Genomic DNA, 717,578 nt, shown 5'->3' on the forward strand with positions numbered 1-717,578 from the left:
GTCATCTCACCCGTCCCACGTATTGCAGGCGTGCAAACACCATGCTCAAGCGGCTTCGGGTGATTAAGCACCGCAAGGTTTTATCACAATGTCTACAATTCTTGACGCGGCGCAGCTATGCCGCACCTTTGGCAAAGGTGAACACGCTTTCACCGCTGTCGATAATGTTTCGCTCAGTATAAGCTCCGGCGAAATTCATGCTCTGCTCGGTCCCAACGGGGCGGGAAAAACAACAATTGTGCAGATGTGCGCAACACTGCTGACCCCCACGAGCGGAACTGTGCGCATCGACGGGGTGGATGCGCTTACGCACCCCCAGCGTGCGCGCGCATCCCTAGGGCTTGCGCTCGGCGGGGATACCGGGTTCTATCCGCGAGCATCCGCCCGCGATAATCTTCTCTTCTTCGCTGACCTTGCCGGGGTTAGCGCGCGCAAACGCCGTGCCCAGGTGGCGAGCGCTTTGGAAAGGGTTGATCTTGCCGATGTCGCCACGAAGAAGGTACAGGGGTTTTCCCGCGGCATGAAACAACGTCTGCACATCGCGCGGGCACTGCTGGGCGAGCCGAAACTGCTGCTTTTGGATGAGCCGACGAACGGGCTTGACCCAGATATTTCGCTGACAATACGCCAGCTAATTCGCTCCCTCGCTGATGACGGCACCGCCATTTTACTCACGAGCCATCTGCTGGGCGAGATTGAGGAGTTAGCGCATCGAGTGACAGTCATCGGTGCCGGTCGTGTGGCGGTTTCGGGCACGGTGGCGGATATTACTGCGCATGCCGGGATCTCCGCTACCACCGTTGGGCGTGTGGGTGCGAATGCCGGGCCGGTGCTTCAAGAACTTGCCCTGTCTTTGGGCGATGCGGGAACACTGTTGCTGACCCCGCGCGGCAGCGAGTGGGAGATCACCGTGTACTGGAATGAACGTTCTGTTTCAGAAGGGCCGCGCCCCTTCAGCACCGAACACGCCGAGACTCTACTGACCCGTATTCTCGCTGAGCGTGAGGTTCAGATGCTCACACCGCTGTATACTCGCCCAGCCACCCTCGAAGAGGCATATCTGGCCATGGCGGAAGGACTGAAACGATGAACCGGCAGCTTCGCCTAATGTCCTTTTCCCTGCGCCAATTCCTCACGGTTCCCTACTTCCTGCAGTTACTGCTGCTGAGCACCTTCGGAGCAACGGCCCTGCAGGCGCTCGCCGCCGGTGCCTGGCCAGTAGATGCGACCCTCGCCTGGACTCGCGCGGGCATTATCGGTACCTGGAACATGTGCATCGTTGCCGCCGGGATCCTCAACTTTGAGCGCTACCGGGGAACGTTCGTGTATCTGCTCAATGGTGCCGTGAACCCGCTGCGTGCGCTCGCAGCGGTGGTCTCAACTGCCTCCATTTTTGGGCTTGCCGCCCTGCCATTGGCCTGGGTTTTCTGGGCGCTGTGCACCTTCTCGGTAGATTTTACGGACTTTACTCAGGTGGGTGCACGCTATCTGGTGGGCCTTCCGCTGCTGTGGATCTCGTGTCTGGCGGTGACCTTCGTGATTGCAGGGTTCTTTGTGGCAACCCCGAACGCTATCGCCTATGAGGAGCTGCTTCTCGTGCCGGTTTTCGTGGCTTCCGGGGTGCTTTTTACCGAGAGTTCCGCGCCTGCCTGGCTTGATGCGCTCGGCACGCTGATTCCGATTCAAGCACCCGTGAAGGTTCTGCTCGGGCAGATGCCTGTGAACTCATTCGGTGACTTTCTGGGCGTGGTACTGCAAACCTGTGTGGTCACAGTCTTCTGGATGCTCGCGGGGTATCTGTTGGGTAGGCGAGCACTACACGCGGCAACGGTGCATGGCACTCTGGGCGCAATCTAGGAGGCTGCGATGTTTAAACGAACGAACTTTCTCTATCGTCTGAACAGTACCGCCAAGGTTGGGTGGTCTTCATCCATCACCTTCGCCACGGTCGGTACGGCACTCAGCACCCTCGTGATCGTACCGGGGCTGAGCGTGCTGTTCAGCGTTCTACTAGGACGTGATCTTTCCGCACCTGATCCGGTGCGGATCGCATGCGCCTCTGCCCTGGCAAGCGTGGTACTCGGCGTGGCGGTCGGCGTTGTGGCGCGCGCGGCGACCGACCGCTGGCTGGGAGTGTTCGAGCAGGTGTGCACCGCTCGACGGTTTGATGCGGCTTATTGGCTGGGAGTCTCTGCAATGCCCGTGCTTTTGGCTCTGATCACTGGCATCACGAACCTGGGTGTTGCAGCCGCCTATGCCGGTTTCGGCGGTTCCCTTGAAGGCAGCCTGTCCATGCTTGTGCGTTCTGTGACGCTCTTACCCCTGGCACTCATGGCGGGCGTATGTCTGGGTGTTTTCGCCGCTGGGCTGGGACTGTATCTCTCGGACCCATACCTGGGAGGAACTATCTTAGGAGCGCTTCTGCCTATCAGTGCGGGTGTGATCGTGCCGGTAGATGCATACCCGGTGTGGCTGGCGGCATTGTGTACATTGGTTCCTGGCGGACGAACGATTGCTTTGGTGAGCGGCTCTTCTGAAGTGGTGGTTTCAACAGTTGTGACTGAGGTGTTAGTCTGCATACTTTGGGCACTTGCGGGGCTTGTCCTAGTGCATGCCGCTGCGCAACGCATCCGCTCCGGTGCACGCACGAACCTGCTCTGAGGTCTTATGTCTCCCGCGAGCAGCGGATTTTTGGTTGAGAAGGTGAGAAAATCACCTTCTCAACCAAAAATCCGCTGCTTGTGTGTACCCGGAATAACCCCACCCTTGACAGGTGACTATATAGTCACATATTCTCGTGCTATGGATGATGCAGTTTTCAAAGCTCTCGCAGACCCCACCCGCAGAAAACTGCTCGATAAGCTCTACACCACCGGCGGCCTCACCCAGGGACAGCTTGAAGAAGGTCTGGGAATGACTCGCTTCGGAGTGGCCAAGCATCTGCGCATCCTCGAAGAAGCAAATCTTGTGATCACACAGCGCTCAGGCCGCAAAAAACTCCACTACCTCAACGCTGTGCCGATTCGCCGCATCCACGACCGTTGGATCGATAAATACACCGCCCACCAAAGTTCAGCACTTCTTGACCTGCAGAAGAATTTAGAGGAGGAAGAATCATGAGCACCGCCGATAACCCAAACACTCCCCCACGTCCCCAGAGGATTATCAGCTCGGTAATTATTCAAAACACCCCGCCGCAGCGCGTGTGGGAGGCGATCACCCAGCCCGATTTCACCTCTCAGTATTTCTTTGGTTCGCGGGTTGAAGTCACCGAGGACGAGCCGGGTCGCCTGCGCTACCTTTCCCCAGATGGGAAGGAAGTTTGGGGAGACGGCGCGATTCTGGAGTCTGACCCACCGCGACTTCTCGTCGTAGAGTGGCGCTCGCTTTATCTTCCCGATGCGGCACACGAACCGGCAAGCCGCGTTACCTGGCAGCTTGAGCCGTGGACGGATGGTGCCACAAAACTCACGGTCACCCACGACTGCCTAGAAGACTCTCCCGTTACGGCGCAGAATGTGGGCTCACCTCGGGGCTGGTCGTTTGTGCTGGCGGGCCTTAAACGAGTTCTGGAAACTGGCGAATAAAACCCCACGCCTCCTGCGAGCAGGTGGTTTTTGTCCAGAGCAGGTAGGAAAATTCTATCCACTCAGCCAAAAACCACCTGCTCGGGAGGGCGCAGAAACCGTGCGCATCTGGACGCAAAAGTATTGAAGGGCGCTAGAAAGCCTCAGGTGTCTGCCAGGAGATCGTGCGGGGAACATCCTCGAAAAAGAAGAAAGAAATATTAAATTCCGGCAGTTCCACCGTCACGGAACCAACCTCTGCCGCTATGCCCCGTTCTCTCAGCTGAGCCACGAGTTCTTCGGCAGAAAGCCCAGCCAGAGGCAGCCCCTCAAAAGAGAATTCATCGCCATCAGCCCATGAAATTTCAATCAGAGAAACAAGGTCGTCTTCTCCAAGTTGGCATGCGATACTACTATGTTCTGAGCCTTCAAGAGCGAGACGACTATGAAGTGTACGGATGCTCCTGTCTGTGCCCGGCAGATCGGTAACTACCATCCTCGGCTCCGGGAGTTTCTGCCCGTAGAATTCAATCTTCTGCCCTAGAGGAAAACCGGGAAAGCCCTCGCGTTTAAAGTCGTACATGTGTGACTCCTCAAGATGTGTGCCTCTCACACCATAAAGTTTTGCCGCGAGCAGGTGGTTTTTGGTACGAGCAGGTAGGATTTTTCTACCTGCTCGGTCAAATCCTACCTGCTCGCGGGCGTCAGGATTTAGAGCTTATCGCCCATTGAGACGTCGATAATCTGCCCGGTAATTGTTTGCGATGCGTTCTGAGTCAGCAGACCAATTACTTCTGCGACGTCCTCAGGCTGGGTAACCTTCTTCATCGCGTTGCCGGATTTCACGAATTCGGCTGCCTCCGCATTATCGCGCAGCCAGGTAGCGTTAATATCGGTATCGACCACGCCGGGTGCCACAAGGTTCACCGTAATCCCCTGAGGACCAAGCTCAACCGCCATATTCCGCACTAGGTATTCCAGTGCAATCTTACTCATGCCGTAGCCCGTCATGGCAGGGAACGCGTAGCGAGTCAGCACCGAGCCGGTAAAAATATAACGCCCGCCCGGTGCGCTCATGAGCGGCACCAGCCCGGCGGCAAGTTCGTAGGGGGCAACCGTATTAATCTGCAGCAGATTACGCAGAGCCTCTCCATCGAGCTCCTGGAAGGTTCCCTGCGTGCCAACACCTGCGTTGAGCACCGCAACGTCGAGGGTATCCGCGCCCAGCGCATCCTTCACGTGAGTTAAGAGGGCAGAAACGGACTGCGGGTCTGAGAAATCAGCCTGTACAGGTGTTACTTTTACTCCGTGCTCGGATGCGGCAGCCTCTACCTCGCTAAAGTCCGGGTTCTCCGCGCGGTGCTGTGCAATCACGTGGTACCCCAGCTGCGCCAGTCGAACCGCGGTGGCTTTACCAATACCGCGGCTTGCGCCGGTGACGAGAGCAATCTGTGCCATTTTTCCTCCTTGTATGAGCTGTGAAAGACGCTGAAAGTTCAGCATCACCTTTCAGCATAGTGAAATGGAAGTTGAGCTGTCTATCAAGGGGCACTGCGCACATCCCCAGAACGGCATCGACAGATACGCCGCTGCACTATAATTCTGTTTTCTCGTCGCAGAACAATAATGAATTCCATCTCTCCCACATGGTGGTAATAAATTTTTCTCAGAATTCTCTTGAGATATATAACTACACGTCGTATATTCATGTATGTACATGAATTAAAAGTACTGTTGGCGAGTACAGCCAAGAGCTCAAGGAGGTTCGCATGGCACACAGTAACCAATCGCCGCTTCTAAAGACATCCTGGGAGCAAGTCGCGGCAGCGGTCAGTGCTATTGATGCCTCCGTCGGTAAATGGCTTGCAGCGCAGCACAACATTGGACTAACCGAATATCGTGCACTTGAGCATATCAACGCTTCCCCCACGCACGAGTTGCGCATTACAGAACTCGCTCAGAAACTTGGTCTCAATCAAAGCTCTGTCACCCGCCTTGTGGGACGCATGGAGGATAAAAATCTAGCATTTCGAGACACCTGTCCTGATGACGCACGCGGCATCTTTGCAGTTATCACCGACCACGGGCTTGAGACTGTAGCACACATCCAAACGGCTTACGAAGCGAAAATTCAAGAAATTTTGAAGGATGCCACCCAGCAATTCCCTCATCTAGAGGGCCCGTCCTTAAGCTCAGCTTTCCAAAAAGTTGGCAGATTAATCGCCTAAACACACTTCTTTTACTGAGTGAGGTAATTTTTATCTAAATACATGTATGTGCATACATCTATAAGAGTGTTTCCGCGAAAGGAGCTGCTATGAGTACCACCGTCGAAGTCTTCATAGACTATGTGTGCCCGTTCTGTTTTCTGGTGGAAGGCACAATTGATGAACTCAAACGTGAATGCGATGTGAACCTGGGTATTCGCCCATTTGAGCTTCGCCCGAAGCCCATTCCCACGCTGCGCCCGGAAGACGATTATCTACCGCGAATATGGAAGGATTCCGTCTATCCGATGTCGCATCAGGTGGGCATTCCAATTTCTCTTCCCAGCGTATCGCCGCAGCCACGAACACAGAAGGCTTTCATGGTTCTTCAGCTCGCCCAAGAACATGGCCTTGGCGAAGAATACTCGCACGCAATATTCAAGGCATTCTTCCAAGAGGACCGAAATATTGGTGACGATGCGGTCATTATCGACGCTGCCGTATCGGTCGGACTCACCGCCCATGAGGTACAACAGGCTCTGCTGAATGAGGCACGCCGGATCCAACACGCCGCTGATCAGAACTACGCTGCACAAGTGGTTGGTATTACGTCGGTTCCTAGTTTTCGAGTTAACGACCATCTTGTGGTCGGTGTTCCAAGCGCCACCCGGATTAAGAAAATCGTCAATATATTGAGTAGCCGCGACCCCGCGCAGGAGAAACGCAATGACTAAACATACAACGCTACACACCATCATGGTTGAGGCGGTTCACCAATGCATTCAGCACGTTGATTCCGGAGGTCTGCCCTTTGTAGGCGTCGTTGTTCAGAGCGGAGTCGCTGTTTCTAACTTTGGGTTTAACCGTGTCTACGAAACCGGTGATGCGAGCGCTCACGCTGAGGTTGTTGCCATGCGCGATGCCATGTCACGACTCAAATGTTCCAATCTTTCAGGAACCGTTCTTCTTGCCACGGGTGAGCCCTGCGGGCTGTGTTACCGTTTCGCGCAAAACTGCGGGATTGACGCCATATACGTTGCGGCAGACCGTGAAGAGGCTGCCAGCTGGGGGTTCGATTACCGCTCCAGTTACGCTCTTTTCGGCATCACCGATGATATGCGAGCACAGTTTTACCGTGCTCTGCCGGTTCCGGATAGGTATGAACCTTTTGCGCGGTATTTAGAGATTTCGGGCGGGCACACATCCGACCTCGAATAATTTTTTATCTGTTATATCTGAAAGGACTGATCCATGAGCTGGATTTTTATCGCCATTGCTGTGGTTTTTGAGGTGACGGTAGGTATCGCGGCTGGTAAGGCGCAGGGTTTTAAAAACATTCCCTGGACCGCCACGACTCTTATTGCTGGCGCATTAGGAACCTATTTTCTGAGTCTAGCTCTTCTGAGCTTTGACGTGGGGGTAGGATACGCCATCTGGACCTCCGTATCTGGGGTGGGAATTGTGGTCGTAGGGGCTCTATTTTTGGGTCAGCAGCTCACATGGAGCAAACTCCTGGGTATCTTGGTTGTCATTGCTGGCGTCATCGGACTTAACCTCGCTGGTTCTCTCTAAAATTTTTAGACTTTGAAGGGAAGTGTTCTCATGACTTCACGAAATTCAGATGATTCTGTACAGAATCGGCAGAAAAGTCGAGCCTGGGGCGCTCTGCTACTGGCTGGCGGTTTTGAGGTTGGCTACGCCCTGAGCGTGAACGGCAGCCAAGGATTTACGAATCTTGCGTGGTCGCTCATTGCTTTAGTGTTCTTCCTGTGCACGCTATTCTTCCTGAGCGTCGCGTTAAAGAAGGTCGATGTTGGAATCGGCTACGCGGTCTGGGCAGGTATCGGTTCCGTGGGAGCCGCCCTGCTGGGACCGGTGTTCTTTGATGAAGTGCTCACTCCTGCAAAGGCCTTCTGGCTCGCCGTCATTATCGCGGGAGTTATCTGGCTCAAACTGGCTGACAGCCCGACGCTGAGGAAACGGAACTCACACGGCTAAAACCGACGGGGCGCAACAAGATTCAGCCTGCTCGTGGCGCGTACTGCCAAGGCAGGCTGAATGACTACATACACCCCATGTTGGTTACTGAGATATTACGCCAAAACTCTATAGATCTAGGCAGTAATTCACCTCTCAAGTCGCTACACTAGAGAACAAGCTAAAAAGGATTCATTTCCTATAATCAAGCCTGAATCAAGGAGCCCCATGAGCGACGCATCGAACACCACACCGGCAGAAGAAGTTCCCCTCGTCCCCGTCCCTAAAAAGGTTGAGCATATTCGTGAGTATCACGGTGATACTTTTATCGACCATTACGAGTGGATGCGCGATAAAGAAGACCAGGAAGTCCTCGACTACCTGAACGCGGAGGCAGACTACACCGCCGCCGTCACAGCGGATCAGCAGCCGCTACGCGAGAGCATCTTTGAGGAGATCAAGTCTCGCACCCTGCTCACAGATTTGACGGTTCCGAATCGCATCGGCGATTGGTGGTATTACAGCCGCATGGTTCCCGGCGGTCAGTACCCGATTTTCTACCGTTACCCTGCCCTGCATGAGGGCGACGAGGTGGTGCGCTACACTCCCCCGGTTATTAAGCCCGGCGAGCCACTGGAAGGCGAATCGGTGGTGCTTGACTGCAATGAGTATGCCAAAGACATGGAGTTCTTCGCACTCGGTGTGTTCCAGCCTTCACGTAACGGTAAGCTCCTGAGCATTTCTGTGGACGAGAAGGGCGACGAACGTTACGAGCAGCGTTTCCTCAACCTGGAAACCGGCGAGTTCCTGCCCGATACCATCCCGAATATTAGCGGTGGGTCGTTCTTCATTAACCATGCGCAGCAGCTCGTGTACACGGTGCCGGACGATTCGTGGCGGCCCTACCGCGTGTATGTGCACGATATTGGGGCGGGCACCAAAGACCACCTGATCTATGAGGAAACTGACCCCACCATGTGGCTGGGTTCTGCAATGAGCGCCGACCGTTCGTCCATCGTGCTCTCCAGCGGCAACTCCGAGTTTACCGAGGTTAGCCTGGTGCCTATTGCCGAGCCGAAGAGCACGCCGCGCGTGATCATTCCGAGGGATGCGCGCATTGAGTACCAGGCGGAGCCGATCACGATTGCCGGTGAAACCCATCTGCTGATTCAGCACGACTATAAGGCGCTGAACTCGGAGCTGGTGCTCGCCGATATGCCGCAGGACGGCGAATCTTTAGAGGAATATTCGAAGCGTTGGGTTCCGGTGATTCGCCACAGCGAAAATGTTCGCCTCGAAGGGTTCACACTCTCTGCGACCCACCTGGTGGTGACCGCCCGCGCGGATACAACCACCCGCCTGTTCCTTGCCCCGCGGGAGCAGCTGCCCGTGCAGTGGCGCCGCAAGAAGCCCGCAGGTATCACGTTCATGGAGCCTGCCGGGTTCGATGAGGAACTGTACACCGCTGGCGTGCTGCGTGCCGAGAACTATTCCCCGGTTATCCGTATCGCCTACACCTCATTCCTAACTCCGCGCCGTGTATACGATTATTTCCCCATGTCGCAGACCCTGCTTCTGCGCCGCGAGACCCCGGTGCTTGGGGGTTATCAGCGTGAGGATTATCGCGCCTACCGTGACTGGGCACCCGCCTCCGATGGAACCCTCATCCCCATCTCGGTGATTCACCGTGCCGATCTTGACCTGACGCAGCCCCATCCGGTGCTTCAGTACGCTTACGGATCCTACGAAATTTCGATGGACCCCATGTTCTCCATCCCCACACTGTCGATTCTGGACCGCGGGGTGGTGTACGTGATTGCGCATATTCGCGGTGGCGGCGAGATGGGGCGCACCTGGTACCTCAACGGCAAGAAGCTTCACAAGAAGAACTCATTCACTGATTTTGTGGATGTCACTGATTACCTGGCGACCAAGCCGTGGGCAGATCCTGCGCGTATCGCCTGCTACGGTGGTTCCGCGGGCGGGTTGCTCATGGGTGCCGTGCTGAACCTGGCTCCTGAGAAATATGCGGTCTCAATCGCCCAGGTTCCCTTCGTGGATGCGCTCACCACCATCCTTGACCCTGACCTGCCGCTTTCTGCTTTGGAATGGGAAGAATGGGGCAACCCCATTGAGGATAAGGAAGTGTACGAGTACATGAAGTCCTACACCCCCTACGAGAACATTCGCCCCGTGCGCTACCCCGCTATCGCGGCGGTGACCAGTCTGCACGATACGCGCGTGTTCTATGTGGAGCCCGCCAAATGGATTGCAAAACTGCGCGAAACCATCGACCCGTCATCCCCCACCCCACTGTTGAAGATCGACATGACCGGTGGACATGGAGGCGGTTCCGGGCGGTATACCCGCTGGCGTGAGATTGCTTGGGATTACGCCTTCATCCTCACACACCTAGGGATTACCAAATAAGCGGGTATACCCTTCCGCATGCAGATTTGGTACCTCGCGCGCTCGGAATCTGCATGCTCCAGCCCGCTGGCGTGAGATTGCTTGGGATTACGCCTTTATCCTGACAGACTTGGGGATTACCGAATAAGCGGGTATACCCTTCCGATGTGTCCTCTTCCTCGGGGCACAAAAAAAGGCTCTTTATTCGAATAAAGCGGCAAATAATACGCTTTATTCGAATAAAGAGCCTTTTTAGCAATTGGCTAGCACTAGGGATGCCCCACAAGCCCGCGTTCTAGGGCGGCCGCGTGCACATCATCCCAGGTTCCGGAGGCTACAAGCTCGCCGTCTTCCATCACAAGCACCTCATCGACCGCCGCCAAAACCTCGGGAACCGTACGGTGTGTAATGTAAACAAACCCTTCCATGCTCTCGAAAAGAGCACGCTCAACCCGTCCCGCCGTAGCGTGGTCCAGCCCAGTGGTGAGCTCATCCACAATGTAGAAAGAGCGTTCGTGCAGGAGCATACGTGCGAGTAAGATACGCTGTTTCTCCCCGCCGGAAAGCGACCTCAAATCGTCGCTCAGCATATAATCAAGACCCTTCGCGGAAACCCACTCGCCCAGACCTGCGCGCTCACAAGCCCTGAGAATCTGCACATCCGGCACCGACGGATCGTACAGGCGAATATTTTCGCGCAGGCTATCGTGCAGCAGATGACTGTCCTGCGCAAGCAGACCCAAGGAAGCGTGCATATCCTGTTCGGCAATCTCACGCAGATCGCGCACTTGCGCCGATTCGTGCACCTCAATAGTTCCGCTGTATTCGGGGTGATTTCCAAAAAGAGGTTTGAAAAGCGTAGATTTGCCCGAGCCGGATGCGCCAATCACCAGATACTTTTTACCAGTCTCAAACATGAAGCTCACACCACACCCCGCCGACTTTTCGCCCAACGGCTTGACGTCACGATAGGTAAATGCGTCCAGTGTGAGAGGCTCGCCCGGTCGGTCATCTTCCACAGCGGGTACTTCCGCATCAATCTTGTGAATAATCTCACGACCCGCATAATACTGGGTCAGCAAACCTGTAGACATAAACAGCGGCATACAGATCATACCGGTCAACTGGGCAAAAGCGACCACCTCGCCTACGCTCGATAGCCCCGAGAGCACCAACGCCCCACCGGCAAGCCACGTTCCCAAATACAGAAGTTTCGTGAACATACTATTGACGGCGTCTACACGCTCCTGTGTGCGCTGATAGCTCCGCGCCGCCACGTACCATTCACTCAATTCTTCAGAAAAGCGTTTAGCCACGAATGAGTATGCGCCCAGAATCTTCCACCCCAAAGCGCTGCGGAGCGCATCACCGCTGACCTCATTCAACGCGTCGGCCTGAGATGCATAAGCTTTTGTCACGGCACCAATACGTTTTCGAGTCAGCACCGGCATCAACCCCACCGGCAGGCTCAGCGCAAGAACGGCGCACGCCATGAACGGGTTCAGAATAAAAGCAGCCACAATGGCGAAGATAAGCTGCGCGGTGAGGTACCCGCCCCAGAAAATAACGTCAATATAGTTGGTTTTAATGCTTTCAAGCTGACTCGTGAACTGCGAAAAATAGTATTCGGAGCTCCTGCCCGTCAGCCGCGCTACGGGAGAAAGTCCGATGCGGCGGAACAGTTCTGCACGCAGATTATTCTGAATCTGCACCCCGGCAAGAGCGGCACGGTACTGGCGTACATAACGGAGAAACGCGTCAACAACAAGATATGTGGGCACAGCCGCAAGCATCCACGCAAAGAGGACGCGGTCATAAGATGTGACCGCATCAGTCAAGTATTTGATGATGACGCTCTCAAGAACCGAACTGGCCGACAAGATAAGGGTCAACGCTGTAAGCATGACAAGGGTTCTGCGTCTTAGGCTGCGCATAACCTTCATTGGTGTTCCTCTCCCTCACCCACTATGTTGTTCATCACTACTTTACCGTATAGGGTTAAACGCACCGCATATCTGCTATTGCCCCATGCTGCAACATAAAAAGGCTCTTTATGTGAATACAGCGGAGTTTCAAACGCTTGATTCACATAAAGAGCCTTTTTAGCCCTCAAACAGAGAGCCTTATCTGGGTTGGATCGGTTTTAGCCTTCCACGCCGCAGGCCTGCAGAATAAGCTCACGCACGCGAGCCGCATCCGCCTGGCCCCGGGTAGCCTTCATCACCTGGCCAACGATCGCACCAGCCGCCTGAACCTTACCGGCACGAATCTTATCGGCAACATCCGGCATGGCCGCCAAAGCCTCCTCAACGGCGGCGGTGAGCGCACCGTCGTCAGAAACCACGGCAAGACCGCGAGCCTCAACGATCTCGGCAGGCTTACCTTCGCCAGCGAGCACATGCTCCAGCACCTTACGGGCAATCTTGTCGTTAATCTTGCCCTCGGCGATCAGGGTCTCAAGCTCCACCACGGTTACAGGTTCAATACCCAGCGCGGTCAGCTCAACCTCGGCCTGCTTGGCCTGGCGGGCAATCTCACCCATCCACCACTTGCGGGCAGCGGATGCGCTCGCCCCGGCGGCAATAGTCTGCTCAATAACGTCAAGAGCGCCAGCGTTGACCACGTCACGGAACTCTTCATCCGAGTACCCCCACTCGTTCTTCAAGCGGCGGCGGCGCTCCGCGGGAGGCTCGGGCAGGCTTGCGCGTAGCTTCTCAATCCACTCGGTATTCGTCACGATCGGAACCAGGTCGGGCTCCGGGAAATACCGGTAGTCGTCGGCATCCGACTTGGGGCGGCCCGATGAGGTTTCGCGGGTATCCTCATGCCAGTGGCGGGTCTCCTGCAGCACCTTCTCGCCACGCTCCAAAATAGCGGCGTGGCGGCGAATCTCGTAGCGTACCGCACGCTCTACCGAGCGCAGGGAGTTCACGTTCTTCGTCTCCGAGCGGATACCGAATTTCTCGGCTCCCTTAGGCATGAGAGACACGTTCGCGTCGCATCGCACGTTACCGCGTTCCATGCGAGCGTCCGAAATACCTAGGCTTTTCACAATGTCACGGATCGCCGCAACATAGGCGCGTGCCAGCTCGGGGGCGCGCTCGCCCGCGCCCACAATCGGGCGGGTCACAATCTCAATCAGCGGCACACCGGCACGGTTGTAGTCCACCAGCGAGAACGCCGCACCCTGGATACGCCCGTCGGCACCGCCCACGTGGGTGAGCTTACCGGCGTCTTCTTCCATGTGGGCGCGCTCAATCTCGACGGTGAACACGGTGCCGTCTTCCAGCTCAACATCTAGCTTGCCGTTCTCAGCAATGGGGTCACGATGCTGGGAGGTTTGGAAGTTCTTCGGGGTGTCCGGGTAGAAGTAGTTCTTCCGGGCAAAATATGACAGCGGCGCAATATCGCATCCCAGAGCCAGGCCCAGTTTAATGCCTGACTCGACCGCTGCCTTATTCACCACCGGCAACACACCCGGCAGCCCCAGCGAGACGGGGGAAATATTCGTGTTGGGTTCATCACCAAACTCATTCGGGGCGGCGTCGAACATTTTAGTTTTGGTGTTCAGCTCAACGTGCACCTCGAACCCGAGCACCGGGTCATACTTCTCGATTGCTTCTTCGAAGCTGAGGATTTCTTCGCTCATTACTTGGTACCCCCAAAGTCAAAGTCGCGGATCAGGGTTTCGGTGTCGGGAACACGAGTGTAGAGCGGGGCGCCCCACTTCTCGGTCAGAAGCGTCTCAAGGCCCGCAGCCACACCATACAGGCGCGCATCCTGCCGAGCCGCAGCGGTGAACTGTATACCCACGGGCAGCCCGTCCTGGTGGTCAAGTCCGGCGGGTAGGGAAATAGCGGGAACACCCGCAAGGTTCACAGGGACGGTGGCAATATCACCCAGGTACATTGCCATGGGGTCGTCGGATTTCGTTTTCTCCCCCAACCTAAACGCGGTAGAGGGGGAGGTCGGGGACACCAGCACATCGCATTTTTCGAATGCGGCAGCGTAATCACGCTGGATGAGGGTGCGCACCCGCAGAGCCGCCCCATAGTAGGCATCGTAGTTACCGGCTGATAGGGCGTAGGTTCCCAGAATAATACGGCGTTTGGTCTCATCGCCGAACCCGGCCTCACGGGTTGCCGCCATGACGCGCTCAATGGTGACGGGGCCGTCTTCAGGCACCACACGCAGGCCGTAGCGCACACCGTCGTACTTCGCCAAGTTTGAAGACACTTCGGATGACATGATCAGGTAGTAGGCGCTGATTGCCTCACGCACCGAGGGCAGGGAGACCTCAACGATTTCGGCGCCAGCCTCCTCCAGAAGCCGCAACGAATCGGTAAAGCTGCCAATCACACGGTCCTGGAACCCTTCACCGGATCCGCCGCCCAGCTCTTTAATAACGCCCACACGTAGCCCTTTGAGGGAGGTGGGGTTCGCCCCGGCACGTGCCGCATCAGCGTAGGCTCCCACAGGCTCGTTCAAGGACGTGGAATCCATGGGGTCATGCCCGGCGATAACCTCGTGAAGCATCGCGGTGTCGAGTACGGTGCGGGCGCAGGGGCCCACCTGGTCTAGAGACGAGGCCATGGCGATTACACCATAGCGAGAAACCGAACCGTACGTCGGTTTCATGCCTACAGAGCCGGTGAAGGAAGCTGGCTGACGGATAGAACCGCCCGTGTCAGTACCAAGCGCCAGGGGTGCCTGGAAAGAAGCCACAGCGGCCGCTGAGCCGCCCCCAGAACCGCCCGGGGCACGGGTTAGGTCCCAAGGGTTACGCACTACACCGAACGCGGAGTGTTCGTTGGATGAGCCCATCGCGAACTCATCTAGGTTAGTTTTACCCAAAATTGGCATACGCGCCTGGCGCACCTTGCGGGTTACGGTGCCGTCGTAGGGGCTCATCCAGCCTTCCAGCATACGGGATGCTGCGGTGGTGGGCTGTCCTTTGGTCACGATCAGGTCTTTCACGCCGATCGGCACCCCAGCCAGCGGCGGGAGGGTTTCACCGGCGGAGCGGTCCGCGTCCACGGCGGCTGCTTCGGCAAGCGCCTGCTCAGCGTTAATGTGCAGAAAAGCGTTCAGACCGCTTTTGCCGTCCGCGCGGTTATCGCTCAATGCCTTACCGTCGGTTGCTTCAATACGGTCCAGGTGTGCCTGCGTGAGCTCTACCGCGCTGACCTCGCCCGAGGCTACCTTCTGGGCGGCTTCAGCGGCGGTAAGTTGAATCAGTTCGTTCACTTATTTTCCCTTAGTCTTCGTCGAGGATTGCGGGCACGCGGAACTTGCCGTCCTGCGCATCGGGTGCGCCTGAGAGCGCCTCTTCTTGGGTGAGGGTTTCCCCCACTACGTCTTCACGGAAAACGTTTGTCAGAGGGATGGGGTGGCTGGTTGCCGGGGTGTCAGAGGTAACGATCTCTGAGAGGTTTTCCACCGAACTAACGATAATATCGAGCTCCGTAGCCATAGCCGTGAGCTCGTCGTGGGTCATTTCGATGCGTGCCAGCTCAGCCAGGTGCTTAACCTGCTCAAAGGTGATGGCAGACATAGTTCTCCAAATAGGGGTTGGGGTTTATTCTCTTCTCTAGTGTAATGTAGCCCGGCGGGGTGCAGGTGTTTAATCGGGCACATTATGCGAGGGTTTATAGCAGAAAAATTGGCCCTCACCTTCCACAGGGGAAGATGAGAGCCAATTAATGCTTGGGGCTTAGCCCCTGAAGCTTATTGAGTGTCCCTGCCTTATGCGGGGATGTTCAGCACCTGGCCGGGGTAGATCAGGTCTACGTTCACAATGGTGCCGGGGTTAGCGGCAGCAATTGCGGGGTAGCCACCCTGCACACCGTATGCTGCTGCGATACCCGAGAGGGTGTCGCCAGCCTGAACGGTGTAGGTACCTGCTGCAGCGGGTGCTGCGGGAGCGGCGTAGGTTGCTGCGGGTGCCTGAGCGGCAGGAGCCTGTGCAGCCGGTGCCTCAGCAGCAGCAGCAGGTGCTGCGGGAGCCTGCTGAGCAGGTGCCTGGGTTGCCGGAGCCTGCGCAGCGGGAGCGGTGTAGCTCTCCTGTGCCTGCGCCTGGGTGTTTACCTGGCTCTGAGCTGCGGGTGCTTCGTAGTTCTGTGCAGTAGCGGATGCGCCAGCCTTGCCGTAGAGGCCCAGCTTAGCCGAGCATGCGGGCCATGCGCCCCAACCCTGGACAGCGAGCAGACGCTCTGCTGCCTGAATCTGCTGCTCACGGGAAGCGCCGTTGGGGGAGCCGGCCATGCCGACACCGTTCCAGGACTGCTGGGTGAACTGCAGACCGCCGTAGAAGCCGTTACCGGTGTTGATGGACCAGTTACCACCGGACTCGCACTGTGCCAGTGCGTCCCAGGTAGCGGAATCTGCTGCGTTTGCTGCGGGAACAGACATGGTTGCTGCGACTGCACCGCCAACGGCAAGAGCGGCAGCGGTACGGCGTACGGTGGAAGTGTTCTTCATAATGCTCCAAGAGGGCCACCCACGCTCACTCCGTCCCCGGAGTTCTAACGCGTTGCCATTCACCCTTGATTAACGTCGGTTACTCATTGTGCGGTTCTACCCGTGAATGGCGTTCCATCGTTTCCATGCGCCCGGATGCCCGTATGGGCCTGTGGGTCGGACGCATTTCCCCGATGGGGGTGTGCGGTAGAACCTGGCATCAGTTCGGGAACGTATCCCGAAAAGAATCTTTCTGATAAACAAAGATAACGGAGAAACCTTAAGATGCCAACCTCAGAACGATGATCTGAGCGCTTTCAGCGAACATTTCAGATTCTTTCAGCAAACTCCCAGGTTCTTATTTACTCGTTTCAATTAGACATTTACCTCTCCCCTGCCCCCGGGTTTTGAACTGCTATGGCAGGGAAGTGCTGTAGAAAGATTCTTCTTTTAAATCGTTGCTGGGCACCCCACCTATCCTCCTTATATATCCGCCAAAAAATTTTTAAAAATTTTTTAAGGCCCTTCGCCCTGAGCATGTTTTTAACGTTTTTATGTGCAAAATACGGTATGGGTTACCTAAGTTTAAGGGGATTTTTGCCCTGTTTTACCGTTCGGGGACCGTACCAATTTAATTGGGACGTTTTAGCACCAGCATAAAGCCGCCGGGACCCGCACAATGACAGCTCACAAGCTATCCACTGCACAGGTACCCGACGGCTCAACCGCGATAAAGAGGCGTCTGTCTTAACCGCCGCCATTACGCTTGTTCAATATCCGGGTCAAAAGCACTCGGGCCCTGCGTTAGCAGTTTCTTAAACCCATCCTCATCAAGCACAGTAATCCCCAGCGATTCCGCCTTATCAAGTTTGGAGCCTGCCGAGGCTCCGGCGACTACAAAATGAGTTTTCTTCGATACAGAGCCTGAAGCGCGGCCGCCGCGAACAATAATTGCCTCCTTGGCGCTATCGCGCGTGAAATCGTTCAGCGTTCCGGTAACCACCACAGTCACACCCTCAAGGGTGCGTTCGATGGACTCATCACGTTCGTCCTGCATGCGCACCCCGGCCTGTGCCCAACGGTTCACTACTTCGGCGTGCCAGTCCACCGCGAACCAGTTAATAATCGAGTCGGCGATCGTACCGCCCACACCATCCACGGCCGCTAGACGGTCGCGGTCAGCCGCACGGATCGCATCCATTGACCCAAACTCGGTGGCAAGCGCACGTGCCGCAGTGGGGCCCACATGCCGGATCGACAGGGCAACAAGCACACGCCACAGCGGCTGCTGCTTAGCTTTCTGAAGCTCAACAAACAGGTTGCGGGTGTTCTTCGTCGGTGCGGAGGGCCTTTTCGCGGTCCCTTTACTCCAGAAGTAAGGCACCAGCTCAGTTTTGCCGGTTCCTACCCCCTTCACTTTTTTCTCCCGCTCAATCTTGACCTCACGCAGGTCCTCTTCGGTCAGGTCGAAGAGGAACGCCTCACTGCGCAGCGGCGGCTCCGCCGGCTCTGCGGGAGCGGTGAGTGCTTTAGCTGCCTCAAACCCCAGCGCCTCAATATCAAAAGCCGCGCGGGAGGCAGCATAGTAGATACGCTCGGTCAGCTGCGCCGGGCAAGATTGCGGGTTGGTGCACCGCAAATCCACGTCTCCCTCTTTACCCGGGGCAAGAGGTGAACCGCAGGAAGGGCAGAGCGTGGGCATCACGAACTCTCGTTCGCTGCCGTCGCGTAAGGCCACTACCGGGCCCACAATCTCGGGGATAACATCGCCAGCCTTGCGCAGCACCACGGTATCACCAATAAGTACCCCCTTAGCCTTCACCACATCCTGATTGTGTAAGGTGGCGTGCTCGACGGTTGAGCCTGACACGAGCACAGGTTCCATCACACCGTAAGGGGTAACCCTGCCGGTGCGTCCCACATCCACCCGGATATCCAGCAGCTTAGTATTTACCTCTTCCGGCGGATATTTATACGCCACCGCCCAGCGCGGCACACGCGAGGTGTACCCCAGCTGCCGCTGGGTAGCGAAATCATTAATCTTAATGACGATACCGTCAATCTCGTGCACCAGTGAGTGACGCTGCTGCCCATACCGTTCAATATAGGCAAAAATATCCTCCACTGCCGTAAAGGTCTCGGTGTACGGGCTCACCGGAAGCCCCCACGAGGCAAGCAGCTCATACACCTCAGACTGGGTCTCAATCCCCAGCCCTTGGGAGGACCCGATACCGTGCACATACATGCTCAGCGGTCGCTGGGCGGTAACCGCCGCGTCTTTCTGCCGCAAAGAGCCCGCCGCCGCATTACGCGGGTTCGCAAACGGGTTCTTGCCCTCAGCCACAATCTTTTCGTTCAGCGCTTTAAAATCGGCGGACGAGATGAACACTTCTCCGCGTATCTCGATCTCCTCGGGGTGGTTCTGCCCGGAAAGCCGCTGCGGGATGGTGGCGATGGTTCGCACATTGTGCGTCACGTCCTCGCCCGTGGTGCCGTCCCCGCGAGTTGCTGCGCGTACTAGGGCACCATTGCGGTACAGCAGGTTCACCGCAAGCCCATCAATTTTCAGCTCGGTCAGCCAGGTGGGGTTCTTGCCCGAAATAGCTTGCGAGTTTTCCTGCGCCTTCGTGAGCCAGGCACGCAGTTCCTCGTCTGAGAACACATCCTCCAGCGAGTACATGCGGGCGCGGTGAGTCACCGGTGCAAACGCCGAGGATGCCTCCCCGCCCACTTCCTGGGTGGGAGAGTCATTCGCCACCAGTTCGGGATAGAGCGCCTCAACTTCTTCAAGACGACGGTAGAGGACATCGTACGCAGCATCAGAAATCGTGGGGGCATCATCCGTGTAGTAGGCGCGGCGAGCATCACGCACATCATCAATAAGCTGCGCATACTCATCACGGATTTCAGGGGTGAGAGACACCTCAGCGGACGCGGATTCTGGGCTAATAGAAGAGTTTTTTTCAGTCACACCAACAAGTCTAGCCGCTGGATTCGGTCAGTGAGAGGCCCGCGGTCATGCGACAACATTCTCAGGCTATAAACGTTGAGTGCGTAAGCCCCAGCAGGTTGTGCTCACCGAGCCACAAACCCACCTGCGCCGTGCGATAGCGTAGTTTATCAGTCTTCATCCGGGACGATCGCGTCAGCCACGATTACCGTAATATTGTCCCGCCCGCCCGAACGTAGCGCCTCATACTGCAGCACATCCGCAGCATCCTGAGGGTGCCGCACCGACGTGAGCACCCGCGCCATATACTCATGCGAGAGCTCACCCGATAATCCATCCGAGCACAGCATCACGCGGTCGCCCTCATGCGCCGGGAAAACCCAGAAGTCAGGCTCCCAATAGTTGCCTGTACCCAACGCTCGGGTAATCACATTACGACGCGGGTGGGTTAGTGCCTCAAGCTGCGTAATCTGCCCCTCATCCACCAGGTACTGAACCTCCGAATGATCGGCAGTCACCTGCTCCAGCGAGGCGCTGCCGGCATTACCGGGCAGCATTTCCATCTCGGAGTGGTGGAACCCCTCCTGCTCACGCACCAGCCGGTAGGTACGGGAATCCCCCACGTTAAAGATCACCCAAAGCTGCTGAGCCCCGATACGTGTGAGCCAGGCACCTGTAACCGTGGTGCCCCCAGCCTTAGAGAGTGCACCCTTAATCTGATCATTTGCCTCACCAATCAGGCTGCGTAGCCGCTCTAAGGTACGCAAAATCTCATTGTTCAGTTCGCTGGTTTTACGGCGGTTAGATTTACCCTTGTTCTCATCGTGAACGCGGCGCTCATAGTCTTCTTGCTCTTCGGGGCTCATGCCCCCGGGCAAGGTAAAAAAAGAAGAGTACGCCAGCTGCCGCACACACAGGCGCGAAGCGACTTCACCTGCCTCATGCCCGCCCATACCATCGGCCACCACGCACAGCGTCCCGGCCACAATCATGGAATCTTCGTTATTCTCCCGGTACACGCCGCGATGAGTAGCGCTGCCTGTGCGCATGTGAAGATTAGTGCTCATTACTGTGTACTCTCCATCGTATTATTGCTACCGAGACTAACACTTACGGTACCAATATTTCCAAAACTTCGTACATTTTTGGTGCCCTGTTCCGTAAGCCTAAAATAAGTCTCTGATTCGCGTAATACGTCAGCGGTTACCGAATCTGTCAGGGCCGTACCAGGTTCCGCGATAGACACGAGCCGTGAGGCAAGGTTCACACTCGAACCATACACATCGCCACGGCTGGCCAGCACCTCACCCCAAATAAACCCCACACGCACCCCGGGGATCTGTGGGTCACGGTCAAATGAGCGCACCAGTTCGCAACTGATCTCGGCAGCCGATTCGGGGGATTCTGTGAGGAAAAACGCCTCGTCCCCCAGGGTTTTAATAATGCGCCCGCGGCGGGGCACAATCACATCCAGGCAGCTCTGCTCAAAATGGTTAATAAGACGCGACAACTCACCTTTATCAAGCGAGCGCACTAACGAAGTGTACGAGACTATATCGACGAACCCCACCCCGCGCATGAGCGGCAGTTTGTGTGATTCACCGGGGTCACGGTTTTCCCGCAGGGCCAGACGCAGCACACCAGAGTACATCTGACGACGATACCCGTACATGGCGAGCTCTTCGAGGGCGGGCATCAGCTTAGGCAGTTTAAAGAGCAGGGTGCGGCGGGCCTGCGCGTCGCTGACGCCTTCGCGGGCGACAATATCATCAACAAGGCTTTCGATCTGCCAGGCCACAATCCGGTCGGTCAGCTGCCCTACCGAGCGCACGATCGACTGGGCGCTTTCAAAAGTAACTTCGCCTTCACGTTCTAGTTCAGCAATGGTACGCAGCAGCTGCACATCGCGGTCTGAGAAGTAGTGTTCTTCTGCGGGGGTGTCTGAGAACCCCATATTACGCCAGATTTTTCGGGCTTTCTGCGGGTCCATGCCGGCGGCTAAGGCGGCCTGCCGGTGGGTGTATCGAGGGCCTTCACCCAGAAGAGTTTTTTCGAGGGAACGCACGCCTTCTTTGGATTTTTCGTCCCGGTAAATATTGCTCTGTGATAGGTTCTGCAGAATTTTCAGGTTAAGCATCTGTGTTTCTGGTCCGTGGGTTACGGGCAGAGAGCTGGTGCTAGCGTTCCTATCGACCATTGCATCCCCTCCTTTCGGCGATGTACTGGTGGTTGACACCCAGTAAAACCGGTGTCACGTGCCTTATTTCACACTATAGGATACTCGGTTTATGCGGCAACCGCCTTAATAGACCCGCAGAACGATGGATATTTTCTTGTTGCTTGCGGGCCTGCACCCGCCCCCTGAACGGCGGGCGCCTTCAACTATCCGGGAGATAGCTCCCGTTTAGCCGTGGCGCATATACCCTGCTCGCAGCGGATAGTAGGTGCGCACTGAATGCTCCATAATGCGCAAAAACTTGTCGGGTTCGGGGACGTAGGTCAGCGGGATGCTGGTGCCCAGCAGTTCAACCTGCACCGACCCGTATCCCAGCCATTTGCCCATTTGCCCCTGCCTCTTCCAGCGGCGGCCCATCTGGTCGAGCCGCATGCCTTGGGTGGCGCGCATGCTCAGTAGCCCGTTGGTCATCATAAGCCGGTGGGTGGTGACAATGTACCGCCGACCCAGCCAGTACAGCAGCTTACGCACCGCCACAATAATGCTTATGAAGCTGAGAATAACGCCCAACCACGCCAGCAGGTTCGATGAACGTGCAGCCGAGCCGAAGCTCCAGGCGCAGGCTGCGAGCATAGCGTACCCCAGCACGGGAAGCAGCTTAATGGGGTGGGTTCGGGTGATGACGATCGTTCGTTCTGCCGGTAGTAGTTTTCCCCTGAATTTCATGGGTTGTCCTCTCGGGCGGTGATGTTCTCGAAAGCGTAACGGGGCGGTGGTAAAGGGCTAGGCCTGTGGTGGTCGGGTCGCCAGGTATGATCCGTCGGCGGCGCGTAGATGCTCTATATCGCCCACCGAGTAGGCGGTCAGAGCCCCGTCTGAACGCACCAGGATGCGCCCCTGATCGTCAATATCTTCCGCCGTACCGGTAATGACCCGTCCATCCGGCAGGTGCATGGCCACGTGCGCCCCCAGGGTGAGAGTGTGCTCGCGGGCTTGCTGCAGCAGTGACGGCTCGCCGCCACCGGGGCTTTCGGGGTCTCCGCCTGCACTGCAGAAGGCACGGTAACGACGGGCGAAAACCTCCAGCAGGTGGGTAAGTACCTGTTCGGTGTCTACTGTGTGCCCCAGCAGCACGCGAGTGCTTGTTGCGGTTTCGGTGGGCAGCTGCTCTTCGAGCATGTTCAGGTTTATTCCGGCGCCCACCAGCACGCTCATTGATGTTGCTGCGGTACCGGCCGGGTTCGTCCCCGCGGGCTCAAGGATGAGCTGGGCGAGCACCCCGCAGCATTTTTTGCCTCCGGCGATGAGGTCATTTGGCCACTTCAGATCGCAGTCTACGCCGAGTTCACGCAGCACCTCGCGCACGCTTAGCCCCATTATGAGGGTGAGCCAGTGGTAGTTTTCGGGTGCCAGCCCCTGCCCTATCCCGGCGTGGGGGCGCACCACAACGGTGGCCGCAAGCGCGGTACCTGGAGGGGTTACCCAGGCTCGGTCTAGCCGACCGTGCCCGGCGCGCTGATCGTCCGTGGCAAAGACGGAGAGCTCCCCCAGCTGCTCCCGTACGCTGGGGTTTGGGTCGGTGAGCACTTGGCGCGCGTCATCATTCGTTGATCCGGTGTGCTCCAATACGCGCACGGTACGGTACCCGTGCTGTGCGGCCGCGTTGTGTACGCGTTCTTGGTTCATGGTGTTATTACCCATTATTCTCACCCTAGAATTCGTTCTTTCGCCGCCAGTTACGCCCAAGGGCAGGCGGGTGCTACCGGTGCTGCGTCCCTTAGACCGCCCCATTGTGTGATGGTGTTGAGCACGGGCAGCCCTCCTACTATAGGGTAATACGGATGCACTCCGGTTTCTTCCCGGATGTGCCTGCTGTTGGCTGTGTATTCACTGTAATTTTTATTCCTTGGGGGCTGATTATATAGATGTGCAGCCGGTGTGGAACGGTGCGGGTGCGGTAGATTTAAGGGGAACGGGAGGTGACTCCCACCCCCCGATACCCGTCCGGAAGGAGCCGACGAATGGCTTATTACGCAATCACCTATGTTTATGCCGCGCCCGAGCAGCAGGATGCGCACCGCCCGGCACACCGGCAGTACCTGGCCGAGCAGGCCGAGTCGGGGCCGTTGGTTGTCTCCGGCCCGCTCATGCGGGACGGTTCTGCCGCTGGGGCGCTTCTGATTGTGAGCGCAGACTCCGCTGATGCTGCCGAGGCTCTGGTGCGGGAAGATCCTATGAACACTGGCGGGGCGGTGCTCTCGTACACAGTGCAGGAGTGGAACCCGGTGATTGGCAGCGTCCGCTAACCGTTTCGCTTGGTGCGGCGCCCGGTGGTTAGGGTGAGCTGCCGCGGGTAAGGTGATACGTTTTCCCTACAGCGGGTGCCGCACCATTAGTACACTGCCAATCAGCTAACGGGGCGTGGAGACCACACCCGAATATGACGCCGCGCCGGAACCTATCTGGCACCGGATACTCGTTCACACTATAGTTGTAAGGTAAGGTTCGCCGTAGCTTGGGTGAGCCTGCTGCGCCTGTGCGCACACCCAGAACCGCAGAAGACCTCTCTGCGCGCCGCCCGAATTGAGGAACACATGTCTGAGCAGACTCAGCAGGAATTTGACCTGAGCACCACATCCGGTAAACTCGCCGATTTCTTTGCCCGGCGCGAGCAGACCATTAACCCCGGCGGTGAGGCAGCCGTCGAAAAACAGCATGCGCGCGGGAAGCAGACGGCGCGTGAGCGTATTGACATGCTTCTGGATGAGGGATCTTTTGTGGAGTTTGACGCAATGGCGCGGCACCGCACCACCGCCTTCGGCATGGATAAGAAGAAGCCGCTGGGGGATGGCCTGGTTTCGGGCTACGGCACTATTGATGGGCGGCTTGTTGCCGTGTACTCGCAGGATTTTACGGTGTACGGCGGTTCCCTCTCGCAGGTGAACGGCGAGAAGATCGTGAAGGTGCAGAAGTTCGCGTTGAAGAACGGGTGCCCCGTCATCGGTATTAATGACGGCGGCGGCGCACGCATCCAGGAGGGTGTGGCGTCGCTGGCAATGTTTGCCGATATTTTCCGCATGAATGTGCGTTCCTCCGGGGTGATTCCGCAGATCTCGGTGATTATGGGTCCTTGTGCCGGCGGTGCCGCCTACTCCCCCGCCCTGACCGACTATATTGTGATGGTCGATAAGTCGTCGCACATGTTCATTACCGGCCCGGACGTCATTAAAGCTGTCACCGGTGAGCAGGTGGATATGGAAACTCTTGGTGGTGCCCGCCAGCATAATGCGGTGACCGGCACCAGCACCTACCTGGCCGAAGATGAGGAAGATGCCTTCGACTTTGTGCGGGAACTACTGGAGTTTTTGCCGTCAAATAACCTATCTGAGGCGCTGCCGCTGGATCACGACCAAGAGCCGACGGTCACCGTGGACGACCTTGATTTAGATACCCTCATCCCCGACTCCGCAAACCAGCCCTACGATATGCGGGCTGTTATCGAGTCGGTGGTGGATAACGGGCATTTCCTTGAGATGCAGGCACTGTACGCCCCGAACGCCATGATCGGGTACGCCCGCGTTGAGGGGCGCACCGTGGGAATCGTGGCAAACCAGCCCATGCAGTTTGCCGGGTGCCTTGATATTGCCGCCTCCGAAAAGGTGGCACGGTTTGTGCGTCACTGCGACGCCTTTAACGTGCCGATTCTGACGTTTGTGGATGTGCCTGGGTTCCTGCCGGGCACCGATCAGGAGTTCAACGGCATTATTCGCCGCGGCGCCAAACTGTTATACGCCTACGCTGAAGCAACCGTGCCGCTGGTGACCGTTATTACCCGTAAAGCGTACGGTGGGGCGTACATTGTGATGGGTTCTAAAAAGCTCGGTGCCGACATTAACCTGGCCTGGCCCACCGCCCAGATCGGTGTGCTGGGCGGCCAGGGTGCGGTGAACATTCTGCACCGTCGAGATTTGGCGGCCGCAGCGGAGGCGGGCCAAGATGTTGATGCGCACCGAGCCGAACTAATTGAGCAGTATGAGGCTGAGGTGCTGAACCCGTACCAGGCTGCGGAGTTGGGGTACGTGGATGAGGTAATCGCCCCGCACGAGACGCGCGTGCGCATTATTTCATCCCTGCGGGCGCTGCACGATAAACGCGCAGCCACCCCCGCGAAGAAACACGGGAATATTCCGCTGTAGGTGTTGTGCACTGGTACGGTTTGAGATGATCCGTGCCTTCTAAGCCGGGTATTAAGTGACGACTTGTATGAAGGAGGGCCCATGGCGGCCTATAACCCGTTGAGCTACTTCTCGTTCGGTAAGAAAAAGGAGGAGGGTTCATCCTTTTCCACCCCCAACACCGAACCCGAAACTGCGACAGCGGGCAGTACAGAGCAGGGGCTACCGGGTGGACCTAAGGCAACTAGTACGGCGGCACCGGTTGTGCACCAGCAGGCTGAGGATGCTGCACAGCAGAGCCCTGCACCGCTGCTGCGGGTCGTAAAGGGTAACCCCACAGATGAGGAAGTGGCTGCGCTGACCGCCCTGGTGTATGCAATGCAGGCGGGCGCATCCGCCAAGGAGCAGAACCCGATTTTGGCTACGGCTTCCCGCCTGCTTAACCGCCGCCAGTGGCTGGGCGCCTCCCTTAAACCGGGGCCGGGGTCATGGCGTCGGGCACGGCCTATGTAACAGCAACGTCCCCTCAGCCTGTATCGTTGCACGCGCTCTGGCGGCAGTACAGTAAGCAGGTTCGAACTTGCCCCGGTTCTTTCTTAAATGGCCCTTCTCAGATGAACCTCGTACCGGTGTGCGGGCCATTTTCAGCAGCAGTACATGACATATGTCAGAGTATTTCGGGGTATCCAATGGATATTCTAGAGGGTAAGACTCGGCGCTGGCGGGTGATTACGGCCCTGAATACTGCCACATGCAACGCCTGCTAAATGCGACAGAAAACACATTCTGGGATAGGATTAGACCATGACTATCTACGACGAACTTCCGGCTATCTATCGCATTAAGCGAGCGCAGACCGACGTTGATCGCATCGCTAATGAATTCTATGAAGCATCCCTTGATTTAGACCCAGTTCTTGCCACCGAGCACGGCCGTACAGGTGTTGAAACACTCTTTGGTGACTATTCCCCCGCCGGTGAAGAAGCATATGCGAAGCTCGTCAAAAAAACCCTGAAAAAGCTGGATAAGGTCATCCCCATTGATGACACAGACCTGGTGACTCTAGATGCCATGCAGGAGCGGCTCACGCTTACCCGTCAAATGCGTCGTGCAGGGTTGGGGCGATGGCAGCTGAATAATATCTTCAGTGCACCCCAGCAGATCCGTACCTCATTCGACCTTATGAGCCGTGAGAACGAGCGGGACTGGGCGCACATTGCCGGGCGTTTAGCGAACGTTCCGGGCGCTATCGACGGGTTTATTCAGACCCTTGAGGCGGCACGTGCGGAGGGCAAAGTTTCCCCACGCCGCCAGGTGCAGATCGTGATCGAGCAGGCCGAAGCGTACATTGCCGATGGCGGGTTCTTTGATGCCCTGGCCGCGGAGATCACCGCCGCAGCACCCGCTATCACGGAGCAAGCCCGCGAAGGCGCCCAGGCCGCTAAGGATGGTTACCGTGCCCTCATCACATACCTGCGCGACACCCTGCTGCCCGAAGCCCCCAGCAAAGATGCGGTGGGCCGGGAACTCTACACCCTGTACTCGCGTGAATCACTGGGGGCTAGCATCGACCTGGATGAGACATACGCCTGGGGTGTGCAGGAGCTGGAGCGGATTATTACTGAGCAGCACACTGTGGCCTCAGAGATCGAACCGGGCGCCAGCATAGAACGTGCCAAAGAGCTGCTGGATATGGACCCGGTGCGTGCCCTGCACGGCACCGAGGCGTTGCAGGAGTGGATGCAGGCCCACGCTGATACCGCCGTTGAGGCGCTGGCGGGCACCCATTTCGATATTGGCGGCCCGATGCTGAACATTGAGTGCCGAATCGCCCCCACCCACGAGGGCGGCATCTATTACACCGGGCCCTCCCCCGATTTTTCTCGCCCGGGTCGCATGTGGTGGTCCGTGCCGGAAGGGGATGACACCTTCGCCACCTGGCGTGAAACATCCACCGTGTACCATGAGGGCGTGCCGGGGCACCACCTGCAGATTTCAGTGGCTACGGCGATGGCGAACACCATGAACAAGTGGCGGGCGAGCATGATGTGGACCTCAGGCCACGGTGAAGGCTGGGCCCTATACGCCGAGCGGCTCATGGACGAGCTGGGTTTCTTACAGGACCCCGGGGACCGGATGGGGATGCTGGACGCCCAGCGGATGCGCGCAGCCCGCGTGGTGTTCGATATCGGTGTGCACTGTGAACTGCCGATACCCGATGAGTGGGCACCGCGTCTGGGTGTTGAACCGGGAACCGTGTGGACCCCCGAACTGGGGTACGAGTTTTTGGTGCAGAACCTGGAAGGCTCCGAAGGCACTATCCGGTTTGAGTTCATCCGCTACCTGGGCTGGCCCGGTCAGGCGCCCAGCTATAAGGTGGGTGAGCGTATCTGGCTGCAGCTGCGGCAGGCGGCGCTGGCTCAGGGCGATACGCTGCGGGAGTTCCACACACGGGCGCTCATGCTCGGCTCGGTGGGGCTCGATACGCTCCGCCGCGCGCTCAGCGACGAGGTCATGGCTGATGACGAAGAGGACGACGAAGACGACTAAACCCAGCGAAACAGCACAGGGCGCACCGCACAGCATATGCAGTTTTGAGGTGCGCCCTGTACCATCAGCCCCGTACCGTTGCTCTACTCTTTGACGAGGTGTGGGGCGAAACGGCAGTAGTAGTCGGTGACCGGCCCGTCCGATTCGCGGATGCCCATGCCCACGGCCCGCCCGTTCACCATCCACACACCCAGCATCGGGTGGTTGGTGGGCTGCATGAGGCCAGAATACAGGGGCGCGGGAATGTACTGCTGGTACACGAACTCGCTCTCGGGGGCATGAATGAAATGCTCATCCTCCTCATCGCGGGAGAAAATGCCGTGATCCGGGGCATGCACTTCAATGCCGTCGCCTTCACGCCCGAAAATGGGTTTACGCACCCAGTTCGTCAGTCCGCCTGAGCGTCCGGCGTAGGCGGGCACCAGGTTGGGGTGGTTGGGGTACATCTCCCACAGGGCGGCCAGCAGCAGCTTATTTGAGAGGAACATTTTCCAGGCTGGCTCAACCCAGCGGCGGATCGAGCCGTGGTAGGCGAAGAGCAGCTTATCGTACCCGGACTCCGAATCCGTCACCAGGTCCTCCCACGGGTACAGCTTAAAGAGGTTATTAATGGGCTTACCGTCCGCGTCAGACCACGATTTGGTGTCCTCATTAAAAATGATCTCGTCAATGGGAATGAGCTTGGTCTTAACCCCGGCCAGCTGGGCGGCGTGGGCGATAAGCCACACGTTATTGTAGTCCTCCTGGTAGGGGTCAATACTCTCGTTCACGTGCGCAAGGTGAAGCTGCGGGGTGGTCTCAGCCGCGAAGATCTGCCGCCACCGTTCGGTAAACGCCTCCCCTATCTCGCCCCAGTGCCCGTAGCCTTGCGCGTCAAGACGCTGCTGCTGATACCAGGTTTTCTGGCAGATAGCTGCCTCAATAATGCCGGTGGGGGTGTCTGCATTGTATTCGAGCAGTTTCAGGGGGTCCCCGGGGATACCGGAGTACGTGAAATCGAACCTGCCGTAAAAATCGGGGTCCTGCTGGTTCCACGACTCAATAGCCAGCTGAAACGCAGGTTCGGGTAGCCCCAGGGTGCCGAACGCCCCGGAGGCCATGTATTCTACGGCGTTCAGGCACATCTTATGTATCTGTTCCGACTGGGCCCTGATGCTGTCCATCTCGTCGGGGGTGAACACGTAGGCGGCGTACTCATTCCAGTAATGGGTGTCGCCTGGGAAATCGATGCTGTAGGTGAGGCCTTCCTCATCAATTGTCTGTTCCCACCCCGGGCGGTGGGCAGGGAATTCTTCGCGTCGCATGGTGTCCGTTCGCTCATGAAGGGATAATGGTGAGTTTGCTCAGGGGCCGGGTCCTAGCCGCCGGAGGTGCCTCCACCCGACTTGGAGCCTCCGCCAAAGCCGCCTTTAGAGCCACCTGATTTGGACCCGGAATTGCTTCCTGACTTGGAGCTGCCGGAGTTACTGCCCGACTTATTACTGCCCACACGCGAACCGGGGTTCGACCCAGACTTTGCGCTGCTGCTCTTACCGCCGCTAGTGGTGGACGTGACCTTACCGCCAGCGACCGTGCTGGTCTTCTTGGCGCTGCGGTAAGACGACTCAAACCCGCCACCCTTAGAAGATACACCGCTATAGACCGTGCCGGACGAGGGGCGGGAGGTGCTGCCGCCCGTCAGCGACGACCCTACTGCGGGAATACTCCCGTTCCGGCCAGCCTGACTGCCAATGTAGTACCACAGGAACGCGTTGGTGACATGGGACTGGTTATTGTGCGTACCAGAGTTTGAGTTTGACCCGCTGTTATTGTGGCTGCTGTTATTACTATTCGAGCTGGATGAGGAGTCACTGGAGTTAGCGGCTTCACCTGCCTTCTCACATTCGGAGTCTTCAACCCGACGCCCAGTTTTTGCGTCTTGGCAAACCTGGGCAAACTCTTCACCACCGTCAGCGGTAAACGCCTCTTCTTCTTTATGCAATGAGTTATAGGCAAACACGCTGCCGCTGACAATTAGGGCACCCGCCCCAAGAATAGCCAGCCACCGTTTACCGCTAACACCTGTTCTGGGGATATTAGCAGCAGCCTCACCAGCCGTATTCGCTAGTTTTGAGGTGGCACTCTCGTTACCTGGGGTACTGCTCATGAGGTGTCTCCTTCAGGGTTATACACCCTACAGTCGCGGATTTACGGGGCACACCCCATCATACCAAGGCGGAATGGGAGCCTGAAGGACCACTCGAAACTTTATCCCTGCAATACTTCGTCATCTAAATTCGACCGCCCCGCCCAACAGGTCTACAGTAAGCGCCATGGCTAACACACGAACATTTAGATTTCCCTCCTGGGCGGCCTCTTTTGGCAACCAGATTATTGCTTCCCTCCTTATTGGTATTGGGTTAGGGTTTGCCGCCACAGCTCTTGGCGGCGACGCGAAAAACAACCCCAACTGGCTCATGGCCACTCTAGACGCTGTCGGCACGTCCTATGTAACTCTCCTTAAAGCCGCGGTGATCCCGCTGGTGTTTACCGCCGTCGTTGCCTCAATCTCGAATCTCTCACAGGTGACGAATGCGGCACGTTTAGCAGTTAAGACACTTATCTGGTTTGCTATTACAGCATTTTTTGCGGTCTCCATCGGTATCGTACTGGGGCTGCTCGTTCAGCCTGGTGTGGGTGCCGAGGTTAGCCCCTCGGGCAGCACCAGCACCCGGGGATCATGGACAGCATTTCTGACCGGGATTATCCCCTCCAATTTCTTAGGGCTTGAGGTCACCACGAAAACCACCGGCTCCGGTATAACATCTTCGGTTTCCTTTAACGTGCTCCAAATGCTCGTGATTTCGGGGGCCATCGGTATTGCGGCCCTGAAGGTGGGCGATGCGGCTAAGCCCTTTATTGATATCGTCAAGAGCGCGCTCGCCATTATTCAGAAGGTGCTGTGGTGGATTATTTGCCTCGCCCCGCTGGGCACGATCGGGCTGATCGGGCACGCCGTCTACGCCTACGGCTGGACGTCCATGGGCTCGCTGGTGAAGTTCATTGCGGCACTGTATGCGGGTCTGCTCCTCGTGTTCCTGGTGGTGTATCCCCTGATCGTGAAGTTCAACGGGCTCTCTGTGAAACAGTACTTCTCGGGCGTATGGCCCGCAGTGCAGCTTGGTTTCGTATCGCGGTCTTCGATGGGCACTATGCCCATAACTGAGGCCGTTACCGAACGTAACCTCGGCGTGCCGCGTGCATACGCATCCTTCGCGGTGCCGCTGGGTTCTACGACCAAAATGGATGGATGCGCCTCCGTCTACCCCGCGCTGGCGGCTATTTTTGTGGCGCAATTCTACGGAGTGCACCTGGATATTTCGCAGTACCTGCTGATTATTCTGGTGTCGGTGTTGGGTTCTGCCGCTACGGCAGGTACGACGGGCGCTATCGTGATGCTCACCCTAACGCTCTCGACTGTGGGTCTTCCCCTTGACGGGGTGGGTCTTCTATTGGCGATTGACCCGATTATTGATATGGGACGTACCGCCCTGAACGTGGCCGGGCAGGCCCTGGTTCCCGCGATTGTCTCTAAACGTGAGGGCATTCTGAACGAGCAGCTTTATAACGCCCCGCGCGGCGCTGACGGGTTCGTCGACCAAGCGCTAGTGGACACCGCCCACACCGAACCGGTTCCTTCCGCTGCCTCACAGCAGCCAACCGGAGCCTAAAGAGCCCCCAGATAACTCGTCCCGCCCCGTGTAGTTACGGGGCGGGATGAATGTTTATCTGACACATTAATGGCCGCCGCATCAGCTGACGTCGGCGGTGTCCTCAACACTTTTATGGTCTTCGGTAGCTCGCGAGGGAACCGGCTGGTAGAGCACCAGCAGAGTCACAAGCATCACCACGGTCAGGGCAATAAAGATGAACGGGAACGGCAGAAACCCCTCAAGCACAATAAGCACACCGGCCACAGGCAGGGAAATACTCACTGGAAGCGGCGCGTGTTCCCGAAGCACCGCAAGCCAGGCCGCCACCACAAAAACCCCCACAGGAATAGACAGGATCAGCCCCGCCTGATGCTCCATCAGGTAGTTATCGTGCGCCAATAGGTCAATAATTACCTCAACGGCCGCAGCAAAAGCACCCGCCGCAGCGAATATGAAATAGTGCAGGTACCCGTATTTGAGCGGGGAAAGGTAACGTTTGGGGGTTATCACATCCCGGTGGGGTGCCCAGAAATAGATCCACCACATACCCCCGGCCACCAGCACCGATAGAACCGCGACCCCGAAGAGGGCCGGCACATGATCACCCAGAGCACGGGAGACCGCGATAGCTGCGGCCCTGAGCGAGCCACCCAATACGATGAGGGTCAGCAGCCCGTACCGTTCGGTAATATGCGGCGCATGCCAAGGGGTGCGCCCAATACGTTCGGCAATAATGGGCACAGCCAATTCCCCGACAACCAGGGGAAGCGCTAAGAATGGAACCCACAGTGCGCACACAACCCACAGCACAGCCAGCACGGCAATACCCACTGCGTAGATAAGCGCCGCACGGCCGGCCGGCCCGCCGCACCGGGAGGCCCGCGCCCACTGGCCAATCTGTGCCGCGCGTATGGTGATATAGCCGATGAGGGCCACATTGACGGTGCCGCCGAAAGTCTGCTCCACTCCCCCGGCGATCACCAGCACACCGAGCATCTGGATGGCGGCTAGGGAACGGTAGAGCCAGTCGTCAACCTCAAACGATGAGGACAGCCACGCGAAATTCACCCACGTCCACCAGATGAAGAACATAACCAGCAGATAGCTGACCGCACCATGGCCGAAGTTACCCTGCCCAAGCACATGGTGTATTTGTGAACCGGCGAACAGGATTGCGGTGGCAAAAACTAGGTCTGAAAAAAGCTCCACGGCTGATGCCGCGCGCGCTTTATCCCCCGGGGTTCGCGGGTGCATAGGCCGCAGGTAGAGGCGGCCAATAGGTTCAGATAATGATGACATATTGGGGCCTTTCAAAGTCTGTGTCTGTCTCCATCCTACGGGGTCAAACTGAAAATGTGTGTGAGCCCACCCCTTAGTTTTAGTGGCATTGTTCGTTGCCTCCCAGCCGAACCCAACACGCATGCGGTAACCCGTTTTAGGGCGGTACGGAGCAGACGGCTAGAATGGTGGGTATGATTTCCGCACCACTCGATGCTTCCGCTGCTAAGGCACGCATCCCACGCCTGGTTTTGGCTTCGGCTTCTCCGGCCCGCAAAAAGCTTCTAGAAGACTCCGGTATTGTCTTTGAGGTACGCGTCTCCCATATTGATGAGGATGCGGTTCTTGCCCGTGCCACAAAAACCGATGGGGATCAGCACACCCCGGCGCAGGCTGCGCAGCTGCTGGCCCAAGCAAAAGCGCGGGCTGTTGCGCACGAGTTAGAAGACGAAGGCGTTGTGGATACACTGGTGTTGGGGTGCGATTCAGTGTTCGAGTTCGAGGGCACCGCCTACGGTAAACCGTACACTCCGCAGAAGGCGCGTGAACGGATTACGGCAATGAGCGGCAAAATGGGAACTTTACACACCGGGCATTATCTAGTGGATCTGCGGCCCGCCCCTGAAGACGCCGACCCGTGTGAGGCGTGTATGATCCCTCACGAATCTAAGCTTCGCAGCGCACGAGTACATTTTGCGCAGATGAGCGAGCAGGAGATTGAGGACTATGTGGCTACCGGTGAGCCGTTACAGGTAGCAGGCTCATTCACTTTAGACGGCTACGGGGCGGCGTTTATTCGCGGTGTCTACGGTGAACCGCATGCGGTGATCGGTCTGTCAGTGAACGCGCTCAAAGACATGCTCTCTCGGCTTGGGGTACCGCTGAGCGCCCTCTGGGCCGAACCTGCGGGGTAGGCACCTGTGCCCATGTTCCTTTCACTCCATGATTTTCTAACGTTTTTCGCGTCAAGGCGCATAATATATTCGCTATCCCAGCCGTTTCTCGCTATGCTTTCGGCAGGATAAATAAGGAGAAGCTCACCCCCATGACCACTAATCCGGCAGACGATAAGAAGAAATTTACGGCGGTACCGAATCGCCACACGGGCCCGGTCAGCAAAGTCCTGATTGCCAACCGCGGGGAGATCGCGGTGCGAGTGATCCGTGCCGCCCGCGACGAGGGCATAGAGACCATCGCCATCTACGCCGAGCCCGATCGTGACGCCCAGCATGTGAAACTCGCCAATGAGGCGTACGCCCTTAACGGTGCTACAGCGGGCACATCGTACCTGGTCATGGAGAAAGTTCTTGAGATTGCGATCCGTGCCGGTGCGGATGCGGTGCACCCGGGGTACGGTTTTCTCTCTGAAAATGCGCAGTTCGCCCAGATGGTTATTGATGCGGGGCTAACCTGGATTGGCCCCTCCCCCGAATCAATCACGCAGCTCGGCGATAAAGTAGCCGCACGCCATATTGCGCAGAAAGTAGGGGCGCCGCTAGTGCCCGGCACAAAAGATCCGGTGGAATCCGCTGATGAGGTGCTGAAATTCGCGGACGAGTTCGGCCTGCCCATCGCCATTAAAGCAGCATTCGGCGGCGGCGGGCGCGGCATTAAGGTGGTGCGTGATCGTAACGACGTGATCGAGCTGTACGAGTCGGCGGTACGTGAGGCGGTTGCCGCCTATGGCCGCGGCGAGTGCTTTATTGAACGTTTCTTGGATTCCCCGCGCCACGTTGAGACCCAGTGTTTGGCGGATGCCCACGGAAACGTCCAGGTGGTTTCTACCCGCGATTGTTCGCTTCAGCGCCGCAACCAGAAACTCATTGAGGAGGCTCCCGCCCCGTTCTTGAGTGAGGAGCAGACACAACGGTTGTATGAGGCATCCCGCGCGATCCTCACCGAAGCTGGCTACCAGGGCGCGGGCACCTGCGAGTTTTTGCTCGCCCCGGACGGCACCATCTCGTTCCTGGAGGTGAATACGCGTCTGCAGGTTGAGCACCCGGTCTCCGAGGAGGTCGCCGGTATTGATCTGGTGCGTGAGCAGTTCCGTATTGCCCGCGGTGAGCAGATCAGCCCCGACAGCCCGCAGCTGCGCGGACATTCGATTGAGTTCCGTATTAACGGTGAGGACGCGGGCCGCTCGTTCATGCCCGCCCCCGGCACTATAGAGAAGCTGCGGGTGCCCTCCGGTCCCGGTGTGCGCTGGGATTCAGGATTCGTCGAGGGAGATGTGATTGGCGGCAACTTCGATTCGATGCTCGCTAAGCTGATTGTCACCGGCGCAGACCGTGAACAGGCGATTGAGCGTGCCCGCCGCGCCCTGCAGGAACTGCAGATTGAGGGGATGCCCACAGTGATTCCGTTCCACCGCGTAGTGTTGGATGACCCCGCTTACACCCCCGCCCCGGGCGGTAATTTCACGGTTCATACCCGCTGGATTGAGACCGACTTTAAGAACACCATTGAACCCTATGAGGGTGCCCCCGGCAATGTGGATGATGATGAGGCACAGCGCCAGAGCGTGGTGGTAGAGGTGAACGGCAAACGGCTGGAGGTTGTACTGCCCGATCTGGGGGCCGCATCCGGTAAGTCCGCTGCGAAGACTTCCACGAAGCCGCGTAAATCCCGTTCCTCGCGTGCAGGTGGCGCAGCTGGCGGTAATGACCTGAGCAGTCCCATGCAGGGCACGATCGTGAAGGTTGCCGTGGCTGATGGGGATACTATCGCTGAGGGTGATTTGGTCCTGGTGCTTGAGGCCATGAAGATGGAGCAGCCTATTACCGCGCATAAGGCGGGTAAGGTATCGGGCCTCTCCTTGAAGGCTGGAGACACGGTCACTGCCGGTCAGGTGCTGGCAACCATTAAGTAACGGCTGCCTCGGGCAGTAGCCACATTTTCTCAGCCGGTGCGGCTGCTCCCCTGGGGCGGCTGCACCGGCTATTCATGTGCTGTGGGCAGCACCGCCGCCACGCCGCTGTGATGGTCCGAATACTGGTCGCGCCTAGCCAAGGTAACCACCGCAGGCGTACAGTAAAAAGTTGAGTTTATCACACACCCGCAGTATTTGGGTGTGGCTCGTTCACAGTACTAAGGAGTACAGCTTTGAGCGCGCAAGCACACGCTGCCTCCGGCGAGCCCGTCAAAAGGACACCGGATACCACCTCGTTAGCTAACGCTACACCACGTAGTCGCGTTATTTTGGCGTCCCTGGTGGGCACCACTATCGAGTTCTACGATTTTTATATTTATGCAACCGCCGCAGTCGCGGTGTTCCCGGCACTGTTTTTCGCCTCGAAAGACCCCACCACCGAGCTTTTGGCCTCCTTCGCCACTTTCGGTGTTGCCTTCATCGCCCGGCCTCTCGGGTCGATTGTTTTCGGGCATTTCGGCGATAAGATCGGCCGTAAAGCAACTCTCGTGGGCGCACTGCTGACGATGGGTCTGGCAACCTTCCTCATTGGGCTGCTCCCCACCTACCACCAGATCGGGTTGTGGGCGCCAACAATGCTGACGATTATGCGCTTCTGCCAGGGCCTTGGGCTGGGCGGTGAATGGTCGGGTGCTGCCCTGCTCGCCAGCGAGTACGCGGAGGAAGGCAAACGAGCCCGCGCCGCCATGTGGCCCCAGCTGGGTGCACCTATCGGCTTCGTTTTCGCCAATGGGTTCATGCTGCTGCTGACCAGCTGGATCACGTTCAACTCCACTGTGGACGGCAAAAACCTGAACCACCCCTTTTTGGTGTGGGGCTGGCGTATCCCGTTCTTGCTCTCCATCGTGATGGTCGCAGTGGGCCTGTACGTGCGGTTCAAGCTTGAAGAGACCCCCGTGTTCGCTAAGGCCGTGGAGAACGACGAGAAAGTGAAGGCGCCCCTGGTTGAGGCGTTCAAGGTGGCCTGGTGGCCCATGATCCAAGGCACCTTCATTATGGTGGCCTGCTATGTGCTGTTCTACCTGATGACCGCCTGGATCCTCTCATACGGTATCGGCAAGGTCGAAAACGGCGGCCTGGGGATCGCGTACCGTGATTTCCTGGTTATTCAGCTGATCTCCATTACCGGTTTCGCCCTTTTCATTCCGCTCTCGGGCTGGTTGGCTGATAGGTTCGGACGCCGCCAGCAGCAGCTGTGGACCACGATCGGCATGGCGCTTTTCGGGTGCATGTTCACGCTCATGATCGCCCCTTCTGTGGTGGGTACCGGGGCATCAGCTAATACTGCTGCGGTCACCGTGTTCATGTTTATCGGCATGTGCCTGATGGGCCTCTCGTTCGGTTCGATGAGCGCTTACCTGCCTGAGCTGTACCCCACCAACGTGCGGTACACTGCCAGCGGGATTGCCTACAATATGGCATCTATTCTGGGTGCGGCGCTTACCCCGTTCGTGGCGGTATGGCTGAACCAGCTCGGCGGCGTGGGTGCCGTTGGGGTTTACCTGGCAGTAGCTTCGGCGTTGAGCGTCGTCTTCATTCTGCTCACCCACGAGACCCGCGACGTTGATATGAACGCGGTGGGTTCCAAGAAATAACGGCTCTCCCCACAGTTTAGGGGCACGGTTCTTACATGAGAGCCGTGCCCCTAAACCGTTAAACGGTCGCAGCTGTTACAGAGCTAACCACGGGTGTGCAGTTTACGTGCCGCCTCAGACACCGAACCGGATAGGGAGGGGTACACGGTGAATGTCTCAGCCAGATCGTCCACCGTTAGTTTCTTTTCCACAGCCAGCGAGATCGGGAAAATCAGTTCGGAGGCACGCGGACCCACCACTACCCCACCGATAACAGTGCCTGAGTGTTTACGCGCGAAAACCTTCACGAACCCGTCACTGACCGCCATCATCTTAGCGCGCGGGTTGGTAGTGAGAGAAAGCATCACCGTGTCGCCCCGGTACAGGCCCTCCTCAATGTCTTTCTCGCTCACACCCACGGTGGCGATTTCGGGGGTGGTGAAAATATTGCCCGCCACCCGGTCAGTGCGCAGCGGCTTGACCGCATCCCCCAGAATATGCGCCATAGCGATGCGCCCCTGCATCGCAGCAACCGAGGCGAGCGGGTACACGCCTGTGCAGTCCCCCGCAGCGTAAATATTGTTGACGCAGGTGCGGGACACCCCATCGACCACCACATGCCCGGAGTCGCTCACTTCAACACCGGCGGCATCTAGCCCAAGCCCTTCCGTGTTGGGGATAGACCCGATAGCGACAAGGCAGTGGGTTCCGGCCACTTTACGCCCGTCCGAGAGGGTGACGACCACCCCGTCCTCGCTGCGCTCCACAGCGCTTGCGCGCGAGCGCGGCATCACCCGCACCCCGCGCCGCTCAAAAACGTCCTCCAGCACACGGGCGGCGTCTTCATCCTCACCGGGCAGCACCCTGTCGCGGGATGAGATGAGGGTGACCTGCGACCCCAGCCCTTCGTAGGCGGAGGCGAATTCGGCACCGGTCACACCAGAGCCAATAACGATGAGTTCTTTCGGGACTTCTTGCAGGTTATATAGCTGCGTCCAGGTGAGGATACGTTCCCCGTCGGGACGCCCGGTCGCCATTTCGCGCGGGTGCGTACCGACGGAGAGGAGGATGAAGTCGGCGTGCAGGTTGTAAGTCAGGCCCGCCTCGTCGGTCACTTCAACGGTGTGCCTGTCAAGGAGCTTCCCGGTGCCCTGCACAATTTTTACGCCCGCCGCCGAGAGTGCCCGTTTAATATCGGCGGATTGTTGCTGGGCCAGCTCAAGCACTCGGGCGTTGAGTCGTTTCATGTCCGCTTGCAGAATGGGGGCTTTGCCTTTGGTGTTTTCAATGCCTAGACGCCCGGCGTCTGAGAAGCGGGTCATCATATCTGCGGTGGCAATGAGAGTTTTTGAGGGTACGACGTCGGTAAGGACTGCGGAGCCGCCAATGGAATTCCGCTCAATGAGGGTTACGTCTGCTCCGGAAGATGCCGCGACTTGGGCGGCCTCGTAGCCACCTGGTCCCGCGCCGAGTATCACGATTCGCTGCGATGCGTAATTTACTGATGAAGTCACATTTTCATTGTGAGCTATATCCCTGGCAGACTCAAGCGGAAAAGCTCACACAATGTGCCGTAACTTCCCACATTCACAAGGGCAGCACCGATATGGCCGTGCATTTGTCGGTGCACCGAACTATACTTGGAGGCAGGAAATCCTTAAGCACACACCAGCGGTCGGTGCTAACCGCCAACTATAAGGAAGATAATGTCTGAGAAAAAAACTGTGCATACCTATTCGGGGCAGGGTAAACATCTTGAAAACGCGGTCCTTTTCATCGGGTGTTTCGTGTTCTTGCTGCTGGGTCTCTACCTTCTGGGTACCTACCCGGATGGCTTGGGTATTCTTAGCGAACATGACGGCTGGTTCTGGTATGCCGGTGCACTAGTGTGCTACGGGCTGTTTTTCGGGCTTGTTTTTCACGTGTTGCCGTCAAAGACAACCCGCGTCATTAAAGACGTGAACAAGGTTCAGGACTAGCCCCTTTTACACCGCCAGGCTCTGCATTACTATGCGTAGCCTCTGAGGGTCTTATGGGGCGGGCAGCTGCCGGGGGTTCCCGCAGCTGCCCGCCCTTTTCTTGTTACCTCAAACATATTCTTTAGCGGGAGAGCTGACCCAACTACCTACCCCGCCGGAACTGTACTGGGCCGCTCATGCCGTATTCTCCTTTCCGCACCTTGGTGCGGTGGGCGAGGAAGAATACCGCCGCGTAGGTACCGCACCCGGCGGCAATTAAAGCAAAAACCGCTACTGCCAGGTACGCCATGAAGGCGTCCTGCCCGAAGAAAGCCCACACGCACGCACCCAACGTCACCAGTACCAGCAGCACAGCGGCGACGATACGCCCTATAAACAGTGCCCAGCCGCCGGGGGTGCGCGGGGTGAGTACCCGGCGAGATAACGGAATCATCACTACCTCTTTCTACGCATTGTCAGCTATGTCTGCGCACCGCCACGCGGGTGGGCGCTGCCAGCACAGCCCGTTTCTTTTACCCTACTCCGGTGCGGAGCGCGATGCACCCGGTACGTCCGCGAAAATCGTGTCGATCAGCTGCTGGCACCATTCAAGCATCGCCGCGTCTACCAGTTCTATGCCGCCCACTGGGCTGCTCTTTGGGCGCGGCAGCAGAGTCAGCCACGTCTGCAGTCCTTTCGGCTGGGTGTGCGAGGATCCCGGGTACACGCGCCCCAGCCGCATCTGCCGTGAATCTGGCAGCTGCTCGTCGGTTACTACGCGTACTTTCGGGCCCATCACCACGATCTCCCGAATACCTGCCGCACGCGCACGCTGGCGCAGCGCCGTCACAGCTAAGAGGTTCTGCACCGGCTCGGGCAGCTCACCGTAACGGTCGGTGAGCTCTTCGCGGGCTTCAGCCATTTTCTGCTCGGTGTCGGCAGCAGCAATCTGCCGGTATGCCTGCAGCCGTAGCCGCTCAGCATCAATATAGGAGTGCGGGATGTGTGCGTTTACCGGAAGATCCACCTTCACTTCAACGTCACGCTCGTCTTTCTCTCCCCTGAAGTCTGCCACGGCTTCCCCCACGAGGCGCAGGTACAGGTCAAACCCCACACCGGCGATATGCCCAGACTGCTCCCCGCCAAGCAGGTTCCCCGCACCGCGAATTTCAAGGTCTTTCATGGCCAGCTGCAAACCCGCGCCTAGCTCGTTATGGGTTGCCACCGCTTTCAGGCGCTCCAGCGCGACCTCCCCCAACGGCTTACCCGGCGGGTACAGGAAATAGGCGTAGGCGCGTTCACGCCCTCGCCCCACACGCCCACGCAGCTGGTGCAGCTGGCTCAGCCCGTAATTCTGGGCGTTATCAACAATGAGGGTGTTTGCGTTCGAAATGTCCAGGCCTGTTTCGACGATTGTGGTGCATACCAGCACATCGAAGCGGCGTTCCCAAAAATCTACAATAATCTGCTCCAGCCGGGCCTCACTCATACGCCCGTGGGCGGTGGCGATGCGCGCCTCCGGCACTAGTTTGGCGAGTTCGGCAGCCACATTATCAATATTTGCCACCCGGTTGTGGACGAAGAACACCTGCCCCTCACGCATCAGTTCCCGGCGGATAGCGGCGGTAATCTGTGCATCGGTACGGGCCCCCACAAAGGTGAGTACCGGGTGCCGCTCCTCCGGGGCCGTTGCCAGAGTCGAGGTCTCCCGAATACCCGTCAGCGACATCTCTAGGGTCCGCGGAATGGGGGTGGCGCTCATTGCCAGCACATCCACATTCGTGCGCATCTGTTTCAGTTTCTCTTTATGTTCCACCCCGAAACGCTGTTCTTCATCAATAATGACCAGGCCCAGGTCCTTAAAACTAATGCTCTCCGAGAGGATACGGTGGGTGCCAATCACCACATCCACCGCGCCGGAGGCTATTTCTTCGGTGATCTGGCGTGATTCCTTCGGTTTCTGGAAACGCGAGAGCACTTTAATTTTGATCGGGAAACCAGAGAACCGTTCGGTGAATGTCTCGTAGTGCTGTTGTGCCAGGAGTGTGGTGGGAACCAGCACCGCCACCTGTTTACCGTCCTGTACGGCTTTAAAAGCGGCACGCACCGCCACCTCGGTCTTACCGAACCCAACGTCGCCGGAGATTAGCCGGTCCATGGGGAGTTCTTTCTCCATGTCAGCCTTTACTTCGTAGATGGCGTTCAGCTGGTCGGGGGTTTCGTTGTAGGGGAATGATTCTTCCAGTTCCCGCTGCCACGGGGTGTCTTCGGTGAAGGCGTGCCCGCGCGAGGCCTGCCGTGCCGAGTACAGTTTAATCAGGTCGGCCGCGATTTCTTTGACGGCCTTGCGCGCGCGGCTTTTTGTTTTCGCCCAGTCGCTGCCGCCCATCTTCGACAGGGTGGGTTTTTCACTGCCCACATAGTGTGAAATCATATCCAGCTGTTCGGAGGGCACGAACAGCCTGTCGGGGGCTCCTCCACGTTTGGAGGGGGCATATTCCAGCACCAGGTATTCGCGCATGGGCACGTTCTGCCCGGCGGCGGGTTTTACCCCCGCCACTGGCCGTGAGGTCATCTCAATGAACCGTCCAATGCCGTGCCGTTCATGCACCACGTAGTCGCCCGGGGTGAGTGAAAGCGGGTCTACCGCGTTGCGGCGCCTGCGGGCTTTGAGTTTTGAACCAGTTACCCCGCGCGGGGCGTAGGTGCCGCGCCTGCCCAGGATTTCACCTTCAGTAAAGACCGCCAACTGTTCCTGAGACAGCAGGAACCCGGCAGACGCAGGGGCCTCACACACCTCAATAATGCCAGGCTCAATTCCCGTATCCAGGGTATCGCGGCGTGATGCCGGCACTTCACTATCGTTAAAGAGCTCAATAAGCCGATCGGTGGAGCCCCGCCCGTTGGTGAGCGCCAGCACCCGCCAGCCGTCTTTGACCAGTGCCCCTACTTCTTCAAGCATCCGCTGCACCGAGCCGGTAAACGATGCAGCCGCAGATGCGCGCACCACCAGGGTGTCTACCCCATCCGCTACGGCGTCTGCGAGCGCACAATGAGCGCCCGTTTTTTCGGTTGCAGTATCGGTTTCCGCAGGGTCATCCGGTACGGATGCGGCAAGCTCGGCGTTGGCGATCAGTTCGGTGATTTCCCACCAGCCGATGCCCGCATCGAGTGCTTCTGTGCGGGTGGCGGTGATGGTGCGGAACCCTGCCTCACTCATGCGCAGCTGCCCAAGGTCGATGGGGGCTGCTGAGTTCTCTTCAGCGGCGGTGTCCCATGCGGCGGTGAGAAATTCTTCGTTGGTTGCTACGAGGTCTTCTGCCCGGGCGGCGATTCGTTCAGGTTCTACACTCAACGCCAGTGAACCGCTCGGGAGGAGAGAGATGAGCGTGTTCATGCGCTCAACCAGTAGTGGGGTGAGGGATTCCATGCCTTCAACGTAGATGCCTCCAGCAATTTTTTCGAGCATGGCGGAGGCGGTCGGGTAGTCCCCGACGAGGCGGGCAGCACGGCTCATGACCTCGGGGGTGATGAGCAGTTCCCGGCAGGGCGGCAGGGTGATGCGGTCAGGCTGGGATCCTTCGCCGGTGAGCGTGCGCTGATCGGCGGCTGAGAAGTAGCGGATCTCATCAAGTTCGTCACCGAAGAATTCCAGGCGCACCGGATTGGTTGCGGTGGGTGAGAAGACGTCAATGATGCCGCCGCGTACCGCGTATTCACCGCGTTTAGCCACAAGGTCTACGCGCGAGTAGGCGGCGTTGGTGAGGCCTTTAATGACTTCTTTGAAGGAGTATTCTTCACCCCTGGTAAGGGTGACGGGCACCAGTTTTTCGATGCCCGCCACGATGGGTTGGATCACGGCGCGTACAGGTGCAACAAGCACGAGCGGGGTGCGTTCCCCTGCCTGTGTGATGGCGCGCAGTACACCGAGACGGCGGCCGACGGTGTCGCTGCGGGGTGAGAGCCGCTCATGGGGCAGAGTTTCCCAGGCGGGCAGGAGCGCGATGTCGTTATCGGGCAGATAGGCGCCGAGGGCGTGGGCAGTATCTTCGGCTTGCCGCTCGGTGGGGGTAATAACGAGAGTCAGGGGCTCTTTGCAGGCTCCCTCGCGGCGGGTGGAGTTACGGATTGCGGCGGCAATGTCTGCGATGAGCGGGGCGTGCAGCCCTGGAACCGCCCCGATGAGGGTCTGGGCGCTGCGTTCGGTAGCGGGCAGCTGCGCGGCGGCAACTACGTTCCGGTAGGAGGGGTACCCCAAGAGCGTCCTGCTCAGGCCGGTTAGTTTCACTGTGGCTCCTTCTACCTTAATGTGATGAGTATCTACGTACTGGCGCGTGCAGAGGGCCCGGCTATAGGGCCTCCCATTATTTTAGTACCAGCACGGGGCGACTAAGCGGTATTTGACGTGGGTTAAGGGGTGTGCGCAGCGGCACTCAGCACCTTTTAGACATATTCCCAGGTTTATGCTGGATGCGGTGTGCTTTTCAGGTAAGCACATAAAAAGTCGCGGATATAACAGTATTTTTCGGCCTATACCCCCGAATATTAAAACCTTTTCGTGGTAACCTTTCACTAACACCGATATATCACTTTTCATATAGCTTCCGGGGGTGAAACCCCAAGGTTTTACCTCCCTTATCTCATACGATAGTGGTTTTATCGAGTGGTACCTCAGTATTCACCACAATCTTTGGCACCCACCGTTGGGGGCCGGTTTTGGAAAGAACATATGAAAAAACCAATGAGAACCACTTCACACAAAACCCGCTGGGCTTCTATAGCCCTAGCCCTAAGCACCGTTTTGACGATGTCTTCCTTCCCGGCGGCTTCAGCTGCCGACACCTCCCACGACGGTACCAGTAGCGATAAAGCGGCAGCTAGTTGCTACGAGGTTAAACAGGTGAATCCCAACGCGAAGTCGGGTGCCTACTGGCTGTACACCCCGCAGATGAGTGCACCCCAGCAGTTCTACTGCGACCAGGAAACTGATGGCGGCGGCTGGGTAATGGTCGGTCGCGGCCGTGAGGGCTGGACCGAATCCTACGGTGGCGTTGGTAACGCTGACCAGCTGCACAAGAATCCCACCGGTTCTGCGGCGTTTAAACCGGTTCAGCTTTCCTCAAATACTGTGGATGCTCTGCTGAACGGCACGAAACCGCAGGATCTTCCCGATGGTATGCGTCTGCGCCGTGCCTACGATCCCAGCGGCACGCAGTGGCAGGAGGTTCGTACCCCGCGCCTGCAGACCGCACAGTGGTCGTGGGCCATGAGCTACGCCCAGCACTGGGGCCCTTTCACCTTCTCGGGTGCGGGCGGCAACAACTCATACACCCCTCGGGATCAGCCGAGCCAGATGGCCCCCGGATACGGCACCTCGGCGGTACGTTTCTTCGCTAACCGCGACCAGGGGTGGCGTATTGGTTTCGCCTATGGTGCTGATGTGACCCGCGGTAATGAGAGCTCCAGCTCGTACATTTACCAGAAGAACGGCAGCTACGGTAATGCGATCCCCTTCACCCAGGTGTATCTGCGCCCTAAACTGACCCAGCGTGATTTGAACTTCGGCCAGGTTGGTGCGGCAGCAAGTAACCGTCGCGCCCTGCCGAACAGCTACTCCATGCCGGTACGTTGGCGCACCAGCGAGCAGACCGCATCCGGTAAGGTGGGCGAGATGAACACCTACGTGCAGGCTATTACTCAGGTGGGTGACACCGTCTTCACCGGCGGCGACTTCGCATATGTTGAGTCTGCCAATGGTGAGCGTGTAAACCAGCAGTACCTTGCTGGTTATAACGTTGATAGCGGCGAGCTGGTACGTTCGTTTGCACCCAAGTTCAACGGCCAGATTAAGGCTATTGAGGCTCTGCCGGGCAACCGCCTGGCCGTGGGTGGCGAATTCACCCAGGTGAACGGGCAGCCCGCTAACCACTTCGTGATCCTGAATGCGACCACCGGCGAGATTGACAAGACCTGGGATATCCAGATCGAACGTCGCAGCTCCGCCGCAGCACAGGTGAAGACCTTGCAGGTGCAGGACGGTTACCTGTACATCGGCGGTAACTTCACCCACGTGAAGGGTAATACGTCTAAGAACGCCGCCTACGCTCGTGGTGGCGCCCGCATTAAGCTCAGCGACGGCTCCGTCGACTGGAAGTGGCGTCCTAAGTTCAACGGCACTGTGAACGGCATTAACGCCGCCGCCGATAACTCGACGGTGCACGCAGCTGGTTACTTCTCCGAGGTGAGCGGTTCCAGCGCTTTCCGGCTTGCAGCCCTGAACGGTGCTGACGCAACCCCCATTAACTGGGAGTGGAAGCCGTCTCTGGAGGCACAGCCCGGTGCCCGCTACATGTGGGGTTTCCAGTTCGATGTTCAGGATACCGGTGCTGATGTGTGGACCGGCGGTACTGAGCACATGATCGCCCAGTACAGCAAGAATGGTTACGCCCGTAAGAGCAGCGCAATTACCCGTGAAGGCGGCGACTTCCAGGATCTGCACCTGAACGGTGATGTGGTCTACGGTGCCTGCCACTGCGGCGACTCCATCTTTGAGGGCTCGCAGAGCTACTACGGCTACTGGCAGGATTACTCTCAGGTGCACAATATCCGCCTCGTAGCTGCTTTCGACCGGGAGAGCGGCAAGATGCTGGGCGAGTTCAACCCCATTCTGAAGGGTGCCCGCGGCTTCGGCGTGTGGGAGTCCTTCGTGGATTCCCGCGGCAACCTGTGGGTTGGCGGCGATATTAACCGCTCCCTGGGCGAGAAAGGCGAGCAGCGTACCGTCGGCTTCGCACGTTACGCACCGCGCGATGTGACTCCTCCCGCAGCCCCTTCGGGCTTGAGGGCACAGCGTTCGGGCAATAACGACAAGCTCAGCTGGTCGGGTGCCGAGCAGGGTGCACGCTACCAGGTGATCCGTAACGGCCGCGTCATTGCGACCGTGACGGGCACCAACTACTCGGTAGCACACCAGGATGGCGCACGTTACTCTGTGCGTGCGGTTGACGCCTCGGATAACTACTCGGCTGGTAGCCCTGAAGCCCGCGTCTAATCAGGGTTCACGCGCCACTGTACGCCGGTAAGATCGCCCCGCCCGTCGCTTTGGCGGGCGGGGTGGTTTTTACCGTCGGCGGCACCCATGCAGCTGTGTTAGGCTGGGGGCATCCGCCGCATAATTTCATACTGTATTCACTCACTAGGCGCCCCGTCAGGGCGTTATCCCAGTCACCGATGTAAGGTTTACTATGCCCACCACAAATCTATCCGCTCGCCGTGCGCTCACCAGCGTGCTTGTATCTGGTTCACTTTTGCTTGCGTTGGCGGCGTGCTCCAACACAGACAATAACAACAATGAGGCGCAGAGCTCTTCGTTCTCAGCCAGTGCCAGTACCTCCTCCAGCTCATCGTCAGCCACTTCAACCTCTCAGAGCCCTTCGCAGTCTCCTACCGAGTCCGCCACTACTACGTCGGCGGAGCCTACCCCGTCGGCAGAGCCGGAAGATAACGGACCCAAGCCAGACGAGAACTATGCAGGCGCTGAGAAGATTAAGGATGCCCCCACCGTTGCGGCTGATTCCCCTGAGGTGAAAGAGCTCGATAATCTGCGTTCCTCCTACGAAAATACCCTCTCGAAGGTAAAACCTGCCCCTGAGCCGCAGCGGCAGCAGGGCGATGAAGAGGGCAGCAATGATGAGAACGGCAAGAAGGAACAGGCCCGCCAGGCCCTTGATGACGACACCATTAAAGCCATTGAAGAGATGTCTACTGGTGCTGCTGCTGGCGAGTACACCTCCTCAGCTGCCGAGCATGCAATGACCGGCACGCACACCGAAGGCACGAGTACTGTGGTGGGTAACCCGCGCATGACCGAAACCACCTACAAGGGTCAGCCTGCACGCCTCTTGGAAGTGTGCGTGGACTCCTCCAACGTGAAAACAGTTGATAAAGACGGCAAGGAGCTTCCTTCCGACAATACGCCTAAACGGTCTCTGAATATTTACACGCTGGTACAGGTGGACGGCAAGTGGAAAATTGCCGAACATGACTGGCCAAATAACGCTAACTGCTAGGTGTTATAACACTGTTGCAGGCGGGTTATACCCCCATTAATGAATGGCTTATAGAGTTCCTTTTATGGAATATCTATAAGCCATTCGTTGTATAGTGAAGTTTTTTGACAACACACTCTCTTGCCGTCAGACGGGGGTAAGGGTAAGGCACTTCCTCAGGCATGTATCAATAACCACAAGACTAATATTTTTACACTCACCCTATCATTTATGTGATTCCGGTTATCTAAGCCTCTTTTCTTTGTTCCACGCGTCCTTTATCTATATAGTTGGATTAGTAGTTTGTGCCTTCCCCGGCCGCACTGTGCTTTTATTATGTGCGTATTAGCGTACCGTTGATGCGCACATAAGGGCGTGCCGTGTGACCGCCCATAGCTACAATGTCACACCGATATAGAGGAACACTTACACATGTCTACGCCGGCTCGCCCTGCAACCAGGCCGGGTTTCAATGAAACCCTCACCGCGCTTGAGCGCGCCCAGAAGCCGGGGCACGGCGTACCCGCCTACACCCGCTGGGTCAATCGCCGCGTTGCTCGTTACTTTGCAGCCGCGGCCGTCGCAATGGGCATTACGCCGAACGGTGTGACGGCTATTAGTGCCGTATGCTCGGCTGCGGGTATTCTCACTCTCCTACTGGCGCCTCCCACAGCGCTAACAGCACTAGCGGTGGCGCTGCTCTTTGCCCTTGGGTACGGCCTGGATTCCGCCGATGGGCAGGTTGCCCGCGTAACCGGGGCGTCCTCCCCCGCCGGGGAATGGCTTGACCATGTGGTTGATTCAATCCGTGTACCCTGCATCCACCTTGCCGCCTTGGTAGGGTTCATTCGTTACCCCCAGCATTTTTCCCTGACCGGAGCTGCCGATGGTTTCCCCTCCGGCTGGAGCCTATGGTGGCTGCCCATGGCGTTCACCGTGCTGACCGCAGGGCATTTCATGAGCCAGATCCTTGCCGAACAGCTGCGGAACAACCGTAAAACTGCTGCCCCTTCAACCGGTGGCACAATGCGTTCTTTCATTAACCTGCACATGGACGCGGGTACCCTCTGCTGGATTTTTATCGTGTGGGGCTTCGGGCCGCTTTTCGTGGTCGTCTACACCCTGCTTTTCGCCGCGAACGCCGCAACCGTGCTGCTCTCAATGCGCCGCAAGTACGTTACTCTCTCAACCCCAACCACACCCGCCCAGTAGGAGTCACTATGCTTCAATTTGAATCCCGCATCCCCTCCGTCAGCGTTGTGATCGCCACCAATGGAAAACGCATGCAAAGCTTACGCACCGCAGTCACCGCAATTCTCGATCAGCAGTACCCGGGCCCCGTTGAGGTGGTGATCGTCTACGACCGTGCCACCCCTGACCCGCTCTCCGATATTGAAATCAGCGAGAATCGGTCACTACGTATCATTGAAAACACACGTACCGGCGGGCTAGCTGGCGCACGCAATAGCGGCATTCTGGAGGCCACAGGAATAATCCTGGGATTCTGTGACGATGACGACACCTGGATGCCGGGCAAACTCACCGAACAGGTGGCATTGTGGCGAGCTAACCCGGATGCGGTGGGTATCTCATCTGGTATTACGGTGCGCTCGGACGGGCGGAACATCGTGCGCCTAGCCCCCGAACGCGCTACTTTCGATGACTTCCTGCGTTCACGGATCACCGAGGTTCACCCCTCCGCAATGCTGTACTCCCGCTCTGACTTGGTGGATGGCCCCGTCGGTCTGGTGGATGAGCAGCTGCCTGCCTCTTACGGGGAAGACTATGACCTGCTGCTGCGCGCTACCAAGCACGGCGATATTCTTTCCGTACCCCAACCGCTGGTTAGGGTGCTGTGGGATCGGCCGTCCTTTTTTGCCGGTCAGTGGCAGTACATTGCTGATGGCCTCACCTACCTGCTGCGTAAGTTCCCTGAATTTGAGCGTTACCCCAAGGGTGTGGCGCGCGTGGCCGGGCAGGTGGCGTTCGCGCACGCAGCGCTGGGCCATAAGAAAGAGGCATTTGCGTTTGCCCGTTCTTCCCTGCACCGCGATAAGACGCAGCTGCGCGCCTGGGCCGCATACCCGGTGGCTCTTGGTGTTGTAAAACCGCAGACCCTGCTGGATGCGGTGCAGAAAACAGGCAGGGGCCTTTAGACCGTGCCCAACACAGTTACGGCCGCCCTGACGATTCTGAAAAAGGCGGACATTGAGACGATGTCCGCTGGGCGTGGCCTACCCAATAACCAGAACGCCCCGGCTCTGCCAGCGTGGCCGCTGCTCACCCTGCTGTATGGGTTCCCAATCATCTGGGCACTTGGGTTGCTGCAGATTGCCCCGATTATCCTTGCCTTTGTGATGCTCGGCTATATGCTGGTGCGCGGGTCGGTACGTATCTACCCTGCCCTGTGGGTGTGGGGTGCTCTCACGTTCTGGGTGGTTGTCTGTGCGGTGTCGCTGGTAGAGCCCACAGACCTTATTGCGTGGGGGTTCCGGTTCTCGGGTGTTTTTTGCGCGGGTGTTTTTACGCTTTACTACTTCAATGCGCGCGCCGCGATCACTCCGGATCGTTTGCTGGGCGGGTTGGTGACTCTCTGGGTCACTCTTGTGATCCTCGGCTGGGGTGGGGTGCTTTTTCCTAATTTTAGGCTGCAAACCCCCATGAGTTTCATCATGCCCGCCTCAATTCTGCAGAACCCTCTGGCGCGTGATTACATGCTTCCCCCACTTGCGGAGGTGCAGCGCCCGTGGGGTGCCCCCGAAGCATATAACCGCCCCTCCGCACCGTTTCCCTACGCGAATAGCTGGGGCCTGGCGTACACACTACTGACCCCAATCATGCTGGCGTACCTGCTGCGTCTGCGGAACCGGTGGGCCCAGGTGGGGCTCGTGGTTGCTTTGCTGCTCTCAACCGTCCCAGCGGTGAAGACCAGTAACCGAGGCATGTTCATTGGTTTAGGAATTGTTGTTGCCTATGTTCTGCTGCGGCAGCTGTTTGCTCGTAACTGGCGTGCTGTGGCATTCGGCGTAGGCATGGCTGCTGTGGGGGTCATTGGGCTTTTTGCTACCGGTACTGTCGCCGAAATTCTAGGCCGCCAAAACTATTCCGACTCCACCGGTGGGCGTGCCGCACTGTATAAATCCACGTGGGAGGCCACCCTGCAATCCCCCATCGTGGGCTACGGCACCCCCCGTATGGAACCCAGTGTGGGGGTTTCGATGGGCACCCAGGGCTACCTGTGGACACTCATGTTCTGCTTTGGCTTTGTGGGCCTGGGCCTGTTCCTTGTTTTCTTATCAAGCGCAGTGTTCTCAGGCCTTCGGGTGAGCACTGCCTCCGGGTACTGGCTTCATGCTGTGCCGGTTAGCTGCTTTGTAGTGCTCATTTTCTACAGTTTTGATATTACTCAGCTGAGCGTACTGCTGCTGAGTTCAGCGCTGTGTGTGCGCTCGAATTATTACGGGGAGGGACTGTGACGGCGACTAAGCCCAAGTCCTTGGCCCGCAGCGGCTCTCTGTCCTCGCTGTGCGTCATGTATGGCGCCGCGATCGCGTTTGGGACGACCCTGGTGGTATCAAACGGTATTGGTCCGGCTGGGGCAGGCGAGTTTTTTCGCCTCATGGCGCTGTTTGCTATTGCTACCTCAACGGCTGTTTTCGGTGCCGACACGGGGCTGGTGCGTACTATCTCGGCGCAGAACGCACTGGGCAGGTACTCCGCTATTCCCCGGCTGATCCGTTACGCGGTGCTGCCGCCTCTGGCGCTGTCGCTGGGCATCACCGCCGTGGCGTGCATCTACTCGGTGGCGGTGCCGATGCCGCACGAGTATGCAGTGGCGCTTCGGATGAGTGCCCTGTTCGTGATCGTCGCGGCCGTGATGTCGGTGTATTTTGGGGCGCTGCGCGGGCTGAACCATGTAGTCACGTTTACCGTCATGCAGAACGTTCTGCTGCCGACCTTACGCTTCGGTGCAATCGCGCTGGTGGTATTCGCCTCGGGGCACCTGCTGGATCTGGTGTTTGCGTGGACCCTTCCGGTGGCGGCTACGGCGCTGCTGACTCTGTGGGTAGTTGAATCCTATATGCCGCGCAGTAAAGATCGTCCGCAGTCTGAGGCTGCCGCAACCACCCCGCAGGAGAGCGCCCACTCATTTTGGACGTTCAGTTCTGCGCGCGGAGTGGCAACCATTGTTGAGACCATCCTCGAATGGATTGACGTACTCACCGTCACCACCGTTCTGGGGCCTGCCGCCGGTGGTGTTTACGGCGCGGTGAACCGGTGTGTACGCGTGGGTACGATGGTTGAGCACACGGGCCGCATCGTTACCGGGCCGTCCATTAGCGCAGCGCTGGCCACCCAGAACATTGATCGGGCGCGGCAGATCTTCCTGGCTACCACCCGCGTACTCACCGCCATTTCCTGGCCGTTTTACCTGACATTGGCGGCGTTTGGCCCCACCCTGCTGGGGTTCTTCGGGAAGGGCTTCGAAGAGGGGGCCGGCATCCTGTGGGTTATCTGCCCCGCAGCAATGCTCTCAATGAGCGCAGGCGGTGTGCAGTCTATTCTGCTGATGAGCGGTAAAAGCCGTTGGCAGCTGCTCAATAAGCTGTCTTCACTGGCGGTGGCGATCATTCTCAACGTTGCGTTGGTTCCGCTCTGGGGCCTGTACGGCGCGGTGACGGCGTGGGCTTCAGCGCTTCTGATTGATACTTTCTTGGCGGGCTACCAGGTGTTTCGCCTGGTGGGCATCCGCACCAGCCTGACGGAGATGGCACCTGCCCTCACCCTAGGGGCTTTGGTGCCGCTGGGATGCTCATTTGTGGTGCTAACGATTGTGGGCCAGGGCCTGTTGGGGCTTGTCCTCTATGTGATATTGTTGGCCCCTTCATACGTCGCGCTTCTGTACTATTTTCGAACCCAGCTGGGCATTGAACGGTTCCTGGCCTCCCGCAAGGGCGGGGGTAAGGGCGCTGGGACGCGTTCCGCGCTGGCACATCAACTATCGATACAGGGAGAGAACACTATGAGTAAACTGTCCGCAACTACGGACGCCCCCGCGGTGTCCCTGCGGGAGCAGCTACACCGGGTGTGGCGCCACAAGATGATTGTGATTATCACCATTGTGGTCTGCACCCTCATAGCGGTGGCGTTTAGCTTCCTCGCTCCGCCTAAGTACACCGCTAAGTCGAGCGTGCTGGTGAACCCGCTGGTGACCGATCCTGCTGCTGGCGGTAACGCAAATTCTCTGAAGGTGGATATCTCTACCGAGTCCCGCGCAGCTGGGTCGCGTGAGGTGGCTGATAAGGCCGCAGATAATCTGCGGTCTGAGGGCGTTGATAATGACTCCAAGCTTACCGACAAGCTGATGAACTCAACTAAGGTGGTTCCCACCTCGCAGACTGCGGTGCTTGACATTGAGGTGAGCGATTCCAACGCTAAGCGTTCCGCACAGTACGCGAATGCTATCGCCAAGGCCTACCTGGAGGTTCGTCAGAATAACCTGAAGGAAACCATCACCGATAGCGTGAAGAAGCTTGACGCTCAGATTAAGCAGCTTGAAGATGAGGATAAGAATAATAACGGAAACGCGAACTCTGCGAAAATTTCGCAGATGCGGGAGCGTCGTAACCAGATCCAGCTGACCTCCACGGTCGGCGGGCGTGTGCTGACTGAGGCTCAGCCGCCGAAGAAAGCCACCGGGCTGGGGCATCGGAAGACTGCCTTGGCGGGCGTGGGTACGGGTCTGCTGCTGGGCGTACTCATCGCGTACGTGTACGACCGTATGATGCGTACCGTGGGGTACTCAGATCGTTTGAAGGATCTGGGAATTCCGGTGCAAACGGTGCGCCCGCGGTCCTCTGATGAGGATACGCTGCTGCTGATGCGCCGTATCGGATCGCCTGACGGCAACCTGCGGGCTTCTAATATTTCGGGCATTGTGATTGTCTCGGATTCTCCTGCGTTGGCGGATCAGCTGCACCGGCAGCTATACCGTACTATCCCCAGCGGTAAGGCGTACTTTACGGACTACCCGGCTTTGAGCAAGGTGCTTGAGCATTACTCGCCCGAGCAGGTTATTGAGAGTAATGAGATTCCGATGGTCATTAACTTGGCCGACGAGGCGCCCCTGTCTACTTTGCTGCGTTTATCCGAAGCATGCCGCGTGTGCTTAGTGCCGGTGGGTGAGCTGAGCTCCCGGGCACAGGTTCGTGAGCTGTTCTCGCACCTGCGGACCCTGGAAAACACCGTGAGCATCGCCATCTTTATGGACACCGACCCTGAGAAGGAGAAGGTTGATGGAGCGACTGCGTAAGAAGCCCTCGAAGCTGCTGCTTGTTTCCAGCAGCGGTGGGCATCTGAAGCATCTGACGGCCACGTTTGATGCGTGGCAGAACTATGAGCGTGTGTGGGTAAGTTTTAAGCAGCCCGATGTTGAGTCTGCGCTGGCGGAGGAGAAGGTGTACTGGGCCTACTACCCCACCACCCGCAACGTGAAGAATGCCATCCGTAACCTGTTTTTGGCGTTCAAGATTTTCCCCCGGGAGAGGCCCGATGTGGTGGTCTCTGCCGGGGCGGGGGTGGCGGTTCCGTTCTTTGTGGCGGCTAAGCTCTTCCGGGCTAAGACCCTCTACATTGAGTGCTACGACCGCCCCACCCTGCCGACGATGACGGGAAAAATGCTGTACGTGCTCGCGGATGATTTCAATGTTCAAAGCGATGAGCAGCAGAAGAATTTCCCCGATTCACGGGTGATTCACCCGATCTTTTAAGGGGTTGGCGCGTCTCACATGTTGAACCGCCGCTAATCCGCGTCCTCGTTCCTTTTTAGGGGTATATTTAAAGGACGCTACACATATACCGTAGCTGTGGGGTACTTGCCTCACCCGGTTTTATTTTCCGCCTCGGCTAAACCGGCGCATTTTCCGGATGTGCTTGCTGAGTACCCTCACCGATAAAAGCATAGAGAGGAATAGGCTATGTCTATTCACAATTTCCCGGATGTTAGCGTCAACGACGCTAATTCTGGCGTGCCCGTTCTCACACCTAATACAGATCCGGTTAATATTCCCACTAAAACATATGACCTTGTCATCTCTTTAGGTACTGATTACCACAGGTTTGATAGGCTTCTGCGTTGGGTTGATGCGTATCTTAAGGAGAACCCGCATCTTAGCTGCCTGGTGCAGCACGGTCATACCGCACCTATTGAGCGTGGCGAGAATGTAAGGCTCATGCCTGCTGGGGATCTCATGGGCTACTATGCTACGGCTTCTGTGGTGGTTGTTCAGGGCGGCCCCGGTTCGATTCAGGATGCACGCCGTACCGGTGCTATTCCGCTGGTGGTACCACGCCGCGCGGAGTTTGATGAGGTGGTCGATAACCACCAGGTTCCCTTTGCTGATCTGATGGAAAAACGTGGCCACGCGGTGGTGGTCAATAGCCGCGCGGAGCTGTTCGATAAGCTTAATTTGGCGTTGGCTAATCCTTCTCTGTTCCGTTCTGCTGAACCGTATGTTGCTGCCCCTGAGGTCTCAGCTGAGCAGCTTTCTGAGGCTCTTCATGACCTTCTTACGGGTCGTTCGCACCGCACCGAGGGTTATGTGACTCGTTTTAAAAATGCTGCCCGGGCGCATTTTTTGGGTAAACGTGAAATGGCTCGGATTAGCTCTTTAACTCCTAATGCTTAGGATTGTGTTTTTAAGTTCACACCGCCCTGGTTTGCCGTGCCCAAAATAAGCAGTATTCTAAATTTATAGCCTACGAAGCTCACAGGATATTCTCAGCTATTTTTACCGCCGCCGGTCTCTTTTGACTTCCGAGGCGCGGTAGCCTTGTATATGGTTTGTGCGTTTTGGGATAACCCACGCACTGTTGGAAAGGAAAACTATGTCAGTTCAGGAATCCACCGTAGTTAACGTGACCGTTGAGCAGATCGCTACCGCTTACGCGAGCGAGGACTTTGCGCGATTCGTGTGCTCTGAGGTCGGCGTTGAGTTTGAAAGCTTCTCCCTTGAGGGCGACGCTTCCGGTGAGTTCACCGCGACTACTGTGCGCACCATCCCCTCGGACCGTGTGCCCGATATTGCCCGTAAATTTGTGTCCAATGGCGTTAATATGACTCAGGTTGACCGCGTAAGCGCCCCCGCCGCTGATGGTTCCCGTACCGTGGATACCGAGGTGAAGGTGAACGGCATGCCGGTGAACGCTAAGGCTTCGCAGGCGCTGGTATCCCAGGGCGAGCAGACCCGTGTGGATGTGAACGGCGAGGTTTCCTGCTCGATCCCGCTGGTGGGCAAGAAGATTGCTGCTTCCGCTGAGCCGCAGGTTGGCCGCGTGCTGAAGGTGCTGGGCACCTCGGCTGAGAAGTGGACCGCACAGCAGTAACACTAGTTCTGTGACGGTGTTCGGGCGGTTACCGCCCCACATTGGCTTACCCCGTGTAGCACCGTAAAGCGGCAGGTGCACCCCTTGCGTGGTGTACCTGCCGCTTAGTTTTTAGAGAAGCCCTCCCCCCCAACAGGTGAGGGCTTTCAACAGCTGGTCTAGTCGTTCTCCTGAGCGATGAGACCCCTTTTGATGCTGGCCCCGTGCTGCTGTTCGTCGTCCAGCAGGCGCATAATGCGCCCGAGAGCTTCGATTGCGTCGTGTTCTGCCTCCAACAGGTCTACAACTTTACGAAGCTTGGTGCTTGAGGTGTGCTCGGTGTACGGGAAGTAGTGTACGCGCACCCCCACTTCGGCGAAGCGGTTTTCTAAGGCTATGCCTTTTTCGGTGCCTTTCCAGTCGTCGCCTTTGAAGAACACATCAAAGGGCTTCTGAGACCAGGTATGTAGTTTATCCGGGTTAGTCTCAATATGCACCTCGTCCACGTAGCTAATGTGGCTGACGATTTCGGCGCGTTCTTCAATCGGGATGACGGGCCGGCGGCCTTTGGTTTGTTCCAGCACGTCGTCGTGAACCACCCCGGCGATGAGGTGGTCGCAGTTCGCTTTTGCTTGGCGCAGGATGTTCAGGTGGCCGACGTGGAAAAGGTCGTAGGCGCCGGCGGCGTATCCGATGGTCATGGGGTTCTCTCGTGGGTGACTGAATAATGAAATTTTTGGTGGCACCTCTAGCGCTTGTCCGTTCCGCTGTTTCTTGGATGAAAACAAGGGGCATTTAGGGAGGGAAAAGCCGTGATCTGCAGGCACCAGCCTAATTCTAGCACCGCTCAGTTCCGCGGCAGGCTTATCGTGAAAGTCACGCCAATCACCCCGGAAGGATACCCGCTCTTCAGTGGCCTCTGTTAGTCAGCAGTCACAGCACAAGCAGCAGGAAGTGAGGGTAATCTTTTACCGACTCACCTCATAAAAACTAAGAATTATGATAATAATGAAGGGGATAGTGTGAATAACTTCGATATGCAATCGGCATACTATATGCGTGAGAATTTTCCAAAAATCCTTAGGCTATTCTCCCCCAAACGGCATCTTAAAAGTTTTCTCGGATAATCACCATTTACCCATGAGCAGTTTATGCACCTAGGACTTCTATAATGAAAAAGAATCGTATCAATACCTTCTACGCGCTTAATATACTCACTATACTTGACGGGGAAATTCTGGAATGCGCGGGTACATCCATAACTCAGTATGCTGACTTGGATATATCCACGGAGAAAGACAGAAATATCATTCTCGAAGACCTGCTACGGCCTGAGCTATTGCACTATTCACCAGAAAACCAGCATAAAATACGGCTAAGTTTTCTGTACTGTACTACGAACTGCAGTGAGACGCAGTTGGAAGATTTACTAAATTTTTATAGCGGAAGTATTTTTCCAACCCCCAACAGTAAAATCACCTATAAAGAGTTTTTTGAGATTATGTACACCAGTTTATTTTGCCAAAATATAGAGGTGGAAGAATTAGATCATTTTATGTTCTACGACGGTCCCTCACCCCACGCGTGGAATTTATTCAACGAGTAGGCACCTTTGATTGCCGTACTGCTCCTATCGTCCGGGTATGAAACCGCCAAAGCATAAGCAACAGTTTGGTATGTGCCCAAGAGATACACCACTGATACAGCGGGGTAGAAATTCCCCGCTGACCAGTTGGCATCGCCAGAACGTACTACGCGTGTTTTCCTGCAGCCTCCCGGGCTGCTTCTTCGGCGGCAACCCAGGAGAGCATTGCGCATTTGACGCGGGCCATGAATTTTGAGACCCCCGAGAATGCCGCCATATCGCCGTACTCTTCTTCATCCAGGGTGATCTGACCGCGTGAACGCAGCATCTGGCGGAACACATCCACGTGGTGCTGCAGTTCCCCCACAGTCATGCCCGGTGCCATCTCTGAAAGCACCGACGCCGCAGCCATTGAGATAGAGCAGCCATCACCTTCCCAAGAGACTGACTCGATTACCTTTTCGCCGTCTTTTTGCTTATCCGAAAGTACCAGGCGCAGGTTAATCTCGTCCCCACAGGTGGGGTTGTACTGGTGGTTATCGGCGCTGCAACGCCCGTTAGGGACCTCCACGAGGTGCTCACCCGAACGCTGTTTGGAGTGCTCCAGGATAATTTCTTGGTACAACGATTCTAAAGACATAATCCATCCATTTCTGCGGCAGTGTGTAGAGGTAGATACGGTGCGCGTTCGGCGCGGTTACAGGCCAAAATAGGGGCGCACCTTCGCCAAAGCAGCCAGGAACGCCTCAATATCGTCAGTGGTGTTATACAGGTAGGCGGAGGCACGGGTGGAGGCGGTGACCCCTGAGAGCTTATGCAGCGGCTGGGCGCAATGGTGCCCCACTCGCACCGCAATACCCCAGGTGTCCAGAAGCTGACCCACATCGTGCGGATGCACCCCATCAATCGCCAAAGACACAAGCCCGGCGCGGCGGGCAGGGTCGGCGGGCCCGAGCAGGCGCACCCCCTCAATCTGCTGCACGCCCGCGGCAAGGCGCTGCCCCAGCTCATGCTCCCACGCCTGCACATTGGCCATCCCCACATGCTCAAGGTAACGCACGGCGGCGGCAAAAGCCACAGTCTGCGAAACCCGCTGAGTGCCCGCCTCAAACTTAATGGGAGCAGGCATGTACTCGGCATCTTCCAGCCCCACACGGGTGATCATAGAACCGCCAGTAAGGAATGGCGGTAGCGCATCCAGCAGCTCGGCACGGCCATAGAGCGCGCCAATACCGGTGGGTGCGAGCATCTTATGCCCCGAAAATGCGGCAAAATCCACCCCAAGACCCGGAAAATCAACGGGCATATGCGGTACTGACTGGCAGGCGTCAAGAACAGTGAGTGCGCCCGCCTTCCGCGCGAGCGCCACCATATACGGCACGTCCGTGATCGCACCAGTCACATTAGAAACATGTGTAAACGCTAGGACACGGGTGTTCTGCCCCACGATCTGTTCAGCAGCCTCGTAGTCGAGTTGACCGTCGGAGGTCACCGGAATGTGGCGCAAGGTTGCGCCGGTGCGCTGGGCTAGGATCTGCCAGGGAATCAGGTTGGCGTGGTGTTCCACCTCGGTGGTGACAATCTCATCACCCTCACCTAGGGCGAACTGTTCGGCTTTTTCCCCGCCAATCCCTTGAGAGGCGTTCCCGATAGCGTAGGCGATAAGGTTCAATGCCTCAGTAGCGTTGGAGGTCCACACGAGTTCCTTATCAGTGGCGCCCACAAAACGAGCAACGGTAGCTCGCGCATCCTCGAACAAGTCGGTGGCTTCAACTGCGAGCGTGTGCGCCCCCCGGTGTACCGCAGAGTTCGCGTGCAGGTAGAAGTCACGTTCGGCATCAAGCACCTGCAGGGGTTTCTGGCTGGTGGCCCCCGAATCCAGATACACCAGCGGGTGCCCATTCACCTGCGTACCGAGGATAGGGAAATCGGCGCGCAGATCACGCACCAGCTGGTCATTCAACGGCGTGTTCGCTGGGGTCGAGTATTCTGCCACGGTAACCTTCTTCTCTCGTGTGGGGCACGCCCAGTTTAAGGATGTTAAGCGTCTAGGACGCCCAAAACCGGGCGTGGCGCACAGCGTGCAAGCACCCGGCAGGGCATAACGTCATACTTTTCTAGCTTATTCCTCCACCCGGGGTGAAGGATAGTTAGGTGTGAGCAACCACGCCTCCCAAAGCACCGCCGCAGTACCCGGCAGCTAGGCGGAATGGTAGTGCTGCTGCGCCGCAACTAGGCCTTTCTCAACGAGCATACGCACCGCATCCGCCGCGTTAGAGATCAGGAAAGGCAGGTTTTTTGCCTCGGCCGTGGAGAACGGTTTGAGCACAAAATCTGCGGTGTTCATGCGACCGGGCGGGCGGCCAATACCAGCACGCACACGGTAGTACTCTTTAGTGCCGAACGCTTTAGTAATGTCACGCAGGCCGTTGTGCCCGCCTTCTCCCCCACCGCGTTTAAGTTTGATGGTGTCAAAGGGGATGTCCAGCTCGTCGTGCACCACCACCACATGGTCGGGCTCAATCCCGTAGAACTTTGCGACCGCTGAGACAGGACCGCCCGAAACGTTCATGTACCCGAGCGATTTCATGAGCACAACCTTGGGCCCGCCCATACCAAGACGGCCTGTAGCCACGACAGCGGACGCTTTAGGATGTTTTTTGAAGGTTCCGCCTACCTCACGCGCCAGCTCGTCAAGCACCATCTGCCCAATATTGTGGCGTGTTTTAGCGTACTGCGGGCCGGGGTTTCCCAAACCAACGATGAGCCACGCATCAGACATATCAGCCCGCCCCTTCAAGAATCGTGTGAGTAGTGACAAATCAGCCCCCTTGTGGGTGTGAAATGTTCCGGCAGATACGGTGCGACCCGCACCGAGCCCGGTAGGTTCGTGTGCGGGTCGCGCCCAATACGGTTATCTGCCGCTTATTGGATTAGTCCACAAACAGCAGGTCGATGTGCTGCAGCTCGGGGCGGATCGGGTGACGTTGAATATCCTGCACGCGAGCCTTGAACTGCTCGCCGTCAACCTCAATCACCAGAACGGCATCCTTGTTGCGCACAGCCAGGGTGGTCTCGTGGCCGGGCAGGATCACGTGCTTAGGCTCTTTGCCGTTGCCGTAGATAACGGCGGGAATGTTGCCTGCTGCGCGGATGCGGCGTGCGTAGCCCTTCCCAAAATCGGGGCGGGGCTCAGCGGTAATCTTAATTTCTGACATGGTAATCTCCACTCTATACATAATGGGTAATGCGCCAAGAGAATAATGGCGCGAATCATGGGATTCCATGCGCCACCTCGTCGATAACGGCAGAGTCTGCCCTCGCCTTGGCTAACACTATATTCTTACAAATTTTCTAGATGCGAGCAAGAGTGACTCGCACACCAGCCTGACGGCTAGCTACAGGGTGCACAGGTACTCGGCGAGCGCATCACGGTGATCGCGCGGGGTAAATCCGGCAGCAATAAGCTTTGAAAGATCCAGGGCAGAGTTGGCGGGGCGCGGGGCGAAGACCTGGGCGTTGGCGAAGTATTCTTCAGTGGTGGTGTTGCTTACTCGGGCGGCATCGTGACCGGTTCCGGTGTATACGGCGCGGGCAAGATCTGCCCAAGTGATAACCTCGCCGCTATTTGACACATGGTAGATGCCGTAGGGTGCGCCGGTAAACAGCAGATGCAGTGCCGCCCCTGCCAAGTCTTGGGTGAAGGTAGGGCGCCCCCACTGATCCGCCACGACGGCAGGATTCACGCCGCGTTCGGCCAGAGACGCCATAGTCGCCACAAAATTTTTGCCCTCGCCAACCACCCAGCTGGTGCGCAGCAGGTAGTGTTTGCGCCACGCGGTCGCGGCGCTCTCCCCCGCTGCCTTAGAGGCGCCATATACGCTCAGCGGGGCGATGGGATGCTCCACCGAGTATTCCTGCCCTACCGGCAGAGTTCCGTCGAAGACGTAGTCGGTGGAAACGTGCACGAGAGGAAGATTCGCTTCTTCGCAGACGCTCGCTAGGGCGGCGACTCCGTGAGCGTTGGCGGCCCAGGCTTCGCGGCGCCCCTCGAGGGTTTCGGCGTTATCCACTGCGGTGTAGGCGGCAGCATTGATGACCGCGCGGTATGACCGCCAGCGGAAGGCGTTTCGCCATTTTTCGGGGGTACCGAGATCGAGCTGATCACGATCCACCGCCTCAAAGGGGATATTCTGCGCGGTCAGCTGGCGCACGAGTTCACGCCCAAGCTGCCCGCCCGCACCCACAATCAGAAGAGGGTCGGGGGTAAGCGGGGTGATCTCATGTAAGCGCGGGTGTTTGCGGTCCTTCTCTGAAAGCTCAGCCTGCGCCAGGTCGATAGGCCAGTCGATGGCGGCGCTTTCGTCCGCGAGGTTCAGGAAGCTGTAGGCGGTGAGAGCATCCGCCGACCAGTGGTCGTTCACCAGGTAGGTGTAGGCGGTGTTTTCCTCCAGGGTTTGGAAGGCGTTGCCAACCCCGCGCGGAACGAAGATAGCGGTGTCGGGGCCGAGTTCGACGGTCACGACCCGTCCGAAGCTCTCCCCCGCACGCAAGTCTACCCAGGCACCGAAAATTCGGCCGCTCGCCACCGAAACGTATTTATCCCAGGGTTCGGCATGAATACCGCGTGTGGTGCCTACCGAGGTGTTAAAAGAAATATTATTCTGCACCGGGTCAAAATCGGGCAGACCGGCGGCACGCATTTTCTCACGCTGCCAGTTTTCCTTAAACCAGCCGCGATTATCGCCGTGCACGGGCAGATCGATGACGAGCAGCCCAGGTATATCGGTTGCCCTTACGTTCAGTTCTTTCGTCATTTACTGCCCCGCCTTCGCGTATTTAGCCTCAACTTCTGCCTTGAGCGGTTCCCACCAGGAACGGTTATCGGTATACCACGCGATAGTATCGTCAAGACCCGCTTCAAAGTCGGTGAACTGCGGTTCCCACCCGAGCTCTTCGCGCAGACGGGTGCCGTCAATGGCATACCGCATATCGTGCCCGGGCCGGTCTATCACATGTTCAAAGTCGTTCTCGTCTTTGCCCATGAGGCGAAGAATAGTGCGCAGCACGGTAATGTTATTCTCCTCACCGTCTGCACCGATAAGGTAGGTCTCACCAATTTTGCCGGAGTCAAGGATGCGCAGCACCGCCGAAGAATGATCGGATGCGTGAATCCAGTCGCGCACGTTCAGACCCTCGCCGTAGAGCTTAGGGGTCAGCCCCGAGAGGATATTCGTAATCTGCCGGGGAATAAATTTTTCGATGTGCTGATACGGTCCGTAGTTATTCGAGCAGTTCGAGATGGTCGCCTCAATCCCGAAAGAACGCACCCAGGCGCGCACCAGCAGATCGGAGCCCGCCTTGGTGGAAGAGTACGGGGAGGAAGGGTTATAGGGAGTAGTTTCGGTGAACTTTGCGGGGTCATCCAGCGCCAAATCGCCGAAAACTTCATCGGTCGAGATGTGATGGTAGCGGGTTCCGTGCCTGCGCACCGCCTCCAGCAGGGTAAACGTGCCGATCAGGTTGGTGTGAATAAAAGGTTCTGGGTTCGCCAGGGAGTTATCGTTATGGGATTCTGCGGCGTAATGGATGACTGCATCCGCCTGCGCTACGAGTTCGTCGGTGAGTTCACGATCTGCAATATCGCCAACCACCAGCTTAAAGCGGGATTCATCAAGCCCCGCAAGGGAAGCCGCGTTCGCGGCGTACGTCATTTTGTCGAGAACTGTGACAGTGTGCTGAGTGCGCTCCAACAGGTGATGAACAAAGTTTGAGCCAATAAAACCGGCGCCGCCGGTAACAAGAATGTGAGCCATACGTTAGATTTTAGCGCCCGACACCCGTATTTTTATGCATACAAACGGCGAGAATCGTGACACAATATAGAAACTATGAAAGGAATCATTCTAGCTGGCGGCACCGGCAGCCGCCTTCACCCCATCACTCAGGGCATTAGCAAACAGCTCACCCCGGTCTATGACAAGCCGATGATCTATTACCCGCTCTCAACACTCATGTTGGCGGGTATCCGGGATATCCTCATTATCACCACCCCTGCCGACCAGGAGCAGTTCCAAAGGCTACTCGGGGACGGCTCAAGATTCGGGGTTCACTTCGAATACAAGGCGCAGCCCTCCCCTGACGGGCTGGCTCAAGCATTTATTCTTGGTGCAGATTTTATTGGTAATAGCCCCGTTGCCCTCGTGCTTGGCGACAATATTTTCTACGGGCACGGGCTCGGCACCCAGTTGGCCAAATACGAACAGAAGGACGGCGCAACTGTCTTCGCCTACCAGGTGGCTGACCCGCGCGCCTACGGTGTGGTCGAATTCGACGAGAACAACAACGCCCTCTCCATTGAGGAAAAGCCCGAAAACCCCAAGAGCGACTACGTGATCCCCGGCCTGTATTTCTACGACCGGGATGTGGTTAACTATGCACAAGAACTTGAACCTTCACCGCGTGGTGAACTGGAAATCACCGACCTTAACCGTGTATACCTAAAACAGGGTAAACTGAAAGTGGAGGTTCTTCCGCGCGGCACTGCGTGGCTCGACACCGGCACCTTCGATTCACTCGCGGATGCCACGAACTTCATCCGCACCGTGCAAAAACGTCAGGGTCTTTCCATTGGATGCCCCGAAGAAATTGCGTGGCGCGCAGGCTGGCTCAGCGATCAGGAACTCAGCGAGATCGCAGGCCCCCTCGTTAAGAGCGGTTACGGCGAATACCTTCTCAACCTGCTACGGTAAGGTGGCGTCTTCGCTCAACTGTGCCCGGGCACGGGTCGACTACACTCAGCTCAAATACATCACATACGCATTCTGGAGTAATCACAGACCATGACCATACTGGACTTTGTGCGCACCACGAGGGCAAACCTCGTGTTGCTTATCCTCGGCATCATTATTGGTGCTCTCTTAGGCGTCGGCTATTCCCTCACCCAGCCCAAGGTGTATGCGGCCAGCGCATCCGGGTACGTCACCATTGGCAGCGGCGGCACCATTGACGTGCTCTCGGGCTCATCGGCTGCGAAAGACCGCGCCCGCTCCTACTCCGCTATCGTCTCCTCCGAGGCTGTGGCGAAAATCATTCAAGAGAAAAACCCCAATATGGGGATGACCGTCAGCGGTATCCGCGGCAGTGTTACCGCGTCCACTGACGAAAACAGCTCGCTGATTAAAGTCAGCGCCCACGCCTCCACACCGGAGCAGGCGCAGGTTCTGGCGAACTCGGCGCTACACGCCACCGCTGAATACATTAAGAATATTGAAGGCAATAACGGCGGTAGCGGCAACGCCGCCAACAGCAATGGGGGGAATAACGCCACCCCCAATGCTGAGAACGGCAACACTGCAGGTGCTAATGCTAGCGCGAACACCGCTGTTAGCGGTAACGCCGCGAATAATATCCGCGTGATCCCTCTCGATAACGCAAGTATTAACCCCCCGCTGGTATCCCCCAACTACACCCGTAACACCCTCATCGGTGCAGTCGCCGGGCTCGTTCTTGTGTACGTTGTGATCTTCCTGCGCCGCTCCGTGGACCAGCGCATCCGTACCCGTGATGACGCCGTGAAAGCCACCGGCAGCAGCATCCTTGGTGTTCTGCCCACCAGTGATGACCTCACTGAAGAAAACATTGTTACCGGCTCCTCCAACGACCATATCGCTCAAGAGTCAATTCGTCAGCTGCGCACCAACCTGCGTTTCGTCAATATTGACGAGCCGCCGCGTTCGTTCCTGGTCACCTCCGCGGTTCCCAGTGAAGGTAAGTCCACCGTGTCGCTGTCGCTGGCGCGTTCCATGGCTGAGTCTGGTCAGGCTGTCATCCTCATCGATGCTGACCTGCGCCGCCCCACCCTGGCGAAGAAACTCAACGTTGATGCGAAGGTCGGTCTCACCCAGGTGCTGGCCGGTCAGGTCGATATTGCTGAGGCCGTGTACCAGTTGGAGGAATCCAACCTGTTCGTGCTCACCGCCGGACGTATCCCCCCGAACCCCTCAGAACTGCTGGGCTCCGATAAGATGCGCCAGCTGGTCAGGGAACTATCCGAAGAGTTCGTGGTGGTTCTGGATGCCCCGCCGCTGCTGCCCGTCACCGATGCCTCACTGCTCTCCTACGCGGTAGATGGCGTGATTATGGTTGGTTCGATCGGTAAGAGCCATCGCGAGCAGATGACCGAGGCAACCAATAACCTGAACAAGGTGAATGCTAACCTCTTCGGGCTGGTGCTGAACCGTGCGCCGCGTAAGGGCCTGGGTAACTCCTACTACGGCTTCGGCTACGCCAACAGCTACGTGGGGTACGCAACCTACTACGGCTACTCAAAAGACGGCACGAAGAAAAAAGTGAAGTCTCGGAAGAAAGCCAAGAAATAGGTTTACCGCCCGCAGCAGTTAACCGGGGCGGGGATAAGACATTGCGCCTTGTCCCCGCCCTATACTGTAGCTACAGCACACGCTTCAAAAACTAACTGGAAGACACCCTGTGGAAAAAACTGAACGGCAGGCCGCCTCAGCGCCGCTCAAAGCACGTATTATGCTGGCGCACGCCTACTTTCAGCGCGTCGCCAACGCCAACGGCATAGATATTCTGCACGTTAAAGGGTACGCATTCGGTCCGGAGGTGTACCGTCCCGAGCGGCACAGCACCGACGTGGATTTGCTGGTACGCCCCTCCCATGTGGACCGGTTCGTGCAGGCGCTTATAGCTCAGGGGTGGAGTATCCAAGCGCACTTTGAAACCGGCTCAGTATTTGAGCACGCCATGACCCTTCACCACGATGCGTGGGGGCTGACCGACATACACCGGTTCTTCCCCGGCCTGGGCGAGAACCATGAACGGGTTTTTGAGCAGCTGTGGCTGGCCCGAACCACACGCGATATAGCGCACCGGCCCTGCACCGTACCGTCTGTGCTGGATGCGCGAGTTATTGTGGTGCTGCACCGTGCACGAGCCGCCGCGAAATACAGCAGCGACCTCAAATACCTTAACGAAATCATGAGCTACAGCGAATGGGAACGGGTACACGATAGGGCCTTAGAGCTGCACTCCGGCATCGCCTACGCGGCGGCAATGGGCCATCTAGCGGCCTACAGGGGGCACCGCGACTACCTGCTGTGGAAGGCTGTCTCGACGAAAGTTCCCCCCTACCTGCTGTGGTTTGCACGGGTACGCTCAGCACGCGGTATTGCCGAGAAGGCGCGGGTTATCAAAAATATTGCGCTGGTAAATGAAGACCACCTGGCAATGACGCTGGGGCATAAACCCAGCCGGAGCGAAATATGGCGGCAGTTCTTCAGCCGTTTCGGCATTAAATTTCCGAAAGGCGGCAAATAATGGCTCAGCTGCGTTACTGCATCCCCGAATATATCGCCTATGTGCACACCGACGAATTCGCCAAGTACAGCCCCACCGCCAGCTATCTTGCTGATTTGCGCACCAGCAGCATCGCGGTCTTAGAGGGGTCAGCATCCATTATTTGGGGCGTGTTTGAGGTTCCGCTGACTCTCCCGGAGGCTATTGAAGAGATCGCGGAGCTTGCGGAACAGGACCCTGCGGCTATCGCCGAGCAGGTGCAGGATTTTGTGACCGATTTGGTGTCCCGCGAGTACCTGGAAGAGCTGTAAACAGGCGGCATGTTCCGGGAAACTTCCCCCACCTGCCCTTCCCGTAATACTGCGGTGAATACAGCCAAATCGTGCAGCGTTAGCGTTATCCCAGCTGGGCCACATACTCGTGCAGCTGGGCGATAAACCTCTCTTCAGAGAACTTTTCAACATGGGCGCGAATCTGCTGGGGATCCCACTGTGCCGGGTCAAATGAGGACACGGCAGACTCGATCAACTCAGGGGTTGGCTCATCAATAAACACACCGGTGCGCCCTTCCACGACGGTGTCAAGGAAACCGCCCGCACGGAACGCAATCACAGGTTTACCGCTTGCACCCGCTTCTAGGGGAGTAATCCCGAAATCCTCGTGTGAAATCGCCAGCAGCGCCACACAGTTGCGGTAGGCGTAACATAGCTGCGCATCCGGCAGATCTGAGGCGATACGCACCGTCGGCCCGGCATGTTTTAGAAGGCTATCTTTCTCCGGCCCCCGGCCGATAATCAGTAGTTTCTTTCCCATGCGAGTGAACGCCTCCACCGCGTGTTCTATGTTCTTATACGGCAGCAGGCGTGAGACGATCAGGAAATAGTCGCCGTCGGCCATGAACGTCTCCAAACCAGGAATCGGCTCGGCCGGGGAATCCATATCTACCGAATGCGGCGGGAAAAAAATCGGTACATCCTCTTTACCGTAGACGTTCTGGATCCGCTCCCTAATGATGGTGGAGTTACCCACATAGTTCTCGGATTTTGCGGCGGCCCGCTGATCCCACAGCTTCAGTGCGGGCCTAAGCGTGCGCAGGGCAATCCCCGCAACACCGTCTTTTTTCTTCCCCAAATACTGGTCGCTCAGGTACAGCCACCGCGCCGGGGAATGGCAGTAGACGAAGCTCTGCCCGGCGTACCTGAACCCGTGCGCCCAGCCGGTGGTTGAGATAATCGCCTTCCGGGCGGGCACCTTCAACAGGGACGAAGCGAACGGCAGCAGCGGCAGCGCGAAACGGTGTTTATGGCGGAACAGCCCAATGCGGTTAATGCCACTGGTGACAATTTTTGCATCTTTAAACTCGGGGAAAGTACCTTCGGGGTCGTAGAGAGTGGTGTATATTGTCGCCTCGGGGAAGGCCTTGTGCATGGCAAGTACCACCCGCTCGGCACCTCCTCTTTGGGTGAGGTAGTCGTGCGCGATAGCGATTTCTTCGGTAGCTTGCACCCGCCAGAACGGCAGGCATTTTTTAGCGGTTTTCTGTGCTCCGCTGAGCAGATGATGTGCGTGTGCGAACATGATGTGGTTCCTAGAATACTTTCTGGGCGCGGCGTGGGTATTTCACACCCGCGTAGGAGGCTGCTTCAACCTGTAGCGCCACAATTTTCTCGGCGAACTTTACCGGGAGTTTGAGCAGGATTCTATCGCTGGCGTCCCCCACTGTTTTGATGGTTCGTTCGGTGGTGAATAATGCGAGTGTTTTGACCGCTGCGCCCCACATCCCGCCCGGGTTTGGGGCGGTGTGCGCCTGTTCGCCGTGTTTTCGCACGAAAATGGAGCGCGCCGCCCCAGAGTGCAGGGCACGTAGAGCGCGTACGGAGGTGGTGGTTGCTTCTGCGTGGTGTTTCGCCTCTACCTCGGAAGAGATAAGAATTTTTCCCGCAGCGTCGGCGATCATTTTCCCCATATCGACGTCTTCCCAGCCGTAGAGGCGGTAGGCGGGGTCGAATCCCCCTACTTTGTGGAAGAACTCGGCTGATACGGACGAGTTACCGTTCCAGTAATGCCAGCGCTCATGTGGGGGTACACTGAGCGCTCCCTGCTTGAACTTTTTATCTCGGTAGTTGCCATAAACCAGCGAGTAGGGGGTCTGAGGAAATACGTTGTTAAGGGTGCCGATAACCCCGTCGTACTCTTGGTGCAGGCGAAGGTGGTTCGCTACGTAATGTTCGTCCGGCTGCAGGTCATCATCACAGCGGATGAGTACCTTGGCATTAGCGGCCCGGTGCCCAGCGTTCAGGGCTGCTACCCTCCCCCGGTTTTCGGGGAAAATAATGGTGCTTAGGTTCAGTCCGCCCTCGGCAGCATATTTTTTCAGGACAGCCTCGCTATTGTCGATGTCGCCATCGAGCACAACGATTACCTGAAAGTCTTTTTCTGTTTGGGCACGTAAAGCCTCCAGCGGGTAGTGCAGCAGGTGTGCACCGCCTCTGGAGGGGATAATGACGGCCGCTTTGTAGTAGTGGTCGGCGTTATGCGAGTGAGCTTCGTGATGTGTAAGGTGAGTCATAACGATATGCTTTTATGGTGTGATTCTGTTGTGTTCCGGTCGGCTCGCGCCGCCGTAGAGGGATATTATGCGGGTGAAATATGCTGTTCCAGGATTTCGCGCACGCGTTCTTTACCGGCCTCAGGAGAGTACAGCTCCTGCCAGCGCCAGAAAGCGTCAGATACAGTGTTGGTGAGCTTCTCAGAGTCTGAGCTCAGCTGTTCCGCGACGATGCTGATCGTACGCGCCAGCTCGGCCTCATCCCCCTTGGGGACGATATATGGATAGTTTTCACCCACGATCTCGGGCAGTGCCCCCGAATCGGAGACAATAAGAGGCACGCGGGCGCTCATTGCTTCAGCAGCAACAAGCCCGAAAGACTCGGCAACTAGTGAGGGAACTACCAGCATATCGACGTTGTTAAACAACGCCTCAGGGGTGGCCCACCCCAGACGCTCGGTGTGCTCTGCAATACGGCTAAGGGAACGGTCAACCTGTTCCTGTTCCACCTCAGAGGTGAAAACGGGTTCCCCTGCTACCACCAGGCGGTACGCGCCGCCTCCCTGGGTGAGGGTAGCAATAGCCTTACACAGCGGAACTATACCTTTAATGGGGCTCAGCCGTCCAATAAATCCCACACGTATGACATCAGTATTGTCATGTTTAAGGTCTGTAGGTACCTCAGAGACCCAGTTGCTCAAAACCTGTGCACCGTTTATCTGCCGGGCCATAAAGTTGCTCGGCACCAGGGTCGCACTCGCCTTACGACGCGCAAAGGGGACTAGTTTTGCGTTGAGTCCCTCTGGAATCTGGTGCAGGTGCACAATCCGGTTCTTACGCCCGCCGGTAGCGGCAGCGGGTACCAGCCCATTGCACCACAGCAGTACTTTCTTATGGGCGGAGTGCCAGGCGCGAAGCTGCATCATGTACTGGGAGCGGGTACGGGCGGGAAGTACCACACGGGCAAACCCCTCATCGGCGGCAGCCTCAACCAGCTGCGGCGGGTGCGCTGGGCCAATAACAGTGACTCTGTAGCCAAGGGAACGGGCGGCACGGGCAATATTGAGCAGCATGACCTCGCCGCCGCCCATATCACCATTATTGGTTGCAATATACAATTCCTGCGCCATGACCTTGAACCCTCCTGTTTGAATTTACCGAGTAACCTCTAGTGTGCCCGCTGCCGGTGGGGTAAGAAGCGTTGTTTTCTTTGTGAGAGGAATACGTCCGTCAATCCCGTCTTTATCCCCCGGCTGCTCATGAATGGTACCCGCCGCCCGTGAAATAATGATGGCCCGGATCGCGTATCCCACGCAGACGGCCCACATCCAGGTGTAGAACACCTCACCCAGGCGTTGGGCGCAAATCAGCAAAGCAACGCCTGCACCCTGAATATAGGCCTCATCACGGCTCCACCGTGAAGCATTACTGAAAGGACGCACCAGACAAAAAACGGTGATGCCGACTACGAGCAGCATCCAGGGCCAGCCGCCTTCCACCAGTGCAGACCAGTAAGAGTTATGGAACAGCCAGACTTTATTGTCATGGTGCAGATACACGTAGGCCTCGCCCAAACCACGACCGAAAATACCGGTATTTTCTACTTTTATTTGGGAGGCCGCATCGATTTGGGTTCGGAACCAGTCACTACCAGCACGGTCTCCGAAGCGTGATGACTGTGAATAATCATCGGTGAGAATGCCAAGGGCCAGGTAGATGAGCAAGCCGAGGACAAGGCGCCCCCACACCGGAAGACGTTTAGCCAGCACAATCCAGATAATTCCCATTGCGAAGGCGGCCATTGATGTGCGAGAGCCCGTCAGCCACAGGATAGTCGCGAATACAATAATCGTAAGGATGATCTCGACACGGCGGCGCGCAAGAGTGAGGGCAAGAAGACCAAAAATACAGTAGGCAAGACCGGAGACGTTCTTATCTCCCAGGAACCCGGTCAGATATCCCTTATACTCTGTGGATCCGAGGCCAGCATAGTATGCAGGGACGTTCATCAAAAGAGCGGTTATATATCCCGCCAGCATTGAGCGGATATGTAATCTGCCAGAGACAATAGACCAGAGCAGGAGAGTGGCCAAAACCAGGCGCAACAGACGGCGCTGCCAGTCAAAAGCACCAGAACTAGGCTCGTGCGTGAGGGACACAAACGCCAAATACCCCAGCACCGCAAAGATAACAAACGCCAGATTCTGAAATTTTCCCAGCTCGTACACCGGTTGTTTAATGAGGGCATATAGCACAACCACGATAATGACAACCTGGTTATAGGGAAGCCCTATACCCGGCGCAGCTTCTCCGAAGATCATGAGGAAAAACATAATAAACTCGGGAAGACGTATCTTCCCCGCACCCTGCCGCAGATACTCGGTCCCCTGGCCCAGATGGTTCTGGATCCGCTCGGCGGCAGATGCGGGTTGGCCATTAGCGGCTTTAGAGCTTGTGACGCTCACCGGGTACCTCCTCGCGGTAGCTTGTTCGTGTATAGGGCGGCTGTCTGTTGTGCCATTGTTGCGTTATTAGGCCAGGTAAACTGTTCGCTGGGACCTTCCAAGAGCAGGGCGTGCATCCGGCTAAACACCTGCTCGGTCAGGTTCGGGGATGAGCGCTCTATCAGTTCCCTAGCAGAGACGACCTCGGGGTTGCCTCCCACAGCGGTTGCCACAACTTTTAGCCCAGCAGATTTGGCATCCAGCAGAGTGTAAGAGCAGTTCTCCCATACGGAGAGCTGCACCACCATATCGCTGCGCCCCATCGCCTGATAAGGATCTGTAAAACCACTGAACGTGACTGAGTCCCCCAGATTGAGGCGTTGTGCCTGTTCCCTCAAAGCTGCGGATAGCTCGCCGTCACCAGCGATTTCTAGGCGGGCCTTCGGGTAGTGTTCATGCAGCCTGGCGAAGGCGTCAATGAGCACGTCGATCCCTTTCTCGGGTGAGAGCCGTGAGAGGGATAGGATGCGTGGCGCATCCGGTTCAGCGGGTACATGATAGGCGTCAACCTGCGCGTAAACCGCATCAATATCCACACCATTGTATACGAGTTCGACGGTTCGGGCACCCCATTTGCGGTGCATCTGCTCCGCAGTGGAGGCTGAGACTGCGATTGCTGTATCTGTGCCCCACAGGCGTACCCGGTGTACCTGCTCCATGAGTTTAGAACGCCATGAGGTGCCGTGATACACGGAATCGTCACCAGCGATGCCGTGTTCTGTCGTGAATAGTTTGGGGGTGAGCCGCGAACGGTTTAACGCTCGCCGTATTTTGAGAGAGTTCACTGCGGCTGCGGCAAGAACATCCGCGTAGGCAAGGTGGCTGTGCACGATTGCGGGGTTTTCGTCCTCAATCGCGCGTAATAGCGAGGTGAATGAGCGTTTAAACCCGGCATGTGGGCCGAACTCAGCTTCTATAACGCGCACGCCCAGTTCTTTAAGCCGCTCGGTGAGCACCCCCGCAGGGGCGAGCACCACCAGCTCATAACCTGGAATACCGGCACGCGCCATATCGAGCGTGTGTCGTGCCACTCCCCCGAAGTCGGGAACCGGAACGACCCAAAGCACTTTAAAAATACACTTGCTCATATTTTTACTCTATTCGCAGCTTTTCTTTCGTCCAGTTACCAGAACACGTGTTAGCAACTTGCGGAATGCTACAGAAACATTCGTTTCAATTGTGATATGAACTATATAAGCCCAAACAATTACCAATATTATAGTAAAACCGCGAGCTCCCCAATCTCCTAAATATGGGTTTAATATATTAATAATCATATAACCCAACATAGCATGACCTAAATACAATGGATAAGATATAACTCCCACAAAATGAATAGGCCCGTGGGCTAAAAATGGCACTTTGGGACAGTGCACAACAATAAAAAATATCACACAGATACCCAGCATTGTCACAGCATGTAACATATCACGCATAATATATGTATTAATGGATGCCATAATAGTCAGTAACGGTATTAACCACGTAAATCTACGATCATGGCTATACATAAAGAGAACCATTCCCAAGCAGAAGAGCGGGGCATGTTCAGCAAGCACAGACCATAATACAATCTTATCGAGAGAATTATGCGGAATTCCAATAACCAAACATAATATGGTGCCTATTACACTCCAGATAATAATACCGACAGTGATTTCACGCCGATAGATTTTCCCGCGACGAAATAAAATATATGTAGCTACCAGAAGGTAGAATTGCATCTCTACAGCTAAAGTCCAGTAGACCTTGTCTACATCTTCGACCATAATAAAGCGTTGCATCATGGTGGTATTCAACAATACCTGCAACTGCGTAATATGCCGCCCAGGGTTACCGTATAGCACATACACCAGTGTAGCAATTATAATTCCAAACCAGTATGTAGGATATAGACGTGCTACTCGAGAAATCATAAATTTCAGGGCCGATCCACTTTTAATAGCAGTTAGCAAAATAACATACCCCGATATAATAAAGAAAAGTTGCACCCCCATCTCCCCCAGCGGAAAAGAATATGGGGATTGTGGAGAATGTATATAGTTCTGGTTGAAAGTCGCACCAAAATGTCCTATGACTACTGCTAACGCTGCTATTCCGCGCAGCCCATCAAGTTCGCGGAACCGTCCGGGGGTGATAAAGCTATTATCAAGTATTTCGTTATGCTCTTGGGTGCGCCGAATTGTTCTTATCTTCTTCATAACCGGCCTACAACCACTTTTCGAGGCGGTCTAGGGCGGTGAAGAAGCCTTCGCCGTTATTGATATGCCCCTGCCAGATTTCGGGGATGAACGACGCTTTCGGCGCCAGCTCGCGCAGCTGCTTGCCCAGCGCAGCCCAATCGACATCCCCTTCGCCTACCTGCACACCTTCGCCGTCTACGCCGATACCATCGACGAGATGCAGGTGGATGGAGTACGGTGCCAGCTGTGCTACCGCTTCCGACAGCGGAATTTTGAGGAAGTTGCATGCGAGCATGGTGTGTGAAATGTCCAGGCAGAGAGCGCTGTCGTAGGCGCGCGCGAATTCGGCGGTGTCCTGCGGGTCAAGGAAGAGGTTGTGGTACTGCTGCCCGCCCATCAGCCAGGGGTAGGGCGGCAGAGTCTGTGCCGCTAGGCGCACTCCGCTGGTATCTAGACGTCCCAGGGCTTCGCCGATGCGCTCGTACTTTGCGGTACGGGCGCTCGCCGGGATGTGCTTATCTTTGGTGAAGCCGCCCATCGTGACGACCATAACGGGGTCTTCGTCTACCGTGAAGTAGCGGGTCAGATCGCGGGTGATGTCGATGGTGCGCTGCACCTCAGCGATGGAGCGTTCCCAGACTTCGGGGTCGCGGGAGGCCAGATCGACCAGAAAGTCCCCGGCGAAGAGGTCGGGCAAGTGGGTCGTGAAGCTCATAGGCAGTTTCTTCTCAAAGACCTCGTCAATATTGATATCAAGGTCTTTGTAGGAGAAGTGGAATTCGAGGAAATCCGGTGTTGCCTCTTCGATCAGAGGTTTGTAGTCGTGGTACCGCACCGGCAACCCCCAGGGGCGTTCGAAGGTGAAGTCGCGGCGGGTTACGAGGTCGTCCTTCAGATCGCCCTCAAAAAAGAACGACCCTTCTTCAACGTCGCGTTGGACGGTACGCCCGAGCAGCTGCGGAAGGTAGTTTGGCTGCAGGCCGCGGCCGGGCGACTTGACGGTCACATCCGCCTCGGTGATTACCTCACCTTTGGCTATGCTGCGGGTCGCAACCAGTGATTTGGCTAGGTTCACGCGGTTCATCAGTTCACCGGTGGAGACTTCGCGGGGTGCGGCCGTGCCGATGGATTCCTCAATGTCACGAATCTGCCGCACCATCGCCGTGAACTCTTCGGGCAGCAGCGACACGGTGTGATCGTTGCCTTCCAGGGTTTTATCGGTCGTGAAATGCTTTTCGATAATCTTCGCACCGCGCGCAACAGCGGCCACGGGCACATGGTAGCCGCGTTCATGCCCGGAATAGCCAACCAAGCACTGGCCGATCTCGGCGAGACGGTCCATATACGCCAGGTTCACGTCTTTGAAGGGTGCCGGGTAGGTGGATTGGCATTGCAGCAGGGCATAGGATGCGCCCGCCTTGCGCAGCAGGTTCACCGAGTCCAGGATTTCTTCTTCGCGGCTCATACCGGTGGATACCAGCATGGGCAGCCCGCGTGATGCAACATCGCGCAGCAGTTCGTGGTTCGTCAGGTCTGCGGAAGCGATCTTCATACCTGCAATACCGTAATCGACGAGCGCCTGCACGGAAGGCGCATCCCAGGGGGTGCACAAAATATCCAGACCATGCTCCTTAACATGGTCGAATACCTCGTACATCTGCTCAACACTCAGCGAGAACCGGGAGAGCAGATCCAGGGTGTACTGCACGCCCAAGTCTTCGCCCGCAGTGGCGCCGCCGCGCTGGCGGTAGAGCGCATCCAGATCGCGCAGCTGGAATTTCACGGCGTCCGCACCGGATTCCACCGCGAGGTCCACCAGCTCTTTCGCGAAGTCCACGCTCCCCTGGTGGTTATTGCCGATCTCGGCGATGATAAAGGCGGGCGCATCCTCGCTGATGGTGTGCTTTCCAATACGCAGCACGTTCTGCTCGTCCATTGCCAATGCCACCAGGTGGCCGCGTTCGTCAATGAGCGGAATATGCTCGATGCCGCGCGCGAAATAGCTGCGCAAAGATTCGGGGTCGCTATCGGCGGGGGCGGTCTGCGGATTCGTATTCGCCGCCGCCAATGCGCTGGTCTCTAGGGATGCGGTGGGGTTGGCAATCAGCCAGCGTCTGAAGTCCCCATCCGAGAGCGAACCGCGCAAAATGCCGGATTCGTTGACGAGAAAGATAATGCGCTGACCGTTGGCAGAAATTTTGTGAAGCGCAGTCAGAATCGGGTCTTCAGCGAAGACCACATAGGGCGCGATATTGCGTTCGATAATCACGGTATGTAGTTCCTATTAAATTGCGATGTGTTGTGTTTGAGTGAGTTGAGTGAGCTAGATTTTAAGATTCTAGAATCTGCGCCAGCTGATGCTCGGCAACTGAGAAATCGATGGGGGCATCAATATCGACGCCTTCAATCTCATCGAGAATAAACAGATCAATGCTACCTCCAGGATACCCCGCCAAGCGGTTGTGATGCTCGGTATACACACGGGTTTTAGTGATATACATGGAGCCGTTCTCCCGGTAACGGTAGGTTTCTTTCGTGAGCTCCTGCCTGCGTGGGCGAGCCATCACCTCAAATTCGGCGGTGGGCTCAGCATCCGGGTACCATCTCCACACGAACGGCCCCATGGGGATCACCCCCACCATTGAGTCTTTGCCGTTCTCAACGAACTGACGTACCGCCCGCGCGAGAGTGCCCGGCAGACGCACCGGGCTGGTGGCCTGCAGCAGTATGACCGCCTCCGGTGCCCAGCCCTCCCCTGTGTAGAAGTCGATGGCGTGCTCGATCACCGGTTCGGTGGCGGTGGTGTCTTCGGCAAGATGTGCGGGGCGCATAAACGGAACCTCGGCACCGTATTGGCGGGCGATGGCGGCGAGTTCTTGGTCATCAGTCGATACCACAACCCGAAGCTCATGCTCCCCCGCCAGCTCGTCACGGGCGGCAAGCGCCTGCAGAATAGTCCACGCGACCAGCGGTTTTCCGGCAATCTCACGCAGGTTTTTACGTGGTATGCCTTTGGATCCGCCGCGCACGGGAATAACGCACAGAATACGCATTACGCCTCCAGACTGTGTTCAATAATGAGCTCGGCAATGCGGCGAGCTGGCTCAATATCGGGTTGCGGCGGTGCGGGGGTGCGGTCTTCACCCCAGCGGCCCATGCCGTAGCGGTTCCAGAATTCTTCAAGCCAGCCGGGCGGGTTCGGGTGGTACACCCAGGCAGGAATACCGCGGATCGCGGCTTCAAGCACGCCGGTTGAGAAGATCGAGACCACCGGATTGGGCAGCTCGTTCAGGGGCACCCCGGAACGGTCAATGGGGATGCCCTGGCGCTCCCACAGCGCATGAGTGAGGGTTGAGAGCTTATCGGTTTCGCTGGGGTGCGGCCGGTAGATGGCGTTGTGTTTTTTAATGAATCTGTAGGAGACGTTAACGTATGATGAGCGCGGTAACTCTGCCCCGTGCATCTGCCCTAAGAAAATGGGGGCGCCGGAGGACTCGACGGGTACGCCAAGGCTTTTCTGGTTTGCGTTATAGAGCAGCTGGGAACCGACGGTGAAGGGCCGCACATCGCGACGTCCAGACATCCAGAATTGGGCGTCCTCGTCGCTAAACGCAAGCAGGGTGCATCCCACAGGCAGGGGCGGCGCGGCAGGCACGAGCAGCCCGTGCTGAACCACCCAGTATTCTGCACCAACAGTATGCGCATACTGGTAGGCGGCACGTCCCAACGGCAAATAGTGCCCTGCAGAAAGTACGATGCGCACCCCAGGCAGGGTTTTGGTTAGTTCGGTGGCGGATAGGCTGCGCTCTTCCCACTCATCCGTTAAGTATTCGGCGAGTGCGGCCGGTGTGCCGTTAGTATTCGGGCACCAGATGGCCAGCCCGATAATGCTCAGGTATTTGAGGGGCTCCAGCAGGGCGCTGCAGCTGGTGGGCGAGAACGAGTCAAGCACAATCAACACGCGCGGCACAGAGCCTCGAACGTATAGGCGCCCGCTGGCTGGGCCCTGCTGAGTATTACCGCGATTTCTTCCAAAGAACCCAACGGCTCCAACTTTAGCCCAGTTTAAAGTCCCCTGTTTCTTTTGCCACGCCGACCAGGCATCAATGTCTAGCGGATAGTTTAGGCCCATAGCTGCTCCAGAATTTTTACGCGCTGATCGAAGGTGTGCTCGGCGAGGGTGCGCCGGTGTCCGGCTTCGCGGATAGCGTGCGCCCACCGCGGGTCGCGGAAAACGCGGGTGCAAATATCGATAAGCTCTTCAACACTCTCATATACGAGAACTTCTTTACCGACTTCATAGTAGCGTGACACGTCGGGACGGTCGATAATCTGTAATGCTCCCACACCAGGGGCTTCAAAAGTACGCATGGTGAAGCCGTCCTGATCCCCATGAATATTCAGGGTAGCTGGTGAAGATGCCATTACCCCGTAGGCATGGGCGCGATCAAGATCGGGGCCCGAGCTAACACCTGGGTGGGAAAAAGCACGAGTACGCACGATATCCCACGGGTGGCGTGACCATGACTTTCCATAGGCCCGTACAGGTAACCCTGCGGCCGCTAAGGCGCGTAGGGTTTTCTCACGCCCTTCGTAGCGCGCCCCTACAAAGGTAATGGCATCTACCGTGTCCTGCCGAATGTCTAGATGCGAATCATAAGCAAGCGGCACATCAATAGCTTCAAACCCTCGTGAGGTGAGGTCTTGAACGTCTGCGGGACTATAGCTTGCGATTGGCCCTAAGGCGTGGAGCTGCTCATCAGTAAACCGCATACGGCGTAGTTCATCGTACATCCAGGTACCGTAGCGCACACCAGAGGTTTCCAGCAGTTGCCACCACGCGGACCCAAGCTGATCCCCTTTAATGGTGAGCACAATGTCAGGTCTGAACTCTTTGAACGCTGTGATGGTCTTATCAGTGACCGTGTTTTCGACAGAAGCAGGGCGTAGCTTTTCTGGCAGATCATGCAACAGTTTGTTACTTACCCGTTCGATAAGAGTTCCGGGCGCATCATACACATGTGTGCGCACCTCATAGCCGAGGCGTGCCAAAGAGTCCTGGATGGTTTTCCAGTATCCGTGAAAGGCTGGGGAAGCAAGAAGAAGTTTGGGGGCACTCATTGTTACTCGGCGAGTCCCCGTTCTTTGAGTTCGTTAAGGGCGCTGTCCCAGGCGCTTGAATCGGCGCCGGGGGCTTCCCAGCTTTGCCGAATGAAATTAGCGATGGCCTCACCGGGCCCCCATTTCGCGGCGGGTGCTCCTAGAGAGTATGCCAAGCTCATGTCTGCAAGTGCATGGTCAATATCTCCAGCACGTTTAATATCCACATGTTCGATTAAAACTTCAGAGCCGCCGGGGACAGCATCGATGGAGTATTGAGCAAGTTCGTCAAGGGTAATACGTTGACCGGAGCCAACATTGAGGATGCGTGGGCTGGCCTCAAGTGTAGGCGGGTTATGCAGGCACCACAGAATGAAATCGGCAACATCCTCAACGTGTACGAAGTCACGAGTTGCGGTACCGTCACCGTAGACGGACAGATTTTTACCTTCGCGTAAACGTGCCAGGAACGCCGCGAGAACGCCTGTATAGGGATTGTGGAGCGCTTGCCCCGGGCCGATCACGTTTTGCGGGCGCAGAATAGACGCCGGTATTTTGCCGCCGCATATTTCACGGATAATACGTTCACTTTCAGACTTTGTTTCGCCGTAGACCGAAAGCGGACGGTGGGCATCATCCTCACGGGTGCCCCGGTCGGCAAAACCTTCACCATAAACAGCACGTGAACTGGTGTAGATAAGCGGTGCCTCCCAAGCAAGGGAATGCTCTGCGGCGAGACGGGTTCCGTCAACATTAACACGCCGGTGTTTCTCCGACTCGTACATAGATTGGGCGGTACCAGTTTCGGCAGCTAGATGGATAATAGCCTCTGCCTGTGGAAGGTTCTGCCATGCGGCTGGATCTGCTACATCACCTACAAAAATTTCGCCGGGGAATGCGGCTTTTTCAGCTTCGATATTTTGATGTACCTGCTCTAGGAGGCAGTCGAGAGCGTAAACTTCATGCCCAGTAGCGGCAAGCTTTTTAGCGGTTTTAAGGCCGATGAAGCCTACCCCACCCGTAATAAGGATTTTCATTACTTGTGTCTTTCTGCCCACACGGAAACCGTGATATGGACGTGAGCGGGCTTCAAAGCCCGGATGAGAGCGAGTGTGTTAAGTTCAAGTTTATACAACAATACGCTTTTTGGGCACATTAAAACTGTCGGTGTCGCTCACAGGAGCAGTTTCTACCATAGATAGCGAAACTCTTAAAGGTGTGTTTTTACCTCAGTTCTCGCGCTGGTACACCAGCAACAACCGATCCTGGTGGCACATTACGAGTAACTACAGCCCCGGCACCGATTATTGCATCATCTCCAATAGTTACGCCCCCAAGGATGCTCACATTCTGACCGATAAATACCCGATTCCCGATGGATATAGTCCCTGCCGAGCGCACCTCTTGAATAGCAAATGGGACGTGGGCGGCAGAGTTAATCAGGACATTATCGGCAAGGACACATTCGTCACCGATCGTCACATCAGCAAAAGCGTGTAGATGGGCTCTGTGCCCAATATAGGTTTTTGACCCTATAGTTAAGCGCCCCCCTTGTTCGGCTGCCAGCCAAGCCCCTTCGTAGACAGCAACATTGTCTCCTACCCTGATATTTTCGGTACCCAGTATTTTTAAAGGGGAGACAATAACGCTTCCTTCGCCGAACGCAGCAAACGCTCGACGGTATAGTAGCCGTGACGTGATAGCACCGGCTCGCCAGCGTATTGATGGTGTTATTTCTGTAAGCACACGCGCAATATTCACAGTGGGTGGCTCCTTTCTAGTTCTTGCCGTTTTCGCCACGTTTGACGTATGCAAGCTCTTCACGCAGTGTGCGTTGCGCATTCACCTCTTTATTCCGGGCAGCCCGAACCGTGTTAACCAGAAAGTTAGCGTAGCTGGTGGCTTTAAGAGTGCGTCCGAGCGTGGCTTTATCCCCCCACTTATCGGCGTAGGTGAACCGTGCTGTGGTGAGCCACTGGCGGCGGCGTGCCGAGGGCGATGAGCCTCCGCCTTCATGCTCTACCCGAACCTGGGGTACGAGGAGGCGGGGCACACCGGCCTCAGCTAGCCGGCGTTGGAAATCCACCTCTTCGCTGTTCATATAGAAGCGTTCATCCATGCCGCCAACCCGGTTGTAGATGTCGCGGGGAACCACCATGGCGGCGCCTATCACCCAGTCGGTTTCCACAGTGTTTCGAGACGTGCAGGCGGCAACATCATGCCCCACTCCCCTGTGCCACCAGCTGGAGGGTTTAAACCGGGCCAGCGGCGTGAACCACTCCCAGGCAATGTGGGCGGTGGTGGGGAATTTACGGGCAACCCACTGTTGCTTACCGTCATGCCCCACCACCTGGGGGCTAGCCAGGGCCGGGGTGCGGTGCTCAATATGTGAAAGCATATCGGCCACGAACGTGTCCGTAATAGACAGGTCGCTATTGAGAATAAACAACCATTTCCCGGTAGCCACGGCAACACCAGAATTTACGGCGCTGCCGAACCCGCCATTAGTTTCACGGCGCACCACACGCACACCCTTGGTATCGGGGAAAGGCACAGGAGACTGATCATCTGAGACGATAATCTCCAATTCATCTGGGGCAATACCCTGCTGGGCGCGCAGAGCCTCAATGAGGGTGAGCGTGGGCGCAGGGTCGCCGTAGTGGGGAATAACAGCTGATACTTTCATCGTGCGAGACACGAAAACCCGCTTTCTGCTGGGGCGTACACCGCCCCGGTTGGAGAGTGCTGAGAGGTAGATACCCAATATGTATGTGTGTAGTAATTTAAACTAATCCTGTAGTGCTCCCTGGGATTATTCAGGCAGTTGCCCCAGCCGCACGAGGTTCGCGAATTCTTCGTTCTGTTGTTGCACCTCGGTAAAGGTGCCGCAGCTTACGATCTCACCGTGCGACAGGTACACCAGCTGGTCCACGTGGCGTACAGTTGAGAGGCGATGCGCCACAATAATCACCGTAATATCTTTCGAGATCTTCTCAATCGCCTTGGTGATCTTGTGCTCGGTCTCATTATCAAGGGCGCTGGTTGCCTCATCCATAATAAGCACGCTGGGGTTGCGGTAAAGGGCGCGGGCAATACCTAAACGCTGGCGCTGTCCTCCTGAGAGCCGCACCGCGTTGTGCCCGATCATGGTCATAATCCCCTCATCTAGGGATTCCACCACTTCGGTGAGTTCCGCGATCTCTAGGCAGTAACGCACCCGTTCCTCATCAATCTCGTGTGGTTCAAGACCAAATGCGACCGCCTCAAGAACTGTTGAGTCCGCAATAAAAACATCCTGCGGCACATATCCGATACTCTGGAACCACCCCGGCAGGTCCTCCTGCACCGGCTCACCATTGCGCAAAACCCGCCCTCTTGACGGGGCGAAGAGTCCCAGGATTAAGTCTATGAGGGTTGTTTTCCCTGAACCAGAGCCACCCACGAATGCCACGGAGGTGCCCATGGGGATATCCAGGTTAATATTTTTTAGCACCGGCGAGTCGCTGTCTGGGTAGCTGAAGGTGAGGTCCTCCAGCTGGATGCGCACAGGCGCAATAGTCTTATTAATATACTCGGGGTTCTTAGGGGCCACAGGAGCAGGTGGCATCTGCAGTTTACGCCCTTGCTCATCCAGCTCAGAAATCTCCCGCAGAAGTTCGTTGCTGGCTTTCTCTCCAGCACGAACATTACCCAAAGATGCGACCATTCGAACATAGCTGGGTAGAATACGGATACACGCTCCGCAGAAGAGAAGAAGGTAAGGGGCGCTCTGGGTACCCGAAGTAATACTCATAAAAGCGAGTAGCCCGGCAATACCGATAATAAAAATAATTTCAAGGGAGTACTTGGGGAAGTCCTGCAAAAAGGTGCTGCGCATGCTAGCGTTCACCGCATCCATGCGTTTGGTCTGGTAGCGATACAGATACCGGTCGGTGACGTTGTGCATACGAATTTCCCGGAAACCATCGACGGCGTCTAGGGTAGCATTGGTTGCGCCTCGGGTCGCTTCCACCACGATCGCGCCTTGTTCTCGGTTTTTCTTGCGAAGTATATGCTGCAGACCGTATGCGACCAGCCCAAAGTACGAAAAAGCGAGTAGCGCAGGAATGGGCATAATGGCGAGAAGCATCACCATAAGCACTGTTATAGAGAGCAGTTCACCAATGAAGTTAATGACCCCATTGACAAAAGCGGCGTAAGCTTGGTGCGCATAATCATTAATAGAAGATAATATGTTTGCAGTTCCTCGTTTGCGGTGGGCGAGGTAAGGTTCACGCATATACCGGTTCAGCAGATTAACCGAAGTGGTACTCTGCTGTGTTGCGACAAACCCCAGGCTCCAGCGTTTAATAATGAGCGAGAACGCTCCTTTAAGGATGAATGCCAGCACAAGTACCACACCGAAGATAATGATGAGGGCGGTGCGGTCGGGATTACCAAAAAGCTCTGCAACTTGCTTCAGGTAACCCTCAATGGGGGCGCCCATAGCGAGGTTCACAATCGGCAGCACTGCTGCTACCCCCAGCATCTCGAAAAGAGACACTGTAAAAAGACCCACCACGTTAAGGATTAGTAGGTTAAATTTCTTACCGGGGAAGAAGACTCTCAGTTTATGGTAGGCCTCTTTCATGACGACGCCCCCCTCAGGTAGTTCTGGGGTCGGTCAAGGCATCTAAGGGGTGCTCCTGCAGCGAACATTCCACAGAATTCTGCCGAGATGCGGGCCTTAAACGAGTAACTGAGTTGCCCAAGTTCAGTTCGTAGAGCTGAGAGGATTTTCATGAATGTGCTTTCAAGATACGGCGCAACAGATACCGCGCCGGGTAACTACAGATAGTAGACAGTGTAAGATTCTACCACGCAGGCCCCCGTTACAGGCGGAGGCTGGTATCTGAGTCTTGCCCCTGCCCTTCGACGGTAAACGTGAGGTTGCTCTTCATCAAAGGTGTACGCGAAACTATCACGGTTTACCCTGTAAAGTGGGTAGAATAAAGGATGGACACATCAGCTTAAAGGTCACTACTTCCGGCGCGGGAAGGTCAGGAAGGCTCAAACATGGGAATTTTTAACATTAAATCGCTCAAAGACAGGTATCTGTCTAATGGGCCGACTGAGTCTACCCAGAAGCGGCAGGGGCAAGAGTCCTCGGCGAACGAGCAGGACCCAACTATTAAAAGCGGCGTGTCGCGCCTGGCAGCGATCCGTGATTCAAGTTTCCACCAGGAGACGTCGCCTGATCGTCCTCCGCAGGTTCCGAAGAACCCGAAGAAAAGGGTCGGGGAGGATGTGCAGACCCTGCTGGAGCAAAGCACCGCCGCTGGTACCGACCTCATTGAGGTGGTGACCGTTAAACCTACGGGTGATACCGCCCCCGTACCCACCGCAGCTGACCATAACACCGCCGCCGACCAAGACCCCGCCCCGCAGAATGAGCCTGCAGATACCCCAGCCCATGTTGCGTCCAAGAATCAGCACCATAGCTCAGACGGCTCCCAGCCACCGCGCAAGACTTCTTCGAAGGATAATGCTCAGAAAGCTCAGGGTGATTCCCAGCGTCAGGCACCGGCTACTGGTGGCGATGTTCCCGTACTGGGCGCCATAGTATCCTCCGAACCATCCACCGAAGACGGTGAACCCGATAAGCGGGTGGTTCTGGTGCCTAGCGCGTACGGGTTGGATGTTCCCCCAACAGATACCGACTCTGCTGATCTTCCCGACGGTACAGCGTCTAAAGCCAAAGCCGCTGGTCAGGAGGCTGTACCTCATCAGGCCCCGCACGTGATGACTTCTGAGATGGCAACTAATCATTACACCTCACAGATACCCGCCAAAGCGCCTGAGACTCCCGCAACAGCCTCAGACGGGGAAACCCCGGAAAAAGTCACCCTGGTGCAGGGGGTGGTATACGGGATGGACGTTCCTCAGGAAGCCGGGGAGAACCTGGACACTCCCACCCGCGGCGTCCCCTCCCCCACCGCATCTGCGACCTCCAGTCCCAATAATCGAGACGCAGGTCAGAAGGACGATACCGATACACCCGATCCGGCGCTGGTGCGTGGCGTCTACGGTTTAGATGTGCCCGAAACCCCCGCAGAAACCGCTGACAGTTCCGCTGCCCGGCAGGATTTCCCGGGCCCGCATGCTCAGCCTGCGGCAGCCCATCAGCAGCGAACCGGAGTGCCTCAGCTCCTATCACAAGAGCGTGAGCACGACATGCTCGCGGGAGAAGAAACCGTTGAGCTGGCCCCCATCCACGTTCGGGAGGCTCTGGAAGCTCAACGAGCGGCGCAGAAAACAGCAGCCGAAAAAACCAAAACCGCCGCTGAGTCTGAGTCTGAGCCTGCTGGTGCTGCTCCGGTGCCCCCCGTTCAGGAGAAGGACACCAACCAGCAGGAGCCCCGTAAGGTGACCACCGCGTCGTTCAGCTTATCCCCTGAGTCCGTGGGTGAGGCGAAGAACCGGGTCTCGGCACCGGCACAGGGCGCTGGCCTTCTTGAGGCCGTGTTCGTGTGCACCGGCAATGTAGCACGCAGCGCCAGCGCCGAAGTGATCGCGCAGTCTCTCGCTTCACAGTACGGGCTGGAGGATAACTGGGTGTTTACCAGTGCAGGGACAGCAGCTCTGGCTGGCTCCCCTATTTATAAGTACATTGGCAACGAACTTGAAGGGCGCGGGTATGACCCTTCGCAATTCCGGGCCAAGCAGCTTACCGCTGACATGATTGAGCGGGCCACCTTGCTGCTGGTGGCTGAGCAGGATCATGCAGACTGGATTCTGCGGGAATGGCCACAGTACCACACGAAGGTGCACCTGATGAAGCAGGTGGCGCGTATTCGGGAGAAAGCCAGCCGCCGTGCCGAGCCGATCTCGTTTATTTACGGCTACACTGAGGCGGCGCACGATACCGACAGCATCGCTGACCCGTACCGGCGGGGACGCACAGCCTGCCGCGTTGCGGTGGATGAGGTGGAGCAGTCGCTTCAGGTGATTCTGCCGTGGCTGGTACGGGCCCGCGTGTAACCCAAAGCTTTTAATACAGCAATAAGGACGTCCCGTGCACCCCTATTCCGGTGGTGCACGGGACGTCCCTTGTGGATAAAGCCGCTAGCCTCGATCTTTCAGGGCCAGCGGCTTTTTCACAGTCTGGATCTTAGGCGTGGTCGTTGAAAATATTGGTCACTGACCCTTCGTCGAAAACCTCACGGATGGCTCGCGCCACAAGCGGGGCGATGGACAGTACGGTGAGGTTCTCAAACCGTTTATCGTCCGGCACGGGCAGGGTGTTCGTGACTACCACTTCGGATGCGCCGCACCCAGATAGCCGTTCAACGGCGGGTCCGGAGAATACCGGGTGGGTCGCGGCGATAATGACCTCTTTAGCGCCTTTTTCTTTAAGCACATTGACCGCCCCGGCGATGGTTCCGCCGGTGTCGATCATGTCGTCAATCAGTACGCAGGAGCGCCCCTCAATCTCACCCACCACGGTCTTTGAGACCGCCTGGTTAGGCACGTTAATGTCACGGGTTTTGTGCACGAATGCCAGCGGCGCGCCACCGAGCAGGGTGGCCCAGTGCTCGGCTACCCGAACACGACCGGTGTCGGGGGAAACAACGGTCACATTCTCGGGGTTTTCCACGCGGCTCTTAATGTACTCAGCGAGCACAGGAATGGCGAACAGGTGATCCAGCGGCCCGTCGAAGAACCCCTGAATCTGGGAGGTATGCAGGTCCACACACATGAGGCGGTCAGCACCAGCGGTCTTGTACAAGTCAGCAATCAGGCGGGCCGAGATCGGCTCACGCCCCCGGTGCTTCTTGTCCTGGCGAGCATACGGGTAGAAGGGTGACACCACGGTAACGGAGCGGGCTGAGGCGCGTTTGAGCGCATCAATCATAATGATCTGCTCCATGAGCCACTCGTTAATGGGGGCCGGGTGGGATTGGATGACGAAGGCATCGGCACCGCGCACCGACTCTTCAAACCGCACGTACGTCTCGCCGTTAGCAAATGTGTACGCGGAGGTTGGTAGCAGCGGGTGTCCTAGCTCTGCGGCGATTTCTTCCGCGAGTTTGGGATGCGCACGCCCGGAAACCACCGCAAGTTTACGCACACCCGGATTGGTAATCTCGTGACTCATGGTTTTTCGCTTTCTTGTCAGTGATCCCCTGCCCCGTTGGCGGCTTGCGCGGCCGCTGCCGGTTCGGTTCCCTCACGGTTTTTAAGCACCCAGCCCTCGATATTGCGCTGGGAAAATTCAGAGATTGCGAGCGCACCTGCTGGAACGTCCTTGCGGATAAGCGCGCCTGCACCAGAGTAGGCTCCATCGCCTACGGTCACGGGGGCAACGTAGATACCGCCGGACCCCATACGGGCGTGCGCACCAATAACGGTGCGGTTCTTGGTGACCCCGTTGTAGTTTGCGAAAACAGACCCGGCGCCGATGTTCGCTCCGTCGCCGATTTCTGCATCCCCCACATAGGTTAGGTGCGGTACTTTCGCCCCGTCACCAATCTGGGAGTTTTTCGCTTCACAGAACGTGCCAAGTTTCGAGTCCTCGCCGAGTACGGTGCCGGGGCGTAGGTATGCGAACGGGCCTACCGTGGCTCCTGTACCAATTATGGCTCCCTGCCCGTGCGCACGAATGACAGTGGCGTTTTCTTTCACGGTGACGTCGGTGAGGGTGGTGTCGGGGCCAATAACCGCACCGGTGGCTACGTTAGTGGCGCCGTGCAGCTGGGTCCCGGGTAGGATGGTCACGTCGTTCTCAAGGGTGACGGTCACATCTATCCAGGTGCTCTGCGGGTCTACGATGCTCACCCCGTTACGCATATGTGCTTCAAGGATGCGCGTATTGAGTTTCCGGCCCAGCTGAGCGAGCTGTACCCGGTCGTTAGCGCCTTCAACTTCCCAGCGGTCCTCAATAGCGAGCGCCGAGGTGCGGTACCCTTTGGAACGGGCAATAGCGAGCACATCGGTAATGTACTTCTCACCTTGGGCGTTATTGGTGGTTACTTCCGCGAGGGCTTGACGCAGCACGGTGGCGTCGAAAGCGTAAATACCGGAGTTAATTTCGTCGATGGCGAGCTCTTCGTCAGTGGCGTCTTTCGCTTCGACGATGGAGGTTACCTCACCAGCTTGGTTGCGCACAATACGACCATAGGCACCGGGGTCATCCACGTGGGTGGTGAGTACGGTGACGGCGTTAGAGTCGGTTTCATGGAATGTGATGAGTTCGCGGAGGGTTTCGGGCCGCAGCAAGGGCACGTCCCCGTAGGTGACGAGCACGGTGCCTTCCACAAGGCTCTGCTGATCGAGTGCGAGCAGCCCCACTTCAACAGCCCGCCCGGTTCCGGGGATGTCGTCTTGGTCTACGATGGTGACGTGCTCGTCGAAGGCAAGTACATGCTCAGCGACTTTATCGCGCTGGTGGCGTACCACAACAGCGAGACGTTCGGGGGTGAGGTCTCGGGCGGCAGCAACGGCGTGCTCCACCATGGAGCGCCCACCAATGCTGTGCATCACCTTGGGAGTTGCGGATTTCATGCGGGTACCAGCACCCGCTGCTAGGACGATCACCGCGGACGGTACCTTATGTTCGGAACCCTCAAGCTCTGCGTTCACCTAATTTAACTCCTTTACGGGGTGTTTGCCGCCCACGCGCCGCTACTGAATCGGCGTGTTAGCTTTGCGCTCCGCCACTAGGATTCGAACCTAGACAAACGGCTCCAAAGGCCGGTGTGCTGCCATTACACCATGGCGGAATCTTCCCCCGCTATTACCGTGTTTACGGCCTGGGACAGGGGCACTCATAAGTGTAGCAAAAATACCTTTACTCGTCGCATCCCAACACGGGGCATATTAGCCCCCACCGGTCCTAGAGACAGCAGGCTGGCGTGTGCTCTTATATGCAGGGGTGGATACGTTCAGCCGCTGGTGGCGGTACCCTGGATACGTGGCACATTTACTTGGCGGCGAAGCGCTGCACCTTCAGTTCCCTACCCGCACTATTTTCGAGGGGGTGACCGTCGGCATTAATGAGGGCGACCGCATCGGCATTGTGGGTCGCAACGGTGACGGTAAATCCACACTCATGAAGATTCTGGCGGGGCGTCTTGAGCCGGACTCCGGGCGCGTGACAGCACGCGGTGGCACGCGCATCGGGTACCTGGATCAGTCCGATGTCCTCAACGATTCTCACACGGTCGGTTATGCTCTGGTGGGTGATACTCCAAAGTATGAGTGGGCCTCGCAGCCGCGTATTCGTGATGTTATTGCGGGTTTGGTGTCTGATCTGCCCTGGGATGCGCCGGTTTCTTCACTCTCGGGCGGGCAGCGTCGCCGCGTGGCACTGGCTGCTCTGCTGATACAGGAATGGGATGTGCTCATGCTGGATGAGCCCACCAACCACCTGGATGTGCAAGCGATTACGTGGCTTGCGCATCATCTGAAAAACCGCTGGAGCAAGAACGCGGGCGGTCTGCTGGTGGTCACTCACGACCGCTGGTTTCTCGATGAAGTCAGTACCGACACCTGGGAGGTTCACGATAATATCGTGGAACCTTTTGAGGGCGGGTATGCGGCTTATGTTCTGCAGCGTGTGGAGCGTGACCGGCAGGCGGCCGCCGCGGAGGCAAAGCGCCAGAACCTGATGCGTAAAGAGTTGGCGTGGCTGCGTCGCGGTGCCCCGGCGCGCACCTCGAAGCCGAAGTTCCGTATTGATGCGGCGAATGCGCTGATTGCCGATGTGCCGCCGGTACGTAATACCGTGGAACTCAAGCAGATGGCGGTTTCCCGTTTGGGTAAGGACGTGGTGGATCTTGAGAACGTCTCGGTCACCTTTGAGGATTCTTCGCTGCCCAATGGTAAACGTGAGGTGCTGCGTCGCGTAACGTGGCGGATTGCCCCGGGTGAGCGCACCGGTATTTTGGGCGTGAACGGTGCCGGAAAATCTACCCTGCTCGCCCTGGTCACCGGCTCTTTGAAACCGACCGAGGGGCGCGTGAAACGCGGTAAGACCGTCAAGGTTGCCACCCTCACCCAGCAGCTGGACGAGCTTAAAGAGGTTGGGAACGACCGCGTGTCTGATGTGATCGGCCGCAAGAAGCGCAGCTATATAGCCGACGGCAAAGAGATGTCGCCCTCGCAGATGTTGGAACGGCTGGGTTTTACAAGCGCACAGCTTTCTACCCCGGTGAAAGATCTGTCGGGCGGGCAGAAGCGACGGCTACAGCTCATGCTCATTCTCTTGGACGAGCCGAATGTGCTGATTCTGGACGAGCCTTCAAACGACCTGGATACCGATATGCTGGCGGCGATGGAAGACCTGCTTGATACCTGGCCCGGCACCCTGCTGGTGGTTTCTCACGACCGTTACCTCATGGAGCGTGTAACCGATCAGCAGTATGCGGTGATTGATGGGTCGTTCCGGCATCTGCCCGGTGGGGTGGAGGAGTATTTGGCACTTTCTGCAGCGGGTCGGGGCGGTTCTGCCGCCGGTGTTACAGGCGGTGCATCCACCCCAACTAAAAAGAACGATTCTTCGGTTTCCGATGGCCAGGCTGAATCAACGAACTCTGATCCCAAGAGCACACCGAAAGTATCGGGGGCACAGGCACGCGCGGCACAGAAGGAGTCCGCCGCGATTGAGCGTCGCCTCGGAAAATTGGGCGAGGAACAGAGCAAGCTCTCCGAGCAGATGAGCATGCATGACCCTGCCGATTATGCCGGGCTTGCCGACCTAGGGCAAAAACAGCAGGCGCTTCAGGATGAGATCGACAAGCTAGAGATGCGCTGGCTGGAACTCTCGGAACTCCTTGGGTAGCCTGCTCTCCCCTGCCAAAAAGGCCCTTGATGTGAAAAGTAAACTTTCAACGTTTTATTCACGTCAAGAGCCTTTTGCTAGACCAAGGAGGGTACCCATGAATACTCTCAATGACTCTATGGACCCCCTGAGCAGTGGCACTAAAAGTAGCGCCCGGCAAAAGCGCTCCTTGTACCTTGGATTAAGTTCAGCAACGTTTTCGTCACCTTCATTCTTCTATATAGCCATGATCTGACGCCTACACATATGAACTATCTGTCATACAAAATATATTTACCTTCGAACCACATTCATCATATGCTCCGCACGCATACGGCTAGTTTTTTCAAAACTTTTATCTGACATAAATTTATGTGCCCGTAAAGCTCGTTGGGTAACTAGGGCGTAATCACGGTTTAGCTCAACTATTTTCTGAGCAGCGGCGGATACATCAAAACGTGAAAATTCCCAACCCATTCCCTGTTTCACCAAAGGGGTGAGAGTATCATTGGAAAAGCCCGCAACAGGAACCCCCATCCCTAAGCTTTCAAAGTATGTGCAGGATGGGTCACTCTGGCGATGCGGCAAGAGCATTATATCTACATAATCACGTACATATTTTTTCCATTCAGGGTCAAATTTTACAAATCCTAAATTCTGCAGATTTGGGTACCGATATTCTTGTACCAAATTACGGTATTCACCATCGCCCATAATAACGAATTGGATATCAGGGTTCAGAGCATATGTCTGTGCTGCGATCTCAAGGAAAAGATCGGTTCCTTTAATAGCGATCCAACGCCCCGAAAACGCTACAGTGAGCACTGAACCATTTTTAGGGTGCTTAGGTAGCTGTACGTTGTCAAGGTCATGCTGGTAGATCCGATGGTCATAGTATCGAATCGTATGTGGGTTAATACGCCCATAGTGCGTAAACGCGCCATCACCATTAATTTCTATACCCGCCGCTTTACGGATAGTTTGCTTAAAGCGTTTCTCATGTTTTATTTCACCCACATATATACGCGCTTTATCCAAAAAACTAAGGTTTGACTGTGAGTAATATATATCTAGTCGTGTCTTTAAGGTATTCTCTACAGAATAGACAACAGGAACGCTTTGTTCTTCAAGCCATCTTACTCGGGAAGTGGCTAAAGTACTAATAATATCTGGGGTGACCTTCTTAATCAGTTCAGGAGTAGCTAACTCAGAATAAACATCGCTACTTGGGAGATAGTTATTTATCTTATCTAGATTATGAGGGAGTATCGATCCTTCATATTCTTGTACACCTTGTGAAGAAGTCACTAACAGCTCCATGTGTTTGGTTGTTTCCGCCAAGCTTTGCAATGTCCTATCCGTAAGATAGATATCCCCTTGGTACCGGGTGAACGGCTCTGCTAGTACTGACAATATTTTCATGGTGGCCTATATCCTTACCGTACTATAGGGAAGCTCCTAGGCAATCTCCACTGGGGTCTGAGTTGCTATAGCGAAACGTCTGCGGCAGCGAAGCACTGCGGTGGGCTCATCAGCCGCAGGCGCGTCCCTCAACAAGAATAGCTACAGTAGGCGCTGAGCCAGAGACCATATTCAACAATGTTCTCAGTATCCATTGCGAACAGGATATGAAAATCTGGAGACAGAGTCACAACTGGTGCTTGCAATTCATTACGCAGCTGCCGACCAACCTCGTGCAGACGTGCAATAGGAACCTCATTTTGAGTGAGTGTATGTAGTAAGCCCGAAGGCACTATGAGTGTATCATATTCGGGGTAATGTCCGGCGGCACGACCCGCGTCTATTTCACCAAAAAACTGCAGAATCAAGAGCCTCTCTGAGGCGGCGACCAGCATAATGTCAAGCGGAATCATATCTTCAGATAGGTCCACGATTAGCGGCTCACCAACGTATTCAAAGCCAGCAAACACTTGGCGTCCACAAGTGCTTGCCGCAAAGATTCGACAGATTTGTGATTGGTAGCGCCGAACGGAGGACACCCTGCAAAGGTTATTCCCGTCTGCCAAGCCAGTTCTGCGGTGCGCTCATAGTCTTCATAGGTGGCTGGGTGGCTCCCCGCCCGAAGCAAATCAGTGGTTCATGGTGTGTATGCGGGTGTTCTGTCTGTTGCTTAAGCCCTATAGGAGTGCTAAAAAGAGCCCTATGAGTGAACAAAGCGTGGTTTTCGCCTTTTTAAGGCTCTCTTTTGCGACCTGAGTTTTATACCCCTGAAAGCGAGTGTTAGAGCATCGCGGGGGTTTGAGAAGCAACAGCATGGCGGCCTCGGCGGCGAAGTGCTGCGGCGAGCTCATCGGCTGCGGGTGCGTCCTCAACGAGAATAGCCACGGTAGGCCCTGAGCCAGAGACAAACGCCTCAACTATACTCTCATTATCCATGGTCAAAATAGTTTCAAGGCCGGGGGCTAGAGTCACGGCTGGCCCCTGCAAATCGTTGCGAAGCTGCCTGCCAATTTCGTGGATGCGCGCAATGGGAGTTTCTGTTTGGGTCAGCGCGTGCAGCAGCCCGGAGGGAACTTGCAACTCACCGGCTTCGGCGTAACGCTCGGCGGTGCGTCCCTCATCAAGCTCGCTAAATACCTGCGGGGTCGAAAGCCCCTCTGAGGCAGCGACCAGCACAATGTCGAGCGGAATCATATCTTCAGGCAGCTCCACAATGCGCAGCTCGGTTCCGGTCCCCTCCCCCACGGCTAACCCGCCCAGCGGGAACGCGGCACGCACTACGAAGGGCACATCGGCCCCCAACGGCGCAGCTAGGGCAAGCAGCTCTTCAAGTCCGAGGGTGCGTTCAGTCAGCCGTTTCTCGTAAAGATACTGGTCGACCGCAAGAAGCGCGGCGGCGGCATCTGCCGAGCCGCCCGCCATGCCCCCGGCCACGGGAACGGCCTTATCAATATGCAGGTGCAGGTTGAGATCGTTCACGGTGAGCCCGTGCGCCTGCGCCATAGCAGCAGCTGCACGATACGCCAGATTCTTCTCGTTCAACGGCACCTCGGCGGGGTCAAATTCTCCGGCGCGGTGCTGCTGATCAACCAGGGAGTCGGGCACAATATTCAGGCTCAGGGTAATTCCCTGCTCCTGAGCGTCGCGGGCGGTGACGGTTTCGTAGATATTGACCGAAGAAAAGAGCGTGGCCAGCGGATGGTAGCCGTCCTCGCGGAGGTTCCCCACGGCGAGGTAGAGATTCACTTTGCCGGGCGCTTTTGCCTGAGTTTCTAGAACATGCATTCTTTTTCCGTCCCCGGTTTCTTAATCTTAGTTTTCATCGGCCGCTAGAGCTGGCACCCGATGCGCCGCCTGGGCGATCCGAATATACCCGTGAATATCTAACTTTTCACCACGCTCAGTGGGAGTAATACCCGCCTCGGTCAGGATTGCCTCGGCACGAGCGCCGGAACCAGCCCATGAGGCAAGCGCGGCCCGCAGGGTCTTCCGCCGTTGGGCGAAAGCCGCGTCAATCACGGTAAAGACTTCGTCGCGGTCAATATCGGCAAGCGGCTGCGGGCGCATCCTGAACCCCACAAGCCCAGAGTTAATCTTCGGGGCGGGCCAGAATACGTTTTTACCGATAACCCCCGCTTTAAAGACCTCAGCGTACCAGCTTGCCTTCACCGAAGGAACCCCGTAAATCTTGGATCCGGGTTTTGCCGCCAAACGATCGGCGACCTCGTCCTGCACCATCACGAGGGCGTGGCGGATGCTCGGGAACTGCGCGAAAAGGTGCAGAAGCACCGGAACCGCAACGTTATAGGGCAGGTTGGCGACCAGCTCATCCGGCCTGTGGGGAAGCTCAGTCACCTTGAGGGCGTCCATGAGCACCACATGAACGTTTTGTGCCTTGTCGGGACGGAATTTTGCGATAGTATGCGGTAGCTGCCGCGCCAACGGCGGGTCGATTTCAACCGCGACGACGTGACGCGCGGCATCTGCCAACCCCAGAGTGAGAGAGCCAAGCCCGGGACCGACTTCAAGCACAGTCTCATCATCGGCAATATCCGCTGCGGCAACAATGCGTCGAATAGTATTTGGATCAATCACGAAGTTCTGCCCCAGGGTTTTCGTGGGGCGAATGCCCAGCTGCGCGGCAAGGTCGCGGATTTCTTGGGGACCCAGCAGGGGTTTATCGCTCAGATTTTCTCTCACCCTACCTATTCTACGGAAGGTTGCAGGTTTAGGTCGAAGGACACCACTCACCGGTGCGGGTAGTTACTTGAGAACTCTGCGTTTCTTCCGTACCTGCCAGAGAGTCGATGTGACCATGTTTTGGGCATTCTTTAAACGAGCTTTGGGGGCGGCGTAAATCCGCAGCTTATTGAGGAGCGGCTGGTTTTTTGCCTGATTTGCTTTACGGTACACAAAGTGTGTCCCATCTTCCTCAATAAGACTATTTCCTGTCCAGTCGCACAGCCCTGGTTGCATCACCTTAATATCCACCCCAAAATCAGCGGCGAAAAGGGGCCAATCATCTGCTAGCCAGTATTGTGAGCCGCGCGCATCAATCTGCTCAATAATTTTCTGTGCCGCCGACCGAGAGATCAGATACAGTCCTGTGCAGGCGGTCCAGTCATTAGCACAATACCCTAAACGGTGACGGCCCCAAATAAACGGAGAAAACAGCGACAACCGGGGGTAAGGGGTGCGGGGGTTCATACGACCCATCTGGGTGGACCAGCCATCCGCAAAATTCACCACACCAATACTGCGGGTTTTTTCAATAACCCGAGAGACAATTTCATCAATGGAGGGGTGGATCAACGCATCGTCTTCAGCAACAAGCGCCCATTCTTCCCCGCTTTCTAGAAAATCACGCCACACGTATGTATGGCTCAAGGCGCATCCTACTTCTCCAGGACGGGCTAGACGGCCTTTTCTTTTCTCAAAATAGGCAGCATCAAATTCAGGGCGTTCCCCAGGAGTAGGTAAAGCACGCCCATCTACTCCCCAAAATATATCGAAACCCGCACTCCCCGGGGCGTTGAAGAAATACTCAAGGCGATTTTCGCCTTTAAGAGAAACAACATATTTTTTCATTTTTCCTCTTTATACTTGAAACGGCAATAATTTACCGGTGCCCGCCAGGATATGTCCCAAATTGCATATCTTTAACAATTTTTATACGGTCAATATATTTAAGGCTTAAGGGGCTTGTAATCCTCCCTGCCAACTCAAGCCATGGAATAGGGTACTCCGGCATATACCCAAAAGCTTGAGGATCTCCGTAGCTCTCCAACAAGGATGAAAAATAGTCCATCCTGCGGTTTACTTCAGCAATCCATTCATCGGTAAACCTACTATACGGTTTACATCCAAAGGCAGACATATTCACGACCGATTTATAATAGTTACGTTGATCTTTTCCCAATACCCCACTTGCCGGTGATGAATTCCAAGAGCCTATTTCATGCGGAGCAATAACCCACATATCTGGGGTAGCATTAAGTTCCTTAAGAAGAGGCAACCAGGGCTTATCCATAGGTTTTATATCCATATACACGCCACCATGATGGTGCATCAGATAGGCACGCAGGTAGTCAGAACGCTGAATATAACTTAGCTTTTCGTAGGAAGGGTGCAAAGGATGCTCGGGAAGCACATAATCCGCAAGATTATCCGAGGTTACCAGAATAACTTTACTGCCAGAATTAACAGATCGGATAAGGTCGATAGATTTCTGCCGGTTCGGAGTTATCTGGTTATCCCCTAACCAGACAATAAATATCTGATTAGGGGCATTCTGAAGATTGTCTTCCGGAAGTTGAGAATCATAGAATAGATGATTAACCATAAACGTACTAGAGTTAGGCATCGCGGTATTTTTAATACGCTGAGTATATTTTTCAAGATCATAAGAGTACGGGTTTTTCTGCGAATACCAACTGCGTATCTTATCTACCCCTGCACCATCTTTGACATAATTAAGCCATATATAATGTTTTATTTTTTTTGAAAAAGAAATAATTGACACAGCTTTACCCTAGTTCTCTCACATTAATATGCTATTGATACGTTACGGGGCAGAAAGCTATTTATCGGGATGCCGCATCACACAAAGACAAAATGTGCTCCAGAAAATTATGAAGTAAAGCCTTAAGGTGAACTACAGCGTCTACCATAGTAGCATATATATGTGATAGCTCGTGCAGGCTTCGGTAAAGGTGTCGCAGCAGATACATACCCCCGTATGTACTGACCGTTGCCATCACCTAGAACCCCTCAATTCCCCAGCTGCCGTACACACGCACTGAGTTCGCGCGGATCATTTGGCACAGGTCCTCTAGACTCTGCTCACGGTGCGCCGCCATGAACCGCACCGTATAGTTCGTCATGTACGAGGCATTCGGACGGCCCCTAAACGGGTGCGGGGTCAAAAAAGGCGCATCCGTCTCGGCAAGAATGAGTTCGGGACGCGCCATACGCAACGACTCCTGAATATCCTTCGAATTCTTAAAGGTCACGGTTCCGGCGAAGCTCATATACCAGCCCTGCTCATTACAGATACGCGCCAGCTCAGCCCCACCCGAGTAGCAGTGAAACACGGTGTGTTCGGGTGCTCCTTCTTCGAGAAGGAGGCGCACCACATCATCGTGCGCCTGCCGGTCGTGAATCTGAAGCGCCAACCCGTGCTTCTTCGCCAGGCGAATATGCTCACGAAAGCTACGCTGTTGGGCTTCAATGCCCTCTTCTTTGGTGCGGAAGTAGTCGAGCCCAGTCTCACCGATAGCTCGCACGCGCGGCTCGGCGGCAAGTGCATCCAAGGTCTCCAGCGCCTCATCAAGGGTACCGGCGGAATCCAGTTCGGGAGCGGTGTTGGGGTGAACGGCAACCGCCGCCAGAACCCGCCGGTCGGCGCGGGCGGCGGCAACCGCATACAGCGAGGAGGGAATATCGCAGCCGACCTGCACAATGGCACCTATGCCGAGTTTTTCCCCGGTATCGAGGGCGTCCCGTGCAGTAATTTCTACTTCGCCATCGAGCAGATCCATATGGGTGTGGTTATCGACGATGGCATACGGCAAAGGCTCGGGCGCAGGCGGGAACACGAGGTTACGGGACCGCCCATTATCGCCCTTCGTGGAGCGGCGTCGGGTGCCTTCGCCCGAAGGTTCCTGCGCTATCCCTCCCCCGGTCTCATCCCGGTAAAGCTCGGCGCGGTAGGGTGCAGGGGTCTGCCCTTCTTCAACCTGCCAGCCGTGTGGAAGGGCACTCGCCCTCAGCTCTTGTTTGCTCGGCACCGTAGAGTGTGCCAGGGCGGCGAGGGAATCTAAATATTCCTGGGTGAGTTCGGTTTGCTCGGGATGGCTCTGGCACACGGTATTCTCCTGCGGGCTGTGTTGAAGTGTGTTTTAGGGTTTGGTGTTTCGGACAGCAATGGCGGCTGCGTAGAGCTCTTGTTTGGAGGCACCCGTTTCGGCGGCGACGGCGGCGCACGCGTTTTTGAGGCGTTCCCCCGCATCCACCCGTTCGAGAACGAGACTTACCACGTCTTGCGCCTGCGGAGTTTCGGCAGGCTCGGCGCCAGCGACCACGATCACGATCTCTCCGCGCACCTGGGTTGCGTGTGCCCAGTCGGCGAGTTCGTTCAGGGTGCCGCGCAGGGTTTCTTCGTGCAATTTGGTGAGTTCGCGGCATACGACGGCACGGCGCTCTTCCCCGAAAACCCGGGCAAAATCCGTGAGCGTGGCGGCTACACGATGCGGTGATTCGTAGAAAATCATGGTGCGCTCTTCCGCCGCCAGGGAGTTTAGCCTTCGGGTACGTTCTGAGCCTTTACGTGCCAGGAACCCCTCAAAGGTGAATCGTCCGGTGGGCAGTCCCGAGAGCGCGAGCGCGGTCAACGCCGCTGAGGGTCCGGGGATCACGGTCACCGGCAGGTCGGCATCGGCAACGGCGGATGCTGCAACATAGCCGGGGTCTGAGATGGTTGGCATACCAGCGTCTGAGAGCAGCAGAACCGTATTCCCGTCGCTGACCGCCTGCACGAGCTGGGTGCTGCGGTATTCCTCATTATGGTCGTGGTTCACAATAACCTGCCCCGTGGTGTGCACCCCCAGCCCGGAGGCGAGGGTGCGGAGCTTTCGAGTGTCTTCGACGGCGATCACGTCAGCAGTAGCGAGCGCCTGCCGTAACCGGTCGCTGGCGTCTGAGAGGTTCCCGATGGGGGTCCCGCCGAGAATAAGGACACCGCCGTCAGGTCCATGTGCTGCTGCGTGCGGCCCGGTGTGTTCAGCAGGTGCTTGGTCTGGTGTTTCAGCCTCGGGCATAGGGGTGTTGTTTTTATTGTGTGGTTTCATGCGGCTCACCTTCCCAGTGTAGGCCATGGTTCGGGGCTGGGCGGAATAAAATTTCTTGCAGAATAATCCCCTAACCTGCCCGAAATATGGCTTTATGAGGGGATTAGCCTCTACGATGTTTAGGTGACGTTACAAACCGGTATTCTTTCCCCCGTAAGCTCGGGCCGTTCATCAATGTCCGAGCGTTTTAATGAGTTGAGTATGCTCGCCCGCTTGGGTGTGGCCCGCGTGTCTGCGCCCCGCTGGGCGTGGGTTGTGCCCGCCCTGATGGTGGTGCTCGCAGGCATACTGCGTTTTGTTTATTTGGCACACCCGAACGCGATTGTTTTTGATGAGACGTACTACGCGAAGGACGCCTACTCGTACCTGCATTACGGGTATGAGCTGAACTGGACGAAGGAGGCGAACGGAACCTTCGTGGCGGGGAGCCCTTCAGGTCTTCTGATGGATTCCCCCGAGTATGTGGTTCACCCTCCGCTGGGTAAGTGGATGATCGCCGCCGGGATGGCGATTTTTGGGGATAATAACCCGTTTGGGTGGCGTTTTAGCGCGGCGTTAATTGGTACGTTGTCGGTGGCCTTGGTGGCGTATGCGGCCTGGCTGCTGTTCCGCTCTATGACGGTGGCTACTATCGCCGCGATCCTCGCATCCGTGGATGGGCTCATGTTTGTGGAGTCCCGTCTGGCGCTGCTGGATATTTTCCAGATGTTCTGGATTTTAGCGACTTTTGTGTGCCTGCTCTTAGATCGGCAGCAATCGCGGCGGGTGCTGGCACGTAAAGTGGCGGCTCTGGCCCAGCAGAACGGCGGCACGCTGCCTCAGCTTGTGTTTGGTCCTGGTTCGGGGTGGCATCTGTGGAGGCTGGCGGCTGGCGTGTGCGCCGGTGCGGCTGTGGGCGTGAAATGGAATTCGCTGTTCTTTATCGCTGCTTTCGGGCTGCTGACCGTGTTCTGGGATGTGAACGCACGCCGTATTCTGGGGCTGAAGAACTGGGCGGTTGTGGGTGCGCTCCGTGAGGGCCTGCCCGCGTTCGTTCAGATGATTGGTGTGGGTCTTATCGTGTACCTGTCCACGTGGGCGGGCTGGTTTAAGTCATCGAACGCTTTCTACCGGCATTGGGCGCAGGATAATCCCGGGCAGGGGGTTCAGTGGCTGCCGACCGATCTGCGTTCGCTCTGGGAGTACCATGTTTCGGCGTTTAATTTCCATTCCAAGCTCGATAGCCCCCATTCGTATGCGTCTCCCGCGTGGAAGTGGCTTCTGCTGGGGCGACCCACCTCGTACTACTATGAGTCGCCAAAGATGGGGTCGAAGGGGTGCACCGCCTCTTCCTGTTCTGAGGCGATCCTTAATATCGGCAACCCGCTGATCTGGTGGGCTTTTATTGCGGCGATCCTGGTGGCCTTGATCGTCACCATTGTGCGCCGTGACTGGCGGTTTACATCTTTGCTCTTCGTTTTTGCCGTGGGTTACTTCCCGTGGTTCCTCTACCCGAACCGCACCATGTTCTACTTCTATGCTCTCTCGTTCGAGCCGTTTTTGATTCTGATACTTGCCGGTGTGCTGGGGCTGGTGCTGGGCCATTCGGGCAGCTCAGTGCGACGCAAACGGGTGGGCCTGTACTTTACGGGCGTGTACCTGGTGGCGGTACTGCTGATGAGTGCCTACTTCTGGCCGCTATGGACGGGGCAGACTATCCCTTATAACGAGTGGCTGCACCATATGTGGTTCTCTTTCTGGATTTAGGGCACCAGCAGTTCGCTGTCAAAGCCTGTTCTGTTCGTCACCGAACCGCGTGAGAGACCGTTTAATGCACGTCATATGAAGCGGGGGTGGAAAACCAATAGTGGTTTTTCCACCCCCCGCTTTTTCGTACCTGCCGTATTGCCGCAACCTACCTTGCTTATGAGAAGAAACTTCCGCGTGAGCGCACTGGAGCACTATCCTCGGTGGAGGGGCATTGAGCTAGGGAGTCAGCCTTAGGATCTTTTCCATGCTTTCCTAGCCCTAGGTAATTCCTGCGGATGTTAAGTATATAAGTGCGGCGCCGACCCCGTCATATAGCTGAGGTCGGCACCGCATACTTCCTCGAAGGATTATGGGCCTATCCGTTGGAACGGGAAGCCTGCTGGGAGGCGCTCACCTGCTTTGCCTCCTGCACCTGAGCATCAGCTTTTTGAAGTGCCGCGAACCGTTCGGCACTGCGGCGCAGGGCCACCTGTTTACGGTAGCGAGTGGGCCAGGTGTAGCCCATCAGCAGGAGCACAATCAGCATACTCAGGGCCGCAACGGCAATAGCCGCATCTACCCAGAACTGCGGCGGGTACAAGCGGATGAGTGTGTCGTTCAAATGGAACTGCCAGTTACCCTGCGGGAAGAACGTGGTGTGGAAGGTGGTAAACAGCCAATCCCAGCTGAAAATACCAACGGCAGCAAGTACGCCCAGAATCCCCACCGTCAGCCACGCACCGGTGAAAAGGCTGCGGCGGATAACACCGGGGGCGCGCTCCCGCAGGGTTGCGCTTGAAATGAACGCTAGGATGAGCATCAGTACCGCCGCAGCGGTGGAGTACAGGATGACCAGTTTTACATCATGCATATGCCCCACTTCATCGGGCAAAAACGCAGATTTATGCTCCGCTCCGGTGGTGATACTCTCCAAATATGAGCGGGGGGCGAAGTTCGTCACATAGTTAAGTCCGTAAGAGCCCAACCGCATCCGTTCAGCGGTATCAAACCCGTAGGCATCTGCCGGGAACCCGGGGCGGTGGTATTCAAGCCACAGGAATGCGTCAGAAGCCACCGCACGGACCGCGATCATTATCACCAGAATCGGCACCGCGAGGGTAATAATAGTTGACCGCAGACGAAGCAGAGGCGGCTTATCGAGCACTATCAGCTCAGCCTTAGGGGCAACCTTGACTGCTTCGGCTTTACCCGGTTTGGGAACGTCAATATATTCCTTGGGAATATCAACCTCATCGGGGTCCGCAGCGACGCGCACCACCTTATTGCTGGTGGTCGTCTCAGTGCGGTATTCCTTCTGGCGGGGCTTTTCTTTCGCCGCTTCAGTAGCCTCAGCTTCTTCAACCGACTGGGCGGCCGCCAGCGCTTCCTCCTGCTCTTTCTGGCGCGCATCCCGGCTCAACGCGCTCAGAGTAGGACTCTTGGGGGCATTATGAACCTCACGCACCAACGGGATGAACCCGGTCGAGACACTCGTGTACGTGCGCACACGCTGCCCTACACCCCGCTCCCCCAGTTTGCTCCGTGCGGGAGCAATGGGTACAGCCCCGGTGGCCACATCTGGTTCAGCCGCCGTACCTGGAGCCTCGGCCCGGATGCGCGCAAACGCCCCCGTCTGCGTCTCAGGCTGGGTGTCCTGCACGTCCTCCTGCGGCGAATCTGCGGCAGGGGCCTCGTCTAAAGCGCCCTCAGCCACGGGGTATTTAACGGCGGGGCGTAGCGCCTCCCAGCCTTTCTCATCAGGCTCGGCGGCCGTATCGACGTTCTGGCGATCCTCTGACATGTAGGTGTTCTCGTTCCGGGTGAATAAATTGAGTGAGTGCGTTGTAAAGATTTGCTATGTCACAGTTTCTCACATACTAAGAACCTTCTGCTGTACTGCTGCAGAAGGTTCGTAGTATGAGCGGTATGATAACCCCCACGCAGCGTGGCACCTATGCGCCGCTATAAGGGCGCGGACGGCTCGGCACGCGCACCACCTGCCACCCCTGTGGGGCGGTCAGCTGTTCAGCGTGCAGATCACACAAATCATAGGCGTGAGGCTCGCGATGTTCCGAGAGCGGCCCTATGACGGCCGTTGAATCGGCGTAGGAGTAGGTGAGCGTAACCGTTGCTTCTCTTTTGCATGTTTGTCGAGAGCACAGTCGTGCGGTTTGCATGGTGGGTAACCTTCCTAGCCTTAGCTTGCCTGCTTGCGCAGCCTCCGGCGTTCGCGTTCTGAGAGTCCTCCCCAGATTCCGAAACGCTCATCATTGTCCATAGCATATTTTAGACACTCTTCGCGCACAGGGCAGACCCCGCACACGCGTTTAGCGTCACGTGTGGAGCCGCCCTTCTCAGGAAAAAAGGCTTCGGGGTCCGTTTGGGCACAAAGTGCTTCAGCCTGCCAGGCAAGTTCACCTTCTTCGCCGCCAGTGCCGTAAATATCGGCTGCGGCCTCCCAAATGTCGACGGTGCCACCGTCGGGACAAGCCAGCAGCCCTGTTGCCGCCCTGCATTCTGCAGCGGGCGCGATATCGGCGCCGAGGCTCAGCTCGGCGGCAGCAAGGAACACATTGGCCTGTTCTTCCAGTGATTGCACTGCGTGGATTATTTGCATAGTGTAGAGCTGGGTTCAGCCCGGGCAGTCGCCGCTGGCACCAGCCCGAGTGTTTTACATCTCGGGGCTGATGCATGAACCCATGGTCGTCCCTTCCGTGTTCTCATCATGTGAATGAGTCTGCGGGGCCAGTCTCCAACACACTGGGGTGACTGGCCTTTGGTCTGTGGGATTGAATGCCGAAGAAGTAGCGCTTTGCGGGAGGGTTGCGCTATCGGCGGAAGTAACCCCACCTATTCATTAGACGGGCGACACGCCCTATTCGTCAAACTGGACTTAATGTTGCAAAAGGTGTAAACACCTCATGGAACTCAAGTAAGCGGTTACAGCTGATAAATTCATTCCACATATATCGAATAGTCGCAAATAAATCTTTTATACCGACAAATACATGCAAAAGATACGAAAAATGTTTACAAAACAAATAAATATTCGCACTCTGGGTACAAATAAGAGCCTAGGGTATGGTTGAGGAATGGCAGAAAATCTACTCCCCAAACTTTCAACGACACGCTCTCTCAACCAGGTTTTTCATGATCTCGCTGCAGTACAAACACCGGCCATTATCTGGCATTCGCGCGGCGGGGAACGGATCGAACTTTCGGGGCGGGTGCTCATGAACTGGGTTGATAAAAGCGCAAACCTGCTCCTCAATGAGTGCGAGGTCGAAGAAGGCAGCACCCTGCACATAGAATCCGATGTGCACTGGCGCTGTGTTGCTCTCTGCTTGGCGGCATTAAGGGCAGGTGCGCTGCTGAACAGTAATGAACCGCAGGTTGGTGTAGCGTTAGACGCTGCCACCGCAGCACGCTTTACTCGTTCCCCGGATTTTCTGCTGCTCATTGACCGGGGGCCGCTGGCCATGCGTTATACGGGTGATTCCGAAGCTGTCTTTAATGTTTACGACGGCGAAATCCTGGATTTCTGCGCCCTGGTGCGCAGCGAGGCAGATCAGTTCATGGGCATGCCGCCCCACCCTACCACTGAGGTGCTCGCCGGAGTCACCAATGCGGATGTGCTCGCCGAAATACTCAAGCAGGCCCGCAGCTTTGACTCCCATCAGGTGCGGCTTGACAGCGGAGAGCCAGCCCTTGCGGTCCTGCTTAACTCTCAGCATAGTTTTGGCACACCCGAAAATGCTCTCGCCATTGTCTGCGAGGTACTCGGGGCTCTCGTGGCTGGCTATGCAGTACTCATCACCGACCCCACAGCAGGTTTTACCCCAGCAGAGATAGCACCGATTCTTGCAAGTGAACGGGCTGTAGATACCCGCCGCCAGGGGAAATAACTGTTACAGGTTAAGCAGCAATAGATTAGCTACACTGCTACGTTGATGAAGCCACGCGGTAGCACCTGCGAAGCTGCACTGTACAGCGTTAAATAAAGATGGCGGCCCACACATCATGGACCGCCACCTTCATATTCCGTCATACATTAATTTTTATTGCCGTTCGAGACTTCAGCCTCAGCAGCTGACTCCTGCGCTATAACAGCTTCTGCTTCAGAGTCGTGGGTCATAATCTCGGTTGCTTCTTCCAGCATATGACCAAGCTCTTCATGCTCGGTAGCCCCACCCTCAGCAACCTGTTTGCGGTGTTTGCCGTACACCCAGAACCGGTAGAGAAAATACCTCAGGATAGTACCCAAAATAGTGCCAATAATCGTGCCCGAAATGAACGAGGCCTGAGCGGTTCGCAATCCCAAAATGTAGGTGCTGAAAGCCACACATCCGGCTTCAACAAGGATTCCCAGAATATTTACGAACGCAAACTCGATTGCCTCACGCTTCCAGTTCTCGGAGCGGTTCTCACGGAACGTCCACAGCCGGTTCATTAACCACGAGAAAATAGTGGCTACGATACTGGCAATCACCTTGGCTTTAGTGTGGGAGTCGTGCATGATGGTCACCATCAGCGTCCACACCACCACAGAGTTCACCACGAATGCGGCGCCGCCAACAGTGCAAAATTTGGCAATCTCAATGCCATACGTGTTCCAAATCGCTTTGATTCGGCTGGGAAGTGAACTCATGTTTACCTTCTCGTTTTGCCCCCGGTGAGGATAGTTCACTGGGCCGCATGTATTTCTACCTACCTTGAAATGGTAGTACACCACATACGAATATGCCTTCTCCGCTGCCCCTTTACAAGTCAACTCCCAGTTTTATGGGAGCCTATGTGCAGCTTACTACCGTTGTTATTGGCTAAGCGCTAGACTTAGGTGATGTGACTTACCCTGTAACTGGACCAGTAGTTGGCGTGATCGGTGGCGGACAGTTAGCCCGCATGATGGCACCGGCGGCAACAAATCTCGGATTGAATCTGCATATCCTCGCCGAAACCCCTCAGGTGGGTGCCGTAGCTGCGGTGCGTACCGCCGTAGTGGGCGATTACAAAAACCTTGACACCCTGCGTGAGTTCGCGGCCGGTAAAGACGTGATTACGTTCGACCATGAGCACGTTCCCACCGAACTATTGCACACCCTTATTGCAGAAGGCGTGAATGTGCAGCCACGCCCGGAAGCCCTACAGTACGCCCAAGATAAGCTGCTCATGCGCGCGGCGATCGAACGGCTGGGGCTGCCGAACCCCCGATGGGCTAAAGTGAGTACGCTCACCGAACTACTTGAGTTCGGGGATGCGACCGGCTGGCCGGTGGTGCTCAAAACCCCGCGCGGAGGCTATGACGGCAAGGGTGTGCTGGTGCTCGAATCTGCTGGGGACGCTCGTGAACGCGCCGCCAGCTGGTTCGACCAGTTGGAATCACGCACCGATTTTTCCTCACTTCTGGCGGAGGAGAAAGTACCGTTTACCCGCGAGCTGTCGGCGCTGGTGGCCCGCCGTGAGAGCGGGCAGGTTATCCCCTGGCCTGTGGCTGAAACAATCCAAGTACATTCGGTATGCGATGAGGTGATTTCCCCGGCCCCGAACCTTGAGGCGCAGGTGGCCGCAGCCGCATCTGAGGCAGCGGTGCACATCGCCACAGAGCTGGGCGTGACCGGGGTAATGGCTGTCGAACTGTTCGAAGTTCCCGGTTCTGCATCCGGGTTCTATATTAATGAGCTGGCGATGCGCCCCCACAATACGGGGCATTGGACCCAAGACGGTGCAGTCACCAGCCAGTTTGAGCAGCACCTGCGTGCGGTGCTTGACCTGCCGCTGGGTGATGCATCTGCCCTCGCTGAAGTGAGTGTGATGAAGAATTATCTGGGCGGGGAACATGATGACATTTTCGGTGTGTATCCGCTGGCTTTTAGTGCGGAGCCACGCGCAAAAATACATTTCTACGGCAAAGAACCCCGGCCGGGGCGTAAGATTGGTCACGTAAACGTTACCGGCGGTGCGCATGAACTTGAGCAGCTGCGTCATATTGCCGCGAATGCTGCCTCTATTCTGCGTGATGGCAGGCCGCTATAGGTTTAGATGTGTCCCTTGTGGAAGGAGAAAGAGAATGACGACCTCCCCGTACGATTCTGACAGCCCCGTAGTGGGTATTGTGATGGGTTCCGATTCCGACTGGTCCGTTATGGAAGCAGCCGCGACGGTACTTGAAGAATTCGGTATCCCCTATGAAGCCGATGTGGTTTCGGCACACCGCATGCCTGAAGACATGATCGCTTACGGTCAGCAGGCGCACACCCGCGGTATTCGCGTGATTATTGCTGGTGCTGGCGGTGCAGCACATTTGCCGGGGATGCTCGCCTCGGTTACCGCCCTGCCGGTGATTGGTGTGCCGGTGCGGTTAAAGAACCTGGAGGGTATGGATTCCCTCTTGTCAATTGCACAGATGCCCGCCGGGGTTCCGGTGGCGACTGTTTCAATTGACGGGGCGCGTAATGCAGGTCTTTTGGCTCTGCGTATTTTAGGGTGCGGCACCGATGACTTCGCGCAACAGGTGCATTCCGACCTGCTGGATTTCTCAAAGAACCTGCGTCAGAGCGCGGTCGATAAGGGCGCTGCGTTGCGAGCCAAGCTAGAGGAGCGCCGTGCGGAGCAGCAGGATGATGCACCCACCATCCGCAGCTCGGAACCGACCCAGCCTAAGCAGCCCACCACCCCCGGCGAGCCGCAAGCGTACGTCCCGTAAAAACACAGTACACAGAAAACCCTTTCGGTTTTTCGTTTATGATTACGCAGTTGCTGCGCACCCTATGAACGCCTAGCGCACAGGGTACACGGCAACTGCGTGTTTATTTATGCTCTTTCCCGTAAAAACCTGCGGTTTCGGTGGGTTAAGCACTGACACAGCACACATCGGCCGCAGGATGAACCCTATAGAATGGTGCCCATGAGCAATATTCTTCAGTCAGAGATTTGGGCGCGTTTTCAAGAATCAAACGGGCACACCGTCATCCGCCGCAGCGGCGAGGGTTGGTCGTATATCGCCACCGTTGAGGGCGGTAAAACCGGCAGGTACCTATACAGCCCGTACGGGCCGGTGGCCGAGGATGCACAGACATTTGATGCCGCCCTCACCTCGCTGAAGGCTGAGGCAAAGGCACACAAGTGCCTGTTCGTGCGAATCGAGCCCACCAACCCGGCGATCTGGGGTGAACGTGATGCGGCGGCATTTTTGACCTCACGCCAGGCGGTGCTTTCACCCCGTCAGGTTCAGCCCGCGCATACACAAATCATCGATCTTTCGGGAAGTGACGATGAAATTCTCAAGGGGATGAAATCGAATAACCGCAACCTGCACCGCAATATTCACAAGAAAGGCGTGAACATTGAGGTGTCTGAGGATCCTGAGGATATGGCGGTGCTGTATCAGTTCTTGGAGGCAACTGCCGACCGGAACGGTTTTAACCGCCAGCGAGACGAATACCTGTCGCAGGTGGCACGGGTGCTCATGCCTGCTCAGGCTGCCTCCCTGTACATTGCCCGTCTCACGCATGAGGACGGCACGGTGGAGCCGATTGCCGCAGCTTTTGTCTACGACTCAGACGATACCCGCACCTACGCCCACGCAGCGGCCTCATTTGAGCACCGTAAGCTTTCAGCAGGCATTCCGGTGGTGACAAACCTGATTTTAGACGCGAAGGCTAAAGGTCTGAAGTACGTGGATTTGTTCGGCATTGCCCCGGAGGATGAGCCGGACCACGAGTGGGCCGGGTTTACGAAGTTTAAAAAATCTTTTGGTGGTGAGTCAGTCACCTACCCGGGCACATGGGATGTTCCGGTGAACACTGCGGGCTACAAGGTGTACGACGCCGCATACCGGGCGCGGCCGAAGGCACAGCAGGCGCTCGCTCAGGCAAAAGAACTCGTGAAGGACGCCCCCGCACGTTTGAAGAAACTCTTGAAACGATAAAACCGTTACGTAAAAGTTTTAACGGCCCACCGTACCACCTGGGTTTCGGCTGTTTGGCGCCGCTATGGCCTTGCCCCAAACAGCCGGGACTGCGCCGTACACACTTTGATATTCAGTCGTATGGGTGTTTGCGGGCGGAGTTAGCCACGTAAATATCTTCACCGGTGCGGCTGCTGATCTGCGGCGCTCTGAGCACCTCACAGTATTGCTGTATACGCACAGAGATAAGGACATACGGGCACACATTATGATATTTTTACCGGCCAGGGTTAGAGAAGTGCTGGACAGCTCCGGGTACTCGCATCGGTACGCCGTCTCGGACTATGAGCTTAATGAGATTAAGGCCCTCTACCAGAAATTTGGTATCGCCATTAATGACCGCGTGGTTGAGCTCATGGGTGTTGTGGGTGATAGGGTTATTGAGTACCGGAACGGGTCTATCCCCGCCAGAGGGGATGTTCCGTATGAAATAAGCTTCTGCCTCCGCGACGTTCTGGGTAAGTCTGCAAAAACTAATATTTTAAATACCCGCGCGCACATCAGCTGGTACGAGGAACGACTTCACGTGAGCGGGCTGGTTCCTGTGGCGATCATGCCCTCAGGCCCCATGACTTTTTACCTTGACGATCAGGAAAACATATACGGGATTCTTGATGACCTGGTGCTGGGGTATCAAGGGCGCAGCCTATGGAATAGTGTGGTGAAACTATTCGACGGTCATGACACGCACGTACCGATCTCACGCCCATAAATAATTCGTTTGTGCCGGGGCTAGGTTCTTATTCCCCCTTGAGAGAGTTCTGTGCGTCCTGCCTTCCATCCCATCTCATTGTCAGAGTCTCGTAGGTTTTGCAGAAGTAGCCGATTGCGGCCAAGAAAACGCGGGGAAGGCAGATAAAACTGCCTTCCCCCGCATTGTCTTACGCCCTGTGAAACAGAGCAGGAGCTATTAGTGGGTGTGCGCGAGAATTTCCTGCATACGCTGCAGACGGTGCTCCGCCTCAACAGTGCGCACAGTGCCAGAGGAGGAGCGCATGACCAGCGACTGGGTGGTCACAATGTTCTTGCCGTAGCGCACACCGCGTAGCAGCTTGCCGTCGGTAATACCGGTTGCGGCGAAGAAGCAGTTATCGCTGGTAACCAAATCATCAGTGGTGAGGATGCGGTCAAGGTCGTGCCCAGCGGCGAGCGCCTTCTCACGCTCGGCCTCGTCGGTGGGTGCCAAGCGGCCCTGGATAACGCCCCCGGTGGCCTTAATAGCGCAGGCAGCAACAATACCTTCGGGGGTGCCGCCGGTGCCGAGCATCACATCAACACCGGTTCCTTCGCGGCAGGCGGCGATAGCGCCAGCGACGTCACCATCAAGGATAATGCGGGTACGGGCACCGCAGGCACGGATTTCTTCGATCAGCTTGGCGTGGCGGGGACGGTCAAGCACGCACACGGTCAGCTCGTTGATCTTTTTGCCCTTAGCCTTGGCGACCAGGTGCAGGTTCTGTTTCACGGGCAGGCGCAGGTCTACGAAGTCGGCGGCCTCGGGGCCGGTTACGAGCTTCTCCATGTAGAACACGGCGGAGGGGTCAAACATTGAGCCGCCATCGGCCACCGCAATCACGGAGAGGGCGTTATTCATGCCGAGTGCGGTCAGGCGGGTGCCGTCGATGGGATCTACCGCAATGTCGAGGTTGGGGCCGGTGCCGTCACCAACGACTTCACCGTTAAACAGCATGGGGGCCTTGTCTTTTTCACCTTCGCCAATGACGACGGTGCCGTTGAAGTTCACGGAGGAGAGGCGGTAGCGCATTGCGTCCACTGCGGCGCCGTCTGCGGCGTTCTTATCTCCTGCCCCCACCCAGGGGCCTGCGGCGATGGCGGCGGCTTCGGTGGCGCGCACGAGCTCCAGCGCGAGGTTACGGCTACCGTGGTTATTGTTGTTCTCAGTCATTACTCACCTTCGAGGGTTGATTGGGCCAGTCGGCCGGGCGGCCGTATAGTTTGGCGGTCTCTACGTTATCTAGCATAACGCGGGCTGTTTACTGTGTGGTTCTTTTGAGCGGTTTTTCTGGTGGGTTATTAGCGGTTTGCAAGGATGCGCAGCTCACGTGAATGGTGCGGCACGGGGTGCGTCCGGTGCGTGTTGGGGGGGGGTATAGAGTGGCCGTTTGGGTTCGGGTGCTCCAGCAGCGGTGTGAGAGAATAGACACTGTGGAAAATTCTCAGAATAACGCACACAATCCCCAGGACGAGAACCCACCCGCCGGTGTGAGGAAGCTGGGTGATGCATCCTCCAGCTCTTCCGCTGCCGAGCTACCGCAGGACCTTACTGCAGCCGAGCGTCCGGACGGTGAGCAGACGGTGACACCGCAGATTACCGTTAAACAGTCGAAGCGTATTAACGCCCCGGCGCGCAACATGATTATTTCGATGGTTGCGATGATTCTGATCCTTATTCCGGTGCTATGGCTTATGCCACGCCCGGATAAAACCCCGTACCGCCCGCAGGTAAATGTGGCGCAGGTTGCGTTTGAGTCGAGCCGTCAGGCAGGGTTTCCGGTGGCTGTGCCGCAGCTGGAAGGCTGGCACTATAACTATGCCCGGTGGAATGGTAATACACCGGATAATATTGGGTTTTTTAAAAGCGGCCAGGTTACCGGGAAGAACCACTTTATTGAGCTAACCCAGGCGAAAGATACAAACCCTACCTGGGTGGCTCAGCAGACTGATAACGCCACAAAACAGGGTACCGAGCAGATAGCCGGGGTGGAGTGGGAAGTACGGGCGGCTACCTCAAAGAAAAATAATGAGCGTGTGTACTCATATGTGGCTCACGTGCCTTCTGCGGGAGGACAGAGCACCACAATTATCCTCAGCGGAGCCGCCGACCCCGCGGAGTTTTCCCAGCTGGCAGATGCGGTTAGCGCCTATTTGAAGAACCCCACCGCTACGGCTGACCCCAGCGGTACGGGTAGCACCATTCGGTAAAGACCCTGTGTGTTCAAGCGCGCTGTTGCATGAGAATGTGGTGGTAGGAAACGGATGACTGGTACCTCTTTCGCAGAACAGAGAGATGACACGGGCATGTGGTACGTCGAAAAGATGCCTGAGCGCATACACTAGAGGTAGTTTCTCAACGGGGTCCCATTCGGGCCCCGCAATAACCGCGGATGACTGTGAAAGGGGACGGTGCACGGTGGGTTCTCTCAAAGATCAGGTTCAGCCAAGCCCGGCGCAGGCGTGGAAACGTCTTAAAGATGGTAACCAGCGCTTCGTGGAGGGCATCAGTGAGCACCCTAACCAGGATTCCAGCAGGCGTACCCTGCTCTCAGGCGGGCAGTTCCCGTTTGCGTGTATTTTTGGGTGCGGAGATTCTCGTTTGGCGGCTGAGATCATTTTCGATCTGGGCCTGGGGGATGCCTTCGTGGTGCGCACAGCCGGGCAGGTGATCGAGAACGGTGTGCTCGGTTCCATTGAGTACGCGGTGGAGGAGTTCAAAACCCCCATCATTATGGTGCTGGGCCATGATTCGTGCGGTGCGGTCACGGCAGCCCGCAACGCAGCCCAGACGGGTGATATGCCGCCGGGGTTTATTCGCAACCTGGTGGAGCGTATTCTGCCGTCGGTGATTGCCCCCTCCCTGCCGCCGCACGCGCACGTGAACGATATGGTGCGTGAGCACACCCGGCAGACAGCCATGCGTATTACTGAGCAGTCCCATATCGTCTCGGATGCGGTGCTCAGCGGCGAGGTTGCCGTGATTGGGGTGTTCTATCACCTGCGTGACGGTAAAGCGGAACTGGTGTTTAGTTCTCAGGACTTGACGCTGCCCAATACCCCCACTGGCGAGGGGCAGTCACCGACCACCGCTTCCCTGCCGGTGAGCGTTAAACAGCAGCCGCGCATCGTCTTCGCTGAAACGTGGGGCGAGGCTTCCCCCTGGGGGTTGTGAGCCTATTGCCGGGTGCCCGTGATCGGGTGCGTACCGCACCCCAAGCATCCGTGTACAACCCCACATAAGCACATATTTTTCTGTGGCTTTACCCCGCTCCCTATTGCGTTCCAACGTTTAGGGTGCGGGGCGTTACATTCTGAAGGTTGAGGCGGAAAATTTCGCCCTATTTTCTGGATGTAATATCTTCAAAATCGCAGTGGCAGCATGATTTTTGCGCCTATCCTAGAGGTATGGCTGAAAATATTGAATACCGCATTGAACATGACACCATGGGCGAAGTTCGCGTGCCCGCCAACGCACTCTACCGTGCACAAACCCAGCGCGCGGTCGATAACTTCCCGATTTCGGGGCAGACCCTCGAATCAGCCCACATTCGCGCTCTTGCCCTCGTGAAGAAGGCCGCCGCGACCGCCAATGAGGAACTTCAGGTGCTCGACGCTGAGCGCGCCCAGGCTATCCGCGAAGCGGCGGATCTGGTAGCAACCGGTGAGTACGACGAGCATTTCCCCATTGACGTCTTCCAGACCGGTTCGGGTACCTCATCGAATATGAACACCAACGAGGTTCTGGCAACATTGGCAACCCGTTCCCTGGAATCACAAGGTATTGAGGTTCACCCCAATGACCATGTGAACGCCTCCCAGTCTTCCAACGATGTTTTCCCCACCTCCGTGCACGTTGCCGTGACCGAGGCACTGGTCAAAGAGCTGATCCCCGCCCTTGAGGTTCTCGCTGCATCGCTGGAAAAGAAGTCCGCCGAGTTCAAGGACGTTGTCAAGTCCGGACGCACCCACCTGATGGATGCTACCCCCATTACCCTGGGCCAGGAATTCTCGGGCTACGCCGCCACCGTGCGTTACGGCATTGAGCGAGTGAACGCTTCCCTGCCCCGTGTGGCTGAGGTTCCCCTGGGCGGCACCGCTGTGGGCACCGGCATCAATACCCCGGCGGGCTTTTCGGCACGCGTGATCGAGCTGCTTGCCGAAGAAACCGGTCTGCCCCTGACCGAGGCACGTAACCATTTCGAGGCGCAGGCAAACCGTGACGGTCTGGTTGAGGTTTCCGGTCAGCTGCGTACCCTCGCCTACGGTCTGATGAAGATCAGCAACGATATTCGTTGGATGGGTTCGGGCCCGAACACTGGTTTAGGCGAGCTGCACATCCCCGATCTGCAGCCTGGCTCGTCCATCATGCCCGGCAAGGTAAACCCGGTGATTTGTGAGGCTACCATTATGGTTGCGGCACAGGTAATTGGTAATGATGCGACCATCGCGCTGTCCTCCACCAACGGAGCCTTCGAGCTGAACGTGGGCATTCCGGTGATGGCAGCTAACCTGCTCCAGTCCATCCGTCTGCTCGCCAACGTTTCTCGCGTGGCGGCAGAGAAGATGATCGACGGGCTGAGCGCCAATGTGGAGCGTTGCCGCTTCCTGGCGGAGGCATCGCCCTCGACCGTAACCCCGCTGAACAAGCTCATCGGGTACGAGGCCGCCGCGAAGATCGCCAAGTATTCCGTGGCGAACAAGGTCACCGTGCGCGATGCCGTGGTGGCTTTAGGTTACGTTGAACGCGGTGAGGTAACCGAGGCTCAGCTCGACGAAGCTCTGGATGTCACCAAGATGCTGGGAAACTTCTGAATCTAATCTGTTTTTTGAACCTCTCGTCAGGTTCGTACCTTAAGCCATGAGAGAAGGGGCGACCCGCCAGCTACGGCAGGTCGCCTCTTCTGCTGTAGGCGATATTGACACATAGTTGATGGCCGTACCGTCATATCTCTCTTACATTCAGACCAGGCTGTATTTTCTTTTCTACTAGTCAACAATGTTGAATACTTTAAATTTTTTGTAGTGAATCAACATATAGATAAGGCAGATTACAGCTGGGATACTAACAACGAGCGCTGCCTTAAAGGAGCCGAGGTAATCAAGCATCAATGCTACCGCACACATAGAGTATAGCGTTCCCAATCCAAATATAGCACCATCGAGAGAGCTAGCACGTCCTAGTAACTCATTAGGTGTAATACAATCACGAAGGTTGTTTGAGAAGATAAAGCCTGATGCCCATCCTACATCCAGGATAAAAAGTAAAAACCCAAGGATAACAGGGTTATCATTTACACATATTAACGGTATGCTTAGAAGAGAAATAATGTTAGAAATAAGCAGTATTCCTCGTGTATGGGCAAAGGATAGACAACGATCAATAATAATTGCTGCTGCGATACCACCAATCCCACTGCATGCCATAATCACGCCCACTACTGATGCTTCGAGAGAGAGCTCATTGTAAAGTCGATAAATAATAATGAGCGAATACGAAGCCGTAGCTGCAGCAAGAAAAAATGTGTAGATCAGAATAAGCTTCTGTGGGGCACCTGAGAGCATGTAGTGGATGCCATCAAACATCCGATAAATAAACCCACGTTTTGTAGTTTTACTCGGCTCAGTGGTAGTTTTATCCATCTCAACAGCTGGCAAGGTCGCATAGGCGAGAGTAGCAATCGCGAATAGAGCTACTGGTACCAAAAGACCAATAGTTGAGCCTGCAGCAAGAACAATAAATCCTGCACTCGGAGGCGCTATAATCGCAGATATTCCTTCACAGATTTCACGGCGTGCATTATACGATAGCAGATTTTCCTTTCCGAGAAGCTGCGGAATATACCCAGCTTCTGAGGCCGTAGCCAACTCGGAGAATACACCACTAATAAAGCCCAAGATCGCAATGGTTATCCATGATAGCAGGTGATACTCAACCATAAATGTCAAAGCGAGGATACTAACGATATTAACTGCACCAGCGATCACAATCATAGGTTTCCTTGGCAGGCCATCAGATAGTGTTGCCAATGGATAGGCTAAAGCAACATTGGGAATTTGCATTGCCACTACCATAATGCCAGCCAAACCAATTTCGCCTGTGCTAGCAAGGATGGCAATGGGCAAGGCGAACGAATATATGCCTGTACCCACTAACGAACCCAGGAGGGCTACATAAATTCTCCATGGGATTTTATGTATCATGTCTTTCCCCTTTCTAGATCGCATGAGAATAGCAGCCAGTATCCGCGCTGAGCACGATAATCCTAACTCACAGGAAATATTATGCCTTAAATGCTTATAAGGGGAATAATGAAATGTTGTTCTCGGAATTTTAATTTTTCTAGAAATAATATTAACAATTACTCTTGTATCCTCACGAACAAGCCACCCCCTATGAGCAAGAACCTCACCTTTCAGAATATGTCTTCCTAGACACGATGACCCGCTACAAGAGCCCAAAGAGTCCTGAAGAGAAGCGTATATCGAAAGGAACTTCAGGATCAGCAGAGTCAGCAACTGAATAACCTCTAAAATCAACCCCGCTTTTAAAAACTCTATCCCTTTCCCGCGGGCTATCCAACAAATATCCTGGGGTTCCGAAAATATAATTTCTATAGTTTCCCATATTTCCCTCCAAAATGCCTACCCACTGCAACAATGGGTAGGCATTTTAATTAGTAACGAATTTCTACTGGAACATAAATCTCATAAGAGGAATCCAACACATATCCTTCGAGGATTTCAGAAAAAATCTCATCAATAGGAGCAACTTGGGGACGGTGACGCTGCCCATGGCTCATATAGAAACGGCGTGAGGAGGCACGAACTGTAAACTGTTTTAAGACTGCTTCTCCTGGGCGAACCTCACCATCGAAGAATCCCAACCTCCGATGGTCCGCACTGTAAACAGCTTGGGCGTGACGAATTTTCTCGGGTGACTGGTAAGGGGCCACCACTTCCGGTATAACTTGAGTCATATATAAAGCATCTCATGTTTCATCTTCTTTATTTCATGAATCACAATTTATCTGCATAAAATCTCCAAAACCAACCAATCCAATACCCCAAGGACAGATTTTTATCCAAATATCCATATTAAACACAATCAAACCAAATACTTCACACGTATGATGACGTCACAAAAGAACAAAAAGGCCCAAGGCTATGCCCTGGGCCCAGATAAATTCACGAAAATGCGGCTAATAATCCTTCGGTGACACCGATTCGTACCCAAACCTGCAGTGGCCGTCATAGCCTAAGGCCGCATCAATACGGTCAAGCATCCTCTCTGAGAGCATGGCCCGCTCGGTCGGGTCCGTCATATCCGCCCAACGCACTTGGGTGGATTCGTCATCATTGACGCGCGCATCACCAGCAACCCAGCGGCACAAAAACGTGTGATCCAGAAACTGGCACCGGTCCCCGTTGCCGAACTGCATGGCGGGGTCGGCTTTGAGCTGCGCGAGCGCAAGCACCTCAATCTCCACCCCCGCCTCTTCATGCGCCTCCCGAAGGCATGTCAGTGCGGGGTTCTCGCCGGGGTCCACGATACCCGTCACGGGTGTCCACGCGCCGTTGTCGCTGCGGCGCACCAGCAGCACACGGTGGTCAGAGTCGCGGCGGATAACAGCCGTAGCGCCCGAAAGCCACAGGTAGTCATGACCGATTTTCTCCCGCAGGGTGAGGATGTATTCGGGGGTTGGCACTTAATGGCCCTCCTTCTTAACTCGATAGTGCGGCGGTTACTGCGCCGCCTAGAACAGGGTGTAGGCGGGCCACACCCACCCGGTGAGCGCCCCCAAAAGCATGAACGGCCCGAACGCTACACGCGTGCCGCTGCGGGCCATACCGAACAGAACCAGCGCCAAGGAGAATACCCCACCCACAATAAAGGTAACGAGCGAAGCCCACACCAGGTTCACCATCGAAAAATAGGCGAGCGCCCCACCGAGTGCAAGAGCGAGCCGTACATCTCCGCGCCCAAGAGCCCCAAAGGAGAGGACGCGCATCAGCAGGTAGAAAACCCACAGTACCGCCCCGCCCAGGAATACCCGGCCGATAGCACCTGCATCGCCCTTCATGAGGAGCACGAGGGGAAGGGCGGTGTAGGTGCTCAGAACCATTGAGTACACGATACTGCGCGGCAGGCGGTGCTCACGCACGTCCACGCGCCACAGCCGTATCCCCTGTATGAGGGTGTGCAGGCAGTACAGTATCAGCAGCACTGCGGCGACGGTTAACCAGCCGCCGCCATGCAGTAGGGTGGTGATTTCCTGGTACATGCGCCCGCCTTACCCTGGTATGACCTCACTAACCATTAACGGTACCTGATGCTTGGCAACGGTACGGAACAGCCCCTGACGGGGTCAGGCAGCAGCTGACTTAGGATCCGAACCGGCGGTTACGGCCCGCGTAGTCACGCAACGCCCGCAAAAAGTCCACGCGTGTGAAATCGGGCCACAGGGCACGGCAGAAGTACAGTTCTGAGTATGCGCTCTGCCAGGTCATAAACCCCGAGAGGCGCTGCTCCCCCGAGGTACGGATCAGCAGGTCGGGGTCGGGCATTCCGCGCGTATACAGCCGCTGGTTAATGTCGGTCACGCTTAGGGAGGCGGCCAGCTCCTGCACGGAGGTTCCTGCGGCGGCGGCGTCACGCAGCAGCTCACGCACCGCATCGGCGATCTCTTGGCGCCCACCGTAGCCAACCGCAATATTTACCTGCACCCCGGGCAGCGTGGAGGTGGCTGTTATAGCCTGTTCTAAAGTGGCGCGCAGGCTCTGCGGTAGCATGGCGATGTTTCCTACTGCGTTCACGGGGCCTACGCGGCTGGCCACCAGCCGGTTAAGGAACTCGTCAATCACGCTGATTAAGCCGCTCAGTTCCCCGGCGGGGCGTTTGAGGTTCTCGGTGGAGAGCATGTAAAGGGTTACTCGCGGGATGTTCAGCTCGGTGCACCACCCCAAAAAATCAATAATGCGTTCTGCCCCTGCGGCGTGTCCTTCACGGGTACTCAGCCCGCGTTGGGCCGCCCACCGGCGGTTGCCGTCCACCAGCACCCCAATGTGCTCGGGCAGCGACTGTGCTGCTAAAGAGTCAATGAGGGAACGTTCATAAACGCTCGGGGCGGGTGTCACGCCCGGTTCTGCGGCTATGCCGTGTACGGTGATGACCGGAATCATGGCGGTGTTAGTGGCGCTCACGGGCCACCTCATCCTTGGTTACCGTTGCGGTATCCTCCCCAGCTTTAGCTGGTTCGTTGGGTGTTTCCCCCTCGTGTTCTGATGCGGCAGCTAGCTCGGCTTCCCGGGCGGCGGCGTACTGGGCACGGTACCTGAGGCGGCGGGTGCGGCGGGTCATATCAACGCCGAGGGCAACCACGAGCAGGCTCAAAAGTGCGGTCGCAAAAAATCCGCCGATACCGGGGGAACCGGCGGGACTGCCGTCAGGGTTCGAAGCTGGAGTTACCTCGGGGGCAGCTTGCAGAACGGCATGTGTGACGTCGAATAGAGCGTTCAGAACGAAAAGGCTCATGGTTCTCCTGCGTTGCCTTCAGCCGTGCGGCGCGGATAAAGTCTAAGCTTTCATTCTACGCGCTCAATTGCGCGGCACAAGCTATCCTGCACATATGGCACCTGGGAATAACCCCAAAATAGGGTTCGGGTTAGCCGATGGCAGACGGCGCGGCGAACGGCGCATCATCTGAAGTTCAATACTCCTCGGCGGCTCGTACTGGGCGGCGTGATTGGGGCGGGTGCCTCCGCTGGCTCTTTTAGCCAGCCGCCTTATAATCCAGCCCGTCGGCGAGGCAGCACTCCGGCAGGTCCACCGGTACCCGTGAGGCGATCAGCGTGTAGTCTTCCCACGGCCATACCTTCTTCACGTCCTCTGTAGGAATCGCAAAAAATGCGCCGTTCGGGTCGATTTGTGAGGCGTGGGCCAGCATCGCTTGGTCGCGCCGGTCGAAATAGGCGGAGCTGGGGATACGCGTGGTGCTTTCGTGACGGATTCCTTCTGTACTGACCTGATCAACCAGGTTTTCCACCCACCCCGAAAATACGCTCTGCCCGTCACGAGCCATAAGAAATTCGTGTCCCGCAACCAGCCGTTCAGGATTAAACGCACGGTCGTAGTAGAGTTTCAGGGGTGCCCACGGCTGTCCCTCCCCCACGTATGCTTCGGGGTCACCGGCTTTCTCGTATGCCTCAACAGCGACTTTGTGGCTCATGATATGGTCGGGGTGCGGGTACCCGCCGATCTCGTCGTAACTGATCATCACATGCGGGCGGTACTCGCGCACCAGGCGCACCAGCGGTGCCGCCGCACGTTCAAGGGGCTGCACCCCAAAGCACCCAAAAGGTAGCGGAGGCATAGGGTCCCCTTCGGGCAGGCCGGAATCCACAAACCCCATCCAACGGTGCTCAATACCGATCGCCTTCGCGGCGGCAGCCATTTCGCTGCGGCGCATCCCTGGAAGGTCACGGTGGGCGCGGGGGCTGTGTTTAATCTCTTCATTCAGGATGTCTCCACGTTCACCGCCGGTCATGGTGGCGACCATGTAGCGGGCGCCCCTATCGGTGTATGCGGCTGCTGAGGCAGAACCTTTAGACGACTCATCGTCAGGGTGGGCGTGAACTGCGAGAATACGCAGGCCTGTGTAATCATCTGCGAGAGGGGTTAGCTCATCCACCGAGGGGTGCTCGGGGAGCTGGGCTTTTAGTCTTGCTACAGCGTCGCTCACGTGTGTGTTCCTTCAAGTATCTAGTGCCGTCTGTGTGGTATCCGCTTAGGGACTAAAATGGAAGAGGCACATAACCGCTTCGTTGTGACATAGTACCGAAGATTCGCGTCGTGTGCCTAGTACTCGTGACGCTTTATGAACGGCTGTAACGTGTTGTTACAGGAAACCCGTCAATGACTGTTAACGCACCGGCTGGGAGGTATTTATGACCGCAGACGCTCGCCGTCATCACCCCGCCGTTGAGGAAACCCCGAAAATTTCTGCTACGGGCGCACCGGCATCACCAAACCTGGCTGACCGTTACGGCCGTTCCCCCAGGCCCCGTCGCACAGTTCCCACCCGCCTGTGGGTGGCCCTAGCTGTTGTGGTGACCCTGCTGGCGGGGGCTTTCGTGTTTTGGGTTCAGGCGGATGCCGCCGCACGCCCCAGCGCCCGCGACACGGGGTTCACGCTGGTGAGTCACGATGAGGTATCCGGCGAGTTTGAACTCTCAAAAAACCCGCACGATGCGGCCATCTGTTCGGTCAAAGCTTTGAACTCTTCGCGTGTTCCGGTGGGCTGGACTGAAGTTGAGATTCCGCCGAATACCGCCGAACAGGGCAATGAGCGGGTGAGCCGACACAGCGTGAGTTTACGTATCCTTTCTGAGGCGACCACCGTGACCGTGGATTCGTGCCGTAAGAAGTAGCCGCCAGCTTACTTTCTGACTCCCCCAGCTATCCCAACCAGCACACCATTTCTTCCAGGATTCAGGGGTGGGGAAAGTGCCCCGGTTTAGCTCTGACTCGTATCTGTCTTAGAATGGCTAGAGTCGAAAGGGGGCTGTATGCCCCACACCCGCACCGGCGTGCCCGGCGCACAACCGAAGGAAAACAATGGCAGCAACCGAGAACAATGGTGCATGGCTGACGCAGGAGGCCTACGACCGCCTAAAAGAAGAGCTTGACCACCTCTCCGGCCCGTACCGTCAGGAGATCGTGGAGCGCATCGCCGCCGCACGCGACGAAGGAGATTTGCGTGAGAATGGCGGCTACCATGCCGCACGCGACGAGCAGGGCAAGAATGAGGCCCGCATTAAGCAGCTCACCCACCTACTAGAGAACGCTAACGTGGGCGAGGCCCCCAGCGACGACGGGGTGGTTGCGCTCGGTATGGTGATCGAGGCAGAGATTGCTGGGCGTCCCATGAAGTTCCTGCTAGGCTCCCGCGAGGTTGAAAGCACCCTGCCAGAAGGCAGTGACCTGAAGGTGTTCAGTGAAAAGTCACCCATGGGCGCGGCTATCCTGGGGCACAAGCAGGGTGAAGAGGTCACCTACCAGGCACCCAACGGCAACGATCTGGTGGCTAAGATCATTTCAGTCACCCCGTTCCAGGGCTAAGCTCTGGGCGCAAAAGGTTTCAGGTGAAAACCCGGGCTACTCGTATAGTCCGGGTTTTTATGTAACCGTTATCGCCCACCTTCAAGTGCCCGCTCCCCTGGCCGTTTCGGGCGTATCCCTTGCAATATCCCCTCTTAAGGAAAACTATGGAACCTGTAGCTTTTGACGATATTCCCCTCGAGATTTTTCTGCAGGATATTATGGACCTCACCCGGCTGTTTCCGGAGGATTTTCCTGCGGAATTCGCTAAAATGGCCGCACGTATCGGGGTGGAGAAACAGCACCTGTTCATTACAGACTTCATCGAAGACACCCGGGAACATGCGGTAGGGCACTATCTGGGGTATGTCTTTGATGCGCTCAACCGCAGAATGTACCAGTACGAGATTCGGGGCGGGAACAAGCTCTACCTTAAGGAAATCCCGGTGGAGGACCTCACTGTACGCGATACGGACAGTGTGAAGGTTCTTGACCTGCTCTAATACGGCGGGCACCCGGGCAGGATGCAAGCCCCGCCCCGTTGCAGCAACGACAGGGTCACAACGGTACCGGTTGGTATAGTGTGGGGGCAGCCCACGCCCGGGTCTTTAGTAGACGATAATCGGGCGGAAGCCCTCCTCCTCAAGGGCCGAAATGACGCGGTTGCAGTGCTCAGTGCCGTTGGTTTCCATATCGATCGTGATCGAGACGTCGCCCATTGATAAGGATCCGCCCACTCGCGTGTGGTCCACACCGGTAACATTCGCATCGTTCTCAGAGATAATGCGTGAGATTGTTGCCAGCTCGCCCGGACGGTCGGAGAGCATCATCTTAATTGTCATGTACCGGCCTGCCGCCGAAAGGCCGCGCTGAATCACTTTCAGCATGAGCATCGGATCGATATTACCGCCCGAGAGCACGCACACTACAGTGCCCAGCTCGCCGTATTCTTCCTTGAGTTTGCCGTTCATCAGTGCCGCCACCGGTACCGACCCGGCAGGCTCCACCACCAGCTTATTGCGTTCCATGAGGAAGATAAGGGCACGGGCGATGTCGTCCTCACTCACCGTCGCCACATCATCCACCAGCTCTTTAATGATGGAGAACGGCAGCTGGCCGGGGCGCCCCACCGCAATACCGTCAGCGATGGTAGAGACCCTCTTCAATGGCACCAGCGCATCTGCTGCCAGCGATAGCGGGTATGCGGCCGCGTGCTCAGCCTGAACACCGATAATACGGATTTTCTTACCCAGTTGGGCTTCTTTAGCGCGTACCGCCGTAGAGAGCCCCGCCAGCAGGCCGCCGCCGCCCACGCCCACAATGATGGTGTCTACGTCGGGCACCTGCTCCAGGATCTCAAGCCCAATGGTGCCCTGCCCGGCGATAATATCCTCATTATCGAAGGGGTGCACGAACACCGCGCCGGTTGCCTCGGCGTAGCGTTTTGCCTCAGCCAGTGCCTCATCCACGGTGGTGCCGTGCAGCTCAACCTCCGCGCCGTGGTCGCGGGTGGCAGTAATTTTGGGGAGGGCAGCGCCCAGCGGCATGTAAATGCGCGCTTTAATACCCAGCTTAGCGGCCGCCATCGCCACCCCCTGAGCGTGATTTCCCGCCGATGCAGCCACCACACCGTGTGCTTTCTCAGCCTCGCTAAGTTTAGCCATACGAACATACGCGCCGCGTGCTTTAAACGAGCCGGAACGCTGCAGGTTCTCGCATTTGAAGAACACCTCAGAACCGAGTTTGAGGCTCAACGCCCGCGAATGCGCCACCGGCGTGCGCTCAATAACCCCCGTGAGCAGTTTAGCTGCTGACTCAATCTCAGATAGGGTTACAGGCAGGTCATCAAGGGGTGCGTTCACGTTCAATCCGTTCCATTCGCAGGTGGGCACATCTATTGACTATTTTAGTGGATGCATACCGTATTCAGAGAACACAAAACCGTGCCCTGCGCCGCATAAAACGGTGAGGCCCATCCCAGCTTAGTACTGGAACAAGCCTCACCACACCGCGACATTAGCGGCTACTTATTGCCCTGCTTCCGGGAGGGTTTCTTACCCTGGGGCGAATCAGTATTTTCTGCGGAGGCAGGCTCTGCAGATGCAGGCTCCTCGGCGGGTTCTTCGTCACGGACAGCAGCTGTGCGTGCCCGCCCCCGAACGCGCTCAGCAGCGTCTTCAACCGCACCACGGCGGCGTTTGACAGCTTCACGACGGCGCACTTCGTGCGGGAAAAGGAACTCTTCGGTACGTAGCTGCGGGTCGTTCTCCCAGCCGCGAGAGGCCAAGTACCGCACCACGGAATTGACCAGTGCGAGCACAGGAACCGCGAACAGCGCACCCGTAGCCCCGAAAATCATGGACCCACCGGCCACCGCGAAAATTACGGCCAGCGGGTGCAAAGACACCGCCTTGCCCATAATCAGCGGCTGCAGGATGTGCGACTCAAGCTGCTGCACCAGCAGCACAATGCCGATCATAATGAGCGCCTGCACCGGCCCTAAAGCCACCAGCGCCAGAAGAACCGCCACCGCCCCAGAGAGCAAAGCACCAATCACGGGGATGAACGACCCCAAGAACACAAGCACACCCAATGGTATGGCCAGCGGCACACCCAAGATTGCGGCACCAATGCCGATACCTACCGCATCAATAGCGGCCACAAGAATCTGCACCCGCACATACGCGCCCAGGGACTTCCACCCAGCGCGCCCTGCACCGTTAACAGCGTCGCGTGCCCGCCGCGGGAGAAGTCCCACAATAAACAGCCAGATGCGTTCGCCCTCCATGAGGAAGAACACGAGGGTGAACAGGGTGATAAGAGTTCCGGTCGCCACCTCGGCGGCGGTGCTGCCCACTTCAGAGACCCCGCGGACAATGGAACTGGGGTTCTCAGAGGCTAGTTTCCTGCCCTGCTCCAGCAGCTGGTTCAGCTGCTCTGCCCCAAGCGAGTACCCCATATTATCGAGCCAGTGCACCAGCTCGTTGTACCCTTCGAGGACTTTACCCCATAACGAGACGAACCCCTGGGCAAGCTGCTGCCCGGTAAGCGCCACCAGCGCCAGCAGACCCACGATCATGCCGATTTCGGCGATGGCGGTAGCCGCACCTGCGCGTACGCCGCGTTTACGCAGGGCGTACACGGCGGGGCTTAGCAGGGCCGCCAGCAGAGCCGCAACCATGAGCGAAATAACGAGTAGGGATACTTTCGCCAGTCCCTGCCAGAGAACCCATCCTGCTCCGGCAACCACCAACAGCCGCCACGACCAGGCCGCGGCGGTCTCAAGGGCAAAAGGAACCGTAGTATTTTTTGTAGGTGCTGTATCGTTCGTATCGGGTGTTTGGCCCATCGGCTCTCCTCAATTATTTTCGCTACACGAAAGCGCAAGCGGGGCACATCATGGAACGGTGTACCCTCCCCATAAACCGTACCCCACCAGGGTTCTTTAGACGAAAAACCGGCGGCGCTGGGGTAAGCACCGCCGGTTGAACATCTTATTTAGTTATCGTTAAAGATGCTTGCCAGATACATGAGGATACGCAGGATCTCAATGTACAGCCACACCAGGGAGGCGGTCAGGCCGAAAGCCAAACGCCACGATTCACGCTCGGGCAGACCTGCCTCAACGGCCTCAGTGGTGTTAGTGAAATCAAGCACCAGCGAGTACGATGCCAGAGCCACGCCAAACACGCCCACGATGAGCCCCAGCGGCAGGCCAGCAACGCTGGTGTTCATGAGGGAGGTGTGCGTAAAGAGCGAAACACCCCACGAGACAACGAAGAACGCCAGGTACCCCAGCGAAGCGCCCAAGAAGATCTTGGTGAGTTTAGGGGTGGCCCGAATCTTGCCGTTTGCAAACAGCGCCAGGAGCGTGCCAAACACCACGACGGTGGCAATCACAGCCTGAAGAGCGATACCTGGGTACCGCGCATTGAGCAGGCCGGAAAGACCGCCAAGGAGCAGACCCTCCGCTAAAGCGTATGCCAGCACCAAAACCGGCGACACCTTACGCTTGAAACCGTTAACCAGCCCAAGAACCAGCCCACCGATAAGGCCCACAACCAGGAGAATGGGCATATACCAGCCCACCGCTGCACCAAGCACCACGACGGCCAGGCTCAGCCCGGTCTTCATGATGACGTCGTTCATGGTCAGGCGTTCGCCCTCAATAACCGGGCTGTAGCCCGGCTGCTGAGCGTACTGCTGATCGTATCCCGGCTGGTTCTGGTATTCAGGCTGGCCGTACCCCTGCGGGTAGCCGCCCTGGTACTGCTGGGGTTCGCTGGAGTACTGTGCCCCGTACGGGTTCTGCTGGTACTGGCCCTGCGGGTACTGGTTCTGCTGCGCAGCTTGCCCACCGGCACCAAAACGGCCAAAACGGGGGTCACCGCCCTGCCGGTTTTTCTTAATGATTGAGTTAATGAACGGGTTGCCCGCCATGTTCTTCCCTCCGGTAAATATAGATTTTTTCTATTTTACCTAAAGAACCTACCAATAGCTTCCCGAAGTTACAGATAGTACGTTCTAGGCGAATTCATAGAGGATATAGGGTCCACCTCTCGAAGGGCGGAGTCATCCCAAAGAATAATGCTCACAAGCTGGGGCACGAAGCGTACTCTGCACCAAAACACCACCCCCTTAAACGGCCTGCTTGAATAAAGCCAGAGATGAGATAGCCAGAAGCGCGCAAGAGGCCACCACCATTAAGCCAGTAAGCAGCAGAGTAAGTATTGAGAAACTAACCGGCAACGCCCCGATAAGAGGCCCTGCACTTGCCCCTACGAAAAGCACAAAACCGTTAATTGCCATACCACTGGCACGATGAGGTGCAGCTGCCCCACCGTAGAGAGTAATCATTGAAGGAATCGCAAGTGCTACACCGGCCACATACACTAGGCTGGTGAGAATAATCCCAACGAGCACGTTTGTGCTTAAGAACTCGCCCAGAAGACCTACCAAAGATATTCCAAAGCCAATCTGCGCAACCCTCAACACCCCATATTTTCGGGCGAGTGCCCCAGCGGCAAGACTCACGAACATACTAGGGAATGCGGCAAGACGCACCAGGATAATAGCGGATTCTGAGACCCCCAGAGTATTGAGGTGCCGCCCCAGCCCTGTGTATAACGCTACAAAGGAGAGCAAAAGCGTCAGATGGGCCAGACCCAAGAGAAGAAACACTGGCTTAATAAACAGCACACCTAAGGTAGCAAATTGTGTACGTAATGATACACGGGGTGTTGAACGTGGCTGCTCAGACATGGTCAGCAGAGCCAAGACAAAGGTCCCCATGAGCAGGAGAGAGCAGATCCCGAAGAACCACTGCCACCCCACGCTCAGCACGATTGCTGATGCAACCACCTGACCCAGAATTCCTGCTGCCAAGAATGCGGTTGATATAGCACCAATAGCCCGAGCACGGTGCTCAGGCGGAACCGCCTCCGTCATATAGGCAAGAGCAACTGGAGCGAAGCCAGCCGCCGCCAACCCCTGACATGCCCGAAGAACGGTAAGTAAACCAGCTGAGGTAGCAAAAGCACACCCGGCTGTGGTGAATATAAGAACTAGAAGCGCAATACATACCACTTTGACCCGCCCGTAGTGGTCGGAAATGGGCCCCCATATGAGGAACCCAATCGCATACGCAAAACTAAAACTAACAGAGAGCACATACGTGGCATCGGTGTGAAAAGTCTCAGATACCGCTGGGAGCAGAGGTATAGAAGAGTAAAGCTGGGTGAGCACCAGTAACGCTGTTGTCACAAGGACCGCCACAGTCATCCCCGTTGCTGGGTACTTTCGGGAGGATGGTACCTGCACAACGGTATGTATCCCCGATTTTTTAGGGTCCATGGTTACCCCACCTCTTTTCCAACGTAAGCGTTGGAATTAAGCCTAGTACCATGGAGGAATAATTTGCAACCCTATTGTTGGATTCAATGAAAGGAAAAACGGTTGTATGGCTTGGGATACCGAAAATACGAAACAAAAGATCAAAAATGCAGCCCTTACCGAATTTACTGCACACGGCCCCGACGGGACGACAGTGGAGCGTATCGCCAAAAGGGCGAAAGTGAATAAAGAACGTATCTATAACTATTTTGGGAACAAGCAAGAACTCTTCAAGAATATTCTGCGTGAAGAACTTGAACAGATCGCCAAAACCGTTGGCCTCACATCATTTGCAACAGAAGATATAGGTGATTATGCCGGTCGCATGTACGATTACCATCGCGAGAATCCCGATCTAATGCGTCTGCTCCGCTGGGAATCCCTTACGATTGATGGCGAAGTTCCTAACGAACACTACCGACGCAATCACTATGCGTTCAAGGCAGAAGCGGTACGCGCCGGACAAGAAACTGGAACTGTCACAGATGATATAGACGCCACCTATCTGGTGCTTTTTATTCTCGCCATCGTGGGATGGTGGTCGGCCATGCCGCAAATTTCCCGCATGCTCTGCGGTGAGCCGACAGAAGAAGAACATGCTAAACGCCGCGCCGCTGTCGTAGCAGCAGCACGACGCCTAGGGTGCCCGCATCACACCCGCGATGAACGCTAATATTTTTAGCCAAACGTACATGGACAACAGACATACCGTGCATTTTAGAACTGCATGCAGTTATCCGCCCTTTGGGCGTCTAAAATATCGAGCAGCTTTTCGCAGTAGGTCAGCACAGCACCGTCATTATGCGAGCCGATGACCTCATCGGCTACCGCTCGCAGCGCCTGTGATGCGTGCCCCATCGCAACCCCTGTACCAACAAAAGCCAGCATCTCACGGTCATTATCGCCATCACCAAAGGCTAGAACTTCCTGCGGATGTACGTTCAGACGCTCGCATAGATCACGCAGACCCCCGGCTTTATTCACTCCCTCACGCACTAGATCAATGGCACCAAAGCCACTGGCCAGAGGGATAACTTGAGGCGGCAGCTCACGCTGAAGAGTCTCAAGCACACTGTGGGTATCAGCCCGAACAGTCTGCACCGAGATTTTAATAAGTTCCCCACGCACTTGAGAGTAGTCGGTGATGCGCTCAGCACTCGGGTAGAACATGAGAACAAAAGAATAGGGGTCAAGCCCCTGCGGAACCGGCTGACCTTGAGCAGCGAAATAGTCCTGCACAATACTGGTGACAGCGCCCTGCCGGTTGTACGGTATAAAAATACTCTCAGTTGTACAGAGAATCACACCAATCTGCGGCAGGGTATCTAGTACCTCATACACATGCGGTACATCTGCCTCTTTGAAAGGGTGAACGGCCAGCTCTCCCGAATCATCGGCAAGGTAGGCACCGTTCTCAGCAATATAGATAATGCCCCGGTTCTCAAACCCTTTCATATAGTCGGTGAGTTTGGTGTATGTGTTACCGCTGGCCACCACAAAATAGATACCGTGTGCCTGTAAGCGAGGCAGAATACGTTCAAACCGGTCGGTGTCGAAGGTTTTAGCGTCCGTCAGGAAAGTGCCGTCCATATCAACAGCAATTAGACGCGGGGTGACTCTGGGGTTCGCGGGCGAGGAGGCAGCAAAGATTTCGGGCATACTAGTTTTTCCGTTCCATGAAGGGTGGATAAGTTTAAGGCTCTCATATCACCACCACCAACGGCCAATAGCGGCAATACCAAAACCCGGTGCTTTTGCCCTGTTTCTTACGTGCCCGCCGGGAGTCTCACCCCGCCCCTGGAACCCCGCGTAAAACATACATATAAACCGTTTCTCGCCGATGAAGAAAGCTACCATCAGAACTTTAGCCCGCTAAAAACATCCCGTTTCGCCATTTGTGCACCGCTGCTTTAGACGCACTCCCCACTACGGTACTCATGCGTGTTCAGATACACTCAAAATAGCTTCCGCATGTGACCGAATTCGCCGGTGGGGCCGGGGTCGGTTTTATATAATATATGTGGATGTTTTAGCACCGATACGTTGTTGTATCACCCGATAACTCACGCAGGTGCGAACGGCATCCAGCTCACTCTCACTCAATAGCTCACTCACTCAAGGAAAACTTATGCCTGCGCGCTTTCGCCGCACACAAAAACCGGCCACTATGGCCATATCTTCATTCGCTGTAGTATGTGCACTGATACTGAGCGGGTGTTCCACCGAAACTGTCACAGTGGAAGGACCCACAGCATCAAGCGCTTCACCCACTGCAGCAAATCCCCACAACCAGTTATCTTCACCCAGCAGCACCCCCTATGTCAGCCCAGCCGCTGCCTTTGAAACCCAGGAAGAGGACGCTGAAGAGCAGACGCACGATACCGGAATCTCTCCCGAGCAGGAAGCCAACCCCGTAACCGCACTGCCAGCTGCGAATGTATCGGATGCAGCCAGCGCCTTAACAACCCTGCAGTCCCTACCGATCAAGGGCCGCGCGCCCAAAACCGGGTATTCGCGGGATCAGTTCGGGCATGCCTGGACAGACACCGACCGTAACGGGTGCGATACCCGCAACGATATTCTGCGCCGCGATCTGTACGAGGTGACGGTTAAACCAGGAACACGCGCCTGCACAGTGCTCAGCGGCACCCTAGAGGATCCGTATACGGGGGTGAGCATCCACTTTAGACGCGGAAAAGACACCTCCCGCGCGGTGCAGATCGATCACGTAGTAGCCCTGTCTGACGCGTGGCAGACTGGCGCTCAAGAGCTGTCGAAGCAGCAGCGCATTGAACTCGCCAATGACCCCGATAATCTGCTCGCTGTAGATGGGGCGGCTAACCAGCAGAAGAGCGATGCAGACGCGGCTACCTGGCTGCCAGCTAATAAGGCGTACCGGTGCATCTATGTGGAGAAGCAGGTGCGCATTAAGGCGAAGTATGGGCTGTGGGTTAAGGCAGCCGAAAAGGAGGCGATGGTACGGGTGCTCAATGACTGTGTGAGCTCGGAAAACTCCGGCACCATTGAGCACACTCCCGTGGCCTCCCCTATTACTGAGCCCACGCGGGGTACGCCGCAGGCTCGGGTGCAAGCGCCTACACAGGAACCCGATTCTGCAGGAACGTATTACAAAACCTGTGCGGAGGCGCAGGCTGCCGGGGCAGCCCCTATTCGGCGTGGACAGCCGGGATACCGGGCGGCGCTGGATCGAGATGGTGATGGTGTGGCCTGTGAGGTGACAACGAAACACTAAAGTACCGGCTGCTTCTTTGGTGCGTGTATGAACCGACCTCTCATGAGTGACTATTCATGAAATGTCATGCTTCTTCATACACGCACTATTTTTGAGATGCACATCACGCTAAACCTGTGATTTAGCTGTGAATAAGCTGTATTCAGAGGCCTTTCTTTCATATTTGCTTGATAAAGAAAGTAAATTTCTGGCAAGGTACTCTCATGACTAAAGACAGCACTGCATCACTCGGTCTTCTTATTTTCCGCCTAGCACTAGGCTTCACATTCATCATGCACGGCTTCCAAAAAGCCTTCCTCAATGGGCCCACCGCGCAAGGAGCAATCTTCGCCAAAATGGGTATTCCAGCCCCCGAACTATCAGCCTACTTCACCATTGGTGCCGAACTCATCGGCGGTATTATGCTGCTGCTGGGTATCGGAACACGCATCGCAGCAGCAGCCATCACCATCGCCATGGCGGGCGCCTACATCTTTGTTCACGTCAATGCCCCCTTCATCATCGACCCGAAAACCGGGGCCGGTTTTGAGTACGTCTTTGTACTGGGCATGGCGGCCATTATGTTTATCCTCGTCGGCGGCGGCAAATACTCCATTGATGCGCTCCTGCCCCACCGCGGCGCTAAGAAGAGCTAGCCCCCTTAGCCGGGTGCGCCAAGGCACACCCACCAACCTTCACAAACTACATTTATTACCTAAAAGCGCCCTGCCGCTCACACGCTGGCAGGGCGCTGCTATGCCTCCGCCTCCAAGGCGTGCAAGAGACCCGGTGATACGACAAGCGCATCCCAGTATATCTTGACCGGGCAGAAACTGATTTATAAAGACGGCTCCGGTCAGAGCCCCACCGGGTACAGCAAAGCCCCACACGTTACGGTGTAAACCGCGGTACGTGTGAGGCTTATGTGCTGCATAGTAGCAGTGCCCCCAGTGGGACTCGAACCCACACTGGGCAGATTTTAAGTCTGCTGCCTCTGCCAATTGGGCTATAGGGGCCTGAACCGGCCCTCACTACTTTCGCACGAAGTGAGGGCCAGTATCAAATCCTAGACACCTGCAACCGTATTAGAGGTGTTCCTTTGTCTTTGCTGGGGCGGTACCGGTTGCCTCCTGGAACGCCAGGCGCGGGGTGCGCTGGCGGCGGATCGTAGTGGTATCACGGCCAAAGAGCTGGTTGAGTGCCCAAGTAGTCATAACACGCACAGTACGCTCAGTCGTGGGGATCGCAGAACCGTGGTAGCCGCGGTGCATAATCCATGCCAACGGACCGGCGAAGGTCTTACCCTTAAAGTTCGCCACGCCCTTCCACAGGCCCAGACCAGCCACCACACCGATCGTCTCGTGGTAGTAGTCAGTCAGCGGCTCACCGCGCCGTGCCGCCAGAATGTTCTTAGCCAGCACCAGAGCCTGGCGGGAGGCATGCTGCGCGTTCGGCACGCAGAAACCGCCCACACCGCCGCCGGAGAGGTCAGGCACGGCGGCGTTATCACCAGCAGCCCAAGCGCCCTCAACCACGCCAGCGTCCCCGGCAACACGCAGGTCTGCGTTCACACGCACACGGCCGCGCTCATCAATCGGGAAGTCGGTGTTCTTCAGCATCGGGGAAGCCGCAACGCCGGCGGTCCAAATCAAAGTATCGGTATCGATCTCACCAGCGGGAGACTTATCAGCCATATTAATCAGCTGCAGGTTACCGCCGGTAGCATCCGAGAGGGAGGTATTGAGCAGAATCTCAATGCCGCGGGCCCTCAGCTCGGCTACAACCTTCTCAGCGCGGTCTTCAGGTACCTCGGGCATGATGCGCGGGGCTGCCTCAATCATCACAAAACGCAGGTCTGAGGGGGTCAGACGCTCATTACGGTTGACCGCTTCACGCGCCATATCCTCAAGCTCAGAAATGGTCTCAACACCGGCGAAACCACCACCGACAATAACAAACGTCAGGGCGCGGCGGCGGGCATCCGCGTCCTCAAGAACGGAGGCAACCTCAATACGCTCCAGCACCCAGTTACGCACCGAAACGGCCTCTTCAACGGTCTTCATACCGATAGCGACCTCAGCCAAGCCGGGAATCGGGAAAGCACGAGTGACGGAACCAGCACCAAGAATAATCTCGTCATACTGCAGCTCGAACGGTTCGCCACTATCAATGGGCTCAACTACAGCGGTTCGCGCCGCATGGTTCACAGAAACCACAAGGCCGGGAATGATCTCAGTATCACGCAGATGCTGACGCAGGGGAACAGTTGCGTTACGACCCTCCATTGAACCTGCAGCGACCTCGGGCAGGAACGGCTGGTAGGTCATGTAGGGGTTAGGCTCAACGATGGTCACTACCCCGCCGGTGGCTTTGACCGCCTTCTGAATCTTCTTCGCCACGGTGAAGCCGACGTAGCCGCCACCGACAATGAGGATACGCGGACGATCCTGAGCCAACTTAGTGAATGCCATATTATGCTACTTCCTAGGTTATATTCTGCCGCCGCTCGCAGGCGGGCTGGCTACGAAAAGACCCCGTACGTCACGCCGCATAGCGCATCGCACGAGACAAGCCAAAAACACATGCACCTAACAGCGCAGGATCAGAACACAGAACCTGCGGGTGTACGTATTTTGCACTCTGTACTTACCTATCATTCTACGCGGTTGATAAGGTGAACACACACTTTATGAACCTGTAATAAACGGCAAATCGAAAAAATTATGACGACTTTTAGTTCTCATCCCGCACATGCGGCCGACGCACATGCCGGTGCATCTTATGCAGACGGTGCACCGTGAAGCTGGTAATCGCCAATAACCACAGCGCCAGCCCGCCCACAATCAGCGGCGGAACAACACCCGAATCTTCAGCAGGCACACTCGGTTCAGGCACCTTAGCCTGGGGAATATTCTCCCCATCCTCGTGCACCGGTTCGGAGCTCGTCGGCTCCGGAGCGCTCACCTCCTGCTTGCGATGGATCGCAATCCAGTTACTCATCGACCCCAGGGGGTTCTCCGCAGCATTCGACGACGTACTCTGTGCGAGCGCCGCCGTAGGGTTAATAATGCCGAACCCGTACAACGGGTCACGGCCAGCAGGCCCGGCATCATCGGCGCTGGTAATAATACGCTGAATAATCTGGGCGGCCGACAGCTCAGGGTATTTCGCTTTAATGAGCGCAGCCAAACCCGACACCAGCGGCGCAGAAGCCGACGACCCCGACCACAGCATGTACTTATTGTTCGGGGCGGCAGCGATCATATTCACCCCGGGCGCGGCAACAGCGATTGAAATCCCCTGAGAGGAAGAAGACCATGATTCCCGCCGGGAGCTATCAACGCTACCAACGGTGAGCACACCCGGGATAGTAGCTGGCGCCCCCACCTGGGTGATTCCGCTGCCGCGGTTACCGGCAGAAGCCACCACCAGCACGCCTTTCTCCTCAGCGTACTTGAACGCGTCATCCCAGCTGCGTGGCCAGCTCGCCTTATTAGAGCCGATCGACAGGTTAATGATCTGCGCCCCGTTATCCACGGCGTAGCGTACCGCCTCCGGCAGCTGCTCATCAATGCTTTTACCGCCGCCGGTGCCCATGCTCAGGGATACTGGCAGGATTTTTGCCTCTGGGGCCACACCAATTATGCCGGCGGGTTTACCCGGCTGCCCGGCGATAGGGGCCACACCTGTGGTGTTGTGCCCGTGCCCGGCAATCAGAGAGGCAACCTCGGTACCGTGCATCGGCTCGGTTCCCAAACCTGTCCAGCCGTCTGAACTGCCAACGCCGGAGGCATCATGGCCTTTCAGGACGTTCCCTTCCAGGTCAGGGTGGGTGCCGTCCACGCCGGTGTCGATCACTGCCACAGTCACTCCGCGCCCGGTGCTTTGATTCCAGAGCTCAGGGAACTTGTAATCGTTAATCCAGTACTCGCGCTGGCGCACATCATCCCCCGCGCTGGTGCTGTTTGTGGCCGCCGGTGCGGAGGCCACAGGCGCAGTTGGGGCCGATTTCGAAGGGGTTGGGGACGCGGTTGCAGAGGAACCCGGAGTGGGGGCCGCCCAAGCCGGGTTAAACCCGCCGGAGGCAGCCACCCCAACGCTTAGGGTGAGGGAGGCGACAACGGCGAAAGCTCTGTGTGCTAACCGGCGCGGTGCCTTTGAGGCGGGAGTCTCGGCGTGTTGTGCCGCGCCCGGCCGCTGCGCATCGTGCCGCTTATTCCAGTGAGTCGCCATTGTCCCTCCCTAAATAATTAGATCTCCTTGTAAAGTATTCTGCACTCTATAACTGTGAAAGTGCAATGCCGTCAAGGATGTCATGTTCACTTACTGTTACGGAATTAATCACACCGTCAGTAATCTCATTCAGACGCGTGAGAATCCTCGCATAAATAGTCACCCCAGCGCCGATCACATCCACCCGCCCGGGGTGCATATACCCCAGCTCGGCGCGCTCCTGGCGGGTCATACTACGCAGCACCTGGGCGGTACGCTGAACAGTCTCAAGAGACAATGAGGTGCCGTTAATCGCCTCGGAATCGTAGGTCTCTAAGCCCAATGCCGCAGCCGCGAGAGTGGTCGCGGTACCGGCCACCGCCACAGCGCGGGTGGCGGTGTTTAACGGCACAGAGCTCACAACGGTTTCGATGGCGGCGTCCGTATCGGCCTCAACCCGCCGCACCTGCTCATCGGTGACTGGCGCGGACACCATATGCCGCTCGGTCAGGCGCACACACCCCACGTTCACGCTTCGGGAGGCAATCACCTTAGCCTCAGCTCCCCTGCCGCCGCCAAGCACGAATTCGGTAGAGCCACCGCCTAGGTCAAACACCAGCGTGTTCTTATCCCCCGCACCAACGGCACGCATTGCACCCGCGAATGAGAGTGAGGCCTCCTCAGTGCCGCTAATCACCTCGGGCTCAATATCCAAGATCTGCTGAATACCCTCCATAAAAACCTTACGGTTACCGGCATCACGGGTGGCACTGGTCGCCACGAACCGCAGCCGGTCTGCACTGTACGCCTTAAGCAACTGAGCGTACTCTCTGGCAGCCTCAAAGGTGCGGTCCAGCGCCTCCTGCGCCAACCAGCCGGTGGCGTCCACCCCTTGGCCCAGCCGCACGATGTGCATCTGCCGCACCACATCCTTCAGGCGGGTGGTTTCCTTGCCGTTTTCATCAGTTTCGACGACTGCATCCGCGATCAGCAGGCGGATCGAGTTCGTGCCACAGTCTATAGCGCCAATGCGCATCTCAGGCTCCAATCTAGGTTTTGCCGGGTTTGAGCGTTGCAGGTGGTATGCACAGCAGCTGGCAGCTAATCAGCGTGCCGCCACGCGGGGTCGCAGGCACACGTATCGGGGGTCCACCACGGGGAAATCGCATCCAAAGCCCTATCCCCCATCGGGTTCACCCCGCGCCCCACCGAAAGAGTATGGCCGATGACGGCGTGCAGACACTTGACGCGGGTGGGCATACCCCCCGCCGAGATCCCATCAATCTCCGGGACCTCGTCGGTGCCGCTGATAATGCGGATACGCTCACGCTCGGCCAGATAATTCTCATGCGCGGCACGGTACTGCTGCGCCAGCTGCGGGTTCTGCGCCAATTCATCGGTCATCTCGTACATGAGACCGCCAGCCTCCAGCCGGGAGGCCGCCGCAGTAATGACCGGGTGGGCCAGGTAGAACACGGTCGGGAATGGGGTGCCGTTTGCTAATCGCGGGGCGGTGGCTGCCACTAGCGGGTTACCGCACACGCACCGTGCCGGAACCTCAACCACATCCCGCACTTTACGGCCCAGCTGGGCCGATAGCACCCGCACATCCTGCTCGGTGGGGATGAGGGCCTGAACCGTCACCCCAACCCCTTCAGGGACACGGTTCATCAGGTCTTCTTTAGTGCTCATTTATCCTCAATACTAAAAATCTACTGCCGCTTCTTCTGTGCACCCTGCGGGTTCTCCACCGAGTTCCACATCTTATTCGTCCACGAATCGTCGGGGGCGTTTTTCGCCGAGGCAGAGGTGTCGTCCACCTGTGTGTTATTCGAGTCAATGCCGGTCACCGCATATGGGGTGTCTCCCTCATTCACGTAGAACAGCCTGCTGCGGGCCTGCTGACGCACGTAGTTCTCGTCATCCCACCAGGTTTTCTCAACCTTCAGCTGGGCATTCTCCCGCTGCAGCTGAGAGATGTGCTCACGGGTTGATTCGATCTCCCGCAGCTGCGTGAAATAGTTATTAAGCGTCGGGTAGGTTCCCACCAGCAGGGCAACCACAATAATCGCCCCCATCAGGAACTGACCCGAAAAACCGCGCGCAGCAACCGGTGTCAGCTCATCCGGGTCTTGATCGCTGCTGCCTTCACGAATCATACGCCTCTGGCGCGCCAACTGCGGGCTTTCCTTACCGCGCCGAGGAGAACGGCCCGCCCCAATGACGGCACTGGTGAGGGTGCCTACCGTGCTGGGAGACCGCCGCGTGTCCTGCTGCTCCTGCTTATTCCGGGAGGTTCCTGCTCCCTTCGCCTGAGACGACTTGGTGCGTTTACGCAGTCCACGATTTTTCGGGGTGCCGGGTGTCTGGGCAGAACGGGACGGCCGGTTTTTCGCCGCGTGTTGACCTGCCCCAGCGGGGCGTCGTGTGCCCCGAGAAGCCGAGGCAGCTGAATCCTTCTGTCGGTCCCGTTCTGACATTGCTCTCTCCCTTCACCGCGCTGACCGTAACCATTCTATTCTACCGGCGGGCACCGCATCCTGTACCCGCCGCTACGTGCATTAACCGTGCAGGCAACGGCGGAGGGTGGCCACCCCCGCACGGGGAATAGCCACCCTCTTACTACATGAGCCTATAAGCTACCGAGCACTTATGCTTTCTTGAAGCGGGGGAATGCTGACTTGCCGGCGTAAACAGCGGCATCGCCCAGCTCTTCCTCAATGCGCAGCAGCTGGTTGTACTTGGCCACACGCTCGGAACGTGCGGGCGCGCCGGTCTTGATCTGACCCGCGTTAGTTGCCACAGCGAGGTCGGCAATGGTGACGTCCTCAGTCTCACCGGAACGGTGGGAAACCATGCAGCGGTATTCGCTGCGCTGTGCCAGCTCCATAGCGTCCAGGGTCTCGGTGAGCGAACCAATCTGGTTAACCTTCACCAGCAGAGCGTTTGCCGCACCCTCATTGATGCCCTTCTCAAGGCGCTCGCGGTTGGTCACGAATAGGTCATCACCGACGATCTGAACCTTTTCACCGATCTGCTCGGTCAGGGTCTTGTAGCCTGCCCAGTCGTTCTCATCCAGCGGGTCCTCAATGGAAACCAGCGGGTACTTCGCCACAAGATCAGCATAGTATGCGCTCATCTCTTCGGCGGACTTCTTCTGACCTTCAAACTCGTAGGCGCCGTCGTTGTAGAACTCGGAGGATGCCACATCCAGTGCGAGAGCAACCTGCTCGCCGGGCTTGTAGCCAGCCTTCTCGATTGCCTCAATAATGAGGTCAAGGGCCGCAGCGTTGGACTCAAGGTTCGGTGCGAAGCCGCCCTCATCGCCCAGACCGGTGGAGAGGCCACGGTCGTGCAGCACGGACTTGAGCGAGTGGTAGACCTCGACACCGGCGCGCAGCGCATCCGAGTAGTTCTTGAAACCGATGGGAGCAATCATGAACTCCTGAATATCAACGTTGGAGTCTGCGTGAGAACCGCCGTTGAGGATGTTCATCATGGGAACGGGGAGCACGTGGGCATTGGGGCCGCCCAGGTACTTGTAGAGGGGAAGGTCTGCGGACTCTGCGGCAGCCTTAGCGACGGCCAAAGAAACGCCCAGAATTGCGTTAGCGCCCAGCTTACCCTTGTTATTGGTGGCGTCCAGAGCAATCATGGCCTGATCGACGGTGCGCTGATCGGCGGCGTCGATACCGATAATTTCTTCCGAAATCTCTTCAATGACAGACTTGACAGCGCCCAGAACGCCCTTGCCCAAGTATACGGACTTGTCGCCATCGCGGCGCTCAACCGCTTCCCACTCACCGGTGGATGCGCCCGAAGGCACAGCAGCGCGTGCGAAAGCGCCGTCTTCGAGCAGAACCTCAACCTCAACGGTCGGGTTGCCGCGGGAATCTAGAATCTGTCGGGCGTGAACAGCGGTAATAACAGCCATGAAAATGCTCCTTGAAAATGTAAAGGATGTGGACGGCTCACTCGGCGTCAACGCCCGGGATAGGCGCGGCCTGCTCAAGTCGTATACAACTAAAATTTTAGCAAAACTCCCACATAAACACACCGGTTACAACAGGAATTTTTGCGATTCATGAAGGTATCCAACACCTTTAGTGGGGGGTACGTTGCAGAAAGTGCTCATGGCAGCACAGAACAACCCGCCGCTGCCGCTTACGCGGCGCAGACGGGTCGTTCGCTCCACTACAGTCTAGGAATTGTACTCAATGAACTTACGGGTGTAGGTACGCAGGGCGCGTTCCGCATCCAGCCCATTCTGCCGTGCGCGGCACACCAGGGAGAAAAGCAGCTCACCAAAATCTTCTTCACTATAGGTAAACGGAAGATCGTCGTCTAAGGAGGTAGGCTCGGGCGGCAACACAATATCGGCCTTGCGAGCCTTAGCAATCGCCTTCGCCGCTAAGGCCAGCGCAGGCAGATGAGGAGGAATGCCGTCAAGCGGACCTCGATCGGATTTCTCCTTCTTCTTAAGCTCATCCCAGAAAACCTGCTGCTCGGCGACGGTCATCCGGGACTCGCCCGAAGAATCACCAAAAACATTCGGGTGCCGATCGTGAAGTTTTGTGTCCAGGCCCTCAATCACCTGCTCGATCGTAAAGCCGCCCGGCTCTGCCGCCGCAATATCAGCGTGGAAGAGAACCTGAAGCAGGACATCGCCCAGCTCTTCACGTAAAAGCTGCAGGTTTGTGCCTTCGGGTGCTTCGACAGCCTCCACAACCTCATAGGATTCCTCAATCAGGAACCGGATGAGAGACTGATGAGTCTGCTCGGCATCCCAGGGACACCCGCCGGGCGCGCGCAGGGTCGCCATCGTGTGCACTAAACGCTCGAAGGCTCTCCCCGCACGTGCGGCAACCTCAGCTACGTCCTTCTCGGACGCTTTATCTTCATTCACAGGCAGATTCTCCTATAGATTCCAGCGGATGTTACAGATTCCAGTGCGCCAGCGCAGCCGCCATATGCGCAGGAATCCTGGCGCCAAGGCGCGGGAACATGCGCAGCTCCTCCACATAACGCTCCGCCTCAAGCTGGCGCGGATACCGCACAAACGCCTGTTCACTCGAATAATCAAACGCCGCCTGTACCGGAACCCCCGGGGTGAACGTGAGACTAATCGCCAGCGGCGACCCCTCACCCTCACTATACGAATCGGTCTTCAGCCGCGGAATATCCAGAGTCTCCTCAGGCACCAAGTCGAAGGTGCGCACCTGCTCCCAGAACCCGTTACGGCGCACATGCGTCAGGGCGTCATAGTAAGAGCCAAGGGCACGCACACGAATCAGCACCGTAGTGGCATCCGTAGCCGTGCCGCCCTCACCAAACAGGGCCTCAACCACGGGAGCCAGACGATGCGCCACCTGCGCCTCGGTGAGAGTCAGGTTCCCCTCGGCGAGCTTCGTATCGGAGAGCACACTCACATCTGCGGCAGGCTGTACGGTGGGGGTATCCGGATCAGCGCAGACCGTGGGCGTATCGGGATCCGAGCACGTGGACTCAGGCTTTTGCTCTGTCTCCGTCTCAGCAGCAGTCTGCTGCACGGGAGCCAGTAAAGACTCCTTCTCAACCGCAGGTACCAGCTCCTCATCATCCACATGCTCGGGAAGTTCAGGGCCGCGATGGGCCGTGCCCTCGCTGGCTGCGGCAGTCACAGTATCCAAGTCCGCAGCGCCCGTCATGGGGGCCTGTGCTTCAGGATCAACAGTATGGTCCGCTTCGGTACCAGCATCACCGGTATCCGCTGCGCGGGTGAAAGCGGCAGCATCGACAAGATTCGTCGTGTGCGCATCGGCGGGGCGTAAGAACCCGGCGGCGGCCTCAGCTGAAGCATCATTTGCCGCAACAGCAGAGGTGACGTTCACAATCTTGCTGGAACCAGCGGCAGTGTTTTCCTTGTCCTTCTCCTCTGCCACAGTGTCCTCAGGCTCGTCCTGCTGCCAAGAGGCGTCGGAAGAGACTGCGGGCAGAGGGCCGGTATCGTCGTTAACTGCCGCACCGTCGTCAGGGGCCTGTACCGGCTCGTCCTCGCCCAGGTCAGGGGCCGCAGCACCTTCATTGAGGGCGGCAACCGTCTCGTGCACCGTTGGGGCGGGGGCGCTGTCCTCCACAGAATCCTCAGCGAGAGGTGCTTGAGTTTGAGGCTTCTGAAGTTTACTTTCGGCGCTGGCCACAATCGCCGCGAGCGCAGCGGCCATCCCATCAATGTCTTCCTCTTCGGCCCCGGAGTCTGCGGCTTCAGAGGTGTTCTCAGCTTCAGCAGTGGTGTCAGTGTGCGGAGCTAGACTCTGTGCGGTAAGGCTGGCGTGGCCCACCTGACCCGGCTGGTTGCGGTCCCCAGACGTGTTGGTATCGGTGGTGGCTGCAATACTGTCTTCCTCGGTGCCGTCCAGTTTGGCATTATCCAGCTCGGTGTCATCCAGCTCGACGCTGTCCTGTTGCGTGTCTTGACGAGAAACATCCTCCCCGGGGAGGTCCTCGGTGAAGGAGTCCGCAGGCTCTTCGGTGGAGAGCACAGCATCTTCGGCTGCAGGCTGAGGCATTTCATCACGCTCGGAAGCCTCGCTCAGCAGCTCCTCAGCCTCATCAGGCTCATCGCTGCCTTCATCTGCCTTAACCAGGTTGAGGGGGTATCCGCCCAGCGGCAGAGGCTCATCCTGGGTGTTTTCACGGAGCGCGGTCTCCTGCTCTTCCGGCGCCTGAGTCTCATCAAGGCCCGCCAGAGGCGCAGCGTCTGCCGTTTCGTTCAATACCTCATCATGCGTAGGCTCTGCCTCATCGGCGGTTTCAAAGCCATCCTGCGTCTTCTCGCCGGGTGCTTCGTCCCGCTCACTTTCGGTGTTGGTGCGCATCAGCGGGTCAGCGTCGTAGTCGTGCGTCGGCTCAGGAGCGGCACCGGGTTCGGTGCCCTCCGCAAAGGCCGTAGCGGGTGCTGCCTCCGCTATAGTGTCCGCAGCGTCGTTATCCTGCTCCGTTGCCGGGAAAATATAGTTCTTATCCCAGTTCGTGGAATCCGCAGCGCTCATGTATGAGGCCTGCACCGCCACACGCCCGCCCAGGCTGGGGCTGGCCGCCACGAGGGCGCGGGTCCACACCGTACCCGAATCCTGTGCCGCAACATAAAGCGCCGCTACGGAATCGAACCAGATGGTTCCGGGCACTACGACGCCCTTTTCAATCTCATCCCCCTGGTAGTACAGGCGGTAGTTCATATCGTCATTAACCTGGTGCAGGTCAAAGGTGAGCTGCCCATGACCGTGCTCGCGCATGGTCTCAATAAGCGTGTAGAGCGGGTTATCAGGAGTCAGCACTTCAGCGTCGGGGGCATCAAATATCGGCTCCGGTGCGTGATGCGTGTCGTCACTGGTGCCGCTAAGACCCGCAGAGTCTGCTACAGCCGCAGACGCGCCCGTTGTTGCGGCCACGGCAGCAGGCTCAGGGGTGAGGGTGCTGCTTAACGGGTCTGCACCAGCAGCCTCAGCGGCTGAATCTTCCGGGGTTCGGGTGTCTTCTTCGTGAGGTTCAGCATCATCATGATGCAGTTCCCACGATTCTTCCTCAACGCTCGCTACGGGGTTCTCACTGGGCTTCTTGAGGGAGTTCTGAATCGGGGCAAACTCGATCATGGGGACTTCCTCGAACCGCTCAACATCATTCTCCGGGCGCGCCGAACGATGATTGTTCGCGGCCCCCTCAGGGGCCTCGGCGAGGCTATCTGATGCATTAAAGGCAACTTCATCGGCGATGCTGGGGCTCTGGTGTGCTGTGCCTGTACCAGCCACTGATTCCTGCCCTGCAGGCACATAGTGCTCGATATCTTCGGGGTCGTTCTCACTATCGTCCGACTCAGCAACCTGCCCGGTATCGGTTGTTTCTTGCACCGACGCCCCCGTATCTTGAGCTGAGATAACCGGCAGCGCCCCCGCGTACGTCTCAGGTTCCGTTACGGTGGTGTGGGCATCTTCTTCCGGGGTGTCGGGCAGGTGCAGCAGCACCGTCTCGTCGGTGACCAGCTCAATCTTCTGCTCGGGGTCGTTCTCATCGTTAGTTAGCCCGAGACGGGTCATATAGTCTTTTACGCGCGCCTGACGGGTCTCGTCGTCTTCGTCCTCATCATCGTAGTCATCGTCTTCGTCATCATAGTCGTCTTCGTACTCGGCTGAGGCGTCGTGTCCCTCATCATCGTAGGGGTCCTGGGCGGGCGCATCGTCAGTGTCGTAGTCGTCTTCGGGTTCCTGCGTTTGGGTGCTGGATTCGCTGGTTGTGGCTTCTAGTTCCTGTTCCTCAGCGCCGGGGTGCACCAGGTTCGCGCTGTCGGTGGAGTCCTGGTCGTGTTCTTCGAAGAAGTCTTCAGATGCAGCGGTGTGGCGTGCGTTTTCTTCGACAACACGCTGACCCTGGGACCGCTGGCTTTCGGTGCGCACAAATTTCCGGAGGGATTCCTCCCACTGCTGCTGTTCCATCACTTTTTCGCTCAGGCTTCGCTCTTCCGCCTCCGCCGCGGCTGCTTCTTCAGCTGCGCGCACCTGTGCTTCCCATTTTTTCTTGCCGATTCCAAAGATTCCCACTGTGGTCCCCTCCACTAGTTCTTGTCGGCGCTCCCGGCGGACACGGCGAGAGCTGAGTGTGTCTGGTGTGTCTGCATCCCATTCTATCGCCTACCCGGTATATCAGGGCCGCAGAAATGCGGGTGAACCGCCGTATTTCTGCGGGCAAAACCGCTCAATGGTGCGGCACATGCCGTTTATGAGGCACGCCCGGGTGGGATTTTATACAATAAATGGAATACCTAAACCATACCTGGAGTACCCGCCTCCATGCACACCGAAGCAAATTTGACAGTGCGTTCATCACTATGGAAAGCGCAAAAACCGCCTCACGATTGTTATTCAGCATAATGACGGTCGGGTAACTGCCTGAAGCATATTCTCAAAACTGGTAAGTTTTCATTGTCTTTAGACTAGAGCATGGGATGGGTAAAGGATCCCCCGCAGCTTTGCCTACTCACGTAGTTGAGCGTGTAAACACTTTAGTTACTTACGGGCCGAGTGTCTGATCTCAAGATCATCATATCCTTGGGGCATGTGCCGTTTGGCAGGGTTTTGAGAGTCTCTTGCTACATGGGGGCCAGCATCTTCTGCCGCACCCCTGCTCATTCATCGCACTCCCGCACATTGCAGATCCACTACCTGCGGCACTTATGATACGTTCTGCTATTACCGTGTTGTCACTATCACGAGCCTTAAATAGTTCACCTTTATCACGCGGGAAAATAGCAAAAAGCTAACTGGTCAATTCACCCTCTTAATAAAAACTCGGGTAGCCCTGACACATCCCATGCTTATTCAGTAATATTCTCTGCACCCATTACCCCTTCATATGAGAGTCCATAAGACGAACATGCCGCCCTATCCGGAGCTCAACATATATCTGTGCAGGTCACTTGTGGGTTCCTGCCCGGTGCATGTGCAGAAGCCTACCCTCTAACGGATAACCTTCATAGCACCAGGGTATTTTACAATGTCAGTTTTAATTATAATGAATTATTGATAAATATGTATCAATGTCAGCAATTAGTTTAATGTGTTCAGCATTTAAGTAAAGATGAGTATTTTCTCCGCCGTTCCCCCAAGTATATATAATAATCTCTTGAGTAAAATTAAATTCATTAAATATTTTTTAAATAATTTATTTTTCGGCGCAAGGCAAAGCTCATCATAAAATATAATTAACCGCAATTATTTTCTGATATGTTCTTGGTTCCGTGAAAGAATCCAGTGGGGCATCCTCACCATTAAAACGCCCGCCCACCAGGACAAGTGTATATACTCTACCGGGCCTCATCCCGTACCGGGTTTGCGGCTTTCGCGGCTTTTGCCAGCTCAAAACGCACCGCACGCAAAGCGGTCGCAGCCATCACCCGCACGCCCACGCCGATAGCGCGCTCATCGGGGTTGTAATCCCCCTGATGCAGATCATATGTCGGGTCTTCAGGGGCGCGGGTACCCAACCGGAACATTGAGCCCGGAACTTCCTGCAGCATCCAGGCGAAGTCCTCTCCGCCCATAGACTGCTCCACCAGCACGATTGAGTCCTCCCCCAGTTCAGCCCGGGCGGCGTTCTCAATCATGGTCGTCTCGGTGTCGGTGTTCACCACCGGCGGCACCCCGCGAATATGCTCCACCCGGGCGTTCACCCCGAAAGGCACCGCGACCTGCTCAATCACCTCATCTAGCAGCTGCCCGGCGTGGCGCCACACCTCAACGTCTAGGCAGCGCATAGTCCCCGCCAAATACCCTTCGGCGGGGATGGCGTTTGGGGCCACCCCAGCATTCACCTGCCCCCAGGCGACCAGCACCCCCGAACGCACATCGGTGCGGCGAGTCAGCACTGCGGGCACCTGAACCGCGATCTGACTCATCGCGTAGATCAAATCCTCCGTCAGATGCGGCCGTGAAGTGTGCCCGCCGTGGCCGCTCAAATGAATTTTGATCGTATCCGAGGCGCTGGTGATCGCCCCGATACGTGTGCCGATCTGCCCCAAATCAACTTTCGGGTCGCAGTGCAGGGCAAAAGCGCGCGGCACGCCCCGCAGCAGACCCTGGTCGATCATCTGCACCGCACCACCTGGCAGCTGTTCCTCGGCAGGCTGAAATAGGATGCGCACGCTGCGGCCCAGCGGGGTGCGCTCGTTCAGTTCGTGCAGCGCAAGCGCCACCCCGAGCATAATCGTCTGGTGAATATCGTGCCCGCAGGCGTGCATCACTCCCGGCACGGCTGAGGCATACTCCAAGCCCGTCTGTTCCTCAATGGGCAGGGCGTCAATATCGGCTCGCAGCGCTAAGGCGAACGGGCCGTTGCCGATGTCCACATAGCAGCCGGTTCCTTCACACGCCACAGGGCTCATGCCCGCACCACGCAGGTGATTCATAATACGCTCGGTTGTTTTCACTTCACGGAACGAAAGCTCCGGGTTGCGGTGCACCTGCCGACGGAATTCGGTCAGAGTGGGCATCATGCGCGCAACCCACTCATCAAACACCGGGGTTGAAAGATCGTAACGTGAATTAGCGAAAACCATACTTACTATTAAACACCTCGCGGCACCGGTAGGAAGAACTTTCACCCCGCAGCGGGGCTGTTTCTTCCCACCCGGTGCCGCGCATCGGACTGGGTGAGGGCGCCTATAGGGAGCGTGCCAGAATGGCCTGCTTCACCTCAGCAATGGCCTTAGTAATCTGAATACCGCGCGGGCATGCCTCGGTGCAATTGAAGGTGGTGCGGCAGCGCCACACGCCCTCTTTGTCATTGAGGATTTCAAGGCGCAGGTCTCCGGCGTCATCACGGGAATCGAAAATGAACCGGTGCGCGTTCACAATCGCGGAAGGACCGAAGTACTGACCGTCCGTCCAGAACACGGGGCACGAAGAGGTACACGCGGCGCACAGGATGCACTTCGTGGTGTCGTCAAACCGTGCGCGATCCTCAATGGTCTGCAGACGCTCACGTTCCGGCTCGTTACTGTCATTAATGAAGAACGGCATGATTTCGCGGTACGCCTGGAAGAAAGGCTCCATGTCCACGATCAGGTCCTTCTCGCAGGGCAAGCCCTTAATCGGCTCGACCGTGATCGGCTTGGTCATGTCGAGGTCTTTCAGCAGGGTCTTGCACGCCAGACGGTTACGCCCGTTAATGCGCATTGCGTCCGAACCGCAGATGCCGTGCGCGCAGGAGCGCCGGAACGAGACGGACCCATCCAGTTCCCACTTGATTTTGTGCAGCGCATCCAGCACACGGTCGGTGCGGTACATCTGCAACTTAAAGTCGTCCCAGTACGCCTCGTCAGAGACCTCGGGGTTGTAGCGTCGCACCCGAATAGTCACGTCGTAGGTGGGGATAGCGCCGCCGTCGCCGCCGGTCATACCTTCAAAAAGCTTGACGGATTCCGGTTCAGGAAGTTCGTTTTCGGCCATTTTAGTACTTACGCTCCTTGGGCTCGTAGCGGGTGTAAATGACGGGCTTAGTGTCGAAGCGCAGGCCCTTCACGCCCTCAAACTCAGACTCGGGGTCAAGGTAGACCATGGAGTGCTTCATGAAATTCATATCGTCACGCTTGGGGAAATCCTCGCGGTAATGGCCGCCGCGGGATTCCTGGCGGTGCAGGGCCCCTACCGACATGACTTTCGCCAGCTGTAGCAGGAAGCCCAGTTCCACAGCCTCCAGCAGATCAAGGTTAAAGCGTTTGCCCTTGTCCTGGATGGAGATGTTCTCGTAGCGCTCCTCCAGCTCACTAATGACTTTCAGGGCGCGGCGGATGGTCTCTTCGGTGCGGAACACCTGCATGTCAGCGTCCATGGTCTTCTGCAGGTCTGCACGGATAGCGCCGACCTTCTCGGTACCTTTGTTTTCACGCAGGGTATCCAACAGACCCAGCACACGATCAGCAGCATCATCGGGAACCGGCAAAAACTCTGCGGATGCGGCGTATTCGGCCGCTTTACGGCCCGCACGTTTACCGAACACGTTAATGTCCAGCAGCGAGTTGGTGCCTAGGCGGTTCGCGCCGTGCACCGACACGCAGGCCACCTCACCGGCAGCGTACAGACCCTGTACGGTTTCTTCGCTGTTGAAGTACACCTCGGTCTCGTTGTTCGTGGGAATACCGCCCATTGCGTAATGCGCGGTGGGGAACACCGGGATCGGCTGGTGGTGCGGCTCAACCGCCAGGTAGGTGCGGGCGAACTCGGTGATGTCCGGCAGCTTCTCGTCAATGTGGGAGGGTTCCAAGTGGGTCAGGTCCAACAGCACATAGTCTTTGTTGGGTCCACAGCCGCGGCCTTCACGCACCTCATTCGCCATTGCACGAGCCACAATATCGCGGGGAGCCAGGTCTTTAATGGTGGGTGCATAGCGTTCCATGAAACGCTCACCGTCAGAGTTACGCAGGATGCCGCCCTCACCGCGGGCGCCTTCCGTCACCAGAATACCCAGCCCGGCCAGCCCGGTGGGGTGGAACTGCACGAATTCCATGTCCTCCAACGGCAGGCCGCTACGCAGGGCGATTGCCATACCGTCACCGGTGAGGGTGTGCGCGTTCGAGGTGGTCTTGAAGATCTTGCCGCAGCCGCCGGAGGCGAACACCACAGATTTTGCCTGGAAGACGTGCACTTCACCGGTTGCCAGGTCGTAGGAGACAACCCCGGCGGGGCGGGGGCGGCCTTCTTCATCTTTGACCATCACCAAATCGAGCACATAGTACTCGTTGTAAAACTCCACATTGTGGCGCACGCAGTTCTGGTAGAGGGTCTGCAGGATCATGTGACCGGTGCGGTCAGCGGCGTAGCATGCGCGGCGTACCGCTGCTTTACCGTGGTCGCGGGTGTGACCGCCGAACCGGCGCTGGTCAATACGCCCCTCGGGGGTGCGGTTGAAGGGAAGACCCATTTTTTCAAGGTCGAGCACGGCATCGATGGCTTCTTTTGCCATAATCTCTGCCGCATCCTGATCGACGAGGTAGTCACCGCCTTTGACGGTGTCAAACGTATGCCACTCCCAGTTGTCTTCCTCGACGTTAGCCAGTGCGGCGCACATACCGCCCTGGGCGGCGCCGGTGTGGGAGCGGGTGGGGTATAGTTTGGTCAGCACGGCGGTGCGAACTCGCTGGCCCGCTTCGATGGCGGCGCGCATCCCGGCACCACCGGCGCCGACGATCACTACATCGTACTTATGTACCTGCATGATGTTCTTTCTTGTATCGAAAACTCTGTACGTGTGCTGGCCGTCGTTAGCGGGCGGCGCAGAAGCTGGGCAGCAGGTGGGATGCCGCGCCCGAGGGGCAGGGGTCGAAGGTGAAGATCGTGAGGGTTCCCACCAGAAGCACGAACGCCGAGGCGAGGAACAGAATAATCTTCAGCCACACGCGCACCCGGTCTTTTTCGGCGTAATCATCAATCACCACACGGATGCCATTAGTGCCGTGCAGCATCGCCAGCCACAGCAGCAGCAGGTCCCAGACCTGCCAGAACGGGTTGGCCCATTTACCGCCCACGAACCCGAAATCAATGGCGTGGATACCTTCCCCCACCATGAGGTTTACAAACAGGTGGCCGAAGATCAGCACCACCAGCAGAACACCTGAGAGGCGCATCCCCAGCCAGGCGAACATCTCAAAGTTATTGCGTTTAGAGGAGGAGCGGTTGTACTTGACGCCATCAATCTTGTTATCGCGGATGCGCGGGATGGCAACGCGGGATTTTAGCGGGGTAGCCATGGCTTAGTGACCTCCAATGTGGGCGAAAACGTTCGGCAGGTGGCGTACCGCAAAACCGGCAACAAAAATGACCCACAGCACCAGCACAACCCACAGGATTTTAATGTGGTTGTAGGTTGCTTTCTCGGAGGTCTCAATAATCCCGTCCTTGTTTGGCTTCTGAATGTGCTCAACCTTCGAGTTGGTGGCCGGGCCCCAGAAGTCAATGAGGATAATGCGGATACCGTTGAATGCGTGGTAGACAATAGCCGCAACGAGGGCCGTCTCCCCCAAACCCATGATGGGGTTCTTGTATAGGCTCAGCACGCTGTTGTATGCCTCAGGGGAGATACGCACCACGGCGGTGTCGAGCACATGAACCAGTAGGAAGAAGAAAATGGCGATACCCGTTACGCGGTGGGCCACCCACGACCACATTCCATAGCGGCCGCGGTATAGGGTGCCCTTAGACATATTCGGCACTGAATAACCTCCTGTAGACCGCTGGAGAGCATCGGGGTCTGTGTGAAACCTCAGAGGGAAGCGCTCCCAGCGACAACCGTGAAATCATATTGTTGCTTACAAGATACCAGGTTCGCGCAGGGCTTATTGACACAATGTCGACTATATTAGACAGGTTAATTAGGTCATATCTCTTTAGCGATATCCTGTTCTGCGGCGAGTTCATGCGGAACTAACCTTAACCTTATGTGATAAAAATCTACTATCAGCAGCTGGCAAAAAGGTTTAAGAAACGAGAACATGACGCATCCCGCGATATTCTGTAATTGATGAATACTACACTTTCGCGTTTTCGACCGTTCATTCCAGCCGGGGGCGTCGGTTCCCGCCTCTGGCCTCTTTCCAGAGCACACGCCCCAAAATTTCTGCTCGATTTAACGGATTCGGGTAGTTCCCTCTTAAGGGAAACATATGACCGACTCATTGATTTGAGCAATGGCTCGCTCATGGTGGTCACTGGGGTCGCCCACGCAAACGCTGTCACTCAGCAGATTCCCGAGCTCCGCGCCGCCGATCTGGTTCTTGAACCCTCCCCGCGCGATTCCGCCGCCGCCATTGGGTTAGCCTGCGCTATCCTGCACCGCCGCGAACCCGATGCGATCATTGGCTCCTTCGCCGCTGATCACGTGATCAGTCCCGTCGACGAGTTCCAACGGGTCGTCATTGAAGCGGTAGAGACCGCCGCGACCGGCAAAATTGTCACCATTGGTATCACCCCCACCCACCCCTCAAGCGCTTTTGGGTATATTCACGCCCGGGAGTCGCTAGGGATTGAGCAGGCACCCCACGCCCTCGCCGTGGATTCTTTCGTTGAGAAGCCTGATGCGGCAACCGCCCAGAAGTACCTGGACTCCGGCGAATACGCCTGGAACGCGGGCATGTTCGTAGCCCCCGCCGAGCTCATGCTCAAACACCTTGCAGCCAACGAGCCCGAACTACATGCGGGTATTATGCAGATTGCTAACGCCTGGGACAGCCCGGAGCGCGAAGACATTATGGAACGAGTGTGGGGCACCCTGCCGAAAACCGCTATTGACTACGCGGTGGCAGAACCCGCAGCCGCAGCAGGCGATGTTGCCATGGTACCCGGCTCATTCAGCTGGGATGACGTGGGAGATTTCGACGCCGTGGCGCGCCTTAACCAGGAGAAAACCGGTGAGGATCTCACTATCCTTGGCGATAACCAGAATGTTCTTAACCAGGGCTGCAGCGGTATTGTCGTCTCAACAACGGACCGTAAAATCTCGGTGATTGGGCTGGACGATATTGTGGTGGTAGACACCGATGACGCACTGCTGGTCGCCCCGCGTTCGCAGGCACAGAAAGTCAAGGAAGCGGTGAGCGAGCTCAAGGAGCGCGGACTCACCGAGCTGCTCTAAAATCTCACCAGCAAAAGTGCGCGGGGAAAGTGTGCCCGGCTAAAGCGTACTCAGTAAAACACGCCCAGGTACCCCCCCCCGAAAAGCAGTGCGGGGTGCCCGCGCGCTTTTGCCAGCGGCACATGCATAAGGCTCCCGTATCGGTCATATCAACCGATGCGGGAGCCTTCAGCTTATTGTGTTCAGTCAGTGCCTTCGCGGCTAATGGCCATGATCGCCCTCATGGCTTTCACCGTGCCCGTGGTCCTGAGTCGGGGCCGGTTTCGAGGATGATGTACCGCTTAGCTCATTTGGAGTCTGCGGCAGCTCAACGCTCACCAGGGTTTTGGGGGCCTTAGCATCTGCAATATTCACCGCGTGCAGCTTTTTCGTTGCGGGGTCGCTCACATAGGCGGTTTTACCATCCACCCACAGGGCCGGGCGCGGGTCCTGCCACGTTTCAGATTCGCTCCAGGCATCCATGAGCTGTACCGACCCGAGTTCAGAGCCGGTGGCCGGGTCAAAAATACGCAGTTTACCGTCGGTAGTTAGCAGCAGCGCCTCCCCCTGAGGCCCGCGCCCTAATGACCGGAACGTGTAGCTTACCCCCTGCGGCAGGGAGTATACGGTGCGTTTTTTCGCCACAGTGTCGATAATGGCGAACTTCTCGGGGCGTTCGAGTTTGGCTTCTTTATCGGTCTTATAGTCCGCCAAAACATACTGCGAGTCGGCCGAGCCTGCCTGGTTCCCGGAACGCGAGTACGGGTTTTCAGGGTTGTTCACCTTGGTGAACGTGCCATCCCGGTAGATGAGCGCCCCGTCGGTGCACCCAACGGTAATCACACCGTCTTTGGCAATAGCCTCGCCGTGAACACCGGGGCATTCTTTATTCTCAGTAATGGTCTTGCCCTGAGCGTCTACCACAGCCGCACCGGTGCGGGTCTTCTCATCCCCTACCGACACCAGGTAACGCCCATCCGGTAGCGGGATGGCGAACCCGTGATGCGGTGCGGGCAGTTTCACCTGCTGGGTTTTCAGCTCGGAGGCGGTGCGTTTATTCACGGTCAAGTCGGAGGGGCTATACACCTCGAAAGTGCCGGTGCCGTCGGCAAAAGCGGCGCTCTTACCATTATCGGTGATCACATGCCCGGTATGGTCCGCAGCCAGCGACAGGGAGCTGAGGGTGGGGGTAGTCGTGTAGTAGTGCGAGTGGTCCCCGTGCGGCACCGACCATGCCCCCGTGTCTAAGAACGCGTAACTGTTGCCATCAGCAACCACGAGGTGACGGTTATCCCCGGCGGGGGTAAGACGCAGGAACCCGTCTTTTTTAATGTCCTGCAGCAGCTTCATATCTTTAGCGTCGTATACGAGCACGCCGCCGTCATAGGTAACAGCTACACGGCTGGAGGGGCCTTTGCTTTCGACGATGGGGGCTGCGGAGGCGCTGGCGCTTGCCGATGAGCTTTCCGAGCTGGAGGCACTGGTACTAGTGGAGCTAGCACCCGAGGAGCATCCGCTGACTACCAGGGTAAACAGCGCCCCGAAACAACTAAGGGATGTTAAAAATTTTGTACGTGTGTTGCGCATGTGAACTACCATAACATAAATGAGAACCATTCTTCTAAACGGTTATACAGTGGTCCACCTCTCTCATAAATGGCTGTAGGGTAAGGCACCAAAAAGGCACGGGCGCATGCGCCCGTGCCTGACTAATATATTTCCGCTCTTTACGCCACGTTCTAAGAAGCCGTTATTCTATGGCCAGGTCAATGCTTCCCAGCAGCTCCCACTCCGCCCCGTCATAGGCGTAGGCGTGCAACGCATCCACCGCGAAAGAACGCTCAGCAGCAGGAAGTGCATCAAAAACAGTTTTTGCTTCAGCCACCTGCCCGGGGCACAAGTTCTGGCCCAGCGTAATATGCGGCACGTACGGGAACGGCGTGGCACACTCCCCCAGCTCCCGCACGCACACCTGATGAAGCTGGTGCAGCGCATCCGCGCCGCAGTCAATCGACAGGTAATCCACCTCAGTCACCGGGCGGAAAGTACTCACCCCACCCACCTGCAGTCTGACCGTACCGGTATCACCCAGGGCTTGCGCAAACTTTACCGAGCGCCACCCGGCCTCGACCTGCTCACTGAGCTGCCCCACATACACGGTCACGTGTGCGCTGAGCCCCACGGCGATGTCCTGCTCACGCTTCCACCCCAGCAGGCGGGATGCCAAGGGGTCGGGCACATGCGCAATAAGGCTCAGGTAGCGCTGCCCCTCTTTCAGCGTCGGTGAGGGACGCCTCAAGCTGGCGGTGTATTCGGCGGTCACGGTCGGGCTCCTTCGGTTTCTGACGTATTAACCGGTTGCGTGGTTAGCCGCGTAGCGCGGGCAGGAATCCCACGCGGTCATAAACATTCTCAAGGGTAACGGTCGCTATCTCACGCGCCTTTTGCGCCCCAATAGCCAGCAGACGATCCAGCTCAGCGGGGTCTGCCACAAGTTCAAGGGTGCGTTCACGCATGGGTGATAGCTTCTCAACCGCCACCTCAGCCAGATCGACCTTCAGATGGCCGTACATTTTCCCCTCGTACCGGGCAACAATCGCGTCAATGCTCTCACCAGTCAGTGCAGAGTAGATCGACAGCAGGTTCGACACACCGGGTTTCGTCTCACGATCGTAGGCGATCACGGAACCATCATCAGTGACGGCGGATTTGATTTTCTTCGTGGTGGTTTTAGCGTCATCCAGTATTTTAATGAGGCCCTTCTCCGTTGTTGCCGACTTCGACATTTTTGAGGTGGGCTCCTGCAAATCGTAAATCTTTGCGGTCTCTTTCAGAATCGCCGGTTCGGGCACCACAAACGTCTCCCCAAACCGCGAGTTAAACCGCTGCGCCAGGTTACGGGTGAGCTCAAGGTGCTGGCGCTGGTCCTCGCCCACAGGCACCGCATCCGCCTGGTACAGCAGAATATCCGCAGCCATGAGCACCGGGTAGGTGAACAGCCCCACCGAGGCGTTGTCGGTCCCCTGTTTCTGCGCTTTGTCTTTGAACTGGGTCATACGGGATGCCTCACCGTAGCCGGTAATGCAGTTCAGCACCCACGCCAGCTGGGCGTGCTCAGGCACATGGGACTGCACAAAGAACGGGGACCGCGCAGGGTCGATACCGGCGGCAATGTACTGCGCGGCGGTCACGCGGGTGCGCTCACGCAGCGCCGCTGGGTCCTGCGGAACCGTAATCGCGTGCATATCGGGGATGAAGAACAGGCATTCGTTCTTCGGGTCTTCCTGCATTTTCACCCAGTTACCGACCGCACCAATATAGTTGCCCAAGTGCAGGGAATCCGCTGAGGGCTGCGCCCCCGAAAACACGCGGGTGCGTCCTGCAGAGGCGTTAGGGATATTGGTTGTATGAGGCGTGGTGCCCTCAGGCAGGTTTTCCATGGTCATCCTTGTAGCTTTCTGGGGTGAAAATGCGGGGTTCGGGTACAGGGTTAGAGCTGGTAGTCTACCACCAGCGGCGCGTGATCGCTGAACCGCTCATCGTAGGAGGCGGCACGATCAACCGTCGCTTCCACGGCTTTCGCGGCGAGCGCGGGGGTGGCCATATGGTAGTCGATGCGCCACCCGGCGTCGTTATCGAAGGCTTTGCCGCGGTAGGACCACCAGGTGTAGGGCCCAGGCACCTCACCTGCGAGTTTGCGCACCACGTCCTCATAGCCGATATCGCCGAAGAATTTATCGAAATATGCGCGTTCTTCGGGCAGGAAACCGGCGCGTTTCTGGTTTGCCTTCCAGTTTTTAATGTCGAGCTCGGTGTGCCCCACGTTGAGGTCTCCCACAATGAGCACGTGATCCGAGTGCTGAGCGAGTTCGGGCAGACGCACGAGCATACGGTCGAGAAAGCGGTATTTGTCATCCTGGCGGGGCGTTCCAACCTCGCCGGAGTGCACGTAGGCGCTTACGACGGTGAGGGTTTCGCCGGTGGGCAGGGTGTAGTCCGCCTCAACCCAGCGGCCAGCGTCCGCAAAATAGTCGTCGCCGATCGTGGAGCGGGTGGCGACAGGCTGGTTCTTCAGAAGCTCACCGTTCGCATTGGGGTGTTTGCGGGTTGCCACCAGCACCCCGGCGCGTCCTTTGGCGGCGGCTTCGGCGTGCAGAATATTCCAGTCGTCTTCGTTGAGAAGTTCGCGCACGATCGTATCGGGGGCACGAACCTCCTGCAGGCAAAGAATATCAACGTCGCGGCCAGCAAGCCATGTGGCCATATCTTTCCGGTAGGCGGCACGAATACCGTTGACGTTCACGCTGGCGACACGCAGAGTTTTAGCGGCGCGGCTCATTCTTCACCCCTCATTTCGTCGTTGACCATTCCCATCCCGTTGGATGCTGTGGTGTTAATAGTATCCAGCGCACGCTCAATCATGGTGCGGGACTGTTCCCCGTCTTCGTCCAGGTATTTGCTGATTTCCCGGGACTGTACCAGTACAATCTGAAAACTATGTGACAGTTTATCGGCGAGCATCCCATCCTGCTCTTCAGCGCGAGCGTGTGCCAGTGCCTTATAGCTGGCACGATTCGCCCGTACCGCGGAGAGAACCCCCACCACCAGGTAGCATGCCAGCCCCAGCCACCCAAGAATCAGCCCGGCAAGTACCCAGCCGAGCACGGAATCGGCGGCTGCGATGGCGGCACCCAACAGCACCACAAGGATGAGCATACCCACCCCCGCACCGATCATGGCTTTACGTTCAGATGCCTGTGAGGCAACATCGGGGTGAGCGTCGTGTGTGAGCATAGTATTCATTATGCCAGGAATGCACCGGTGCATCCGGTTCGGGCAGCAATTTTTGTCGTGATGCTGTACGGGTAAATATTTGCTGGGGAGGGTAGACTATGTTTTATGATCCCGATTAACCCTTCCGGCAGCAGCTTTGACGCCAACGAAGCCCTCGGCGCAGGCAGAGACCCCCACGACAGCGAAACCACACACCCGGTGGATGAGGCTGAGCACCCTGTACACCCCGACGAGGCGGGCCTGCTGGCTCAGACACTGCCGCCCGTGCCCGGGCCGAAGTATGAGCAGGTGATTCGTCTGCTGGAGCAGCGCTACATTATCCCCGGCAGCCCCGGCGATAAGCTGCCCACTGAGCGGGCGTTGCAGCTGCAGTTTGGGGTGAGCCGTCAGACGGTGCGTAATGCCCTCAAATACCTGCTTGATAAGGGCCTGATCTACAACCAGCAGGGTTCCGGCACGTATGTCGCGGACCATTCACAGGCCAGCTTTATCCCGCGTATCTGCTCGTACGCTGAAGATATGAGCCGCCGCGGCATGGAGTCGTCTACGCGCATGATCGCTACCCGCTGGGTTGAGGCTGATGAGAGGATTTCTTCTAATCTGCTGGTGCCGGTCGGTTCACAGGTGCTGTATGCGCGGCGGTTACGGCTGGCCAATGGCACCCCGATCGGCTTTGAGCGGGTCTACCTGGTGCCTGATGCCGCCAGCACAGTGCTGGATCCGACGGTGTCGCAGGCGTTTGCGGGAGGTTCCCCGCAGGAGGAAGGCTCGGAGTACACGGTGGAGCACGGGCGGATGCGCATTGAGGCGTCCCTGTTCTCGGAGCAGGATGCCGCAGACTTCAATGGCTTCCCCACGGTGGGTGCCGCTGCGTTGCAGGTGACGCTCACCGGCTACACCGGTGAAGGCGAACCGGTAGAGTACAGTGTGACCCTCTATGAGTCCGCAGCGTATTTTTACGAGATGATTCTTTAGCTTCTTCGCAGCCGCAGCTTGTAGGCGGCAGAGCCCTCACACGCGTTGTTCCTGCGTAATACCCGTTACCGGGGGCTGTGTACCCCGGCCGTGGGAGTATTACGCAGGAACAACTGTTGAGTGATGCGGCGAGGCAGTTAGCCTGCCTGACGTTCTGCGGTCTCCACAACGTTAACGAGCAGCTCCGCGCGGGTCATGGGGCCCACGCCACCGGGGTTCGGGGACACCCAGGACGCCTTCGCGGCTGCCTCGGGGGAAACGTCGCCGAAGAGTTTCTTCTTACCGGTTTCGGGGTCTTCGGCACGGGAGACGCCCACATCCAGCAGGATTGCGCCGTCCTTCACCTGGTCCGCTTTCAGTACGTGTGGCACGCCCACGGCGGCAACAATCACGTCCGCCTGGCGCAGCACCTCGTCAAGGTTCTGGGTACCGGTGTGCGCCAGGGTTGCGGTGGCGTTGATTTCGCGGCGGGTCAGCAGCAGCCCCAGCGGGCGGCCCACGGTAATACCGCGTCCAAGCACCACCACGTTCTTACCGTTCCAGTCGATGCCGTGGCGCTTCACCAGCTCAATCACGCCGTTGGGGGTGCACGGCAGGGGCGAGTCCAGCGGCTCTGAGACGTTCAGCACCAGCTTGCCGAGGTTGGTGGGGTGCAGCCCGTCTGCGTCTTTCTCGGGGGCGATCTTCTCCAAAATACGGTTAGTGTCCAGGTGCTTAGGCAGGGGAAGCTGCACAATGTAGCTGGTGCAGGCGGGGTCGTGATTGAGCTTATCAATCTCGGCCTCAAGCTGTTCCTGGGTGATGTCTGCGGGCAAATCCACTCGGATCGAGTTAATGCCGATCTCGGCGCAGTCGCGGTGCTTGGCGCCCACATAGGAGTGGGAGGCGGGGTCGTCCCCCACGAGTACTGTTCCCAGACCGGGGGTGATGCCGCGAGCTTTAAGCGCCTCAACGCGCTCAGTCAGCTCATTCTTAATGGCCGCGGCGGTGGCTTTGCCGTCGAGAATCTGTGGCATGATGAGTTCCTTCCTCGGTGTTATACACCAGCCTGCAGGCCGGTGCCTTGGTTATTTGTTCCGTCCCGGGTGGTTCCGGGGCGAGCTGGTTGTGTGTGCGTGCTCAAAGACCCCACCCGGCGAGGTGCCGTGGCGGGGTCTTTAAGGGGTCTACCAGTTTTCGCTTCCCACGTAGAGCGGGTACTTTTCGCACAGTACGCTCACGCGCTGACGCAGGGCCGCAATATCGTGCTGCGGCAACAGTACCGAAGCGATAATATCGGCGACCTCGGTAAAGCCTGCCGCGTCAAAACCGCGGGTTGCCAGGGCCGAGGTGCCGATGCGCAGCCCGGAGGTCACCAGCGGCGGGCGGGGATCGTTCGGCACCGCGTTGCGGTTAACGGTAATACCCGCATCGTGCAGCAGGTCTTCCGCCTCTTTACCGGTGAGCTCGTGGTGGCGCAGATCGACCAGCACCAGGTGAACGTCGGTACCGTCGGTGGCGATGGAAACTCCCGCATCGCGCATATCCTGGTGGGTTAGGCGCTCAGCCAGGATGCGCGCCCCCTCGATTGTGCGCTTCTGACGGTCTTTAAACTCTTCGGTCGCGGCAACCTTGAACGCGGTCGCTTTCGCTGCAATCACGTGCATGAGCGGTCCGCCCTGCTGCCCGGGGAATACCGCCGAGTCGATCTTTTTCTTAAGCTCTTCGGTGCACAGGATAAAACCGGATCGGGGGCCGCCTAGGGTCTTGTGCACGGTCGAGGAAACCACGTGGGCGTGCGGCACCGGGTTGGGGTGCAAACCAGCCGCCACCAGACCGGCGAAATGAGCCATATCAACCCACAGGTAGGCGCCGACCTCATCGGCTATCTCACGGAATTTCGCGAAATCCAGCTGGCGGGGGTATGCCGACCACCCGGCGATAATAACCTTGGGACGCTCGGCGAGCGCAAGCTGCCGCACCTGCTCCATATCGACCCGACCGTCGTCGCCCACCTCGTAGGCGACAACTTCGTAGAGCTTACCCGAGACGTTCAGTTTCATACCGTGTGAGAGGTGCCCGCCGTGCGCCAGTGAAAGGCCCATAATCTTCTCACCGGGGTTCAGCAGGGCGTGCATGACGGCGTTATTCGCCTGGGCGCCGGAGTGGGGCTGCACGTTGGCGTGCTCGGCACCGAAAAGTTCCTTGACCCGCTTAATAGCCAGGTCTTCAACAATATCGACGAATTCGCAACCGCCGTAGTAGCGGCGGCCCGGGTAGCCTTCCGCGTACTTATTGGTCAGCACCGACCCCTGCCCCTGGAGTACGGCGCGCGGCACGAAGTTCTCGGAGGCGATCATTTCCAGGGTGTTTTGCTGGCGTTTACGCTCCAAATCGAGTGCTTCGGCGACCTCGGGGTCAAGTTCGGCGAGGGGGACCTCAAGGGTCACGGTTGCGCGTTCGGTCATGCTTTTTCTCCTAGGGGTGCGGTGCTGTGCACCGCTGTCTAGATATTTATGATGTGCCTCTCATAGTACCGGATAGCGGGCACATCAGCAGACAATATTGCGGGTGTATTCACGGTGTGAGCACTGGCTTTACTGCCCGCACCGGGTACATATGTTTATGACTGGGTGAGAATAGCGGAGGCGTATTCAAGATATGCGTCGCGTTTTTCTTTCCCCAGAAGCTGGGTTTGCACCACATACCCTGTCAGTACGGACAGCACCGCCGCGCCAATAACATCAAGCCACCCGTCGAGTTCTTCTTCGGTGAAGTCTAGTTCGCGTGAACCCCATTCACGGTAGCGGTCAAGTGCCATATCGCGCAGGTCGGTGAGCTGTTCCGTGACGACGGCGGAAATATCGGGGGATGAGACAGCCTCACCCCAGGTGGCCAGCAGGAACCTGCGGGTTTTGGTGGCATCCAGCAGCCGCAGACACCCCAGCACATAGTCCCAGGGTTTATCGGCGCGTACCCGCGTGAAGGGGGCTAAATCCAGGCGTGCCGCCTCAAGCATAATGTCGTTTTTAGATCCGAAGTGGTTATAGATTGCGCCCGCCGAGAGCCCCGTGGCGGCGATAATCTCGTTCATCGAAGTTTTCTGGTAGCCATGCTTAATGAAACACTCGCGAGCTACGTCAATAATCTGCGAGCGCCGATTCTTTTTGTATTCTTCGCTGACTTTAGGCACGTCTTAATCCTATCGAATCTGAGGGCGCATTGTGGGTTATCGCCACAAAGCGCACTTTATATGATATGACTCACATAAAGTGCGCTTCGTTATTGCTGCGGCTTGACCCGGTTCTTACCCCAGCATGGCGCGGGAAACGCCATAGATTAGTGGAAGAAGTGACGGGTTCCGGTCAGGTACATGGTGACGCCCGCATCCTTCGCGGCCTGAATCACTTCGTCATCACGGATCGAGCCGCCGGGGTGCACGACCGCGCGGATACCGGCATCGAGAAGAACCTGCAAGCCGTCCGCGAAGGGGAAGAAAGCGTCGGATGCAGCAACCGCACCACGGGCACGCTCATGGCCTTCTCCGCCGAGCGTATTGGCACGCTCAACCGAGAGTTTGCACGAATCCACGCGGTTAACCTGCCCCATGCCGATACCCACGGCGGCACCATTATCGGCGAGCATAATCGCATTGGACTTGGGGGCACGCAGGGCACGCCACGCGAATTCAAGATCACGCAGAGTGGCTTCATCGGCAGGTTCACCGGCGACCAGTTTCCAATTCTTCGGGTTATCGCCCTCGGCGTTAAGGCGGTCGGCTTCCTGGAAGAGCGCGCCGCCGGAAATCGAACGGTACTCGATAGTCTCACGCCCGAACCCGTCGGGAAGTACCAGCAGGCGCAGGTTTTTCTTGGTTTCCAGGATTTCGAGGGCTTCCGGCTCGTATCCGGGCGCCACAATAACCTCGGTGAAAATATCTTTAACGGCCTGCGCCATATCCTTGGTGACCGGGCGGTTTGCCGCGATTACGCCGCCATAGGCGGACAGCGGGTCGCAAGCGTGAGCCTTAGCGTGCGCATCGGCAATCGGGTCTGCGGCATCAGGGCTTGCAATTGCGATACCGCAGGGGTTGTTGTGCTTGATGATGGCGACGGCGGGCTCGTCAAAATCGTAGGCGGCGCGCAGGGCGGCGTCGGCATCCACATAGTTGTTGTAGCTCATCGCCTTGCCGTGAATCTGCTCAGCCTGGGCGATACCGGGGGCTGCTGCGGGGTCTACATACAGAGCCGCGCGCTGATGCGGATTCTCGCCGTAGCGCAGGGTCTCGCTGCGTTCAAAGCCTAAACCGGCGTAGGGGGGCCAGAAGTTGGTGTCTTCATCCTGCTGGAACTGCGCGGCGGTCCAGGTAGCGACGGCGGTATCGTAGGCGGCGGTATGGGCGAAGGCACCGGCGGCCAGGCGGCGGCGCTCTTCCAGGGAAAACCCGCCGTTTTGAGCGGCGGTTACGGTACGCTCGTAGTCTTTGGGGTCTACGACGATGGCGACCGCATCGTGATTCTTCGCGGCGGCACGCACCATTGAGGGACCGCCGATATCAATTTTCTCGATAATAGCGTCTTGGTCAGCACCGGATGCCACGGTCTCTGCGAAGGGGTACAGGTTCACGACCACCAGGTCGAAGGGCTCAACGTCGAGTTCGTTAAGGGTGTCGATATGTTCCTGCTTGCGGCGGTCGGCCAAAATACCGGCGTGGATGCGCGGGTGCAGGGTCTTCACGCGGCCCTCCAGGCACTCGGGGAACTCGGTAACCTCGGTGACTTCGGTGACGGGCACACCGGCGGCGGCGATCGTGGATGCGGTCGAACCGGTAGATACCAGCTTCACGCCTGCCTCGTGCAGACCGCGGGCGAACTCCGCCAGGTTAGTTTTGTCGTACACGGAAATGAGGGCGCGGCGCAGGGGCAGACGATCGAGCTTCTTCATAGACACTAATTACTCCGTTGCTTCTTGCTCGGTGAATGGGTGGTACCCCGTGGCGGGGTTTTACTACTGCCCGCATACGCCGGGATGCGGCGCCGTGCGGGCAGGAAGTTCTAGGGGGTTTGAGTTTTGGGGAGGGCAGCGAATTCTGCAAGGGTTCGCACCAAGAGCTGACGTTCCTGCACCTTAATGCGCTCGTGCAGGCTTTCTTCGGTGTCACCATCCTCGACGGGCACCGCGGCCTGGGCAATAATCGTGCCGGTATCAACCCCGGAATCCACGAAATGAACCGTCAGCCCAGTGATTTTAACGCCGTGGGCGAGCGCATCCCGCACACCGTGCGCCCCGGGGAATGAAGGCAGCAAGGCGGGGTGAGTGTTAATAATCCGGTTTTCGAAGCGGGCGACCAACTGCGCATCCACAATGCGCATGAACCCGGCGAATACAACGTAATCGGGGGTGTAGGAGGCGATTTTCTCTTCGAGAGCACGGTTCCATTGCTCGCGGTCAGCATAGTCTGCCGGTTCGATCAGGAAGGTTTCAACCCCGGCTGCGGCGGCTCGATCAAGACCGGTGCAGGGCTTATCAGCGCCTACGGCGGCGATCTCTGCGTTCAGCTCGCCCGCCCTCACGGCATCGAGAATAGCTTGCAGGTTAGTACCGGACCCGGAGACCGTTATCACAATTCGCACAGCAATAGTTTAGCGCACCGCCACAGGGGCATGTAGGATACGCGCCCAGCGAAAACACCACCGAAAGAAGCAGTACCCTTAAGGGTATGCAGAACCCGCCCCAGCCAACTAAGCAGCCCACGGCCCCTCAACACCCGAACCGTCTGGGGGCACCTCAGCCACCAGACCCCGAAGAACGCCGCCGCACCGTAATGCGCATCGCCCGAGCCCAGGGTTTAGCCGTTGTCTCCACCTTCCTGGGGCTGGTGTGCCTGACCTACCCCATGCCGTTTTTCCTTTTGGCGCCCGTGGTGCTGCTGGCGGGTTTGGCGCTCAATATTGTGGTGATTGTGCGCACCGCGCTCACACGCTCCCCCATTGTGTTCTATGTTCTGGCCAGCTTCGGGATTCTGACAGAGTTTTTCCTGCTCATCATGTGCCTGGTAATGCTGATCTCCCCCGCGTACTGGGAGTACCGGGACTGTCTGCACCAGTCATTGACCGTTAGCGACCAGCAGACCTGCCAGGACACCTATTACCGGCAGGCCACCCAGCTGAACCCTCAATCCCCGTAGCCTCCTTCCGGGGTGTCCTCCGGAACGGAGAACCATTGGAACCATGAGCCCGCCTAGCTCTTGTGGTGACCCTTGTCTTTATGGCGACCCAAGATGCGGTTCATTGCGGCCATCGGTGAACTATGCGGGTGATTTTGGTCACCGCCCTCTTCGTCCCGCACCGGCTCTATGACCTCGGTTGTTTCTGCAGCATCATGAGCCGAATAATCAACCTCAAACAGTTTTTTCTTGGGTTCGGCGCTGGGCTCGGGGGTGGTGTCCTCAACCGCCGCAGCGGCCTTACTATCCTGCTCGGGGACCTCTTCACCGGTGCTGGCCGCTTTGCCTGCCGGCTGCCCACCGGTAGCAGGTTCATCGTTGGCAGAGGGGCGGAAATCGGTATCAGATTCGTCCCCGAAAAGAGCCCAGCTGCGCCGGGTTTTCGGGCGCGGATTGTCGGCGCGCGACTCGTGGCTATCCGCTGCGGAATCCTGCCGGGCTACGTCGCGGGTTTTATGCGCCCCAAACCCGAAGTAGGCGTTGACGCGCTCGCTTACCGCTGGTTTCTCGTCGGCAAAGCGTGAGAGCTCACGACTGCTGTCAGAAACAAATAGGCGCGATATCATGTTCCCCGCTGCGGTACCGGCACCAACCAGGATCATGGTGTACATTGCGAATTTAGCGGGGTGCGGCCCGATCTCGGTGAACGGCCCGGCCCCCAGCGACCCGCTGGACAGCCAGCCCAGTATGAACGATACGAAGCCGGTGAACACCCCAACGAGCACCCCCAGCCCCACCGCGGATACTGGCAGGGAAAGGGCGCGCACCCGGATTTTGAGGGCCACCCACTCGTCAAAGTGGTCTTCACCTTCACGTAAGAACCACAGCCCGGCCAAAAACCCTGCCCCCACCGGCACAATAAGCGCCCCGTACCCGATGAACCCAAGGTTCTGGGGTATGGCTCCGACCGAGGGGAACAGGGGCAGCGCCTGCACGGTTGAATGTGCCAGCCCCACGTTCGTTCCCGCCCCGAATGACAGCCCGGAACCGGTGGACCAAGCCATGGAGTGCATGACCATATTGGGGATATACCCCAGCTGCAGCATGGTGACCGCGAAATCCCCCACCGCCCCGGCGTGCAGGCTCTGGTAGATGCTCACAATCCGCGCCCAGTTCACCATAATTGAGGCGAACAGCAGCAGCGCCCCGCCTGCTACGAAGGCGACAACGGCAACCGCGGATGCCCGCACCACCGCCCACGCGTAGGATCCAGCCCAGCGGGAATACTGGCTCATGCGGGAGATTTGTTCAGCCGTATCAACCCCGACCATGCGGGCCAGTGACCGCGCCTCATAGTAGCCGCCCCAGATAAGCCCCGTCAGCACGAATCCCAGCGGTATGAGAGCCGCCGCGAGCAGGCTGAGTGGGTTGTGTTCGGCGCTGGCGTAAGCGAAGGCGCCCGCAGAGAGCAGGCTGTAGGTGGCTGCCCCCGCCCCCACCGGGATAAAGAACTCCCCCTCGTAGGAGGCGCGGGCCAGCCGCCGCCCCGCCCTGAAGCACAGCAGCACCGGGGCGATACTGAGCCCCAATGGTATGAACGTCATGAGCCCGTGCGGCGCGGCGGGCCCGAATGCTTGGGAAAGATGCAGCGGAACCCCGTGGATGAGCAGCCACAAGTGCACCGACAGGCGGGAAAGCGCCGCAATATCGACGCTGTCGAAACCGTTATTAAGCCAGACGGCCAGCAGCAGCACGAATACCGCACCGAATGAGATGAAGGCGGTAATGAGCATTTCAACCGCGCCCTGCATCCACAGGGGCATGGGGACCGAGTACCGTGAGAAGGGGGAGAAGCTTTTCATTATCCTTCAATCATGCCATGAATCTTAGTCAAGCCCCATTACGCCCCTATATCTGGCCTGGGCCGGCCTCCGCACGGTGTGTGTTCGCAGCCGTCTTAGTCCTCGGTCCAGGGGTTGGTGGCAACCGCTTCCCACCTGCGGTACACCTCGGCTTTAGAAGAGACAATTTCAAGGTTATAGGCTCGGGCGCTGGCACAGATCAGGCCCTCTAAGGCGGCAGTTGGCAGCGGTGCGGCGTCGGCTCTGCCCACACTGTGGTAGCCGATTGGGGCGTTGCGTCCGGCCCATTCCAGGCTGACTTTCGCGTCAATATTAATCACGTGATCCGCGAATCGTTCAAGGAGCTCAGCAATCCACCGGTCGGTCTCCGGGTAGGGGTAGAGGCCTTTAAGTTCGCCCACGCTCAGCACGGAAATGTACATGTGCCTCCAGGCGCGGCGGCGCAGAAAAGCGACGACCCTGGGGTCTGGGGTGGCTTTGCGTATTTCGGCGAGCACATCCGAATCGAGGAGTATGCCTGAGGTTTTCATACGCTCTATGCTACGCGCAAACCAGCATATTCAACGGCGGGGATGCCTTCGGGGTTGGGCAGCAACAGAAAGTTGAGGAATTCGTCGCGTTGGGATGAGATGCGTGTGTAGTCTTGGATGCTCACCGCGGTGTACCCTCCGCGTGCTGGCACTGCGGCGGCGCGCAGTTTTTCCTGGTAGGTGCGGGTGGGGGTGAGGTGATTAGATGCTGCAGAGCTGTTGTACATTGACAACCATGCGCCGATGCGCGTTCCTTTCGCGTTGCTCTTGCCTGTACCGGTTGCCGACCCGCGTGTGCGGGGCGGTGAATACAAACCGCTTCGTCATCCGAGCCACCCGTGAACATGGGGTTGGCGTTCGACCATAGTCGGAGCTTATCAGTCGAAACTCTTGAAGCTGAGTACAGCTTACAGCAGATTCCGCGCGGCTGTAAACGACCACCCCAAGGAAGCTATAGTGATTTACATTACATACAAAGTGTTCTGTTTCTTTTGCTATACGCCAAGAGGAGGCCCTTCTCCCCCGTTTTCTGTCCGTATGATGAGTAGGGGCTGATAGCTCTATCACCCCACACGCTTGCAGAAACAGCTGCGGATATGGGGGTGCACCCATACCCCGGAAAGACTAAAAGTAAATAGGTAATATTAGGAAACTTGAGGTATTAGAATGAAGCAACCGTATGAAATAAGTTCTGATTTTTTCAAAAAGATGACATCTTCCGGCTGGTATTTTGAACGAGATGTGCTGCTTGAAAAATTACCGCCTCACCTGGAAGATCTGCCTGATCTGGTGAAGAAATTTTTACGGGAGATATGGTATATCTCAGTAGCCAAGGATATGTACATTCCGGTTGAATATGAAATGTTTATGTTTGACAATGAGGTTTATACTTTTGGGGAAACAACCCAAGAATTAATAGATTACTCATTAGAGGAAAACAGCTCCGACTACTTCTGCCCACATCTCATTGATAAAAAGATAAGAAATTTTGGTTTTAAAGAGGGTCGAGATATTTTAATTGATGAGCTGGGAAGAATCTATGAGATCCCCGATTCCGGCGATATTTATTATGTCGGAGGTAAGTTTTATGAGGGGCTTTATAATCTAATATATTCACGGGGAGAATCCTATATTGTAAGTGACACTGGTGACCTATTTAAAGAGACACAAGAAGGCATCATGTCAGCCAATATGAATATTGAGGATATTGAGTAACAAGCACATGGGATAGCCCGTGCGGACCGTTCTTCGCACCAGCAGGCGGTCACTGGCCGCGTGCACTATTCTTGTGGTTGCACAGCACCCCAAGCTGACAGCCACCTATCTCTCCTGCTTTACTTTTTAAGTATTTCACCCGTAAGCAATACTTTCACTGTCTTCTCGCCAGTTAAGAATTCCAAATTTCATAGTGGACGGACGGGGCAGCACCTTATAGGCTGGGATTTTAAGGGACTATTTCTACCTTTATTTCAGTAAAGATTCGGCAGAAAGCTGGGTGCTATGTATGAAGCTCACCCTACGTATTATCGGAATAGCAGCCCTTATATTCCTCGGTGCTGGCGTTATTCTATTGATCCTTGGGGGCTGGGGGTCGCTGGTGGAATACCATGCTTTTGAGTGGCGCGGTATTGACGCCGGAGGGACAAGCCCACTGGTACGAGCAACTACTGATCTTAGCTACCGGTGCCTGGGCATTGGTATTCCCCTAGGGGTTATTGCTGCGCTTCTAAAAATCATGACCTCCGTGCGTGAAGACAAGAAAATACGGGAGGAACAGCTCAGGCGACTCAGGGCAGATCAGCACAAGCAGCCGCCCGAAAAGCAGCAGTGACGAAAACAGCCTCAAGGCTTTGACACCCTTGAGATAATGGAACGGTGAGCGAGCCGAACCCCTTCCCCAGCATCCCCATCACCGAAGACAAGATACTCGAACAAGTCGGCGGACGAACCTTCCAACGCGCCCGCAACTACGCCGCCAAAGGCATGGTTGTACGCTACCGGTACGACGCGGCCGCCAACGAACTGCACGGCCTCGTCAACGGCAACACCCCCTCCCCCTACGAAGTATATGTTCGCTTCTCCCGGCCCAAAGGCCCCACCAATAACCACTTCGTCTCGAACTGCACCTGCCCCGTAGACCTCAACTGTAAGCACGCCGCCGCGCTCATGCTCACCGCCATTGACCGGGCGGAACAATCCCGTATCGCCCTGGGGATAGAACCCGAAGATAACGAGCCGCAGGTGCCCGAGCAGGTTAAAGACCTTGTGCGAGACCTGCAAGGACTCGGGGTTGAGGTGGGCACCGCAGCCACAATGGGTGAGACTGACCAAAAAATAACCGACGTCAAGGGTGAAAGCCGCACCCCACAGCGCAGCACCCGCACCCGTCAGACGGCGCAGCACCCCGGCAGCCCTCACCCTGACGACACCCCGCAGAACGCACCCTCACGCATCCCCGCCTGGAGGCGCGACCTCTCCCAGGTGCTCGCCGCAGGCGGCACCCCCACCGGCATTGACTCCGCCCGGGTATCCGGGGCGTTAGACCTATCTTTCAGCGTGGCACCCGCCCGGTCTTTCGGCCCCTCAAGCACAGAAACCGCCGCCCGTATTAACCTGCTCGCCCGCCCCCTCATGCGCTCCAACACGGGGCGCTGGGTCAAGGGCGGCCTCAGCTGGGAAACCTTCGCCTCATCCGTAGGCGGGCCGGTGCTGCGCCACGAAATATACCCCGAACACGAACGGTGGTTTGCTGAGCTCTACTCGGTGGTGCGGCCCTGGCAGTCCATGTACACCTCACATCGAGACTGGGTCTCGCTCAGCGCATCCGGCAGCGCCCTACTGTGGGATGTGCTCGCACGCGCCCAGCGCATCGGGCTGCCGATCCTGCTTGAAGGGCGCGAAATAAACTTGACGGTGCTGCCGCCAGCCACCGTAAAAATGCGTGCCACAACGCTCCCCGGCACCTCCTTGAGCGACCCGGCGGAGGGCGGGCTGCGTCTTGAGCCGATACTCGGCTGGGAAACCCGCCAGGACGGGCGCATCCGGCAGGTGTGGGTGGATGCGGCGAACTCTCACCCCCTGGGCACCCCGAACAGCGGCTACAACGGGGCCGGGGCGGGCACCTGCTGCATTGGGTTCTTCGCCCTTGGCGGGCTGGCGCAGCAGGTGTACGAGCAGGCGGCAGCCCAGGTGCGGTGGAAAACAACCCGCGAGGGTGCACTCGACCGCGTGTGCCGCGCCGAATTCGCAGCCGCCGAGGCGGAGCAGCCAGCGGCGGCGGAACAATCACAGGCAGGTAGCCCTGCCCCGGGTGAGCTGATCCCCGAGCTTGCCGGTGCCGCACCTGCGGAGCACCACGACGACATACCGCAGATTCCAGACGGACTGCAGCTGGCCTTCATCCCCCTCGCTGAGCCGCTGGATGCCGCCACCGACTCATTTATCACCACCGGCGCTATTGAGGTTCCCGGGGCTTCCCGTGAAGATTTTCACCGCGAATACCTGCCCGCCCTAGCGCGTACAGTACCGGCGCTGACCCCGGACCCGGCGCTGAACCTGCCGCAGGTGCGTTCGCCTCACCTGGTGTTTGAAATGGCCTTTAATGAGCAGGTGGCGCACGATGCGACCACCGACTGGTACTGGGAATACCCACTGAACCCGCTCGGCGCCCCCACCGCCGAAGATGAGCCCGACAGCGAAACGGGCACCGGTGAACAGTACACGCGCCTGCCGGTGTTTGGCTACGCGGGTGAACCCGGCGGGGACATTCGTGACGCCCGGTTTGAGGCGCGGGTACTGCGTAAGGTGCGTTCGCTGCCCGGCACTATTGAGCTGACGCGCGGACGTACCGAGGGCTGGGAAACCCGCGATGTTCTCACCCGCGTACTGCCCGCCCTGCGGCGGATTTCCGGGGTTCGGGTGCGGCTGCTGGGCACCGTGCCCGAGTTTACGGAGGCCACCGACGCGCTCATTGAGGTGAATGTGACTGAGGGGAATTCACGGGACTGGTTCGGGCTGGGTATCGCTATCCGCGTGAATGACTGGCATGTTCCGTTCTCGCAGGTTTTTGAGGCGCTCGATCGTGCCCAAGACAGGATTCTTCTGGGTAACGGCACCTATTTTTCGCTGAACCGCCCGGAATTCACGGCGCTGCGGGCGCTCATTGCTGAGGCACGCACCCTCAACGATTCCGGCACTGAGCTGCGCATTAACCGCCGCCAGGTGGGGTTGTGGGATGAGCTTGAGTCCCTGGCGTCGCATGTGAATACGGTGGCTTCCTGGGATGCGCAGGTGCGTAACCTGCTCAGCCTTCTAGACGAGACCCAAACGGATACACCAGAAGACCTCTCAGGGACGGAAAACCCCGAAAAAACAGCGCAGAACAGCCAGAAAAAGAATGAGCATTCTACACCCGGGGTGGTGCGGGAATACGCCTTCTCGGCGCTGAACCTTCAGGCACCCGCCGGGTTGGAGGCGACCCTGCGTCCCTACCAGCTGGAGGGGTTCCGGTGGCTCGCGTTTTTGCGGCAGCACCGCCTCGGCGGCATCCTGGCGGATGAGATGGGCCTTGGCAAGACCGTGCAGACCCTCGCGCTTTTAGCCCACGCCATGCAGGAGCACGCCGAACAGGCCACGGCAGGCCGGTCGCAGGATGGCGAGCAGCCGCCGTTCGCACCGTTCCTGGTGGTCGCGCCCACCTCTGTGGTGGGTAACTGGGCGAATGAGGCGGCACGGTTCGTTCCCGACGCGAAGGTTGCAGTGGTGAGCGCGTCCACCGCGAAAAGCGGGAAAAGCATCGCTGAAATGGTTGCTGGTGCGCACCTGGTGGTCACCAGTTACGCCCTCTTTCGGATTGATGAGGCGGGCTACACCGAGTACGGGCAGCTCTTGCAGGAACGCAGCAGGCAGGCTGCCACCGAAGAAACCGCCAGCGTGCCGCCCGCCGGGTGGGGCGCGCTGGTTTTGGATGAGGCGCAGTTTGTGAAGAACGCAGCCACCCGCGCGTGGAAGGCGGCGCGGGCACTTCCAGCCGATTTTAAGCTGGCGATCACCGGCACCCCCATGGAGAACAACCTCATGGAGCTCTGGGCGATCCTGGCGATTGTGGCAGACGGGCTGTTCCCGTCCGCCCGTGCGTTCCGTGACCTGTACGCACGCCCGGCCGAGTCTGGGGAGGACACCGATGCGGTGCCGCGCCTGCGCCGCCGGGTGGGCCCGCTCATGCTGCGGCGCACCAAGGAGGTGGTGGCTGCTGAGCTGCCGCAGAAGAACGATGTGCGCATTGATATTCCGTTGAATCCCACGCACCGGCGTATTTACGATACGCGGCTTCAGCGTGAGCGGCAGAAGGTGCTGGGCCTGCTGGAGGACATGGATAAAAACCGGTTCACCATTTTTCAGTCGCTCACGCTGCTGCGGCGGCTGGCGTTGGACGCTGCACTGATCGACCCGGTGGAGTATGAGGGGGTGGGGTCGGCCAAACTAGAGTACCTGCTGGGGCAGCTGCCCGACCTGCTGACGGGAGGGCACCGGGTGCTGGTGTTCAGCCAGTTCACGGGGTACCTGCGCACCATCTCGCGGCGGCTTGAGGCTGAAGGCATAAAGCACCTGTACCTGGACGGGGCCACCCGCAACCGCCCGCAGGTTTTGAAGGATTTTGCTGACGGTGTGGCACCGGTGTTCCTCATTTCGCTCAAGGCGGGCGGGTTCGGGCTGAACCTGACGGAGGCAGATCACTGCTTCATTATGGACCCGTGGTGGAACCCGGCGGCGGAACAGCAGGCGGTGGACCGCATCCACCGTATTGGGCAGGAACGTGACGTGCACGTGCACCGGCTGGTGGCGCAGGGCACCATTGAGGAGAAGGTCATGGATTTGAAAGAGTCAAAGGCCGCCCTATTTGAGGCGGTCGTCAATGACGGCTCGTTTGCTTCAACGAAGGTCAGCGCTGAGCAGGTGCGACAGCTGTTATCCCCGACCGGCTCCTAATTTCCCCTCACTAAAAAGGCTCTTTATACAAATAAAGCGGGACTTTTCACGCTTTATTCACATAAAGGCTCTTTTTACGCTCCTGGGAGGGGATTCCCAGTTTCGCGCTGGGCTGGATTCGCCCACTGCTCTAGCGTGCGGGCGCATCCGGGAGTACCGTTGAAAGCGTCAGTCCCCATTAAATTTCAGGAGAAGTAATGGTCAAAAACATCACGTTCAACGACGGCAACAGCATCCCTCAGCTGGGGTATGGCGTGTGGCAGATTGAGGATAATGGTGCAGCCGATGCTGTGGGCACGGCTCTCGAAACGGGGTACCGCCATATCGATACTGCGTCTATCTATGGGAACGAGGTTGGGGTGGGGCGCGGTATTGCGACCAGCTCCGTGCCGCGTGAGGATATTTTTCTCACCACCAAGCTGTGGAACTCGGATCAGGGTTTTGAGAAGGCTATTGCCGCGCTTGATGCCTCGTTAGAGCGGCTCGGCACCGACTACGTGGATTTGTATCTGATTCACTGGGCTAAACCGCAGCAGGGCACCTATCTGGAGTCGTGGCGGGCGCTCATTGAGCTGAAGAAGCAGGGTAAGGTGCGTTCGATTGGTGTCTCAAACTTTCCGCAGGCTCAGCTGCGCGAAATTATCGCCGATACCGGCGTGACCCCGGCGATTCACCAGATTGAGCTGCACCCGTATTTCTCGCAGGAAGATATGCGCGCGGTGCACAGTGAGTTTGGTATTGTGACCGAGGCTTGGTCGCCGCTTGGTCAGGGTGGCGAGATTCTGAAAGACCCGGTGATCGTTGAGATTGCGGGTAAGCATGGCGTTTCCCCGGCGCAGGTTGTGCTCGCCTGGCATCTGGCGAAGGGGACTGTGGCGATTCCGAAGTCGGTTACTCCTGCGCGCATTGCCGAAAACTTTGCGGCCGCTAATGTCACCCTGGATACGGCAGACATTGCGGCGATTGATGGGCTTACCCGGGCGGATGGTCGCATAGGCCCCGACCCGCAGAACCCTGAGTTTTAGCAGCTGGGGTTAGCGGCCCCGATGATCGCACCCATGTAGAAGGTTCCTTTGCGCTGAGAGAGTACATAGCCTCTCACAGCAAGGGAACCTTCTGCTCTGCAGAAAGCCCACTGTCCTCTGCGACAGAACCCACCCTATCGAGAACGTTTGTTCTTTTTCTGTTTCTGCCTGCCGGGTTCGGTATCTGGGGTATCGTCCACCAGCAGCGAGAGCGAGATGCGTTTGCGGGGCACATCCACCTCAACCACGCGGACCTGCACAATGTCGCCGCTGCGCACCACATCATGGGTATTGTGCACGCGGCGGCGGCTCATCTGCGAAATATGCACCAGCCCGTCTTGGTGCACCCCAATATCGACGAACGCGCCGAATGCCGCCACGTTAGAGACCACGCCCTCAAGTACCATGCCCGGGGCGAGGTCTTCGATACGTGAGATGGCTTCTGAGAACTGTGCGGTGCGGAATTCCGGGCGGGGGTCACGGCCGGGGCGCAGCAGCTCCGCCAAAATATCACGCACCGTGTAGTCGCCCGCTGTATTAGTGATGTAGTCGGCAGGGCGCATCCCCATCAGCGCTTTCTCGTTCTCTGATGTTCCCGGCACGGTGAGCGCCCCGGCGGCCCACACGGCACCGTTGCGGGCGCGGGCATCCGCAATAATGCGCCGCGCAATGGGGTACGATTCGGGGTGCACGGCGGAGGCGTCCAGGGGCTCCACCCCACCTGTGATACGCACAAACCCGGCCGCCTGCTCATAGGCTTTAGGGCCCAGCCGGGGCACGTTAAGCAGCTCGGTTCGGGAAGTAAAGGGGCCGTTCTCGTTGCGGTAGGCAACAATGTTTTCGGCGACGGTTCGGTTCAGCCCGGCTACGCGCGCCAGCAGCGGGACTGAGGCGCTATTGAGGTTCACGCCCACGGCGTTCACGCAGTCTTCGACGGTCGCGTCAAGCCCCCGGCGCAGGGCGGTAACGCTCACATCATGCTGGTATTGGCCCACGCCGATGGATTGCGGGTCGATTTTGACAAGTTCGGCGAGCGGGTCTTGTAAGCGCCGGGCGATAGAGACGGCGCCGCGTAGGGTCACATCCAGTTCGGGGAGTTCTTCGCTGGCGGTTGCGGAGGCCGAGTAGACGGATGCGCCCGCCTCAGAGACAGTGATTTTTTGTGCTTTCTCGTACCCGCCAGCACGCAGGCGCACCAGCAGTTCTGCGGCGAGTTTGTCCGTCTCGCGTGAGGCGGTGCCGTTACCGATGGCAATAAGCTCAACCCCGTGGGTGCGCACGGCGTTTTCAAGCCGGGTGAGCGCAGCATCCCAGTCGTGGCGGGGTGCGTGCGGGTAGATGGTGAAGGCGTCAAGCACTTTCCCGGTGCCATTAATGACGGCGCATTTAACGCCGTGTTTCAGACCGGGGTCTAGGCCCAGGGTGGTGCGCTGCCCGGCGGGTGCGGCAAGCAGAATGTCGCGCAGGTTTGAGGTGAATACGTCGATGGCTTCACGTTCTGCGGTTTCAAAGAGGTTTTCACGGATGCGCTCGGCCAGGCGTGGGTGCAGGCGTTTGCGCCAGGCGGCGCGTACAGTGGCGGCGAGCCAGCCGAGCACGCGGTCTTCGCTGTCGACGGTGTTGAGCACCTGCACGGGGATGCGCAGGGCTGCGGCTATTTCCCGCTCATATACCGAACGTGCGTTCTTGTAGTTTTCGGCGGCTGCACGGGCGGCTTCACGCTGTTCGCCTTTGAGGTGGCTGAGCGGCGGCGGGGGTGTGGCTGCGTCAATACTGAGTTTCACGATTCCCGCCTGGCGTGCGCGCAGCAGCGCAAGCACACGGTGGGAGCGGATGCTGCGGATGCGCTCTGAGAAGTCGAAATAGTCGGCGAATTTTGCGCCTTCACTGTCTTTACCGGCGATGAGCCGGGTTGAGATGGTGCCGGTGGCGACTAGCTTGTCGTAGAGCCGCCCGGTGAGTGCGGGGTCTGTGGCGGCGCGGTCGATCAGAATGGCACGTGCCCCTTCAAGCGCCTCTTCAACGGTGGTAATGGCGTATTCTTCGCCCTCCCCAGTTTCGTTCACGTAGGCAGCGGCAATATCGTACACACCGGCGAGGGGCACCTCCAGCAGGTCTTCAACGAGCGCGTCCAGCCCGGCGGCGCGTGCCTGCTGGGCTTTGGTGATGCGCTGGCTGCGGTAGGGGGCGTAGAGGTTTTCCAGCTCGGTTTTGGTGCGGGCTGCGCGAAGCCCGGCGAGCAGCTGCTCGTAGGTGAGCGGGTCTATAGCCCCTTCGGTGTAGCGTTCGGTGAGGGCGGCGCGGACGGCTTCTCGCCGCTGGTTGAGTGCGCGCAGCTGGGTGAGGCGCGTGTGAAGGGCCCGCAGGTTCATGTCGCTCATGCCGCCGGTGGCTTCTTTACGGTAGCGGGCGATGAAGGGCACGCTGGCGCCGGAGTCGAGCAGGGCAATAACGGCGTTAACGTTCGCCGGGGCAAGGTGCAGTTCTGCGGCGATACTTTCCGCTTCTTCCCCTGCCCCGGATGTGTTCAGGGTGCCGTTGCGGGACTGGGGGCTGTGTGGGTGGAGGCTGTGCGCGCGGCTGCGGTTCCCCGGTGCTGGTGCCGATGCTGTCCCCTGCCCGTCCGCCGGGTTGTGAGGTGCGGGCCGGGGTGCGGCATCACCGTCACGGTTGCTGCTGTTTGCGGGTTTAGGGTGGGGGCGTTGTGCGCTCATTCTTTTAGTTTCGCACCGTCGTGGGGTTCTCTGCCACTTGAGGCGGCGTGTTCGGCGTGTTTCTGCTGTGTACCGGGGTAAGCGGCGGCTGCAGAGCACACTAATGGCGGGGCCAGCGCATCCCTTGATGGGTACGCGGGCCCCGCCATTATGAGCGCTTGAGCGCTATAACCCTATTTCTTGTCGTCTGAGGCTTGTTTCAGATCCACGATCGGGTGGGACTGGGTGATACTGGTCTCGGGAACCTCCGGGTGCAGCTTGTTCTTCACGAACCAACCGATCGCGAGCCCGCCGAACCAGATGGGCATCAGCATAAGCCCCGCGCGGGTATCTTCAGCGGTTGCCAGAATGCAGACGGAGAATGCGAAGAACGCCAGCACAACCCAGCACATCACCACGCCGCCGGGCATGCGGTACACGCTCTGGGCGTGCAGCTGGGGGCGCTTACGGCGGTAGCACAGGTAGCTAATGAGGATCATGGACCATACGAAGATCACGAGCACAGCCGCCATAGTGGTCACCAGCGTGAACGCCCCAATAATGGAGTCGCCCGCATAAAGCAGCACGATGCTTGAGAGCAGCAGCGTGGAGGTGAGGAATAGTGCGTTGCGGGGCACGCCTTGGGCTGAGAGAACACCCAGTGACTTGGGGGCGTCGCCCTCCTGCGCCAGGCCGTATACCATGCGTGAGGTGGAGAAAATACCCGAGTTCGCCGATGAGGTTGCCGAGGTGAGCACCACAGCGTTCACCACGTGTGCGGCGATGGCTATCCCGGCGAGGCTAAACATGGTCACGAAGGGGCTTTTCGCGGGGTCAATCTCATTCCAGGGGTTCACCATGAGGATCACCAGAAGCGCACCCACGTAGAAGATAATGATACGTACCGGAACCGAGTTAATGGCTTTGGGCAGGGTTACGGTGGGGTTCTGGGTTTCTGCGGCGGTGGTGCCCACTAGCTCCGAGCCCATGAATGCGAAGATAGCGATCTGGAAGGCACCGAGGAAGCCGAAGACTCCGTTAGGGAAGAACCCGCCGTGCTCCCACAGGTTAGCGATCTGTGCGTGATAACCATCGCGGGTAGTGAAGCTGGTGGCTACCATCACAATACCAACCAGTATGAGTGCACAGATAGCGACGATCTTAATCATGGCGAACCAGAACTCAATCTCACCGAAGTTCTTCACCGAGGGCAGGTTCAGCGCCAGTAGCGCGATAATGACGATAAGTGCAGGTATCGCTTTAGGTAAATTAGGCCACCACAATTGGCTGTAGTCTACGATAGCGATAATATCCGCCACCGCCGTAACCACCCACATAAACCAGTACGACCAGCCGAGGAAGAACCCTGCTGGTCGCCCCACGAGGTCGGCGGTGAAGTCGGAGAATGATTTGTACTTGAGGTTCGAGAGAAGAATCTCGCCCATCGCGCGCAGCACAAGGAAAATGGCGGCGCCAATAACAATGTAGACCAGCAGGATAGAGGGCCCGGCTTTGGAGATTGCCTTGCCCGAGCCCATGAATAGGCCGGTACCGATGGCACCACCAATGGCGATGAGCTGAATATGCCGGTTGCTCAGCCCGCGGTGTAGTTCTTCAGCTTGGCCTGTACTCTCTGCCGCCGGTGCGGCGTTTTCGTGAGGTTGCTGCATCACAGTTCCTCTTTCGTGGTTGGATCCCGGTTCGGCGTGGGACAGCCCCGACTTTCGGGGCAAACTTTGGTGTTACAACCCATGATGTGTAGGAAACTACCAATGTTTTGAATATATATTCTACATAACTAATTCGGCATGTAGTAGTTATTTTTAAGTTGAGTGTTATAAATCTATGTCTTATATCATACACGGTACGATGCGGGGTGTCGCAAGTCATGGTAAGGACTTCACAGACAGTCCTTAGTACCGCGAAAAGCAAGGGGGCCCTGAGGTAATTCCACACATTGAGATACATTAGACATTCAAGTGGAAGGTTCGCATGATGCGCCAGCCTGCGGCACACTTAAAAATATTCATTCGTTCACCAGAATAATAATACACTTTCTTAGGGTAGCTTCAACCTAATGGCCGCCCCAGGGACAGACCCAGCACCCATACACGGTACTGCCGACAGCAATACGCTGGCTGCGCCTTCATTTTCACCTGCATTGCTGGCCCCTTTCATCCCCAGCCGTCTGGCGGGTGCCGGGCTGACTGCTTTCAGCGCAAACCTCATGACCATGTATTTCCGCAACCAGGACATGCACGATAAAGCCTTCCGCCCCACCCAGGACGGGCAGCAGCTGGCCAACAACATCGTGATGCTCGGCGCGGGTCTGGCACTGCTGTTCTCCGGCAAGAAGAAGTAGCCTGCACGGCGAATGTGCGGTCGTAAAGGCCAAGCGGGGGCAGTTTCTTCATTCGCATGAAGAAACTGCCCCCGAAACTTTTATCCCCAGAATTTTTGACAGTACCCGCCGCCGCGCGCCGCTACGTTATCCTGATAGGTATGTCATCTCAAGAGCAGAACACCTCCGCAGGCGCATCGTTAGAACCCGAAACTTTGCAGGATCCCGGTAAGAAGCAGGTTCCACCCGAGTTCTTCCGCCAGCCTTATTCCTTCGTGCGCCGTGGCGACCGCCTGACCTCGCGCCGCCAAAAAGCGTGGGACACGTACTCCCCCACCCATGTGCTCGACATACCCCGGCTGCGGGCAGATACCTCTGTAGCCCCCGAAGCCACCTTCGACCCGGTCACAATCTACGGGCGCGAAGCCTACCAGGTGGTCGAAATCGGTTCCGGGCTGGGTGAAGCAATCGTGCACCGCGCCTGTGAAATGCCCGAGGCGAACTTCCTTGCCGTTGAGGTCTACACCCCCGGCATTGCGGATCTGCTGCTCAAGATGGGGCAGGCCGGGGTTGAGAATGTGCGCGTCGCTCAGGCTAACGCCCCCGAACTGCTCGATAATATGCTGGACGAAAACTCGGTTGATGAGCTCTGGGTTTTCTTCCCCGACCCCTGGCACAAGTCACGCCACCACAAACGCCGCCTAGTCTCCCCCGCTTTTGCCGATAAGGTCGCGCGCGTGCTCAAACCCGGCGGAATCTGGCGTCTAGCCACCGACTGGGAAGAATACGCCCACGTGATGCGCGATGTCATGGAGGCGCACCCCGATTTCGAGAATCTTCATGCCGGTGAAGGCGCTACCGAGGACGACCCCGTGGGCGGGTGGGCGCCGCGCTGGGAGGGGCGCATCCTGACCAGCTTTGAGAGGAAGGCCCGGGAGGCGGGAAGGCGCGCCCACGACCTGACCTATAGGCGTAAGTAAATACTCGCAGCTGCCGTTTTAAAGCGGCAGGTATTGGGGCGGTCAAGCCCTATTTCCGCCGGTACAGCACCACCGCCGAGGAGCGTTTGCGCGGTGCCGGGCGCTGCCCCCGCTGGATATTCACCACATCCCCGCGGGTGCTGGCCGCGAACACTCGTTCCGCCAGCCCCAACTTGGCGTGCGCATCCTCAAGCTGAGCCTGCAGGCGGGCGATGTGCTCCTGGTGTTCCTCCACCATCTCTTCAAGCTCAATAATCCGGCGGATTCCCTCCAGCGAAACGCCTTCCTGCGAGAGCTGCTGAATACGCTGAAGTAAATCCACGTCGCGCTGCGAATAGCGCCTGGCCTTACCCGGCGCACGCGAAGGCTGTACCAGCCCCAGGCGGTCGTATTGGCGGAGCGTCTGCGGGTGCATACCCGCCAGCTCCGCCGCCACCGAAATCACAAAAACCGGCCGGTCGGCACTGTAGGCAGATGCCGACGACTGCTTATTATGGGCACTCATAAGCTACCTAACTTTTCTTCAAAAGATCCTCACGGGGGTTCCCCTGCGGCGCCAGAGCAATGAATTTCTCGAAGGCTTCCTTCGCCTCATCGCTCAAGTTCTGCGGCAGGTGCACCTCGGGGATCACCAGCAGGTCACCGGTGCCCGACTTGGTTGTGAACCCGCGTCCTTTCGCACGCAGTTTACGGCCCACGCTGCCGGGGGTCAGCCGCAGTTTGACGGTTTTACCGCCGGGTACGGGCACCTCCAGCACACCGCCGTTGACTGCCTCATCCAGGGTGACGGGAGCACGCAGCACCAGGTTGTTTCCCTCACGGCTGTAGTGCGGGTCATCCGAGACGCGCACGGTCACGATCAGGTCACCGCCAGTTCCGGGGCGGCCCTTACCGCGCACACGCACTTTCTGCCCGTCCTTCACGCCTGCCGGGATGCGCGCCTCGGTACTCGTGCCGTCCGGCAGGAACACGGTCGCGGTAGTGCCTGTGTATGACTGCGGCAGGGTAATGCGGGTGCTGGTGGAGAGGTTATTATCCTGCTGGGCGCGCTTGCGCCCACCACCGCCGAAGCCGCCGCTGCCAAACCCGGCGTCGCTGAAGTCGGCGCTTGTGAACCCTGCGGTACGGCGTGAACCACCCGCGCCGCCAGCGCCACCACCGAAGAGCCCGCCGAGCAGGTCTTGAATGTTGAAGCCTTCGCCACCGCCGCCGGTGGTGAAGTGCACGTTTTGGCCGCCGAAGCCGCCGCCAGCGCCCCCGAACCCGGATGCGCCGCCTCCGAAACCGCTGCCGCCGAACCCTGCGGCACCGTATTTGCGGATCTGGTCGTATTCTTCGCGCTGTTTCTTATCCGAGAGCACGTCGTAGGCTTCGGAGACTTCCTTGAATTTCTTCTCCGCGGTCTCGTTCCCGGGGTTCAGGTCCGGGTGGTATTTGCGCGAGAGTTTGCGGTAGGCCTTTTTAATATCGGAGTCGGAGGCGTCTTCTTTCACGCCGAGGGTTTTATAAAAGTCTTCTGACAGCCAGTTTTCGCTTGCCATGTAGTTCTCCTTTCCCGTCGTCCGGGGTTCTTGTAACGCCCCGTCCAAAGGGGCACAACCTTAGTTTTTAATCCTATATAAAGTTTAGTCTACTAGACTCAATTTTGGAAGAGAAATCCCAGAAAATCCGCGGAAATATGCGGCAAACGGGCGGGTTCTCAATTTCTCAAGAACCCGCCCGTTGTGTGCTCTATGGAGTGTTTATTCGGCGGCAGCCACCGCAACTTGGGCGGTGCGTACCACGCGCTCTTTCACGCGGTACCCGTAGCGCAGAACCATCGAAATGTGGTCCGGTTCTACCTCGCTGGTTGGCTGCTGCATGACCGCTTCGTGAATATTCGGGTCGAAGGGCTCGCCCACCTCACCGAAGCGTTCCACGCCTTCTTTTTTAAGAGAGTCCTCAAGCTTGGTGGCAATCGCAGCGAAGGGGCCTTCCTGCAGGTCGCCGTGCTTGCGTGCGGCGTCAATATCGTCGAGCACCGGCAGAAGCAGGCTCACAATATCGCTCGCCACGAACTCCCGAAGCTGCTCTTTCTCGCGGGCGGCACGGTTCTTGAAGTTCGTGAACTCCGCCTGCAGGCGAAGCAGGCTGTCCAGGCGTTCTGCCGCGAGTTTCGCATCCTCTGAGGGTGCTTCCTCGCTCGACTCGGGGGTTTCCCCCGCCGCAGCCTGATCGGTTGCGGCAGGGGCTTCCTCGGCCTCGGGGTGACCTTCGGCGGCGGGGGCGTTGAAGGCCTCCTCCAGCGGGTCGCCCGCAGTGTTTTCGTGTTCAGCCATGATTACTTCTTCTCGTCTTCGTCCTCGTCGATAACTTCGGCGTCTACCACATCTTCGTCATCATCCTTGGAGGAAGAAGCGGAGTCTGCGTTAGCCTCTGCCTGTGCGGAAGCGTACAGAGCCTCACCCAGCTTGGTCTGGGATGCCTGCAGCTTCTCAAGAGCGGACTTCACGGCATCGTCGTCATCGCCTTCAAGAGCCTTCTTGAGAGCATCGACATCGCCCTGAACCTCAGTCTTGACGTCTTCGGGCAGCTTCTCGCCGTTCTCCTTCAGCAGCTTATCGACGGAGTATGCCACAGACTCTGCCGCGTTACGGGTGTCGGCTGCCTCGCGGCGTGCCTTATCCTGCTCTGCGTGAGCCTCGGCATCCTTGACCATGCGGTCAATGTCATCCTTCGAGAGGGAGGTGCCGCCGGTGATGGTCATGGACTGCTCAGCACCGGTGCCCTTGTCCTTCGCGGAGACGTGCACAATGCCGTTGGCGTCAATATCGAAGGTGACCTCAATCTGGGGTACGCCGCGCGGTGCGGGGGCAATACCGGTCAGCTCGAAGGTACCCAGGTTCTTGTTGTCGCGGGTGAATTCGCGCTCACCCTGGAACACCTGAATCGACACGGAAGGCTGGTTGTCTTCAGCGGTCGTGAAGGTCTCAGAACGCTTAGTCGGAATAGCGGTGTTGCGCTCGATCAGCTTAGTCATCACGCCACCCTTAGTTTCGATACCGAGGGACAGCGGGGTCACGTCGATCAGCAGAACGTCCTTGCGGTCGCCCTTGAGCACACCAGCCTGCAGGGCTGCACCCATTGCCACGACCTCATCGGGGTTAACACCCTTGTTGGGCTCGCGGCCGGTGAGTTCCTTCACCAGCTCAGCCACGGCGGGCATACGGGTGGAACCACCCACGAGCACAACCTCGGAAATGTCAGACACCTTAATGCCTGCTTCCGCAATAACGTCCTGGAAGGGCTTCTTGGTGCGTGCCAGCAGGTCGCTGGTGAGGTCCTCAAACTTTGCGCGAGAAAGCTTCTCGTCCAGGTGAATGGGGCCCTCGGGGGTTACCGAGAGGTACTGCAGCGAAATGTTGGTGCTGGATGCACTGGAGAGCTCCTTCTTAGCCTGCTCAGCTGCCTCCTGCAGACGCTGCAGAGCGATCTTGTCTTTGGAGAGGTCTGCACCGGTCTTGGACTTGACCTGCTCAAGCAGCCAGTCCACAACGCGCTGATCCCAGTCGTCGCCGCCCAGGCGGTTGTCGCCGCTGGTTGCGCGCACCTGAATGGTGGAGAAGCCGTCTTCGTCCTTGCCAACTTCAAGCAGGGAGACGTCGAAGGTACCGCCGCCAAGGTCGAAGACCAGAATCAGTTCGTCTTCTTTACCCTTGTCCAGGCCGTAAGCCAGTGCTGCTGCGGTCGGCTCGTTCACGATACGCAGAACGTTCAGACCCGCGATTTCGCCGGCTTCCTTAGTGGCCTGGCGCTCAGCGTCGTTGAAGTATGCGGGGACGGTGATAACCGCATCGGTCACCTTGTCGTTCAGGTAGGATTCGGCGTCGCCCTTGAGCTTCTGCAGAATACGTGCGGAAATTTCCTGCGGGGTGTATTTCTTGCCGTCAATCTCAGTCGTCCAGTCGGTGCCCATGTGGCGCTTGACGGACGAGATGGTGCGGTCAACGTTGGTGACCGCCTGGCGCTTTGCCACGCTACCGACCAGAACGTCGCCGTCCTTGGAAAATGCGACGACGGAGGGGGTGGTGCGGGCGCCTTCAGCGTTTGCAATAACTACGGGGTCGCCACCTTCGAGGGTGGATACGACCGAGTTGGTGGTGCCGAGGTCAATACCGACTGCACGTGCCATGTTTTTGTACTCCTTAGTGTTATGCCCCGCTTCTTGGCGAGGCGGGTTCCTTGGTTAGATTTTCGGGGCGTGAGGGGTTTTAGGCCGAGCGCATGCACGGTAGAAAGTGCTTGGATTGCTGCCCAGCGAGTAACCCCTTGAGCCTCATGTACTCAAGTTTTACACATGGTTAGATGGATGTCAACAGACTTGAGTGAAAAAGACTCAACTTTTTGAAGTGGGTGGGGGTTAGGGGTGGGTGGCAAGGGGTGATGTGCTGGTGGTCTTGGGGCGAAAACGACACGAAAGCTAAGGACTCTGCGGGCGATAATCCGCGCGATCACTAGGAGCTACCTTGCCTCTACCTCACGCGATATATGAGATTAACAACGGGAAATCCGATACATAGGGTCACCCTCGCCCTATGATGGAGGATGAGTGTTCACTCTAGGTTGAAGGAAGGTTGAAACAGAGTTGAATCCAATGAGTTCTAATGACGCAAAGAATATTCTCTGGTTTGTTACAGTCCCTCTGGGAATTATAGCTATTGGGCTTGTAACCCTGTCAGTCATGAGATACATGAAAAAACCCGAAAAGGTAATAAAAAAATTTGAATGGCTGAGAACGTTTTACATATGGATTGGAGCACTTGCCATTCTCGGCGGCACGTGGGCATTCTTCCTGCCTATAGCTATCAACTCGGGTTTCAACAAAGATGATGACGGTCCTGTATTGCGCCAACTACTGATATATACAGTAGGTGGAATCTTAGGTGTCATAACCTTGGGAGAGACACACCGCAAAAATAATCTTGAGAAAGATAAAAGCGACCAAGACCATACTCGACAGGTACACGCTGAGCGACGCAGTCGATACACCAAAGCAATCGAACATCTCTTCAATGAGAATATTTCTATTCGTCTTGGTGGCGTTTACACTCTTGCAGGCTTAGCTGATGAGTGGTTATCAGACGAAAAGACTCTTCGCAATAAAAAGAAACGCCGTAAAGAAACACAAAATATTATTAACAATCTATGTGCATATATCCGATCCCCGTTCGATCTTGCGTCAAGAGCTGAAGTGCTGTCTCAAGACCAAACACCAGAAAATTATGAGGGTGGAGCTCAACAATTTGTCAAAGATCAGGCAAAGTTCCGTGAAGAAAAAGAACTGCGACTAATAATTTTAGATGCAATCAAGACTCGACTCAGCGGCGGCACTGAAAAACTTATAGAAGGCCCCTGGTCAAATTTCGATTATGACTTCTCAAATGCGCGTTTCTTCTATCCTGTTAACTTTGCCAACAGCTATTTTAGCGCTTCATCAGATTTTTCCCAGACGATCTTTACCCAGGATGCTGGCTTCTTTAATTCTCGTTTCACCCAGAACGCCGATTTCCTCAATGCTCGCTTCACCCAGCACACCAACTTCCGCGCGACGACCTTCAATATCGCCAACTTCTCCTGGACAACCTTCACCCAGAAAGCCGACTTCCGCAATACGATCTTCACTAGACGTGCTGGCTTCTCCAATGCAACCTTCACCGAGGGCACTGATTTCTCCAAGGCTAAATTCAACGGGGATGCTGATTTCTCCGATGCGATCTTCCAGAACGCTGATTTCTTAGAAGTGATCTTTGACCAGAACGCTGGCTTCTTAAAAACATCTTTCACAGGGCGTGTTAGCTTATTTAATGCGACCTTCACCCAGAACGCTAACTTCGTCTGGGCGACCTTCACCGGAGACGCTGATTTCTCCAAGGCTAAATTCATCAGAAACGCTAACTTCGTCTGGGCGACCTTCACCGGAGACGCTGATTTCTCCAAGGCTAAATTCATCAGAAACGCTAACTTCGCCCGGACGACCTTCACAGAAAAACCAATATTTGAACGCGCGCTAGGCGATAAAACCTGTAAAGCAAGGTTTTCGTGTAAAGCCGATCCAGAAGATTATAACTTCAAAGTTTCGCACAATAGCCCCTACAAAATTGAGACTAAGGAACAGGAGCATAACGGTATAAAGTTCGTTATTCCCGAGGGCGCAGAACTTTTTGACCCCGACGAACCTTCCGAGCAGGACAACAACGACGACAATTAAAATTTTTCCAGACGCAAAATGACGCTTTAAAGCCTCTATCCTTGCAAACAAAGAAATCTGATTGCCTGCGTAAAGGAGGATCCCAAGTATGGCGGAAGCATCAAGAAACAATACAGGGGTCAGCTCTTCTGCCCCTGTTAGTACCTTTGAGAGTTTTGTCAGTGAGCACTTTGTACGGCTTCTAGTGGGGATCGCCGCTGGAGGCGGAGCTCTGGCATTCCTTGTACCTTGGCTGCTTTACATTGCAGGCATAACCGGTGAGGCCGATACGAATCTTCGCCTTCACATCCTCTACGTTACAGGCGGTATTATTGCCGTTCTGGGGCTCGTGGAAACACGCCATAAAAATACAACGGACAGGGCTAAAGCACTCAGCGAACAAGCCCGTCAGTTCAATGAAACCATCGCAAAAGAACGTGAAAAAATCGAGGCAGACAAGGCCAAAAACGAGCAGAACCATATACGGCAGGTACATGCTGAGCGGCGCAGCCGGTACATCGCAGCAATCGAGCAGCTTTCCAACAGGGAAAACGCCACAACCCGACTCGGTGGTGTTTATGCGCTTATTGGCCTGATTGACGAATGGCTCGCAGACGGTGCCCTTCTCACCAATAAGGAACGCCGCAAAGAAGGCCAGGCCATTATTAACAGTCTTTGCGCCTATATCCGCTCCCCGTTTCCCCTTGCAGAACGCGCCGAACAGCTAGATGAGGAATACACGAAAGACCTGCAGAACGATTTCCGTGGAGATACAGAAAAATTTGATGCAGACAAGCGAGCTTTTACCCGAGATAAAGCCGCATTAGAAGAAGAACGCCAGATACGCCAAAACATTATCAAAGAGATGCGCGAGCACCTACTCGACGCCGAAGAACCAGGCACCTGGTCAGCTTTTGATTACAACTTCTCAAACACATATTTCTTCTACCCTGTAGATTTTAGTGACAGCCATTTTGGTGCTTCATCAGATTTCACTCAAGCGACATTCACGGAGAAAGCTGACTTCTTCATGGCGGCATTTGCTGGAGAGACTGACTTCTCCAAGGTGACTTTCATTCAGGATGCTGATTTCTACGGAGTAAAATTCACCAAGCGCGCTGATTTCTGTAAAGCATCCTTCGGCGGAGAGGCTAATTTCTTTGATGGGGCGTTCCTTCAGGGAGCAGACTTCTCTGAAGTGAAATTCACCGGGGACGCAAACTTCTCCCGGGCAAATTTCACCGAAGGTACCGACTTCTTCAAGGCGACTTTCACCGGAGACGGAACCTTTTACAAAGCGAAATTCAATGGACCCCTTCTCTTAGCCAGGGCGCTCTTTATGAGAAACGCGGCCTTTTCCAAAGCAAAATTCGCTCAGGAAGCTAACTTCTTTATGACGGTCTTCACCAAGGAAGCAGACTTCTCCGGCTCAAAATTCAGCGGACACACCAGTTTCTTCGAAGTAAAATTCTCCAGCAGCGCTAACTTTTTCAAAACAAAATTTGCCGAGAACACACGCTTCTCTGGGGCACAATTCAACGGACCCACTAATTTTTCTAGAACCATTTTTCACAGTAAGCCAGAATTCGCAAATACCCCGAATAAAAACTATAAAGCGAAGTTCTCTCACAAGGCTGCCCCAGCGGACTATAGCTTTAAGACAGCGGCAAAAAGTCCCTACAAAATTGATACTAGGGAACAGGAGCATAACGGCGTTAAGTTATCATCCCTGAGGACGCAATGCTTTTTGATCCGGATAATCCTTTTGCGTGGGCAGAGCCCGCAGGCGGCTAAGTCCACCTTGAATAACGCAGCTTGGGGCGTATTGCCCACCTTCTAGGGGCTGGTCATACGCCAAATGCTGCGTTATTCGCGAATCCGGCGCACCCGGGGCTGACGTAAGGGCGGGTGTTGAGGCGAGCGCTAATATGCGATGGTACCGAAGTGGCGGCTAAGGCTATCGGCACGGCGTGATGTCTAGTACCATCTGAGGTAACGCCGATCATACAACACCCCTTTGCACACACCGAGAAAGAATCACTATGACCCGCTACTACACTTCCGTTATTGTGTTCATGTTCGCCCTGCCCATTGGTACTCTCCTGTTCGGTGGTTTTAGCTCCGGGCGGGGGTTCGCGGCAGGCGCGGCTGTTGCAACCATCTGCGCCATATTCACCTACATTTTCTGGCCCAAGCTGAAGGATAATTCCGTGCCGGGGCAGGATTCTTCGGGTACGTCACAGGACTCATCCGAATAATGCACCTTTGGGCGTATCGCCCACCCTCTAGGGTCCGGTCATACGCCACATGCTGCGTTATTCGTGGGGCTACAAAGATTAGGAGGTGAACGCTATGCTGCTGGGCACGTATTACATAGGCTATGAAGGCATCAGGAAGAGTGCCCTCACCTGGCAGGGGCTACGCTGGGGGCTCGCGCAGGGATATATTAGCCGCGCAGATATTCTGCGGTATGCCTCCGACCGGCTGAAGGAAGACTCCAGCGACCTGGAATACGAGCTCTACCAGTGCAAACCCGAACACACCTACCGGATTGATGGGATTCTGGCCGAACTCGCGCAACACGAAGACTCCCCTGAACTCACCGACCCTGAACCCGGAAGCCCCGACCCCCGCCATACGCTCTGGCTGTACCTGCTGCTCAAACATGTGTATGAGCACCGCAAGAACTTTGACGACCCGCTGGGCGAGGTAGAAATTCTTCACGCCGATTTTGGCTACCCCGAGGACGTGACCCCATTCGTGCGATACATGCCCCCGACCGACTATGACCCTTCAACGTACACTCGTCAAGAGAACATCGACAGACTCTATGCTCTGTGGGAGGCGTACTTGCGCGAGGCTAAAACCCGTTTTGAGGTGTAACAGCCAAAACTTGCCTGCCTATCTAGAAGAGTTTTTTGCATTCAGAAGCGATAAGCTCTTCTGAATGCAAAAAACTCTTCTGAATAGAAACGACGCTTCGGCAGGCAGCCCTCATACCGCTGCCTTTCCGGTGCCGCTGGCATACACTTAAAACTATGTACCGCATCATGACTGTCTGCACCGGAAATATTTGCCGCTCCCCCGTGGGCGAATACCTGATTCGTGAGCACGCGCGCCAGGCGGGGCTTGAGGTTGAGGTCGCGTCCTCCGCTATCACGGACTACGAAATCGGCAACCCCATCGACACCCGCGCCGGGCGCATACTCACCGCGCGCGGCATCGACCCCAGCAGGCACCGCGCATCCAGATTCGTAGTCGAAGACTTCGACCGCTACGACCTGATTCTGGCAATGGACACCCCGCACTACCTGCACCTGAAACAGCTTGCGCGCACCGAGGACGACAAAGCCAAAATCCGCATGATGCGCTCCTTCGACCCCGCAATGGCGGGCAAGAACCTGGACGAGCTGGGCATCTACGACCCTTGGTACGGGCAGATGCGCGACTTCGAGTACACGACCGAGCTTATCGACACCGCGGCGCGGGCGCTGATCGCGGGTCTTGCCGCCGAGGGTGACGCCGCGTGAGCAACCAGTTTCAGGGCCTCACGGATGATTTGCTGCCCCGCATTATCAGCGGCCCGCGCCCGTACATTATTGCGGTGGACGGGCGCAGCGGCAGCGGTAAAACCACTCTCGCGCGGCGCCTTGCCGCCACCCTGCGGCAGCACCCGGTGCAGGGCGGGCCGCTGACGGTGCTGGAGCTATCCCTTGAGAACATGTACCCCGGTTGGGACGGTCTGGAGGCCGGTGTGGAGCAGTGGGGGCGGCTCAGCGCCAGCCTGGCCAAGCACACGCCCGGCAGCTACACCCCCTGGGATTGGGAGCAGAACCGCCCGGCTCCACCAGTCACTGTGCTCCCGGATGCCGCGCCGGTGATCGTGTGCGAAGGGGTGGGGGCGCTCTGCGGGGCGTTCAGCTACGGTGTGCTGGTGCAGGCCGGTACCGGGGTGCGGTATGAGCGGGCGATGGCGCGCGACGGGGAAACCTACCGACCCTACTGGAACATGTGGGCCGCGCAAGAAGAGCAACTATTCGAGGATTACGGCTCGTACTACACCACCAGCCCCGGCTGGCCTGAGGGGCCTGACTGGGTGTACCGCACCGGGTAGCGAACCGGCTTGGGCTGGTTCCGCCCTCTAACCCCACCACACCGGAAGAGGTGCAGGTCACGCATCCACTGGCTTACGGTGCATGAGTAACCGCCGCTAGACTGGATGAGTGCGTTTCTAGCCGGGTGCACCCGCCCGCCCCACAAAGCAGCAGGCAGGCCCCGGCGCCGTTACGCATCCCCAAAATTTAGAAAGCATACAGTACACCAGTGTCTACGTCACAGACCAATACTCAGCACCCCAACCACGCGAAGCCCTCATTCGGGCTTTCTCCGGCAACTATTGTCACCCTGGCGGCGCTCACCGCCATCGCCCCGCTGGGCATCGACATGTATATCGCCTCTCTGCCGACCATTGCCGAGGAGCTGCACACCACCGAGGCCGCCGCCTCCATGACCCTCAGCGCCTTCATGGTTGGTATGGCGCTTGGGCAGCTTATAATCGGCCCGCTCTCCGATAAAACCGGGCGCCGCACCCCGCTGCTGATCGGCTCAGCCGTGTGTTTCGCCGCCACGGCGCTATGCGCCTTCTCCCCCACCATTGAGGTGTTCATCGCGGCACGTTTTCTGATGGGCTTCAGCGGCTCAGTTGGCGCGGTGCTGGCCCGCTCCATCGTCGCCGACACCACGAAGGGGCTGGCCACCGCCAAGCTCATGGGCATCATGATGATGATTAACGGGTTCGCCCCCGTGCTGGCGCCGCTCTTCGGCGGGTGGGTGCTCTCATGGGGTACGTGGCGTTCAGTGTTTAACGTGCTGACTGTTATTACCGGTGCCCTTATGCTCGCCGTCATCTTTATTCTGCGTGAAACCCTGCCCACCGAAAAACGCTACCAAGGCACCGCGCTGAGCGTGTACTCCGAGATTCCGAAGGTGTTCAGAATCCGCCGGTACGTGGGGTTCTCACTGACCATGTGCTTCGCGTTCGGGGCGCTCTTCTCGTATATTTCGGGCTCAACCTTTGTGCTGCAGAAAATCCTGGGGCTTGACGCTGGGCAGTACACTCTCGCGTTCGGAGTGAACTCCCTCGGCATTGTGGCCATGAGCTCGCTGGCGACCGCGCTGGTGGGGAAGGTCGCCCAACGCACCATCGTGAATGTTGGTGTGAGCGCCCTGCTGGTTGTTTCGGTGCTGCTCACCGGTTCGTTCCTCATCGGGATTTCGCTGTGGCCCACCCTGGTTCTGCTGTTCTGCCTCACCTGCTCGGTGGGCCTGGTGTTCGGTAACGCCTCGGCGCTAGCACTGAACGAGGCACGCCACATGGCGGGCAGTGCATCCGCCGTCATGGGCACCATTCAGGCGCTTCTGGGCGGGGTTGCCGCGCCCTTGGTGTCCCTCGGTGGTGAGGGCGCCTACCTGCCGATGGCGTTCTCAATTCTGGGGTTTGCGGTACTGACCGGGATCACCCTCTTCTCAACCCCGCGCAAAGACTCCGACTACGCGGCAGACGGCGGCGCGGGCGGGCACTAGCCCTCTCCTTACATTGCACGTGTTAACACGCTGATGCGTGAGAAGCGGGTTTTGCCGAGAAGATGAGAAAATATCACCTTTTCGAGCGAAAATCCGCTTCTCCTCGTAATCACCCTAGCTGCTGGTATCCTGATAAATCCTAAGATTTTAAGGAGGCTGACCGTGAGCACTAACGAAAACCTCACAAGTGCAGAGATCATCAAACGGTTCAACCACTTCTACGACTGCTGGCTGGATTCGATCACCATAACCTATGCAAAGGGAACAGCTGTTCGTCTGCGATTCTGCGCGGTGGACCGGAACCATGTAGACGGCGGCTGGGAGAAGGCCGCTACCGACGACGTCTGGCGGTACGTCACCGTAACCCTGGAAGATATTTCGGACTACCGGGTGCAAGGCCCGTTCATCAGCATATGCAGCGGAGTTCATGTTCTCGAACGGGACGGCAAAATCGGGCTCGACATCGAGGGGGACAACGACAACCCCGAAACCTTCGAGGACATCGCCGAAGCAGACATATACTTTATCGCCGAAAACGCCACCTGGGAGCTGGGCCCGCTCGGCGTACACTGCTGTGAAGGCACGTGAGCCACTACACTGGAAACATGACTAGTTCCGTGATACTCCTAAATTCAGAGAACCCGCAAGGCGTTGCTGTAGACCCCGCCCAGCCGCTTATCGGCGTGGAAGACCAAGGGTTTACCCGTGGTGACGGCGTTTTTGAGACCATGCTCGCCGTCAATCGGCGGGTGCGAAAACTTGATATGCACCTCACCCGACTCGAATCTTCGGCGCGTATGCTCGACCTGCCCGAACCTGACCTGCACCAGCTGCGGGATGCGCTGGCGGGCCTCCTCGACCAGGCCGTGCCCGGCGCCCACACGGAACTCGGCGAAGAGCATATCGTCAAAATCATTATCTCGCGCGGGCTGCCGCATGCCTCTGCGGGAATGCCCGCCGGGCCGTACACGCTGCTAATCGCGTCCCCGGTACCCGAAACTACCGTGAACCAGCGGCAGAACGGGGTGAAGGCCATGCTGCTGCCGCGCGGGCACGACCCCGCCGACAACACCGCATACCCGTGGCTGCTGGCGGGCGCGAAAACCCTCTCATACGCGGTGAATATGGCGGTGCTGCGGTACGTTCACTCCCACGGCGCGGACGACGCGATTTTTATGACCGACAACCGCCGCATTCTGGAGGGGGCAACCTCATCGGTGCTCATGGCGCGCATTGAGCACGGGAAGAAAATGCTGTACACCCCCGAACCGAACCACGGGATACTGCCCGGCACCACACAGGGCGCTATTTTTGAGGCGGCGCGGCGCGACGGCTGGGAGCTGGGCTACGGCCCGCTGTACCCGCAGGACCTCTTTGAATCTGACGGGGTGTGGCTCTCATCCTCGGTGCGGCTGCTCGCACCCGTCACACGGCTTAACGGGACCGCCCTGGCGCACGATGCGCAGCTGACCCACCAGTTCTTGGAATACCTGGCACAGGGGTAAGCTGGCGCACCACCTGTCCGCAGAAGGCTAGGTTCTCTAGGCAGAATAAGAGACCTAGCCTTCTGCGCGTGCTGTGGACTGGGCACAGCAGCGGGTACACACTACCTGCCGGCAAGGACGCGGCGGGCCCGGCCCGTCACGTATGCAGGCGCCGGGAGCTGTTTAGAAGTCCTCCCCAGATTCTTTTTTCTGCGACTCCACCAGCTCATCCTCAATGGCGCGGTTTTCCTCTTCTTCCTTATTTTTCACCTTGGGGGTGCGCTTAAAAAACCGGGCCGTATCCTGGCTGGCGGCCGCGTGCAGACGCGGAAAGAAAATATACGCCACCGCAAAAGCCGAAACAATCGCGCAACCCCCCGAGACGAGAATCCCAGCCCCCAGCAGCTCATACAGGTAGAAGAAGAACACGAGCAAGCCGAAACGTACCAGGGTGTACTTGAAGAAGTTCATACCCACCAGTCTAGCCGCAGCATGGATGCGCCCCCAAGATTCCTGTGGCAGACTTAGAGCATGACACGAGCGATGATGATAATTGGCGCGTTCGCGCTGGTGATTGGGTTGAGCCTGTATACCCTGCTGGATGCCGCCCGCACACCGGCCGCCGATGCGCGCACCCTCCCCAAGTGGCTGTGGATTATTGTCATCATCTTCTTCCCCGTTGTGGGGCCGGTTTTCTGGCTGTTCTTCGGCAGGGCCCGCAGCGAAAAAAGTGCAGCCGAGCAGCCACCCGCCGCGGATACGGGCCGGGGTTTGAAAGGCAGGCGGGGTACTGTGCCTCCCGCGCCGAAAGCCCCCGACGACGATGAAGAGTACCTGCGCTGGCTCAAAGCCAAAGCAGAACGGCAAAAACGAGACAGGCAGCGGCAAGAACCCCGCGACGACGCCACAGACGACACTGACGGCGAAAAATAGCTCTGGATTTCAAACCGTCAGCCAACGCCGTCACAGTCCAGCATTCACAACAAATATCCCTAGACTAAAATATGACAAAAAATTAATAAATAATAAATTATATAAAACTACTCTTAAAAATTATTTCTGTGTGTAAAGACGTAAACTTTTCAAAGTGCTATGCGCGGTTTCTTCAACCAAAGCTACCCAATCACTACCTATCCCATAAGCAACCCACCACGGAGCCACCAACAACACCACCGGATAACCCCACACCAACAACACACCCACCACGCTCACCACCAACAACACAGCATACACCCACCCCGAAACCTTCCACCCCAACACACGCTTCACCAACACCGACACCGCCACCCCGGTTATCGTCACCACCACCGCAGGAAAAATCATCGGAGACGGATCATACCCCTTCCAATGCATCGCCGGAATACCCACCGCAAAAAAACCAACCATACAAAAAAGTACTAGACATAAAAATGACACATAAATAGCAGAAATCTTATCCTCCCGTTCTTGTGCCTCTGCCTCTCGAACCTCAAGCTCCGCAAGAAACACCTCCAACTCATCCAGCGACATCCGACTACGACGCCGCAACTCCAACAACTGATACAGCAAAACCCCCGGATACAACCCCGTCACCACAGCAACAAACCCAAACATAGACGGAAGATTCCACGGATACGGCAAAATCCCCACCACCAACATCCCCACATGAGGAGACGCCAACCAAATCAGCTGCGACACAGTACTAGCATTCAGAAAATAAAAAAGACACCCAGTATAAACCGTCCCGAACACAGGAAACAACAGCACATACCCATAAAACAAGACATTCTCACCCACCGGAAGAGACCGCGAGGTCTGCAGAATAAACCCCAGCAAAGGCCACCCGATCAAAAACTGAGAAATCCCAATAAAAATCCCAGAACTCCACCAATCAATCGCAGCCAACCACTCTTTCCGAACACCCAAAAACATCTCACCCTCCCCCACCATGTTTCCACCATCCTTCTGTAGATAAGACCCCAACTACACCAACAGCAAACCTTACAAGTAAGTTATCCGAGCATGCATTTTCCCCAGAACCGCATAATCACACCAATTGCTAAAAGCAAGAAACATCAACCTACTAAAAATCAAACTAGAATTTAATCAGAATAAGTATGCTCTAGAAAAAATAAACCAACTATTCATGCCATTTTTGTAAAAACTAGATATTATATTTTTATTCCATTAAAAATATGCGTCAGATGTTCAACTCTAGACTTATCTTGTGATATTATCCAATTTACGATGTATAGTATCCTTAACCAGCCCTAGCCAACCCTCTCCCATCCAAAAAGCAACCCACCATGGAGCCACCAACAACACCACCGGATAACCCCACATCAACAACACACCCACCACGCTCACCACCAGCAATACAGCATACGCCCACCCCGGAACCTTCCACTCCAACACACGCTTCACCAATACCGACACTGCCATACCGGCTGCTGTCACTACCACCGCAGGAAAAATCATTGGGGACGGATCGTACCCCTTCCAATGCATTGCCGGAATACCCACCGCAAAAAAACCAACGATTACAAAAAACATTAAAAATAATAATGATACATAAACATCAGTCGTCTTTTCTTCGTATTGCTCCTCGCGAGCCTCCCGAGCTTCATGCTCACGCTGATACTCTTCCACCTCCTCCGGAGACATATTCGCCACACGATATAACTCATAATAATTATTCAATAAAATACCCGGATACAACCCACACACTACAGATCCAAAACCGAGCATCGACATACCACGAAAAGGCATCGGAAAAAGACCAAACAAAAACATAAAACCAAACGCAACAGGCAACATCCACCCTAACGCCCGCCGCGGATGCAAAAACCGAAACAAACAAAAATTAACCGCAATACCTATAAACGGCAAAGAAAATAAAATTATGTAAAACAGTAAATTAGAGCCCAACTTAGCATTTGATGACTTAATTCGCACCACTAATTCCACAATAGGCCACCAGATCAATATCTGTACCACCAAAGCCCAAAACGGGCCCCAACCCCAATACACACAATCCCGTATACGCACCCGTTTCACTTACTCACCACCCACAAACTCAGTGTTTAAATCGTCTTGAGACAAACCCTCAACTACTCCCTCATCAAGATTCTGCCCCTGCGTCAGGCCCTCCTTAGGCTGTGCACCAGCAGGAATATAAACCCCCTCAACGGGATACACATACTCAGGCTCTTGTACATTTTCTGACCCATAACTATCTTCAGGAACCTGAATATCCTCCAATTCCTGAATATATTCAGGTACCTGAACACCGCCAGGTTCCCGAGCCTGTGCCCCACTATCAGGCGCACCAAAACCGGCAGTCTCACCGGCTGAGTCAGGAGACGGCACAGGATGTGCAGGAGCACCCTCAAAATTCAAAAGCCTATCCACCCAATACTTTTTCGCCCCATCAGACACAGCCACCAAACCAGCATTCGTCGTAGAATTTAACGCTAGAGGCTTCCAACTAGGCGAAGGATGAGCAACACCAGGATGCCCCAACCTCTACCTGCCGGGCTCCCATACACCGACAATTACCGTAATATACGAGTTATACGAAAACGCATTTTTTCCCGAACAACACGATGATACCAACGAATAAAAGCAGAAAACATCGTACCACCAAAACTTAGGGAAACGACAAAAGGGAAAATCAATAGCCAAACTGGATATCCCCACACAGCATAAATAACCCCAGCACCAGCCACAAGCACAATCAAGATAAACCAACCTGACAACCGATACTTAAACACAAGAGTGATAATCACAGACAGAGATAGACCAGACAATACTAAAATCGCTGTTGGTAAAAGCATCGGAGACGGATCGTAACTTCGTCGAACCATCGCAGGAATAGCCAATGAAAAAAAGCTAACCATAAAAATACCAATAACAATTAGACCAATAAGTGTTAGCTCATCTTTTTTATTAGATTCCTCTATCCGTTTTAGTTCCTCCTCAACCTTGAGCTTATACTCCTCTAGCTCCTCATCAGACATCTTCGCCACACGATACAACTCATAATAATTATTCAACAAAATACCCGGATACAACCCGCAAACTACAGAGCCAAACATATACATCCCCAACGCACGTATGGGCATAGGGAAAATAATAAACAAAAATGTTAATAGAAAAGCAACTGGCAAAAAAAGGCCTATAGCTACATCTGCACGAAGAAAAAGAAACAAACAAAAATTAACCGCAATACCTATAAATGGCAAAGAAAACAACACTACATAAAACGGCAAATTAGGACCCGTCATAGGATGCGACGGCGCAACCCGCACCGCCAACCCCACAATAGGCCACCAAATCAACACCTGAGCCCACAACGCCCAAAACGGACCCCAGCCCCAATACACACAATCCCGAATACGCACCCGCTTCACTTACTCACCACCCAAAAACTCAACATCAGAACCCTCTACAGGGTCAACATCCTCATCCCAAGAAACTCCATCAGCACCAGAGAATTTTTCCTCACCCAAAACAATACCCTCAGAATCTCGCACATTCCCAGACCCACGAATATCTCCAGGAGCCTGAACATCGCCCGGATCTTGTATATTTTCCGGCTCCTGAACTTGAACCTGGCCACCGGACATACCAAAACCATCAGAATCAACACTCAAAGGAACCGGAGAAGGACCAGGAGACGGCACAGGGTACGCAGGAGCACCCTCAAAATTCAAAAGCCTATCCACCCAATACTTCTTCACCCCATCAGACACAGCCACCAAACCAGCATTCGTCGTAGAATTCAACGCTAAAGGCTTCCAACTAGGCGAAGGATGAGCAACACCAGGATGCCCCAACCCCATCTGCCGATAAGATCCCAAACTTTCTGAAAAATCCTACCGGCCACGCAGTCTCTGTGCACGAGCCATACCACGACGCATAACATCCTCAACCTCAGAAACCCACGGTGCACCCACAACATAACCAGCCCACCACGGGGCCACCAACAACACCACCGGATAACCCCACACCAACAACACACCCACCACACTCACCACCAGCAACACAGCATACGCCCACCCCGAAACCTTCCACCCCAACACACGCTTCACCAACACCGATACCGCCACCCCGGTTATCGTCACCACCACCACAGGAAAAATCATCGGAGACGGATCATACCCCTTCCAATGCATCGCCGGAATACCCACCGCAAAAAAACCAACCATGAATAGCATCACCATAAAGGCAAAGGACATAAACGTACTCTCAGTTCTCAGCTCACGTTTTTGCATCTCTTTCTCTCGCACTTCAAGCTTAAGCCGATACGCCTCCGCCTCTTCCAGAGACATATTCGCCACACGATACAACTCATAATAATTATTCAATAAAATACCCGGATATAACCCACACACTACAGATCCAAAACCGAGCATCGACAGACCCCGAAACGGCATCGGAAAAAGACCAAACAAAAACATAAACCCAAACGCAACAGGCACCATCCACCCTAACGCCCGCCGCGGATGCAAAAACCGAAACAAACAAAAATTAACCGCAATACCTATAAACGGCAAAGAAAATAAAACCACATAAAATAGCGGGTTAGAACCTACCCTAGAATTTGATGACGCAATTCGCACCACTAATTCCACAATAGGCCACCAAATCAATACCTGCACCACCAAAGCCCAAAACGGGCCCCAACCCCAATACACACAATCCCGAATACGTACCCGCACGCCTACTCACCACCCACAAAATCAACATCAGAACCCTCTACAGGGTCAACGTCCCCATCCTGAGAAACTCCATCGGCACCAGAGAATTTTTTCTCATCCGAAACAATACCCTCAGAATCTCGCACATCAACAGAACCATAAACACCCGTGGCGGAATACACATTCTCAGGCTCTCGCACGTTCTCTGGCTTACGAACATTTTTAGGAGCCTAAACATCATCCAATTCCTGAATATACCCGAGAACCTGAAACTATAAACTGCTAAAATCCTATCTACTGTGCAGCCTCTGTGCACGAGCCATGCCACGACGCATAACATCCTCAACGGCAGACACCCATGGTACGCCCAGGACATAGCCAACCCACCAAGGAGCCACCAACAACACCACCGGATAACCCCACACCCACAAAACACCCACCACGCTCACCACCAGCAACACAGCATACACCCACCCCGAAACCTTCCACCCCAACACACGCTTCACCAACACCGAAACCGTCATACCCACAGCAGACAAAACTAAAGCTTGCCAAAACATTGGCAACGGGTCATACCACTTCCAATGTATCGTCGGAATACCCACCGATATAAAATCCCAAACAACCACCATAAGCAAGAAAAAAAACAATGTGAATATACTCTCAGTTCTCAGCTCCCGTTCCTGTGCCTCTACCTCCCGAACCTCAAGCTCCGCAAGAAACACCTCCAACTCATCCGGCGACATCCGACTACGACGCCGCAACTCCAACAACTGATACAGCAAAACCCCCGGATACAACCCCGTCACCACAGCAACAAACCCAAACATAGACGGAAGATTCCACGGATACGGCAAAATCCCCACCACCAACATCCCCACATGAGGAGACGCCAACCAAATCAGCTGCGACACAGTACTAGCATTCAGAAAATAAAAAAGACACCCAGTATAAACCGTCCCGAACACAGGAAACAACAGCACATACCCATAAAACAAGACATTCTCACCCACCGGAAGAGACCGCGAGGTCTGCAGAATAAACCCCAGCAAAGGCCACCCGATCAAAAACTGAGAAATCCCAATAAAAATCCCAGAACTCCACCAATCAATCGCAGCCAACCACTCTTTCCGAACACCCAAAAACATCTCACTCATAATCCCCAAGTATCCTCTTTTAACAAGACGACAGCCTACTCTGACTCAACCTCCCAGCCGTCCTGAGACAAACCGTCAGACACTCCCTCATCGACCTCATCAAGATTCTGCCCCTGCGTCAGACCCTCCTCAGGCTGTGCATCAGCAGGAATATAAACACCCTCAATGGGATACGCATAATCAGGCTCTTGCACCCTCTCTGGCACACGGATATCTTCAGAGGTCTGAACATTGTCCGGCTCTCGTATATTTTCCGGATCCAGAACTTGAACCTCGCCACCAGACACACCAAAACCATCAGAACCAACGCTCAAAGGAACCGGAGAAGGACCAGGAGACGGCACAGGATACGCAGGAGCACCCTCAAAACTCAAAAGCCTATCCACTCCATACTTTTTCGCCACATCAGACAACGCCACCAAACCAGCATTCGCCGTAGAATTGAACGCTAAAGGCTTCCAACTAGGCGAAGGATGAGCAACACCAGGGTGCCCCAACCCCATCTGCCGATACGATCCCAAATACCCAGGAGCCTTCAACGGCTGCCCCAAAGGGCCGACCTTCACATTCTCCAATTTACGGTTCTTCGAGCCGATGTTCCCTACCTGGCTCAAACCAGCGCCAGAGGCAAAGTTATACACCTTATCCCCACCCGATGTAGGCTTACCCGATAGGCTGGCCCACAACTCACCATTAGCCACACTCATACCGCCAGCTAGACCAGCCTCCAAACTATTCTGCCTATAACCACCAGGCCTGAAACCCAAATAATTCCCGATAGAACCAGCAGCAGGCTTCGCCGAACCACCCAGTATATTACCCGTAGCCCCAGTCCCCATCTGATTCAACAATTCACCAGCGTTAAATGGCTCAGGAGTAAGACCCGTCAAAGATTGTCCTGTATACGACACGCCATTTACGGCGGCACCAGTAGCACCATTCACCGCAGCGTTAGCACCCACAGCCTTTAACCGTTGACCTATAGTAGGTTTCGCTGTTCCTGATGAAGACTTACCCGCCGACGCAGCACTAGGCGTATTAACTTTACCTACCTGGGCAGGGCCAACAGGCCTCACGCTTGAAGCACCCTTCGGCCCGGTGGCCACGAGAGGAACAGCTTTCCCTTGGTTGGCGGACACCGTTACCGTCCGCGTAGGGATCCCTGAACTTACACTGGTAGTAACACCCTTAGAACCAGCGGCGACTACCGGTACATTTTCCCATGCCACCGCCGTTGGGGACGCCGAAGTAAGTTTCGACTCCACGGCTGCAGCGCGAGTAGCAGTATTTGAAGAATTGATGAGTTTAGAGCCCTGCGGAATGAACTTGGTCTCCGCAGCAACTATGCGCTCACTTGGCTGAACCGCAGATGCCGTAGAGGGCGCAAAAGTACCGCGAACTTTAGAAGCTCCCTGCACGACCTTAGGCACCACCCACGTCTCAACACCATAGGCGACACCATAAGAAGCAGCGGCTGTAAAGCCTCCAGAAACGCCTCCAACAACGGCTGATAAGGCCACATCACCAGTGTCAACATATCCGTCGCTCTTCAACGAAGCATCAGAGTTCAACGTTATTCCGGCGCTTATAGTACTACCGGATACGACGCCCGCTACAATTGCTGCACTTAAACCGGGAATAGGTATGGAAATAACAGCAGCAACTATGCCAACCGCGATAAGCGCATGTGATACCTCTTGACGGTTCCTGCTCAGCCATCCGTTAAAACTCGTGTCTTTTGCGAGTTCAACAGAAACCTCAGTCGTCCCCCACGGATCCACCATGTTCATTGGGTTAGACCCCACGAAAGAGTATGCGTCTGCGAACCACGGCGAACCGGCTACTGGCGCTAGCGGATCAGTCGAAAGGAAACGCTTGGAGGCTCCATCAAAAGTGCGAGCGCCCATCACGTCTAACCCAGCGACCCGCACGCTGCCTGCGCCCGTGAAAGAAACCCCGGCAGGCAGCACCTGGTTAAGCGGATCAGAACTTCCGAAGCCAGGCATGTGAGCCATACCTGAGAGGTCGGGCACGCCCCATGGATTAAACCCCTGTGGAACGCCTACTTGGGAGAACCCACCGTCATTTTCTGGGGCAGTGACAGCTCCCACACCCAAAACCTGTGGGGTATCAGAGAGCGAATCCCACAGCACTGGTACCGAAGCCCTGTCAGCACCGGTTATCTGCGCCAACTCACCCGCAGCATCAGTCACCAGACGTACCCGGGACGCCACACCGCGCACACCCAATACCTCTGTGTGGAAGGCATCAGAATTTGACGTAGTTGTCACCGAGGAGAGACCGCCCCATACTCCCCACTCATACTCGCGGGAAGTGCGAATACCCTGATTTGAGGCAGTATGCTCACGTACGCGGTATCCGGCGGCATCATACTCATAGGTTGTTGTGAGGCGATTAATAACTTCACGGTGCAGCCCCACAAACTCCGGGGCGATAGCGGCTGCGTACTCCAGGGTCTCGGTCTGAACCAGCTGGTTGAGAACGTTATATTCAAAGGAGCGTTCGCTCAGGAGCGTGCGTGCTTGCGGCTCTGCACCTTCCAGATCATCCACGCGGTAAAGCTTCTCGGTCATCATCAGACCGTTGTCGAAAGCCCACTCATATTCATGGTTACCCTCGCGGGCACCTACCAGCTGACCTGCGGCGTCATAGGAGTACATCACGAGGGATTCGCCGGTCTGAACCCCCACAACACGACCCTCAGCATCACGGGTGATCTGGGTCCGCTCAGTAGATACAGTGAGTCCCTGATTCTTAGTACTGCTCACAGCGTTAGAGCCGTTTTCAGCCACCAAGCTCTTACCGTATTCTGCAACCCGCCCCGATGCGTCAAACTGCCAGGTAGAGACAATATCCCCTACCTGCGCACGAACAAGCTGCCCCATCACGTCATAGGAATAGGTGGAAACAATGGGCTCGCTCTCACCTATGCTGCGGGTTTCGCGGCTCACCACATGACCAGCGCCATCGTATACCACCTGTGAGGTACCGTAAGGGGTCACGGTACTCGTGCGGTTACCATCGGCATCATAAACATATGTGAGCGTGTAGGCACCCGTTGAGACAAAGGCGTTGAGCGCCTGTACCTGGCTCTCAACATCCGTAAGTTCAGATATCTTAGGCTCTTCATTCGGTACCTGCGGGTCAATGACTGCGCTTCGGGAACGCTTGATGAGCTGCCCGGCGGAGTCGTACTCGTAGCGGTGCTCAACATAAGCTTCTGCTGGCGCGCTGGTATCAAGAGCCTGAGCTGTCGCGTAGTCACGCACCCACACGATGCGCCCCCGGTTCTCACTACCATACTGGGCAATACGCACACCATCGCAGAAAGCATACCGAAGCTCGCCACCACGTTTGTAGTCGTACTCATAGGTGCGCTCATGCACGCCATCAAAAGCACGGATCAGGCGGCCAGCCGCATCATACCCATATTCATACGCAGTACCCGCCGCGTTAATGGTGCGGGTCAGACGGTTCAAAGCATCATACTCGTAGCGAGTGACCTGCCCTGTGGAATCCATAACCTGCGAAATATTGCCCGCAGCGTCATACTTCATATGGGTGCGGTTACCCAGCCCATCAACGGTCTGAATCAGCTGACCAGCAGCATCATAGGTAAAACGGCGATAACCGTACGTGTTATCACGCAGACCCACCAGACGACCGCCCAGGTCATACTCATACCTGGCGCTGCGGGCACCTTTCGTCACTTTGATAACCCGACCTGCGGCGTCGTAATCAATATGTTCCGTAGAGCCGTCTGGCAGAATGCGTTTCACCACCTGGGATGCGGCATCATACACTAGGCGCGTGACAGCCCACTGTGTGGGTTCAAATTCTTGCTGCAATTCAGCAGACGATGCCGTTGGTTCGTCAAGGCCCATCGCATACTGCACCAGTCGGCCAGCAGCATCATATTCATAGATTTGCACGCGCCCGGCAGGTGAAACCACTCGCACTGGGCGGCCCGCAAGATCACGGACAATGCGGGTTAGGCCGCCCCTCGCATCCACAATTTCAACGGGGTTACCGGCGTGATCGTAAGTGATGAATTCTTCAGCGTCGGGCTTCTCAGAAGACCCTACTGTAACCCCCGTTTTCTGAGCGACAACGCGACCAAAAATATCAACCTGTTTAAACGAGGTACCGTAGGCGCTTGTGGTCCTTTCCAAACCATGCTTACGGTCTATGTCCTGCTTGATCTCAACCCCCGTGGGGTCAGTTTCAGAAGTCCGGTTCCCTACAGGGTTGTAGGTGTACCGAGTCACACCACCTAAAGGATCAATAGCGGCAATAAGTTGGCGGATTCCGTCATATTCATAAGTCCATGTTGCCCCTGATGCCTCAATAACCTGGGCCAAGTTGCCTGACTGATTATAAATATTCTGGGTAGTGCGACCTAACGGGTCGGTAACAGAGGTAATTTCCCGAGCCCGGTTATAGGTCAGAGTAGTAACATTTCCGTGGGGATCCGTCACCGTATGAGGCAGATTTCCTCGTTCCTGATCGCCGGTGATATCCGTGTTTTCTAGAGCGGCAAAACGTTGAGCAGCACGCAAAAGTGCAGGTACTTGTGATGTCTTTGGTGCTTCTTGGTATGCGAAACTCCACCGGGCACCGGTAGCTTCTTCGAAGCTGGAAATCATGCCAGCGGCGTTATATTGGATACGGAGAGACCGACCCAACGGATCGATGACCTGTGTTACGCGCCCAGCACCGTCACGTACCAGAGTAGTTGTGTTTCCCACACCATCCGTCATGGTCTTCAGATCCCCATGAATGTCATAGGTCATGACGGTGCGCACTCCGGTAGGGTCTATGGTCTCCATAAGACGACCGTGTTCGTCCCAGATCAACTGGGTTTTTGCCCCGTTACCCGCAATCACGGCTGAGGGATTGGGGTTCACCGAATCTGCATACTCATACAAAGTATTGATGGGGGTGCCTAGGTTCAGGGTGTCCCGAGCATCACAGACCGAAACCCCGGTGATGCGGTTATATTCGTCCCAGCTATAGGTGTAGTCGGTTCCTTCTGGGGTACGCTCGCGGACGAGGCGGTCACACCGGTCAAAAGAGCGGTTGGTAATAGAACCGTCACGGTCAGTAATACTGATTCGATTATCGCCAGTCCCGTACCGAATACTGTAGCGTTTTCCGTTCCCATCCATGACACCTATGAGTCGCCCCTTAGGGTCGCTGTAAAAAATATTCACCTTCAGGCCGGTCTCAGCCTGGGCAACAGTTGTCACACCCTCAGATGTGTAGTTATACGAGATATCATCATCATATTCCGTATGCTGACGGATCACACGTCCATTGCCGTCGTAGGTATTCGCAACCTCAACATGCCCGTTAACATCAGTCACCTCGTGGATCAGATGCTCCGGGGTGTGGGTATATGTGCGGGTACCATTCATCTTCTCTACAGCGCAGAGGTGACCCGCAGCGTTCTCCCCTTCAGGGACATAGCAATACCCAACGGCAGCTTGGGGAGCACCCGTGCTCTCACCCGCAGTATTGTACGCATAAGCCTGAGTAGGGCGTAACCCACCAGCAGAATCCAGCTCATAATCCAGATGAATAGCCCGATGTGCCACAGGATGCACGAGGTCTGTAATAACACGCTGAGATCCACCCTCAGGCTCAATAATCGCGGTAGCGTACACCGGAACCATCGCATCGCTCAGGTGCCCGTCCGCAGTACCAACCCATGCACCTGCCGAATTATACACGTGACGCGCGTGTTTATTGTCTTCAATGATCCAGTAATGTGGCGTGGAGGCCAATTCTTCACGTACTTGTGAGAAACCTGTTTCCTCATAGGTATTTTGGGCAAGTTCCGCCTTGCAGTCGTGCACCTGTTCAACTGCCTGCAGCCGCATCTGCGTGATCCACTCATACAGTTCGTCGTTAGGCAGTACTTTGGTGAGCCACCAAGGCTCCTGCGGGGTTCGGTCATATCCGTCACCCGAACGGCTAAAGTGTAGAATACGACCGTCTTTGGTGTACCACTGAGCACTTTCTGAGGTGAAGTTAAGGCGGGTATCAAGTGTCGAACACCACCCAGGCCCAAAAATTCCTGAAGGAAGTATCTTTGGGTGTGCCACCGTCAAGCTGTTATACATGCGCTCCAAGGATAAAGCAGTAGCGGCAGTATTATCGAACGCTAAATCAAGCTCGTATTCAATAAAGTTACCCGTCGCAATATTAACCGGATCGTTACGAAACCCTGAGCTAGGGTAAGCGCCCAATACACCCGCCGAAGGCACATAAGGGAGCATATGTTTTGTCGGAAGCTTTTTAAGATCTTTATCGTTTACAAATACGCTACTCTCAACAGAGTGTAAAACACGCGGATCTGAAAGATTGGGATTTGTTTTGCTAAGCTCACCCTGACTTCCAGCCTTCCAGAGTTCTTCCCCAATTTTTCCGGCGCGAAAAGCCTCTACAAGATTATCTTGAGACCAGACATAAACAGCAGCGATGAGATCTGTTGCGTCAAGTTTCCCCCAATCAGTACTGCTTTTAAAAGTTTCGTAAGAGGACTTCATCGCATTATAGTCTTGCTCTACACGAGGGCTCATGCCCTTAATCACGTTGTAATATTTAATGAGGTGCTCAGGAATACCCGAAACCTTACCATGAGCCAAATCGCTCATATTTATATCGTCTGCATTTGCCTTATATGTAACAAATGACTCGGCTTCTGGTCCTTTGTCGCCCTTAAGATTAGTCCGTATTTGAGAAACTTTTTCGTTATACTTCCCCAAAGAAGTTGAATTATATACTTCATAATGAGGACGAGGCTGCGGCTCAGGCTGAGGAGGCATAGTATCTGTAGCTTTTAAATGGCGATGCTCCGGCTTTACAGGTTTATTATCATTCATCCTGTAGTTGTGCCTGATAATCTCAAGGGAATGTTTCATAGAATCCCATTCAGCCGCCGCGTCACGAATACGAACTTCCTCATGGGCAGCAGCAATATATTTTTTCATATTATCTTCGGCATTCCGAAGGGACTCAATGAGCTCTGATCCCATCTCAATGAGGCTGTCAGCATTACGAGAAAACAATGAACCATAAGGGCCTTCAAGTTGCTCTTTTGCATATTCTGTAACTTTATTACGCTCCCGCATTTGGTTTTCAAGCGTTGTTTTACAAACCCGGAAGGCGGCTTCAAGTTTCTCGGCTTCTGCAAAATTAAACTTAACAGGGTCGGTATTCGCGTGCATAAGCTACCTTTCTCTTATCACCAGCTAATAAGGACTGGACACATGGCATATTCCGCAGCGTCCCAGCGGGTGACCAGGTAGACATCTCAGAACATCTTAAGAATGTTCATAGTGGTTGGTTGTCATCAAGCCTACACCATACATCATTCAGCACCACTATTATACGAAGGTACCAGCCAAGAACCTAGAACATTGATCAACATATTTTAATGACCCACAATTACTTTCTTGGTAATGTTTTGAGTCTTCAAGTATAGTCACACTTCTGAAACGTATGGGCGGGGTTAATACAGTTTCGCCCATACACCTTATAAATACCGCCCAGGACTAACGCCTTCCCGCTAGTTTCCGCCGTTAAAGCTAAAGCCCCGAATACGAGTGCAGGCCCGAGAAGAAAATATTCACCACCGTGAAATTAAAAATAATGCACAAATAGCCGATAATAGACAGCCACGCCGAACGCGGGCCAGCCCAGCCGCGGGTTGCACGCGCATGCAGATACGCCGCGTACACCACCCAGATCACGAAGGTCCATACCTCTTTAGTGTCCCAGCCCCAGTAGCGGCCCCACGCCTGACTCGCCCAAATCGCGCCAGCGGCAAGCGTGAACGTCCACATCACAAACGCCAAAGCGTTCAGGCGGAACGCAAAATTCTCAAGAGCCTGGGCGCTCGGAACCAGGCGCATAAACGCCCACCCGCCCGATTTACCGCTCAGGATGCGCTGCTCACGGCGGGTCTGCACCAGCTGCAGCACCGCCATCGCGAACGTAATCGTAAACACCCCGGAGGCAAGCACCGCAATCGACACGTGAATCACCAGCCAGTAGCTCTGCAACGCCGGTTTCAGGTGCCCCACGGGGGTGGCGAAACTAATGGTGGCGGCGCACATCATAATCAGCGCCAGCCCAGACACGAGCGTGCCCACGAACCGCAGGTCACGGAAGATCAGCGCCACCAGGTACACGGTCACCACCACCAGCGCGCCCGTGGTGCAGAACTCGTACATGTTCCCCCAGGGCACACGCTGCGCAGCCACGCCGCGCATAATAACCGCCGCCGCGTGCACCAGCGCCCCCATCAGCATAACGATCACGGCGATGCGCGCCGCCGGGCGGCTCTGGCCCGTGTACAGCATTGATGAGTCCGCCACGTGGCCCTCAAGCGCGCGTGCCGCCGCGCCCCGGTACCCGGCGCCCCGCTCGCCCGTGCCGGTCTCAGCGCCGCCGGTGCGCTCAACACGGGTGGCTTTTGCGCTCATCTTAACCGACGACTTCGCGGCGGTTTTCCCGCCGGTTTTCTCCGCACCCGCACCGGTGGTGGCCGCGCCCGCGGTAACAGGCTCAGCCGCCTGTTCCTCCTCTAGCTCCGCCTCACGAGGCGCCGCGGCACCCTCCAGACGGCGGGTTATCCGCGAATTCTTCACCACATCCCAGGTGAACGCCACGAACACCACGGTGTAAATCAGCGCGGCAATATACATGAATAGCTCACTGTAGCGCGCTAATGTCTCGTTCAGCATGGGCTACTTCCCCTCGGTTTTCTCAGTCGGCTCCTCGGATGAGGGCTCCTCAGCAAATTCCAGCCCCCACCGGGTGGCGAAAGCATCCGTAATACGCTCAGCCTCGGCGGCAAGACGCGGGTCCTCCCCGCGCGCAAGCAGACCGTACTCTACGGTGAGCATCCCTTCATTGGTGCTGGCACGCACCCACACGCGGCGGCGCGCCACAAACAGGGACACTATCAGCCCCACGAAAGCCACCACAAACGAGTACAGCACAATATTCTGCCCCGGGTCGTGGCGAACCTCCATTCCCACGTACCGTTTATACCCCATGAACTCAATGGTGCCGTTGCCTTCCGGCAGGGTGGCGGTTCGGTGCTGCGCATCCAGCACAATACCGTTCTGGTTCGCCATGCTGTTCAACGCGGTCAGCTTAGAGGTGTCCAGCACATACACGTTCTGCGGCTGGCCCGAGTTCAAACCCAAATCCCCCGAATAGGACTGCAGCACCAGCATAGGGTTCGCCGGGGCTGAATCCACCGAATGCGGGATGCCCGCCCCACGCTCATAGCTGCCGGTGGGCAGGAACATGCCCACAAAACCCAGCTGGGCCGGGCGGGCATCGGGCACCTTCAGCACCACCGATGAGGTGTACTTCCCGTCAGTTGGCAGGGCCACCACGGGGCCTTCATACGCCACTTTCCCCTCACCATCGGTCACCTTCACAATGGGGGCGTACCCGTTGCCGGAGAGGAACACACTGGTGCCGCCCACATCAACCGGCTCGTTCACTTTAAGGGTTTTCTGCTCAGGGCTGCTGCCGGGGTTCTGCACGGTCAGCTGGGCGTTATAGTCCAAATCCTGCCCGTAGGTGTGGCTGTCGCGCTGCCTGTCGTAGCGCACCTGAAAATTATTGAGCGTCACGGCATACGGGCTCAGCCAGTCGGGGTTATAGTTCGTGCCGGGTGTAAACGAGTCGTAGCCGATCAGGGAATTCACGAACGTCTCCCCCTCTACCAGGATTTTCTGGCCCCGGTACCCAAAAAGCGAGCCGACCGCCACCCCAACCAGGATGCCGATCATCGCCACATGGAACAGGATGTTCCCCACCTCACGCAGGTAGCCGCGTTCGGCACCCACCGAGTACTGTCCGTCTCCTTCCTCCCGGATCTGCACCCGGTAGCGGCGTTTACGAAGGATCGCCGCAGCGTCCTCTATCGCGGCCTGGGGGGTGAGCGCATCCGCGTCAATATCGATCGTGCGGTGCACGGGCATCCGGGATAGGTTCTTGGGGGTGCGCGCGGGCGGTTTACGCCAGTCTTTGGCATGTTTAATAGCGCGCGGGGTAACGCACCCGATCAGGGAAATAAACAGCAGCAGGTAGATGGCTGAGAACCACCCGGAGGAGAAAACATCAAACAGCTGTATCTTATCGGCGAACTCGCCCCAGCCGGGGTGGGTTTTAATGTAGTCCGTCACCTTCGCGGGGTCTTGAATGCGCTGCGGAAACATCGACCCGGGAACCGCCGCAACCGCCAGCAGCAGAAGCAGCAGCAAGGCGGTGTTCATTTTCGTTAGTTGCGTCCAGCCCCAGCGGAGCATCCCGGTGATTCCCAGCGCCGGGGCGTCAGTGTGTGTGCGTGCCATATGTACCCCGTCAGATTGGTAGTTCGTAAACCGGTAGCGCCGCCTGAACCCAGGCCATGAGGTGGTTCCAGGCGCCCGTCAAAATAAGGATGCCGATCAGGATGAGCATCGCCCCGCCCGCACGCTGAATCCCGCGTTTATGCGTGCTCGCCCACCCGGTGGTATTCACCCCGCGCGCCGCGAAATAGGCGACCAGTAGGAACGGCACACCCAAACCCAGGCAGTAGGCGAAGGTGAGCACCACAGCCTTGAAGGTTGCGGCCCCGCCAGTGAACACGAGGGTTTGCACTGCGGCGAAGGTGGGTCCAATGCACGGCGCCCACCCCAGCCCGAAGGTGACTCCCAGCACCGGTGCACCCCACAGGCCCGTGCCGGGGCGGGTGTGGAACCGTTTATCGACCTGCAGGATGCTCAGCCGCCCCATGAACACAACGCCCATGAGGATCACGAGTGCACCCAGCAGAATATTCACCCACGCCTGCCCTTTCAGCCAGGGGGCGGCACCCACCTGGGCCAGCAGCACCGATAGGGTGACGAAAACTGCGGAGAACCCGAGTACGAACAGGGCCACCCCGGCGAGCATCCGGCGGGTGTGGCGGCGGGTCTGCTGTGCGTGAAGGCGCCCCTTACCGGGCTGCGAACCTGGGGTTTTCGGGTCGGTGGGGGCGTCCGCCACAGCCACCCCCGATGTTGCCTCGGGCGGGTTTTTGGTGTTTTCTGCGGCTTTTTGGGGTGCGGGATTATGGGCCGCCACCGTTTTCTTCCCCTGGAACAATGCGGCCGCGGAGCCCTCGGGTGCCTGCTGCTGCGAGCCTGCAAGACCCGCCACATACCCCAGGTAGCCGGGCACCAGCGGCAGCACACACGGAGAAGCGAACGACACCAGCCCCGCCAGCGCCGCCAACGGGATGGAGAGCCACAGGGAACCATCCAACACGGTTGAGCTGATACTCGCCAACGGCGCAGCGCCCGCCGTGGCAGCCGCAGCGGCGGGGGTGAGCATCATACCGGTTCCAGCAGGCACGCTAGGCACCCTTCACAGCGGTCTCAATCAGGGTTTTCAGCACCGACGGGTTCGCCTGACCCAAGATGCGTGCCGCCACCCTACCGTGCGAATCCAGGATCACGGTGGTCGGCACTGCCTGGGCGGGCACATACTTACTCAACGACAGCAGCACCTTACCCGAGGCGTCCTTAAACGAGGGGTAGGTGATCTCAAAGCTGCGCTCAAACGCCTCGGCGGTGCTTTTCTCATCCCGCACGTTCACACCGTAGAACCCCAGCTTGTCCTTATAGTCGGTGTAGAGCTTCTGCAGGTCTTTAGCCTCGGCACGGCAAGGAGAGCACCCGGCGTACCAGAAGTTCAAGAGCGTAGGTTTGCCGCGCAACGACTCAGCGTTCACACTGGTGCCGTCGAATAGTTCACCGGTGAACGCAACGGGCTCGCCGCGCTCAGCCTCCTGGTACTCGGTCACCGACCCGTCCCCGGCAATGTAGCCTTTATTATCACCCGAATTCGCCTGTTTTGACAGGGAGGTGTCTTCAGAGCACGCAGCGAGCAGGCCCGCCCCGGCCGCTGACGCGCACAGCGCAATACCCGCACGCAGGGCGGTGCGGCGGGTGTGGTTATGGGTGGGAGTCATGCGTTCCTTCCGGTGGTGTGTGCGAAGGGGTGCTGAACGGCAGACACCCGCGTCTTAGCTGCCGGGCAGCTGAATCACTCCCGAATACAGGGGCGATGCGGGTTCCGTGTAGCCGCTCACCTGCGGCGGGTTCCCCGATAACAGGTTATCGAAAGTGAGCGAAGTAATCGACGCCAGGTTGCATTCGCGCGCACGCGGGTCGTGCTGCAATAGCTTACCTTCAAGCGCCAGGCGAGTCACCCAGATGGGCAGCTGGTGCGAAACAATGATGGCCTCGGCCCCGGCCCCGCCCTGCTGGTACGCGGTGCGGGCGGCATCCTTAATGGCCTGAGCCATGCGGCGCACCTGCGCAATGTACGGCTCGCCCCAGGATGGGCGCAGCGGGTTGTACAGTTTCGTCCAGTGGCGCGGGTTGTTCAGAAGCTCCTGCCGGTTCACGTGCAGGCCCTCAAAATAGTTATCGGCCTCAACCACGCGCGCATCGGGGTGGGCTTGAAGCCCCAGAAGCTCGGTGATCGGCTCGGCCGACTCGCGGGTGCGGGTCAGCGGGGAGCATACCAGGTGCACAATGTTCGCGCCTTCACCCCGACGCCGGGCAAACTCCCGGGCGCTCATACGCACCATCTGCTGACCCTTCTCCGAAAGGTGGTAGTTGGGTAGCCGCCCGTAGACGATGCGGTCGGGGTTATGCACCTCGCCGTGGCGCATCAGGTGAACCGTGACCTTAGCCGATGTAGTCATTCTCTCAGTCTCTCAAATTTTCTACGCTACCCCAAAACGAGGGGCGCCGCATATAGCCCCTAATTCGCCAGAAGCGGGGGCGGCCGATACTAAGGCATGCGTGCGGCAATGAGCTTACGCATCCGTTTAGGGTTAATACGCCAGAAATCCTTCGGCTGCCCGTCAATGCGCAGCACCGGGATTTCGGTGGCGTGCCGCTGCAACAGCTGCGGGTACAGCTCAATGTTCAGCTCGGTGTAGGGCACCCCAAATTCGGTGCATACCTGCGCCACCGTGTGCCGTGCAGCATCGCACAGGTGGCAGCCGGGGCGGGTCAAAAGCTCAATAACAGGTGGTTCAGGTGTAGCTGGGGGCATGGCTCCCAGTCTACTAGCGTTCAACAGCCGCCGCTAATAGCCCACGTCAGCCCTCATTAACGCACAATGCCCCGCAACCCTTACCGGGCACGGGGCACAGAAGCTACTGTTTACTTCTTATTGCGGCGCTGGTGGCGAGTCTTACGAAGCAGTTTACGGTGCTTCTTCTTGGACATGCGCTTGCGGCGCTTCTTAATAACGGAACCCATAGGATTTCCTCACTTTGCTAGACCCGGCCGCACCCATTCGGTGCGGTAGCTACCCGGGGTGTTTATACCGGTATAAACGCTCTAAAAGGCATTTTAGGCACAGCAGTGCCCCAGCGTTTTGAGAACGCTACCTTCCTAGAGTACTAGGAAACACCGCATTGCACCATTCCGACGCACCCAAAGAAGAGGAGCCATCCCCCAAAGACCCCGCAGAGGCGGTAACACCCCCTGCACACACGCAAGAAGATTTTCCTGCACGCCCGCACCTCCCCCCAGAATATGCCGGTACGCCCGGGCATTAACGCGCTACGCGGGCGCACCCAGTTTGAGGGTACACCCGCGTGTTTGCGTTATTGCCTGCGCCAGCTACTGCTGGCTGTGCTGGCTCGCATCAGCAGGGTTAGCGGCATCTGAGGTGCCGCCTTCAAAGTTATCTGCCGCAGCCCCCTGCGGGGAGGCAGACACCTGCTGATTGTGGTTCGCAGTATTCTGCTGATGCGCCGAATCCTGCGGGTTATTCTGCTGCTGAAGAGCCTGCTCCTGCTCGCGCGAGCTCAACCCCAAATAGCGGGTCATGCGGCTAAGCCAGCCCTGCTTACGTTCAGCGCTGGCGTGCTCCTCAGGCGCACGCTCATCCGTGGACCGCTCATCCTTGACCACCATAGGGGTTCCGCTCGTATTCGCGGGAACGATACGAATCGGAGTGGTCGCCAGCACCTCAACCGGCGGCAGCGGCCGCTCCGCCAGAGCCTCCGGAGCGTGCTCAACACCAAGAGCATCAGCTGGCGTGCTGTTCACGGCGCCGTTCGGGGCCTCAGCATTACCGGTGTCGGCAGCAGCCGAAGCTGCGGGGCCAGGCTGAGGTTGAGGCTGCGGCTGCGGCTGCGGTTGTGACGATACCGCGCTCGGGTACTGCAGCCCAGTGGCTGGGCGGCTAAAGGGAGACGCCACAGCAGCACGCACCGGCGTGATGATCTGGCCGTGACGGCGGCCCACCCCTGAGGGCGAATGGGCACGAATCACCTTCACCCGCTCCTCAGCGGCGCGCGCCAAGTTTTCCTCAGCCACTCGGCGCTGCTCAGCATCCTTACGTTCCACAGGGTTTTCGGGAAGCTTGGGCTTCGGACCGGTACGCCCCTGAATAGGGATACCAGCCGAGGCAGGCCCGCTTACCCCAAACTGCCCGGTGTGAGGCCCACTATGGGGCTGCTGGGCGGGTGTGGAACCGGTGCGCGGGGCAGCACTATCCCAGTGATTCTGCGGGTTGTGCGCGTCCGGTGCGGTTTCCTGGCCCTGTGCCTCCTGAACGGGGGCATGGTTCTGCACCTGCTGCGGCACATCCGGCTGAGCCTGCCCGTTACCGTTATCCGGTGCAGCGGGTATAGCCTGCGGATTCTCCAGCGACGAAATGGGGCGCGCCTGCTGCCCATCAAGCGACTGCACAGCTCCCAGCACCTCCTGCTGAGGCTGCTCCTGCGCTGTGCCCTGACCCGCTACAGGGTGCGGCCCGGTCTGCTCGTTCGCAGCGGGCCCTTGGGAATTAGTCGCGCCTGCGGAACCAGCGTGACCGTTCGAGTCTTCAGCAGGCGAGGATGCAGGCTGGGCATTACCCGAGGCAGACTCCTGCGGCTTCCCATCAGGATTTCCGGCCTGAGCAGGCTGAGCGGACTGCGGCCCTTGGGCCTGACCGCCCTGTTGGGCGGAGCCCTGCGGTGAAGAGCTGCCCTGCGCAGTATTAGCCTGAGCGGCATCAGTTTGCGCAGCACCGGTTTTTTCAGCACTGCCTTGATCATCGCGCGGGCCGGGGTTGTGCTTCACACCGTTCTGGGCGGCAGTATCCGCACGGTTGCCGCCCGCACCATTATCAGTTTTTGGTGCGGCACTATTAGGCCCCTGCGCGTCAGGTTCCTGTGCGGCAGGCTTCTGGGGTGCAGCTTTAGCTTTAGCGTCCTGCTTATTCTGCACCGACTCTTTCTGTGCTGGTTCTTTCTGCTGTGCCGGGTTCTCCTGTGCTGAGCTTTCCTGCGCTGAAGTTCCCTGGGTCTGCTCGCCTGCCTTCTCGGCCTTCTGCTCGCCGCTCTTGGGGGAAGCAGCCTCCTTACCGGCGGAGCCGTTCACTCCTGAAGCATCCGGCTGCGGTGTTTTCTGCGCGGCACCAGGCCCTTTAGAGTTCTGCTGCGCAGCAGACGAACCGCCCGAATTGTCGGCTGCCTGCTGACCGTTCTGCCCATCCTTACCCTTAGAAGGGACGGAACCGCCCTGCTTCTGAGCGTCCTGGGCCTTCTGCTGATCGTCCTGAGCACCCTGCTTGGGGGACTTCGCTTCGGCCTTCTGACCCCCAGCTGTCTGAGCATCAGGCTTCTGGGCATCGGGCTGAGCGGATTTTTGGGCCGCCGAAGCCTTTGCATCCTTGGGCGCGCCGCCATCCTTTAGCGGCGCGGAACCATCAGCCTGCTGCGCACCGTCAGACTGGTTCTTCTGGCCCTGCGGCGAGGAATCGGCAGACTGTTTACTCTGCCCCTTCTGCTCGCCCTGTGCAGGCTGCTGCTCGCCCTGCGCAGGCTGCGACTGGCCAGCCTCAGCCGAGCTCTTCTGCTCGTCCTTAGCGGCACCGGCCTTCTGCCCGGAACCCGAAGGTGAGCCGCCCGGCTTGCCGCCAGCCTGCTTGCCATGGGGCTGCTTAGCCTGGTCTTGCTCCTGAGACTGTTGATCTTGGGCCTGCTGGTCCTTACCGCTCTGCCCCTCGGCATGCTTATCCTCACCGGGGGTAGGCTGAGCCGGAGTATCACCGGCTGCGGGCTGCGCCCCGCCCTTAGCCTTTGGAGCTTGAGCATCTTCGGCGTCTTTCTTGCCCGTATCCTTCGTCGCAGACCCCTGCTTCCGGGAATCCTCAGATGCCTTATCGGCCTGTTCACCTTCAGCCTTTGCGGGCGTCTCGCCGGGCTTAGCGGCCGCCTTCGAGGCGTCCTCACCCGATGCCGCGGGCTGGGGCTTCTTCTCGGGCAGGCCCTGAGCAGGAATCACCCGCATATCCAGCGGAATAGCGGCCGTGGCCTGAATCAGCGGCTCATCATCGGTCAAACGCAGCGGCTGAGACGCATCAGGATCGACCGGCAACGGCTGAATCGGAAGCGGAAGCGCGGAGGTGGCCTGAATCAGCACCTCCTGGGCGGGTGTAGGCTGAGCTGCGCCCTGCTCCTCACCACCCGGCACAGGGCCGTGCTGCATTGACTGGTCAGGCGCCTGTGCAGAGGCAGCATTATCAACCTCATACGGTTGCCCAGATGCGTTCTCGGGGTGCTGCGAAGCGCCATTGTTACCGCCCTGAGCAGCGGGGGCACCACCCTCAGACGGGCGGGTAAACGCCGCCGCCGCACGGCCGGAGGCCGTACCAAAGCTCAAGGGCAGATTAGACTGCTGCTCTTGTTGCCCCTGCTGCCCGTCATAGTGCTGCTGAGACTGCTGCGAGATATCACGGCGAGCCTGCTGAGAGCCGGACGAAGGCACCGGCGCGCCGCCGGGGGCGTTGCCGAACCGCTCCGCACCGAAGCCCCACCCGAAACTGGGGCCTTCCTCCGGGAACGGGCCGAAATCGTCCTCAATATCGACCGGCTCAAACATGCGCAGATCCGAGGTTCCGGGCATGCCCGTAAGCGCCACCGCCGACTCGTCCAAATCCACCCCGGCCTCATCGAACAGGCCGCGCATCTGGTTCATCATCAGGTTGCGGGCGGTCGCGGAATCGGCGTCCTTCACGGCCTCAAGAACCGCGCGGTTCTCAGCGTTCAGGCGCTCCATGGTGCTGCTCCACAGCGGCACACGCCCCGCCAGCGACAGCAGAGCATCAAAGGTCGGCTGACGGATAGCAATCAGCAGCCCAGCAATCAGCTCGTTATTGGCAAGGCGGCTCAGCTCCAGGTGAAAGTCCAGGTACAGGTCAAGGAACTCCCGGATAGGGTGCCCACCCTCCTGCATCTCCTCCAACAGCTCATCCACTTCACCGAAATCAGCGACGCCGGGGTCAATATTGGCAACACTCCAGCCTTCAAGAAGCATATGGGTCTGCACCAGGTCACGTTTCGGGTAGCGCGAAACAGCCATATGCAGGCGCAGAGGCTCGGCTGCCGCCATCGCCGGCTCCTCATTCAGGTGAGCGATGATCTCTTTGCCCTTACCGGAGTATAGGCGCACCAGATCCATGTCTTCGAGGGTCTTCAAGCCCTCGCGGGTACGGCTTCTTCCCAAGCCAATCGCGCGGGCAATACGCTGATCGTCGGGCAAGTCCTGGCCAAGCTGCAGGTTGCCCTCAGTGAGCTCGTTCTCGAGCCAGCGGAGGATTTTACGGTGAATAGCCAACGTAGATTCCGTCTTTCGGGAAATTAGGGTTTATCAGGGTAGGTGTATGAGTTGATGATCAAGCGAACACGGGCGCACGCCCCGCCCCACTCGCTATCTCTCCGCGCGCCGCCGGTGCGGCACGCTATCGTCGGCGACCAAAGACACGCGCCAGAAGGCCACGAGGTTCCTCCTTAACGGTCACCTGCTCATACGGTGCAGGCTGAGGGATCGGCCGGAACACCGGCTCCTCAGTGGGTTCGGGAGCCTCCTTGGGCTCTACGGTCTGGGCCGTTTCGGGTTCAGCACCCGCATTGGCTGTATCGGCTACTGAGACACCATCGGTGTCGGCTGCCTCGGTATCCTCAGACGCTTCGGGGTCGGCACCCTTCCCCTCCGCGTAAGTCTTCTTGGGTTCAGCATCATCCGCGTGAACTGCTGCATCATCAGTGCCCGGGCCGTCAGCGGGGTCAGCCATCAGGGTTGTTTCATCGCTCTTCACGGTCTTAGACACGGTGGCAGCTTCCACAGATGCGGCATCCCGGCCTGCCTTCGCCGTTGATGCCTCGATACGCGGGCTATCGGCAGCATCCTGCCCGGTTTTTACCTCGGATAGTCCGGCGGTCTTCTGCTCACTCCGAGACTCGGTAGCGCTGGCAGCTGTGTCCTCACCCGTGTGGTGGTGCGTCTTCTTCGTGGGCGCATCCTCGGTGGTGGAGGTCATGTCAGCTGCCGCCGATACGGCATCCTGAGACTCAACGTTTACAGGCTCACTCTTGGCAGGCTGCTCATTGGCGGGGTCAGTGTCAATAGCCTCATGCTTACCGCGGGCAGGCTCATTCGATACAGCAGGCTTGGCTGAGGCGTCACCTGCCGAACTCCAGGGGCTCACGCCAGCAGAAGCCTCAGTTGTCTCATCGTCTTCACCCCGCCCCACAGGAGCCACCGACTGGGTCTCGTTCGTGGAGTCCTTCGCAGCAGTTTCAACGGGTGCTTTCTCCTCATCAGGCTGCGGCACCTCGTCAGAGGCAAAGGCGGAGGGGGTGAAGGGGCGCATCGGCACCACGCCTTCGCTCACTTCACCGGTACCAGCAAATGTGGCACTGGCGTTCTGTTCGCTCCCGGCCAACTCCTCACCCAGGCCCTCAGATTCTGCCGTTTCGGCAGGCTCTTCGGGGGCTTTCGCGCTGAGCACAACACCCACAGCCGGATCGGGGTGCGAGTCAGCACCTTCTTCCACAGCGGGCTCGTCCTCAGCCGGGATATTGGGGTTATTCGAGCTCAACGGCACAACGCGGCGCTGAAGCTCTTCACTTCCACCAGCGGCGGTATCGTCGTTATCTTCCGCGCTGGGTTCCTCAGCATTGTCTTCCTCAGCATCGGATGGGATGTGCAGCTCGGCTGGAATGTCGAGTTTCTCGCTGGATTCAACCACCTCATGCTGGTGCGCACCGGTAAATCCGCCCACCACCACGGAACTGCCCGGGAACGCGGGGGAAAAGCTCTCCCCACCGGGAAGCGCAACCGGGGCGTGAGCTGCCGCTGAGGCGCGGGCAGCCTCCAAAATCTCATCCACCCAGTCTGTAATCTCAGTGAAAACCTCGGGGTTCAGCGAATACAGTCGGCGCTGCCCCTCAACCACGGCCGACACCACACCGGCCTCACGCAGCACTTTCAGGTGCTTAGAAATAGTTGGCTGACTCATGCCCAGTTTCTCGACAACCGCACCAACAGTGTGGGTCTGTTCGGCGAGCAGCCGCACGATGCGGCGGCGGGTCGAATCCGCAATCACTGAAAAAACATCTGCATGCATATATCGATTATGTCATATATACGCTAGTTTGCCAGTTCCCAATAGCCGCCAAACCACACACTTAACTGGACATTATCAACCCCGGCCCATTAAATTCTTGAAACAGAATATGTGTTTTACTGCATGTTGAAGGTTGCGGGCGAAAAAACCGCCCCACACCACCACCGAATACCACCATCGGGGATACACTAGAGGAGGCCGCACCACCACGTTCAGGGGCCTGCACCAACCACACAACCTACACGGCCCAAACCCCGCACCTAACACCGGCACCCACCCACACCATGAAGGGAGGAACCCATGGGACGCCTCGCCCGACGCATCCGCGCACACTGGCGCAAACGCCACCGTAATCGCGAGGCCCTGCGCACCTCCCGTGAGTTCTTCAAACGCCAGCACACCCTACGCAGGTGGCGTCTGCCCAAGCAGAACAGCAGCGACATCACCCCGTTCACCGGCGCACCCAGTTCCCGCACCACCCCCGCGCCCCCAAAACACGGCCTGCTCGATAGTCTGCTGCCAAGCCGAAAAACCACAGATGCGCGCAGCACCCACACCGGCACCGCCCGGCGCGGGGCACTCACCGTTGAGGCGTCCGCACCGGGGGCAAGCACGCACCAGCCGCGACTGCTTGATGCCCGCACCTACGAGAACCTGCGCGATTTTATCGACGCGAAAGTGCTCTCCTCCCCCGCACGAACCGCCATCAGCACCTTCCTGCTGGTTATCGTGTTCTTCACGCTCATGCTCTTACTGCCGATCGCCTCAAATGACGGGCAAATGGCGCCGCTGCATCACGCATTTTTCACCGCCACCAGCGCCGTGACCGTCACCGGCCTCACCACCGTCTCAACCGCCGAACAGTGGTCGATGTTTGGGCAGGTCATTATCCTGTGCGCCTGCCAGATCGGTGGCTTGGGAACCCTTACCCTCACCTCGCTGCTGGCCCTGGCAACCGGGCGGAAAATGGGGCTGCGGTCCAAGCTCATCGCCCAAGAAGAACTCAATATTGGGCGGCTAGGTGAGGTCGGTAGCGTGGTACGCACCGTCGCCTACACCTCCGCCAGTATTGAGGCGTTCATAGCGTTACTGCTGACCCCGCGTTTTCTGATGCTGGGCGAAGACCCGCTCACCAGCCTGTGGCACGGTATTTTCTACGCGATCTCGGCGTTTAATAACGCCGGGTTCACGCCGCATTCCGACGGGATAGTGCCGTACGGCCACGACTTTTTTGTGGTCATCCCCGTGTGTATCGCCGTGTTTCTGGGGGCTATGGGGTTCCCGGTGCTCATGGCGTTACAGCAGCACCCGCTTAAACCCAGCCGGTGGACGCTCACCGCAAAGCTCACACTCGTCACCACCAGCGTGCTTTTCGTGCTGGGCGCTGCCGCCTGGGGTGCGGCCGAGTGGAATAACCCGCGCACTGTCGGCGGGAACAACCCGGGGGATAAAATACTCAGCGCGCTCTTTGCCTCCGTCATGACCCGTTCAGGCGGTTTCAACCTGGTCGATATGAACGATATCCGCCCCGTGACCAGCCTCATTACCGACGTGCTCATGTTTATTGGCGGCGGCTCAGCCTCAACAGCTGGCGGCATTAAAGTCACCACCATTGCCGTGATTATGCTGGCGATTATGGCGGAGGCACGCGGCGACCAGTTTGTGGTGGCATTCAACCGCACTATCCCCGACACGGTGCTGCGCATCGCCATCTCAGTGACCATGATGAGCGCCGGTATCGTGATTGCCGGGTCCGGTGTTATTCTGATGCTCACCGACCAGCCCCTGAGCAGGGTGCTGTTTGAGGTGATCTCAGCCTACGCCACGTGCGGGCTCTCAAACGGCCTCTCAGCCGAGCTGTCACCCGCCGGTATTTACACGCTCAGCGCTCTCATGTTCATTGGGCGTATTGGCACCATCACCGCCGCCACCGCCTTGGCGTTGCGCTCCCGCCGCCGCCTTTACAAGTTCCCCGAAGAAAGGCCCATCATTGGCTAATACACACAATGCGCCCGTGCTCGTGATCGGTTTGGGCCGGTTTGGTGCCTCAACCGCCGCGCAGCTGCACGCCCAGAACCAGGAGGTGCTCGCCGTTGAAAAAGACCCCGAGCTGGTGCAGAAATGGTCGGGCCTGCTCACCCACGTGGTAGCCGCCGATGCCGCCGACATTGATACGCTCAGGCAGCTGGGTGCAAACGACTTCGGGTCTGCGGTTGTGGGCGTTGGCACCTCGATTGAGGCGTCCGTGCTTATCACCGCGAACCTCGTTGACCTGGGGGTTGAACGTATCTGGGCGAAAGCAATCACCCCATCACACGGCAAAATCCTGGAACGTATCGGGGCGCACCACGTGGTCTACCCGGAGGCGGATGCGGGCCGCCGCGCCGCGCACCTGGTGTCTGGGCGGCTATTGGACTACATTGAGTTCGACGACGATTTCGCTATCGCTAAGATGCGCCCGCCGAAGGAAACTCACGGGTTCACCCTAGCGGAGTCGGATATCCGCGCCAAATACGGGGTGTCTGTGGTGGGCATTAAATCCCCCGGGGAGGAATTCACCTACGCAGACCCCTCCACGCGCATTCACTCTCGGGATATTCTTATCGTCTCGGGGCAGGTGGAACTAATCGAGCGTTTTGCTGCCCGCCCGTAGGTTCTGCGGCTTCCCTCGTGCCTCTCGATATCACCGTTAACCTTTGCCATTATCATTGTCTGCTGTCCCAACCCCAAGCCTATTCAGAAGAGTTTTTTGCATTCAGAAGAGCTTATCGCTTCTGAATGCAAAAAACTCTTCTGAATAGGATGAGACGGCTCTTCACCTTGCGTCATATACGCCCCACAAATCCCCTAAAAATGAGACTGTTCCCCTGTGGATAGTGCAGAGGCGCAGGTAAACACCCAGGTTATCCACAGGATGGCCAGGACTGCCTCGAAAACGCCCTCAGATTCGTGTCCTCTATATGTCATGAGCAAAAGCAGTGTACGTTGTAAACAGTTAGAACGTATATACCCTCTGGTTAAGAACAGCTATCAAATATCAGAGGAAGGGATAGGGGCACGGAGGCTTCAGCAGCTCCTTCGTGAGGGGCATGCGCGCCGGTTAGCCCACAACCAGTACCTGAGCACCCTGCGGTGGCAGAAGATGACTCCGGAAGAGAAGCACCTGGCACGGGTCATAGCGTACGCCAAATCTTGCGAAAATCCCGTGTTTACGCATCTGAGTGCCGCCATACTGCACGGGATACCGGTTCTTAAGATCCCGCGCACAGTTCACGTGAGGTCAGTGGCGGGAAGCCCGCACTCAGGCATATCCAGCCACCAAGATCGGCACACGTTAGAGGCTCCCATCACCTACTTCTACGGAGGTGTGAAAGCTACCGATGTGCTCTCTACAGTTATTGGGTGCGCCCGAACTTTACCTCTAGAAGAAGCGCTGGTTGTTGCCGATGGGGCATTGAGCAGGCAACGAAAAAGCAGCCGAGTTACTCGTTCTGCCTTATATGAGGCTCTGACCCATTTGTCGCATAAAGGGTCGGCTAAAGCACGGAGGGTCGCACAGCTGATGAGCGATAAGTCTGATTCACCGGGAGAGACCCTCACACGGTTAAGGTTGCATGAGTTTGGGCTGTACCCCCAGGAACAATACCGGGTGCGAACCGACGCGGGAGAGTATTTTGGCGATTTTGGGTTTGAACAGCAGAAGGTCATCCTCGAATTTGATGGGCGCGTGAAGCAAACAAACCAGGTGATGAATCCTGACGGCTGGGCAATTGACCGCGAGAAAGAGCGGGAGAACGCTCTTTTACGAAAAGGGTGGAGAATTCTGCGGGTGAACTGGCATCACGTAAGTTCTCGCAACCCGGTGGTACTTGAGCAAGCCCTACGAGATTTTGGGTTACTCCACTAGGTGCCCACCCTTCGCATATAGAAGAGTTTTTTGCATTCAGAAGCGATAAGCTCTTCTGAATGCAAAAAACTCTTCTGAATAGAGGCAGGGATGGGCTCAGACAGGGTGACTAGTCAGCCGTGTACTGTTCGCTCAGCTCTGCGGAGCGGGCGGCGCAGGCGCGCATAGCATCCTCGGTGAGATCGAAAAGTCCCTGGTCGATAAAGGTATTGATGGCGCGCTCCGTGGTTCCGTTCGGGCTGGTGACCGCTTTGCGCAGGGCGGCGGCATCCGGGTTACTATCCAGCAGGTACCCTGCTCCCGCAATCGTTGCGGATGCGAGCCTCTGTGCGGTCTCTTCATCCAGACCGAGCTTCACACCGGCACTCGCCATAGTCTCTGCCAGCAGGAACCCGTAGGCGGGGCCGGATCCCGAAACGGCGGTGACCGCATCCATCTGGTCTTCTCGCACCTGCACTACTAGGCCTACGGTCTCTAGGATCTTCTCGGCGAGCGCAAGCTGCTTCTCAGTCACTGCCTCACTCACAGAGATCGCCAGCACGCCTTTACCCACGCTTGAGGGCGTATTGGGCATGCAGCGGATCACCGGCTGCCCCGCAGGAAGAGCCTTCTGCAGCGTATCGAGGGTGACTCCTGCCGCCACCGAAATGACGAGTGCATCCGGGGCGAGAGCGGGCGAAATTTCGCGCGCCAGCTCGACGATTCCATAGGGTTTAACCCCCAACAGCACTACGGATGCGCCGCTGACCGCCTCACGGTTAGCTTCGGGATTGAGCTCGCATCCGATCACGACGGCATCTTGCCCGTTAGGCCCTAACTGATGGCGCAGGCGGTCTATGGAGTTTTTACTGCGCACGGTGGCGCGGATAGCCTCTGCGGGGTATCCGCCCGCGATGAGCCCGGCTGCGATGGAACCGTTCATGGAGCCGGTGCCGAGGAATGCTATATGTTCGGTCATCTTCGATCCTTACTGTCTGCTTCGTTCGTGTCGCGGGGCGCATGCCGCCCGCACCACAGGGTTTGTTATCTAGCATACAGCCCGGCTATTATGAGCCACCTGCGCCCTACTGGGGAGGGGTGGTGGGCTTGCGCGAGAGTAAAATGGGGGTAGGGAGCCCGCGTGTACGTGGTTCTTGGGTTTACGCCCCAGACTGATGCCGCGAGCATCCGAAGAAGCTTGTGCGCACGTGGTTCTGTGCGCCGGGCTGTGGGGTGCGGGTTGCCCCAACCGGCGGGTTGTTGAGCGCTATGGTGCGCGGGAACCTGCGGGCGTTTGTGCACAACATGGTTATGAGGCGCGGCGGCAAGAGAATGATGAGAGCATTTCGGCGTTATACGGTTCTTCTGGCGTGGGTTGTGCTGGTTGGTGTAGCCACGGGGTGCGGGGCTATTGTGCTGCATTGGGTGCTGGGGGTTATTGAGGTTGTGGCGTTCGGCCATGATGAGACGTTGCACCCGATTATTACGTATTATTCTTCTACTCCTCGGCGCGTGGTGGCGCTGGTTGTGGTGGGTTTTTGTGTTGCTGCTACCTGGTATGTGCTGCAGTCTCGGCGGTGGGGTGGCGGGCCGTTGGCTTCGGTGGAGTCTATGGTGCGGGCGCAGTCGTTGGCTGAGCGCCGCCCGGGGTTTGTGCGGCAGGGTGTTCATGCGCTGGTGCAGATTGTGGCGGTGGGTGCGGGCTCGCCGGTGGGTAAGGAGGTTGCCCCGCGTGAGCTGGGTGCGCTGTTTGCGGGGCGTATTGCGGATTGGGGGCGCCTGCCGGAGGGTACGCGGCGCACGCTGGTAGCTTCTGCGGCGGCGGCTGGTTTGGCGGCGGATTATCAGGTTCCGGTTGCGGGTGTGGTGTTTTTGTTTGAGGCGCTGGGGCTGGGCCTGTCGGTGAAGAACGTTCTGGTGGGTGCGTTCACTGTTGGGGTGGCTACTGCGACGGCGCATCTGACGATTTCTGATCAGGCTACGTACCCGGTGGTGCTGGTGCAAACATGCTGGGAGTCGCTTGCGTTGGCGGTGCTGCTGGGTGTGGTGTTGGCCCCCGGCGCCTTGTGGTTTCGGCGGCTTCTGGGGTGGGCGCAGCGGGGTAGGGTCACAAACCGGAGCGTGCTGTGGCGGGTTCCGCTGGTGTTTGCGGCGGTGGGTGTGGTGTCAATGGTGCTGCCGGAGGTGATGGGTAATGGCCGGGCGCTGGTGCAGCAGACGTTTAACCGGGCTGAGCTGGTGGGGTCGTTCACAGTGCCCGCCTTGTTGTACACGCTGGGGTTGTTTGTGGCTAAGGCGGTGCTGGTGGTGGCTGCTTTGCGGCATGGGTCGTATGGTGGCACGCTCACCCCGGGGGTGGCGTTGGGCGCCTCGGGCGGGTTTGTGGTGGCTGGGACGCTGGTGTGTGTTTGCCCGTGGGTTTCGGGGTTTCCGTTGGGGGTGACGGGGTTGTTGAGCGCGGCGGGGGTGCTGGGTGCCGCAGTGTTTTTGGCGTTGTCGATGGATGCTCCGTTGAGTTCTGTGGCGTTGGTGGTTGGTTTTACGGGGCAAAGCTGGGGTGCGTATGTGCCGCTCGCGGTAGCTGTTGGGGTGGCGTGGGGTGTGAAGAGGCTGTGGGAGGCGCACCGCGCCCGGGTGCTTGCGGGGGTGTAGCGTTCGGAAGTTGCGGGGCTGCTGGTGGCTGGCGGCTGGTTTCCGTTACGCTAGACGATGGTTTTTTGGGGTGCATGGGTGGCCCACAGTGTAATGCGTCATAGCAGCTGATACGGGAGTCAAAGGGGTACAAGTGACTTTGGGCAGGGGGCCGTGAAGCTCGGCGGGATGCAGCGTACGCGGCTCTGATGGGCGGTGATTTGGCGGGGCGTTTGGGTGCAGTGTATGCGCTGGTGGAGCTTGCGGATGAGTGGCTGGGTGAGGTGTCCCTGCCGGTGGGTGTGCGCCGCGGGCACGTTCAGGGGGTGATTGACCGGTTGTGCGCGTATCTTCGTTCCCCGCTCAATACTGCAGCCGACAATGGGCCTGCTGGTGAGAGTTCCGGGGCGCAGGGGCGCATCCAGCGGGCTATTGTGGAGGAGATTCACCGCCGGGTGCAGCACCCGGTAGCTTCCGCTGAGGGCGCTTCCCTGGCGGGCGCGTGGTCGGGTTTTGCGTTCAATTTTTCGGGCGCGGTTTTTGTGTGCACCGTGAATTTCACCGGTTCACGCTGGGAGCATGAGGTAGATTTCAGCGACTGTATTTTTATGCGTGACGCTCTTTTCTCGTGTTCCGCCTTTGCGGGTACCGCCAACTTCGCCCATTCCTCCTACCGCGCTCTGGCGGATTTCAGCGAGTCCCTCTACCAGGACGCGGCGTATTTTGGCGGCTGCACATGGGGCGGGGCCGCCAACTTCTCGGGATGTACTTTCCGTGCTGGCGCCTACTTCTTGGGGTGCCGCTACGGGGCAGATACCGTCTTTACCGACTGCTTCTTCGCCAGTACGGTGGTGATGATGTACAGCGCCTACCGCGGCGCGTTTACCGCCACCGGGTGCACATTCGCTGGGGATGCCGACCTGAGCTCTTCAGCATACTACGGTCCTGCTAGCCTGCGCGGGTGCGTGTTCCTCGCGGATGCGTGGTTTGGCGGCGGCTCATGGGGTGACCGCACCGTCTTTTCGGGGTCGGTCTTTGAGGGGGCGGCTGATTTTAGCGGCGCCGCGTACCTGGCGGACGCCATTTTTACCGACGCAGTTTTTGTGAACTGCGCCCCATCGCTGCGCGGGTGCGTTTTCTCGCCCCGCAGCGTGCAGGAGTTCACCCGCACCCCCGAGCAGGGGCACCCCATTGTGTTAGATGGCGGCCTCCCGGTGGGGTCGCATATGCTCACCCCGGGCCAGCTGGCCCGGTTAGCTAAACTGCGGCAGAAGGTGACGCAACGGCGTGAACAGCTCGCGGATAAACCGGCTGGTTCGGCCGCGCACTGGCGGGCGGCGCGGCGGCTGGAGCAGGCGCATGAGGCATTCGCTAGGTGGGCGCACGGGCTCACAGCAGACTGATGCGGCACAGCAAACCGGGGTACACTAAAGCAATCAACCTACATAGATTTATCGATACCGTCTCAAGAACTGCACGAACCATAACAAGACACAGACCTTTCACCGGAAGAACACCCCATCATGCACCCTGTTACGCCTTCCCCGTCGAGCCCTCGCCCCGGAGCAACTGCGCACCTTTCTGTGAGCCACCAGCAGCGGCATGACCGGTACACGGCTGCCCTCGCTCTTTTGGGCAGCCCTGAGGCGATTATCCGGCTGGGTGGGGCGCTCGCCCTCGTGGAGCTGGCTGATGACTGGCTCACCGATGAGACCGACCCTCAGGAGCACGGGCGCCGCAAGGCGCAGACGATTATCACCACCCTGTGCGCCTATATTTGTTCCCCGTTCCAGCTCGCCCACGACTATGAGCGGCTTATGGGCGATCAGCCGCAGGGTTTGACCCCGCAGCAGGCGCGCCGGTTCCGGGCCGAGAAAACCGAGCTGGCGGCTGAGGCGCAGGTGCGTGGGCGCATCCTGACTGAGATTCACGACCGGGTGCGCTGGGAACCGTCCGATGGCGGGCAGCCCGCCACGAATACGGCCCCGGACCCGGATAAGGTTACCGCCGGGTTGTGGTCGCACCTGAGGTTTGATTTTTCGGGGGCTGTCTTTTTCTACCCCGTGGATTTCACCCAGTCGTATTGGGGTGCGGGCGCGAATTTTCGGGGGTGCACGTACCGCGACCAGGCGCGTTTTACCCGCTCCATTTACGGGGCCGATGCCCTGTTTGACCGTTCTGTGTACCACGGTGAGGCGTTTCTGAGCGATTCGGTGTACCGTGCGGGGGCTGGCCTGAGCGAATGCGTCTGGGGTTCTGATGCGCGCCTGGTGGGGTGCGTGTATGAGGGGAACGTTAATTTGAGCGCCTGCACGTGGGAGGGCGCCGCGTATCTGAGCAGCTGCACCTATTACGGGTACACGTACCTGGCTGATTCCGTGTACCGTGGGGACGCCGATTTTTGGCAGAGCACTTTCTACGGCACTGCGAACCTGGAGCACTGCACCTATTATCGGGAGGCGAGGTTTGAGGATTCTATCTACCACAGTGCCGCGTACCTGGGGGATTCGGTGTTCCGCCGCACCGCTAACCTGGCGTTCACCGTCTACTGGGGTGCGGCGCATTTTGGCGGGTGCGTATTTGCGGGGCAGGCGTGGCTGGATAACTGCGTATGGTTCGGCGGGGCCGACTTTTCGGGAGTGAAGTTTAAGAAGAAAACCGATTGTGAGGAGACTCGCCTGCTGGGGGCCGCCGATTTTTCAGGTGCATCTTTCGCACGGGTTCCGGCGTTCACTGACGGTGTTTTTAACGCTGCCGCAGAGAACCTGTTTGAGGTTTCGACGAAGAGCAAGCAGCCACTGCCTTTAGCGGACGGGCTCCCGCAGGGGGCGCGGGCCCTGACCGCCACCGAGCGGCAGGTGCTTGCTGAGCGGCTGCAGGCTGCCGGGGCGGGGCGTGAGACCAATGCGCGGGAGTTTGAGCAGCCCCGCTCTGAGCTGATCCGCTGGGTTCGCTATGAGGTCGCCGGCACCCCGGATGAGGCTGAGGCAGATTCTGCGGGCGTGTTCACTGAGGCGGCTTAGCTCCATTATGGTGTTGCCCGCTTCCGTGGAGGCTGACCGCCTCACTAGGTTCACGGTCGCCGCCGCTGCCTTGCAGGATGCGCAGGTTGCGGCGCGGCGGGAGGCCGCAGAAGTACTCATTGGGGTGGCCGATGAGTGGCTGGCTGATGCTTCGGTGCCGCGCAAGCAGCGCCTCCGGCAGGCACAGGCCGCCATTAATGCGCTCTGCATGTATATTCGTTCCCCGTTTCGATGGGCTAAACGGTATCAGCGCCTCACCCACGGTACGGTGCGGCGTTCATGGTCCGCGCAGAAGAAGCGCCGCTTGCGGGCCTCTTTGGAGGCTTTCCGAGCCGAGGCGCACCTGCGGGGCGGTATTCTGAGGGCCATTGCTGCGCGCCTGCGCACCCCCGATACGGTACCGGTATCGGGTGGGAAAACGCCGCAGCAGCACGGGGGTGCGCCGGGTTCGTGGTCGGCGCTCACCTATGATTTCAGCGGCGCAGTGTTCTTCTACCCGGTTAATTTTTCGGGGGCGTACTGGGGCCGGAGGGCGGTTTTTGAGGGGTGCGTGTTTTATGGTTCCGCCGATTTTTCGGGCGGGTTTTTCCACCGGAAGGCACGCTTTGCCGGGTGCGCCTGGCGGGGTGAAGTGAGTTTTGAGCGGTGCATGTTTAACCGTGTGGCGGACTTCTCCCAGGGGCACTATAAGGGGCCGGTTAACCGGCGTTTTTGCACCTATGGTAATGAGGCGTGGCTTCACGACTCAACGCATAAGAATACGGTTGATTATAGTGGCAGCATCTACCGTGGGTGGGCCAGTTTTGCCGATAACACGTACCGCGCAGATGCGGTGTTTAGCGGCTGCCTCTACCACCGGGATGCCATGTTTCAGGGGTCCCGGTACGGTGGCCGGGCGGCGCTGGATCACTGCACCTATGAGGGGGCGGCGTTCATGCGGGAGTGCGTGTATGAGCGGGACGCCGATATGAGCGGCTGCACCTACTACGGGCGGGCTGCGGCTACTGAGTGCCCGGGTGAGCAGGCGCGGTTCGATGCCAGCGTGTACTACGGGGACGTGACCCATGCGGGTTCGGTGTTCTGCCATCACCCGGATTTTACGTGCTCCGCCTATTACGGTTGCGCTGATTTTGGAGGCTGCGTGTACCGGCGCGGGCTGTCGGTGTCGGGGTCGGCGTTCCACGGCCCGGTTAATTTTGGCGGCTCGGAGTGCGGTAAAAAGTCGTACTGCACCAGCTCGGTGTTTACAGGGCCTGTGGCGCTGACCGGGACGGTGTTTCGCAAGAAGGTCATATTTGAGGAGTCCGCGTTTTTAGCCTCGACGGATTTTAGTGCCGCCGATTTTAGCGGCGGGATTCCGGGGTTCACGGAGTGTATCTTTACCCCGGGTGAGCAGTATGCTTTCCCGCAGCCGGTGACCTCTCCCCCACCGGGGTCGCGGCTGCTTGCCCTCTGGGAGGTTCGCAGGCTCGACTATTTCCGGCAGCAGGTTCAGGCGTTCACCCACCCGGCGGCTGATGACCCGGAGGTGCTTGAGGCTGCCCGCCAGCGGGTGCGGGTTCTCAAGAAGCAGCTGCACGCCTGGGTTTTCGCCATGCAAGACCCGCGCTACCAGCATCCCGGGTTTGAAAAGATCAGAGGAATATAGCTGTGCTCTCAACCGCCCGACCCAGGTTATCAATACGGTGACTTGGGAATATACCTGTGATATTGGGAAATATCCATTACATTATTGATACCGGGCATACAGTTATGCCTTTTGGGCGGTTAACTCTTCGATAGAGAATGAGCCTCTAAAACCCCAACCATTGATCCCATATTTCATATGCAGTACTTCACTAACGGCTTTTTACTGCACCCATGCTTGCCCGCTGCCGCCCCTACACGCGTAAACACCCGTAATACCAGTGCCCCATGCCACAATCTTTACATGAGTGTTACATTCACCCCGGCCACCAGTGGCACATATCATAAAACATTATTTTAGTATTCTCACCATTGATAAAAAATACATTTTACCCCTCATATTTTTGAATATTTTCCCCATAACTTTTAATAAACGTATTCGGTGATGGCTCTGCCACCGCACCCGTCACCGGCCCGCGGCAGCTGTTCTGCCGCCACCGCACCCCACGAGCACACCCGCCGTACCGTGATAATATCGGGGCAAAAAGCGCATAATATGCTCGCTGATAGGCCAACGGCGCGCCCGCACCAGTCACCGTGCAGACTACACCCGCCCATCTGAACAACCCTAAAAATACGGCATGTCAACAGCCAGAAACCGCCCCCGTATTAAATAGTAAAAGCTTTGTTCTGGTCACCGTACCGGCCGTCTATTATTTGTTTTCTGCAGATATTCGCTGCGCATTATACTCATCTATTTTCGTTATTAGTGTGTGCGTTGCCCGGCACGCCTCGGGTATGCTGAAAGCCTACACCCAGCCACGCATCTTTTTACGCAGGAGTAAACCATGAATACACCCAGCTCGTCGCTTGGCGACTCTCGTCTTCTTGAGGATGCGCTGCGGCACGATAGGTACGCAGCGGCGGCAAGCCAGCTTGGGGATGTTCAGCCCATTACCCGTATGAGCGCCGTACTGGCGCTTATTGAGCTTGCCGATGAGTGGCTGCAGGCGGTGCACCTGACGAAAACCCAGCGCCGCCGCAAAGCGCAGACCGTCATTGACATGCTGTGTTCCTATGTGCGTTCCCCGTTCCCCCTGGCGGCTGAGCAGAAACGCCTGCTGGGGGATGCCCCCGAAGACCTGGAGCAGATGCGTCGGTTCCGTGCGGAGCAGGCCGAGCTTGAGGCCGAGATTCAGGTGCGTGAACGTATCCTCTCTGAGATTCATGACAGGGTGCGCTGGCAGCTGCGGGACGGTGCGGGCGGTTCCCGTCGGGTTCCGGCTGAGGCCGATATGCTCACCGGCGCCTGGTCGCGTCTTTCCTACAATTTTTCGGGTGCCACGTTCTTCTACCCCGTGGATTTTAGCGAGTCGGCGTGGGGTGAGAAGGTGTCGTTCCGTGGGTGCACGTACCGTTTTGACGCAGATTTCGGGGCGTCCCTGTATGCCGCCGATGCCGTGTTTAGCGGCTCTAAGTACGGTGAGCAGGTGCGTTTTAGCGATTCCATCTACCGCGGGTATGTGAGCTTCGCCGGTTCAACCTACGGGGGTGAGGCTCGGTTTGAGGATTCTCAGTACGATGGGGACGTCGATTTCTTCGGCTCAACCTACCGCGGCAGCGTCACGTTCGCCAATGCCTCCTATGAGAGGCGGGTGCGCCTGAGCGGCTCCACTTACGGCCTGCACGCCGATTTGAGCGGGTGCGTGTACCGTGACCAGGCGCTTTTGAGCGGGTGCGTGTATGCGGCGGATGTGAGCCTGCGCGAGTGCCAGTACCGGGGTAATATCGCGGATTTCAGCGGGTGCGTGTACCGTGAGAACGCCGATTTGGCGGGCTCTATCTATGAGGGTGCCACCGATTTTTCGCAGTCGGTGTGGCACGGTAAGGCCCGCCTGACGGGGTGCATGTATTTCAAGAACGTGAACTTTGCCAGCTCCACCTACCGTGAGCGCGCCGATTTTGGCGGTTCAACATTTAACCGGGACACCGATTTCAGCGGCTCCACCTACCAGAAGGCGGTTGTGCTGGGTGATAGCGTATACGGCGGGCAGACAAACCTGAGCGGGTGCACCTACCTGATGGGCGCGTACCTTTCGGGGAATACCTACCGAGGTAATGTGAACCTGAGCCGTTGCTGCTACCGGGGCGACGCCGATTTTAGCGAGTCCACCTATGAGGGCTCGGCCGTGTTTGAGGCGTGCGACTACCAGGGGTACACCTACTTTAACGAGTGCCTGCACCGTGGGTTTGTTTCGTTCAGCGGCTCCACCTACGCGAATTACACGAATTTTTATGAGTCGATTTACTGCGGTAAGGCGAATTTGGGCGGGTGCGTGTATAAGAAGTACCCGGATTTTAGCAGCGCCGCATATTTTGGGGATGTGACGGTGGCGGGCGCACGGTTCTCGGAGCAGGCCCCTTCGTTTGCCGGGTGCGTGTTTAACCCGGATCGGGCGAATGATTTTACGACCGCTGACGAAAGCGAGTACAGCATTAAACTGGTGGACGGCTACCCCGAGAATGCGCGGGTGCTGACTGTCTCTGAGCTGGAGCATCTAGCGAATGTGGGCCCGGAGGATAAAGGGTTCACGCGGTGGGTACGCGGCCTTAACTCCCCGAAGGAGGAGGCACAGCCGGTAGCGGTGTAGTCTCAGGTGCACCGCGTGCATGCTCCCGCATGTGAATATGTGGGTGTGTGTCTGTTGTGCCGGTGATGGGCGAGCGCCTGCTATTTGTGCACGCATATGCTAAATGTTTGCTCCCCGTTGCCGGGTTGCCCGACCTGTTGAGAGAGGCACCGTATGAGACCCGCAGCCCAGTATCCCAATTCAGCCCAGCCCTCGGGCGTGCAAAGCGTGGGTGTGGGGCGCGGGCAGAGGCGTATCGCGGCGACCGGCCAGCTCAGTAGTGCTGATGCCGATACTCGGCTGGCTGGGGTGCTGGCTCTCATAGAGCTGGCTGATGAATGGCTCGCCACCCCAGCCGCAGACCAGATCACCAGCAAGCACCCCAACCCAAACCAGCCTGCCCGTGAGGCACAGGCAATTATTCACGAGCTCTGCGCCTATATCCGCTCCTCCTTTCCACTAGTGAGTGAGTACCGGCGGCTTGCTGGTTCTGCCCACACCGACCCACAAGCGCACCTAAAAATGCAGCAAATACGGGATAAGCTATCACCTGAGGCTCGGGTTCGTGAACGTATTCTTGCTGAGGTGTCTGCCCGGGTATCCCGCCTGGGTGCCGTCGGAGATGGGCCTGCCTCCGGACCGTGGTCCTGGCTAGTTTTTGATTTTTCGGGTGCCGTATTTTTCTACCCGGTTCGTTTGGCGGGGTGTTATTGGGCGCAACCGCTCAATTTTAGCGAATGCTCATTCTGTGAAGAGGTTGATGCTAGCGGCTCTGTTTTCGCCCAAGACGCAGATTTTAGCGCCTACGAGTACCATTCCTCGGCCGATTTTAGAGATATTCACTGCCGCGGTGCGGCGGTTTTTAGCTACTGTGATTTCTATGGTCGTACGGTTTTCACCGGTGCCAGGTATGATGCGCAGGCTGATTTTGACGGTATTACCTGCCATGCTGCTGCGGACTTTAGCCGGTGTCTTTACCGTGGTGCCGCGAATTTTCTTACCAGCACGTATGTGGGGCCAGTTGATTTTAGCGGCAGCACCTATCTGGCAGATGCGCACTTTGGGGATTCTGTGTACTACAACCGTGTGGATTTTAGCCGCTGCGTTTACCGAGGCCCGGCGATTTTCAGTCATAGCCTCTATGAGGGCCCTGTTCGGCGCGAGAGGTGTCTGTATGATCAGGACGCTGATTTTCAGGCGTGTGTTTATCGCTCTACGGTGGCGGCTTCGCATAGTACGTACGGCGGTTCTGCCAATTTTTCGGGGTCTGTGTGGGCGGACGAGACCAGCTGAGGCGGGGCTACCGGGCAGATGACAGGAACTAAGGCTGTTATGGAGGAAATATTGTGAGGCAGCATCAGGAGCACATACCCGCTGAACGGCAGATCAGGTTTGCGCAGGCCGCATCCCAGCTATCTGATGCTGAGGCCGATACTCGGCTGGCTGGGGCGCTGGCCCTTATAGAGCTGGCTGATGAATGGCTCGCCAGCCCAGCCGCAGCAGACAGCCTCGCCGCAGATCAACCTGCCCGTGAGGCGCAGGCGATTATTCACGAGCTCTGCGCCTATATCCGCTCCCCCTTCCCGGCGGGTAGCACCTCAAGCCGCACAGAGTTGGCGCAGTACTATATGCGTCTGCTCGGTGACGTCCCGGAGGGCCTGTCCCGCACGCAGCGTGAGCAGTTTCAGGCGGAGAAATCCGCCCTGACGGTTGAGGCGCTGGTACGCGGGTGCATCCTTGAGGCTATCCATGACCGATTCGTGCAGGAGTCAGACTACGGCACTCCCCCGTGCACCGGGGGCACCCCCGATCGGCAGGAGGCGGAGGGCAACCGGTGGTCGGGGCTGGATTATGATTTTTCGGGTGCCGTATTTTTCTACCCGGTACTGTTGAAGGCGTCATATTGCACGGGAGAAATGGCTTTTAGGGACTGCATTTTCCTGGAAGAAGCCTGCTTTAGCCATGCGTATTTTGCTCAGTGCACCGATTTTTCTGGTGCAGCATATTATGGTGACGCCTCTTTTGGTTTTTCGTCGTTTAAGGGTGGGGCGCGGTTTGACCGGTGCACGTTCGGGGCGCTGGCTGAGTTTACAGACACCTACTACGGCGGCGATGCCTCGTTCAGGGGGTGCACCTATAAGGGGCTGGCCCTGTATGATGAGTCCACCTACTGCGGTACGGTGGCTGATTTCAGTAATAGCGTGTATTGTGCGGGTGCCGAGTTCGGCGGTGCCGGGTATGACTGCCCTGCCATATTCAGCGGATCCGTTTTTGAGGGCGCCGCATATTTTAGGTTTGGCCGGTACGCTGATACGGTTCGTCACGATGGGTGCTTCTACGCGGCTGCAGCCGATTTCAGCTATTCTGTCTGCTGGGCTGATGCGGATTTTTCAGGCTCCGCTTTTGCTCAGGGAACCAGTTTTACCGGGTGTGAATATTATGGTGCCGCGCATTTTTCGGACTGTTCTTTTACTGGCGGTACGGTCAATTATTCTGGCTCCATATATGCGGCGGAGGTGTCTTTTAGTAACTCAACGTGTGGCGAGAGCACCGGCTCCGTTATTTTTGATGCTTCGGGTTTCTTCGATGGTGTGCTCTTTACCAGTGTTGGCTGGGGGAATGCTTCTGTCTCTTTTACGGGCTGCGTCTTTAACCCGTCGTCCCGGAATGTTTTTACTAACCGGGGTGCTGCCCAGTCCCCTGTCCGGTTTAGTGGGAAACTTCCGCTGGGTGCTCGCGCGCTGGCGTTCGATGAACTTGATGAGCTCCAGGAGCACCGGCAGGCGCTTCACCCCACGGCTTTTGTGGCCCCGGCCAGCCCCGGCCCGGCTGCGGAGTATGCGCACCTGCCGCACCGGGTCTCTGAGGAGGCGGTGGAAGAGTTCGCCCGCTGGGCGCGTGAGCTTATTGGTGAGGATTAGCTGTACTTGCGCATAAACCGGAGGTGCTCATGGCGGAGGGCCTCTAGCGGACAGAAAATATGGGCTTGCACCGCCTCGGTGAGGGCCTGCACGGCCTGCGGGGAGTCTGGGCCGTTGGCGTGTATCTGCGGGTAGGCAGCGTAAATGCCTTCACGTATCTGTTGGTCCGCTAGCCGGTATTCACAAACATTTTGAAATAGAATAGGCAGTACAGGCCGGTCAAAGGCGGTTAGATGAAGCCACTCTAAACGCCCTTGATATCGTGGCGGCAGGGGCAGCCATCCGTTTGCCGTGTAAGTGAATCGCTCTTTGACTTGTAAAGAGAAAGAGTCAGAATCGTCCTCAGCGCAAGAATCCAATATATAGTCAATGAGGGCATCGGATGGGTCATCGGGAAGTATGCAGTAGCATACATCGTCGCTTAGGAGGGTTGCTTCCTGAACAAGTACGGCTGCGGGCACCGCATTGGCACCTTTCAAAGATAAGGATGCCTCTAATGCATTGAGTTTTTCTAACGCCCTGTCCATGATCGGAACGTTACGGTGCGTCAGGTTTGTGCGTATTGTCCGTACCACCTTTTGCGCATACTCATACCAGCTGAAATATGTTTCTGCAGTCAGATGTTTTTCCATCTCCTCTATGTACTGTAGCGCTGGTTTTATAAGGTGTGCGGCGGCATCGGAGTACATATCAGCTTGAAGACAAAGGTGCCACAGCTGCTCCGTCTGGCCGGGTGCATCATTGCCGTATTTGCTTTCATCCAGCCTTCTGTCTGCCCACTCGCTGAGGGTGAGGGCGCGGTGGGCGAGCTCTTGGGCTGCCGCAGCGTACGTAATGAATGTCGGCGGCACTGTAGCAGTCGGGGTGCCTGCGCGCCCGAGGGCAGCTGCGGTGGTTCTCGCCCCCGCCACTCGATGCTGAAGCGCCCGCGCGTCCTCTGTTAGCTGCTGCGCACGGTGTGTTTGTTTCTCGCATGCCCGCGCAATACTGTCCCGCTGGGATGACCCACCAAACGGAGGGACAGCGCGCATACCGTCTAAGACTGTCAGGGCGGACCCCAGGCAGTGGGCCACTTTTCTCATGGCATCTAGCAGGCTGGGGGGATCAGAGAAAACAGGACGGTCTACAAAAATGCGATAGTAGTCTATATATCCGCTGGCTACTACCCGTTTAATCTGTGTGTGCTCCATAACCTCGGGGAAAAAACTCTCAATAATGGCAGATTGCAGGGGTGATTCCGCCATATGCTGCAGCTGCAGCCGTGCGCGTGCAGCGGCAGTCAGTAGCCGTGAGCAGTCGTTTTCACTCGGGTACTCTACGTTCATGGCTTTCCCTATTATGTGGAAGCGGATTCGGGTGTGTCCCAGGGTACCAGCCGTTCCTGGGTACGGTACCGGTTTGGCGGGCTGTCCTTAATAGGGCGTGTGATGAGGTTTCTGCGCCTATTGAGCCGATCGTGCCCTGACGGTTGGGGCGGCCCTGATGGTGCCACGGGGTGACGGTGCAGCCATTTCTAATGCTCTGTGAGTATGTGTTATCGGATAAAAACAGTGACGAATGACCGGTTTTATTCTGCCCATCTCATAAATATTTGAAGCATAAAAATTCTATATATACCCATATTCACCCCTATAAAATGAAGTTTTATCTGCATAGAAAATCTTTACTTCGGTTTTATGTGCGCTCGCATATTCCTTGGGATGCAGCATTGGGCAAGCTGCGGATAAACCTCAGCGTTCCTTCAGCTAGCGCTTTTCCCCCATTGGCAACGGTATACTTACTTATACCCGACAAGTAGAGAGGCCAGTTGCGATGGAGCCGCAGAATCCAAGCGAGAGCACACCGTCAACCCTGCCCGCACCCACTAATATGATTCCGATTGTGAGGGTGCCGGGCGTTCAAACGGCGGCGGAAAAAGCAGCAGCTAAAAAACGTAAAACCCAAAACCTGGTGAAATACCTGGCGGTGGGCAGAACTCTCTACACGGTTATTCCTTTGGCGCTTTTCTTTTTATTGGTTGAGCGCCGCGCTATCACTATTGACGCGTTCCCCGATCTGCTCTCCCCAGTGGGGCTTTTCCTTCTGCTGTATGTGCTGTTTGAGATACTGAGTGTGCTGTGGTTTAACAGCGGAAAACAGCCAGCATTTATTGCCCTATTGGGCCGCTACCTGGCTGGCGTTGTGCTCTCCGTGGTGTTTATGAGCATTGTGCTCCAGTTCATGCCGTGGTCACAGAACCTGCGGGAAACCTTCGTGGGGTGGTGGACGATCACCGTGCCGTTTGCCGAGCTGATTACCAGCGGGTTCCTGTTCTATTTGACGTTTAAGAATTTTCCAAAGACAGCCGCAGCCCCGGAGCACACACAGTTCTGGCAGGACGAAGAGGAAGAGTAGAGGTCGTTCTGCGCCCATCGCAGGAGGCGGAGTTCTGCCAGGTAACCAACCCACCCGCAGGGTCTGCTGGTGCAGATTCCGCCTTCTTTGATGTAACGCACCCGTGAAGGGTTGGTTTGTAACATATCGTCATATAACCCAGCATATTGTTCATATATTGGACACCTCTTTCTGCCCTCTTGGAGGGCCTTCCCGTCAAAACACGTTCAAAGTTTTGAGGGTTAACCCCCAGTTTTTGGCGTCATTATTAGACAGTTGGGGCTTCTTGGCGCTTACCGGGTAGAAAAAGAAGGCCCATTTTTGGCTTGTCCCACACAGCAACCTATTCGCTTTTTCGTGTTGTTCCGCGTCATAGCAATATAAAGATTTGATAAATCATCCGAAAGTATGACAGTTTTCAAAAAACCTTAGAGTATGCTGGAAATTCGACTAACTGAGGAAGCACGCAATGAGCAATAGCGCAACACAGGTAAGAACAGCCCAGATCGGTGGTGGCCGTATCAGCGACGGCCCGGCGAACCTGCGAGCCTCGTTCAGCGCTTCCAAGGTTTCGGCGGGTCACCGTACCACCTCCCCCAAGATACTGTCAGTCCTGTACACGGCGCGCGTGATTGGGTTGGCATTACCGTACGTATTTACGTTTGCAGCGGTGCTGGGTGGAGACCTTTATTCGCAGTGGGCACACGTGATGTTCCACCCGATTGGGCAGTTCATGCTGGCGTATGCACTGGCGCATGTGACCGCCAATATTTGTTTCAACTTCCGCCGCGGCGGCGCCCTGGTTCGCACCGTAAATGGTGTGGGCGCGGTGCTGTGTGTGGCGGTCTCTCCCCTGTGGGTGAACTTGATAATGTCAGGGGCTAATTCGCCGGATGCGTTGTGGGCGCTGATTGGTGTTCCCCTGGAATTCGCGGCGTGCATTGGATACTACGTGTACACCGCACGGAGGATTGGGTAGAGTCCTCCATAATCCCATAGAGAAAAGTTGAGCACCCGGTGTTTGTTGGTTCCGCCGGGTGCTCAACCACGTTTACGGGTACACGCGCATAGTTTTCACATTCTGCACCAAGAAATCCATGGTATTGCTGATCGGCTGCGGTAGGGTGAAGGGGCACGCCCCAACCACCACGCAAGGAGCCACCCGCCATGACCGCCAGCAACAAAAGCACATTGAACGCTTCACGGCAGGAGCGATTTCTGAAAGCCGTTGAGCTGCTTAGCTCTGTCCACTCATACACACGGCTGGGCGCGGTGCACGCACTCGTGGGGCTGGCGGATGAATACCTTGCCAATGAATCCTTATCCGCAGAAGAAAAGCACACGGAGGGCCAGCGCATCGTTGATGTTCTCTGCGCCTACATCCGCGACCCTTTTGAGCTGGCATTTCGGTACGATGAACTCTCGCAGAATAAGCCCAGCCAGCACGGCGTATACGGGGACAACCACCAAGATTTCTATATGCACAAAGCGGAGCTTCTGGCAGAAGCAAAGGTTCGTCAGCAGGCTTTGCAGGAAATTCACCGCCGGTTGCGCCATTTTCCTCAGGACGACAGAAGGAGTTATGTAGAAGGCTCGTGGTCTGGGTTTGAGTACGATTTCTCGAATAGTGTTTTCTTCTACCCGGTTGATATGAAGGATTCCTGGTACCAGAATTCCGTTGATTTCAGCAGGTGCACATACTACACCAGTGCCGAATTCAACGGTTCCACCTATGAACGAAGCGCCTATTTTTGCGATTCTACGTACTACGATTGGGTTTTCTTCAACAACTCAACCTATTGTGGTGAAGCCCAGTGGAGCGGATCTACGTACCATGATTCGGCGCGTTTCAACTGGTCTGTTTACTATGGTGAGGTTTCCTTCCACGATTCTGTTTACGGTGGATCGGTCTTCTTCGACCAGTCTCTCTACTACGATGAGGCTTTATTCTATAGCTCTACTTATCGGGGCGAGGCCGGGTTCGACGGCTCTCTGTACCAAGGCTCAGTTTTTGTGAATGATTCTGTCTTTGCTGGCGAGGTTTCCCTGTACGGGTCTGTTTTCTGCGGTGCCCTGAATTTTGGTACCGACTTTTTCGGGGAATCGTATCCTTCGCGGTTTGTTCAGAGTGCGCCCTGTTTTGTTGCTGAAAAGAATGCGCGGGCAACGTTATTTGGCTCGTCTAGCAATAATTTTGTGGTTGCGAACAGCGGCTACTCTATAGCTCTCGGCGCTGACGGTCTTCCGCTGGGATGCAGCTTTTTGTCTACAGAACAGGCAGACTATCTCGCGGCAAAGTTCCGAAAGATACACGAGACGTGGACCCATCTTCATGACTCGCAGGTGCCGCAGGAGCGGCAAGACCTTCGGGAGAAAATGGAGAGCCTAAGCCAAGATATACGAGCGTGGAGGAAAGAAGCTACTGCTCTGCCTGGTGGCAACTAGCAGATGACGCTTTCCCCTACATATACGGGGTATCTGCTGTAGGATGGGGAGGAAATAAACGCCGCTCCACTCACCTGTGAGGAACCGTTAAAAGCAATGCCGCATACACCCGAAAATGTAGAGAACAATTCAGAGGTATCTCACCAAACCACGTTTGAGAAACATAAGGCAGAGCGTTGGGAACGGTATCTTCAGCGGTAAAACAGCTTCGCAGCAAGGACGCCTCTGCGCGCGTGAGCGGCGTACACGCACTTGTTACGCTTGTGGATGAGTGGCTTCACGAAGAAAACCTATCTGAAGACGAAAAAATTAAAGAGGGGCAGTTGATTATTAATAAGCTCTGCGCCTACATCTGCTCCCCTTTCACCCTCGCCTCTGAGTATGATGAACTGACTCAGGACAGCCCAGCAGCTGAAGGTCTCTACAAAAATAGAGAACAAGAATTCTATATTCATAAGGCAGAGCTTCAAGCAGAAGCAGATGTGCGCCTGAGCATTATTAAAGAGATTCACGCCCGCCTACAGGGCCCAGACGAAAATACCCCAGGGGCGTGGTCAGGTTTTGAATACGACTTCTCAGGTAGCATTTTCTTCTACCCCGTAGACCTCACACGCTCTTACTACACGAAACCCGTTCATTTCAGTGAATCCGTTTACTGGAGTTCGGCTAATTTCAGTGGATCCACCTACCGGGCCTGGGTTGGTTTCAGCGACTCTACCTACCGGGGTCGGGCTGATTTTAGCGGCTCCACCTATCGGGGCGGGGCCGATTTCCACGAGTCCATCTACCAGGCTGAGGTTGATCTCAGCAAGTCTGTTTATCAAGACTGGGTAGACTTTCACGAATCCACCTATTGGGGTGATGCCAACTTCAGCGAGTCTGCTTATCGAAGCTGGGCTGATTTCTACGATTCTACCTATCAGGATGAGGCTAGTTTTACCGGCTCCACTTACCAGGAGGGGGTTGATCTTAGCTGCTCCATCTATTGGGGTAGGGTCAACTTCCGCGGTTCCATCTACGAGGATGAGGCTGCTTTTAGCGGGTCTATCTTTCGGGACACAATCGATTTTGGTAAAGATACAGGCAGCGGCGGTTCTTCCCGTTTCACACGATGCGCCCCTGCGTTCTATGACGAGGCAAACCAGCAAAACACACTTTTTGGCGCACCCAATAATGACTTCTCCGTCGAAAACAGCGAGGGCTGCCCCGTTCTCCTTACCCCTGACGGCTTACCCCTTGACTGCCGCTTCCTATCAACCGCCCAGAAGGATTACCTGGGGAATACCCTCCGCAGGCTAGAAGAAACGAATGATGAGTTCCTTGCCGCGAAGAATCATGAAGTGGAGAAAGAGCTCTCAGAAAAGCTGCGGTCTCTCACCCAAGAACTCCACGACTGGCGTGAAAAAGTCACTGCATTACCGCCCGGCTCGCCGAATAGTACAGGAGCACCACCTCAGCAGGCCAAGTTGAAACGGGCTGAGGAGGAGGTTCCATGGTTCCCAGCAGGGGGAGAAGCATTTTCTCTGCTTGACGACTACCGAAAAAACATCAACGACCACGCCAAGATTTATGCAGTTATTAAAGATATTCTTGAAAGCCATGAACGCCAAATAAAAATTCTTGCAGAACAGACCCAGCAATGTCTTGAAAATGCTTTCAGAGAGCGTATGGCAGAGCGTCGAGGACGGTACACCAAAGCGGTAGAACAGCTGGGCGGCGTGAGTGCCCCAGTCCGTATGGGTGGTGCATATACGCTCGTTAGTCTAGTAGATGAATGGCTTAAAGAAGAGAATATAGAGTATAACGAACGAATCGCAGAAGGCCAGATTATTATTAATAACCTGTGCGCATATATCCGTTCCCCGTTTGCCCTTGCTTCCCACTATGATGAGCTAACTCAAGACAGCCCAACACCAGAAGGTGTTTACAAAAACAAATATCAAAAATTCTACATCGACAAGGCAGCGCTAGAATCCGAAGCAGATATTCGTCTGAGCATTCTGAAAGAAATTCGCCACCGCCTACAGGGACCAGACAAAAACACCCCAGGGGCGTGGTCAGAATTCGAATACGACTTCTCGGGAAGCACCTTCTTCTACCCCGTAGACCTCACAAACTCCTACTACACAAAACCCGTTAATTTCAGCGGCTCTACCTATCAGGATTGGGTTGACTTCAGTAACTCTATCTACCAAAGTCGGGCTGATTTTAACGATTCTACCTACCGGAACTGGGCTAACTTCCGCGACTCAATCTATCAAGGTCGGGCTGATTTCAATAGCTCCACCTATCAAAATGTGGTTTACTTCAGTGACTCAACTTACAGGAGTGAGGTTTGTTTTAATAAATCCACTTACCAAGATTTTGTTTATTTTGACCGCTCCATCTACCAGAACTGGGCTGATTTCTACGATTCTACCTATCAGGATGAGGCTAGTTTTACCGACTCCACCTACCTGGATATGGTTAGCTTCTTCGACTCCACTTACCAGGAAGTGGTTAGTTTCAGTGATTCTGCCTATTGGAATGGGGGTGGGTTCAGCAACTCCATTTACCAGGGTGAGGTTGATTCCAGCAATTCCATTTACGTCGGCGGGATAGGGTTCAGCAACTCCGCTTACCGGGGTAAAGCTAATTTCAGTGGCTCCATCTACCAGGGTCAGGTTGGCCTCAGCAACTCCACCTATGAGGACGAAGCTGCTTTTAGCGGGTCTATCTTTCGCGACGAAATTTATTGTGGCCAGGGCACAAACAGCGGCAGCTCTTCCCGTTTCACACAATGCGCCCCTGAATTCTACAACGAAACAAACCACCAAAACACGCTCTTTGGCTCGCACAACAATAATTTCACAGCCGAAAACGGCAGGGGCTTCCCCATTTACCGCAACCTTGAAGGCTTACCCCTCGGCTGCGCTTTCCTAACGCCCGCGCACAAGAAATATCTGGATAAAATGTTTCAAGCAATGGAAGAAATCAGCGATAAAATTCATGCCCCGCACACCCCAGACAAGACGAAAGAACTCTCAGAAAAGCTGCGGTCTCTCACCCAAGGACTCCACGACTGGCGTGAAAAAGTCACCGCGGTAGAGGGGATCCGATAAACGATGCCGGAAAAACATAATGCAGAACGCTGGGAACGGTACGCAGAAGCAGTAGAACAGCTGGGTGATAAGAAAGCCCCCGTTCGTATGGGTGGTGTGTATACGCTTATTGGCCTCGTGGATGAGTGGCTTCTAGACGAAAACCTGGACTACGCAGAAAGGGTCAGAGAAGGGCAGGTTATTATTAATAACCTCTGCGCCTGCATCCGTTCCTCCTTCGCTCTCGCCTTCCACTACAATGAGCTAACTCAAGACAGCCCAATAGCCGAAGGCCTTTACAAAAATAGAGAACAAGAGTTCTACACTGACAAAGCAGCGCTAGAATCTGAGGCAAACATTCGCCTGAGCATTATTCAAGAAATTCGCCACCGCCTACAGGGACCAGACAAAAACACACCGGGAACATGGTCAGGTTTTGAATACGACTTCTCGGGAAGCACCTTCTTCTACCCCGTAGATCTCACAAATTCTTACTACGCAAAACCTGCCGCATTCGATAATGCCGTGTATAAAGCCTGGGCTAATTTTAGCGGCTCCCACTATTGCGGTGACGCTGATTTCAGCTACTCAGACTACGGGGGTGATACCGATTTCAGCTATTCCACCTATCAGGGTGAAGCTGACTTCCGGGAGTCCGCCTACCAGGGTCGGGCTGACTTTAGCCGCTCCACCTACAAACAAAAAGCTGTTTTTAGCGATTTCATTTCTCCCTCCACATACAAAAGTGACGCTGATTTCAGCAACTCAGACTACGGGAGTGATACCGATTTCAGCTATTCCACCTATCAGGGTAGGGCTGATTTCCGCGCCTCCACCTACGCCGACGAGGCGTATCATCGCGGTTCCAGCTACACGGGTACAGCTGATTTCAGTAATTCCGTCTATAAGGGCCGGGCTATCTTCAGCCGCGCCGCCTACCAGGGTAAGGCTAATTTCAGCGGCTCCAGGTACCAAGATGAGGCTCACTTCTACTTCTCCACCTACCAAGAGGCTGATTTCAGTGGCTCCGCCTACCAAGCCCTCACTGACTTCAGCTACTCCACTTACCGGGGTGCAGCTGACTTCCGCAAATCAACCTACCTGGCTGGGGCTGACTTCTGCGGCTCAGATTATCAGGAATGGGCCACCTTCAGCGGATCCATCTACCAGAGATGGGCTAACTTTGATAACTCCACCTATGGGAGCTGGGCTGATTTCAGTAAGTCCACCTACCAGAGAAATGCTGACTACAGCGAGTCTATCCACCAGGGCTGGGTTAATCTCAGCGGATCCACTTATGAGGGTGTAGCAGCCTTTAACGGGTCTATTTTTGACGACAAAATCTATTTTAGTGAAGACATAGACGGCAGCTGCTCCTCCCGTTTCACGCAGTGCACCCCTACGTTCTACGACGAGACAAACCACCAAAATACTCTTTTTGGTTCGCATAACAATAATTTCACGGTCGAAAACGGTAGGGGCCACCCCATTTACCTTACGCCTGAGGGATTACCCCTCAACTGTGCTTTCCTGGCACCCGATCAGAGGGGATACCTGAAGAGTATTCTCCGCAGGATGGAAGAAACCAGCGATGAAATCCTTGCCGTGAAAAATGATGAAGAGAAAAAAGGGCTCATAGAAAAGCGGCAACCTCTTGACAAAGAATTCAATGAATGGCGTGAAAAAGTCACCACAGCGCAGAGGACCCGATAAGCAATGCCAGAAAAACATAATGCAGAACGCCGGGAACGGTACGCCAAAGCAGTAGAACAGCTTGGTAATGTGAGTGCCCCCGTCCGTTTGGGCGGCGTGTACACACTCGTTAGCCTAGTAGATGAATGGCTTAGAGAAGAGAACATAGAATACAACGAACGAATCGCAGAAGGCCAGATTATTATTAATAACCTGTGCGCATATATCCGCTCCCCGTTTGCCCTTGTTTCCCGCTATGATGAGCTAATTCAAGACGCCCCAACAGCCGAAGGTCTCTACAAGAATAGAGAACAAGAGTTCTATATAGATAAAGCAGGTTTAGAGCCTGAAAAGAAGGTTCGCCTGAGCATTATTAAAGAAATTCACCGCCGCTTGCAGGGACCAGACGAAAACACTCCAGGGGCGTGGTCTGATTTTGAATACGACTTCTCGGGAAGTATTTTCTTCTACCCTGTAGACCTCACGCGCTCTTACTACGCAAAGCCTGTTAATTTCAGTGGTTCCGCCTACTGGGGTGAGGCTGATTTTAGCTACTCCACCTACATGGATGAGGTTTACTTCAGTGAATCCAGCTACCAGGGCCGGGCTGGTTTCAATGGTTCCATCTACCAGGGTGAGGCTGATTTCCGTAGCTCCACGTACCGGGGTTCAGCTGGCTTCGCCAGATCCACCTACCGGGGAGGGGCGTACTTCAGCGGCTCCACCTATCTCAGTGAGGCTGTCTTCCGTGGCTCTGTTTACCGGTGCGCGGCCGCTTTTAACGATTCCGCCTACCAGTATTGGGTTGATCTTCGTGGCTCCATGTATCAGGGCGCAGCTGATTTTGGTGGCTCCACCTACCAGTATTGGGCTGATTTCCGTGGCTCCACGTACCGGCGGTGGGCTTACTTCAACGACTCTATATGCTGCGGTTGGGCTGGCCTCAGCCACTCCGTCTACGAGGGTGAGGCTGACTTTAGCGGGTCTGTTTTCTGTAGTGACATTTATTTTGGCCAAGACGGAGACAACAGTAGCTTTTCTCGCTTCACAGGTTGCGCCCCTCAGTTTTATGACGAGATAAACCGCAAAAACACGCTCTTCGGCTCGTATAACAATAATTTCACGGTCGAAAATGGCAGGGGCTACCCCATTTACCGTGGCATTGAAAATTTACCCCCTGGTTGCTGTTTCCTAGCGGAAGCAGAAAAAGAATACCTCAGCGGTATCTTCAAAGAGATAGAAGAGACGAGGGAAAAACTTCTTACCACAGAACGCTTCCAAGAGAAGATAAGACTCCCAGGAAAGCTACGGGCTTTCAACGCAGCACTCCATGAATGGCGTGAAAAAGTCACCACAGCACAGAGGACCCGATAAGCAATGCCAGAAAAACATAATGTAGAACGCCGAGAACGGTACACCAAAGCGGTGGAACAACTCGGAAGCAAAGAAGCCCCTGTCCGTATAGGTGGCGTATACACGCTTGTTGGTCTCGTGGACGAGTGGCTACTAGACGAAAACCTGGATTACGCAGAAAGAGTCAGAGAAGGACAGGTTATTATCAATAGCCTCTGTGCCTATATCCGTTCCTCCTTCGCTCTCGCCTTTCACTACGATGAGCTGACTCAGGAAAGCCCAACAGCTGAAGGTCTTTACAAAAATAGAGAACAAGATTTCTATATAGATAAAGCAGAGTTCAAATCTGAGGCAGATATTCGCCTGAGCATTATTAAAGAAATTCACGATCGCCTACAAAGCCCTGAAATAAACACGCCGGGGGCATGGTCTGATTTTGAATATGACTTCTCGGGAAGCACCTTCTTCTACCCCATAGATTTCACACGCTCTTACTACGCAAAGCCTGTTAATTTTAGTGGTTCCGCCTACCAGGACGAGGTTCGCTTCGGCGGTTCCACTTACCAGGGCGGGGCAGATTTCAGCGGCTCTATCTACTGGCGTGGGGCTGATTTCCTCAGTTCTACATACCAGAGTCAGGCTAACTTCACCGGTTCCACGTACCAGGACAAGGCTGTCTTTAGCAGCTCCACCTACCAGGATGGGGCTAACTTCAGCGGTTCCACTTATCAAGGTGAGGTTTTCTTCCGTGGCTCCGTCTACCGGGACTGGGTTGTTTTCAATGGCTCCGCCTATCGGGAAGAGGCTGATTTCTGTGGCTCTACCTACCGGCGCGGGGCTGATTTCAGCGACTCTACCTACTGGGGCAAGATTGTTTTCGGCGGCTCCGTCTATCAAGGCTGGGCTGTCTTTCGCGATTCCGCTTACCGGGGCGAAGCTGCCTTTAATGACTCCGTCTACTGGGGTGGGGCCGATTTCAGCGGCTCTACCTACCGGGGCAGGACTGGCTTCGGTAACTCTATCTACCAGGAAGGGGCCAATTTAAGCCGATCCACCTACTGGGGCGAGGCTAACTTTAGCGGGTCTATTTTCTGTAGTGAAATATATTTTGGCTACGGCACACACAGCGACAGTTTTTCTCGCTTCACAGATTGCACCCCTCAGTTTTATGACGAGACAAACCACAAAAACACCCTCTTCGGCTCGTATAACAATAATTTCACAGCCGAAAACGGCAGGGGCTACCCCATTTACCGTAACCTTGAAGGCTTACCCCTTGACTGTAATTTTCTCACCACAGAGCGAAAAGAATACCTTGCAGATAAGTTCCAAGAAATAGACGAAACAAAGAATAAATTTCGTGAGGTAAAAGATACCGAGGGGAACGCCATACTTGTCAACACTCCGCTATCTCTTAACGGTGAGATCCGTGTTTGGCGTGAGAAAGTTACCACGGTAAAAGCGGAGGATACAGCGCCGGAAGAAAAGAATAACTAGCCACCCGGTTAGGCTGAAGATGCGGTAGGGTAAAAAAGGAAAACGCACCCTCACTTTAAGGAGCAGATCACCAATGCCAGAAGAACGCAAAACTATAGAGGCTAGATTATCTGCTAGCCCAGAGGTATATCATATGGCGCGGTTTGAGAAGGCTTTTCCGTGGCTCCTGGTTGGTGGGGCAGCGCTTGTCCTACTTGAAACCTACCGCAAGAATACTAATGACCGCGCTAAAGCAAACGCAGACATTAAGGCCGCCCTCAAAAACCAAGAGCACCAGGCGGAAGTTCTCAAAGAACAAATCCGGCAATTCGACGAAAATGCTTTCAAAGAACGTAAAGCAGAACGCCGAGAGCGGTACACCAAAGCAGTAGAACAACTTGGAAGCAAAGAAGCCCCTGTCCGTTTGGGCGGCGTGTATACACTCGTTGGACTCGTGGATGAGTGGCTTGAAGAACAGAACTTAGAATATAGCGAACGGCTCAAAGAAGGGCAGGTTATTATTAATAACCTTTGCGCCTATATTCGCTTCCCGTTCACTCTTGCTTCTTATTATGATGAGTTATCTGAAGATAAACCTTCGTCTGAGGGGATTTATAAAGATAATCAGCAGAAATTCTACACTAATAAAGCAGAGTTCAAATCTGAAGCAGATATTCGCCTGAGCATTATTAAAGAAATTCACAGCCGCCTACAAAGCCCTGACAAAAACACACCAGGGGTATGGTCAGGCTTTGAATACGATTTCTCGGGAAGCACCTTCTTCTACCCCGTAGACCTCACAAAATCCTATTACACAAAACCTGTTAATTTCAGTGGCTCCACCTACCAAGACGAGGTTCGCTTTGACGGCTCTGTCTACAAAGACGAGGCTGACTTCGGTAGCTCCATCTACAAGAGTTGGGCTACCTTCGACGGCTCCACCTACACAGGTTGGGTTGGCTTCAATTGCTCCACCTACCAAAGCTGGGCTGACTTCAGCGCCTCCACCTACCAGGACGGAGCTACTTTCATGAGCTCCACCTACCAAAGCTGGGCTGACTTCAGCGCCTCCACCTACCAGGACGGAGCTACTTTCATGAGCTCCACCTACCAAAGCTGGGCTGACTTCAGTAATTCTACCTACCAAAGTGAGGTTTACTTCAGCGACTCTACCTACAAGGGTAAGGCTGACTTCTGCGGCTCGACCTACCAGAATGAGGTTTACTTCAGCTACTCCACCTACCAGAGTGAGGCTGACTTCAGCGACTCTATCTGCCAAGGCAAGGCTGACTTCAGCGGCTCCACCTACCGAGGCTGGGCTGACTTCCGCAACTCCGCTTACCAGGGTCGGGCTGGTTTCACCGGCTCCACCTACCAGAGTGAAGTTTACTTCAACGACTCTACCTACCAGTGGGCTCATTTCAGCGGCTCCACCTACCGAGGCTGGGCTGACTTCCGCAACTCCGCTTACCAGGGTCGGGCTGGTTTCACCGACTCCATCTACCAGAATGAGGTTTATTTCAGCGGCTCCACCTACGAAGATAAGGCAGACTTCAGTGGGTCTATTTTCTGCGGTGACGTTTATTATGGCAAAGATAGATACAACAGTAACTTTTCTCGGTTCACAGAATGCACCCCTCAGTTTTATAATGAGAATAGCCATCAAAATACACTTTTTGGTTCGCCTAACAATAATTTTATAGTAGATACCGATAAAGGTTATCCTATTAATCTAAATTCCGAAGGCTTACCTCTTGGCTGTGATTTTCTCACCGCAGAGCAGAAAGAATATCTTGAAGATAAGTTCCATGAAATAGACGAAACGAAGAATAAATTTCGTGAGGTGAAAGATCCCAAAGAGAAAGCAGAACTCTCGAAAAATCTGCAAGCTCTTGACGAAAAACTCTATGAATGGCGGGAGGAAGCCACCACAGTAAAAGCGGAGGATAATACAGCGCCGGAAAAGGAGGATAACTAGCCACCCGGTTAAGCTGAAGATGCGGTAGGGTAAAAAGGAACACGCACCAGCCACTTAAGGAGCAGAACGCCAATGCCAGAAGAACGCAAAAATATAGAGGCTAGATCGTCTGCTAGCCCGGAGGTATATCGGCACACCAAGTTTATGGCACGGTTTGAGAAGGCTTTTCCGTGGCTGCTGGCTGGTGGGGCGGCGCTTGTCCTACTTGAAACCTACCGCAAGAATGCTAATGACCGCGCTAAAGCAAACGCAGACATTAAGGCCGCCCTTAAAAACCAAGAACACCAGGCGGAAGTTCTCAAAGAACGTAAAGCAGAACGCCGAGAGCGGTACACCAAAGCGGTAGAGCAACTGGGCAATGAGAAAGCCCCCGTTCGTATGGGTGGTGTGTACACGCTCATTGGACTCGTGGATGAGTGGCTTCTAGACGAAAACCTGGATTACACAGAAAAAGTCAGAGAAGGACAGGTTATTGTCAATAATCTCTGCGCCTATATCCGCTCCCCGTTTATTCTTGCTTCTTATTATGATGAGTTATCTGAAGATAAACCTTCGTCTGAGGGGATTTATAAAGATAATCAGCAGAAATTCTATACAGATAAAGCAGAGTTCAAATCTGAAGCAGACATTCGCCTTAGTATCATTAAAGAAATTCACAACCGCCTACAAAACCCTGACAAAAACACACCAGGGACGTGGTCAGATTTTGAATACGATTTCTCGGGAAGTACTTTCTTCTACCCCGTTGACCTCACAAACTCCTATTACAAAAAACCCGTTAATTTCAGTGGCTCCACGTACCAGGGCAACGCCGACTTCGAGAGCTCCACGTACCAGAGCAGGGCCGATTTCAGCTACTCCATCTACCGGTGCTGGGCTGATTTCAACTACTCCACCTACCAGAGTGAGACTGACTTCAGCGGCTCCACGTACCAGGACGGAGCTACTTTCAACGGCTCTACCTACACAGGTTGGGCTAATTTCAATTGCTCCACCTACCGGGAGGGGGCTTACTTCAGTAGCTCCACCTACCAGAGTGAGGTTTACTTCAACAGCTCTATCTACCGGGAAGGGGCTGACTTCAGCTACTCTACCTACCAAGGCTGGGCTAACTTCAACTACTCCACCTACCAGAGTGAGGTTTATTTCAACGACTCTACCTACCAGGGCAAGGCTGACTTTAGCGACTCCACCTACCGGGAAGGGGCTTACTTCAGTAGCTCCACCTACCAAAATGAGGTTTACTTCAACGACTCCACCTACGGAGGTAAGGCTGAGTTCATTGGCTCCACCTACCAAGATAAGGCTCGCTTCAGCCACTCCACCTACCGGGGCAGGGCTGGCTTCGGTAACTCTATCTACCTGGAAGAGGCTGATTTACGCCGATCCACCTACCAGGATGAGGCTGACTTTAGCGGGTCTGTTTTTTATCGTGAAATATATTTTGGCTACAGCACATACAGCGCCGGTTTTTCTCGCTTCACAGACTGTGCCCCTCAGTTCTATGATGAGACAAACCATAAAAACACGCTTTTTGGTTCACCTAATAATGATTTCACAGTCGAAAACGGCAGAGGCTACCCCATTTACCGTGGTCCTGAAGGCTTACCCCTTGGCTGTAGTTTCCTCACCACAGAACAAAAAGAATACCTCACAGATAAATTCCAAGAAATAGACGAAACAAAGAATAAACTTTTTGAGGTGAAAGATCCCAAAGAAAAGGAAGAACTCTCGAAAAAGCTGCGATCTCTAAACGAAGAACTCCATAAATGGCGGGAAGAAGCCACCACGGTAAAAGTGGAGGGCACAGCACTTGGAAAGGATAATAACTAGCCGCCCGAGGGATTCACGGCCTCCACTTCCTACCGCACGAGATCACTAAGATTCTGCAGCAGACTTTGCCCTGCCCCAGGGGTTTGTTCCTGCTGGCGTGACTGGTTTGTTTCGACCAACCCGCAACGACCTCTGAATACCCGCAGGGCTGAGCCGTTACCTGCCTGCTCGACAAAGATATGCAGGTAAACCTTGAGCCAAAATTCAGGAAAACCTGAAAGGTAAGCTGAAGATGCGGTAGGGTGAAAAAGGAACACACACCATCCACCCTGAGGAACAGACCGCCAATGCCAGAAGAACGCAAAGCTGTAGAGGCTAAGCCACAACAGAGCACTACGCCAGATACTTCACAGCAGAAGAGGAAATGGCGTGCTATTGATTGGATCGCTGGAGGTACTTTCATAGTGGAAGTACTGTGGGGTTTATGGTGGCTAGTCACGCAATTTTTCCATTGGTGTAGCTGGAACCCACACGTTAGTACTGAGCATTTCGCACAGTTCTATTGTGGTGTGGGTCTTGGAATCCTATCGGTTGGGTACCTGACGCTGATTCTGTGGCCTATCATCTTCAACATCTTCAAGCAGGGTAAAGATTCCAAACAGGATAACGATCCTCGCTGGTTCCACGCGCGTATTCTTTCTAGTGGCATAGTGGGTGGCTCATATGCGTTCCTGCTACCTGTTGTTATGAGCTTACCCGAAGGCAGCGTTAATTCTGGTGGAGCGGCGGCGCTCCGGCAAGCAATCCTGCTGGCAACAGGTGGGCTTATTGCTCTTATTGCGCTCGGTGAGACTCGCCGTAAGAATGATAACGACAAGCTCAAGAACGACCAGGACAAAGAGAAAAATGATAGAGAACATGAGCGCTGGGTTAAGGCGGAACGGCGCGAAAGGTATGCTAAAGCGGTAGAACAGTTAGGCGATGAAAAAGCCCCTGTTCGCATGGGTGGCGTATATACACTTGTTGGATTAGTGGATGATTGGCTTGAAGAGAAAAGCCTATCTGATGATGAGAGACTTAAAGCGGGGCAGGCTATTATCAATAACCTGTGTGCCTATATCCGTTCTCCGTTTCCCCTTGCTTCTTATTATGATGAGTTATCTCAGGCCAGCCCCACATCTGAAGGAATCTATAAAGATAAAGAAGAAGAATTCTATGCAGACAAAGCGGTGTTAGAATCTGAAGCAGACGTTCGCTTCGGTATTATTAAAGAAATGCATGATCATATACAAGCCTCCAGAGAAAACGATTGGGGGCCATGGTCAAATTTCGAGTATAACTTCTCAGGAAGCGTATTCTTCTACCCCGTAGAGCTCACAAAATCTTATTACAAAAAACCTGTTAATTTCAGCGGATCGCACTATTACAAGAAGGTAGATTTCAGCGGCTCTACCTATGAGAAAGATGCTACTTTTAGCACTTCCAATTTCCGCTCCACCTACCAAGGCTGGGCTGACTTCACCGGCTCCACCTACCAAGGCGGGGCTCACTTCAGCCGCTCCACCTACCAAGGCTGGGCTGACTTCAGCCGCTCCACCTACCAGGGCGAGGCTGACTTCACCGGCTCCACCTACCAAGGCTGGGCTGACTTCACCGGCTCCACCTACCAGGGCGGGGCTCACTTCAGCGACTCCACCTACCAAGGCTGGGCTGACTTCAGCCGCTCCACCTACCAGGGCGAGGCTGACTTCCGCGGCTCCACCTACCAGGGCGAGGCTGACTTCCGCGGCTCCACCTACCAAGGCTGGGCTCACTTCAGCCGCTCCACCTACCAGGACGAGGCTGACTTCCTCGGCTCCACCTACCAGGGCGGGGCTTACTTCAGCAGCTCCACCTACCAGGGCAGGGCTGACTTCCGCAACTCCACCTACAAGTGGGCTAACTTCAGCGACTCCACCTACCAGGGCTGGGCTAACTTCAGCCGCTCCACCTACGAAAATGAGACTGACTTTAGTGGATCTATTTTCTATCAGGAAACTTATTTTGGTAAAGACAAATACAATAACAGCTCTTCTTGTTTTACAAACCACGCCCCTCAATTTTATGGCAAGAAGAACCGTAAAAATACACTTTTTGGGTCACATAATAATGATTTCACAGTAGATATAGATAAAGGTTATCCTATTAATCTAAATTCCGAAGGCTTACCTCTTGGCTGCAAATTCCTTACTTCAGAGCAGAAGGAATACCTTGAAGATAAGTTCCAAGAAATAGACGAAACGAATAATAAACTTCTTGAGGCAAAAGATGACGAGGAGAAAGTTAGGCTTTCAGACATGCTGCGGTCTCTTTATAAAGAGCTCTATGAATGGTGGGAGGAAGCCACCACGGTAAAAGTGGAAGACGTAGCAGCAGAAGATACGGAGAGCTAATCAACTCGCAGAGTTTTGGGGGCAGTTATTCTTTAATAACTGCCCCCAACGCTCTACGACTCTCCCTAGTACGCAAAAGTACCGGTAGCTTATGCAGCTGCTCGCCCTTAATCCCCTGCCAAAGTTTTCAGGTTCGGCGGCGTACTAGCAACTCCACCAAGTGCCTCAACCGCACCAAAATCAGGCCCTCGCGCAGGGCCCCGGTAAACCCCTGCGGCATATGCTATTCGTCTTCTTCGTAGACATAATCCTTGAAATAGTCGGGGTCGCCGTCGCTATCCAGCCAGAGCTCAAACCAACCCAGGAAGTCCTGGCGCTCACAGCAGGGGCTAACGCCAACATCCGAGAAGCTCCACACCTCACCGGCGCACGGCCCGGCGGTAATCAGCTCATAGGTTATGCCACACCCTTCATCCATGAGCTCAACACCCTGGTTCCCCAGCTTACGTTCAAAGGACTCGTCGCTAAGCTGCTCTTCGTCCTCCTCATCCTCCCAAACCCAGCCGTCCGTGAGCGTCATGGGGAGGGAAAGGTCTTTGTGCTCAATCTCTGCAAGCCGGTGAATGGGACTGGCGCTAATGCCCTCCGTCGCCGGGTCACACCAGCCGTCACCAACCTCCTGTAGAAACAGCCGGTACGCCTGCGGCAGGCGGGTGTTGCAGGCACTCTCAAAAGCAGCAATTTCCGTCTCTGAAATGGTAGGTCCCATGCTGATATTCTTCTGAGCGATTTTAGTCTTAATACGCTCGATCACGGCCGGGTATTCTTCAGATGTGTAGATAGGCACAGAAACTCCTCAATATAGATATAGCCCAGTTCACAAGTCAGCACAGGGCCTTTTCACATGCTACTGCACAGCCCTGGTTGTTTCTATCCTGGCGGTCATCGAGGTACAGGCAGATTATGCGCATTCAATTCCGGCTGAATTCATGCAATAATTGGTTATAAATCAATTTTAAATATAATTAGTGCCACATGAACGAATTTAATAACTCCATCATTATTTACCAGCCACATACCGATCAGCCCGCTATTGATGTTCGGATAGAAGGCGAGACAGTGTGGCTCAGTCAGCGGCAGATGTCGGTATTATTCGATACCAGTTCAGACAATGTTGGGCTCCACCTGAAGAATATCTATGCTGAGGGTGAGCTGCTAGAAGAGGCAACTACCGAGGATTTCTCGGTAGTTCGTCAAGAGGGGACCAGGCAGGTTCGGCGATCAGTGCGCCATTACAACCTTGATGCCATTATCTCCGTGGGCTACCGGGTCAAATCAGCCACAGCCACGCAGTTCCGCATCTGGGCCACCAAGCGCCTGCGCGAATACCTGGTGCAGGGGTACAGCATTAACCAACAGCGGCTTGAGCAGCTCGGGCAGATCGTAGAAGTCATGGCGCGGGCAGATAACCATCTTGTGGCCGGTACTGGTGAAGTACTCGCAGCCTATCTACCGAGCCTGCAAGCCCTGCGCGACTACGACGAAGGCACGCTCTCTGCCAGCGAATCCACCGGGAACGCGCCGGTGTGGCAGCTCACTCATGCCGAAGCGCAGGCGATCATTGCCCGCGCCCGCAGCGAATTCCCGCAGGATAGGCTGTTCGGGATCGAAAACGGGGATAAACTCAAGTCGGTTGTCGCAACCATCTACCAGAGTTTCGCGGGCGAAGACCTCTACCCGACCACCGAGCAGAAAGCAGCGAACTTACTGTACCTCATGGTCAAAGACCACCCGCTGGTTGATGGGAATAAACGCAGCGCCGCAGCCCTGTTCATTGAGTTTCTGGCCCAGAATAACCTGCTGTTTTCGGCCGATGGCACACCGCTCGTCTCAAACAACGCCCTAGCGGCAATGACCCTAATGGTCGCCATGAGTAGCCCGAAAGAAAAGGACCTTATGGTAGCCCTCGTGCAGCGGCTCATTAGCCCGGCCGCGCAGTAGCCTTCGCTTCGTGGCCCGCAGTGCGCCGCTACTCCCCCACCAGGGTCTTCGGGTCCAGCGGGGTGCTGGTGCCCTCCGCCAGGTGCTCCAGGCGCCTCAAGATAAGGCCCTCACGCAGCGCCCAGGGGCAAACACGCATCGTTTCCACACCGAACATCTCCATCGCGGCCTCAGCCGCCATCGCGCCGGCGAGAACCTGGTCGGCGCGCATCCGGGAAACACCGGGCAAATCAGCGCGTTCGGCGGGAGCCATAGCCTCCATGCGGCGAGTCCACAGGCGCAAATCCGTCACATGCATCTCACGCTTCACATGCGGCCCCACAGAATACGGTGCCGCCCCGCAAATACGCGCCAGCGAACGGAACGTCTTCGAGGTGCCCACCACCATGTTCGGCTCACCGAATGCCAGCAGCTGCTGCGCCACCGCCTCAATCTGCTCACGCACATACCCGCGCAGCCGCTTCGTCTGCTTCGGTGCGGGTGGTTGCTCCTCAAAAAACTCGCGGGTCAGGCGGCCAGCGCCCAGCGGCACCGACATTGCCGCATCCGGTAAGGCATCCGTACCCGTGGAAAACTCGAACGAGCCGCCCCCAATATCAAAATTCAGGATGCGCCCCGCACCCCACCCCTGCCAGCGGCGCACCGCGAAATAGGTGATAGCCGCCTCCTGATCGCCTGAAATCCCGCTCAGGCTCACCCCGGTTTTCCGCCGCACATGCTGCAGAACCTCGGCACCATTACCGGCCTCACGAATAGCGGAGGTCGCAAAGGCGAGCAGGTCCTCGGCGTTGTTCTCAATGGCGAAATCGCGGGCAGACTTCACGAACTCGGTCAGCGCGGCGCGGCCCTCATCAGAAATATCACCCGACGGCGTCAAATACTGCACCAGCTGCAGCGGAATCTTATGCGAAGCGTACGGTTCGGGGCGGGCGCCCGGGTGCCCGTCAATAAGCAGCAGGTGAACGGTGTTCGACCCCACGTCAAGAACTCCAAGGCGCACGGCGCGCTCCTATCCCCCGGCAGGTGCCGAGATAATATACAACTCCGTTAAGTCTGGCACAATGCGCACTCATCCAGCGTCAGACGGACTAGTCCTTCTTAGCCGCAGTCTTCTTTGCGGTAGTGGACTTTTTAGCGGTTGTTTTCTTCGCGGTGCTCTTCTTGGCGGTCGTCTTTTTCGCCGCGGTCTTACGCTTCGCAGGTCCCTTAGCACGCTTTTCGGCCAGGAGTTCGACGGCGCGCTCATGGGTAAGCGATTCGATGGTTTCCGAGCGTGGCACCGTAATGTTGGTAACGCCGTCGGTAATGTACGGCCCGAACCGCCCGTCTTTGACCACGATATTCTTTTCACTGTTCGGGTCTACACCAAGCTCGGCGAGCGGGGGCTTAGCGGCGGCGCGCCCGCGCTGTTTAGGCTGTGCATAAATATCGAGCGCCTGTTCGAGGGTGATCGTGAAGATTTCTTCCTCAGACCCAATCGACCGCGAGTCGGTGCCTTTCTTCAGGTACGGGCCAAACCGCCCGTTCTGCACGGTGATTTCGTTGCCTTCAGCATCGGTGCCGAGCACGCGCGGCAGGCTCAAGAGCTTGAGCGCATCCTCTAGGGTTACGGTCGCCAAATCCATAGATTTGAAGAGCGATGCGGTGCGCGGCTTAGCGGGCTTGGGCTTCTTCTTCGGCTTGGGTTTGCCGTTCTTGTAGTATTCGGTGGGCTGCGCATCCAGGTACGCCTGAATCTGCTCCTCCGTCATCTCTTCGATAACTTCGGTGACGTACGGGCCGTAGCGCCCGTCGCGGGCGATAATCTGGTTCCCGGATGCGGGGTCGGTGCCGAGCACGCGCCCATCGGATTTGCCCTGCTCAAGCAGCTCTTTCGCTTTCTCAGCGGTCAGCTCGTCGGGCGCCAAATCGGTGGGAACATTGGCACGCACGGGGTCAGAGACCTCACCGGTTTCGGTATTGACGGTGCCCTCAGCCTCAAGGTAGGGGCCGAATTTACCCACGCGCAGCACAATGCCGTCAGCAATGCGGATCGAGTTAATATCGCGAGCATCAATATCACCCAGATTATCCACAATCGGCTTGAGCCCGCGTTTCTTCTGCGCCCCGCCACCGAAGTAGAAGGCACCCAGCCACTCCACACGCGACTCTTCGCCGCGGGCAATACGGTCAAGGTCTTCTTCCATCTGCGCGGTGAACTCATAGTTCACGTAAGGGCCGAAACTGTTTTCAAGCAGCCGCACCACCGAGAACGCGGTCCACGAAGGCACAAGCGAGCCGGAACGCACCTGCACGTAGCCGCGATCCATAATCGTTGAAATCACGGCGGCGTAGGTGGAGGGGCGCCCAATGCCCAGCTCGTCAAGAGTTTTCACGAGCGAAGCCTCAGTGTAGCGGGGCGGGGGCAGGGTCTCATGCCCGGCGGCTTCAATATTTTCGGCGGTGAGCGGGTCGCCTTGGGCGAGCGCGGGCAGGCGTTTCTCGGCGTTCTTGGCGTCGCGTTCTGCCAGGCGGGTTGCGTCCACCCCTTCCTCATAGGCGGCGAGGAAGCCGCGGAAGGTGATAACGGTGCCGGATGCTGCGAACTCGGCATCGCGCCCGTTGGATGCGGTTGCCCCTAGCCGCACGGATGCGGTCGAACCGGTGGCGTCTGCCATCTGCGAGGCGACGGTACGTTTCCAGATCAGCTCGTACAGCCGGTATTCGTCGTTGGAGAGCGCGCCGCGCACGGCGTCGGGGGTGCGGAAGGCGTCACCTGCGGGGCGGATTGCTTCGTGCGCTTCCTGCGCGTTTTTGCTCTTGGAGGCGTAGGTGCGCGGCGCGGAGGGCACGTATTCGGTGCCGTAAAGTTCGGATGCTTGACGGCGTGCCGCCTTCACGGCCTGGTCTGAGAGGGCCACCGAGTCGGTACGCATGTAGGTGATGTAGCCGCTCTCGTAGAGGCGCTGGGCAACCTGCATGGTTACGCGCGATGAGAAGCGCAGCTTGCGTGCCGCCTCCTGCTGCAGGGTTGAGGTGGTGAACGGCGCGGCGGGGCGGCGTTTGTAGGGCTTGGTTTCGACCGAGCGCACCGCGAAGGGGGCGGCGGTGAGGGCTTCGGCGAGGGTGCGTGCATCCGCCTCTGAGAGGTGGGTGACTTTGGTGGATGTGAGGGTGCCGTCGTCGGCGAAGTCTTTGCCGGTAGCTACTCGGGTGCCGTCAACCGCCACAAGTTTGGCGTCAAAGCCCTCGTTGCTGGTGGTGATGAAATGCCCGGTCAGATCCCAGTAGTTGGCGGCGACGAAAGCCATGCGTTCGCGTTCACGCTCAACAACGAGGCGGGTTGCCACGGACTGTACGCGGCCAGCGGATAGGCCGCGGCCGACCTTGCGCCAGAGCACGGGTGAGATTTCGTAACCGTAGATACGGTCAAGGATACGGCGGGTTTCTTGGGCATCGACCAGGTGCAGGTCAATATCGCGCAGTTCCCCGAAGGCGCGTTCAATGGCTTCGCGGGTGATTTCGGGAAAGGTCATGCGGTAGACGGGAACCTTGGGTTTCAGAACCTCTTTGAGGTGCCAGGCGATTGCCTCACCTTCGCGGTCACCATCGGTTGCGAGGTAGAGGGCGTCAACGTCTTTGAGTTTGCGTTTGAGTTCGGCGACTTTTTTCTTCTTGTCGGGGTTGACCACATAGTAGGGGTCAAAATCGTCGTCGATATTGACCGCGAACTTGCCGACCGGGCCTTTTTTCAGGTTTTCGGGCAGTTCGGAAGGCTGCGGCAGGTCGCGGATGTGTCCCATGGACGAATCCACCAGAAATTCGCCGCCTAAGTAACCGCTGATGGTCTTCACCTTCGATGGGGACTCAACGATCAGTAGGGCTTTTCCGTTCTTTGCCTTGGTGGGCACGGCTCTCCTCGTGTGGGGTGGTTTTCAGTCTAGATGCGATTCAACAATAGCGCATAGTGCGCCCGAAACTCCCATTGGCGGCGCAACGCGCCGGGTGTTCCCTCTATGTAAAGCCATTAATGTGGCGGGCGCAAGTTAGGGTGCGGTGGGGCAACGCGCCGGGTTCACCCTGCGGGCTGGTGCCCGTGGCGTGGGCTGTGTCTACTGCCCGCTGTCGGTTTCAACCAGCCGGTATTCGCGGCCGTATACTTTGCGCGGCTCAATGCGCACCCACTGCATCTTATTGCCGTCGCTAAAATGACGCAACCCTAGAGTGTGCACCACATCCGGGGTCATTTCGTTGGGCAGCCAGTGCGCCACCCCTTGGACGATGACGGTGCGTATGCCTTCCGGCAGGGGCTCGTCGATTTCGAATGCTACGCGGCGGCTGACCACCACGGAGGAGAGTTTGTCGCCGCGGGTGGTGCGCAGGTAGATTTCGTCGCCGGTGACCCCGTAGAAGGCCGGTAGTACGTCTACGAACTGGCCGTCGGTGATAACGAGACGCCCGAGCGTGTTTTCCCGTATTGTTTCCCAGCAGGATTCGGTGCTCATCATCTGGTTGTGCTCTTGTATGCTCATTCTTTTAGTGTAGGGGGTGCGCCGGGCGGGGCATAAAAAGGCTCTTTATTCCAATAAAGCGTTAAAAACACCGCTTTATTGGAATAAAGAGCCTTTTTAGCATGGGGCGGGTGGGGTTAGCTGTTTTCGTCTGCGAAGTGCAGGAAGCTTTTTTCGATGAGTTCCCGGACAGCGACCAGCAGGGTGTCGCGCGGATGCTCGTTCTCGGTGCCGAAGGCGGCGCGCGCATCCGGTGTGTAGTCTTCCCAGCTCAGGAGCATGGCGAGCGCCCCCAGAATCTGCCCGATACTCAGCTCGCCGTCGCATGCGGAGACGAATCCGGCGGTTTCGGTTGAGAGCAGGATTGTGCGGCACAGCCCGGATCCGGCGCGCAGCAGGATCACGTTCGGATGCTCGGCGCCGGGGCGGCTGTGGCGTTCTTCGGTCACGTCTTCGGCGACGACGAGGTGGGCTTCGGTGAGCGCCTGATCGGTCAGGGTGGTGAGGCGGTCGAAGCGTGCCACGGCCTCGGTGATGCTTTGCGCGATGGGCTGGGCTATGGGGTAGGTGATGTCTTCGAACCGGTTCAGGGGTGCGGTTTCGGTGGTGTGTGCCGGGCGGCGGAGCCAGAGCATCCCAAACCCAATAGAATGAACGTTCCGGTTTTTAAAGTCGTCGAGATAGGCTCGGTAGGTGCTCTCGTAGTGGTCGCGGTCGCGGTTTTCGCTCGCGTCTTTGAGCCAGGTTTCCGCATAGGATTCGGGGGTGAGCACTTCGCGCTGAATTACCCACGCCTCGCTCGGGGTGCCGGTGGCTGATTCGGCGAACCAGGTGCGCAGGCGAGCATCCCAGGGCTGCGCCTCGCCGGTATTGTCGCGGTAAATTTCCCAGTTGCCGAGCATCTGGGCGCGCCCGCCGGGCACCAGCACCTCGGGGATACGCCGAATAAGCGTGCTGACAATATCATCACCGGGCAGCCCGCCGTCACGGTACGTAAACTGGTCGTCGCTGCTTTCGTTCGCGCGGCGCGGGGTAATGACGAACGGCGGGTTTGAGACCACAAGGTCGAACTGCTCCCCCGCTACGGGTTCCAGCAAAGAGCCTTGTCGAAGGCTGACGCGTGCTTCAAGGTTCTGCGGGTCGAGTTTCAGAGCGGGGGCATTCAACAGCAGGTTAAACCGGGCGAAGGCGAGGGCGCGCGGCGAAATATCGGTGGCCGTCACGTGGTCTGCGTGGGCGAGCAGGTGGAAGGTCTGAATACCGCACCCGGTCCCCACATCGAGGGCACGCGCCACGGGGGTGCGCTCGGTAATCTGCGCCAGGGTTAGGGATGCCTGCCCGATACCCAGCACGTGGTCCTTGCGCAGCACCCCGGGTCGCTGATGCGCCCCCAAATCGGAGGCCACCCACAGCTCGGTGCCGTCATCAGCCGAATGCGGTCGCAGGTCAAACACGGCGCGGTAATGCGGTTCTTCGCCGGGGTTCTCTGGGGTGCGGGCATTGTCTGACTCCGCCGGCTCCACGAGGTGTGCCGCGATCAGGTCGTTCAGCGCGGGTTCGCCGCCGAGCGCATCGGCAAGTTCCGCGCGGGGTAGGGTGCGTGCGAACAGGAAAAACCCGATTATGCGCGCCAGGCGGCGGTCAGGGTCGGTGGTGTGTGCATCATCAAGGATGTTCTGTACCCGCCAGGTGCCGGGCACAACCTGGTCGCGCGCCATTGCCTCAAAGGCGCGCTCCCCCAGCAGTTCACGCACCCCGTCATAGCTGTAGTTAAGCTTTTCAAGGGCGCCCCGGATGCGTTCAAGCCGGGCGGTATCGTCGCTTATAGGGGTATCGGGGATGCGGGAGTACAGTTCATCAGCCATGCTCCCCATTCTATAAAATGCTGCGGGCGCGGATGGAGCGCCCTTCTCTTGGGTTTCTTGTAGTTGCCCCAGGGCTGGTGTGTCTGGGTCGGGTTTCTTGTGTGGGCGGATTATGTGACGCGCCGTGACGGGGTTTTTGTGCTCAGCTTGTGGATATTTCCGTTTAAACCGCTATTATCCACAGGCTAGGGTACGCCGGGAAGCGAACCTTAGGCCATAATGCTTTTATAAACAGCATGGAAAAGCATGAAATACTATCTAATAAAATAAAAAATATAAAAACTGGTCTTAGCGGAGGGCCTGACCCCCAGCTTTCTCACGGTGGGCAGCGCGGCGGCGATACGGTTCGGCTCGCCCAGGGGCAGTACATGAGCGCCCCCGAGTGGGCTGAGCTGAACCGATAAGCATTTGGCGCGTATTATTGCGCACGCCCGCGTGCTGCGTGACCCCGTCTTTAGTCACCGCAGCGCGGCCATTATTCACGGTATACAGACGCTGAACATCCCCGATAAACTCCAGGTACTAGGAAGCGGCGGGGCAACCAACAGTGGCCTGCAGTACCGGCAGGATGAGCCCAGCCACCGCGCCACCATACTGACCGGACCCGGCGGTTTGCGGGTGGTTGACCCCGTGACAGCGACCATTGGGAGCGTGCGCGATACGGATTTCGCGGAGGCCATGGTGATTGCCGAAAGCACCCTGCGTTCCTTCCCCGAGCTCACGCATGCTGAGCTGCACGATAGCCTCATGGCGGTGCGCAGAAGCCGGGGGTCTAAGAATGCGCACCGTGTGGCGGCCGCTATGAGTCCCTTATCCGCTTCACCCGCCGAGACGCTGGCACGGGTGGCGCTTCTGAACCTCGGGCTGGAGCCGGTGCAGCAGTACCAGATTTCTACCCCGTTGCAGACGTTCCGGGTGGGTGCGGCACTCGTTGAGCACGGTGTGGTGGTTGAGGTTGCTGGCGCACCGGGGCACGCCCCGCCGCAGGATGTTTCACCGCAAGATACCCCGGCCCAGAAAGCCCGCGAAGAGGCGATTCGTGGCGAAGGCTGGGATTTTGTGTGTCTCACGTGGGCGGATGTGCGTTATCGCCCCGATGCGGTGGAACGTAAGCTCCACCGCAAAGGCGTTATCTAGCCATCCTTTACTACCCAGCCGTGCCCTGCCGGGGCAGGCCGGGGCTCACACAGGCAGGGCGTTCAACCGTTCAGCCGCGTTACGCCTTCACCGTCAGTGCGGGTTTGATGTCCTTCACAATGGATTCGAGCATCCGCAGGTTGAAGTCCACGCCCAGCTGGTTCGGCACGGTCAGCAGCACGGTGTCTGCCGCCTGAACAGCCGCGTCACGCGCTAGTTCTTCGGCGATTAGGTCGGGGTCACCAATGTAGCTGCGCCCAAACCGGGAGAAGGTGTTGTCGATAATACCGGTGTAATCCTGCGAATCTTCCTCCGCGCGGCGGCCAAAATAACGCGCCGACTCGGCATCAATAATGGGGATCACCGAACGCGAGACCGACACACGCGGCACACGGGTATGCCCCGCTTTGACCCACGCCTCGCGGTAGAGGCGAATCTGTTCGGCCTGCTGCTGGTCGAAGGGCATGCCTTTATCTTCGAGCATCAGCGTTGAAGACATGAGGTTCAGGCCCTGCTGCGCGGTCCATACGGCGGTGTTGTCGGTCCCCGCACCCCACCAGATGCGTTCACTCAGGCCGGGCGACTGCGGCTGCACGGGGGCGTACTTGCCCTGTACTCGCGCAGAGGGTGCCATGCCTTCACCTTGAATTGCTTTCATGAAGAGGTCGAGGTGACGGCGTGCCATCGCACTCTCATCTTCACCTTCGGCGGGGTAATAGCCGAAGCTCTCGAAACCGCGGATAACGGATTCGGGCGAGCCGCGTGAGACACCCAGCTGCAGGCGCCCGGCGGAAATCAGGTCGGACATCGCGGCGAGTTCGGCCATACACAGCGGGTTTTCGTAGCGCATATCGATCACGCCGGTGCCAAGCTCAATGCGGCTGGTTTTAGCGGCGATCGCCGACAGAAGCGGGTACGGGGTGGCCTGCTGCTGGTCAAAATGGTGCACGCGGAAGAACGCACCGTCCAGGCCGATCTCTTCGGCACCTACCGCCAAGTCGATAGCCTGGTGCAGCGAGTCGGAGGCGCTGTTCACGCGCGAGCCGGGAATTTCGGCCCAGTGCCCAAAGGAGAGGAAGCCGAGCTTCTTGCTGGTGCCGGGCGCCGGTTGGAGGTGTTCGAGGGTGGGAGTTGTTTTGTGAGCGTTCATTGTTCGCTGCCTTCCGTGTGTTCCGTGTGCTGTTATCACAGGATCTCTAATTCTCGGTTATGCCCACCTACCCTAAACCCAATTACTTTACAAGTCAAGTATTTATGAAGGTTTGTGTCCACAGTAAAAATATTCCGCGAAATATTCATCACACTACTTATTTTTATACAACTTTGCGCGGTTGATTTTCAAGGGTTTGCGCATAAATATTGAAATAAAAATAAATGTCTAGTTGAATGTCACCAAATAGTAGTTCTGCACCTTCGTATGGCAGAATGACGGGTGAATACTCAGACGCCCACCGAAGAGCACGCGCCTATTAACACTATCGACGTCGCGTATAGATATGCGCCAGCAATAATGTGTTGAGTTTTCACACCCTTCATATCACTCACGCTCATATTCAAGGACACATGCCATGACCCGGGGATTTTCTCGCAGAAATCTTGTTAAAGGGGCCGCTTGGGCCGCCCCCGCGGTGGTAGCTTCCACCGCGATCCCAGCGTACTCCGCCTCCATCATGGACCTCGCTCCCTGTCTGCATTTTGACCTCGAACCCGGTGAAGATTCCGCCTACGGTCTGCGCCAGTACATGCACGAAGTCGCCCCAGAACGCACCCCGCGCGAGCGCGCAGTTGAAGACATCACCATCCCCGACGGTGTCTCGTACATGCGGTTCTACATTGAAGGCGGCCAAGGCGGCGGGGTTGATATGGACGACTACTCCGGCGGCTCAGGCGGCTACGGCGCGGAGGTAAGCGGAGTTATCGCAGTCACCCCCGGGCAGAAGTACCGTTTCTACTTGGCGGCTGGCGGTATCGGCCACTACTATGAGCCCGCCGACGGCGGTGACGGCTACACCCGCGGCGGCTCATCGGCGCTCATGCCGGAGTACGTGTACGAAGACTCCGACAAGGAGCGCATGACCAGCGCGGACTACAACCGCCTGATCATCTACTCAGGCTCGGGCGGCGGCTCATCGGCGCTGGTGCTGCTTGATGGTGACGCGGAAACCCTTATTGCCGTTGCCGGCGGAGGCGGCGGAGGCGGGGCACGCGGCATTATCGCCACTTCCCGCACGAACCTGCCCGATGGGGCGAAAATGCCCACCTGGCGGCAGTTCGACCCCGATGTTCCCAAGTGGGCTCCGCGCTACAGCCCGCCCTACCTGGGTAACGGCGGCGACGGCGGTGAATCGAAGGCCAGCAAACCCAGCAAAAACGCTGAAGAGGTATACGCCCAGTACGGCGCCGGCCGAATTATTGCCCCCTCAGGAGCTACCGCAGGCAGGAACATCGGCCGAGGCGCACGTGGCGGCAACAACCCCACGTTCAGGAGTGCCCGCGGGCTCTCGTTCACAAGCACACCGCAGTCGCAGATCCGCTCACGTGGTGTTGCCGGGGCTGCTGGTGGCACTGGCGACTTCGGGCATGGCGGCGACGGTGTGGCCGCCTACGGGTATGTCACGAATATTGCCGCTACCCTGCCGGAAAACGCGCAAACCTACGACTATAACGTGGCGGCGTACATTGTCTCCGGTGGCGGTGGCGGCGGCTATGGCGGCGGCGGTTCGGGTGCGGCCGTGGTGGTTGGTGCACAAACCACCGACCAGCTTGCGAATAACTCCAAACCGCAAACGTACACGGTGAGCGCCGGCGCTGTCTCTGGTGCTGGCGGCGCGGGCGGCAACTATGTGAACAGCAACGTGCTTGACGCACATGTTGAGATGGTTGGGTACAGCCGAGGCAAGAACCGTGAAGAGTTCACGGACGGTACGGCACAGTACTCGTTCTGCCCGTCACGCAACAACCAGATCGACCATGACGGGAAAATGTATCCCTGGCCTTAACCAAGGTGCACAAGCGATCAGCACACAGACTTATCTGGGCCCCATACGCTAATTGTGGGTATAGCGTGTGTGGCCCAGATAATTTTTATCCCCATATAGGTTTAGTGATGGTTTTCTCTTTGGCGTGAATGGGTTCAAGGGGCGGATTCGAGCGCCAACGAATAGGGGCATCTTTTACTATTCACTTGAGTTTTAGAAACTATTCAATACTGCTTCTGCTGTGGAATAATAAACTGGTCTCTTCAAGGCGTTTCTTACGTGACCGACTTATCATACGGGCACGAATATTTTTGCATTCCGCTGCGTGGCAGGCCTCATAACCTGCTACATATACTGTGCTCAGCGTGATGTGCGCCTTGGGCGGGACGCTCACTCACATTCACTCAAACACAAGGAAAATTTCATACGATGACCCAAGAGATTTCACGCCGAAAACTCGTGGCTGGTACCGCCTGGGCGGCACCTGCGGTGTTAGCCTCCGTCACCACTCCCGCGTTAGCAGCCTCAAATGCTGATGATGGTCCGTGCCTTGACAGCATCGAGTCCTATGCCATTCACAAGCGAGACAGACGTAAGGTCTCCGCCGATTGGCAGAGCCCCAATAAATACTATGAGGAAGTTACCGTCCCAGCATATGCGCGGTATTTAAGGTTCGTCATTGCTGGAGGTTCAGGTGGTACGGCTCATACTGGCCAGTGGTGGAGCAATTCGTACCGTCCTCCGTGGTGGAGTCCCGGCCCTGAAGATTTCAGCGACTATAGCGGCGGGAAAGGCGGGGGTGGCTCCATCGTTGAGGGAATTGTCAAGGTAAAACCCGGTCAGATTATTAAGCTTCATGCAGGTGTTGGTGGGATTGCTTACTATGATAAGCCAGCTATTGGCGGTGAAGGGTACAGTAACGGTGGCGACTCAAGTGTGCTGCCCGAGTCAGTCATCGCACCCGAAGATCGGGAAAAGATGAATAACCCAGTGTATAACCACGTTGTTATTTACTCTGGGTCAGGGGGAGGGTCTTCAGCTCTTCTATTGTCAGACCCCGCTGATCCTTCTAAGGAGAGCCTGATAGCTGTTGCAGGCGGAGGAGGAGGCTCAGGGGCACGTGGCATGGCTTCACTTCCCTACAACCCGCAGGACGAAGATTATGCTGATACTTCCAGGTATAAGAAGCCTGCTGTGTGGGCCACCGATGATGGTAAACGCCGAAGCTACAACAGGCAAAACACAAAACCTCCCCTTGCCGCTGATGGGGGTTATACATCAAATGTTAATAAAGCTGTTGATGGAGAGGATGGGATGGAAGTTTATGAGCTAAACCCTTCCGCTACAGTAACGGTACACAGCGGAAAAACTGCTGAAAGTAACAATACATCGGGTGGAGCAGGTGCCCCAGTGGGTGAATTAGTAAGCGCACGAGGGCTGGCCTTCTCATCAACACCAGATATGCATATTCGCACTAGTAACGTTCCAGGTGTGCAAGGTGAAGGTGGAGAAAAAGGGCGCGGCGCTGATGGGGTAGCCGCCTATGGGTATGCGTTTAGTACAACGGATCACGCCACATCCCAACGTAATGTGTCTGGTTATATAGTCTCAGGTGGCGGTGGCGGTGGCTACAGCGGCGGTGGCTCAGGAGGAGCAATCGTTGTGGGCGCACAAACCTTCGACCCAGACCAGCATCAGTACTATGATGTGAGCGCTGGTGCTACCGCTGGCGGTGGTGGCGGCGGCGGTAATTATGTTGCCAGCGATGTCATTGACGTTTCAATATACACAGAGTCCTCAAGAACAAACCGGGGGTGGCGCACCGATGGATATATTGAGTACTCTTTCTGCCCTTCAGATTCTGAAATTATTTGGGGCGAGGAAGTCCTCACATAAGATGCAGAAGTTGCGTTAAGTGCCGAAGCGCTACAGCTCACCAAATACTGTTCCACATTGCACTCTGCTCGTTTCAACATTCAAGAACGGATCATTGTTATGGTAGAAAATTCGAAGATTTCACGCCGGAGAGTCGTGGTTGGTACCGCCTGGGCGGCACCTGCAGTGTTAGCTTCCACAGCAGTACCCGCCTATGCGGCATCATCGACACGTCTCATCTGCCCTAAAAGCAGTAGGATTACCGCCGCAGAAACAAACTATCACGAGATTGTTGTACCTGATGGGGCAGCCAGTCTGTACTTCGAACTTGTTGGAGGCGCAGGCGGGTACCTGGAATCGTATGCTATCGGCGGACATGGAGCAAAGGTCTCGGGGGCTCTTGAGGTGACCCCCGGTCAGATCTTTAAAATTTATTTGGGTTCCTCCGGCGAGGCTTTCGGTACCCGACCGGCAGAAGGGGGCGCTGGATACGGTAAAGGCGGTTCTTCTAAGCTTTCTCCCTCATCGGTTATACCTGCCGAAGAACAGAAGATCCTGTCAGACCTTAAAGCAGACAACGTAGTGATATACGGCGGATCAGGCGGCGGGTCATCAGCAATTGTGAGGGTTGATCCTGCTGATCCTGCACAAGAAACAGTTCTTGTTGTTGCTGGCGGCGGCGGAGGCGCCGGTCTCCGAGGTACCGCAGATGATTCCAGAAATACATCTGATCATAAGAGGGATGCCTCATGGGAGAATTACGGTTCCCCCTACATGGGGATGGGAGGAGACTCAATTCATCCACTACACTACGGTGGAGATGGTTGGTCCGTTGATGGAAACTTTTACGGCTACCGTAATTACTACGGATTCTACGAGGGGAAACAACTATTCGTACATGGAGGCAAAAGAGGATACGGTGGAATAGGGGGTAAAGGCTCAGAACCCGCCGAACTCCCCACTATTGACCCGTTTGTTTTCAAGAGCGTCGAACAGACACCTGTCACCATCCGCACCATGAGCACCACCGGGGGCATTGGAGGCGACGGTCTGCGTGCTCACGGAGCGGACGGCGTGGCAGCGTATGGGTATGCCTACAGCACCCATAAGTTTTATGGTGATGACGCTAATGCTTCAGAATATGTGCATGCCGTCTCTGGGTATGCGGTTTCACCCGGTGGTGGAGCTGGCTGGGGCGGTGGCAGTTCAGGTGGTGTTCTCGCACTTGGAATGCAAAAGTATGATGAGCACAGCGGCGAAGTGTACGCCATTGGCATGGGGGTCACGATGGGTGGCGGCGGTGGCGGCGATTCTTATATTTCTCCAGACATAGGCGGAACCTATTTTACAGCATCTACTGATCTTGAGCCGGGGTACCTGGAATATGGTTTCTGTTTCCCCGCCTAGGCCTAATGATGAACTTATGTCATAAAACCAGGTTATAGGCCTCTCTGCGCACCCCTAGCTGCGGCTTCCAGCCGCACACACGTGAAGCTCTCAATCCTACCCGTATTTCATGCCCAGCCAATGGCATGAAAATACGGGTATACACCAATGACGTGTTTTATGCCGTCAGTACCGGTGCTCACGCTGCCGGTGGACGATGTTGGCTAGTGTTTTTGCAGCTGATTGCATGATTGGAACAGCCTATATTTATGCATTTAGCGGTGGCGCGGTCAATAGTGGAGCGGCCCATGTTCTCCACACCATCTCACGGCAGGAGCATCACACCTAGCAACAGATGCACAGCAGCAATAATGCAGCTGCGTACCTGGGGTTCACCCACCCCTTGATTCCCCTGAAATACAGCAGACTATAGAGCTTCTGGTAAAGCTTTATATAAACCTATAGTTGGAGCAACGGACTTTCTCGTTTGAATGTTTAACTTTCAAACGAGAGGGTTCGTTTTTTGTCTTTTCATGGCTCCCAAGACACTATTTTTAAGGTGTTTTCCATCACAAAAAACCTGTTTTTTATGCGATGCGCATCATAAAATAGCCACCTGTCACCGGTTTACTACACCGGTAAAACATTAAAACGTATCAAGGGATGGAATAAGTACAACCAAAAAGTAGAGTATATGCAACCTGGATAGGTTGTTTATCATATTTTCAAGAAAAAATCTACCCAATCGTCAATATTTACTTGAGTTTTATGAGTCCTGCGGGCACACTGAGGGGAGGTGCCTTCTCAGGTGCCGTAGTACTCGCTCAGCTTTCAACTGTCATCAGTAGGTATTGATTTCCCGCACGCAGTATTCACCCTCTTGTGGCTACCACGCGCCCAATACCCACGCAGTGACACGTTCACACTCGAACTACTACACTCAAGGACATGCAGACCATGACCAGGAATATTTCCCGCAGGTCGCTCGTGGCAGGCGCCGCTTGGGCCGCCCCCGCAGTGCTGACATCTACAGCTATACCCGCGTATGCATCTTCAGTTAACCCCTGCCAAAACCTCAATGACTTCGAAGCACGCCAGACAGTTGCCGCAGGTCGTGCAAATAATACAAAGGGCTACGAAGAAATAACTGTCCCCGAAGGTGCCACCTACATGTGGTTTAAGCTCCAGGGCGGCTACGGCGGCGGCGTCGACCATGCTAACCGCAACGTCGGTGATGGCGGCGCAGGCGCAGATATTGAAGGAACCATTAAGGTCACCCCCGGACAGACCGTGAAGTTCCATGTGGGCGCTGGCGGCCTTGGCCTCTACGACAAGCCTTCCGCAGGTGGTGAAGGCTATGGGAACGGCGGTAGCTCCAACACTCTTCTTGAATCCGGTGTAGAAGTATCTGACCTGGATGAAATGCAGAGCCCCACCTACAACCACATTGTGGTGTACTCGGGCTCAGGCGGTGGCGCAAGCGCCGTGCTTATTAGCGATAAGGGATCTTCGGAAGAAAAACTGCTTGCCGTTGCTGGTGGCGGTGGCGGCGGTGGCACCCGCGCCATGACCCAGGCAGCACGTGAGACTCTGAACGGCACCAAGTTGGCTGGCTGGAAGACTGACGGTGGTTTCCCGGTACTCAGTAATGGCGGCGATGCGAGCGACTTCCCGCAGGCTGGCAGTAACGGTACCGAGGTGTACAGCGAATACCCCTCCGCAATAGTAACTGTACGCGGCGGTAACCCCGGCAGCGGCGCAAACGGCGGCGCAGGCGGCAGCAAAGCCACCTACAGCACCGCTAAGGACCTTTCCTTCTCCAGCACCACCGAGTCAAATATCCGCACCAGCACCGTAGCAGGTGTTGCGGGCGGTTCAGGCGCGAAAGCTAATGGTGCCGACGGTGTGGTGGCATACTCCTACTCAATCAGCACCAAAGAAACCGACCAGCCCGACGGCGGAAGCCCTTACAAGTTCAACGTGACCGCATACGCTGTTTCTGGCGGCGGCGGTGGCGGCTACGGCGGCGGCGGTTCAGGCGCAGCAGCAGCTATTGGCGCACAGACTATTAACGTGCTGGGAGATGGGAAGACCGTAAGCGATGCCTACTCAGTGAGTGCAGGTGTGGTCGCCGGTGGCGGTGGCGGTGGCGGCAGCTTTGTCGCGGCGGACGTCATCAACCCCACCTTCCAGCGCTCAAGCGGGCAGGGCACGGTTCGCGGCGAGTCCCGTGACGGTATTGGCCAGTACGCATTCTGCGTCTCCAAGTAGCGGCTGAGCTGGCCCCCATATCGGCCGGTTAGCCTAAAAATATATAAGCGTGTCGCACGGCGACGCGGGCACCCGGGATTATTTTAGGGTTTATCTCTTGGGTGTTCGCGGTGCCGTGCGGCTTATTTATTGCTCCTCCCCGCCACCTTGAGTGGATAAAAATGCATTCTAAGACCAGTGGCTTAATTTTCTCTTAAACACCCCAAAAAGTCTTTATAAAGCTAGACTTTACGGTTTAGTAAGCCAATATCACACCGCACCATAAATGCATATATATTCTTAAATATCGGGCTTATGTGGCATACTTATGAAGGAGCGCCGGTCGCATTGCTGCGGCAGTACGGCAGACTCAAGTATTCACTCAGCTACAGTAGTCTAGCCCCATTGCGCCTCTCCCCCATTACGTGGGAGAGGCGCATAAGCGCCGGGTGCTCTCAGCTCAAGCACAAGACCAACCCAAGGACTACATCACACATGACACGGGGTATCTCACGCAGAAAACTCGTCGCCGGTGCGGCGTGGGCGGCACCAGCCGTCCTCACCTCCACCGTCGTATCTGCCTCTGTCACGATAGCACCGCTGTCCATGACATCGCGTACGCATTGTGAAGCCTCATCAGCCCTAACCTGGCGGTGCAGCGCATTGTTCCTTGGGGATCATTGTGCACGGTAAACACTCACAACAATTTCAAACACAAGGATATTTTCTATGAGACGAGGCATTTCTCGCCGAGATCTGGTGACCGGAACCGCATGGGCTGCGCCGCTTGTGCTGAGCACCGCCGTTATTCCGGCATACGCATCATCATCCGCCGACGACGGCCCCTGCCTAGACCCCGATAAAAGCTACAGTATTTTCGCCAAGGATGTGCGCACCGCCGCGCAAAACCGTGCAGCCGGTGAAAAAGGCTACGAAGAAATTGTGGTTCCCGACTACGCCTCGTATATGCGCTTCGATTTAAGCGGCGGCGCGGGCGGTAGCCTGGAGGCGCGGTACTCGGAAGCCACAGGATATAACAGAACCGGCGGAACCGCAGGCGGTGGTGCTTATATTCAAGGAACCGTCAAGGTAACACCCGGGCAGCGCATCAAATTCTATGTGGGTGCCAGCGGCGTCGGATATTATGACCGCCCCGCCAAAGGCGGCGAAGGGTACGGTAACGGCGGTTCGTCTGCGGCACTACCCACCGCGCTGGGGTCAGATGTACAGGGCAAGCTGAACAGCCACAGCAATAAGGTTACGGTCTATTCGGGCTCCGGCGGTGGTTCTTCGGCAATCGTCATGGTCGATGCGAAAACTTCCCAAGAAACCGTACTCGCCGTTGCCGGAGGCGGCGGAGGCGCAGGCGCACGCGGGCTCACACACGTCCTTTCTTACGGGGGAACCTGGATAACAGACGACCCAACTTCTTATGACAACTTTAATCTGCATATTGGTCAGGGAGGTTCTGCTGGCGATGACTACGTGCCCGAAGGGTTGGGGCGCTCGGGAAGAGAACGTTACTACCGGCACTACGACGCCGAGATTCTGATTCCATCCGGGTCGAATGGCAGCAACACGGCTGGCGGCTCCGGCGGCGCCCTCGCCACTATTACGGGAGATAAAGAGCTGACCTTTTCCTCAACCTCACGAACAGAGATTCATACCGGAAATACCGCAGGCAAATCCGGGGGCTCTGGGCCCACCGGCAACGGGGCTGACGGCGTTGTTGCCTACGGGTATGCGCTCAATACTGCAGGCAACACAAGCGATGACCGCAATGGTATCGGATACATTGTTTCCGGAGGCGGTGGCGCGGGCTACGGTGGAGGCGGATCCGGTTCGGCGGTGGCTGCCGCATCCGAAAATCCCGTGTATATGTATGATGATGCCGCATTCGTGGGCGTTGCCTCGGGAGGAGGAGGCGGCGGCGGAAACTTTGTGTCTCCCGATGTACTCAACCCCTATATTACCGCTGAAGGCGGGGCAGAATGGCGGGGAGAAATCAGGGACGGCACAATTACGTATTCTTTCTGCCCATCAGATCCGAATAAGCAGCCCGACCCACCTTCCCCCGAAAGCCCAGAATACTGGGCATAGCTAGCGCGGAACTCGTAGCCTCAAGGCACCTGCACCACTGTGGGGCGCTCGCATCCTGTTCCGATGCGAGCGCCCCATAGGTGCATTCTGCCTCAATATTTTGGACGGGCCGTTAACCGTTGTTTTACCTAAGATTGCAGGTCTGCGGCTGTATAGTGGGTGGATGCGTATTTGGTCCGCCCACCCGTCCCTTCTTGACCGTCGCGCCCTGATCGCGTGCTGGCGTGAGAGCTTGCTTGCGCAGAAAGTGCTGCGCGGGCTCACCCGAGGGTACACGAATCACCCGCAGCTCATTCGATTTCGTGCGCATTCGCAGCCGGTGGAGGCTATTGGGGCTTATCTGCACGGGCTCGCCGATGAGGCGCAGCTGCGCGGGTACTCCTTCAACCGTTCGCTAATCGCCGCTGAGCGGGGTAAGATTCTGGAGTCTATTCCCGTGACCGAGGGCCAGCTTGCCTACGAGCTGAGCTTTCTGGCGCACAAAGTTGCCGGGCGAGATGCCGATTGGGAGCCTATTCTTACCGAGCGTCTCGCGAAATTCGCCCAGGCCGGTAAGCCCGCAGTGCACCCCGTGTTCGAGGTAGTCCCAGGCAAAATAGAAGACTGGGAGAAGACCAAGGAGTTCTAGTCGGAGCGCTTTATGCCGAGGCAGGAACCTCTAGCAGCGGCACCCACAGTTCCATCGTGTAATCTGCCGCCTGCATATCGCCGCGACCGTACACCTCCAGGCCGCCTAACGGGCGGTACTGCGGATGCGCCGGGAAGAACTCACGCTCAAAGCTCTCAAAACCTGCCGGAATAGACCGCGAAATCGGCCCGGTAATCTCAACCACCGCGTAGGTGCTTGCGGGAAGGTCCAGCAGACCCAGCCCAAGTTTATGCGCCGAGGCACGGTCATCAACCAAAATACCGGCCGTGTAGCGCACGAAACCGTCGGTACTGGGCTGAGTGCACACGCCAATGTACTGGGTGACCGCCAGAATATCGAGCATCGCCGGGGATGCCTTCTGATTCAGCTCATCCCACAGCGGCGTGAAATCATCCCCCAGCTTATACACCTGGGATACTCCCGCAACCAGCAAAGAACCGTGTTTCTCAATGCGCGCGGGTGAAACCGTCACGGGCGCCTGCACGGAATCACTCATGAGATACCAGCGTGGGCGCTCTGGCGGTCAGCCGCGCATTCGGGCACGCAGCGGCGTTTCGCATCATCGGTGGCGCATTCGGGGCACAGGAGCACAAGCTCGCGGCAGCTCTCATTCGAGCAGTTCTCGAACTTATTGGACGGTGCCGAGCAGCGCTCGCACTGGCCGATCGTGACGGTATCCGGGGTGAACTCCATGTGCATGCGCTTATCGAACACGTAGAGCGAGCCCTCCCACAGGGACTTATCGCCGTACTTTTCGCCGTAGCGCACAATACCGCCGTCAATCTGGTAGATCTCTTTAAATCCGCGGTTCTTCATGAGGGCGGAGAGGATTTCGCATCGAATACCACCGGTGCAGTAGGTGACGACGGGTTTATCCTTCAGATCGTCATACTTACCGGACTCGATCTCACGAATAAAGTCGTGGGTGGTGCGAACATCGGGCACCACAGCGTTCTTGAACTTACCGATTTTAGCCTCGAATGCGTTGCGTCCGTCGAAGAAGACGACTTCATCACCGCGTTCTTCCACGAGCTTGTTCACCTCTTCGGGTTTGAGGTGCACACCACCGCCGACCACGCCGTTTTCGTCTACTTTGAGCTCGTCGGGAGCGCCGAACGCCACGATTTCATCGCGCGCTTTGACCGACAGACGGGGAAAATCTTCGGCACCGCCCTCAGACCATTTGAATTCCATGTTCTTGAAGCCGGGGTACTGGCGGGTCTCTTTGGTGTACGCCTTAACCGCGCTGATTTCGCCGCCGAGCGTGCCGTTAATGCCGTGTTTGGAAACGAGGATGCGCCCGCGCAAACCGAGCTTCTCGCACAGGGCACGCTGCCAGAGCATGACCGCCACGGGGTCGGTTATGGGGGCAAACTGGTAATACAAGATAATTCGATTCTGAGCCACCCTCCTATTTTACGCTTTCTAGGTACATCGTGTATGCCGTGACGGCGGTGCTCGTCCCGTAACGTGGCCGATAATCCCTGTTCTCCTGCGAGATGCGCCCGCGATGATGGGGTGCATGTGGTTTCTTCACCATGAGGTATGTCTCGTCGTTTTTCTGCCCCCTTGCACCGGCTGATTTCGCCATTTTCTGGTAGCGAATACCTTCCTGCTGGGGCGAGTGGAACATACCGAGCGCCCTGCGATTGCCAACGCCGGTTTACCGTACCCGAGGTTTTACAATGGTGTGATGCGCCCCGAACCTTCCTGCGACTCCCTGGCTGATGAGCACCCCGGATTCTCCCCTGCCTCGCGCCCCGACGAGAACCTTCGCGAGCAGCTGAGCAGGCTTGTGCCCAAACTTCCCGGTGACGGTTCGCTGCCCCCGCAAATCACTCATGTGCACCGCATTCCCGCACGTGAAGGGCAGTATTCGCCGTGGCCGCACTGGCTGCACCCGCGCGTGATTGAGGCTTTCGAGTCGCTGGGCGTGCACAAACCATACACCCACCAGGTGCAGGCGGCACAGGCAGCGCATTGTGCATTCGATGCTGCACTCGCCGAAGACGCGCACCGGCTCTCCTTCGGGCGAGCATCCGGGCAGGGGCGCGATGGGTCGGGCACAACGGCGCGGCATGTGATTGTGGCGACCGGTACCGCATCCGGAAAATCGCTGAGCTACCTCATGCCCACATTCGACGCCCTCTACCGCGGGGCGCGCCGTGAACCGCTCAGCGCCACGGCCACTAATGCAGGTTCCACAGGTTTTCATCAGAGAGCGAACGTTCTATATATTTCACCGGCGCGGGCACTCTCAGCCGACCAGCTCAACGCCATCACCGCCTATCATCTTCCCGGGCTCAACGCCGCCACCTATGACGGCGACACCCCGGCGCAGGAGCGGCGGTGGGTGCGCGAACACGCTAATTTTGTGCTCACCACCCCGGATATGCTCAACTACGGAATTCTGGGCAACCACCGGCAATGGGCGAACTTCCTGCGCGGGCTGCGCTATGTGGTGCTTGACGAAGTGCACAGCTACCGCGGCGTGTTCGGCGCGCATATCGCCAATCTGCTGCGCCGCCTACGCCGAGTCTGCGCGCTCTACCGCGTAAATCCGGTGTTTTACGGGGCATCCGCCACGAGCGCGAACCCTGCCGAGTCTTTCGCCAAGCTCATTGGAGTGCCCGAGGGGAGCATTGACGCGATTACCGCATCGACCGCACCCCGCGGAGAATCCACCGTCATCCTATGGGAACCGGAGTTCCTGCCCGATACGCAGGTGACCGATAAACTCGCCGCCGGTGCGAGCGCCTTCGACACCCGTTCCGAGACGGAAAAGCAGGCACCACAGCGCATCTCCGCTATCGAACAGGGCGCGCAGATGCTCACCGACCTGGTACTCTCACGCACCCGCACGCTCGCCTTCACCCGGTCGAGGCGCGGTGCCGAGCTGATCTCTCAGCGAGCACAGCGCTACCTTGATGAGACCGAGGCGGGGCTGGCGCATCGGGTGGCGGCGTACCGTTCGGGGTATATGCCCGAGGAACGCCGTGAGCTTGAGCATCGGCTGCGCACCGGCGAACTGCTCGGGCTGGCAAGTACCTCTGCACTTGAGCTGGGTATCGATATTTCCGGGCTGGATGCGGTACTCGTAGCGGGCTGGCCCGGAACCCGCGCATCCTTTATTCAGCGGATTGGGCGCGCCGGTCGCGGTGGTCAGGATGCGCTCGCCGTGCTTATCGCCGGGGACGATCCGTTGGATACGTACCTGGTGCATCATCCGCAGGCGATTTTCGGGCAGAGCGTGGAAGCTACCGTTTTCGACCCAACGAACCCTTACGTGCTTTCGCCGCATTTGTGCGCTGCCGCGGCGGAATCTCCGCTACGTGCCGAGGAGCTTTCCCTGTTCGGCGAGCATACTGAGGCTCTGCTTAACCGGCTGGTGCAGCAGAATTATCTGCGCCGCCGGGCGGACGGCTGGTATTGGACGCACGCGGAGTCGGCGACGAATCTGGTGGATCTGCGTGCCACCGGCGGTGGTCCCTACCAGTTGATTGATGCCGAGGATGGTTCGCTGATTGGCACGATGGATTCGGCGCAGGCAATGACTCAGGGTCACCCGGGGGCTATCTATATTCACCAGAACGCCCAGTATTTGGTGGAGTCCTTAGATGAAGCGGCACGCGTTATCCTGCTCTCGCGAGTGTACCCCGACTATTACACGCGGGCGATTGAGGCGACCGAGGTGAAGATTCTGCAGGAAAAGGCGGGTGTGCGGTACGAGTTCGACGGCGCCCAGCCCGGTACTGCTGGTCTGACGCTGCATCGCGGGCGGGTTCAGGTGACCGATCAGGTTATGGGCTTTCAACGGTTCTCGGTGTACGGCAGTGAGTATCTGGGCGATGAGCCGATGGAGATGCCGCCGAGCATCCTGATGACCGAGGCTATCTGGTTTACCTTTGACCCGAGCTACCTGTTTGCCGCCGGCGTAGCTGAGCCGGATGCACCCGGCACCCTGCACGCCGCAGAACACGCCGCCATCGGCTTATTACCGCTGATTGCGACCTGCGACCGCTGGGATTTAGGCGGACTCTCCACCCTGTACCACGCCGATACGGAACGCCCCACCATCTTCGTGTACGATGCAGCACCCGGAGGAGCAGGCTTTACCCAGCGCGGGTTTGAGGCGGTTCGCACCTGGCTGGGCGCAACCCTGGACGCCATTAATTCCTGCGGATGCGAAAGCGGCTGCCCCTCCTGCGTACAGTCCCCCAAATGCGGCAACCGCAACGAACCGCTCTCCAAGGCGGGCGCACAAAACCTGCTGCAGGCAATGCTGCACTCACTCGATGAGGCCGGGTAGCGGCACCGGCGCGGTGAGGGCAGACGTGCCCTTTACGAGGTGCCGTGCTGGGATGATGGCTCGTCTAGCGGCACCATTATTGATACAGCACCGAGGTGCCGTGAACACTTTGCGGCAGGGCCCGTTATGGCCCGCACATGGCTACTCGCCACCGGTGTCATCGGGTGCCCCCGCTCGCGCCTGGCCTTTTGCGTCGCCCAGGAAAGCGAAGGGGCCGGTAATGGGAACACTGACGCGCACATCCATCGTGTCGGGGCGGGAAGGTTCGGTGCAGGCGGCTAAGTTCGCCCCGTTTTCCTGGGCGATGCGCGCAGCATTCGCGCACGGTTCTCCTTCGCTCAGGCCCCTGAGCGTGTCGGCGGCGGCGAGAGCGCTCAGGTCAGCCGCAGTGGCGGCGCGCCGGTGGGCGGTGTAGGCGCCGGCCGCTCCGAGCGTGAGTACCGTGAGGATAAGCACCCCGGCGATAATGGTGAGGGCAAGCACGGTGCCGCTGCCTTCTTCTGTGGCACGCCCAGCCGAGGCGGTGCGGGGTGTGGGAGCATTAGCACGTAGTACAGAATGTTTATTCTTCATGGTGTGCGGCTTCCTCAGTATCTTGCAGCCCCTCGGATCCTTCGACGCTGGCGGTTGCCTGCGCGCGGAGCGTCCAGCCGGTGGTTGCGCCGATAACCCCGGGGGCTTTCCGTTCGGCGCTCACACGCACAGTGTTCCCTTCGCGGGCAATGCTCACGGCGGCATCCCGGTCCGTTTGGGAGACGGCCGTATGGATGCTGGCTTCGGCGTCTCCCCGGGCGGCGGCGCGTGCGGCAACCCGCGCAGCATCCTCTAGCCGAACCTGCGCCGCCCCTGTTGCGACGGCACATAAACAAAGGGCCAGTACAAGGGTTACCCCCGGCAGCACCACCGCGAATTCGGCGGTTACTGCCCCGTGCTCAGCGTCAGAGGGGTCTGCGGAACGTATTTTTGAGGGGCCAGGTGCTGAGGAGGGTTCACGCACCCGCCACGGCGAATGTATACGCATGATTATTCACTCTTTACTGATGTATTATGGCTGCCAAGGCGTGCAATTCCCACCGGGTAGAGCAGGAAATCACACACCGCCCCGGGTGCACCAGCTAAAGGAGGAACACCCGGGCGGCGGCGCATAGTTCTACCCAATGGAGAGGGCATTACGGATTACCCCCAGCAGCATTTCACGTACCTCATCTGATTTGAGGATGGCCACCAGCAGCCCCGCGAAACCGACGGCAGCGAGCATCACAATACCGTATTCCGCAGTGCTGGCGCCTTCTTCAGGGTCGCCCACCGGGGCGTGGGCGGCGGTGTTAGCCCCGGTGGCGGTGTACGCGGCGGTAATACGGTCGGTGTCAATCATCCCGGTTGGCAGCTGGGCGAACTGGGAGGCTTGGCGGCACAGGGGTGTGCACATTTCGGTGGTGCACCCGGTGTCGTGGGTCGCCAAAAATTCCTGGTTTGCCAGTGCGGTAAGGGAGGGGTATACGGCGGTCATGGTTATTTCCTTTCATGGATTTTTATTAGGTTGCGGTGTCTTACCCTGCCAAGGTAGGCAGCAGCGACACCAAAATCGGTATGATGCTCAGGCAGATAAATGCCGGTAGCGAGCACAACCCCAGCGGCAGCACGAGAGCTACGGAGAGTTTCCCCGCGGCGCGTTCGGCGGCACGGCGGTTACCGGTGCGGTGCGCATCGGCTTGGTGCCTGAGCAGGGTGGCGCTGGGTGCCCCGGAGGCGTAACCCGGTGCGAGGATGCGCCCCAACTCGCCTAAGAGCGGGTCGGTAGTGTGCGGTGCCCACGCGGTATCCCAGTCTGCCCCCAGGGTGAGGGCAGCGCATATACTGCGCAGCCGCCCGGGCGTTCCCTGAGGCTGCGATGGTGCGGCATTATCAGAGCGTTGTTTACGTTTTCGCTGAGTCGGCGGCGGGGTGCCAGGCAGCGCATCGGCTAAGGCGGTGAGTGCCTGGTGCAGCCCCAGCCCGGAGTCGAGCTGAGCGGCGAGTATTTCGAGAGCAAGAGCCGTGTCGATACGGGGCCCTGCGCTTTTCACGGCAGTCTGCCCGGTGCGTTGAGTGAGTAACGGCAGACGGGTTTTTACACTCTGCGAGTCCAGATGCGCCGTAGTGTGAGAGCGGGAAACCCTATCAGAAAATAAAGAATGCTTATTCTTTTTTGTTTCACGTTGAACATTTCTGCGGTTGATAATACGGTGTGCAATCGACAGGGCGCAGGCCGCACACAGGGCGAATAGGCTGGCGGTTATCAGCAGATCATCCATGTTTCACTCCTCTCACGGTTTTCCGGTAGTTCTTTGGTGTTTTAGAAGGTCTCGGTTTCTGCGGCGTGCACTAGGGCTGCCGTCCAGCGTCTTCCGGCAAGCGCAAGCCCAACCCCCACTAATCCGGCACACGCCCCGGCAATCGAACCGGTCAGCACACTCACCGGTGAAGTGCCCATTAACTCCCCCAGCCCCAACCCAATAAAGGGCAGCAGCGAGAGGATCCGGCCCGTGGCCCGAGGTGCGGCGAGCGCGCTTTCTCGCCCCAGCAACGCATCAATGCTTTCTTCAGCGTGCTCGGCGGCACGGCGCAGGGTGGCCGATAATGCGGACCCGGTTGCCTCACTCAAATGCAGACATACCAGCAGCTCATTAACACGCTGCACACTGTGCTGGCGGGCGGTGCCGGTGTGGGTGTGAACCCACTGTTGACAGGCTTGAGATAGAGGCAGCCCCAGTTCGGCATTGGCCCCCAGGGCGGTGAATAGAGTGGCAATGTCCTGTGTCGCCTGCCGGTATCCGCGGCGTGCAAACCAGGACAGCTGAGCGGGGGCGGCCGGTGAGTGCTCTGCGCGGTCGGAGGCGATGCGGGTGAGGGCACCGGCGATAGCTTGGGCTTGACTTAGCCCGGCATCAAGCTGAACGGCAATGGCACGCAGGGCATCAGGCCAGAGGCGAAGTTCTTCTGGGGTGGGCTGTTTAGGCAACATAGAGGTGCCTTTCCATAACAGGCTCGGATGGAGCGAGGTCTTCGGCGGTGGCAAGTTTCAGGTGAGGGGTAGTGTCTGCACCGGCAGGTGAAGGAACACCGACTGGGGTGTATTGCGGAAGTTCAAACTCTGAAAGTTGTATTTTGGGTACCATGTGGGAGGGTACGGGTCGGACGGTAAGCTCTTCACGCTCAAGCGCGAGCTCGTAGATCCCCTCCACCCGGCGGGTGGGCCCGTCTTTCTGCAGATGGATAATACGGTCGAATGCGGTGGCCGCGTGAAGAGCAACAGTGCGGGCGTCCAGCCCGGCAAGCGCCCCAAGGGCGGCTAGTCGCATAGGTACGGCACGCGCCGAGTTGGCGTGCAGGCTGGTACCTGCACCAGTGTGCCCGGTGTTCATGGCGGTGAGCAGGTGCGTGATTTCTGCCCCGCGGCACTCCCCCACAATAAGACGGTCTGGGGCCATGCGCAGCGCCTGAACAATCAGCTCCCCCAGGTTGATTTCTCCGGTTCCTTCAGTGTTTGCGGCGCGGGTCATCATAGCCACCACGTGCGGGTGGGAGGGTGCTAATTCGGGGGTGTCTTCGAGGGTGAGAAGCCGCTCATTAGCCGGGCAGAGGGCAAGCATCGCGTTGAGCAGGGTGGTTTTTCCGGTTCCAGTGCCGCCGCTAATGATGAAGCTTTTCTTCTCGGCAATAATGCTCCGCAGTTCTGCGGCTGTGCCAGCGTCGAACATACCCGTTTTCTCCAGGTCTTCCAGGGTTTGCCTGCGAGAAGCCGCCACACGCACCGACAGATGGGTGCGGGGCACCAGTGGAGGTATAACGGCGTGGATGCGCCGCCCGTGGGTATCCTGCACATCGGCGGCCGGATGGGCCGCATCGAGCCTGCCGCCGGATGCGCGGATAAGCCGCTGGGCGAGGGAACGCACCCGCGCCTCGTTGCCGAGAGTGAGTGCCGTTGGCTGGGTTTGCCCGGCGGCCTGCACCCAAATGTCGGCGGGGCCGTTAACGTATATATCGCTCAGGTGGGGTATGCCGGTCAGGTTTTCGAGTGCCCCCATGCCGTGCAGCTCGTGGTGCAGGTAGCGCAGGGCGGTGTCGTGCAGGGTGCTGCTGGGGGTATCGTCCGGGTTTTCGGGGTGGGCTGACGGCGCTGGTTCCTGCGCTGTCTCGGAAGAAGCGGGGTGTTCCGTTGCGAGCGTCACGGTGGCGCTAATGCTTTCTTCCCGCTCGTCAATGGCGGTCTGCAGCGCGTTTTCGCAGGCTTCACGTCCGTATTCTGAGGATTCGCCCAGTAGGATACGCATTGCCCGCAGGGCTATCTCTCGGGCGGTGGGGTTTTCGGCGGTGCCTATGATGGCGGGCATGTTGCGGGATTCTGCCGCTGGCTTTTCGGGGTTTTGGGTGGTGGGCTGGGCGGCTGTAATGGTTCCGGTGGGTGCGGCCGCACTGGGGTTGCTGGTGGCTGAGCTTACCAGAAGCGGGGCTAGGGGCGATAGGTCATTACCTGTGTGGACACCTACCACACCTGGTGCGGCAGGGGCGGCGAAGCTGTGAGGGCGGGGTGTGAGTGCCGCCGCGGGGTGACCGGCGTGGGTAGCGGCCCGGGCCGGTGCCGGGGTGTTACTCGGTGCTGTTATGGGGTGCGCGGTGTTCATGGCACTATTTCACCGGGTTTTGCGCGTACGCGGGGCGGGGCTCTGCGATATTGTGGATAACTTTTCATTTTGGGCCGTGCCCCCGGCTTTCCACACGTTTTTTCACAGTGTTTCATACGTATTATTCACATATGGAGCTCTTCTATGACGTTTTATGAAACAGTGTATTGTGATTTTAAGTACTCATAAAGTCTTTTATCATACTTTTAGTACTCTTTACTGTTTATAGGTACTGCTGCGGAAGAACCAAAGGTACAGTGCCCTTACCACCGGAAAGGGTTCTTATCCCCTTACTCTGTTACCCTGTCTTTACGTAACGGTTCATGTACCGGGTTGCATGCAGAAACACCAATGATTCCCGCCCAGCACAGGATAAGTCCACCAATCGCGGCGACAGACATGAACGAGAAGGTCAGCAGCAGAGAGACGGAGAGAACCACGGGCAGCATCAACCCGATTCCGTAGAGGGGCACCCCCAAAGCACCACCTGCATTCCTGGCGAATTGAACAAACCCGCTTGTCACGGCCTCATTTCCGCCGCCGATCGCACCCTGGAGCCTCACGAAGATCGCGGGCATACCGATGCCGACACCAATTCCCACGAGTGCGCCTCCCACAGTCAGCGACCAGAGATGAGGCACCAGGCACGTCAGGACGCCTATAGTCGCCGTCAGCCACCCGATTACCTCTGTGCGTGCATGATGCGCGCGCAGTCCGCCGATTGCGGAGCCGATGCCGCTTCCCGCCACCAGAGGCAGTACCAGCCATCCTAAAGTTGCGGCATCAACCTGCAGCGTATGGGCCATTGACATGGGCAGATAGACGGCGGCACCGAAGGCAAGGCTCGACAAACCCGCCGTGCTGATCAGTCCTCGCACGAGTACCGGCTCAGCCAGTACAGACAGGAGGCTTCGCGCTTCAGCGGGTTCACTCGGCGGCCGGCTTCCGGGGAGGCTCAACGAGAGGGCAAGAGCCACGACAGAGAGAAGAGCGGGGCTTGCGAACGCCACACGCCAGCCGAGAACTGAGGTCAGCCAGCCCCCGAGGGGTGCCCCGATCAGTGTCGCGACAACCTGCATTGAGCCCAGCAGACCGATAATCCTACCAAGACGTTTATCACGCCAGTACCGGGTCACAGCCGCCATGCTCGCGGGCACGATGATGCCAGCGCCAAGACCCTGAATCGCCCTGAACATAATGAGCTGCACCATCGACTGAGACTGCGAAGTCAACACTGTAGCCGCTGCATACAGCAGGGTACCCACAACATAAACCTTTCGCGGTCCTTGGCGGTCGGCCCAGCGACCACTGTTCAGAAGCACAGCGGTGGACGCTAACATGTAGGCACCCACAACCCACCCCACGGTGCTGTGACCAGCGAGCTCGGAGGCAATCGTCGGCAAACTGACCGTGATAAAATTCTGCATCAGCGTAGCCGAAGCAGAACCAATGAGCACGGCTGCCAGACACCAGTGACGACGATTCATCTGCCCTCACTCACTTTCGACCGGTGTAACCAGCCCCGTGTTCCCATCGACCCGAATCGTCTGACCCGACACAATATCCTGCGTACCGGACTGAGTGCCAAGCACAGCAGGAATCCCAACCTCGCGCGCGACGATGGCCGCGTGAGAAAGCGGACCTCCGGTATCAGCCACCACGGCGGCAGCCACATTGAACAGTGGGGTCCAGGTGGGATCGGTGTACCGGCACACGAGTATTTCGCCCGGTTCCAGCAGCCCGAACTCTTCCGGCCCGTGGATAACCCGTGCCGTGCCCATCGTCACCCCTGGGCTCGCGCCAACTCCTTTGATGCCGTCCGTCTCAGACCGGTGATTCCCCCGGTCCCACCACAGAGTCTCAGCGGTTGTGCGCTTCTGCTTTCGGCGCGAAATCTTCTGCTGCAGATCGGAGGATGGTTCTTCTGCAAGCAGTGCAGATTCTACCTCGTCAAATAGCGCATAGGTTACATCTGAGGGATTCGCCAAGACGCCGCGTTCAACGAGTCGATGTGCGATCTCGTCCATGACCCTACGAGCCTCAACAAACCATTCTTCGATGAGATACAGAGAGCCCTCACGTGCGACATGCAGAGCCCGCAGCGCGGTGACCGTCTTATCCCAACGTTTATGCAGGAACCGTGGCAGTCGGCTGCGCACAAGCTGACGTTTATCGGCCCGATCTGCATCCATGGTGTGCCTGCCACGAATGCCGGCGGCAATCAGTGTGAAAAATGCCTCGGGGTTCTCGCCCCAAGACCTGCTTGAATAGGGCAGGTACATGCGCGGTGTGCGCGCCCCAATCCGCGACAGCGTCTGCTGAACCTCTTCGAGAAACGTCGACCCATTGGGACGCTTCGAGAGAGATTCAACCGCGTTATCCGTGTCCACAAGGACGTCATCGAGACCGAGTTCGCGGGCGCGCTCGCAGAGACGCGAAATCTCACGGTCGATATGTGCCGTCACAAAATCGAGGTTCGCGAATAAATCCTCGGTGGTGACGCTCGGGCCGAGCCGCGCAATTTTCATCATCATATCCGCCTCAGCACGTTTGAACATTAGCGGTATGAGGTAGCGCGAGAAGCGAGCGCGCGTAAGCTCAGCCGCCGCATCAACCGCACGGTGACTGCGCGCAATCAGGTCACGGTCGGTGATACTCTCAAGTGCCCGATTATCCGCCTGGAATGCTTCAAGTTCATGTTTCCAATCCAGCGAGTCTGCATCCCAGTCGGGATTCGTTACCGAGAATGCCTGCCTAAATGTGCGCGGCAAGTGCGTTACGATGCGCGGCGAAACACGCGGCCACGTTGCGTGAATGCTCGCAATCCCGTCATCGCTGATGCGGATCACACGATCAACGGGTGGTGTATCCACGCCGAAAGAACCGAGAACTTGTTGAACTTCCTGCTGTACCTTGCGCACGGGCATGATGTCTAGGGGATACGGTGCGGGATAATGCTCGATCAGGTCATCACGCATCATCTGTAGAATCTTTGACTGTGCGGGTCCGTGTCCCGGGTCGGTTTTCGACAGATTCGATAAAGATGTAATTGGTCGAGTCTGCAAGAGGTAGAGCTCATCGCCGCATATGCCCCACTCGATATCTTGGGGTGCGTTGTAATAGGCGGATACCTGCCGCCCGAGAGCGTGAAGTCGTCGAAGATCGGAGTCTGACAGGCATGAAGCCGCGCGATCATTCGGTGGAACCGGGCTTATCTTAGTCCCGCCGGTGTGGTCGAGGTCGATGCGTGTCTCTTTATCCCCGATGATCGTCTCGACGGTGTGCCCCTGTGAGTCCAGCGTAAATGTATCCGGGTTGACGTGGGCGGCGACGACGGACTCGCCAAGACCGTAGGAGGCGCTGACGAGCATCCGGTCTGTCATGCCAGAGATAGGATCCGCTGTAAATAAGACGCCCGCCACGTCTGCAGCGACCATTTCCTGCACCACCACGGCAAGTTCCGCCGATTCGTGGGAGAACCCGGCTTCTGCGCGGTACGCCACCGCCCGATCCGTCCAGAGGGATGCCCAGCATCGCCTTAGAGCATCGACAACAGAGTCTTCTCCCTGCACACCGAGATAGGTATCCTGCTGCCCCGCGAAACTCGCGCTGTCCAGGTCTTCCGTTGTCGCTGATGAACGTACCGCCACAACCGGCGAGCCCAGCGCCCGGTAAGCCTCGACGACGGCATCTCGCACGGCGCGCGGGACTTCCTGTTTCAGGATCAGCTCTCGTGCCGCGTGAGAGTTCGTACCGGCTGCCTTGTGAATAATATCTTCAGCAATCGGTGCGACGGCTACCCTGTAGGCGTCGGTTGTCACGCAAAATCCTGGCGGCACGTTCAGACCGGCGCGATGCATCGTTATAAGGTTGGCTCCCTTGCCGCCGACGTTGGCTACCTGAGCGTCCCCTAAGGGATGACCTCGCCGGAACCAGGATATGAACGCGGTCGTCTCTTGTTCGTGTGGGGTAGCCATCGCCCGATCACCGCCTTAAGTGTGCTTCGTGTCACTCTTTGTCTTGTCTCAACGACAAAGCGCTTCTCTATCTTCTTAGAATATCTGTCGCGGCGGGGTTTGGGCATAGATTGCTGCCATCGAATTCGCCCTGACATGCAGGTTCGTTCACCGTCGCCTTCGCATATTCGGGGTTCTCTCACCGATAATAGGAGTGTGTACATTCTCGTTGTTCCCGCAGATAACGCCGACGCCCAGAACCCCGGCGCCGCCTCTGTGCGCAACACAGTGAACGATGCTGCAAACAGCGGGGAACCTGCGCATTTTCAGAACCCTGCGGGAGGCTCATCCACCGCATACTGGGGTGTTTTCCATGTGGAGGCTGCCGCCGAGGCCCACGCCAACGACTCTGCTGATGCGCCAGCCAGTGCGGGGGAAGAAACGGTCACCTCCAGCACCCCCGGCACGGCCCCACGTATTGTGCGTGCGCACAGGGTGAGCGCCGAGAACCTGCCCGCCTATGTGCGTGAGGTTGAGTCCCGCGCTGATGCGCGCAAGAGTGCGCGGGTGCGGTGGGTGTGGGCCGATACGCGTGTGCTTGGCCCCCTCCTGTTAGAGGCGCAGGTACGGGTGCATCTATGCCATGATTTGCGGCTGGTGCAGCGTATTCTCAGTGCTGCCGCGACCCACCCCGGCGGGCATGTTCGTTATTCGCCGGTGCTTGAGCTGATGCACGAACCGCACCACGAACCACCGCGCGGGTACCTGCCGCCTGCACGGCAGGTGAGCGGTCAGCAGGCGCTCTTTGATGATCTGAGTTTTTCTGCTGCCCAGCAGTCTTCAGCGGATTCTACCGAGCCAGCGGTGCGCTCCGATGATGCGAGTTCCCCAGCATCACGTACCCCGCTTATTGCCGCGACGTTCGGCGAGTTCGCGGCGCAGCTGCACGCTATTGCCGCTGCCGCGCACCCTGACCGGCTTTCTCTGTTGGCTCATGCGGAGTCAGCCGGTGCTCTTGTTGCCGCGGAGATTGGGTACTGGGGCATCCCGTTCGATGCGCAGGAGCACCATAAAAATCTGGAGCAGCTGTTGGGGCCGCGCCCTGGTGAGGGCGAGCATCCAGCGAAAATGGTTGAGCTTGCTGAGCATATTCGACGTGTGCTGTTCGCTCCGCAGCTGAACCCGGATTCCCCGCAGGATCTGCTGCGGGCGCTTCGGCGTGCGGGCGCGCAGGTTGAGAGCACCCGTTCATGGAAATTGAAGGCGTGGGCGCAGCAGAGCCCGGCGCGGGCCCAGGAAAGGCACGCCATGATCGACCCGGTGCTGCGGTATAAGAAGCTGTACCGGATATGGACTGCTAACGGCTGGAATTGGGCTGATACGTGGGTGCATCAGGGGCGTTTCCGCCCGCATCTTGAGGTGGGCGGTGCAGCAACCGGACGGTGGGGTGCTTCCGGCGGGGGTGCTTTGCAGCTGCCTGCGGAGATCCGTTCGGCGATAATAGCCCCGCAGCATCAAGTGTTTACGGTGGCTGATGGGTCACAGATTGAGCCGCGTATTCTGGCGGCGCTCAGCCGGGATGAGGCGTTGGCTGCGGCGGGGCGTGGCGTTGCGGGGCACAGCACCGACTTGTACGAGGGGATTGCCGAGCTGAGCCGTTCTCACGGGCTGGCGCTGACTGAGCGGGCGCAGGCGAAGGTGGGGCTGCTGGCGATTATGTATGGGGGCCGCAGCGGCGAGGTTGGGGCGCTGCTGCCGCATATTGCGCAGCTTTTTCCGCGCGCTATGGAGTTTACGGAGCGGGCGGCGCGTATTGGCGAGCAGGGCGGGCAGGTCACAACGTTTTTAGGTCGCACCTCCCCTGCCCCTTCCGATGCGTGGCTGCGCACGGTGGCGGATCGTTCAACGGGTGCTGCGGAGGCTCGGGCGGTTTCTGCGTCTCGTGCGTGGGGCCGTATGACCCGTAATTTTGTGGTGCAGGGTACGGCGGCGGAGTGGGCTTTGTGCTGGATGGGTAGGGTGCGTTCGCGCCTGCTGAGTGAAACAGTTTTCGGCAGCCCGATGCGCACAAAGATTGTGTATTTTCTGCACGATGAGCTGGTATTGTGCGGCCCTTCTGTTGAGGTGAAACGTGTTGAGGCGATCGTGCGGGAGTCTGCTCAGCAGGCTGCGCAGCTGCTCTTTGGCGGGGTCCCGGTGGACTTTCCAGTGTCTGTGACGGTTACGATGAACTATGCGGAGGCGAAGTAGTGTCTTCTTAAAGAGAAGAGATACTGAGTCTTAGGTGAGTATTTTATAAGGTTAAACTTAGTTTCTGTGTCGTTTTATGATTTGGGCCTCTTAAAAAGATTTTGGCATTTTTAACGCTTCAATTAAGTTTCAGAAGGTACCTTAGAGTTCTTTCCAGGGTGCTTGAGTGCCTGAATATTGAGTGAGCGTATATTTCTGCGGCACAGCGCATGACCCAATTATTACGAAATGATTAAAATGCATCAAAATACATAATTTGTAGAATAATTATTCACTTACTGACATGGGATCCACGCGGTAAATTTTGAGCTATAGCTTGAGATTCAGGGTTACAGCAAGGCATTCAGTACATGCATGAATATATGGAAGATGAAAGACTTTACGAGTAGAATATTCACCGTATACGCGGTTCTACCGCGCATCACAACACTCAATATACGCTCGTTGTGTTCACGTACCCCGCCCTTTTTCCGCTAGGGGCGGGTACGGTACTGGGCACCGGCGTGTGTATATCAGTACTTCGCAAGGATATAAACATGCAGAATAAACTCTCACGCCGCACGCTTGTTACCGGCGCGGCTTGGGCGGCACCCGTGGTCATGGCTTCTAGCTCCATCCCGGCGTTCGCCACATCGCCGGTCGAGCCCTGTGTAGCAGATAAAACGTTTAACTCACAGCACTACGCTAAGCCCCCGCGCGGCAACACCCGCGAAAAGGTCTACGACCACTGGACAGTCCCCGCCGATGTGCACCAGATCAAGTTCTATGTGCGCGGTGCCGCCGGTGGGTCCACCCACGAAGACCAGTACGGTGGCGGCTTCGGCGGCGCTGGCGCCGAGGTAGCCGGTTACCTTGATGTTACCCCCGGCGAAACCCTTACCTTCGTGACCGGCGCAGCTGGTACCGCAAACTTCGACGGCACACCCGCTGAAGGTGGTAAAGGATTTGGTGACGGCGGTTCCTCAGCTGCTCTTCCCACCGACTCTCAGGTAGGTATTCGCAATAACCAGGCGCAGTTCATCCTTGATAAGTTGAAGCCCGCAAAGATCCAGTACGGTGGCTCCGGTGGTGGCGCATCCGCTATTGTTCGTATGGAAAGCGATGGGTTCACCATTAAGGAAGTTATCGCTATTGCTGGCGGCGGCGGCGGCGCGGGTGTTACCGTGCAGCACAACACCAACGACTACCCCCGCACCAAGGAAGGCAGCTACAAGACTGCCACTCTCACCATCGGTGAGCAGGGCAGCGGCGGTATGCAGGTGCAGCAGAGCCCCCAGAGCGTTGAGGGCCAGACCGTCACAGTAGTGCAGCATGTGGACAGTATGGACGGCGGCGGCGCGAGCACCTCCCTGGAGAACTACCCCGACTACGAGCAGACCGTCTACGGCGGTAAGGGCAGCGGCACCGCAGAAGGCGGCAGCGACGGAACCGGTGGCGCTGGCGGTGAAGCCCCCACCATAGATCAGGACCGGGTCACCCAGGAATACCTGAGCTACGCCCACTTCGATCGCTCGACGGGTGCATACATTAACTACTCAGACGATGGCAATATCTTCGCCTCCGCTTTTGAAGGCGCAGAGGGCAACAGCACCTCCAACCCCACCGAGCCCGTTAACGGTGCTGACGGTGTGAGTGCCTGGGGTGCAGTTGATACCTATGGCGGCCACTACGCCGACGGGTACGACAACGCCAACTACTACGTGTACGCGGTCTCCGGCGGCGGTGGCGGCGGCTACGGTGGCGGTGGCTCCGGCAGCGTCATTGGTCAGGGTGTGCGTGTTACTGCCCCGGATCAGGAACAGGACATTGAGGGCAGCTCGAACAAGTTCCGTTACTCGGGTGCTTTCGCGTCCGCTGGTGCTGGCGGTGCCGGCGGCAGCTACCTGGCACCGGGAATCGAAATGTGGGATTCCAACGGTAGGAAGTTCTGGGCACACAATAACCGTACTTTTGGTACCAATGACACCAACGGTCACGGCCGTATTAAGGTGATCTGGTGCGACCCGAGCGGTTCGCATAAGGACTACCCGGATGACCCGGGTGTTCCCGCTCCGGTGGTTCCCAGCCACTAATTCCGGCTGCGAATACTTCTAAGCTAGGGCCTGCTCCCCGCATTGTGCGGTTCTGGGGAGCAGGCCCTTCTGCGTACCCGGCCCGCTTATTTTAAGGCGGGCGCAGGTTTAAGTACCGAAGCATCCCACGGTACTGTCCAGGTGAGCGCATCAAAAATCTTATCGAGCACGATCGCGGTGAACCCCCACACGGTGAACTCGACCCGCGCATCACCGCTAGAGTGCACGACCTCAAACGCCGGGGTTTTATGGGTTATGCGCCCGCGCTTCACATATGCCGTATGCCGGTTGGCGGGGTTGAGCAAATCTCGCACGGGCACCCGCGCAATCAGGGCAGACTCGTTCGTATCGACCACGCCAACCCGCGTGGGTGAAGCCCACCACCCCAGCACCGGGGTCACCCTGAAATCGCTCACGGCAAGCGGCAGGGTCGGCAGCTCCCCCAGAATTTCAACGCCTGCAGGGTCAAGCCCGGTCTCTTCCACTGCCTCGCGCAGGGCGGCAATGCGCCCTACCGGAACTCCCTGCTGGCGCGCCAGTTCGTAATCCTCGGGGTCGATTTTGCCGCCCGGGAATGCAGGCTGACCGGCGTGTGAGCGCAGAGTATCCGCCCGCACCAAAAGCAGAACGTCCAGGTTCTCGCCCACGCACTCTGGGCATCCCTGAAAGTCTGCGGATGCGCTCGGTTCATCATCGAGTACCCCGAAGAGAACGAGCACTGCTGCCTCTTTGGAGAGCGTACTGTTGGGCGCGTACCGCATGAGGGAGTCTATGTTGAAATCGAGTTTTCCTGCGGCAAGGTTCGCGAGTGCATCGCGGGCTTGTTCGGCGGCGGTGTTCAGGGTGTTAGGCACTCAGCGGGTATCCTTCGGCGTGAAGCTGGCGGCGGGTGGCACCGGTGAGGAAGCGCAGGTGCAGGCGTTCACGCCCGGGTGCCATTTCATATTTCATGAGTTTACGCGCTTTAGTTTCGTCCGTCTCGCCTTCACCCCAGGATGGGCACAGGTCGGCGATGGGGCAGACTCCGCAGGCGGGTTTGCGGGCGTGGCAGATGCGCCGCCCGTGGTAGACCATGCGGTGTGAGAAGTCGGTCCATTCGCGCGGTTCGATAAGCTCGGCAACGTCGTGTTCGACTTTGACGGGATCGTCTTCGGTGGTGAATCCCATGCGGCGCGCGAGCCTGCCGAAATGGGTATCGACGGTCAACCCGGGTACCCCGAAAGCGTTGCCGAGTACCACGTTTGCGGTTTTGCGCCCGACTCCTGCCAGTTTCACCAGTTTATCGAGGGTTCCGGGCACTTCTCCGTCGTAGTCGTCGGTGAGCTGGCGGGCGAGTTTGACGATAGATTTCGCTTTGGCGCGGTAGAACCCGAGGGATTGAATATAGGGTTCGACATCTTCTTCGGTGGCTGCGGCGAGGGCGGGCGCATCCGGGTAGCGGGCGAAGAGCGCCGGGGTTACCTGATTGACGCGCACATCGGTAGTTTGCGCCGAGAGCACTGTGGCGATCAGCAGTTCAAAGGCGTTCGTGAAGTCGAGTTCAGCCACGGCGTAGGGGTAAGTTTCGCCCAGGATGCGGTTAATTTTGCGGGCGCGGCGCACGGTGGCAAGGTGACTTTCGGGGGCTTTGGCGAGTGCTTTCGCGCGGCGGCGTGCCGCCTGTGCTGCCTCAAACTCGGGCACGGTGCGGATGCTTAGCAGCTCACGTTCTTCCTCGGTGAGCTGTAGCTCTGGGGCTGTGTCGGTGGTGCTTTTCGGTGCGGATGCGCTCATAGCGCGAGCCTACCGGTTTTTGTCTGCTTTTCCCAGCTAGGGGTTCCGAAGTTCGCTGTTACCGCACGGTTTCTACCATTTTTGAGCGGGTAAATATGCCATACACAGGATATGCCTGCAACGATTTTTGTTCTGAACAATTCTTAGAATTCCTGGCGCAACATCTAGAGCCGGAACAGGTATCTGCGTTATTTTGATAATACTAACGCGCCCCAGATGAGTCATGCTCGACTCTGGGAGGGTAACTACGATTAATCGATCTACATTAACAAGTTCATAGTGGGAGTTGTACCCACCTCTGAAAGATTTCCTCAGGAGGACACATGAAGATCGCTCTTGTAGGTGCCACCGGAACAGCTGGTCGCGCCACCGCTCACGCCGCCCAGCAAGCAGGTCACGAGGTCATTGCTCTCTCTCGTGCCACAGGCATTGATCTGCATACCGGAGAAGGACTAGCTGAGGCTCTGAACGGCGCTCAGGTGGTCATCGACACGTCCAACGCTTTTCCTGCAGACCCCGCGGCCAGCCTGGTTGATACTTTTTCAGACGTTACCAAAACCCTGGAGAAAGCCTGCCAGCATGCTGGGGTACAGCATCTGGTTCACCTTTCCATCTGCAATATTGACCACCCCGCATTTGACGATTTTGACTACTATCTCGCCAAGCGAGCGCAGGAGAAGGTTTTAGAGGACAGTTCCCTTCCGCACTCCATCGTCCGTTCTGCGCAGTGGATGGAGTTTGCTCTTAACCCTGCAGCCGTCACACAGACCGAGACCAACGTGAAGGTTCAAAACTGGCTGATTCAACCCATCGCTGTGGAGACTGTGGCTAAGGTACTTGTTCAAACTGCAGCCGAACGCCCGCGCAACCGGCAGATCGCTGGGCCCGAGCAGATTTGGCTTCCAGAACTGACCCAAACCTACCTGCACGCCATAGGTGATCGTCGAGAAGTAAGCGTTGTAGATCCTGCCTTAGATGCGCTCGCTGAGGGTGTTCTGCGTGCCCCTAAGAATGCAGAGTTACTTGGGCCCACGGTCGCTCAGTGGGCGGAGGAGCAGATACCCGCACACGGGTGATGGCGGCAGACTTCTTGGCTCAGTGTCTGGGGTCAGACTAGTTTTTATGCTAAACCGCTTGGTGCTTCCGTTTCTCAGCACTTCATGCCTGAGGGTTTTCCACCCTAAACATGTGCAGCAAACGCGGGAAAACCGAAATTTTCCAGTTTTCCCGCGTTTGCCGCTGCTAATGAGAATATACTGATGGTTTCTCAATACTAGTTACACGGTCACTGCAGAAACAGTGTTGCTGCCGCCAGTCTCAAGCGGCTGGTTCACGAACCTAAATAGTGGTGGCGGGGTGGTTTGGTGGGCGTGCATCCTGCGCGGGGACGCTTCAATGTGCCACACTAAAAGCATGTCTGCAACTATTTTTGTGCTGAATGGCCCTAACCTGAACCTGCTGGGGCACCGCCGCCCCGAAATCTACGGGCACACCACCCTGGTTGATATTGAGTTGTCGGTGCGTGAGCGTGCCGCCCTGCACGGGTTTGATGTTGAGTTTATGCAAACAAACTATGAGGGGAAGCTGGTGGATGAGATTCAGCGGGCCCGCACCCGTGGGGCTGCGATTGTGATTAACCCGGCAGCGTACACGCACACGTCGGTGGCGCTTCACGATGCGCTGGAGGCCGCCGAGCTGCCCGTCGTCGAGGTGCACCTGTCGAATATTTACCGGCGTGAGGAGTTCAGGCATCACTCGTATGTGTCCCCGCAGGCCACGACCGTGATTAGTGGTGCGGGTGCTTATGGGTATGTGATGGCTATTGATTTTATTGCCGAGTACCTTAAAGACGATATTTAACACGGGGCTTTGCATCAGCGAACGGGGCGCCCGGTACGTTGCCCCAGTCCTGAAGCTTGAACAGACAGAGAGAACTTAGTGTCTAGGGCTAGCAGACGACGGCGCACAGAGAATCCCGATACGACAAATCAGCTAATCATCGAGGCACTTGAATCGCATGAATTCGCGCGCTAAACTCCGGGGATCGCATGTAGGAGCTGGTGGAACGTAAACTGGGTCACGGGTTAAGCAAACAATGGCTCTCAGACCCGGCTGGCATCCCCAACTGAGGGCAGCCTCGAGATCTACCAGGGAAGAAACCGTGCGCACATTCGTGAATCCCGATGCAATGAGTAACCTTTCAATCCCTCCGCCAGGTTCCAGGGTAGTCGGTTGACCTCCAGTTGTCCTATATCCGTTGTTATCGAGGATGATGCAGATGAGGTTCGGCGGGGCCTGGCTTGCAATGGTCGAAAGTGAACCGAGACACATGAGTAGGCCGCCATCCCCTTCGACTGCTGTGACTCGCCCCGTACGACCTAATGCAACCCCCAGACTCAGAGGGAGGACCATTCCCATGGAGCCCAGCAGCGGCAGTAGACGCCCTGGGACAAGCGCCCTCATAGCGATATGGGCGATGGGTCCGAGATGACAAATGACCTGGCCCGTCTTCGGACAGGCATTAATCTGGGCGAAAACTTCCGCTGGATCAAGCCCAAGATTTTCTTGTCCGTCGCTCATGTCAGAAGAACCACTGTCGGAGAAGCATTTGAAATGGGGTTTAACCGGATGGTTCTCAGAGTTGACAGAAGTGTGCCGGCACAGTAAGTGATCGTGACACAACCGAGTGCTCCCAAGGATGGCTGGACTGCACGACCTGTCGGGACCTGTGTGGGATTCTGTTCATCTGCGCCACCACGCATGGCAACGAGGAGGGTGACTGGCAGCGCATAGGCCACGAGAAGCGAGCCGACCGTATTAAGCGAGGACATCAGTCCGGAGGACTGCATCAGAACCAACGGCTGTCGTCCAGCAATGTGCATACCTGCTCCCACTGCGACAGCCTCTTCTTCTCGAGAGCAAAAGACTGCCCCGGGAAGCCCCTGTAAATCGAAGATATCGTTGAGCTCGGAGCATGGCACCATCGGCGTCGCATCGTATCCTGTGTCAACGAACTTACGAGTCAATTTTGCCCGCATCTGCAGTCACTCCTTTCAAGGAAGTTTGTGCGCTCGTGACACGGGGTAGTAATACTGAGGTTGCCGCGAGGGCGATGGTGCATATGGTCAGCGCCAGGAGCACATTGTTAGTTCCCAATACGACCAAGACAAAACCACAGACCGTGGTCGCGATGCCGCTACCGATATTGAAAGAGGACCCCAACGCCGCGTTTATCTCAGTATGGGATGTATCAGCGAAATAATCACCCACCATCATGTATGAAGCAATGAACATCGGTGTCATACCCACACCCACGCAGCTTGCTCCGAGAACTGCTAGAACAATCCCATCGCTAACCATGAAGAGGAGCACTCCAACTGCTACAAGAGCAACAGCCCCTTGGTACTGAAGCCGAGCGGCTACACGTCCACCTGGGAGTTTTCCGAACGCGATGCCAGCTAGGAACCCAGCAAAGCTGACTACACTCAATAACACCCCTGATATCGCCTCGGCACCAAGATTCTGCCCAGACCAGGCGGGAAGAATCAAGCTCAGCCCCCCCATCGCAATTCCAAGACCAACCATTGGTAGTAACAAACCTACTGCAGCCGGCTGGAAGTAGATACTCCTCTTTGAGGTTACGCTCACCGACTCGAAGAGCTCATTTGACGCAGGTGGTCCTGATAGTGGCCGAGTCATCAGGGCATGACTACTGGCTTCCCTCCGGGATGCTAGTACGACAATAGCTATATTCCCAAGCACTCCAGCGCATAAACCCACCGGGATTGACCAGAAGACACCACCCGTTGCCCACAACACGCTCGTGATTAAAGGACTAATTGCGAAGGTCAGTTCTTCCGTGGTTGAGTCCAACGCATGCAACGCCCGGTTCGTCGCAGGTGTCTCTGCGACATTAGTCCAGATAGCACGTACGACTGCCGGCGTTGGGGGAGCAACCGCGGCTCCGCTCACAATGCCTGCCATCGCCACCACGAAAGATGCCCCGGAAGCGTTCAGCGTTACCCCTGTTCCTAGAAGAAGGGCAAACACGAGTGACATGGGCACTATGGTTGCTCGCGGAGAATACCTTGTGATTAATCGCCCCTTATAGGGGGCGGTAAGCGAACTAACCACCATCAGAACCGCTGACGCCACCCCAGCGTGGATGTATTCCTGACGGTCGCTATAGAAGGCAACTAGACCAAAAGGAACGATCCCCCCAGAGAGCCGACCGAAGTTGGCAGCAAACAGTAGCGGACCTATCTCCCGATCTATAATCAGCCTTCGATAGCTGTGTGAACTTGTCATGGTATATCTTCTAACGTCCAGTGATTGAGCTGTTGTTCTACGGACGCGCGCACCGCATCCTCTTCAATGTCAGAGTCGCACTCAAAATTTTCTATTGCCACCTTGCCTTCATAACGTCTAGCTGCGACGCGTCCGATGATTCGGTCACCGAGTAGGAGAGGCATAGAGAAGTATCCAAATTCCCTTTTGCTGGCGGGTTTGTATGCTTCAAGTAGATAGATCTTTCCGAACAGGAACTGTTGTCTCGAACGCGTCCATATCAGCGAATCAAAAGGAGAGAGAGGAATGACAGCGGAAGGATCCAGCGTGCACTCAGTCAGTGACTCCAGTGAGTCGGGGTCAACAAACCACTCCTCATTGCTCCCATGCACGTGCACAACGTCGTACCCATAACTCCGAGCGAGTGCGGCGATGTTCACATCTCGGGGAAATCTAAAGTAGTCCCGTACGTGTTTAGCTGTTGAAATCCCTAGCGCTTGCAGAGCAACCAATACTGCTTGTCTGAGACCCTCGGCCGGGTCAATCTGGTCAGGGTGGGGCAACCCCGCCTGATCTGGTGTTTGGTAGATCCGGCGCCACCCGGCATCTCTACTCACCACGGCGAGTTCCCCGATGCTGAGCAACCACTCGCATGCGGTCTTCACAGGGCTGGATCGTTCCCAGCCGACCCCCGAGCTCCGCCCAAAATCGCTCAGGGTTAAGGGACCCGATTCTTCAATCCGGTTCAGTACCTGTTTAATTATCTGAAGGTCGGGCTGTGGGCCAGTAAGTCCGTGCTTCTTGATTTGGTGCCGTCGCCAGCTCCACACAGGCCACAGACGCTGTGGGAGAAGAGAATGAGCATGGCCCCATGTCTCAAACAGACCCGCTGAGGTGTCATGCGCAAGGTTGGCGTCTCGAGTTGAGACGCCACGAGACAAGAGAACCAGCTCATGAGAACGACGGACCGGCTGGAGCGCGTCTAGCTGGACGCATCCCACCTTCTCGACCACGGATGCAACCGATATGGGCTGGGATTGCACAGAATGTATCTCTAACCCTTGTGCTCGGACAGCAATCTGTCGAGCATGCATAAGCGAAAAGGTCTCTATGGCTGGTGTCGCTGACCCTCGCCGTGCGAACCCACTCACAGGTTTAGAGCCTCACGGGAGATGGGGACGAGACGAGCGATTTCATCACCTCGAGATAGAGTAAGCTCACGCCGAGGGGAGATCGCGATGCTCATCCCGGTGCCGTGGAGTCGCTTAATAGTGGTCGAGGAGAAAAGTCCGATTTGGACTCCTAGGTCGGGTGTCTCCGGAGAGGGAATCACCAATAGCCCGAAGTCGTCAGCTGTTGTGGCAGACCAGCCAAGACGCCACTCCACTGTACCGAGTCCGTTGGGCAGAAACATGGTCTGGCTTCCCTGGCTGGTCTCGAATTCATAACTTGTCAGCCAGGACTGCTGTTCGACAGCCAGTGTTGCGGAGTCACGAATCCAGACCTGATTCATGCCCACAGCTCGTGCAGACTCGCTCGTCTGCTCGCCTCCAGTGATCTCGACTTGGCGCAGTGGGGAGAGGGTAATATCGATTGGAGAGCTGATACGCCATCCAAGGGTGGCTCCCTGAACCCAGGGCGGACAGAACTCTGGCTGCCGCTCTGCGCGGATATAAGTGAACGACTCAGCGGAAAGTTTCCTTTTTCCCCGCGCTGCGGATAGGTTGAGTTCGTACTTTGTTGGAGGAATTGCCCATGGGTAGAGTTGGCTGAAATGCATCGCTTTCCGTTCACGAACCGGACTAGGTGAAGGGTCGGCATCGCCAACTGTTGGTGACATATCAGACGGATACCACCTGCGAAATTTTCGTCTCACGCGCAAGTCGCGCAGCTGCTGGGTCAAACACCGAGACGCTACATGGCCAAAGCCTACCGGCACTGACTCGGTCGCTACTTCGCTGTTCGGGTCAGAAAGGTCGGCGTCAGCAGTCCTGATGACGGTGACTCCGTGGCTGCCCCAGTCGGGTATGTCCAGCTTCATAACAGTGTTCCAAGAGAAGGCCGCGGCATAGATAGTACCCTCAGAGTCAGACACCACTCCGCGCGGTGCGGGGCCAGCATCGATGTAGCGAGCCACAGACAGGCTCTCAATATCGATTACGGCAACTGAGTTGTCGCGCTCCAAGCTGGCCAGTGCATACTTATGGTCCGGTGTGAATGTAACAGCCCGGACTCCACCTGCGCGTACAGGGATGTCAGCACACACACGATCGGTTGCCAGGTCAATTACTGGGATGTTCTGAATCGCGTTGCACGCTACGAAAGCCAGGCCTCGGGTGTTGTCGATGTTCAGACTGTAGGGGAAAGTGTCGGGGGCTAGCATGATGGTGTTGACTACTTTGACCCCGTCCACGTCGCCGCCATCGAGGGGGCTAACATCGACCTTTGCGATAGAATCCTCCCCCCAGAGCGAGATGTAAGCGAAACCGTCCGCGACAATCATGTGGCGGGGGTCGCGACCAATCTCAACCTGACGAATATCCTCACCATACTCTAGATCGACTATCGACAGGGTGTCCGAACCTGAATTCGAGACGAGTAGATACTTCTCCTTGCCGACAATGAAGAGGCCGCGCGGACCATTGCCAACCTGGATTCGTCGGGTCTCCTCATGGGTCAACCCGTCGATCTCAGAAACGGTGTTCGTGCTCGTATTGGAGACGTAACCTCGCCCGTCAGAGGTAAACCGGACGCTACCACGCGGCGCATTGCCGACCTGAATCGAGGCAATCTTTTTCACTGACTTACCGTCGTTCTCGAGCACCGAGATAGTGCCTGAATCTGTATCTGTTGAGTAAATCTCAGTCATTGTCTGCTCCATTGATAATGATAACTAAAAAGGAGATTTACCTCACTTCCTCCTGTAATATAGAACACTAACACCGTTGGTTTAAGATTACAAGACTCTTCACGGATGAAAGCATAAGAGTCAGCGATGCGTCGGTAGTGGAGACACCTTTACAGTTTCCATCAATTCTCATCTACTGTTCTACCTGAGCCAATTATGCAAGAACGAGCTCAAGCTAGATAGCCATCGAAGAAACAATCAGCACGACGTTCACTGTTCCAACAACCATCAAAGTCTGCACAGGATTTCAGCACTGACGCCTAGGCGGATGCCATTTTCTCGACAAGCAGTGTAGATGCCCTGGCCTGGATTGTTTTCGAGATGATCATTCAGCAGACACAGGGCCCGGGTATTGAGTCTCGTTGGACATTTGATGGGCAGGGATGTTCCTTTACTCTTTTTGTTTGTTTCCAACCTTCAGGGTCAGAACTAAACCCAGTACGCACCAACCGCTCACGATTATATGGATTGAATCGGATAAGTCTGTATTTCTGTAAATATACACTTACAGTTTTCTAATAAAACCGCTCACCAACTCAGTAATCGTCACCCCACGCTCCACAGCCACCATCTTCACCTTCCGATGCAAATCCTCATCAATCTTCAACGTCAACCGTTTCTTCACAGAATCATTCTTTACCCTAAAGGCACCCTCAAAATTTGCGCCTTTCACAGGGCCGATCCCCTCAGGCTTACGCATCAAGTTCTTCTTCTCAACCATTACTACTTCTCCTCAGCCCCTATCAGTTCCATAAGCTCCTGCGCCACCAACTCATAACCACCCAAATTCTTTGGACACGTATTAGCGTTGGTCTTAATAACCTCAAGATTCTTCACCGGATGTTCAAACACCGCCACTTGACCCTCTTCCAAAGCATCCAACGCCTGCTGGTACGAAACTGTGCGTGGATTGACATGGGTCAACAACACCACCGCTGCTTGCTGAGCCGGTAGAGCATCTAATGTTGCCCAGACTCGACTCATATCTAAACTGGCTGGCTTGCTACCTTTTTCGGTACCGGGCGCCCCGTTTTAGTCCGCTGTACGCGGGCTATGAGGGTGTGCTGCTCACCCTAGCGTGCTTTACATTGGCCGGTTGAGACGGGCGTGGTGTTATTGCCGTTGGCAGCCAACGCCTGTTTCAGGGTGGATGCGGTTATCGCATAGCCGGTTTGGCCTTCGGTTGCTTTTGCGAAGACCACGCCCACTACGGTGCCGTCTTGGGTGAGCATCGGGCCGCCGGAGTTACCGTGCTGCACGTCTGCGGCGATCTGGTACACCTGGCGGGTGGGGTTGGCTTTACCGGTTTCAGAGTCGATGGTCTGAATGTTGCCCACGCCCTGTACGGTGGCGGGTTTCGCGGCGAACGGGCCGCCCTTCGGGTAGCCCATGAAGGTCACGGTTTCGCCGGATTCGGAGTTAGTGTTGGCCACCTGCAGCGGTTGGATAGGCAAACGCGGTACACGAATAAACGCTAGATCTTGCGCCGGGTTGTTGTAGACCACGGTGCCGGGGTAGGTGCGTCCTCGTGAGTCTTGCACGGTGGGTGAGGTAACTCCGGAAAGCACATGCGAGTTGGTGACTACGAGGTCCTGCCCAGCGACGAACCCGGAACCGGTGGAGGTGTATCCGCACTGCTCAGCGGCACCCAGGATCTGCACTACCGAGGATGAGGCGTTCTCAAGTGCATCGGATTGAACCTGCTGGGTGGGTGCGTTCGTCTCGGGGTAGAGCAGCTGTTTGACTTCGGGGATGCTGCCTGCGGTGAGTACATCGTTGCGGACGCTGTCGATGCGGTCTTTCACGGCGGATGGGGTTGCTTCAACCATCCAGGTGAGGGTTTTCGATTCGCCCAGCGCCGTGTTCACTGACGGGATGGGTACCGTGCGCATAGATAGGGTGATGACGACGAGTACGAGGGCGCAGGCGGCTACGTTCAGCACGCCGCCGAAGAACCTCTCCACACCCTTTACAGGTGTGACATCTGTTACTTTACGGATGCTCCTGCCAGCAATGACACCCAGCCACTGCCCAATCACCAGGCATAGCAAAAGAAGCCCGATAGCGGTGGGAAGCATCCACTGCGGGCTGACGGCGGCAACCGCCAGCGGCACCAGCCATGCGGCGGCGCACACACCCAGTGCCAACCCTAAGAACGTTCCGAGCGTGGTAAAGAACCCGCTTCGTAAGCCCATAAGGAAATACAGCACGAGGATGATGGGAATAATAATGTCGAGGGGGCTCAGGTTAGCAAACACAAGCGTTCCTCTCTTGGAATATAAAGAAATAATGAATGATGGCGTGGAAAACGCCGCACTCATGTACTGATGCTAAAGGGTTAAGCTGTGAAAATCTTTAGTTTTTTAAAAAATTCCCAGGGAAGTTTTGCTTTCGGCCAACCGTTTTCAGATGCATAAATAAGATTTTTGAGGTAATCTCAATAACAGTAAGTTGAATATATCACATCCGGTTCTTGGGCTCCTCAGCTCATAGGTTCGAGCAGGTGCACCAGCCGGAATGCTCACACAAGGGGGTGCTCGCACCCCACCCCTATTCAAGGAGAACAAAACAATGGATCTAGATATCCTGCGCCGCTCGCCGCTGTTCGCGACCCTCGATGACGCCGCGTTCAAGCTGCTCACCGACGATATTACCGAAATCGACCTTTCCCGTAACGCCGTGCTCTTCTACGAAGGGGACCCCGGCGACCAGCTCTACGCCGTACTCTCCGGCAAGGTTAAGCTTGGCCGCACCGCCGCCGATGGGCGTGAAAACATGATCGCTATCATGGGCCCCGGCGATGTCTTCGGTGAAATGGCACTTTTTGATCCCTCCCCGCGTTCTACCAATGCCGTGGCTGTCTCTGAGACCCGTCTGGCTGCTATTAAGCACGAGTCGTTCAAACGCGCCCAGCAGCAGGACCCCAGCATCTCGGACCAGGTCATTAAGACCCTGGCACGCCGTCTGCGCCACTCAAATGAGGCCTTGGCAGACCTGGTGTTCTCGGATGTTCCCGGGCGTCTCGCTAAGGCCCTGCTGGATCTGGCGGATCGTTTCGGTCGCCCCGCAACCGACGGCATCCTCGTGGCCCACGAGCTCACTCAGGAAGAGCTTGCGCAGCTGGTGGGCGCATCCCGTGAGACCGTGAACAAGGCTCTGGCCGAGTTCGTCTCCCGCGGCTGGATTCGCTTGGAGGCACGCGCGGTCGTTATTCTCGACCTGCCGCGTCTGCGTCAGCGTTCACGCTAAATTCTCTGAGGACATCTGAAGTCTTCACACACAAAGCCGCATCCGATACGTCGTGTTATTCGACGGTTTCGGATGCGGTTTTCGTATACCCGCTCCCTTCACATTTACACAGGCGGCAACAGGTGTCCTTTTCTCCGTGAGGTATCCCCTAGTTAGCAACGTAGACGTGCTGCCGGTTCAGATCCTCACGTTCGGCAATATCGAGCAACGCAGTCGCCATATCCGCCGGGGTAATCACCCAGCCGCGTCGAAGCGGCTTGTGGGCATCTAGCCGATAAGAGCCTTTGGGTTTCATCGGCTGAATGCGAGGGGCACGCACCGCCGTCCACTGCGCGGTGCTTTCCCACAACACCACGTCCATACGCCGCATATCATCGTAGGTTGCACCCAAAAAGTGTTGCAGCAGCGGCAATACCACCCAGAGCTTGAAGAGCCCTTGATGAGCCCAATGTTCGGCGACCTCCGAAGAGATCACAACCAAACGTGATACCCCATGCTCTTGCATGGCGTCCAGAAGATTCTTTGTCCCGGCAGAGTAAAGGGTTGTCGGCGTTTTCGAGGTGCCAATCCCTACGGTACTAATGACCGCATCTACGCCTTGAAGCCAGGGTTTGAGGGCCTGAGCATCAAGAATATCTACAGCGCCTGTGGTGAGGTTCGGGTGCTCACACTGAAGATTCTGCGGTTTCCGGGCAAGTGCAACTACCTCATGACCACGCGCAAGCGCCTGTTCCACGACCAAACGACCCACGTTTCCGGTAGCACCAGATACTAAAATTTTCATAGTTTTCGACTTTTGTTAGGGAATAGTGACCACAAGTTTACCGCGCACATGCCCCGTACCCAGTTCCTTATAACCGTCACGGATGGAATCAAGTTTGAACGGGTACACATGCGCTAAGGTCACGTCAATATCTCCCGATGCTACTAAATTAGCAACTTCTTTTAGGTCACCGGGTTGCGCATGCCGCGCCCCCGTAAACTGCGCGCCTTTTATCATCGCCTTCGGTGTAGGAATCAGCGTGCCCATCGCGGACCCTTTCAGTCCGAGCTCTGCCCCTAACGGAATGTATTCCCCGCCGTAGCAGTCAAGCATTTTCGTAACCGGGGCCGGGGCAGCCTTGAGAATACGTTCTTTCAAACTGTGATTATCTGCCTACAACAAAGGCCGGATTTTCCGCGCTGTGCGGAAATCCGGCCTTCCACGTTTTTATGAAGGGGTGACTGTAGGAATGGCTGAGGTTGCTGGTGCAGCCACCGCACCAAACTTTCCGGTGCGCGGGGCGGCCTTCACCACCTCAGTGAATGAGAGCATACACTGTCCGTCGTTCTTAACAAGGATGGGTTTTTTCACCTCAACCGTTCGTTTCTTAGCCAACCAGGCCACGCTCGTACCGACCTTCGCCAGGGATTCAAGGGTACACATGACCCCGGGGGTGACCAGCTCATCAAGGGTTTTGCCGGCGGTATCGGGCTGGTTAATACGGTCGCCGAGGTCGCTGGTGGCCCGGCCTGCAAGCAGCTCCCGCACGTTCACCCAGTCACCCCAAATACCTTTATCCTTCAGCAGGCTTGCCTGCTGGCCGACAGGCACGGCGGTGGTGAAATACGCGACATCGTACCGTTTGTGGCAGAAGTCCGGCGACTGCCAGCGCACCACAGGGCGCAGCAGATCAGCCCGGATTTTTAGTCCGCTCATCGCCAGGTATTTGCTGAGGGTTTCGTCGCGGTCCGAGATCGCTTCCCGGTGGTTCATCTGGTCGCTGCCAGCGGTGTATTCGGCTACGCTCCCCTCGTCCTCACCAGCCAATAACAGCCCGGTTTCTTCAAAGGTTTCACGCACCGCAGCGACCACCACCTTGTGGGCTATCGTTGCGTCACCGAACGCGAAGGTGCGCTGCCAATGCTCCGCATCCGCGCCACACCAGGGGATATTCTGCGCATCTTCTGCGGTGACCATACCGCCGGGAAAAGCAACAATCCCTAAAGGAGAGCAGCCGGGCCGGTAGGTAAGGATAGTTTCCAGCCCGTCGTCGCCATCACGCACAAAAATAACGGAGGCCGCGTGCTTGAGGGCGCACCCGGTGGTTTCGGCGGCCTCCCCGGAATGCTCGTTTGCCCACGTCTCTGCGGCGGTGCGCATAAAGTCTGGGATAGTGTACAGCCGCTGCACCTGTTCGGTACGCGGGGCGGGGGCGCTCTTCCTGCCGGAATAAACGCGAGGAGAACCCGCCACGGGGATAGCGCCGGTGTACAGTTCGCTACGCATATTCGACGATAATCTCAACTTCTACGGGGGAATCGAGCGGGAGCACGGGCACGCCGACCGCCGAACGGGCGTGCTGCCCAGCCTCACCGAAAATCTCGCCCAGCAGCTCGGATGCACCGTTAATAACGCCGGGCTGACCGGTGAAGTTCGGTTCAGAAGAGACAAAACCAACAACCTTCACAATGCGGCGCACCCGGTCAAGGTCGCCGATCACAGATTTTACGGCGGCCAAGGCGTTAAGCACACAAATGGCGGCATATTTTTTAGCGTCCTCAGGTGCCACAAAGCCTGCTTGCCCGCTGGCAGATACCTTACCAATAGCCGGCAGTTCCCCCTTCGTAAAAGGCAGCTGCCCGGAAGTGTACACGTAACTGCCGGAGACAACAGCCGGAACATAAGCGGCCACAGGCGCAGCAACCTCAGGCAGCTCGTAGCCAAGGTCTCGGATACGTTGTTCTATACGGGGTTCGGTCATGATGCTCTCTCCGTGGGTAAGGGATCGGCGATTGGTTTAAGGATGCCCTTAAGCGTTATATTTTCGCGGGGTTGTCCGCGGCCGCACAAGTTTAAGAGACGCTAAACCCGGTGCCGCGACCCCTAGATGGGGCGGTCACCGGGCGGTGCGTATACTACTGCGCCTTTTCGCGCTTAAAGTAGGCGATGGGGTTGCCCTGCGTAGGGGCAACCATATTACCTGCAGGGTTCGGGCCGGAAGGTGCAGAGGCACCGGGGAGCACCGTCACAAGCTCCCAGCCATCTTCGCCCCAGCTGTCGAGGATCTGCTTAGTAGCATGGATCATCAGAGGCACAGTTGCGTATTCCCATTTCTTCATACACCTAGGGTAGTCCTTCGGGGGCGCACTGTACAATATCGCCGGTCATTTCACGGGTACGTGACAGAACACAGCGGGCACCTTCATGTTTAACACCAAATATTAAAACACCCTAAGGAGGTTGTTCGGCGGCATGCCGGGCATGAAAAGTAGGCTGACGTGGGCGGCTACAGTTCCCAGTTATATCCGCTAAACTGGGGGAATGGCTTCTCCTAAGAAACGTCGCGGCCGCGACCTTTTGCAGTTTATTGCTTACAGCGTCATTGCAGGTTTTCTGGTGGCGGTCATTGTTGTGCCGCCCGTCGTAGGCGCTGGCTCAGTGGTGAACGCATCCATGAGCTGGTTCCAAGACTTACCGGATGAGATTTCAGAGGGGCCCCTGGCACGTCCCTCAACGATCTACGCCGCAGATGGTAAGACCGAGTTGGCCACCTTCTACGAAGAGAACCGTACACAGGTGAAGCTCGACCAGATCTCCCCGCATATGCGGAACGCCATCATTTCGGTTGAGGACCGTGATTTCTATAGCCACGGCGCGGTCTCTGCCGTCGGTATTGGGCGTGCGTTCTTCAATAACGCAATGAACCCCGGCAAACGTCAGGGTGCTTCCACCCTCACCCAGCAGTACGTGAACAACCTGATCGTTAACGCTGCTGAGCAGAACGGTGAGGACGCGAACGCCACCCTGGGCGGGAACAAGAACTACTTCGCCAAGATCAAAGAAATGAAGCTGGCCGTTTCGATGGAGCAGAACAAGTCCAAGGACGAGATCCTTGAAGGCTACCTGAACATCGTGAACATGGGCGGCTCAAACTTTGGTGTTGAGGCCGCAGCCCAGTACTACTGGGGTATTCCTGCGAAGGACCTGAACGTTGCCCAGTCAGCGCTGCTGGCCGGGCTGGTGCAGTCCCCCAACACCTACCGGCCGGACGAGCACCCCGATAACGCAGTTGAACGCCGTAACGTGGTGCTCTCCACCATGCTGCGTGACGGGAAGATCTCTCAGCAAGAGTACGACGAGGCAGTGGCCAGCGAAGTAAACCTGGACATTCACCCGGTGAAGAAGGGGTGCAGCAACGCTGGCGAGTACGCCTTCTTCTGCAACTACGTGGTGAATAATATCCTGCAGGATGAGTCCTACGGTGCCACCGATATTCAGCGCAATGCCATGCTGCAGCGCGGTGGTTTGAAGATTTACACCTCCCTGAACACGGAGGCACAGAAGGTTGCGAAGCAGGCAGTTGAATCCACTCAGCCTGGGGCAACCAACACTAATGACATTAACACCGCACTGACCAGCATCGAGCCTTCCAACGGTAATGTGGTGGCGATGGCGCAGAACACAGAATGGGGCAGCCCCAAGGACGCCAATGACCATTCGGTCTCGCAGTTCAACTACAACGTTGATGCCAAGTACGGCGGCACCAATGGCTTCCAGCCCGGTTCAACGTTCAAACCGGTGATCCTTGCCCAGTGGATTAAAGACGGCAAGGGCGTCAACGGCATGGTCAATGGTACGCAGTTGTCGTACCCCACCAGTTTCGCGTGGAACGCCAAATGCTACGACGAGACAGGCGGCAAATACTACTACCGCAACCAGCCGGAAGGGTGGACCTTCAAGAACGCCGTGAACGGCGGTCTGGGGTACAACACGGCGGCATACGGTATCCGGCAGTCGCTGAACTCATACCTGTACGGTATGCTCTCACGGCTGGATTTGTGCGATGTGCACGAAATGTCTAAAACCCTGCACATGTACGACGGCACAGGAGAGCCGCTTCACAGCATCCCCGATTTGGGTACTGACATTGGCGGTACCAAAAACGGTGTGTCCCCGCTGACATTGGCCTCAGCCTACGCGGTCTTTGCGAACGAGGGGAAGTACTGTGAACCGCGCCCGATGAACAAGGTCACCAAGAACAACGGCGAGGTATTCAAGGAATACCAGGCCAAGTGTGAACAGGTTCTTGACCCGGACATCGCTAACGGTGTGAGCTGGGTGCTTAAAGGCGTGATCCAACAGGGAGGCTCGGCCTCCACCCGAGGGATTGGTTTGCCCGAAGGGTCCGCTGCGAAAACCGGTACGAACGACAACTCGTCACAAACCTGGATTGCCGGTTACACCCGCGGCCTGGTGACCACCTCCTGGGTTGGTAACGTGGCAAAGGGCTTCCGCTCCATGAACGGGCTGGCAATTAACGGCCAGGTACGTGAGTACGTGGACGGCGCAACCTACGCGGGTGCGCAATGGCAGACGTACATGAAGGCGGTCGCACCGAAGTACAACACCGACAACTTCACCCAACCCAGCGCGAAGGTGCTCTCAACCGCCAACTAAGGTTACGGGTGAGTGAATCATACAACTGAATGAGCGAAAGGCTGGATGGAATGCGTGATTCCGCCCCGTCCCGCCGTATGCTCCGAGCGGCGGCTCCTGCAGCACGCACCGGTTCGGTACTGAAAAAGACCGTTGCCGCCGGTGCTGTTCTGGGGGTCGCCGCAGCAGCGTACGGCCACTTTATTGAGCTGAATAATTTTGTGGTACGCCACGAGCGGCTGCCGGTTCTCCCAGCGGGGACGGCAGATCTGCGTATCCTGCACATTTCGGATATACACATGATTCCGGGGCAGGCACGTAAAAGAGAGTTCATGCATTCGCTGGCGGGGTTACACCCCGATCTGGTGATCAATACCGGTGATAACCTCTCACATATTGATGGACTGCCGCCCCTGCTGGATGCTTTAGACCCGCTCATGGACTTCCCGGGCGTATTCGTGCCGGGGTCGAACTGCTACTTCGCCCCTGTGCTCAAGAACCCGGCCCGGTACCTGTGGCAGGCACGCACCCCCCAAGAAATTGAGGAAGGCTCACGCGTGCCGCTTCCCATTGGGAAAATGCATGATGCTTTTGAGTCACGCGGCTGGACAGGACTTATTAACCGGTATGACAGTATTAGCATCGGCGGGCTGCGCCTAGAGTTTTCGGGGGTTGACGACCCGCACCTGCGTTACGATCAGCACCCCGGGTTCGCCCCTGAAGCGTTTGATACCGGATCCACCCCGCGGGTGCGTATCGGGGTTGCGCACGCCCCCTATATGCGCACCCTTGAACGGTTCGTCGCTGACGGCGCGCAAGCAATTTTCGCCGGGCACACGCACGGCGGGCAGGTGTGTTTACCGGGTGGGCGGGCGCTGGTGAGCAACTGCGATTTACCGCCTTCACGCGCTAAGGGCGTAAGCTACCAGCAGGATGTGCCGGTGCAGGTCACGGCGGGGTTGGGTACCTCACGGTTCGCGCCGGTGCGGCTTTTTTGCCCCCCAGAGGCGGTGCTGGTCACCCTCACAGCCAAGAGCGAATAAACACCCAACTGTCGGCCGGGGTCTCGGGGCGGGCACCCCACAGCAGAGCAAGCCCGCGGCAGACGGCAAGAGGCCGCTGTCTATAATAGAAACCTCAGGCTCACATCACCAATAGCGCCCGATACGGCGCATCCGCCCATAAACAGCAGGGGTTAACAACCCCGCAACCGATCAGGAGGAACCGGCAACGACTCGCACACATGCCACCAGCACCTCCCGGCGGCGCAACCCGTTCCTTGAGACCGCTCCCGAACCCATCCCGGCGCCCGTAGACTACGCGGCCGGTGAGCGGGCACCCCTAAAGTTCGCACCGTACACGAAGCCCATACGCGGCCGGTGGGCGGTGGGTCTGGTGGTTGCGATCGGCGCTGCTGTACTTGAAATATCGGTTCCGCAGATGCTTCAGTTCATTGTTGATGAGCTGACCCGCAACGCCACCGAGACAGGCATTTGGATTGGCGGGTCGTTGGTGCTGCTCATCGGCGTGGGGCAGGCATCCTTGGCTTACTGGCGCAGGTGGCTGATTGTGGATCCGACCTCCACGATGGAAATGCGGATGCGCATGAACTTCTTCGACAAGTTGCTGCGCGCGCCCCTGTCAATGATTGACCGTTGGTCATCCGGGCAGCTGCTCACCCGGTCAATGTCTGACCTGGGGACGATCCGCCGGTGGCTCTCCTTCGCGCTGGTGCAGCTGATCTCGGTGGCGGTCATGTTCCTGGTGGGCAGCTCATTCATGTTCGGCGCCTCGTGGCAGCTGGCGGCGGTGTTCGTGGTGACCGTACCCGTACTTTTGGTGTCCCTGGTGAGCTATGTGCGTAAATACAATGCGTACACTAAGGAGCTTCAGCAGCTCACCGGGGATGTATCAACCCGTATTGAGGAGTCGGTGCGCGGCATCCGCGTCATTAAAGCTTTAGGGCGTTCCCAGGAAGAAATTCAGAAGTACACTGCAGCCGTTGAGGAGCTGAACTTCCTGGATTACCGGCGGTCTATGCTGGTGGCGCTGGTGGCGTTTTATCAGCGGGTTATTGTTGGGGTGAGCACCCTCATCGCCCTGTGGGTGGGGGTTCCACAGGTGGCCTCGGGGGCGGTTTCGTTAGGGTCGCTCACCGCCTATTTTGCGGTGCTGACCGTGGTGCTGGGGCACGTTCTGCGTTCAACCACACTGATTTCTTCGTATTTAAACTACCGGGTAGCTATGGAAAGGCATGTTGAAGTAATGAGCGAAAACGGGCATGAAGAAGTGGTACTCACCGACGAGGCAGCCGAGCAGGCCCCTATCCCTTCCGGCGGTGTTTTATCGGTGACGTTCGATAACGTGCACTTTACCTACAACCCCGCACCAGAGCCCAGCCCCCAAGAACACAGCGCCGAAGAACACGCCACCGATGCGCCCGCACCGGGCGGGGTGCTTGAGGGGCTGAGTTTTAAGGCGTTCGCGGGCGAGGTGGTTGCGCTGGTGGGTGCCACCGGCAGCGGCAAGTCCACGGCGCTGACACTGGTTCCGCGTTTCTACTCCCCCACCAGCGGGCGCATCCTCTTGGGGCGTGAAGATATTGCCGACATGCCCCTGCCGGTGCTGCGCGCACAGACCGCTTTCGTGTTTGAGGAGGCGGTGCTGTTCTCGGGTACGGTGCGCCAGAACGTGCTGATGGGTGTGCGCGGTGAATACAGCGAAGAGGAGCTGGAGCAGACCCTAACGGGCGCTCTTGAACTTGCCGCCTGCGATTTCGTGGCGGATTTGCCTGAGGGCGTGGATACCGTCATTGGCGAGGAGGGGCTGAGCCTTTCGGGTGGTCAGCGGCAGCGCCTTTCGTTGGCGCGTGCGCTGGCGGCACGTCCGGCGGTGCTTCTGCTGGATGACCCGTTCTCGGCGCTGGATGTGGGTACGGAGGAGCGCATCATCACGAACCTGCGCGGCGGTGAGGGGAACTTGGGTGGGGCAACCACCCTGCTGACGGCTCACCGGCCCTCCACGGTGGCCTTAGCAGACCGGGTTCTGCTGCTTGAGGGCGGGAAAATCGTTGCCGACGGGACGCACACCGAGCTGATGAAACTCCCTGCATACCGTGCGTTAATGAGCGCCGAACCGGAGGCCCCCGCGTCTTTGGCGCATATTGCGGACATGCTCTTTGGGATTGCTGAGGGTGAGGTATCCGCCGCCGCTGAGAGCGCGCAGAATCGTGAGGGCTCCCCCACCGGGGAGGGCGGAGGCGCCCAATGAAGCTAACCGGGGCTAAAGCCCCGCACGAGCGTACGGAGCTGACCCCTAAGGAGCAGAAGCAGGCGCGGAAACGCTCCTTCGCGCTGCTGCGGCAGATGCTCCGGCCGTACATGGGGGCGCTGGCGGCTTCGGTTGTCTCGGTGCTGGTGGCGGCTGTTGCGGCAGCAGCCCAGCCGGTGCTCATAGCGCGGGTGCTCGACACGGCGATTGCCCCAATCACGCACGGCGACACCGGCCCGCTGCTGACACTTTTAGCGGTGTTTGCGGTGAGTGTGCTGGTGAATGCGGGCGCCACATGGGCGAATGTGGCGTATACGGTGCGCGTCTCCTTAGGGGTGCTGCTGCATTTACGCACCCGGGTGTTTAAACATTCGCAGGCGCTGAGCGTCTCTTTTCACGAGTCGTACACTTCGGGCAGGGTCATATCGCGTCTGACGAACGACGTTGAGACGATCGCCACGTTCTTGGGCAGCGGTTTAAGCCAGCTGGTGACTACCCTGCTGAACATGCTGTTCTCGGTGGTGGCCATTTTTGTGCTGGACTGGCGTATTGGGGTTCTTCTGCTGCTTACGGGCGTACCGATTTACCTGCTGACCCGCTGGTTTCAGCGCGGTATTTCGCGTATTTTCCGGTCTTTACGGAATGAGTCTGCGCAGCTGACCACCCACTTCGTTGAGACGTTCACCGGTATTCGCGCGGTCAAGGGGTTCGGCGCGGAAGCGGCGGCGCGTGCAGAGTACGCCGCTGTGGCCGAACGGTACCGGGTGAGCGTGATGGACTCTATTAAGATGTTCGGCATCTACTCCCCCACTCTCATGCTTTTCGGGAACGTGTTTGTGGCGGCGTCGCTGGTGATTGGCGGGTATGCGGTGCTGGGCGGCACTATGCAGGTGGGCACCCTGCTGGCGCTCATTATTTATGCGAACCGGGTGTTTGAGCCGATTATGACGCTCTCCGAGTTCTATAACCTGTTCCAGTCGGCGTTCTCGGCGCTAGAGAAGATTTCCGGTTTTTTGGCGGAGCGTCCGCAGGTGCGTGAGGCTGAGCACCCCGTGCAGCGGCAGGTTCTTGAGGGTGCCGCGCGCGGGGCGGTCGAGTTTCAAAACGCCCAGTTTGCCTATGTGGAGGGCACTCCGGCGCTGCAGCGCACATCGTTGAGCGTACCGGCGGGGCAGCGGGTGGCGCTGGTGGGTGCTACAGGCGCGGGCAAGTCTACGATCGCTAAGCTTCTGTCGCGGTTCTATGATGTGAGTGACGGGCGGGTACTGCTTGATGGCGTTGATATTCGCAGGCTCTCAGACGCTCAGCTACGGCAGGAAGTGGTGATGCTCACTCAGGAGGTGTTCCTGTTTTCTGACACGATCGCCGGGAACATTCGTTTGGGTAACCCGAACGCCACCGACGAGCAGGTTGTTGCGGCGGCGCAAGCGGTGGGCGCGCACGAGTTTATTAGTGCCCTTCCGCAGGGGTACCAGACCATGCTGGGCCGCGCCGGGACGAACCTGTCAGCGGGTCAACGGCAGCTGGTGTCGTTTGCGCGCGTGTTTTTGGCGAACCCGAATGTGGTGATTCTTGATGAGGCCACCGCCTCCTTGGACATTCCGAGTGAGCGGGCGGTGCAGCGGGCGCTGAATACGTTGCTGTCGGGGCGTACCGCGTTTATTATTGCCCACCGGTTATCGACGGTGCTAGCCACCGACAGGGTGCTGGTGATTGATGCTGGCGAGGTGGTTGAGGACGGCTCCCCGCAGGCGCTAACGGCCGCCGGCGGGCGGTTTGCGACGATGCGCGCCTCATGGGACGAACTCAATAACGAGCAATAGTCTCCCAACTGGGGCGTACCGAAGAGCGTGTGCGGCGTATTGGCCTTCGCTCCCCCACCGCGCATCACATATTTATGCATTATCGGGTGGTACCGGGCGCGCGGATGCATTTTGGAGGCGGGCGGAGTAATCTTCTCTATCGGGGGTATTCACCGTAGAATTTTCGCAACAACATACTGGCCCCCAATCATTCACCCAGTTCATACCTATTCACAAGGACCATGATGTTCAAACCACACGGCGCGCACCGTGCGCGCATGTTGGGCGTGGCCGCGCTCAGCGTATGCACCGCCCTGCTGGGCACACCGGCCACCCTAGCGGCCCCGGCACAGCCAGCCCCCGCCTCTGCGGGCCCCGCCACTCAGGACACTGTGGAGGGGGCTAGGCAGGGTGAGGTGGTCACCGCCTCCATGAAAGAGGCCACCGGAACCGTCACCGCTTATGTGGAGCTGGCTGGCCAGGGCGCCTACGGTTTAGCTCTTGATGGGGGTGGGCGCCGGGTGAGCCCGATGAGCCAGGTATCCCCCACCGCGCAGAGTGTCGCCGCAGCACACCACGTGCAGTCGCAGGTGGTGACAAACGCACAGTCATTAGCCGCTTCCTCTAATTCACAGGTGCTGTACACTACGCACAACCTGCAGCGGGGTGTGGCACTCACCGGTGATGCGCAGGCGATCAGGGGCCTCGCAGGGCACCCGGAGGTGGTGCGTATCTCCCGTATCGTGCCAAAGGAACGTATGAACGCAATCTCCGTGGTGGGCACAGGTGCGCTTGAGGCGTGGCGCAGCACGGGGGCGACCGGACGGGGCGTGACGATCGCGGTGATTGACAGCGGCCTGGACTATACGCACGCCGATTTTGGCGGCCCAGGCACCAAGGCAGCCTACGATAAAGCAAAGTCCTCCCCCACGATGCCCGCAGGCTCCTACGACCCGCAGAAAGTGGTGGGCGGCTACGACCTGGTCGGCGATGCCTACAACGGGTATAACGCCCCCGCACCCGATAGTAACCCCATGGATTGCAGCGAGTCTGGGCACGGCACACATGTGGCGGGCACCGCCGCAGGATACGGGGTGGGTGCGGACGGCAAGACGTTCCGGGGCGAATATTCCAAGCTTTCATCTGCGGATGTGCAGCGACTGCACATCGGGCCGGGTTCCGCACCCGAGGCGCGCCTGATGCCGCTGCGTATCTTTGGGTGCAGCGGCAGCTCCTCCATGACCGGCCAGGCGCTAGATAGGGCCCTGGACCCCAATAATGACGGGGACTTCTCGGATGGTGCGAACATTGTGAACCTTTCCCTCGGCAGCGACTACTCAACGGTGGATGACCCCGAAAACACGATGCTGCAGCGCCTGATTGATAAGGGGGTGCTGGCGGTGGTTGCCGCCGGTAACGCGCAGGCGAATCTGAGCCAGGGGGACGTGTACTCGATTATGGGTGCGCCCGCGAACAACCCCTCGGCGTTAACTGTGGCGAATTCGGAGAGTGCCCTCACCCGCTCTGACAGGTTTGAGGTGAAGGGGCCCTCCGCTGTTGCCGGGGCCTATGCGGGCAGCTACTCCACGTTGTATACATTTGCCTCCAATAATGCGCGCGTGAGCGGCACCGTCACGGCGGCCCCCGAGTCGAATAAGACCGGCTGCGCACCGTTCACGGGCACGAATTTCGGCGGCCGCTGGGTGATGCTTCACTGGGAGGCTTCCGGCTCCGATGCGTCGTGCGATTCCGCCCGCCGGTTCGCGAATGTTGCCGCCGCTAACGGTAAAGGCGTGCTCATGGTGGCCCCGGAGAATGATGACCGCCCCATCGCGGGAAGCACCACCATACCGGGGGTGCTGATAAGCCGTGCAACAGCCCAGACGCTATACCCGGCGGTGAAAGCGGGAACCCTGGAGGTTGAGCTGGAGGCGGCCTGGCGTAATACGGCTCTTACCGCGAAGGGCCCGGATACGCTGGCTGCCTCATCCGCCCGCGGGGTGCACGGTTCTGACGGGTTCGTGAAACCCGATGTCGCCGCCCCCGGAACGAATATTTATTCAGCAGGTGCGGGTAGCGGCAACCAGCCGTTCCGTCTGAGTGGTACTTCCATGGCAACCCCGCATGTGGCCGGTATTGCGGCGCAGATCCTGAGCAAAGAGCCGTTTCTGTCTCAGCAGCAGGTGAAGGCGCGCATCATGAACACCGCCTCGCAGGAGGTGCGCACCATCTCGGGCGAACGGCTGGGTGTGGACCGTGTGGGTGCTGGCCGGGTGGATGCGCAGGCGGCCGTCAATGAGCGAACCACCGCATACAACACCCAGAACCCCCAGCAGGTCTTTCTATCTTTTGGGGTGATTGAGGTGACCCCCGGAACCGGGGCGAAAACAGTCACGAAAGAGGTGACCGTGGAGAACGCAGGCGGGCAGCAGCGCACGTTCCGGGTTGGTTTTGATGCGCGCACCACCACGGCCGGGGTGCAGGTCAACACTCCCGAAAGCGTGAGCGTTGCCGCTGGCGCCAAGGCCACATTTAGGGTGTCGGTGACGGTTGACCCCGAGAAGCTGGCGAAGACTCTTGATGCGGGCACGGCCCGGGACCAGGGCGGCCGGTACCGCCAGTACCTTAGCTCAGTCAGCGGCAATGTGACGCTCACCGACAGCTCCTCCACCGTGGTGGTGCCGCTGCACGCCGCACCAAAACCGGTGTCGGAACTCATGGTCCCTTCAGCTTCCTTAACGTTTGGCACCTCCCAGACGGCCCGGGTTAAGCCGGAGGGCACACCGGTACGGCATAACGGGTACGTTTCGCAGCTGGGCGCCTTCGAACTGGGGTATGAGGAGTCTGGCCCGGCCCCCAGCAGCTCATCTGCGCGGGCAATGGCGGTACAGTACGTGGGCGCTTCCTCTAACCTTCCGGCGTTGGGTGCCTCGGGCAGTTCCCAAGGCCGGGGCATCATTTCTTTCGGCGTGGCCACAAGAGGCAACTGGGATGCGCTCACCCCGGCCTACGGCATTGAGGTTGAGATTGACACAGACAGAGACGGCTACGCGGATTACTCGGTTCAGGTGAAACGGCAGATAGGCCTGGACTACCCGGTGGCGGTGCTCTCCTCCCACCGCGCGGGTGCCAGCCATGAGGTCGATGCGCTGCCGGTCAATGGTGTGTGGGGCGATATTGACACCAATACGTTCGATACGAATGTTGCGGTCATACCGGTTGCCGCTTCTTCGCTGGGGCTGACACGGCAGGGTTCTGAGCCTCTTCAGTACCGGGTGCTCACGAGCCTGCCGCTGCTGGGGCAGACGGTCTCCGAGACCGACTGGGTGAGTTTTAACCCGTACACCCCTAACCTGTGGTTTGACGGCGGGCAGGGCACCGGCCCGTCCCTGTTCGTGGACTCACCGGATGCACCCGTGACGGCTCACCTGCGCAGCGGCGCCTCCGCGAAGATGCTGCTGCTGCATCTGCATAACCCCTCAGCTTCTGCGGCGCAGAACACCTCGCAGGTGGCCTCCGCCCGGGTTCAGCGGGCGCAGGTTCTTGAGGCGAGGATCGGCTCGGCTGGGCCGTCAAACCCCGCCCCCGCCCCACCGGCTTCTCACCGGTTTAGGGATGTGGGCCCAGCCCACCCGTTCTACACCGAGATTGAGTGGCTGGCTGGTGAACGCATTACCAGGGGCTGGCCGGATGGCACCTACCGCCCGGGGGAGAATATTGAGCGTGGGGCGATAGCCGCCTACTTCTACCGTATGGCGGGGGCACCCGATTTCACGCCTCCGGTGGTGTCTCCGTTTAAGGATGTGGACCCGTCACACCCGTTCTATCGGGAGATTACGTGGCTGGCGTCGAAGGGTATTACGCGCGGCTGGGGCGATGGGACGTTCCGCCCGCACGAGCCGGTGAGCCGTGAGGCAATGGCGGCGTTCTTCTACCGTTACGCCAACTCGCCACGGTTTAACGCCCCGCAGCAGTCACCGTTTAGGGATGTCCGCCCCTCCGACCCGTTCTATCGGGAGATTACGTGGCTGGCGTCGAAGGGTATTACGCGCGGCTGGGGTGATGGGACGTTCCGCCCGGTGGAGCCGATTCACCGCGATGCGATGGCGGCGTTTGTGTACCGGTTTCGCGGCGTGAAGTAGCCTCACGCTGTCTCACGTCCTGGGGTTACTGTTTTGTTTGCGCTTGACGAGGGTATGGGCTATCCTTATTGAGTTGCTTACGGTGCTGTACCGAGAAGTAACCCCGGGATGTGGCGCAGCTTGGTAGCGCGCGTCGTTCGGGACGACGAGGTCGCAGGTTCAAATCCTGTCATCCCGACCAACCCTAAACCCCCTGAGAGTAATCTTCAGGGGGTTTGCTGTATGTGCCTTCTGCCCGGGTCCTCCACTGGGCCGAGTCGAAAGTCTAAATGTCCAGTGTACGCAGCAACTCGCGCGGCGGAATTACGCCGTCCTCAATATAGGCGCGGAAAACAGGTGCCGCCTGCTCGCCGGTGAAAACCTCCTCGGGGTGCACCTGTAAGGGCGTATTGTTATACATGATAGTGGTCCACGCATCCGGGTCTGCCACGGGTTTGCGCGCAACCACATAATGCTCATAAGACCCGTCTTCCTGGGTTACACGCACCTCAACCGTCATCGCCTGTGTGGAACCGCCGCACTGCATATAGTTGGAGAGCGCAACAGAATCATGTGGAACATCATCCACATGATCCACGCCCTCAGGCAGCGCCCACACCACGAGGGCATAACGTTTATAACCCTCCAAAAAGTCGGGCTCAGTAAGGCGCTGCTCGGTATCATCGGCGAAAGACTGTGGAGTTTGGGGGACATCGAATCCGTCATATCCAGTCCTTCCCACTACTATGTATGCAAAGTACTTCACGGGTAGGTTTCTCTCTGTTGGTGGCTGGTAGGCACCAGATTATCGGAGAGACACCGTGTGTGCCAGCGTATTCGTCACGCCGCCAGGCTAACCCCGCCCGCTCATGAGGGCGAGCGCCTATGCGCAGCACGCAGTGGCCCCATTGAGAACCTCGTTCCGACGCTGGAGTATCTGCGTGACAAGCATGCCCTGAGCGGCGACACCAAATGCAGCAGTTTGATCTATCGTTGGTAGACTGCGTCTACTTGCGGCAGAGCAGAGTTGAACTGGAGGGCTTGGGGAGACCCCAGTGTGTTGGCGACTTTAAAGTGCTGGGTTGCCTTAGTTGCCGAGAAGTCGGTGGGCGAGCACGCTCACCACCTCGTCAGGGTTGACAGTTTCATCCACAGGAACGGTGAGATGGTCAAGAAGCAGTCCGTCGAGGGCGTAGTGGAAAAGCGTGATGTCCGCAGGCCGACCGGGTAGGCCCATCTTCTCGTTGAACTCGATATCGGCTTGAAGTCCTGCTCGCCGCCAGGTGGTGAGCGCCTCCGCGACGCGCGGGCGGCGGGTGGCTTCGAGCCGCAGCTCGAAAAGCGCTATCGCAGCATCACGGTTATCTGTCAGCCGGTGGACAATGTCGCGCAAGTACTCGGTGAATAGCTCAACACTGGGAGGTCGCTGGGCAAGGTCAGCGTGGATGTCGGGGTCCGGCTGCAGACGTTCACTGATGCGAAGCAGGATCGCATCGATGATTTCATCGCGCGAGGCAAAGTAGTTCGAGGCTGTACCTCTGGGTGCTTTCGCCTCGGCGTCGATCGCCCGATGCGTCAGACCGCGTGAGCCTTGTTGAGCGAGTACCCGTACAGCGGCGTCGGCGAGCAGTGTGCGTCGTTCAGCATTACGGACCATGTGATCATGCTATCGCATGTACTACTGATATCGTGGTAAAGTCATGTTAACCACGACAAAAGTAGTGATTGGAGATATGATGCGTGAACTGGTTTACTACGTCGCCGTGTCTATCGACGGCTACATCGCCGCACCGGACGGTAGTTACGATGCCTTCCCCGTTGAAGGGGACCATATGGCTGTCTACTTGAGTGACTTCGCCGATGCGCTCCCCGCCCATGTACTCGCGGCGCTCGATATGCATCCGCCGGGTAATCGCTTCGACACGGTCATTCAAGGACGGGCAAGTTATGACATTGCGCGGGCGGCCGGTATTGAACGACCCTATGCGCACCTGAGCGAGTTCGTCGCAACACGCTCGGAGACAACCCCGCCAGCTGGCGTGACATTCACCGCTGACGCGCTCGCGACTGTGCGTGAGCTGAAGCAGCAGGAGGGGCTTGCGATCTATCTCTGCGGTGGTGGAAATCTTGCAGGAGAGCTGCTGCCCGAGATTGACCGCCTCATTCTCAAACGCAATCCTGTCGTCCTTGGTGATGGTGTCCGGCTGTTCGGCAATGCTGGTGCCGTCGTGCAGAACTTTGATCTGGTGAGTTGTCGAAGCTTTGAATCCGGCGTCGTGATGGAGGAATACGCCCGCACTATCCGGCAGTAGTCCGTTACGTGCCTATCCGTCGCGGGGTTCGGGAACTTTCCAGCCGTTCGCGAATCCGGAAATGGTTCGGAGAGGGAGGAGGTAGAATCATTCTGCTTCTTGCGATACAGGTTGCCAGTGCAGCAGATCAGCCAGCACAGTGAGACATCACGATCAGCAGTGGTGAGAACTGCTGTTGGATCCATGGGCCAGCGTGAGTAGCCCACATTCCATGTGTCATTGGTTGCCCAGAAGCAGGCGTTGTTGATGTTTCGCGTGCGGGGAAAACTCACAAGCCCTTTGTTGCCGTGAACGTGAATCTCAGCCTCACACAAGAATATGATCAACCCGCTAAGATAATCCGTCATCGCCGTCATGCCCTCTCAAAGTTGTCATGCATTTACAGCTTTGGTGTTTGCTGTTGAAGTCTTGGGAAAACAGGTTTCTTGGGAGTCGTCCTGATCCTTTACTCTCGCGGAATACCGAGTTCGGGGATATGAAGATTCATGTCCCCAGAGTCGTGCTCCAATTCTGGTGTTCTGTCGGGGTAGCGCCATGCCTTGTAAGTCAGCTGATCGGGTGATTCGATGCCGCCGATATCTCGAAGGCGTAGCGTGCTTGCTCGAACGGTGTTCATGATAATGCGGCTCGGGGTGGGCCAAGGGAGATTCTGTCGCCACGTTGTTGACCCATCTTCGGCTGGAGTGAAACCGAGACGTTCCAAATCATTGCGCTGCTGGGCTGTGAAGGTTGCCATGTCTTTGGGAATGTTTTCCCCACAGATCTCAGCTATGATGTCGGCATTTCCTCCATACAGAGCATCAAGGCCAGCGAACTGCACGAACGGGAGCCCTGTTTTTCCTTGATCATCCCGTGCGCCGATGATCAAGACCGTCCTTGAGGGGAGGTCGGTTATCATTTCGAAGAGGCGTGTTTCAAAATCTGACCAGGTCATGGAAGCTCTCAATGGTTGTGGCGTGTCGGGTAAATGCTAGCAGGGGGTGTTCCCTGTGGTGTGATGAATGTTGCGTAAACTTTATTGGCGTTCCTGGTGACTTCTGCTGTCCCGCCCAGAGGGAGAGACCAAGCTATCATGGGGTTCTTCTCCGGGATGGCCCGGATTGGATTCCCCCAAACCTGTGAAGCAGAGGTGACGTAGTGAATGAAGGAATCGTTCAGGGCGGCCCGCAGGTCAATGCCTTCCAGGGCGGGCTTGGCTAGAATGAAGGAGATTGATCGGACGTCTCCTTCCCTGTTGTCGGTGACCACCACGTCCCGTGTTCCGGCGGCGAAGTCTGCCGTGAAGCTGTACTGATAGCCAGTGAAATGCCATCCCAGCTCTGGAGCCATCGTGGTAAAGGAGTCAAGCGTCATGGGCCATGACAGCTGCGACAGTCGTTCCATCCATGCCACATATTCCCTTGTTGTTAGTTCATTTATCAGTGTTTTGATTCCTTTAATTAATTTCGGGCCTACCTGGGTCCGGTTTCATTCTCATGGTGATCTCGTACTTGCAATGGTTCAGAGCATATACGGATGGGCGCGGCGGGCGGTCGAGCAGGTTTCCTCCATCTTCTGTCAGGAGGCTGTTGATCTCCTGTGCGAGGATGGGAAGCATACAGACGACGCCCGCATTGGTGAGTGCCGTAGTGAGCCGTTCAAGACAATCTGGTCGCACTGTGGGCTCCGTCCTCGTCAGAGGATCGGGGAGGAGAGTAAGGCTTAACCGTAGTGTGCGATGTTGCAATTATTGCTGCTCTCGCCTGATTCCAAGTTCGGGAATGCGGAGTTTCTTGTCACCGATATCGTTTTCATTTTTGGTGCTGTTGCTGGGGTAGCGCCATGCCTTGTAAGTCAGCTGATCGGGTGATTCGATGCCGCCAATGTCTCGTAGACGCAGGGTGCTTGCCCGAACCGTGTCCCAAATGACATGACTCATTGCTGGCCAAGGAAGCCTTCGCTGCCATGTCATCCCATCGTCGGACGGAGTGAAGCCGAGCTGCTGAAGATCATCGCGTTGTTGGGGTGTGAAGGTTGCCATGTCCTCTGGGACGTTCTCGCCACAAATCGCGGCCACAAGATCCGTATTCCCTCCATACAGGGCGTTGATTCCGGCGAACTGCGCGAAGGGAACTCCGGTTTTCCCTTGTTCGTTTGATGCGCCAATGATCAAGATCGTCCGAGCGGTGAAATTTATTATTGTGGAGAAAAGATGTACTTCAAACTCTTGCCATATCATGAGACCTCACTAAATACTGCTTGCAGGCGATGAAGGGGCTGGTTGTCTAGTAGAACCTTGCTCCTTGAGGTGTGAGAAATTTCGCATGGATTTTTTCTTCGCTTCTGGTGATCTCTGTGATGCAGGCTTGCGGGAGAGTCCACGCTGCTACGGGGTTTCTTCCCTGTACTGTCCGTATGGGCGGTCCCCAAGTTTCCGAGGCGGCTGCAACATAGCTGCTAAAAAAATCGTTCAGCTCGGTGAGCAATTCCACCCCTTCCAGAGAGGGTTTGGCCAGAACAAATGAGATCGTGTGGACATCGCCTGCCTCGTTGTCGATGACCACCACTTTTCGTGTTCCGGCTGCGAAGTCTGCCGTGAAGCTGTACTGATACCCAGTGAAATGCCATCCCAGTTCCGGGGCAAGATCGGTGAAAGCATCGAGGGTCATCGGCCACGGCAAATGGGCAAGCCGTTCCATCCATGCCACGAAACCGTCACGTGTAAATGCGTTCATCAACTTCTCGTGTCCCTCAAGGTGTGTTCGGGATGGTGCTTCGATCGCTTGTCTTTCTTTTAGGTTATCGGTGTGGTGAAGCGTTCACAATATGTGGCGTCAATGGTGCCGGGCTTCCGTGGCCTTGACGCTAAGGGTGTTGGGATGGGTTCTACGGCATCTGGACAGATCCATTTGTCGCGGGACATATCTTCACCTATATCTCGCGAATAAGCCTTTTGCGTTGCGCAGGCCTTGAACCGCTGAAATATTGAAAGTTACAGCAAATTAGGTCGTTGAGACGGGCCGTTGTCGAGGTATTCATGCATTCGTCGACACATCTCGGGTAGTCTATTTCCGGCGAGATCGACGACCTGCCTCAGTGTGACGGGTTTGCCGAACGCTTTTCCTGCTCCGGCTTCCCAGTCGATTCCCGGCCAAGAGAAAATTACATCATAGAATGGTCCGAGGTCATTATCTTTGATATTCAGGTTGTTGATGAGTATCAAGAGGGGTACCCCCCACTTTTGCGCCTTGAGGTTGATATCTGCTCCGCCTTCGAGAAGTCGTAGCAGCATCTTTGCCTCCATGCTGTAGTCATGCTTAGACCCACTGAACAGTATATGCAGCGCATTGAGGTTGCCGTGATAAGTAGTCTGAGCCGCGTCGGCGCCATGATCGAGCATCCAGTTGACAATCTCGACGCGGGAGGTCAGATCCTTGTTTCCGATGGCCCAGAAAAGGAAGCCTCCCCAATTGATTTTTGGATAATCCTTAATTGCTTTCTTGAAGTTATTCAAGGTGCCGTACTTGGCTGCGGTTCCGGGCCGCATTGCTTTCTCTGGTGTCGTCATTCTCCATCCTCCTTATTTTCGAGGTTGAGGAGTTTCTGATAGATTGACTCGAGGGTGGCTAGAGCTGGCGAGAATCCGATGCAGTTTTCTCCTTTTATGACGTGCATGTAGTTCCCGTATCCTCCCCCGCTGGGGACTACAATGAAGGCGCTCTTGTAAGGGGCGACCTTCCATGCATTTGGATCAAATTCTGCTGACGGATCTATTGTTTCTGAATACCATTTAAAGAAAGATTCGAGGATCTCTTTTTCGGTTTTCTTATCCAATATCTATTCCTTTCCATGCTGAGTCTTGTGACTGACGGGCTGTGGCTATGATACTCCAGATATCTTGTGGATACTGTGGTAGCCAGTCTGCAACTACTCCCAATTGTTCGTCTGCCCAGCAAACCTTGCCGGCTTCATCGACATATGCATTGAACCAATGTCCGCCTGAAAGCGTGCGAGGGACTCCGGAAGCCTCCCAAGCCACGCCCCCGCGATGGCACAGAGACTGAACGGGAGGAAGCAGAGTCCGGCCTGCAGGGGTGACAACAAGTAGATATTCTGCGCATACAGCAACAGCCAGGGCATCTGCCCCACCAGACCAGCCTGGACGGCAAAGCCGGTCAGGATACTCACCACATAGAGCCGGTCAGTCAGCAGGCGTCCCGGAACCATAGGTAAGTCCGAGCGCCGCTCGACGACCATGAACAAACCCATCGCGGACAGTCCGACGGCAACACCACCAAGTGTGCGTACCCTGACTCAAGACCTCGGCCCACGCTATGGTGGGCCGTCCCTGGACAGGTGACTGCAGCACCAGTGTACTCGTAGATTCCAAAACCATAGGTGCATAGTCATATATGTGTTTGGTAGACTATATGGCATGGAGTTGAAGCACGCGATTCTCGGGCTGCTGTCAGCCCGTTCTGTAAGTGGTTACGACCTGGCACGGGCGTTCGCAGATTCGGTGGCTCGACGAGAGGAAACCGCATGACCGCCATCGCTCTTGTCGTCGCGCTCGCACTGCTGACGGCGCTTGCCGTCCTGCAGATCCTCGCCGCGTCGGGCCTTCCCTATGGTCGTTTCGTGTGGGGCGGCCAGCACCGCGTTCTGCCGCGCGGGCTCCGCGTCGGCAGTGCGGTGTCGGTGCTGGTGTACGCGGGGCTGGCGGCCCTGCTGCTCAGCCGTGCGGGCGTTCTCCCGGACGGAGACAGTGCAGCGGTGATCGTCTTGACCTGGGTGGCGTTCACGTTCTTCGCCGCGAGCGTGGCGCTCAACGCGATCTCGCGCAGCCCCGCCGAACGCTGGACGATGACACCGACCAGCCTCCTGCTGGCAGCAACAACGCTCGTCATCGCCCTGGGCGGAAGGTAACGGTGTGCTCGTAGTGGCCTCGCTGTATGGGCGTCCATCCAGATGAATCGAGGCGTTCGGTCTCTTATGGGTCGAGGGCGCGTGTGGTCAGTCTGTGCGAATGAGGCTGAGGTCGTCGGGGCTGTAGCCACCGAGTCCAGGCCTTACCCCCGCCCGCTCATGAGGGCAAGTACACATTCAATCGGTCCGCGTGAGATCGTGCTGTTGCTCAGCAGCTTCTGCCACAGCCAGGTGAAAAGCGCACCCACACCCCAGGCCAGGGCTAAGAACCCCACCCAGTACAGGTATGTCAACCATGTGCCTTCCAGCGGGGCACGGTATTCAGCACCGGCAACCAGCTGCACCAGGTAGGTGCCTCCATGCACTGCCGCCAGAAGTATCACAATGGATGCGCTCAGACTCATGCGCCCCACCCGTGCGAACGGCTCAAGTATCGCGCCGCGCCCGGCAAGCACCCGCGCCGCCTCGGCGCACACGTACAGCACCCCGGCCACTCCCACAATGCTCAACGTTGTAGGCCACGCCAGCACCCCCGACTGCGCCTTCGGGTTCACCCAGAACAGCACTGCCGCGCCCAGCCCCAGCAGGCCGACGGGCACCCCAATTTTAGGGCCCAGCTTCTCGTAGGCGCGCCACAGCAGTATGCCCAGCCCCACCTGCCAGAGCATCTTCAATCCGCTGTGCAGCACGGTGCCGGTGTACTCGTTAAACAGGGCGGGGATGGTGCGGCTCAGCCAGTCGTCGGCGGCCCAGCCCCGGTTTACCAGCTGCTCGTAGGTGAAGGGAACGGCGGGGCTGGCGAGCGCCGTCAGCGCAGCCTGCACCCACAGCGGCGAGTATACGAACAGTGTGGTGAGCAGGGTCAGCACGGCGAACGGGATGAGCAGGTCGTATAGGATCGGGAATTCGGCGTGGGCTGCCACCGGCTGGTAGGCGCGTCCTTGGGCGAGCAGCCACCCGAGCACGAAGAATGCGATGGCGCGCACCACGGTGCTGGCAAAAAATTGGGGAAACGTTACCCTCCTGGCGTATAGGTATGCGCTAATGCCAAGGAGTGCGGCGAGTAGCGTATTCGCAGCGGGCGGCACGCTGCCCAGCCAGTGCAGCCGGTTCGCCGGCACCAGGTTCAGTGCTACGCTCACGGGCATCACCAGCAGCAGCAGGGCGAATGCGCGAGCTAAATCTACACCAGCCTCGCGTTTGGCGGTGGTTTCTGCGGGCATATTGCCTCCTGTGTGCCTGTGTAGTCGAACTAGAACGTTGATGCTGAGCCTCAGCCCAGTCTGGTGCGCTGTGTGTGCTGCGCGTCGGGTTAAAGGTTAAAGATACTAGTCAGGATATATTAGCTCAGCATCCTGAGGCATATCCGCGTCTAAGCGGATGCGCAAGGCTGCTGTGGGGCACCCGTAAATATGCATGCTCGCCGGGGCTGTGCCACACTTAAGGCTGGCTGATTGCCCCCTGCCCTATTTCTTGTGAGGTTTCATGTCTGTGCTGTTCGGCGTTACTGGGTTGCTTGGCTCGGTCGGTGTGCTCGCCGCCGGTGCTGCTGCGCACGGCGTCACGGGTGCTTCGCAGGTGCTGGTGGCTTCTGGTGCCGCCGCCGAAAGCACCAGTGTTGAGGGTACCGCCCAGTATGTTTCTATTTTCTGGGTTTCTCTTGTGGCGCTGGTGTCCCCGGTTATATCGCGGCTGATTGGCAAACGCATCCCGGATGTTGTGTTTCTGCTTATTTTTGGGATGCTGATCGGCCCGAATGTGCTGGGTCTGGCTTCTGGCAGCGACGGCGGTATTCCGTTGCTGAAAGAGCTGGGGTTGGGGATGCTGTTCCTCATTGCCGGGTTTGAGATTGATGTGAAATCGTTGCGCGGCCGGCAGGGCCGCAGCGCTATCACCACCTGGTGCGTGTGTTTTGGGCTGGGGGTGCTGGGGGCGGCGCTCATTACCGGTTTCACTAAGGGTTTTAACACCTATATTGCGGTGGGTATTGCGCTGAGTTCCACGGCTTTAGGTACGCTGCTGCCTATGCTTAAGTCGCATGGTGCGGCGGGTACCCGGGTGGGTAATGCGGTGCTGGTGCACGGTGCCGTTGGCGAGCTTTTCCCGATTTTTGCGATGTCGCTGCTGTTATCTTCTCATTCGCCGGGGCTGGCGATTCTGATTCTGCTGGGGTTTATGGCGGTTGCGGTGGTGACTGCCATTGTTCCGCACCGCCTGTTTGAGAAGGTGCCGGGGCTGCGGCAGATTATGGCGGCTGAGGCGAATACAACCAGCCAGACGATCCTGCGTCTGGCCATGTTTCTGCTGGCCACCCTCATCATGTTCGCGGCGCTTTTTGGGCTGGATGCGGTGCTCGGGGCCTTTGCGGCGGGCATTATTTTGCGTTCGCTCACGCCGGTGGGGGCGTTACATTTGATGACGCGCCGCCTTGAGACGGTGGGGTTTTCGTTTCTGATTCCGCTCTTTTTTGTGGTGAGCGGCATGACGATTGACCCGTCGGTGGTGGCGCGTTTCCCGCTGGTGCTGCTGCTGGTTGTGATGGGTATTTTGCTGGCCCGCGGGCTGCCGGTGTTTGTGGCTGAGCGTTTCACGGATACCGGTTCGGAGCTGCGTTCTACCAGTGAGAAGATTGAGCTGGCCCTGTATTCGGCGGCGGGCCTGCCCATTATTGTGGCGGTAACAACTATTGCTACCGGTAGTGGGCTGCTTGAGGATGCGACCGCTTCCCTGCTGGTGGCCGGTGGGGCGTTTACGGTGCTGCTGTTCCCGCTGTGGGCGGCGGCCGTTAAGAGGGCGTTCCGGCGGCAGGGCGCATCGGCTGATCAGCAGCCGTCACAGAAGGAGCAGATCGCAGCGTTAAAGGCCCAGAAAACGGCGCAGGTGCGCCTGACAACAGGTATGCTGCCGGTGGTGCCGCCAGCGCAGGAGGCTAAAAGCACCGCGCCAAAGGACGGGTCCCCCGGTGCCGCACAACAACCGCCGGCGGGCTAATCTACGGCACGCGGCTGCGCCTCATTCCTCAAGGCGGGGGTTGTTATGAGTCAGCAGCTTTAAGGATTGTGCGCGCGTGTTTCGCCGCCTGCGAGGAGCCCTTAAAACCGTTTAACCATGCGGTCATCTCGGGGCTTATCTGCGGGGATTTATTCGCGCTATGCTTCGCGCCGTGAACGCGTAAGTATTCCTGTGCGTATACTCCCAGCAGCTTCCCCATCCCGTGCTGGGTGCGCTCACAGTACGGCAGCAGCCCGTCTAAGAACCGCAGGGTGATGCGCGGGGTTAGTGCCGCCATGTCCTCGAAGGTATGCGCCCACCGGGTGAACATTAGCGCCGGGGCGGCCTGCGCGAACCCCGCAATGGCGTCTTGGTAGGAGAGCCGACCACCGAGGGTGTCCGCCAGCAGCTCTGCGGCTCCGGCACGGTCTACCTGGTGTTTTGAGTTGGCCAGTACCGCGAGCGCCTGTGCGCTCAAGGAGTCCCATGTGCCCGGGTGGCTCCTCAGAAGGCGCGCCATATTGTGCCTATAGTGGTGGCCTTCTTCTTCGTTGAAGAAGACCCACTGTTCTAGCAGGCCGACTGCCACGGGTGCTGTGGAGGAGGGGCAGGTGAGGGCCAGCTGTTCGCAGCTCATGACCGCGTAGTGCAGGGTGAGCAGATATTTTTCTTCCGGTGTGTGTTCTTCGCGTACTTTGGGCAGGTGTACGGTGGGGCTCCACCACACGACTTCGGGTTTGCCGCTGGGGCGTTTCGTGTCGCTTTCAAGGCAGCTCCAGCTCACCTGGATGTTCTCAAGAATGTGAGGAGGCTTCCCCGCGTCTTTGAGTTTGGTACGGGCACGGGCAAAGTATGGTGCGTATCGGCCCGCAGCATCGGCGGTGCGCTTGATTTCTTCCAGGGCGTTTATGAGTGTCTGGTGCGTCGCCTGATCGCCCTGGTTCAGGCGCAGCATTGCCTGCGTAAAATCCTGTTCCAGGATGTCTGCGCCGGTAGAAATGTTGTGGGTTAGCCGCTGCATAAATATTGTGGGGTCTACCCACCCGTGGGTGTCTGTGGGGGTGGCCAGCAGGGCGTATGGGCGTTTCTGGCGGAGGTGCTCACCGATTTCCCGGATGCGCTGGTTCACGGGTGTTTTTTCATGCGCTAGGTGCTGCTCATATTCTTGTACAGCTGAGTTTTCCGGCTCTAGGGCGCTGAGGATGAGGTATGCGATCTGATGCCCTGCACGGTGCTCGTGTATCCTCTCTTCCGCCTGCCGGGTGAGGGGTTTCAGCACTGAGGTGTCGCGGTTTTCACTTATGAGCCAGTGGAACAGCAGCTCGCTCTCCAGCCCCTGCACGGCCTCTTGCATGGCGTGTAGGGTGCGCGCGTAGGCGTCTTGCTGGCTGAATGGGGTTACTGGCTGCACGGGTGAGGCAGGCACCGGATAGGAGGGGTCCTCGGAGCCCGCCGTATGCTGCGCGGTTTCTTCTTCTGTATTTGCCAGCAGCCCGGCCTCTTCTAGCTCCTGCCGAGCCACCGGGTTGAGGCTCTGCGCGTGCTGGTGCAGTGTTTCGGCTGCGTTGCACCGTACCAGTAGTTGTGCGGCAGCCACCTGCACCTGCGGGTGGGTGTGTCCCAGCGCGGTAAGAGCCAGTTCGGTGACCGGCCCGTCCCCGCCTGTGGCGCATGCGGATTCCAGGATTTTCAGTACCGCTAATGCGTTCGCTTTGGTTGTTAAAAGCGCCGGGGCGCATCCGTGGATGAATCGGTCAATATCGAGAAGCCCTGCCCGGTGCACCGCTAAGAGCTGCTTGACCGCCAGGGTGACGGTTGCTCCCACTGATGAGCCGAGCAGGTTCACAAGTTCGCTCTGCCGTTGGGCGGATTCTGCGGCGGTGGGGGTGAGGGTGGTGTACATGCGGGAGAACCATCCGGCACGGTAGGCGGCGAAGTCCCGCGCTAATGCGTCAAGGCAGGCATCTAGCAGGCGGTCTTTGGGGATCAGCCCTTCGTGGGTGGCGGTGAGCAGATCTTCCTGCCAGGTGGTTCCTGGCATGAACTTATCTATATTCGTGAGCGAGTTCTCGGGGGTGCCTTCTACGGTGAGCAGCTGCCACAGCAGTTCGTCGCGTAGTTGCTGGTCGTGGCGTAGCAGTGCCTGCCGCAGCGGGGTGTTAAGGTTCATGAGCGCCAGGAAGTAGTCGTCGTTGTGTTCCAGCTGCACCCCGTCGTAGAGCTCGGCCAGACGGAAGAACCCGTTATTGTGCCAGTGGATCATGCCCTCTGCCAGAAGGTCCACTTGGCTTTGGGGGCTGCCCCCTATGGTTAAGCTGTCGTAACCGTTGGCTTTGTAGAGGTTGTATACCTGTTTAAGGCCTTTTTCTGCAACAAGCTGGGGCAGGTCCTGTATGAAGGTGTTGAAAGAGGCTCGGAGGTCTTTTTCGCTGCTCATTTATTGTTCCTAGAGGCTGGGTGGGGCGGTGTCTCGTTCATTATAGGGTTCAGCTCGCCTGGATACGCCGGGGGCGGTCACATGCTGCCGAACCTGTGGTGTTTTGTGTGGCTTGACGCAGACTCCTGCCGGGACTGTGGGTGGCGTATATCCTGTGGCTTAGGGTGTGCAAGTGTCTTCTCTGACTGTGGGTTATGGGCGAGAAATATAATAATATATACATTTTTACTGCTATAGAATAAAGCATATCTTTATATTTTCTGAATAAAGTTTCAAGTCCCCAAGAAACCGCAGGAATATCAAAAACTTACACTTGCAATAGTTTATGAAGTAACTATAAAAATACCTTATCTCATACAATAAGGATATCCTTAATAAATCCGCCTTAATGTCTCTATAACCCTATAAAAATTCTAAAAATTCGCGTCTTAAAAGCAAATTTTACGGCGTGTTACGACGCTTATCTTCCGTAACTGACAACCTGTCAGTTAGTATATGGATGTAAGGGCACATGGGGAATAAAAACCGCATCGTACTATTATTCGATACGGGTTTTGTGACCTGCACCATAACCAGTTCGGGGGTGCGCCTAAACATCGCGCACCCCGCGCAGGAACCCTCCCCAGGCCATATAAAGTTCAAGGCAGAACACCGGCTGAAAGGAGGCGGTACACAAACAGATTTCCGGGGCACACCAAGCCCCGTCCCGTTCCCTCGCTCGCACCTGTACACCACTGCACACACGTACATTTATCGAAGGAAGAAAAATGCATACCACTCTTTTAATGGTGAGTTCGAGTGGTGTTGAGCTGGACTTTCCCGCCTGGCTGCGCATCACGCACTTCATTAACTTTCTGATGATGGGGTTCCTCATCCGCTCAGGCTGGGAAGTTATCGCCTCCCACCCGCGCTTTTACTGGAATAATCACTGCACCCCGGGCTCCGAATGGCTCCGTTTTACAAAAGACAAGGTTTCGACCGTCCCTGGCGAATACACCGCTCGCGACGATCAACGAAGCCTCTCCCCTCTTATTTCGCTACCCGGTAAGGCTCAGATCGGTTTGGGACGCGCATGGCACGCCCTAGCCACGGTTATTTGGGTGGTGAACGGCCTGATCTATGTGACCCTGCTGTTCGCAACCGGGCAGTGGCGGCGTATCGTACCCACCTCCTGGGAGATTTTCCCCGAGGCATGGCACTCGCTCACAATCTACGCGGGCTTCCAAGTGCCCTCCATTGAGCACTTCCAGCCGTACGATGCCCTTCAGAAGCTCATGTACTTCACCGTGGTGTTCATTGTGGCGCCGCTGATGATCGCCACCGGGCCCATTATGAGCCCCGCGTTCTGCGGCCGCTTCCCCGGCTACGTCAAGCTGTTCCGCAACCGCCAGACCGCCCGCTCCATCCACTTCTTGGGCATGGCGTTCTACTGCGTCTTTACGGTCATGCACGTAGCACTGGTGTTCATCGTGCACCCGCAATACAACATTGCACACATGATGCTGAATAAGAGCTACAACGAGATTGACGCCGCCCAATTCGCCCAGGCAGTCACCATGCTGATCGTTGGCGTGGTCGCAGCCGTGGCTCTGTGGCTAGGCGCCTCGTACTGGTCGCTGCGTGATCTGCGGTTCACCCAGACCTTCATTTGGGGCCTGACCCAGCCGGTCCGTAACGTATTCCTTGACCGCATCACCTCCCGGCAGGTCAAGAAGAAGACCTTCACGGATGCCGATATTTCGCCGTTCCACTGGGTGAACACCCGCCCGCCAACAGAGCGTGAAAGCACCGAATGGAACCGCCTGCGCGAGAACGAATTCGTGGACTACCGCCTAGAGCTAGGCGGGCTGGTGAGGGAGCCGAAGTCGCTGAGCATCGACGACTTGAAGGCTCTCGGCAAAGAAGTGAACATTACGATGCACACCTGTATGCAGGGGTGGACGGGCATCGCCAAGTGGGAAGGCGTGCGCCTACGCGACGTACTTGCCCTCGTGGAGAAAGACGAGAACGCCCGGTACGTGATGGTCACCTCCTACGGGCACGTGGGCCACACCTACGATGGCCGCCCGACCGAGCCCTACTACGAGTGCTTGGACATTTCCATGGCAATGGAGGACGAAACCATCCTGGCGTGGGGCATGAACGATAAGCCCCTGCCGGATGTGTACGGCGGCCCCCTGCGCCTGCGTGCAGATTCCATGCACGGCTACAAGATGGTCAAGTGGGTGCAGAAGGTCGAATGGATCAGCGATTACCGCGACGTTGGCGACGGCCAGGGCGGTAGCCGCGAAGACTCCGGCCTGCAGCACTTCGACGCACGCGCCTAATATTACCTGCTGCTTGTTCCATGGCAGGCACCCAACTGGGTGAAAATAAAGCGCCCCGCGCACCGGTCACAGTACCGGCGCACGGGGCGCTTTCACGCGGTCATCAGCAGATCTTGTGTGTACTCAATACCCCCGAAACCCGCTCACTATGTGCAGCTTTCGCTCCATACAGGGAAGTCCCGGTATGACCCATGGGCTATTGTGTTACAGCCCTTTATACCGGTAGAGCTGACTGAGCGAGGCAACCGTCGGCTGAAGCACAATATCGACTTCCTCATCTTCCCCCACCACGGTGGCACCGGTCAGGTTCAGGTAGTCAGCCACCGTAAACGGTGCATAGTGGGCGAACAGCTCGAACATGGCCTTCACGACGGAGCCAGACTCTATAACATTCACCCCGGAACGAATACCCACGTCCGTAATCGTCATGGTGCGCTCCTTCAGATCCAAAATCAGCAGCAGCGAACCGCGCGCCCGCGAAGTGAGTGTGAATTTGGTGCGCACCTGACTCACCTCATGCACATTCTTACCCACGCCAACACGCGGTAGAAGCATGAACCCGGCGAACAGGTCGTTCACATCCGCAAGGGTGTTCTCCCCGCTGTGCCCTGCGTAAAGCTGCACGGTGGGCACCGCGTACCGCACCCGGTCCTCACGGGCCTGCGCAATTTTCAGGTCAATAAACTCCCACGCGCCGCCGGTTCCGTTCGTCACGTCCCCCGAATGGTAGCAGTACTTTTTAGCCCGCTGACTGCCGTACCACACGCGGTCTAGCAGCGCACCTTTCGCGTCGTACAGCAGCACCGAAAGGTCAACATCGGCGGGTGAGTTCCAGTAGGTGAACAACCGTATCACACTGTTCTTAGCGGGGCTTTTCGCCTGCATCGCCTGGGGGTCAAGCCGCACACGGTTGTAGCGGCTCAGCCCCAGCAGAGACTCGCTGGCGTTACGGTTACCCAGAGGCATGGCTAAGGAAGCCACATCGTGAGGAACATGCACACGAACCCCGCTCAGCCGCCCCGACAAACCACTCTTCACGGCGTGCAGGCCCAACTCAAGCTGCCTTTGGGTGTACGAGCCAGCGGGGACCACCGACCCCACCCCTGCCTTATCAATCACGAGGCGGTGCTGCCCCGAACCAGCAGCTATATTCGTGTACATATTGTGCATCTGCACCAGAAGAGGCGCAGCCACACGCGGCGCCACTTGGCAGAACGCGTCAGCAACCTGCTGCTGATCGCCGCTGAAGTACCGCAAGGCCCGGTTGAGCTGACGCGCAAACATCCCGGGGCGGCGGGACAGCACCCGCGTTACCTTATCCACGTCACAGCTGCGGTAGGCGGCATCCACCTCAGACTCATAACTGCGCATTTCACCGTTGTAGAGGGCGTCAGCCCACACATTCAGGTACACGAGGGAGGGGTATTCCCCAGGGTGGATAGTGCGCGCCAGCCGTTTAAAACGCTCCGCGTGCGTGGCGGTGTCGTAGCAGGCGGCCTCATAGTCGCGCTCGCAGAGGGTATTAATGAGCCGGGCTATGAACGTGCGCTGATGGCGGCGCAGCTTAAACCGGCTGGGGTCGCTCAGGCTCAGATCGCCTTCAGTCCCCAGCAGGTTAATATTGCTAAGAGCCACCGCAATGCGCAGCACCTCGTTGAGGGTGCGCGCCTGGTGGGCGTAATCGGTGGATATTGCGGCCGCCAAAAACGCCAGGTTCTCACGGAATCCGAACGGTCCCTCTAGGGTGGGCAGTGCATCGTAAAACACCAGGTGAGTAGCGAGGGTAAGCAGATCGGCCCGGTCGAATTCGCTGTACACCTGGTTCTGGGTTGCAATTTCGGTGAAGAGCGAGCATATTAGCGGCACGATGCGCCCTTCACCGCGCAGCAGCACCACCTCACGCTGATCCCGTTCACTGTTGGACAGTTCCCCACGCTCGCACGCCAGCTGCCAGTCGTACGGGCGGAAATCGGTAATGACCTGCGCATCGGGAATATCACCGTAGGGTTGGTTATTGGCAAACCACCAGATCGCGTCGCAGCAGGGGCAGGCAACGGTGTACAGACACACGTGTTTCGCCATTTCTCTGCGGCCCATAAACCGGGTAACGTAGTGAAGCATCTGCTCCGTGTACCTCTGTGTATCAGTGAGGGTGGGCTCGATAATGTCGAAGTCTTTACGGAAGGCGCACCCACCCCGGTCACCGCCGTGCAGGTGCTTCCAATCTGCGATAAGATCGGCCAGCTCATGCTCACTCATGCGCATGAGGGTTTTCTGGCTTTCGGTGGAGAGGACCATCCCCAGCTCGGCGAGCACACGCACACGCTGATGCAGCTCATGTTGCGGAACAGGGTCGGACGCGAGGACGCTATTAAGAGGGTAGATGCCGGTACGGCGGAGGATGACCTGCTGCAACTGTGCCATTGGTGCTGTCTTTCTACTGAACCCCAGTCCTTGCTGGAGGTGGCTGGCGCTTCCCCCGCGCCCATACCGGATTACGGGTGTACGGGGGTGCACGTTCCACTTTTTTGTGGAACATAACAGGATATTCTTGTTGGTACTCTTCTGTCAATGTAGCAGTTTCCGAGACACTTCTGTACTCATAACAGCTTATTTTTATACTGTTATTTCGAGGTCTCTCCCGCCCACTTTAGGTATCTCTGCACAGCGCAAACACGGTCTGCCGATAACCATTCGCATAGTATAAATATGTGTACGAGTCATCCCCCTGCACCCGAACGGTGCAGGGGGATGATAAGCACTTTATGAGTGTCCCTTACGGGCTTAGTCGAGAATAATCACGTCCAGGGTACGCGGGCCGTGCACGCCCTCCACGCGGATCAGCTCAATATCACTGGTTGCTGAAGGGCCGGAAATCATGGTCACCGGGCGCTCATAGGTGATGCGATCGATCGCCTCAGGCACCAGTTCAACCACGGTAGAGCGGGGCACCACACAAATATGGTGGTCCGGTACCAGCGAGATTGCGCGCCGCCCCTCATCTTGGTTGGAGTTCAAGAAGATCGTTCCGGTCTCAGCGCAGGAAACGGTTGAGGAGGTGACCACCGCATCCACAGCATCCAGCTGGTGCACCGTCAGGGCACCCGGCTCCAGGGTGCTGCCGGAGTCGGTGAAACAGGTGCGGGTGGGGGTGTCTTCCGGCAGCCACTGCCGGTTCAGGCCCACGGGAACCACATAGTGCGAGGTCTCCCCCAGCCGCTCAGCGATCACATCCGCAATATTCGCTTCGGTCGCTTCGAACACGTTCGCTTTGTAATCAATGAGGCGGTCCACGAGCATCTCAATGGTCTGCTCCTGGTTCAGGTGGCTCACCCGGCGGTAGTTACGCTGGGGTTCCGGCGCCACGGGCGCATCCGCGAGGGAAGTACGGATGCGGGCGAGGATGTCTTCTTTAGCTGATGACATTTATGCATTCTCCTTGGGGTCATGCGCTGCCTGAGCGTCCATCGCAGCCTTGGCGTTAGCGGCAGCCTCAGCGGCCTTGCCCTTATTCGCTTCAATGAGGGCTGCAATATCCACGCGCTGGGCGCTGTCGCGGGCGGGTGCGCCTGACTTTTCTTTACGCCACCAGTTGCGGAACGATTCCTTGGGCGGTTCGGGGATGTCGCGGTATTCAGTCCAACCGCCCACAATACCGGGCAGTTTAGAGATCTTGTGCTTCTTGCCGGTAATCAGGCGTGACATGGGCAAACCACGCTCGGCGACTGCCATCATCTTACCCGAGGAGAACAGCTTCTTAGCGCCGTACATCATGGCATCCATCTGGGTGGGTGCGTGTTTCTTCGCGTGCTTTGCCTCAACATCCTTACCGCGCAGGTGCACCAGCACCTCGGGGAAGTTAATCTTCACGGGGCACGCTTCGTAGCAGGCACCGCACAGCGAAGATGCGTACGGCAGCGAGTTATTGTGCGCCGCCTCAATACCGGAAAGCTGGGGCGAAAGAATCGCACCGATCGGGCCGGGGTAGGTGGAGCCGTAGGCGTGACCACCGGCGCGCTCGTACACGGGGCACACGTTCATGCAGGCGGAGCAGCGGATGCAGCGCAGCGCCTGGCGTCCCAGTTCATCGGCCAGCACGGCGGTACGGCCGTTATCGATGAGGATTACGTGCAGGTTCTGCGGGCCGTCACCGGGGGTTACGCCCGTCCACATGGAGGTGTAGGGGTTCATGCGCTCACCGGTGGAGGAACGCGGCAGAAGCTGCAGGAATGCCTCGTAGTCCTGGAAGGTGGGCAGCAGCTTCTCAATACCCATGAACGAGATGAGGGTATCGGGCAGGGTCAGGCACATACGGCCGTTGCCTTCGGATTCTACGATGGTCATGGTGCCGGTATCAGCGATACCGAAGTTCACGCCCGAAACGGCGACCTTAGTCGAGAGGAACTTCTCGCGCAGACGGTTACGCGATGCCTCCGCAAGCTCGGCAGGCTCATCGGTAATATCCGGGTTAATGCCTTCAATCTTCTTGAGGAAGATATCGCGGATTTCGCGGCGGTTACGGTGAATTGCCGGAACCAGAATGTGCGAGGGGCGATCTTCGCCGAGCTGCACAATTTCTTCCGCAAGGTCGGTCTCAATGGCGTTAATGCCGTTCTCTTCCAAGAACTCGTTCAGACCGGTCTCGGCAGTTGCCATGGACTTGATCTTGATGATCTCGTCCACACCCTGTTCGCGAATCAGCTCAAGGGCGATCTGGTTTGCCTCGTGAGCATCGCGCGCCCAGTGCACATGGCCGCCGCGCGCGGTAAAGTTACGTTCGAACTGTTCCAGCATTTGGGGCAGGTTGAAGAGCACATAGTTCTTCACCATTTCGCCGGTGGTGCGCAGCTCCTGCCAGTCGGGCAGCTCACTGGTGACGCGGGCACGCTTATTGCGAATAGCGTGGGTCACGAAACGCAGGTTATTACGCAGCTGGTCATTCTTCAGCTCACGCTTGGCGTATTCGGGGAACGGTTCGTTCTCAAAGATATTGCCTTCGCCGTAGTGCACGACCTTCGGCATACCCAGGGGGATTGCGGTGGAAGTCATCATCAACCTACTTTCTATGCGAAGGCGAGTTCTACGTTGCCGTCAATCTTCAGCGGATTCGCTTTAGTGGAGGCGAGGATTTCGGCAAAGTGAATGGTTTTTACGGGTGAGCCTTTACGGGAGAGAGCGCCGCCAATATTCATCAGGCAGGAGCAGTCGCCGCCGGTGCATACGGATGCGCCGGTCTTCTCAACGTTGGTTGCTTTGTCTTCAACCATCGCACCGGAAACATCGGCGTTCTTGAACGAAAAGGTTCCGCCGAAGCCGCAGCACTGGTCGAGGTCCTCAATTTCGGTGTACTTAATGCCTTCAACGGTGCGCACCAGATCCTGCTGACGGGTTCCCAGGTGCAGCAGGCGCATACCGTGGCATGAGCTGTGGTAGGTCACGTGCTCGGGGAAGTAAGAACCAAGCTGCTCGGCGGCGTTGGTAATGCCCAGAACGTCAATCAGCAGCTGGGACAGTTCAAAGGTGCGGGCTGCAATTTGCTCGGCTTTGACAGCAAGCGCCTCATCACCTTTGCGGCGAGCGATCATGGGCTGCTGGTGCCCCAGAGAAGCCACACAGGAGCCAGACGGCGCCACAGCTACGTCCCAATCCCAGGCGGAGAATGCATCAACATGGTTTTTGACAATGGGGTAGGCGTCGTCGAAGTAGCCGGAGTTCACGTGCATCTGGGAGCAGCAGGTCTGCCCGGGAGGGTATACCACCTCGTGCCCCAGACGTTCAAGGATTTCGACGGTCGCACGTGCCACGCGCGGATACATGCCGTCTACAATGCATGTTGAGAAAAGTGCGATGCGCATGTTTATTGTCCGCTCCTTTCCTGGTTAATTAAATTTTTCTCGCCGCCTCTTTAAGTGGGAAGACGCCTGCTGTTGTAGCGGCGGTTTCGCACCAGCGCGGCAGCATAGCTGCTAGGTGTTAGCGTTCCTTGATATGCCGGGTCACAAAGGCAGGCGGGGCGGAAAAATTTAGGTGTTAAACTTTTCTTTCTTACAGTACATTTAACACTATCGGTCGGGCATTTCTTTAATTTAAATACCGCACATTTTTTTCACCAAATTATTTTTAAGGTTTACCTTATTTTTAGGGTTGCCGCACCCTTCTTAAGGTCATGCCAACCCTACCTCTGAGGGTGGGACTTAAGATTTTCTCCCCCAAACGCACCAGCGGGGCCTAAACCCCTACCGCTTCTTCCTGACTGCCAGCGTCTTGAAACAGGCACTCCCCAGACTAACGAGGGTATTCCCCCCGCCCCTTGCAATCACATTAAGCCGCGTGCCGAATCGTGAAATATTTTCCATATGCTTCTCATAGCGCAGTTTTACCAGCATGTACACCCTGCAACCACCCCACCCTACTTGCCCCACGTGAGCAGCATCATGTACTCTTCAAACTAGCACTTTATTGGTCTGACCACATACCTCTGCGGTCTATGGAACAGCAGCGGGTAACCTTACCGGGTAATGGTCTGACCACACATCTATTCCTGTACCAAAGGAGTTACCAGTGGATAAGTTCACTGCCGTCACCGATGCCGTGGGAGGAAGCCTCGCACTGAGCGCGCTTGTGGCGACCATACCGCTGCTTACGTTCTTCATTATGCTTCTGGTCGTCAAAGCTCGCGCCCATTGGTCGGCCCTTGTCGCGCTAGCAGCATCCATTCTTGTTGCCTCCTTCGGCTTCACGATGCCGTTCGATCTGGCCGGTCTTAGCGCCCTGCGTGGAGCTATCTATGGTTTGGTGATCTGCTGGGTGATTCTGGGGGCTATTTGGTTCTACCAGATCACCGTGCTCTCAGGGCGTTTTGAAGATCTGCGCCGCACCTTTGACCGTCTCGGCGGCGGTGATTTGCGCATCCAGGCAATCCTCATTGCGTTCTGCTTCGGTGGCCTGCTTGAGGCTCTGGCTGGCTTCGGTGCCCCCGTGGCAATTACCGCAACCATGATTCTTGCTCTCGGCGTGAAGCCGCTCAAGGCCGCTATTACCGTGCTGCTGGCTAATACCGCGCCCGTGGCGTTCGGCGCTGTTGCTGTTCCGATTGTGACCGCTGGTGACGTTGGCGGCAAAGATTCGTACGTGATCGCAGCTATTGTTGGTCACCAGGCACCGTTCCTGGCGATGTTCGTCCCCGTCATTCTGCTCTTCATCCTTGACGGTATGAAGGGTGTTAAGGATGCGTGGCTCCCCGCTTTCGTTATCGGTATTTCCTTCGCTATTGCGCAGTGGATTACCGCCGCAACTCCCGCCTACAACCTCACCGACGTGGTGGCATGTATTGTTTCGATGGGTGCCGCGGTGCTCTTCCTGCGCTTCTGGAAGCCGCGCGGTGTTGAGGGCGTACGTGAACGCTACGGCCTGCCTTCACAGTCTGAGGAGAAAGAGGCACTGCCCGCAGTGCGCGTGTGGATGGCTCTGCTGCCCTACCTGATTGTGGTCGCTATCTTCGGCATCGTGAACCTCAATGCCGGTTTGAAGGCATGGCTGAAGACCGTGGCTATTAAAATCAATATCCCCGCGCTCAGCTCCCGTTTGGTCACCAAGGACGGCACACCCGTCAAGGACGCCCCTTACACCTTCACCTGGCTTTCAAACCCCGGTACTCTGCTGATTATCTCAGGCCTGATCGTTGCGGTTGTTTACTTCTTCTTCAACGAGAAGGGGCGGTATGGTTTCAAGTTCCCCGCCGTTTTCGCCGAGTTCGGTTCGGTCATCTACCGTATGCGCTGGACGATTCTGACCATTGCCTCGGTGCTGGCACTGGCATACGTCATGAACTTCTCGGGTCAGACCGTCGCAATGGGTACTTTCTTGGCGGGCTTGGGTACCATCTACGCAGTACTGGCACCGGTGCTGGGCTGGATCGGCACCGCAGTGACCGGCTCGGATACCAGCGCAAACGCGCTCTTCTCCAAGCTACAGGTATCCGCTGCCGAGAACCTGCAGCATGCTGGTGTGAGCGGTGCTACCCCTGAGCTGATGCTTGCAGCAAACACCACCGGTGGTGTGGTCGGCAAGATGATCTCGCCGCAGTCACTGGCTATTGCAGCCACCTCTGTGGATATGGAGGGCAAGGAGTCCGACATCCTCAAGGCCGTGGTTCCCTGGTCGTTTGCGATGCTCGTGGTCGTCTGCCTGCTGGTCTTCCTGCAGACCAATATCCTCTCGTTCCTCGTTCCCTAGCCCTTAGGGTTCCGTAACGAGCGAGCTGGCGGGGCGGGGCACCACAGGGTGCACCGCCCCGCCGCTGCACTACCGGAAGGCAGTGCGGGCATCATAAAAATACTGTAGGCTTGCAGAGCACAACATTGGGCGTGGTTCTGTGACGAACCCACCCAGGCGGCGTACACGCCCTCAGGCACCCACCCACAGGGTTTTGCACCCTGGAGAGTTGCACAAGCTAAAAGTCACTTTCAGATTTCACACGAAATGGGACATACTCATGACGCGCACAACAGGCTCAGGGACGATCATGCAAGAGCGTAGTTACAGCATCCTGCTCGAAAACTTTGAACGCAGGCTGCGTCTGGGGGAGCTGCGTGTGGGCGATAGGCTACCATCTGAACGCACCCTAGCCGAACAGTACGGTATTTCACGCCCATCGGTGCGTGAGGCCCTGCGTATTTTGGGGGCTTTGGGGCTGATTCGTTCCAGCACCGGTTCGGGCCCAAAATCCGGCGCTATCGTTATTTCTGAGCCCTCAGATGCGCTCAGTTGGGCGCTTCGCATGCACATTGCCACCCGCAACCTGCCCGTTAAAGACGTGGTTTCCACGCGTTTACTGCTGGAGGGGCCTGCTGCACGTGCCGCCGCGAACGCCCTGGATTCTGCTGAGCGTGACCTCGCCTTAGAGAACGCCCGCGAGCACCTGGCGGAGATGGATTCGCCAGATATTTCCAATGAGCGGTTCCATTTCTGCGACACACGTTTTCACTACGAGCTATCCCGCTTGAGCGGCAATATTGTGCTCGATACGGTCATTGATTCTTTGCATATGGCCACTATCAGTTACGTGCAGGAGGCGGTTCCGCTGCTGCGTGACTGGGCTACGGTTAAGCAGACTCTGCAAGATCAGCACCGGGGAATCTATGAGGCGATTTCCACTCGTGATGAAGAGGCCGCCTATGAGCGCGTATGTGAGCACATTAAATGGTTCTATTCGCTCTCCGACAGGGCCCGCGAGCAGCAAGAGTGGACGGGTTCTCACCCGGCATCGCAGGTGTTACACACCGATCTTAGGGGGTAAACTCAGAATCCGCGCGAAAGTTCAGCGGTTTGATACGGCCCCTAACGCAGGGCACGAACGTGGAGTACGCTCTGGCCGATGCCTCCAATTCACCCGGTAAAATAGGGGTATGAGCAAGAGGGAACCGCGCAAACACACAAATACCGCGCATATCCCCCGTCTGCCATCCCCTCTAAGTGCCGCTATGCGCGCCGCACGCCGTGCGGGCCGTATGCTTGAGCCAGCTCTGCTTTCTTCCTCCGAGCTGGTGGGATATCTGCCGTTTACCGCGCACGGGCGTACCCTGCACTACAGGGTGGGGAATGCGCACCGTCTGGAAGGCGCAGGTTCCTCTCCCGGTGTGCTTTTCTTCTTTGATGGCGACTATCTGCTGCGCTCCGGCAGCCGCCTGCTGCGGCGCACCTCCACCCTGCGAGAAGAACTATCGGATATCGCGTATCAGCACCGCATGCTTCTGGTGCCCGTGCTGGCACCGGGAACCGTTAATGAGGGTGTGCTGCGTGAGGCAACCACGAACTGGTGGGTGCGTGCCCGCGCAAACGGCCGGGTATTCCGCGCCCTCGCTGCAGATCTGCATGAGAGATACGGGTACGACCGATCCCGCGTGTGGCTTGCCGGTTACTCCGGTGGCGCAGAGTTCATTGCCTACGAGCTGCTATTACACGCCGCCGACGCAATGATAGGAGGAGGCGCCACCCTCATTGGCGGCGGCGGTGCGGACGGCATCCCAACCCAGCACCGTGCCCCCAATATATCCCTCAGCCACCTATTATTGAGCTGGCATGTGGGCGATAAGGACGGCCGCTCCCCCAGGCTTCTGAACGACACGCGATCCGGTGGGATGTGGTCGGCACAGGTTGCAGCGCAAGAAGGCGGCCAGTTCTATGCGAGGCTTGGTGCACGCACGGCCCTGCACGTTATGCCGGGGCAAGGGCACCGAAACTACCCCATCACCCAGTTGGTGCGCAATGACCTGGCGATGGCTACCCGCCTGGGGTACCTGTAGCCCCTCATAGTTTGTCCGCAAACCCGCTGCTGATTTCATTGTGCGACTCACCCGCATGGTGTGCCGCGAGCTTTACAGAACACAGATGATGAACGTAATACTCCCGTTACTTACCCTAAAGTTGCTGGTTTTTTAAACTTTTTAGGTTAAAAACCTTCACCCATTCGCTATTTACTGACGCATTGCGGTAAAGTGTCACTATGCCTCGTATTTCTGCAGCCACTAACGCCGCCCAGCGTGAGAACACCAAACGTGCCATCCTCGAATCTTTTGGCAAGCTCCTGTACTCGCGCGGCCTGCCGGGCCTCACCATGACCGATGTCGCCAAAAATGCTGGCATTGGCCGCACCGCAGTCTATAACTATTTTGCCGACATGGGTGAACTGCTTGTAGCCTACGCCCTAGACGAGACCGAAAGGTTCATTAAAGAACTTGATGAAGGACTCGAAGGCGTTGACAACCCCATCGACCAGCTTGCCGTCTATATTCGGCTGCAGATTGAAGACCTCGCACGCCGCCACCTGCCCCCCGGGCCGGCCATGCGTTCCATGCTTTCCCCCGAATCCTACGCGAAACTCGGCAAGCACGTGCGGGAGCTGCAGATGGTACTGGCAAATATCCTCTCAGCGGCCATCGCCGAACACTACATCCCCGAAAACGACATCAGGGAACTAGCGATGCTCGTACACGGTTCGCTCTCCTCCAGTGCAGGGCGCACCGAAGACGCCCCCGACGAAGACACCCGTGAACGGCAGATCCAAAGCACCATCCGCTTCATCCAGATGGGCTTGGGTGCACGATTCGACACAGACGGCCAGCCCATCAAGCTAGACGGTGCACCCCAGGCACCCGCCAACGCTCACTCTGACGACGAGTCAAACAGCGAGTCGATGCACCTGAGTATTGCCTAGCCGAACCGTGAGCTGTAAACCCCTCGCAGGTTTCCGGCCTACTGACAGCAGATAGCAAAGAACCCCCGCCGCAAGGTCTCGGGGGTTCTTTGAGTCTATAGGGAAGCTAGTCGCCTAGCCGTTCTGCGCATTAGCGCCCTGCGGCAGCAGCCTGGGGTCAAGCGTATCCAAGTCAAGGATACGCGCGTACATAACAGACCGGCTGTGCAACGCGGTGCGCAAAGCACGATGCAGGCCATCCTCCAAGTAGAGTTCCTGCTGCCATTTAACCACGTGCGGGAACAAGTCACCGAAATAGGTGGAGTCCTCCGCCAGCAGAGTCTCAAGATCAAGTGTTTTCTGAGTAGTGGTCAGCCAATCCAATCTCACCTGCTGCGGCGGAATACTCCCCCAGTCGGCATTCGACATACCGTGCTGGGGGTAAGGCCGGTGGGCACCCACTTTCTTGAAAATCATACCCACTATTTTACGGGGAAATACTGTGTGTTCGCTGTGCGTTACGCCAATGGCACGGAACAGCAGTCCGTTTTCGTTCTCCCACAAATTACCCCACAACAAGCATGGCAGCCCGCGCCGGCCCACAACAAAGACTCACAAGGAAAAAGCGGGCCCCTGCAGCTGCCGCGCCCAAGCACCAGAAAGAAAAATCCCCGGCCTCAAAAAATCGAGACCGGGGGAAGAGCGGAGGATGGGGGATTTGAACCCCCGAGGGCGTGAACCCAACACGCGTTCCAGGCGTGCGCCATAGGCCGCTAGGCGAATCCTCCAGCTGAACACCTTACAAAAAGGCGAACGGATAATAGAATACACTACCCACAATGAAAACCTCAACTCCTCCGCACCAGCCCCACACACCCAAATTCACAAGCACCGCAAAATCAGGTAGACTGGTACGTGCCTCTTACGTGGCGTTATCTTGGAAAACTCCCCCAGGACCGGAAGGTAGCAAGGGTATTCGAGCTATGACGGGTGCGTAAGAGGTTTTTTATGCCCAAAACATTTGCAGCAGAAACACACCGTTATAGCGCGCCCACGCTTCGCGGTTTCAGTCCCACGCCGGTAACGAAACCAAGCCCCATGCGTGCATCCGTGAACTAAAATAGTGTAGAACCCCGCGTCGTCAACCAGAAGGTCACCCGTGAGCACAGCACTCTACCGCCGTTACCGCCCCGAGACCTTCGCCGAAGTCATCGGGCAAGAACACGTCACCGAGCCGCTCATTACCGCGCTCACCAACAACCGCGTCAATCACGCCTACCTCTTCTCAGGCCCGCGCGGATGCGGCAAAACCACCTCCGCACGCATCCTGGCACGCTGCCTCAACTGTGCCCAAGGACCAACCCCCACCCCCTGCGGTGTATGCGACTCCTGCCGCGAACTCTCCCGCGACGGCGGCGGCTCCCTCGACGTCATCGAAATGGATGCGGCCTCCCACGGCGGCGTAGACCACGCCCGCGACCTGCGTGAACGTGCAACCCTCGCGCCCGTGCGCGACCGCTACAAAATCTTCATCATTGACGAAGCGCACATGGTCACCCGCGAAGGGTTCAACGCCCTGCTCAAAATCGTGGAAGAACCGCCCGAGCACATCAAATTCATCTTTGCCACCACAGAGCCAAATAAGGTTCTCGGAACCATCCGCTCACGTACCCACCATTACCCGTTCCGGCTGGTACCGCCCGAAGTTCTTCTGCCCTACCTCGAAAAACTCTGCGGCGAAGAGAACGTGCCCGTCGAATCCGGCGTGCTTCAACTCGTCATCCGTGCTGGCGGCGGCTCCGTGCGCGACTCGCTCTCCATTCTTGACCAGCTTATCGCCGGTGCCAACACCGAATCCGGCATTAGCTACGACCGCGCGGTCGCCCTGCTCGGGTACACGCACGCCCAGCTTCTCGACAACGTGATTGATGCGTTTTCCGCCCAGGATGCGCCTTCCCTCTTCGAGGCGGTCTCGCGGGTGGTGGCGACCGGGCAAGACCCCCGCCGTTTCGTCGAAGACCTGCTCGAACGCCTGCGTGATTTGATTGTGGTGCAGGCGGTACCGCAGAATGCCGCGCAGATTCTGCAAGGCGTTCCCGCCGACCAGATAGAACGCCTCAAAACGCAGGCGCAAGCCTTCGCCACGGCTCAGCTAACCGGCGCGGCGAGCACCGTAAACGAAGTGCTTAACTCTATGACCGGTACCACCAACCCGCAGCTGCAGCTTGAACTGCTATGTGCGCGGCTGCTGGTTCCTGCAGAAGATACCACCAGCCTCATAGCACGTCTTGAATCCCTGGAACAGCGCATAGCAGCAGGCGGTACCGGCAGCTCCCCCGCCGCACAGCGGGGCGCTGCTCCCTCACCCAACCGGACTATGGCCCCCGTGCAGAACAACACAGGACGCACCGCAGGTTCCACCGAACAGCAAGCAAACAGCCCATCTGGCACGAGCCCTCAGCCCGCCGTGCCGCAGGCACCGGTTCACACCGGCCCGGTCTTTAGCAGCCCCACCCCGAGCGATGAACAGCCCCAGCCCAGCACATCACATGATGGTGCAGGCACGGCGGGTAGCGCCCCATCCCACGGGCAGCATCAGCAACAGACTACACATAACCCACAACCCCCACATCCTACGCAGGCGCAGGGTGATCAAGGAACCGCCCACCGTACCACGGGTGCCCCCCAGCAGCGTCAGACCGCCCGTAACGGTGAGGGTGCATCCGACCCGTTACTATCGGTCCGCGGCAACTGGCGTGTGATCGTGGGGCGTGTGAGTGACCGCTCCGTAACCGAACAGCTGCTGCGCCTCGAACCGGTGCGCTACACCAATGGGGAGCTGTATGTGCGCGCCGATATGCCCACTCTGCGTGCCGTCAAAGCTTCGGTCGCTGAGCTCAGTGAGCGCGTGAGCGAATTCCTTCGCGTGAAAGTACGGGTGCGGGCTGAGGTCGCCAAGAAAACGCCGCGTGACGATGTAAAACCGGCTGGCAACCAAACGGGGAACAGTCCTGCTGCGCCCAGCAGCCAAGGCGCTGTGCCGTCTGAGACGCCCACAAGTACTGATACCTCTGCGATTGCTGACGGCCCGCGCGGGGGTGAAGATGCCTGGCGCCGCCACGGCCAGCCCGTGCAGCCGCAGGGCATCGGACAAGACCAGCCGGCGGCAACCAGCGTAGACGACCCTCTATCGGCATGGCAGGTGGCGCCCATCCCGCAGGAGGATCCGGCGAGCCCCACCCCCGAGCCTGAGAACCCTAAAGAGCCCGGTGCGGCAGAGGGACACCCCAAGAATACGGGCAATACCGCGCCAAACCGGGCAGCACATACGCAGGCTCCTACCACCGCAGCCTCCACGAGTACGCGGGGCGAAGAGGCACAAGCCCCCGCTAGGGGAACTGCTCCCCAGCAGGCTGCACAAGGGGCCTCTCAGAGCTTCGCCGAGTCAGCTTACGCTGATTCCCCGGCGGAATACCCTGTGCCCAACGATCACGATGTTCCCCCCGAAGACCCTTACTTTCCGCCAGCCCCCGACCCTGACGTGCATGGTGCAGGCGCTCACAGCGCAGGCGATGCCGCAGCACCCCCGCTCTCAGACCCCTCTGAAGAGCAGGGGCCGCAGGAACCGGCTGAGACCCCGCCCGAGGATACCGAGCAAGAGCCGCAGCAGCCGTTCGGGGAGCGTGATTCTTTCGCCTCCTCCACCCCTGCTGGTGTGCATACTGAGAAAGCTGATGAACCTCAGGAAAACAGGGCAGAAGAACAAGAAAAAGAAGAAGTATTCGGTTCTTTTTCCGCCCCCGAGCCCGGGCAGGATTGGGCTCCTGTAGGTGCCGAGACCCTCCCCGGCGGGGCGGCCTCCGAGCCTTCAGAGGATGAAACCACCAACGGGCAGCCCAGCGAGCCTGAGCATTCGACGGCCCCGGCATCTAAAAGTGTATTTGCGGCCGCCTTTGAGGAGGAAGAAAACTTTGAAACCTCAGCGGATGATGAGCAGGTAGAGTCCAGCGTTCATGTGGGCCTCAAAGCGGTTGAAAAAATCTTGGGCGGCAAGCTAATCGACGAAACGCCGCTATAGATGCACCCAGCGTGCCAAAGCCCGCAAACTGACCAGATGAAAGCGGTGCCCGCTCCCGCACGATAGGGAAAGCTTGCGGCGAAGAATGACGGTTAAGCGGGCACCAGCAGCAGCACATCCCCTATGCTGTACGGGTACAGGTTTACAGGGCACGTTTTTGCCCCTGCCACGCGCGTCATAAGAGGAGAAGCATGTACGAGGGCGCAGTCCAAAACCTCATCGATGAACTGGGTCGCCTGCCGGGGGTGGGCCCCAAATCGGCGCAGCGCATCGCCTTCTATATTCTCAACTCTGACGCCTCAGACATGGCGCGCCTGACCACGGCGATTTCAACAGTCAAATCGAGCGTGAGCTTTTGCGAAACATGCGGCAACGTTTCGGAGACGAAGCAGTGCGTTATCTGCCGCGATGATCGGCGTGACCCAGCCGTGATTTGCGTGGTTGAGGAGTCCAAGGATGTGGTGGCAATTGAGCGCACCCGTTCCTTCACCGGGCGCTACCATGTGCTGGGCGGGGCTATTAACCCGCTGGCGGGGCTTGGCCCCGAGCAGCTGCGTATTCGCGAGCTGGTCTCGCGCCTGGCGGATGAGCGTGTTCAAGAGATTATTCTGGCGATGGACCCCAACCTTGAGGGTGAAGCGACCGCAACCTACCTTTCACGGATGCTGGTTCCGCTGGGTATTCGCCTCTCACGGCTGGCTTCCGGTCTGCCCGTTGGCGGCGACCTGGAATATGCGGACGAGATTACGCTCGGGCGTGCGCTTGAGGGGCGCCGCGTAATCAGTGAGGGCGCGGGTATCGCCCAAGCGAATGCTGCTGAAGATTTTGAGCAGGTGGTTGACGAAGAGCAGGCGGAGCGTGAACGTGCGGCTGCTGAGCCGAAGGCGCCGCGCAAACGCTGGAGCGGGAGCATGTTCGACGACCTTGACGATACTCAGGACGGGGCGGGCCCCTCAAACCCTGAAGATACTGATGAACAGCAGGGAGAAAACAATAATTCTCTGTCGGCTGCCCCTCCATCGCACGGCGAGCAGGCCACCGTTAATGAGGCTCTCATAGAGCAGGTGCTGCGAGACTCCGCCGAGAATCATGCCCCCAAACCAGAGGGTGACACCTCCGAAATTCCTGTCGAAACAACACGTGCCGACGCATACCGCTCAGCGGACTATGAGGAACGTATCCGCAAAATCCAGGAGGAGCCACTGCGCACCCCCACCCCTCAGGTGCCGCCTCTGCCGGGCACTAAATATGTTAACCCGTGGGAGTAGCCTGCTCTCAGCCCCATAAGCTGCAGTGAAGACACCCCGTGAAAGTAAGAGTCTCTATGAATGAGCAGCGCACGCAGGTGTTTATGCCGAGGCTTTCTCCCCCGTAACCGCGCGGATCCGCCGGACCCCGGTCACAGCACAGATCAGGAACATCGCCACCACGAGAAGCTGCCCGGCCCCCAGGTGGCTGCTCAGCTCAGCAGACTTATTCTTAACGCCCTCAGCTGTGACAATGGCGACCATCATGTGCGCGTACATCACCCCGTGCACCGCCTGCCCCACCAGCAGACCCCAAATATTGGGCATTACTACCCACGCGCAGAACATGGCGAGCGCAGCCACCACATACACAATCACCACCAGTGGTGGGGCGTACGGTGCGTTCACTGCTGCGGTATAAACTTTTTTAAAGGTGATGGAAGGCACAGGAGTGTTTATGGACCCCCAGCCTGTAACACTGCGTCATATTTCATGTTCTAATACACATACCCACATAATTCACACGGCGTCCCGCACGCGTCTACTATGGATTAGGAGCCGGGACCACCCCGGCGTTTACACTGCATACCTCACCCGGGGAGTTTTAATGAGCCTGATCGTCCAGAAGTTTGGCGGTTCCTCCGTTGCTGACGCCGAAAGCATTAAGCGTGTGGCGCGCCGCGTGGCGAACACCCGCAAGGCAGGGCACGATGTGGTTGTGGTCGTATCCGCAATGGGCGACACCACCGATGAGCTGCTTGACCTCGCCGCAGAAGTAACCAGCGCAGTCACCCCCTCACGCGAGCTTGATATGCTCCTGACCGCCGGGGAACGCATCTCAATGGCGGCGCTGGCGATGGCAATCAACGATATTGGTGTTCAGGCGAAATCGTTCACAGGCTCACAGGCTGGCATGATCACCGACGGCGTGCACGGTGCGGCGCGGCTGGTTGAGGTGAAGCCGGACCGCATCCGCGAGTCGCTTGAGGCCGGGAACATTGCGATTGTCGCAGGGTTCCAGGGCATGAACCGTCAAAGCAGGGATATTACCACTTTAGGCCGCGGCGGTTCGGATACGACCGCTGTCGCCTTGGCGGCCGCACTAAACGCCGATGTGTGCGAAATTTACTCGGATGTGGACGGCGTGTTCACCGCCGACCCGCGTATTGTCCCTACAGCGCATAAACTAAACACCGTCACTAGCGAAGAAATGCTGGAGATGGCTGCTAACGGGGCGAAGATTCTGCACCTGCGCAGTGTGGAGTATGCGCGACGGTTTAACCTGAAACTGCATGTACGTTCGTCGTTCTCTGAACTTGAAGGAACTATTGTTATCCCGGAGAACTCGGCGGAGCTCACCCCCACCCACTTGAAGGAGATCCCCTTGGAACAGCCCTTGATTTCTGGTGTCGCCCACGACCGCGGGCAGGCCAAGATTACCGTTGTTGGCGTACCGGATGTGCCCGGTTCGGCGGCGCGCGTGTTTGGCCTGATTAACGAGGCGAAGATCAATATCGACATGATTGTGCAGAACGTTTCTACGGACCGCCCGAACGTGACCGATATTTCGTTCACCTTGGACCAGGCGCACGGGCCGCTGGCCCTGCAGGCGCTTGAGAAGGCGCAGGCAGAGATTGGTTTTGAAGAGGTCATCTATAACGAGGCCGTTGGCAAGCTTTCACTCGTGGGTGCGGGCATGAAAACCAACCCGGGTGTTTCGTTCACGTTCTTCGAGGCGCTCAGCAACGCGGGTGTGAACGTCGAGATGATCTCCACCTCCGAGATCCGTATTTCGGTGATTACTGAGCTGTCGAAGCTTGATGATGCGGTGCGTGCCGTGCACACCGCCTTCGCGCTAGACACCGAAGGAGAAGCCACCGTCTACGGCGGGACCGGGCGCTAACCTGGGTTCTACCGATCTATAGAGATGCTAAGAAAAACTTCAAGTTTTTCTTAGCATCTCTATTTTTATCCTGCTCCGAGGTTCTCTCAGGCATCCGAAGACTCTCAGTCGAAATTCCTCTGGATGCAGTACACCCCCATACACGACACTTGGTAAGCGTTGCCTTTTATAGCCAGTAATTTTGTATTGTCTGTAGCGTATTTAGCGGATAGTTTAATCTAGAAGGATGGCTGAGGTATTGAAGGTTCTTAATGGCCCGCAGTGGCGTACTTATGCGAGGGAGCATGAGCGCCGGGCGGGTCGTTTTGCTGACCCGTTTGTGCGTCGGCGCGAGCAGGGGCAGGCGCATCCGGTTGAGGATTTTCTGTTTACGTACTACACGCTCAAGCCCGGTCAGTTCAAACGCTGGCACCCTGGGGCTGGTGTCATTCTGCTGGATGCCGCCGAACGTGTCAGCTGGAAATTCTACCGTGCGGCAACCGAAGACGAGCTCGTCTTAGCCGGGCTCTCCCCCGACGATGCACACACCCATGCCGAACGCGGTGACGCGGTTCTCGTGGACGTACCCCAATTTGTGGACAAACGCGGTACCGCCCTCACGTTCACCCGCGAAATCTTGGGCAACACAGCCGATAAGAAGGCATTCTTCGGGTGCTTTGGTATGCACGAATGGGCGATGGCGTATAAATCAGTTCAGAACAATATTCGTCACGACTACCTGGATTTGCGTTTGGGTGCTGAAGGCACCGACCGGGTGGTTGAGTCGCACCGCATCCGCTGCTCGCATTTCGACGCGTTCCGGTTTTTCATGCCTCAGGCGGCACCCATGAACGAGCTGCAGCCCACCCGTGAAACACAGCGCACCATGGAGCAGCCCGCCTGCCTGCACGCCAATATGGATATTTATAAGTGGGCATACAAGCTGATCCCGCTCATAGATTCAGCGCTCGTGATGGACTGTTTTGAGCTTGCCTGGGATGCGCGCGAACTCGATATGCGCGCCGCACCGTACGACCTTCTCGATTGGGGCTATGAGCCTATTAAGGTAGAGACCCCTGAGGGTAAAGCCGAGTATGTGCAGTATCAACGCGAGCTGTCGGAACGTTCAGTGGCGCTGCGGCGACGTCTGCTGACCACCATAAACACATTCTTGTAATTACACGTTTACATCTAGCTGCATCCCGGCACCGTGTGTTGGCGGTGCCTGCCAGGCATTGTTGTGAAAGCAGTTTTGCCGGTGTTCTCGTGCCGTACCAGCCCGTGAAATAGAGTTATGTCTGCGTGCTTTTTCACGGCGGCACTTCAAGGCTTGCGGTACCATTAAAGACGGCTCAACCAAAACTCACGCACCCAAGGAGTGCCCACACATGGCCCGTATTGTTGTTGATGTTATGCTCAAGCCCGAAATTCTTGACCCGCAGGGTAAAGCTATCGCTCACGAGCTGCCCCGTATCGGTCTAAATTCCTTCACTGACGTTCGCCAAGGCAAACGTTTTGAGCTGACCGTCGAAGGCGAAGCTACCGAAGAGCATCTTGCGCAGGCACGCCAAGCGGCAGAAGAGCTGCTCTCAAATCCCGTCATCGAAGACGTTGTGAACGTCTCGGTTCTGGAGGACTAAGAGCATGGCAGAATCACTCGCAGCACACGAAGTTCCCCTTGTTGGCGACTTCAGCGTCTCGGCACCCAACCCCGAATTTGCTGATGCGCGCATCGGCGTTATTACTTTCCCCGGCACCCTCGATGACCGTGATGCGGCGCGTGCAGTACGGTTAGCGGGCGGAACCGTCGTCGAACTTTGGCATGACGACGAAGATCTCAAAAACGTTGATGCCGTCATCATTCCCGGCGGTTTCTCCTACGGCGACTATCTGCGTGCGGGCGCTATCGCGGCGAAAGCACCCGTCATGCATTCGGTCATCGCAGCAGCAAATGCAGCGGGAACATCGGGCTCTGCTCCTCTGCCGGTGCTGGGCATCTGCAATGGTTTTCAGATTCTCACTGAGTCGCATCTGCTCCCCGGATCCATGATTAAGAACGATCACCGCAAGTTCATTTGCCGTGACCAAACCCTGCGCATCGAAAATAACGCTACCTCGTGGACCGGCTCTTACGAACCTGGGCAAGAGATTGTTGTTCCGCTTAAAAACCAGGACGGTCAATACGTGGCGGACGCCAAAACTTTAGAGGCGCTCGAAGCCGAGAATCGCGTGGTGTTCCGATACGTGGGTTTCAACCCGAACGGTTCACGCCACGATATTGCCGGTATCAGCAACGAACGCGGAAACGTCGTCGGTCTGATGCCCCACCCAGAACACGCGGTTGAGCCCGGTTTTGGTCCCTCATCCTCCGGATTCGGTGATGTTTCACTACGAGGCGGTGCCGACGGCTTGGGCGTCTTCACCTCCGTTCTTTCCAACCTGATTAACGCCCGCTAGACGCACGACGACAAGGATAGACACAAGCGATGAGCGAGAAGCAGTTTAACCTCGATACCGTCGAGCACGCGGCGGAAACCCCCGATACTGAACTCCCCTGGGCAGAGCTGGGGTTAAAGGAAAACGAGTTCGAAGACATCAAGAAGATTCTGGGCCGCCGCCCGACCGCGGCCGAGCTGGCCATGTACTCAGTCATGTGGTCCGAGCATTGCTCCTACAAATCCTCGAAAGTGCACCTGAAGCAATTCGGCGCCAAGGTTACCGATGAGATGAAAAAAGACCTGATGGTCGGCATCGGAGAGAATGCTGGCGTAACCGATATCGGCGACGGGTGGGCGGTAACCTTCAAGATCGAGTCACACAACCACCCCTCCTATGTTGAGCCTTATCAGGGTGCGGCAACCGGAGTGGGCGGTATTGTGCGTGACATTATTTCGATGGGTGCACGCCCGATCGCGGTTATGGATCCGCTGCGTTTCGGCGCTATCGACCACCCGGATACCGCCCGCGTGGTCGGCGGTGTGGTTGCGGGCATCGGCGGCTACGGTAACTCTCTAGGTCTGCCCAATATTGGCGGCGAAACCGAATTTGACGCCTGCTACCAGGCAAATCCCCTCGTCAATGCCCTGGCGGTCGGTATTATGCGCCACGAAGATATTCGCCTGGCAAACGCATCCGGTGTGGGCAATCAGGTAGTGCTCTTCGGGGCACGCACCGGCGGCGACGGTATTGGCGGCGCATCCGTACTAGCTTCAGAGTCCTTTGACGATACCAAGCCCTCCAAGCGACCCGCAGTGCAGGTAGGCGACCCCTTCGCCGAGAAGGTCCTGATCGAATGCTGCCTGGAACTCTTCAAGGGTTCCGTGGTCGAGGGTATTCAGGATCTCGGTGCTGCCGGTATCTCCTGTGCAACCAGCGAGCTCGCCTCCAACGGCGAGGGCGGCATGCACGTAGACCTTACCAAAGTACTCTTGCGAGACCCCACCTTAACCCCCGGCGAAATTCTGATGTCGGAATCGCAGGAACGCATGATGGCGGTCGTTTCGCCCGAGAACGTCGAGCGTTTTGAGGCGATTATGAAGAAATGGGGCGTGGAGTACTCCTTCTTGGGAGAGGTGACCGATACCGGCCGTCTGATCATTGAATGGGACGGCCAGGTGATCGTCGATGTAGACCCGCGTACTGTGGCGCACGACGGCCCCACCTATGAGCGCCCCTATGCGCGCCCGGCTGGTCAGGATGCACTCCAGGCAGACCATTTCACCGGCTCCGCTGCCGACGATGCACGCCCACGCGGCGAACAGCTGGGCGAGGCTATCAAGGCGTTCATGGCGTCCCCGAATATGTGCTCCAAATCCTGGATCACCAATCAATACGACCGCTACGTGCAGGGCAACACAGCCCTCTCTATGCCGGACGATTCAGGTGTGGTGCGTGTGGACGAGAACACCAATTTGGGGGTCGCGCTGGCGACTGACGCATCACCACGTTTTACCTACCTTGACCCGTATGAGGGCGCACGCGCATCCCTGGCGGAGGCCTACCGTAATGTGGCAACCGTGGGTGCCCGCCCGGTCGCGGTTTCGGACTGCTTGAACTTCGGTTCCCCCGAAGATCCGGACGTCATGTGGCAGTTTGCCGAAGCCGTGCGCGGTCTTGCCGACGGCTGCATGGAGCTGGGTGTTCCGGTCACCGGCGGCAATGTTTCGCTGTACAACCAGACCGGCGGTAAGGCCATTAATCCGACCCCCGTGGTCGCGATGATGGGCGTAATGGACGACGTTACCCGGCGCACCCCCTCGGGTTGGGCCCCGGAACACGACGGTCAGGCCATCTACCTGCTGGGTACCACGCGTGACGAGCTGGACGGCTCAGAATGGGCGCGTTTCAAGGGCCACCTGGGTGGTCTGCCCCCGAAGGTTGATCTGGCGGTTGAACGTCAGCTTGGCGATATGCTCGTGAATATGTCGCGTGACGGCATGATCGATGCGGCGCACGACGTTGCCGCCGGTGGCCTTGCCGCAGCACTCGCGGAAGCCTGCCTGCGTTTCAACACCGGGGCGCGCATCGGGCTGGGCGAAGTTGCCGAACGCGACGGGCTCGATTTGTTCACCCTGCTGTTCTCGGAGTCCTTAGGTCGCGTGGTGGTTTCCGTCCCGCGCTCTGAGGAGGTACGTTTCAAGGATATGTGCACCGCCCGGCAGTTCCCGTTCGCGCGCATCGGCGTGGTGGATGCGCTCTCGAACGCGCTGGACTTCCAAAACGAGGTTTCCATTAACCTTGATGAGCTGCGTGCCGCTCACGAAGGCACCATGGCAGCTCACTTTGGTGAGGTGGCGCAGGGCTAGAGCACCTGCAACATGCCCCTTGGGGCTCAAAGCGGCGGGCTGCACCGTTGCATTGAGCCTCAAGGGGCTTCTTTACTTTCCCCAACACCCCTGCAAAAACGGCAGAATATTGCCGAAAACCTGCTTTATCTTCCCTATCAGTCACTCCATACCTTGAAATCGGCAATATTTTACCGATTTACCCAAAAAATCCAGCTTTTCATTCGCTATACTAATAAATCGGCAGTATTTCACCGGTTTGTTTGACCGGGGTTAGATAAGGAGCGGTAGTGGCACGAGAACTCACTGGAACACTTGCCCAAGTGGTGAGGGCGCACCGGCGTGAGCTCAAACTTACTCAAGAGTATTTGGCACTTCTTGCGGGAGTCTCAGAGCGTACTATCCGAGACCTCGAAAAGGGTCGCGAATCCGTTGCCTTCAGTAAAGTAATCACCGTACTTGATACCCTCGGTATCGATCTCATCTTGAGGGAGCGCTAATGCCTGAAATCCTCGCAGATGTTTACAAGAAAGGGATTCTCGCCGGGCACTTTTCTCGAACCGACGATGGAGCCACAGCTTACACCTATGCGAGTACGTACCTGGAAACTAGCAGCAAGCCCCTATCCCCCACCCTGCCGCTCTCCACAGACTCGTACCGCAGGGAAGGTGGGGCACTACCACCATTTTTTACCGGGCTTTTACCCGAAGGACGTCGTCTAACAGGCCTTCGGAAACACCTCAAAACTTCAGCAGATGATGAACTTGGGATGCTCATTGCTGTCGGGGAGGACACCGTGGGAGATGTACAGATAGTTTCTCCCAACACCCAGCCTGCTCAGCTAGTTATTCCTGATGCAGGCGAACTCATTCAAAGTGAGGACTTTCAGACCATAACATTTTCAGAGCTAATAAACCGGCATAGTATGATTGACCCTGCGGCCATACCGGGAGTTCAAGACAAGGTCTCTGGAAAGATGCTTACTCTTCCACTACGTAGCAGTGAGGATTTCTACCTTCTTAAAATTTCTCCTCCAGAATACCCTCAAGTAGTTGAAAATGAGTCTTTCTTCCTAAAAGCAGCGAGCCGCATTCACGCTTTTCCTCAAGTCGTCTCTCACCGTCTTGTACATGATGCAACGGGCCGCTCAGGAATTCTAATACGCCGTTTTGACCGTTATATTGATGAGCATGGTATAGCGCATCGTCTTGCAGCCGAAGATGCATGTCAACTCAGTAATCGTTACCCCTCCGACAAATACCTTTTAACCGCAGAACAATGTTCTGAAGCCCTACTGACCCAGGTGTTTTCACCCCGCATTGCAGCTCCCGAGGTTTTCCGCCAGTTTGTCTATGCGTGGCTTACCGGAAACGGCGATCTGCATGCCAAAAACCTGTCAATTGTGGAGAATCGTAAAGGGCAGTATGAGCTATCCCCCATCTACGATATCCCTTCAACCGCCCCGTACGGGGACAAAAGCATGGCGCTTCTTCTCAGCGGGAAAAAAGATGGTTTATCGCGGCGTAGGTTTCTGACATTTGCACATAACATAGGTGTGTCGTCCAGGGTTGCCGAGCATGTGCTTGAAGAAGTTCTTACAGGCACCGAACACCTAGCCGAACAAGCACGTGAAGAGTTGCCATTCGATTCACACCGCATGAAGGAGCTTCTCAAAGTTTTGAAGAACCGGCGCAGGTCCCTGCTATAATCGCGCTGACTTTATACACCACGACACCCTATCTTTTGGACGGTTCTCAAGCCTTCAATGTGCAGCATGTCTTTATGTCATATTTCGGCGGGGAACCGTAATTCTGACGTGTTTTTAATAACCTATCTGTTGGTGGGCTAGGCAATAGTGTGGAGCAGAAGATGGAGCACTGCAGGTATGAAATACGCCGGTGGTGCGCCCGCGAACTAGCGCACTACCGGCGGTGCCGCACGAGCCCGAACTGCCCCGTGAAGGGCGGGTATTTTATGGACTCAGCGGAGGCTGTTTTATTAGCTGCCGCTAGGACAGGCGGCCCAGCTGCGCAAAGAGTGATGCATTAATGCGGAAGCCTTCGACGGTTTCGTCAATAAGGGCCTGCCGCTGCTCTTCGGTCAGGGGCGCGTTATCGAGCAGTTCCCGGTAACCATCTTTGAAAATTTTGGGCTTGGGCAGTTCAGTGAACCGGTACATGCTCAGCGCCTCGGCGGGAATGCCGTAGTGGCGCGCCACCAGTGCAGCGATTGCCTGACCACCCGACAGGTCCCCCAAGTAGCGCAGGTAGTGGTGCGCTAGGAAGCGTTCAGGAACGTTGGCGGTGGCGTTAATTCGTTCCACATATTCGATAGTTGCCGGCAGCGGCGCGTCAATATCCTGCTGCCCTAGTGCACGGATGTCGTTGCGGATGCTCGCGGCGCGGTCGAGCCCTTCAATGGTGAAGGGGTCGGTGATGGGGTTGCCTGCCTCACGCAGGTTTGCGGAGATCGCTTCCAGAGCCTCGTAAATGTAGGTGTACTGGTTGATCAGGCGCAGGTAGGCGGCGGTATCGAGTTTACCTCCCATGAGGTCTTCCATGAAGGTGGAGTGCTCGGCATTGTCGTGCACATTTTTGGTGCCCGCTTTGAGGCGGGCAGAGAAACGTTCGTTAGTTGTTTCAGGTGCGCAGGTAGTAGTCATAGCGGGTTCCTTAGTTGAGTTTGAGGGTTTGCGGCGCCAAATTTTTTACTGACACCGTGTCATCAAGTTTCGCTAATGACATATTGTCACTAAAACTTGGTTTTGGCAATACCCCTACCAAAATTTCTGCTAAGGTAACCCTTAGAGAGCTCGCATGCCGCCTTAGACACCTATTACGTTACACAAATCTTCTCTAATAGGTCTAGACTGGAAGCGAACATCACATCACCCTTTCGAAAAGAGAGTAGTCACATGTCTGTCTCACTCAGCGCCAAGCGCTCCTGGGCGTTCTTAGCCAGTGCCGCCGTCGGCCTTGGCAGTATCGTCTCCACACCCGTCGCATTCGCAGATACCACAACCACATCCGTAGCCTCTCAAACGCAGGTGCACAACACCGCAGATTCTTTCACTCAAGCAGAAACAACATGGGGGCTCAGAGATTCCTTCCGCGACTACTTACTGAGAGGAGTCGCCCAAGGCACCCAAAAGCTAGCCAGAGTCGGCACTAACCCCAAGGGTGAATACACTTTCGGCGAGTTTGACGCCTCCAAGAGCAGAGTCACCGACGACGGCTATGAGATCGTCTACACCGGAAGCAAAATCCACTACACCGGGCACCACGGCGTGCTGGAAACCATCATCACCGACTTCAGTATCATTATCAGCAAAGACGGCAAGGGTGAGGTGCGCGCCAATGTTCAGTCCCGCCCCTACGAAGGCACAACACCGCAGCCGCTGAAGTCATACCAGAATATTAAACTGGGCACTTTCGACGCTTCAGACCTCAAACACGACGGCAATAACATTTCTCTTGCCGCCAGCGACAAAACCAAAGTAATCCTCGCCGAAGAGGCTACCCCTGTTTTTGCTGGCTTCTATGATGCAGGGCAGAAACTAGACGCTATCTCGTTCAGTGGGCGTATCGCTCGGGGGTCCACAGAGACTCCCGCCCAGCCATCACCCAGCGAGAAGCCCACCACACCGGCACCGGCTCCTAAGACAAACACCGTTCAGCCGGAAGCGCCAAAAACCGACCAGCAACCGACTGCCGATGCTCCCAAGGCCGAAGAGAAACCCGCAGCCCCAGCACCCGCAGCCCCGGCCCTGCCCAATAACAGCACGAACACCGCCAAAGGGCATGTGGTTGAGTCCGGCTCCATGCAGTGGGGTATCCGTGATTCCTTCCTGCGTTACCTGTCAACCCTCGCACGCGGCAGCATCCAGGTCAGCGGTATGGAGAAAACCAATGCTGGCGGGCTGAACTGGACCAAGGCGTCCGGGGCCTTCGATCCGGCCACCCAAACCGGCCAGATCTCGTTCGCTGGCGAAGTGCATATCACCGGGCACCACGGGCAGCTCGACAGCACATTCAGCAACACCCGTCTTGTCGCTGTCAACGGCAAGGGCTATTTGGTGGTGGATGCCGAGGCACTAAACCTCAAAGGCGAACACAATACGTTCAAAGACCTCATAATGGCCGAGGTGGATCTGAGCGGCGCCTCCTACGAGAACAACGTTTTTAAGCTCTCGAACGCGGCTGTAACCGTGACTGTTGCCGGTTCGAATGCTCTCTTTGCGGGCCAGTACAGCGACGCTGATAAGCGCGCCATGGCACCGTTGAACCTGTCGGTGAAGCTTGGGGAGCAGCTGACGGATCTTAACGTAAGTCAGCCTGACATCGCCAAAGCTAATCAGGGCGGCGGCAACACCCCGCAGCTACCCGGCGCTGGTGATAATAGCGACAGCACAGCCAGTGGCGGTTCGGGGATATCTTCCTCCGACTCCTCCTCAAGTAGTGGCGACGCTTCTTCCAGTAGTAACCTAAGCAGCGGCGGCTCAGGCTCGGGCACAACCATCTCCACCAACCCGGCCCAGCCGGTATGCGTGCCCGTTACCCGAACCCGTAAGGTTGCGGTCACCCCAACGACCGCAGCAAAAGACGTGGCGTCCGCCTCAGACGGTAAGGTCGTCACGGCTGAACTGGGCTGGGGTGTGAAAGATTCGTTCCGTTCCTATGTGCGCGGCGGTATCGCCAACGGTAACTGGGATTTGAGCGGAACCACTTTTGCTCATAATACGTTCAACTGGTCAAGCGGCTCCGGAACAGTGAAAGACGGTAAGGGCTCAGTATCGTTTACTGGTTCAATCCATTTCACCGGCCACCACGGCGTACTCGACAGCACAATTGCCAACCCGCGCCTTGACATTAACGGCTCCAAGGGCGTCCTGTACGCGACCCTGACCAGCAACAATATGGAAGGCAAATCCAACAGCTACGGGGAAGTTGCCTTACTGGATGTTGACCTGAGCGGTTTGCAGACCTCTAACGGGTCGGTCTCCGTCAAGGGTGCATCAACCAAACTGACGGAGGCGGGGGCTAAATCATTCGCCGGTTTCTACTCCGCCGGGCAGGACATGTCCCCGCTGAGCTTCAACGCTTCGCTCTCAAAGAGCGGCGAGTCGAGCACACCCGCTGCAGCACAGCCGGCCGAGAAGACCATCACCGAAACCGTGTATGAGGGTGAAGGGTGCGATAAGAAGCCTCTGGCTCATACGGGTGCTAGCGGCGTGCAGAGCAGTGTTGCCGGTGGCTTCTCAGCGTTGCTCACCGGGGTGGGTGCACTGTTCTATGTGCGTCGTTCACGTGCTCAGGCATCCGATAACTAGGGCGTAGCGTGCACTGCTTGGGGTGCGGTGAAGGTGAAGAAGCCCGCCGCACCCCTCAACTTATTTCGCATCATTATTCACACTATTCGCAATATTTTTGAGAGTGAACTCGTATGTTTATCCATTCACTAGTGAGCGGCATCAAAGCCCCCAGCTGTTTCTCACAGAAAATTGCTGCCCTCATGATGGCGGCGTTGCTTTTCACCCTATCCGCGTGCGGCATCGGTACCCAGAACCCGAATAATGCCGCCTCATCACAGACGATAGTTAGTGAGGAACAAAGCAGCGCTGTCCTCGCTGAACTAGCCCAACAACTTAAAGACGGCAAGGCCGCTCACCCGAAAGAAGTGACCGGCCCCTCAAGCGCAAAGAACACCCCCGAGGTGCAGGCAATGGTGGACACCCCCACCCCGCAGCTGCCGGTAACTTTTAAGGACTACACCGGTAAAGAGGTGACTGTTAAGTCAGCGGAACGCATCCTGGCCCTCGATACGTACGGGACTCTGGCACAGGATGTGATAGCTCTCGGCTTGGGCGGACGACTGGTGGGGCGTACAGTCTCTAACACGGAGCAGTCGCTCTCGAAGCTTCCGGTGATGACTCAGAACGGGCACGATCTCAACGTTGAGGCTATTCTCTCCGCCAAACCAGACGTGGTGTTCCTCGACTCGTCAGCTTCTTCACGTGATGCGGCACAGAAACTGGAAAGCTCCGGTATTACAGTGGTACTGACCGACACGAATCGTAAAATGAACCTCATTATTCCCCAGCTCAAGCTGGTGGCGCAGGCCCTCGGCGTGCAGGAGGCGGGGAATACGGTGGCTGAACGCATCCAAAAAGACCTTGACTACGCAACCACCACCTTGAAGGAAGTCGCGCCGCAGGGAGATCAGCGCCTGTCGATGGCTTTTCTGTATGTGCGCGGTAACTCGGGAGTGTTCTTCGTGCTTGGAGACGGCTACGGCGCAGATGAGCTGATCACTGCCGTAGGCGGTCGAGGCGTCGCCGCCGAGAACGGGATTAAAGAGATGACAATGGCCAACGCCGAGGCACTGGTAAAGCTGAACCCAGACCTTATTCTGGTCATGAGCCGCGGCCTTAAATCCACTGGCGGCGTGGACGGGCTGGTGTCCCGCCCGGGAGTGGAGCAGACCACCGCAGGTAAGAACCGGCGCATTGTAGATATGGATGACGGTCAGATCCTCTCGTTTGGCCCGAACACCCCAGCAGTCCTGCTATCGCTGGCGAAAGCCATCTACGCCCCAGAAGGACAGTAGTGGAACACGTAGCAGAGGACTTAGCGGTTACCTCAGAAACAGCCCGGCAGCGGCCAGCCGACGGAGAGGACCTCACCAAGGTGCAGAAACCCGTGGGTGCTGGGGCCCCAAAATACACGAACCCCCGACGTACCCGCGCGGTTGTGACGCTTTCGGTACTGGTTGTGACCCTCGTGGCTGTCACCATAGTGTCAGCCGGGCTGGGCCAATATAATATTCCCACCGACCAGGTGCTTGCCTCGTTCGCCCGCAAATGGGGTTTCATCCCGCCACAGCAGGAGTGGGCAATCGCTGACAGCACCCTGTGGAATGTGCGTTTCCCGCGCGTGCTTTTAGCCCTGTTCGTAGGCGCTGCATTAGGCTGCTCGGGGGCTGTTATGCAGGCGGTGTTTGGCAACCCGCTGGCTGAGCCGGGAGTGGTTGGTATTTCTTCAGGTGCAGCTGTAGGTGCCTGCCTGGCTATTGTGCTGGGACCCCAGTTGAGGGACACGTTTGCAGTACCGACCTTCGCCTTCATTGGGGCGCTAACCGCCACAGTATTGGTGTATGTTCTCTCCCGCTCGGGTGGACGCTCGCAGGTGGTGTCAATGATCCTGACCGGTATTGCGGTAACAGCGGTTGCGAACGCGGCTATCGCGTTCTGTGTTTATGTTGCTGACAGCACCAGCCGTGACGAGATCGTATTCTGGCAGATGGGGTCGCTGAACCGAGCCAGCTGGACATCATTATCGAATATGTGGTTTGTTGTGGTCGCGGCGCTACTGGCCTGTTTCATGATCTCCGGGAAACTTGACCTTTTGGCGCTGGGCGAGCGCGCAGCGCAGCATTCGGGGGTGAACGTTGAGCATCTGAGAATGCTGGCTATCGCGGCAACAGCTCTTTTGACGGGTGCGGCGGTGGCGCATTCGGGCATTATTGCGTTTGTGGGCCTGATTATTCCGCACCTGCTGCGGCTGCTGCTGGGGCCGTCGAATAGGGTGCTGCTGCCAGCTTCTGCACTGGGCGGGGCGCTGCTGGTGTCTCTCTCTGATCTGGTGGCGCGCACGCTTATCCCGTTCTCCGATATGCCGATCGGTATTTTCACGGCACTGGTGGGTGGGCCTACGTTCTTTTTCTTGCTCCGCCGGTCGATGCGTAAGGGCGGTGTGTGATGCTGCGAGTCGAAAACATTTCGTACTCGGTGGGGTCTCGGCGCATCCTTGAGGATATTTCATTTGAGGTGCACGCGAACGAGGTGGTCTCACTAATTGGCCCGAACGGTGCAGGTAAGTCTACCTTGTTGTCGGTAATTGCTGGGGATGTGAAACAGGATTCTGGGGTGGTGCAGCTTGATGGCGCCTTGACGAGTTCGTATTCTCCGCGGGATATGGCGCGTCGCCGGGCCATGCTGCTGCAGAAGACTCAGGTGGCGTTTTCGTATACGGTGCGTGAGGTGGTGGCGATGGGCCGCACTCCGTGGCGCGGCACCATCCGCGTTGATGAGGACGAAGCTGTTATTGAGCAGATGATGATCCGCACAGAGGTGGCCCAGTTCGCTGAGCGGGATATTACGACTCTTTCTGGCGGTGAGAGCGGGCGGGCGCATCTGGCGCGCGTGTTTGCGCAGCAGACTCCCCTGCTGCTTTTGGATGAGCCGACGGCGGCACTGGATATTAGGCATCAGGAGCAGACTCTCAAAAGTGCTCGTGACCTGGCGTCGGAAGGGGCCGGGGTGTTGACGGTGCTGCATGATTTGGATGTTGCCGCTGCATATTCTGACCGTATTGTGCTTTTGCAGCAGGGCCGGGTGGTGTGTGTTGGTTCCCCTGAGCAGGTGTGTACGGCGCAGCGGTTGAGTGAGGTTTATGGATATCCGATTGAGGTTTTGAAGCATCCTGTGACGGGGCGTTTGTTGATTCTGCCACTTAGGTAGCAGGAGCCCACCCCCACATTATCTATTCTGCATAAGGAATATACCCCACTTCCCGCGTGTTTTCAGGAAACACACAGGGAGCGGGATTACCTTTTATGCCCATTGAACCGATAGACTGAAAAATAAGCTTTGCCGCCTGAGTAGCGGGTCGGTAGAGGCCCGTGGCCTTTGAAGGAGAGTACTGGTTCATGAGTTCCAAGCCGCAGAGTACATCAACAGCGGATTCTGCGACCGCAGGTTTTGTTCCCGAGTACTCGGCGGATGCCCATAATGGCTCTGCGGAGCTTGCATCCTGTGGGCTGAGCACGGCCGAGGTTGAACGTGCCGTCGCAGCAGGGAAGGTAAACACACAGAACAATAAGTCTTCCCGCACCCTGTGGAGTATTATGCGGGCACACCTGTTTACGGTGTTTAACCTGGTGCTGGGGCTGTGCGGGCTGGTTGTGATTCTGTACCAGCGTTGGGCAGATTTGCTGTTCTTATTCGCGGTGGTAGCGAACGTCATTATTGGCTTTGTGCAGGAGTACAAGGCAAAACTTGAGCTTGACCGTATTTCTCTGCTGGATCGTGCCCCGGTGTCTGTGGTGCGTGACGGCAAGCTGTCCGAGGTCCCTATGGAGACCCTGGTTGAGGGCGACGTGGTGGTGCTCAAACGTGGAGACCAGGTGCCTGCAGATGCGGTGGTGCTGACCTCTGATTCGATGGAGCTGGATGAGTCTCTGCTCACTGGTGAGAATGACCCGATTGCTAAACGTCCTGGCGATATGGTGCTCTCGGCATCCAGTGTGTTGGCCGGTACCGGCCGCGTGCTGCTGCAGGCTGTGGGGGCTCAGTCGCGGGCGAGCAAAATCTCTGATGAGGCGCGCCAGTTTTCCCGCATCCAGTCTGAGCTGCGTGATGCGCTCGACCGTGTGGTGCGGTGGATTACTTTCGGCCTTGCCGTCATTATCCCGATCGTGCTGTGGGGTCAGGTGCGTGCCGCAGGTGGCCTTGAAGTTGTGAACCGTGATGGGCTCTGGGAGAACGTCGCCATTGCGGTAGTTTCGTCAGTGGCATCAATGATTCCGCAGGGTTTGGCGCTCATGACCACCCTGGCGTTCGCGGCGGCGGCGGTGGCGCTGGGACGTAAACACAATATTTTGGTGCAGGAGCAGCCTGCTGTTGAGGTGCTCGCCCGCGTGGATACGGTGTGCTTCGATAAGACTGGGACCCTGACTGAGGGCGGCGTGATTTTCGATTCGGTGCGCCCGTTGAGCACCCCGGCCCAGACCGAGGCACCGGAGGGCGACCAGTGGCGTGCGTCCTTGCCGAAGGGCTGGGATGAGGCGCTGGCATGGTTCGGTGCCGACGAGAACGCGAACCCGACCGCAGCAGCACTCACCGGCGGTTTTGCGGATGCGCCTGCTGAGAAGACCAGCGGAGTGGTTCCGTTTTCTTCGGCGCTGCGTTTTAGCGCGGTTGAGTTCACCTCATCAGGGGCGTGGCTGTTGGGCGCTCCCGAGGCTCTGCTGAACCAGGGCACCGAGGAACGTGAGCGGGCCCGTGAGCTCGCATCATTGGGTCTGCGTACGATGGTGCTCGCGCATGCATCCGCCGTGGTGCGCAACGATGACGGAGACCCGGTGCAGCACATCCCCGCCGACCATACTCCCGTGCTCTTCGTGATTTTCCGCGAAAATGTGCGCTCTGATGCTCCTGAAATCGTGGACTATTTCAATCGCCAGGGTGTAACCCTCAAGGTGTTCTCAGGCGATAACCCGTACACCGTGCAGGCAGCTGCGAAGACCGCCGGTATGGATATTTCTGCGGGCGCGATTGATGCCTCTACCCTGCCGGAAGACGGCCCCGAACTCGCCGAGGCTGCCGCAACCCACAATATTTTCGGCCGCGTTTCGCCCGAGCAGAAGAAGAACATGGTGATCTCGCTCAAAGAGCAAGGGCACGTCGTGGCGATGACCGGCGACGGCATTAACGATGCGCTCGCCCTCAAACACGCCAACCTCGGCATTGCGATGGGCAACGCGGCACCCGCAACAAAAGCCGTCTCGCGCCTGGTGCTTCTAGACGGCAAGTTCTCTTCGCTTCCCGCTGCCTTGGAACAGGGCCGCCAGGTGATTGCGAATATCGAAATGGTGGCAAACCTGTTCCTAACAAAGACCGGCTTTGCGATCCTGCTGGGTGTGGTCTTCGGTCTGATGGGGCTGATCTTCCCGTTCTTACCCCGCCAATACTCGACCGCGGATTTCCTGATTGTGGGCGCTTCCTCTTTCGCGCTGGCACTGCTGCCGAATTCACGCCGCTATGTTCCGGGGTTTTTGCACCGTGTGCTGAACTATACGGTTCCGAACTCTATTATTGTGGTGGCGATGCTTCTGACCGTGAATTTGGCGGCGCTTCTGGCGTTCCCGGGAACCGATATGCGGCAGGTGCAGACTGCTTCTTTTATCACCCTGGTGATTATGGGATTGTGGAACCTTGCGGCAGTGGCTAGGCCGTTTAACAAGGCACGTATCTTGCTGTTTGGGGCGCTGCTTGCCGTATTCTTTGCGGCGTTATTGGTTCCGATTTTGGTGCGGTACCACCAGTTCGAAGCTCCGTCGGCGCTATTGTTGTGGCTGTCGGTGGGTGCTGGTGTTTTAGGGGCGGTGCTGATTGAGGTGAATGCGCACCGCTCGCGCCGCTGGCAGAAGCGTCATTACCCAGACCTTGAGGTGGCGCCTCTGCGGTTCTTCCCGCAGAAGTAGCAACTGGGGCTTTGGTGAGCACGCCGTGTGTTTGTGCATCTTAGCGGGTGCACGGATGCACGGCGTGTCTGGGTTTTGCCGCGCCTGTGGGTCTGTGTGTAGTTTTTGGTTCTTCTTGCTTTCTGAGGCAAAACCGATTACAGTACTGATAAAACTTAAGGTTGTTTTAAACAGCCTTTAGCACAGGGTTGTTACTGGTTTGGCAGGCAAGACCTGAGTTACTCCGCCACGGGGCGTATTTTACGTTGGTGGCACCCGTGTATTCGGGCACCCTCATACGGGTGTTGCGCACGGTGAAGGAGCTGACTCGGGTCTTTTTTGTTTTCCAGGTTGCATCTTTTAGCAGCAGCCCGCACAGACAATATCGCTAATTATCCAAGGGATGAACCGTGAAGAACCACGAGCTTGGCGAGAAGATTCTTGATGGCCTAGGTGGCCCCGAGAATATCGCCCATTTTACGCACTGCGCAACACGTTTGCGTGTTACCCCATCTTCGAATGAGAAGGTGGACCGCACCAAAATTGAGAACCTGCCCGGGGTGCTGTCGATTATTGAGCAGTCTGGTCAGACTCAGGTGGTACTTGGTGACCGCGTTGAGGCGGTCTATAACGAGATGCTGACCTTACCGGGTATGAAGAACCTGGGTGAGGATGATGACTCCAAGGCTAAATCATCCGGCGGTAAAAAAGCTGGCTGGCTGACAAATGTTTTCGATGTGCTTTCCGACTCCTTCCGTCCCCTGTTGTGGGCGCTGCTGGGCACCTCCATGATTCTTACCTTGATCGTGTTCCTGCAGCAGCTCGGCTTTTTCGGTCAATACACTGACCTGACGACCGGCCAGAGCGTGAACATTGATATTGTGAACGGGCCGCGATTTCCCCTTGAGGACACCGCCGCCGCCGCGAAGGCTAAGAGCCTCGAAACCGAATGGATGAAGCAGTTCGCTTTCTGGTACATCCTCAAGGCCGCCGCACTGTCGGTACTGAACTTCATGCCCATTATGCTTGGCGCAACCGCCGCAAAGCGTTTGGGCGCGAATATGTGGGTTGGCGCTGCTATTCCGGCAGCGCTGATGACCGGTACCTTCCAGAGCCTCACCAAACTTGCTGACGAGCATACTAGGATGCTTGATGTGCCCATTATGGGCCTGCACCTGCCGCTGTACGCTTACGATTACACCGGCCAGGTGTTCCCGCCCCTGCTGGCGGTTGCTCTCTTGGCGCCTCTGGAGCGTCTGTTGAAAAAGATCATTCCGAATATGCTGCAGATGGTCTTCGTCCCCATGCTGTCCGTTATTATTCTGGTGCCCGTAACCGCTTTCGTGGTGGGTCCCATCGGTATTGGCGTGGCTATGGGTATCTCTGACTTCCTGAAGAATGTTAACGGTGTAGCTCCGGGAGCCGTGGGTGCGCTGATCGCAGGTCTGTACCTGTTCATGGTGCCGCTGGGCCTGCACTGGCCGCTGAACGCCGTGATGATTAACAACCTGCAGACCCTGGGCACCGACTTTATCCAGTCCCCCATGGGTGCTTACAACTTCGCCGTCTTCGGCGCGGTGACCGGTGTTGCTATTAGGGCTTCAAAGAATAAGGAGCTTCGCCAGACTGCGGTAGGTGCTTCTATGTCCGGTCTGCTCGGCGGTATTTCCGAGCCCTCCCTCTACGGTGTGGTTCTGCGCTACAAGCGGGTTATCCCCCTCATTCTGGTACCGGCCGTGGTCGGCGGCGCCACCATCTCACTGCTGGATGTCAAGTCGCACGCTTTCGCTTTCACCTCGCTCCTGTCGATCCCCGCGATGCAGCCTTCCGCACTGTACGCTCTGGGCTTGGCAATTGCTTTCTTTGGTGCAATGACCGGTGTGCTGCTGTTTGGGTATGAGTCGCGCTCAAAGAAAGACGGGCAGGCCGCTGCCGAGACCGGGTCTGAGGGTGAGTCTAAGGCCGCTGGCGCCGATGAGGCAGACACCGCGAAGAAGACTGACACCGCAGCAGCAGCTGCAAAGGCAGCCCCGGCAAAGCCTGCGGTTGAGTCCGGCACTGTGTATGAGCTGACTGCTCCGTTGGAGGGTAAGGCTGTGGCGCTGGAAGAGGTGCCTGACCCGGTATTTGCCTCAGGTAAGCTGGGTAAGGGTGTGGCCATTGAGCCGACCGGTACCGCCGTGGTGGCTCCGGCTGATGCAAAGGTAAGCGCCACTCTGCCGTCGGGCCACGCCGTGGGCCTGAAGTTCGAGAACGGTGTTGAGATGCTCGTTCATGTGGGTCTGGATACCGTTCAGCTTGACGGTAAAGGCTTTGAGGTGAAAGTTGCTAAGGGTGATTCCGTGAAGGCTGGCCAAGAGCTGCTGACCTTTGACCCGACCGTCATTAAAGAGGCGGGCTATCCGCTCATTACCCCGGTACTGATCACGAATACGAATAAGTTCGCCGATGTTGAAGGCTTGCCTGGCGCAGCAACACCTGAGTCTACAGTTATTCGGGTGACTACAAAGTAGCCCTACGGACCCGATAAAAGCCCCCGCCTTCCCCTACCGTTGGGGATAGCCGGGGGCTTTTTCTGTTTTTACTAGGCCTTGTGAAGCACCCAGAGAATCGATAACCGAATGTGCAGTAAATCCTTATCATATCGCAGCCGAGGTTCCCACCTCACACAACGCAGGATACGGAAGTGCTTGTGCCGCACGGGGTTGGTTTACAAGGCGTTATCTGTATGTGGAGGCCGTTGCCTAAGAAACCCTAGAAGGTCGCTAGTGCCCTCCTTAGAATATAATGGCCCACTATAAAGCGGGGTCCCACCATGTACACATGGTGGAACCCCGCTTGGCTGGTTTTAGGTGCTTAGCCTAAAGGCTACTTCTCCCAACCAGCGTTAATCCATACATCCGGGTCATATGCAGAAGTAGCAAACAGGCGAGGCCCGTAGTTTGCCAACCCCTTCTTGCACGCCTGGTAGTTGGGGCCGTTAGAGACAGGGATGTAGATAGCGACCTCAGCGAGGTGACGCTTCTCCAGCTCGGTTGCTATCTCAAGCTGTTTCTTATAATCTTCCGTAGCCATCATCTTATCGGCAAGGGAATCGAGTTCTTTACCGTGTCCGTTATTAATCTCGGACCGGTAGAAATAGTACGCGGAATCCACCGGGTTGGTGGTGATGCCGTACCCGGCAGACTTAATACCGTAAGACCTTTCGGTTGAGACCTTCACCAAGTCATTTTCACCGGTGTAGGTCACGATCTTTATCTCAATACCGATCTTCTTCATCTGATCCGAGAAGAACTGTGAAGTCGTCTTAGTGTCCTGGCCATCTCCAAAGGTAGCTAGCTCATACGAGGCTTTCTTGCCATCCTTAGCGTAGAAATCGCCGTCCTTCTTATAGCCAGCGTCCTCCAGGATTTTCTTTGCCACGTCTTCGCCGATCTCCGTGGGATAGCTGTCCTTGTAGCCTTCCTGCAGGGGCAGGAAACACATAGACCCGGGGGCTTTCTCACTCCACCCGATCTTTTCGAATCGGATCTTCTGAAGCTGCTCACGGTTGATACCCGCCACAATTGCTTTGCGGACGGGCAGCGGAATTTTATCCGGGTTAAGTTCATAGTCTGAAACACCCAGCGCAGTACCCTTACGGATATCAATATTTGACATCTTTGATACATCGGCATAGACATTTTGCGCGCTGGCAGAGATTACGTCAATTTCGCTGTTCTTGAATGCCGCCAAAGAGGCTGCCTCACCCAGAGAACGAATAGAGATTTTCTCCAGCAGAGGCTTCTGCCCCCACCACTTATCGTTCCGGGTCAGGATCAAGGACTTCTGAGAAGTGTCCCAGTTCTCAACCTTAAAAGGCCCTGCCCAGTACTTATCGAGAGGCTTGTTAATGAGCCCGTCATTAAAGAGCTTCTTATCCACCAGCGCAGGGTGAATAAAGGTGGTAATAATGAATCCCCCGTCAATAGGATAGTAGGGTTTTTCCATAGTAACCTTAACCGAGAACTTGTCACCGTCCTCTTCAACGCTCTTTACCTGCTTCCACATGGGAGCGTCGGTTACCTGGTATTCGCCAGCAGGTGCTGTAAAGATCTTGTGGGCTGCACGTACCGATTCAATGTCAATGGGGGTGCCATCGTTGAACTTTGCCTTGGGGTTGATCTTGAAGGTAACAGTCTGAACGCCGTTCTTAGTTTCAGCTTTATACTCTGTAACGTAATCAGTGTTTAAGCTGGGCTTACCCGTATAGTCATACTTGTACCCGCCAGCGTATGCTGAGTTCATAGCGGCTTGGATAGCGATGGAACCTGAAGTATAGCCGTTGGTGTTGAAGGGGTTAAAGTTTTCAGGAATTCCGTTGAAAGCAAGACGCAGCTCGCCGCCTTCTTTGAGTTCCGAACGGTCTTTGGGGTTAAATGATACGGCCTTTGAGATATCGTCCCCAGCACCAAGCGCAGAGTTAGTCTCGTTCTTTTTATTACCACCGCATGCGGCAAGCAAACCGACGGTTCCCAGTGCAACCGCGCCGGTGAGCAGGGTGCGCCGATTGAGTGACATGTTCGTCATCGAATCTCCTAGCGTTCGAAGTAGGGCAAGGCATCTGCTAGCTACTTTGAGCCTGTCATCATTGAGGACACAGATAGCCTGATGTGGGGCGGGGTGCCCCAAAGAAGTAGAGTTCCTGGAGTTAATTATAGCGGCAATTTTAGCCGTAAAGTGACCTGTGGCGCACCCAGGCTGCCGATTTATTCACACAACCATGCATATCTTAAGGGCATAAAATACGCTTTACTGTGTTTTGATTTGTTTAAGAAACTTTGTTCTTAATGTTTACTTTAGGTTCATAGCAAGGCGCATATTAATATACCGTATGGGTCGCACACCGCCGTTCACGCGGCGCTGAGAGGTCCCTCCCGCCAGAAGCTAATGAGAGTAGCTTCGGTGATTTTGGTATGAAACAATGTGGAACCGCATCCGCACTATTGGGCTGCGCCTCAGTGGCTGTTAGCTGCCTAAAGGTTAAACCTGTAGGAGCGGACTGCTTCTATGGGTGAAGAGCCCGCCCCTACAGGAAAAGCAATACACAGCTTGTTACTTGAGCCAACCGACCTTTTCCCATTCAATGGGTTTGAAAAGGGTAGGCCCGTAGTTCGCCAGTTCTTTCTTGCACATCATCAGGTCGGGGCCGTTAAACACCGTGCCGATGGTCGAGACCTCTGCCATGTGCTTCTTCTCAATCTGGTTGCACATCTTGTTCCGCTCCGCATCGTCTTTAATGACCGCCATCTTTTCGATCATTGCGTCGATCTCGGCATTGCCCACACCGTCGTTCTCTTTAGAGTAGTAGAACTGCTTAGTGGCAGCAGTGCCATCCGCACTGCTGAGACTAAAGCCCGACACTATAATGTCGTACTCTTTAGAGCCGGTAACTTTCGAAAACTCCGCAGAACCGCGAGTTTCGACCTCAAAGTTAATGCCGATCTCCTTCATCGTCTGAGCGAAACTACGCGCCATGCTGCTCTTACTGGGGTCATCGCCAAACACGGTGATTTTATACCGCAGCTGCTTACCACCCTTAGCGTAGTACTCGCCGTCCTTCGTGTATCCGGCTTCTTCTAAGAGCTTTTGGGCAGCAGATTTTGCATCCCCATCTGCCTTCGGGAAATTATCCTCGTAATACTCCTCGAATGGTAGGTGCAGCATTGAGCCGGATGGGTCTTCTTCGTACGGCAAATTCTGAAAGGCAATATTGCTAAGAGCCTTCCGATCAATACCTAGGAAAATCGCTTTCCGCACTTTTGCATCTTCAATCCGTTTGGGGTTCAAATTCAGACCACCCGCATACAGCAGCTGACCTTTGCGCAGCTCAGCGTTCGCAGTATTTTTCAGTTCGGCATATGATGTGGAGGTGCGCGACTCAACTGCATCTACCTCCCCGTTCTTAAAGGCAGCAACCTTCGCGCTTTCCTCCAAGCCCCGGAAAATCACCCGGTCAAGCACGGGCTTCTCACCCCACCATTTCTCATTCGGCACCATAGTGAAGGTGTTTTCGGTAGAGTTCCAGCCTTTATCAGCCAGCTTAAACGGGCCGCACCCAAACTCAGGGTGCGGGTTATTCACAAACCCGTCGTTGAAAACTTTCGGGTCTTCCATGCCGGGGTGGAAAATCGCATCGAACATCTCGTTTAACGGGTAGTATGGTTTGGCCATAGTGACCTTTACCTTAAAGTTGTCCCCGTTGTTTTCGACGCTCTCAATATACTCATAGATACCTGAGCTGACAATATTGTAGTCACCGTCAGAGCTCTTGCGTATCTTCCAGGTGGACTGCAAGGCTTTGTAATCGATAGGGGTGCCATCGTTGAACTTTGCCTTGGGATTCAGCTCAATGTAAACGACGTCTTTACCACCCTCTTCTGCAGGTTTGAAGGAGAGGGCAAAATCCTTATTCAGCTCGTATTTTCCTAGGTGCGTAATATTCCACAGTCCCGCTGCACGGATTGAGCTCATCGCAATCTGCGTGTCGTAGGAATCTCCGCTTGTTGAATAGGTATTGAAATCCGGCCCAAGGGACCCCAGGGGGATACGTACCTCACCGCCCTGCTTCAAGTCAGACACCGGATGCGAATTGATATTGTACAGTTCCTCGGACTTAGCGTCTTTACCGGGTGCTTTAACCTTATCCTCTTTCTTCGAGCCGCCGCAGGCAGCTAACAGGCCCACGGTAGTCGTTGCGGCTGCAGCGCCCAGCAAGGTGCGGCGGTTGAAGATGTACTGCTTCTGCATAGCTATCGCCTCACGTCTACAAGTTCATTTACTGCACCAAGTGCTCCGGTGCGTCACCCGGCTTATATGCTTTACGGGTTTGGACTTATCCAAAGTTAAGCTATAAGTTCAGGTCATATCTCAGTACCTTACACCCGCATTTTATGGTTGTGGTAGAAAAAGCAGATTTTGTGGGATATTTAACAGTATATATGAATATTTATACGTAATATTCCTTCATTTACAATATTCATTGTATGCATATTTTGGCTTTTCTATCCTCCGAGTAGCCGAAGGACTGTTTCCTCCCCACACGATCTTCTGCAGAAAGTACACGTTCAAGACACCACAAGAGGGTGTGGCATTCCCAACAAATGGGAAACCACACCCTCTATGAAATGGAGCTATTGGATGTTTACTTCAGCCAGCCAACCTTCGCCCAATCAGTGGTTTGGAAAAGAGAAGGACCGTAGTTGGCCAACCCCTTCTTGCACATCATAAAGTCGGGACCATTAAATACAGTGCCCACAGTCGAGATCTCATCCATGTGCTTCTTCTCAATCTCGTTGCACTTCTTGTTCCGTTCTTTATCATCCTTGATGACGAGCATCTTCTCAATCATCTTGTCGATTTCTTCCGAACCTATGCCCTCATTATCCTTCGAATAATAGAACTGCTTGGTAGCAGAAGTACCGTCTGCAGTGCTAATACTGAACCCTGAGAACGTTGTATCGTAGTCACGTGCAGGGATAGCCTTCGAGAATTCACTGGATGCACGGCTATTTACACTAAAGTTAATCCCCAGTTCTTTCATATTCTGAACGAAGGTCTGAGCCATGCTGTTATTCACCGGGTCGTCGCCAAAGATTGAGATCTTATAGCTCAGCTGCTTACCATTCTTGGCGTAGAATTCACCGTCTTTCTTATATCCGGCATCTTCCAGAATTTTCTGGGCGGCAGCTTTCGCGTCACCATCTGCTTTCGGGAAATTATCCTCATAATACTCCTCGAAAGGCAGGTACAACCTTGACCCTGGCAGTTGCTCCTCCCACGGCAAACCTTGGTAACGGATTTTGGCAAGCGCCTCACGGTTGGTGCCAATAAAAATTGCCTTACGAACCTTCGCATCTTCAATACGCTTGGGGTTCAGGTTCAACCCACCTGAGAACAACCGCTGTCCCTTACGCAGTTCAGCGTTTGCAACGTTTTTCACTTCAGCATATGCGGTAGACGTACGTGCTGAGGCTACATCAATCTCACCGTTCTTAAAGGCCGCACGCTCCGCGCTAGCTTCGAGGGTGCGGAAAATGATGCGATCCAGTACAGGCTTCTCGCCCCACCATTTCTCATTCGGCACCACAGTAAAAGTGTTCTCAGTAGAGTTCCAGCCTTTATCAGCGAGCTTAAACGGACCACACCCAAACTCAGGGTGCGGGTTATGCACGAACCCATCATTAAAGACTTTCGGGTCAGCCATTTTGGGGTGCAAAATAGAGGCGAACAGCTCATTAAGCGGATAGTAGGGGGAAGTCATCGTTACCTTGACCCTGAAGTCATCGCCGTCACGTTCGACTTTCTCAACGCTGCCATAAATACCGCTGGTAACGATCTTGAAATCTCCCTCTGTGCTCTTAAGGATCTGCCACGTTGCCTGCAGCGCCTTGTAGTCCATGGGAGTACCATCGTTAAACTTAGCTTTGGGGTTCACCGCCACGTACACAACGGTTTTACCGTTTTCCTCTTTCGGGTCGAAAGATACAGCAAAATCCTTATTCAGTTCGAGAGTGCCGTTAGGCAACGAAGACCACAAGCCAGCCGCATAAAGTGTACTCATTGCAGCATACGTATCGCTGTTACTACCGCCGGTTGAGTAGACATTGAAATCAGGCCCGATAGAGCCCAGGGGGAGACGAACTTCCCCGCCCTGTTTCAAATCTGAGACCGGGTGGGCATTGATATCGTACAGGTCTTCTACTTTAGCTCCCTTGCCAGCAGACTTGACCTTTTCTTCTTCTTTCTTGCCGCCACACGCAGCCAACAGGCCCACAGTAGTTGTTGCAGCCGCGCCACCAAGCAGGGTGCGGCGGTTGAAGATATACTGCTTCTCCATAGTTATCGCCCAACTTTCACTAATGCACTCGTACCATCGAGTGCCTGACGAATCAACCAGGTGCACGTTCTGTGTGCTGAACTACAGTACCTGGTCTTAGTCTAGTATCTTACACCACAATTTTGCCCTGAGGGAACACGGATTGCCTCTTAATAGATAAAAAAATATACATTTCGCATATATATTCACAAGATTCCTGTGTTATCAGTATTTATGACGTAATTATTGCTGCTTCTTAGTGTCCTCAGCGGCCCAAAGAACACTCATTCAGCGTCACAGTACCGTCATTTCTGGCATCTCTTCCCTATCCCATGCTGAAAACGCACCGAGGGGCGGTCACCATCTGGTGTCCGCCCCTCAGCTCACATGCGGCTTACGACAAAGCCGACTCTAAAGCTACGCCGCCTGAACAACGTCCTCAGGAGATACCTGAGAAACGCCCTCGGGGAAGTAGCAAGCATATGCGTGGTCCTGACCTTCAACAGGCTCAAGCTCAGGCAGTTTCTCAAGGCATACCTTCTGCTTATCCTCAGGCAACAGCTTGAAGACAGGGCAACGACTAGAGAAGCCACAGCCCACCGGTGCATTCACCGGAGTCGGCAGATCGCCCTCCAGCATAGTGCGCTCACGCTTCGCCTCAACCTCTGGGTCTGGCACGGGGATAGCCGACAGCAAAGCCTTGGTATACGGGTGAACCGGGTTATCGAACACCTCGTCCACGCTACCAATCTCAACAATACGCCCCAGGTACATGACCGCAACACGGTCAGAGGCATGGCGGATCACGGCAAGGTCGTGGGCCACCATCAGGTAGCTGAGCCCCAGCTCGGCGCGAAGCTTCTCCAGCAGGTTAATAACACCCGCCTGAACGGAAACGTCCAGCGCTGAAACAGGCTCATCCAGCACCACAAGTTTCGGGTTCACGGCCAACGCACGGGCAATACCGATACGCTGACGCTGGCCGCCAGAGAACTGGTTCGGGAAGCGGTTCACATGATCCGGTTGCAGACCCACAGTCCGCATCAGCTCAATCACGCGCTTCTTAATATCCGCACGTTTCATCCCCTGGTTTTCAAGGGGCTCAGCCAGCACCTCGTACACCGTAAAACGCGGATCCAGTGCGCCGGTGGGATCCTGGAACACCATCTGCTGGTTCTTACGCAGTTTCAGGATCTCATTAGCCGACTTACTATCCTTCGTGGAGGTGCCGTTAATCAGGATCTCGCCGTCAGTGTTCTTGCTGAACTCCATGATTTCCAGCAGGGTGGTAGTCTTACCGCACCCCGACTCGCCCACAATAGAGAAGCACTCGCCTTCACGGATATCGAAGGTAACGCCGTTAACCGCTTTCACGGTGCCCACACGTTTCTTAATAAGTGAGCCCTTCATCAGCGGGAAGTGTTTCTTCACGTTGCGTACCTCAAGCACCGGAACACGCTCTTCACGCGGAACACCGTCAAACTTCGACACGGGGGTCTCAGGGATCGAGTACAGCTCATCAGCTGTCTTACTGATCAGATCCTGGGATATGCTGCACGATGATAGGTGCCCCTCACCCGCGCCGTCAAGCGGCATCAGCTCGGGCTCGCCAGCCTCATCCTTACAGCACTGGCCCCCACTTTTAGCCACAGGGCAGCGGTCGCGGAACGAACAACGCTCCACCGGGTTAATCAGGTTCGGCGGGGTGCCCTCAATCGGCACCAGCGACATCTTCTGCGAACGGTCTACACGTGGGACCGCACCCAGCAGGCCAATGGTGTACGGGTGGCTGGGGTACTTATACAGGTCCTCGGCCTTCGCGATTTCCACCGGTTTACCCGCGTACATCACCAGAATATCGTCCGCCATACCGGCAACGACACCCAAATCGTGGGTAATCATAATGGTTGCTGCGCCCGTTTCGTCCTGCGCCTTATCTATCACCTCAAGCACCTGGGCCTGAATCGTCACATCCAGTGCAGTGGTGGGCTCATCGGCGATCAGAACACGCGGGTCATTCGCAATGGCCATTGCAATCATAATGCGCTGGCGCATACCGCCCGAAAACTCGTGCGGGTACGAACGCAGACGATCCGCTGGGGAAGGAATACCCACCAGACGCATCAGCTCGATTGAGCGATCTTTAATCGCCTGTTTGCTCATGCCCTTATTGTGGATCTTCAAAACCTCGGCGATCTGCTGCCCAATGGTATACACCGGAGTGAGTGAGGAGAGCGGGTCCTGAAAAATCATGGAGATGTGCTTGCCACGGTACTCACACATTTCCTTATCGCTCAGCCCCAGCAGCTCGTTGCCGTTGTACTTAATAGACCCGGTGATATCAGCTGTCGTAGGGTGCAAGCCCATAATCGCCATCGACGCCACTGACTTACCCGAACCAGACTCACCCACAATACCGAGGGTTTTACCGGCATACAGGTCAAAATTCACGCCGCGCACCGCGTGCACCACGCCGTTTTCGGTATTGAAACTAACATGCAGGTCTTTAACACTCAGAACGGGAGAAGTGCTCATGAGTTTTATGCCTCCTCACTCTGGACGGATGCCTGAGCATCGGGATTGGAGTCGGTTGATGGTGCTGCAGCGTCGGCTTCCTGAGCCTCCGCGTCTTCGACCGTAGATGCCGATTTCTGGCTCTTAGGTTTCTTTGGCTTCTTGATCTTACCGACCGACATGGAAGTCGGGTCGAAGGCATCACGCAAACCATCGTTCATGAACGCCAACGGGGCCACAATGAGGAAAAAGAAAATAATGGGGAACCAGAACATGTGCGGCAGAGTGTTAATCTGTGCTGCTGCCTCGGCAATAAGCGAACCCAATGAGTAGTTCGGGTAGCGAATGCCGATACCGATGAAGGAGTAAACAACCTCAGCCAGCACAGCGTACATAATGCCACGTGTAAATTCGAGCACCAGCAGCGAACCAATATTCGGGATGAGGTGGCGCAGCACAATTTTGAACGGGTGAACACCCATATACCGAGCACCCTTGACGTAGTCACGCCCAATCAAAGACTGGCCCATTGCACGAATCAGACGAGCCGGGGACATCCAGTTAAAGATAATGAGCACAGCAGAGAGCACGATCCACGCGGGAACATTTTTCTGGATCTCTTTACCGATACCACTGTTCATCGCAATTGCCAGAATCAGCAGCGAAGGAACCATAATCATGACTTCCAGAATGAAAAGCATGACTTTATCAATCCAGCCGCCAAAGTACGCCATAATACAGCCGTATACTGCGGAAATAGCAATGGATACGGTACCCACAACCACACCGATTAAGAGCGAAACACGAACACCCTCAACCATTTGGGCGTAGAGGTCGTTGCCAGCTGCGTTGGTGCCAAAGAAGTGGGTAGTACTGGGCTCCTCCCCCAAAGCCAGATAGTCAATCTGGGTGGGGGTGTACGAGGTGAAGTACTGACCGAACATTCCGAACAGGAACATCAACACGAAAAGCCCCAGGCCAAACACCGCCAGCTTGTTCCGCATAAAACGGCGCAGAATAATGACCTTCTTATTGATGACTTTAAAGTCATCGCCTTTCACCACCGGAATGGCGTGAGTTTCAGTTACCTGGCTCATGAGATCCTCACTCGGGGGTCAACGATACTGGTGGCAATATCGGCGATAATAGCGCCGATGGCGAAGAGAACGGAACCGTAAGCCAACGTTGCGGTCGCGGCGTTCACGTCCTGCTGACTAATGGCGTCAATCGACCATTTACCAATACCGGGCCAAGCAAAGACTGTCTCGGCGAAGAAAGCACCGGCAAAAATCGCGGGTACCTGGTAGGCGATGGACTGTGCGACGGGAATAAACGACACACGCAGGGCATGGCGGGTAATCGCCTGGTTACGGGTCAGGCCCTTCGCGCGGGCAGTACGAACAAAGTCGGCATTGACGTTATCCAAGAGGTACTGGCGCTGAGCGATCTGGTAGGCTGACCAGCCCAATACGGTCATACAGAAGGTGGGTACCGCGTAGTGTTCCGCCAAGTCAATGATGGTATTCCAGAAGCCCGTCACACCGGGAGAGGAAATACCAGTTACGTAGAAAATGGTCTCCCCTGCGGACTGGTTAATCTGAATCGCAGCGGTTTGCACCAAAAAGTACGCCACAGGCGCGGGAATAATGTACACCAGGTAGGAGTAGCTAGTAATCACACGGTCAGAGAGCTTGTACTGGCGAGCTGCCGTGAATACGCCAAGTGCCACACCAATAACAATCGTCAAAATGGTTGCGGCAATCATCAGGCGGAAAGAAACCCAGACGCGCTGACCGAATTCTTCGTTCACATACGCGCCGTTGGGGCTGCGGCCCCAATCGAATTTGGTCACAACGTTGGTTAACCACTCGATATAACGGTCCCAAGCGCTTTTGCTCGGGTCAAGGCCCAAAGAGGCAAAGTTACGTTGAACCTGCTCTGGGGTCGGCCTGGGAATTTTTTCCTGTTCAAGCAGCGCAGGCTGAAGGGTAATAACCGCCGCGAAATAGCCCATCGTGGTAGTAATGAACACCATGACGAGATACGTGAGCGAGCGTTGGAGGACGTACCTAAACATGGGACGGCTCCCCTCCTCGAATATTCGGTGTCGTAGGCATGTGTGTAATGACTTCCAATGTCAAAATAACCCCGTGACTGTTGTCACTAGGATTACAGTTACTTTATCTTATATAGTCCGCTATCTATCCACCAAACCCACATTTGTGTTTTACACCGCCACCGCAGTGTTCGGAGGCTCCTTGGGGTGATGCAGCAACGATTTTCCCCACAGAACTAGCGGAGTTAAAAATTGTTACGAAAAATTTACACAATAATGCATATTGCGGGTTTTCGACCGTCATAAAGCGTGTCTTAAGGTCCAAAACACCCCAAAAATCCACCGATTCCCACTTAAAAAAGAGGAAAACCACGACACTGTAACAGCATACCCCTTGAAATTTAGGAGAACCTAAGATATGGGAAGCCCCGTAAACTCTTCATCATCGGTGTAGGGCAGAGTCTACGGGGCTGTACTTCCCAGCAGTGAACTCAGAACCGGTTACGGTACTCGCTCGCAGCAGCACCGGTGCGGAAGGCACGAATATTGTGGGCGATCAGTTCCTCCGGATTTACGGGGCGACCACCGGCGGCATGCGGGGTAATCACGATATTCTTCGCATCCCACAGGGGCGAATCGGAGGGGAGCGGTTCGGTTGCCGTCACGTCCAGCGCAGCGCCCGCAATCGAGCCGGAGTTTAGGGCGGCGACGAGTGCATCCTCATCAACAGTGGTACCGCGCCCCACATTAACCAGGTAGGCGCGCTTGGGCAGCAGCTGCAGCTTATGGGCATCAAGCGCCTTGAAAGTCGAATCGCTAGTAGGAAGCACCATCACGAGAATATCCGTAGTCGGCAGGTACTCATCGATTTGTTCGGTCGCAATCACCGGGAATCCGTTACGCTCCCCCGCGCTCTGCGCAACGCCGGTTACGTTCGCCCCGAAAGCCTTGAAGAGCCGCGCGGTCTCTTGGCCAATCGAGCCGAAGCCCCACACGAGCACATTGGCATCAAGCAGAGTTGTGACCTGGTCTTTCGGATGAAGTTTTTGCGCGCCGCCTAGCTCCTCAGCCCAACGATGCTCGACTGTTGCCTGCGCCAACGTCGGCAAGAAACGCACAAAGTTCAGGGTCAGCGCGAGTGCATGTTCCGCAACGGTTTTCGAGTGCAGACCCACACCTGCACAGATGGCGGCATTGGGGGTGAAGCCCGCCGCGCGTACCGCATCTGGCCCCGCAAGAAGTGCCTGGATAAGCCCCACATTCTTCATGCGGCGGGCGGAATCCGCGAGCTGATCGGCGGTATTCGCCCAGGCAATCAGAACCTCGGCATCGGTATCTTCCTCGGCGATAGGCTCCGTGGGGTTGTAGTGCCGCACAATATCGCCGGGTTCAAGCCCTAGTTTCTCTTCGTCGAGCGTAATTGAGGTAGGGAGCAGAATCTTCATAGGTCCTCCTGTGGATGGCGCATGCGGGCTGGCGTTCAGCGACGAAGGCGACCCGCATCCCGTGTGAGGGGGTTAACAGTTATTCCCCTCCAGCATAGCGTGAGAGGGGAATAACTGTATAGGGTTACCTAAGAAGCCGTTAGGGCTTGGTGCCGCGCGAAGGATCATCCGTATTCTTTTGTCCCTCGGTACGAAGCTCGGTTTTCGCCGGTGCATCGGATGTGCTATCAGCAAGTTCCGGGTCGATCACGGTGTGCGCTTCACCCTGCATTTTCTTCAGGCATTCGGCATCTTTCGCCGCCATTTCAGGCGTAATCACGGCGATAGCACCGGTTGCCGAACGCGCCACATCGGTGGTGGTGTGCGTTTCGATGGTGGTGGCGAGTGCATCCTCACGGATGAAGAGAAGCAGAGCCGCAGAGACTAGTCCGAGCGGTGCCAGGTAGAGGAAAAGCGGGATCAGGGCATCATTGTAGGCGTTCACGATAATGCCGTGAATCGGCTCGGGAATCCGGCTGACGAGCTCGGGAGTCAGCGAGGAGGTTCCGTGTTCCCCCGCCGAGGCCGCCGCTTGCGCGGGCATTCGTTCGCTGAGCAGGCTGCTCAGGCGCGAAGTAAACAGACCACCCACGAGCGATGCACCCACGGTTGAGCCGACCTGGCGGAAGAAGTTGTTTGCCGCGGTAGCGGTTCCTACGACGGTGATAGGGAAGGCGTTTTGCACGATGAGGGTGAGGAACTGCATCGACATGCCCAGACCCGCACCCATGACCGCCATGTAGCTACAGAAGATCCAGGTGGGGGTGCTCGGGGTGATGGTGGAGATCAGGTAGAGCCCGAGCGCCACGAGTGCGGTACCGATGACCACATATGCCTTGTATTTGCCGCGTGCAGAGACCAGCCGTCCAGTAATAATGGAGACCACGAGCAGGGCACCCATGAGGGGAATCATGAGCAGACCCGCCACGGTTGCGCTCACGCCCAGGGACATTTGCAGGTAGGTGGGGATGTACTCAACGGCACCGAACATGGCAACACCGAGGGCAAGAGATGCGCCCAGGGTGAGCAGGAAGTTGCGGTTGGTGAAGAGGTACATGGGCATAATCGGCTCTGCGGCGCGGTTTTCAACCGGAATGAAGATCAGAACCGCGACGACGGATGCGATGAGAAGCCCAATAATCTGCGGGGAGTTCCAGGCGTACTGATTGCCGCCCCAGATGGTGGCGAGCACGAGCGCACTGGTTCCTGCCATGAGAATAATGCTGCCCAGGTAGTCGATCTGCCGCTTTTCGCGGTCTTTGAGCGCGGTGTGCGGGAGCAGGAAAATGACGGCGAAGATTGCGAGTACGGCAAGCGGCAGGTTGAGCCAGAATGCCCAACGCCAGCCGGGACCCTCAGTGATCCACCCGCCGATGAGCGGCCCGGCGACCGAGGAGAAGGCGAAGACGCCGCCGATAATACCCATGTATTTACCGCGTTCGCGGGCGGGGATCACATCTGCGACCACGGATTGGGAGAGAATCATGAGACCGCCACCGCCGACTCCCTGGAGCGCGCGGGCGACGATCAGCCAGGTCATATCGGGGGCGAGCGCGCCGATAATAGATCCCGTCATGAAGGAGAGGATGGCAAAAATCAGGAAGGGTTTACGCCCGAACTGGTCGGAGAGTTTGCCGTACACCGGCATGGTGATGGTGGAGAGCAAGATGAAGGTGGCAATCACCCAGCTCATATGCTCCACGCCATGCAGTTCGCCCACAATGGTCGGCAGGGAGGGCGCGAGGATGGTTTGGTTCAGTGCCGACATGAGCATCACGATGACCAAGCCGGAGAACATGAGCGCTATTTGATGTTTTTTAGCTTCAGCCGTGGCGGCTTCAGCGGGTTTGTCTGAGTGCGACGTCATTCCTAGTTTTCCTTCAGCAGGGCTTGAAAAGTTTTGACGGTGTTGTGGATGCGCCACTCGACCTCGTCTTCGTCGGCAATATCCTTGGCGAAGTGCAGCTGCCGCAGCACCGCGGATGCAAGCTGGACTGTGGCACGGGTGCGTTCTTCGGCGGTTTCTGTCAGCGGCATATTTTCGGGGCGGGTTATCAAAGGGCCGCGCCTTCCTGCGGCATTGAAGGCCTCCCAATCGACGGTATTGAGGTAGTCGATGAGCACCTGTTCGCAGTTGATATGGTGCACCTTCAGCCGGTGCCTGAATTCGGGGAATTCGTCGATGCGCTCCCGGAATTTTGCGTGATCGGCAAAGTTGAAGCTGTGCCGCACGATGTACAGCAGCAGATGGGTGATACGCACGATGAGGTTGTCGTTCTCGTGTGCCCGGTCGCTGGCGAGCAGCTCGTCGGTGATGGCGGGGGCGCGCAGGCCGAGCACTGCATCTTCTTTGGTTCCGAAGTAGTTGAAGAAGGTGCGGGGCGAGATTCCGGCTTCCGCAGCGATATCTTCGACGGTGCTGCCGCGCATGCCGTGCTGGCGGGCTAAGCGCAGGGCGGTTTCGTGAATGTTCGCCCAGGTGCGTTCGCGGCGGCGTTCACGCAGGCTTGTCTCGGCGCGACTCGGCTCAGATTTTTGCATAACTGCAATTATTGCACTTATGCACTTTTTGCACAACTGCATTATGTGGGCGACGCGGCGTGTCCTGCCTCTCCCCCACAGAAGACAAGAGGGTAGGCATAATAGGTAAGGTGAGCATATTTTCACCCGCGTACCTGGACTTTTTACCGGACTGGCTCAGGATCATTCTGTTCTTCGCAGACCTGAGCATCCGTGTACTGGCCCTATTCTGGCTGCCCTACAACCGCAAGCCCGTGGTCGCACTCGGCTGGCTCATGGCCATCTTCTTCATCCCGTTCATCGGGTTCCTAGCCTTCCTGATTTTCGGTTCCTCACACCTTCCCCAATACCGACGCGCCAGGCAGCACGCCATGAACGACCTGATCCGAGAAACCACCGGAGACACCCCGCAGCTCACCGACTCCGACGGACTCAACGAAGCAACCCTCGTCGCCAGCCAACTCAACTACAAGCTCGGTTCGCTCCCCCTTGTCGGCGGGAACTCCTTCACCCTGCACAACGACAACCACGAAGCCATACGCATCATGGCGCAGGAAGTCAACAAAGCCCAGCGGTATGTTCACTTCGAGTTCTACATCACCGCCTACGACGAAGCCTCCAAAGTGCTCTGGGACGCCCTCTTCGCCGCCCAAAAACGCGGCGTGCGGGTGCGCGTGCTCATCGACCATATTGGTTCACGCAAATACCCCTCATACCGGCTGCTAACAAAAATGCTCAACGAATCGAGTATCGAATGGCGCCTGATGCTGCCTATCAAACCCTGGCGGCTGCAATGGCAGCGCCCCGACCTGCGCAACCACCGTAAAGTCCTCGTGATTGACGGCAGAACGGCGTTCTCAGGCTCGCAAAACGCCATCCACCGCTCCTACGACCTCAAAGAAAACGTGCGTAAAGGGCGGGAGTGGAAAGACCTCACCTTCTCGTGCACCGGCCCCATCGTCGAAGAACTTAACGCGGTATTCGTCTCCGACTGGTACTCCGAAACAAACCAGCTGATCCTCGAAGAAATTGAGGCGAAAATCCCCTACGTTCCCGGCTCGATGCGCGCCCAAGTGGTTCCCTCCGGCCCCGGATTCGAGACAGAAAACAACCTGCGCCTGATCAACTACATGATCTACAACGCAGAAAAACGCATCACCATCTGCTCACCCTACTTCGTACCCGACGAAACCCTGCTGCAGGCACTCACCAACGCCGCATTCTCTGGCATCGAAACCACCGTGATCGTCTGCGAAAAAGGCGACCAGTTCCTCCCCAATATGGCGCAGCGCTCCTACTACGAGACGCTGCTGCAATCCGGGGTGCGCATTCTGCAATACCCCAGCCCCACGGTGCTGCACTCCAAGTTCATGTACGTGGATCACGAAATGGCGTTTATCGGCTCCTCGAATATGGACCCCCGCTCATTCTCGCTCAACCTCGAAGTATCAACCTTTATCGCAGACCCTGCCATGGTGGATGCGCTCGCCGATGTTGCGCGAACCTACGAAAGTATCTGCACGGAAGTGCGCTACGGCCCGTGGTCTGCACGGCCGCAGCGCATTAAAGTCACCGAAAATATTTGCCGGCTCTGGTCATCGCTGCTGTAATCACACCGCGGCACAGACCCGCCACGCCAATTTCCCGTTCTGCACGGCGTGTCAGCTTAACGCCACAAGCGATTACCCATGTGAATAGTTGAAGGGCGCACGTACAGCCATTCGGGGCTGGGCAGACGTACAGCCTTATCGCACCCAGACAGGGCCGTAATGATCGACTCGCACCGCTGATTAAACTCCAGAATATGCCGCTTATCAACCACCTGACCCGGAAAATGCCGGTGCATTTTCGACACCGAATCGCTGCTCTCCTGCAGCCCATGACCCGTATGACCCGGCACGTGCTTCACAATCACCCGGCGCGAGCGGATCGCCTCAGTCAGGCGCGTCATCTCAGTGATAACCCGCTCATCCTGAACCCCCTCACGGGCCCACCTCTCAAAGCTCCAGCGGCTATGAGCCAGCCGCAGCACAAACGTGAGCGCACCCAGCGAATCAGTATTAATCACTAGGCGGCGTCCGCCCGTATAAAATACGTGAAACGCGGTGAGCATCGCCGAAAGTTCCCCGGTCATAATGTTCACCGCGTCATAATGAGTATGAAAATAGAAGCCGTCTTCACTAACGCCCGCAATACCCATCCGGCCGCCGCGCGAGTACTTCTTATTATGGGTGGAACGGAACGAACAGTCCGTGAAAACGTTATACTCCACCAGCTGCTCTTCCGGTTTCTCGGTGAGCGAATCGGTGAGCATACACTCCGTATTGCGCCTGGCTACCTCAATAAAACCCTCCATGAGTTTACCCGCCGCAGTGCCCGCGAGCCGCACATGGACCTCCCCTAAGGAGTGATTATCGTAAGGGTCAAGAACCTTCTCAAACGCACGGTATTCCAGGATGCATTTAAGGTGGTCAAACTGGCGGAATAGCTGCTTCAGGTAGCGCCTCTCCGCTGCAACCGTCACCAGGTTCTCCGTCAGCGGCGGGGGGATCAGCTCCCACGCCTCAAGCACCGCACGGCCCAGCATTTTGGTGTGCACCACTTCGCAAGGCTCCATGAGGGAGTGGGCATGCTCACCCAAAATTGGTTCAGTATTCAGGGGGATACGTTCCCCGCTCTCTTTAGACACATACACTAAGGTCGCGGTTGAGCTGTAACAAAACCCCTGCGCCTGTTGGGCTTCTTCCGCAACAGCGATCACCGCCACCCCGCGCTCCGTGTACCCTGCGGGGTACGACGTACTGTAATCCGGCGCATCCCACGTTAATGTGCACCGCTTAATGTTCGCTGGTGTAATAGCCATGTGCCCACACCCCCTAAACTCATGATTCTCCCCTCAGGTATTCGTGTATCTTTATTCCTTTATATCGTCGCCCGATTCGGGCACGCAAACGTTCAGGGCAGGGTTTTACGGTGAGCGAATCGGCACGCGAAACCTAAAAAACTGATGCCACGCCCACAAGGCGAATCTACGGCGTGCGGGACACATATATGAGAGACTAGAAGAGGTACATGACCGGTAACTGCACCAACCACATACGAAAGGTACGGTATGGCCCGCCCTAAATTAGTTGTACCCCTAATGGTCGCGCTTCTGACGCTAAGCGCCTGCGGTAACCCATTTGGGGCCGACAGCTCAAGAAGCAACGCCCAACATCAAACACCTCAGACATCCAGTCCAAGTTCAAGCTCAAGCGCTTCACCATCTGCCTCAGCAAGCCCCAGCGGATCATCTAGCCCCGCTGCAACACCCACAGGCAACACCATCACATCCGTAAGCCCGTCGCCAAGCGAAACCAGTGAGTCGGCTAAGCCACAGGAAAAGAAAGCAGAACCGAGCAAGAATGACGGCAGTACGGCCGGACGTGGCGGGATGGACCCAAGCTACCAGGCCACGAAAAACCCGCCCGGCTTAGACGCGGTAGTCCACTCAAATAAGAACGATGCCTCAGCTGCGGCACCGGGCACAGCGTGTGGGAGCAATACCCTCGCTGCTAACTCCATGGTGTATATCGCTAAAGCCGACAATAAGATCTCATGCGATATAGCGCAGACCGTAATCGACGCCTATGAAGCTGAGCTGAAAGCTAACCGCACCGGCGGTAATGCCGCCCACGCAACTGTGCATGGGTATCAATGTTCATCCCCCACCGCGGCCTCTTCAACAGAACGTTCTCTCATCACTGTCTGCGAGAACGAGAGCAAAGGTATTAAGATCGCGGTCCGTCCCAGCTGGGTTCCCATGCTTTCAGGAACCAATGAAACCTCCTCCAGCTCCCAAGCAATTATTACCGCAAACGGTAACGCCGCCTGCCGCTTTGATGTAAGCGGAAGCCTTATGTGCCAGAGCACACGCGCCACTAACCCCAACAACTGGGATGAGGCAACCCACGGCAAGGCCCAGAGCCGCGTCACCATGAGCACAAACAGCGTACCTAACTACGAAATTAAAGGGCGTAATGATCCGGGTGGGATTACAAATTTTGATAATTACCAGACCCTAGCAACCGGATCAACTGTCACTTACTACGGTATGACCTGCAAGGCTTCCAGCGGCACAACTATGCACTGTGTGGGGGCAAAGGGCGGGTTTACCGTGAGCCCTGAGGGCATGGGTATGGATCCGTAGCCCCTTCCCAATCCCATCCCCTAATGTGCCCTAACAGGGTACAGTTGAGGGACAACCACTTTGTGCTATCACATGAAGGAGAACCCCATGATTGGTGTTTATGCAGGTGTTTCCGTTAAGCCTGAGCATGTTGAAGAGTTTTTGGCTTCTACCCCCGCTTTGGTGGAGGCATCACGCAAGGATGCGGGCAATATCAGCTACGATTTCGGCCCCGCCACCGGTGAGACCCCTGCGGGCGAACCGCGCGTCTTCGCTTTTATTGAGCGTTGGGAATCACAGCAGGCACTCGAAGCGCATATGGCGACCGAGCATTTCGGGACTGCTGTGAAAACCTGGGAGCCGCTGCTCGCCGCAGAGCTGGATGTGCGCATCTTCGAAATGTAACTCCGTTCCCCCTGCTAAAAAAGAGCCTTTATACGAATAAAGCGAGTTTTTCGCCGCTTTATTCACATAAAGGCTCTTTTTAGTTACCAACTTTAAATGTAAGGAGGGTTATTCATTAGGGGGTCTCCCACATCCAGAGAACCAGTCCCCGCATCACCAAGAACAGCTTGAGGCAGGAATTGGGAGGTCTGTGATATGTATACAGGAGAACCCACCAGCACTTGATCTGAGAGACCACATGTCCCACCGCCTAGTGATAGTTAATCTGCTGGCTCAGATTCTAGTTCATGGTGGCAGGGTTCCTACCCAGTGCCCCCGGAATGGTCAGATATAGCCCTTGGTAACCCTTATTCGCCAACGTTTTTTCTTCTACCATAAACCTATCCAAATCGTGATACTGGTACACAAAAGCTGTCTTGGCGCACCAACAATAGGATTGCCGCTTACCAGTAGTACCCCGTCTAGAGCGCAGTCGATCTGGTGGTTCAACCCGTTAGTGTGGTGTTTACGACTATATAAGCATAACTAGTGGGCACACCAGCTGTAAGCAGGCGCCAAGGTACCCGCAACAAACCCAGAATAGAGATGTTTATCACATAAATTCTACGATTGTGCGGCCAAGCTCCAGAAAATTACACCCCTATTAACACCATAAGATGATAAGTAATCCATTACCACAAAAGACTTTAGAAAGGATCGGCCATTTTGATACTCGATAATTTCTTACCGCGTTCTTACACACCTTCAGAAACTCATAGGCGTTGCAGTAGGCAAGTTTACATGCTATAAGTTGCATATGAAGAAAAACAGTATAGATAAAGAACCTTGTCAGGAGCGCGAAGAAGGGGGTACAGTGAGAGAAAGATCACGGCGCAGAGTAGCAGGAACCTTGGCGCTGATTGTTCTTTCTATTCCTGCGTTATATTTCATCGGAGGCCTCGTTGTAGGGCACCACAATACGGAAAGCAACGAACTCGTTGTCACGTATGAGTTTTTCCTATTTTTCGCAGTCTCCTCAATTATAGCAACCGCTTGCGTCCTTCTCGTGAACATTATATTTCTTCAGGCTTGGTACCATGATAGATCCATCTTGATGAAAGATTTTCTGACCGAAATCCCTCAAAAAGTAGGACCCTGGGGTGTTTGGGGTATGCTAGCCGCACTTATATACTTACTTATTTCCCCAATCTCCCTCCAACATGACCCTATATGGGTTATCGTTACCTTTTCTTCCGTATTCGTAGTAACACGTCTTTTTTATACGATATACTGGGATTTCCCAAAGGTTGTAAAAGTCTCTTCCATAGTTATAGCAAAAAAATGGCTTTCTATCCTATTTATTTTAGACGTTGTATCTAGCGTATTAGTTTCACAGAAGATAGCACTTGGTTCCGTTCCGGCCTACAGCACTCGTATCGCCACAATCTTCAAGAATTATATATGGCCAGACGCTGCAGATTCTGTAGACGAGATGGCTTTAGGTGTTCGGGAGAACTTGTATGACGCAATAGGCTCAAACTGGTATCTTGGAGTTTCCCTCCTAGTTGCTTTAATAGTATTCATAACTTTCATGAGACGCCTACATTCTCCCTCAATGCCCCAAAATAATGATGAGAAGCCAGAGACTCAATAATATCTTGAGTTCTTGTGGACAACAGCTTTTAGATACTTGACCATCAACATATACAAATGCGGACAAAAACCGAAGGGGTAGTTTCTAGATATTCCTAGAGACTACCCCAAGTCGATTTATTCTACTCTATGTTCTAGCACCCCTCCGGGAGGATGCGCACCCCGCCCTTATCGGCAGAGGCGGCCAGCATCCCGTAAACCTTCAGCGCGTTCGAGACTTGACGTTCACGCGGCTTGGTGGGCTTCCACGGGAGGGCGCCCTTCGCCTTGCGCCGCGCCTCCAAAACCTCGTCCGGCACATTCGCCCGCAGGATGCGGTTGTGCACGTCGATCTCGATCTCGTCGCCGGTTTCCAGCAGGCCGATAGCACCACCGGCGGCAGCCTCCGGCGAAACGTGGCCGATCGAAATGCCCGAAGTGCCGCCCGAGAAACGCCCGTCGGTAATGAGTGCGCAGCTTTTGCCCAGGCCCAGGCCTTTCAGGTACGAGGTGGGGTACAGCATCTCCTGCATGCCGGGACCGCCCTTCGGGCCCTCATACTGAATCACCACAATATCGCCGGGTTTCACGTGCTTCGACAGAATCTCAAACACGGCTTCATCCTGCGACTCAACCACAAATGCCTTACCCACGAAGTGGAAGAGTTCTTCATCAATACCGGCGGATTTGATGATCGCACCGTTCTGGGCGATATTGCCGCGCAGAACCGCCAGACCGCCGTCCTTCGTGTAGGCATGCTCCACGGCGCGAATACACCCGTTTTCGGCATCCGTCTCATGTGATTCGTACTTGTTCGCGGTCGAGAACGCCTGCGTGGTGCGCACCCCGCCGGGTGCAGCAAGATACAGTTCTTGAGCCTGCTCGCTCGCGGTACCGGAACGGATATCCCACTCGCCAAGCCATTCATCCAAGGAATCAGCATGAACAGAATGAACGTTCTTGTTTAATAGCCCGGCACGGTCCAGCTCACCCAGCAGCGCAGGGATACCGCCCGCACGGTGCACATGCTCAATGTGATACTTCGTAGAGTTCGGTGCAACCTTCGCCAGACAGGGCACATGGCGCGAAATACGGTCGATATCGTCCAGGGTGAAATCAACCTGCGCCTCGTGGGCAATCGCCAGAATATGCAGCACGGTATTGGTGGAACCGCCCATAGCCACATCCAACGCCATAGCGTTCTCGAAGGCTTCCTTGGTGGCAATAGAGCGCGGCAGAACGGACTCGTCATCCTGCTCGTAGTAGCGCTTCGCCAGACCAACAATGCGCTTACCCGCCTGTAAAAACAGCTCTTTACGCGCGATCTGGGTCGCAAGCGTCGTACCGTTGCCGGGCAGTGCCAGACCAATCGCCTCGTTCAGGCAGTTCATGGAGTTTGCGGTAAACATGCCCGCGCATGAACCACACGTGGGGCAGGCGTTCTTCTCGATCTGGGCGAGCGCGGTATCGCTCACGGAATCGTCCACCGCCATGACCATCGCATCCACCAGATCCAGGCGGTGCTCCACAACGCCTTCAACGCCCTCGCCGGATTCCATAGGGCCGCCCGAAACGAAAATTGTGGGGATATTCAGGCGCATCGCCGCCAAGAGCATACCGGGGGTGATCTTGTCGCAGTTCGAGATACATACGAGCGCATCCGCGCGGTGAGCGTTCACCATGTATTCGACCGAGTCGGCAATGAGGTCGCGTGAGGGCAGGGAATAGAGCATGCCGTCGTGGCCCATCGCAATGCCGTCATCAACCGCAATGGTGTTGAATTCTTTCGCCACGCCGCCAGCCTCACGAATAGCGCCAGCCACCAGGTCGCCCATATTTTTCAGGTGCACGTGACCGGGCACGAACTGGGTGTAAGAGTTGGCAATCGCAATAATCGGTTTGCCGAAATCATCATCACCCATGCCGGTTGCACGCCATAGAGCGCGGGCACCCGCCATATTGCGACCGTGAGTTGAGGTGCGTGAGCGTAATTCGGGCATTGTCTCTACCTTCCGTTGTGATGCATCAATAGATTTTACGCCCGCACTGCACGTCTCTTCAGCGAAGGGTAGCTTTGGTTTGCAGCCAGAGCGGGCGTGGGGCGCATCTGCGCACCGGGCGCGGTAGGTGCCCTGGTGTGCGGGTGAGGCGATGCCGGATCTGCGGCAGATTTCCCCATTTTCGGGTACCACCCCGTATTTCTCAGATGTTTACCTATTATGCCCCCTAAGCTGGTAGGGGAAAATCGTGGGCACCAGAGTTTTCACAGGGTGAACGCGCAGCCCCTTAAATCCGGCGAAATTGGTGCCCAGGCTCGGCACCCCGCCTTCTAATGCAGATAAAAACGTGAGGCATCATGTCATTCCGTAACAGCGTGATCTACCAGATCTACCCAAAGTCGTTCTATTCCACGCACGGTCGGCCAACCGGTGATATTCGCGGCATTATCGAGAAGGTGCCCTATGTGGCATCGCTGGGGGTGGGCATGGTGTGGTTCAACCCGTTCTTCGCCTCGCCCCAGCACGATAACGGCTACGACATTTCCGACTACTATGCCATTAACCCCGAGCTGGGCACGATGGAAGATGTTGAGGAGATGATCGCCGCTTTCGGAGAGCACGGCATCGGGGTCATGTTCGATATGGTGCTCAACCACGTTTCAACCGAGCACGAATGGTTTAGGCGGGCGCAGGCGGGCGAGCGCGAGTACTGGGATTATTTCTATCTTCGCCCGGGGCGGGTTCAGTCTGACGGCACGGTGGTTCCGCCCACGAACTGGGAATCGAAATTTGGCGGTTCGGCCTGGGCGCCTTTCACCGATACGGCGGGTGAGGTTTATCGGGACGAATCGGGGGCACCGCTGTACTATCTGCACCTTTACGACGTCACACAGGCTGATCTGAACTGGTACAACCCCGCCGTGCGTGAGGAGCTCTGTAAGGTCGTCAATTTCTGGTATGACAAGAGTGTTCGCGGGTTCCGCTTCGACGTCATTAACGTGATCGGCAAGTCCGAAGAGCTTGAGGATGCGCCCGCCGGGGTTGTCGATAAGACCCTATACACCGACACGCCTATCGTGCACACTCGTCTGCGGGAGCTGAACCGCGCATCGTTCGGGCAGCATGGGGATACCGTGACCGTGGGTGAAATGTCCTCGACGAGCATCGAGAACTGCGTGGGCTACTCCAACCCCGAGAACCGCGAGCTCGACATGGTGTTTAGTTTTCACCATCTGAAGGTGGATTATGAGGACGGCGAGAAATGGTCGAAGGCGCCGTTCCGCTTTGCTGAGCTGAAGGGGCTGCTCAACGATTGGGCGCTGGGCATGCAGGCGGGCGGCGGATGGAATGCGCTGTTCTGGAATAATCATGATCAGCCGCGCGCACTCAACCGTTTTGGCGACGTTCAGCGGTATCGGGCGGAATCTGCGACCATGCTGGCAACCGTGATTCACCTGCTGCGCGGCACTCCCTATATTTATCAGGGCGAAGAGATCGGCATGATTGACCCGGTGTATTCTTCGATTGACGACTACGTGGACGTTGAGGCCCATAACGCTTTTAAGACCCTGCGTGCGCGGGGACTCTCGGAAGGCGAGGCGCTTGAGGTGGTGCGCGCCAAGGCACGGGATAATTCGCGTGTTCCCATGCAGTGGGAGTCTGGTGCCGGTGGGGAACGCGGCGCGGTTGGTTTTGGTACCGCCGCCCCCTGGCTGGCGCCCGCGCCCAGTGTGGATGCGGCAACCGGCGCGGGTATTTCGGTGGCGGATGAGGAACGTGACGGCGTGATTTTGCCGTACTATCGCGAGCTGGTTCGCCTGCGCGGGCAGTACCCCGTGATTTCTGAGGGCAGTTATGCGCCCTATACGCTCGACCATGAGCGGGTCTTCGGGTACCTGCGCGAACATATCGCCAAGGGCAAGCGCACGAGGCTGTTGGTGCTCAATAATTTCTTTGGGGACGAGACGGCGGTGGGTGTTCCCACCGAGTTCATACCGAGCGAGGTTATGGATACGCCCGCAGGTTGTGAAGGCTCGCAAGCTCCAGCGGATGCACGGTCTGCGCGGGTGCTTTTGTGTAATTACAAGAATCCGCTGGGTCAGGTTAGCGGTATTTCCGGCCCCGATCCCCACGAGGTTGAGGTTACGCTGCGTCCCTACGAATCGCTGGCTTTGATCGTGGAAGAGCCCATCGTTTCTTCTTAGCTCGCCAGATTAATTGCTCGGTTACATGGGCATTTACAGGTATGGTTACATGCGCGAGCAGGTGTGTTTTTTCCACCTGTTCGGCAAAAACGACCTGCTCGCGGTTTAAAACGCAGTTAAAGTGGGAGCATGAGTTTTGATTACATGCCCTCCGAAACCTTCCAACGTGCCGACCTTGACTTGCTTCTGAGCGTGCGTATTGATGTGGCGCGGGTGCCGGGCGGCGCATCCCAACGGCAGATTTTGGATGCAGTACGCTCCTTCTTGGGCTCCCTTACTCATGACGATTCCGCCGATGGGCACGCGATTGACCCGGTTCTGGGGTTTGCGCGTCCCTACTATGCGGGCGGGTTTACGGTGGGCGTGGTGCCTGCATCCGGGCGGGGCAGGGTGGCGCTCGCCAGCAGCCATGAGGGAGCACAGACTGTTGGTTCAGGCAGATTCAGCGAACCTTTGAAGGGTAAGGCGGGTTGGCGTATCGTGACGTCGGTGGTAGTCTCTAGCGCGGGCGAGGATGTGCTGGATTCCTTAGAGGCTGGCATCGAATACCTGACGGATGCGCTCGGTGACCTGCGGGTGGGCCTTTCCCTCACGGAACTTCCGGTCGCTTAGACTCCTCTCCGTTCATCTCCACAACCGCATATGCTGAGCACCAGAACCTAGCGGCATTCAGAGCCCAGCGCAGAAAGGAAGAAAGGCTACAACAGCCCCTTATCCTTGAGCCAGTGTGCCGCTGCCGTGGATGGGTCTAGTTTCTTATCGCCGGATACCTCGTCATTGAGCGAGCGTAAATCGTCGGTCGTCAGCACCGCACTAATGCGGTTCAGCACCGCATGCGCATCCTCGGGAACCCGTTTGGTATTGATAATGGGCAGTACCTGCTGCGCCGGAATCATGTTTTTCGGGTCTTCGAGCATCACAAAATTGTTCTGCGTAATTGCCGGGGTGGTCGAGTACAAATCTACAACCTGCACGGTGTTATCCTGCAGGGCCTTGACGGTGAGTGCCCCGCCCCCATCCGCGAGCGAGACGAATTCCGCCGGAACGCACCCGTATTTATCTTTGAGCCCCGGAATTCCGTAGGCGCGTTCGGCAAATTCGGGAGCGGCACCAATCTTCAGTTCGGTACAGACCTTCGCCATATCATCCAGGGTGCGCAGATTGTATTTTTGGGCGGTCTGCTGGGTGACGACTAGGGTATCTTTATTTTCCGCCTGCGAGGCATCCAGCGCCTTGAGGTTGTCCTGAAGCACCCTACCGAGCGCCTGCAGAATCTCTTGTTTAGTCTGCGCTGTGGAATTCTCGTCAAGATACAGCAGCAGGTTGCCCGAGTATTCGGGAACCACGTCGATAGCCCCGGAGGTGAGCGCCCCCAAGTAGGCTTCACGCGCGCCAATCCCCAGCTGAGTGCTCGATTTAAACCCGTTTTTATTTAGTGCTTGGGAGTATATTTCGGCGAGAATCTGCGACTCTGCGAACGCTGCTGACCCAACGATAATACCGTCGTGTTCACCGCCGAAAACGTTTTCACCGCTCAGCCCGCAGGCGCTCAGCGCTCCTAACGTCCCGAAGGCGCCGAGGACACCCAATGCCCGCCGCCTGGTAACGCCGCGTGCCATTCCGGTCTCCGCCGTTCCGTGGCTTTTCGCGCTCTTTCCGGAAAGAAAAGAACGATCGTTCGTGTTTCGGCGATGTACCAGGCTCATGCGTGCGCCCCTTCCGTGTGCGAGTTTGCCGCATCCAGTGCGCTCTCGTGTTTCGGTTGCCCATGACGTTTGGATGCTCCGCCACCCCGCAATGGAACGGGGGTCACGGCCCGCTGCGCTAGGGCCATAATCGCATCCACCACGAAGGCGAGCACAGCTACCAGCAGGGTTGCCACGAGCATACGCGGATAGTCCCGCACCGCGAGCCCATCAAAAAGGTACCGGCCCAGGTTATTCCCATTAATGTAGGCGGCAATAGTCGCGGTCGCGATCACCTGCAGCACCGCGCTGCGCAGACCGCCCATAAACACCGGAAGGCCCAGAGGAATCTCAACCCGGCGAAGAATCTGCCCTTCGGTCATGCCTTGGGCGCGTGCCGCATCCACCACATCCGGATCAATCCCGGTCACGGCTTCAAGGGTATGCGCCAGAAGGGGTGCCACCGCGATAATCACGAGCACCACGAGCGGCGGAATCGCGTTAACCCCAAACCAGAGAGCCAGCAGGGTCAACAAACCCAGGGCGGGTAGAGCGCGCAAAGCGGCGGTAAACCCCAGCAGAGCGTGCCCGCCGCGGCGTGTATGCCCAGCCCACAGACCCAAAGGCACGGCAATCACCAGGGCAATCGCAACCGCAAACATGGTGATGCCCAGATGCTCGACGGTGCGCACCAAAATGCCCTGAGACCCTTGCCAGTTGGCACCATCACCCAGAAAAGCGAAGGTACGTTCTATAACATTCATGCGGTCCTCCAGGCGGTCAGGCGCCGTGCCGTGAGGGCAAGAAGCGCATCGGCGAGGTAGGCGAGGACGGCGCTGAGCACCACGCCCGTGATAAGTTCGGCGGGGATGTTACGCGCTAGTCCGTCGGTAAAAAGCGTGCCAAGCGAAGAAACACCGATCACCGCACCCACGGATACCATCGCAATATTCGCCACCGTCGCCACGCGGATACCGGCAAAAAGCACGGGTAAAGCGAGCGGTAATTCCACTGTGAAAAACGCACGAGCCGGGGTGTATCCCAGGGCGCGCGATGACTCCACCACATGCTCGGGAACCGCATTAAAGGCGTCTACCCCTGAACGCACCATCAGCGCCATCGTGTAGATCGTAAGGGCCACAAGCACGTTCACCGGCGAAATAATGCTGGTTCCCAGAATCAGCGGCATGAGTACGAAGAACGCGATTGACGGGATTGTGTAGAGCAACCCGAAGCCGTGCACCAGGGTGTACGCACCACTCCGGTGAGTTTTCGCGTCATCTTCCCGCGCGCGGCGGCGGCTCGCATACCGCGCCACCGGAATCGACAGGGCGGTTCCCACAAGTACCGGAATAATGCCCTGGTACAGGTGATTGAGGGTCAAATCAAGGACGCGCTGGATGTTATTTCCCAACCAGTCCCAGTGCATCGAATCTGCCAACAACAGGTCCATACTATCCCCGCCCAGAGGTCGATGCGGCGCCCTCACCCGATACTGCGGCTTCGCGTGTGCGGCGGTAGCGTTCGCGGCGAATATACCGCACCTGGCGCATCACATCGGCAGGCAGCAAGGCACCCACGGACTGGCTAACGAAAGATTCCACAAAATCATTAGCGGGATTCGTCAGGATCTCTTCGGGAGCGCCATATTGGGCGAGCTTGCCACCGGGGGCGAAGACCGCAATATTATCGCCGAGGAATAGGGCCTCATCAATATCGTGGGTTACGAAAACAATGGTCTTATGCAGCTCGCCCTGCAGACGCAAAAGTTCTTCCTGCAGTTCGGTGCGCACAATCGGATCGACCGCAGAAAAAGGCTCGTCCATGAGCAAAATAGAGGCATCAGCTGCGAGAGCCCGCGCGACTCCCACACGTTGGGCCTGCCCGCCGGAAAGCTGAGCCGGGTAGCGCTGCGCTAAGGACGCATCCAAACCCACGGTACCCAAAAGGTCAAGAGCACGTCCTTTCGCCTGCGGTTTGGAGGTGCCATTCAACAGGGGCACGGTCATCACGTTCTCAAGCACGGTACGATGCGGCAGCAGCCCGCCGCTTTGCATGACGTACCCGATGGATCGACGCAGCTTGTAGGGGTCTTGGTCTGCGATATTTTGCCCGCCGATGGTAATCGTACCTTCCTGCGGCTCTACCATGCGGTTGATCATGCGCAGGGTGGTGGTTTTACCACATCCTGATGAACCGACGAAAACGGTGGTTTCACCGGCGGGGATGCTCAGAGTCAGGTTATCGACCACGGTGTTAGCGCCGTAGCGTTTGGTGACCTGGGAGAATTCGATTCCCGCGGTGCGTGTTGCCTGCGCGGAGTTCGACGGTATGGTGTCTTGGGGAGTGGATGCTGGCATTCGATCTCTTCCGTATGCGCCGGTTTTGCCGCCGTGTGTACAGACGTTGTGCAAATAACACAACGTCTCCACCCTAACGGAAATTCCAGGAAATTGAAACGAGCCAGCGTGTTTACCAGCCTGTTTGGCGTAGTCCTCTTCTCTTTCGGCGCAAAAGGAGCCTTTAGGATGAGACGTATTTTCGCCGTTTCGTTCAGATCAGGAACCTTGTGATCAGAGGGGTGAAGGGCACAGGCCCATGTATGAGGGCAAGTATCAGACTATAGGGTGCGCAGGTTGGGAGCAGCCCGTGGTTAAAGAAAAAATCCGCCCCCACTGTAGAAGCCTGGAGGGCGGATTGTGGCTCCGACCGGCGTCGATCCGGTGACCTTACGATTTTCAGTCGCACGCTCTACCAACTGAGCTACAGAGCCTTGCGTATTAGATACGCAACGACCGCGTGCTTCGTGATGATAAAACATCTGAATACGCGGCCTGTGCGACCCCGACGGGACTTGAACCCGCGACCTCCGCCGTGACAGGGCGGCGCGCTAACCAACTGCGCTACGGGGCCTTGTTGGATTCGGCAGGTATCTGCTTCTTCAACTTGGCTTTGCAAACATGAGGTTTGCAAGTACCCCCAACGGGATTTGAACCCGTGCTACCGCCGTGAAAGGGCGGCGTCCTAGGCCGCTAGACGATGGGGGCCTAGTCGATGCGAACGGGTTCATTTCTCATCCCGTTGTTCGAACCTCAATTAGTCTATGACAGATTTGAGGGGTGCGCAAACCGGTTTTGAGATTCCCGCGTGCCCGGGGTCTCACAAGCCCCCTTAATGGGTTGTGCATCACTAGTATTTTTCCTTGTCAGAGCAATATATAAGGGGTTTTCGCACGGTAGAAAAATTTTAATATTTTTATGGATATATACCCAGCTAGGCCTTTTCTTCGCTGACGATACCCCCAGCTCCATCTCAGCAAGGCCCTTCCAACAACCCATGTGGGTTTATTATTCACTGCGGCGACTTTTTACGCATACCCAGGCAGCTTCAAGAGCAGGAGGACCGCCAGCAACGCCCTGCGACGTACAGATATAAACACGGGGCCGGCAGGCACTGAGGTGTGAGTGTCGAAATAATTATGCATCTTATGTTTATGCTTTTTATCTTCTATACATTGAGTGCATATGGGTATTTTTGTGGGTTTATTGGGATTCTCTTCGGAGGTACAAGAGTAGCTTTATAGCCTTCAGAAAAAGTTTTATAAAGATTTCATATACCTCATCGGATTGACTAGGGATTATATGAAAGCCCTTCAAAACCCCCTTAAATTCGCTTGAAATCAGCCTAAAAAAGCGCCTAAGATATGGGATGTGAGGTTCTCCAGGGAACCAAAAAAGAGGGGATCTTCCGCCCCTTGAGGTAATGTCACCGCACATATATATCACCGATAAGTGAACACACCGATTCTATTGAAGAATCCCCCTGTTTGCGTCCTCAAAAGGCGCGCCAAGGGCCGCGCGTCTCCCAGCCGGGACGCTACCGATGAGGCTACCGAAGTAACTAAAGACTTCAGGAATATATCGGGACTTTTAGGAATGGTAAGTTCACCATAAAACCTAGGCGTAGTTGCCAGGTGCACGCTTAGAATGCTGCTCTCCTTGCGAGCATCATTTTCCAGTGGGCAATATAAAACCAACTGCAACGGAACCCCGCATTTTATGATAAATGCGGGGTTTTTTGTATCCATAAGTCGATATTTTATGCATGTGCAGCGTATATTTAACATAAAATTCCCCCGCATCCTCAGCATTTGAGGGGCGGGGGAATTGTTATGGTTTACCGTTAACTATTCACCACGTGAAATGCGAATCATTTCATCACGGTCAACGACTTTCACACGCTCACGCGATTCACCCTTTGCATCCTGTGATGCCGCACCGAGCGCCTTTTCGTGATCGTCCAGACGGTGCCAGCCTTCCCAGGTGGTGTAGCGAATACCCTTAGAGTCCAGGTAATCGCTGAAGGTGTCAGCGTCCGGTTCGGCAGCGGTGTACAGGTTCTCGCGGTCTTCCAACAGGTGGGTGATGGTTTCAAGCGCATCGCCCTTGGTGGAGCCAATCAGACCCACCGGTCCGCGCTTAATCCACCCGGTAGCGTACAGGCCGGGCACGTGCTCGCCGTTTTCATCGACCACACGGCCCTCAACGTTAGTAATCACGCCCTTATCAGCGTCATAGCCGACCTCGGGCAGCTCAGAACCGAAATAACCGATCGCCCGGTACACAGCCTGCACGGGGTAGTCCACGAACTCGCCGGTGCCCTCGATACCGCCCTGACCGTCAAGCTTATTGCGTTCCATGCGGATGCCCACAACCTTGCCGTCCTCACCCAGAATCTCGTGCGGGGACTGCAGGAAGTGCAGGTGCAGGCGGCGCGATGCGGTCTGCTCGCCCTCCTCCTGGTCGGTAAGCCAGGTGGTGAGGGTCTTCATCATGGTCTTCACCTGGTTATTCGTCTGAATAGCCTCATCCGAAGCCTCGTCGAACTCGAAGTCCTCTTCGTAGAGCACAATATCGACATCGCGGGAGTGTGAAAGCTCGCGCAGCTCCAAGGGGGTGAACTTGATCTGCGCGGGGCCGCGGCGGCCAAAGACGTGCACATCGGTCACGGGCGAAGATTTCAGCCCTTCGTACACATTCTCGGGAATTTCGGTGACGAGCAGATCATCGGCGTGCTTGGAGAGCACACGCGCAATATCCAACGCCACGTTGCCGTTACCGAGCACCGCGATTTCCTTCGCGTTCAGCGGCCAGGTGCGCGGGTAATCGGGGTGACCGTCATACCACGAGACGAAATCGGCGGCACCATAGGAACCGTCCAGGTCGATGCCCTTAATGGGCAGGGGCGCGTCATGAATAGCGCCGGTCGCGAAGATAATGGCGTCGTAGTGCTCGCGCAGGTTGGCAAGGTTCAAATCCTTACCGTATTCGATATTGCCGAAGAATCGAATATCACCGCGGTCAAGCACCTTGTGCAGGGCGGTAATAATGCCCTTGATGCGCGGGTGATCCGGGGCCACACCGTAGCGAATGAGCCCGAAGGGAGCGGGGTAACGATCAAAAATGTCGATAGAAACCTCAACGGCTCCAGAGCGTACTTCCTCAGATTTGGTGATGAGGTCAGCGGCGTAAATGCCAGCGGGGCCTGCGCCAATAACAGCGACGCGCAGGGGGCGGGTAGCTTCAGACACGTATTTTTCCTTTCAAAGTTCGCCCCGGTACACGGTTCAGGCTGGTGCGGCGGCGAGCTCTCTTTTTAGTCCTCGTTCATTCTACCGGGCACAGCGGTTAGGATGGGCTAAAAAGAGGGAAAGCGAGCAATAGCTCATATATTTTTATTCCTTATATATGGCAATACGGCTGTGCCCCGCATGAGACGCTCATGCGGGGCACAGCCGTATACCGGTTACGATACACTCAGTGATTTAGCGGGCAGTCACCGGGTACTCTGCATCGGGTTCACCGGTGATGCGGTTACGCAGGTCGCGACGGACCAGCTCAATCGACCACAACCAGAGGATGTGCCCAAAGAACTCAGAGAAGTGCTCCCCAAAAGGCTGGTTCCACGGGGCGGGCACAATTCCCATTGCGGGCATAATGATGACGTGGAAAAGAATATCAAGCACAATGCCGAAAGCCACACCCTGCCAGAGCTTAATCTTGGGCCAATATTCAGCCACCACACAGTAGAGCACCGCAAAGAAGATAGCGAATGCGAAGTGCACTAGGGAAAATATCCGGGGTAAATCCACCCTCATTTTTCCCATGGAGGTGCCGCAGTATATAAAACGTCTGCCTACACCCTTCGGAACTCAACCACCAGCTCGTCACGTTCGCCAAAGCGCACCAGGTGGCGATCCAGCACACCCGCAATATTAGTGGCCTTCTCCTCATCCTCAGCACGCACCTCCATAATGAGGGCGTTATTAGCTTCATCAATCAGCAGATCGCCATAGCCACGAAAAATACCATCACGGTTAAACGTCAGCCGCAGACCGCCCGGCAGTTCGGCGGTATCAATCTTACGGCCCATATGCGAACCTAGCTGTTTCACATAACGGGCTGGGCGTTCAGTAGCAACCACGGCACGCTGGCGCACAGGCAAAGACTCAGCGGGAGGATACTCGCTCACAATTCACCTCTCAAATTCTCGGTAGTAGCCCTACCAATACGGAAGTTAAGGTATTCCTCATCTTACCAGCCAGCCCAGGCCCCGCCTCACCCTCACTCCCCCACTGTGTTAAGCCCAAAACCTCCCACCGCGCGCCCACTCACAGGCTGTACTACCGCCCCTTATCAAGCAACTAGCGCACACGCGCTGCTACCCCCTAGAATAATGAGGTAACAAGAGCGTCACGCCCCGCACGGCTGACGCTTTTCTTATGCGCGCCCCCGACCGGTGGGCACGCACCCTACGAGAGTATCTACGGATTCAACGAAATGTCTTCTGAGAACACCGCGGCTCCCCAGGCACCCCAAACCAACACAACGCAGGGCGCCCTGGACCGTTACTTCAAAATTACAGAACGAGGCTCAACTATCTCCGCCGAGATTCGCGGCGGCTTAGCGACCTTCTTCGCCATGAGCTATATCGTGGTACTAAACCCCCTCATTATCGGCCTCGTGAAAGACGCCAACGGCCACGCGCTCGGCGTGCCGCAGGTGGCCGCAGTCACCGCGCTCATCGCCGGAATCATGACGATCGCCATGGGCATCTATGCGAAACAGCCTTTCGCAATGGCGGCAGGGCTGGGCGTGAACGCACTACTGGCAACCACTATCCTCAGCACCCCCAACCTGACCTGGCCGCAAATTATGGGGCTGGTCGTGTGGGCGGGTGTGCTCATGACTGCCCTCGTGCTGACCGGCTTCCGCACCGCCGTCTTTGAGGCGGTCCCCGAGAGCCTCAAAACCGCAATTGTGGTGGGTATCGGCTTCTTCATTGCCTTTATCGGGCTGGTCAACGCAGGTATTATCCGCCGCACCGTAGACGCCGCGCACACCACCGTCCCCGTCACCTTCGGCGTGGGCGGGCACCTGCTTGGCTGGCCCACCGTGGTGTTCCTTGTCGGGCTGTTCCTCACCATTGCCCTATTTATTCGGAAAGTACGCGGGGCCATCCTATACGGTGTGCTTGCCTCCACCGTGCTGTCAATAATCCTAGAGGCCGTTTTCCACATTGGCAGCAGCAAAGACAACCCGACCGGCTGGTCACTGAACGTACCCGCATGGGGCGGCGGCAGCGCCCTACCCAATGTTTCGCTGCTGTTCTCAGCAGATATGTTTGGGGCGTTCGGCACCATCGGCGGTGTGGCCGCCACGATGCTGGTCTTCACCATCCTCATCTCGGCGTTCTTCGACGCAATGGGCACTACCGTGGGTCTAGCCACCGAAGCTGGCACCATTGATAAAGACGGCAAAATTGAGAACATCGACCGTGTGCTGCTGGTGGATGCACTCGGCTCAGTTGCGGGCGGTGGCACCTCCAGCTCGGCCAACCAGATTTTTGTGGAATCGGCAACCGGTATTGGTGCTGGCGCCCGCACGGGCCTGGCGAACGTGGTCACCGGCGCGCTCTTTGTGGGCGCGGTCTTCCTCTCTCCCCTGGTGACCATCGTCCCCTTCGAGGCGGTCGCCCCCGCCATGGTTTTCGTGGGGTTCCTCATGATCCGCCAGGCCGTGCACATCGACTGGCAGGATTGGGGCCTGGGTATCCCGGCGTTTATGACCATTATTTTCATGCCGTTCGCCTACTCCATTGCCGACGGTATTGGTGCAGGGTTCATCTCCTACGTCTTCATCCGCCTGGTGCAGGGTCGCGGGCGCGAAGTGCACTGGCTCATGTACGTGGTATCGGCTGTTTTCCTGGTGTTCTTCAGCACCGGACTCATTAACGGTTTCACCCACGGGTAAAGGCAGCTTCCCAGCATTCCATCTGCCGGAAAGTCCGTTACGGGGCTTAGGCACCCCGGCGGCTTTTCGGCAGGTGGATGCGGGAGAAAAACAAAACACCTAAAATAGGGTGGTAACACCAGCGCTGAATCCCGCCGGGGTTCGGCGCTTTTCTTATTGCGGCGCAAACCCGCGCCCACGTCCCACGAGAGTATCTACAGATTCAACGAAATGTCTTCTGAGAACACCGCGGCTCCCCAGGCACACAAGCCCAACGCATCGGGCGGCGCACTGGACCGTTACTTCAAAATCACTGAACGAGGCTCATCTATTTCCGCCGAGATTCGTGGCGGTCTCGCCGCGTTCTTCGCTATGAGTTATATCGTCGTCCTCAACCCCCTGGTGATCGGCACCGGCGCAGACTCGGCGGGAAATACCCTTGGCGTGCCGCAGGTCGCCGCGGTCACCGCGCTCGTCGCCGGCGTAATGACCATCCTCATGGGTGTTATAGCCAAGCAACCTTTCGCGATGGCGGCGGGGCTGGGTGTGAATGCACTGCTGGCGTCCACGATCGCAACCACTCCCGGGCTGACGTGGGCAGATATTATGGGGCTGGTGATTATCGCTGGTCTTATTATGACCGTGCTGGTGCTCACCGGCTTCCGCACCGCCGTATTCGAAGCGGTCCCCGAGAGCCTCAAAACCGCGATCGTGGCGGGAATCGGCTTCTTTATCGCCTTTATCGGGCTGGTTGATTCCGGGATTATTCGCCGCATGCCGGATGCCGCAGGAACCACCGTTCCTGTCTCGCTTGGGGTGGGCGGTCACCTGCTTGGCTGGCCTACTCTCGTGTTTATTTTCGGCCTTTTCCTCACCATCGCCCTGTTTATTCGCAATGTGCGCGGCGCTATCCTCATTGGCGTGGTGGCATCTACCGTACTGGCGATCATCCTAGAGGCTGTTTTCCATATCGGCAGCGGCAAGGGAAACCCGACCGGCTGGTCGCTCAACGTTCCCGCGCTCAATAACTTTTCCTTCTCAGCCCCCGATTTCTCGCTTATCGGGTCTGCACGATTCGGCGCGTTCGGCGCTATCGGCGTGCTGGGTGCATCCTTGCTGGTGTTCGCTATTCTGCTCTCGGTTTTCTTTGACGCCATGGGCGTTTCGGTGGGCTTAGCAACCGAAGCGGGCACCATTGATAAGGACGGCAAGGTTGAGAACATTAACGAGGTGCTGCTCGTGGATGCGGTCGGTTCCGTGGTCGGTGGCGGCGCATCCGGCTCTGCGAACCAGATTTTTGTGGAGTCGGCAACCGGTATTGGTGAGGGTGCCCGCACGGGTCTGGCGAATATTGTCACCGGCGTGCTGTTCCTGGTGGCGATTATCGCCTCGCCGCTGGTGACGATTGTTCCCTTTGAGGCGGTCGCCCCCGCCCTGGTGGTTGTTGGGTTCCTGATGGTGCGCCAAGCCGTGCATATCGACTGGCAGGACTGGGGCCTGGGCATCCCGGCGTTTATGACCATTATTTTCATGCCGCTGTCGTACTCGATCGCTAACGGTATTGGTGCAGGGTTCGTCTCCTACGCCTTTATCCGCCTGGTGCAGGGCCGCGGGCGCGAGGTGCACTGGCTCATGTACGTGGTGTCCGCAGTGTTCGTCATCTACTTCGGCATGGGTATTATTAACGGTTTCACGCACTAGCGTTGGCTGAAATCCCGGGTATATATCGGGTGTAAAAAGGCTCTTTTTGAAGAGAAGCGGCGGAAAACTACGCTTTATTCAGAAAGAGCCTTTTTATACGCCTATGGGGGGTAGATATGCGCTCGAAAACGTCAGAAATTTCACGGCTGCGGATGTGACGCGGGCGCCCCCTCAATCCCTGCCGCAGGAAGACTCCCGCGGCGTGAAGCCACCAGGTACCATACTGCAACCACGATAAATGATAGCCCTTGCGCTATGGAGATCCGCACGAACATCAGCGTATCCTCCCCGGAAACCGACGTTACATGCACAAGATTCACGATCACATTATTTGCACAGTGGTTTGCCATCGCCATATAGAGGCTGCCCGTTAGGCGCGTCATCAGTGCAAATTTAAATCCGACCACGGCTGATGTCAGCATCAGGATCAGAGCATTCATGACCGCTCCGCCCAAGCTTGAGGTTCCGTCCGTATAGTTCCGTACAGGAGCGATCACATGCCACAGGCCAAAGAGCGCCGAAGAAATGACTGCAGCACCCATAAACGAGTAACGGAATCCCAGAAGTTTCTGAAAAAGCCCGCGAAAAACTCCTTCTTCCATGACCACGTTGATCACGTTCCCCGCCAGGCAGATCACAAAGAATATGAGCGCTGTCTGATGCCCCGTATTGCTGCTGACCGCGTAAGTGCTCACATAAACGTCAAGGGAGCGAAATTCGGTGGGCGGTAAAAGCGCTATCTCAGCAACATAGGCAATCGCGAAAACTACTGCGCCGAAACCCAGCCCGGCAAGGATAGGGCGCATTATGTGCTCACGGGTAAATCCAATGCTGCGGGCTCCAAGAGAGCAGGACTGCATCACCAACCCTAAAATTCCTATACCGATCAGCTTATGAACGAAGGCTTCACCCCAAAAACTCTGATCGGTACGAAGCACAAAATACTCATATATGCGAAAAATAAAGCATACACAATACACGGCCAGCACGCAGTATAAAACATTAATTTTTTCAAGACGCATACGAAATACTCCGCAAAATATAGTGGTTTTAGGGCGCAAAAAATTACCGCAAAAATAATATTTTGTTTTCAGGGATAGTGGTTTTAAGTAAATTTTCGTCGAACAATGAGCATATTTATTTCCTGAACCTCCCGGCGCATATGTAAAATATTCAGGGCGGTTGAGGCGCCATACATCACGATTCCCAGAATGCACAGGATCCAGAGCGGTGTGCTGGAGAACCAGCCGAACGCCAGCCCACTGCCGCAGATCATGACGAGAATAAGGGCTATATCGACAAACGCCTCCAGCAGGGGATATTTCAGTGCCATGCGCGAAACCAGCAGCATACCCGCATGAATCATCATATTGGTCGTAAGGACTTGGAAAACTCCCACAAGGTAAAGATACGTTCCACCTGATAACAGACCGATGACGGCCAATAAAATGAGGGAGATACCCGTGGTCGCACAAATATTAACAGCAAGTTTTCTCATGCACCGTATCCTTTCAACGCTTGTTTGACGTTTTTGAGGTATGTGCGATTTATATAGACTCTATCGCCGGTTGTTAATATGGCTTCCATGCGGCTATTAAAAAGCGGTTTAACACTCTCAAGAACGTTAATGTTGAGAATGCATGACTTACTCACCCGCACAAATCCACAATCTTTAAGTTTCTCCGCAAGGTCGTAGAGCCTATGGTCGGTCCTATACGTATTTCCTGCTACGTGCACAAACGTTGTTTTCTTAACGCTTTCACAATAGAAAATATCTGAAGCGTTCACCATGATGTCGGTGCTTCCGTTTTCGCATTTAATCCGCTGTTCTACCGATTCCACAAAATCGACGATGCGAGTGACCCGCACATCCTTCTGGGCATAAACGATACTCACCTCAGGTTCCTGATAGGCAGGATCCTCGCATAATCTCAGCTTCACCACATCACCTCATGCACAGCCTAACATGCGGCAAACCTATGCAGGATGGGTATCGACTAAGCTGCATGAAGACACGACCAAGCTACAGAAATACCCCCCATAGAGGTTGTTCACCATAGTTTAGAGAGCATGTGCCGTCATGTTTTACCCGTCATGCCATGGCAGCTGTATCGTTAGTTTCACTGACATGCCCCGCAGATTCCTGCACATACCGATTTCTTCGCCGGAAGGCAGGCTTACCCCAGCCACCGGGAGTTATCGGCGGCCTTATGCATCCTGGCCGCAGTAGCTTCCCGGTACCTGGAGCCGCTGCTCCAGAATGAGGTCCTGCACCTAAACCGCGGGGCAGATTCAACCCCCACCCACGCCATATGGTCATACAGGCTTTCTTCGTATTCCCGCTGCTCGTCCTGGGGTTCCTGGGCCTGCGGCTTCCCTTGAGTCTGCGGTGCCTCATGGGCGCGGATCTCTTGTGCGATGCTTTCAGGGTCCTCCAGGTAGTACAGATCCCGGTAGCGGCCAGGGACCCGGATCAGCTCATCATGGCTTCCGCTCTGGATAATGCACCCGCCCTCCAAAACAATAATCCGCTGGGCGTTGCGAATAGTGGAAAGACGGTGCGCCACCACAACCTTCGTGCACTTATACCGTGCAATCAGCTCCGTCACCTGACGCTCAGTGGTGGTATCTAACGCGCTCGTTGCCTCATCCAGCACCAGGATGCGCGGGCGCCGCAGCAGCGCCGTCACAATGGCGATGCGCTGACGCTGCCCGCCTGAGAAGTTCTCACCATCACTGGACATGATCGTGTCAAACCCCATGGGCAGACCCTTCACAAAATCCAGAATACCCATGCTCAGCACATCCGCTTCGATCTCCTCGCGGGTTCGGCCATCATCAAGCCCCGCCGTGAGGTTCTCATACAGGGTGCCGCCCCTTGTCTGCAGCTGCTGCGGAACATACCCAATGTGGGAGCGAAGCGCATCCAAGGAATAATCCTGCACATTGATCCCGCCCATCCGAATAGTGCCGGACACCGGGCTGTACAGCGAACATAGCAGCATAGCCAACGTGCTCTTGCCCGACCCGGATGAGCCCACAAGGGCTATGTCATGCCCCTCTGGCACCGTAATAGACACCTCAGAAAGCACGGGCTGCGTTCCGCCGGGGTAAGTAAAGTTCACGTTCTCAAGCTCAATATCGCTGCTGGCAAGCTTAGTGATGGTGCCGCCATCCTGCTCAGGGTCGTAACGCTGAATATCAACGATACGCGCCACCGCCCGGTCCACGGCAATAATGTTCATAATGCCGAACATCGTTGACGAAATAGAGGAGAACAGCATGGCAGAAATACCCTCGGTGGCAATAGCCTGCCCGAGCGTGAGCACACCCTGATTCACCAGAGGAAGCGACGCCAGCAGCAGAATCAGCGGCCCGCCCAGCTGCACCACGGAAGCTGCGGAACCAAGCACACCCTGCTGCAGCACCATGCGGCGGCGCATTGAGGCAAGCGACTGTTTGTACGCCTCACGCCACGTCTCATATGTGGAGCTTGCCGAACCAGTCATTTTCATGGATGCCACAGTGTTAATGGCATCAAGTTCGACCACCTGGGCTTCTGAGGCGTGCGCATATTCGGCGTCGAGCGCCTGGGAGGTGGGGCGTGCCGTCACGAACCAGATCAGCATCAGCACGGCGAGTACCACGAAGGTGATAATGAGGATTTCGCGTGACTGCTGGGCGATGAAGACGAGAATCACGATCATCGTACCGATATTAATCACGAGCTCAGTCAGGTTCGTGGACAGAAAGTTCCGCAGCGTATTGACGCTGGAAAGACGGTACAGAATATCGCCCGGGGAGCGGAGCGCAAAGTAGGTCAGCGGCAGCTTCAGCAGCCTTTTGAACATCCCGCCCAGCAGCTGGTACCCGATGGACGAGACGATACTAGCCAAAGCCGCGGCACGGGCGATGGACACCAGGTAGTAGCCCGCCACGCCAACAACCACGCCGATAGTTGCGACGAGGATGGCATCCTCATGGCCTCTGAGTTGGGCGTCCACCACGCTTTGGATCACCACCGGCACGGCGAACGTGACACTGTAGGTAATCACCAGCAGCACCACGAAAACCGCGTACTGGGCGAACATCTTTTTCGTGAAGAACGTGTTCAGCTGCCAGTCTTGGAAGACTTTTCGGGATTTCTTTTTAAAGTCTTTCCGGGGGGTGGGAACCAGCACGCTACCGGAGAATGAGCCTTCAGCTTCCTGAAGGGGGATAACTTTCATCCCCGTTGCGGGGTCCATAATATGTACGCGGTCTTTACGGATGCGTACCAGCACCACATAGTGGGAGTTGTTCCAGTGCAGAATAGCTGGCTTGCCGATATCGCGCAGCTGTTCCAGCGAGTTAGCTTTATACGCCCCGACGTCCATGCCTTCTACCATGAGAAGGTTGCGCACTTGGAGCATACTCAGGCCTTCACGCCCGGGTTCGGCAATGAGGCGCAGATCAGATATCGTCTGATACCGCCCGTAATGCTGCAATACGGACGCGCCGACACCTAGCCCGCACTCAGTAGCAGCCGCTTGGAGAACCGCTGGAAACCCCATATTTTACCGGTCCTCACTCACGTCAGGAATGACGGGGGTGTATAAACGCCCTCCCCCTAAACGGTGAGCCAGCCACGACAGTACCCCGGAGGTACCCACCAGCAGTGACGGGGTCAGTGAGTACCGTGAAGACTTATCGTCAAGTGTCGCGCGAATAACTGAGGGGCCGTACCCGTTTTTGACGGCTGCACGGATATCCTCGGCACCGGGCACATCGGGAACGCGAGCAATAATCCAGTTGAGCACCTCCAGGGTTCCTAAATCCCCGTGGCACAACGTCAAGTTACTCCTAGTTCCGGTACGGAACGCGTACTGCACCGCCCGGTCGAGCTCAGTACGCGGGGAGAACTCCGGCATCCACACGTGTACGGCTGCGAGTGCAAGAGCGATACCCGCAGAGCCAGAGCACCATGTGCCGCCGGTGTGCGCGTCGCCAGTGCCGCTGCGTTCGGAGAGCTGGGCCCGCCAGCCTTCCGCGCACCTGAAACTGTTCAGCCGCTGCAGGAGAATCTTCACAGCATGTTGAGCGCGCCCAGGTGTGGGCATCTCCTGCCCCCAGCGGGCCAGAGCAAAAATTGACCCGCTCACACCGTAGGCGAACCCGCTCACATTCCACCAGTTCTCCTCAACCCGGCCAGCGACAATATCCAGGGCGTGCTTTTCGAGTACCTCCAGCAGGGCGGTGCGGTTGGTGGTGAGGTTATACCCCAGAAGTAGTGTGGCGGCGCCTACCTGGTTATCCAGGTACCCCGGCATCGGATGCTCCACCTGCTCCATACGGGCGGCAACCCGGTCGCCAAGCATAATGGCGGCTTCTTTCAGCCGGGGGTCGTCCAAGTACTCTGCGGCGCTGGCAAGTGAGAGCGCGATACCCGCCTCACCGCCTGAGACACCGTCGCAGGTCTCCGGGGGAATGCTAAAGAGCCTCTTGTCGAAGACATCCTGCGCTATCGGGTCTAACACACGGTGCGCAGCCTTAGCGTACTCCGCGTTTCCTAGCGTGTGTGCTGCCTGGGCTAGGGCCATCGCAGGCCCGACCGACCCGGTGTACAGGTCTATCCCAAGAACCGTGGTTTGCCATGCACCAATATGCTGCTGCCAGAGCCCGGGGTTAGGTGCGAGCCACGTCCGGGAGTCTTGCTCGCTGCCGCCTAGGCGCAGAGTGCCCGTCAGCTGGTCTGCGATCGCGGTGCAAAGCTCCCGTTCGTGCTGTTCGTCTTCCCCGGCGGAGAGTAATTCTGCCGGGCTATTGGCCAGGGTGTTCGCCGGGTAGGGTGAGATGAAGGCGGCCCAGATCTGTTGGAGCTGCTCCTCTAGGTCATTCTCGTCAAGGGCGGCAATATGCCGCAGGGTTTCTTCCAGGGCGCTGCCTTTAATGCTGAGCCCCACCGGTTTGCCCTCAAACGATACGATGTCAGAGCCATCCGTCTGGTGCATGAAGAAGGGTACGTCGAACCGCCAGAGAGCTTCCGCTTCAGCCGCAACCATATCCAGGGGGCGGTTGTGGCTTAGGGTGGCGGCGCGCAGCCCTACCGTGGCGAACACTTCTTGGGATGCGAGCGCCTCAGGACTGCTGAGCATCTTAAGGATTTGGGTGTAAAACCTGGTTGATTGCAGCAGGGCGCGAAGCATCAGCCCGGTAAAGTTCGTGCGAACCGCCTCAAGCATCGCCTCGCGGTGCTCACAGATCCATTGGTGCATCTGCGTAAACCCTCGGGCGAAGGCACGGGCACGGGCAGCTTCATAGAGACGCCGCTCTTCCAGCACCTCAGCGCTGGATTCGTCGCCGACGAGTGCCACCATGCTTGCCGCTTCTTGGTTCTCCTCCGGGGCTGGGGCCGGTTCGCGGTTCATCCGGGCGGCAGCATCGTCCCGGAAGGGACGCTCAACAATGACCTCATTAAACGGGTCATTCCCTTGCTCCCCGTGGAGGAAGCCGACGTCACGGTACCCCAGGGAGGCGTCGCGGCGCGTAATACGGGTGGGCAGAAACGCGCTATTGGAAATCCCACGGAGTTTTCGCAGGTGGGCGCTGCCTTCAGGCGGTTGAGGGGTGTCGTCGGCGAGGATGTATATGGGGTGAAGCACCGTCTCAAGGTCAATTGGCACGGGCCCGGTGTCCAGGGGGATCAGGTTCTTGGCGTGCATATCTTTGCCCTGCAATGCGTAGAGCAAACCCGCTAGCCGGCCGGAGGCTTCTAAGAAGTCTTCGCCTGAGAAATCTACCTCCTCAGCTTTAATAAACTCCATGAAGCCGTAACCCTCACCCTGGACTACCCGGGCGGCACGCATAGCGGGTGCCCCCTGCTCAGTAAGGTCTTGAACGATCTGCCAGAATGCTCGCTCGCCCTCAACGTTGCGTGATTTGTAGACCACTGTGCCCTGCGTGAACTTAAGGAGGCAGCCAGCACGCCCGCCGCCGTAACGAGTTCGGGGCAGCCCAAAAGATTCAAGCTGAAGTGGTGCGGCATCCGTGGTGTTCAAAAGCTCACGGATATCGTTTTCGTGGGTGCGGACACGCTCGAAAATCTCGGCGATCATCGCGTGAAATTGCTGCACCGTCACCTGGTGGATACGGTTCAGAAGTGGGTAGCTTGCGTGGAAGTCATCGCTTAGTTCTTCGTGCCAGCGGCGGCAGTAGTCTTCGTAGCGCCCTTCCGGTGTGTCTGCCTGCAATAGCCCCTGCGCAGAGGCCTTTTTAATGTGGGCAACCAGTGGTCTGAGGTAGAAATTGTTTAAACGCGCCGTTAGGTTATCCAAGAATTGGTTGGTTAAACGGGGGATCTGCGACGTTACAGCGTAGCCCGATGAGGTGATGGCGTGTTCGACGTTTCCACGTTCATTCTCCGCCAGTTGGGCGATGAGCGCGTGGAACATGGAGGGTTCAGCAGTCGGCCCCAGTGCCGAAGACACCGGAGCCGACAACCGTACAATAAAATCGGAGTCAGGCGCTTCGGATGCGGTGGTGCCTATCCGTTCTAGTAACAAAGTGCTAGATACGTAAGATGCTAGGCGTTGGAATTGTTCCTCATCCAGTTCAGGAAGAAGTTCCCTGATTAACACCTGAATTCTCCTTATCTATCGTATTTACTTATCCTCTGGATTTAGGAGAAGCTGCCGCCCCAGAAGCCAAAGCCGTAGCCGTAGCCGCCGCAGCCGCCACCGCAGTAGCCGCCACCGTAGCTGCCGCCACCAACGGAGCTGTAGTAGCCGCCACCGTGGGAGCCGCCACCGTTAACCTGACCGAGTTCCTGATCGGAGATCTCTTCCAGAAGCGTGATATCCTTGGGCATGGTTATCCTCCTTATGTATTCCTGAACCAATTTCAGGAATAGTATTATCGGTGTCAGTTTGATGTTTTACCATCAAACTCTAGCTGGGTTCCGCAATGACAACGTTCCAAGGCGCCACATTGGAACCCACCTCCTTTTCATCTGGGTGTTAGGTAACCCAAATAAAAAGGAAACTTGTAAAGTTTTAATTCCCCAGTGGGGCTTTAATGCATAAACTAACCAGTCACCTCTGACAACATTCCATCGCTAAAGAAATGTGTAGCGGAAATAGGTATTCTAAAGAGCTGTAAATGTGTTCGTCAGTAAGGCAAAGTCCAATTTCAGATCACGCCACACACTGCGTCGTACATGCTGCCTGCACTATTTTGGCGCAACAACATGGCCGCCACACAGTAGAGTAGCGCTACGTCATGTGGAAACTTTAGGATGCTTGAGAGTGTAAAACTTTCCCTATCAAATTTAGGGGCCCAATATCAGTTTTCGGAAGCTCTCAACGCTACCTATTCTTTGCATCTTCAATAGAATACCCGCAATAAATTTTCGTCCCTGTAATAAATCTATTGCGTTTCTGGTTAGCTACTCAACTATAACAAATCCCCGGGGTAGGTGCAATAGATTTTCTGGGAAAATCAGAGTATTCCACCCTCAATGAGAAGTGTTATCCGTTACACCAAAATAACCCCGAGCACTGCCCATTAGTGAGCCTCGGCCGAGTCAGGAACTATGGGGGTATATAAGCGGGTATCCCCTGCCCGGCGAGTCAACCACGACAGCACCCCGGAGGTGCCCACCATCAGAGAAGGAGTCAGAGAGTAACGAACAGATTTATCGTTCAGCGTCTCACGCAGCAGGGAAACGTTATAACCGTTCTTGACGGCATTATGGACGGCCTCTGCAGTGGACACATCGGGGACGTGCGAGACCACCCATTCAAGGACGTCAAGGGTTCCCAGGGCACCGTGGCAAGAGGTGAAGTTACGCTTGGTTCCCTCCTGCAGGGAACGCTGGACCGCACGGTCAAGGCTCGCGCGGTTAGAAAGCTCAGGGAGCCAACAGTGCACAGCCGCTAAGGCTAAGGCGACACCCGCGCTACCGTGGCACCAGGTGCCGTCGTGGGCGCTTTCCCCAATAGGTACCCGCATCTGCCAGTATTCCCCGTTATCAAGCTCATCCAAGCGCTTCAGCAAAGTGGCGACTGCCTGCCGGGCACGCTCTGGTGAGGGCATGTCTTGGCTCCACCGGCTGAGGGCGAAAATTGACGAGCTCATGCCGGTGGCAAACCCGCTCTGTGCCCACCACGCATCATCAATACGGCCGGCAATAATGTCCTGGGCGTGCCGGTCTAATACAGCCAGCAGCGTCTGACGGTCGGTAGCCAGCTCATGCCCCAGCAGAAGAATTGCCGCGCCCACATGACCGCTCAGATAGCCGGGGGTTGGGTGCTCCGCCTTCGCTATACGTGCAGCCACCTGGTTCCCCAGCTCAAGAGCGGCATCTTTTAGCCGCGTATCACCAAGGTAGCGGGCGGCACCAGCAAGAGTGAAAGCGATACCGGGTTCACCGGCAAAAGCCATGTCGCGTATATACTCAGGCAGCTTAAGCGGCTTTTCCTCTGAAAGAATAGTCTCAGCTAGCGGGTCGAATACGCGGTGAGCAGTTTCAGCATATTCTTGGTGCCCCAGCACGTGTGCTGCTTGCGCTAACGCCAATGCAATACCCACTGAGCCGCCGTAGAGATCCGTCTGCAAAACATCAGTATTCCAAATGCCATGATGATGCTGCTGACTGCTCGGGACAGGGCTAACCCACGTCCACGGATCCTCCGGGGCGGTGCCTGAATGAACCGTAGCCGCCAGCCGGTCGGCGATCGCGGTGCTGAGTTCACGCTCTTCCCGCTCTCCCCCACGACCCTGCCGGATGTCTGCCGGTTCATCCGCTAGAGTATTCGCAGGGTACGGGGAGATAAAAGCAGACCAGATCTGGTTCAGCTGCTCGTCAAGGTCGTCTTCGCCCATGTGGGAAATGTGGTTAAGAGTCTCCTCAAGAGCGCTGGTTTTAATGCCCAAGCCCACCTCTTGCCCGTCGGGTGTCATGATCGCGGTACGATCGGCCCGATGTTTAAAGAACGGGATATCGAGCTGCCACAGTGACTCTACTTCTGCTAAGACCAGTTCCAGGGAACGATCGTCGTCAAAGGCTGCGGTACGTAGCGCCACTGTCGCAAAAACACTTTTAGAGGATAACGCCTCGGGGCTGCCGAGCATCCGTACCAGCTGCTCGTATTGCATGGTAGGCTGCAGCACGGCCCGAAGAGTCAGCGCAGCACATTCGCTGCGTACCAGCTCCAGCATAGCGTCACGGTGCTCACACACCCACCGGTACATTTGCTCAAACCCGCACACAAACCCGCGGGCACGGGCGACCTCCGTGGCGCGCCGTTTCTCAAGGGTGTGGGTATCCGGATCGTTGCCCTGTTGAGGGCCGCCGAGGTCAGAATACCGGACAGACCGGACAATAGCATCATCGCGGAAAGGTTGCTCAACTACCGTACCTTTGAAGGGGTTTGCCCCCTGCTCACCCCGGATAAAGCCAATATCAACATACCCTTTTGAGGGGTCTTTACGTACCAGCCGGGTGGGCAGTAAAGCGCTGGTGCAAATACCGCGTTCTTTATGTAACAAAGCGCTGTTGTCAGGCATGTCTGCTTTACCATCGTTCAGAAGGTGTGAACAGTGCAGTATTGTTTCGAGGTCAATAGGGACAGCACCCTCGCTCGTTGGGATGAGGTTCTCCTCGTGCATATCTTTACCCAGCAGAGCATAGAAAAGAGCTGACAGCTGCCCCGAAGACTCTAAGAATTTTTCGGCCGTGAAGTCTACGTCTTCTCTCTCAATAAACTCCATGAACCCGTAGTCTTCACCCTGAACGACCCGGGCGGCACGCATGCGGGGAGCGCCCTGTTCCGCAAGTTTCTGAACGATCCTGTAGAACGCCCGTTCACCATCAACGCTACGTGGTTTATAAGCCACCGTCCCCTGACTAAACACCAGCAGGCAGCCGGTGCGTCCACCGTTATGGTAGTCACCCGCCATAGTGAGAGACTCAAGGGTGAGGGACTCAGCATTTTGCGCCCCTAAAAGCTCACGAATGCCGCTTTCTTGGGCCTGGATTCGCTCAAAAAGCTCCGCCACTATAGCGTGGAATTGGTGCACAATAATACTGTGGACCCGCCGCAGAAGAGGATAGTCAGCATAGAAACCATCCATGAAATCTTTAGGCCAGCGGCGGCAGTAGTCTATGTACCGCTCTTCCGGGGTGCCCCCTTGCAGCAGCCCTTCAGAGGAAACTTTCTTAATATGGGCGACCAACGGCCGAATATAGAAATTCGCCAGGCGCACCGTGAACTCATCAAGGAGCCCACCAACAATGTTTGGGAAGTGTTCTTTATCAACATAGTGTGAGGCACGAACAGCCTGTACTACGCGCTTATATTCACTCTCAAAAAGCCACGCAAAAAGCGTGTAAAACATAGCAGGTTCGGCCGTCGGCCCCAGTGCTGAAGGCACTGGAGCTGACGGCCGCCCAACAGGTGGGGAATCTGAGGTGGTGTCTAACCGGTCGAGTAAAGAAACGTCTGACACATCCGACACCAGTTGCTGGAACTGTTCATCATCCAGCTCAGGAAGAAGTTCCCTGATTAGCACTCAGTATTCCCCTTGTCTATGTTTTGTTATTAGCAGGAGTAGCCATACCCAACAGCAGCGTAGTAGTAGCCGCCGCCGCTGTAGCTACCACCGTAGTAGCTGCTGTTGCTGCCGCCATAGCTGCCACCGTAGCTACCGCCATAGCTGCCACCGTAGTATCCACAGCTGCTGTAACAGCCGCCGTTAACCTGCTCCAGCTCCTGGTCGGTCAGTTCTTCCATGAACATGGTATCCTTAGCCATGGTTATCCTCCTTATGAATTCCTGAATAGCCTCAGGAATGATTGTGGTTAATCAATAGTTTGATGTTTTCCATCAAACTTTGGCTGGGTTCCAAGATGACAACGTTCCAAAGGTGACAGCTTGGAACCCACCTCCTTTATTGCAGGGGTGCAACCCCCTCAAAAGGAAACTTATAGAGTTTTTAATGACCATTTTGGGTGGTCGAGAATAGAGACCTAGCCAGCAGTTCCCCAAAACATTCCGCTATTAAAAATTGCAGCAGAAAATAATTGCCGCTTAATCTTTAAAAGACTTGAAGAATGAGTTCGCTAGAAAAAGTTAAGCTCTCTATATTTGTCAGCAAAGTATATTTCCTCTACGATGATGCCTATCACCTAGCTACCACGCCACAATACACTTGCTCTGTGCATTAATAGCGCTATACTACGGCCACCACATCACAAAGTGGTGCGACATCAAATGGAAACTTAGGATATGTGAGAGTGTAAAACTGTTCCTATCACACAATAGGAGCCCAATATCAGCTTTCGGAAGCTCTCAATGCTATCCATTCTTTGCATCCTCAATAGAACACCCACAATAAGTTCTCGTCCCTGTAATAAACTTATTGCGACTCTGGCTAGCTCCTCAACTGTATCAAACCGCCGGGGAAGCACGCAATAGGTCTTCATCATAATTTCCAAAACTTTTCTCAAAGCCGAAGCAGGTTCGCGGAGTAATCATTATTTCCGCGGTAAATCCCCCTATTTACCCGGTGGTGCACACCAAAACTGACAGCAGCTTTCAAGAACTGCACAGCTCGCCCAGGATGCGCTGGGCTGCTTTTCGGGCACTCTCGCCAGCGGCGCCAGCCTCATAGGCGTGCAGGGCATCTGCCGCCACATGCAGGCGCAGCACCCGTGGAAGGGTGGAAACCTCACGCAAAATCACGTTCGCCCGCTCGGGAGGGGCAGGTTCCAGGCCCCAACTCGGGGCAAATTTTGCCAGGTCACTGGGTAAAATATAGGCATCGATCAGAGAAGTTTTCATCCCCGCAAGTTCGTGCCGAACCCCGGTGAGCGCGAGCGCATTTGCACCCGTTCGCAGCAGGTCACTCGTATCGTAGGGTGCCACATAGTAGTGCACGATCATCCCTGTGCGGTGCGTATACTGCCGGAGCGCATCGAGCCCGCAAGCGCAGAGGATGCGGGCGCGTTCAGCAGCGATGCGGCGCGCATCCGGGGTAAGCAGGTGCCCTCCCCCGTTGAAATAGAGGGCGAGCTCGTCGAAAGATTCCTGCGAGATAACGTCACTCATGGCATAAACATAGCAAACACAGGACTAGTTTTTGAGGCTTTCATTGAGGAAGCTCACAATGTAGTCAGGATTCAAGCTCTGCGCCCTGGGCTGGGATTTTCACCGTTTTCTGATCAGGCACGGCTTATGAGTCCTTTCACTAGGCGTTCCGCTTCCCGCTCGCTTCTCGGGTCTTTGGAAATTAGGAGATCAACTGCAACATGCAAGGGGCGAATCTTAGGTAACTCTTTGATTACGCGAAGAATAACGTTGGCATCCTGTGCCGGAACTTCACGCAGTGCGTAGATAAATTTCAGGGATTCGAGATTGTGGGGAGTCACATATGCTTCTACGGTAGCCCCGTAAATTTCCGAATATTCGTGGCTGACACCCGTAAGCGCTAATGTTCGTTCGTCCATCAAGTCATGCAGGTCAGCAGAAGGCACAGCATAGAATTGAAGTTTCGCATCTGCACGCACTGCATACTGCCTAAGAGCTTCTACCCCACGTTCGGAGAGGTTATGTGCACGTTCTTTGGCACGGCGGCGTGCATCGGGGGTAAGGGATGCACTGTTACCGTCAAGATAGGCGGCAAGTTGATCGAAGGATGACATCGAGATTTTGCGCCCATGTGCGGAGTGATGCTCGTGCGGGTTATCTGAAACCATCCACCGCCCGGCGATTTTTTGTCCACTCAAAGATCCTCGTTCAAGGCGTGCACGCACGCTTCGGGGGCTCACCCCGGCGTGCTGGGCATATTCCGCGACTGACATCATGGCAAAAACATACCATAAGAGGAATATTTCTGCCATACTGCCCGGTCGGGAGGAACTTAGCCAACCTCACCGTCCAGGTAGTACCAGGTGCCGTGCACTTTCTCGAAGCGAGATTTTTCGTGCATGGTGCCTTTCACGCGTTCTTTGGCGGACGTGCCGGGAACTGAGCGGTAGTACGCCACGAACTCGACCGTGCCCGCCGCATCGAAGGGACCACCCGAAGAGCCCAGAATATCCAGCCGGTACCAGCGCAACATTTCATCCAACGTTAACTCGGCGGGGCGCGTATGCGGGTGCCAGCTTGCCAGCAGGTAGGGCGCATCGTGCAGGGCGAAAGCGGTAAATCGCGAGCGCATCAGGGCCAGCGGTGTGGGCGCGTTCAGGGTTCCGGATGCGGCAAACTCGCCCAGGTACCGCCCGCAGCAGGCACCGTATACCTCGCCGCTTGTGCAGGGGCAGCGGGCTTGAGGGTCGTACAGGGTTGTTTCGCTCATGCACCCCATTCTAAACATGCGTGAAAAAGAGCCTTTATTCGAATAAAGCGGCCTTTTAATGCTTTATTCAAATAAAGGCTCTTTTTATCATCCCAGGAGGGAAGATTTTACAACCATGCGCGCAGGCGCAGCGGGTTTAGTTGGCGATAGCGCGTGCCGGGGTATCTGCCGTGGAGGGCTTACCCACGTAGGCGCCACGGTACTTCGCGGCCGGGTGCGAGTCTGCAACCTTAGTCTGTCCCTTACCGAACAGGCTTTCGCGCAGGGTCTCGCCCTCGTAGGAGGTGCGGTAGCGTCCACGCTTTTGCAGCTCAGGAACCACGAACTCGATGAAGTCCTCGAAGGAGCCGGGTGAAACGTGGTATGCCAGGTTAATACCATCCAGTCCGCCTTCATCAATCCAGCGTTCTAGTTCATCGGCCACCTGCTGCGGGTCGCCCACAATAACCTCGCCCATACCGCCGATAGTGCAGTGCTCGGCAATATCCTTACGCGTCCACTGCTTATCCTTGGCCTGCAGGGTGAAGGGAGTGAGGAAGGACTGAATCGACTCGGTCTTCACATAGTTGAGTACCTCGTCCTCGTCGAACTGGGAAAGATCCACGCCGGACCAGCCGCCGATAATGGCCTGCGAAGATTCCAGGTTCACGTACTTGCGGTACTCTTCGTACTTTGCCTTCGCCTTCTCTTCGGTCTCGTCCACAATGATGGAGAGCATCGCAAAAACCTTGATTTCGTCGCGGCCGCGGCCGTTCTCTTCGGCGCGGTCACGAATGCGGTCGGTAATAATGCGGGTCAGATCGGGGCGCAGCGCACCGATAAACACAACCTCGGCATGCTTGCCGGAGAATTTCTGCCCGCGGCTGGATGCGCCCGCCTGGAAAATCACGGGGGTGCGTTGGGGGCTGGGTTCGGTCAGACCCGCGCCGGGCACGCTGAAGTACTTGCCCTTGTGCTGAATCGGGTGCACCTTGGCGGGGTCGGCGTAGATGCCCTTCTCGCGATCCTTGACGACCGCGCCGTCTTCCCAGGAGCCTTCCCAGAGTTTGTAGCAGACGTCCAGGAACTCTTCGGCGAGTTCGTATCGGGTGTCGTGCTCAATCTGGGTTTCAAGGCCCTGACATTCGGCAGCAGAAGGCAGGTATGAGGTCACCACGTTAAAGCCCACACGCCCGTTGGTGAGGTGGTCAAGGGAAGCGTACTTGCGTGCGAGCGTGTAAGGCTGCTCGTAGGTGACGGCTGAGGTCACACCGAAGCCCAGGTGCTCGGTTACGGCGGCCATTGCGGAGATCTGCATGAACGGATCGTTCACGGGCACCTGCGCGCCGCCTTCGATAGCAGGTGCGGCGGAGTTCTTGTAAATATCGTAGATGCCCACAACATCGGCTAGGAATACGCCGTCGAAGAAGCCCTTCTCAAGGATCTGTGCCAGGTCAGTCCAGTATTTGATGGTGTTGTACTCGGTAGCCCGGGAGCGGGGGTGGCGCCAGAGGTCGAAGCTCTGGTGACCCACACAGGTCATGTCGAATGCGTTAACTGCGATGCGCTTCTTCTGCTCAGCCATCTACGTATCCTTTCGCGAATGTTAGGGTGTTCCTGCACCCCGCGCGCCGCCTCCTTATAGGTGGTGGCCTTCTTGGTGTTCCAAGTTGTGCAGGTGGCGCATTCGCGCCGTACTTGCTTCGTGTTCCTTGAAGCCAGATCATCATCTGGGGCACCCCGCTACGGGAGAGGGTTGCCGCCCGGCTAGCCAGAGCTTTACGCCGGGACTCATAATCCTTGCGTTTTGAGTGTATCCCCTCGCAGATGGGGGTGAACAGTATATGACGAACATTAATTTTTGTGACTCCGCACCGTAATATTTCGCATGAATCATGCAATATTTAGTCACCGTTAGTCACGGTACGTCATGTGTTTTCGCTGCAATGGCACGCTCCTCTAGGGTTATAGGCGTAACCCATCCAGAGCGACTGAGAGACCTGGCTCGACGACGTCGCAGCAACCCCTAGCGGGTGCTAACGCCAGGACCGATGGAAGTAACATGACACAGAATCACCACACCCAGCTACCCGCCAACGCCCAGACGATCACTTTCGACGCCGTCAGCCAGTCGTTCCCACAGTCCGGCAAGAACACGCACGAGGTGCTTCGCGAAGTGAGTTTTACCGCCGCCGCGGGAGAAATTATTTCGGTCATTGGTGCCTCAGGGTGCGGCAAGTCCACGCTGCTGCGGGCCGCCGCCGGACTGAACCGCATTACGGGCGGGCAGGTGCGCATCGGCGACACCCCGGTGAGCGGGCTTGATCAGCGGGTGGCAATCGGTTTTCAGGAGCCGCGCCTGCTGCCCTGGCGCACCGTCGCCGATAATGTGGCGCTCGGGCTGCCGCAGGGCATCCCAAAGACACGAGCGCAGGAGCGCATCCGCGAGCTGCTGCGCCTGGTGGGGCTCACCGACTACGCCACGCACCGCCCCCAAGAAATCTCCGGAGGAATGGCTCAGAGGGTTTCTTTGGCGAGGGCGCTGGCGCGTGAACCCGGGGTGCTGCTGCTGGACGAACCGTTTGGGGCGTTGGATGCGCTGACCCGCATTAAAATGCAGGATTTGCTGCTGGATATTCACCGGCAAGACCCGACCACGGTTCTGCTGGTCACCCACGATGTGGAAGAGGCGCTGTACCTCTCAGACCGGGTGATTGTGCTCGGCAAATTCGCGCCCAATGCGCCCGCAACGATCACACGTGTAGTCACCATTAGCGACGCTCACCCGCGTGATAGGGCCAGCAAAGAGCTAACTGCCCTGCGGGCTGAGCTGCTGACAGAGCTCGGCGTGGAAAAAGCCGATACCACCCCGGTTCCCGCTTAGGGCAGGGCACAGCCTCCCGCGTACACCCAGAGCCGCTGCGCGCCCCCTCTTAGTGAATAATTATTCACAATTTACTGTTTTCTTCACCCCATCAGACACCCAAGGATTACCCATGACAGCCATCACCAGAGCCGAAGCTCTTAAGGGCTTGCTGGCCTTCAGCGCCCTCACCACCGTTCTTGCCGGATGCGCCGGAGAAGGCGCAGGAACCCCCGGCGCGGGAGCCGCAAAAGGCAAAGACACCGTGACCGTGGACTACGCCACCTACAACCCGCTCTCCCTTGTTATTAAAAAGAAAGGGTGGCTAGAGAAGGCCCTGCAGGAAAAAGGTAAAAAGCTAGAATGGGTCAAATCAGCCGGGTCAAACAAAGCCAATGAGGCTCTGCGTTCGGGAAACATTGATGTGGGCTCAACCGCCGGTTCTGCCGCGCTGCTGGCCCGCGCGAACGGCTCACCCATTAAGGTGATTGACCTGTACTCGCAGCCCGAATGGTCGGCGCTGGTCACCACCAAAAACTCGAATATTCATGCAGTATCAGATTTAAAGGGTAAGTCGGTGGCGGTCACCAAAGGAACCGACCCGTACTTCCTGCTGCTCCAAGCGCTCAAGAAGGAAGGCATCGCGGCGAAAGAGGTAACCATCCAGAACCTGCAGCACGCCGATGGGCGGACCGCCCTCGATAACGGGCAGGTCAACGCCTGGAGCGGGCTCGACCCGATTATGGCCAGCGCGGAAATCGAAAGCCACGACGTGCTGTTCTACCGCAACCTAGACTTCAATACGTACGGGTTCCTCAACGCCACCGAGCAGTTCCTCAAAGACAACCCGGACGCGGCGCAAACCATCGTGAACGTGTATGAGTATGCACGCAAATGGGCGCTGGAAAACACTGCTGAAGCAACCCAGATTCTCGCCGACGAGTCCGGTATTAAGTTAGAAACCGCCAAACTCGTGATGGAACGAACCCACCTGAATATTGACCCAATCCCAGGGGACAAGCAGGTGCAGGTGCTCAAAGGTGTTGGCCCGATCCTCGTCGAATCCGGGGACGTCCCCAACCAGTCAGACATTGATAAGGCGCTGAGCAGCATCGTGGACGACACATACGCCAAGAAAGCCGACAGCGCCGCCATTGAGAACGTGAAGAAGACGGTGAGCTAGCCATGAGTGTAACCCTCGACAAAATTTCCAACGCCCCAGAACTTTCAGATACCCCCAAACACACGAAATCCGCAGCCGCAGAAACCGCCGCAGCCCGCACGGCAGCTGCCAGCACCGCTGCCGGGCGCACCCAATTGGCGAGCTCCCACCGCGGCCAGCCCCGGCCAAAGCGCGCCCTGCCTCTGGGTGCCAAACACTATGTGGGGCTTATCCTGCCCGCAGCACTCATCACGCTGTGGTACGTGCTGAGCACCGCCGGGGTATTCACCGCGGTGCAGCTGCCCTCCCCCACCCGCGTCATAGCCGCCGGAACCGAGCTGGCCCAACGCGGCGAGCTAGCAACCCACCTGGTAATCTCCACCCAGCGGGTGGTACTCGGGTTCAGCATCGGCGCGGTGCTGGGGCTGGTTCTGGGGGCGCTTATCGGACTGTGGGGGCCCGCGCGCATCGCCGCAGCACCCACCATTGGGGCGTTACGCGCCGTGCCCTCACTCGCCTGGGTTCCGTTGCTGCTGCTGTGGATCGGCATCGGCGAAAACTCTAAAGTAACACTTGTGGCAATCGGCGCGTTCTTCCCCGTCTACACCACCGTCTCGGCGGCACTGGCGCACGTGGATCCTAAACTTGTAGAGGCCGCACGCGCCTTCGGATACCGGGGCGTTAAGCTTTTCACTACCGTCCAGCTGCCCGCCGTGCTGCCGTCCGTGGTGTCGGGGCTGCGCCTGGCGTTAGCGCAGGCCTGGCTGTTCCTGGTGGCTGCCGAGCTATTGGGGGCCTCCATGGGCTTGGGGTACCTGCTCACAGATTCGCAGAACAACGGGCGCACCGACCGTCTGCTGCTGGCAATTGTGCTGCTGGCGGTGCTGGGTAAGCTCACAGATGCGCTCATTGGCGTGTTTGAGCGCTGGGTGAAGGCAAAATACCCTAGCAACTAGGCGCCTTAGCCGTGCGGCGCCCCGAAAGGAAACCTTGGTGAAGTACAGACCAAGATATTCCTTCCGGGGCGCCACTCAGCTGCCTATCCTCTACAGCAGTTAGGGCAGCAGGCCACGTTCCCGCGCGAATTCAGCGGTTACCTCGTTATAGTCCACCTCAACCTCATAGGGGTCCGTCCGCGGGGTACTCGTCACACCCTGGGACGTCGCGCTGGCCGCAAACCGCAGAGTCTTCATATCGCTCTTCGCCCGCAGCGTGCTCATGCGCCGGTTACCGTTCACATCAGCGGCAACCGGCTGCGCATCAATCACGCCGTTCTTGTTAAAATCCACGTTACGGTGCGCAGGTTTACCCTTATACAAGTACCCGTAGGCGTTCGCCCCAAGCCCGCGCCGCTCATCCAGGTTCTTCTCATCCAGCGGTGTGTACTCGTGCGTTGAATACCCGAAGTAGTTCTTACCCCCGGCGCGCGGCACGCCGCTGAGCTGGTACTCGTAGTTCATAATGCTCAGATAGTTCGGCTTGTAGTTCTCCTCATCGGCCCCACCGTGCCGCAGCCCCAAGTTATGCCCCAGCTCGTGGATGAATGTGCCCACCCGAATATCGCTGTTGGCACCCCGCCAGTAGGTGTGCCCAACGGTCACAATAAACCCGCGAGCGCCCGTGAAACCCAGCCCCGAAGAGCTCGTATTGCCGTAATAGTCGCCCCAGATCATGTAGTGAAAACCAGCGTCACGGGCCGAGGCGAAATGACGGTTCTTCAGTGCCGCCCAGTCCCCCATACCGTTAAGCTTCTGATGCGGAATCTCGTTCCCGCCGCCCAGGTTGTACTTCGCGCTGCGGGCGGGCCCGGCATCCAGGTGGATACTCACACCCCGCGTACCGTCAGGGTTACGTAACGGCAGGGAGGCAAACACCTCGGTAATGCGGTCAAGGTCGGCTTCGGTGGCGAGCTCACCGGGCATGTAGTCCATCTCAACAAAAATATCTTTACGGTACGGGTTGGCCCCCATACCCGGGTAGTCAACGTCAACTGTGCCGTCGCCATCGGCGTCATAGCCGCTGATCTCCCATGCGTTCGGGATACCATCACCGTCCGTATCGTACGTGTTGATGGTGCTTGCGCTGGCGGGGACGGCACCGGCTGCGATTAAAACTACGGTCGCGGCAAAAAGGCGCGCAGATTTCATGAATGCCACTGTGGCTCCTAGGATGCTTGTGAATTGAGTGAATGAAATACAGCTAATTGGCGCACCACAACCACCCCCGACACGCGGTACGCGCGGCGCGCTGCGACGCGCACCAGCACAAAAATGCATAAAAATCCGCTATGTCCGGGGTTGAAGTGCACAAATTTTCAAATATTTCCTACACATAATAGCGCCATTACAGCGCGCAGGCACACTTGTCTACTACACTGGATAGGTCGTATTCACTCACATCGCATACATTCACACTCTCTCAAATACATACAGGAGTCCACGTGACCCACGCACCCTTCAGGGGCGGCCTCACGCGGCGCCGCGCACTCGCTGGCGCTGCATGGTCCGCCCCCGCCGTCGCCGCATCCGCAACGACCCCAGCCTACGCAGCCTCGGACCAGGTAGTTGCCGTCGACTACGGGGTATTCACTCAGGCGTTTAACACCACCATGGATAACCCCAACAGCACCTTCTTCGGGCTCGACTCGTACCACGGGCAGCTCACCGACACGCGCGCATCCCGCACCACCAAGTGGGAGGGCCTGCTCGCCGCAGGCGGGGGCACGTTCACCCCCGGCGGCAGCGTCGGCAACGGCCTCTACGGGGGTGCCGGGCTATGGTTCGCCGCCCCGCACACAGCATCCGGCGAATACACGGGAACCACCACCCTGCGCGCCGGGGCACGTTTCAGCATTGAGTACACGTTCACGTTCGCCGACGAGATACAGACCCGCCCGCCTCTGCTGTGGGAGGACGGGGAACAGCAGCAGGTGGCTGCGCTCGCTCAAAGCGCCGGTGGTGCCCGGTCGAACAACCCGCGGCTTGCGGCGTTCAACGGGGCCGGTTTCACCGCGGTATTCCGGGAATCAGACAGCTACGGGACGGAGTGGCGCGGCACCCTCGACATTGTCACCACTGAGGACGCGGTGGCCTCAGCTGAGGGGATGCAGGTGTTTAACCAGGTGCTGCTGAGCCAGGTGCCCGTGTACTACGACCAGGTGGGTGAGTCGTTTAGCCTGCGAACAACCGTGACCGTGGTGGATGCGACCCTGCTGCTGGAGCCGGTGAACAGTGCGGCCCCGTCCGAGCAGAATATTGCGGGGCTTTCCGCCAGTGCCACTATCACCCACTCCCCCGCGTAGGCCCTGCGCACGCCGCTAATGGATGAGCTGATTAGAGACAAGCTCCCGGTAGAGGGGTGAGAACTCCATGAGTATGTCGTGCGTGCCTTGGGCGACGATCCTGCCGTGATCCATCACGTAAATCATGTCCGCATTAACGACGGTGGACATGCGGTGGGCAACCATAATCATGGTTGATTCGGGGGCGGCGTTATTGTTCAGCACAGACACCACCAGCTCTTCGCTAATGCCATCAAGCTGGGAGGTGAACTCGTCCAGCAGGTACACCTGCGGGTTTTTCAGGATCACGCGGGCTATGGCCAGCCGCTGCTTCTCGCCCCCGGACAGGGACGTGCCGCTGCCGCCAATGTTCAGGTCCACGCCGTGCCCTGAACGTTCAAGCACTTTTTCCAGCCCCAAATCTTTGAGGATGCGGTGCGCGGCAGCGCTATCGGTGCCGCGCCCCGAGATGTACACATTATCAAGAAGCGTGCCCAAAATCAGGGGGGATTCCTGCTGCACCAGGCCGATTTTGGCGCGCACAGCCGGGATGGAAATGTCTGAGCTTGCGGTGCCGGAGTAGAGGAGGTTCCCGCCTGAGATTTCGTAAAGCCGGGCAATGAGCCGCAGCAGGGTGCTCTTGCCCGACCCGGAGGGTCCGACGATGGCGAGCTTCTCCCCCGGGGCGATGCTGAGCGTCATCCCGGAAATCAGGTAGGGTGAGGCCCCTTCCTCAGGTTCGGCACCGTATTTAAAGCTGACGTTATCCAGCAGGATGGAGCGGATATCACGGTTTTCGTGGTATGTGTCCAGCTGTTCGGGGTACTCGTCCGGGATGCCCAGGATCTCCTGGATGCGGGTGATGCCTCCGCTGGCTTCGGCAATATTGCTCATGGTGCCGAAAATGTACCCCAGCGGCATGATCATCATAACCAGGAACATGACGAACGAGACCAGGTTGCCGACGGTAATTATCCCGTTCGCGACCCTGACCCCGCCAACGCCAAGAACCACCAGGAACGTGATCTGCATGGCCACCGCAGAGATGGGGGTGATGAGGGCGACAAGCCGTGCCACTCCGATCCCCTTAAGCCACGCATTATCAACTTTCTGCTGCAGCCGCTTAAACTGGTGCCCCGCCGCGTTCTCCGTCCGGACGAGTGAGGAGGCCTCCAACACGCTGGACACATCCGAGCTCAGCTCACCCACCGCCTGCTGCATTTGCGCGCTGGATTTTTCGACCTTAGAGGTTGCCATCGTGACGGACACGACCGCCAGCAGGGATATGACGGCGGAAATAGCGAGCAGCAGGGGGTCGATGAAGAACATCCCGATCACCGCCCCAATGAGCGTGAAAACACCCACGAACGACTGCACGAACCCTTCCGTGAGGCAGCGGCGCAGCAGCATCGTGTCATTAATGACGCGGGAAAGGACGTCTCCTTTGGTGTATTTCTCTAAGGCGTCCAGGGGGATGCGGAGTATTTTCCGCACGAGCTGCGTGCGTGCGTCACGGGCCACCGATTCGGCGACTTTCTGAATAAAATACTGCTGAACACCGTTGAGGATGGCCCCTATAATGAGCACCAGAATAATGAGAACCGGCAGGTAACCAATACCCTGGGCGGACCCTGCGGAATCAACAAGATCGTTCACTATTAACGGCTGCAGAAGCGACGCGGCTGAGCTTGTGAGACTCATTAAACAGATAACGGTCAGCAGCCCCTTAAAGGGGGATAGATACGAAAAAACTACCCCCCAGGATGACTTCCCATTATTTTTAGCTTTCACCATAGTCTCATGCGCCTCACTTCTTGGGTGCCGCCGCCCTCACCCTGTTTTTGCCTGAATGGTTACGGCGCTAGCGGGCTTCTGGGTTGGTGGATGCGACAGTCACGAACCCCTGCACATCGTGGTGCTCATTAATGGGTTCCCCCTCGACGGTGACCCATGCGTGCGCAAGGAACGGTTTCACCCGGAACCCGGAGGCCCACACCACTTTCCGGCGCATGAGAGAAAGCAAAAGGTAGGTTGAGATGGACCGTGCCAGGCACCCCCGCTCCCCACGGCACAGTGGGGAAACTTCACGCACTTTCGCATCAACCGCGAGCGCCTGCTGAATGGATGAGCTTTTCTGTAGGGGCCGGAACATTTTCAGCAGGCGAACAATAACGGTGACCGGCAGGTGCGCAATAATCTTTGCCGCACACACCGCCAGGCGCGCTTTGGTGCTGCTGACGGTGTGCGCGTCTGTTGCGGTGGTGGGGTTATCACTCATGGTCCTCGCCTTTCTCTAGGACGCCCATCGTCCACAGTTCCCGCAGGGTGCCTTCAAGGTCCTCCCGGATCTCGTCCGGGTCGGATTGTGTGTACTGGTGAATGAAGGAGTCAATGATTTCTGAGTTGCGGTGCCCCTGCTCCACGAGGTCCAAGATGTGCTCTGTGGTGCTGTTTCCTTGAAAATAGGCGCTTCGGGCGGGCACAAAAACCACGATGCCGGACTCGGTGCCCGAAATTTTGACGCCATCGGCGATGCAGAACCTCTCGGGCAGTGACGCGTAGCGTTTATACATAGTTTTCACGTAGCCATACCTCCATGTGGGTCATACGTTCAAAATCGTAGAGTGTCTCTGAGCTGCCTAGGGGGCTGTTTGCGATTGTGCGGACAGTGTCTATATCCACAAGGTTCAGCTCCGCCAGGAGACTGTCGCCGATCATTTTCAGGAAGTTTTCTTTGCTGCGTTCGTAGTCTTGGTACAGGTCGAAGCTGTAGTCGCTTTTGTAGATGTCCCGGTAGAAGAACTCGGGCAGGGTGCCTTTCATGGCTTCTAGGATGACGGGTTTGCTCATCCCGTGCCCGCTCAGAGCACCCGGGTACACCAGGGAGGAGCGGATCATGTCGTCCTCAAGGTAGGGGGCGGCGAATTCCAGGCCGGTTTCGCTGAAATACTCGTTCATGCCCCGAAGCACTTCCCCCTGAAATTCCAGGGACCCGTAGATGTGGAACCGGTATTTATCCAGTTCTTCTTCCTCTGGAGGGATGGGGGTCGTTTTTATGAGCTCAATGACTTGCTCGGTAGCTTCTTCGGATAGCCAGGAGGGCAGCGTAAAGTTCGGGAACCAGGAGAAAGCATCGGTATTTTCAGGGATGTTCTGGCCCCTGCGGGTCAGGCGCCGCTGCAGCTCACGCTGTTTCGTTTCTGGGGAGAAAGCGGCACGTAGTGTCGATATTTTCGGCCAGCGGGCGGCGGCCGCGACGGAGCTAATGGCTTTAATAGCCCGCATTTTCTCGCCCTGTTTGAAGTAGAGCAGCGCCTGAACGGGCATGGGCTCAAACAGCTCGTCCCCGCCAATTCCCAGGCAGTGGATGCTGGAGCCGCGTTCCCGCGCGCTGCGCACAAGGGCGGTAAGGTGCGGCAGGTTAGCGTGCCATGCGCGGGGTGCCTCGGAAAACCCGCGAAGCTCATCCGGGATGGTGAAACCTGCGGTGCTTTTCGTAAATGAGTCAAGCTTAATGAGGTCTATGGTGAAGTGTTCGGCTATTTTCTGGGCGAGCTGCGTGTCGCGGTTGTCTTTATCGTCCGTCCCGGCGTGAAACGCGGTGAAGGGAACATTCTGCGCTGCGAGGAGCACGGATATGACCGTGGAGTCCACGCCGCCGGACAGGTCGGCAGATACGTGGGTGCGCCCTTCAGCCAGCCGCCTCAGAACCGAGTTCAAAACGGTGTATACGTGCTGTGACACATCGGAAAAAGATAGGGTGCTGTCCTGCAGGCTGAGGGCGTCTGCGAAGTACGAGGTGTTCTGCACAGACCCGTGCTCGTCTTCGCATACGGTGGTGGCTGGGGGCAGCGCCGTAATGTTCTCCCAGTAGGAGATGCGGCGTACCCACCCTGGCGGGTTACGGCATAGCCCGAGGGCCACCCGAGACATATTAATAGCGGGATTAAGGGCGTCCACTAGGGGTTTTACTGATGTGCTCAGAAGGTCCACCGGCCCCAGCTTTGAACGGTACACGCTGCGGTGTCGCGAGACGGAAGATACCAGCTCGCTATCTGCGGTGGAGTCGGTGTTTGATGCGGAAGCGTCATGAGTGGGTAACGGGCGAACAGTTATATTGTTCGAGCTGCTACGAAGAAAGTGAGAAATTTTCTGCACGTTACCGGATGTTGTGTATAGCTCTGCCACAGGATTCCTTATCGTCACTTTCCGCATTAAAAATATGGGCTCGTTTAATTATTTTTTACCGCATCCCACTTTTATGCGGATTTCTGCGAATAATAAACAAGTCACCTGGCGCGCAGGGCGCTATTTATAGAGCAACTTCAGGAGGAGTCACAAGCCGGGCACCGGAGAGAACATCCCGGTATTTCCCGTATATAAGGCCGTGAGTGCAATCTGCAAAAGAGTTCATCTTCATAAAACGTGCCTTAATATACATATTCTTCCCCTTTTCTTAAATATTTTAAAGTTCTCAAATTACATATATTATCTACACAGATTTACCCTAACCCCTAAATTGTATGGTTTGCAAGGGATTCTCACGATTATTTTAATTTTTCCTGAAAGTATTTCTGTTTAAAATAGCGGGGTTACACGAACTGCCCGCCACCAGCAGCGCCGGTAATTCCCGCATATGAGCAGAAGCAATTAATGTCATAGCAGGCACCCGATGCGTGAAAAAGTGCGCTACGAATGGCACAGACTCTGCAAACATTGGTTGGCAGCACAATAGAAAAGTGGGTGCCTCAGAAGAGGCACCCACTTTAAGCCTTGGCGGGAAGCTACCATGAGCCTCCACTGACGCCTCCGCCGGTGAAGCCACCGCCACCTTCAAACCCAGAGTTAGATCCACGGAGCGCGCCGAAAATATCTCGGTAGCTTCCCCAGAACCAGCCGTGAGTAGCTTCCTCGAAGGAGCCAAGCCTAGTAAATTGCGCTTTAGTGTACATAGAATTTCACCTCAACCTATCCTCTATTACCAGCCGCTTGAGCCTCCGGCACCGTTGAAATTAGTCCTGGGGCCATGCCATACTCCGTAAACGTCACGGTAACTTCCCCAGAGCCAGCCACGGGTAATATGCGCGAAAGAGGAAATCTTTTTAAATTCTGGCTTAATATACATTATGCCCCTAAAAACAATATGTGGAATATATTGCATTACACAATGTGTGCATGAATTTCCAGAAGTTTCTAAATCAAAAGTATGTTATTCCGGTTCTGCCCAAAGGCAAAGATACTACTTATTAGCGTACCGGAGGGCTCCGTAAATATCACGACGATTCCCCCAGTACCATCCATGAGTAGCGGCCCGGAAAGAGGTAATTTTAGTGAACGTTGCTTTGGTGTACATTGCATTATCCAATCATCATAAGCCCAAATTTCTTGGGCATAGGCCCTTCTAGCCTACTGTGGTGTAGCGTAGCTTAAATTCCCTGCATCACACAAGAGTTTTTACATTATTTTATAGTTCAAAAAACAATTATTTACCCGCAAATTTTATAGGCTTCAAATATTTATCTCTGTAGGATAACGCCTGACCCTGCGCTTCCAGCAGCTCTTATAGCAATCTAATAACCCATCTTCTGGTGATAGTTTTGATGATATCCGCTATATATGCTGCAAAATATTCGCCAGGTTCCCCAGCGGATCGCGAACAAAAAACCTCCGCACGCCCCAGGGCTCTTCAGCAACACCGTATTCAAGCGTAATACCTGCCGTATGAATGCGGGCGAGGATTTCATCAAGATTATCTACTTCAACCGATAAATCAGGCACCGGAGTACCTGATCCGCCTTCACTAGCTATGCTGACCTGCACAGTCGTAGTTTCCGCATTGCCATAAGTCTGTATCCATCCGTGATCCATGAGCAGCTCCAGGCCCAGGATGTCCCGGTAAAAAGCAGCAGCTGACTCAGGTTTATCAGCGGCAAGATTAGTAACGATACGCTTAACAGCCATCAGACGCCCCTTCCGTGAGTGTTTTATTTTGGCTCAATCTTCAGGCACTTACGATGAAGCCTATCAAGAGATGCAAGCCTACGGGGCAAGATTAAGAACGGGTTTAAGTCTAAACACAGGCAAAGCTCATTAGATTTGCGGGTTAGAGTTTCTCCGCCTGGCAGGCTGTACGCCTGGGGTGTATGCGACACGAGAGCTAATCTCTGGGTGCGGGATCAAACAAATATTGCGGAATGTTACGAACATGGCGTGCACACACGCAATATGACGGGATGCCTTTGCACCTGCGCCAGCTACAGGGTTTACTAGATTGGTAATCCATCTAGAGCGACCGAGAGACCTGGCTCGACGACGTCGCAGCAACCTCGCCTGCGGTGGCGCATCATGCGCCTTCATAACGCCGAAGGTGCTAACGCCAGCAACCGATGGGAGATACTGTGGGACTGCCCAGCCCCTTCTCGTTCACAAACCCGCTAGTCCCTACCCCCAACCCCGCGCATGAATCTGATGAGGCGCGGGTAACATTCTGGGAGAAACAAGCCGAGCGCTTAAGCTGGGGCAAGGCCTGGGACAACGCACATACCTTCCAGAAACCGCAGGTTATCGGAACCGATGCTGAGGGCATCGAAGAATACTCCGTACCCGAGATTAAGTGGTTCGAGGGCGGCAAACTTAACGTCGCCTACAACTGCGTGGACCGCCACGTGGAGGCGGGCCGCGGCGACAAAGTAGCCCTCTATTTCGAGGGCGAACCCGGCGACCGTGAAGCTATCACCTACGCCGAACTGCAGCGACGCATCGCCCGCGCCGCCAACGGCCTGCTCAAACTCGGCGTGCGTAAAGGCGACCGTGTAGTAATCTACCTGCCGGTTATTCCCGAAACCATTATCTTCACGCTTGCGTGCGCGCGCATCGGCGCAATTCACTCGCTCGTGTTTGGCGGGTTCTCGGCGGAGGCTCTGAAATTCCGGGTGGAAGACACCGGCGCGAAGGTTCTGATCACCACCGACGGGCAGAACCGCCGCGGCAAGGTCGTGCCCGTGAAGGTGAATGCCGATGAAGCATGCTCAGGTGAGAACAATATCGAGCACGTGATCGTGGTGGACCGGACAAGCGCCGCAGACCCCGTGGCGCACGCGCAGGTTCCCTGGACGACCGGGCGCGATATTTGGTACCACGACCTGGTGGACGATCAGCCCGATACCCACGAGTACGAGCTGCACGATGCCGAAGACCCGCTGTTTATCATCTATACCTCCGGCACCACGGGCAAACCTAAGGGCCTGGTGCACACGATGGCGGGGTATTTGGTGCAGACCGCATACACCCACGCACTGCTGTACGATCTGATGCCGGACTATGTGGATGACGACGGGGTGCTGCGCCCCGATGAACTGTCTGCCGTGAACGACCCGGCGAAGGTTGAATCGACTGTGCACTGGTGTACCGCCGATCTCGCGTGGGTGACCGCGCACACCTATGAAATCTATGGTCCGCTTGTTAACGGGGTGACCGAGGTTATTTTCGAGGGTACCCCCAATACTCCGCATTACGGTCGTCATTTCGAGGTTATCGAACGCTATGGCGTCACCAATTACTACACCGCGCCCACCCTGATTCGTTCCCTCATGGGGGCTTTTCCTGACGGCCCCGAACCCGGAAAATACAACTTCTCATCCGTGCGTCTGCTCGGGTCTGTGGGCGAGTCCATTAACCCTCAGGCGTGGAAGTGGCTGCGCAAGCACGTGGGTGGGGGTACCGCATCGTTTATCGATACGTGGTGGCAGTCCGAGACCGGCTCGACCATCTGCTCCCCGCGACCGCATGACCCCGCCTTCGCGCCCGAAGGGACCTTCCCCGAAGGTACCCCGCACTGCACTCCCCTTCCCGGATGCGCCACCCGCGAAGTCCCCGGAGTCTCGGTGCGCGTGGTGGACGAGCACGGTGACTTCGTTGAGCCTGGCAAACAGGGCTTCATTGTGGTTGATAAGATCGGCCCCTCCATGGCACGCACTGTCTGGGGCGACCCGCAACGCTACCTGAATTCCTATTGGAAGCACTATGGTACGCGCGGCTGGTTCCTCGCCGGTGACGGTGCGAAGGTCGATGATGAGGGCAACGTGTACATTCTGGGGCGCATCGACGATGTGATCAACATTTCTGGGCACCGCCTTTCGACCATCGAAATTGAGTCTGCGCTCGTGACGCACCCGGCCGTGGTGGAGGCTGGCGTGTGCCCCGTGGAGGACGAGCTAACCGGCCACCAGGCAGTCGCCTATGTGACGCTCACCGACGAAGGTCGGGCACTTACCGAAGATGAGCTGAAGGCGGCACTCACCGAGCATGTGCGCGAGCATATTGGCCCTATCGCTAAGCCTAAGGATGTGGTCGCGGTCGCCGATATTCCTAAGACTCGTTCGGGGAAGATTACCCGCCGTCTGCTGGGTGAGCTCTATCAGGGGCATAAGCTGGGCGATATTTCTTCGCTTCAGAATGAGGAGGCGCTCGGCGCTATCGCACAGGTGCTCGTGGACACCGGGCGAGTAGACCCAGAGGCGTTCGCCGAGGATCAGGCGGCAGCGTAGGGAGCGTATCCCGCGCAGTATGCCCCCTCTTTCGAGAGCATACTGGATAAGAAGCGCAGCGCATTACATGTTGGGAGCGGTTTCTTGATGAAGGAACCGCTCCCGCTTTCGTCTTGTTGCGTATCGTTAGGGTTTTGAGCCTGTTTCAGCCCCTTCATCAGAGGGCTCTGGATCCGATTCGCCGGTGGCTTTAGAGCCTTCCGCACTGGAAGCCTCGCCGGGGTTTTCGACGCTGCTATTTTTGGTACAGGTGTTTTCGCTGTTGGGCGCATCCGAAACGTTCTGCCCGGATGCCCACGCGCCTTTATCCACCGGCTTGGCGAAGAAAAGGCACGCGACCATACCCACGGCGGCCAGAGCCAGCGCCAGAATCAGTGAATCGTTCATCGCGGTGGCAATAGGTTCACGCAGGAAATCGGGAACCTGACCGCCGGACATCCCTTCACCACTGACGGCGGGGGCGCTCATGGCGCCTCCGCCTGCACCGGCACCTGCGGGACGCATCCGCTGCATGGCCTGTGTAACCTGCTCGGTAATCAGGCCGCCCATGAACGTGGCAATACCCGCCGAACCGAGCACACTGGCAACCTGGCGAGTCTCGTTATACACGCCCGACCCGGCACCCGCTAAACGAGGCGGCAGGTTGCGGGTTGCGGTCACCGCCAGCGGACCCCAAATCATGGAGTTGCCAATACCCAAAATTGCAAAGGGTACAAGCAGAAGCGCGAGGGACTGATCCGCCGTCATCAAAGCGCGCAGAACAATAAATCCAACCACCAGCAGGGCAAACCCCGAAACGGCGTACCATTTGGGGTTTGACGTGCCCAAACGTTTACCAACCAGCGGAGAGAGAGCACCCGAGAACAGAGCGAGCGGGGCGGTCATGAGTGCCGCCTGGGTGGGGCTCATACCGCGCACCTGCTGGAAGTAAATGGTAGTTGGGAACGCCAGCGTCAGGGTGTGCGCACCCATCGCCGCGATAGCAATATTAGACACCGAAAAGTTGCGGTCTTTAAACAGTCCCAGCGGCACCAGCGGCTCTTTACGGTTAACAGCCTGCCACACGATAAAGAGGGTGAACACGATGATGCCCGCAATAATCATGCCCCATACGCTCACCGGGATTCCGGTTCCCCACAGCGAATCGGTGATAGTGCCCCAGTCGTAGGTAGAACCCTCCTGAATGCCGAAAACCATCAGGAACAGGCCGATAGCGGAAAGAACCACGCCCAGCCAGTCGAAGTTGTGCTGTTTGGAGGGAAAATGCGGGATATTCCGAACCGCCAGATAGGTGCCGACCACGCCGATAGGGATATTGATGAAGAAGATCCACGTCCAGCCGGGGCCATCCACGAGCAGACCGCCAGCGATAGGGCCCACGAGCGATGCGATACCGGCCGCCGCGCCCCACACGCTCATCGCCACCCCACGTTTATGCGGCGGGAACATGAGCGTAATAATCGACATGGTTTGCGGGGTCATCAGGGAGGCGCCTATCCCCTGCACCACGCGCGCAACAATCAGCATCTCCACATTGGGCGAGAGCCCGCACCACAGCGAGGAGAGGGTGAAAACCACCATACCAAGCAGGTACATCTGCTTCTGCCCGAACCTATCGCCTAAGCGACCGGTAATCAGCAGCGGCACCGCATAGGCGAGCAGGTAGGCACTGGTCACCCAAATCACGGCGGAGAGCGAGGCGTTGAGCTCATGCTGCATATGGGGCAGCGCCACGGTGACGATAGTGGTATCGAGCAGGATCATAAAGAACCCGATCACGAGTGACCACATGGCAACCCACGGTTTCTCGGCGGCGTGTTCGATGGATGGTGTGTGTGGGCGCTTCTTCGGCGCGGCTTCTTCAGCCATAAATCCCCTGCCTCATCTTCTGTGCGGTACCGCCGAGCGATAAAAACCTAGCACTTCATCATAGCTCTGTTTGCGTTCACGAACGAGTAGGCGATGGTGATCCTCGCATCTGTGCCTTCCCGGTGAAGACGTGCTTTCTGGCGTGCCGCGCCCGCGGCAGCGAGTCTGCTGTTCCGGTGTGCGCAGGCCGTATCCGCCCGTTTTCTCTTTACGCGGAAGAGGCGCGTGTAGACATCACTACCCAGCGCACCTAGCCTGAATATGTAGGCTATTTTCACCAACATACGGAGGAGACGATGGCTGTTGTAACGATTATTGGCGGGCACGGGAAAGTTGCGCTTCTGGCCGAGCCGCTGCTGGTGGAGCGCGGGCACACGGTCAATGCGCTTATTCGCAGGCCGGAGCAGTCAGAGGATATTGTCACGCGCGGGGCGAACCCGGTGGTCACTGACATTACCGCGTTGAGCACCGAGGAGATGGCGAAGCTTTTGACTGAGCTGGGAACCGAGGCGCTGGTGTGGTCCGCCGGTGCGGGCGGCGTCGGCGGGCCGGAACGCACCTACGCGGTTGACCGTGACGCCGCGATCCGGTCGATGGATGCGGCGCGGCTGGCGGGTATTAAACGGTACGTGATGGTATCGTACCTGGGCGCGGGTTCCGGGCACGGCATCGACCCTGATAACAGTTTTTACGCCTACGCTGAGTCGAAGGCGATCGCCGATGAGTACCTGCGCGGCTCGGGGCTGGATTACACGATCCTGGGGCCGGGGATGCTCACCCTTGAGGAGGCAGGCGGCATTACCCTGGGGATTGAGCCCGCCCACACGCCCGGCGCCGAATCTAATACTCCGCGGGCCACCGTTGCCCAGGTGCTGGCGGCGGTTCTTGAGGACCCGTCCACGGTTGGGAAGGCGCTCCCGTTTATTGGCGGGCCCACCCCGATAGCTCAGGCTCTCGCATTGGCGCCCAACAGCAATAAGCTGCGCTAATACAGTCCCCGTATGTGTGGCAGGCGGCGGCCCGGATTCGTGCAATCCGGGCCGCAGTTTTAGATAATGGCTATGAGCACGAGTAATGACCGGTAAAGGGGCGTCCGTATGGGCTTCTTCAGCTATTTCACCGATAAAACAGCTCCCGAACCTGCCGAGGCGCAGCTCACCGCGTACGTGAGCGGGCGGGTGCAGGGGGTGGGGTTCCGCTGGTGGTGCGCTGGCACCGCCAAACCGATGGGTTTGAGCGGGTACGCCGAGAACCTGGACGATGGCCGTGTGAAGGTTATCGCGCAGGGAACCCGTGCCTCCTGCGAGCGCCTGCTGGATGCGCTCAACTCGGGTGATACCGCTGGGCATGTGGACTTTGTGGATGCCACCTTCAGCGAACCGCAGGGCACGTTCAAGGGGTTCGGGATCCGGTAGCGCCCCTCCACTCCCCATGCTAAAAGGCTCTTGATGTGCCGCAGTATGCCCCAAACACCCCGGCAACGTGGAATAATAGTTACGCACTCATATCATTCACATATTTCATGGAGGTCTTTGATGACACGCTATCGCTGGGGCATAACCGGTGCCTGCATTCTTTTCTTAGCCGGAGTTATTGTTTATAACCTGCACGAATTTCTGGCATATGATTATCTGGTTTATTATGCCGGGGGTAAAAGCATTAACTGGTTTCTTGATTACCCCAGCGACCTCTATGATCTCGATATTCTTCGTGAAATTGTGCGGGCAGAAAACTTTAGATATATTTTCGGCGACAGCGGTCTGTGGCTTGCGTTTACATACCCGCCGTTTGCCTCGCTCCTCTTTATTCCCGCATCGTTCCTGCCCCTTCGGGTAGCAATCGGTCTTCATCTGGCATTTTTCACGCCCATTGCCTTCTATTGCGCCAAAGTTTTGCGTGACTATCTGGTAAAGCGCAATTCTCGGCTGCTTTTTGAAAAATACCTTTCGCCTTTTTCCTTTATTGTTTTGTGTGCTGCACTTATATTGCTTTCGGCTCCGTGGCGTAACAATTTCTTGTACGGTCAAATAAATCCGTATCTGCTGGCGCTTATTCTCTACGATCTTCTGCGGCCAGGTACCAGGATTCCGCGCGGCGTTTTTATTGGTATTGCTGCGGGCATTAAACTTACTCCACTCGCCATAGGAATTCTTTTTCTAGTGCGTAAAGAGTGGAAATCCATTATTGCATTGGGGGTTTCGTTTGCGGGCACCATTGCGGCGGGGTTTGCTGTGCTTCCGCAGCAGTCTCTCACCTATTGGGGCAGCGTCATCTGGGATCCATCACGCGTGGGCAACCCAATATCGAGCAACAGCGTGGCGATTCAAGGCATTTTAGGGCGCATGACCTTTCAGAATGGCACCGTGCTGAAGGTGCTGTATGCAGTCACAGCGATCGTGTTGATTGCGGTGGCGGGGTACGCATTACGGACAATGGAGCAGCATAAACTCTATCTATCGCAGATTTCGCTGGCGATTCTGCTTCCCGTATTTATCTCGCCGATCAGCTGGTTCCATCACGCCGTGATTCTGCCGATTTTTATGGTGTGCGCGGCGGTCGATTTCTTGCCGCTGGCGGCACGGTGGCGTTCTCGTGCGGGGCGCATCCTGTGTTATACCTGCTATGCGCTGAGTTCCCTCATGCTGATTAATACGCTTCTGGACTGGGGAAAGCTCGTGGTGCGTTTCTGGCGGCGTGTCGATTTTTACCCGTTCACCGGCAGGTATCCGGGAGTGGATGCGCATACCCTGCTTCTGCGGGCGGCGGATGAGCAGCCGGTTATGTTTGTGACCTCAATTCCGGCGTTGGCGCTTGTGGTACTGGTTGTGCTGTGGGCGGCACTCCTACGCCGCCCTGCCGAAAATATGCAGTAATAAGAAGGCTCTTAATGCGAATAAAGCGGGACTTCCAACGCTTTATTCACGTCAAGAGCCTTTTTACGCAACGATAGCGGCAAAAAAGCGAGAAGCCAGGATACACACACTAAATGCCTTAATCACGCCAGATTTCAGCGAATTGGGCGCGGGTCATGGTTGCTTGCCGCACGGCGACAGCCTTCCGGTTGCCGTACTTATCGGGGCGGGCCGCGCTGGTGCTGGTTCCGTCGGTAATATTCGTAAACCCGGCTTTTACCGCCACCCGTTCGGATGCCGCGTTTCCCACTAGTGCTGCCCATCCGATAGTGTCTAGTCCCAGCCCGAGCGGGTCGAAGCCGAAGCCGAGGACGGTGCGTACCGCATCGGTCATAATGCCGCGTCCGCGCATCTGGGCAGCCGTATAAAACCCTAAGTCTGCATATGTTCCGGGCGCGTTTGCGGAGCCTTCGGGCAGGCGCAGGGAGATAGCCCCCGCGAGCACCCCGCTGTCATCAATGGCCCAGGTGAGTTCACGCCCGGCTGCTGCGGCGCGCTGGGTGAAGGTGAGGAAGGTTTGCGCGTCGTCGCGCGTGTAGTTCAGGGGGATGGTGGTCCATCGCACGGTTTCGGGGTCGGTGCAGATCTGTACCAGTTCGTCGAGGTCAGCTTCACGCAGGGGCCTGAGGGTGAATTTTTCGGTGATGAGTTCAGGAATTTTCATGGCACGAGTATACACACACCATAGAGTGATACAAAACACATACTCAGAGGCCCTTGCCACCTTGTAATTATGAATTACTCATAATAATATGGAGTTACTTCCCCTTCGAGGGCACCAAAAATACAGTTTCCGAAAGACCGCACACTATCGTTCGGGAGCTTCACACCACAACCTGAAAGGGCATAAATGGCTGTACTATCCATTGGCGACCAGTTCCCCGCCTACGAGCTGACCGGCGTTGTTCCCGGCAAGCTCGCCGAGATTGAGGCAAACAAGCCCGAAGATTACTTCACCACCGTTTCCTCCGAGGGTCTGGACGAAGACACCTGGCGCGTCGTATTCTTCTGGCCTAAGGACTTCACCTTCGTCTGCCCCACCGAAATCGCCGCATTCGGCAAGCTCGCCGACGAATTCGAGGCACGCGACTGCCAGGTTATCGGCGTATCCGTGGATAACGAATACACCCACTACGCATGGCGCCGCTCCCACGAAGAGCTCGTAGATCTGCCCATCGTCATGGCATCCGACCTCAAGCGCGAGCTCACCAGCGCCCTGGGCATCCTCAACAAGGACGGCGTGGCAGACCGCGCAACCTTCATCATCGACCCGCACAACACCATCCAGTCGGTGTCCATTACCGCAGATTCCGTCGGCCGCAACACCGACGAAGTGCTCCGCCAGCTGGACGCGCTCCAGTCCGACGAACTGTGCGCCTGCAACTGGAAGAAGGGTGCAGAAACCATCGACGCCTTCAAGGAGATGAAGTAATGAGCATCGAGAACCTGCGTAACGCGTTGCCTTCCTACGCGAAGGACATGAACCTGAACCTGTCTTCGCTGCCGCGCATCACCTCGCTCACCGAGCAGCAGCTCTGGGGTGCAATCCTGGCCACCGCAGCGGCAACCAAGGTTGATTCCGTTGTCGTTGAGATCGCAGCAGAGGCGAAAGAGCACCTGAGTGACACCGCCTTCGATGCGGCACTCGGCGCGGCAACCATCATGGGGATGAACAACATCTTCTACCGCACCCGCGGCTTCCTCGACGGCGCCTACGACGATCAGCGCGCAAACCTGCGCATGCAGATCATCGGTAAAAATGGCGGTATCGACAAGCTCGACTTTGAGATGCTGGCGCTCGCAGTTTCTGCCGTGAACGGTTGTTCGCACTGCGTGGCTGCCCACGAGCACACCATCCGCGAGGAGGGTGCTTCCAAGGAGCAGGTTAATGACCTGATCCGCATTGCGGCAACTTTGGGCGGCGTGGCGCAGGGTATCCAGCTGGCCGAAGCCCTGGGCTAAACACACAGGCCCCGTTGGCCTCACAGCGCAGACATCTCGTCTAAAAGGCTCTTCTCCCGAACCAACCGGCGTCTTTGACGCAAGCTAATGGGAGAAGAGCCTTTTAGTGCGCGGGCGTAGGATAATGTGGGTATGCAGTACAGTATTTTGAACGCCGAGAATTCCCTGCCGAGCACCGAAGAGCTCGTTGAGCTGTACGATGCGGTGGGCTGGAGTGTCTACACTCGCACACCAGAGCGATTAGTCCCTATGCTAGCTGGGTCGCGGTACCTCTATGTGGCGCGTGAGAACACGACTGAAGGAGCCGAACGGCTTATCGGTCTGGTACGTGCGGTGGGTGATGGACAAACCATTGCGTATGTCCAGGATCTACTGGTGCACCCGCAGGCTCAGCGCCACGGCATCGGGTCGGCGCTGCTGGGAAAAATCATCGCCGATTTTGACCGGGAAGGCATTCGCCAGAGGTTCATCACTACGGATATTGTGGACACACCCGTCATTGAACTCTACCAGCGTTTCGGCTTCACTCCGGTGCAGGATAACGGATGCGTGACCCTCGCGAAGTATGTGTTTTAGAAGCTGGCGCACGCCACAGACCGGGAAGGGGCTAAAACCTGTGACTGCCTACGACGATACATATTTTGAAAAATGGCGGAGGCAGCTGAAAAGGGAGAATTTACTTTCATTCCTCGCTCTACTCACGGGAGAAGAAGTCTCAGCGATCCGCTCTGATAATGTTCAAAGCGGCAACGGGAACACATTAACTCGTTAGAATGATTCACGGCTCGAACTAGGATAATAAATTCTAAGCCGCTTCGTGCCTCTGCGACTGATCCTTGGGTTTTTCTTCAGGCGCTTTCGGGAAGCCCATCACCGCTGAGAGCAGGACGAACGCACAGATAATAGAGACCATCAGAATCGTCCTCTCCCCCGGAATTACCGCGAGCAGGAGCGAGGAAATAATACCGCTTCCATATTGGAAGGAACCTAGGAGCGCCGCAGCGGAACCGGCGATGGCAGGTTCTACAGAATTTAGGGCGGCGGCGTTCGTGCAGGCGGCAACAATGCCGTTCATACTGAACACCAGGAACACCGGAATCGCCACGCCCCACAGGCCGCCCGCATCCGCAGCAGCCGTTATTACGGCGAGTATAGAAGCCGCCCCGGCAACCGCAGTCGAAATGCGCAGCAGAAAATCCAGACTATAGCGCTGCACAAATCGTCGATTGAAACTGCTGAGCACCATCACCCCGATAATATTCACGCCGAAAAGCAGACCGTAATAGCGCGGATCAACCCCGAACCGCGTAATATACACACTCGACGATACCATGATAAAAGCGTAAATCGCCACGTAAAAGAAACACACGCACAGCACGTACCTCATAAAAGTGCGGCGGCGCAGCAGAAGCGGATAACTTCTAAACGCCGCAAGTACCGTACTACTTTCACGCTTATTCTCAGGCAGACTCTCAGGCAGGAAAAAGACCAAAAGCAGAATAACGGCACTGATGGTCACAATAGCCCAGAAAGTCAGCCGCCACCCACCCGATACCACCAGAAACCCGCCAAGAAGCGGCCCGGCAATCGGCGCAATCGCCATAATAAGCACAAGAGTAGAAAGTACCTGTGCCGCACGCACGCCCTGGTACATATCACGCACGATAGAAGAGTATTGTGGGGTTTTACCCGCACAGGTGAAAACTGCGGGCGTCACGAGCGTTAAGAGCCCCCCCCACTCCCCCATGCAGGTGGTGCGCATAACTTGTGTATATTGTGCATAGATTAGGTAGGCCACCTATAAAACCACTTGTCAGATGAATTTTAGACCGACCGGAGCGCCGCATCCCAGGTGGAGGCGAGGCGCACCGCGGCGGCGGCGAGCGCATCCAGCTCACCGGCGTAGACCGGAGTGGACCGCACACCCGCGCACCAGTCAATCGTGCCCAGACCCAGCCAGGGTTTGCCGGGGAAGAACTCGCACCGCAGCGCCACACGGCGTTTCCCCAAAGCCCGACGACCGGGCACATAACCGCCGCGGCTAATGAAAAATTCATCCCTGCGTTTAGCGAGAACCTGCTGATCCAGCACCCGCAGAGCATTAATCCAGCTGGGCTCCCCCGTCTTGGGCAGGTCGGTTAATTCGGGATATTCCTCATCACGCTCGGTCACGCTCACACCCAGAATGTACTGATACCGCACTTGACCCAGCTCATCGGGAAGCCCACGGTCGGCACTCTGAACCGTCCCGCACAGATGCCGTGCCACGGGTTTGCCCGCCAGATTCACGCCCATCAGCGGCAGCTCAGGACCGTCAAGATACAGCCCCACCGCGCCGGTTCCCGTAATATTTGGGCGCACCGACCAGCCAGGCAGACCCCGCTCTAGCACCGGATGCACCCGCTGAAGAACCTCAAAAACCTGCTCACGTGAAACCGCCATTGCGTTCCTCTCAGCACTTTCAACCTGCGTTTGCTTTCTTCCATTGTCTCGCACGGCTCCGGTGTATGTGGCACACCACAAACCTGCGGGTATCGTAGCGGCAGCACACGCGGTAAGATAGCAGACGTTGCGCCTAAAACTGCGGGCCGTATCCGTCTTTATGCGACCTATATTATTCGCCGTACCTCACCCCGAAAGGAGTCAGACCGTGCTCAGCACCATCGAGCCCGAGACGCTGTTCCGCGTCGTAGATATTGCAGCCGTGGTGGCTAACGGCCTGCTCGGCGGCGCGGTGGCGCGCGCCCTGCGGTTTGACATGGTGGGCTTCTTGCTGTTGGCGGTTGTCTGTAGCATGGGCGGCGGCATGATCCGTGACGTGCTGCTGAACGCGGGGCTTCCGATAGCGCTCACCGACGGCTGGTACTGGGTGGGTGCTATTACCTCGGCGGCTTTGGCGTATGTGCTGGATCTGAGCTCGAATTGGGCCACCCGCGCCCTAGTGGTCGTGGACTTTCTGGGTATGGGCTGCTGGGCGGCTACCGGCACCATCAAGTCCCTTACCCTTGGGCTGCACTGGCTCCCGGCTATCGCGCTGGGTGTGACCACGGCGGTTGGCGGCGGGGTGATCCGTGACATTATGGTGAACCGCATCCCCGCTATCTTCGGCGGGAACTCGCTCTACGCCACGGTGGCGTTCGTGGGTGCCGCCGAGACCGCAATCTGTTTCAAGATACTGGAACGCCCTAACGTGGCGGTCGCAGTATCAGTGCTCACCTGCACGGTATTGGGGATTGTGGCGCGGTGGCGCGACTGGCGGCTGCCGATGCCTACCACGCTGAAGGTTCAGCGCCCGCGCCTGCTGGACGTATTCCGCCGCGACCACGAACACCTTGAGAACGAGGGCTGGGCGCCGGGCACTCCGCTCACAAACCAGTTGGATGTGATTACAGAGGACCAGATTCAGGCGTACCGTGAGCAGCTGCACCGTGAACGGGAACAACGCGGCGACTAGCCACCGGTCCGCTCAAACCTGTCCGCCCCGGCGGTAAACCGTAGACCTTTACGCCGTGAAGAGGCACACCGTCATATTAAGCCCCGAAAACTAAAAGACGGCGGGATGCTCATGTGTGCCAAACGCCCCGCCGCCACAAAAGTACCCTGCGACCGCCGCGAAATCCTTTAGCCGCAAGGTACTCGTATTAGCATACCCCGTATGCCCACCATTTTCTAAGGATAGGCTCCGCTGCGGCAGCGATACGACCGTACTAAAACACCCCAACCAGCCCTATTTTCGGCCCTTCTGACCCATCCAGCCTTCTTCCGCTGGCAGAGGGACAGCATCATCACAATATCTTCTCAATATCATCACAACTTTTTTGTGAAGGTGTTGAGATGATGTTGTTATGATGCTTGTTGGCGTTGCGGCTCATAGGGAAAAACCCCTGATATTTCAAGGTTTTTGCGACTGTTCGGTCATCCCAATATCATCACAACTTTTTGTAATGATGCCGTGAAGATGTTGTGATGATAACCAGCCAAGCACCCCAGATGCGGAACATACCGCTCCCCTTTCTGTATGGCAGGAAGATGCGCACCCTATCACACGAGAGCGGCGGCCGTTCGGAAGCTTGTTGCTCCCAAACAGCCGCCGCTTTGAAGATTAGGCCTGCGACAGTCGCCGAGTTACGCCGTGACTTGGCGTTTCGAGGAAATCACGCCGGTATTGAAGCCCGCAAGGTGCAGACCACCGTGGAAGCGTGCGTGCTCGATCTTCACGCACCGGTCCATGACCACGTTCAGCCCAGCTGCCTCACCGATAGCGGCAGCTTCCTCATTCCACGAGCCCAGCTGCATCCACACGGTTTTCGCGCCCAGATCAACCGCCTCCTGAACCACACCCGGGAGGTCTTCATTGCGGCGGAAAATCTCGACGAGATCGGGCACTTCCGGTAGGTCCTGAAGCGAGGCGTACACCGGCTGCCCCAGCACAGTTTTGCCTTTCGCCGCAAGAATCGGGTTCACAAAATACACCGTATACGGAGATGAAGACAGCAGGTAGGTTGCCACGAAGTTTGAGGCGCGCGAAATCTTATCGCTCATCCCCACAATCGCGATCGTGCGGGTATTGCGCAGAATGTTCAGCCGCTCGGGGGCGCTCGGGCCTACCCAGGTACGTTTCTCAGTCATTAGTTGCCCTCCTTCGCGGGTGCATCCTTGGGCTCTGAGGCGCCCGAAGCTGCGGCGCTCTTCGGCAGCGCACAGGCGGCACCCTGCTGCGGGTCAGCCTCTTCAGCGGCGAGAGCCTCTTGCGCCGCAACAAGCTTATCGGCGCTGGATTCGCTCACACGTTCACCCGCGTGGTTCAGACCAGTCGCGTGGGTGAGCGCCTGGTCAAGATCCCAGATAATGTCTTCAACATCCTCAAGCCCAACCGAAATACGGATCAGGTCTTCACCCACGCCCGCCGCGGCAAGCTGCTCGCTGGAAAGCTGCTGATGCGTGGTCGAACCCGGATGCAGCACCAGGGTGCGCGAGTCACCAATATTCGCCAGATGCGATGCCAGCACGAGCGCGCTAATGAACTCGCCGCCAACCACGCGGCCGCTCGCCTTCTCGGTGCCCTTCACCCCGAAGGAGAACACAGACCCAACGCCCAACGGCAACAGTTTTTTCGCGCGTTCGTAGTGCGCATGCCCCGGCAAACCGGCATAGTTCACGTAGGCGATGCGCGCATCCTCAACCAGCCAGTCCACGACCTTTTTCGCGTTGGCCAGGTGCGCATCCATGCGCTGCGGCAGGGTTTCGACACCCTGAAGCAGGTTGAACGCAGCCTGCGGTGAGAGCGCAGGGCCGAAGTCGCGCAGCTGCTCGGAGCGCAGTTTTGTGAGGAACCCGTATTCGCCGAAGTTCCCCCACCACGAGACGTTATTGTACGAAGGCACCGGCTCGGTCATGAGCGGGAAGTTGCCGTTCGCCCAATTGAACCGTCCGCTCTCAACAACCACGCCGCCGAGGGTGGTTCCGTGCCCGCCCAGGAATTTGGTGGCGGAGTGAATCACGATGTCGGCCCCGTGTTCCAGCGGGCGAATCAGGTACGGGGTTGAGATGGTGGCGTCCACGACGAGGGGGATTCCCGCCTCATGGGCTACATCGGCGAGCCCTTCAAGGTCTGCGATCTCGCCGGAGGGGTTGGCGACGACCTCCGTGTAGATTGCCTTTGTGTTCTCGGTCAGCGCCGCCTTGTAGTCTGCGGGGTCGGTGCCTTCCACGAAGGTGGTTTCGATGCCGAATCGGCGCAGGGAGACATCCAGCTGGGTGACTGTTCCGCCGTACAGCTGGGAGGATGCCACAATGTGATCGCCTGCCTGGCAGAGCGCGGCGAAGGTGATGAACTCGGCGGCCATGCCGGATGCGGTCGCCACCGCCCCGATACCGCCCTCTAGGGATGCGATGCGCTCTTCTAGCGCGGCAACGGTCGGGTTCGATAGGCGCGAGTAGACGTTGCCGTATTTCTGCAGTGAGAAAAGGTTGGCGGCATCGTCGGTGTCTTTGAAAACGAACGAGGTGGTCTGGTAGATAGGGACCGCGCGGGCGCCGTGTTCAGCGTCCGGGGTGCCGCCCGCGTGCAGTGCGCGGGTGCGGAATCCGAAAGTATGTTCAGCCATGCATGACTCCTGGTTGGCTTAGCGCAGCCGAATGATGCGCCAAGGTCGAGGAACAGAGGTACTCAACCCTATACTGTGCCACGGTCCCCGGATGCGCCAAGTGCGCGTAGCATTATGTCGTTTGTGTCGGATTATGACACGGTGTCTCGCTCCTTACCTTACTGCCCGCCCATTCAGCATGTCTGAAAATCGCCTTTTGTTTCGGTTTCAGAGGCCCCATAAGGGGGAAGGAAGCCGCCTGCAAAGCGGGAAACCATGTGCGTGTGTTCCGCACGCACTGCCTTTTGGGGTGAGGAGTATGGCTTGAGCGATTAGATTCTAAATAGGGTTGTCGTGCAGGAAGAAGTACCACATATCATCTATATCAGCATCATCAAATATATATTTGTATTTTTCCCCAAACACGTATTCCTCGATGAACGAAGAGAAAGGGACAATTTTTTCGCCATCAACATTAAATGTTACCTGGTTATTGATTCTATTTAAAAAAATTGGCTCATATAAAACTTGCCCTGCTTCATACATAGAATCTTGTAAATTTTTTGGCACCCTGTATTGTTTATCCAATATTTCTTCCGCGCTCCACAATTCTATATCCCCGAAAGATCCTCCGTTGCACAATAATAAAAATTGTTTATGTTCCAACGTCAAAAAAGAGTCTAGTTGCCCACTCACTTTATCAGCCCCTTGAGGAATATTTCCATATAAAGGGGCGTCAGGCAGTGCGGACAAACAGTTTCTATAGTGTTTAATTATTTGATATAAATCCATGAAAACCTCCAGGTATGTGTGTGGTCAATATTTTATAGCATCTGAGTCCAGAAACTATTGTATATTAATATGCCAGATTACGCATATATCAGATGTTCTTGAGTTATTTTTGCGAACCGGAGCTTCCAAATTTTTAACTCGATCATTTTTGTGGTTAGATTTGTAAATCTAAAGAACACCATCCGCATACTAAATCCATTATTTCTAAAATGCGGTCTTCTTCGATTTCTGTTTTTGCATCGGAGCGAAGTTTTTCTAGAAATGAATATAACTCATCTTGGGACACATTCTCATTTTGCAGATCAACTAGATATTTTTTAATCTCCAATAGAGATGTTTCCTGATTTTTTATTATTCCTGATAATAATTTTTTATCATAATCACTGAGCATTATTGAATCCGTTTTTGTGGGCTTACGTCTTATAGACTCAAAGGCTTGATTATATCTTTCTAAAGTCATTCTTTTAGAGGCTTGAATTGTTCTGTATCCAGGTTTATTTGGAACATACTTCGCATCATCACCTAAGCCACTCGTATCCATTTACCAAACTAAGAGGGACCCTTCAGGGCGCATACATCGTGTGGCGCAGAGACGGGGGAGAGACTGTTACATTCTTTCCAATAAGCCTTGATTCACCCATACAAACAAATTTTGCAGGTATCAAAACTCATGTCTTCTGCCGTCATAAAGACAGGCGTAGAAACACGGTGCCCACCCAGACTTCCCGGGAGGACACTCTGCACAAGAAACCCGCCGGGGTTCGCATAAGTGCGAGACACCCGGCGGGTTCAGAAGCGGTGGTGGAGGGATTTGAACCCCCGTTGGCTTTTACACCAAACATCATTTCGAGTGATGCACCTTCGGCCGCTCGGACACACCACCAGCTTTAAGCTATTCTAACGCACCGTCTGGGGCATCGCAAAACCCCCTCAGACCCCCGCAGCCGCCAGGGCCTATGGGGCTGGCCGCGCTATAGCGGTCTGTTTTTCGTCCCCACTACGCCTGCAAGTGGGCGGCTCTCTGGCTACCTACGGATGTACCCGTCCACCACCTGCATGACCGCGCGCGTGGCGTCTTCAGCGGTGCGGGGCGAACTATGAATCACCCGGTCCATTGACAGCATATAGGCGGCACCAAAAATAGCGACCGAGGTGGAACGCACATCCTGGGCCCTGTCAATCATGTACCGTTTGCTCAGGGCAGCCACCCTGGCCTCAATGAAGTCCAGCAGGCTCTGACGGCTATCGACCATGCTCTCCGACCAGTTGTTCATGCTCTTCCACACCTCAGCGATCCACAGCCGGGCGTACCCCGGGCGGTCCTCAAGGTATTTCAGTGCCGTGTAGATGCTGGCCCTCAGCGCCTCACGGGGGTCGCTATGCATCTGAGCGGCGGCCTCCATCTGGCGTAGTAGCAGGTCGGTTCCGTACTGCAAAAGCTGGTCGATCATCGTTTTCTTCGACCCGAAATTGTAGTAGACGGTGCCCTTCGAAACGCCGGCAAGCTGCGCAACCTCTTCAACGGTCGCGAACTCTGGCCCCCGCTGTCCCATGATTTCCATGGCCGCGTTAAAAAGCTTCAGCTGGGTTTTGCTGGTGCGGCCGGGGCGACGAGTCGCGGCCTCGGCAACGGGACGCTGCAACGCTAAGCCCTCCCCTCCTGTGAGTACTATTACCTCTATACTATTAGACTGCTACCGTGGGGGCTAACTGCTTCAGAGCCCGCACACGAACCGCAGCAGCCCCACCGTGAGGCCCGCTCCCCCAGCCGCCCCGCGCACTAGTCACGTTTACGGGCAAAGAAACCGCTCATGACACGCGCACAATCCTGCCGCAGCACCCCCGCATACACCCGCACCGGCGGCGCACATCGAGCGTCACGCAGCACATCATACCGGCTCCCCACCGCGCCCGTCTTCGTCTCCCAGGCCCCGAAAACCACGGTGGGGATACGCGCCATGAGCACCGCCCCAGCGCACATGAGGCATGGCTCCACAGTCACCACCAGGGTGCACCCCTGCAGCCGCCACGTGCCCAGCTGCTGGGCGGCGGCACGAATAGCAAGCACCTCAGCATGCGCGCTGGGGTCATGGTGCCGCTCACGCATATTATGCCCCGCACCAATAATACGCCCGGCAGGGTCAATAACTACCGCCCCAATAGGAACCTCACCCTCACCGGCTGCGGCGCGGGCCTCATCCAGGGCCAGGCGCATCCACCGCTGATGCTCCGGCAGGGCCGGGGCATCGCTAAGAACAGCGGAATCACCGGCATCTACCGCGTACTCTTCATCATCCATAACAGCTCATACTCCCCTATCCGATAGGCTTTACCCGTTGTAGGCGAGCGCAAACGGGTACACTGCGCTCGCGCCCGCACGCCGCAGTTCGCGTGCAAGCACCGTGAAGGCCCAGCGCGAATCCACCAGTTCGCTCACTAGCAGCACCGGCACCTGATGCTCATGCAGGTAGTCACGCACCCGGTCTGGCAGCGTGTAGCAGCGCAGGGCATCCGCGCACCGAAACGCACTATTGCCGCCGAAAAACCGTGGAGTGTCGGTGAGCACGGCCTCTCCCAGGTAGGCTAGTTTCCCCACACCTGCCAGTCCTTCCCCCAGTGAACGTGCAAGCTGCGGGCGCACCGGCGAGGGCACGGTCAGCACGGCGGCGGGGCGGCCCGTGTCGCCCCAGTCCCAGGCGGCGAGCACATTCACGCACGCCTTACCGAGGGGCGCGGGTGTGGGGGCGTCGTGCGGGGTGCCCTGGGCGTCGGTTGTGAACAGTTCACGCAGCTGCGCCCCGTACCCCAGGTCGCTCAGGCGGGCCAGCGCATACCCTGTGTTTGCCTGCTCATCGGCGGGGATGCGGGTTCCGGCGGGCGCGGTATCCCCCACCAGCTTACTCAGCCCAGAGGCCCACTGTTTACGCGGGGTGATCTCCACCCCTGCTGCGGTGAGGGAGCCGGTGGCGGCGGTGAGCGCCTCCTGCGGGACGGTACGCGGATACCAGGGTTCGGTGCAGGTATCGCAGGTGCCGCAGGGTTCTGCGGTGTTATCGTCAAGCTCACGGGCGAGAAACACCATACGGCAGGTGGTGGTGTTTTCGTAGGCGAGCATGGCTTTCTGCTCGGCCACTCGGGCGCGTGCCACCGCCTCGTAGCGGGCTGCATCGTACGTCCAGGGCGTACCGGTGCTGGCCCACCGCGACTTATTTTTGTGTACGGCCCCTTCAACACTGAGCACTTTAAGCAGCAGCTCCAGGGTGGTGCGGCGCAGCTGCACACGGGATTCCAGGGCGGGAATTGAGAGCCCCTCAGGTTCTTCAGCGAGGGCGGTGAGCACGGCGTGGGCGTTGGTTTCGTCCGGCATTGAGGCGGTGGCGAAGTATTCCCAGATGGCGGTGTCTTCGGGGCCGGGCAGCAGCAGCACGTCGGCGTTAATGGCCCCGCGGCCGGCGCGCCCTACCTGCTGGTAGTAGCTGACCGCGGAGGAGGGCGCCCCCAGGTGCACCACGAACCCCAGGTCGGGTTTGTCGAACCCCATGCCGAGGGCGCTGGTCGCCACGAGGGCTTTTACCTGGTTGTTTTTGAGTGCCTCTTCGGCGGTGATGCGTTCTTCAGCGTCCATACCGCCGGTGTAGGGCAAAACCCGGTACCCGGCGTTAGCCAGCGCGCGGGCGGTGTCTTGCGCCGCCGATACGGTGAGGGTGTAGATAATGCCGGAGCCGGGTAGGGTGTTCAGGTGCGCGATGAGCCAGCCGATGCGTTCTGCGGGCTCCTTCAGGTGCAGCACCCCCAGCCGGAGGGAGTCTCGGGTGAGGGGGCCGCGTAGGGTGAGTACTTTTTGCGGTTCGGCGTTGTCTGGGTCTGGGGTGCGGCCGGTTGGCGGATGCGCAGCAAGCTGCTCTGCGATGTCTGCGCCCACGCGCTCATTGGCGGTTGCGGTGGTGGCGAGCACGGGTATGCGCGGCGGCAGGTCGTCAATGAGCCGACCGATGCGCCGGTAGTCGGGGCGAAAGTCGTGCCCCCAGTCTGAGATGCAGTGCGCCTCGTCCACTACGAGCAGCCCGAGGCGGGGGGCGAGCTGCGGCAGCCATTCGTCGCGGAAGGCGGGGTTGTTGAGCCTTTCGGGGCTGATGAGGAGCACATCGATCTGGTCGGATTCTAGGCGGGTGCGGATGTCGTCCCAGTCGGTCACGTTGGAGGAGTTAAGCATGGCGGCGCGCACCCCGGCGCGTTCTGCGGCGGCCACTTGGTCGCGCATGAGGGCGAGCAGCGGGGAGATAATGAGTGCCGGCCCGGCCCCTTGTTCGCGCAGCAGCAGGGCGGCGATGAAGTAGACGGCGGATTTTCCCCACCCGGTGCGTTGGACGACGAGCACGCGGCGGCGGTGTGCCACGAGCGCTTCGATCGCCTGGTACTGCCCGGTATGGAAGGCGGCGTGTGGGTTGTTGGTGAGCGCAGCTAGTAGGGTGCGGGCGCGCGTGGGCAGAGGCTGCGCCTGTGGGCTCGCAAGGTGGTTATTGTTCACGGTGCCTTCTTGGGGTGCGGGTTCATGGTTGTCTTTCCATCATGTCAGAAAAGGCTTCTATTGTAGTGGTATTGGTGCTCGCTACTGTCTGTTGAGGGCGGGGCGGCACCTTGCTGATGGGGCGGTGCTGGTGCGGGGTTCTGCTTCCAGCACCACCTGTCTTTACTGCTTGGGAGTCAGCTGGTTGGCTGTGTCTGAGGCGGTGCGTATCACGGTGGCGGCAGGACACTGGTTATGTGTTTTCCTGCTCGCTACAGGTAGAATTGGGCACAGTGTTACACAGCTTCCGCATAGTGTGCCGTTACCCGTTCCTCAGGTACGGGGGTTAGGCTGTTGCTATTGCGCACCGCGCACACTGACTTTTATAGACCTATTTACGTTTCAGGATTGTGATGTCTCTTCTCGCCTCTGCGCTGGTTGCGCATATGCCCGTGGCGCTTCTCGGTTTTAATCTTGAGGATATTCTTATTAGCACCGGCCCGTGGGTGCTGGTGGTCTCGGCGATCATCGTGTTTATTGAGTCCGGCGTGCTGTTCCCGGTTTTGCCGGGTGATTCGCTTATTTTTGCTCTCGGCATGCTGCATGACCGTATGGGGCTTTCGCTGTGGCTGGCGTTCCCGGTGCTGATTGTTGCCGCCGTCGCTGGCGGCGAGGTGGGGTACCAGTTGGGCGCCCGTTACGGACGTAACCTGTTCAAGGATGACGCGAAGTTTTTGAGCACTAAGAACCTGCACGCGGCTGAGGAGTTTTTCGCTAAGCGCGGCGGGGTGGCGCTGGTGTTGGGGCGTTTCGTGCCGATTGTGCGCACGTTCGTGTCGCTGGCGGCCGGTATTTCTTCGTACCCGCGCCGTAAGTTTAACCTGTGGAATATTCTGGGTGCGGTGCTGTGGATCGGCTTGATTGGGACTGCCGGGGTGCTGCTGGGCGGTATCGAGTTTGTGCACAAGAACATTGAGCTTCTTGCCGTGATTATTGTGCTGGTCTCGGTGGTTCCGGTGGCTATTGAGTACATACGTGGCCGTAAGAAAGAGCAGAAGGCTCTGAGCGAATAGTTTTCGCTGCTGCTGTACTTGCGGCGGCCCCTATTGGGAATTACTTTCTCGTTATTTCCTCAGTGGGGGGCCGCGCGCAGATGTAAGGCCACTGATGATAGCGACTACCCGGCTGACGTTCTTTCTAGCGGCCGCATCCGATGCGGCCGCCGAACGCGTGCTGAATAGGGTACGGCGAGAGCTCACGGAGCTGAACCTGACTGTCACCGCGCGGGATAAGAATATTTTTGAGATTCAGCAGCCCATACACAGCTGGGAGCACCACGTGTATGGGCTTCTTCAACTGTGCGGTCACCTGGGCCGCCAGTGGGTGCTCACCGGCGACATAGGCCACCTTTTTGATGCCTTCTCCAGTCATTCAACGGTTGTGGGCGTGGAGGCGGTACACCTCACCTGCGATAACCCGCAAGCGTACAAGCACTAGTTAAGTTTAGGGCCCTCGTTCTTGTCACTCTCGTGACGGCTGTTCTGCTGGCTGTACGCCTCATAGTGGTTGGGCGCTGCCGCAGCAGGGGCAGAAAACCCGGGTGCGGTGGGCTGCTGCGGAGCATATGTCTGAACCTGCTGGGTGAGCGCCACACTGTTCTGATAGTTACGCCATGCACCCCAGTCGGCAGTGAATTTGCTGGGCTCAGATTTGAACACGCTGCAGGTAATCATGATGCACAGCACCAGTTTTATCAGCATCAGCAGTACCGCTGCTATGAAGGCAGCAACAGCCAAGGGGTTCTCGGATGCTACCCTAAATACATTGTCTTTATCTGCGTCAGAGATGAGCGTCCACGCCACAAGAATCGCCACTGTAGCCAATGCTACCTGCATAAGCAGGAAAAGCCCCTGCACAATAGCGAGCACTCCGGCTGTGATCCGCGCCGCCGTATACCCTTTCTTATAGAACGTGGCGACCACAATCGCCACTGTAATCGACACCGCAGTTATCAGCATATTAACGACGAGCGGCGCCCCGCGTGATATTACTTCCCCTACCTGGTCACCATCGTTTTGGTAGCCGGGCAGAAAATCCACGATCAGGCCCACTACCAGACACCCGACATAGATATAGATAAGGCGCACACCGAAGTTCACCTTCTTATTGCTCTGCGGAGGTTCATCCGGCACAGGCATGTGAAACTGCTGCTGCCCGATCGGTGCCCCATAATACCCGGAAGACCCGGGGGGCTGAGCATAACTCGGCAGCTGCTGTTGAGGCTGACCGTAGGGCGGCGGGTACTGGCTCATGGTGTATTCCTTCACGGGGTAAATGTAGTGACTGTCGTCTCCACCCTACCAAAAATACCGCCCCGCTAAGGGGAAATAACGCCCCATATGCATAAACCAGATACCGCAGCCACCGTGAGAGCAGGGTCGAAGACACCCCACCTAGCTGCCGGCCCGCCAGGTGCTAAAAATGCGCTGGCGGTATTTGAACGTACATGCTGGGGTTCTTCTGGTAGGCACGCCACATGCCCCAGTTCGTAGTAAATGCCGCCGCCTGCGGCTTGAACATGTACACGGCGATAATGATGCACAGCAGCAGCCCCACCAGGTACAGTACCGCCGAAGCCACCACAAAAATGGTGGCGTAACGGTACGCTTCAATGTACCCGGGGTCTGCCGAATCTGACGCCCGCGAAAGCGCCGCAAAAAGCTCGAACACGCCAATGAGGGTTAGCAGGCCAAGGAGGAGGTTATTCATGGCACCAAGTATGGCCAGCACCGCCGCAGTAATACGCGCCCACGTGTACCCCCGCGAGTAGAACACTCCCACCAGAATATTGGTGGCCACCAGCACGAGGGTGATGACCGCGTACAAAACGGCAATCTTCCCAATCGTGACGTCCATGGCTGCGGCGCCGTGCTGGGCGTACACTGTAGTGCTGGTGGGGATCGTGTCACGGTAGAAACTCACCACACCGTGCACCACTATGAGTACAGCATGCGCATAGATGAGTTTTATGCTCAGCCGCACCTGGGCGGAAGGCCGCGAAGGCTCAGTGGGCAGGTGCTCATAAACCTGATGCGTCTCGTAATGTTCCGGTGTCCCGTGCGGGCCTAGAGCACTTAAATCGGCAGCACCGTGGGGTGCTGCGCCCCTGTGGTGCTGAGCCTGGGGGTGAGAATTCTGCGGGTTGGGAAAGTCGTGGCTCATGACTCTCTCCTTATGAACGTGCTACAGGTTCTCTCCCTACCACCGTACCAAACCCTGCCTCTTGAGCCAGGCAGGTACCTGCCGCCAAGATGTGCGCAGCCAGCATCTGCGGCACTTCTCTTAAGCACCGAAAAAGCTGCGAAGCTCCTTCCGCCGGTTACCGGCAGAAGACTCGGCGCCTAACTAGTACCGCATCTGCTGCGACCCGTAGATAGCGTGCTCGGTGGCGCTCCTGCGGTAGGTGCGCCACGCTGCGTACTGTGCGGTGTACTCAGAGGCTTCTTTCTTCAGCAGGAAAATGGCGATTGCGACTGCGTTGGCACCGCCCACAGCATTGAAAGCAAAAGTGAAAATAGCAGTGTCCCTAGCCGCCACCACCGCAGAATGCATGTAGTCCGGTACAATGCCGGGGTCAACAGCGGCAAGAAATGGGATAGAGATTAACCCCCACAAGCTTTGCAATGCGGCAAGGATCGCAAGGACAGCGCTCAATATGCGCGCCCATGTGCGCCCAGCACGGTACATGAGAGTGAACAGAACCATCAGGCTGACCTTAACGACCAGCATAATGATGGTTATAGTAATTACCATAGCTGTATAGGTGCCAGTATCAATGGTGACGCCGCTGCTATAACTGTCATAGTTCTGAAGCTCAGCCAGATGCTCATACCTGTTGGTGGCGAACGAGATAACTACCTCAAGAGCGGTGCTTAGAACTGTTATCCCTATGTAGATGTACAGGAGCATCAGCCCAATATTAACGGTCTTATTGCGCTCCGGTTTTTCGGTCACCACCTGTTGGTACCCGTAAACATTCTGCGACGCGTACTGTTGATATTCCGATGGCTGGGGAGGGTGCTGTTCCAAAAGTTTTCCTTTTCACTCGTGCACAACGGCAACGGGGATTCTCTTCTCATTATGTCAGCTGCACCCCTGCATATCACCCTATGCTTGTGCACACCGCCATAGCCCCACACGTGGACGCCCTGTGTATTAGGGCGGCGCCCACGTGTGAGCATATTACACACCTGTATAGTGAGATTATTGCTGAGGATACTGAGGCGGCTGGTTCGGGTGCTGCTGCCCGTACTGCTGGTTGTATCCTTGCTGCGGAGGCATTGGCTGCTGCGGCTGCCCCTGCACAGGAAACTGCGGGGCTGCTTGCCCAGCTTGGGCCTGGCGGTACAAAGCAGTCTCTTTATAGTACTGAAGGGTACCCGGAAGCCACAGCAAAACAATGGCAATAACGCTGAACACCATAGAAACAATCGTCAGCAGAATAACCATAGTTACCGTGCCGGAATACTCGGGAGCGAGTATGTCTATCGCTTCTTTAGCCTTTATCGCATCAGGCAGGTAGGTTAAATTCACGGCGATTGCAAGCGCCGATAATATCGTCTGGACAATAGAGCCCGAACGCCTCCCCAGATACACCTGGCAACCGCATGCTATGTAAAAAATTGTGAATAGAAGAGAGCGCCAGCTTGATGCGTCAAGAGAATCTATAGACGCAGCAAGGAAGAAGTCCACAATTCGCAGCGCGACCAAGACCAGTATGGCCGCAAGAGCCAACATAACGGTGATACCAGGACGCGGCTTCTGCGCAGCTGCAGGGTAGCCTTTGTCCAGTCTGCCGTACGGTGGCTGCTGGTAGGGTGCAGGGGCCGGGGTCTGCGGCACCCCCTGGAAATTCCCGTACTGATCGCTCATGTGTTTTCTCCTTGGTTGGGCATGCCGCACAAATTCACAATGGGTGGCACGTTCTTCTTTACTTTACCACCAGAGAGATTCTAAACACATGAATATTAACGTTATTGTTTGAAATAGTTTTAAATCTTTACGTATCTTTAGCTATCTCAGCTTGAGCAGCCTGCGCCTGCATCAGAAGGTCGCACTGTTCCTCCAGCTCACGCAGCCGGTGACGCAGCCGCCAGGCACTACGGGCATCGGTGTAAGCGCGGCTGGCCCTGCTCCACAGCAGCGCAAGCGCGATAACGCTCATCACCAGGTACGGCATCCCGGCGTACACGGGCAGGTACAGCGGGGACGAAGACCCCAGCAAATAATCCACCTGCTCAGACGAGGCACCGTTAAGCTGAGACATGAGCACACCCACGATGAGCACCATCGACAGGGCACACAGCATACCAAGCAGCTCAAGCACCGTAAGCACCAGGGCAGCCCAGCGGTGACCCTGCAGGTACTTCAGCAGAAGAAACATGTGCATGCCCGTGATAAACATAATGCCCAGCCCGGTCACCAGTGCCGGGTAATACTGCTGGATCTGCTCCATGGCCTTCGCCTGACTCTCGGAGAGGGCATTAATGGGGTACTGCACTGTGAAAAGAATATTGCAGGCCAGCACCTGCCACATCACCACCTGGCAGGCGATGAGTGCCGCAGCAAGGTACACGGGGATCAGCGGTGCCGGGCGCTGCGCGGGAAGTAAAGCGTAGACTCGTTCAAGACCTCCACCGCTGGGGATCACCGGCTGCTGAGCCGGTTGCGTATTCGGCACCGCTCCACTCCTTAAGGTTTCTGTATACCCTGACTGTTAGTTAGGGTACCAACTCGATGTCTACTATCGATACTTTTATTGCCTAACAACACGAAATTTCCCCGCCCATCGGTCATCCGACGGGCGGGGAATTTAAGACGCTACGCTATTTCGCGCATACTAGCCGTTCTCAGACTTACCCTGCGACTGGTTGTTCTGCGCAGAAGTCTGCCCAGGCTGCTGGGGCTGTGACTGATTGGTGTCACCGCTCTTCTGCTCCTGCTGGGAACCGGGCTGCTGCGGAGCCTGCGGCTGCTGGTAGCCGTACCCTTGAAACTGGCCCTGCTGAGGACGTGCCTGGTACTGGTACGGCTGCTGGTAGTAGCCAGCCTGAGCCTGGGCCTGCTGCTGGTACTGCTGCGGCTGCTGATACCCCTGGTACTGCCCCTGCTGGCCATACTGCTGCTGGGGCTGTGCCGCCGAAGCATAGCCTTGCTGATGCTGCGCACCCTGCTGACCCGCCGGGTAGCCCTGCATATTCTGCTGAGGCTGTGCAGCAGCGTACCCCTGCTGCTGGTAACCAGCAGGATAGCCGCTCTGCGAAGGCTGCTGCGGCTGCCCTTGAGAAGACTGCCCCTGAGCAGCTTGAGGCTGCGAACTCTGGCTCTGGGCGTTCTGCGACGGCTGTGCCGAACCCTGGTTCTGAGCCTGCGGCTGGTACTGTCCCTGCGAAGAACCCGCTGACTGCCGGGGAGCGGCGTGCGGCTGGGTAATGGAGTTATAAGCGTCATAGGAGCTCTGGCTCAGCGGCACGGTCGCATCCGAGTCAGCATCCAGAGCAGATACTGAGTCCTTCTGCGGCTGCTGCAGCTGGGACTGCTGCGACTGCGAAGAACTCTGGGAAGACTCAGAGCTCTGCGAAGATGAGGAACCTTGGGAGAGCAGGGGCACCTGAGAAGTCTCCGGCTCCGGCTCCAACGGCTGATCCTCACCCTGGCTCTGCTGCGCCGATGAGGAGGAAGACGACTCGGCAGCAGCCTGCGGCTTGGACGGGTCCTTATCCTTATCCTGCGGCTGAGACGAAGAGGACGACTGCTGAGGAGAGGTGTACGCCTCATACGATTTCTGGCTCAGTGGAACGGTCGCGTCCGGATCGTCCTGAGCGGCAGCTGACTGGGCTGAAGCGGCGGGTGAGGACGAAGCTGACTGCGCCTGCTGAGCCTGATACTGCTGGTAAGAAGTCTGCGGCTTCTGATACCCCGAGTACTGCCCCTGCTGGCCATATTGCTGCTGGGACTGCGCCTGGGAAGCGTACCCCTGCGACTGGGTGTTTTGAGAAGAGGAACTCTGAGCATTCTGAGACTGCCCGGAGGAACCCTGCCCATAACCGCCAGCGTACCCGCTCTGCGAAGAAGACTGGGACGACTGAGCACCCTGACCCTGCGGCTGGTACTGCCCCTGCGAAGACTGGGAAGATGATGACTGCTGACCGTACTGCTGGGCCCCCTGAGAAGGTGCCTGGTAGCGGTTCTGCTGCTGACCGTACTGCTGTGAAGCCTGGTTAGACTGCTGCGCCGATGACGCTGCACCTGACTGGCCATACTGCTGCTGGGCGGTGCCCTGCTGAGCAGCAAAACCTTGCTGCTGAGCGGAACTCTGCTGGCTCTGTGCACCCGCATTTTGGTTTTGCCCCTGCGCGCCCTGCGGCGAAGAAGCCTGGCCCTGCTGACCGTACTGGGCACCCGGCTGGTTGGGGTAACCCGGCTGAGGCTGTGCCGCGTTCTGAGCTTGCGCAGCGTTTTGAGCCTCGGCCTTCTGTGCCGCACCCCGGGCGAAGAACTCGCTAGAACCAGAAACCCACAGCATCGCAATTACCGCGATGTTCGCCAAAACAATGAGCACCGCAACACCCAGGCTGCCGTATGCCACGGCCATATAACCGTCAGGGAGCAGCCCCTCATTCGAGGCGTTGCTGACCTCACCGATCTTCATGAACGCCATGATGAGGCTCACCAAGCTCCCGCCCGCGATAATACCCGAGAGCACGCTCAACCCGATCCGAATCAGCGGGTTAGCGGTACGGAGCATCACGGCCATAGCAACGAGGCCGCCCAAAGCCACAATATTCAGAAGGAGCGAAACAATGAACATTGATGAAGCAGACATCGTATTGAGCACAACACCCAAAATAATGTCTACCAGCACCAGGGCAGCCGCAACAAACCCAAACGTGCGTGCCATTTTCACGCTGCCGGGCATTGACGGCGGCGGTGCCGTTGGGGAAGCTGAAGCGCCGGGAGAAGCATTGTAAGCTGAGGCTGCGAACTGGCCCTGCTGGTTCTGCTGCTGCCCAGACCCCTGCTGAGACTGCTGGTAGCCCTGCTGCTGGTTCCCCGCATACGAAGGCTGAGACTGCTGGTACGGCTTATTAGTGTTATTGGCGCCCGCACCGGATGCGTACGCGTTATACCCCTGGCCCTGCTGGCTCTGCTGTTGGGGCTGGCCAGAACCCGGCTGGGACTGCTGCTCCTGGTTCCCCTGCGACGTGAAGGAACTTAGCGGCACTGTCGGCTGGTCGGCGTACGGGGAGTACCCATTATTTGCGCCCTGGTTCCCCTGCTGCTGTTGCTGCTGGTACTGGGGCTGGCTCCCATACTGAGGTGGTTGCTGCCCATACTGGCCCCGGTTCCCATACTGCTGGGAGCCAGAGCCCTGGCCGTACTGTTCGCTCATCGGTGTTGTTCTCCTTAGCCCCGGTTTCTCGGTGCTTTTCGCGGTGTGTGGGATCTGTCCGATCCCGACGTGGTTCTTATAGAGTACAGAATACGTCTCACATCCTATAGATGATTACCTTTTCACTCTAACAGAGTGCGGCTACAGAACAAGAGACATCCGAAAATACGGATTCATGCACTATGTTGTGTTCAATACTATATAACTTGAGAGATTCCCGAGCACGCATCTACCGCCCATGTGTATTGAGGTAGTCCATGAGCGGCGCCTGCTGGGTGAGCATCATGCGCAGGCTCCCAAAACGGTAGAGGGTTACCGATAACAGGATCACCTCAAGAAGCCACAGCACGGCCAAGACACACAGTATCAGCATGGGGTCCATTCCCAGCGAAATACCCCTCCAGTCAAGCACCAAAAGCATCAGCGTAATGGGCGCCAGCAGTAGCCCCACCCCCACAAAACTAATCATTGAGAAAACACCCCACGCAATATATACGGAGGCATCAGAGTTATTGCGGGGCGGGCGTATCAAGGGCCATACCTGCACCACGGCGTAAAGCACGGCAAGCACCCCAAAGGCCATTGCCATCTCACGCGTGTACTGGGCAATAATTGAGGTTTCAATCAGGGCGATCACGGCCAGCACCAGCAGGCGCACACACAGGGTGTTCCGTAACCCCCGCTGCCCGCGGGCAAGCGCCTGTGGGGACACATTCGGCAGCGCCGCAGGGTACTGCGCCACAGGCATAACGGGCACCACCGGTATGACCGGCACCATCGGAATATACTGCGGCGGCCCCGGATGCTGCACATACGGTTGCTGTGGCGGCGGCGCCTGGTGCGGCGGTATCGGCGCTGGCAGCTGCGGCAACGGTGGCGGGGTCGTCAGACGCACCGGTGCCTGATAGCGGGTAGGTGCCTGATTCTGATCCCCCGTTACGGCAGGCCCCTCCAGCTCACCGTTTACCGTGCTGTCAGGGTGCCCGTGCGGCGGCAGCGGCCTCGTGGCGTCCGTCGGAGGCTGGGTACCGTCCGCAGGAAGCACCCGGGTTGCCTCAGCCTCAACGTCCTCAAGGCTCGTATCGGCAGGAAGAACACGGGTAGGTTCCAGCTCACCACGTTCACCAGACTGCGGCTCATCCAGCAGCGGAGGCATCGGGCGGGTTGCATCCAGCTCAGCGGATTCACTGCCCGGCTCCTCGCCCCCCTTACGCTCGGCGGTGTCGGTGCTTGGGTGGGTGCCCCATGGGACCGTCACCTCGGCAGCGTCCGCATCGGCCGGGACGTTAGGTTCCCGAAGCTCAGCAGCATACTCGGGGGTTAACGGCACGGTCGCATCGGTCTGCTCGTCGTGGGAATACTCAGTAGAATGCACAGGGGCGGAGGCTGAGGAGTCCTGAACCTCATCATTATGGGAATGCGGGTTTTCGCTCACCCTCGCCCCTTTCGTATAGCATCCTCACACGGCGCTAGGCCGTCGTATGCTCATTACCCTACCACGGGCAGTATCCTTAACGTGGCACTATTGCGGCCACACACAGCAACCTTTGAGGCGCGGCACAGCCCCGAGTTCACGTCCCCTGAACAACCGAATCTACGCAGCCGACGCTTCAGCCATAATGCTCAGCCTGCGCCCGCTGCGGCGGGCATAAAATAACGAAAAGACGGTCTCAATAGGCAGCTCTATGAGAATCCACACCACCGTCAAAGGCACCAGCAGCGGCGAACTCCACAGGTAGTTAAGAACAACCTGCGTGGCGGAAGGAGACAGCAGCAGAGCCCCCACCGGAGCCATGGGGACAAGAGCGGCAAGAATACTAAAATAGTTCGCCACCATAATGATCTTGGGCGAACGCCCCTTATGGTACGCCCACGCACACCAGCTTTGACCCACCAGGTACGCCAACGGAATAGCAGCAATAATGGGCACAGCCAAACGGATGGCCTGCCACGCCATGATCAGGGCCGGGCCAGCTAACAGTACCACCCGGAACACGTACAGCCCCTCATCAAGTGAGGTACGCCCGGGGTTTCCCTGTGGCGGGGTTATTCTTGGCGGGTTCTCAGCCATGGTCCTCCCTACCGGTGCCTCATCGGTGCGGCGGTTTAACCCTCAAAAATTCCGCGGGCCCGGTCTTTGCGCACACTCGCGGCGGGAAAAATACGTCCGCTCATACTAATGTACACGCCGGGCGGCAGCAGGTTCACGGCAGACAGTGCCGCACCCAGGTTAAACCCGGCGTCCGAACGGGCCATAACGGCTGGCTGCATAGCCCCGGTAAGCACCACGGTTTTCTGTCCCACATCCGCATGCTCCGCAAGGTAACGGGCGGTTTCGCTCATCGTGTCGGTGCCGTGGGTAATAATCACCTGCTCATCACGAACCGCGTTGAGGGCGGCGGCAAGTTCCGCGCGGTCTGCATCCGTCATATCCAGGCTGTCTTTACCGATAAGCGGGCGGATCTCGAACTTAATATCAGTAATCACCCGATCCAGAAGGTTCTGGGCCGCCGGTGCACCAATATCGAGGGTACCCGCGACCGAATAAAACTTATCGATCGTGCCGCCAGTGGCCAGAATAGTCACTTTTTCGGGGTTTCTGATGCTGCTCACAAGGCTCTCCTGCCGGTGTGTCGAGTCGGGTAGGGCTGAAGCCATTATAAAGAACCCATCTGACGCTTACAGGCCAGCGAGCGCCCCGGTAATGCTCATAGCCTCAGCAACCGTTTGGGTAGAGGGCATGGTCTGTAGCTCAGTCACTGGTGAGGGCTTTTAAACGGTCACCTCCTGCTGATTGGGCTCTGGTGACGATACTACAGGTACAGGGAACCTCATACTTTGAACACGTAAGGCAAGAAAAAAGTCGCCCCTATCGGCTTCATACCGAAAGGGGCGACATACCAGATGTTCTCTGGTGAAGAGTGCGCCCTGTGGGGCTCGAACCCACGACCTGCGGATTAAAAGTCCGTAGCTCTACCAACTGAGCTAAAGGCGCTCCAGTACAACTATACACTACACACGGACGAACCCTAAACACGGCCTCGGGTGAGGTTTTCGGTCAGCGAAGACCCTGTTCGCACGGTGGCTGCGGCGTTAGACTGAGGAACCTATGGTTTCTTCAACGCCCCGCAGCTATCATCGGCCCGTATTGGCTTCTCACGAAATTTTTGAGCGGCAGGCCGGTGGTGAAAACCCTGCCGCCCAGCATGAGGCGGCGTACGCCTCGGCGCGCGTCTTACTGGCCTGTGGGCGCGCCAACACAGACCCGCAGGTGGCCCAACGCCTCGTGGACTTCACCGACGAGTACGGGCTTGAAACGTTAGCGCTCATGTGGGCCTCAGCCCCCGCCCAGTCCTTACCGGGGGCACTGTGGCGCATGTACTCGCTACGGGATGCGGTGCACCGTGACGCAACAGCGGTTAGCCGTGCCTTCGCTAAAGGGCTTGAGGACGACTACCGTTCACACGTGCTCGCGGGCGTGCCCGACCCGCCCAGCGCCTGGGAGGTAGTGGCCACAGCAGACAGTATCCTGGCGGGGGTGTACGAGGGTGAGGTTGATATAGCCCTGGAGCGTTTCGCCGCGTTCGCGCGGGTGGTGGCGCTCGGTTTACGAGCCGAGTACGCCGCAGGTGACATAGCCCGTGCCGCAGGAGTGCATGTACCGCTCGCCCCCAGCCATGAGGTGCGCCGCGAGGGCGTGAACCGCATGTTAAGCATCCCCGAACGGGTGCGCAGGCTGGGGCAAATCGCTGAAGATTTAGAAGCTGTGGCGCTGCTGTGGCGTCAACATGGGGGACTTGAAGGATTCTAATATTTTTCGGGTCGTGCACGCTGATTTTTCGGTGCTGGCAGCATAAAAAGGTAAGACTTCCCGATGCGCCGCAAACCGGTGTTGGGCATTGACAGGCCCCCGCACGGGCGGGATAATGATTACAAGATGTCGGGTTGCTAATAGGTAGCCCCGGGCTCCAAATCATTTGCCGCTTCGAGCGGCCTTCCGCCGAGAGGCGCTCCCAACCCGACATCCCATACGTATCGAAGAGGTCAGCGGATTCGTTGGCCTCTTCTTTTGCACCCACACCCAGCCGCCGAAGTTCACAACAGAGATAGAATCGGTATATGCTTCAACGCCTCTTCCCGCAAGAAAACAGTTCACTGCAGTCACTGGCGCAGATTTCGGCGCAGGTTGCAGGCGCGGCGGCGCTCCTTTCGGAAATGGTTGGCACCCCCACCAGCGACTACCCTGACCTATTCGAGCGGATGCTCGCCCACGAGGCCAGCTGCACCGAACTATTTTTTATGACCCTCACCTCTGTGCGCAGCTCGTTCGCCACCCCTTTACCGCGTGAAGACCTGTACACGCTCGCCCGTAAACTCACCAGTGCGGTGGAGGAGCTCACCAGTGCCGCGCACATCCTCTATCTACACCGTATTGACGGGTTCGCCACGCACAGCACCGCCATTCTCGACATTATTCAGCGGCAGGCGGTGCTCACCGAAGCGGTGATCCCTAAACTTATTGACGTCAGGGGGCTGGACACCTACTGGATGGACATGCTGCGCATATCCCGCCAAGCCGTGCGCACCGCCGAAGAGTACGACGCGCAGCTGGCCGCCCGCTACCCTATGGAACGGTACCGCCGCTACACCAAGTTCATTACGCGCCTCAGCGCCGCCGCGAACGCTATGCGCGACGTCTCAGCCGAAATTGGGCGCATTATTGTGCAGGAGTCCTAGCTCGTGCCTACCCTGCTGTATCTGCTGTGCGTGGCGGCGTTTTGTGCCGCGATTTTTGTCACCGGTGTGCATAATGCCTCGAATGCGATCGCGGTGCCGGTACGTACCCGTGCCATGACACCCGTGGCGGCGCTGGTGGTGAGTGCGCTCTTTAACGGCGCCGGGGTCATCCTCGCGTATATGCTGATAAAAGAATATGAGGCGTCGTGGCTTGTTGTCCCGGGAGGAACACCCACCCTCCTTGGTATCGTGTGCGCCCTAACCACCACAGCGGCGTGGGGCACTATCACTTGGGCGATGCGCATGCCCTCCTCCGCAACCCACGCGCTTATTGGTGCGCTCGCCGGGGTGGCCTGGTACGCCCACACCGACGGGTTTGAAAACTACGGGTTTGTGCACACCATCTTCACCACCGCCCTCGCCCCGCTACTGTTGCTGCCGCCGCTGACGTTCCTGCTCTCCTGGGTGCTCGTATTCCCGTTCTACCGGCTGGCATTACGCACCGCACCGCACCGGGTCAATAGTACCTCCCGCGAAGTTCTCGCCGTCTCAACTGCTGGCATCTCGCTATTACACGGGCTGCAGGTCGGCCAGCGCTACCTGCTGCTTCTGTTGCTTTCTGGGGTGCTCGCCCCGTTCACGTCCGCAGTCAGTTTCGATAAAGCCTCGGCAACTCTCATGATCGTATGCGCCGTCTTAGTAGCCGCCATTCTCGCGGCGGGTACCTTGACCGGCGGGTGGCGTATTGGGTATACCTTCACCCACCGTATGGTGCGCCTTGACCCGCTCCGCGGGGCTATCGCCCAGGGAACAACCGCAGCGGTGCTCGCGGCAGGGCAGTTCGTGCTGCAGCTGCCGTTCTCTTCCTCGCATTTGGCGGTCGCCTCGGCGCTCGGGGCGGGGGTGAACCAGCGGCACGCATCTGTCAGTGCCCGCGTGGTGCGGCAAATCCTGCTCACCTGGGTGATTACTTTTCCCGCCTGTTTCCTGCTGGCGGTGGCTCTGATGAGCGTCACCGGATTATTCTTCGAGTGAAAACCAGCGGATTTGCCGCCCAACCGACAGCTTTAAAACTGTGCGTAGCAAAAAGCCCGTACAATAATTAGGTACGCCTCAACCATGCCGTGCGCATGTGCGCCTTACGGCCTCACTTTCCGGGAGAATGGGAGAATAATGACGCCCACTGTCGCCATTATTGTGCGCACCAAAAACCGACCACAATTTCTGACCCGCGCCCTAGCCAATATTGCGGAGCAAACCTACCAGGGCTACGCCGTGTACGTGGTCAACGACGGCGGTGACAGGGCCGAGGCGGAACGCATTGTTACCGCAAGCCCGGTGGCCGATAAAACCACGCTACTGCACACCGACGGCATCGGCATGGAAGCTGCTTCCAACCTGGGGGTTCGTGAAAGCGAATCAACCTACGTGACCGTGCACGATGACGACGACTTGTGGGCCCCCAAATTTCTTAAACACACCGTCGCCGCCCTCGATTCAACCGGGGCGAATATGTGCACCGTGCGCATTGTTGAACGGTTCGAACGCGAAACCGACAACGGGTTCCAGGTGCTCAACGAACGTATCTTCCATGAGGGGCTGCCCGTTGTTGGGCTGCAGTTTTTATACCGCACCAACCGTGCTGTACCCATTGGCGTGATCTACCGCCGCGACCTGCACACCCGGCTCGGCGGCTACCGGGACGATCTGGCCGTGGTAGGCGACTGGGAATTTAATATGCGCGCCGCCGCAGAAGGCGAAATCATCACGATTGACGAACCGCTGGCGTACTGGTGCCAGCGCCCCGAAGCCACTGGCGCCGCCGCCAATAGTGTGAGCCGTGAAGCTGAGCACCGCTACTACGATTCGAAGGTGCGCGCCGAAGAGATCCGTAAGGATATTGCCTCCGGCTCCTCGGCTGGCCCTTACCTGTACCAGGCGCACCTGGCGAACGAACTAGACGGGCGTATTCTTGAAAACCACAACCTGCTCCGGGACGTGCTGGCAACATTAGGCCGTATCGAGACAACCCAGCGGGAACAGGGCGAACAGCTGAAACGTATTGAGGCTGCCCAGCGGGAGCAGAACGAGCGGCTGCTGCGGGTCGAGCGGGCCTTATCGTGGCGGGAACGGGCCGAACGCATCACCAAATATTTTAAGCGCGGTTAAAAACACCAACAATAAGGTAAGTGCATAATGACTAAGGTTCTGGTGGCTGGCGATATTGGCCAGCCGGTCTACCATGTGGGCGACGAAGCAATGACGGTAGCGTCCGCCACATTTTTTGCCGGACGCGGGGCACGCATCGTCCTGGCAACCCGCGATGAGGAGCATTCTCGTCAGCTCATTGGCGCTGGGGCGGCGGGTGAAGAGTACGAGTACCTGCCGTACCTGCTGTTTCCGTGGGCACCGGCGCAGCGGGAGCAGACCCTAGAGTTACTGGAAGAGTACCTGCGCAGCGGCGTAATGCCCACACTGCCCGAGTTCGCCCCGGATGCCACGAAAATACGGGCTTTCGTTGAGGGGGTCTGCGCGGTAGATGCTGTGGTGATCTCCGGCGGCGGCAACCTCAACTCGCGGTATGGGTGGCTGCTGTACGAGCGGGCGGCTATCGCCCTCGTCGCCGAATACCGCAAGATTCCGCTGTTTATTTCGGGCCAGTCGCTTGGGCCGGTACTTTCGAACACCGATGCCGAGGTGCTTGAACGTATGCTCCGCAGCGCGGTGGCGGTGGCGGTGCGTGAGCGCGGCTCATACGCCTGGTGCACCGAACGCGGCATTGAGGCCTTAGCTGGCGCCGACGACGCAACCGACTACACCCCGCACTCCCCCGAACTTACGCTGGAATACCCCGAGTCAGTGGCTGTGCCTGAGCTGCCCCAGCGGTACGTGTGCGTCACCATTAATGATGCTGACGACGAGCAGGCCCAGAACCTCGCGGAGCTACTGGAGTACACCTACCAGGAGCACGGCCTGAGCACCGTGTTCCTCAGCCACATGGGAAACCCCGCCCAGGCAGCCGTTGCGGGTGAGCGCGGGGACTATGAGGTGCATGCGCGCATCGCCGAACAGATGCACACCCCCGCGACCCTAGTACCAATCACGCACGCAGACGCCGCCGTGCGCATCCACCAGGGGGCTGCGCTAACGCTCACCAGCCGCTACCACCCGGCAGTTTTCGGCCTGGCAGTGGGGGTGCCCGTGGTGGCATTGGTACCGGATGCGTTCACCGAAATGCGGCTCACCGGTGTGATGAAACATTACGGTGTGGGTGAGTTCATCACCCCGCTGGAAATGCTCGGCACCGCCATCCCTTCCCTGCTGCTGGATGCGGCGGTGCAGCTGAATGACCCCGAGCTGGGGGCCACCTTCACCGAGCTGCAGGCACCGCGCCGGGCCGAGGTGCTGGGCGCTTTGGCCGAGTGGCGCCAGTACGTGTGGGAGCGTATTAGCGGCAACGACGAGGCACGCGAGCCGCAGAACCTGCCGAAGGTGCACCAAGTGGAGGCGCTGAACGAGCCGCTTCGCGGGGTGAACCGTGCGGCGCGGCGGCTGCTGAGGCGCACCTCTTTAGAGGCCGGAAATGAGTGGGCCTTATCAGATCGTATGCACTCGTGGGAGGACGCCCGCCGCCACGAGATTGAGGGGAAAGACCGCGAGATAGCCGGGCTGCGTGAGCGCGCTGAGGCTGCCGAGCGTAAGCTGGCTGAGTATCAGGGGTCTCTGCTGAAGCGTATCCTGCGCCGGTAGGTTAAGCCCGGCCGAGGGCGGGTGCAGAATGAGACACCCACCCCCTTGTGGGCCTGTACAGCAGGCCGCACGCCGGTACACTAAACATATGGCCGGCATGTATACCTCAGCGAGAAAGCACACCCGCAGCTATTTGAGTGAGGGTGCCCGCCGTGTGCGCACGGGGTTTTTTCAGTCCCTGCAGATTACGATTTCGGGGATTGGTGCGTACTTTTTCTCGTTCTATGTGCTGGGGCATCAGGAACCCATTTTCGCTGCGACAGCCGCCATTGTGTCCCTGGGGTATGTGAGCGGATCCACCCATTCCCGCCGTATTTTGGAGGTGTCGCTGGGGGTCACGTGCGGCATTCTGGTGGGCGAACTGCTGCTGATGGCGTTGGGTCGCGGGCCGTGGCAGGCGGCGGTGGCGCTGTTCCTGTCGGTGCTTCTGGCCCGCTTTATTGATAACGGCATTATTTTTACGATTCAGATGAGCGCCCAGTCGTGCCTGGTGATTCTGCTGCCGCCAACCTCCGATCTGCCGTTTACCCGCAGCCTGGATGGCGTGGTGGGCGGCGTGGCGGCGTTTCTGATGATGTTCCTCATGCCCAAGGACCCCCGCAATAGCCCCCGGGAGCGTGCCGAAGCGCTCATGGACGCGTTTTCTGACGTGTTTTTTCTGTCTGCAAGCGCGATCCGCGAGTATAACTACGAGAAGGCGTACCAGAGTTTACGGGACGCCCGCCAGCTGCAGCCGCTCTACGATGCGTGCCGCAACGACCTGGTGACGGCGCGCGGCATGGCTCAGCTCTCATGGGTGGGCAAGAAGAGCCGGGCTGAACTTGACCGGCTGGCGCAGACCCTCAACGCCGTTGATTTAGCGATCCGTAACGACCGCGTGTTTAACCGACGTATGGCCTCAACGATTGCGCACGTGCAGCTGCGCCCAGCCGCCCTGGAGTCGTTAGCGGCGGCCTTGGAGTCGCTGGCGCTTGCCACGCAGAGCGTGGGGTTGGGCATGTATTCGGGTACCGAGCAGGATCGGGCGCATTATATGCAGGTTGCGCGTGAACGTCTGGTGGATCTTGCCGGCACCTTGGAGCCGAGGCAGATGGGTGTGGCCTCATTTGAGGGTGAGTCGCTGGTGCTCATGCTGCGCTTGATGACGGTGGATATGCTTGAAGCCACCGGCCTGGGGCACGAGCAGGCATCTGCGGCACTGGTGAAGCTGGGTGAAGCCGTCACGGAGCACGCACCGCGCACCTCCGAAATTCCAATTGTGCAGGCTAATAGCAACCAGGATGAGCAGGAAGATTTGCGGAGCCGCACGATCAACATCATCTTGCATGACCAGGAGCTTGAGAAGCACCCCGAGTAGCCTCACCGGAAGACAATCAGGCGGCGGCTGCGCGCATCGTTAGGATGATGTGCGTCCCCGTGCCGCAGGAGGCAGCGGCTCATACCCAGAAATCAGATCCGCTACGGTCTGAGCTTCTTCCTGCGTGAATATGCACTCCAAAAGTTCTTGTACATCAGGGGCGGCTTCCATAACATCGGTTAAGCGCATCCCCAAAACCGTGTTAATGAGCATACCTTTCGCCAAAAACTTTTCGGCTTCTTTAGGGCTCATCCCTATCTCGTGGTGCAGTACTCGGTAAATACGCATAAATTCGTCGCGGGCGAGCCGACCAAACCGCTCATGATGCCCCATCGTGAAGACATGCATCATGGTCAGCAGAATTCCCCGGTCAGCTACAAGTTTTACGTAGGCATGCCCCATCTCTCTTATGAGTTCCTGGGGGCTTTCCACATCTTGAGCGGCTGTACGAAATATTTCAATGGTTTTATCAACAGCACGGCTGGCTGTTTCTGCGAAAAGGTTTTCTTTAGAGCCGAAGGTGCGCACAATATACGCCTGGCTCACTCCAGCTGCTTTGGCAACGGCATCTGTGGTAGCTCCGGCGTAGCCGCGCTCACCAAAAACAATACTGGCGGCGTTTAGCATCTGTTCACGGCGCTCGGCGGCGGGGAGACGTTGCCCAGGTGCAGGTTTTTTCTCGGCCATATTGACATGTTATCACCCGATAACCTAGCTTTAAGTAATCAATTGATTACTTAAAGCTAGACGAAACGGACCTTCCCATGCAACAGACTCAACAGGCAGAAAAAACCCGTACTCACCCTGCCTGGCTCATCATCATCTCGCTGTCCATTCCCATGTTCATGGCTTCCCTCGATAACCTCGTCGTCACCAATGCCCTCCCGGTTATTCGAACAAATCTGGGTGCCACGCTGGAAGAACTCACGTGGACGGTAAACGCCTACACCCTGACCTTTGCATCCTGCATTCTCATGTCCTCGGCACTGGCCGACCGGTTTGGACGCCGTCGTGTCTTCCTACTGGGGATCTTTGTATTTACTGCTTCCTCTGCGTGGTGCGGTATCAGCGATAATATTGGCACCCTCATCACGGCCCGTACTCTTCAAGGAATCGGCGGCTCTGCCGTTATGCCACTTTCCCTTGTATTGCTGAGTACATCCGTACCCGAGCGGATGCGTGCCACTGCTATTGGAATTTGGGGAGGAGTCGCTGGACTTGGTGTAGCGCTCGGTCCCCTTATCGGTGGTGCTGTGGTTGAGGGCATGACCTGGCACGCAATTTTCTGGATTAACGTACCGTTCGGGCTGCTCTGCATTCCCCTGGTATGGACCACAATCCCAGAGTCCCGAGGCCGCCCCGAGCCACTCGATTTCCCTGGGCTGGCCCTCGTGGGGATAGGACTGTTCGGCATAACTTACGGCATCGTGCGCGGCAATGATGCCGGATGGACTAGCCTGGAAGTCCTCACCGCTCTGATTGGTGGAGTATTCGTCCTAGTCTTTTTCATCTGGTGGGAATCACGCGCCGCCACGCCTCTGCTTCCACTGCGTCTTTTTAGTAACCGCAGTTTTAGTATGGCGAATATTGTAGGGTTCCTCTTTTTCTTCGGCACCTTTGGGGTTACTTTTATCTTGCTTCAGTTCTTGCAGGTGGTCCAAGGGGCAAGCCCGCTCGAAGCCGGGCTGATGACCATGCCATGGACTCTCGCACCCCTGATTGTTTCACCGCTTGCAGGACTGCTGACATCCAGGGTCGGTACCCGCCCAGTGATTGTGGTTGGCATGGCACTCATGAGTATTGGGCTGCTCTGGATCGGTGCAATCCTTGATCCCGGTGTTGAATATATCTACTCTGTACCTCTCTATATGGCCGCCGGGGTGGGTATGGGCATGGTTTTTGCCCCTATCGCCACCGCAACCCTGCAAGGTATGGCGCCTGAAGACAGGGCAACCGCCTCGGGGACTAATATGACCATACGGCAGGTAGGAATCGCGCTGGGGGTCGCCACTCTCACCGCAATTTTTACGGCCCTTGACGGCACCCTTACGCCCACAGGGTTTACGGATGCGGCTTCTCCAGCCATTTTGACCGGTGCGGCAGCACTGGTACTGGGCACTTTCGCTGCCTTCTTCTTCCCCAAACATGAGCATGCGGAAGAGAAAGTGCAGAGCTAACCTCCTAGCCTGCGCAAGCAGATAGCAATCCGTTATCTGCTCGCCGAAAATACTCTGCTCACGGTTCGCATCACGATGTGCGGCAGTTATTTATCCTGCGGGAAGAGCAAGTTCAGCGCCTCGCCCAAGGTGGCAACCTCGCGCACGGTCACCCCATCGGGCACCTGCCCCACGCCCGTTGGGGATGCGGGCACCAGCACATGCGTGAACCCCAGCCTGCCGACCTCGGCAATACGCTGACGAATACCCGGCACGGCACGCACCTCCCCGGCCAGGCCGACCTCGCCAAACACCGCGAGTTTACGCGGCAGAGGCTTATTCTGCGCGGCCGATGCCAGCGCCATCACGCACGCCAGATCGGCGGCGGGCTCAGAGATTTTGGCGCCTCCCACCGTGGAAACATAGCAGTCGAGTTTGCCCACGTTCAGCCCGGCACGGCGCTGCAAAACCGCCAAAAGCATCTGGATGCGCGCCGAGTCCAGCCCCGCCACCGTGCGCCTGGGCGCGGGTGCCACCGCTTGATCCAAGAGGGCCTGGACTTCGGCAAGGAGCGGGCGGCGCCCCTCCATTGTCACGGTCACGCAGGTTCCCGCCACCGGATGCGGCGTGCGCGAAACGAACATGCCGGACGGGTCGAGCACGGGCGCGATCCCGTCCTCGTGCATATCGAAGCAGCCGACCTCGTCGGTGGGTCCGTACCGGTTTTTGATAGCGCGCAGCATACGAATATTGGAGTGTTTATCGCCCTCGAACTGACACACCACATCGACCAGGTGTTCCAGCAGTCGCGGACCGGCGATCGTGCCTTCTTTGGTCACATGCCCCACCAGCAGGGTGCACATATTGCGTGCTTTCGCGGCGGCAATCAGCGATGCGGCAACCTCGCGCACCTGCGTCACACCCCCGGCGCTGCCCTCGACGTCTGCGGAGGCAAGGGTCTGCACCGAGTCGATCACCAGCATCGCCGGGTCTACCTGCTCAATATGCGCCAGCGCGGTTCCCAGGTCGGTTTCGCTCGTTAAGTACAGGGTGTCGGCAACGGCGTGGATGCGGTCCGCACGCAGCTTAACCTGCGCGGCGGATTCCTCACCGGTCACATACAGCACGTCACGGGTTTTCGCACGGGCACGCTCAGCGGCGGGGGTTCGCGGGGTGTATCCGCGCGCGAAGGTGGCGGCAACATCCAGCAGCAGGGTAGATTTGCCCACGCCGGGTTCGCCCGCCATCAGAATCACAGCACCGGGCACCAGTCCCCCGCCGAGCACCCGGTCGAATTCGGGATTGCCGGTGCTCATATAGGCGGCGACTGTCGAGTCTACTTCGCCGATCGCCTGCGCCGGTTTCTGCACGCTGGATGCGGTACGGGTGCGCGCCACGGTGCCCCCGGCGGCTTCCTCAACAGACCCCCAGGTTTGGCATTCCCCGCATCGGCCCACCCATTTGGCGGTGGTCCAGCCGCATTCGGTACAGCGGTAGGCGGGGGTTCCTTTAGTGGTTTTTGTGCGTGCAGCCATGGTTTTTATTGTACGGGCGACCCTGACGGTTTAAGACCTGCAGCTGCCCATAAGGCACCATACCGATGATGCACCCCGGTCAGGGCGTGCGCTGGCGGCAAACCGCCGCTTAAAACAGAACGAACACTCTTTATTTATGCATTTTTCCGTGTAACTACGCGCCCCCTGCGCTCAACCCTCAAAGGCGAAATAACACTATAAACAGGCTACAATGGAGCACGTGCAAACAGACTATAGCGAACTCCTTCTCAAAACGATCGCTCGCATCGCCCCCGGCACCGAACTGCGGGAGGGGCTGGAGCGCATCCTGCGCGGACGTACCGGCGCACTCATTGTGCTCGGTTCAGACCGCACCGTTGCCGCGCTCTCTTCCGGCGGGTTCGATATTGGTACGGAATTCTCGGCCACCCGTTTGCGCGAACTTGCCAAAATGGATGGCGCTATTATCTGCGATAGGGATGCCACCCGGCTCCTCAAAGCCGCTGTGCAGCTCATGCCTGATCCGTTCATTGAGACGAATGAATCCGGTACCCGCCACCGCACCGCCGAGCGTATCGCTATCCAGACTGGTTTTCCGGTGATTTCGGTCAGTGCCTCTATGTCTGTGATTTCGGTGTATGTGGATGGTACCCGCTACACGGTGCAGGACACCCAGTACCTCATGAGCCGCGCCAACCAGGCCATCCAGACTCTTGAAAGCTACAAGAAACGTCTGCGTAAAGTGCTGGGGACGCTCTCGACTCTAGAAATTGAGTCGCACGTGACCCTGGGGGATGTGGCCGCCACCCTTCAGCGCATGGAGATGGTGCGTCGTATTATTTCCGAGGTTAGCCACTATGTGCTTGAGCTGGGTGTGCATGGCCGCCTGGTGGCGCTTCAGCTTGAGGAACTGCGCAGCCCCGACATGCCCGGCAGCGAGATTATTCTCTTCGACTACCTGCCGAACCCCAACCCGAGGAATATTGGGGATGCTGTTGAGGCTCTGGAGAACCTGGACGATATGAACATTGTCGATTTGAAGGTTATTGCGCAGGTGGTCGGCTTTGAGGGGCATGATTTAGACACTCCGCTTCAGCCGCGCGGATACCGCCTGCTGGATGGTATTCAAAGCATCCCGCATATTATCTCTTCGCGCTTGGTGGAACGTTTCGGTACTTTGCAGGCGCTTATGGCGGCCACCCTTGAGGATTTGCGGGCCGTGGAGGGGGTCGGCGGCAACCGCGCCCGCACCCTGCGTGAGTCGCTCTCCCGCATGGCTGAGAGCACCCTCGAAAAGTACCTGTAAACCGCACACTAGCCCGTGCAGAGCGTTTCTGAAGGCGGCTTTACGTACGGGAAACTACCGGCCTCACCCTGGCCGGGAGGGAGTGCGTTTAGAAGCCCCCTCCCTCAGGGCAGCACCGCGGATGCCGCAATAGTTACTATCAGGCGAGGGTAAAGTTTACCGCCTGTGAGGCAACACCGTTCACGCTTGCAACCACCGAATAAGTGCCTTTCTCGGCGTCTTTCGTTTTTTCGCACCCTGACGCATTGGATTTGCGGTCCCAGGCTATCTCACCGGTGGCTTCTTTCCCCGGCTCAAGCTCAGCTTTTTTCAACGGCGCAGGGGCGCACTTGTTCTTTGAGTAGGTTTGTACCGCACCAGAGGTAATGTTCAGCTCTATGCCGTTTTCTGCTTTATCTCCGCCGATGGCGCAGGGGGTTTTAGAGGTGTTGGTGTAGGTGACGGTAAAGGAAGGCGCTTCCCCCGCAGCATACTGCTTTTTGGAGGGGGCCACGGTCACTTTAAGGTTCTGTGCGGAGCAGGCAGCTACAGCAGCCGAGGTGGTGGATGCGCTCGGGCCGGGGCTTTTACTGGGGTCGGCTGCTTGTGAGGGGTTGGCGCTTGCCGAGCCGGTGGGTGAGGCGGTCACGTCGGCTCGGGCGGTGAAGTTTTGGAATGCCTCTGCTGTTGCTGTAGCACTGGGGACTGCTTCACTCGTATTACGGTTTTGAATGGTATTAACAGCCCAAGTAATACCTACTATAAGAAGTATCAAAATAATAATTGCCGCAACTGCCGCAATAATGCGTCGACGGCGATATACTTCAGGGGGCAAATCCATATCTTCTGACATACATATAAGAATACAGCGTTTTATTCCTTAACGAGAATTATGCATATATATTATTTTTGGAATATATTGCGGGTGTTTTACTCTATATCAATGACCTCTTCACCACGCATTCCCAACCCAAGGGCAGTTTCTACAGCACCCCATGTATCTTTTGCGCAGATAGAGCAGCTGCACCAGCTGGTGGGTGACTGGTTTATTGCCAATGCTCGCGATCTGCCGTGGCGCCGCGCAGATTGTTCCGCGTGGGGTGTGATGGTGAGTGAGTTTATGCTTCAGCAGACCCCGGTTAAACGTGTTCTTCCAGTGTGGGAAGAATGGATGCGCCGCTGGCCGACCCCCAAAGACTTAGCGGCTGAAGAGTCCGCTGAGGCGGTACGTGCTTGGGGCAGGTTGGGGTATCCACGTCGGGCGCAGCGCCTTCATGCGGCGGCGCAGGCTATTGTGTTAGAGCATCATGGTGATGTTCCCGGTACTTATGAGCAGCTGCTGGCCTTACCAGGGGTTGGCTCTTACACTGCAGCAGCGATTACTTCCTTCGCATTTGGGCGGCGCGCAACTGTAATAGATACAAATATTCGCAGGGTACACGCGCGTGCCATCAGCGGCAAAGGGTTGCCACACAAGTCGCTTAATGCGGCTGAAACTCGCCTCGCCGAGGCGCTAATGCCCACCGATGAGCAGGCTAGCTGCCTATGGAATGCCGCCACAATGGAGCTTGGGGCGCTGGTGTGCACCGCAAAATCTCCAACCTGCAATATATGCCCAATTAGGCATTTATGTGCCTGGGTTGCCGCTGGTAAACCAGAAGCTGAGTACACCCCTCGGGGTCAAAGCTGGCATGGCACAGACCGGCAGTTACGCGGGGCAATGATGGCGGTTCTTCGAGAGGCCCACCACCCCATCCCTAAGGAACTTATTACCAACTTCTCCCCCGATATTGTGGCACCCAAAAACTTGTTGGCAGTGGTGAAGTCGCTGCGTACGCTAGGCTCTTCTCAAGAGCAGATCCAACGCTGCTATGAGGGGCTGCTTGCTGACGGTCTGGCGAGTGAAAAAGATGATTTAGTTTCACTATAACGCGTAATTATTTAGACATATTTTATGCTTTTATAACAATTTAGTATATAAATTTTTTAAATACTTTATTCAGAAACCTATTGTTTCCGCTTCCAACTTTTGAAAGAATAGAAAATACGTATTTGAAATACCAACTATTCACTCAAGAGGGATACTCATGAAAATAGCAGTTGCAGGGGCAACCGGAACCATTGGCACGAAAATTTGCACCGAACTTGAGAAGCGAGGGCACCAGGTGGTGCCATTGAGCCGCTCCACCGGGGTAGATGCCTCAGTGATTGAGAGCCTCACCCCTGCACTCGCTGGGGTGGATGTGGTGATTGATGCCTTGAACCACACGGTCATGAATCGCCGCAAGGCCGAGGAACTCTTTAAGCTCACCGCCAGCAATATTGCGCAGGCAGCGGCAGAGAACCAGGTGAAGCGCATTGTGTGCATTTCGATTGCCGGTGTGCAGGATGCGGCAGTATGCCGCGGATACGGCTACTACAGCGGCAAGGCCGTGCAGGAAAACACTTATAAGGCCTCACCGGTGGAAACTGTGATTATTCACTCCGCGCAGTGGTTTGAGGTTCTGCCCACCCTCGTAAAGCAGGTCACTTTTGGGCCCGTATCGGTGCTGCCCACTATGAAGATGTCGCCATTACCGGCTGCGCCGGTGGCTCAGTTAGCCTGCGATATTGCTGAGGGGCAGATGAATATCCCCGATTCAGGCGTTATTTCGATTCGCGGTGTCGAAGAAGGGACGGCAGCCGAGTTTGTGAAGCGTATCCTCGCGGCGCGCGGTGAAATCGGCGGCAAACACCCCAAGCTGGTGTGGCAGCTGCCATACTTTGGTTCGGCTATCGCTAAGGGCGGGTTAATCCCTGACCCAGCAGACCGTACCGACCCCACCACACTCAATGACTGGCTAGCCACTGAATAAGCCCCATCTATCACCCGGCTTTCCCTCCCTCCCAGCTGATTTAAGGCCGGGAGGGAGGGTATCACTATTAGCGCGTCACTATAGCGCTTCGTGTTTAAGGACGGTTTTACCGACGGTGCTTCCGGCCCGCAGCCTCGCCAGGACGCTGGGGGCCTGGGTAATAGGCACGACCTCCGTCACCTGCACCTTCACTTCCCCATCGGCGACCAGCTGCAGCGCACGCCGGAGGTATGTTCCCACAAGCTCAGGCTGTGCTGCCGTTAAAGCCCCTAGATTGAATCCCATGACGCTTTTACCGCCAAGCCACAGGTCATTGCTGCTTATGAGCTGATCCCCCGCCTGAGCAGCGTCGCCCACTACAAGCAGGCGACCACCTACACGGAGCAGGTCCACGCACCGAGCGCGTGTTGGGCCGCCCACCGGGTCGACAATAATATCGAATTGGTCGGGCTCTTGCTCTGCTAGATCATCGCGTAAGATTACTTCGTCATACCCCAGTTCTAATGCCGCGTGCCGCTTCTGTTCAGAACCAACAACGCCCACCACGCGGGAGGCGCCCAGATACCGCGCCACCTGCCCAAGCTGAGACCCAAGGCCACCTGCGGCGGCCTGAACCAGCACGCTCTGCCCCGACTGTACTTGAGCCAGCCGTTCCAGGGCTATAAGCGCAGCCGTAGTGTTTGCGGGTACAGCGGCTGCGGTGGCAACATCTAGCCCCTCTGGTATTGGGGCGACCAGGTGAGCGTTAGTGACCGCGATCTGCCCGTACCCTCCGCTGTCAGTGACCGTAAAGGCGGCAACAGGAGTGCCAATCTCAAGGCCGTCGTGCTCCGTGACCCCTTCGCCATGGGCTCGAACCGTGCCGGATGCCTCAAGCCCCGGCACCCAGGGCACAGGGATAGTCGGTACGAATCCGCCTGCAAACAGTGCTTCCACGTAGCTAGCACCTGCATAGTGAACGTTAATAGCGATCTGTCCGGCAGCCGGGGTTGGGTCGGACGTTTCACCGTATTCTAAGGTGCCAAGGGGCCCGTCGTAGCTGGTAATCTGGACAGCCTTCATCATCATACTCCTTAATTATAGTCGCACACTGAACTATAACAGACATCTGCTATTAAGGGTAGTGTTGTTCCTGGGCCTCAGGCAGCGGATTATTTGCGGGCGCCTATAAACACCCGCACGTCAACGGGGCAGAACCTACCCCTCAAGCACCTCAACGAGTCGGCCCAGCAAATCGCGTAATTGTTCCTGCTCCTGCGGGGTGAATTCACTGCTCATAAGGTCCTCAACGGCACGCGCCTTCTCATCAGCCTTCAGCCCCAGCTCCTCCCCCGCCGGGGTTAGGGTCACCACATTCACGCGACTATGGATTTCTGAAGGCACGCGGGTAATCAGTTTTTTTGCCTCCAGACGCGCAAGAACAGTAGCCATCGTCTGCGGGGTCACCGCCGCAGCGCGTGCCAGCTGCGCCGCTGACTGCCCGGGAGCATAGTAGAGCGAAAGCATGGCGGCATACTGTGCGACGCTCAGATCGTACTCCCGCAAAGCTTTAGATTTTGCCACCATCATCGCCTGCTCGGCGCGTTTAATGGAAAACCCCAGCCGCGCCTGAACCTCGGCACGGTAGGCGTCCTGCCCCCGTTCCGGTCGCGAACGAGACAATGAAGACTGAGTTTTTTTCGATGATGCGGGCATGTACTAAGCATACTATCCCTCCGCCGTATCCCGCCCGACACCAGCGCACCCCTTCCAGACAAACATGCAGGGCACAGGCATAAAGAAACTCCCCCAGCTCCTCCCATACGGGAGACTGGGGGTGCTCTGCGCTCATTTGAGCCTGATCACTAACCGAGACTGAAGCTACTCGGCAGCGTTATTGGTGATCTGCTCAGCTTCTTCAACCGCTTCTTCCTCAGCGACCGACTGCGAATCCAGATCCTTCAGGTACTCGCTGGATAATTCCTTCATCGGCTGGGAGGAGAAGGTGAACTTCGCGTCATCCCCTTCACCCTCAGCGTCCACGGTAATCTTTTCACCGGGCTTAATTTCGCCGAAGAGGATCTTCTCCGACAGGGCGTCCTCAATATTGCGCTGCATCTCGCGGCGCAGCGGACGGGCGCCCATCGCCGGGTCATAGCCCTTCGAAGCCATGAGAACCTTCGCCGCATTCGTCAGCTCGATCGACATATCCTGATCCGCCAGACGCTTTGCCAAACGACCAACAAACAGGTCCACAATCTGCAGAATCTCGGTCTCGGAGAGCTGCGGGAACACAATAATATCGTCCACACGGTTCAGGAACTCGGGGCGGAAGTGCTCCTTGAGGTTCTCCATGACGCGGGCCTGCATGCGCTCGTAGTCAGCGGCGTTATCATCCATTGCCTGGAAGCCCACAGGAACGCGGCGGTTCACATCGCGTGAACCAAGGTTCGTGGTCATAATGATCACGGTGTTCTTAAAGTCCACCACACGGCCCTGCGAATCGGTCAGGCGGCCATCTTCAAGAATCTGCAGCAGCGAGTTGAACAGGTCGGCGTGCGCCTTCTCAACCTCGTCGAACAGCACCACCGAGAACGGCTTACGGCGTACCTTCTCGGTCAGCTGACCGCCTTCTTCATAGCCCACGTACCCGGGAGGGGCACCGAACAGGCGTGAAACGGTGTGCTTCTCCTGGTACTCCGACATATCCAGAGTAATCAGTGCATCCTGATCGCCGAAGAGGAACTCTGCCAAAGCCTTCGCAAGCTCAGTCTTACCAACACCGGTCGGACCAGCAAAAATGAACGAGCCACCCGGACGGTTCGGATCCTTCAACCCGGCACGGGTACGGCGGATCGAGCGGGCCAACGCCTTAATAGCGTGCTCCTGCCCGATCACGCGCTTGTGCAGCTCGTCCTCCATCTTGAGCAGACGCGAGGACTCTTCTTCGGTAATCTTGTACACCGGAACGCCGGTTGAAGACGCCAGAACCTCTGAAATAACCTCGGGGGTCACCTCACCGAAGGCGTCACCGTTTTCACGCCATGCCTTCTCTTTCTGGTCTTTCTCCTGAAGAACCTTCTGTTCCTCGTCTCGCAGACCGGCAGCTTTCTCGTAGTCCTGCTCCCGAATAGCGTCTTCTTTCGCGCGCTTGAGCTTACCTGCTTTCTCTTCCAGCACCTTAATCTCGGGCGGGGCGGTCATCCGCTTAATACGCAGGCGTGCGCCCGCCTCGTCAATCAGGTCAACAGCCTTATCGGGCAGGAAACGATCAGAGATATAGCGCGCCGCCAAGTTTACGGCAGTTTCAATTGCTTCATCCGAGATAGTCACGCGGTGGTGAGCCTCGTACTTATCGCGCACACCCTTAAGAATCTGCACAGCGAGCTCCTGTGAAGGTTCATCCACCTGAATCGGCTGGAAACGGCGCTCCAAGGCGGCGTCCTTCTCAATGTGCTTGCGGTACTCATCCAATGTGGTGGCACCGATGGTCTGCAGCTCACCGCGAGCCAGCATCGGCTTCAGAATGGAGGCCGCATCGATAGCGCCCTCTGCGGCACCGGCACCGACAAGGGTGTGAATCTCGTCGATAAACAGGATAATGTCGCCGCGGGTGCGAATCTCCTTGAGTACTTTCTTAAGGCGTTCCTCAAAGTCACCGCGGTACCGGGAGCCCGCGACCAGGGAACCTAAATCCAGGGTGTACAGGTGCTTATCTTTAAGAGTTTCGGGAACATCGCCGTGTACGATGGCCTGCGCTAAGCCCTCAACAACAGCGGTTTTACCAACACCGGGTTCACCAATAAGCACGGGGTTGTTCTTAGTGCGGCGTGAGAGCACCTGCATCACACGCTCCATCTCGTGGTGACGGCCAATCACTGGGTCAAGCTGACCCTCGCGTGCGGCGGCGGTGAGGTTACGCCCGAACTGGTCGAGAATCGTCGAGCCCGCCGGGGTGCCCTCGCGGGAGTTGCCCGCGCCAACACCGGCTGTTTCTTTCGAGTCGCCATTACCGGGGTACCCAGAGATAAGGTCCATTACGGCTTGGCGCACGGCGGCCGGTTCCACACCAAGTTTAGCCAGCACCTGGTTTGCCACGCCCTCATTCGCACGCACCATACCCAGCAGGATATGTTCGGTGCCGATGTAACCATGGTTAAGTTGAATAGCCTCACGCATCGAAAGCTCCAGCACTTTCTTCGCGCGCGGGGTAAAGGGAATATGCCCGCTGGGCGCGTTTGCCCCCGGGCCAATAATGTCTTGCACCTGTTCACGTACGCTGTTGAGCGTAATACCCAGCGACTCCAAGGCTCGGGACGCAATGCCCTCCCCCTCGTGAACTAGGCCGAGCAGTAGGTGCTCAGTACCGATGTAATTGTGGTTGAGCATACGTGCTTCCTCTTGGGCAAGCACCACTACGCGCCGAGCTCGGTCGGTAAAGCGTTCAAACATTGCGTACTCCTAGGATTTTCTACTTGATACAAGACTACGCGGTATTATCCCTCACGTGGGGACTGTTCGCCATCGAAAGAACTAGCGAGACGAAGGTCGCACCGGCCCGCAGCCGGGGTCACGCGCGCATCACCTGCCGCAGCGAGCTCGGCAGCACGAGGATTCTGAGGGATTATGAGAACCTAATGCTTACCTTTCGGTAACCCTTATGTATATACGAGACTTAAATAAAGTTTAACTTTCGTTTAATCCCGGCAATAAACCTCAAGGACTTGATTTATTTTATAGAAACTACAACTATTTACCAGGAAAATATAGAATGAATTCTCTCTAAGTGGTAACCATATGCATGTTTTCGGCACACCGAAATTATTCCTTACGCCACCCAATAGCCCGCCCTGTACTATCCATTTCAAAGGGCAGGAAATAAAACACTTCAAACAATTTTCCAAAAATGCAACTATCAAAATATGCATGAAATATACCAAATAGAGATGGAGTATCGCGGATATTTTCTCGACATCTCCACAACAACCGATTATGATCGTGAGATTAACCTACACAACTAACATGTGCCGTACATTCCACAGTTGATGTGGACAGACCATTATATGCACCCTGGAGACCACCTCGTCACACCAAATTTACGGAGGTTCACCACCACACTTTAGAGCCTCACCCTATCGCTCCGCCCGCCACAATACACAAATCAACCTGGCAAGATTCACTTTGACAGAAAAATGACATAAATAAAAGACGGGAAGGCTCAAAAGCCTTCCCGTCTTTTATTTAAGAAACGTAGCTTATGCCTGTTCCTTTTTCAGTGCTGCGTAGTACGCATCCTGAATCTCCTGGTGAATGCGGCCGCGATCGGAAACCTCATGACCGTTTTCCTTAGCCCACTTACGGATAGCAGCGGTCTCGGGGTTGCGCTTCACAGCAGTTGCTGCGCCACGCGAGCCACGACCTGCACGGCCGGACCCCGAAGTACTCTGTACGCGGCGAGCCTTCGACGCGAACGGGCGGATAGCATCACGCAAGCGAGCGGCATTAGCATTCGACAAATCAATCTCATACTGGCCACCATCAAGGCCAAATCGTACGGTCTCGTCTGCGGGGCCGCCGTCGAGATCGTCTTCAAGAATGATGCGCACTTTCTGTGCCATGTAGTTATCTCCTTAGTAGTTATGTGAACGCGCTAGAGAAAACTCAAATATAAAGAATTCTATATGAAACATTTTCTATCGCACATACATAGTAACAGACTTTAACGCTAAAGATAAAGGTTCCGAAATATGTTTTAATACTTTCGCGGGAAATATTTTATACAACTACGGTTTATCATCAGTAAATGGGTTAACAGACCCCCGTGAACTTTTTACCCGTTCATACCAAAGCTGGGCATCTTTTTCAGCCTCACGCTGCGCTGCACGCTCCGAACGGTCCGCACGATTAATCCACCGCAATATAAAATACAGGGCAATCCCGGCGAAAATCGGGGGAACCAACGCAATCAAAATATCCATATTTCCTCTCCCTTCATCTGGCTTTCTAGAGTCCAGAATACCCGCACACACAAGAAAAAGCCGCCCGCACGTCTTCAAAATTTCGTGCGGGCGGTTTAAGAACGCTCATTCCAGGATTAATGCCGCCCTGAATGTGAGCTCAATTAAATATTAAACCTAAAGTTATAATTTAAGCTTCGGGCTTCATGAGCGGGAACAGAATAGTTTCACGAATACCCGGCTGACGCACCACGGTTCCAGGGCGTTCAGGGTCCTGTTCACCCGCCAAAAGCATAATCAGACGGTCAACACCCAGCCCGAGACCGCCCATCGGCGGTGCACCGTGCTCTAGGGCGCGTAAGAAGTCCTCATCAAGTTCCATCGCCTCGTCATCGCCCGCAGCGGCCTTATGGGACTGCTCGGTCAAACGCTCGCGCTGAATCACCGGGTCGATCAGCTCAGAGAACGCGGTACCGCGCTCCATACCGCCAATAATCAGATCCCACGCCTCAATCGTGCGGGAACCATCGCGGTTTGGCCGCGCCAAAGGCTGGGCGCTGGGCGGGTAGTTATACACGAAGGTCGGGTTCAGCAGGGTCGGCTCCACGATTTCGCCGAAAAGCTCAATCACAAGTTTCTCAGCATCCCAGGCGGGATTCACCTCAACATCATGCTTGGCGGCGATCTCGCGCAGCGTCTCAGCAGGAGTATCCGGGGTGATCTCAACACCCACGGCCTCAGACAGTCCGGGGTAGACACTCAGCCACGCCCACTCGCCGCCCAGGTCGATCGTACCGTCCTCAGTCTCAATCGCGGTAACCCCAAGCTCCTGTGCGCACGCAACGATAATCTCCTGCATACGCTCGGCCATCACGTACTGATCGGCGTAGGCTTCGTAGCATTCCAGGGTTGTAAATTCGGGGCTGTGCGTTGAATCCACGCCCTCGTTGCGGAATACGCGACCAATTTCGTAGACACGCTCAATACCGCCCACCACGGCACGCTTGAGCGGCAGCTCGGTGGCGATGCGCATCGTCATAGGCTGGTCGAAGGCATTCAGGTGGGTGCGGAACGGGCGAGCCGTCGCGCCGCCGTGCACCAGCTGCAGCACCGGGGTTTCCAGCTCAATATAGCCGTGATCTTCCAGCACGCGGCGCACGGTGCGGGTAATCAGGGCGCGCTTCTTCACCAGCTCACGTGCCTCGGGACGAACCATCAGGTCCAGGTAGCGGCGGCGCACCCGAGTTTCCTCGTTCAAATCCTTGTGCAGCACGGGCATGGGGCGAATCGACTTCGCGGCCATCCTCCACTCACGCACCATAATCGACAGTTCGCCGCGGCGAGAGACCACCACACGACCGGTCACATACACGTGATCGCCCAAATCCACCAGGGATTTCCAGTCGGCAAGCGACTGTTCGCCAACCTCATTGAGCGAGAGCATCGCCTGAATGCGGTCACCATTCGTACCCGCCTGCAGGGACGCGAAGCAGAGCTTACCGGTATTGCGCACGAACACCACACGGCCCGCAACGTTCACCACGTGGTCGGTCTCGTCCCCTGCGGTGAGCTCGCCAGCTTCTAATTTCGGGTCGTACTCGGCGCGCACATCCGCAATATGGTCCGGTGCGATACGCCCGCCCTGAGCATCCAACAGGCCCACAGGGTACGCCTGGCGCCCGGATTCGAGCAGCTTAGCGCGCTTCTCAAGGCGAATCTGCATCTGGTCTGACATATCTGCGATCGCCGGTGCGGCGTTCTGCTCGTTACTCAAGGGGACTACCTACCTGTTGTATCTCTGCTGAAAATATTGCGGCTTAAACCGCGAAGCGCCCACACGGGCTGTGTGGGCTGATGCGGTAAAAACTGAACTACCGTAAATCCATATTATCGATAAGGCGAGTCTGGCCAACATATGCGGCAACTAGGGCCAGCACCCGCTCAGACTCGCTGGTGGGGGCGTTAAAGTTATTCGGATCCACCAGCTCCAAATAATCCAGCCGCACCCCAGGGGTCGCGTTAATGCGTTCACGGGCACCCTCAAGGTCAATACCCTCAAACCCGCGGTTGAGCGAGTGCTCACGCAGCAGCGCCAAGGTACGGGAAATCACCAAGGCCGCCTCACGCTCATCATCCGAGAGGAACTCGTTCCGGGAGGACAATGCCAAACCATTATCCTCACGCACGATAGCGACCGCCCGCAGGGTCACATCATGGTTAAAATCGCGCACCATACGCTGAACCAGCAAGAACTGCTGCGCATCCTTCTGACCAAAGTAGGCGTTCACTCTGTGGCCGCCGGTCGCTGAACCAATAATGTTGAAGAACTTATTAACCACAGTCAGCACACCATCAAAGTGGCCGGGGCGGGTCGCGCCCTCAAACCGTGACCCCAGCTCGCCGCTCGAAATACGGATCAGCGGCTCACCATCCGGGTACATTTCTTCAACCTCAGGGGCGAACACAATATCGACGCCTACATGAGCGGCAAGCTCAACATCAGCTTCCAGGGTTCGCGGGTACTTCTCGTAGTCTTCGTCCGGGCCAAACTGGAGTGGGTTCACGAATACGGAGATGGCGACCACCTCGTTCTGTTCGCGGGCACGGCGCATCAGATTAGCGTGGCCGTGGTGGAGGGCACCCATGGTCGGCACATAGCCCAGCGACGCATCCGTGTACTCAACCGCAGTACCATTTTCGGCGGCCGCGGACCGCGCCTGCGCATCCAGCTTCTCTTGCGCAGCAACCAGCGCCTCAGCAATAGCGGCGCGAAACTCTGCAATGGTCTTCACTACCAGGGGTTTCGTTATCTCAGTCATGACGAGAACTCCTTGTCTGAGGGGCGGGGTCGGTGGTATCCATGAACGAGGTATGCTCAGTCAAGGTGCTTTCAACCCGCCCCAGTTGTTCATCGTTTAACAAACCTCTATTATGCGCCCTTTTTGCGGTCGATTTTACCAATTCCGCGTAAGAGTCAGCTATATCTCGCGTATTTTCTTGTTCAGCGTACTCCCGCAGGGCCCGCAAATGTTCGGTAACGGTCCCCGAGTCGCCCCGAATAACAGGCCCGGTGAGCGCAGTTTCACCCGCCGCGAGCGCATTATCAAGGGCGGCACGCACCAGCGGCCCCAGATAGTGGGATGGGTCTTCAACACCGATAGATGCCAGCGCCTGCTGAGACTGCCCCATAATGGTCACCAGATGGTTTGCAGCGTGCGCTAAAGCGGCGTGGTAGAGGGCGCGGTCAGCCTCGGCAATATGCACGGGTTCACCGCCCATCTCAACGACGAGCGCTTGGGCGATAGGGATAAAAGGAGCCGGGCCGGTCACCGCGAAACTGGCCCCGTTGAGGCGCTGCACATCAAGGGAAAGCCCCGTGAACGTCATGGCTGGGTGCACGGCAAGGCCAATAGCCCCCTGCTCGGTGAGTGGCTTAAACACTCCGGCACCGTGCCGCCCGGAGGTGTGCACAAACAGCTGCCCGGGGCTGACCATGCCCCCCGCGGCGATACCCTCAATAACAGGTTGGAGCGCATCATCAGGAACAGCCAGAAGCACAAGTTCGCTTCGTTCAATAATCTGCTCAGTGGGCAGCACGGGTATGCCCGGCAGCAGGTTCTCGGCGCGCTCAGCCGACGCATCAGACTCGGCACGCACACCGACAATGGCGTGCCCCGCCGAGCGCAGGGCAGCACCGAGCACCGCACCGACTTTGCCAGCACTGACAATACCGATACCCAAGCGTGCGGGTTTCAGATGATTCGTGGTCACACTCTTAAGTATATTAGGTACCGCAAAATCCACGTGTTTTTTCAGCGTTCACCAGGTGCGTCGAAGATCATGGCGGACTTGAGCAAGGAATTATGCCGAAGGCGATGTGTAATAGGCCCGAGTGCCGTCAGTGCGGGCGATGATCTCGGCGGCGATGCGTTCGGCATCGTGAACCTCTAGGTTCTGGACGGTGGGTTTAACCGGTCCCGGAACGCTGCCTAAATGTATGCATGCGGTTTTGAGGATGCGATTGAGCGGCCCCTGCGACCATTGCACCGCGAGCACCTGCCGTTCGGGGACTATCGAGAGGAACCGCAGCAGGCAGCCGCCACGCAGTAGCAGAAGATCCCGGGTGGGGGCGTGTCCCGAATGGTGCGGGTCGGCTTCAGCTTTCGCATGTTTGGTATTCACCCGCGCGAAGCCGTCACGCCGGAAGGTGAGCGGGTTAAGCCAGCGTGTTCGGCGCGGTGCCGTCACTACGCCTAACTCGCCGCTGTCGGCGGGGTTGTACCTTGATGATTCCATAACCGCCTGCACGGTTTCGAGGCTATGCGGTGACGCACTCGGCAGCAGCAAGTGAAGAAGCCGCTGCATTTCGCGGGTGGTACCCACGGGCAAGGCGGTGTTGCGGGTAAATAAGTCGTCGGAGGAACCCTCCGTATTTACCGCCACGCCCGCAATATTGACCACCACCCTGTACCATCCGAAGGGCTTCCACAGCAGGGGCTGTTCAACCTTGAGGGCTTGAATACGCTGCGGGAACAGGGTTTGCGTATGCGTTCCCGTGAAGCCGTATGTGATACGCAGGCTGTCGCCGCGCGCATCCGAAGTGTTCTGGCGGATGCGCTCCACCGTGAAATTTGCTCCCTGATCGAAGCTTCTCCACAGCTGCCAGAGAAAACCGAGAATTGGAATCAGGGACGGAAAAATAAACTGCGATATCTGCCCCAACTCCTTTTGGGGGTTCATCAACCACCCCATGATCGTACCGCCTACCCAGATAATCGCTACCGGGAGTGCCCACAGGAGCGAACTGAGCACAATCGCGGCAAGAACCCGCAGATTGGGGACTTTGAAGAGCAACCGTTCCGGCTTGTGACCTGCTTCTGTCTGCTGCTCTCCTGCAAGGTCCGCCTCCTGAGCTTTCTCAGACGGAGTACTCACAGCATCGGCGGACTCAGACCTATTGGCGGCACGCAGGGTACTCACCCTGCGCAGCAGACGTTCCTGCAAATTCTGCGCTTTCACATGCGAGAGGTATTTGATATGCAGGGCTTCTTCGGCACCGTCCGCAGCCTCAAGCCGAAGCTCGGACAACCCCAAAATACGGGCGACAAGTGAGCGTGAAATATCGACGCTTTGCACGCTTTCCAGGCGAATCTGCCGCTGTTTCTTGAAAAATATTCCGCTGTGGCAGTATACCGAATGCGCGCTCACGCTGTAGCGGGTAAACGCCCACGAAAGAATACTTCCGCCAAAAATAAGGACCGCCGCAGCACCGTAGCCATACAGCATTACCGGGTTATGTCCAACGTGGTTTAGCAGATATTCGGGCAGCTGCCGCAGAATATTCCAGTAATCATTCTCGGCATTATTGTTGAAGGAATTCTTAATATAATCCCACGCGAGATAGATAATAAAAGCAAAGAAAACCCATATGTTCATGATGAACGTGCGCACATCGGTACGCCACCACGTGAGGGTTTCCGCAGCTTCATCCGGGGTTATCTGGTGTTCAGAAGTGTTAGAAGACTCGACAGACCGCACGTCCTGGTTACTCGAGTTTCGAGGTTCCTGTGTCATTACAGCGCCGCCATGCGTTCATCGGCGCGGCGTATCAAAAGCTCGCGCAGCTGCTGCCCACATTCAGTGGGAATACCGTACAGCGTCACCTTAGAAGCGGTCACCCCAGCGGTGCGGATCGTCAGACGCACCAGGTGATGAGCACGCTCCAAGGGACCGGAATCTACATCTACATACTGGATGCGCCCATACGGAATGGACGTCACATGCCGAAACAGCACACCCTGGCGCGCCATCAGATGGTTGGGGCGCAGGCTATAACCCAGCGCTCGGGTGCGGCGCGGAAGCAGCGCCGCCCACCAGATGCCCCACACCACCAGGACAGCGGCGATCGCCCCAGTAAGAGCGGACAACCACGTGGTTTTGGGCAGAACATCGGAAGAACGCATCATCTCAAACATCACAGTCAGCGCCGTAAAAACGCCTACCAGCGTGATAAAAAGCCCTACGACCTGTATCAGCCGAATCTTGGTATACGAAGGATGCGCGCGCACCCACTCACCCTCGGTCGCGGTCACCATTCCTTCGCCCTCGTGCGTGGAAGAATCGCTCTCAAAGTGCGGAAGCTGCGCCATACATACCCTCTACTGCTGATCGCTCACCCGGGAGTACCCGTCGGCGGCAAGCTTACCCGAATTCGACCCGCCCGAAGACGAATTACCGTCCGGATCATCCGGCGGAATACGGCACAGGTACTGCGCCCAAATACCCATCGCTAAAAGCGCTGCGGCGCCCACAAGGTTCGCGCCCGTCACCCACAAAACGCCCGTCACCCCGCGCGCACTCACCAGCGAAAGCTGATAGATGAGAAGCCCCAGCATCCACCCGGTGAGAGAGGCACCCGTGAGAATTGAGCCCTGCGCGTACGCCAGTACCCGGGCAGCCGCCACCGGGTTCATGTTTTTCGCTTTCGCGCGGGTTTCAATATTGCGCCAGCGGGCCACCTGAAACCCCAGCCACAGGGCGCCGCCGCCCATGCACAGGCACACCACGATCACCACCGGCGACATCACAATCTCACCGCCGCCGGAGCTCACAAGCATACTGTTCACAGCAACGGCAGCTATCACTCCCAGCGCCGCGCACAGCAGAATAATCCGCAGAGGGATAGGCTTCATAGACCCTCACTTTCATCTCTAGGCGGCGACTCTCCTTAGTTAAGGGTAGCCCGTCTGAGGGGGTTCAGGCTTCCTCCGGCATAAAATTCATGGGCCGCAGCAGTTTGACAGCATTAACGTTGGCGTGCGAGTCAGCCGCACTCACCTCACACGCCAGCTCCGCAACCGCCCTATTAGCCCAGCCGGATGCGGTGCGCACCATCAGCTGCGCCTGCGGGTTTGCCTGTTCCCACGGAACCAGCACGAAGGCACGCTCATGCGCACGCGGATGTGGCAGCGTCAGAGCCGGGTCGTCGCTGACGAGGTCGTCATAGGTAATAACGTCAATATCGAGAGTGCGCGGGCCCCATCGCACAAGCCGCACCCGGTGGTGATGCGCCTCCACCTGCTGGCACAGCGCTAACAGCGCGTAGGGGTCAAGGCTTGTGTGCACTTCAAGGACGGCGTTGATATAGTCCGGCTGGTCGGCGGGGCCGCCTACCGGTTCCGTCACATACAGCCCGGAGGCGCGCACTAGCCGCGCTGCACCCCCGCTAAGATGCACGAGGTCGGCGGCGGCCTGCTCTAACGTAGTTTCGCTCTCGCCCAGGTTTGATCCCAGGGCCAGCACCGCCGTATGCGCTAACGCGTCCATGCCGGGCGCGTGGTGCGATTGGTTCGCGTTTGGCACATTACCCACGCGCGCATGCACCCTTTCCGCCCTGAGACTGGGTGCCTTCACGCTCCCGGAATACGGTCACTGCCACGTTCCCGAAGGCCACCTCAATCGGGGCCTTCGGTTTATTGACGGTCACCTCAAGCGCATGCACATACGCGCATTCGTCCAGAATGTTCTGGGCGATACGCACGGCAAGAGTCTCAATCAAATCGAGGGACTCCCCCACAATATGCGTGCGGATAATCTCGGCAACTTCCGCATAGTTCGTGGTTTGGGTGAGATCATCGGTCGCGGCAGCCTGCGTGAAGTCGGTGTATAAAACCGTGTCTACCACGAAGGGCTGACCTTCACGTTTCTCAAAATCAAACGCTCCATGAAAACCCACGGCGGCAACACCGGTCAGGGTAATGCGGTCGCAGGAGGCATAGGCGTGGGCTTGGTTTGGCATGGTGTTCCTTAGTTGATGTGAATACTAGTACATAATTTTAGGTCTGATTGGTGCGGGTAACAGTGCGTAAAGTATTCGCTACGGTCACGGCATCCACCGTGGGGGGCACATTGTGCACGCGAATCCCCCACACTCCCTGGGCCGCCACGAGTGCAGAGAGAGCGGCGGATGCGGCATCACGGTCTTCGGGGGCGCGTGCTGGCGGTATCTGGTCGGGAACGGTGCTCGCGCCCGCGGCGGGATTCTGGGTTTTGGTGTGCGCCGCATCCGCCGCGTTCAGCGCATTCGCCAGAAAACGTTTACGTGAACCGGCGATTAGTACCCGGTGCCCCAGCGTGTGCAGCTGCCCAAGGGCGGCGAGCAGTTCCCAATCCTGCATGCCGCCCTTCGCAAACCCCAGCCCGGGGTCAAGAATAATGTTCTCGGCATGAACCCCGGCGGCAACTAGGCGATCACGCAGGGCGGCAAGCTCGTCCAGCACCTCGGTGACGGTGCCGCGCGGGTAGGCGGCGAGCGCATCCATTGTGGTTGAGGTGCCGCGCGCGTGCATCAGAATATAGGGTACGCCCAGCTCGGTGACGGCCTGTACCATCTCCTCGCTCACGCTCATGCCCGAAACGTCGTTAATGATGTGCGCCCCGGCGGCTACGGCGGCGCGGGCGGTCGCTGCGTTCATGGTGTCTACGCTGATGGTGATACCGGTTTCGGCAAGCCCCTCGATCACGGGCAGGATGCGCCGAAGTTCCTCCTCAACACTGATGCGCACTGCACCGGGCCGGGTGGATTCGCCGCCTACATCAATAATGTCTGCACCCTGCGCGATCATGCGTTGCGCGTGGGTGAGAGCGTCGTTCGCGGCGTAGTGTTCGCCGCCGTCGCTGAAGGAATCGGGGGTGACGTTCAGGATTCCCATCACCAGGGTTCGCTCTGCGGCTGCGGCGTCGCAGGGCAGGTGTGCGGGGGGCTGCGGGCTCATCATTGCGTGCATGATTCAATCCTAACGGATGCGTACCAGCCGCCCCCCCCCCGCTTTCAGCTATCACGCGAGAAGCGGATGCAGCCGACCACCTCTATCGGCATAATATCCGCCTCTCGCGGCCTAAACGGGCGCCTAATCGTTGATTTCTGCGGGCTTATTCTCGCCCCAGCCGAGCGCCAAAACCACTACCAGCCCCAGGGCAATAAACCCAGTCATGAGGGTTTCCCCGAACGCAAGCCAGCGTAGCGGCCCGTCAATGAGCACAACAGCGATCAGCCCCGCAATAGCGAATAGAGCTAAAACCCAGGCGCCGGTCTTCATAGTCACAGCATTCTCCCTTGTACGTACACATGTGATGCGCGCCCCGGCGCGGTTAGCGGAAAACCCGCGCCGGGCGCGAATAATCCCAGCATACTCTCACCGCAGAAACAACAAAACTAAATCCGTATAAATCATGCAATTATTAAGCACTGATGACGGCCCCGGGCACGGTGATTTATTCGGTATCTTGGGGCCTTTCATTTTATGGCAGCTTGGGAAGGCGGATCTTCACATCCGTTAGGATTAAGCCATGCCGGATGCCTTCACAATTCGACCCGCCGCCCCCAACGATGCGCAAGCAGTAGCGCGCATCCGTGTTCTGGGGTGGCGGTTCGCTTATCAGGGTTTGGTACCGCAGGGTTATCTCGATTCGCTCAGCATCGCGGAAAACACCGAGAGGATGCGCGGGTACCTCAGTCAGCTTCCCCAAAACTTGCCGCCCAACAATTTGGCGTCCGTGCAGGGTTCGAGCGGCGATGAAAAACGTTTATTCATGCTCGCGGTACGCGACGATGTTGTACTGGGATTCTGCCATTTCAGCGCGGCACCCAACAATGCTGACCGCCCCGAAAGGGCTGTTCTGGGTAGGGTGATGATCGGAAGAATCCACTCGCTTTATGTGGGTCCGGATGCCCTCGGGCAGGGTATTGGACACGCCCTCATGAACCATGCGCTCAGCACCTTTACCGCGTGGGGATGCAAGCGCGCGCATCTCTGGGTTTTAGAGGGAAATTCTCGCGCCGTCAGCTTCTACGAGCGGCAGGGCTGGCAGCTAACGGGTGAAACAAAGGTAGACCGGTCCTTTGGGCCGGAGCTACATGAGCAGGAAATGGCTATCTGCCTCTAAGCTGTGCCCGCCCTTATTGGCGTAACTTGCTCACTGTGGCTATATCGCCGATTATTTCCAGCGATTTTGCCGCAAACGAGGGAACTACTAGCAAAATACTTACTTATACAGCCTCAACGTGTTATCTACAGCCCCATCCCTGGACGCCAATCACCATACCCGCGTTTAGGCTGGTACGGCTGCTGCGGGGTCTGGCGTTGCTGGTTTTTCTGCGGTTGGCCCTGAGGTGATGGGGGCATACCCTTTCTTCACCTCACCTATTTTCGAGCGCATCTGCCGCATTACGGTGCTCGTCTCGGACGGTGCGGAAACCTCCGGTTCGCGCCTGGTAGCTATCGCCTGAAAAACAGGAACCAGCGATCCCGGCACCACCTCATACTTACCCAGGTCGGGGCCGCTCAACATAGACGCCATATTCCAGTCTTTAGGGCTCACACGCGAATAGTCCAAATCAAACTTAGAATTCTGAGCCACATGGTCCATAAAAACCCGCGACGTTCGGCCGTTTCCCTCCCGGAAAGGGTGCGCCTGGTTCAGGTTCGCAAAAACTGCGGCGGCTGCGTGGCTGAACTCGTCACGGTCTAACTGTGCCCAGTCAGTTGTGGTAACAATGTGGTGCGTTGTGTTGAGATACCGGTCTATTTCGCCCCCGTTCACGCTTGCGAATGGGACAAACCGCCCGCCCTTGAACATGTTCTGTGTGCGGTAATCCCCAGCCCACTCATACACATCCTGAAAAAGGTACCTATGGATAGCGCGCACATGGTCAGCATCATAGGTGTGCTCAATGAGGGAGGGGTCGGCCTTTAGCTGTTCTCCACGCTTCCGTGTTTCTCGGTACTCATACTGTTCTAGTGCTTGAGGATCACGAATCCCCACCAAATTTCGTAGCGTCTTGTCATCTGGCGGAGGATAAAGATAGGACTCCCAGGTATCAAAAACTGTCACGATAATTTCTCTGCTTTATTCTTAGCCTCAATGCGACGTGCTTTTTCAAGAGAGCGCCTTGAGTACTCTTCCTCGCTAATAGCACCACAGGATAGGTCAACAAAATCCTTGACATCTTCACGGTCAGGGCGATCCCCCTCAAGCCAGGAACTCGCCAAGGTTTGTATTACTGAGCGGCGCTGTGCGGGGTCAAGCCTGTCAAAAAGATCAGGCCACCGCTTATCAAGATCAAACATATCGCTCTGAGACATCAGCACTCCCCCAACACCTATCTTCTACCTACCTCATTTTACGCGAAAGCTCAGGGAGAAGAATAGGTTCTTCAGCCTGCACGCATGAAGATGAAAACTACACAGGTGCATTGTCTGGATGCGGGTTGCCGCATTCTTGAGCTACCTGCACACCTGCACCCTTAGCCGCTGCACACCATAAATACCCCTGCGGCTATACCCCCGCGTCTCACGTTCCTATTGTTTAGTCGCGTGAGGGGTTTATAGCGGGAAGGGGGTGAGGGTCGGATGTCGAAGGACAAATGCGAAACCGCCCGGATGATCGTGCGGCTTGTTGACGCAGGTTCACGATTCATCGAGGCGGTCGCTAAGTTAATCGACGCTATTAGCTGCGGGCTAGTATAACGCCCTCACAGGGTGGGCACTCAGAGTTTTAGCAGACTGGGTGCTCACCCGATTGCTACTACCTTACCCTGTACCGCGCGCATGCTCCGTCCTCTAAAGCTGTATATGCAGCTGTGTGCATATGACTGTATCCTCCAGTATTTCGGTACTATATTTGGTACTATACTTGTTATACCTAGTGTTGCTACGATCCTACAGAAAATGCGCAATAATCCGAAGAATATCGCTTTTCGTGATCTCATCAAAGTGAGTAAAGCATATTTTGGAGAGCCGCGTATTCACGGATCTCATCACTTTTTCAAGACACCTTGGATTGGCGATCCGCTGGTTAACTTACAAGAGGGCCGAAATGGATCCGCTAAGCCATATCAGGTGCGTCAGGTACTAGCAGCCATTGAAAAATTGGAGGCAGAATAAAATGTCTATTCCTCGGGAAGAACTATACACATACCGCGTCGAATGGTCTGAAGAAGACCAAGAATTTGTGGGAACCGTTGCAGAGTTTCCTAGTCTCTCTTGCCTAGCTGATAGCTCTTTGGAGGCTTTATCCGGAATTCAGCAGGTAGTGCTCCAGGCTATCGATATCTTGGAGGAAGAAGGAAAACCGGTGCCAGAACCCTATCATTTACGACGATTCTCGGGACGCTTTAACCTGCGGGTATCCCCACAACTGCATCGTAAACTCAGCCAGCAGGCAGCATTCGCGCATCAGAGCCTTAACCAATATGTCTCGCAAGCATTAGAAGCAGCCGCATAAAACAGCATCTGTAGCAGGAATGCCCATCTTGCGGGGGCAGAGCATAGTTTCACCCCGGCAGGATGCCTCGCTTCAGGCGGGTATACTCGTCAGCGCTCATGCGCTCGCCTTTCTGAAGGGACCCGTTAGCTTTGGGAGTGAGGCTTCTGAGATTCTGCGGGGTCATGATCGCCGAACGGCTAGAATGCTCATACGCATAGGTCGTGAAGATCCAGTCTGCGAGTTCGCGCGCATCTTGAGGGTCAAACCTTAGCCCATAACGTGGTTCAGGGTTCGTGAGCACGGATTGAATTTGCCGATACCAAGCGCCGCGGCTGCGCATCACAAGCCAAAATCCGGGCTCGCTTTCCTGCTCATCGCGCAGATAACGCGCCAGACGGTATAACACCAATCGGGCGCTAAAATCCGAATAGACATTCTGTAAATCTTCAACCCCGCTCACCCACGATGAACGAAACGGGTACAATTCCACGTTGCAGGTACGCAGATTCTTAACAGTCTGATGCACATAATCGCCCAAAGTTCCCGCACGGTAGTGTCTAAGGAGCAGCTTGCGAAAGGCCTCATAATACTGGCCATCAACGTCATTGACCAGAAGCGCTGAATCATAATTACGCAGATAATAACGCTCTGTGCGGGTAAAAGATTCTTGGTCGATTATATCAGGTCCAATAATGTTTTTGAGTTCGCGGTACAGAATATTTTCAGGGCACATCACGTGATTTAGTACGTCATCTGGCGTCAGGTCGTAACTCTGCGTCTTGGTGCCATAAAAAGCAGAAAAGTTGAGGGTGCGATCCGGGTGTCTGTTGTTCCGTTCGTGAAAATCGCGAACATTCTGTGCTAGGTCTAAAGAGCTGTCGATGCTTGGGTTGAACAGGCAGTGCATCAGCCGGGCGTTCACCCAACGACCATGCACATGCTGCGGAATAGCGTAGGCCAGCGACTGCACAAGTCGCATCAGCCGTTCAGGCCTCACCCACGCAAAACCTTCCTCTACTGCGCACGATTTCTCCCCCGCACCCATTGCGGCACAAAACTCTTCGATCTTCCGGTACCCGCTCCTCCCGGGTAACCACGGCGAGCCTAGTGCGGCCTCTAGATGGTTTTGATCGGAAATTCTGCCCGCATCATCAATCTCATCTGCCCATGCAAGGAATTCGGGCAGGATTCTAGGGGGTCTCATATACATCCTTGTAAGACTGTTATAGGGCTTTTAGTTTTATTAAGTCTCGTTCTTGTCCTCAGAGCGTGATTACTTGCCTGAGAACAGCAGCCAACCTGTCGTTTCGTCCGGTATCCTGACTATAAAAACGCGCCTGTACGAATTCCTCACACAAGGGACTATCGGGGGCGAACGCGCTGGTATCAATGCTGTATCCTGCGTATTCGGTAAGGTATGAGAAAAACACAAACTGGCTACGAGTGTTACCCTCACGAAAACTATGGATTACATTAATCTCGCCCCAGCTTTCAGCGAGCTCAGCTGCAAAAGTATCTTGGTCTAAATCTCGCAGAAAATTCTTCTGGGCAAGCTTTGCGTACTCGGCTTCTGCAGCTGCTCTCAGATGCGGGCCAGCCCCATAGTAAGCATGTCCGTTTTTAGACATAAACTGCCCCACTGGTGCAACCCGTTCCTGCCCTGCCCACTCGTATATATCATGGAAAATGGCGTAATGGATTGCTTTCATATGTTCATAGTCAAATTTACCTAGCACAGGGTTCTCACGAAGTTCCCGGATCCTCAGGCTGGTAATTGCTTCTTCCATAACCCGCAATTTTTCTGGGTCAGTCTCGCCAAAGGGCTTGTTTGGCGTGGTGAATTTATTTCGCAGCACCCTAGTGCCGGGAATATAGTAATCATCCCAGCTGTGAAAGGTAGCGTGGTCTCTCACGATGCCCTTTGCACATGGCGGCGGATCTCTGCGATAGCTTCATCGGCAGTGATGTCATGATGAGCTGCGCGAGCCACAATATCTTTCAGCACAGGATCAGTGACATGATGACCAGCTAATGCCAAAGCTGCATCTGCAAAAGCCTGATTCTCCTCAGCCTCGGATGCGGTAATGCGAGTACCAGAGAGTATATGAGTCATATTTCCCCCTACAGCCTTTATTGTACGTGAGAATGATTCAAAGCCAAGGGACTCTTCTGTCTTCAATTCGAGCAGGTGGTTTTTGGCCGAAAAGGTAGTATTTTCCTACCTGTTCGGGCCAAAAACCACCTGCTCACGGATTAGGAAGCTACTGCTTCGAGAAGATTAGGCTCATCGCCTCGGCACGAGTTGCCGCGTTCTTGAGCTGCCCGCGCACCGCACTCGTGACGGTTTTCGCGCCGGGTTTGCGCACACCGCGCATCGACATGCACATATGCTCGGCCTCAATCACAACGATCGCGCCGCGCGGACTCAGGTGCTCCTCCAGCGCCTCCACCACCTGCGTAGTCAGCCGCTCCTGCACCTGGGGGCGACGCGCATAAACCTCAAGCACCCGCGCCAGCTTGCTCAGCCCCGTCACCTTGCCGTCAGCCCCGGGAATATACCCAACATGCGCCACCCCGTGGAAAGGCACTAGGTGATGCTCGCACGTGGAATAGAACGGGATATCCTTCACCAGCACCATTTCGGAATGGGCAATATCGAAGGTCGTGCCCAGCACATCGGCGGGGTCGGCGTGCAGACCCGAGAAGAACTCCTCGTAGGCGCGAGCCACTCTCGCCGGGGTGTCCTGCAAACCGTCACGGTCAGGGTCTTCACCGATTGCCAGCAGGATTTCCCGCACCGCCGCCTCAATGCGCGGCTTATCCACCGCCGAGCCGTTAGCCTCGCTCATCTGAGCCTCCGTGGGGGTTCTGCCGGTTCGGGCCGTTCTGCCCAGGTCGGTTCTGCGGGTTGTACGGGCTGCGGTACGGGGGCTGCTGAGACGCCCCGCCCCGGCCCTGTCCACGCTGCGGGGGGATGGCCACGGTCGGGTCTTCTTCCGGTGAGCTATCCGGCCTGGGGGTGTCTGCTGGCGCGGTTGAAGTCACAGGCGTGTCACCTGCTGCCGCCTGTTTGGTGGGGGCGGTGGGAGGCTCCTGGGCAGAGCCGGTATGTTCCTGCTGCTTCTGCTGTGCTTCCGTTTGGGCTTTGAGCTCGCTCGGGGCTTTCACCGGCGGAATATCGGTGCGTTCGCGGCCTTCCTTGGAGTACCAGTGCTCACGTTCGGGGCGCTTACGCACATCCTTGAAAATCTCCGCGATCTCGTTCTCCAGCAGGGTCTCTTTCTCCAGCAGGGCGAACGCCAGGCGGTCAAGCACATCGCGGTTTTCCACGAGAATCTGGAAGGCCTCATCATGAGCTTCTTCCAGAAGTTTACGCACCTCGGTGTCGATCTTGTAGGCGGTCGCGTCAGAGTAGTTACGTGCCGCCGAAGGATCACCGCCCATGAACGGTTCGGTGTCATCGCTGCCAAGCTTTACCGAACCCAGCAGGGCGCTCATACCGTAGTCGGCTACCATTTTGCGTGCGGTATCGCTCGCCTTCTGAATATCGTTCGCGGCACCCGTAGAAGGATCGTGGAATACAATTTCCTCAGCTGCGCGGCCACCCATCGCATAGGCCATCTGGTCCAGCAGCTCGTGGCGTGTGGTCGAGTACTTATCGTCCTGCGGCATTACCATCGTGTAACCCAGTGCACGACCACGCGGCAGAATCGTAATCTTGGTAACCGGCGCGGAGTTGCGCAGGGCGGCAGCCACGAGAGCGTGACCGCCCTCATGGTACGCGGTCACCTTACGCTCGTGCTCATTCATGATGCGCGAAGCACGCTGCGGCCCAGCCATTACACGGTCGATAGCCTCATCAATAGCGCGGTCATCAATCACGTTGCCGTTATCGCGGGCGGTCAGCAGGGCCGCCTCGTTCATCACATTCGCCAAGTCTGCACCCGTGAAACCGGGGGTACGTTTAGCGACCTGCCCCAAATCGACGCGACGGTCGATCGGCTTACCGGCGGCGTGGACCTCAAGGATGCGCTGGCGGCCCTTCATATCGGGCGCATCCACACCGATCTGGCGATCGAAACGCCCCGGACGCAGCAGGGCGGGGTCGAGCACATCCGGGCGGTTGGTCGCGGCAATCACGATCACACTGGAGTTGCCGTCGAAGCCGTCCATCTCAACAAGCAGCTGGTTAAGGGTCTGCTCACGCTCGTCGTTGCCGCCGCCCATGCCGACGCCGCGGCGGCGACCGACAGCGTCGATCTCGTCCACGAAGACGATCGCAGCGGGGTTAGACTTCGCTTCCTTGAACAGGTCACGCACACGGGATGCACCCACACCCACGAACATCTCCACAAAGTCAGAACCGGAAATCGAGTAGAACGGCACCCCGGCCTCGCCCGCAACAGCTTTCGCGAGCAGGGTTTTACCGGTGCCGGGAGGGCCGTACAGCAGCACACCCTTAGGGATCTTAGCGCCTAGCCGGGTGAACTTTTCGGGTTCCGCAAGGAACTCGCGCACCTCTTCAAGCTCGGCCAGTGCCTCATCAACACCGGCAACATCGGAGAAACGCACGGTCGGGTTGTCTTTGTTGAACTTCTTCGCGCGCGACTTTGAGAACGACAGCACCGATGAGCCGCCGCCGATGCGCCCAGCCATGAACCAGAAGAATAAACCAAAAATCAGCAGAGGCGCGAACAGGGAGAGGAGAGAACCGAAGAAATTACTCTCCACCGGCTGGTCCGTGTAGCTTTCCAGCCCGGCACCGTTCATGGCGTTCACTACGTCATGGGCGCGCGGCTGCACATAGTAGAACTTGACGGTTTTACCGTAGTTATCCCTGCCCTGCTTGTAGTCTTCATGCAGCTGCAGGTCTACGCGCTGGTCGCCATCATAAATTTTTGCGCTTTTGACCTTGTGCTCGTTTAACAGCTGAATACCCACGTTCGTATCAACCTGTCGGCTCCCCGAGCCGAAGGTTGACGGCGCGAAAATCGCGACAAGAATGAGGGCACCAACAATCACCCACAACCATGGGGTGAAGATCAGCTTATTAAGCCAGCCGTCCCGATTCTCAGGGGAATTATTGGGTTTTTGCGCCAACGCTTAATCCTTACATGTGCTAGGGCTGCCGTGTACGCGCCACAGCATACCGGAGCATTCCGTGACGGTAAAAAGATGCAACTTTAAATGTACCGTACCCCCGTCAAGGAACGCCCGCATCAGCGGCAGTTCCCCTCAAGGCTAAAAGGGCTCGGGGATGGGGTATGCGCACAAACACGAAATCTAATTTCCGCCATTCTTGAAGAGCACGCGGGTCGAACTCTAACTCATAGCTCATCAAGAGAGACCTTTACCCCTGGCTGCGGATTGGCTAAGCGGTGACGCACGGTTTCAAGAAGCTCTGCGTGCAGACATAAGCGTGCCCGCGCATCCAGAATTTCATTAGGATGCGCGGGCACCAAAATCTTGTGCGCACGCCGCGCACAACCGGGTTTAGGAGTATACGTGCGGGTGCAGGGTCGCCACGCAGTCCAGGTTGCGGTACTTCTCAGCGAAATCAAGCCCGTAACCAACCACGAATTCGGGGTCGATATCCCAACCCACATATTTGACCTCTACGTCGGTCTTAACCGCCTTCGGCTTGCGCAGCAGGGCGCAGATTTCAACGGATGCGGCGCCGCGGGACATCAGGTTCTGCTGCAGCCACGCAAGAGTCAGCCCGGAATCAATAATGTCTTCAACAATCAGCACATTACGACCGGTCAGATCGGTATCAAGATCTTTGAGAATACGAACCACACCCGAGGATTTCGTGCCGGACCCATACGAGGAAACCGCCATCCAGTCCATCGTGTAATGCCCCTTGAGCGCGCGGGACAGGTCTGCCATCACCATAATGGCACCCTTGAGAACCCCCACAAGGAGCACGTCTTTGCCTTCGTAATCTTCGTCGATGCGCGCCGCCAACTCGGCAACTTTCGCATTAATCTCTTCCCTTGTGAAGAGTACGTTCTTCAGATCGTCCTGCACGTCTTGAGCCTGCACGGATTCTTCTTTCTCGCCGGGGCGTCTTCACGCCGCACCCGCCCCGAGGTTGCACCCCAAGGTGGGTATATTTTCTTGGTTCGCTTTAAGTATTACTTAAACCCTACTGGTTAAGCACACCTCGCCAAACACGCCAAGTACCAGGGCTTGGCTGGTAGGGCCACCATCTGCAGAGTGTAAGGTATAGCCACTCATGATCTTCAGGGTGTACAAATTCCCCAACCTCCGCAGCGAGAAACCGTACCTGGGCGGGGCCGATGAGCCACTCACAAGGCGCTTCGCCCCAGAAGCACGAGCGCATCCACGCGGGTGTCGGTGCGGGGGTCGTGTACCTTGCGGCGGCGGTAGGCGCTCACGTGCCCGGGCAGCTGCACTGGACCGGCGGTGGCGTGCTCGGCGACGAACTCGTCAAGCGCCTGCAGCCGCTCAAACCCGGGGTTCTCCCCCTGCGCGGCGCGGGTCGCCAGGGCGAGCACACGCATCCGGAGGGCAGGGTGTAGCGCCGCCGTTTCCGTACGGTTCAGGGCAATAACTGTGGGAGCAGGTTTCTCAGAGACAGCCTCCGTGGAGTGGTCGCCGGGCACCGTATCAGCCCTGGGAATATCCGACAGATGAACCCCGGTGGGCAGCTTCAGGCGGGCGTACTCGGCGGCGGCGAGCGCATCCAAATATTCGGCATCAGGCCCGGCAACTGCAGCGGTTCGCGCCAGGGAGAGTGCCACATCCCCGCCAAGATGCTCTTGCAGGAACGGCAGAATAGTGTGCCGAATGCGCGCACGCATGAGAGTCTGGTCGGTGTTGGTGGGGTCGTTCCAGGGGGCGGCACCTTCGGCTTCGCAAATATTCAGCATATCGGCGCGGCGCATAGTAAGGAAGGGGCGCAGGTAAGTGACCCCGTTTTCGATGCGCACGGGCGGCATTCCTGCGAGGGAGCGTGTGCCCGAACCGCGCCCAAGCCCCAGGAGCACGGTTTCCGCCTGATCGTCAAGGGTGTGACCCAGCAGAACAGCCCGTGCACCGGTATGTTGCACCGCACGTTCAAAGGCACCGTACCGGGCGGTTCGCGCCGCCATTTCAGGACCCATGCTGCCCTGCGGAACCTGCACACGCTCCGTGAGTACAGGGTGCAGCCCCAGGTTCGTGAGGGTTTCTACGGTGGATGCGGCAACCTCGGCGGAGTCGGCTTGCAGTCCGTGATCGACCACGACGGCGCCCACACGCACATCGGAACGACGCGCAAAATGCGCGGCAATACAGGCAAGCGCGAGCGAATCTGGCCCGCCGCTGCATGCAACCAGCACGAGGGGCTTCTCGGTTTCTGCGCCCTGCTGCGATGCGGTCGAGTCTCGTCGCGCACGCCCGGTCCCCTTGATGGTGCCTTCACCCAGCAGGTTCGTCAGCGCGCGCGCCAGTTCCCGGCGAGCCTTCCCCACTGCCGGATGCAGCCGCCCCTGCCGTCCATGTTGCATGTGTTGTCCTTCTCTGTTGTATGCTGTCGTTTAGCCATTTCCGCAGAAAACCCGTCCTAGGGCGATTCACGGTAGTTATGGTGTGATGAGACGATACACCGTGTTCCGTGGGCCCGCCGATGCATCCATTTCCACGTATCCTTCACGCATAAGTGCGTGAAGGACGTAGCGTACCTGTCGCGCCGTTAGTCCGGTGAGCCGCGAAATTTCGGTGACGGATCGGTCATGCCCCGCAAAAGCATCCATGACCACCTGGGCGTTCTTCAGCGATTTTAGTGTTGGATATACAGCGCCAGGTTCTGGCTCGTGGGGCCGGGGAAGTTCTGTTGCCGTATCAGGGGCACTATACGAGCGCCGAGATACTTCAGGTATCACACGGCTGAGTGGTGTTTCAGGAAAGAAAATAATGACCTTGAATTTGACGCCCGTATTGATGAATTGCGGCTTGGGAAGCTGATAGGCGCGCGCAAGTTCAAGAACCTCACGGATTCCACCGCCTTCGCCCTCAATCACTTGGGCTCCGTCGGGGGTGCGCAGATGACGCACAATATTGTAGAGACGCTGGTTCACTGCGGCTTGCGCATGCTCTGAGCTTTCCAGCTGGTGTATGGACAGCCCGATAACACCTCCGGGGCTTTCGATCACGAGGCGATCCGGCAGGATTCGCATCTGAATACTTTTACCCAGCCCTAAGGTGTAGGGCCCTAAGTTCCGGTGCACGAGCGCATTAGCGATAATCTCTCGCACCATAGCAAGTGGAATGATGGGAGCGTTCCTGAGGTTGCCGTCGTCCCCATAGTATGCGGTGGTTGGCAGATTCCTTTCCGTCCAGCGGAGCATATCACTGAGCATTTCGGGGAGGGGCCCATCAAAAGTTTGCAGGTTTTGGTGCCGCCCGGGAGCATCTGCCGGAAGGATGACGGCTGCGGTTGCAGCGAGCGCTGGGCGTGACCCCTGCGGGTAACTTGCGAGCGCATAAAGCCCAGCAAGGGTAAGCTCACCGGATGCAGTCGTCACACTTGTTTGGCGCAGTATGTCAGTATCGTTCTTCTCCCGCAGGCGGCGGCTTGTTTGGCGGATGGCTCCCACATATTCCTGTGTGAGCGATTGGTCGAGATCCTGCACGCTGGTGCCGGGTACGGGGGCTTCATCATAAGAAACCTGCTCGTCAGCGTGAAGTTTAGCGACTTCGAGCATCCGCAGTTCGGCATCGTTCATGGGGTAATCGCCATCGGCCTGCCGCAAATATGCTTTACCTTTGTAAAGGGCGGGTTTATCACCGATGGGTAACCCCTGTACTTCGGTGACAAGAACGGTTTTGCCGTCAAGAACCGGGGCAGAAAACTCAAGGTACGGTGATGGGGAAATATTATTGCGGGTCAGCGATACGATACTTGCCTGAAGTTGTGCCGGTTCTTCAACTCCCGTGACAGCAAAATCATCTTTCTCATCGACTCCGAGGATGAGGGTCCCGCCGTCAGGCATATTTGCGAAAGCACACAGGGTTGGCCCCAGGTTTTGGGGTATGCCGCCACTGGCTTTTTTAAGTTCGAGGTAGGGGCTGTCACCGCCGTGAGAACGAAGAGCGTTAAGGGCTGTCGTAATATGTTCTGCAGTCCATTCCATAGTTCTGGTGTTCCCCTAGCGCTGACAGGCTTTCGTTACGTGACATGTTATGCGACAAATTTTGTCACATAACAGGGTGTTTTGTCACATAAAGTGTCACGTAAAAGGGTTTTACGTGACAAAATGTCATGTAAATCTAAAGTTTTGTCACGTAATTTTGTCACATAAATATAAAGCTCACGGCGGCTAGTCCCGCTTTATACCGGGGATTTATGGGTTTATACACCCACGAGCGCACCCGCGTTTCGTGACATTTTATGTGACAAAAATTGTCACGAAACGCGCGGTTTTGTCGCATAACCTGCTCTGGGACTACTCGGTGATTTCTCCATGTTTAACCATGTCGGTCACCTCTGACCCCTCGTCCAACACACGCTTCATCCAGGCGTCCGGGTTGTGAATCTCCCGCTCGGTCGGCAGGTTCTCGGGCCGCTCCCACACAGTATTGAAGCGTTCCATGCCGACCGCATCCACAATATGCTGCACGAACTTCTGCCCGTCGCGGTACTGCGCGGCTTTGCGGTGCAGCCCAAGCAGGCGCGAAATGAGGCGGGTTACGAGTTTCTGCGTCTCGGAGCGCCGGTTGAACCGGCGGCGAATTGTTTTGACGGTCGGCACTATCTCGGCGTCAACGGCATCCATGATCACGTTCGCGTGCCCCTCCAGGAGACTCATGACGGCGGTGATCTCGCTGGCAATCTGTTTGGCGCGGGCGGGTGTTTTTGCCAGGGCGGCAAGCTGCTCACCAATTTGCGGCTCGTTATCAGCCTCATCGGTGCGGGCGCCTTTGGAGGCGACGAGCGCGTCTTTAATGCTCAAGCCTGTGCTCACGCTATCACCAAGCTGCGCGATCTTGTTCAGGAAGTAGTCACGCAGCCACGGCGCGGCGGCGAACTGCACCCGGTGCGTCTGCTCGTGCAGGCACACCCACAAACGGAAATCTTCGGGCTCAACATTGAGCTCTTTTTCAACCGCCAGAATATTCGGTGCCACCAGCATCAGACGCCCGCCCGCAGCGCCATACCCGGCGAGTGCCGCATACGGCTCGTACTGCCCGAGCACGCGGGTTGAAAGGTACGCAAGAATACTGCCGACTTCGGTGGCGATACCGTACCCGGTGATGCTGAGCGCGGCAGGGTTTTTCTGCCTTATTTTTTCCAGCGGGGCACGTAAGACGGGTTCGAGCATGACCGAGAACGCCTGCGCGTTAGCTTTCGCCCAGGTGCTGCGGTCGGTCACGAGCACCTGCGAGTCGCGTAGGTTGTGAGCAGCTTCAAGCCCGGTGATGCGGTGCACGTGATCGACGGACGCTTCGGCTGCGGCGCGGATAGATTCTACCGCCTGCCGCATCTTGTCGGGGGCGATGCGTGGCCCGGCGGGTGCTAGGGTGCCTACAATTTTGGTGACTGCCTCGGGGTTCAGCAGGTCTTGGATGCTGTTCTCACTCATATGCACAGTGTAGTTGCCGCCGCTGGTTGCGGCGGGGCTGATGCCAGCAGTTTCACGGCGAGCGTGTTTTTCTCACGAGGCAACGGTGCGCCCCGCTCCCCTAACAATGGTGAGCAAGAAAACTGAACTCGGGGGTAGGAAAATCTTATCTGCTCACAGGTTAGCCTATTGAGCGCACGCCCGAGGCATCACAGATACTTCTCAAGTTCCCACCGACGATGGCTCAGCTCCCGTTCCACCCCATACCGTTGTGAGCCGGTGAACGGTAGCCGGTCCCACAACACTCCAGCTGCCGCTTTCAGAGCGGTTTTGTGCAGAGACCGCTGCATCTTTTCGGGGATTCCTGCGCAGTGAGCAAGTGCATCCCAATCGCGTTTCTTCAAGTTTTTAACACGTGAATTTACGCTGAGCGCCATATCGTCTTTGAAATAAACCCACGAATTTGGCACATCGTACATGGGAGAGACATGCCACCCTTTTTCTGGCGTTTTGAGCAGAGAAATATTTTTGGCGTGCAAATCCCCATTACCGGTAAGCCAGGCATATAGAAATTGCACATATATATTACGGGCAGCAAGCGCAGGGGATGCCGCGCGTTCTGACACTGCTGTCAGAAGAGATTCACTGGTAACGTCACCGTCTGCACTATACTTGGCGACTGGGGGAATATCTAGAATTTGAGCCGCGTCTTCAAGAGCGTAGCGTTCACCAGAAGGCCCACGGTCAAATCGTGAAACTAAGATTCCTGGAACACCTTCTCGATCAGAGACTAACACGCTTTGCGCCACAGGAATTTTGAGAGTATGTGCGGCGCGTAAATGTTCATACTCGTTTTCGACTAGGTAAGGTATACGCTCAGGGCTTACCTTCAGAAGAGCTTCTTCACTGCGCCAATTCACGGGCAGAGTCCGCATTAAAGTACTTACGCGGGCACTGAATTTTGTCTGCACACCAGGTAAACTTTTACGATCTATAACTCCCATTAGGTCGTGAAATGACACCGATTCAGCATCTGTAACAAGGACAGCTGGTACTTCCAGCGGTGCCTCGCCCGCAGGAACAACTTGTATATCTCCCGGCACATCTGCTCCCAAGGCTAGGAGAAGACCCAATTCATTGCTTTTGCTGGTTTTTAGGCTCGCTGCAAGGGCGTTCAGGCGGTATCCCTCCGGCAAGAGATTAGTAAAGAAATTAGGAAGAGTGCTCTGAGGTGTCACCCGTTCTATACCTAAAGGTAAAGACCAGGCAAGAGGTTCACCTGTATATCCCGGCAAGTAAGCGAAGTGAACAGAATAATCGCTGTGCCGTGTGAGCCGAGCGGCTAGATGTCCCGCTTTATAGATGTCTGCCCTGAGGAGCCCTGGATTAGGCATGATCTGCACCTTCTACAACGAGGTATATACCCAGCACTTCAGCGATTTTGAGCACAGACCCAAAAGATGGTCCCGGCTTGCCGCGCTCAATATCGCGGATCGTTTTATCGCTTACACCCACCATATAGGAAAGTTCCAGCTGGGTCAGCCGTTCTTCCTTACGGATGCGCCGCACTCGCTGCCCGAAGTTCTGAGCAAACTCTTCTGCGTGGAAAGCCATCGTGTGTGCGGCGTGATGGCCGCAGCCCCCTTAAAAATACGAATAATAGTTCGGTTTTTAAGAATTTTACACCACGGGAAGACTAAAAATACAGTAAATCCGAACTATTCTTCGGAAAAATGCAAGGTGTGGCAAATGGAAAACACCCACACAAAAGCAGGAGCGGAAATCTGCAGCGGGGCGCACCCCTTAGCGACTGCAGATTTCCGCTCCAGATGTTATGAGGAACGCGCGTGAGGCCTAGTGGCACTCTGCGGCGAAGCGGTCGATTGCCTCCTGAACCATCTTCTCCGCGGCAGGCAAATCATCCCAACCTTCACCCTTGACCCATTTGCCGGGTTCCAGGTCCTTGTAGCGTTCGAAGAAGTGCTGAATCTCGGCTTTGAGCTGCTCGGGCACGTCCGCCAGGGTTTTAATGTGGTCGTAGCGCTTATCTGAGGGCACGCACAGCACCTTCGCGTCACCACCGGCTTCGTCGGTCATATTGAACACGGCCACGGGGCGCGCCTCAACAATCACACCGGGCAGAACGTCAACATCAATCATGACCATCGCATCCAGCGGATCCCCGTCTTCGCCGAGGGTATTGTCAAAAAAGCCGTATGCGGTGGGGTACTGCATTGAGGTAAATAGCACACGGTCCAGGCGCAGGCGGCCGGTTTCGTGGTCTATTTCGTATTTCACGCGCGAGCCGCTGGGAATTTCAATGGTGACGTCGAGTTCCATGGGAACCTCTCTCTTACTGTGTTCTTGCTGTTTTCCGTCACGCTCGGTGCGCCGGAATCGTACCTATTGTACCGCGCGCGTTATGCTCTAAAGATGCGCTTTCGTCAAACACTCCGTTCACACCCTACCCGCCGCACCGTTCTTTTTTCCCTTGTGCCGCTGGCAGCCCTGGCGGCATGCGCCCGTGAGGAGCAGCCCGAACAGTCGCCGCAAAACACCGCGGAGTCGGCTGCCCCCGAAACCTCCGCCGCGACCCCGGAGTTTCCTCAGCTGCAGAAGCTTTTAGCGGATCGTGCCGGGGCGCATCGTTCGGCGCTGGTCACGCACACCGACGGGAACATAGTGTACGACGAGGGCGAGAACGAGCCGCGCGCGGCCGCATCAGCCATGAAGGTTCTCACGTATCTGGCGTTGGCACACAGCATAGATCTGGGGACGCGTTTTAAAACAAGTGTGGCGCGTAACGGAAACGAGCTGACTCTCATCGCGGGCGGGGATACGATGCTGGGCGCGGGTGACTCCAAAAAGGATGCAGTGAATGGTTATGCGGGACTGGGGACGCTCGCGGGGGCGTGCATTGAGAGCCTGCGGTCTGCCAAGACCGAAAAAGGTAAGTTCCCGGTCTTTCTGGACACCTCCATCTATACGGGTCCTGAGCTGAACCCGGGGTGGGAGAAACCAGATATTGATTCCGGTCAAATAACCGGGATTTCGCCAATTGCGCTGGATTCTCACACTATTGCTGGCAAGTCTGGCCCCTACGGCACACCGGCACGGCCTACCGATGCGGCCTCGGCGGCGGCGCAGGCGTTTGTGGATGCGCTAAACAAAGCAGGCGAACCTCATGGTTATTCGTTTGAGCGTAAAGATAAGCGGACTAAACCGTCGGATGCCACCGAAATTGCCAGCGTCGAATCGGCGACGGCTCTGCAGCAGGCGCAGCACATGATGCTCGAATCCGATAATACCCTCGCTGAGGCGCTCACCCGGAACGCGGTGATCGCGGCGGGCCGGCAGGGCAGCGCTGAGGAGGCGCAGAAGCTGGTGCGTGAAAAAATTGAGGCCGCCGGGGTGACTACCGAACACCTGAAACAGGCGGATGTGTGCGGGCTGTCCCTGGAGAATAGGGTGACGGCGCGTATGCTGGTTCAGGCGTTGGCCAAGCTGTTAGAGCATCCCCGGCACGAGGAGCTGCTGCAGGGGCTGCCCGTGGCGGGTAAAACCGGCACGCTCAAAGAACGTTTTACCGAGCCCGACGCCGCAGATGCACGCGGGCATGTGCGGGCAAAAACCGGCACCCTGTTCACGGCGGTTGCATTGGCGGGGTACACCACCCGCCCAGACGGTACACGCCTTATATTTGCGCTGATTTTGAACGATACAGACAGCATCGGTGGGCTGCCGCAGGCGAAGAAGGTGGCAGATGCTGCCGCTGCGGTCATTAGCGACCGGGCACCTAAGCCTTCCCCGTCCCCTTCGGATTCTTCGCACTCTGCCAGGGAGCACTCACCCTCCGAGTCCGCCAAGCCCACAGAGTCCCCGAAGGCCACCGATACGTCCACCTCGAACGCTCCTGTTACGTTGGCGCCCGCTGGCGAACCGGCACCGACGGAGGGGAAGTAGCACGTGAGCCTGTGGCTGTTCTCCGCAGCGAGTGAACCATTTATGTATTCTCTGGACGATGCGATACGCACCCATATCTGCGAAATCGCGCTTTATGAGGACATGCGGGCACGCCCCGCACCGGGCGCGGATGAGCTCGCCCGCCGCAAACATGAAACCTTCGAGGCCGTGAACCGGGTGTTGGGTACGGAACCGGGCGGCGTGCTGCGTCTTGAGCGCAGCGGGGACGAGGTACGTGACCTGCTGGGTGCCGCATCCTTGCTGCACTTACTGCGTAACGCCCCCGAGCTGGGCAGCCGCCCGGCCCCGCATACTTTTGAGATTCACGCTGCGGATCAGGACGGTTCGGGACGGAGCGTTGCGGCGGCGCGTATCCTGCCGGTATTTCATGGGATGCTCACCCGTCTCGAACAGCTGGACCGCGCCGTTCGTGAGGGTGCAGACTCAAAAAATATCCCGGATGTGTTTGCCTGCGGCACTTGTGATGCCTGCGCCCGTTTGGAAGGCGCCGAGGTTCAGTTGCCCGCCCCTGAGCAGGTTGAGGCAGACGAACCCGACACGGCAGAACCGGATCGCACCGCTGAGGCTCTCGAGGGCGGCTACCCGGTACCCGCGCCGGTTGAGTCGGAGGATGAGCGGCACCTGATCCAGCAGCAGCTGGATGAGCGCCTGCAGGCCCTGGAAAGAGCGAAAGATGCAGCTCATTTCACGGAGGATGAGCGTACTCTGGCGTTTGCCCTGGCGGCGACAAACTATCATCGCCGTGAGCGTGCCCCGTTCTGGCGTGAGCATATGCGGCGCCTGTATGAGCCGGTGGCGTCGTGGGCTGGTTCGCGGGATTGTGCGGTATTTGAGTCGGTTCAGGTGATTTCTGATTGGCAGAAGGCCACGGTCGGTTCGGGGCAGGTGCGGGTTTTGCGTGCGGTAGCTCTTGTGGGTGAGGGCAGCGCACTCAAAGTAGGGCGTGATAAGGCGCTGTATGTGATGTATGAGGCCGCCCACGCACCCGCCCGGGCGGTGGATGCGATGGAGTCGCAGGTAAACACGTTCCGGCACGCTAACCCGGGTGCGTATGTGCCGCGTACTGTGGCGCGGGTGGGGTTTTTCGGGGCGCACCTGCTGGAGGCGGCCCCTGCAGAAGAGCCTGTGAGCGCGGATGGTTTGGCCCGGGTGGTGCTCGTGGTTGAGGAGCGCATTCGGGTGAAGGATGAACCGCATGAGGCACTGCCGGTGGCTTTGGCTCCTGCGGCGACGGTTCCTACGGTGGCGTTGGAGCGGTCGCTGCAGGATTTTGCGCGTTCTGTGGATGCGTCTCTGCCGGATGTGCTTCCAGCCTCAGAGGCTGTGGGGGTTGAGGGTTCACCGGGTGAGGCTATTGAGCCTGCGGCTGGGGGCGTCTCGGCGGCGGCGTTGGATATTTTGTATCGCCGCCCGCCGCGCCTTGTGACTGGCGGTTCTCTGCCGACTGAGGCTGATTTTTCGGGTGAGGATTTGCCGATGGTGCGGGCGGTGCACGCGGCGGTGTGTGCGCTGGACTCTTCGTATGTGGCGGTGCAGGGCCCACCTGGTTCGGGGAAGACGTTCTTGGGTTCGCATGTGATTGCGTCTCTGGTGGCTGCTGGCTGGCGGGTGGGCGTGGTGGCGCAGTCGCATGCGGTGGTTGAGAATATGCTCGCGGCGGTGGTTGAGCGCGGGCTGTTCCCTGCTGAGCGGGTCGCTAAATTGGCGGGGGCTTCCCAGAGGCCGGATTTTCCGTGGGCTGAGTGGTCTCGCGCCACGGTTCAGCAGCAGTGCGCGGGCGGCGTTAATGGGGAGGGTTTCGTATTCGGTGGTACCGCCTGGAATTTTTCGAATGCTTCTCTGTTTGAGCAGGCGTCTTTGGATCTTCTGGTGGTTGATGAGGCGGGACAGTTTTCGCTGGCGAATACGCTGGCGGTTGCCCGTTCGGCCCGTAACCTGCTGCTGTTGGGGGATCCGCAGCAGCTGCCGCAGGTGTCGTCTGCCCCGCACCCGTACCCGGTGGATATTTCGACTCTCAGCTGGCTTTCGGGTGATGCTCCCACTGTGGATGAGCGTTTCGGGTATTTTTTGCCGGTGAGCTGGCGGATGCATCCGCAGCTGTGTGCGCCGGTGTCTCGGCTCAGCTATGGTGGGCGTCTGGCCTCGGCACCGGCTGCTGCGCTGCGGCATCTTGAGGGTCGGGATCCGGGGCTGCAGGTGGTTCCGGTGTCTCACCGGCGGTGTACGGTGCGTTCGGAGGTTGAGGCAGCTGAGGTGGTGTGCCTGGCGCAGGAGTTTGTGGGTGCCAGGTGGGATGCTGGTGATGGGGTTGTCCGGGCGTTAACGGGCGATGATATTGTGGTGGTCGCCGCCTACAATGCGCAGGTTGATACGATTGTGCAGCATCTGGAACGCGCCGGTTTGCGGGATGCGCAGGGGCACGGTGTGCGCGTGGGTACGGTTGATAAGTTTCAGGGTCAGCAGGCGCCGGTGACGGTGGTGTCGTTGGCGGCTTCTAATGCTGGGGCTTCGGGGCGTGGGGCGGAGTTCTTGCTGTCGCCGAACAGGCTGAATGTGGCGATTTCACGCGGGCAGTGGTGTTCGGTGCTGGTGTGTTCGAGTATGATCCACCGGTTTGTGCCCGCCACGGCGCAGCAGCTGGCGGTTCTTGGTGATTTCATGGTGTTGTGCAACCTTAGTGATTATTAGCTCTCAAGTGGAAGGTTAGAGTTTCGTTTTTGGGGCGTTGACGTGTTCCAGCATCTGGGCATCTGGGTTTCTGTGGCGAATGACTCTGATGGGGTGTCCGGCCGTTCTTTCCGCGTGGTATGTGGGTTTTATGCATATTTTCGGTCTGGCGAAATATTACGAAATCATTATGTCGTTATCTTGGGCCTTCGAGCTCCCGCATTTCCGGAGGGGTATGCGGCATAATGGTAGTGTGTTCGTCCTAACTTTTATACAACGATCTGATACTGCATCAGTTCCAAGTCTTCTTGAATCGCTAGAGAAGCTTAATCCGCAGGTCACATTCGCACAAACATATCCTGATGAGGCTCAGGGGGCTTTTGAGAGCGCCTCTGATGCATTGCATGCGGCTCTTTTAGCGGCACACGCCCACGGTTTTTGGGTGGGCATTGGCGCTGGTGAGCTTACTTTCCCTCGTTTTGCCGGGGCGCTGGGTGCGCTGAACATTACGGATTGCACGGGGGACGCCCTGGAGTTTTCACGGCTGGCGGTTGAGTACGCCCGTGGGGGCGCACCCTCACGCGGTATTGCGGTGATGGCTAGGGATCGCTCTCTCGCCGAGATGGCTACAGGGTCTGCGCGGCTGCTGTACCGGGTATGTGCTGACCGTACGGAGGCTGAATGGCGCGTGGTGCGGCTGCTCGTCCCGGGGGTGCGGGGCCAACAGAAGGCAGCAGCAGCGGCTCTTGGTATTACTACCCAGGCGGTTAGCCGCGCCCTTGTGCGTTCACTGTGGCATGAGGAACAGGCGGCGCGGGCCACGGTGGTGAACCTGCTGGATCGTATGGATGTTGCTGAGCCCTCGGTTATTGCAGCCGAGTAGTCTATTTTTTCTCGCGGTTTATCTAGAGCGTTATGGGTACTCGGTGCCCTCATTTTTGTGTGCCCGCTAATGCTCGGCCCATTACTGCACCCGCCCGATGGTTCGCATATTTTTGCGTTACTATTCTCTTGGTTTTCCGGGGAGTGAATGCATATATGCACTTTATTTATCCGGTTATTGGCTGCCCCATATCTAATATCCCGAAATGGCAGCGGCAATAAAAGAAGCATAATATGCGCATAATGTAAATATATTCTTTTATTCCCTGCTATTTCAGGACTCTATTGGGGTGAAATGGAGCATGATTCACCCCAGCGGGCACCGGCCTTCGCAGCTGCCCGGGAAATGAGCGGGCGGTTCTCCGCAATAAACCTGTAGGCGCGGTGTGCCAGCGGCCGAACCGGCGCCCGCAAAAGCATCCAGCCGGTCAGCCGCAGCAGGGGTGCACGGTGGGTGCGCAGGGCCAGCGCTATAGCATCCGACCCGAAAATGGCGTGGTGGCGCGCATTCACCAGCGGAATGGCGTGCGCAAACCTATTAGCGCACACCCCGTAGTACTCAAGAGCCGCGGGGGTTCCGGCCATAATGCGCACCTGCGGCCCCAGACGCGAAAGCATATCTGCGGCTGCCGCACAGAAACCGCAGTCAGGGTCATACAGCAGCACCGGTTCATCTGTGCCGCGAGAGTGGTAGGAGGGCGAAGTACTCACGCCCCCATTATGCACCACAGGTTCCCAGGTGCCGCCCCGCTTGGTTTTACCGGCATCTATTGTCACCACATCATCCAAGATGCCCACGGTGAAGGGCGGCGGTGATGCTTACCTTCAAACCCCTTGGGGAACTCGCCACGCTCGCCGCGAGATTTGGGGCCACCGTGACGACGACGCTTGCGGCCACGGCCAACGCCCGGGCCGCCAAAACCACGGGGCCCAAAGCCCTGAGGTCCAAAACCGGGGCCAAACCCACCCAGCGGACCGAAGCCAGCCAGGGCACCGAACCCGCCGCGTTCTTGGGCTTGTGCTGCCCACGCTTCAAACGCATCATCCCCCATGCGTTCACGGGCAGCCTTCTCCCACTCTTGACGGTCGGCTTCAAGGTCGGGCAAATCCTCGTGCATGCGGACGATCAGCCTATCCAGGTAGTCGTTCAGGTTCGCGCGTTCCTGCTCGGTCAGCACCTCAAAAATATTATCGCCCTCGGGCTCCCCCTCCCCCATCTGGTTGGTGAGAGCCCGCCCCAAATCGGTGAGTGTAATCAGCTGCACGCGGCGGTCACGCGGATCGGGCTCCCGCACAATATACCCGGCGTTCTCTAACTTGCTCAGTGCCTCATTCAGTGAGGGAACACGAATGCCCAGCACATATGCGAGTTCGCGGGTTGCGATGCCGTCTTTGAGTTTCAAGGCTGCGAGGATGCGCCCCTGCCCACGGGTGGTGTCGATGCGCCTGGGGCCTGTACGCTCGCGCTGCTGGGCTGCCCACAGGTGAGTGAGGCGACCAATGTGTCCCAGCTTCTTGTAGAGCTCCCGGGTAGGCGACGGCTCCCCGCAAGGGTGGTTGCGGCGTTCTTGTTCGTCCTGGGCGGTATTATCGCCCGTATTATTCTGTGCGTTCATGGCTGCACCTTCCATATTGTGTTGTGTCATGCTGTGAGCCCTGGTGAGTTACGGGCCGGAGTTCTACCGCCCATATGCGCCTCAGCGGGCGAATAGCCCGGGGTTTTACGGTTTTCACCGGGCGTCAATGACGGGCCCCAAGTTTCTTACTGGACCCTGTAAGAAAATACTACAGGACCCTTCTGAAAAATTCAACAGGTACCTTCTGAATGTTTTTATTAGGGCGTAAACACAGCAGTAGCACCCCCATATGACTTTCCGCAGCGCACCACAAACACCAACTTAGGTAAACTTGACCTATGCCATTGTCAGAACTGTCCGCCAGCACCCAGAACTACCTCAAAGCTATCTGGAGCCTTGAGGAATGGTCCAATATGCCCGCCACCGCATCAGCGCTCGCCGAACGCATGGGGTTACGGGCATCCTCAGTTTCGGACGGGCTTAAACGCCTGGCGGCAGCTGACCTCATTGAACATCAGCGGTACGGCACCATCGAACTCACCGAACTGGGGCGCACCTATGCGGTGGCGATGATCCGCCGCCACCGCCTTATCGAAACTTTCCTTGTCGAAACCCTGGGGTACACCTGGGATCGGGTGCATGATGAGGCCGAAGTACTCGAACACGCCGTCTCAGACTTCATGATTGAACGCATCGACACGGTACTTGGGCACCCCAGCCGCGACCCGCACGGCGACCCCATCCCAGACGCCTCGGGGCGCATCTCATTCCCGCATACGGTGCCGCTGAGCCAGTGCGAACCGGGCGAGACCGTTGTACTGGAACGCATTAACGACAGTGACCCCAAGCTGCTGCGCTACCTGTCCGAGCATGGTTTCACTCCCGGTGCGCACCTGGCGATCGAAGAGGGCGCACCGTTCTCCGAGGCCATTAATGTGCGTGTTGTCGCACCAGCGGATGCAGGCGCTGCATCCGCCCAAACCCCTGCTGCCCCACCACAGACCACCGTGCCATTGGGGGCAGCTGCCGCAACCGACCTTTTCGTCTCTCGCCCCTAAGAACCGCCCAACGATGCGCGTCTGCTACCCGTGTACGGCAGGGCTCTGCTGCGCACGATGGGCGGCGCGGGCCCGTCCCAACACCCCGTGATGCGGGGCGAATAGGTACGCCAGCAGGAACAGCACCCCCTGAGTGAGCACCACAGCACCACCGGGGGAAACATCCATGTAGTAGCTGCTGTAGAGGCCAATAAGGGTGCCCATTAGCGAAACACCCACCGAGATCGCCAGCATCACGGAGAACCGGTCGGTGAGCAGACGCGCGGTTGAGCCTGGAATCACCAGCATCGCCACCACCAGCACCACTCCCACAATTTGCAATGCCACCACACTGGTGAGCGCCAACATGACCAGCAGCATACCGCCCAGCAGGCGCGGCCGCAGACCGATTGCGTGCGCAAAACCTGGGTCGAAGGCGTACAGCACAAAATCACGACGCTTCACCAACAGAACAGCCCCCACCACTGCGGCAAGGGCAAGCACCTGCCACACGTCCAGCCACGACACCCCCAGCACGTTCCCGAAAAGAATGTGGTTAAGGTCAGTATTTGAGGGCGTTACAGAGATAAGGATCAGCCCGAAAGCAAAGAGGGTGGTGAAAACGATACCGATCGCGGCATCCTCACGCACCCGCCCGCTGCGCTGTACCGCACCAATGAGCGCAACCGCCACGAGGGCGGCAATAACCGCCCCCACGGCGAAGGGGGCACCAGCGATATAAGCGAGCACCACCCCCGGCAGCACGGCGTGGGATATCGCGTCCCCCATTAGCGACCAGCCAAGCATAATAAGCCAGCAGGACAGCAGCGCACAGACAGCCGCGGCGGCCACGGTGACTAGGACGGCGCGCATCATAAAGGGCAGGGTGAGGGGCTCCGTCAAATAATCCAGAATACTCATTCGTTATTTACCCTTTTCACCTGCTCGTCGGTGTTGTTCGCTGCGTTTTTCTCTGGTGTGGACGGGCTGTGCCCGGTATTAATGTGCATACCAAACGCCTGCACCAGGTTTTCTGGGGCGAGTACTGCCTCGGGGGTGCTGTGCATGAGCACAGTTTTACGCAGCAGCACCGCCTCATCAGCGAAGGAGTGAAGCGACGCAAGGTCGTGGGTTGACACCAGCACCGAGGCGCCGCTATCACGCAGCTGTTTGAGAACGTCAATGAGCATCGCTTCGGAGCGTTTATCAACCCCGGCGAACGGTTCATCAAGCAGCAGCAGCCGTGCGCCTTGGGCGATAGCGCGGGCCACAAAGGCCCGTTTACGCTGCCCACCCGATAGTGCCCCGATCTGCCGCGCTGCGAGGTCGGTAAGCTCCAGACGCTCTAACGCATGAGCGAGTGCTTGCTTGTCCTTACTGTGCAGACGGCGGGTGGGCCCCAGGGTACGGTAGCGGCCCATCGCCACGACATCGCGCACCGATACGGGAAAGCTCCAGTCGATCTCCTCGCTTTGCGGCACGTAGCTGACAACACCGCTTTTACGGGCGGCGGCAGGGTCACCTCCGGCGATCTCAACGGATCCGGTGTGGGCGGGTGTAACGCCCATAATCGCCTTGAACAGGGTCGATTTCCCCGAGCCGTTCATGCCAATAAGCCCGCAGATACTTCCTGCCCCAAGCCTAAATGTGGCGTCGTGCAAGGCCTGTACCGAACCGTAGTTCACACCCAAGTTCTCGACGTTCAGTAGCGTTTCCATACTCTGCCCTACACCCATTACTGCTTACCGGTCAGACCTTTCACAATGGTTTTCGCGTCGTGGCGGATCATCTCCAGGTAGGTGGGTACCGGCCCGTTAGCGTCTGAGAGCGAGTCCACATAGAGCACCCCGCCAAATTTTGCACCGGTCGCATCAGCCACCTGCTGCATGGGGTTGTCCGAGACAGTGGATTCGCAGAATACGGCGGGCACTTTATTGGCTTTGACGAAGTCAATAGCGGAGTTAATCTGGGAGGGAGTTGCCTGCTGCTCAGAGTTCACGGCCCAAATGTATTTCTCTTTCAGTCCGGCATCTGCGGCCAGGTACGAGAAGGCCCCTTCGCAGGTGACAAGGGCCCGCTGGTTCTCGGGCAGGGTGCGCACCTCATTGGACAGTTCGTCCTGTACGTCCTGCAGCTGCCGTTTATAGTTTTCGGCGTTCTTTTTGAAGTCTTCGGCGTGGTCGGGGTCGAGTTTACTGAACTCCGTCACCATATTATCCACGTATTTCTGCACGTTTTTGGGGCTCATCCAGGCGTGCGGGTTGGGTTTGCCCGCGTAGGCGTCCTCAGAAATATTCATGGGGGTAACGCCCTCAGAGACCGTGGCGTGCGGGGCGTTAGCTTCTTGCACGAACTTAGCGAACCAGGTTTCTAGGTTAAGCCCGTTGTCGAGGATTAAATCGGCGCTGTGGGCTTTTTTAATGTCGCTGGGGGTGGGCTCGTATTCGTGGATTTCAGCCCCTGGTTTGGTAAGGGACTCCACGTTCAGGTGGTCACCCGCCACGTTCTTAGCAATGTCAGCCAGCACGGTAAAGGTGGTGAGCACGGTCTTCTTACCATTTCCGGACGATGCGGGGCCCGCACCTGAGCAGGCGGTTAATAAGAGAATGAACACGCTGAACATTGCAAGGGCTGCGATGCGGATGCGTCGGGCGGCATTGTGGGTGTTATGCCGTGTAATGAAAGCCAGTGGAGTAAACATCGGTTGTCTTTCTATATGATGTGCTGATACTTCGTAGTGTCTGCGTTTTGCGCGGGTGGTTCTGCGACTGTGAAAACCACCTACTTTGTGGATGCTATTAACATTAGTTCGCCTAGGCGAACTTTACAACTTAGGCGGCATGGCATGGAAAAAATTAAGGCTCCACTCAACGTCAAGAAAAAGCCTACAGAACGCTATAGAACACAGAACTGCACAATCTATTGAGAATAATTCCTAATAGCATCATTGCGCGTCATATACGCAAAAATACGCCTAAAATCTAGGCTTTTTAGACACATCGGAGTACCTTAAAAAGGTGAGAAGCATGCGATTCTCACCCCAACCACTCACAGGGGCCAGCGCCCCAGATTAAGGAGTCTCCCATGAAGGCAGCTCGTTTCTATGACCGCAACGATATTCGTATCGAAGACATCCCGGCCCCCAAAGTAGCCCCCGGTGAAGTACTCGTTAAGGTCGCCTGGTGCGGCATTTGCGGCACCGACCTGCACGAATACCTCGACGGCCCCATCTTCTGCCCCCAGCACGGGCACCCGCACCCCATCTCGGGTGAGGATTCCCCCGTCACCATGGGCCACGAGTTCTCTGGCGTCGTGAAAGAACTCGGCGAAGGCGTCACCGACCTGGAAGTCGGCGACCATGTGGTTGTTGAGCCCTACATCATTGATGACGCAGTGGATGTTGGCCCCGATTCGAAGACCTACCACCTGTCAAAGAACATGAACTTTATTGGCCTGGCAGGCCGTGGCGGCGGGCTCTCCGAAGTTGTGAGCGTCAAGCGCCGCTGGGTCCACAAGATCTCCAAGAATATTCCTCTTGACGAGGCGGCACTTATTGAGCCGCTCACCGTGGGTGTGCACGCTGTTGAGCGCGCCGGCGAAATCCATGAGGGCGATTACGCGCTGGTGACCGGCGCAGGCCCGATCGGCCTGCTCACCTCCGCAGTGCTTAAGGCAAAGGGCGCTAAGGTCATTATCTCCGAGCTGTCACCGTTGCGTCGCCAGAAGGCGCTCGACTCCGGGGTTGCAGACTACACCTTCTCCCCCGCCGAGACCGATGTGCTCGCTGAAATTCAGAAGCTCACCAATGACCGTGGCGTGGATATTGCCTTCGAGTGCACCTCTGTTCAGCCCGCGCTCGATTTGATCCTGGATGCCATTAAGCCCACCGGTAAGGTCGTGGTGGTCTCCATCTGGGGCAAGCCTGCCTCGCTGGATGTGCAGAAGCTGGTGCTGAAAGAAATCGACCTGCGCGGCACCATCGCCTACGTGAATAACCACCCCGAGAGCATCGCTCTCGTCGAGTCAGGCAAGCTCGATCTGAAGCCGTTCATTACCGGCAAGATCGTCCTGGAAGACCTGATTGATAAGGGCTTCGACACCCTGATTAACCACAACGAGACCGCTGTGAAGATCCTCGTCACCACCGACCCGGAGCTGCTGGCACAGTAGTTCTAGGCGTACCGTTTAGTCAGAGCGACGGTTTCAAACGCAATAATGCCCCGCGCATTCACCTTTACACGGTGGATGCGCGGGGCGTTTGTAACGGGTGAATGTTTAGCCGCACGCCCAGTCGAAGGTATCGGACTCAAGGTCAAGCTGAGCGTTTCCGCCGCCGAAATTCATGACGTCCATCTCCTCGAACTCAATGTACCAAGCAGTCAGCCCCTCCGGCATATTCTGCACACAGAACACGGTACCGCCCAAGTGACACCGCCCGTACAGCGACTCCGCCCACGGCTTATCATCGCGCGTGTCTGGGTCGTAAGGATCCTCGTACCCGTTAGAGCAGACATCCTTCGGGGTCATCTCACCGTCCGGATCGGACGTGTACTCATACACCGGCGCAATCCCAGCGTTCGGGTCGATACGCTCCACCAGCCCCAGAGTACGCTCACACTTCTGCCGTGTATATGTGCTGTAGGCACTATAGCTCTCGGCGTCCTCCCGATGCTCGCCCCGACGGCGCACATCTTCCGGGCCGTGCGAACGCCCCGAAAACTCAGCCTCAGTAAGGAAAATTGTCGCGTACTCACTATCAAGAATATCGGTGAGAATGCGGCACTTCGGGTGCGGGGTGTACTCTGCAAGCTGCACCAGGAACGGGTCGTCACTATGCGGGTCGGGTACGGCCCGTTCACCTAGCTCAGCGAACTGCCCATCCCCAGCGAAAAATGAGACAGCCACATATTCGGGGCCTTGCGTGCGGTACTCCTCGGGCAGGTGCAGGGTGAAGATATGCTGCATGGGCAGTCCCGAATGGGAGCTGCGCGGCCACTGGTTATCTGGAATATTCGGGCCAGCATTTCCCAACCAGCCGCTCTCAGTTACTTTATCAGGGGTGGAGTCCATGTCGCGGTTCATCGCGTCATATGACCACACGCGCTCCGTCGCGCCTTCGGGAGTGTGGTCGAAAACAATATCGTAGGCTTTCACAGATGCTTCTTTCTGCGTTAATGCGGGTTATTCCCCTCTAGCATAGGCGTTCCGGCAGCTCAGAAGTAGCTGGTTGGTCATCCGCACACAACAAACCCGCACGAAACGCGCCATCGTTGGCGGCCCGTGCGGGTATTCTGCTAAAAACCTGTTAGATATGGAAGGTTTTGTAGAACCAGCGGCGTATTGGGTTCATCGCCTGAATGCGCTCCAACTCGGCAATACGAGCCTTCATACCTGCAATGGCTTCTTTGGCTTCATTAATCTCACGTTGGTTACGCTGCAAAAAATCTTTGCGCTCCTCGGGAGTAAACGACTTAACGTCGCGGCGCTCACCACGATAAAAAACGGTCGTCATTATTCCTCCCCTTCTTCTAAAAGATCCAGTATAGTCCTATTATCCGGATGCTCCAGCTCATTTTCAAGATATGCAGACTCCTCTACATACGAGGAATCTGTAGCATCTTCTTTACCACTCAAATATTCTTCAGCAACCACAGTAGCTATCTTAAGATCATCAACTTCAAGCTCCGAGTCACTGTAGTATTTCAAAATAACTTGCTGTGCCAGTGTGCGTTCAAGTTCCTTATCGCTATCCACATGCTCAACTGCCCATTGAATACGGTCGCGAAAATGGGTGCGCACCGCCTCCCGAGCACGTGCCTGGTTGGTTCTATAGGCTACCCTAATCGTAAAATATGCGGCACACACCGCGAGTAATCCTGAGGTATTACGGGCTACATCGCCCAGCACACCCCACGTTTCAGGACTTATCATGGTCACTCCCTAAATATCATTGCCTTCACCATAGCAGGGAGCGGTCGATGCATGTCGGCCTCTTCGTAACGGCCTCACAGGGGCATACGGTTCGCCCGTCAAACAGTTTCGGTGCAGAATCCGGGGGGGGGAGACGGGTTACCCGACCAGCTCTTCCCGCAGGGCGTTCGCCACAAATTCGGACTGATCCAGCTGGCTGAATGCATAGCTTTCCGGCACGGGAACCACGCGCGCATCCGGCATACGGGAGGCTAAACGACGCGCATTCTCGATCGGGAACAGCTTCGTGGTATCGGCCCACAAAAACAGGGTCGGGTGCTCAAACCGTTCCAAATCCCGCGCGGACTGCACCGTATATTTCGTAGAAATACCCTTCAGCACTTTCGCCAAATCACGGCGAACCCCGGCATTTTTCAGCGGCGCAATAATGCTATTCCACTCGGCAGCGTCAAGCTCGCGTTTCACTAGCCACCCGAAGGCAATCGGCAGGCGGCGCACCCACCCCAGATGCAGGGCTGCTCGGAGCGCCTGCATGGTTCCCGGAATGTACGCCCCATACTGTAGGTAGCGTAACGGCAGGGGCAAGAAGTTATTCTCGGTATCGCATGAGAGCAGCACCAAGCGCTTGAGTCCTGCGGGTTCCTGCACCGCCGCCAGCTGAGAAACTACCCCGCCGGTATCGCTGCCAATGAGGGTAAACCCGTGCGGGCATAGCTGTTCTGCCGCTTCGTTCACGGCCTGCGCCAGCTCGGCAACGGTGAGGGCTGCATCTTCTCGGGCGGGAATAGTGTGACTCCCCAAGGGAATATCGAGGGTTATGCACCGAAAATCTTGGGAGAGATTCTGCGCCACTTCGCCCCAGACATCCGAATTCGTCAGCAGCCCGTGCACAAACAACAGGGTCCTCTCGCCTGCGGCTTCACGGGGACCACCGTATTCACGCCAGCGAAGCTGACCGATTCGGGTTTCTGCGCTGCCCGTCGCCACCGGTTCAGAGGTAAGGTTCCGACTCATACTGTCTCCTCACATCACATGTTTAGCCTCTAGTCAGCAAGCTCAATCACCACGGGGGTATGGTCGCTCGCACCGTCCCCTTCGCGCTCTTCCCTATCGATCCAGGCGTTTTCCACACGGGCGGCGAGCGCCGGGGAGCACAGCTGAAAGTCGATGCGCATCCCCTCATTCTTCGAGAACCGCCCGGCCTGGTAGTCCCAGTAGGTGTACTCGCCCTGGGTGTAGGGGCGCACCGGATCGACGAGCCCTTCATCATTGAGCAGGGCATAGAACGCCTCGCGTTCGGGGGCGGAAACGTGGGTGAGGTCGTTCTCCCGGAAAAAGTCGATATCCCACACGTCGGTATCTTCGGGCGCCACATTCCAGTCACCGACGAGCGCAAACTGTGCGGCAGGGTCGGCGTGCAGCCAGCCGTTGACGTTGGTGCGCAGCTGGCGCATCCACTCCATTTTGTATGCCATGTGCGGGTCGGTGAGCCCGCGCCCATTCGGCACGTATAGACTCCAGATACGCACGCCGTTGCAGGTGGCACCGATGGCCCGCGCCTCAACTTCGGCGGGGTCTCCGGGTTTTCCGAAGGCGGGCTGGTTCGGGAAGGTTCGTTCGACACTGTCGAGCCCCACGCGGGATGCAATTGCTACCCCATTCCACTGGTTCAGCCCGTAATGCGCCACCTCGTACCCCAGGAATTCAAAGAGCTCGAAGGGGAAGGTTTCATCCTTGGTTTTGGTCTCCTGCAGGGCGAGCACGTCGACTTCGGTTTTATCGAGCCAGTCCTCGATGCGGTCGGCGCGGGCGCGAATGGAGTTCACGTTCCAGGTAGCAATCTTCATGTACACCAGCTTACCGTGTGCGGCCTGCCACACACCTTCCATAGCTTAATGGAAAAATTGGCTGTTTCTTCCAATATGCCCCTGCGCAAAGGCCTGTAAATGGAAAAATCCGCTATTTTTTCCATTGAGGGACACTCGATGGCCTCGGCTGACGCATCACAACCTGCAAAGTATCGCACTCTCAAGAGCATTTTTCATGAACGTGGACAAGCTGCCGCGCACGCCGAACTCGACCGGCGCCTTGAAGGCTACTCCACTTACACTGCGGACTTTATGGTGGGCGATCATCAGAGCTCTTCTACGTTGCCACCAATGACATCGTTGATGCCCAGCAACGCATCCTACAACGCGAACGTGACATTGACGCTCTTCTGCGTGTGCTCCCCTGTTAGACTTCCAAATTATTTTTGTGGTATTAAATCAGCAATCTCACGCTCGATATCGTCAAGAGTTTTGCGCAATTCTTCCTGAATATCCGCAGGGTTTATGTAACTAGGATAGATAATTTCTTGCGCAGCCAATCCGTCAAGCACCCAGTGTAACCGACGTGCCAGTTGTGCGCGACGTGCTTTATCAAGGACGCGATGCACGTCCAAAGCATCGAGCGAAGCCTCACAGACCTTAGCGATTTCTTGCCCTTCCTCTAGGCGACCTGTTGGTCGAGCACGTTCAAGACGGCCCAACTCCGCATATGCAACGATCTCTCGTTTACGCATAGCATCAAGCGGAAGAAGCTGTTCACAGGCTTGCTCCACACGCTGCCGTACCGTAAGTTTTTTATCTTGTGCAATAGCTGAAATACGACTTCCGATTTGTCGCGTCAGGTAGCTTGAGACGTAACGCAGAAGCTCATCATGCACAGGGAAATAGTGTCGGATTGATCCAGCTGAATACCCAGAATAGTTGGCGACAGCTCGAACACTGGCGTTCATCAGACCATCACGAGCAATGAGTTCAAAGGTAGCTTGCGCAATGTCATCTCGACGCTGCTGATGATCAACATTTTTCGGCACATGTCTATCTTACGTCTTCCGTCTAAACTGTATGCTAATTTTAATAATACAGTCGTACTAAAACCATCACTCCGCTCCCAGGAGGTTGCTCTTGTTCTTCATGACACTTCTCAGCTTGGCTCTTCTCGATTCCCTTAGCACAGGAACACTAGTCGTACCGCTTATTTTTCTGGCGCAACCACGATTTCAGGTACGCACACTAGCCCTTTATTGCTTCACGTTAGGGCTGTTCTACACGGCACTCGGCACCCTTCTTCTACTTGGTGTAGAAGCTATCACTTGGAACCATCCTATCTTTTCATCCCAAGGACGCTACTGGATTCAGCTGATTCTAGGGGCTATCCTCTTCGCATACGGTGTCCTCTCACCCAGCCCTGACAGCCGCGCCAGCGAAATAAAATGGCGCACCCGTCTCGAAAAAGTCACCAATCCGCGCGCAGCAATCTTTATCGCGCTTCTCGCTGGGGTTCTCGAAGCTGCAACTATGCTCCCTTACCTTGCCGCCATCAGCATGCTTAACACCTGGGATTCCACTATTATCACTAAGCTCATAGTGCTGATGGGTTATTGCCTCATAATGTTCATCCCTGCTGTTACCCTCTTGGTAATACGCCGTCTTGCTTCATCATGGATCACACCTAAGCTTGACCATTTTGTTAGCTTAGCAACCCGTAACGCCGATGGAGCCATACTATGGATAGCTGCAATTATCGGTTTTCTCATGGCAAGGCAGGCGTATACAGAGATTTTTTGACCTTCGCCCATATATTTCTAGGAGCTATCGTGTAAACCGTCGGCACTGCTGCCGTCATAAATTACCCAGACTAACCGCATATCGGGCCACAAGCCCTACCCCCGAGTAAGTTATGTCAGCCGGTGCGCATCCGGGTGAATATTAACGTGAATAGCGGCAGGAATAATATGCGCGCATATATGCGACGCGAACGGGGCCGGGTCGCCGTCAACCTCCACGGGCTGAGGCTCGTCCAGCATCTCAAGCTCAACCTTGTGCCCCACAAAATGGCGGATCATCGGCATTTCTACACGCGGTGCCCCCAGCAGGGTACGGCGCATAACCTTTGCGGTGAGCAGCCCCCATTCCAGCACCGTGCGCGGGGACGCCACAATCACCTCAAGGTTACCGTCGTCCAAATCGGTCATATCGGTCAGCTGAAGCCCGCCCTGAAGCCGCCCGCAGTTAGCGATCAGTACCGACCGCACGCGGGTTTCAATCACTGGCTCATCATCCATTTTTAGCCGCACCATATGCGAATGCCCCATCATATGCCGCAGCCCCGTGCGCACATAGGCGAGCCACCCAATACGAGCTTTAAGCTCCTCCGTGGTATCGTTCATCACCAGCGCGTCAAATCCGGCACCACTCATAACAAAGAACGTATGTTCGGTTTTTTCGTAGCTGCCGGGGTCGGTCACCATCCTAATGGCATCCACCGTCTGTTGCACCCCATTAAGCGCAATATTGACACAAGAGGCGACATCACCCACCGGCAGGTACAGGTTGCGGGCGAGCAAGTTACCGGTGCCCAACGGGATAATACCAAGAGTCGCTTGCGACCCCTGTAACGCCGTGGCTACGGCACGAACCGTCCCGTCCCCGCCAACGGCGATCACGGTATCCGCGCCTTCAGCCAGTACCTCACGGGTGGCTTCCCCACCGGGCTCGTCAATGCGGGTAGTGCGGGTAATAGGTGCGGGCCAGCCGTTCGCTCTAATGGTGCGTTCAATAATGCCAACAGCGGCGCTAGCCCCGCCTTTACTTGGGTTATACACCACGCCCACGCGACGCATATCGCCGGTGGGGATTGTTCGCCAGATACCAAGCGGGGCCACAATTTTCTGCGCATGTGAACGGGCACGCGCCACCAGCGCAGCGGTTGTTGCAGCTAAGGCTGATGCGCCAATAAGTTTAGAACGCGAAATGGACATACTTTAAGAGTAACGCTTTTTAGAGACCTAAACGCACACTAGAAGCTGAAATAACACTGTACGGTAGTTAGTACTGCCCTCTTCCCGGGGTGCGCCGCAGCACATCCATTTCAGTAATATCCCCATGTTAACACACCGCTCTTGGGCTGCTAATGGGTTCTCACACGATGAAACGGCAGGCTTAGCGACTCGGCGAGGCGCCCGTTTTTTACACCACAGGAATAACCTCAGCACCGCCCATATACGGGCGCAGTGCTTCAGGGATACGCACCGAACCGTCGGGCTGCTGGTGTGTCTCCAGAATCGCCACAACCCAACGGGTAGTCGCCAGGGTGCCGTTGAGGGTTGCGACCGCGCGGGTACGACCTTTGCGCACATTGCCCGCATCGTCTACGGTGTCTGCGGTACGTTCGCGTATGTTCAGGCGGCGTGCCTGGTAGGTGGTGCAGTTCGAGGTCGAGGTCAGCTCGCGGTAGGTGCCCTGGGTGGGAACCCACGCCTCACAGTCGAATTTGCGTGCGGCAGAGGTGCCCAGATCCCCTGCGGCGGTATCAATCACGCGATACGCAAGGCCGCATTTTTGCAGCATTTCTTCTTCGAGGGCGCGCATCTGCTCGTGTATTTCTTCCGCCTGTTCCACCTGGCAGTAGACAAACATTTCGGCCTTGTTGAACTGGTGCACGCGAATGATACCGCGGGTATCTTTACCGGCGGCACCGGCTTCGCGGCGGTAGCAGGATGACCAGCCCAAGTACTTCTTGGGTCCGTCGCTAAGATCGAGTATTTCGTCCATATGGTAGCCCGCAAGCGCCACCTCCGAGGTGCCGACCAGGTACAGGTCGTCACGTTCAAGGCGGTATATTTCGTCGTCGTGCTTGACGTTGAACCCGGTTCCGTTCATGATTTCGGGGCGCACGAGGGTGGGGGTTGTCATCATGGTGAAGCCGTTGGCTGTTGCCAGATCTAGCGCCATCCACATGAGCGCCTGCTCCAGACGGGCAACCTGCCCTTTGAGGAAGTAAAAGCGCGAGCCGGAGACCTTGGCGCCACGTGCCATATCGATGCCGCCGATGAGTTCGCCTATTTCCAGGTGGTCGCGCGGTTCAAAACCTTCTGCGGCGAAATCGCGGGGGGTGCCGACTTCTTTGAGCACCACAAAGTCGTCTTCACCGCCGGTGGGTACGCCGTCGATAATCAGGTTTTCGATGGAGCTTAGCAGCTCTTCATATTCGGCGGTTTTCGCCTCAGATGCCGCTTTCGCATTTGCCACGTGGGCGGCGAGTTCTTTCGCCTGCGCTACGAGAGCGGGTTTCTCTTCCTTGGGTGCCTTCGCCACCTGTTTACCGAAGGCGTTCTGTTCGGCGCGCAGGTTCTCGTAGGTGCCGATCGAGGCGCGGCGTGCGGCATCCGCCTCAAGAATACGGTCTACGTGGGCTTCGTCTTTGCCGCGTGCTCGCTGGGAGGCGCGGAAAATCTCGGGGTTTTCGCGGAGGAGGTTAATATCAATCACATATCAATAGTACCCAGTCGCCCCCAGCCGTAAAAAGAGCCTTTATGCGAATAAAGCGGGATTCCCAACGCTTTATTCGCATAAAGGCTCTTTTTATACGGTCGCGGGGGGCGGTTTAGCGTTTCAGATGCGCCGGTCGCCCACCAGGGAAGAGCGATTCCACCCATGCGTGGGCAGCATCGAACGAATTCTCGGAGTGGATGCGCGGCGCAACGGTGGGCTGCCGGTCGGCGCGCGGATATGATCCCAGGTATTTAATGCCGGGCGCTATGCGGTGCAGGCCGCGCAGGGCATCGCGCATCCGAGCCTCATAAATATGCCCGTCTGCGTCCACGCTGAACATATAGGAACCCATCTGCCTGCCGGTGGGGCGCGATTCGATGCGGGAGAGGTTAACGCCGCGCGAGGCGAACTGTTCGAGCAGTTCCAGGAGCGCACCCGAACGGTTTTCGGGAGTGCCCTCTCGATTTTCGGGCAGAGGGATCGTGAGCGTCGTCTTATCGGCACCGGTAGGATCTGGAATATCTGCGGTGCTGCTGATAAGCACAAACCGGGTGACGGCATTTTTGTTATCGCCAATGTCTTCGGCGAGCACATGCAGGTTGGGGTGAGTTGCCAAAAGCGCGGGGGAACAAATCGCGGCATCATACGCGCAGGAAGGGTCAAGCAGACCCACGGCTGCTGCCGCGGTGGAGGAACCGGGCAGGTACTCGGCGGTGGGGATAGTCTCATCTGCCCATTGCCGCACCTGAGCCCAGGCGTGCGAGTGGGTTGAAACGGTTTTAATGTCTTCCAAAGCGAGCGGATGCGCCGCGACCAGCACGAACCTGATGGGTACCAGAACCTCGCGGATAATGCGCATTCCCTCGGAAGCCGCGATCGCATCAAGAGTAGCGCTCACCCCGCCTTCGACCGAGTTCTCAATGGGCACCATGGCGGCATCCACGTCGCCACTGCGAAGACGTTCGAGCGCATTAGGCACGCTGGTGGCGGGAATGCGTTCGGCACCGACCGCGCCGGGCACGGAAAGCAGGGCGGATTCGGTGAAGGTGCCTGAGGGTCCAAGGTAGGTGTATCGCATGGGTTCAATCTTAGCGCGAGGCGCCGCAGCGCGAACCGGGCAGGCAGGTGATTTCGGGATGCGGGATACCCCCAGATTCGGCACGACCCCATCCCCACCAGCAACCCTTGCGGCAGGCGCCTCATAAGCGCAGGATGGCTCAGGGCGAAACCTCCATAGTAGAGCGTGCGTTCTATTTTATGTGGCCGTAAGCGGCCGATGCCCTATCAGTGGAAGCTACAGGCGGGCAAACTGCCGGGTTTGTGCCGAATCCCGGTACTGCGCCGGCACACCGCCGCCCATGAGCGTTCGCGAGATAGCCGCCGCCTCAGCTGAGCCTGCCGCTGGCAGCGGACTGTGCGATGCGGCAATAATAATATTGCCCCGCCGCCTGCCCTTGAGCATCGCAGCATCAGCCACCAAGCACACCTGCTCAAACACCTCAAACAGGGCAGCCACCTCAGCGCGTGCACCATCCAATGAGGGGCCATCCCCGCAGTTGAGAATATACAGCCCGCCGGGCGCCATGGAGTGATCAACCTCCCGTACGAAATCCACGCTTGTAAGTTCCGCTGGGGTTTTATCTACCGCGAACACGTCGCGAATAACCACATCGCGCGATGCCGGGGCGAACGAGCGAGTGACGGTGCCCGCATCGCCCACCCGAATTTTTACGCGCGGCGACTTAGGAATATCGAACCACTCACGCACATATTCGGCCAGTTTGGCATCAAGCTCCACAACGGTATTGCGTGAATTTGGGTATACGTCCGCGCAGTAGCGCGCTAGAGAACACGCCCCGCCGCCCAGATGGGTAATACGCAGCTTGTCGGGATTAAGGTGAGTCTGAATATGCGAGTCGAGAACCGCAGCAATCCAGCGCATGTACTCAAAATCGAGCATGCGCGGCTGCCCCACTATCACATGCGAAGACTGCACCCCGTTGACGAGCAGAAGCCAACCATCAGCGTGGTAGCCATCGGGCACCAGCTCAGCCTCACCGGTCGAAATGGGGTACACACCGGCGACTGCACCTGGTGTGTTCGGATGCTCGGAGCGCTCAGCGCGGCGTGAGGCAGCGGTGCGGTTTTTCTTTTTCGCCATGCACATAAGCCTACGCTAGGTTCGGGCAGCAGCCGGGTGGGCAACCATCGAGGAGCCTAGATACAAGACCCCGCAATAGCCGTGTGAATCTCACGGACTGGCGGGGTGCAACTTCTAGGTGCCCTTCGCGTCGCATCACTGGCCGACATAGAGGCTCACAGACCCCAAGAAGCAGCTGCGCCGAACCCTCGCGGCGTGGTTACTTCCCCGAATCCAGCTGCTCTATGGCGGCATTAAGCCGCTGCACCTTCCCCTCAATCTCCCCGTGGTCATGGCCGGGGCGGATATCCGCCTTAATCACCAGCGAAACGCGCGGGCCGTGCTTGCCCACAGCCTCCGTGGCGCGCCTAATAACGTCCATGCACTCGTCCCACTCCCCCTCAATCGTGGTGAACATGGGCCCGGTCTGATGCGGCAGCCCGGATGCGCGCACAATCGCCACCGCATCGGCGACAGCACGGTGGATCGACCCATCAGGGTCACTAACAGTGGGGGCTACAGAAAAAGCAAACAACATACTCCCATGGTAGTGCGAACCCAGAAGATAGGAACACCCCCTGCCGCAGGCCCCGAACCCAGCCACGAACACAACCCACACCCACAACATCCCATGAAATACCACACACCACAACATATAATGTGTGCCACACCCCGGAAGCATCCTTAGAATGGAAAAGACAACACAAACTCGACGAGAGTCGCCCACACCCCATAGACGGGCCACCCCCGCCGAACGTTCAACGCCAAAGGAGCACTATGACCACCGGCATTTATCTCTCGGCGATGACCCAGGATTCAGGCAAATCCCTGATCGCCCTAGGCCTCGCCGACTCCCTCGTAAAACGCGCCGACCGGGTAGGTTTCTTCCGCCCCATCTTTAAGGGCGAAACCACCCACGACGACCCCATGATTCGCCTCATGAAGGAGCACTTCAACCTCTCCGATAAACAGGTAGGCGGCGGCGTCTCCCTCACCGAGGCGCTAGAGTTCATCGCGGAAGGCAATACCGAAGAAATTTCGGCCCGCGCGGTTTCCGCCTACGAAGAAATTGCCGCCCACAGCGATGTTGTGGTCGTGGACGGCATATACCTGACCGCACAGAACGCGCTCGCTGTCGAGTTCGACCTCAACGCCCAGGTTTCCCGCGATTTGGGTCTGCCCGTAATCGCTATTGTGGGTGCAAACGATGCATCCCTCGAAGAGGCAACCAACGCTGTGGAGGTGGCCCGTTCCGAGCTTAAGGCGGCTAAGGTTGATCTGTTCTCGATTATCGTCAACCGCGCCGACCCCGAGCTGCGTGAGAGCATTGAGAAGAACGTCAAGCTGGGCGAGCACAAGTTCCCCGTCTACGTTCTGCCCGAGATCGCGGAACTGGGTAAGCCCACCATCGCGGAAGTTGTTGAAGCCCTCAAACTTGACGGCTCGCACCTGAAGAAGGAAGACCTTGACCGCGATATTAGCGAAGTCAAGATCGCCGCAATGACCGTCTCAAACTTCCTGAACCAGTTCACCGATGGGGACTTCGTGATTGTTCCCGGTGACCGCGCCGACGTTGTGGCCGCAACCCTCGCATCCGCGCTCTCCCCCACGTTCCCGGCACCTTCGGGCCTGCTGCTCACCGGCGGGCTCAACGAGCTTCCCGGGAAGCACACCGCCGTGGGCAGCCTGCTCGATAACGCCCCCTTCCCGGTGCTATTTACCGAGCGTGACACCTTCAAGTCGGCGCGCGCTGTCTCCCGTGTGCACGGCAGTGTGATCAGCGGCCAGGCCCGCAAACTTGCGAGCGCATTCGGCGGCTGGGACGAGTACGTGAACCAGGAAGAGCTGCTTTCACGCCTTGAGTTTGAGCGCCCGGCTTCGATGACTCCGCTGCGGTTCCTGCACAACCTGATTGAGACCGCCCGCGCGAACCGCCGTTCCGTGGTTCTGCCGGAGGGGTACGATGTGCGTATTCTGCGTGCCGCCGAGATGATTGCGCGCCGCGATTTCTGTGACCTGATTCTGTTGGGCAACCCGGATAAGATTGCGGAGATCTGCCAGTCTGAGGGCATTAACCTGCCCGCCTCAATCCGTATTATCGACATTGAGAACAACGAATACAGTGAAGACTTCGCAGCAACCTACGCCGAACTGCGCGCCCACAAGGGCATGACCATTGAGGCCGCGCGTGAACGCATGAGCGACCCCTCGTATTTCGGCACGATGCTGGTGTACAAGGGTATTGCGGACGGCATGGTCTCGGGCGCTATTAACACGACCGCGAACACGATTCGTCCCTCACTGGAGTTCATTAAGACCCGCCCGGGCACCAAGATCGTGTCTTCGGTGTTCCTGATGCTCATGGAAGACCGCGTGCTGGTGTACGGCGACTGTGCCGTGAACCCGAATCCGAACGCCGAGCAGCTGGCGGATATTGCGAAGGCTTCCGCCGAGACTGCACGCCAGTTCGGGGTTGACCCGAAGGTGGCTATGCTCTCGTACTCGACCGGTACCTCCGGCTCTGGTGCGGATGTGGATGTGGTGCGTGAGGCAACCGAGATTGTGCGCGCCTCTAACCCGGATTTCGCGGTGGAGGGTCCGATTCAGTACGATGCGGCCTCGAACATGTCGATCGCTTCCACTAAGCTGCCCGGCAGCCAGGTGGCGGGCCAGGCGACCGTGTTCATTTTCCCCGACCTGAACACCGGCAACAACACCTACAAAGCTGTGCAGCAGTCTTCGGGTGCACCCGCCGTTGGTCCTGTGCTGCAGGGTCTGCGCAAGCCCGTGAACGACCTTTCCCGCGGCACCACCGTGGAGGACATCATTAACACGGTGGCGATCACCGCCATCCAGGCGCAAGGGATGTAAGCCGCAGTTAAACACCACGAACGCTTCAACCAAAAACCAGATAAAACCCCGGAGTGCAGCAGTGTTTCTGCGCCCCGGGGTTTTTCTGCTTCAACCGATGATGTAAGGGTCTGGAACTTTCACAACGGCAGCTCCGTCAAGTCGGGTTCGATGTAGGGGCGAAAAACAGGCTTAATAGAGGTCAGCACATCGACCGGGTACCCTGTAATCTGCTCAAGCTCCTCAGATAACCGCAACAATACGCCGTAATCTGGGGAGTCTTTCATCTCTACCAAAAAATCAAGATCACTGGCGGGGTTAAGCTCGCCGCGTGCAGCGCTGCCGAATAGGTGCGCTTTAACCACCCCATACTTCCGCAGGGTATTGAGCACCGTTTGCTCGTGCGGAAGCGTATAGACCGGTTGAGGGTGTGGTGCACGCATAAAGCCAATATATCAAATCACTTCACCACCTCTTGAGGTATACCCCCCTAGGGTATACACTGAATCTATGACAAAGCATGATTCCTCAGCACAGCCACACGGGTATACCCCAAATAAGGAGGCGCATTTGAAGCGCCTGCGCCGCATTGAGGGGCAAGTGCGCGGTATCGCCCGCATGGTTGAGGAAGACAAGTACTGTATTGACGTGCTCACTCAGGTCGCGGCGGTTTCCAAAGCGCTTCACGCGGTCTCTCTCAACCTGCTCGAAGAACATATGGGGCATTGCGTCACCAACGCCGCGATTGAATCCGAACGTACAGGTGATGCGACGATCGTTGACGAGAAAATCAAAGAGGCAACCGCCGCCATATCCCGCATGATGCGCAGCTGACACGCGGGCGGCGCATCCACAAGTTTTGTAATTCCAAAAATTCTGGAAGGAACCATCATGGCAACCACCACCGTCAAAGCAACCGGCCTCACCTGCAACCACTGCGCCATGAGCGTGAGTGAAGAAGTCGGCGAAGTTCCGGGCGTCACCGGCGTGAACGTAGACGTGGTCAAAGACGGCGTTTCAACCGTCACTATCGAGCACGAAGGCACCCTCAACGCACAAGCCGTAGCGGATGCCATCGTTGAAGCTGGCTTCACTCCCGCCGTCTAATCATGGCGTATTCTCCGCAGTATCAGGCAATGGCGGTCGGGGCGGTGCGCGCACTGATGGGCACCGAGAACATTCACCTGACCGAGGCGATTTCCCGCGTGGCACGGCAGATGGGGCTCGACCCTGATCTGCTGGATGCGTGGGTACGCGACTCCACCCCCTATACGGCGCGCGAAGATCAGCGCGGGCTGAAACGGCGGGGCGCATCGCGTATACATTCCTCACAGGATCAGACGGCGAATACCTCCGCTGACGGCACCGGCGATAAGCTGCATCCCGGTGTGCACGGCTCCGCATACGACGCCCTCGCTCAACGCCGCACATTCAGGCGTGCTGCCGTCACGCGGGTTCGCGGGGTGAACGATCGAGGCTCGAAACTAACTGGGCAGCGACCGCGCAGCAACCGTGCCGATGGACTGCCGGACGAAGGCGAAGTATAGATCAGGGCGGCCTGCGGCAGGCGCATCCGCAGCAGGCAAAACCCGAAGACAGCACAGCATCGTGAGCATTGAGAACAGAGGCGAAGAACATGGGTAACTCAACTCAAACAGCATCCACCACAGCTGAGAACGAGCGTTCTCTTTTCGACTCCTCGGCTAATGGCGGGCAGACGCGCATTATCCACCTGGATGTTCAGGGCATGACGTGCGCATCCTGCGTGGGCCGCGTGGAACGTAAACTCCGCAAAATTCCGGGGGTTGATCCCGCCGTGAACCTGCCGCTGGAGTCTGCGCGCGTGATCGTTCCCGCCGATATTACCGATGAGCAGATCATTGAAACGGTCAATAACGCCGGGTATACGGCATCGCTCAAAACCGAGGTTCGCGATGCAGCGTCCGAAGAGACGACCAACGCGCGCAACGGGGGCTTGGGGTGGCGCATCGTTGTAGCGTTGTTGTTGAGTGTGCCGATTTTCTTGATTTCAATGTTCCCCACGTTCCAGTTCCCGCACTGGGGTTGGATGCTTGCGCTTATCACGCTGCCGGTTGCAGTCTATAGCGCCGAGCCGTTTCACCGCGCCGCTCTCACGAACGCACGCCACTTCAGCAGCACGATGGACACGCTGGTTTCTCTCGGCGTGATTGTCGCCTACCTGTATTCACTCGCACAGCTGTTCATGAACCCCGGGCTGACCGAGCATGTTCACCCCATGCAGGGGGGCATTCTCGGCATGTTCTTGAGCGGTAACCATGCGCCACTGTATTTTGATTCGGCGTCGATGGTGACTTTATTCCTGCTGATCGGGCGGGCAGTTGAGCACCGCACACGAACCCGCTCTTCCGAGGCTCTGCGCACCCTGCTGAGCTTGGGAGCACGCACCGCGACCCTGCTTCGCACCGACAAGCGGGGAACCACGCGCGAGGTGCAGATTCCGGTCGAGGATCTCCTTCCGGGAGACGAATTCTTGGTGCGCCCGGGTGAAAAAATCGCCACTGACGGCACGGTTATTGCAGGGTCTTCCGCCGTGGACGCCTCCCTGCTGACCGGCGAATCGGTGCCCGTCGAGGTTTCGGCGGGCGATGCGGTCACCGGCGCAACCCTGAACACCTCCGGGTCGCTGACGGTGCGTGCAACCCGCGTGGGCTCTGAGACGACGCTCGCGAAAATGGGTGAGCTGGTTGCCGCCGCTCAGGAAACGAAGGCACCCATCGCGCGCCTTGCCGACCGTGTTTCTGCGATTTTCGTGCCAATAATTCTGGTGATTTCGCTCCTGACCCTTATCGGGTGGCTGGTTGTAGCGCACGATGTGCCGCGTGCGTTCAATGCGGCAGTTTCGGTGCTGGTGATCGCCTGTCCCTGCGCGCTCGGTCTGGCAACCCCCACGGCACTGCTGGCGGGTACCGGACGCGGCTCGCAGCTGGGCATACTGATTCGCAACGCGCAGGTGCTGGAAACTACGTATGCGGTGAACCGCATCGTGCTGGATAAAACCGGGACCGTCACCGAGGGCACAATGCGCGTGGCGCGCTTCGGGACCTTCGACGATTTCACCGACGTCACGGCCGACAACGCCTCTTCAAAGAGCGAACGTTCTGTATCTATTCTGAGCGATGCCGCAGCTGTGGAGGCGCTGAGTGAGCATCCAATAGCCCATGCTATTGCGCGTTTTGCGACAGAAAATTATGGAGCGTTTCTGGGGTCCGTCGAGGGTTTTGAGGGCGTGCCCGGAGGTGTGCGCGGTGAGCTTGTGCCCGCCGATACCGACGGGGAGCCCCACCGCCTGGTGCTGGTGGGCACCCCCGAATACCTGCTGCAGGCAGGCGTTGCACTCACCGAGAAACAGCATCAAATGCTTGAGCAAACGCGCTCGGAGGGGCTGACCACTGTGGTTGTGGCTCGCGCGATCGGCACGAAGGACCCGCAGCCTGTGGGGCTCATCGCGCTGGCAGATTCCCCCAAGCCCGAGTCGGCGCAGGCTATCACCGAGCTTCACGAACTGGGCTTAGAACCCGTACTGCTGACCGGCGACGCCCCCGAGGTTGCCCAGGCTATCGCATCCAGCGTGGGGATTAATCCTGAGAACGTTTATGCGGGGGTCACGCCCGAACGTAAATCTGAGGTTATCGCGCAGCTTCAGGATGAAGGCTACCGGGTGGCGATGGTTGGCGACGGCGTGAACGATGCGCCTGCCCTGGCCCGCGCGGACCTGGGCGTGGCAATGGGCTCGGGTACGGATGTTGCGGTGCAGGCTTCGGATATTGTGCTGATGCGCTCGGATATGCGCGCGATCCCCATGTCGCTGCGGCTTTCGCGGGCGACTTTGCACACCATTAAGTCGAATCTGTTCTGGGCGTTCGCATACAACACCATCGCGGTGCCGGTCGCGGCGGCGGGGCTGCTGAACCCGATGATTGCGGGTGCGGCTATGGCGTTCAGTTCGGTGTTTGTGGTGCTCAATTCGATGCGCCTCACCCGATTTGAGCGGTAGCTAGGTCATGGCGGCGAGCTTCGGGTTCTGTGCGTCTTCGCGCAAACCCCTTGTACTCCCCCTGCTGACGCTGGCATGATAAGAGGAATCACATGACCGCACTGTGTTTCAGGGGTATACCTCTGAATTTTGTGGTGCAGGTAATACGCGCCGAAGCATCCGGGAGATTCACATGCCCAAATTAACCCCGCAAATGTTCACATTCCTCAACGACCCGCCGGTTGAAGGCACACTCTATGACCTTTACGACGCCACGCTCAAGCAGGGCAAACGCATGTTCCTGCATTTTCTGCCGAAAATCCACCAGCTTTTAGGTAAGGGGATCGATTGGAAGACTGAAGATGAGGGCTTCTACGCCGATAAATACATCCCCATCACCCCGCAGCAGGGAGAGTTTCTGTATATGCAGGCGCTGGCGCGCGGCGCGCGGAATATCGTTGAGTTCGGTACATCCTACGGCATCTCGACGCTGTATCTTGCCGCCGCCGCAAAACGCAATGGCGGCCGCGTAATCACCTGCGAATACGTGCCTCATAAGGCGGAGGCCGCGCGGAAAAATTTTGAGCGGGCGGGGCTTGCGGACTATATCGAGCTGCGCGAAGGCGATGCGCTGAAGACCCTGCAAGACCTGGATTTCAGCCCCGATTTTGTGCTTCTCGACGGGTGGCCTGACCTGGTGCATCCCGTCTTTCAGCTGTTGGAGCCGCATCTTGCCGACCGCGCCGTGATTGCCGTAGACGATGTTGAGGGGTTCAGCCCGTCCATGGAGGATTACCTCGACTATGTGCGCACCCCCGCCAACGGATACGTCTCAACGACTCTGCGACCGCATAAGGCCCTGGAATACACCGTAAAAGTGGCGTAAACACTGGCGTGCCCACGCCCCATCTCATCACAACCAAATAGATTATAGTTTCAGAAGGAAAGGTAGTCCCTGATGAAAACTTTACCTATTATCTGGCAGCACCTTGTCAATGCCGAAAAACAAACCTGCTCACGGTGCGGTACAACAGGTGAGGAGCTGCGCAAGGCTTTACAGGTATTGGAAGCTGAGCTCTTGCCTCAGGATATTCAGCCTCATCTGGAAATCCGTACAATGAGTGAAGAAGAATTCTTGACTCATCCTGAGGAATCCAATCGTATCTGGATTATGGGTGTACCCCTGGAAGATCTAGTGGGTGGGATACAGGGAAGCAGCACCTGCGACGATGTGTGCCACGGTGAACAGTGCCGAACCGTCGAGTCCCAGGGGAAAACATATGATGCAGTTCCAGCCTCTCTGATTGTGCAGGCCGCTCACCGGGCTCTTTCACCTGAAAAACTAGTTGAAAATCAGCGGCGGTTTGTCCAAACGATATGTTGTTAACCGTGAGAGCTCATCGAAAGCATGTGCTGGGCAACGCAGTAAGTCACGCTGTGCGAAAAAACCGGCGGGAGGCGCATCCCTGCTCGATATACTAAATTCCGTCATAGAAACCCAGCATAGATAAGGGAAAATCATGATTCTCACCCGTGAACAAGCGCTCGAAATTTTCAAGCGCCGCGTTTCTACCCGCTCCTACGACCCCGCGCGTACAATCAGCGACGAAGACTTCAACACAATCCTTGAGTTCGCTCGTCTCTCCCCCAGCTCGGTTGGTTCCGAACCGTGGAAATTCCTGGTGATACAGAATAAAGAGCTGCGCGAGAAGCTCAAGCCTATCGCCTGGGGTATGGTCAATACGCTCGATGACGCCAGCCACGTGGTGATTATTGTGGCGAAGAAGAACGCCCGCTACGATTCCGATTTCCTGCTGCAGACGCTCGCGAAGCGCAACCTTCCCGAAGACCAGATGCAGATGGCAATGGGCATGTACAAAAAGTTCCAGATTCATGATATGAAGATCGCCGACGACGAGCGTGCCCTTTTTGAGTGGACTAGGAAGAACACTTATATTGCGCTGGCGAATATGCTCACGGGCGCAGCGATGCTCGGCATCGATTCCTGCCCCATTGAAGGCATGGACTACGATGCGGTCACCCAGCTCCTCACCGAGGAAGGGCTTCTCGACCCTGAGGATTACGGCGTATCCGTGGCTGCGACCTTCGGCTACCGCTCGCGCGAGATCGACCCGAAGCCGCGCAAGCCGCTCGATGAGCTCGTCGTGTGGACCAAGTAGCCTGCCCTCCACGGACTGGCTCACCCGATAGCTTCCATACATCAGTGCGGCTATTGACCTGCTGAGTACTACTGCCGAAAAAATTATGCGTGAATTCCGCGCCCGCGAACGCTAGCCTTAAAGGTGAGGGTTGTTTTGACACACCTTCGGAACGCCGCCGTGAAAGAGGAGCTGCATAATGTCCCTGCTAGATTTGCTGAACCGCCGCCGTTCGGTGCGCCATTACGACGAGAACCAGCCCATTGATGCCGATGTTGTCAAAGAGTGTTTGCGGGCGGCTCAGCTGGCGCCCACAAGTTCGAATATGCAGCTGTACGAGCTCTACCATGTGACTGATCCCGCCGTCCTGAGTAAACTCGCCGCAGCGTGCATGCACCAGCAGGCCGCCAAGACCGCGCAGCAGATGGTGGTATTCGTGACCCGCCAGGATTTGTACCGCCGCCGCGCGAAAGCCGCGCTGGAATTTGAACGCGGCAATGTTGAGCGTAACAGCCCGGCTGAGAAGCAGAAAGACCGCATCAAGAATTGGGAAATGTACTACACCAAGGCTATGCCGCTCCTGTACGCACGCTGCTTTGGTCTGCTGGGCGCATCCCGCGCGGCAATGGCGAATTGTGCGGGCCTGTTCGTTCCGATGATGCGTGAGGTTTCGGAGCACGATTATCGCGTGGTTGTGCACAAGAGCTGCGGCCTGGTGGCGCAGACGTTTATGCTCGCGATGACCGAGGCGGGGTACGACACCTGCCCAATGGAAGGCTTCGACAGCCACCGCGTGAAGAAACTCCTCAACCTGCCGCGCAATGTCGAGATTAACATGGTGGTCGCCTGCGGTATCCGCAAACCCGGCCACGGCATCTGGGGCGAGCGCTTCCGCCTACCCTTCGACGAGGTTTACCGCAGGGTTTAGAGTCTGGCGGGCCGAAGTGAAGGATCCCAACCCACCTTTATATGTCTTCTAAAAGAGGAGAACTTATGACCTATAAACATGAGTTCAGCTCTGACGACTGGTTTTGGCTTGATGAGCTGGGAGAGCTGGACCCGAGTTTCATTGAGGCGATCCAGCAGCTAATTTTGAACAAAAACAACCTTTAAAGGTTAATTTTCAGCTTTTTACCGACCGTGTTCCCCCGGTGAAGGCATAGCTCTAGTGGGCAGCCAAACAATCTGCCCCCTCCACCAAAATACTCTTGGGTTTACTGCCCTATAGGTGTTCTATGACGGTAAACTTTACTTCACCAGCTGCGGTGTCAAAAGACCCTTCATGGGTGGTTGCATCTTGCGGCGGTTCAGGAACAAGATGCTCCCATGCAGCATCGACAAACACCTCACAGCAGGAGAGAGTCTCCCCGGAGTCGCTATCGTAGGCGGCGCCCGCAAGATCACGGTAATACAACAGGGCGGTACCCACGTTCATGAGTGCATCCACCGAAGAAAAATTGGTGTTCGCCTGCTCGTCATGCGGCGTATACTCACGCAGGAGGATGTCACGAAGATTCTCGGGTGAGGCGGGGTCTTTGACAAGCAGCACCTGGCCGTCCTTCTCAGCAATACCGCTTTCTTCAAAGAAGGCACTTACCGCACCGGCACCACCAGCTGGCACATTAAATTCGATCAGCCCAATGAAGGCACGTTCAGCAAGAAACCCCATAGGTCCTGTTGCGACGCTGTGGACCCACACCACTTTTCCCGAAATTCGCGCAGCCGTTTCCTCAAATTCTGCTTCATGGTCTGCGCTGAAAAACAGGTAAGCGCGCACGTCAGAATGTTTAACGGCGTTCGCTAGGATATGCGTGAGCGTGTGGGTGATTGCAGAGCTGCTGTGATAGTACAGGTGATTTATGTACATGCGGGTTCCTCCTCGGGGTCCTAAAACTCCTGGAAGTTTCAAGCCTAACAGAGGGTGGCCGTTACATCTTTTTAGGACATGCGGCCGGATTCTCTGAAGGCACCGGTTACTTTTTGGTCCACACGTCTGGGGCGGCGCGGCGGCAGAAGAAAAATCCGCCAACACATACGTGATGCAAAACACTTGTTAAGTACGTGAGGATTTGCGTGCCCATGGCGTCTTCATATCAGCGCCGCAAGTTTTGAGAGACGACGGCAGGCGGCGACAGCCCTGTCGGATCACACAATATGTGGCAGTAACGGCAACTGGAACCCCGGCTACCACTGAACTTTCAGACAGAAACTCACCGATCTGCGCGCTAAGACCCCATACCAACATCCGCTCAGGCGCGCCCGTGCTATGGCGGATACTCACAAAGGAAGAACATCATGCTTGGACTCATCGGAATGATTATTGCTGGCGCTATTATTGGCGCTTTGGCCCGCCTCATTATGCGAGGCCACCAGAACATCTCGGTGCTGTGGACCATCATCTTGGGCGCTGTTGGCGCATTCGTAGGAGGAGGGATCGCCAGCTTCTTCGGTGTCGCAGATACCGCTGGCGTTGACTGGATTCGCTGGATCCTCTCCATTATTGCCGCCATTATCGCAATCTCCGTATACCTAAGCGTGACCGGCAGGAAGAACCAGTAGTCCATATTCTTGCGTCGCTTCAGCATCGCAGAAACAAAACTAGGCGGGTTATGCAGAAACTCCGAGTTTCTGCATAACCCGCCTAGTTCCATATGAGGACTACTCGCCTAGCAGACAGCTGAGCCGAGCAAACATGGGCAACAGTCGTGTTTGCGCACACCCGCCAATATAATGTGATACATACCACTGTTTTAATTCGTGAGGAATTCTGTACCTCAAGCGTCTTCATAGTAGCGTCACCATTGACTGCAAGAACGGATAAAGGGCGTGGGTAGCGCCCAAACTCCCCAGCCGTCGATGCGTGCCGCACATATCAAACATCATAATCCGCGCAGCGGAAAAACACATGAAATGAGGCTCCCATGAGCGATAACTCCATCCCCCAAACCGGCCAGCAGCGCGAGCGCGAAAACAACAAGGAGATTAAGAAACAGGACAAAACCCCTCGCGGTCCCCTACAGACTTCACACGGTGTAACCACCATTGAAGAGAACGTTGTTGCCAAAATCGCTGGCATGGCAACCCGCGAAGTCCCCGGTGTGTACGATATGGGCAATGCTGTACGCCGCGCCTTCAGCGCTGTGACCGACCGCATCCCCAACGCCCAGACCAATGTTGCTGGCGGTATTAGCGTCCAGAAGGGCGAGACCCAGGCGGCCGTAGATGCTACCGTCGTGGTCGAATATGGAGTCTCCATTGTGGAAGTAGCCAATGCTATCCGCCGCAACGTTATCGAGCAGATTGAGGGGACCACGGGGCTGGAGGTAGTAGAGGTCAATATCGACGTCACCGACGTTCACCTGCCCGACGACGACTCCAATTCTGCTGACTCCGCCGACCTCAAGTAACCAGCCACGATCTGAGGATCTTTTATGAAGACAACACACCTGGCCCTCTTGGTGGGCCTATTCCTGGGAACAATTCTTGCTTTCGGTTCCTTCACCGATTTCATCCTGGTGGCACTGTGCGGCCTGGTTGGTACGGTGGTGGGTCTTTACCTGGAGGGCCGGGTCGATGTCCAAAGCATCCTTAATCGATGGAGGAAGTAATGACGGAGACCAGCACACAGCCCGCTGCTGCCGGTGCAGAGAGTTCCGGGCAGGAGCAGCGTGGCGTCACCGTCATTCCCGCCCAGGTTGTTGCGCAGATCGCGGCCCAAGCCGCCTATGAGAGCGCAAATGTGGGCTCGAACGCCGGAGGGCTGCTCGGGATCGGGGCACGTCGAAATTTCCATTCGCGTCCCGAGGCAAAGTGCGATATTTACGGCCAGGTTGCAGTCCTGCACCTGGATATCGGCCTGACCTTCCCCACAGCATTGGTTTCAACCCTGCAACAGCTGCGTGAGCATGTGAGCCAGCGTGTCGAGCACTTCACCGGGTTGAAGGTTGAGAAGATCAACATTGAGATCTCCTGGCTCAACCCGAGCAGCCAGGCAAGGAGGGCTCTGCGATGAAAACCCCCGTACAACATCTCATCCGGCGCCCGTCGCGGAGTGCACCTGTCATTGTCCTAGCGTTACTACTTCTCATCGTAGGAGGGCTGGGCGTCTGGGCGTTGGGAAACCGGCTCCTGAACGGAGCGTGGCCGAATGAAATATCCTCAGCAGTCAGCAGGATCGGCTCCACGATTATCGGGTCGCCAGCGGTACTAGCAACGGCCTGTTTTGTGGCCGTATGTGGTCTGTTCATGATTCTTCTTGCCCTGTGGCCGGGGGCTTTTGAACGCACTGAGGTTCTTGCAGATAACGTACCCGGTCAGACAGCCATTTCACGTCGTGACCTAGCAAAGCTGGTACAAACCCATGTCGAGCGGGTCGATGGTGTTCACAGCACCAGGGTTCGAGTCCGTCGAACGCGCGTGAATGTGACCGTGTTCAGCGTTCTGGATGACCTCGAACCTGTGCGTCAGGCAGCACAGAAGGCAGCTGAGCAGGCTATACAGACTTTGAAACCCGTCGGAACCGCACACAGCCGAGTGCGTATCCAGCACACGAGCTGAAAGAGAGAAAACCATGCGTTCTGTATCTGGAATTCTCAATAGGATAGTCCTTGCGGTATGCGGTTTGCTGATCACCGCAGCAGCCCTCTGGGTTGTGGCTTCCGGCATAAGTTTGGATCAATCATGGCCCACGCTTAGCTCGGTTCTCGCCAAAGCTGACACCCGGGTCGGTACCTGGGCCGGGCCCCAGGCGAACTGGCTGTTGCCAGCTGCCGCCCTCGGGTCGGTTCTTCTCATCGCGTTGGGCTTGGTTCTGCTCATTAAGCAGGTGCCCCGTAAAGCTGCCGCGTCTTCCTTGCGTCTGACAGGCTCCGACGGCACACTGCTGGCCACACTCAGCCCCGATGTCATAGCCCAAGCGCTGTCTGAGCGGGCCGAAGACGTCCCTGGGGTTCAGCGGTGCTCAGTATGGGTCACCGGTTCACCCAGCAACCTGTGGGTGCAGGCAACCGTCACCGTAGCAGAGAACAGCGAGGTTGCATGGACCGTGAGCGAGCTCAGGAACCGACTTGACCACGACGTTAGTTCCTCTCTGGGAAAGCACGCTCGTCAGATCGACGTACTGCTGCACCTAGAACAAGCCACCAAACCCCAGAGTGCAGCCCATGCTGTGGCCGGCAAACACTCATTAGAAAGCGGCGGTTCTGATAATCATGACCGATGAAAAGCGCAGCAATGCAGGGCAGTCCACCGGTCCGCCCACCGACCCTGTGCCTCATCCGAACACTGCGTCTCAGGGCAAAGACAGGTACCTGGTGCTGCGAGCCCAGGACGGCGACATTGACGCGTTCGAAAAGCTTGTCGAACGTTATCAAGGACGTCTGTTCCGCACCGCCTACATGATCGTGCGCAACCGCCACGACAGTGAGGACATCGTCCAAGAGACCCTTGTTCAGGCGTGGCGGAGCCTTCATCTGCTTCGGGATCCTGATGCCTTCCGGGGTTGGCTCATGCGCATCTGTACGAATAAGGCCACCAGCAGCATTCGTCAGCACCAGCGCCGGGCCACTGACCCTTACGATTCAGAAGGTCTTGAGAGCGCGAGCATCCTACCTGACACAACGTCGACAGCGACCGAGGATCCGGCGCAGTCCAGTGAGGTAAACGCCCAGATAGAAGCATTAGCCAAACTGTTGGCATCCGCTCCCGAAGAGCTGCGCATCGTCTGGGTGCTTCGAGAGGTTGATGACATGTCCTACGAGGAGATATCCCAAACCCTAAACCTAACCGAATCCACAGTCCGGGGGAGGCTGGCACGCGCCCGCTCCCTCGTGATGCGCCACATGAAGGAGTGGGAATGATTTCCACCACCCGCATCCCACACGAAGAACCGCGGCACGCACAGTCGACTCAGTCTTATGAGCTTGACGAAGCCTCCACACGGGAGTACCTGCGTCTAATTGCTTCTCTCCACAAGACTTGGGACACACTGGAATCACAGTCGAGTCCATCGGTGATGCCTCAGCGTCATATGATGGATGCGGTAATCGCCGAAACGCGCCACGGTGCCCAGGTAGAGATGCCGCCGACCGGCTTAGGACCATATAGCATGTCCGAATTCTCCCTGCGCGCCCTAGTGCGACGCAGTGTAGACTCCGTACCCGGAGCTCATGCACTAAAGTCTTCCTTTAAGCATGACCCAGCACCCGAAGGTCAGCGGGAGTTGGGAATACCGAATACAATCTTCTGCCGTATCTCCGCACAAGCTACAACCAGTAGCCTCTCCCAACTTGCTCAACAGGTCCGTGATGCGGTACGCCAGGCGTGTTATGAGAACCTAGAATTGTCCCCAACCGTCAATATTCATATTGAGGATCTGCACGATGACGATTAACCTCTCAGCAGCCGAATTGACTCATGTAGTCACGGCCGTTCCTGGAGTGCGCGGCATTGAACCGGGGATCGGCTCCACGCTGAAAGCTATCGGCAGCCGTATGAGCGGCGACCCTGCGGCCGCCCGATTCGGGGTTATCATCGAGTCGGGCGGGCAGAAGGTCATTATCGAGATTGGAATCGACGGCTCCCGTGCGGTCAAAGAAATTGTCCGCGATGTTCAAGAGGCGGTTCTGCGCTCACTGTCGCAAGCAAGTCGAGAGGGCGGCGCTTCGGGGTCAGGCTCCAAGCCCCAGCCTCAGGTGAGGGTGCGAGTACAGTCCCTTCTCTGAACGCTGCGTATCGCAGAGCCGTCTCCGTTTCAGGGAGCACACATACCGCTAAGGGTCTAGTCCGTTCGCACATAGATGCCGTGGGGGGGGGTCACCAGTCGATGCCTCAACGCGATGCGTGAGCTAGAAGACCGTGAAAAAAACTCGTCTTCAACACCTAAATTCCGCGTATTCCCCGGAAAAACTATGCTTTAATCCACACATCCGAGGCGGCACGGCGGCCGAAGATGAATGCACGCACGCCCTGGTACCACAGGATGTACGCCGCCCACAGCCCCAGGTACCCCACCGTGGCACTCAGCAGACCGCCGGAAACCGCCCAGTAGATCCCGAAAATGACGGGCGCATAAACAACCAGCATCACAAATGAGCCAATTGCCAGGTATTTCACGTCCTGAGCACCCATGAGGATACCGTCAAGAACGAATACATATGCGGCTATCGGCTGCCCCACGCCAATCACGAGGGTAGCCCACGCGAAGAGGGTGGCGACGGGCGCATCCTGCGTGAAAATCCAGTTTCCGAAGAAGCCAATCACGGGCGCAACAACGCCGGTGACAACCCCGTACACCAGGCTCATACGCACCAGGCGATTCTTGAGCTCACGCACTTTCGCACGCCCGGATTCAGCCGTCAGGTCGCGTTCTCCAAGTTCCTTGCCCAGCAGTGCCTGCGCCGCTATTGCAAGAGAGTCCAGGGCAAAGAGCAGCAGGTTGAACACGCTCATGCCCAGCTGATATGCCGCCGTCTGCTCGTCGCCCAGGCGAGCCACCACAAATACGGTAGACAGCAGTGCCAGGCGCATCGAGAGGGTGCGCAGCATCAGCCAGGACCCGAGGGATAGCACGCCGCGCATCCCCGCAATATCGGGACGCCAGGTCACACCCCGCGGGCGCATCTTAAGATGAATAAATATACCGAGTGCGAGCGCCATGCCCCACTGCGTGAGCGATGTGCCCGTCGCCGAACCGGCCACGCCCCAGCCGACCGGGTATATCAGCACCCAGTTCAGCGCCACATTCACCACGGTGCCCACACCCGCAACTTTGAGCGGGGTCACGGTGTCTTGCAGTCCGCGCAGGGTGCCCATGAGCGCCAGAATCATCATCATGGGCGGAATGCCCCACAACGAGTGGTGCAGGTAGTCGCGCGCATAACCGATGGTTGCGTCGTTCGCGCCCATGCCGCGCAACGCAGGATCGGCAAAGATATAACCCACACCCATAATGAGCAGACCGAGTCCAAGCGCAACCCACACGCCGTCCACGCCGATACGGTAGGCGTGCGCCAACCGATGCGCCCCGAACGCGCGCGCAACCGCCGGGGTCACCGAGTATGCGAGGAAGTTCATGAGTCCCACCACGGTTGTGATGAGGGTTGCCGCAATGCTCATGCCCGCCAGGGTTTCGGTGCCCAGCTGCCCCACGAGTGCGGAATCGGCGAGCACGAACAGCGGCTCGGCAATCAGCGCGCCGAAGGCGGGTACGGCGAGCGCCAGAATACGCCTGTTGAGCGATTTTTCGGGTTGAGTTTTCCCAGAGTCCGCATCGCCTTCCCCCAGGTGAAGGGGGATGCTGCCGGTGCGCGGGGTCGCATCCAGCAGGTTTTGGGGTTCGTGCGTGCTGGCGGTGCTGTCGGATGTGTTCGCGGCGCCTGATGTGTTGGGTTCTGAGGCCTTGTTGCTCATAGGTACAGCCTACTCCCGCACGTATAGCACGTCAGCGATGTGTTTATCTGTCTCACGCTATGACCGCTTCTTATTCCGCGAGCAGGTGGTTTTTGGTTTGAGCAGGTAGGAAAAACTCACCTGTTCGGCCAAATCCTACCTGCTCGCGGTTCTTAACGACGATCGCGGGGTGAGAAGAAAGCGGAACTGGGTTTAGCCTTTTCGCCCCCGCAGCTCGTCTAGGGCACGGCGTTCTTTCTTGGTGGGTCGCCCGGTGCCGCGTTCACGTTTGGCGACCGGCGGCATCGACAGGTGCGCGGGGCGCGGCCCCGAGAGGTCTTCGTAACAGGTGACGGCGATCGGCGCGCCCACCCGTTTGGTGATGAGTTTTTTGACCTTAAACACGCGTTCCCAGCCGGGGTAGCGCACCCGCACGATGTCGCCTCGTTTGAGTTTTTGTGAGGGTTTTGCGGATGCATCGTTCACGCGCACGTGCCCGCCTTTGCATTCGTCGGCTGCGAGTGCGCGGGTTTTGAAGATGCGCACCGACCACAGCCAGACGTCGATGCGGGCGCTGGTGATCTCTTCGCTCATACTTCCCATTCTAGGAATCTCCCCCATGCGGCGCGAGCAGATAGTATTTTGAAAATACTATCTGCTCGCGGATCTACTCGCAGGCGGTGTCGCTATGTGTTTGCCGTTTTCCAGGGAATCTCAACGTTGTCCGGCACATCTGCGCTCGCCTCGGTTTTCGCGCGAACGCTCGCGGTATCATCCTCTGCGCTCATGTGAGTTGCTCGGCGTTCCTTCCACGCCCAGCCGATTGCCCCGGCGAGAAGGCCAAACCCTGCCCAGCCCAACAGCACAGCCCATTGCAGGGAGTTTGAAGCATCCGGAAAATAGGCGATATTCCGCAGCAGCGTGTTGGATGCGCCCGGCACCATCAGCTGCCCGAAGGCACCCCAGGGTGCGGGGATGAACTGCCACGGCATGTTTGCCCCGGAGAGCGGGTTGCCGATGAACATGGAGATCACGGCGCCAAGACCGATACCGACGGCGTCGGCAAACAACGCGGACATTCCGATCATGAAGGAGGCCGTCGCGAAAACGGTCATGCCGAAGGTCGCCCACAGTGCCCCGAAATCGCCGGGAACAAACCCGAACCAGGTTCCTAGAATAAGGGTCATGAAGAGTCCGCCAAGAATCCCGTAGAGTCCTGCAGTCGCGAAGCGTCGCACGGTTCCTTTGACAAGAGAGATACTGAGAACCCCGCCGATTATGCCGCCCATAACAAGCGGGAATGCGGCAACCGCCAGACCCATACCGTTGGGATCGCCGTCGCCGAGCGGTACGACTGCGGTGGTTTTGACCTGCGCCTGCTGCAGTTTTTCCTGCTCGGTTTTCAGCTGTTTGAGCTGCTGGGTGGCGATAGCGCCCTGCTGCCCGCCCGCCTGGGCGGCCTGCTGCAGTGCCTGAGTTTTGGCTGCGGTAGCTTGCTGCTGCACTTGAGCGTTCATCTGCTGGGCTACGCCGGTGAGCATCTGGTTTGCGGATGCGTTTGCGGCGGGCGCGGTCATGACCTCGGGCGCCGCACCTTCGGTGAAGACGATCGCGCCGTAGGTTTCACGTTCTTTGATCTGCCGTTCGGCGTCTTCGCGCGAGGATGCCTGTTTGAACTCGAAGGTTTCGATTCCTCGATCTTTGAGTCCTTGCTCGAATTGGCTGACGGCTGCTTCCGGTCCCGCGATGGAGACGGGCAGGTTTTTCGTCTCCATAGCTTTAGTGGGCCAGGTGAAGGCAAGAATCACGATGCTGACGATGACGGATGCCAGCGTGGCGATGGCGATAACCTTGCGCCAGGATGAGGGCTGCTCTGTCTCAGCGTTGCTGGTGGTGTGTGCCATAAAACTCTCCAAACAAAATAACTGTTTTGTTTATCAACACGCAAGACTCTACTCTGCATAAAGACCAGATGCAAACACAACAGGTATTTTGTTTGAAAAGTCACAAAAAGATTTACCATTCTGCTTGCAAATAGACACCCCTCACCGCACGGTATACCCTAGAGGCATGCCACGTCTGACCGAAGCCACTAAACAGGCACGTCGACGCCAAATTATCGACGCCGCCTTCACGTGTTTTACCGCCAAGGGGTACACCCATACCTCCATGAGCGACATTATTAAAGAATCTGGGCTTTCCTCGGGTTCCATCTACTCGCACTTTGACGGCAAAGGCGATATTCTGCATGCCACCGTTCAACAGCGTATCGATATGATCACCGCTGCTTACCAGAAACTCAATACTCCCTCACCACGCGATATTATGCGCATGATTTTTAGCACCTCAGCCGTCGAAGCGAACTTCACCTCAATGTTGCGTATCCGCCTGGAAGCTTTTACTGTTCCCGAGGTGCAAGAATCCACCAACACGCTTTTTACTACCCTGCACGATATTGTTGCCCAGTCGCTCACCCCTTGGGGTCAGCAGTATCTCAAGGCGAAAAATAAACGCAAACCTTCTGCCGACGAACTGCATTCTTTCGTCAGCGACACAGCGGATGCGCTCATCCTCACTTTCCAGGGGTTTATGGTGCGCTCAACCCTGTCAGCCTCAACCAATCGGGAGCATCTCTTCAACATTGCACTGAACCTGCTGCCTGAATAGAAAAGCAATCTACAGAGATTGTTTACGGGGTTTTAGGTTCGATAGTTAACAGTATGCGCCCGGGCAGGAAACCACCTGCCCGGGCGCGGTATTCGCTGCGCCTCAGCACTATAGGCGTATCACACCAGCTCCTAGGGCACCTCAAATGCCCACACATTATGGATATAGGGGCGGCGACTGAAATCACCATTCCAGTCCACCTGCATCCCGTTTCGCTCTAAAACAGGCACCACTTTATCGCGCATCATAGCGACAGACAGACGCTCATATATTTCGTCTTTTTCTTCCTCACTCATTGCTTCGAACTGTTCTTTCGTGCAGTGAGCGGGCCAAAATATGCCATACCCCAGGAAAACACCCCGCCCCTGTGGGATGGCTTCGGCATCTTGCTGGTGGTAGAACACATACCCGTACCAGGTGCGGGAACTATCGCGCTCATCAACAATTTCGTAGTTGCCGCAGGTGCCGCAGCAGGTGAAGTTGCTGCGCCCCAGAATTCCTTCTTCCGCCAGCTGTGCAAAGGCACGCTCGAGGTTGCCGTCTTCACGGGTAATACCGAGCTCTTGAGCCAGGCTGCGGTGCCGTTCAATCACTTGGCGCGCATAAGCATTAATGGCTTCTTCGGTGGGGCGAGACGACTTTTCAGTGTCCTGATCGTCATCAGACAGATAGTCGATACTATCTAGAATCACCTCCGCGTACAGCTCAGGGTCACCTACTCCCCTCGCGAGGTGGGTGCGAATATCGTCCTCAATTACCTCACGTGTTTCTTGATCGACACCCCATTCGGCGGGCACGGGTGGGTCGAGGGTAAGACAATGGTTATACCAAGTGGTAGCGGTTTCTTCAGTAATTTCTTGGCTCATGCCCCCAGTGTACAAGCTCTGCTGTGTGCTGGCTCGTGGTTTCGTCACGCCAGCGGGCACCATAACTTCGCACACAATAACCCAGTGATACACAGAGAATACCGCGCGGAAAATATTGCCCAGAGTATGCGAATGCGGGGTGCCGCCTACACTTTAGGCGGCACCCCGCGTCCTTTATACTCCCAAAAAGCAACCGCTAACAACTGCTTTTTGCTGTTTCACGTGAAACATTTGCCGATTAGCTACAGCATGATGCCGCCCGGCCATCAAGCACTATGCCCACGATTCACGCGCAACCATTCTGGTCAGCGCCAACGGACCACCATTGCTGTTACCGTGGTACCGACCGAAGTGCACATAAGGGCCGCGGTGTGCAGTATCATTCAGCCGCGGCGAGTACTGGCCATTAATCACGTAGTAGAAGAAATCCTTCTTAACAATAATCTTCCCGTCAATATTGCGGTTGGCCGCTAGAGGCTTCTCCAGCTTCATGGTGTGCAGCACCACCGGCTCCTTGCCGCGTTTGGCCGGGTCATAACGGAGCACCTGTGCAATATCGCCGCTGAGGTACTTGCCGTTTTCATCGCGCACACGGCCGCCGGGGCGCAGCGTCAGCACATAGCATCCGTCGGTGGCCTCACCCCGGAATTTTGAGGCAATGCCGAACGGCCCATCGTGCTCGCGGCCAAATACCAGGTAGCCGTACTGCCAGGTGGTGGAGGGCAGCCTGTTTTCCCAACGCATTGAAAAGTCTAGGGTGTAGTTCTGGCGCGTGGTCATGCTCACCAGCGGGCCCAGCAGCACCGACTCATCATGGGGCTGACTGTGCACGAGGGCCCCGCGGGAATAGTCGGGCATATCACGCGGGTTCGTAACTTCAGCCGGAATCATCCCGTGCAGGCGGCGCCCCTCCCCCAGCTTTAGGTTGGGGTCGAGGTTACCGCCGGTAATCCAGTACGGGTCCGGGCACATAAACCCGCGCACACCCAGGGCACGGAAACGTTGGTGCACACTGCGGCGGTGAATCTCCCACACAATTACGGGCTTGCCGTAACCTACCACCTTACGCACATTCTCCACAGACATGGTGCCGGATGCGGTACCGCGCGTGTTCTCGTAGAAGGGCACCCCAATAGCGTCCACAGTGGCGGAGGCGGCCATGCGCTGGATTCCAGGCTGGCTGTCATTAGCGTCGAAGTAGCACCAGGTCTGGCATCCTGCTGCCTTGGCCTGGGTGAGGAAGCGGGAGTTGGGGTCGTATTTGCCGTTGCCGTCACGGTAGACTTTTACGACGGTGCGGGCGGCAAGATTGCGGCGCTTAATCGTCTCAAGCAGCAGGCGCTGGCCTTGGCCGTCTTTCGCTTCAATGAACAGAATGGTGTTGCGGTTAATGACATCAATGGAATCCAGTGCCTCATCCAGGGTAGGAATCAGCTCAAGCGGGGCGCCTTCACCGAGGGTTTCACGCATGTTCACATATACGCTGCGCAGCCGCACGTAGGTATTGTGGCGCACTACCATATTTGACCCCGTAGTGCGCTGCAGGGTTTCGTCGTGCATGCACACGAGCCTGCCGTCGGAGGTAGTGCGCACTGAGATTTCGACGGCTTCCGCGCCGCGCCGCACGGATTCTGCGTATGCGTAGGCGGTGTGTTCGGGGTTAACGTCTCCTGCGCCACGGTGGGCGATGAAGAATTCCTGACGGCGGATAAAGTTGTGTGCAGCAGTTGATGCGGCACCTGGGAGTGTCCCCTGCGCCTGCGGGGCGGCGTTTTGCCTCGCTTCTGCGGCAGATGCACTGCTTGCCGTCCCAAAGACGCTTGCGGCTGCTCCTAGTGTTCCGGCGCCAATAAAGGCACGACGGTTCAAGTTAAAGTTGAATGTTGTCATCGGGTAGTCTCCCTCGTTCATTCGTTGTTAATTCAGTTTTACGTGTGTTATGTGTGTGCATTAAGCCCTAATTGTAGTGAACTTATGCTTTAAGTAGCATATCTATTTTTAAGCTGTCTGTCTCTGTTTTCTAAAGATTTATGCGTGTTTTTTGCAGCAGAAAATAAAGCCCCTAGTCAGGGGCACAAAATGGTTTCGGTTAACAGCCGTTCATCCGGAGCATTACGCGGCTAACAGGGCCTCCAACGCCCGGCAAATACGCAAAGTACGCATAAAAATAGCCCGCCGGGCGGGTATCGGAGGGGCTCGATACACGCGACGGCGGGCGAGATTAGGTGCGGAAAAGTGAAATTTACTATTTCTTGGTGGCTTCAGCAACGCGGTCGCCAGCTTGAACGGTGCGGCGAGCGTCAGATTCCTTAGAAATATTGAACTTCGCGGTATTAGTAATCATCACCATGGTTTCTTTTGAGGGGATGCGCCCTTCAATTGCGGCCCAGTCCACCTTCACAATGGGGTCACCTGCATCAACCTTATCGGCGACTTTAGCCAGACCCTCAAACCCTTCACCACCAAGGTCTACGGTGTCAATGCCGATGTGCACCAGCACCTCACCGCCGTTAGGGGTGCGAATCATAAATGCGTGCAGGGTGTCCTGAATGAGCGCAATCTCGCCGCTAACAGGGGCGCAGATAACACCATCGGTGGGGTCCACAGCGTAGCCATCACCCATCACACCCTGCGAAAAAACAGGGTCTGAAACCTCGGCGAGAGGCAGGTATTCACCGCTGACAGGTGCTACATAAATTTCGGCGGCAGGCTGTTCTGCAGCTTCTTTTTTCTTGCCGAATCCAAACATATAATCTCCTTCAGTGGGGTGAGGTGGTCATGAAACCGATGCGATCCCCTGCGGCGATCTGGAACACGTTTCTGCATCAAGGATACCGTATTCAGCGGGTGAGGGGTGTGGCCAAAGCCCCATGACGCATTATGGAAGTGTGCCGCACCACTCGTTTTACAGGTTTCCCGGCCTGGGGTTAGAGCGGTTAAGCCGTGCGCGCATCCTTGCAGCATCCCCCTGTCAGCACGGATACAACGCGAGTAAACTTAGGAGCAAGTTCAGGCACATGATGGTGCATCGATAAACAACAGCGGAGTGGGTATGAGCAAAGAGCAGCCAACAGGCACTATTCTTGAGGTCTTCATCCCGGGCCCGGGAGAGAACCCCAACGACCCGGGCGATGTGGAACGCAGCGCCTTTTTAGGCGCGGCGCAGCAGGCTTTGGATGACGGGGTTGATATTGAGGTATTTGCCACCGACACCTACCCCTCAGCGTTTGAGGAGTGCGAACCGGTGGCGGAGCAGATTGCTATGAGCGGCCTTGAGGTTCTGCCTATTATGTTGGTAAATGGCGAAGTAAAAGTATCATTCATGTACCCCACCGCTGAGCAGCTGAAACGTTTTGCAAAGGCGCACACAGTCAAAAGTCCGAAGGTTAATGCGGCTGCGGCAGCCTGTGGGCCAACTGGGGGCACAGGCACCCCGGTGCCTGATTTATCGCCGGGCGGGTTACGTGAACCCGCCGGGTTTGCGGCCACTCTTGCCGGGAAGAAGCCTCAGGTGGTGGGTGGTCCCGATATTGGTAACCGCGTGAATCTCATGGGCGGGGATACCGGTGACGGCATTCCTACAGAGGGTTCTGTTGCCATCAAGTCCGGCGGCTGCGGATGCGGTGGCTGCGGGTGTGGCAGCAAGTAGCCCGCCATCAACCAGCAGCTAAATATTTAACACCAAAACATGGGCCTCACCCTTCACGGGTGAGGCCCACACTGCTATTGGTAGTAATACGGTGGCTGCTGCTCGTACCCTATTTGGGTGTATTGCGGCACCACCCCGCCCCCATACGCAGGGTAGGCTGCAGCTGCTTGCTGCATGGCTAGCCGCTGATGTTCACGCTGCCTCTTAATGTCCTGCATATGCCGTGCACAGTCTACCGAGTAGAGAATGCAGACTACCATCCATACTATACACACAATAAATATGAGGAGAATATGGACGGTTAATTCTATTGTTGTATTATCAAGCCGCGAGGGGAAAAAGGAAAAAGCGGCGATTCCTGCAAGTACTGCACCGTAAATATTTATACCCATAACCAGGCCAAAAAGTTTTCCGCGCTGATACATAAAAGCACTAATAATCTGCAGGATAATATACACAATATAGGGGATGCTTAAGATCGAAAGTACAATGGCGAAGAAAATGCCTAAACCTTTTTCATGGCCGGTCGACTTTAATATAGGAGTTGTTATCATAAAAATCCAGAAACCAATATGTGCTGCATGCACAATAAAATGTAACCAGTAAAAAACAATATATATAGTATTGGGTTTCTGCGCACTCGGCCCATACGGCGCTACGGTGATCGGGGGCACTTGAGGGGGCACTCCCACGTAAGGGTTCTGCGGGAATCCTGGGGTACTCATGTGATACATCCTTAAATTTTAAAAACTGTAGCTATCTACCGTCGGCCACCTTAATAGTGTTACCTATTGAGGGCGCTCCTGATTGGGGTGTGCGTCCAGGGCAGCGGGTGGGTGCGGATAGGGAGCCTGCACCGCCTGTTGAGTTGGCGGGATGGGGTCAGCGGACGGATAGGCAAACTGCGGCGGTACCACGCCGTTATTGGGGTACGTCGGCTGCGAGGCGAACATACGTGCCGCCTCTTCCTGCCGCCGATGGCTTGCTATTTCTAACATGTAAAAGATTCCCATAACAGTGTCAAACACCAAGAACGGTAAAATAAACGGGTTTATCGCAAAAGCTACAACCATAGGTAACCCACAGGCCACGAATCCATAAATATTAATGGCCCGTACTACACCTAACAACTTTCCTTTACTATAAAAATAAGCACAGAAAGCCTGCAATATGATGTTCACCATATATGTTATATTGGGTACAACAAACAGGATGGTTACAATAAAGTAATATTCTTCTGCACCGCGAAGAAAGTTAAAATATATACACCATAAGCCCAGAAGCATAATAACCATTGGTACATAAGCACGCACCCAGTATAAGGCAACATATTTAAGCGGTGAGACCTCTACAACAGGCGGCGACATAGCCCCCTGCGGCGGCAGCGGCGCAGCAGGAAAAGCCGGTGGAGCATACGTGGGAGACGGCGGCGCCTCGGTCCTCTGCGGTACAAATTGATACTGCCCTTGCTGATTTGGTTCATAAGAGTACACCGTATACGATGATTGCACCAGCGCCTGAGGCTGCTCGTATAACAGCGAGTAGGGGAGGTGATCTACATCGTACACAGACTCTTCAGTGTGTCGTTGCTGAAATATGTTATCGGCGCTCATGTAGGCATCCTAAACACCCAACCTGAAGGTAAGCTGGCAATCTGGCACGGAATTATTAAAAACCATCAAATATCAACCCAAAATATCAAATAGTGAGAAATTCGCGTCTTCTCCGAACCCGCTACCCCCTCCGCTAGATTACTAACACACGGGTGGCATGATGTGCTGTTTTCCCAAGGTTTTACAACGGGCCGGTGCCAGCCAGTGCTCACCCGCACAATGCGATATGCAGGCGTTTAGTGATCGTGGGTCTTATGTTGCTTGGAACTTGGGTGGGATTGCGGCCGCTGTTGAGAGCTTTGGGCTTGCTGCACCAGATGCTCAGATACAACCGGGATACCGGGGAGAAGACTGTTATGTTCGCCCGAGTCGCTCGAGGCGGGTTCTTTATCGTGGGTTTCCGTAATCTCTATCTCAGGCTCATCGCTCTGGGTGACGGCTGGTGCTGTCGTCTCTGTGGGCGCATCGGTACTGGTCGGCTCTGTGCTTTCAGGCGCAGTAGTACTGGAGGATTTGGTGCCTTCTTCGGGGTTTTCGGTAGGTTTTTCCAGGGTATCCGAGTGTACAGGGGGCGTTATATTGCTTAACGACGTTTCACGGGGTAAGTCCTCGGCAGTTACGTATTTCTCATAGAGATGCCGACCGCCCTCCCCCAACTGGATATAACCTTTGGAGATTTTGGATGCCTGCGCCAAGCTGTATACAGCGCAAAATAGCTCGAAGGCGCACAGCATAATACCCGGAGTCATAAATATTTTGTAGAGCGACATGGTGATTCCCCACAAAAAGGGCAGGCTCAGTAACGTTAAGATATTAGCCGCGACGTTTACGGCAACACGTCCTTTATCAAGTTGGCCTAAGCTCAGTAAAAGCAGAATCGGGTACGCGAAGATTATAGGTGCAGGAAACACCACCCCAGATACCGTAGCAACCAATAGTGCAAGAAGCGGGAGCAGGAGAAAAAAGAACCGGACTCCAATAAAGACTTTAAAGGTACGTACAATCTTGGCGAGCGTGTACGCCTCAGCCTTAGTCTTGGGAGGAACGATAGAGGTTTCTGACGCACCTCCAGTGGATGCAACACCAGCAGACACGCGGTTTGTCTGCTTAGCATCCTCGCTAGCAGGTGCGGGTTTTTCAGAGGTTTCATGCGGCTCCCCGCGTGTGCTTTGCTCCGCATGGTCGTTGCGGCGCGTATCTTCATCCGCCGATTGAGGCGCCTGATCGTTTTTGTCCGTGTCTTCTGGCTGGGTGCCCTCCCCCGTTTGCTGTACGGTTCGGTCTTCTTTGTCCTGCGTTTGCTTCCGTATTTTTTCCTCAGCGGCTTTGTTCTCAAGCTGCTCAGCCAGCTCAAGCAGTGAAGGTACAGCGTGTAATTCCTCATTGTGTTTTGACATGTGCGCTCCTTGCCCGTCTGTTGCCCTTGCGATGAGCCCGATATTTTCAGGGTATTCTGCACATCTGAAGGATGACTTAAAAACAGGCACGCTTTGAAGGCTTCAGTCTTTGTATTTGCTGGCAGTTCTCCGGGCAAAGGCGCAAAAAGCGGAAAACAGCATCATGAAGGCCCGTTGTAGCTAAAATACGTATGCCCCGAACCGTCCATAGTTCGGGGCACTCATGTATTTTCACAGCTTGCGAGTATCGGCTACATTAGGGGCTGCTCAGGCGGGTTCTGAGGCCGTACAGGCTGAGATTGTGCGGTTTGCGCCTGTGCTCCCTGCACCCAAACTGTTTTATTCGTCCGACGGCGAGAATATTCTCGAACCGTCACGAAGATAAAGACGATGCAAAGGGCTATGTCTATGAAATATAGAGCCCAGTAGAGGTACGTCAAGCCACTGGCGTACCGGAAAAAGTCATCCATATGGGTGACCACATCAATTAGCGTTGTTATATCTAGAGCTTGAAGGATCAGACCAATAATATTGATGCTCAGAATAAATCCCAGCGCTTTAGACTTGAGATAGAAGATAGCGGCGAGTACCTGAAGGCCATAATATGCCATAAATGCACACATCAATGGCATGCGCAGAAAATCTTCTGCATCCCAATACTCGAATCCATACTCAGCGATAAACTTCACAATGTCATATATGCTCCACACGGACAACCCCAGGCTCACCATCATGAACGCAATACGCACCCCATAAAGCCAACGGAGCGGAAATTTAGGGTATGCCGTCGTCACGGCTATGGGCGCTTCCGTTTGGTTCGCGGCTCCCAGGTATGCATACTGCCCCGGTACCGTCGAAGCTTGAGAGCCGGAAGACTGCGACATCGCCCAAGGTTTTACCACATCTTGCGGGTTCTGTTCGGCAGAGTTGTCTTTCGATGATTGCTCGCACATAAATTCAAAACTACCATGCATGTCGCTCACGTCCCACTATTTTTGCCTCTTCGCAGGACTCGTACGACAAATTCTCCGCACATACTAAAAAGGCTCTTTATGTGATAGAAGCACTACAGCTATCACATAAAGAGCCTTTTGATGCCGGGGCAATCCGGCTAAGAATTACCTACTTGTTCAGCGAGGTGCCTACCGAACCGAGCTGCTGGCAAGCCTCGACCACGCGAGCTGCCATGCCCTCTTCAGCCTTAGCGCCCCACACGCGGGGGTCGTATGTCTTCTTGTTGCCGACCTCGCCGTCAACCTTAAGCACACCGTCGTAGTTGCTGAACATGTGACCGGCAACCGGGCGGGTGAAAGCGTACTGGGTATCAGTATCGATGTTCATCTTGATCACACCGTAGGAAACCGCATCCGCAATCTCCTGGGCGGTCGAACCGGAACCGCCGTGGAACACGAGCGAGAACGGCTTCTCCTTACCGTACTTAGCGCCGATCTCGTCCTGAATCTGCTTGAGCAGTTCGGGGCGCAGGTGCACATTACCGGGCTTGTACACACCATGCACATTGCCGAAGGTCAGCGCCGCAATGTAGCGGCCCTTCTCACCCAGACCCAGAGCCTCAACAGTCTTCACGGCATCATCAACGGTGGTGTACAGGGTGTCGTCAATAGCGCCTTCAACGCCGTCTTCTTCACCGCCGACGGCGCCGATCTCAACCTCAAGCACAATCTTTGCCTTGTGAGTGCGCTCCAACAGCTCGGCTGCGATCTTGAGGTTCTCGTCAAGATCGATAGCGGACCCATCCCACATGTGGGAGTTAAAGATGGGGTCTTCGCCGCGGGCCACAGCCTTCTCAGACTCGGCGAGCAGGGGAAGAACGAAGCCGTCCAGCTTGTCCTTGGGGCAGTGGTCAGTGTGCAGTGCAATATTTACGTCGTACTGCTTTGCAACCTCACGGGCGTATGCGGCGAACGCCAGGGAACCAACAACCATATCCTTCTTCGACGCACCCGACCAGTACGCTGCGCCACCGGTAGATGCCTGAACAATACCGTCAGAACCAGCCTCAGCGAAACCGCGAATAGCGGCGTTAAGAGTCTGAGAAGAGGTGACGTTTACTGCCGGGTATGCGAAGCCTTTAGCCTTCGCGTTCTCCAGCATCTCTGCGTAGACTTCGGGGGTTGCAATAGCCATGCTGACTCCTTGACTAGGATTCGACCACCCGCTTCAGGGGCGGCTCATATTGTTGGCGCACTCATGCGCCACCTGCACCCTCCATTTTAGCAAGGGCAGACCGATTTTCAGAGAGCAAAATAGGCGGTTTTTCCGCTCAAACACAGGTAAAGTAAGGTGTAATCGCACCTTAAGGAGAGACCCCGGACTATGGGTACCCAAGACAGTAACACCCAGCCCCAATCGCCCCTTCACCACAAATTAAACGCGGTGCAGGCACGTATTGACGCGCACGTTTTCGGCAGCGGACCCATGGCACAGTCGCTGGCGATTATCGAGAAAATGCGCGCCGAAGGTGCCACCGACCATGAGATAGACACCACCCTCCATAAGAAAAAACTGCCGTCAGTAGTGGATGTAGGCCGTAAATCTGTACGTCACCTGCCCAGCTGGTGGTGGTTAAACCGCCACAAGAGAAGCCTGGAGAACAAGATCAGCAAGCGCACGAAGCGCAATTAAGCACCCTCGCCTTCTCCGGCATATTATGCCGCTCAAAGCCATATATGGCACGGTTTTGCGTAATTTATCGACCAATATATCCGGCTGAGATTCACGCCTCAAAATGAATATTCTATGTATTTACATCAGAGGTGTCCTCAATTACATCCTAAGAATTTTTCTGTTATAGTCATTGACATACTATCTCGTGGGTTGCGCCACAAACTTGTGGTGTGATCCGCTGCTTATGCGTTGCGCTGTGCAGGTTGCAAAGCCGCACGGGGATCACCGACCCCGCCCAGTGCAATCCAAATAGGAATGAGGTTTCAATGAGCGCCCAAAAGTCTACGGACGCACCAACCACAGCACCTCCCCAAGAGGACGCCTTCGCCCATGAGCAGGAAGGACTGCACAAGGGGCTAGGGGCACGACAGCTCCAGATGATCGCCATCGGATCAGCTATTGGCACTGGTCTATTTTTGGGTACAGGCGGGCGCCTCGAACAGGCAGGCCCCATGCTGGCCGTTATCTTCGCAGTCTGCGGTTTCTTCGGATATCTGATTCTACGAGCCCTTGGTGAGCTCATCCTGCACCGACCTTCCTCAGGTTCTTTTGTCTCGTACACCCGCGAATTCTACGGCGAGAAGGCAGCGTTCGTCTCCGGCTGGCTATACTGGCTTAACTGGGCAATGACCGCCGTGGCAGACGCCACTGCTATCGCCATTTACATTAACTGGTTTGGCCGATATAACCAGTTTTTCTATGACCTGCCGCAGTGGCTCACCGCCTTTATTGTGGTGATCGTAACCGTGGGCCTCAACCTGGTTTCGGTCAAGCTCTTTGGTGAGCTTGAATTCTGGTTCGCCCTCATTAAGATTCTGGCATTGCTGACCTTTATGGCAGTTGGCGTCTGGTATCTCATCTTTGGCCAGCCCATTGATGGTGTGCAGCCGGGGTTGCCTCTCATCGCAGCTCATGATGGGCTATTCCCCCAAGGTGTGCTCCCAGCACTCATTGTGGTGCAGGGTGTGGTGTTCGCCTACGCCGGTATTGAGCTGGTGGGCACCACCTCCGGCGAGACAAAGGACGTGAAGAAGGTTATTCCGCGTGCCATCAATACTGTGGTGTGGCGTATCGCTATCTTCTACGTCGGTTCCGTAGTGCTGCTGTGCCTGCTCATGCCGTACACCGTCTACAGTGATACTGAATCCCCCTTCGTGACCTTCTTCGACAAGATCGGCGTGGCAGGAACAGCCCCAATTATGCAGCTGGTTGTGATTACCGCAGCCGCCTCCTCACTGAACGCAGGCCTGTACTCAACCGGACGTATTCTGCACTCCATGGGCGTTGCTGGCTCGGCACCCCAGTTTGCCACCAAGGTCTCTAAATCCGGCGTTCCAGTGGCGGGTATTCTACTGACCGGTGTGGTGGGGCTTTTCGGTGTGGTACTGAACTTTATTGTTCCCGAGCAGGCGTTTGAGGTAGTGCTGAATATCGCAGCATTTGGCACAATGGCTTCCTGGGTTGCCATCTCCCTTTCGCACCAGAAGTTCCTCAAACTGGTCAAGGAAGGCAAGTACAAGCGCCCCGATTACCAAGCCCCCGGCGGACGGTTCGCCGACTGGTCTGTTCTGACTTTTATGGCTATCGTAATCATCCTCATGGCACTCGACTACCCTGTAGGCACGTGGACCCTCATCTCACTTCTATTCGTTATCCCCCTTCTAGTTATTGGCTGGTTCAGGGTTCGTAAGCGCGTGTACGAAATTGCTCGTATGCGTGAGGGCTACACCGGTTCGGCGCCGATCGTGGCTCAGCGCCCTGTGGTGCGCAAACTCGTGCATGAGCCGCGCGTACACGTTGATATTGAGGGACTGGGCGTTGAAGATACACCGCGCAGCCACCGGCATGATGACAAGCCGAAAGACAACGATAAGTAGCCTGTAGCAGGGGCGGGCGGTGTGTTCAACGGCCAATTCTGCGGGATTACCCAGCACGCCGCCCACCCCAACACTCCCAACATAAAACAATATAATCACATGATGTGAATTACTTTTATAAGCTTTAGACATAAAATCATCATTGTGATTGGAAAAACTTTTAAGCCGCGTACGCCGGGTAAAAATGCATTGCTATAATGACACGAGCACCCGCTACTACCGCCGAATAAAGGAGAATTAATGAGCGATCACAAAGTTGAATTCGTGGATGTTGCAGCTATGGCGCAGTGGATTCAGAAAGACGGTGTTGGGAACATCATCGCCGGAATGGTGGATTTCCTGGAAGAAGACTTCAAGAAATGGCAGAGCTTCGATAAGATCCCGCGCGTGGCATCCCACACCCCCTTCGGCGTGATTGAGCTAATGCCCACCTCAGATAACGTCACCTATTCCTTCAAGTACGTGAATGGGCACCCCTCGAACCCTGCACGCGGGTACCAGACCGTGACCGCGTTCGGTCTGCTGGCTGATGTGGATAACGGTTACCCTGTCTTCCTTGCAGAGATGACCCTGCTGACCGCCCTTCGTACCGCCGCTGTTTCAGCCATGGTGGCCAAGCACCTGGCGCGCAAGGATTCGCGGAAGATGGCGATGGTCGGCACCGGTTCGCAGTCTGAGTTCCAGGCCCTTGGGATGCGCGCCGTCCTCGGCATTGAGGATCTTGCGGTGTACGATGTTGATCCCGCCGCTATTGAGAAGTTCCGCCGTAATCTGGAGCCACTAGGGTTCAGGATTCATGCCGCATCCAGCGTGGACGAGGCTGTTGCAGACGCCGATATTATTACCACCTGCACCGCCGATAAGCAGCAGGCGAAGGTGCTTCTGAACTCGCAGGTGAAGCCCGGCGTGCATCTGAATGCTATTGGAGGCGACTGCCCCGGCAAGACCGAGCTGGAGAGCGAGATTTTGGATCGTTCGACTGTGTTTGTGGAGTTCCCGCCGCAGACCCGCATCGAGGGTGAAATTCAGCAGAAGGACCCGGACTTCCCGGTGGTGGAGTTCTGGAAGGTTCTGACCGGCGAGGAGCCCGGGCGTACCTCGGATGAACAGATTACTCTCTTCGATTCGGTGGGCTTTGCAATCGCCGACTTCTCGGGTCTGCGCTATGCACGCGAGGCAACCCGGGGCACCGATCTGCAGCAGTTCATTGACCTGGTGGCGAACCCGGACGATCCAAAGGATCTTTTCTCGCTCGTGAACGTGAACGTTCCGGTAGGCTAGGGTCCACTCCCCTACACAACACCGCGAGCAGGTGGTTTTTGGTTCGAGCAGGTAGGATTTTCCTACCTTTTCGACAAAACCCTACCTGCTCGCGGTGTATTTGCTTTAAGGTTTCTGCCCGAAAACGTGGCGGCGTACCCAGGCGTGCATCGCGATCCCGGCGGCGGTTGCCGCGTTCATCGAGCGGGTTGAACCGAATTGTTCGATCGAGAGCGTATCGCGCGCGGCGGCGTGAATTTCCTCCGACAACCCTGGGCCTTCCTGCCCAAAGACCAGCACACAGTTCTTCGGCAGATCATAGGTTTCAAGCGGCACCGAATCCGGAAAAATATCGATGCCGATAATGTCCAGCCCCTCGCCCTGCGCCCACGCCACAAAGTCCTCAATCGTGGGGTGATGCCGCACATGCTGGTACCGGTCGGTCACCATAGCGCCGCGTCGGTTCCAGCGTTTCTTACCGATAATGTGCACTTCCTTCGCCAAAAAGGCGTTCGCGGTGCGCACCACGGTACCGATATTCAGATCGTGCTGCCAGTTCTCGATCGCGACGTGAAAATCGTGGCGGCGCGTATCAAGGTCGGCGATAATCGCCTCCATGCTCCAGTAACGGTACTTATCCACCACATTGCGGCGGTCGCCCTCGCGCAGAAGCTGTTCATCCCAATGGTCGCCCTCGGGCCACTCGCCCTCCCAGGGGCCGACGCCAACCTCAAACCGGGGAGTTCCGAAAGCCTCGCTTTCGGGGTACTCATGCGGTGTATTCTGCGGCTCTGCAGATTCGTCCACGCGGGAATCCTGCCCGGAATCTGAGGGGTCAAGGGGTGTCTGATGGCTTGGGGAACTCATGGTTTCTTTCTGATGGCGCGTACATATAGTGCCGGATGCGCGGCGAAGGAGTCAGGGGCGGGCGGTGCGGAAATGCCCGCACGCCGCTAACTGCCGGCACGCGCGGGCATCTATGAAGCTCCCTTAGTCGAGCCCTAAATCATCCTTGGAGTAGGCGTAGAAGCAGGGGACCCCGGCAACCTCTTCGATATGTTCTTTCGCCCCGGTTGCACGGTCTACAATGACGGCGACGGCGACGACCTCGGCGCCCGCTGTGCGCAGTGCATCCACGGCGGTTAACGCGGACCCGCCGGTGGTGGAAGTATCTTCAACGGCGACCACGCGGCGACCCTCAACGCTGGGCCCTTCAACCTGGCGGCCCATGCCGTAGGACTTTTGCGCCTTACGCACCACAAACGAATCGATAGCGCGGTCCTGATCGCCCGCAGCGCGCATAATTGCGGAACCAACGGGGTCGGCGCCCATCGTTAGACCACCGGCGGCCTCAAACTCGATACCGTTGCGGTCGAGCAGATCGAGCATCACCTGACCGACCAAACGCGACGCTTCGTGATGCAGGGTGATACGGCGCAAGTCGACGTAGTAGTCGGCTTCTTTCCCGGAGGCGAGAGTCACTTTACCGCGCACCACGGCAAGCTCGGAGATGAGCTGGCGCAAACGTTCGCGGGCTTCTTCGATGGGCAGGGTTTCGGAAAGTTTAGTCATGTTTCAAGTTTAGCGGGTGACCCTACGATTCAGGGGTGTGCTGGGGGCAGACCCGCTGCGTCGTGGTCCGCCCCGTACTGCAAAGACCCCTAGCAGGGAAGGGTATATATGTGTTACTCCTAGTTCGATTTTTGAGGTTGAACATGCTGTGGGTGCACAATTACCGGCTGAACCGAGGGATTCTGCGCCAGACGATACACCTTAGAGTTGAACATAAAGGCATTGGTACCGGGCAGCCACAGGAACACAAACAGAACGATGTTCACAATAAACAGCGTTATGTAAATTATCAGGAGCGTGTATAGAATAGCGGAAATTCCAGGCGTCCTTGCTAACCGTTCTTCCCTCAATCCGCTTATCAACAGCTCCGTGGAAAATCCATAGAAGTATACGCTGGCAAAAGCCAGAAAGGCCATGGCGCTCACAACAACACGCGCCCAGTCGTAGCCCCGGAAAATATAGAAACCACACACAATATACAGAACAACACTGAGGAACAGTGGAACAGAAATGACGAGCAAAAATGACCAATTATTGCTATACCGCTGATCACTCATCTCGCCTGCGGAGTGCAGAGAGTTTATGGTGGCTACCATGATCGTGAACTCCATAATGCGCAGCAGCGCACATAGCAGCGTGGTAATAAAAGCGGCCTTGGCCGTAGCCGTGATTTTAGGGCGTGCAGTCGGTGCTGGTACTGCGAACGCATACACTGCCGGTGTGGACTGTTGAGTAAAAGCCTGAGTCTGTTGAGGTAATGCGTATATTTTCAGAAGTACAGATTTCTGAGGGTCTTGGTGGTCCGTAGTCGCACTCTCACTCATGGCGTATATTCCTTCATAGATGTAGTGGCACACAGAAACTCGGGCATCGAGTTCATTGCACATAAGCATAGCTGAAACCAAGGCTGGCAAAGAACATCATGGCCACACATCCATGTTTTATAACTGACGCCACGAAAGCCTGTAAACCATTATTTGCACCGCTGCCTCATCTCGGGCTAAGCCATAGATTTCTGCACCAGGCGGTATATCTTAGAGTTGCGAATAAAGGCGTTAGTGCCGGGCAGCCACAAAAATACCAGAAGGAAAAAATTCGCAATAATCAGTGATGCGTAGATAAATACCAGGACAGGAACCATAGACTCAAACTCAAAGTGGGGCACCGGCAGCCCTGGCTGAATTAATTCTTTTCCCTCCTCAACCATGTAGTGCTGAATATTCAACATCCAGAGAAGGTGCAAGGTACTACCTACCATCCCAAAAATAGCGATAATAGCCATCAGAATACGAGCCCAGTTACGCCCACGGTAGACAAAAATACCAAGTGTAAAGTATATGGCAACACTTATCAGCAATAAGATATTCAGAACTTGCAGAACGTGGCTAATACCATTAGTAAAAGAGGTAATATCGTGATCCCGCTGCATATGTAAATCTGTGAAGAGTTGATGCATGAGGTTGTTATAAGAGTTAACCATCCGAGTGGATGCAATAAGCTCCGACACCCGCAGCACAATGCAAATGGCACATATAATCAGTGTGATAATGGGCGTGATTGTGAGTTTAGGACGGGCCACCAGAGCAGGCTGAAGCACACCCGCATACACCGGAGCATAGGGCACAACAGGAGGCTGCGAATATGCAGGGGGCTGGTGTGCAGGGGTCTGATTGTAGTAGGGGGAATTCTGCGGCACCGGATAACTTGGCTGCCCCGCAGGATCGGGTAGGTGATATTGGCTCATCGGTGATGCTCCTTTTGATGTATAACAGCTATTCGCTGTAATGAAGTCGCATATTGAGCATAACCTACATTAGGTTCATGTGATGGTACATCATGCGTTTCCCTGCAATCATTATCCCTTTATACAAGAAGATAATTGTTTTTTAGGGTTGATACTGGAAGATCAGAAATCCTCCGCGAGGGCGCGGATGGCGGCGGCGACCGCATCCGGATGCGGGTCCACCGTCAGATCTGCGAGCGGCAGCAGGGCCTCATGCGAGCCCACCGCGACCGCATACTGAGCACCCTCAAGCACCCCTGCATCGTTCATATCGTTGCCGAACGCGATATAAGGGTCGGTTTTTTCGCCCGGACGCGTGCCAAGCGCCTGCGGGAGAGCCGAAACTTTATGCACACCCCCGGGAGCCAGGTCAATACTCGTGGTGGCATCCTGGTGCTTAGTCACATGCAGGTTTAGGCTCGCAATAGTCTTTTCGAGCTCGGCGTAAAGATGCGGATTATTGATGTCAAGCAGAATTATTTTGACCGGATTCTCCAGGTCTTTCAAGGAAACTAGGCGGTCGGTTCCCTCGGGGTTTAGCCGCTCCACGAGCACATGCGCATCGGGCAAATCAAAGGCGTAAGAGTCCAGGGAGTCCGCGATATAGTGCAGTCTGTGACGTTCGATAAGGTCCCGAATTTTCGCATAACTATGCGCATCTAGGTGTTCCCGCGCCCGCAGATGCCCGTCCCGGTACAGCAGCGAACCGTTCGCGCCGATCAGCGCCAACCCGCTATGCGTGCGCACATCCTCAGAGAGCATGGGCAGAATATCGCGCACCGGTCGAGCGGAGGCAAAAACCACGCGGTGGCCCGCCCGCAGCAGCGCATAAATTTCGCGCTCAATGGCGGGCTCAATCACCATGCCGTTAAAGCTGGTGGTGCCATCAATATCGAAGACAAAATTCATAATATTCCTGAGCTTTCCCGGTCGGTCGCGGCGACGCTCTGCTTACTCACACCCTTTTCAACGATGTGCCCCACACTCGGCGGAAGCGCCGCACGCAGTTTCGTCAGCATTTCTTCGTACTCGGTGTTCGGATCTGAATCGGCGACAATAGCGCCGCCGGCGGCGAGGGTTATAAGCCCGTTATCGTGCGCGACCAAGGTGCGTATAACAATAGAGAGATTAGCACCGCCATCCGCCGAAAAAAATCCGAGAGCACCCGAGTATACGCCGCGAGGGCGTGTCTCCAGATTCTCAATAATATTCATTGTTGAGGGCTTAGGTGCGCCGGTCATAGACCCGCCAGGGAAGCACGCCGCACTGGCATGCACCGCGGAAATTTCGGGTTTAAGACGCGCAGTGACGGTCGAAACAAGCTGATGCACCGTTGCATAACTTTCCACCCCCATGAGTACAGGAACCTGAACGCTCGCGGGATCACTCACCGTCGAGAGGTCGTTGCGCAAAAGATCAACGATCATCAGATTCTCGGCACGGGTTTTCGCATCGTGCTGCAGCCAGTGAGCCGCAGCGGCGTCATCCTGAGGATTCGCACCGCGCGGGCACGTCCCTTTAATCGGCTTCGTTTCGGCGTTCCCCTGTGTATCAACCATCAGAAAACGCTCGGGAGACGATGAAAGCACCGAGAAATCGCCACACCGCAAATAAGCGGCGTAAGGTGCAGGATTATGCCTGCGCTGAGTGCGGTACAGCTCAAAAAGCTGATCTGGCGTGAGAGGATGTTCTACCCGCACGGTACTTTCGGCGCTCAGGCACACCTCATAACTATTCCCCTCGTAAATATGCCATTGTGCGCGCTCAATATCTGCGCAATAGCTTTCGCGGTCAGGGGCTTCAAAGCGCAGATGCTCCACATGCTGGATCAACGGTTTATCGCTGTCATGTGCGTTATCACCCGGTGTCTCACGCCAAGAATCCTGTGCCAGTTCGCGCAAACGCGGCTCAATTCCTTCAAGCCAGGGTTCGTCGCCCAGCAGCCACGCGCGGCGGGTTTCGTGTTCATAGATCAGGTACCGCACGGCGGGCATCCAGAGAGAATCCGGGGTTTGTGCCGTGTGCCGGGGCGTGTATCCGATGCGCCCAGGGTGCAGGGCGGCGCGCGCCTCGTACCCGAAATAACCCACGTAACCACCGCGCAAACCTTCAGGCAGCTCGGCAATGTCATCGGGTTCAGGCATACTGGCAAGCGCAGTATCGAGGGCATCCCAAGGAGTCGTGTTTGTTGCCTCACGTGCGTTTTCGATGCGCAGCACAGCCGCCCAATGCGGGACGACGCCCACATACGAGACGCGAGACATAGGCGATTCTTCTCGTGCGGAATCAAGCCAATAGGCGTACCGAGCACCCGCAGCAATCACGGGGTATGCGGCCTCGGGCGTTATCTCAAAGTCGAGGGCACGCACGTGCAATGTTGGGTATTGATCGGGCTGAAGAATCACGTTTCCTATTGTAAAGTGCGTTGCCGTTGGTCTTGAGCGGTGTGGCTTTGACCCAAATACAAAGGATGCGGCACCGGCAGCCGTTTCGGGGGCTGGGGCACCGCATCCTTATATACAGTTTTAGCTATATACACTAGTCAAACCGCATATATTCCAAACTTTTATGATATAGCGTCATTAGTGAACGACAGCGGGATCCTTCCCGTTTTCACTATCCATGGGTAGGTTTGCCTCAAACCAGGCGGTCGTTCCTCCCGCAATATTGTTTGCCTGGTACCCGTTCTCCCGCATGTACTCTGCCGCCCGGTTGGACCGCCCACCACCGTGGCAAATAACGTAGAAGTCCTCACCCTTGGGAAGCTCATCCAAGCGTTCCGGGAGCTCGCTGAGCACAAGATGCTGCGCACCCGCAACATGGCCAGCTTCCCATTCGTAGTCTTCACGAACATCAATAATCGTGGCTCCTGCGGGCACATTAGTGGGGTTTACCTGGGGTACATCACTCATGATTTTCTCCTTAAATTCCGGTGTCGGTTGTATTTCAATTATTTATCTATTCTACTCCTGATAATTGGGGTTGCGCGAAAAAATGCTTTTGTGCAAAGGAGTATATTCCAAGCTATTTTTAGGTAAAAAATACTTCTTCCAGCAACATTACTCCGCCCCCGCTCGCAGCCTGTAAATCCCCTTGTGGATGGGTATATTTGTGCTGTGAGCAGCAGAATTTTTATTCTCGAAACTATATACATTTTCTAAGGCATACTCTAAAATTCAGGTAATAGAGCCGGTTGTGACCGGGAACCTATTCGGGAGGTGAGCCATGTCAGCCACTACACCCGTCACAGAACATCAGCAGCACAATAGAACGTTCTTCGGGCATCCACCGATGCTTGCCAGTCTCTTCACCGTGGAGATGTGGGAACGGTTCTCATTCTATGGCATGCAGGCCCTTGCCATTTACTACCTGTACTACTCCATTGATAAAGGCGGGTTAGGGATACCCGAAGAGGCGGCAACCGGCGCTATGGGAGCGTACGGGGCAACCGTTTACCTCATGGCAATCCTCGGCGGTATTTTGGGCGACCGCGTCCTGGGCCCCGAACGTACCCTCTTCTATTCCGCGATTGGTATTATGGCGGGCCATATTGCCCTCGCCGCCATACCCGGGGCAGCTGGCGTGCTTATAGGCCTTCTTCTGGTCGCGATCGGTTCAGGCTGCCTCAAAAGCAGCGCATCGGTTCTGGTCGGCTCGCTCTACAACAAAGACGACCCCAAACGCGAAGCAGGGTTCACGCTTTTCTATATCGGCATCAACATCGGTGCGCTTTTAGGCCCGGCACTGACCGGCTGGGGATGGGGCTGGTTAGGCTTTCACTTCGGCTTCGGAATTGCGGCTATCGGCATGGCGGCAGGACTCATCCAGTATGCGTTCACCCGCAAGAATCTGCCCGAGTCGGTGCACGAAGTGACCGCCCCTTTCACCCCGCGTCAGAACGGTATTCTAGCGGGCACCCTGCTGGGTATAGCTCTCATAATATTCCTGTTGGTCACCATGGGGTGGATCACCACCAGCAACATCTCCACATGGGTGGTGAGCGCCGTTGGCATTGGTGCGGTGGCCCTATTCGTTCAGCTGCTCACCGCCAAGAACGTGACCAGCGACGAACGCTCACGGGTGTGGGCATTCATTCCCCTCTGGATTGCCAATGCTATTTTCTGGGCACTCTACCAGCAGCAGTTTACGTTTATTCCCGTATACTCCGAAAAGCGGCTCGACTGGCATATTCTGGGCAGTGACCTGCCCCCGACCCTTGTCAATTCTCTCGCCCCCATTTTCGTGATTCTTCTAGGCTCAGGGTTCGCTGCCATGTGGACCAAGCTGGGCGACCGGCAGCCACGCACAACCACCAAGTTCTCGCTCGCACTCGTGACTATCGGCCCGGCATACTGGGTTTTCCTCACGCAGGTGGGTGTCCCTAAAGTGGCGGTCTATTGGATGGTCATCATCATGTTCATTTTTACCGTCGCCGAGCTCACGATATCCCCCACAGGCATGGCGCTGACCACCCGGCTCGCGCCCGAAACCTATAAGGTGAACATGATGGCGCTCTACTGGACCTCTCTGGCGATGGGGAACGCTTTTGCGGGCTGGTGCGCACAGTTCTACAGCCAAGACACCGAGGTTCCCTACTTCACCTATGTGGGTGCCGTCTCGGTTATTGCTGGTATTGTCCTCTTCCTCTGCCGCGCACCCGTGCAGAAACTCATGCGCGGAGTGAACTAGAACGCCCATTCGGTGCCACAGACGTATTCTGCTCCACCATCTGCACCGTAAGGGAATACCCTAAAAATGAGGGAAGTACAGGCAGCTAATGAGAATCTGGAACTCTATTTTCTCAATAAGGCTCTTATTGAGAAAATAGAGTCCTTATTTCTCACTAAGGCAAGATACTGCACGCTATTCAGCCAGCAGGGACAAGGGCAGAACGAGCACCCCATCCGCACGCCGGTACACCTGGGTTCCCGTTGTAATAACCACTAAGTTGGTAACACTATCGGGCATTTTATCCCGCAACCACAGCAGGTGCCGTACGTCAGTGTCGGTAATAACTGGCGCCAGCTTCACTTCTATGCCCAAGACCTCCCCCTCGGGACCCTGCACAATCAAATCTACTTCGTGATCACCGTTCTTAGTGCGCAGATGACTCACCGTTGCCTCTGCAGCCTGCGCAGCAACACGCACACTGAGAGTAACCAAAGACTCAAAGAGCGGCCCCAACATATGCGCTCCCTGTGAAGAGGTCAGTGTTGATGCCGAAAGCTGCAGAAGACGTGCAGCCAAGGCCGGATCAGCCAGCTGGTGCTTGGGAGATACTGTAAGACGAGTAAACTCGTTGCTAGCGGGAGCCCATCCTGGTACTGGATCTAATATCCACAGTTTTGTGAGGAAATTACGATACAAATTAGTAGTGGTCTTAGCAGGCTGTACACCATCCCCGGCCGTTGTAGCATCTAAAATTCGTGAATACGATGCGGTGCTAGATGAGGCAGCTGCATACGCTTGCATCCAACGTTTTAAAGTTTCGGGGTATCGCACAGAATGCCCAAGCTCGGGTATGTCCCTATCGATAATACGTTGCACATAAGCATCTAAGTAGGCACGGCAGACCCTATCAGGCTGGCCTAACGTAGCAGGAAAACCCCCTTCAACGATGGCCTTCACATAGTCATTGAGCGTTACATCTGTAGAGCCTTCTATAACAGGTTGTTCACCCCTCAAAAGACTGCGGAGACTAACCGGATTTGAAGGTCGGTATCGCTCGTAAAACGTTAGAGGCCGCATGCGAGCCGATAAAATCCTGCCCGCCCCACTATGGGTTCCGCTCTGGTCAACGGGAGTAGCACTACCAGTCAGAAGAAAACGTTTAACGGGAGCTCCTTCATCTACATTGCGGCGAACTGAGTTCCAGATTTCAGGTAGCTGTTGCCATTCATCCAACAGAACTGTTCCAGAAGGTAACGACGCAAGAAGGAAGTCAGCCTGTAGGAATTCTCTCTGCGCTGCGTTATCGAGGTAGTAGACTTGATCAGCCCTTCGGCGAGCAGTAACAGTTTTCCCAACTGCTTTAGGTCCATCAATTGCAATGGCAGGAACGAAGGGGAAAAGCTCATCAAGCTCTAAATCTAGGCTTCTTTTCAAGTAGCTCATACACCTACGCTACCAAAAGTCAGGTGTTTACGCTACCAAAAGTCAGGTGTTTACGCTACCAAAAGTCAGGTGTTTACGCTACCAAAAGTCAGGTGTTTACGCTACCAAAAGTCAGGTGTTTACGCTACCAAAAGTCAGGTGTTTACGCTACCAAAAGTCAGTTTCTGTTCATCGGTGCCCCTAACCCGCCACCCTCCAAAACCCTCCCCGAACACCAGAGGCGGATGAATATTCCCGCCACCGGACAAGATGACGATTTATGTAGATTCATGACCTCATGTGACGCTTTAAAAGTTCTTAAACCTTCGTTTTAGGACTTATAGCGAAAAAACATTAGGTGCCGTGCCCGCGACCGGTTTAGGGTATATGCCAGACCCGCCACACAGGCGAGTAAAAGACAACGTTCTACCTGAGGAGAAAACAGACATGGCACTGTACCTGATCGAGCTGACCCCCGCGAACGCTTCCAAGGATGAGGCAACCGCGCTCATTGAAACCGTTTCCAACTCCCTGAGTGAAGGCGCGGAGCTTATCGAAACTCAGGTTTCCGCTGATCACAAGCTGATCTTCGCCATCATCGAGTCTGAGAATACCGCGTTCGCGCCCGCCCTCACCGCGGCTATTGGCGAGCGCGCATCCGTGGTTGGTCCCGACGAGGTTCGCTTGGTGGGTGCCGAGCTCGACGACATCAAGAAGCTCAAGAAAGATGCAGACTACCTGGTTGAGTGGGATATTCCTGCCGAAATCACGATGGAGCAGTACCTGACCCGTAAGAAGGCGAACGCGCCCAAGTACGCTGAGGTGCCCGAGGTTTCGTTCCTGCGCACCTATGTGCGTGAGGATACCGCCAAGTGCCTGTGCTTCTACGACGCACCTGATGAGGATGCGGTGGTGCGCGCCCGCGAAGCCGTGAACACCCCCATCGACCGCCTGTTCAAGCTACACGCATAAACGTGCAAGGAGCCTGCTATGTCTAATGTGACGATTGAGCCTCTCCACAGCTATCCCGAACGTGAGCGTGTGCTTGCCCTTGCCGCCGAACACGCAGATGCCGTCGATGCCGGTGAGCGTTCCCCGTTTGAGAATCTGCGCGAGATCGCGAAGGATGGCCTGCTGACTTTGGGGCGCACCGGCTCCCTCGTACCGCAGGCTGCGGTGGCGTATGATCTTGCCTCGCAGGATGCCTCCACCGGGTTCTCGCTGTGGGCGCATCGTTCCACGATTGCGTTTTTTGATGCGGTGAACCGTGAGCTGCCCGAGGGTTTGGCTGAGGCCACAACGAGCGGCACCACCGCGATGGCCGCCGCCTATAAAGAGGCCGCGGGTATCGGCCCGATCAAGGTGCTGGGCACCCTGGTAGAAGGCGGTGTGAAACTTAACGGCACGGTGTCGTGGGCTTCTAACCTGTACCCGAATGGTGTGATTGTGCTGCCGGTGGCGGTGCAGAATGCGCAGGAGGGGCATCCGGACCGGTATATTGTGACGGTTCGCCAGGATACTCCGGGGCTGAAGGTTGCGTATCACCGTAACCTGCTGGCGCTCAACGGAACCGAGTCTGGCACGATCATTTTTGAGGATGTTTTCGTGCCGACCGAGGATATCCTGACCAAGGACTTTGCAGGGTTCTTAGCGAAAATAACCGCGCCGTTCTTGCTGGTGCAGTCCGCGTTCTGCCTGGGTCTTGCCGCCGGGGCATTACAGAGTGCGGCAGAGCATCTTCAGGTGTCGGGCGGCATCTTTAAACAGGAATTTGAGGGGCTTCTCGGTACGTACCGTACCCTGCGGGACACTCTGCTGCGTCTAGCAGCTGAACCTGAGAACGCCCAAAAACGTGACTTGCTGCAGCTGCGTTTGGATGTTTCGCACCTGGCGACGGCGGCAACCCATTGTGAGCTGCAAACCGTGGGCGGGGCCGGGTACGTGGCAGGCTCACCCACAGCACGCCGAGTGCGTGAGGTCACGTTCCTGCCGGTGCAGTCGCCAACCGAGGGGCACCTGCGGTACGAGCTGGCGAAGCATGACCACCCGGAGGGTTTGCAGGCGGCACTGTAGTGGCTTCCCCTCCCCGCTAATAAAGGCTCTTTATGCGAATAAAGCAGATTTTCTAACGCTTTATTCACATAAAGAGCCTTTTTACAACGCGCACACCAGGCTCAACGGGTGTAGAATTACTGGGAATTTTATCCTCACCTTCACCTGGAGATCGCATCCCATGAGCACACAGAAATCCGGTTTCGGCTGGCGTCTGCACGGCGACGGCAGAAGCATTAAACCCGGCTCGGTCGTGGCGCCGAGCGAACGCCTCGCTTGGCCTATTACTATTGGCATCGGCGCCCAGCATGTGGTGGCGATGTTCGGCGCAACCTTCCTCGTGCCGTTGCTGACCGGGTTCCCGCCCGCAACCACGCTGTTCTTCTCGGGTCTGGGCACCGTTTTGTTCCTGCTGATCACGCGCGGGCGTGTGCCTTCTTATCTGGGCTCTTCCTTTGCGTTTATCGCACCTCTGGCGGCGGCGACGAACCAGCACGGTCCGGCGGGTGCGCTCGGCGGTATCGTCATGGCGGGTCTGTCGCTCTTTTTGGTGGGCGTTATTGTGCAGTTTGCGGGTACCGGCTGGCTGACGAAGCTCATGCCGCCCGTGGTGACCGGCGCGATCGTGGCGCTTATCGGCTTCAACCTGGCACCGAGTGCGAAAGCAAACTTCATGAAGGCGCCCATCACCGCGCTCGTAACCCTCATCTCGATTATCCTGATTTCGGTGCTGTTCAAGGGTATTATTGGTCGCCTCTCGATTCTGTTGGGCGTGATCATCGGGTATGTGACTGCGGTTGTGCGCGGCGAGGTAGACTTCTCGACCATCGAGCAGACCGTGCAGCAGCAGGGCATTATCGGCCTGCCGCATTTTCAGAGCCCCGAGTTCCACTGGGAGCTTGCCGGGCTGTTTATCCCCGTGATTCTGGTGCTGGTTGCCGAGAACATTGGGCACGTGAAGTCGGTGGCGCTCATGACGGGCGAGAACCTGGATAACTACTCGGGTCGCGCTCTCATGGCGGACGGTTTGGCGACCACCGTCGCCGGTTTTGGCGGCGGTTCCGGTACAACCACCTACGCCGAGAACATCGGTGTCATGGCGGCAACCAAGGTGTATTCGACGGCGGCATACTGGGTGGCCGCGATTTTCGCGATCGCTCTCTCGCTTTTCCCGGCTTTCGGCGCGGCGATTGCGACCGTTCCGGCGGGTGTTCTTGGAGGTGCCGCAACCGTGCTGTACGGCATGATCGGGATGCTCGGCGTGCGCATTTGGAGCGAAAACCGCGTGGATTTCTCAAACCAGATTAACCTGACGACCGCCGCTGTTGCGCTGATTGTGGGCATTGCGGATTACACCTGGGAATTCTCGGGCTTGTCGTTCGCGGGTATTGCACTCGGTACGGCAGCGACCTTGATTGTGTTCCACCTGATGACGTTCATCGCCAAACGTACCAAGGCGGCAGGCGATCCGCTCGACCCCTTCACCGACAAGGACCACGACGAGCTGGGGCACTAGACCGGCAAAAGTTTTCCTTCCAAGGACGCCAAAATGCCTTGGCGCACATAACACGCTATGTGCGCCAAGGCATTTTTAGATGTCATATGAGTATGAAGATACAGCCCGTACTCAATTACTCGAATTCGAACTCTTCCTCTTCAACACTCACGATCTCAGGGAAGAAGGGTATAGCGCGCGCTACGCTGAGTGCTGTCTCTTCGCCGCCAATGCTGCCAAACTCCCGGTTTTCGCCGCTGGTTCCAAAAAGGTATAGAGCACTTCCACTGCTGAACCTAGAACGTGCAATAATCCCCTCTAACCCTGCTTCCCGAACCGCTTCTGCCCACTGTTGAGTAACAGAATAGCCCTCAGCGTGGGACAACGCAGAAGAAATATCCCCGGGCGCAAAGCCACCAAATGCTTGACGAAAATCAGCAACCTTAAATACGCGTGGGAGCTGAACACGAGCCACATAAACGCCGTCGAACTCATCCATCGGTACCATATCTCGGTTAATGAGTTCAGCCCCTAGCTTCTCTCGAATAGCGACTTCCTCAGTGCCAGCCAGATTAAGCGTTCCTCCGGGGAAAGATATATCGTACCTTCCGGAGCCGGAGGAAAAATAGCGGCAGTCTCTTTGACCTCTAGGTACATCTCGTAGATATGCACGATACCAGGTACCTGTTTCATGACAACCTGATCCATACCCTACTGAAACTGTAGGTATTTTAGTAGGGTCAAGCGGACGGCGAGGCGGACGCAAAGTAGAATCATGCCGTTCAGCAGGCGTCCTAGTCATCAGTAGTTTGCCCTCCGGTTAGCAGCGTCCTCATGAGCATGAGCCACAACGAGCTTGAAGTTCTCTTCGGAGTCCTTCATGTACTCAACTGCGGGGCGATTATCGTAGAATTTCGACGGACGAGCAAGCCAAAAAGCTACACCCCACTCGGTAAGGCCGCTATCTAACAATATTTTAATAACCTGCCGAACCTGCGGATCCACTGCCCCGTCTTTGAACTGAAAAACCGGATATCCGTTACGCCCCGCCTTGTTTTTGAGGCGCAGAATATTGTTCTTGCGCACCCTATCGTTGAGGGCCTGCAGACTGATGCCGCCAAGGTATTCGCGGGTGCTACGGCTGTCTTTCACCTTGCCAATATATTTCCCAGACCCCCGCGCGCCCTTGCGCACCTCAACCGTATGCGAGAGCGCGTTCGAGAGCTCCTGCATAGACTCGGCAGTGGGAGTGATTTCACCCCGATCGATCTGTTCACGGATGCGCCGCTCAGTATCGTGCAGAACACCTGTGATGAACTCTTCGGTCGCTAAACTCTTAGGCACGATGCACTCCTTCCCTTGTACACATCACCCTATCAGCTTTATATAGCTTTATAAAGATGCGAACCAAAAACATTCAGCTGCTTAGCTCCCGCACCGTTTGTGTTGCACGCTCAAAACGCGGGCGCATCACAGAGGCGCTGGGCGCATCCACCCCATAGCCGCGAGCGCGTTCCGAGGCACGTTCCAGCAGAGGGGCTGCGGTTCGCAGCCAGCCGTGCGCATCCTGCTCAGATACTCCAAAAAGAGAAAGCGAATCTTTAGAGACAAGCGCAGAAGATTCATACGAGGGGTCGCCGAAGAGAGCCAGCTGATGGGCATCACCGTCAGGGGTTGGATTCATATCGAAACACGGGGCTATTTCCCATTCACGCCCAAACCGCAAAAACCCGTGGTTACGCAAATGGTCGTCGGTATTCCCCACAAGCACCCCAAGCATAGCGCGCTTCCACAGCTGCTCGGTATCTGCGCCTTCTTCTCGGGCATATTCCACCACATCGACCCAGTCCCCGCCATCGCCGTCGGACGCTTCCAGTGCCGTCATCGCAGAAATATAGGGGATGCGTTGCCGACTGTCCTGCAGGCGGTCAAAACGACGCGCCACATAGATATGCCGATCTTCACTATTAATATCGGTAATTTTCAGCAGGCGCGCTTGCGGCACGATAATACCCAGATCAGCGCCCAGGCGGTTGAGAGTGTACTCCCACCCCATGAGATCCCACTCATCACCCACAGGCTTAGGAAACTTTGCGAGCCACAACTCGCCGTTGATCAGCACATTTGCCTTTGGGCGGGCGCCGCCGAGCGAGCCGGTAGCACGGAAAAGGCGCCGCGCCTGAATATCATCTACGGCAGACGGATCAAGCTCTATAGCATCCGCTGTCGTCAGTAGTTCGGGCAAATCCAGCTCATGGGGTATACCCGTACCATCGGAGCTTAACGGGGTATCGTTTATCCAATATCGTAAAGATCCCTGCCGCCCGGCATCATCTACCCCCAGAAGATAGTCGAACTCACTGAGCGAGGTGCGTTTTCGTGCACGCTGTAAGAGTTTACGTCCCCACCTGTCAGGGGCAGAATCGCTCAAACCGCCCAACCCATCAAGGGGCTGTGCGCCAGCAACAAGAGGGAGCGATGGGGCAAGAGCGTAGGCGGCAGGGTTCGCTAGATATGCTGCATCGTAGTGAAATACTCCGGTTCCACGGTTGATGAAAAGGCGACCAGCGGTTACCTCACGGTCGCCTGTCATTGTAGTAACCTGCACTGTTTCACTCATAGTTACCAGCCCATTTCGCTTTTGGGGATGCGCACCGACTTGGGGAGTTTTTCGCTGGCACGCAGGCGACCGACGTCCGTGAGGTACGGGTCGGTGGCGGTGACGACCGCATCCAGCATGCCGAGCACCCGCAGCACACGAAAAAGTACGTCAGTACGCACCGATTCGCCCTGCTCAATACGCCGCAGGGTCACGGTCGTAATGTCTGCACGTTCCGCAACCATCTGCGCGGTCAAACCCATCAGTTTGCGTTGGATGCGCAGCTGCTCGCCGATCGTCCGCGAGGCTCGGCGCACCTTGGTGGGAATATACGCCATAATCTCCATACCCTCATATAGAAAGAACTATTTCTAGTATAAGCGATAATAGAAAGAATTATTTCTATATAGACGAAAGTTTTATGCCCAGTACGCACTCTCGGGGATTCCCTCATCCAAAAAATAGGCCTCTCATCTAAAAATTTTTAGATGAGAGGCGTATTTTTTAGATGAGGATTTGGATGAGACCGCACGGCGCGCAGCCGCGCGAAGGCTACACCGTTCGGGGCTCTGCCTCTTCGTGTTCCTGAAGCATTGCCTCGATCACCTGCGCCACGCCGTCTTCCCCGAAGGGCGGGCAGGTGCGCCCCACCTTCTCAATCAGTGCGGGCTGCCCGGATGCCATCGCATACCCGCGACCCGCCCAGCACAGCATCTCGGCATCGTTCGGCATATCGCCGAAGGCCATCACCTCGTGCGCCTCAATACCGTGTCGTGCAGCAAACTGGGCGAGAGTGTACCCCTTATTCACGGTCTTCGAGCCCATCTCAATCAGCGGCTCACCCACAACCCCGCGCGTGACCGACACCAGCTCGCCCACGGTCTGCGCCACGCGCGCCTGCAGAATATCTGGGTCCATGCCGGGCACGTGCACCAAATATTTAATCACCTGCTCCCCCGCAAACCCGTCTAGCGCGCCCAGCAGATGCTGCTCCACCACGCGCGCACCCTCAAGCACTTCCCCACCCTCATACGGGCCCTGAATGTAGACGGTATCGACGGTTTCAAGGGTATATGTGGCGTTGGGAAAAACCGGCTGCAGCAGCTCGTGGGCGCTGCGGATAGCGTGCGCCGGGGCCCCGTTCACAGCTTCCACCTCGTCAGCCCCCAGGTGATAGATGACCGCCCCATTCGAGCAGATGGCGTAGGAATCGAAATCGGTTTGTTCCCTAATGGGTGTGAGCCAGCGGCTGGGGCGCCCGGTCACGAACACGATCTGGATGCCCGCCGCCCGCGCAGCCTGAAGGGCGTGCAGGGTGCGGGGGCGGAACCGGAAATCCTTCCCAATGAGTGTGCCGTCAAGGTCGCTGGCGATTAGTCTAATCATGCGGTAACGGCTAGTTTTCTTCGTAGGTGACAGTCAAAAAGGCGCGCGCAATGCCGTGGAAGAAGAGTTTAAAGTTCACAACGGCAGGTGAGGTGTTCTCGTCTACCTCAAGTTCGGGTACGTCCACGGCGGTCACGCAGAAAATGTACCGGTGCGGCCCGTGCCCCGCCGGAGGTGCCGCACCCAAAAACCCGGGAACACCGGCGTCATTGCGGTGGGTGAGCGCACCGTGCGGTGCGGCTGCGCCCGCCTCAAGAGAGGTAACAGCAGCCGGGATGTTTGATACGGTCCAGTGCCAGAACCCGCTGGGGGTGGGGGCGTCCGGGTCGTAGCAGGTGATAACGAACGACTGAGTGTCTGCGGGGAAGCCGCTCCACGACAGCTGCGGGGAAAGGTCCTGCCCGCCGGGCACGCCGAACAGCGCCGACAGCATTGTTGTCGGTGCCGTGCCGCCATCAGTAATGTCGGTGGAGGTGAGCGTAAATTCGGGCAGTTTCGTCAAACCCTCGTAGGGGTCGCGGGGCAGGGGTGCGTGACTGGTGGGGGTGTAATCGGGCATAGCTACTCTCCTTATATTCTGTATGCGGAATGAAGGTTTTTAGCCCGCTATAACGCGGATCTTTAGCCGTTGAGTACGGCAAGCAGTTCGTGGCGGTTTGGCGGGTTCGCCCCGGATCGGGAAACTGTAATACCGGCTGCGGTCGCCGAAAAACGCAGCAGCTCAGAAATCTCTTCACGCTCAAGCGCCGCCACCTTCGCACGCGCACCTGAGCCAGCGATACCGCGATCGAGCAGGCCGCAGATGAGCGCCGCCATGAGAGAATCGCCCGCGCCCACAGTATCGGCTACCTGCACACGGTACGCAGGCTCCTCAATACCCTCAGGGTAGGCGCGGGTGTAGGCGATTGGCCCTCTCTCGCCGCGGGTCAGCACCACCAGCTCAGCCCCAAGCGCCACCCAGGCGCGTGCCGTCTCCGCAAGGGAACGGTCGGGGTACAGCCACGTGAGGTCTTCATCGCTGGCCTTCACCACAGAGGCGAGCCCCACAAACCGTTCAGCCCACTCCTGTGCGGCAGCGCGGTCGCTGACAATACTGGGGCGGCAGTTCGGGTCGTAGCTAATGAGCGCGCTCTCACGGGCGGCGGTGAGCGCGTTAGCGACCACATGCGCACCGGGTTCGAGCATCGCCGCAATGGATCCGGTGTGCAGCGCCTGGGAGGTGCGGGCAAGTTCCACCAGTTCGTCGGCGAGCGCATCCAACGACCAGTCAATATTGAACTCGTATTCTGCGGCACCGTCCTGCCCAATGTGGGCTTGTGCGGTGGAGGTGCGCGCAGCGGTGGGAGCAAATGGCACGTTCACACCGGAGGCCTCCAGGTGCTCGCTGATGGCACGGCCATAGTCGTCGGCGCCGTAGTGCCCCACGAACTGGGTGGGGTGGCCTAGGCGACTCACCCCGACCGCCACGTTCATGGGGGATCCGCCGGGGTAGGCGTGGGTTTGTTCGCCTTGTTTGTGGACGACATCTACGAGGGCTTCACCGATCACTGTTAGCATGTTTTCAATTCTACCTGCGGGCGGGCCTGCGTCGTGGTGTGCACACCACCTTCTTACCTGTCTTTTTGTGGGTTTTTGCCGTGGCTTCTTCCTCCTTTGCGAGGGGTTGTTTGGGTTGTTGCGCTCGTATCACAAATGGGCGTGTGACGTGCGCGTATTCCCGGGCGGTTCTGAGCGCACAAACCAGAATTACCCGTTAGACTTGAGGTGAAGCGGTCAGCACAGACCGGCACGAACCGCCCCTGGCATCCCGGGGTGCGGCGAGTATATTACTGACGACGATGTCCACCTAGGAAGAAGGTCAAGAGTGACGACTCCCGAAAACACTCACGCACAGTGGATTGCCCGCGAGACCGAGGCTGAGGAGCTAATCCCACTCATCGGTAAGCTTAACCGTGAGAACGGCGTGGTGCTGAATATTCACGGCCGCAGCCTGGTCAATAAATCCGTAATTCAGATGCTGCGTTTGCATGATGGTGCCGCGAAGATCGACGGCGCGCCCCTGAATCCCGCGCACACCCTTGAGCTGGTCCGGGCCCTGGCCGACCTTGACCTTGGCCCCTGCTCGATCAACATTGCGGCTCTGCATCGCCAGCATGTTGATGCGGGTTCTCCCGACTTCTCCATGTGGCTGCCCGAGCAGGTTGGCGCATCGGTTGGTAAGAAGGGCGAGACCGTTAAGCAGCAGGATGTGGTGCTCTACGGTTTCGGGCGCATTGGCCGTCTACTGGCGCGTATTCTGCTGGAGCGTTCCTCATCGCTGGGGGCAAACCTGCGTCTGCGTGCGGTGGTGGTACGCAAGAATACCGAGAACGACCTTGAGAAGCGTGCTTCCTTGCTGGCACGCGATTCGGTGCACGGCCCGTTCAAGGGCACGATTAAGGTAGATGCCGAGAACGACACCATTATTGCTAACGGTCTTCCGGTTCGTTTCATCTACTCCTCGGATCCGACCACTGTGGATTACACCGAGTACGGTATTGAGGATGCGCTTCTGGTCGATAACACCGGCCGCTGGCGCGATGTTCCGGGCCTGACCCAGCACCTTGAGCGCCCCGGCATTTCGCGCGTTCTGCTGACTGCCCCCGGTAAGGGCGATATGAAGAATATTGTTTTCGGCGTAAACGATAACGTCATTACCGACGACGATAAGATTCTTTCGGCGGCATCCTGCACGACCAACGCGATTACCCCCGCACTGAAGGTTCTTGATGATGTGTACGGTGTGGAACGCGGCCACGTGGAGACCGTGCACGCTTTCACGAATGATCAGAACCTGATCGATAACTTCCACAAGGGTGATCGCCGCGGCCGTTCGGCGGTGTTGAACATGGTGATTACCGAAACCGGCGCGGCGCGTGCTGTTTCTAAGGCGCTCCCCCAGTTGGAGGGCAAGCTGACCGGTAACGCTATTCGCGTTCCCACCCCGGATGTTTCGATGGCTATTCTGAACGTGAAGCTGGCTAAGCCCGCCGGGTCTAAGGATGAACTGAACGAGGTCTTCCGCCAGGTTGCCCTCAAAGGTGAGCTTCGCCGCCAGATCGGTTACTCCGATTCGCATGAGGCTGTCTCCACCGACTTTGTGGGTTCCCGCAACGCGGGTGTGGTGGATGCACTTGCCACCGTCGTCACCGATGACTCAGCCATCCTGTACGTCTGGTACGACAACGAGTTCGGGTACTCCTGCCAGGTGGTGCGCGTGCTGGAACGCCTGGTGGGTGAAGAGGCACCCTCATACCCCGCACAGTAGGTTGCGGCCTGCGCACTCGGCGGCACACCGGCGAGTAACGGCATAAGTGCTGCGGCGTCAAAAGACGGCTTAGGCTGCTCTTTTGACGCCGCAGCGTTCTCTCTGGTGGCCGTCACAGAAGGCAACGGCGGGGCGCGCATCAGGCTGTCGGGGCTGCTGGGCAATAGTGCACTGGGGATTTGCGCGGTGACGGTGCGTACCCACGGCGGTCGCGTCAATATTATTCTGCGCCAGAGGCTTTCAAACGGCGTGTATTCGGGCAGTTTTGACCGTGAGTTCAGTGCGCCTGCTGGTGTTCATGAGGTCACCTTCGGGAGCGGGAACGCAGTTATCTGGCGGCGGGAGCAGGGAAGATCTGGGTACGCCGCTGTTTCCTGTCAGTAGGCTGGCACGCACGTTGCACCAGCAGACACTCACGCCTTCACCTGCGGAAAATATGGTGCAGGCCCTCATCGGATGATGCCTCCTCATCCTCGTAAACCTGCACGGGTTCTGCCTCACCGCATAGCAGGTACCCGTTAAAGTTATCGTTCGGCACGTAGCACACAACCCCTGCGGCCCGTGATGCAGCGACCACTTTCTCCTGGATCTCTTCTGGGCTTGCCTCCACCCGGTAAAGGCTCACCAGCAGCGCCGCGTCTCCCGTTACATGCCAGTACAGGCACAGGCAGCGCAGGGTGTTGAGCTCCACCGGCGGGATGTCCTGCAGCTCGCTGGAGGTGACCACCAGCACGTTCTCCGCCGGGCAGCCCAGGGTGACGGCAATAAAAGCCGCTAATTCCTGCGGACTCAACCGGTTTTTCACGAAAAAATCAAACATGCGGCTCTTGTACCTGCCCTTCTCCCCTAACGCTCTCTGTACCGGCGTCGCCATCGCTGTGGGTGTCTAAAAACTGCTGGAAGCGCCGGGACAGCCCGTCCGTTTGCGGCAGACTCACAGTAAAACATGAGCGCAGAACATCCAGCAGCGAAGCGGCATCGGTGATGGTGCGCACCCTGCGGGAACCGTCCGGGCGGTGCAGAGTGTAGCGGGTATTCAGCAGCGTGTGGCGGCTGCCGTCCGGGACGGCGCGGGCCGCCATGAGGCGGGTGCGGAACGGCGAGTGCGGGTGAGTGGACACGAACCAGTTACCCACCTGAAGGTCAATGCGGCGCTGCGGCTGGCGGTCAAAGGTGTACAGCAGCTGCTGCGTGGCACCGGTGACAGCGCATAAAACCAGGCCGTCCCGGTTCGGTTTTAGGCGGTACTGCCCGTGCGGGGTTAGCTGCGTCTTTTCGCTCTCAAGCAGCAGCGGGGCGGTTGGGGCCAGCCCGCCGAACCCCGCATCCACCAGCCACGGCTGCCCTTGAAGCGTCACCTGAAGCAGCATGTGGGTGCGCGCCCCAGCCTCCTCCAGCTGGTTATTGTGGATGACGCTGCCGGTGAGCGGGCGGGCCTCAAACCCGAGCAGGGTGAGTGCATCAAGCAGCAGCAGGTTCAGTTCGTAGCAGTAGCCGCCGCGCCGCTGTACAACGAGTTTACGGAAGATGCTGCCGCTATCAATCGGTACGGGCTCGCCCAGGACGGTGCTCAGGGTCTGAAACGGCAATGCCGCCATGTGCCGGGTGAGCAGGGTTTTCAGTGCGGTAAGGTCGCACCGGGTGGGCTTAAACCCTATCAGGTGAAGGTACTCACCGAACTGTGCGGCGTCCATGGCATGTCCTCTACACGGTCAAAACTGTGGCCGTTCCATTATCTCAGGGGTTGACCCGCTGAATACGCAGAATCCCGCCGGGCTACAGGAATACTGGCGGCGCCCGCAGTCTCTCGGCCGCACCGCTAAGCCGGGCCGAACACCTTCTCCAGGTGGGCTATATAGTTCACAATATACTGTTCAACCTGCGGGTTTTTTATGACGTCATTACAGATGAAGGTGGGCAGCTGCGAGGTGCCGATGAACTCGTTAGCCTTATGGAACGGCAGGTATACGGCATCCACGCCCGCACCGCCGAAAAAATCACCGGCACGGGTGAACGCCTCAAGGGGTGCGTTCCAGGTGAGTGAGAGCATATGCTGACGGCCTGTGAGCAGGCCGCCGGTGCCGTACCCCTCGGTGGGGCTGGCGCTGCTGCGGCCATCATTGGCGAACAGCATACCCGCGCCAGCGGTGAACACCTCGTCCATGTATTTTTTGACGGTCCACGGCGGGCCCATCCACCAGCCGGGCATCTGCCAGATCACCGCGTCCATCCACAGGAACTTATCTACCTCCTGCGGCAGGTCGTACCCCTCATCAATGACGGTTTCACGCGTGTGGTGCCCTTGAGCCTGTAGGGCACTGCGGGCGGTCTGATGCAGGGTGTGGTTCAGGCGGCCCGCCGAGTGGCCGAATGCTTTGCCGCCGTCCAAAAGTAGGATATTCACGTGTTCGCTCCTTTGATTGCTCAAACCGGTACTCACTGAACAGCCTACCGATGCGCACCGCAAAAAACGACCCGTTTCTTAACCTGCCTACCCGCAGCACCCCGCCTGGGGCCTCAATGACCGGGCGTGCCCGGCGGCCCAGCACCCCGCTGAGTGCAGCATAATTCCGTCGGGCAGCGCCCACGCATGACCCTACTTGCGGTAGAGAACCCCCTGGTGCGCCTGAAGCGTCAGCGTGCTGGGCGGGGTATTGCCAGCGGCGTCTTTGAGCCCACCGGGCACACGCACCATGCGGGAGGTGGTGCCCAGGTTAATGGCCGCCCAGCCGTGTGTAAACGCCCGCGCATGCACCGCCCCGTCGCTTTTCACCGCCTCGGCGGGGGTGCCCAGATCGTACGACATTTCTGGGGAGAACGGGGTTCCGTTGTAACTATCGTGTTCGGTGACTGCAATGCCCGTGAACCGCCCGCCGCCGAAAATCCAGAACCCCGCCAGCCCGTACAGCAGGTTCTCGTCCGTGCCCGTCACCGGTGCTTTCGGGCCGCCGGAGGGGGTGCGCAGGATCGTCACTTTCGGCTCTGTCCGATCGGCGCGCTGAAGCCCCTCGTCGTAGGCTAGGCGCACCTGCCCCTGGGCGCCGCGGCCAATGTGGCGGCTTTGCAGCATGGCGTAGGTGGAGTCCAGAAATTCTTGGGCACCCCAGCCCAGCCAGACTTCCTCAAAACCGCCGCCGTAGGCGCTGTGCGCCTCCCATTTACCCCACCGCAGGCGCGCCTCGGCAATATTTGGCACCAGAATCTTACCGGCCTTGTTCAGCTCGGCGCCCGCGTACTCGATCAGGTGGTCTAGGCCCGCGCGTACAGTCACCATGGAGTCGACGTTGCGGATAGGCAGGTTCAGCCCGTAGTAGTCGCTCTCAATATCGTTATCGCCCATCACCCCGTCAAATGGCGAGTCACGCAGTTCTTTGACGACCGAATCCATCCAGTACCAGCGGTAGTCGGAGTCCCATACCGCCATCTGGTAGTGCTGGGGGTAGCCGCGCCACTCAATGAGTGAGCCGTCCGTACGGCGGGCGTACAGGTCTTTGCCGTTTTGCAGCGCCTGCTGCGCCGTATCCCAGGAGACCCCGGAGGAGTAGATGGGCCCCGGCTCGTAGGAGCGGGTGGAGGAGAGGCATTTATAGGCCAGCACCACCATATCCGGAGCATTCTTTTTCAGGTACAGTGCCGCGTCCTGCTCCCAGGGCTGCAGAATAGCAACCGAATAGTTCTGCACAGCAAACTCTAGCTGTTTCCGGGTGATAGGGTCCCCACCGTAGCGTATCCACGCACCAAAACGGCCGGGCACACCAGCCCGCAGAGCTGTATTATTAATCATTCTTCAGTATATTTTGACGGTCGTGCGGGCAGCCCACCAAGCTTACGGTAGATGCGGTTGTAATGCTCCATCACCAGGCTCAACTGGAAAAACTTCTCCACGCGCGCATACGCGTTACGGCTATACTGCTCATACAGCCCAGGGGTTTCCATAATGATGCGCAAGGCGCGGGCAAAACCGGTCACATCCCCCGGAACAGTTAAGATGCCACAGTTACCAATTTCTTTCCCGTCGGAGGCGTCCAAAATATCGTCGATCAGCTGCGACATGCCGCCCACATCGGTACTAACCAGCGGTATGGACGCAGCCATCGCTTCCAGTGCCACGACGGGTTGCCCCTCATTATAGCTAGGCATTAGCAGCAGGTCGTAGTTCGCCAGCATCTGGCGCACCTTCACCGTCCCGTGGAATGTGATGAACTGGCCCATCCCCAAGTCTTCAATCAGGTTCAGGCACTGCTGGTAGTAGTCGATGCGGTGGTCGGTGGGGCCCAGCACGTCCAGGTGAAAGTTCATGATGCCAGCATCACGCATCTGCGCCAGGGTGCGAATCAGATCCGCCAAGCCCTTAATCGGCACCACGCGCGCAATGAACACGAACCGCCATACGTGGTTGCGGGCGTCCTCAAAGATTTTCATGCGCGCAGCCATGCGGGCTTCAAGGGCCGCGTGCACGCTCTCAATCAGCATACCGTTGGGCAGAATAATCGCGTGATCTTCACGATCACCGGGGTTCAGCTGGTCGATGGGCGCACCCAAACCGCGCGCCTCTTCCAGGGCCTTGGGGTACAGGTAGGTGATCATGTCGGCGCTCGGGTAGCAGAACCTGCCCATCTCAACGAACCAGGTGACCCAGACTCGCTCGTCAAAGGTGACCGGGCGTTCCATGAACAGCTTATAGTCGGCCGTGACCGGCTTATCCATTGGGCGTTCAAGCTTCGTATTCGCCGTGTCGCGCACATACAGGTTGTGTTCGGTCAGCAGGAACTTCGACCCGTAGTCGCGCGCAGCGGCGGCCGCAATGAGCGAAGCGTACCCGGTGGTGTGCGCGTGGTACACGCGGGCGTACGGCATGTTCTGGCGCAGCAGGGCGTACAGCAAAGACGTGAAATCGCGGACCTTCCAGAACAGTTCGGTCAGCGGAATCTCGGAGAGGAACCCCCAGGTGCCCATCGCCTCCATGAACTCGCGGCTGCCCACCACCGAGAACAGCGGGAAGGAGCGGGTGCGCGGGTTAATCCCCTCATCGTACAGGTCCCACAGCGGGTTCATGTCCCCCTTCACCAGCGCGGAGAACGCCTCAAGAATGCGCCGCACCAGCTTTTTCCGCTGCCGCGCGTTCATGCGCAGGTGTGTGGGGTCGCAGTCGTGGGCGAACTCTTCCTTAAACTCCTCCATGCTCAGGTAGATCACACGCACCCATTTAACGTTCTCCGGCACGCCGTAGAGGTCTTCTTGGGGGGAGTTTGAGTCCCAGGCGATGTGAATAATCCCGAACGTCAGATCCGGGTTCTCCGAGACAATGTCGTGCACCACCGACGACACTCCACCCTTAAGGTACGGGTAGGTGGACTCCATGACGATAGCGACATCGACATCCGGGTAGTCGGGGTCTGGGGTGCGCGGCGCCGGTGCTGGGCGGCGCAGAGGTTCATAGACGTTTCGCATGTGGTGTTCCTAGCGGGAAAGCTACCAGGCGAGCGCGCGACGCCAGAAGAGAGAATGCTCCGGCGAAGCCCACGCGCGACGGTAGAAGGTGTAGGCGATAATGGCGAGTATGGCCTCCCCCAGGATAAGGGGGAAGTAGCCGCCCTCGTTGGGCATAATGGCGAAGATGATGCATACCAGCACCAGGTGCGCCACACCGATAAGCTGAGAGATACGGTACAGGCCCATGAATTCGATCTGGTAGTTGCACAGGGTAACCACCAAGAACAGCCCGGCGGCAATAATGCCGGCGAACCCTACGGGGAACACGTGCGGGATGGCGACAAGCATGATCAGCCCGGTAATGACCGAGGCGAAAATGGCGACCGTGAGGCTGCGAACCATCGCGTAGTTCGACACGTGGGTTGCTTCTTTGGCGGTGTTGGTGACCTGGGCGAAGGGTTTCTCTTCGAAGGTGCTCCACAGTTTCTTAATGACGAGGTTCACCCGGTCTGCTTCGGCCACGAAGAAGTAGTTGTAGGCCAGCACGCACGGGATGAGACTGATGTAGATGGCGACCACGTTAATCTGCCCGTGGGCGGCGACGAACAGCACGTACTTATCAGCCCACAGCACCGAGCCGGTGAGGAACCCGCGCAGCGCATCCTGGGCCACATGAATAATGGGGGTGCGGCTGAATACTTTGAGCTGGCGGATGTTCTTGCGCAGGCACAGCAGCAGCACAATAATGCCTGCGGTGGGCGGCAGGAACCAGAAGATGGGGAAGAACAGCAGCGCCGCCGCGTACCCGAGCCAGGCGAAGAACCAGTCCACCTGGTTTTTAGCCAGGCTCGGCAGCACGAGCAGCTGCGCGAAGGCGAGGTTAAGCACGCTGAGTATGAGGTAGGAGACAACAGCGGATGCGCTCCAGCGCATGATAAAGACCAGCGGCAGCGCAAAGAGGATAATGAGGGGCAGGGTGGTCAGGTAAATGTATGGCCAGTTGCGGGCGAACGCGGCTACGTCGCTCACGCGCTGGTATGCGGGGGTTTTGAGGAGGGCTTTGAGCTGACGAACTTTTTCGACGGTACCTTCCTTGAGTTCCGTCTCAAGTCTTCCGGTGAGTTCTTGACGGTTTTTTGCGACCCGCTTGTGTTCTAGTTCGATGGCGCGGTAGATGGGCATACAGGCGGCCTGGCTGAGCCAGGGCACGGTGATGGATGCTGCAAGAATAACGTGTACGAGGGGTACGTCGCCGAGACGGTACTTGCCCAGCTCTGGTGTGACAACCGGGAAGACGACCATCAGCAGGGCGACGGGCGATACGTAGAGTAAAAAGTTGTAAAGAAGACGCAGTTTTTTACGCGTGGCGTCCTCTTGTGCGTCGGTGGGTGCCAAGGGAATATGCCTTTGTGGTTGGGGTAGTGGTTGAGTGTGGCTGGTTATAGTACTAGTCTACGGTGATTGCGAGCGAGACCTTCACACCCCGTGCGGGTGGGTGCACCGTGCAATGTGTGTAGTGTTGGCGGCTGGTGCTTGTCTCGCCTAAATATTGTTTTATCTGCGTCTGAGCCGGCTGCGGGCGGGCCTTTCCATCATGTTGTCCTCAAGGTATAGGCTTACGTTAACTTTCAGTCTTTACATGATATTAGCGCACACCGGGATGGTATTCATTAACCGGTATAAATGCGCGTGTTTATCGTTGGGTTTATTTCCGCGTAATTGCGGGTTTTACCTTGATTTCTAGAGTATTTTTCCTTCGGCGTGGTGTATTTAAATCTCCGCTTAACGGCGAATAAAATGAAATATTATTCGCACCACGTTTGTTTGACGTATTGTGTAAAACACCGTGCTAACTGCCTGCGGCAACAATCTCCAGACGTTTAATAATGCCCCCATACCCCCGTGGTACGTCAAATTGAGATTACCAATAAATCCCTTACTATGTGTGGGGTTTCACATTAAAAACCATATTTTTATGGCCTGCACCACCCGAAGGCGGGCGCGGGCGCCTTCCCGGCCCGCAGTGCACTTTCAAACCGGATGGGTGTCTCCTTGAAGACGGGCGCGGAGCACAGCGAAAGGCCCGGCACCCCGCTCTGTCGAGTGGGAGCACCGGGCCTTTTCAGCCTTATTCTGGCGGTAATGCCCCTAGGATGCGCTAGAGAGCGTGCGCAGAGCCACCGAAATCACGGCCAGACGCGGGTGCCCGGCCGGTGCCGGTTCAGCCTCACGGATTTCGGCGAGAACACGGTCAATATTGCCCACACGGGTCGGGTGGTTCTCAACCCATTCCTGAAGCGCCAGCTGCGCCCCGGCGGGGGTGTGCGTCTCATGCTTACCGTTCTCAGACGCCACAGAGATCGCCAGCTCGGCGGCGGTCTCGTACAGGCTGCCGCGCATCGCCTGACGTGCCAGGGTCTCCCAGCGGTCATTACGCGGCAGCTCGCTGATCAGGCCCAGCAGCTGATCCACCTTGAACCGGTCGTAGGATGCGAAATAGATCGGCGCCAGCTCGGTTGCACCCAGGCTGTTGTCCCGTGCGGAACGGATAACGTCCATGAGGGCGTAACCTTCGAACCCGCGAATCCAGATGACGATAAGATCCTCCGGCAGGCCCCACTCTTCACCGAGCACACGCTTAGCGCGCACCCGCTCACGGGAAGCTTCCGAGAGGTATTCAGGCAGGTTGTGGCGCAGGGAGACAACCTCACCGAAGTTCTGCAGCATCTGGCCGATGCTGATGCCGGCAACCACGCCGCGCTCAGCAATCAGCCAGCGCACCACGCGGTCCAGCACACGCTGGTTATCACGCAGTACCGTGTACCATGCCTCCAGGTCGGTGGTGGCCGGCAGTGCACGGTGCAACGCGGCGGACTTGCCAAGCTCGAACAGTTCGCGGGCCACAATAAAGGCACGCGCCACAGAGTCCACACCAACATTGGTTTCTTCCGTCACACGGTAAGCGAAGGTAATACCGCCCAGGTTCACCATCTCGTTGGCGACGCGGGTGCAGATAATCTCCTTACGCAGCGGGTGTGATTCCAGGTACTCGCCGAAACGCTCCACCAGGGCTGCCGGGAAGTACTCGTGCAGTACCCCGCTCAGGTAGGGATCGTCCGCGAAATCGGTTTGCTCCAGGGCGTGCGTGAGGTAAATCTTCACGTAGGCGGCCAGCACCGACAGCTCGGGGCGGGTCAGGCCCAGCCCGGTCGCCTCAAAACGCGCCTGCAGCTGCTTATCCGTGGGCAGGAATTCGACCTTGCGGTTCAGCCCTGCGTTCGCCTCCAGGTGGCGCATCAGGCGCTTGTACACGTTAATGCCCAGGAACGTCTCGTGGAACTCACCCTGCAGCAGCACGTTCTGCTCAATATTGGTTTCAAGCACCTTAGCACCCACCTCGTCCCGCAGGGACTCAATGAAGTCGGCGCGCTCTTCAGCGGCAAGCTCACCGCCGGTCACCAGGCGATCCACCAGGATCTTAATGTTCACCTCGCGGTCGGAGGTCTCCACACCGGCGGAGTTGTCGATCGCGTCAGTATTAATGATGATGCCGTTCTCGGCGGCCTCCACACGGCCCAGCTGGGTGAAGCCCAGGTTGCCGCCCTCACCCACGATCTTGGCGCGCAGCTCGTTACCGTTCACGCGCAACGCGTCGTTGGCTTTATCGCCCACCTGCAGGTTGTCCTCGGTGGATGCCTTCACGTAGGTGCCGATACCGCCGTTGTAGAGCAGGTCAACCGGTGCCTTCAGAACCGCCGCGAGCAGCTGCGGGGGCGCCAGTTCGGTCACGTCCTCGCCCAGGCCCAGGGCTTCACGAACCTGCGGGGTGATCTCAATCGACTTGGCGCTGCGCGAGTACACGCCGCCGCCAGCGGAAATCAGCTCACGGTTGTAGTCCTGCCATGAGGAGCGCGGCAGGTTGTACAGGCGCACGCGCTCTTCAAACGAAATCGCCGCATCCGGGTTTGGGTCTAGGAAAATGTCGCGGTGGTCGAAGGCAGCAACCAGGCGGGTCTTCTGCGAGAGCATCATGCCGTTGCCGAACACGTCACCAGACATATCACCAATGCCGACGGCGGTGAATTCCTCCGCCTGGCAGTCATGGCCCAGCTCCGCAAAGTGGCGCTTGACGGACTCCCACGCGCCGCGGGCGGTAATGCCCATCGCCTTGTGGTCGTACCCGACCGAGCCGCCGGATGCGAACGCATCGCCCAGCCAGAACCCGTACTCGGCGCTGATCGCGTTTGCGGTATCGGAGAATGCGGCGGTTCCCTTATCAGCGGCGACCACCAGGTAGTAGTCGTCCCCGTCGCGGGCCACAATACCTTCGGGGCGTACCACGGTCTCGGTGCCGTCAGCAGACACCTTGAGGTTGTCGGTCACATCCAGCAGGGAGCGGATGAACACCTTGTAGGATTCGCGGCCCTCAGCGATCCAGGCGTCACGATCCACGGCCGGATCCGGCAGCTGCTTGGGGTAGAAACCACCCTTGGCACCGGTGGGAATAATCACGGCGTTCTTCACCATCTGCGCCTTGACCAGGCCCAGCACCTCGGTGCGGAAGTCGTCGCGGCGATCCGACCAGCGCAGGCCGCCGCGGGCCACGTCGCCGAAGCGCAGGTGCACGCCCTCCACGCGCGGGGAGTACACGAAAATCTCGTACTTGGGGTGCGGCAGGGGCGCGAAAATGAGTTCCTCGGAGGCGACCTTAAACGCCAAGGATTCACGGTTAAGGTACGCGTTGGTGCGCAGCACGGCGCGGATCACGCGGGTCAGTGACCGCAGGTAGCGGTCGGCGTCCAAAGTGGGGATCTTATTGAGCTCTTCACGCAGGCGCTCAATCAGCTCGGCGCGCTTAGCCTCACGGGCCTCGTCGGTGAGCCCGTTCTTCGGGTTAAAGCTGGTGTGGAAGAAGTCCACCAGCAGCAGGGTGACGGCGGAGTTCGCCAGCAGGGTGTTCGACATGAACGAGGGGGTGTACCCCAGACCCAGCTGAATCAGGTAGTGGTTAAAGGCGCGGAATAGGCTCGCCTCCTGCCAGGTGAGGCCCTCCACCAGGATCAGCCTATCGAGCGTGTCAGATTCGCGCTGGCCCAGCAGGTAGGCGTTCAGCGCGTCCTCGTAGAGCGAGGCGACTTCCTCGGGGTCCACACCCTCGGGGAATTCCACACCGAAGTCGTACAGGTAGACGCGTGAACCGTCTTCCCTGGTGAGTTCGGAGGGGTTCTGATCGGCGACGATCAGGCCCATGTTCTGCATGACGGGCAGAAGCTCGGTGAGGGTGTGGGGACTGGTCAGGTAGGTCTTCAGGCGGGTGACGTTGCCTGCGCCGTTTTCAACTTTGATAGCGGCGGGCTTAGTGGTCTCAGCCATTAGAGATTCAAAAGTCACGATATCCTCAATTGCATTTTCTACTTCGTATTCGGCACGGTAGGCCATGGGTGCGGCTTCCGCCCAGGCGGCGGCCAGGCGGCGGCCCTCAATGCCGGGTTTGAGCGTCTCAAGTGCGGCGGCGGTGGCTTCCGCCCAGGAGCGGGTGGCCGTCTGCAGCCGCTTTTCGAGAGCGCTAATATCCGTTTCCGGCACAACCGTGGGGTCGGTGAGCCGGATACGGAAAAATATACGGGCCAGCGACGACGACGAGAGGTAAATCTGGTAGTCGATGGCCTGCAGGTCAAACTCCTCACGGAATACCTGCTGGATGCGGTTAAGCACGGTGGTGTTGAACCGATCACGCGGAAGGTACACGACCGCGGTAATGAACCGGTCAAACCGGTCCACACGTAAAAACAACCGGGTTTTACGGCGCTCTTCCAGCCCCATAATCCCTTTGAAAGTTTCGGTGAGGAAATCCACCGACGCCTGAATCAGCTCAAGGCGCGGGTAGTCTTCAATAGCGCCAATCAGCGCCTTATCGGAGTGGGAGCCGGGGTGGAACCCTAGACGACGGCGAACCATGGCGATCCGCTCACGAATCAACGGCGTCTCAACAGCCGGCAGTGAGTACGCCTGCCGGGAAAACAGCCCCAGGATGACGTACTCGCCCACCACCCGGCCGGTGGCATCAAAACGGCGCACCCCCACATAGTCGAGGTAGTCGATGCGCCCCACAGTGGAGCGGGTGTTCGCTTTCGTCACGTACAGCGGGCGGGGCATAAGAGCACGGTCCAGCGCCTTCCCGGAGAGGGCGATACTGTGCTTGCCCTCGGTGGAACGCAGGATACCCAAGGCACTGCCGGGCTTGTCAACAAGCTCAAACCCTGCAGCGCCCGAGGTGAGCACGCGCTCTTTCACGCCGAGGAACAGGAAATTCCCGCGGGTCAGCCAGCGCAGGAACTCCTGGCAGGCAATAACCCTCGCGGCTGGCTCGTTCCCGCCGGGGTGGGCGTTGAACGATTCCTGCCCGTCACCAAGGGTGACCCCGCGCAGGGCATCCATGGAGGTGATGATGTTATTGACCTGCAGGATCATTTTCTCCTTATCGCGGGCAGCAGCGTGCACGTCGGAGAGTGTTTTCGTCACGCCCTCACGCAGCGTCTGAACCCGTTCGGCGCTCAGGTGCCTGGTCAGCCGTAACGCAATCCACGACTCCACGGCCACGGTTGAACCGGGCGGGGCATCTTCTGAGAGTTTCAGGGCGGGGATCCCCAAGGTGGCGGTGTCGCCGCTGGCTACGGGCTTATCGACCCCGGTGCCGCGCACAACCAGCAGGTTACCGTCGGGGCCGCGCTCAACCACGAAGAGGGGATGGAAGATCGACTCGATACCGCCGAACTCAGAGGAAACATAGGCGGTGATGGAGCTTACCAGGTGCGGCATGTCGTCATTTACGATGAGCACCATGGTGGAATGTTCGGTATCGTGCACCTCAATCAGGGGAGTGCCGGGTGCGCGTGTCTGCGCCAGCTCACGGTGGGTGCGGGCCAGCGCCTCCAATTGCGCCGAGGTGTAGCCTTCGCGGTCGGTGTCTGGGCTGTTGTGGAAGTATTGCTCTATCCATGCATCGGCGCCAGAGTAGCGTCCCATAGCGTTGTCACTCACTGACAAGGTATGCCTCCGAAGTTCTATCACTTCACTGTGACGGTGTGTCTGTTATCTGCGCTTGCGCGTGTAACCTAACTCAAGCTTATACCTATTCTGCCTGCATTCTCTTCAAAATGCACGACTAGTCCCCGAATTTTCTAGCTCAGGGCGAAGAACAGCACCATATTTCGGCTCCGAAATATACGGTGTGCAAGCAGGTCTCTCACATGGTGGAATCCACGCCGTGGGTGCCCCTAATTATGAGGAGGTAAGCCCCAGGGTGCGGCTGTAGCGGGTTGCGAGCCAGGTGCACATCATTAGCTGCACCTGGTGGAACACCATCAGCGGCAGCATCAATAACCCGAGCGAGCCGGAACCGAAAATAATAATCGCCATGGGCAGGCCCGCCGCCAGAGACTTCTTCGACCCGCAAAATTGGATGGTGATGCGGTCCGCACGGCTAAACCCGAGCTTTCGGGCGATCACGTCGGTCACCCACAGCATGAACGCAACCATGAGCGCCGTAATAACCACCAGCAGCACAATCTGCCACCAGTCCACGCGCGTCCACACCCCCTGCACCACCGAGGCTGAAAACGCCGAATAGACGATCATCATGACCGAGAACTTATCGAGCCACTTGGTGGTGGGTTTCTTCGCGAACTCCCCCACCCACCGCCGGGTGAGCTGCCCCAGCAGAAACGGCAGGAACAGCTGAATAGCAATATCAAGGAACACGCTGCCGGAGATCGCCACATGGTCGCTGTTCATGAGCAGCATCGCTAAGAGCGGGGTGGCAAGCACCCCCACAATACTTGAGAGGGACGCGCTGACAATCGCCGCCGCCACATTCCCCCCAGCAATGGACGTAAAGGCGATTGATGCCTGCACCGTTGAGGGCACGAGCGTCAGGAACAGCAGCCCCAGGTACAGCCCGTCACCAAGCACGAACCGCAGCGGGTAAAGCGCCAACCCGAACAGGGGGAAAAGCACGAAGGTGCAGGTGAGAATCATGGCGTGAAGCCGCCAATGCGCCAGCCCTTTGAGGGCCTCACTGGTGGAAAGGCGCGCACCGTACAGGTAGAACAGCAGCGCCACAGCAAACTTGGTTCCGGTGCTAAACCATGCGGCGAAGTCCCCGCGTGCCGGGATAAAAATCGCCAGTATCACGGCGGTAATGAGCATGACGATAAGCGCATCGGGGCGTTTTCCCTTGAGTTTGCTGAGCATGACCCCATTCTACTCGCACCCCAGGCGCCTTAGAGCTCCGGAACGCACCGGTGTGCCTGCATCGCGGCGCCTTCACGCGGCGCTTTCCCTGCCGTGTATACCGCACCGAGCGCCCGGTGTTACCCGGGGCGTTTATGCGCTGTGGTACGCGGCGGCCGCCTCACAGTACCTGCAAGACGGCCGCGCACTGCCCCGCAATATCAGGGCACAACGTATATTCAGTTTTTAGAATATTTAATCGGTGGAGGATCCGTCGAAATCCGTTGAAAAGCCGAAATCCGTCCCGGAGTCTGACCCGCTATCCGTACTGACGTCCGAGCTGGAACCTGAATCGTAATCTGCGGCAGAGCCTGCGCAGGAGTCCCCCGCAGAGTCGCCGGTATCGGCGGACGCGTCAGTGTCCGAACACGTGGCATCAGGCTCAGCCGGGGTTTGTTCAACTGGGGTTTGTTCAACTGGGGTTTCTGATTCGGCGGGTCCAGAGCCTGCCTGCGGGTCAATACCGTACGGAACGTGGGCCTGCTGCTGTGCGCTTTCACCATCGTGCTGCGGTGCCATTGAGCCATCCTGCCCCGTTGGCACATAGTACCCGTAGCCCCGCCCAGGCTGAGGCTGCTGCGGCTGACCGGGGCGGCTCGGAGCAACCTGCGAACCGGGGTCGTAGCCGTACGGCTGCTGCATCTGCCCAGCGCCGCCTGGTTGTGCACCTGGTTGTGCAGTACCCGGCTGAGCACCGCCGGGCTGCTGCCCGGGCTGCACATAGTATCCGTAGGTGCCCTGCTGCGGCCCGGGCTGTGCGGGCTGCTGCGGCTGCGGGTACTGTTGCGGTTGCGGCTGTGCCTGGTTTGGCTGGTACGGCTGAGGCTGCCTCGGCTGCGGTGCTGGGCCGTACCCGGGCGGCTGCCACATGGGCTGCTGCCCGCCGCTGGCGGCGTACTGCTCCCACCGGGAGGCGTAGGCGGCGCGGGCAGCCGCATCCTGCCACCCGGTGTATAGGGTGCCCTCGAACTTCGGTGCGCCCTCGGGGTTGGGTGGGGTGTGCAGCTGCACGGTGTCCAGGCTGTAGTTCTCCCAGGCAGGCTTCTGTTCCTGCATAAACGCGTCCGCCTGCAGCGGGTCGGGCCACAGCGGCACCGGCTCGGAGGAGGGGATGAGCGCGGGCACCGAGGGCGGGTTATAGGTGGGCCGCCAGAAGAGGCGCCCCGGTTCTTGGCGGTTGCGGATCGCGTGGGCGCGCCAGGTCAGCACCGGGTGGGAGGAGATGAGGTTAACGAACCATACGGCCAGTCCCCCGTCGGTGACGGCACGGTCGGCGAACTCGTCAAAGTTCACCTGCTTGTTCAGGTACTTACCGCCGGCGAGCACTTTCATGCCTCCCCTGGCGCCATCGGGTGAGAGGCGGTAACCAAAGTTGTCGGCGGTGTACTCCTGCGCGCGTGAAAGCGCCTGCCCAACAACGGGCAGCCGCATAAAACTATTGGTGAACAGCAGCCGGAAATAGCTCACGTGGCCTGCGGCGATATGCCCCACCTCGTGCCCGATGACGTAGCGCAGCGCCTCGGGGTCACGGGTTTTACCGCCAACCTCGAACATGTCGGAGTATACGCAAATGTAGCGGCGGAACCCGTGGCCGGCGGCGAAGGCGTTCAGCGTGCCGTTGCCGCTAATAACGTAGGCGTCGGGGACGCGGCGCAGACCAGCAGCGCGGGCGGCCTCAACGACCATCTGGTACCCCTCAGGGAACTGGGTGGGAGACATGCGGATGCCGCGCACGCGCTGCTGTGCGTAGAGTATGGCACGCGCAATGTAGATGAGCAGCGGCCCCAGCACCAGCAGCACCACGAACTGTTGGAGGTACTCCTGCATGTAGTATTCGGCGGATCCGGTACGCGGGTAATCACCGAAATCCCTCAGGGAGTCCCTGCTGTCTATCACGAGCAGGAAGGATTCGATAATGAAAACGATCAGACCAATGTACGAGATGAGGGTAAACGAGTAGGCGGCAATGAGCCAGGGCAGCTCACCGGGGTGCCGCAAACCGTTGACAGCCTTATACGGCAGCAGGCTTTGAAATCCCCAGAATTTAGGGGCGGGTAGCGGGCTGGTGGGGGTTTGCCGTTTGTCTTCGGGCAGCCACCCTTGACTGAGGTCGTTGGGCAGGCCGCCCCCACCGGCGGGGTTCGGCTGGTCCGGTCCGTGCTGGGTCATGCAGTAGTCCAGTTCTTGGTGTCTTTTTGTCTTTATCCCAACTGTACCGTGTTTCTTTGAGGGCGGGTACACGGTTGGCGGCTCTCTCACGGCACTTTAGGGTGGGCCGCGCCGGGGTGTGTTGTCCGGCCATGACCGCGCGGTGGGTGCTGCCGCTCGGGTAGGGTAGAAGGGTGGATGCTCAGAGAATCAGCGTAGAGGCCCGCTTGCGCCGCCTCCCACTGCGTACCGTGCGACTAGGTGTGCGCGGTTTCAAGCGTGTGGTGCGGCCGCATATGAATAGCACAAGGGGCGGCCCGCCGCCGGCGCTCGTTACCTCACCGGCGGGAACCGCCCCTAGCCTTTAAGTTATGGGGATGTTCCGAAGAATACAGGGCACCTTACAACCCTGTACCACTCTCGCTCTACTACAACACTCGCTCCATTACACCCCCATAACTTCTGGTCCTGCTTGTTTAGCAGTACCAGAACTTAATGGCGCCGTGGATGCGCTGACCGACCACGCCCCAGTTTTCTCCGGGCACGATCACGCCTTTTTCGACTGTTTTATCCACGTAGCTGCCGCCCGCGCCGCCGCCTGCACCGAATGCGCCCGCGCTGAACGCTCCGGTGGGCCGGGTGATACCTTTGCTGGTTTCACCTTTGGCGTGGTCCTGTGCGGGCGTGCTTTTCGCCGAGTCTTTAGTTTCTTCAGGGGCCGATACGCCGGGTGCGGTTCCGCCTTCACCCTGGTATGCGGCCAGTGCGGCCACTGACCCTGACCCGCCGCCGCCGTAGCCGCCTCCACCGGTGCCGGAGTGCACAATGGTGGCGAGGGTTTCAGCGCCGAGGGTCACGCTGGAGTACTGTGCGGAGCTTTGCGCACCGTCAGCTTTGCGGTCGTCGCCGGCTTTGCCGCCTTTCTGGCCCGCAATGGTGTTATTGACGATGCTCACCCCTTGGGATGATTCGGCGTGGATAGCCCCGCCGCTGGGGAGCTGCAGCGTCGGGTTGGGGCCGCCTTGGCCGCCGTCTCCGGTGGGCTCACCGCCCTGACCACCGTTGGCGGGGATGGCCGCCGAGGTGTCGTTGACGAAGGTTGCTGCCGTACTGGCTGCCGCGTTTGCTTTTTCACCGCCCGAGCCGCCGTAGATCGGCTCGTTCATCTGCCAGTACAGGTCTTGGTTGTCGTTTGAGCGCTGGTTAATGAGGATGCCAGCGCCGCCACCGGCGCCAGCGACCACGAGGGGCTCGTTATTGAAGAGGATGGCGGATGCGCCGCCACCGGTGGGGCCAAAGAATTCTTTAGCATTTTCACCGGCCCTGTCGGTGAGGGAGGGACCGTGGGCGCCTCCGCTGCCGTAGCCTTTGCCGGGTTTTACGCTGTTGCCGCGGTTGTAGCCTCCGCCTTCGCCAGCAATAAAGGTGAATTTTCCGGTGCCGTTAAGGCGCACGCTGCCTTTAACGGTTGTACCCGCACCGCCTATACCGGTGATGCCGGTGGAGTCATCACTGAATGAGCCGCCTGCGGCTCCGGTGACTTCAAAGTGCAGTTCTTTGGCGTCTGCGGGGACGTCCCACACGAGTTCTTGTGCGTAGTTTTCGTGTTTTTTCAGCCCGCCTTTGCTCTGGTCGGGCAGGCACTCGGTAGATGATGCATACGCCGGGACTGCGGTGGTGGCTAGCACTGCCGGAGCTGACCACGCTGCCCCTGCCACAAGTTTGCGGCGTGAAATATTGTTATTCATCCGTATTCTCTTATCTATCGGCGCTACTTTTTTATTGCGGCCGCTGATAATACATGAAGTGTAACGAGGTCGGGGGTTCCGCTTTCTTGCGGATACTGCCCTAATGCATTATCTGCCGCTTCTGACCCCTTTAGTCTAGCAGTATAATTCTTCGCTTTTTTGCGTTTTGTGCATTCTATGTGCGGTATCACTAAATATTTTTAGAGGGCCTTCACGCGGGGGCTTTGGGCGGCTTTCCCCCGTCATACCGCGACTTTAGGGGAACCACCCCAGTCGGAATAACGAAACATGCAGAATGTGTAAATATGCAGAATATTTATTACTTTTACACCACAAAATACCGTAAAAAATGGAATATTTTACCCATAAAGTATTCATATTTTAGAAATAAAAATAGCATTCTCAAGAATATTTAATCATAGTTGCCACGGAATATAGTGCGAGGGTATTCACTAAAACTTTATACATTTAAAGCCCGGCGCCTCCCCTTCTGCGGGAAGGCACCGGGCTTTAAACCGGGGCGACACGCTACACTGCGGCAGCCTTCGCTTGTCAGCAGCTTATACGTGTGCTACAAGGTTACGGTTATGCGCGTACCAGTTCTTCGGTGGCTTCGGCGATCGCCTTCTCCTCGTTGGTGGGGATGACGAACACGGCAATGCTCGAATCCTCGGTCGAGATCAGGCGCGGTTCGGGGGAACGCTTCATGTTCTCTTCCTCGTTGTAACGAATGCCCAACGGTGCCAAGCGGTCCAGCACCAGCTTGCGGAAGTCGCCGGAGTTCTCGCCAATACCTGCGGTGAAAATAAGCGCCTGCGCGCCGCCAACCACCAGGTTGTAGCCGCCGATGTACTTCATCAGGCGGTATGCGGTCATATCCAGGGCCAGCTGTGCACGCTCATCGCCCGACTGCGCAGACTCCACCACCTTACGCATATCGTTGGAACCCGCCAGTGCCAGCAGGCCGGACTCCTTGTTGAGAATGGTATCCAGGCGTTCCGCATCGATCTCGGGGTCGCGGGTGAGAATCGTGGTCAGCGCGGAGGGGTCAATATCGCCCGAACGGGTACCCATCACCAGGCCAGCCAGCGGGGTGTAGCCCATTGAGGTATCCACGGACTTTCCGCCCTTCACAGCGGTCACGGATGCGCCATTGCCCAGGTGCGCCACCACACCGTTAAATTCGTCGCGGGCAATACCGAGCATATCTGCGGCAACGTGGGAGACGTATTCGTGGCTGGTGCCGTGGAAGCCGTAGCGGCGAATGCTGTACTTATCAGCCAGGTCATAAGGAATAGCGTAACGCCAGGCGTGCTCGGGCATGGTCGAGTGGAATGCGGTATCGAACACGGCAACCTGCGGCAGGTCGGGCCAGGTGTGGAAGGCGGCACGCATACCCTTCACGTGCGCGGGGTTGTGCAGCGGCGCAAGCGGGGACAGCGCATCGATCTCGTCGATCACCTGCTCGTTGAGCAGCACGGGGTGGGTGAACTTCTCGGCACCCTGCACCACACGGTGGCCGATAGCCTGCAGTTCGCGGCCGTGCAAAACGTCTTTAAGCTTGTCAGCCATCATATGCAGGGCGACTTCGTGGTCGGGAACGTCAGTACCGATGTTTTCAATGAGACCGGAGGTGAGCATCTGCTCTGCTTCGGGGGCGGAGGTGTCACGCACCTGGTATTTGAGAGATGAGGAACCTGCGTTCACAACAAGAATAAGCATGGGTTTTTAGTTTCTTTCTGAAATAAGTTGGGTTAGCCCCAATCGTCGTCCTTTATATCCTACTTGAGGTGTGGGCCAACGAGCCAGATTCCGCAGGCAGCGGGTATTTGGTCCGAGCAGCGAAGAAAATACCCTCTTTCGGGCTACTATCCTCTGCCTACAAGATACCCATGAGTGGCTTTGGGGCAGTGTGCTAAGCTGGTTTTATCTTTATGAGTTATGCCTTATATAAGGCAAGAGAGGCTAGTAGCTGCAACTGCTAGCCCCTCTCTAGGAGTAGGGTGTTACCTCAGACTTTTAAGCCAGGCTGAGGTAAAGCCTACGGTGTAGGAAACGGCTTGAGCCGCTCCATCAGTAAGCGCGAAGCTTACGAGGAGTGCTTGAGCCGTTTTTCTACTATAGGGCAGGGTGAAGGGTGCCTAGACCAGGGCAGGTGGGTGTTAGGCGTGGGCTGCGGTGAACGGGTGCGCATCCAGGTAGATGGCGAGCAGTTCGTCGGTCACATCCAGCTCATAGGCGAGCGCGGAGAGGTTATCTGGGTAGAACGCGGCGGCGCGGCGCAGTATAACCGGGTCGATGAGGTTTTCGGCGGCTTTCAGGTCGCAGGCGCGTTCCCGGCGGGCGCTGTATAGGGCGTCCCAGGCGTCGTGTTCATCGCCGCGGGTGGCGTGCACAAGTTCGTGGGCGAGTACGGAGCGTTCTTGCCGGGTGAGCATGCCTTCCCGCAGGATAATGGTGCGGCTGGCGTGGTCGTAGCGGCCAAGTATCCCCTGCCCTGGGGTTCCCCAGATAATGTCTACCCCGAGCGCGTGTGCGTGCGTGTAGGGGTCGTAGTTAGGCACCGAAGAATCCCTCCTCACTGTCGTAGGGTTCGCCGCGTTTTGCCGCGAGGGCGTAGTTGTCGGCGGTGTATTCGTTCTCTGTTGCGGTGGGTGCGCCGCCGGTGGGGGCCGAGGCTGAGGGTGTGGGCGGCGCACTGGCGGGTGCTGCGGCGGGTTGCGGCGTGGCGGGTGATACTGGGGTGGTGTTCATGCGGCGCAGGACTTCGCCCATGAGGTCTTCGTTGGAGACGTCTCGGATGGAGCCGCCCACGCGCAGGGAGTTGGCGCGGTCGGCGGTGATGAGCCCGCTTTCTACCATGAGGTCAAGCAGGTCGAGGCTGTAGCGGTCGGCTATTTTAACGAGGGTTTCTACATCCATAACTCCCGCGCCGGAGAAGCGCCGCTGAATAGCGTTGTGGTTCATGCCGAGTTCGGCGGCGAGCGCCCGCTGGGAGAGTCCTGTCTTGTATTTAATGTAGTCACCGATAGCCATGCCACCAGTGTAACAGAGTGGTTCATTTTGTGTGTCACACACCCTGGGTTTTCAGGCATACCGCCCGAATATTTGAGACTTTCACCCCTTTATGCAAGAATTTTTCTACCGTAATGCATGACTTTTTCTTTCAACTGGGGTATGCTGGATGCTGGCTCCAGCACCCTGCACAACACCCCGCGGCTCATCAGCACCCGGTTCGCCCCGCCCCCTTCCAGAGAACGCACTATGTCAATCACCAAGGAGAGCAATATGTCACGTTTAAACAACACACCTCAACATGCCTCTCACCGTCTGCGGTGGGTGGGCCACCTCGTCACTTTTCTTCCTGCGCTGATAACCGTCCTGCAGGCGTACGGGATACTGACCGGGGAGCAGGTAAACGCCTGGGTCGCCCTGGCAATAACTGTGCTGCGGGTATGGCTACAACAACGTGCCACGCAAAAACCCCGTACGGATAACAGCCCCTCTTGTTCCGAACAGCGAGGGAAAAGGTGACCTCCCCTGCGCACGCACACAGCCCGGGTTGCGCCCTACTCCACGTTCTATCTAGAAGACTTTTTTGCATTCAGAAGCGTATATCTCTTCTGAATGCAAAAAAGTCTTCTAGATAGAGCCGCCACAGGATGCGGTAGCATGAGTAGCGAATCATCTACTATGACAGAGAGCTTTATAGCACCCTAGCTCCTACGACTGTAGCTCGGCAGTGTATTTCGCCTTGAAGCATGCAGGTATGCTTCCGGCAAACACCGCTATTGGTAATACTGATAGTCTTTTTGGTTCGTTGGAGCGTGCCGGGTGGACTCAGGTGCGGGCAGATGCCAGCGGCAACATTCCGGCACGCCGTGGCGACGTGTTTATCTGGGGCGTTCGTGGCGCATCCAGCGGAGCAAGTGGTCATACCTGCTTCTTCTGCAACGACTCGGATAATATTATTCATTGCAACTACGGGTTTAATGGGATTACCGTTAACCCGCATGACGTGATTTGGGGGTACAACGGTCGTCCCGCCGTGACAATTTACCGTCCTCCGGCAGAGGGGCCTTCTGCCGATGAGGTGTACCGCGATACCCGCCGTGCTGTTGATGATGTGCTGAACACTGAGTTTGTTCGTCAGGGTGAGAACACCAAGGAAAAGTTCAAGCCCAATAACAAGACCACTCCCCGTGCCATTATCGAATGGTCAGACGAGAACTTCCTGCGCGTACAGAAACGTCTTGATGAGGTTGACCGCACGCTGCACAGCACCCAGGCTGAGTAGGCTTCTTCTCTGTATCAGATCGAGCAGAAAGTAAACGGTACATGGGATGGCATTTTCGTCACCTCCACCGCTGGCGCTGAAAAGCACCCTGGTATTCTGCCTCTGTTGGAAAAGATCGCGCATGCAGAGGGTGTGATTTAGCCTCCTTCTAGGTACGGTATCCATCCTTTACGGAAGCCCCCTCGGACTCTCACAGTCGTGAGAGCCCGAGGGGATTTTTGTTGTTTCAGCAGGCAAGTTCAGGTTGTTCACGGTAGTATGGACAATGAATAGTAGACTGTACCTGATCGCCTCGGAGAACCCCCTATGAGCGACCCCCGCACCAGTATCATCATGCCGGTCTATAACACCGCTGGTTCCGTTGTGCGCGCCATCAAATCTGTTCTTGCACAGACAGACCCCAACTTCGAGCTACTCGTCATGATTGACGGCTCCCCCGATAACGCCGCCCAGGTTATTAATGACTACTTGACGCAGCACCCCGATCAGCGTATTCGAGTCTTCGATAACCCCAATAACCAAGGAGTCTCGGCTGTACGCAACCAGGGGCTCGACAAAGCCCACGGCACCTGGGTGGCCTTCATCGACTCAGACGACGAGTACCACCCCGAATTCCTCGAAAAACTTCACGAGGCGGCACGCACCTACGACGCCGACATCGCCGTATGCGGACATACCATCAGACACAGCGACGGTACCGAAGTGCACCGGGCAAAAGTCACCCCTGGAGTGCACGAAGGCGAAGATATTGCCATTGAGTTTTTGGAAGACCGTTACACCGGGTTCATGTGCGATAAAATTTTCCGTTCCCAGCTATTTGACGGGGTGCGGTTCGCCGAAGACATTCATCGTGCCGAAGACGCCCTCGTTGTCTTTGCCTGCTGCATGAAAGCGAAGCGCCTGGTCGGCATTACCGATTACCTCTACACCTACAGGATGGAACAGGGTGGGCTCACCTGGGGGCGCATCACACCCATTGAAGAGAGTATTCGCCACACCGACTATATGCGCCGCGTTGCCGGAGATTTACTGAAAACCCCGCGAGGCAAAAACGCTTTTGCCGCATCTACAAGCGTCACCTTCCTCAATAATGCGCAGCAGGCACTTCTTGCTGGCGGTTCGGATGCGCCTCGCATCATCGCCGCATGCCGAAAACAGCTTTCGTGGGGTCAGATTTTTGCGACTCTGCGTTCACGCCCGCTCATGGGTGCTGCGGGTGCTCTCTTGAAGATCTCGCCAAAGCTGTACCGCGTGCTCTACGGCGCTTATGTCAGACGTAATTACGGCCTTTAACCCTATGTCGATCCAGGAAGAACTTATGCTTACCCCTCGTACCAGCATCATCATGCCGGTCTACAACACCGCCAACACCGTCATCAACGCCATACAATCCGTCCGAAACCAAACAGACCCCGACTTTGAGCTCCTGATCATGATCGACGGCTCCCCCGACAACTCCGCCGAGATCATCACCGACTACCACAAGAAAAACCCCGACACCCGCATCCGCATCTTCAACAACCCCGAAAATAAAGGTCTCTCCGCTATGCGCAATCAGGGGCTTGATCATGCACGGGGTGAATGGGTAGTTTTCCCCGATTCTGATGATGCCCTCGAACCCACCTTTTTGAAACGTTTGCATCAACAGGCTGAGCTTACCGGAGCAGACGTAGTGAATTGTGCCCATAACATGGTAGATACGCGGGGGCACAAGACTAAACGCCTCAAGGGTACACCAGGTATACACACCGGTGAACAAGCAGCTTACGAGCTTCTACAAGATAAGCTTTCCCCTTACGCCTGGGATAAAATTATTCGCCGTTCTCTTTTCAACGATGTTCGTTACCCCGATATTGAGCGCGCCGAAGATGAATGCGCTCTCCTCAAGTGCTACTTGGCGGCGCAGAGCGTATCAGTGATAGAAGACCCTCTCTACAACTACTCCGTAACTCCAGACAGCCTGACGTGGAGTCGCATCACGCCGGTAGAAGAAACACACCGCCTCATCGCATATTTTGAGGAAGCTCTCGGAGAGCGCCGCAGCGAACCTGACGCACAAAAAGCCCTAAACGTCGCACGAGTTCTTGCGTTTCTTAACAACGCCCAACAGGCCTTAGTGGTCGGCGGTGATAGTGCACGAGAGACGTTACGTGCAAGCCGCAAAGGCTTCACTTATGCACAAGCGCTCGCAGTGCTTCGCACCAATCGAGTCTTTGGAGCAGCGGGGGTACTTCTTAAAACTTCTCCAAAGCTCTACCGCATCTTATACGGAATATATATAAAACTTACTTATAAAATGTAAAATATGAATTTTAGTACTTTTACGCATCTATAAGCATGAACGGCAGTCATAGAACACAAAGGGGTTTGTATGGTAGGCACCACACGGGATAATTCCCTTCACCTTCCGGGGACAAAATCGTCAAAGCAGCGCCGTGTGTACCTTGACCTCATCAATTCGGTGGCAATCATGTGGGTGGTACTCCTGCATGTGCGTTTTATTAGCCCGGATAATCCGTCATCTTCGGCGTGGTGGGTTGAAAATATCCTATCTGGCTTCGGGGTTGCGGCAGTTCCGCTATTCTTTATGGCGACCGGTATTAATCTCTTGGATTTTACTCGCCGCGAGTCTATAGGAACGTTCTATCGCAAGCGTTTTACCAAAATTCTGATTCCCATGATCTTATGGGCGCAGGTCTATCTTTTCGTTCATATGTGGACGGGTTCTACTCCGTTTCCTGGAGTTCACGAAATTCTGCGAACATTAGTAGCTCCCAGCAGCGAGGCAGCTACCTTCTGGTATCTTGAGGTTCTTGTCGGCGTCTATTTAGTGCTTCCAATTTTCTCTTACGCCATACGTGGTGTTCAGGCGGAACAAGCTACCACGGCACGCACCGGGTTCCTCTGGCTTATGGCGGCGCTCGGGCTTTTTCTGCCGATTCTTACCCAGGAAATTCACCTTTTGCGCCCCAATATTTTCCCCGAATTCATAGCGCCTATTACTGGATACCTGGGGTTCTGTCTTCTCGGGTATGCACTTGCCAATACTGAGTTTTCCCGTGCGTGGCGCATCGTTATTTATTTGTTGGGGGTACTGGGCTTAGCGGTGTATATCTTCGGGGGTACGTACCTTATCGCTCACCGCCCCGATCTCAAATCTGTAGCGCACGGTTACCTTGCACTACCGGCGATCCTCTGGGCAAGCGCGGTCTTGGTGTTCTGCAAGTATTCACGTATTGGTCAAGCATCGGCCACAGTGCAGAATATTCTAAAACGCCTTGCGGCTCTCACTTTTGGAATTTATCTGGTTCACCTTCTTATCATCCAGATTCTAGAGACGATGAACTTCTCCCTAACCAAAGTGCAGTGGGAGGTTCCCTATGCGCTCTTCGTGTGGGCTTTATCCGCCGTGATTGTCTGGATGCTGCGGCTCATTCCTCCGATACGCCGCTGGATTCTTCCTTAACGAGTTTTACTCCAAGAAATCGTCATGAGGGGTTTATTCAGAACACGTAGATTATGCTAGTGAGTTTCATCCCGAGAAGTACCCTCAACCAGTATTTCCCGTAAAGCCTCCCCCTCACTGAGCGCCTGTGCGGCAGAACGGGCGTGAATCCGCATAGCCATCACATGCACTATGAAACCACTGAGCGGACCAGCGTAAAGCGCCACAAGGGCACGCCCCACCAGCGGTAACGGAACAAGGAACGCCGCCGCAATAGCTACAACCGCAGCGACCGCCCAACCTGCCACGTAGGCGCGGTGCCGGTTAATCGCCAACACCATATTTCCCGAAAGGGTTACCAGCGCCAGCATAGCTGACCCAAAAACCAGAATCCCCAGCACAGCCCCGGTAATAACATGGTCATAAACCGCCTGGGTCTCGGGCTTAGGCGGGTAAATCAGGCGAAACAGCAGAGGCCCGATCAGGTACGCCGCTCCAGCCCCCGCAGCGCCAATACCCAGCACCGCCGCTGCAGGCTTGATAAACGCCGCTACCGGTCGATGCTGCTGCTTCAAAAACGCCGAAACGGCTACCCCCTGGAACGCCTGTAGAGGAATCATAATTGGCGAGCGCGTAATCGAAATTGCCAGAATCAGCGTTCCTAAAACCACTTTTGTGTAGTCGTCCTGGTTTGCTTCGCTCTCCTTCAAAATATTGGGGAATCCCATCATGAGCACCGCAGCGGATGCCGAAGAGAGAAACGACCAGATCAGGTTCATGCTGAGCTGTTTGACGTCAATATCGGCGCGTGCCACCCAGGCTTTACGCCCGCCCGGCAAGAACAGAGCCAACAGAATCCACAGCATCATGGGGGCTACGGTGGCAACTTCCAGACCCGCGATAGACGGGATCATCAGCGCGGCAAGAAGCATCAGCACGAGACGACCCGCCGATTCTAAAGCGCCGATTCCGGCGAAAAGATACCAACTGTCGCGCCCGGCGCTTGCGCCGCTCATCGCCGCTTGGAGGGCGTAGAAGAACACACCGGCGGCCATAGCACCCACCGCCCACGGCATGCTGATAGGCATCTGTTTAGGCGCCCATAACGGGGACGTGAGAACCACAAGTATTCCCGCCAGCAGACCGAACGCGCCAGCAACGTACACCACACGCACCCGGTATATACCGTCACGTCGTGCCGCGCCGACCGCGCGGGTTACTTCCGGCTGAATGCCCGTAATAATACCAGTTACCGCAAAAAGCGCGCTCCAGAACAGCAGGAATTCGGTCAGATGCGTCTCTAACAGCGACCGGTGGGCAATAATGGTGACGCCCAGGGTCGCTAATGCCGTCAATACCGAGGACGCTAAAAGCGCCATCGATTGATACCGGCTGATAGTCCCGCCAGCTGTGCCCTGCTGATCCGTATTCTCGGAGGTTATATCCTCTGGGGCAGGGTCATCCTGGGGTGTGTTCTTCGCGCCAGTCATTGAATGTTACTTCACCACATGAACGGCAAGATTCTTCACACCCTGCCATTTCTTCGCCAGGGCCGCCTTCGGAAGCAGCGTCAGCGCGTGAGCACGGGATGAGAAGCGGATGCGCGCCACCCGCGCCGCCTTCTTCCACCCGAGCCCGTCCATCTCGGCGGCCATCGTCTTGTAGTAGCCGCGTTCCTCTTCAAAGCGGGTGCCTTCCAGTGCACGCCATGACGAATCGGAACCGCCGTGACGACGGTACATGAAGGCTACCTGCGGATCGTAGTAGAGGGCGCCGCCGCGCATCGTAATGTCGAGGATAAGCGCCATGTCTTGGATAACGTTAAGGCCTTCACGGAATCCGGTATCGACAATAGCCTCAGCACGCCAACCGAGCGAGGGGAAATAGAACCATGCGCCGCGCAGCAGAGAAACCGCGAGCTCTTCACCCTGCAGAACCGCCTCTGCCGCAGGACGGTAGTGTTCTTTCGTGCGCTCCACAAGGGTATTAGACAGCGCATTATTCTCGTCAATAACCACCACACCGGGCTGGAAAATACTGGCTTCTGGGTGGGCGGCGGCAGAGTCTACCAGCCACTGCACATAGTTGGGGAGCATCACATCATCCGCGCCCATAACGGTTACGAGGTCGTTCTCTACGAAGGTTAGACACTTACGGTAGTTGGCGTTTGCGCCCAGGTTCGTTTCATTGCGCATATAGGTGATGCGCTCATCGTTCAGTGAGGAGAACCAGCCGGGAATAGATTCATCCGGGTAGCCGTCGTCCACTACAATCAGGCGCCAGTCGGGGTTGGTCTGTCGCACGATAGAGAGCACAGCCTGCTTCATCATTGAAACATCGCCGTAGTAGGGGAAGAGGATATCAACAGTCATCGTGTTCAGCTCCAGAGGTCGGGTCTTGGGGATCTTGGTCGGGATCTTGCGGGGTGCGATGCGCTGGCGCACCACCGGGCTGCTCGTGAAGCGCCCACAAGATAGCCACTTCTTCAGCAAGGATGCGCGTCTTCTCCGAAAGCCTGGACACCTCCAGAGTGAGGTGCAGGCACACGGACATCAACAGCACAATAGAGAGTAGGAAGAGCAGGTTAACCGGCAGCGCTAAACCCACAAATCCGGTAATGCCGTCCAGCAGTCCGGGGAATATCCCCAGCACAATAATGACGGCACCGACACCCAGCCACAGAGCCGCGTATTTTTCTTTCATCTTCAGGTTGCGCACCTGAATAATAACGAGCGTACAAATACACAGCGCGACGATAAGGAAGAATATACTAGCGTTCATGCTGATCCTTCCTATCAGTCTTTTTACGGTTCATCGAAATCCAGTAGGCGAAGAGTGAACGAACAAGATAAATCGCCGATTTCACCGGACCGGAGGAAGGGGTTCCACCTTGACGCTCACGCATTCTCACAGGGGTCTGCTTTACCCGCAGACCCTGACGAATAGCCATAGCGGTAACGTCGATAGTATCGCCTAAATACTCGGCGGGCAGGTATTTACAGTAAAATTTGATACCTCTACGGTTGGCGATTTTGAAGCCGCTCGTCACATCGGTGAAGGGGGTTTTCGCAGCGCGGGTAAAAAGGTGTGAAAGCAGGCTCATCGCCCATTTTCGAGGGCCAGATACATCATATTCACCCGAGCCCGCGAATCGGGACCCAATAACAATATCGTAATCCTGCGCGTGCGCAATCAAATCTGGAATGCACGTAGGATCATGCTGACCGTCGGAATCCACCTGCATCGCATAATCGTAATCGGCGCGGCGAGCATACTTATACCCGGTGCGCATCGCCGCCCCTACCCCCATGTTGTAGGGCAGATCGATCACAAAAGCACCAGCTCTGCGCGCAATTTCTGAGGTATGGTCCGTAGAACCGTCGTTCACCACGACTAGGTCTACCTCAGGAACCCTCTGCAAGAGCTCAGTGATAGTGTTACCGATAATTTCTTCCTCATTCCACGCAGGCATAATGACGAGTGTGCGCGGCATCGGCTGCGAACTCTCTGAACTCATGCGTAGGGGATTCCTCTCGGTGGTACTGGAATACACGTGTTATGACTGTACTCAGTCTATCAGTCAAAGGCAGAGAGCACTGAAACACCCGTGACAGCCGCCGCTGCCCCGTGTATGTATGGTTCTCAACAGGGAATACCACTCATTACTGAGGGGTGCCACAAGCCGTAATGCGGTAAAGAGTTGCCTCGCCCTTTGAGTACACAGGCTCCGCAACGCCTTTCTCCTGTAGTTTTTCCAGACCGGGGTATTGGGAACGGTGATCTCCACGAATCTCTTCGTTAATCTCCCGTCCCTTGAAGTCCAGGTAGTAATATGCCTTTGAATTTTGCACCGCAGAGCATACGGCGGGGTTATCAGCGGCCTCGTTGAGGTGCTGATAGATCTCTCGGGCATCGGGGGTAGCCGTGTACAGAGGATGCGCAGCCGTCACCTTATATCCGGTGAGCGCATACGTCACTGCGCTGCCGGTCCAGGGCTGCACAATTACGGTTTCTCCAGTTGGCACGTAATCATGCAGATGCTCAATCACGTCACGTTCATCGGTCGAGAGGAGCAAGGCGTCTGACTTGGGAAGATACCGTTCCTGGGTGCCCTTAATATAACCCTGGATATTAGGATCTGTCTGCAGGTTGATACCCAGCGGAATCAAGAGAATAACTGCCAGCGCCAAGGATATAATTCCGCCGTGTTCCTTAAGCGGTGCAATGCGCTCGCCTAGAACCGCAATCGCCGCCTTAAGCCACTGATACGCGGCGTGCACACCAACAACGGCCATCGGCGCCGCTAGAATTGGCACATTCGCGGCAAGGCGGAACGGATCGTGGTACCACACGCCCAAAACCCAGTCTCGCCCATCGTCCCAGACCATCCACCGGGCGGCAACATAGAAGTACATCACGTACACCCAGCTGAGCAGCAGCCAAACGCCGATGCTTCGGGTACGCAGCAGATAGTACGCGCCCATGAAGGCAAGCACGGAAACGGTCCAGAGCAAACCATTGCTCATTTGACCGTTCAGAAGAGCTTCACCCACGGCCGTGCTGTCCCATTGTGTGGGTTCCCAGCCGCCCGCCTCGCGAGTTGGGCGAACGATACCCCACAGAACATTCAAGATAATCGGGTATATCGCCAAGAGAACTAACTGTATAACGCAGACAAGCGGTTTGAGTTCACCGCGCCACGCCGCACGAATCTGCAGTGCCGCACGCACCAGAATAATAGGCAGAGCGAGCGCGAGCATGGTCATCAAGACGTTAGGATGCGCCAGGGCGAGCCCTAGCGCCATGAAAAAGCCCATGTACAGCGCCGGAACCGTCTCGATGCGGCGCACCTGTACCGTGCGCAGAAGCTGCGCGAACAGACCCAGCACGGTGGGAAGAAGCGCAAGACCCAGGCTATTGGGGTAAAGCACGCCGAAGTTGATGAGCAGCATGGGGAACGCCGTAAACGATGCCGAAACAACGCCCACGCTGAGCAGGGCCGGAATGCTGGCGCGCATCGTGGAACGCACCAAATACATGACCGACAGCGGCCAAATTACCGCCCCCACCAACACGCTCATAAGGTTTGCGGTGGCGGGTACGCTTATGCCCGTTACCTGGTAGATAACCGTAGCAATACCGTGCCAAACGGCGGGATAGAAAGTTGGTGCTTCCCCGCCCGAGGTCATATTTGCGATGGTCAGCGAGGAAGCATCGCCTGTATCTGCCATATAGCGAATGGCGTTAAGGTGAAAGTTTACGTCATAGGTTTGCGAAATGTATTCGGGGCGTCCGATAGCGCGGGCAATGCTGACGTACAGCAGGATAAAGCCGACGAGAACGCTAAGCCCCGCCGCAAGAGTCTGCGAGGTAAACCAGCCAGAACGCACAATTGCGGTGTTTTCCTGCTGATCGCGCCGTTTCTGTGGGGCGGGAAAATCCAGCCAGCCTCGACTGCCAAGCAGACGACAGATCAAATACCCCAGACCGGCGAGAATAACCGCGAAAGCGAGCGGAATTAGAAAAGAAAAACGTATCCCCGCTTTAGAGGCCACAATTGCGCTCACACCAAAAATTCCGACAGAGATAGGCGCGGCTAGACCCAGCGCCTCCACGCCGCGTTGCCGTAAGGCTACGGCAACGATAAGACCCGGGATGAGAAGTATCAGAGCACCCACTATCAGCGGAATAGTGAGCGATGCCCAGGTCGTTTCCATTCGGTGTTCTCCTAGCCGTTAAGCCTTACTCTGCGGGTGTCTGCGTTCTGGTGGGAATCAGACGGTTCTCCCTCTCAATAGTAGTGGGAATATATGAAGTCACAATATAGGGGCGCATATTCTGCTGTGCTGCAGGGGCGGAAATCGCCGGTATAGCGCGGTATAAAGGGCATCTGGTGCGTGAAGTTGGGACGGCAAGCTATGATGAAAGACAACTATGTTTTATGACACATAAAACTGCAATATTGGCACGACAGCTGATATAGCACCCCCGTTCCCCCACCAATGGCGCACAGCACTGCACCTTGAAAGCGAGACCTCATGACCTACAACGTTGGAAACTACCTGCTTGACCGCCTCGCTGAACTGGGCGTGAACCACCTTTTTGGTGTGCCCGGCGACTTTAACTTACAGTTCCTCGACGACGTACTCGCCCACCCGGATATTAGCTGGGTGGGTAACGCCAACGAGCTCAACGCCGGGTACGCCGCCGACGGGTACGCCCGCATCAGAGGGGTTGGCGCGCTGCTGACCACCTACGGGGTGGGGGAACTATCCGCTATTAACGCCACCGCCGGCTCATATGCCGAAAACGTGCCCGTCATCCACATTGTGGGTGCGCCATCGCTGGCCGCCCAAAACGCGCACCTGCGCATGCACCACACCCTCGGCGACGGCGACTTCCAGCATTTTGTGCGCATGGCCGCCGAAGTTTCAGCCGCAACGGCGGTGCTGCAGCCCGCCACCGCCGCCAGCGACATTGACCGGGTGCTGCGTGATGCCGTGCTGCACCACAAGCCGGGGTACATTATGCTGCCCGTGGATGTGGCTGTTGCCGCCGCCGCAAAGCCCAACGCGCCGCTGAACGTAAACCTGCGCGTCTCTTCCCCCAGTGTTGAGCATGAGTTCCGGGTTGCTGCCACCGAGTTTTTGCGCGGCAAAAAGACCGCCGTGCTGGCGGACATTATGACCGAGCGCCTTGGTGCCACCGAAAACCTGCGTGACCTTGTGGAAAGCGCCGGGCTGCCCTTCGCCACCATGATCTGGGGCAAGTCCATCCTGGATGAGACCTCCCCGCAGTTCGCCGGTGTCTACATTGGCGGGCTTTCCGCAAGCACCACCCGCGCCACCGTTGAAGAGGCCCAGGCGCTCATCCTGGCGGGTGTGCAGTTCACCGACACCACCTCGGGATTGTACACCCACCAGATTGACGCGGCCCGCGCCATCACCGTTGATGCCGAACAAACCCAGATTGGGCGTAAAATTTTCGCTCCCTTAGCCTTCACGGATGCCCTGCGCATCCTTAAAGAAGCCGCGCTGGATGCCGGGGTACGCCCAGCCGAGCACACCGTACCAGCGCACGGCACCACCCTGCCCGACTACGGCGAGCCCGAACCTACCGGGGCGCCAGCCTGCGGCGACAGGCCGCTCACCCAGCAGGCGCTGTGGAGCATCATCCCTTCGCACCTGGATTCCCGCAATAATGTGGTGGTTGAGATGGGCACGTCGTTCTTCGGTATGGCGCAGCAGTCATTCCCCGCCCAGACCAGGTTTATTGGTATGCCGCTGTGGGGTTCGATCGGGTACTCGCTGCCAGCTCTGCTTGGGGCGGCCCTGGCGGATGAGCAGGCACGCGGGGTGCTGTTCATTGGTGACGGTTCGGCGCAGCTGACCGTGCAGGAGCTTGGGTCCATTTTCAGGCACCGGCTCACCCCGGTGATCTTTCTTATTAATAACGACGGGTACACGATTGAGCGTTCCATCCACGGCCCTAACGCCGCCTATAACGACATCGCCACCTATGATTGGCAGAAAATCCCGGCTGCGTTTGGAGGCACCGACCAGACGGTGCTGGTGCTGCGGGCGGCGACCGTGGATGAGCTGGCCACCGCCTGCGCAACCGCCCGCGAAACACGGGATAAGGCGGTATTTATTGAGGTAGTCACCGACCGGGATGACATGCCGCAGCTGCTGCGTGATTTCGGGGCCATGGCGGCCGCCATTAACCGCAAAGAGTAGCGCACCCTAACCGTAGGGTGTGGGCCTGCCCGCACCGTCAGCGAGCCCCGAACCCAATCGTCTTTTCTGGCACCTCGTGCGGGCCCGCATCCCGGCGACTCTTGCCTTCGGCGCGCCGCGTAGTATTCACCGGATGCGCCCGCCTCAGGGGGGCGCAATGTTACGTAACATTGCGCCCGGCGCTTCACAAAAAGTAAGTCTTAGAAATATTGGGACATAAAACAGGCGCTGTGCCCACCCGAGATTTACCCTAAAGGTAGATTAAACCGAGTGCAGCCGCAGAGAAAGAACCTACTATGACCGAGGTCGCTTACCGAACTGTAGACACCACCGAGCTCTTTAAGCAGGCGTTCGGGCATCACCCCGCGGGTGTCGCCGTCATTACCGCAACCGATGAGAACGGCGAACCGGCAGGTTTCACCGCCTCCTCCGTCACCTCCATTGCGGCAGAGCCGCCCATTGTGGCGTTCTCTCTCAAGGCAGACAGCGGGTCGGCCGGGAAAATCGCCGCCGCCGACTCGTTCCTCATCCACCTGCTGGATGCCGAAAACGTGCAGATAGCACGTAATTTCGCCACGCACGGCTACCCTCGTTTTGCGGACACCTCAACCTGGGAGTTCATTGCAACCGGTGAGCCGCTGGTGCACGATATCCGCCGGGTACTGCGCGCAACCCCGCTCAGCCGGGTGGAAGCTGGCCCGGCCCTAGTCTTCACCGCCCAGGTGGAAGAGTTCGTACGCCACGACCTCACCGGCACCCCGCTCGTGTACCATTCGCGGGAATTCCATGCGCTGGGGGAGCACTCCACCGTCAATTACGCTATCTAAAATACGCCGCTGCGAGGCGTCAAACGTGGCTTTTCGGCCCGGAAGCGGCGCATAGGGCGCTGATGTGCGCTGAAAAGCCACGTTTTGCTGCCCATTAAGAGATACCCGGCACCTGCGGGTAAAAACACTGGGATTACGAGGCGCACTAGGGTTAAATAGGTAGAACAACATAAAACCACACAGGTCAACACCTGAAGGAGAACCCCGTGACCGCCGACGCCGCCCCCGCAGAGAGCGCTTCCGCCCCGCTGCTGCCTGAATCTTTGGAGTACACACGCCGCCTGATTGCGTTCCCCAGTATCGCCCAAACCTCCAACCTAGACATTATTGACTACATTGAGGCCGAATTTGCCCGCCACGGGCACACCGGGCACCGCAGCTACAGTGAAGACGGCACACGGGCCAACCTTTTCATCACCATCCCCGCAGCCGATGGCACGGTGAACGGGGGCATTATTATTTCGGGGCACACCGACGTGGTACCCGTGGAGGGGCAAATCTGGGACTCTGACCCGTTCACGGTGCGTGTTGAGGGAACCCGCGCATACGGGCGGGGCGTGTGCGATATGAAAGGCTACCTGGGGGCGGCACTGTGGCTGCTGCCGCGCATCCGGCAGGATAGACTGCGTGTGCCCCTGCACTTTGCGTTCACCTACGACGAGGAAGTTGGGTGTGTTGGGGCGCCCGCCCTCATTGAGGAGTTCACACACCGCGGCGTTCACCCGCAGTTCTGCGTGGTGGGTGAACCCACCTCGATGCGCGTCATCTCAGCCCACAAGGGTGCGCACCGTGGCAGGGTCAGCATCACCGGGGTCGCCAAACACGCCTCTCTGGCCACGCACGGGGTGAGTGCCGTCAATGCCGCCGGGGAGTTCATTACGTTCTTCGCACGCCTGGCTGATAGCTGGGAGCAGGAAGGCCCGTTCGATCAGGCGTTCGTGGTGCCGCACGCAACCGGTGGGGTGAATTTCGCGCGCGGCGGCGTGCAGTACAATATCGTGGCCGAACGCGCCGTGCTGGAGTATGATTTCCGCATCTTACCCTCAATGACCACGGAGTCCGTGGTGCAGCGCCTTGAGGACGAGCTTTTTGGGGCAATCCTGCCGAGGATGCACGCCCGCGCGGCCCGCGCCGAGGAACTCTCGGGCGCCGAACCGGGGTCGTTGACGGCACAGGTGCAGGTGCAGCATGAGCTGCTGGCGGCCGTCCCCGGTCTGGGGACCCCGGACGATGCTGAGCTGGTGCGCCTGGCAAATACACTATTGGGCTTAACCGAGGCACCGCAGAAGGTCACCTACGGCACGGAGGCGGGGCTGTTCCAGCGCGCCGGGGTTGAGAGCATCGTGTGCGGTCCCGGCGATATTGCCCAAGCCCACTCACCGAACGAGTGGGTTGAGCTTGAACAGTTACGGGACTGCGAGCGTTTCTTTGAGGCCATCCTGGGCTGGGCCTCACAGTAGGCCCCTCCCCCGCTTGTTTATCCGGCGAGTTATTGTGCATTTCGCGGTTTATTTCGCCGCATGCGCAATAGCCTACGAAACGTGGGCTTCCGACATGTCAGCATCCTCATCTGCTTCCAAATAACGGTTAGCAATTGGAATCCAGGTGAGGGTTAGTGCCAGCAACACCCCACCGATCGCCAGCACGGTGAGGCGCGTGCTCGCTTCCGCACCCAGACCTACGAGCGGGTTCACCACAATACCCACGAGGCTCCCGACAGAGCTTGCCACGTTCAGCACTGTGGCGCGGCGATGTGCAGGAATCAGTTTATTGGTTACAGCAGAGGTGATCGGCCCGCGCGCGTGAATACCCACCACCACGAGTAAGAACCCCGATACCACGGCAAGGACATGCGGCACCGCCATCAGGCAGAAGCCCGCGGCACCATACCCCATGGCCAGCAGAAGCGCGGTTTTGCGCCCCACCCGCTTCTCGATACGCCCTGCCGCATAGTTATACCCTGCCGCAAGGAGCTGACCGGCACCAGCGATCACGCCCCATGTTGCAATAGGCACATCTTGTGCGGCAAAAAGCGGCTGGTTCAGCGTGTACACCGCGTTGAAAAGTGCAAAGGATGCGCTCGAACCTACCGCAACGTACAGCAGAAGCGGTGAGGTAAAAAGTAGTTTCACACCTATTTTTAGCGAAACCCACGAAGTTTCAGGGTGTTTATCGTGAGTTTTCGGGTTCTGCTGCGGCAAAAACGCCACACAAACTGCCGCAACTACGGCCATTGCCGCCGATAACAGAGCGGGCAGTGAAATATCGACGGACCCCAACGCAGAACCCACCACGGAACCTGTTACCCCCGCGGTGAGCATCAGGGCGCTAAGATGCCCCCACGCGCCAACCGCTTTCGCATCAGCATCATCACCAAGGGAATCATAAATATAAGCGTCTTGCACCCCCGTAAGCATGGCAATACTCAGCCCACTCATCACAAATGAAAGAGCATAAATGGAGAAATTTGTGCCAGTGGCAAAAAGAATCTCAGCAATCGCGTTGAACACAAAACCGGCACCTACGAGTCTCCGGCGGTCGAAACGGTCGCCAATAACCCCGGCAGGAATTTCAGCCACCAAAATACTAGCGACCAAAACACTTTCCAGCATGAAAATATCGGTGAGCGATAACCCACGGCTTTCCAGGAAGAACGCGCTGACCGGCACATAGAAATCAAATCCGGCGGCAATCATGGCGAGCGCCATGGGTATTAGGGATTTGCTCGACCAGACGATCCGACGTGCGGTATATGTGGCGCTCACCTGTTTCTCCTGATTTGTAGAGCTAGTCAGGATGCGAATATGGAAGAGGGTCCCATGTGCCGTGCATCCTTCTTTCTATTCTCTAGCATCCCGCATAAAAAGTGCCTTTATGTGAATAAAGCGGGTTTTTAACGCTTTATTCACATAAAGGCACTTTTTATCGGGTCAATCCAGGTGAGAGTTAGCGCCAGTAGTTATTGGCTGCCGCAATAGTCTGGAACTCGATGGCTACCACCTGGGCGGCTGCGGTCAGTGAGTCCGGGTCTACCGCGTATTCCGGGCGTCCCGCTTTGAGGGCATCCGGGTTAGGCTGAATCTGGTGGATGGTGTGCCGTGCGATAAGCATCGCCAACTGCTGCCCTTCTTCGGGGGTTTTGGTGATGAGGGTGCCGCCGGGAATTCCCGTTAGTTCTTCTGCTGGAAGTCGCTGGCTCATAGTGTCCACTCCAATCTGCGTATACTCCTTCAACGCCACCATAATGAACCGCCCCCGATGCTCTCAAGCAAGTTTCCCCTGATACTCGGGTTAAGCCACCCCTTATAGCCAGCGCCGTATCAGCACGTAAAAACCGCATGTGATACACACCCCATTTTCCCACATAAACCCATGAATACCGCTTATGTCTTTGGGTTACCTTATCCCAAAGTATTGCTATTTTACGCCGTATCACGTCTTATATAAATCACAGACAAAACCAAATATTCCAACATAAACACAAGCGGAGGGTTCCGTGCACACCATCAGCCCCTACCTCGCCGAATTCTTAGGCACGCTCATTATGTGCGCTATCGGGTGCGGCTCCATCGCCACCGTCGAGCTGCGACGCTCCAAAGGGCACGGCGATAACTTCTTCACTATCGCCTTCGGCTGGGGTTTTGCCGTAGCTTTCGGTGTCTATGCCTCGCATCCGTATTCCGGCGGGCATCTGAACCCCGCGGTCTCGGTAGGGTTGGCGGCTTTTGGCGAATTTGATTGGGCTAAGGTTCCCGGGTATGTGATCGCCCAGCTTCTTGGGGCCATGGCGGGCGCGGGGCTGGTGTACCTGAATTACCTGCCGCATTGGAAGGCCACCGCCGATCAGAAGATTAAGCTTGGCGTGTTCTCCACGGTTCCTGCCATTCACAACTACTTCACGAACGCGCTCTCTGAAATTATTGGCACCTTCATGCTCGTCTTCTCGGCGCTGTACACCGGCGTGAATTTCAAGCCCACGATTACCACCGGCAGCGTGGAACTCTCCCTGAACCTCAACGATGTGCTCAAGCCGCTCGCCTTCGGTTTTATGGTGGCTGTGCTCGTAATCGGCTTGGGTGGGCAGACCGGGTACGCCCTGAACCCTGCACGTGATCTGGGCCCGCGTATTATGCACGCCCTGCTGCCTATTCATGGCAAGGGAACCTCACGCTGGTTCTACTCGTGGGTTCCTATCTTTGCCCCGCTTGTGGGCGGTTTTATGGGCGGTGCATTCTTCAAACTCTATTACGAGAGTGAGTTCACCCTCTGGGTTGTTATCTCCTCGGCATGCGCCGCCGTGCTTTTAGGGTTCGCATATTGGGCAAATAGCCACCTGTACCGTGCACCCAGTGCTGAAGTGATTCCCCAAGGCGAGGATACTTTTGCGACGGCGGCAAAAGCTGCGGCGACCTATACCGCCACCGGTTCCATCCCGATTATCGAGAAGCGAACCTACCAGCAGTAAGATCTCTGCCCGCACAGCATAGAGAGCCGCCCAGGTGATAAACAATCAACGGGCGGCTCCTGCGTTTTCGGGTTTTACGTCGTGCAGCTGCCCGCCATCCACTGAACCGCAGAGGGCGCAGTGCTGCTACCAGTTCGCTGTGGCGGCGCGGGCGGCACGGCGGGCGCGGAGGCGAGAACGAAGCAGGCGCCACAGCATCCCCAGCAGCGCCCCCATGAGCGCCCCAGCGGTGTTATTAATCAAATCATCCACGTCGAAGGTGCGGTACGGGCAGGGTGCCAGCCCCCAGTTACCGCTGAGCTGGCTCAGCTCAATGAACAGTGAAAGACCAAATCCCGCCAGGGTGGATGCGCGCAGCCCCCACCGCAGGCACCCTGCGGTGAGCACCCCCAACGGAATGAACATCGCAATATTGAAAAATAGTTGAGCGAACACCCCGGTGGTGAAGCGGCTCAGCCCCATCCCTTTTGTCTGCTCCAGGGCTTGGCCCCAGCTCCAGCCCGCATACAGGCGCGGATAGTACAGGTTGGGGTTGCATAGCTGCCCATCCACCCGGATGGGGGTAAGTGTGAACGCAAGAATACACGCAATAAACGCCGAGAATGCGCCCGTGACAAGGTAGTGGCGGATAGTGACAGGGCGGTTAAGGTGGCGCGCCCGAAGATGCATGGCGATCACCCCGACCGTAAAAAGAACGAGCAGGCCAATACCAATTTCCGCAGCGAAAATAGCGGCCATCTGCTCGTTAAATACGAGGTTTCTCACACCCAACCCCTAATATACCTTTTTGGAAATATTCCCCGAATAAAATATTTTGCGTTATGCTGTTCTCATAAGGATACCCGGCAAATTTACGCTGCCCACCCGAGATAACCTGAGAATTCCCAGTGAATGACAATCGCACATGCATAAGGTGTGCCCGCACACCCAGAAATCTTAACGGCTGTATGCGTATCACCTCGCCGAAAACACCGCCTAGAGCACAGCCGCCGCAGCCGTATACCCCGCGATGAGGGCAATCAGTGAAAGCGTTGGCTGCACCAGCCACAGCATCACAAAACGCGCATACCTGCCCGCAAGAAGCGCCTGCACCGCCTCAACCATAGCGGTTGAAAACGTGGTGAAACCACCCAACAGCCCCAGGGAGAACCCCGCATAGGCAACGGCATCCTGCCCACCCAAAACGTTCACCGCCGCACCCACAATACCCAGCGCGAGAGAACCCAGAACGTTAATCACAAACACCGCGCTGATGAGCGCATCGGAGGTGCGGCGCGGTGCCAAGAACCGCTCCAGATAGTAACGCAGCACCGCTCCCAGGCCGCCGCCCACACAAACGGCTGCCGCGCTCATCCACTCCATCTATACCCCTACATCCGCTGACGCCCGCCGGGTGCACTGGGAATCTTGCTCCCCACCCACAGTCCGGCACCGCTGGCGGCCAAACCTGCAACACACACGAACATGGCTGCCCCCACCAGGCGCGCCATGAGCGCATCACCAGTACCGTTATGTTCATCGAAAATATTGAGCGCCGCAATGAGGGCAGCATACGTGGTGTATCCGCCCAGCAGGCCGGTACCGAACAGCAGCCGCTGTGGGCGTACCGCCTCATCTCCGTACCGGGCGGCGCGCCGGGACCACCATGCGGTAAGTACCCCAAGCGCAAATGCACCTAACATATTTGCCACATAAATATAACTTGGAGTGTATATTCTGCAGAGTGAGCCGACCCCGCCGCCTATAAACACCAGCAGCGGCGCGGGGATTCTGCTCAGTGCTGAGGAACGCCTCGCAGACACTTAGCCCCCTCTCGCATTACGCGTCATGGTGCGCACAAAATCCTAATCGGTACAGAACTACTATCGTAGAACATTCTGAGCACCACTAACCGCACCAACGTCCCCTCACCTGTCCGAGGCAAAATCCGCGCGGGTAGCCTGCTCTCACCGTACTACCCACGCGGATTCCCTGCCTTCCGTTGACCGGCAGCTAGCCGCGGCGTTTGTACTCACCGATCTCGGATTTATCGATTTTTGGCCCGCGCCGCCTCTTCCACAGGTTCATTTTCAACGCCTCTTTAGTTTTGACGCTATCGTCGTTCCCCTTTGGAGCGGCCCCGGAGGCGGCTGCATCGGCTGCACTCTCACCGGGTTTGACAGCGGCACGATCAGACTTATCAGAGCCGCCCCTGCGCCCAAGCTTCTCGGCGACCAGACGCTTCACCCCCAAGTCGGAAAGCAGCGTATGCGGGCGGACACCCCTAACGGCAGAGGCTGCTGTCACAGGGCTGCTGGCGGTACCCGTGGCGGGCTCTTCACATTCGGTTGTTTCCGCGTTATTCTCCGCAAAATCATCCGTCACGGCAGGCTCTTTAACCTCACCAGTGACGGTGATATCCGCTGCCGTTTCAGGTTCTGCGGGCTCATCGGTTACAGCAGTGGCCAGTTCACCTGTCTCAACGGTTTTACGAGTGATATCTTCCTGGTTCTCATCAGAGGTTCCGGGCACCTCAGGCTCATCGAGAACCTCGATATCCTTGGTAACCACCGGGGCGTTCTCGTGTGCAGGTGCCTGCGCCCTCTCGGGTGTTTCGAGGTTCTCCGGTTCAGCTTCGGCGGCAGCCGCAGCATCCGGTTCGGAAGCCACGGAGCTGCTGGGTGATGTTGTAGCCTCGGGCGTCTCATCAGCGGCTTTAATGTCCTTGGCGACGAATATCTCTATCTCGTAGGTACCGTCGCTGGGCCCGCCAGCTTCAAGTTCAACACCTGCCGGTACGGTCTGATCGGCTGAGGCAGGTTCATCGGCGTGGGGGCTATCCTCAGTGGCACCCTCAATAGTGGATGTGGTGGGTTTGCCTGCGGCAACTTCAAAGTCCACAACCTCCGTGATTTCGGGGCCGTCAGCCTGTTCGGGTGTGTCCACTATGGTGGTGGCGGTATCATCTGCATTATCTGCGTTATCACTACCCGTTTCTGCCGCACGGCTGCCGTCGGTTGCGGGCTTCACAATGGGGATAGCACCGGTGAAAGTGGAGCTGTCAAGAACAGCCACCCCGCCCACGCGGGTCACGTCCTTAGTGCGACCCGCCAGTAGTTTAGCACCCTCCGCTTTGGTGGCTGAACGCACCGTTTTTGGTGACTCATTCTCCACTTCACCCTCGGATAGGGGGCCGGTAAGGGTTGCGCCCTCCACATCCATATTTGGAACGAGCTTATCAAGCCACTTCGGCATCCACCAAGCTTTATCACCCAGCAGGGTCATTATTGCGGGGGTGAGGGTCATACGCACCACGAACGCATCCACCAGCACCCCAAACGCCAGGCCAAAACCGATGGGACGGGCTGCCGCATCATCAGCGAAAATAAACCCGCCGAACACCGAAATCATAATGATCATGGCAGCGATCACCACACGCACCGCATGGTTATAGCCAGCAACTACAGCGGTTTTCGCGTCCTTACCGTGCACATATGCCTCACGCATACTGGAGACCAAAAATACTTGGTAGTCCATCGCCAGACCGAAGAGAATACCGATCATCAGAATCGGTAAGAAGGCCAGAATCGCCCCCGGGTCGTGCACCCCAAAAAGCGTGCCCATGAAGCCCATCTGGTAGACCGCAACCACCGCGCCGAAGCTCGCCAGAATTGAGAAGAGGAACCCCGCAGATGCGACCAGCGGCACCAGAATCGAGCGGAACACCAGAATCAGCACGATAAATGACAGGCCCATCACCACCGCAAGATACAGCGGCAGCTTCTGCGCGAGCACATTTGAAACATCAATATTGCCGCCGGTCACACCGGTCACGCCCAGGTGCACATCGGTGTCCTGCACGTTCACATCCACCTGACGCAGCTGATCCACCAGTGCGACGGTCTCGGCAGAGTTAGGCCCGTGGGCGGGGATCACCTGGAAAATCTGCAGGGTACGGTCATCAGTCTGCCCGCCAGGAATAACGGCTTTCACATTATTGCCGCCCTTGGCTTTAATGGCGTTGGCAATATCGATCTGAGCCTGCTCAGCCTGCGCCTCGTTCATCCCTGCGGGGGTGTGCGCCACCGCCAGCACGGGGCCGCTCACGCCCTCACCGAACTTATCCTTCACCAGTTTGTACGCCTGGTACTGTGTGCTCTCAACCGGCGAGCTTGCAGCCGACGGCAGACCCATGCGCATCTGGCCCATCGGAATGGCGATAGCACCCAGCACCAGCACACCGGCAATAATGGTCAGCACAGGGCGGGCGAGCACCACCTTCAGCCAGCCGTGCGGGGCTTCCTCACGCTTCTGTTCGTCAGCACGGCGGGCCGCGATTTTCTGCGGGGTGCCAATCGACTCCCACACCTTTTTCGATAGCGCCTTGCGTCCAATAAGGGCAAGCACCGCCGGGGTTAGAGTCACCGAAATCAGTACAGCCACAAACACGCATAGCGCCGCAGCATCACCCATATAGCCCAGGAACGGAATACCGGTCACATTCAGGGCCAGTAAGGCAATAATCACGGTGGCACCCGCAAACACCACCGCGTTACCGCTAGTGCCGTTAGCCAGTGCAATGGAGGCGCGCATGGGCATCCCATTCATCAGATTAGAACGGTGCCTGTTGAGGATGAACAGCGAATAATCAATCCCCACCGCTAGGCCGAGCATCATACCCAGTATGTAGGTGGTTGAGCTCATATCAACCAGGGAGGAGAACGAAAGGGTCCCCAAAATACCCACCACCACGCCCACCAGGGCCATAAGAATGGGCAGCCCGGCGGCGATGAGGGTGCCGAGCATAATAAGCAGCACAATAAGCGCCACCACAACGCCTACAATCTCGCCAGCGCCCATTCCCCCGCTGGAGGTCTCAGCAATATTCTGGTCAAAGTAGACTTTCAGTCCCTTCAAATCCGCGTTTTTGAAGTGCTCCATGAGCTTGGTGGTGTCTGCGGCAGAGACTTCCTCGTTCTTGGCGTTGAAGGTTACAGCAGCAATAGCGGCCGAACCGTCCTCGGAGACCGTGCGGTAGCCGCTCGTCAGGTTAAAAAGGGCTTCTTTGCGGTCGAGGTCTTCTTTCTGGGCGGGAAAGTCCTTCTCAGCTTTCGCCAGCTCGGCTTTCTTCTCGTTAAGCTGTTTCTGCCCGTCTTCGAGCTCTTTCTTTTTGGCGTTCAGGGCCGCCTGGTTCTTTTCAAGTTCCGCCTGTTTAGCGGTGGTTTCGGCACGGGTGGCGTCTAGTTTCGCCTGTGATGCGTCGGCTTCGGCACGTTTATTGTTCAGGTCTGTTTGTTTTTCGTTCAGCTCGGAGCGCTGGGCGTTCAGCTGCTCCTGCTGCTGGTTCAGCGGGGCCATGACGGAGGCTTGAGACCCCTGCGCCTCGGCTTGGGAGAACGATGCGTCTAGTTTCGCCTGCTCTTCGGCCAGCCGGTTTTTGCTCACATCAAGCTGCTTCTGCGCATCCTCTACCCGCTGTTTCGCCTGGTTTACCTGCGTCTGGGAGCTATCGAGATCTTTTTTGGCGGCCTCTACCTGCTTATTACCGTTATCAACCTGCTGCTGCCCGCTTTCAACCTGCTTTTTACCCTCATCGATCTGCCGCTGACCGTCGGCAATCTGTTTTTTGCCGTCTTCGAGCTGCTCGGGGGCACCGCCTACTTTCTGTTTACCTTCGGTCAGCTGTTTCTGCCCGTCGGTGAGCTGCTTTTCAGTCTCGAACGGGTCGCTGACGGCATCTACAGAGCTCACCTCCCCTTTAAGGCTCTTGAGGGAGGCTGTAAACGCCTGTTTCTGCTCAGCGGTGATCCGTGAACCGTCACCGGTGGTGACAACCACCTGGCCGCTGCCCCGGTTGGCATCTGGGAAGCGTGAGGACAGCTCGTCGGAGAGCCGCTGGGTTTCGGTGCCGGGCATGGTGAACGTGTTCTTCAGCTGCCCGTGGAATGCGGCGTAGCTGGCGCTCACCCCGCCAATGAGAAGGGCCCAGATGGCGATAATTACCCAGGCTTTGCGGGCTGCGAAGTCGCCGATGGAGTAGAGCCATTTGGCCACTGTGGTTCTCCCTTGGTTGATATACGGTAAAGGTGCAGGTTTTTAGGACTAAGAAAAATATTATCTCAGGTTATTTGCTCCACTATTTTTTAGGCGCATTTTTTCATCTTTCCGCGCTGTTGTAAACCCCTTAATATGCAAAGAAATACTATGTTGAACCCCACTTTTACACTAAATTATTATGCGCTGCGTCCGCCCCGCAGAGCGTTTTTAGCCTGCTTTTCCGCACAAGAAGCAGGTTTTACCCAAATACAGCATCTGTGGGCTTCTTATAAAAACCCATATATTATGCGGATAAAAATTCATGGGTGAAAGAAAATAGCTCCGCACCAGTAGGGTCACTGGTGCGGAGCTACATATTAATGCGTGTTGTATCAGCCACAGTATGTATTGTTGGGTTTTATCCCAGCATACTGTGCGGCATCATGCACACGCCGCCTAGGAGGATGCTCCCACGGTGCTTTTAGCCGTCTCGGCTTGTTCATCGTGCTCGGCGGCGGGCTGTTCGGCCTCTTCTTCCAGGGTGTCCAGAAGGGTTGCGCCTTCCACATCCATATTTGGAACGAGCTTATCGAGCCATTTCGGCATCCACCATGCTTTATCGCCCAGCAGGGTCAACACTGCGGGGGTGATGGTCATGCGAACCACGAAGGCATCCACCAGCACGCCGAAAGCCAAGCCGAAGCCGATGGGGCGGATCATTGCGGATTCGGCGAAGATGAACCCGCCGAACACCGAGATCATAATGATCATGGCGGCAATCACCACACGCACCGCATGGTTGTACCCGGCGACAACAGCGGTTTTCGCATCCTTACCGTGCACATAGGCTTCACGCATGCCGGAGACCAGGAACACCTGATAGTCCATCGCCAGGCCGAAGAGGATACCGATCATCAGGGTTGGCAGGAACGCCAGGATCGGACCGGGGTCGTGTACCCCGAAGAGGGATCCCATGAAGCCCATCTGGTACACGGCAACCACCGCACCGAAGCTTGCCAAAATCGAGAAGAGGAACCCGACCGAAGCAACCAGGGGTACCAGAATCGAGCGGAACACCAGAATCAGCACAATAAACGACAGTCCCATGACGACCGCCAAGTACAGCGGCAGTTTCTGCGCCAGCGTATTGGAGACGTCGATATTGCCGCCGGTCAGGCCGGTCACGCCCAGTTTCACGTCAGTGCCCTGTATGTTCACGTGAACCTCACGCAGCTGCTCAACTAGGTTCACGGTTTCAACCGAGCTCGGCCCGTGTTTGGGGATCACCTGGAAAATCTGTACGGTGTGGTCATCGGTTTGCCCGGCGGGAACCACGGTTTTCACGTTGTCGGGGTCTTTCGCCTCAATCGCGTGAGCAATATCGATCTGCGCCTGCTCAGCCTGCGCCTCGTTCATCCCTGCGGGGGTGTGCGCCACCGCCAGCACGGGGCCGCTCATGCCTTCACCAAACTTGTCTTTAACAATCTGGTAGGCCTTATATTCAGTGCTTTCAGTCTGTGAGCTTTCTGCCGAGGGCAGGCCCATGCGCATCTGACCCATCGGAATGGCAATAGCACCCAACGCCACCACGCAGAGCAGGATGGTCACCACAGGTTTGGCGAGCACAATTTTCAGCCAGCCGTGCGGGGATTCCTCACGCTGTTCCTGTTCGGTGTGGCGTGCCGCGATCTTCTCAGGAGTATCAACGGACGCCCATGCCTTCTTCGACATGACTTTACGACCAATCAGCGAGAGCATGGCGGGGGTTAGGGTCACCGAGATCAGTACAGCCACAAAGACGCACAGTGCCGCAGCATCACCCATATACCCCAGGAACGGGATACCGGTCACGTTCAGGGCCAGCAGGGCAATAATCACGGTGGCACCCGCGAACACCACCGCGTTACCGCTGGTGCCGTTAGCGACCGCGATAGATTTCCGCAGCGGAATGCCATCCATGAGGTTGGAGCGGTGCCTATTGAGGATAAACAGTGAGTAGTCGATGCCCACCGCTAGGCCGAGCATCATGCCCAGCATGTAAGTGGTTGAGCTCATATCAACCAGGGACGAGAATGAGAGGGTGCCCAGGATGCCCACAATCACGCCCACAATCGCCATGAGAATGGGCAGCCCGGCGGCAATGAGGGTGCCGAGCAAAACGATGAGCGTCATAAGGGCCACCACAATGCCCACAATCTCGCCAACGCCCATACCCACATCGGGAGATTCGGCGACATTCTGGTCAAAGTTGACCGTCAGGCCCTTCAAATCCGCGTTTTTGAAATGCTCCATGAGCTTTTCTTTATCAGCATGCGGGGCTTCCGAGCTTTTCATTTTGAAGAAAACCCCGGCGACCGCGGTCGAGCCGTCCTCAGATACCGTACGATAGTCGCTCGTCAGATCCAGAAGCGCCGATTTGCGGGCGAGCTCCGCCTGCTGTTCGGGAAGCTTCTTTTCAGAGTCGGCAAGTTCAGCGGCCTTTGTATCCAGCTGCTTCTGGGATTCGGCCAGCTGGGCACGCTGAGCGTCAATCTGCGCCTGCTGGGAGCCGAGCTGTTCACGCATAGACTCTAGAGCACCAGCTGCTCGGGCCTGTTCGCGGGCCGCATCCAGCTGCTTCTGTGCCGCATCCAGCTGTGCCTTGCCGTCATCTGCTTTCTTCTGAGCATCCCGCAGCTGTTTCTTGCCGTCCTCGATCTGCTTCGGGGCGGCATCTAGCTTCTGTTTACCCTCTTCAAGCTGCTTCCTGCCGTCGGCAATCTGCTGCTCGGTGGCGAAAGGGTCGCTCACATCGTCAACCGCCGAATTCTCGTTCTTAAGGCTATTCAGCTTGTTCACGAAGGCTTGTTTCTGCTCATCGGTAATACGTGAACCGTCACCGGTGGTCACGATTACTTGGCCGGTTCCTCGGTTAGCGTCCGGGAAGCGTGAGGCCAGCTCATCGGTGAGCCGCTGCGTCTCAGTGCCGGGCATGGTGAACGTGGTCTTTAGCTGCCCATGGAATGCACTATACGTACCGGCAACACCGGCAATAACAAGTACCCAGATAGCAATCACTGCCCAGGCTTTGCGAGCGGCAAAGCTACCGATAGAGTAAAGCCATTTAGCCACTGCGGATCCTCCTCAAACTCAAAAATCTCTGTGTTGATTGATATGGTGCGCGTATTCGCTGCGCCTATGCGTATTGACCGCCAAGCAGTTCTTCAACATAGCCAAGGCAGTGTTCTATGCTGTCCCGCATTTTCTCAGCGTCTTCGGGGGGTTTGGGGTTGCCTTCGGCGTCATAGAAGGACGCCGCAATGCCCTCACAAACAGCGGAGGCGATAAGGTTCCCAAAAATGGCGATGCGCATCCGCGGGATGTCTTGGCGCTGCTGCCAGAGCTTGTCAACGACCATTTCGATGGAGTTCATATAGGAGGTTGAGCTGTATTCGTTGAACTTATTGTCAATAGAGTAGTCGTGGAGGGCGAACAGCAGCCGCGCGTGGGGTTCCACATGTTCGGCGAGGCGCTCAGTAGTGAACGCGGCGCGCACCCCGTCGAGCATGTCCCGTTCTAGATGCGGGCCGGTGGGGGTGCAGAAGTCAGGGATGACCTCAAAAATACGGTCCAGGTACTCGTTCAGGCGTTCAACGGCGGCGGCTTCAACTGAGGAAAAATGGTTGAAAATGGTACGCCGGGATACGCCGGATTCTTTGGCGAGCGTATCCGCCGTAAGCGCTTTAAGGCCGCCCGCAAGCACGAGTTTTTCGGCCGCATCCATAATGGCGATGCGGTTCTCGGCTTTGCGCGCGGAGCGTTTGTCTACAATCTTTTGGGCAATACACACAGTTATTACACTAAGTGCAATATTGCACTAAGTGCAAGTTTTAACACTGTGAGCTCACCCATATTTTTGCACTGAGTACAAATACGCAGGGGTGTTCGGCCCCAAGAACCGACACAGGACGCACACGGTAACCAGCAAACTGAGCACACGGTTCCTTCACACCACCCGCAAACGGCGGGCATCCTTGTGAATACCCGCCGTATCAAAAGAAGCAGCGGTTAGTGCCCGCCTGCCCCCTTTTGCACGCTCAGCCGAGCCTGCGCAGGTGCCGCACTTGCCAACGGCAAACGCACCATGAACTCGGTGCGACCTGGCCGGGATTTAACCGAGATCGTGCCTCCATGCACGCGCACAATCGCCTGCACAATCGAGAGCCCCAGCCCCGTGGTGCCGTCCGAACCGGAACGTGCCTTATCGGCGCGCGCGAAACGGTCAAAAATCTTATCCACAAACTGCGGGTCAATCCCCGGCCCGTTGTCCACCACGGTCATTAGGGCGTGGCTGCGATCCGCTGAAACCCGCAACCCGGCAATCACAGTGGTGCCGTCATCCGTGTGTTTACGGGCGTTTGACAGCAGATTCAGAATCACCTGCTGCAGCTGTGAGCGGTCAGCAATCATCTCAACCGGCTCATCCGGCACATCCAGCCGCCACACGTGAGTGCGGGCCGCCGCCTGCATATCAGAAAGGCACTCAATCAGCAGCTCCGTCAGGTCAATCAGCTCAAACTGCGGCTCACGCCCCTCATCCAAACGCGCCAGCAGCAGCAGATCTTCAACAAGGCGCGACATGCGCACCGTCTGCGAGTCGATGCGCGCCAGCGACGACTGCCCATTCTCACTCATTGCCTCTGTCCAGCGCATCATATCTGAATAGCCTTTAATGGCGGCCAGGGGCGTGCGGAGCTCATGGGAGGCATCCGCAATGAAAGCGCGAATCTGCTGTTCGGTGCGTTCACGCACCTCAAGGGCCGAACTCACATTATCGAGCAGCTGATTCAGGGCGTACCCGACCGCACCGACCTCGGTTCTGGGGTCGGCGTCTTTGGGCATCACCTTCACCTGCTGGGAGATGGTGTGTTCACCCAGGTTTAGGTTCGCCACGTCGGTGGCAACCGCCGAAACACGCTCCAGCGGGCGCATGGTGCGGCGAATAATATATGAGCCAAGCATCCCGGCCAGCACCATAACGGCCACGGATCCGATCACCATGACAGTGATGGTGGCGGCTAAGGTCTGGTGCATATCGCCCATGGGTACACCAACCAGCAGGTTTCCCGAGCCTGGCTTACCTTTTGAGACCTGCACCAGGTAGTGGCCTCCGCTTTCCAGCTCAACCTCCACGGGTACGCCGTCTTGGGCACCCAGACGGATAGCAGAGAGCAGGTTCTTATCGGAGTCTGAGATCCCCTGAGTATGCGCTTTGCTGTCGAGGATGCCTGCGAAAGTGGTCTGCCCGTCTCGGTCAAAGCACATGCCAAGTGTGCCAGGTACCTGCCCGGGAATGAGTAGCGGGTTTTTGCCGGTGGCATTATTGTCCGAGGTGGGGCACGCGAGGTTCCCACTGGATTCTCCCCCTTCGGGGCCGCCACCCGCACGCAGGGAGGTGCCGTTGAGGTTAGCGATAACCTGACCCAGTAGCGAGTTATGAATAGCAACGTAACTTGAGCTGCCGATAATAATGCAGGCAACGCCGAGCATACTTACGAGGATGGCAATAAGGCGGGTGCGCAGACGCGGGGAGTAACGCACTTTTTTGTTTCGTCGTGCGCGTTTAGCGGGTGCCTGGGGTTGGGGTGGTGCTGTGTGCGTGCTCTGCGCTACGTTCATTCAACCACCCTTCCATGCCACATTCGGAATTTATTATATGCAGTATTTGCGAGGATTAATCCTTGATTTTTAAAACTTTACTGCTGTTTTTATACAGCTGGACGTATAACATAACCTGCGCCGCGTACTGTGTGAATCATAGGCTCACGCCCCACATCAATCTTCTTACGCAGATACGAGATGTAAAGCTCCACAATATTTGCTTGTCCGCCAAAATCGTAGTTCCACACGTTATCAAGAATCTGGCTTTTAGAGACCACGCGTTTAGCGTTCTCCATGAGGTAGCGCAGCAAATCGAACTGAGTTGCGGTAAGCGTGATGGGGTCGCCGCCACGGCTCACCTCACGGGTGTCCTGGTTCAGGATCAAATCTCCCACCACTAGTTCGGCGTCATCAACCGCAGCCACACCCGAGCGTTGCACCAGCCGGTGCAGGCGAATCATCACCTCCTCCATTGAGAATGGTTTAGTCACATAATCGTCGGCACCCGCCGCCAGCCCTTCAATACGGTTATCAACAGAGTCTTTGGCGGTGAGGAAGAGGCACGGCACCTCGGGGTAAAATTTGCGGATGCGTTCCAGCAGTTCCAAACCGTCAAAGCCAGGCATCATAATATCGAGTACCAGTACGTCTGGCCGCCAGTCACGGGCAATGGCGAGCGCGGTGGGCCCGTCGGTGGCAGACCGCACTTCCCAGCCGATCATTTTCAGGCCCATGCTCACGAGTTCTTTCAGCATCTCTTCGTCGTCGGCGACAAGGGCGCGGATGGGGCTGCCGTCTGGGTGCTCAAGGGTGGGAAGATTTTTAGCGATTTCGGTTGCTTTGCTACTCATGTCTTAAAGGGTAGCGGGAGTTTGGGGGTGCAGTGGCGGTTTTTCCCGTTTTTCTCGCACAACATAGTGGATGCATAAGCCGCGCACAGCAACAGCACAGTATCCCGCATCCCGGGGTCGTTCTAAAGATGCCGCACCCCTGTGTGCTTACCGGCAGGACCGCATAATAATGACACTGTGACGCCAGAGGAGGAATGGAGTTGCCTTGGCGTCACAGTGTCTTAGGGATGTGGGCGAGTAGTGGTCAGGCGTTGCGGCCCTACCCTGTTAGAGGCGCACCCGCCCTTGAGGATACGGCGAGGTTTCAGTGGTTTCACCCCACCAGCCCCCGGGGCTCCGTAGCCGGATACACTCAAATCGTTGCGGGTATTTCGTGGGCCGGAGAATCCTTCGTCCTCGATTTTCCCGTCGGAGGACACCGTGGTGGTAATCTCTTTATCTCTATCCCCCACACTCACGCTGCGGGGAGTGATCTCAACCCACGATCCGTCCGCACAGGTCACGGTTTTTACCTCTTTGTCTTTCATGTACCGGAAGGTGCCGTCGGGGTTCACGTGAATCACCTGCCTAGAACCGTATCCCACGTTTTCTTTAACGGTCATGTCCCAGGAGCCGTCGGGGTTCAGCTGCATGCTTTTCATCCCTGTTTCTGCGGTCCAGGTGCCGTCGGCTTTTACCTCAATGTGGTCGCTGCCGCGCTTAATGTAGGTCCAGGAGCCGTCGGAGTCGTTAATTTTTACCCAGGGTTTGTCAGAGCTGCTGATGGGGTCGTTCGGGCGCGGGCGCGGCTTACCGGCCTTATTATCATCGGTGAGAGCAGCTGAGCCGCCGGGGGCATTCTGGCTTTCGAAGGGAACCTTGTCGGGGTTTTTGCCGACTTCATGGGCGGGGCAGGTGATGGGGAATTTTACGTCGGTGAAGAAGTTATATTCCCGCGCTTTTTCGGGGTGTTCAATGAGTTCTTTGGCGTCAATTTGTTCTTTTGGGGTGGGGGTGGCGGATGCCGTGTAGCTTGATGATGCTGCGCTTGAGGCTCGGCTGCTGCTGGCGGACTGTGATTTTGAGCTGGATGAGCTTGAGGTGGAGGCTGCGGTGCAGGCGCTGAGTGCGAGAACCATGACCGCGCCTACGGAAAGTATGCGAAGCTTATGCATAGTAATTCCTTACCGGTGAATATTATGGGTTTATGGGCGTTTTCCTCTTCTAATATACCCTTTAGACTTTTTTGAGGCCGCTAAAACACGCCCCTGGGCGCAGGATCCTTTTCGCGATGCTCTCATCCCATCCGCTATTGCGGCTTTGTGGGTTTTGTCTATAGCCCGTCCCGCAGGATTGATGGGAGCATCCCCAACTCGTCGAGCCTGCGCACCAGGTGGATACTTAGGTCGTTACCCCACGCCCGTGCACTGTATTTGCGGGTGCCTTCAGGCCGGTAGAGCAGGTCGCGGTCAAGCAGGCTTTTCAGTTGTTTACTGCGCACTGCGGAGGAGCCGGGAAGCAGGTCTTTCACATCGCCGGCAGAGACTTCCCAAACAGCATTATTTAACAGGCACGAATCTGATATTTAACGGGAGAGCCGTTTTCCCTTGGTATTTCAGGGTTTTCAGAATCCCCTGTCGGGCAATTATTTAACGCCAGGCGTTTTAACATTTAACGCAAAGGCCCTTCCCGGAGGCGGCACAGCCGGGTACAGCAACGCCCGCATACGGAGCGAACCGTAGCGGGCGGGTACTGCTGTATTCACCGGTTACAGTGTTAGCGGTGCTGTGTTTTATGGGAATGCCTTCTGCCCTGCGGCTAAGGGGTTACGCGCCCTTAGGGGCATAACACCATCTTTAACAGTTAATGGTGCGCGGGGGGTTTCCGGGTCTTTTATGCTTTTATCTCCGCCCCGGTTCTCCCATGTTTTTCGTGCGACCTCTATCCATTTCTTATCCGAAACGCCCTCATAGATTTTGCCGTCGGGGGTACCGTAGGTGATTTCGCTGTCCTTGTATTCATAGCACCATGAGCCGTTGGCAAACATCTGTATCTTTGTGGATTCCCCGGTTTTCTTCACCCACGTGCCGTTCGGGTTCACATGCATATTCACCTTGGTTTTTTCGGTGTAGGAGTCCCATGACCCGTCCGCGTTCAAGGTTGTGGTGTCACCGTCACTATTTTTGGATTTCCATGTACCGTCGGCGGCAACTTCAGCGGTTACATCTTCTTCTTTAGTGGAATATGAGTAAGACCCATCATCTTTGAGGTGAACGTTGCTTAGGCCCCAGTCATGGGACTCCGTTTCCCGACGGCGTGGCTCTTTACCTGCCTTATTATCATCGGTGAGGACAAGCCGCTGCTGCTGCGCTATGGCGAAACGTTCCTGTTCGGAACCAACGGGTGCCTGTACGGCCTTTACACCCCTGGGCAAGGGTGTACGCGGTATCAGCGGGATGACGCCGTTACTTCCCACACCGTATTTAATATCTTCTGTCCGCTGCACGATAGACGATTGCTCGTAGTCGAAGGGCTTCACAAGGCCCCACGCGGAGCTTACTGAGGTACTCTGCTGCCCATTCTTCGAATCGGTGATTGTGACGGTTCCGTCCGCACTGCCAATAATGGTTTGGTAGCGACCTTTCTTCTCCCAGCTGCCGTCAGGGCGCACCTGTTCTCGGGCCTCTACAGCTTCTTTCCCCTCTTCGGCCTCATATTTAGTGACTGTATCCCACGACCCATCAGGGTTGACGTGCGTTTTCTCCTGCGTGGATTTGCTATTTTCCACAGCATCCCACGACCCGTCGGCGTGAAGTGTAACTTCCTGATGACGATAACCGTCTGATCGATATGACCAGGTGCCGTCAGCGTTCACGGTCAGCTCCCGGTCTTTATCAGGGGAATACTTCCAGGAGCCGTCATCATGCACTGTCACGTACTTACTGGTTCCCCCCTGCGAGCGCGGGCGGGGTTTACCAGCTTTATTATCGTCGGTCAGACCAACGGTGCGCACCTCGCCGCCAGATGCTGACGGGGTGGCGCTGGGTGACACGGACGCAGAGGCTGTGGCGGATGAGGTGGCCTCAGCCGGGTTGAATTTGCCGGGCTCCGGGCAGGTTGGCATTTCGGGTTTGGTGTACCTGCTGTATGGGCTGTATGAGCTGGAAGCCACCGGGCGTTCTGGGGCGCGCGGTATTGTTTCTTCTTTCCTCGCGGAAAACACAGCACACGAGCTTAAAACCAGTGTCAGCGCGGTACCTGCCGAGATGGACGCAAGAACACGGTGATAGCGTAAGATTGTCATTGCCAGATTCCTTACACTCTCTCCTACGAGAAGGCCTTCTGCCCGGGATACAGCGGTTTACGCGGGGTCAGCGGCAGGACGCCTCCCCCACCAATACCGAGACCATACCCCACCCTGGGTGATGGAACACTGGGGGTGCGCACAGTTGTATACGTTTCATTCGTAATCTCGAACGGCTTACCGCTTGAGCCTTCCATGTACACTTTGCCGTTGACATCGCTGTAGGTGACGAACCCGCCGCTGCTCTCTGAGCGCCACGTCCCGTCAGCATGCAGTTCTTCTTTTTTAGAACCCTCAGTCGTACGCCAAGTGCCGTCAGGGTTAACGTGCGTGACAGCTTCCTCACCGCCACTCTTAGTTTCTTTCTCTTCCCACGAGCCGTCGGCGTACAGGGTCGTTGTTTTCTGCCCCACCGCTTTCTCATGTTGAACCCAGGTGCCATCGGTGGCGACAGTCAGCTCAGTGTCCCCTTTGTTCCAGCTCCATGAGCCGTCAGGGTTAACCTTGGCTTGCGGGTTTACTTCACGTTCAGGGCGCGGGCGCGGCTTACCAGCCTTATTCTCATCTGTCAGAAGCGTGCCTTCAAGCTCAGCAAGGCCCCTGCGGTATTCATCAGTTTCGGGTACAGCCTTCTTAGCGGAGACACCCAACGGCAAAGCAGTACGCGGTTTCAGCGGAATAACACCGTCTTTCGGGACGGAAGTTACCAAGCTTCCATCTTCCTTGTAGAGCGATGCCACGTACTTGGGGAAAATATCGGGCCATTCGCTGCGAGAAATAGGTTTCTCTTCATCTGCTTTGGAGTCTTTCTTGGTGGCCGTACCATCAGCCTTACCAACATATTTAACGCCGAGCTCGTCTACCTCCCAGGTACCGTCGGCGCGAACCTCTGCCTTATTTGAAGGCTCTTTATTTTCTTTGCGTTGCTCTTGAATGCCCCACGAGCCGTCAGGGTTAACGTGGATTACGGTTTTTGAATTAGACAGTTTTTCGGTGGATTCCCACGAGCCGTCGGCGTGAAGCGTAAATTCCTTCTCACCAGTTTTATTCTCCCAAGTGCCGTCAGCATTCACAGTTATTTTTTCCTGGCCAGACAAGGTTTTCTCTGTCCACGACCCATCAGATTTCACCTGGTTCTGATTACCACGAGTTTCACGTTCGGAGCGGGGGCGGGGTTTGCCCGCCTTATTGTCGTCTCCCAGACCAACTATCTGCCGCCCGTCCTCCGTTGAGGTGGATGCAGATTCTGACGACCCCGAATTATTGGTGCCCCCTCCCTGGTTCACCCCGGATGACGAGCAGGCACTCAGCGCCAACAAGAGGGCGAATGAGGCCGAGACGGGGGCTGCCATACGGTTGCGGCTGGTCTTCTTCATTGGAGTTTTCCTTCTTCATAACGTATGTCGGTGTGCGGCGCACCGGGTGCCGTTACCCTCAGTATATGAACCGGGGCAGTGGCTGCGGCGGCACCTCACCGGTGCTCGTTACGATGTACAGAGAACCCGTAGCCAGCTCCCACCGTTCCCCCAGTAAACCCCCAGTTTTAAAGACGCGCGCAAGCCGGATGCTCCCCACACAACGGGAGTATCCGGCCTGCACAATACCGCGTATTTCTCGCCCGCCACCGGTACCGCACAGCGGCCCCAGCGACGAACCGGCTCAGCTACGAAACGGCTTTCTGCCCCACTTTCAGCGGGGTGCGGGGCTTGAGCGGAACCACACTATTGGGGCCCACGCCGTTCTTTGAGACGTAGGAGGTGGGGAATCCGGGTACTTTCGCCGGGAAGTGTTCTTTCTTGATTTCCCGGTTAAAGTTGCTGTGCTGCTTATCCACGTGGTGGGCGGTGCCATCTGCCAGGCCGGTATCGAGTGACCTGTCGTCCTCGTACCGCCACGAGCCGTCCGCGTGGGTTACAGTAACGGATTGGTTCCGTTGATCCTCCCAGGTCCACGAGCCGTCAGCGTTCACATGAATTTTCTGCTGATATTTCACGTCATCAAAGTCCCAGGAGCCGTCAGCGTGCAGGGCGGCAGACGAGCCGTCTTTTGTGCTCTTCCACTCCCAGGTGCCGTCGGCGTTCACCTTGACCTCCACACCACCGACGGTGGTGTGCGTCCATGAACCGTCCTCATTAATGGTGGCGTTGGTTTCGGGGTATTTATCGGTGGAACGCGGGCGCGGCTTACCGGCCTTATTGTCGTCGGTCAGGGCGGTACCGTCCGCCTCAGCTGAGGCCTGCTTATCCTCCTCAGATCCGGGGACAGCATAGGTGACTTTCAGACCGGGTTTGAGGCCAGCACGGGGTTTGAGCGGAACCACACTATTGGGGCCCACAGCGTTCTCCGTCACCTGCGTATGGGGCGCTGGGGGAACCACAGGGAAACCTTCCTTAGGGATTTCACGTTCTTCCCCGGTGGCCGTGTTCTTCTTCGTCGCGGTTCCTTCCGTCGTACCGGTGGTTACGTACTTACCGCCGCCTTCGTGGTTTTCCCAGCTGCCATCGGCACGGGTTTCTGTGGAGTCACCGGTTTTCTCGTCTTTCTGCCTCCATGTGCCGTCCGCGTTCATGTGAATAGTTTTCTTCACATACTCGTTGTGGGTGGAATAATCCCATGAGCCGTCGGCGTGCAGGGTGGCTTCCTGCCCGCTCTTTTCGTCCTTCCAGTGCCAGGTTCCATCCGCGTTAGTGGTCATGACTGTGCCATCGGGCTTATCGTATGTCCACGAGCCGTCCTCATTAATGGTTGCACCTTTGAGGGTGTCTTTCATGGATGAGCGCGGACGCGGTTTACCGGCTTTATTGTCGTCGGTCAGGCCCACGGGCAGCTTATCGTCCGCCGATTCGGAGGCAGCCGCCGTGTTCACCGGGGAGGACTCGCTCGTGGCGGCGGCTGCGGAAGACTCGCTCATAGTCGGGGAACTTTCCTGCGATTTCACGGAGCTAGTGGTGCAGGCACTCAGCACCAAAACCAAGGCAACACTGGCCGATAATGGCGCGGCGAAACGACGGGGCGTCAACATATGCATTCTCTTTTCAACGGTGAATAATAATGCCCCACAACACCACTTCAGTGAATATGCAGCAGTGTGGGATGTGCAGCATCTTTAAGTGTACCTTGCTGGATAAACCAGCCATACCTTCACCCAAGACCCACTATGCACAGTTTTACATGCTTATGCGTTTTGTGGTGTTCTATCACCAGTTAGGGGACGTTTTTCTGACCCGCCTTCAGCGGGGTGCGCGGGCGCAGCGGGATGATGCTCTTATCCCCCACACCATCCTGCCCATAAATAGTGGGCAACGCCGGGGTCTCATCGGGTATTCGGTCCGGGCCAACCTCACGCATATCCGGCTTCTGCTGGTATACCTTCCCGTCCGATGTGCCGTACAGGGTCACATGCTCAGCCTGCTGACGCCATGAACCGTCCGTATTCACCGCCATCCCCCGCCCAGACGGGACCAGGTCATAGCTCACATGATCCACCACCCGAATCCAGCTGCCGTCCGGGTTCACCCGGGTACGTTCCTTAGTTTTAGCGATATAGCTCTCCCACGTGCCATCAGCTTTCAGGTTCGCCTTATCCCCGCCGCTATTGGACCACTCCCAGGTGCCATCCGGGTGCACGTGCACGCTCACATTCGCGTCCTTATACTCCCACGACCCGTCACCATTAATTTTTGCACCCGCCGGGGTAGTCCCACCGGATGCGCTCGGCCGGGGCCTGCCCGCCTTATACTCGTCCACTTGGCCCACAGGCACGGTGTAGCTTGTTGAGGTGGACGGGGCCGGAGTGGCGGCCCGCTCCTCATACGTGGGGTTGGCGGTGCAAGCGCTTAGCACCACCAATAAGACGGCACCAGAGCATAACGGCGCCACACGGTAACGGGGCGTAAACATGTGTTCTCTCTTTCACCGGCGATAGTTTCAGGCGCCACGGCAGCCTCCGGAAGGTAGGGCACCTGTTCCCTTAAATTTTATCGTGCGCCACCTTTGAGAGTGAGGGCACGCATCACGGTGTCTCCCGCGCAATCGTAGAAGAACCCCGGCGAAACGTCGCGTGAAGGCGCCGCCCCGCCGGGGCTATCAGGGAACCGCCGGGCTACGAGCTCACTTTCTGCCCGGCCTTCAACGGGGTGCGCGGTTTAAGCGGCACCACACCGCCGCCACCCGGGCCGTTCGGCTCAAGCACGGTGGGGGCGCTAGGAATGCCCTTCGGTGCATCCTTCTTCGACAGCTCACGCGCAACAGGTTTCTCCTGGTACGCCTTACCCTCCGCAGTACCGTACAGCACGAACGACTCGGTCTCATTACGCCACGAGCCGTCCGCGTTCACCGTGATCTTATGGTTACCTTTCACCAGGTCTTCGGCACCGCCCTTATACTCCCAGATCCAGCCACCATCGGCTTTAACGTGCACAGTCTCATCACGGGAGGCAATATACTCATCCCACGACCCGTCAGTGTGCAACGCGGAGGTGTTACCGTTAGCGTCCTTCTGGGTCCAGGTGCCATCGGCTGCAACCGTCATGGTGACGCCCTTAGCATCAGAGTACGTCCACGACCCGTCCTCATTCACCGTGGCATTTGCTTTGAGCTTGTGCTTTGAACGTGGGCGTTCGGTGCCCGCCTTATTGTCGTCAGTCAGCAGCAGCCCCTCCTGCTCGGCGGTGGCTTTCAGGTCTTCTTCAGAGCCGGGGACAACGTAGATCACTTTCGTACCCGGTTTCAGGCCCTTACGAGGCTGCAGCGGCAGCACGCTCTCACCGCCCACCCCGTCCTCAGAGACCACCGTTGCGGGGGCGGGAGGCACCACGGGCCATTCCTTACGGGAGAGCTGACGCTGACCCGACGCGCTCTTACTCACCGCCGTCCCATCGGCGTTGCCGGTGTTTTCGGTGGTGCCGTGGGTGTGCTTCCAGCCGCCGTCAGTGTGCGTCTCGAAATGCCCCACTTTCCTGTCATCCATAGTCCAGGTGCCGTCAGCGTTAACATGCACCTGCCGGTGGATCATCTCATTATTCATAATGTGATCCCACGAGCCGTCAGCGTGCAGGGTGGCCTCAGTGCCTTCTTTCTGGTTTTTCCAGGTCCAGGTGCCGTCGGCGTTAGTGGTCATAACGGTGCCGTTGGAGGCGGTGTACGTCCACGACCCGTCCGGGTTCACTGTCGCGCCTGTGGCAACATCTTTCACCTTCGAGCGGGGGCGGCTATCGCCAGCTTTATTATCTTCAGTTAAACCGAGGGGGAGCTTCCCGTCAGCAGCATCCGGTGTAGTGGCGGAGGCGCTCGCCGAGGCAGTTGACGACGCACCCGCCTGCGGTGAACTATTAGATGCCGAAGAGCACGCGCTCAACCCCAGAAGTAGACAGGCACCGGCACATAGCGGTGCCACAATTCGGCGGGATTTAAACATATAACTCCCTCGTTATTTATCGATAATCATGGTGGTGACGTTTTGGTCACCCTTGTTTCATTGTAACGCGCACCTTTCACCACCTAGTACCGGTGCTTACGCCCCTTCAGCGCGTCGCACACTGCCGGTTTTCGGCACCTTCCCCCTGAACTTTCCGCCTTTTTGCGGGAATGAACCGCTGCGGCAGGCTCTTATAGCTGAGGGTGACGGTAAAATTTGAGGAAATACCCGAGAGCCGACGGAAAGGAGAGGACCATGCGCATCAGCCGCATCTACAACAATAATGTGGCCCTCACCGTCGATACTTTCGGTAAGCAGGCGGTGGTGATCGGCCGCGGGCTGGCGTTTGGTAAACGCAAAGGGGACATGGTTAACCCCGCGAAAGTTGAGCAGACCTTCGTCCCTGAGCAGGGTATCTCGGCGGAACGGCTCAGCTGGTCGCTGTCCGAAATTCCTGCCGATATTCTGGCGATAGCCACCGAAATAGAGGGCGACGCCCGCAACGACACCGAGATTGAGCTCTCAAACTCTTTCATTATCCCGTTCGCAGACCACCTGCACTACGCGGTCATACGCGCCCGTGACGGGCTGCGCGTGGATTACCCGCTCGCGCCTGAGGTGAACCTGCTGTACCCGCACGAGGTGATCTACGGCCACCGTGCCCTGAACCTGGTGCGCGAGCGCATGGGCGTGGAGCTGAACACGAACGAGGCGATCCCGCTGGCGCTGCACCTGGTAAACGCCCAGTTTGCGACCGCCGACATGTCGCGGGCATTCCGTATGACGGAGGTGTTTGCGCAGGTTTTTGAGGTGATTGAGGTGGCGTACAGGCGCGCTATCGACCCGGCCTCCATGTCTGCGGCACGGTTCATTACGCACCTGCGGTACCTGTTTGTGCGCGCCGATCAGGGCAAGATCGGGGCGGCAGGTGCCGGGATTTCGCAGCCGAGCCTGCTGGCGGCTTTACGCGCGGATGCGCCACGCGCCCACGCGTGCGCGCAGAAGGTGCTGCTGCTTCTTGAGATGCAGCTTCAGCAGCCGCTCACCCAGGATGAGCTGACCTATTTGACGATTCATATTGACCGCTTGGCGAAAGACCTGTGGAGTGCTGCCCCCGCATAGGGCAGCCGCCTCACCCATTCCGCAGCAGGTGCAGTACGGCCTGCACGCGGCGGGCGTTGCTGTTTGTATCGGGCAGGTCGAGCTTCGCGAAAAGGGTGTTAATGTGCTTTGCCACGGTCTTTTCCGCCACGAACAACTTCTCGGCAATTTCGCTGTTTGACAGACCCTCCGCCATGAGGGTCAGCACCTCAAGCTCGCGGGAGGTCAGCCGCTCCAAGCGTTGCTACACCGCCCGATGCTCCATTAGCTCCTTGAGGGTCTCCGGGTCTACCACCACACCGCCCGCGGCAACCGCCTTGACCGAGCGCACGAACCCGGCATCGTCAAATACCCTGTATTTGAGCAGGTAGCCGGTGCCTAAACCACCGTCCATATGCAGCTCATCCACGTACAGGCGCTCCACATACTGCGAAAGAATCAGCACCGGCTGCCCCGGAATCTGCTTGCGAATCTGAACCGCCGCACGCAAACCCTCATCCGTGAAGGTCGGCGGCATGCGAATGTCGATCAGCGCAACATCTGGGCGGTGAGTGAGCACCGCATCCGTGAGCGACGGCCCATCATCTTATCCATGCTTCCGGGGTCGGTCGCATAGGCTACCCCGAGGCGGTTCCACGCATTAATAACGGTAATAACAAAGGTCAGCTCCGCCAGTTCCTTCCGTCAAACTGTGCACTTCACCTGTGCGTAGTCGGCATCGCTCACATGTGAACCTTCAAGACTGTACAGGCGGTGTATAAGCAGTTCAAGAGGCTATTCGGCGGGAACCAAATCCATAGCTCGGTTTCACCTTTTTGTATACACTAGTAGCGGGAGAACCTGGATGAAAGAACACAAACAAAATGGATGCAGACCCGCCGCAGCATATGGCCCCGTCACCAAATTTTTCGCAGCCTTTAGCGTCGGCTGCCCCTGAGGCACAGCCGTCAACGTATGCTGCGATAGTTCAAAAATACTCCCGCCTTTATCTCGTGCGCCTGTGCACCGTGGGGCCTCTTATTGTATTGCACATAGTGGGCGCTATTATACTGCTGCTGGCGTTCATGAACGATGTGCAATCCTATAGCAACAGTAAGTACTCCGATGATTTATTCTATTCGCTAGAGTACCTTATGGTATTTGCGACCGCCGCAATACTATTTATATATCTGTTGTATCCTTTCTGTCATATTTTTGGGTGGAAATCTGTAAAAAATAATCTGCACCCCGTGTGGGTTTGTATTATTAATATATTTGGGTTTATTTTTTCTCTTCTAGGGATTGTTTTTTATATACTGCCGACTCTGGATAACATTAACTCAACTCTCCCGACGGGTGCCGTCGGTGAAGTACTCATTCTTGTGCTTGTATTCGCTGTACCCATTGCTGAACTTGTTTTCTCCGGTATTTTTATCAAGCATTCGCTGTGGATGATAAGGAATAAGCATTAGCCTTTGTTTCCCTCCAGTTGCTATAGAAATAAAGGTTACTAACTATGAATGATGAAGAGATGAACAGGTTCATGGATCTTCTCTTGGAGCACGGGTGGAGAGTCCGAAATACCGCCGGATCGGACATATTCCATGTCTCGGGGTTTGAGATGGCGTGGGAGTTAACGAATGAAGATCTTTACACAACTAATATTTTAACATTTTTTATTATTGGAGATTTGGGGCAGCCCAGCACAAAAATCAAAGATATTATACATGTTACAGACAAGAATAATAATCAGCTTATTTTCACAAAGAACAATATTATTGATCAGATAAATTTTATCGAGAATTTATAGAGGGCAAAGTACAGAAAATCAATACTGTTATTAAATATAGCAAGTGTTAGACGGGAAGAAATAATGTTATTAGATGGCGTTGCAATCGAGTATGTGCCGCGAATGGGCTATATGCATATTATATGTGAATTACCTTTTTTAGCTGAGGAAGGAATATTGTATGTTGAAAACATGGATCCTGAAGCGGAAGATTATATGGTATCTAGTATTGAGTTATTAGCGGAAAATTTTTTGAAAGTTTCACTGATTTCAGGTGATGTTGTTAATGTGATAAGCCACTTTAAAACAGGTAACTACCTGTTTAAAAAGATAATTGGAGATTTTAAAGAGTTTAATGCACGTAATTGGGGCGATGACAAACTAAAAATAGTAACCAATGGAGACAAATTAGGAAGTTTTGAGTTGTACCGAACAATAGATAATGATTCATTCTTTGCTATTGATTTATTTGAAGAACAAGACCGTTATTATTTAATTGTCTCGGAACCTGACCGACCATGGCAGAGGGATGAAGTCGCTAATGTCCAATTTGATGGAAAGCAAATTACCTGCCACCTTAAAAATGGTGATACGTTTCATTCTGAAATTGTTTGTGCACCTTATGTTGCCGACCTTATTAATAATGTGTCTAAGTTACTTGAGTAAATTATCTCCGCCGCCCTAATCCTGGCACAGGCCACCCTCTAACACATGCCTTTAAAGTAATATATACTATAATTTCAGGAAAGGTAGTTATTGTATCCAAAATATCGATCTAGTTAATAGAAAACAAATTAATTGTAGTGATAAGGGTTATTTATATTGTGGAATTAAAATTTTCAGTTATAGGAACTATTATTGACTTTCCGTATAGTCATATCTTACAGCAGAATCTTCAGAATTTTTTTGATCACATTAAACCACGATTTTCTCATGAGCAACTAAATGATTGGGTCATAGAGTTTCACATAAATCCGACTAATATTTATTGGCTTGAAACTCAAGAATATAGTAAGAGCTTTCTTGGGGTATATAAAATAGGTATTACCTACCCCAAGATAAAGAGGAAAATATTTTCAGTTATCATACCAATTCCTAATAGCAATCAAATATCTTGGGGGCTACCAGAGGAAAGGTACCTTCATAGGCCTAAAGCGAATCCTAATAATTTTTTTCTTACTGAATTTAGCACTAAGGGATTTACGGATTTAGAGGACTATTTTTTAGAATCTGCCAAAGAAGCAATTAGTATTTTCTTAAACAAAGGTTTTAAAATACAAGGGATTAATTTGAAATTTGATATAGTTGATGTGCGTAAAGAAAAGTAAATTTGTAAAGACCATAAAATTAAATATTCGCAATATTCAATGAGAATTTGGAAAAATATATAGCCAAGGTATAATGTAAATAATTTATTGCACCATTAAAGAGAATGTATTTAAAGAGTGCAATCAATTAAAAAGGAAGTATACAAAATGTTAAAAATCAGGAAAAATACTTTAAACAGTATACAGGTAGGACGAAAAAAGAAGGACTTAGCAGAATCAATAATTAATGATCCCGTATATTTTTTGGAGTTTGATAGAAAACATAAAGTATTGTCAGAGTCAATACTCATTACAGTCTCTATGAGAGAGGTTCAATCTTTTGATATAAACGGCAAGGTTATATCATTTGAGAGCCTAATTTCTTTCTTAGAGGACGAAAATCCATTGGTTGAGGATAACTCATTTTATACATTCCCTCAGTATAATCTAAGTTTATATATAGACTGGGATAAGAAAATATTTAATGAAGTTCTAATTTATGATAAGATATTAAAAGGAGAATATGAAAAAAGTTCGTTCTTAACGTATAAGGAAATCCAAGAGAATCAGCGGGAAACGACAAAAAGAGCTGCTCATAACCTATACTTTATTCCATATACAGCTGTGGGAAATTTTAAATTTGGAACAGATCCTCAACTATTTTCAGAAAAAAATAATTTTAATATTCCAAAAGAAATTTCAGCAAAACAAGTTATTAAGTTTGATGAAAATATTTTAGTAAGATTTGACAAAAATAAATTAACTCAAGTCGTGATAAGTAATAAAAACACTTCTATACTTTATAATGACTTAAAATTATTCTCTAAAGATGTTTTAGACGAGCTAATAAAAAATGAAAAATATATAGAGAGAACTATGGGGTATGTTTTTGTTGACTTAGGTCTTGCTATTACTCACGATATGAAAACTATATATTTTTTCGATCAGTCTTTATTACCCTTTTGGAAGAATAAAAATAGACCTATTACTAGTTGGTGAAGCTGAAGAGGGTAATCACTAAAGGATATACGAACTGTGTAGCACAGTATGATCCTCCCAAGAACCTAAAACTTTCAGCGGTGCTGTATCAGTCCTCGTATAGTACAGCTGACTGGTCGGTCAGTCTCCGAAGCGCTCAGGTTGAGATTTTCTTCAGATGATTCCTGCAGATAGAGCAGCATAGCCTTCAGGGCTACTGCGCAAGAGCGGGCGTGAGGGGTGGGTCTGGGGTTATCCAACATCAAGCTGTTGCTCAGCAGTATGGACAGAACAGTGACTTATATGGGCAGGGCCTGTCTCCCAATGAATAAACCTCTATACATTACAGATAATAATCAGCTTATTTCGAGAAACAATATTATTAATTAGATAAATTTTATTAAACTTATAAGAAATAATATAGAAAATGTATATTTTACTTTTATATCTACGGTGAAGTGGGTGTAGAGATAAATATCAACAGACCCATGCTCCCCCAGCAACATCGCCTACATAGCAGGCTAGAGGCCCCGGTCTTCCAGTCTAAAAGACTATTATTAAATATGTGACATCATGTCATTAAAAATACCGGCGTACCACTATGCTATATCTCTCATTTTGATGATATACCGTGATATTCTGAAAGGGTCTTGCCCTCACAAGGGGCACAACACACACTGTTCGTTCAATTAAGAAAGCTATCATGGTCACTATCATTGTGGCGGCACATGGGGAGTCAGCGCCCGCTCTTCTGAAGACCGCCAGCATGATCCTCGGAAACCTCGATAACGTGTATCCGGTGACATTTCTTCCTGGGCAGGGTCCGGAAGATTTGATCGAAGAGTACACGCGCATCGTTGCGGAAGCAGGATCTGAAGAAACCCTTATTCTCGTCGATCTCTTCGGCGGCAGTCCCTACAATGCGGGCGCTCGATTCGCGGCAGAACACGAAAATATTGATGTTGTCGCAGGCGTCAACGTTCCGATGCTCATTGAAGTCATCAGCGGCGCCGGTCGCAAAAATGCGACTCTCAAGGGCCTGGTCGCCAAAGCCCATAAGGCGGGCGTGAAAGGTATTCGCTCTTTCCAAGAGGCCAACCAACCGGTACAGGACGAAAAACCTGCCGCAGAGGCAAAACCCGCCGAAACACCGGCGGCACCGGAAATACCCGCAGAACAGCAGGTTGAAGGCGGGCATATGGACGCTATTTTCACGCGCATCGACTCCCGCCTTATTCACGGGCAGGTCGCGGGCACCTGGGTTCCTTATGTGGCACCGCAAACCTTTATTGCCGCATCGGATGCAGCCGCCCACGACAACCTCCGCAAGAGTCTGCTGCTGCAGGTGGCGCCCGCCGGAGTCAAAACCAATGTGCTCGATATTGCTAAAGCGGGGCGCGTATACAACAACCCCAAATACACCGGCATGAAAACCATGTTTGTGCTCGAATCCCCGGTCGATGTGGTGCGTCTGCTAGATGAAGGCGTTGAAATTCCAGAGGTCAATGTTGGCGGCGTAACCTACAAAACCGGTATGACGCAGCTTTCTGAGGCGGTTTACGCATCCGAAGAAGACCTCGACGCATACCGTGAGCTTCTCAAACGCGGCGTCAAACTGTACGTGCAGCAGCTTCCTAACCACTCCCCCGTCGATATGGCAAAAATTTTGAAAGAGAAAGGCCTCGCCTCATGAGTCCCCTCGCATTTATTCTCGTCATTGTGGTGGCGTTCATTGCGGGTGTCGCATCCGTGGTGGATGAACGCCAGTTTCACCGTCCCCTAGTGGCATGTACCCTCATGGGTTTTGTGCTGGGCGACCCGGGCACCGGCATTATCGTGGGCGGCACCCTTGAGCTAATCGCCCTCGGGTGGATGAACGTGGGTGCGGCAATGGCACCCGATGCAGCCCTAGCCTCCACCATCGCAGCAGTTGTGGTGATTCACGGTCACCTTGATGTGGCTCAAGGTATCGCTGTTGCCGTTCCGATCGCCGCAACCGGGCAGGTGCTCACCATTTTCGTGCGCACCATTACCGTGTTCTTCCAGCACCAAGCCGACAGGTTCGCGCAGACAGCGAATTTCCGCGGTATTGAGCTCATGCACATGAGCGGCATGGCGCTGCAAGGGTTACGTGTGGCTATTCCCACCGCAGTGGTCTCTCTCATTAACGCTGACACTATTAAAAGCTGGCTGGATTCCATCCCGGGTGAAATTACCACGGGCCTGCGCATCGCCGGCGGCATGATCACCGTGGTTGGTTTCGCCATGGTTATTAATATGATGAGGTCAAAAGCCCTCATGCCGTTCTTCTTCCTCGGGTTCATTACAGCGGCCGCTATCCCCGTCTCTCAGACGGTTAAACTCAATGGTGTCAATACCGACGTTATGGGAAACCTCACCGCTACTCTCACCGGCCAGGCGCAGCTTGACCTGGTGGCTATCGGCATTATCGGGGCGTGCCTGGGGCTGCTGTACACCCAGCTCAACCCCATATTTCATAAGAGCCAGGCGGCACCAGCAGCCGCACGCCCAGCTAACGACCTCGACAACGAGCTTGAGTAGGAGAGAACCATGACTGAGAACACTCAAGAAAAAATCACCACCGAGGTTCCCGACCTCACCAAGGGCGACAAGATTAATACGTACATCCGCTCCACCTTCCTGCTGGGCTCGTTTAACTTCGAACGCATGCAGTCCATTGGGTTCGCGGTCTCCATGATTCCCGCGATTAAGCGTTTCTACACCAAGAAAGAAGACCAGGCGGAGGCGCTCACCCGTCACCTGGAATTCTTCAACACCCAGCCGTGGGTGGCATCCCCCATTATCGGTGTGACTGCCGCAATGGAACGTGAAAAAGCAGCCGGTAAAGAAGGCATTGACGATGCAGCCATCACCAACGTGAAGGTTGGTCTGATGGGCCCACTCGCGGGCGTGGGCGACCCGATTTACTGGGGTACCGCGCGCATCGTGCTGGCAGCTATCGGCGCCTCCTTCGCAATTTCGGGCAATATTCTGGGGCCGCTCATCTTCTTCTTCGGAATGACCGCGATCCGCTGGGCCACCCGCTGGTACGGTTTCCAGTACGGCTACGAAAAAGGCACTCAGATTGTAGGCGATGCAGGCGGAAACACGCTGCAGAAAATTACTCAGGGCGCATCGGTCATGGGCTTGTTCGTGATGGGTGCATTGGTGTACCGGTGGACGAGCATCAATATTCCGCTCAAACTCACGGAATACGAACAAGCTGACGGTACACACGTGGATGTAACCGTCCAGTCCATCCTCAACCAGCTACTGCCGGGACTTGCGGCACTGGGCCTATGCTTCCTGTGCATGTGGCTGCTGCGCAAGAGGGTTAACGCCATCTGGATTATCTTCGGCCTCTTCGCCGTCGGTATTGCTGGCGCCTACCTTGGGTTCTTGGCACTCCCCCAGTAAACTTGCGTGACCACAAGCAAACCAGCGGGATGCGTGCTCCGGTAGACTTTTGTACCGGGCGCGCATCCCACAATTTTTAGCCCCCCAGACCGAAGGACACCCATGAAAAAACTGATGGCATTCGATTTGGATGGAACTCTGCTCTTTGACCGGGAGATCGAGCCCGCGAATGTGCAGGCTATTCACCGCTGGCAGCAGGCCGGGAATATTGCGGTGTGCGCGACCGGGAAAAGTATTTTCGCCACGAAACTTGCCCTTGATACAGCTGATGTTACCTTCGATTACAACGTGCTGTACACCGGCGCTGTTGTGACCAATGCCGAGTACAATATCCTCCATGCACAGACTCTTTCGTTTGCGGTGGTGCACGCCTGCTATGAGCGGTTCACAAAGGAGCCGGGGGTCGCTCTTTTTGCCACGACTTTAACCCATGACTATCGTCTGGCGGATAATGTGGGGTCTTCAACTAATATTCTGCCCGAGTTCCTGCCGCTGGCAGAGTCCGAGATTGATACCCAAGACTATGTGGGTGTACCCCTATGGATTCCTGAAGACGATGCTCGCGAGCGCGCCTACCGCTGGATTCTTGAGGAATTCGGTGATGCCGTGGATTGTCACAAGAACCAGGATTTTCTGGATATTGTGCCCCAGCGGTGCACAAAAGCGACCGGGCTGGCGTGGCTTGTGGAGTATCTGAAACCGGTCGAGTATGAAACCTATACGATTGGGGATTCCTGGAACGATGTACCTATGCATGAGTGGGCGGATCATGCGGCGTCGTTCAGCTATTCCCCGGATGATGTGAAGGCGCGCACCGAGGTTTCGGTGGATCGTGCGTGGGAATTTATCGGCTCTTCGTTGGGTGCGTAGATTCTGCGTTTCACGTGAAACTTTTCCAGAAAACAATGTCTATAGATTGTTAAAACGGGGTGAATGGTGAATGTCTTCAACGAATAAAGAGCGCAATCCCGAGAGTTTTGGCGGTGCTTTTCGGCAGGCCGCTCGTGAGTCTTTGGTGAAAAATCAGCGCGAGCGTTCCAGCGATATTGTGTCTATTGCCCCGATTCAACTGACACTCGCCGCGTTGGCGATAGGTATTTATGCCCTGTGGAATAGTTGGCTGTGCCTGATCCCACTGGGCGTGGTACTGGTACTCATGTGGGTGCGTTACACCATGCAGCGGCAGATTTCCCGCGATTTTGCGAAGCTGGATGCGGCGTGCACGGCCTGGCGTAAAACCCGCGATAAGCAGTATTTAGAGTTTATGGCGGAAAATGCCGGGCGCATCCTGAAGGAGAATAAGGCCCTGACCAAGGATGCGCGCAAGCGTGTGCAGGAGTACGCCGACTACGCATCATCCCGGCTTTAATTCGCTGCCCCGCTCCCCTCGTTTTTCCGCGAAAGAAAGGCTCTTTCATATGGATGAAAGAGCCTTTTGCGGCGATTCTGCCTGCTGGGACAATATCGTTAGTCGTCGACGACCATGACCTGCACGTCAATGTTGCCGCGGGTTGCGTTGGAGTAGGGGCATACCTGGTGTGCCGCATCCGCAAGTTCCTGCGCCTGGTCCAGAGAGACGTTCGGGATGGAAACTTCAAGAACGACGGCGAGCTGGAACCCGCCGTTATCGTTGGAACCGATGGAAACGCGAGCGCCCACGGCGGAATCGGTGGTGTCTGCCTTGTCCTTACCCGCAACCAGTTTCAGCGCCGAGTGGAAACATGCGGCGTAACCGAGTGCGAAGAGCTGTTCGGGGTTTGCGCCGTCGCCCGCGCCACCCATTTCTTTGGGTACGGACATTTTGAGGTCGATGCTGCGGTCGGCAAGGTATGCCTGATCGTTACGCGCATCACCGACAGAGAGCGCTGCTGCAGTGTAGAGGGTTCCATGGTTTCCTTTCGTGTTTTCTGGAATGAACATCGTCTACTTCACCTAGATTTAACCCACCCATGTAGCACTTTCAATGGAAACGTAACCCACACAAAAATTTATATTTTGTAATTCTACTATTCCTGTGGTCTAGATGTTATAAGAGCTGTAAGGTATGCTTGTATCTTTTGTTCAAAAAATTCCGGGGTTTCTGGACGAGGTTTTAATTTATCAGCCCACGGGCGACCTGGATGTAAAGTATCCCAAATAGGACGCATTCCTGAATATCTACCTTTACCAGGATCATGATTACCTAGGCCATCAATTACAACATTCCATAATGGTCGAGAGTTACGAATTGCAATAGTTTCAGCAAGTGGAATCCATGTGGGAGTAACTACTAGAACACGAACATGAAAATCTTTAACATCAAGATTCGAGACTTTTTCAATTGATTGTTTATGTTTCATTACGCGGGAAAAAAGTTTTGTGCCTTTATAATCATTACCTATAACATCATCAACAGAGCCACCTTTCCTTGCGTTCTCTGCTTCTGCTTTTCCTATATATATAGGTACAGATCCTGGAGACTGTTTATTAGCTCGGGAGATAGGGGAATATGCTAAAAAATCTCCAGTATAGTAAAGCGCATATATACCAGCCCCTTCAAATTTCTCTAAATTATCCAGAGAATGAATAGGCTGCTCATTCATTGCTCGAACAATTGATTCGCCAAGATTTTTATATTCTAGAGGATCAAATGGTTTCATGTCTTATCCTTTATGCTGCACAAACTGTATTTTTAGCATAAGATACAGTTATACTATTAACTACCGAACTCATGAAAATCTCTGCCAACTGTACTGGTACAGCGTTACCTAGCTGACGCATAGCCTCGCTCCATGCGCCGTGTAGAGCATAATCATCTGGAAAAGTCTGAATCCTCGCAGCTTCTCGGATAGTGTAATAACGAACTGTTCCATCCGGAAAACGGATCATATTCTCTCCACCCGGAACCCCATGAACCCCCGCTTTAAGAGCCTTAGAAGGTTCATCAAGTGGAGAGCCCGTGTGCCCAGGATATATCTTTGCACCTGGCTGAAATATATGATCCCGCCAAATATTAAGAGTATTCAAGCTGGGCTCAGGGAGACCTGAGAGAGCATCACGGACTGTGACCCATGGCAGTAACCCGTCATTTATAGCTTTTTGCTTTATAGATACACGTTGTTTACTAGGAACTTCATGCTTATCCCAATAAGAACCATCTTCTTGCAGTTTTGCCAAAGCATTACCACTATGAGTCCTCTGGGGAACTTTCCACTCTGCACCTATATCGTCCCGTATGCCCACAATAATTACACGATGACGATGCTGCGGAATACCATAATCTGCAGCATTAACAACTACCGTATGCAGATTATAAGTCAGAGTATCACGTACAAAAATATTTTCTTTTTTTAGACGTAAATAATGCTCATCCCATTTCTCGTCTTGTTTAGATTCAATCTCCGGATACGTAAGACGAAGCTTGATATAATCAAAATACGACGAAAAACTTGAGCGAGTTAATCCCTTAACATTTTCTACTAAAAATGCTTTTGGAAGAATCTGTTTTATAGCATGGGTCATAGCGGGAAACATATCACGCGGATCATCAGCATAACGTGCCAATCCACCTAAAGAAAATGGTTGACATGGTGGTCCTCCAGATACAATATCAATAGAATTACTATCTAATAACTCTGTAGACCAATCAATTCCACGAATATCCCTTTCTAGAACCTTAATTCCGCTCACTAAATGATGTCCGGCTAAAGAATTCTCACGAATAGTTTTACAGGCCCATTTATTCCACTCAGCTGCTAAATGGTGGCGAACTCCAGCCAGAGCAGAACCTAAAAGCAGGCCTCCGCCTCCAGCAAATAACTCAATACCTTCCACACCAAAACCCTTTCACAAACCCTCAAAAAGATAATGTGATTCTTTATTATACCAGATGTATAATTTTAAAATAAATAACACTTTCTTATAATAAAGGCTTTTTAAATAGTAGAATTAAATTATATTTTATAGAATCATTAATCTCCTGTATTTTTCGACCCCAGTTTTCCACGATGTATTTATTCACTTCCTTAGGAAGATATTGCTCATTATTAGGGTCAGTAGATTTTATCGCAGAAGAAACCTCAAGAGCAGGAGCAAATAGTTGCTCAAATATTTCTTCTGTAGGAATACCGTATCCTTCTGAGACCTTCTGTGCAGTCTCTTCTACACGATTCCAGTTGATTTTCCGCCGAGAATCCACCAGGTCACGAATGAGAGTCGTGACATCATTGAGGTCGTAGTATTCTTCGAGAAAATCACAGACAAGAACGGTTGGAGAGACCACCAGCATCCCATCAACCGTTTCTATATCTTCCTTCTCAAGATTACGGAGTCGTAAACGGATATGTTCATCGCGGCTCTGTTTTCGTGTTGAAGAGTAAAAATCGTATCGCTCGGTATAAAAAACTCCCGCCTCATAAATCTCAGCGGCAACGGTGCCGCATAGGATGGGGCCTTCATGATTCACAATGCGTTGAACAGCTGTTTGCGAGGGTTCAAGAGATAGCCACGCGGCACGTATCTCTTGATGAGGGTCACTGGGCGCAGAGGCTAGAGCATACACTCCGTACCGTATTTGTTCTATAGCACCCTGTTGCTTTTTACGGGTTATCATGGCGCGATTTACCCCGAGATTGACAGCTTGAGCCGAAGTGAACAGTCCGTGCTGCTCACCTGCAAGTTTCTCAACATCCAGCCATACCATACTTCATATATTACATATATGTAATAATTGCAGCAACTATCCTATGGATTCTGGCTTCAGCTTTTCGCCAGATTCTAGGTATGAATCCAAAGCTGGATGCACAGAAACACGTGTTTCAATCCTGGTTTTGAGAAGCTCACCCATAATCCAGGGTGCAGGTACTGAGTAGCCCCAACAGCTGCATAACCGCGAGCAGTTACAAAAAAGAACCACAATAACGAATACTTTTACAGTTGTACAGCAAGAATGGGGATTCCCCCTGCCCCTCAATCGCCACTCCACCTGGTGGATCGATCAGCCCTCGGAAGAAATGCAGCACCAGTTTTTAGAGCCGCCGCCAGCACACAGACAACGGTGGGTGAAATAAGCGACCGCACTCATCTCACCCACCATTTCCCTCTTCAATTTTTCTATTCAATACAAAGAATATATGTGTTTTGATAAGGGGTTTTACTGACTAATCCCCTGCTACCGTCTCGATTTCTTCCGGGGTTTACGGGATTTACGGGAGTTCTTTAACCGTCTCATATTCTGTGCTGACTGAGCATTACCTGCTGTTCTCTGCGCTACCGCAGCCGCACGGTCAGTTGGGCTATCAGCCTGCTCCTGTGCCGCAGCAGTGCTTTCCTGTGGTGAGGTCTCTTCCTGATCCGCGGCGTTGGCATCCTGCGGCTCATCCGCTACGGCGCTAACATCAGATGCAGATTCAGGCTCACTCCCCTGCTGCAGTGTATTATCCTGCTCGGCCGCATCTTCTTTCTGAGACTCTGGATCAACATCAAGTTCTTTAGCAGAAGGTTCACGCGGGCTCTCCCCCGCTTGCTCACGCTCTGCCTGCTCCTTCTGATGCTGATGCGCCTGGCGAATCTGGCGCAGCTGCTCACGATTTGTCAAAATCACCAGGGTCATGGCGTTCAGGAACACACCAACTAGGAACAGCATCCAGCCGATAAGCATATACCTGCTGCCGCTCAGAACCGCACCAGCAACCAGCAATGCAATAGAGAGCAGATATGCGGGAGAAATCAGGAATCTAGTGTTCACGCCGCTCCCCTAACGCACAGTGGGGCGGGAAGAAGACTGAGAATCCTCAATCTTCGACGGCAAAACGCTTTTCTTCTTTGGAGTCTCAGAGCCCAGCTCAACCGTGACTTCCGAATCCAGCGGGTCACCGTCAAAATCGGGCTCCCCCTCAATCGGCTCTTCGCTGCGTTCGGCGGCTTTCTCCCGCATCGCCTCAAAACGCTGCTCAAGGTTAGTCAGCATCGCGGGTGCTGGCTCACCCTTCATCTTTGAAACCGTCACCAGGTGCGCAAAAACATTCAGCCCCACAGCCAGCAACAGCAGAAGCCACCCCACCCACAGCATCCAGGAGACGCCGGAACCAATCATGAGTGCACTCACCAAGACGGCGCCAAGTGAGCTAAGGTACGCGGGTGAGAGGTTCTTAAAATCCATGTCTACTTTCCACAAACTTCACAGCGGGGCTACAACGGTACTCGGTGACATACCGTACTCTCTCATTCTATGTGATTCTGAATGCTTAAATCGCCCCTGACGCCTCAATATTTCCGTGGGCGTAGCCCAAAAGACGCCGGGGGCGGTTCTGGCCGGTTCCCCACCTAGTTTTTCTCGCGGGAATCCACGCTCGTCACCAGTGGTGACGACGGCGCATTCTCAACCAACGGGATGGATGAGGTGCCCAAATGTTCCCGCAGAAGCCGGTAACGCTCCAAAGCAACCGCACCGGCGGGCATCGCCGGGAGCACAAAATTATTATTGGAGCGAATGGTATCGGCCTGCGAGAGGATATCAAGCTTACGAATCACACGGTACACATCGTTCGGGTCGTACCGGTCTTGTGCGGACAGCACCTCGTGCTGGGCGGCAGTCATGGCCACATCGCGCAGCCTCGTGTACTCCTCGCGACTGTTCTTCAGCGCCTGCATCTTCGGCTTATATTCGTCCGGCAGGTTTTCGATAATGTCGTCGCGGCGGGTAATTGCGGTGCACATATCTTTCACCCGTCGGTATGTCTCAGGGCTTGCCGCGCGGGCCTCCTCCTGCAGCACCTCAAGGGCAGCGTGCTGGGCCAGCTCCAGCAGCTCGGGGACCGCGTTATCTTCGGAATGATCCGCCTTAACACCCAAAACATTCACCACGAACGGCAGGGTAAGGCCCGGCAGCACCATCGTGAAGAACAGCACCGAAATGACCACCACAATCGAATCGGCACGAAGTTCCTCGGTGCCCGCAACAGTGGGGATAGAAAGAGCCAAAATGAGGGTTACCAGCCCGCGCATCCCCGACCAGGTCATCACAATAACCTCAGCGAATGTGCCCGGTGCCCCTTCATGCACAGGGGTTTTCTTCAGGTTCCCCAGCATCCAAACAGCAGCGAACCACAGCAGACGCACCGCGATAGCAACCAGAGAAATGAGAGTTCCGTAGCAGAACAGGTTCAGCAGCCGGGTGGAGTCGGCTTGATAAATGATTTCGCTCGCCTGCAGACCGATAAGCCCAAACGCCAAACCGGTCAGCAGCAGCTCAATAACCTGCCAAAATGATGCATTTGAGAGGCGATCTTCGGCTTCCAGAGCCACCAGATACTTGGTGCTCGTAAACTGCACAGCGGCGATCACAACGGCAATCACGCCCGAGGCATGCACGCTTTCAGCAACCAGGTACACACCAAATGGAATAACGAGAGTAACAGCGCTGCGGGCCACAGTCCCGTGAGCCTTCTGCCGCACATATCCGCCAAGCCAACCAAAAATATAGCCAACCACAACAGCAACCACAGCACCAAAGGAGAAATCCCACAGAACCTTCAGCGGGTCCACTTTCTCATGGTGGTCAATGGCGTGAATTGCCGCGTGAAAAAGCACCAGAGAAATGGCGTCGTTAAAACTACCCTCGGTTTGCAGAGTGCCAATCAGGCGGCGGGGGATGCCAACAGGCTCGGCTACAGCCTCAACAGCAACCGGATCCGGCGGGGCGATTGCGGCACCAATAGCCAGGGCCATCGCAACGGTCATCCCGGGAACCCACCACATGGCACTGCCAGCGACGGCAAGGGCGGAGGCAGTCGTCAGCAAAACCGAGTACAGAAGCACCGAACGCCAGCGGCGTTTAAGAGTTCCCCACGAGAATTTCACGCCAATAGCCCACAAAAGCGGGGGCAGGAAGATCGGAAGAATAATTTCGGAGTCAATCTCAAGGTGCGGCCTGTCAGGTAGCAGCAGGGCACCCACTCCGAGGATTGTCATCATAACGGGCCAAGGCAAATTAAGCCGATCACCAACGCCCACCATAATGACGGTGGCGAGTAGGATCAGCACAATGATGGATAGATATAGCATCGGCCCGAGTATCAACCCCTTGAGTTTAAAGTGAGTGCTTAGCTCAAACGTACAGGAGGTTCAGCGGAAGGTTTTGCCGCCTCACACGCTTGAGTCAAACCCACACACAAGCTAAATATGTCTTGCTAGAAATATACTAAAAATGGCTTTTTGAAAATATAGCTATTCCCCTCTAAATTAGTATACCTAATCCAGAGGGGAAATATATGCATTTTTAGCTATTTATTGCGTGTGATGCTGCCCCTACGCCCCACACCCGCCAGAACCGCATCCGCACCCATGCGATGCGCTAGCCGCAGCAGGTTGGGGTTCTTCAACAGATTCAGAGGCTTGAGCAGAAGACCCACATCCTTCAGAACCGCAGCCACAACCACCCGCAGAAGACTCGGCGGAAGACTCAGCATGATCATGCCCACCACAGCACCCGCCGCCATCAACAGAGCCGCACGCGGAACCGCGGGCCTCACGATACCCCATTAAATCCACCCCCAGCTCAGAGAGATACCGCAGGTACCCAGCGAGCGCATCCTGCCCACCGGCACCAGCAATCACAATACCGCCATGCTTGAGAGCTTTAAGGGTTTCGTTAATAATGGGCCAACGCTCAATATCGTCACTAATCGTGATGGCACTAACAATATGCATAGCCAGCGACGAGAGGGAACGCAGCGCCTCTTCATAGCCGTCGGGCAGATGAAGAACTTTATCGGGGGCAGCCATGCGGGTAATAGCAAGAACCCGCATGAGGGTCATAGGTACGGCGTTAGCGGGGAGTTTCACGGTAATACCTGTGGTGCTGCCCGCGCCGAGCTCCGCCAGTTTATCCGCGAGCACCTCAGAGTCAATATCGGCGCTTAAATCCAGTGTTTCGTAGCCGTCTATGGCGATGGAACGGGTGCCGAGCGCGGCCGCTAGTTCTTCATCGTCAGTATGCACCGCGATCATATTGCGGAATTCGTGGCGTCGGATAGCTGAGGCTGCCTCAATAAGGGCGAAGTCTTGCCCGTCGCTGGTGACGATTAGTTCGTGTATTTCATCCCGGCTCAGGGTTTGCCCGGACATAATGCGTTCGGCAAGTTCGGAATATGTAGTGCTCATACCGAATATTAAACACCCGTTCAGTGTGTGCGCCCACCGGGTTACGCCACCAGCGGCGATTATTCTTCCGCTCATTTGGCGAATACTACCTTCAGGCGCGAATGATTCGCTTCAACGGCGGGTGTGGGGCCCGTAGAATATTGGGTGTGGCTCTTTCGCGCGATAAGATTCTTCACACCGCCTACGAGGTGCTGGCAACCTACGGTTTGGCGGATTTGTCGATGCGCCGATTGGCCTCCGAGCTGCAGGTGGCGCCCGGCGCCTTGTACTATCATGTGCGCTCGAAGCAGCATCTGTTGGTGTTGCTGTCCGACTATATTCTGGCGCGCGCCCCAGACCAGTTACACGCTCCATGTTCTGCTGGCTCAGCCGATGCGGTGCGTTCGTGTCTTATGCGTCGCGGAGAGATCCTGTTTTCAGCACTGTACCCTATTCGAGAGTGCCCGGAAGTGATCCGGTTGGCTCTCACATTGCATCCGGGCTCGGTTGTTCTGGTGCGTGTGCTGAGCGCGGATCTGCACCTGCTGGGTTTTTCGGGGGAGCGGGCTCAGCGTCAGGCCCGACTATTGGCTCATCTTGCGCTGAGCCTCATTGAGGAGGCGCAAACTCTGCCGCTGCTGGCTCCTGAGGGGGCACACACATACTCTGAGGCATTGGAACGGTACAGAGAGGATATGCAGTGTGCCGTGGATTCTATAATTGGCTTATAGTTCCTAAATCTCTCTAATTACCCTTGCAAAACCACCCCGACCAGTATGTATGCCTCAAATAATATATATTGGTGGGGTGTTGGGCGGCACTACGGTGGCAGCAGAAGTGCCGTGTGCCCCACCAAGAACCATTTGTTTTCCTACAATGTTTAACATCCCAGTCACATTCCTACTCGGTTCCGTCTCGGAGGTTCTATGACCACCACCGCTGCCCCCCAATGGGACACTCTTCCGGTTCACGCTCAGGAGGTGCGCCGCGCACGTGAGGCATTTATTGAAGCCTACGGCAGAGAACCTGACGGAGTGTGGTCGGCACCGGGACGACTGAACCTGCTGGGGGAGTACATTGATTTTCTGGGCGGTTCGTGCATGCCCATGCCGCTGCCGTACCGCACCTATGTGGCGGGGTCACTGCGGCGTGACGGCGTGCTGCGGGCCTCATCATTACAGATGCCCGGTGATGAACGAACCGTGGTGGTGCGTGATATTCAGCCGGGTCACCTCAAAGGATGGTTCACATACGTGGCGGGGGTTGCGTGGGCAATGAACCATGAGGGTGGGCGCGATATTGTTCTCCCACCCGATTTCGGTGCTGACCTGCTGATTAATTCACGGGTGCCGGTGGGCGGCGGGCTGTCTTCCTCGGCGGCGTTGGAGTGCTCAACGGCGCTGGCGCTGCTGGATCTTTCATGCCCTTTACGGCCGGGGTGTCCGGAGGCTGATGAGCTCCCTTCAGACCGTTCACCGGGGAATGATGCGCTTCGGGCACGTCTAGCACAGGTGTGCATTACCGCCGAGAATAAGGTGGCTGGGGCACATACTGGGGGTTTGGATCAGACGGCATCGCTGCGGTCTAAGCCGGGGCAGGCGCTGGTGGTGGATTTCCGTGATTTTTCGATTGACCCGGTGCGGGTAAATGCCGCCGAGAATGGGCTGAGCTTTCTGGTGATTGATACAAAAACCCCGCACGAGCTGACTGACGGCGGGTTTGCGGTGCGGCGTGCCGCCTCCGAATCGTGTGCTCAGGCGCTGGGGCTGCGTTTTTTGCGGGATGCCCTACCGCAGGATTTGTCGTGTGCCGGGCTGGGGGAGCGTGCAGCGAAACAGTGGCGCCTGGATCTGGTGGATTCTTCGGTGAACCGTGCATTGGCGGCGCTTGAGGAGCGCGGCACTCCGGCTGATTTCCCGCGCGGGTGGGTACGGCATGCCTTTCACGATATGGCCCTTGTGGGGCGGGCTAGTTACCTGCTGAAAAATGCGGATTCTCTGGGTGCGGCGGCTTTTGGTGAGGCGGGCCGTATTTTCACGGAGTCTTTTGTGTCGATGCGTGATGAGCTGCGGGTTTCGCGTCCGCAGATTGATGTGGCGGTGGATGCGTGCCTGGCGCATGGGGCGCTTGGTGCACGCATTGTCGGCGGTGGTTTTGGGGGAGCGGTGATGGCTTTAATACCTACCGACCGGCTGGGGGAGGCGGCTCAGGCGGTCGCGCAGGCGTATGCTGAGCACGGGTTCGCCGAGCCGCGTTTTTTGCCGATGGTGGCTGGTTTCGCAGCGGATCATGACTGGCCTGAGCACAGCAGCGCGTTAGGGCGTGAGGGGGATACTCTCAAAGGCTGTTCCTGCGAGGGTTAGCCGCCAGCCTGCACGGGTGTTGTACCCGTTAGCGGGCTAAAGCACTGCGCTGAAGATTTTCGGTGACCAAGAAGGTAGAATAATCCACGGTACTTATGTACCGCACCGTCCTCACACCGAGGGGCGGCACCACACAGAAAGGAGCCTCACGATGGGCTTTGATATTAAGGGCACCGTTGATCAGGGCCTGGATAAGGCCAAGGACGTTGTGAACGATAAGGCTGGCAAGGAAGTTGTCACCGATGAGCACGTCGATAAGGCTGGCGAGGCTGTGAACGAGAACGTACAGAAGCTGACCGATAAGTTCGGTAAGTAACCTGTATTGGGGACACGGGGCGGAATTTTTAGGTTTCGCCCCGTGTTTTCTATGTTGGTCCGTGCGGTACGGATGGGAGGGTCACAATGGTGGCTTCACCGGTTTTGAGAACTATTTTTTGAGGAGCAACTTTAATGCTTGAACGTCAGCAGTCCACCCAGGAGCAGGCACGGCAGGTTATGGCCGATGGTGGTGTGGTGATTTATTGGCGCCCCGGGTGCCCGTTCTGCGAGCGTCTTGATGCTAAGCTAGGCGAGCTGGGCGATCACGCCACGTGGGTGAATATTTGGGAGGATCCTCAGGCTGAGGAGCATGTGAAAAGCCTCAATAACGGCAATGCCGTCGTACCTACCCTTGACACGGGGGATGTGCACTTTGTGGTGGCCGATGTGAAGTCCCGTAATCAGGCGGCTCAGCTGATTAGGAATGCCATGGAAGGGGCCGTGCAGTAGCCACGTAGCCACCCTTTGGCCCGCTATTTACAAGGAGGCTCCGGTGCGTCCGGCTTTAAATAAGAACACGACCGTCTGCATTTCCCTGTCGGGACGGCCGTCAAACCACGGCATTAAGTTCCACAATTACCTGTACGAGAAACACGGCCTTGATTACCTGTATAAGGCGATGACAACCACAGATATTGAGGGTGCTATCGCGGGTGTGCGCGCCCTGGGTATTCGCGGGTGTTCCGTTTCTATGCCCTTCAAACAGGCGGTTATTCCGCTCATGGACGAGGTCGATCATTCGGCGCAGGTCATTGGGGCGGTTAATACTATCGTCAATACGGATGGGTACCTGCACGCCTACAATACCGACGTGATTGCAGTAGCTTCCTTGCTGAAATCGCATGCCGTTGATCCTAAACTGCCGTTTCTTCTGCGCGGTTCAGGAGGCATGGCGGCGGCCGTTGCGGGTGCCTTCTATGATGCTGGGTTCCGGGCGGGCACTATTATCGCCCGCAATGAGGCTGCGGGCACGGCGCTTGCACGCCGGTACGGGTATGCGTGGGCGCCTGAACCCGGCGATCTTACCGCCCCGGTGATTGTGAATGTTACCCCGATCGGTATGTCTGGCGGTGCCGAGAGCGAGCAGCTGGCGTACCCGCAACCCACGATTGAGGCGGCGTCGGTGGTCTTCGATGTTGTGGCGATGCCTGTGGAAACCCCGCTGATTCGTGCCGCTCGCGCTGCCGGTCGTGAGGTTATCACGGGTGGCGAGGTGATTGCTTTACAGGCGGCTGAACAGTTCCGTCTGTATACGGGTGTCACGCTTAGCCCCGATGACATTGCTCAGGCTGAAGCGCAGGCGAACTAGCCTGTACAGGCATTCCTCTGGGTGCAGTTCGTTGTTCGGACTGCACCCATTTTTTGTAATTACAGATAATGCATTGCACACCCTGGGACTTAAGTTTTCCACAGGTGGGGATAAATATGGGGAAAACCCTACATGTCTGTAATTTCGAGATGATTAAGCCTTTTATCCACAGGCCATAATGGGGTACTATCAGCGGTGGAATTACATCATTGTAGTTATTCACAGTGTGGATAACATCTGTGGATAGATAGGTTCCACCGCGTGTTTAAAGGGTTTTCGGGTGCTCCCGCCGCTGATTTTCTCCACGGCGGGAACACCCGGAAGAGCCGCTATATTCAGTACTCTCAGTTCACCCCGTTTAGCGGCCGCGTGAGCGCATAAGCTGAGGGGCGATACACAGCAGGGTCGCTATTGCACCGGCAATGAAACCACCCAGGTGGGCCTGCCACGAAATGCCGGGCATTATGAACCCGTAGATGACGTTCACACCAATCAGCACCATCACCGAGCGCACATTATCGCGTTCTTTGAGGGCAACCATGATGGTCAAGTAGGCGCCCATGAGTCCGAAGATACCACCGGATGCGCCTACCACCACGGCGTGTGGTTCTAGCACCCACACGGCTGCTGAACCGCCTAGGATGGCGGTGAGGTACACCAGCAGGTACCGCCAGTTCCCGATCATTTTTTCGATGGCGGCACCGAAAAGGTACAGGGAGACCATGTTCAGCAGCAGGTGGCTGGGGTCGTTTTGGGAATGTAAGAACCCGCTGGTAATGGCACGGTAGTATTCGTGGGAGTATGCGACCCAGTCGGCCTTGTACGCGAATTCGTTATAGACCCAGTAGTTAGGGATGATCCACTGCAGCAGGTATACCACCACGTTAATACCAATGAGGGTGTAGGTGATATTGGGGTTATTGCTGGTGTGTGCCCGTTGCGGCCGGGAATGCCCAGTAACGTCGCGGTAGCAGTCGGGGCAGATCATGCCGACTTCCAGGTGGATTTGGCATTGCCCGCAGGCTGGGCGCATGCACCGGGTGCACCGCGCGTAGCTGGCCCTTTCGGGGTGGCGGGGGCACACGGGTTCCTGCTGTTGGCCGGGGGAGTGGCTGATAGGTGGTTCGCTCATGGGGTGTCCTTTCGGGGCGCCTATAAGCCCGCACCAGGGGATAAGCGGGTTATATACGCGAAGGGGACCCCCTCGGTTTCCCGAGCGGGTCCCTGGTTCGGTTCAGAGGTTTTTAGAGTTTCTGAATGTCGATGGAGGAGATGACCACATCCTGCGTGGGGCGATCCTGCGGACCGGTTTCTACGCTCTCAATCGCGTCGACGACCTTCTTGGAGGCTTCGTCAGCGACCTCACCGAAGATGGTGTGGCGGCCGTTGAGCCAGGGGGTTTCGTCGGTGGTGATGAAGAACTGCGAACCATTGGTGCCGGGACCTGCGTTTGCCATAGCCAGCAGGTAGGGCTTGGAGAAGGTCAGTTCGGGGTGGATTTCGTCTTTGAACTGGTAGCCGGGCCCGCCCACACCAATACCGAGGGGGTCGCCGCCTTGGATCATGAAGCCCTTAATGATGCGGTGGAAGATAACATCCTTGTACAGGGGGCCGTTTTGCAGCTCACCGGTGCGCGGGTGTTTCCATTCGCGGGTTCCATCTGCCAGACCAATAAAGTTTTCAACAGTTAGTGGAGCTTCGTAACCGAAGAGGTCCACGACGATGTCACCGTAGTTAGTGTGAATAGTTGCTTTAGCGGTTGCGTTAGTCATGTCTCTATTTTGGCATGGCGCGCGCTTGTGCGCTAGGACGGCGCGCGGCGTGGGTCTTCAGTAAATTTAGCCGGTTGAGAAAAACCGTATAGTAAAACCTATTTTTTAGTGGTTGAGGCGGTTTTAAACAAGATTTTTGGTGCAGAATTCTTTATGCTGAAAGGTAAATATTCTTTTTGTTGCGGTGCTCCCGCTGTGTGTGGGTGCCCGTGGCTCTATTTATGGGAGATATCTATGTTCTGTTGCAAGAAACGCAAGGCTCGTAAAGCGGCGAAAAATGCGGCCGTGGTGGCAGCTATGGCTGTTGCCGAGAAGGCTAATGATTTGGATGTGCCGCAGAAGGCTGAGCTGTTTGCGGAAAAGCTCACCGGTGACCGCAAGGCGATGAAGAAAGCGCGTAAGGTGGCCGCGAAAACCGCCCGTAAGGCGCAGAAGGAGCTGAAGGGGATTGAGCGTCGTGGCGGTAAGCGCCGCCCCCGTAAGGCTCTGGCTTTTCTTGGCTTAGCGTTGGCTCTGGGGGTTGCCGTGGTGGCTGCTTACAATGCGGCCCGCCCGGTGGAGGACCCCTGGAAGAGCGCCTAGGTTCTTTTCTTTTGTATTTGGCTAAAAGTCGCTTTCTGGCCGACTACCGCCCTGTAGGTGGTTTCAGGTTAGAAAGCGGCTTTTAATGTTTGAAACAGCTTTTGTGCTCTCATATTTTTTATGCCACGAAAAAGGAGCCTCAGACACATACTGTATCTGAGGCTCCCACAAAACTAGTCCGGCGACAACCTACTCTCCCACACCCATCAAAGTGCAGTACCATCGGCGCAAAAAGGCTTAGCTACTGGGTTCGGAATGGAACCAGGCGTTTCCCTTTCACTATCATCACCGAAACGTGGAGGCGAGGGGACTCGAACCCCTAACCCTCTGCTTGCAAAGCAGATGCGCTACCAATTGCGCCACGCCCCCGCGGTGCTCTACAACTATATACTATTGCGCGTACCGATGCAAAACGTACCCCCGCAGAGGCCGTTTTCCTTGGTGTAATGCGGTTTTTACGGCTATTGTGCACTGTTAATGTCTATCTTCGCACCGCCGTGGTAGGCGGACGCCTCCGTACCAGCTGGCAGTTTTGAGAGCCATTTTGACAAGTATTTTCTGCACCCTGCAGCGAGGTTCTTTGGCTCATTATCGCGTCTAAAATCTAGCCGCAATGCACGGTCCTTCTGCTGCGCCGTATCACCCAGCCACACGAAGGAGAAACTGGTGAGGGTACGGAAATCACCCCGTTTCGCGGCGGCTTCTAAAGCGCCTGCTACCGATGGCACATGCTCGGTACCCACCACATCTACCCGAACCTCTGCGTTTGCCCCCGAAGGCAGGGGAGTGTCCTTAAGGTTCAGGCGGTACCGGGCGGTAACCTGCTCGGGTAGTTTCACGGTTTTGAGGTCTTTAAACCGTTTGATGCCTTCCGTCCAAGGCCCGGTAGTGATACGGGCGGTCACTACCACCCCTTCTTCGGTGGAGGTGGTGGCTTCTAAAGCATCGGATGACTTGCCTTTATATGACTGTGCCGCACGCAGAATCTTAACCCACTCGGTCTCGGTGATGCTCGCAAACCGGTACACGTCAATGACAGGGGTTTCCTCGTCCTGCACAATACTCACCCGATGCGGACGCCCATACTCGCCTAAGGCGGCAAGTGCGGCCGCAGCGGCAGATATATCGTCCTGCCCGGCATCGGTCAGCCCAATACGCGCCACTAAACGCTGGGAATCCTCATCTTCGCTCTCCCCAATGTAGATACGACCGATATCTTCAAGCACCAGGTATTCGGTGTTAATGTTCCCGCGGATCTCACGCTCCCACTTAGCCAAACGTTTACTGTTTGATGCGGTAGCTGCGGCTTCCTCACCAAGCACCCCGGTGGAGGCAATCGCGGGTAAAAACACAACGAATCCGGCCGCAGCCACACACCCGCCTCCCAGCAGCAGGGAGCGGCGGCTCATACGCCGTGGACGGTTTTTCGGGGTGGAAGGCACGGGCCGTTTCCCTTCGGTCAGGCACCCAGCGGAAGGCTAGGTGTGAGAATCGGTGCATAGTGTCGGCAATCCCCTCTGCATGAGGGTAAAAATCGCCGCAGGTGATACGGTTCCATTGTATGAGAACTACGCTTTTCAGCGGGGCAGAAATGGGCGTGATAGCCCACTCAGAATCTGAAGACCGTTCAAGAGTGCACCGCTACATACAGTACGGTATAAGCCGGTTAACACACGGTGGGCGGAAACTAAGATGTTTCCGCCCACCGTGTGTTCTCTGAGGCTCCTACGCCGAGTCACCGGCCTGTTCGGCGATTTTCTCGGTCTCCTGCTTCTCTGCGGCATTCTCAAGCGCCTCATTCGGCAAGGTAACACCCGCCGCCGCAAGCTCAGCAATTCTGATTTCCCCGGTGGTGGGGTCTTCATAGGCCACATACTCCGGGTGGCCGTCAGCATCCACGTCATCGTTCACGTGGGTTTCGGAGATGAGGAAGCCGTGCGCACCGAGGATTTTAGCTACTCGGTCAATATCCTGCGGGGTCGGCGCATGGTCCACAACACGCCGGATGTACTCGTTAATGCGCTGGTCGCTCACGTACGCCTCACCACGGGCGGCACGGGACTGCATGAGGCGGCGCACCACTTCCTGCAGCTGCTCATCGTTTAGGCGCATCTTTAAAATAGCCATCACGGCAGCACGATCCTGCACGGGCACATCTTTAGGGTAGCCGACGCTAAGCCAGTCGACTACGCGGGATATGATGTTTTTATCGGGCATCTAACACCTCCTTCACACATTCATAGGTTATGAGCTGTCTTAATAATTCTAGTGCCCTCCACCGGTTACACCGAAAACATTCCAGCCGAAGGTGTGGTAGATGAAATCTTTGGCGACCCAGAGGATACCGATAAACACGATTCCTACGATAATAGCAAATACTACGGTGGCAGCCATCCGTGAAGCCGTTGATGGCGGCTCAATTTCGATCAGCTGCCCATCAGCCGTGTACTCGGTCGTCCCAGACAAAAGGCGCATCCCAAAGGCGTAAAGTGCTGGCAGACCGGCCCCGAAGAACAAGCCCGCAAGAATAACAGGAATGATTTTTTCGAGAAGTTCAATCAGGGACATTATGCACCTGCCTTCTGCGGGAGGGCTTCTTGATGGTTCTTAACGGAGTCATCCATCGGTGCCTCATCTGCGGTCAAGGATTCCTCAGCAGCGGCTACGGCTTCACCGTCCCAGCTGTTGGTCACATTGGAAGCATCAATAGCGTCCTTCTGGGAGTGGCGCCACATCCAGAGGCAGAAGACAACCAAGATAGCGAAAACCACCAGTTCGCCCACGAACTGGGTGTTGGTTAGGGAATTCAGCCCCGCACCAATCATCCAGGTGGTGGCACCAATTGCTGCGGCGGCGGGGAGTGTAATCACCCAGGCCACCACCATGCGCCCGGCCACACCCCAGCGCACCTCGGCACCTTTACGGCCTAGGCCGGTGCCAAGAATCGACCCGGTGGCAACATGCGTGGTAGAGAGCGCCATACCGAAGTGTGAAGAAGTAAGAATAATGGCTGCGGACGCCCCATCTGCCGCTACACCCTGGGGGGTGTCAACTTCGACAATACCCTTGCCAAGAGTGCGGATAATGCGCCAGCCGCCCAGGTAGGTACCCAAAGCAATGGCAATAGCACAGGATGCCTTGACCCAGAAGGGGATAGCGTCGTTATCATTCACGCTACCGGAGGCAACCAGCGCCAGGAAGATCACGCCCATAGTTTTCTGGGCGTCATTCGTACCGTGCGCCAGCGACATGAGGGAGGCGGTTCCCACCTGCCCCCATCGGAAGCCACGGGTTTTCCTCTCGTCCGAGACGGGGGAGGCAATACGGTATACCAACCATGTGCCCACAGTTGAGACAAGCGCGGCAACCAGAGGTGACATAACTGCCGGAATCACGATTTTAGAGAGCACACCGCCCCACTGCACACCTGAGAACCCTAGAGCGGCAAGCGCCGAACCAATCAGCCCGCCAAACAGCGCATGCGATGAACTAGACGGTAAGCCCAATAGCCAGGTCAGCACGTTCCAGAGGATACCCCCCACAAGCCCGGTGAACACTATGAGCATAAGCGCCGAACCGTCTTTTTTGATGTCTATCTGATCTAGATCTACCAGCCCTTTACCAACGGTTTTAGCGACCTCGACGGAGAGGAAAGCACCGACGAGGTTCAACGATGCCGACAGGGCAACCGCTGTTTTAGGTTTAAGCGCGCCCGTGGCGATGGAAGTAGCCATCGCGTTACCGGTATCGTGAAAACCATTCGTGAAGTCAAAGGCCAGCGCCGTCAACACCACGATCACGAGGATAATCAGTTCTGTAGTCACACCATGATTATGGGACGGATGGGGCGAAATCTAAAGTGTTCGTAGCAAATCATGAATAACACATAAAACCACATTTTTAAATAGGTGATTCACAGCAGAAGTTTAAGTGTCTCACTGGTTTAAAGGGGATAACCGCTATTTTTAGGGGTTTCCTAGCTCGGTTCTCATGATAGAAGCAGACCATTTTTTATTGCTTCATGTGGTTTTATCTCACGAGTTAGCACACCGTCAGGACGTGCGAAATACGGGATTTATAGGACGTTCATCTATTGTTCATTTTCAAAGCTGGATAGGGGTTAATGAACCTTAATACGAAAGTACCCAGTCGATGATTTCAAGACTTATATCGTGGCATATTGGTTCCCTCAAACAGACATCTTATGCCCCTGCACACCCGGTCTGCATCCTTTACCTACCCGCCCAACACTAATACAAAAAGGAGGGGTTTCAGGCTAACCTGAAACCCCTCCGTAAAAACTAGTCCGGCGACAACCTACTCTCCCACACCCATCAAAGTGCAGTACCATCGGCGCAAAAAGGCTTAGCTACTGGGTTCGGAATGGAACCAGGCGTTTCCCTTTCACTATCATCACCGAAACGTGGAGGCGAGGGGACTCGAACCCCTAACCCTCTGCTTGCAAAGCAGATGCGCTACCAATTGCGCCACGCCCCCGCATCAGCGGAAAATCGCTATGTAATTCTAAATAGAATCCGTGGATTCCTGCCAGGCCTGACGAACCTGATTCCCCTGGAACTTCTTGAATCCCAGGAAAGCAGCACCCGAAAGGAGGAGCAGAATCAGTAGTTTCTTCATCGTTTTTCCTTCCCATCGTGCAGTGGGCGTACCAAGACTTGAACTTGGGACCTCTTCGTTATCAGCGAAGCGCTCTAACCGCCTGAGCTATACGCCCTCACCGCCGCCAAGGGGTTTTCCCCTTAGGACGAAATATAACTATACAGACACTTGCCCCCATAACCAAATCTTCATGAGGTGTTCTATAACACACATATTTCGCTGTTGGTGGCGGAGTTTAACCGAGATTACTCATCCTTCATGGTGAGGGTAATACCACCCACCAGCTTCGCCGCCAGGTTATACAGGATCGCACTGATCATACCCAGCAGCGTGAAAATCACGGTATTAATCACCGCAATAACGGTCGTCGCCAACGCCACCTGACCCAGCGAAACCATCTGCGCAATATCAATTGAGCTATTACCACCGGTACCCAAGGAGCTCAGCAGCTGGTTCAAGCCGTTGAAGGCACCTGTAGCCTGCAAAAACAGCCACAGGATCATAGAGGCCACCACGGTCACAATACCAACGGCAATGGATAGCAAGAACACCAGCTTCGCCACCGACCAGGTATCAACCTTAGCGATGACAAGGTCAGCGCGACGCACCTTCGTACGACGCACCAGATTCTGACGTTTACGCCGACCCTGCTGCTGTTGCGGCGGGGCGCTACGCCTGGGGCGACGCTGGTTCGAACCAGACCGTGCGCCGGGGCGGTTAGCGGACGCGCCACGCCTCGCCGGGGCCTGACGCCTCGCGCCCTGCCCGGTCTGTACCCGCCCCTGTGGGTTCATGCTCATTACTTACCTCCGTGTGCTTCAGCAGTATCGGTGACAGCCTGCTGACCGTCCTGGTTCTCATTCACTTGAGGGTCTGCGGACTGCCCACCGGGAGCGTCCGTGTCCGCTTCATCTGGTTCGTCAAGCTGACGATCCTGGTTTCGGGCGACGCCGATAATGCTATCGCCCTTGCCGGGCTTTGCAAAAATCACGCCCATCGTGTCTCGGCCCTTAGCAGGAACCTCGCTCACCCCGGTACGCACCACTTTACCGCCTTGCATAACAACCAGCACCTCGTCGTCCTCATCCACGATGAGAGCACCGACAAGAGCGCCGCGGTCTTCAACCAGTTTAGCGACCTTAATACCGTAACCGTTACGGCCCTGAACGCGATACTCATTGACACTGGTGCGCTTAGCATAACCGCCCTCAGTGACGACAAACACGAATGAATCTTCAGTCACCACGTTCGCCGAGATTAACTCGTCTCCATCGCGGAACTTCATGCCGGTCACACCCGAGGTGGAACGGCCCATCGGGCGCAGCGCCTCATCATTAGCGTTAAACCGCAAAGACATGCCCTGGCGGGAAACCAGCAGAATATCCTCATTGGGGGAGATCAAGAAGGCGGAAACCACCTCATCGCCCTCACGCAGGTTAATCGCGATCAGCCCGGCGGTACGGTTCGTATCATAATCACTCAAGCGGGTCTTCTTCACCAGACCGCCCTTAGTAGCCAGTACCAGGTACGGAGCATCCTCATAGGAACGCAGCTCCATGACCTTCGCAATAGTCTCACCCGGCTGGAAAGCCAACAGGTTCGCCACATGCTGGCCTTTCGCATCACGCCCGGCCTCCAGCAGCTCGTAAGCTTTTGTACGGTACACACGGCCCATATTGGTGAAGAACAAAATCCAGTTGTGGGTGGTGGTCACAAAGAAATGTTCCACCACATCATCCCCACGCAGCTGGGCGCCCCGAATACCCTTACCGCCGCGATGCTGGCTGCGGTACTGGTCGCTGCGGGTGCGCTTCACATACCCGCCGCGAGTAATGGTAACCACCATTTCCTCTTCGGGGATCAAGTCCTCCATCGACATATCCCCGTCAAAACCGCGCAGGATCTTGGTGCGGCGCTCATCGCCGTACCGGTTCACAATCTCACCCAGCTCTTCGGAAATAATCTCGCGCTGACGATCCTCAGAAGCAATAATCGCGTTGTACTCGGCAATCAGACGCATCAGCTCATCGTGGCGGTCCTGAATCTTCTGACGTTCCAGAGCCGCCAGACGACGAAGCTGCATATTCAAAATAGCCTGCGCCTGCGCCTCATCAATATCCAGCAGCTCCATTAAGCCCGTGCGCGCATCATCAGCGGTGGGGGAGCGGCGGATAAGGGCAATGACCTCATCCAAGGCGTCCAGGGCCTTGAGCAGCCCACGCAGAATATGTGCCTCTTCCTCCGCCTGACGCAGACGGTAGCGGGTGCGGCGCACAATCACGTCCATCTGGTGGTTTACCCAGTGGCGCACGAACGCATCCAGCGACAGGGTACGCGGAACCCCATCCACAATAGCCAACATATTGGCCGAGAAATTCTCCTGCAGCTGAGTGTGCTTATACAGGTTATTCAGCACCACTTTAGCCACAGCATCGCGCTTAAGCACAATCACAAGGCGCTGACCGGTACGGCCCGAGGTCTCATCCCGCAAATCCGAGATGCCGGTGATTTTGCCTTCCTTAATCAGGTCGGCAATCTTAATAGCCAGGTTATCCGGGTTCGCCTGATACGGCAGTTCGGTCACCACCAGGCAGGTACGGCCGTGAATCTCTTCAACATTCACCACGGCGCGCATTGTAATGGAGCCGCGTCCGGTGCGGTAGGCATCCTCAATTCCCTTCGTGCCCAAGATTGTGGCACCCGTGGGGAAATCTGGGCCTTTGACACGCTCAATCAGCGCATCCAGCAGTTCCTCGTTCGTGGCCTGCGGGTTCTTCAGGAACCATTTCACGCCCTCAGCAACTTCGGTGAGGTTATGCGGGGGAATATTGGTGGCCATACCCACCGCAATACCCGAAGAACCGTTGACTAGCAGGTTGGGAATACGTGCGGGCAGCACAGTTGGTTCCATAGATTTACCGTCGTAGTTCGGTTGAAAATCTACGGTGTCTTCGTTAATGTCCCGCACCATTTCCATGGCGATAGGGGCCATCTTCGTCTCGGTATAACGCGGCGCAGCAGCCCCATCATTACCGGGAGAGCCAAAGTTGCCCTGCCCAAGTGCGAGGGGGTAACGCATTGTCCATCCCTGGATCAGACGCACCAGTGCGTCATAGATAGCACTATCGCCGTGCGGGTGGAACTGACCCATTACATCACCGACGATGCGCGCGCACTTATTGAAGGAACGGTCGGGGCGGTAACCGCCATCATACATGCCGTAGATAACGCGGCGGTGCACGGGCTTCAGGCCGTCTCGCACATCCGGTAGTGCACGGCCGATGATAACCGCCATTGCATAGTCCAGATAGGAGCGCTGCATCTCGGTTTGCAGGTCAATCTGTTCGATATTTCCGTGCGGGTTATCGACCACGATTTCACCTTGGTTGGTGTCAATTTCGATATCGACGTCAGGGTTTTCGCTCTGGTTTTCTTCGCTCATTACCTTCTCGTTCCTCAAAGACTCACTCGGTTATATAACCATTCAAGAATATTCCGTATTAGAAATATTTCTTTTCTGCTAAATATCGAGGAATCGGATGTCCTTTGCATTCTGCTGAATGAACTCACGGCGAGCCTCAACATCTTCGCCCATCAGCACCGAGAAAATCTGATCCGCAGCTGCAGCATCTTCCATTTTCACCTGCAGCAGGGTGCGGCGCTGCGGATCCATCGTAGTGTCCCACAGCTCGGTGTAGTCCATCTCGCCCAGACCCTTATACCGCTGAATGCCGTTTTCCTTCGGCAGGCGCTGATTATTTGCCTGACCGCGTTCCAAGGCAGCATCGCGTTCAGCATCCGAGAAAACATAATCGTGCGGGGCGTTTGACCACTTAATACGGTACAGCGGAGGCTGTGCCAAATATACATATCCTGCCTCGATCAGCGGACGCATAAAGCGGAACAGCAGCGTCAGCAGCAGGGTCGTAATATGCTGGCCGTCCACGTCCGCGTCGGCCATGAGCACAATCTTGTGGTAGCGCGCCTTATCAATGGTGAATTCGTCGCCAATACCCGTACCAAAAGCAGTAATCATAGCCTGAATCTCGGCATTCGACAGGGCACGATCAAGCCGAGCCCTCTCGACGTTAAGAATTTTGCCGCGCAGAGGCAGAATCGCCTGCGTATTCGGGTCTCGGCCCTGCACCGCCGAACCACCCGCAGAATCACCTTCCACCAGATAAATCTCGGAAATTGAGGGATCTTTCGAGGCGCAGTCCTTGAGCTTGCCGGGCATTGAGCTGGTTTCCAGCAGACCCTTACGCCGAGTGGTTTCACGCGCTTTACGTGCGGCAATACGCGCCTGCGCTGCGGTAATTGCACGGCGCACCACGTCCTTAGCGGTTGCCGGGTTACGGTCAAACCAGTCCGCTAAGTGATCGTTAATCTCGCGCTGAGTAAAGGATTTTGCTTCCGAGTTACCCAGTTTTGTCTTCGTTTGGCCCTCAAACTGCGGCTCAGAAATCTTAATCGAAATGACGGCGGTCAGACCCTCGCGCACGTCTTCACCGGTGAGGTTATCGTCTTTCTCACGCAGCAGTTTATTCTCGCGGGCATACCGGTTCACCAGGGAGGTGAGTGCAGCACGGAAACCTTCCTCATGGGTGCCGCCCTCGTGAGTGTTAATAGTATTCGCGTATGAGTGCACCGACTCCCGGTAGGCACCAGTCCACTGCATTGCCACTTCAAGGGTAATATTGCGGTCGGTGTCTTCGGCTTCGAACGAGATAATTTCCTCGTTCACCACGGTCTTAGCCCCCGCGTTCAGGAAATGCACATAGTCGAAAAGACCATTATCGTACCGGTAGGTGACGGTGCGGTGCCCATTTTCGTTGGCTCCGACCTGGTTCAGCGGCAGAGGCTTTTTCTCTTCATCTTCGGCAGCTACTTCATCACCCTCAAATTGATCCCGTTCATCGGTGAGGGTGATGGTCAGCCCCTTATTGAGGAACGCCATCTGCTGGAACCGCGCCCGCAGGGTCTCAAAATCGAACTCTACAGTCTCGAAAATCTGGGGATCGGGGTAGAACGTTTGAATAGTGCCGGTAATATCTGACGTATCGCCCCGACGAAGTGGACCGTCGGGGATACCACCGTTGGCAAAGGAAATATGCCAGGAATAACCCTGGCGGTGCACCTCGGTTACTACACGGGATGACAGTGCATTCACCACAGAAATACCCACACCGTGCAGACCACCTGAGACGGAGTACCCGCCACCACCAAATTTACCGCCTGCGTGAAGCACGGTCATAACCACCTCAACGGTGGATTTATGTTCGGTAGGATGCTCATCCACCGGAATGCCGCGGCCATCGTCCTTAACACGTACCGCACCGTCTGCCTGGATGGTTACCTCAATGCGGCTGGCATACCCCGCAAGGGCCTCATCGACAGAGTTATCGACCACCTCATACACCAGATGGTGCAGGCCACGCTCAGTGGTGGAACCAATATACATACCGGGGCGTTTACGTACCGCTTCTAGCCCTTCAAGGACTGTAATGTCGGACGCGCCGTACTCATGGGGTTGTTCAGTTGCCACTGGTGCGAAACTCCTCGGATTGAATTGGTATGAGCCGTGCTGTTTGTCGCGGGTTCCACATCCGTTGGGGTGCGGACGGCACATATTCTTTAATATTCTACCGAAATATTCGCCATCACGGAGATTATTCCGTCGTTTTCAGGGAGTATTTTCCGCTCTACGGCCTTCTAAGGTGCCGCGGGGGCTTCACACCCCCAACCCTAGTGAGGGGATACACACCATAGGCCCGAGGCGGTTATCGGGCAAAAACGCTTGTCAGCTCATTCTCTGTCGGCCTGCTACCCATAGGTATCGCGCACCCCGCGACCACCCGGCGCTCGTTTCGGCCCACGCGAGCTCCATCGTCCGTTATTGGGGCCAAAAATACGCACTGAACTGACAACACCGGCACCCAGTTCACGATCAAACATCTGCACAATCTGCCTCTGCATCAGACGCAGCTGGGTTGCCCACGCAGTTGAGTCGCAGCGCACCTCCACTATAGAGTTCTCAAACCGAACCGGCTGTGCGTGAGCTGAGACTTCGGGCCCCATCAAATCGTCCCATCGCGCAAGCACACTGGAAACCGCAACGGGTTCTTTCCACCCGCGTGAGCGAATCAACTGCCCAACAATACCCCCCAGGGGTTTAGGATCTCGAGTACTCTCACCCGGTCCTGTGTAACCGCCCATGACTCGCGGATCCCACCCCTGAGCACGCTGAGACTTCTTGCGTTGGCCCGGCTCGGCACTCATGGCAGCACCAAACTCACGCATAATTTTCTTAGCGGAATAGGCATTAAGTCGCCCTTCACCACGGGCATTGGCGGCTGCGCGCATCCTCTCTAGTAACGCTGCGGGGGCATCGACCTCATCTACATAGTATTCATCGTAAACTTCCGATGTTTCATGTGAAACATCTGTTGTATCACTGTCAAGGGGTTGTTTTTCCCAGAGATTGAGTCGGGGGTGTTCCTTATTCATGGGTTTTCCCATCCGACAGATTCTGCTCACCCACATATCCTGCCGCACCGGGTGAGACAGTGACGATATGGTATGCGCCAAGTTCTTCGGGAATGTCACTGAGTACTGCGCAGGTAATAAGTACCTGCTCCGCTTCACGCACCAAAGCCCCTAACCGGTGCCTGCGCGCCGCATCCAACTCAGCAAACACGTCGTCAAGGATAAGTATCGGCGAAGAGCCTGGCGACGGGTCATCTTCCAAATGCACAAACCATGATGCCAACCGCATGGCTAAGGCAAACGACCAGCTTTCCCCATGTGAGGCGAACTGTTTAACAGCTAGGCCCCCTAACAGCAGGGTTATATCTTCCCGATGCGGCCCCACCAGGGTAATTCCACGCTCAATTTCTTCGCTGCGGCGATCCTCAAAGCAGCGCAGAATCGCCACTTTAAACTCCTCAGGGCGCATACGTGCAGCATGTTCCAGACCCCGCTCAGTCACAGACGGGAAAACGGTGGACTCGTAGGTCAATGAGACGTCTTTAGAACCATCGGTGAGTCCTGCATAGGCACGTTTAAGCTGGGGGAGCAGGACACACAGCACCCGGAAACGAGCAGCTAAAAGCTGAGAACCAACTTCAGCAAGTTGCTCATTCCACACTGTGAGGGTGCTCATTGCGTTCTCATCGGCACTGGCGGCACCTGTACGACGGCGCTGCATTGACTTCAGCAGAGAATTCCGCTGCCGCAGAATACGTTCGTACTCGCTCCGGTACCCGGCAACAGCGGGCCGCAGCGATACCGCCAAATCATCCACGAACCGACGACGAGCCGCTGGTTCTCCCCTCACCAACTGTAAATCTTCGGGTGAAAACAGTACCGTACGGGCAATGCCCAGCGCTTCACGGGCACGTACCGGGGCCGCACGATTAATCCGCACCCTATTGCTGTGCCCTGGAGCCACCTCAAACTCTGTGACGGTCTGCTGCGATCCGCGCACAGTGCGGGTGCGAATATAGGCCCGTGAAGCACCCACGCGCACCAGTGGAGCATCATTACTCACCCGGTGAGAGGACAAATTCGCGGTGTAATCAATGGCCTCCACAATATTGGTCTTACCAACACCATTTGGCCCCAAAAATACCGTCACCCCGGATGACAGCGGCAGACTCAGCAGGGGGTAGGTGCGGTAATCGAGTAACGAAACGTGGTCGATAAACATCTCTACCCCCTCACACGGTCACAGTGGCACACCGCTATAGTGGCCCGATGCTCACTACTAGTCGGCGGGCAGCCGTACCGGCATGAGCAGGTACCGGTATTCGGTACTGTCATCGCCCAGAATCTCGTCCTGTCCCGAAAGCACAGCCGGGCGAGTGGGTTCGGTAAATGAGAACCGCACAAACTCCGTAGTGAATGCCCCCAGCCCCTCCGAAAGATAAGCCGGGTTGTATGCAACAGTCACTTCCTGCCCCGAAAGATGTGCCTGCAGCGTCTCAGACCCCTGAGCCTCGTCACCGCGGCCTGCATCAATCACAACCTCACCCGTCTCGCTAAAAGCTAGCCGCAGGGGAGTGTTACGCTCGGCCACCAGAGAAATACGGCGGGCAGCCTCAGCTAGGTCAGAGGTGCGAATAACAGCGTGAATCTGTGTTTCTTCCGGGAATAGGGCACGAATATTTGGGTAATCCCCATCCATGAGCACGCTTGTGGTACGGCGTGAAGCAGCCTCAAAACCGATAAGCTCATGTGCATCTGGTAGGGCAATCGATAGTTCACCTGAACCAGCCAAAGTACGGCCTACTTCGGCAAGTGTTTTGGATTTGATGAGTACCTGTGCTGAGATCTCCGGGTTGGTGGGCGACCAGGTGAGTTCACGCATCGCCAGGCGGTACCTGTCGGTGGCCAACAGGGTCATAGTGTCGCCCTGAACCTCCAGCCTAATTCCGGTAAGGATCGGCAGAGTTTCATCTTTTGATGCGGCCACCAGAACCTGGGAAACCGCCCGCGCGAACTCAGTACCGTCAACGGTACCCGAGACCTCCGGCAGCTCCGGCAGTTCTGGGTAGTCAACCAGCGGCATAGCAGCCAGCTGGAACTTTGCTGAACGGCATGAAATAAACACCTTGGAGTCAGATGCGGCGAACTCAACCGGTGCGCTGGGGAGAGAACGGCAGATGTCGGCGAGCATCTTACCGGGCACTAGGCAGGTGCCGTCCTGCTCAATATCCGCTTCAACTACCTGACGGGCGCTGATTTCATGATCGAATCCCGCAATAGCTACCTCACCGTTTTCTGCAGTAATCAGTAGCCCACTAAGTACTGGGGAGGTGGGCCGTGCCGGTAGTGAACGTGCGGTCCAGCCTACGGCCTCGGCCAATACATCGCGGTCGATGGTGAATTTCATGAGGCGCCTTTCAGAAGTAGCTGAAGAAAGTCCTAAACAAGTGCGGTGGTTCCCCGATAAGGGAACCTCTTCCATCCTACCGGAAAAGATGTAATTACAAGCTCAGATTGGGTGCACGGGAGGAACCGTAAAAGAGGGCAGTAGGATCAAGAATTTTTTGTAATTACATCTTTTGTAAGCTGACGGAAAGTCCTCAGAACATAGTGACCCGTTTTTCGAGTCACACCCGTTGGGCAGTGTGCGTGATGAACGGGAACATCATGTTGTGTGAAGAGGATTTTCTTAAAGTACAGTAGTGTTAATAACGCTTGTGGAAATCGTGGAAAAACCTAGAAATCCGCGAAAATCCAAGGAAAATCTCTGTGGATGAAACGTGGATGAATCGGTGCCACACTGAGGATGCATTGTGCATGGATATTTATACATTCTGGGTCTTCCACACCCACGGAATAATCATTCACTTAATATCCACAGTGCAGCGGTGTTTAAAACACACGCTATCCACAGGCGAAAATCCCTGTTTTTACCGGTTCTGCCGCTGATCCTGTTTGATTTTGTTCGTCAGCTCTGTCACCTGATTGAACGTCACGTGCCGCTCCGGCATTTGTGCACTGACCTTCCGCACCGCATGCATGACCGTCGTGTGGTCGCGCCCGCCCAGCTCCTGCCCAATCCGTGGCAGAGACATATCCGTCAGCTCACGCAGCAGATACATGGCGATCTGCCGGGCATTTGTAAGCGTACGGGTGCGTGACTTTGAGCGTAAATCATCAATCGACACATCAAAATACGCCGCCGTGGTCGCCAGAACCTGCGCCGCAGTAATTTCGGCACCCCCAGCATCCGTAATCAGGTCTTTGAGCACCACCTCAGCAAGCGATAAATCCACCTGCTGCTTATTGAGCGAGGCGAACGCCGTTACACGAATGAGCGCACCCTCCAGCTCGCGGATATTCGCCGTAATATGCGATGCAATATATTCCATCACATCATCGGGAACGTTGAGCGATTCGCTCTGTGCCTTCTTACGCAAAATAGCGATACGAGTCTCCAACTCGGGAGGCTGAACATCGGTAATCAGACCCCACTCGAAGCGTGAACGCATCCGCTCGGCGAACCCGGTGAGCTGCTTCGGCGGCAAATCAGAAGTAATCACAACCTGTTTTTGGTGATTATGCAGGGCGTTGAAAGTATGGAAGAACTCCTCCTGCGTATGCTCTTTACCCGCCAAAAACTGGATATCGTCGATCAGAAGCATATCGACATTGCGGTAAATCTGTTTGAAAGAGGAACCCTCATCGTCACGAATCGAGTTAATAAAATCGTTCGTGAACTCCTCAGAATTTACGTACCGCACGCGCAGCGACGGGTATAAGTGTTTAGCATAGTGTCCGATCGCGTGCAGGAGGTGGGTTTTACCCAGCCCCGAATCCCCGTAAATAAACAACGGGTTATAGGCATTCGCGGGGGACTCAGAGACGGCAAACGCAGCCGCATGCGCGAAACGATTTGACTGACCAATCACGAACGTATCAAAAGTGTAATTCTGGTTGAGCCGCGCTGAGCTTTCCCAACCGGCTGCGGGAGGCGCTGAGGGATCCGGCATAGCCTGATCTGCCGGTAACTGGTCCGGAAAAATACCGCCGCCAGCATTCGGTACAGCAGCGGGCGCCTCCGGTGCTGCGACGTACGAGTCAGTAGTGGTGTGATGAGAACCCGCATCGGTTGAGCCCACCCGTTCCGCCTCTACCTCGTGCAGTGGGGGAGTGGTGGAGACCTCCGCAAAACCGCCCGGCTCGGGGGCTTTATAGGGGTGCGCCTCATAAGTGTGCACATGCTGTCCAGAGGGGGCGGGCACCTGAGTATGTCGCGGCGCAGCACCGGAAACAGAATCATACGATGGCATACCGTACTCTGCTGCCCCGTGGGATGGGGAGGCAGAGCCGGAAGTATGTTCGCTATGTTCGGACGAACCGGAAACAGTTGGAAGAGGGTGCGCGGTCGGGGCGCCAACAACAGTTGAAGGTGCCTCTTCAGGGGATGTTTCCGCGGTAGCTGAGAGCGACTCATCAATCAGAAAAGCTTCAGAAATTTCGGGCCCGTAAGCGGTGTGTAGCGCTCGTTTCAACGGCTCTTTCAGTTTCGACTGGAATGTGTCCCGTGTGTATTCGTTCGGCACCGCAATAAGGAGTACGTTCCCCACCAACGCCTGCGGATGAGCTAAATGTACGAAACCGCGTAACCGGTTCCCCACCTGATGATCGGATTGAAGCAGACTCACCACATGAGCCCACCGCTGCACCATATCATTATTTGTTTCGCCCACAGGTGGTTCCTTCCGATCGGTGATTAAGACTTTACCCACACTATACACAGATTAACACCAATATCCACAGGCGTTATCCACAGTGTGGAAAACCTGTGTAGAATCAGTGGTTTTATATGTGGAAAAAATATATCGAACCGGAATAAACCCTGAAAATACAGGAGAAAACCGGTGTATACGAAAGCTGTGGAAAAAATCCACAACCCGTGCGGGTTGTTGAAAAATCACATTCTGTGGATGCCCTCTATCCACTGTATACACAGAGCGCGCATCATGCACACCCACTCCTGAAGCACGCTCGCATTAACTTGACCGACACCGCCAGCTCTTCTAAAGTTGTTCTGTTGTATGTGTACCGCCTACCCCGAAGAGTCAGGGTACCCCTGTACACAAAAATCTTAGGGAAACCCGCCTGCATGATGTTGGGTTATCCCGCACCAGAACAAGGAGAAAAGTATGAGCAAACGTACTTTCCAGCCGAATAACCGCCGCCGCGCCAAAAAACACGGCTTCCGTCTGCGTATGCGCACCCGCGCTGGTCGCGCTATCCTGGCGAGCCGTCGTTCCAAGGGCCGCGCAAAGCTTTCGGCCTAACGAACCACATAATCGCCCGCTACCGCACACCAGCGTTAGCGGGCGATTGCCACAACGAAGGGAATCACGTGCTGCCCTTACAGCACCGGATGCGCACGGGCGTCCAATTCTCGCAGACAATCCGTTCCGGTGTCCGCTCAGGGCGTCGGAACATTGTTCTATCTGCGGCAAAACAAAACGGAGAAACAACCCGCATAGGTTTTATCGTTTCAAAAGCCGTGGGAAATGCCGTCGTCCGCAACCGCGTTAAACGTCGTCTGCGTGAAGCAGCTTCCGATACCGTGAAAACCCACCCGCACGGCTACTACATTGCCGTGCGGGCACTACCAGCATCCAAAAACGCCACCTACCAGCAGCTGCACCATGACTACACGCAGGCGCTCACAGCGGCGCTGATGAAACTAGCGGGAGAACAGAAACCACGCGGGGCGGGGCAAAACCATGAGTAAAAACCGCCGTGACGAACGGTTCCACCAGCACAGCAGCGCCACGCACCACGCACACAGCGACCCGGATGCTCTTCTACATGCCGCACCCCACGAGTTCGTGCGGCCTGTCTCTGTGCTGCACGCTCTGTATACGCTGCCTCAAAATATTTTTATTGGGCTTATTAAGGCGTACCGTAAAGTGATCTCCCCGCTCTACGGGGACGTGTGCAGGTACTACCCAACCTGTTCCGCCTACGGGCTGGAAGCTTTCACCACCCACGGGGCTATTGGTGGGCTTTCCCTGACGGTGCGGCGCATTCTACGCTGCACCCCGTGGGCGACCGGCGGAATCGACCCTGTACCACCCGGAAAACGCGTTTTCACCCCGGGTGAAGAACCTAAAATTGTACTTCTGAACCATCCGCCCACCAGCCCCTAACAAGGCTGACTAGGGCCTTCGCTGACTTAGCCGAGTCAAAAGGAGAAAAACTCTCGTGCCAAATATTTTTGACCTTATTCTTTTGCCCTTTAAGTGGGTAGTTTCGGCGGTTTTGTGGGTTTTCCATTCCCTCTTTACCGCCATTGGTATGGATCCGTCCTCAGGGCTGACCTGGGTGCTGTGCATTGTCTGCCTGACCCTGGTTATGCGTACCCTCACCATCCCCCTTTTCGTCAAACAGATTAAAGCGATGCGCGGTATGAGCGCCATGCAGGGCGATATCGCTAAGCTTCAGGCCAAATACAAGGGGAAGAAAGACCAGCTGTCCCGCCAGGCGATGGCACAGGAGCAGATGGCGCTGTACAAAAAACACGGCACCAACCCGTTTGCCTCCTGCCTGCCGATTATTGCCCAGATGCCTATCTTCTTCGGTTTGTACCAGGTGCTTATGGGAGTTTCCGGGGCGGCAGCAGCGAATGAAGGCATCCTTATGCTTCCTGCCGATCTGGTGAAACAGTTCAGCGAAGCCCACATTTTCGGTGCCCCCATTTTCTCGACCATGATGAACCCCGGCGACGGTAACCACACCGCCACCGTAATCCAGGCAATCGTCATGATTCTGCTCATGAGCGGTACCCAGTTCTTTATTCAGAAGCAGCTGAGCGTAAAGAACATGTCGGAGGCAGCACTGAACTCTCCGATGTTCCGTCAGCAGCAGATGATGATGTACATTTTCCCCATTATTTTCGCGGTGACGGGCATTAACTTCCCTCTTGGTGTGATGTACTACTGGACCGTCTCAAACTTCTGGGCACTGGGCCAGCAGTGGTGGGTGATCCGCAATAACCCCACCCCCGGTTCCCAGGCTGAGAAGGAACTCAATGAGCGCCGTGCCGCTAAGGGTCTGCCTCCGGTCGGCAAGACCAAAGAGCAGCACGAGAAAGAGCTGGAAGAGGCACGTGAACGTGCCAATGCAGGCCAGCGCCAGCAGCCGATGAGTAAGAAGCGCCAGAAGCAGCAGCGCGCTAAAGGCAAGGGCGGGCAGAAGGGCTCTTCAGACGGCTCACAGAAGCCAAAATCGAATTAGCCGCCGCATCGCATCACCACCGCACAACCACGTAAAGGACATCCGATCCATGACTGACGTTACTGAAGAAAACGAAACCTACGAAGAAACCTCCACCGAACGTCCCAATACCTTCGAAAATATTGAAGAAGAAGGCGATATCGCTGCCGATTACTTGGAGGAACTGCTGGATATCGCCGATATTGATGGTGATATTGATATTGAGGTGCGTAACCAGCGCACGTACCTGGCTGTTCTTAACGACGAAGATAACAATGAAGAACTCCGCCAACTGGTTGGCCGTAATGGGCAGGTGCTTGAGGCTCTGCAGGAGCTGGTGCGACTGTCGGTGCTAGCCGCCAGCGGTAACCGTTCCCGCCTCATCCTTGATGTGGCAGGGTATCGTGCAGAACGCCGTGAACAGCTGGCTGATGCGGCCCGCCAGGCCGTGGAAGAGGTGCGTGAAAGCGGGGAAGACTACCATATGAACCCGCTGGGCGCCTATGAGCGCAAAATTGTGCACGATATTGTGGCTGAGCAGGGACTCTACAGTGAGTCTGAGGGGGAGGGCCCGTCCCGTCACGTTGTTATTTCGCTCCCGGAGGTATAAATGGAGCACACACCCCTGGATGGGAAAAACCAGGTTGCCGCTGAACAAATCTTTGGTGACCGTCTGCCGCTGGCACAGCGCTACGTAGAGCATCTGGCCACCAGCGGTATTGAGCGCGGACTCATTGGCCCGCGTGAGGTGCCGCGCCTGTGGGAGCGTCACGTGTTGAACTGCGCCGTAATACAGGAACTTATCTCCGAGGGCGCTTCGGTGGTGGATGTTGGCTCTGGTGCGGGCTTGCCGGGGCTGTGTCTGGCGATTGCCCGGCCCGATCTGAAACTGACTCTCATTGAGCCGCTGGAACGCCGCGTTAACTGGCTCAATGAGGTCGTGGAAGATTTGGGACTTGAAAACGTAACGGTGTTTCGTTCCCGCGCTGAACAGGCTGTGGGTGCGGTGGAAGCCGATGTGGTAACCGCTCGCGCTGTCTCTGCGCTTGTGGGATTGGTTGACATTACTCTACCGATCCTGCGCGGCACCGGTGAGCTGCTGGCTCTCAAGGGACGTTCAGCTGCTGAGGAAGTGGCAAAAACGAAGAAAAAACTCAACCGCTATGGTGCCAGGCAGACCGAGATCCTTACGGTGGGGGAGGGGCTATTAGACGAGCCCACCACCGTGGTACGCATCCAGTTATAGTCGGGTACTGTTTCTCAACTCGATGGCCTCTCCCTAATGTGGGAGGGGCCATTTTTTATTGTCTGTTGTGGTCACGAGTGCAGGTTTCACCATTCCTCAATGTTTCACGTGAAACTTTCACGGGTAATACTGGGTGTTTAACCCCTTGCGCGTGGTGTTGAAAGAAATCTACGGGTAATCTTATAGAGAGTGAAAAAGACGGAGACCCACCTTCAGGCGCACACGGCGCATGAAAAAGGGGAATAATCCGAATGTTTCACGTGAAACATCGACCGATACGCATCCCTAAACGGCACCCGACTGCATGACGCCGAGGAGAAAAAATGACCGAACAAGCAACCGATAACGGTTCGCTTTACACCCTGTCGAAGCCCGCACACACCCGCATCCTCACTATCTCAAACCAGAAGGGCGGCGTAGGTAAAACCAGTACCGCCGTGAACCTGGCGGCAGCGCTCGCTGAGGCTGGAATGAATGTGCTGGTTATCGACAACGACCCGCAGGGTAATGCCTCGACCGCGCTCGGTATTGAACACGATGTAGAAACCCCCAGCATGTATAACGTGCTGATTGACGACAAGCCTCTGCATGAAATTGTGCAGACCTGCCCCGATCTAGAAGGGCTGTGGTGTGCCCCGGCTAATATTGACCTCGCCGGGGCTGAAATTGAATTGGTCTCAATGGTGGCGCGTGAAACCCGTCTTAAAGGTGCCTTGGAGGATTACAGTACGTGGCGTGAGTCCCATAACCTGCCGCGCCTTGATTACGTATTAATCGACTGCCCGCCGAGCCTGGGGCTGCTTACCGTCAATGCATTTGTTTCGGCTGACGAGATTCTAATTCCCATCCAATGCGAATACTATGCACTGGAAGGCTTGAGCCAGCTTCTGAAGAATATCGAGATGATTCAGAAACACTTGAATTCGCGTCTGAGGATTAGCACCATTCTGCTTACCATGTATGATGGGCGCACTAACCTTGCAGCACAGGTGGCTGATGAAGTGCGCGAGCATTTTCCTACAGAAACTTTGCAGACCCTCATCCCTCGGTCAGTTCGTATTTCTGAGGCTCCCAGCTACCAGCAGACCGTTATTACCTATGACCCGGCATCGACAGGTGCGCAGGCGTATCGGGAAGCTGCGCGCGAGGTAGCCATGCGATAGGCACACTAAAAACACATAAAAACATACGATTAAGGTTGATTGTATGTTTCATATACGGCAGAAATAGCGGTGTGGAAAGTAAAGGCACACCCAGTGAATACCCCAAAACCTGCCGAACATATGCGAGGGAATACGTTAATGAGGAGGAAAGATGGCTGAAAAACGAAGGGGTCTCGGTAGGGGGTTAGGGGCGCTTATCCCCAATAGCACCAAACCCACATCCGAGCAGAAGGAAGTATCCAGTACACAAAAAGGTGGATCCACGAGCCCCTCAGCAGCCACAGGAAAAAAACGGGCTGCAGGTATGGGCCGTCAAGAGACTGGTACTGTCCAGAAGAAGACCACGGAACAACAATCCTCACCCTCTTTAGCGAAGCTTCCTGCTCCTAAAAAGTCCTCATCGGTGCGCGGCGGATTGGGCCGTAAACATATTCTCGATCAAGAAGTGCTGCCTGTGCCAACCGATCAGAAGATGGAAGAGGTGCCTCATAACACGCAAGAGAAGGAAAAGGGCACCAAAGCACAGTCTGCTATTAAGGACAAAACTTCGGCAGCAGCCGCAGATTTGGCGGATAAAAAGGCTGCTGCAGACACCACGGCGGCAGGAGAGAAGGCGTTATCTGCTGAGACTAAGACCGCCTCCGCACCACATTTGTCGGGGAAAAAATCGGCGTCAGAGCATGATCTTTTCGATGAGCTGCCCGCAGAATCAGAACAGCCGATACCCTCCCAAGCTGTTTCTCAGGAATCAGCCCCAACTGAGGAAACGCCTCAACTGGCGGCCGATACAAAGGATGTTTCACGTGAAACATTGAAAAAGAAACAGCGTCTCGATATGGGTCAGGCACTTCGTAATACGACTCTTACCCGCCGTCCTGTTGACTTCTTCTTTGGTGAAGAAGTGAAGACCCCCAGCTCTTCTGAGGACCTGGTACCTGTTCCGGGTGCGCAGTTTGCGATCCTCAATATTTCAGATATTCACCCAAACCGCAAACAACCTCGCGTTGATTTTGACGAACATGATATGGATGAACTCGTTCATTCGGTGAAAGAGATTGGGGTTTTACAGCCGATAGTCGTGCGTCCATCGCGGGAAAAAGGCCACGAGAAATATGAGCTGGTGATGGGGGAGCGTCGCTGGAGGGCAACCCAGCGGGCGGGACTGCCTACAATTCCTGCGATTGTGCGCGATACCCAGGATAACGATCTGCTCCGTGATGCCCTCCTTGAAAATCTACATCGGAGCCAGCTGAACCCCATTGAAGAGGCGGCCGCCTACCAGCAGCTGATGGAGGAATTTGGTACCACCCAGGATCAGCTGGCTAAGCGTATTGGTCGGTCACGTCCGCAGATTTCCAATACCATCCGGTTGCTTAAGCTTCCTGCATTGGTACAGCGTCGTGTAGCGGCCGGCGTTTTATCAGCCGGTCATGCCCGCGCTCTGCTCATGCTCACAGATCAAGCACAGATCGAGACTTTGGCGCAGAAGATCGTTAATGAGGGCCTATCGGTGCGTGCTGTTGAAGAACTGGTGGCCGCAGCATCTGGCGCAGAGGATAAGAAACAGCGGAAGGAACCTCGCCCGCAGAAACATCGGGAGCGTCTGGACTATATCGCCGATGCCTTTGCCGATAAGCTGGATACCTCGGTAAAGATAAGTCTGGGTGCACGTAAGGGAAAGATGACAATCGAATTCGCCAATGTCGATGATCTGAACCGGATTATTAAGACGCTGGATACTAACTTCGAAAACTAGGTGTAGTCAGCGCCGGTGGTGATGTTTCACGTGAAACATCACCACCTTTGTTTTTAATCGTCGTGCTGATACGGTGCTTCTGAGATTACCTCTGCTAAAGTGTCAGACCGGAGTGAACTGGGCATGGCTAAGAACAATATCGGCAGAAGATAACCACACCTGATCACTCTGGCCTTCTGCAGGGTGCAGTCCTTGCCAGAACGGGAGAAGCGGGGGAGGGGGCTTCCTGTTGCAGTAGACCGTATATCTATCCCCTGTGCGTATCATGTACCCAGAACTGAATAGGTGTGGGTAAAGTGCTAGAAACACAGTGAGGGCGGATGTTTCACGTGAAACATCCGCCCCCAACGTGCGAAGAGATTTAGTCGATGTACTCTGCAAATTCTGCGAGCAGAGCTTTTTTAGCCTTGGCACCCACGGTCGGTTTGACGAGTTCGCCGTCCTTGAAAAGGTGGATTGCGGGGATGGAAGTGATATTGTACTTCAGTGCAATATCACCATTTTCTTCTACATCTACCATCACCACATCTACTTTACCTTCATATTCAGCGGCAATCTCCTCAATAACCGGAGCCACTAGGCGGCAGGGTCCGCACCATTCAGCCCAGAAATCCACAATGACGGGCTTGCTGCTTTTGAGCACCTCAGCGTCAAACGTAGCGTTAGTAACCTGCTTAACCGAGCTCATTGTTCTGCCTCCTCTTTACATATTTTCAATATAGTGTTGCGCATCAAGCGCCGCCACGGCACCGGAGCCCGCAGCGATAATTGCCTGACGATACGTCGGGTCGATAACATCCCCGGCAGCAAATACGCCCGGGACAGAAGTCTTTGAAGAACGTCCCTGAACCTCAATCGTGCCCTGCTCACTGAGCGTGAGCTGATCTTTGACCATATCAACACGGGGGTCTGAACCGATGGCTATAAAGAGCCCGTTCAGGGGCAGCTCGCGCTCAGAACCATCCTTCGTGTTCTTCAGGGTTACCTTCTCAAGGTTTGAATCACCATCAATAGCACTGACCTCAGAATCCCATAGGACCTCAATCTTCGGGTTCTCAAAAGCACGTTTCTGCATAATATCGGATGCGCGGAACGAATCACGGCGGTGAATAATATAGACTTTCCGGGCAAAGGTGGTCAAAAACAGTGCCTCTTCAAGTGCTGAGTCGCCGCCGCCTACCACGGCAATATCCTTTTCTTTGAAAAAGAAACCGTCACAGGTTGCGCACCAGGATACGCCGTAGCCGGAAAGACGATCCTCACCCTCAACGCCGAGCTTGCGGTATTCTGAACCGGTCGAGAGGATTACAGTCTTTGCCAGATGCACCGAACCATCCGCGAGGATTACTTTTTTCACCTCGCCGGTAAGGTCAAGTTTCTCAACATCCTGGTAGCGAATATCTGTGCCGAAACGCTCAGCCTGCGCACCAATATTCGTCATGAGTTCGGGGCCCTGAATACCTTCAATAAAACCCGGGAAATTCTCAACTTCGGTGGTGTTCATAAGAGCACCACCGGGGGATACGGAGCTGGCAAACAGCACGGGTGAGAGATTAGCGCGGGCGGCATAAATTGCCGCCGTATACCCTGCGGGGCCCGCACCCACAATAATGACATTGTGCACCGTCTGCTCGCCCTGTTCAGCGGCAGATGTGCTCGCACCCTCAGGTTTCGTTGATGCGGCGCCAAGACGTACACCTCCAAGCGCGGCATTACCAAAAAGGCCACCGGTTGTTGTATTGGTGTTCATTTTTCTCTCTTTCGTCCCAATTATTGATATCGTGCCACATAAACGTGATAGTTCCTTTGATTATTCCATTTCGGGCCTCGGTATGCCATACGTTACGTTTTCTAACAGACTTAGGCATCTCAGCCCGCCAGCACCACACTGGGGTACTACGGCACATACAAAAGCCCGCAGAGACGCTCAACGGTGTGAGCATCCCTGCGGGGCATAAGGGGAGAGAAAAGGGACTGGGCTACTCAGCCTTCAACTCGGCAAGCCGCAGCCCGTACGGGTAGATTGAGATGGGCTGTGAAAGCTTCGGGGCCTCAGTGAACTGAATAATCACATACCCGCCCTTATCTGCGCTCTGCTTGGAAGTATCCAGCTCAACCACGGCGTCTTTCCCATTAAACGTTCCCTTACCCACCTCGGTGGCCCCATTGAGGGAATTCTGGTTGTTCACGTACACGGTGTACGCCCCGCCGGTACCAGTGTTCTGCTGCATCGTCACCTTAGAAACAACCGTGGGAGTTTGAAGTTTGGCAGACAGCGCGAACGGAACAGCCAGCTTACCGCTCCCAAAGCCGTAGCTCATCCACACGGTAGCGGGGTTATTATCCGCAAGCTTGGGCAGGTTCGCATCCGTCTCAGACATGAACGTGGGGTTATTCGGCACTAGACGGGCCACGGTGGCGATCTTCGCTGGGGCGTTTGAGGTGGTTTCCGGGCTGGGAGTGGGGGAGGGGCTCTCGCCACCCTCACTGGCCGAGGCTGAGGCGGATGTAGACTTGGCTGGCTTTGGCTCTGCGGTTTTAGACGACCCAATACCCGTGAGCGAAATCAGCACGGCACCGGCCACAATCAGCAGCAGCAGTACGGCGGCGAGAACGATCACCCACGTACCGCGGCGGCCGTCATCTTCATCGTCCTCATCATCGTCATACAGGTCCCCGCCGGGGTACATGCCGCCGCCCATCTCCGGCTGAATAGGGTTACCATCCCAGCTTTTAATGGCCCCAATAACCTCCATTGCGGCGGGCTGAGTCGGCACGGTCGCACCAAAAATTTCGGTGCCCAAGGCAGCTTCATCATCGTACACGTCCGAAAGCGAGCGCTGCTCGGTCAACAGCGCATCCAGCAGCACAGAGGGGGCAATGTACGACGTAATGAGGTACTTGCTGCCTTCGGGGGTGATACCCATATCGAGCATCTGGAAACTGTAGGGGTTGCTCTCATTGAGCACACGCGAGTTGTTCTCAAGCAGGTTGCTGCGTGCCGGGGACGCAACGACCACTGACACTTTACGGCTGAGAATTTGATCCATGCCGTCGAGAATCATATCTGTCTCGGCGGTAACGATAATCTGTGCGGTGATCTCGTAGCGGCCACCGAGTACCGTGCCTACCGGAATCTGCTGAGACAAGTGCTCTCCCGAATTTTCGCTCGTACGCCCAGTTCAAGGGCTGTTCTCTATCAAAAGTTTACCCGGCTTAACGGGTTCTGTGGGTTTTCAGCGGTTTTGCCGACCTAACGGCGTGCTAATCTTCCCAGTTTACGTGTGATGGGTGCGAAAAGCGCGTCGGCTTCTTTCACCCGGAAAACCCGCAACCCCACCATATAAGAGCCGAGCATGACCGGCCCGCACACAATCAGGGTAATAATGGCGCTGATTTTCGACGCCCAGGCGAAACCGCTGGCGCTGTACCCGCCCAGCAGCCACAGGACCCCGGCGGTCACCCCGGCAGCGAAAACAGCTGCGAATGTGGCGCGGGCGTACACGCTCAAGATACGTTTCTGTCCGTAATAGCCAAGGCGGCGTTTCACCAGGTAGTGGCTAATACCGGTGAGCAGAATATTGTGCGTAGGATAGATGCACGCCAATGCGTAGACGGTGTACTGGGCATCCAACAGGGAGGCGCTGAAGCTCATCACTACCATGATGGAGGCCGAGAACAACTGAATTTTGAAGGGGGTGCGGGCGTCTTCACGAGCGTAAAGCACACGCCCGTACAGGAACGTGACGGTGAGTGTGGGGGTACCTAACGCCATAATGACAATGAGCTTGGCAATAATAGTGGCCGCCACCCGGTCGCCGCCGCTGAACAGGATAGCAACCGGCCCGGCAAGGACAATAAGCGCCACGGCGCAGAAAATGGTGGCCACCCCGGAGGTACGCAGCCCGTGAGAGACGGCGTGGATGACACTGTCCCTATCATCGGCGCTGGCGGAGGCGCTCATCCGGTTAAAGAGCACGGTAGCGATGGACATACCAATCACACCGTGCGGGAGGATATACAGCATTGAGGCGTAGTTGAGGGCCTGCAGGCCGGGGATTTGGATGCCCATCTCCGCATAGCGGGCACGTTCACCAACCACAGATGCAGCAACCTGGTTCATATACATGAAGGAAAGGTTAGCCACAGCGCCCGCTGCAAGCGTCCAAGCGGCGAGTTTAGCGGGTTCACGTAGTCCAATACCGCGCCACCCGAAATTGGGGCGCAGATGCATCCCCAGGCGGCGTAGGGGGATAAACAGCACGAGGGCCTGCATGGCGATGCCGAGGGTAGTAGTACCTGCAAGCACAACCGTTTGGGCACTGGTCCAGTTCTCAACCGAGTGCAGCGGCGGGTTAATGGTGGTGTTCTGCGCCCCGAACATAACAATGAACACCAGCAGGCCGATAATGGAGATGACGTTATTCAGCGCCGGCGACCACATGTAGGCTCCGAACGCATCTTTAGCGTTCAGCACCTGCCCGATGACGGTATACAGGCCGTAGAAGAAGATCTGCGGCAAACACCAGAGCGAGAAAATGACCCCTAATTGTTTCTGCTCCGGTGTCCAGGTGGAGCCCATCACATCAATAATGGGCCAAGCGCAGGCGACCATAATGACCGTAATCAGCCCAATAGCGGTGACGGTGAGTGTTACCAGCTTTGAAATGTACAGTGCCCCGCCGTCTTGGGCTTTGGCGGCTTTAATGATCTGCGGCACGAGCACGGCGTTGAACGCGCCCCCGGCAACCAGCACGTAAATGAGGTTGGGGAGGGTGTTGGCGACCTCAAACACGTCGCCGACGGTTGAGAGGGAGCCGATGGCGACGGTAATAAGAACCGTCCTGACTAGTCCGAGCACTCGGGATACGAGCGTCCCGGCAGCCATGATCGCGCTTGCGAGCGCGTCTGTTCGTGCCAACTGGTGCCTCCTGTGCGTAGCGTAGGTTTAGAGCCGTGACTGGATGAATTCGCGGGCGAGGTCGGCAATATGCCGCTCGTTAGCGAACGATAGCCTGCGGTTAAGATCCGTGAACGGTACCCAGGCCACATCTACGGCCTCGTGGTCGGGGTCGTTGTCGATGGTGATTTCCCCTCCGGTTGCCTTCAGCAGGTAGTGGTGCACCGTTTTGTGGATGCGCTGCCCGGAAGAGGTGAACCAATATTCAATGTTACCGAGTGAGTGCAGGATATCACCACGTATCCCGGTTTCTTCTTCAATTTCGCGTTGTGCAGCCTCTTCAAGGGTTTCTGCTTCTTCAATATGCCCCTTGGGCAGACACCATTCGACGCGTCCGGCACGGTTAATGCGCGCAATAATGGCAGCAGGCAGACTCTGGCGCGCGAAGTCTATGATGATGCCTCCAGCGGATACTTCACGGTGTACCGGCGTGTAAGACGCGGTTAACAGGGTTCGCATCTTGGGTGCGCGCGGTACGGGAAAGCTCATGGTTCTACCTTAACCGATACGGGGGCTTTTTGGGTTGTTCGCGCCTGCGGTGAGGCGGTGAGGCGGTTTATCTGGCAGGATTAAGAGACTATGTCGCAGAAAATTGATGTGCTTTCGAAGTTCCCGGATGCCGCGCAGCTGGGTGAGCTGTACCGCCGGGCAGGTTTTGAACTGTACCTGGTGGGCGGTATTGTGCGTGACCAGTTGCGTGATACCCTCGGTGATTTTACGGATTTTGATTTGACCACGGACGCCACCCCCGCCGAAAGTGAGCAGATCCTGCGAGTGTGGGGTGAACACGTGTGGGATATCGGTAAGGAGTACGGCACTATAAGCGCCCGTAAGAATGGGGCCGTGTACGAGGTGACCACCTACCGGGCGGAGGTGTACGCCTCTGACTCCCGCAAACCCACGGTCGAGTTTGGCACGGATTTACGCGCCGATCTGGTGCGGCGTGATTTTACGATGAACGCAATGGCAGCTTCACTTCCTTCGGGTGAGGTGGTGGATCTCTTCGACGGTGCTAAGGATTTGGCGGAGGGTGTTCTGCGCACCCCGCGCTCGCCTCAGGATTCTTTTTCGGAGGATCCGCTGCGGATGATGCGTGCGGCACGGTTCGCGGCACGTTTTAATCTGCAGGTGGCGCCAGACGTATTTGAGGCGATGCGGCAGATGGCGTCGCGTATTGAGATTATTTCGGCGGAGCGGGTCCGTGATGAGCTGGTGAAACTCATCTGTGCCGACTACCCGCGGGTTGGGCTGAACCTGCTGGTGGACAGTGGGCTTGCAGACTATGTGCTCCCAGAGCTGCCCGCGCTGCGTATGGAAATCGACCCGGCGCACCACCATAAGGACGTGTACGGGCATTCGCTGAAGGTGATGGAGCAGGCGATTGAGAAAGAAACCGGTGCTGATGGTCCCTGCCCGAAACCTGATTTTGTGCTGCGGTTTGCGGCTCTTCTGCACGATATTGGTAAACCTAAAACCCGCAGATTTGAGAAAGACGGGTCGGTGTCTTTTCTGCACCACGAGGTGGTGGGCGCGAAACTTGTGAAGAAGCGCATGCGCTGCCTACGTTTTGACAACGACACTATTAGTGCGGTGGCGCGCCTGGTTGAGCTTCATATGCGTTTCTACGGCTACCGTGAGGCTGGCTGGACTGATTCTGCGGTGCGCCGGTATGTGCGGGATGCGGGTGAGCAGCTGCAGCGCCTGCACCGGTTGTCCCGGTCGGATGTGACCACCCGCAATAAGCGTATGGCGCGTTTGCTGGCGCAGGCGTATGACGATTTGGAGCGGCGTATTGAAGAGCTGGCTGCGCAGGAGCAGCTGGATGCGATGCGTCCCGAGCTGGATGGTGAGCAGATTATGGCGGTATTGGGGGTAAAACCTGGCCCGGTGGTGGGGCAGGCGTATAAGTTCCTGCTGAATCTGCGTCTGGATGAGGGGGAGCTGGGCGAGGAGGAAGCAACCCGCCGTCTGCTCACCTGGTGGGGTGAGCGCAGGGAGAGCGGGCTGTAACCAACAGGGTGGAAACGATTAAGTGTGAGGTGCAGCATGAGCGGTGCTTCTCTAGTGGTATTGGTAAGCGAGTAAAATATTTCTCGGGTAGTGATGCCTATTGACTAGTGTTCACCGAGAGGATTCCGTTATGTCTGAGAACCAGCCTTTTAATAACTCATCGTTTAATCCTGCCTCCAACTCTGCATTTGATAAGTCGCAGCCGATTCAGGGGCAGGCTGCTCCCGCCCCTGTTGCTGTTGCCCCGGTTGTTATGCAGCCTGTGAAATCAACTGGCGTTGCTTATCTGCTCTGGTTTTTCCTAGGGGGGTTGGGGATCCACAAGTTTTATCTCAACCAGACAGCTTTGGGTGTGCTGTACCTGTGCCTATTTTTGGGTGGGTTTCTAGGTCTTTTTATTATTATTGGGGTAATTCCGTTGCTTGTGTGGTGCATCCTAATGATTATCGATATTTTCTTAATCCCCGACCGCGTGAATCAGATGAACGGTACGTCGCAGGTAGTACAGGTCGTCCAGCAGTAATACCTATTTCGGCTAGGGCTCGTTGTAGCCGTACTATAAACCCCCGCCTCCGTATGTAGATGCGGGGGTCTGCTATATCCGCTAGCCTGCTGTTTCTGCGTACCGTGGCTGTTATTAGGCGGAAAATCCGTGTATAGTTAACAAATCTGTGCGCCTGCCTCCGCTGGGGGTGCGCGCACGGCACACCATGAATCTCCTGCTATGGAAATACCATAGCCGTTTAGCCCAGAGGAGGGGTCTAATCATGCGTGCATACGAACTGATGGTGATCTTCAGCCCCGAGGTTGAGGATCGCGCGGTTGAGCCGTCCCTGTCTAAGTTCCTTGAGATCGTCACCAACGCTGGCGGCACTATTGACAATATGGACATTTGGGGCCGACGCCGCCTAGCATACGAAATTCAGAAGAAGTCCGAGGGCATCTACGCGGTTGTTAACTTCACCGCAACCCCCGAGACCTCCGCTGAGCTTGACCGCGTTCTGAACCTGAACGAGTCCGTCATGCGTACCAAGATCATCCGCCCGGAAGAGCAGAAGATCTCCGCCAAGTAGTTCCTCCAGGCGGAATGCAGCCCTTAAATTGTCAGGGGCTTGTGTTTCACTAGAAGCAACATACTTGATACCCATACGAGGAGGCATCTCATGGCCGGCGAAACCGTTGTAACTGTCATCGGTAATCTCACCAGCGATCCTGAGCTTCGTTTCACCCCCGCTGGGGTGGCCGTTGCTAACTTTACGATCGCATCCACTCCGCGCACCTACAACCGTAATAGCGGCCAGTGGGAAGACGGGGAGGCACTGTTTTTGCGTGCGTCTATTTGGCGCGAGTACGCAGAGAACGTTGCGGAAACCCTGAAGAAGGGTACCCGCGTCATCGCTCAGGGCCGTTTGCGGTCCCGCTCGTATGAAACCCGAGAAGGCGAACGCCGCACCTCAATGGAGCTTGATCTTGATGAGATCGGTCCCGCGCTGCGCTACGCTACCGCACAGGTCACCCGCTCACACCGTAACTCCGGTGGGGGAGCCCAGCAGGGCAATAATTATGGTGGCAATACCTTCGGTGGTCAGCAGCAGGCTGGCGGTTATAATGCCGCACCTCAGCAGGGGTACAACAGTAACTCTGGCGGCGGCAACGGCTACTCCAATAATTCCGGTTACGGCGCATCCGCGCCCGCCGCTGGTGCGGCACCGGCCCAGTCCCAGCAGCAACAGCAGGCTCCTTCGGCTGATCCGTGGAGCTCGCAGGCTGGTGGGAACTATGATTGGGGTACCGCAGGCGACGACGAACCCCCGTTCTAAATCGCTCGTCTTCTCACCCAATAAAACTATTCATCCATCCCGCGGTTTACCCGCCGCGGGCTCCCAAACTGAAGGAGCACCACGATGGCTAAGGCTGAAATCCGTAAGCCCAAACCCAAGCAGAACCCGCTTAAGGCTGCTGACGTCACCGTTATCGACTACAAGGACGTCGCGCTTCTGCGTAAATTCATCTCCGACCGCGGTAAGATCCGCGCCCGCCGCGTGACCGGTGTGACCGTTCAGGAGCAGCGCAAGATCGCTCAGGCTATTAAGAACGCCCGCGAGGTTGCACTGCTGCCCTACTCCGGCGCTGGCCGCTAAAAAGAAGGAGAGAGTACAGTACCATGGCTAAGATTATTCTCACTCAGGAAGTAACCGGTCTGGGTGCCGCTGGCGACATCGTCACCGTGAAGAACGGTTACGCACGTAACTACCTCCTTCCCCGCGGTTTCGCTGTCACCTGGACTGTTGGTGGCGAGAAGCAGGTTGAGTCCATCCGTGCAGCCCGTGCGGCGCGCGCTAAGGCATCCCTCGAAGAAGCACAGGCTCTTGCTGCTGCACTGTCGGCTAAGCCGGTGGTTGTTGCCCACAAGGCTGGTGCTGATGGCCGCCTGTTCGGTTCCGTGAAGGCAGATGCCATTGCCGATGCTATTGAGGCTGCTGGCATTGGTTCGATCGATAAGCGCACCATCCACTTGGGTTCCGCTATTAAGCGCACCGGTGAGTATCAGGTGACTGCTCGCCTGCACCAGGATGTTGTCGCTAACGTTACTCTTGATGTTGTAGCGGCTGCCTAAACAAGGCTTATAGGGCTCTATAAGAGGCCCGGAAGGCGTCACTTCTCTTCTTCCTTGATGGGGGAGGGGAGTGGCGCCTTTGCCTTTGTGCTTTATGGCCTTTCGGAGGAGCTTCCACCCATAGTTTAGATCTTGACCGGTGCGAGATGACTGTCAGTTCGTTGAGACAGCGGTATTTGTGAGTGATGTTTCACGTGAAACATCGCTATTTTTGTGCTAAGAACTCAACAATGAGGGGGTTAGCCGCCGCGAACCTCATAACTCTTTTGATCCTCCCAGGATATTGCCCCAGTATCGTTCTGAGCCTCGGCATAAGCCGTCTTAAACGACACCATAGATTGTGCAAAGCCAAGACAAATATCGCCGCGTAGGATGTACATGTAGTTGCTCCTCCGCCCGCCGCTGGGAACGACAGTAAACGCATTTTCGTAGGGGTGAATGGACCAGTTATCTGGGGTGTTGCCTATTTCCCGTGTGGGGTTGCGATGCTTTAGCCAGGCAATGAATACATCAGTTGCTTCCTCCACAGTGGGGCATGATTGCCTTGTCCGTAGGTGCTGGTTGGGGGAACAAGTTTATTCTTGTGCATGTACTTCATGGGGCTCCTCCGTTCGCCAGTTTATCCCTACCAATAAAGTATAAAGGTTGATTTTCGTAATAAAAACTGAATGTTTCACGTGAAACATCACTGATTACGTTCTGCTTGGTGTTGAAGATGGACCCGGATCGAGCTGTTCATGAAACCTTCCGCCGGTCTCCTGAATAAAGCAGTCAATCACCTCTGTTGGGCTAAGGCTCATGAGATGGGAGAGTGCTGCGGCGTTTTTCTCGTTTGCGCTGTGAATTACCGTGTTGAGAATGGAGCCGGTGGGAGTTATCAGGCACACGCAGCCGGGGTGTTCTTGTGGAGAGTGTGTGGCCCATCCGGGGGCTAGCTGAGGTTTCCAGTAGTTGGTGAGCAGCATCGGCCACCCGTTATCCGCACGTGCATCATTCAGTACATCGTACGCGGCCCAGCGCAGTATCACCGCGAAATGCGGGCTTGATACATCGGGGGAGCGAAGCTCGCCGCGCTCCGTATGGCCGTAGTGCCAGCATCCGTCTTCACACCAGAAATGAGGGACTCGATCGAAACTGCCCGGTGGCTGTATCTCATCGTCTAGGTAATGCCAGGCTTTGCCTCGTGCCGTCACCAAACGGTAGAAATCATCACCCATAGTCCGGTCTGGGGTTCCCCGTTCCAGAAGATGCACCGGCAGTGGGTTGCCATCAGGGTCGAGATAAGCATCCAGTACCTGTTGGGGAGAGAACTCCATGAGGTGGGAAAGTGCCGCAAGCTCAATAGCATGTGGAAGGGCGGTAGTCATGCGCATGTGCAGCGGGAGCCCGTCAGGCTGGATAAGGCGCGCTTCAACCGTGCCAGCATGGGAATCCTGCACGCTCACCTGTTCGGCACTCCACCCTGAAGCAAACCTACCTGCCGTTCGTAGGGGGAGCAGCTGCGCCCAACAGCGTTTTGAGCGAGTGCGGTACTGGTTAGCGGTGCGGCAGATAAGCCAGCGCAAGGCCACCTCAATATCCGGGGTGGAGAGCGTAGCAATTTTTAGGTTCTCAGTGTGCCCATCGGTGAACCGGGTACTGTGATACCCCACATGCCACAGCTCGTCCTGACTCCAGAACAGTACACTACGCACATTTTGTTCGCGGCCAATAGATAAGACCCTATTTTTAATGGTTACACCAATGCCCGCATCTGTCAGTATAAACACCAGTCGGGCTAGCACAGGATGCGGTGACACGGTAGCTACCAAACCGTCATCGAACATGAGGCGCCCCTTAATACGACTTGCGGTATCAAGCCAGTAGGGTCTACGTAGCGCAATATCTAAAGCGGTACCGCCGTATTCGGTTGAATAATGCTTGAGTCCGGGGTGTGGTTGCTCCAGCCACAGATCTATGAGGGGCTCATGGTCTTGGGGTTTAAAATCTTTGGCGGCCAGGACGTGCATCAATGGAACTGTTCCGGCCCTATTGGGAGCTGCTGCATCCACTCCCCGGTCGATGAGGCGTTGCGCCAATTCGATATCTTCTGCAACATGATGTTCCTGGTTAAAACCACGAAAAAGAATATGTAAAAGATTGTTTTTATGACTATCTACGTCACCAAGGTCGGCATGCTGATTAAGCAGAAAAGTAGCTATACGGTAGCGAGATTCGCTATTGGAATTAGCGAGCGCATAGAAGAGAAGTGAGTGTCCTCCGTAGTGAGAATGTTCGTCTCCGCTACGATAGACGGTCATGAAGTCGTCGAAACTTTTCTGCTGCGCTGCGGTGAAGACATCCATAGTCTATTGTAACCACTCGTACCTTAATAAGCGGTCCGTCAACTAAAATCCCGGTAAAACACCTGTGATGAGTGCCTGCCATAGGTTGTGGGTGAATGTTTCACGTGAAACATCCTCACCATTACGATGTTTCGCGGATGAATTGAGTAATGGCGTGTCGCACCTTCCCGGGATGTCCCTGAATCATATGACCACCTGTGTCAAAGAGGACCGTGGTGAGATTTGGGTATCGGTGCAGAGACGCCTGTACCTGCCCCTGTGGGGGAGCGAAAGAAACAACCCGATCATCTTTTGCGTGGAGAAGAAGAACGGGTGGTTTTAGCGTCTCAACAGGGTAATGTTCATAATGTACCGCCATATCTGGATTCGTGATCGTGGCATCAATATCTATTCCTGCCTGCCGTTCACGTAGTGGGAGCATCCCATAAATAGTGTTTGAAGGCAGCCCAAAGATCAGTTGAAAGAAGGGGGACAGCAACCACATTAGGTAGTTGCGGTTTACTACAGAGGCAGGCCCCATGCGCCCGGGCAGCTTTTGTGGCTTTTTATCCCAGACAGGGGCGGAGCTGAGAAGAATAAGGCCTGAGGCACGTTCTGGGTCATCAAGGGCGAAGCGAATAGCGGGTGTTCCTCCGGCTGAGGCTCCCAGAACATAGACTTTTTCAATATTTAAAGTATCTAGAAGTTCAAGAAGTGCGGCGGCCTGTTCCTTCGGAGTTCCGTTTTTGGAGATACTGCTGCCTGGATAGCCGAAACGTGATGGGGCGATAATCCTGTAGGGTTTAGAGAAATCCTTCACATTTTCAGCGGCTTGGTCGTATCCTCCGTAAAGTCCGTGAAGGGAGAGGATAATCGGCGCAGACGTGTTCGCGCAAGTAGTTGCAGGTGGAATATTGAGGTATGCCATCTCGCCGTAGTTAAGATGTGCCACCTGTATCGGATATGATGCTAGTTTGGCTGCGGCCTTGTGTACCGCCCGGTAGCATCGTATGCCTTGAACTCCCAGGTATGCAGCGGTGGTGAGAGCCATTCCACCGAGAATACGTTTACCCCATTGTGAACCTGTCTGCCGCCTTGATGAGGCGCTAGAACCACCGCCCATGAGTACCCTAACTTTCTTGCCTGCTTCATACAACAATAGCGCCGCCTGTACCGGTACACCACCCCAAAAGAACCGAATAGGCATTGGTGTGCAGGCGGTCTTTTCTGAAGTCAGTAATCCACTGACGTCCCCGCACACTGGTTTCAGTGTTAGGCTGAGGAACAACGGTGAGCGGAAGCTCTCCGTATCACCGTGTGACACGGAAATAGTAAGGACGGTGTTTTTTGTGAAACACTCCGAAAAATACTCATCATTCTACCGCCTGAGGGTGAATCCTTGGGTGAGTATGTTTATTGCACTTCTTATTTGTCTGGTGATCTCGCCCCTGATCGCACAGGGTCTTTTCGCCCTGTACCCTTCCGCTAGCGCCGGTGATTATCCTTTGTTCTCCAGTGCCCGATTATTGTTGCCCTCCGCATTAACCATTACGGGGATACTTGTGTGGGCGCGGACTATGGATAAACTCTCGCTTAAAGACCTGGCCCTGACGCAGAAGAAAGTGTTTGTATCCTGGGTGATTGGTTCCCTGTGCGGGGCAGGACTTATTGCAGTGGTATTAGCCGGGCTGATCCTGTTGGGAGCCGCTCATCTCTCATGGGGCGGCGTATCTTCTGCTGCCCCCATTCTCTTAGGCGCTCTTGCGTATGCCGTACAAGGACTATCTGAAGAGATTGTTTTTCGGGGATATCTGCTAAATATCATGAGTTCTCGATGGGGCATGGTGGCAGGTATTCTGGTGAATTCTGTACTTTTCTCGGCGGCTCATATCTTCAATGCGGGGTTTAGCATTATTGCTTTTATTAACCTGTTTCTAGCGGGTACGGTACTGGCATCGCTGTACTGGCTGAGTGCAAATGTGTGGTTGGTGAGTGCTGTACATGCGGCCTGGAATTTTACATTGGGTATTATCCTGGGCGGGGCGGTTAGCGGAACCACTCAACCTGTCCACCTTTTGACGCTGCACACAGAGCAGGGAAATTGGCTAATAACTGGTGGCTCCTTCGGGATTGAGGGTTCGCTGAGCTGTTTCATTGTTCTCGTAGCGGTTCGTGCCGTGTTATGGCGCCGAGTGGTTCACCGCTACTCAATTACTAACCCTTTTCCTCAACGTTAAAAAGTTGATTTATCAGGATATTTCTCCGATGTTTCACGTGAAACATAGCAAAAGCTGCGTTGCGAGCAGGCCTGTGGGAGAGAGTCTCTGCAGCTGTTAAAGGGTCAGTAAATCCTACACATCTTCTTCTATAAACCCTAGACTTAAAGTGCAGGTTTTCATAGTTGACTCTGCGGAAGGCAGGTGGCGCATGCTACAAGTTCAAAACCTCAGCAAGAGGTACGGCGAAAAGACTGCCGTTAATGATGTTTCCTTCACGGTTCCCGACGGTAAAGTCACCGGGTTTCTGGGGCCAAACGGAGCCGGTAAATCCACAACGATGCGCATGATTGTGGGGCTTGACCGCCCCACTGCCGGTACGGCGCTGGTGGATGGTTCGCAATATACTTCCCTTAAATCCCCGCTAGGTTCTGTGGGTGCGCTTCTGGAAGGGAAAACCCATCCCGGCCGCAGCGCATACAACCATTTACGTTCTATCGCGTACACGCACAATATTCCGCTCGCTCGCGTGCACGAGGTAATTGAAATGACCGGCTTGAACGCGGTCGCTAAACGCAAAGTGGGCGGATTCTCTCTCGGTATGGGGCAGCGTCTGGGAATAGCGGTGGCACTGCTGGGCAATCCGCACAATGTTATTTTGGATGAGCCCGTGAACGGTCTTGACCCGGAAGGCGTGGTGTGGGTGCGTCAGCTTGCTAAGCACCTGGCTTCTGAGGGTCGGGCGGTACTGATTTCTTCGCACCTGATGAGTGAGATGGCGCAGACTGCCGATGACCTTATTATTATTGGCCGCGGTCGCCTTTTGGAGCACACTTCGTTGAGTGAGCTGCTTTCCCGGGTGGGAGGGCACCGTGTATTGGTGCGCACCGACGAGCGGGAACGGTACGCGCAGTTGCTAAACCACCATTCCATTCAGCATACTCCCGTCGATACCGACGGGCTGCTGGTGAGCGCGGATGCGCGCGCCCTAGCAGAGCTGGCCTTTAATGAGCATATTCTGCTGTACACTCTCGCCCCGCAAGAGGCAAGCCTTGAGGATGTGTACCTTGAGATTACTCGTTCTGAGGTGGAGTATGCATCAACTGCTGTTGCTGGTTCCGGACCGGTGAACAGTCAGCAGCCCGTTGCTATGGATCCCACTGGTGGGGCACCGCAAGCCCCGTACACCGCCCCGGAGATGGGGCAACAATTCGTTCAGCAGCAACCCCAATACACGCAAGCCCCAGCGAACACTCCGTGGTCGTCTGCGCCCGCAAACGGTAATGGCGCCGAGAATATAGGGAGGGAATAATACCCATGAGTACAGCAAAGACCGCCCCGGTGGCTAAGAATTTATCGCCTATCGGGGTTGCCCGTTCGGAGTGGCTGAAAATGCGTTCCTTGCGGTCACAGCAGATTCTGTTTGTGGTAACCATCGTTGTTCTTCTGGGCCTTACGATGCTTCTGGCTCCCATGTTGAACCTGCAGCTGGCGGATTATGAGGAGCACGCTGGCCGGCAAATCGTAAACGGTGAGGTGGTGAGCGGCTCTGAGGTTGTGAACCAGATTAAGGAGTCTTCGTACTCTATTGGGGTTGTGGGTGCATCACTGGCGGGTATTATCCTCTCCTCAATGGCGACTGTTTTTATCGCTACCGAGTACGCTACTGGCTCCATCCAGATTACTCAGCTGACGGTGCCACGCCGATCTCTACTGTATTTTACTAAAGCGCTCGTGGCCTCTGTTGTGGCTTTTCTGGTTGGTACGCTGGGTGGCATTGTTGCGTTCTTCTTAGGGCAGATGATGCTTACGGAAAAGTTGCGTGTTTCGATGGATACCGGGGTGCTGCGTATTAGCCTGATGCTTGGCTTCTACCTGGTGGTACTGGCCTGGATGGGTTTTGGCTTTGGTGCGCTTTTGCGTAATAGCGCTGGGGCTATCGTACTGGTGGCTGCCATCCTCTTTGTGGCGAGTATCGTGTTGGGCATCTTTAAGGTAACGGGCCAGGACTGGGTAGATGACGCGATGAAGTATTTGCCGTCTTCACTCAGTAACGATGTGATGATCTACCACAAGGACAAGATTAAGGGTGACCCCAGTTATGAGGTGCGGTGCCTGATTCTTAGCTTGTGGGGTATTGTTCCGCTGCTGGCGGGCTGGATACGCTTTAAACTCTCCGACGGGTAAATACGAAGTATTCCCGAGCTAGTACTATGGAGTCCTCTGTGCTGCATGTGCCTCACTGGTTGCCGCGTACCCGGTGTTTTATCACGGGTCGCGGCAACCAGTTTATGTACCCGCACGGGGTGCGGCTTCGCCCGTGGTTGGCTTGAATGGTGAGGATTTCATATACCCTAGAACTATGCCTGAAACGAAGACGCGCGTCCATAAAAAACTGTTCCCTAGCACCCAGCTGCTTATGACCACCGTGTTTCTGGAGGTTGCCACTGTTTGCCTGCTAGTGCTTTCGTGGGCACCAATCGGCTCTTTTGAGACGGCTCTTGCACTTTTCCTGGTGGCAAATGTGCTGGGGATTATTACGGCCAGTATCGCCTTTATCTGTGCCATGGTCGGGTTTTTTAAATTTGCCAGGTACCGTATTGTCAATATTATTTTGGCGCTGGTGTCGATCGTTATTAACCCTCTCACTTTAGGGTTTATTCTTACTTCGCAGAACAGCTAACGATTTGACGGTTTATATTTCTCAGCAACCGCCGGGCCGGTTCACAGCATTTTTTCAGAAAAACCTCATGGTCTGCCAAGGTTGCTAGTGTTTACTATTAAGTGTTGGTTCGAGAGGACTGCGATGTGAATGTGTGTGTTTCGTTATAGCGGGAATGCTGAACCGCTATATCGGAAAAGAAATTGGCGAGACCATGGCGGTCTCGCCAATTTTCTTTTAACACTTTACGAAGAGCTCTGGCCGCTATTTTCTGGGGAAAATACTGAGTAAAGCACCGGTATGCACAACGCCGGGATTGTGAGTTCCTGCCGCGGATACGGTGGTGGGGTAAATGAGTCGCACAGCCTTGTATGTCAGCACCATGAAGACTTCTCAGTGTGCTGAAGGTTTCGGTGCGTTGAAGAGAACACCGGAAGTGGTGATATATACATCTTTATGAATAGTATTAGTTTTTAGGTGAGGCTCAGGGGGCCTTTGTTGGTTGTGCATAAAAATCACATCCTTATGAATAATTTTCAACTTTTTGATATTTTCAGTTCTAGTTCAAAGTCTCCCTGAAATACCCATATATCCGGTGACTGTACGCTTTATCGTCCCACTCACCTGCGGATAAAGTAGGTGCACCGCTAACTCTCTGATTCACAGTTTTTATTCAGCTCTGGCTAACGGGGAATAAAGGGCTGTAACCCATAGTTGTAATAGTTAGTTCGAGAGGACTAACTGAAAGTTGGAATTTCCTTGCGGAAGTGGCTCTGATTTTCGTATGTATGTGTGTGATTAGTTTGGGCGGTACCTTTGGGCGCCGTCCAAACTTTTTAACATGCTGTTCCCTGCCGTAAGACGCAAGGGCAAGAGGGGAGATCGTCTGCGGATAACGTGTGGCCCATAGGATACGATGACAGGTGTAGAATAAAGTCATATAAATATTGCGTATTTAATGCGAAATAAAAGCTTTAAGGAGAAACGCTGTGTCCAAAACCCCGAATGTTCCCGGTACTGATCGTCCCGCTGAAAAAGCCGCTGGACACTGGCTTCTTGCGCAGCTTGGCAAGAAAGTGCTGCGCCCTGGGGGACGCGAAACCACTAACTGGCTATTACGACGCGCACTCGGTGGACAGATTGACGTGGTTGAGTTCGCCCCCGGCTTGGGGATTACCGCCGCCGAAATCATTAAACGCCAACCCAAGACCTACACCGGCGTAGATCTTGACCCCAAAGCGGCCGAGATCGTGCGTGGACGCATTGGTGATAACCCCAACTACACGGTCGTGAACGCCGGGGCCCAGGAGACCGGGCTGCCCGATGCCAGCTACGACGTGGTGGTGGGTGAGGCCATGCTGACCATGCAGACCGATAAGCACAAGCTTGAGATTATGCAGGAGGCCGCCCGCATCCTCCGCACCGGCGGCTACTACGCCATTCACGAGCTGTCGCTAACCCCCGACTACCTGCGTCCCGAAGTGCAGGAAGAAATTCAGAAGGACTTGGCACGAAGCATTCGCGTGAACGCCCGCCCGCTGACTGTTGCGGAATGGACACGAATTGCAGAAGAAGCCGGATTTGAGGTGCTGGATGTGTACCAGACCGAGATGGCGCTGCTAGAGCCCAAACGCATGATCGCCGACGAAGGTATTGGTGGGGTTGCCAAGATTATGTTTAACCTTGCCCGCAAACCGCAGATTCGCGAACGTGTGCTGGGGATGCGCAGCGTATTCCGCCGCCACGCCGACCACATGGGCGCTATTGGGCTGATTCTGCGTAAGAAATAAAAGTGAGGCTTGCGGTCTTTCCTCTCCGCAAGATTCACACACATATGGTGGGGCCTGGGAGCCTTCAAATACTCACTACGGTAAAGGCGGGCCCGGCTTCACCCTCATATTTACTGCATCAGTGCGTGCCTGCTGCGGTGCGGCGAACTATAGGTTATGACGGGAGGTGGGACGATGAGCCGTATCCTCTTCTCGCCTGAAAGCTTCAATATGGGCGAGACCACCAGGGGGATCGAAATAGCGCGCGCCGCCGTACAACACGGACATGAGGTTCTTTTCCACGTCTATTCACCCCGACACCTGAAACTTATAGAGGACGCCCAACTGCCGGTGTGCCTGAGCGAACCTCTCATGTCTGAGGCCGAAGCGGATCAGCTCATGGCGCTGGATCAGGGCAGGGGAGTGCGGCATCCTTTCACTACAGAGAAGGTGCGCCGCAGAGTTGCCGCTGAACTTGTGGCCATTCGTACCTTTAATGCGGATGCTGTGGTGATTGGTTCGAACCTGACGATGCTCATCTCCGCGCGTGTGGCAGGGGTACCGCTATTCTATGCGCGCCCTTACGCATACTCCACCACCTATTTTTCGGCTGCCCCCGAGAGGGAGAGGGCTGCGGCACCGGGGTGGGTGCGTGCCTTGGCGCAGGTAATTTCTTATAAACCGGCGTCGTTTACAGCCGTGGCGCGTGAGTACGGGCTGAAACTGCCGCGCCGTACCGTCGATATGCTCAGCGCCGACGTAAACCTTATCTGTTCTCTTTTTACCGAGCTGCGCGGCGACCTGTTAATGGCACCGGATGTCAGCGTGGGGCCGATCTTCTACCGTGCCCCCGGCGGGCTTCCGCCGATTGTTCGGGAACCTAAAAAGCGACCACTGATCTACGTGGGGATGGGCTCGTCCGGGTCTGCGCACATCCTGGCGGCGGTGCTTCGGCAGCTTTCCTCAGCACCGGTGGATGTGCTGGTCGGCGGTGGGATGCTGTTATCGGATGTGGATGCGCGTTCGCTGGGTCATAATATCCACCGCGCGGGAACTGTTCCGGCTCATCTGCTCGCCGGGCACATTGATGCCTCAATCACGCACGGTGGTGAAGGAACCGTACAGACTGCGTGTCTGGCGGGGGTACCGTTCGCGGGTATCGCCATGCAGGCCGAACAGCGCTGGAATATTGAGGAATGTGTGCAGTACGGCAACGCCCTGCGCTTTACAAAACATGATGTGCACCGAGGCCAGATGCGCGGCATCCTGAACCGTTTGCTCTCAGACGAGGCCATGCGTGCCAAGGCACGGCAGCTTGGCGAGGCAATGCGCGGCATGGACGGCCCAGCTTGCGCCGTCGGCGTGATTGAGGACTATCTGAGAAATCGTCATCCCCTGTAAAACAGCGAAACTTTATGCACAGAACACACAGCGAGGTGAAACGATGAATATTGTGGTTGTTGGAGCATCGGGCTATGCGGGGCGCCATATTGTGGAGCAGGCACATCGTCGCGGGCATCGGGTGCGTGCCGTGGTGCGCGATAAGGCTCGGGCCGAGAGTGCTGGGGCGTGGGGCGCACCATCGCTGACGAACATGGTAGATGAATGGGCGGTTGGTGATGTAACCGACCGTTCCTGGGCGGCAGGGGTGTGCGATGGCGCTGATCCAGTCGCCGCTGGCGCATCAGGTGGTGAGCCCAAGCGGGTAGTTCTCGGATATGAGCTCTATAGTGCAGATGGCGCGCCGTGGCCGGGTGTATCTGCTGCGGCCGCAGGGGCAGGTAAACCCCATTCATGGGGCGGATGTTGCCGCATACTGCCTTGATAAGGTGGAATCTAGCCAGGAGGGTTCCTACGATATTGGTGGTCCCGAGGTCCTCTCATGGCGCGAGGTTGCGCAGTACGCTTTTGAGGCGGTGGGGCGCCCCACGAAGATCACGGTTATTCCGCCCCGGTTAGCAGATGGTGCAGTGAAGGGGATCGGACTTATCAAACCGCGCGTGGCCGATACTTTATCGTTTATGCTGTGGGGCTTAACGCATGATTGTGTGGGAGAGACGACCGGCACCCATCGTTTGCTTGATTTCTACCGCACCCAGGTTCAGGGTCTTTGAGTGTAAGGTGCATCTTGAGCGTACTCTCTCGTACACTGTTTGAGTGAGCTGGCGCTTGGCGCGTAACCGTCAAGAGGCAGAAGGTTGTCCTCAATGTTCAGGGAGAGACGTGTCTGAAACACCCGTTGATTATGGTTCCCGCACCCTACCGCATGATGATGTGGCGGAGCAGTCTGTGCTGGGTGGCATGATGCTTTCGAAGGACGCTATTGCGGATGTGGTGGAGACCCTGCGGTCCACCGATTTTTATAAGCCAGCCCACGAGATTATCTATGAGGCGGTGATTTCGCTGTATGGGCATGGTATGCCTGCTGATGCGATTACTGTCTCTGACGAGTTGAAGAAGCGTGGGGAACTGACTCGTGTGGGTGGGGCCACCTACCTGCATACGTTGATCGCCGCCGTCCCTACCGCAGCAAACGCTCAGTATTACGCGGATATTGTGAAGGAGCACGCGATTATGCGTCGCCTGGTTGAGGCGGGCACAAGGATCGCACAGCTGGGGTATTCGAGCGATGGCGAGGTCGATGCGCTTGTTGATAAGGCGCAGGCTGAGGTGTATGCGGTTTCTGATGGTAATACTGCCGAAGACTATGTGACGTTTTCTGAGGCGCTTGAGGCGACCGTGAATGAGATTGACGCGAACGCTAACCGCCCCGACGGGGTGTATGGGGTTCCCACGGATTTTATTGAGTTTGATGAGCTCACCGGTGGTTTGCATCCGGGGCAGATGATTGTGATTGCGGCCCGCCCGGGTGTGGGCAAGTCTACGTTGGCTCTTGATTTTGCGCGGTCTGCAGCGATTCACCATAACCAGTGCACCGTATTTTTCTCGCTGGAGATGAGCCGCACTGAACTTGCGATGCGTATCCTCTCGGCTGAGGGAACTATTTCGATGTCGCGACTGAAGAAGGGTGATCTTGACCAGGACGGGTGGACCCAGCTGGCGAATTTGCAGGGCAAGATTAATGGTGCGCCTCTGTTTATTGATGATTCTCCAAATATGACTCTGATGGAGATCCGGGCGAAGTGCCGCCGTCTGAAGCAGCGCCATGAGCTGAAGATGGTGGTGCTGGATTATTTGCAGCTGATGAGCTCGGGAAAGAAGGTTGAGTCGCGTCAGCAGGAGGTGTCGGAGTTTTCTCGTAGTCTCAAACTCTTGGCGAAGGAGCTTGAGGTTCCGGTGATTGCGTTGTCTCAGCTGAACCGTGGGTCGGAGCAGCGTACCGATAAACGCCCCATGATCTCTGATTTGCGCGAGTCGGGGTCAATTGAGCAGGATGCAGACATGGTGATTCTGCTGCATCGTGAGGATATGTATAACCCCGATACTGATCGCGTGGGTGAGGCGGATATGATGATCGCTAAGCACCGTGGCGGTCCGACCCGCACGATTCCGTTGGCGTTTAGCGGTAAGTATTCGCGGTTTGCCAATATGGCCTTTAGCGATGCGCCCCCGCAGTACGAGGGATAGCACTGGCGCTTTATGTGCGGGTAAACGACCGTGCTGACGCGGGTACACCAGGGCTCCCAGACTGTAGCTGTTATATGTGGTGTAGTTCATGGTATGTGGATTTGCGTGTCGTGTGGGGGGTGTGTATAGTTGTATGAGTCGCCGCGGCGAGGGGCCCTGAAGGGGTGCTGTTGATGTTGTGGTTGGCTCTGAATGATGACTGTCTGGGGGGCTTCTGCGTGCCTGTTGTGGGTGTGT

The 717,578-nt window shown here is 56.7% G+C and carries 617 protein-coding genes, 12 tRNA genes, 2 rRNA genes, 1 other RNA gene, 3 pseudogenes and 4 riboswitches; of the genes and pseudogenes, 253 read left to right on the plus strand and 382 right to left on the minus strand.

The window, feature by feature from the left end; translation table 11 throughout:
• Positions 1-88: 88 nt before the first annotated feature.
• The 5 genes from D8M23_RS05590 to D8M23_RS05610 all read left to right on the plus strand — a co-directional run bounded on the left by D8M23_RS05590 (position 89) and on the right by D8M23_RS05610 (position 3,587).
• Positions 89-1,090 (plus strand): ABC transporter ATP-binding protein, encoded by a 1,002-nt coding sequence (locus D8M23_RS05590; RefSeq protein WP_126854016.1) that lies wholly within the window; start codon positions 89-91, stop codon positions 1,088-1,090.
• Positions 1,087-1,857 carry a hypothetical protein gene (locus tag D8M23_RS05595; protein ID WP_126854017.1) on the plus strand — a complete coding sequence of 257 codons (771 nt, stop codon included), beginning with the start codon at positions 1,087-1,089 and terminating at the stop codon, positions 1,855-1,857. The genes D8M23_RS05590 and D8M23_RS05595 overlap by 4 nt, the downstream gene beginning before the upstream one ends.
• Positions 1,858-1,866: 9 nt before the next feature.
• A complete protein-coding gene (locus tag D8M23_RS05600) occupies positions 1,867-2,661 on the plus strand; it encodes an ABC transporter (RefSeq protein WP_126854018.1) in 795 nt (264 codons plus the stop codon).
• A 141-nt stretch (positions 2,662-2,802) separates the two neighbouring features.
• The gene (locus D8M23_RS05605; protein ID WP_126854019.1) at positions 2,803-3,120 is read left to right on the plus strand and encodes an ArsR/SmtB family transcription factor; all 318 of its coding nucleotides are present in this window, start codon (positions 2,803-2,805) and stop codon (positions 3,118-3,120) included.
• A complete protein-coding gene (locus tag D8M23_RS05610) occupies positions 3,117-3,587 on the plus strand; it encodes an SRPBCC domain-containing protein (RefSeq protein WP_126854020.1) in 471 nt (156 codons plus the stop codon). Before D8M23_RS05605 ends, D8M23_RS05610 begins: the two co-directional genes overlap by 4 nt.
• A gap of 133 nt (positions 3,588-3,720) precedes the next feature.
• Here D8M23_RS05610 and D8M23_RS05615 read toward each other — a convergent pair whose 3' ends face one another.
• The gene (locus D8M23_RS05615; protein WP_023133871.1) at positions 3,721-4,149 is read right to left on the minus strand and encodes a hypothetical protein; all 429 of its coding nucleotides are present in this window, start codon (positions 4,147-4,149) and stop codon (positions 3,721-3,723) included.
• Positions 4,150-4,277: 128 nt separating this feature from the next.
• A complete protein-coding gene (locus D8M23_RS05620) occupies positions 4,278-5,024 on the minus strand; it encodes an SDR family NAD(P)-dependent oxidoreductase (RefSeq protein ID WP_238693774.1) in 747 nt (248 codons plus the stop codon).
• A 311-nt stretch (positions 5,025-5,335) separates the two neighbouring features.
• On the opposite strand from D8M23_RS05620, the gene D8M23_RS05625 reads away from it, so the two are divergent.
• The 6 genes from D8M23_RS05625 to D8M23_RS05650 all read left to right on the plus strand — a co-directional run bounded on the left by D8M23_RS05625 (position 5,336) and on the right by D8M23_RS05650 (position 10,180).
• Positions 5,336-5,794 (plus strand): MarR family winged helix-turn-helix transcriptional regulator, encoded by a 459-nt coding sequence (locus D8M23_RS05625; protein ID WP_126854022.1) that lies wholly within the window; start codon positions 5,336-5,338, stop codon positions 5,792-5,794.
• A gap of 89 nt (positions 5,795-5,883) precedes the next feature.
• Positions 5,884-6,507, plus strand: a complete 624-nt coding sequence (locus D8M23_RS05630; RefSeq protein ID WP_126854023.1) for a DsbA family oxidoreductase — start codon at positions 5,884-5,886, stop codon at positions 6,505-6,507.
• Positions 6,500-6,991, plus strand: a complete 492-nt coding sequence (locus tag D8M23_RS05635; RefSeq protein WP_126854024.1) for a nucleoside deaminase — start codon at positions 6,500-6,502, stop codon at positions 6,989-6,991. The genes D8M23_RS05630 and D8M23_RS05635 overlap by 8 nt, the downstream gene beginning before the upstream one ends.
• Before the next feature lie 33 nt (positions 6,992-7,024).
• The gene (locus D8M23_RS05640) at positions 7,025-7,345 is read left to right on the plus strand and encodes a DMT family transporter (RefSeq protein WP_126854025.1); all 321 of its coding nucleotides are present in this window, start codon (positions 7,025-7,027) and stop codon (positions 7,343-7,345) included.
• A gap of 30 nt (positions 7,346-7,375) precedes the next feature.
• Positions 7,376-7,771 carry a DMT family transporter gene (locus D8M23_RS05645; protein WP_126854026.1) on the plus strand — a complete coding sequence of 132 codons (396 nt, stop codon included), beginning with the start codon at positions 7,376-7,378 and terminating at the stop codon, positions 7,769-7,771.
• A 207-nt stretch (positions 7,772-7,978) separates the two neighbouring features.
• Positions 7,979-10,180, plus strand: coding sequence for a S9 family peptidase (locus D8M23_RS05650; RefSeq protein WP_126854027.1), 2,202 nt, complete (start codon positions 7,979-7,981; stop codon positions 10,178-10,180).
• Positions 10,181-10,428: 248 nt separating this feature from the next.
• Here the strand turns inward: D8M23_RS05650 and D8M23_RS05655 are convergent, their stop codons facing one another.
• The 10 genes from D8M23_RS05655 to D8M23_RS05700 form a co-directional block, all read right to left on the minus strand.
• Positions 10,429-12,063: an ATP-binding cassette domain-containing protein gene (locus D8M23_RS05655; RefSeq protein WP_238693775.1), complete on the minus strand. Its 1,635-nt coding sequence runs from the start codon at positions 12,061-12,063 to the stop codon at positions 10,429-10,431.
• Between the two features lie 239 nt (positions 12,064-12,302).
• A complete protein-coding gene (gene gatB, locus D8M23_RS05660) occupies positions 12,303-13,808 on the minus strand; it encodes an Asp-tRNA(Asn)/Glu-tRNA(Gln) amidotransferase subunit GatB (protein WP_006888206.1) in 1,506 nt (501 codons plus the stop codon).
• The gene (gene gatA / locus D8M23_RS05665; protein WP_037232795.1) at positions 13,808-15,406 is read right to left on the minus strand and encodes an Asp-tRNA(Asn)/Glu-tRNA(Gln) amidotransferase subunit GatA; all 1,599 of its coding nucleotides are present in this window, start codon (positions 15,404-15,406) and stop codon (positions 13,808-13,810) included. Before gatA ends, gatB begins: the two co-directional genes overlap by 1 nt.
• Before the next feature lie 10 nt (positions 15,407-15,416).
• Positions 15,417-15,713, minus strand: coding sequence for an Asp-tRNA(Asn)/Glu-tRNA(Gln) amidotransferase subunit GatC (gatC, locus tag D8M23_RS05670; RefSeq protein WP_006888268.1), 297 nt, complete (start codon positions 15,711-15,713; stop codon positions 15,417-15,419).
• Between the two features lie 191 nt (positions 15,714-15,904).
• Positions 15,905-16,639, minus strand: a complete 735-nt coding sequence (locus D8M23_RS05675) for a LysM peptidoglycan-binding domain-containing protein (protein ID WP_126854029.1) — start codon at positions 16,637-16,639, stop codon at positions 15,905-15,907.
• A gap of 739 nt (positions 16,640-17,378) precedes the next feature.
• Positions 17,379-19,568, minus strand: a complete 2,190-nt coding sequence (ligA, locus tag D8M23_RS05680) for an NAD-dependent DNA ligase LigA (protein ID WP_238693824.1) — start codon at positions 19,566-19,568, stop codon at positions 17,379-17,381.
• Positions 19,569-19,738: 170 nt separating this feature from the next.
• A complete protein-coding gene (locus D8M23_RS05685; protein WP_126854031.1) occupies positions 19,739-20,635 on the minus strand; it encodes a PP2C family protein-serine/threonine phosphatase in 897 nt (298 codons plus the stop codon).
• Complete coding sequence (locus D8M23_RS05690; RefSeq protein ID WP_126854032.1) at positions 20,635-21,765, minus strand: adenylate/guanylate cyclase domain-containing protein; 1,131 nt, start codon at positions 21,763-21,765, stop codon at positions 20,635-20,637. Before D8M23_RS05690 ends, D8M23_RS05685 begins: the two co-directional genes overlap by 1 nt.
• Before the next feature lie 207 nt (positions 21,766-21,972).
• Positions 21,973-22,470: a hypothetical protein gene (locus D8M23_RS05695; protein ID WP_006888105.1), complete on the minus strand. Its 498-nt coding sequence runs from the start codon at positions 22,468-22,470 to the stop codon at positions 21,973-21,975.
• 57 nt (positions 22,471-22,527) lie between these two features.
• Positions 22,528-23,445 carry a biotin--[acetyl-CoA-carboxylase] ligase gene (locus D8M23_RS05700; protein ID WP_126854033.1) on the minus strand — a complete coding sequence of 306 codons (918 nt, stop codon included), beginning with the start codon at positions 23,443-23,445 and terminating at the stop codon, positions 22,528-22,530.
• A gap of 320 nt (positions 23,446-23,765) precedes the next feature.
• On the opposite strand from D8M23_RS05700, the gene D8M23_RS05705 reads away from it, so the two are divergent.
• From D8M23_RS05705 to D8M23_RS05720, 4 genes are all read left to right on the plus strand, one after another.
• Positions 23,766-24,050 carry a YciI family protein gene (locus D8M23_RS05705; RefSeq protein WP_126854034.1) on the plus strand — a complete coding sequence of 95 codons (285 nt, stop codon included), beginning with the start codon at positions 23,766-23,768 and terminating at the stop codon, positions 24,048-24,050.
• A gap of 288 nt (positions 24,051-24,338) precedes the next feature.
• Positions 24,339-25,940 (plus strand): acyl-CoA carboxylase subunit beta, encoded by a 1,602-nt coding sequence (locus D8M23_RS05710; RefSeq protein ID WP_126854035.1) that lies wholly within the window; start codon positions 24,339-24,341, stop codon positions 25,938-25,940.
• A gap of 81 nt (positions 25,941-26,021) precedes the next feature.
• The gene (locus tag D8M23_RS05715) at positions 26,022-26,432 is read left to right on the plus strand and encodes an acyl-CoA carboxylase subunit epsilon (RefSeq protein ID WP_126854036.1); all 411 of its coding nucleotides are present in this window, start codon (positions 26,022-26,024) and stop codon (positions 26,430-26,432) included.
• A gap of 291 nt (positions 26,433-26,723) precedes the next feature.
• Positions 26,724-28,469, plus strand: a complete 1,746-nt coding sequence (locus D8M23_RS05720; RefSeq protein WP_126854037.1) for a DUF885 domain-containing protein — start codon at positions 26,724-26,726, stop codon at positions 28,467-28,469.
• A gap of 83 nt (positions 28,470-28,552) precedes the next feature.
• Here the strand turns inward: D8M23_RS05720 and D8M23_RS05725 are convergent, their stop codons facing one another.
• Together D8M23_RS05725 and D8M23_RS05730 are read right to left on the minus strand one after the other, a co-directional pair.
• Positions 28,553-29,773, minus strand: a complete 1,221-nt coding sequence (locus D8M23_RS05725; protein WP_037232764.1) for a glutathionylspermidine synthase family protein — start codon at positions 29,771-29,773, stop codon at positions 28,553-28,555.
• Between the two features lie 53 nt (positions 29,774-29,826).
• The gene (locus D8M23_RS05730; RefSeq protein ID WP_126854038.1) at positions 29,827-30,615 is read right to left on the minus strand and encodes a hypothetical protein; all 789 of its coding nucleotides are present in this window, start codon (positions 30,613-30,615) and stop codon (positions 29,827-29,829) included.
• A 166-nt stretch (positions 30,616-30,781) separates the two neighbouring features.
• Between D8M23_RS05730 and D8M23_RS05735 the strand changes: the two genes are divergently transcribed.
• Positions 30,782-32,179, plus strand: coding sequence for a dicarboxylate/amino acid:cation symporter (locus D8M23_RS05735; RefSeq protein WP_126854039.1), 1,398 nt, complete (start codon positions 30,782-30,784; stop codon positions 32,177-32,179).
• A gap of 81 nt (positions 32,180-32,260) precedes the next feature.
• On the opposite strand, the gene D8M23_RS05740 is transcribed toward D8M23_RS05735, so the two are convergent.
• On the minus strand, positions 32,261-33,460 hold the full coding sequence (locus D8M23_RS05740) for a low temperature requirement protein A (RefSeq protein ID WP_161971653.1): 1,200 nt from the start codon (positions 33,458-33,460) through the stop codon (positions 32,261-32,263).
• Between the two features lie 164 nt (positions 33,461-33,624).
• On the opposite strand from D8M23_RS05740, the gene D8M23_RS05745 reads away from it, so the two are divergent.
• From D8M23_RS05745 to D8M23_RS05755, 3 genes are all read left to right on the plus strand, one after another.
• Positions 33,625-34,353 (plus strand): Maf family protein, encoded by a 729-nt coding sequence (locus D8M23_RS05745; RefSeq protein WP_174234618.1) that lies wholly within the window; start codon positions 33,625-33,627, stop codon positions 34,351-34,353.
• 131 nt (positions 34,354-34,484) lie between these two features.
• A complete protein-coding gene (locus D8M23_RS05750) occupies positions 34,485-36,308 on the plus strand; it encodes an acetyl/propionyl/methylcrotonyl-CoA carboxylase subunit alpha (RefSeq protein WP_126854041.1) in 1,824 nt (607 codons plus the stop codon).
• A 233-nt stretch (positions 36,309-36,541) separates the two neighbouring features.
• The gene (locus D8M23_RS05755) at positions 36,542-37,963 is read left to right on the plus strand and encodes an MFS transporter (RefSeq protein ID WP_037285762.1); all 1,422 of its coding nucleotides are present in this window, start codon (positions 36,542-36,544) and stop codon (positions 37,961-37,963) included.
• A gap of 83 nt (positions 37,964-38,046) precedes the next feature.
• On the opposite strand, the gene D8M23_RS05760 is transcribed toward D8M23_RS05755, so the two are convergent.
• The gene (locus tag D8M23_RS05760) at positions 38,047-39,456 is read right to left on the minus strand and encodes an NAD(P)H-quinone dehydrogenase (protein WP_126854042.1); all 1,410 of its coding nucleotides are present in this window, start codon (positions 39,454-39,456) and stop codon (positions 38,047-38,049) included.
• 192 nt (positions 39,457-39,648) lie between these two features.
• Here D8M23_RS05760 and D8M23_RS05765 point away from each other — a divergent pair, with 192 nt between their 5' ends.
• Positions 39,649-39,921 (plus strand): hypothetical protein, encoded by a 273-nt coding sequence (locus D8M23_RS05765; RefSeq protein WP_006888093.1) that lies wholly within the window; start codon positions 39,649-39,651, stop codon positions 39,919-39,921.
• Between the two features lie 142 nt (positions 39,922-40,063).
• Here D8M23_RS05765 and D8M23_RS05770 read toward each other — a convergent pair whose 3' ends face one another.
• Both D8M23_RS05770 and mfd read right to left on the minus strand, forming a co-directional pair.
• On the minus strand, positions 40,064-40,357 hold the full coding sequence (locus D8M23_RS05770) for an amino acid transporter (RefSeq protein ID WP_126854043.1): 294 nt from the start codon (positions 40,355-40,357) through the stop codon (positions 40,064-40,066).
• Positions 40,358-40,438: 81 nt separating this feature from the next.
• On the minus strand, positions 40,439-44,188 hold the full coding sequence (gene mfd / locus D8M23_RS05775) for a transcription-repair coupling factor (protein WP_126854044.1): 3,750 nt from the start codon (positions 44,186-44,188) through the stop codon (positions 40,439-40,441).
• A 453-nt stretch (positions 44,189-44,641) separates the two neighbouring features.
• On the opposite strand from mfd, the gene D8M23_RS05780 reads away from it, so the two are divergent.
• The 9 genes from D8M23_RS05780 to D8M23_RS05820 all read left to right on the plus strand — a co-directional run bounded on the left by D8M23_RS05780 (position 44,642) and on the right by D8M23_RS05820 (position 56,333).
• Positions 44,642-46,951, plus strand: a complete 2,310-nt coding sequence (locus D8M23_RS05780) for a fibrinogen-like YCDxxxxGGGW domain-containing protein (RefSeq protein WP_236588923.1) — start codon at positions 44,642-44,644, stop codon at positions 46,949-46,951.
• A gap of 193 nt (positions 46,952-47,144) precedes the next feature.
• On the plus strand, positions 47,145-47,969 hold the full coding sequence (locus D8M23_RS05785) for a hypothetical protein (protein WP_126854046.1): 825 nt from the start codon (positions 47,145-47,147) through the stop codon (positions 47,967-47,969).
• Positions 47,970-48,380: 411 nt separating this feature from the next.
• Entirely contained in the window at positions 48,381-49,160 is a 780-nt protein-coding gene (locus D8M23_RS05790) for a CDP-alcohol phosphatidyltransferase family protein (protein WP_126854047.1), read from the plus strand.
• A gap of 8 nt (positions 49,161-49,168) precedes the next feature.
• Positions 49,169-50,104: a glycosyltransferase family 2 protein gene (locus D8M23_RS05795; RefSeq protein WP_006888072.1), complete on the plus strand. Its 936-nt coding sequence runs from the start codon at positions 49,169-49,171 to the stop codon at positions 50,102-50,104.
• Positions 50,105-50,107: 3 nt separating this feature from the next.
• Positions 50,108-51,424: an O-antigen ligase family protein gene (locus tag D8M23_RS05800; protein ID WP_238693776.1), complete on the plus strand. Its 1,317-nt coding sequence runs from the start codon at positions 50,108-50,110 to the stop codon at positions 51,422-51,424.
• A 56-nt stretch (positions 51,425-51,480) separates the two neighbouring features.
• A complete protein-coding gene (locus D8M23_RS05805; RefSeq protein WP_126854441.1) occupies positions 51,481-54,261 on the plus strand; it encodes a Wzz/FepE/Etk N-terminal domain-containing protein in 2,781 nt (926 codons plus the stop codon).
• Positions 54,245-54,718 (plus strand): UDP-N-acetylglucosamine--LPS N-acetylglucosamine transferase, encoded by a 474-nt coding sequence (locus tag D8M23_RS05810; protein ID WP_006888063.1) that lies wholly within the window; start codon positions 54,245-54,247, stop codon positions 54,716-54,718. The genes D8M23_RS05805 and D8M23_RS05810 overlap by 17 nt, the downstream gene beginning before the upstream one ends.
• Positions 54,719-54,925: 207 nt before the next feature.
• Positions 54,926-55,636 (plus strand): glycosyltransferase, encoded by a 711-nt coding sequence (locus D8M23_RS05815; RefSeq protein ID WP_126854048.1) that lies wholly within the window; start codon positions 54,926-54,928, stop codon positions 55,634-55,636.
• 199 nt (positions 55,637-55,835) lie between these two features.
• The gene (locus D8M23_RS05820; RefSeq protein ID WP_006888039.1) at positions 55,836-56,333 is read left to right on the plus strand and encodes a DUF2505 domain-containing protein; all 498 of its coding nucleotides are present in this window, start codon (positions 55,836-55,838) and stop codon (positions 56,331-56,333) included.
• A 158-nt stretch (positions 56,334-56,491) separates the two neighbouring features.
• Here D8M23_RS05820 and D8M23_RS05825 read toward each other — a convergent pair whose 3' ends face one another.
• The 7 genes from D8M23_RS05825 to rfbB all read right to left on the minus strand — a co-directional run bounded on the left by D8M23_RS05825 (position 56,492) and on the right by rfbB (position 63,713).
• Positions 56,492-57,013, minus strand: a complete 522-nt coding sequence (locus D8M23_RS05825) for an adenylyltransferase/cytidyltransferase family protein (protein ID WP_006888167.1) — start codon at positions 57,011-57,013, stop codon at positions 56,492-56,494.
• Between the two features lie 1,050 nt (positions 57,014-58,063).
• Positions 58,064-58,537 carry a Fe-S cluster assembly sulfur transfer protein SufU gene (gene sufU / locus D8M23_RS05830; RefSeq protein ID WP_126854049.1) on the minus strand — a complete coding sequence of 158 codons (474 nt, stop codon included), beginning with the start codon at positions 58,535-58,537 and terminating at the stop codon, positions 58,064-58,066.
• Positions 58,538-58,594: 57 nt separating this feature from the next.
• Positions 58,595-59,893: a SufS family cysteine desulfurase gene (locus D8M23_RS05835; RefSeq protein ID WP_126499710.1), complete on the minus strand. Its 1,299-nt coding sequence runs from the start codon at positions 59,891-59,893 to the stop codon at positions 58,595-58,597.
• A gap of 204 nt (positions 59,894-60,097) precedes the next feature.
• Complete coding sequence (gene pth / locus D8M23_RS05840; RefSeq protein WP_126500835.1) at positions 60,098-60,679, minus strand: aminoacyl-tRNA hydrolase; 582 nt, start codon at positions 60,677-60,679, stop codon at positions 60,098-60,100.
• A gap of 151 nt (positions 60,680-60,830) precedes the next feature.
• On the minus strand, positions 60,831-61,115 hold the full coding sequence (locus tag D8M23_RS05845) for a 50S ribosomal protein L25 (protein ID WP_006888036.1): 285 nt from the start codon (positions 61,113-61,115) through the stop codon (positions 60,831-60,833).
• Between the two features lie 180 nt (positions 61,116-61,295).
• Complete coding sequence (gene rfbD / locus D8M23_RS05850) at positions 61,296-62,714, minus strand: dTDP-4-dehydrorhamnose reductase (protein ID WP_126854050.1); 1,419 nt, start codon at positions 62,712-62,714, stop codon at positions 61,296-61,298.
• Positions 62,715-63,713, minus strand: a complete 999-nt coding sequence (gene rfbB / locus D8M23_RS05855) for a dTDP-glucose 4,6-dehydratase (RefSeq protein WP_126854051.1) — start codon at positions 63,711-63,713, stop codon at positions 62,715-62,717. It abuts the gene before it with no gap.
• A gap of 75 nt (positions 63,714-63,788) precedes the next feature.
• On the opposite strand from rfbB, the gene rfbA reads away from it, so the two are divergent.
• From rfbA to D8M23_RS05875, 4 genes are all read left to right on the plus strand, one after another.
• Entirely contained in the window at positions 63,789-64,649 is an 861-nt protein-coding gene (gene rfbA / locus D8M23_RS05860) for a glucose-1-phosphate thymidylyltransferase RfbA (RefSeq protein ID WP_126854052.1), read from the plus strand.
• A gap of 90 nt (positions 64,650-64,739) precedes the next feature.
• Positions 64,740-66,278 carry a polysaccharide biosynthesis tyrosine autokinase gene (locus D8M23_RS05865; RefSeq protein ID WP_126854053.1) on the plus strand — a complete coding sequence of 513 codons (1,539 nt, stop codon included), beginning with the start codon at positions 64,740-64,742 and terminating at the stop codon, positions 66,276-66,278.
• A gap of 109 nt (positions 66,279-66,387) precedes the next feature.
• Positions 66,388-67,239, plus strand: coding sequence for a nucleotidyltransferase family protein (locus D8M23_RS05870; protein ID WP_126854054.1), 852 nt, complete (start codon positions 66,388-66,390; stop codon positions 67,237-67,239).
• On the plus strand, positions 67,239-67,529 hold the full coding sequence (locus tag D8M23_RS05875) for a PqqD family protein (protein ID WP_126854055.1): 291 nt from the start codon (positions 67,239-67,241) through the stop codon (positions 67,527-67,529). The genes D8M23_RS05870 and D8M23_RS05875 overlap by 1 nt, the downstream gene beginning before the upstream one ends.
• A gap of 85 nt (positions 67,530-67,614) precedes the next feature.
• Here the strand turns inward: D8M23_RS05875 and D8M23_RS05880 are convergent, their stop codons facing one another.
• The 14 genes from D8M23_RS05880 to D8M23_RS05945 all read right to left on the minus strand — a co-directional run bounded on the left by D8M23_RS05880 (position 67,615) and on the right by D8M23_RS05945 (position 84,183).
• Entirely contained in the window at positions 67,615-68,796 is a 1,182-nt protein-coding gene (locus D8M23_RS05880) for a glycosyltransferase (RefSeq protein WP_126854056.1), read from the minus strand.
• A gap of 10 nt (positions 68,797-68,806) precedes the next feature.
• A complete protein-coding gene (locus D8M23_RS05885; protein ID WP_126854057.1) occupies positions 68,807-69,787 on the minus strand; it encodes a glycosyltransferase family 2 protein in 981 nt (326 codons plus the stop codon).
• 65 nt (positions 69,788-69,852) lie between these two features.
• Positions 69,853-70,896: a glycosyltransferase family 4 protein gene (locus D8M23_RS05890; RefSeq protein ID WP_126854058.1), complete on the minus strand. Its 1,044-nt coding sequence runs from the start codon at positions 70,894-70,896 to the stop codon at positions 69,853-69,855.
• Between the two features lie 24 nt (positions 70,897-70,920).
• The gene (locus D8M23_RS05895; protein ID WP_126854059.1) at positions 70,921-72,231 is read right to left on the minus strand and encodes an O-antigen ligase family protein; all 1,311 of its coding nucleotides are present in this window, start codon (positions 72,229-72,231) and stop codon (positions 70,921-70,923) included.
• A complete protein-coding gene (locus D8M23_RS05900) occupies positions 72,228-73,358 on the minus strand; it encodes a glycosyltransferase (RefSeq protein ID WP_126854060.1) in 1,131 nt (376 codons plus the stop codon). Before D8M23_RS05900 ends, D8M23_RS05895 begins: the two co-directional genes overlap by 4 nt.
• A gap of 9 nt (positions 73,359-73,367) precedes the next feature.
• Positions 73,368-74,471: an acyltransferase family protein gene (locus tag D8M23_RS05905; RefSeq protein WP_126854061.1), complete on the minus strand. Its 1,104-nt coding sequence runs from the start codon at positions 74,469-74,471 to the stop codon at positions 73,368-73,370.
• A 7-nt stretch (positions 74,472-74,478) separates the two neighbouring features.
• The gene (locus D8M23_RS05910; protein ID WP_126854062.1) at positions 74,479-76,722 is read right to left on the minus strand and encodes an N-acetylneuraminate synthase family protein; all 2,244 of its coding nucleotides are present in this window, start codon (positions 76,720-76,722) and stop codon (positions 74,479-74,481) included.
• Between the two features lie 61 nt (positions 76,723-76,783).
• The gene (locus tag D8M23_RS05915; RefSeq protein WP_126854063.1) at positions 76,784-77,506 is read right to left on the minus strand and encodes an acylneuraminate cytidylyltransferase family protein; all 723 of its coding nucleotides are present in this window, start codon (positions 77,504-77,506) and stop codon (positions 76,784-76,786) included.
• Entirely contained in the window at positions 77,506-78,585 is a 1,080-nt protein-coding gene (locus tag D8M23_RS05920) for an RNA-binding protein (RefSeq protein ID WP_126854064.1), read from the minus strand. The genes D8M23_RS05915 and D8M23_RS05920 overlap by 1 nt, the downstream gene beginning before the upstream one ends.
• Complete coding sequence (locus tag D8M23_RS05925) at positions 78,576-79,574, minus strand: CgeB family protein (RefSeq protein ID WP_126854065.1); 999 nt, start codon at positions 79,572-79,574, stop codon at positions 78,576-78,578. Before D8M23_RS05925 ends, D8M23_RS05920 begins: the two co-directional genes overlap by 10 nt.
• 2 nt (positions 79,575-79,576) lie before the next feature.
• Positions 79,577-80,590, minus strand: coding sequence for an NAD-dependent epimerase/dehydratase family protein (locus tag D8M23_RS05930; RefSeq protein WP_126854066.1), 1,014 nt, complete (start codon positions 80,588-80,590; stop codon positions 79,577-79,579).
• 187 nt (positions 80,591-80,777) lie between these two features.
• Entirely contained in the window at positions 80,778-81,395 is a 618-nt protein-coding gene (locus tag D8M23_RS12365) for an acyltransferase (RefSeq protein WP_390896164.1), read from the minus strand.
• The gene (locus D8M23_RS05940; protein ID WP_126854067.1) at positions 81,331-82,251 is read right to left on the minus strand and encodes a glycosyltransferase family 2 protein; all 921 of its coding nucleotides are present in this window, start codon (positions 82,249-82,251) and stop codon (positions 81,331-81,333) included. The genes D8M23_RS12365 and D8M23_RS05940 overlap by 65 nt, the downstream gene beginning before the upstream one ends.
• Positions 82,252-82,365: 114 nt before the next feature.
• A complete protein-coding gene (locus D8M23_RS05945; protein WP_126854068.1) occupies positions 82,366-84,183 on the minus strand; it encodes an ABC transporter ATP-binding protein in 1,818 nt (605 codons plus the stop codon).
• A 425-nt stretch (positions 84,184-84,608) separates the two neighbouring features.
• On the opposite strand from D8M23_RS05945, the gene D8M23_RS12115 reads away from it, so the two are divergent.
• Positions 84,609-86,573, plus strand: a complete 1,965-nt coding sequence (locus D8M23_RS12115; protein WP_238693778.1) for an arsenate reductase/protein-tyrosine-phosphatase family protein — start codon at positions 84,609-84,611, stop codon at positions 86,571-86,573.
• A gap of 130 nt (positions 86,574-86,703) precedes the next feature.
• On the opposite strand, the gene D8M23_RS05955 is transcribed toward D8M23_RS12115, so the two are convergent.
• The 3 genes from D8M23_RS05955 to D8M23_RS05965 form a co-directional block, all read right to left on the minus strand.
• Positions 86,704-87,690 (minus strand): ribose-phosphate diphosphokinase, encoded by a 987-nt coding sequence (locus tag D8M23_RS05955; protein ID WP_006888263.1) that lies wholly within the window; start codon positions 87,688-87,690, stop codon positions 86,704-86,706.
• A gap of 17 nt (positions 87,691-87,707) precedes the next feature.
• Positions 87,708-89,174, minus strand: a complete 1,467-nt coding sequence (glmU, locus tag D8M23_RS05960) for a bifunctional UDP-N-acetylglucosamine diphosphorylase/glucosamine-1-phosphate N-acetyltransferase GlmU (RefSeq protein WP_126854069.1) — start codon at positions 89,172-89,174, stop codon at positions 87,708-87,710.
• A 69-nt stretch (positions 89,175-89,243) separates the two neighbouring features.
• Positions 89,244-89,314, minus strand: a tRNA-Gln gene (locus D8M23_RS05965).
• A 191-nt stretch (positions 89,315-89,505) separates the two neighbouring features.
• On the opposite strand from D8M23_RS05965, the gene D8M23_RS05970 reads away from it, so the two are divergent.
• A complete protein-coding gene (locus D8M23_RS05970; protein WP_126854070.1) occupies positions 89,506-91,374 on the plus strand; it encodes an ABC-F family ATP-binding cassette domain-containing protein in 1,869 nt (622 codons plus the stop codon).
• 273 nt (positions 91,375-91,647) lie between these two features.
• Here D8M23_RS05970 and D8M23_RS05975 read toward each other — a convergent pair whose 3' ends face one another.
• From D8M23_RS05975 to rsmI, 8 genes are all read right to left on the minus strand, one after another.
• Positions 91,648-92,775: a glycosyltransferase gene (locus tag D8M23_RS05975; protein WP_126854071.1), complete on the minus strand. Its 1,128-nt coding sequence runs from the start codon at positions 92,773-92,775 to the stop codon at positions 91,648-91,650.
• Between the two features lie 128 nt (positions 92,776-92,903).
• Positions 92,904-93,284: a hypothetical protein gene (locus D8M23_RS05980; RefSeq protein WP_126854072.1), complete on the minus strand. Its 381-nt coding sequence runs from the start codon at positions 93,282-93,284 to the stop codon at positions 92,904-92,906.
• A gap of 310 nt (positions 93,285-93,594) precedes the next feature.
• Positions 93,595-94,599, minus strand: coding sequence for a GHMP family kinase ATP-binding protein (locus D8M23_RS05985; protein WP_126854073.1), 1,005 nt, complete (start codon positions 94,597-94,599; stop codon positions 93,595-93,597).
• A gap of 27 nt (positions 94,600-94,626) precedes the next feature.
• The gene (rsmA, locus tag D8M23_RS05990) at positions 94,627-95,514 is read right to left on the minus strand and encodes a 16S rRNA (adenine(1518)-N(6)/adenine(1519)-N(6))-dimethyltransferase RsmA (RefSeq protein WP_238693779.1); all 888 of its coding nucleotides are present in this window, start codon (positions 95,512-95,514) and stop codon (positions 94,627-94,629) included.
• Between the two features lie 63 nt (positions 95,515-95,577).
• Positions 95,578-96,402 carry a glycosyltransferase family 25 protein gene (locus D8M23_RS05995; protein WP_126854074.1) on the minus strand — a complete coding sequence of 275 codons (825 nt, stop codon included), beginning with the start codon at positions 96,400-96,402 and terminating at the stop codon, positions 95,578-95,580.
• Between the two features lie 31 nt (positions 96,403-96,433).
• A complete protein-coding gene (locus D8M23_RS06000; RefSeq protein ID WP_126854075.1) occupies positions 96,434-97,336 on the minus strand; it encodes a capsular polysaccharide synthesis protein in 903 nt (300 codons plus the stop codon).
• Positions 97,337-97,574: 238 nt separating this feature from the next.
• Complete coding sequence (locus tag D8M23_RS06005) at positions 97,575-98,681, minus strand: TatD family hydrolase (RefSeq protein WP_126854076.1); 1,107 nt, start codon at positions 98,679-98,681, stop codon at positions 97,575-97,577.
• Positions 98,682-98,714: 33 nt separating this feature from the next.
• On the minus strand, positions 98,715-99,662 hold the full coding sequence (rsmI, locus tag D8M23_RS06010) for a 16S rRNA (cytidine(1402)-2'-O)-methyltransferase (RefSeq protein ID WP_126854077.1): 948 nt from the start codon (positions 99,660-99,662) through the stop codon (positions 98,715-98,717).
• A 174-nt stretch (positions 99,663-99,836) separates the two neighbouring features.
• On the opposite strand from rsmI, the gene D8M23_RS06015 reads away from it, so the two are divergent.
• Positions 99,837-101,408, plus strand: a complete 1,572-nt coding sequence (locus D8M23_RS06015) for a dolichyl-phosphate-mannose--protein mannosyltransferase (RefSeq protein WP_278667578.1) — start codon at positions 99,837-99,839, stop codon at positions 101,406-101,408.
• Between the two features lie 358 nt (positions 101,409-101,766).
• Here the strand turns inward: D8M23_RS06015 and D8M23_RS06020 are convergent, their stop codons facing one another.
• The 3 genes from D8M23_RS06020 to D8M23_RS12120 form a co-directional block, all read right to left on the minus strand.
• A complete protein-coding gene (locus D8M23_RS06020) occupies positions 101,767-103,191 on the minus strand; it encodes a lipoprotein intramolecular transacylase Lit (RefSeq protein ID WP_126499682.1) in 1,425 nt (474 codons plus the stop codon).
• A gap of 151 nt (positions 103,192-103,342) precedes the next feature.
• Positions 103,343-103,567 (minus strand): DUF3499 family protein, encoded by a 225-nt coding sequence (locus tag D8M23_RS06025; RefSeq protein WP_080727399.1) that lies wholly within the window; start codon positions 103,565-103,567, stop codon positions 103,343-103,345.
• 20 nt (positions 103,568-103,587) lie between these two features.
• Entirely contained in the window at positions 103,588-104,007 is a 420-nt protein-coding gene (locus tag D8M23_RS12120) for a WhiB family transcriptional regulator (protein WP_238693780.1), read from the minus strand.
• Positions 104,008-104,482: 475 nt separating this feature from the next.
• On the opposite strand from D8M23_RS12120, the gene D8M23_RS06035 reads away from it, so the two are divergent.
• Positions 104,483-105,295, plus strand: coding sequence for a TIGR03089 family protein (locus tag D8M23_RS06035; RefSeq protein WP_126854079.1), 813 nt, complete (start codon positions 104,483-104,485; stop codon positions 105,293-105,295).
• Positions 105,296-105,441: 146 nt separating this feature from the next.
• Here the strand turns inward: D8M23_RS06035 and D8M23_RS06040 are convergent, their stop codons facing one another.
• A complete protein-coding gene (locus D8M23_RS06040) occupies positions 105,442-106,038 on the minus strand; it encodes a GtrA family protein (protein ID WP_023133820.1) in 597 nt (198 codons plus the stop codon).
• 194 nt (positions 106,039-106,232) lie between these two features.
• Here D8M23_RS06040 and D8M23_RS06045 point away from each other — a divergent pair, with 194 nt between their 5' ends.
• The 4 genes from D8M23_RS06045 (at position 106,233) to D8M23_RS06060 (ending at position 110,068) form a co-directional block, all read left to right on the plus strand.
• Positions 106,233-107,423: a 5-(carboxyamino)imidazole ribonucleotide synthase gene (locus D8M23_RS06045; protein ID WP_126499681.1), complete on the plus strand. Its 1,191-nt coding sequence runs from the start codon at positions 106,233-106,235 to the stop codon at positions 107,421-107,423.
• Between the two features lie 34 nt (positions 107,424-107,457).
• Complete coding sequence (gene purE, locus D8M23_RS06050) at positions 107,458-108,093, plus strand: 5-(carboxyamino)imidazole ribonucleotide mutase (protein WP_023133819.1); 636 nt, start codon at positions 107,458-107,460, stop codon at positions 108,091-108,093.
• Positions 108,094-108,294: 201 nt separating this feature from the next.
• Positions 108,295-109,317, plus strand: coding sequence for a lipid II:glycine glycyltransferase FemX (locus tag D8M23_RS06055; RefSeq protein WP_126854080.1), 1,023 nt, complete (start codon positions 108,295-108,297; stop codon positions 109,315-109,317).
• Positions 109,318-109,594: 277 nt separating this feature from the next.
• Complete coding sequence (locus D8M23_RS06060; protein ID WP_126854081.1) at positions 109,595-110,068, plus strand: hypothetical protein; 474 nt, start codon at positions 109,595-109,597, stop codon at positions 110,066-110,068.
• Between the two features lie 198 nt (positions 110,069-110,266).
• Here the strand turns inward: D8M23_RS06060 and glpX are convergent, their stop codons facing one another.
• Positions 110,267-111,262 (minus strand): class II fructose-bisphosphatase, encoded by a 996-nt coding sequence (gene glpX, locus D8M23_RS06065; RefSeq protein WP_126854082.1) that lies wholly within the window; start codon positions 111,260-111,262, stop codon positions 110,267-110,269.
• 260 nt (positions 111,263-111,522) lie between these two features.
• On the opposite strand from glpX, the gene D8M23_RS06070 reads away from it, so the two are divergent.
• The 3 genes from D8M23_RS06070 (at position 111,523) to D8M23_RS06080 (ending at position 114,903) form a co-directional block, all read left to right on the plus strand.
• Positions 111,523-112,299 (plus strand): DUF4245 domain-containing protein, encoded by a 777-nt coding sequence (locus tag D8M23_RS06070; protein ID WP_126854083.1) that lies wholly within the window; start codon positions 111,523-111,525, stop codon positions 112,297-112,299.
• A 208-nt stretch (positions 112,300-112,507) separates the two neighbouring features.
• Positions 112,508-113,263: a carbonic anhydrase gene (locus tag D8M23_RS06075; RefSeq protein ID WP_006888076.1), complete on the plus strand. Its 756-nt coding sequence runs from the start codon at positions 112,508-112,510 to the stop codon at positions 113,261-113,263.
• A gap of 233 nt (positions 113,264-113,496) precedes the next feature.
• Positions 113,497-114,903, plus strand: a complete 1,407-nt coding sequence (locus D8M23_RS06080; protein ID WP_126854085.1) for a class II fumarate hydratase — start codon at positions 113,497-113,499, stop codon at positions 114,901-114,903.
• A gap of 174 nt (positions 114,904-115,077) precedes the next feature.
• On the opposite strand, the gene D8M23_RS06085 is transcribed toward D8M23_RS06080, so the two are convergent.
• The 7 genes from D8M23_RS06085 to mca all read right to left on the minus strand — a co-directional run bounded on the left by D8M23_RS06085 (position 115,078) and on the right by mca (position 120,830).
• Positions 115,078-116,292, minus strand: coding sequence for an MFS transporter (locus D8M23_RS06085; RefSeq protein WP_126854086.1), 1,215 nt, complete (start codon positions 116,290-116,292; stop codon positions 115,078-115,080).
• Positions 116,293-116,765: 473 nt separating this feature from the next.
• Positions 116,766-117,068 carry a DUF6423 family protein gene (locus D8M23_RS06090; RefSeq protein ID WP_126854087.1) on the minus strand — a complete coding sequence of 101 codons (303 nt, stop codon included), beginning with the start codon at positions 117,066-117,068 and terminating at the stop codon, positions 116,766-116,768.
• Positions 117,069-117,290: 222 nt separating this feature from the next.
• Complete coding sequence (locus D8M23_RS06095; RefSeq protein WP_126854088.1) at positions 117,291-117,797, minus strand: NUDIX hydrolase; 507 nt, start codon at positions 117,795-117,797, stop codon at positions 117,291-117,293.
• A 48-nt stretch (positions 117,798-117,845) separates the two neighbouring features.
• The gene (locus D8M23_RS06100; protein WP_126854089.1) at positions 117,846-118,373 is read right to left on the minus strand and encodes a prepilin peptidase; all 528 of its coding nucleotides are present in this window, start codon (positions 118,371-118,373) and stop codon (positions 117,846-117,848) included.
• Between the two features lie 100 nt (positions 118,374-118,473).
• Complete coding sequence (uppS, locus tag D8M23_RS06105) at positions 118,474-119,271, minus strand: polyprenyl diphosphate synthase (protein WP_051122052.1); 798 nt, start codon at positions 119,269-119,271, stop codon at positions 118,474-118,476.
• Positions 119,272-119,278: 7 nt separating this feature from the next.
• Positions 119,279-119,623 (minus strand): hypothetical protein, encoded by a 345-nt coding sequence (locus D8M23_RS06110; protein WP_023133805.1) that lies wholly within the window; start codon positions 119,621-119,623, stop codon positions 119,279-119,281.
• 238 nt (positions 119,624-119,861) lie between these two features.
• Positions 119,862-120,830, minus strand: a complete 969-nt coding sequence (gene mca, locus D8M23_RS06115; RefSeq protein WP_126854090.1) for a mycothiol conjugate amidase Mca — start codon at positions 120,828-120,830, stop codon at positions 119,862-119,864.
• A gap of 205 nt (positions 120,831-121,035) precedes the next feature.
• Here mca and D8M23_RS06120 point away from each other — a divergent pair, with 205 nt between their 5' ends.
• The 3 genes from D8M23_RS06120 (at position 121,036) to D8M23_RS06130 (ending at position 122,691) form a co-directional block, all read left to right on the plus strand.
• The gene (locus D8M23_RS06120; protein ID WP_126854091.1) at positions 121,036-121,518 is read left to right on the plus strand and encodes a DUF4307 domain-containing protein; all 483 of its coding nucleotides are present in this window, start codon (positions 121,036-121,038) and stop codon (positions 121,516-121,518) included.
• Positions 121,519-121,705: 187 nt separating this feature from the next.
• Positions 121,706-122,209 carry a transcription elongation factor GreA gene (gene greA / locus D8M23_RS06125; protein WP_126854092.1) on the plus strand — a complete coding sequence of 168 codons (504 nt, stop codon included), beginning with the start codon at positions 121,706-121,708 and terminating at the stop codon, positions 122,207-122,209.
• Between the two features lie 146 nt (positions 122,210-122,355).
• Entirely contained in the window at positions 122,356-122,691 is a 336-nt protein-coding gene (locus D8M23_RS06130) for a hypothetical protein (protein ID WP_023133802.1), read from the plus strand.
• Between the two features lie 105 nt (positions 122,692-122,796).
• On the opposite strand, the gene ilvA is transcribed toward D8M23_RS06130, so the two are convergent.
• From ilvA to D8M23_RS06150, 4 genes are all read right to left on the minus strand, one after another.
• Positions 122,797-124,050 (minus strand): threonine ammonia-lyase, encoded by a 1,254-nt coding sequence (gene ilvA, locus D8M23_RS06135; RefSeq protein ID WP_126854093.1) that lies wholly within the window; start codon positions 124,048-124,050, stop codon positions 122,797-122,799.
• Positions 124,051-124,211: 161 nt separating this feature from the next.
• The gene (locus tag D8M23_RS06140; protein ID WP_126854094.1) at positions 124,212-125,537 is read right to left on the minus strand and encodes an AI-2E family transporter; all 1,326 of its coding nucleotides are present in this window, start codon (positions 125,535-125,537) and stop codon (positions 124,212-124,214) included.
• A 149-nt stretch (positions 125,538-125,686) separates the two neighbouring features.
• Positions 125,687-126,628, minus strand: a complete 942-nt coding sequence (locus D8M23_RS06145; RefSeq protein ID WP_126854095.1) for a Bax inhibitor-1/YccA family protein — start codon at positions 126,626-126,628, stop codon at positions 125,687-125,689.
• A gap of 198 nt (positions 126,629-126,826) precedes the next feature.
• Entirely contained in the window at positions 126,827-128,041 is a 1,215-nt protein-coding gene (locus D8M23_RS06150) for an MFS transporter (RefSeq protein ID WP_238693781.1), read from the minus strand.
• A 106-nt stretch (positions 128,042-128,147) separates the two neighbouring features.
• On the opposite strand from D8M23_RS06150, the gene D8M23_RS06155 reads away from it, so the two are divergent.
• Positions 128,148-128,753, plus strand: a complete 606-nt coding sequence (locus D8M23_RS06155; protein ID WP_126499669.1) for a TetR family transcriptional regulator — start codon at positions 128,148-128,150, stop codon at positions 128,751-128,753.
• 44 nt (positions 128,754-128,797) lie between these two features.
• Here D8M23_RS06155 and D8M23_RS06160 read toward each other — a convergent pair whose 3' ends face one another.
• Positions 128,798-129,739: an HAD family hydrolase gene (locus tag D8M23_RS06160; protein WP_126854096.1), complete on the minus strand. Its 942-nt coding sequence runs from the start codon at positions 129,737-129,739 to the stop codon at positions 128,798-128,800.
• 577 nt (positions 129,740-130,316) lie between these two features.
• On the opposite strand from D8M23_RS06160, the gene D8M23_RS06165 reads away from it, so the two are divergent.
• Both D8M23_RS06165 and D8M23_RS06170 read left to right on the plus strand, forming a co-directional pair.
• The gene (locus D8M23_RS06165; RefSeq protein WP_126854097.1) at positions 130,317-131,333 is read left to right on the plus strand and encodes a GmrSD restriction endonuclease domain-containing protein; all 1,017 of its coding nucleotides are present in this window, start codon (positions 130,317-130,319) and stop codon (positions 131,331-131,333) included.
• A 203-nt stretch (positions 131,334-131,536) separates the two neighbouring features.
• Positions 131,537-131,968, plus strand: a complete 432-nt coding sequence (locus tag D8M23_RS06170; RefSeq protein WP_126854098.1) for a DoxX family protein — start codon at positions 131,537-131,539, stop codon at positions 131,966-131,968.
• A 286-nt stretch (positions 131,969-132,254) separates the two neighbouring features.
• Here the strand turns inward: D8M23_RS06170 and D8M23_RS06175 are convergent.
• The 14 genes from D8M23_RS06175 to sdhC form a co-directional block, all read right to left on the minus strand.
• A tRNA-Leu gene (locus tag D8M23_RS06175) sits at positions 132,255-132,328 on the minus strand.
• 69 nt (positions 132,329-132,397) lie between these two features.
• Positions 132,398-133,783, minus strand: coding sequence for an NAD(P)/FAD-dependent oxidoreductase (locus D8M23_RS06180; RefSeq protein ID WP_126854099.1), 1,386 nt, complete (start codon positions 133,781-133,783; stop codon positions 132,398-132,400).
• Between the two features lie 262 nt (positions 133,784-134,045).
• Entirely contained in the window at positions 134,046-135,545 is a 1,500-nt protein-coding gene (locus tag D8M23_RS06185) for a S8 family peptidase (RefSeq protein WP_126854100.1), read from the minus strand.
• Positions 135,546-135,591: 46 nt separating this feature from the next.
• Positions 135,592-136,560, minus strand: a complete 969-nt coding sequence (locus D8M23_RS06190) for a Ppx/GppA phosphatase family protein (protein WP_126854101.1) — start codon at positions 136,558-136,560, stop codon at positions 135,592-135,594.
• Positions 136,561-136,625: 65 nt separating this feature from the next.
• On the minus strand, positions 136,626-137,216 hold the full coding sequence (locus tag D8M23_RS06195; protein ID WP_126854102.1) for a DUF501 domain-containing protein: 591 nt from the start codon (positions 137,214-137,216) through the stop codon (positions 136,626-136,628).
• A gap of 20 nt (positions 137,217-137,236) precedes the next feature.
• Positions 137,237-138,004, minus strand: a complete 768-nt coding sequence (locus D8M23_RS12125) for an FtsB family cell division protein (protein WP_238693782.1) — start codon at positions 138,002-138,004, stop codon at positions 137,237-137,239.
• A gap of 170 nt (positions 138,005-138,174) precedes the next feature.
• On the minus strand, positions 138,175-139,458 hold the full coding sequence (gene eno / locus D8M23_RS06205; protein WP_126854103.1) for a phosphopyruvate hydratase: 1,284 nt from the start codon (positions 139,456-139,458) through the stop codon (positions 138,175-138,177).
• A gap of 267 nt (positions 139,459-139,725) precedes the next feature.
• Positions 139,726-140,430: a MazG nucleotide pyrophosphohydrolase domain-containing protein gene (locus D8M23_RS06210; protein ID WP_126854104.1), complete on the minus strand. Its 705-nt coding sequence runs from the start codon at positions 140,428-140,430 to the stop codon at positions 139,726-139,728.
• 31 nt (positions 140,431-140,461) lie between these two features.
• On the minus strand, positions 140,462-144,097 hold the full coding sequence (locus tag D8M23_RS06215; RefSeq protein WP_126854105.1) for a hypothetical protein: 3,636 nt from the start codon (positions 144,095-144,097) through the stop codon (positions 140,462-140,464).
• 1,262 nt (positions 144,098-145,359) lie between these two features.
• Positions 145,360-146,610 carry an amidohydrolase gene (locus tag D8M23_RS06220; protein ID WP_006888057.1) on the minus strand — a complete coding sequence of 417 codons (1,251 nt, stop codon included), beginning with the start codon at positions 146,608-146,610 and terminating at the stop codon, positions 145,360-145,362.
• Between the two features lie 103 nt (positions 146,611-146,713).
• A complete protein-coding gene (locus D8M23_RS06225) occupies positions 146,714-147,502 on the minus strand; it encodes a succinate dehydrogenase iron-sulfur subunit (protein ID WP_126854106.1) in 789 nt (262 codons plus the stop codon).
• 1 nt (position 147,503) lies between these two features.
• Positions 147,504-149,267 carry a succinate dehydrogenase flavoprotein subunit gene (gene sdhA / locus D8M23_RS06230; RefSeq protein ID WP_006888069.1) on the minus strand — a complete coding sequence of 588 codons (1,764 nt, stop codon included), beginning with the start codon at positions 149,265-149,267 and terminating at the stop codon, positions 147,504-147,506.
• Between the two features lie 46 nt (positions 149,268-149,313).
• A complete protein-coding gene (locus tag D8M23_RS06235) occupies positions 149,314-149,799 on the minus strand; it encodes a succinate dehydrogenase hydrophobic membrane anchor subunit (RefSeq protein ID WP_006888205.1) in 486 nt (161 codons plus the stop codon).
• Between the two features lie 3 nt (positions 149,800-149,802).
• Positions 149,803-150,261: a succinate dehydrogenase, cytochrome b556 subunit gene (gene sdhC, locus D8M23_RS06240; protein WP_126854107.1), complete on the minus strand. Its 459-nt coding sequence runs from the start codon at positions 150,259-150,261 to the stop codon at positions 149,803-149,805.
• Between the two features lie 308 nt (positions 150,262-150,569).
• Between sdhC and D8M23_RS06245 the strand changes: the two genes are divergently transcribed.
• A complete protein-coding gene (locus D8M23_RS06245; RefSeq protein WP_126854108.1) occupies positions 150,570-151,679 on the plus strand; it encodes a mannose-1-phosphate guanylyltransferase in 1,110 nt (369 codons plus the stop codon).
• 201 nt (positions 151,680-151,880) lie between these two features.
• Here the strand turns inward: D8M23_RS06245 and D8M23_RS06250 are convergent, their stop codons facing one another.
• From D8M23_RS06250 to D8M23_RS06270, 5 genes are all read right to left on the minus strand, one after another.
• On the minus strand, positions 151,881-153,245 hold the full coding sequence (locus D8M23_RS06250) for a hypothetical protein (RefSeq protein WP_094758329.1): 1,365 nt from the start codon (positions 153,243-153,245) through the stop codon (positions 151,881-151,883).
• A gap of 163 nt (positions 153,246-153,408) precedes the next feature.
• Positions 153,409-153,981: a 2'-5' RNA ligase family protein gene (locus D8M23_RS06255; RefSeq protein WP_126854109.1), complete on the minus strand. Its 573-nt coding sequence runs from the start codon at positions 153,979-153,981 to the stop codon at positions 153,409-153,411.
• 43 nt (positions 153,982-154,024) lie between these two features.
• Complete coding sequence (trpS, locus tag D8M23_RS06260) at positions 154,025-155,104, minus strand: tryptophan--tRNA ligase (RefSeq protein ID WP_052029729.1); 1,080 nt, start codon at positions 155,102-155,104, stop codon at positions 154,025-154,027.
• A gap of 44 nt (positions 155,105-155,148) precedes the next feature.
• Entirely contained in the window at positions 155,149-155,997 is an 849-nt protein-coding gene (locus tag D8M23_RS06265) for an exodeoxyribonuclease III (RefSeq protein WP_126854110.1), read from the minus strand.
• On the minus strand, positions 155,994-156,452 hold the full coding sequence (locus tag D8M23_RS06270) for a hypothetical protein (protein WP_238693783.1): 459 nt from the start codon (positions 156,450-156,452) through the stop codon (positions 155,994-155,996). The genes D8M23_RS06265 and D8M23_RS06270 overlap by 4 nt, the downstream gene beginning before the upstream one ends.
• A 105-nt stretch (positions 156,453-156,557) precedes the next feature.
• Here D8M23_RS06270 and D8M23_RS06275 point away from each other — a divergent pair, with 105 nt between their 5' ends.
• Positions 156,558-157,427 carry a GntR family transcriptional regulator gene (locus D8M23_RS06275; protein WP_126854112.1) on the plus strand — a complete coding sequence of 290 codons (870 nt, stop codon included), beginning with the start codon at positions 156,558-156,560 and terminating at the stop codon, positions 157,425-157,427.
• A gap of 137 nt (positions 157,428-157,564) precedes the next feature.
• Here D8M23_RS06275 and D8M23_RS06280 read toward each other — a convergent pair whose 3' ends face one another.
• From D8M23_RS06280 to purN, 5 genes are all read right to left on the minus strand, one after another.
• Positions 157,565-158,443, minus strand: coding sequence for a bifunctional methylenetetrahydrofolate dehydrogenase/methenyltetrahydrofolate cyclohydrolase (locus D8M23_RS06280; RefSeq protein WP_006888049.1), 879 nt, complete (start codon positions 158,441-158,443; stop codon positions 157,565-157,567).
• A 150-nt stretch (positions 158,444-158,593) separates the two neighbouring features.
• On the minus strand, positions 158,594-159,874 hold the full coding sequence (glyA, locus tag D8M23_RS06285; RefSeq protein ID WP_126854113.1) for a serine hydroxymethyltransferase: 1,281 nt from the start codon (positions 159,872-159,874) through the stop codon (positions 158,594-158,596).
• Positions 159,875-160,029: 155 nt separating this feature from the next.
• On the minus strand, positions 160,030-160,599 hold the full coding sequence (locus D8M23_RS06290; RefSeq protein ID WP_006888056.1) for a TetR/AcrR family transcriptional regulator: 570 nt from the start codon (positions 160,597-160,599) through the stop codon (positions 160,030-160,032).
• A 146-nt stretch (positions 160,600-160,745) separates the two neighbouring features.
• Positions 160,746-162,350: a bifunctional phosphoribosylaminoimidazolecarboxamide formyltransferase/IMP cyclohydrolase gene (purH, locus tag D8M23_RS06295; RefSeq protein WP_126854447.1), complete on the minus strand. Its 1,605-nt coding sequence runs from the start codon at positions 162,348-162,350 to the stop codon at positions 160,746-160,748.
• 110 nt (positions 162,351-162,460) lie between these two features.
• Positions 162,461-163,039, minus strand: a complete 579-nt coding sequence (gene purN, locus D8M23_RS06300; protein WP_126854114.1) for a phosphoribosylglycinamide formyltransferase — start codon at positions 163,037-163,039, stop codon at positions 162,461-162,463.
• A gap of 86 nt (positions 163,040-163,125) precedes the next feature.
• Here purN and D8M23_RS06305 point away from each other — a divergent pair, with 86 nt between their 5' ends.
• Positions 163,126-163,593, plus strand: coding sequence for a hypothetical protein (locus tag D8M23_RS06305; protein ID WP_126854115.1), 468 nt, complete (start codon positions 163,126-163,128; stop codon positions 163,591-163,593).
• A gap of 53 nt (positions 163,594-163,646) precedes the next feature.
• Here the strand turns inward: D8M23_RS06305 and D8M23_RS06310 are convergent, their stop codons facing one another.
• The 3 genes from D8M23_RS06310 to D8M23_RS06320 all read right to left on the minus strand — a co-directional run bounded on the left by D8M23_RS06310 (position 163,647) and on the right by D8M23_RS06320 (position 166,191).
• Positions 163,647-165,434, minus strand: coding sequence for a cell division protein PerM (locus tag D8M23_RS06310; protein WP_126854116.1), 1,788 nt, complete (start codon positions 165,432-165,434; stop codon positions 163,647-163,649).
• 95 nt (positions 165,435-165,529) lie between these two features.
• A complete protein-coding gene (locus tag D8M23_RS06315; protein ID WP_126854117.1) occupies positions 165,530-165,964 on the minus strand; it encodes a plasmid stabilization protein in 435 nt (144 codons plus the stop codon).
• A 5-nt stretch (positions 165,965-165,969) separates the two neighbouring features.
• Positions 165,970-166,191: a hypothetical protein gene (locus D8M23_RS06320; RefSeq protein WP_006888132.1), complete on the minus strand. Its 222-nt coding sequence runs from the start codon at positions 166,189-166,191 to the stop codon at positions 165,970-165,972.
• 31 nt (positions 166,192-166,222) lie between these two features.
• Positions 166,223-166,360, minus strand: a riboswitch (SAM riboswitch).
• Positions 166,361-166,630: 270 nt separating this feature from the next.
• On the opposite strand from D8M23_RS06320, the gene D8M23_RS06325 reads away from it, so the two are divergent.
• The 4 genes from D8M23_RS06325 to D8M23_RS06340 all read left to right on the plus strand — a co-directional run bounded on the left by D8M23_RS06325 (position 166,631) and on the right by D8M23_RS06340 (position 172,977).
• Positions 166,631-167,179, plus strand: a complete 549-nt coding sequence (locus D8M23_RS06325; RefSeq protein ID WP_126854118.1) for a hypothetical protein — start codon at positions 166,631-166,633, stop codon at positions 167,177-167,179.
• A 289-nt stretch (positions 167,180-167,468) separates the two neighbouring features.
• Positions 167,469-167,795 carry a hypothetical protein gene (locus D8M23_RS06330; protein WP_126854119.1) on the plus strand — a complete coding sequence of 109 codons (327 nt, stop codon included), beginning with the start codon at positions 167,469-167,471 and terminating at the stop codon, positions 167,793-167,795.
• Positions 167,796-167,839: 44 nt separating this feature from the next.
• Positions 167,840-171,952 carry a DEAD/DEAH box helicase gene (locus tag D8M23_RS06335; RefSeq protein ID WP_126854120.1) on the plus strand — a complete coding sequence of 1,371 codons (4,113 nt, stop codon included), beginning with the start codon at positions 167,840-167,842 and terminating at the stop codon, positions 171,950-171,952.
• 197 nt (positions 171,953-172,149) lie between these two features.
• Complete coding sequence (locus D8M23_RS06340; protein ID WP_126854121.1) at positions 172,150-172,977, plus strand: aldo/keto reductase; 828 nt, start codon at positions 172,150-172,152, stop codon at positions 172,975-172,977.
• A 134-nt stretch (positions 172,978-173,111) separates the two neighbouring features.
• Here D8M23_RS06340 and D8M23_RS06345 read toward each other — a convergent pair whose 3' ends face one another.
• Positions 173,112-175,691 carry a Tex family protein gene (locus D8M23_RS06345; RefSeq protein ID WP_174234620.1) on the minus strand — a complete coding sequence of 860 codons (2,580 nt, stop codon included), beginning with the start codon at positions 175,689-175,691 and terminating at the stop codon, positions 173,112-173,114.
• Positions 175,692-175,864: 173 nt separating this feature from the next.
• Entirely contained in the window at positions 175,865-177,340 is a 1,476-nt protein-coding gene (locus D8M23_RS06350) for an amino acid permease (protein ID WP_126854122.1), read from the minus strand.
• 407 nt (positions 177,341-177,747) lie between these two features.
• On the opposite strand from D8M23_RS06350, the gene D8M23_RS06355 reads away from it, so the two are divergent.
• Together D8M23_RS06355 and trmB are read left to right on the plus strand one after the other, a co-directional pair.
• Positions 177,748-178,032: a hypothetical protein gene (locus tag D8M23_RS06355; RefSeq protein ID WP_238693784.1), complete on the plus strand. Its 285-nt coding sequence runs from the start codon at positions 177,748-177,750 to the stop codon at positions 178,030-178,032.
• A 140-nt stretch (positions 178,033-178,172) separates the two neighbouring features.
• Positions 178,173-178,991, plus strand: coding sequence for a tRNA (guanosine(46)-N7)-methyltransferase TrmB (gene trmB / locus D8M23_RS06360; RefSeq protein WP_126854123.1), 819 nt, complete (start codon positions 178,173-178,175; stop codon positions 178,989-178,991).
• A gap of 49 nt (positions 178,992-179,040) precedes the next feature.
• Here trmB and D8M23_RS06365 read toward each other — a convergent pair whose 3' ends face one another.
• From D8M23_RS06365 to dnaK, 4 genes are all read right to left on the minus strand, one after another.
• Entirely contained in the window at positions 179,041-179,496 is a 456-nt protein-coding gene (locus tag D8M23_RS06365; RefSeq protein WP_126854124.1) for a heat shock protein transcriptional repressor HspR, read from the minus strand.
• A gap of 7 nt (positions 179,497-179,503) precedes the next feature.
• On the minus strand, positions 179,504-180,532 hold the full coding sequence (locus tag D8M23_RS06370; RefSeq protein WP_126854125.1) for a DnaJ C-terminal domain-containing protein: 1,029 nt from the start codon (positions 180,530-180,532) through the stop codon (positions 179,504-179,506).
• 201 nt (positions 180,533-180,733) lie between these two features.
• Positions 180,734-181,309, minus strand: coding sequence for a nucleotide exchange factor GrpE (locus D8M23_RS06375; protein ID WP_126854126.1), 576 nt, complete (start codon positions 181,307-181,309; stop codon positions 180,734-180,736).
• Positions 181,310-181,311: 2 nt separating this feature from the next.
• Positions 181,312-183,162, minus strand: coding sequence for a molecular chaperone DnaK (dnaK, locus tag D8M23_RS06380; RefSeq protein ID WP_126854127.1), 1,851 nt, complete (start codon positions 183,160-183,162; stop codon positions 181,312-181,314).
• 462 nt (positions 183,163-183,624) lie between these two features.
• Between dnaK and D8M23_RS06385 the strand changes: the two genes are divergently transcribed.
• The 9 genes from D8M23_RS06385 (at position 183,625) to D8M23_RS06425 (ending at position 192,305) form a co-directional block, all read left to right on the plus strand.
• Positions 183,625-185,238: a pentapeptide repeat-containing protein gene (locus D8M23_RS06385; protein WP_126854128.1), complete on the plus strand. Its 1,614-nt coding sequence runs from the start codon at positions 183,625-183,627 to the stop codon at positions 185,236-185,238.
• Between the two features lie 88 nt (positions 185,239-185,326).
• Complete coding sequence (locus tag D8M23_RS06390; RefSeq protein WP_126854129.1) at positions 185,327-187,057, plus strand: pentapeptide repeat-containing protein; 1,731 nt, start codon at positions 185,327-185,329, stop codon at positions 187,055-187,057.
• A gap of 202 nt (positions 187,058-187,259) precedes the next feature.
• On the plus strand, positions 187,260-187,475 hold the full coding sequence (locus D8M23_RS06395; protein ID WP_126854130.1) for a hypothetical protein: 216 nt from the start codon (positions 187,260-187,262) through the stop codon (positions 187,473-187,475).
• Between the two features lie 94 nt (positions 187,476-187,569).
• Complete coding sequence (locus tag D8M23_RS06400; protein WP_126854449.1) at positions 187,570-188,100, plus strand: DUF2247 family protein; 531 nt, start codon at positions 187,570-187,572, stop codon at positions 188,098-188,100.
• Between the two features lie 155 nt (positions 188,101-188,255).
• Positions 188,256-188,747, plus strand: coding sequence for a low molecular weight protein-tyrosine-phosphatase (locus D8M23_RS06405; protein ID WP_126854131.1), 492 nt, complete (start codon positions 188,256-188,258; stop codon positions 188,745-188,747).
• Positions 188,744-189,331, plus strand: coding sequence for a hypothetical protein (locus D8M23_RS06410; protein ID WP_126854132.1), 588 nt, complete (start codon positions 188,744-188,746; stop codon positions 189,329-189,331). The genes D8M23_RS06405 and D8M23_RS06410 overlap by 4 nt, the downstream gene beginning before the upstream one ends.
• Positions 189,332-189,540: 209 nt before the next feature.
• Positions 189,541-190,800: a multidrug effflux MFS transporter gene (locus D8M23_RS06415; RefSeq protein WP_126854133.1), complete on the plus strand. Its 1,260-nt coding sequence runs from the start codon at positions 189,541-189,543 to the stop codon at positions 190,798-190,800.
• Positions 190,801-190,962: 162 nt separating this feature from the next.
• Positions 190,963-191,388, plus strand: coding sequence for a regucalcin (locus D8M23_RS06420; protein WP_126854134.1), 426 nt, complete (start codon positions 190,963-190,965; stop codon positions 191,386-191,388).
• Positions 191,389-191,405: 17 nt separating this feature from the next.
• Entirely contained in the window at positions 191,406-192,305 is a 900-nt protein-coding gene (locus D8M23_RS06425; RefSeq protein WP_094758172.1) for an aminotransferase class IV, read from the plus strand.
• A 162-nt stretch (positions 192,306-192,467) separates the two neighbouring features.
• Here the strand turns inward: D8M23_RS06425 and D8M23_RS06430 are convergent, their stop codons facing one another.
• Positions 192,468-192,755, minus strand: coding sequence for a DUF4229 domain-containing protein (locus D8M23_RS06430; RefSeq protein WP_023133745.1), 288 nt, complete (start codon positions 192,753-192,755; stop codon positions 192,468-192,470).
• Between the two features lie 60 nt (positions 192,756-192,815).
• On the opposite strand from D8M23_RS06430, the gene D8M23_RS06435 reads away from it, so the two are divergent.
• Complete coding sequence (locus D8M23_RS06435) at positions 192,816-193,217, plus strand: PLD nuclease N-terminal domain-containing protein (RefSeq protein WP_238693785.1); 402 nt, start codon at positions 192,816-192,818, stop codon at positions 193,215-193,217.
• Between the two features lie 120 nt (positions 193,218-193,337).
• On the opposite strand, the gene D8M23_RS06440 is transcribed toward D8M23_RS06435, so the two are convergent.
• The 18 genes from D8M23_RS06440 to D8M23_RS06520 form a co-directional block, all read right to left on the minus strand.
• Positions 193,338-194,213: a parapinopsin gene (locus D8M23_RS06440; protein ID WP_238693786.1), complete on the minus strand. Its 876-nt coding sequence runs from the start codon at positions 194,211-194,213 to the stop codon at positions 193,338-193,340.
• Positions 194,214-194,483: 270 nt separating this feature from the next.
• A complete protein-coding gene (locus D8M23_RS06445) occupies positions 194,484-195,230 on the minus strand; it encodes a parapinopsin (RefSeq protein ID WP_238693787.1) in 747 nt (248 codons plus the stop codon).
• Between the two features lie 90 nt (positions 195,231-195,320).
• Positions 195,321-195,707, minus strand: a complete 387-nt coding sequence (locus D8M23_RS06450) for a hypothetical protein (RefSeq protein WP_126499635.1) — start codon at positions 195,705-195,707, stop codon at positions 195,321-195,323.
• Between the two features lie 110 nt (positions 195,708-195,817).
• The gene (locus D8M23_RS06455) at positions 195,818-196,675 is read right to left on the minus strand and encodes a parapinopsin (protein WP_126854136.1); all 858 of its coding nucleotides are present in this window, start codon (positions 196,673-196,675) and stop codon (positions 195,818-195,820) included.
• Positions 196,676-197,050, minus strand: a complete 375-nt coding sequence (locus D8M23_RS06460; RefSeq protein ID WP_126854137.1) for a hypothetical protein — start codon at positions 197,048-197,050, stop codon at positions 196,676-196,678.
• A 90-nt stretch (positions 197,051-197,140) separates the two neighbouring features.
• Positions 197,141-197,899: a parapinopsin gene (locus D8M23_RS06465; protein ID WP_238693788.1), complete on the minus strand. Its 759-nt coding sequence runs from the start codon at positions 197,897-197,899 to the stop codon at positions 197,141-197,143.
• An 89-nt stretch (positions 197,900-197,988) separates the two neighbouring features.
• A complete protein-coding gene (locus D8M23_RS11705) occupies positions 197,989-198,165 on the minus strand; it encodes a hypothetical protein (RefSeq protein WP_153274072.1) in 177 nt (58 codons plus the stop codon).
• 90 nt (positions 198,166-198,255) lie between these two features.
• Positions 198,256-199,122: a parapinopsin gene (locus tag D8M23_RS06470; RefSeq protein ID WP_238693789.1), complete on the minus strand. Its 867-nt coding sequence runs from the start codon at positions 199,120-199,122 to the stop codon at positions 198,256-198,258.
• Positions 199,123-199,157: 35 nt separating this feature from the next.
• Positions 199,158-205,802, minus strand: a complete 6,645-nt coding sequence (locus D8M23_RS06475) for a DUF6531 domain-containing protein (RefSeq protein WP_161971655.1) — start codon at positions 205,800-205,802, stop codon at positions 199,158-199,160.
• Between the two features lie 933 nt (positions 205,803-206,735).
• The gene (gene ccsB, locus D8M23_RS06480; protein ID WP_126854140.1) at positions 206,736-207,896 is read right to left on the minus strand and encodes a c-type cytochrome biogenesis protein CcsB; all 1,161 of its coding nucleotides are present in this window, start codon (positions 207,894-207,896) and stop codon (positions 206,736-206,738) included.
• A gap of 3 nt (positions 207,897-207,899) precedes the next feature.
• Entirely contained in the window at positions 207,900-209,525 is a 1,626-nt protein-coding gene (resB, locus tag D8M23_RS06485; protein WP_126854141.1) for a cytochrome c biogenesis protein ResB, read from the minus strand.
• A 10-nt stretch (positions 209,526-209,535) separates the two neighbouring features.
• Positions 209,536-210,549 carry a cytochrome c biogenesis CcdA family protein gene (locus tag D8M23_RS06490; protein ID WP_126854142.1) on the minus strand — a complete coding sequence of 338 codons (1,014 nt, stop codon included), beginning with the start codon at positions 210,547-210,549 and terminating at the stop codon, positions 209,536-209,538.
• A gap of 1 nt (position 210,550) precedes the next feature.
• Positions 210,551-211,168, minus strand: coding sequence for a TlpA family protein disulfide reductase (locus D8M23_RS06495; RefSeq protein ID WP_006888252.1), 618 nt, complete (start codon positions 211,166-211,168; stop codon positions 210,551-210,553).
• A gap of 54 nt (positions 211,169-211,222) precedes the next feature.
• The gene (locus D8M23_RS06500) at positions 211,223-211,909 is read right to left on the minus strand and encodes a histidine phosphatase family protein (RefSeq protein ID WP_126854143.1); all 687 of its coding nucleotides are present in this window, start codon (positions 211,907-211,909) and stop codon (positions 211,223-211,225) included.
• Positions 211,910-211,998: 89 nt separating this feature from the next.
• A complete protein-coding gene (locus D8M23_RS06505; protein ID WP_006888200.1) occupies positions 211,999-212,265 on the minus strand; it encodes a glutaredoxin family protein in 267 nt (88 codons plus the stop codon).
• A gap of 110 nt (positions 212,266-212,375) precedes the next feature.
• Positions 212,376-212,474 (minus strand): 30S ribosomal protein bS22, encoded by a 99-nt coding sequence (locus D8M23_RS06510; RefSeq protein ID WP_005504750.1) that lies wholly within the window; start codon positions 212,472-212,474, stop codon positions 212,376-212,378.
• A 366-nt stretch (positions 212,475-212,840) separates the two neighbouring features.
• The gene (locus D8M23_RS06515) at positions 212,841-216,830 is read right to left on the minus strand and encodes an FCD domain-containing protein (protein ID WP_126854144.1); all 3,990 of its coding nucleotides are present in this window, start codon (positions 216,828-216,830) and stop codon (positions 212,841-212,843) included.
• Positions 216,831-216,954: 124 nt separating this feature from the next.
• On the minus strand, positions 216,955-218,622 hold the full coding sequence (locus tag D8M23_RS06520; protein WP_126854145.1) for a metalloregulator ArsR/SmtB family transcription factor: 1,668 nt from the start codon (positions 218,620-218,622) through the stop codon (positions 216,955-216,957).
• Between the two features lie 300 nt (positions 218,623-218,922).
• Between D8M23_RS06520 and D8M23_RS06525 the strand changes: the two genes are divergently transcribed.
• From D8M23_RS06525 to D8M23_RS12130, 3 genes are all read left to right on the plus strand, one after another.
• Complete coding sequence (locus D8M23_RS06525; RefSeq protein WP_126854146.1) at positions 218,923-220,620, plus strand: TrkH family potassium uptake protein; 1,698 nt, start codon at positions 218,923-218,925, stop codon at positions 220,618-220,620.
• Positions 220,613-221,275 carry a potassium channel family protein gene (locus tag D8M23_RS06530; protein ID WP_037232489.1) on the plus strand — a complete coding sequence of 221 codons (663 nt, stop codon included), beginning with the start codon at positions 220,613-220,615 and terminating at the stop codon, positions 221,273-221,275. The genes D8M23_RS06525 and D8M23_RS06530 overlap by 8 nt, the downstream gene beginning before the upstream one ends.
• A 714-nt stretch (positions 221,276-221,989) precedes the next feature.
• Positions 221,990-222,529: a DUF559 domain-containing protein gene (locus D8M23_RS12130; protein ID WP_238693790.1), complete on the plus strand. Its 540-nt coding sequence runs from the start codon at positions 221,990-221,992 to the stop codon at positions 222,527-222,529.
• Positions 222,530-222,638: 109 nt separating this feature from the next.
• On the opposite strand, the gene proC is transcribed toward D8M23_RS12130, so the two are convergent.
• Positions 222,639-223,487 carry a pyrroline-5-carboxylate reductase gene (proC, locus tag D8M23_RS06540; RefSeq protein WP_126854148.1) on the minus strand — a complete coding sequence of 283 codons (849 nt, stop codon included), beginning with the start codon at positions 223,485-223,487 and terminating at the stop codon, positions 222,639-222,641.
• A gap of 353 nt (positions 223,488-223,840) precedes the next feature.
• Between proC and D8M23_RS06545 the strand changes: the two genes are divergently transcribed.
• From D8M23_RS06545 to D8M23_RS06575, 7 genes are all read left to right on the plus strand, one after another.
• A complete protein-coding gene (locus D8M23_RS06545; protein ID WP_126854149.1) occupies positions 223,841-225,160 on the plus strand; it encodes a chloride channel protein in 1,320 nt (439 codons plus the stop codon).
• A gap of 188 nt (positions 225,161-225,348) precedes the next feature.
• Entirely contained in the window at positions 225,349-226,542 is a 1,194-nt protein-coding gene (locus D8M23_RS06550) for a pentapeptide repeat-containing protein (protein WP_126854150.1), read from the plus strand.
• 180 nt (positions 226,543-226,722) lie between these two features.
• On the plus strand, positions 226,723-228,162 hold the full coding sequence (locus D8M23_RS06555) for a pentapeptide repeat-containing protein (RefSeq protein ID WP_126854151.1): 1,440 nt from the start codon (positions 226,723-226,725) through the stop codon (positions 228,160-228,162).
• 7 nt (positions 228,163-228,169) lie between these two features.
• Positions 228,170-229,810 (plus strand): pentapeptide repeat-containing protein, encoded by a 1,641-nt coding sequence (locus tag D8M23_RS06560; RefSeq protein WP_161971656.1) that lies wholly within the window; start codon positions 228,170-228,172, stop codon positions 229,808-229,810.
• A gap of 826 nt (positions 229,811-230,636) precedes the next feature.
• Positions 230,637-232,439 (plus strand): hypothetical protein, encoded by a 1,803-nt coding sequence (locus D8M23_RS06565; RefSeq protein ID WP_126854153.1) that lies wholly within the window; start codon positions 230,637-230,639, stop codon positions 232,437-232,439.
• A 153-nt stretch (positions 232,440-232,592) separates the two neighbouring features.
• The gene (locus D8M23_RS06570) at positions 232,593-233,711 is read left to right on the plus strand and encodes a pentapeptide repeat-containing protein (RefSeq protein ID WP_126854154.1); all 1,119 of its coding nucleotides are present in this window, start codon (positions 232,593-232,595) and stop codon (positions 233,709-233,711) included.
• A gap of 53 nt (positions 233,712-233,764) precedes the next feature.
• Positions 233,765-235,339 carry a pentapeptide repeat-containing protein gene (locus D8M23_RS06575; protein WP_037232456.1) on the plus strand — a complete coding sequence of 525 codons (1,575 nt, stop codon included), beginning with the start codon at positions 233,765-233,767 and terminating at the stop codon, positions 235,337-235,339.
• Here D8M23_RS06575 and D8M23_RS06580 read toward each other — a convergent pair.
• The gene (locus D8M23_RS06580; RefSeq protein WP_126854155.1) at positions 235,336-236,664 is read right to left on the minus strand and encodes a hypothetical protein; all 1,329 of its coding nucleotides are present in this window, start codon (positions 236,662-236,664) and stop codon (positions 235,336-235,338) included. The genes D8M23_RS06575 and D8M23_RS06580 overlap by 4 nt on opposite strands.
• A gap of 487 nt (positions 236,665-237,151) precedes the next feature.
• Between D8M23_RS06580 and D8M23_RS06585 the strand changes: the two genes are divergently transcribed.
• The 10 genes from D8M23_RS06585 to D8M23_RS06635 all read left to right on the plus strand — a co-directional run bounded on the left by D8M23_RS06585 (position 237,152) and on the right by D8M23_RS06635 (position 253,941).
• Positions 237,152-237,733, plus strand: a complete 582-nt coding sequence (locus tag D8M23_RS06585; protein ID WP_006888034.1) for a hypothetical protein — start codon at positions 237,152-237,154, stop codon at positions 237,731-237,733.
• 448 nt (positions 237,734-238,181) lie between these two features.
• A complete protein-coding gene (locus tag D8M23_RS06590) occupies positions 238,182-238,691 on the plus strand; it encodes a hypothetical protein (protein WP_006888276.1) in 510 nt (169 codons plus the stop codon).
• Between the two features lie 188 nt (positions 238,692-238,879).
• Entirely contained in the window at positions 238,880-240,157 is a 1,278-nt protein-coding gene (locus D8M23_RS06595) for a hypothetical protein (protein WP_126854156.1), read from the plus strand.
• Positions 240,158-240,390: 233 nt separating this feature from the next.
• Positions 240,391-243,258 (plus strand): pentapeptide repeat-containing protein, encoded by a 2,868-nt coding sequence (locus tag D8M23_RS12135; protein WP_238693791.1) that lies wholly within the window; start codon positions 240,391-240,393, stop codon positions 243,256-243,258.
• A 3-nt stretch (positions 243,259-243,261) separates the two neighbouring features.
• Complete coding sequence (locus tag D8M23_RS06610) at positions 243,262-244,950, plus strand: hypothetical protein (protein ID WP_126854157.1); 1,689 nt, start codon at positions 243,262-243,264, stop codon at positions 244,948-244,950.
• 3 nt (positions 244,951-244,953) lie between these two features.
• Complete coding sequence (locus D8M23_RS06615) at positions 244,954-246,303, plus strand: hypothetical protein (protein ID WP_126854158.1); 1,350 nt, start codon at positions 244,954-244,956, stop codon at positions 246,301-246,303.
• 3 nt (positions 246,304-246,306) lie between these two features.
• Positions 246,307-247,779, plus strand: a complete 1,473-nt coding sequence (locus D8M23_RS06620; protein WP_126854159.1) for a hypothetical protein — start codon at positions 246,307-246,309, stop codon at positions 247,777-247,779.
• Positions 247,780-247,912: 133 nt separating this feature from the next.
• A complete protein-coding gene (locus tag D8M23_RS06625; RefSeq protein WP_238693792.1) occupies positions 247,913-249,736 on the plus strand; it encodes a hypothetical protein in 1,824 nt (607 codons plus the stop codon).
• Between the two features lie 144 nt (positions 249,737-249,880).
• Positions 249,881-251,569 carry a hypothetical protein gene (locus D8M23_RS06630; protein ID WP_238693793.1) on the plus strand — a complete coding sequence of 563 codons (1,689 nt, stop codon included), beginning with the start codon at positions 249,881-249,883 and terminating at the stop codon, positions 251,567-251,569.
• Between the two features lie 287 nt (positions 251,570-251,856).
• Positions 251,857-253,941: a pentapeptide repeat-containing protein gene (locus D8M23_RS06635; protein ID WP_238693794.1), complete on the plus strand. Its 2,085-nt coding sequence runs from the start codon at positions 251,857-251,859 to the stop codon at positions 253,939-253,941.
• Positions 253,942-254,164: 223 nt separating this feature from the next.
• Here the strand turns inward: D8M23_RS06635 and D8M23_RS06640 are convergent, their stop codons facing one another.
• Entirely contained in the window at positions 254,165-254,728 is a 564-nt protein-coding gene (locus tag D8M23_RS06640; protein ID WP_126854160.1) for an SMI1/KNR4 family protein, read from the minus strand.
• Positions 254,729-254,916: 188 nt separating this feature from the next.
• Here D8M23_RS06640 and rhuM point away from each other — a divergent pair, with 188 nt between their 5' ends.
• A complete protein-coding gene (rhuM, locus tag D8M23_RS06645; RefSeq protein ID WP_126854161.1) occupies positions 254,917-255,882 on the plus strand; it encodes a virulence protein RhuM/Fic/DOC family protein in 966 nt (321 codons plus the stop codon).
• 28 nt (positions 255,883-255,910) lie between these two features.
• On the opposite strand, the gene D8M23_RS06650 is transcribed toward rhuM, so the two are convergent.
• The 4 genes from D8M23_RS06650 to D8M23_RS06665 all read right to left on the minus strand — a co-directional run bounded on the left by D8M23_RS06650 (position 255,911) and on the right by D8M23_RS06665 (position 262,237).
• Positions 255,911-256,882, minus strand: a complete 972-nt coding sequence (locus tag D8M23_RS06650; protein ID WP_126854162.1) for a Ppx/GppA phosphatase family protein — start codon at positions 256,880-256,882, stop codon at positions 255,911-255,913.
• Between the two features lie 88 nt (positions 256,883-256,970).
• Complete coding sequence (gene topA / locus D8M23_RS06655) at positions 256,971-259,772, minus strand: type I DNA topoisomerase (protein WP_126854163.1); 2,802 nt, start codon at positions 259,770-259,772, stop codon at positions 256,971-256,973.
• A gap of 201 nt (positions 259,773-259,973) precedes the next feature.
• A complete protein-coding gene (locus D8M23_RS06660) occupies positions 259,974-260,393 on the minus strand; it encodes a pyridoxamine 5'-phosphate oxidase family protein (protein WP_023133706.1) in 420 nt (139 codons plus the stop codon).
• Positions 260,394-260,509: 116 nt separating this feature from the next.
• On the minus strand, positions 260,510-262,237 hold the full coding sequence (locus tag D8M23_RS06665) for a DUF7059 domain-containing protein (protein ID WP_126854164.1): 1,728 nt from the start codon (positions 262,235-262,237) through the stop codon (positions 260,510-260,512).
• A 236-nt stretch (positions 262,238-262,473) separates the two neighbouring features.
• On the opposite strand from D8M23_RS06665, the gene D8M23_RS11710 reads away from it, so the two are divergent.
• Positions 262,474-262,641: a hypothetical protein gene (locus tag D8M23_RS11710; protein WP_153274073.1), complete on the plus strand. Its 168-nt coding sequence runs from the start codon at positions 262,474-262,476 to the stop codon at positions 262,639-262,641.
• A 4-nt stretch (positions 262,642-262,645) separates the two neighbouring features.
• On the plus strand, positions 262,646-263,374 hold the full coding sequence (locus D8M23_RS06670) for a hypothetical protein (RefSeq protein ID WP_126854165.1): 729 nt from the start codon (positions 262,646-262,648) through the stop codon (positions 263,372-263,374).
• 79 nt (positions 263,375-263,453) lie between these two features.
• On the opposite strand, the gene D8M23_RS06675 is transcribed toward D8M23_RS06670, so the two are convergent.
• A complete protein-coding gene (locus D8M23_RS06675) occupies positions 263,454-264,524 on the minus strand; it encodes an LLM class flavin-dependent oxidoreductase (protein WP_126854166.1) in 1,071 nt (356 codons plus the stop codon).
• A gap of 418 nt (positions 264,525-264,942) precedes the next feature.
• On the opposite strand from D8M23_RS06675, the gene D8M23_RS06680 reads away from it, so the two are divergent.
• The 6 genes from D8M23_RS06680 to D8M23_RS06705 all read left to right on the plus strand — a co-directional run bounded on the left by D8M23_RS06680 (position 264,943) and on the right by D8M23_RS06705 (position 274,591).
• Positions 264,943-266,373 carry a hypothetical protein gene (locus D8M23_RS06680; RefSeq protein WP_126854167.1) on the plus strand — a complete coding sequence of 477 codons (1,431 nt, stop codon included), beginning with the start codon at positions 264,943-264,945 and terminating at the stop codon, positions 266,371-266,373.
• Positions 266,374-266,781: 408 nt separating this feature from the next.
• On the plus strand, positions 266,782-268,248 hold the full coding sequence (locus D8M23_RS06685; protein ID WP_126854168.1) for a hypothetical protein: 1,467 nt from the start codon (positions 266,782-266,784) through the stop codon (positions 268,246-268,248).
• 99 nt (positions 268,249-268,347) lie between these two features.
• Positions 268,348-269,634 (plus strand): glycine-rich protein, encoded by a 1,287-nt coding sequence (locus D8M23_RS06690; RefSeq protein ID WP_126854169.1) that lies wholly within the window; start codon positions 268,348-268,350, stop codon positions 269,632-269,634.
• Between the two features lie 927 nt (positions 269,635-270,561).
• Positions 270,562-271,884 carry a hypothetical protein gene (locus D8M23_RS06695; RefSeq protein WP_126854170.1) on the plus strand — a complete coding sequence of 441 codons (1,323 nt, stop codon included), beginning with the start codon at positions 270,562-270,564 and terminating at the stop codon, positions 271,882-271,884.
• Positions 271,885-272,592: 708 nt separating this feature from the next.
• The gene (locus tag D8M23_RS06700; RefSeq protein ID WP_232018606.1) at positions 272,593-273,963 is read left to right on the plus strand and encodes a glycine-rich protein; all 1,371 of its coding nucleotides are present in this window, start codon (positions 272,593-272,595) and stop codon (positions 273,961-273,963) included.
• A gap of 163 nt (positions 273,964-274,126) precedes the next feature.
• Complete coding sequence (locus D8M23_RS06705; protein ID WP_126854171.1) at positions 274,127-274,591, plus strand: pyrimidine dimer DNA glycosylase/endonuclease V; 465 nt, start codon at positions 274,127-274,129, stop codon at positions 274,589-274,591.
• A 10-nt stretch (positions 274,592-274,601) separates the two neighbouring features.
• On the opposite strand, the gene D8M23_RS06710 is transcribed toward D8M23_RS06705, so the two are convergent.
• From D8M23_RS06710 to D8M23_RS06720, 3 genes are read right to left on the minus strand one after another with little or no spacing between them, the layout of a single operon-like run.
• Positions 274,602-275,108, minus strand: coding sequence for a GyrI-like domain-containing protein (locus D8M23_RS06710; RefSeq protein WP_126854172.1), 507 nt, complete (start codon positions 275,106-275,108; stop codon positions 274,602-274,604).
• Positions 275,105-276,019, minus strand: a complete 915-nt coding sequence (trhO, locus tag D8M23_RS06715; protein WP_126854173.1) for an oxygen-dependent tRNA uridine(34) hydroxylase TrhO — start codon at positions 276,017-276,019, stop codon at positions 275,105-275,107. The genes D8M23_RS06710 and trhO overlap by 4 nt, the downstream gene beginning before the upstream one ends.
• Before the next feature lie 4 nt (positions 276,020-276,023).
• On the minus strand, positions 276,024-276,245 hold the full coding sequence (locus D8M23_RS06720) for a hypothetical protein (RefSeq protein ID WP_126854174.1): 222 nt from the start codon (positions 276,243-276,245) through the stop codon (positions 276,024-276,026).
• Positions 276,246-276,305: 60 nt separating this feature from the next.
• On the opposite strand from D8M23_RS06720, the gene D8M23_RS06725 reads away from it, so the two are divergent.
• Positions 276,306-278,921, plus strand: a complete 2,616-nt coding sequence (locus tag D8M23_RS06725) for a DEAD/DEAH box helicase (protein WP_238693795.1) — start codon at positions 276,306-276,308, stop codon at positions 278,919-278,921.
• 141 nt (positions 278,922-279,062) lie between these two features.
• Here D8M23_RS06725 and D8M23_RS06730 read toward each other — a convergent pair whose 3' ends face one another.
• The 8 genes from D8M23_RS06730 to D8M23_RS06765 all read right to left on the minus strand — a co-directional run bounded on the left by D8M23_RS06730 (position 279,063) and on the right by D8M23_RS06765 (position 287,562).
• On the minus strand, positions 279,063-279,494 hold the full coding sequence (locus tag D8M23_RS06730; RefSeq protein WP_094758689.1) for an Rv3654c family TadE-like protein: 432 nt from the start codon (positions 279,492-279,494) through the stop codon (positions 279,063-279,065).
• Positions 279,484-279,942 (minus strand): TadE family type IV pilus minor pilin, encoded by a 459-nt coding sequence (locus D8M23_RS06735; RefSeq protein ID WP_238693796.1) that lies wholly within the window; start codon positions 279,940-279,942, stop codon positions 279,484-279,486. Before D8M23_RS06735 ends, D8M23_RS06730 begins: the two co-directional genes overlap by 11 nt.
• Before the next feature lie 129 nt (positions 279,943-280,071).
• The gene (locus D8M23_RS12140; protein WP_006888047.1) at positions 280,072-280,431 is read right to left on the minus strand and encodes a DUF4244 domain-containing protein; all 360 of its coding nucleotides are present in this window, start codon (positions 280,429-280,431) and stop codon (positions 280,072-280,074) included.
• Positions 280,432-280,471: 40 nt separating this feature from the next.
• Positions 280,472-281,215, minus strand: coding sequence for a hypothetical protein (locus D8M23_RS06745; protein WP_126854175.1), 744 nt, complete (start codon positions 281,213-281,215; stop codon positions 280,472-280,474).
• 41 nt (positions 281,216-281,256) lie between these two features.
• Complete coding sequence (locus D8M23_RS06750) at positions 281,257-281,925, minus strand: type II secretion system F family protein (RefSeq protein ID WP_006888264.1); 669 nt, start codon at positions 281,923-281,925, stop codon at positions 281,257-281,259.
• A complete protein-coding gene (locus D8M23_RS06755) occupies positions 281,915-283,585 on the minus strand; it encodes an ATPase, T2SS/T4P/T4SS family (protein WP_126854176.1) in 1,671 nt (556 codons plus the stop codon). The genes D8M23_RS06750 and D8M23_RS06755 overlap by 11 nt, the downstream gene beginning before the upstream one ends.
• 290 nt (positions 283,586-283,875) lie before the next feature.
• On the minus strand, positions 283,876-285,072 hold the full coding sequence (locus D8M23_RS06760) for an MFS transporter (protein WP_126854177.1): 1,197 nt from the start codon (positions 285,070-285,072) through the stop codon (positions 283,876-283,878).
• A 6-nt stretch (positions 285,073-285,078) separates the two neighbouring features.
• Positions 285,079-287,562 (minus strand): PEP/pyruvate-binding domain-containing protein, encoded by a 2,484-nt coding sequence (locus D8M23_RS06765; RefSeq protein WP_126854178.1) that lies wholly within the window; start codon positions 287,560-287,562, stop codon positions 285,079-285,081.
• A 195-nt stretch (positions 287,563-287,757) separates the two neighbouring features.
• On the opposite strand from D8M23_RS06765, the gene D8M23_RS06770 reads away from it, so the two are divergent.
• Positions 287,758-289,791, plus strand: coding sequence for a bifunctional 3'-5' exonuclease/DNA polymerase (locus D8M23_RS06770; protein WP_238693797.1), 2,034 nt, complete (start codon positions 287,758-287,760; stop codon positions 289,789-289,791).
• A 536-nt stretch (positions 289,792-290,327) separates the two neighbouring features.
• Positions 290,328-291,863, plus strand: a complete 1,536-nt coding sequence (locus tag D8M23_RS06775; RefSeq protein WP_126854180.1) for a glycine-rich protein — start codon at positions 290,328-290,330, stop codon at positions 291,861-291,863.
• An 86-nt stretch (positions 291,864-291,949) separates the two neighbouring features.
• Here the strand turns inward: D8M23_RS06775 and D8M23_RS06780 are convergent, their stop codons facing one another.
• Positions 291,950-292,717, minus strand: a complete 768-nt coding sequence (locus tag D8M23_RS06780) for an NUDIX hydrolase (protein ID WP_126854181.1) — start codon at positions 292,715-292,717, stop codon at positions 291,950-291,952.
• Positions 292,710-293,636, minus strand: coding sequence for an endonuclease III (gene nth, locus D8M23_RS06785; RefSeq protein WP_126854182.1), 927 nt, complete (start codon positions 293,634-293,636; stop codon positions 292,710-292,712). Before nth ends, D8M23_RS06780 begins: the two co-directional genes overlap by 8 nt.
• Before the next feature lie 323 nt (positions 293,637-293,959).
• On the opposite strand from nth, the gene D8M23_RS06790 reads away from it, so the two are divergent.
• A complete protein-coding gene (locus tag D8M23_RS06790) occupies positions 293,960-294,712 on the plus strand; it encodes an SDR family oxidoreductase (RefSeq protein WP_126854183.1) in 753 nt (250 codons plus the stop codon).
• Between the two features lie 201 nt (positions 294,713-294,913).
• On the opposite strand, the gene D8M23_RS11755 is transcribed toward D8M23_RS06790, so the two are convergent.
• Entirely contained in the window at positions 294,914-295,051 is a 138-nt protein-coding gene (locus tag D8M23_RS11755; RefSeq protein WP_161971657.1) for a hypothetical protein, read from the minus strand.
• On the opposite strand from D8M23_RS11755, the gene aroQ reads away from it, so the two are divergent.
• The gene (gene aroQ / locus D8M23_RS06795; protein ID WP_023133679.1) at positions 295,050-295,496 is read left to right on the plus strand and encodes a type II 3-dehydroquinate dehydratase; all 447 of its coding nucleotides are present in this window, start codon (positions 295,050-295,052) and stop codon (positions 295,494-295,496) included. The two genes, D8M23_RS11755 and aroQ, sit on opposite strands and share 2 nt — an antisense overlap.
• Before the next feature lie 132 nt (positions 295,497-295,628).
• On the opposite strand, the gene D8M23_RS12370 is transcribed toward aroQ, so the two are convergent.
• From D8M23_RS12370 to D8M23_RS06835, 7 genes are all read right to left on the minus strand, one after another.
• Positions 295,629-296,216, minus strand: coding sequence for a thiamine pyrophosphate-dependent enzyme (locus D8M23_RS12370; protein ID WP_126854184.1), 588 nt, complete (start codon positions 296,214-296,216; stop codon positions 295,629-295,631).
• Positions 296,217-296,651: 435 nt separating this feature from the next.
• On the minus strand, positions 296,652-297,944 hold the full coding sequence (locus D8M23_RS06805) for an MFS transporter (RefSeq protein WP_278666902.1): 1,293 nt from the start codon (positions 297,942-297,944) through the stop codon (positions 296,652-296,654).
• A complete protein-coding gene (locus D8M23_RS06810) occupies positions 297,941-299,017 on the minus strand; it encodes a DNA glycosylase AlkZ-like family protein (protein ID WP_126854186.1) in 1,077 nt (358 codons plus the stop codon). Before D8M23_RS06810 ends, D8M23_RS06805 begins: the two co-directional genes overlap by 4 nt.
• 53 nt (positions 299,018-299,070) lie before the next feature.
• Positions 299,071-300,792 (minus strand): YncE family protein, encoded by a 1,722-nt coding sequence (locus tag D8M23_RS11955; protein WP_202976127.1) that lies wholly within the window; start codon positions 300,790-300,792, stop codon positions 299,071-299,073.
• A gap of 544 nt (positions 300,793-301,336) precedes the next feature.
• Complete coding sequence (locus D8M23_RS06825; RefSeq protein WP_126854188.1) at positions 301,337-301,552, minus strand: hypothetical protein; 216 nt, start codon at positions 301,550-301,552, stop codon at positions 301,337-301,339.
• Positions 301,553-301,554: 2 nt separating this feature from the next.
• On the minus strand, positions 301,555-301,815 hold the full coding sequence (locus D8M23_RS06830) for a hypothetical protein (protein ID WP_126854189.1): 261 nt from the start codon (positions 301,813-301,815) through the stop codon (positions 301,555-301,557).
• An 89-nt stretch (positions 301,816-301,904) separates the two neighbouring features.
• A complete protein-coding gene (locus D8M23_RS06835; protein ID WP_037235836.1) occupies positions 301,905-303,089 on the minus strand; it encodes a MarP family serine protease in 1,185 nt (394 codons plus the stop codon).
• Between the two features lie 313 nt (positions 303,090-303,402).
• Here D8M23_RS06835 and D8M23_RS06840 point away from each other — a divergent pair, with 313 nt between their 5' ends.
• Positions 303,403-304,080, plus strand: coding sequence for a Crp/Fnr family transcriptional regulator (locus D8M23_RS06840; protein ID WP_006888478.1), 678 nt, complete (start codon positions 303,403-303,405; stop codon positions 304,078-304,080).
• A gap of 148 nt (positions 304,081-304,228) precedes the next feature.
• Here the strand turns inward: D8M23_RS06840 and D8M23_RS06845 are convergent, their stop codons facing one another.
• The 5 genes from D8M23_RS06845 to D8M23_RS06865 form a co-directional block, all read right to left on the minus strand.
• A complete protein-coding gene (locus D8M23_RS06845) occupies positions 304,229-304,864 on the minus strand; it encodes an NAD(P)-dependent oxidoreductase (RefSeq protein WP_126854190.1) in 636 nt (211 codons plus the stop codon).
• 15 nt (positions 304,865-304,879) lie between these two features.
• Complete coding sequence (locus tag D8M23_RS11865; protein ID WP_238693798.1) at positions 304,880-305,221, minus strand: zinc-binding dehydrogenase; 342 nt, start codon at positions 305,219-305,221, stop codon at positions 304,880-304,882.
• Positions 305,222-305,290: 69 nt separating this feature from the next.
• On the minus strand, positions 305,291-306,349 hold the full coding sequence (locus tag D8M23_RS12145) for an NUDIX hydrolase (RefSeq protein WP_126854191.1): 1,059 nt from the start codon (positions 306,347-306,349) through the stop codon (positions 305,291-305,293).
• Positions 306,342-306,824 carry a RidA family protein gene (locus D8M23_RS06860; protein WP_006888354.1) on the minus strand — a complete coding sequence of 161 codons (483 nt, stop codon included), beginning with the start codon at positions 306,822-306,824 and terminating at the stop codon, positions 306,342-306,344. Before D8M23_RS06860 ends, D8M23_RS12145 begins: the two co-directional genes overlap by 8 nt.
• A 154-nt stretch (positions 306,825-306,978) precedes the next feature.
• The gene (locus D8M23_RS06865) at positions 306,979-307,182 is read right to left on the minus strand and encodes a hypothetical protein (protein ID WP_006888552.1); all 204 of its coding nucleotides are present in this window, start codon (positions 307,180-307,182) and stop codon (positions 306,979-306,981) included.
• Positions 307,183-307,384: 202 nt separating this feature from the next.
• Between D8M23_RS06865 and D8M23_RS06870 the strand changes: the two genes are divergently transcribed.
• From D8M23_RS06870 to D8M23_RS06895, 6 genes are all read left to right on the plus strand, one after another.
• Entirely contained in the window at positions 307,385-309,520 is a 2,136-nt protein-coding gene (locus tag D8M23_RS06870; RefSeq protein WP_037235847.1) for a transglycosylase domain-containing protein, read from the plus strand.
• A 50-nt stretch (positions 309,521-309,570) separates the two neighbouring features.
• Complete coding sequence (locus D8M23_RS06875; RefSeq protein WP_126854460.1) at positions 309,571-310,542, plus strand: metallophosphoesterase; 972 nt, start codon at positions 309,571-309,573, stop codon at positions 310,540-310,542.
• A gap of 343 nt (positions 310,543-310,885) precedes the next feature.
• The gene (locus D8M23_RS06880) at positions 310,886-312,769 is read left to right on the plus strand and encodes an ABC transporter ATP-binding protein (protein ID WP_126854192.1); all 1,884 of its coding nucleotides are present in this window, start codon (positions 310,886-310,888) and stop codon (positions 312,767-312,769) included.
• Positions 312,766-314,592, plus strand: coding sequence for an ABC transporter ATP-binding protein (locus tag D8M23_RS06885; protein ID WP_126854193.1), 1,827 nt, complete (start codon positions 312,766-312,768; stop codon positions 314,590-314,592). Before D8M23_RS06880 ends, D8M23_RS06885 begins: the two co-directional genes overlap by 4 nt.
• A gap of 221 nt (positions 314,593-314,813) precedes the next feature.
• Positions 314,814-318,713 (plus strand): S8 family serine peptidase, encoded by a 3,900-nt coding sequence (locus tag D8M23_RS12280; RefSeq protein ID WP_126854194.1) that lies wholly within the window; start codon positions 314,814-314,816, stop codon positions 318,711-318,713.
• 104 nt (positions 318,714-318,817) lie between these two features.
• Positions 318,818-318,894 (plus strand) — tRNA-Pro (locus D8M23_RS06895).
• An 84-nt stretch (positions 318,895-318,978) separates the two neighbouring features.
• Here D8M23_RS06895 and D8M23_RS06900 read toward each other — a convergent pair.
• Together D8M23_RS06900 and D8M23_RS06905 are read right to left on the minus strand one after the other, a co-directional pair.
• Positions 318,979-319,458, minus strand: coding sequence for an NTP pyrophosphohydrolase (locus tag D8M23_RS06900; RefSeq protein ID WP_126854195.1), 480 nt, complete (start codon positions 319,456-319,458; stop codon positions 318,979-318,981).
• Positions 319,459-319,779: 321 nt separating this feature from the next.
• The gene (locus D8M23_RS06905) at positions 319,780-320,349 is read right to left on the minus strand and encodes a TetR/AcrR family transcriptional regulator (RefSeq protein WP_037235861.1); all 570 of its coding nucleotides are present in this window, start codon (positions 320,347-320,349) and stop codon (positions 319,780-319,782) included.
• A 76-nt stretch (positions 320,350-320,425) separates the two neighbouring features.
• Here D8M23_RS06905 and D8M23_RS06910 point away from each other — a divergent pair, with 76 nt between their 5' ends.
• Entirely contained in the window at positions 320,426-321,004 is a 579-nt protein-coding gene (locus tag D8M23_RS06910; RefSeq protein WP_238693799.1) for a dihydrofolate reductase family protein, read from the plus strand.
• Between the two features lie 445 nt (positions 321,005-321,449).
• On the opposite strand, the gene D8M23_RS06915 is transcribed toward D8M23_RS06910, so the two are convergent.
• The 7 genes from D8M23_RS06915 to D8M23_RS06945 form a co-directional block, all read right to left on the minus strand.
• The gene (locus D8M23_RS06915; protein ID WP_126854196.1) at positions 321,450-321,938 is read right to left on the minus strand and encodes a TY-Chap domain-containing protein; all 489 of its coding nucleotides are present in this window, start codon (positions 321,936-321,938) and stop codon (positions 321,450-321,452) included.
• An 8-nt stretch (positions 321,939-321,946) separates the two neighbouring features.
• On the minus strand, positions 321,947-322,387 hold the full coding sequence (locus tag D8M23_RS06920; RefSeq protein WP_126854197.1) for a DUF6301 family protein: 441 nt from the start codon (positions 322,385-322,387) through the stop codon (positions 321,947-321,949).
• A gap of 343 nt (positions 322,388-322,730) precedes the next feature.
• Positions 322,731-323,222 (minus strand): TY-Chap domain-containing protein, encoded by a 492-nt coding sequence (locus tag D8M23_RS06925; RefSeq protein WP_037235877.1) that lies wholly within the window; start codon positions 323,220-323,222, stop codon positions 322,731-322,733.
• Between the two features lie 46 nt (positions 323,223-323,268).
• Complete coding sequence (locus tag D8M23_RS06930; RefSeq protein WP_238693827.1) at positions 323,269-323,718, minus strand: DUF6301 family protein; 450 nt, start codon at positions 323,716-323,718, stop codon at positions 323,269-323,271.
• Between the two features lie 257 nt (positions 323,719-323,975).
• Positions 323,976-324,551 (minus strand): ankyrin repeat domain-containing protein, encoded by a 576-nt coding sequence (locus tag D8M23_RS06935; RefSeq protein WP_126854199.1) that lies wholly within the window; start codon positions 324,549-324,551, stop codon positions 323,976-323,978.
• On the minus strand, positions 324,548-324,817 hold the full coding sequence (locus tag D8M23_RS06940) for a hypothetical protein (protein WP_126854200.1): 270 nt from the start codon (positions 324,815-324,817) through the stop codon (positions 324,548-324,550). The genes D8M23_RS06935 and D8M23_RS06940 overlap by 4 nt, the downstream gene beginning before the upstream one ends.
• A gap of 93 nt (positions 324,818-324,910) precedes the next feature.
• Complete coding sequence (locus tag D8M23_RS06945; RefSeq protein ID WP_193976820.1) at positions 324,911-325,252, minus strand: hypothetical protein; 342 nt, start codon at positions 325,250-325,252, stop codon at positions 324,911-324,913.
• 273 nt (positions 325,253-325,525) lie between these two features.
• On the opposite strand from D8M23_RS06945, the gene D8M23_RS06955 reads away from it, so the two are divergent.
• Positions 325,526-325,909, plus strand: coding sequence for a hypothetical protein (locus D8M23_RS06955; protein WP_126854201.1), 384 nt, complete (start codon positions 325,526-325,528; stop codon positions 325,907-325,909).
• Between the two features lie 143 nt (positions 325,910-326,052).
• On the opposite strand, the gene D8M23_RS06960 is transcribed toward D8M23_RS06955, so the two are convergent.
• Positions 326,053-327,132: a hypothetical protein gene (locus tag D8M23_RS06960; protein ID WP_126854202.1), complete on the minus strand. Its 1,080-nt coding sequence runs from the start codon at positions 327,130-327,132 to the stop codon at positions 326,053-326,055.
• A 262-nt stretch (positions 327,133-327,394) separates the two neighbouring features.
• Between D8M23_RS06960 and D8M23_RS06965 the strand changes: the two genes are divergently transcribed.
• A complete protein-coding gene (locus D8M23_RS06965) occupies positions 327,395-328,900 on the plus strand; it encodes a cation:proton antiporter (protein ID WP_126854203.1) in 1,506 nt (501 codons plus the stop codon).
• A gap of 43 nt (positions 328,901-328,943) precedes the next feature.
• Here D8M23_RS06965 and D8M23_RS06970 read toward each other — a convergent pair whose 3' ends face one another.
• Positions 328,944-331,337, minus strand: coding sequence for a DUF6493 family protein (locus tag D8M23_RS06970; protein ID WP_126854204.1), 2,394 nt, complete (start codon positions 331,335-331,337; stop codon positions 328,944-328,946).
• A 767-nt stretch (positions 331,338-332,104) separates the two neighbouring features.
• Here D8M23_RS06970 and D8M23_RS06975 point away from each other — a divergent pair.
• Positions 332,105-333,664, plus strand: coding sequence for a molybdopterin-dependent oxidoreductase (locus tag D8M23_RS06975; RefSeq protein WP_126854205.1), 1,560 nt, complete (start codon positions 332,105-332,107; stop codon positions 333,662-333,664).
• Positions 333,665-333,868: 204 nt separating this feature from the next.
• Here D8M23_RS06975 and D8M23_RS06980 read toward each other — a convergent pair whose 3' ends face one another.
• The 4 genes from D8M23_RS06980 to D8M23_RS06995 form a co-directional block, all read right to left on the minus strand.
• Entirely contained in the window at positions 333,869-336,088 is a 2,220-nt protein-coding gene (locus D8M23_RS06980; RefSeq protein ID WP_126854206.1) for a TerD family protein, read from the minus strand.
• Between the two features lie 360 nt (positions 336,089-336,448).
• Entirely contained in the window at positions 336,449-337,090 is a 642-nt protein-coding gene (locus D8M23_RS06985; protein WP_023133653.1) for a LutC/YkgG family protein, read from the minus strand.
• Positions 337,091-338,716 (minus strand): LutB/LldF family L-lactate oxidation iron-sulfur protein, encoded by a 1,626-nt coding sequence (locus D8M23_RS06990; RefSeq protein WP_023133652.1) that lies wholly within the window; start codon positions 338,714-338,716, stop codon positions 337,091-337,093.
• 11 nt (positions 338,717-338,727) lie between these two features.
• Complete coding sequence (locus D8M23_RS06995; RefSeq protein WP_006888621.1) at positions 338,728-339,519, minus strand: (Fe-S)-binding protein; 792 nt, start codon at positions 339,517-339,519, stop codon at positions 338,728-338,730.
• A gap of 706 nt (positions 339,520-340,225) precedes the next feature.
• Between D8M23_RS06995 and D8M23_RS07000 the strand changes: the two genes are divergently transcribed.
• From D8M23_RS07000 to D8M23_RS07015, 4 genes are all read left to right on the plus strand, one after another.
• Positions 340,226-341,899: an L-lactate permease gene (locus D8M23_RS07000; protein WP_023133649.1), complete on the plus strand. Its 1,674-nt coding sequence runs from the start codon at positions 340,226-340,228 to the stop codon at positions 341,897-341,899.
• 259 nt (positions 341,900-342,158) lie between these two features.
• A complete protein-coding gene (locus tag D8M23_RS07005) occupies positions 342,159-342,962 on the plus strand; it encodes a FadR/GntR family transcriptional regulator (protein WP_126854207.1) in 804 nt (267 codons plus the stop codon).
• A 109-nt stretch (positions 342,963-343,071) separates the two neighbouring features.
• Positions 343,072-343,968 carry a hypothetical protein gene (locus D8M23_RS07010; protein ID WP_126854208.1) on the plus strand — a complete coding sequence of 299 codons (897 nt, stop codon included), beginning with the start codon at positions 343,072-343,074 and terminating at the stop codon, positions 343,966-343,968.
• A 200-nt stretch (positions 343,969-344,168) separates the two neighbouring features.
• On the plus strand, positions 344,169-344,879 hold the full coding sequence (locus tag D8M23_RS07015; RefSeq protein WP_126854209.1) for a TetR/AcrR family transcriptional regulator: 711 nt from the start codon (positions 344,169-344,171) through the stop codon (positions 344,877-344,879).
• 114 nt (positions 344,880-344,993) lie between these two features.
• Here D8M23_RS07015 and D8M23_RS07020 read toward each other — a convergent pair whose 3' ends face one another.
• On the minus strand, positions 344,994-345,335 hold the full coding sequence (locus D8M23_RS07020) for a type II toxin-antitoxin system VapB family antitoxin (RefSeq protein ID WP_006888516.1): 342 nt from the start codon (positions 345,333-345,335) through the stop codon (positions 344,994-344,996).
• Between the two features lie 226 nt (positions 345,336-345,561).
• A tRNA-Ser gene (locus D8M23_RS07025) sits at positions 345,562-345,646 on the minus strand.
• Between the two features lie 125 nt (positions 345,647-345,771).
• On the opposite strand from D8M23_RS07025, the gene ffs reads away from it, so the two are divergent.
• The 3 genes from ffs to recR all read left to right on the plus strand — a co-directional run bounded on the left by ffs (position 345,772) and on the right by recR (position 350,204).
• Positions 345,772-345,868, plus strand: an RNA gene (ffs, locus tag D8M23_RS07030) — signal recognition particle sRNA small type.
• Positions 345,869-346,017: 149 nt separating this feature from the next.
• Positions 346,018-348,936, plus strand: coding sequence for a DNA polymerase III subunit gamma and tau (locus D8M23_RS07035; protein WP_126854210.1), 2,919 nt, complete (start codon positions 346,018-346,020; stop codon positions 348,934-348,936).
• 191 nt (positions 348,937-349,127) lie between these two features.
• Positions 349,128-350,204 (plus strand): recombination mediator RecR, encoded by a 1,077-nt coding sequence (gene recR, locus D8M23_RS07040; RefSeq protein WP_126854211.1) that lies wholly within the window; start codon positions 349,128-349,130, stop codon positions 350,202-350,204.
• An 81-nt stretch (positions 350,205-350,285) separates the two neighbouring features.
• Here recR and D8M23_RS07045 read toward each other — a convergent pair whose 3' ends face one another.
• A complete protein-coding gene (locus tag D8M23_RS07045) occupies positions 350,286-350,630 on the minus strand; it encodes a hypothetical protein (RefSeq protein ID WP_126854212.1) in 345 nt (114 codons plus the stop codon).
• A gap of 160 nt (positions 350,631-350,790) precedes the next feature.
• Here D8M23_RS07045 and D8M23_RS07050 point away from each other — a divergent pair, with 160 nt between their 5' ends.
• The 7 genes from D8M23_RS07050 (at position 350,791) to D8M23_RS07080 (ending at position 358,557) form a co-directional block, all read left to right on the plus strand.
• Entirely contained in the window at positions 350,791-352,086 is a 1,296-nt protein-coding gene (locus D8M23_RS07050) for an aspartate kinase (protein WP_006888570.1), read from the plus strand.
• Positions 352,087-352,312: 226 nt separating this feature from the next.
• Positions 352,313-353,242, plus strand: a complete 930-nt coding sequence (locus D8M23_RS07055) for a 3-methyladenine DNA glycosylase (protein ID WP_126854213.1) — start codon at positions 352,313-352,315, stop codon at positions 353,240-353,242.
• A 211-nt stretch (positions 353,243-353,453) separates the two neighbouring features.
• On the plus strand, positions 353,454-353,705 hold the full coding sequence (gene purS, locus D8M23_RS07060; RefSeq protein WP_004006543.1) for a phosphoribosylformylglycinamidine synthase subunit PurS: 252 nt from the start codon (positions 353,454-353,456) through the stop codon (positions 353,703-353,705).
• Positions 353,706-353,709: 4 nt separating this feature from the next.
• Positions 353,710-354,522: a phosphoribosylformylglycinamidine synthase subunit PurQ gene (purQ, locus tag D8M23_RS07065; RefSeq protein WP_126854214.1), complete on the plus strand. Its 813-nt coding sequence runs from the start codon at positions 353,710-353,712 to the stop codon at positions 354,520-354,522.
• 29 nt (positions 354,523-354,551) lie between these two features.
• Positions 354,552-356,870, plus strand: coding sequence for a phosphoribosylformylglycinamidine synthase subunit PurL (gene purL, locus D8M23_RS07070; RefSeq protein ID WP_126854215.1), 2,319 nt, complete (start codon positions 354,552-354,554; stop codon positions 356,868-356,870).
• A gap of 269 nt (positions 356,871-357,139) precedes the next feature.
• A complete protein-coding gene (locus D8M23_RS07075) occupies positions 357,140-357,349 on the plus strand; it encodes a type II toxin-antitoxin system Y4mF family antitoxin (protein WP_006888428.1) in 210 nt (69 codons plus the stop codon).
• On the plus strand, positions 357,349-358,557 hold the full coding sequence (locus D8M23_RS07080) for a type II toxin-antitoxin system HipA family toxin (RefSeq protein WP_126854216.1): 1,209 nt from the start codon (positions 357,349-357,351) through the stop codon (positions 358,555-358,557). Before D8M23_RS07075 ends, D8M23_RS07080 begins: the two co-directional genes overlap by 1 nt.
• 300 nt (positions 358,558-358,857) lie before the next feature.
• Here D8M23_RS07080 and D8M23_RS07085 read toward each other — a convergent pair whose 3' ends face one another.
• The gene (locus tag D8M23_RS07085; RefSeq protein WP_023133632.1) at positions 358,858-359,511 is read right to left on the minus strand and encodes a biliverdin-producing heme oxygenase; all 654 of its coding nucleotides are present in this window, start codon (positions 359,509-359,511) and stop codon (positions 358,858-358,860) included.
• Positions 359,512-359,763: 252 nt separating this feature from the next.
• On the opposite strand from D8M23_RS07085, the gene D8M23_RS07090 reads away from it, so the two are divergent.
• From D8M23_RS07090 to D8M23_RS07115, 6 genes are all read left to right on the plus strand, one after another.
• Positions 359,764-362,178: an HtaA domain-containing protein gene (locus tag D8M23_RS07090; RefSeq protein ID WP_126854217.1), complete on the plus strand. Its 2,415-nt coding sequence runs from the start codon at positions 359,764-359,766 to the stop codon at positions 362,176-362,178.
• Between the two features lie 131 nt (positions 362,179-362,309).
• A complete protein-coding gene (locus D8M23_RS07095; protein ID WP_037236035.1) occupies positions 362,310-363,455 on the plus strand; it encodes a heme/hemin ABC transporter substrate-binding protein in 1,146 nt (381 codons plus the stop codon).
• A complete protein-coding gene (locus D8M23_RS07100) occupies positions 363,455-364,606 on the plus strand; it encodes a FecCD family ABC transporter permease (RefSeq protein ID WP_238693800.1) in 1,152 nt (383 codons plus the stop codon). The genes D8M23_RS07095 and D8M23_RS07100 overlap by 1 nt, the downstream gene beginning before the upstream one ends.
• A complete protein-coding gene (locus D8M23_RS07105; RefSeq protein ID WP_126854218.1) occupies positions 364,606-365,367 on the plus strand; it encodes a heme ABC transporter ATP-binding protein in 762 nt (253 codons plus the stop codon). The genes D8M23_RS07100 and D8M23_RS07105 overlap by 1 nt, the downstream gene beginning before the upstream one ends.
• A gap of 188 nt (positions 365,368-365,555) precedes the next feature.
• Complete coding sequence (locus tag D8M23_RS07110) at positions 365,556-368,111, plus strand: HAD-IC family P-type ATPase (protein ID WP_126854219.1); 2,556 nt, start codon at positions 365,556-365,558, stop codon at positions 368,109-368,111.
• A 389-nt stretch (positions 368,112-368,500) separates the two neighbouring features.
• Positions 368,501-370,603: a glucose PTS transporter subunit IIA gene (locus D8M23_RS07115; protein ID WP_126854220.1), complete on the plus strand. Its 2,103-nt coding sequence runs from the start codon at positions 368,501-368,503 to the stop codon at positions 370,601-370,603.
• Positions 370,604-370,958: 355 nt separating this feature from the next.
• Here the strand turns inward: D8M23_RS07115 and D8M23_RS07120 are convergent, their stop codons facing one another.
• From D8M23_RS07120 to D8M23_RS07160, 9 genes are all read right to left on the minus strand, one after another.
• On the minus strand, positions 370,959-372,659 hold the full coding sequence (locus D8M23_RS07120; RefSeq protein WP_126499549.1) for an ABC transporter family substrate-binding protein: 1,701 nt from the start codon (positions 372,657-372,659) through the stop codon (positions 370,959-370,961).
• A gap of 525 nt (positions 372,660-373,184) precedes the next feature.
• Positions 373,185-374,879 (minus strand): ABC transporter family substrate-binding protein, encoded by a 1,695-nt coding sequence (locus D8M23_RS07125; protein ID WP_126854221.1) that lies wholly within the window; start codon positions 374,877-374,879, stop codon positions 373,185-373,187.
• Positions 374,880-375,273: 394 nt separating this feature from the next.
• Positions 375,274-376,968 carry an ABC transporter family substrate-binding protein gene (locus D8M23_RS07130; RefSeq protein WP_126854222.1) on the minus strand — a complete coding sequence of 565 codons (1,695 nt, stop codon included), beginning with the start codon at positions 376,966-376,968 and terminating at the stop codon, positions 375,274-375,276.
• Positions 376,969-377,364: 396 nt separating this feature from the next.
• Positions 377,365-379,482: an ABC transporter ATP-binding protein gene (locus tag D8M23_RS07135; protein ID WP_126854223.1), complete on the minus strand. Its 2,118-nt coding sequence runs from the start codon at positions 379,480-379,482 to the stop codon at positions 377,365-377,367.
• Between the two features lie 5 nt (positions 379,483-379,487).
• A complete protein-coding gene (locus tag D8M23_RS07140; protein WP_126854224.1) occupies positions 379,488-380,558 on the minus strand; it encodes an ABC transporter permease in 1,071 nt (356 codons plus the stop codon).
• Positions 380,555-381,538: an ABC transporter permease gene (locus D8M23_RS07145; RefSeq protein ID WP_126854225.1), complete on the minus strand. Its 984-nt coding sequence runs from the start codon at positions 381,536-381,538 to the stop codon at positions 380,555-380,557. The genes D8M23_RS07140 and D8M23_RS07145 overlap by 4 nt, the downstream gene beginning before the upstream one ends.
• Before the next feature lie 470 nt (positions 381,539-382,008).
• A complete protein-coding gene (locus D8M23_RS07150; protein WP_126854226.1) occupies positions 382,009-382,962 on the minus strand; it encodes a phosphoglycerate dehydrogenase in 954 nt (317 codons plus the stop codon).
• Positions 382,963-383,101: 139 nt separating this feature from the next.
• Positions 383,102-384,868, minus strand: coding sequence for an MDR family MFS transporter (locus D8M23_RS07155; RefSeq protein WP_126854227.1), 1,767 nt, complete (start codon positions 384,866-384,868; stop codon positions 383,102-383,104).
• Between the two features lie 2 nt (positions 384,869-384,870).
• Complete coding sequence (locus D8M23_RS07160; RefSeq protein WP_238693801.1) at positions 384,871-385,542, minus strand: TetR/AcrR family transcriptional regulator; 672 nt, start codon at positions 385,540-385,542, stop codon at positions 384,871-384,873.
• A 110-nt stretch (positions 385,543-385,652) separates the two neighbouring features.
• Here D8M23_RS07160 and cls point away from each other — a divergent pair, with 110 nt between their 5' ends.
• On the plus strand, positions 385,653-387,131 hold the full coding sequence (cls, locus tag D8M23_RS07165) for a cardiolipin synthase (RefSeq protein ID WP_126854229.1): 1,479 nt from the start codon (positions 385,653-385,655) through the stop codon (positions 387,129-387,131).
• A gap of 56 nt (positions 387,132-387,187) precedes the next feature.
• On the opposite strand, the gene D8M23_RS07170 is transcribed toward cls, so the two are convergent.
• The gene (locus tag D8M23_RS07170; RefSeq protein WP_126854230.1) at positions 387,188-388,384 is read right to left on the minus strand and encodes an RNase H family protein; all 1,197 of its coding nucleotides are present in this window, start codon (positions 388,382-388,384) and stop codon (positions 387,188-387,190) included.
• 249 nt (positions 388,385-388,633) lie between these two features.
• On the opposite strand from D8M23_RS07170, the gene D8M23_RS07175 reads away from it, so the two are divergent.
• From D8M23_RS07175 to D8M23_RS07185, 3 genes are all read left to right on the plus strand, one after another.
• On the plus strand, positions 388,634-389,710 hold the full coding sequence (locus D8M23_RS07175) for a hypothetical protein (RefSeq protein WP_126854231.1): 1,077 nt from the start codon (positions 388,634-388,636) through the stop codon (positions 389,708-389,710).
• Between the two features lie 87 nt (positions 389,711-389,797).
• Positions 389,798-390,094 (plus strand): putative quinol monooxygenase, encoded by a 297-nt coding sequence (locus tag D8M23_RS07180; protein ID WP_094758633.1) that lies wholly within the window; start codon positions 389,798-389,800, stop codon positions 390,092-390,094.
• A gap of 796 nt (positions 390,095-390,890) precedes the next feature.
• The gene (locus D8M23_RS07185; protein ID WP_126854232.1) at positions 390,891-391,727 is read left to right on the plus strand and encodes a hypothetical protein; all 837 of its coding nucleotides are present in this window, start codon (positions 390,891-390,893) and stop codon (positions 391,725-391,727) included.
• Positions 391,728-391,860: 133 nt separating this feature from the next.
• On the opposite strand, the gene ilvD is transcribed toward D8M23_RS07185, so the two are convergent.
• Positions 391,861-393,705, minus strand: a complete 1,845-nt coding sequence (ilvD, locus tag D8M23_RS07190; RefSeq protein ID WP_126854233.1) for a dihydroxy-acid dehydratase — start codon at positions 393,703-393,705, stop codon at positions 391,861-391,863.
• Between the two features lie 356 nt (positions 393,706-394,061).
• Between ilvD and D8M23_RS07195 the strand changes: the two genes are divergently transcribed.
• Positions 394,062-395,909 carry an alpha,alpha-phosphotrehalase gene (locus tag D8M23_RS07195; RefSeq protein ID WP_126854234.1) on the plus strand — a complete coding sequence of 616 codons (1,848 nt, stop codon included), beginning with the start codon at positions 394,062-394,064 and terminating at the stop codon, positions 395,907-395,909.
• 129 nt (positions 395,910-396,038) lie between these two features.
• The gene (locus D8M23_RS07200) at positions 396,039-396,521 is read left to right on the plus strand and encodes a hypothetical protein (protein WP_126854235.1); all 483 of its coding nucleotides are present in this window, start codon (positions 396,039-396,041) and stop codon (positions 396,519-396,521) included.
• Positions 396,522-396,607: 86 nt separating this feature from the next.
• On the opposite strand, the gene D8M23_RS07205 is transcribed toward D8M23_RS07200, so the two are convergent.
• From D8M23_RS07205 to D8M23_RS07250, 10 genes are all read right to left on the minus strand, one after another.
• Positions 396,608-397,528, minus strand: coding sequence for an ABC transporter substrate-binding protein (locus D8M23_RS07205; RefSeq protein ID WP_193976822.1), 921 nt, complete (start codon positions 397,526-397,528; stop codon positions 396,608-396,610).
• A gap of 83 nt (positions 397,529-397,611) precedes the next feature.
• Complete coding sequence (locus D8M23_RS07210) at positions 397,612-398,358, minus strand: ABC transporter permease (RefSeq protein ID WP_126854237.1); 747 nt, start codon at positions 398,356-398,358, stop codon at positions 397,612-397,614.
• Positions 398,355-399,047, minus strand: a complete 693-nt coding sequence (locus tag D8M23_RS07215) for an ABC transporter permease (RefSeq protein ID WP_126854238.1) — start codon at positions 399,045-399,047, stop codon at positions 398,355-398,357. Before D8M23_RS07215 ends, D8M23_RS07210 begins: the two co-directional genes overlap by 4 nt.
• A 1-nt stretch (position 399,048) precedes the next feature.
• On the minus strand, positions 399,049-399,954 hold the full coding sequence (locus tag D8M23_RS07220) for an ABC transporter ATP-binding protein (protein WP_126854239.1): 906 nt from the start codon (positions 399,952-399,954) through the stop codon (positions 399,049-399,051).
• Positions 399,955-400,294: 340 nt separating this feature from the next.
• Positions 400,295-400,367 (minus strand) — tRNA-Phe (locus D8M23_RS07225).
• Positions 400,368-400,433: 66 nt separating this feature from the next.
• A tRNA-Asp gene (locus D8M23_RS07230) sits at positions 400,434-400,507 on the minus strand.
• Positions 400,508-400,568: 61 nt separating this feature from the next.
• Positions 400,569-400,641: transfer RNA gene (locus D8M23_RS07235), tRNA-Glu, on the minus strand.
• A gap of 1,139 nt (positions 400,642-401,780) precedes the next feature.
• A complete protein-coding gene (locus D8M23_RS07240; protein ID WP_126854240.1) occupies positions 401,781-403,184 on the minus strand; it encodes an FAD-dependent oxidoreductase in 1,404 nt (467 codons plus the stop codon).
• A 234-nt stretch (positions 403,185-403,418) separates the two neighbouring features.
• Positions 403,419-403,760 carry a DUF1440 domain-containing protein gene (locus D8M23_RS07245; protein ID WP_342343154.1) on the minus strand — a complete coding sequence of 114 codons (342 nt, stop codon included), beginning with the start codon at positions 403,758-403,760 and terminating at the stop codon, positions 403,419-403,421.
• 29 nt (positions 403,761-403,789) lie between these two features.
• Positions 403,790-404,125, minus strand: a complete 336-nt coding sequence (locus D8M23_RS07250) for a DUF2218 domain-containing protein (RefSeq protein WP_006888504.1) — start codon at positions 404,123-404,125, stop codon at positions 403,790-403,792.
• A 308-nt stretch (positions 404,126-404,433) separates the two neighbouring features.
• Between D8M23_RS07250 and D8M23_RS07255 the strand changes: the two genes are divergently transcribed.
• Positions 404,434-405,906: an NCS2 family permease gene (locus D8M23_RS07255; protein ID WP_126854241.1), complete on the plus strand. Its 1,473-nt coding sequence runs from the start codon at positions 404,434-404,436 to the stop codon at positions 405,904-405,906.
• Between the two features lie 210 nt (positions 405,907-406,116).
• The gene (locus D8M23_RS07260; RefSeq protein WP_126854242.1) at positions 406,117-407,586 is read left to right on the plus strand and encodes an NCS2 family permease; all 1,470 of its coding nucleotides are present in this window, start codon (positions 406,117-406,119) and stop codon (positions 407,584-407,586) included.
• Between the two features lie 140 nt (positions 407,587-407,726).
• Here D8M23_RS07260 and D8M23_RS07265 read toward each other — a convergent pair whose 3' ends face one another.
• The 12 genes from D8M23_RS07265 to D8M23_RS07320 all read right to left on the minus strand — a co-directional run bounded on the left by D8M23_RS07265 (position 407,727) and on the right by D8M23_RS07320 (position 423,487).
• Positions 407,727-408,524 carry a CPBP family intramembrane glutamic endopeptidase gene (locus D8M23_RS07265; protein WP_238693803.1) on the minus strand — a complete coding sequence of 266 codons (798 nt, stop codon included), beginning with the start codon at positions 408,522-408,524 and terminating at the stop codon, positions 407,727-407,729.
• Positions 408,525-408,691: 167 nt separating this feature from the next.
• Positions 408,692-409,084 (minus strand): hypothetical protein, encoded by a 393-nt coding sequence (locus D8M23_RS07270; protein ID WP_126854244.1) that lies wholly within the window; start codon positions 409,082-409,084, stop codon positions 408,692-408,694.
• Entirely contained in the window at positions 409,081-409,482 is a 402-nt protein-coding gene (locus D8M23_RS07275; RefSeq protein ID WP_238693804.1) for a LytTR family DNA-binding domain-containing protein, read from the minus strand. The genes D8M23_RS07270 and D8M23_RS07275 overlap by 4 nt, the downstream gene beginning before the upstream one ends.
• A 281-nt stretch (positions 409,483-409,763) precedes the next feature.
• On the minus strand, positions 409,764-412,139 hold the full coding sequence (locus D8M23_RS07280) for a peptidase domain-containing ABC transporter (protein ID WP_126854246.1): 2,376 nt from the start codon (positions 412,137-412,139) through the stop codon (positions 409,764-409,766).
• Positions 412,140-412,142: 3 nt separating this feature from the next.
• A complete protein-coding gene (gene lanM / locus D8M23_RS07285; protein ID WP_126854247.1) occupies positions 412,143-415,202 on the minus strand; it encodes a type 2 lanthipeptide synthetase LanM in 3,060 nt (1,019 codons plus the stop codon).
• A 41-nt stretch (positions 415,203-415,243) separates the two neighbouring features.
• Entirely contained in the window at positions 415,244-415,432 is a 189-nt protein-coding gene (locus D8M23_RS07290) for a hypothetical protein (protein ID WP_006888468.1), read from the minus strand.
• A 695-nt stretch (positions 415,433-416,127) separates the two neighbouring features.
• Complete coding sequence (lanM, locus tag D8M23_RS07295) at positions 416,128-419,136, minus strand: type 2 lanthipeptide synthetase LanM (protein WP_126854248.1); 3,009 nt, start codon at positions 419,134-419,136, stop codon at positions 416,128-416,130.
• Positions 419,137-419,165: 29 nt separating this feature from the next.
• On the minus strand, positions 419,166-419,378 hold the full coding sequence (locus D8M23_RS07300) for a bacteriocin (RefSeq protein ID WP_006888586.1): 213 nt from the start codon (positions 419,376-419,378) through the stop codon (positions 419,166-419,168).
• 783 nt (positions 419,379-420,161) lie between these two features.
• On the minus strand, positions 420,162-420,674 hold the full coding sequence (locus D8M23_RS07305; RefSeq protein ID WP_126854249.1) for a hypothetical protein: 513 nt from the start codon (positions 420,672-420,674) through the stop codon (positions 420,162-420,164).
• Between the two features lie 113 nt (positions 420,675-420,787).
• A complete protein-coding gene (locus D8M23_RS07310; protein ID WP_238693805.1) occupies positions 420,788-421,429 on the minus strand; it encodes a hypothetical protein in 642 nt (213 codons plus the stop codon).
• 56 nt (positions 421,430-421,485) lie between these two features.
• Positions 421,486-421,923 carry a YchJ family protein gene (locus D8M23_RS07315; protein ID WP_274543021.1) on the minus strand — a complete coding sequence of 146 codons (438 nt, stop codon included), beginning with the start codon at positions 421,921-421,923 and terminating at the stop codon, positions 421,486-421,488.
• 136 nt (positions 421,924-422,059) lie between these two features.
• Entirely contained in the window at positions 422,060-423,487 is a 1,428-nt protein-coding gene (locus D8M23_RS07320) for an LLM class flavin-dependent oxidoreductase (RefSeq protein ID WP_004006498.1), read from the minus strand.
• Positions 423,488-423,591: 104 nt separating this feature from the next.
• A riboswitch (SAM riboswitch) is annotated at positions 423,592-423,701 on the minus strand.
• 176 nt (positions 423,702-423,877) lie between these two features.
• A riboswitch (SAM riboswitch) is annotated at positions 423,878-423,960 on the plus strand.
• A gap of 4 nt (positions 423,961-423,964) precedes the next feature.
• On the opposite strand from D8M23_RS07320, the gene D8M23_RS07325 reads away from it, so the two are divergent.
• From D8M23_RS07325 to D8M23_RS07335, 3 genes are all read left to right on the plus strand, one after another.
• Entirely contained in the window at positions 423,965-424,786 is an 822-nt protein-coding gene (locus D8M23_RS07325; RefSeq protein WP_126854252.1) for an ABC transporter ATP-binding protein, read from the plus strand.
• A gap of 112 nt (positions 424,787-424,898) precedes the next feature.
• Positions 424,899-425,948, plus strand: a complete 1,050-nt coding sequence (locus D8M23_RS07330) for an aliphatic sulfonate ABC transporter substrate-binding protein (RefSeq protein ID WP_126854253.1) — start codon at positions 424,899-424,901, stop codon at positions 425,946-425,948.
• Between the two features lie 2 nt (positions 425,949-425,950).
• Positions 425,951-426,883 carry an ABC transporter permease gene (locus tag D8M23_RS07335; protein WP_023133601.1) on the plus strand — a complete coding sequence of 311 codons (933 nt, stop codon included), beginning with the start codon at positions 425,951-425,953 and terminating at the stop codon, positions 426,881-426,883.
• Between the two features lie 99 nt (positions 426,884-426,982).
• On the opposite strand, the gene D8M23_RS07340 is transcribed toward D8M23_RS07335, so the two are convergent.
• Entirely contained in the window at positions 426,983-428,074 is a 1,092-nt protein-coding gene (locus D8M23_RS07340) for a C4-dicarboxylate ABC transporter substrate-binding protein (RefSeq protein ID WP_238693829.1), read from the minus strand.
• A gap of 293 nt (positions 428,075-428,367) precedes the next feature.
• Between D8M23_RS07340 and D8M23_RS07345 the strand changes: the two genes are divergently transcribed.
• Positions 428,368-429,228 (plus strand): transcriptional initiation protein Tat, encoded by an 861-nt coding sequence (locus D8M23_RS07345; protein WP_126854255.1) that lies wholly within the window; start codon positions 428,368-428,370, stop codon positions 429,226-429,228.
• Positions 429,229-429,243: 15 nt separating this feature from the next.
• On the opposite strand, the gene D8M23_RS07350 is transcribed toward D8M23_RS07345, so the two are convergent.
• The 6 genes from D8M23_RS07350 to D8M23_RS07370 form a co-directional block, all read right to left on the minus strand.
• The gene (locus D8M23_RS07350; RefSeq protein WP_126854256.1) at positions 429,244-431,001 is read right to left on the minus strand and encodes an ABC transporter ATP-binding protein; all 1,758 of its coding nucleotides are present in this window, start codon (positions 430,999-431,001) and stop codon (positions 429,244-429,246) included.
• Positions 431,002-431,068: 67 nt separating this feature from the next.
• Positions 431,069-431,485, minus strand: a complete 417-nt coding sequence (locus D8M23_RS07355) for a lasso peptide biosynthesis B2 protein (RefSeq protein ID WP_126854257.1) — start codon at positions 431,483-431,485, stop codon at positions 431,069-431,071.
• Entirely contained in the window at positions 431,478-431,780 is a 303-nt protein-coding gene (locus D8M23_RS07360) for a PqqD family peptide modification chaperone (protein ID WP_238693830.1), read from the minus strand. The genes D8M23_RS07355 and D8M23_RS07360 overlap by 8 nt, the downstream gene beginning before the upstream one ends.
• A complete protein-coding gene (locus D8M23_RS07365; RefSeq protein WP_161971661.1) occupies positions 431,773-433,395 on the minus strand; it encodes an asparagine synthase-related protein in 1,623 nt (540 codons plus the stop codon). The genes D8M23_RS07360 and D8M23_RS07365 overlap by 8 nt, the downstream gene beginning before the upstream one ends.
• Positions 433,396-433,991: 596 nt before the next feature.
• Entirely contained in the window at positions 433,992-434,159 is a 168-nt protein-coding gene (locus D8M23_RS11715; RefSeq protein ID WP_153274074.1) for a hypothetical protein, read from the minus strand.
• Positions 434,160-434,817: 658 nt separating this feature from the next.
• On the minus strand, positions 434,818-435,168 hold the full coding sequence (locus D8M23_RS07370) for a VOC family protein (RefSeq protein ID WP_126854260.1): 351 nt from the start codon (positions 435,166-435,168) through the stop codon (positions 434,818-434,820).
• A gap of 315 nt (positions 435,169-435,483) precedes the next feature.
• A riboswitch (SAM riboswitch) is annotated at positions 435,484-435,600 on the plus strand.
• A 5-nt stretch (positions 435,601-435,605) separates the two neighbouring features.
• On the opposite strand from D8M23_RS07370, the gene D8M23_RS07375 reads away from it, so the two are divergent.
• Positions 435,606-437,753, plus strand: coding sequence for an AMP-binding protein (locus D8M23_RS07375; RefSeq protein ID WP_126854261.1), 2,148 nt, complete (start codon positions 435,606-435,608; stop codon positions 437,751-437,753).
• 126 nt (positions 437,754-437,879) lie between these two features.
• On the opposite strand, the gene D8M23_RS07380 is transcribed toward D8M23_RS07375, so the two are convergent.
• The gene (locus D8M23_RS07380; protein WP_126854262.1) at positions 437,880-439,622 is read right to left on the minus strand and encodes an MFS transporter; all 1,743 of its coding nucleotides are present in this window, start codon (positions 439,620-439,622) and stop codon (positions 437,880-437,882) included.
• Positions 439,623-439,918: 296 nt separating this feature from the next.
• On the opposite strand from D8M23_RS07380, the gene D8M23_RS07385 reads away from it, so the two are divergent.
• The 3 genes from D8M23_RS07385 (at position 439,919) to D8M23_RS07395 (ending at position 442,495) form a co-directional block, all read left to right on the plus strand.
• On the plus strand, positions 439,919-440,611 hold the full coding sequence (locus D8M23_RS07385; protein ID WP_126854263.1) for an SDR family oxidoreductase: 693 nt from the start codon (positions 439,919-439,921) through the stop codon (positions 440,609-440,611).
• 108 nt (positions 440,612-440,719) lie between these two features.
• Positions 440,720-441,037, plus strand: coding sequence for an acylphosphatase (locus tag D8M23_RS07390; RefSeq protein WP_126854264.1), 318 nt, complete (start codon positions 440,720-440,722; stop codon positions 441,035-441,037).
• 120 nt (positions 441,038-441,157) lie between these two features.
• Positions 441,158-442,495: a glycosyltransferase 87 family protein gene (locus D8M23_RS07395; RefSeq protein ID WP_126854265.1), complete on the plus strand. Its 1,338-nt coding sequence runs from the start codon at positions 441,158-441,160 to the stop codon at positions 442,493-442,495.
• Positions 442,496-442,613: 118 nt separating this feature from the next.
• Here D8M23_RS07395 and D8M23_RS07400 read toward each other — a convergent pair whose 3' ends face one another.
• Complete coding sequence (locus tag D8M23_RS07400; RefSeq protein WP_037288415.1) at positions 442,614-443,198, minus strand: GNAT family N-acetyltransferase; 585 nt, start codon at positions 443,196-443,198, stop codon at positions 442,614-442,616.
• Between the two features lie 186 nt (positions 443,199-443,384).
• Here D8M23_RS07400 and D8M23_RS07405 point away from each other — a divergent pair, with 186 nt between their 5' ends.
• The 3 genes from D8M23_RS07405 (at position 443,385) to D8M23_RS07415 (ending at position 445,072) form a co-directional block, all read left to right on the plus strand.
• Positions 443,385-443,966, plus strand: coding sequence for a peroxiredoxin (locus tag D8M23_RS07405; protein WP_023133587.1), 582 nt, complete (start codon positions 443,385-443,387; stop codon positions 443,964-443,966).
• Positions 443,966-444,496: a carboxymuconolactone decarboxylase family protein gene (locus D8M23_RS07410; RefSeq protein ID WP_037232996.1), complete on the plus strand. Its 531-nt coding sequence runs from the start codon at positions 443,966-443,968 to the stop codon at positions 444,494-444,496. The genes D8M23_RS07405 and D8M23_RS07410 overlap by 1 nt, the downstream gene beginning before the upstream one ends.
• Before the next feature lie 132 nt (positions 444,497-444,628).
• A complete protein-coding gene (locus D8M23_RS07415) occupies positions 444,629-445,072 on the plus strand; it encodes a GNAT family N-acetyltransferase (RefSeq protein WP_126854266.1) in 444 nt (147 codons plus the stop codon).
• A gap of 229 nt (positions 445,073-445,301) precedes the next feature.
• On the opposite strand, the gene D8M23_RS07420 is transcribed toward D8M23_RS07415, so the two are convergent.
• Positions 445,302-446,150, minus strand: a complete 849-nt coding sequence (locus tag D8M23_RS07420; protein WP_238693831.1) for an MFS transporter — start codon at positions 446,148-446,150, stop codon at positions 445,302-445,304.
• Between the two features lie 170 nt (positions 446,151-446,320).
• On the minus strand, positions 446,321-446,938 hold the full coding sequence (locus D8M23_RS07425) for an L-alanine-DL-glutamate epimerase (RefSeq protein WP_126854267.1): 618 nt from the start codon (positions 446,936-446,938) through the stop codon (positions 446,321-446,323).
• A 208-nt stretch (positions 446,939-447,146) separates the two neighbouring features.
• Here D8M23_RS07425 and D8M23_RS07430 point away from each other — a divergent pair, with 208 nt between their 5' ends.
• Positions 447,147-447,950, plus strand: a complete 804-nt coding sequence (locus D8M23_RS07430; protein ID WP_006888541.1) for a trimeric intracellular cation channel family protein — start codon at positions 447,147-447,149, stop codon at positions 447,948-447,950.
• 671 nt (positions 447,951-448,621) lie between these two features.
• Here D8M23_RS07430 and D8M23_RS07435 read toward each other — a convergent pair.
• The 8 genes from D8M23_RS07435 to D8M23_RS07470 form a co-directional block, all read right to left on the minus strand.
• Positions 448,622-449,125 (minus strand): CoA-binding protein, encoded by a 504-nt coding sequence (locus D8M23_RS07435; protein WP_013398362.1) that lies wholly within the window; start codon positions 449,123-449,125, stop codon positions 448,622-448,624.
• Positions 449,125-450,603 carry an O-acetylhomoserine aminocarboxypropyltransferase/cysteine synthase family protein gene (locus tag D8M23_RS07440; protein ID WP_126854269.1) on the minus strand — a complete coding sequence of 493 codons (1,479 nt, stop codon included), beginning with the start codon at positions 450,601-450,603 and terminating at the stop codon, positions 449,125-449,127. The genes D8M23_RS07435 and D8M23_RS07440 overlap by 1 nt, the downstream gene beginning before the upstream one ends.
• 318 nt (positions 450,604-450,921) lie before the next feature.
• Complete coding sequence (locus D8M23_RS07445; RefSeq protein WP_202976128.1) at positions 450,922-451,335, minus strand: hypothetical protein; 414 nt, start codon at positions 451,333-451,335, stop codon at positions 450,922-450,924.
• A 193-nt stretch (positions 451,336-451,528) separates the two neighbouring features.
• Positions 451,529-451,915 (minus strand): hypothetical protein, encoded by a 387-nt coding sequence (locus D8M23_RS07450; protein WP_126854271.1) that lies wholly within the window; start codon positions 451,913-451,915, stop codon positions 451,529-451,531.
• 255 nt (positions 451,916-452,170) lie between these two features.
• Positions 452,171-452,257, minus strand: a tRNA-Ser gene (locus D8M23_RS07455).
• 142 nt (positions 452,258-452,399) lie between these two features.
• Entirely contained in the window at positions 452,400-453,017 is a 618-nt protein-coding gene (locus D8M23_RS07460) for a TetR/AcrR family transcriptional regulator (RefSeq protein ID WP_126854272.1), read from the minus strand.
• Between the two features lie 137 nt (positions 453,018-453,154).
• Positions 453,155-453,673: a tRNA adenosine(34) deaminase TadA gene (gene tadA / locus D8M23_RS07465; RefSeq protein ID WP_126854273.1), complete on the minus strand. Its 519-nt coding sequence runs from the start codon at positions 453,671-453,673 to the stop codon at positions 453,155-453,157.
• Positions 453,674-453,703: 30 nt separating this feature from the next.
• Positions 453,704-455,902: a RecQ family ATP-dependent DNA helicase gene (locus tag D8M23_RS07470; protein ID WP_126854274.1), complete on the minus strand. Its 2,199-nt coding sequence runs from the start codon at positions 455,900-455,902 to the stop codon at positions 453,704-453,706.
• A gap of 392 nt (positions 455,903-456,294) precedes the next feature.
• Here D8M23_RS07470 and D8M23_RS07475 point away from each other — a divergent pair, with 392 nt between their 5' ends.
• Positions 456,295-456,954 carry a DedA family protein gene (locus tag D8M23_RS07475; RefSeq protein ID WP_006888429.1) on the plus strand — a complete coding sequence of 220 codons (660 nt, stop codon included), beginning with the start codon at positions 456,295-456,297 and terminating at the stop codon, positions 456,952-456,954.
• A 94-nt stretch (positions 456,955-457,048) separates the two neighbouring features.
• Positions 457,049-457,378 (plus strand): hypothetical protein, encoded by a 330-nt coding sequence (locus D8M23_RS07480; RefSeq protein ID WP_126854275.1) that lies wholly within the window; start codon positions 457,049-457,051, stop codon positions 457,376-457,378.
• Here the strand turns inward: D8M23_RS07480 and D8M23_RS07485 are convergent.
• The 10 genes from D8M23_RS07485 to D8M23_RS07530 form a co-directional block, all read right to left on the minus strand.
• The gene (locus tag D8M23_RS07485) at positions 457,375-458,193 is read right to left on the minus strand and encodes a hypothetical protein (RefSeq protein ID WP_126854276.1); all 819 of its coding nucleotides are present in this window, start codon (positions 458,191-458,193) and stop codon (positions 457,375-457,377) included. The two genes, D8M23_RS07480 and D8M23_RS07485, sit on opposite strands and share 4 nt — an antisense overlap.
• Positions 458,194-458,356: 163 nt before the next feature.
• Positions 458,357-459,103 (minus strand): hypothetical protein, encoded by a 747-nt coding sequence (locus D8M23_RS07490; protein ID WP_126854277.1) that lies wholly within the window; start codon positions 459,101-459,103, stop codon positions 458,357-458,359.
• Between the two features lie 183 nt (positions 459,104-459,286).
• A complete protein-coding gene (locus tag D8M23_RS07495; protein ID WP_126854278.1) occupies positions 459,287-459,970 on the minus strand; it encodes a hypothetical protein in 684 nt (227 codons plus the stop codon).
• Positions 459,971-460,144: 174 nt separating this feature from the next.
• Positions 460,145-460,813 (minus strand): hypothetical protein, encoded by a 669-nt coding sequence (locus D8M23_RS07500; protein ID WP_126854279.1) that lies wholly within the window; start codon positions 460,811-460,813, stop codon positions 460,145-460,147.
• Between the two features lie 127 nt (positions 460,814-460,940).
• Positions 460,941-461,621, minus strand: coding sequence for a hypothetical protein (locus D8M23_RS07505; protein WP_052029750.1), 681 nt, complete (start codon positions 461,619-461,621; stop codon positions 460,941-460,943).
• A gap of 159 nt (positions 461,622-461,780) precedes the next feature.
• Positions 461,781-464,333 carry an MFS transporter gene (locus D8M23_RS07510; protein ID WP_126854280.1) on the minus strand — a complete coding sequence of 851 codons (2,553 nt, stop codon included), beginning with the start codon at positions 464,331-464,333 and terminating at the stop codon, positions 461,781-461,783.
• Positions 464,334-464,562: 229 nt separating this feature from the next.
• Complete coding sequence (locus tag D8M23_RS07515; protein ID WP_126854281.1) at positions 464,563-465,768, minus strand: hypothetical protein; 1,206 nt, start codon at positions 465,766-465,768, stop codon at positions 464,563-464,565.
• Between the two features lie 159 nt (positions 465,769-465,927).
• Positions 465,928-466,404 carry a hypothetical protein gene (locus D8M23_RS07520; protein WP_037233027.1) on the minus strand — a complete coding sequence of 159 codons (477 nt, stop codon included), beginning with the start codon at positions 466,402-466,404 and terminating at the stop codon, positions 465,928-465,930.
• Between the two features lie 35 nt (positions 466,405-466,439).
• Positions 466,440-466,946, minus strand: a complete 507-nt coding sequence (locus D8M23_RS07525) for an asparaginase domain-containing protein (protein WP_126854282.1) — start codon at positions 466,944-466,946, stop codon at positions 466,440-466,442.
• A gap of 309 nt (positions 466,947-467,255) precedes the next feature.
• Positions 467,256-467,328: transfer RNA gene (locus tag D8M23_RS07530), tRNA-Lys, on the minus strand.
• Between the two features lie 114 nt (positions 467,329-467,442).
• Between D8M23_RS07530 and D8M23_RS07535 the strand changes: the two genes are divergently transcribed.
• The 6 genes from D8M23_RS07535 (at position 467,443) to D8M23_RS07560 (ending at position 474,177) form a co-directional block, all read left to right on the plus strand.
• Positions 467,443-468,144 (plus strand): histone acetyltransferase, encoded by a 702-nt coding sequence (locus D8M23_RS07535; protein ID WP_126854283.1) that lies wholly within the window; start codon positions 467,443-467,445, stop codon positions 468,142-468,144.
• Between the two features lie 308 nt (positions 468,145-468,452).
• The gene (locus D8M23_RS07540) at positions 468,453-469,070 is read left to right on the plus strand and encodes a DUF47 domain-containing protein (RefSeq protein WP_006888432.1); all 618 of its coding nucleotides are present in this window, start codon (positions 468,453-468,455) and stop codon (positions 469,068-469,070) included.
• A 3-nt stretch (positions 469,071-469,073) separates the two neighbouring features.
• Positions 469,074-470,105 carry an inorganic phosphate transporter gene (locus D8M23_RS07545; RefSeq protein ID WP_126854284.1) on the plus strand — a complete coding sequence of 344 codons (1,032 nt, stop codon included), beginning with the start codon at positions 469,074-469,076 and terminating at the stop codon, positions 470,103-470,105.
• 138 nt (positions 470,106-470,243) lie between these two features.
• Positions 470,244-471,239, plus strand: coding sequence for a glycosyltransferase family 2 protein (locus D8M23_RS07550; protein WP_126854285.1), 996 nt, complete (start codon positions 470,244-470,246; stop codon positions 471,237-471,239).
• Positions 471,240-471,266: 27 nt separating this feature from the next.
• Positions 471,267-472,820 (plus strand): polysaccharide pyruvyl transferase family protein, encoded by a 1,554-nt coding sequence (locus tag D8M23_RS07555; RefSeq protein WP_126854286.1) that lies wholly within the window; start codon positions 471,267-471,269, stop codon positions 472,818-472,820.
• An 88-nt stretch (positions 472,821-472,908) separates the two neighbouring features.
• Entirely contained in the window at positions 472,909-474,177 is a 1,269-nt protein-coding gene (locus D8M23_RS07560) for an FUSC family protein (protein WP_174234621.1), read from the plus strand.
• Positions 474,178-474,216: 39 nt separating this feature from the next.
• Here D8M23_RS07560 and D8M23_RS07565 read toward each other — a convergent pair whose 3' ends face one another.
• Entirely contained in the window at positions 474,217-474,864 is a 648-nt protein-coding gene (locus D8M23_RS07565; protein WP_126854287.1) for a TetR/AcrR family transcriptional regulator, read from the minus strand.
• Positions 474,865-474,941: 77 nt separating this feature from the next.
• On the opposite strand from D8M23_RS07565, the gene D8M23_RS07570 reads away from it, so the two are divergent.
• The gene (locus D8M23_RS07570; protein ID WP_126854288.1) at positions 474,942-476,354 is read left to right on the plus strand and encodes a DHA2 family efflux MFS transporter permease subunit; all 1,413 of its coding nucleotides are present in this window, start codon (positions 474,942-474,944) and stop codon (positions 476,352-476,354) included.
• A gap of 86 nt (positions 476,355-476,440) precedes the next feature.
• On the opposite strand, the gene radA is transcribed toward D8M23_RS07570, so the two are convergent.
• On the minus strand, positions 476,441-477,868 hold the full coding sequence (gene radA, locus D8M23_RS07575) for a DNA repair protein RadA (RefSeq protein ID WP_126854289.1): 1,428 nt from the start codon (positions 477,866-477,868) through the stop codon (positions 476,441-476,443).
• Positions 477,869-478,079: 211 nt separating this feature from the next.
• On the opposite strand from radA, the gene disA reads away from it, so the two are divergent.
• The gene (disA, locus tag D8M23_RS07580) at positions 478,080-479,153 is read left to right on the plus strand and encodes a DNA integrity scanning diadenylate cyclase DisA (protein WP_126854290.1); all 1,074 of its coding nucleotides are present in this window, start codon (positions 478,080-478,082) and stop codon (positions 479,151-479,153) included.
• Positions 479,154-479,292: 139 nt separating this feature from the next.
• Here the strand turns inward: disA and D8M23_RS07585 are convergent, their stop codons facing one another.
• Positions 479,293-479,985 (minus strand): hypothetical protein, encoded by a 693-nt coding sequence (locus D8M23_RS07585; protein WP_126854291.1) that lies wholly within the window; start codon positions 479,983-479,985, stop codon positions 479,293-479,295.
• A gap of 90 nt (positions 479,986-480,075) precedes the next feature.
• Between D8M23_RS07585 and D8M23_RS07590 the strand changes: the two genes are divergently transcribed.
• Both D8M23_RS07590 and D8M23_RS07595 read left to right on the plus strand, forming a co-directional pair.
• The gene (locus D8M23_RS07590; protein ID WP_238693806.1) at positions 480,076-481,062 is read left to right on the plus strand and encodes an A/G-specific adenine glycosylase; all 987 of its coding nucleotides are present in this window, start codon (positions 480,076-480,078) and stop codon (positions 481,060-481,062) included.
• Positions 481,063-481,219: 157 nt separating this feature from the next.
• Positions 481,220-481,987: an SDR family oxidoreductase gene (locus D8M23_RS07595; RefSeq protein WP_126854293.1), complete on the plus strand. Its 768-nt coding sequence runs from the start codon at positions 481,220-481,222 to the stop codon at positions 481,985-481,987.
• Between the two features lie 78 nt (positions 481,988-482,065).
• Here D8M23_RS07595 and D8M23_RS07600 read toward each other — a convergent pair whose 3' ends face one another.
• From D8M23_RS07600 to D8M23_RS07670, 15 genes are all read right to left on the minus strand, one after another.
• A complete protein-coding gene (locus tag D8M23_RS07600; RefSeq protein ID WP_202976129.1) occupies positions 482,066-483,052 on the minus strand; it encodes a quinone oxidoreductase family protein in 987 nt (328 codons plus the stop codon).
• A gap of 132 nt (positions 483,053-483,184) precedes the next feature.
• A complete protein-coding gene (locus D8M23_RS07605; RefSeq protein ID WP_126854294.1) occupies positions 483,185-483,682 on the minus strand; it encodes a MarR family winged helix-turn-helix transcriptional regulator in 498 nt (165 codons plus the stop codon).
• Between the two features lie 165 nt (positions 483,683-483,847).
• Complete coding sequence (locus D8M23_RS07610; RefSeq protein ID WP_126854295.1) at positions 483,848-486,418, minus strand: ATP-dependent Clp protease ATP-binding subunit; 2,571 nt, start codon at positions 486,416-486,418, stop codon at positions 483,848-483,850.
• 803 nt (positions 486,419-487,221) lie between these two features.
• On the minus strand, positions 487,222-487,584 hold the full coding sequence (locus D8M23_RS07615) for a histone-like nucleoid-structuring protein Lsr2 (RefSeq protein WP_126854296.1): 363 nt from the start codon (positions 487,582-487,584) through the stop codon (positions 487,222-487,224).
• Between the two features lie 165 nt (positions 487,585-487,749).
• A complete protein-coding gene (locus tag D8M23_RS07620) occupies positions 487,750-487,944 on the minus strand; it encodes a hypothetical protein (protein WP_006888603.1) in 195 nt (64 codons plus the stop codon).
• 169 nt (positions 487,945-488,113) lie between these two features.
• The gene (lysS, locus tag D8M23_RS07625) at positions 488,114-489,697 is read right to left on the minus strand and encodes a lysine--tRNA ligase (RefSeq protein ID WP_037236494.1); all 1,584 of its coding nucleotides are present in this window, start codon (positions 489,695-489,697) and stop codon (positions 488,114-488,116) included.
• 97 nt (positions 489,698-489,794) lie between these two features.
• Positions 489,795-490,742 (minus strand): pantoate--beta-alanine ligase, encoded by a 948-nt coding sequence (gene panC / locus D8M23_RS07630; RefSeq protein WP_126854297.1) that lies wholly within the window; start codon positions 490,740-490,742, stop codon positions 489,795-489,797.
• A complete protein-coding gene (locus D8M23_RS07635) occupies positions 490,735-491,694 on the minus strand; it encodes a Rossmann-like and DUF2520 domain-containing protein (RefSeq protein WP_126854298.1) in 960 nt (319 codons plus the stop codon). Before D8M23_RS07635 ends, panC begins: the two co-directional genes overlap by 8 nt.
• A 90-nt stretch (positions 491,695-491,784) precedes the next feature.
• A complete protein-coding gene (locus tag D8M23_RS07640; protein WP_238693807.1) occupies positions 491,785-493,497 on the minus strand; it encodes a PH domain-containing protein in 1,713 nt (570 codons plus the stop codon).
• Entirely contained in the window at positions 493,497-494,072 is a 576-nt protein-coding gene (locus D8M23_RS07645) for a PH domain-containing protein (protein WP_238693808.1), read from the minus strand. The genes D8M23_RS07640 and D8M23_RS07645 overlap by 1 nt, the downstream gene beginning before the upstream one ends.
• Positions 494,073-494,081: 9 nt before the next feature.
• On the minus strand, positions 494,082-494,615 hold the full coding sequence (locus D8M23_RS07650) for a DUF3180 domain-containing protein (RefSeq protein ID WP_126854299.1): 534 nt from the start codon (positions 494,613-494,615) through the stop codon (positions 494,082-494,084).
• A 64-nt stretch (positions 494,616-494,679) separates the two neighbouring features.
• Complete coding sequence (gene folK, locus D8M23_RS07655) at positions 494,680-495,249, minus strand: 2-amino-4-hydroxy-6-hydroxymethyldihydropteridine diphosphokinase (RefSeq protein WP_126854467.1); 570 nt, start codon at positions 495,247-495,249, stop codon at positions 494,680-494,682.
• 37 nt (positions 495,250-495,286) lie between these two features.
• A complete protein-coding gene (gene folB / locus D8M23_RS07660) occupies positions 495,287-495,721 on the minus strand; it encodes a dihydroneopterin aldolase (RefSeq protein WP_126854300.1) in 435 nt (144 codons plus the stop codon).
• A gap of 37 nt (positions 495,722-495,758) precedes the next feature.
• Positions 495,759-496,709, minus strand: a complete 951-nt coding sequence (gene folP, locus D8M23_RS07665) for a dihydropteroate synthase (RefSeq protein WP_126854301.1) — start codon at positions 496,707-496,709, stop codon at positions 495,759-495,761.
• A 123-nt stretch (positions 496,710-496,832) separates the two neighbouring features.
• On the minus strand, positions 496,833-497,021 hold the full coding sequence (locus D8M23_RS07670; RefSeq protein ID WP_006888629.1) for a hypothetical protein: 189 nt from the start codon (positions 497,019-497,021) through the stop codon (positions 496,833-496,835).
• Between the two features lie 250 nt (positions 497,022-497,271).
• On the opposite strand from D8M23_RS07670, the gene D8M23_RS07675 reads away from it, so the two are divergent.
• On the plus strand, positions 497,272-497,868 hold the full coding sequence (locus D8M23_RS07675) for a GNAT family N-acetyltransferase (protein WP_126854302.1): 597 nt from the start codon (positions 497,272-497,274) through the stop codon (positions 497,866-497,868).
• Between the two features lie 165 nt (positions 497,869-498,033).
• On the opposite strand, the gene D8M23_RS07680 is transcribed toward D8M23_RS07675, so the two are convergent.
• Together D8M23_RS07680 and D8M23_RS07685 are read right to left on the minus strand one after the other, a co-directional pair.
• Positions 498,034-498,816: a Fic/DOC family protein gene (locus D8M23_RS07680; RefSeq protein ID WP_126854303.1), complete on the minus strand. Its 783-nt coding sequence runs from the start codon at positions 498,814-498,816 to the stop codon at positions 498,034-498,036.
• The gene (locus tag D8M23_RS07685) at positions 498,813-499,067 is read right to left on the minus strand and encodes an antitoxin VbhA family protein (RefSeq protein ID WP_037236506.1); all 255 of its coding nucleotides are present in this window, start codon (positions 499,065-499,067) and stop codon (positions 498,813-498,815) included. Before D8M23_RS07685 ends, D8M23_RS07680 begins: the two co-directional genes overlap by 4 nt.
• Positions 499,068-499,652: 585 nt before the next feature.
• Between D8M23_RS07685 and D8M23_RS07690 the strand changes: the two genes are divergently transcribed.
• Both D8M23_RS07690 and D8M23_RS07695 read left to right on the plus strand, forming a co-directional pair.
• Positions 499,653-499,868 carry a toxin HicA gene (locus D8M23_RS07690; protein ID WP_197720827.1) on the plus strand — a complete coding sequence of 72 codons (216 nt, stop codon included), beginning with the start codon at positions 499,653-499,655 and terminating at the stop codon, positions 499,866-499,868.
• 1 nt (position 499,869) lies between these two features.
• Positions 499,870-500,208 (plus strand): type II toxin-antitoxin system HicB family antitoxin, encoded by a 339-nt coding sequence (locus D8M23_RS07695; RefSeq protein ID WP_070534750.1) that lies wholly within the window; start codon positions 499,870-499,872, stop codon positions 500,206-500,208.
• A gap of 49 nt (positions 500,209-500,257) precedes the next feature.
• Here the strand turns inward: D8M23_RS07695 and D8M23_RS07700 are convergent, their stop codons facing one another.
• The 12 genes and pseudogenes from D8M23_RS07700 to ppa form a co-directional block, all read right to left on the minus strand.
• The gene (locus D8M23_RS07700; RefSeq protein WP_126854304.1) at positions 500,258-501,394 is read right to left on the minus strand and encodes a hypothetical protein; all 1,137 of its coding nucleotides are present in this window, start codon (positions 501,392-501,394) and stop codon (positions 500,258-500,260) included.
• A gap of 58 nt (positions 501,395-501,452) precedes the next feature.
• Positions 501,453-502,103 (minus strand): Fic/DOC family protein, encoded by a 651-nt coding sequence (locus tag D8M23_RS07705; RefSeq protein WP_126499477.1) that lies wholly within the window; start codon positions 502,101-502,103, stop codon positions 501,453-501,455.
• The gene (locus D8M23_RS07710) at positions 502,100-502,303 is read right to left on the minus strand and encodes a hypothetical protein (protein WP_006888335.1); all 204 of its coding nucleotides are present in this window, start codon (positions 502,301-502,303) and stop codon (positions 502,100-502,102) included. The genes D8M23_RS07705 and D8M23_RS07710 overlap by 4 nt, the downstream gene beginning before the upstream one ends.
• 148 nt (positions 502,304-502,451) lie before the next feature.
• A complete protein-coding gene (folE, locus tag D8M23_RS07715) occupies positions 502,452-503,039 on the minus strand; it encodes a GTP cyclohydrolase I FolE (RefSeq protein WP_006888422.1) in 588 nt (195 codons plus the stop codon).
• Complete coding sequence (gene ftsH / locus D8M23_RS07720; RefSeq protein ID WP_126854305.1) at positions 503,026-505,290, minus strand: ATP-dependent zinc metalloprotease FtsH; 2,265 nt, start codon at positions 505,288-505,290, stop codon at positions 503,026-503,028. Before ftsH ends, folE begins: the two co-directional genes overlap by 14 nt.
• A gap of 393 nt (positions 505,291-505,683) precedes the next feature.
• Positions 505,684-506,235 (minus strand): hypoxanthine phosphoribosyltransferase, encoded by a 552-nt coding sequence (gene hpt / locus D8M23_RS07730; RefSeq protein ID WP_037236513.1) that lies wholly within the window; start codon positions 506,233-506,235, stop codon positions 505,684-505,686.
• 266 nt (positions 506,236-506,501) lie between these two features.
• On the minus strand, positions 506,502-507,704 hold the full coding sequence (gene tilS, locus D8M23_RS07735) for a tRNA lysidine(34) synthetase TilS (RefSeq protein ID WP_126854306.1): 1,203 nt from the start codon (positions 507,702-507,704) through the stop codon (positions 506,502-506,504).
• Between the two features lie 75 nt (positions 507,705-507,779).
• The gene (locus tag D8M23_RS07740) at positions 507,780-509,330 is read right to left on the minus strand and encodes an ATP-binding protein (protein WP_126854307.1); all 1,551 of its coding nucleotides are present in this window, start codon (positions 509,328-509,330) and stop codon (positions 507,780-507,782) included.
• A gap of 312 nt (positions 509,331-509,642) precedes the next feature.
• A complete protein-coding gene (locus tag D8M23_RS07745; protein ID WP_126854308.1) occupies positions 509,643-510,779 on the minus strand; it encodes a zinc-dependent metalloprotease in 1,137 nt (378 codons plus the stop codon).
• A gap of 188 nt (positions 510,780-510,967) precedes the next feature.
• Positions 510,968-512,152, minus strand: a complete 1,185-nt coding sequence (locus tag D8M23_RS07750; protein WP_126854309.1) for a type II toxin-antitoxin system HipA family toxin — start codon at positions 512,150-512,152, stop codon at positions 510,968-510,970.
• A complete protein-coding gene (locus tag D8M23_RS07755) occupies positions 512,145-512,372 on the minus strand; it encodes a helix-turn-helix transcriptional regulator (protein WP_126854310.1) in 228 nt (75 codons plus the stop codon). Before D8M23_RS07755 ends, D8M23_RS07750 begins: the two co-directional genes overlap by 8 nt.
• Before the next feature lie 240 nt (positions 512,373-512,612).
• A pseudogene (gene ppa, locus D8M23_RS07760) lies at positions 512,613-513,101 on the minus strand (inorganic diphosphatase); the annotation flags it as partial.
• Between the two features lie 90 nt (positions 513,102-513,191).
• Here ppa and dacB point away from each other — a divergent pair.
• The 3 genes from dacB (at position 513,192) to D8M23_RS07775 (ending at position 518,292) form a co-directional block, all read left to right on the plus strand.
• On the plus strand, positions 513,192-514,721 hold the full coding sequence (gene dacB / locus D8M23_RS07765; RefSeq protein WP_126854311.1) for a D-alanyl-D-alanine carboxypeptidase/D-alanyl-D-alanine endopeptidase: 1,530 nt from the start codon (positions 513,192-513,194) through the stop codon (positions 514,719-514,721).
• Positions 514,722-514,724: 3 nt separating this feature from the next.
• Positions 514,725-517,430 carry a DEAD/DEAH box helicase gene (locus D8M23_RS07770; protein ID WP_238693809.1) on the plus strand — a complete coding sequence of 902 codons (2,706 nt, stop codon included), beginning with the start codon at positions 514,725-514,727 and terminating at the stop codon, positions 517,428-517,430.
• Between the two features lie 232 nt (positions 517,431-517,662).
• Positions 517,663-518,292, plus strand: a complete 630-nt coding sequence (locus tag D8M23_RS07775) for a hypothetical protein (protein ID WP_037236636.1) — start codon at positions 517,663-517,665, stop codon at positions 518,290-518,292.
• A 281-nt stretch (positions 518,293-518,573) separates the two neighbouring features.
• Here D8M23_RS07775 and D8M23_RS07780 read toward each other — a convergent pair whose 3' ends face one another.
• Positions 518,574-519,002: a thiol-disulfide oxidoreductase DCC family protein gene (locus D8M23_RS07780; protein WP_238693810.1), complete on the minus strand. Its 429-nt coding sequence runs from the start codon at positions 519,000-519,002 to the stop codon at positions 518,574-518,576.
• Positions 519,003-519,064: 62 nt separating this feature from the next.
• On the minus strand, positions 519,065-519,907 hold the full coding sequence (locus tag D8M23_RS07785; protein WP_161971662.1) for a MarR family winged helix-turn-helix transcriptional regulator: 843 nt from the start codon (positions 519,905-519,907) through the stop codon (positions 519,065-519,067).
• Positions 519,908-520,206: 299 nt separating this feature from the next.
• On the opposite strand from D8M23_RS07785, the gene D8M23_RS07790 reads away from it, so the two are divergent.
• Positions 520,207-520,926 (plus strand): metal-dependent transcriptional regulator, encoded by a 720-nt coding sequence (locus D8M23_RS07790; RefSeq protein ID WP_006888374.1) that lies wholly within the window; start codon positions 520,207-520,209, stop codon positions 520,924-520,926.
• Between the two features lie 24 nt (positions 520,927-520,950).
• On the opposite strand, the gene D8M23_RS07795 is transcribed toward D8M23_RS07790, so the two are convergent.
• The 3 genes from D8M23_RS07795 to D8M23_RS07805 are packed head-to-tail and all read right to left on the minus strand — an operon-like array spanning position 520,951 to position 523,606.
• On the minus strand, positions 520,951-521,826 hold the full coding sequence (locus D8M23_RS07795; RefSeq protein WP_126854313.1) for a metal ABC transporter permease: 876 nt from the start codon (positions 521,824-521,826) through the stop codon (positions 520,951-520,953).
• A complete protein-coding gene (locus tag D8M23_RS07800; protein ID WP_126854314.1) occupies positions 521,823-522,623 on the minus strand; it encodes a metal ABC transporter ATP-binding protein in 801 nt (266 codons plus the stop codon). Before D8M23_RS07800 ends, D8M23_RS07795 begins: the two co-directional genes overlap by 4 nt.
• Positions 522,624-522,640: 17 nt before the next feature.
• Entirely contained in the window at positions 522,641-523,606 is a 966-nt protein-coding gene (locus D8M23_RS07805; RefSeq protein ID WP_094758557.1) for a metal ABC transporter substrate-binding protein, read from the minus strand.
• A gap of 383 nt (positions 523,607-523,989) precedes the next feature.
• Between D8M23_RS07805 and D8M23_RS07810 the strand changes: the two genes are divergently transcribed.
• Positions 523,990-525,075 carry a 2,3-butanediol dehydrogenase gene (locus D8M23_RS07810; protein ID WP_126854315.1) on the plus strand — a complete coding sequence of 362 codons (1,086 nt, stop codon included), beginning with the start codon at positions 523,990-523,992 and terminating at the stop codon, positions 525,073-525,075.
• Positions 525,076-525,180: 105 nt separating this feature from the next.
• Here D8M23_RS07810 and D8M23_RS07815 read toward each other — a convergent pair whose 3' ends face one another.
• The 6 genes from D8M23_RS07815 to D8M23_RS07840 form a co-directional block, all read right to left on the minus strand.
• Entirely contained in the window at positions 525,181-526,059 is an 879-nt protein-coding gene (locus D8M23_RS07815) for a hypothetical protein (protein ID WP_126854316.1), read from the minus strand.
• A gap of 151 nt (positions 526,060-526,210) precedes the next feature.
• Positions 526,211-526,417 carry a hypothetical protein gene (locus tag D8M23_RS07820; RefSeq protein ID WP_126854317.1) on the minus strand — a complete coding sequence of 69 codons (207 nt, stop codon included), beginning with the start codon at positions 526,415-526,417 and terminating at the stop codon, positions 526,211-526,213.
• Positions 526,417-526,836, minus strand: a complete 420-nt coding sequence (locus D8M23_RS07825; RefSeq protein WP_126854318.1) for a hypothetical protein — start codon at positions 526,834-526,836, stop codon at positions 526,417-526,419. The genes D8M23_RS07820 and D8M23_RS07825 overlap by 1 nt, the downstream gene beginning before the upstream one ends.
• A gap of 138 nt (positions 526,837-526,974) precedes the next feature.
• Positions 526,975-527,850: an alpha/beta fold hydrolase gene (locus D8M23_RS07830; RefSeq protein WP_126854319.1), complete on the minus strand. Its 876-nt coding sequence runs from the start codon at positions 527,848-527,850 to the stop codon at positions 526,975-526,977.
• Between the two features lie 29 nt (positions 527,851-527,879).
• Complete coding sequence (locus D8M23_RS07835; protein WP_126854470.1) at positions 527,880-528,683, minus strand: exodeoxyribonuclease III; 804 nt, start codon at positions 528,681-528,683, stop codon at positions 527,880-527,882.
• A 401-nt stretch (positions 528,684-529,084) separates the two neighbouring features.
• Positions 529,085-529,696, minus strand: coding sequence for a TetR/AcrR family transcriptional regulator (locus D8M23_RS07840; RefSeq protein ID WP_126854320.1), 612 nt, complete (start codon positions 529,694-529,696; stop codon positions 529,085-529,087).
• Positions 529,697-529,811: 115 nt separating this feature from the next.
• Here D8M23_RS07840 and D8M23_RS07845 point away from each other — a divergent pair, with 115 nt between their 5' ends.
• Positions 529,812-530,450: a GAP family protein gene (locus D8M23_RS07845; protein ID WP_161971663.1), complete on the plus strand. Its 639-nt coding sequence runs from the start codon at positions 529,812-529,814 to the stop codon at positions 530,448-530,450.
• Between the two features lie 110 nt (positions 530,451-530,560).
• Here D8M23_RS07845 and D8M23_RS07850 read toward each other — a convergent pair whose 3' ends face one another.
• From D8M23_RS07850 to D8M23_RS07870, 5 genes are all read right to left on the minus strand, one after another.
• Entirely contained in the window at positions 530,561-531,643 is a 1,083-nt protein-coding gene (locus D8M23_RS07850; protein ID WP_126854322.1) for a diacylglycerol/lipid kinase family protein, read from the minus strand.
• Positions 531,644-531,851: 208 nt separating this feature from the next.
• Positions 531,852-533,153, minus strand: coding sequence for a serine--tRNA ligase (gene serS / locus D8M23_RS07855; protein WP_126854323.1), 1,302 nt, complete (start codon positions 533,151-533,153; stop codon positions 531,852-531,854).
• Between the two features lie 115 nt (positions 533,154-533,268).
• Positions 533,269-534,234 carry a prephenate dehydratase gene (gene pheA, locus D8M23_RS07860; protein ID WP_126854324.1) on the minus strand — a complete coding sequence of 322 codons (966 nt, stop codon included), beginning with the start codon at positions 534,232-534,234 and terminating at the stop codon, positions 533,269-533,271.
• 216 nt (positions 534,235-534,450) lie between these two features.
• Positions 534,451-535,317: a spermidine synthase gene (locus D8M23_RS07865; RefSeq protein WP_126854325.1), complete on the minus strand. Its 867-nt coding sequence runs from the start codon at positions 535,315-535,317 to the stop codon at positions 534,451-534,453.
• Between the two features lie 199 nt (positions 535,318-535,516).
• Positions 535,517-535,834, minus strand: coding sequence for a thiamine-binding protein (locus tag D8M23_RS07870; RefSeq protein ID WP_126854326.1), 318 nt, complete (start codon positions 535,832-535,834; stop codon positions 535,517-535,519).
• 239 nt (positions 535,835-536,073) lie between these two features.
• On the opposite strand from D8M23_RS07870, the gene pta reads away from it, so the two are divergent.
• Positions 536,074-538,167: a phosphate acetyltransferase gene (gene pta, locus D8M23_RS07875; RefSeq protein WP_126854327.1), complete on the plus strand. Its 2,094-nt coding sequence runs from the start codon at positions 536,074-536,076 to the stop codon at positions 538,165-538,167.
• Positions 538,168-538,286: 119 nt separating this feature from the next.
• Here pta and D8M23_RS07880 read toward each other — a convergent pair whose 3' ends face one another.
• Positions 538,287-538,589, minus strand: a complete 303-nt coding sequence (locus D8M23_RS07880) for a nucleotidyltransferase family protein (protein WP_126854328.1) — start codon at positions 538,587-538,589, stop codon at positions 538,287-538,289.
• A 67-nt stretch (positions 538,590-538,656) separates the two neighbouring features.
• On the opposite strand from D8M23_RS07880, the gene D8M23_RS07885 reads away from it, so the two are divergent.
• The 8 genes from D8M23_RS07885 to D8M23_RS07920 all read left to right on the plus strand — a co-directional run bounded on the left by D8M23_RS07885 (position 538,657) and on the right by D8M23_RS07920 (position 545,248).
• Positions 538,657-538,980, plus strand: a complete 324-nt coding sequence (locus tag D8M23_RS07885; RefSeq protein ID WP_070521596.1) for a metal-sensitive transcriptional regulator — start codon at positions 538,657-538,659, stop codon at positions 538,978-538,980.
• A 57-nt stretch (positions 538,981-539,037) separates the two neighbouring features.
• Positions 539,038-539,253 (plus strand): heavy-metal-associated domain-containing protein, encoded by a 216-nt coding sequence (locus D8M23_RS07890; RefSeq protein ID WP_070626928.1) that lies wholly within the window; start codon positions 539,038-539,040, stop codon positions 539,251-539,253.
• Between the two features lie 2 nt (positions 539,254-539,255).
• Positions 539,256-539,693, plus strand: coding sequence for a hypothetical protein (locus D8M23_RS07895; RefSeq protein WP_126854329.1), 438 nt, complete (start codon positions 539,256-539,258; stop codon positions 539,691-539,693).
• Positions 539,694-539,782: 89 nt separating this feature from the next.
• A complete protein-coding gene (locus tag D8M23_RS07900; RefSeq protein WP_126854330.1) occupies positions 539,783-542,182 on the plus strand; it encodes a heavy metal translocating P-type ATPase in 2,400 nt (799 codons plus the stop codon).
• Between the two features lie 172 nt (positions 542,183-542,354).
• Positions 542,355-543,047, plus strand: coding sequence for an O-methyltransferase (locus D8M23_RS07905; protein WP_126854331.1), 693 nt, complete (start codon positions 542,355-542,357; stop codon positions 543,045-543,047).
• 72 nt (positions 543,048-543,119) lie between these two features.
• Complete coding sequence (locus D8M23_RS07910) at positions 543,120-543,548, plus strand: DUF2703 domain-containing protein (protein WP_126854332.1); 429 nt, start codon at positions 543,120-543,122, stop codon at positions 543,546-543,548.
• A gap of 133 nt (positions 543,549-543,681) precedes the next feature.
• Entirely contained in the window at positions 543,682-544,341 is a 660-nt protein-coding gene (locus D8M23_RS07915; protein WP_126854333.1) for an NAD(P)H-dependent oxidoreductase, read from the plus strand.
• 178 nt (positions 544,342-544,519) lie between these two features.
• The gene (locus tag D8M23_RS07920; RefSeq protein ID WP_126854334.1) at positions 544,520-545,248 is read left to right on the plus strand and encodes a nitroreductase family protein; all 729 of its coding nucleotides are present in this window, start codon (positions 544,520-544,522) and stop codon (positions 545,246-545,248) included.
• Between the two features lie 294 nt (positions 545,249-545,542).
• Here D8M23_RS07920 and D8M23_RS07925 read toward each other — a convergent pair whose 3' ends face one another.
• A complete protein-coding gene (locus tag D8M23_RS07925; protein WP_126854335.1) occupies positions 545,543-546,187 on the minus strand; it encodes a hypothetical protein in 645 nt (214 codons plus the stop codon).
• Positions 546,188-546,615: 428 nt separating this feature from the next.
• Between D8M23_RS07925 and D8M23_RS07930 the strand changes: the two genes are divergently transcribed.
• From D8M23_RS07930 to D8M23_RS07965, 9 genes are all read left to right on the plus strand, one after another.
• Entirely contained in the window at positions 546,616-546,879 is a 264-nt protein-coding gene (locus D8M23_RS07930) for a GlsB/YeaQ/YmgE family stress response membrane protein (protein ID WP_006888596.1), read from the plus strand.
• 362 nt (positions 546,880-547,241) lie between these two features.
• Positions 547,242-547,727: an Asp23/Gls24 family envelope stress response protein gene (locus tag D8M23_RS07935; RefSeq protein ID WP_126854336.1), complete on the plus strand. Its 486-nt coding sequence runs from the start codon at positions 547,242-547,244 to the stop codon at positions 547,725-547,727.
• Between the two features lie 24 nt (positions 547,728-547,751).
• Positions 547,752-547,928, plus strand: coding sequence for a hypothetical protein (locus D8M23_RS11830; RefSeq protein WP_006888452.1), 177 nt, complete (start codon positions 547,752-547,754; stop codon positions 547,926-547,928).
• Positions 547,928-548,332 carry an Asp23/Gls24 family envelope stress response protein gene (locus D8M23_RS07940; RefSeq protein ID WP_126854337.1) on the plus strand — a complete coding sequence of 135 codons (405 nt, stop codon included), beginning with the start codon at positions 547,928-547,930 and terminating at the stop codon, positions 548,330-548,332. Before D8M23_RS11830 ends, D8M23_RS07940 begins: the two co-directional genes overlap by 1 nt.
• Entirely contained in the window at positions 548,329-548,877 is a 549-nt protein-coding gene (locus D8M23_RS07945; RefSeq protein ID WP_126854338.1) for a DUF6286 domain-containing protein, read from the plus strand. Before D8M23_RS07940 ends, D8M23_RS07945 begins: the two co-directional genes overlap by 4 nt.
• Before the next feature lie 13 nt (positions 548,878-548,890).
• Entirely contained in the window at positions 548,891-549,541 is a 651-nt protein-coding gene (locus D8M23_RS07950) for a hypothetical protein (protein WP_126854339.1), read from the plus strand.
• The gene (locus D8M23_RS07955; protein ID WP_126854340.1) at positions 549,531-550,178 is read left to right on the plus strand and encodes an RNA polymerase sigma factor; all 648 of its coding nucleotides are present in this window, start codon (positions 549,531-549,533) and stop codon (positions 550,176-550,178) included. Before D8M23_RS07950 ends, D8M23_RS07955 begins: the two co-directional genes overlap by 11 nt.
• Complete coding sequence (locus D8M23_RS07960; RefSeq protein WP_126854341.1) at positions 550,175-550,711, plus strand: Asp23/Gls24 family envelope stress response protein; 537 nt, start codon at positions 550,175-550,177, stop codon at positions 550,709-550,711. The genes D8M23_RS07955 and D8M23_RS07960 overlap by 4 nt, the downstream gene beginning before the upstream one ends.
• The gene (locus tag D8M23_RS07965) at positions 550,701-551,042 is read left to right on the plus strand and encodes a transcriptional regulator (RefSeq protein ID WP_094758531.1); all 342 of its coding nucleotides are present in this window, start codon (positions 550,701-550,703) and stop codon (positions 551,040-551,042) included. The genes D8M23_RS07960 and D8M23_RS07965 overlap by 11 nt, the downstream gene beginning before the upstream one ends.
• A gap of 184 nt (positions 551,043-551,226) precedes the next feature.
• On the opposite strand, the gene D8M23_RS07970 is transcribed toward D8M23_RS07965, so the two are convergent.
• The 3 genes from D8M23_RS07970 to D8M23_RS07980 form a co-directional block, all read right to left on the minus strand.
• Positions 551,227-552,729 carry an MATE family efflux transporter gene (locus D8M23_RS07970; RefSeq protein WP_126854342.1) on the minus strand — a complete coding sequence of 501 codons (1,503 nt, stop codon included), beginning with the start codon at positions 552,727-552,729 and terminating at the stop codon, positions 551,227-551,229.
• Between the two features lie 192 nt (positions 552,730-552,921).
• Positions 552,922-553,311, minus strand: a complete 390-nt coding sequence (locus D8M23_RS07975; protein WP_423816638.1) for an RNA-binding S4 domain-containing protein — start codon at positions 553,309-553,311, stop codon at positions 552,922-552,924.
• 83 nt (positions 553,312-553,394) lie between these two features.
• The gene (locus tag D8M23_RS07980; RefSeq protein WP_126854344.1) at positions 553,395-554,612 is read right to left on the minus strand and encodes an ABC transporter permease; all 1,218 of its coding nucleotides are present in this window, start codon (positions 554,610-554,612) and stop codon (positions 553,395-553,397) included.
• 166 nt (positions 554,613-554,778) lie between these two features.
• Here D8M23_RS07980 and D8M23_RS07985 point away from each other — a divergent pair, with 166 nt between their 5' ends.
• The gene (locus D8M23_RS07985; protein WP_126854345.1) at positions 554,779-555,375 is read left to right on the plus strand and encodes a TetR/AcrR family transcriptional regulator; all 597 of its coding nucleotides are present in this window, start codon (positions 554,779-554,781) and stop codon (positions 555,373-555,375) included.
• Positions 555,376-555,506: 131 nt separating this feature from the next.
• Here the strand turns inward: D8M23_RS07985 and D8M23_RS07990 are convergent, their stop codons facing one another.
• The 3 genes from D8M23_RS07990 to D8M23_RS08000 all read right to left on the minus strand — a co-directional run bounded on the left by D8M23_RS07990 (position 555,507) and on the right by D8M23_RS08000 (position 558,990).
• A complete protein-coding gene (locus tag D8M23_RS07990; protein WP_126854346.1) occupies positions 555,507-556,241 on the minus strand; it encodes a DUF6891 domain-containing protein in 735 nt (244 codons plus the stop codon).
• A 273-nt stretch (positions 556,242-556,514) separates the two neighbouring features.
• Positions 556,515-558,131, minus strand: coding sequence for a glycerophosphodiester phosphodiesterase (locus tag D8M23_RS07995; protein WP_126854347.1), 1,617 nt, complete (start codon positions 558,129-558,131; stop codon positions 556,515-556,517).
• A gap of 355 nt (positions 558,132-558,486) precedes the next feature.
• The gene (locus tag D8M23_RS08000) at positions 558,487-558,990 is read right to left on the minus strand and encodes a PTS sugar transporter subunit IIA (RefSeq protein WP_006888337.1); all 504 of its coding nucleotides are present in this window, start codon (positions 558,988-558,990) and stop codon (positions 558,487-558,489) included.
• Positions 558,991-559,293: 303 nt separating this feature from the next.
• On the opposite strand from D8M23_RS08000, the gene D8M23_RS08005 reads away from it, so the two are divergent.
• Entirely contained in the window at positions 559,294-559,890 is a 597-nt protein-coding gene (locus D8M23_RS08005; RefSeq protein ID WP_126854348.1) for an arsenic metallochaperone ArsD family protein, read from the plus strand.
• Between the two features lie 74 nt (positions 559,891-559,964).
• Here D8M23_RS08005 and D8M23_RS08010 read toward each other — a convergent pair whose 3' ends face one another.
• The 5 genes from D8M23_RS08010 to fbaA form a co-directional block, all read right to left on the minus strand.
• Positions 559,965-560,615: a hypothetical protein gene (locus D8M23_RS08010; RefSeq protein WP_126854349.1), complete on the minus strand. Its 651-nt coding sequence runs from the start codon at positions 560,613-560,615 to the stop codon at positions 559,965-559,967.
• 63 nt (positions 560,616-560,678) lie between these two features.
• Positions 560,679-561,503: a hypothetical protein gene (locus D8M23_RS08015; protein WP_126854350.1), complete on the minus strand. Its 825-nt coding sequence runs from the start codon at positions 561,501-561,503 to the stop codon at positions 560,679-560,681.
• A gap of 236 nt (positions 561,504-561,739) precedes the next feature.
• Positions 561,740-562,900, minus strand: coding sequence for a hypothetical protein (locus D8M23_RS08020; RefSeq protein WP_126854351.1), 1,161 nt, complete (start codon positions 562,898-562,900; stop codon positions 561,740-561,742).
• Positions 562,901-563,151: 251 nt separating this feature from the next.
• Positions 563,152-563,874 carry a hypothetical protein gene (locus D8M23_RS08025; RefSeq protein ID WP_238693832.1) on the minus strand — a complete coding sequence of 241 codons (723 nt, stop codon included), beginning with the start codon at positions 563,872-563,874 and terminating at the stop codon, positions 563,152-563,154.
• A 148-nt stretch (positions 563,875-564,022) separates the two neighbouring features.
• A complete protein-coding gene (gene fbaA / locus D8M23_RS08030; RefSeq protein WP_006888554.1) occupies positions 564,023-565,048 on the minus strand; it encodes a class II fructose-bisphosphate aldolase in 1,026 nt (341 codons plus the stop codon).
• A 189-nt stretch (positions 565,049-565,237) separates the two neighbouring features.
• On the opposite strand from fbaA, the gene D8M23_RS08035 reads away from it, so the two are divergent.
• The 3 genes from D8M23_RS08035 to D8M23_RS08045 all read left to right on the plus strand — a co-directional run bounded on the left by D8M23_RS08035 (position 565,238) and on the right by D8M23_RS08045 (position 568,746).
• Positions 565,238-565,546, plus strand: coding sequence for a hypothetical protein (locus D8M23_RS08035; RefSeq protein ID WP_126854353.1), 309 nt, complete (start codon positions 565,238-565,240; stop codon positions 565,544-565,546).
• A gap of 308 nt (positions 565,547-565,854) precedes the next feature.
• On the plus strand, positions 565,855-567,465 hold the full coding sequence (locus tag D8M23_RS08040) for an amino acid permease (protein WP_126854354.1): 1,611 nt from the start codon (positions 565,855-565,857) through the stop codon (positions 567,463-567,465).
• Positions 567,466-567,705: 240 nt separating this feature from the next.
• The gene (locus tag D8M23_RS08045) at positions 567,706-568,746 is read left to right on the plus strand and encodes an ornithine cyclodeaminase (protein WP_126854355.1); all 1,041 of its coding nucleotides are present in this window, start codon (positions 567,706-567,708) and stop codon (positions 568,744-568,746) included.
• Between the two features lie 105 nt (positions 568,747-568,851).
• Here the strand turns inward: D8M23_RS08045 and D8M23_RS08050 are convergent, their stop codons facing one another.
• From D8M23_RS08050 to D8M23_RS08080, 7 genes are all read right to left on the minus strand, one after another.
• A complete protein-coding gene (locus D8M23_RS08050; RefSeq protein ID WP_126854356.1) occupies positions 568,852-569,592 on the minus strand; it encodes a TrmH family RNA methyltransferase in 741 nt (246 codons plus the stop codon).
• A gap of 123 nt (positions 569,593-569,715) precedes the next feature.
• The gene (gene pyrE, locus D8M23_RS08055) at positions 569,716-570,297 is read right to left on the minus strand and encodes an orotate phosphoribosyltransferase (protein ID WP_013398063.1); all 582 of its coding nucleotides are present in this window, start codon (positions 570,295-570,297) and stop codon (positions 569,716-569,718) included.
• A 119-nt stretch (positions 570,298-570,416) separates the two neighbouring features.
• Positions 570,417-571,121 (minus strand): C4-dicarboxylate ABC transporter permease, encoded by a 705-nt coding sequence (locus tag D8M23_RS08060; RefSeq protein WP_126854357.1) that lies wholly within the window; start codon positions 571,119-571,121, stop codon positions 570,417-570,419.
• Positions 571,122-571,297: 176 nt separating this feature from the next.
• Positions 571,298-571,921: a hypothetical protein gene (locus tag D8M23_RS08065; RefSeq protein ID WP_126854358.1), complete on the minus strand. Its 624-nt coding sequence runs from the start codon at positions 571,919-571,921 to the stop codon at positions 571,298-571,300.
• Between the two features lie 282 nt (positions 571,922-572,203).
• Positions 572,204-572,989 carry an HAD-IIB family hydrolase gene (locus D8M23_RS08070; protein ID WP_126854359.1) on the minus strand — a complete coding sequence of 262 codons (786 nt, stop codon included), beginning with the start codon at positions 572,987-572,989 and terminating at the stop codon, positions 572,204-572,206.
• A complete protein-coding gene (locus D8M23_RS08075) occupies positions 572,986-574,485 on the minus strand; it encodes an anthranilate synthase component I family protein (RefSeq protein ID WP_126854360.1) in 1,500 nt (499 codons plus the stop codon). Before D8M23_RS08075 ends, D8M23_RS08070 begins: the two co-directional genes overlap by 4 nt.
• A gap of 177 nt (positions 574,486-574,662) precedes the next feature.
• Positions 574,663-574,992: a rhodanese-like domain-containing protein gene (locus tag D8M23_RS08080; protein WP_126854361.1), complete on the minus strand. Its 330-nt coding sequence runs from the start codon at positions 574,990-574,992 to the stop codon at positions 574,663-574,665.
• Positions 574,993-575,305: 313 nt separating this feature from the next.
• Here D8M23_RS08080 and D8M23_RS08085 point away from each other — a divergent pair, with 313 nt between their 5' ends.
• Positions 575,306-576,769, plus strand: a complete 1,464-nt coding sequence (locus D8M23_RS08085) for a peptide MFS transporter (RefSeq protein ID WP_126854362.1) — start codon at positions 575,306-575,308, stop codon at positions 576,767-576,769.
• Positions 576,770-576,943: 174 nt separating this feature from the next.
• Here D8M23_RS08085 and D8M23_RS08090 read toward each other — a convergent pair whose 3' ends face one another.
• Positions 576,944-578,194 carry an ATP-binding protein gene (locus D8M23_RS08090; protein WP_126854363.1) on the minus strand — a complete coding sequence of 417 codons (1,251 nt, stop codon included), beginning with the start codon at positions 578,192-578,194 and terminating at the stop codon, positions 576,944-576,946.
• Positions 578,195-578,620: 426 nt separating this feature from the next.
• Here D8M23_RS08090 and D8M23_RS08095 point away from each other — a divergent pair, with 426 nt between their 5' ends.
• The 3 genes from D8M23_RS08095 to D8M23_RS08105 all read left to right on the plus strand — a co-directional run bounded on the left by D8M23_RS08095 (position 578,621) and on the right by D8M23_RS08105 (position 581,741).
• Positions 578,621-579,145, plus strand: coding sequence for a DUF4242 domain-containing protein (locus D8M23_RS08095; protein WP_126854364.1), 525 nt, complete (start codon positions 578,621-578,623; stop codon positions 579,143-579,145).
• Between the two features lie 18 nt (positions 579,146-579,163).
• The gene (locus D8M23_RS08100) at positions 579,164-580,246 is read left to right on the plus strand and encodes an acyl-CoA dehydrogenase family protein (protein ID WP_126854365.1); all 1,083 of its coding nucleotides are present in this window, start codon (positions 579,164-579,166) and stop codon (positions 580,244-580,246) included.
• A 160-nt stretch (positions 580,247-580,406) separates the two neighbouring features.
• On the plus strand, positions 580,407-581,741 hold the full coding sequence (locus D8M23_RS08105; RefSeq protein ID WP_126854366.1) for a uracil-xanthine permease family protein: 1,335 nt from the start codon (positions 580,407-580,409) through the stop codon (positions 581,739-581,741).
• Positions 581,742-581,856: 115 nt separating this feature from the next.
• Here D8M23_RS08105 and D8M23_RS08110 read toward each other — a convergent pair whose 3' ends face one another.
• The 7 genes from D8M23_RS08110 to D8M23_RS08140 form a co-directional block, all read right to left on the minus strand.
• Positions 581,857-582,522 (minus strand): RES family NAD+ phosphorylase, encoded by a 666-nt coding sequence (locus D8M23_RS08110; RefSeq protein WP_126854367.1) that lies wholly within the window; start codon positions 582,520-582,522, stop codon positions 581,857-581,859.
• Positions 582,522-583,064: a hypothetical protein gene (locus D8M23_RS08115; RefSeq protein WP_006888496.1), complete on the minus strand. Its 543-nt coding sequence runs from the start codon at positions 583,062-583,064 to the stop codon at positions 582,522-582,524. The genes D8M23_RS08110 and D8M23_RS08115 overlap by 1 nt, the downstream gene beginning before the upstream one ends.
• Before the next feature lie 73 nt (positions 583,065-583,137).
• On the minus strand, positions 583,138-584,340 hold the full coding sequence (locus tag D8M23_RS08120; protein WP_126854368.1) for a type II toxin-antitoxin system HipA family toxin: 1,203 nt from the start codon (positions 584,338-584,340) through the stop codon (positions 583,138-583,140).
• Between the two features lie 2 nt (positions 584,341-584,342).
• Complete coding sequence (locus D8M23_RS08125) at positions 584,343-584,657, minus strand: helix-turn-helix domain-containing protein (RefSeq protein ID WP_126499420.1); 315 nt, start codon at positions 584,655-584,657, stop codon at positions 584,343-584,345.
• A 214-nt stretch (positions 584,658-584,871) separates the two neighbouring features.
• Positions 584,872-585,705 (minus strand): HAD family hydrolase, encoded by an 834-nt coding sequence (locus tag D8M23_RS08130; RefSeq protein WP_037236177.1) that lies wholly within the window; start codon positions 585,703-585,705, stop codon positions 584,872-584,874.
• A 10-nt stretch (positions 585,706-585,715) separates the two neighbouring features.
• On the minus strand, positions 585,716-586,264 hold the full coding sequence (locus D8M23_RS08135) for a YbhB/YbcL family Raf kinase inhibitor-like protein (protein WP_006888648.1): 549 nt from the start codon (positions 586,262-586,264) through the stop codon (positions 585,716-585,718).
• A 62-nt stretch (positions 586,265-586,326) separates the two neighbouring features.
• Positions 586,327-587,262, minus strand: coding sequence for a carbohydrate kinase family protein (locus D8M23_RS08140; protein ID WP_126854369.1), 936 nt, complete (start codon positions 587,260-587,262; stop codon positions 586,327-586,329).
• Between the two features lie 307 nt (positions 587,263-587,569).
• On the opposite strand from D8M23_RS08140, the gene D8M23_RS08145 reads away from it, so the two are divergent.
• Positions 587,570-589,012, plus strand: a complete 1,443-nt coding sequence (locus tag D8M23_RS08145; RefSeq protein ID WP_126854370.1) for a glyceraldehyde-3-phosphate dehydrogenase — start codon at positions 587,570-587,572, stop codon at positions 589,010-589,012.
• Positions 589,013-589,117: 105 nt separating this feature from the next.
• Positions 589,118-589,396: a hypothetical protein gene (locus tag D8M23_RS08150; protein ID WP_126854371.1), complete on the plus strand. Its 279-nt coding sequence runs from the start codon at positions 589,118-589,120 to the stop codon at positions 589,394-589,396.
• Between the two features lie 37 nt (positions 589,397-589,433).
• On the opposite strand, the gene D8M23_RS08155 is transcribed toward D8M23_RS08150, so the two are convergent.
• The 13 genes from D8M23_RS08155 to D8M23_RS08220 all read right to left on the minus strand — a co-directional run bounded on the left by D8M23_RS08155 (position 589,434) and on the right by D8M23_RS08220 (position 609,669).
• Complete coding sequence (locus D8M23_RS08155; RefSeq protein WP_126854372.1) at positions 589,434-589,832, minus strand: hypothetical protein; 399 nt, start codon at positions 589,830-589,832, stop codon at positions 589,434-589,436.
• On the minus strand, positions 589,825-590,706 hold the full coding sequence (locus D8M23_RS08160) for an arylamine N-acetyltransferase family protein (RefSeq protein WP_126854373.1): 882 nt from the start codon (positions 590,704-590,706) through the stop codon (positions 589,825-589,827). Before D8M23_RS08160 ends, D8M23_RS08155 begins: the two co-directional genes overlap by 8 nt.
• A gap of 125 nt (positions 590,707-590,831) precedes the next feature.
• Positions 590,832-591,416 carry an NAD(P)H-dependent oxidoreductase gene (locus D8M23_RS08165; protein WP_037236161.1) on the minus strand — a complete coding sequence of 195 codons (585 nt, stop codon included), beginning with the start codon at positions 591,414-591,416 and terminating at the stop codon, positions 590,832-590,834.
• 192 nt (positions 591,417-591,608) lie between these two features.
• Complete coding sequence (locus D8M23_RS08170; RefSeq protein WP_126854471.1) at positions 591,609-592,793, minus strand: putative glycoside hydrolase; 1,185 nt, start codon at positions 592,791-592,793, stop codon at positions 591,609-591,611.
• A complete protein-coding gene (gene pelF / locus D8M23_RS08175) occupies positions 592,793-594,463 on the minus strand; it encodes a GT4 family glycosyltransferase PelF (RefSeq protein WP_037236158.1) in 1,671 nt (556 codons plus the stop codon). The genes D8M23_RS08170 and pelF overlap by 1 nt, the downstream gene beginning before the upstream one ends.
• A gap of 21 nt (positions 594,464-594,484) precedes the next feature.
• The gene (locus D8M23_RS08180) at positions 594,485-595,840 is read right to left on the minus strand and encodes a hypothetical protein (RefSeq protein WP_126854374.1); all 1,356 of its coding nucleotides are present in this window, start codon (positions 595,838-595,840) and stop codon (positions 594,485-594,487) included.
• A gap of 753 nt (positions 595,841-596,593) precedes the next feature.
• Entirely contained in the window at positions 596,594-601,471 is a 4,878-nt protein-coding gene (locus tag D8M23_RS08185; protein WP_390896168.1) for an NAD-glutamate dehydrogenase, read from the minus strand.
• Positions 601,472-601,726: 255 nt separating this feature from the next.
• Positions 601,727-602,698, minus strand: coding sequence for a bile acid:sodium symporter family protein (locus D8M23_RS08190; RefSeq protein WP_037236153.1), 972 nt, complete (start codon positions 602,696-602,698; stop codon positions 601,727-601,729).
• 234 nt (positions 602,699-602,932) lie between these two features.
• Positions 602,933-604,906, minus strand: a complete 1,974-nt coding sequence (locus D8M23_RS08195) for a M48 family metallopeptidase (RefSeq protein ID WP_126854376.1) — start codon at positions 604,904-604,906, stop codon at positions 602,933-602,935.
• 455 nt (positions 604,907-605,361) lie between these two features.
• Positions 605,362-606,633 (minus strand): hypothetical protein, encoded by a 1,272-nt coding sequence (locus tag D8M23_RS08200; protein WP_126854377.1) that lies wholly within the window; start codon positions 606,631-606,633, stop codon positions 605,362-605,364.
• A gap of 585 nt (positions 606,634-607,218) precedes the next feature.
• Complete coding sequence (locus D8M23_RS08205) at positions 607,219-608,355, minus strand: acetate/propionate family kinase (protein WP_006888463.1); 1,137 nt, start codon at positions 608,353-608,355, stop codon at positions 607,219-607,221.
• A gap of 440 nt (positions 608,356-608,795) precedes the next feature.
• Entirely contained in the window at positions 608,796-609,197 is a 402-nt protein-coding gene (locus D8M23_RS08215; RefSeq protein WP_006888560.1) for an ImmA/IrrE family metallo-endopeptidase, read from the minus strand.
• Entirely contained in the window at positions 609,190-609,669 is a 480-nt protein-coding gene (locus tag D8M23_RS08220) for a helix-turn-helix domain-containing protein (RefSeq protein WP_126854378.1), read from the minus strand. The genes D8M23_RS08215 and D8M23_RS08220 overlap by 8 nt, the downstream gene beginning before the upstream one ends.
• A 691-nt stretch (positions 609,670-610,360) precedes the next feature.
• Between D8M23_RS08220 and D8M23_RS08225 the strand changes: the two are divergent.
• The 4 genes and pseudogenes from D8M23_RS08225 to D8M23_RS08240 form a co-directional block, all read left to right on the plus strand.
• Positions 610,361-610,930, plus strand: a pseudogene (locus D8M23_RS08225) (peptidoglycan amidohydrolase family protein); the annotation flags it as partial.
• Positions 610,931-611,236: 306 nt separating this feature from the next.
• The gene (locus D8M23_RS08230) at positions 611,237-612,223 is read left to right on the plus strand and encodes a glycosyltransferase family 2 protein (RefSeq protein WP_094758493.1); all 987 of its coding nucleotides are present in this window, start codon (positions 611,237-611,239) and stop codon (positions 612,221-612,223) included.
• A gap of 25 nt (positions 612,224-612,248) precedes the next feature.
• Positions 612,249-613,232, plus strand: a complete 984-nt coding sequence (locus D8M23_RS08235; RefSeq protein ID WP_126854473.1) for a glycosyltransferase family 2 protein — start codon at positions 612,249-612,251, stop codon at positions 613,230-613,232.
• 69 nt (positions 613,233-613,301) lie between these two features.
• Positions 613,302-614,396 (plus strand): acyltransferase, encoded by a 1,095-nt coding sequence (locus tag D8M23_RS08240; RefSeq protein ID WP_126854380.1) that lies wholly within the window; start codon positions 613,302-613,304, stop codon positions 614,394-614,396.
• A gap of 56 nt (positions 614,397-614,452) precedes the next feature.
• Here the strand turns inward: D8M23_RS08240 and D8M23_RS08245 are convergent, their stop codons facing one another.
• The 5 genes from D8M23_RS08245 to D8M23_RS08265 form a co-directional block, all read right to left on the minus strand.
• Positions 614,453-615,865: a hypothetical protein gene (locus tag D8M23_RS08245; protein WP_126854381.1), complete on the minus strand. Its 1,413-nt coding sequence runs from the start codon at positions 615,863-615,865 to the stop codon at positions 614,453-614,455.
• Between the two features lie 6 nt (positions 615,866-615,871).
• Positions 615,872-616,747: a glycosyltransferase family 2 protein gene (locus tag D8M23_RS08250; RefSeq protein ID WP_126854382.1), complete on the minus strand. Its 876-nt coding sequence runs from the start codon at positions 616,745-616,747 to the stop codon at positions 615,872-615,874.
• On the minus strand, positions 616,737-617,156 hold the full coding sequence (locus tag D8M23_RS08255) for a DUF2304 domain-containing protein (RefSeq protein WP_094758488.1): 420 nt from the start codon (positions 617,154-617,156) through the stop codon (positions 616,737-616,739). The genes D8M23_RS08250 and D8M23_RS08255 overlap by 11 nt, the downstream gene beginning before the upstream one ends.
• Complete coding sequence (locus tag D8M23_RS08260; protein WP_126854383.1) at positions 617,146-617,892, minus strand: glycosyltransferase family 2 protein; 747 nt, start codon at positions 617,890-617,892, stop codon at positions 617,146-617,148. Before D8M23_RS08260 ends, D8M23_RS08255 begins: the two co-directional genes overlap by 11 nt.
• 145 nt (positions 617,893-618,037) lie before the next feature.
• Positions 618,038-620,092 (minus strand): DUF6541 family protein, encoded by a 2,055-nt coding sequence (locus D8M23_RS08265; RefSeq protein ID WP_126854384.1) that lies wholly within the window; start codon positions 620,090-620,092, stop codon positions 618,038-618,040.
• Positions 620,093-620,413: 321 nt separating this feature from the next.
• Between D8M23_RS08265 and D8M23_RS08270 the strand changes: the two genes are divergently transcribed.
• The 3 genes from D8M23_RS08270 to argE all read left to right on the plus strand — a co-directional run bounded on the left by D8M23_RS08270 (position 620,414) and on the right by argE (position 624,398).
• Positions 620,414-622,111, plus strand: a complete 1,698-nt coding sequence (locus D8M23_RS08270; protein ID WP_126854385.1) for an alpha-keto acid decarboxylase family protein — start codon at positions 620,414-620,416, stop codon at positions 622,109-622,111.
• Positions 622,112-622,407: 296 nt separating this feature from the next.
• On the plus strand, positions 622,408-622,938 hold the full coding sequence (locus tag D8M23_RS08275; protein ID WP_126854386.1) for a flavin reductase family protein: 531 nt from the start codon (positions 622,408-622,410) through the stop codon (positions 622,936-622,938).
• A 206-nt stretch (positions 622,939-623,144) separates the two neighbouring features.
• Positions 623,145-624,398, plus strand: a complete 1,254-nt coding sequence (gene argE / locus D8M23_RS08280; protein ID WP_126854387.1) for an acetylornithine deacetylase — start codon at positions 623,145-623,147, stop codon at positions 624,396-624,398.
• A gap of 72 nt (positions 624,399-624,470) precedes the next feature.
• On the opposite strand, the gene D8M23_RS08285 is transcribed toward argE, so the two are convergent.
• Both D8M23_RS08285 and D8M23_RS08290 read right to left on the minus strand, forming a co-directional pair.
• Positions 624,471-625,703: an MFS transporter gene (locus D8M23_RS08285; protein WP_238693813.1), complete on the minus strand. Its 1,233-nt coding sequence runs from the start codon at positions 625,701-625,703 to the stop codon at positions 624,471-624,473.
• A 181-nt stretch (positions 625,704-625,884) separates the two neighbouring features.
• Entirely contained in the window at positions 625,885-626,139 is a 255-nt protein-coding gene (locus D8M23_RS08290) for a hexameric tyrosine-coordinated heme protein (protein ID WP_238693814.1), read from the minus strand.
• Between the two features lie 295 nt (positions 626,140-626,434).
• Here D8M23_RS08290 and D8M23_RS08295 point away from each other — a divergent pair, with 295 nt between their 5' ends.
• A complete protein-coding gene (locus D8M23_RS08295) occupies positions 626,435-627,403 on the plus strand; it encodes an MIP/aquaporin family protein (protein WP_094758482.1) in 969 nt (322 codons plus the stop codon).
• A 126-nt stretch (positions 627,404-627,529) separates the two neighbouring features.
• Here D8M23_RS08295 and D8M23_RS08300 read toward each other — a convergent pair whose 3' ends face one another.
• The 11 genes and pseudogenes from D8M23_RS08300 to D8M23_RS08350 form a co-directional block, all read right to left on the minus strand.
• Entirely contained in the window at positions 627,530-628,168 is a 639-nt protein-coding gene (locus tag D8M23_RS08300; protein WP_238693815.1) for a VanZ family protein, read from the minus strand.
• A gap of 210 nt (positions 628,169-628,378) precedes the next feature.
• Entirely contained in the window at positions 628,379-628,765 is a 387-nt protein-coding gene (locus tag D8M23_RS08305) for a fluoride efflux transporter FluC (RefSeq protein ID WP_126854389.1), read from the minus strand.
• Positions 628,766-628,773: 8 nt separating this feature from the next.
• Positions 628,774-629,205: a CrcB family protein gene (locus tag D8M23_RS08310; protein WP_126854390.1), complete on the minus strand. Its 432-nt coding sequence runs from the start codon at positions 629,203-629,205 to the stop codon at positions 628,774-628,776.
• 1,375 nt (positions 629,206-630,580) lie between these two features.
• Positions 630,581-633,436 (minus strand): annotated as a pseudogene (locus tag D8M23_RS08315) (MMPL family transporter); the annotation flags it as partial.
• A gap of 438 nt (positions 633,437-633,874) precedes the next feature.
• On the minus strand, positions 633,875-636,529 hold the full coding sequence (locus D8M23_RS08320) for an MMPL family transporter (protein ID WP_126854392.1): 2,655 nt from the start codon (positions 636,527-636,529) through the stop codon (positions 633,875-633,877).
• Between the two features lie 64 nt (positions 636,530-636,593).
• Positions 636,594-637,247, minus strand: coding sequence for a TetR/AcrR family transcriptional regulator (locus tag D8M23_RS08325; RefSeq protein WP_126854393.1), 654 nt, complete (start codon positions 637,245-637,247; stop codon positions 636,594-636,596).
• Between the two features lie 218 nt (positions 637,248-637,465).
• On the minus strand, positions 637,466-639,076 hold the full coding sequence (locus D8M23_RS08330) for a sensor histidine kinase (protein ID WP_037237269.1): 1,611 nt from the start codon (positions 639,074-639,076) through the stop codon (positions 637,466-637,468).
• A gap of 89 nt (positions 639,077-639,165) precedes the next feature.
• Positions 639,166-639,909, minus strand: coding sequence for a response regulator transcription factor (locus tag D8M23_RS08335; RefSeq protein ID WP_126854394.1), 744 nt, complete (start codon positions 639,907-639,909; stop codon positions 639,166-639,168).
• 221 nt (positions 639,910-640,130) lie between these two features.
• The gene (locus tag D8M23_RS08340) at positions 640,131-641,063 is read right to left on the minus strand and encodes a hypothetical protein (protein ID WP_126854395.1); all 933 of its coding nucleotides are present in this window, start codon (positions 641,061-641,063) and stop codon (positions 640,131-640,133) included.
• Positions 641,064-641,221: 158 nt separating this feature from the next.
• The gene (locus D8M23_RS08345) at positions 641,222-641,419 is read right to left on the minus strand and encodes a hypothetical protein (protein WP_023133451.1); all 198 of its coding nucleotides are present in this window, start codon (positions 641,417-641,419) and stop codon (positions 641,222-641,224) included.
• A 261-nt stretch (positions 641,420-641,680) separates the two neighbouring features.
• Entirely contained in the window at positions 641,681-642,940 is a 1,260-nt protein-coding gene (locus D8M23_RS08350) for a hypothetical protein (protein WP_126854396.1), read from the minus strand.
• Here D8M23_RS08350 and D8M23_RS08355 point away from each other — a divergent pair.
• Complete coding sequence (locus D8M23_RS08355; protein ID WP_023133449.1) at positions 642,924-643,175, plus strand: hypothetical protein; 252 nt, start codon at positions 642,924-642,926, stop codon at positions 643,173-643,175. The two genes, D8M23_RS08350 and D8M23_RS08355, sit on opposite strands and share 17 nt — an antisense overlap.
• Positions 643,176-643,215: 40 nt before the next feature.
• On the opposite strand, the gene D8M23_RS08360 is transcribed toward D8M23_RS08355, so the two are convergent.
• The 4 genes from D8M23_RS08360 to D8M23_RS08375 all read right to left on the minus strand — a co-directional run bounded on the left by D8M23_RS08360 (position 643,216) and on the right by D8M23_RS08375 (position 648,608).
• Positions 643,216-644,568 (minus strand): hypothetical protein, encoded by a 1,353-nt coding sequence (locus tag D8M23_RS08360; RefSeq protein WP_126854397.1) that lies wholly within the window; start codon positions 644,566-644,568, stop codon positions 643,216-643,218.
• 287 nt (positions 644,569-644,855) lie between these two features.
• Positions 644,856-646,214 carry a hypothetical protein gene (locus D8M23_RS08365; RefSeq protein ID WP_126854398.1) on the minus strand — a complete coding sequence of 453 codons (1,359 nt, stop codon included), beginning with the start codon at positions 646,212-646,214 and terminating at the stop codon, positions 644,856-644,858.
• Positions 646,215-646,396: 182 nt separating this feature from the next.
• The gene (locus tag D8M23_RS08370) at positions 646,397-647,092 is read right to left on the minus strand and encodes a hypothetical protein (RefSeq protein ID WP_006888517.1); all 696 of its coding nucleotides are present in this window, start codon (positions 647,090-647,092) and stop codon (positions 646,397-646,399) included.
• A 202-nt stretch (positions 647,093-647,294) separates the two neighbouring features.
• A complete protein-coding gene (locus D8M23_RS08375; protein WP_006888424.1) occupies positions 647,295-648,608 on the minus strand; it encodes a hypothetical protein in 1,314 nt (437 codons plus the stop codon).
• Between the two features lie 255 nt (positions 648,609-648,863).
• Between D8M23_RS08375 and D8M23_RS08380 the strand changes: the two genes are divergently transcribed.
• Positions 648,864-649,730: a PRD domain-containing protein gene (locus D8M23_RS08380; protein WP_006888356.1), complete on the plus strand. Its 867-nt coding sequence runs from the start codon at positions 648,864-648,866 to the stop codon at positions 649,728-649,730.
• Positions 649,731-649,740: 10 nt separating this feature from the next.
• Here the strand turns inward: D8M23_RS08380 and D8M23_RS12160 are convergent, their stop codons facing one another.
• Together D8M23_RS12160 and D8M23_RS12165 are read right to left on the minus strand one after the other, a co-directional pair.
• A complete protein-coding gene (locus D8M23_RS12160; RefSeq protein ID WP_238693816.1) occupies positions 649,741-649,947 on the minus strand; it encodes a response regulator transcription factor in 207 nt (68 codons plus the stop codon).
• 6 nt (positions 649,948-649,953) lie between these two features.
• The gene (locus D8M23_RS12165) at positions 649,954-650,268 is read right to left on the minus strand and encodes a hypothetical protein (protein WP_238693817.1); all 315 of its coding nucleotides are present in this window, start codon (positions 650,266-650,268) and stop codon (positions 649,954-649,956) included.
• Positions 650,269-650,572: 304 nt separating this feature from the next.
• Between D8M23_RS12165 and D8M23_RS08395 the strand changes: the two genes are divergently transcribed.
• From D8M23_RS08395 to D8M23_RS08440, 10 genes are all read left to right on the plus strand, one after another.
• On the plus strand, positions 650,573-651,160 hold the full coding sequence (locus tag D8M23_RS08395; protein WP_126854399.1) for a hypothetical protein: 588 nt from the start codon (positions 650,573-650,575) through the stop codon (positions 651,158-651,160).
• A gap of 44 nt (positions 651,161-651,204) precedes the next feature.
• The gene (locus D8M23_RS08400; protein WP_126854400.1) at positions 651,205-651,498 is read left to right on the plus strand and encodes a hypothetical protein; all 294 of its coding nucleotides are present in this window, start codon (positions 651,205-651,207) and stop codon (positions 651,496-651,498) included.
• 63 nt (positions 651,499-651,561) lie between these two features.
• The gene (locus D8M23_RS08405; RefSeq protein ID WP_126854401.1) at positions 651,562-652,143 is read left to right on the plus strand and encodes a hypothetical protein; all 582 of its coding nucleotides are present in this window, start codon (positions 651,562-651,564) and stop codon (positions 652,141-652,143) included.
• 158 nt (positions 652,144-652,301) lie between these two features.
• Positions 652,302-652,805 (plus strand): Imm9 family immunity protein, encoded by a 504-nt coding sequence (imm9, locus tag D8M23_RS08410; RefSeq protein ID WP_161971664.1) that lies wholly within the window; start codon positions 652,302-652,304, stop codon positions 652,803-652,805.
• 147 nt (positions 652,806-652,952) lie between these two features.
• A complete protein-coding gene (locus tag D8M23_RS11870; RefSeq protein ID WP_193976821.1) occupies positions 652,953-653,783 on the plus strand; it encodes a hypothetical protein in 831 nt (276 codons plus the stop codon).
• A gap of 682 nt (positions 653,784-654,465) precedes the next feature.
• The gene (locus D8M23_RS08420) at positions 654,466-655,455 is read left to right on the plus strand and encodes a mannose/fructose/sorbose PTS transporter subunit IIA (protein WP_126854403.1); all 990 of its coding nucleotides are present in this window, start codon (positions 654,466-654,468) and stop codon (positions 655,453-655,455) included.
• The gene (locus D8M23_RS08425; protein WP_023133431.1) at positions 655,452-656,324 is read left to right on the plus strand and encodes a PTS mannose/fructose/sorbose transporter subunit IIC; all 873 of its coding nucleotides are present in this window, start codon (positions 655,452-655,454) and stop codon (positions 656,322-656,324) included. Before D8M23_RS08420 ends, D8M23_RS08425 begins: the two co-directional genes overlap by 4 nt.
• Positions 656,325-656,333: 9 nt before the next feature.
• Entirely contained in the window at positions 656,334-657,200 is an 867-nt protein-coding gene (locus D8M23_RS08430) for a PTS system mannose/fructose/sorbose family transporter subunit IID (RefSeq protein WP_126854404.1), read from the plus strand.
• 102 nt (positions 657,201-657,302) lie between these two features.
• On the plus strand, positions 657,303-658,070 hold the full coding sequence (locus tag D8M23_RS08435) for an HAD family hydrolase (RefSeq protein WP_126854405.1): 768 nt from the start codon (positions 657,303-657,305) through the stop codon (positions 658,068-658,070).
• A gap of 70 nt (positions 658,071-658,140) precedes the next feature.
• Positions 658,141-658,569 carry a hypothetical protein gene (locus tag D8M23_RS08440; protein WP_126854406.1) on the plus strand — a complete coding sequence of 143 codons (429 nt, stop codon included), beginning with the start codon at positions 658,141-658,143 and terminating at the stop codon, positions 658,567-658,569.
• 98 nt (positions 658,570-658,667) lie between these two features.
• Here D8M23_RS08440 and D8M23_RS08445 read toward each other — a convergent pair whose 3' ends face one another.
• The 8 genes from D8M23_RS08445 to D8M23_RS08480 all read right to left on the minus strand — a co-directional run bounded on the left by D8M23_RS08445 (position 658,668) and on the right by D8M23_RS08480 (position 666,341).
• Positions 658,668-659,120, minus strand: a complete 453-nt coding sequence (locus D8M23_RS08445; RefSeq protein ID WP_126854407.1) for an organic hydroperoxide resistance protein — start codon at positions 659,118-659,120, stop codon at positions 658,668-658,670.
• Positions 659,121-659,206: 86 nt separating this feature from the next.
• Positions 659,207-659,839, minus strand: coding sequence for an Eco29kI family restriction endonuclease (locus D8M23_RS08450; protein WP_126854408.1), 633 nt, complete (start codon positions 659,837-659,839; stop codon positions 659,207-659,209).
• A gap of 10 nt (positions 659,840-659,849) precedes the next feature.
• Entirely contained in the window at positions 659,850-661,013 is a 1,164-nt protein-coding gene (locus D8M23_RS08455; protein ID WP_126854409.1) for a DNA cytosine methyltransferase, read from the minus strand.
• 85 nt (positions 661,014-661,098) lie between these two features.
• On the minus strand, positions 661,099-661,881 hold the full coding sequence (locus D8M23_RS08460; RefSeq protein WP_126854410.1) for a type IV toxin-antitoxin system AbiEi family antitoxin domain-containing protein: 783 nt from the start codon (positions 661,879-661,881) through the stop codon (positions 661,099-661,101).
• 468 nt (positions 661,882-662,349) lie between these two features.
• Positions 662,350-662,925 (minus strand): hypothetical protein, encoded by a 576-nt coding sequence (locus tag D8M23_RS12170; RefSeq protein WP_238693818.1) that lies wholly within the window; start codon positions 662,923-662,925, stop codon positions 662,350-662,352.
• A gap of 9 nt (positions 662,926-662,934) precedes the next feature.
• Entirely contained in the window at positions 662,935-663,339 is a 405-nt protein-coding gene (locus D8M23_RS08470) for a hypothetical protein (protein ID WP_094758799.1), read from the minus strand.
• A gap of 164 nt (positions 663,340-663,503) precedes the next feature.
• Positions 663,504-665,243, minus strand: coding sequence for a cation:proton antiporter (locus D8M23_RS08475; protein ID WP_006888640.1), 1,740 nt, complete (start codon positions 665,241-665,243; stop codon positions 663,504-663,506).
• 243 nt (positions 665,244-665,486) lie between these two features.
• Positions 665,487-666,341: a biotin synthase gene (locus tag D8M23_RS08480; RefSeq protein WP_126854411.1), complete on the minus strand. Its 855-nt coding sequence runs from the start codon at positions 666,339-666,341 to the stop codon at positions 665,487-665,489.
• A 146-nt stretch (positions 666,342-666,487) separates the two neighbouring features.
• Between D8M23_RS08480 and D8M23_RS08485 the strand changes: the two genes are divergently transcribed.
• The 5 genes from D8M23_RS08485 to D8M23_RS08505 all read left to right on the plus strand — a co-directional run bounded on the left by D8M23_RS08485 (position 666,488) and on the right by D8M23_RS08505 (position 670,310).
• Positions 666,488-667,051, plus strand: a complete 564-nt coding sequence (locus D8M23_RS08485; protein ID WP_126854412.1) for a TetR/AcrR family transcriptional regulator — start codon at positions 666,488-666,490, stop codon at positions 667,049-667,051.
• Positions 667,052-667,246: 195 nt separating this feature from the next.
• Positions 667,247-668,683, plus strand: a complete 1,437-nt coding sequence (locus D8M23_RS08490; RefSeq protein ID WP_126854413.1) for a galactokinase — start codon at positions 667,247-667,249, stop codon at positions 668,681-668,683.
• Positions 668,684-668,834: 151 nt separating this feature from the next.
• Positions 668,835-668,999, plus strand: coding sequence for an antitoxin (locus tag D8M23_RS08495; protein WP_006888336.1), 165 nt, complete (start codon positions 668,835-668,837; stop codon positions 668,997-668,999).
• Positions 669,000-669,133: 134 nt separating this feature from the next.
• The gene (locus D8M23_RS08500) at positions 669,134-669,451 is read left to right on the plus strand and encodes a glutaredoxin domain-containing protein (protein ID WP_006888613.1); all 318 of its coding nucleotides are present in this window, start codon (positions 669,134-669,136) and stop codon (positions 669,449-669,451) included.
• A gap of 43 nt (positions 669,452-669,494) precedes the next feature.
• The gene (locus D8M23_RS08505) at positions 669,495-670,310 is read left to right on the plus strand and encodes a shikimate 5-dehydrogenase (protein WP_006888431.1); all 816 of its coding nucleotides are present in this window, start codon (positions 669,495-669,497) and stop codon (positions 670,308-670,310) included.
• 358 nt (positions 670,311-670,668) lie between these two features.
• On the opposite strand, the gene D8M23_RS08510 is transcribed toward D8M23_RS08505, so the two are convergent.
• Together D8M23_RS08510 and D8M23_RS08515 are read right to left on the minus strand one after the other, a co-directional pair.
• Complete coding sequence (locus tag D8M23_RS08510; RefSeq protein ID WP_126854414.1) at positions 670,669-671,442, minus strand: rhomboid family intramembrane serine protease; 774 nt, start codon at positions 671,440-671,442, stop codon at positions 670,669-670,671.
• A gap of 112 nt (positions 671,443-671,554) precedes the next feature.
• Positions 671,555-672,082 carry a peptidylprolyl isomerase gene (locus tag D8M23_RS08515; protein WP_006888592.1) on the minus strand — a complete coding sequence of 176 codons (528 nt, stop codon included), beginning with the start codon at positions 672,080-672,082 and terminating at the stop codon, positions 671,555-671,557.
• Between the two features lie 234 nt (positions 672,083-672,316).
• Between D8M23_RS08515 and D8M23_RS08520 the strand changes: the two genes are divergently transcribed.
• Positions 672,317-672,664 (plus strand): hypothetical protein, encoded by a 348-nt coding sequence (locus D8M23_RS08520; RefSeq protein WP_126854415.1) that lies wholly within the window; start codon positions 672,317-672,319, stop codon positions 672,662-672,664.
• 176 nt (positions 672,665-672,840) lie between these two features.
• Here D8M23_RS08520 and rrf (D8M23_RS08525) read toward each other — a convergent pair.
• The 17 genes from rrf (D8M23_RS08525) to dnaA form a co-directional block, all read right to left on the minus strand.
• Positions 672,841-672,957: ribosomal RNA gene (gene rrf / locus D8M23_RS08525) — 5S ribosomal RNA — on the minus strand.
• A gap of 3 nt (positions 672,958-672,960) precedes the next feature.
• Positions 672,961-673,033, minus strand: a tRNA-Ala gene (locus D8M23_RS08530).
• Between the two features lie 92 nt (positions 673,034-673,125).
• Positions 673,126-674,106 carry a hypothetical protein gene (locus D8M23_RS08535; RefSeq protein ID WP_126854416.1) on the minus strand — a complete coding sequence of 327 codons (981 nt, stop codon included), beginning with the start codon at positions 674,104-674,106 and terminating at the stop codon, positions 673,126-673,128.
• Positions 674,107-674,389: 283 nt separating this feature from the next.
• Complete coding sequence (locus tag D8M23_RS08540) at positions 674,390-674,881, minus strand: DUF3349 domain-containing protein (protein ID WP_126854417.1); 492 nt, start codon at positions 674,879-674,881, stop codon at positions 674,390-674,392.
• A 48-nt stretch (positions 674,882-674,929) separates the two neighbouring features.
• The gene (locus D8M23_RS08545; RefSeq protein WP_006887400.1) at positions 674,930-675,232 is read right to left on the minus strand and encodes a hypothetical protein; all 303 of its coding nucleotides are present in this window, start codon (positions 675,230-675,232) and stop codon (positions 674,930-674,932) included.
• On the minus strand, positions 675,232-676,488 hold the full coding sequence (locus D8M23_RS08550; protein WP_126854418.1) for an inorganic phosphate transporter: 1,257 nt from the start codon (positions 676,486-676,488) through the stop codon (positions 675,232-675,234). The genes D8M23_RS08545 and D8M23_RS08550 overlap by 1 nt, the downstream gene beginning before the upstream one ends.
• Before the next feature lie 480 nt (positions 676,489-676,968).
• Positions 676,969-677,085, minus strand: a 5S ribosomal RNA gene (gene rrf, locus D8M23_RS08555).
• Positions 677,086-677,088: 3 nt separating this feature from the next.
• A tRNA-Ala gene (locus D8M23_RS08560) sits at positions 677,089-677,161 on the minus strand.
• Positions 677,162-677,188: 27 nt separating this feature from the next.
• A complete protein-coding gene (locus D8M23_RS08565; RefSeq protein WP_006887422.1) occupies positions 677,189-677,302 on the minus strand; it encodes an SE2200 family small protein in 114 nt (37 codons plus the stop codon).
• Between the two features lie 23 nt (positions 677,303-677,325).
• Positions 677,326-677,399 (minus strand) — tRNA-Ile (locus D8M23_RS08570).
• Between the two features lie 130 nt (positions 677,400-677,529).
• Positions 677,530-678,084 (minus strand): DUF3566 domain-containing protein, encoded by a 555-nt coding sequence (locus D8M23_RS08575; RefSeq protein ID WP_126854419.1) that lies wholly within the window; start codon positions 678,082-678,084, stop codon positions 677,530-677,532.
• Positions 678,084-680,726, minus strand: a complete 2,643-nt coding sequence (gene gyrA, locus D8M23_RS08580; RefSeq protein ID WP_006887409.1) for a DNA gyrase subunit A — start codon at positions 680,724-680,726, stop codon at positions 678,084-678,086. The genes D8M23_RS08575 and gyrA overlap by 1 nt, the downstream gene beginning before the upstream one ends.
• 78 nt (positions 680,727-680,804) lie before the next feature.
• Positions 680,805-682,829, minus strand: coding sequence for a DNA topoisomerase (ATP-hydrolyzing) subunit B (gene gyrB, locus D8M23_RS08585; RefSeq protein WP_126854420.1), 2,025 nt, complete (start codon positions 682,827-682,829; stop codon positions 680,805-680,807).
• A 278-nt stretch (positions 682,830-683,107) separates the two neighbouring features.
• Positions 683,108-683,791: a DUF721 domain-containing protein gene (locus D8M23_RS08590; RefSeq protein WP_126854421.1), complete on the minus strand. Its 684-nt coding sequence runs from the start codon at positions 683,789-683,791 to the stop codon at positions 683,108-683,110.
• Positions 683,784-684,992, minus strand: coding sequence for a DNA replication/repair protein RecF (recF, locus tag D8M23_RS08595; RefSeq protein ID WP_006887426.1), 1,209 nt, complete (start codon positions 684,990-684,992; stop codon positions 683,784-683,786). Before recF ends, D8M23_RS08590 begins: the two co-directional genes overlap by 8 nt.
• 57 nt (positions 684,993-685,049) lie before the next feature.
• Positions 685,050-686,177, minus strand: a complete 1,128-nt coding sequence (gene dnaN, locus D8M23_RS08600) for a DNA polymerase III subunit beta (RefSeq protein ID WP_006887406.1) — start codon at positions 686,175-686,177, stop codon at positions 685,050-685,052.
• Positions 686,178-686,700: 523 nt separating this feature from the next.
• Entirely contained in the window at positions 686,701-688,503 is a 1,803-nt protein-coding gene (dnaA, locus tag D8M23_RS08605; protein WP_006887413.1) for a chromosomal replication initiator protein DnaA, read from the minus strand.
• A gap of 456 nt (positions 688,504-688,959) precedes the next feature.
• On the opposite strand from dnaA, the gene rpmH reads away from it, so the two are divergent.
• From rpmH to D8M23_RS12175, 8 genes are all read left to right on the plus strand, one after another.
• The gene (rpmH, locus tag D8M23_RS08610; RefSeq protein ID WP_006887407.1) at positions 688,960-689,097 is read left to right on the plus strand and encodes a 50S ribosomal protein L34; all 138 of its coding nucleotides are present in this window, start codon (positions 688,960-688,962) and stop codon (positions 689,095-689,097) included.
• Positions 689,098-689,165: 68 nt separating this feature from the next.
• Positions 689,166-689,546 carry a ribonuclease P protein component gene (rnpA, locus tag D8M23_RS08615; RefSeq protein WP_126854422.1) on the plus strand — a complete coding sequence of 127 codons (381 nt, stop codon included), beginning with the start codon at positions 689,166-689,168 and terminating at the stop codon, positions 689,544-689,546.
• Positions 689,539-689,964 carry a membrane protein insertion efficiency factor YidD gene (yidD, locus tag D8M23_RS08620; protein ID WP_006887440.1) on the plus strand — a complete coding sequence of 142 codons (426 nt, stop codon included), beginning with the start codon at positions 689,539-689,541 and terminating at the stop codon, positions 689,962-689,964. The genes rnpA and yidD overlap by 8 nt, the downstream gene beginning before the upstream one ends.
• A gap of 55 nt (positions 689,965-690,019) precedes the next feature.
• The gene (gene yidC, locus D8M23_RS08625) at positions 690,020-691,051 is read left to right on the plus strand and encodes a membrane protein insertase YidC (protein WP_006887410.1); all 1,032 of its coding nucleotides are present in this window, start codon (positions 690,020-690,022) and stop codon (positions 691,049-691,051) included.
• A gap of 49 nt (positions 691,052-691,100) precedes the next feature.
• Positions 691,101-691,640, plus strand: a complete 540-nt coding sequence (locus D8M23_RS08630; protein ID WP_126854423.1) for a Jag family protein — start codon at positions 691,101-691,103, stop codon at positions 691,638-691,640.
• Entirely contained in the window at positions 691,641-692,276 is a 636-nt protein-coding gene (gene rsmG / locus D8M23_RS08635) for a 16S rRNA (guanine(527)-N(7))-methyltransferase RsmG (RefSeq protein ID WP_023133404.1), read from the plus strand. It begins immediately after the preceding gene.
• 323 nt (positions 692,277-692,599) lie between these two features.
• Positions 692,600-693,439, plus strand: coding sequence for a ParA family protein (locus D8M23_RS08640; RefSeq protein WP_006887405.1), 840 nt, complete (start codon positions 692,600-692,602; stop codon positions 693,437-693,439).
• A 652-nt stretch (positions 693,440-694,091) separates the two neighbouring features.
• Positions 694,092-695,195, plus strand: coding sequence for a ParB/RepB/Spo0J family partition protein (locus tag D8M23_RS12175; protein ID WP_423816642.1), 1,104 nt, complete (start codon positions 694,092-694,094; stop codon positions 695,193-695,195).
• Between the two features lie 361 nt (positions 695,196-695,556).
• On the opposite strand, the gene trxA is transcribed toward D8M23_RS12175, so the two are convergent.
• The 5 genes from trxA to D8M23_RS08670 form a co-directional block, all read right to left on the minus strand.
• The gene (trxA, locus tag D8M23_RS08650) at positions 695,557-695,883 is read right to left on the minus strand and encodes a thioredoxin (RefSeq protein ID WP_006887416.1); all 327 of its coding nucleotides are present in this window, start codon (positions 695,881-695,883) and stop codon (positions 695,557-695,559) included.
• 15 nt (positions 695,884-695,898) lie between these two features.
• On the minus strand, positions 695,899-696,945 hold the full coding sequence (gene trxB, locus D8M23_RS08655) for a thioredoxin-disulfide reductase (RefSeq protein WP_126500799.1): 1,047 nt from the start codon (positions 696,943-696,945) through the stop codon (positions 695,899-695,901).
• Positions 696,946-697,174: 229 nt separating this feature from the next.
• Entirely contained in the window at positions 697,175-698,344 is a 1,170-nt protein-coding gene (locus tag D8M23_RS08660; RefSeq protein ID WP_126854425.1) for a serine/threonine protein kinase, read from the minus strand.
• Between the two features lie 104 nt (positions 698,345-698,448).
• Positions 698,449-700,116, minus strand: coding sequence for a murein biosynthesis integral membrane protein MurJ (murJ, locus tag D8M23_RS08665; RefSeq protein ID WP_126854426.1), 1,668 nt, complete (start codon positions 700,114-700,116; stop codon positions 698,449-698,451).
• A 27-nt stretch (positions 700,117-700,143) separates the two neighbouring features.
• Positions 700,144-700,644, minus strand: coding sequence for an NUDIX hydrolase (locus D8M23_RS08670; RefSeq protein ID WP_006887432.1), 501 nt, complete (start codon positions 700,642-700,644; stop codon positions 700,144-700,146).
• Positions 700,645-700,734: 90 nt separating this feature from the next.
• On the opposite strand from D8M23_RS08670, the gene D8M23_RS08675 reads away from it, so the two are divergent.
• The 6 genes from D8M23_RS08675 (at position 700,735) to rplI (ending at position 704,782) form a co-directional block, all read left to right on the plus strand.
• Positions 700,735-702,165, plus strand: coding sequence for a CCA tRNA nucleotidyltransferase (locus D8M23_RS08675; RefSeq protein ID WP_126854427.1), 1,431 nt, complete (start codon positions 700,735-700,737; stop codon positions 702,163-702,165).
• Positions 702,166-702,295: 130 nt separating this feature from the next.
• Positions 702,296-702,688: a TM2 domain-containing protein gene (locus D8M23_RS08680; RefSeq protein ID WP_126854428.1), complete on the plus strand. Its 393-nt coding sequence runs from the start codon at positions 702,296-702,298 to the stop codon at positions 702,686-702,688.
• 244 nt (positions 702,689-702,932) lie between these two features.
• Positions 702,933-703,238 (plus strand): 30S ribosomal protein S6, encoded by a 306-nt coding sequence (gene rpsF / locus D8M23_RS08685; RefSeq protein ID WP_006887423.1) that lies wholly within the window; start codon positions 702,933-702,935, stop codon positions 703,236-703,238.
• 90 nt (positions 703,239-703,328) lie between these two features.
• Positions 703,329-703,985: a single-stranded DNA-binding protein gene (locus D8M23_RS08690; RefSeq protein ID WP_006887419.1), complete on the plus strand. Its 657-nt coding sequence runs from the start codon at positions 703,329-703,331 to the stop codon at positions 703,983-703,985.
• Positions 703,986-704,069: 84 nt separating this feature from the next.
• Entirely contained in the window at positions 704,070-704,306 is a 237-nt protein-coding gene (gene rpsR / locus D8M23_RS08695) for a 30S ribosomal protein S18 (protein WP_004005948.1), read from the plus strand.
• A 23-nt stretch (positions 704,307-704,329) separates the two neighbouring features.
• Positions 704,330-704,782 (plus strand): 50S ribosomal protein L9, encoded by a 453-nt coding sequence (gene rplI / locus D8M23_RS08700; RefSeq protein WP_006887421.1) that lies wholly within the window; start codon positions 704,330-704,332, stop codon positions 704,780-704,782.
• Between the two features lie 239 nt (positions 704,783-705,021).
• On the opposite strand, the gene D8M23_RS08705 is transcribed toward rplI, so the two are convergent.
• The 3 genes from D8M23_RS08705 to D8M23_RS08715 all read right to left on the minus strand — a co-directional run bounded on the left by D8M23_RS08705 (position 705,022) and on the right by D8M23_RS08715 (position 708,157).
• Entirely contained in the window at positions 705,022-705,309 is a 288-nt protein-coding gene (locus tag D8M23_RS08705) for a hypothetical protein (protein ID WP_126854429.1), read from the minus strand.
• Between the two features lie 165 nt (positions 705,310-705,474).
• Positions 705,475-707,127 (minus strand): ankyrin repeat domain-containing protein, encoded by a 1,653-nt coding sequence (locus tag D8M23_RS08710; RefSeq protein ID WP_126854430.1) that lies wholly within the window; start codon positions 707,125-707,127, stop codon positions 705,475-705,477.
• Positions 707,128-707,248: 121 nt separating this feature from the next.
• Positions 707,249-708,157 (minus strand): alpha/beta fold hydrolase, encoded by a 909-nt coding sequence (locus D8M23_RS08715; protein ID WP_238693819.1) that lies wholly within the window; start codon positions 708,155-708,157, stop codon positions 707,249-707,251.
• A gap of 358 nt (positions 708,158-708,515) precedes the next feature.
• Between D8M23_RS08715 and D8M23_RS08720 the strand changes: the two genes are divergently transcribed.
• From D8M23_RS08720 to dnaB, 9 genes are all read left to right on the plus strand, one after another.
• Positions 708,516-709,343, plus strand: coding sequence for a CPBP family intramembrane glutamic endopeptidase (locus tag D8M23_RS08720; RefSeq protein ID WP_161971665.1), 828 nt, complete (start codon positions 708,516-708,518; stop codon positions 709,341-709,343).
• A gap of 190 nt (positions 709,344-709,533) precedes the next feature.
• Positions 709,534-710,634 (plus strand): ATP-binding cassette domain-containing protein, encoded by a 1,101-nt coding sequence (locus tag D8M23_RS08725; protein WP_126854432.1) that lies wholly within the window; start codon positions 709,534-709,536, stop codon positions 710,632-710,634.
• A 5-nt stretch (positions 710,635-710,639) separates the two neighbouring features.
• Positions 710,640-711,509, plus strand: a complete 870-nt coding sequence (locus tag D8M23_RS08730; protein WP_126854433.1) for a hypothetical protein — start codon at positions 710,640-710,642, stop codon at positions 711,507-711,509.
• Positions 711,510-711,684: 175 nt separating this feature from the next.
• Positions 711,685-712,005: a hypothetical protein gene (locus D8M23_RS08735; RefSeq protein ID WP_238693820.1), complete on the plus strand. Its 321-nt coding sequence runs from the start codon at positions 711,685-711,687 to the stop codon at positions 712,003-712,005.
• 968 nt (positions 712,006-712,973) lie between these two features.
• Entirely contained in the window at positions 712,974-713,774 is an 801-nt protein-coding gene (locus D8M23_RS08740) for a class I SAM-dependent methyltransferase (RefSeq protein WP_126854434.1), read from the plus strand.
• A 174-nt stretch (positions 713,775-713,948) separates the two neighbouring features.
• Positions 713,949-715,154, plus strand: coding sequence for a glycosyltransferase (locus D8M23_RS08745; protein ID WP_126854435.1), 1,206 nt, complete (start codon positions 713,949-713,951; stop codon positions 715,152-715,154).
• Between the two features lie 43 nt (positions 715,155-715,197).
• Positions 715,198-715,578, plus strand: coding sequence for an NAD(P)H-binding protein (locus D8M23_RS12180; protein ID WP_238693821.1), 381 nt, complete (start codon positions 715,198-715,200; stop codon positions 715,576-715,578).
• The gene (locus D8M23_RS12185) at positions 715,472-715,867 is read left to right on the plus strand and encodes a hypothetical protein (protein WP_238693822.1); all 396 of its coding nucleotides are present in this window, start codon (positions 715,472-715,474) and stop codon (positions 715,865-715,867) included. The genes D8M23_RS12180 and D8M23_RS12185 overlap by 107 nt, the downstream gene beginning before the upstream one ends.
• Before the next feature lie 109 nt (positions 715,868-715,976).
• Positions 715,977-717,341 (plus strand): replicative DNA helicase, encoded by a 1,365-nt coding sequence (gene dnaB, locus D8M23_RS08755; RefSeq protein WP_006887412.1) that lies wholly within the window; start codon positions 715,977-715,979, stop codon positions 717,339-717,341.
• The last annotated feature ends 237 nt before the right edge of the window (positions 717,342-717,578 follow it).

Origin of the sequence: Rothia sp. HSID18067, from assembly GCF_003989445.1 — a bacterium.
Classification (GTDB): Bacteria; Actinomycetota; Actinomycetes; order Actinomycetales; family Micrococcaceae; genus Rothia; species Rothia aeria.

Coding starts and splice junctions, on each gene's coding strand:
- D8M23_RS07360 (WP_238693830.1), bottom strand. CDS start 431,780: ATGTATAAACGCTACGCGTCACTGCCCGAGAGGTTCTGCATCGCCGAT.
- D8M23_RS07305 (WP_126854249.1), bottom strand. CDS start 420,674: ATGAGTGACGTTATCTCGCAGGAATCTTTCGACGAGCTCGCCCTCTAT.
- yidD (WP_006887440.1), top strand. CDS start 689,539: ATGAGTAAAAACCGCCGTGACGAACGGTTCCACCAGCACAGCAGCGCC.
- D8M23_RS08235 (WP_126854473.1), top strand. CDS start 612,249: ATGCTTACCCCTCGTACCAGCATCATCATGCCGGTCTACAACACCGCC.
- D8M23_RS07970 (WP_126854342.1), bottom strand. CDS start 552,729: ATGAGCAACAAGGCCTCAGAACCCAACACATCAGGCGCCGCGAACACA.
- D8M23_RS07330 (WP_126854253.1), top strand. CDS start 424,899: ATGACAGCCATCACCAGAGCCGAAGCTCTTAAGGGCTTGCTGGCCTTC.
- D8M23_RS08290 (WP_238693814.1), bottom strand. CDS start 626,139: ATGAGCCAGCGACTTCCAGCAGAAGAACTAACGGGAATTCCCGGCGGC.
- D8M23_RS08400 (WP_126854400.1), top strand. CDS start 651,205: ATGAATGATGAAGAGATGAACAGGTTCATGGATCTTCTCTTGGAGCAC.
- D8M23_RS08240 (WP_126854380.1), top strand. CDS start 613,302: ATGGTAGGCACCACACGGGATAATTCCCTTCACCTTCCGGGGACAAAA.
- D8M23_RS07205 (WP_193976822.1), bottom strand. CDS start 397,528: ATGGCACGCGGCGTTACCAGGCGGCGGGCATTGGGTGTCCTCGGCGCC.
- D8M23_RS08475 (WP_006888640.1), bottom strand. CDS start 665,243: ATGCTATATCTATCCATCATTGTGCTGATCCTACTCGCCACCGTCATT.
- D8M23_RS05590 (WP_126854016.1), top strand. CDS start 89: ATGTCTACAATTCTTGACGCGGCGCAGCTATGCCGCACCTTTGGCAAA.
- D8M23_RS07520 (WP_037233027.1), bottom strand. CDS start 466,404: ATGGCTGAGAACCCGCCAAGAATAACCCCGCCACAGGGAAACCCCGGG.
- D8M23_RS11870 (WP_193976821.1), top strand. CDS start 652,953: ATGTTAAAAATCAGGAAAAATACTTTAAACAGTATACAGGTAGGACGA.
- D8M23_RS05805 (WP_126854441.1), top strand. CDS start 51,481: ATGTATGGCGCCGCGATCGCGTTTGGGACGACCCTGGTGGTATCAAAC.
- D8M23_RS08010 (WP_126854349.1), bottom strand. CDS start 560,615: ATGAGTACCCCAGGATTCCCGCAGAACCCTTACGTGGGAGTGCCCCCT.
- D8M23_RS07300 (WP_006888586.1), bottom strand. CDS start 419,378: ATGGCTAAGGATACCATGTTCATGGAAGAACTGACCGACCAGGAGCTG.
- D8M23_RS08305 (WP_126854389.1), bottom strand. CDS start 628,765: ATGGAGTGGATGAGCGCGGCAGCCGTTTGTGTGGGCGGCGGCCTGGGA.
- D8M23_RS07540 (WP_006888432.1), top strand. CDS start 468,453: ATGCTTCAACGCCTCTTCCCGCAAGAAAACAGTTCACTGCAGTCACTG.
- D8M23_RS06630 (WP_238693793.1), top strand. CDS start 249,881: ATGGCACGGTTTGAGAAGGCTTTTCCGTGGCTGCTGGCTGGTGGGGCG.
- D8M23_RS07965 (WP_094758531.1), top strand. CDS start 550,701: ATGACGATTAACCTCTCAGCAGCCGAATTGACTCATGTAGTCACGGCC.
- disA (WP_126854290.1), top strand. CDS start 478,080: ATGGAGCACGTGCAAACAGACTATAGCGAACTCCTTCTCAAAACGATC.
- D8M23_RS08575 (WP_126854419.1), bottom strand. CDS start 678,084: ATGAGCATGAACCCACAGGGGCGGGTACAGACCGGGCAGGGCGCGAGG.
- D8M23_RS05725 (WP_037232764.1), bottom strand. CDS start 29,773: ATGCGACGCGAAGAATTCCCTGCCCACCGCCCGGGGTGGGAACAGACA.
- eno (WP_126854103.1), bottom strand. CDS start 139,458: ATGGCTGTTATTACCGCTGTTCACGCCCGACAGATTCTAGATTCCCGC.
- D8M23_RS07380 (WP_126854262.1), bottom strand. CDS start 439,622: ATGGCTGAAGAAGCCGCGCCGAAGAAGCGCCCACACACACCATCCATC.
- D8M23_RS07690 (WP_197720827.1), top strand. CDS start 499,653: ATGCGCAATAATCCGAAGAATATCGCTTTTCGTGATCTCATCAAAGTG.
- D8M23_RS06590 (WP_006888276.1), top strand. CDS start 238,182: ATGAGCAATAGCGCAACACAGGTAAGAACAGCCCAGATCGGTGGTGGC.
- D8M23_RS07745 (WP_126854308.1), bottom strand. CDS start 510,779: ATGAGTGAGAACAGCATCCAAGACCTGCTGAACCCCGAGGCAGTCACC.
- D8M23_RS07200 (WP_126854235.1), top strand. CDS start 396,039: ATGAGTTTTGATTACATGCCCTCCGAAACCTTCCAACGTGCCGACCTT.
- D8M23_RS08690 (WP_006887419.1), top strand. CDS start 703,329: ATGGCCGGCGAAACCGTTGTAACTGTCATCGGTAATCTCACCAGCGAT.
- D8M23_RS05810 (WP_006888063.1), top strand. CDS start 54,245: ATGGAGCGACTGCGTAAGAAGCCCTCGAAGCTGCTGCTTGTTTCCAGC.
- folE (WP_006888422.1), bottom strand. CDS start 503,039: ATGAGCGAGGCTAACGGCTCGGCGGTGGATAAGCCGCGCATTGAGGCG.
- D8M23_RS07450 (WP_126854271.1), bottom strand. CDS start 451,915: ATGGATACGAGTGGCTTAGGTGATGATGCGAAGTATGTTCCAAATAAA.
- D8M23_RS05715 (WP_126854036.1), top strand. CDS start 26,022: ATGGCGGCCTATAACCCGTTGAGCTACTTCTCGTTCGGTAAGAAAAAG.
- D8M23_RS06845 (WP_126854190.1), bottom strand. CDS start 304,864: ATGAAAATTTTAGTATCTGGTGCTACCGGAAACGTGGGTCGTTTGGTC.
- ccsB (WP_126854140.1), bottom strand. CDS start 207,896: ATGCTGAACGAGACATTAGCGCGCTACAGTGAGCTATTCATGTATATT.
- D8M23_RS08205 (WP_006888463.1), bottom strand. CDS start 608,355: ATGCTTATTCTTGTTGTGAACGCAGGTTCCTCATCTCTCAAATACCAG.
- D8M23_RS07825 (WP_126854318.1), bottom strand. CDS start 526,836: ATGATAAGTCCTGAAACGTGGGGTGTGCTGGGCGATGTAGCCCGTAAT.
- D8M23_RS07170 (WP_126854230.1), bottom strand. CDS start 388,384: ATGGCTATTACACCAGCGAACATTAAGCGGTGCACATTAACGTGGGAT.
- D8M23_RS07685 (WP_037236506.1), bottom strand. CDS start 499,067: ATGTCTCAGAGCGATATGTTTGATCTTGATAAGCGGTGGCCTGATCTT.
- trxA (WP_006887416.1), bottom strand. CDS start 695,883: ATGAGCTCGGTTAAGCAGGTTACTAACGCTACGTTTGACGCTGAGGTG.
- D8M23_RS06710 (WP_126854172.1), bottom strand. CDS start 275,108: ATGAGTGATTCCGTGCAGGCGCCCGTGACGGTTTCACCCGCGCGCATT.
- D8M23_RS08490 (WP_126854413.1), top strand. CDS start 667,247: ATGACCACCACCGCTGCCCCCCAATGGGACACTCTTCCGGTTCACGCT.
- D8M23_RS05825 (WP_006888167.1), bottom strand. CDS start 57,013: ATGACCATCGGATACGCCGCCGGCGCCTACGACCTTTTCCACGTCGGC.
- D8M23_RS05875 (WP_126854055.1), top strand. CDS start 67,239: ATGGCTCAGCTGCGTTACTGCATCCCCGAATATATCGCCTATGTGCAC.
- D8M23_RS07390 (WP_126854264.1), top strand. CDS start 440,720: ATGGGCTTCTTCAGCTATTTCACCGATAAAACAGCTCCCGAACCTGCC.
- tilS (WP_126854306.1), bottom strand. CDS start 507,704: ATGCAACATGGACGGCAGGGGCGGCTGCATCCGGCAGTGGGGAAGGCT.
- D8M23_RS08460 (WP_126854410.1), bottom strand. CDS start 661,881: ATGGTATGGCTGGATGTTGAGAAACTTGCAGGTGAGCAGCACGGACTG.
- D8M23_RS07810 (WP_126854315.1), top strand. CDS start 523,990: ATGAAGGCAGCTCGTTTCTATGACCGCAACGATATTCGTATCGAAGAC.
- D8M23_RS08035 (WP_126854353.1), top strand. CDS start 565,238: ATGGGTACCCAAGACAGTAACACCCAGCCCCAATCGCCCCTTCACCAC.
- D8M23_RS06225 (WP_126854106.1), bottom strand. CDS start 147,502: ATGGCCGAAAACGAACTTCCTGAACCGGAATCCGTCAAGCTTTTTGAA.
- D8M23_RS06015 (WP_278667578.1), top strand. CDS start 99,837: ATGTCCGAGCGTTTTAATGAGTTGAGTATGCTCGCCCGCTTGGGTGTG.
- D8M23_RS08675 (WP_126854427.1), top strand. CDS start 700,735: ATGTCGCAGAAAATTGATGTGCTTTCGAAGTTCCCGGATGCCGCGCAG.
- D8M23_RS07055 (WP_126854213.1), top strand. CDS start 352,313: ATGGCTGAGGTATTGAAGGTTCTTAATGGCCCGCAGTGGCGTACTTAT.
- D8M23_RS07290 (WP_006888468.1), bottom strand. CDS start 415,432: ATGCCCAAGGATATCACGCTTCTGGAAGAGATCTCCGATCAGGAACTC.
- D8M23_RS07920 (WP_126854334.1), top strand. CDS start 544,520: ATGTCCCTGCTAGATTTGCTGAACCGCCGCCGTTCGGTGCGCCATTAC.
- pta (WP_126854327.1), top strand. CDS start 536,074: ATGACCACCGGCATTTATCTCTCGGCGATGACCCAGGATTCAGGCAAA.
- D8M23_RS07255 (WP_126854241.1), top strand. CDS start 404,434: ATGTCTTCTGAGAACACCGCGGCTCCCCAGGCACCCCAAACCAACACA.
- D8M23_RS08050 (WP_126854356.1), bottom strand. CDS start 569,592: ATGAGTTCCCCAAGCCATCAGACACCCCTTGACCCCTCAGATTCCGGG.
- D8M23_RS06310 (WP_126854116.1), bottom strand. CDS start 165,434: ATGAAAAGCTTCTCCCCCTTCTCACGGTACTCGGTCCCCATGCCCCTG.
- D8M23_RS08005 (WP_126854348.1), top strand. CDS start 559,294: ATGAGCAAAGAGCAGCCAACAGGCACTATTCTTGAGGTCTTCATCCCG.
- D8M23_RS06925 (WP_037235877.1), bottom strand. CDS start 323,222: ATGATATGGCAAGAGTTTGAAGTACATCTTTTCTCCACAATAATAAAT.
- D8M23_RS07885 (WP_070521596.1), top strand. CDS start 538,657: ATGACAAAGCATGATTCCTCAGCACAGCCACACGGGTATACCCCAAAT.
- D8M23_RS06830 (WP_126854189.1), bottom strand. CDS start 301,815: ATGAGTCGAGTCTGGGCAACATTAGATGCTCTACCGGCTCAGCAAGCA.
- trmB (WP_126854123.1), top strand. CDS start 178,173: ATGTCATCTCAAGAGCAGAACACCTCCGCAGGCGCATCGTTAGAACCC.
- D8M23_RS06155 (WP_126499669.1), top strand. CDS start 128,148: ATGGCTTGGGATACCGAAAATACGAAACAAAAGATCAAAAATGCAGCC.
- D8M23_RS07595 (WP_126854293.1), top strand. CDS start 481,220: ATGAAAATAGCAGTTGCAGGGGCAACCGGAACCATTGGCACGAAAATT.
- D8M23_RS08480 (WP_126854411.1), bottom strand. CDS start 666,341: ATGAGCACTACATATTCCGAACTTGCCGAACGCATTATGTCCGGGCAA.
- D8M23_RS06145 (WP_126854095.1), bottom strand. CDS start 126,628: ATGGCGGGCAACCCGTTCATTAACTCAATCATTAAGAAAAACCGGCAG.
- D8M23_RS07850 (WP_126854322.1), bottom strand. CDS start 531,643: ATGTCCATTTCGCGTTCTAAACTTATTGGCGCATCAGCCTTAGCTGCA.
- D8M23_RS07180 (WP_094758633.1), top strand. CDS start 389,798: ATGATTGGTGTTTATGCAGGTGTTTCCGTTAAGCCTGAGCATGTTGAA.
- D8M23_RS05635 (WP_126854024.1), top strand. CDS start 6,500: ATGACTAAACATACAACGCTACACACCATCATGGTTGAGGCGGTTCAC.
- D8M23_RS07140 (WP_126854224.1), bottom strand. CDS start 380,558: ATGAGCCAGGTAACTGAAACTCACGCCATTCCGGTGGTGAAAGGCGAT.
- purH (WP_126854447.1), bottom strand. CDS start 162,350: ATGAAGAAGCTCGATCGTCTGCCCCTGCGCCGCGCCCTCATTTCCGTG.
- D8M23_RS06185 (WP_126854100.1), bottom strand. CDS start 135,545: ATGGCGACTCACTGGAATAAGCGGCACGATGCGCAGCGGCCGGGCGCG.
- D8M23_RS08395 (WP_126854399.1), top strand. CDS start 650,573: ATGGATGCAGACCCGCCGCAGCATATGGCCCCGTCACCAAATTTTTCG.
- D8M23_RS07955 (WP_126854340.1), top strand. CDS start 549,531: ATGACCGATGAAAAGCGCAGCAATGCAGGGCAGTCCACCGGTCCGCCC.
- D8M23_RS08120 (WP_126854368.1), bottom strand. CDS start 584,340: ATGAGTGAAACAGTGCAGGTTACTACAATGACAGGCGACCGTGAGGTA.
- gatC (WP_006888268.1), bottom strand. CDS start 15,713: ATGTCTGCCATCACCTTTGAGCAGGTTAAGCACCTGGCTGAGCTGGCA.
- D8M23_RS06635 (WP_238693794.1), top strand. CDS start 251,857: ATGCCAGAAGAACGCAAAGCTGTAGAGGCTAAGCCACAACAGAGCACT.
- D8M23_RS06765 (WP_126854178.1), bottom strand. CDS start 287,562: ATGGCTACCCCACACGAACAAGAGACGACCGCGTTCATATCCTGGTTC.
- D8M23_RS07315 (WP_274543021.1), bottom strand. CDS start 421,923: ATGAGCGAAACAACCCTGTACGACCCTCAAGCCCGCTGCCCCTGCACA.
- D8M23_RS05880 (WP_126854056.1), bottom strand. CDS start 68,796: ATGTTCGCACACGCACATCATCTGCTCAGCGGAGCACAGAAAACCGCT.
- D8M23_RS07700 (WP_126854304.1), bottom strand. CDS start 501,394: ATGAGACCCCCTAGAATCCTGCCCGAATTCCTTGCATGGGCAGATGAG.
- D8M23_RS06745 (WP_126854175.1), bottom strand. CDS start 281,215: ATGGATGATCTGCTGATAACCGCCAGCCTATTCGCCCTGTGTGCGGCC.
- dnaK (WP_126854127.1), bottom strand. CDS start 183,162: ATGGCACGTGCAGTCGGTATTGACCTCGGCACCACCAACTCGGTCGTA.
- D8M23_RS06945 (WP_193976820.1), bottom strand. CDS start 325,252: ATGGGTTTGTTCATGGTCGTCGAGCGGCGCTCGGACTTACCTATGGTT.
- D8M23_RS08365 (WP_126854398.1), bottom strand. CDS start 646,214: ATGTTGACGCCCCGTCGTTTCGCCGCGCCATTATCGGCCAGTGTTGCC.
- D8M23_RS05645 (WP_126854026.1), top strand. CDS start 7,376: ATGACTTCACGAAATTCAGATGATTCTGTACAGAATCGGCAGAAAAGT.
- D8M23_RS06990 (WP_023133652.1), bottom strand. CDS start 338,716: ATGATGACTTCCACCGCAATCCCCCTGGGTATGCCGAAGGTCGTGCAC.
- D8M23_RS05700 (WP_126854033.1), bottom strand. CDS start 23,445: ATGGGTAATAACACCATGAACCAAGAACGCGTACACAACGCGGCCGCA.
- D8M23_RS08745 (WP_126854435.1), top strand. CDS start 713,949: ATGAGCCGTATCCTCTTCTCGCCTGAAAGCTTCAATATGGGCGAGACC.
- D8M23_RS08080 (WP_126854361.1), bottom strand. CDS start 574,992: ATGAGTGATGTACCCCAGGTAAACCCCACTAATGTGCCCGCAGGAGCC.
- D8M23_RS06625 (WP_238693792.1), top strand. CDS start 247,913: ATGGCGCGGTTTGAGAAGGCTTTTCCGTGGCTCCTGGTTGGTGGGGCA.
- D8M23_RS06365 (WP_126854124.1), bottom strand. CDS start 179,496: ATGAGTGCCCATAATAAGCAGTCGTCGGCATCTGCCTACAGTGCCGAC.
- D8M23_RS07895 (WP_126854329.1), top strand. CDS start 539,256: ATGGCGTATTCTCCGCAGTATCAGGCAATGGCGGTCGGGGCGGTGCGC.
- D8M23_RS08085 (WP_126854362.1), top strand. CDS start 575,306: ATGTCAGCCACTACACCCGTCACAGAACATCAGCAGCACAATAGAACG.
- D8M23_RS05600 (WP_126854018.1), top strand. CDS start 1,867: ATGTTTAAACGAACGAACTTTCTCTATCGTCTGAACAGTACCGCCAAG.
- D8M23_RS06725 (WP_238693795.1), top strand. CDS start 276,306: ATGCGCCCCGAACCTTCCTGCGACTCCCTGGCTGATGAGCACCCCGGA.
- D8M23_RS06400 (WP_126854449.1), top strand. CDS start 187,570: ATGCTGCTGGGCACGTATTACATAGGCTATGAAGGCATCAGGAAGAGT.
- rfbB (WP_126854051.1), bottom strand. CDS start 63,713: ATGGCTCACATTCTTGTTACCGGCGGCGCCGGTTTTATTGGCTCAAAC.
- D8M23_RS08565 (WP_006887422.1), bottom strand. CDS start 677,302: ATGAAGAAACTACTGATTCTGCTCCTCCTTTCGGGTGCTGCTTTCCTG.
- D8M23_RS05955 (WP_006888263.1), bottom strand. CDS start 87,690: ATGAGTCACGAGATTACCAATCCGGGTGTGCGTAAACTTGCGGTGGTT.
- D8M23_RS06735 (WP_238693796.1), bottom strand. CDS start 279,942: ATGCGTATACATTCGCCGTGGCGGGTGCGTGAACCCTCCTCAGCACCT.
- D8M23_RS08270 (WP_126854385.1), top strand. CDS start 620,414: ATGACCTACAACGTTGGAAACTACCTGCTTGACCGCCTCGCTGAACTG.
- D8M23_RS07915 (WP_126854333.1), top strand. CDS start 543,682: ATGATTCTCACCCGTGAACAAGCGCTCGAAATTTTCAAGCGCCGCGTT.
- D8M23_RS06760 (WP_126854177.1), bottom strand. CDS start 285,072: ATGAATCGTCGTCACTGGTGTCTGGCAGCCGTGCTCATTGGTTCTGCT.
- D8M23_RS08195 (WP_126854376.1), bottom strand. CDS start 604,906: ATGACCCAGCACGGACCGGACCAGCCGAACCCCGCCGGTGGGGGCGGC.
- D8M23_RS06955 (WP_126854201.1), top strand. CDS start 325,526: ATGACCGCCATCGCTCTTGTCGTCGCGCTCGCACTGCTGACGGCGCTT.
- D8M23_RS08060 (WP_126854357.1), bottom strand. CDS start 571,121: ATGAGTGAGAGTGCGACTACGGACCACCAAGACCCTCAGAAATCTGTA.
- D8M23_RS06055 (WP_126854080.1), top strand. CDS start 108,295: ATGAGCAATATTCTTCAGTCAGAGATTTGGGCGCGTTTTCAAGAATCA.
- D8M23_RS07080 (WP_126854216.1), top strand. CDS start 357,349: ATGCCTGAAATCCTCGCAGATGTTTACAAGAAAGGGATTCTCGCCGGG.
- D8M23_RS06690 (WP_126854169.1), top strand. CDS start 268,348: ATGGTAGAAAATTCGAAGATTTCACGCCGGAGAGTCGTGGTTGGTACC.
- D8M23_RS05625 (WP_126854022.1), top strand. CDS start 5,336: ATGGCACACAGTAACCAATCGCCGCTTCTAAAGACATCCTGGGAGCAA.
- greA (WP_126854092.1), top strand. CDS start 121,706: ATGGCAGCAACCGAGAACAATGGTGCATGGCTGACGCAGGAGGCCTAC.
- D8M23_RS05655 (WP_238693775.1), bottom strand. CDS start 12,063: ATGCTTACAGCGTTGACCCTTATCTTGTCGGCCAGTTCGGTTCTTGAG.
- D8M23_RS05605 (WP_126854019.1), top strand. CDS start 2,803: ATGGATGATGCAGTTTTCAAAGCTCTCGCAGACCCCACCCGCAGAAAA.
- D8M23_RS12370 (WP_126854184.1), bottom strand. CDS start 296,216: ATGAGCGACGGACAAGAAAATCTTGGGCTTGATCCAGCGGAAGTTTTC.
- D8M23_RS07490 (WP_126854277.1), bottom strand. CDS start 459,103: ATGAGCCACGACTTTCCCAACCCGCAGAATTCTCACCCCCAGGCTCAG.
- D8M23_RS07400 (WP_037288415.1), bottom strand. CDS start 443,198: ATGAAAATTCCTGAACTCATCACCGAAAAATTCACCCTCAGGCCCCTG.
- D8M23_RS06110 (WP_023133805.1), bottom strand. CDS start 119,623: ATGAGCCTTTTCGTTCTGAACGCTCTATTCGACGTCACACATGCCGTT.
- D8M23_RS05945 (WP_126854068.1), bottom strand. CDS start 84,183: ATGAAAGAGGCCTACCATAAACTGAGAGTCTTCTTCCCCGGTAAGAAA.
- D8M23_RS08545 (WP_006887400.1), bottom strand. CDS start 675,232: ATGTCCCTGATTGAACTTCTCGAAAAAATCATTCCTGTTATTCTTGCG.
- D8M23_RS07865 (WP_126854325.1), bottom strand. CDS start 535,317: ATGGCGAAAAAGAAAAACCGCACCGCTGCCTCACGCCGCGCTGAGCGC.
- D8M23_RS05790 (WP_126854047.1), top strand. CDS start 48,381: ATGTCTACGCCGGCTCGCCCTGCAACCAGGCCGGGTTTCAATGAAACC.
- D8M23_RS06570 (WP_126854154.1), top strand. CDS start 232,593: ATGAGACCCGCAGCCCAGTATCCCAATTCAGCCCAGCCCTCGGGCGTG.
- D8M23_RS08515 (WP_006888592.1), bottom strand. CDS start 672,082: ATGACTAACGCAACCGCTAAAGCAACTATTCACACTAACTACGGTGAC.
- D8M23_RS07280 (WP_126854246.1), bottom strand. CDS start 412,139: ATGGGGTTTCCAGCGGTTCTCCAAGCGGCTGCTACTGAGTGCGGGCTA.
- D8M23_RS06470 (WP_238693789.1), bottom strand. CDS start 199,122: ATGAGTGAGATGTTTTTGGGTGTTCGGAAAGAGTGGTTGGCTGCGATT.
- D8M23_RS07050 (WP_006888570.1), top strand. CDS start 350,791: ATGAGCCTGATCGTCCAGAAGTTTGGCGGTTCCTCCGTTGCTGACGCC.
- D8M23_RS08260 (WP_126854383.1), bottom strand. CDS start 617,892: ATGAGTTCAGAGAGTTCGCAGCCGATGCCGCGCACACTCGTCATTATG.
- D8M23_RS11755 (WP_161971657.1), bottom strand. CDS start 295,051: ATGCTTTTAGTGTGGCACATTGAAGCGTCCCCGCGCAGGATGCACGCC.
- D8M23_RS08360 (WP_126854397.1), bottom strand. CDS start 644,568: ATGAAGAAGACCAGCCGCAACCGTATGGCAGCCCCCGTCTCGGCCTCA.
- D8M23_RS07940 (WP_126854337.1), top strand. CDS start 547,928: ATGACGGAGACCAGCACACAGCCCGCTGCTGCCGGTGCAGAGAGTTCC.
- D8M23_RS05705 (WP_126854034.1), top strand. CDS start 23,766: ATGGCTTATTACGCAATCACCTATGTTTATGCCGCGCCCGAGCAGCAG.
- D8M23_RS07120 (WP_126499549.1), bottom strand. CDS start 372,659: ATGACGAACATGTCACTCAATCGGCGCACCCTGCTCACCGGCGCGGTT.
- D8M23_RS08265 (WP_126854384.1), bottom strand. CDS start 620,092: ATGGAAACGACCTGGGCATCGCTCACTATTCCGCTGATAGTGGGTGCT.
- D8M23_RS06435 (WP_238693785.1), top strand. CDS start 192,816: ATGACACGAGCGATGATGATAATTGGCGCGTTCGCGCTGGTGATTGGG.
- D8M23_RS06235 (WP_006888205.1), bottom strand. CDS start 149,799: ATGGCTACCCCGCTAAAATCCCGCGTTGCCATCCCGCGCATCCGCGAT.
- D8M23_RS05795 (WP_006888072.1), top strand. CDS start 49,169: ATGCTTCAATTTGAATCCCGCATCCCCTCCGTCAGCGTTGTGATCGCC.
- D8M23_RS08445 (WP_126854407.1), bottom strand. CDS start 659,120: ATGTTCATTCCAGAAAACACGAAAGGAAACCATGGAACCCTCTACACT.
- D8M23_RS06375 (WP_126854126.1), bottom strand. CDS start 181,309: ATGGCTGAACACGAAAACACTGCGGGCGACCCGCTGGAGGAGGCCTTC.
- D8M23_RS12180 (WP_238693821.1), top strand. CDS start 715,198: ATGAATATTGTGGTTGTTGGAGCATCGGGCTATGCGGGGCGCCATATT.
- D8M23_RS07820 (WP_126854317.1), bottom strand. CDS start 526,417: ATGACGACCGTTTTTTATCGTGGTGAGCGCCGCGACGTTAAGTCGTTT.
- D8M23_RS06080 (WP_126854085.1), top strand. CDS start 113,497: ATGGCTGAAAATATTGAATACCGCATTGAACATGACACCATGGGCGAA.
- D8M23_RS08430 (WP_126854404.1), top strand. CDS start 656,334: ATGACTGAGAACACTCAAGAAAAAATCACCACCGAGGTTCCCGACCTC.
- D8M23_RS07015 (WP_126854209.1), top strand. CDS start 344,169: ATGCCTCGTATTTCTGCAGCCACTAACGCCGCCCAGCGTGAGAACACC.
- D8M23_RS07935 (WP_126854336.1), top strand. CDS start 547,242: ATGAGCGATAACTCCATCCCCCAAACCGGCCAGCAGCGCGAGCGCGAA.
- D8M23_RS08140 (WP_126854369.1), bottom strand. CDS start 587,262: ATGCTAACAGTGATCGGTGAAGCCCTCGTAGATGTCGTCCACAAACAA.
- D8M23_RS06120 (WP_126854091.1), top strand. CDS start 121,036: ATGACCGCAGACGCTCGCCGTCATCACCCCGCCGTTGAGGAAACCCCG.
- D8M23_RS06430 (WP_023133745.1), bottom strand. CDS start 192,755: ATGAACTTCTTCAAGTACACCCTGGTACGTTTCGGCTTGCTCGTGTTC.
- D8M23_RS08340 (WP_126854395.1), bottom strand. CDS start 641,063: ATGCATAAGCTTCGCATACTTTCCGTAGGCGCGGTCATGGTTCTCGCA.
- D8M23_RS05610 (WP_126854020.1), top strand. CDS start 3,117: ATGAGCACCGCCGATAACCCAAACACTCCCCCACGTCCCCAGAGGATT.
- D8M23_RS05920 (WP_126854064.1), bottom strand. CDS start 78,585: ATGGGCCTAAACTATCCGCTAGACATTGATGCCTGGTCGGCGTGGCAA.
- D8M23_RS06675 (WP_126854166.1), bottom strand. CDS start 264,524: ATGAACGCTCACAAAACAACTCCCACCCTCGAACACCTCCAACCGGCG.
- D8M23_RS06395 (WP_126854130.1), top strand. CDS start 187,260: ATGACCCGCTACTACACTTCCGTTATTGTGTTCATGTTCGCCCTGCCC.
- D8M23_RS07565 (WP_126854287.1), bottom strand. CDS start 474,864: ATGGCCGAGAAAAAACCTGCACCTGGGCAACGTCTCCCCGCCGCCGAG.
- rplI (WP_006887421.1), top strand. CDS start 704,330: ATGGCTAAGATTATTCTCACTCAGGAAGTAACCGGTCTGGGTGCCGCT.
- resB (WP_126854141.1), bottom strand. CDS start 209,525: ATGGCACGCACACACACTGACGCCCCGGCGCTGGGAATCACCGGGATG.
- D8M23_RS05995 (WP_126854074.1), bottom strand. CDS start 96,402: ATGAAAAAATATGTTGTTTCTCTTAAAGGCGAAAATCGCCTTGAGTAT.
- D8M23_RS05820 (WP_006888039.1), top strand. CDS start 55,836: ATGTCAGTTCAGGAATCCACCGTAGTTAACGTGACCGTTGAGCAGATC.
- D8M23_RS08135 (WP_006888648.1), bottom strand. CDS start 586,264: ATGCCCGATTACACCCCCACCAGTCACGCACCCCTGCCCCGCGACCCC.
- D8M23_RS06475 (WP_161971655.1), bottom strand. CDS start 205,802: ATGAGCGATTTGGCTCATGGTAAGGTTTCGGGTATTCCTGAGCACCTC.
- D8M23_RS07440 (WP_126854269.1), bottom strand. CDS start 450,603: ATGGCTGAACATACTTTCGGATTCCGCACCCGCGCACTGCACGCGGGC.
- D8M23_RS05765 (WP_006888093.1), top strand. CDS start 39,649: ATGTCTGAGAAAAAAACTGTGCATACCTATTCGGGGCAGGGTAAACAT.
- D8M23_RS07145 (WP_126854225.1), bottom strand. CDS start 381,538: ATGTTTAGGTACGTCCTCCAACGCTCGCTCACGTATCTCGTCATGGTG.
- D8M23_RS05730 (WP_126854038.1), bottom strand. CDS start 30,615: ATGAGCAGTACCCCAGGTAACGAGAGTGCCACCTCAAAACTAGCGAAT.
- D8M23_RS07215 (WP_126854238.1), bottom strand. CDS start 399,047: ATGGACCTGTTGTTGGCAGATTCGATGCACTGGGACTGGTTGGGAAAT.
- D8M23_RS07320 (WP_004006498.1), bottom strand. CDS start 423,487: ATGGCTGAGCAGAAGAAGCGCATCGCAGTTAACGCATTCGACATGACC.
- D8M23_RS08220 (WP_126854378.1), bottom strand. CDS start 609,669: ATGGCTATCGGTGACTACATTAAATACAAGACAGGACTCTCCCAGCGG.
- D8M23_RS08275 (WP_126854386.1), top strand. CDS start 622,408: ATGACCGAGGTCGCTTACCGAACTGTAGACACCACCGAGCTCTTTAAG.
- D8M23_RS08715 (WP_238693819.1), bottom strand. CDS start 708,157: ATGGCTCTCACCACCGCTGCATACCTGGGAGTTCAAGGCATACGATGC.
- purS (WP_004006543.1), top strand. CDS start 353,454: ATGGCCCGTATTGTTGTTGATGTTATGCTCAAGCCCGAAATTCTTGAC.
- D8M23_RS05675 (WP_126854029.1), bottom strand. CDS start 16,639: ATGAAGAACACTTCCACCGTACGCCGTACCGCTGCCGCTCTTGCCGTT.
- D8M23_RS07980 (WP_126854344.1), bottom strand. CDS start 554,612: ATGGCACACACCACCAGCAACGCTGAGACAGAGCAGCCCTCATCCTGG.
- D8M23_RS07385 (WP_126854263.1), top strand. CDS start 439,919: ATGGCTGTTGTAACGATTATTGGCGGGCACGGGAAAGTTGCGCTTCTG.
- D8M23_RS12120 (WP_238693780.1), bottom strand. CDS start 104,007: ATGCAAATAATCCACGCAGTGCAATCACTGGAAGAACAGGCCAATGTG.
- rpmH (WP_006887407.1), top strand. CDS start 688,960: ATGAGCAAACGTACTTTCCAGCCGAATAACCGCCGCCGCGCCAAAAAA.
- D8M23_RS08450 (WP_126854408.1), bottom strand. CDS start 659,839: ATGAAACCATTTGATCCTCTAGAATATAAAAATCTTGGCGAATCAATT.
- D8M23_RS06305 (WP_126854115.1), top strand. CDS start 163,126: ATGCAGAACCCGCCCCAGCCAACTAAGCAGCCCACGGCCCCTCAACAC.
- D8M23_RS07995 (WP_126854347.1), bottom strand. CDS start 558,131: ATGACAACATTCAACTTTAACTTGAACCGTCGTGCCTTTATTGGCGCC.
- D8M23_RS07675 (WP_126854302.1), top strand. CDS start 497,272: ATGCCGGATGCCTTCACAATTCGACCCGCCGCCCCCAACGATGCGCAA.
- D8M23_RS07650 (WP_126854299.1), bottom strand. CDS start 494,615: ATGAAGCCTATCCCTCTGCGGATTATTCTGCTGTGCGCGGCGCTGGGA.
- D8M23_RS06315 (WP_126854117.1), bottom strand. CDS start 165,964: ATGAAAACCTCAGGCATACTCCTCGATTCGGATGTGCTCGCCGAAATA.
- uppS (WP_051122052.1), bottom strand. CDS start 119,271: ATGATTCCGGTCATCACCGTACACGGCATAGCCGCAGAACCGGGCGTG.
- D8M23_RS07370 (WP_126854260.1), bottom strand. CDS start 435,168: ATGGCTGTTAAGCGTATCGTTACTAATCTTGCCGCTGATAAACCTGAG.
- D8M23_RS06130 (WP_023133802.1), top strand. CDS start 122,356: ATGGAACCTGTAGCTTTTGACGATATTCCCCTCGAGATTTTTCTGCAG.
- D8M23_RS06320 (WP_006888132.1), bottom strand. CDS start 166,191: ATGTACAACAGCTCTGCAGCATCTAATCACCTCACCCCCACCCGCACC.
- D8M23_RS05735 (WP_126854039.1), top strand. CDS start 30,782: ATGGCTAACACACGAACATTTAGATTTCCCTCCTGGGCGGCCTCTTTT.
- glyA (WP_126854113.1), bottom strand. CDS start 159,874: ATGACCGAACGCGCAACCGTGACCCTTGAGGTCCCCCTCGCCGAACTT.
- D8M23_RS06755 (WP_126854176.1), bottom strand. CDS start 283,585: ATGAACACCGCGCACCCCATAACAGCACCGAGTAACACCCCGGCACCG.
- D8M23_RS05690 (WP_126854032.1), bottom strand. CDS start 21,765: ATGGTCGATAGGAACGCTAGCACCAGCTCTCTGCCCGTAACCCACGGA.
- D8M23_RS08680 (WP_126854428.1), top strand. CDS start 702,296: ATGTCTGAGAACCAGCCTTTTAATAACTCATCGTTTAATCCTGCCTCC.
- rsmI (WP_126854077.1), bottom strand. CDS start 99,662: ATGAAACCACACAATAAAAACAACACCCCTATGCCCGAGGCTGAAACA.
- purL (WP_126854215.1), top strand. CDS start 354,552: ATGAGCGAGAAGCAGTTTAACCTCGATACCGTCGAGCACGCGGCGGAA.
- rsmG (WP_023133404.1), top strand. CDS start 691,641: ATGGAGCACACACCCCTGGATGGGAAAAACCAGGTTGCCGCTGAACAA.
- D8M23_RS07020 (WP_006888516.1), bottom strand. CDS start 345,335: ATGATTTTCAAGAAAGTGGGTGCCCACCGGCCTTACCCCCAGCACGGT.
- D8M23_RS06885 (WP_126854193.1), top strand. CDS start 312,766: ATGAAGCTAACCGGGGCTAAAGCCCCGCACGAGCGTACGGAGCTGACC.
- D8M23_RS08070 (WP_126854359.1), bottom strand. CDS start 572,989: ATGAATTTTGTCTTCGATATTGATGGCACCACCAGCTTTAACGGCATG.
- D8M23_RS08590 (WP_126854421.1), bottom strand. CDS start 683,791: ATGAATAAGGAACACCCCCGACTCAATCTCTGGGAAAAACAACCCCTT.
- D8M23_RS06325 (WP_126854118.1), top strand. CDS start 166,631: ATGAAGCAACCGTATGAAATAAGTTCTGATTTTTTCAAAAAGATGACA.
- D8M23_RS12280 (WP_126854194.1), top strand. CDS start 314,814: ATGATGTTCAAACCACACGGCGCGCACCGTGCGCGCATGTTGGGCGTG.
- D8M23_RS08500 (WP_006888613.1), top strand. CDS start 669,134: ATGCTTGAACGTCAGCAGTCCACCCAGGAGCAGGCACGGCAGGTTATG.
- proC (WP_126854148.1), bottom strand. CDS start 223,487: ATGACCGAACATATAGCATTCCTCGGCACCGGCTCCATGAACGGTTCC.
- nth (WP_126854182.1), bottom strand. CDS start 293,636: ATGAGCGCATCCGCACCGAAAAGCACCACCGACACAGCCCCAGAGCTA.
- purQ (WP_126854214.1), top strand. CDS start 353,710: ATGGCAGAATCACTCGCAGCACACGAAGTTCCCCTTGTTGGCGACTTC.
- D8M23_RS08230 (WP_094758493.1), top strand. CDS start 611,237: ATGAGCGACCCCCGCACCAGTATCATCATGCCGGTCTATAACACCGCT.
- D8M23_RS07645 (WP_238693808.1), bottom strand. CDS start 494,072: ATGGCGCAGCTTCCGCACTTTGAGAGCGATTCTTCCACGCACGAGGGC.
- folP (WP_126854301.1), bottom strand. CDS start 496,709: ATGCACGCAATGATGAGCCCGCAGCCCCCCGCACACCTGCCCTGCGAC.
- D8M23_RS08130 (WP_037236177.1), bottom strand. CDS start 585,705: ATGATTAGACTAATCGCCAGCGACCTTGACGGCACACTCATTGGGAAG.
- D8M23_RS07500 (WP_126854279.1), bottom strand. CDS start 460,813: ATGAGCGATCAGTACGGGAATTTCCAGGGGGTGCCGCAGACCCCGGCC.
- D8M23_RS07085 (WP_023133632.1), bottom strand. CDS start 359,511: ATGACTACTACCTGCGCACCTGAAACAACTAACGAACGTTTCTCTGCC.
- D8M23_RS06620 (WP_126854159.1), top strand. CDS start 246,307: ATGCCAGAAAAACATAATGTAGAACGCCGAGAACGGTACACCAAAGCG.
- D8M23_RS06930 (WP_238693827.1), bottom strand. CDS start 323,718: ATGAACGCATTTACACGTGACGGTTTCGTGGCATGGATGGAACGGCTT.
- D8M23_RS07610 (WP_126854295.1), bottom strand. CDS start 486,418: ATGTTTGAACGCTTTACCGACCGAGCTCGGCGCGTAGTGGTGCTTGCC.
- D8M23_RS07125 (WP_126854221.1), bottom strand. CDS start 374,879: ATGCAGAAGCAGTACATCTTCAACCGCCGCACCTTGCTGGGCGCTGCA.
- D8M23_RS05595 (WP_126854017.1), top strand. CDS start 1,087: ATGAACCGGCAGCTTCGCCTAATGTCCTTTTCCCTGCGCCAATTCCTC.
- D8M23_RS06595 (WP_126854156.1), top strand. CDS start 238,880: ATGACCGCCAGCAACAAAAGCACATTGAACGCTTCACGGCAGGAGCGA.
- D8M23_RS06505 (WP_006888200.1), bottom strand. CDS start 212,265: ATGCCCCCAGCTACACCTGAACCACCTGTTATTGAGCTTTTGACCCGC.
- D8M23_RS07620 (WP_006888603.1), bottom strand. CDS start 487,944: ATGGATATTTTGATTGCGTTGGTTCCCCCGATTTTCGCCGGGATTGCC.
- D8M23_RS06195 (WP_126854102.1), bottom strand. CDS start 137,216: ATGAGCACTAAAGAAGACCTGATGAACCGTGTCCCTGAAGGGGTTGGG.
- rpsR (WP_004005948.1), top strand. CDS start 704,070: ATGGCTAAGGCTGAAATCCGTAAGCCCAAACCCAAGCAGAACCCGCTT.
- D8M23_RS07710 (WP_006888335.1), bottom strand. CDS start 502,303: ATGACTCATATACTCTCTGGTACTCGCATTACCGCATCCGAGGCTGAG.
- D8M23_RS06660 (WP_023133706.1), bottom strand. CDS start 260,393: ATGAGCATACAAGAGCACAACCAGATGATGAGCACCGAATCCTGCTGG.
- D8M23_RS07310 (WP_238693805.1), bottom strand. CDS start 421,429: ATGATGTCAGTCGCGGAATATGCCCAGCACGCCGGGGTGAGCCCCCGA.
- trxB (WP_126500799.1), bottom strand. CDS start 696,945: ATGAACACCAATACAACAACCGGTGGCCTTTTTGGTAATGCCGCGCTT.
- D8M23_RS06980 (WP_126854206.1), bottom strand. CDS start 336,088: ATGGCACAGTTGCAGCAGGTCATCCTCCGCCGTACCGGCATCTACCCT.
- D8M23_RS07425 (WP_126854267.1), bottom strand. CDS start 446,938: ATGGCGGTTTCACGTGAGCAGGTTTTTGAGGTTCTTCAGCGGGTGCAT.
- D8M23_RS08155 (WP_126854372.1), bottom strand. CDS start 589,832: ATGTTTGATTTTTTCGTGAAAAACCGGTTGAGTCCGCAGGAATTAGCG.
- pelF (WP_037236158.1), bottom strand. CDS start 594,463: ATGCGAAACGTCTATGAACCTCTGCGCCGCCCAGCACCGGCGCCGCGC.
- D8M23_RS08425 (WP_023133431.1), top strand. CDS start 655,452: ATGAGTCCCCTCGCATTTATTCTCGTCATTGTGGTGGCGTTCATTGCG.
- D8M23_RS05640 (WP_126854025.1), top strand. CDS start 7,025: ATGAGCTGGATTTTTATCGCCATTGCTGTGGTTTTTGAGGTGACGGTA.
- D8M23_RS06580 (WP_126854155.1), bottom strand. CDS start 236,664: ATGAACGTAGAGTACCCGAGTGAAAACGACTGCTCACGGCTACTGACT.
- D8M23_RS06960 (WP_126854202.1), bottom strand. CDS start 327,132: ATGCCCGCAGAAACCACCGCCAAACGCGAGGCTGGTGTAGATTTAGCT.
- D8M23_RS08440 (WP_126854406.1), top strand. CDS start 658,141: ATGTCTTCAACGAATAAAGAGCGCAATCCCGAGAGTTTTGGCGGTGCT.
- D8M23_RS11710 (WP_153274073.1), top strand. CDS start 262,474: ATGGAAAAGCATGAAATACTATCTAATAAAATAAAAAATATAAAAACT.
- D8M23_RS06265 (WP_126854110.1), bottom strand. CDS start 155,997: ATGAGCCGCGCCGCTAAAACTCTGCGTGTCGCCAGCGTGAACGTCAAC.
- D8M23_RS06685 (WP_126854168.1), top strand. CDS start 266,782: ATGACCCAAGAGATTTCACGCCGAAAACTCGTGGCTGGTACCGCCTGG.
- D8M23_RS07510 (WP_126854280.1), bottom strand. CDS start 464,333: ATGAGCGAACAGTACGGCCAGGGCTCTGGCTCCCAGCAGTATGGGAAC.
- D8M23_RS07130 (WP_126854222.1), bottom strand. CDS start 376,968: ATGGAGAAGCAGTATATCTTCAACCGCCGCACCCTGCTTGGTGGCGCG.
- D8M23_RS08520 (WP_126854415.1), top strand. CDS start 672,317: ATGTTCTGTTGCAAGAAACGCAAGGCTCGTAAAGCGGCGAAAAATGCG.
- D8M23_RS07350 (WP_126854256.1), bottom strand. CDS start 431,001: ATGGTGAAAGCTAAAAATAATGGGAAGTCATCCTGGGGGGTAGTTTTT.
- D8M23_RS08250 (WP_126854382.1), bottom strand. CDS start 616,747: ATGACTGTTGATATCCTCTTCCCCTACTACGGCGATGTTTCAATGATG.
- D8M23_RS05720 (WP_126854037.1), top strand. CDS start 26,724: ATGACTATCTACGACGAACTTCCGGCTATCTATCGCATTAAGCGAGCG.
- D8M23_RS06730 (WP_094758689.1), bottom strand. CDS start 279,494: ATGAAGAATAAACATTCTGTACTACGTGCTAATGCTCCCACACCCCGC.
- D8M23_RS08015 (WP_126854350.1), bottom strand. CDS start 561,503: ATGAGCGCCGATAACATATTTCAGCAACGACACACTGAAGAGTCTGTG.
- fbaA (WP_006888554.1), bottom strand. CDS start 565,048: ATGGCTATTGCAACCCCCGAAGTCTACGCAGAGATGCTGGAGAACGCG.
- D8M23_RS07420 (WP_238693831.1), bottom strand. CDS start 446,150: ATGTACCAGGGCGTGCGTGCGGCACAGGTACTTTCTACTCTTGTGCTT.
- D8M23_RS06995 (WP_006888621.1), bottom strand. CDS start 339,519: ATGCGCATCGCACTTTTCTCAACATGCATTGTAGACGGCATGTATCCG.
- rpsF (WP_006887423.1), top strand. CDS start 702,933: ATGCGTGCATACGAACTGATGGTGATCTTCAGCCCCGAGGTTGAGGAT.
- D8M23_RS07790 (WP_006888374.1), top strand. CDS start 520,207: ATGCCATTGTCAGAACTGTCCGCCAGCACCCAGAACTACCTCAAAGCT.
- D8M23_RS07475 (WP_006888429.1), top strand. CDS start 456,295: ATGTCTCTTCTCGCCTCTGCGCTGGTTGCGCATATGCCCGTGGCGCTT.
- D8M23_RS07405 (WP_023133587.1), top strand. CDS start 443,385: ATGGCTGTACTATCCATTGGCGACCAGTTCCCCGCCTACGAGCTGACC.
- D8M23_RS06545 (WP_126854149.1), top strand. CDS start 223,841: ATGATGAGAGCATTTCGGCGTTATACGGTTCTTCTGGCGTGGGTTGTG.
- D8M23_RS05915 (WP_126854063.1), bottom strand. CDS start 77,506: ATGCGTATTCTGTGCGTTATTCCCGTGCGCGGCGGATCCAAAGGCATA.
- D8M23_RS06025 (WP_080727399.1), bottom strand. CDS start 103,567: ATGCAAACCGCACGACTGTGCTCTCGACAAACATGCAAAAGAGAAGCA.
- D8M23_RS07175 (WP_126854231.1), top strand. CDS start 388,634: ATGGCCCGCCCTAAATTAGTTGTACCCCTAATGGTCGCGCTTCTGACG.
- D8M23_RS06270 (WP_238693783.1), bottom strand. CDS start 156,452: ATGCTCACACACGACGCTCACCCCGATGTTGCCTCACAGGCATCTGAA.
- D8M23_RS07950 (WP_126854339.1), top strand. CDS start 548,891: ATGCGTTCTGTATCTGGAATTCTCAATAGGATAGTCCTTGCGGTATGC.
- D8M23_RS07135 (WP_126854223.1), bottom strand. CDS start 379,482: ATGAGCACTTCTCCCGTTCTGAGTGTTAAAGACCTGCATGTTAGTTTC.
- D8M23_RS06245 (WP_126854108.1), top strand. CDS start 150,570: ATGAATACTACACTTTCGCGTTTTCGACCGTTCATTCCAGCCGGGGGC.
- D8M23_RS08100 (WP_126854365.1), top strand. CDS start 579,164: ATGTCTAATGTGACGATTGAGCCTCTCCACAGCTATCCCGAACGTGAG.
- D8M23_RS08435 (WP_126854405.1), top strand. CDS start 657,303: ATGAAAAAACTGATGGCATTCGATTTGGATGGAACTCTGCTCTTTGAC.
- D8M23_RS07005 (WP_126854207.1), top strand. CDS start 342,159: ATGACGCGCACAACAGGCTCAGGGACGATCATGCAAGAGCGTAGTTAC.
- D8M23_RS05650 (WP_126854027.1), top strand. CDS start 7,979: ATGAGCGACGCATCGAACACCACACCGGCAGAAGAAGTTCCCCTCGTC.
- D8M23_RS05615 (WP_023133871.1), bottom strand. CDS start 4,149: ATGTACGACTTTAAACGCGAGGGCTTTCCCGGTTTTCCTCTAGGGCAG.
- D8M23_RS07945 (WP_126854338.1), top strand. CDS start 548,329: ATGAAAACCCCCGTACAACATCTCATCCGGCGCCCGTCGCGGAGTGCA.
- D8M23_RS07925 (WP_126854335.1), bottom strand. CDS start 546,187: ATGTACATAAATCACCTGTACTATCACAGCAGCTCTGCAATCACCCAC.
- folB (WP_126854300.1), bottom strand. CDS start 495,721: ATGCCAAACCAAGCCCACGCCTATGCCTCCTGCGACCGCATTACCCTG.
- D8M23_RS07590 (WP_238693806.1), top strand. CDS start 480,076: ATGACCTCTTCACCACGCATTCCCAACCCAAGGGCAGTTTCTACAGCA.
- D8M23_RS12115 (WP_238693778.1), top strand. CDS start 84,609: ATGGGAATTTTTAACATTAAATCGCTCAAAGACAGGTATCTGTCTAAT.
- D8M23_RS06520 (WP_126854145.1), bottom strand. CDS start 218,622: ATGCATGCAGATGTTTTTTCAGTGATTGCGGATTCGACCCGCCGCCGC.
- D8M23_RS07210 (WP_126854237.1), bottom strand. CDS start 398,358: ATGAATGTTATAGAACGTACCTTCGCTTTTCTGGGTGATGGTGCCAAC.
- D8M23_RS08375 (WP_006888424.1), bottom strand. CDS start 648,608: ATGTTTAAATCCCGCCGAATTGTGGCACCGCTATGTGCCGGTGCCTGT.
- D8M23_RS06975 (WP_126854205.1), top strand. CDS start 332,105: ATGCATACCACTCTTTTAATGGTGAGTTCGAGTGGTGTTGAGCTGGAC.
- D8M23_RS07415 (WP_126854266.1), top strand. CDS start 444,629: ATGCAGTACAGTATTTTGAACGCCGAGAATTCCCTGCCGAGCACCGAA.
- D8M23_RS06915 (WP_126854196.1), bottom strand. CDS start 321,938: ATGACCTGGTCAGATTTTGAAACACGCCTCTTCGAAATGATAACCGAC.
- D8M23_RS06100 (WP_126854089.1), bottom strand. CDS start 118,373: ATGTACCAGGAAATCACCACCCTACTGCATGGCGGCGGCTGGTTAACC.
- D8M23_RS08105 (WP_126854366.1), top strand. CDS start 580,407: ATGAGCACACAGAAATCCGGTTTCGGCTGGCGTCTGCACGGCGACGGC.
- D8M23_RS06525 (WP_126854146.1), top strand. CDS start 218,923: ATGGGACGCCTCGCCCGACGCATCCGCGCACACTGGCGCAAACGCCAC.
- D8M23_RS06090 (WP_126854087.1), bottom strand. CDS start 117,068: ATGACTCAAGTTATACCGGAAGTGGTGGCCCCTTACCAGTCACCCGAG.
- D8M23_RS07270 (WP_126854244.1), bottom strand. CDS start 409,084: ATGAGAAAACTTGCTGTTAATATTTGTGCGACCACGGGTATCTCCCTC.
- D8M23_RS06355 (WP_238693784.1), top strand. CDS start 177,748: ATGGCCGCCCCAGGGACAGACCCAGCACCCATACACGGTACTGCCGAC.
- D8M23_RS06870 (WP_037235847.1), top strand. CDS start 307,385: ATGGCTTCTCCTAAGAAACGTCGCGGCCGCGACCTTTTGCAGTTTATT.
- D8M23_RS07585 (WP_126854291.1), bottom strand. CDS start 479,985: ATGTCAGAAGATATGGATTTGCCCCCTGAAGTATATCGCCGTCGACGC.
- dacB (WP_126854311.1), top strand. CDS start 513,192: ATGCGCTTTCGTCAAACACTCCGTTCACACCCTACCCGCCGCACCGTT.
- D8M23_RS07555 (WP_126854286.1), top strand. CDS start 471,267: ATGACTAAGGTTCTGGTGGCTGGCGATATTGGCCAGCCGGTCTACCAT.
- D8M23_RS06700 (WP_232018606.1), top strand. CDS start 272,593: ATGAGACGAGGCATTTCTCGCCGAGATCTGGTGACCGGAACCGCATGG.
- D8M23_RS08090 (WP_126854363.1), bottom strand. CDS start 578,194: ATGAGCTACTTGAAAAGAAGCCTAGATTTAGAGCTTGATGAGCTTTTC.
- D8M23_RS11830 (WP_006888452.1), top strand. CDS start 547,752: ATGAAGACAACACACCTGGCCCTCTTGGTGGGCCTATTCCTGGGAACA.
- D8M23_RS05740 (WP_161971653.1), bottom strand. CDS start 33,460: ATGTCATCATTATCTGAACCTATTGGCCGCCTCTACCTGCGGCCTATG.
- D8M23_RS07670 (WP_006888629.1), bottom strand. CDS start 497,021: ATGAAGACCGGCGCCTGGGTTTTAGCTCTATTCGCTATTGCGGGGCTG.
- D8M23_RS07195 (WP_126854234.1), top strand. CDS start 394,062: ATGTCATTCCGTAACAGCGTGATCTACCAGATCTACCCAAAGTCGTTC.
- D8M23_RS05745 (WP_174234618.1), top strand. CDS start 33,625: ATGGTGGGTATGATTTCCGCACCACTCGATGCTTCCGCTGCTAAGGCA.
- D8M23_RS06370 (WP_126854125.1), bottom strand. CDS start 180,532: ATGGCAAGCGAAAACTGGCTGTCAGAAGACTTTTATAAAACCCTCGGC.
- D8M23_RS05900 (WP_126854060.1), bottom strand. CDS start 73,358: ATGAGCAAGTGTATTTTTAAAGTGCTTTGGGTCGTTCCGGTTCCCGAC.
- D8M23_RS06495 (WP_006888252.1), bottom strand. CDS start 211,168: ATGACTCCCACCCATAACCACACCCGCCGCACCGCCCTGCGTGCGGGT.
- D8M23_RS06695 (WP_126854170.1), top strand. CDS start 270,562: ATGCAGACCATGACCAGGAATATTTCCCGCAGGTCGCTCGTGGCAGGC.
- D8M23_RS07890 (WP_070626928.1), top strand. CDS start 539,038: ATGGCAACCACCACCGTCAAAGCAACCGGCCTCACCTGCAACCACTGC.
- D8M23_RS07900 (WP_126854330.1), top strand. CDS start 539,783: ATGGGTAACTCAACTCAAACAGCATCCACCACAGCTGAGAACGAGCGT.
- D8M23_RS07990 (WP_126854346.1), bottom strand. CDS start 556,241: ATGAGCCAAGAAATTACTGAAGAAACCGCTACCACTTGGTATAACCAT.
- D8M23_RS06615 (WP_126854158.1), top strand. CDS start 244,954: ATGCCAGAAAAACATAATGCAGAACGCCGGGAACGGTACGCCAAAGCA.
- D8M23_RS08725 (WP_126854432.1), top strand. CDS start 709,534: ATGCTACAAGTTCAAAACCTCAGCAAGAGGTACGGCGAAAAGACTGCC.
- D8M23_RS07245 (WP_342343154.1), bottom strand. CDS start 403,760: ATGGGAAAAATGAGGGTGGATTTACCCCGGATATTTTCCCTAGTGCAC.
- D8M23_RS06190 (WP_126854101.1), bottom strand. CDS start 136,560: ATGCGCATTGGCGCTATAGACTGTGGCACGAACTCGATCCGCCTGCTG.
- D8M23_RS07185 (WP_126854232.1), top strand. CDS start 390,891: ATGAAGAAAAACAGTATAGATAAAGAACCTTGTCAGGAGCGCGAAGAA.
- D8M23_RS07340 (WP_238693829.1), bottom strand. CDS start 428,074: ATGAAATCTGCGCGCCTTTTTGCCGCGACCGTAGTTTTAATCGCAGCC.
- D8M23_RS07480 (WP_126854275.1), top strand. CDS start 457,049: ATGATAGCGACTACCCGGCTGACGTTCTTTCTAGCGGCCGCATCCGAT.
- D8M23_RS07750 (WP_126854309.1), bottom strand. CDS start 512,152: ATGCCTAATCCAGGGCTCCTCAGGGCAGACATCTATAAAGCGGGACAT.
- D8M23_RS07910 (WP_126854332.1), top strand. CDS start 543,120: ATGAAAACTTTACCTATTATCTGGCAGCACCTTGTCAATGCCGAAAAA.
- D8M23_RS07740 (WP_126854307.1), bottom strand. CDS start 509,330: ATGGAATGGACTGCAGAACATATTACGACAGCCCTTAACGCTCTTCGT.
- D8M23_RS06040 (WP_023133820.1), bottom strand. CDS start 106,038: ATGAGTTCACTTCCCAGCCGAATCAAAGCGATTTGGAACACGTATGGC.
- D8M23_RS08335 (WP_126854394.1), bottom strand. CDS start 639,909: ATGAGTAGCAAAGCAACCGAAATCGCTAAAAATCTTCCCACCCTTGAG.
- ilvD (WP_126854233.1), bottom strand. CDS start 393,705: ATGCCCGAATTACGCTCACGCACCTCAACTCACGGTCGCAATATGGCG.
- D8M23_RS07010 (WP_126854208.1), top strand. CDS start 343,072: ATGAGCAAGAGGGAACCGCGCAAACACACAAATACCGCGCATATCCCC.
- gatB (WP_006888206.1), bottom strand. CDS start 13,808: ATGAGCGAAGAAATCCTCAGCTTCGAAGAAGCAATCGAGAAGTATGAC.
- D8M23_RS07800 (WP_126854314.1), bottom strand. CDS start 522,623: ATGGAAACGCTACTGAACGTCGAGAACTTGGGTGTGAACTACGGTTCG.
- D8M23_RS06345 (WP_174234620.1), bottom strand. CDS start 175,691: ATGAGCGCACAACGCCCCCACCCTAAACCCGCAAACAGCAGCAACCGT.
- D8M23_RS07795 (WP_126854313.1), bottom strand. CDS start 521,826: ATGAGTATTCTGGATTATTTGACGGAGCCCCTCACCCTGCCCTTTATG.
- D8M23_RS06140 (WP_126854094.1), bottom strand. CDS start 125,537: ATGGGCCAAACACCCGATACGAACGATACAGCACCTACAAAAAATACT.
- D8M23_RS06170 (WP_126854098.1), top strand. CDS start 131,537: ATGACTAAAGACAGCACTGCATCACTCGGTCTTCTTATTTTCCGCCTA.
- D8M23_RS06775 (WP_126854180.1), top strand. CDS start 290,328: ATGCAGAATAAACTCTCACGCCGCACGCTTGTTACCGGCGCGGCTTGG.
- recR (WP_126854211.1), top strand. CDS start 349,128: ATGTACGAGGGCGCAGTCCAAAACCTCATCGATGAACTGGGTCGCCTG.
- D8M23_RS06035 (WP_126854079.1), top strand. CDS start 104,483: ATGGCAGAAAATCTACTCCCCAAACTTTCAACGACACGCTCTCTCAAC.
- rfbA (WP_126854052.1), top strand. CDS start 63,789: ATGAAAGGAATCATTCTAGCTGGCGGCACCGGCAGCCGCCTTCACCCC.
- D8M23_RS05845 (WP_006888036.1), bottom strand. CDS start 61,115: ATGTCAGAAATTAAGATTACCGCTGAGCCCCGCCCCGATTTTGGGAAG.
- D8M23_RS11715 (WP_153274074.1), bottom strand. CDS start 434,159: ATGTACACTAAAGCGCAATTTACTAGGCTTGGCTCCTTCGAGGAAGCT.
- D8M23_RS11955 (WP_202976127.1), bottom strand. CDS start 300,792: ATGACTGAGATTTACTCAACAGATACAGATTCAGGCACTATCTCGGTG.
- D8M23_RS06825 (WP_126854188.1), bottom strand. CDS start 301,552: ATGGTTGAGAAGAAGAACTTGATGCGTAAGCCTGAGGGGATCGGCCCT.
- D8M23_RS05985 (WP_126854073.1), bottom strand. CDS start 94,599: ATGCATGTTCTAGAAACTCAGGCAAAAGCGCCCGGCAAAGTGAATCTC.
- D8M23_RS08125 (WP_126499420.1), bottom strand. CDS start 584,657: ATGGCGTATATTCCCACCAAGGTGCGCCGAGCCTCGCGGACGATCGGC.
- D8M23_RS05695 (WP_006888105.1), bottom strand. CDS start 22,470: ATGAAATTCAGGGGAAAACTACTACCGGCAGAACGAACGATCGTCATC.
- D8M23_RS05630 (WP_126854023.1), top strand. CDS start 5,884: ATGAGTACCACCGTCGAAGTCTTCATAGACTATGTGTGCCCGTTCTGT.
- D8M23_RS07830 (WP_126854319.1), bottom strand. CDS start 527,850: ATGAGTCGGAACCTTACCTCTGAACCGGTGGCGACGGGCAGCGCAGAA.
- D8M23_RS08185 (WP_390896168.1), bottom strand. CDS start 601,471: ATGGGACGCTACTCTGGCGCCGATGCATGGATAGAGCAATACTTCCAC.
- D8M23_RS07260 (WP_126854242.1), top strand. CDS start 406,117: ATGTCTTCTGAGAACACCGCGGCTCCCCAGGCACACAAGCCCAACGCA.
- D8M23_RS06560 (WP_161971656.1), top strand. CDS start 228,170: ATGGTGTTGCCCGCTTCCGTGGAGGCTGACCGCCTCACTAGGTTCACG.
- D8M23_RS07785 (WP_161971662.1), bottom strand. CDS start 519,907: ATGAACGCACAGAATAATACGGGCGATAATACCGCCCAGGACGAACAA.
- D8M23_RS07870 (WP_126854326.1), bottom strand. CDS start 535,834: ATGTTGTTTGCTTTTTCTGTAGCCCCCACTGTTAGTGACCCTGATGGG.
- D8M23_RS07105 (WP_126854218.1), top strand. CDS start 364,606: ATGCTGCGAGTCGAAAACATTTCGTACTCGGTGGGGTCTCGGCGCATC.
- D8M23_RS07090 (WP_126854217.1), top strand. CDS start 359,764: ATGTCTGTCTCACTCAGCGCCAAGCGCTCCTGGGCGTTCTTAGCCAGT.
- D8M23_RS06610 (WP_126854157.1), top strand. CDS start 243,262: ATGCCGGAAAAACATAATGCAGAACGCTGGGAACGGTACGCAGAAGCA.
- D8M23_RS08200 (WP_126854377.1), bottom strand. CDS start 606,633: ATGAATAACAATATTTCACGCCGCAAACTTGTGGCAGGGGCAGCGTGG.
- D8M23_RS06020 (WP_126499682.1), bottom strand. CDS start 103,191: ATGTCAGAGGATCGCCAGAACGTCGATACGGCCGCCGAGCCTGATGAG.
- D8M23_RS08020 (WP_126854351.1), bottom strand. CDS start 562,900: ATGTCAAAACACAATGAGGAATTACACGCTGTACCTTCACTGCTTGAG.
- D8M23_RS08420 (WP_126854403.1), top strand. CDS start 654,466: ATGGTCACTATCATTGTGGCGGCACATGGGGAGTCAGCGCCCGCTCTT.
- D8M23_RS06085 (WP_126854086.1), bottom strand. CDS start 116,292: ATGATACATAAAATCCCATGGAGAATTTATGTAGCCCTCCTGGGTTCG.
- D8M23_RS08630 (WP_126854423.1), top strand. CDS start 691,101: ATGACTGACGTTACTGAAGAAAACGAAACCTACGAAGAAACCTCCACC.
- D8M23_RS12185 (WP_238693822.1), top strand. CDS start 715,472: ATGAGCTCTATAGTGCAGATGGCGCGCCGTGGCCGGGTGTATCTGCTG.
- D8M23_RS07155 (WP_126854227.1), bottom strand. CDS start 384,868: ATGACGTCGCACTCAGACAAACCCGCTGAAGCCGCCACGGCTGAAGCT.
- D8M23_RS08640 (WP_006887405.1), top strand. CDS start 692,600: ATGACCGAACAAGCAACCGATAACGGTTCGCTTTACACCCTGTCGAAG.
- sdhA (WP_006888069.1), bottom strand. CDS start 149,267: ATGCAGGTACATAAGTACGATGTAGTGATCGTCGGCGCCGGTGGTGCC.
- D8M23_RS07395 (WP_126854265.1), top strand. CDS start 441,158: ATGACACGCTATCGCTGGGGCATAACCGGTGCCTGCATTCTTTTCTTA.
- D8M23_RS06385 (WP_126854128.1), top strand. CDS start 183,625: ATGAGTTCTAATGACGCAAAGAATATTCTCTGGTTTGTTACAGTCCCT.
- D8M23_RS12365 (WP_390896164.1), bottom strand. CDS start 81,395: ATGCGCAACGCACACTGCGTGAAGAGCTTGCATACGTCAAACGTGGCG.
- D8M23_RS07560 (WP_174234621.1), top strand. CDS start 472,909: ATGGCCGGCATGTATACCTCAGCGAGAAAGCACACCCGCAGCTATTTG.
- D8M23_RS06750 (WP_006888264.1), bottom strand. CDS start 281,925: ATGTTGCCTAAACAGCCCACCCCAGAAGAACTTCGCCTCTGGCCTGAT.
- folK (WP_126854467.1), bottom strand. CDS start 495,249: ATGGACGCGTTAGCGCATACGGCGGTGCTGGCCCTGGGATCAAACCTG.
- D8M23_RS08380 (WP_006888356.1), top strand. CDS start 648,864: ATGCGCATCAGCCGCATCTACAACAATAATGTGGCCCTCACCGTCGAT.
- D8M23_RS08045 (WP_126854355.1), top strand. CDS start 567,706: ATGAGCGATCACAAAGTTGAATTCGTGGATGTTGCAGCTATGGCGCAG.
- D8M23_RS08025 (WP_238693832.1), bottom strand. CDS start 563,874: ATGCATGGTAGTTTTGAATTTATGTGCGAGCAATCATCGAAAGACAAC.
- D8M23_RS06910 (WP_238693799.1), top strand. CDS start 320,426: ATGATGCGTGAACTGGTTTACTACGTCGCCGTGTCTATCGACGGCTAC.
- D8M23_RS06340 (WP_126854121.1), top strand. CDS start 172,150: ATGGTCAAAAACATCACGTTCAACGACGGCAACAGCATCCCTCAGCTG.
- D8M23_RS08670 (WP_006887432.1), bottom strand. CDS start 700,644: ATGAGCTTTCCCGTACCGCGCGCACCCAAGATGCGAACCCTGTTAACC.
- D8M23_RS07975 (WP_423816638.1), bottom strand. CDS start 553,311: ATGGGAAGTATGAGCGAAGAGATCACCAGCGCCCGCATCGACGTCTGG.
- D8M23_RS06720 (WP_126854174.1), bottom strand. CDS start 276,245: ATGTTCCACTCGCCCCAGCAGGAAGGTATTCGCTACCAGAAAATGGCG.
- D8M23_RS06425 (WP_094758172.1), top strand. CDS start 191,406: ATGACTAGTTCCGTGATACTCCTAAATTCAGAGAACCCGCAAGGCGTT.
- D8M23_RS08040 (WP_126854354.1), top strand. CDS start 565,855: ATGAGCGCCCAAAAGTCTACGGACGCACCAACCACAGCACCTCCCCAA.
- D8M23_RS06860 (WP_006888354.1), bottom strand. CDS start 306,824: ATGACCGAACCCCGTATAGAACAACGTATCCGAGACCTTGGCTACGAG.
- D8M23_RS05620 (WP_238693774.1), bottom strand. CDS start 5,024: ATGGCACAGATTGCTCTCGTCACCGGCGCAAGCCGCGGTATTGGTAAA.
- D8M23_RS06565 (WP_126854153.1), top strand. CDS start 230,637: ATGAATACACCCAGCTCGTCGCTTGGCGACTCTCGTCTTCTTGAGGAT.
- aroQ (WP_023133679.1), top strand. CDS start 295,050: ATGTCTGCAACTATTTTTGTGCTGAATGGCCCTAACCTGAACCTGCTG.
- D8M23_RS08160 (WP_126854373.1), bottom strand. CDS start 590,706: ATGGACGCCGCACAGTTCGGTGAGTACCTTCACCTGATAGGGTTTAAG.
- D8M23_RS06875 (WP_126854460.1), top strand. CDS start 309,571: ATGCGTGATTCCGCCCCGTCCCGCCGTATGCTCCGAGCGGCGGCTCCT.
- D8M23_RS07485 (WP_126854276.1), bottom strand. CDS start 458,193: ATGAGCCAGTACCCGCCGCCCTACGGTCAGCCTCAACAGCAGCTGCCG.
- D8M23_RS06280 (WP_006888049.1), bottom strand. CDS start 158,443: ATGCCACAGATTCTCGACGGCAAAGCCACCGCCGCGGCCATTAAGAAT.
- D8M23_RS08710 (WP_126854430.1), bottom strand. CDS start 707,127: ATGGATGTCTTCACCGCAGCGCAGCAGAAAAGTTTCGACGACTTCATG.
- D8M23_RS06865 (WP_006888552.1), bottom strand. CDS start 307,182: ATGAAGAAATGGGAATACGCAACTGTGCCTCTGATGATCCATGCTACT.
- D8M23_RS07695 (WP_070534750.1), top strand. CDS start 499,870: ATGTCTATTCCTCGGGAAGAACTATACACATACCGCGTCGAATGGTCT.
- D8M23_RS06665 (WP_126854164.1), bottom strand. CDS start 262,237: ATGGCTGATGAACTGTACTCCCGCATCCCCGATACCCCTATAAGCGAC.
- D8M23_RS07535 (WP_126854283.1), top strand. CDS start 467,443: ATGGTTTCTTCAACGCCCCGCAGCTATCATCGGCCCGTATTGGCTTCT.
- D8M23_RS07640 (WP_238693807.1), bottom strand. CDS start 493,497: ATGACACAGGAACCTCGAAACTCGAGTAACCAGGACGTGCGGTCTGTC.
- D8M23_RS08370 (WP_006888517.1), bottom strand. CDS start 647,092: ATGTTTACGCCCCGTTACCGTGTGGCGCCGTTATGCTCTGGTGCCGTC.
- D8M23_RS12145 (WP_126854191.1), bottom strand. CDS start 306,349: ATGCGTAGCGAACTGTACACCGGCGCTATCCCCGTGGCGGGTTCTCCT.
- D8M23_RS05780 (WP_236588923.1), top strand. CDS start 44,642: ATGAGAACCACTTCACACAAAACCCGCTGGGCTTCTATAGCCCTAGCC.
- D8M23_RS07570 (WP_126854288.1), top strand. CDS start 474,942: ATGCAACAGACTCAACAGGCAGAAAAAACCCGTACTCACCCTGCCTGG.
- D8M23_RS06790 (WP_126854183.1), top strand. CDS start 293,960: ATGAAGATCGCTCTTGTAGGTGCCACCGGAACAGCTGGTCGCGCCACC.
- D8M23_RS06250 (WP_094758329.1), bottom strand. CDS start 153,245: ATGCGCAACACACGTACAAAATTTTTAACATCCCTTAGTTGTTTCGGG.
- D8M23_RS08095 (WP_126854364.1), top strand. CDS start 578,621: ATGGCACTGTACCTGATCGAGCTGACCCCCGCGAACGCTTCCAAGGAT.
- D8M23_RS06585 (WP_006888034.1), top strand. CDS start 237,152: ATGGAGCCGCAGAATCCAAGCGAGAGCACACCGTCAACCCTGCCCGCA.
- D8M23_RS05930 (WP_126854066.1), bottom strand. CDS start 80,590: ATGAAAATCCTTATTACGGGTGGGGTAGGCTTCATCGGCCTTAAAACC.
- D8M23_RS06970 (WP_126854204.1), bottom strand. CDS start 331,337: ATGAGCAGCGAAAAAGACCTCCGAGCCTCTTTCAACACCTTCATACAG.
- rhuM (WP_126854161.1), top strand. CDS start 254,917: ATGAACGAATTTAATAACTCCATCATTATTTACCAGCCACATACCGAT.
- D8M23_RS06440 (WP_238693786.1), bottom strand. CDS start 194,213: ATGGTGGGGGAGGGTGAGATGTTTTTGGGTGTTCGGAAAGAGTGGTTG.
- D8M23_RS06920 (WP_126854197.1), bottom strand. CDS start 322,387: ATGGAACGACTGTCGCAGCTGTCATGGCCCATGACGCTTGACTCCTTT.
- D8M23_RS07335 (WP_023133601.1), top strand. CDS start 425,951: ATGAGTGTAACCCTCGACAAAATTTCCAACGCCCCAGAACTTTCAGAT.
- D8M23_RS07325 (WP_126854252.1), top strand. CDS start 423,965: ATGACACAGAATCACCACACCCAGCTACCCGCCAACGCCCAGACGATC.
- D8M23_RS07355 (WP_126854257.1), bottom strand. CDS start 431,485: ATGAGTGATAACCCCACCACCGCAACAGACGCGCACACCGTCAGCAGC.
- D8M23_RS12140 (WP_006888047.1), bottom strand. CDS start 280,431: ATGACCGCCGTATACCCCTCCCTTACCGCACTGGCAAACCAGGAATTT.
- D8M23_RS08470 (WP_094758799.1), bottom strand. CDS start 663,339: ATGGATTTTAAGAACCTCTCACCCGCGTACCTTAGCTCACTTGGCGCC.
- D8M23_RS08735 (WP_238693820.1), top strand. CDS start 711,685: ATGCCTGAAACGAAGACGCGCGTCCATAAAAAACTGTTCCCTAGCACC.
- D8M23_RS05710 (WP_126854035.1), top strand. CDS start 24,339: ATGTCTGAGCAGACTCAGCAGGAATTTGACCTGAGCACCACATCCGGT.
- D8M23_RS07150 (WP_126854226.1), bottom strand. CDS start 382,962: ATGAAGATTCTGCTCCCTACCTCAATTACGCTCGACGAAGAGAAACTA.
- D8M23_RS06840 (WP_006888478.1), top strand. CDS start 303,403: ATGGATCTAGATATCCTGCGCCGCTCGCCGCTGTTCGCGACCCTCGAT.
- D8M23_RS07905 (WP_126854331.1), top strand. CDS start 542,355: ATGCCCAAATTAACCCCGCAAATGTTCACATTCCTCAACGACCCGCCG.
- D8M23_RS08110 (WP_126854367.1), bottom strand. CDS start 582,522: ATGACTAGGACGCCTGCTGAACGGCATGATTCTACTTTGCGTCCGCCT.
- D8M23_RS05865 (WP_126854053.1), top strand. CDS start 64,740: ATGACCATACTGGACTTTGTGCGCACCACGAGGGCAAACCTCGTGTTG.
- D8M23_RS07605 (WP_126854294.1), bottom strand. CDS start 483,682: ATGCCCGCATCATCGAAAAAAACTCAGTCTTCATTGTCTCGTTCGCGA.
- D8M23_RS08540 (WP_126854417.1), bottom strand. CDS start 674,881: ATGCCCGATAAAAACATCATATCCCGCGTAGTCGACTGGCTTAGCGTC.
- D8M23_RS06905 (WP_037235861.1), bottom strand. CDS start 320,349: ATGGTCCGTAATGCTGAACGACGCACACTGCTCGCCGACGCCGCTGTA.
- D8M23_RS08245 (WP_126854381.1), bottom strand. CDS start 615,865: ATGACTGGCGCGAAGAACACACCCCAGGATGACCCTGCCCCAGAGGAT.
- purE (WP_023133819.1), top strand. CDS start 107,458: ATGACGACCTCCCCGTACGATTCTGACAGCCCCGTAGTGGGTATTGTG.
- D8M23_RS06805 (WP_278666902.1), bottom strand. CDS start 297,944: ATGACAAGTTCACACAGCTATCGAAGGCTGATTATAGATCGGGAGATA.
- panC (WP_126854297.1), bottom strand. CDS start 490,742: ATGACTGAGATAACGAAACCCCTGGTAGTGAAGACCATTGCAGAGTTT.
- D8M23_RS07805 (WP_094758557.1), bottom strand. CDS start 523,606: ATGTTTACTCCACTGGCTTTCATTACACGGCATAACACCCACAATGCC.
- D8M23_RS05785 (WP_126854046.1), top strand. CDS start 47,145: ATGCCCACCACAAATCTATCCGCTCGCCGTGCGCTCACCAGCGTGCTT.
- D8M23_RS05905 (WP_126854061.1), bottom strand. CDS start 74,471: ATGAAGAAGATAAGAACAATTCGGCGCACCCAAGAGCATAACGAAATA.
- D8M23_RS06705 (WP_126854171.1), top strand. CDS start 274,127: ATGCGTATTTGGTCCGCCCACCCGTCCCTTCTTGACCGTCGCGCCCTG.
- recF (WP_006887426.1), bottom strand. CDS start 684,992: ATGTTTATCGACCACGTTTCGTTACTCGATTACCGCACCTACCCCCTG.
- sufU (WP_126854049.1), bottom strand. CDS start 58,537: ATGTCTTTAGAATCGTTGTACCAAGAAATTATCCTGGAGCACTCCAAA.
- D8M23_RS06150 (WP_238693781.1), bottom strand. CDS start 128,041: ATGGACCCTAAAAAATCGGGGATACATACCGTTGTGCAGGTACCATCC.
- D8M23_RS06160 (WP_126854096.1), bottom strand. CDS start 129,739: ATGCCCGAAATCTTTGCTGCCTCCTCGCCCGCGAACCCCAGAGTCACC.
- D8M23_RS06390 (WP_126854129.1), top strand. CDS start 185,327: ATGGCGGAAGCATCAAGAAACAATACAGGGGTCAGCTCTTCTGCCCCT.
- D8M23_RS08730 (WP_126854433.1), top strand. CDS start 710,640: ATGAGTACAGCAAAGACCGCCCCGGTGGCTAAGAATTTATCGCCTATC.
- D8M23_RS07960 (WP_126854341.1), top strand. CDS start 550,175: ATGATTTCCACCACCCGCATCCCACACGAAGAACCGCGGCACGCACAG.
- trpS (WP_052029729.1), bottom strand. CDS start 155,104: ATGACCATGGAAAACCTGCCTGAGGGCACCACGCCTCATACAACCAAT.
- dnaN (WP_006887406.1), bottom strand. CDS start 686,177: ATGAAATTCACCATCGACCGCGATGTATTGGCCGAGGCCGTAGGCTGG.
- pth (WP_126500835.1), bottom strand. CDS start 60,679: ATGTCTGATGCGTGGCTCATCGTTGGTTTGGGAAACCCCGGCCCGCAG.
- D8M23_RS06330 (WP_126854119.1), top strand. CDS start 167,469: ATGAAGCTCACCCTACGTATTATCGGAATAGCAGCCCTTATATTCCTC.
- D8M23_RS06350 (WP_126854122.1), bottom strand. CDS start 177,340: ATGCAGCAACCTCACGAAAACGCCGCACCGGCGGCAGAGAGTACAGGC.
- D8M23_RS07160 (WP_238693801.1), bottom strand. CDS start 385,542: ATGCAAAAATCTGAGCCGAGTCGCGCCGAGACAAGCCTGCGTGAACGC.
- D8M23_RS05885 (WP_126854057.1), bottom strand. CDS start 69,787: ATGACTCACCTTACACATCACGAAGCTCACTCGCATAACGCCGACCAC.
- D8M23_RS08405 (WP_126854401.1), top strand. CDS start 651,562: ATGTTATTAGATGGCGTTGCAATCGAGTATGTGCCGCGAATGGGCTAT.
- D8M23_RS07600 (WP_202976129.1), bottom strand. CDS start 483,052: ATGATGAAGGCTGTCCAGATTACCAGCTACGACGGGCCCCTTGGCACC.
- D8M23_RS08510 (WP_126854414.1), bottom strand. CDS start 671,442: ATGAGCGAACCACCTATCAGCCACTCCCCCGGCCAACAGCAGGAACCC.
- D8M23_RS05685 (WP_126854031.1), bottom strand. CDS start 20,635: ATGAGCACTAATCTTCACATGCGCACAGGCAGCGCTACTCATCGCGGC.
- D8M23_RS08330 (WP_037237269.1), bottom strand. CDS start 639,076: ATGAACGTAGCGCAGAGCACGCACACAGCACCACCCCAACCCCAGGCA.
- pyrE (WP_013398063.1), bottom strand. CDS start 570,297: ATGACTAAACTTTCCGAAACCCTGCCCATCGAAGAAGCCCGCGAACGT.
- D8M23_RS06405 (WP_126854131.1), top strand. CDS start 188,256: ATGTACCGCATCATGACTGTCTGCACCGGAAATATTTGCCGCTCCCCC.
- D8M23_RS07930 (WP_006888596.1), top strand. CDS start 546,616: ATGCTTGGACTCATCGGAATGATTATTGCTGGCGCTATTATTGGCGCT.
- D8M23_RS07615 (WP_126854296.1), bottom strand. CDS start 487,584: ATGGCACAGAAAGTGCGCATCATTCTTGAAGACGATCTCGACGGCGGC.
- D8M23_RS05890 (WP_126854058.1), bottom strand. CDS start 70,896: ATGGCGCAGGAATTGTATATTGCAACCAATAATGGTGATATGGGCGGC.
- D8M23_RS06550 (WP_126854150.1), top strand. CDS start 225,349: ATGGGCGGTGATTTGGCGGGGCGTTTGGGTGCAGTGTATGCGCTGGTG.
- D8M23_RS06220 (WP_006888057.1), bottom strand. CDS start 146,610: ATGGTTTTCGCTAATTCACGTTACGATCTTTCAACCCCGGTGTTTGAT.
- D8M23_RS06500 (WP_126854143.1), bottom strand. CDS start 211,909: ATGACTACATCGGCTAAGGTCACGGTTCACCTGATGCGCCACGGCGAG.
- D8M23_RS07435 (WP_013398362.1), bottom strand. CDS start 449,125: ATGACTGAGAAACGTACCTGGGTAGGCCCGAGCGCCCCCGAGCGGCTG.
- D8M23_RS12125 (WP_238693782.1), bottom strand. CDS start 138,004: ATGTCAGAACGGGACCGACAGAAGGATTCAGCTGCCTCGGCTTCTCGG.
- D8M23_RS06180 (WP_126854099.1), bottom strand. CDS start 133,783: ATGGCATTCACTAAGTTGGCTCAGGATCGTCCGCGTATCCTCATTGTC.
- D8M23_RS08000 (WP_006888337.1), bottom strand. CDS start 558,990: ATGTTTGGATTCGGCAAGAAAAAAGAAGCTGCAGAACAGCCTGCCGCC.
- glpX (WP_126854082.1), bottom strand. CDS start 111,262: ATGACTGAGAACAACAATAACCACGGTAGCCGTAACCTCGCGCTGGAG.
- D8M23_RS08720 (WP_161971665.1), top strand. CDS start 708,516: ATGTTTATTGCACTTCTTATTTGTCTGGTGATCTCGCCCCTGATCGCA.
- D8M23_RS06510 (WP_005504750.1), bottom strand. CDS start 212,474: ATGGGTTCCGTTATTAAGAAGCGCCGCAAGCGCATGTCCAAGAAGAAG.
- D8M23_RS07985 (WP_126854345.1), top strand. CDS start 554,779: ATGCCACGTCTGACCGAAGCCACTAAACAGGCACGTCGACGCCAAATT.
- D8M23_RS05975 (WP_126854071.1), bottom strand. CDS start 92,775: ATGAAAATATTGTCAGTACTAGCAGAGCCGTTCACCCGGTACCAAGGG.
- D8M23_RS05815 (WP_126854048.1), top strand. CDS start 54,926: ATGTCTATTCACAATTTCCCGGATGTTAGCGTCAACGACGCTAATTCT.
- D8M23_RS06935 (WP_126854199.1), bottom strand. CDS start 324,551: ATGACGACACCAGAGAAAGCAATGCGGCCCGGAACCGCAGCCAAGTAC.
- pheA (WP_126854324.1), bottom strand. CDS start 534,234: ATGCGATACACCTACCTTGGACCCTCAGGCACCTTCACCGAATCCGCC.
- D8M23_RS07220 (WP_126854239.1), bottom strand. CDS start 399,954: ATGCCAGCATCCACTCCCCAAGACACCATACCGTCGAACTCCGCGCAG.
- D8M23_RS05750 (WP_126854041.1), top strand. CDS start 34,485: ATGACCACTAATCCGGCAGACGATAAGAAGAAATTTACGGCGGTACCG.
- D8M23_RS06985 (WP_023133653.1), bottom strand. CDS start 337,090: ATGTCATCAGCTAAAGAAGACATCCTCGCCCGCATCCGTACTTCCCTC.
- D8M23_RS05925 (WP_126854065.1), bottom strand. CDS start 79,574: ATGAGTGCCCCCAAACTTCTTCTTGCTTCCCCAGCCTTTCACGGATAC.
- D8M23_RS06810 (WP_126854186.1), bottom strand. CDS start 299,017: ATGCATGCTCGACAGATTGCTGTCCGAGCACAAGGGTTAGAGATACAT.
- D8M23_RS08255 (WP_094758488.1), bottom strand. CDS start 617,156: ATGAACGCTAGTATATTCTTCCTTATCGTCGCGCTGTGTATTTGTACG.
- D8M23_RS07110 (WP_126854219.1), top strand. CDS start 365,556: ATGAGTTCCAAGCCGCAGAGTACATCAACAGCGGATTCTGCGACCGCA.
- D8M23_RS06680 (WP_126854167.1), top strand. CDS start 264,943: ATGACCCGGGGATTTTCTCGCAGAAATCTTGTTAAAGGGGCCGCTTGG.
- D8M23_RS06965 (WP_126854203.1), top strand. CDS start 327,395: ATGTCTGTGCTGTTCGGCGTTACTGGGTTGCTTGGCTCGGTCGGTGTG.
- gyrA (WP_006887409.1), bottom strand. CDS start 680,726: ATGAGCGAAGAAAACCAGAGCGAAAACCCTGACGTCGATATCGAAATT.
- D8M23_RS07410 (WP_037232996.1), top strand. CDS start 443,966: ATGAGCATCGAGAACCTGCGTAACGCGTTGCCTTCCTACGCGAAGGAC.
- D8M23_RS07550 (WP_126854285.1), top strand. CDS start 470,244: ATGACGCCCACTGTCGCCATTATTGTGCGCACCAAAAACCGACCACAA.
- D8M23_RS07835 (WP_126854470.1), bottom strand. CDS start 528,683: ATGAAGATTGCTACCTGGAACGTGAACTCCATTCGCGCCCGCGCCGAC.
- tadA (WP_126854273.1), bottom strand. CDS start 453,673: ATGGATGATGAAGAGTACGCGGTAGATGCCGGTGATTCCGCTGTTCTT.
- D8M23_RS07880 (WP_126854328.1), bottom strand. CDS start 538,589: ATGCGTGCACCACACCCTCAACCGGTCTATACGCTTCCGCACGAGCAA.
- D8M23_RS08190 (WP_037236153.1), bottom strand. CDS start 602,698: ATGCTCAGCAAACTCAAGGGAAAACGCCCCGATGCGCTTATCGTCATG.
- D8M23_RS08495 (WP_006888336.1), top strand. CDS start 668,835: ATGGGCTTTGATATTAAGGGCACCGTTGATCAGGGCCTGGATAAGGCC.
- D8M23_RS07755 (WP_126854310.1), bottom strand. CDS start 512,372: ATGGCTTTCCACGCAGAAGAGTTTGCTCAGAACTTCGGGCAGCGAGTG.
- rfbD (WP_126854050.1), bottom strand. CDS start 62,714: ATGACGAAAGAACTGAACGTAAGGGCAACCGATATACCTGGGCTGCTC.
- D8M23_RS06275 (WP_126854112.1), top strand. CDS start 156,558: ATGATCCCGATTAACCCTTCCGGCAGCAGCTTTGACGCCAACGAAGCC.
- radA (WP_126854289.1), bottom strand. CDS start 477,868: ATGGCTGCACGCACAAAAACCACTAAAGGAACCCCCGCCTACCGCTGT.